Below are 756,517 nucleotides of genomic sequence, written 5' to 3' on the forward strand. Positions count from 1 at the left end.
TCTCCGGCGATGTTGGAGCCTACTTTTCCCGCCAGTACAATGCAGGTAATGGTAGGTGCTAGTTCCAGGATTGTCATGTCCCGCACAATAAGCGCAACCGTCGAAACCGGGATCAGTGGGCTTACCAGGTTGTAGGCCGTCTGGATGCAGGATACAGCCCCAATAAACGTAGACACGATGGCTACAATGAAGATGGAGTTGACGCCGATTCCGACGCATTCCTCCATAAACCGCTTCCAGTAGACCCGAAGTTTTTCGCGCCTTCTAAATAAAGTACCTAAAAAAATAAAGTATTTTCCAATAACAGACATAGTATCTCAGCGGGTGTTCGATATTTGGGGAAAATTAGGAAAAAATAAATCCAAACCGAAAAATGAATTCCTTAGCCGTAGTTACCGGAGGTACCAAGGGCATCGGGCGCGCACTCGTAACGAAATTGCTGGACGGTGGTTTTGACGTGGCCACCTGCGCCCGCCACGAAAAAGAACTCCGGGCCTTGCAGGAAGAAATGGCAGCCAGGTACCCGCAGCAGACGCTCCACGCCCTTCCGGCTGACCTATCAACGCGGAGCGAGGTGGATAAATTCGTGGCTTATATACTTTCGTTGGATCAAGCCGTAAAAGTGCTTATAAACAACACCGGGGTGTTCCTGCCGGGGCAGATTCACAACGAAGCGGAAGGTACCTTGGAGAAGACCATTGAGACGAACGTATACAGTGCTTACCACCTCACCCGGGGCCTGCTGGACGGTATGATTAAACGGCGGGAAGGGCATATTTTCAACATCTGCTCCACGGCCAGCCTGGTGGCTTATCCCAACGGCGGCTCCTACTGCATTTCTAAGTTTGCCCTCTACGGGATGACCAAGGTACTTCGGGAAGAAATGAAGCCCCACGGGGTGAAGGTGACGGCCGTGCTGCCCGGCGCTACCTACACCGCCAGCTGGGAAGGCTCCGACCTGCCCGAGGAACGTTTTATGCAGCCCAATGACGTAGCGACGCTGATTTGGTCGGCCCTTCAGCTTTCGCCGTCGGCCGTCATGGAGGAGATTTTACTGCGCCCTCAGCTGGGAGATATAGATTGAATGGTGAAGAATGCAGTAGAAATACCTAACTTGCCGTTTTGAAATGATTAGATAGCTACATTACTATTATTAGAATTAAATGGAACAATATCTCGGCATTGACGTAGGCGGAACCAACGTCAAAATGGGAATCGTGGACGCTACCAATGGGCGGATTTCAAATTTTTATAGCCACGATACCGCCAGCTGGCGTACGTCGGGTCATTTTATTGAGCGCTTAGGCGATGCCATCGCCCTCCAGCTCGTGGAACACCCCGAAGTGAGACGTGTAGGAATTGGTGTTCCGGGACTCATCACGCGTGACCGCACCACCCTGATCGAAATCACGGCTATTCCGGAAATCGACGGTATGAAGGTGGTACCTGACCTGAAGAAGCGCTTTCCGCAGCACGAGTTTTTCCTGGAAAACGACGCCAATGCCGCCGCCCTGGGCGAATACTATTTCGGCGAAGACAAACTACCCGAAGACTACATCTTTGTGACCCTGGGTACGGGCGTAGGCGGGGCGGCCATTATCGACAAAAAAGTTTTTAAAGGGGGCGGAGGTAATGCCATGGAACCCGGCCATGTCCCTTCCAAACACCAGCGTGTGTTGGAACGAAATATTGGCAAAAAAGAGTTGCTGGATATGGCCAACGAAATGCGCGCTGCCTTCCAGGGAACAACCAAACTACCCGCCGACGGTACCATCTCTACCACGGGCCTGGTGGCCGCTGCCGCCGAGGGCGATGAGCTGGCCAAGCAGATTTTTGACGAAATGGGCTACATGCTGGGCGATGGCCTGGTCGCGATGATCCGGATTCTGGACATCACCACCATCTTGATTGGCGGAGGACTATCGGCCTCTTTCGAGTACATCCTGCCCGCAGTAAGCGAGCGCCTGAAATTCTGGCTCACCCCCTACTATCTCAAAACGCTCTCCGTAAAGCGGGCTACTCTTGCCAACGACGCCGGCCTGTTAGGAGCTGCTTCGTTGTGTTTTGATTAGAAAAGAATTCAATAAAAGTCGGGGTTCCTAAATAATTTGAAAACCTCGGCTTTTATAGAAAATTTACCTCCGGGCTCAGCCGGATGCCAAACTTTTCTTCGATGGACCTCTGTATTTTCTCCGCCAAGTCCCGGATCTGCTGGCCTGTACCACCACCGTGGTGCACAAGCACCAGGGCTTGCCGGGCATGTACCCCCACGGCTCCCTCGCGGTAGCCTTTCCAACCCGCCTTTTCAATGAGCCAGCCAGCGGGTACTTTAATGGTGTCGGGGGCGGTGGCGTAGCCGGGTAGTTCAGGAAAACGTTCCCTCAGTGCTTCGTACTGTGCCTGCGGAATCTCGGGATTTTTAAAAAAACTCCCCGCATTGCCAATGACCGCCGGGTCGGGTAGTTTGCTTTGCCGAATCCGAATCACAGCTTCACTGATGGCTTCGATAGAAGGTACCTGGACGTTCATGTCGGCCAGCGTTTTCTGAATATCCCCGTACGAAACGTGAAAAACGGGCTGTTTGCGCAGGCGAAACGTAACCGAAACAATGATGTACTTGCCTTTGAGCGCGCGCTTGAAGACGCTGTCGCGGTAGCCAAAACTACAGGCGGCCGTGTCGAAGCATCGCAGGTCAGCGGTATGCATCTCCACCGCTTCCAGTTCCTCAAAAACATCTTTGATTTCTACTCCGTAGGCACCAATGTTCTGCATGGGAGCCGCTCCTACCGTGCCGGGGATTAGCGAAAGGTTTTCCAGCCCCGCGTAGCCGTTCTGGACGCAGTGAAGTACGAGGTTGTGCCAAGACTCCCCGGCGCCCGCTTTTAGCCACAGGTACTCGTTGTCTTCCCGGATTATTTCCAAACCCCGGATGCCTATTCGAATCACCAGCGCCTCTACATCCTGCGTTAAAAGTACGTTACTCCCGCCCCCCAGGATCTGTTTAGGTACCTCTTTCCAACGAGGATCGAGCAATAGGTTACGCAGTTCATCCGGCGTTTGAACTTCCACAAAATAGCGGGCTTTGGCCTCGAAACCGAAGGTATTAAAAGGGCGTAGTGAAACGTTTTCCTGAATAGTCATGGACAACAAAAAAGGTAGAACCGGGTAGGTACTTGTGCCAGATACCTAACTGCAAAGGTAGGAATAGCCTTTTTGAAAAGTACGGAACAAGGATGTTAATTCGTTTTTGGCTAAATTTGTACCCTAACTCAGAATTTGCACAGCTTATGCTTTCACCTACATCGGTCCGAATCCTGCTTTTGGGTACGCTTGCGGCGATACTTTCGAGTTGTGGGGGTAAAAGTCTGATCGGTAAATCCAAAAGTACCTACCGCGAGGACCTGTCGAAAGTGAGGCCGCGCTATACCTACGTGGAGCCAGTCACCGAGAAATACACGCCAGCCCAGCCCAGCCAGCCTAGCCGTAAGCCAGCAGTAAAAGAAGAGCCGCCGCTGCACGTGAACAAGCGCTTGGAGGCTATTCTGGATACCATCGCCGAGCAGAATAGGGCCATTCGCTACGTAAACGGCTACCGCATCCAGATCTACGTCGGCAATGTGCGGCAGGAGGCCGACGCCGCTAAGTCGTTTACGTACCAGACTTTCCCTGAGCTCAACGCCTACATGTCTTACTCACAGCCTACCTACCGGGTAAAAGTAGGTGATTTTATGTACCGGGCCGACGCCGAACAGTACCTGGAGCTGGTGCGTCCGCAGTATTCAACGGCTATTATTCTCTCGGATCGGGTTGAGATCAAGCGGAGCCTGGACGTAAAAGTGTCAGCGGAAACTAAAAAATATTGATCGGGATAAAAGGTCGGACTGACGGATACTCAATAAGTACCCGGTACTTCGGACTTAATGTCTATTTTTACAATCTTGATTAGGACTAGTAACAATTACATATGAAAAAAGCGCTGATTACGGGCATTACGGGCCAGGATGGAGCCTATCTGGCGGAGTTGCTGCTGAGCAAAGGGTATGAAGTACACGGGATCAAACGGCGTAGCTCGCTTTTTAATACCCAGCGGATCGACCACATTTACGAAGATCCTCACGAAAAGGACGTACGGTTTCACCTGCACTACGGGGATTTAAGTGATTCTACGAACATCATCCGGATCGTGCAGGAGGTACAGCCTGATGAAATTTATAACCTCGGTGCGATGTCACACGTGCAGGTAAGCTTTGAAGAACCCGAGTACACGGCTAACGTCGATGGCATAGGTACTTTACGGATTCTGGAAGCGGTACGGCTGCTGGGCCTGACGAAAAAAACGCGCATCTACCAGGCATCTACCTCGGAACTTTACGGGTTGGTGCAGGAAGTACCCCAATCAGAGCGGACCCCGTTCTATCCTCGCTCGCCCTACGCCGTAGCTAAGCTATATGGCTATTGGATTACCGTCAATTACCGCGAAGCCTACGACATGTACGCCGTAAACGGTATTTTGTTCAACCACGAGTCGCCACTTCGGGGCGAAACCTTTGTGACGCGCAAAATTACCCGAGCGGTAGCGCGCATTGCCTTAGGCCTACAGGATAAAGTGTTTCTGGGTAACCTGGACGCCCAGCGCGACTGGGGCCACGCCAAGGATTTTGTGGAGGCCATGTGGCTGATCCTACAGCAGGAGCAAGCGGAAGACTACGTCATTGCGACCGGCCAAACTACCCGGATCCGGGATTTTGTACGGATGGCTTTTGCCGAAGTGGGGATAGAACTCGACTTCACGGGCGAAGGCGCAGCGGAGAAGGCGGTGATTCGTACCTGTACGAACCCCAAGTACCAGCTACCCGTTGGCAAGGAAGTAGTAGCGATCGACGAAAGGTACTTCCGCCCAACCGAAGTGGAGCTGCTGATCGGTGATCCTACCAAAGCGAAGGAAAAACTAGGCTGGAAGCCCAAGTACGACCTGAAAGCCCTCGTAAACGACATGGTAACCTCCGATCTGGAATTGTTCAAAAAAGACCAATTGCTGGAGAGCAGTGGACATCGGGTGCTGAATTACTTTGAATAAACACCACCACTTTTTACAGATTAATTACAAAAAAGGGCCGGATCATCTCCGGCCCTTTTTTGTATAGAATTGCTTACTGGCTCAATTACAATTTGAATCCAAATGTATAGACATCGTAAGGAGCGTCCGCATAGAGTCCTTCAAACTGTACCATCGTATCGGATTTGCCCGCCAGGAGTTGCTGCATTTCCTTCACGGAGCGTACGGCCTTCCCGTTTATTTTAGTAATGATGAACCCTTCTTCCACGCCAGTCCGAGAGAGCTTGCCTCCTTCCACGGAAAGTACCTTCACGCCACCTTCGAGTTTATAGCGGCTCAGGCGCTGCTTTTCCTCGCCAGAAAGGTCGCCAAATTTGGCTCCTAAGGTATTCAGTGCCGTCGAGGACTCTTCCCGCTTGATGACATCCGAGCCACCCGTTCTGTTCCGTAAGGTAACGGTGAGGTCTCTTTCCTTGCCATCCCGGTTTACGGTAATCACCACTTTGTCTCCGGGGCGGTGTAAGCCAATGGCTTGTTGCAGCTGCGGTACGCTGTTGGTCTCGATACCATCCACGCGTACAATCACATCTCCTTTGGTAACACCACCGGCCTTGGCGGCACTGTTGTCGGTAAATTCACGCACGTAAACCCCTAAGCTGGTTTTTACTCCGTACTCTTCCACTTTACGGCTGTCTAAGTCCTCTAGCATAATACCCAGGTACCCACGCTGCACGTTACCGTACTTAATGATGTCGCTGGAAACTTTCTTCACGATGCTGGCAGGTACCGCAAAGGCATAACCCGCAAAACTACCCGTAGGGCTGGCAATGGCCGTATTGATGCCTATCAACTCACCTTTCAAATTTACCAGTGCTCCACCACTATTACCGGGGTTCACGACGGCGTCCGTTTGGATAAAAGCTTCCAGGGGAGAATCACCCTCAAAATTGCCGCTGTTACCATACTTGCGGGCGTACTCCTGGCTAATGATCCCCAGGCCGCGCCCTTTGGCACTAATAATACCGGCCGTCACCGTTGATTCCAGGTTGAAAGGATTTCCCACGGCTACGACCCATTCTCCTACCTTCACGGCGTCGGAGTTGCCAAATACGATGGGTGGTAAGCTCTTGGACTCTACCTTGATCACCGCTATATCCGTAGATGGGTCAGTACCCACTACTTTAGCTTTTAGTTTTCCTTTATTATGCAGGGTTACTTCCAGTTCGTCGGCACCTTCTACCACGTGGTTGTTGGTAACAATGTACCCTTCGGAGCTAATGATTACCCCCGAGCCCGAGGCTTCGGCCCGTTGGGGACCGCGTTGGCTGCCACCAAAATCTTCCCCAAAGAAATCCCGGAAGAAATCGGGCATCTGGGAACGGCTGCTGCGTACCTGGCGCGTCATCGTCGACCGAATGTGTACTACCGTAGGGGTAGCAGCTTCGGCGGCGTACGTAAAATCACCGGGGGTACCGGCAGGCAAGCCCGTAGACGTAAAGCGAGCCAGTGTCTCTGTAGGTGCCTCTTTAAAAATGACGTCTCGCTCACCGCCCTCATCTAGCAATTTGAAACCAGCAATGGTTGTTGCACTCGAAAGTAACCCAACCAGCACAATGGCTTTCCAGTTAGTTTTCATATTATTTTGTTGGGGTTTTAGTAAATGTATCAATGAAACGCAACGCTACTCCCTATCTATTCCCGGGGAATATCTATTTAACATATTTTAACAAAGATAGTTATTCAGGAAAAAGAACCATACCACCTGCGGAGCAGCGACCTGCTACGTTCAAAAAAATAAGGGCAGTACCTGAGGAGGGGCTGCCCTTATGCGTAACCGCAGCGCTACTAGGCAATTTCGATTTGACGGGCCGGTTTTGGCTTGGCTTCTTCACGTTTAGGAAGCGCAATGTTCAACACCCCGTCGGCATAGGAAGCTTCTACTTTGTCAAAATCGACACTGGTAGGTAGAGTAAAAGTACGCTGGAAGGAGCTGTACTTAAACTCCATGCGCGTGTACTTTTCATTGGTCTGCTCGTCTTTTTGCTGCTTTTGTGCCGAGATGGTCAGCTTATTCTGGTTGAGATCCAGCTTGAAGTCTTCTTTGCTGAGGCCAGGGGCCGCTACTTCGATCCGGAAGCCATTTTCGTTTTCCGCAATGTTTACGGCCGGTACGCTGCCGAGACTGGCGGGGTTAAGTACTTCGTTCATGGTATCGCGTCCAAAGAAGTTTTCCAATAAGGATGGATACACGTAGGTTTTTTTGGTTAATGCACTCATGACTATTCCTATTTTTTGGTTGTTGATTAATGATCTTTTTCAATCAGCCTGCTGGCTACATGATCTTATTTATCAACATCCGTACCTTACCGCAAAATGAATTCTTTCCAAGACAATATGGCCGTATTTTCATAGAAGAGTCATTTTAGAAAGACATAATGTCCGATTTGGGTACTATATCTCGTCAAAAAGGTACTTTATAGAGGTACCTTCTTATGGGGTGGGGCAGGGTGTTAGGTACTTGTCGAGAAGGTTTACGACAGGATCGCTGGGTCGGGGTGCATCGGCGTGAAGGGTATTTCCTTGCTGGTCCAGCAATACGTAGCGGGGCTTGGTAAGCTTCGAGGTACCTTTTGGTATGATCTAAAAGAAAAGGAGTAGGAGGTACTTGGGAAATAAGCACTACTAAGTACCTAGTAGCAAAGGGCCAAAAGGTACCTGAGGCCAATCATGCACACCTTTAAACATGCCAGCCTAAGAAAAATAACAAAAAGCAAAGAGAATAAGGGTACTTTATTTCAGCTCCAGCTGCTCGCAGGCCTTCTCGGCGGCTGATTGCTCGGCTTTTTTCTTGGTGAAGCCCGTACCCGTCGTGAAGGGTTCTTCATCGACTAAAAGTTGGGCAATAAATTCCCGATGGTGGCGATTGCCGCGTTCTTCCAAAATCTCAAACCGGATTTCTTTATTTTCGCGCTGAGCCCACTCGATGATAATACTTTTGAAATTGACGTTGTTTTGGATGATGGCGTCCAGGTCGTAGTGAGCCAGTAGTTTCCCCACAATAAACTTACGGGTAAAACGAAAGCCTTTGTCGAGGTAGATGGCACCCACGAAAGCTTCGAGCGCATCGCCGTACATGGACGAGCGGGGCGACATACCCCGGCGGTTGCCATCGTACTCGATGAGGTGATCCAGGCCCAGCTTGCGGGAAATTTGGTTGAGGGTTTCGCGGTTAACGATCCGGGAGCGGATCTCGGTCAGGAAGCCTTCGTCTTTGTAGGGGTACTTGGTAAAGAGAAACTCGGCTACTACCATGCCTAGTACGGAGTCGCCCAGGTACTCCAGGCGCTCGTTGGATTCGCGGAAACCGCGGATGGCGGTTTCGCGGGAAGCAGAGGTATGGCGAAAGGCCAGTTGATAAACGCTAAGGTTGGAAGGACGCTCGCCGATAACGTGTTCAATGGATTTTATAAACTTCTTTTCTTCAGCGCTGTTTCCCGCCTTAAAAAGAGACATGATCGGTAAGAGAACTCGCTTCGCCAACGCAGAGTACGGTTAGGCTTCCAATTTTCTGAAAACAACGGATGCATTATGACCGCCAAACCCAAAAGTATTGCTCAGGGCCACGTTAACGGATCGTTGCTGAGCCTTATTGAACGTAAGATTCAGACGAGGATCAATCTCCGGGTCGTCCGTAAAGTGGTTGATGGTAGGGGGTATTACTTGATCACGGATAGCCAGGATGCAGGCTGCGGCTTCGATAGCTCCGGCTCCTCCCAACAAGTGCCCGGTCATGGACTTGGTTGAACTGATGTTGAGCTGGTAAGCGTGCTCTCCAAAGAACCGCTCGATGGCTTTGATCTCCTGTGGATCACCGATGGGCGTAGAAGTACCGTGCGTATTGATGTAGTCTACGTCTTCGGGCCGGATGCCGGCATCCTCCAGGGCATTCTTCATGACCATGTACGCCCCGCGGCCATCCGGATGGGGCGCCGTGATATGAAAGGCGTCAGAAGACATGCCACCCCCAATCATTTCGGCGTAGATTTTGGCTCCTCGGGCCTTGGCGTGCTCGTACTCTTCCAAAATAAGCGCTGCTCCTCCTTCGCCAAGTACAAACCCATCGCGGTCTTTGTCGTAAGGACGAGAGGCCGTCTCGGGCGAGTCGTTGCGTTCAGAAAGTGCTTTCAGGGCATTGAACCCACCCACACCGGCGTTGGTCACAGCCGCTTCGGACCCCCCGCTGATGCATACGTTCATCGTGCCGAGGCGGATGTAGTTGTAGGCGTCAATGAGCGCGTTGGTCGAAGACGCACAGGCCGACACCGTAATGAAGGTAGGCCCCCGGAAGCCGTAGCGGATCGAGAGTACCCCCGACGCGCTGTCGGCAATCATTTTTGGAATAAAGAAAGGATTGAAGCGAGGGTTTTTGGCCCCGTCGGCAAAGTTCATCACTTCGTCTTCGAAGGTTTTCAAACCACCGATTCCGGAACCCCAGATGACACCGGCTTTGTCGAGGTCGAGCTTTTCAACGTCAAAGCCGGCATCTTTCATGGCCTCATCGGCCGCAATGACCGCATATTGGGTGAAGGGGTCCATTTTACGAGCTTCCTGCCGAGGGATATAGTCATTCATATCCAGGTCCTTCACCTCGCAGGCAAAGCGGGTACGAAACTTTTCGGCGTCAAACCGGGTGATAGGTGCAGCTCCACTTACACCAGCGACCAGGTTTTTCCAGAAAGTCGGGACGTCTTTTCCTAAAGGCGTTAGGGCGCCCATCCCGGTGACTACAACTCGCTTGAAACTCATAAAAAGGACTAAGAAGAGAAGATGATACTGGGGTGAAAAGCTAGACTTACTTCACGTTTTCTTCCAGATAGGCAACAGCCTGACCTACAGTACCGATGTTTTCAGCCTGATCGTCGGGAATAGAGATGTTAAATTCTTTCTCGAACTCCATGATCAACTCAACGGTATCAAGAGAGTCTGCTCCTAAGTCGTTCGTGAAGCTGGCCTCAGGGGTAACCTCCGACTCTTCTACGCCGAGTTTCTCGACGATAATCTGCTTAACTCTTTCTGCGATTTCTGACATTGTGTAAACGCTTTTTGGTTAAAAACGCCACAAAGAAAGATATTTCAAATCACTTTGTCAAACAATTTTTAGTCCGAGTCGAGCCGCTAACTTTTTATTGCAGATAAAAAAAAAGCAGAAAATCAAATGCTTACAAAATAATGATTGGCCCAGAGGGAAGATTGGCTGGAGAACAAGGCGGGGAAATGTACCTTTGGAAAAATTTTGTCTCAACAACAAATCTTGCTCTTTATGCTAGTGCTCCCCCAGCTTAAACATACTGACAGCGACCGCTTTTTCCTCATGGCGGGGCCCTGTGCCATCGAAGGGCGCGACATGGCCCTGCGCATCGCTGAGCGTATTTGTACCATCACGGATCGCCTCCGGATACCCTATATTTTTAAAGGCTCGTACCGCAAAGCCAACCGCACCAAGCTGGATTCCTTTACGGGCATCGGTGACGAAAAAGCGCTGGCGATCTTACAAGAAGTTGGGACGACCTTCGGCGTACCGACGGTGACGGACATCCACGAGTCAGGCGAGGCTGCCCTGGCCGCGGCCTACGTGGACGTGCTCCAGATCCCGGCCTTTCTGTGCCGCCAAACGGAGCTCCTGGTGGCCGCCGCTCAAACCGGCAAAGCCGTAAACGTAAAGAAGGGGCAGTTTTTGGCGGGTACTTCCATGAAATTTGCCGTAGAGAAAATCCGGGAGACGAACCCCAAGGCTACGGTGATCCTGACCGACCGGGGCAATTCCTTCGGCTACGGTGACCTGGTGGTAGACTACCGCAACCTGCCCGAGATGCAGGCTTTTGGGGTACCTGTGGTGATGGATTGCACGCATTCGCTCCAGCAGCCCAACCAGAGCAGTGGCGTTACGGGTGGAAAGCCCCGGCTGATCGAGACCATCGCGAAGGCCGCCGTGGCCGTAGGGGCCGACGGGCTCTTCATCGAAACCCACCACAACCCCGCCGAAGCGAAGTCGGACGGAGCCAACATGCTGCCGCTGGACCAGCTGGAGGGCCTGCTGGAGCGGCTGGTGCGGGTGCGGGAGGCGATTTTGTAAGGTACCTTGCAAAGGAGCGGGTATAAGTACCCCTACCTAAGCCAGGCGGCCCTCTTTTTGGTACTCTTTCTGAATGTGCTCCAGCAGCAGCTCGGGGCTTACTATTTTTTCGTGTTGGGCCAATAAAGCCAGGCATATGCGCTGCACGATGTTGATGATGTGCGCGCCGGTGAGATCGTATTGTTGGGCCAGCTGCTCGAAATCCACCGTAGACCGAAACCCTACCTGGGCCGGGAAAGCCTTGCGCCAGAGCTGTTCGCGCTCCTCGGCGGTGGGTTTGGGAAAATAGATGATCGAATGCAGCCGCCGCGTAAAAGCCTCATCGATGTTGGAGCGCAAATTGGTGGCCAGGATCACCAAGCCGGGGTAGGTTTCGATGCGCTGCAGCAGGTAGGCTACTTCCTGGTTGGCGTACTTGTCGTGGGCATCTTTGACGCCCGTGCGCTTGCCCAGCACGGCGTCGGCTTCGTCGAAGAACAAGATCCAGTTTTTGTGTTGGGCTTTGTCAAAAATCCGCGACAGATTTTTTTCGGTCTCGCCAATGTACTTCGAAACGACCTTGGATAAATCAATTCGGAAGACATCCTGGCCCGTATGTTGGCCCAGCAGCGTGGCGGTCATGGTTTTTCCCGTGCCCGGCGGACCGTGAAACAACGCCCGGTAGCCGGGTTTGATTTTACGGTACATACCCCATTCGTAGAGTAGGGTGTCGTTGTACCGCAGCCACAGCTGCAGCTCCTGGAGCTGGGCCTGCGTGTGCGGATTGAGCACCAGGTCATCCCAGGTTTGGTCGGTGGCAAGGTACTCTGCCCCAAATTCCGGCGAAAACCGGGGGCGGGAAATTCGCCCCAGCCGCAGCCATTCCACCACTTCTTCGTTGACCACCAACCGGCCGCTCAGGCGGGGCTCGCCTTCGGGTACCGCGTCGAGGTGCAGCAGCCCCAGGGTACTTAGGGCCCCGTCGGAGGCCAGGTACCCGGCTATCTGATTGCGCCGTTCCTGATCAGTCCCGCCCAGCAGGAACTGCGCCGTTTCGCCAGTGGGCAGAATGCCCCGGTAGTAGGTACCTTTAGTACCGCCAAAGAGTGGAAACTCGCCGCCGTCGGGCAGGTACTTTTCGATGAGGCCGCTGAGGAGTTGGGGCTCGAAGTGGGGTGCGAGGGCCAACAGCAACAGAATGAATTCTTCGTCGGAAAGCGATTTTCCTTGCAACAACTGCGCAAAGCGCTTCGACTCCCGCACAGCCCGCAGGCTGGCTTTCTCGTACCAGAAAGGCTCGGCAGCTTCCCGAAAATAGGTACGCAGGCGCGTATCAAGTACCTCTCTAAGAAAGGCAAGCGAGGCTTCCAGAAAATAGATACGTCGTTCCGTCATTGTTTTAAACTTGGGTAAAATCCACGCGGATGGCCCGTTTGATGCCATACTTCGGGTTGGCATAAAGTACCTTCAGAATTTGCACGCCGGGTAGGTCGGCGGGCTGCCAGCGGTGGTAGATTTCGTCGCCCGCCGCGCGCGTTTTGGTGATTTGGGTTTCCGGCTCACCAAAACGTACCTCCAGGTAGTTATGAATGTCGGTTAGCATTTTTTCAAAGGTTTTGAACGAACCCGGTTTGTCGGCACGTTGGTCAAACTCTAGCGAGAGGCTGATCTCGCGCAGGCTTCGGGTTTCGTCGTAGGTATAATATACATTATAATAAAGCGAAGACCGCCCGCTGATGGGGTAGCTGTAGGTAAGTACCCGGCTGGTGAGGTTGTGGTAGGGCGTGCCGCTTTCCTGCCCAAGTACCTGGTCGAGGCTATCGCCCAGGCGGAGGCCGCGAGCCAGTGCTTCGGGAGTAGCCACTCCGGGAGTCGCTACTCCCGGAGTCGGTCGAAATAATTCCTGAAAGTAGTTACCCATCCTGGTGGTTGTTTAGGATAGGCTTTTGTTCATGACCTTCTCCTCTTCGGGTTTAGGCATTTGGTCATTTTTCTGGATTTCCTCCTCCGGCTCTTTTTCTTTGGCCTGTACCTGGTCTTTCTCGTCTTCTTTACCCGTTGGCTTTTCTTCCTGGCGTAGGAGTTTCTTGTTGCGCGTAGGCGCAATGAACGGCTTCGCGTCTTGCTTGGGGCCGGGCGATCTTCTTATCAATGAGCGCATGGGTTTTTCTTTTTTAGGATGAAAAATAGGTTGCTAAGTACTGTTTGGCATGCTCGTAATACTCATTTTCTTCTCCGGCACCTACCAGGCTGAGCAGCAGCCGACGGGCTCCGGAGAATTCTCTCTGCACGTGCTTCAGCACGGCGGCGTAGTAAACGGCCTTGGGGTAGGTAGGTACCTGGGCCAGTACCTGATCCAGCTGCGCGGCGGCTTCGGAGTAGTGCTCCAGGGCCAGCAGTACTACCGCCAGGTCGGTGCGGGCGGGGTAGTCGTCGGGACGCAGGACCAGGATGCGTTGTAATTCGGCGATGGCCTCGGGCTGCAAGCCTATACCCAGGTAGTTTATACCCAGGTAGTAGCGGGCGTTGGTATTCTCGGGTTCCAGGCTCAGGGCGCGCTTGAGGTACTCTTGAGAGAGGCCGTAATCCTTCCGAATCAGGTACAAAGTACCCAGCCCCACCAGTGCTTTTTGATTTTCAGCATCCCAAAAAAGTACCTGCTCGTACTGCCCGATGGCCTCGTTGAGGTACCCGGTCGCGGCCAGGGCGGTGGCCCATTCGAGCCGGAAGGTTATGTCTTCGGGATGCAGTACCACTATTTCCTGCCACACCGAAAGCGCCTCGGGGAGTTTCCCCGTAGCCGTGAGCAGACGGGCGTAGCTTTCCAGGCCGGGGGTACTTTGGGGGTTCAGGGCCAGGGCGGTTTCGAGGTGCTGCTGCGCGGCGAGGTAGTGGCCGCGCGCGGCCAGGGCATTGGCCAGGTTAACGTGGGCGGAGGCGCTCTCGGCGTTGAGACTGAGGGAGCGGCGGTAGTAGTCCTCGGCCTCTTCCCACTTTCCGCTACTAGCCAGGGCGTAGCCCAGGTTGTTAAGAGCTGAGGCGTTCTGCTCGTCTTCTTGCAGCGCGAGCCGGTAGTGCGCTAGGGCAGCTTCGGTATCGCCGCTCAAAAATAGCCTGACGCCCTCGTTGTTGTATTCCTGTGAGTCCTTCATAGGGTACTTTGTTTATTTCAAATCAATTCTCGGCCAAAGCGTTTCATGGCCTCCCCAATGCTTATTTCGGGCCGGATCACCCGGACGTTGTCCAGCGTGAGGTCAAAGGGTTTGCCTTCTTCGTAATGAACCGGGAATTCGAGCCCGTAGCGCAGCCCGGAGCCAAACTCTTTCTGCGCCAGGTTTTTTTTCCATTCTTTTCGCAGAAAAAGCGCGCGGGCTACAAGTACCAGGTTTAGGTCGAATTTGAGCGCGGGCTCGACGTAAATCCTGCCCGTGGCGTCTAGCGTAATGCCCGTACTTTGGGCCCAGTTGACGTCCACTTCGGCTTCGGCTGCGCCTTTGATCCCCACGGCTCCGCCCAGCTCCAGGTTGCCGCTAACGCTCGCAATACCTACACTCAGGCCCACGCCCGCCCGGCCAAAAAACCGCAGGCTGGCGTCGGCCGGGATTACAAACTTCCCGTGGCCGTTGAGCGTGATGCTGTCTTCCTGGCCGGGCTTGTAGTTGACGGTGGCGCTGAGGGCTTCCAGTTTTCCCGGTCCGAAGCCCGCGTTGAAGTCGATCCCCCCCTCGATGGTAGCCACCAGACCAATGCTGCGGGGCCCCACGGGAATGGCAAAGAGTGGTATTTCTAAGGTAGGAAACGTAAACAGCCGCTCGTTGATTTCTTTGCGGTTGAAGACATCGACCGTCCCCGGCAGGCCAATGGTACCGCTCACTTCCATTTCGCCGTTGGGCGCTACGCTCACGGTGGCAGTGGCCTGTAGCCAGGGCGTGAGGCGGAGGGTCAGGGAGCCGCGCCCGTAGATGATCCAGCGGTCGCCGGGCTCGCCCGTCAGGTTGCCAGCCTCGTCGACGGCCCGGTTAGTAGCACCCAGCCGTACGTTCCCCTTGGCGATGCCCTTCTCGTACGCCAGGGTACTTTCTACCAGCAGGGTACCGTTTTGGTACTGTACGCTAAGGGTGGTGTCGGTGAAGCCGGGGAGATCAATACTGGCCGTACCAGCAGCGCTGACCTCGTAGTCGCCGCCGCGCTTGAGTACATTGACCCGCACACTACCGCCGCGAATGCGGGGGATTTCGTTGCTCAACTGGAACTCGCCGCCTACTTCAAGCTCCTCTTGGTTGTAGCGCAGCGACATAGCTCCGCTTTGCAGGCCTTTGATGTCGAGCTCGGCGTTGCCGCTGGCGCTGAGGGTTCCGGCGCTGTAGGTGACGGTAGCCGTGGCTTGTTTGATGCCGCGGAGCTTGCCGCGCGGGATCTGGATCGTACCGCTTACAGTAAGCTGGCCGTCGGTGTAGGCGATGGCTACCCGGGCGTTGTCGAAGAGCCGCCGGTCGAACAAAAACTCACCGCCCACGCTGAACTTCCCGTTGCTGTCTACGCTGCCGCTGATGGTCCCTTCGCCCACGTTTTTGATACCGAAGCTCAGCGAGCCGCTGGCGCGCAACGTACCCGACGAGCGCAACGAAACGGCAATCACGCCGCCGTAGATCTTGAAGGGCGAAGGTAGTTTAACCTCGTTGCCCGAGAGCGAGGCTTCCAGGAAAATATCGTTTCCTTCAAAACCCAATTCCAGCGTCAGGCCGTTCGCCAGAAAGGGCAGGTCGGGAAGTACCTTGGCGCGGCCAATGGTACCCTGGTCGGGGTCGATGAAGACGTCGTCGAAGCGGACGGGGCTGAAAAACTTGATCTGGGTTTCGCCCAAGACCGACTTCAGCTCACGGTCGGTGATGTAAACGGCCATCGGCACGCCTTGCATGGCCCGCAGGGGTACGTCGCGCGTGATGGGTGCGATCTTCTTGTTGCCGTCAAAAAATGTAGCGTTCAAAGTACCCCCTCCCCCGCGCGTGTAGGTGACGGTGTGCAGCTTGACGTTGCCCGCTTTTTTGTTTAGGGGCTTGGTGACGGTGGCCGCGTTGGGGTCCAGGTCCCGCACGCGGAAGGAGCGCCCGCCGGTGGCGTTGGTGAAAATACTCAGCTGGGAGGCGTCGCCGAGGCCCAGTTCGTCCATCTGCGGGCGCGTCAGCGGCGTGAGGCCGTCCAGGGCGGCGGCGTCCTTGGCGCGGGGCTGGTCGTAGTTTTCGTTGGGGCGTCCGGCTATGGGGAGCCCGCCTTGTACATTCGTAAACTGTACCGGCATTTTCTGCCCTTCCGAAGGGTGCGGTAGCTCGGGAAATTTCTGCTGGCGGGCTTCGGCCAGCAGGCCCTGAATCTTGGTTTCTTTTTCATTATTAATATTGGAGCCGGAGCTGCGGTTGGCCGAGGATTCGAGCAACCAGAGGTTACCCAGTTCATTTTTTCCGCCCAGCTGCATTTCGCGCTGGTGGTCTACGTCGTAAAAGGTCGTAGCGCCGTTGGGGTTCCAGTAGGGGCGTGCCAAACGCGACTTTATTCCCGCTACGGTACCGATCACCAGCGAGCGCTGCGACACCGCCCCGCCCGTCTTGAGCCGGAAGGCGTATACCGGCGGAGCGGCCGGGTCGGCGCTCACCACGGTGGGCGCGTTCATGGCCTTGATCTTGTCCTGAATTTTGGCGTCCAGGCCCGTGTCGGCGGTCATGTGGTCGTCCCAGATTTGCCGCTGGGTATCTTCCCGCTGGGCGGGGTAGTTGAAAGTCAGCGGAGCGGGCGTAAAGGGTACTTTGATGGTCGGTACCGAGAGCGAGGGGATAATAGCCTTGAATTTTCCATCCGCTTGTTTCTCCACGCTCCCCTTGCCCGAGGTACTTTCAAACTTGTTCGGGTCGGAGGTGTCCTGGTCGGTAGCGGGCGGGGCGGGAGTGGTTTCGGTGCGCTGGATGCGCTTGGGCTGTAGGCTTCCCTCCGCCTGTTGCACCGTGTGCGTAAGCTCATGCGCCAGGAGCTTTTTGCCTTCGTGGGTAGCGGGATTGTACTCGTTGGCGTTGAAATAAATATCGCTGCCGTGGGCGAAGGCACGCGCACCTACGTCCTGGTTCATTTGTTCGGCGCGCGAGTCAGTATGAATGCGCACGTCGTTGAAGTCAGTACCAAAGCGGCCCTCCATGTCTTCGCGCACGGGCGTAGGCAGCGGTGAGCCCCCGCCCTTCGATTCGTCGAGTTGTCGCTCCGTCTTGGGCGACACTTCCTCTCCACCACCGGAGGTACTTTCCTCCTCCTGCCGCTGTACCTTCCGGCTGATGAGCGGGGCCAGTGGCTTGGTTTGTAAAGGTTCCCGGTCGGGGGCGGTGACCTGCTCGGCCACGGCGTCGGCCTCCTGCTCGTGGGCGTCGCCGGGCTCATTGACCGACAGCTTGGCCTGCGCCCCCGTAGCACCAAAGAAGCTCTGCTCGCTCCTCCGGTGGAAGAAGGGGCTCTCGCTTCGTTGCAACGTACTGCTTTTGGCTTTGCTATCGGGTGTTTTCATCCGCTTCGATCAAGGTACTTTCGTTTAGGTCCATTCTACCCACACCGGCTCGGGCATCCAGGGCAGCGCCACAGGATTGTACACCCAGAGATCGTCAAGGAGCATGTCATAAGGTGCCTGCTCTACCTGCAGCAGCCAGTCGTCGGTGCGGCGGGTGAGCTTGGCGGGGCGTTGCAGAAAGCTCACCCGCAGGCCTTCTACGCTAGTACCTTTCAGGGCAGTCCAGTGCTGTAGTACGGCCCGTAGCAGTTGGTCGGCTTCGTCGCGCTGGGCGTCGGCAAATTCCCGGCTGGCGGCGACGGGCCAGGACACGGGCAGGCCGCAAAGTACCTTGTTCAGCACGAGCTCGGGCTCGGGCGTGGCCGCCTGGCCGGTCACCAGGTACTGCAGCAAGTGTACCGCCGCGTCGGAGTCCAGTACGCGGCGCTCGGTAGCTACTTTGCAGGCCGTAAGGTACCTTTCCAAAAACGGCGAGAGCAGCACCAGCCCCGCGTTCTGGACGTAGTGGCAGGTACCTTCATCGGGCAGGTGTGAGGCAGGTACCTTATCAGGTACCTCGTCTGGGGTACTTTCTAGGCTTTGTAAATCAGAAAAAATAGCCGGAGCAATGCCGGGAAAAACCTCTCGCAGACGATGAGAAAATTCCTCCCAGGGTACTTTGGAAGGAGAGGTGCTTGCCGGGAAGACACCTGCGTTATAATATATTTTGAGAAAAAGCACCACCCAGGTACCGGCGTCCGGCGAGGTACTTACTGAGGGTAGTTTTTGGAGTAAATCAATGTAAATCTTTTTGGTAGACATAGACGTCGCGGAAGTGCCAAAAGACCGCACGACCTGCTCAAATACCCGCCAGACGGGAAGTACCTGCGGAGCCATTTTTTGGAATACTTGATTTACTAAATAATGGATAAACTCCTCCGGAAACTGCTGCGCCAGCCGGGTGCCTGCGGACGAATTTTGGGCCAGTAAATCCCAGATCCGCTCCGCATCGCCGTGCGACAAGGTACCTTGGGGGGCTTCATTTTTTTTAAGTTTTACCCAATCTTCCAGCGTTTCGGACGGGCACCACCAGGGCAAGGTACCTTGCGCCAGAAAGTACAAGAAGGCCTCGAACGGCGAGTATCTGGGCTCTGAAGTGCCTTCCACGACCCGCGCCGTCAGCTGGCTTTGCAGTTTTTCTTCCACCGCCCTCAGAAACGCCTCTTCAAAGTACCTTTCGGAAAGTAGCCCTAGGTCCAGCTCCAGGCGGTCGATCACCAGGGTACCCGTGGGTGCGTGGCGGTCCAGTACCTGTGCGAGGCGAAGGGGCAGCGCCGTGGCGCAGAGTTCCTCCACGGTTCGCTGCCACCGGAAGGCATCCGGCGAGCCGTGTACGGCCACTTCTACAATTTGGCGCTGGATCTGGTGCATGGGTACTTGGGTGTCAAACTGATTTCGTGAAACAAGGGTACTTTATAGGTTAACCGCGCGGTAGCTCAACCACCTGCTCCCGGATGTCGAAGCAGCCGTCTTTGGTGATAGCCAGCAGCCGGATTGGTACCTGGGTGGTTCGGGGTGGAATGGCAACTGTTGGTTCTTTCTCGTGCGAATAGCGCGGCTGGGGCTGGCCCCCGAAGGTCCAGAAACAAAAATCGAAGGACGTCTTGGGGGTAAACGTGAACAGGTACTGGCTGTGCCCCAGGTTTTCCAGGATCCTGATGTTGGTTATTTTGGGCCCTGCTTCGCAGGTCGGTTTGAAGTCTTCTTGTTTGCACAAATTGGCGGTTTCGCAGCCGAAGGCCGGTACTTTGCCCGTTTCCTGCGCCCGTTCGTCGGTCCAGATAGTGGCTTCGGGCAGGTACTGTACGCGTAAGCGCTGCGAAATACCACGGCTCTTAAGCTCGTAGTCGGATTCTATAAACAACTCAAAATGTTCGCAGATAAAATGCTGGATCGTCAACAGGCCGTACGTTTTGTCGTAGCCCAGCACGAAGCGGCCAGGCCCGATTTTCTGCCGAATGATCTCGTTGAGTTGCTTGATTAAGCCTTTCATGATACTATCAAACTCATCGGTACTGAGTGCATTACTTGTACCAATGATACCATTAAACTCACCCGTGAAGTCAAAATCAACGCCGTAGTCGGGAAGCGTAAGGGCCGCTTTATGGGTTCCGAAATGGGACAGCACATCACCGCGCCCCGGCCGCTCCATCCACAGCAGGTACCTGCATCGCTTCGCCTCGCCGCCGCAGGGCAAGTCGCACTCCTCCACGGGCTGGCAGCGGTGGGCCGGGATGGTGACGGTGCGGGTCTGTTTGGAAGTACCCTGGCCGCTGTCTTCCACCACCACGGTAGCGCCCGTGCCGCTGGCGTAGATGAGCCGGTGGCTCGCACCGCTAACGGCCGAGCCGTCCACTACATAAGGCGGCGTACCGCCGCTGAGGGTGAGTGTTATTTCAAAGGCCGTATTTTCCCGGACGCAGTCCGGCTCGCCCAGCGCAACCGCCAGCGGAGGTACTTCGGTGGGCCTTTCGGGCGGAAACACCACCGTGGGCACGCAGCCCGAGCAGCAGAGGTAGGGTAGGTAAAAATCCGCAAAGACCATCCCCACCGGTAGGTTGGCCTCGACGGCTCCCACGGTGGTGCGTTCACGCTCCAGGTATCCCAGCAGCGCGCGGAGTTGTTCTGCCCAGGGGTAGTTTTCCAACAGCTCCTCCCGCGTGTCTGCTATCTTGCGCTGGGCGTGGGTGTATTCCTGCACAAAATGCGTGAGCTGGGTTGTGAATCGCTCCTGGGGTACTTTCTCCTGCGTTTCGCCGTGACATACCAGCACAAAAGTACCCCCCATGGGTACCCCGGCTTTGTGTTGCAGGCCGGGCTGCGCCTGGGCGTAGTGGCTCAGCAGTAAGGCTTGAAGTACCTTTTCCAGGCGGGTGCGGTATTCTTTAAGCAGGAGCTTAAAGATCGCCAGGCGGCACTGGCGCGCCATCGTTTCGAGCAGCCGCTGGCGGTCGGCGTAGCGGGGGGCGTCTTCGGTTTTGCCTACTTTGGCGAGTACTGTCTCCACCGCCCGGAGCAGCCGCTGGGTACCGTCTTCAAAGGCCGCCAGGTAGTTTTCCATGCCCGGCAGGTCGGGGGGGAGCTGGTAGGCCTGGCGGAGCGCCAGCAGCCCGATCTGCTGCAGGTCGAAGTCGAGCGTGGAGAGGTTGGCTTCGTCCAGGGGTACATCGTGCGGGGCGTTGTTGCCGAAGCGCGCCCACAGTTCCCCGATCTCCAGATCCTGGGCCGAAAGGGTACTTTTCAGGTACTCGGTAGAAGCCTTGGCGCGGGCTACGTCTGCGTCCGTAACCCGGTAGCGTAGCGCCGCCGCGTCCGCCCCGATAAGCTTCCGTACCGACCCGGCGTAGAGGCAGCGGAGCTCCAGCAGCGCGATCCGGAACATCGTCTCCAGGTCGTCGAAGCAGCAGCAGAGGTCTTCCACGCGCAGGGTACTTAGGCCCTGTAGTGCGTTGCCGGTCCGCACGGCCACGACGTCAAAGGGCAGGCGTTGGCGATTACGTAGCTCCGTAAGGGTAGTCAGGGCTTCACGTACGGGCATGCCCACGTGGCCCTCGATGCGTAGAAAGTTGTACGGCTCCAGGTCGTAGCGGAGCGGCTGGGCCACAAAATCGGGCGTGGAGGCGGGGTAGTTGGGCGCGTAGTAGGAGAGGTTGTGGTTGGCCTGGCCATACTGACTGCGGGCGGGGTTCCATAAGGAAAGCAGGGGTGGGGTACCTGCCAAGAGGTCGTAGTAGTAGGGAATGGCTTTTTCGGAAAGCGGCCCGCGCCCCAGGTGGCTGGGTGTGATCCGGATCTCGCTCCCTTTTTCCAGGCTAGTCCGCGCTGGTACCCGAAACTGCCCCAGCATCCGCATGGCTTTTTGTACCAGCGCCCGCACCATAGCCACCTGGCTTTTGGCGGCGTGGATCACCGGCGAAGGGCGGAAGTAGTGCCGGTACTGACTCGTCACCTGGGCGGTATTTTCGCTGGCCAATCCTAGAAAGAGATGTCGCGGGAAAAGCCCTTCCGGGGGGCAGCAGAAGGCCAGCAGCTCTCCAGCCTGGCGGCGCAGCTCGTCGTAAGCCTGGATGAGGTCCGACAACAGGTCGTAGAAATATTGGTACTGATAGGATTCCGGCAGCTGTACTTTGTCGTCGGGGCCGTAGGGTGGGTTCCAGCCCAGAAAGTCGTTGCTGATGCCACTCAGGGTACTTCCGAGGAGGGTGTAAGCGTCGCTCCAGTTTTTTTTAAGGGTATTTTCAATAAAATCTTTGGTCAATATAGCCCGGTAAGCTTCGATGACCTGCGTGGTGGAGCCCAGCGTCGTAGCCGGTACGTCGAAGCGGGGCAGGCGCATCGCGGGCAGGGCGGCTTCCAGCCGGGGTACATTCAGCTCGGCTCCACCGGGCAGGGTGGCCGCCCGGCTCAGCATCGTGTCGGCATCCTGACGGCGGAGCAGCAGCGGCCGAAAGGCTACCTGTACCTGGTTGCCCTTGTCGTCGCAGGAGTTGGGGGCGCAGTTTTTGAGTTTTTCTTCGTCCAGCTCCACGTACAGTATCACTACTTTTTCATCATTGGCATTACCGTTCCCGCGTAAGAAGTTAGCTGTCAACGCCTGCGAGCCCGCCGGGTTTCCTTCTACCAATTCCCACAGCGGAAAGTACGTTTGGGCGGCCGGGTCGTTGTAGAAAGGCGGGTAGGGTGTGGCATCCGCCGGAATGGCAAACGGCCGGTAGCGGGCGTAGGTTTTGTCTGAAAGTACCCCGTCGGTCTCGCCGAAGGTGATCAGGTACCCCGCTGAGCTGTTGCCGCAGCCGCGCAGCAGGCGTAGCTGGGTGCTGCCCACGGGTACTACATCCAGCCCGCACACGATGCCAATGCCGATGAGGTTGGTACGCGTCAGCCGGTTCTGTTCGTCGAGGTACCGGAACAAATCATTCAGGTGCTTGCTTTGCAGCACCTGATTGGCCTCGAAGCGGGGGTAGGTAAATTCCTTCGGCAGCATGGTTTTGGGCTAGTTAAGGGTTGTTTGATTTACTATTGATTTGTAAATCATTGATTTTTAGCTAATTATTTTATCCAATGACAGTGCCGTCCAGCCGCACGGGCTGGTCGTCGTCCCCGTCGATGCAGTCGTGCAGGGTAGCGGGTGGGTAAATGCTCTTCAATTTCCCAAAAACCGCCACCAGCCGCGCGTGCGCCCACAGGTACTCCCGTAGCGGCCGGTAGTAGGTCACGAGGGTAGCCATGATGTCAGCCGCCACGGCGGGGGTATTCAGAAAAAGTAGCGTCGTTTTCAACGCGTCGATCGTGGCCTCGGCCAAAGTGGTGAGGGTAGTTTGCCAGTCGGCTTCGGTAGGTACCTGCGGGGTACTTTCCAGCTGCGGCCGCAGGCGGTCGCCCCAGGTAGTCAGTAGTACTTCCCATTCGGCGCAGCCCACCGCCAGGCCGTGCTTGTCCGAAAGCAGCCGGGTTAACTGTTGCTCCAGGGTAGGTACTTCGGGGCTTAAGAGTACCTGTGTGCGGAGCCATTCGTCCCAGGCCTGGTGGAAGGCATTCATCTGAAAGCACAGCGCTTTATCGTCTTTTACGGACTCGGTATCCGTAGCCAGGGCCGCGCAGGTACTTTCGGTAAAGTAGCCAGCCAGGAAATTTTTCAGCGCCGTAAAGGCCGTTGGTTTCAGCTGGGGGTTACAGCTAAGGTGCGGCTTCACATGGTCATCAAAGAGTTTTTTCTTCTCGGCGTTGGTCAGGGGCGTAAAGCCATGTTGGTAGAGTGCCTCGGCGTAGGCCTGGTTGTAGCGGTCTATGATCTGCCGGGCGCAGCTGCGCAACGCCGCGCAGATCGTCATTTTTTCTTCTTCGGAAGTACCTAGCGACTCGGCGTGAGTTTCCAGGATATGTAGTACTTTACAATAAAGACCCTCCTCGCCTTCTCCTTCATAAATGGCGTTGCCGATCCAGCACACTTTCACCAGCAGGTGCGCGGGCGCTTCGGCGCGAATGAGCCGCTCGGCGTAGCGGCGGAAGTGCAGATTCTGAAAGCGCGGCAGCCAGCCGGGCATCACCAGCGTCAGCCGGAAGGAGTACGGATCGGTGTCGGTGCAGGTGTTGCAGTCGGGCGTCAGGCACACGGGTAGGGTCGGCTGGCCGTAGAAGCGGGGCAGCAGCAGCAGGTGCTCTACGACAAAGAAGCGCTCCGCCGCCGCTACCTCTTGCGCCCAGGCCAGCAGCGCGTCGCGGGCGGCTTCGGCCGTGGCCTGGTCGGGGTAGGGCTCACTGACGGCCACCGCCGTACCTACGTTGTTTTTAAGGAAAAAGTACCATAAAGTACCCTGCTGAAGTACCTCGTACTGCGCCGCTTCCGTCACAAAGGCAATCACCGTGTCGCTCCAGGCGTAGGCGGCTTGCGTGGCTTCGTGACGGAGGGGGTACTTTATTTCGGTCGTATTGCGGAGCAGCACCCGCTGGGCGCCGTCGCGCAAAAGTACCTCGGCAATGGTATTGGGGCCGTCGGTTTTCAGGGTAATCGAAACATAATTTCGCAGAGTTTCCAGCCCTAATCGATGCGCCACGCGCTGTTTCAGGCCCGATACGTTGTGCAGGCCCGTCACCAGAAGCTCGTCGCGGTAGTTGAAGGCACGCGCGCGTTGCTGGCTGGTGCGGGGGTAGTTTTTCAGGAAATGAATCTTGTCCCGGATCAGCCGCTGAAGTACCTTGGGTTGGGCCGCGTAGCCCGCCGGACTTTCTTCCTCCGACGAAGAAAGCAGCAGCGGGTAGTCGTCAAAACTTTCTCCGAAGCGGGCCAGGAGGTGGTCCAGAAAGGTACTTCGGCGGCGCAGAAAGGCGCCGGGGGTTTCCAGTAACGCGTCCAGCTCGGCTTGCCCAAAAGCCGGATCGACGTACAGCTCATAGCTCGGATCGCTATCCACGTGCGCGGCGGCCAGCGTTTCCTTATCAATAAATGATCCGAACACGCTACGGCCTACGTTTTCGTCCAGCGAAAAAAGCTGAGGTGCCTGGTTCAGCTGGCGGAAGCCATTGGCCAGGAGTTGTTCAAAAGGCAACAGGTAGGCTTTCAGCTGCTTGGCCTGGGCGCGGCGCTGGGCCGTGGCTTCGCGCGGCAGCCCTTCGTAGCTCACGCCGTAGTTGAGCGGGAGCTGTAACTGCACGGGGTAGTAGTCGTCCAACGCGCGCGGCTGGCCCGTCGGCAGGGGCAGGTCGTTTTCGTGGATTGTCAACTTGTGGCTCTCAGAGGTACTTCGGAGCTGCTGGAGTGTGGCCGCTACTTCATCCGGATTGGCCGGTAAAAAGGGTAGTTCGTTCTTAAAAAATAGGAGCTTGGAGCGCTGGATGTACAGCCGGGGCCGGTGGCGGGACGTGATCTCCAGCCGCCAGGGCTGGCTGGGTAGCTGGGGCTGGCCCTGGGGATTATAGCGGGTCATGACAAGATGTTGCACCGCCAGTACGCCTTCGATGTCCATGAGGCGGTTCAGGATGTCGGAGGTACGGAGGTCTTTCCGGAGCTCGGAGGCGTGGAGTTCTTCTTCCAGCAAAAATCCGTGGCGCAGGAACGGCCCGTTGAACAGCACCTCACTGGGGACCCCCCGTTCTTGCATTTCGCGCAGCGTATAAAACCGCACGGGTGGGTTGAAGTACTGCTCGATCTCGAAGTAAATCCGGGCCTGTACTTGCTCGATGTCGGCCTCGGGCGTCAGGATCACGTCGGCACACACGGCCACGTCTTCAACGCCTACTTCCTGGTACTGACAAAAATCTTCCGAAAGGTTGCGGTGCTGGTCCAGCAGCCGACGGGTACTTTGAAGTACCGCCCGTATGTGCCGAAGCTTGAGCCGGTACGTTTGCAGGGGGCCTTCCGCATTGGTCAATAAATCCGTCAGGTCCGCCAGGCTAAGTACCTCCGCGTGGCTTCCCTGCCTCAGAAATACCGCCAGGGGTGTCGTGAACGCCAGCTCCTGGCCGTTACCGAGCGTTACTTTCCAGCGGACGCTAAGGGTACTTCGGAGGGCTTTTTTAAGCTCGGCGCTGGAGGTAATGGGTAGGTTGTTTTGGTTAAATAGCTCCACCACTACGCTCGCGAGAGGTACTTCGCCGAGCCAGTCGACGTAGGCCGGGACGTGCAGCCACCCGGCCACCTGGCTCCAGCTGGGAAAACGGACTTCCACCTCGGCTTCACGCCGGGGCGTACCAAAAAAGAGCTGGCGAAGTACCTTGCCGTCGTGCAGGCTGCCCAGCGCGGAGTCGGTCTCAAATTCCAGCAGCACGTCGTAGGTACCTTTGGGCACTACGGCCTCCTGGCTGGTGGGGGTGTAGCCGAGCTGTCCTTGCGCACAGTGGGGATACAGGGGTACTTCGCAGGCGCATTCACGCGGCAGCAGCCAGGCGTTACGAATACCGGGCTGGTCCATCAGGAGCCGCCGGTAGTCGTTCAGCGTGATGGGCAGCGTCGTCAGGATTTCGGCGGCGGTAAAAAATGCCTGGTCGCGGGCGCCCGAGCGCAGGGGCTCGGCTAGCAGGTCGGTGGTGGGGAAGCCAATCCGGTAGCCGAGTTCGGTCTGCGCAAAACAAAGGTTCTCGTGCAGCGTTATGCCCGGATCATGCAGGTTGTAGTCCGTCCAGCGCTCATGTCCCATCTGCTCGATGAATTCGAGTCCCTTCTGCCGAAGAAACAGGTAGTCTTCGGAAGGTTTCAGCGCAGGCGTCTTTTCAATGGACCCGTTTTTCATAAGCCGTGGCACGGACGTCCCGTCCGTCGTTATAGAAAATAGAAACTGAAATTTTTTAATACATCAGCAAAGCTTAGGGTACTTACCCACACCCGCACGACGCTCCCACTTCCGGCTGTACGGATTCATTGATGAGTTCAATATCATGCTCCGTCGCCGACACCAGCACGGAGATGCCCCGGGTCGCGACGGCCGTTTCGACGCTCTCGTCCAGCCCGTCTTGGCGGTGGAGTAGCAGTACGTCGGTGAGGTAGTCTACGTAGGGGCGCTCTTCCATGAAATTAATAAGGACCGACTTCTCCACCCGTCCCCCAAAGACCAGCTCCCGTTCCGCCGCAAACGCCCAGGGAGACAAAAACTGCGTGATTTCGCGTTGCAATAAAGTGCGGTAAAACGACGCGTCGAAGCCGGGATAAAAGGCTACGCGGCACACCACCTTCACGGGCTCAAAAAGCGGATTACGAACGTGGAGCTTCACAAAGGGCGAGGTACGCTGTATCAAAAAAAGCTGAATTTCTTCCAGTAAATCCACCGGCGTATAGGGCTCCAGCGGATTGCGGAGGTTGCTTTGGCGTAGGTTGGGCACGGTCACGACCGTGACGTGTCCGGCGGCGAGTTCGCTGTATACGGGGCCGTTACTGCCGTTTTCGTAGCGGGTGTGGTTGAGGCACTTGACCTTATGAATACCGGGGAAGGCTTCCAGCACCAGGCGCTCGTAGTCATAGACCGTCACGGCCCGGTCCTTGTGCCGCAATCGCTCACTCACGCGGGTGTAGAAGTGGGCAGGTACCTCCGCGCCGCGCCCCCCCACCGATTCGTAGGGCTGCTCCACCTGCTTGATCGCCGACTGGGCTTGTTCCAGCTTCGCTACCGTACCGGCGGGTAGTGGTTTTTCCAGGAAATCGGGATGCGTCTCTGCCTCCACCAGCGTAGCCGACCCCGCTTGCGCGTGTACACCCACCAGCTTACCCACGGCCTCGCTGCCCTTCGTCACGGTGGCCCTCAGCCAGTACTTGCCCGCTGGCATGAGGGAAGACTGGGTCGTAGCCGGGGCGGGCAGCCTAAACGCAACGACCCCCGAGCGCGTGAGCTGTCGGCTGCGGTCCACCACGGCTTCTTGGGCGAAAGGTACCCAGCCCTGGGCGGAGAGGTAGCTCCAGTGCAGGTGGCGCTCGGGCTTGTAAGTTTGGGGATCGGCGGTGCCTTCTTCTACCTGAAACAAAACATGCAGGATGCCCGGCACCACCATACCTTCGATACCCAGGTAGCATTCGGCTTCGTGCTCTACTTCGCCCGCAAAGATGGCCTCGTCATCGCCCGCCACCGCGTCCCAAACGGATGCTTCCGCGTTCGTGAGCCGGAAGTACGGGTCGGTGTCGTTGCTGTGCCGGAAGGTAGGTACCAACGGTACCTGCCCGCCCGTTGGGCTCAGGACGCCCCAGGGGTATACCAGGTAAAACCGGGACGAGGTACTTTCCGGCACCGAAGAATTACTCGTAAAGGCGAGCGTCGTGCGGGCCTCGTAGTCGAGCGTCAGCGCGGCGGCGGTGGGTGGTAGCGGCGGACTGGGCGGCGTGGCGGGTGGGGCTTGGGTAAGCTGGGTGGTGAGGTTTTTCAGGTAGGTATTGTAGCTCGTCATAAAACTACCGCCGTACTGCGACCGCAAGTACCCCTGCGTTTGGTGTACGTCAAAAGGGACGTTGGGGCCGGCCTGAGCGGGGGTACTTTGGGCTTCGGTCAGCGTTATTTTTCCCGCGTTGACCGCCGCATCTTTCCACTTTCCCTGCTCAAGTACCTGGTAGCTGGGGGTAGTAGACGCGGCCTTCCAGGTCCAGCGGGGCGTAATAATGGCCTGCTTTTGAAATACCTCCCGACTACCGATGATGAACCCGTCGCCACCGCGCGGCATGGCACCAAAGGGCAGAAAAGGCTTGGACGCATCCAGCGTGCCGTAGTCGTTTTGGAGATACAAATCCCGCAATCCCAGTACCTTGACGTCCAGCGTCAGCGCTTGAATAGCAGTACGGAAAAGTGATTCGTAGACAAAGGCTTCGCCGGGGACGTGTTTCAGCCGCAGGTACAGGATCGGGTGCGGACTGTCGTACGAGCCGCCGTGGACTTTGGTGTTGTAAGGTACGATGGCCGGTACTTTTTCATCGAGTTCTAAGCTAAAGGTCAGCTCCGTACCGCTCCAGGTGGCTTGGCTCAGTGGCTGCACGTGCCAGCCTTTGGCGGTGGTGAGTAGTGCCTCCACATGGAGCTGAGGGTTGAGCGGCAAGGTACCGGGAGCCGTGGTCGTGAAACGCAGCGTTAGGGTACGGCTGCCCTCGCGCAGGTAGAGGTAGTGCGAGGCCACGGCCAGGCCCAGCTCGGCGGGCGGCATGGCCACGCCCGTGAGTCGGCCTTTGAGGTACTTTTTTGGGGCAAAGGGCGGCACCGGAGTGTCGGCGGTGGGTTGTAGGGTACTTGCAAACAGCCGGTTGGCGTAGACGGTGGCGTCGGTACTTTCTTTTAAAGCATCATCCGTCGGTGTGCCCCGGTAAAGGCAGTACAGATCAGTGACTTGGGCTTGGTTTACCACTACGTCTTCGTCCAACGCGTAATGGACCTGCCGCCCCCGGGCATCTTTTCCGGCTTTGAGCAAAGTACCCTTTTTCACCAACTCGCCCTCGGCTAAACGCGTCAACTCAAAAATCACGTGGACGCGGTTGGGCTCCGGTGGCCGCTCTGAGAGCTGTAAAATGCCGCGGTAGTACAGGTCGAGGTGGCGGCCCGTGATTTCGTTGAGGTGATCGCGCGAGTACTGAAACAGGCGCAAAAAGGCCAGCAGTAGTGTGAGGTGGGGCGGGTGATTACTTTGGGTAAGTGCCTGCCGGAGTTGAAGCTGGCAATCGGCCACTACCTGCGCAAACGCCTGGATGAATTGGTAGATGAGCTCGGTGAGGAAGTTGTGCCCGGCGGCGCGCTGAATCTGCTCGGCGGGGGTACCTGTGCCATAGAGGGAGGCGTCGGGCGCTACGTTGCCCAGCCAGGGCACGGCCCGGTGCGGCGCGGGCCCGTATGGGGGTACTTCGTCGAGCTCTACGTCGGTAGCCCACTCGGCAGTGAGGGTACTTTGGGAAAGATAGTCGGATGCTTTTCCGACCTTTTCGCCCCAAAGTACCTCCGTGGGCGCGGCGGCGCTTTCATCGAGCAATGCCAGGTCCTGGGCGGCTCGGTAATAGGCAATGAGGCGCTTGTAGTAAGGGGCCAACCGTACCAGCCGATTTTGCAGAGCCAGACGGGAAGGGTGCGTCAGCGGGAGACGACGGCTAAAGGTATCCACCTGCTTGGCCCAGTGGGCCAGGTACCCAAACAAACGGCTTAGAAGTATCTTGCGTGGAGCATCGGTCAGGTCGTTTTGCTTCAGTTCGGCCAGAATTTCGACCAGTACCCGCCGAAAGGCATCCGGCGACTGCGTGGCCCCCAGCGCCAGAAGCACGGTTGGATTCTCGGCGTAAAAAGGCTGCCAGTTAGCGCCTTCGGGGTAGTGGTTGTGTACGTCGTAATAGCGAAGGTGCCGGGTAAATTCCCGCACAAAAACCAGGTCGTCGGCCAGAGAGCGCCCGTCCACCGGGGCCGACTCGGGCCGGAGCGCGGCCAGCATCCGGCGCGCCTGGTCGGTGCCTTCGCGGTGCGGGCGGTGCGGGTCAAGGAGCGGCGGACAAGGCTGGGGACTCATAGCGAATGATCGGTTGGGGGTACTTGGGTCAAAAGCTGAATGAGCTCGGTACCTTCGCGGACGTAAAACGGGTAGACGAAGTTGAAGCGGGAGTTGGTACCCTTGATGGTATAATCTACCTGCACAAGTACCTTCCCTTCCCGGGGGTTGGACTCGATCAGGAGGTTATCTAGCTTGATGCGCGACTCAAAGTACAGAATGGCCGTTTCGATTTTATCCTTCATGTGCGTCAGAAAAGTCGTGTCCAGCGGCTCGAAGAGCAGCTCCTGTACGTTGCAGCCGTAGCGCGGCTGCATGATCCGTTCGCCGGTGAGGGTGGTGAGCAGGATATGCAGGCTGGCGTCGATGTCGGCGGCCTGCTCGGTCATGTGCACGCCCACCACCGGCTCGAAAGTTGGCGGGAAGCTCCAGCCCCGGCCTATAAAATCGTCGTAAGGTACTTGCGTTGGGTCCATACGTTAGGCCGGTTTAGTTGATCATCACGGTACCTCCCTTGACGGTCGTCATGCCGTTACCAGCAGTCAGCTCGCAGCCGCTTCCGCCGTCGGCCCGGAAGCCCGCCGTGGCTTTGGCTTCAATGTTCAGAGCCTCTAGCTGGGTACTTTGAGCAGCTTTCAGTGTTAGATTTTGGGTGCTTTCGAGCGCAATGCCGCGGCTATTCATGCTGAACTTGTTGCCGTGTTGGTCTGCGAGAAAAATGCCTTCCTCTGCTTCGGAGAGCAAAAGTTTGTTGCCCGCGGGCGTTTCCAGGGTGATCGTTTTTTGCTCGTCGTCGAAAACAAGCTTCAGCTTACTCCGCGACACGTAGCCTTTCTCGGGATTCTTTTTTTGCGTCTCAAAGGGAGCCGGGCGTTTGCTGCTGTGGCACATGCCCAGCAGCACGGGGTAGTTGGCTTCCTGCTGCAGAAAACCCACCACTACCTCATCACCAAGCTCGGGCCGGAAGAATGTTCCCCGCGCGGGGCCAGCGTCCAGCGCCGCTACCCGCGCCCATACACCTTCGTTGTTGGGATGAATGGTCGGAAGCCTTACCCGCACCCGGTGCTCACGTTGCGGGTCTTTTTCGATTTGCGTCACCACACCTACGTGCAGGCCCAGCCGCGACTCGAGCCGGGGCGGGGCCAGAAGCGGCTCCTCGGGCCAGCCGAGCTGCGCGTCGGTTTCCCAGTTGCCGTTGGCCAGGTGGTGCCGTACGCCCGTTACGTAGGCCTTGCCCGCAAAGCGGGTACCTACGCCGCCCAGCGTCAGGATGGCATCGGGCCGGATGGCCACGTTGCCCTGGCAGCGCACGCGGCCCTGCATCCGCGCCAGCCGGGCTCTGAGGAGCTCCGTGTCGGCGGTTTTTTGTAAGGTGGCGTCCGTAAGAGGAGCGCTGTACTGTTGGTGGTTAGTTTGTCCCAAGGCCTTGGCCAGGTCGGTAGCCGGCACGTTGCCATACAGGTCGAGGGTGGGTTCCTCGGCTTCGACCCCGGAAAGTACCTGCGCGGCGGGGTCCCAGGCGCTACGTTTGAGCGAAGTAGGCTGGCGACGGGCGTCAAGGTCGGCGTCCAGCTCCAGGAGCGACGAGCCAAAGACGACATCCAGAGCGGGGGCCTGGGCCGGATCGGGTATTTTGGCCGTTACTTTTCCGTTTTCGACTACCAGAACAAGCCCGCTGGCCGCCGCCCGTTCCCGCACAAAATCCCAGTCGGAGGTTTCAAACTGGACCAGGCTTTCGTGTTTTTCGACGGTGGACGCTACGTCGGCGGGTAGTTTGTGGAGGTCTGTAAGTACCTCTTCCAGCACGGTGCGGTCGGTGCAGTCGTGAAAGTACCGGCTGTTTTTGGCTACGGTTAGCTTGATGGCTTGGTCGTAGCAATCTACCTGTAGGAAAGATGCATCGCGCCGGATCTTGATGCCGTGTTTAACCACCAATCCTTTAAAAAGTACCTCTTCCTGGCTCCGGTAGCCCGCCCGGATCTCGATCGTTTTGCCCGGAATGAATTCGTCCGTATCGCTGATCGGGAAGGTCTCGGCGGCGGCGTCACCGTCTTTGAAAAGCAGCGTAGCCTTCGGAATGCGGTTCAGCTCCTTCCAGACCGTAATGGACAGCACGTGGTAGGTGCGCGATACTTCCTTCCCTTCCGAGAGGATCGTGAAGGTGCACACGTCGGGCGTGGCGGGGGTAGGAACGGTGCGGCGGTTGCTCACGGGTTGGTTTTGTCCAGGGGTGGAAAAAGCAGGCGGCTGCCGGTGGCGATGCGCCGGAAGTTGGTGAGGTCGTTGGCGCGGGCTACCTGCAGGTAGTAGCGCGGATCTTCGTAGATCTGAAAGCACAGGTACGAAAGGTGCTCCCCCGCCCCCACAATGCGCTCGTGGGTGAGGTCAGGCGACTTAGGGTCTTCTTTCGCCACCCGCAGATTTTCCTCGATACTCCCTTTAAAGGTCGTTTTGGCCACGGCCCGGATGGGCGTACCGTCGGGCTTGAAGAGCTTAAAGGTAATGTTCAGTTCCGTCAGGCGGCCTTTGAACACCGTCACGCCCCACACGAGCTTGAAGTGGCGCGGCTGGTGAATCTCGCCGTCGTAGTCGACCAGGAGCTGCTTGAACGTTTTCAGGTCTTCCCAAATGTCTTTCTTGGGCTGGCCGTCGATGATGCCGGTGTTGTCAAACAGAAACTCGAAGCTAAATTCCTCGGGCTTGGTCATCTTAAATTTCTGCTGGCTGCTGCTGGTACCTTGGCCCTGCCCGTCCTGGTACTCGATCTTGTAGTTGAGCTGGTAGCTTTCGGGATTCATCAACGCCCGAAATTCCCCCACCTTCGAGCCGTCGCTGAGGTCGGGGTTGCGGTAGGCGAAAATGAGCATTTTTTCGAGTTTGCCGTTTTCCATCGCTAGGGTTCCCGTTGGCTTTTAAGAATAGAAAGTACCTGCTCTACGCATTCGGCTACCAGGCGTTCCCTGTCTTCGGGCGGGGCGGAGGTACCTGGAGTGAGACTGCCGCCAGAAGTACCCTGGGCGGCTTCCAGCGCGTTGACGCTCACTTTGATGTGCAGCTCACGGATGAGTACGGGCATGGCTATTTCAGGGAAAAGTACTTGTACTTGAGCTCAATGCTTTCCACCACGATGGCGTTCGACTCGGCATTCAGGTCCGAAACTGACCATTTTTTGGGGTACGCCCCTACTACGTTCCAGGTCTTGAGGGGCTCGTGCTTTTCGTCCAGGAGCTTGATGACGAGATCCGTCAGGGTAAATTCCCGGTCTCGGAAGGCCTTCAGGCACCAGTCGTACACGTCGGAGTCTTTGGTCAGAAACCCTCGCTTCAGCACCAGGTCGGCAAACTTGGTCCGGACGGGGAGTACGTGCTCGAAGCGGTTTTCGCCGCCTTCTTTGAACGTCTCGGTTTCGTATTCCATCGACAGCCCGGCCACCGACTGGAAGCGCGTGTCGTTCTCGGCGCGCGAGATGCTAAACTCGACCAGGAAATGAAATCCCGCGGGCGGATAGTAGCCAGCCATAGCGTTGACGCGTTCAGGGTAGTTTTATTTGACCAAACTCAGCCCCTCATGGGCTATTTCCAGGGTTTCGATGGCTACCTCGTTGCCGTCGGCCTTGAGGTCGCTGGCCTGCACTTTGGTGGGGAAGGCTTGCAGGGCTTTCCAGGTAAAGACGGGCTCGTGCTTTTCATTGAGGAGCTTGATGGTGATGTCGCGGCGGTCAACGTTGCCGAGCTTATCTACGGTTTTGAGCCAGTCATAGAAGTCGGTCTGGCCCTGGAAAGTACCCCGCTTCATGGTGATGTTGCTGTACTTTTGCAGGCCGGGCATTTTGATTTTGGAAAAAACACGACTACTACCCTCGCGGTACTCGATGACCTCGGCCTGCTTGTCGAGGCCCGTCACTTCGGTGAAGCCGATGCGGGTACCTCCCCAGTCTACCTCGAAGTGGAATTTCGGAAGCGGATATTCTGCCATAGTTGGGTCTGGTTGAAAATGGATGGTTGAAACGGGTTAGCGGAAGGTACTTTATGCTTCGGGGAGCTTGTGTGAGAAGCGTAGCACGATAAACTCCGCCGGGCGGTTGGCGGCCACGCCGATCTCGACGATCATGCGGCCTTCCAGGATGTCCAGGGCGGTCATGGTTTTGTTCAGGCCCACGAGTACGTAAAAAGCCTGGTCGGGATTGGCCCCGAAAAGGGCACCCTGCCGCCAGAGCGTGGTGAGGAAATTCTCGATCATGGCCTGTACTTTTACCCAGGTGTTGGGGTCATTAGGCTCAAAGACAAAGGGCTCCGTGGCTTTCTTACACGACTCCTCGATCATGTTGAAGAGCCGCCGCACGTTCACGTAGCGCCACTCGTTGTCGTTTCCGGCCAGCGTACGGGCTCCGTACACCAGTACCCCCTTGCCGGGGTAGGAACGCACCACGTTGACGGATTTCCCCGTGGCCGAATCGACGTTGCACTCACCGTGCTGATCGTGCGTGAGCAGCGCCAAAGGCGCTTTTACGTTGGCCAGACTTTCGTTGGCGGGTGCTTTCCAGACGCCCCGGGTACGGTCTACGCGGGCGTAGATACCCGCCACAGCGCCCGAGGGCGGAATGAGGAAGGAGCGGTCGCGGAGGTAGGTCAGCACGTTGTTGAGGACGGGGATGCGGCGGAGCACCTCTATTTCCAGGGCAGTCTCCCGGACGTTGATCTCGGCCACCAGCGCGTTGATGGCCCCGATGATCCCTCCAAAGAGCTGATCGGCACTTTTATCGGTGAGCGCACGCAGGTTGGCGATGGTCTTGGTGTCTTTGGTAGCGGCATTGTCGCCTCCCGCAATGTTGGTGAGGGCGTAGCCCGTTTTGTCGGCGGCGGCGTTGGCTTCCAGGCGGGTTTTAATGTCCGCGTAGTTCCAGGTACGGCCATTGGCCGAAAAGAGGGTACCTAGGGACGTTTTTACCACAGTGGTATCCTGGGTGAGCTGGTCCAGGTTGTTGAGCGGCACGAGGTAGGTGTCCAGAAAAGTGGGCGTCAGGATGGCCGTGCGGAGCTTATCCAGGATCGGATCTTTCACCGTGGCGGTATCCTTGGCTACCTGGTCGAGGAATTTATGCGTGATTTCGAATAGAAAATCCAGGAGCTCGGTGTACTTAGCTACCACGTCGGCCAACGATTGCGCCGTGTCAAGGGCCGCCCGACGGGCGCGGTAGAGGGTTTCCAGCGAGGAGTTGTCGCCCAGGTAGGTACTTAGCTTGGCCTCCAGCGCGGCCTGGCTGTCCACCACGTTGTTGAGGGCTTCGTAGGCAGCTACCGCGTCGGCATCGCCGCCGGTGAAGGCTGTGCTGTCCCACGCTACGGGTACCCCTACTTTCGTTATTTTTCCCTTAATGTCCCGGTAGTGGAAGCTGCGCGGCAGGTTGACGCTCAGGTAAGGGTAGTAGGCCGCGCCAAACTGGAGGTTGGCCATGCCAATGTTTTGCCGAAAGGCGTCGATGTCAGCTTTGACGAATTTATCCAGCGTCAGGTTGGTCATTCTTACGTCGGCGATCAGGAAGCGATCCTTGTACTTTTCGGCCTGCGCCAGCGCCGATTTGTACAAATCGCCCTGCTTGTCGACGGGCAGGCGTACGGCGTCGGGCAGCACCATCAGCGTAGGCTCGTCTTCTCGCTCCAGCTCGTCGATACCCGCTTGCATGGGGGCGTCGCTCACGGCTCCGTCGGCGGCGTAAGTACCCGTAGACACGATGTAGCATTTGCCGCCGCCGTTGCGGAAGTACAGCCGGAGGCTATCATAAAGGTAGTAGTTGGCGGCGATGTCGGCCGTCTTGACGGCGTTGTTGGCGTCGAGATCTACGACGTTGATCCTGACCGGCGGCGCGCCGCCAAAAATTTCTTCGTATTCCACCAGCGACTCGATCCGGACGGCCTTGCCGGTCAGGTCACGGCCTTGGTACAGAATCTCCTGCGTGTAGCCAATAAAAGCCGGGATGGCCGTCTCGACGGCCGCAACCGAGGGCGGAAACTTCGGTACTTCGTCGATATACACACCCGGGGTTCGGAGCTGAAGTAAATCAAGCATGATAGTAAGTAGGTTTGGGTGAAAAGTCAGGATTTTTAGCGTTGGCCCAAATGCAGCCGGAAGGTAGGCGAGGTGAGTTCGTGGTTGTGCAAGAGCCGGTAGGTAGTTCCCAGCGAAGCGCTGACCGTGATCGTGAGTAGGCCCCAGTAGGTACCTGCGGAATCGTCTTCGGTCAGGGGTTCGGCGTCGGCGGTGGTGACGTAGTCGGCGGCGGGTACTTCCACCCAGCGCAGGCCGGGCGGCGTGGTTGCGTAGTCGGGCTGCGCCAGCTGTACCTTCGTTCCTTTCTTGACAATCTCGCCCGGCTGGTAGGTACCTGCATTACTGAAAGTGGGTAGCGATAGGCTCAACGCGCCGGTGGTCAGGCCCGCGGTTTTGGCTTTGCTGTTGCCGAAGCGGTACTTATGGGTGTGGGAGGTACTTAGGGCCGTGCGACTGGCCGCTAGCGCCGACGCGAACTTCAGCCGAAAGGACAGGAGTTGGTCGGTCAGGTCGAACCAGGGTTTGGAAGTACCCGGCTGTACCTGCGCCAGGATGCCAAATCCCGAGGCAAGGTACTTGAGCCGGAGGCGATTCCGGCGCATAAGTACCTCGGTGGACGTAGTAGGCTCTATGCGTAGCCAGTCGGCGGTGCGGTCGGTGGGGCCGGCGAAGCCGCTGTGCGTGATCTGCATCTGGCAGAGCAGGGCGTAGCGCTCAGTTACCGCTTCCATAGGTCGTGAGGGGTTGGTAGTGTCGCTGAATTTCTTCAATCACGCCGCCGCCTTCGTACTGCGGTGGTACGTGCCGCAGTTCCAGCAGGCGCATCAGGTACAGCACCGAGGGGTACTGCTTGCCGCCCAAAGTACCCCAGAGGTGGTTGAGCTCCTCGAAGCTGGGCGAATAGAGCTCCATGATGAGCTTGAATTCCTCCAGGCGGTCGTAGGCCGGTACGCCCGTTACGGCGGCCAGATTGACGGTATCGTGCGTAAAAACGGAGCGAAACTGAAAAAAACGAATGATGCGTGAGATCTCGGACAGGGCCTTGTCGTAGGTACCTGACGTGGCCGAGAAGAGCAGGAAGCTATTGAGAAAAATGGGCGGATTGAAGTACTCGGTGCGCAGGCTGGCCTCGTTGACGCGGAAGTGCGGCGTGTTTTTAAGGGTTTTTTCCTCGCGCATATTCACCACCGTGGCGATGATCTTGTTTTGGAGCTCGGGCTTCACGGTGCCGCCGTTTCCTTCCAGCAGCGCAATGTTGCCCAACTCCACCTGGTCCTCGCCCGTGGGCGGGCTCGACGTCAGCGGGTCAGTCAGGACGTTTTCAAAGTGCGCGTTCAGCTCGTGCACGATGATTTTCACCGCGTGGAGGATCATACTTCGTCTCGTTGAAAAGGTTTAGGAACCGGCCACGAATTGCCTTTTTTCAAGCGCAAACTACCTTGTATTACTACGTCACCGCTTAGCCCCCAATCAGGACCGTTGGCAGCCCCGCCGCAATCACCCCACCGTGGGCCGTGCTGTCGCCCTGCCGGGCCGCGGGCCTGCCTCCCAGCAGCACCGATGACGAGCCCGCCACCACCGCGTCGGGCGGGCCAGCACACAGGCAGGTACTTCCGACTACCGCCGCGGGCATACCCCCGATCAGCACCCTGGGTTCGCCCTGCACCAGCGGTCCACCCACGTGAGGGGTACCTCCGGGCGTCAGCTGCGGGCAGGCGTGGAAATCGCCCAGACGGGCCGCTGGTTTGCTCATGGCTACTGGCGTTGGTTAAGGTGGATACAAAGTTAAAGTGCTTGATAACAAAAAAGTTAGAGTAGGATTACTCGAATCGTAGCGTAAAAAAACGGGATTTAATGAAGCGGAATGCGTATTTTCAGCCCGCAATAATTCGCTATGAAAAACAGCCTACTGGTCTTCCTTCTTCTTTGGCTTTTCGCGAGCCCTGCCTCGGCGCAATTCGCCGATAGTCTTCGTGTTCCGGCTTTTCGTGTACAGCCGCTGATCGTACCCGCCACCCTGGCGGTGGGTAGTTTGGTGGTACAGGGGAAAATCAGCCGACAGCTCCAGCAGCAGGTCGCGCGCCAGTACCCCGGCTACCGTACCTCGGCCGACGCCTACCTGCAGTACGGGCCGCTGGCGGTGAGCCTGGGGCTGGGGGCTGCCGGGGTGAAGGGCCGCTACCCGTTTCGGGAGCAGGTGCTGCTGGCGGTGCTGTCCAATGTCGCGGCGCTGGGCGTTACGTATGCCATTAAACAAATCGCCCGGTACCCCCGGCCCGACGGCTCCGGCTACGACGCCTTTCCGTCGGGGCACGCTACGCGCGCCTTTACGGCAGCCACGCTGCTGCACAAGGAGTACGGCCCGCGGAGCGCGTGGTACAGCGTGGGCGGCTACGGCGTAGCCACCGCTACGGGTACTTTGCGCGTCCTCGAAAACCAACACTGGCTCTCTGACGTGCTGGCGGGGGCAGCCGTGGGCATCGGTGCCACGGAAGTAGTGTACATGGGGTACCCGTGGGTAAAAGAGAAGCTAAAAAAGAAGAAACGTTAGTGCTCGGTGGGGTACTTGAAAGGTACCTTGGCCTATTTATTTTTTTTCCAGGCTGCTGACATAGGGTTGTCACGCGCGGATAGGTACTTTGTGCTATTCTAGAACCAAACCAGGCCCTGCCCATGAAACCCAGCAAGCTCCGAACGGTGATTTACGCCGCCCCCGATATTCAACAAACCCGCGACTGGTACGCGCAGGCTTTCGAGCAGGCACCCTACTTCGACGAGCCGTTCTACGTCGGCTTCGACATCCACGGCTACGAGATGGGGCTTGATCCGGACATGGCGGTGCCTACGGGTAGTTCGTCGGTAGCCTACTGGGAGGTGGACGACGTCCGGACGGCCTTCGCGCAGCTGCTGGCGCTGGGTGCCACCGAAGACGAGGGCATCCGCGACGTGGGCGGCGGGATTGAGCTGGGGGTAGTCAAAGACCCTTTTGGCAATAGGATTGGCGTTATTCAAATGGGAAAACAAGAACACGCATGAAACTAAACGCCGGGATCGTTACGCCGAGGCTCCAGGAGTCGAAGCGCTTTTATACGGAGGTACTTGGCTTTGGGGTTACGTTTGAAAATGATTTTTACCTCCTGCTTCACACGCCCAACCACCAGGCCGAGCTCAGCTTTCTCCTGCCCGACCACCCCACGCAGGCGGCGGTTTTTCAGGTACCTTTTGCGGGCCAGGGCATGTACCTGACTATAGAAGTGGAGGATGTCGAGAAAGAGTACGAGCGCATCCAGGCGCTCCAGGTACCCATCGAGGTACCTTTGCGCACCGAGCCCTGGGGCGATCGCCACTTTGCCCTCCTAGACCCCAACGGCGTCGGGATCGACATCGTTACCTACACGCCACCCGCCTAGCAAAGTACCCATGAGCTACTGTAATTACATCCAGCAAAACGCCACCCTCGACGGCGACTACCTGCTGCACAAAAAGTACCACGACGAGCAGTACGGCTTCCCCATCGAGGACGACAACGAGCTCTTCGGCAGGTTGCTGCTGGAGATCAACCAGGCTGGGCTCAGCTGGACGCTCATGCTGCGCAAGCAGGAGCATTTTCGCCGGGCCTACGACGGCTTCGCGATTGAGAAAGTAGCGCAGTACGGTGAGGCGGACGTAGCACGACTGCTGGCCGACGCGGGCATTGTCCGAAACCGGCTCAAAGTCAACGCCGCCATCACCAACGCCCGGCGCATCCTGGAGCTGCAAGCCGAGTACGGCTCGTTCAAAAACTGGCTCGACGCGCAGCACCCGCTTACCAAGGAGGGCTGGGTGCGGCTCTTCAAGAAAAACTTTCGCTTTGTGGGCGGCGAGATCGTCAACGAATTCCTGATGAGTACGGGCTACCTGCCCGGTGCCCACGCGCCCGACTGCCCCATTTACACGGTTTTGGCAAAATAAAAAGCAGGTACCTTACACAACGTAGTAGTTATAGTAAGGTACCTGCTAGGGTACTTTAGCCACTAGTAATCCGCCCTATATATTCCCTTCTCCTGCCAGGAGAAGGGTCAGGGATGAGGTTACCTACTTAATCTCGAAGCTAGCCAGGCTCACAAACTCAAGTACCCGCTCCCGGATCTCGTCGTCGGTGAGGTTCACGATGCGTTCCGTGCCGAATTTCTCCACGCAGAACGACGCCATCGCCGAGCCGTAGATGATAGCCCGCTTCATGTTATCGAAGGAAATGTCGTCGGTGCTGGCCAGGTACCCTATAAAGCCCCCCGCGAAGGTATCGCCCGCGCCGGTAGGGTCGAAAACTTCTTCCAGCGGCAGCGCCGGGGCGAAGAAAATCCGCTCGCCCTGGAAGAGCAGCGCGCCGTGCTCGCCTTTCTTAATGATGAGCGTCTTGGGGCCCATCCCCATGATCTTGGCCGCCGCCCGGCGGAGCGAGTACTCCTGCGACAGCTGGCGCGCCTCTTCGTCGTTGATGGTGAGGACGTCTACCAGCGGCAGCAGCGCCATCAGGTCATCCAGGGCGATGTCCATCCAGAGGTTCATGGTGTCGAGCATCACGAGCTTGGGGCGCTGCGCCAGGCGCTCAAGCACCTGTTTCTGAATGGCCGGGGCGGTGTTGCCCAGCATCAGGTACTGGCAGGCTTGGTAGGCTTCGGGGATGACGGGGTCAAACTCGCCCATCACGTTCAGCTGCACATCCACCGTATCGCGGGTGTTCATGTCGGTATGGTACTTGCCCGACCAGAAAAACGTCTTGCCGTCGGCCTTGATCTGTAGCCCTTCGGTATCGACGCCGCGCGTTTCGAGCAGGTCGATCATATCCTGCGGAAAATCCCCGCCCACGACGGCCACCAGGTTGTTTTGTTCGGTAAAATAGGAGGCCGCCAGCGTGATGTACGTAGCGGCTCCGCCGATGATTTTGTCGGTTTTGCCAAACGGTGTTTCGAGGGCGTCGAACGCCACAGATCCTACGGTAAGTAAACTCATAACCCCTTGATAAGTACCCCCGGCTGGGGGTTTTTTGGTTTTGGTGAATGGTAAAAATAAAAAATCAAAAGTACCCTGGGTACTTGTATGTATGAAATGGAAACGCCGCGTAAAGTACCTCGGCCGCTACATCACCGGATGCCGCTCAAACGCCTGCGCCGGATCGAAAAGGTACCTATAGGTGATGTGGGTTTTGTGGGCCACGCCGCCGAGCATCTTGGCAAAGTTCAGCATCTTCGGGTTGAAATCGCCGATCCAGTTGAGCTCCAGGTGCTTGTACTGGTAGCCGGGCCGCCAGGCTACCTTGGAGTACGCCATCGCGATGGCCGACTCCACGCCCCGCTTCTGAAACTCAGGCACTACCCCAAAGATCACCCCGAAGGCGCGCTCGTTGGTTTTGCGGAGCTTGTGGTACAAAAACTTGAGCTTGCCCAGCCAGTCGAGCTTCCCGTTGACGTACTTAAAGATCTGGTTCATTTCGGGGAGCATCACAAAAAAAGCAATGGGCTCGCCCTCAAAGTACCCAAACCACACCAGCTCCTCTTCCAGAATGGGCTTCATGCGCTTCATGATGGCGTTGGCCTGCTCGACGGTCATGTCGCTGGTACCCAGGTTGGCCGCCCAGGCCTTGTTGTAGATGGTCCGGAAGTCTTCGGCAAACTGAGGTAGCTGCTCTTTTTGGATATGTTTGAACTCGAAGCCCGGCGTGGCGTAGATTTTCTCGGCCCGCGCAAATACCGCCGGGTGCAGCAGCGGGCGCACTACTTGCTCCTGCATGGGCAGGTAAAAAGTATACTGCTCAAAGTAGTTTTGAAAGCCGTAGGCCTCGAAGAAAGCCCGGTAGTAGGGCAGGTGGTAGTCCATGCCGTAGGTAGGTTCTTTGTCGTAGCCGTCTACCAGCAGGCCCCAGTGGCTGTCGCGCTCGCCGAAGTTGATGGGGCCGTCCATGGCCTCCATGCCTCGCTCGGCGAGCCAGTTTTTGCACTGATCAAACAGCAGAAAGGCCACCCGCTCATCGTTGGCGCACTCAAAAAAACCCAGGCCGCCGGTAGGCTGGCGGTTGCCCTTTTTGGTAGTCTTTGGGTTAATAAAAGCCGCCACCCGGCCCACGGTTTGGCCACTTTTGTCCACGGCCAGCCAGCGGGCACATTCGCCGTCCCGAAAGTACTTGTTTTTGCTCGGATCAAAGATGGCGTCGATGTCTTTGTCCAGCGGGCGTATCCAGTAGGGGTTGTTTCGATAAATCCGAACCGGAAGCCGAATGAACTCGCTACGCAGAAAAGCATCAGTACCTACCTCTACAATTTCCATAAAAAAAAGACAAGCCAACAAAAATCCCCGAGCGGGATAACCGCCGCGAATATAGCGAAAACCGACGAATCGGGTGGGGCCCGGCGAGCTTAGGTACTTTTTTTGGCAATCTATCGTGGACAAATGCTTAATTTTGGGGGTTGCAAGCGGATGACAAGTTCTATGAAATACACAGGTACCTTTGAGGATTACTTAGCGGACGCCTCGAAAGAGTTGACAATGGCCCGGTTGGCGCTGGAAACGGGAAAACTGCAGGCTACGGTCGGTCGGTGCTACGACGCTTGTTCCAACGGAGTGAGGGCTTTGCTCCAAACCGAGAACCTGTACGCCCGCACCAACCTGCGCGCCAATGCCCTCTTTGCCCAGCATTTTATCCGGACGGGCCGCATCCCGACGCACTTTGCCGCCTACCTGCGCGACTTGTTTGAGGAGCGGCAAAACGCCGCCTCGGACTTTGACGAAAACTACACCCTGTCCGACGCCCAGCAGTTTATCCGCACGTCGGAGGAGTTTCTGACCTACATCAGGTCCAATTTTGGCTAGCCGGGGTAGCTGGTGGCCGTAGGTACTTTTAGAGGTACTTTGTTTTTTGTAAAAAAAGGCATTTAATATCCTTGTTAATAAGTTATTACAAACGGAATTAGTATAAAAAATCAGAAGAAGTACCCTCTAACATGATTCAGCAGCCGCTCAAATTATACAATACGCTTAGCCGCCAAAAAGACCTTTTTGAGCCCCTTTCGTCCCCGCACGTGGGCATGTACGTCTGCGGACCGACGGTTTATAACTACGTGCATTTGGGCAACGTACGTACCTTCCTGACCTTCGACACCCTCTACAGGTACCTCACGCACCTGGGCTATAAAGTACGGTACGTGCGCAACATCACCGATGTGGGCCACCTCGTGGGCGACGGCGACGAGGGCGAAGACAAGATCGGGCGGATGGCCAAGCTCGAGCAGCTGGAGCCGATGGAGATTGTGCAGCGCTACACTAACGATTTTCATGAGGTGATGGCCACCTTCAACATCCTGCCGCCCAGCATCGAGCCCACGGCTACGGGCCACCTCATCGAGCAGATCGAGGCCGTGCAGAAGCTCATCGAAAAGGACCTGGCCTACGAGTCGAACGGCTCGGTGTACTTTGACATCAGCGCCTACAACGAAGGCGGCCACGGCTACGGGAAGCTCTCGGGCCGGGTACTCGAAGACCTTCTCAACGAAACCCGCGAGCTCGACGGGCAGTCGGAAAAGCGCAACCCGCTCGACTTCGCCATCTGGAAAAACGCTTCCCCGGAGCACCTCATGCAGTGGAACTCCCCCTGGGGCAAGGGGTTTCCGGGCTGGCACCTCGAATGTACCTGCATGAGTACCAAGTACCTCGGGGCGCAGTTTGACATCCACGGCGGCGGCATGGACCTGAAGTTTCCCCACCACGAGTGCGAGATCGCGCAAGGTACCGGCCTGACGGGCCAGGAGCCGGTGCGCTACTGGATGCACTCCAACATGCTCACGGTGAACGGCCAGAAGATGTCGAAGTCGTTGGGGAATTCGTTTCTGCCGAGCGAGCTTTTTGCGGGTACCCACCCGCTGCTGGAGCGGGCCTTTAGCCCCATGACGGTGCGCTTCTTCATGCTGCAAAGCCAGTACCGAAGTACCCTGGATTTTTCCAATGAAGCTTTAAAAGCCGCTCAAAAGGGCTACAAGCGGCTGGTCAATGGCTACCGCATCCTGCGCGAGCTCGAGTACCCCGCCGAGCCGGAAGCGGTGGACGTAGACGAGAAAAAGAAAGCCGACGTAGAGCAGTCGATCCGGGGCTTCTACGACGCCATGAACGACGACCTCAATACGGCGGTGGCCATTGCGCAGCTCTTTAATCTGGTCAAGTACGTCAACATGATCTACCTGGGGCAGCTTCCGGCGGCGGCGCTGGGGGCGGAGACCTTCCAGCTCCTGAAAGAAAAGTTTGCGGTGTTTTTTGAAGAGGTACTTGGCTTGCAGGAAGAAAAAACGGTGGGTGATGCCGTGCTACGCGGAATGCTCAAGCTTTACCGGGGCCATAAGGCGTTGCAGGAGTACGATAAAGTAGACGAGATTCGTTCGTACTTCAAAGAGCAGGGGCTGGTGATCCGGGACATGAAGCACCGCATCGACTGGGCCTACGAAGAGTAAACAGGTACTTTGTCAATCATAAATCAATACTATGCGAAATCGTACCACGAGCATTGCGCGAATTCTGCTGGGAATATTGGTGCTGGCCGGCCTGGCGTACGTAGCGTACCCGCTCCTGACCGACCGCCCCAAAAGCCGCCCGGAGCCCGCCGTGTCAACGGGTACTTCGGGCGCGGAAAGTAGCAGCACGCCGGTCTTTACCAAAGAAGGCGAAGTGACGTTTGTGAGCGCAGGGAAAAAGATCCTGACCATCGACGTTGAGATCGCCGAAAACGAAGCCGAACGCGCTAAAGGACTCATGTACCGGCCTTACCTACCCGACTCCGTGGGGATGCTCTTTGTGTTTGAACGCGCCGACCCACATTCGTTTTGGATGAAAAATACGGCCATGCCGCTGGACATCATCTACGTAGGGGCCGATAAAAAAATTATTTCCATTCAAAAAAATACCACACCCTATTCGGAGCAAAGCCTGCCTTCTTTCGGCGACGCGCAGTACGTCGTGGAAGTGAACGCTGGCTTCACCGACCGCCAGGGCATCAAAGTGGGCGATTCCATTCTATTCTAGTTCTTTTTTATGAAGCATCCACTACTGATCTTTTTTGTGTGCCTGGGTCTTTTCTGCGCCTGCCGAACCAACCAGTCTTCCGAGGGTGACGAGCAAAGTACCGTCAGCACCTTGCCCGTACCTACCTTCAACGCCGACTCAGCCTACCAGTTTGTACAGACGCAGGTGGACTTTGGTCCCCGGGTGCCCAATACCGCCGCCCACCGACAAGCGGGCGACTACCTGGTGGCTACGCTGAAAAAGTACGGCCTCACGGTGATCGAGCAGCCCTTTACGGCCATTACCTACAACGGCAAAAAACTCGCCGCCCGCAACATCATCGGGAGCTACCGCCCGCAGGCAGCCAAGCGCATCATGCTGGCTTCGCACTGGGACTCCCGCCCCTTTGCCGACGAAGATTCTACGGCCAGCCTCCAGGCCCAGCCAGTACCCGCGGCCAACGACGGTGCCAGTGGTGTAGGGGTACTTTTGGAGCTGGCCAGGGTACTTAGCCAGGATAGTACCCAGCCCGAAATTGGGGTGGACATCGTATTCTTCGACGCCGAGGATTGGGGCAATTCGCGGGAGGCCAACGATCCCCTCGGGGGCTTTTGCCTGGGCTCGCAGCACTGGGCGGCCAACAAGCACCTGCCCAACTACACCGCTTACTTTGGCGTGCTGCTGGATATGGTGGGGGCCAAAGGAGCTACTTTCCCCAAAGAAGGGCACTCCATGCAGTACGCGGCCGACGTCGTCCGGACGGTCTGGAATACTGCCAGCGCGCTGGGGTACAGCCAGTACTTCGTGGACCAGCTGGGCCCGGCGATCATCGACGACCACCTACCGGTAAACCAAACGGCCAAATTTCCGATGATCGACATCATGCACCTCAAGCTCAACGACCTAAACCGTACTTTCTTTGACCACTGGCATACTACCCACGATACCATGGAGCACATAGACCCCGCTACGCTAAAGGCCGTGGGGCAAACGCTGCTGCAGGTAATTTATCAGGAAGCGCAGCCGCTTCAATAAGGGTACTTTGCCGCTATACGAACCTGCTCATGAAAAAATTAGTGCTCATACTAGGTACCTGGCTGCTGCTGGGCTGCTCCTCACCCCCCGAAAAGCTGGGGCGGCTGGACTTGCCCAAGTGGCGGCAGGACCGCGGGGCCTGCCAAGGTACCCGAACTACCCAAGTGGACGATCTGAAAGCGGAGCAAGAGCAGCTACTGGGGAAGTTTGCCAATGAGGTAGGCGTGCTCTTGGGTCGGCCGGATATTCACCAGCTAGGCGGACGCAACCAAAAGTACTACGTGTATTTTCTGGAAAAGGGCGTTCATTGCGACGACATCACCAAGCCCTCGGAGGCCCTAAAAGTGATCATGCGCTTCAATGCCGTGGGGCTACTGGCCGAAATCACCTACCAGAAGGAGCCGCTTACTCAGATGTAAAATTTCTTCCGTACAATCATCTCCTCCACCGCGTCAGGTACCAGGTACCGAATGGAGCGGCCCGCCCGGATCGCCTCCCGAATATAAGTAGCCGAAATATCCAGCAGGGGAGCGGGTACCATCCGAACCGCCGGATGGCTGCCAAAGGCATGAGCGGCGGCGCTGGGACGAGGGTACACGTACAAGCCCACGTATTCCAGAATCTTGTCGTGGTTTTTCCAGTTGGGGAATTGTGCCAGATTGTCTTCACCCATGATAAGCCGAAAGGTATGCTGGGGGAATTTTTCCTGAATCCGGATCAGCGTATCTATAGTATAGCTGGGGCGGGGCATGTGAAACTCCAGATCGGTGGCTTTCAGGAGAGAATTGTCGGCAATGGCGCGCTCCACCAGGTCGAAGCGGTCAAACTCGTGCAGCAGGCTTTTGTTTTTCTTGAAAGGGTTTTGCGGGCTCACAACCAGCCACACCTGTTCCAGGTCGGTGGCGGTAGCCATGGTGTTGGCGATGATCAGATGCCCTACGTGGATGGGATTGAATGATCCGAAAAAAAGTCCGATTTTCATAGGCCACAGGTCGCTTTTCTCCGGGGGTACCTAAAGGTACCTATACGCAATTGAGAGGCCATGCTACAAGGTACTTGGGGCCGAACCAGGGTGGATGAATTCCAGCAGTAGCTTTTCCGCTTTGATAAGCGTTTCGTCCAGGTTGTCGTTGACGAGTATTTGGTCAAACTCGTGCTGGAAGCTTAGCTCGTAGCGTACTTTGGCAAGCCGCGTGGCCAGGGTTTCTTCGGTTTCGGTGCCCCGGGCGTTAAGCCGCCGTTTGATTTCTTCTTCGGAGGATACTTTCACGAAAATGGCCAGGGCTTTATCGCCATAGGCTTCTTTGAGCTTGAGGCCACCTTTTACGTCTACGTCAAAAAGTACGTGCTTGCCTTCCTGCCAGAGGCGCTCGATCTCGGCCTTGAGCGTGCCGTAGTAGTTGCCGGCGTATACTTCCTCCCACTCGGCAAATTCCTGCTGGGCAATGCGTTGGCGGAATTCGGCTACTGAAAGGAAATAATAATCACGTCCGTTGATTTCGTAGTCGCGGCGGGGGCGGGTACAGGCAGATACCGAAAATGCGAGCTGATGGGGGTACTTGGCTAATAGGTGCCTAACGATGGTAGTTTTGCCTGAGCCGGAGGGAGCCGAAAATATAAGGAGCTTACCTTCTAGCATTCTGAGTAGTTAGGCGTTGAGTTTCGCCTTGATGGTGGCGACTAGGTTTTGCGGGCAGGGCCGACGCTCCACTTTGCTGTGAAGAGACTCCTTAATACATTTTTCCAGCTGGTAAGTTTGGATGCAGGGCATGCATAAGTCCATGTTCTGCCGGAAGTGCTCTTTTTCTCCTTCGGAAGCTTCGCCGTCGAGGATCGCCTGGATCATTTTCATACATTCGGCATGATGCTCGCAGTGGTGCTTCATAGGCTGCTCTTGCTTCTCTCCGGCAGCGGAAGTCGGATTCGATGGTGCATTCATCACTCGTGATTCGTTGTCGTAAAACTTATGTGGGGTCTGTATGTACCCTATAACCGATATGGTTGCAAAAAAAGTTTCACGACTTACGCGTCGTATCCCATCGAACCTGCATAATTCTTTAGTTTGTCCTTCAAAAGGTTACGGGCCCGGTGCAGGCGCGACCGCACTGTACCAATGGGAATGTCCAGAATTTTGGCCATTTCTTCGTAGGTAAAGCCTTCAATATCACACAGGATAATCACCGTGCGAAAATCAACGGGCAGGGAGTTGAGGGCATTGGCTACTTCGTCTCCAATGAGGTCCTGTACGGCATCTGCGCGCAAATCCACCGTGTAAGAAGCGTCCGCGGCCTCTTCCGAATTGTAGGTCGTTTCTACCTCTTGGTAGTCTACTTTGGAAGGTTGCTTGCTTTTTTTCCGGTAGTCGTTGATGAAGCTATTCTTCAGGATTCGGAAGAGCCAGGCTTTGGCGTTGGTACCCTGCTCGAAGGAAGAAATAAAACGAAATGACTTCAGGTACGTATCTTGCACCAGGTCATTTGCGTCGTCTTCGTCCATCGTGAGGCGAAACGCAAAGTTGTACATCGAGTCGATATGCGGCATGAACTCACGGTTGAAGATCTCATAACGCTGATCATCCGTGTATCCTTCTTTTATGGGTGCTTCTGACATGACAAGTGACATAAGAAAGCTGAATTTACAAATATTAACCACAGCACCAAAAGCCGCCAACGAGTATTTGATGAACGGTATCTGGATTAAATCAGTAGTAATTCTGCATGGTAATCAATTTGTAAATTATGTATTTAACTACAAACCATTCGTTTTCGGAATGGTTTAAAAAACCGATCCACGACTTTTAGCCAGTTTATGCAAATTTCGCGCCAGCGATAAAATAAGCAGCCATAATGTCAGGTGACAGCCTATTTGCTGGAAAACAGTTGAAGCAACAGAATGAGCAAGGTCGTGAAGAGCGTACTGGCAGCAATGCGAAGCAATGTATACAAAATCATCCCCAAGTGGCTCATTTCGACGAAAAAGAGCATGGCATGATGGACAAACACCAGCGGAATCAGAAAGCTGAGAAAAGCACCCAGGCCCATTTGGTGAAGGCCTATTTCTACCCGGTCGGGGTTTTTGGCTTCCAGTTGAATCCGGACCAGAAAAGGACGCAGGTAAGCTACCAGGGTGCTGGCTGCGGCGTGCATCCCCAGGGTGTTGTAAAATACATCTACGATCAGCCCCGTCAGGAAGCCGAGCACGAGCAGTAGTGTACGGTTTGTTTCGGCGGGAAGTAGCAGGATGCACGCCACGTAGACAAAGCAAAAGGAATAGTCAAACAGCACGACATTGCGCAGAATCAGAATCTGCAAGACCAGGTAGAGCAAAAACCAGAGCGAGTACTGTAAGATTTCCCGTAGGCTCATCGGCGTTCTGTTTCGAGGCGTTTTTGAAGTTCTTCCAGCTGGGGGCGCAGCTGGTTTTTGACCACGTACACGTACGACATGTTCCGGAAGTCGGTGGACAGCCGGAGCGAAATATCATAGAACGTCTGATCCGGCCGTACCGTCAGGTTTTCGACAGTACCTACCATGATGCCCGGCGGAAATACCGCGTTGAGGTTAGAAGTAACGGCAGAATCACCCTTCTCGACGGTTTTGTATCTTGATACATCGATTAAATCAATAAAGTCCGGACTTTTGCCCGGCCACTTGGCGGTTCCGATTTCGTCGCTGCGTACCAGGCGCGTCGACACCATGAACTGCGCGTGCAGGATGGACGTAATGACGGAAAAGTGCTCGGAGCAAAAGCGTACCTTGCCCACCACCCCCGTGGCTGATATAACCCCCATGCCGGGCTGGACGCCGTCCAGGGTCCCTTTGTCGATGGTGATGTAGTTGTTGGCGCGGTTGGTTTCGTTGTTGATCACCTTGGCTACTACGTACGTGAAGCGCGCGCTAAACAGCGAATCGGGCTGGTAATTGGGGGGCGCGTCGACGGCTCTTTGTTGCTGTAGCTGGGTAACGAGGGTATTCAGGCGTACGTTTTCGGCGGCCAAGTCGGCATTCACTTCGCGCAGGGTGGCGTACTCGCGCACGGTGTTGGAAAGCGTGAGGGCCTTGGCCACGTAGTAGTTGGACGTATTGAAGTAGGTAGCGCTCCAGTACGAATTACTCTGGACGATCAGCCAAAAGCTGAGCGTTTCCAGTAGGACGAATAAAATAAAGTTTCGATTCCGCGAAAGGAATTCAACGAGTTGAAACATGGGGTCGAGGCGCTCACCAAAGGCAGCCTTCCGCCCGAAAGTAGTTTACCCTCAGGGCGGAAGACCGGAAACTTTTTTGGTACTACGTGATCAGGACAGGCTTGTAGTGCTCCAGATTTTTCAAAACTTCACCCGTACCGAGTACCACCGCTTTCAACGGTTGCTCGGCGATGTGAATGGGAAGCTTCGTTTTGGCAGCAATGCGCTTGTCCAGGCCGTGAATCATCGCACCACCGCCGGTCAGGTAGATTCCGTTTTTGTAAATATCCGCCGAGAGCTCCGGGGGAGAAATCTCCAGCGCTTTCATGACGGCCTCTTCAATCTTGGAAATGGACTTATCCAGCGAGTAGGCGATCTCGCTGTACGTCACTTTAATTTCTTTTGGAATCCCCGTCATCAAATCCCGGCCCCGGATCTCGTAGTCGTCGGGCGGGGTATCCAGTTCGGGCAGGGCGGAACCGATGGCCATTTTGATTTTCTCAGCCGAGCGCTCCCCAATCAGCAGGTTGTGCTCGCGGCGCATGTAGTCTACGATGTCCCGCGTGAAGACGTCCCCCGCAATCCGGACCGACTGCTCGCACACAATACCCGACAGGGCAATGACGGCGATCTCGGTGGTACCCCCGCCGATGTCCACGATCATGACGCCGTTGGGCTGGGTGATGTCAATCCCGATCCCGATGGCCGCCGCAATGGGCTCGTGTACCATGTACACCTCTTTGGCCCCGGCGTGCTCGCAGGAATCCTTCACCGCGCGCTTTTCTACCTCGGTGATCCCTGACGGAATACACACCACCATGCGGTGGGAAGGCGTAAAAAAGCGATTACCGGATTCGATCATTTTGATCATGCCCCGGATCATCATTTCAGCGGCCGTGAAGTCGGCAATCACACCATCCTTGAGCGGACGGATCGTTTTTATATTTTCATTTGTTTTTTCGTGCATCTGCATGGCCGTGTGGCCAATCGCCAGTACCTTCCCGCTGGTCTTATCGATGGCGATAATCGAAGGCTCATCCACCACTACCACGTCCTTATGAATAATGAGGGTATTGGCAGTACCCAGATCAATCGCGATATCGCTTGTTAAAAAATCAAACAATCCCATGTTTATGTTATATGAATAATACGCTGAATTTTAGCTTTGAGGATTGCAAAATTAAAGATAATTACCCACAAACAAAGGTATTTGGCAAATTTACCTAAGTATATGGTAATCAGGGTGTAGCCGGAATGCCCCGCTTGGTGCATACTTGAATTTTATAAATACTAATTACCTTTGCTACCTATGGGAATCCGATCAATCCTGAGCCGTCCGTTGGCTCACTATATAGTCCAGCAGCAAAAAAGCTGGATAGCTCGCAGTGCGCAGGTTCAGCAGCAGTGGCGCCAAACGCTGGTCAGCAAAGCGGCCGCTACGCGTTTTGGCAAAGACCATTTCTTCCGGGACATAAGTACCTACGAGGACTTCAAGCAGGCCGTGCCGGTGCGTGACTATGAGGCGCTTAAAGGCTACGTGGAGCAGATACTTCAGGGCGAGCCGGACGTACTTTGGCCCGGTAAGCCGCTCTATTTTGCCAAGACATCCGGTACTACCTCCGGTACCAAGTACATCCCTATTACCCACGACTCCATCCCGAACCACATTAACTCAGCCCGTGACGCCTTACTTACGTACGTACACGAGACGGGAAAGTCACAGTTTCTGGACCAAAAATTAATTTTCCTGTCGGGTAGTCCGGAGCTGGACCAGAAGGCGGGGATTCACGTAGGGCGACTGTCGGGTATTGCCAACCATCACGTGCCGGGGTACTTACGGACCAACCAGCTCCCCAGCTACGAAACCAATTGCATTGAGGACTGGGAGACCAAGCTGGATCGAATCATCGACGAGACCATCGACCAGCCCATGTCGCTTATCTCGGGCATTCCGCCCTGGGTGCAGATGTACTTCGACCGCATCATGGCCCGGACCGGCAAAAATATCAAGGACGTTTTTCCGGAATTTTCGTTGTTCGTATACGGCGGGGTCAACTTTGAGCCCTACCGGGCCAAGCTCTTTGATTCCATCGGGAAGCGCATCGACTCCATCGAGACCTACCCGGCCTCGGAGGGCTTCATCGCTTACCAGGATACCCAAACCGAGGAAGGCCTGCTGCTGCTGCTCGACTCGGGTATTTTCTTTGAGTTTATCCCGGTCGAGACGTACTTCGACGCCGTGCCCAAGCGCTTGTCGATCGAGGAGGTGGAGGTAGGTAAGAACTACGCCGTGGTGATCAACAACAACGCGGGCCTGTGGGGGTACTCCCTGGGTGATACGGTAAAGTTTGTGTCTACCAACCCGTACCGGATTCTGGTCACGGGCCGCATCAAGCATTTTATCTCGGCCTTTGGGGAGCACATCATCGGCGAGGAGGTAGAAAAAGCCCTCAAGTACGCCATGGAGCGCCACCCGGAAGTGGAGGTGGTGGAGTTTACGGTAGCTCCCATGGTGACGCCGCCCGAAGGCGGGCTGCCCTACCACGAATGGCTCATCGAGTTTGCGACGCCCCCGCAGGATTCGGAAGCTTTTGCGGCGGACCTGGACCGGCGGCTGCGGGAACTGAACGTCTACTACGACGACCTCATCGCGGGCAGTATCCTGCGGCGCCTGGTACTGACGCCCCTGCGCACCAACGCCTTTATAGATTACATGCGGGCGCAGGGCAAGCTCGGCGGCCAGAACAAAGTACCCCGGCTCGCCAACGACCGCGCACTGGCCCAGGGGCTGCGCCCGCGCGGTCAGTAGAAAAGTACCCTCGGGTGGTTTTTATTCTATACCTTCATTCATGAACAAAAAACGAATAGCCCTCCTGGGCTCCACGGGCTCCATAGGTACCCAGGCGCTGGAAGTCATAGAAGCGCACCCGGAGCGCTTCGCCGTAGCGGTACTCACCGCCGAAAACAACGCCGATCTGCTGATCGAGCAGGCCGTGCGCTTCCGGCCGCAGGAGGTAGTGATTGGCAACGAAAAGCTGTACCACCAGGTGTACGCGGCGTTGCAGCCGCTGGGCATTGGCGTGTACGCGGGCGCTCCGGCGCTGGCCACGGTGGTGGAGTCGGAGGGGATTGATATGGTACTGACGGCCCTGGTGGGGTACTCGGGGTTGCTGCCTACCATGCACGCCATCCGGGCGGGCAAGCCCATTGCCCTGGCCAACAAAGAGACGCTGGTGGTAGCCGGAGAAATGATCACGGCCCTGGCGCGCGAGCACCAGGTACCTATTTACCCCGTCGACTCGGAGCACTCGGCCATTTTTCAGTGCCTGGTAGGAGAGGAGCACAATCCCATCGAGAAAATAATCCTGACGGCCTCCGGCGGGCCCTTCCGGGGCAAAACGCGCGAGTACCTGGCTACGGTCACCAAGGCGCAGGCGCTGAAGCACCCCAACTGGAGCATGGGGGCCAAGATCACCATCGACTCGGCTACGCTCATGAACAAAGGCCTGGAGGTGATCGAGGCCAAGTGGCTCTTTGACCTTCGTCCCGACCAGATCGACGTCGTGGTACACCCGCAGAGCATCATCCATTCGCTGGTGCAGTTTGAGGACGGCAGCCTCAAGGCCCAGCTGGGCCTGCCCGACATGCGCCTGCCGATCCAGTACGCGCTGGGCTACCCCGAGCGCCTGCCCGCGCGTTTCCCCCGCTTTGATTTTGCCAAGTACCCCTCCCTGACCTTCGAGGAGCCCGACCGCCAGACCTTCCGCAACCTGGAGCTGGCCTTCGAAGCCCTGGATCGGGGCGGCAATGTACCCTGCATCATCAACGCCGCCAACGAAGTAGCCGTTGCGGCTTTCCTGCGCGACGAGCTGGGCTTTCTGGAAATTGCGGAGCTCATCGAGACTTGCGCCGCCAAGGTACCTTACGTACCCAGCCCCAGCTACCACGACTACGTACTCACCGACCAGGAGACTCGTCGCCTGGCCCAGGAACTGGTGCGGGAAAAAGTATGAACGCGGCGCTTTGGTTTAAGTACCTTTCGGTGGTGCTGGCTAGCTCGCTGAAATTCCTGGGCGGGCCGCTTACGGGCCTGGCACTCGGGCTGCATTGGCTCGAAACGGGCATCTTCACCGCCTGCGGCATGTTGCTGGGTGCGGTGGCAGGTACTTTCCTGGGCAATGGCATTCAGCAGCTACTCCGGCGCTTTCGGCAGCGGCCCTCGCGGCGTTTTTCCAAGGCCAGCCGCGCGGCGGTGCGGATTTTCCGGCGCTTCGGCATGGTAGGCATCGCGTTCATCACGCCCTGGGTGTTCATGCCCATCGGCGGCGGACTGGTGGCGGTGGCGTTTCGGATACCTCGCCTGCAGATTTTCCTCTGGATGGCCGTCAGCGCCCTTTTCTGGGGGCTGCTTATTTCGTACCTCTTCTTCCGGCTCACCTTCGTGCAGGAGTACTTTGCGGGCTAGCCTACTTTTCGTTTTTAAGCTGGGAGAAAGAACGTACCTTGAATTTCTTGGCTGTCGAAGCAGTGTGCTGTTCATCTACCAGCACCTGAATGTCTCGGGTAGCGCGGTTGATTTTTACGTAAAAAGTATCATCCCAACGCACAGGCCCTGTTTTCGAAAAATACAGGTACTTTCGGTGGTCGTCGAGCTGGATGGCTTTCCGCACCAAAGTACCCTTTTGAAGATCTTCTACAACTACCTCGCACGAAACAAGAAGGCTGTCGCCCTGCTTCTGTACCTTCTGAAGATCCAGCCGAAAGCCTTCCTTCTCTAAAAAAGCATTGGCACGGGGCACTATCGTTTCCCTGATTTGATCGGGATTGGCCCGGTACTGAAAATAGTCTTGGGAAATCGCTAAGACAGAAGGAGTGTTTAGTTTAAAGGGTACCTGCATCTCGTCGAGCTTCCGGCTGCTGCTCACTACTTCCAGTTCGCTATCGCCCTGCTCAAAATAAACGCCGTGTTTCTGACGGCTTACGGCAAACATATCGAAGTTGATAAAGGCTCCCTTAGCTCCCAACGCCCGCGCTTCGTTCATAGGAATAACCTCCGGCGGAGTGGTTTTCTTGATTCGGTGATCCCGGATCGAAAGCCCGATCTGGGAGGTACTTCCGTCGGCATTATAGGCCAGGTCGGACACCACAATCTCCACCCCCGTATGCTTGATCTTGCGGTTTACTTCTTCAATGGACGCCAGCGTTAGGGAGTTGGGATTGACGTTGTAGTTGGCTCCAGCGGGCAGGATCGTCAGGTTATTTAGCTCCAGATTTTTTGCCGTAAACGACCAAATACCCCGCCAGTTAGTATTGGTATTATATACTTTCAAAGGGTAAGCAGGTACTTTGGGGGCTTCAACGGCCACATCGGGCTGCGGCGCTGCCGCCTGATACTCTACCTTGACCCGCTGCTGCGCAAAGGCCAGGACGCCACCCGCTACCAGCGGAAGCGCCAGGAAATACAGTAGTTTTTTCATGATTGGTGATGGTTTTTTGAAAAGGTGGTAAATGCGGTTAGTAAGTGGTTTTTGGCTGAAGGCATGGACGGAAAAGGGCGTTTTGTCCAGCGCCAGATTGAGAAGTAAATGGGCGTACTGCTGGCGATCGTACTGCTGAATCATGAGGGCGTCTACTTCGTATTCGTGCAGGTCGCGGAGCGATTTCTGGTAGAGCCAAACCACCGGATTGAACCAAAAAACAACCTTGATGACCTCAAGCACCAGCAAGTCTAGGGAGTGTCGCCGTTTGGCGTGATACTGCTCGTGCTGAAGTACCCACTGGCGTTCGGTGCCGGAGAGGCTTTTATCCAGAAAAATAAAATGAAAGAAAGAGGAATTGGCCAGCCGCCCCGCCGTAGGCACCAGCCAGTAAGTACCGGCTTTCTGCGCCTGGCGGGAAGAATAGGCAACTTTCCACAAGCTAAAAAGTAAACGGAGCGCCATTCCAAGTACCCCCAAGAGGTACATAAGCGATAAGATTTCTAGCCAGGATAAAGCCTCAGGTACCTTTTCTGAGGTACTTGAAGGTACCTTTAAAGCGGTTTCGGCTGGGCTCAAAGTACCTATGGACGAGACCTCAGGTAGGGGAGCGGACTTAGGGGGTAGCACTACCGTTTGGGTACTTTCAAAGGTCGTAAGCGGAATGAACAGCCCAAGGCCCAGCGCCGCCAGCAGGTAGTAACGGTTCCAGGTGTGGAAGGTAAGTGGACGAAGTAGCAGGTAGTACAGCCCGTAGAAGCCCACGAGGCAGGCCGAAGCCTTGAGTAAATAATCCATACCGACGGACGGTTATTGGTTGTTGATGAAATGACGGAGTTTCTCAATCTCCTCGGGAGTGAGCGTATCCTCTTTGACCATAAAAGAGAGTAGGTTCTCGACCGAGTTTTCGAAGTAGGTAGAGAATACTTTCTGAAAGCTCTGCTTGCCGTAGTCTTCTTTGCTTACCAGCGGAAAGTACTCATGCGTTTTGCCGTAGGCTTTGTGGCCCACGTACCCCTTCGTTTCCAGCAGCCTCACTACCGACGAAATGGTATTGTAGGGCGGCTTGGGCTCGTCCGGTAGTTGCTCGATAATGTCTTTGACAAAGCAGTGGCCCAGCTCCCAGACTACCTGCATGATGCGCTCTTCGGTTTTGGTTAATTCTTCCATGGACCAAAGGTAAAACGGATTTTTCAGTTTAACAACTATTTTATAAGTTATATTACTGAAAAATCCGTTTTTGTGTGAAGAGCGAAAGAGGTAATCGAAAAGACAGCTTGTTCTTTGGGGTAGTTTTGTGCGGTTTGTTATGGGAACTTGCTACTATTAATTAAGGCTAGCCATGCGCTTCTTGGCCGCGTAGCGGTCGAATGTTTGTAGTTAAAAAGTACCTAAGGTGACTCGCGTGCCTTTAGGTACGCAACAAGTGGTGATGGTTGCGTACCTAAAGGCACGAGGCAGGATGCGGCTGCTCCTTTAGGCTACAAACATTGCGTGCCTATGGCACTTATTTGACTCATGATCAATTAGCTAATCCCATAGTTTGCGTTAAATTAAAAATAGTAGCTAAGGTAAAAGGCAGATAAGGTATTAAAGTCTAATGTGAAGCCCCACGAATGGGTGCTGGTAACCGCCTGGCGGGGATTGGCCGATCCGGCTTCTAGTTTTAATCCCCCAAGATGTAAATTGACCGTCGATTCAAGAGAAAGACTAATGCGATTAGTAAGGAAATATTTTCCCCCCGTAAACAAGCCTACTCCCGCCCGCCAGTACACGTCTTTTTCGTAAGTATAGTTGGGTGCCGAGCCGGAAGTACCTAAGCCAATTGTGGCGTCTCGATACTGGTACCGCCCGGCCAGATCGGCTCCGTAGTAGTGTACAAACTTCCCGTAGCGGCGTTGCCATTCGTGGCCCAGATCAAGGGACAAGATGAGTAAGTGGGGTTGATTAGCACCGGGTAAAGGGGGGTTGATGTTGGTTCCGAGTCCAAACAAAGGGCGAATGCGCAAGGCCCGGTTTTCGCTCAGCTTTCGGCGGGCTATAAAGCTGTACGTGGAAAATTGAATATCTCCATACCGATCTCGATCAAAAAAGCGGAGCAAATCTACCCCTACCTCCCATTTGGGCGGGGGACTCTCCACTTCCTGCGCCCGGAGCTCTCCACCAAGCCCACAGAGGACAAGTACGATTAGTAAAAAGGGGGTCGTTGTGTTTTTCATGCGTTTCTGGTTGGGTGAATAAAAGGGTACTTGATATGACAAAAGTCAACGTGAAGTTACAAAGGGCCTCCCAAATCTGTATTGACAATTGTCAATACGGCGCAAAAAAAGCTGACTTTTTTTGGCAATAGGTAAAAGTACCCCGCTGCGGCCTTTGCTATCCTACGCGGGTACTTTGAGGTAAAGTACCCGGCGCATCAACCTTCTTCTCTACTATACGGTATGCATGTTCTTCATTGGGCCGACTACGCGGTCTTTTTGCTGTACTTTCTGGGTGTGAGTGGCTACGGCTACTGGATCTACCACCGCAAGAAATCCGCCCAGGCCGACACCAAAGATTTTTTTCTGGCCGAAGGTGCCCTCACCTGGTGGGCCATCGGAGCCTCGCTGATCGCCTCCAACATCTCGGCCGAGCAGTTCATCGGCATGTCGGGCTCGGGCTTTGCGCTGGGGCTGGCCATTTCGTCTTACGAGTGGATGTCGGCGGCGGCGCTCATTATCGTGGCGGTGTTTTTCATTCCGGTGTACCTCCGCAACAAGATCTACACCATGCCGCAGTTTCTCAGCCAGCGCTACAACGACACCGTCAGCACCATCATGGCGGTGTTCTGGCTGCTGCTGTACGTCTTCGTGAACCTCACGTCCATCCTGTACCTGGGGGCGCTGGCCGTCGAGACCATCTCGGGTATTCCGTTTCTGTACAGCATGGTGGGCATGGCGCTGTTCGCGATTTTCATTACACTAGGCGGCATGAAGGTCATCGGCTACACCGACGTGGTGCAGGTGGTGGTGCTAGTGCTGGGCGGACTGGTGGTAACCTACCTGTCGCTGAACCTGGTATCGACGGAGTTTGGCGGGCAAAGTACCTGGGACGGCCTGGGGCTGCTGCACCAGCAGGCCGACTCGCACTTTCACATGATCTTCACCGAAAAAGACAAGTACTACTACGAGCTGCCGGGCCTCTCGATCCTGATCGGGGGCATGTGGATCAACAACCTCAACTACTGGGGCTGCAACCAGTACATTGTGCAGCGGGCGCTCGGGGCCGACCTCAAAACTGCCCGCAACGGCATTCTGTTCGCGGCCTTTCTGAAGCTGCTCATGCCGCTGATCTGCGTGGTGCCGGGCATTGCTACCTACGTGTTGTACCAGCACGGGTACTTTCAGCAGGAAATGCTCGACGCCGCCGGGAACGTCAAGCCCGACCACGCCTACCCCACCCTCATGAACCTGCTCCCGATGGGCTTCAAGGGGCTCGCCTTCGCGGCCCTGACGGCGGCCATCGTGGCCTCGCTGGCTGGCAAGGCCAACAGCATCTCCACGATCTTCAGCCTGGATATTTACCGCAAATTTTTTGACAAAAATGCCTCCGAGCGCAAAACCGTGCGCGTAGGGCGGCTGGCCGTGTGGGTGGCCTTTGCGATAGCGCTGGCCATTACGCCGCAGCTACGCCGCCTGGAGCAGGCCTACCAGTTTGTGCAGGAGTACTCCAACTACATCACGCCCGGTGCCTTTGCGCTCTTTGCGCTGGGGCTTTTCTGGCGGCGAACTACCTCCCGGGCGGCCATGTGGGCGGCCTTCCTGACGCTCCCGCTCTCGATTTTATTTAAATTCATGCCGGAGGTACTTGACGCGCTGCTGAACGTGCAGATCGCGCCCATTCCGTTCCTGAACCGCACCATGTGGGTGTTCGGGATCTTGCTGGTGCTGATGGTGGTTATTTCCCTCACCGACTCCCACCGGGGCGAGGACAAAGCGCCCATCGTGGAGCCCGGTATGTTTCGGGTGGGGCCTGCGTTTGTCATTCTTTCCATCCTGATTTTGGGGATATTAACGGCTCTGTATACGGCCTTTTGGTAAAAAACAGGGGACTGTGCGGGCACGGTTTTGTTAGGTTGTAAGCCAGGTACCTTTCCAGTTTATGTGTAAGGTAGATACTAAGGCCGGGTACTTCCGGCGTTAGTTAGGGTAGACAATAGGAAGAAAAGTACCTCGGAATGTCTTAGCAATATAACCCCATAAGCCATGAAAAAGACCAGAATGATCTCTATTTGGGTTGGCCTTGTGCTGATCGCCCTGAGTGTGTCGAGCTGTGTGTACCGGACGGGTCCGCCTCGGCGCTATGATTATGGATATGGCTACGGCCATCCCGGCTACCGCGTACCGCCCCGGCCACCCCGCACGGTGATCGTCCGGCCTTCGCCCCCGCCACGTGCCGTATACCGGAATGCTCCCCGCGGGCGCCGCACCTACGAAAGACGGGATACCCGCCGGAGCAACCGGACCTACCAGCGCAACAACAGCCGTAACAGCCGTTACGGGCGTTCGTACGGACCAAGGTAGTCAGAAGTAGAAGCAGTTTTTGAATAAATACCAACGGATAGTAGGAACATCGCAGACCGTGGTTTTTGGCAGGAAAGAAGAAAAGCAAAGTACTTGCTCATTCTTCTCCGACTTCCAGAAGCATCGTGAGGGCGACGTTTCTACTATCCGTTTTTTTTGAAAGCAACGGCCGCCCCGCCGCTTCCCAAGCGGCTGCTCTCCCACGGCGTTAGTTCTTCAAATTTTGGTTTCAAACGTGGCAAAAACAGTAATAACGGGCCAGGGGGTACTTTGTACTTGAAAGTACCCTAACCCTTGTTTAACGTTCCCTGCCTTTCGTGACTGCCACTGAACCCCTCGATCCCCCCCAAACCTTTTTCGGGCGCTTGCGCTACTTAGGCCCCGGCTTTATTATGTCGGCGGCCATTGTGGGTTCCGGCGAGCTCATTGCTACCACTACCCTGGGGGCCAAGGCCGGGTTTGTGACGTTTTGGGTCATTTTGGTAAGCTGCCTGGTGAAAGTGACGCTGCAGCTGGAATTTGGTAAAAACGCCATCTATACGGGTACTTTCACGATGCATAACTTCAACCGCCTCCCCGGCTGGCGGCTCGGCCGAGCGCACTGGAGCATCTGGTTGTGGCTGTCGTTGCAGGGCCTGAAGCTACTCCAGGTAGGCGGGATTATTGGCGGAGTGGCCATCGTGCTCCACATGGTGATGCCCGGCGTGTCGGTCAACTTCTGGGCGCTGGCGGCGGCCCTGCTCACGTCGCTGCTGGTGTACCGGGGCTACTACGGACTGGTCGAGAAAGGCTCTCTGTTCATGATCGTGCTGTTTTCGTCGGTGGTCCTTATCTCGCTTTTTTTATTACAGGGTACGGTTTACGCCATCAGCTGGGAAAATTTTAAAGAAGGGCTCAGCTTCAACCTGCCGCCCGCGGCCGTAGCCGTGGCCTTTGGGGCCTTTGGGATTACGGGCGTGGGAGGCGACGAAATCATGTACTACAACTACTGGTGCATCGAAAAGGGCTACGCGGCCTACACCGGCCCCCGCGATGACAGCGAGGCCTGGGCGCGGCGAGCCAAGGGTTGGATCGAGGTGATGTACCTGGATGCGCTGCTGTCGATGGTCGTCTATACCGTCGTGACGGCGGCTTTTTACCTGCTGGGAGCCGCCGTACTGCACCGTGGTGGCGAGGTACCTGAGGGCTACCGGATGATCGAGGTACTTTCCCGCATTTTTACCGAAACGCTGGGGCCAGGCGCGAAGGCTTTGTTTTTGGTCGGGGCTTTTACGGCTCTATATTCCACGCTTTTTACGGCGACGGCCAGCTGGGCGCGGGTGTGGGGCGATGCCTTCGGGGAGTTGGGCTGGATCAAGTTTGGTACTTTGGAGGAGCGTCGCCGGGCCATCGCCGTTTTCTCGTGGGTATTTCCGCTGGCGTGGTGCGTATTTTTTCTGTTCTTTCAAGCGCCGGTCATGATGGTGATTCTGGGCGGAATCGCCACTTCCGTGCTACTGCTGCTGATCGTGTGGGTGGCGTACATGTACCGCTACCACGAGCTACCCGCCGCACTGGCTCCCAGCCGCATGTATGATGTTTTCTTCTGGATCAGCGTGGTTTCTATCCTGATTGTGAGCGGCTACGGGGTGTGGCAAGTGGTGTAGTTTTTTTTGGGGTTATGGCGTTACAAACGCTAAAGGATTCAACCGCCGATTGCAAATCGGGGTTAGCTCGGGTTAGCTCGGGTTAGCTCGCCCCGATTTGTAATCGGGGCGCTTTCCTCTAGCGTTTGTAACGCGAACATGTATTCTATAAAAATATTCATCATGGCCTCCAGTCAGTATTTTATTCGTAATCAGGGAGGGGCGTACTTCCTTACCATGACCGTTGTGGACTGGGTAGATGTATTTACTCGACCTTCCTACCGGCTGTTGATGGTAGATTCGCTACGATATTGTCAGCAAGAAAAAGGATTGCGGTTGTTTGCCTGGTGTCTTATGTCTAATCATCTGCATTTATTGGCCGCAGCGGCCGATAGCTATAATCTATCGGATATTCTCCGAGACATGAAAAAATTTACCTCCAAGCGCTTAGTAAAAGCCATCCAGGAAGAACCGGAAAGCCGCCGTAACTGGATGCTTCAACGCTTTGCCTACGCTGGAAAGTACCGCACCAATGTAAAAGAATATAAGTTTTGGCAGGACGGGAACCACGCCAAAGAATGTACTTCGCAGGCGTTTTTGCTGGAGAAATTGCACTACATTCACCAGAATCCAGTGAGAAATTTGCTCGTAGAAGAGGCTGAGCAGTACCTATTCAGCTCGGCCCGGAACTATGCGGAGCTGAAGGGGCTTTTGGAGGTAGAAATGTTGTGATTGGTTATGGCGTTACAAACGCTGGGTGATTCAACCGCCGATTACAAATCGGGGTTAGCTTGTTAAAAAGAGCTTATTATGCAGCTATTTCAATGGGTACCCGCACCAGGGCCAGAAGCGTAGCTAGTTCTTTTAGAAGCTCCTGCCGGATGGTTTCGTATTGAATTTGCATGGACGAATCTTTACTTTGATCACGGTGAAAGGCAATCATTTTGTTGAGCTCTTCGATACTTTCCAGAATGTCAGCAGCACGGGCTGCGCGTTCAGAAATCATATGATCCATGGTTACGAAAAATTAATTTCAACAAATCCTTTAGCAAACTTCTTACCGGCACGATTAGCCTTGGTTTTACTAAACCAATTATACCAGTAGGCCATATCCATCTCCGTTTGCCACCTTCTTTCGTGTTGTTCGGGGTAGGCTCTAATAGTATAGGCATCTACCCCGTAAAGATTACGGGCATGTTCTAAACGAAACTGCTGATCGATAACTTCCTGATATATGTGGTACGTATCAGCGTCTATAAAGGTAACGAAATCTATGTCCTTTGGGTTAGTACAGTTGCTGATGAAACAACCAACTACTTCCCTCGCCCGTACTTTTTCATGAGCTCAAGTACCTTTTGTTTAGGGAGTTCTTCCACCTTGTGGCCCTGGGTACCTTCGAGGGTGGTCGCCATGAAGAGCGAATTCACGACGGCCTCTTCGGTAGCTTCGATGGCCGCCAGAAACAGCGGCGAAACGTTGTCGTTGCGCAGGAGTTTTAGTTCGTCGAAAGGTACCTGGCTATTGTGCGGAATGCGGTAGGCGGTCGAGAAGGCAATGACGTAGTCGCCGCTGCCGTTGGAGGCGATGCCCCCCGTGCGGGCCAGGCCCATGAAGGCTCGTTTGGCGAGGCGTTTGAGGTTGCGGGCGTCGAGCGGGGCGTCGGTACTGACCACGATCATGCACGAACCGTCCGACGATTTATCCAGACTTTCCTTAAACGAATATTTTCCCAGTGCTTCGCCCACCGGCACCCCGTTGACCTCAAGTACCCCGCCGAAGTTGGTTTGTACCAGTACGCCCACGGTGTAGCCGCCCAGCGCCTGGGGTAGTTGGCGGGAAGCCGTACCGATGCCGCCCTTCCAGCCAAAGCAGACCGTACCCGTACCGGCACCCACGTTGCCCTCCGCCACGGGGCCGGTTTTGGCTTGTTGCAACGCCTGGAGTACGTGCTCTTTTCGGACGTGGCGGCCCCGGATGTCGTTGAGGTAGCCGTCGTTGGTTTCGCCCACAACGGGGTTGACGGAGCGGACGTTTTCGTTGCCCGGCTGGGCGAGCGTCCAGTCAATGAGCGCGTCGGCGGCGGTGGGTACGCTCAGGGTGTTGGTAAGCACAAGGGGCGTCTCTAAAGTACCCAGTTCTTCTACCTGCGTGGAGCCCGCCAACTTCCCGAAGCCATTGCCGACGTAGATCGCCGCCGGTACTTTTTGTTGAAATACGTTGCCGTCGTGGGGTAGCAGGGCCGTCACGCCCGTGCGGATGTCAGCCCCCTCGTGCAGCGTGACTTGGCCCACTTTTACCCCCGCTACGTCGGTGATGGCATTGTGGGTACCCGTAGGAAGTACCCCTATTTTGATACCGAGCGTGCGGGGCCGCTGCTGCGCAGAGGAAGTGGAGAGCATGAAGCTGGTACTTAGGACAATTAGGAGAAATTTTTTCATGCAGAAAAGGGGCTAGAAACAACTTCCTAATCTACACAGAGATTCGCAGTTTTTGGCCAAAGTACCCCTAAAACTATGCGTTCAATCGTTGGGGCCCAACCGTTGGCAGTTGGGGCAAAAGTAGGTAGCACGCCCACCCACCCGGATGTTATTGATTAAAGTACCGCAGCGCGGGCAGTTCAGGTGCTGCTGGGTGTCTTCGTAGGGGGAGGTATCCCAGGCGCGGGCGTGAATGAGGTACGAGGCCGGGAAGTCGGCGTAGCGGGCTTCTTTGGCAATGGCCGTGAGAAGTACCTCCTGAATAGCCACTTGCAGGGCTTCTATCTCGGCGGTAGTAAGCTGGTGGGCGGGCTTGAGCGGGTGAATCCGGGCGTGAAAAAGCAGCTCGTCGGCGATCCAGTTGCCTACCCCGGCGGCTACCTGCTGGTCGAGCAGGGCCGACTTGATGGGCGTTTTGCGGCTGGCGAGTACAATCTCCAGGTCGGCGGCGGTGAGCTCCAGGGCGTCCTTGCCGATCTTCTTTTCCCGCAGGAAGGTCTCGATGTCGTGCACGATACCAATGCGCTCGAACTTACGCGGACAAATAAAGCCCAGATGGTACCCACCCCGGAAGCGGAACACGATGCGGGCGTGGCGGGGGCGGTCCAGCGACTGGTGGTAGTACGCCAGGTCGCCGGTCATACCGAAGTGCATCCGCACGATCACGCCGGGGCGGTCGGTGTACACAAAGAGATTTTTCCCGACCCGCCGGGTACCCGTAAAAGACGCGCCCCGCAGCGCCTCCAGCAACAGCATGGGGTCGGTGGTCAGGAGTTTGGTATCTTCTACGTCCAGGTCGTCGATGGGCTGGTGCAGCGAGGTGGCTTCCAGGTACTGGCGGTAGCCTTCCACTTCGGGTAGTTCGGGCATGGGGTAGGTCGTTTTCTAGCTAATAACCCGTTTTTGGGTACCTGGGTTTAGAAAGCCCAGGTACCTGCGCCGCCAAGTACCTGGTTAGTGAGGGCGTTTATCTTTCCAAAGTTTAAAATCGTCCCAGTACACTTGCAGCGTTTTGCCCTGGCTTTTCATGTAGTGGATCAACTCCTTGGACGTATAAAGCTTCATCGGATTGAAATCCGTAACGCCGTCGGGGGCGGGATCGTGGCTGTTGTGGGTAATTTTCCGAACGTCGAAAATTACTTTTTCCGGCTCGCCCTCGGGCGTGATGGAGAGGTAGAAGCGGCCGTTGGCGTGGTCGCCTTCTTTATAATAGTAGTCCATCGTGAACCACTGGCCAATGGGTACCTTCACGGCCGAATTGGTTTCGGCCCAGAGGGTGGTGTACTTTTGGCTACCGTCGGCAAAAAGTTCACAATCCTGCGCGTCGAGGATAAAGTATAAATCACTTTCTTGCCCCGTAGGCTTCCCGATGCCCAGCGTGATCCGGAAGCCGTAAGGTACCTGCTGGCTCCAGGTGACGTTGTTCCAAAACTCGGCGATGGTGAGCCAGTGAATGGACTTAGGGAAGGTACGGACCGTCCGGAAATCCTCGGGCAAAAAGACCCGCACCGACTGGTAAAATTCTTTCATGCCCTGGTTGCCGTACAGGTTTCCCTGAATCCGCCCTTTGGAATTGTCGACGTTGGGGCCGTCGAGCCAGAAGTGAAGTACCTTGTTGGCAGGATTGCCCGGCTCGGGAATGATGCGCGCGAAGCGCTGCGTGGTGTCGCCGCCCTGGTACTGGAGGTTAAAATTTCCGATCAGAGGATGATTGTCCAGGTCCGTGACCCAGTCGTTATGATTGGGTAAGGTACGGTCTGCGCCCACGAGGTCGTCATCGGCGTTACGTGCTACCACCCGGACGTCGCTTTCAAAACCCGACTGAAATAGTAATTCTCCGGGGGAAGAGGTACTTTTTACGGGCGTAGTAGGTTGGCAACCGCTTGCTAGCAGTACGAGCAAGATAAAAAGAAAACCGCGCGGCTTCATGGACAAGGAGTTTAGGTACTTTAATCTTAAAGACGCCGGAAAGTACCTTATAACCCGACGCCCCACCGCTTTTTGGTCTTGAAGGTACTTTGGGTAGGTACTTTGGAAGCAAAAAGTACCTCAGAAAGTACCCGCCTGAGCGCCAATGCCGACCAGGTACCGGGAGCGAGCAAGCGGCGGCGTTAAAAATTTACTAATTTTGCCCACCAATCCTCTTCTCAACGAGTTAGCCAACAAGAGGAGACCTATTTATTAAACTACATTATTGTACAAAATGCTACTGAGCGAACAGGAACTATTGCGCCGCCAAAAGCGCGAAGAATTAATGCGCCTCGGGATTGACCCCTATCCCGCCGAGGCGTTTGACGTAAACGTGACGGCGGCCGATATTCATAAAAACTACGAGAACGACAAGATTCACTACAAGAGCGTGTCCCTGGCCGGCCGCCTCATGAGCTTCCGGATCATGGGGAGCGCATCGTTTGCCGAGCTTCAGGACGGTACGGGCCGTATTCAGCTGTACTTCCGGCGCGACGACCTGTGCCCCGACGAGGACAAAACGCTCTATAATACCGTATTCAAAAAGCTACTCGACATCGGCGATATCATCGGGGCCAAAGGGTACGTATTCACGACCCAGACCGGCGAAATATCCGTGCACGTACAGGAGTTTCGGCTCCTGAACAAGTCGCTGCGGCCACTCCCGGTGGTGAAGCGCGACGAGGAAGGCAACGTGTACGACGGCTTCACCGATCCCGAGCTGCGCTACCGGATGCGCTACGTGGACCTGATCGTGAATCCCGAAAAGCGCGACATCTTCATAAAGCGCGCGCGGATCACCAGTACCATGCGCCGGATCTTCGACGACAAAGGCTGGCTGGAAGTAGAAACGCCCGTGCTGCAGCCCATTCACGGCGGCGCGGCGGCGCGGCCCTTCAAGACCCACCACAACACGCTCGACATGCCGCTGTACCTGCGCATTGCCAACGAGCTGTACCTGAAGCGGCTCATCGTGGGCGGCTTTGAGGGGGTGTACGAGTTTGGCAAGATGTTCCGGAACGAAGGCATGGACCGCACGCACAACCCGGAGTTTACGTCGCTGGAATTCTACGTAGCCTACAAAGACTACTACTGGATGATGGATTTCACCGAAGAGCTCCTGGAAAAAGTAGCCATAGCCGTGAATGGCAGCAGCAAAGCCATGGCCTGGGGTAACGAGATCGAGTTTGCGGGACCCTACCAGCGCCTGAGCATCGGCGGGGCCATCAAGAAGTACACCGACGTGGACGTAGAAGCCCTGGACCTGCCCGCTCTCCAGGCGCAGTGCCGCGCCTGGGGCATGGAGATCGACGACACCATGGGCAAAGGCAAGCTCATCGACGAGATCTTCGGGGCCAAGGTGGAAGACTACCTCATCCAGCCTACGTTCATCATCGACTACCCCGTGGAGATGTCGCCGCTGACCAAAAAGCACCGCAGCCAGCCCGGCCTGGTGGAGCGTTTTGAGCTATTTATCAACGGCAAGGAAGTAGCCAACGCCTACTCGGAGCTCAACGACCCTATAGACCAGCGCGAGCGCTTCGAGGAGCAGCTACGATTGGCCGAGCGCGGTGACGAAGAGGCCATGGCCATGGACGAAGACTTCATCCGGGCCCTGGAGTACGGCATGCCCCCTACGTCGGGCATTGGCTTTGGGATTGACCGCCTCGCGATGCTGCTCACCGACCAAACCAGCATCCAGGAGGTACTTTTCTTCCCGCAAATGCGGCCCGAGAAAAAAGTAGAAATGGCTACCGATGCCGACTATACCGCCCAGGGCGTACCGGCGGTCTGGATTCCGGCTCTGCAGAAAATGGGCCTCCTGACCATCGAACAGCTCAAAGCGGCCAACCCCAACAAGGTCTTTAACGACCTGGGCGGATTGCGCAAAAAGCTAAAAATTGACGCGCCCATGCCCCAGAAAACGGAGGTGGAAGGCTGGATCGGCTAACCCCGTTTTTCTTGAGATACCACAATAAAAAGACCGTAGCAGCGCCACGGTCTTTTTATATTTCACTGCCAAAAAGAAAATTTATATTTTTCTTACATTTACGGCATTCAATCCTTTTTTACCGTCAACGACTTCGAATTCTACGTTGTCACCTTCGCGGATGGTCAGGCCACCCAAGCCGGTTACGTGAACGAAAATCTCGCGGTTGGTGCCATCTTCAATGATGAAACCATAGCCCTTGGCTTCATTGAAAAATTTTACAGTACCTGTCTGCATGATAATAGAAATAAAAAATTAATAAAAAATGAAAAGAGTTAAGGATTGTAAACGTTAGCCCTTTGCTTAAGACAAGAAAACAAGTTGAATGAACTTTGATTGACTGGAGTTGGGCTCCGAATACAAATCAGGAAGAGGTATTCATACTCAATTCTACTAATCAAAAAGGAAAACTTTTACAAATTCTTTAAACGCAAAGAAACAAAAATTGTTTGGAAAACAAGTACTTTGCCAAAACAATTTGATTATGCGGGAGTTATAGGCCGTATAACTAGAAAGTCAGGACAAGAAACGCGCACTTAAAAGTACCCTCAAAAGAATTTGCCTTTGGCAAAAATTAGTGTTAGTTTGGTAGGCTAAAATGGAGCAAAGTGTATGAATCGAATTCGCTATTTCGTGGAGAACCAAGTTTTTGGAGTGTGCGCAAAGCTAGGCGAAAAGCTCAATATCTCGGCCAGTAGCATCAGGCTTTACTTTATTTACGCTACTTTTCTGACCTTTGGCTCGCCCATTATCCTGTACCTGGTGATGGCCTTCTGGATGGAGCTGCGCAAGCATTGGCGACGCCACAGTAGCCCTACCATTTGGGAGCTATAAAGCGCCGGACTGGGGAAGTTTCGGAAACGTTTTGCGCCCTTTCCCAAAGTACTCCCATACTACGCTTCTCGGATAAAGTGCGACGGAGCTCGGCCCGGCCTTTGGACGGGCTTTTTCTTCTTTATGGAGTGCTCCCACCAGGCCATAAAAAGCACTGTGTGCTTTAAGAATGGCAAGTACATCGGGCCAGGCTCCTGCCATCATAAATCGTACGCTGGAAAGCCCGTCGAGTACCAAACGAGCCAGCAGAGTAGCCCACCGGCGGCGGGCGGGCAGATTCTTGTAGAGCATCAGCAGGTTGTTGCGGTAGTTCAGGAAGGTTTTGCGGGGATTGGATTTATGAAGCGTGCCGCCGCCCACGTGGTACACGGTACTTTGGCCGCAGTACATGATCCGCAGCCCTGCGCGCTGCCAGCGCCAGCACAGATCTATCTCCTCCATGTGCGCAAAAAAGCGCTCGTCGAAACCACCTACTTCCTGAAAAGCGCTGGCGCGCACAAACAGGCAGGCACCCGTAGCCCAGAATACACTCCGTACGTCATTGTATTGTCCCAGATCTTGCTCGCAGGTATCGAAGATCCGACCCCGGCAGAAGGGGTACCCGAGGTAGTCCAGGTAGCCACCGGCGGCTCCCGCGTACTCGAAGTGTGTGCGCTGGTGGTAGGCAAGTACCTTGGGCTGGCAGGCGGCGATGCGGCGGTCGGCCTCCAGCAGCGCCACCACGGGCTCTACCCAGCCGGGCGTTATTTCTACGTCGGAGTTCAATAGTACGTAGTAGTCGGCCGGAATGGCCCGCAGGGCTTCGTTGTAGCCGCCCGCATAGCCCTTGTTTTGAGTAAGCCGAAGCGTAGGTACCTCGGGAAAATGGGCGTGCAGCCACGGCAGAGAATCATCGGTAGAAGCGTTGTCGGCCACCCACACGCTGTGGCCAGCCGAATGGGTAAGAACAGCAGGGAGAAATTGTTCGAGGTACTTTCTTCCGTTATAATTTAAGATAACAATGGCTACGTGTGGCATCCGCTACAAAAAATCCGGCCAGGAGACCGGAGTAAAAGGAATAAACGAGGGTACCTGCCGGGAAGGTACTTTTATTTCATCAGACCGCTCAGATCCAAGCCCGGAATGTTCGGAATCACGCCCTCGGTGGCTTTCTGGAGGTGCGCCTTGATCTTCGGCTCAATGTCGTCCAGGGCTTTATTAACGGCCGCCACGACCAGGTCCTGTAGCATTTCTTTATCCTCCGGCTTTATCAGGTCGGCGTCGATCTCCAGCGCGGTTATCTTTTTCTGTCCGTTCACCGTAGCCCGCACCATGCCCGCCCCCGACTCGGCCGATTCGGTAATGGTACTTAGCTGCTCCTGTGCTTCTTTCATGCGGGCTTGCAGATCCTTCATTTTACCCATCAGCCCCATCATATCACCCATATTTCCAAACATAGCGCTCTCAGTAAAAAGTATGATTTATAAAAAACAGCCTACGCCACGGTAGGTGGCGCGGCGTCACAAAGGTAGTGGTTTCAGCGCAAAAGCAGAAGCGAGCCGGTTTTTACGAAGGGTTTTCCGGTGTTATCCTTGATCTCTACTTTATAAACGTAGTTGCCTTCGGGAGCACGCTCCCCCCGTACCGTGCCGTCCCAGCCCTGGCTGGCGTCGGTGGAAGAAAAGATTACCTCGCCCCACTTGTTATAAATAATCATCTGGAAAGCATCGAAGAAAGTACCCTGCACCCGGAACACATCGTTGATATTGTCGCCATTGGGCGAGAAAGCATCGGGCAGGAAGAGGGCGGCTTCCCGCCGGAAATCGATGACGTTGGAGTAGCTCAGGAACGACCCGTTGCCGGACCGCACCCGCACCTGGTAGGTAAACTCCTGCTGGTCGGGATCGTCGAGGCGGGGGTCGTAGTTTTGGCTGGTGCCCACGCCGGTTTCGGCGGAGGTACCGTTGGTGTTGTATTTAATCACGAAGTAGGTACCTATGGCGTCGGTAAAAGGCCGGTCCGGGGTCCAGCGAAGGTTGGAGCCCGAGCGGCTAAGCCACACGGTACAAAGTACCTCGCTGGGGTCGGAGCGGTTGCCACAGGCGTTTTCGTACAAGATTCGGTAGCAGTACGAGCGCTCCGAAGTACGGGCGGTAGCGTCAGAGTAGCGGTTGGTATTGTCGGCTACGCCCACTTCTACGTAAGGACCGGCCAGATTTTCTGACCTTTCAAAGACCATTTTGTAGGTAGTAGTTTGGCCCTGCGCGGGCGGAAACGCAATGAGCGACACGCTGCCGTCCTGCTCCACGCTTACGATGGCCTGCGTAATGGCGTCGGGCTTTTGCGTAGAAACGGCCATGATCTCTACCGGAGCGGATAAGGACTGCACTGTAGCCGAAACGGCGATGACCTGGTAGCGGTAGGTTTCGCCGCACTGTACGTCCGTATCGGTATAAGTCAGGTTAGCAATATTCGTAAAACGCTGGATTACCACGCCGTCACGCAGGAGCTGGTACTGCGTAAAGCCGTTGGCGGGTGCGTAGCGGTTCCAGCTCAGCACGTTCTGCTCGTTTTCGGCCTGCGCCGTCAGTTGCATTACGGCTACCTCGTTGCTTTCCAGGGCGTTGCCGCAGGCGTCGGTAGTTCTGAGGCGTACCTGGTACGGGCCGCCGCTCGTGGGTAGCGAGGCCGTCATTTGCTGGTTGCCGCCCCGGTTGTTCTTCACGCCCGTAGCGGCGTAGGTACCTCCCGCGGGCTGCAGCAGTACCTCCGACTCCACGTCCTGAATGCCCAGGTACGAAAGGGTAAACGTGCCGTCGGCGCGGGCCTCTACGCGGCTGATGGCCACGGTATTGAGCTGGATGCTGCTCAGAATCACCGTACGGGCCACCCACTCACTTCCGTCGCAGGAGCCCTGCGTGTCCCAGTATACGCCCCGTACGCTCACTTGCCGCTGACCGGTACCGCTGTACGTATGTTCTCTTTCTAAAGTTTCCCCTTTATTGATAAAATCGTTGGAAGCAGCTGGATCATTCCAGTCAATTTCGAGCTGATCGTACTGCCGGGCCACGTTATTGTCGGTTACGATCACTTTTACCTTATTACCCGAGCAGGGGATGATCTGCACATTGGGTGGCGTACGGTCTACCACGATCACTTCGCGGCAAAGCGCTATACCGGTTGCTCCGCTACTACCTACCTGTAGGATACGGTAACGGCCGGGCTGTGTGTATCTAAAGGTAGTTGCCGTGGATGTACCGGGTACATTTTCACCCTTGTAGTCGAAATTATAGGCTAGGTTATTGGCCCCGGCTACGGTGTTCGTAACCGTAACATTAAAAGGAGCACAGCCCGTAACGGCCACCGTGCCACCCACGCCATTGATTGAAAAACCACCACCGCTACCGCTGCAAAAATCCTGCGCCCGGATGGTGCCAAACCCTGCCAGTGCCAGCCACAAAATACAACCAACGACTACCTTATTCAACATGTGTATGTAGGGTAAAAAATGCTTCAATGCCTCGTGATCGCTCGTGAATAACTAAACCATAACCTCTGGCCACGAAACGGAATGCTTTCAACCTTTGTTTTCCAAATACCAAAAGTAAAACATTCCGGGCTAAGGCCGTACCTTTACTGTCTTAAACGAGGATGCCGTACAAACTATTTTTATACAAAGTACCTAATGAACAACAATAATACCAAAATTCCGCTCGACTCCATCGAAGAGGCCATCAGTGACATCCGGGCGGGCAAGATGATCATCGTCGTAGATGACGAAGATCGTGAGAATGAGGGAGATTTGATATGCGCCGCCGAGATGATCACGCCCGAGATCATCAACTTCATGGCCCGCGAAGGGCGGGGGCTTATTTGTGCACCGCTCACCGAGGAGCGTTGTGAGGAGCTGGGGCTGGATATGATGGTAGGAAAAAATACGGCCGCCTACGAAACGGCCTTCACCGTATCGGTGGATCTGCTGGGCGACGGCTGCACCACGGGTATTTCTGCCAGCGACCGCGCCAAAACCATAAAAGCCCTGGTCAATCCTGATACCAAACCCGAAGATCTGGGCCGCCCGGGCCATATTTTTCCGCTCCGGGCCAAGCAGGGTGGGGTACTTCGCCGTACCGGCCATACCGAAGCCGCCATCGATTTTGCCCGCCTGGCCGGCCTGGCTCCGGCGGGGGTACTGGTCGAAATCCTGAACGAAGACGGCTCCATGGCGCGTCTGCCCGAGCTGCGCGTACTGGCCGACCGCCTGGATCTGAAGCTAGTGAGTATCAAAGACCTGATTGAGTACCGCCTCAAGAAAGAAACCCTTATCAAGCGCGAAATTGGCGTGGATATGCCTACCGAATGGGGGCACTTTGACCTCATCGCCTACCGCCAAACCAACACCGACGAGCTGCACCTGGCGCTGGTGAAAGGTACCTGGGACAAAGACGAGCCCGTACTGGTACGGGTGCATTCGTCCTGCGTGACGGGCGACATCTTCGGCTCCTGCCGCTGCGACTGCGGCGGCCAGCTGCACGCCGCCATGGAAATGGTGGATAAGGCCGGCAAGGGCGTGGTACTTTACATGAACCAGGAAGGGCGTGGCATTGGCTTGCTCAATAAGCTGAAAGCCTATAAGCTACAGGAAATGGGCCGCGACACCGTAGACGCCAACCTGGAGCTGGGCCTACCCATGGACTCGCGCGACTACGGCGTGGGGGCGCAGATCCTGCGCGACCTGGGCATTACCAAGATTAACCTGATTTCCAATAACCCCAAAAAACGCGTGGGCCTTATGGGCTACGGCCTCGAGATCGTCGACTCGGTGCCCATTGAGGTACCTTCCAACCCGCACAATGAAAGGTACCTGCTCACCAAGCGCGACCGCATGGGCCATAACCTCGTAAACCTGACGCTATCTGCTAATAAAGGATGAAAATTCGCTTTGCTACCACCGACGCCGACCTGCTGGCGTGTCGGCGCGCCGTTCAGGCGTTGCGCCCCCTGCTCACCGACGAGCGCTACGACGAAGCCATCCGAAGTACCCTGGCCGACAACCGGCAAATGCTGTTTGTAGACACAGGCGGCGAGGCGGCCGCGGTGGCCGTGTTCGAGACGGGCTACAACTTGTTTAGAGGAAAGTATCTCTACATCGACGACCTCTCGACGCTGCCCGAGCACCGGGGCAAAGGCTACGCGGGCCTGCTGCTGGACTGGATTCTCGACTACGCCGAGCGCGAAGGCCTCCAGGAAGTACACCTCGACTCCGGCGTGAGCGAAGCCCGCACCGACGCGCACCGGCTCTACCTCAACAAGCGCTTCCAGGTCACGAGCCTGCACTTTGTCCGGAAAATGTAGCGTATCAATACTAGCCAAAGTACCTTTAAGCCCTCCTCCGTGGGGGCTTTTTTATTTTTTGAAGAACTCCCCCCCCGCCCTAACCCCTCTGCAAAAAGTACCCCTCTGCCCCATGCCCTTTGCCCAACTACCCTTTGCTACTAACATTTTTGTATTAAATTTCTCCCCCCAGGCAACCCTTCCGCTTCGGGCGGCATTTCTCCCTATAGACACACCCCCGTACCCGCCAAATGCTAGCTGAGATCGTCCGACAATGCCAACGCGACAACCCCTTCGCCCAGAAGCGGCTCTACGAGCATTTTGCCAACCGGATGTACCGGCTCTGCCGCCGCTACGTACCCGATGCCTTCGAAACCGAGGAGGTACTCATGAATGGCTTCCTGAAAATATTTCGGGCCTTAGGTACTTTCGAGTACCGCAGCGACGACGAACTGGAGGTGTGGATGAAGCGCATCATGGTCAACGAAGCCCTCATGTACCTGCGCCGTAAGGTAGGCCAAAAAGCCTGGTCGCTGGACCACCCCGACCTCCCGGAGGCCGAAGTGCCCCACGCCGCGCAGGAAACCGACGCCGACCTGCAAGCTGAGGCCATTCACGACCTGATCCTGCGGCTGCCCCACGGCTACCGCACGGTGTTTTGTCTGTACGCCATTGAAGGCTACAGCCACCGCGAGATCGCCGCGCTGCTGGGGGTAAGCGAGAATACGTCCAAGTCGCAGCTGAGCAAAGCCCGGGCGATGCTGCAAAAACTATTGATCAAAAATGGCTATGAGCAAGAAAGAAGATAAGCACGAGCTCGACGAGCTGTTTAGGGGCAACGCCCGGTACCTGGCCGACCAGCCGCCGCGTGGGTTCGATCAGGAGGCAGTTTGGCAGCAGCTCCAAACCCAACTACCCCTCCGGCCGCGCCGCCGAAAGTGGCCAATTGCCTGGGTTGCGGCCGCTGCCGTGGTAGCACTGACCGTGCTGGTGGGTGGCGTATGGGTACTTTGGCCCGAGCCAGGTACTTTGCCGGTAGCGCAGCCGCAGGTACCTAAGTACCCCGCTTCGCCCGCGCCCAGCCAGGTACCTGTGGCACCAGGTACCCTGGCGGCAGCCACCACAAAACAGCACTCCCAGGTACCTGCCCGCCAAGTACCTTCGGCTCCCGAACCTAAGGCCGAAGCCATAGTGCCACCCCCAAGTACCCCCGCCGAAGTACCTGCCGGGGTAGCACCGCCAGAGGTGGCCGAGGTACTTGCGGAGGCTGGTTCTGCCGAAGGTACTTTGGTGGTGAAAAAGCCCGAGAAGCCGCGCTTTCGCGTGGTGCATGTCAATGAACTAAGAGCGCCCGAAGTACCCCAAACGCCGTCGCGCCTGCATGTTGCGGTCCGGATCGGCCTGCCTGGACCCGCGGAAGTACCCGTGGCCACGGAGGCACGACCCTGGCTGAGGGTACCTCTTCCCTAGTAGATTTGGGGATATTCCTACTACTGGCTTGATGTTGCTTTTTAGAACTAAGCAAAGTGATGAACTCATAGTATAACTATTCTCACTAATGACAGTAAGGATTATATGCCTACTAGTATTGCTTGGGCTCACGAATGACGCATTATCACAAATCCGCATTTTGGGTACTGTGGTAGAGTCGAAAGAGCAACGCCCATTAGCCTATGTTAATATCGGAATCAAGGAAAAAAATATTGGTGCTATCTCAAAGGAGGATGGCTCATTTGAAATCAATATAGCACATGAATACCAGAACGACAGCTTGACCTTCTCGTTAGTAGGATATAAAGAGTCCAACTTCCTGATTCGGGAGCTGGTTTTAGACACAACGGTGCTCGTTCGTTTAAAGGAGAAAGTCGTTCAACTACGAGAGGTAGCCGTTGTAGGAGAAAAATTAGTCGAGAAAAAATACGGCATAAAAAAGAGAGGAACCATTCACTTCACAGACGGAATCTTTAAAAAGGATGATAGTTTTGAAATTGGGCAAGTGATCAATCTTGGTAGCTCTCCCGCTCAAATAACGTCGGTTAATCTCCATGTTAATTCATCAAGACCCGATAGCGCCAGTTTCAGAATTAATTTTTACAGATACGACGCCGACGAAAATACTCCCAAAGAAAGGATAATGGAACAGAGTATTTTGCAACGGCATCCAATTAAGGAGGGATGGTTGAAGTTTGATTTAGCGGAGTATAGTATTCTGTTGAAAGGAAGTGTGCTGGCCTCCATTGAGTTTATTCCCGAGAATAAAGAGGATGTTAAACAGATCTTTTATGAGGTTAAGCTTGGCGGCTCATCCAAAAGCTTCTTCCGGAGAACCAGTCTGGGGCGATGGACGAGGCCTCCTCACCATTATTGCCTCTATATAACAGCTACTACCAGCAAGGAGGCCCCAGACGAGCCTGATGATACAGAAACGCTTCCGACTTTTACTTTGAAGTCTGACTTTTCAAATGAGCCCTTTAGTTTGTTTGTAAGGCTACCCAAAGAGTATGCTAAAAACCCCCAGCGTACTTACCCGGTGTTTTACCTGCTGGACGGTAATGTATATTTTGATCCCGTGGCCCATTATGCCGACAAATTAACCAGAAAGAAGAGAAATACTATTGATCCGATCCTGGTTGGAATTGGCTATGAGAATGCTTACGTGATGGATTCTTTGCGAGACCGGGATTATACGTTTCCGAGGGCGCTTCCCGCCGATGGTTTTAAGATCAGCGGGGAAGGAGAAAAGTTCTATCAGTTTGTTAAGGAAAAAATTGTAACCCATATCGACTCGGCTTACAGAACGGACAAAGTCAATCGAACGATCATGGGACATTCGCTGGGTGGCTATTTTGTCTTGCATGCCTTAACGCATCATCTGTCCGGGCAAACGATCTTCACTAATTTCGTGGCAGCAAGTCCTTCCATTGATTACCATACTAATTATATCCTGGATGTAATCGAGCGCTTAGCGAATAAAGGCGAAAACGCCGAGCGCGCAGGCTTATTTTTAACCATCGGGGCGTTGGAAGTTTTAGAAGATCAACCGAATGGTTTTAAGCGTTTGACAGAAATATTAGCTAAAAAATCAATTGATACTAACGCAAAAGTATATAAAGATTGGGGGCATATGGAGACCGCTATACCCACCTTTGAAGAGGCGGTCCGGCAGGTGATGCATAAAAATAATTCACGCAAAAAGTAAAGAATATAGGCCAGTGTAGTATCCTTGGTGGTAGGTTCAGTTTCGTTCTGCGAAGCCGATATGTAATGCAGTTTTATTTTCATACCAGCGTTTCACCAGGTACTATAAAAGCCAGCAGTAAGTTTTACTCCATTACTCACTTTTCATGAAACGAATCATCGTATGGATCGCGCTCCTGCTCGGCAGCGCCATGGACCCCCTCTTGGCCCAGCGGGCCGAAATCAACTACGCCTTTGATACCCGACTGGACCGCGAGGCGTTCCAAAAAGACTACCCCGACTTCCTGGATGCGGTGACGCTGGAGGTGAAGCTTTCGAAGGGAAATGTCCTTTTGCTCAAAAGCCAAAACTACCGCGCTTCGCGGCTGGTGCAGCGCCCCGACTCGCTGGTGGGGCTTTTCTGGCAACAGTACGCGTCCTTTTTGGAGCAAGTACCCATCTCTGGCGAAGTACTTTCGGTGGTGTACAGGCTGGAAGAAGGGCAGCCCGCCCAGATCCGTTGGAAAAAGTACCCCGTACGCGCTGAGGAGTTCTCGGTGGTAGAGGGGGAGGTGGTGCAGCTCAAAACCGGGCAGGATACCTTGCGAATAGAAGTACTAAAAACCAATCAGCAACGCGCCGAGCTCTACCTGCTGCTGAACGACCTGCGCGAAGTACCCCGGCTGCTGGACGAGCTACGCGAAAAGACCATCTTTTTAGTTCAAGCCCTGGAGCAGGAGCTGAAGCCAAAGGTACTTGAGCGCTCACCGGAGGTATACGGCCGCTACCTCGGCGACCGCCAGGTACGGGTAGGAAACTATGCCCGCGACATGCTCATTTTCTCGCCGGGCGTCAGTCTGGGCTACGTCCGCGGCCATTGGCATACGGCTTATCATAATGAAATGACGCTCTATCTAGATCGTTTCCGGCTAAAAACGCGCCTGGGTTTCCAGCATCAATTCTTCTTCGACCGTAGCCTGGAGGGTACTTTACAAATGTTCGAAAATCACTTTCTCGTGGCAGGGTTTTCATTTTTTGAAAAAACCAGAGATTCACCCGGGTTGGGCCACTCGGGCGTGAAGCAGGAAGCACAAGTGACGGTAGGGTACCTCATTGGGCGCCAGGGTACCTACTATGAGCCTCATACCTGGCGCGTGGCGGGCGGCTTCAACCTCACGCCTTTTCTGAAAGTAGAGCCGGAGCTGTATTTCCACGGCGCTTTCAAGCAACTTTCGCCGGGTTTACGGCTTACGGTCGGGTTTTGACAAACCACAAAGTACCTCTTCTTTATTTGGTCTTCGCCAAGAACGTTGACGGGGGACTTCTTAAAGAAAAAACGCGGAGGGGATCTCCGCGTTTTCTCGTACACATTTCGATGACAAGGTACTTATTCCGCCGCGGGCCCCATCCACGACCGGCGGAGCTGCAGCTCCTGGGGCGAAGCGCTGTCTTTGGGTTCCAGCGTAGGATACGAAATGGTCGTTTCGCGTAGGTCGGCGGTGAGCTTGAGCTCGTTGGTGGTTTCGTCGGCTTCTTTGCGTTTTACCGTAAAAGATACGGTATCGCCCAGTTTAAAATCCTGATCGTAGCTTTGCAGCACCGAAGCGTAGGTGTCCAGGTTGAAGGGCTGGTCGTTCAGGGTAATGAGCTGGTCCATCGGTTGCAGGCCCAGCCGCTTGCCCAGGTCGGTGGCTTCGCTGTTGCTGGCAATCATGATGGTTTTGGAACCAGGTACCAGCGCAAAGCTGACGCCAAAGGCCTTCTCAACTTCCTTCTTTTCGCCGTCGGGATCAAACTCAATTCCGATGGCGGCGAATAATTCTTCGAGGGGTAGGGGCTCGCCCCCTTCCACGTACCTGCGGAAAAAGTCGCGGATTTCGGGGTAGGTCAGTTCCGTTATTTTATCGAACAACTCCTCATCCCGGAAGGATTTATCCTTGCCATAGGTACGGGACAGGTCGCGCATCAAGTCTTTGGTGCCGTATTTGCCCGCCGAGAGCTGGCGCAGCTTCAAGTCCAGGCTCAGGCCAATCAGCGCCCCTTTTTCGTACACGTTTTGGTATTCATCCTTATGGACATCCAGCACCTGGCTGGACATCTCCGTGAAGGAAAGGGTGTCGTTAAACCGGCTGCGGGCGTTTTCTATTTTGGTACTTTGCCTTTCCAGGTAGGTAGGCAGGTCGATGATCCCCGCCTGCAGCTGGGCGTGGTGGGCGGCGTACTCGGTCAGGCCTTCGTACAGCCACAAGTGGCGCGACAACCGGGGATTGATGTAGTCAAAGTCGCCGATCTCTTCGCTGTGAATGTTGAGCGGCGTAAGGATGTGAAAAAACTCGTGCGCGGCTACGTTCTTCATGGTTTCGGAAAGCTGCTCGGCCGACATCGTTTCGGGAAGGTAGTAAAACGACGACAGCGAATGCTCCAAGGCGCCGTAGCGCGTCAGGTCTTGCCGGTCCGACATGTAAATGATGAAGGCGTACTTATCAATGGGCAGCGTACCGCCCAGGTAGTCTTTCTGGGCTTCCAGCACGGGCTTGATGTCGGCCGCCAGGTTTTTGGTAGACACCTTGCTGTTGGGAGAAAACACCGACACCAGAATGTCCGCATTGCCTACCTTCAGCCACACGGTATCGGGCCGGTTGTACATCATGGGCGCGTCGGCCAGCTCGTGGTAGTCGCTGGTCACGAATACGTCTTGGGTGGAAGTAGCGCCGGTTTCTTTGGCCTGGTTCACCAAAGAAGTGGAGCCGTAGAAGCCACTGGGCTTGGTGATGCTCACCCGGTAGGGCTGCTTTTCCATGCCTTTAAAGTACCCAAAAAAACCAAAGGTATTGAGTACAAAGATGGTGTCTTGCTCGATGTTCGTACCACTCGGTTCAAACACATCCTCGGTAATTTCGGGGCTGTCCCAGGTGTCGTCTACCTGGTAGCTAATCCGGTGCAATTTTTTGGCGTTCGGAATTTTCCAGCTGTTTTTGTCCGTACGCTCTACGCTCAGCGGCTTCCCTTTTTTATCAAAAGCCTGGAAATTACTCACGTAAGCCCCGTAGTTATTGATGGAGTAGGTACCTGGTACAATCTTGGGCAAATGGTACATGGCTTCCTTATCCTTGATGCGGGGCGTGAGCAACTCTACGGTCAGCTTGTCGTTCTGAGGCCGGGTCAGATCTATCGAAAACTGGTATTCTTTTTGGGCAAATCCCGACAAGCTTGCCATAAGCAGCCCTATCAGGACCAGGTAGTTCGTTTTTTTCATTGAGTGAATCAGACTAGTATTGAATCGGTAAAACACGGGTGCTCGTTTTTTTTGGCACTAAAACGTAAAGAAAACGGAAATTAATATCAAGTTGATCCTCGTTCCTGGACAAATAACAGATTTGTTAGGAAGAAGGGGCGGTGAGGGCGCAGGTACCTGCTTTTTCTACAAGCAAAAACCAGGTACCCTGGCCGAATGTTTAGTGAGAGAAAAGGAGTGCCAGCTTGCTCTTTTTTTTCTTGATTTTAAGGCCACCACCTCATTTTAAATAAAAATACGGACCCAGCACGCAACCTTAAGGCGGCCTGGGCCGTATCTAGCTGTAAAAGGAACCCAAAAACATGCCCGAGGACAACTCCGCTGTTCTTCTCGAACTACTCGACGGCTGTTTGCGCGCAAACCGTCGAAGTCAAGAGATGCTGTACAAGCAGTTCTACGGCTATGCCATGGGGGTCTGTATGCGCTACACCCGAAACCGCGAAGCGGCCCGGGAGATTTTGAACGACGGATTTCTGAAGGTACTTACCCGGCTGGAAAGTTACGACCGGGAACGCTCTTTTAAAGTGTGGCTGGGGCGCATCATGATCAACACGGCGCTGGATCACTACCGGCGCGAGGCGCGCCACCAGGTACACGAGGATATACAGGCGGCGGAAACCGCGCACGTAAACGAAGTGGCCATCAGCCAGCTTTCGCACGCGGAATTGATGGAGATGGTACAGGCGCTGCCACCGGCCTACCGCATTACGTTTAACCTGGCCGTTATCGACGGCTACTCCCACGAGGAGATCGCCGAACAGCTGGGAATTTCGGTAGGAGCATCCAAGTCGAACCTGTCACGAGCCCGCGAAAAATTGAAGGTACTTTTAGCAAAAAAAACGAGAGATGAGTACGAAAGAGTATCCAGATGACGACCTGGACGGGCTCTTCAGAAAATCGGCTGAGGAGTTTGAGCCACCCTACGATCCGGCCGACTGGCAGGACCTACGAAAGCGACTGGCCGCCAACGACCGGCTGCCCCTGGCCGCCCGGCTGCGTAGCTGGTGGCCCTGGCTGGCCCTGCTGCTGGTACTGCTCGGGGGCGGGGGAATCTACCTGGGTACCCAAGGCGAGGAGCCGCAGGAAGCAAGGAAAGTACCAAAAACGGCCCCGGCGGCCACTGACCCGCCAGCGGTAGTTTCGGGTCGGCCCAGGGCGGATGAGGTGGAGTCAAGAGCGCCGCAACCAGGCTTGGAAGCAGGGAGCGACGCACCACAAAGAGGTTATAATAGCATCTCTAAAAGACAGGAGATTACTATAAAAAAAGCCGCTCCCGCAGCGGCCAAGACATTGCCCCGGAGCTTGCCCAACGTAAGCGGAGTACGTAAGCAACCTTCCCGCCCTCAGGCGGGAAGGGGCGACGGGGCACTTTTATCAAGCACTACGCCGGTAGTGCCCGCAACCGAGGCCCGGGGGGATTTTATTCCGGGGCAGCCTGTCCTGGACCCGACGGCCGACCCGGCCCGGGAAAGTACCGCCCGAACGGCGATAAGTACCCCCGCTGCGTTGGTGCCACAGCGCTTTGATTCTTCGGGTAGGTGGGTGGCCAGAGCGGTAGAGCCCGTGCCGGATTCATCGTCCGTTCAGGCGGAGAGCGAAGCGCGTTATAGCCGTACCAGGCCCCGGTGGGCCATCCGGCTGGGCGTTTCGCCCGACCTCAGCTCCGTGGGTATCAACAAGTTTACGTCGCCGCGGGTGGCGGCGTCCATGCTGGTAGAGTACGCGGTACTGCCGAGGCTATACGTACAGAGCGGGGTGGTCCGGAGCCTGAAGGAATACCGCGCCCTGCCCAGCCAGTACGAGTGGCCGGCCAACTGGAAGCAAAACGTGCTGCCAGCCAGCGTGGACGGTACCTGTAGCGTGTTTGAAGTACCCCTCAATGTACGTTACGAGCTGACCCAACGCGAGCGCTCGGGCTGGTCGGTGGGCCTGGGGGTGTCTTCCTACAAGATGCAGAAAGAAGTATACACCTACAATTACCACCAGTACGATCCGGGTATCAAGTGGTACCACTGGGAGGGCAAAACCGGCTGGTACTGGCTGAGCCACCTCAACGCGTCGGTGGGCTACGAGTACCGGGTTTCGCGGCGCTTGTCGCTGGTCGCGGAGCCTTACGCCAGGGTACCTCTGCGGCGGGTGGGTTTTGGCAAAGTGAATTTGTTTACCGTAGGTACCTGGATGTCGGTACGCTACACACCTACCTTCCGCTAGGACCTCTCTTCTTCGATTTCTTTTAATACCATAATACCAATCTATTCTATTACTAATACTAAAATAAGCATCGTTATGAACAAGCCGGAATCCATGAAGCGGGGCCAATTTTTGCGGAGCCTGGGGCTAAGTACCTCTACCCTGATGGCCTTCTACTGCCTGGGAACTACCTCCTGTACCTCGGACGAAGACGATCCTAATCCTGCGCCCGGTGGGAATAACAATGGCGGCAACAACTCGGCGGGCCTGACCGGCAACGCCACCGGCAGCAACATTGATTTTACCCTGGACCTGGCCAGCGATAACTACAAAAAACTAAAAACGCCCGGGGAGTTTGTGGTAGTGGGCGACGTACTGGTGGCTTTTACTACGGCCAGTACCTACGTGGCGCTGTCCAAGCGCTGTACACACGAGGGCACGGCGGTACAGTACCGGAGCCAGCAGAACGACGTCTGGTGTATCAGCCATGGCTCTACCTTCAACCTGGACGGCACCGTGAAGCAAAACCCGGCCGTGCTCCCGCTCAAAGTGTACAAGCCCGCGCTCAGTCAGAATGGTGCCACCCTTAGGGTTACGGAGTAAGATGGCAGCCTCCAAGTACCTCGGCCTGGCGGCGGGTGTGTTGTTCTCGGCCGCCGCCCTGGCCCAAACCGACCTGCTCGACGAGCTGGAGCAACAGGCCGACACCGCCGCTACGCCGGTGGTGGCTACCTTCAAGTCGACGCGCATCATCAACGGGCATTCCGTCGAGACCGTCCAGCGCCACCACCTCGACTTCCGGATCTCGCACCGCTTCGGGCGGCTCAACTCCGGAGCGTACGAGCTCTTCGGCCTGGACCAGGCGAGCCTGCGGCTTGGCTTCGAGTACGGCCTGTCCGACAAGCTGATGATAGGCGTGGGGCGCAGCAACGAGCAGAAAGCCTACGATTTTCTGGCCAAGTACCGGGTACTTACCCAAACTACCGGTGCGCGCCAGGTACCCGTCTCGGTGGCACTTTTTGGCAGTGCCGTCATACGCACGCAGCGGTCTTTCATTCCGGGCGAGGAGCGGACTTTCTCCGAAAAGCTCACCTACTGCGGGCAGGTACTGGTGGCGCGGAAGTTTAGCGAGCGGCTTTCGTTGCAGGTCACACCTACCTACCTGTACCGCCAGCGCCCCGAGCTCGCCACCGATGTACCCGCCCTGTGGGCGGTGGGCGCCGGTGGCCGCATGAAGCTCAGCAAGCGGGTGTCCGTCAATGCCGAGTACTTCTGGACCGCCCGCGGAAGCGCGCAGGTACCTTACTACAACGCCCTGGCGGTGGGCGTGGACATCGAGACGGGCGGGCACGTGTTTCAGCTGCACTTTACCAATTCGCGCGGCATGGTCGAGAAGCACTTCATCGGCGAAACCACCGGCTCCTGGGGCAAGGGTGATGTGCATTACGGATTTAATATTTCGCGCGTATTCAGCCTGGAAAAGAAAACAAAGCGCGCGTCAGCAAGCTGGTAAAACAACGTGTATGAAAAGCTACCTACCGGGGCTACTGGCGCTGGTCTTCCTGACCGGCGCCGCTACCGCCCAAAGTACCCTTTACGCCACCAACAGCGGCGAAACGCGGTTTTTCTCGGAAACCCCCGCCGAAAACATCAGCGCTGTCAATGCCAAAAGCCAGGCCATCCTGAACACCGCCACCGGCGAGCTGGCCGTGCGGATGAACATGCGGGATTTTACATTTCCCAACAAGCTCATGCAAGAGCACTTCAACGAAAACTATATGGAGTCGGACAAGTACCCCACCGCTACCTTCCGGGGAAAAGTGGAGCCCGCCCCCCACTACACCCAAAAAGGTACTTATGCGGTTACGGCCAAGGGTACTTTTACCGTGCACGGCCAGAGCCAGGAGCGCACCCTGAGCGGACAACTCATCGTCACCGACGGCACCATCGAGCTGCAAACAAACTTCGACGTGGCCCTCGCCGACCATAAAATTGAAGTACCCAAGATTGTCTTTGTGAAAATTGCGCAGGTCATCAACGTGAAAGCCCGCTACGTACTAAAGCCCTACAAAAAGTAGGTACTTTCAGCACAAAGAAGCCCACCTCCGGGGAGGTGGGCTCTGGGCTGATTAGTATAGTGTGTGTATAGTGAGAAACAGTGCGTGAGCAGTAGTTACTCAGCTATTCAGACTTGACAAAGTACCTTTGGTAACAAAAAAGAATAAAAATTTTCGGAGGGTGGATCGTTCGCAAGTTCGTCGCCCTCCGATTTTTTTACTTCATACGCTTCTCCAAAAAAGTACCTGCCTTGCCCTTTCTCTTCCAAACACCAGGTACTTAACGGTACATCTTCTCCCGGATCTCCTGCTTTTTTTGGGTAAAAAAAGAGTCATTGACGCCCCAAAAGAGACGGCAGCCGCCGAGGTAGCGGGCAAAGTGAAAGGACGAACGGCGAAATAGGGTAAAAAGCGTAACTTGGGCGTACGTTGGTAAAAAGAGTAGGTACCAGCCACGGAGACGAGGAGGTAGTACATACCCCAAAAAGTAGGTTTGAAATACAAAAAAGACGGCTTGCTCTACAAATCAGTGTTTTTATAACGCCTTCTAAAACTAACTTTGGAACGCGGGCTGTTTACCCAATACACCGGCACGAAGTACCCCAAGGATCTTTTTACTAAATTCAGCCTCGTTATAACACCATCAGATGGATATTTTAGACGAATTGCGCCACCACGAAAACCTGTCGGTGGTACCGGAGCCTCAGCTGCAGTGGCTCATCGACTCCTCCGAGCTGGTGGAGCTGGAAGACGGCGAGTACCTGTACCGAAACGGAACGCCCATTGACCATCTTTGGCTAATCCTGAAGGGGCGGCTGCGGATGTTTGTGGCCCAGGCCGAAGGCCGCCAAACGCGCGAGCTGGGCTACAACGAAAAAGGGTACATTGGCGGGGTACTTCCGTACTCACGCCTCAAAACCGCCGTGGCCAACGCCGTGGCCGTGGAGTCCACTACGGTGCTGCGCCTGCACCGGAACAAATTCAAAGAAATGATCCAGACCCAGGACGAACTGGTGCAGCCGCTGGTGCACCTCATGCTCGACCGCATCCGGGATTTTACCAAACTCGACCAGCAAAACGAGAAGATGATCTCCCTGGGTAAGCTCTCGGCGGGCCTGGCGCATGAGCTCAACAACCCCGCCGCTGCGGTAGTACGCAGCGCGTCGGCCCTGAAAAGGCACCTGGGCTTTGAAGCGTCTAAGTTTAAGCAGGTGATGACCATCCACGTGAGCGAGGAGCAGGTAGACAAGGTGAGTGAGCTCCTGGCCCAAAAGCTCCAGGAAGGGCCTCAAGGTACCTTGAGCCTGATGGAGAAGTCGGCCCGGGAAGACGACCTAACCGACTGGCTCGACGACCGCGAAGTAGAAAATAGCTGCGAGGTGGCGGAGTCTTTTGCGGAGTATAACATTACGACCGACGACCTGGATCAGGTGGAAGAGCATGTGTCGGACAAATACCTTTCGCCCGTCCTGAACTGGCTGAACAACGTGCTGACGACCGAGAAAATGGTCAACGAAATAGCCGAAGCCTCGGGGCGCATCGGAAACCTGGTGAAGTCGATCAAGGAATACTCGCACATGGACGGCGGCGGCGATAAGAAGAAGATCGTGCTGCGCGACGGCGTGGAAAGTACCCTGCGGATCCTGCAACACAAAACCAAAAGCAAGCACATTGAAGTGGCGGTAGAAATGCCCGATCACCTACCGCTGATTAGTGTGAGTCCGGGGGAGATCAACCAGGTGTGGACCAACCTCATCGACAACGCCCTCGACGCCCTGCCCGAAGGCGGCAAGATCCGGATTGAGGCCGAGCAGGACCGTAACTTCATCGTGACGCGCATCATCGACGACGGGGCCGGTATTCCGGAGAATGTCATCAACCGTATTTTTGATCCTTTTTTTACCACTAAAGAAGTAGGCAAAGGCACCGGCCTGGGGCTGGAAATAGCCCAGAATATCGTGAAAAGACACCGGGGACAAATAAGTGTCAAGTCCCAGCCGGGCCGTACGGAGTTTAGCGTATGTTTGCCCCTGGACGAATAGCTTCCTCCCCGTTTTTCATTGACTCAAAACTTCCTAATAAACACAATAAAGTAGCCCGATCTTTTCATCCATGAAGCAACCCATCATACTAGCCGTAGACGACGACAACCAGGTACTTCGTGCGCTCGCGCGTGACCTGCGCAACAACTACCGCAAAGAGTACCGGATCATGAATACGGCCTCGGCCGAAGAGGCGCTGGCGGCCCTCAAGGAGTTGAAACAAAAGAACGAAACGGTGGCGCTCTTCATCTCGGACCAGCGGATGCCCGAAATGCTGGGCGTAGACTACCTCACCGAAGCCAAGAAGATTTTTCCTGAAGCCAAGCGCGTACTGCTGACGGCCTACTCCGACACCGACGCGGCCATCAAGGCCATCAACGACGTGCAGCTGGACTACTACCTCATGAAGCCCTGGGACCCGCCCGAGGAAAAAATGTACCCCGTCCTGACCGACCTGCTCGACGACTGGCAGATGAAGTTCATTCCGGAATTTGAGGGGATCAAGGTACTTGGGTTTCAGTTTTCGCCGCTCTCGCACGAGATCAAAGACTACCTCTCGGGCAACCTGGTGCCTTACCAGTGGCTGGATATGGAAACCAACGAAAAAGCCAAAGAGCTCATCGCGCTGAACGGCCTGGCGCTCAAAGACGCACCTTATGTTTTCTTTGAAGACGGCTCCTACCTGGTGCAGCCCGACAGCCGCCAGATCGCCGCCAAGATGGGGCTCAGTCCCCAAACCGGCACCGATCTCTACGACGTCGTGATCATTGGGGCGGGGCCTGCGGGCCTGTCGGCGGCGGTGTACGGCGGCTCCGAGGGCCTCAAGACGGCGCTCATCGAGAAGCGCGCGCCCGGCGGGCAGGCGGGTACCAGCTCGCGCATCGAAAACTACCTCGGCTTTCCGTCGGGCCTGAGCGGAGCGGAGCTATCACGCCGGGCCATCACGCAGGCTACGCGCTTTGGGGTGGATTTTTACTCGCCCGAAGAGGTACTTAGCGTAACCGTCAAAGACAACTACAAAATCCTGAAGCTGGGCAACGGCAACGAGCTCACGGCCAAAAGTGTGATCGTGACCACGGGCGTCAACTACCGCAAGCTCGATACCAAGGGCGTGGATAGTTTTACGGGCGCGGGCGTGTACTACGGCGCGGCCACCACCGAAGCCAACGCCTGCCGCGACCGCGAGGTATTTGTGGTAGGCGGCGGCAACTCCGCCGGGCAGGGGGCCATGTACCTCTCGCAGTTTGCCAAAAACGTGTATATCATCATCCGGCGGCCCGATTTGTCGGCCACGATGTCGCAGTACCTCATCGACCAGATCGCCAATACGCCCAACATCCACGTACTGCCCTGCACCGAAATCACCGAGGCCCACGGCGAGGGACGCCTCCAGGCGCTGGACGTGCAGGACATGAACCAGGGTACCGTAAACAAAATGCCCGCCGACGCGCTCTTTATTTTCATCGGAGCCAAGCCCTACACCGACTGGCTGGAGCTGAACATGCTCAAGGACGAGCGCGGCTTTATCGAAACGGGCCGGGGCCTGATGAAGTACCCTTCGTTCAAGAAAGTATGGAAGCGCGAGCGCGAGCCGTTCCTGCTGGAGACCTGCATTCCGGGCGTATTTGCGGCCGGCGACGTGCGCGCCACCGCCATGAACCGCGTGGCTTCGGCCGTGGGCGAGGGCGCGATGGCCATCAGCTTTGTGCACAAGTACCTGGCCGAGATATAGCCCCGCAGGGACCTGATAATCTATTGTTATTTCAAAAAGTACCTAGATCGAATCACCAAGACATGGCCTCACAACCCGATGTTTGCCAGCATATTCTGGCCCTTGAAACCATAACCCCCGCCGCGGGCTACGTGTGCGAAGAATGCATCAAAACCGACGGGCGCTGGCTGCACCTGCGTACTTGCCAGAGCTGTGGCGCTACGCTCTGCTGCGACTCGTCGCCGGCCCGGCACGCCACGCAGCACTTTCGGGCTACGGGCCACCCGGTGGTGGCTTCGGCCGAGCCGGGCGAGCGCTGGCTTTGGTGCTACGCCGACGAGAGTTTTGTAGGTTACTAATCAAAGTACGTCCGTCCCCTTTTACCAAGCTAATTTGACATGATCGTTTACGAAGCGAACAAAAACTTTTTAAAGGATATTACCCACCTCACCAGCAGCTGGACCATGCGTCAAATGCTGCGGGGTACCCTCACGGTAGCGGCGCTGACCACGCTTTTCTGCGTGGTGGTGATTGAGCTGTTCAACTCCGAGATCCACATTCCTTCCAACATCTTTTCGCTGCTCGGGATTGTACTGAGTATTCTGCTGGTGTTCCGGACCAACACCGCCTACGACCGCTGGTGGGAAGGGCGCAAGCAGTGGGGGAGCCTGGTCAATAACTGCCGCAACCTGGCCGTGACCATTCACGCTACTTTTCCCGAAGAAGACAAAAGTACCCGCCGTGAGCTGGCCATCCTGATCGCCAATTTTTGCATTGCCCTCAAAGAACACCTGCGCAAGGGTACGCGGATGGAGGAGCTGATCCACGTGTCGAGCCGGGAGGTGGAGGCCTACCAAAAGCGCAACCACATCCCGAACTACATCGTGACGCTGATTCATCAGAAGGTGCAGGCCGTGTACCGGAGCGGGGCCATCAGCGGGGCCGACCTTCGCAACCTCAAGCCCCACCTGCAGTCGCTGCTCGACATCGCCGGAGCTTGCGAGCGCATCAAGAAAACCCCCATTCCGTTTTCGTACAGCGTGTACATCAAGCTACTGATCCTGAGCTATTCGCTGATGCTGCCCTTCGGGCTCATCCGCGACTTTGGGTACTTTACCATCCCGCTGGTGACGTTTATTTTCTTCACCTTCGTGGGCATCGAAATGATGGGCGCCGAAATCGAAGATCCTTTTGGTCTCGACTGCAACGACCTGCCCACGGGCGACATCGCGCATACGATCAAAAACAACGTCTTCGAGATCCTGGAAGTACCCCACGGCGATCACGTAGAACACAAGACTGAACTCTACGAAAAGGTGTTTTAAAGGGAGCGGTCTAAGCGATTGATTTCTTTGCGAGGCGTAGAGAGGGTACTTTGTTTTTATTTTAAAGTACCCCCTGCTCACGCCCATGGCATAGCTTTTTTGGTTGGGAAGTACACCATTTTGTATTTCATCATCAACTAAAAACAGAGCGCATGGCAACGAACAATCAAACGGCCCTTATCACAGGTGCTACCAGTGGTATTGGTTACGAATTAGCAAAACTCTTTGCCCAGGATGGCTTCCGACTAGTGATCGTGTCTCGAAACGAGGCTACTTTACAGCAAGTTGCGGAAGATTTTAAACAACTGGGCTCGCCCCAGGTAACTACCATCATTAAAGATTTGACCCAACTAGGAGCGGCTGAGGAGGTATATCAGGAAACCAAGCGGCAGGGCATTACGGTCAATGTATTGGTGAACGACGCCGGAGTGGGAGAATACGGCTTTTTCCACGAAGTTGATTTCTCCAAAGATCTGGAGATTATTCAGCTGAATATCATCACGTTTGTACACCTCACGAAGCTGTACCTGCGCGACATGCTGGCGGCTAACGAAGGGCGGGTCTTGCAATTGGCCTCGATCGCCTCTCATCAGCCTACGCCAAGGCTAGCGGTATATGCCGCTTCGAAGGCCTTTGTGCTGTCGCTGACCGACGCCCTGATCCACGAATTAAAAGACACGAATGTGACCATGACGGCCCTGCTACCCGGTGCCACCGACACGGACTTCTTCCGCAAAGCCAACATGGAGCACACCAAGGCGGCCCAGGAAGATCCCTACGACCCGGCGATGGTGGCCAAAACCGGCTACGACGCTCTCATGAAGGGCGAAAACCACGCGGTGGCGGGAGCCATGATGAAGGCGCAGGTAGTACTGAGCAACATGCTCCCCAACGAGCTGGTGTCGACGATGGCCGAAAAGTACATGCTGCCCGCCGACTAGCCCCCGTTGAGCTATCTAGTACGAACGCCCGAGCCCGGATCAATCATGATCCGGGCTCGGGCGTTCGTAGTGGTAGGTACCTGGAAAAGCCGTCTGTTTTTTGTATAAAGGTACTTTGGAATAAAAAAAGATTTGGATTTTGGAATGAATGCAATGCTTACAAAAATACAAACGGTACGGCTGCTGGTGGCGCTGGTATTAGTGGGGCCCCTGAATAGCTACGCGACCACCGACGCAGGTACCCGCCGGGAGGTAGTAGCTACGCTGCGGGAGCACGTGCTGGCGGAAGCCGCCTGGGCCATGAAGCAGGAGCCCGTAACGGTAACGGCGCAGAGCTCCCCCCGCAGCGCGGGCAGCATCCACGACTTCTTCTCCGAAGGCGACTACTGGTGGCCCGACTCCACCAACCTGGACGGCCCCTACAAGCAACGGGACGGCATGACCAACCCCGACAACTTCGTGGCGCACCGACTGGCCATGATTCGCTTCAGCCGCATCGTGGGCGCGCTGGCTTCGGCCTACGAGCTCACCGGCCAAAAAAAGTACGTGCAGCAGGCCTTCAAGCACCTCGACGCCTGGTTTGTCAACCCCAGTACCCGCATGAATCCCTCGCTGCTGTACGCGCAGGCCATCAAAGGCCGGGCTACGGGCCGGGGCATTGGCATCATTGACACCATTCACCTCATGGAAGTAGCGCAGGGGCTGCGGGTAATGGAAAAAGCCAAGGGCGCCGACGCCAAGGTGGTGCAAGGTACCAAAGGCTGGTTTGAGGCGTACCTGACCTGGCTCACGACCCACCCCTACGGCATCGACGAGCGCGAGGCCAAAAACAACCACGGTACCTGCTGGGCCATGCAGGTGGCGTCATTTGCGCGCCTTACCAACAACCAGTCGCTGCTCAACTACTGCCGCGAGCGCTACAAAACGGTACTACTGCCCGAGCAGATGGCCGAGGACGGTAGTTTTCCGCGCGAGCTGAAGCGTACCAAGCCCTACGGCTACTCGCTCTTCAACCTCGACGCCATGGTGATGCTCTGCCAGATCTTGTCGGATGAAACCGAAAACCTCTGGAACTACCAAACCGCCGACGGCCGGGGCATCCGCAAGGGCATTGAGTACCTGCACCCCTACGTAGCCGACAAGTCCAAGTGGCCGCTCAAGCCCGACGTGATGTACTGGGACGAATGGCCGGTGGCGCACCCGTTTTTGGTACTGGGTGCTAACGCTTTTCAGGTACCGGCCTGGCTGGCTACCTGGAAGCGCCTGGAGCACAACCCGCAAGTGGAGGAGGTCGTACGCAACCTGCCCGTCCGGAATCCGCTGATCTGGCTTCGGTAGGTACTTGGTGGCTAGGTGCCTGCCGCTGCTTTTTTGGAGGTACTTGGGGCGTCAAGGGGTACTTTGGCAACTTATTATGTATCTTCGTCGGGTTCATGTACCTACGTTTCTACCTACCTTACCTATGATGAAATACGTCCTTACTTTCTTGTGTTGGCTCAGCTACTTCGTGGCTTTTGCCCAAAGTACCCCCGGCGACAGCCTCTACGTGGTGCGGGGTTTTTGCATTGCGGCTCCGTCGGTGGCAGAGCACGAGCGTTTTCTTACGTTTATTGAAAAAGAACTCGTACCCCGAAAAGTGAACACGCTGGTGCTACGGGTGGATTACAACTACGAGTTTAAGTCGCACCCCAAGCTGCGCGACGAAAAAGCGCTTTCCAACAAGCAGGTGAAGCAGCTCGTGAAGCTTTGCCAAAAAAACGGCATCAACCTTATTCCGCAGATCAACCTGCTGGGGCACCAGTCGTGGGCCAGTACTACCCAGAACCTGCTGCGCGTGTACCCGCAGTTTGACGAAACGCCCCACGTACAAATGCCCGAAAAGTACGTCTGGCCCAACGCCGACGGCCTCTACTGCAAAAGCTACTGTCCGCTGCACCCGGAGGTACACGGCGTGGTGTTTGATCTGGTGGATGAAATCATGGAAGCCTTTGAAGCCACGGCCTTCCATGCCGGCATGGACGAGGTGTTCTACATCGGTGACGACAAATGCCCCCGCTGCGCTGGGCGCGACAAGGCCGAGCTCTTTGCCGGAGAATTGACCAAAATTCGTAACCATCTGGCCCAAAAAAACCGCACGCTCTGGATCTGGGGCGACCGCCTGCTCGACGGCAAAACCACCGGCCTGGGCATGTGGGAAGGCAGCATGAACAACACGCACCGCGCCGTGGATCTGATTCCGAAGGACATCGTGATCTGCGATTGGCACTACAACCGCGCCGAGCCTACGGCGGCCTACCTGGCCCTGAAGGGCTTCAACGTCATCACCTGCCCCTGGAACAAACCCCAAGTAGCCCTGGACCAGTACCAGGCTTTCAAAAATTTCAAAAGTACCTCCAACGCCCAGCTTGCCCCCAGGTACCTGGGTATGATGCAGACCATCTGGACGGGAGCCGGTAATTTCATGGATATTTACTACGGCACGCGCCCCGTCGAGGAGCCGCAAAAAGGCCAAGTAAACTGCTTTGTGCAGCTTTTTGAAGCCATGGGCCAGTAGGTACCTTTATTACTTTTGCTAAATGGCTCCCTCTCCGCGCATTGCCTCAATTGATGTTTTCCGGGCGCTCACGATGTTCCTGATGATCTTCGTGAACGACCTCTGGACGCTCCGCGAAGTACCCACCTGGCTCGAACACAGCGCCGCCCAGGACGACGCCATGGGCCTGGCCGACGTGGTGTTCCCGGCGTTTCTGTTCATCGTCGGGCTGTCGATCCCCTTTGCCATTGCCGCGCGCAGCGCCCAAGGCGAGGGTACTTTTACGCTCCTGAGGCACATCGGTGCGCGTACCTGGGCGCTGCTGCTGATGGGGCTTTTTATTGTTAATCTCGAAAGTACCAATGGCGCGGGCATGGTACTGAGCAAGTACCTCTGGCAACTCCTGATGGTGCTGGGCTTCTTCCTGATCTGGAATGTGTACCCCGCTGGCAAAAAGTACCTGGCACTAAAGGTACTTGGGTACCTGCTGCTGCTGGGGTTGGCGGTGGTATACCGGGGCGGCGACGCCTCGCAAACAACCTGGATGCAAACCCACTGGTGGGGTATTCTGGGGCTGATCGGCTGGTCGTACCTGCTTTGCGCGCTGGTTTACGTACTTTTCGGCGACCAGCTGGTACCTATCCTGCTGGCCTGGCTTTTCTTCCTGGGCTTCAACCTCGCCGATTTTGCGGGTACCTTGTCGTTTCTGGATGGTGTTAAAAAGTACGTCTGGATTGTCGGAAGCGGCTCCATGCCCGCCTTCGCCATGGCCGGTGTGGTGGCCTCGGTGATTTACCGTCGCTACGCGGGGGTACTTACGCCGTACCAGTTTTTGAGCATACTGCTCGGGCTGGGTGCACTGTGTTTGCTGGTTGGGTTTGGCCTGCGGCCTTTCTGGGGTATTTCCAAGATCCGCGCCACGCCCGCCTGGGTAGGTATCTGCTCGGGGGTCAGCTTCGGGGCCTACGCCTTGCTTTTCTGGGTCGTGGATGTACAAAAGCGCCAGGCCTGGGCCAAGGTACTTCGGCCCGCGGGCGTGGCTACGCTTACCTGCTACCTGGTTCCGTACATCTGGTACGCCGTCATAACGCTGGTGGGCCTGGCGTTGCCTATGTACCTGCGCACGGGCCTGGTCGGGATTCTCAAATCCCTGATCTTTTCGCTGGTCATGATCGTGCTGACGGGCGGCCTGCTGAAAGTGGGCGTAAGGCTGAAAGTGTAGAAGGGGGTACTTTGGTTATTGAATCAGCGTAATGATTTTCTGTGCCACTAGATTATAAACCGCCGTTTTGACCGTACCGGCTTTGCGGATAATACTATTTTTATCAGCCGTAAAGATGCGGGTAGGGCGTATGTAGGAATCGGAAGGCAAAGTACCCTCGCTAAAATCTTCCTTGATAAGCGGTACTGCAAAAGCGTCTTTGGTATTTTGAGAGGTGATTTGGCATAGCAGAATATCATCACCGGGGAGGTCGGCCAGCACTAAAGTCGGGCGCCTTTTGGAGCCAGACAAGTCAGAAAACGGAAAAGGGATTACTACTACGTCACCTTTTACAAATCTTCCCATGCTTTGTCTTCTTCTGTAGTTAGCCACTCTTTGGCCAATACTTTTTCGCTGGCCAAGTGAGTCATAGGCGTATCGGTGAGGAGTACTTCTTCGGTAGCATCATCAATGGTAAAAGCAATAACTTCTACTTGTCTTCCCACAAAGTTTTGGGGTAGTTTAATAGAAATATTTTGCTGGTCAGGAGTTACAATGGTACGTATCATGGCGGTTTATGAACATAGGATCTAAGGTAAATGTAGCCTTTTTTTATCATAACGAAAAAAGAAAACAAGAATCAAAGGCCAACACTGGTCATCATCGTGCTGACGGGCGGCCTGCTGAAAGTGGGCGTAAGGCTGAAAGTGTAGAAGGGGGTACTTTGGTTATTGAATCAGTGCCCTAGGCACGCAATCTTTATAGCTAAGGCCCCCGAATTCTGTTCTGCCACGCGCCTTTAGGTACGAAACCACTACCACTCGTTGCGTACCCAAAGGCACACGGAATGGATCAAGAAACCCGTTTTCCTATATACATTCGACCGCTACGTGGCCAACAAGGCTCGCCAGGGTTTATACCGTAACTACCTGCCCGTCGACGGCGTAGGCAAGCTCCAGCTGGTCGAGCTGATCCAGCATTTCCTGGTCCAAATGCGTGAGCAGGATTTTCTTATGGCCTAGCTCGGGGAGCCGCTGACGCAGGGTGAGGTAGTTGAGGTGGCCCTTGACCTGGGTGTCATAAAAATTACACTCGCAGATAAACAGATCGGCGTCGCGGGCCAGGTCTAGGAGGGTGTCGGTCCATTCGGTATCGCCCGAGTAGCTGATCACCTTTCCGGCCACGCTGATCCGGAGCCCGTGCGGCAGGGCCGCTTCGGTATGGACAACCGGGTAGGCCTGCACGCTAAGGTACTTGGTGGTTAGCGTTTCGTAGGGTTGGTATTCAAGAAAGTTAACCTGGATTTTTTCAAGTACCTCCGTGCCCGGATAAAGTACCTCCAGCAGGCGGATGATCCGTGGGCGAGCCCCCGGCGGACTGATGATCGTGAGCGGCCGGGCGCGTTTGGTGACGGCGGCGTCCAGCAGCAGGAAAGGTACCCCGCCGAAGTGGTCGCCGTGAAAATGCGACAGGATGATCACATCCACGTCCTCCGACTTGAGGCCGCGCTGCTTCAGGCCGGGCAGGGTAGTAGCGCCGCAGTCGATCAGGAACCGCACCGACGGCGCAGCTACGTAAAAGCAGGTGTTGAGAAGGCCGCCGCTGCCGAAGGCGTCGCCGCTGCCCACTACGGTTAGCTGAAGGGTACTCATAGGGATCGGAGAATCATGAAATAGCAAGGTACTTTCAGGCGAAGCGAGGTACCTGGCGAACTATAAAGCCGAATAAACTAGGCCGTTTGAAAGAGCAGAAAGAGGAACAACGCCAGCCACAGCACGTCCACAAAGTGCCAGTAGGTAGTGATGAGTTTTAGTTTGAGGCGGTTGGGTGGGTTGACGCTGTACACGAAGGCATCAACGTAGGTTTTATTAATGAGGGCCTCACGGAAGCACTTCCCTAAGAAGTAAAGCCCGCCGAGAATATGCAGCAAATGCAGGCCCGAAAGCAGGTACACAAACCCCACCGCCGGATTGTTGCGCATGATGAGCCCCTCTTGCTTAAGTACCACCCAGCCCGTTACCTGTAAAATGGCAAAGAGGATGCCGAGAAAAAAAGTACAAGCCATACCGGTGCGGTACAGGGCAAATTCTTCGGTTTGAAAAGCGCGGTTGGCCTCGTGGAGCGTGACGCTGCTCAGCGTCACGGCCAGGGTACTTAGCCAAAAGACGCCCGGCAGGGTAGTTAGCTGCCAGGTAGGGCCTTCTTCGCGAAGGGTATAGATGATGATGAGAATGCTGAAGATCAACACACTCCCGCCAATGCCGAGCCATAGCAGGAAATGGAGCGGTTCGCGACGCTTCGTAAAAGGATTTCGCTGAGAACGAGTGCTATGCTTTGTGGACATATATACCTGCAAGTTGGGAAGCGAGAAAGCCTAAGAGGTCAAATGTAGCACTTTAGCGGCATAAAACGTTTCCTGTCAATGAATTTTGAACGAGAAATTTCCCGTTAATTTCAAATTAGTTCTCCTTGCCAAACGGCATAGCCGTCAAAATTGTTTGCCAGATTGGGTTCATTTTCAAAAATTCCGTAGAGCGTCGAGCCCGAGCCGCTCATGCTGGCGTAGCGCGCCCCGAGCTCATAGAGCCGCTGCTTGATGCTCGGCAGCACGGGGTACTTAGGAAAAAGCGAAGCCTCAAAATCGTTGGAAATGGTACCTGGCCAGTCGGTGATGGGTTGTTGCAGCAGGTACCTTAGGTCTTGCTCGGGCTGCCGGGGCCGCACGCCCGCGTAGGCCTCGGCGGTAGCAATATGAATGCCCGGATTGACGAGCACGATCCAACGGCCCGTGAGGCGCAGCGCTATATCTTCAAACTCATCGCCCTTGCCGTAGCAGTACTTGGGGGTATTTTCAATAAAAAAAGCGCAGTCGCTGCCGAGCTGACGGGCGTAGGCTTGCTGTTGCTCGGTAGGTACTTGCAGGCCAAAAAGCTGCGAAAGTACCTTGATCATGAAAGCGGCGTCGGCCGAGCCGCCCCCCAGGCCCGCCCCAATGGGAATGGCCTTCAGCAAGTGGATGGATACGGGCGGCAGGGGGTAGTCGCGGGCCAGGAGCCGGTAGGCTTTTACGCACAGGTTGGACTCGGTACCTTGCTCGCCGCCCGGAATGGGCAGCCCGGAAGCCTGAAACGTGAGCTCCGGCGCGGGAAGTACCTCCAGGGCGTCGGACCAGCCTACGGGGTAAAAACACGAAGCCAGGTTATGAAAGCCATCGGGCCGCTTCTCGGTGATGTAGAGCCCGATGTTGATTTTTGCGTTGGGGAAAACAACCATAAACTACCTTATAAAAAGTACCTTTGCGGCGCAAATATCCGTAATTGTGCGCGTACTTGAGGTACTTTCTTTTTACCGAATAAACAACACTTTGAACTCGGTGCGGCGGTTGCGTTGGTGTTCTTCTTCGGTGCAAAGTACCCCGTCTTTGCACTGGTTGAGCAGCGCGCTTTCGCCGTAGCCTTTGGCGGTGAGGCGGCTGCGGGTAATGCCCTTCGATGCCAGGTAGTTGAGGGCGGCCTTGGCGCGGCGCTCGGAGAGGTACTGGTTAAATTCCGCGTTGCCCTGGCTGTCGGTATGGGCGCCAATCTCGACGCGGAGCGAGGGGTACTTGCGCATGGTCGCTACCATCTTGTCCAGCTCACGGGCGGCTTCGGGACGGATCTCCCACTTGCCCGAGTCGTAGTGGATTTTATCCAGCGTCACCACGTCCCCTACCTTGAGCATTTTCAGGTCGGCCGATACAAACTTGGGCTCCGACTTCACCGGGATCTTCTTGATGGCGCTCGTATAAGTACCGTACTGAGACTTCGAGGCCACCAGTGTGTAGTCACAGCCTTCCAGCAGCTCAAACTGGAAGCGCCCGTTGGGCCCGGTGACTGTCTGTTTTATCGAGCCATCGCACTCGTTTTTCAGGATAAGCTTTACGCTTTCGATGGGCGTTTTGTCCGATTCGCTCGTGACCGTGCCGCGCAGGGTAGGTTTGGTTGGCGGGGTGTCGCTGTCGTCTTCGGTATCATTCAGGCCGGTCGACATGCGAGCGGGGGCCGCCAGGTCGGTGTCGGTAGAAGTCATGAATTTCAGCAGCGACGCTTCCAGGCGCGTGGGTTTGTCGTCGGTGAGGCCCTTGGTCGAGAAGCCCAGAATACCCGACACGTACCCATCGAGCGAAAGCTCAAACAGGAAGTCATTGTTGGCCTCCAGGCAAATGTTGATTTCGCCGTTGGCATTGGTGTAGAGTTCCTGCTCCTCACGTCCTTCGCCCCGGGCTTTTACGGTAATAGTCACGCTGTCCAGGGGTATGTTGGATTGCTCTTCGAAGATACGGAGCGTCAGGTTGCGGCATCCGTAGAGCGAGGTTTCGCGCACGAAACGAAAAATGTCGTCGTCGCCCCGAAGCCGGTTGCTACTCAGGTACCCCGTAGTCCGGTTGCCGTCGGTGATCAGCCCAAAGTCGTCTTTGGACGAGTTGAGCGGGGCGGGCAAATGCGAAACTCTCTTGGTGATGGTACCGTTGGCGAGCTCGGCAAAGTAAATATCCAGGCCCCCCAGGCTGGGGCGGCGGCCGTTGGAAGCAAAGTACAGGTGGCCGTTTTCGTCCACAAAGGGGAACATCTCGTCGCCCTTGGAATTGATCTCCGGGCCCAGGTTGAGCGGTGCCGACCAGCGGCCGTTGTCCCACTGGGCTACGTAGAGGTCCGTGCCGCCCAGGCCGCCGGGGCGGTCCGAGGCGAAGTACAGCAACTTGCCGTCGCGGCTTAGCGACGGGTGGCCGGTAGAGTACTGGTCGTTGCTAAAGGGTAGTTCCTGGACGTTGGCCCAGCCGCCGTCGCGGAGGTCGGCCGAGTAGAGCTTGAGCTTATTGACGTTATCGGTGCTCTTGCTGGACTTCCCTTCGTTGTAGTTGTTGCGCGTAAAAATAATACGGCTGCCGTCGTCCGAGAACGTCACCGGGCCTTCGTGGTAGCGGGTGTTGAGGTCTTTGCTAAACTCCTGCGCGCTACTGCCTTTGCCGGAGGTACTTTGGGAAGGTTGATTGTTCAGTCCCGCCGCGAAATCAAAAGGAGCGTAGGTACCCGTGGTGCGGGAGTCGTTGGCGGTGGGGCGGGTGTAGTTGTCGCGGCCCAGCACGCGGGTGTTATGGCGCGAGGAGGCCGTCGGCTTGGCAACCGGCACCTCTTTGCCGTCAGGCCCAAGTACCCCTACGGCACTGAGGTCGTGGCGGCTGGGGACGTAGTAAAGGTCCAGAAAGCCTTTGTTGGTAGACGTAGAGGAGCTCCCCGTACCCTTGCCCGCCACGTACACGAGCCCGTCGCGGAAGTAGGCCGGGCTGAATTCGGCATTGGTGGAGTTGATGCTCAGGTTTTCGACCCGGTACGTTACGCTGGCGCTGCCTGGCGCGGGGTTAGTAAAGCCGGGAAGGGTTTCGGGGCTGGTCTTGAATTCTTCGTAGAGAGCGTACATCGCCTGCGCCTCCTGCAGCTTTCCGTTACTACCCAAGGCCTGGGCAAAGTAGAGGTAGGCCTGGCGGTGGCGCTCGGTGGGCTCGCCGAGCTCGAGCAGCTGACGAAAACTGTGCTCCGCTTTTTGGTGATCGCCCAGCTCCATGTAGGCGTAGCCCAGGTTAAACAAAATATCCTGGCGGTCGTTGGAGGAGAGGGCGTTGTTGAGAAGCAACTGGCTGTAGTCACTGGCCGCCTGCGCGTAGGCTTTGCTGTAGAAGGCGCGATCGGCCTGCTGCCGGGTACCGTCTGACTGGGCATGCGTTAGCGTACTCCCCAGAATCAGGAGTAGCAGCAGCCCGCCGCGTAAAACCCTTTGAATGCAACTACTTTGTACCACAGCGTAAAAACATAGGTATGGCATGAATGTGTATAGTGTGTGTGTAATAGATCCCCTCTCCCTAAGTACCTCGCCGAAGCAAATCCGGCCATCTACTTTTCAACGCTTGGCAGGCCTGTTTCGGTTCGAAGCAGCACAAAATAATGGCTTGCCCAGGGCTCGCAGGGGTACTTTGGCGCGAAAGGTACCGTACACGAAATCCATGCCAATTTGTAAATGAGGTATTTTTGATTAAAATAATTTTATTGATTATAGCTATTGTACAAACAACAGCGGTAACTTATGGCGCCTTACCAACTACTCCTCTTAGCAGGTAGTTATAAGCATAAATCATGCCATGCTTTGGCTTTATAAAGGGTATTTTGGCGGGCTACGGCCCTGAGACTTTGCTAACTTTTATTCAATATGCTACAAGGAAAAACAGTATTTATCACCGGCGCGAGCCGGGGCATTGGCCTGGCCATTGGGGTACGGCTGGCGCAGGAAGGGGCCAACATTGTGATCGCGGCCAAAACCGCCGACGCCCACCCCAAACTACCCGGTACTATCTACTCCGCGGCCGCCGAAATAGAGGCGGCGGGGGGGAAGGCACTCCCGCTGGTGGTGGACATCCGGGACGAAGAGCGCGTGGCTTGGGCCGTAGCCGAGGCCGTAAGTACCTTCGGCGGCATCGACGTGCTCATCAACAACGCCAGCGCCATCAGCCTTACGCCTACGCTGGATACCGACATGAAGCGCTACGACCTCATGCACCAGATCAACACCCGAGGTACTTTCCTGACCAGCAAGCTGTGCATTCCGCACCTGATGCAGGCCGAAAACCCCCACGTGCTCAACCTCTCGCCCCCGCTCAGCATGGAGACGCGCTGGTTTGCACCCCACGTGGCTTATACCATGGCCAAGTTTGGGATGAGCATGTGCGTGCTGGGCATGGCCGGGGAGTTCAAAAAGTACGGGGTAGCCTTTAACGCGCTGTGGCCCCGCACGGCCATTGCCACGGCCGCCGTCAAGAACCTGCTGGGTGGTGAGGAGTCGGTGCGCCGGTGCCGCACGCCCGAGATCATGGCCGATGCCGCCTACCACATCCTGACGCGCCCCAGCCGCGACTGCACGGGTAATTTTTTTGTGGATGAAGAGGTACTTCGGCAGGCAGGCGTCACGGATTTTACCCCATACCAGGTCGATACTACCCTGCGCGACGAAGAGCTCATGCCCGATTTTTTTCTTTAATCAAAAAACGGCCCAGGTACCTGGCCCAAAGCAGCTTGGTTCGGGCCGGGTACCTGGGCCGCTCCGGATAGGATCTTTGAAAGTACCCCGCAGGAAGTACATGGAGACAGGGGTAGCCTTGGGAAGAATTGCAGTACATGAAAGTTCGTTTTTTTGGTGAAGGCCATTTTCAGCCTTCATGTATCCCTTTTGAAGTATTTGTTAATTTACAAAGGAGAAACTATTGTTTTTTGAGGTAGCCAGCTTAAATTGCCGTGACCCCGTATAATTATGTATTGGAAAAAGGCAAGGAATGCTCCTCGTCGCTGCCCGGATGAAAAATGAAAAATCCATGAAGCTGGTTGTGCCTTATCCGCGAGACAGCAGGCAGCTAGCGACCGCTAGAGTTGGCAAAGCCGAAAGCGGGCTTTGTGAATGGGTTTTTCGGGCAAGAAAAGCATCTTTTCCGAGCGCGCTGTACCTACTGGCGGTGCTTATGGTGGGGAGCCTCGTGCCCGCGGCGTTCAGCCAGCCCCTCACCGTAAACCTCACGCCGCTGAGCAGCCCCAACGGCCTGTCGCAGCATACCATCCATTGCATTTTTCAGGATAAGTACGGCTTCATGTGGTTTGGTACCCAGGATGGCCTGAATAAGTACGACGGCTACCGGGTGGTGGTTTATAAACACCAGCGTCATAATCCGAACACCTTACCGGCCAATCACATCACCTCCCTTTGTGAAGATGCCGAAGGTGCCTTGTGGGTAGGTACGCGCACCGGCGGTCTTAGTAAGTACAACCGCGAGCAGGATTCCTTCACGACGTTCAGACAGGACGGCTCGAAGGCACATTCCTTGAGTAGTAATAGTATCAACGTTGTGTGCCGCGACCAAAGGGGGAACCTCTGGGCGGGAACCGCCGCCGGCTTACATCTTTTTGATAAAAAAATCGGACAGTTTCGGCGCTACGCGCTACGCACGGAGAAGCCAACAAAGCTGGGTACTTTGGCTATTCTGGCGCTATTTGAAGATAAAAAACGTAACTTTTGGGTAGGTACCTCCGAGGGATTAGGGCTCCTGAATAGAGACACCGGGGCCTTCAGCCTCTTTACCCCTACGCCGCAGGGCGCGGGCGGTACCACCCATCGTTCCGTCAATACCATCAACGAAGACGAAAACCAGCAACTGTGGATAGGTACCAATCATGGATTATACCTGTTCAATAAAGCGGAAGGTACCTTTTCGGCTTTTGGCATCGACCCGGACGAGAATTCGGCCGGGGGCTTCAATCCCATTTTTTCTCTGGCCAAAACCCGAGGGAACAGATTCTGGATTGGTACCAATACCACCTTGCAGCTCTTTGATGCTACCCAAAAGCGGCTTATACCCATCAGCGACCAAACGGATGGCGATAGCCGGATGCCCAATGACGGCATCTATTCCTTGCTGGAAGATAAAGCGGGGGTACTTTGGATAGGTACTACCAGCGAGGGAATCTTGAAATACGACCGGAACCTGACGTTATTCCCTTCCTTCAAATCGTCGTTGACCAATGCGCCCTCCGCCAAGAATATCATCCGGGGCCTGGCCGAGGACAAAAGCGGCAACCTGTACCTGGCTACCGACCAGGGGCTGGAGTATTTTATACGGTCGGACGGCTCGTACAGGTCTTTTCGTCACAACGCCAACAATAAAAATAGCCTGCTAAGCAACTATACGACGGCCGTCCTGACCAGCCGAAAAGACGGGAGCGTGTGGGTAGGTACTTACAGCAACGGACTGGACCGCCTGAACCCGCTCACGGGTACTTTCGAACACTTTACCAAAGGCGAAGGCGCCTACGCTATAACCAGCAATTCCATCGATGCTTTGTTGGAAGACCGCCGGGGAAACATCTGGGTAGGTACCGACCAGGGCGGCCTGAATGTATTCGATCCAACGACCCGCGTTTTTACCAAGTACCTCCACGAGGCGGGCAACCCAAAGAGTATAGCGGACAATACTATTCTGGCCCTGTATGAAGATAAAAAAGGGAAGATATGGATTGGGGGCTACTCCAATGGCGTCAGCATCTATGATCCGGAGACCGGGCAATTTTCGCAGCTAAACACCCACAACAGCGACCTCACCAGCGATATCGTCAGCGCCTTCCACGAGGATCGTAAAGGTACCATGTGGATAGGCACCATGGAAGGCGGCCTGAACGGCTATAACCCTCAGACCCGCAGCTTTCAAGCTTTTACTGAGCAAAACGGCCTGCTTAACAACACCATCAACTACATCACCGAAGACGCCAGCGGGAAGCTATGGATCAGTACCAACCAGGGTATTACCCGTTTTGATCCGGCGAAGAAGTCGTTCCAGAATTTTGGCAAATACAATAACCTGAAAAGCCTGGAGTACAACCTGGGGGGAGGCGTGAAACTGAGTAGCGGGGAAATTGCGCTGGGGAGCATCAACGGCTTTACCATCGTGGACCCCCAACAAATTGCGGTGAATCGCAATAAGCCCGTGGTGGCGTTAACCAATTTTGAACTATTCAACCAGGCGGTCGTCGTGGGCGGCAAGGACTCGCCCCTTACGCAGTCCATCCAAACCACCGAGGAACTAACGCTGCAATACGCGCAGTCGGTATTTACCATCGAGTTTGCGGCCTTGGACTTCACCATTCCCGAAAAAAACCTGTACGCCTACCGGCTGGATGGCTTTGACCGGGACTGGAACTACGTCGACAACGAGCGTAAAGCTACTTATACCAATTTATACCCAGGTACTTATACCTTTCGGGTCAAGGCGGCCAATAACGACGGCGTTTGGAGCGAGCAAGAGACCACGCTCAAGATAAACATCATAGCGCCTTTCTGGATGACGCTGTGGTTCAAGGTGCTTGGGGTATTGCTGCTGCTGGGTGGGGCTGTGCTGTTTTATACGTACCGCATCAATTTTCTGCAAAAACAGCAAACGAAGCTGGAACGCGTAGTACAGGAGCGCACGCTACAAATACGGGAGCAGGCCAGCCATCTCAAAAAGCTCAACGAAGAATTGCAGGTACAAGCCGAGGAGATGCAGGCGCAGTCGGAGGAGCTACAGGTACAATCGGAAGAACTGTACACGCAGTCGGAGGAGCTGCGGTTAAAGACGATCTCCCTGGAGGTACTTAATCAAAAATTGATTGAACAAAAAGCCGAGGAAGAAAAAGCCCGTCTGCTGGCAGAAGAAGCCCAGCAGGAAGCGCACAAGGCCAATTTGGCCAAAAGTACCTTCTTAGCTACCATGAGCCACGAAATACGCACGCCCATGAACGGAGTGCTGGGAATGGCCGCTTTGCTTTCGGACACTCAGCTGGACAACGAACAGTCGGAGTACACGGAAGCCATCCTGAACAGTGGCGAGGCACTCTTGAATGTGATCAATGACGTACTTGATTTTTCAAAAATTGAATCGGGAAATCTGGAACTTGACGAGCATACTTTTGAGCTGAGAAAATGCGTAGAAGATGTGCTGGAGATCTTTGCGCCCAAGATCGCGGATGCGGGCATCAGCCTTATTTATCAGCTCGACGATCTGGTTCCGGCCCACATCGTGGCCGACAGCCTGCGGCTCCGGCAGGTACTGATCAACATGGTGGGCAACGCGGTGAAATTTACGCACCAGGGCGAAGTCTTCGTGGGGGTTTCGGCCCGCCAGATGCAAGAGGAGGACCTGGAGCTTCGCTTTGAAATCAGGGATACGGGCATCGGGATTGCCGAAGATCAACGGACTAATTTATTCAAGGCCTTTAACCAATTGGACTCTTCGATCACCAGAAAGTATGGCGGGACGGGGCTAGGGCTGGTTATTTGTAAGCGCCTGGTAGAGCTGATGGGCGGGCGCATTACCGTCAATAGCCAGCTGGGAAAAGGTACTTCGTTTATTTTTACGATTCGGGCCAGGCAAGGTACCGTACCCTCAAGCCAGACCCCGGAGCTCGACAGCATCTGCGAAGGAAAGAAGGTACTTATCATCGACAACCACGAGACCAACCGGAGGATCATCCGGATTCAGCTACAAAAATGGGATATGCTGGCTACGGCGGTGGCTTCCGGGCAGCAGGCGCTGGAGCTACTTTCGGCTCAGCCGGACCTGGATCTCATTGTTGCGGACATGCAGCTGGCGGACATGGCGGGCATTGAGCTGGGCCAGCGGATCAAAGGCCTGGCACCGGATATTCCGATTGTGGCTCTCAGCTCCATCGGGGATGAAAGCAAGAAAAAGTACCCCGACTTGTTTGCCGCGTTGCTCACTAAGCCCGTGAAGCACCATCATTTGCACGAGGTACTTAAGGCGGCCCTGCGAAAGGAAAAACCCCAGCCCGTAGAGAAAAAGAAGCCTAACCTTTCCAAGGCATTTGCTCTGGATTATCCTTTTAAGATCCTGGTGGCGGAAGATATTTTGATGAACCAAAAGCTTATCATGCTGGTGCTGGGCAAGCTGGGGTACCAGCCCGACCTGGCCAATAACGGGCAGGAAGTACTGGACATGATGCAGCACAAGAAGTACGACATTATATTAATGGATATTCAGATGCCCCAGGTAGATGGCTTGGAAGCTACGCGGCTGATTCGTAAAACGTACGGAGCAAAACCGTTGATCGTAGCCATGACCGCCAACGCGCTCAGCGAAGACCGGGAGAATTGTTTCAAGGCGGGTATGGACGCCTATATGTCAAAACCCATCAACCTGGAGCTGTTGGTCAACTGCCTGAAAGATATGTTTAACACCTACCAAGCCGAAAATAATCAAATGGGCTAATACCAATGACAAGTACCCCTGCCAACTACCTTGGGCCCTCCTCCTTTTGGGCGGACGCTTTATTTGACTTTTCTACTTTTACGAGCCTTTAAAAACAGCTTGAGCTTTATTTGCCAGGATTGAGTATATATGAAATTCCACGTCTTGCTACTACTTGTATTTGCTACCTCATACCTTCCCGTGCACGCGCAAAGCGATAAGGGGACCGTCTCCGGAAAGGTTACGGATTCGCATGGCTTGCCGCTGCCCTCGGTGAGTATCAGCCTGCCAGGAACTACCATGGGTACTTTGACCGACGAAAAAGGGAATTATTATTTAAAAGTACCCGCCGGTAGCTACAAAATACTAGCCAGTTCGGTGGGGTACTTTCCGGCTGAAATAGAAGTAATCATCCTCCGCGACCAGGCCACGGATGTACCTATAGAGCTGGCTCCGGCGGCCATTATGATGCAGGATGTACGGGTGTCGGGCGTGAAAATAAATAGCGCCACGGCCACCCGTACGTTGATGCAAATCCAGGATGTACCCCAGTCCATTGCGGTACTTGGCCAGCGGGTGATCCGCCAGCAAGCCGCTTTTGACCTGGCCACCCTGACCCGAAACATCAGCGGGCTTACCTTCACGGGTAACTACGGCGGGGCGGGCTCTTCGCAGTTTTTCAATGCGCGGGGGTTTGATCTGAACGACGCCCAAAACTACCGCTGGAACGGCATGATGATCTGGAACTGGGGCAACCACTACGCCGACAACATCGAGCAGATGGAGTTTTTAAAGGGGCCTGCTTCCATTCTTTTTGGAGACGTAGCGCCGGGGGGCGTGATGAACTTTGTGACCAAGAAACCCCTGAGTGAATTCGTGACCAACCTGAATTTCAAAACGGGTTCGTGGGGGCTACTGAGGCCGTCGGTGGATATTACCGGGCCGCTCAGTCGGGATCGTTCCCTGCGGTTTCGGTTGAATGCATCGCTCGAAAACAGCGGCAGCTTCCGCGACAACGTGACGTCGGAGCGCACACTCATAGCGCCTACACTGGCGTGGGACATCACGCCCAAACTATCCGTGCAGGCCGAAGCGGTCTTCAAAAAATCCCGTGCTACCGATGATGCGGGCCTGGTGTCGCCAGACGGCACCGTAGCAGGCCTGGGTACTTTAGCGCCTTCGCTCTACCTGGGCGATCCGGCACGCAACTACCTTCATCAGGACCAAAGCTACTTTCTGACACTCACCTACGAGCTAAGCAAAACCTGGCGTATACGCTCCACCGGCTTTTATAGCCAAGCCTCCAGCCGTCCCTTCGGAATGTGGTTTGACCAGCCCGATGCCAACGGCAATTTTGCTCGCCGGGAGTACGGTTTTAATCAAAAATCCGGTAATGGCTCGGCCAACTTCGACGTGTACGGGAGCTTCTATAGTGGGGCCATCAAGCACACTATTTTAGTTGGGGCCGAGTACCAGGCAACGGGTTACCGCCAAACCAACGCCGGTGAGCTTCACCTACTGGATACATCCAATATCTACCGTCCTATTTTCAGGAAACTACCCGCCATAGAGCCACCCACGGCTCCTTACCGTCCGTACGTTTCAGTTTTGGCGCGGTCTGGCCTCTATGTGCAGGACCAGCTCATGTTCTTCAACGAAAAACTCCACTTACTGCTTGGCCTTAGGGCGGGCACAACCCGGCAGGGAAACCACTACTACCAGGACCAGCTGCCCGGCACAGAATACGAAGGATATACGGATGACATCATCAGGAAGCAGGTACTTACGCCCCGGCTTGGGCTGGTTTTTAAACCGCAGCCTTGGGTTTCGCTCTATGCTTCCTATGCCGAAGGGTATGAAGTCAACGCACCGGATCTTTTTGCCCAAAACTACCAAGAGTACCGGGTGCCGCCCCCCACCAACAGCAATCAGCTGGAGCTGGGATCAAAAGCCAATGTACTGGATAATAAGCTGGGTGTGACGCTGAGTCTTTTTCAGATTAACAAGCACAATCCCTACGGCTATGTGTACCTGGACCCAGAAAATCCTAATTTCGACGAGTATGTGGTGTACTACGAGGGCCACCACCGTAGCCGGGGCATCGAGCTTGATGCCGACGGAAAGCTCCTGCCTACCTTGTTTCTTACGGCGGGCGCCGCCTATACCCAAACCCGCGTCATGGCTGACCCCGGCTACCCTACGGGCAATGTACTGCCCAATGCGCCCAAGGTGACGGCTAACGCGTGGCTTCATTATGAGCCGAGTGGCGTAGTAAAAGGCTTTTCGGTGGGGACGGGTTTGTTTTATAAAGGGAAGTTCTTTTCGGGGCTCGTCAACGACCCCAACCTGCAGATACCCGCCAGCTATACCCTGGACGTAGCCCTAGGATACCAGTACCGACAAATGAGCGCTCAACTGAACGTCGTGAATCTGACCAACCAGGTAAGCTACCTCAACCCCTGGCAGTTTAATCTATTCGATGTCCGGCCGCTTCGCCAGTTTGTTTTAACCCTGAACTGCAAGCTAAGTAAGCCGCGAAGCCAATAAAGGGGGTACTTGTAAAAGGGTACTTGGCGGAAATAAGGCTACGGCCCCAGGTGGAGCTTCATGCCTTCGTGGCTAGCCACAAAGCCCAGCGCTTCATAAAACCGCTGGGCGTCGGGCCGTTTTTTGTCGGTAGTAAGCTGGAGCAGGTGCGCGCCCTTTTCTTTGGCACGACGAATCGCGTACTGGAAAACCGCCGTACCGATGCCCTGCCCCCGGTAGGTCGCTTTTACCCGGACGGCCTCAATCTGCGCCCGGATGCCACCCTGGTGGGTCAGGTACTGAATAAAGCTCAGCTGAAAGGTAGCTATTATTTCTCCGGCACTTTCCACCACCGTCAGCTCCTGGTGCGGGTCACTGGCGATGATGGCAAAAGCCTGCAGGTAGGAGTCGGGCAGGGGTACCTGAAATTTTTCCCGGGTTGTGCCCAGAGTATCGTCTGCCAGCATACCCACAATCTCGGCTAAGTCGGCTGCGGTGGCTAGCCGGTAGGTCCATTCCGTGCTCATGTTTTTTTGGTCAGCGCTATTCTCCCCAACGCCAGTCTTTGCCCAGGATGAGCTCCTGCTTCAGGCCCTGTTGAATGAGGTAGTCGCGGGTTTGGGGCTGCGTGAGCTGTTGCACCGGGAGTTTTTTGGTGCTAGTGAGCGCGTGAAGGTACATGGAAGCAATGCGGACGGTATTTTCCAGCTGCTGCTTATCCACCAGGTCAAAGTTATCGCAGTCGGCGTGGTAGCATTGCAGCACGTTGGGAGCCAAACTACCCGACAGGCTGGCCACCGGAATGCCTTCCAGCATAAAGGGCTGGTGGTCGCTGTGCAGGCCGGCCCGGCTCATGTACTGGTTGCCGTAATTCTCGTCTATTTTGCTCACGGCATCCCCAATTTCCTTAAATAAATCAGCCATTTCTTCCCGGCCAAAGGCATTAATTCCCTTGGGGTCGTTGGTCATGTCGAGGTTTAGCATGTACCGGATCTTGGCGGCCTGGCCCGTGCGGACGGCCTCGCGCACAAAGTGCTTGGAACCCAGCAGGCCCTGCTCTTCGCCCATAAACATCACAAACTGAATGGTACGTTCGGGCTTAATTTTCAGCGCTTTAAAAGTACGGGCAATATCCAGGATCGCAAAGGAGCCAATGCCGTTGTCGATGGCCCCCGTGGCCAGGTCCCAGGAGTCGAGGTGGCCGCCGATCACGACCTTCTCGTCGGATTTCCCTTTGAGCGTGGCAATGACGTTGCGGGCCTTGATGGGCTTGGAGAAATTACTCATGCTCACATGCGCTTCCAGCGGTCCTTCTTCGGCCATCCAGGCCCGCAGTTCGCGCCCGCTTTCGCTGGAAATACAGACGGCCGGAATCGCAATGAGCGCGCCGGTGACGGAGGCCGTGCCCGTGAGCAGGATTTTGCCCGGTGCCTGGTTCACCATGATGATCCCGCGCGCGCCGTACTGGATTGCCAGCGCCGTTTTTTCGGAGCGGTGCAGGTTTTTCTTGCCCGTAGTACCTACCATGCCAATGTTGGCCAGCGCTATTTTGCCTTTGACTTTTTCTTTGGCTGCTTCAAAATCTTCTTCCAATCCGTTGCCTACGTCCACGATGTCGGAGCTCAGGTCGGCCTCGACGGGCGAGTGCGCCAGCGACACCACCGCTACATCCCGGAAGTTGTCGCTGTTTTTGGGCGCAATGCTGAGCGTCACGGTGTCTCGCATCCACGATTCCACCTCAAAGGGCTGGTACTTTACGTCGCTGAATCCGTAGCTTTTCAACAGGTTGTAGGCGTACTCCTCGGCTTTTTGGCCGTTGGGGCTGCCGGTGAGCCGGTGCCCGATCTGCTGCGTGGCATCACCCAGCGTCTGGTAGGCTTTGCTATTCTTCTTTACTTCGGCGTCAATCCGGGCAAACGCTTTTCCCCATTCACTATCTTCACTACGAAAACCCACCGCCACCAGGAGGAATCCACCGGCCAGGACGGCTAAGAAGCGTTTTTTCATTTTTACGGTATTAAGTCGTCTCGTTCAGGTAACTTTCTGAGAATTAGAATCCTTTTTTTTATATTTTTCAAGGATGCCCAATCCGGAAACTAAATTAGGTAAGAATTTCATTTATTGCGTAGCCGCACCGGACAAAACCACCAGAAAACCCGAAAATTTATCCAATGACTTATTTTGACCAGGCCGCCGTTGCCCCGCAAGTACCTAAGCAAGAGATCCTTTTAACCATTCATAACGATCCCCGCACCGACCCTTACTATTGGCTGCGCGAAAAAGAAAATCCGGCGGTACGGGCTCAGCTGGAGGCCGAAAATACGTATACGGAAGCCGTGCTGGCACCCGTAAAGCAGTTTCGGGAAGAATTGTTTGAAGAAATGAAGGGGCGCATCAAAGAAAAGGACGAGTCGGTGCCGGTGCTGGACGGAAACTACTGGTACTACTCCCGCTACGAAGAAGGCATGGAGTACCCCCTCTACGCCCGCAAGTACGTCAGCCTGGACGCGCCCGAGGAAATCATGCTGGACCTCAACGAGCGCGCCACCGGGCAGGGGTACTACGACGCCACCTTCCCCGACATCAGCGACGACGAAACCGTGGCGGCCATTGGCGAAGATACCCTAAGCCGACGGCTCTATACCCTGCGCTTCCGCAACCTCACGACGGGCGAATGGTACCCGGACGTGATCCCGAACACCGAAGGCGGTCACTACGCCTGGGCGGCTGATAACCGTCATGTTTTTTACATCCGAAAAGACGAAGATACCCTGCTGGGCTACCAGGTGTGGCGGCATGAGCTGGGTACCGACGTACACGAAGACGTGCTGCTGTACGAAGAAGCCGACGACCAGTACTACCTGGCGCTTTACCGCATGAAGTCCAAAAAGTACCTTGCCCTGGTGGCCGACCACAACGGTGTAGCCACGGAGTACCGGCTGCTGAAAGCCGCCGAGCCGCAAGGTACTTTGGAGGTGGTGATTCCGCGGCAGCGGGGGCATGAGTACTCGCTGGAGCACGTGGAGGGTACTTTCTACCTTTTGACCAACCACGGCGGCGCCGAGAATTTCCGACTGGTGCAGGTACCTGAAGCGACCGCGGAGGTAGGTGATGTGGCGCACTGGCAAGAGATTATCCCGCACCGGCCCGATGTATACCTGGAGGGCCTGGAAGCATTCCGGGATTTTCTGGTGGTGCAGGAGCGCCGGGAAGGGCTGCTGCACCTGCGGGTACGGGCCCTGGCTACGGGCGAGGAGCACTACCTCAACTTCGGCGAACCGGCCTACACGGCCTACCTGAGTAGCAATCCGGCGCTCGACACCACCACGCTCCGCTACGGCTACACCTCACTCACCACGCCGAGCTCGGTTTATGAGTATGATATGGTTACGCGCGCCAAAACGCTGTTGAAGGAGCAGGAGGTGGTAGGTACTTTTGACCGCACAAAGTACACCACCGAGCGCTTGTACGCCCCAGCCCGCGACGGGGTACTTATTCCAATATCTATGGTGTACCGCAACGACTTCCCTCGCGACGGCAGCGGACCGGTACTTCAGTACGCTTACGGCTCCTACGGCATGTCCATGGACCCTACCTTTAGCTCCGTGCGGCTGAGCCTGCTCGACCGCGGCTTTGCCTTTGCGATTTGCCACATCCGGGGCGGACAGGAAATGGGCCGGGCCTGGTACGAAAACGGTCGCTTGCTGCGCAAGATGAATACCTTTCATGATTTTATCGACTGCTCGCTCTACCTGATCCAGCAGCGTTGGACCTCGCCCGAATGCTTATACGCCATGGGCGGCAGCGCGGGCGGCTTGCTCATGGGGGCCGTGGCGAACCTCCGCCCCGATCTCTACCACGGCATGGTGGCGCAGGTACCTTTCGTGGATGTGGTCACAACCATGCTCGATGACACCATTCCGCTCACCACGGGCGAGTACGAAGAGTGGGGCAACCCCAACGAGGAAACCTACTACGCCTACATGAAGTCCTACTCGCCCTACGACAACGTGACGCCCCAAAAGTACCCCAACCTACTCGTTACCACGGGCTTTCACGACTCGCAGGTACAGTACTGGGAGCCCGCCAAATGGGTAGCCCGGCTGCGCGAACTAACTACCGGCCCTAGGCTCATCCTGCTACACTGCGACCTGGAAATCGGCCACGGCGGCGCCTCGGGACGCTTCAAGCGCCTGCACGACTACGCCCTGGAATACGCCTTTTTGCTGGGCTTGGCGGGGAAGGTGGGGTAGTTTGCTGAACCACTGAGCGGAAAATGATGCGCCTTGGATTCGACCGACTTTTACCGACCAGCCTTCATAGTCATCATACTCAGACATAGCGGGATAAGTCCCAAAGACACGGCCAGGAAAATTCCGACGCGGAGGTAGTTTAGGGTCCGCCAGAGGGTAGTTTGGCGCAAGAGATCCGGTATTTGAGTTAAGTCTTCTGTATTCTGAAACTTGAGAATCATGGGCGCAAAGTACCCCAGCGTCCATACGCGTACGGCCACATGTACCATGAAAAGCAAGAGCAGGCCGTTTCGGATGGGCGCTAGTTTCCAGCAGAAAATAACGGCCAGGATGAACGTGATTTCGTGAAGGGAATGGATTACAATCCAGAAAGTTTTGAGGTCCAAACCGTGTTTTCCCCGAAGTAGCTGCAGCGACTCCGGCGGCGCGGCCGTCCATTTGGGCACAAGCACGGCCGTCTCAAAGAGTTGAGCCCCATTCATCAGAAAGTACGTTAGCGTAGTAATAAAAAGCCAAGTTTCGGCACGGGACAAATAGCTGGTAGAAATCGCTTCCATGGTCTTCACCTATTTTTCGTTTAGGTTGTTAGTCACTTCACTCATGAGGGCAATGGCTGCCACAAAGTACCTTTGGATCACCTGGAGTTCTGCCTCTGAAAAGGAGGTGATCAGGCTGGTTGTTTTTTCCTGGAGCTCGGCAAAAAGTGGCTCCAAAAGCTGCAAGATGTGCGGGGTATTGGGCGCAATGATAACCTTCCGCCGGTCGTCCGGGTCAACTTGTCTTTGTACGAGCTGCTTCTTTTCCAGCCGGTCTATCAGGCCGGTCACAGCTCCGGTGGTTAGGCCGGTGGCCTTGGAAAGCTCGCCGGCTGTCATGGCTCCGTTTTCCGTCAGAAGACCCAGGTACTTATGGTCGGTACCCGAAAGCCCCGCCTTCCGGGCAATGGCCTCGTGCATGAGCAAGGAAGAGTCGGAATAGCGCTTGCTACTTACTTTAAATGCCTGGATTGTCCCTGCGTTCATAAGTTTAGTTATAAAGAATCTTATTGACTAATTGTCTTAGATACAAAGATAATTATCGAAACCATTCAATACCAATTTTTTTGAAAAAACCGAGAAACAAAATAGAAAGCAAGTACCCCAGGCCGACAAACAGCCATTGATCAACGGGTAGTTTGCAATATGCCCCAAGAGATTAGTACCTTTGTTTCCTTATTTCCATAACCTCTACGACATATGTATTTCCTTGGATTCGACGTGGGTAGTTCATCCGTAAAAGCCTGTCTACTTCATGCCGACACGGGCCAGGCGGTGGCCTCTGCTTTTTTTCCCGAAACCGAAATGCCCATGGCCGCACCGCAGCCGGGTTTTGCCGAGCAGCAGCCGGAACAGTGGTGGCAAAATGCCTGCCTGGCTTCGCAGGCGGTGATGAAAAAAGCCAACGTGGCCCCCGAGCAGGTCAAGGCCATCGGGATCTCGTACCAGATGCACGGGCTCGTGGTGGTTGATAAGGAGATGAACGTACTACGGCCGTCGATCATCTGGTGCGACAGCCGGGCGGTGAGCGTGGGCAACAAAGCCTTCGAAGCGCTGGGTGCTGAGGTAGTGCTGCCGCATTTGCTCAATTCGCCGGGCAATTTCACGGCCTCCAAACTAGCCTGGGTAAAAGAAAACGAACCCGACGTATACGCCAAGGTACATAAATTCATGCTGCCCGGCGACTACCTGGCCGCCCGCATGACGGGCGAGGTCGTTACGACGCCCTCAGGGCTTTCGGAGGGGATTTTCTGGGATTTCCTGGACGAGCAACCCGCCGGTTTCCTGCTGGATCACTTCGGTTTTGAAGCTGACCTCATTCCGCAGGTACTTCCTACCTTTGGCGAGCAGGGGTACCTTACCACCGAAGCCGCCCAAGCGCTGGGCCTGGCTGCCAACACGCCCGTCACCTACCGCGCCGGCGACCAGCCTAACAACGCCTTCTCGCTCAACGTACTGGAGCCCGGTGAGGTAGCCGCCACGGCGGGTACTTCGGGCGTGGTGTACGGTGTGAGCGACCAAACCAAGTTTGACCTTAAATCGCGAGTGAATACCTTTTTGCACGTCAATCATGCGCTCAATCACCCCCGGTACGGGGTACTTTTGTGCGTCAATGGAACCGGGAGCCTCAACAGCTGGCTTAGAAATACGCTTTTGCAGGGCCAGGTATCCTACGCCGGTATGAATGAGCTGGCCGCGCAGGCACCCATCGGGGCGGAGGGTTTGCTGTGCCTACCCTTCGGGAATGGGGCCGAGCGCATGCTCGAAAACCAGGACCCGGGCGCTACCTTCCGGGGGCTGGAGTTTAGCCGCCACGGGCTGAGCCACTGGGTGCGGGCGTCGCAGGAAGGCATCGTCTTTGCGCTGTACTACGGTATGCAGGTCATGGAAACGCTGGGCGTGTCTTTGAAAAACATCCGCGCGGGCGAAGCCAACATGTTTTTGAGCCCGCTCTTCCGCGAAACCTTCGCGAACGTGTCGGGGGCTACGGTGGAGCTGTACAGTACCGACGGCGCTCAGGGCGCGGCGCGGGGAGCCGGTATGGGCTTAGGCTACTATAAGGATAGAAAGGAAGCTTTTACCGGACTACGGGCGGTAAAAACCATTGAGCCAGACACCACCTGCCAGGAAGCTACCCAAGAGGCCTACGCCCGCTGGAGCAAGGCGATGGAGGGGTAGTACTGCTTCTATTTTAATCGCTTCACGTCGATTTTCCGAACTACCTCTTTTTTATCAAAAAGTACCCTCCATACCGCGAAGGGTACTTTTTGCTCTCCAAAGCATTCCGTGGCGATGGGGCTATCCAGCGGTAGAGAGGCGTTGTATACGTACAGCGTATCGTTGAGTTTCTGAATGTTATCGGATGCCGGAAGGGTACTTCCGGCGTTGTAAGCATAGGCTTCCAGGAGTTCCCGTTCCTTGGCTTCCAGCGCTGGGTTGCTGACATCCGCCAGGCCCAGCAGGCTTATATCTACCCCGTACTCCTGTTCAAGCGCTCCGATAAGCGGTACCTGGTCCAGGTTTTGGCACAGCCGGGAGGCGTTTCCGGGCTGTTTGCTCACGGCCTCGCCGAGGGCCTTTTGGGATACTTTCACAATTTGCTTGCCCCATTCATCGATCAGCGATATTAGCTGCGCATTCGTTATGCGTTTGATCTGGCTGTCTTTCATTTCCTGTACCAGTTCCTTGGAATTACCCACGCGATTCTCCACGTTGCAGCCGAGCAAGAAAACCAAAAGAAGGAAAGTACCCGAAGATTGTTTCATACGTTACATATAGATTTTAGGCAAAGCAAAGAAAGCACAAAGCTCATAAAGGAAACCTCATTGGGGTGGTGGTAAGTTCGGAAAATATTCCGGATTCCTACATAATGCGTATCTTTGTGGCCTTGATTGACGAAGACAGACCATGCAAGATAAATTAGAAGCCATAAAAGAGCGGTTCGAGGAAGTAGAGCAGCAGATTGTGCAGCCCGAGGTAGCCTCCAATGCCGCTCGTTTTTCTAAGCTGAGCAAAGAATACAAAGACCTGGGGCGGATCGTAGAGCAGTACAAAATCTACCAGAAGCTCCTCAAAGACATCGCCGGAGCCAAAGAACTTCTCACCACCGAGAAGGACGAAGAACTGCGCGAGATGGCCAAAGAAGAAATGAATGCGTTGGTTCCTCAAAAAGAGCAGGTGGAAACGCTACTCAAAGAAATGCTAATCCCGAAAGACCCGAACGACAGCCGGAATAGTATTCTGGAAATACGCGGTGGAACGGGCGGCGACGAGGCGGCCATCTTCGCCGGGGATTTGTTTCGGATGTACCAGCGCTTCTGCGAGCGGATGGGTTGGCGGATGTCGGTGATGGACTATACGGAGGGAAGCAACGGCGGCTACAAGGAGATTATCTGCAAGGTAGAGGGGGAGGATGTGTACGGCAAGCTGAAGTTTGAGTCGGGGGTGCACCGGGTGCAGCGGGTACCCGTGACGGAGTCGCAGGGACGGGTGCATACGTCGGCCGCTACGGTGGCTGTACTACCCGAGGCCGAAGAAGTAGACGTGGAGATCAACATGAACGACGTGCGCATCGATACCTTCAACTCCTCGGGAGCGGGTGGGCAGTCCGTTAACACCACCTACTCGGCCGTACGGCTTACGCACATCCCATCGGGCCTGGTGGTGAGCTGCCAGGACGAACGTTCGCAGCTTAAGAACAAGGACAAGGCGCTGGGAGTACTTCGCTCACGCCTGTACGAAATGGAGCTACGCAAACAGCAGGATGCCATCAGCTCGCAGCGCCGAAGCATGGTGGGCAGCGGCGACCGCTCCGACAAGATACGTACCTACAACTACCCCCAAAGCCGCGTGACGGACCATCGGATTGGCTACACGGTGTACAACCTGCCTACGGTGATGGAGGGGGAAATCGGGGATTTTATTGAGCAACTGCGCATTGCCGAAAACGCCGAGCGCATGCAGGAAGGCGAGACCGTTTAACTTTCATGAAGGTACATTATGAAGGTACCTTTGGTAGACGAAGGTACCCCTGAAAAGTACCTTCCAGACGGCATCAGGTTTATAATTGCTCGTTCCACAGCTCCCGGAGCTGATCCATGCACTTGTACTTTTTTCGGGAAATTTTCTTGGGGTCGGTTTCGCCCAGTTGCTGGGCTATTTCACCAATCTTTTTACCCTCCAGGCCCCACATCAGCAGGATTTTACGGCAGAGTGGGCACATTTTGTTCATGATCCGGGCCACCTGGCTGGCGCGCTCCTGGGCCTCGTAAGTCATTTCCAGGTTGGCGCTGGTGTCTTCTACCTCCGCCATTTCATCGTAGTACTGTATGGCCTTCGAGTGCTTCTTACGAACACTATCTATCATTTTGAAATAATAGATTTGGTAAAGGTAAGACGATAGCTTACTCTCTCCCCGAAAGGTACCGCTTTCAATTTGCTGAATCACGGCCATGATCGTATCGGTAAAGGTGTCCTTGGCTACGTCTTCGGAAATGCGGAGCTGCCGGTGCAGCTTGTAAATGTACGATACGTGGTGATGGATGAGCGAGCGGGTGGCTTCTTCACGCGTGCGCCCTCCGGTCAGAATATCCGTAATGATCTGTTCGTCAGAGGAGTAGGTAATGAATTTCACTTTCGTTGAGATAAATGGTGTGGACATAGGCCAAGATTTAGGACTGTCGGTGGAAGAGGGTTTTCAGAGGTTTGTGTATGTCGGGATAGCGTAAGATCTGGTCACTAGAGCGTGCGTTTGGTTTTGCTAAGGTAACATAGCGTTTACTTCTATCTCGGAGTATTGTACATGAATGGTGCTATTATGTATGTGAATAACCAAATGTGAGTCCGCTACGAATCGCTTCGAAAAGTACCTACCTAAAGTTGAAGTGATGAAAGAATTCATCCTTGTAATTTCGCCCCAGCGAGATCTCAAAATCCCCTACTTTGATTTCATAATCGTTAAAGGATTCGACCCGGTCCAGGTTGACGGCGAAGGAGCGGTGCGTACGTACCAGGTTATTCAGCGACAATCGGTCCAGGATATTGCCCAGCGACTGCCGGAGCGCAAACTTCTGGGTGCTGGTCTGGATGATGGTGTAGTTATTCTCCGCTTCCAGAAACAGAATATCGCCCAGCGCTATCTTGATAAAGCGGTAGTTGCTTTTGATAAAAATGTGATCGTTTACCTGAAGAATCGTTTCCCGATTAGGAGTTTCGCGGGTGCCCGAGGTACCTTCCGTCAGGTCTGGGTTTTTAGGCTTGGCCGCTGGCGAGGCGGCGCTACTGCGTAACGCAAAATTATTGATAGCCATTTCGATGGCCATGCGTAGGTTGGTGAGGTTGTAGGGCTTAGGAATGTAGGCCGCCGGGTAGGTTTGCTTGGCTCTTTCCAGGGTGTCGTGGTCGGCCAGGGCCGTCAGGTAGATAATGGGAATAGCCCGAATGGCCATAACGCGCTGTACCGTCTCGATGCCATCCCAGTTGCCTTTGATGTTGATATCACAGATCAGCAGATCAATATTCTCCTTTTGAAAAATATCGAGTGCCGCCGGACCGTTGTTAGCGACGCCCGCAATCAGGTACCCTTCGGCGGTCAGGGTATCACTCAGTTCCATCGCTAGTATCGCTTCGTCCTCTACCAGCAGTATCGAAATTTTGCTCTGGGTCATGAGATCATGAATTGGTATTAAGCTGCTTTTCTAAGGTTTTGGGAAGGTATGTGCAGGTAATAGTGCATTCCGTCCGTATTCTCGATTCGGAATTCTCCGCCCGTTTGTTCACTCAGATTTGTGATAAGACGCTTCCCGAACGAGTTGCTCGTTTTTTTCCATTCGATCGGGTCCACACCGGGGCCGTTATCCTTCACTTCCAGCGTTATTCCGTCGTTGTTTCTTAGGTTTATGATGAGCATGGGGCGTTGAACACCTTCGTAGGCGTGCTTAAATGAGTTTGTCAGCAGCTCGTTGATAATTAGCCCAATGGGTATGGCCAGATCTACATCCAGCTGGGTACGTTCTACGTCTATGCGGAGGTCAAAGGCGTCACGGTCGTAGCCGTAGCTTTGCATCAGGTTCTCGGCCAGGTCGATGATGTACTCGCGTATATTCACACTCGTGACGTGGTCGGTTTGGTACAAGCGCTGGTGGATCAGCGACATGGCTTCTACCCGTTGCTGGCCTTCCCGCACGGCTTTAGCCGCCGACACTTCCGTAATGCGGTTGGATTGTAATTTCAAAAGGCCCGATACAATCGCCAGGTTGTTTTTCACGCGGTGGTGCAGCTCCTTCATCATCAGCTTCAGCTGGGCCGACTGCTCCGCAATCTGCTCCTTGCTACGCCGGAGCCGCACGTACTGCCAGGCCATCACGCCTAGCAGCAGCAGCAGCAGCAGCAGGCTGGCGCTCAGCAGCAGCGTTTGGCGTTGTTTGGCTTGATGCTGTACGTTGAGCTGTTCAATCTGTAACTCTTTTTGCTTGGTTTCAAACTGCGTCTCCAGCTCGGCTATCTGTCTTTTTTTCTGGAGGTCGGTGAGGCTGTCGCCGTAGGCCTCTTTGAGGCGGTAGTTGTGCAGGGCCGCCTGGTAGTCACGCTTTTTTTCGTACGCTTCGCTCAGAATACCGTGCACTTCGGCGTAGTGCTCAAACTGCCCGGAGGTCTTGGGTACCAGCGCCAGGCCTTTCTGGGCGTAGGCAATGGCCTGATCTACCTGGTTCTTGCCCATCAGGGCGTAGGGGAGGTTCATGTACAGGTAGAGCCGGTAGTAGTCATCGTTGATCTTTTCGACGTAGTTCTCAAACTCCTGGTAGCGCTCCAGCGACTCGTCAAAAAGCCCCAGGTTCTTGTACGAAATGGCCGAGTTCAGCAGTGAGCTGTAGTAGCGGTCTTCGTTTTGGGTTTCGCGGTAGAGTTGCAGGGCTTTATTGATGTACTCCAACGACTGGTTGGGCTGTTTGCGCTTGCCGTAGATGTTGGACAGTTCATTGTAAATATTACCCATCATCACCTTGCTTTTGGTAGACTCCGGGTAGTTTTTCAGCAAGGCTTCGGCCCGAACCAGGTACCGCTCCGATGCCTCCAGGTTGTCTTCTTTAAAGTGTACGTGGCTCACGCGAACCAAGCTTTCGGCGGCTTCCAAGGTGTACCCTTTTTTCAAAAAGAGGTCATAGGCTTGCAGCAGCAAGCGAACGGCTTCCGGAAATTTTTCATTCGCGTGGGCCACAATCCCGTTGGCTTTGACAACACAAGCCGCTGCATAAGCCGACGGGGTTGTTTGGTTCAGTTCTTCGGCTTGTCGAATAAGCCCGTACGCTTCCTCGATTTTACCCTGGTCGAAGGCGATCTGCGTGGCGTAGTCACACAACGCCACTATTTTGGTGGAGTCGTTGGGTAGTTGAGCAATGCGCTCAGGTACCTGAGCGGTAGCCAGCGATACTGTTAGCACAAGGACCAAGGTAGCTTGACCCCAAAAGGCGGAAACCGGACTGACCAATTTAGCGGAGAAGAAAGGCGTAGTCAACGTGGAAAGCTATAAGATGATTTGGTCTGGACAGGGAGTAACTAAAAGCGCTGTTTTATATACTCTATAAAAGCCATAAGATACTATCAGTTACCTGTTTATTATGGTTTTTTTTATCACAAATTCTAGATTTAATAAAATATTTTATAAAAAACTATTTGCTGAATAGCTTGGGATAGGTACCGGTTTTGTATTGATCAAATTGCTCCTTTTGGTGGTAGTTGTCGCCAAAGAAAGTAATGATCTCGTGAAATTCTTTAGCCTTAAGATACCCAGGCAGTGGCTGGATCATCTCCATTTTCTCGTCCAGAAATACCGTAGTGGGGTAGCTGGGGCGGTTGTTGGTGAGGCTGAGGGCCAGCTGGTGTACACCGCCGTTGCCCTGCGGTACAAACTCGAAGCGCTGCTCGCCTACCTGCACGGCATCGCGCTGCTCGGCGTTGAACTTCACGGCGTAGTACTTCTGGCCCACGTACTCCACCACCCGGGCGTCGGTGTAGGTTTCGCGGTCCATGACTTTGCACCAGCCGCACCAATCGGTATAAATATCAATGAGCCATTTGCGGGGCTCGTGTTGGTGGAGCGCGTACGCCTGCTCCATGGTCAGCCATTCGATCTTGCCCGGCTTGGGGCGGGGCGAGGCCGTCTCGGCCCGAAGCGCCATGAGCAGGGCGATCAGGCAAACGGCCAGAATAGCTCCGGTAAGTAGTCGTATCATGGAATGAGAAAGAGAATGTCAAAGGGTACTTATCAACATTAAACTACCAAAAAGCGTGCCCAACTAAAAAAAACGGCTGACTTAGTCGGTAAAAGGCGCATCGCTTTCCACTTCTTCCACCACCGACTCCCCCGAGGAGCCGTCGCCGCTGGTCCACTGCCAGGTTTCGTGCAGCCGAAGGCGGCCGTCGGGCAATAGCTCCGGCACCGAGCGGCAGGTACCTGTCCTGAGCTCCCCGGCGGCGTTGAGGTGCTGGTAGCGCATGTCAAGGGTGCTCTGGGCGTCGGCCTTGGCGATCAGGTACCCCTTCACTACGTCGCCCCCGGCGTACTCGGCCCACACGAGGTCGTCTTGCTGGTAATAATAGAAGAGCGTGTGGTCGTCTACGTCGCCGTTGTCGGTCGTGGTTACGGAGCGAAATATTTTATGGTTATAGCTAATCATAAAGTACCTTAGGAAGTGAGTTCGGAATGTCGAAGTTAAGTAACTTTATACGATAAAAACAACCTTTACGGATCACAGGTACTTATGAAAATAAATCAGGTTATTCCGATTCTCCGTATTTTTGACGAAGCCAAGGCTTTTGAGTTTTACCTGGATTGGCTAGGCTTCACCGTCGACTGGACGCACCGTTTCGAGGAAGGTACCCCGCTGTACATGCAGATTTCCCAAGCGGGCATGACCCTGCACCTCAGCGAGCACCACGGCGACAGCACCCCCGGTATCAAGGTATTCCTGGCCTGCGAAGGACTGGCGGAATTCCACGCCGAGCTGATCGCTAAGAAGTACAAGTACAACCGCCCCGGCCTGGAAACTGCTTTCTGGAATGCTCTGACGATGGAAGTCAACGATCCCTTTGGCAACAAGCTACTATTTAGCGAAGCCCTCCCTACCGCCTAGGCCGCAGCGACACCAGCAGCCCGCCGCCAATGATGAGCGCCATGCCTAGTAGCGTGAGCAGGTCGGGGAAGGGGTCGCCGATGAACTGCCCCAGCAGCGCGGCAAACAGGATGTTGGTATAGCCCACGGCCGCTACGCGTCCGGCTTTATCGTAGGTAAAGGCCTGCGTCAAAAGTACCTGTCCCACCAGGGCAATCACCCCGAGCGCCAGGAGGCCCAGCCATTGGTACAGCTCGGTGGGCCAGCGAAAAGTACCCAACAGAAAATCGAGGCTGCTGTGGGGGAAGTAGGTACCCAGGCTCATGGAAATCAGGGGCATCACCAGGCCCGATAGCATGAACGACAGCACGATGGTGCGGGTGTCGTAGTAGGTACTTAGCTGCCGGATGGCCAGGTAGGCCACGGCCGTTAGGATGGCGTTGCTGATCCCGATGGCGTGGTTGCGGAGCGGCACCAGGAGGTCGGGCCGGAAGATGAGCAAAATGCCGACGAAGCCCGCGGCAATAGCCAGCCATTCGCGGCGGTTGAGGGTTTCGCCCACGACGAGCCACGACAGCAGCGCCAGGAAGATGGGGTAGGTATACTGGTAGGTCGTGGCGGGGCCCAGGCCCAACGCCTGCACGGCGTAGAAGTACAGGTATAGCGACAAAGTACCGATCACACCCCGAAAAATAAGCAGGCCGGGGCGACCGCCTGTTTGTTGCAAAGGGCGCTGCGCGATGCTACTCAGCACAAAAAGTACCCCCACGAGATTTCGGAAGAAAACCAGCTCTACGGTATCAAAATCGCGGCTGAGCCACTTGGCTATAGCCCCCACAATACCAAAACTAATAACGGCTCCCAGCATGAGCAAAATACCCTTACGAGAAACGGCGTCGGAGAGATAGGGTGTAGCAGACAACGGATTGGGGCCAATAAAGACAAGTGATTCAAGATTCAAAATTGCAGAATTTTGGTACACGAACTACCATTTCTCCCAACTTTCACCGTACCTTTGCCCCAAGTTTTCGGTGCCTCATGCTCTTTTCGTGGAGCTTGTAAGGCTTAAAAGGGAATCCCGTGCAAAACGGGAACTGTCCCCGCAACTGTAAGTCTCAGTGTGAAACCGGCTCCATTCCACTCGCCACTGCGTCTGCCTGGTCAGATACGGGAAGGCGCGGCAGCCGGAGAGATAAGTCAGGAGACCTGCCGAAGATGAGCTGCCGTTTTGATTTTCGGAGGAAAGATCTTACACGGGGATCCGTATTTTTGCATTTCGTTCAGGTAGTCACAAATTTTGGTAAACAGCCGACTATTTTGGTGGGGTTCGGCCGGGTGGTTGGCGTGTTCGCTGGCTACGGTCCAACACGTGCAGGCTCAGCGCGATACCGTATCGCTGGCGCCCGTTACGGTGCGTGGCTTTGCGCCCGAGCGCTTCATGGCGGGGCTCAAAGTACAGGTACCTGACTCGGCTACGCTCCAGCAGTTTCGTTTCCAGAACATCACCGACCTGCTCGCTTTCCAGACGCCCCTGGCGTTTCGCAACTACGGGCCCGGCCAGCTGGCCACGGCGTCGTTTCGGGGTACTTCGTCCAACCACACGGCGGTACTTTGGAACGGACTGAACATCAACCAGCCCAACCTGGGCCAAACCGATTTTTCTACCATTCCGGTAGCCAGCTTTGACCGCCTCGCGGTGCAGTATGGTACCTCCGCCAGCGTGGTAGGTACCGACGCCGTGGGCGGGAGTCTGCTGCTGTCGAGCGCAGCGCGGCAAAGCCCGGGCCTTAGCCTAAGCGCCGGGCGGCAGCAGGGTAGTTTTCATAACTACCAAAACCAACTGGCGGCCAACTACGCGACGCCCCTAGGTGAAAAATGGAATTTCGCGGGCAAGACGGCCCTCTACGACGGGCGCATGAACAACAAGTACCCCTACCGCGAGCGGCAGAACTACCTCCTGAACCCTTCGGAGAGCGAGCAACGCGGCCTGGTGCAAGACTTGTTTTTCCAGGATGCCGGGCAGCGGCAGCAGTGGTCGGCGCACCTGTGGCTCACCGACAATCAGCTCATCCTGGCACCCGCCAACTTGGGTGGCCGCGAGCTGACCCGTACGCAGTCGTATCGCTCCATGCTGCAGTACGAAGCCCTCGGCTGGACCGCGCGCACCGCCTGGACCCGCGACCTGATCGACTACGGCAAGGGCGACTTCACCTACCTGGAACATACCGAAACCGACCGCTTCGCCACGCGCCTGGAAAAGGAGTTTACAAGGTACCTGGGCCGCCGCCAAAGTACCCCCTGGAGCGTGCGCGTGGGGGGCGAAGTGGCCCACTACCGTACCCGCACCGACGGCTACGTGGAGCCGCTCATTACCGAAAACCGCGCGGATCTTTTTGTACTGAGCCGCTGGCAGGCAACCGACCGCTGGCTGGTGTCGGCCAACCTGCGGCAGGCCTTCGTGACCCGCTTCAACCCGCCGCTCACGCCGTCGGTGGGCACGGAGTACCTTTGGCTCCGCAGACCTACTTATACGCTGGCCGCTAAGGCGTCAGTGGGGCGGAACTACCGGGTACCTACGCTCAACGAGCGCTATTGGCTGAACCTGGGCAACCCCAACCTGCGCCCCGAACACGGCTGGAACAAGGAAGCAGGCCTGGAAGCCAAATGGGTACCGGCCCCCGCCCAGCAGCTGACGGCCTCGCTGACGGCCTACCACAACCGCGTGGACGACTGGACCTACTGGAATCCCGAGCGCAACTACTACGTGGAGAACCTGCAGCTGGTGGTGGCGCGCGGGCTGGAGGCCCAAAGTACCTGGCAAGGTACCTGGCAGCGCTGGCAGGCCGGAAGCCAGCTGGGCTACGCGTGGGTGCGCAGCTCGCAGGAGCGCGCCTACACGGCCTACGCCCAGGACATCCTCGGCAAGCAGCTCATGCACGTGCCGGTGCACACGGGTACTTTCAATGCCTACGTGCAGCGTGGTAGGCTGCGGCTCACGGGCCGGGCGCAGGCGGTGTCGCGGCGCTATACTACCTTCGATAACTCCAAGTACCTGGCTGGCTTCGTGCTGGCGGATGTCCTGGCCGAAACTACCCTGCACGCCCACCACTGGCAGGGGCGGCTCCAAGCGCAGGTACATAATGTTTTGAATACCTTTTACTTAAATGTCAATCGCTACGCCATGCCGGGCCGTAGTTTTTCGTTCAATTTACTTATTACCTACAATTCCAAAACAAAATGAAAAAACAACTTACTCGATTTTTAGCGGTCGTTTTATTGACCAGTGCAGTCTGGTCTTGCCGGGAAAGAGAAACCCTGCCCGACGGCGACTACGCCCGCGGGGTACTGGTGGTGAACGAAGGGCTGTGGGGAAGCAACAACGGCAGCATTTCGTTTTTTAAGCGGGAAGATCGTGAAGCGCAGCTGGACGTATTTGAAAAAGAAAACGGGATTTCGCTCAACGGCGGCGCTCAGAGCCTGGCCGAAGGCCACGGCCACGCGCTCATCATGGTGGATTTGCGGAATGCCGGGCTGGATAAAGTCGAGATCGTGAATAGCAATACCTTCAAGCGCATAGGTACCCTCACCGCCCCCGACATCGAGAACCCCCGCTACGGGCTGGTGGTGAGCGAAACCAAAGCCTACGTAACCTGCTGGGGTACTACGGGTACCTTCCCCAACTTTTACATCAATCCGGGCTACGTAGCCGTGGTGGACCTCACGACCCAGCGCGTGACCAAGAAAATCCCCGTAGCTAAAGGGGCCGAGCGTCTGGTGGCCGCCGGGCAGCGCCTCTACGTGGGCAACGCCGCCGAGGTAAGTGGGCTTACCGTCATCAACATGGCAACCGACGAAGTGGTAAGTACCCTCACGACGGCGGCTTCACCCAATCCGATTGGCGTCGATGCCGACAACAAGCTCTGGGCCTACGCGGGCCTGAATCTGTACAAGATCAATCCTTCGTCAGGTACCATCGAAAGTACCCTGCCCATTGGGAATAACCCCACTAAGTCGGCCGGCAGCTTCGCCTTCAGTCCCGACCGCCGGACCCTCTACTTTGTGCTCTCGGCCTACGATGCCAACTGGAACGCCATCGGCGAAACCTACCAGTTTGCCACCAACGCCACGCAGGTGAACGTATCGACGCCCTTCGTGCGCAGGTTGTTCAGCGGCCTGGCCGTAGACCCCATGCAGGGCTTGATCTACGCGGGCGTTACGCCTTCCTACGCGCAGTCGGGCTACGTAGTCCGCTACCGCCCCGACGGCTCCCTGGTGGATTCCATTCGGGCGGAGATTGGACCTAAGGAGTTTATTTTTAAATAAAAAGTACCCTTGCGTATACCATCAAGAGCTCTGTTTCCGTCGGGGAAGCAGAGCTCTTGATGTATAAAATATAGCTTAAAAGGAAAACGGCCTTAAGCAGCGGCGGTACGTTGCGCTATCCAGGGCCATGATCGTTTCGGCTTTTTCCAGGGCTTCCGAGGGTACTTTTGCCCTGGGAGTACCGTCGGAAGCCCTCGTTAGCGAATTTGGAAAAAGACACCGGAACGCTTGCACATTACACTCCCTTTCCTATTCAAGCTTATCCATTTACTACCCAATCTGAGCTCATCAATACCCTTGTAAAGGTACCTCGGCTATGCGACGAATATTTTTTGAATAAAAATCAATATTTATTGTTTATCAATAAATATTAGTACCTTTGACCATCCATTTAAATGTTAACAACGATGTCAAAGACAAACAACTTCGTATTTTGGGGCTTATATAGTGTGGCTTGGGTCATTTTTGTCGGCTTGTCCATTGAAGCCGGAGGCTTACTAGTCAATTTCTTTTTCAGCTTGTATAAGCCTGAATTTGTCCAAAATCTTTATCAAAAGTTGGACTTACTGGACATGTATGAAGCTAGTCAAGGGGCTTTTTTCGGTATGTATAGCTTTATTCTAACCCTTTCTATTTTAAAAGCGTACCTATTTTATATAGTGATCAGCCTGATGCACACCATGGATTTGTCAAAACCGTTCAGCACTTTTGTTGCGAGACAAATTTCACAAATTAGTTATTACACCCTTTCCATTGGGCTGTTGAGTTACATCGCCAGACAGTTCGCTAAAAACTTAATGCATCATGGTTTAGTTACCGACCACGTAAACCCGTTTTGGGTTGACAGCCAGGCCTTTATTTTGATGGGGGCTGTCATCTATATTATTGCAACTATTTTCAAAAAAGGCGTAGCTATCCAAAGCGAAAACGATTTAACGGTTTAAGCGATGGGCATTGTTGTGAATTTAGACGTTGTGATGGCTAAACGAAAAATGTCGCTAAATGAACTTTCAGACAAAGTTGGTTTGACGTTATCAAACCTCTCCATACTAAAGACCGGTAAAGCCAAGGCCATCCGATTTAGTACTTTAGAAACAATCTGTAGTGTATTGGATTGCCAGCCAGGGGATATTTTAGAATATGTTCGTGACGAGCCAAAAGAAACGGACCGTTAGTTGCCGTTTTGCAAAAAGCGGAGTTTCCTGCTTCCAGGAAAGCGAGGTAGTAAATTCAGGCATTGTCCTTTTGATGAAGTTTAGCGCTGGGAATCCCCACCTTCACACATGCGCTTTTTTTCTGGCGAATAGTTTGCGCGCAGGTACCTAGAAGTACCGTGTGGCTTCCTGTGCAGCATCTTTTTCAAAAAGGGTACGTTAGGGGATTAACTTTACTTAAAGAATCCCTGCGGGTCGGGGAATTTGGCGCGGAGCAACTCGATGTACTCAAAATTCATCGCGGAAAAATTGATCTTCCGCCCCTCGTGCAAGTGCTCCCAGGCTTTGGGGTAGTCTTGACGGTAGTAGGCGATGAGCGAGAGATTATAGTGGGTTTGAGCGTAAGTCGAGTCCAGCGACACGGCGTGCTCAAGTACCTTTTGGGCTTCTTCCAGGTCGTTGGTGTCGTTTATTTCGGCGTAGTGCTTAAGCTCAATGGTGGCAAGGTCCACCAGCAGCGCTACGTTATCGGGCGACAAATCCACGCCTTTGCGCAACATGCGTTCGGCGTCTTCGAGTTTATTTTTCTGGTACGAAACTACCCCCAGGCCCCAGTAAGCATCCACGTTTTTGTCGTTGAGCAGGTACGCCAGATTGAAACGGTAACAGGCCGTATCGAGCTGGCCTTCCTGCAGGTACTCCCAGCCGCGGGCCGTAAAAAACTGGCTGGCTTCGTCGCGGCTGCCAAAGCTTTTGTCGCATTCGTTCAGGAAGCGAATTTCCTTGTCGATCTGTTCGGGAGTTTTGCGTTGTTCGCCAAAAAGCGGCAAAACCTGGCGTTCGGCCAGGCTTAGTGGCTTTACCTGCGACACGTTGGTGTCCAGCGTACGGCCACTGCTGACCAGCTGCACGCCTTGGGCCAGGCTCCACAGGGGAGCGAAAAACGTCAGGAAAAGGTGAAGTGGTACGTTCTTCATAAAAGAAAATAACAGAGCATGAGGTTGGTTGCGTGTGCCATCTAAAACGTAGGAGGTGAGGATCTTATTGTACTAGCGTTTGGGGCGCTTACGGGCTTTGTGGTTTTTATCGGAGCCTTTCTTTTTAGGGGCTGGCGCGGGGCGTTTTTTCTTTTCGTGAAAAGCGCCCTTGAAGTCGGGGTCTTCCCGCTTCCGCTGGTCGTCGATTTCCCGGAGCTGATCCTGCCGCTCGTCGAAGGGCGTAGGTACTTGTTCGAGCTCATCGGGCAGGTCCACGCGCGGAATTTGCATCCGGATCAGCTGCTCTATTTTCTCAATGTGGTATTCGTCGGCCTCCGTCATGAAGGTGATGGCCTCGCCGGTGCGGTTGGCGCGTCCCGTACGCCCGATCCGGTGCACGTAGTCTTCGTAGATAAGCGGTACGTCAAAGTTGATTACGTGGCTCACTTCGCTGATGTCGATGCCGCGCGAGGCTACGTCGGTCGCTACCAGTACCCGCACGTTGCCCTCGCGGAAGGCGTCCATGGCGTTCAGGCGGGTGTTTTGGCCCTTGTTGGCGTGGATCACCCGGATTTCCCCCTCGGCTACCACTTTCCGTTCCAAAAATTTGTATACGTTGTCGGCTACTTCCCGGCTGCGCACAAAGATCAGCACGCGGTTGTAGTCGGTTTCGTTCCGAAAGAGCAGCTCCAGCAGGTTGAGCTTGGTTCTAAAATTAGGTAGTTCATAAAGGCGCTGCGTCACCATTTCGGCCGTGGTGGCGGAGGGCGTTACTTCCACGCGCATCGGGAACTCTAGAAACTCGTGCGAAAGCCGCTCCACTTTTTCGTGAAAAGTAGCCGAGAAAAGCAGGTTTTGTCGCTTGCGGGGCAGGATTTCTAGCAGGCTGCGGATCTGCGGCATAAAGCCCATGTCCATCATTTTGTCGGCCTCGTCGAGGACCATCGTCTGGATGTGCTTGACGGTGATTTCGCCTTTGAGATAAATATCCATAAAGCGTCGGGGGGTACTTACCACAATGTCGACGCCCCGCCGGATGGCCTCGATCTGGGCCTTGGGGCCGGTACCTCCGTAGAGCGATACCGTCCGGATGTCGGTGTAGAGGCTCAGCTCCTCGATGGCCCGGGTTATCTGGATCACCAGCTCGCGGGTAGGGGCCAGAATGAGCGCCCGCGGGTGCTCGTCGTGCGCGTACTTGATCTTCATGAGCAGCGGTAGCACGAAGGCGGCGGTCTTGCCGGTGCCCGTTTGGGCGATGCCCAGTACGTCGTGGCCCGCCAGGGCGAGCGGTACCGCCTGCTGCTGAATGGGCGTGGGCTCTTCGTAGCCCGCGTCGTCGATGGCGTTGATTAGCTGGCGGTTGAGCTTGAATTGCTCGAACGGATGGGTAGCAGTGGGTTCCATGCCACAAAGGTACTAAAACTATTGCACCTTCGGGTTTTTCAGAAAAAAGCAAAGGTACCTGAGGCCCGCCCAAAGTACCTTTAGGCGGGTACGGGCTCGGCTACGTCCGGTACGTACTCCAGAATATCGCCGGGCTGGCAGTCCAGCGCGGCACAGATCGCCTCCAGCGTCGAGAAGCGGATCGCCTTGGCCTTGCCGGTTTTCAGGATGGAGAGGTTGGCCATCGTGATATCCACCTTTTCGGCCAGCTCAGTGAGCGACATCTTACGCCGGGCCATCATCACGTCCACATTGACTACAATACCCATCGCTAGATCGTCAGTTCGTTTTCCTGCTGCAGCTCCACGCCCCGCTTGAATAGTTGCGACATCACGTACACTACCCCGGCGTAGAGCAAGTACGAGGCGTCGCTATCAAATTTGAAGAAGCTACTCGCCAGAAGAGGAGCCATGCCTTCAATTCCTGCGATTTGCTGTAGAACGTACTCACTGGTAAAGTTAAGAAAAGATATAGTGACCAGCACATGCCCGACGTTCACGAGCTTCGAGGCGATGGGTTTGGTAAAAGGGGTACTTAAAGAAATTTTCCCCAAGATATCCGCCATATTTTTCCAAAGTAAAAACTTAACAATGGCCAGCAAAATCGTTAGACACAAAAGCTGGAAGTACAGTTCGGGGTGGTCAATTCGTAGATCGTAAAGAGGGATATTAATCTTATTGTGCGGGGAAGGGGTATCGGGCAGATAGAAATTAGTTACAAAGATTCCCGCCTGTACAAGTACCCCAATAATGGCTCCTACGTACATGATACGGGCCAGCCATTTAAAAAGACTTAGTATATCTTCCGTTTTCATTTTATTTGCTCATTAGTTTGGTTCAATACTTATGATTAGTTCGGACTTAAAAGCGAAAGAAAGTACCTTATTCCCATCGCTAGATCGTCAGCTCGTTTTCCTGCTGCAGCTCCACACCCCGCTTGAATATTTTTGAAATAACGTACACTACCCCGGCGTAGAGCAAGTACGAGGCGTCGCTATTCAAGTTAAACAGCCGGTTATGCGTAAGGCTTTTTACATCCATTACCTGCGTGATGTTTTCCAGGCTGAGGTTGGCCAGGAAGCTAATCAAGCAAATGATGACCAGCAAGTTGCCTACGTTTTCGAGCTTGGAGGCCACGGGACTGGTAAAGGGATTGGTCATTTTAATGTTTTCTAATACGTCCGTAATGTTTTTCCACAGAAGCAGTTTGAGGACGGCTATTAGTAGCGTAAAACCCAAGAAGAAAAAGTACTGCTGCGGATGATGAGTTCGGAAGCGCTGAAGCGGCTCGGCTGCCTCGTTTTGCGCCGCCATCCAGCTGGGGAGGTCAAACGCATGGATAGAAATAGCCAATAATAAAAGTACCCAGACCAAAGTACCCAGATACAACACGCGGGCTACCCATTTAAAAACTGCCAGTATATCTTTCGTTTTCATTTTTCGTGCTCATTCATTTTTTCTAATTGCTTTTTCTCCACCTTTATAAAGGAAGCGTAAAGTACCCCCTTCCGGGCGTTAGATCGTCAGTTCGTTCTCTTGCTGTAGCTCCACGCCCCGCTTGAATACTTGCGAAATGACGTACACCAGCGCCGCCGCCAGGAGGTACATTCCGCGGGCGTCAAAGCCCAGGAGATCGGCATCGATGCCATCAAGCGCCTGCCCTAAACTTGAGAAGTGCTTTTTGAGGTAGTGGCGGAAATTCAAGCCTATAAAGCTGATGATCCAGATCGTCAACAGCAGGTACCCGGTTTTTTCCAGCATCCGGGCTATGTCCATGGTGAAGGGGTTGCTGATGGTAATACGAGTCAGCACGTCCTTTACCCTTTTCCATAGGTTTACGTACAACATCACGACGGTAAATGACAGAGAAAAGGCGAGTACAAAGAGCAACAGCCCCTGGGGCTGCGCGAGCAGGTTGCCCGGTGTGGTACCTTCTTTAGACAACAGAAGGCCTACAAAAAAGCCTACCTGAACCAAGGCCCGTACGATGGCCCCGATGTAGATCCACCAGGATACCACGCGCAGGATTCTCAAGATTCGTTCCGTTCTCATCTTGCTACTAAGGTTAAATTTGATGGAGCAAAGATGGATAAATTTATCGTAAAACAATAAATAATTTTCTATAAACGGCTATTTTTTGTTTTGAGAAATAAAAAAAGTACCCTGAGCGTAGCAAGCGCTGCCCAGGGTACTTGGGTGGTCGTAGAGGTACTTTGGCGGGGTTAGAGCCGCGCCGTGATGTCATCCACCATGCGGGCCGAGCCGACGTAGAAAGGTGTGCGCTGGTGCAGCGCGCTGGGCTCGATGTCCAGCACGTCGCCGTAGCCGTCGGAAGCCTTAGCGCCCGACTGCTCCGCTATGAGCGCCAACGGGTAGCATTCGTACAGCAGCCGCAGCTTGCCCTTTGGCTCGGCCTGGGTAGGGGGATATAGGTAAATACCGCCCTTGAACATGTTGCGGTGAAAGTCGGCCACGAGCGAGCCAATGTAGCGCGCCGAGTAGCCCCGCTGGCGGCTGTCGAGGAGGTACTCCTGCACGGCCGGTTGGTAGCTGTTGTAGTAGCCATCGTTGATGGAGTAGATGCTGCCGTCTTGCGGGCAACGGATATTCTTATGCGATAAAATAAACTCGCCCAGGGAGTGGTCGTAGGTGAAGCCGTTGACGCCACAGCCCGTAGAAAACACCAGCATGGTAGACGAGCCGTACAGAATGTACCCTGCCCCCACCTGCTTGCGCCCGCCCTGCATAAAATCGGCCAGGGTAGCGGGGGTACCTACGGGCGTAACACGGCGGTAAATCGAGAAGATGGTACCTATAGACACGTTGACGTCGATGTTGGAAGAGCCGTCGAGCGGGTCCATGGCCACCACGTACTTGCCTTTGTCGTTGCCGGTGTACAGGATATCCTCGTCCTCTTCCGAGATGATGGCGCACACCTCGCCGCCATTCTTGAGCGCCCGGATAAACCGGATGTTGGCCACCACATCCAGCTTTTGTTGATTTTCGCCCTGGATGTTGGACGTTCCGTGGGCACCCGTCACGTCTACCAGCCCGGCTTTGTTGACCTCGCGGTCAATGATTTTCCCCGCCAAAGCAATGTCCCGGAGTAGCTGCGAGAGCTCGCCCGTGGCGTAAGGGAAGGCGCTTTGGCTGCGCATAATGAAGCGATCGAGGGTTACGCCTACGGGTAAGGCCAGGTCATGTTCGGTTTTGGCGGTCATGCTACAGCTACGTTGAGTGGGTAGTTGGATCTAGGACAAGTTAATACTACCAAGGTACGTAGTGTATAAGAAAAGTGCAAATTTATTTTCAGTAAAAAAACCAAAACCAGAAGAGTGAAACTTACTTTTATCCAACCTAAAAACGATTAACTACCCGCTCCACAGCACTCACGTAGCTTTTCCCAAACAGGTTGACATGCACCAGCAGCGGATACAAATTATAAAGCGGGATGCGCTCCTTAAAACCCGGCTCCACCGGAAGTACCTCAAAGTACCTTTGGTAAAAAGCGCCGTCGAACCCACCAAATAGCTTGGTAAAAGCCATTTCGGCCTCGCGGAGCCCGTAGTAAGGAGCGGGGTCCACCAGCGCAGCCCGGCCCGCGGTATCCACAATTACATTGCCCGACCACAAATCGCCGTGCAGCAGGGCGGGAGTTTCCGGAGGCAATAGATCAGGAAGTACCTGGTAGAGCTTTTCGAAGCGGTCGTAAAGTACCTTTGAGATCAGGTTATTGTACAAGGCTAATCCTGCCTGTGGTTTTAGTCTGTTTTCTATAAAAAATTCAATACCATCGTTCAATAGTGCATTGCGTTGGGGCAGTGCGCCGAGGTAGTTGTCGAAGGACAGCCCGAACGACGCCTGCGTATGCTGGTGCAGCTGCGCGAGCGCTTCGCCGAAAGCCGGCCAGTATTCGGGCCGGTGGCGCGCGGGCTCGATGTACTCAAGTACCAAGTAAGCTTTGCCCGAAAAAGTACCTTGGCCAAGTACCTCCGGGATGCTGAAAGTACCCGTTTGCCGAAGTACCTCCAGACCCTGCGCTTCGGTCAGGAACATATCCAGGCGGTCGGCGTCGTTCCATTTAATAAAAAAAGTACCCAGCGACGACCCCGCCCGCACGGCCATATTGATGCTCCCGCCCGGCAGCAGCCGGACGTCCAGCGCCAGGGGTACTTGTCCGAAGGTTTGGAACAGCATCCCTTCGACGAGCTGGATTTCGGCTTGTCCGGTGTGCATGGCGCTACGTTTTTTGGCTTCCTTTAACTACTCAAAAGGGTACTTTACACCGGCGGGTAGGGGCTCCACGGCTACTTTCATCCATTTGCCTTCTACCTTGATGACCACGATGTTGTTGTCTTTGTCGTAAAACATCGTGCCGTCGCCGCTGTTTTTCAATTCTTTGAAATTGACGTACTTGGCGTCTTCGGCGTATTCGCGTTCGGCGTCGGCCTTTACCTCTTCCGTCCGGATGTCGGCCCGGCCCACGTTGCCCAGCGTGAGCGCGTTGGTAAGCCGCAGCGAGCCGTAAAAAATGGCCTTGTCACGACCAAACAAAAACGAATGCTGACGCACGTCGGAGCCTAGCCGAAACCAGTTGTAGGCGGCTTCGGAGTGGTCATAGACGGTACTATAGTAGTAGGCTTCGGCCACGGGGCGGCCCTCTTCCTCGTGCTTGTTGACGAGCATCGTGATGCGCGACTTGTCGTCGCGGGCGTAGCCTTCAAAAACGTGGTAGCCCCAGCGTTTGCGGTTGCGTTCGTTTTCGTTGCCCCGCACCTGGATCATGTACGGGGTACTTAGGATGCCGTCCACGGTGGTATACATGGGCGTAAGCTGCGGATTGAACCCAAAATGGTAGCCGCGGTCTTTCCAGCGGTGCCAGGTACTGTCCACGTCCGACCGCAACTCCAGCCGCTTCCGCTCCGACGGCTCCGAGCCGGGAAGTAGTTTAAGGTAGGAGGAGGCGTCCGAGGTACTTTGGGCGCTGGCCAGGGTACTTAGCGCCAGTAGGGCCAGGGTAAGTAGTTGTTTCATGAAGGTAGTTTAGCAAGTAGCGTTTTTCCTGTAAAGAAACTAAAAAGGCCGATGGCCTGATTAAAGAACAAGAAGTAGTTTACCTAACGGGGATGGTAAGAGTGAATTATTCCAATAAAAGTAAAAGAGGTGATGGGTGTGCTTACTCATAAATAAGGCCGTACGCTCAAGCTACAGAAACCAAATATGTACTATGCAAAGCGCATTGCGAAACATAAGGTACCTTACAATAACGCTGCTTCTGAGTTTGCGCTTAGGATTGGTGATCAGCTACGGTCAATCCCAGCCCTGGCCGCGTCACACCATCGACTCCTCTTCCAGTGGGGCCGATGGCATCAAAATGGCCGATATGAATGGCGACGGGTTATGGGATATTGTCACGGGATGGGAAGAAGGTAGCCTCACCCGGCTGTACCTTCATCCGGGATTGAGTAAGGTAAAAGAACCCTGGCCCGCCGTGACGGTAGGTACCACGCCCGACGTAGAAGATGCCGTTTTTGCGGATTTGGATGGCGACGGCAAGCCGGAAATTATTAGCTGCACAGAAGGCCACACTGAGAAGATCTATGTGCACTGGTCGCTTTCTGGAAATCTACTGGACCCGAAGCAGTGGCGGCAGGAGGTACTTCCGGCTTCGGTTGGTAAAATGATGTGGATGTACGCACAGCCAATAAATCTTGACGGTAAAAACGGGGTAGATTTGGTGGTAGGTGGTAAGGGTCCCAAAGCCGAGGTAGGCTGGTTTGAGTCGCCGAAAGATCCCAAAAACCTGGCGGCCTGGACTTGGCATACCATCACCCCTGCTGGCTGGATCATGTCCATTTTGTTTCGGGATATGGACGGCGACGGCGATACCGACCTCGTCATTACGGACCGGCGGGGGGACCGGAGGGGATGTCGCTGGTTGGAAAACCCCGGCTTGGGCAAGACTCAGAAAGCTCCCTGGTCCAGCCATATGATCGGGGCAGCCGGACTGGAAGTGATGTTTATGACCATGGCCGATACGGACGGCGATGGGGTAGAGGAAGTAGTCATTACGGAAAAAACGCACCGAACCATCCGGATTTTTGAACGCCAGGATGCAGGCGGTCGCTCTTGGCGGGAAACGACACGGCTTGCCGTGCCCGATGATTTCGGCAGCCCCAAGTCCGTTGAAGTAGGCGATATGGACGGTGATGGCGTGGCGGATCTGGTCTACAGTACCGAAACCCAGGGGCTCGAAAAGAATGGCCTTGCCTGGATCAGTGGGAAAGACCTTGACCAACCTGGCGCGCCCTTCCGCAGTATTTCGGGTGTGCATAGCGCCAAGTATGACAAAGTAGTATTGCTGGATGTCGATCAGGACGGTGACCTGGATGTGTTGATCTGTGAAGAAAACTTTGGCGAAGACAGCCAAGGGCTGGGCGTAATCTGGTACGAAAATCCGCATCGGTAATCGAATGAAGGTACTTTAAATGGCCTATTCAACCAGCTAAGAATCATATAAGCAACGGCTAATCCTTACTCATGGTCATAACTGACAGCTTCCGCCAAGGTACTTAGCGTCAATAGAACCAAGGTAGGTATTTCATAAAAGTAAGGTAGTTTAGAATAGCGTTTGAAGAAGGTTTTTACAAGGAAAGCAAAAAACGTCGGCCGATTTGGCTGACGTTTTTTGAGTAGATAGATGTTTTACGAAGTAACATGGAAGCTTAAAACATGTACTAAAAGAGTAGTAACTATGAACAGTAGTTTGAGAATAAACTATATATAAAAAAAGATTACAAGGGCTACTCAAAATATAAATTATAAACCATTTTAAAATGAACCCAGACAGGGAGGCCGTCTTTGTAAGCAGGCTTCCAAGCAGGTGAACTTTCAAATACCCTTTTAAGCTCTGCCGTTGTTTCCTCTTTTGCTTTAATTTCTAAAGTATTATCTATATTCTTTTTGTTAAAGTACATTTTCCCGAAATCAAGAGAGTCTACTTTAATCTTTCCATTATTATCGATAACAAAATTTACTTCGACTGATCCTTGATACGCAGCTTTGACTGCTGATTTAGGGTACTTAAAATTCTTGCCTATATATTTATAGAATTGTTGTGCCCCTCCAGGGAATTCCGGTAATGTTTCATGGGTAACTGTTTGACTGCTTGTGTGCTGAGCCCTAGTAAAAAAGCTAAAAACCAAAAGTAAGGCGAAGGTAAGGTATAATTTCATGAGTTAAAGTAAGCCGTTGTTTGTATTTTTAAATAATCCAATTTACTCAAATATAAGGTCACTATCTTTTAATGGTTGAACGTGGGGTTTATTATAAAGAAATCCGAAGATTAAACTTGAAAATTTGTCAAAGTTATCAGCATTGGTTTGCTGTATTTTCCTGTCACAGAATGTTGTATTAGTGACCTCTTTTCTCTTTCCCTTGTACGTGACAATAATAGTTGTTGAAAAACTAGGCAATGTGCCGCTACTAAATATTCGGCATTCAAACTCGTTAGGAAAGCTTAGAAAATCAATTTTCACAAAGGCGGCATAAATTCTTTGCTATTTCTGCCTCGCTCAGAGGTGCCTTAACCGTAGAATCCCCGCCTGTGTAGCTCCTTTTGTAAATTCCATTGGATGAATCGTAACGATCCAATTTGCCGATAACTTTAAAGGAAGAATCATTCGGCATTTCTTTGTCATAGGAGGGTGAACTACAATTTGTTAAAATAGCTAAAAGCGATATGATTAGGAAAGTAAAAGGTGTATGGAGCCTTGGTTTCATTCGGAAGTTATTTAATCAGAAAAAAACACAAAGAATACAAGAGCTATTATACTTCTATTCAGCTAGCTGATAATCTTTAACTAAGACAGTGGCCGATAGATTCAGCCGAACGGCCAAATTTCGAATCATCTCTACGGTCAATTTCCTCTTTCGGCTCAGAACTTCCGATACCCGACTTTTACCGCCCATTTCCTGGATTAAATCCTTTTGTTTCAATTGCATTTCTTCCATCCTTATTTTGATGGCCTCAATAGGGTCAGGCGCTTCAATAGGATAGTACTTTTTTTCGTACTCGTCTATTAGTAATCCCAGAAGATCGGCTTCATCGCTTTCGGGCGTACCGACCGGAGCGTTAAAAATGGCTTCTAACCTGTCCAGGGCCTGTTGGTATTCCGCTTCGGTTCTGATCAATTTAATATTCATAACTATCTTATTCTAAATAGTATTCGCGTTGATTTTATCATAGTCGGTGTGGGTGCCGATAAAACGAATAAAAATCCATTGCTTCTCAAAGTTAAACTTCGCCACTAACCGGTACGTATTTCCTTTTATGTTAAAAACGATTCTACCATCTTTCAAAATACTTGCATTGGCGTAGGTACTTTTTACCTCATTCGGGTTTTTCCAATTGGCGCTCATGGCGGTATCGTACCAGGTCTTGAGGTACTGCTCCGAATCGACATGTTTCTCCCAAAATTCTCTCAGAGTCTTTTTTGCAAATATTCTTTCCATGCCTATTTTTTCAACCTACTAAGGTATCCAAAAAGTTCTATATATGGGAACATGTAGTCTAATGATTTTTTCGAAGTACAGTGCATTGGGTTGCTAAGTAGCTCCTTTATCCACATACCTCCTGGTGTAAACCTAAAAAAGCGGAGACAGGTACCTGTCTCCGCTTTTTGCAAGAATAAAACAAAGGTACCTTTACCCCAGCCGCGCCAGCGCTTCCCGAATGGTGGCGATTTTGGCTTCGGCGTCGGCCTGTTTTTGGCGCTCTTTTTCTACTACGTCGCCTTTGGCGTTTTGTACGAAGCGCTCGTTGGATAGTTTTTTCATGACCGAGTTCAAGAAGCCTTCGGTGTATTCCAGCTCCTTTTGCAGATTTTCGCGCTCAGCTTCTACGTCGATTTCTCCGGCCAGGTTGATGAAGAACTCATCCGACCGCACCAGAAACGACATGCCTTCTACCTGCTCGCTGACGTACTCAAGGGCGGCTACGTTGGCCAGCTTTCGCAGTAGTCCTTCCAGCGGCTGGTACTGCTCGGGTGCGTCGGTTTTGATGGCCAGCGGGAGCTCCAGCTTGGGGCTAAGGCCCTTGGTATTGCGCAGGTTACGGATGGCCGAAACTACCTCCGCAAGTACCTCAAACTGGCCCAGCAGAGTACTATCGATGCTCCCCGGACGAGGATAATCGGCCACGCAGACGGACTCGGAGGTACCTCGCTCACGGATGTTCTGCCAGATCTCCTCCGTAATGAAGGGCATGAACGGGTGCGTGAGCCGCATGAGGCGGTCGAAAAAGTCGAGCGTGGCCTCGTAGGTACCGGGGTCGATGGGCTGCTCGTAGCCGGGCTTGATCATCTCGAGGTAGTTGGAGCAGAAATCGTCCCAGATGAGCTTGTACACGGCATTGAGCGCATCCGAAATCCGGAACTTCGTGAAGAGGTCAAGTACCTCCGTCAGGGCCAGGTTGAGCCGCGACTCAAACCACGCTACGGCCTGCTGCGACGAACCAGGCTGAGGTACCTGGGCGCTCACTTCCCAGCCTTTGACGAGCCGGAAGGCGTTCCAGATTTTGTTGCAGAAATTACGGCCCTGCTCCACGAGCTTCTCGTCGAAGGGTAGATCGTTGCCCGCGGGCGAGCTAAAGAGCATGCCCGTCCGGACGCCATCGGCGCCGTACTGCTCGATCAGAATCAGCGGGTCGGGCGAGTTACCGAGCGACTTCGACATCTTGCGGCCCAGTTTGTCGCGCACGATGCCGGTCAGGTACACGTTTTTGAACGGATAAGTACCCCGGTACTCATAGCCGGCCACGATCATCCGCATGACCCAGAAGAACAAAATCTCGGGGGCCGTGACGAGGTCGTTGGTGGGGTAATAGTACTTGATGTCGTCGTTGTCGGGCTCCTTAATTCCGTTGAACACCGAGATGGGCCACAGCCAGGACGAAAACCAAGTGTCTAGTACGTCGTCGTCCTGCCGGATGTCTTCCTCGGTGAGGGCAAAGAGTTGGTACTCGTGCTGGGCTTTGCGCAAAGCCTCGCGCTTGCTGCGGGCCACGATCACGGTGCCGTCCTGAAGGTAGTAAGCCGGGATGCGGTGCCCCCACCAGAGCTGCCGACTGATGTTCCAGTCGCGGATGTTTTCCATCCAGTGGCGGTAGGTATTCTTAAACTTGGGCGGAATGAGCTGCACGGTGTCGTTCAGCACGTTGTCGAGGGCGGGCTTGCCCAGGCGCTCCATGCGCAGGAACCACTGCTCCGACAGCCGCGGCTCCACCACGGCATTGGTACGTTCCGAGTGGCCCACATTGGATTTGTACTCTTCCACCTTCTCCAGGTTTCCTGCTTCTTCGAGTAGCTTCAGGATTTTCTTCCGGGCCACGAAGCGGTCTTCGCCCACCAGGATTTGCGCCTTTTCGTTCAGGGTACCGTCTTCGTTGAGCAGGTCGATGATGGGCAGATTGTGCTTTTTACCGAGCTCGTAGTCGTTGGTATCGTGGGCAGGCGTTACCTTGAGGCAGCCGGTTCCGAACTCCATCTCTACGTACTCGTCGGCAATGATAGGGATCGCCCGGTTGATCAATGGGATAAGTACCTGCTGCCCGACCAAGTGCTGGTAGCGCTCATCGGCCGGGTTCACGCAGATGGCCACGTCGGCCATGATGGTTTCGGGGCGGGTGGTGGCAATGGTGAGGGCTTCTGACTCGGAGTCCACTAGGGGGTACTTGAGGTACACCAGCTTCTGATTGACCTCTTTGGCAATCACCTCCTCGTCGGAGAGCGTCGTGCGCGCCTGCGGGTCCCAGTTGACCATGCGGTGGCCCCGGTAAATATCTCCTTTTTCGTACAAATCAATAAAGACCTCAATGACGGCGTCGTAGAGGCTAGGCTCCATGGTGAAGCGCGTGCGGTCCCAGTCACAGGAGGCGCCCAGCTTGCGGAGCTGCTGCAGGATTATGCCGCCGTACTTGTGGGTCCATTCCCAGCAGTAGGTTATAAACTCCTCGCGGCTCAGGTCTTTTTTGTTAATCCCTTTTTCCTTGAGCATCGCTACTACCTTGGCTTCGGTAGCAATGGACGCGTGGTCGGTACCGGGTACCCAGCAGGCTTCTTTGCCCTCCATGCGGGCTTTGCGTACCAGAATATCCTGAATGGTATTATTAAGCATGTGCCCCATGTGAAGTACCCCCGTGACGTTGGGCGGCGGAATCACGATGGTGTAGGGCTCCTTGTCGGGATTGGGCTGGGAACTGAAGTACCTGTGCTCCATCCAGTAGGCGTACCACTTGTCTTCTATCTCTTGAGGGCTGTACGTTTTGGAAATCATATATGCTGACTAAATCCGGTAACATGACGAAATAAAGCCGGTTCGGCAGGGACCAAAGGCTCGTTTGGAGGGCAAAGATAGGGAAAAGGGAGACGTGATAGAATCTGGATTTACCAACTACTCCAAAAGCGTGCGTGGATCAAGACGACGGGGAAATATCGTCCAGACCTTTTTCTGGTGGTACAGTCGCTTTGCCCGTTTTGCAATACACCCCCAAAACCGTACCTTCGACTGCAAGTACCTATAAACCCTTCAACCTCATGAAAAAAATCCTCCTTTGGCTCCTGGGCCTGGTCGTTGTGTTGGCGGTTGTTTACGCCGCCGGGCCGCAGGTACCTGAAGCCAGCCTTGACCCAACGCTGCCTGCTGTGACGACAAACCTGTCGCAGCTAGAGGCAGAAATCGCTCAATCGGAAGCGGCGGTACCGGATCTCAAAACCAACAATGAAGCCCGGATCATCTGGGCGGATTCGTCCAGGAAAGAAAAAACACCCTACAGTATCGTGTACATCCACGGCTTCGGGGCCAGCTGGGCCGAGGGCGACCCGGTGCATCGTAATCTGGCTCAGCGGTACGGTGCCAACCTGTACCTGGCGCGCCTGCACGACGCGGGCATTGCCGATACCAACGCCTTCGACGACCTCACCCCCGAGAACTTCCTGGCCGGAGCCAAGCGCGCGCTGGCCATCGGGAAGGTACTTGGCGACAGCGTGATCGTGATGGGTACTTCGGCGGGCGGGTTGCTCACGGTGTACCTGGCCGCGCACCAGCCCGGCCTGAAGGGCATTGTGCTGTACTCGCCCTGCATGGCGATAGCTACCCCGGCTATGAAGCTGGTCACGGGCCCCTGGGGGCGGCAGATCCTGCACGCCGTCGCGGGCGACTACCGCAAAAGTAGCCACGCCCCGGAGCTGGAGCGCTCGCACTACTGGCTGCGTAGCTACGTGTCGGATGGGCTCATTACCCTCCAGCAGGTGATCGACGCCGTGGCGCAGCCGGAGGTGTACCAGCGGGTGAAGGTACCCGTCTTTCTGGGGTATTACTACAAAAATGACGACGAGCAGGACCAGGTCGTGTCGGTGAAAGCCATGCAGGAGATGTTCCCGCAGCTGGGTACTTCCCGCGCCCAAAAAGTGGAGATGGCCTTTCCCGACACGGGCGACCACGTGATTGCGTCGCACTTTGCGTCGCAGGATTATGAGGGCGTAGAGGCGGCTACGGCGCAGTTTTTTGACCAGGTACTTCGGCTCAAGCCAGTCGTAGCCACGCAAGTACCCTAAGGTACCTGCCCACCAGCGGGAGGAAAACGCCGGAGGTTTCCTGCCGGAGTGAGGTAGTCAAATGTAGTTTTACCAACCAAAAATGCTTTACTTTGCCCCGCTGAAAACGATCATTAACCAGTAGGTACTTTTCGCTGACACCGGGGTACTTGTTACAAAAATTTACAATCATGGCTTACGGTTTACTTAAAGGAAAAAGAGGCATTATATCAGGCGCACTGGACGAAAACTCCATTGCTTGGAAAGTAGCGCTTAAAGCAAAAGAAGAAGGGGCCACCTTCACGCTCACCAACGCGCCCATTGCCATGCGCATGGGGGCCATCAATCAGCTGGCCGAAAGCTGCGAGGCGGAGATTATCCCGGCCGATGCTACCTCGGTGGAAGATCTGGAAAACCTGTACAGCAAATCCATCGAAACGCTGGGTGGCAAGATCGACTTTGTGCTGCATTCGATCGGCATGAGCCCTAATATCCGCAAAGGCCGCGACTACGGCCACCTCAACTACGACTGGTACGTGAAGAGCCTGGACGTGTCGGCGCTGTCGCTACACAAGATGCTGCACGTAGCCGAAAAGCTCGACGCCATCAACGAATGGGGCTCGGTAGTGGGGCTGTCGTACATTGCCGCGCAGCGTTCGTACCCGTTTTATACCGACATGGCCGACGCTAAGGCGGTCCTTGAGAGCATCGCGCGCAACTACGGCTTCCGCTACGGCAAGGCCAAAAACGTGCGGGTCAATACCATTTCGCAGTCGCCCACGCGCACCACGGCGGGCTCGGGCATTGGCGGCTTTGAGTCGTTCTACGCCTTTGCCGACAAGATGAGCCCGCTCGGCAACGCTTCGGCCGAAGACTGCGCCAGCTACGTCATTACGCTTTTCTCGGATCTGACGCGCATGGTCACCATGCAAAATCTCTTCCACGACGGCGGGTACTCCAGCACGGGTATCTCCGAGGAACTGATGCAGATGATCCAGCAACAGCAGCAGTAGGTGCGGCTGGGTACTTTAGTTTTTAATTACGAAAAGTACCTGCTTGCTTCTCTTCCAGATCCCCCTCGGTCGGCACCGGCCGGAGGGGGATTTTTTTCTGTTTCCGCCCTTCTTCCGTGTACTAATTAAACCACTTGTCCGTTTGTGCGTTGTGTATAGTACGTAATCTGAGTAGATTCGCTCGGTCTACGATTCATCCACCACGTATTGTTGTCTATCTATCTATATCCTTGTGTTTCTCATGTTATCGCACAATCGTCTGAAGCATGCCACGCTCTGGGGGGTACTTTTGCTGCTATCGGCCTGCGGCCGGGAAGCGGAGCAAACCAAAGCCCTGCCCGATGCGCCCATTTATACGCTGGTGTTTTTGGATAAAACCCAAAGCGTGAATGTCAACAAAAACTTTGTGAACGAAAAGTACCGCCAGGCCCTGACGGAGATAGTGGAGCAGAACATGAGGAACAAGGGAGATAAGCTGGAGGTGTACTTCATTCACGAAAATACGTCCAAAGCGCGGGCACTCTCGCTGACGGTGCGCTCCGAAAAGGAAGGGATCGAGTACGCCAACGCCACCGACCGCGAAGCCATCGAAACCAACTTTCAGCTGGCCCTACAGCGGGAAAAAGGGATTTTCCTGCGGCAGGCTCTAACGAAGCTCAACCAGCAAAATACCGGTGGCTCCAACCAGTGGACGGATGTGTGGGGTAGTTTGCCGGTCATTGCCAAGGCCGCCGAAAGCGGAGCCGAAGTACGGGTGTACTACTTCAGCGATATGATCGAAAGCATGCGAGGGGCGGATCGACGGGATTTTCACCAATCGCCACCCATTACCGACGCCGTTGCGGAGCAGTACGCCCAGGCCGACGCCAAGAAGCTGGAGCAAAATGCCATTGGCTCGCCGCAGGTCACCATCGTGTCGCCCTTTGAGCCTACGGCTTCTACCAAAGAAAACAATCCCCACGTAGCGCACTACTGGCAAATCCTCTTTCAGGAACTCGGCGGCGTGAGTGTGGAGGAGTTGTAGGGGGTACTTTTGAAGTACCTTTCTATCAAGAGTAAATTTCTTTATTTACTTTTTTCCCACAACCTGGTACCTGCCCGGAATGGCCTGGTAGCCAAGTACCTCGTAGGGTTTTAGGCCCGCGGCCCGGTACCAATCGTGAATCTCTTCAATGGACCAATTGCCGGAGGTACTCGTCAGGCCAAAAAACAGATCCGTGCTGCTACCTACCAGCTCGGGCTTGGCGGCGGGGTCGGGCCGGAGGAATTCGTTGATGATAAACACCCCGCCCGGCCGGAGCGCCCGCGCCACTTTCTGCGTGACTTCCCGGTTTTGCGCCTCCGTGAGGTGGTGCGCCACGCTGGACATCAGCACCAGGTCATAGGTACTTTCGCCAAGTTCGGTAGTCAGGATGTTCCCGACCTGGTGCTGCACCCGCTCGCCCATGCCCTGCGCCGCCAGCAGCGGGGCGGCCTGCGCTACGGCACCGGGCAGGTCCAGAATAACCGACCGCAGGCGGGGGTACTTTCGGCACAGCGCCACCGAGTGCAGCCCGTGCGCCCCGCCGATGTCGAGCATGTGGGTGGCATTTTTGGGAAGGGGTACTTTGCGCGCAAATTCCCCGGCTTCCGAAATAGCGCCGCCGTGCATGGCCTTTTGGTACAGCGCCCATTCTTCCGCGTTGAGGTGCTCGTGGTACTGGAGGCCTTCGCCGGTTTCAAGGTACTTTCCCATTCGCTCCAGCCAGGGCCATACCACCCGGTTGTTATAAACCGCCAAATCCCGTACGGTATCTTTGCTTTCGCGAAGTACCCACTTGCGCGTCATACGGGTGAGGGAATAGTGGCCTTTCTGAAAACGGAGGTACTTTACCGAAGTGAGCACGCCCAGCAGCTGCGTGGTGGCCTGCACGTGCAGCTGGCAGGCCTCCGCTACGGCTTGGGCCGTGGTATGTCCCTGCGCAATGGCCTCAAAAATGCCCCGGTCGGTGGCTTCCAGTACCGCCCTGCTCACCACTGGAAGTACCTGCGCGTGCAGCAGCGGCAAGGGTACCAGGTTGAGCCGCAGGGCCAGCCATTCCAGTAGGTTTTCGGGAAATACGCGTAGTTGCATCAGCCAGCCCAGTTTTCGCGGTCGAGGCTGCGGTACTGGATCGCCTCGGCCAGGTGTTCAATCCTGATTTCGTCGCTGTCGGCCAGGTCGGCAATGGTGCGCGACACCTTCAGGATGCGGTCGTAGGCGCGGGCGGAGAGGCCCAGCCGCTCCATCGCCGTGCGCAGCAAGGCTTTGCCCGCCTCGCCGATCTGACAAATTTCCTTGACCATTTCGGGGGGCATCATGGCGTTGGAGTAAATACCTGGGTGATCTTTGAAGCGCGCCGTCTGGTGCTCACGGGCCTTGATGACCCGCTCCCGGATCTGCTCGCTGCTTTCGGATTTGCGCGTGGAGCTGATCTGGTCGAACGACACGGGCGTCACCTCCACGTGCAGGTCGATGCGGTCCAGGAGCGGACCGCTGATCTTGTTGAGGTACTTTTGCACGACCCCCGGCCCGCATACGCATTCCTTTTCGGGGTGGTTGTAGTAGCCGCAGGGGCAGGGGTTCATGCTGGCTATGAGCATGAAGTTGGAAGGAAACTCCACCGCCATTTTGGCCCGCGAAATACTCACCTTGCGCTCTTCCAGGGGCTGGCGCATCACCTCTAGTACGGTTCGTTTAAATTCCGGGAGTTCGTCCAGAAAAAGTACCCCATTATGGGCCAGGGATATTTCGCCCGGCTGCGGAAAACTACCTCCGCCCACCAGCGCGGCGTCACTGATGGAGTGGTGCGGGGCCCGAAAAGGCCGCCGCGAAACCAGCGTAGCGCGGCTGCCCAACTTGCCCGCCACGGAGTGGATCTTGGTGGTTTCGAGGGCTTCCTGTAAGCTAATGGGCGGCAGGATGGACGGCAGCCGCTTGGCGAGCATGGTTTTGCCCGCGCCCGGCGGACCGATCATGATGGCGTTGTGCCCGCCCGCCGCCGTAATTTCCAGCGCGCGCTTGATGTTTTCCTGCCCTTGTACGTGCGCAAAGTCGGCGTCGTAGTCGTTTTGGGTACTTAAAAAAATATCGCGGGTGTCTACTACCAGCGGTTCAATGTCTTTTTTACCTTCAAAAAATTCTACCGCATCTTGCATAGTCTCTACCGGAATTACGTCCAGTTTATTCACGATGGCGGCCTCACGGGCGTTTTCGAGGGGTAGTACAAAGCCCTTGAAGCCCTGCTTGCGTGCCTCGATGGCAATGGGAAGTACCCCTTTGATGGGCCGTAGCTTGCCGTCGAGCGAGAGCTCGCCCATGATGATGTACTCTTCCAGGTTGCGTTCCGCCGTCATTTGCTCCGACGACTGCAACACGCAGAGGGCAATGGGTAGGTCATAGGCTGAGCCTTCCTTCCGGATGTCGGCCGGAGCCAGGTTCACTACGACCTTTTGGCGGGGCATGCGGTAATCGAAAAATTTGAGCGATGCCTCCACCCGCTGCTCGCTCTCCTTCACGGCGCTGTCGGGTAGGCCCACCATGAAAAAGCGCAAGCCCTGCACCACTGTTACCTCAATGGTAATCAGGGTGGCGTTCACTCCATAAACGGCACTTCCAAACGTTTTGGCCAGCATTGATCTGAATCTACGGGTAGCTAATGGTACTTTTTGCTAAGAATTTATTCCAAAACTACTGGAAATAACCGTACCACACCTACTGCCAGCCGAAAACAATAGATCAGGTACTCGCGCAAACAAAGTACCCGTAGCAGGTGACCGCTCCGTTCGCTTCTGTACGTCCACTGTTCATTTTCGAACAGTTATTTATTTCTTGTTTATAAATAAGTACTTAATATATAGAGAGTTAAATCTCTTATAAGTGCGCGGCATGTTATTTTATCTACAAATATTGAATTAATAAAGTACCATGAGACGAAACTACCTCGGAGAATTCGAAGAGCTGGTGCTGCTTACCGTAGCGGTACTGCACGAAGGTGCCTACGGCGTAGCCATTGCCGACGAGCTGGAAAGGCAAACGGGCCGCTCCGTGAGCCTGAGTGCGGTGCACGCGGCCTTGCACCGGTTGGAAGAAAAAGCCATGCTAAATTCCCGACTGGGCGAGGCCACCGCCGAACGCGGCGGACGACGCAAGCGGCTCTTTACGGTGACGGCGCTGGGAAGCCGTACGTTGCAGAGTATTCGGGAAACGCGCAACCGCCTCTGGGATTCCATTTCGCCCCAGGCTCTACCCGCCCTAGGCTTATGAAACCCCCGCGCTGGGCCGACCGCCTGCTGGAGCGCTTCTGTGCACCGCACTTGCTGGAAGAGATCCAGGGGGATCTGCACGAGCGCTTCGAGCGCCGCCGGGTACTTTTTGGGGAGCGTGCGGCCCGGCGGCAGTACATCTGGGAGGTACTTGGGTTTCTGCGGCCTTTTGCCTTGAAACGAAAAAGGAATACTACTTCTACCACTTATCTAGTTAGTCCTATGATGCTCCAAAATTATTTCAAAATTGCTTTCCGGAACCTTGTGAGGCACAAGGGGTACTCAGCCATCAATATTGTAGGCTTAGCGGTAGGTATGGCCGTAGCGATGCTTATCGGTCTGTGGGTATGGGATGAGCTGTCCTACAACAAGTACCATCAGAACTACGAGCGCATTGCCAAAGTGATGCAACGCGGCACGTTTAACGGGGAAGTTTTTAATGGAGATTTTCTACCGCTTCCGCTAGGAACAGAACTTCGCACTTCGTTTTCTAAAGATTTTGAACACGTAATGATGTCGTCCTGGCCGGGCGAGCATATTTTGTCCTACGGTGACAAGAAATTTACTAAAACGGGGCGATACCTAAGTCCGGCCGCACCCGATATGCTTACGCTCAACATGCTTGCAGGTACCCGGGCGGGCCTGCAAGACCCAGCCTCCATTTTACTATCCAAATCCGTGGCTCAGACCTTGTTTGGAGAGGGAGATCCCGTGGGTGAAATTATGAAGATAGATAATAAGCTGGACGTTAAAGTAACCGGCGTGTACGAAGATCTTCCCTTCAATACTGAGTTTCGGGAACTGACTTTTATTGCGCCCTGGGACCTATACGTTTCGTCGGAAGAATGGGTAAAACAGGCGCAGGACAATGCCGAGTGGAACAATAACTCTTGGCATATTCTGGCGCAGATTGCTCCTAACACAAATTTTGAGGCGGTATCGACTAAAATTAAAGACCTCAAATTAAAGCATGCTCCTGAAGTAGCTTTTGTGAAGCCCGAGATTTTTTTGCATCCCATGAGTCGCTGGCACTTATACGACAGTTGGGATAAAGCGGGGAAGGTAAGCGGTCGTATTCAGTACGTTTGGCTATTTGGAATTATCGGGGTATTTGTGCTGCTGCTGGCCTGCATCAACTTCATGAACCTCTCAACGGCACGCTCCGAAAAACGGGCTAAAGAAGTAGGCATTCGCAAAGCCGTTGGCTCGGTCAGGACTCAGCTTATTAGTCAGTTTTTGAGTGAATCACTGCTGGTGGTTACGGTTGCCTTTGTATTGTCATTGTTGTTGGTGTGGCTTATATTACCATTCTTTAATGAAGTAGCGGATAAGGAAATAGCCGTATTATGGACCAATCCCGTTTTTTGGTTATTTGGAATCGGTTTCAGTCTGTTTACTGGATTATTGGCGGGAAGTTATCCGGCATTTTACCTGTCTTCTTTCCAGCCGGTAAAAGTACTCAAAGGTACCTTCAGAATAGGGCGCTTTGCTTCCATGCCCCGTAAGGTGCTGGTAGTGGTTCAATTTACAGTTTCGGTAACGCTTATCATTGGTACCGTCCTGGTTTTTCGGCAGATTCAATACGCTAAAAATCGTCCAATTGGGTATGACCGAAACGGTTTGATTACCGTTGCTATGAATACGCCCGAATTATACGGACGTTACAATGCCTTACGTAGTGAACTGCTACAAACGGGGGCGGTTATAGAGATGTCCACCTCGTCTACTCCGGCTACCCATTTGCTTTCTAAAAACGGCGGATTCGAGTGGGAAGGAAAAGATCCCAATCTAAAAGCGCAATTTGGTACCGTAGCCGTGACTCACGATTTTGGCAAAACGGTTGGTTGGCAATTCGTAGAAGGGCGTGACTTTTCTCGGCAGTTTTCCACCGATTCGTCGGGGATGGTCCTGAACGAAACGGCCGCCCGGTACATGGGGATCAAAGATCCGGTGGGAAAAACGATTAAATGGGATGGACGGTCTTTCCACGTAGTGGGAGTGGTTAAAGATATGGTGATGGAATCTCCTTTCGAACCGGCTTTTCAGACTGTATTTATGCTGAATTACGATTGGGCCAGCGTTATCAACATTAAACTAAATCCTACCCTCAGTATCAGCGAATCCCTAGCTAAAATTGAAACCATTTTCCGCACCTTCAATCCCGGCAGCCCGTTTGATTACAAATTCTCAGATCAGCAATACGCCCTGAAATTTGCTGCCGAAGAGCGTATCGGAAAGTTGGCAGCAGTATTTGCTGTATTGGCCATTTTCATTAGTTGCTTGGGACTTTTCGGGTTGGCCTCGTTCGTAGCTGAGCAGCGTACAAAAGAAATTGGCATTCGGAAGGTGCTGGGAGCTACCGTGTTTAACCTCTGGCAGTTGTTGTCCAAGGACTTTGTATTTCTGGTGTTAATTGCTTTCGTGATGGCGGCACCCTTGGCCTACTACTTTCTGAACGGCTGGTTGCAGAAGTATACGTACCGTACCGAGATCTCCTGGTGGATTTTTGCCGCTACCGGGGCGAGCGCGTTGCTTATTACCTTGCTCACGGTGAGCTTTCAGGCCATTAAAGCTGCCCTGATGAACCCGGTGAAGACGCTGAAAACGGAGTAAGCTTATGAAACCACCGCCACGCTGGGCCGACCGCCTGCTGGAGCGCTTCTGTGCACCGCACTTGCTGGAAGAGATTCAGGGGGATCTGCACGAGCGCTTCGAGCGCCGCCGGGTACTTTTTGGCGAACGTGCGGCCCGGCGGCAGTACGGCTGGGAGGTACTTGGGTTTCTGCGGCCTTTTGCCTTGAAACGAAAAAGGAATGCTACTTCTACCACTTATCTAATTAGCCATATGATGATCCAGAATTATTTCAAAATCGCGTTTAGAAACTTGCGGAAACACAAGGCGTTCAGTTTTATCAACATTGCCGGGGTAGCCCTGGGGCTGGCTTGTTTTCTGATGCTAGCGCTTTACGTCAAGGACGAGCTGAGTTACGACCGCCACCATGCCCATGCCGACCGGATCTACCGGCTGTCGCGGACGTTCCTGTCTAAAGATGGTACGGTATCCTTGCGGCTAGGACACGCCGCCCCGCCGTTCGGGCCGTTGATCAAGCAGGATTTTCCGGAGGTGGAGGAGGTAGTTCGGATGCTGGAAACGGGCGCGCTAATACGGTACGGAGACCACCTCTTCAACGAAAATGAGCTGTTTGTAGCGGAACAGAATCTATTCAAGGTTTTTTCCTTTAAAGTGCTGAGCGGTAATCCGGATAAGGCGCTCGAAAATCCGTTTTCCATTATGTTTTCCCGCCCGATGGCCGAGAAGTACTTCGGGAAGGAGAATCCGCTGGGCAAGGTGGTACGGCTCGACGACCAGCTCGACTACACCGTGACGGGCGTTTTTGAACCCCTACCCGCGCAGTCGCACTTTCACCCCAGCTTCCTGATTTCGTTTACTACGCTGAACGACGACCGGGTCTACGGCGCCGAAGGCTTGCGCAGCAACTGGGGCAATAATTCGTTCTCGACGTTTTTGCTCCTACCCGAGAAGTACGATGCGCAAAAAATGGTGAAAGCGTTTCCTGATTTTCAAAACCGCCACATCGACCCCAAAGCCTCGACCTACTCGGTACTGGATCTGATGAAGCTAACGGATATTCACCTGCACTCGCACCTGGACTCCGAAATTGAAGCCAATGGCGACATTCAGTACGTGTACCTGTTCTCGGCCATTGCCCTTTTTATTTTGATCATTGCCTGTATCAACTACATGAATCTGGCCACGGCCAAGTCGGCTACGCGCGCCAAGGAGGTAGGAATGCGGAAGGTGATTGGGGCGGTGCGCTTACAACTGATCAATCAGTTTTTAAGCGAGTCCGTCTTGCTGGTGGGCGTGTCCGTGGTGCTGGCGGTGGGCATCGTGGTACTTTGCTTGCCAGCGTTGAATAATTTTACCCAAAAACAGCTGTCGTTCGCGGCCCTGCTGGACCCTACCTTCCTGGCCATTCTGGTTTTCATTACCCTTTTTACCGGCCTCGTGGCCGGAAGTTACCCGGCTTTTTTCATGACGTCATTCCAGCCCATTAGCGTGCTGAAAGGCCGGATGGCTTCCGTGCTGAAAAATGGAATGCTGCGCCAGACGCTGGTCGTGGCCCAATTTGCCATTGCCGTGGTGCTGATCATCAGCACGGTGGTGGTTTACACACAAATGCGCTACATCCAGAACTACAAGCTGGGCTACTCCAAGGACCAAGTGGTACTTTTATACGCCTCCGACGACTCGACGATCCATTTTGAGAGTATCAAGGAGCGGCTGAAGGCCAATAGTAACATCCGGGAGGTAGGGCGCTCTTCCCGCGTCCCTTCGGGGCGGCTGCTGGACTCCTGGGAAGCCTACGTCATGAAAGGCGATAGCATGGCGCCTACCGACATCAACATCAAGTCGCTGTCCGTAGACGAGGATTTCATCCCGACCTACCAGATCGAGATGGCGGCGGGCCGGAATTTCTCGCGCGACTACGCCACCGATAAAACCGCCGGATTTATCCTCAACGAAACCGCCGTCAGGCTGCTCGGCTGGAAGAACCCGGCCGATGCCGTCGGGAATCGGTTTGGCTACGGAGCGGTGCGGGGGCAGATCATCGGCGTTACCAAAGACTACCATTTCGAGTCGTTGCACCAAAAAGTAGCCCCCATCGTGATGTTTCACCAGCCGGGGCGCATGAGCCGCGTATCCGTGCAGGTGTCGGGTGGGGATTTGCAGCAAGCGCTGAGCCACATTGAGTCGGTCTGGCAAAGCCAGTTTCCCGGTCGGCCGTTTAGCTACGAGTTTCTGGATCAGCGCTTTGGCCAGCTTTACGCCCGCGAACAAACGCAGCAAATGCTTTTCGGGATTTTTGCGGGCATAGCCATATTTATTTCCTGCCTGGGTCTGCTGGGCCTATCGATGTTCATGGCCGAGGTACGTACCAAGGAAATCGGTGTCCGGAAGGTACTGGGTGCCTCGGTGGGTAGTATTGTGGTTATGCTGTCAAGCGACTTCCTGAAGCTGGTGCTGGTAGCCATCGCCATTGCCTCGCCCATCGCCTGGTACGGGATGCGCAGCTGGCTGCAAGACTTTGCCTACCATACCGACATCAGCTGGTGGGTGTACGTGCTGGCCGGTACTTTGGCCGTCGGCATTGCCCTGCTCACGGTGAGCTTCCAGAGTATCAAAGCGGCTTTGATGAACCCCGTGAAAAGTTTGCGCAGCGAATAATGAAACCACTACCCCCACGCTGGGCCGACCGCCTGCTGGAGCGCTTCTGCGCGCCGCACCTGCTGGAAGAAATCCAGGGCGACCTGCATGAGCGCTTCGAGCGCCGCCGGGTACTTTTTGGGGAGCGCGCCGCCCGGCGGCAGTACGCCTGGGAGGTACTTGGGTTTCTGCGGCCTTTTGCCCTCAAACGAAAAAAGAGCGTTACTACTACCACCTATTCAATGAGCCATGATATGATCCAGAATTATTTCAAAATCGCATTCCGAAACCTGGCTAAGAACCGGGTTTATTCCTTCATCAACATTTTTGGCCTGTCAGTGGGTATGGCCGTGGCGATGGTCATTGGGCTGTGGGTGTACGATGAGCTATCGTTTAATAAGCAATTCAAAAACCACGATCGGCTCGCCAAGCTTTGGCAGTTTGTGCAGTTTGATGTTGAAAAATCGTCCTACGACGTCATGCCCATTCCGCTGGCCGAGGAGCTTCGCAGCAAGTACCCCGACTTTGAGCGGGTTAGTTTGTCGGTTTTTCGGGAAATAACGCTGGCCGCCGGGGAGCATAAATTTCTCAGAAAGGGGAATTACGTCGAGCCGGTTTTTATGGACATGCTTTCGCTGGATATACGGGCGGGTAGCGCCTTCGCTGCGCAGGACGTACATGCCATTCTGCTTTCTGAATCGTTAGCGAAAGCTATATTTGGTTCCAAAGACCCCATCGAGCAGCTACTCGAGCTGGAAGGAAAAGAATCGGTAAAAGTAGTGGGCGTGTATAAAGATTTTCCGGCTAATACGAGTTTTAACGAAGTATCCTTTCTCGCTCCGTGGAATTTATACCTGGCTACGGATCGCAACGCCAAAGCGAACGTACATGCTTGGGATTCCAACTCCTACCAAATCTTTGCGCAGCTCAAACCAGGCGCCGATTTTGCACAGGTTTCGGCCAAGATCAAGGATATTCGCATGAAGCTGGACAATCCGCCGGGCTATAAGCCGGAGTTTTTCCTGCACCCCATGAGCAAGTGGCACCTGTTCGCCGATTTCAAAAATGGCGTGAATACCGGAGGACTGATTTCGTTTGTCTGGCTGTTTGGCATCATTGGCGTCATTGTGCTGCTACTCGCCTGTATTAATTTCATGAATCTCTCGACGGCCCGGAGCGAGAAGCGTGCCAAGGAAGTAGGGATTCGGAAAGCAGTCGGGTCCGTGAGGAGTCAGCTGGTAGCCCAGTTTTTTAGCGAGTCGCTGCTCATGGCGGTGCTCGCCTTCGTTCTGGCGCTGCTATTGACGCAGCTGGCCTTACCCTTTTTTAATGAGGTAGCTGGTAAGAAGATGCCCATATTGTGGTTTAGCCCTTGGTTCTGGCTCTGCGGGCTGAGTTTTAGTGTACTCACGGGCCTCATTGCGGGGAGCTATCCCGCTTTGTATTTATCTTCCTTTCAGCCGATAAAAGTACTGAAAGGTACCCTCAAAGCCAGCCGCTCGGCTGCTAGCCCCCGCCGCGTATTGGTTGGCTTTCAGTTTATGGTTTCGGTAACGCTCATCATCGGGACTATCATTGTGTTTCGTCAGATCGAGCACGCCAAGGACCGCCCGGTGGGGTATAGCCGTGAGGGGCTCATGGAGGTAAAAATGAATACTCCCAAGCTTCGCGAAGGCTACGAAACCGTACGGGCCGATCTGCTCCGGACGGGAGCCGTTGAAGAAATGGCGGCCTCTTTCGGATCACTTACCGTTGAAAACGACGGGACGGTGGCGGTTTTCTGGCGGGGGAAGTCCCCTGACTCAAGCCCGCTGCTAATGGGCAACCGGGTTTCGTACGATTTTGGGAAAACCGTAGGCTGGCATTTGGTGGCAGGGCGGGATTTCTCCCGCGATTTTTCCACGGATTCAACGGCTATGATTCTGAACGAAGCCGCCGTCAAACTGATGGGCTTTCAGAAGCCCATCGGCGAGCGAATCAGGTGGAACGGTAAGGAGTGTGAGGTGGTCGGGGTCGTGAAAGATCTGATCAAGGAAGATCCCTTCAAGCCCGTTAAGCCGTCTTTTTTTGTGCTTGAATACCAATACGTAGATGTCCTTCACGTCCGGCTAGATCCCCAGGTGCCCGTAAGCGAAGCGCTGGCTAAGGTAGAGCAGGTGTTTAAGGTTCATCATCCAGCGGCGCCGTTTGAGTACAAATTTGTGGATGATCTGTACGCCCAAAAATTTGATTACGAAGTACGGATCGGCAAAATAGCCAGTGTGTTTGCGGGCTTAGCCATCCTGATCAGCGGGCTGGGTTTGTTTGGGCTTGCCTCTTTCATGGCCGAGCAGCGCACCAAAGAAATCGGCATTCGCAAGGTAATGGGAGCGTCGGTATTGGCTATTTGGCAGCTCCTCTCGCGCGAGTTTGTGGTATTGCTGCTGGTTGCTTTTTGCGTGGCGGTTCCGGTGGCGTACTATGTGCTCTCCGACTGGCTCCAGAAATACGAATACCGTACTGAACTCTCCTGGTGGATCTTTGCGGCTACCGGTTTGGGAGCCCTCCTGGTTACTTTGCTCACGGTAAGTTTCCAGGCTATCAAAGTTGCGCTGATGAATCCCGTGAAGACGCTAAAAACGGAGTAGAAGACGTGAAAAGCATGGCCGATGCGCGCGTGACTTACGGTCGGTTTAGTCGCATAACGAGAGTATTCACGACGCATCGGCTCTTTTTTAAAGACCAAAGTACCTTAGTCCGTATTTATACTATCCAGGTACCTACCGAAATACCTCCGCCAAAGGAAACGTGATGCCCGCTACGCGGCCAATAAACGTACAGCTCGTGGTAAAAAGGTACTTTAACAATCACTCTCACCAAACGACGCTCGTAGCCGCTCGTAGTCGATCTTGGAATGGTGGCGCGGGTCGCGGGGAAGTTTGGGTACAAAAACAATTTCCCGAATGGGTACTTCCAGCGCCTCGATCTGCCGCCGAACGGCTTCTTTCTGAGCCGGGTCGCGGAGCTCTAGGAAAGCCGTCAAGGTACCTTGGAGTAGCAGCAAAGTACCTAGCTCCACGCCGGGGAGCGTTTGGAAGTAGTGCTCGTAAACAAAGGGCGAGAGCAGTTCTCCTTCCCACGGAATGAGGCTGGCGCAGCGCCCCGTCAGAAAAAGCAGGCCGTGCGCGTCGAGGTAGCCGCTGTCGCCGGTGCGGTGCCAGCACTGGTCGTTTACGAAGATTTTGTGGCGCTGGCGGGCGGGGGCGTTGTGCAGGTAGTCGCGCAGGACGTGCGCCCCGCTCACGATGATCTCGCCGATCTGGCCGCGGGGTACTTCCAGGGCGTCCAGGTCCGGTAGGGAGTGCACCACCAAGGCCTCGTCCGTGATCCCGATGATTTTGACCTGTGTCTCCGGCGCGGGCTTTCCTACTTTCAGGCCCTGGGTAGGTACTTTCTCTTGCCTGAGCTCCGCTACGTCGATGGCGCTGATGGGCTCGGCTTCGGTGGAGCCGTACACGACCTGGGTCGTAGCCTCGGGAAAAGCCCGGTGGTACAGCGCGGCCTCCGTTGGAAACACGGGCGCGCCGCCGGTGAAGATTTTTTGTAGCTGGGGGAGCCCAAGGCGCTGGCTGATGAGGTACCTGGCAATTTCTTTCACCACAAAAGGCGAAGCCACCAGGCTCCGTACCTGCTGCGCTTCCAGCTGCCGCACGATACGGCCCGGCTTGATGGTGTGCGGCTTCCGCGGGTTGAAATCCGCAATGACCGACGTAACACCGCTGCCCAGGTTGATCAGCAGCACGATGGGCAGCACGGGCATGTCGGTGGTTTGGGTCTGGGGCTGGATGAGCCTCGTGAGCGATTGAAACTGCGCCTGCAACAGCCCGTGGGTACGTACGGCGGCCTTGGGCACGCCCGTACTACCCGTAGTGAAGGTAATGAGCGCGGGGTCGTCGGGCGTGGTTTCGGGGAAGGAGAAGGTACCTTGAGCCGAAAAATGCAGGCCCAGCTTCAGCGGAATCTTCCGCGTTTCGGCGGAGAGCAGCGCCAGCAGCCGCACTTTCCAGCTCCCCACGAAGGCCCGGCACTGCGCCACCCGGCAGGCCTCCTCCAGGCGCTTTTTACTCACCCATTCGTCCAGAAAAACCGCCGTGGCCCCCATCCGGAAAAGCGCCAGCACCACCCGGTACAGGTCGATGCTCATGGGAACAAACACCAGCACGCGGTCGCCCTTGCGGATGCCTTTATGAAGAAAGTACCGCGCCGTGTCGGTGACCTGCTGCTCCAGCTCCGCAAAAGACACGGCGCGGTTGCGGTGGATGATGGCCGTCTGCTGGGGTACCTGGCGGGCCGCCGCGTAAAACAGATCCACGATGTTGAAGGCGTTCTCCATAAGGGTACTTTTAGTGCAGGTACTTTCCGTACAAAATGTATTCCTTGTACGACTGCCCCGAAAAATGACTCGATAGCGTGGTGGAGGTACCTTGCTCGAAGATAAACGGGTGAATGATGCTCTGGTAGCCCAGGCCGGTGGCGATTTGGTAAATGCGGTTGCCAATGACGCGCCCCAGGCCCCGCCACCGCTCGGCCGGATGGCGCGCGAGGGTTTTCACGATCAACGATTTTTCGGTTTGGTTCCAGACGTCGTCCAGGCAAAAAAAGTAGCCGATCAGGTTTTGCGCCGCATCTTCGGCCAGTAAGGTACATTGCGGATGCACGAACGGCCGGGCCGGGAGGTACTTTTGAACAAACGCATCCTGGTCAATGGGCGTATAAAGGAAGTTTTTCTGGAAAGCCAGGGCCGTAAAGGCGTGGATTCGCACCAGCTCCTGCTCGTAGCGAAGCAGGTCGATGGGCCGGATCACGACGCCCTGCGCGCTCAGCGCCCGGTCGCGGGCCAGTACCTCCGGGTGGTCGAACCGCAGGGTCGTATCTTTGTGGCTCACGTAGCGCCCGATGGCCCCCAAGCCCGCCTGCGCGAAGTGCGCGTGGTAGTAGAGGTGGTGGTAGGGCTCCAGAAAAAACGGCGGATAGCGGTGGTGAAGGCTGAAACGGTAGGTTTCCCAGGTACTTCCGTTCATGGGACCGAGCAGAAACGCCGCCCCCAGGGCGCGCGCTTCGGCGGCGATATGCTCCAGGAGCTGCCTGCCGTGAGGTACCTCCGGCGTGGCTTCGTACTGGCCCACGCAGCAGGTTTTTTGGTTTTGATAAAGCAACTGCGGGTTGTGGTACAAAGCCGCGCGCGCCCGTACCTGCCCCCGCTCCACGAGCAGGTAGCAGCCCGCCAAAAACGCCTCCGGCAGGGTTTCGGGTAGGTGGAAGTAGGGGCTGTCGGGCGGGTAGATTTCTTTGGGGAAATCGCGAAAAAGCGGAAAATCCGGCTGACCGGGCCGTGTTTCTAGTATTTCAATCATGAATAAAAAAGGAGGGTTAGTAGCACGCTGAGCGGTACGGTGAGGTTGTCGGTACCTTTTAGGCCCACGGCCTCGGCGCCCGTAGCCAGCGCGGCCAGCACCAGCACAAAGGAAGTGCCTAGCTCCGATGGGAAAGGCATCAGGTACAGCAGAAGGCCGGTTAATAAAAAGGTCGCCAAGAAAAAAGCCCCGGAGCCCGTCAGCGTTTTGGGACTCCTCGCCGGGCCGTACTGCCCCCACGGCCAGCGCTTGCCCACCAGCGCCGCCAGCGGATCGCAGACCGCCAGAATGAGCATGGGTAGGTAAAATACCAGCAGGCCCCGCTCCGCGTGGTGGTAGGCCAGGTAGCAGCCGTATACGGCCACCGGGTACAGGGTACTTCCCAGCGAAGCGCGCCCGACGGCGTTGATCGAAGGCAGAAAACGGTACTTCAGGCTGGCCAGCAGCAGCAGCAAAAAACCAACGCAAAGTACCAGCACCGACCAGTGGCTATCCAGCCAGAGCGGAAACAGCAGCGTGAGCACGCCCGTACCCAGGTGCACGATTTTTCGGGTGAGCTCGGCGGGTACCCGAAGCCAGTGATAAAGTACCTCGGCCAGGCCGAAGAGGGTCAGAAAACAAAGCGTCAGGAGCAGTATAGCGCCAAGATCCGGGATCATTTGCGTTGATCGACGATGAATTGTTGATAAAAAAAACCGTTGTCGCGCGCGGTGAGGGTACTGGAAAGCGCGGCCAGGTACCTGGCGCTTTCGGGCCGGGCGGGGGCGATGTGCCGGGGCACGAGCAGGTTCCAGTAGGCCAGCTTACCGCCCGGTAAGGTACCTTCCAGAAGCTGCTGCGCGGTATCCATAAACTGCCTTTGATCCATGTACTCAAAAATATTCGACAGATTGAGGTACCCAAACGGACCGAACTCGGCGATGGCCTCCTGGGCAAATCCTTGTTTCAGCACCAGCCGGTCCAAGTTGGCTTTAATAGCATCGTAGTTTTCGGGCCGGAGGTAGTGGGGCACTAAAGTACCAAAACTACCCGTAAGCGCATAGCGCAGCATGGGGTTGGTCTGGGCCGCCGCCGACTGCAAGTGCCGGGCGGCTTTAGCGTAGATGGTCTTTGCCACGGGTACTTTTACTTCTCTCAAAAACTCCGGGTCGCGGCCGTACTTGCCCATGACGTACCGGCTGAAGAAGAGCCGAAACAGCAGCTTCCAGCGCCAGGTATCCCAGCGGCTGGCGTAGTAGGTAGCCTGCTCGGCCTCACTTTTGGGGCGCAGGAGTTCGTCGATAGTGCGGCCCGAATGAATCCAGGGCAGTAGTTTGTGGGCAAAGAGCTGAAAGTACCTTTCAAACTTTCCCTGGTGAATCACGCCGCCCCGGAGGAGCGGCCGGTTGTTTTCCCAGTACTGCCGGGCGGGGGTACTTAGCGCGGTTTTGATGGCCTGAAAGTACTCCTCGCGCCGGGTACTTTCCGTAAAACCCAAAAATTCCAGCGTTTGCGCGCGGCTGAGCGTTTGAATACTGGCTTTTTTGAGCTCGATGAGGTAGAGCTGCAAGGCGCTGATGTCCACGGCCACTACCCGCGCGGGCTGGGTACTTAGGAGCGAAAAGCTGTTGTCGCCCGCCGAGCCTACCGACAAAATGGTACTGCCCGGCGCGGGGGCGAGCCCGGCCAGCAGCAGGTCGGCGTCTTCCCAGCAGTTGGCGTAGCGGATCTGGTCAAAAAGTACCCGTTGGGTCAAATCGTGGCTCATGACTCTGGCTGAATGATACGAATGTGCCCTGTGCTGCCGTCCATTTCTAGTTCGTCTCCGGTTTTTATGGTTTTCAAAAGGCCCGTCACGCCCACGATGCAGGGCTTGCCCATCTCGCGCGACACGATGGCCGAGTGGCTAAGCAGGCTCCCGCGCTCCACAATGATGCCCGAGGCGCTCGGGAAGAGCATCACCCAGCCCGGATCGGTGCTGGTAGTGACGAGTATGTCGCCGTTTAGCGAAGGTACCTCGCCGGGGTGGAGCACCACCCGCGCCCGCGCCCGTACTTTTCCGGGCGAGCACCCGATTCCCTTCAACGTACCTTCTCCCGCTTGAGGTTCATCTTGACGATTTGCCTCAAAATCGGTGGATTGGTACACCGGGCCGTAGGTAGCAAAGCGCTCCGGGGGCGGGTCTTGTTGGTGGTACTTTTCAAATTCGGCCTGGCGCAGGGCCACCAGCGCGCGGGCGTTTTGGGTCACGGAAGTACCTTCGATCAGCGCAAAAATCTCGTCCTGGGTCAGGTAGAAAATAGCGCGGTCGTCGTCCAGAAGGCCCTCAGCCTCAAACCGCCGGCCCATATACGTGAACAACTCCCGCACGATGCCGAAGGCGCGGGTGCGCTCGTAGCGAAGATTCTCGCGGGCGCTGACCAGCTCCCGGGCTTTCCGGAGGGTACTTTTGAGCTGCCAGCGGACGTAGGGACGGCCGCGCAGCGCCTGCTCCAGCTGCTGCTCGGCCTGCTGCCGGATCTGGCTTTCGGCCCGCGCCGAGAAGCGCTCGGTAGTGAGGCCCGTTTCTACATAGGTTTTCAGGATCTGGATAAATTGGGTAGGATCGTGCGCGTACGACACCGTTTCGAGCTTAAGTTCTCCCACACAACGTTCGCCGAAGTCGGCCAGGTACTGGTCAATGGACTTTTTGAGTGAAAGGTAGTTGGGCGCCGTACTTTCCTGAAGCCGCTGCCAAAGGGTACTTGGTGCTCCGGTGATAAATAAATCCTTGAGCTCGTCGTCGGCCAGGATTTGCGACGCCAGAGCCCCCGTGCGGTGGATGGGCTGCACCGAAATAATGTCGCTGCTGCCGCAGAGCAGGTCGTTGTGGATGTTGGGGAATTGGGGGAGGTACTTTTCGCACTGCTTCTGCAACCGCCCAAACCAGATCATGGCAAAGAAGTCGTTGAGCAGCGGGGCTTTCCACTCGTTGAGCAGGGTACCTTCAAAGTGCCGGTAGAGCTGCATGAGCTCGTGGGCGCTTTTCGCGGGGTAGTCAAGGCCCTTGTAGTGCGTGATGGTTTTTTCCAAAAGCGCCATGAACTCGCGGCGCTTGCGCGGCAGCGAAAGGTACCTGGCGTACATCCGTACGGCCATTTTCAAAATACGCCACCCGGCTTGTCCTTTCGACAGGCGGTAGTTGTCCGGAATGTCGAAGCGCTCCTTGACGCCCATCATGTTTTCCATGAAGCGGGCGTTGAGGCTGTAGCCCGGCAGCATGGCCAGCATGTGGTACCAGGTTTTGAGGTTGTAGTACACGCGGCCGTTGATGAGCCCCAGCGTATTGGCAAACACCGCCTGGTTTTCTTTCACCACGCGCTCGCTCACGCCCAGGTACTGGCTAAACAGCGAGTAGGCTACCTCGTAGGATTGACGAATAAACGAAAACGTGAGCGGCGTCGTGACGCCCGGATACGACTCAATGATGTTGCTGTTGTCCCAAAGGGTATACTCCCCTGACCCGGATTCGCGGGATGACCCCTCGCTTTCCGGCGTGGATACGTCCGGAGCGGCGGGCAGGCCCGTGATGGGCCGGGTTTGTAATAAAAAGAGGGTATTGTTTTTAATCGCAAACTCAATGTCCTGCGGGCTGCCCCATTCCCGCGCAAGTACCTCCAGCGCGTCGGCGATCTGCCGGATTTGCTCGGGCGTCAGCGTGGGGGCATCGTGCCGGTGGGGCTCCAGGGGTACTTGGCAAGTACCCCCCGACGAATCAGGGTTCAACACCACCTGATGCGTTTTGTGGGCCAATTGACTGACAATTTCTCCGTTTCGTACCGTAAAATGATCGGCGTTCAATTCGCCCGACACCAGCCCTTCGCCCAGCCCAAACACGGCGCTGATGAGTTTTTCGTCCCGACGGCCGTTGGCGATATTGGCCCCAAAAGCCACACCCGCTACCTCGGCGTCGATCATTTCCTGCAAAATCACCGCCATACCAAACGCGCCCGCCGCCTGGTGATGCTTTCTGTAGGCCGCTACCCGTTCCGAGAAAGCCGACGCCCAAACGTCCCGGATGCGGTCGGCCAGGGACGAGGGCGGTACGTAGAGGTAGCTTTCAAATTGCCCCGCGAAGGAAAAGGTAGTGCCGTCTTCGTCGGGCGCAGAGGAGCGCACGGCCAGGTACCTGGCTTCGGGAAAGTGGGCGAGGATTTCGGTCACCCATTCGGCGGGAAGGGTACTTTGGGCGATAAACGCGCGGATCTGCCCGGCATCGCCCGCTCGGATCTCCTGCGGAACGAGCGCCTCAAGTACCTCCACCGGAAGCACGGCAAACGGCGGTACGCGCAGGCCCATTTCCTGCAAACGAAACAGATTTTTGGCCTTGCCGCCCAGGGTACCTGTCGGGTTGGGGTCGGTGTGGAGGACGTTCGACATCAGTCAAAGAGAAGTTTGGTGAGCATGGGGCCGCCGCCCAGGGTGAGGTACATGGCGATGGTCCAAAGCGCCGAGGCGGCCTCGATGAGGCGGGCGCGCTTGGGGCTGCGCTGCTGCAAAAAGAGTACTGCTGGCCAAGAGCAAAGCGAGAAAAGTACCCCCAGCACCACGAAGCCCGTTTTGCCGTAGCCCGCAAAGTAGGAAGCCAGGATGCTCATGACCAGCGTGAGCAGCAGCACGCCCAGCCAAAGTACCACCGCGCGCCGGCCGCCCAGCATGGCGGTATAGGTAAGTACCCCCTCAGCCTCCTGCTCCGGCGCGCGGATCTTCCGGCCAATCTCCAGCACGATGCCGTTGAGGTACGATACCCCAAAAAAGAACAGCAACCCCACGGGAGCGGCCGCGCCCTCCAGGTACCAGTCGAGCCCGCTGGCGTAGACGTCCACCAGCGGAATGATGAACATGTGCGAGGTCACGTACCAGAACTGGTGCTTTTTGAGCCACGCGGCCACAAAAAATTCCTTGGTCATCAGCCCCAGGTACGTGACCACAACCAGGTACAACACCAGCATTTTAGGAAAGAAAAGCGCATTCAGCGCCACCTGAAGCACCACCGCGCCCACGGCCAGGGTACCTAGCTCCCGAAACGAAACCAGGCCGCGGGGGACGGGAAGCTCGGGGCGGAAGCGGGCGTCATCGGCGGCGTCCTTGAATTCGTCGGCAATGCGCACCAGCAGGAAGAGCGACACCGTGGTGATGGCTCCCACCGCAAAGGTAGTGCCGTCGATGAAGCCTTCCACGCCGCGACAAATGCGGGAGTAGGAAACCGCCGAGAAGCTAAAAGCCAGCACCAGCAGGCCGTGGCCCAGGAGCGGGAAACGCTCCTTTTGGTATATATAAAGTCGTTTTAAAAAAGGAGCCTGATTTTCTTCGATCCGGCTAAATTCGTTGGATAGATGGGCGGATCTGCTCATTTTTTTCGGCCGTATTTTTGGTGGGCGGACGTAAAATGACCCGCCGACAGCGCGGCCGCGATGGAGAGCTCTCCCGCCAGCACCGTGGCCCCGCAGATTTCGGCCAGCTTTTTGGCTTTGCCCGCGCCGTAGCAGTCGAGCAGCTCCAGGCACTCGCGTTGGGTGGGCAGCGAAGTACCCCCGCCCACGGTACCCACGATGAGGTTGGGGAGCGTCACGCTGGCGTACAGGTTTCCGTCGTGCGTGACCTCCATGCGCGTGATGCCCACCGCCGCCTCCGACACGCAGGTTACGTCTTGTCCGGTGGCGATGAAGAGCGCCGCGAGCCCGTTGGCGTAGTGCCCCTGCGCGCCGATGGCCCCACTCTGGATAGTTCCTAGCGTGGAGGAACGCCAGTACTGGGCTATGGCTTCGGGGGTTGTTTTCAAAAGATCGCTTACCAGTACCTGCGGTAGTTCTATTTCGGCCGTTACCTTTTTGCCCCGTACGTTGCTGAACGACAACGCTGTGGCTTTCTTGTCGCCGGAGTAATTTCCCTCAATAAACCAGAACTCGGGCTTGACGGGAGCTTCGGCCAGGATGTACTGACAAATGGCGTCGGTACAGAGCGTCACCATGTTTTGGCCGGCGGCGTCGCCGGTATGGTACTCAAAGGTAAGGATAAGGTGGTTGCCCTCGATGTTGGTCTTGACGCTTTCCAGCCGGGCGTAGCGACTTTGCTGGCGGGTGATTTCTTCAAAAGTACCTACCTGCCCCAGCGCCCAGGCCAGAAATTCCATCAGGTACCTCAGGTCGTTGAACTTAAATAACGGCGACCGCTGTACGCCTTCCGCCAGGCAGACCGACGTAACCCCACCGGCCAGCGAGCAGGCCTTGGCGCCCCGCTGGTAGGAGGCTACGAGTGCGCCTTCGGTGGTGGCGAGCGGTACGTAGAAATCGCCCTGGGCGTCGTTGCCAATCACGCGCAGCGGACCAATGATCCCCGTAGGTACCTGGGCCATTCCGATGTAGTTTTCGATGTTCCCTTCCAGGGTACTTGGCTCCGAAAAACGCGCCGTGCCCGCCAGAAAAGCGGGGTACTTCTGAAGGGTACTTTGCAGGAAATCGAGTCTTCGCCGGGTACCTTCCACTGAAGGTACCTCTTCCGTCGGGATGTTTTTTTGGCCGTTTGGCCGGGAGTTTTTCTCGGCGGGATTCTCCCCTCCGGCCGGGGTACTTGGCGGAGGAAGGGTGGTCCAATCAGGCTTGAATGTCTCGTCGGAATCGGGCATAAAAAGGTACTTTATGGTTTCCTGGGGTGAATATACTTCTACAAGCAGGTACTTTGGCAATTGGTACAAGAACGTTAAAAAAGGTGTTCCGTAGGCGCAGTAAAAAATATTTTTTTCAAAAATCAACTCCTCTTTTTACGAAAGCCGGTAAGTCAAGGCAAAAAAAAACTCCGACCGCCAGCGCTGGGGTCGGAGTTTTGAAAAAGGAGGGAAAACGGAGGCATCAGCGCTTATCCCACCATACCCGGCTCAGGTAGGTGTCGCCGTTGGGCAGGCGTTGCGAGGCAGTCGTGTACTCATCCGGATTGCGGAAGCGCTCGCTGCCCGAGTACACCGCCCGGCGCGGAATCTGCCCGTTGGTGACGCCCTTGTTGGGGCCCGGCGTGAGCTTGGGGTACCCCGTGCGCCGCCATTCGGCGTAGGCTTCGTAGTGGCGCATGAAGAGGCTGATCCACTTCTGGGTCATGATTTGCTCCAGCTGCTGCTCCGCCGAGCCCGCCAGCTTCCCTTCGGTAGCCAGGTAAGCGGTGATCTGGTCGGCGGGGATGTTGTAGGGCTGCGTTTGCATGGCCGCCCGGATGCCTTCCTGATAGAAGCCTTCGGCCTGCGCGGGGGTAAGCCCGGCCCAGCCCAGCAGCGCCGCTTCGGCCCGGTAAAAGCACAGGTCGGAGTAGGCCATGAACAGGTACGGGAAGGTCGTTTTGCGGTCGTTGTAGATGGAAATGGTGCCGTACGAGTAGTCGTCGCGGTTGATCGTCACGTTCTGGCCCAGCGCTACGCCCAGTCCGCGGTAGAGGGGCGTACCGGCCTTTTTGGAGTTTTCGGTTGGCTCGGCGATCCTAGGCAGGCGCGGATCTTTCTTGGCCAAAAGGGTACTTATGAAAGGCTCGGCCAGCTGGTTTAGCTCCTTGCTGCCGTTGTAGCCTCCTATGGTAGGGTGATACCCCAGCGCAAAGCCGTCCTGCGGGTTGGTAGGCATGGCGGCGTTGTCGGCATTGCTCACGAAGATCGGTCCGGCCAGGGCCTCTTCCACGGTTTTGCGGGCCAGGGCTTCGTCGGCGTAGCGCAGGCGGAAGCCCATGCGTAGTTTGAGCATATTGCCGAATTTCCGCCAGGCGACTACGTTGCCTTTATAGACCAGGTCGGCGTTGCCGTAGGATATATCGCTGGCGTTCAGCTTGCTCATGGCGGCGTCCAGCTCAGTCAGCAGCGATTTATAAATATCCTGTTGCAGATCGTACTTGGGCGTAAGGATAATCTCCGCTTCGGGCAGCGCCGACTCGGAGTAGGGGATGTCGCCCCAGAAGTCGGTCATGCGCTGCCAGATGTAGATCTCGTTGATCCGGGCAATGGCCAGTTTGGTGCGGCCGTTGGGACTTTCTTCCTGGCCCTTCAGCAGGCGGTTGCGGATCTGGGCCAGGTTGTTGATGTACCCGTAGTGGGCGGCCCAGTTGCGGGTTTCGTAAATGTCGCGGTCTTCCTGGTACTGCGACGGCGCCGACAGCGAGCCACTGGCCCACTGCTGCACCCAGGAGCCCACCTGCCACCAGTTGGTCCCTTCGGTGAGCAGGGCGTTCAGCTGCACGTTGGAAAGTACGTACTCGGCGGGTACCGTAGCGGGTTGCGTAGGTGAAATATTGAGCTCTTCAAACCCTTCGGTGCAGGCTACCAGGCCCAGCGTCAGACAGGCCGCGGCGATCAGTCGGTAAAAGGTATTTTTTTTCATGATTCGTATAAAGCTTGTAGGGTACTTAAAAACTGAGGTTGAAATCGATACCGATGTTACGCATCATGGGCAACGAATGGCCTTCCATGCCCATCGTACCGGTGTTCACGTTGACTGAAGAATTTTCTGGCGAGAAGCCATCCGTATGGCGCTCCAGGTACCCTAGGTTTCGTCCGTACACGGCCAGAGAGGCTGCGCGAATGAATTTGGTTTTTTCAAATAAGGAAGCGGGCAACTGGTAGGCTAGGCGGAGCTCCCGAATGGCCACGTAGCTGGCGTCGTAGATAAACTCCTCGGCCACGGCAAAGCCTTTGTCGGAGGCTACGCGGTTCCAGAAAGCTTGGGCGGTGGTGGTGACGTCGTTGGGCTGGCCGGTGCTTACCCAGGTATTGCCCTCCTGGCGCGCCTTCACGCCTTCCACCAACAGGCCGCCTTCGCGCCCTTCCAGGGTACGCTTGGAAGTACCGTAGGCGGCTTCCTGCACGCGCCCCTGCGAGAAGATGATCCCACCCCGGCGAATGTCGATCAGGGAGCTGAACGATAATCCTTTGTACGAAAAGTTATTGGCAAAGCCGCCGGTCCAGTTGGGATTGGCGTTGCCCAGCTCGAGCGTAGGTACCGACCGCACAATGGGGAGCCCGTTGGCGTCGATCAGGCGGTTGCCGTTTTCGTCGCGGAGGTAGGCGTAGTCGGCGGCGTTCACCACGCCGTACGGTTTACCGGGTACGGCCGTAATGCGGACGTTGCGGTCGGAGCCCACCAGGATTTCCGATACGCCATCGATGAGCTCAAGTACCTTGTTGCGGTTGGCGGCCAGGTTGAAGCTCGTTTCCCACTTGAAGCCATTGGCTAGCTGCACGGGCGTGCCCGACAGCAGCAGCTCGATGCCGTGGTTCTGGAGTTTGCCCGCGTTGGTGAGCTTGGTACTGTAGCCGGTAGACTCCGCAATGGTGATGGGCAGGATCTGGTTGCTGGTGACGGAATGGTAGTAGGTAAAATCGACGAGGAGGCGGTTTTTGAGAAACCGCAGCTCGGCCCCGGCTTCGTAGGAAGTCTTGAGCTCGTTTTTGAGATTAGGGTCGGTAATGACGCTGGTATACGAAGCGAGCGGCTGGTTCTGGAAGGTATTGGCATTGAGCCCAAAGTACCCGATGGTATTGTAGGGATCACCCGAGCGGCCCGCCTGCGCCCACGAGGCCCGTACTTTGGCGTAATCCAGGAACGAGCTCTTGAGATTCAGGGCGTCGGTCAGGATCAAACTACCCCCAATCGAAGGATAAAAGAAGGAGTTGTTTTGTACGGGCAGGGTAGATGACCAATCGTTGCGGGCGGTTACGTCCAGAAAAGCCACGTTTTTATAGCCCACGTTGGCGGCCGCAAACACCGAATTGATGTCATACTCCGACACGCCCAGCGTAGCATTATTCAGGATCGTCCTTCCGACGGCGTACAGGCCGGGTATGCTCAGTTGCGAGCCTGCATTGCCCATGATCCGGTAGCGGTTGGACTGGTGGTTGGCTCCGGCATTAGCAAAGATCGAAAAGTCGCCGATGTCGTGCGAGGCAGTCAGGAGCAGGTCGGCGTTTTCCACTTTGTTGTAAACGGTGTTTTCAAAAACATTACCCGTTTGCGCAACGCGCGTACCAACGGCGTTCCAGCCGTACTGGCGCTCGTAGTAGAAGTCGGTGCCGTAGCGTCCCTGGATGGAAATGCCTTTGGTGAGCTGGTAGTTTAGCTTGGCGTAGGCAATGATGCGGTCGCGTTGGTCTTCGTTGTGGTTGTTATTGATGGTCCAAAACGGATTGGAGGTTACGGAGTTACTTTCAAATATTTTTTCTCCGCCCACAAAAAAACCATTGCCGCCCAGGTCGCGCGAGTACTGAATATCCTTTGGCGTATAGGTGTAGCGTTTAAGTCCCTCCATGCTCAGGCTGCGGGGAATGTACAAAAAGCGGTAAACGGGGTTTTGTCCGTCGTCGCCGAGGTAGGGCCGGTTGTTCACGTCCTGGCGGATGTAGTTGGCTTTTACGTCCAGGTTCAGCCCCTTGGCAATGTCCGTAGAAATTTTCAGCGTGGCCGAGTTGCGGCTCATGGTGTTGGTTGGCTGAAAACCCTGATTTTTCAGGTTCGTCAACGAGAAATAATAGGTCGTTTTGTCACCGCCGCCGTCCACGCTCACGGTGTTGATGGCGAGTCTTTCGGGCTGGAAAAACTCCTTGTAGGGATCGGCAATGGGCGAATACCGCACCGTATCGCCCCACATATCCTCGACGAGCTGTCCTTCCATGCGGGGGCCCCAGCTACCGCGGGTCGTGGGGTTACGTCCGGCACTCAGCTTCGGGATTCCTCCGGTTAAAGCGGCGCTGTAAGGTACTACCGAGCCATTGGCCTGGCGGTAAAAAGTATACTGCCCGTTGAAGCCCTGGCCGTACTCATTTTGGTAGTCGGGCTTCACCAGAGCGGTTCCTACCGAATAGCTGCCGTTGTACTGTACAGTTGGCCTGCGGTTGCGGGTACCTGATTTGGTCGTAATAATAATAACCCCGTTGGCACCGAGCTGCCCGTAGAGGGCGGCTCCGTTGGGGCCTTTCAGTACCGTCACCGACTCGATGTCGTTGGGGTTGATGTTCGAAATACCGTCCCCGCCGTCTACGCCCGTGGCAAACGTCTGCGAGCCGAGGCTGCGGCGGTTGGAGTTGTCGATCGGTACGCCGTCGATGACGTACAGAGGCTGCGAGTTACCCGATAGGGACGAATTGCCCCGGATGATCACCCGCGACGCCCCGGCCATTCCGCCCGCCGAGCTCGTGACCTGCACCCCGGCTACCTTGGCCGAGAGCGCCGAGGCCAGGTTGGTTTCGCGGGCATTGGCAAAGTCGGTTCCTTTCAGCTCGCCGGTGGCAAAGGTGAGCGCCTTTTTGTCACGCTTGATGCCCAGGGCCGTCACGACTACCTCATTCAAACTCCGGGTGTCGGCTCCCAGCGCTACGTCAATGACCGAGCGATTGCCAATCACCACTTCTTCCGATACGTACCCTACGTACGAGAATACCAGCGCCGTGGCGTCGTCGGGTGCATTGAGCGAGTACCTACCGTCGCCATCGCTGGTAGTTCCTATGGTTTTTCCTTTTACCAAGATACTTACTCCCGGCAAAGGTCCGCCGCTTTCCTTGTCCGTGACGGTACCCGAAATGGCCTGGTCTGCCGAGCTGTGCAGCCGATCTGGCGGCAGGCTCGTTTCCGACCTGAAAGTAGGCTCGCCTTTGAGCAGGATTTGCCGCTCGCCGATCACCTCGTAGCTTATTTTGAGCGGGCTCAGCAGCTGCTCGATGGCCTGAGAAAGGGGTAGGTCGGTGAGTTTTACCGTCACCTTGCGCTGGGCCTGGATCTGCTGGGGTAGGTACGAAAATTTTACGCGGGCCATTTTCTCCACCATCGACAGGGCCGTTCGGATCTCTTTGTTTTCCAGGCTAAGGCTGATTTTTGTTTCCAGCACATTTTGCCCCTTTACCTTTTCGGCCTGGGTTATTCCTACGAATAGCACCGCCATCAGCAGCTGATACATCGAAATATGCAGCAGGCTGGGGAAGTACTTTTGTTTTAGTTGTTTTTTCATACACTGGGGGTTTTTAAGCGTTTTAAGTTGCAAATGAGGTATTTAGATTGAAGGGGATGTACTAACCGCCTAGCAGCCCTGGCCCTGGAAAACGATCTGGGCATCAATGGTTTTGTAGCTGGCGTTCATCAGCTTACTCAGGATCTCCAGAATGTTGTGCAGGCTTTCACCGTCCAGGGAGGTGGTGATGGAGCAATTTTTCATGAGCTCTTCGTCGTACACAATATCCACGCCGTAGGCAATTTCGATGGCTTCAAAGAGCTCAGAGATGGGCGCGTTTTCGAAGGTGAACATGCGGAGCCTTTCCTCAGGAATGAGTATATCCGGCTTGTCGATCAGCGACTTTATCAGTCTTTTTTCCTGACTGAGGTAGACTACCTGTTGGTTGGGCGTAAGTACCACGCCGGTGGTTTCCGGGTCCTGGTTGCGGAGGTTGTTGGTTAGGAGCTCGTTGGAAAAAACCGTCACTTTTCCCGTTTTTACCGTCACCACTACCTTGCCGCCCTTTTCCCGGGCGTTGACCCGAAAGCTCGTCCCCAGTACCTTCGTCACTACGTCGTTGGCGTAGACGAAGAACGGTTTGTCGGGATTTTTTGTGACCTCAAAAAAAGCTTCTCCCGTCAGGTATACTTTCCGCTCGGTTTGTCCGAATGAGTCGGCATAGCGGATATGGCTGCGGGGGGCCAGCGTGACGGTACTTCCATCGCTCAAGACGATTTGGGCGTTGTCGTTCGTGGCGTTGGTTTCTTCCCGTAGCGAGTCGGTACTTGGTAGCCAGGGCTGTAAAGCCACGGGCAGGGTACTGAAGGCCGAAGGGCTTCGTAGCCAAAACCAACCCATGCCTACACCCAGCAGCACTACCGCCGCGGCGGCCCAGCGCGTGGGCGAGCGGTACCACCAGGGGCGAAGGGGCGCGGGCGAAGGGAAATCCGCCAACAGCTCGTTTTCCTGAACCAACGCCTGCCATTTCTGGCGGATGAGCGCTGCTTGCTCGGTTTCGGAGTCGGCGGGCGGCAGGCCCGCTTCCAGCGAGCGGTACCAGTCATCCAGCAAGGCTTTTTCCTGGTCGGTGCAGGTACCTTCCAGGTATTTTTTTAGCAAATCCTTGTATGCATCCATGAGGGCCGAGGGTAGTTTCCCGGCATGACGGACAGAACGGAAATTACCCTAAGGTGGGATAAGGTATTTTTTACAAATAATTGAGAAAGGTACTTTCTTAGAGCCGCAGCAGTAAAAAGAGGGCGATGAATTCGCGCAGATGCAGGCGCAGAAAGGAAAGTGCCCGCGAGAGGTGGTACTCGATGGCCTTTTCGGAAAGCGAGAGATCCCGGGCTATTTCGGGGATGGTGAGTTGCTCAAACCGACTCAGAATAAACACCTGCTGCGTTTTTTCGGGTAGCTGGCCCAGTACCCGGTGCAGGTTATCGGTGAGGTCGTGGTACTGCACGTCCTGGGCCGCCGTAGAAAAATACGATGGCGGCAGGAAGGTCTTTAAGTGCTGGAGGTAGTTTTCTTCCTGAATATTCTTCCGAATGTAATCCACGATCAGGTTTTTGAGCGAAACGTGGAGGTAAGCGCCCAAATTCTCGATGTAAAGTACCCCGCGCTTTTGCCAAAGTACCGCAAATACCTGCTGGGCCATTTCTTCGGCAATGTCTTTCCGGCCAATTTTCCGGGCGGCTTTGCTGTACAGTCCGTACCAGTAGCGCTCATACAGCTCCCGAAAAGCCGCGGGGTCGCTTTCGCGCAGAAGCGCTAGCAGCTCAGAGTCGCTACGGGAGTTGATGGACATGTTACTACCAAAAAAAGAGGGGTAATTTAGAGGGAAAGGTGGACTTATGCAAGAGCGGCTAGCCCTGATCCATAGATGAAAGTACCTATCCGCCAGGTACCCTTCGGCAGCGACGGTTCGGGAACGAAAGCAGGTACCTGGCGTAAGGTACTTCGGAAACAACGCGGTATTCAAGTACCCCTGCCATCAGGGTACTTTCGTAGCCCAAAGTACCCTGGGGGGCCACAAGCGGCCGCAGGTAGCTGGGGAAGTACCTTACTTCATGGACACCGTCGGTGGCATCAGCGTGGGAAACGACCAGGCAAAGTGGTGCTTGTCGATGCAGACGGGGCGGGCGGGCTGGGCGTAGGCGCGGTACTTTTCCTCGCCGTAGATGACGCCCATTGCTTCAAAGAGGTTGCCGGGCCAGTTGCCGGGCGAGCCGGGCCGTGGGTCTTTGAACCAGCTCCACGCCTCGGGGTGCAGGTTGTAGTGGTAGAGGTAGTCGAGGGCTTTCTTCATGGAGACGCCCTTTTCTTCCAGCCGGAACAGGTTCTCGCCGGTGCTGTTGTAAAGTACCTGGCAAGTGGCCGTAATGGGTGCCAGAGAAAAGTAGGTGTACCAAATGCCGTTGCTGCCGCGGCGGGTTTCTTCGGGCATGTGGCCGTCTTCGGCTATTTTGTGAAATAAATCACTCTTCACCAGGCGGCTGTTTTCGGCTAGTTGGGCGGGGTCGTCGAGGAGCTGCGCGCAGAGGGCAGAGCCCAGCCGTCCCCAGTCGGCCCAGTTGTTTTTGCGGCCCCGGATTTCGTCGCAGGCTTTGCGGTACACGTTCCGCACCCAGCCCAGGTACTTTTCGCGCTCCTGCGCCTTCCAGGCCGGGTAGTGGTACAGCAGGTCACCGGCTATAACCATCGCGGTACCCGAGTAGGCCATCACCAGCGAGCCGTCGGCTTCGGAGTAGGTGGTGTTGGTGGTGGCCCAGGTGTTGAGTATATCCAGGGCTTTTTGGCCGTACTTATTATGGCCGGAGAGCTGCCAGGCCAGCGCGCAGGCGTAGGCATCGAAGGCGTCGGACTGCAAGCTGCGCGAGTTGCGGCGGTGGCCCTCGGCGTCCACGTAGAAGCCCGGTACTTTGAAGTCGGCCAGGGCGTGGGTAGGGTGCGTCAGGGCCGAGTCGGCGTGGGCCAGTAGCTGCAGGTAGGCGTCGTAGTAGGGTTGGGTTTTGGTACTTATGTGTTTTTTTACCAACGTAATCTGTGCCTGGGTGTGCATGCCACCGGGGTGGTCGTAGGCCCAGGCGCTCCAATGGGTGAGTAAAAGGATAAAAAGTACTTGGCCAAAATGCGTTGCCTTCATGCGGGAGAAGATTAAGTAGGTACACTCATCTCTAGAAGGGTACACGGGGTACTTTTTACCGGTTTAGGTCCAAAAAAGTCAGAGGAAACCCAGGCCAGTTTGCCCCCCAGGTAGATAAGTACCCAAGCTACCTACTGCACCACCGCCGACTCGCAGATGTAGGTAGGAATAATGCCCGTGCTGCGAATCTTCATCTCGGCGTCTTCGGGCTGGGTGTTGCCCGTAAGTACCAGGGCCGTGTCCAGGCCAAACTTATTGCCCCCCAGGATGTCGGTGTGGAGCGTGTCGCCTACCATCAGAATGTCGCGCTTGCTGATGGTGGGGTAGTTTTTGATGTGCTCGTAAGCAAAGATGAACATCTGGGCGTCGGGCTTGCCGAAGCGGATAAACTGCTTGCCCACGATGTCTTCCACCATCTTGGCCACGGCCCCGATGGCAATGGCGATCTGGTGCTGCGAAACGGGGTAGGTCTTGTCAGTATTGGCCACAATCACCGGAATGTTGCGCTTGCGAAGCAGGTTCACGGTTTTGGTGAGGTCGGTGTTCCAGTCAAAGCCTTCGTCGTCCATAAACACCAGCGCGTTCACTTCCGAGATGGCATTGAGGTCCAGCTGGCTGATGGGCAGCGTTTTCAGGGTGGGCGTTTCGAGGTAGTGGGCCGAGTTGGCCGTGCCCAGGTAAGCTACCGTGCCGTGGGGTACTTTGAGGTCGAGGTACTCGCGGGCCAGCATCCCCGACGAAATGATACAGCTGGGCACGACGTCGTGAATCCCCAGGCGCACGTACGACTCCGCCAGCTGCTCCGGGCTGCGGGAGGCGTCGTTGGTCAGGACGTAAAAATCCTTACCCGTTTCGCGCAGGTAGGCAAAGGTATTTTCAATGCCCGGAATGAGGCTGTTGTGGGTTTTAAGTACCCCAAAGGCATCGAAGAAAATAACTTTATACTGATCAACAAGGGTTTTGAAACAATCGAGCTGCATAGGAGAAGGGGGTAAGAGGTACTTTAGAGGTGCAGGGCGTTCAGGATGCGGTCGGCGTCAAATTGCGCTTCGATGGAAGGAAAATAAATCTCGTAGGCCTCGCGCTGGAGCTTGGTAGCGTAGGTACGGTGGAAAAAGTACCTCCCGTACTTGATGACGTAGTTCAGGATAAAAAACCGGTAGGCTTCTTTCATAAAAAGTACCTCCTCGGCCCGGAGCGGGTATACTTTATGGTACTCTTCCAGAAACCAAAGAAAGCGCTCTTCCATCAAAGTACCGATGTAGTAGCTGAATACCGTCCGGTCGCCGACGTTGGAGACTACCCGGCTGAAAAAGTAGAAGTCCATGATCCGCGACGACACCCGGAACCAGTCGTAGTCCCAGCGCGAAAAGAGCTCTAAATCTTCGTTGACCGAAAAGTTGCCGATGTTCCAATCCACAAAGACTGGCATGGTATCAAAGGTACTTATGTTGAGTTCCTGGGTATTTTTCAGGAAGGTTTTGCACTGCTCGCGCAGGTAGTTTACGTGCATCCGGTGCTCGTATTGCCCGGTCTCGGTGTCGAGGATGTCCAGCAGGTGCTGCACGTCCACGCGTAGGGTTTTGGACGATTTGGGGAGTGCGTTGCTGGCGCGGAAGCAGGCCTTGTGGAAACGCGCCATCTGCGTACCAAACTGCCGAATCTCGCTTTCGTTGAGGCGCTTGGGCAGTCGCAGGCGCGTCCGGATCGGGTTGTAAAAAACCACCCAGGTATCCACAAAACCCTCCTGATGGCGATAAGTATATACCTGGTTATTCTTCATCAGCGACTTCGCCAGGACGTTCTCGAAGGGGTACAGCAGGTTGTTGGCCAGGGCATGTATGATACGGTGATCTTCCTTGAAGTGCTCGTACTTACCAAAGTACGATAGCTTGGCAATGATGAAGTCATCGTTGTCGAAAGTGACCTTAAAAACGTGGTTGGTCGACACCTTTGCGCTGATGTCCTCGACGCGCTGAATGGTCTTGGAAGCGTCAAAACCCGCCCAGGCTTTTTTTATGATGGCCGGATAATCTACTAGTTGCATAGGAAGTAAGGTACTTTACGGAAGGCCAAAGTACCGGTTTTATTTTTGGATACGCCAACGGGCAGCCAAAAATTGGGGTAGTAGCTGGTTGGTAGCGCCGCCGGGAGGTCGTTTGATCCGCGGATTTTCCCTAAAAATACAGGAAGTAGATGAAAACAGGATAAAGTACCTTGATTCCCGGCGGCAATACCTTTGGTAGGCTGGGTGGTGGAATCGCCTATACCAGCTCGGTAATAAATTCTTCTTTGGGCGTCCGTACTTTTTTAAGGTTGACCAGCCAGTCACCTTGCTCATCGCGGTAGCCAAGCGGTAGTATAATGGTACTTTTTAATCCCAATGGGCCCAGTCCGAGTAATTCGTCCAGTTGGGCGGAGTCAAACCCCTCCATGGGTGTAGCGTCCACTTTTTGTTCGGCGGCGGCTGCTATAGCTAGTCCAAAGGATATATAGGCTTGTCGGGCACTATGATTTCTATGCCATTCCTGGTCTAGGGGTTCATACAATCCCCAGAGCATGTTTTTGTACTCGTCAGCGGTGTCATCGGGCAAGCCCCGTTCCTGCGAAGTTTTTAGCAAAACATCACTAATTCTTTCGTACGAATAGCGATCCCACGCGGCCCAGACCAGCAGATGGGAGCAGTCGGTAATTTGACTTTGATTAAATGAAATTGCTCTGATTTTTTCAAGCAAGCTTCTATTACTGATGACAAAAAGGCGGTAAGGCTGTAGCCCTGATGAGGACGGCGCAAACCGGGCCGCTTCCAGGATGTAATCCAATTTCTCTTTCGGAACAGGCTGTCCGTTCATTTTCTTGGTAGCGTAGCGCCACTTGAGGTTGTCTATTAAAGCCATGATGTTATATTTAATTGATTTCTCTGCAAAGTTAGAATGGCTTTGTTTATTTTTGTTACTAAGTATAGAAAAGTAACAGTAACCTTTGAGTAACCAAGTAACATATGCTAGACAATCACGCGTGTAAACAACACATCAGAGCCGTACATGACGCCATGGATGTGCTCAATGGAAAATGGACGATATCCATCATCGCCGTTTTATGCTACCATCAACAGCGAAGGTTTTCGGATATTTTGAGTGATGTAAAAGGAATATCCAATAAAATGTTGAGTAAAGAATTGAAAGAGATGGAGATGAATAAACTTATAACAAGAACAGTCATGGATACGCAGCCCGTAACCGTCTACTATGAGCTGACGGACTATGGACAAAAATTACAGGCTGTCATCAAAAATCTTTCTGATTGGGGGAGTGAACACCGAAAGAAGATTATTGAGGAGTAGCTGCCGTTTCCTTTTTACAGGCTTTCGTCAGTTAGTCGAGCTACTTATTGACGTACTTAAGTACCTCGATGGCGGCGTTGGCGGCGTGGCGTTGGTACAGTACGGTGAACTCGCCGGTACTTTCCATCACGATGGCATCTACCTGGTCGGGCGACTCCAACCCCTGCCGCCGGATGGCAGCGTGGAGTTCGGGTTCGGTTACGCGCTCCTCTTCCATGGCCTGGGTCATGAACTCCCCGTGCAGAAAAAGCAGGCGAGGCTTTGATTGCACCAGTTTACGAACTTGATCAGAGCGGATGGTGAGCTTGGCTACGATGAATTGCAACAGAATGAGCAGCCCCAGCGCCAGTACCCCGTCGGCCAGGGAAACATCCTTGGCCGTGATGATCGACGACAACGTAGAACCCAGCGCAACGGTAATCAGGAAGTCGAAGGCACTCATCTGGGCCAGGGTACGCTTCCCCGAAATGCGGACCATCAGAACCAGCGCTACGTAGGCAAGTACCCCAACGATTAAAATTCGTAAGAGACTAGAGCCGCTATCGAAAAATACTTTGTCCATGCCGGGTAGTTTATTTAGGATAAACCAGTACTTTTCTAAAAAAACGTACCTACCTAGGCAATGATGGGCTTGACTACGCTACCGTGCACGTCGGTGAGGCGGTAGCGGCGACCTTGGTGCTTGAAGATGAGCCGCTCGTGGTCGACGCCGAGCAGGTGCATCACCGTAGCCTGGAAGTCATGCACGTGTACCGGATCTTTGATTACGTTGTAGCCAAAGTCGTCGGTTTCACCGTAGACGAATCCCTTCTTAACGCCCGCTCCCGCCATCCAGATGGTAAAGCTGCGCGGGTGGTGGTCCCGGCCGTAGTTGTCTTTGCTGAGCTTTCCCTGTGAGTAGGAGCCCCGCCCAAACTCTCCTCCCCACACCACCAGCGTATCGTCCAGCAGGCCGCGTTGTTTGAGGTCCAGAATGAGGGCCGCCGAGGCCTGGTCTACGCTCTTGGTCATGATTTTGATGTCCTTGGGTAGGTTACCGTGCTGGTCCCAGCCCTGGTGGTAGAGCTGTACAAACTTCACGTCTTTTTCAATGAGCTTACGCGCCAGCAGGCAGTTGGCGGCGTAGGTACCCGGTATGCGGGCCTCTTCGCCGTACATATCGAAGATATAGTCGGGCTCCTTGGACAGATCCAGCGTTTCGGGCACGGCGGTTTGCATCCGGTAGGCCATTTCGTACTGCGACACGCGGTAGTTGATCTCGGGGTCCAGGATTTTCTCAAACTGCTCCTGGTGAAGCTTGGCCAGGTAGTCGAGCATTCGTCGGCGGCTGGTTTTATCAATTCCTTCCGGATTGTTGAGGTAAAAAACCGGGTCGGGCCCCGACCGGAACACTACGCCCTGGTGCAGCGAGGGCAGGAAACCGTTGCTCCAGAGCTTGGCGTACAGCGGCTGGTCGCCGTTGCGCCCTTTGGAAAGAAGTACCACAAAGGCGGGCATGTTCTGGTTGTCGGAGCCCAGGCCGTAACTCACCCACGAGCCCCACGAGGGCCGCCCGCCCTGCTGGCTGCCCGTCTGGAAGAAGGTCACGGCGGGGTCGTGGTTGATGGCCTCGGTATGCATGGAGCGGATAAAGGTCGCTTCGTCGGCGATGGAGGCGATGTGCGGCAATAGCTCGCTGATCCACATCCGGCCCGGCCCGTGCTGGGCAAAGGAGTACTTAGAGGCCGCCAGCGGAAAGCTACTCTGCCCGGCAGTCATGCCGGTGAGGCGCTGGCCCTGCCGAATGGACTCCGGCAAATCCTGCCCCCACATTTTTTCGAGCTTGGGTTTGTAATCAAAGAGCTCAAGCTGCGAGGGAGCTCCGCTCTGAAACAGGTAGATCACCCGCTTGGCTTTGGGCGCAAAGTGCGGATTGCCCAGTGGCAGGCTTTCCGGGGAGGGCGTGGCTTTGGTGGCAAAGCTGTGGTCGGCGCTCAGCAGCGAGGACATAGCGGCCGCACCCAAGCCTAAGCTGGTGCGGGAAAGAAAGTTGCGCCGGCTTAGCTGCTCGTGGACGTGGTTTTCGAGTTCTCGGTAGAAGCTCATAGATTTATCTTTTAATAACGAATTCGTCGAAATTCATGATGGTACTGGCCACGATGGTCGTAGCCGCCAACTCCACGGGGTTCAGCCGCTTATCGGCGGGGTACTCGCCCGTTTGCAGGAGCTGCCGGGCGCGGGCCGTGTTGCGGGCAAAGTCCCGGTACTCTTCGCTATAGAGTTCTTTCAGCAACGCTATTTCCGTGGGGCGGGGCGGACGGCTCGTCAGGGCCTTGTAGGCGTAGGTGATCCGCTCCTCGGGCGTTTTCCCGTTTAGCAACATTCGTTCGGCGAGTATTCGCGAGGCTTCCACAAACTGCGGATCATTCAACGTGACGAGCGCCTGGAGCGGCGTACTGGTTTTTTGGCGTTTCACCACGCAGAAATGCCGCTCGGCGGCGTCGAAGTTGAGCATCATCGGCGGTGGGGAGCTACGCTTCCAGATGGTATACAAGCTGCGCCGGTACAGGCTGTCGCCGTGCTGCTGGGGGTAGGTTACGGAGTTGCGCGTAGCCAGCGCCTCCCAGAGCCCGGCGGGCTGGTAGGGATGCACGCTCGGTCCCCCAATTTCTTTGACCAACAGTCCGCTGGCGGCCAGCGCATTGTCCCGTATTTGCTCGGCGCTGAGCCGGTAGCTGGGGCCGCGGGCGTAGAGGAGGTTCTCGGGATCAAGCTCGCGGAGCGTCGGGTCCGTACGCGACGACTGCCGGTAGGTAGCTGACAGCACGATCATTTTCTGGAAGGCCTTGACGTCCCACTTCATGGCCCGAAACTCATACGCCAGCCAATCGAGCAGCTCGGGGTGTGTGGGTAGGTCGCCCTGGTTGCCAAAATCATCGCTGGCGCGCGCCAGCCCCTGCCCAAAGTACTGCTGCCAAAAGCGGTTGACGGTGACGCGCGCAAAGAGCGGGTGGTCTTCGTGCAGCAGCCAGCGCGCCAGTCCCAGGCGGTTGCGGGGGTATTCTTTGGGTATTTTAAAAAGCTGATCGGGGGTGTCGGCCGAGACCTCACGGCCGGGCGCATCGTAGGTACCCCTTTCCAGAATGAAGGTCTTGCGGGGGTACTTACGCTCCTTCATCACCATCACATCGATCTGGTGGTTGAGCAGGTCGGTTTCTTCTCCGATCCACTTCAGGCTTTCGGCCTGGCTTTTTTTATACGCTTCGTCAAAATGCTGGAGGTAGTAGTCGAGCAGTGCCTGTCGCTGGACGGGCGTGCGCCGCGCCGTTGGCGTTTTAAGCGCGAGGAGTAGCTCGTTGCGCTGGGTAAAAAGGCCGAGCATTTCCAGCGACGTCAGCGCGCGCGTGTATATTTTCAGCTCATCTACCTCAAAGTTTTTGGTGTACTGGTCGGCCAGCCGCCCAATCATCAGGTTGGAAGTACCCCAGTTGGATTTGTTTTTTCCGTACAGCAGGCTTTGAGTCAGGTTGTCGTTATGGATCGACACCCGCACGGGCTTGCCGTTGACGTACAGCTTCACGCCCCGGGCTTTGCTGAGGCCGTCGTAGGTGAAGGCCAGGTGCGTCCATTGGTTGAGGGGAAATTTGTCCAGGGTTTGCAGTTCGATGGCGTCTTCGGGCCAGATGTGGCTAATCATGAACCGCAGGCGGCCGTCGGCCAACCGAAACACGTTCCAGCCCCGGTAGCCGTTAAATACGCCATTGGATTTATGGATCAGGGAGCCACTGACGGCGGGGTCGTGCAGGTTCAGCCACACGCTTACGCTAAACGGCTGGTTTCGTTCGAAGAAGGCAAAATCATTCTGAAAGTTGATCGCGTTTTCTCCGTAAATGTACCGGGCTTTTCCAAAGCGCCCCGGACGCGACGCTTTGCTCGACGTCAACGAGTCCCCCTCGGCGCGGGCTTTGTGCTCGGGATTAGCCAGGTTTTGAAAATGCTGCCCCGCGGGTTCATCAAAAGTAAAGTGGCCGAGCAAATCCTGCTGCGCGGGTACTATGGTGGCTTCGGGGGCCTGCTCAGCCTGGCGCAGCCATTGCTCAAAGCGCTGTTGGTAGGTAGGTTGGGCGGGAGTAAGTTTCCGTTTTTCGGTACTCAGGCTGGTTCGGATAAATTGTAGCCGGGCTTCGGCTTCGGGCGTGGGAATGGTGATGCTGGGGCTGGCCTCGCCGTTGTAGGGGATCTGCCCGTTTTCGTTGTTATTATTAAAGAAAGCGTAGAGCGAGAAAAAGTCCTTCTGGCTCACGGGGTCGTACTTATGGTCGTGGCAGCGGGCGCACTCCACGGTCAGGCCCAGGAACGCTTTGCCAAAGGTACCTACGCGGTCGGCCACGTACTCGGTGCGGTACTCTTCGGGCACGATACCCCCCTCCTGGCTTTGCTGGTGCATCCGGTTGAAGGCCGTAGCGAGTAGCTGGTCCCGGCTGGGCTTAGGCAGCAGGTCGCCGGCCAGCTGCCAGGTTACGAATTGGTCGTAGGGTAGGTTTTGATTATAGGCTTTAATGACCCAGTCGCGGTAGGGCCAGGCCGAGCGCGGGCCGTCGTCCTGGTAGCCGTGGGTATCGGCGTAGCGGGCTATGTCCAGCCAGGGTACGGCCATGTGCTCGCCGTACTGCGGTGAGGCCAGCAGCCGGTCCACGGCTTTCTCGTAGGCGCTAGGACTGGTATCCTTCAGGTAGGCATCCACTTCGGCGGGCGTGGGTGGCAGGCCGGTGAGGTCCAGCGACACCCGCCGGAGCAGGGTAGTTTTATCGGCTTCCGGGGCGGGCGTTATTTTCTGGTCTTCCAGCTTTTTAAGAATAAAACGGTCGATGTCATTGCGTACCCACGTGGTATTTTTTACGGCAGGTACCTGCGGTTTTTCGACTTTAGTAAACGACCAGTGCGGTTTGTACTCGGCTCCTTGCTCAATCCAGCGGATAAGCGTGGCTTTTTCCTGGGGTGATAACGACAGGTGCGAGTCGGGCGTAGGCATCATGAGCTCCGGGTCGCCCGAGAGGATGCGGTAAACGACCTCACTGTTCTTGGAATTGCCCGGTACAATGGCCTTGCGACCGCTTTCGCATTTTTTGTCCAGCGCGGCTTCGGCTACGTCCAGGCGCAGGCCCGCCTTCTGCTTGTTCTGGTCGGGGCCGTGGCAGGCAAAGCAGCGGTCGGACAGGATCGGCTTGACGTGGTAGCTGTAATCGACCTGATCAGGTACCTCTTTCATGGCCAGGGCTACTTCTTCGGGTAGTTCTACCCGGCGCTCGCAGGAGGCCAGCCCCGCCAGGGTACCCACTAAAAATAAGCTTTTTATGTACTTGCTCGCTAAACCCATGGGTATTCAATTGACTTTCCTATAAAAGCAGAGATTTGTACAAATTTACGCATGCTCAGGTACCAAAAAAAATAGGGCCCCCAAGACAAGGTACCCTACAAGCCATTAACCTAAAAAATTGATAATTAGTTGCTTCAGGTGGTAGTACCCCCGCAGCTCGAACCCGCGCCGGCCGTACAGCCATAGCAGTGCTGGTGCAGCACGATGTCGCGCTGCTGGAGCGCCGAGTCATCAAAGTCCCTGATGTGCCGGGGAGCGGTAGGGGCTACGGGTAGTTCCAGCATTTGGTTGAAGTCGCAGTCGTAGAGGTACCCGTCCCAGCTCACCGACAGCGTGTTGCGGCACATAACACCCTGAGCCGCCGCCGGATTGAAGGCATTGACGAGCTTTTCCAGGTACCCATTAAAGTTGCCCGACGTAAAGAGATAGTCGAGGTAGCGGCTGATGGGCATGTTGGTAATGGCGTACAAATCGTTGAACACAATGCCAAATTCGCTCCAAAGTACCCGTTTAAACTGCCGCTTGAGCCCTTCCTGCGGACCGGGCAAAAAAGCCCCGGCGGGGTTATATACCAGGTTGAGCAGCAGCCCGCTGCCTTCTTTCCCGTAGCCCACGGCGTTCAGCATTTGCAGCGCCCGGACGGATTCTTTAAAAACACCCTTTCCCCGCTGGCGGTCGGTTTTGTCGGCGTTATAAAAGGGCAGCGAGCTGACGATCTCCACGCCGTGGTCGCGGTAAAATGCGGGCAGGTCGTGGTACTTAGGGTTGGCTACAATGATGGTAAGGTTGCAGCGCACCATCACGTGCTTTCCTAATTTATGGCACTCCTCCACAAACCACCGGAAGTGCGGGTTCATTTCGGGCGCGCCGCCCGTCAGGTCCACGGTGGGTACGTCCGAAGTGGCCAGGGCGTCCAGGCAGAGCTGCATGGTGTCGCGTGTCATGATCTCTTTGCGGTCCGGGCCCGCGTCTACGTGGCAGTGTGCGCAGGTCTGGTTGCACATTTTACCCAGGTTGATCTGAAAGATCTCCATCTGGGTAGGCCGAAGCGGAAAAAGCCCCGCTTCAGCCAGCCGCTGCTGAAACAACGGAAGACCCAGCTGGTCGCGCAGGCCCGCTTCGAGGCGGTCCAGTTGCGTCAGCGGATCGGCCAGGGCGTGCTGGGTGGCGTGTAGGCTTTTCATAGTGATATCGTTGGTTTAATGCGCGGGGGTACTTTTTTACATCGACAACTCCTTGACCTTATTCATCATTTGCACGCCGTGCACCAGTGAGGAGCCGCCCCGGATGGCCGCCGCCACGTGGATGGCCTCCATCATTTCCTGTTCTGAGCAGCCTTTTTCGAGGGTGTCTACCGAGTAGGCATCGATGCAGTAGGGGCACTGCACGGTGTGGGCCACGGCCAGGGCAATGAGGGATTTCTCGCGGGCGGTGAGGGCCCCTTCGGCAAATACTTCGCCGTAGTAGGCAAAGAACTTTTCGGCCAGGCTGGGTTGAAATTCACCAATGTTGCCAAATTTTTTCAGGTCTTCGGGGTTGTAGTAGGTCTTCATACCGGGGGAGTCATTGGAAGTTAAAGAATAGTTTGCCAATAAATAAATGAATACTTATGCTTTAAACCTACGTCAGAAAGCATTTATTTTGATCACGCTTCTCTAAAAATAAACGTTATTCCCTTGGTTTACTACTTTTCTCGGTTCCTCATCCGGCTGGCCTTGCCGATCTTTCTGCGGCGACTCTGCGTGTTTAATAAACAGATCGTCCCTACGCACGGCCCGGTGCTACTGGCCTCCAACCACTCCGGTTCCTTTTTTGACGCCCTGGTGGTGGGGGCCATCGTATCTCAGCCCATTCATACCTTCACGCGGGGCGATGTGTTTCGTAACCCCAAAGTAGCTTTTTGGCTGCGCCAGATCAATCTGATTCCCGTATTCCGGGGCTCGGAGGGACGCCACAACCTAAAAAAAATAGACGATACCATTTTACGCAGCCTGCGGGTATTGCGCCAGGAGGAAATCGTGCTGGTTTTTTCGGAAGGAGTGTGTGTGAACGAATGGCGGCTGCGGCCGCTGGGCAAAGGTACTGCCCGCATGGCGCACCAGGCTTGGTTTGGGGAGGAAGGGCTGGCGGAGCTGGCTGTGATCCCGACGGGGCTTACCTACGAGCACTACCGGGGCACGGGCAAGCGGGTGGTAGTTAAGTTTGGGGAGCCCATCCGGGCTGCCGACATCGCTACGGCTCCCGCCGACTACGAGAAATGGCTGCGGGAATTCAATGAGCTACTCACGGCACGCATGCGCGCTACGATCCTGGAAGTACCTGCCCAGGCTACTCCCGGCGAGCAGCAGCAGCACTTGCAGCAGTACTTGCAGGTGTGCCCGGTACCGCCTACACCGGCCCTGGCGCGGCCCCTAGGTACTTTGGGCCGCGCCCTGCACCGGCCGCTCTACCGCGCCCTCAGCCAATGGGTAGCCCGCCGCACCGCCGGTACCGTCTTCTACGACTCGGTACTTTTTGGCCTGCTGGTGTACCTGTACCCGCTACTGGTGGTACTTCTCTCACTGCTGGTAGGTACTTTGGCGGGCTGGCCCTGGGGTACTTTGGTATTTGTGGGGGTACCTCTGCTGGCCTACCTGGGCAACCGCTTCCGCTAGCCTGGGCTCCGGTACCTTCACCAAGGTACCGGCTGCATTTAAAGAGCAATACTTTATACAAATCCGCAGGTCGGGCCTCGCAGGCCGGGCCGCGGACGGCTAGTTGCGGACGGCTAGTCGCGGACGCGGCTGAGGCTCATCATCCGGAGCATCCAGTTGGGGAGTGGCTTCTGGTGTTTTCTTTTTTGCAGGTCCAGGTACCAACCTATTTTTTTCAGAATGGGTAGTTTGTGGGTTTCTACCAGCTCAATGAGCGTGCCATCCGGATCTTCTACGTACGCAAAGCGCCCCGCCGCCGACTCCATCCCGAACGACTCCTCGCTATCGACCGTGAAGGGGTACCCTTTGTCTCCCATGCGAGTTTTGAGGGCTTTCATGTCCAGGGCGTCAAAACACACGTGGATGTACCCACAGTCGCCCCAGTAGCGGTCGGCAAAAAGCCGCCGCGGCTCGCGGTCCAGGGCCTGGATGAGCTCGATCTGGACGTTGCCCAGGAGCTGGCTGAACGCCCCGTGGCGCGTTACGGTTTTGCGTAAAAGTACCCTGCGAAAGCGCTGGCCGGGGGTGGAAGTGGGCAGGTCAGCGAAGGTACCGGTCTGGTCATAAACTACCTCGCAGGGATTTAATAAATGCTGGTAAAAGCGGAGCGAAGCGTCCACGTCCGACACGCCCACTACCACGCCCGCTACGCCCCCCGTAGGCTGGTCGTTTTGCTGAAACCAGGACGAATCACCGGCTACCTGAAACACGTTGCCGTCCGGGTCTTTCCCCCAGAAACCATCGCCCTCGGGTAGTTTGGCGAAAGTACCCACGTTGGCCTGGGGCTGGGTTTTGACCCAGTCGTAGGCGCGGCGGGCATCGGGGGCTTTGAAACGAATGGCAAAAATGCCGAGATCGCCCGGCTCGGCCTGAAACGCGCAGGGCTGCGGCGTGCGGTCGGTGAACTGCCAGATCTCCAGTCCGCCGCCGCCGGCCATGTTGAGGGCCATCACGGCGTGCCTGCTTTGTACGTTTCCGCCGGTGTAGTTGACCATCAGGCGGGCTTCGGAGCGATCATCAAAAACGGGGACGTCAAAGCCTAGTACCCGACGGTACCACTGCCAGGCTTTGGGGACATCGGTGACACCAATGCCTACTTGTTGAATACCGGAAATAAGCGGACTGCTGCTCATGAGGGGGGAATTGAAAGTAATAAAAAGAGTTAGGGAGTATGGTTTACCAGGGGCGGGCTGGCGGGACGTTTTTCCAGCGATAGCCCGTATTTTTCTACCTGGATAAGGTACTTGTACGTTCGGATTAATTTCTGCTGCGAGTACCCCAAAAAGTACATGCTCATGACTACCGCGTTGGCCAGGTTTACGCGCAGGTAGCTGTTGTGAAGGTACTTTCGGGTAGAAATAACGACGGCTTTGGGAATAATTTTGAACGCATACTGACGCCGGGCGCGCAGGATGAACTCGTAGTCTTCCATCACGAGATGATCTTCCCGGTAGCCACCTAACGACCAAAAGAGGGCTTTCGGTATGAAAAGCGTCTGATCGCCCCCGCGGCACCAGATCCGGTCGAAACGGGTACAGTAGGCGTTGAATCGCAGGGCGGCACTGGGCTTATCAAACTGAGACCGGTAGCAGCCCAGCGAATAGCCTTCGTCCAGCGCCTGCTGAATATCCGCTACGTAGTCCGGGTGGATGTGCACGTCGGCGTGTACAAAGTAAAGTACCTCGCCGGTGGCCACGGCGGCTCCGGCGTTCATTTGGTAGGCCCGCCCCGGCCGGTCCGAAATCAGTACCCTGGCCCCGGCTTGTCGGGCCACGGCGGCGGTATTGTCCTGGCCAGGCGTGTCTACGACAATGATTTCTGCCAAGTAGTTTTGGCCATAGTGCCGCAGCTGGGCTACTAGATGCCCAATATTCGCTTCCTCGTTATAGGTAGGAATAATAACACTGATCGGCCTATGAGCTGGTGTTTCCAAACGTGTAAGCGCTCGCTGGTTTTTGAAAGCAAAGGCAATTGTACTAAAAAAAATACGAAAATAGACAAAAAATAGATGGAGTCGTCGGGATGGTAGGGACAAATTCCTGGGGGCCGTCGTATCTTTGAATTCCTTACTGCGTATTTTTTGTCCTTCTCGTTTCCTATGCATCATTCCGTCCAAATTGCCCCCATTGCCGAAAGCCTACCGGCTTTTCTGGCTCAAAGCTCCTATTCTAAAGTACTGGCCATTGCCGATACCCACACGAGCCGCCACTGCTACCCGCTGGTGAAGCCCTGGCTGGGCAAGCACCAGCTCGTTAAAGTACCTAGTGGCGAAACCCACAAAACGCTAAGTACCTGCGAGACCATCTGGCAGGCCATGACCCGTGCCGAGCTGGATCGCCACGCGCTGGTGGTTAACATCGGTGGCGGGGTGATCGGGGATATGGGTGGTTTTTGTGCGGCCGTCTACAAGCGGGGTATTGATTTCATCCAGGTACCTACTACCCTGCTTGCTCAGGTAGATGCCAGCGTGGGCGGGAAGCTGGGGATTGATTTCCACGGCTTTAAGAATCACCTGGGCGTATTCACCCAGCCCCAGCGGGTACTTATTGACCCGGTATTTCTCCAAACCCTACCCGAGCGGGAGGTACGTTCGGGCTTTGCCGAAATTGTGAAACACTGCCTGATTGCCGATGTAAATAAATGGCAACACATTCGGGCTCGGGATTTTCAGGAGCAAGATTGGCCCGACCTGATTGCTCATTCGGTCAGCATCAAGAAAAAGGTAGTAGAGCAGGACCCGACGGAGAAAGGGCTTAGAAAAATATTAAATTTTGGCCATACCCTGGGCCACGCCGTGGAGACGCACTTTCTGAGCAAACCACCCAGGGAACGATTATTACACGGAGAAGCCATTGCGGTGGGAATGGTCATGGAAAGTTATCTGGCTTTTAGAAAAAAAATGATTGACCGCCAAACACTTGAATCCGTTGAGGAGTTTATTTTTTCTACCTACGGACGCATCCGAATCACGGACTCCGACGTAGGTAATATTGTGGCGCTGACCCGACAAGACAAAAAAAACCGGGCAAACGTGGTACGATTTTCTTTATTAGACCAAGCCGGTAGCTGTGCCTACGATATAGCAGCCAGTGCGGCGGAGATGCGCCAGGCCATTCTATATTATATTGGCTAGAGTATGAGCTTGAGAATTTAGGAGGTAAGCTATTGATTATTACTGATTAATACTTTATATTTCGTGTTTGAACCGTAAAAAATCTACAAAAGCGTATGGTAAAGTCTGCTACGATAGGATGTGCTGCTTTTTTCGCCTTAATTCTGGCGGGATGTTCGTTTGGTCGAAAGGTATTTGTCGAACACGATTACAGCTACGAAACTAACTTCAAGAACTACTCCACTTATACCTTCCTGGAGTGTGAACGCGATACCAACAACCTTTGTACCGAAATATACGAGGCGATTCGTCGGCAAATGCAGGCCCGTGGCTACAAGCTCACGGCCGATAAACCCACACTTTTGGTCAATTACGGAATTTTTTACGACAACCTTCGGTACCAGGGCTACATGCAGCCGGTGATCAAGAACTGGGTAGATACCGAAAACGAGGGTTTCCGCTACGAACCCATCAAGTACTCCCTGGACAAAGGTACCCTCATTGTGTCCCTCATCGACGCCGATTCGGATCAGGTAGTATGGCGCGGGTACGCGTCGGGGATTCTGGGGCAGGAGAACAACCCCAACAACTACTACCGCAACGTAGTACGGCGCATCTTTGACCAGTACCCGCTGTTTGCCAAAGGCTACGATCCCCGCCGGTACACCGAAGACATAGGACGTTAGAAGAGAGCACCGGGTTGATTTAACGGTTTTTATATATAGCTATAGTAGGAAAGAGGAGTGGCTTGTCCGATACGCGGCAAGCCACTCCTCTTGGTATATATAAGGTACCTTGCCGCTACACCGTAAGTACCTTAAATACTTCCTCCAGGGACTCGCCCCGCTGGCGGAGGGTACTTAGGGGGCTATCGGCTACGATTTGCCCGCGGTTGATCACGATCACGCGGTCGCAGAGGGCTTCTACCTCCTGCATGATGTGCGTCGAGAACAGGATGGTCTTGTTTTGGCCGGCCGTTCGGATCAGCGTCCGGATTTCCAGCAGCTGGTTGGGGTCCAGGCCCGTGGTAGGTTCGTCGAGGATAAGTACGGCCGGGTCGTGCAGGAGCGCCTGGGCCAGGCCTACCCGCTGCCGGTAGCCCTTCGAAAGCTGCCCGATCTTTTTGCGCTTTTCTACTTCCAGTCCGCAGAGCTGGATCATTTCTTCCACGCGCGCTTTTAGCAAAGTACCCCTTAAGCCGTAGAGCTCGCCCGTAAAAAACAAAAATTCGCGCACGTACATGTCCAGGTACAGCGGGTTATGCTCCGGCAGGTACCCCACCGTACGCCGAGCCTGCTTCGACTCACGGGCCAGGTCGTAGCCGTTTACCTGGGCGCTGCCCGCCGTCGGGTGCAGGTACCCCGTCAGTATTTTCATGGTGGTGGACTTCCCGGCCCCATTGGGCCCCAGAAAACCCACGATCTCCCCCGGCCGTAGCTCGAAGCTAATGGTGTCTACGGCTTTTTGGGTACCGTACTGCTTGGTTAGTTGCGAAACAAGAATGGACATAGGCTACCTCAGATCCGTAGGAAAAGTTTGTTGCGGTAAAGTAAATACATAAAGCTCCACTGAACCAACACGTAGATGACAACGGCACCCACCGCGCGGGCGGGTTCGGCCAGAAAACCCAGCAGTCCGCCAAAAATAGCCTCGGCGGTATATTCAAAATCAATAAACTTCCCCACCAGATAAATGACGATGGAGTTGGTGCCGATCACCAGGAAGAAGAACGTCCAGTGGTGCCAGCGCAGTATGTCTATGATCCCATAGAATAAAGCCAGCAGCAGCAGGCTCCAGCCTCCGGCAAAGAGCGTAAACGAGCTCGTCCAAAGCTGCTTGTTGATCGGAAAGACGAAGTTCCACAGCTGCGCACTGAGCAAGGCCACAACGCCAGCCGCCACCAGGTACAGGGCTTTGTGGCGTTTGGATAAGGCCTGCTCGTTGGTTCGGAGCACATTTCCGGCAAAGGTACCCATCAGGCCCGTAGCGATGGCCGGCAGCGTGGAAAGTACCCCCTCCGGATCGTGAATGCCTTTGTGTAGCCGTCCGGGCAGCAGGAGGCGGTCCAGGTAGCTGGCCGGGTTGCACTCCATGGTGAGCAGGCCCGCTCCGCAACCCGGCACGGGTACCAGGGTCATGAGGAGCCAGTACCCCACCAAGATTCCCCCAAACCACACCCACTGCCCCCTCCGGCTGGCGTAGAGGTAGATGATCTGCGCAAACATACCCGCCAGACCAATGCGCCCCAGCACACTGGGGTAGCGCATGTTTTCCCAGGCCGTGTGGAAGAGGCCGTTGTTGTACAGAATACCCAGCGCCACCAGCACCAGCCCCCGCCTCACTACTTTGGGCAGTAGCTCCCGGCGCGAAGTACCCCTCTCCAGGCGAGCCCCCAGCGAAAAAGGCGTAGAGACGCCCGCCAGAAAAAGAAAAAGCGGGAAGATGAGGTCGTAGGCGCGAAAGCCGTCCCAGCGCACGTGCGTAAACTGCTCGGCCAGGAAAACCGCCCCGCCCCAGCCGGTGGCCTTGGCCAGTACGTGCAGGATATCCTCGCCGCCCGTGATCCAGAACATATCAAATCCCCGAAGGGTATCCAGCGAAAGTAAACGAGTGGGAGTAGAAGCTTCGGGCATAGAGGTGGGTTTTGTTCAGTGCCTAAATGTAAAAAAAGAACGGCGTTAAACGAAAAGCGGGTTGCATCCTCGGCGACTGGTCGTAGAGAAAAAAAACGCACCAAAAGGAGTGAAGACGAGCGTGAACAAACCGGCTTTTAGCGATGACGCAAAGGCTAGGTACTTTTAAAGTAAGCATTATGGAAAATTTATTCAGTATTAGATAAAAAAAACGGGATGCGGCAGGGAGATTCTTTTAGAAAGTACGACTAAGTAAATCACAGGGTAGGTACTGGGCTGACGCTTTCTTACACTTTACTACCCTGGAAAGTTCACCAAGTACTTTACCTAAAATTTTTTATTACACACAAATTCTTTTTACCAAATGAAAAAAATCGTATTAACCGTATCAATGCTTTTGGCAGGTACCTACCTCTTTGCCCAAAGTAACACCGCTACCGTTGACCAGAAAGGCAATGGCAACACTGCCCCTATCACTCAAACGGGACTTACCAACACGGCTACTGTACTTCAAAAAGGCCCTGGTTCGGCCAACGCTAACAACAACGACGGTGCCGTTACCCAAACTGGTACCTCAAACATCGCTACTACTACCCAACAAGGTAGTAATGATGACGCCAGTACCACCCAGCAGGGTAATTCCAATACTGGAATCATTAACCAGGCCGTAAATGGTGTGAATGATGCTACCATCCAGCAAATTGGTGGTAATTCTAATACTGCTACCATCAATCAAGGTGGAAACCGGACGACTGTATTTGGAGTAGTTATTGCCGAAACCCGAAACGATGCCGACGTAACGCAAACGGGAAGCAGTAATATTTCAACGGTAGGTCAAGGAGGTGCTGCTTCGGGCGATAACGACGCGGACGTGCTGCAATCAGGTAATGACAACACCTCTACCATCAGCCAAACGGCCGGTTTAGCAGGTAACAACAACGCCAACACCGTGCAGTCAGGAAATGGCAACACCGAAACGACTACCCAATCCGGTGCCGTAACCAACAACGCACAGACCGATCAGTCGGGTGATGGAAATACGTCTACTACTACTCAAAGTGGTTCAGTTCTGGCCAACAATGCGATAACGGATCAGGAAGGTGATGGAAATAATGCCACTACCATCCAATCAGGCTCAGCCCTAAACGGGTCGTTTACTTACCAGTCGGGTGATGGTAACACAGCTTCAACGACCCAATCGGGAGCCGGAGGAGAGAACACAGCTTTAACGGATCAGGAAGGTGATGGAAATTCCTCTACGATTGGTCAGTCCGCCAGTACGCTAGGTACCAATGGTGCTGAGATCTTTCAGGAAGGAAATGGCAATACTTCTACCGCTACGCAGACGGCCTCAGGTGCGGGCAGTAACTACCTTTTGGTTGACCAGGAAGGGAGCAGTAATAATTCAACGTCTACGCAAGGTGCTAGCTCGGGTGGTGATAACGAGGCCGAGATCCTCCAAGGTGGCAATGGTAATGGTTCTACTTTGAACCAAACTGCCTCTACCCTGGGAGATAACTACGCCGAAATTAGCCAGGAAGGTGATGGTAATACTTCTACTGCTACTCAAGCGGCTAGCACGTCAGGTGACAACGATTTGTATGTTAGTCAAATTGGAAATGGCAATACTTCTACTGCTTCCCAAACGGCTAGCTTAGGTGGTGATAACTACGCCAGCATAACTCAGGGCGGTAACAGTAACACCTCAGTACTTACGCAAACTGCGGGTTTATTTGGTGACAATGAAGCGTTTATTTCGCAAGCGGGTAATGGTAATACCAGCCGTCTTAGCCAAACCGGTGCCAACTACGCGAACATTTCCCAAGCTAGTAACGGGAATTTCTTTGTAGGAGCCACCAATAGTGATCCCGCAATCCAGAATGGTTTCGGAAACGTAATCAATCTATCGCAATTGGGCGGAGATGGCAACGTGACTCGCCTGAATCAAACCGGTAATAATAACACGGTTAAAGGTGTAATTGATGGTTTGGCGATTCAAAATGGTACTAACAACCTGGCAGACATTACCCAAACGGGTAACGGCCATACGTTCAATTTGAGCCAGATTGGTAATAACAATTCCGCGGTAGTTTCGCAGTCTCCCATGATGCCTTAATTCTTATTCCAAATAAGGATAAAAGCAGATCCGGCCGGGCGCAAGCCCGGCCGGATTCGTTATTTATAACGCAAAGCACATTCTAAAGTACCCTGAGGGTGGGTTTAGCCATTGGCCATATAAAGCCGCCAGGTACTTGGGTACCTACCGAAGCCCGCTCAGCCAGGCCTGTACCGTTGGGCCAGTGAGGTCAAAAAGTAGGCCGGGCAGCAAACCCAGCAGGAGCGTCAGCAGCGCTAGAGGTACCAGGAGTCCAAGCTCGCGGGCGGAAAGATCCCGGAGCAGAGGGGTGTCCTGCGGCTGCGCGTACCAGAAAGTACCCAGGAACATCCGCTGAAACGTCCAGAGAAAGTAGGCGGCAGCGAGTACAATGCCCAGCGTAGAAAGCGCCGGTACCCACACGGGCAGGTACTCGGCGCGGAACGCGCCCATGAGCGTAAACAGCTCCCCCACAAAGCCCGAAAAGCCCGGCAACCCCAGCGAAGCAAAGAAGGCTACGCCCGTTAGCACCGCGTAGCGCGGCATGGGGCCGATGAGCCCCCGGTAGTGCTCGATGGTGCGGTTATGGGTGCGGTCGGAAAGTACCCCCGCCAGCAGGAACAGCATGGCCGAAAGGAGCCCGTGGCTTACCATTTGGTACAGGGCCCCGTTGATCCCCTCCGCCGTAAAGGAGGCGATGCCCAGCAGCACAAAGCCCATGTGCGATACCGACGAAAAAGCAATCATCTTTTTGAGGTCGGACTGGGCCAGCGCGTTGAACCCCCCGTACACGATGGAGATCATGCCCAGCACCGCCAGCGGCACCGAGCTATGCAGCGCCTCAGCCGGAAAAAAGCCGTCGACAATTCGAATAAAGCCGTAGCCGCCTACTTTTAGCAAAATCCCCGCCAGTACCACCGATACGGGCGTGGGTGCTTCCACGTGGGCGTCGGGCAGCCAGGTATGTACCGGCACCACGGGTAGCTTCACGGCGAAGCCCACAAACAGCAGCCAGAAGGCCAGCAGGCGGAAAGGTACCCCCGCCAGGGTGAGCGTGGAATCGGGGCTGAGCAAGGTACCTGGCAGGTAGTTGGCGGGGTCGGCGAGGTATTCAAACCGGAAGGTACGTACGATCTGCTCCGGGGCGATCTGCTCATTGACCAGCCACTGCTGCACCTGTCGGATCGCGTCCATGGAGCCAGGTACCCCTGGCTCGAGCAGGCCGATCATGCGGGCGGTTTCCAGGGGGTCCATCACCGAGAGGTACAGCCCGATCATCACAATCAGGATGAGTAGCGAGCCGAAAAACGTGTAGACAAAAAACTTGATGGCAGCGTACTCGCGCCGCGGGCCACCCCACAACCCGATGAGGAAGTACATGGGCAGCAGCATGAACTCGAAGAAGAGGTAGAACAGGAAGAAATCCTGCGCCAGAAAACAGCCGACGATACTCCCGCTCAGGAGTAAATACAGCGAAAAGTACGCTCTGGGCCGCTGCGCGATGGTCCAGGAGCTGATGGCCCCTACCAACAGTACCAGCACGGCCAGCAGCACCAGGGGTAGGCTGATGCCGTCTATTGCCAGGGCGTAGTCGATGGACACCGTGCCCAAGGTACCCAGCGGCAGGGTGATCCAGTCGGCGGCTTCGGTGAGCTGGTAGCGGCTCAGGGCGGGATCAAACGAAAGGTAAATAAGTACCCCCACTATCCCTTCCAGTACCATCACAGCCAGGGTAATGAGGCGGAAGTCGGATGAGCGCTCGTGCGGCCAGGCCAGCATCAGCAGCGCGCCCAGCAGCGGAATGACTATCAGTAAGGTAAGTAGATGGTCGCCCATGTCAACAAAAGCGCAGGTTTAAAGTCGAAGGTACAGGAATAGTTACAGCAGCCATAGCCATAGTAAAAGTAAAAAGAGCCCCAGCACGGTAGTGAGGTAGTAGGTTTGGATTTTTCCGTTCTGGAATAAGCGCACCAGCCGCCCGGCCCGGCCCACCAGGTACGTAATCAGCCACACGCCCCCATCTACGACGTGGCGGTCGATCCAGTTGATCACGTGGGCCAACACCACGGTAGTGCGTCCGAAGGCATTCACCAGGGCGTCGATAAGCCGGGTCTCGATGCGTTGTAGCAAAACGGCGACCTGCTGGAACGGCACGAGGAAAAACACCCGTTGCTGCGTTTGCTCCGAAAATTCCGCCAGCCAGGAAAAGTACCTCTTGGGCGGCCAGGTACCTTCGGGGGGTACTTCGGCCACGGGGGCATCATAAGGTACTTTACCAAATCGAAAGTACCCCCAGCTGATCCCGGCCAGGGTAACGGCTACCGACAGCCAGGGTACCCAAGCCGCGTGGTGATCGGGGCCAGCCAGCCGCGCCATAAACCAACCCGAAGCGGCATCCAGCGGATTAAAAGAAAACCATACAAACAGCGAAAGCAGCGCCAACAGCGCCATAGGTACCCCCATGCGGGCGGGGGCCTCGTGCGGATGAACCTCAGGGTACTTGAGGTACCTTTTTTCACCCATAAATACCAGCCAGACCTGCCGGGTCATGTAGTAGGCCGTAAGGCCCGCGGCGGCCAGGGCCAGGATCGGGATGAGGTAGGCCAAGGTACCTTGCGCGGCGGCCCAGGCAAAGGCTTGCAGAAAAATGGCGTCTTTGGATAAAAAACCCGAAAAGAAGGGCAGGCCGGCCAGGGCGGCCGCGCATACCACAAAGCAGCCAAACGTAAGCGGCATCACCTGCCGGAGCCCGCCCATGGTGCGCATATCCTGCGGATCGTAGCCGGGAGAAGACGAGCCGAGGGGGACCATGGCGTGGATCACCGAGCCCGCCGAGAGGAACAGCCCTGCTTTGAAAAAAGCATGGGTAGTGAGGTGAAAAAGGGCCACTTGCCAGCTACCTACCCCCACGGCCAGGACCATCAGGCCCAGCTGTGATACCGTAGAAAAAGCCAGCACGCGCTTGATGTCCCAGGCCCGGCAGGCGCTGAGCGCGCCACGGAGCATGGTGAAGGTACCTACCAGAAGTACCACCAGCTGGGCCGTGGGCGTGAATAAAAAAGCAATGCGGGCCAGCAGAAAAATACCCGCGGCGACCATGGTGGCCGCGTGGATGAGGGCGGACACGGGCGTGGGGCCTTCCATGGCGTCGGGTAGCCAGGCCGACAGCGGAAACTGGGCCGACTTGCCCACGCAGCCACCAAACAGGCACAGCCCAATGCCCGTCAGCAGGCCGGGCGGCAGGCTTCCGGCAGAATGCGTAAGTACCTCGAAATCCGTGGAGCCGGTAGTATAAAGCAGCAGCAGAATGCCCGTCAGAAAGGCGGCATCGCCGATGCGATTCATGACGAAGGCTTTTTTGGCCGCCCAAACGGCGCGGGGCCTTTGGTACCAAAACCCAATGAGCAGGTAGGACGAAAGCCCCACCAATTCCCAAAAAATATACATTAGCAGCAACCCGCCCGACAGCACAATGCCCAGCATGGAAAAAACGAAGAGCTGAAGGAAAGCAAAGTACCGGTATAGACTACGCTCGTGGCTCAGGTAGGCCGTGGAGTAGATCTGCACCAGCAGAGCCACAAAGTGCACCAGCAGCAGCATGAGCCAGGTAAGGGCGTCGAAGCGCAGCGTGAGCGTAAGGGGAAAGGTACCTATGGATACCCAGTCGAAGGAAAACGTATGGATGCTATCCGGGGCGGCGTAAAGGAAACAAACGAGCAGTCCGGCGGCGGTCACCAATACTCCCGCTGGCCCGGCCAGAAAATTAAGGCGTCGCCCTCCACTCCAGAGTACCAGAAAGGCCAGCAAAGGTAACCCCAGCAGCAGCAAGGCTAGGAGAGCGGAAGGATCAAGCATGAGACGGGTTCGTCATTGACTCGGCAAATATCCTTAATTCAGGGCCGATTTCAAACCCGATTACAAGTCTTTCTCCACATCGTCGGCCTGGGCTTGGCCGTGCAGGACATCGAGCAGGTCTTTGACCTGATATACCGAGCGGTTGTAGGAGTTGCTCAAGATAATAATCACGAAGTCGTCTTCGGGACTCATCCACATGATGGTGTTGTAGCCTTTCCACCAGCCGGTATGGTAAATGTAGCGCGGCTGCTGGCGCTCGTCCAGGTGCATCCGGAAGCCGTAGCCGTAGTTTTTGATGCTTTTTCGTTCAAAACTCCGCGGCATGTAGGCTTCTTCGAGCGTACGTTTTTTCAGCAGGCAGCCCCCCGTCAAGCCCCGGTAAAAGCGGTAGAGGTCTTCGGTGGTTGAATAAAGCCCTTTATCGCCCACTACTTCGTCATAGTAGTCTTTGGGTACGGCGTAGCCGCGCTCGTGGCCCACCGTCCGGAAAAGCTGAGTCGAGTCGTTCTGCACGGTGCTCAAAAAGGTACTTTTCATGCCCAAAGGCGTAAAAATGGTTTTGTCCAGATAAGTACCAAAAGTCATCCCGGAAACTTTCTCTACGATGGCCGCCAGCACGCAGTAGTTGGTGTTGCTGTAGTTAAAGGCGCGGTTGGGGTAGCCGTAGGGCCTTGGGCTGGGTTTGACCCGCGCAAACCACTCCATCACCGCTTGATTGGAGGGGTACTTTCGGCCGTGCCGAACGCTGTCCGGAAACGCGTAGGCGTAGTTGGGCAGCCCGCTTCGGTGGCTCAGGAGTGCCTGGATGGAAATGCCACGGTAAGGGAAGTCCGGGAAAAAACGCTGGATAGAATCTTCCAGACTAAGCTGCCCGGCTTCAACGAGCTTGAGGATGGCTACGGACGTGAACGGCTTCGAAAGCGAAGCCAGCTGAAAAGCATGTTGATTACGAAGGGTATCTTTTTGGCGAAGGTGCGCGTAGCCGAAGGCATTTTCATAAAGTACCACGCCCTTTTGGGCAATGAGCACGTTGCCGTTGAAGCCCGCTTTGCGCTTTTTGCGGAAAATTTCTTCGATCTCGGCCGTTTTGCTTTCGGCGTTGATCTGTTTCCGAATTTTGGCCTCTTGCTCGGCGGTAAGCGGGCTGCCCAGGCATTCGGCCAGGCGGTCTTTGGGTTTCTGGATCTGGCTGTGTTGTTTTTGTTCGCAGGAAAGCCCCCCCACTACTACGGCCATCCACACAGCCCACCGTATGTTTTTCTCCACCAAATAAATCACTACCCTCTACACCAATAAAAAATTAGAAACCGAAATATGCTTTCCTCAACGAATAAGTACTTTGGTATGTTGTTGAAGCCCGTTTTGATGCAGCGAAAGTAAGTAAACGCCCGTAGGCAGCGGCTGGCTGGGCTTGATCTCGATGTAGTCGCCGCCCGTGGCCTGGGCTTTGAAGGAAATCTCCTGCCCCAGCAGGTTGGTGAGCCGGAGCGAAGAAACGTCCGTAGCGTAGGCCCGCAGACGGATCAGGTCCGACGACGCGGGGTTAGGACTGACCAGCAGGGCGGGGGCGTTGGGCCGTACGGTGGCGTCAATGACTTTGGAATACGCGTAGGTACCATCCTGGTCTACCTGGCGCAGGCGGTAGTAGTTGGCTCCCGCGGCGGGCGTTTCGTCGGTGAAAGTATACTGCCGCTTCCCGTCCGACTCACCGGCGGCGGCCAGGCGGCCAATGTCCCCGAACTCTTTGAGGTCGGTGCTGCGCTGAATCACAAATTCCTGGCTATTTTTTTCCCAGGCCGTTTCCCAGGCCAGATCTACCTGGGTACCCAGCGGCTGCGCCTTGAAGTAGGTAAAGGTCACGGGCAGGATACCCGCTACTTCCCGAATGAGGATATTGCTAAGCTGAACCCTTCCCACGCCACCCGTAAAGCGGAAGGCAATGTCGGTCAGGGGTACTTCCTGGGAAGATATGCGAGGCCAGTTGCGCAGGAAATTGGTACCGTTGATCCAGAGGTCGTAGCTTTTGGGGGCCAGCGTATCGTAGCCACCCAGCGGAGTGAGGTAAGGCAGGGGCTGCACGTCGTTGTTCATAACCCAGGTGATCAAAACGCGCCGGTTGTAGATGCCACTGTTTTTGGCACCGGTGCCCGTAATCCGAAACTGAAAATTATCGTTGGTTAAGAGATTAAAGGAGAACTTGGCAAATAAATCATTGTCCGGAGGAATGGCTGCATTGCCTTTGATAAAATTACGGCCTACCCAAAAGTACCCAGCCGTAGTAGCTGATACGGATGATTCAGGTACATCGAACTCCACCTGATAGTACATATTCTTAGGCGAGGGAGAGAAATCGGTAGAGCGCACAAAGCGTCCCGTTCCTGGTCCTGTTTGTGTTCTTTCAAACTCCAGGTACCCTTCGCCGGGGGGAATGCGATAAACTGCCGGAGAAAGGGCGTAGATGCTGTCAAATTGGGTGGCATCGGGCGTGGGCGACATGAACGGGCCGGTGCCATAAAAGCGCTGCTCAAAGTAGGTAGCCTGGGCCCAGGCGCCCGTAGCCAGCAGCCCCGCACTCAGGACAAGGACCAGGGCGGTGAGTCGTATGGATAAGGTATAAGGATGCTTCATACCGGACAAATTCATGTGGACGCGAGTGTGTAACAGGATTATACCCACAAATATACACATTAGCCGGGTAGATTGTTTACATTTTTTAAGCAACGCTCCAAAACCCGGCTCGCCCTGAGGGGCAAGGGGTACTTGGCTTGCCGGGTAGTTTAGCCAGCAGCGAAATCAACCCCAATTTTAAAAAAGGGTGTAGCAAAGACGAAGAAAAATGTGCTATTTTTGGTACGTGGGCTCGTTCCGGCGTAGCCACCAAGCAGCAGCAATGGGATCAGGTAGCCTCTGGAACTACAGTGCCTATGAGGTTTAGAAGCAGTACATTTAAGCAACGCTTTATGGCCAAAAGATTGATCGGCGGGCTCGTGGCCTTAGGTACTTTACTGGCGCTGAGCTGCCAGCCGGATGAACCTTCGCTGGGCGTGGGTGATCCGCGCGTGGCAGGTACCTGGCAACTTCACGAGCGAAGTACCTACGTGGATACTACGCAGGTTGTGGAGCAGGTACCCGTTACGCCGCTCCAAACGCTGCGCTTCACCGACGACGGGCAGATCGCCGCCGAAGGCGAGAAGCTGGTCTACTACCGCAGCGCCAGCTACTACCGCCTCGACTCCGCCGCGGGTACCTTGCGGCTCACTTTTGTGCTCGACCGGCTCAACGGCGACTACCAGCAAAGCCTCCTGATCGCTAACGACACCATGACCCTGCTGCCGCCCTGCGAAGGTACCTGCTACCTGAAGCTGGTAAGGAGGCGGTAATGGCAGCTGCAGTCTCGCCTTATGGAAGCTTGAACAAAAGGAAATACCGCTGCCCGACCAGGTACTTTCAACGTACCGAGAAAGTACCTTCCCCGATCCGGAAGCCTTCGGCGTAGAGCTCCACGGTATAAGTACCCGCGCGAAAGGCACCGGGGCGGTCGTAGAGCACACTTACTTCCTGGTTTGTGTTGGTGTAGTTAATCACCTTGCTCAGGGTGAAGGTTTCGCTTTGGCCCTGGTACTCAAAGGTACCTGAGCCCAGGCCGGTGTCCGATAGCGTCGCGCCGTCGGGGTCCAGAATCCGCAGGTAGATGGTCTTGGACTCGGTCGTGGCCAGCGGATTTTTTTCCAGCCTGAAATCCACCCGAATTTTGTCGATCCGGCGCGCCCGTACCGACTCGCCTTCCTGAAGTTTTCCTTTGGCCGAAACCGCGTAGACTTTCAGTTCGCGCGCCCGTAAGGCCGAAGCCAGGTTGACTTTCGATTCCAGGTCTCGATTTATATCTTGTATTTCCAGCAGCGAGTCGCTCAGCAGCTGCCGGTGCTGCTCGAGGGTACTTTTGGCGGCGGTCAGCGATTCGTTCTGGCTGAGTAGTTGTTGGTTTTCTTTGCGAAGCAGCGCTAGCTCCGTGTCTTTCCGAATCAGGAATTGTTCGTATTCCTTCACTTTGTTTTTAAACGCCTCGTTGAGCGCGGTATTTCCTCTTCGCAACGCCGACCGATCCGCTTCCAGCTGGGCTTTTTGTTTTTGCAGCTCGGTGATATTACCACCCAGGCCTTTTACTTCGGCTATACGGGTGTCCAGCTGTTTGGCGATGGAGTCCAGCTTGATCTCAACCGCCGCCAGCTCTGTCACCCGCACTTCCAAGTCCTCTTCCTGCTGGCGGGTAATGCCCCGTTCGTGGTAGTAGAGGTACCCAAAAACCGCGCACAGGACGGTCATGGTAAGTAGCCCGATCAGCAGCAATCCGGTGGTAGGACGTTCCTCCATGAAAAAAGGGTAGTTTAGGAACCCGTAAGATAGGCAAATAGCCAGGAGAATACGCAACGGGCGGGCTAATAATTACCCCCGGCCCCGCCGCCGCCAAAGCTTCCGCCGCCAAAGCCCCCAAAGCCACCGCCGCCGCTACTTCCTCCGCCCCAGTTGCCCGACGACCTGCCCCAACCCGAATAAGTATCGTAGGGGAAAATGACGGGGCCAACCCCGCCGCGAAAGCCCCGGCCTCCGCGCCCGCCGCCACCGCCTTTGCTCCGCGAAATAATGATAATAATAATCACAAATACGATGATGAACACCAGGGCTCCGCTGGGGGAGCCGTCGTCGCGGTCGCGGGGTTCGGCTTTATACTCGCCGCTGGCGTACTTCATGATTTCGTCCACACCGCGGTTGAGTCCCTGGAAGTAACGGTCGTTTTTAAATTCAGGAATGATCACGTCCGAGACGATACGCTTGGCAATGGCATCCGGGATGGCACCTTCCAGGCCGTAGCCCGTAGCAATGTACACCTTGCGGTCTTTGGGCGCCCACAAAATCACCAGGCCGTTGTTCTTGTCCTTTTGGCCCACGCCCCATTCCCGCCCGAGCTTGAAGGCGTAGTCGGCAATCTCGTAGGGCCCGGTGGTAGGTACAATCACGACCAGGATCTGGTTGGAAGTGGAGTCGTTGTAGGCCACTAGCTTTCGCTCCAGCTCGGCGCGCTCGCCCACGTTGAGTTGCTGCGCAAAATCATTGAGAAGCCGGGGCGGGTTGGGTGGGGCAGGTATCTCCTGCGCCAGCACGCCGCTGACGGTCCACAGGAAGATTAGAAGAGAGCTAAGTCGTTTTTTCATGGCCGGTGGTTACCCAAACGAAATGTCGTCGGGTAGTTCGTTGATGTCGTCCGCTTGGTACGGGAAATATTTTTTCAGCTGCAAACCCGCCTCCCGGATGCCCAGACAGAGCCCGTCGGCGTAGGTACCTTGCGAAAAGTGCTGGCGGAGCAGGTCTTTGGTACTATCCCAGAAACCAACGGGTACTTGCTCGTAAATACCCTTGTCGCCCAGTACAGCAAACTTTCGGTCTTCGTAGGCCAGGTAGAAAAGTACCCCGTTGTGGAGTTGGGTTTGGTGCAGGCCCAGCTGCGTAAAAACCTCCTTGGCGCGCTCCAGGGGTACTTCGTGGGGGCAGTTTTTCTCGATATGTACTTTTACTTCACCTGAAGTCTGGGTTTCGGCTTCCTGGATAGCCGCAACAATGCGCTGTTGTTCTTCCTTGCTCAGAAAATGCGTCGCTTCAGCCATACTTAAAAAGGGTTAGAGGAGCAATGGGTAATTTCTCCGAAAGGTACCCATCCGGACAGTAAACGTAGGGGCCACCTTTCCTGCCTAACGGGTTAGGTGGCCCCTGGTTTTATAGGTACTTAAAAAGTGACGGTAGGGGCGTTCTGAGCGCCTTGGGAAGCTTCAAAGTACCCCTTTTGTGGGAAGCCAAACATGCCCGCAAAGAGGTTGGCGGGGAAGGTACGTACGGATTGGTTATAGCCTTTCACCACGGTATTGAAGTCGTTGCGGGCTACGGCAATTCGGTTTTCGGTACCTTCCAACTGAGCCTGTAGGTCGCGGAAGTTCTGGTTGGCCTTCAGGTCAGGGTACCTTTCTACGGCTACCAACAGCCGCGAAAGCGAGCCGCCGAGTTGATCCTGCGCCTGCTGAAACTTCTGAATATTTTCGGGCGTGAGCTGGTCGGCGTTGATGTTCATGGAAGTAGCCTTGGCGCGGGCCTCAATGACGCTCTGAAGGGTACTTTTCTCAAAATCAGCGGCGCCCTTCACGGTATTGACCAGGTTAGGGATGAGGTCGGCGCGGCGCTGGTACTGGCTTTGTACCTTCGACCAGGCCTCGTTGACGGCCTCGTCTTTGCCTACCAGGCCATTATAGGTACTACAGCCAAAGAAGCCGAATATTAATACTACAGCGATTACCCCAATGAGTCCTTTTGACATAGTGGTTTGCGATTAAAAGTAGGTGTTAAAAAACAGTTCAAAGGTATCCAAATCTACCTCATTTCTTCAATAAAACTACATCATCGGTCGGCGGGTTCCTCTAACCAGGAGTTGGTATTGATGATCGGTAAGGGATAGTCGGTGCCGAGCCTTAGGCCGTACGCTTGCTGCTCTGAGGTACTGAGCTGCCACACCCGATGCACCCGCTCGGCGGGTACCTGGGCCAGTTGGGGCAGCCAGTATTTTACGTAGGTACCTTGCTCGTCGTAGCGGGTAGCCTGGATGTACATATTAAAGTAGCGGTTTGCGCGCGGGTCGTTGCCGACGCCCGCTAGGTAGTTCCAGTTGCCCCAGTTGCTGCAAACGTCATAGTCGATCAGCTGGCTCTCAAAGTAGGCGGCACCCCAGGTCCAGTTCAGGCGCAGATCTTTGGCCAGGAAGCTGGCCACGTTTTGTCGGCCGCGGTTGGAGAGGTAGCCCGTGGCGTTCAGCTCGCGCATGTTGGCGTCCACGAAGGGGACGCCCGTTTGGCCGCTGGCCCATTGGTCAAAAAGTACCCGGTCGTTCTCCCAGCGAAGGTCCATGTTGTGCCGGATGCCGCTGGGCTTAAAAAGACGGGTACCGTAGCGAAGCATCACAAAGTGGAAGTAGTCGCGCCAGAGTAGCTCAAAAACCAGCCAGTAGGTAGAGTCGTTGGCGACGCGCTCTTTTTCGTAACGCTTCACTTCTTCATAAATATAGCGGGGCGAAATGCAACCCAGCGACAGCCAGGCCGACAGTTTGGAAGAGTAGTCGGCACCCAGGAGGTCGTTGCGGGTTTCTTTGTAGTGGCGTAGCTGGTCGCGCTCCCAAAAGTACTGCTGCAGCCGGGCCTGGCCGGCTTGTTCACCGCCCTCAAACCGAAGTACCCCCGCAGGGGTACCTTCAGGGTCCGGCAGTTCGTTTTCTTCGTAACACAGGTCCGTTAAAGTGGGTAAAGGACCAGCTTCATAGTTAGCGGGCAGCCGGATAGCGTCGGGCGTTGGCAGGCAGGGACGTACTTGGGCAGAGGCTTCAACGATTTTACGAAAATCCGTAAAGACCTGGGGTAGTTTGGCAAAGCTAAAGGGCAGGTCACGCGGGTGGTAGAGCGTAGCCATCCATACTAACTTTATATCGACGTTGATCATCTTAAGGCGCTTGCTCAGAGAAGACTCCACGTCGGTTTCTTCCTGGGCAATTTCCTTGCTGGTGTATACCGCCGTGGCGTCGTAAGCCTGGGCCAGATCGGCCACTATTTTTTCCGGCTCGCCGATCCGCACCAGTAGCTCGCCACCTTTTGCACGTATATTTTCCCGCAATTGCTGCACCGACTCGACCATAAACCGGGCTCTCCGCGCCCCAATGCGTCGAAAACCCAGGTACCCGTTTTCAAAGGCGCGCGGATCAAAAACAAACACGGGGATTACTTCATCAGCCTGCTGAGTAGCTTGCCAGAAGCCTTCGTTGTCGTAGAGGCGCAGGTCGTTGCGAAACCAGTAGATAATACGTTTAGTCATTCCAATAAATAAAAAAGCCCATGAACGCGGGCGGCGGGTAAGAAAAAAGTACCTTTTAGGGGTACTTTGGAGCCCCAAATTTACAACAAGCCGCCGGGATAATAAAGACCCCAGGACGCCGCAACGTCCTGGGGTTGGAATTTCGGGCAAGAAAGTACCTAGTCGCTACTAGTAGCTCAGAATCGTGAATTCGGTGCGGCGGTTGCGCTGGTGCTCTTCTTCGGTCCGAGCATTCTGGACAATGAGCTGCCGCTCCCCGTAGCCTTTGGCCGTGAGGCGGCTGGCGTCGATGCCTCGCGAAACGATGTAGTTCACCGCCGACTCGGCCCGTTGCTGCGAGAGCGTCATGTTGTAGGCGTCGGTGGCGCGGGCATCGGTATGGGAGCTGAGCTCGATGTTCACCGTCGGGTTATCCTTTAGGATTTCTACGAGCTTATCCAGCTCCACGGCGGCGTCGGGGCGGATATTGTACTTATTCAAATCGTAGTAAATGTTCTCGAGCACGAAGGTCTTGTTGAGCTCCAGCTTATCGAGCCGTACCGTCACGCGGTAGGTAGTGTCGGTGATCACCTTGTTGAGGAAAATGGGCGGTATGCTGCGGCCCGTCATGGAGAAGGTGGTACGGCGGCTAATGTACCCCGGACGTTCCACGAGTAGGATGTAGTCCTTGCCTTCTTCCAGGCGGTGATCGCCAAATTTTCCCTGCTCGCTCGTCACGAGCCGACCCACCTCCACGTCGGCGCTGTCGGCCAGGATACGTACCGTAGCGGAGTCAATGGGGGTACTTGGCGTGGCGTTGGTCAGCACGTCTCCGGCCAGAAAGTACCTTACTACCTTAAGCTGGCCGTTCAGGTAGTTAGGGTTGTTAGGATCTTTTTCGGCCACCAGGGTCGTGTCTGGTTCGTCCTCGGTCGGGATGGAGAAGAAGTAGATGTCGTCGTCGCCTTTTCCGCCTTCGCGGTTGGAGGCAAAGAAACCGCTTTCACCGTCGTCGTCTTCGTGAAACACCAGACTGAAATCATCCTGTGGGGTATTAAAAGGAATGCCCAGGTTTTCGATGGAAATAATCCCCTGCGAGCGAGTAGCTACAAAGAGGTCGAGCTTGCCCAGGCCGGGATGTCCGTCGGAAGCAAAGTACAGCTTGTTGTCGGGCGATACATAGGGAAACATTTCGTCACCGGCGGTATTGATGTCTTTACCCATATTGACGGGCTTGCTGAAGCGCCCCGACGCATCCATGTTGGTACGGTACAGGTCGATTCCGCCCACACCACCTGCTCGGTTGGAAGCGAAGTAGAGTGTTTTGCCGTCGCGCGAGAAAGCCGGGGAGCCATCCCAGGCCAGCGAATCGTTGATGGGTAGGTAGGCGGGCGCGGTCCATTGGCCGTTCACGAACCGACTCATGTACAGATCCACGTCCACGGTACCTTTGCGCTTGCCCGTATTGCCGCGGGCAAAGACCAGCGTTTTGCCGTCGGGCGTGAAGGCCGGGGAGCCTTCGTTGGCATCCTCGACAAAAGTACTGCTGCTGAATAAAGTAGGGCTGCCTCCCGCTTCGCTGGGTTGTTCGCCCAGCCTGACTTTGTAGAGGCCCAGCATGGCCTGGCCGTTGTTTTTATAAATTTTTTCTTTCTTGGACGCCGAAAAAACCAGCTCGTTGCCCAGAATGGCGGGCGAAAACTCCGAGCCCGGCGTATTGAAAGGAAGGTTTTCAACAATGATCTCCTTTTTCTTTTGCCCGATCCGATCCGTAATTTTGAGGGTTTCAATTTCGCGGTAGGCGCGTTCCTGAAGTACCTTGTTGGCCTCGGCGCTCTGGGCAAATTCTGTGAAGGCGGCGCGGGCCTCGACGTACTGCCCCGCAGTTTTTAGGGCGTAAGCATACTGAAAGCGAGCCTCGGCGTCGGTCAGCCCGGCGTCCAGCGCTTTCTTGTAGTAAGGGATTGCCTCGCTGAAACGGTTGGAAAGCCGATAAGCTTCGGCAATGAGGTGGTTGGTTTGGGCAGGCTCGTAGTTGGCCGCCGCTACTTTCTGAAGATCTTTCAGCGCCAGGTCATACTCACCGTTTTCAAATTTCTTTATTCCCTGCTTGTAGGCTTGCATGGTGGGATTACAAGCCAAGAGCAAAGTACTCAACGCGAGAAAGAGCATCCAAGGAGCATAGTCGTGCCGCCGTGTATTCATCATCATAATTATGTAAAACTCTGAATAGGGTAGAGTATTGGTTAAATTCTTAGTGACAATACTACTAAAACAACGTTGGGAAATAAAATTCTACGATGGACTAACGCTTTTTTTTGAAAAATATTGATGCAGATAGGGTTAAAAGGCGAGCAAGTACCCGGATGAAGGTACCTGCTCGCCTTTAGAATAAGCGCCAGCGGCTCGGGCCACGCGGTAAAGTACCGGCTGGTTATTCCCCTTGTCCCTGCGAATAGCCCGGTTGGCCGTCGAAGTTATACAAATTTTCGGTTTTGATCAGATCAAACCCTTGCTCGTGCAGCTGCTGCAATAAATCAAAAATCACCTCCTGACGAATGACGTAGTCCGCGCCCTGCTGGCTCACAAAACGACAGCGCCAGTGGTGGGTCAGGAAAGTCTCCGGCAGCCCGTCGGGGTAGACCTTCACGCCACGGTTCGAAATCATTTTTAGCTGTAGTTGTGCCAGGGCCAAGGCCGATAGCGCATCGCCCAGCTCTTGGGCAGAGCCGCTGCTCCAGTCCAGAAATACATCTACCCCTACCAGTTCCTTTTTCTGAGGAGTACGGGTGGCGGACTTACTGTGGATGGGCCTGGGAGCGGCGGCGTAGCTCACGGGCTTAAAGTGCTCAGGCTGCTGGCCCAGCCGCTCAATGACGGCCTCGGCAAACTCGGCCGTACCTACCCGTCGCTGGCTGACACCCTCCTGGTATACGTCGCCGGTATGGATGCCGTCTTCGATGGTACACAGCCAGGCATTGTGTACTTTGGCGGCTACTTCGCCCTGTCCAATGTGTACGAGCATCATGATGGCCCCATTGATCAGCCCCGACGGGTTAGCAATGCCCCGGCCGGCAATGTCGGGGGCGGAGCCATGGATGGCCTCAAACATGGCGCACTGATCGCCCACGTTGGCCGAGCCACCCATGCCCACGGAGCCCGCAATCTGGGCGGCTATGTCGGAAATAATATCCCCGTACAGGTTCAGGGTAACGATCACCCCGAAGCGCTCGGGCTCATCGGCCAGCAGGGCCGACCCGATGTCGATGATCCAGTGCTCATTCTGGATGTCGGGGTACTCCACGGCGATCTCGTCGAAGACTTTCCGGAAAAGTCCGTCGGTCATTTTCATGATATTGTCCTTCGTGAAGCAGGTTACTTTATGACGCTTGTAAGCCCGGGCGTACTCGAAAGCGTAGCGAATGATTTTCTCGCAGCCGGGCCGCGACACGAGCTTAAGGCATTGGTACACGTCGTCGGTTTGGCGATGTTCAATGCCCGTGTACAAATCTTCTTCGTTTTCGCGGATAATGACCAGGTCCAGATTAGGGTGTTTGGTCTCGACATAGGGATGGTACGCCTGGCAGGGGCGAACGTTGGCGTAAAGGCCCAGGGTAGTACGGGCGGTTACGTTTAGGCTTTTGAACCCTCCCCCCTGTGGCGTAGTGATGGGGGCCTTTAGAAATACTTTGTTGCGTCGAAGCGACTCCCAGGCGCTGGGCTCGATGCCGGAGCTACCGCCACTCTTATATACTTTTTCACCAATCTCGATGACTTCTGGCTCCAATTGTGCGCCCGCGGCGTCCAGGATGCGCAGAGTAGCTTCCATAATTTCGGGGCCGATCCCGTCACCATAAGCTACGGTAATAGGGGTTTTTGTTGATGACATTGCTAGGAATGTAAGTTAGTAAATACAAAGAATCTGGCTTAATACTCAAAGAAGGAAGCCCCAAAAGTACCGGAGGAATGGAGTGAGATGTTTCCTTCAAAAACCAGGGTACTAAAAAGAAAACTACCAAGCTGGATAGTTAGTTTGATAAAACGCTCTAAAACATAGGAAAGAGACGTGTTGGGTATACACGGGTAACACTCTCAGGTACTTCTTAAAGCTTTTGTACAAAAAAGCGAAGCAACGCTTTGGAAATCAGGGGGAGTTCCTTACTTTTGCAGTCCGATTTTTTTCGGGAAAAGTGTATATAGAACATACGATTAGTTTGTTAACTATTCAAAATCAATTTGTTAAATGCCAACTATTTCACAGTTAGTCCGTAAAGGGAGAGAGAAAATGACGTGGAAATCCAAGTCTCCGGCCTTGGATGCCTGCCCTCAGCGTCGGGGCGTGTGTACGCGTGTGTACACAACCACACCGAAGAAGCCTAACTCGGCCCTTCGTAAAGTAGCCCGGGTGCGGCTGAGCAACCTCAAAGAGGTGAACGCCTACATTCCGGGAGAAGGCCACAACCTGCAGGAGCACTCCATCGTGCTTATTCGTGGTGGCCGGGTAAAAGATCTACCAGGGGTACGTTACCACATTGTACGCGGAGCGCTTGATACCGCCGGCGTAAATGGTCGTAAGCAACGCCGCTCGAAGTACGGCGCCAAGCGTCCTAAGCCAGGCCAACCAGCTGCAGCACCTGCAAAAGGTGGTAAAAAGAAATAATAAAGCAACTCTCTCTGCTTTTATAAAGGATTAATTCTGATAAAAGGGAAGTAATGCCGGGCCAAACCTGGTGTGAATAAGTTGCAAAACGAAACCTCGTGTAAAACCATTCAAGTGAAATGAGAAAGTCAAAACCGAAGAAAAGATATATTTTGCCCGATCCTAAGTTCCGGGATGTGCAGGTAACCAAGTTCGTAAACAACCTGATGCTGCAAGGCAAAAAAAGCATTGCCTTTACCATTTTTTACGACGCGCTTGAGCTAGTAGAAAAGAAAACCAGCGAAAGCGGCCTGGAAATGTGGCGTAAAGCACTCAATAACGTAACGCCCGGAGTAGAAGTGAAAAGCCGCCGGGTTGGGGGAGCCACTTTTCAGGTACCTACCGAAGTACGTCCTGAGCGTAAGCAATCACTGGGTATGAAATGGTTGATTAACTACGCACGTAAACGCGGTGAAAAAACCATGGTAGACCGACTGGCAGGTGAAATCATTGCCGCTTCCAAAGGGGAAGGTGCTGCCGTGAAGAAAAAAGACGACACGCACCGCATGGCCGAAGCCAACAAGGCGTTCTCGCACTTCCGGTTCTAAATACCAAAGTAAGGTACCTAAAGGTACTTTCATCATCAAAAACCCGCCCAGCTGGGCGGGTTTTTTTCGTGGTATTGGCTGCTTCATAATGCCACACGAACGCTATCCATAGTGAGCTCAGTCGGCCAGGATCGCACTGGCAGCAGAAAGTACCCAGAAGCCAAGGTACCCGGCTTACAGACAGGCACAATGGCCTGGGGAAGGTACTTGGGAAAAAATAAAGAAAAAGAAGTAGTAAGTCGTTGTTTTTACGCGATGGATTTTCTACTTTTGCGCTCTGATTTTCAAAAAGTAGCTTCTAAAAAGCCCTGAGGCAGACGCTACGCTTGACACAAGAAATTGATTATTACCAGAAATACAAACAATCACCACTCATCATGGCACGTGATTTAAGATTAACAAGAAATATTGGTATTGCCGCCCACATTGACGCCGGGAAAACGACGACAACGGAGCGTATTCTTTACTATTCGGGCGTGAGCCATAAGATTGGAGAGGTACACGATGGCGCAGCTACAATGGACTGGATGGAGCAAGAGCAGGAGCGTGGTATTACCATTACTTCGGCCGCTACGACCGTAAGCTGGCCTTACCGTGACGAAACCTACCATATTAACATTATCGATACGCCCGGTCACGTGGATTTTACCGTAGAGGTAAACCGTTCGTTGCGGGTATTGGATGGATTGGTATTCTTGTTTAGTGCCGTAGACGGAGTAGAGCCTCAATCAGAGACTAACTGGCGCCTAGCTAATAACTATAACGTAGCCCGGATTGGTTTCGTAAACAAAATGGACCGCGCCGGTGCCGACTTCCTGAATGTATGCAATCAGGTAAAGGAGATGTTGGGCAGCTACGCAGTACCCCTGCAACTACCTATCGGAGCAGAAGAGAATTTTACCGGGGTAGTTGATCTAATCAACTTCCGGGGTATCAAATGGAATGAGGACGATAAGGGAATGACCTTTACCGAAGTACCCATTCCCGACGATATGCTGGAGGAGGCTACCGAATGGCGGGAGAAACTATTGGAAGCCGTAGCCGAATTCAATGATACGTTGATGGAGAAGTACTTCGAAGACCCTGATTCGATCTCCGAAGACGAAATCCTGGCTGCTTTGCGCGAGGCGACGGTGAGCATGAAGATCGTACCGATGGTATGCGGCTCTTCGTTCAAAAACAAAGGCGTGCAAACCATGCTCGATTACGTGATGGCCCTACTGCCTTCACCCCTCGACCGCGACCACATCACCGGGACCGATCCTAAAACCGGGAACGAGGTGACGCGTAAGCCTACGGAAAAAGATCCGTTCAGTGCTCTGGCGTTTAAAATTGCGACGGATCCTTACGTAGGTCGTTTGTGTTTTATCCGTTCTTACTCTGGGGTACTTGAGTCTGGCTCATATGTACTCAACAACCGTTCGGGCAATAAAGAACGTATCTCGCGTATTTTCCAAATGCACGCGAATAAGCAAAACCAAATCGACCGCCTGGAAGCGGGTGATATTGGAGCTGTGGTTGGTTTTAAAGATATCAAAACCGGAGATACCCTGTCGGATGAAAAGAATCCTATTGTTCTTGAATCCATGGTATTCCCTGAGCCGGTAATTGGGTACGCCATCGAGCCTAAGAAAACGGCTGATCAGGATAAGTTCAGCAACGCTATTGGCAAACTTATCGAAGAAGATCCTACCCTTCAGGTGAATACGGATGAAGAGACGGGTCAGACGATCATCCGGGGAATGGGCGAGCTTCACTTGGAAATTATCATCGACCGGATGCGTCGTGAGTTTAAAGTAGAGGTGAACCAGGGTGCTCCTCAGGTAGCTTACAAAGAAGCACTTACCAAGAATTACGAACACCGAGAAGTCTACAAGAAGCAAACGGGTGGTCGTGGTAAATTTGCCGATATTGTCTTTGAAATTGGCCCACGCGACGATCACGAAGAAGGAAAAGAGAAAAATCAGGGACTACAATTTGTGAACCAAATTGTGGGTGGGGTTATCCCACGCGAATTCATCCCTTCAATCCAGAAAGGATTCGACGAAGCCATGAAAAACGGGCCTTTGGCTGGATACCCGCTGGATTCTATGAAGGTCCGGATCTTCCATGGCTCTTTCCACGACGTCGATTCTGATTCTTTCTCTTTTGAGATGGCCGCTCGTATCGGTTTCAAAGAAGCCGCTCGTCAGGCAGGTGCTAAGTTGTTGGAGCCGATCATGGCCGTAGACGTAGTAACACCCGATGAGTACACGGGGCCTATTACCGGTGATTTGAACCGTCGTCGTGGTGTCATGAAAGGAATGGATACCAAAGCGGGTTCACAGGTTATCAAAGCAGACGTTCCCCTGTCAGAGTTGTTTGGCTACGTTACCGACCTGCGTACGATTACCTCCGGGCGGGCAACGGCTACCCTGACGTTCTCACACTATGACTTTGTGCCACAAAACATGGCTGAGTCCGTCATTGAAAAAGCAAAGAACGGCCGTTAAGCAATTGACCTAGCGCCTTTCGAAAGGAGATAACCTCTCCTTATATTGATAAGGAATACTTATAAGTACAGAGCATCAGCGGAGTAAATGGTTCTTTCGTTGGTGAGGGTTTGTCGAGTACAAGCCATGCTTTTATCAAGAACCGAAATAACAAATCAAAATGAATCAGAAAATTAGAATTAAGCTGAAATCGTTTGACCATAACCTGGTTGATAAATCAGCGGAGAAAATTGTTAAGGCCGTAAAGGCAACGGGTGCTGTAGTGAGTGGTCCTATCCCTCTACCTACTGAAAAGCAGATTTTCACAGTACTTCGCTCGCCCCACGTAAACAAGAAATCCCGGGAGCAGTTTCAGCTTTGTACCTATAAGCGCTTGGTAGATATATTCTCTACCAGTGCCAAAACGGTCGATGCCCTTATGAAGCTAGAGCTACCAAGTGGGGTAGACGTTGAAATCAAAGTATAATTCGCTCGCAGAGTTAAGAAGGGCAAAGTCTAAAGTACTTAACCCCCTCTAAGAAATAGCATACATATATCGGGTGAAGGTCCAAACTTTTTTGGAAACCACATCTGAGCTCTTGTCGCTAATGTAGTACGACACCTTATTTGGGTCACGTAGTATTTTACGACTTTCCAACAAGAGGTCAGATGTTCCCTACATCTGACCTTTTTTGCTGATTATCAGAAAATAATAACCAAAACGGACTTGGATACTAAGAAGCAAATTTCTAACTTTGCAGTCCGTTTTCAAAAATAGGTTTAATCCTGCTTTATTAAAACAATAAAAAATGTCTGGTTTAATTGGTAAGAAAATCGGAATGACTAGTTTGTACAATGCTGACGGGCAGGCTCTGGCATGTACTGTAATTCAAGCTGGTCCTTGTGTAGTAACACAGGTACGTTCCGAAGAAAAAGATGGCTACAAGGCGATTCAGCTGGGCTTTGGTGAAAAGAAAGAAAAAAAGACCACCAAGCCTATGTTGGGACACTTTAAAAAAGCCAACACAACTCCCAAGCAAAAATTGGTTGAGTTTAAACTCTTTGAAGAAGAGCACGAGTTAGGTAAAACCCTCCTGGTTCAGGACATATTCGCAGAAGGCGAGTTTGTAGACGTGGTTGGAACTGCCAAAGGTCGTGGGTTTCAAGGGGTCGTCAAACGCCACGGATTTGGCGGGGTAGGTGGTCAAACCCACGGACAGCACAACCGGGCGCGTCACCCAGGTTCAATTGGTGCCTGTTCTTTTCCTTCCCGAGTATTTAAGGGAATGAAAATGGGAGGACGCATGGGGAACAATCGTGTGATGATTCAGAACCTGCGTATCCTGAAAGTTATTCCCGAGCAAAACCTGATTGTAATCAGTGGCTCTGTGCCGGGTTCAAAGAATTCATTTGTAATCATTGAGAAATAATACCGATGGAACTGTCCGTATTGAACATAAAAGGAGAGGATACCGGCAAGAAGGTGACTGTCTCAGAAGAAATCTTCGGTATTGAGCCGAATGAACACGCGGTTTACCTGGATGTGAAGCTATACCTAGCTAATCAACGCCAAGGTACCCACAAAGCGAAAGAGCGTGCCGAAATTAACCACTCAACGCGCAAAATCAAGCGTCAGAAAGGTACCGGAGGCGCTCGCGCAGGTAGCATCAAATCGCCTGTCTTTGTAGGAGGAGGTCGTATTTTCGGTCCTCGTCCCCGCAACTACACGTTTAAGATCAATAAGAAAGTAAAAGATTTGGCTCGTCGATCAGTTTTGTCTGCTAAGGCTAAAGATAATGCGATTTCGCTTATTGAAGCCTTTACGTTTGATGCGCCTAAAACGAAGTCATATCTTAACGTATTGAGTGCTCTTTCACTGACGAACACCAAAACGCTACTGATTTTACCCGAGGTTGATGCCAACGTATATCTGTCAAGCCGTAATATCCCTAAGGCAAAAGTGACTACAGCCGATACGATCAATACCTATGACCTCGCCCACGCGGATCGTCTGTTAATCAGCGAATCTGCTTTGTCTAAATTGGAAACCCTTTTGACTAAATAACGATGAGTGTACTTAAGCGTCCGATCATAACCGAAAAGGTAACGGCTCAAGGGGGTCAAGGGAAATATGCCTTTGAAGTCACCCTGGCTGCCAATAAAGTGGAAATTAAAAAAGCCATTGAGAAAACGTTTGGCGTTAACGTCAAAAGTGTACATACCATGCGTTGCATCGGGAAAAGCAAGACCCGTACTTCTGGTGGAAAGTTTATTACCGGAAAGACGTCAACGTACAAGAAGGCTATCATTACGGTAGCAGAGGGTGAATTGATTGACATCTACGGAGAAGCCTAACAATATAGGTAGTTGACTGATTAGAAAAACATTGACGAGCAAGTAAAGCAATGGCAGTTAAAAAATTAAAACCGACAAGCCCAGGCCAGCGATTCCGCAGCGCTCCTACTTTTGAGGAGGTCACCGCGTCAAAACCTGAGCGTAGTCTATTAGAGCCGATCAAGAAAACGGGTGGCCGTAATAGCCAGGGACGTCGTACGATGCGCCACATTGGAGGTGGACACAAGCGAATGTACCGCGTTATTGATTTTAAGCGTAATCGCCTAAATGATGCTGCTACGGTAGTGTCCATTGAATATGATCCTAACCGCTCAGCCCGCATTGCCCTTGTGCAGTATGAAGATGGTGAGAAACGGTATATCATTTCCCCCAATGGCCTTAAGGTAGATCAGGTAGTGGTGTCGGGAACTTCCGTTGCCCCCGAAGTAGGTAACGCCCTCCCGCTAGGTGCAATGCCTATTGGTACCATTGTGCATAATATTGAGCTTACACCTGGTAAAGGTGCTCAGCTGGCGCGAAGCGCTGGGACCTATGCCCAGCTGGTAGCCCGCGAAGGAAAGTATGCTGTATTGAAAATGCCTTCGGGTGAAATGCGCATGATTCTTTCCACTTGTATGGCTACGGTTGGAGTTGTTTCCAACTCCAGCCACATGAACGTGAGCATTGGAAAAGCGGGTCGTAAGCGTTGGTTGGGCCGTCGTCCTCGCGTTCGTGGGGTGGCTATGAACCCCGTGGATCACCCAATGGGTGGTGGTGAAGGACGTGCTTCCGGGGGGCAGCCTCGTTCACGTAACGGTCAGTTTGCCAAGGGTAAGAAGACGCGTAACCGCAAAAAGCATTCTGAAAAACTGATTATAAGCCGACGTAAAAAATAAATTAGGTACATGGCACGCTCATTAAAAAAAGGACCTTATATAGATTTTCGTCTGGAAAATAAAATTCAGACAATGAACAATGCGGCCCGTAAGTCGGTCATCAAGACTTGGTCACGTCGTTCCATGATTTCGCCTGATTTTATCGGACACACGTTTGCCGTTCATAACGGAAACAAATTCATCCCCGTTTACGTAACCGAGAACATGGTAGGACATAAATTGGGAGAATTTGCTCCAACGCGAAACTTCCGAGGCCATACCGCCAAAAAGGATAAAGGCAGAAGATAATATTTGTTGACCGCTAGCTGCTCATCTGTTATAGTACCAGCTGGCTAATCTCTGAAAGAACATGGAAGCAAGAGCAATACTACGAAATATACCTACCTCTCCTCGTAAGATGAGATTGGTAGCTGACATGATCCGTGGACAAAAGGTCAGCAAAGCTTTGGCCCTTTTGAAGTTTCAACCCCAGGCAGTATCGCCGGTGTTGCACAAAGTACTGCTCTCGGCAGTAGCCAATTGGCAGCAGGCAAACGAAGATGCCAAGATTGAAGACGCAGATCTGTATGTAAAAACGGTACTGGTAGATGGAGGTCGCATGCTTAAACGCCTTCGCCCTGCTCCCCAGGGACGGGCACACCGAATTCGCAAGCGTTCTAACCACATCACCATTGTGATTGATGATGCCTCAGAAGCGACAACGGAAGAAATATATACCGAATCATAAGTAAACGATCTATATACGAATGGGACAGAAAGTTAACCCAATAGGTTTTAGACTAGGCGTTGTCAGAGGATGGGAATCAAGCTGGTACGGTGGAAAAGACTTCTCAGACAAATTAGTTGAAGACGAAAAAATTCGCAACTATATTAAAGCTCGTATTCCAAAGGGTTCTATCTCTAAGGTAGTTATTGAGCGCACCCTTAAGCGGATCACGCTCACAATCCATACGGCTCGCCCAGGTATCGTGATCGGAAAGGGAGGAAGTGAAGTAGATAAAATTAAGGAAGAGCTTAAAAAAATTACGGGTAAGGACGTTCAGATCAATATCTACGAGATAAAGCGTCCTGAAATTGATGCCAAACTTATTGGCGAAGCCATTGCCCAACAGTTACAAGCACGTATTTCGTACCGTCGGGCTATGAAGCAAGCCATTTCTTCGGCCATGCGTGTAGGATCCCAAGGAATCAAGATACGTCTTTCTGGTCGCCTAGGCGGAGCTGAAATGGCACGTACAGAAGAGTACAAAGAGGGGCGTATACCCCTGCATACCCTTCGGGCCGACATTGACTATGCTATATCAGAAGCTCAAACCATTTATGGTAAAATCGGTATCAAGGTATGGGTTTTCAAAGGTGAACTATACGGAAAGCGTGATTTGACGCCTAGTGCAGCAACGGCTGCGGCTGATCGCAATGAGCGCTCCGATCGTGGAGGGCGTGGCGCTGGGCCGGAAAGAAGAGGTGGTCGCGGTGGCGACAATGATCGCCGGGGCGGTAGCCGTGGTGGTAACGAAGGCGGCGGTACCGGTAGTGACGCAGATCGTCGTAAGAGAAGCAGAAAGAAAAAGTAATTAGCAAGGTATCGTCCCGCGCGTGAGCGCTAAGGAATAAAATAAGTTACATCATGTTACAGCCGAAAAGAACCAGATTTCGCAAGCAACAAAAGAACAAGGGCTCTAATAAGGGTATCGCTTCACGCGGTCATCAAATTGCCTTTGGTTCGTTCGCTATTAAAGCACTTGAACCCGGTTGGCTAACTGCCCGTCAAATCGAAGCCGCACGTATTTCCGTGACTCGCGCTATGAAACGTGAAGGTCAGGTATGGATTCGTATCTTTCCAGATAAGCCTATCACTAAAAAACCTGCCGAAGTACGTATGGGAAAAGGTAAAGGAGCGCCCGAATATTGGGTAGCCCCCGTAAAGCCAGGGACCATTTTGTTTGAAGCTACCGGCGTTAGCCTGGATACGGCTAACGAAGCACTGCGCCTTGCTGCTCAGAAGTTGCCGATCAAAACCAAGTTTATAGTACGTCGCGATTACCAGGCATAAGCTTATAGCTGCTGCGTATTCTGAACCATAATAATTTGATAATTGCAATGAAAAACAACGAAATACAAGCTCTTTCGGCTGATCAATTGAAGGAGCAAATAGCCCAGGAAAAAGAGCGCCTGCTGCGGTTGAAGTTTGCTCATGCGGTTTCTCCCATCGAAAACCCGATGCGTATTCGGGCTTCGCGCAAACAGATCGCAAGGCTTAACACGGAGCTGACGGTCAAATCTAACCAACAGCAATCATAAGCAGCTTTAAGAAATCATGGAGGCATTAGACAGAAATTTGCGTAAAGAGAGAGTTGGCCGGGTGGTAAGCAATAAGATGGAAAAATCTTGCGTCATCACGGTAGAACGTAAAGTAAAGCACCCGATGTACGGAAAGTTCATGAAAAAGACGTCCAAACTGATGGTGCATGACGAAGGAAATCAATGCGGAATCGGTGATACGGTTCGCGTTATGGAGACTCGTCCGCTTAGTAAAAACAAGCGCTGGAGATTAGTAGAAATCCTTGAAAGAGCAAAATAACCATGGTACAGCAAGAATCAAGACTGTCCGTAGCGGATAATAGCGGAGCAAAAGAAGTCCTAGTAATCCGCGTATTGGGTGGTACAGGTAAGCGCTACGCCTCAGTAGGCGATAAGATTGTCGTAACGGTAAAAGCCGCTCTTTCTTCCAGTAATATGAAAAAGGGTACCGTATCCAAAGCCGTAGTAGTACGTACTAAAAAAGAGGTACGGCGGAAGGATGGCACTTATATCCGCTTCGAAGACAATGCCGCTGTTTTGCTTAACAATAACGATGAACCACGTGGGAGTCGGATTTTTGGACCGGTTGCTCGTGAGTTGCGTGAAAAGCAATTCATGAAAATAGTATCGTTAGCGCCTGAAGTACTCTAAGCGCCTGGTATAACCGAAATTCTTTGAACCGATTAAAGAATCCAAAAAATGGAAACAAAGCAAAACAAAAAGCCTAAGCTTCATATCAAGACGGGAGACACCGTAAAGGTCATTGCCGGCAATTCAAAAGGCAAGACCGGACGTGTAAAGTCTGTTCTGGTAGCCAAGCAGCGCGCTTTGGTGGAAGGAGCTAACATTATTACCAAGCACCTGAAACCAAATGCGCAAAACCCTCAGGGGAGCATTGAAAAAATTGAAGGATCCATCCACATTAGCAATTTAATGCTGGTTGATCCCGCTAGTGGAGAAGCAACTCGTACGGGCCGTCGCCTAAACGATAAAGGAAAACTTCAACGCTATGCCAAGAAGACAGATAAGTTTATCTGATTCCGGTTTCTGTAAGTAAGTTATGTACTTTATAATAGTGGGTCGGAAATCCACTGTAAATGTCAACCAAAATGGCAATTCCAAGATTAAAAGAAAAATACAAAAGCGAGATCGTATCGCAACTGAAAGATAAATTTCAGTACAAGTCAGTAATGCAGGTGCCGCGGCTTACTAAGATTGTTATCAATAAAGGTATTGGCGCTGCCGTAGCAGACAAGAAGCTCGTTGATACAGGTGTAGAAGAGCTGAGCCTAATTACGGGACAAAAAGCTGTAGCCACAATTTCTAAAAAGGCTGTGTCTAACTTTAAGCTCCGTGAGAATATGCCTATCGGTGCAAAAGTAACTTTAAGAGGAGATCGTATGTATGAGTTCCTTGATCGCTTGACTTCCATCGCCATGCCACGGGTTCGCGATTTTCGCGGCATCAGCGATAAAGGATTTGACGGTCGTGGTAACTACACGTTTGGGGTGAAAGAACAAATTATATTTCCCGAAATCAGTATCGAAAAGGTCAATAAGATTTCGGGTATGGATGTTACGTTTGTGACTTCTACTAACTCGGACGAAGAGAGCTACGAGTTACTGAAAGCCCTTGGAATGCCCTTTACCAATGCGAAAAACAATACACAGTCGTAGAAAAGAATATTGACAATGGCAAAAGAATCAGTAAAAGCACGGGAAAGAAAGAGACAACACCTAGTAGATAAGTACGCTGAAAAACGTACCAAGCTCAAGGCAGCTGGCGACTGGGTAGGCTTAGATAAGCTACCACGAAATTCATCGCCTGTTCGCTTGCACAACCGGTGTAAGATCACGGGACGTCCACGTGGATATATGCGCAAATTCGGAATCTCACGGGTTTTGTTTCGGGATATGGCCTCTATGGGCAAAATTCCTGGGGTAACCAAGGCAAGTTGGTAAGAGCCCTTTCAATTCTGATTTCAATTACTTAACTTTGCACGCCTTTTTAAAACGTGCTTAAATCAAGTCACTAAAAAAATGGTAACGGATCCCATAGCAGACTATCTGACTAGAATCAGAAACGCCATCAAGGCAAGGCACCGGGTTGTTGAGATACCTGCTTCCAACATAAAAAAGGAAATTACAAAGGTATTGTTTGAAAAAGGATACATTCAGAGTTACAAGTTTGATGAAGTAGGCCCTCAGGGCGTTATCAAGATTGCTTTGAAATACAATCCTCTAACCAAGCAGTCGGCTATTGTAAAGCTCCAGCGCGTTAGTAAGCCAGGTCTACGTAAGTACTCAGGAGCCACTACTGTCCCCCGTGTATTGAGTGGATTAGGTACAGTAATCCTGTCTACGTCTAAAGGCGTAATGACTGACAAAGAAGCTCGTACGCTCAATGTTGGTGGAGAAGTATTGTGTTTCGTGTACTAATTATAAAGTCCAGTAGGAAATGTCACGAGTAGGAAATAAAATCATCGTACTGCCTGAGGGCGTATCAGTGTCACTAGCTGAGGATAATGTAGTGTCAATAAAAGGGCCGAAGGGAACACTTACCCAATCGGTGGATCCTGACATGATCATTGAAATCGAAGGCAATGAGATTGCTGTGAAACGGCCAAGTGAGCAGAAGCGGCATAAAGCAATGCATGGCCTATACCGTGCTTTGATCAATAATATGGTAGTAGGTGTAAGCACTGGCTACAAGAGGGAGTTAGAGATCATAGGTGTAGGATACAAGGCAAGTGTAAGTAACAACGTTCTTGAACTAAATTTAGGGTTTTCTCACAGCATTTTTCTTGCTGTACCTTCCGAAATAAGCGTAGTTACGGTTACGGAGAAAGGACAAAACCCAAAAGTGATTTTGGAAGGAATTGATAAAGAGTTGATTGGGGTTATTGCGGCCAAGATCAAATCTCTGCGCAAAGTCGAGCCCTATAAGGGTAAAGGAATTCGCTTCTTGGGCGAGCAAGTACGTCGGAAAGCTGGTAAATCTGCTTCTAAGAAATAGAAATAAAAGCCCCACAGGGATTTTTTCAACAAGTATTATTTAAGATTTAAAAAATGGCGACTGCAAAAACAGACAGACGACAACGCCTTAAGTATCATATTCGTAAGAAAGTGCAAGGTAGTTCAGAACGCCCACGGCTTTCCGTGTTTCGTTCAAACACGACAATCTATGCACAAATCATTGACGATGTGAGAGGTGTTACTTTGGTAAGTGCTTCTTCCCTGGAGCTAGGAGCAAAGAAAGGCAATACAAACACCGAAGATGCTCAGCAAGTAGGGAAGAGAATTGCTGAAAAAGCACAGGAGGCGGGAATATCGCTGGTTGTGTTTGATCGCAATGGTTACCTGTACCATGGAAAAGTAAAAGCTTTGGCCGAAGGAGCCCGTGAGGGTGGCCTCAAATTCTAAGATTATAGATCATGACCAATAATACGAGGCCTGTAAAGGTAAACGAAACTGAGCTCAAAGAGCGCGTAGTTGCCATTAATCGTGTTGCCAAAGTTGTAAAAGGCGGGCGCCGTTTTAGCTTTTCTGCCATTGTAGTGGTAGGAGACGGAAAAGGAGTTGTAGGATACGGACTTGGCAAAGCCAATGAAGTAACCGACGCCATTGCTAAGGGTATTGACGATGCAAAGAAAAACCTTTTTCAAGTTCCCTTGCTCAAAACAACGGTTCCTCATGTTATGGAAGGTAAATATAGCGGTGGTTTCGTCCTAATTAAGCCAGCTGCACCTGGTACGGGCGTAATTGCCGGTGGAGCCATGCGTGCCGTTTTAGAGAGTGCTGGTGTTAAAGATGTATTGGCAAAATCGAAAGGTTCTTCTAATCCTCATAACGTAGTAAAAGCAACGATTGATGCGCTTTTAAAAATGAGAGCTCCTCACCAGATAGCTTTCCAGCGCGGGGTTAAGCTAGAAAAGGTTTTTAACGGATAATTCAATTGTTGAGTTGAATAGACCTAATTACAAGAGCAATCATGTCAAAAGTACGTATTACACAAGTCAGAAGTACGATCGATCGTCCAGAGAACCAAAAACGCACGATTAAGGCGCTAGGTTTAGGGAAAATCAATCGTTCCGTTGAAAAAGAAAACACAGACACACTTGCGGGCATGATTCGTAAGGTGAGCCACTTAGTACAAGTTGAAGAAATTTAAATAGGTCATTCTTATGAATCTTAATTCATTAAAACCCGCTGTTGGTTCAGTTCGTGATGACAAACGGATTGGTCGTGGAACGGGATCGGGAAAAGGAGGAACTTCTACACGTGGGCATAAAGGGGCAAAATCACGCTCTGGATATAGTGCTAAGCGTGGTTTTGAGGGCGGTCAAATGCCTTTACAGCGTCGAGTTCCTAAGTTTGGATTTAATAACATTAATCGAGTAGCTTACAAGGCGCTTAATTTGGATGCAATTCAAGGATTGGTGGACAAAACAGGCGTTTCAGTAGTTGATTTCGAGCTTCTCCATACCAACGGTCTGGTTAGCAAGAAAGACTTGGTTAAGATTCTCAATCGTGGTGAGATTACCTCAGCAGTCGAAGTTCAGGCGCACGGCTTTTCTGCAACAGCAATAGCAGCCATTGAGAAAGCAGGAGGTAAAATAACAAAATTGTAGTCCTGTTGGGAAAAAACTGAATTTTAGCGTTCAAAAATCAACCACAGGTAATACAATCCTCGCGACATGAAACGATTTATCGACACAATTAAGAATATTTTTTCAATTGAGGAGTTGAGAACGCGTATTCTCAACACTCTTTTGTTTATAACGATATTCCGTTTAGGGTCATTCGTAATACTCCCAGGCGTCGAACCGGACCGAATGAATTTTTCTTCGCAGGGACTATTGGGGCTATTGGATACCTTTTTAGGGGGAGCCTTTAGCAAGGCGTCTATCTTTGCATTAGGGATTATGCCCTATATCTCAGCGTCTATTGCTATTCAGCTTTTGACAATGGCATTGCCCTATTTCCAGAAGATGCAGAAGGAAGGGGAGTCAGGTCGCAAAAAGTTAAACCAAATTACACGGGTATTAACCATTGTGGTTACTTTCGCTCAAGGGATGGCTTATTTGAAAACCACGGTACCCGACGAAGCATTGCTGGTTTCTAGGAATATATTCATGGTATCTTCGGTTTTCATCCTCACGGCCGGTACTATGTTTTGCATGTGGCTGGGAGAGCGAATTACTGATAAAGGAGTAGGAAATGGTATTTCCATGCTCATTATGATTGGAATTGTCTCGCGTTTTCCGGGAGCCATTTATATGGAATTTTCGTCAAGGGGTAGTGGTCAGATCCTGATATTTGTTTTGGAGCTAGTAGCATTATACTTTGTAATTATGGGGGCTGTTATGCTGACGCAGGCAGTTCGCCGAGTACCTATACAGTATGCGAAACAAGTCGTAGGCAACAGAGTCATGGGCGGTCAGAGACAGTACCTGCCCTTGAAGGTAAATGCAGCCGGAGTTATGCCAATCATTTTTGCTCAGGCGCTTATGTTCATTCCTTCGTTAGTAGCGTCTATGTTTGCTGAAAGAAGCGATTTCGCCAGTAACGTAGCTACCATTTTCGCCAATATTACTACTTGGCAGTACAACTTATTGTTTGCCTTCCTGATCATCGTTTTTACTTTCTTCTACACAGCTATCTCCGTTAATCCGGTACAAATAGCAGACGACATGAAACGTGGTGGAGGCTTTATTCCGGGAATCAAGCCTGGTCTGCAAACCTCCGACTACATCAGTTCTGTATTAGATAGAATTACTTTTCCAGGATCGATAATGCTGGCAATAGTGGCTATAATGCCCGCCTTTGCTAGTCTCTTAGGAATGAATAGTTCTTTTGCTCAGTTCTTTGGCGGAACATCATTACTAATTATGGTAGGGGTCGTTTTGGATACTCTACAACAAATAGAAAGTTACTTATTGATGCGCCGCTACGAAGGTTTGATGAAATCAGGTCGGATTAAGGGGAGAGCGGAGAGCATAGCTGTATAAAAGTATGATCTACCTGAAGACGGATCAGGAGATAGAGCTCATAAAGCAGAGCGCTGTTGTTCTAGGAAAAACACATGCGGAGGTAGCCAAATGGGTGAAGCCGGGGGTAGCTACTAGGCAGCTTGATAAGATTGCGGAAGAATATATACTTGATTACCAGGGGGTACCTTCATTTAAAGGGTACAATAAATTCCCAGCATCTCTCTGTATCTCTATCAATGAAACAGTCGTGCACGGTATACCCAGTGGCTATGAATTGAGGGATGGAGATGTTGTGTCCATTGATTGCGGCGTAAAATTGAATGGATACCACAGTGATAGTGCTTATACTTATCCCGTTGGCGAGGTAGCTCCGGAGATAATGGATCTTTTAGTTCGAACCAAAAGATCACTTTATCAAGGAATTGAAATGGCCAAGGATGGTTTACGAATGGGCGATATTGGCTTCGCTGTCCAGGATTATGTGGAAAGCTTTGGTTACTCAGTCGTTCGGGAACTAGTAGGACATGGTGTTGGGAGAAATTTGCATGAAAGCCCAGAAGTACCCAATTACGGAAAAAGAGGCAAAGGGATTCGTTTAAAAGAAGGCATGGTACTTGCCATAGAACCTATGGTAAACCTGGGAAAAAAAGCAGTTGTGCAAGAACGGGACGGCTGGACGATTCGAACGGCAGATCGTAAACCCTCAGCTCATTTTGAGCATACGGTGGCGGTTCGGAAAGGAAAAGCCGAAATCCTTACTACCTTTAAATATATAGAAGAAGTTACGGCAAATACCAGCTTAATGGTAAACGCAGACTAACCCCAACATTAAAGAATGGCCAAACAAGCATCCATAGAGCAAGACGGGATCATTATTGAAGCATTATCTAACGCTATGTTCCGTGTTCAATTGGAAAACAAGCATGAAGTAATTGCTCACATTTCGGGTAAAATGCGAATGCACTATATCAAAATTTTACCCGGAGACCGGGTGAAGCTAGAAATGTCACCCTATGATTTATCCAAAGCCCGCATTGTATATCGTTATAAATAATTAGGTTACTCTTTTTGTCTTAATTGGTGAACTACGCGAAAATAAAATACGAAAATGAAAGTTAAAGCATCAGTAAAAAAGCGCAGTGTAGACTGCAAAGTGATCCGCCGTAAAGGCAAGATCTACGTAATTAATAAAAAGAATCCTCGGTACAAACAAAGACAAGGATAATCGATATGGCACGTATTTCAGGAGTTGACATCCCCGATCGTAAAAGAGGCGAAATATCTTTAACGTATATCTATGGCATTGGTCGTAGCTCGGCACGTAAGATACTTGACAAGGCGGGGATAAATCAGGATAAGAAGGTAGTAGACTGGACCGATGACGAGTCTGGTGCGGTTCGTTCGATCATCGCTAACGAGTTTAAAGTAGAAGGTGCGCTCAAGTCAGAAGTACAGTTGAGCATCAAACGCTTAATGGATATTGCCTGCTACCGGGGATTGCGTCACCGCAAAGGCTTGCCATTGCGTGGCCAGAGAACTAAGAATAATTCTCGTACTCGCAAAGGGAAACGCAAGACTGTTGCGAACAAGAAGAAGGCTACGAAATAATACCTGAGAAGTAGGCCTCGCCTATGACTTATATACCAAACAGCAATGGCACAAAATAAAAGAAAAGACAAGGCAAAGAAAAGGGTGGTGGTTGTGGAGCCTACCGGCCAGGTACACATTAAGGCTTCTTTTAACAACATCATCATCTCAATTACCAATAGCAATGGGCAAGTAATTTCCTGGGCTTCGGCGGGCAAGATGGGCTTCCGGGGTTCCAAGAAAAATACCCCCTATGCTGCCCAGACGGCGGCTCAAAATTGCGCGCAGGTTGCTTTTGACCTAGGAATGCGTAAGGCGGAGGTGTATGTAAAAGGACCCGGTTCGGGTCGTGAGTCAGCTATTCGTACCATCCAAAATGCAGGCATTGAAGTGACATCCATTCGGGATATTACGCCGCTTCCTCATAATGGATGCCGCCCTCCTAAGCGCAGAAGAGTTTAATCATTCCCTTTTAGTTGGTATTTGATTGATAATTTGGACACTGGGATTATTTAATCACTACCAATAGTTCTTTAAAAATAAAACGTTAATAATGGCACGTTATACAGGTCCCAAATCAAAAATATCCAGACGCTTCGGTGAGCCCATTATGGGCCCAAGCAAAGCGCTTAACAAGAAAAACTACCCTCCGGGGGTACATGGTCGCGGGCGTCGTTCTAAAAAATCGGAATACGCGTTGCAACTAATGGAAAAGCAAAAGGTGAAGTATATCTACGGAATTCTGGAAAGACAATTCCGTAACCTTTTTCACCGTGCGGCCATTAAGGACGGAATTACGGGTGAGAACATGCTTAAGTACTGCGAAGCTCGCCTCGATAATACCGTTTATCGTCTGGGTATAGCACCTACCCGCCGTGCTGCTCGTCAATTGGTTTCTCACAAACACATCCTTGTCGACGGAGAGGTAGTTAATATCCCTTCTTATTCCTTACGGCCAGGACAAGTAATTTCGGTTCGAGAAAAATCCAAATCATTGGAAGCCGTAACGGAAAGCCTTGTCAGTCATAGCTCGAAACGGTACACTTGGCTTGAATGGCAAGGGCCTGATATGGTAGGTAAATTTGTAACCTACCCTGAGCGCGACCAAATACCTGAAAATATTAACGAGCAACTCATTGTCGAGTTGTATTCGAAGTAAATAGGCACTTCTTATATTTTTTTGCCCCGGCTAAGCCGGGGCATCCTTGTACCCGCGTATGCGGGCTTATTTGCGATCGCAAAGGTAACGGTGGCCTGATCAATCACCATTTACTATACATAAAGGAGCATAGACTATGTCAATATTAGCTTTCCAAATGCCTGATAAAGTCGTGATGGAAAAAGCCGACGACTTTCACGGGTTGTTTGAGTTTAAGCCATTGGAGAAAGGGTATGGCGTAACGATAGGAAACGCGTTGCGTAGAATACTTCTTTCCTCTTTGGAAGGATACGCCATCACGAGCGTGAAGTTCCCTGGGGTACTTCATGAATTTTCGTCCATTGAGGGGATTGTAGAGGATGTAACAGAGATCATCCTTAACCTGAAAATGGTACGGTTCAAGAAAGTATCAGATCTAATTGAAAATCGTATCGTTGTTAATCTGAAAAACGTTTCGGTGGTGACGGCGGGCGATATAGGTAAATTTACCAGCTCATTCGAGGTACTTAATCCTGATCTGGTAATCTGCCATGTTGACGATCAACGCGAATTTGAAATGGAACTTCTTCTTGATAAAGGAAGAGGTTACGTACCAGCTGATGAGCCTCGGGCCAATGAAATCCCGTTTGGCCACATTGCCATGGACGCCATTTATACGCCCATCAAGAACGTTAAATACAGCGTTGAAAATACGCGGGTGGAGCAACGGACTGACTATGAGCGCCTACTCATTGATATTCAAACTGACGGATCCATTCATCCGGAAGATGCTTTGAAAGGAGCTGCTAATATACTGATTCAGCACTTCATGCTTTTCTCTGATCAGACAATGACGTTTGAGAAGCAGAAAGCCGAAGAAGAGAATCAGGTAGATGAAGAAATGTTGCGGATGCGTAAGCTTCTCAAAACGTCACTTTCTGAGCTTGATCTGTCAGTTCGCGCTTATAACTGCTTGAAGTCAGCGGATGTAAAAACGTTGGGCGACTTGGTAAAGTTAGAAATTTCGGATATGATGAAGTTCCGTAACTTTGGTAAAAAATCACTAACCGAGCTCGAGCAGCTTGTAGCCGAAAAAAGCCTTACGTTCGGAATGGACGTGACGAAGTACCGTCTGGAGGAGGATTAACCAGTAATTTATATAAGCATGTATTCTGTAGCGCGTTTGCTAAACGCCGCTCGAAGCAGCTAAACAACCAAAACAATGAGACACGGAAAGAAATTTAATCATCTAGGAAGAACGGCTTCGCACCGTAGCGCTTTGTTGTCCAACATGGCGTCTTCTCTGATTTTGCACAAGCGCATTGAAACTACCTTGCCTAAAGCAAAAGAACTAAGAAAGTACGTAGAGCCCCTGTTGACCCGTTCAAAAGATGATTCAACGCATAACCGCCGGGTGGTATTTTCGTATCTTAAAGACAAAGACTCAGTTAAAGAATTATTTGATGTAGTATCAGATAAAATCGCTGATCGTCCCGGTGGATATACCCGGATTATCAAGTTGGGTACTCGTCAGGGTGACGCCGCTGAGATTTGCTTGATGGAGCTGGTTGACTTTAACGAAACCCTACTCCTGGCCGAAGCTGATAAGCCAGCTAAAACGCGTCGTAGCCGTCGCGGTGGAAAGAAAGCCGAAGGTACTTCCAAAGAAGAAACTACGGCCAAAGCCAATGAGGCTCCCACAACCACTCCGGAAGCTCCCGCTACTGAATCAACGGATGCTTCTTCCGAAGCGGATGATCTGAGAAAGGTAGAAGGAATAGGCCCTAAAATTGCCGAAGTTCTGGCCGAAGCAGGCATCAGTACTTTTGCTCAGTTGGCCGAAAGTACCCCCGAAGCCATTCGTGAAATCCTCGACAACGCGGGTTCGCAGTTTGCTTCTCATGACCCTGCTACCTGGCCTCAGCAAGCCCAGCTGGCCGCAGCTGGCAAGTGGGATGAGCTAAAAGCCTGGCAAGATGAACTAAACGGCGGTCGCGAAAGTTAATACTCAGAAACGACAGAAAATGAAAAAAAGGTAATATACAAAAGGGGTTAAACGTTTTCGTTTGACCCCTTTTTTTGCGCATGAATTAATTAATTTTGAGGCTAGTTAAAAAGCTCCCTCGCAAACTGTAAATCACTTTTAACCATCTATGACTCAAACAAAAGAAGCTCTTTTACTGCTAGAAGACGGAACGGCGTATCGTGGCACAGCGCTTGGTATGGAAGGTACCAAAGGTGGCGAAATTTGCTTTAACACGGGAATGACAGGGTACCAGGAGATCTACACCGACCCTTCTTACTTTGGTCAGATTATCGTGAATACGAATTCACACATAGGGAACTATGGCGTGCAGCTGGAAGTAGAGGAGGAGTCAGACTCGGTAAAAATTAGCGGCATGGTATGTAATACTTTTTCGACCATTTACTCCCGCCACACGGCCGACTATTCTTTACAAGAGTACTTTGAAAGAGCTAAAATTATAGGGATTAGTAATGTAGATACCCGGCACCTGGTTCGGCATGTGCGCCAGAAAGGGGTCATGAACGCCATTATTTCGTCGGAAATCTTGGATGCAAAGGAACTGATGGATGAACTCCACAAAGTACCTTCCATGGAAGGCCTGGAGTTATCTTCGGTGGTGTCTACCAAGACGCCTTACTACGTAGGGGATGAAACCGAAAGCCGTTGGCGAATTGCCGTGCTGGACTACGGAATTAAGAAGAGTATTCTCCACAACCTTACCCTGCGTGGATGCTACTGCAAGGTATTTCCGGCGCAGACTCCTTTTGAAGAGATAATGGCCTGGAATCCGGATGGCTTTTTTATCTCCAACGGACCAGGAGACCCGGCGGCAATGGCGTACGCGTCGAATGACGTGAAGAAGATGGTCGACACCCAAAAGCCTTTGTTTGGGATTTGCCTGGGGCACCAGTTGCTGGCGCTAGCCAGTGGTATTTCTACTTACAAGATGCACCACGGACATCGCGGACTGAACCATCCGGTAAAAAATCTCATTACGGGACTATGCGAAGTGACCTCCCAAAACCACGGTTTTGCGGTCAATCCCGAAGAAATTCAGGGTCATGCTGATGTGGAAGTAACGCATGTGAACCTCAATGACAAAACCATTGAGGGAATTCGAAGAAAGGACCGGCCGGCCTTCTCGGTACAGTACCACCCGGAAGCGTCACCGGGCCCGCACGATTCCCGTTACCTCTTTGATGAATTTGCGAAACTACTCGCTGAAGCGTAAAAAATAAACCCCGGATTCTCGGAAGAGATCCGGGGTTTATTTTATCCAGTTTCCATTACAGATTTTTTTCAAGTACCTCTTTCAGTTCTGCCTCCGAAAGGTAGCCCGTGCCACGCCAGAGCAGCGGGCCTTTTCGGTATAAAAGCAGCACTGGGATTTCGGTAATTCCTAGTTGGTGGGCCAGTGATTGGTTCTGATCGTAATGGATCTTTTGGATGGTAACTTTTCCCTCGTATTCCAGCGCTAGTTTTTTCATGCTGGGTAACATTTTTACGCAGGGAGCGCACCAAGGCGCATAAAAGTCCACCAGAAGCAGCTGTTCGGAAGCTATGTGTTGCCGAAAAACTTCTTGGCTCATTCCTTGATTTTGGGAAGTGACTTTTGCGTCGGCTTCATCAATAGGCTTTCCGGCCGCCTGCCATTTCAAGTACCCACCCTGCATATCATATACTTCTGTAAAACCCTGTGCTACCAGTTTCTGGGCCGCGGCCGCGCTGCGCCCACCCGACAAACAATACACGTACACGGGCTTGCTTTTGTCAAGTAGCGCGATTTTCTGCATAAAGTCGCTGCTGCGATAATCCATGTGCAGTGCCTGGGGTAGGTGCCCGTGGCGAAATTCATCCCAAGTACGTACGTCTACCACCTGAACAGAAGCAGAAGCAGTGATTTTCTGGGCAAACGCATCAATATCCAGCGGTACCTGAGCCAAGCCGGGCCGCGATGCCAGTACTGAACAAAAAAATAACGTACTGTGCCATAAGTTAAAATAGGGAAGACTAATAGGTCGCATCGGTTCGAAATTTATCCCATAATAAAGTTTGATCCGGGTGGTTCCCGAAAAATTTGCGTTATTTTGTGGTGTTAAAATTAACTATTAACTCAATCAAACCCAACGCTGCACATGAGTACTATCCAGTCAGTACATGCAAGACAAATCCTGGATTCAAGAGGTAACCCTACCGTGGAAGTAGATATTCGTACCGAGAATGGTTTTGTGGGCCGGGCGGCAGTACCTTCGGGTGCTTCTACCGGAAAACACGAGGCCGTTGAGCTGCGGGACGACGACGCCAACGTATACGTAGGCAAAGGGGTTTTGAAGGCCGTTGAAAACGTCAATGACATTATATACCCAGAGTTGATCGGCATTTCAGTTTATGAGCAAAACCTGATCGACAAGATTATGCTCGAGCTGGATGGTACGCCCAACAAGAATAAGCTAGGAGCCAATGCTATCTTGGGAGTTTCCCTGGCTGTAGCCAAAGCGGCCGCACAGGAAGCCGGTATGTCGCTGTTCCGATACGTGGGAGGTACCAACGCCAACACCTTGCCGGTACCTATGATGAATATCCTGAACGGAGGTAGTCACGCGGATAATTCCATTGATTTTCAGGAGTTCATGGTCATGCCCGTAAAAGCGGATACCTTTTCGGAGTCGTTGCGTATGGGCGTAGAAGTATTCCATACCTTGAAGAAGGTACTTAAAAGCAAAGGGTACTCTACCAACGTGGGCGATGAAGGAGGTTTTGCCCCGAACATCAAATCCAACGAAGAGGCCATTGAGATTGTGATCCAGGCGATTGAGAAGGCGGGTTACAAGCCCGGCGAGGATATATTCATCGCCATGGATGCTGCCTCGTCCGAGTTCTACGAGAATGGAGTTTACCATTTCAAAAAATCAGACGGACGGAAGCTTAGCTCCGACGAAATGGCGGGCTACTGGCAGGAATGGGTGGAAAAGTACCCCATTATTTCCATCGAAGATGGCATGGACGAAGACGACTGGGACGGCTGGAAGGCACATACGGAGACCATTGGTAAGAAATGCCAGCTGGTAGGGGATGATCTATTCGTAACCAACGTGAACCGGCTTCAGCAAGGAATTGACGGCGGAATCGCTAACTCAATTTTGATCAAAGTGAACCAGATCGGCTCACTCACCGAGACGATCAATACCGTGAACCTGGCTAAGCGCAGCAGCTATAAGAATGTCATGTCGCACCGCTCCGGCGAAACCGAAGATTCTACCATTGCGGATCTGGCGGTTGCGCTCAATACGGGTCAAATCAAAACCGGCTCAGCTTCCCGGTCCGACCGGATGGCGAAGTACAACCAACTCCTCCGGATTGAGGAAGAACTTGGTGAGACGGCTTACTTCCCCGGCCTGAAGTTTTAAGGTATATCCATAGTAACCAGCCGGGGCGTAAGCTCCGGCTTTTTTCACTTTCTTCCTCGACGCCTATGCCACTCGTACTAAAATACGCCTCTCGTTGGCTGCGGTTTATATTCAAGTTCTATACAGGTACCTTCATCATATGGTTGGTGTGGATTTGCTTTCTGGATGACAACAACCTGATTGTAGTATGGACCAACCGGGCCAAGATGAAAGAACTGGAGAGTGAAAAAGAATACTACCAGGAAAAAATAGCCCAGGTAAAAAAGGAACGGGAAGAAGTATTCGGCAACCAAAAACTACTCGAGAAATGGGCGCGTGAAAAGTACTTCATGCGCAAACCTACCGAAGACGTGTACGTGATCGTGGACGAGAATAATCAGCCCATTGAGAGCCGACTCAACGAGAACGATTAGCGTATTTATATTACAATAGATCCAGGTCTTTTATTTATCCCTTAAGTGATCAAAGTACTATTCGTCTGCTTGGGAAATATCTGCCGCTCGCCCGTGGCAGAGGGCGTATTTCGTAGCTTGATAGAAGCCCGCGGCCTACAGAATGCCATCCAGTGTGACTCGGCCGGTACCGCTTCGTACCACGTGGGTAGTCCGCCCGACCGGCGTATGTGCCAGGTGGCTGCGGCGCTGGGAGTGCCGCTCACGCACCAGGCCCGAAAGCTCAGTGGTGACGATTTTTATAACTACCAGTACATCATAGCCATGGATGAGGCTAACTTTGAAGACATACGGCAGCAGAGTTACCGAAGTAGCGGATTCTATTATCCCGAAGACCAGCTATTTTTGTTTCGGGAATTTGACTCCGTCCCGGATGCGGGCCTGAGCGTTCCGGATCCGTACTACGAAGATATTTCGGTCTTTGAGGAAGTATTTGCCATAGTGCATCGGTGCGGTGAAAACCTCCTGGAATTTTTGGTAGAAAAGCACGGTTTGAAATAAAGAAAACGGGCTATTGGTAGCTCTTAACTCAGATTGAATTTTCCATAAGCATATGAATAAAAAAGTAATACTCATCATCATGGATGGCTGGGGCATTGCCAGGCCCGGCGAAGAAAACCGCTCGGCCGTTCTGGCGGCTCATACGCCCTTTTACGATAGCATTTTACAAAAGTACCCTCATAGTAAGCTGCAAGCTTCCGGGCTGGCCGTTGGGCTACCCGAAGGGCAAATGGGCAACTCCGAAGTAGGCCATACCAACCTGGGAGCGGGCCGCGTCGTGTACCAGGATCTGGTGAAGGTCAATAAGGCCGTTGAAGAAGGTACCTTGGCACAGGAGCTTCCGTTGAAAGAGGCGTTCACGTATGCCCTCACTCACAACAAGAAGGTCCACTTCATCGGGTTAGTCTCCGACGGCGGGGTACATTCGCATATCAATCACCTGAAAGGACTTTGCAGCATTGCCCAGCAGGCCGGACTTTCCAAGGTATTTGTGCATGCCTTCACGGATGGTCGCGACTGTGACCCCAAGAGCGGCCTTGGGTTTTTGTCGGAGCTGGAACAGCACATGGCCCAAACGACCGGCAAGCTGGCCAGTATCACGGGGCGCTACTACGCCATGGACCGGGATAAACGCTGGGAACGGGTGAAACTCGCCTACGATGCCATGGTACGTGGCGAGGGGCTACACGTGGCTTCTGATGGCCTTCTGAACGCCGTACAGGCGTCTTACCAGGAAGGCGTGACCGACGAGTTCATTAAGCCGATTGTGGCCGTACAAGCGGATGGAATGCCCGTAGCGGTAATCGAAGAAGGCGATGTGGTACTTTGTTTTAACTTTCGCACGGACCGCGGCCGGGAAATTACGATGGCCCTCACCCAGCAGGATTTCCACGAGCAGAACATGCACAAGCTGTCGCTCTACTACCTCACCATGACTAATTACGACGATACCTTCTCGAACGTAAAAGTCATTTTTGATAAAGACAACCTGAATAATACACTGGGAGAGGTACTTGAAAGAGCTGGGAAAAAACAGATTCGGATTGCCGAAACCGAAAAGTACCCCCACGTGACCTTTTTCTTCTCGGGCGGGCGTGAACTACCCTTTGAAGGCGAAAGCCGCCTGTTGTGCCCTTCACCCAAAGTAGCTACCTACGACCTGCAACCCGAGATGTCAGCCTACGACATTCGGGACGCTATTGTACCCGAGTTGGAAAAAGAAGAGGTCGATTTTGTGTGTCTAAACTTTGCCAACCCCGACATGGTAGGCCATACCGGCGACTTTGGAGCCGCCGTGAAAGCCTGCGAAACGGTGGATGCCTGCACCGAGGCCGTCGTAACTACGGGGCTGGCCCACGGCTATACCTCCATCATCATTGCCGACCACGGTAATTCCGACTACATGGTCAATGACGACGGAACGCCCAATACGGCGCACTCGCTCAACCTGGTACCCTGTATCCTGGTGGACAACGAGTACCGGTTACCTACCAAGGATGGTAAATTAGCCGACATAGCACCTACGATCCTGGCCTTAATGGGCATCGAAAAACCCGAAGAGATGACCGGCGATAGCATCCTATAAACGATTCATGGCTCTTGTGTGTTAGCCTAGGTAGAGAACCCGGAGTGGGCTCTACCCTTTTTTAAAATTTCGCCAGTCCAGTCAACCTACTATGCGGTACTTTCTTTTTTTGACCCTTTTTTTGTTAATTCTGGCTTGCCAAAATCCAGCCAAAGAGCAGGAAGAAGTAGCCGTGTATTATGATGTAAAAGGCTACGTAGAAGGGCAGATGGAACTGCTGGCTCGCGAGCAATCGACACTTACCAAGGCGATGCGCATTGGTACAGATTCGGAAAGTAAAACTACCTCAACGGCTAACTGGCAACGGGAGCTGGCCCTTTTCTTACAGGCCGACATCAATAAACCAGCCTACCGCCTTAGCTACCTAATTGCCCGGCCCGATTCGCTCACCTACGAGTACACACTCCAGCCGGGCGAGGATTTACCCGTCCGGTATCTACGGGTGGAGCTGGATAAGTCGCAAGGACAGCCCGTGTACATTGAGGCGAAGCTACTGACGGAAAACAAGCTCTACCAGTCTGAGAAGCAAATCTTGCTGCGTAGTGGCGAGGTGGCCGGAAAGTGGCAGGTGCAATCGTACCAGGTCAAAGGCTATCAGGAGCTAGCCATGACGGACCGGAAGCCCTTTGAAATTACCGCCAAGATTAACTGATAAAGTACCCATCCTTTAAAGTACCCATCCTTTTGCCCTAAGAACCATGACCAAGTACCTCCTTTATGCTGCCCTGCTCGTGTTGAGCACGGTACCTACTTTTGCTCAGCCAAAAGCGCCTTTGCCGGAATTTAGCCTTCAAAAAGCCAACTCGGAAGCACACATGCGTTTTTTGGCGGCCGATGAGCTTCAGGGGCGAAAGACGGGTGAAGCGGGCAATCTGGTGGCGGCCAGGTACCTGGCCGAGCAGTTTAGGAAGTACGGCCTGACCCCTGCTCCCGGACAAAGTACCTACTACCAAAAAGTACCCCTTGAGAAACTCGGAGAAAGCGGCACGGGAGAGATTGTAGCGGGTGGACAAACGCTGCCGTCCGGACAAGACTGGATCTTGATGGCGGGGGGCGCGGCGGAGCTGGAGGCACCGCTGGTGTACGCTGGGTATGGCCTTGAAAACACCGCCAAAGGCTGGGACGACTACAAGGGCCTGGATGTAAAAGGTAAAATAGTACTTGTTCAGAGCGGTACTCCCGAAACCCAGACTCCCTCCGAAATGATAGCCAGCTCAACCGAGAAACGCCACCTGGCGGCTCAAAAAGGAGCCTTGGCCGTAATAGAGCTTTTTAACACCTCCATTCCCTGGAACTACGTAACCAAGTACTTTGCGGGCGAACGGATTTCGTTGGCCGAAAAGACCAGTACCGGGCCGACCCTCCCTCATGCTTGGGTAAACGGAAAAGAAGCCAAGTGGACCCGCCTGTTTCGGGAGGTTCAATCCATAAAACTTACCACCCAGGGGCGCTCGATAAAACACGTCGATGGCTACAACGTGGCGGCCTACATTTCCGGTAGCGATGCCAAGCTTAAGGAGCAGTACCTTTTGCTTACGGCTCATTATGACCACATTGGTATAGACAAACAGGGCGACAAAGCCGCCGCTGACCGCGATAGTATCTTCAACGGCGCGCGTGATAATGCCTTCGGCTGCGTGGCGTTGTTAGCCGCTGCCGAAGCATTGGCCAAGAACCCGCCGAAACGATCGGTGCTGATCGTGGCCGTCACCGGCGAAGAGGTGGGGCTGCTGGGTAGCCGGTACTACGCGAATAATCCGCTGCTTCCGTTGAACAAATGCGTCTTTAATTTTAATTCTGACGGCGCGGGCTATAACGATACGGGCGTAGTGGGCGTTATTGGGTTGGATCGGACGGGCGCTCGGGCCGAAATAGAGCGGGCTAGTAAAGCCTTTGGACTCGATGTGGTGGCTGATCCAGCACCCGAGCAGGGCCTTTTCGACCGCTCCGATAACGTAAACTTCGCCATTAAGGGCATTCCGGCTCCTACTTTCACGCCGGGCTTCCGCAAGTTTGACGAAGACATCATGAAGGACTACCACCAAGTATCAGACAATCCCGAAACGGTGGATTTCGACTACCTACTGAAGTTTTCTCAGGCCTATGCTCACGCCGCCCGGCTTATCGCGGATCGTGCTCAGGCTCCCGCCTGGGTAAAAGGCGACAAATACGAGGAAGCCGCCAAGCAATTGTACAAGTAAGAAGTACCTCTTCTCAGCAATACCCAAAGTACCCTGTGCACCTTGTGCCAGGGTACTTTGGTATATAGCCTCACGCGTTTTTTTTAACCCATCATAGTGTTACAGCGGGCCGTCCACTACTCCTACAAAATGGGGTATTTTTCTACAAGCGATGGAGTGGCAAAGCCTTCGCTACAAGTGCGTATCATACTCTCAAACTACCCTTTTTTATCCTTCTTTTGGCGGATCAAAGTACCCTCTGGTGGGCCTCTTTAAAGAGGTTTTTCTGTGCCATATTGCTTTCCAGGCGTTTTTAGCCACTATTTCCTTTGACCCAAAGTACCCTACCGCTTGATGCCTTAAACAGGTCGTAAAAAAGGTAGGTACCCAGCATGGCACAGATTTAGAACCTTAGTAAAGCCAAACGGTAAATCAACCTATCAAATAGTGTTAGTAAGTGCAATATGCAAAACTGAATCTGTACACTTTCCCAGTCCATTATTAATCTAAACAGTCAATTCAATGCAAAACGACACACAGAAAAAACAGAGTGCAGCTTGGGCGGTGGTAGTTGTATTAGCAATAGCCACTGCTATGCTGGGTTTCTTGTTCATGCAACAAAGACAAGAGCTAACGCACCAAGAAAGCGAAGTAGTTGAAAAAGCGCAGGAACTGGCTTCCACTCGAACCAAACTCGACTCACTGACGGCGGCTTTAGATCTCAAAATCGCCGAAGTTGAAAAACTAGGAGGTGACGTAGAGGAATTAAACAAAATGAAGGCTCAACTAGAAGCCGATAAGCTGGCCCTTAGCCGGAGCAAGAAAGTTGAAACGGGTAAGTACCTGGCCAAAATCAAAGAATACGAGCAATTTTTGGCCGAGAAAGATACCGAGATTGCCGAACTACGTGAGCAGAATCAAATGCTTCTGGCCTCGAACGATTCGTTGAATGTACACGTAGGTAGTTTAACTACGGAGCGCGAGCGACTGGTACAACGCCAAACCGAACTGGCGGATACGCTGAATCTATTTACGGCTCAAAATCAGGAGCTCTCAGAGAAGGTTAGCCGGGCGGCTGCCTTGAAAGCCCAAAACCTGAAGATTCTGGCCGTAAATTCACGTGGTAAAGCCAAAGATAACGATGCCTATAAGGCAAAGCGGGTCGATAAACTTAAGTTTGTCTTCGACCTACCCGAAAACCCACTGACCAACCAGGATACCAAAGATATTTACGTACGGGTACTTGATCCCGACGGAGCTATCCTTTCGGACGAGGCCATGGGTTCAGGAGCCTTCGAAGTGAACGGTCAGGAAACTCGATTTACGGCACGTGAGTCAGTAGCCTACCAGAATAACAACCAGAAGGTAGAAATGGTCTACGATAATACCGCCCAATTCCGCCCCGGCAAGTACAGCGTAGAACTGTACGCCGAAGGCTACCGCATCGGAGGAGGTAATTTCGTGATTCGCTAAAAATTTTAAGGTTAATACTTCATCAACAAATGGCAGGTTCTTTGAGCCTGCCATTTTTATGTTGTGAAAGTACCTATGAGATAGGTACTTTCAATTTTGTTTATGGATGATATCGATGAAGTGCTGGAGGTCGAGACTTCGCTTTTCGTCAATCTCCGGAAAGTGCATCGATAGTTTACATAGTTCGGACACGATGATTTCTCCTACGGCCAGCCGCATGTTCTTTTTATCGTCGGCAGGTACTACGTACCAAGGGGCTTTTTTAGTAGCGGTGGCGTTGATACACTCTTCGTAAGCCTGCATGTAGGCATCCCACGAATCGCGCTCTTTGACGTCTCCTTCTTCAAACTTCCAATTTTTGGCGGGGTCTTCAATGCGTTGGATGAGCCGATCGGCCTGCTCTTTTTTAGAGACATTCAGAAAAAATTTAACGACGCGTATTCCGTTCCGGTACAGGTACTTTTCCAGATTCGCGATGTCTTTGTAGCGCTGCTTCCAGACCTTGTTTAGGTCCGAGGTTAGCTCGGTGGGCAGGCGTTGCACGTTGGTCAGTATTTCGGGGTGTACTTTCACGACCAGTACTTCCTCGTAGTAGCTACGGTTAAAAATAGTGATCGAACCCCGTTGAGGAAGTATCCGGCTGGTCCGCCAAAGAAAATCATGGGCTAACTCTTCGTCATTCGGCCGCTTGAACGAGTGAATCCGCACCCCTACCGGATTGACGCCCGATAACACATGCTTGATGGTGCCGTCTTTGCCCGCCGCGTCCATAGCCTGAAAAATAACCAGCAAGCCGTAGCGGTTATGGGCATACATCATGCTTTGTAAGTCATCCAGTTCTTTTGTAAAGTCGGCCAGGAGCGCTTGGTACTCTTCCTTGCTTTCGTAGCTATCTTCGCAACGCGTTACTACGTCTTTTAGGCGAAATTTTCGGGTACCATCGTAGCGGTAATCATCTAAGTTGTAGTCTGCCATGTTGCGTTATTAAAGGTTGATGAAAGGTAAGTAATCGGGACTAGTTCAGGGAAGCGTACTCTCTTTCAGAAAAGCAGCTAATTTGGCAAAGGCCCGGGCGCGGTGGCTAAGCTGACTTTTTTCGGCCAGGGTCATTTCGGCAAAGGTACAGTCTCGCCCCAGAGGCACGAAGATGGGGTCGTAGCCAAAGCCATAAGTACCCCTTTTCTCCTGAATGATGGTACCTTCTACCGAGCCCTCGAATTGGTGAAAGCTACCGTCCAACACCAGCGTAATGACCGTAACGAACCGCGCCCGACGGTCGGGCTGGTCGGCCAGGCGTTCTTGTAATAATTGCATGTTGTCGTCGGCGTTGCGCTGGGGTCCCGCGTACCGAGCCGAGTAGACGCCCGGTTCGCCGTTGAGCGCGTATACTTCCAGACCGGTGTCGTCGGCAAAATTATTGACCTGGTACTTAGTCCAAAGGTACTCCGCCTTCTGCCGCGAATTTCCCGCCAGGGTAGCTTGTGTTTCGGGTAGTTCTTCGTGGCAGCCTACGTCTGCCAGGGTTTGGAGCTGGAAGGTATCACCGAGCAATGCCTGGATTTCGGTGAGCTTGTGGGCGTTGTTGGTAGCAAAGCAAAGAAGCATGGTAGTAGGGTATTTGACAACGGTTGTAAAGTACTGGTAATAATACGAGAAAAGTAAGGCATTAAGCTAAAAACGGCTACCCTGAAGTCAGAGTAGCCGCTCGTTGCGTAAGGTATGAGGTACGTGCTATTTAACTTTTCGTAAAATTTCTACTTCAAAAAACAAAGGCGCGTAGGGCGGAATCCCCACTCTGCCCGCCGCGGTGGCGGGCTGTCCTTGCGTACCATAGCCCAGTACCGAAGGAAACAGAAAATGCGCTTTCTCGCCTATCCGCATTTTGAGCATTCCTTCAATAAAACCACTAACCGGTCTACCAGCTCCTGGCGCTGGTATTGCCTCAAAGGTACCTGCATCAAACTGGGTACCGTTGGTGAGGCGGCCCAAGTACCTTACCTCGTATGTACTATTACCCTCGACCTGAGCGGAATCCGGCCGAGAAACCAGTTTGCCAAAACGTAAGCCGCTTTCGGTGGTTTCTTGGGTCACTACGCCCGTCGTGCGGGTAAAGATGTCCATCTGCTCGGCTTCGGTGTTGATGCTGGCAACCTTCAGATCTACCTTAGCCACGCTATAGGCCGGAAACATAAGCGTACCCGAAACTCCCAGCCCCAGATTATGCGGCACAAAGAGCGTGGCGGAGTCACCTTCTTGCAGCAAAGAACTAAAGGCAATCAGCATGGCCCGATCACTCAAAAAAGGAATACGCTCTACGCCGTATATCACCGATGTAGGCTCATAGGTACTTATCCGGCTGGAATCTACGATAAAGCCATCCAGGCGCGAGATGATGTAGTGTACCTTTAGTTGGTTGCCTACTTCGGCTGTTTGTTGGGTACCTCCTTTGGAAACGATCCGATAGTACAGCCCATCGGTACCCCGTTGGGCTGAAATGCCCTGCTGGGCCAGATAGGCCTGAATGTCCCGTTCGTTCTGGGCAATTCGCTCGTTGGTAAAGTAGTCTACTTCCTTACATCCAACCAAACCAGCACCCAGGAGCAGGCTTACCACAACGACCCAATGGTATGTACGAATCATTTTTTTCATCCTTACGGAGTATTTCCTACGGTTTGAGCTGAGAAATCAACCAGTTCTACGTCAAATAATAACACAGCGTTGGGAGGGATGGGCCCTGAGCCTTCCGAGCCATAACCCAAGCCCGATGGGATGATCAAAGTACGTTTGCCGCCTTTTTTCATCATCATGATCCCTTCTTCCCAGCCGGGAATCACCATGCCTACTCCCACCCGGAACTCCAGCGGCTGCCCGCCACCCTGCGGGTTTTCGCGCGAGCCATCGAAGACCGTACCGTCCAGGAGTTTCCCCACGTAATGTACCTTCACCTGGTCGCCCGCGTTTGGCGAGCCTCCGGTGCCTTCGGTCTCTACTATGTAACGAAGGCCCGAGCTTGTTTTTTGTGCTTTGCCCTTTAGATTATTTTTGGCCAGGTAGTCTTCAATCACTTTGTCATCAACTCCTTTTTGCTTGGTACCCAGCTCGGCCTGGTCTTTCTGGAATTCTTCGTAGTTCTGCACGTTAAGTACCTTCACCGTAAAGCTAAGGTCAGATCCCTTCTTGATCATGGGAGGCAGGGGCTGCATCATCTTGCCAAAAAGCGAGTCAGCGTTTACGTAGAAAGTCGCACTGTCGCCCTTGGACAGCATAGCCAGTCCTTCTTCAAAAGAAGCCTTGAAAGGCGGTTGTTGTAAAACCAATTTTACGGGAATGGATTCCTTATAGGTATCGCGCAGAGCGGAATCTTCGCTGTTTTTCAAAACCAGGTGAAACGTCATTACGTCGCCCATGGCTGCTTTGCGGGCCTTGTCGTCATGCTCGTGAAGCTGGTACTTTAAGCCGTTCTCTGTTACCTGCGTTCGGTACTGGTTGCAGGCGGCGGCCAGGATGCATACGCCCAGCGCATAACCTATTGTCTTCAAATTCATTGGTTTGTATTTATTAAAATAAGGTATAATTGGTTGGTGATAATGGTTCAGAGTTAAATATTCTCCTAATAACGTAAGGAAAAAAGATTTTGTGTGGTTACGGAATAAATTTAGCGGTGTTCATTGTACTGCTTGCAAGCGCAACTGGTACTCGGGTAATATGCTTAAAAATTGCTCGATAGTCTCGGCCAGCGTAAGCTGCGTACGGCCTCCCGAGGCATTTCGGTGCCCTCCTCCGCTGAAGTAGGTAAAGGCCAGGTCGCGAACCGAGAAGTCTCCCGCCGAGCGAAAGGAAATTTTGATTTCTCCCTTACGCTCAATAAACAGCGCTGACATCACTACATCTTCCACCTGCAAACCGTAGTTGACGATACCATCGGTATCCCCAATGCTGGATTGGTACTGGATCAGTTCGTCGGCGGTTAGGGTCATATAGGCGGTGCGGTATTCGGGCAGTACGTGAAGCTTCTCCGAAAGTACATGGCCTAGCAATTGCAGGCGCGACAGCGGCGAGTTGTCAAAAATAAGCCGATGTACCCGGCTAATATCCAAGCCTGAGCGCATGAGATCGGCTACGGCCAGGTGCACTTCTGGCGTAGTATTGCCGTGCCGAAACGAGCCCGTGTCGGTCATGATACCCGCGTACAGGCATTCGGACATCGGCACATCGAAGGGCGCAGCGTCGGGCGCCGCAGCGTCGGGCGCCGAGCCATCAAGAATTTTTATTAGGTCGTAAACAAGTTGAGCGGTAGCTGCCGCCTGCGTATCCCAAAACATGAAGTCAGGGTCGGCGAAAAGTTCGGGCTCCAGATGATGGTCTACGAGCATCTTGATGCCCGGCGCTTCCTGTACCAGCTTCCCCAGATCTTTCAGGCGCGACAAAGCCGAGAAATCCAGGCAGCAGATCAGCGTAGCTTCTTGTATGAGCTGCTTGCAGTGCTTTTTCATCGGAGCATCTTCATACACCAGAACCGAGTCGGCCCCCGGCAGCCAGCGAAGGTTCTGAGCGTAGTCGGTAGGACTAATCACCGTTACGTCGTGTCCCCTCCGAAGTAGGTAAGACGCCCACCCCAATGACGAGCCCATGGCGTCGGCATCCGGATCACGGTGCATCGTTATTACGACTTTTTGGGGAGAAGAAAGTAGAGCGCGTAACGCCTCCGTAGATTGATTCACAACTCTTTGATTCAAAAAGTAAACAGTTTTGACTGCCAGCCGGGCCAGCGAGCCCACAAAATTAATAAAACTGTTGAGATTTAGCGCAGTATTACCTTACCCTTTGCCCAACCCTGATTGTCAGACTTTTATTTTTGGCCGTTCAAATGGGCTTCAATCCGCGGGCAACCAGCGGTTTTATGAAGAATTTGGTTATTTTTGCGGCCAAATAAAATTTTGCAATTACTATGTCAGGCAACAAGACCTTCACTATGATTAAGCCCGATGCGGTGGCGGAAGGCCACACGGGAGCAATACTAAAAATGATTGAAGAGGCAGGATTTCGCGTGGTGGCTATGAAAAAAACACAACTGACCCCCGAGCGCGCGGGGCAATTCTACGCTGTTCATAAGGAACGGCCCTTTTATAATGACCTCTGCGATTACATGTCTTCCGGAGCAATTGTTCCCATGATTTTGGAAAAAGAGAATGCCGTAACGGATTTTCGGACGCTGATCGGAGCCACCAACCCGGCCAATGCCGATGAAGGTACCATTCGTAAGCTTTTTGCCAAATCCATTGAGGCTAACGCCATTCACGGTTCTGACTCGGACGAGAATGCCTCCATTGAAGGATCTTTCTTTTTTGCCAGCACGGAGCAATACTAGTACTGGCTCCTGTATACCATCAAAAAGCCCTGAACTATCAATAGATCAGGGCTTTTTGATGGTCTTTATTACTGCCGCTTTGTGGCAGTGGGCACCAACGTGGTGAGGGGAGTAGCCGTAACGAGCTCTAGCAGGCTTTCCGTAATCAGGTCGGGGCGGTCCCAAAGAATACTGTGACCAATTCCATCCAGCGGGATTAGCTTAAAAGACTGCGCATTTTTTAAATGCTCCTGAGCGTATTCGGCATTGGAAAAATAGATTAGATTATCGGCCCGGCCGTGCAACAAAATGATGCGTGAACGAATACGCCCCCAGCCTTCCTGTATTTCTTCCAGCGCCTGCTGGTGATTGAGCTTCTCGTCATTGGCTACCAGCAGTAGCTTCGGGAAAAACCAACGCAGCCACGGTTGAGCAATGACGTAGCTGATAGGGTACGTGTATTCCTGCCCCGGAGCCAAAGAAGAAGACACAAACAGGATGCCCGCTATTTTGTCGGGATTGTCCATGGCTAGCTTTGCCACCACTGATCCGCCGTACGAGGAAGCCGCTAGCACCACTTCACGGCCCTGCGCGGCATAATGATCGATGAGAGGCTGTAAGTAACGTGCCTGCTCGGCAATAGAAATAACGGACTTACCAAAGTTGGAGTAGCCGTAGCCCGGGCGGTCTACCCCGACCAGCATGGTACGCCGAAGCAGGGTAGTATCTTCGTAAAAACGCATGAAAAAGCTGAGCGAACTGGGTGCTCCGTGTACCATAATCGTGACGGGAAGTGAATCAGCCCCGAACTCGGCGTACCGAATGGTGTATTGGTCGGCCTGGTAGCGATGAATGCTATAAGGAATGGATAGGGACGAAAACCTAGCCTTCAATTCGTCGTCGCTGGTACGAAATTCAACACCCTGAGCCCACCACCAAAATAGGCCGAAAACCAATAATAATACCAGCCCTACCCATCGCACCCAGCCGTAACGCTTTTTCCCTGCAGCCATTTTCCTAAATACTTTATTGATAGTGGAATAACGCAAAAAACGGAGCCCTGGTTACAGCGCTCCGTTTCAATTTTACAATTAATTCGTTTACGGTAGTAAAACCCGATCAATTACGTGAACTACACCGTTGGTAGCCAGCATATTGGCAGAAGTTACGCTGGATGCCGTGCCTCCGTTGCCATTTCCCGTAATGTTCACTCCGTTCGTGAGATTTACGGCTACCGAGTCACCATTGGCCGTAGCGACGTCTCCGGCCGCTAAGTTGGTAGAGAATACCCGTCCTGGTACTACGTGATAAAGAATAATAGTAGCCAGAGCGGCGGGCTCGACGGCATTGAAAGCGGCCTCGTTTGCAAAACCGGCGTCAATGAAAGCCTGGTTCGTAGGAGCAAATACGGTAAAAGCACCGGCATCGGACGTCAAAGCTTCTAGAACAACGGGGTTTCCGGCGGCGGCTCGGGTGGCGGCTGCTACCAGCAGACTGAAGTCAGAGTTTCCCTGGGCTATTTCCAAAAGGTTCTGGCTAGGAGGCATAATTACGTGGTCAATTACGTGAATGACCCCGTTATCGGCATTTACGTCGGCCGTAACTACCCGGGCTCCGTTGATGGACACACCGCTGGCGTTCTTGGTTACAAAGGCTCTTGATCCTTGTAGGGTTGTTACTTCCTGGTTGCTTCCGTCATTGATGCCGGATGAAGGTACCCGGCTGGCCAGTACGTGGTATTCAAGTACCGACTTCACCGTCGCGGCGGGTAGAGCCGTTATAGCCGCTGCGTTAGCAAAGCCCGAAGCGATGAAAGCTTGATCGGTAGGAGCAAAGACCGTTAATGATCCCGTGCGTAGTGCGTCGCCTAGGCCCGCATGTTGAACAGCAGCCCGCAGTATGGTGAAGTCATTGTTGGTTAGTACAATATCCGTGATCGTATTCGGCGTAGGAATTATTTCTTCATCGTCGTCCTTACAGGCCGAAACTAAGCCTGCTAACCCAATAATCATCATTACTTTAGCCGCTTGAAGGCTTAATAGATTCACTTTTTTCATAACTTGGATCTGTTTTAAGTTTGAGTTGTTGATTTCACCAGATAAACTGTGAAAGTGATCGAAATGTTGTTTAATTAAATCATTAAAACATTAAACAAGTGCCATGTTGAAAACAAGCTTTTATTGCTTACTATTTGTAGCATTATTGGGAAATATTTCCACTGATGCCCGCCCATTTTGGGAAAAAGTACCCCACGGTAAGAAAAAACCCGTTAAGCTTTTTAATGGGAAAGATTTAACAGGATGGAAAGTACATGGCACCGAGAAGTGGTACGTTGAAAAAGGAGAGCTGGTGTGTGAGAGTGGTCCCGAGAAACAGTACGGGTACTTGTCAACCGAAAAATTCTACAAAAACTTCGATCTTAGTTTACAATTCAAGCAAGAAGCCAACGGCAACAGCGGCGTATTTTTTCGGTCTACGTTTGAAGGTACCAAGGTATCGGGCTGGCAGGTAGAGGTAGCACCACCGGGCCACGACACGGGAGGCGTGTACGAATCGTACGGACGGGGCTGGTTGGTACAGATACCGGAAGAAAAAGAAACGATACTCAAACCAGGAGCGTGGAATACCCTGCGGATCAGGGTGGAAGGTGGCCACGTGCAAACCTGGCTGAACGGCCAGCCCATGGTGGACTTCACGGATGAAAAAATAGGGCAGGGAGAAGGTGCCATTGCTCTGCAGATACACGACGGCGGAGGTATCAAAGTTCGCTGGAAAGATTTGATAGTGAACCAGTTATAGAGAATACCCTTTTATCCCCTTCTCGCTTTGCTACTTAAGCTTAACATAGTACTATATCTAGTAGCTACTTGGTGCCTGGTAGGGGGTAGTTTTGTGGGCGCTCAGCCCATGCAAATACAACGGATCACCGTCAAGGAGGGCTTATCCCAAAGCTCTCCTTACCATATATTCAAAGATTCGCGTGGGTTTTTGTGGCTAGGTACCCAAGACGGCGTCAATCGCTACGATGGCCACCATTTTCGCATTTATAAACCCGACGGGGACAATCCTTTCTCGCTGAGGGGCGTAAACATTGCAGGTATTGTAGAAGACAAAAACGGCGACATTTGGGTAGGCTCCGAGGAGGGCCTGAATAGCTACGATCGGGCTACCGATCGCTTTTTTCTGATCAAAACTTCTCCCCAGAAGCGGCGTACCTCTCCTTTTTACGCCGACGACAAAGAGATCTGGTTTTCTTCCGAAGGACAGGGATTGATGGTGTATGACTATAAAAGCCAGCAATTGAAGAAGTTAGGTACTTATGCCTACATCAGCCGGGAATTTGACTTTGTCGATTGGACCGTTCGTACTTCTTTTGGCGACGTTTGGATGCTGGGCCCCAAGGGCGTAGTACGGTTTGAAATAAAAAATCAAAAGTACCACTACTACTTTACTAATACACCTCGGTGCGAATACGGACCAGCGCTAAACGTGTATTCGTTGTCGGTAGACTCCCAAAATATCGTCTGGCTGGGTACGGATCAGGGCCTGGTTCGTTTCGATCATCTTCATAAAAGCCATGAGCTGCATCCCTGCCCAACCCCGAACGAAGTACCCGCCGTGATAGCCAGCCTGGCGCATGGCCTGAACGGCCAGCTATGGATCGGAACGCTGAAACAGGGCCTCTGGATTTTTGATAAAATAAAGCGGAAGTACACCGAAGTACAATACCGCCCTAACTCCTCAGAAAGCCTCAAGAACTACGAGATTTACCGTATCTACGTGGATAATACCGGCATCGTTTGGGCCAACTCCGACCCCGACGGCCTGGTTAAGATCATCCCGAATGCCTCCATGTTTGGGTTTTTGGGGCGCCCGGATTTTTCTCCTCCCGAACGACGCCTAAGCGACCTCTCCATTCGCTGCCTGGGAGAAGACGCCCGCGGGATCGTTTGGATTGGAACCGAGAATGGGCTCGATCTGTATGATCCTAAGCGGGGCATCATTACCGAAAGGTACTTTGCCAACGAGGGCAACATCCTCAAGTACATTTTTAAGGACAGCCGCCAGCGCATGTGGGTAGGTACTTACGGAGGTGTTATGCTGTTTGATGCCAGCACGAAAACCTTTACCAAGTACCTCTTTGATCACGACCCGCGTACCCGTACGCACGTACGCAATATGCTGGAACTACCCAACGGCAAGCTACTGCTAGGTACCCGGCTGGGCATGTGGTCGTTTGATCCGGCTACTACCCACTTTGAAAAGGTACCTATCCTGGCCGACCGCAACATCTTCGCTACCTACCTGGATGCGGAAGGTACTTTGTGGGTGGGCTCCTACTTTGACCGGCTGTATGGTTTCCGGCTGTCGGCCGACGGGAAGTGGGAAAAGCGGTACGAAGGCCTGACGGAGTTTAATATCAACAGCATTCGGGAGGATACCTTGCAGGGCTTACTCTGGATCGCTACCGAAAAAGGCCTCGTTGCTTTTCGGAAAGACAACCAGGCGTATCGGCTTTATAATGAAAAAGATGGCTTGGCCAATACCTACATTTACGGGGTACTTCTTGCCCCCGAAGGCAACATCTTCATGAGTACCAACCACGGCTTATCGTGCCTGGAGGTCGAGACGGGCGTAATTCGTAACTTCGACTTGTCGGATGGGTTGCAGGGCTACGAGTACAACGGCAACGCTTTTTTTAAGACCGCCTCGGGGCAGTGCTTTTTTGGAGGTATCAAAGGCCTAAACTATTTTTATCCGCGCCAGTTTCGGAAGCTATCGTACAGCCCCCGCGTTCATTTTTATAATTTAAGAGTCAACGAAGAGCCTTATCAGTCGGAAGGGTACATTGACGAAAGAGCACTTTTGCGCCTTCAGCACGACCAGAATACGTTTTCCCTCGACTTCGCTTGCATAGACTATTACAGCAACGGCAAAAACTACTACAAGTACCTCCTGGAAGGCCAGGACCAAGGCTGGGTAAACGCCGGTGACCGCACCTACGTACGCTACGCCAACCTGGCCCCGGGCCGCTACGTACTGCGAGTGAAGGCCGCTAACCGCGATGGTGCCTGGAACGGCCCGGAACGAAAACTGTACGTGGTGATTCGTCCGCCTTTCTGGCGAACGTGGTGGTTTTCGGCGTTTTATCTGCTTACGGTCACGGGCGGCTCGTATCTGCTGATTCAGCAGCGCCTCCGAAACCTCAACCGTCGGCAGAAAGAACGGCTCAAAATAGCCCTGGAAGCCCAGGAACAGGAACGCAAGAACATAGCCCAGGACCTGCACGACGAAGTAGGAAGCCGGCTAGCCACGCTCAAGCTGTACCTTTCGTCGCTGACCGGGCACCTCAAGCCAAGCAAAGAAGCCGAGCGAATCAAGCAGCAGGTACTTGAAATCATCAACGTGTCGCTGATCGACATCCGGCGCCTCCTGCGCGAGCTAAGCCCCCGTACGCTGGAACAGTACGGCTACGCGGCGGCCGTAGAAGAGCTGACGCACAAGATTAATACCTCGGAGCAAATCCACGTAGCCTTTGAGGCGCGCCGCCTGCCCGAACAGCTACCCACCGACATCGCCACGGGCCTTTATCGCATCACGCAGGAGCTACTCAATAATACGCTCAAACACGCCAACGCTACGGAGGTTACTATTTCGGTGATTCCCTCGGGAAACGTTATCTCCTTCTTTTATAGCGACAACGGCGATGGCTTCGACTACGCCAAGGCCCGCAATGGCTTGGGCATTGGTAACATCAAATCGCGCGTGGCGGTACTGGGCGGACAGATTGACTGGTTTACCGCCGCCGGAAAAGGGCTGGAGGTAACGATCGAGATCCCGCTGTCAAATTCCTGATTGCAGCCGGGACGAATCCCTCAAGTACCGATGCGCCTGCAGACCACTGCTGTTTAGCGCCGTCAGGATAAGCCGCCCGGTACCGGTCTGTAGCCAGTACGACTGACGCGCGTCTCCCCGAATCCAAAGCCCGCTCTGCTCCGGCGGGACTGCTTCAAAATGGCCGGTGCTGTTTCCGCGCAGCAGGAGGCCGCGGGAGGCGTCTTGTCGGCCCATGTGTACTTCGTTAGGGTAGAAATTGCCACTAATGAGCAGATCGACGTGACCATCCTGGGTGAAATCAAAAGGCGTGATACCATATATGGGGGCCTGCTGCGCAAGGGGTGGCAGGGCTAGGATTTGAAAGGTACCTTTACCCAGATTTAACAAAACTGAGCTTTCAAGGTGCGTAGCCGCCCAGTGCTCCGCTTGCGCTAATTCTTGCTGAGTGAACAGGTCTTCAAAGCGGGCTTGAGCGTAGGAAGCATAGCGAGGGAATTTCTTGCGGAATTGGATCATCTGCTGGTTCAGTATGTCCCGAGGGTGCGTAGGGTACTTTTGGCCAGCCAGGTAGTGGCTCATGATGGGATCAAACACACCATCATCGTTAAAATCCTTGCCCACGATTTGTAGCGGGTACTTTGCGCTAGCCCTATAGAAGGTATTGAGGCCTTCGTTGCCCGCGATGATATCCGGCAAGCCATCCTGGTTAAGATCGGCCACGGCTACGCTCTTCCACCAGCCCTGCGTGGGGCGCAGTGCCTCCGACGCGTAAGGCACAAAGCGGTGCCCCTGTTCATTGAGGTAAATACCGATGGGCATCCACTCCCCCACCAATACCAAGTCGGGCCAGCCGTCTTGGTTGAGGTCCGTACTTAGCGCGTCGCACACTAATCCGGGCTGCCGCAGGGCCTGCCCAGGGGGTAGTTCAGATACATCCGTAAACTTCATTTTCCCTTTGTGGGAGTCATTCCGTAAAAGGTAGCTGCGAGGCGTGACGGGGTACTTTCCGGGTACCTGGCGACCGGCAATGAATAGGTCGGTGTCGCCGTCTTGGTCATAATCGAGAGGTACTACCCGCGAGGCACTCACGGACAGGCCGGGTAGGGTACCCGCCGGAGCCACTCGAAATTGCCCGGTGCCATCGTTCAGGAATAGTTGGGGTTGATAGGCTTCGTGAGCCGAGAGAGGGCGTTCATTGCTCCCATACACCACCAGGATATCCAGGTGCCCGTCCTGATCCGCGTCCAGAAAGGCAGCGTGAGCTACTTCACCGGGAGTACTATCCGGGAAGACCTGAGCCTGAAAGGTACCTTGGGGCTGTTGGATAAAAAGCTGAGAAGTACTACCCTGGTAGGCTCCTCCCAGAAAGACATCTTCCCGGCCGTCGCCGTTGACATCGCCGATGGCTACTGCAAATCCCTCGCGCGAGAGCATTTTGGGATAAGTTGCGTATTGCTTGAAATCGACGAAGTTATCTTCTATGTGTTGAAAAGGGAGCCAGTGCGTGCCGATGTTCTCAAAAAGTGGTTTATCCGTTAGGGTAGTTGAGCCGGGACGTGGGGTAGCTTGTACGTACGAAACGGAAAGTACCTCCTGCGGGGGTACTTTGTAAAGTATCTGCGCGTGGCCTCCGGGCCATTCCAAAAGTACTGAGTCAGCCACCGGATGTGCTCCCAAACCCAGGTGCAGCACCGGCTCCACGCACGACAAGTACCCCCGCGTAGGCTGGTTCTCGACGACCTGGCTTTGCCCCTGGGCCCAAACGGTAGCCCGCACGCCTACTCCCTGCCGGTTGGTGGGTGGCCCTTCCAGGCGGATGCGTAGTGAGGAAGCACCGGGGCTTATTTCGTTTAAGCGATTGCGGAATACCGATACTTCCGCATCGACGTTGTTGATGACCAGGTCCAGGTCGCCGTCGCCGTCCAGGTCGGCCCAGGCGGCTCCGTTGGCAAACGAAGCTTCGGCCAGCCCCCAGGCCTCAGAAACATCCTCGAAGGTGTAGCCACCGGCGTTGCGGTACAGGTAGTTTTTGAGCGGTATCTCGGGTACTTTGCTCAGGAGCTCATCTCGTTTCGTGCGTTTAGCTTTGTCGGTGCCAAAAAACTGGAACTCTTCGGCGTAGCTAATGAAGTCGCGATCGGTGATGTTTTTTCGGTACCCATTGGTGATGAAAAGATCCTTGAGGCCGTCGTTGTCAAAGTCGGCCAGCAAGGGTGCCCAGCTCCAGTCGGTTCGGGCTACGCCAGCCAGCAGGCCCATTTCGCTGAATTCGGGCGTCTCAGAGCCGGGCGGGGTACCCAGGTTGAGCTGAAGCGTATTCCGCATGTACTGCAGCTGGTACCCGTAGCGGGGCGAAATACTCATTTCTTTTTTGTCAAAGTCTTGCCCAATGAGCATTTGTTTCTGGCGGAAGTTGTCCTCGGGCAGCATATCCAGCTGGAGCAGATCTACCCTCAGGTCGTTGTTGAGATCCGCCGCATCAACCCCCATGCCGAAGAGGCTGGTATGGGCCATCGCGGTACCGATGGCGTTTTGAAAAGTACCGTCGCGGTTGTTGAGGTAAAGAATGTCGCTGCTGATGAAGTCGTTGGAGCAGTATAGGTCCGGGTACCCATCGTTGTTGAAATCGGCCGCTACGACACCCAGGCCTAACCCTTCGTAGCGGATTCCGGCCTGCTCCGACACATCCCGGTACGTAAAGTGCCCTTGTTCGTTACGGCCCTCGTTGCGAAAGAGGCGGTCGGACGAAGGATGCGTGCCGTTGTGGATCGTAGGACGAAGGTAGTTGGGGTTTTGGGCGTCGGGAGCGGTATTGAGCAGGAAAGCATCCAGGTCGCCGTCGAGGTCGTAATCAAAAAAGAGGGTTTGGGTAGTAAAGCCGGGGAAGTCCAGCCCGTACTGCGCGGCCTGCTCTTTAAAGGTAGGGATACCATGCTCGCCCCAGCCCTGATTGACAAACAGCAGATTACGGGTACTTTGGAAGGAAGCGTGCGCCGCTACACTCACGTAAATATCCAGCCGCCCATCCTGATTAATATCAACCAGGCTCACGCCACTGCACCAGGTGTCGGTACTTACTCCGGCGGCTTGGGTGATGTCGATAAATTGAAGATCACGGCCCTGGCTGAGGTACAGCCGCGAGGTAGTTTGATTGCCCGTAAAAAATAGGTCCGGGTACCCGTCGTTGTTCACATCACCAACTCCTACGCCTCCGCCATTGTAAAAGTTGGTAAACGTAAAGGCGTTTAAGGTGTCGTTGGGATGAAGATTGTTGGAAAAAGTAATCCCAGAGCCATCTACCTTTTCAAACAGCGTTTGGGGGCGCTGCCTGCAAGCCGGACTGAGCAGTGCCGTTAGAAAGAGTAAGAAGTTAGTCCAGACGAATCCGGACAAAAAATAGCGCCGCATAGTGAAGAGAAGGATTTCCCCCCTTGCACCGAAACGCAAGGGGGGAGTGGAATCAACATAGGATTAGTAGCCCGGATTCTGGGAGCTACCGCTTAGTTGGGGATTGTTATCGATTTCGTTTTGCGGAATCGGCAGGAGCTCGTGCCGGTTGGCCTGGAAGTAGCTAAGGGGCTCGCTGGTGAGCTTGTTGTTTTTCCGCCAGCGTATGATGTCCATGTTCCGGATTTGCTCCCCGGCCAGCTCTACCATTCGTTCGTGCATGATGGCCTCAAAAACTTCCCTTTGGGTGCGGCAGGGAAAATTAGTAGTAGGGTACGGAGGCATGGCTACGCTGGGCCGGGCACGTACCTGGTTCATCAGCGCGATGGCCGCCGCCTGGTTGCCGAGTTCGTTTTCGCATTCGGCTAGCAGCAGGAGTGCGTCTGCGTAGCGCATGATCCGCATGTTGATACCTCCGGTAGCGTAGTCGGTTTCTATTTTGTAAAGGAGCGAGTACTTCCGCCAGCTAATCTTCTGTTGAACACCGTCTACAATCGAAGAGTTACCCTGCTGGGCGTCGGCCGTCATGACGCTATTGCCATTGTTGAAGACGTCTCCCTCTTTCCAGAACGACATGTTGTAGCGGGGGTCCAGTTTGGCGTCTCCCTTGGAGGGGCGCTCGTAGGCGTTGAGAAGCTTGTTGGACGGAATGACGTTGCGCCAGCCGATGGCCGAGTACTCCTGCGTACGAACGGTCTCCGCGGCCAGGCCCGTGCCGTCGCCGTCGGCGCCCCAGTTGTAGGCTCCTCCTGAGGGAGCATAAACTACCTCGAAAATGGATTCGGCGTTGAACTCCGTTTCTTCAATGAAATTGTCGAGGTAGTTGTCGACCAGGCGGTACTGCCCCGAGCTAACAATTTTTTGGAGCTCCGTTCGGGCGTTGGCGTATTCGCCCAGCTGCAGGTACGTACGAGCCAGCAGCATTTGGGCCGCTCCGCGCGTAGCCCGGCCCAGTTCGGCGTCGCTATAGGTAGCGGGTAGTGCGGCTTGGGCCTGCTGGAGGTCTTCTATTACTTGCTGATAAACCTCATTTTGGGAGGACCTGGGCAGAGCCCCATCCACAGACTTGACGAATTCGGTATGAAGTGGGCCTCCGCCAAAGAGGGTAGCGATTTCAAAGTACGCCCAGGCGCGTAGAAACCGGGCCTCGCCCAAAAGCCGATCGCGAAGGGCGGGAGCAATGTCAGGAACCTCGGGTCCCTTTTCCAAAACCACGTTGGCGCGGTGGATGGTACGGTACCAGCCTTGCCAAACCGACCGCACCAGGCCATTGCCCGTATCATGTACCCCCGTGAGCAACTGGTTGCGGGGGGCTTCCAACTGCCCACCTCCCGCTGCCATTTCGTCCGAGCGGAGATCGTGCGTGAAGAACCATTCGCGCGACACCAGGCTGTTGGATTGCACCAGGGCGTAGATAGAATTCACCCCGGCCGTCAGCTCTTGGGCGTTGTTAAAGTAGGTTTCAAAGGTAACCCCGTTGGGATTTACCTTATTCAGATTGTCTTCGTTACAGCCAAGTGCGATGCCCATAAATAGGATGCACGCTGCAATTATTTTCTTGTTCATATCAGACTGACTTACGTTAATATGATTGGATGTCTTGAAGCGTTGATTTTAAAAACCCAGGTTTACCCCCACCAGCAGCGTCCGCGCTTGCGGGTATAGCCCGTAATCGATACCGTTGTTCAGGAGGTTGTATTCCCGCGAGCCTACTTCGGGGTCGTACCCTGTATAGCGGGTAAAAGTGAGGAGGTTTTGCGAGGATACGTAGACCCGGAACCTGCTGATGGCAGTACCCGTTAGTTTCTGAAGTACCGCGGTGGGGAGCGTATAGCCAATGCTGAGGTTCTTGACCCGCAGGTAGGAGCCATCTTCCAGAAAGCGATCGGACGTGCGCGTGTTTCCGTTGGGGTCGCCGTTGACCGCACGGGGTACATCCGTATTGCGGTTGTTGGGCGTCCAGGCATCGAGCACGTCGGTGGTGGCGTTGAAAAGCCGGAGCATCCCCTGGCCCACTACCTTCGTGCCATTGTATATTTTATTGCCTTGCACCCCTTGGAGAAAGAGGGTAAAATCAAAGTTTTTGAAGCTACCGCCCCAGTTCAGGCCGTACGAAAACTTTGGAATGAAACTACCCAGGTAGGTACGGTCGCTGGCGTTGATGACCCCGTCGCCATTCAAATCTTTAAAGCGAATATCGCCGGGGGCCGCGTTGGGTTGGTAGGCGACGTTCGGGTTACCGAGGGCATTGTATTGGTTAATTTCTTCGTCGCTTTGGAAAATACCATCTACCTGCCAGCCAAAGAACGACTGAATGGGGTGGCCCGCTTCGGTTCGGGTAATGTCAAAACCACCGAAATCCGCATTTTCACCAGAATTAATCGTGGCATTGGGAGTGGCAAGGCTCAAAACGCGGTTGCGGGTTATATCGAAGGTGGCCGTGAGGTTCCAGTTAAAATCCTTACCCGTATGGTTGTAGCCAGCCAATAGCTCATACCCCCAGTTTTTCATACTTCCCACGTTAGCCAGCGGGCTCTCGGAGTACCCTAGCGAGATCGGAAGCGGAACGCCGAGCAGCAGCCCGTCGGTCGTACGGCTGTAGGCTTCGGCCGAGAAGTTGATCTTGTTATTGAGCAGCGAAACATCTAACCCGATGTTCTGCATGGTCGTGACCTCCCAGCTCAATTCCTGGTTGCCCAGGCGGTTGTAAAAAGAGCCCAACTGGCTCTGGTTGCCGAAGGGGTAGATGGTGTTGTTGGCCAGGATAAGCGGCTGCCATTCGTAGTCACCCAGGGCATTGTAGCCGGTCTGGCCGTAGCTTCCTCTTATTTTTAGTTCAGAAAGCCAACCCACCGACCGCATGAAGGACTCCTCACTGATCCGCCAACCCGCCGACACCGCCGGGAAAGTACCCCACTTACGACCGGGCGCAAACTTAGACGACCCATCGCGCCGGATCGAAGCCCCCAGCAGGTACCTTCCGGCGAGCTCGTAGTTGAGGCGCCCCACGTAGGAGATCAGCGTATTTTCGTATAATGCTGTATTCGTATTCAGGTTGGAAGCTCCCTGAATCACCCGAATATTGTTGTCGGGGCGGAAACCCTGGCTGTACTGGCTACGTGAGGTGGCATTTTGCTGCTCAACCACCCCCGTGAGGTTGATATAGTGTTTTCCGAAGGTCTTATCAAACGTGAGCTGGTTGGTCAACACCGACGAAAAGAATTGAGTCATCGTTTGGGACACTTCGGCGTTAGGCCGGTTCCGGTTGCCGTCGGCGTAAATAGGCAGGAAGTTTTCTTCCCGGCCGTTGGCAAAGTCGGCTCCAAAGGTGAAGCGGTACCGCAGCCAGTCGGTGATTTGTAGTTCGGCGAAAAGGGTACCTAGTAGTTTGACGCCGTGGTTGGTCCTAAACTGCTGCTCCTGCTCCACAATGCGCAGTGGGTTTTCCGGGTCGGTGGCATCCAGGGAGTTGGACGTGGTGCTGAAGCCCCCCAGCTTGGTGGGGTCGCGCTCGGGCCAGTAGGGAGTCATGCGCATGATGTTCATCACCAGGCTCCGGCCGCCGCCGTCGCGCTCTTGCCTTCTAAAGTCCGTAGCGGCCAGGAGCGTTTGGCCCACGGTAAGGCGTTTGCCGATCTTATGGTCCGAATTGATCCGGAAACTCTGCCGCCGGTAGTTGGTAAATGGCAGAATCCCGTCCTGATTAAAGTACCCCACGGAGCTGTAAAAGCGCGAATTGGCATTCCCGCCGGAGATAGACACCTGGTGATCCATGATCGGAGCCGGGTTAAACATCACATCCTGCCAGTCGGTATCGGTTTGGGCGAAGGTTTGGGTAGCGCCCTCGTAGATGGGGGTGTTGAGGTTGGCAAAACGGGGCGGCAGGTCGTCGCCAGCGTTGGTAAACAGCGCCGTACCGTACCGAACGTACTGGTCGCGGTTGAGCAAGGGCAGGGTGCGCCAGGCCGACTGCGTACCGATGTACGAATCGACGTTGACGCTGATCTTGCCGTCGCGGGTACCCTTGCGGGTGGTGATCAGGATCACGCCGTTGGCCGCCCGGGAGCCGTAGATGGCCGCTGCGCTGGCATCCTTAAGTACCTCCAGCGACTCAATATCCTTGGGGTCGATGTTGTTGAGTCCCCCCGCAGGTACCCCGTCTATGACGTACAACGGGTTAGGATTGAGGCTGATGGAGCCAATCCCGCGCACCCGAATCACCGGCTCGGAGCCCGGCCCGCTGTTGTTAGTAATAGACACTCCCGGTACGCGCCCCTGAAGGGCTTGGGTAGGACTAATGACCGGCAGTGCTTTTAGCTCCTTTGGGCTCACCGACGTAACGGCCCCCGTCAGAGAAGATTTGCGCTGGGTACCATACCCTACCACTACTACCTCTTCCAGCGCTTCTTCGCTGGTTTGCATCTGTATCGTAAGGGATGTTTGATTGTCAATTGTTACTTCCTGGCTCCTGTAGCCAATAAAGCTGAGTGTAAGTACATTAGAGCCCGAAGGAACGGTGATTTGGAAGCGCCCCTGCGTGTCGGAGGTAGTTCCTACGTTGGTGTTTTTTACTACTACGCTTACTCCCGGTAAGGGGTTGCTGGTTTCGTCGGTCACCTGACCACTTATTTGTCGGTCTTGCGCATGGGTTGTTTTTCCTAGCACCAGGAGTAGGAAAAAAGCGCACCAAATGCGGGTAGTTGATTTTCTCATAGGTTTAGAATGGTTGATTTGGTTAAACTTTTGATAAATCAGCCCATATCTTCCCCCTCAGAACGACTCCTACTGCACGATGTTCAAAAGGGTGGGATATGGAATAATTGTAATAATGACACGATAAATGTATGGTATTATTTTATACTAAAAAAGGATATTTTTTGTTTTGTAACTTTTACTAATTACATTCTAATAATTTGCTAGCCTTACGTATAGTAGTGATAATGAGTAAAAAAAGGGATGGCGAAAGCAATGCACAAGTGTAGGAGCCTCACGGAGCTGGGGCGGTGAGGTTATGCACGAAAAGACGGAAGAAAAAGGGGAGGTACCTAAAACCGGCAGGTACTTGAGAGCCTACGGAGCAGGTTGCCGGGCAAGACTACGCCGTAGGCTCCAAAAATTAGGAGTGTTTCGTGAATTTGTCAAAATCCGGCTTTCGCTTTTCCAGAAAAGCATCGCGGCCCTCCTGGGCCTCGTCGGTCATGTAGCCCAGGCGCGTGGCTTCGCCCGCAAAGATTTGCTGGCCCACCAGGCCGTCGTCGATGAGGTTGAAGGCAAACTTCAGCATCCGGATCGCCATCGGGCTTTTCTCCAGAATCTCCTGCGCCCACTGGTAGGCGGTTGTTTCTAGCTCGGCGTGGGGTACTACGGCGTTTACCATGCCCATGTCGTAGGCCTCCTGAGCCGAGTAGCTCCGGCCCAGAAAGAAAATCTCGCGGGCGCGCTTCTGACCAATCTGCCGGGCCAGGTAGGCCGAGCCGTAGCCCGCGTCGTAGCTGGCCACGTTGGCGTCGGTTTGTTTAAAAATGGCGTGCTCTTGGCTGGCCAGCGTGAGGTCGCACACCACGTGCAGGCTGTGCCCACCGCCCACGGCCCAGCCCGGCACCACCGCGATCACGACCTTCGTCATGAAGCGAATCTGCCGCTGTACTTCCAGGATGTTGAGCCGGTCCAGGCCGTCGTCGCCCTTGTAGCCGGCTTTGTCGCGGAAGCGCTGGTCGCCGCCCGAGCAAAAAGCGTACACGCCGTCCTGGGCGGGGCCTTCGCCGGACAAAAGTACCACCCCGATGCGGCCGTCGTGGCGGGCATCTTCGAAGGCATCCAGCAGCTCAAACACCGTCTTGGGCCGGAACGCATTCCGGACGTCGGGGCGGTTGAAGGCGATCCGCGCTACGCCGTTTAGTTTTTTATACGTAATATCTTCGTATTCTTTGGCCGTTTGCCAGGCTAATTCGCTCATAGTACTTGTGTTTTTTTAGGAAATCCAAAAGTACATAAAATAGCCAATCGGGCCGAAGCCAAAGTACCCTTCCGCCCAAGTAGGTACCCGGAGCACTAGTCATCAGGTACCTTCATGCGACGTCCTTAGAGGGGTAGTTCAAAGTACCTTTCCGTGGTTCAAGAGCAGGTACTTGCGGCTATAGCATCGGCTAGGTACCTGGGGCGTTTCTTTTCATGCGGCAAAATCCTGAACTCATCATGGCCTTTGGGGTAGTTCGTCGGGAATAAGTACCCCTCAGTGGTGGCGGTGGCTAGTTTTGTATCACTTACGAAGCAAAACGCCCTAGCCATGAAACTTCTTTATGTACTACTCCTGATCGGGCTGGCTACCACCACCCAGGCCCAGACGCTCGTCAGCGGAAAAGTCACCGACCGCAAAGGACACGCCCTGCCCGGTGCCAACGTATTCCTGAAAGGTACCTACGACGGCACCACCACCGATACGCTGGGTATTTTTCGGTTTAGTACCTTCGAAAAAGACTCCGCCACGGTGGCCGTGAGCTTTGTGGGCTACGAAGGCTTTGAGCAAAAAATCCGGCTACTGGGCCGGGAAGTACCTTTGGTGATTAAGCTGGCAGAAGCCGCCAGTGAGCTCAACACCGTCGTGATCACGGCCGGAGCCTTTGAAGCCTCCGATGAAAAGCGCATGGCCATGCTCAAGCCGCTCGACATCGTGACGACCGCCGGAGCCGCCGCCGACATCACCGGAGCCATGCAGTTTTTGCCCGGTGCGCAGCGCGTTGGCGAGCAGGAGGGGCTCTTTGTACGGGGCGGCTCGGGCCTGGAAACAAAGGTCGTCATCGACGGCATGATCGTCCAGAATCCGTTTTTTAGCTCCCTGCCCGACGTACAGCAGCGCGGGCGCTTCAATCCGTTTATGTTCAAAGGTACTTCGTTCAGCACGGGTGGATACTCGGCGCAGTACGGGCAGGCGCTGTCGTCGGTACTGCTGCTACACACCACCGACCGCGTGAGCAACAACGGCCTGGGCGTGAGCCTCAACCTGGCCAACGCGGGCCTCAACTACGACCACGTGGGTGCCAAGCAGTCCGTTTCGGCCGTCGCTTACTACGGCAACCTGAAGCCTTTGTTTGCGTTGGTAAAACAAAACGTGGATTGGCTGCGCGCGCCGGAATTTGTGGGCTCGTCGCTGACCTACCGCCTCAAAACGACCCCGCACGGCTTGCTGAAAGTATACGGCATGTACTCCGACAGCCGCCTGAGCATGAACACCCGCGACCCCGGCCGGGAGTCGGGCCAAACGAAACTGGACCTTACCAACCGCAATGCCTTCGTAACCAGTACCTACACCGACCAATGGGCCGACGGCCGCTGGCTGCTCAACACCGGTTTTTCGTACAGCCGCAACGCCGACGGCATGACGTTCGACGGCCTGGGCTTCGACCGCTTCGACGAGCGCACCCAGGCGCGGGCGGTGCTGACGCGCCAGTTGCCGGGCAACAGTACGGTACTTTTTGGGGCCGAGGTACACGCTATTCGATTAGAGAATGGCGTCGAGGGGGTACTTTATAGCCTACAGGATAACTACTCGGCGGCTTTTGTCGAAACGGAAATCTACCTGTCGCGCCAACTGGCCGCCCGCCTGGGTACCCGCGCCGAGTACTCCTCGCTCCTGAACCGCTTCAACCTGGCCCCGCGGCTGTCGCTGGCCTACAAAACCGGGCCGTACAGCCAGGTAGCGCTGGCCGCCGGGCAGTTTTACCAAAATCCGGATTACAGGTACCTGTACCTCAATCAGAACCTGGGCTTTGAGCGCGCCGACCACGCCATCCTGAACTACCAGATCATCAAAAACAAGCGGACGTTCCGGATTGAGGCGTTTTACAAAAACTACGCGCAGCTGGTGCGGGAATATACCGGCCAGGCCTTCGACGCCAATCCGTACCGCTTCCCCTGGGGCCGCACCGACAACGCGGGCTACGGCTACGCGCAGGGTTTCGACGTTTTTTGGCGGGATCAGAAATTGGTCAAGAATTTTGACTACTGGGTTTCGTACAGCTACGTGGACTCGCGGCGCTTGTTTCAGCAGTTTGAGGTGTCGGCTACGCCTACCTTCGTGTCCAACCACAACGCCAGCCTGATCACGAAGTACTGGCTGGAGAAAATCCAGACGAGCCTCAACCTCACCTACGCCTTCACCAGCGGGCGGCCCTACTACAATCCCAACCACGAGTACTTTCTGCGCGACCGCACGCCGCCGGTGCATCTGGTGAGCCTCCAGGCCAGCAAGCTCACGAGCCTCAAGGGCAACTTTGTGGTGTTGTATGCCTCGCTGGATAATGTCCTGAATACCCGTAATGTCTTTACCTACCGCTTCACGCCCGACGGCCAAACGCGTTACGCCGTGGGTCCGCAGAGTTACCGTAGCTTCTTCGTAGGCATGCAGATCTACCTCTCCAAAAAGGCAAAAGTAGATAAAGCCGATTTGTAGAATAATACATTGAAACTCATTTTTAACCAATCCATAAACTACCTGAATACTATGAAAAATCTACTTTTGCTCGCCGTCGTGGCCTTACTGGCCCTAACTCCCGCTTTTGCCCAAAACGAAAAGTACCTTCAGGCCATGACCGCCGCGCTGCAGACTTTTCAGCAGCAGACCTCCGGCGAGCCCGACGCGGCGGCCATGCAGGAGCTGGCTAACCGCTTTGAGCGCATCGGTGCCGCTGAACCCAACGAGTGGTTGCCGCGCTACTACGCCGCCTATGCCTACGGTACGTTGGGTTTTTCGGGCGATAACCTGCGGACCAAGGACCAGTACCTCGACAAAGCCGATGCTCTCCTGAAAGAAGCCGAGCGCATTCCTTCCCAACAGGCCGACGAGCTGGCCGTGATGAAAGCGTACATAACCCAGGCGCGCCTGGCCGCCGACCCCATGTCCCGCTGGCAAACCTACGGCGCGCAGTTTGGCGAGTACCTGGCCATTGCCAAGAAAAGCAACGCCAACAACCCGCGGATTTACTACCTGGAGGGTACCAATCTGTTTTATACGCCCGAGGAGTACGGCGGAGGAAAGAAAGCGGCCAAGCCCCTTTTTGAAAAAGCGATGGAAAAATACGCCCACTTCCAGCCCGCCAGTACCTTGCATCCGCAGTGGGGAAAAGAACATACGCGTTGGTTTATGGAGCAATGCAATCAGTAAATGGGCAGCCTGCCAAGTACCCCCGCTCAGTCTCGGAAAGAATTTCCTAACTTAGCGACCGGATTTTTCCGGCCCCGGAAAGTAAAGCAGCGCCGCATGAACCGTGAGCAGTTACTCGATCTACTGAAGAACAACCAGCAACCCCTGCGGATGAGGGCTTCGTCGCTGTCTAATTTTGACTTCAGCGGGATGGATCTAACGGGTGCCGACCTGAGTTTTTCTAACCTGGAGCGAGCCAACTTCAACGGCGCTATTCTGCGTAACGCCACCATTCGGGCCGCCGCGCTGAACCGGGCTTCGTTTCGCAATGCCGATTTGACCAACGCCGACCTGAGCTTTAGCAGCCTGATGGACGCCGACCTGACCGGGGCCAAAATCGATGGCATTAATTTTAGTTTTTCGGCCCGCGAAAAATCGTTTGACTGGGAAGATTTCAGCCTGGTCGGGCTCATCCAGAGCCAGAGTTGGGTAGGTACTTTGGTGGCCATTATCCTGGGTGCCATCATGCTCTATGGGTTCAATGCCATCGTTTTTTTTACCGCCGAAATCTATTTTACTTCCGAGCCCATACGGGCGGGTCTTTACCAGTTTCTGACGGTACAAAATATCACCGCCGGGGTACTTACGGTGGTACTTACGCAGGCCATGAGCCTGTGGCTGGAACCCTTCATTCGGCGAGAAGCCCTGCAATACCTGGTCTTGTCGGTGACTATCCTGGTCTTTAATCAAGTCGTAAATGCGGGCATCTATTTTCTGTTCGGAAAAGAGATGGTGGATCAATTTGTGATCCAGTACCCCAATGAAGCCGGCCAAAAAGTACCCTGGTACTGGTACATGATCGGGCCGGTGCTGGTAGCCAATGCGATCTACTACCTGGGCAAGCGCGGCAAACAGCTCTCGCGCAAGATGTCGGATCAGGAAGTGCAACTCCTCAACCTGGAAAAGCTAAAAACCCGGGCGGAGCTGGACGCGCTCCAGGCGCGCATTAATCCTCATTTTTTGTATAATTCCCTCAATAGCATCGCCAGCCTGGTCCACGAAGACCCCGACAAAGCCGAGGAAATGACCCTACTGCTTTCGAAGCTCTTTCGCTACACGACCGGCCGCAGAAACGACGACTATTTTGACAGCATTGAGCACGAATTGGAAATGGTCGCTACCTACCTGAAAGTAGAGCAGGTACGTTTTGGCGCGCGGCTGGAGTTTGCGGTGGAAGTAAAAGACCCGACGCTGAACGAGCTCCGGATCCCGAAGTTTCTGCTGCAGCCCATCGTAGAGAATGCCGTCAAGCACGGCATCAGCAAACTACCCGAGCAGGGCTGCATTCGGGTGCAGATCTACGAGCAGGAAGGCTGCCTGCACCTGTGCGTCTACGACAACGGCCCGGCCTTCCCCGACACCATGAACGCTGGCTACGGCCTGCGGAGTATCCAGGACAAGCTCCGACTGCTCTACCAGGAAGATGCCCTCGTGGAGCTTCACAATGCTCCTCAGAAGTACCTTTGCGTGAAGATCAAGAAGCAGCGGCTCACCGAGCCGCCGGGCGCGGGTACTTAGGCCAAGGTACCTAGGCCGAGAACTACCTTTGTAACTATTGAAATAGCCCGTAAAGTACCTGGTATGAATTTTCCCCTCACCACCATCCTGATCGACGATGAGCCCCTGGCCCTGAAGCGCCTGCGGCGCCTGCTCGAAAAGTACCCCGAGACGTTTGCCATTGTGGCGGAGGCCCAAAACGGGGCCCAAGGCCTGGTGGCGATCGAAGCCCACCGGCCCGACCTCATCTTTCTGGACATCGAAATGCCCGTGCTGAACGGATTCGAAATGCTGGCGCATGTGCAGCTGATGCCGCTGGTGGTGTTCTCTACGGCCTACGACCAGTACGCCATCAGGGCCTTCGAAGAAAATTCTCTGGACTACCTCCTGAAGCCCATCGAGAACGACCGCCTGCTCAAAACAATAGAAAAGCTACGCAGGCGCGTAGAAGCCGACAAAGGTACCCAGCCGCAGGGCGTGAATCCTTACGCAGAGAGCCTGGCCCGGCTGCTGGAAGAAATGAAGCCCAAAAAAAAGATGTTTTCGCTGTCGGTAAAGTCCGGCGATCGCATCCTGCTCATTCCGCTTACGGACATCTCCCACTTCGAAGCGGAAGAAAAGTACGTATTCTTAAGTACCCTGGAAGGACAAAAGTACCTGCTTTCCTACACCCTTACCAGCCTGGAAGAAAAGCTTCCGGAGCACTTCGTCCGCATCAGCCGGTCCATCATCCTTAATGTGCACCATATTCAGGAAGTGCAAAAGTATTTTAACGGAAAGTACCTCATTAGTATGCGCGACAAAAAAGCCTCTCAGCTCCAAACCGGCAGCTCCTACACGGATTCGGTTCGGCGCCTGCTCGATTTGTAAGACCTCCTCCCAACGAATTGATTTTGAAGAGGTCATTCTTCTTCCTAAATTGCACCCTGTTTCACCCTAAGTAAGGTATTTGCATTGTATACATCCTTTCTTTGTCGTCACTTGACCCGCCAACCGCTTCGTCTGGTGAAGGGAATCGACCTGGTGCCTCCGTGGGTAAAGATCATGGTACTGTTAAAAAATGTTAAAAGAGTCCTGCGGTAATGAAAGAACTCATTGATTCGAGCAATCTACCCAAACACATTGCCGTTATCATGGACGGAAACGGGCGGTGGGCTCAGAAACAGGGAGCTGCGCGTATATTTGGGCATCGAAATGCCATCAAGGCCGTTCGGGAGGTAACCGAAGGCTGTGCGGAGTTAGGCGTGGAATACCTAACCCTTTATGCTTTTTCAACCGAAAACTGGGCTCGCCCTAAATTTGAAGTACAGGCCTTGATGGAGCTTCTGGTGCATACTATTCGCGAAGAGCTACCTACTTTACAGAAAAACAACGTACGCCTGGACTCCATTGGGGAGCTAAACAGCCTACCGGCCAACTGCCGGCGAGAACTGCAGGAAGCTACCGAGCGCACACGTACCAACACCGGGCTCAACCTGGTGCTGGCGTTGGGGTACAGCGGGAAGTGGGATATTATTCAGGCCACCCGCCAACTGGCCCAGGAAGTAAAGGAAGGTACTTTGCTACCCGAAGAGATTGACGAAAAGCGATTGAACGAGCGACTGGCCACGCAGGGCCGACCCGACGTAGACCTCATGCTGCGTACCGGTGGTGACCATCGCATCAGTAATTTCCTTCTTTGGCAGCTTGCTTACGCCGAGTTGTACATCTATGATGAAGTATTTTGGCCCGATTTCCGTAAACCCCATTTATACCAGGCTATTGTAGCCTACCAGCAGCGAGAGCGCCGCTTTGGCAAAACCAGCGATCAGGTGAAAGTAGGTGGTATATAAAAACGATATGAATTCTGTGAAAACATTTCTCCTAAGTAAAGCTTCCTACCGTTGGGCTCCGCTTGTCCTCTTGATGAGCCTAACCATCTCGGCCCAGGCGCAGCGTATCGGTTTGGGTGGCTCCGGCCGAACGACCCCCGCCAAGTCCGATACGGATTTTAGCTACGCCAACCCCAAGGAATACGAAATCGCCGAGGTGACGGTATCAGGTACCCAGTTCCTGGACCCGAACTCCATGATTTCCATTTCGGGCCTTCGGGCCGGGGATAAAATTCGGGTGCCGGGCCAGGCGGTGACGTCCTCCATCAAAAAAATGATGGACTTCGGTACTTTGGATGATGTCGAGATTCTGGCTACCAAGGTAGAAGGCGAGAAAATCTGGCTCAATATTCATATCAAAGAAAGGCCGCGCTTGTACAAAGTGACGTTCGCGGGTATCCGCAAAGGCGAGCGGGAAACGCTGAACGATAAAGTGAAGCTGATCAAAGGCCGGGTAATTACCCCCACGGTCATCAAGAACACCCAGCTGGTGATCAAGAAATTTTACATGGATAAGGGTTTTTACAACACCAAGGTAAAAGTGGTGCAGATACCGGACTCGACCCGTGGACAGGCTACGCTCAACTTTACTATAGATAAGGGAAGTAAAGTAAAAATTCAGCAGATAGATATTCAGGGCAACGAAGCCATTGCGGATAGCAAGCTCAAAAGAAAGCTAAAAGGGACCAAAGAAAAGAAGCTGTGGCACCTGTTTACGCCGTCGAAGTTCATTCCGAAAAAGTACGAGGAAGATAAAGAAAAGCTGATCGCTTTCTACCGCAAGAATGGCTACCGGGACGCTACCATTGAGTTTGATACCGTGCGGGACGCCGGCAACGAAATGTTGAGCATCGTGTTGAAAATTGACGAAGGCCCCAAGTACTACTACCGCAACATTAGCTGGGAGGGCAACTACCTCCATCCCTCCGAAAAACTCAACCGGATTCTGGGACTGGAAAAAGGAGATGTGTACAATCCCGAAGAGCTGGATAAAAAACTGAACGGGATTCCGGGCGGTGACGTGAGCTCCATCTACATGGACGATGGGTACCTGTACTTTCGGGTGAATCCTATCGAGAAAGCGGTAGAAGGAGATTCAATCGACATCGAGCTGCGGATTTATGAAGGAAAGCAGGCGACCATCAACCGCATCATGCTGAACGGAAACACCAAGACCAGCGACCGCGTGGTACTTCGGGAGCTATTTACGCTGCCGGGCCAAAAATTTAGCAAAACGGAGCTGATCAACACCCAGCGCCAGCTATCCCAAATGGGGTACTTTGATCCCGAGAAAATCCAGATCAACCCGATTCCGAACCAGGGAGACGGTACCGTGGACATTGAATATACCGTAGAAGAAAAACCCTCGGATCAGATTGAGCTCTCTGGCGGTTGGGGAGGGTACATTGGGTTTGTAGGTACCTTGGGGCTGGTGTTCAATAACTTCTCCATTCGCAACATCCCCAACCGCTCCACCTGGCGGCCATTGCCCTCAGGCGACGGGCAGAAGCTCGCCCTGCGTTTTCAGGCCAACGGGCGGCAGTTTCAGACCTACTCGCTTTCGTTTAGCGAGCCGTGGTTTGGCGGGAAGAAACCCATCAACTTTGGCGTAGCCCTGACCCGGACGGTCTACCGAATCAGCGACATCAACTCCTTTTACACGACGGGGAGTACGGCCAGCCTGAATAATTTTCTAGGCTCTTACTATAACAATGGGATCACCTTTTCGCTGGGGCGTCGCCTCCAAGTACCCGATCGCTTCATGGTACTTAGCCACTCGCTCTCGTTGCAGCGCTACCGCCTGGAGGACCTTGACTTTTTCAACATTGGCTACCGGAACGGCCGCTCGACCAACGTGACGTTTAACACCACGCTGTCGCGCAATACCCTCGATCAGCTACAATACCCGCGTAGCGGTTCGTCGATCGCTTTGAGTGGTACTTTTACGCCTCCTTACTCGGTACTGCGCCAGAACGGCTCCAGCGATTCGCAGGACAAGTTCAAGCTGGTGGAATACCACAAATGGATGTTTGATGGTACCTGGTACGCTTCCATTACTGGGAAACTCGTTGTGAGTGCCCGGGCGCACATGGGCTTCCTGGGTAGGTACAACAAAGATACGGAGATCAGTCCCTTCGGGCGGTTCATTGTGGGGGGCTCGGGCTTAGCCGGACAAGGGGCCTTTGCCCTGGCCGATCAGGATATTGTGGGTCTGCGCGGCTACGAAGATCGGAAAGTGGGTCCTCTCAACCAGAGTGGTAACCTTACCGGCGGTGGTGGGGTCGTTTATAACAAATTCGTCACCGAGCTGCGTTATCCCGTATCGCTCAACCCTCAGGCTACCATTTTTGTCCTTGGCTTCCTGGAAGGTGGAAACAACTGGGGTAACTACCGGGAGTTTAATCCCTTTGATTTGAAGCGCTCGGCAGGGGTTGGAGCCCGGATATTCATGCCAGCGTTCGGTTTATTAGGGATCGACTGGGGGTACGGATTTGACCGAATCCAGGGTGCCAGTCAGCGCAGTGGTGGGCAATTCCACTTTACCATCGGGCAGCAAATTCGATAATAATGCCGAAGGCTGTTCGTTATGTGTGCAAAAAAACGGTCTCCTCGCATGAATAAGTTCTTTATTTTAGTACTTTTGCCGTTCGTTTTACCGGGAATGGCTCAGGCTCAGAAATTTGGGTACGTGGACATGGCGTTCATCACCAGTAAAATGCCCGAATATCAGAAAGCCAAAGCCGAAATGAACCAGTTTTCGGAAAAATGGGCCAAAGAGATCCAGGACAAGTTTGCGGAGATAGACCGGTTGCAACGAGCCTTCATGGCCGAAGAAATATTGCTCACGGATGATTTGAAGCGCAAGCGCCAAAGCGAGATTAAAGAAAAGGAAATAGAGGCTCGCGAGTATAACAGCCGCGTGTTTGGAATGGACGGAATGGTGTTTGAGAAAAAAAAGGAGTTGATGAAACCCATTCTGGAAAGAGTACAACGGGCCGTAGACAAAGTGTGCGCCCAGCGTCGGCTTAATTTCCTTTTTGATAAATCCAGTGACGCCGTGCTGATCTACACGGACCCCCGCCACGACTACACCGAGTACGTCATGGAAGAGCTGGGCATTGACCTTAAAGCTGCCGTTGCTCAGCCCGTTAATGACCCCAGTAAACAAAGTAGCACAACCAAAAAACCTAAATAATTTTTATACAATGAAAAACAAGTTAAGTGCCTTGCTAGTGGTTTTAGCCATGGTAAGTACCCCTCTGCTGGCTCAAACTACGCCTACTACTGCCACACCCACTAAGATTGGCTATACCAATGTAGATTTTATATTGGAAGCTCTCCCTGATAGCAAAAAAATGCAAAATGAGCTGGAAGTAACGAAGGCTCAGCTGGATAAAGCGCTCCAAGATAAGTACAAGGAGTTTCAGGAGAAGCTGGATATTTATAACAAAGGAGCCAACAACATGTCGGACGTGATCCGGGCTGATAAGGAGAAAGAGCTCCAGAACCTGCAAACCAGCATTCAGGAGTTCCAGCGCAACTCAGAGCAGTCGTTCCAGAACAAGTACCAGCAGCTGTTACAACCCGTACTGGCCAAAATCAACGACGCCATTCAGGCGGTAGGGAAAGAAAATGGTTTCCTCTACATCCTGGATTCAGGCTCGGGTGGCGGTTCGCCCACGATTCTGTACGTTGGTTCGGAAGATTATAACGCCACGGATCTGATTCTTAAAAAAATGGGGGTTGATCCTAAAGCCGCCGCCCAGCAACAACCTGCTGCTACTACGCCGGCTTCGACAACAACACCTGCTAAGACGACAACAACTCCTCCTAAAAAATAAGGTACCTGAGAGTAGATGTCTTTGCGCAAGCGGGACTGGTCTAGCACCAGTCCCGCTTCTTTTTTATAGCTACTCCGGCACAAACAGGCATGCTCCTGATCTTCATCAGGATGGTAAGCTCGGGCTAGCGTCAAACCTCAGCGAGATTGATGTTCGGAGTCTCAAAGGTCAAAACTATGCGCTACGCGGTAGTACTAAACGAACTTTAGACAGTTGATTAAGGTAGTAGTAGTGTAGATTCAAAAATCTATATACGTTTTTGCTGAAAAGATTTATAGGCAAAGACCAGGTTTGACACAGAACCTATTTGCCAAAAGAGCAACTACCTTTGTGGAATAGTGATAAGATTCTTGAAGAAGGTACCTGGTTTATGTGCGTTCTTTAAATAGTACAAAATGGCTCGGAGGGTATCAACTTAGGTATAGCCCACAAAAAAATGAGGAGTATCATCCAGAGGGGCATACGGGAATTAGTAATTTTGCGTTTAGATCATTAGTATTCCGCGAATACTTCAATTAACAGAAATCAAAAGTCTATGTATTTCAACAAAAGACTCTGTTCACTGCTATCATTAGTACTGGGATTAATGCTACATCCGGTATGGGCCCAGGATGCATCATCTCAGTCGGCAGGCCTGCAGCTGATCTTGCCCGAGCAACTGGATTGGAATATCCTGGAAGAAGGGCAGGAGATCACGGTTGAATTAAAGGCAAAAGGAGGGAAGGGAGATATTGTATGGTTTACAATGCCTAAGGGCCGCCAAAAGGGAATGATATTTGATTCCTTGGGGCTTTTGAAGTGGACACCTTCTTACGATATTGCCGATCGGATCAATACCGTTAAATCGGTGCCGGTCGTTTTTGAAGTTCGTAACAACGCGGGTGAAACGGCCTACCAGCAGGTCGTTTTTAAGATTATACACGTCAACCGCCCGCCAGAGGTAGATGAGCTGCGTCCATTTTACGTACAATACAAGACGCTCAATACCTACCAGATTGACATGAACGCGGTACGTGATCCCGATAGCGATCCCATCGTGTTTGTTCCCGTAGCCGAACAAATGCCCGAAGGCATGAAAATCAGCGCCGCCGGAGAAGTAACCTGGGACCCCTCGCTCAAGCAATTTAATTTTTTGAAAGAGGGCGCACGCTACATTGAGTTTTACGTCGAGGATCAGCCTACGAAGGCTCGTACCAAGGGCCGCCTTAAAGTAGAGGCCACCACCCTGGACCTGGAGCCCGAGATCACGATTGTACCGAAGGATCTGGCCTATCGGATTAATGAGAATAGTACGGTAAATATCAAGTTTTTCTTGTCGGACCCTAATGGGGATGACGATATAGCCACGTTTGATTTTATCTCAGAAAACAGGAATGTTCCGGCCAGTGCGCTTAGAAAGAATACATCGACCAGCTACGAGTTTATTTGGCAGCCCGACTATGATTTTGTAAGAGACCCGCACGACACGCTTTCTTTCAATATTGTTTTTTACGTACTGGATAAATCCCAGAACCGGAAAGAGCGTAAGATCCGTTTTACTGTAAAGAATACCGTCAATGAGGCCCTGCGTGATCAGTATCAGTACTCGTTGTACCGAGGTGCTTTGGTGAATGCCTGGGGATTGCTGGAGCAGATGCGGGAGCGGGAAGAGTACCTCAAGAAGCAGTACCGTCGTGCCAAAAAAGGAAAGCAGCACCGCTCGGTGGTGAATGCTTCACTGGGAGCCACCACGGGTCTTTCGTCCGTCATTGCGGGGCCCGATAAACCGGCCTTGAAGAACAGCATCACGGCCGTAGGCGGTACTACCGTAATGACCATAGGTACCTTGGAAGCTACCGAGGTGATTGGCAAATCGACCAAAGATTTACTGGATCGGTTTAATTACGTCATGGAGAAGAAAAGCGAATTGCAGAATAAGGGCGATATCTTCGCGCGGGAGTATGCCCTTAAATCCGCTCGCCGGAGCCCGGACTTCATTCGTAAGCTGGACGAGTTTCGGGCTTTAATGAATCTTAGGGGACTGGTGGCGCTTGAACTAGACGCCAACTGGGAAAATAAGAAGGAAGCTACGGACAAAGCCATTCAACGAAGCTTCAAAGATTTTGCTCCTCTGAACGAGGAACAGCAATAGAAAAGAAAGACCAATCCGGTCTGTACATACTCAGAAATTGACTTACCAAAAAGGAAGCTTAGAGGCTTCCTTTTTGGGTATTATCGGGGTCTTCCTGTTCATTGGCAGTAGGTACTTCGGCATCGGGACTAAGTGGCGGTGCAGGCGTGTAGTCCTCAGAAACGCCAGAGGTACCTTCGGTATCCATAACGGCCGGATTGGTATAGTCTTCGTAGTCATCAGCTTCATAGCCTTCGTCGTCCGGATGCGAAGGAGTAAAGAAGTGGCTCTGAAAGACAAGGATTATACAAACGCCAACAAATATACAGGCATCGGCAATATTAAAAATAGGCGTAGAATAGTACTGCCCGCCCCAGAGGGGTACCCAGTCGGGAATGAAGCCCTCCCAAAAATCAACAAAAATCATGTCGATTACCTGCCCGTGAAACCAGGGTGTAGAGGCCCCTTCGGTTTTGATGTTGAACCAAACCCCGTAGAAAGTACTGTCGATGACGTTGCCCACGGCCCCGGCCAAAATCATGGCCAGCGCCCACAGCAAGCCCGAGGAAGCACCCCGCCGGGCCAGATTGATAAGGTACCAGCAAATAGCCCCCATGGCTACGAGCCGAAACAGAGTCAGGAAGAGCTTGCCGTATTCGTGGCTGAGCTGCATCCCGAAGGCCATGCCCGGATTCAGAACGTAGTGCAGCTTTAGCCAGTCGCCGACCAGCGAGATTTGTCCCGAAAACCCCGGCTCCATGTAGGTATGAACCAGGATTTTGGAAGCCTGGTCCAGGCCAATCAGAAACAGGCTGAAGAGTAAATATTTGGTTGGATTTCTTGATGGATTCATTCCGGAAGCGTTTGGAAATGCGGCTCGGGAAGCTTTAGAAGTACCTGCTGAAAGTACCCTCGGAAGTTCGCCTGTGCCTGCTACTTCATTGTTTTTTGCGCTTAATGCTGTGAACAATCTCTATTAAGACTGGCGCAAAAATAGTCCTTTTATTTTAGCTTACACAGTACCTACCCCACGACGTTCCATTTCTCGCTTCACCAGCAGGAATTCGCGGCTTGTTTGGCCAGAAATAGACTTGTTCTCTTCGGCTCGGCGAAACAGGTAAGGCATTACGGCATCAATGGGCCCGTAAGGTACATACTTGGCTACGTTATAGTGCGCCTTGGCCATATTATACGAAATGTTATCGCTCATGCCGAGTAGTTGCGCAAACCAAATCCGCGGATCGTTTTCGGCAATTCCCATTTTTCGCATTTTTTGGGTACAATACTGAGAGCTATACTCGTTGTGCGTACCCAGACAAAAGGAGATCGTATCGATATGATCCAGGCTAAAATCAATTGCCGCGTTAAAATCCTGGTCGGTAGCTTCCTTGGTAGCATGAATAGGATTACGGTATTCGTTTTCCCGGGCACGGATGCGTTCTTTTTCCATGTACGCCCCCCGTACCAATTTTCCACCCAGAAAGTACCCCTTTTCGCGCGCCTTTAAATAGGCGTTTTTATAAGCGTCCAGGGTCTCGTGCCGGTAAAACTGGTAGGTATTGTATACAAGCGCCTGCTTGGTATTGTACTTCTTCATCATGGCGTACGCAAGCTCGTCGATCACGTCCTGAATCCAGCTTTCTTCGGCATCTATAAAAATACGCACCCCCAGGCTGTGTGCCTGGCTACAGAGGCGATCTACCCGCTCGCGTACCCGCTCGTAAGCTTCCTGCTCTGGGGTAGTAAGTTCAGCCTTCCGCTGTACTTTTTCCAGCAGCTCAGCAGAGCCAATGCCCGTTACTTTGAATACCGTAAAAGGAATGTGGCGGGAGCGGGCGGCTTTGTGGATGGTGTGCACTAGCTCGGCCGTTGTTTCCTCAAAAGAGGCTTCGTTATCTTCCCCCTCTACCGAGTAGTCCAGAATCGTTCCTACCTCCGATTTCCCCAAAGTAGCGATCACCGATTCGCAGTCGGCAATGGTCTCACCACCACAGAATTGTTCAAAAATAGTGCTTCGAATAAGATTTTTTATAGGTAAGCGAAGTCTTAAGGCCAACTTTATAAAAAAAGTACCTAAATTTACCAGCCATGCCTGATTCATAAGGGCAAAGAGCCAATAGGTTTTGCGAAGTTGTGAATCGGACTTGGAAGCGAAGGCCACGGAAGTGTCTTCAAAAAATACAGGTGATACGTCTTGTTGTGCTACTGAAGCCATTTGTATAGTCAGTGGTTTTTTTCAATCGAGCCAAAGATATTAACTATCTCCATAACACGCGGTATACCGAAACAGTTTATGGGAAGTCAATACCTTTATTGTTGAAACAACAAATGTACGAGAAACAATTGTATTCTCGATTCATCCCCTAGAAATCTGTGATTATTAGTCTATTTATACAAGGTTAAGTTGTTGATTATGAATGCTTCGTTAGACATCCAGCCCCTTAGTAGCTGGATAAACACCGACGGTAAACCCTTGGTGATTGCCGGGCCCTGTAGCGCCGAAACCGAGGAGCAAGTTTTAGAAACTGCCGCCCAAATCAAGGAAGAGGGATTCGCGCACGTGCTCCGGGCGGGAGTCTGGAAACCACGTACTCGTCCGGGAAGCTTTGAGGGAATGGGAGAGGCCGCACTACCCTGGCTACAAGCCGCCAAAAAAGAAACCGGGCTTCCCCTGGCCATTGAAGTGGCTAATCCACAGCACGTGGAGCTGGCCCTTAAGTATGGCGTGGATATTCTCTGGATCGGTGCCCGCACCACGGTTAATCCGTTTAACGTGCAGGAACTCGCCGACGCTCTGAAAGGCGTGGATGTACCCGTACTGGTGAAAAATCCCGTAAACCCGGATCTGCAGCTGTGGATTGGAGCGCTGGAGCGCCTCAACCAGGCGGGCGTTAAGAAATTGGGAGCCATCCACCGCGGATTTTCCAATGCGCAGGAAACGAAGTTTCGTAATTCGCCCATGTGGCAAATTGCCATTGAGCTCAAGACCCTCTTCCCCCAGCTACCCGTAATCGGTGACCCCAGCCACATGGCGGGCAAGCGCGCTTACCTCTTTGAGGTAGCCCAACGGGCTTTAGACCTTAACTATGAAGGGTTGATCATCGAGTCGCACCGCGATCCGGACAAGGCGTGGTCGGATGCGTCACAGCAGCTTACTCCTGCTGCTCTGGGCGAAATGCTACACGAGCTACACGTACGCCGCAAAGAGTACGGCAGCGAGTACCAAACCCAGCTGGAGATTATCCGTAGCAAGCTGGACAACCTCGACCGCGAGCTCCTCGAAACGCTGGCGGCGCGGATGTCGCTGGTGGAGAAAATCGCCGAGTACAAGCGCGACAACAACGTGGCTGCTTACCAGGTAGATCGCTTCCGGGAGGTACTTAATACGCGCCAGGACTGGGGTAAGAGCCTCAACCTATTCCCGACTCTGGTCGACGAGCTGTTCAAGCTGGTACACATGGAGTCGATCCGGAAGCAAACCGAAGTGATGAACCAAGTGAGTGCCTAAGTAGTACTAGCTACTTTCAGGGTACCTTTATAGTAGAAAGGCCGCATCTCCATCGGATGCGGCCTTTCTCTTTTTCTCAGAATTCAAAGAAAGGCGGCTCCAGGCCATTGAGCCGCAGGTAAACGAGCGCCTGGGCGCGGTGGTGAGCCGTGTGCATGAAAGCCCTCAAAAGCAGGTCGCGGCCTGAGTGCTGCTTCCAATAACCGTGCTCGCCGTAGCCGGTTTGGTCCAACTGGTGATCGCTGAGCTGCTCGATGATGCCGGTACAATGATCGTGGCAGCTCGCGAAGTACCCCCTGACCGTCGTTCTGGCCAGGTCGGTCGGTTCGGGCAGAGGTACTTTGTTCAGAATCATCCCCATAAAGAAGGTGTTCCAATGCGCCGTGTGCGTAAAGAGTTTTCCAAAACTCATTTGGTCGGGCGTAGGTACGTAGCCGTAGCGGTCCTCGGGCATTTTATCCAGTACTTTCAGGCTGTAGTCCTTTGTTACTTGCCAGCGGTGCCGAAAATCCCGGAGGGCATCCGTTGAACCCTGAGCAGAATTTGCCAGTACGCCAGGCGCACCGAGCAGGAGACCACCACCTGCTAGAGTAAGAAGAGCATGCTTTCGATTCATCGTTCGGTCGGCGGGAAAGGTACTTTTGGTAAAGGAAGAAAAGTACCTTTCCTACCGAAGATGCACACCGGCAAAGCGCAGACGTAGGGTACTTCTACTAAAAACAGGTACTTGCAAGTAGGCCAGAAACCGGGGGCAATACCAAGAAAGGAAGTTAAAGTGGGGAAAGGTGAGGAATATCTTCGCCGGGTAGGCTTTTCAAAGAAATACAAACATGCAAGTACCCCGTCAGGGTTGTCGATGGGTGCGCCGAGGTACTTTGTCTAATATACAAGTACTTGATTTTTAGTAGTATAAAAAGTAGTTTTGGTATAAATAGGTACTTTAAAATAGTTATTCTTGTGGGTAATCGTGGAGGTAAGAAGTACCTGCTTTTCAAACCTGCCAGGGTGGTCTGCTGTTTTATAAGCTATGCATCTTGAACTATATACTAAGCAAAAGCAATGACTCTGATCGAACGAAAACCACAAATAGTAGAAGCGTGTAAGGCGCGGCTTAACGACAGCCTGGCCGTAATTCAGGAAGACCTGCGTCGACTGCGGGATGCTGCCGCCCACAACGCCGACGAAAACATGAGCGAAAGCTACGATTCAAACCAACAGGAAATGCTCAACGATATTTCCGACCTGGAATCTCACCTGAATTTTCTGGAAGAATCTGCCGCCCTGTTTAATCGGATCGACTTCAGCAATGGGCACGAAACGGTACAGCCGGGGGCCGTGGTGTTGACCGACCGGCTTCAATTTTTGGTGGGAGTAAGCGGTGAGTTTGAGAGCGATGGCGAAAAGTTTCAGGGAATTTCCGCTTCAGCACCCATCTACGCCGAAATGAAAGGCAAGCAAGCCGGGGACACGTTTTCGATGAACGATATCAAGTACAAAATCAAAGAAGTATACTGACGGCCTCTATACCGGCAGGTTTCGCGCTTTTTCTCCCAGATTAAAACAGCGGCGGCAACGCGCTTCGTACGAGTCGGTTTCGCCCAGCAGCACCCGCTCTTGCTGAGGAGAAAGCCGAAAGGAATGGGAAGCTACCTCGCCACAGACCATGCAGATGGCGTGCACCTTGGTTACGTACTCGGCTACCGCCATGAGCTGGGGCATGCAGCCGAAAGGCTGTCCCTGAAAGTCCATATCCAGCCCGGCAATAATGACGCGCTTGCCCGCATTGGCAAGGGTGTTACAGACGTCGATAATGGAGTTGTCAAAAAACTGCGCTTCGTCCATACCTACTACGTCGCAATTGCCCGCCAGCAGCAAAATTTCGGAGGCCGTTTGTACGGGTGTGGAGCGAATAGAGTTTTCGTTGTGCGAAACAATGTCTTCGGAGTGGTAGCGTTTATCAAGGGCAGGTTTAAAAATCTCTACCTGCTGGCGGGCAATGCGGGCGCGGTTGAGCCTTCGGATGAGTTCCTCCGTTTTGCCCGAAAACATGGAGCCGCAAATCAGCTCGATCCAGCCGGTACGGGGGTATAGGATTTCTTTTTTGCGGGAAGGTTCAATGAACATGATGGTATATTAAAGAAGCGATTGCGGTCGTGCCTATTTTGTATAACTTTACAAAGCAAACACATTTTTTTATTCCAGCCCCCTTACTCGTCCTTAAATTCGTATGCCGAATACTTTGAATCAAGCGGCCCTGAAACAATACGTGGCGCGCTTCACTGATACCGTTCTTTCCGATTTCTTTTCTGGCAAAAGTACCATTTCTGGCCCCGAGATCCTGAAAATCACTCCCTTAAAGCAAGTGAATTTGGGCGTGATTAGCCGGTTGTTTGACCAGTGGAAAGCCGACGCCAACGCCTTTCGCAGCCCGTACTTTGATTTTGAAAATGAAGAAGTAAAAAAAGCGCTGGAAAGCTTTATGAACACCGTGTCTCAGCACATTGCCGTAAAGCACGCCGACCTGGAGCCGCTGCTCAGTGAGTCGGTGCAGGATGCTTTGGTGTTGTTGTTAGCCCCGGCGGCCTATTTTGACGCCCGGCTGCGTTCCCTGCCCGACTTTGCTTTTACCTCCGAGCAGGCCCAGCAGCTGGTGAAGTATACGCATATACACAGTGGCGTGGCCAAGGCTCTTTCGTTACGCCTTACCGACAGCGGGACGAAATTTGTGTACGTGAATCAGGCCATTCGGTGGGTGACGGACATTCTTAGCAACGAGGCCGTGCTCGACGACAAAGAGCCTTACCTGCGCCAGTTTTCGGAGGTAGTGAGCCTGGACCCAGGTACCTTGGTGAAAGAATCCCATAAAGTCCCTATGGCACCAGTACCCGTACCGACGCCAGAAATAAATACAGAAAGGAAATCTTTTTTCGAAACGGCACTTTCTGAAAATACGGCGCCGCCGGTAGCCCCGTCGCCTGCCAAGCCGGAGCCTGCGCGGGTTCCTCCCGTCAAGGTACCTTCGGCCGAAGGCGAGTCGCTGAACAGCCGCTATAAAGTGGATATGCCACCCGTAGCCGAAGAAACGCTGTACGGTCGGGTGCAGGTGAAAGTAGAGAGTATTGCTAATAGTATAGCACTCGGGCAGCGATTTATGTTTGTAAACCAACTCTTTGGCGGTAGTACCGAGGCCTTCGAAGAGTCCATTCGGGAGCTGGACCGGGCGGCTAACTTCGAGGAAGCCCGCGATCTGATGTCCTATACGTTTGCTTCCAGGTACCTCTGGGACATGAGCAGCGACGCCGTGGCGGATTTATTAGCCATTGTAAAGAGGAGGTTTCACTAGGCGTTGCGGCGCACCAAGCTCCGCAGCTACCAAACCGGTCAGGATGATTTGAGGTGTAAAAGGTATGTGTTGGTCCGGAAAGTACCCTTTGCTTTGGTACTTGGTGCGCTGCTGGCCGGAAGGTTGCCCGTAGTGGCTTCGGCAGACGTATTCCCAATCGGAGCTCGGGCTTGGAGCCTGGCGAATGCCGTCGTGGCGCAGTCCAATCGTTATGCTATCTTCAACAACGTAGCCGGGCTGGCGGGGGTAGATGAGCCCTCGCTTTTTTCGTCCTACCATTCTCACTACGGTTTTGAGGGGCTGCATACGCTGGCTTTTGGGGCGGTAGTACCCCTGCACGAGGGCCTGACGGGCGGCTTCAGCGTCCAGCGCTTTGGCGACGAGCTCTACAACGACCTAGCACTGGGAGTAGGAGTAGGGCACCGGATCAACTGGGTAAGCCTGGGGATAAAAATAAACTACGTACAGGTAGCCGCCAATGCTGCCTCGCTGGCCATAAGCCGCAAAGCCGTAGCCGTAGAGCTGGGAGGAATAGCGCGGCTCAACGCTCAGCTGACCTTGGGCGCGCATCTTTATAATGTTACGCAAAGTACCTACTCGGGCGAAACAACGGCCCGCCTGCCTACCCTCCTCAAGACCGGCCTGACCTACGAGCCTTCGCAGGTACTTCGCCTCAGTGCGGAGCTGTATAAAGATACAGACTATCCGCTGTCGCTGCGCACGGGTTTGGAATATGAGGTAGTTTCGAATGTTTTTTTGCGTACGGGCATTGCCACCAAGCCTCATACCAACCACTTTGGGGCGGGCTTCCTAGCCCGGCAGTTTGCCATCGACTACGCCCTTCATACCCATTCACAGCTCGGCTGGTCGCACCACTTTACGTTAGGCTATGCGTTGGAAAAGAGCAAAAAGAAAGCCCTGGAATAAGACGGCAGGTACTTCGTATGGCCGCGTAAAGTACCCATAGCTACTTTACAGCCACGGCTTCCACCATCGCTATGTACTGCGCAATGCCCGCCTCGATTTCGTGGAGGTAGATGAATTCATCGGCCGTATGCGAGCGCTCGGAGTGGCCCGGCCCCATTTTGAGCGAGGGGCAGTCGAGCAGCGCCTGGTCGGAGGTAGTAGGGGAGCCGTAGGTTTGGCGCCCGAGCGCCACTCCCGCCTGCACAATGGGGTGCTCCACCGGAATACTCGATGGCCGCAGCCGCACGGAGCGCGCCTGCACCTCCGACTCGATGTGTTCTTGGATAATCTCGACAATTTCTTCCAAGGTATACTGCTCCGTCACCCGCACGTCGATCGTAAAGGTACAGGCGTCGGGTACCACGTTGTGCTGGGTACCGGCGTTCATGATCGTAACCGACATCTTGATGGGCCCCAGCGTCGGCGACACCTTCGGAAAGCGGTAGTTGGTGATCCAGGTGATGTCACGCAGTGCTCTGTAAATGGCATTGTCGCCCTCTTCCCGCGCGGCGTGGCCCGATTTCCCTCGGGCCAGGCAGTCAAGTACCAGTAAGCCTTTTTCGGCTACGGCCAGGTGTAGCTGGGTAGGTTCGCCCACAATCGCAAATTCGAGCGGGGGCAGCTCCGGTACTACTATTTCCAGGCCTTCTTTGCCCGAAATCTCCTCCTCGGCGGTAGCTGCCAAAGCTATGTTATAGGAGAGATGAGGGTTGTTGTAGAAGTGGCAAAAAGTGGCGATGAGTGCTACCAGACAGCCACCGGCGTCGTTGCTGCCGAGGCCGTAGAGTTTCCCGTCCCGCACCAGCGGCTCAAAGGGGTCCAGCGTCCAGGACTTATTAGGCTTTACGGTGTCGTGGTGTGAGTTGAGCAGCAGGGTAGGTTTGGCGGGGTCGAAGTGCTGGTTCAGCGCCCAAATGTTATTTTTTTTACGCTGAAAAGGTACCTCTTTTTTACGAAGAAAATCCTCGATCAGCGCGGCCGTTTGGTCCTCTTCCCGGCTGTACGAAGGCGTGGAAATCAGGCTTTTGAGTAGGTCGGTAGCTTCCTGAGTAAGTACTTTTAGCGTAGATGTAGCCGTTGATGAATGCATAAGAATCAAGCTCGTGTCGGAGTAAGTCTTTACCCAAATGTACAAAATAGGCGCGGATAAACGGGCGGCAAGTTCGGGAGGAATGGTGGCTTTCTCAATTAATAATTCCTTAGAAGCCTTCAAAAAGCCGCTGGAAAGTATTCCTCACTACGCCCAGGTACCCTGGCGCGGGTACCCAAAGGTACCTGCAAGTACCTCTTTAATCGCTCGAAACCAAAGAGGTACTTTTACCAACGTACCTGCCCGTCGCCGCGCACGATCCACTTTTCGGTAACGAGTTTTTCCAGCGCAAAAGGCCCGCGAGCGTGTAGCTTCTGGGTAGAAATCCCGATCTCGGCCCCTAGCGCAAACACCCCGCCGTCGGTAAAGCGGGTAGAAGCGTTGGCGTAGACGGCGGCGGCATCTACCTCGTTCAGGAAGCGCTCGATGGCCGCCGCGTTTTGCGACACGATGGCCTCCGAGTGCCGCGACGAATGCGCCTGAATGTGCACCAGCGCTTCTTCTACGCCCTCAACTACCTTAACGGAGCATTTGAAATCCAAAAACTCGCGCCCAAAGTCCTCGGTCTGGGCGGGCTGAAGGTAGGGGTACCTGGCGCGTTGCAGAATGGGATAAGCCGCTTCGTCGGCAAAAATTTCTACGTTGTATTTTTCCAAATCCTCTTTTAGCGTTGGCAGGAAGTCGGCCGCTACGGCGCGATCTACCACGATGGTGTCCAGTGAGTTGCAGACCGAAGGGCGCGATACTTTCGCATTCACCACAATGGCCCGGGCTTTTTCCAGGTCGGCGGTTTGCTCCACGTAGGTATGACACACGCCCGCGCCGGTTTCGATGGTGGGTACCAGCGAATTTTTACGCACAAACTGAATCAGGCTTTCCGAGCCGCGCGGAATAAGCATATCCACGTAGCGCGTAGCGGTCAGGAGCTCGGCGACAAATTTCCGGTCGGTAGGCAGCAGCAGTACGGCCTCGGCAGGTACCTCAAATTCCGCCAGCGACTGGTGGATGAGCCGTACCAGGTACTCGTTGGAGTGCGACGCTTCCTTGCCGCCTTTGAGCACGCAGGCGTTGCCCGAGCGCAGGCAGAGCGCGGCTACGTCCAGCGTCACGTTGGGGCGCGATTCGTAGATAACCCCCACCACGCCCAGCGGCACGGCGATTTTTTGGAGACGAAGGCCCTGCTCGATGGTTCTTTCCAGAAGCACCTGTCCGGTGGGATCGGGTAGTTGGGCTACGTCCCGCAGGCTCTGCGCCAGCCCCTGGATACGGGCTTCGTTGAGCAGTAGGCGGTCTTTCTTCGGGTCGGCGTTGTCCATGCGGTCCAGATCCTTGCGGTTTTCGGCCCGGATGGCGTCGGTATGGGCAAGTACCTGCTCGGCCAGGTGGTTCAGCAGCGCGGCTTTTTGGGCGTCCGGGAGGTTCCGTACGGCGGCGGCGGCCGTTTGGGTTTTAGCGAGAAGCGGGATAATGGATTCCATCAGAGTAGTACGATGTCGTTGGCGTGTGCCACCTCAAAGTTAAGCGTTTTTAAGTTAGCCAGGATCGAGCGCGAGTCGACGCGCGCCCGCGCCACGGCCACCATCTGCTGGTCGGGGGCGAAGATCTCAATGATTTCACCCGCTTCAAACTCGCCCGTCACTTCAAGTACCCCAACGGCCAGCAGGCTTTTGCGTTTGGTCAGTGCCTGGGCGGCCCCGTCGTCGATGCGAAGCTTACCGGCCACCAGCCCGCCGCTGCCCAGCCAGCGCTTGCGGGCCGAGAGGGTACTTGGCTGGGCCGCAAACTCGGTACCGGTTTCGCCCCGCAGCGCGCGCAGCAGGCCGTCGGGCTCTTTGGTACCAAATATAACTACCCGGATGCCCATGCGGGTGGCGAGCTTGGCAAAGGTAAGCTTAGAAGCCATGCCGCCCAGCCCCAGCGCCGACTTTTCGGTACGCACAAACCGGAACACCTCACTCACGCTGGGTACTTTGGGAATAATGCGGGAGGCTTCGTCCAGCAGGCCCCCCACGGAGGTACATAGCATGAGGACGTCGGCCCCGAAGCCCGCCGCCAGGAGCGTCGCCAGTTCGTCGTTGTCCGAAAACTTCAGCTCGCGGTCACTCACGACGTCGTTCTCGTTCACGATCGGGATAATGCCGTTGTTCCAGAGCTCCTGGTAGGTACTTTTTAGTTGCAAAAACTGGTGCCGGTTGGCAAAGTGCTGGCGCTCGCAGAGGCTCTGGGCAATGGCAATGCCGTAGGGCACAAACTGGCTGGCATAAATCCCCACGAGCAGCGGGTTGCCCACCGAAGCCGCCGCCTTGCGTTGCGTGATGGTTCCTTTGTAGTCATGAATGTAAGCTTTGCCCGCTCCTACGGCCCCCGAAGACACCAGGATGATCCGGTAGTCGGGATGCAACACGGATACCTGCCGGGCTATGTCGGCAATAATGGCCAGGTCAGGCTCGCCGGAGGGGCGAGTAATGGAGGCAGTTCCGAACTTAATAACCAGAATGGGCTTTACCACAGCGTTTTGCGAGAGTAGGGGCTATACGAAGCGCCAAAATTACGTCAATACGTTGTGAAATGGCAGCAGTAGGGGTACTTTTCGCCGGAGAAGTTTAGCGTTGGAAGAGGTGCTCGACGTCGGGCTCGGTAAAACGCGCTTTGGTGGCAATGGCTTTACGGAGGCGGGCCATGTATTCGGATTTGGGGATTTCGATCGCTCCGAAGCGGCGTACGTTGTCGTTGATAAACTGCGTATCCAGCAGTAGGAATTTTTGCTTTTTGAGAAGCTCCATGAGGTAGTGAAAGGCGACTTTGGACGCTCCGCTTACCTTATAAAACATCGATTCGCCAAAAAAAGCCGCCCCGATGGCCACGCCGTACAGGCCACCCACCAGGCGTCCCTCCTGGTACGTTTCGATGCTGTGCGCAAAGCCCAGTTTGTAGAGGTCGGTGTAAGCCTGGATAATGTCTTCCGAAATCCAGGTACCTTCTTCGGTGTGGCGCGCAGCGGCGCAGCCGCGCATGACGGCTTCGAAGTCGGTGTCGATGCGTACCTCAAAGGCACCTTTGTTCAGGCTCGGGCGTAGTGATTTAGGGGAGTGGTACGTATCAATGGGGATCACCGCGCGCGGGTCCGGCGAATACCAGTAGAGGGTATTGTCGGCGTCGGCCATCGGGAATATTCCGTTGATGTATCCGTAGATAAGATCGTCGGCGGTCAGTTGCGTCATATAGGGTAGGTCTAGGTACTTCGCACCAGCATTTATTACTTTAAAACGAGGTAGTTAGGCTCGTATCGCCTTATTTCCGGAGGTATCGGTGTCAATGAGAAAAGTAAAAATAAGGCATTTTAAGTAGGTGTTAGCAAAGTTACAATAATAATTTTTGGCAAACACTTATTTGGATAAAAATTTGATAGTCAAACACTTATGTTTGACTATCAAATCAGTATGATTAAACAAAAAGGTATATATGGCAATATTTTATAGAGATTTGTGGCACGTTGGATCAACAAGAGAAAGGAACCATAAAAATATATTTTCGGTTTCTTTGGGGTGAATCTATATTTTTTACAAAATTTGCATCGTTTTAAAGGCAAAACATTCCCAATGAACCACAGCGTGCTACTCGTTGTCTTCCATACTACCCCTTTCCGATTTAGGTCCGTCAGGACCATCTAACCTTCTTTTGCCTACGTGGCAAAGTTTTTTCTGCCCATTTCTTCCAGTACCATTTAGTTTAGTAAGTCATCCATCCTTTTGGTGTTAATTCCCAGGCGATCGTATTTGCTGAGGAAGGGAGTCATTTTTTTCGGAGAAAAGTAACCATGAAAAATACAGAATTGTACGGCGGCGAGTTTTTAGTACAAGTTGCCAATGAAAACCACCTTCATTTTGCCGAAACCATCTGCGACGAGATGCAGGAAAGCGCCAAGCAGCGTGGAACGGGCATTGCCAAACGCTCGCCGGTGTACCTGATGGAAAAGATGGTAGAAGGCAAAGCCATTATCGCCACCACCGTGGAAGGAGAGTGGGTAGGATTCTGCTACGTTGAAACCTGGGAACACGGTAAATTTGTGGCCAATTCCGGCCTCATCGTTCGGCCTGAGTACCGCAAAAGCGGCATTGCTAAAGCCATCAAAGCGAAGGCTTTTGAGCTATCCCGCAAAAAGTACCCCCACGCCAAAATCATCGGGATCACGACCAGCCTGGCGGTGATGAAGATCAACTCGGACCTGGGCTACGAACCCGTTACGTTTGACGAGCTACCCGCCGACGACGCCTTCTGGAAGGGCTGCGCCAGCTGCATCAACTACGACATCCTGACGCGTACGGGCCGTAAACACTGCCTGTGTACGGGCATGATGTACAATCCCGAAGAAGCTAAGAAGGCAGAGCAAGATCACGATAAGGAGCCTAGCTGGAATTTTCTGAAGGAGTCTAAACTATATGAGCGCTGGATGCGCATCAAGCAGCGCGTACTATTGCGAAGGGAAGAGCGCGCCAAAAAGAAAAACACCGAAGCGATGCTAGTACCGTAGGGTACTTTGTATAGAAGAATATAGCACCTTGAAAAAGACCTCGCTTCGGTAAATGTTCTAGCCCGTAGCGAGGTCTTTTTATTAACTTGCGAAAAATTTTCTCGGAAGAAAGTACCCTTAGAGTACATTATTTAGTTGATAGTAATTTTTGAAGTAGATTAAAACCAAACGATGTCGTCACAACCCAAAGTCGTATTAGCGTTCAGCGGAGGCCTGGATACCTCCTTTTGTGTAAAGTACCTGGCCGAAGACCGCGGCTACGAGGTATATTCCGTACTGGTCGATACGGGCGGATTCTCGGAAGAAGAATTGCAGGCCATTGAAGCCAACGCCTACGCGCTGGGCGTGAAACACCACACGGCTGTTTCTAAGACGCGGGAGTACTACGAGGATTGCCTCAAGTACCTCATCTTTGGGAATATCCTTAAAAATAATACCTACCCGCTTTCGGTCAGTGCTGAGCGGATTTTCCAGGCCGTAGCCGTAGCCGAATACGCCCGCGAAATCGGCGCGCAGGCCATTGCCCACGGCAGCACCGGCGCCGGTAACGACCAGGTGCGCTTCGACATGGCGTTTCGGATCATTGCGCCTGAGGCCGAGATCATCACGCCCATCCGGGATTTGAAGCTATCGCGCGAGGCCGAGATCGAGTACCTGACCCAGAAGGGCGTGCAACGCGACTGGAAAAAGGCCGAATACAGCATCAACAAGGGCTTGTGGGGTACTTCGGTGGGGGGCAAAGAAACCCTGACTTCCCAAAAGTACCTGCCCGAAACCGCCTGGCCCACGCCCGTCAGCAAAACCGAAGAGGAAACCATCACGCTTACGTTTGAGAAAGGAGAACTTGTAGGCCTGAACGGCGAAACGCTGACGCCCGTGCAGGCTATTCAAAAGCTGACCGAACTGGCCCAACCCTTCGGCATCGGGCGCGATATTCACGTGGGGGATACCATCATCGGCATCAAGGGACGGGTTGGATTTGAGGCGGCAGCCCCGTTGATTATCATCAAGGCGCACCATACGCTGGAGAAGCACGTCCTGACCGAGCAGCAGCTTTACTGGAAGGAGCAACTCGCCAACTGGTACGGCAGCCTGCTGCACAAAGGGCAGTTTGTGGAGCCCGTGATGCGCAACATCGAAACCTTCCTGACCGACACCCAGGCCCACGTGACGGGCCAGGTACATGTACGTTTGGCTCCGTACCGCTTCTACGTAGAAGGCATCGAGTCGCCCTACGACCTGATGTCGTCCGTCTTTGGTAGCTACGGCGAAATGAACAACGCCTGGACCGGCGACGACGTACGCGGCTTTTCCAAAGTGGCTTCCAACCAGGTGATGATTTATCAGAAGGTAAGTGAGCTGGCGGAAAAAAACTGAGAATTGGTACAAAAATACGCTCGTACCGGAGGAGTGCCTCCCGGCGTGGCGACGCCCGATTTGCAATGGGTACGTCATCCACTAGCGTTTAAAACGCAAATTAGATACAACCCCGATTACAGATCGGGGCTAGCTTGAACTCATGAACTCATCTACTCATAAACATAAAGAGGCGGCTATACAGGTAGGAATCGTCGGAGCGGCGGGCTATACGGGCGGCGAATTGCTTCGTATATTGCTCAACCATCCGCACGCTACCATCGCCTTTGCGCACAGCAACAGCCAGGCGGGTAAGCCCGTTTACGCTACCCATACCGACTTGCTGGGCGATACTGACCTGGAATTCAGCGGGGGCGACATCGCTCCTTTGCTTGAAGCCCTCGATCGCACGGGCGTGGGGGTACTTTTCCTGTGCTCGGGGCACGGCGAATCGCGCAAGTTTTTGGCGGCGCATCAGGTACCTGACAGCATCCCGGTCATCGACCTCAGTACTGACTTCCGCGACGAATCGGAAGGCTTTGTGTACGGCCTGCCGGAGCTCCAGCGCGAGGCGATCCGGCAGGCGCATAAAATTGCCAATCCGGGCTGCTTTGCCACGAGCATTGAGTTGGCGTTACTGCCGCTGGCCCAGGCCGGACTAGTGCAAGCCGACGTACACGTAAGTGCCGTGACGGGAAGTACCGGGGCGGGGCAAGCCCTAAGTACCACCACGCACTTTAGCTGGCGCAACAACAACCTCTCGATCTACAAGGCTTTTACGCACCAGCACCTGAAGGAAATCCGGATGAGCCTGACCAAGCTGCAAGGTACCTTTGCGCAGCCGGTGCATTTTATTCCCTACCGGGGTGACTTTACGCGCGGCATCATGGCCAACGTCTATACGCCCTACGAAGGTACTTTGGAAGACGCCCTGGAGCTCTACCGAGACTACTACGCGGCGCATCCGTTTACGCACGTGAGCGTCAATGCCATTGATCTGAAGCAGGTAGTGAATACCAACAAATGCCTCGTTCACCTGGAAAAGCACGACGGACAACTGCTCATCACGAGCATCATCGACAACCTCACCAAGGGTGCCTCCGGGCAGGCGGTACAGAACATGAACTTACTTTTCGGCCTGCCCGAAGACGCGGGCCTGCGGCTCAAAGCCCCGGCTTTTTAAGGAGTTGGAAGTGTAAGCGTTTTTAGAAGGAATAAAAACCTGCTTATTAATACAACGTTGAAATCCTAGTACTATGGAAGAGCTGTTAACCAAATACCGGGAACTTAGCCAAATCCATCGGCAGCAATTGTTGGCATTTATGGATAATCTACTGCTTGAGCAAAAGCTTGAAGAGTCCAAAGGAGACCTGTCGGGCTGGAAGCGAAAGATCAGAGATGTGTCGGTATGGGATGAGGAAGAAATTGAAAAAATGAAAGCAACCATAAAACAGTACGGCCAGTGGCAAGCTCCCAAATGGTAATAGATACGTCAGTATTCATTGAACACCTTCGGAAAAAGAACAAAGCCGAGAGTCAATTGGCACTTTTACCGAATGATGCCTTACTGTTTGTTTCCTCAGTGACTGTATTTGAATTAATGATGGGAGTTACCGATGCTCAGAAACAAAAGGATGTTGACGTTTTATTGAGCGCAGTAACGATTCTCCCATTTGATCAATTGGCTTCTCAAAAGGCGGCTGACATTTATCACTCTTTGCGAAGGCGTAACTAACTGATTGAGTTTCGAGACATTTTTTCGCCGCTACGGCTATAAACTTGGGATTACCTATCAAAACGCTAAATATTAACCACTTTCAAAGAATAGAAGGATTGAAACTTATTTAAATAGTAAGAAATCAATTCTCAATAGCAACCATCAACTAGGCAACCAATGAATCACTTATTCGACGTTTATCCGCTTTACGATATAGAGCCCGTTAAGGCAGAGGGCAGCTACCTTTGGGACAAGCAAGGTACCCGCTACACCGATCTCTACGGAGGCCACGCCGTCATTTCGGTGGGGCACGCACACCCGTACTACGTGGAGAAGCTCACGCAGCAGCTCCGGGCCATCAGCTTCTATTCTAATTCCGTCCAGATCCCTTTGCAGGAGGAGCTGGCCGAGAAGCTAGGTACTTTGTCGGGCTATCCCGACTACCGGTTGTTTCTGTGCAATTCGGGCGCGGAGGCCAACGAAAACGCCCTGAAACTGGCTTCGTTTCATAATGGCCGTACCAAGGTGATCGCTTTTACGAAGTCGTTTCACGGGCGTACGGCCGGTGCCGTGGCCGTTACTGACAACCCGTCGATTGTGGCCCCCGTCAACTACAAGGAGCACGTCACGTTCCTGCCTTTTAACGACGCGGCCGCGGCCGAAGCTGGCATTACGGACGAGGTTTGCGCTGTGATCGTCGAGGGTATTCAGGGCGTGGGGGGCATTCAGGTTTGTTCGGACGAATTCTTGCAAACGCTCCGCCGGAAGTGCGACGAAACGGGCGCGGTACTGATCCTGGACAGCGTGCAGTGCGGCTACGGGCGCACGGGGCGTTTCTTCTCGCACCAGTTTAGCGGCATCCACCCCGACCTCATGACGATGGCCAAGGGCATGGGCAACGGCTTCCCGATCGGGGGGGTACTTATTGCGCCGAAGTTCAAGGCCAGCTACGGGCTGCTGGGTACTACCTTTGGCGGCAACCACCTGGCTTGTGCGGCGGGCGTAGCGGTACTGGATATCATGAAAGAAGAAAACCTGATCGAAAACGCGGCTCGTATGGGCGAGTACCTCATGCAGGGTATCCGGGAAATCGGCGGCTACAAGGAACTGCGCGGTCGTGGTCTCATGATCGGGATCGAGTATGACTTTCCGGTCAAAGACCTGCGTAATAAACTACTCTTTGAGCATAAGCTTTTCACGGGTGTGGCGGGAGCGAATACCATTCGTCTGCTGCCTTCACTGGCGCTGGGCCAGGCCGAAGCCGATGCGTTTCTGGAGGCTTTGCAGGTATGCCTGAATGTCGAAGTAAAGGGCGCATAGCTATCGTGTGGCCGCATTCAGTAAGTACCTTTGCAAGTACCCCAAACCAGGACACTCCGCCTTTCAAAAATTTTGATAAACCAACCAATGAACCACTTCCTTTCCATCCACGACGTAGCCGATGTTCATCAGTTGATTACCAGTGGAATTATTGCCAAACGAAACCCTTTTTCCGACCAGCAAATGGGCCGGAACAAAACCATCGGGCTGCTTTTTTTTAATTCAAGTCTACGAACGCGCATAAGTACCCAGAAAGCAGCCCAGAACCTGGGCCTGAACGTGATCGTGATGAACGTGGGGCAAGATAGCTGGGGGCTGGAAATGGAAGAAGGCGTGGTGATGAACGGCAACAAGGCGGAGCACGTGAAGGAAGCGGCCGCCGTCATCGGGAGCTACTGCGACATCATCGGCATACGCTCCTTCGCCGAGCTCCAGGACCGCGACAAGGACTACGCTGAACTGGTATTTCAGCAGTTTAAAAAATACGCCAACGTACCCATCGTGAACCTGGAGTCGGCCACGCGGCACCCGCTCCAGTCGCTGGCCGACTGCATTACGATTGAAGAATTTAAAGTAAAAAAACGCCCCAAGGTGGTACTTACCTGGTTGCCGCACTTCAAGGCGCTGCCGCAGGCCGTGGCCAACTCTTTCTGTGAGTGGATGAACCACATGGACGTAGAGCTGGTGGTGACGCACCCCGAGGGCTACGACCTGGCCCCGCAGTTTGTGGGTAACGCGCAGGTGGTTTATGACCAGGACAAGGCGCTGGAAGGGGCGGATTTTGTATACGGCAAAAACTGGTCGTCGTACCAGGAGTACGGAAGGGTACTTAGCCAGGACCCATCCTGGATGCTCACGGAAGCCAAAATGGCCCTGACCGATAACGGGAAGTTTATGCACTGCCTGCCGCTGCGCCGCAACATGAAAGTAGCCGACGAAGTACTGGACGGCCCTCGCTCACTCGTGATCGAGCAGGCCGCCAACCGCGAGTGGGCCGCCCAAGCCGCCCTCAAAGAGGTACTTTTAGGCATGCTCGAGGAATGATTTTTATCTCTTTATAGCATCAAGCAAACGCGCGAAGTACCTACTACTTCGCGTTTTTCTTTTTAGAACCAAAAAGCGAAGCAAAATGGCCATCCACATCGGCACATCAGGCTGGAGCTACGATCACTGGCAGGGGGTACTTTACCCGCCGGATACGCCCGTGGCGCAGCGGCGCGACTACTACGTGCAGCACTTTCGCACCGTCGAGCTCAACAGCAGCTATTACCACTGGCCGCGCGTGGCTACCTTCGCGTCCTGGCGTCAGCGCCTGCCCGAGGGCTTTCTGCTCACCGTAAAAGCGCCCCGCGGGCTGACGCACGCCAAAAAACTCTACGCACCCGAGCGGTGGCTCCACCGCATCAAAACCTGCTGGCACACCCTGGGCGACAAGCGGGCTATTTTGCTGGTGCAGCTGTCGCCCCTCTTTGCCTACGACTACGACCGCCTGGCGTACTTCCTGGACCAGGTACCCCCCTGGCTACGGACGGCCGTGGAGTTTCGGCACCCGAGCTGGCACCAGGATTCTATATTTTCTTTATTGGAACAACACCAGGCCGCCTACTGTATCATGAGCGGAGCGCATTTGCCCTGTATCCTGCGCGCTACGGCCGCTTTTGTGTACGTACGCCTGCACGGGCCCGACACCGACTGGCTCTACGGCGGTTCCTACTCCGACCAGGACCTGCGCTGGTGGGCCGACCGCCTGCGGGAGTGGGAGCAGGCGGGCAAGGAGGTATTTGTGTATTTCAACAACGACGGCGGTGGCAATGCCGTCCGCAACGCCTGGACGTTGCGGACGCTGGTGGGGCAGTGAAAAGTAAGACCTGAAGGTACTTGGTCAAGCACTCACTGTGGCCGAGGTTTACGGCGGCATCTTTTAAAAAGTACCCCTTCCCGCTACATTTTTTCCCAGCACGGCCTGCTGCACCATCAGGAACTCAACCACATTTTCGGGGTCGAGGGCTCCCACTATTTGTCCGTTGCTACGTACCAGCGCGAAGCTTTTTTTCTGGGTCTGCATCAGCTGCCAGGCTTCCTGGAGCGGGAGCGTAGCGTCCAGGTACAGGATGTCGGGGTCCATGACATCTGACAGAAAAGCCGCGTTGCCCCGCTCGGCCAGGCCCTTGATGAGCGTCTCGCGTGAGAGGGTACCCACGGGTTCTTTGAAGGTATCTACGATCAGGAAGTTCCGGTTCTGGCTGTCGAGCAAGAGCTGGACGGCGTCCTGTACCAAGTCGCTTTGGTGGAGCGTGGGGTAGGTACTCATGCTTACTTCGCTCACGGTATGGCCCTGAAAAGCCGCGCTGGTTTGGACGTGGGTCGTTTCCTGCTGCGCTCCCAGAAAGATAAAAAGGCCTATGAAAACCAAAAAAGGATTACCAAAGAAACCCAAAATAACGAATCCAATGGCCAGGAACTGCCCAATGGATGCCGCGATGCGCGTAGCCCGTGCCCGCTCCATCCGAAATGACAGCAGTGCCCGAAGTACCCGTCCGCCGTCCATCGGGAACGCCGGAATGAGGTTGAACAGCGCCAACCAGCCGTTGATGGCCAGCAGGTTGATCAAAAAGGTACTTTGGTTGATCGCCGCCAGCTCAGTGAGCTCGTCGGTAGAAGCAGGAAATTTTACAAACGGAATAAGGACCAGCATAATGAGCAAATTCACCAGAGGCCCCGCCAGCGCCACTACCAGTTCTTCGGAGGGCTTTTCAGGAATGCGCTCCAGGCTGGCCACCCCGCCAATGGGTAGTAGCGTGATGCTACGGGTGGGGATGCCGTAGCGCCGGGCGGCCAGGGCGTGGCCTAGCTCGTGCAGCACCACGCAGGCAAAGATAGCCAGCGTAAAAAGTACCATCCAGATGGTCTGGGAGGTACCTTGGTTCATCGTCGAAAAAATAACGTAGACGAGCAGAATGGCGAACGTCCAGTGGATAGAAAGGCGTATGCCCGCAATCTTTCCAAGATTGAGTGAATATTTCATCGTAGTGTTGTTTTCAAAAACAAGGTCGTTTTTACCACAAAAAAAGCGGAAGAAGTACCTCCCTTCTTCCGCTCCTTTCCCTAAAAAGGATGTGCCATGCCGGGTGTTAGTCGGCGATTTCGGCGTCTTCCAGGATGTAGTTCATCTGGTAAATATCGTCGGCGTTCAGCTTGAGGGTACCTTTGAAGGTCAGCCGCTCGTCGGTTTTGAACTTGCGCGTATTTTTCTTGAATTGCAACGACATCACCGACTCCGGCCCCGCACCCCCGCAAAAGAAGCAGGCGCTGTACGGAAAGGCCGAAAGTACGTACAGGTTGGCGTCGAGGTCGATGGGAAGTACGTAGCCCGTAATGGATACTTCTTTGTTGCTCAGCTTTTGTATAGCCGGTCCAAAAGTAGGGTAGAGCATATAAACCTGCTCTTCGGCGTACCATTTCTTTTTGAAGGTTACATCACGCAGCGTTTCCCAGGTAACTTTCACGGGGGCATACGCCGGGGTAAAGGCCAGCAGAGATATAGCCAAAAAGGGAAGTATGATTCGACTTAGCGCTTTCATGAGTAGCCAGGTAGTTGTGTTTTTATTGTTGTAACAAAATTAAAACGAATCCCTTACAAAAACCAATATCAATCTTCGGCCAGGGTACGGGAAATGTTGAGCCGGTAGATGCCCAGCGAAGGCAGTGCCGCCGCCAGGGCCCCAATAAGTAACGCCGCTAGTAGGAGATAAAGTTCTTCGGGAAGGAGCGTGAGGCCGCTGAACGTATAGTGGTAGTCCTGCTCGGCGGCCCGGCTGAAGAGCCACAAACCGACCCGGCTGAGCAAAGTACCCGCTATAAAGCCCACCAGCGCCAGCACCAATCCTTCGAGCAGGAGCATCAGGAAGAGCTTGCTGCGGGTAGCGCCCATCGAGAGCATCAGCGCCATTTCGTACTTTCGTTCTTTGAGAGAATTGTACAAAGAAACAAACACGCTCACGCCGGCAATAAAAATGATCAGCAGCGCCAGCGCCCGCAGAGTATCGATCCCTACGCCCAGCAGCGAAAACAGCCGGTCGATCTCAATGCTGGGCAGGGCCGACTGCATGGAGGTATTGGCGTTGATCTGGCGGGGCAGCGTGATCAGCCCCATCGGATTCCGAAACTGGATCAGCGCGCTCGTCACTTCTTTATCTTCCGAAGATCGGGGGGCACCGCCGAGCATAGCCATCGTTTCTTCGTGGGCGGGGTCGTTCTCTTTGACGCCCGCTGGGGGGGCCTCCTCGTGCTCATGAATGGCCCAAACACTACTCAGATCCGTAAGAATAAGCTGGTCTACTACCGCGCCGGTGGGCGCAAAAGTACCTACCACGCGGTACTTCACGTCGTCGTGGGCGTCGCCCTCGGCGTCCAGGCCGTGCGAGCTCGCAAAGGTATCGCCAATCTTCAGCCCCGTGGCTTCGGCTACCCGGCTGCCCAGGGTTACTTCCAGGGTTTCGTTAAATAAAGTACCTTCCGCCACCGTTGCCTCGAAATGCGCCGGGTACTGTGCCGTAGTACCCACAATCCGGAAGCCACGGTAGTTGTCACCCATCGAAAGCGGGATCACCGTCTTCACAAAGGGGTTCATTTTCAGTTTATTCACCTCCGCCAGGGGTACATTGCCCGTAGGGGCGTCGATCTGATAAATGCTCGATAGAATGAGCTGCAGCGGACTTCCTTTGGCGCCCACCACCATGTCGATGCCGCGGATGTTGCGTTTAAATTGTTCGTCGAGCTGCTTGTTGAGCAACAGCAGCAGCGAGATCATGCCAATGCCCAACGTCAGCAGCAATGCGCTCAGAAAGCTATTGAGTTTTTTGTCTTTGATATTGGCCCAGCTTATTTTCAGAAGATTCATAGGGGTGGTACTTTAGCATAAAAAAGTAGGTACTTGGCAGTGGCGGGGCATTTACAAAAGTACCTGGTTCGAAAACTCGTCTTTCAGGCGTTGGTCGTGCGTAACTACCACCAGGCTGGCCCCAATCCGGGCCGACTGCTCCTGGAGCAGGTTGATCACCCGCTCACAATTGTCGTCGTCGAGGCTGGAGGTAGGTTCGTCGGCCAGGATCACCGTCGGGTCGTTCATGAGCGCCCGGGCTATGCTCACGCGCTGCTGCTCGCCCTGGCTGAGCTGGTGCGTTTTCTTGTCGAGGTGGTCGCCGAAGCCCAGCTGGTCGGCCAGGTAGGCAGCTTTGTGTTTGTCTTGCTTGCGGCCCGCCAGGTAGTTGGGCATCAGTACATTGTCCAGTACCGAGAGCGCGCTCACAAAGTGCGGCCGCTGGTAGATGATCCCAATCTGGTTGGCGCGCAGGGAGGCTATTTCGTTGGAATTCAGCGAAAGAACGGGCCGCTCGTTGAGGATAATCTCACCCGACTCGGGCCGCAGCAGTAGCGCCAGCAAGTGCAGCAAGGTCGTTTTGCCGCGTCCCGACTGCCCCAGGATGAGCAGGGCTTCGCCATCCTGACACCGGATGGTGGGGAACTTGAATTTCTTCTGGGGAGAATACGAAAAAGTGAGGTTCTGGCAAAAGATCATACGTTTCGGCAGCTTTTTGACAAAAATAAAGAACTTTCCGAGGAATCTACCTTGGGCAGGTACCTCATGGCATTAACTTTGCTTCCTAAATGAAACGTACTCATGAAGCAGATCGCGTTACTTTGCGGGCTTTTGGGATGGGCCAGTTTGGTAAATGCCCAAACAAAACCGACTATGCAGAAGATTATCGAAGAGGTGAGGACCCAGTACGCACCCGACCGCCGCGTGGCGATTTTTGAAATAACGGCCGACGAGCAAGGTACCCTGAGCGGGAAGACCAACCTGCCCGAGGCCCGTCAGTCGCTGATTCGTCGGCTACAGGAAGAGAAACTCACGTTCAATGACCAGATACAGGTACTTCCGGCCGAGGTACTTGGGGCCGAAACCTACGGCGTGGTGCGGGTGTCGGTGGCCAATATTCGCTCCCAACCCCGCGATGCCGCTGAGCTGGCCACGCAGGCGCTGCTGGGCATGCCCCTGAAGGTACTTGACAAAGACCGGGGCTGGTACCTGGTACAAACCCCCGACCAGTACATTGCCTGGATCGACTGGGGCGGTATGCAGCGCATGGACCAGGCGCACTTTGAGGCCTGGCAAAGTACCCCCAAGCTGATCTACCTGCGCCCGTACGGTTTTTCTTACGAAAAAGAAGATGCGCAGGGACAAACCGTTTCGGACCTGGTGGCGGGTGATGTACTTCAGTTGCTGGCCACAAAAAAGGATTTTTACCACGTCAAGTACCCCGACGGCCGGGAGGCCCACGTGGCCCAAGCCGAAGCGCGCCCCTACCACGAATGGGTAGGTACCTTGCAGCTCACGGAGGAGTCGCTGGTGCAGACGGCCCGGCGCATGATGGGTATCCCGTATCTGTGGGGAGGTACTTCGTACAAAGGCATGGATTGCAGCGGTTTTACCAAAACCATCTACTACCTCAACGGCTGGGTACTTCCGCGCGACGCCTCGCAGCAGGTACATACCGGCGAGCTGGTGGATACCTCCGCGGGCTTCGAGCAGTTGCGGCCCGGCGATCTGCTGTTTTTTGGAACCAAAGCCACCGAAACTACCCCTGAAAAAGTGACGCACGTGGGCATGTGGATTGGCAACCAGGAGTTTATTCATGCCTCGGGGCAAATCCGCACCAGCAGCCTGGACCCCGCCGCACCCAACTACGACGCCTTCGAGCGGAACCGTTTCTTACGAGCCAAGCGGCTGCTGGGCAACGCCCAAGGGGTATCGGAATTGAAGTAGCCCTGGCCATAAAGTACCCTGACCCAAACATAAAGGCGATGGAAGTACTTTAGAGAAGGTTGACCGCGAATCGAAAATAAAACCAAGCTGCAAATAAAGTGTTGATTAAAACGTTCAAGACATAAGCAATGCTGCTATTAAACCATCAACTAAACTTATTTTTGCCGAATTACAGACTGAGCCGTATGAATACAGTTTTCGCAAAAAGTCGGAAAGATAGCCTGAGAAAAGGGATCATGGCAGGCGCACTATTGCTGCTAACACTCGCCGCAAGTGAGGTAGAAGCACAACGGCGATTCAATAATTTCGTACCCTATTCGAGTGTCGCTTTCGGCGTAGGTACTTCCAGTTATTTTGGTGAGATGGCCCCTTATAGCCGTCATGTGGTATCTATATTTAAGCCTATGAGGTGGAGTATGACCGGAAATTATACTCGTCATTTTACTCCTCGTTTTGCGGCCAGGGCTTCTTTTACCTGGGCTCGTATTATGGGAGATGATCATTTAATGAATACCGGGAACTACGAAGGTAATTTTTACTATGCCCGTAACCTACACTTCCGCAACGACTTGAAAGAATTTGCGGCCATCGGAATCTTTAAACTTACTCCCGATAGTCGAAGCTATGATCGCCGGGCTCAATTTGGTACTTATCTTTTTGCCGGGGTAGCGGCCGTAGCTCATAATCCGATGGCGCGGGTACCCGATATAGAAGGAGATCAATGGGTTAAACTGCAACCATTGGGTACTGAAGGGCAAGGGAACCCTGAGTATGCCAAGCCATATTCATTGGTTCAATTAGCAATACCTGTAGGCGTAGGTGTGCGCTACAAGATTAATCCTCGCTGGGATATTTCGGCGGAGCTGGGCTTTCGATTTACTTCTACCGACTATTTGGATGATGCTAGCGGGAATTATGCTGATCCTAATCTGCTGAAGAATGACCTGGCACGGGCGATGGCTAACCGCTCGGCGGAGCCTACCGCCGCTCGAAAAAACAGAGACCGGACAGAAGGCCTCCAGACTTTTCTTAGAAATCAATACAATATAGAATCGGGCGACCCTTTCACTACCATTCAGCAAACTGACTTTGCTACACCTGGTACTTTACGTGGATCTGCTGCGCGTAAAGATAGCTACCTACTGGGAATGATCCATATCAACTACATTCTGGGAAGCCCGATTAAATGTCCTCCGTTAAAATAATTCCTTTGCTTTTGATCCAACGTATTTTAGGGCGCAAGTACCTACGGCTCATGGGGGTCATAGGTACTTGCTTTTTCTTGGGAAATGCCGGATGCGTGTACGCCCAACAAATCGAGCTGGGTGCGAGCGTGGGCGCTTTTAATTACAAAGGCGACATCTCGCCCGCATTCAATCCCCGCTTTTTCCGGCCCGGGGGTAGTTTATTTTTTCGGTATAATGTCAGCCGGTCGGTTTCGTTTCGGGCCGAGGGGTTGCTAGGAAGCATCACCGCCGACGACCAGTACGCCAAGGAAGCTTTTCAACAAGCGCGCAATCTCTCGTTTCGTACCCGTATTTCCGAGGTAGCCCTGCTGACGGAGTACAATTTCCTCAACTACGAAGATCGCCGCTTTGCCTTCAACTGGACGCCCTACGTGTTTGGAGGCGTAGGGTACATGGGGTTTAAGCCTTCCCCCAAAACCGAAGGGTACCCTACCCGTGGGTTAGTCATTCCGTTTGGCGTGGGGGTCAAGTACCAGATCCATCGTCCCTGGAGCGTCGGGCTGGAGTTTGGTACCCGCAAAACGTTCACCGACAACCTGGATAACCTGGGCGAGCGGCTCAGTACCAATCGGCTCGAGCAGGGCAACCCGGCCCTCAAAGACATGTACTACTACCTGGGGCTTTCCTTGACTTATACTTTTTACCGAATCACCTGCCCGGAATAATACGCTACCAGCTTTTTTTTATGAAGAAACCTCTCCTGATTGTACTCATCCTGGTGGTAGTAGCGTTGGTGGCCTTTCTGGGTCTGCGAAGCTATACCAAGTCATTTAGTCCCGAAGCCGTAGCGGAATACAACAAAAACGGGCTGCAAGTAGCCGTACAGTACTCACGCCCTTCCAAAAAGAGTCGCCTGATTTTCGGCCGTGAGCAGGACAACGCCCTGGTACCTTACGACAAGGTATGGCGTACGGGAGCCAACGAGGCCACGACGATTCAGTTTGCGCAGGATGTACTCTTTGCCGGTAAGCCGGTGAAAGCGGGCCAGTATACCCTCTGGACCATTCCCGGACCCGCCAGGTGGAAAGTGATACTGAACAGGGAAGTAGGGCAATGGGGGACTAACTACAACGACGGCCAGGATTTGTTCCGGAGTGACGTCGATATTCGTATACAGCCCAAGGTAGCCGAAAAATTTGCCATCTACTTTGAAGATCAGCCCGAAGGTACGGCCATGATTCTGCAATGGGACCAAACCGAGGTGATCGTTCCCATTCGCCCTAAATAATACGGCTGCTTTACGTACTTTTGGGGTTAAAGGAAGTTCCTATTTCCTTAGCCCGGACCCAACGTATACCCTCCCATGTTTGTCGATGCCATTGAAAAAGTAGATCAATTCACGCGCCCTATTCACTTTATTGCCCGCTACTACGGAGGCTCCGACATTATTCCGGGTACGGCCACGCTTTTCTTCGTCAATGAAGAGGGCTGCGCCATTACCTGCCGCCACGTAGCGGAGCATCTACTACAAGCCGAGGCTATCTACGCCCACTACCTGAAATTTAAAACCGAACTTCGAAGCTACGGTTCGGGACGCGTTTCGGACGCTTTACGGACGCGCCTGGAAGATCAGTACAAGATCAATAAAGAAACCGCCATTCGTGTCCGCTCCAATTTCGTCAATTCCGTGTCGGGCTTCAAACGTTTCACCATTCATTTGCACGCCTCCCAGGACCTGGCCATCATTCAGTTTCACGACTACGAAGCCAAGCACTACCAGGGGCACGCCTACTTCCTGCGCGATGGGCGGCACATCCGGCAGGGCAAGTACCTGTGCCGGCTGGGGTACCCGTTTCCCGAATTTACCAACTACCGCCTCAACCAGCAGCTCGACGACATCGAATGGACCAACGAAGGGCGCATCAATACGCCCAATTTTCCCATCGACGGTATCGTGACGCGCCACATTGGTGAAAACGGCGGCCAAAGCGGCATCACCGGCATCGAAATGAGCACGCCTGGCTTGCGCGGGCAAAGCGGCGGTCCGCTCTTTGACCGCGCCGGGGTCGTGTACGGGATGCAGAGCGCGACGCGCCACCTGCACCTGGGCTTCGACCAAACCAACCGGGAGGTAATCAGTGAAGGACTGAAACGGCGCGTCTCCAACTACCCCTTCCTGAACGTGGGCCTGTGTGTGCACGTGGATGTCATCAAGAATTTCCTGCGCGAAAAGAACATTCGTTTTTACGAAGCCGACGGCGACACCGGGGCCTGATACAACTGCCGGTACCGCAGCGGGCTGTAGCCCGTAAAGCGCCGGAATAACCGGTGAAAGTGGGAAAGGTTCGGAAAGCCACAAAGCAACGCTACCTGTCCTACGCCTTCTGAAGTTGTAACGAGCAACTGCCGGGCGTGGCCCACCCGAAGCTCGTTGAGGTACGCTACGTACGATTTGCGCGTGCGCTGCCGAAAGTACCGACAAAAAGCAGCCTCGCTCAGGTGGGCTATTGCCGCTATTTCGGACAACGAAATGGTTTCTTTGAAATGTAACATGGTATAATCCAGGATGCGTTGCATACGGTCGGTCTCCACTTGGTTGGGGCGGGGCAAGTACCCCTCACTTGCCAAGAAGCGCCGTGTATTTTCCTGCACCAGATTCAGTAATAACCGTAGAAAAAGAACTACCTGCTCGGCCGGGGTACTTTGGGGGGGCTGATTCAGCGCCGAAGCGGCGTCATGGTCGTTGCGGCTGGGCCGAAAGCAGAGGCCGCGCTGAGCGCTCAGGAAAATAGGGGTCAGGGCCGAAAACTCCGGAATACCCGCCAAAGCCGATTGCACGAAGCGCTCCGAAAACTGAATCACTACCGACTCGCTTTCGTGCGTGGCAGGTACCTGATAGTACCTTTCGTCGCTGCGCCAGCAGTGAGCCAGGTTGGGTCCTAAAAGTACCAGATCGCCCTCCCGGAACGCTTCGACCTGGTCGCCCACGAAGCGCTGGCCCTGCCCCTGAACGATGTAAGTGAGCTCGTACTCGGGATGGAAATGGTAGGGCGCGTCGAAGTACGGACCTCGAAAATGCTTCACTACCAATGACCGCCCCTCCCCCAGTCCTACTTCTTCCAGATAAGCCTTCATAGCTAGTTTGTGTTAAAAATTGATCTAATTAGTGAGGAGAAAATCGTATACTGATCAATAATGTACATAAACAGGAAAAAAAGCTAATTATTTCTTCCTTAAGAAAAAGCGAACTTTGTCAAAAGAATCAAATTAGCTTTTAACCTACCTTGTATAAAATGACATTGGATAAAAAAGTACTGCTGGAAGAGCTGGCAACGCCCTACCAACTACCCACCGGAGCCGTGGAGTTCTACCGCGAGTACGGCTACGTAAAACTAAAAAACGTACTCAGCCCCGAGTTGCTACACTACTACGGCACGCTGATCACCGACCTGGTGATCCGGCTCAATACGCTGACGAAGCCGATGGAGGAGCGCACTACCTACGAGCGCGCTTTTTTGCAAATCATGAACCTCTGGCGGGAGGATGAGGAGGCCCAGGAATTTGTTTTTTCTAAGCGACTGGCCCAAATCGCCGCCGACCTGATGGAGGTAAAGGGCGTGCGGCTCTACCACGACCAAGCCCTGTACAAAGAGCCGTCGGGGGGTATTACGCCCTGGCACGCCGACCAGTTTTACTGGCCGCTGGCCTCGCCCAACACCGTGACGGTGTGGGTACCTTTGCAGGCCACACCGCTGGAAATGGGCCCGCTGGCCTTTGCTGAAAAGAGCCAAAGCGTGGAAATTGGGCGCGATCTGGAAATCAGCGATGAAAGCGAAGCCCTGATGGCCACGCAACTCGGTCAGTTTCGGCTCCACGAAACGCCCTTTGCGCTGGGCGAAGTAAGCTACCACGCGGGCTGGCTTTTTCACCGGGCCGGAGCTAACGCCTCCGAGCAGGCGCGCAAAGTGATGACGATGATCTACATGGACCAGGATCAGGTGATCTCCGAGCCGCGTAATGAGTACCAACGGGCCGACTGGACCACCTGGCTGGCGGGTAAGGCCGTGGGTACCACGCCCGACAGCGCGCTTAACCCCGTGCTATTCAGCTACTGAACCTCGCTATTTAAAAGAGGTACTTTGCTATTCGTCGTATCGTCCGGGCAAGGGGTGGTGCGACGAATTTTTTTTGGTAAAAAACGTTCTTTTCTAAAAGCATGGCTAAGGTACCTGTGAGCCTGGCTAAACTTTACGATCTTTGCAGCCTTATTCGCTATCACGTTTATGAATCGTTATACTTCCTTCCTGTTGCTACTGGGTACTTTGCTGAGCCAGGTGGCGCTGGGGCAAATCCAGAAACCCGCCAAGTGGACCTACACGTTTTCCAAAGCCCAGGTGAAGGCGGGCGAGACGGTAGACCTCATCTTTACGGCCACCATCGACCCGGCCTGGTACCTCTACTCGTCTGATTTTGATCCTGACTTGGGCCCTATCCTCACGTCGTTTGATTTAAAAGGGCACCCATCCTACGAGAAAGTAGGGAAGCTCCAGGCCATTAAGCCCAAGAAAAAATATGACGACGTCTGGCGCGGGGATGTGACGTACTTTACGGGCAAGGGGGAGTTTCGGCAGACGATCCGGGTCCTGAAAGAAAATCCGGTGATCAAAGGTACCTCGGACTACCAGACCTGTACCCTCAATAATGGTCTGTGCGTGCCGGGCGGCGAAGATTTTGAATTCCCGGGCCTGAAAGTAGTCGCCGCCGCCAGTGGAGTGGCCCCCATAAAGCAGGACGCCATCGACGCTGCCACCGGCGCGGCCGTGGCCACCCGAGCACCCGCCGCCCCCACTACCGAGCCCGCAAGTACCCCCACGGGCATTGCCCCAGTGGATACTGCCCCAGTGGACGCTGCGACTTCCTCCGCCCAGGATTCCAACGCGTCGTTACGGTCAGCACCAACGCTCGAAAGTACCCCTCAAGGTACCTCCGGCAGCACCCCCGCCGCCAGCGATTCGTTGCTGACGTTCGCCCTGGCGGCCTTTCTGGCCGGGCTGGTGGCGCTGCTAACGCCCTGCGTGTTCCCGATTATCCCCATGACGGTTAGCTTTTTTACCAAACAACAGGGCGGTAAGGGCAAAGCGTTTATCTACGGCATTTCGATCATCCTCATTTATACGCTCATAGGTACTTTGGTGTCGCGCATCAACGGTCCGGCTTTTGCCAACTTTGTAAGTACCCACTGGCTGCCCAACGTCCTGTTTTTCGCCATCTTCTTCGTTTTCGGGTTGGCGTTTTTGGGGCTTTTTGAAATCGTACTTCCTAGTAGTTTTGTTAATAAAATCGACGCTCAGTCGGATCGCGGCGGGCTGGCGGGCATTTTCTTCATGGCCTTTACGCTGGTGCTGGTGTCGTTTTCGTGTACGGGGCCTATCGTAGGTAGTTTGCTGGTAGCCTCGGCGGGCGGCGAAGTCGTGAAGCCCATTGTGGGCATGGTGGCGTTTTCATCGGCCTTTGCCATCCCGTTTACGGTTTTTGCGCTTTTCCCGCAGTGGCTCAAAAGCCTACCCAAGTCGGGCGGCTGGCTCAATACCGTGAAGGTAGTACTGGGTTTCCTGGAGCTGGCGCTGGCGCTGAAGTTCCTGAGCATTGCCGACCAGGTGTACCACTGGCGCATTCTGGACCGCGAAGTGTACCTGGCGTTCTGGATCGTGATTTTCGGCATGTTGGGTTTTTATTTGCTGGGAAAAATACGCACCCCGCACGACTCGCCCGTGGAGCGCCTCAGCGTACCGCGCATTCTGCTGGCCATTGTCACGCTTACGTTTGTCGTTTACATGCTGCCGGGTATGTGGGGCGCGCCGTTGAAGGCGCTCTCGGGCTACTTGCCACCGCAGACCACGCAGGATTTTAGTATGGCCAGAAGTACCTCGGCCGAAAGTACCCCCCTGGCCGAAGTACCCAAGCACGCCGAGCTTTTTAAACTACCCCACGGCTTGCAGGGCTTCTTCGACTACGAGCAGGCGCTGGCCTACGCCCGGCAGGTCAATAAGCCCGTCTTTATTGATTTTACGGGCCACGGCTGCGTCAACTGCCGCGAAATGGAAGCCCGCGTGTGGTCAGAAGCGCCCGTACTGCAACGCCTGCGCGAAGACTACGTGGTGGTGGCGCTGTACGTGGACGATAAGACCGAACTACCCGAGGCGGACTGGTATACGTCTTCGTATGATAACAAAGTAAAGAAAACCATCGGTGCGCAAAACGGCGACCTACAGATCGTAAGGTACAACAACAACGCCCAGCCGCACTACTGCCTCGTCGACCACGAAGGCGGCTTGCTGGTACCGCCCATCAACTACGACCTGAATGCCGAAAACTTCGCTAAGTTTCTGGATAGCGGCAAAGCCGCTTTTCGGCAGCAGTAGCCGGTAGGTACTTTAATACAAAAAAGGAGAGAGACCACCGTGGCCTCTCTCCTTTTTTGTGTACTCCAGAAGTACCCAAAAGGTACCTTTTATTTGCCAATAATCTTGATCAAAGTACCCTGCTGCACCACGTCTTTGGGCTGCATGCCGTTCAACGTACCCAGGTCTTCGAGGCGGTTGGCGGGCATGCCCAGGCTGCGCATGGTTTCTTCAAAAGTACCATTGCGCGGCACGGTCTTGACCAAAATACGCTCCGGCTTGCGGTTGAGCTTGTCGGGGTCGGTGAGGATACGGAAGCCCTCGGCTACGGTCCGGAAAGTAGGTAGGTTGGTGGTGAACTGGGCGGCATAGCTCATGCCGTGCAGGGCGTAGATGTTGCCGCCGTACTGAATAAGCCAGGTACCTACACGCACCACGGTGTTAGGGTCCTGCGGCGCCTGGGCTTGGCCCTGCTGTTGCTGCGGCTGCTGTTCCGACACCAGCACCAGCGCCTGGTTGCCGTTGATGGTCCGTTTGGTATTTTCAAGTACCTTAAAATTATACTGCTTGATCACGTTCTGCGCGGCTTCGTCCAGGGTACTTCCCTGCGCCAGCGTGAGCAGCATCAATGACTTGCCGTCTTTGGGGGCCATCTGAAACTGGATGGGTGAGTTTTCGGTGCGCCATTCCTTAGGTACCGGAAACTGAAACTTCAGCTCAGGATGGTAAAAAACGCTGTTTTCCACGAAGCCCTGCTTGGGGTCTTCGCCGTACACCATGCCTTCGATCATCCGCATATAGCTGTCGCGGTTCACCACGTAGGTACCTGGGTGCTTCTTCTGGTACTGCTGGGCCAGTTTCTTCACGGTTTGCTGGCGGTCGCCGGGGTCGGGGTGCGTCGACTGGAACGTCGGGATCACCTGGCCGCTACGCTCGCTGAGGCGCTTCAAGGTACCGAAGAAGTCGGCCATTTCGACGGCGTCATACCCGATTTTGCTCGAATACTCCACGCCAATTTCGTCCGACTCCGACTCGTGCGCCCGGCTGTGGCTGAGCAGAAATAGCCCCAGGCTCTGCTGGGCGGCGTCGGCCATTTGCCGAAACTGCTCCGACACCATCACGCCCGCGATCAGCCCTACCTGGCTGAGGATCTGGGTGCGTTGCTGGCGGGCCGAGTGCCGGGCCGTGATGTGGCCGATCTCGTGCCCAAGTACCCCCGCAAACTCCGCCTCGTTGTTGAAGTGAGCCATGATGCCCCGCGTAAAGTATACGTAGCCGCCGGGTACCGCAAAGGCGTTCACCACGGGTGAGTCTACAATAAAAAACTGAAAGGGGAGGTCGGAGCGGTGCGAAATTTTGGCCATCGCCTGGCCTTTATCATTGATAAAATCCTGCAATTTTTTGTCTTCATAAAGCCCCATGGTGGCCACCACCGACGGGTGCGACTGCTGGCCAATGGCTTTTTCCTGATCTTGAGACATAAAAATAAGCTCCCGCTTGCCCGAAACGGGATTGCGCGAGCAGCCCGACAGCAGCAAAAAGGCCGAAAGCAGTACCAGCGAGGAAGTAATCTTGGGTAATCTCATGCCGATGAATGTAGGTTAAGTAGTGTGTTGAGCGGAGAAAGGACACATTCTTCATCACAAAGAATTGTGCCAAAAGTACGCAGAGAATCCGACAGCGTACAAATTGTATTGTAATTTATTGATAGTTAACCAATTAAAATGGGGTAGGTAAAGTACCTGCTTAGCTAGAATAGTAGGCCGAAAGGAGCCGCCCTGGGTGGGCGGCTCCTGGGCAAAAAGGTACTTGGGGTACTTTGCCGTTAGAGCGGAATCTGGTAGCCCAGCGAAATGGCTACGCCCTGGTTGCGCACGTTGGCCCGTACGATGGGGAGGTCGAGCAGGCGGCTGATGCCCTGCTGGTAGCGGGCCTCGGCCATGATCTGTCCGGGGCCCGCCTGAAAGCCCACACCTACCCCGGCTATGCCACTAAATTCGAAGCGCTGGTAGTTGACCGACTCCAGGCCGATGTTGGTACGGATGGGCCGCAGCTCGATCAACACCTGCGGGCGCGTCACGAGGGTAGCCCCGGCGGCGTAGCCAACGGCGGGCCCTACGATGAAGTAGGCATGGGCCACATCGCCGCCCGTCGATAGCTTGAGCAGCACGGGTACATCCACGTAGTCGGTACGGAAAGTAGAGCGCCCCCCCAGCGGAATGGGGAAATTGCCCAGGTTGAAGCTGGTACCGCCGCGCATCATAAAGCCTTTTTGCTGAAAGCTTACCTCGGGCCGAATGGCTACGTGGTCGGAGAATTGGTATTCGGCGAAGATACTGGCGCTCGTCCGGGCCGACCAGCGAAACTCGGGCGCGAGGTTGGTGATCAGTTGCGGTTGGGAAACGCTACCGATGTAGGTACCTCCGCGCACCCCCACCGACCACTGGGCCGAGGCGAAATTGACTGAACCTAAAAAAGCAACGAATGAAAGTAGAAACCAACGGGTCGTTTTCATGGCAAAAAAAGAAATTAGAAATGAAAAAATGGGAAAACGTACACGTGGTCATAGGCTAGCGCTCGTCGGTGAATGATTTTTTAGGTTAGAGATCGTTGGTAAAAAGTTGTTCCAGCGCCGGGGCTGCCGGGGTTGGACAAGGGCACGGTGGCGGCGTTTAAAGAGGACGTAAAATTTTGTCGGTACTAGTCTGATGTGAACATTTGCCGTAAAACATTGTATACTTGTGTAAAAGCACACGTGGGGCCGAGAAGGCCGTTAACTACATGACATCCGAAAAAACGACATACAGCGCCCTGCCCCGCTGGCTGGCCCGGCTCGACTTCCTGGGGCTCTTCGAAAAGGACCCCTTCGGAAACTGGCTGGTGGTGAAAAGGATACTGATTTTTATTTTGGGGTGGTTTACGTACTACCGCTACACCGCCGTGAACAAAATCCGGATCGAGGGGACCGAGCACCTGCACCACCTACCCGACCACGGCGTGCTGTTTTTGTCCAACCACCAAACCTACTTTGCCGACGTCATTGCCTTCTACCATATTTTTTGTGCCGTTAAGTGGGGCTACAAGGATACCATTTCGCCGCCTTTTTATTTGTTTTCGCCCCGGGTGCGCAGCTACTACGTGGCGGCTTCCGAAACCATGAAGGAGGGGGGCATTTTGCCGAGAATATTCAGCATGGGTGGGGCCATTACGGTGGAGCGCTCGTGGCGGGCCCAGGGCGAAAACGTGAAGCGGAGCCTCGACAACACCGCGCAGGACAAGATCGGGATGGGGCTGGGCCACGGCTGGGTCATTAGTTTTCCGCAGGGTACTACCAAGCCCTACGCGCCCGTCCGGAAGGGCACGGCCTACCTCATCAAAGAGCACCAGCCGGTGGTAGTACCCGTGGTGATCAACGGCTTCCGGCGGGCGTTTGATAAGAAAGGGCTGCGATTCAAGAAGCGGAACACGACGATCGTCGTGCAGTTTAAGCCCCCCATGTACTTCTCGCCGGACGAAGCCGTGGACAGTATGGTGGCCCGCATCACCACGGCCATCGAGCAGGATATTCCCAAACAGCGAATGACCTGGCTGCGGGAGGAGTGAAGAAGGGGTACTTTGGTACTTAAAAAAGCGTACGGAGGAAGAGCATCAGAAACTTCCGCCGTACGCTGCTGTGTAAGATTAATTCCAGCGGCTGCCGAGCGGGCGGTTGCGCAGGGTTGGGAGTACCAGAAAAAAGCCGGACGTAAGGAGGATGGTCCAGGGAAAAATACTCAGCCAGAGGCCCAGCTCGGCGTAGTGCCACGACTGCCACAGCAAGTACCCCACCCACGCCAGGGCCACAAAAGACACGCCCATAGCCAGAGAATGAAGTACCGCCGAGCGGGCGCTGCCCGGCATACGGTGGAGGGTGAAAGCCATCAGTAGGTAGTAGACAGCGGCGGCTACATTCAGGAAAGTAACGGCCCAGAATAGATTCGTCATGTTCGTAATGGTCAAATGGAAAGGTCTAGGAAGACCGTTGGATTTCAGTAGGTAATTTCGGTGCGGGGGTACCTTCAGGGAATAGCCCGAGTTAGGTACCCCCCGCCCTATGCCGTTAGTTGTGGGTAGGCATTCTGCCTGGGCTATCCGTGTCTTCGCCCGTTTTACTTTGCGAGCAGCTCCGGGTTCGTACCAAAAGAAATGTGTTTTTCATGGCTCTTTAATTCTAGTAAAAGGTTTTTGGCTACTAATCGTAGAAAAGTACCCCGGCGCCGGGCTTTCTTTCTTCGACGCAACAAAACTACCGGCCCCTAAAAAACTCCGAAAGTTTAAGTAGCTGAAATGCGGGAAAAATAGCCCGAAACGGGTACTTCTGGTGATGAGCCGTTTAGCGCGCCTACCTGATCCAGGACCTGGATCGGAGGGGTACTTGTAGGCCCTGCGGGTACCTGTGCGGAGCGAGCGTGGCAGCTCACTTTCTTTTGCCTCCGGTTCCATTCAGTTTTACCACGCTTCGCTAAAAAGAAGTGGACTAGTAGGGACTATTTCGCAACATTTACAAAAAATGAAAAGAAGGTACCTGGGTGGCCCTCAGCCGGGCGGGTAGCTCTAGGCCCCAAGCAGATCCTGTAAACGAATAGTAAACCCAACATGAAAGCAAACGTTTCGGCTTTGATTCTCCGACAGGCCTTGGTGTTGGTCTTGCTGGTGGTGAGCCGGCAGGGCTACGCACAGCCGCGGGAGTTTAAGGTAACCCAGTACAACGAAGCCCAGGGGCTGGAGAGCCGCACCATTCGTTGTATGTTACAAGACAGCCGCGACTTGCTATGGCTAGGTACGGTGGAAGGGCTAAGCTGTTTTGATGGCTATACGTTCAAGATGTTTCATAAAAAAGCGGGGGATAAAAACTCGCTTACTTCCAACTTCATCACGGCCCTGGCCGAAGACCACAACGGGCTGCTGTGGATTGGGTACCTGCAAGGAGGGGTCTCTTCCTACGACCCGGCCACGGGTACTTTCCGGAGCTATCTACTGCGTACTGAGCAAAACCGGCAGCTTCCGGCCCGGGAGATTACGACACTCTTTGTGGATCAGGATAACGACCTCTGGATTGGCTTGCAGCGGGAAGGTTTATTACGGCTAAACCAAAAAACGGGCCAATGTACCTCGTACAGCCTCGCACCTCCCGAGGCACCGGCAAATGACCCAAGCCGCCTGTACAACACGGTGTACGGGGCCGTCGAGACGGAGCCGGGGTACTTTTGGCTGGCAACGGCCAATGGCCTCTACCAGTTTATCAAAAAAACAAGTACCCTGCGCCAGGTACCTTTTCCCAAAGCGCTACAAAAGGACGTGCGGGTCGATTTGTTCACGTCCATCAAGCGCGAGGGAGACAACCTGTGGCTGGGTGCCTGGGCGGGCGGGCTGAGCCGCTACGGTATGGCTTCGGGCCGGTGGGATAACTACCTCCCCACGCCAAACAATAGTAAATCCACGACCAACATCATCAACGGGATGAGCTTCGAAGGCAAGGATACGGTGTGGGTAATCAGCGCGAGCGATGGCTTTGGGTATTTTCTTAAATCAAGCGCCTCGTTTCATTTTTTTGGAAAGAAAACCGACCTGGCCCCGAGGGATTATAGAGCCCTGATGCCCGACAAACAGGGTAACCTGTGGCTGGCTTACAACCAGGGACTTTTAAAAGTGCGAATGGAAAAAAAGAAATTCGTCTTTCATAAAGTACCCGTTTCGCGCTCCGACAACGGCGAGCACTACCGCCTTTCTAAAATCTTCGAGAACGACCAGTACCTGCTCACGGGTACTGTGTACGCCGACGGGCTTCACCTGCTCGATAAACGAAGCGGCCAGAAGAAAATCCTGTCTTTCGAAGCCGATCTGGGAGAGCCTTTCCTACTGGTGGAGGATATTTTGCAGGATCGCCGCGGCACGATCTGGGTCCTGACCCGTGACTACCTCTACCACCTGGACCAGCAGCGGCAGGTACTTGTGAAAATCCCGCAGCCTCCCTTGGCCGCTGGCCTCGCGGGGCCGTCAAACTTTTTTGAGCGTATGCGCGAGGACATACACGGCCGGGTTTGGATTGTTACGGGAGCCAACGGCGTATTTTGTTATGATCCTACTACACAGCGCTACACCCACTATGCGTCGAGCCAGAAGGGGAAATTTTACCTTCCGATTTCTCACCTCCGGGCCATCACCCTCGACCAGCAAGGGCGCATTTGGATCGGCGGAAGCTACGGGTACCTGGCCTATTTTGATGCCGCTACGGAGAAGTTTGTGACCCTCGCCGCCGACCAACTTGGAGAGGCGGCGGGTAGCCATGTGCTGGCTTTGCTCACCGACCGCGCCGGGAAAGTATGGGCAGGTACCTACGCGGGCTTGCTCTGCTACGAGGCCAACCGAAAGAGCCCGGCTTTTAAGTTTCTTTATACCTCAGAGAACGGCCTCCGGGGCGACATCACCGAAGAACTCTGCGAAGACGCTTCCGGCCGGATCTGGTGCATCACGATTGCGGCCCTTTGTGTCGTGAATCCGGCCAACCGCACGGTAGTCAGCTTTGGGGTCAATGACGGCATTGAGCATTCCAACGTAGGCGACCGCCTCACCCTTACGCCCCGCCTCACCATGAAGCTGTCGCTCAGCCAAGGGTACTACGAGTTTGACCCCTCGTTTCTGGAGCGCCAGCTAACCCGCGTGCCGGTCAGGATTACGTCCATGCAGGTCAATGATCAGGAGCGGTACTTTATGAACGAAGTACGCCGCCAAGAGCCCGTCAAGCTCGGAGCGGACGAAAACAGCCTTTCGTTTACGTTTGCCGCCCTTGATTACAACGAGCCCGAAAAGCAGCGATACCTCTACCAACTCGAAGGCTTTGACGAAAACTGGGTACCCGCCGGCCGCCGCCGGTACGCCAGCTACACCAACCTCCCCGGCGGGCACTACGTGTTTCGGGTCAAAGCCACCAGCGTGGACGAAGAATGGGGCCAGGCGGATACCTCGGTACCGTTGTACATCGCTACGGTTTTTTACCAGCTCTGGTGGTTCAGGGTATTGGTGCTGGGGCTGTGTATGGGGGTAGTGTACCTGATTTACCGAACCCGCCTCCGGCAGGAAGAGCGGATCTACTCGCTGCAAAGCAAGGCGCAGTCGCTGGAAAAAGAAAAAGCACTGGTGATGTACGAAAGCCTGAAGCAGCAGCTGAACCCGCACTTTTTGTTCAATTCGCTGACGTCGCTGAACAGCCTGATCCGCATTGACCAAAAAACGGCGGGGGAGTTTCTGGAAAGTTTAAGCAAAACCTACCGCTACATTCTCAAAAGCCGCGACAACGACCTGGTACCTTTGGAAAACGAAATCCAGTTTGCCCGCACGTACATCAAGCTCCAGAAGACACGCTTCGGGCGCGGCCTGCAAATTAACATAGCCATCAACGAAGAGTATAACCACTGGAAAGTGGCCCCGGTGATTTTACAAAACATGCTCGAAAACGCCATCAAGCACAACCGCGTGGACGAAGAAACGCCCCTGGTGGTAGATATTTTTACCGAAAACGATCAGCTGGTGATCCGGAACAATCTACAGAAAAAAAACTTCGTGGAAACCAGCAACCGGCAGGGCCTGGCCAACCTGGAGTCGCTCTACCGGTACCTGTCGGAGCGGCCCCTCGAAATTTGTGAAGAAAAACATTATTTTACCGTAAAAGTACCCCTTATATGATCAAAGCGGTCATTATAGAAGACGAAAGCCTGGTGGCCCGGGAGCTCCAGAGTAAGATCTCGGCCGTGGCGGGCGATGTAGAAGTGCAGGCCCTGCTACCCAGCCTGAAAACCGCCCGCCGGTGGTTTATGCAAAACGCCGAGCCGGACCTGCTGTTTATGGATATTCAACTGGGCGACGGCGTGAGCTTCGAGCTGCTGGAGCACTTTCACCTGAGCTGCCCCATTATCTTCACGACGGCCTACGACGAATACGCCATCCGGGCCTTTAAGGTGAACGGGATCGACTACCTGCTGAAGCCCATCGACGAAGGCGAGCTGGAGAAAGCCATCAGTAAGTGCCGGGCGCTGAGCGAGAAAAGTAAGCCCGCGCCGCCCGACCTCCAGGAGCTGCTACAGATGCTGGCCGGATCGGGTAGCCGGGAGCCGCTGTACAAAGAAAAATTCATCGTCCATATTCGTCATCAGTGGGTACCGGTCAATACCGACGACATTGCTTGCTTCTTCAAGGACGCCATCCATTACTTATATACCTACAAAGGAAACCGCTACGTGCTGGATTTCACCACCCTGGAAGACATCGAGGAGCTCCTGGACCCCCGGAAGTTTTTCCGAGCCAACCGGCAGTCCATCGTCAATATAGACGCCATCGAGACCGTGACCCTGCACGAAAACCAGAAACTAACCCTGCGTTTAAAGAAACCCCTGACGCTGGAAATTGACATTAGCCGCGAAAAAGCCCCCGGCTTCAAGCGGTGGTTCGACCGCTAAAAGACGCCCTGGCGGGCGGCAGCTCTCCTTTATATCTTCTAACCCAGGTACTTTCCCGGATCGCTCCTGCGCGCTTTTATGCGTGAATATAGGGAGCGGTTATACCTTTTTGTGCCGTTATTCGGTTATAGGTAGAAGAACTACCTTGCCAAGGTACTTGCGTGAGCACTGACAGTGGGGAAAGTACCAGCACCTTGGGGTACCTTAGGGCTCACCACGGCTACCAGGATGCCCTAGAAAGCATGGAAGTAAGTAGTTTTAGAAGCTCAGAGCCAAAGCCCGAAAAAAGTGACTTTTAACCCCGTCAAGCTGTTTTCTTTACTTGGTAAATCCCTGTCGGAACTCCAGCAGAACGACCCACTGCGCCTGGCCGGGGCCACGGCTTTCTTCACGACCTTTGCCTTGCCGGCCATCCTGCTTATTTTTATTCAGCTTTTCGGGTTGTTTATTAATCCGGATCAGCTAAGCGCCCAGCTCCTACAAGACCTAAAAGCCATTGTAGGAGAAGAAGGGGCCGATCAACTTCAATTCACCATCGAGAACCTCAAAAAGCTTAGCCTGGACCAGGAGTGGTACTTTGCCCTGATCGGCTTTGGGTTTCTACTCATTGTGGCCACTACGCTCTTCCATATAGTACAAAGCTCGCTGGACGAGATCTGGAAAATTAAAGTGCAGGCGCGCCCCGGCCTCAAGTTCAGGCTCAAACTTCGCGCCCGGTCGCTGGGGATCATTCTGCTGGCGGGCGTACTATTCCTGGTTGGCTTGCTGCTGGAAGGATTGAAAATAGCCCTGGGCGGGTACCTGATTCTCCTGTTTCCCACGTACAGCGCTTTGGTCCGAGATCTCTTTCACGAACTGTTTTTTATTGTGATGGTGACGGTTTGGTTTAGTATCCTTTTCCGGTTTCTTACCTCGGCCCGTCCCAAGTGGAAGCTGGCTCTCCAGGGTGGTTTTTTTACCGGCATCTTGTTTACGGGCGGGAAGCTGCTGCTGCGGTGGTTGTTGTCGCTGAGCAACGTAGCCACCATGTACGGCGCTGCGGGCTCCATTGTGCTCATTTTGCTGTTTGTATTTTATTCTTCGTTTATCTTTTACTACGGAGGCTCCTTTATAAAAGTACTGAGCGACACCTACGATAAACCCATTAGGCCGCTCAAAAAAGCATTTACTTACGAAGTGCAGGAGCGGGAAGTGAAGCCCGGGAAAGAGACCCCCGGACAAAGTACCTGAGCTAAGCCGCCCGGAGGCAGCGTCGGGAACAGCTTTTTTAGGACCAATAACGTTTTTATTCGACGAGTTGAACCCCAAGGATTTTGCAAAAAAATAACGAAGAATTACGCTCCGTTTTTATGAAGAGCTACTGGAAAAACAAGCTTGATCAAATCAGAAATTATCTACGCCGGCAACGGCGGCCCCGGGGTTTTAAATTGGTACTGCTGGTGCTCGGAGGCTTAGCCGTACTGGGCCTGGGTTTGGGGCTGTTCTTTTTCTTTTCCGTTTCGATGGGTGTGTACGGGCGCAGCCCTTCCCGAAGCGAGCTAAAATCCAAGCGCAACGACACGGCCTCCGAAGTGTACTCGGCCGACAGCGTATTGCTGGCCCGGTACTACCTCTACGACCGCACCAATGTGTCTTACGCCGCCATTTCGCCCGTTACGATTCAGGCGCTCATCGCCACCGAAGACGTACGTTTCTACAAGCACCACGGCATCGACTCGCGCAGCCTGGCGCGGGTACTTATCAAAACCCTGCTGATGCAGAAAGAAAGCTCGGGTGGTGGAAGTACCCTTACCCAGCAGTTGGCCAAAAACCTCTACCCCCGGCGCAAGTACAAGTACCTCGAAATGCCCATCAACAAACTCCAGGAAATGATCATAGCCCGGCGGCTGGAGTCCGTCTACTCCAAGGAGGCCATCCTGGAGCTGTACCTGAATACGGTTTCCTTTGGCGGTACCATCTACGGCATTGAAAGAGCTTCGCGTCATTTTTTTAACGTACCGGCTCACGCCATCAAGGCCGAGCAGGCGGCCGTGCTGGTCGGGATGCTCAAGGCCACCACGGCCTACAACCCCGCCACCCATCCGGAGCGCTCGAAGCGGCGGCGCAACGTAGTGCTTAGCCAGATGGTGAAGTACGGGTACCTGGCCCCCGCGGCGGCCGACTCCCTGAAGGTGCTCCCGATCAAGCTCATGAAAGAAACCCGCACCCAGGAGGTACGACTAGCGCCCTACTTTACGGAGCAGCTGCGGGTAGAGCTGGCGACCTGGTGCCAGGAGCAAAAAAAGAGGAATGGCGACCCATACAACCTCTACACCGACGGCCTAAAGATCTACACCACCATCGACTCCAAAATGCAGCGGGAAGCCGAGCTGGCCATCCGGACCCGCATGGCGGCTCTTCAGAAACAGTTTGATGCGCACTGGAAAGGGCGTACGCCCTGGGGAACGGACAAAACCGTCATGGATAACGCGCTGCGCGTTTCGGCCCGCTACAAACGTTTGAAAGCCCAGGGGAAATCCGACGAGGAGATCCGGGAGCTTTTTCGTAAGCCCGTCCCGATGGCACTCTTCAGCTGGAATGGAGTTGTGAAACGAACCATGAGCCCGATGGATTCGCTGGCCTACTACCAGCGTTTCCTCAACACCGGGCTGGTCTCGATGGAGCCCGCTACGGGCTACGTGCGGGCCTGGGTAGGGGGCATCAACCACGGCCTCTTCAAGTACGACCACGTGTTGTCAAGGCGGCAGGTGGGCTCTACGTTTAAACCCATCGTGTACGCCGCTGCCCTCCAGAAGGGCATCGATCCCTGTACTTACTTCGACAACAAGCTAACAACCTACCCGGAGTTTGAGGACTGGGCTCCGCAAAACGCTAGCAACCAGTACGGCGGCAAATACTCCATGAAAGGAGCCCTGGCGCAGTCGGTGAACACGGTTTCAGCGCAGATCATTTTAAAGACCGGCGTCGACCGGACCATCAGCCTGGCGCGGGAGCTGGGCATCGAGAGCGACCTGCCCAAGGTACCTTCCCTGGCGCTGGGGGTGGCTAACTTATCGTTGCTCGAGATGGTAGAAGCCTACACGGCCTTTGCCAACCAGGGGCGACATACCGAGCCGGTGTACGTCACGAGCATTATCGATCGCAACGACCGGGTGCTACGCCAGCATAAGCCACACCGCGACAAGCAGGTACTTAGGGAAGACAACGCCGCTATCATGCTCAAGCTGATGCAGGGCGTGGTAGAGGAGGGCAGCGGCGGACGGCTGCGCTCCCAATTTGGGTTGAAGCTCGACATAGCCGGTAAAACGGGTACTACCCAGCACCAGAGCGACGGCTGGTTTATCGGCATCGTGCCGGGGCTGGTGACGGGCGTTTGGGTAGGGGCCGAAAGCCCGCTGGTACGTTTTCGTACCCTGGAGCTGGGGCAGGGCTCCAACACCGCCCTGCCCATCTGGGGCGACTATACGGCCCGGCTCCAAAAAAGCAAGGTACTAAAGGTACAGCGGTTTGAGCCCTTGCCCCAGCATTTACAAAACCGCCTCGACTGTAGCTCCTACTTGCCCGAGGTGGAGCCCAATTTCATCGACCGGGTTTTTGAGGCGCTGTCGCTGCCCCGCACCAGTAAAGAAGAACGCCAGGAGCGGCGGCGGCGAAAAAGAGAACGGCGCAACCGAGGGCAGTAAGTAGCCGGGTACCTTTCGGCAGCAGCAGGGGCGTGGACAAAAAAGTGGAAACATTTCAAAAGTACCCTGGTTAGACCAAGTACGACAACGCCCAAACCGTGAAGTAGGTATGAAGGACCAGAGTAAGGAAATTGTCTTTCGAAACCGCCGGGAAGCCGGTCAGGAGCTCGGCCGCTTTCTGGCACCCAAGTACCAAAGTACCCACCCGCTGGTGCTGGGCGTACCGCGCGGCGGCGCGGAGGTGGCCTACTACGTTGCCCGGCGGCTGGGCGCTGATTTCGCGCTAATCGTCGCTAAAAAACTACCCTTTCCTGGGCACGAAGAGTACGGCTTTGGAGCCGTTGCCGAGGAAGGCGTGGTGTACGTATCGGAGCGGGGCCAGAAAACGCTCGACGCCCCCGTGATTCGGCGGATAATCCAGGAACAAACCGACGAAGTAGCGCGGCGCGTGCAGCAGTACCGCCAGGGAAGTCCGCTCCCCCGTATGAAAGATCGTACCGTACTGCTCGTGGACGACGGCATTGCTACGGGCGCTACGCTGGTGCCGCTGGTGGAGCTGTGCCAGCAAAAAGAGGCTGCTAAGGTAGTGGTGGCCGCGCCGGTGTCGGGCACTACCTATGACCGCGGCCTCCAGAAGGCCGACGCCCTGGAAGTACTGGTACAGCCCCGGCCTTTTTTCTCGGTGGGGCAGGCGTATGAAGATTTTGGTGAATTTACGGATGAACAGCTGGCCGCCCTGATGCGGCAGGCCGAAAGCGAAGCCCCCTAGGTACTTTTAACGCGCCGGGAACTGGGCTTGCTCGGGCCGGTAGGTTGTATCAAGTACCTGATAGGTTAGGATTTTTATTGTTGGAAAAATATAACTTCATAAAGTACCTTTTTAATCACTTCATTCTAAACTAAAAAAACCATGGAAATAACGATCAAAGAACCCCGCAACGAAGCCGAACTAAGACTGACGGTTGAGCCCGAAGACTACAACGGCGAAGCCGGTTGGCGCATCATTTATCCCGATAAAGATTCGTTTGTGATGGTGCAACGAGAAGGCGAATGGCTGGTAATGGACGAAGACTGGATCAATCCCGAGCTGCTGGAGATCATCGGTAAAGCCCTGGCTACCAAAGACCGCTACACGTCGCTTTCGGGTAGTTGAGAAAGTACCCCCGGCGGCAATAAAGAAGAGCCATAGGTAGTTTTCTAGTAGGAGATTTTATTTTATACAGGAAACCGCGAGACAAAAAGAGTAGATTCTCTAATGTCCTGATTTTATTGTTTTTAGCGGAGCATTGTAAAAAATATTTGCTATTTTAGCTCCTGAAACTAACCTACTTAGTGATACTATGGCTCTTTTCAAACTACAAATCAATGGCCGAAGCTACCAGGCCGACGTGGAGCCGGATACCCCGCTCTTGTGGGTACTGCGTGACCACCTGGGGCTGGTAGGGGCCAAGTACGGCTGCGGCATTGCGCAGTGCGGTGCCTGCATGGTACACCTCAACGACGAAGCGACGCCTTCCTGCGTGCTGCCGGTGTCGGCCATCGGTGCTTCTAAAGTGACCACCATCGAGGGACTTTCTGAAAAAGGCGACCACCCCGTGCAGCAAGCCTGGGACGAGGTGGACGTGGCGCAGTGTGGCTACTGCCAGGCGGGGCAAATCATGGCGGCGGCGGCTTTACTCAAGCGTAAACCCAAGCCAACCAACGAAGACATCGACGCGACCATGTCCCGAAACCTCTGCCGCTGTGGTACCTACCACCGGATCCGTGAAGCCGTGAAAGTAGCCTCCACTAAACTCAACTGACCATGTCCTTATTACCCAATACCTCTCGGCGCGATTTCATGAAGCTGGCCGCGACGGCCGGTGGTGGTTTGTTGCTCGGTTTTCACGGAGCGCGGGCTGCTGCCGCTGAGCCCATGATACTCGATGCCAACGCCGCCAGCGCGGCGCTGGATTTCAACAGCTTTCTGGCCATTGCCCCCAATGGTACCATCACGATCTTCTCGCCCAACCCCGAAGTAGGGCAGGGCATCAAAACGGCCTTCCCCCTTATTGTGGCCGAAGAGCTAAATGTAGACTGGAAGCAGGTCAACGTGGTGCAGGCTCCGCTGGATACCAAAAAGTACGAGCGGCAGGTAGCCGGTGGAAGCGGGTCGATTCCGCATTCCTGGAAGCGCCTCCGCGAAGCCGGGGCCACGGCCCGGGTGATGCTGATCGGCGCGGCTGCCCAGCGCTGGAAAGTACCCGCCGAGGCCTGCACGGCCCAGAATGGCATGGTACTTCATAAGGCCTCGGGCAAGAAGCTCAGCTACGGCGAGCTGGCGCAGGATGCCGCCAAACTACCCGTTCCTCAAGACGTAAAGCTGAAAGAATACAAGGATTTTACGCTGATTGGTAAAACGTATAAAAACGTCGACAACCAGGCCATCATTACGGGTAAGCCGCTGTTTGGGCTGGATTTCTACCGCGAAGGCATGCTCTTTGCGATGGTGCAGCGGCCGAAGGCCTTTGGCATGAAAGTAAAGTCGGTAGACGCCACCCAGGCCAAAGCCATGCCCGGCATTATAGACGTGGTGACGTTCCGGAACAACGTGGCCGTGGTGGGTAAGTCGACCTGGCAGGTGAAGAAAGCCCGGGAGGTACTTAAGGTAGAATACGAAGCCGAGGGCGCGCTGGAAAGTACCGCCGACCACAACCGCCTCTTCGACGAACTCCTCAATGGCTCCGAAGCTACCGTACGCCGACAAGATGGCGACGTGGAGGCTGCCTTCAAGAGTGCCGCCAAGGTAGTGAAGAGCGAGTATCAGTGCCCCTTCCTGCCCCACAACCCGCTGGAGCCCATGAACTTCTTTGCGCACGTGCGGGAAGACGGTGCCGAGCTCATTGGTCCTACCCAAACTCCCGAGCGCGCCCGCGGCGAAGCCGCCAAGTATCTGGGCCTGCCGCCGGAAAAAATTACCGTGGAAATGACCCGCATGGGCGGAGGCTTTGGCCGTCGCTTGGCCGCCGACTACGTCATGGACGCCGTGGAGGTTTCCAAGCTCGCAAAGGCACCTGTGAAGGTGATCTGGACGCGCGAAGACGACATGACGGCCGGTAACTACCGCCCGGCGGTGAAGTACCGCTTCGAGGCCGCCCTGGACGCCAAGGGCAACATGATCGGCTACAAGCTACGGGGCGTGGGGATCAACGCGGGTAACCCTACCCGCGAGCAAAACTTCCCCTCGGGTGCCGTGCCCAATTTGCTCATTGACTCGGTAGAACATAAGTCGCCCATTACGACGGGTCCCTGGCGGGCGCCCATTACCAACTTCCTGGCCTACGCCGAGCAATCTTTCCTGGACGAGGTAGCCGAAGCCGCCGGGAAAGATCCTGTGCAGTTCCGGCAGGATTTGCTGGAGCAGGCCAAAAAAACGCCGACCGGGGATGTCAAGTACGACCTCGACCGGATGATCGCCGTTACGAAGCTGGCCGCCGAAAAATCGGGCTGGGGCAAGAAGAAAGGCCCCGATGGCAAGCCGCTGGCGCAGGGTTTCAGCCTGTACTACTCGCACCTTTCTTACGTAGCGCAGGTGGGTGAGGTAGTGATGGAAAAAGGCAAACCCGTGGTGAAGAAAATTCATGCGGCCGTAGACTGCGGCGTGGTGATCAACCAGAGCGGCGCGCGGCAGCAGGTCATGGGCGGCATCGTAGACGGCATGGGCCACGCCATGTACGGCAATATGACTTTCAAAGACGGCGCTCCCGACCAGAGCAACTTCAACAGCTTCCGGCTGATCCGGGTCAACGAAATTCCGGAAGTAGAGGTTCATTTTGTAAATAACGGCATGGACCCCACCGGCCTGGGCGAACCGGCGCTGCCGCCCACGGGTGCCGCCGTTTCCAACGCCATCTTTAAAGCGACCGGCAAGCGCCTCTACAAGCAGCCTTTCGTAGAAGAGGAGCCCTTCAAGGGCATTTCGTAGCATCGATTTTATGCCTCAACGCGGCGGTAAGGTACCTTGAAGTACCCGCCGCCGCGTTGTTTATTACAAATTTCTCACGTATTCTCACCTACCTATGAAAAAGCTTCTTTCCCTTACCCTGGCTTTACTCCTTTTCCAGGTTTCGTTTGCCCAAGTACGGTTTGGCTTGAAAGCCGGGCTAAATGGCGCTAATCTGAATTTTGAAACTACCAGAACCAACCTAGCCCCCCACGCCGGAGGCCTGCTGGAAGTGGCTCTCAGCGATCGCTTCTTGATTCGGCCAGAATTACTTTACTCGGTGAAAGGCTTCCGGTCACCAGTAAAGTACGGTAAAACCAGAGAGAATCTACGTTATTTTACTCTTCCGGTTTTACTAGGCTTTAGTCCTGTTGAAAAAGTAGTTGTTCTGGCCGGACCAGAACTAGGTTTGCTGACGAAGGCTACTAGGAAAACCCCTGAATATAGGTTTGATGGTACGGAAGATTATAGCCGATTCGACCTGGGGCTCGTGTTTGGATTAGGTTATAAAATCAAAGAGAATCTGGGCATCGATCTTCGTTATAATTACGGTTTTACGAAACTAATAACGATAGATTACAGAGATCCGAACGGGAATCCAGCGGGTATGGGAAAGGATGGTTCTAACCGGGTTGTGCAAGTAGGCTTGTATTATTTGCTGGCGAAAAAATAAGGCAGCTTTAATTACCGCACCTATCCTGTCCTGGTACTTGGATTTTATTTATGGACAATTCTCCTAAAATCCAAAAAAGCCTATACGTAGCCGTAACAAGCAGCCCCTGGCCCGCCCGTGACGTGTAGGTAGGTAGTAGTATGAAGGCACCACCGACCCTTTGCTCAGCGTAGCGCAGTGGGTTGTTAAACTGGTACACGGCTTCCAGCGCTATTTTCTTACCCACCGAAGTACCTACACCGGCTATAAAAAGCAGGTCGTTACGCAGATGTTCATTCTCCCGAATGGAAAACGGAATGGTTAATGACCCCGACGCAAGTGGGTCATCTTCACGAGAACTCACCAGCTTGTAGTGGGTCTTGGCTTTAATAAAGTAGGTAGGCATAGCGCCCGCCAGCACATACACGGGGCTACGTTGGGGGAAAGGGTTAATCTCAACGGTGAGGGGTACCTGCAGGCGTTGGAAGGTATTGTCGTAGGTAGTGGTATAAATCAGCGGTCCGAGCCTATCCACATCCGTTAGCCCAAGTACGTTTAAGGCACGGACTCGGCGGTCGCACAGGGATTGCCATTCGGCATCGACCCGAAGGGCCAGGGACGGAGCCAAGCGGTACCCTAGCCGCAGGCCACCGGCGTAGCTGAAGCCCGACCGGTACCGGTCCCGGATTTCCTGGTTGGTTTGTTGCTCTACGTTACGGCCGCTCCAGCCGGTGCCCGCTTTGAGGCCCAGCGTCCAGGGAGAGGTTTGCGCCCAGGCCGTAGAGGTACTTACGCTCAGGATTAGTAGGTACACAAGAGTAGGAAATCGCTTTTTCATCTCCGTCAGGTTGTTTAGGTGCAGGGGTACTTTGATCGTTTGTAGAGGGACCCCAGGTAGCTACCAAGGGTTGTAAGCCCAGAGAGAACTTTATCGCTTAGGTACTTCACCAGGGCAGCTATGAATTACATGCTCCTATCAGTCAGTGAGTAGAAGGATGTGTTGTGAAGGTACTTTTCGGCGCCAGCGTTTGGTCAAAGTATTTTATCCCAAACGATTTTCTTGACCTCGGCGTGCGATTCTAGATCGTGCATGACGTTCAGGATGTCATTTTCCTGGCGGGTATCTACCTTCAGATTAATCACTACGTCATCCTGCTTTTTCTCGGCCGAAATACTACTAATACTAAGTCGCGCATCGGCCGACAACTGCTGGACAATCCGGGCGGAGGCTTTCCAGTTGGTGGTTATTACCTGAATCAGCTGGTCTTTTTGATGTTTGAAAAAGCGTTTTTAGACCTGCTGCAAGCCCCACAGAACCAGGATGGCAAGTACCGTGGTGGTAGCCGCCGCAAAGTACATGCCGCCGCCCGTAGCCAGCCCGATGGCCGCCACCGTCCACAGTCCCGAGGCGGTCGTGAGGCCCCGGATCACCTCCTGCCGCAAAAACAGAATGGTACCCGCGCCCAGGAAGCCAATCCCACTCACGACCTGCGCCGCCACCCGTGAGGGGTCCAGCTCGATATGCTCGTGCGTAAGTACCTCGTAAAACCCATGCGCCGAAACCAGCATACTCAGAGCCGCTCCCACGCAGACCATCATGTGTGTACGTAGGCCCGCGGCCCAGTCTTTTCGCTCGCGCTCAAGCCCCACGATGCCGCCCAGCAGCGCGGCTACGCAGAGTCGGAGGGCGATTTCGGTCCAGGAGATCATCATGGATAGTAGCCAATTAGAGATGGAAAAGATTAAAAAATGGTAAGAGATTATGCCTAAATTCTCGTGCCAGATTTCTTTCCTGAAGGTACCTTGGGCGGATGGTACTTTAAACAAAGGAATGGGGTACTTTAACGTTAAGCAAAGAGTACTTTTCAGAAAGTACCCTACAAAAAGTGCCCTTTCTCCGCCAAAGAAAGGGCCGGGGATTGCCGCAATGGAATTGAGGCTTTTTCGCAGAACCTTCAGGCCGCAGGTACTTTGTCCTAAACCGAAAGGTACTTTTTAAGTTCTTTGTAGAGGAATAGAAGCGCCCCGAAGCGCGTTTGGTAGATACTACACTTCTTCAAGCTAAAACATTTTCTATGCTCGCGATCCAATTGAAAGACTTCGGCCATGCCGACCAGCTCTACCTGGATGAGTACCCTACGCCGGAGCCGTCGGCTTACGAGGTACTTATAAAAGTACACGCCACGGCCCTCAACCGCGCCGACATCCTGCAGCGCGAAGGCAAGTACCCCCCGCCCGAAGGCGCCAGCCCGCTGCTGGGCCTGGAAGTAGCCGGTGAGGTAGAGGCCCTGGGCGAAAAAGTAACCCGCTGGAAGATAGGCGACAAAGTTTTTGGTCTGCTGCCCGGCGGAGGCTACGCCGAGTACGCCGTCATGCACGAAGACATGGCCATGCCCGTGCCGCTGGGCTGGGACTACACCAAAGCGGCCGCCGTGCCGGAGGTATTCCTGACGGCCTTCCAGGCGCTGAGCTGGGTTGGGAAGCTGCAAGCGGGCGAAACCGTGCTGCTGCACGCCGGAGCCAGCGGGGTAGGTACGGCGGCCATTCAGGTGGCGCGTTCGATGGGCGCTACGGTGCTGGTGACGGCCTCGTCGGGCAAGCATGCGCTCTGCCACGAGCTGGGGGCCATGCATACCATCGACTACCGCAAGGGACCCTTCCTGGACGAGGTACAGCACTTAACCGACGGCCAGGGCGTGGACCTCATCGTGGACCCCGTCGGGGGTGATTACTTCGGACAGAATATCCAGGCCCTGCGGCGCGACGGGCGGCTGGTCATGCTGGCCGTCATGGGCGGGGGCACGGTTTCCGAAGTACCCATCGGACCCATTGTGTTCAAGCGTTTGCAGATCATGGGAAGTACCCTGCGCTCCCGCACCCGCGACTACCAAGTTGCCCTCACGCGTGACTTCGTGGATTTTGCCTACGATAAGCTCACGCAGGGTGAGCTGCGCCCGGTGGTGGATACGGTTTTCAACTGGCAGGATGCTGCCGAAGCCCACAGGTACCTGGAGGCCAACCTCAGCGCGGGCAAAGTGGTACTGCGGATCGGTGAGAAGCCCGAAGAAATTTTGTAGCTTTACCTACTCCTTTATCGCCCGGCTTATGACCTTCGACTCGCTGGATCTCACCAAAACCTACTCCTACGCCGACTACCTCCAATGGACCTTCGAGGAGCGGCTGGAGCTGATCCGTGGCAAAATATTTCCCATGTCGCCCGCTCCGGCGCGGCGGCATCAGCGTCAGTCGGCTATTTTATTCAATAGCCTGTTTAATTTTTTGGCTGATGATCCCTGCCACGTCTACGCGGCTCCCTTTGACGTGCGCCTGACGCCCCGCCGGGCCGAGCGCGACCACAAAATACATACCGTCGTGCAGCCTGACGTATGCGTGATCTGCGACCTGGATAAGCTCGACGACAAAGGCTGCGTAGGCGCTCCCGACCTCATCGTGGAGATTCTTTCGCCCGGCAACACCCGTAAGGAGATGAAGGATAAGTTTGAGGTATATGAAGAAAATGGCGTGAAGGAATACTGGCTCGTGGAACCCAACGACAAAATCGTGCTGGCCTACGTGCTCAACGAGCAGGGAAGGTACTTTGGCCTGAAACCCTTTACCGAAGGCGAGCTCCTCACCTCCGTGGCCCTGCCGGGCTTTTCGATGGAGGTCAGCGCTATTTTCAAAGATTGAAAACGAGTGGTACCTTGCGATTTCATTAGGGTAAAGTGTATTGTAATTTCACAAAATGGATATTCTGAGTAAAATAAAGTCCCTGAGTAAAGCCTGCGTGGCCGACGTAACGGCTCACCGCCACCACCTGCACCGCCACCCGGAGCTTTCTTTTCAGGAGCACAAAACCGCCCGCTTCGTGGCCGAGCAGCTCAGGGCACTGGGCCTGCAGCCGCAGGAAGGCGTGGCCGGTACGGGCGTGGTGGCGCTCATCGAAGGGCGCAATCCCGGCAGCCGGGTGGTAGGCCTGCGGGCCGACATGGACGCCCTGCCCATCCAGGAAGCCAACGAGGTACCTTACCGCTCGCAGGTACCTGGCGTGATGCACGCCTGCGGGCACGATGTACATACCTCGTCGCTGCTGGGCACGGCCCGCATTCTCACCCAGCTGCGGGAGGAGTTTGAAGGTACCGTGAAGCTCGTTTTTCAGCCCGCCGAGGAGAAAGCCCCTGGTGGGGCTTCGCTGATGATCAAAGAAGGGGTACTTGAAAATCCGCGCCCGGCGGGGATGCTCGGCCAGCACGTAGCCACCAACGTACCTGTGGGCAAGATTGGCTTTCGGGAAGGCATGTACATGGCCAGCACCGACGAGCTGTACCTCACCGTGAAAGGAAAAGGCGGCCACGGCGCCATGCCCGACCAGCTCATCGACCCGGTACTGATGGCCTCGCACATCATCGTGGCGCTGCAGCAGATCATCAGCCGCCACCGCAAGCCCGCCAACCCGTCGGTACTGTCGTTCGGGCGTTTTATTGCCGACGGTGTTACGAACGTGATTCCCAACGAAGTAACCATCCAAGGTACCTGGCGCTGCATGGACGAAGAGTGGCGCGAAGAGGGGCTGCGCAAAATGAAAAAAATGGCCGAGGGCATGGCCGACGCCATGGGCGGTAGTTGCGACTTCGAAATTGTGAAAGGGTACCCTTTCCTGAAAAATCACCCCGAGCTGACGCGCCGCACCCGCGCCGCCGCCGTGGCCTACATGGGGGCCGAGAACGTCATGGATCTGGACCTGTGGATGGCCGGTGAAGACTTTGCCTTTTATTCGCAGGTAGTCGACTCCTGCTTTTACCGGCTGGGTACCCGCAACGAAGCGCGCGGCATTGTGTCGGGGGTACATACACCTACCTTCGACATCGACGAGGCGGCGCTTGAGGTTGGGCCGGGGCTCATGAGCTGGCTGGCCATTCAGGAACTCACGCAGCACTGATGGTAAGGGTACTTGGGCTGGTAGGGGTACTTTGGGGCTGGAGCGCAAGCTCGGCGATGGCGCAGGAGCTGCGGGCGCGCGTGGTGGATGCACTCACGCTGAGCCCGATACCCTACGCCCTCGTGACCGACAGCCCCCGGCGCGTAGGTACCCACACCAACGGGCAGGGTTGGTTTTGGCTGGCGTCCCGGCCCGACACGCTGCACGTTTCGGCACCGGGGTACTTGCCCAAAGAAATCATCGCGTTTTCGACGGATTCTCTGGAAATCCAATTGAGCGAAAAACCGCTCGTGCTCCAGACGCTGTCCTGGGCGCAGGATCAAAAACCCACGCTCGAGCTGCTGGGAGCGCTGCGCAAGCGGGCCGTGGGGTACTTTTTTTCCTGTGACTCTTCCTCGCTGGACGAAATGGCCCTGCTGGTACCCAACCCGCGCAAAAGTCAGGGAGTTATCAAGAAAGCCTCCTTCTACGTAGCCCGGCGCGGTCGGCCCCGCACAGCCTTTCGGGTTCGGCTGTATCAGAATAAGGACGGGAGGCCGGGGGATGATATTTTACAGGAAAGCGTCATCGTACGCTCCCGGCGTTGGGGCCGCTGGAAAGAAGTACCCCTGGGGCGTTACAATGTACCCATTCCCGAAGACGGCTTCTTTATTTCCATGGAATGGCTGGCTACAGCCGAAGGTACCTTCACCGAGCGTACGCATCTGCATGGCGGGCGCGTAGAGGAAAATGCCTGCCGCGGCCCGGTGCTGGGTACCACCGACGAATTCGACGAGTGCCGCTGGTGGTACCGAACCAACGGCCGTACTTGGCACCAGTGGAACTGCGAAGTAGAAAACCTCAAAAAAATGCAAAACCCCATGATCCGGCTGGAGCTGCTCCGGTACCGTTGAGGTACGACCGTGGAGCCTCTATCCCCGGCCCTTTCTCCCGCGGAGAAAGGGAGCTTATTAAGGGTACTTTTCCTAAAAGTACCCCCATGCCCACGGCCCCATGCCCTCTGCTCTAAGTACCTATTTCCCCATCCATTTTTTAAAATCACTCACCTTTTCTCGGCTCACGAGGGCTTCCTTGTCGAGCGGGGGGCGCAGCGTGAGCGCCAGGCGGTTGCCGAAGTAAGGCTGCATTTGCTCCACGGCCTGATGCGTAACGATAAGGCTGCGGCTCACCCGAAAAAACAGCTCCGGGTCCAGGGCGTCGGCCAGCTCGTCGAGGGTGTAGTCTACCAGGAATTTTTGGCCCGAGTAGCTCCGGAAAAAGCTGAAGCGCTCGTCGGTAAAGAAGTAGGCAATCTCCGAAACCTCCACCGAGAGCAGCCGCTGGCCCTGCCGCACCAGGAAGCGCTTGCGGTAGGTTTTGGGTTGCTGCTGGTTTTGCCATGCCCGCAGCACGTTTTCCAGGTTAACGGGCAGGGTACTTGCGCTGGGCTCGGCCTGGTGGCGGGTGGTGAGGTCGTGGAATTTCTTCAGGCTGCGCTGTAAATCTTCCCGCTGCACGGGCTTGAGCAGGTAGTCGATGCTGCTTACCTTGAAGGCCTGGAGAGCGTATTCGTCGTACGAAGTCGTAAAAACTACCGTGCTGAATACATCCACGCGTTCAAAGATCTCGAAGCTCTGGCCGTCGGCCAGCTCAATGTCCATAAAAATCAGGTCGGGCTCGGGCTGGCTACTGGCGCGGTTGGTTTGGAGCCACAGCACCGTTTCGTCAATGCTGGCCATACTCCCCAGCACCACGAGGCTGGGCTCTATTTCGTGCAGGAGCTTGGTGAGCTTCCGGACGGCTAGTTCTTCGTCTTCAACAATCAGGACGTTCATGCGTAATCAGTGTCTTGGGTTAGAAGGGGTAATGTAATGGTAAAGTGCTTGGCGGTTTCTTCAATAAAAAGTTCGTTTCGGGACAGCAGCTCGTAGCGGGCCTTGATATTGGCCAGCCCTATGTGGTTCGACTCCACGCGGGAGGTTTTGCGCTGGAGGTTGTTGCTGACCCGCAGCTGCCCTTCCGCAGTGGTAGTAATGGTAATGCAAAGGGGCCTGGTAGCCAGGATCGTATTGTGCTTGACGGCGTTTTCTACCAGCATTTGCAGCGTCAGCGGCGGCAGCTGGTAGTGTAGGTAGGGGTGATCTACCGCCACCTCCACCCGCAGCCCCGGTCCGTGCCGGGTTTTGAGTAAGTGGTAGTACGACTGAATAAAGGCCAGCTCCACCGACAGCGGGGTCAGCTCCTGGTCGTTGGTTTGGAGCAGATACCGGTACACCTTAGCCATTTCGTCCACAAAGCGCTCGGCCCGCTGCGGCTCGTCGGCGATGAGTGACGAAAGCGAGTTGAGGCTATTGAACAAAAAATGCGGACTGATCTGATTTTTTAGGCTCTGGAGCTGGCCTTGCAGGCTGGCTTTTTTGAGCGACTCCTTGCTGAGTTTACTTTCTTTCCATTTTTCCAGTAAATAAAATACCTCGTAGATCAGCACTAGCCCCACGATGGCCACAACATCAAATAGATAAACCGAGCATACCGTGTCGTAGGTAAGCTGGGAACCGAAGAGCTGAAACCGAATAAAAAGCCAGGTATAAACCAGCAGGAACAAACCCGAAAGTACCATGAAAGCCAGCAGGGTGAGAAAGGCCCGCAGGAGGGTTTGCCGCATGTTGGGCAAAAAGCGACCAATCGCGTCGGCGGCCCAGTCGTGCGTAATGAAGGCTAGGGTAGTCAAGAGCCACACAAACAAAGTACCCCCCAGGAAGGTTTTCCAGTGCTGGATGTAGGGCGTGCCGATGAGGAAGTAGCTGATCAAAGGCACAAACCAAGGTACCAGCAGCGAGTAGGTCCACTGGCTGCGGGGGCTGAGCCGGAGCCAGCGGCGGTAGGGTAGGGAGCGGGGCTTTTTCATAAAGTACGGATCAACGGCAACTCCACGGTAAAGTACTGTTCAGTGGCCTCCACCCGAAGGGGCGCGCCCGTCAGGAGTTGGTAGCGGGCGGTGAGCGTAGCCAGTCCGGCCTGGTTGAGCGGCACGCGCAGGGAGCGTTTTTGCAAATTATTTCTTACCTGAAGTTGCTCCGCAATGGTGATGCGCACCTCCACGCGCAGCGGCCGGGCGGCTGACACCACGTTGTGCTTGATGGCGTTGTCGAGCAGGGTCTGGAGCGTCAGGGCCGGTAGGCGATACGGCCGGGCGGTATCGTTTATATAAAGGCGTAGCTCAAAGCCCGCCCCGTAGCGGGTTTGTAGCAGATACGCGTACGACTGCACAAAGCGCAGCTCGGCGTCCAAGGTAGTGAGGCCGTCGCTTCTGGTGCGGGTAGGCCCTGCCTGCAGGAGGTACCGGTACACGTTGGCCATTTCGTCCACAAAGCGCTCGGCCTGCGCCTGGTCGTCGCCGATCAGCACCGAAAGCGAGTTGAGGCTATTGAAAAGAAAGTGCGGATTGACCTGCTGCTTTACTTCGTCGAGCTGCGACTGCAGATGCTGGTGCTCCAGCTGCTGAAACTCCAGCTGATTGACGCGCCACTGCTGAAACGCGTACACACTTTCGCTAACACCCGCCAGGATGATCGTCGCCACCGTGACGCCGACCAAAAGCCAGGTAGCTTGGGTAGCCTGGTAGCGGAAACCATAAAGCCGCCCGGCGTCAAACGCCAGCATACTGAGCTGGGTATAGGCCAGGCCCAGCGGCACAAAAAACAAAATGTGCAAAAGCACCCGCCGGGGAGAGTGCTGCGGCTCCGGGAAGCGCCGGACGATCCACCGGCTCAGGGCTTTAAGTACCCGCGTGGCCAGGGCCACCAGCGCCAGCAGGATGAGGGAAGCTCCAAACCCTACCTGCCAGCTGGCCAGGTAGGTACTTCCCCAAAGAAAGTACCCCCCCAGCGGGACTAGCCACGGCACCACAAACAGGCCCGTTACCCAGTAAAGGGTATTCCGTCGGAGCTGCTTACGGAGCCAGGTAAAAAAGGGGCGCTTCATCAAGGGGGAGTTTTCACGCCAGCAAAAATAGGGTAGTTTGGTAATTCATCCGGGCCAAACCGCCACCAATTGCCGCAACGACTGACTGAAATGCCGGAAAGTACTTTTCAATTGGAAAGTACCTACCGCCCGAAAGGTACCTACTTGGTTTTTATTCGAGCACGGGCTTGCTGGCGAGCGAAGGTAGTGAGGCGGGAGCAGGGGTACTTTCGGGGATGTAGCGCTTGAAGAAGCTCCCGATTTTCAGGCTGATAACCCCCAGAACGGCCTCTTTGAAAATACCCGGCGACATCTTGGATTCGCCCTTGGTCCGGTCCGTAAAGATGATAGGTACTTCCGTCAGCCTGAAGCCGTACTTCCAGGTGTCAAATTTCATCTCGATCTGGAAGGCGTAGCCCACAAAGCGGATGCGGTCGAGCTGGAGGGTTTCCAGGACCCGGCGGTGATAGCACACAAAACCCGCCGTGGGGTCCATGATGGGCATGCCCGTAATAAAGCGCACGTAGTGGCCCGCAAAGTACGACATCAGTACCCGGCCCATGGGCCAGTTGACCACGTTGACGCCCTTGATGTACCTCGACCCGATCGCCATGTCGTTTCCTTCTTCCCGACAAGCCAGGTAGAGCCGCACCAGATCCTCGGGGTTGTGGGAAAAATCGGCGTCCATTTCAAAAATATATTCGTAACCGCGCGCCAGCGCCCACCGGAACCCGTGGATGTAAGCGGTACCCAGGCCCAGCTTGCCGCGCCGCTCCTGCAGGTACAGGCGGTCCGCAAAAGTACCTTGCAGCTCTTTTACCTTCAGCGCGGTGCCGTCGGGCGAGCCGTCGTCTACGATGAGTACATCAAAAGGATGCGGCAGGCTAAGTACCTTCCGGATGATGGCCTCGATGTTTTCAATCTCATTGTAGGTCGGGATGATGACGATGCAGTTGCTCACAGCGCGGTCTTTTTTTGGGTTTACAGCAGGTAAAGTAGTACTTAAAAGGTACTTGCATAGGCTAACAAGCCAGCGCTTAAAACGATTCCCTCCAACACCCGCTCAGGGGCGATTGAGGGCGCTTTTAAGTTTTTTTAAGAAAAGGGCAGAGTGGATTTTTTAGATTTTAATGCTGTTGGTTTTTTCGCGAGCTTCGATTTTAGTCCTCACTTTTTCGTAAATCCGCGCCATGTACCCAGGGTTTGCGATGTAAAATTCGTAGCTCTGGCGGTAAGCGAGGGTATCTACGTCGTGCTTTTTCCAGATCTGCTGCTGGAGCCGGTTGTAAACCATCACCGACGAATCCAGGGAGCTGAGCCGCATCCGGGTCACCCGAGCCTCCGCCACGTGGATGTCGGCCAGCACGGCGGCCATTTTATCTTCGGAAAGAATGTGGCGGGGAGGCTTCTCCTCGGCGCTGCATCCGGCCATGAACCAGAGCAGCAGCAACCAAGCCAGGCCCCGCGGCGGGAAATACGTACTCGGACGCTTCATCATAAACAAATTACCTATCTTTGTTTTATATGCTCAACGCCACAAAGGTCGTGAATCTTTCGTAGAACCACTCTTTTCTATGTTTGAACAATTTTTGACAAAACTTCGAAAGTACGAGATTCGGATGCGCAAGGCGGTCAACAGCGAGCGCCACGGCAACTTCCATTCTGTTTTTAAGGGCTCGGGGCTGGAATTTGACGACCTCCGGCAGTACCAATATGGCGACGACGTGCGGGCTATCGACTGGAACACCTCCGCCAAGGGGCATGGTACCTACGTGAAGATATTCAAGGAAGAAAAGGAGCAGACGGTATTTTTTATGGTGGACGTGAGCGCCTCGCAGGAAGTCGGCGACGCCAGCCGCCTCAAGATCGACGCCTCCAAAGAAATATGCGGCGTGCTGACGCTGGCGGCCATCCAGGAAGCCAGCCGCGTGGGACTGCTCTGTTTTTCGGACCAGAAGGAACGTTACATCCGGCCTTCCGACGGCATGAAACACGGCTACGGCCTCCTGTCGGAGCTGTTTAAGCTACAGCCCGAGTCGCCCCGAACCAACCTTTCGGAGTCCATTTTGCTGGCTTTGAACATCCTGAGGCGGCGCAGCCTGGTGTTTCTCATCTCTGATTTTATTGATACCAACTATGAACACAACCTGAAGGCTCTGGCCCGTAAGCACGACCTGGTGGTGATCCACGTGCACGACCAGCGCGAGACCAACCTGCCGCGCCTGGGTATCTTGCCGGTGTATGACGCCGAGCGGCAAAGCAGGGTGTGGGTGAATACGTCCTCGCCCCGCTACCGAACCCAAATGCGGGAGCGGTTTGCCAAGCGTCGCCTTGAGCTGGAGCGTCTGTGTCGGCAAAACCGCGCCAACTACCTCTCGCTGGACGCCCGCGAAGACTACGTACCCGCCCTGATTCGTTTGTTCAGGGTCAGGCGCTACGTCAAAGGGGCCATGTGAGCAAGGGCGTAATGGAGTAAAAATCTGATCGTTCATTTCATTCTGTTTCTTTTTGCAATTCGTACCACCACATAGTTATTTAGTAGTTCGGACGACCCGCGCGCCATGGCGGCGGTGGGGCTTGCTGTTGCTGGGGGTACTTGGTGCGCTTACCAGCCGGGCCCAGCTCGGCCAGCCGCAGGGCCAGTTCCTGACCGATACCGTCGAGGTAGGAAAGCCGTTTTGGTACGCCCTCAGCTTTCGCCACCGCCCCGACCAGGAAGTATTTTTTCCGGACACTACCTACCATTTTGCTCCCTTTGAGGTCCTGGAGCAAGACTACTTCCTTACCCGCACCGACTCTAGCGGTAGCCTGGATAGTACCATTTACAAGCTTGTTATCTTTGAAGTAGCGCCCTTGCAGCCCTTTACGCTGCCGGTTTTTCTGCTGGCCGAAAACGATTGTACCCAGGTACTTGCCCCCGTTGATACGGTATTTGTTCGGCGGATGGCGGGGGTAGCCGAGGCCGATTCGCTGCGTAGGGAGGTGGCCGTACTGCCGCTGCGTCGGCAGTTCAACTATTCTATCTTTTTTGGGGTAGTGGGAGTGCTAGGTACCCTGAGTTTTGGGATTTACTGGTTGTTTGGGAGGAGTATCGCCCGGCAGTGGCAGGTATTTTTGCTCCAGCGCCGCCACAGCGATTTCCTCCGTAACTTCAATCGCCTCAACCGCAGTACGCGGGAAAGCGGCCGGACCTCCGAGGCCGAAAAAGCCGTGATTGTGTGGAAAAAGTACCTGGAACGACTCGAACAAAAGCCTTTTGCCACCTACACCACCCGCGAGATCGTAGACAACATCCCCGACGAAGCCCTGGAAAAAGCCTTGCGCGACATCGATGGCATTATATACGGGCAGGGGAAATCAAAAAACATAGAAATGTCGCTACAGGTACTTCGCTCCGTGGCCCTGCGCGCGTACCGGCAGCGGCGGCGGGAAATAACAATGATTGATAAAACGGGCGTATAAATGATGGAGCCATGGTTTTCGTTACGGTGTTTTGGCTGGGAAACGCTGCGTTCCTACCACTGGGTGTACCCGTACTTTCTGTACGCCCTGCCCGGCGTACTCCTGCTGTTTTTGCTCCGAGCGGCCTTTCACCGCAGCGCCAAGCAACACCTGGCCCTACCTTACGAAGCCACCCGTACTTCCAACGATTGGCTCACGCGCCTGCGGTTTGTGCAGCCGGTCAGTGCCGCCCTGGCGCTGTGTCTGATCCTGGTAGCGCTGGCTCGCCCACAGGTAATTACCGAACGCACCGACCGCTACTCGGAGGGCATCGACATCATGCTGCTGTTGGATATATCTGATTCTATGCTGGAAAAAGACCTGCAGCCCAACCGGCTGGTAGCAGCCCGGCAGGTAGCAAAAGACTTTATTCAGGGGCGCATCCAGGATCGCATCGGGCTCATTATTTTTGCCGGCGAGGCGTTTTCGCTTTGTCCGCTCACGACCGATTACCGCCTCCTGGACGGGTTTCTGGACGACCTCCGGCCCGAGATGATTCGTACCGCCGGTACGGCTATTGGCAGTGCGCTGGCCGTGACGATCAACCGCATGAGGGACTCTCCCAGCGACAGCAAGGTGGCGATTCTGATCTCCGATGGGGATAATACGTCGGGCAATCTGGATCCGATCACGGCGGCCCGGCTTGCCAAGGCATTTGGGGTAAAAATCTACACCATTGCCGTGGGAAATGCCCTCCGGCGGCCTTCAACGACCGACAGCCTGAACGTCTCGCGGGCCCTGGTGGATGAAAGTGAACTACAGGCTATTGCGAATGTGGGCGAGGGGAAGTACTTTCTGGCTACCGACAATAACGCTCTGAGCTCCGTTTTTGAGCAAATAAACCAGCTTGAAAAAGTAAAGTACCGCGATGTACTGTACCGCGAAGTAACCGACTACTACCGCATGTACCTCTACTGGGCAGTCCTTTTCCTGCTGCTGGCCCTGGCTACCAAAAGTACTTTTATGTCCAATATTCTGGAAGATTGATGTTACGCTCGTACTATAACAAAGAAGTAGTGGAGGCCGGCCTGGACGAAGTAGGACGGGGCTGCCTGGCGGGGCCGGTTGTGGCGGCAGCGGTGATACTACCTGCCGACTACGAACATCCCTTCTTGACGGATTCGAAGCTATTGACCAAAGAACAACGGGAGGTACTTCGTGACCTAATCCTGGCCGATGCCTTAGCCTGGGCCGTGGCCGAAGTCTCCAACCAGGAAATAGACCGGATCAATATTTTACAGGCGAGTTTTCTGGCGATGCACCGGGCCGTAGATCAGCTGGTGGTCCGGCCTGAGCACCTGCTGGTGGACGGCAATCGGTTTGTACCCTACCCGCTGATCCCCCATACCTGCATCGTCAAGGGCGACTCCAAGTACCTCTCCATTGCGGCGGCCTCCATTTTGGCCAAGACGCATCGAGACGCCCTCATGGAGCGCCTGGCCGCCGACTACCCCCACTACGGCTGGGAGCGGAACGTAGGATACCCTACGCCCCACCACCGCCGGGCTATTGATGAATACGGCCTTTGTCCGCACCACCGCCTGAGTTTTCGGTTACGAAAAGGATAATGTATCCTGAATATCCCGGTCATCCAGGAGCTCGCGGACCTTCCGCCGCGTGATTTCCACGGCCAGTCCGTACAGAATATGCCCGCTAAATTCGCTGGATACAAACTTGGCCGGGCGTTGCAGCGGCCAGGGCTCGGCATTGAGCATGGGTAGTACCGAGCCGTGCGTAGCGCCGTAGAGCGCCAGTCCCAGCGGACTACCCGCGCCCTTCTGCGCCTGGGGTACTAGCTCGGCTACAGCGCCGTACAGCGCACCAATGCCCGTACCAAAGGCCCAGTGGATAGACTGCTCCACGATAGGTTTACTGCTTTCCGGCACCGGCCCTCCTACGGTTTGTTCTTTGACGCGGTCGGCCAGCACGAGGGGCGGGGAGGTGGTATCTTCGGGGCGTGCGGGTGCAAATTCTTCCCACAGGGTTTTTACGGCAGTACCTACCAGTCCCGCAATGGCACCGGCCAGTAGCCCTTTCCAAACATTTTGAGTCATCGTCGTAGCGCTTTATGGAGTTAGAGTAGAAATCGGGGAATTCCCGCTGCGACTCCCTAAAAAAGCGTACCCAAAAGAAGGATCGCCAGAAAGTATTTTTTAGGCTCGGGGCTTTTTGTACAAAGGTACCGTGCTACAGGGCTCACCGAACATCAGGCTTTGGACGAGGGGCCTTAGCAAACGCGAAATTTCAACGTAGGCCGACGTAGGTACCGGATGCTTGCTGCATCCTTTCACCACAACCCGCTTCCCTCGGAATTCTTCCAGATCGAGCCGCGCTATGGCTTCAAAGAAGAGCTTGTCTTCCAGGGTACTTAAGTCGCCAAAAACGACGGTATGTGCGTGGGGCTCCAGCTGAGTAGCCAGCAGCATGTACGCCCAGGTAGGTACTATGGCGTCTTCGCTACACGTAATGGCCACATTTTTGCCTGTGTACTGCGTCCAATCGTGGGTTTTTAAAAACTCCCGAAAATCCTTTTCCCGCAGGATCAAACCCTGAAAGAGATTGTCTTTCAAATCGTACACGACGCGCTCTCCGGGGTGGTAGTACGCTTCCAGGTCGAGCGAAAGGAGGCCGCTGCTGGCTACTCGGTTCACAATTTCTTCGGTTTCCATACTTGTATTTAGGGCTGGGTTACTCGTAAGTACCCAACGCAAGCCAACTCAGAAATGTTCGCGGAGGTACCTAGGCATCGACCGCCTGAGCGGAGTCAGTTGGGAGGGAGCGGGGCTGGGTACCCATGAAGTCTTTGAGGTAGTAGGGCTCGAAGGTAACCACATCCTCAAACTCCGCCCGCAGGAATGCCTCCGTAGCCAACGTACCTACCGTGCGGGCGGAGGGATGGAGGGGCTCGGATAGAAAGTGGGCGTGGGGGTGAGTACCCAATACGGGCTGGCATTTGGCGGCTCCATCGCCAAAAAACACAATCGGGTACTTTTCCAAAAGCGTGCCGAAGGAGTCGGCCTGTACCACAACGGCCTGCGTAGGAAGTATGGTTTGGAGCCGGGTGTCGAACACGGTGGCGTAGACCTCCATGCGGCGTGCGTCGAGCATGGGGCACAGCAGGTACCCTTGGGTACTTGCGTTATCCTCATAAAAGGTACTTAGCTGCCGGGCCATGGCCGCCAGCGTATTGATGCCAATCAGGGGCTTGTCCAGGGCGTAGCAAAGTCCTTTGGCCGTTGATACGGCCACGCGTAGGCCGGTATAGGAGCCGGGCCCTTTGGCCACGGCAATGGCGTCGAGGTCGTGGAGGGCGAAGCCCGCGTTCTGGACGGTACTTTGGATAAGCGTCGTGAGCATGGACGACGACGAGCGGTCGGTATGCAGGTCACAGGCCGAGAGCAGCGCACCGTCCTGGTGAAGGGCCGCCGAGCAGCCCTTCGTAGAAGAATCAAGGCTAAGTATGAGCATACGCTGGGGTACTACCGATCGGCTACTTTTTTGCCTGGAGGATGTCGCGGTAGCGATTCATGTCGGTAAAAAGGTTCAGGGCCGCTTTCATTTCCACATCGGTACCAAAAGAAGCTTCCTTCACGCCCCTTTCGAGGTAGTAATGTTTAATGATTTCTTCTTCCAGGAGCCCTTTGATCTCGGCTTTGTAGAGCTGCAAGTCGTTATCCTTGCTGTGCGAAAGTTTGGATTTGAGCGCTTTAAGCTGATCCTGAATCACGTCGATGGATTTTTCCTTTTTGGCCGAAGCTTCCAGTGCGTACAGGTCTTTTTCCACCTGGGTCGTGTAGTCGTAGTCTTTGTCTTTAAGCCACTTCACGTAGTCCTGGTACTCGCTGTCGGAGAGGTGAAACTCGCGGGCGGGCTTGATGGTAGGGTGCTCGAAGTGGTACTTAACGGCGTAGTCGAAGAAGAGGCGCTTGCGGGCCAGTGAGGTAGCCAGGGGCGAATGGTTCTCTTTTTCGGTAATGATGTCGGGCCGAATACCGCCACCGTCGTACACGGTACGGCCGTTTTGGGTTTTGAATTCGGTCATGAGGGAGTCAGGTACCTTGCCTACGCTGCCGTCTTCGTTGCGGTGGCTGTAATCAATCGCCTGGATGCAGCGGCCGCTGGGAATGTAGTACTTGGCCGTCGTGATTTTCATTTTGGTGTTGTACGAAAGGTCGCGAGTCGTTTGTACGAGGCCTTTCCCGTAGGTTTGCTGACCTATAAGTACCCCCCGGTCGTAATCCTGAATCACCCCGGATACGATCTCGGCAGCCGAGGCGCTGCGGTTGTTGGTCAATACCACGATCGGAATCTCGGTATCGAGGGCCGGATTATAGGCCGAGTACGCTTTGTTCCATTCGGTCACTTTTCCTTTGGTAGAAACAATCTCTTCGCCTTTGGGAATAAAAATATTGGAGATTTCGATCGCCATATTCAGCAATCCACCCGGGTTTTCGCGCAGGTCCAGCACCACTTTCTTCATGCCTTTTCCTTTCAGCTCCTGGAAAGCATTACGTACCTCGCGCGAGGCCGTAGCCGTAAAATCTTTCAGGTCAATGTAGCCTACTTCGTCGTTGATCATGCCGTAGTAGGGTACGTTGGTCATTTTTACCACGTCGCGGTTGACGATAATTTCCAGGGGCTTCTGAATGCCGTAGCGCTTCACGGTCAGCTTCACGCTGCTGTTGGTTTGGCCTTTAAGGAGCCGTCCGGGGTCGTTTTCGCGGAGCGTCGTCAGGTCCACGCCGTCTATTTTTATGATTTGGTCGCCCAGCTGCAGGCCCGCCTTTTGGGCGGGGGTATCTTCGTACACCATCATGATGGTATGCGTGCCCTCCGCGGAGTTCACCAGCGCGCCGATGCCGTTGTACTTGCCGGTAGTCATGGTCATGTAGTCCTCGATGTCGTCCTCGGCGTAGTAGACCGTGTAGGGGTCCAGGGAGCGCAACATGCCATCGATGCTACTTTTGATGAGCCGGTTCGGATTGATGTCGTCTACGTAGTAGGCGTTCAGCTCCTTGAAGAGCGTCGCGTAAATATCCAGATTCCGGGCAATTTCGAAGAGCCGGTCATCCTGCTTGAACGAAACGAACAGAAGCCCTGCCACCACCGGAATCGCCAGCCAAAGGGAGCGCACGTATTTTTTCATGAAATAAAGCGAATTTAATAAGATCCAGGATGATTCAAGAAGCCGACGAAGTACTGGCCAGCCGGGCAAGTACCTTTTTCATAGACTTTTCAATAACGTCATAAGTTGCTTTTTCTTTTGCAAGATACAAAAAAGCGAGGTACGTTGGACGGGAGGCCGCTGGGAGTTCGTGCAGAATATGCTTGTTGAGGCGGTACGCTTCGCGGCAGCGGCGGCGAACGAGGTTGCGATCCACGGCGCGTTTGAAAGTACGCCGCGAGATGGAGAAAAGTACCTGGGGGAGCTCGGAGGGAGGGGCCGGATCGACGAAGTAAAGTACCCGAAAAGGAAAGAGGTAGAACGTTTGGATTTCCGTACTACCTCTTTGAAAAAGCCTACCGATGACTCGGTGATTGCTTAAGCGTTCGTCTTTGCCAAAAGTTTGTTTCAAGTCCGTACTGGTTGGGGGTAGTTTGTCAGTTTGAGAATCAACGAACTTAACAAACGGTAGAACCACTCAAACTTGCCAACTTTTACTATTGCTTGTGACGTTTCTCGTCCGATACAGAAAGCTTCCAACGGCCTTTTTTGCGGCGCGAGGTTAACACTTTGCGGCCGTTGGCGGATGACATGCGCTCACGGAAGCCGTGCTTGTTTCTTCTCTTGCGGTTCGAAGGTTGGTATGTACGTTTCATTTCTTTACCTTATATTATTGTATTAGAGTACTCTACAGTCTGCTATTTCTGATTTTGGCTTGCAAAGGTATAAAAACTTAAGCGGTATGACAAACGCCTTCGCGTTATTTTTATTTGCGTTAAAAAGCAGGCTTTCCGGGTGCCGTACGCTGGGGCTGAAAAGTACCTTGCTGGGGTAGTTATGGCAGATGGTGGGGTACTTGGGCTCTTGGCGCGTTACAAACGCGCCGCGGCGGGAGTTCGCGTTACAAACGCGAACCAGCTCCCAAAGTACCCCAGGGCGAGCAGCGATACTCTTTACATAGCCGCTAGGAAACGCAAACTAAAAAAACCAATTTTGGGTTTAAAACTAGATGGGGGTTTTCTTACATCCAACCCTCCTATTTCCCATTGGTCCGTGTATGATGAATCAACCCGAACTTCGCACCCAAAGCGTTTCGTTTGAAGAACTTAGTCCCCAGCAATACATCCTTATCAAGGGCGCGCGCGTTCATAACCTCAAAAATATCGACCTGGCCATTCCGCGCAACCGGCTCGTGGTGATCACGGGCCTTTCGGGCTCGGGCAAGTCGTCGCTGGCGTTTGATACCCTGTTTGCCGAAGGCCAGCGGATGTACGTCGAGAGCCTTAGCAGCTACGCGCGGCAGTTTCTGGGCCGCATGGAAAAGCCCGAGGTGGAGTACATCAAAGGGATATCGCCGGCCATTGCCATTGAGCAAAAAGTAAACACCCGCAACCCGCGCTCCACGGTAGGTACCACCACGGAAATTTACGACTACCTGAAGCTGCTTTTTGCCCGCGTGGGGGTCACGTACTCGCCGGTGTCGGGCCAGGCCGTGCGTAAAGATTCCGTAGCCGACGTGGTGGATTACATGCTGAGCCACGACGAAGGTACCCGCGTGATGGTGCTGGCCCCGCTGCTGGTGCGGTCGGGCCGGAAGGTGGAAGAAGAATTGAATATTCTGCTGTCCAAAGGCTACAACCGCATCGTGCTGGGCGGGGAGTCGGTCTTTATTGAAGAGGTACTTGAAAACCCCGCCAACTACCCCTTGGCTACGGGCGAGGCGTTTATCCTGATTGACCGGGCCGCCGTACACCACGACGACGAAGATACCCAGTACCGCCTCTCGGACTCGGTGCAGACGGCTTTTTTTGAAGGAGAAGGTACCGCCACCGTGGAGGTAGCGGGGGAGGCCCGCCGCCGCGAGTTTTCGGACCGCTTCGAGCTGGACGGCATCAAGTTTGAGGAGCCGAGCGTCAATTTATTCAGCTTCAATAACCCCTACGGGGCCTGCAAGCGTTGCGAAGGGTTTGGCCGCATCCTGGGCATTGATCCCGACCTGGTGGTACCCGACAAGAGCCTGTCGGTGTTTGAAGGGGCCGTAGCCCCCTGGCGTACCGAGAAGATGAGCGAGTGGCTGAAGCCTTTGCTCAAAAACGGCATCCGGTTCGACTTCCCGATTCACCGCCCCTACAAAGATTTGTCCGAAGAACAACAGCAACTTCTCTGGACGGGCAATCAGTACTTTCGGGGGCTTCACGATTTCTTCGAAGAACTCGAAAGCCAGACTCACAAGATCCAGTACCGGGTGATGCTCTCGCGCTACCGCGGGCGCACGACCTGCCCCGACTGCCGGGGCTCGCGGCTGCGCAAGGACGCCGCCTACGTGAAGATAGGCGGGGCTTCCATTACGGACCTGGTGCTGCTGCCCATTAGTAAGGTACTTGCCTTCTTTGAAAACCTTGAACTCAACGAGCACGAGCAACAGGTAGCGCGCCGCCTCCTGACCGAGATCCGCAACCGGCTGGAGTACATGACGCGCGTGGGGCTGGGGTACCTTACCCTCAACCGCCTCACCAACACGCTCTCGGGCGGGGAGTTTCAACGCATCAAGCTCGCTACCTCGCTGGGAAGTGCACTGGTGGGCTCCATGTACATCCTGGACGAGCCGAGCATTGGCCTGCACCCGCGCGACACCCGGCGGCTGGTGGGGGTACTTGAATCCCTGCGCGACATGGGCAACACCGTCATTGTGGTGGAGCACGAAGAAGAAGTGATGCACGCCGCCGACCAGATCATCGACATCGGGCCGGAGGCAGGTACCGGCGGTGGCAACGTGGTGTTTCAGGGTACTTGGGAAGAAATAAATACTCATGGCCTGGAACGCGCGCCCTCGGAGCTGAAATCCTACACGCTGGATTTTCTATTGGAACGCGAAAGCATTCCTGTGCCGAAGTACCGGCGCAAGGCCACGCACTTTGTGGAAGTAAAAGGCGCGCGCGAAAACAACCTCAAAGACCTGGACGTACGCTTCCCGCTGGGGGTACTTACGGTGGTAACGGGCGTGAGCGGCTCGGGCAAATCGACGCTGGTGCGGAAGCTGCTCTACCCGGCGCTGATGCGCGCCAAGGGGGAATACAGCGAGGACATAGGCAAGCTCAACGAACTGGCCGGTGACCTGGCCCGCATCGAATCCGTGGAGCTGGTGGACCAGAATCCCATCGGGAAGTCGTCGCGCTCCAACCCGGTGACCTACATCAAAGCCTACGACTACATCCGGCAAATGATGGCCGAAGTACCCCTAGCCAAGGCGCGGGGCTACAAGCCTTCGCACTTTTCGTTCAACGTAGACGGCGGGCGCTGCGAAATATGCCAGGGCGAAGGGCAGGTGAAGATCGAAATGCAGTTTATGGCCGACATCTACCTCACCTGCGAGGGCTGCGGCGGCAAGCGCTTCAAGCAGGAGATCCTGGATATTCAGCACGGCGGCAAGGACATCGCCGATATTCTGGACCTGACCGTCGACGATGCCATTGCGTTTTTTCAACAAACCGAACCCAAGCTGGCCGAGAAACTCCTGCCCTTGCAGGAAGTAGGGCTGGGGTACGTCGGGCTGGGGCAGTCGTCCAACACGCTGTCGGGCGGGGAGGCGCAGCGGGTGAAGCTAGCGTCGTTTTTGGGCAAGGGCAATAACGCCAAAGGCCGCACGCTCTTCATCTTCGACGAACCTACCACGGGGCTGCATTTTCACGACATCAAAAAATTACTGAAAGCCATCAACGCCCTCGTAGACCAGGGCGACACCGTGCTCATCATCGAGCATAACGTGGAGGTGATCAAATGCGCCGACTGGATCATCGACCTGGGTCCCGACGGCGGCGAAGGCGGCGGGTACCTGACCTTCGCCGGCACGCCCGAAGACATGGCCAAGCTGGACGACAACTACACGGCCGAGTTTTTGAAGCAAAAATTGAAGTAAAGTACCCTTGGTGCCTAGAGGTACTTTCCAAACTACCTAAAAAAAGTCGCTGGTTCTGTCAGCGACTTTTTTCATTTTGGTAAGGTACCTACTTAGGTACTTTATTAATTATTTAGTCGCTGGCTTAAGCGCCGTGTACCTGAGCTGCGGGACGGAGGTACCTGGGGCGGCCTTCAAAAGTACCTTGGTTAGGTCTTTATTGGGGAAAAAGAGGCTGGTCATCACCGTGAGGCCGTTGTCGGCAAAGAGCTCTACGGAAGAAGCATCCACCACCAGCGTCAGCGAAACCTGTGTACTTTGTGCTAAGCGCGGAGCCGTGCTTCGCTTGCCAAAGCCTTTTTCAAAGTCCACTTTTCCGGCCTTACTGCGGTCGATGTAGTACGCATGGGCCGTACGGTCGTAGCCGATCTCCACTTCCTCGCCCTGCTCGTTGGCGAGTACTACCGCGAAGTCCCCGGTACTTGGCGTAGTCAGCTCCAGCCGGAAAACACCCGTAGGATTTTTGATTTTCTCGGTCAGGTTGTAGGTACCAGGTACTTTTATTTTTTTCAAAAGGGTACTTTCGCCCTCAAGTACCTTCAGTTCCTGGGCCGGTTGGGAGGTTAAGTACAGGGTTTTGTTCACCTCCTGCAAGCCCAGCTCGCGCGGGATGGTCATGGCGCTGCGCCAGGGGTGGGTAGGTACTTTCTCGGCGTACTGCCAGTTGCTCATCCACCCCATCAGCAAGGTGCGGTCGCCGGTGTTGGCAAAGGTCACACCCGCGTAGTTGTCCGGCCCGTAGTCCATCCACTGGATGTCTTTGGTGTACGCTTTGAAATCTTTTCCGTCGAAGTCGCCCAGAAAGTACTGCGTGGCCGAGCCCTGGTTGGGGCCGCCGGGGTTGATACTCACCAGCAGCACCCACACGTCCTTACCTTGGTGGCGCAGCGGAAACAGGTCCGGGCACTCCCACACGCCGCCGTGCGCACCCACATCGCGGCCAAACTCACTCTCGCGGGTCCAGTCTTTGAGGTTGGGCGACGAATAAAACGTAATGCGGTCTTGCGTAGCGAGCGTCATGATCCACTTCTGCTGCGGCTCGTACCAGCGTACCTTGGGGTCGCGGAAGTCGCGGATGCCGGGGTTGGGTAGTACGGGGTTACCGGGGTACTTGGTCCAGGTTTTGCCCGCGTCGAGGCTATAAGCCAGGCTTTGGTACTCCACATCATTGCGCTTGGCTTTTTCCAAAACCGGATTATGGTGGGTAAAAATGGCCACCAGCGGTGTTTGGCCAGGCTGCCCGAAGCCGCTGGTATTTTTCACATCTACCACCGCGCTTCCCGAAAAAATGTACCCCAGGCTATCCGGAAAAAGCGCGATGGGTTGCTCTTGCCAGCGTACCATATCCGGGCTGGTGGCGTGGCCCCAGTGCATGGGTCCCCAGGTGGTGCCGTCGGGGTAGTACTGAAAAAACAAATGGTAGGTACCCTGGTAGTACAGCATCCCGTTGGGGTCGTTCATCCAGTGGGCGCGGGGCGTGAAGTGAACCTGCGGCCGGTGCGGCTCGGAGCCCACGGCCTGAGCCAGAAGGGTACCTGGTAGGGTACCTGCCAGCCAGCAAAGAATCAGGAAAGGTACTTTTTTCATAACGTGGTTTAGTTAAGGGTACTTTTAAGGCACAAGCCGCTTTTTCTCCATTTGTTCCAGGCTGGTGCCCTTGGTTTCGGGCATGAAGCGCCACACAAAGAAGAGCTGCAGGACCATCATGAGGGTGAAAAACAGGAAGGTGTGCCCTCCACCCAGTACCTGGGCAAAGTACGGAAACGTGAAGGCGATGACAGAAGCCATGAACCAATGCGTGAAACTACCCAGTGCCTGCCCTTTGGCCCGGATGGCGTTGGGGAAAATTTCCGAAATAAATACCCAAATGACCGCCCCCTGCGAAAAGGCAAAGAAAGCAATGTAGATAAACAGCAGCACCGGCACGGTGTAGCCGCCGAAGTCTTCGGTGTAGAAGGCCCGCGCCACGAGCGCCAGGGTAGCTATGAGCCCCACCGACCCGATGAGCATGAGCGTGCGGCGACCGAAGCGGTCGATGAAGTTCAGAGCCAACAGCGTGAAGCAGAAGTTGACCAGCCCAATACCCGCCGAAGACAGCAGCGAGGAACTGGTACCCAGGCCCGTCATTTCGAAAATGCGCGGCGCGTAGTAAATGATGGCGTTGATGCCCGAAACCTGATTGAAAATAGCGAAGAAGATCGCCAGCAGCACCGGCACGCGGTTTTGTTTGGCCCACAAAGACTCGCTATCGTCGCCGACCGGTACCTGTGATTGCTGAATGGCCAGGACGTCGTCGTCGGCCGAAACAGGGTTGATGATGCGTAGCGTTTGTCGGGCCCGCTCCACGTCGCCCCGCCGGGTGATGAGCCAGCGCGGACTTTCAGGTACCCTGAAAAGCAGCAGCAGGAAGAGCAGCGACGGCACTGCCTCCACGCCCAGCATCCAGCGCCAGGGTACGTCGCCGTAGCCATCCAGGAGGTAGTTGGAGAGGTAGGCGATCAGGATGCCAAACACGACGTTGAACTGAAACAGCGCCACCAGCCGCCCGCGCGACTGCGGCGGGGAGATTTCGGAGATATAAAGCGGAGCCGCCACCGACGACGCCCCTACGCCCAGGCCACCCAGGAACCGCAGCAGCAAAAAAAGCTCCCAGCCGGGAGCGAGCGCCGAGCCCAGGGCCGAAACCAGGTACAGGATGGCAATCCAGATCAGCGTTTTCCGGCGGCCGAGCCGGTCGGAGGGAATGCCGCCAAACAACGCGCCGAAGACCGTCCCGATCAAGGCAATGGAAACGGTGAGGCCGTGCTCAAATACGGTAAGGCCCCACACTTCCTGAATGGCTTTTTCCGCTCCTGAAATAACGGCCGTGTCGAAGCCAAATAAAAAGCCACCCAGGGCAATCACAACGGACCAGGCTAGTACTTTGCGGTGTATCATTAGCTGTTTTTTAGAATCCTTATTTTTGAAAGTACCTAACTACTCTGTTACAATTTATCTTTAAAAAATGAAATATAAAGCCGGAGGTGGTAAATTATCAAAAAAAGGGAGCAGTCTGGTACCAAACTTGCGCAAAAGGGGGGTAGTTTGGCAGAAGGGGGGTACTTTTTGTAAGTATTGTGAGTAAAGAAGGGCTTCCGGCGGCTTCTTTCTAGACCAAAAACTAGTACTTATGTAGTGGGGGCTCGTACTACCAAGGTACTTGGAGGTACTGCGTGGCTCGGGTACCGTCTCATTTTTTAATTAACAACCTCAAGCATCGTTTTACGTACTTATGAAACTATTTCGCACGCAACACGGCATACTCTTAGAAAAAGAAGATCAGTTTTATCGCCTGCAGGAAACCAACTGGGACGTGGTGGTGAACCGCGACGACCTCTATGACTGGCTCGTGAGCCGTACCGAGCACCTGCCCCTGCTGCCCTTTACGGATGCCTCGCCCATGCCCGAAATCCTGGCCCCCATCGGTACTCAGGAGCTGTGGGCGTCGGGTGTTACCTACACCCGCAGCCGCGAAGCCCGCATGGAGGAGTCGGAGAAGGCGGGTGGGGGTAGTTTCTACGACCGCGTGTACGACGCCGAGCGTCCCGAGCTGTTTTTTAAAGCCAACGCCTGGCGCGTAGTAGGCGACCACGGAGCCGTGCGCATCCGGAAAGATTCGGGTTGGGACGTACCCGAGCCCGAACTGACGCTTTTTGCCACGTCGTCGGGCAAGATCGTGGGCTACTCCATCGGGAACGACATGAGCTCGCGCAGCATCGAAGGCGAAAACCCGCTGTACCTGCCACAGGCTAAGTCGTACGAGGGAAGCGCCGCGCTGGGCCCCTGCCTGTACGTGCCTCAGGAGCCGCTACCGCTCGATACCCAGATCGGGATCGCCATTGTGCGGGCGGGCGAGGAGGTATTTAGCGGCGAAGTACAGCTCGCCCAAATGAAGCGCCGCCCCGACGAGCTGATCGGTTTTCTGTTTCGGGAGCTATCATTTCCGCAAGGAGCCTACCTCATGACGGGCACGGGCATCATTCCGCCGTCGGAGTTTACCCTGCAAAGCGGCGACAAAATCCATATCACCATCGAGCCCATAGGTACCTTGACGAACGTCGTGGCGTAGGGATTGGGCAAAGGGTACTTTTATAGCAGAGGGCGAAGGGCCTTGGGCTTAGGGTACTTTGTTAAAAGTACCTGCCAAGCTCCCTTTCTCCGCCGGAGAAAGGGCCGGGGATAGAGGCAAACAGAGGCCACGAGGTACTTTGGCCTTTGGTTAGAAAGTGCTATGTACGAAGGCGTAAAATTTGAATAGCTCAATTGGATTCCAACAAGAAGGCCCGCTGTGTTTGCAGCGGGCCTTGTCGTTAATACAGAAAGATACTTCAACAAAGTACCTACTTGAAATGCCAGCGCACGAAGGCCTCCATGGCTTCGTATTCGGCCAGGCCGAGGGCGTCGTAGAGCTTGGCGGTACCCTGGTTGCGCTCTTCGGCGCGCTGCCAAAACTCGCGCGAATCTTCGCCCTGAAACACCACGCCGTCTTTTTGCGACTGGTGCTTGAAGATCCCCATCCGCTTTTTAAGTACCTGGTCGGGGCTCATGGGCACGGCCATCTGGATTTCGTGGATGTCCCACTCGGCCCAGGCCCCGCGGTAGAGCCACACCCAGCACTGGTCCATGTAGGCTTCGTTTTTGAGGCGATCCAGGGCGTTTTCGATGGCATCCCAGCATACTTTGTGGGTACCGTGCGGATCGGCGAAGTCGCCAGCGGCGTAGATCTGGTGCGGCTGCACCTTCGCGATCAGGTCGGCCACGATCCGGATGTCTTCTTCGCCCACGGGCTTCTTCTGTACTGTGCCGGTTTCGTAGAAGGGCAGATCCAGAAAATGCACCTGATCCATAGGTACCCCTACGAAGCGGCAGGTCGCCTTGGCCTCGCCCCGGCGGATGAGCCCCTTCACGTGCCGTACCTCGGGCGTATCTATTTCACTGTCATTCTTGTGTTTCAGGAATTCCTTCGCTTCCCGGAAGATTTTCGTGACGTGGTCGTTGCGGGTCTGGAAGTGCTGGTTGAAGTCTACCACGAAATCAATGAAGCGCAGGGCTTCGTCGTCGGCGACGGCAATGTTGCCGGAGGTTTGGTAGGCTACGTGCACGTCGTGGCCCTGATCCACCAGCCGCTGGAAAGTACCTCCCATCGAAATGATGTCGTCGTCGGGGTGAGGGCTGAAGATAATCACCCGCTTTTGGGCCGGTTGGGCGCGTTCGGGGCGGTTTGAGTCGTCGGCGTTGGGTTTGCCGCCGGGCCAGCCCGTAATGGTATGTTGGAGTTGGTTAAAAACGTCGATGTTGATTTCGTAGCCCGCTCCGTACTTCGCCAGGAGGTCACTCATCCCGTTGTCGTTGTAGTCTTTATCCGTCAGCTTCAGAATCGGTTTCTTGAGCGTTAGCGAGAGGTGCGTCACGGCCTTTTTGATCATGCCGTTGTCCCACGTGACGGAGTCCACGGCCCAGGGTGTTTTGACGCGCGTCAGCTCCGAAGCCGCCCGCTCATCCAGCACGAAGGTAACGTTGGGGTGCGCCTGTAGGTACGAAGCCGGGTTGTGCTCGGTCACGGGGCCTTCCACCGCGCCCCGGATCACCGGGGCCTTGCGCTCGCCCCAGGCCAGCAGCACAATGCGCCGGGCGTTCAGGATGGGCGCTACGCCGAGCGTGATGGCCTTGCGGGGTACTTGCGCCAGTCCGCCAAATTCCATGGCCGTGGCCGCCCGCGTAGAGTGATCCAGCGTAATGAGCCGCGTGCGGGCGTTGATGAGCGTACCGGGTTCGTTAAAACCCACGTGTCCGTTGCCACCAATACCCAGGAGTTGAAAGTCTAGGCCACCCGCCTCTTGGATTTTGCGTTCGTACTCCCGGCAAAACTCCTGGATCTGCTCCACCGAGATGGTGCCGTCCGGCAGGAAGTAGTTTTCGGGCCGAATATCCACGTGGTCGAAGAGCTGCTCCTTCATGAAGCGGTGGTAGCTATGGATGGAGTCGGGCTCCATGGGGTAGTATTCGTCCAGGTTGAACGAAATCACATTCTGAAAGCTCAGTCCCTCCTCCCGGTGCATCCGGATCAGCTTGGCGTACACGGTTTTGGGCGAGGAGCCCGTAGCCAGTCCCAGCACGCAGGGTTTTCCTTCGGCTTGTTTCTGACGAATCAGGGCCGCAATTTCCTGCGCCACCGCTTCGGACGCATCCTTGGCGTCGGCGTAGATGTGCGTCGGGATTTTCTCGTAGGTGATCGGCCCACCAATGCTGCCGCCGCCGGAAGCGTTGAGATGGGCCTTGTCAGCCGCCTGCATGAGGATGGTTTCAGGATTGAGCGAATGTAGTTCCATAGGGCTTTCTTAAACTAGAAAAGGTAGTCAAAGGTAGTGATTCACGGAGGCAAAAAAGGCTAGTTCGTACCTTTTATATACCTATTACACTTATTTGAGCCGCAAAGGTACTATGCAGAGCCCTCTTATTAAATTATTTTAATAATTATCTTTCCCTCTATTTTGGGGCGGTGGGAAGCCTGGCGCTCAGTGCTATCCCCTCACAGAAAGATTTGTAAGGGTTGTTTCGTTCGTACTGCTGAAAGCCGTACTTTTGTCCTTTCATTGGTCATTCATCCGTATTCTATAAGTACCTATTCTTATGTCAACGCTCACCACCGTCGCCCGCGATACGCAGGTATTTGACTTGATTAACCAGGAATTGCACCGGCAGGAGTCGGGCATTGAACTCATTGCCTCCGAAAACTTCACCTCTAAGCAGGTCATGGAAGCAGCCGGAAGCGTCCTGACCAACAAGTACGCCGAGGGCTTGCCCGGCAAGCGCTACTACGGTGGTTGCGAGGTCGTTGACGAAATCGAGCAGCTGGCCATCGACCGCATCAAGGAGCTTTTCGGGGCTACCTGGGCCAACGTGCAGCCCCACTCGGGTGCGCAGGCCAACACGGCCGTTTTCCTGGCCTGCCTCAATCCCGGCGACAAGATCATGGGCTTCAACCTGGCGCACGGTGGCCACCTTACGCACGGCTCGCCCGTCAATATTTCTGGGAAGTACTTCCAGCCCATTTTCTACGGCGTGGAGCCTGAGTCGGGCCTGATCGACTGGGACAAAGTGGAAGAAACCGCCCTGCGTGAGCGCCCCAAGCTGCTCATCTGCGGGGCCTCGGCCTACAGCCGCGACTGGGACTACGTGCGCCTGCGCGCCATCGCCGACCAGATCGGGGCGCTGCTCATGGCGGATATTTCGCATCCCGCCGGGCTCATTGCTAAGGGGCTGCTCAACGACCCGCTCGAGCATTGCCACATCGTTACTACCACCACGCACAAAACCCTGCGCGGCCCGCGCGGCGGACTCATCATGCTGCGCAACGACTTTGAGAATCCGTTTGGCATCAAAACCCAGAAGGGCCAGCTGCGTACCATGTCGTCCCTGCTGGACTCCGGCGTATTCCCCGGTACGCAGGGTGGGCCGCTGGAGCACATCATCGCGGCCAAGGCCATTGCCTTTGGTGAGGCGCTGAGCGAAGAGTACTACAACTACGCCGTGCAGGTGAAGAAAAACGCCCAGGCCATGGCCAAGGCGTTCGTGGAAAAAGGCTACAAGATCATCTCCGACGGAACCGACAACCACCTCATGCTCATCGACCTGCGTTCCAAAGACCTAACCGGTAAGCTGGCCGAAAATACCCTCATCAAGGCCGACATCACCATCAATAAGAACATGGTACCTTTTGACGACAAATCGCCGATGGTAACCTCCGGTATGCGCGTAGGTACCGCCGCCATGACCACCCGCGGCCTGCTCGAAACCGACATGGAGCGCATCGTGGAGCTGATCGACACCGTGCTCATGCACCACGACAACGACGCTAAGCTCGCCACCGTGAAGCAGGAAGTAAACGACTGGATGAAGCAACACCCGCTGTATAGCTAGGGGGTACTTTTGAAAGGTACCTTGGGGTACTTTGGATTTCTCCCAAAGAACAATCTATAAACGTCCCAAAAGCCTGTCCACCTCACGGCGGACAGGCTTTTGTTTTTGGCTGCCGTAATAGGTACTTTTCGTGATGATCTGCTTATTTCTAGATAAATCAAGAAAAGAAACTTCCTATGGCCGTAAGAAAAGCGTTACGATCAAGCGTAAAATCAGGTAGCAAAAGGTACCTGGCAGGTATCCTTGCGGTAGGCTTTTTGGGTAGTTGCCAAAACCAGCCTGCTGAAGTACCCCAAAGCGGAGAATCTTCCCGCTATGTTATGGTCGAGGTGACCGAAGACAATAACACGCCCACGGTAGATATTGAGCACTATGCGCTGGTTGTACCCAAGGGGATGGATCGGAAGCAAGATGCCAGCGCCATTATGCAAGTGAAGCGAAAATGGCCTCTGGCTATGCAATCGAAAAACCCCGCGGATTTTGACTCGATTTTAGCCAAAAACTTTACGTTTGCGGGGGATGGCCAACTATACAATCGGGATGAGTACATCCAAGACCGTACGGCTCCGTCCGAATGGATCATTACGCACGTAAAATACGATAACCTGACCTTGCATTTTTTTGGTGATATGGCCCTGCTAAGCTACCAAAACCGCGTAACCAACGAAAACTTACTGACCAAAGCCGTGGAGATCGAGCGGATCAGCTGGGGCGATATGTACGTCAAGGAAGATGGTACTTGGAAACTGAGCACCGCCCACGTAATTGATTACCAGATTGAAGACGATGGTTCTGTCATTGTTGGAAACAACAATGATTAGCTTCTAGCTGTTTCAAAATCTTACAATACTTTATGTCGTCAAAGAATATATTGGGTGTTTAGAATCCAGCATATTTTGAAAGTTTTGCAATATCGAAAATTAACTTTTCAAATGATTCCTGGTCCCAAAATCTAGGGTGCATATATCCGTGAGCAACGCTATGTCGATTGTCACCAATATTGGTAGGCTCAGATTGAATGAAATAGGATTTTATTTCTGGTAAAATCGCAACATATTTAGGTTTGCTATCTTTATTTTCCTCAATTGCTAAATCAATCAATTTAGTGCCAACCCTTCGAAATTTTTTTAACGTTCCGTCCGTATTAATTAATTCTCTACCATATTCACTTGTTGTCGATCTGATCAACTCTTCCAAATACGAATATGCAAAAGGTGTTAATACAGAATAGGAATTTGGGAAAGTTAGATATACTTTTCTAAGTACTTCCCAATCTGGCCCCCAATTCCACATATGAGTGTAGTTGTAAATTTCGTCAAATGCTTCATTTAGTTTTATTGAATTATTCATGCTTATTTAAAAGTTAACTTTGGCCTTCCATCTGCTTAACTGTAACGTGGAGCCAATCGACGTTGTACTCATGAACCACGACAACGACGCCAAGCTTGCCACAGTGAAGCAGGAAGTAAACGACTGGATGAAGCAACACCCGCTGTATAGCTAAGGGGTACTTTTGAAAGGTATCTTAGGGTACTTTAAAAGAATAGCTCAGAACGCCTGTTTACCGTAAGGTAGGCAGGCGTTTTTCATAAACAGCTCTTTATAAAGGAAATGCACGAGTAGTTCCAGGTACAGCCCTGCTTATGTATTCTTGATGCCCCCCTTGCTGGAAAGTGGGGTACAATGCTCAATACATCAGCTCTTTGAGCAGAAAAAGGTTGATATAGCTAGCTTTATAATTTTGACTTTCTCTACATCGAGCTCGTACAAGACTATGTTTTGCTTAAGCATCACCGGCAATATTCAGAACTTCAATTCTTTCAGTTGTTAGATTTAAAACTATGTAAATATTACAATTCCCTCCGTCGCTCATCTCGATTTGGTAGTATTGATAACTTTCATTTGTAAGAAAAGATTTGCAATAGCACTGGATAAAAATTAAGTGTTGCTTATTTTTATTTTCTACTGACTCAACTTGTTTAATATAATCGGAAAAATCTCTCAGTATTTTGTTTTTCTCGAATGTTTGTTTTAGAATAGTTTCAATTTTTGTTAATTCGCTAGTTGTTAAATCATAGCTTTTGTAATCCTGTTCATTTGATTGTGGCTCAGAGTTTTTATTTAATGTAAATACCGCATAATCTTGAAAGTTACGGAAGTCTATATTATTTTTTACAGTTAGAGCCGTTTCTTTAATTTTCATTCTATCCGGTCGATTACTATCAATAAATTCAATAAATCCGTTCTTTAATACAGCTATTTCTGCATTATTGTGTTTAAGCTTGAAAGGTAAGAATTTAATTGTGTCGTTATTGATTCGAGTTTTCCCCTTAAAAGATTCGATTTTATCGTAATTTGGCTCAACAATAGTTTCTGTAAAATTAAAGGTGCTGTCTTTGAATATTGTAAGTGTTCTATCGGTTTTGCCTATGCTAGAAAAGTGTTGTGATGCAGTCAGCAAGATTTCTTGTCCTGGACTTTTATTTGATTTATTTTCAAGTTTAGTGCAACTCAAGCCAATTATTAAAAGTATAAATAGTAATATTTCTAGAACAATTTTCATAAGATGTTGAATAGCAAGTGATTCCAGTATTGTATACTCTATGTGGCCTGCTGTTAAGAAAATGCTATAACTGATAAACCAAAAAGCAAAATGATGAAGTCAATTATGTTTAAAGGTAGCAGCTTAATCATGTGCTTGGCTCTATGCTGGTATATCTATATTAAACTTCAAAGATCGGTTTTTACACGAACAGAATCACGACTAATTTTTTATGCCATTATTGCTTCTTTATTAATGATCACTATTTTGTATATTTTAGAAAAGAGAAAAAAGCAAAGTGTAAATAGATAATTTGCCGATAAGCCTAGGTTTAATAAAGTGTTAGAAATAAGTAAAGTGCTTGAGAGTATAATTATACTACTGAGAGTTATTTGCTTGATCTCCGCTAGCGTATAAATCTCCGAGAAGGCCTCATCCGGCAGCCATCCGCTCCGTCGACCCCGAGCGCGTAGCCATGTATTGGCAGATAGGAAAGGTCATTTTTGAAGAGCAGCAGCAGGGGGAAGACCGCGCCGCTTACGGTACCTACCTCATGCAGCGGCTTGCCGAGCAGTTGCAGCCGCAGTTTGGTACGGGCTTCTCCAGGCGCCACCTGCACTGGTACGTGCAATTTTATCGCACCTTCCCGATTGTGAACGCACTGCGTTCACAATTCAATTGAATGAACTACTTCATTTGGATACTTAGCAGGGTTTTTTATAAAAAAGAGTAACCCTGAAAGGGTGCCATGCTTATAGAAATAATAGGAATTCAAGACTGACAGAACCCCGAATGGGGTGACACCATGCACTACTGCCACCCCATTCGGGGTTTCAAGCGAGGTATTCTTGAATACATCTAACAGTAGCCTCCTGTCGGGTGAAGTTCATCTTTTTATTTTAAGTTCGGCTGCTCTATTTACCCAACCTAAGATTCCTTGCATATCTTTTAGTTCAAGTTGCCAGAGATATTTTTTTGCTAGTTCCCACGCTCCTTTGGTAAAATTAGCTGTTGTTGCCAAACAAACCTTTGACGGTTTTTGATCTTGATGATGAAACAAGAGTCGCTGTACGGGCTCAATTCCTACATTATGAGAATATCTTTTTGCTTGAAGTAAATATTTGTGAATGCCAAATTCAGAATCTTGTTTTAATGCAATAATATCAATCCCTCCATCTTTAGTTGCTTGAGTTAATTCGATTTGATAATTAAAGGTTTTTAAGATGTCTGCCAATAATTCTTCAAAAAGCCTCCAATCCATAGTCTTCAATAAATCGGGGTTTGAGATTATTAGCTTATAAGTTGAAAGGTCTATTAAATCTATACTTTGAATTATTGAAGGTTGAGGATTTTCAATAATTTGCTTCTTTTCAACTTTTGAAGGTCTAATAATACTAAAGCTTGAATAACCTCTCCAACCTAAAATTAAATTTTCTAGGGTTTTAAAAAGTGAGGCGGCATTTAATAATTCCAATTCTGCAGCCTTAATGGTTTTCCTAATTTCGTAGTGTTGTTTAATAATGTCCTCATCCATTAAATTGGAGTTGTCATCTATAATTATCTCGGATTTTTCAAAAGAGTTATATGCAGCCATTAAATTTACAAGAATATCCTTTGAGGAAGTTACTATTGACTCACATAGAGAAGTTTTATCTATGTGAAGTTTTTTATAAGGCCAAAAGTACAATTCTTGAACTAAGCTTTCTTTAAATAAGCATGGGAAGTCTTCTGTTTGAAAGACTGGGAAAGGAAATTTTTCTATAAAATTATTAAACTCATCTGAATCTAAAATTTTATCTGCATAATATTCTAAAAAATAAATCCAGTCATATGAATATGGATTTGAAACAAAAGATTTGTATGAGCTAAATACATTCATTGATTAGTCGCAGTCGTTTAGTGACGCTTTAGGAGGTAAATGACATTTATCAAAAGTGTATGCGTTATTTATTCAAATATACCATTTGCTCCGGTAAAAGCTTAAAGTATAGGTGATTTTATCTCTTAGAAAAAAGGATTTTTTTATGCAATAGCAAATGTCTAGCCTAGTTTCCGAATAGACGATATGCCCACTACCCCCACTTTCTTTGTAAAAACAACACAGTCCTTCTCAGCTACCAGGTATTTTCTCAAAGTACCCCTTGCTCTAAAATTTAGCCCGCCCCAAATGCCTGGAGGCGTTCTGAGCGCGCTGATAATCGTAAGGAGAAATCGAATGAAACTACCCCTTTACTTTTCCCACCAAAGTTTGGTGTTGATGTTGTCGGGGCCCTGGCGCTGGACGAAGGCCTCGACGGAGGCTTTGAATAGCGTGTACTCCGAGGTAGGGTAGATAAAGTGCACCGGGATGCGGATGTTGTTCAGGTTGCTGACGCCCGGCTGGAGGGCAGGGTACCCGTGCACCGCCATGACCACCCACGGCCTGCTCGAAATCGACATGGAGCGCATCGTGGAGCTGATCGACACCGTGCTCATGCACCACGACAACGACGCCAAGCTCGCCACCGTGAAGCAGAAAGTAAACAACTGGATGAAGCAACACCTGCTGTATAGCTAATAATGCTTTTGAAGATAGTATTCACTTTGATATCGTTTTTTTTTTTAAAGACCAAGCTATTTTACAAATACGCTGAATTTTATGAACTATTTTTCTAAGATGTATGATACTCATATTGCGCACAACGGAAAAGTATTGGCGAAGGCGGGCAAGCTTGATGTTCTGTTCCACATGTAAATGGCCGCCCGCTTTTGCCAATACGCTGTTATCGGCAGGCGTTTGTTTTTAAGGGACTACGTCCGAACACAGCGTATTGACAAAAATATGAAACCTTTAATGTGTTTTATATAATTCGACCTTTCGATTGTCTGGATCCAGGACGATAGCCATCAAACCAAAATCTGTGTCTGTCGGATCCATTATAAAAGTCCTATTATCCTCTTTAAAGTTGGCGATGATTTCGTCGAAATTGTCTAATCCAAGTCCAATTCGAAAATGACTGTCAACGTATTCCTGGCCTTTAGCAAGTGGATAAATTTCCAATACCGTTTCTCCTATAATTCCAGAATAATGAAACGGCGACTTGCCATGTTTATGATATTCTAGTGACAAGCCCAGACCCTGATAAAATTTGGCTAGTCGTTCTAAGTTATTAGTCCTGATTACGATTAATTTTAAAATCATTCTTCAAAGATATTTTTCACTATGTGGCGCGCGAGCTTGCCGATAACATTTGTATATACGTAATAAACGTACCCAGTGTCGTTTATTCCCGTTATAGCCGAACCATTTGCAAGCGTTTACAAACGACTACAATTGATTCCGGTCCTATTGTAACTTTTAGTTAGTAAAAGCCAGCCACAAAAGTACCTATACCCTAGGTTCCAAATATACCCTTTACCCCGCTAAAAGCTTAGCCCTCAGGTATTTTATTTCCCGCAGGTAAAGGAAAATTTTATCCAAAGGCGAATGACCCGCTTAGCCTCCGCTGGGCGTAGTCGGAAACTACCCTCAGGTATCCGTCCTTCCAGCTGCCAGGTACTTTCCCAAAGTACCCCCTTCCCCTAAAACTCAGCCCGCCCCAAACGCCTGGAAGCGTTTGGAGCGGGCTGATTCATTGTAAGGAATGTCCAGTAGAAATTATCTCCTTACTTTTCCCACCACACTTTGGTATTGATGTTGTCGGGACCCTGGCGCTGGATGGCGGCCTCGACGGAGGCCTTGTTGAGCGAGTACTCCGAGGTGGGGTAGATGAAGCGCACCGGGATGCGGTTGTTGTTCAGGTTGCTGACGCCCGGCTGGAGGGCCGGGTAGCCCGTCCGCCGCCAGTCGAACCAGGCCTCCAGGCCGCTAAAAAACAGCGCGATCCACTTTTGGGTACCTATTTGCTCCAGGGCTTTGGCCGGGTCGTAGGCAAGGGCGGGCTGGGTGAGGTAGTTGGAGGGTAGCGTGAGGCCGTAGTAGTCGAAGGACGCCTTGACGCCCTTTTCGTAGTAGGCTTTGGCGTCGCCGGTGATCAGGCCTTTTTGGGCGGCTTCGGCCAGGATAAACTGCAGCTCGGCGTAAGACATGAACATGCCCTGGGCGATACCCAGCTCGCGGTCGGAGGGGGTACCGAATCCGTCGATGTAGTAGGCCGTGCCGATGCGGGAGAGGTTCTGAGCCCCGCCGTTGTACACCAGCGCCGACACGTCGTCGAGGCCATTGGGGATACCCGCGTAGGTAGGATTACCGGCCGCTGCCGAGGCCACGGTAGGGCGCGCAAAAACCGTGATGCGGGGGTCGTTGTAGGCTTTCAGGCGGTCTTCCATGGTTTTGCTGAGCCTAAACTCGTCGATGGACCCCACGCGGTAGGTGTAAGTCGGGAACTGGTTGGGTACGGTGGGCAGGTACTTCAGCGCGGCCTGGTCGGCGTTGCTTTCAAAGATCGGGTTGGCCGTCGGGTTGCTCAGGATAGCCTGCATGGCGGCCTTGACGTCCTTTTTCTTCGAGATACGCATCAGGTACCTTAGTCGGAGCGAGTTGGCCATTTTTTTCCAGCGCAGCGCGTTGCCGTTGAACAGGATGTCGCCCTGGATGGCTTCGTTGGACGGGCTCAGCAGGCCGTTGGCCGTTTCGAGGTCGGCGAGCAGCTTGTTGTAGATCTCCTCCTGGGTGTCGTACTTGGGTGAAGTGACGCCTGTCTTGCCCAGGATGGCCTCGCTGTACGGGAGGTCGCCGTAGCAGTCGGTAGCCAGGGCTATGTACCACGACTTCATTACCAGCGCGATGCCCTGGTAGTTGCGCTGCACGGGCACGGAGTTGCTGGCGATGGTGTACATGTTTTCGAGCTCCCGCAGGTTGCCGTAGGTCGTGTTCCAGATCCCGTTGATGTTGCCCCAGAGGTAGCGGTCTTCGTTCACAAACTGGATCTTGGCCGTGTGCTGAATCACGATGTTGCCAATGCTCCAGCCGGTACCTACCAGCTCGTTGGCTCCCGAGCGGATGATGTTGGGCAGCAGCAGGTTGGGCGTGACGGCGTTGGGTACGTTGGGGTTGGTGTTGATTTGTTCAAAATCTTTGTCACAACCCGTGGCAAGGCCCAGCATCACGACCAGGCTGAATAAGGTATAGAAACGACGATTTTTCATAAGATAATCGGGTTTTTCAAATTAAAGATTAAACGACAGGTTGACACCGTAGGAACGGGTAGACGGAATGGCCACCGACTCCGACCCCGGAATGATGGTACCGCCACTCATCGACGACGACTCGGGGTCGATGTGGGGTACTTTGGTCCAGAGGAAGAGGTTGCGTCCCACCAGCGAGAGGTTGATGTTGCGCACCGGCGACTTCGGCCCCAGTACCTTGTTGGGTACGGTGTAGCCCATCCGGATCTCGCGCAGCTTCGTAAAGGTGGCGTCGAACATGGCTCCTTCGATCACGCTGCGGCCCAGCGTAAAGGCCGAGTGCCACTCCCGGGCCGAGATGCGGCGGGTGTTTTCGGCAAACTGCCCGTCGCTGGTCTTGACTACCCCCGGCACCACGTAGTAGGTACCGGCGGGGGCGTTGAGGAAGGTAGGGTCGCTGGGGTTGTTGTAGTATCCATTTTCGCGGCCTTCCAGCGTTTCGATGAGCTGCCCGCCTTCGCGGCCTACCACGTAGGTATGCGAGTAGATCTTGCCGCCCTGGCGGTGGTCAAAAAGGAAATTGAGATTGAAGCCCTTGTACGAAACCGAGCTGCTGATGCCCGCCAGCCAGTCGGGGTTGTAGTTGCCGAGCTTCTGGGGAGTAGGGTCACGCTCGGGGCGGCCGTTGCCGGATACCACGACCTGGCCCACGTAGCGGCCGGTAGGGTCGTAGTAGGGACTGGTCGGATCGGCGCTTACGCGCTGGTAGATGTTGCCGTACATGTCGCCCATGCGCTCTCCCACGCGCGCCTCTACCGAGACGTAGCGGCTGGCCAGCTGGTAGGTACTGATGCCGTCGGTAAGCTCAAGTACCTTGCTGCGGTTGGACGAGAAATTCACGTTGACGTCCCAGCGCAGGCCCAGGTCGTCGCGGCGGATGGGCGTCAGGTTCAGCATCACTTCCACGCCGTTGTTGAAGATCGAGCCCGCGTTGGTCACAATGCTGGAGTAGCCCGTGGTATTGGTGAGCGGCAGGAAGATGATCTGGTTGCGGCTGTTGCTGCGGTAGTAGGTCACGTCCAGGCCCAGGCGGTTTTGGAAGAAGCGCAGGTCGAGCCCAAACTCCTGCGAGGTACTGATCTCGGGCTTCAGACTGAAGTTCGGAATGCGCGTCGACTCGCCGAAGGTGGGCGTAGTACCCCAGGGCGTAAGCGGTGAAAAAGGCTGCGAGAACTGGTACGGGTCGGTGTCGTTACCTACCTGCGCCCAGCCCGCCCGCAGCTTCAGGAACGAGATGGCGCTGGGTAGTTTGATGATGTCGCTGATGACCGCGCTGAGCGAAGCCGAAGGGTAGAAGTAGGAGTTGTCGGCGGAGCCTACCACGCCATTGGGCAGCGTGAGGGTACTTGACCAGTCGTTGCGGCCCGTCACTTCCAGGCTCAGGTAGTTGCGGTAGGTGAGCTGAGCCGACCCAAAGATACTATTGACGCGCCGCTCGGATTTGTTTTGGGAGTACTCCACCGGTACCCGGCTGTTGTTGAGGCTGTATACGCCCGGTACCGTAAGCTGCGGGGCAAACACGTCGATGTAGTCATACTTGTTGCTGCGCTGGTTGCCGCCCAGGGTGGCGTTCAAAGAAAAATCCGGGTTGATGGTTTTGTCGGCCAGCAGGAGCAGGTCGGTGTTACGCTCCAGGGTGTTGACGTTTTCGCGCCGGAACGAGCCGAAGGGAAAGCGCTGGGTACTGAAGGCCCGCTGACGCTCCCGGATTTCGCTCTGGAAGTCCATCTGGCTGCGCGCCTGTACCTTCAGCCAGTCGGTGAGCTGGTACGACAGCGTGATGTTCCCGATGATCCGGTCCATGTCCTGGGCATTGGTGTTTTCGTAGACGTTGAAGTAGGGGTTGTCGTGGTAGTTGTAGTTATAATTGAATTGCTGAATTCCCTCCAGCCCCGGCTGCCAGTAGTTGCGCAGCGACGCCATGTCGATCTGCCGACCAAACCAGCAGTTGAACAGGTACATGATGTTCTCGGTACCGTAGCTGAGGCTGGGGCGGTTGCCGCTGGTATTTTTGATGTAGCTCACGTTGGAGCGTACGTTGAGGCGCTCGGTGAGGTTGTAGCCCGCGTTGAGGTTGAAGCTGTTGCGCTGCAGGTCGGTGTTGGGTACGATGCCCGTCTGGTTCAGGTTGGTGTACGAGAGGCGGAAGTCGCCCTTGTCGTTGTTGCCGGTCACGGCTACGTTGTTGGAGAGCGTCCGGCCTACTTCGAAGAAATCCCGGATGTTGTTGGGATAAGCATTAAAAGGCGTCGGCGTGATGGTACCCGCTCCCCCCGCTACGCGGGTGTCGCCGCCCCGGAAGCCATTGCTCGTAGGCGAGTCAAACTGCGCGATCAGGCGACCATCCAGGAGCGGCCCCCAGTTTTCGTCCACGCCGTCGCGCAGGCCACCGCCCGAGCCGTTCACGAAGGCAAACTCCCCGTTGAGGCCCTGACCGTACCTGTTCTGGTAGTCGGGCAGGCGAAGTACCTGATCGAAGGTGGTGTTGGAATTCACGCTCACGCCAATGCCCTTGGCGTTTTTGCCACTTTTGGTCGTGATCACGATCACGCCGTTGGCCGCGCGCGAGCCGTACAGGGCCGAGGCGCTGGGGCCTTTCAGTACCGTCATGGTCTCGATGTCGTCGGGGTTCACGAAGCCCGCGCCGTTGCCGTAGTCGGCCTCCTGGTTGTTGCGGCCCGAGGCCCCTACCACGTTGTTGTTGATGGGCATCCCGTCGATCACGAAGAGCGGCTGGTTGGCGTTGATGTTCAGCGAGCGCTCGCCCCGTATGGTCACCCGCGCCGAGCCGCCAATGCCCGACGGACTATTCACGACCGTCACCCCGGCTATTTTTCCGGCCAGTTGGCTCACCAGGTTGGTTTCGCGCGCGGTGGTGAGGTTGGCGTTGTCGATCTTCTGGGTAACGTACCCTAGTGTACGTTCCTGCTTGGCAATTCCCAGGGCCGTCACCACTATTTCGGAGAGCTGCGTGGTGCTGGGCGCTAGTAGTACGTCCAGGGTACTTTGATTCTCGATGGCTATCTCTTGGGGTTCAAAGCCAATAAACGAGAAAGACAACACCGGATTGGCGCGGCTGGTGGTGATTGAAAAACGGCCGTCGCCGTCGGTGGTGGTACCTACGGTGGTACCTTTTACGACTACCGTAACGCCGGGCAGCGCCTCGCCGTTGCCTTGCGATTTGACGCTCCCGCTGATGGTCGACTGAGCCAGCGTTAGCTGCGTGCTGAGCAGGCAGCCCAGAAGCCAGATCACTGCCCGCCCGTCTGGAGGTAGCGCCCTGAAACAGAATGAATAGAGATTTCTCATCATAGCAGAAAGGGATTAAATTTGAAGAAAATGAAATGAAAAGCGGCAAAAACGTAGTAAGTACCTGGTATCAAATCAAGCTACAAAATTCAGGGTCTGCTGCGCCAAAAGGCGTTACGAAAGTGTGAACCTTCTATTATATTTAGTGTGGGGGGCGTCCGAGTGGCGTAACAATTCGTACATACCTGCTGAGAACTTATACTTGGTAGCAGCCTTTTCGGGCTATTTCTCGGCATGTATCGGTTTTTTGAGTAATTTCGGCGTCTGTTGAGATAGCGATAGGAATCTAAGCAATTTTTAGTAAAAAGAAATCATCCTTTATTGAATAAATATGTCCCTGGATCAGGATTTTGAGAAAGAGTCGGAAGAAGAAGGTCAGGAGATGACCTTTTTGCAACACCTCGAAGAACTACGCTGGCACGTGATACGGGCGGTTGGGTCCATTTTAGTATTTGCCATTATCGCTTACATCTACGTCAAAGATATCTACCGGCTGGTCATCATTGCCCCCGGTGATCCCAGCTTCTGGACCTACCGGATGATGTGTAAGCTCGGGGATGCCGTAGGTGCCGAAGGCTTGTGTATCAAAGCGCTTAACTTCAAGATTCAGGTATTTGGGGTAGGAGAGCAGTTCACAATGGGGCTCACCACGGCCATCATCACGGGGCTGATCTTTGCCTTCCCGTACGCTTTCTGGGAAATATGGCGCTTTGTGAAGCCCGGCCTGCGGCCTTCGGAGCGGCGCGCGGCGCGGGGCGCAGTCTTCTACGTCACGTTCCTGTTTTTTTCGGGCGTGTTTTTCGGGTACTATATCGTGACGCCCCTGGCGCTCAACTTCCTGGCCAACTACCAGCTCGACGAATCCATCATCAATGAGTTTAGCCTAGCGTCGTATATTTCGCTGGTGGCTACGCTCACGCTGGCCTGCGGCATTGCCTTCCAGCTCCCCATCGTGGTTTTTGTGCTGTCGAGAGTAGGCATTCTTACGCCGAGCTTCATGCGCGAGTACCGCCGCCACTCCTGGATCGTGATCCTGATCGTGGCCGCCATCATCACGCCCTCGCCGGATATTTACAGCCAGATCCTGGTGGCGCTGCCGCTGATGTTCCTCTACGAGGTAAGTATCGTCGTGTCGGGGCGGGTCGAGAAGGCCAAGCTGGCCGAAGAAAAAGCCCTGCGAGACAGCGGGAATAGCTTTAGCTAGGCGTCACGGGGCTAAGGTACCTTGATAAAATCTTTATTTGTAATACAGCAGCTAGGTTCCATTGCTCTTACTGCTAAAATCATGACAGACCTCGGCCAATCGGTCGAGGTCTTCCTGTTGGTGGAGGGCGCTCACAACCAGCCGCACGATGGGCTCGTCGGTGGGGCGGGGGTAGGCAAAGCAAGCCGTGAGGATACCCCGCTGGCGCAGGTATTCGTGCAGTACTTTTTGTCGGCTGCAAAAAACGGGGTAGTTTTCTTTGTACACAAAAAGCGCGGTAGGTACCAGGCGCTCCGCCAGGTACCTGGTGTTGGCCAGCAGCTGTGCGTGGGCACGGGGGTACTCCTGCATTTCCAGGAGTTTTTGGAAAGCGTGCATATAGGCGGGAGCCGAAGGCGAACTACCCGCAAACCAGGGTAGTTGGCGCAGCGCGGCCAGTACTTCGGGCTCGGCCAGCACCACGCCCGCCGGTACGCCCATCGCCTTGTTGAGCGAGGCCACTACTATTACGTTTATATTCTCTTGCCGGGGTACTTGTGCGTAAATTCCTTTCCCCTGCGGGCCAAGTACCCCCAGCCCGTGCGAGTCGTCCACGACGAGCCAGATGCAGCCGTGGGTAGGTAGTTGGGCAAAAAGCGAAAAATCGTAGGCTTCGATCCAGGGTGAGCCCACCGAGTCGGTGCAGATGACGTGCGTCTGCTCGGGGGTACTTTGGGCGATCTGCCGCCGGGTACTTTGGGCCCAGTCGGCCCAGGTACCTTCGGTAGCGGCGTAGGCCTGGCCCCAGAGCGCCGGATGCACGCGCGGCGCGTAGTGAAAGCGCACGGAGGTACCTAGCCGGGTACTTTCCAGGTACTTCATCACCAGCTGGCCGGCCCACATGCCCGAGGCGGTGCTGAGGGCGGCGGGCGCGCCTACCCACTGCGCCAGGGTACTTTCGGCTTCCTCGTACACGGCCAGTTGCAGGGTGTTGTTGCGGGAGCTGCCAAAGTGCGTGCCGTAGCGCGCCAGGCCCTCGTGCAGGTACCTCCGGAAGCCCTCGTGCGGGCCCAGGCCCAGGTAGTCGGTGCCGCTAAACCACAGGTACTCCTGGCCGTCGTCGAAAAGTACCTGGCGGCCCGGAAGCTGGTGCGTGGTGTGGAAAGTCGTCATGGGTTTTGGACTAACAAGTGAGCGCCCGTGCCCGGCGCATCGGCGTAAAGTACCTGCCCGTCGTCGAAGCTCACGCCCGTGGCGGGGTCGTTGGTGATGAGCAAGGTACCGTCCATATCCACGTAGTCGAGCAGCGGAAGCAGGTGCGCGATGGCCGAAATCCCCACGCTGGATTCGTTCATGCAGCCCACCATCGTTTTTAGTCCCAGGGCTCTGGCCTCGGCGATCATGCGGCGGGCGGGCGTGAGGCCTCCGCACTTGGTTAGTTTTATATTAATGCCGTGAAACAACCCCTGGCAGCCCCGTACATCGCTTTCTACGATGCAGCTTTCGTCAGCAATCACGGGCAGGGCGCTTTCGGCAAAGACCCGCTTCATGCCCTCCAGGTCGGCGGCGGGAAGCGGCTGCTCGATGAACTCCACGTTCAGGTGCCGGAGCTCGTGCGAGTACCGGATGGCCTGCTCGGCGGTCCAGGCGCCGTTGGCATCGACCCGAAAGGTGGCGTCGGTATGGCGGCGGAGCTCCCGCACCAGCGCCAGATCATCAGAGGTACCTAGCTTGATCTTGTACAGCGGCCAGGGTAGTTCCTGCATCTTGGCCACCATTTTTTCTACGCGATCAATCCCGATGGTGTAGTTGGTGAGTGGGTTGCGGTCGGGCGAGAGGCCCCAGCTTTCGTACAGCTTCTTGCCCTGCCGCTGGGCGTGGAGGTCGTGGGCGGCTTCGTCGAGGGCGCACTGCGCAAAGGGGTTGTCTTTCAGGTAGGGGTAGGTACTTTCCCAAAGTACCTCGGGCGTGGCCCAGGTACCCGCCTCCACCAGCGGGCGCACCCGCTCCAGGGCTTCCTGCATACTGTCGATGGTAATGCCGTAGTACTTGTTGGAGGTCGCTTCGCCCAGGCCGCGGTAGGTACCTTCGCGCAGCTCCACCAGCAGGGTAGGCTGCACGTCACGCGAGTCGTGGGCAATGGTGAAGGTATGTTTGAGCCGGAGGTCGAACGTATGAAAAAGGAGTTGCATCGGTGGGTGTCAGAAATGAAAAAAGCGCCGCGCGGGTACTTTAGTTACGCATGTCGAGCCCCCAGGACAGCTTGCTGCGGAGGGTATTGAAAAAATCGTCGTCGAGCATCTTGATGAGCCGCGCCACGAAGGGCGCTTTCCGGATGGTAATGCGGGTCGATTCGTCCACCACCCGCGAGCGCGAGTCGAGCGAGAGCAGGAAGCTGTTGCTGCGGCTTTTGACCTCGAAACTCAGCACGGAGGTATCTTCCACCACGAGCGGGCGCACGTTGAGGTTGTGCGGGCTCACGGGCGTCAGGATGAAGTTCTGCGAATGCGGTACCAGCACCGGCCCGCCGCAGCTCAGCGAGTAGCCGGTCGAGCCCGTAGGCGTGGAGATGATGAGGCCATCGGCCCAGTAGGAGTTCAGAAACTGGCCGTTGAGGTAAGCGTGGACGGTGATCATGGACGACGTGTCGGTCTTGGTAATGGCAAAATCGTTCAAGCCGAAGTTGAGGCCGTCGAAGAGGTCGGTGTCCGATTCAAGCGTGAGCATGGAGCGTTCGTCGATGCGGTACTTACCCGCTTCCAGCGCCCGGATCATGTCCGGAATACGCTCCGGAGGTACCGTAGCCAGGAAGCCCAGCCGCCCCACGTTGATGCCAATGGCCGGGATTTGCCGCGCGCCTACCAGCGACACCGTTTCGAGCAGGGTACCGTCGCCACCCATGCTCACAATGAGCCGGGCGTCGAAGAGGTCGGCGGGGGCATCGTAGACCAGCGAGGTATGGTGCTGCACGTCGGACTGATCCAGAAATTGACGGAAAGGGGCCGATAGCTGGACTTCGATGCGACGGCGGGCCAGCTCATCAAACATAGCCTGAATAAACGGACGAGCCGCTGCGTTGAAGTTTCGTCCGTGGAGCGCTATTTTCATGCGGAAAATGGATATTCCTTAACGTCCGAAAGATAAGCGCAAAATACCGAATCGAAAACCCGGCTGGTGAATTTGTTACGAAAGGTACTTGGTTAGGAATATTTTACGCTAAACTTCCCATAGGCTAATGCCAAAGGAAGAAGAGTTTGTACGAACAAAACCTGAGGCTCTTTTTCCTTGGAGCCAGCCTACTAGAAAGTACCTTGCAGTAAAGCGTAAGGAGAATGAGGTACTTTATAAAGTACTTGCCTGGAAAAATAAAGTACCTGCCTGGAAAAAGAAACCCGGCTACGTAGCCAAGTACCTCAGCAGCATGTCGAGGCGTTCCTGGTCCACGCTTTCGATGGGGTCGTTGGCGTGGGCCTCCTCGATGTAGTACCCAAAGCGCTCGAGCGTAGCGATGATGGGTGTGATGTTGGTGCGGTTGAGCTTGAGCGTCAGCCGGGAGTCGTCGGGAGAAGTATACGGCGCGGGCGAAGCGTAGATGCTGCTCAGTACTTTGGTGCCGTTGGACTCAATCAGGCGGCTGATCTCGGAAAGCGAGTAGTCGCGCTCGGCCACTTTCAGCACCAGTACGGCTCCCTTTTCCTGCACACCCAGCAGATCCGCGAAGCGTTCCAGCATTTCGCTCACAATGATGGTACCCGTCAGGGTATGTTCTTCGGCCAACACGGGAAGTACCTTCAGGCCAAACTGGTTGGCGATCCGTAGCAGTTCGTACACGTGTTGGTCTTCCGTAGCGTACACGTCTTCGTGTTGGCGGATTACGTCCACCAGCGACTGGGCGGCATCGGGGAGGTCAAGCAGAATAGCCTCCGAAACAATCCCCCGGTATTCGTCCCCTTCGGTCACTACGAGCTGCGGGGTTCTAAACTCATCCATCCAGTCCAGTGCCGTGCTCACCGCATCGGTGAGCTTCAGGGTAGGCAGCATGGGGTTGATGAGCGTAGCAGCTAACATGGGTTTCTATTGGGCTTTTGCGAAAACTATAAAAAAACGGACTTACTATCAAACAACTTGCCAAATCTTTTTATAGAAAAGTATAAAAAAAGGGCCGCACGCGGCCCCGAAAATTCTGGTATGGCGCGCCTAGGCGGTCTCTAATAACGCGTGTTTAGCCAAAAATTGTTCCAGGATACGATTAAAGCGTTCCGGATGCTCCATCATGGGCGCATGGCAGCATTTATCAATAAAGTGCAATTCAGAATCAGCAATGAGGCGGTTGAACTCGTGCCCCACGTAGGGAGGCGTGATGGTATCGTTGAGGCCCCACACCAGCAGCGTCGGGACGTTGATAAGGTGCAGGGATTTGGCCAGGTTGTGGCGCTGGGCGGATTTGGCAATACCCACGATGCTCATGCATTTAGGAATGCTGGAGGTCGTCTCGAAGACTTCGTCAATGAGCTCCTTGGTGGCTACCTTAGGGTCGTAGAAGGTGTAGGCTACGCGCTCGGCGATGTAGTCGTAACTACCCCGCTTGGGGAAAGAGCCCCCCATCGAGTTTTCAAACAGCCCCGAGCTACCCGTCAGTACCAGTCGCTGCACGTTCTCGGGGTTCTTGAGGGTATACAGCAGCCCCACGTGGCCCCCCAGGGAGTTGCCCAGCAGGGTCAGGTTTTTAAGGTCCTTAAAAGCCAGGAAACGCTCCAGAAAGTCGAGCAGGGCTTCGAGGTCGGCCTTGCGGGGAGGAAGATCATAAATAGGAAGTACCGGAATCAGGACGCGGTAGCGATCCGAAAAACCGTCAATGACGCCGTCCCAATTGCTGAGGGCACCAAACAACCCGTGGAGAAGGAGGAGGTTTTCGCCCTGTCCTTCGTCGATAAATTTGAAGTCGCCTTCTACGTGTACCTGATACTTCATCCTTGTATTAAGTCTTACTAGCGTTTGTGATGGGAGTCCCTTATTTTCTGCGAAGTCTTACCCGGTTTTCTTAACTTAATGAGCCTACAGGTAGTTTAGCAAAAAACAATAGTGGATAATTACAATACAGCGGTAACTAAGTTTTCTTAGGGGCGGATAATCAATGACTTCTAAAAATAAGGTTTTCTTTGCTATTTATAGCATTTTTGATGCACAAAACTACTTCTTTTTTTCTCAAAAACGGACAAAGCAACACAAAATATTTAGTGATTATATCTTGTAAATATTATATTATTGAACATAAACGGGAACAAATAACATGGAAACATCCTATCCGGTAGTGATCATAGGCGGCGGTCTGGCCGGCCTGAGCTGCGCCCGTTACCTGCACAAACGGGGCCTACAGCCGGTACTACTGGAGGCCAGCGACGCCGTCGGGGGCCGCGTGCGGACGGATGTGGTGGAGGGTTTCCGGCTCGACCGCGGCTTTCAGATCCTGCTCACGGCCTACCCCGAAGCCGAGCGGCTGCTCGACTACCCCGCGCTGCGCCTGCAGGCCTTTCGCTCCGGGGCCGCGATCCGCTACCAGGACCGGTTTGTGGAAATGATGAATCCTTTGCGCGAGCCGTTGTCGGCACTAAGTACCCTGACGGCCCCCGTGGGCTCGCTGGCCGATAAGCTCCGGATCGTGCAGCTCCTGCGCGACGTACAGAGCGTAACCCACACGGAGGATTTTTTCCGCGGCCCGGCTACCGATACCCTGGAGTACCTGCGCGCCTACGGCTGGAGCGACCGCATGATCAGTACCTTCTTCGAGCCGTTTTTTGGCGGGGTTTTTCTGGAGAATGAGCTAAGTACCTCCAGCCATTTTTTTCGGTTTGTGTTCAAGCAGTTTTACAGCGGCGACGCCGCGCTGCCCGCCGGGGGCATGCAGGCCATTCCGGAGCAGCTGGCCGCGGCCCTGCCGCCAGGTACCTTACGGCTTAATACGCCCGTAACGGCCATCGACGGCACCACCGTAACGCTCGCTAACGGCGAAACCCTCACTGCCCAGCACTTGGTACTGGCCACCGACGCCGCCACCGCCGACCGGCTCCTGGGCGAAACCCCGGCGCGTACCTACAACGTCACGACTTGTACCTACTTTGCGGCCGGTCGCTCGCCGTTGCCCAAAAAACTGCTGATGCTAAACCCCAACCGCCTCTCGCCGGTGCACCACCTCAGCGTGCCGAGCGACGTAGCCCCTACCTACGCCCCCGAAGGCCAGGCGCTGGTGTCGGTAAGTACCCAGGGCGTGGAACTGGCCAACGCCAAAAAACTCGCCGACGACATCCGGCAGGAGCTGACGGGCTGGTTTGGCGAAGAGGTGCGGCAGTGGCGGCACCTGCGTACCTACCACCTGCCCGAAGCCCTGGTGCACTACGGGCCGGAGAAGGGCCCGCTCCCGCTGCGCCTGGCCGAGGGCCTCTACCGCTGCGGCGACTACACCGCCTACCCCTCGCTGAACGCCGCCCTGCAAACGGGCCGCCAGGTGGCAGAGATGATCGGGGAGCGGTAGTGAATTATTGGTTGCAAACCGGCGAGAGGTACTTTATTTTTTTGCTATTTTGCTGAATAGCTAAAGTACCCTTATGAAGCGACGACATTTTCTAGGCTTACTGAGCCTTTTGCCGCCCCTTTGGCTAGTGGGTTGCAAGCGCCCACTACCCTTGGGACCTACCATCCTTACGGGACGTGTGGTTGACGAAAACGATCAGCCCATGGCTGGGATAGTCATTGATTTTTCAGGAATGCGAAGAAGTGGTTTTGCACCCATACCTACTTTTAGTGAAACCACTCAAACAGACGAAAAGGGGAATTATACCTTTTCAAAAGAGATCCCACAATCCACCACAAGAGCGTCAATTTCACTCCAGGAGCCACAGGATTACCAAACTTATTTTTTTATAGATGGTAATTACCATCTGCTTTCAACCACTTTTACCCTTCCTCGTGAGGACTTTGGTAAAACCACCACCCTACATTTTCAATTAAGAAAATGCTAGCTACGCACCATGAAACGGCACCTAACCCGCACCATTTCTCCTGTATTTCTGCTATTTATTGCTCTGAGCCTGGATGGCTGCTTGCTTAGCTTCCGCACTTCAACTGTCTACGGCACGGTGACTGAGCAGGGAAGAAAACCTTTAGAAGGCGTAAAGATTAGCGTTTTGGGAATAAAGGCGAATCGCTCTACGCTGTTGCACGAGCTATCTACCAACCAGGCAGGGGAGTTTCAACTTACCTTTGAAGTACCCCGAGGCTATAGCAGGCTCGATATAGGCATTCCATCCATTGAAAATCACCAATCCCAAGAGATCCCGCGTCTCATCTCACTTTATATAAATGGTGAAGAAACCAAAGATTGCTGCTCAACGCTTATTGGCAAAAAGACGAAGTACGACTTTGTGTTTCTGGTTAAAGAATAAGCTCACGGTGAAATCTGCGGTTATCAGCTAGGATGCTGTGGTAGCTATTCCGGATGTTGTTGGTTGGCAACATTGGCATGTTTTCTTCATGCTATAAAATGCTATGATCATACGTATTTTGTATGTATAATGTATTGTTTTACAGGGAATTAACCGGAAAAGTAGATGTGGGAAATTATATTTAGAATACTCTCCTTAGTACTTACTATTTACTACTGCTTCGCTTGGTTTTATTCCTTTAATTCAGCAAACTTGCAAGCAGATCGGGTAAATATATTTTTGAGATGGTTCCCAGTTGGCCTGTCGGTTGCTTGGATAAATAGCATTTTATTAGCATTAGCCGTAGCAAGCCTAGCAAATGTGTTATTGCATAAAAGGGTTAGTTCTACTTTTTGGATTCTTTTTCTAGTAGTACAACTGGTATTCATCATTTTTATAATTTGGCAATACCTTTAGCCTTTAAGGTACTTCATGAAAATTATTTAAGTGACGTAGCTAGATAGGGTTTTTTTGTAAAAAATAATAACCCTGAAAGGGTGCCATGATTATAGTAATAATAGGAATCCAAGCGTGACAGAACCCCGAATGGGGTGACATCATGCACTACTGCCACCCCATTCGGGGTTTCAATCGAGGTATTTTGAATAAAGCTATAATCCTATCATGCCTTCGGCATTTTTATAAGAAAGCCCTGCGTAACTAGATTAATGTGTGTGAATTTGCAGGGAAGCTACCCATTTACCCCGTTGGGCGTAGTTTGTAACTACGTCCTGGTGTCAAAAGGTCTCTGACCGAGGTACCTATAAGACAACAAAGCCCCACTCTAAGTCCAAAAAACGCCTGCTACGCGGTCCTACGGAGTGAGGAGAAGCTATTTCGCTAAAATAAAAAAGAAGATTCGGCGCTGGAAGTAGTTATAGGAAGATAGATAGTAAAATTAGTCCTATTTAACGACCCCTTGAATCTATGAAAACCTGGCTGAATTCTTTTTCGACGATGCGTTCGTTGCTGCAAAATATTGATTTAAAAGCCGTTCAGAAACTCTCCCAAAAGGTAGACCTCAACGAAATGATGGGCGTGGTGTCCAAAATGAGCGAGGACGATCTGGCCAAGATGATGAAGTTCATGAAGGCAGGTACCTCGGGCAAGAAGAAGGAGCATCCGCCCGTCAACGGCGACTTTTACAGCCTGGGGCACACGCTCACGCCCGAGGACCGCGCCATCCAGCTCAAAGTGCGGGAGTTTATGGAGCGGGAGATCCGTCCCATCGCCAACGAGTACTGGAACAAGGCTCAGTTCCCGATGCACATCATCCCGAAATTTGCCGAGCTCGACATCTGCGGGCTCACCTACCAGGGCTACGGCTGCGCGGGCCGCTCGGCGCTGCTGGAGGGTTTTATCGCGATGGAAATGGCGCGCGTTGACACGTCCATGTCTACTTTTTTCGGGGTACATAGCGGCCTGGCGATGGGCTCCATCTACCTGTGTGGCTCCGAGGAGCAGAAGCAGCAGTGGCTGCCTCCCATGCAGCGCATGGAGGTGATGGGGGCCTTTGGCCTCACGGAGCCGGAGGTGGGCTCGGGCGTGGCGGGCGGACTCACCACGACCTGCCGACGCGAGGGCGACGAATGGGTACTGAACGGCCAAAAGAAGTGGATCGGCAACGCTACCTTTTCCGACATCACAGTCATCTGGGCGCGAAACGTAGCCGACAACCAGGTGCGGGGGTTCATCGTTCGGAAGGATAATCCGGGCTTCGTGGCCGAGAAGATGGAGGATAAAATGGCGCTCCGTACCGTACAGAACGCTCTCATTACGCTTACCGACTGCCGGGTACCCGAAGCCGACCGCCTCCAGAACGCCAACTCCTTCAAAGATACCGCTAAGGTACTTCGCATGACCCGTGCCGGGGTAGCCTGGCAGGCCGTGGGCTGCGCGCGCGGTGCCTACGAAGCCGCCCTGAAGTATACTACGCAGCGGCAGCAGTTTGGTCGACCCATCGCGGGTTTTCAGCTGGTGCAGGACCTGCTCGTGACCATGCTGGGCGACCTCACGGCCATGCAAACGATGGTGTACCGGCTGTCGCAGCTGCAAGATCAGGGCGAGCTGGCCGACGAGCACGCTTCGCTGGCGAAGGTGTTTTGTACGCTGCGGATGCGCTCCATCGTAGACCACGCCCGCGAGCTTTTTGGCGGCAACGGCATCCTGCTCGAGTACGACATCGCCCGCTTCGTGGCCGACGCCGAGGCCATTTATTCCTACGAAGGTACCAAGGAGATCAACTCCCTCATTGTGGGCCGGGCCATCACCGGTGAAAGCGCTTTTGTATAAAAAAAGCAAAGTACCCCTGGCCACCTACAAAACGGTCAGGGGTACTTTAGGAAGTACCTTATTGCTACCTAAGGTACCTGACGGCTAAGCCGCCACGGGTACTTTGAGGAGCTCGTGCAGCTGGGCGTACTGGAGCAGCAAGATGGTTTTGGCGTCTTTGATCCGGCCGTCCCGGATCATCTCCAGCGCTTCGGCAAAGGGTACCTCAAGTACCTCAATGTTTTCCTGCTCGTCGTGGTGGCCGCCGCCCTCGCTGGTTTTCATAGTAGGGGTGTATTCGGCTACGAAAAAATGTAGGATTTCGGTCACCGAGCCGGGCGACATGTAGGCTTCAAACACCTTCCGTACTTCCTGGATTTTATAACCGGTTTCTTCTTCCGTTTCGCGCTTGATGCAGGCTTCGGCGTCGTCTTCGTCCAGCAGTCCGGCGCAGGCTTCGATGAGCATTCCTGTGGCGTTGCCGTTGAGGTAGGTCGGCATCCGGAATTGCCGCGTCAGAATCACGCGCTGGGTCGTAGGGTTGTATAATAAGATCACGGCCCCGTTGCCACGGTCGTAGGCTTCGCGCGCCTGCCGCTCCACGACGCCATCGGCCCGGCGGTAGTCAAACGTTATTTTCTTGAGCGTGTACCAATTGTCCGAAAGTACCTCTTCGGCAATGACGTGTACGTTAGGATTCATGACTAAAATGATTGTTTATGATTTATTTTGATTATTTTTGATCAAATGTAGAGAAATCATGCGATTCCCAAAAAGAAAAATCAAAATTCTTGAGATCATTGCCCAACGGGGCGAAGCGGATGTGAAAGTACTGGCGGAGGAGCTACGTACGTCTGAGATCACCGTACGGCGCGACCTGGCGCTGCTGGCGGGCGAGGGGCTGGTACTTCGCACGCACGGCGGGGCCATGAAGCCCGAAAGTACCCGCGGGCCGGTGGGCTTTGAACCAAAGCTGGCCACAAACCTGGCCCAGAAGCAGTACCTAGCCCGGCTGGCGGCGGCGGAGATTCAGGATGGGGAAGTGATTTTCCTGGATTGTGGCAGTACGGTCTTTCAGCTGTGTCCTTTTATAAAGGAGAAAAACATCAAGGTCGTGACCAACTCCCTGCCCGTGGTGCAGGCGCTGCTGGGGAGCCGGGTGTCGATCAACCTGGCGGGGGGCGAACTGGACCAGGAGCGGCAGGCCGTACACGGCTTGCTAGCCGAGGAGCACCTGCACCGGTACCAGGCCGACCGCGCCTTTGTGGGCGTAGATGGTATTTCGGCGGAGCGCGGGCTCAGCGCCAACAGTGAGCTGGAGGCGGGCATTACGCGGGCCATGATCCAGAACGCGCAGCGTACCTACCTCCTCTGCGACGCCTCCAAGCTGGGCCGCGAGAGCTACCTCCAGTTTGCGTCATTGGATCAGATCCACTGCCTCGTGACCGACGCTGACGCCAAAACGGCCCAACCTTTTGTAGATAAGGGCCTGCGCGTGCTGCGGGAGGCGGAGGAGAATAACGTATAAAAAGTACCCTACACAGCGACGTCCTGCTACTAGGTACCTTAAAAGTACCTGCTAGCAGGACGTCAATTCATTCTTTATAGAAAGAGAAGGTACTTCAAAGTACCCTTTTCTGCGGACTAGTACCCCACGCTGGTGTCGTCGCCGCGCGGATCGGAGCCGCCTTCCAGGGTACCGTCGGGCAGAACCAGGATGCAGTCCATGCGCCCGATGGTGTTGCGTTGCATTTCCAGCAAGTACCCCCGGCCCTGGAGCTTGTTGATGGTATTTTCGGTAAAAGCGCCCTGCTCAAAGACGGTCTTATCGGGCAGCCACTGGTGGTGGAATTTGAGCGCGTTGACGGCCTGCTGCATGGTCATGCCATGCTCCAGGACGTTCAGGATGGTTTGGTACACGGAGGTAATGATCGTGGAGCCGCCGGGGGTACCTACCACCATCAGGAGTTTGCCGTCTTTTTCCACGATGGTGGGCGTCATGGAGGAGAGCATCCGTTTGGCCGGAGCAATGGCGTTGGCTTTGTTGCCGATGAGCCCAAACATGTTGGGTACGCCGGGCTTCACGCTGAAATCGTCCATTTCGTTATTCATGAAAAAACCGCCACCCTTCACGATCACTTTGCTGCCATAGCCACCGTTGAGCGTCGTGGTGATTGACACGGCGTTGCCGTCTTTGTCTACCACGGAGTAGTGGGTAGTTTCGAGGCTCTCGTAACCCGGAATGGCCCCGCCGCTCACGGCCTTGCTGTCGGTAGCGGCGGCAAAGCTGAAGTCCTGCCAGCGCTCATGCAGGTACTCGCGGCTGATGAGCTTCTGCACCGGCACATCCACGAAGTCGGGGTCGCCCAGGAACTTGGCGCGGTCGGCGTAAACGCGGCGTTCGGCCTCCACCATCACCTGTACGGTGGAGTCGGCGTTCCAGCCCCAGCGCTTGAGCGGGTAGGGCTCCACCAGGCGCAGCAACTGCATGAGCGCCACGCCGCCGCTGGAAGTAGGTGGCATGGTGATGATCCGGTAGTTTTTATAGTCGCCCACGATGGGCTCGCGCCACTTGGCTTCGTAGCTTTTCAGGTCTTTTTTGGTAATAATTCCCTTGGATTTCATTTCGGCGGCCAGCAGCCGGGCCACTTTTCCTCGGTAAAAACCTTTGGCACCCTGGCGTTGGATGCGCCGAAGTACCTGGGCCAGGTCGGGCTGGCGCAGCGTGTCGCCCGCCTTCCAGGGCTGGCCGTCGGGCCGCAGAAAGTAGGTGGTGCCGGGGTTTACCTGCTGCACCGATTCCTTGATGGCGTTGAGGCCGCGCGCTTCCCGTTCGGTCTGGATGGTACCTTGCTCGGCCAGGTCGATGGCCGGTTGCAGCAGCTCCCGCCAGGGTAGTTTACCGAAGCGCCGGTGCGCCTCGGCCATGCCCGCCACCGAGCCCGGTACCCCGCTGGCCAGGTGGCCCAGGGTACTTAGGCGGGGTACTACGTCACCGTTTTCGTCAAGGTACATGTCTTTATCGCTTTTCAAGGGCGCTTTTTCCCGAAAATCGAGGGTGTAGTTCTGGCCGTCTTTGTCGCGATAGACCATGAAGCCGCCCCCACCGATGTTGCCCGCCGAAGGGTGTACCACGGCCAGCGCAAACTTCACGGCCACGGCCGCATCGACGGCGTTACCGCCTTTTTTTAGCACTTCGACCCCCACGCGCGAGGCATCCGGATGGGCCGAAGCCACCATGCCGTTGGCCGCAAAAATGCCCTCGCGGTCGCTGATGAAGGGTTTTTGATTTGGGTCGTCGGTCAGGAACTGGTAGAAGCCCTTGGACTCCCTGACGGGCTGCTGGGCGTAGAGCAGGCAGGGTAGGCAGGCAAGCGCTAGTAGTAAAAAAGGGAGGTGCCGTTTTTTCATGATTAGATTTAGCCGGTAGGTTAGGTGTTGGGTAGCTTAAATGTACACAAGGTGCCGGATTTAAGAAAGTACCTTCCGGCAAAGAACTTTTAAAATAGCATCATCGCTTGGATAAGTGCTATTCATACTATTTTCTAGCCACTTATCCTTTATTCGCTTGTTCGGTAGCGGGTAGTTTTTAACTTTTGCGTTGCTATTGGTTGGCCTTACTACCCTGAAAGCCCTATGAAATTCATCCGACAAACTTTTGAGAGCTTCCGGTTTGCGTGGCAAGCGCTGCAATCAAACCTCACGCGCACGATTCTTTCCCTGCTGGGCGTTACCGTCGGGATTTTCGCCATCGTGGCGGTTTTTACCATCGTCGATTCCCTCGAGCGCAACATCCGCGAAAGCCTGAGCTCCATTGGCGACAAGGTGATCTACGTACAAAAATGGCCCTGGGGCTTTGGCGGTGAATACCAGTGGTGGAAGTACTTCCAGTGGCCCAATCCTTCCTACAACGAATACAAGTACCTCTACGACAACCTGGAAAGCGCCAGTGCCGTGGCCATCATGGACTTCAAGGGCGCTACGACGGTCAAAAACGGCTCCAACAGCATGGAGGCGCTTATTCAGGGGGTATCGTTTGAGTATAACGAAATCTCCGACGTACCCGTAGAGACGGGCCGGTACTTCTCGCCCATCGAAACCGACGCTTCGCGCAACGTGGCCATCATTGGTTACGAAATAGGACAGACGCTCTTCCCCAACCAGGATGCCGTGGGCAAGGAGTTCAAACTGGCGGGCAATCGCTTCACGGTGATTGGTGTGCAGGAACGCAAGGGGGAAAGCCTGCTGGACTTCGGAGGAAACCCGGACACGAAATGCATCATTCCGTACGGCGCTTTTGCCAAGCTGTTCCAGTCGGGCCGCCCCGACCCCGACATTGTGGTGAAAGGCTACGAGAACGACGAGGGAATGATGGAGCTGGAAGCCGAAGTAGTGGGCCTGATGCGATCCCGCCGGGGCCTGAAGCCCCGCGACGAAAACAACTTTTCGCTCAACCGGCCCGAGGCGGCGGCCCAGGCTATTTCGGGCCTGTTCGTGGTACTTACCGTGGCGGGTTGGGTGATCGGTAGTTTTTCTATTTTGGTGGGAGGCTTCGGCATTGCCAACATCATGTTTGTGTCGGTCAAGGAGCGCACCAACCTCATCGGAATTCAGAAATCGCTGGGGGCCAAGAATTATTTTATCCTGTTTCAGTTTCTTTTCGAGGCCGTGATGCTGAGCCTGGTCGGCGGACTGGTAGGAATCCTGCTCGTGTACCTGCTTACGTTTATGCCGCTCGGTACGCTGACGGTCACGATGTCGGCGGGCAATATAGTACTGGGCCTGGGCGTGGCAAGCGTCATTGGGGTACTTTCGGGCATCGTTCCGGCCATGTTGGCCGCTCGGATGGACCCCGTCATTGCCATTCGGGCCAAGTAGCGTATTGCAAAAATCACGGCTATTTCCGAAGTTAGTCGCGCGGATCGCCGCCAACTACCCCCAACTCCCTCTCGACCATGCGTAAGTGGATCATTCTCTTCGTTTTCCTGGCCATTGTGCTGGGCATTCTGTACTACATCAGTTTTGGTTATTATAGCGAAGGAAAGCGGGGCGGGTTTGTGGTGAAGCTCAGCAAGCGCGGCTACGTATTCAAAACCTACGAAGGAGTACTGAATGTAGGCGGCCTCTACGACGGCGGAGGTACCATGAGCGCCACCCAGTGGGATTTTTCCATTGGCAGCAGCAACCAGGAAGGCATCCAAAAGATTGAAGAAGCCATCCGGACGGGCCGCCGCGTCTCGCTCACCTACCAGGAAAAATTCTTCGTGCTGCCCTGGAACGGCGATACAGAGTACTTCGTGACGGACGTGCAGCTGCTGGATACGCCCCAGTACCCTCAAAACCCCCTGTACCAGGAGGAGCAAACTACCCCGCCGCTACCCGCTCGCCCGGCCCCGCTGCCCGAACTGGACAGCAGCGCGGAGGTACTTTAAAGTACCTTTGGCCGGGACATTCCCCTTTTTTTTGCGGCTAAAAAGTACCCCCTAGCCCCCGGCTTTTTTGGTGCGGTATCCCTTGGCTTGCAGCCAGGCCAGTACCTTGTCGCGGTGGTCGCCCTGGAGCAGGATCTCGCCGTCCTTGGCCGCTCCGCCGCTGCCGCACACGCCTTTGAGTTTTTTGGTGAGCGCGTCCAGGTCGGCGGTGGTACCTACAAAGCCCTTCACGAGCGTCACGACCTTGCCGCCGCCCTTGCGGTCGAGCCAGAGGCGCAGGTCCTGCCGGTCGGGGCTGAGGGTTTCGGCCTCGCCGCTGCTGTCGTCTTGGTAGTCAAAGTCCGGATCGGTGGAGTACACAATGCCGGAGCGGTTCTTCTTGGACATAGCTATCTTCGTTAAAGGTACTTTTACAAAAAAACGGATTTTCAGGAAATAACGCGCAGGCTCTGCGGCACGATCCTTACATCCACCCGCGTGGTAGCCAGCTGCACCGGCTCGCCGTCGTAGTGGATCAGCGGCGGCTGCTCGGTTTCTACCCAAATCTCCTGTACTTTTTGGTACGACACGTAGGTAGAAAGCGGCATTTGTCGGGTGAAGAGCAGGTAGCTGAGCGCGGTGCCGTACAGCTTGGGGAAAGGCGCTACGGTACATACATCCAGCAGGCCGTCGGATAAGTCGGCCTGCGGGGCTACCCAGGCGTTGTTGCCAAACTGACCGGCGTTGGCAAAGCTCAGTGAAAAAGCCGGTTGCGGCTTGCCGTTGACGACGTAGGTCTGCGGCTGGTAGGGCCAGTAGGCTTCCATCGCCACCTTTACGTAGGTAGCCAGACCGCGCTGTGCCTGCTGGCTGAAGAGCTGGCCCACGTGCGCGTCGAAGCCCATGCCCGCCAGGCCAAAAAATGGGTACTCGTTGAGCCGGGCGGAGTCGATGGTACTTACGCTTCCCGCCAGCACGCGCTGGAGGGAAGCTTTCAGCGTGAGCGGGAGCCCCAGGTGGCGGGCCAGCCCGTTGCCCGAGCCCAGCGGCAAAATACCCAGCGGCGTGGGCGTATGCACCAGCGCGCGGGCTACTTCGTTCACGGTGCCGTCGCCGCCCACGGCCACTACGCCCGCCCAGGGCTCGGTAGGCAGGGCTTCCTGCACCAGCTCGGTGGCGTGCCCCGGCCCCTGGGTAGTAACTACCCGAGCGTGGTGCCCGGCCTGCTGCGCCACGTCCTCGATGTACCGGATCATGTCGGCCGCGCTACGCCCCAGGCGGGTACCTGAGTGGGGATTAACCACAAATAAAAAGGTTCTCACGCAAAAAGGAGAAAAAGGACCAATATGAACACGATGATGAACAGGTAGTAAAGCCCGTCTACAAAGGGGTACTGCTGGCGGTCTAATTTTTTAAATAGGTCTTTGAACATAGCGTCAGCTAAAAGTGGACAACCCTCCCTAAAAGGTACCCGCGCGGATTTCGTGGTAATAACGTACCTTGTCGAAGATTTAGGTTTGTTTTAAGCTACACAAAAATCCGTAAAAATGATGAGAAACTACATGCTTTGTCTGGTACTTATCTTCCTGGCCGGGGTGGCCGTGGGGCAGTCGGCGGCGGACCGCCAGGTTATTTTGGGTACCCTGGACCGCCAAACCAGCGATTGGAACGAAGGGAATATCGAAGCCTTTATGAAAGGGTACTGGGAGTCCGACTCCCTGATGTTTGTGGGGAAATCGGGCGTAACGTATGGTTACCAGCGTACCTTTGAGGGGTACCTGCAGCGCTACCCCGACCGCGCCACGATGGGTACTTTGAAGTTCGACATCCTGCACCTGAGCTTCCCGGAGCCCAACGTGGCTTTTCTGGTGGGCAAATGGCACCTCACCCGCCCCGAGGCCGGCGACGTGGGCGGGCATTACACGCTGCTGTGGCGCAAGCTCAACGGAAAGTGGGTTATCGTGTGCGATCATACGAGTTGACTTCTAAGAAGGCAAGATAGGACCCTACCGGGAAGCGGCCAGCCGGGACAAACTTTCGTTTCAAAGAGTGGGTTGTAAAATAGGGCGGGTACGAAAGTACCCTATTTCCACATCTGGTTTTTGATGACGAATTGATTTTATGAAAGATACAAAATTAAAAGCAAGGCAACTCCGACGCACCAAACTCCTGCGCCGGATGACGCGGCCCATGGGGGGCTTTCTGCAGCCCATCATCGACCCCATCCGCGACCTGGCCGAGAGCGGGCGGTTGGCGGGCGTGCTGCTGCTAGTAGCCACGGTCATAGCCATGACCTGGGCCAACCTACCCGGCGGGGGTAGTTTTGTGGCGTTCTGGGATTTGAAAGTAGGCGTTGAGCCACTCTACAAGAGCCTGAGCCACTGGATCAACGACGGCCTGATGGTGATCTTCTTCTTCTTTGTGGGGCTGGAGATCAAGCGGGAGGTCATGCGCGGCGAGCTTTCGAGCTGGCGGCAGGCCATGCTGCCCGCCTCGGCGGCGCTGGGTGGGGCCATCGTGCCCGCATCTTTATTCTTACTCTTCAACTGGGGTACTTCGGGCGAAGACGGCTGGGCCATTCCCACGGCTACCGACATTGCCTTTTCGCTCGGGATGCTGTCGCTGCTGGGAGATCGCGTACCCTTTGCGCTGAAGGTATTCCTGACGGCCCTGGCCGTGATCGACGATCTCATTGCCGTACTCATCATTGCGCTCTTCTACACCCAGGACATCCACCTCGACATGCTGCTCTACGCGGGCGGGGTACTGGTGGTGCTGGTACTGCTCCATGTCTTCAAGGTCTGGAGGGTACTTCCCTACCTGTTGCTGGGGGTGGTACTTTGGTTTTTTGTGTTAAAATCGGGCATTCACGCCACCATTGCGGGGGTACTTTTGGCCATGACCATCCCGCTGCACAAAGTAGACGACCTCGAGCACGCGCTCTACAAACCCGTGAGCTACGGCATTATGCCCATTTTTGCCCTGGCCAATACGGCCATCATTCTCCCGGCCGACGTGGGTCAGCTGCTCTTCTCGCCCCTGAGCTTTGGCATCATTGCGGGTTTATTCCTGGGCAAGCCGCTGGGGATTGTGGTGTTTTCCTGGCTGGTAGTTAAGTCGGGGCTGGTAGAGCTCCCCTTTGGGCTGCGCTGGCGGCACGTGTTTGGGCTGGGCTTCACGGCCGGGATCGGCTTCACGATGTCGATCTTCATCACGAGCCTGTCGTTTACGGACCTATTGCTGCAAAATACCGCCAAGCTGGCCATTTTGGTCGGTACGGTGTTGTCGGGGGTAGTGGGGCTGCTGTGGCTGATCAAAGTGGAGAAAACCCTGGCCGAGGACCCCGCCACCACCGTAGCCGCGGAGTAGGTAGGGGTACTTTACGAGGTACTTTGTCACGGATGATTCACCAGACTATAGACTATTCGCATATAAGATAAAAAGCCAAGAAGGACAGCCGTTTCGACAGCTATCCTTCTTGGCATATTAGGGGTAATTTTAAATAAAACTACTGGCGGGTAAACGTCAGCGTAGCGCGGTGCTGGCTGCCGGGTGTACCAGGTACGGCGCTAATAACGGTATCGCCCGTCCAGGTCATGGTCGTTTCGTTCACGGTGAGGTCGAAGGCGGTACTTTGCCCCCCGCTGGTCAGGATCATGCGGTTGTTTTCCACGCGCCAGCCTGCGTTAAGATCAATCCCAAACTGGGCAAAGGCTCCCGCGGCCGCCTGGCAGTCGGAAGGTACGTCACCGCTCAGGTTGCCGGAGCTATTGACGCGAAGCGTCGTACGGCTGAGGCAGTTATTGAACTGAGTATTCAATATAGCAAACAGTTCGGTTTGGCCTACGTAGGCTGGGTTCACGGTAATGGACGTCAGCGCCCAGGTACCTTCCACGCCCGAGGGCCCCGGCTCCGAATCTTTTTTACAGGCCAGCGCTCCCACCGCCAGGAGTACCACCAGCAGGTAGGTGCTGGTCTTTTGAAGTTGTTTTTTCATGGTACTTTTTTGAAAAATAAAAGGTTTAAGCACGATATACAACGACAAAGGTACAGAGAAATTGGCTCCCGGCGGGCGGGAAGTATGTGAACGGTGGGCGCGGATGGGCCAACGACGGGAATAAGTACCTCAACCCCTAAATCCCCTTCTCCTGTCAGGAGAAGGGGACTTGACTAGGCGGGGCGACTTGAACGGTTTTACCTTTGGCAAAAACCGTTAGGTACTTGGTGTGTGGTGCAGATAGAGGAAGTGGGTACTACTTGCGCTTAAACTCCAGCGTTATTTTATGAAGCGTTTCCTGGCCGGTGTCTTCATCTTCAATGGCAATTTGCTCTTCGTCCGTCCAGCGCATGGTATTTCCGTTTACTTCCAGGTCATAGCGGGACACCTCGCCGTCGCTCGTAAGGATTATTTTGTTGCCTTCTACGCGCCAGGAAGCCGTAGGGTCAAAAAACTCTTCGACAGATTCGGTGCTGCCCAGGCAGTCGGCGGGGGCGTCGCCACTCAGGGTACCGCCCTTTTTGAACGTAAAGGTGATGCGGCTAAGGCAGTCATTGCCCAATACAAAATTCAATATGGGTAGCATGTCATCTCCCCCTGGTAGGGCTGGAGAAACCTTCAGGGCAGCGATGTTCCAGCTTCCTTCCACGTTTTTGGGGCTAGGATCATTGTCTTTGTTACAGGCCCAGGCGCTCAGCATCAGAAGGCCCACGAGCAGGTACTTGGTTGTTCTCTTGAATGGTTTTTTCATGGTCAGTTAAATATAATAGTAAAAGGTACTTTGGACTGGCAACAAAGGTAGGGGAAGACGGCCCATAAGAAGTGGAGCCACTGCGTAAGCTTGGAGTTTTGGCTAGTAACTGGTCGTACCTAACCAGCAAAATGCAGCGTGAATTACTTCAAAAACAGCGCGAGTAGCCGCCGGGCGGCGGCCAGGGGTAGTTCGTGGCCCTGCTGTACGGCCTTTTCGGTGGCGGGTAGTTGCCGAAGTACCTCGGGGTGCCGCCGAAAGCGCTCTTCCAGCGCCTGCCGGATGTAGTCGTGCATCCAGTCGAGGGCCTGGGCGCGGCGGTTTTGTTCAAAGTACCCCGTCTGGAGGGTACTTTGGTGGTACTTTTGGATGAGGTGCCAGAGCTCGGCCAGGCCGGTACGCTCCAGGGCCGAGCAGGTAAGTACCTGAGGTACCCAGCCCGAGGCCGCGGGCGGAAACAGGTGCAGGGCGTTTTGGTACTCGGCCTGGGCGCGGCGGGCTTCGGCGGCCAGCGGGCCGTCGGCTTTGGTGATGGCCACGGCGTCGGCCATTTCCATGATGCCCCGCTTGATACCCTGGAGCTCGTCGCCCGCCCCGGCGAGCATCAGCAGCAGGAAGAAGTCCACCATGCCGCGCACCACCGTCTCTGACTGCCCCACGCCCACCGTCTCGACGAGGATAATTTCGAAGCCTGCCGCCTCGCACAGCAGCATGGCTTCACGCGTGCGGCGCGCCACCCCGCCCAGCGAAGTACCCGCCGCCGACGGACGAATGTAGGCGCGCGGGTCGTGGGCGAGCTCTTCCATGCGGGTTTTGTCGCCCAGAATGCTCCCGCCCGAGCGCTGACTGCTGGGGTCGACGGTCAGCACGGCCAGGCGCTTGCCCTGGCCCGTAAGGTACTTGCCGAAGGCCTCGATGAAGGTACTTTTGCCCACGCCCGGCACGCCCGTAATCCCCAGCCGCAGCGAGCGGCCCGCGTGCGGAAGTACCCGCTCAAGTACCTCCTGCGCCAGGGGCTGGTCGGCGGGTAGTTGGCTTTCTACCAGCGTGATGGCCCGGCTCAGCACCACCCGGTCGGCGGCAAGTACTCCTGCTACGTAAGCTTCGACGGAAAGTCGCTGGCGCATGGGCGGTTGATCGTTTGACGAGCCAAAAGTACGGCTTATTGCGTTCAAAAGTATCCCCGGCAGGTACCTTAGGTACTTTTCAGAAGTACCTCCGCCCAGAGCAAATCTTCGGCGGTGGTGATCTTGATATTCTCGTAGGTACCTTCGGTGAGGTGAATGGGGTACCCGGCCTGCTCCAGCACGCTGGCGCAGTCGGTGAAGTGGGGTAGGTACTCACTCCGGAAAGCCTGGCGCATCCAGTCGAGGCGGAAGATTTGCGGGGTTTGGATGAGCCGGTAGGCCGCGCGGTCCACGGCCTGGTTGTGGCCGTCGGGAGCTACCCGCCGCACGGAGTCTTTCAGCGGCACGCAGGCCACCGAAGTACCTTCCGCGGCCGCCTGGCGGAAGCCAGCGGCGATGAGGGTGCTCGTGACGAAGGGCCGCACGCTGTCGTGTACGGCCACGAGGCCTTCGGGGGCCTGGATCTGCCGCAGGCCGTTCTGGACGGAGTGAAAGCGGGTTTCGCCGCCCGCTACCAGCAGGTACTTTTCGTCAAAGCCGTACTGCTGGCAAAGTACCTGCCAGGTACCAAACTGACTTTCGGGAAGTACCAGGTACAGGGCGAGCTCGGGGGAGTAGCGGCGGAAGGCCCGCAGCGTGTGCATCAGGATGGGCAGCCCGCCCACGGGCAAAAACTGCTTGGGTACGTCGCTCTTCATGCGGCTTCCGCTGCCGCCGGCCACGATAATAGCGCTTTGTTGCATAAAGAAAGGGGAGTCGGGGAAAAGCAAAAATGGCCCGCGGGGAAGGTACTTCGCAGCGGGCCATTTTTGGGAATACTAGTATTGCGTAGGGTACTTTATGGTTAAATAATCAGCATCACGTCCCCGTAGGTAAAAAACTTGTACTTTTCTTTGATGGCCTGCTGGTAGGCTTTCATCACCAGGTCGTAGCCACCAAAGGCACAGGCCGACATGAGCAGGATAGACTCCGGCAGCTGAAAATTGGTGATCATGGCGTTGCCGATCTTGAACTCGTAGGGCGGAAAAATAAAGCGGTCGGTCCAGCCCTCAACGGACTTGAGGTGGCCGCTGGCCGTCACCGACGACTCAATGGCCTTCATGGAGGTAGTACCCACGGCGCACACCCGCTTGCCCGCATCCAGGGCCTTGTTCACAATATCGGCGCTGGTTTGCTTGATGAAGTAGTTTTCCGAGTCAGTTTTGTGCTTCGTCAGATCTTCCACGTCCACGGTCCGGAAAGTACCCAGGCCCACGTGCAGCGTGACGGGAGCGAAGTTCACGCCTTTGATTTCGAGGCGCTTCATGACGGCTTTCGTGAAGTGCATTCCTGCCGTAGGAGCCGCCACGGCGCCCACGTTTTCGGCGTAGATGGTCTGGAACCGTTCGCGGTCGGCGTTTTCTACCTTCCGGCGCGAAATAATTTCGGGCGGCAGTGGCGTTTCGCCCAGCTGATCCACCAGCTTCATGAATTCCTCGTGCGAGCCATCGTACAGAAAACGGATGGTCCGTCCCCGCGAAGTAGTGTTGTCGATGACCTCCGCCACCAGGTCGCTGTCGCCGAAGTACAGCTTATTGCCAACGCGGATCTTACGAGCCGGGTCTACGAGTACGTCCCAGAGGCGCATCTCGCGGTTGAGCTCCCGCAGCAGGAACACCTCAATCTTGGCCCCGGTTTTTTCTTTCTGGCCAAACAGCCGCGCCGGAAACACCCGGGTGTCGTTGATGACCATCACGTCACCTTCCGTAAAGTAGTCGATGATGTTGCCGAACGACTTGTGTTCGATTTCTCCGGTTTTGCGGTGTAACACCATCAGACGCGCCTCGCCCCGGTCGGAGGGGTGGAGGGCAATGAGACTTTGGGGAAGATCAAATTTAAATTCAGATAGCTTCATAAGCTTGTGGTCAGTAGAGCGGGAAGTGCGTTTGGCCTTTTTTGAGATCTATGTTAGCCAATTCCGATGCTTCGGACTAGTTGATGTAAATATAAGGACTAATGTTGTCGTAAAAACAAAAAATTAAGACCGCAAAAGTAGGCAATTTATCGAAATTTTTAGCAAGAAATTTTCCTTTACCTTCGAATACCCAGCCAGTAAGGGGTACTTGGCGCGTTTGCTAAAGCCCGGGATGTCCTAAGCCGGTTTTTTTAGTGCCCAGCGGAAGTACCTTGAACTACCGTTGGCTCCCGAGCCGGTGCCTTTTCCAGTGGCTGGCGGGGCGGGGCGGAGGGGTATCGGCGGAGGGAGTACCGGCTGGCCGCTCCATGAGCTGGGCCGCCAGCAGAGCCGCCAGCTGGGTAGCCTCGGGGTCGGGGGCTGGAGGCAGCAGGAGCTCGGGCCGGAAGTACTTAGCCACAAAGTGCGTGTCGAATTGCCCGGAGCGGAACGCCTCGTGCAGCATCACAAACCGGCCAAAAGGCAGGGTAGTTTGCACGCCGCTGATCTGGTATTCGTCAATGGCCCGGATCATTTTCTCGATAGCCTCGGGGCGGTTGTGCCCGTAGGTGATCAGCTTCGCGATCATGGGGTCGTAGTGGATCGGGATCTCCATGCCCTGCTCGAAGCCGTCGTCCACGCGCACGCCGTTGCCCTGAGGGCGTTGGTAGGTTTGCAGGGTACCTACGTCGGGCAGGAAGTTGTTCGTCGGGTCCTCGGCGTACACCCGTACTTCCAGCGCGTGGCCGTTGATGGCCAGGTCTTCCTGCCGGAGCTCCAGCGCCCGGCCCTCGGCAATGTAGATCATCTGCTTCACCAGGTCCACACCCGTGATCTGCTCCGTCACGGGGTGCTCTACCTGCAGGCGCGTGTTCATTTCCAGGAAGAAAAAATTCAGGGCTTCATCCACGATGAACTCCACCGTACCGGCTCCGTAGTACTGGCAGGAGCGGGCTACGTCGACGGCGCAGCGCCCCATGGCCTCGCGTACTTCGGGCGTTAGCACGGCTGAGGGCGCTTCTTCTACCACCTTCTGGTGGCGGCGCTGCACAGAGCACTCGCGCTCAAAGAGGTGGATGATGTGGCCGTGCTGGTCGCCCAGTACCTGGATTTCGATGTGCTTGGGGGAAGTAATGTATTTTTCAATAAACACGGACCCATCGCCAAAAGACGACACTGCTTCGCTCACGGCCCGGTCCATTTGCTCGTCAAACTCCGCCTCGTTTTCTACGATCCGCATGCCCTTGCCGCCCCCGCCCGCGCTGGCTTTAATCAGGATAGGGTACCCGATCTGCCGACTTAGGTGCTTGGCTTCGGCGCGGTCGGTGATGGCCTCGGACGTGCCGGGTACCATCGGGATCTGGTACTTACCGGCGGCCTGCTTGGCGGCCAGCTTACTGCCCATCACCTCAATGGACTCCGGTGAGGGGCCGATGAAGATCAGCCCGGCCTGCTGAACCATCCGGGCAAACGTGGCGTTCTCGGACAGGAATCCGTAACCCGGATGGATGGCATCCACGCCCAGCCGATGGCACACCTCAATGAGGCGGTCGCCCCGCAGGTAGGATTCGGCCGAGGCCGCCGGGCCGATGCAAACGGCTTCGTCGGCGGAGCGTACGTGCGGCGACAGCCGGTCGGCGGTGCTGTATACGGCTACGGTGGCGATGCCCATTTCGCGGGCCGTGCGCATGATCCGCAGCGCAATTTCCCCCCGGTTGGCGACGAGTATTTTTTTGATTTGAGGCATTCGGGACAAAGGAATTGAGTTGTTTAGGAAAATATTTTAGTAAGGTGTTGAGCAAAAATAGTATTTTGCCTAAGGAATGTACAGTAAAAATTCCTTTATATTATCCATCTGAATTGTACGTCAAGCAGCACAGAGGCGCAAAGAGAGGCACTAGGACCACTTGATAGTAAGGAGCTTACCCTGCCTGTTGGCCATACTCAGAGCGATTATAAAGGGTTGATAAGTAAATGAGTAGCCAGGTATAAATATTTTTTTTAAATTTGCATTTATTTAATTATAAAACGAACACCAAACTCCCATAAACCAATACAAAGTGGATATTTTTGAGAAACTACGCGACAACTGGGGACCAATCGGCACACCCGCCAAGATGTTGAACAGTCATCACTACTTTTCATTTCCGATGCTTGAAGGTGAGCTGGGCCCGCGTATGCGGTTTATGGGTCGGGATGTACTCAACTGGAGCCTCAACAACTACCTGGGCCTGGCCAACCATCCCGAAGTACGCAAGGTAGATGCCGAAGCCGCCGCCCGCTGGGGGCTGGCGTACCCGATGGGTGCCCGGATGATGTCCGGTAATTCGGTACTTCACGAGCAGTTTGAGCAGGAGTTGGCGCAGTTTGTGGGAAAGAAAGATGCCTTTTTGCTTAACTACGGCTATCAGGGCGTCATGTCCGTCATTGAGAGTGTCTGTGACCACCGCGACGTCATCGTGTACGATGCCGAGTCGCACGCGTGCTTGATCGACGGCATCCGCCTGCACAAAGCCAAAATGGGGCAGTACTATAAGTTTAATCATAACGACATGATTAGCCTCGAAAAAAACCTCAAGCGCGCCACCAAACTAGCTAATGAAAAAGGCGGGGGCGTACTGGTGATTACGGAAGGCGTATTTGGAATGTCCGGTAAAGTAGGCAATCTGCGGGCTATCGCTGAGCTCAAAAAACAATATAATTTTCGTCTGCTCGTCGACGACGCCCACGGCTTTGGTACCATGGGCGCGACGGGGGCCGGGGTGGGAGAAATGCTGGGCGTTCAGGCCGACATCGACCTGTACTTTTCTACCTTCGCCAAGTCCATGGCCGCCATTGGGGGATTCATTGCCTCCGACGACCCGGACATTATTATGTACCTAAAGTATAACATGCGCTCCCAGACCTACGCCAAGGCGCTGCCCATGCCCTACGTGGAAGGTTGCCGCAAACGTCTGGAGATGATTAAGTCCATGCCCGAACTACGCGAGAACCTCTGGAAGGTAGTCGATGCCATGCAAAACGGCCTGCGGGAACGAGGATTCAACATCGGAGAAACGGAGTCGCCCGTGACGCCCGTATTTCTGCACAGCGAGGGAGGGATTCCCGAAGTAACCCGTATGGTGCGTGACCTCCGCGAAAACATGGGTGTTTTTTGCTCCATTGTGGTGTATCCGGTGGTGCCCAAAGGACAAATCATGCTCCGGATCATACCTACGTCGGCCCACAGCCTCGACGACGTGGAGTACACCCTTGACGCTTTTACCAAGCTGGCCGATAAACTCAAAAATAGAGTGTACCAGGTCGAAGGCCTGGAAGAAGTTGCCTGATTATAAAAAGTCCCTCCCAGCGCTTGGGAGGGACTTTTTATAATAAATAGGTATAATTTTTGGCCTAACTTAGTAAACGTTAATTTTGGTGTAAGTGATTGAAAATCAATCGACTAAAATAAATAAAAGACTTCATTTGTACTATTTTAAGTGTTTTTTTTGATTATTCGGGTTGCGAAAATGGTTTTAATTGCTAAATTTCGGCCAAAACACGTTTTTTAGCGCGTTTTCAGCCTTTTCACCTAAAAAAACATGACCATGGCAAGATTTGATGAAGTAAAGAATTTAATAATGTCTCTGGAAGGTGACTTTGACAAATTCTACAACAAGCAGAACCAAGCTGCTGGTACGCGCGTGCGTAAAGGGATGCAAGAACTGAAGACCTTGGCTCAGGACATCCGCTCAGAAGTGCAGAACATGAAAAATGACGAAAAGTAAATCTGCATCCAGAAAATTTTTTCCATCGGCCCGGATCCCCAAGATCCGGGCCGACTTTTTTTAGCGCATAGGAGTGGCTGAAGTACCTGCCGGGAGGAAGCATGGAGGGGGCTTTTAAACAAGCGCGACTCTTAAGGGTTTATGCTTAGAACTGTACATTAGTACGCACCTATGTCGATCGTAAAGTTTCTGAGGCTATTGCGAAGCTGTATCTTGTGGGTAGGCTGCGGAGCTGGCGTGCCCCTGCTGGCGCAGGAGTTAGCCGCGCCGGAGTCGCCCGTGGTGTGGGACTTACAAACCTGCCTGGCCTACGCCAAAGAAAACAACATTCAGATCAATACCCTTCGACTCAACCGAAAGTCAACCGAGCAGCAGTACCTGCTTTCCCGAGCGGCCCTCTATCCCGATCTGTACGGAAATGCTTCGCAGGCCGTCAACTACGGACGCAACACGGGTGTTAACCTATCAGGTACCTACGGCATAAATTCTTCCTGGACGCTCTATAATGGGGGCTTTCTGCGCCTGGATATTAAGCAGCGCGATCTGGCGGTGCAATCGGCCAATCTGAGTATTCTGGAAGAAGAGAACAACGTAGCGCTGCAAATTACCTCCGCTTACCTGAACATCCTGCTCGACAAAGAAAGTATTATTTACTCCCAGGATTTGGTCAATACTTCGGAGCAACTGCTGGAACAGGCCCGTCAGCGTTACGCCGCAGGCGGGATAGCGCGGCGGGATCTGGTGCAGTTTGAGGCGCAGCTGGCCAATGACCGCTACACGCTCATTGCCTCGCAGAATGCCCAACGGCAGGATATGCTGGTCCTTAAGCAGCTTCTTCAGCTACCAACGGAAGTACCCTTCGATGTAGCCAAGCCGGATACCCTGGGGTACGAAGCGGCGATTCCCTCCCTGCTGGAGGTGCAACAACACGCGCTGGAAAACTGGCCCGAAGTCAAAAACAGCGAAGTAGGAATTGCCATTGCCGAACTGGACCTGGAAAAAGCCCGGGCTGGTTACAGACCCATTGTGAGCGTAGCGGGAAGTATCGCTTCGAGTTATACCAATAACCCCACTTTTGGCGCGTCCGTGGGGCAGTTTAACGACAACTTCTACCAGCAAGTGCGGTTTCTTATGTCAGTACCGCTCTTTACGCGGCGCCTGAATAAAACCAACGTCGAGCTGGCCAAAATCTCCATCGACCAGGCCCGTTTGCTTCTGAAAAGTAGTGAACTGCTCTTGTCGCAGCGAGTAGAGCAGGCCTACATCAACGCCCTGAATGCCCAAAGCCAGTACCAGGCCGCCAACGAGCAGTTACAGTACATCCGGGAAGTATACCGCATCTCCAATGAGGAGCTGCGCATCGGAACGGTTAATATGTTTGAATTCTACCAGCAACGAAACCTGTACGTACAAAATCTACAGCTGTATTTACAGGCCAAGTACAGCGCGGCGCTGTCGGTAGGTATCTACGATTTTTATTTAGGTGTGCCCTTAAAGTTATAAGTAAATGTGCCCATGAAGCGAAGTAGGATCATTGCGCTGAGTATAGCCGCCATCGTTATCGTAGTGGCCGTGTGGTGGTTCTTTTTGCGAGAAAAAGAACCACCCGTGACCCTGGAAACCGAGCAGCCGACCTGGGGCTACATCGCTGAAAGCGTGACCGCCACCGGCACGATCCAGCCGGTGGATACTACCTCCGTGGGAAGTCAGATCACGGCTACCATCGAGGAGCTGCACGCCGACTTTAATTCTACCGTGAAGAAGGGGCAGCTCCTGGCCGTCCTGGACAGAACCCTGCTGCAGGCTACGGTAGATCAGTTTAAAGCCAGCCTGGCGGAAGCCCGCAGCAACGCGCTATTTCAGGAGAGCAATTTTAACCGCCAGCAGCAACTCTACGAAACCGGGGCTATCAGCAAGGCCGAATACGAACTGGCCCAAAATAGCTTTCGGATGGCCCAGGCGGTGGTAAAAAACGTACAGGCGCAGCTCCGTTCGGCGGAGCGAAATTTGTCCTTTACCCGGATCTACTCCCCGGTAGATGGCGTGGTACTCAACCGAGCGGTCAGCGTGGGACAAACGGTAACCTCCAACCTGAACACGCCCACGCTGTTTGTCATTGCCCGGGATATTACCAAAATGCAGGTCCAGGCCGACGTCGACGAAGCCGATATTGGCGACGTGGCCGAAAAACAGCGAACTACCTTTACGGTGGATGCCTACCTGAACGAGGTTTTCGAAGGGATTGTCAAAGAAATTCGGCTGCAGCCTACGGTCGTATCCAACGTCGTGACGTACACCACCATCATCGATGCGCCCAACGACAACAAGAAGCTAAAACCCGGCATGACCGCCAACATCGTTATTTATACCAAAGAGGCCGACAGCACGCTGCTAATACCCGCCAAGGCCATCCAGTTTCGGCCCGATTCGACGCAGCTGAAAGACTACACGCTGGTTGGGGCGAAGCAGGAAAAGAAGAAAACGGGCCAGCGGACGGGCCAGCCCGACAGTACCGCCCACGAGATGGCGTACGTGTGGGTTTTGCGGGATAAACAGCTCGTGGAAACGAAAATACGAATGGGCCTGAACGACAATACGCACATTGAGGTACGGGAAGGGCTAGGTCCGGATGATGTAGTCGTGACGGGCCTCCAGAGCGGTTCGGGAGAGCAGGCCGCCGGAGGTACTTCCACGAGCCCTTTTATGCCACCCAGACGAGGAGGACGACGATGAGCGAGAAAATTTTGCAAATACAGGATCTGAAGCGTGAATTCAGGATGGGTACCGAGGTAGTGCGGGCGCTGAAAGGACTTTCGTTTGACGTGGCAGCGGGCGAATTCGTGACCATCATGGGCAGCAGCGGCTCGGGCAAAACGACGCTGCTGAATATCCTGGGCTGCCTGGATAAACCCACGGACGGTGCCTACCTACTGGATGGCGTGAACGTGAAAGACCTCAACCGCGACGAACTGGCCCGTTTTCGGAACGTGAAGATTGGCTTCGTGTTTCAGTCGTACAATTTGCTTCCGCGTACGTCGGCGATCGAGAACGTGGAGCTCCCGCTGCTTTACAACCCCGCCATCGGCTCCAAAGAGCGGCGGGAGCGGGCCATTCACGCACTGGAAGCCGTAAAGCTGGCCGAGCGGCTGGACCACACGCCCAGCCAGCTGTCGGGCGGACAGCAGCAGCGGGTGGCCATTGCGCGGGCGTTGGTGAATGAGCCGGTGATGATCCTGGCCGACGAAGCGACGGGCAACCTGGACACGCGGACGTCGTACGAGATCATGGCCCTGATGCAGGAGCTGAACCAGGAGCAAAACAAGACCATCATTTTTGTGACGCACGAGCCGGACATTGCCGCTTTCAGCAGCCGGACCGTCATGCTGCGCGACGGAAAATTACAAACCGATACCCAGAACCAAGCCATCAAGTCGGCCCGGGAAGCGCTGGCGGCCCTGCCCGAGTCGGACGATTATTAGCCTAAGCAAGGTACCTGGAAACAAACGGCATTAGTATGATCAACACCTTATGAAAGTAGCGAATCTGATACGTATTGCCCTGCGCGCCCTGCAACGCAACAAGCTCCGGGCCTTCCTGACCATGCTGGGCATCATCATTGGGGTGGGGGCGGTGATCACCATGATGTCCATCGGCGAGGGATCGAAGCAAAGCATTCAGTCGTCGCTTTCCAGCATGGGCTCCAACATGATTACCATTCAGCCGCAGAGCAACCGCACCGGCGGCGTACGCATTGCCAGCAGCGAGGTTCAGGTACTGACGCTGTCGGACGTGCGCGTACTGCGGCGCGATGCTACTTTGCTGACGGCCATTTCGCCCCAGGCTTCTACCAATGGGCAGGTTATTAAGGGCGCCATGAACTGGTCGACGAGCCTGCAGGGCGTGAGCCCGGAGTACTTCGATATTCGAAAACTAACCGTACGAGAAGGGATTGCCTTCACCGAAGACGATGTCCGGTCGGCGGCCAAAGTGTGCCTGCTGGGGCAAACGGTAGTGGAGAACCTCTTTGGAAGCAACGAAGACCCGATCGGGCAGATCATTCGGTTTAACAAAATACCTTTTCAGGTGATTGGTATCCTGGCCGCCAAAGGGCAAAGTAGCTTTGGGCAAGACCAGGACGACGTGATCATAGCGCCCTACACAACCGTACAGAAAAGGGTACTGGCCATTACGCACTTTCAGAATATCTACGCCTCGGCGGTAAGCGAAGAGGCGTCCGAGGCAGCTACGGACGAAATAGTCCGGCTATTGCGCGAAAACCACCGCCTCCGGCCCGAGGACGAAGATGACTTCCGGGTGCGGACGCAGGCCGAGCTCATCAACACCCTGAGCTCCACCAGCAGCATGATGACCGTCCTGCTCACGGCGGTGGCGGGTATTTCGCTGGTGATCGGGGGCATCGGGATCATGAACATCATGTACGTGTCCGTCACGGAGCGCACGCGCGAGATTGGCCTGCGGATGTCGATCGGAGCACGGGGCATGGACATTCTGATGCAATTTCTGATCGAAGCCATCATGATCAGCGTCACCGGCGGGCTCATCGGCGTCTTTCTGGGAATTTCCGCCTCGCTCCTGGTAGCCTACACCCTGGGCTGGCCCATCGTCATTTCTCAGTCATCCATTGTACTTTCCTTTTTGGTGTGTGCGTTTACGGGCGTGTTTTTTGGCTACTATCCCGCGCAGAAAGCCTCCCGACTCGACCCCATCGAAGCCTTACGGTACGAATAGGTACCTCCGCAAAGTACCCCTGCGGGCTCTCCAAAGAAGGTACTTGGGGCCGGGTTGGGCGATGCGGTGAAGGTACTTTGATACAGAATTAAGACGTGCTTCTAAGAAGCTGTTTGAGTTATTAATTTGATGGCGAAACGAAGGATTTTCGAGCGAAACGAGGCACTTTTTCGGCGCATAGCCGGAGGCTACGGGCTGAAAAAGTGCCGACGGTGCAGCCGAAAAGACAAAGTTGCAGCTTAAAGAAACTAACTCAAACAGCTTCTAAAACTTCTCGCGGTGCATGAGCGTGGCCAGGCCGCGCGTGCAGACCTTGCGGGTAGCGGCGTCAAACACTTCGCCCTGAATTTCGGCCGTGTGCTTGTCGGGATTGATGCTCATGATGGTAAAAACAACCTCGTAGTCGGTATCGACAAACATGGGCCGCAGGAAGTCCAGCGTTTGTTTGAGGTACACCGAGCCGAAGCCCGGAAACTCCGTACCAAGTACCTTGGTGAACACGCTGGCCCCCAACATACCGTGGATAATGGGCCGCTTGAAAGGCGTGGTAGCCGCGTAGGCCGCGTCCAGATGAAGCGGATTATTGTCGCCCGTCACTTGCGCGAAGGCCTCTACGTCGGCCTGGGTGAAGCGAAAGGCGTGCGTGAAGGTACTATGTAGGGTTGGTTCAATGGCCATGAGCAGGTAGGGGTATTGGTAAGATAAAGTACCCCAAAAGTCGATGAAACAATTTATACTGGCAAGTACTGCGCCGGGTTTTCTGGCTCAGCCCGGCAGCGTATCCGGTTTCTGAAACCAAGGGGAATCCGTATCTTTGCGCTTTCCTACTAAAAGCATAACCTCCCATTCATTCGGATTACTCACTTTTACAAGTACCATGTTCTGGCATTCTTTATCCAAATTTATCCTCCGAAACCGCGCCCTGCTGGCAACGGTGATCCTGCTGGCGACGGCCTTTATGGGGTACCGGGCGGCGGGCATTCGGCTTTCGTATGAATTGGCCAAGATTCTTCCCTCAGAAGATCCGGATTTTCAGCGCTACGAAGAATTCAAGGGACGCTACGGACAAGACGGCAGCGTGATGGTAGTGGGGATCGAGACCGATAGCATGTATAGCCTGCCCGTCTTCAGGGATTGGCACGAGTTGAGCCGGGACATCAAGGGCATAGACGGCATCAAGGAGGTACTTTCCAACGCCGACCTCTTTGAGATCGTAAGAAACGATAGCCTCAACCGCTTCGACTTCCGCCCCCTGCTGGCGGGGGGCGTCACTACCCAGGCCGACGTAGACAGCGTGAAGGCCAAGATTGACCGCCTGCCTTTTTACCAGGGATTGGTGGTGAGCGAAGACGGCCGGGCGCACCTGATGGCCATTACTTTCGACCAGGAAAAGCTGAATAGCAAGAGCCGGATTGCTATGACGAACGAAATCAAGGACAAAGCGCTGGCCTTTGGGGAAGCGCACGGCCTGGAGGTACATCTGTCGGGGATGCCCTACATCCGGACCGAGTTTATGTCTAAGGTGAGCAAGGAAATGGGCCTTTTTATGGCGCTGGCGTTTGGCGTTACGGCGGTCATTATGTTGGTATTTTTTCGGTCCATTACGGTGGCGCTGGCGTCGGCCTTTGTGGTGGGGCTGGGGGTACTTTGGTCGCTGGGGCTCATTTCGCTGTTTGGCTATCAGCTGTCGTTGCTCTCGGGGCTTATCCCCCCGCTCCTGATCGTGATCGGTATTCCCAACTCTATTTTTCTGGTCAATAAGTACCACGACGAGTTCGCCCGGCACGCCGACCAGAGGCGGGCACTGTCCGTGGCGATCGAGAAAGTGAGCGAGACGACCTTCTTTGCCAACCTCACCACCGCCATCGGCTTTGGGGTATTTTGCTTTACGGGAAGTCCCTTACTGGCCGAGTTTGGCCTCGTGGCGTCCATCAGCGTGCTGATCACCTTTGCTATTTCGGTGGCGATGATCCCCATCCTGTTTAGCGTGCTCCCCAAGCCTTCGGCCCGGCAAACGGGGCACCTGGAGGCCCCGCGGGTCAATGCTTTCCTGGGCTTTGTGGGCCGCGTAGTGACCAACCACCGCCCGGCGATATATACCGTTGTGGGCGTGGTAACGGCTGTTTCTATCTACGGTATGACCAAAATGACTTCCCTGGGGTACGTCGTGGATGACCTGCCGCAGAACGATCCCGTGTACGCTGATTTGAAATTTTTCGAGAAAAACTTTAATGGCGTCATGCCCTTCGAAGTATCGCTCGACACGGGCCGTCCAGGTGGGGTACTTGACCCTACCACGCTGACCAAGATCCGGGTCATGCAACGCGAGTTTGCCAAGTACCCCGAGATCACCAAGCCGCTGTCGCTGGTGGAGGCCATTAAGTTTTTTTACCAGTCCTACCGCGGCGGCGACCCCAAGTACTACGTGGTGCCGGGCGCACTGGAACTGAACAAGCTAAGTACCTATACGTCTACTTTCAAAGGCCGGGAAAACCGGTTCAGCAGCTTCTTGGACAGTACCCGCCGCTACACGCGCGTCAGCTTCCAGATCGCCGACGTGGGCAGTCGGCGCATCACCGAGCTCTACGATACGCTCCAACCCCGGATTGACAGTATTTTTAACTACGACCAGGCGGTGGCGCAGTGGGTACCTCAGGAAGACCGCATCGAGGCCCACCTCACCGGCAACAGCGTGGTGAATACCAAAGGCAACGCGTACCTGCAGCAGAACCTCGTGGAAAGTACCATCCTGGCCATTGTGCTGATTTCGCTCATCATGACGCTGCTCTTCGGAAACATCCGCATGATTGCCATCGCCGTCATTCCGAGCACCGTGCCGCTGATCATCACCGCCGGGCTCATGGGGTACTTTCAGGTGTACCTTAAGCCTTCCACCATCCTGATTTTCAGCATCGCCTTCGGGCTTTCGTCCGACGGCACCATCTATTTTTTAACCAAGTACAAAGACGAGCTTCGCACCGGGAAGTACGGCATTTCGGAAGCCGTGGTGCGGACCATCCAGTCGTCGGGCATTAGTATGTTCTACACGGCCATCATCCTGTTTGCGGGTTTTTCTATTTTCACGGCCTCTACCTTCAAAGGTACCGTGGTGCTGGGGATGCTGGTGTCGATCACGCTGCTGATGGGCATGGCCTCCAACCTGGTGCTGCTACCGGCCTTTCTGATGTCGCTCGACAAGCGGATTCAACGCCGAAAAGCGCGTACCGAACAAGTATGAAGCCAGGTTCGTCCTAAATCCTTCTCCTGCCAGAAGAAGGATTTAGGACGGACGCCGCGCGATGAGGTGAGGATGGAACCGGCGATTGGGTTATAATAAGTCACGTGATAGAAGAAATACGACAAAGGGGACGCGCAGCGTCCCCTTTGTCGTGAAAGTACCTTTGTGGCCTACTGAATGCCCCCCATCCAGCTGCGGATCGGTTTGTAGAGCAAGATTAACACCAGCCCCACGCCCACGCCAAAGAGGCACACCTGCATGAAGAGGCTGGGCATTTCGGCTACGTTTTCTTCGTTGAAATTGCCCGCAAAAAGGCCCGCGATAAGATTGCCCAGCGAGGCCGCCACAAACCACAGGCCCATCATCTGGCTGTAGTACTTGCGCGGTGCCAGCTTGGTGTAGGTACTTAGGCCCACGGGGCTCAGGCACAGCTCGCCCAGCGTATGAAACATGTACGTAAACGTGAGCCAGCCTACGCCTACCAGCGCGCCTCCTACGGCGTACTGAGCCGCCCAGTACATGATCAGGAAGCCGAAGCCCATCTGGATCAGTCCCAGGCCGAACTTGACCGGAATGGTCGGGTTGAGGTTTTTCTTATTGAGGAAAATCCAGAAGGCCCCGATGGGTGCCGAAAAGAGCAGAATGAAGAAGGAGTTGGCGTTTTGAAACCAGGAGGCGGGCATCTCCCAACTACCCAGGAAGCGGTCGGTGTGGCGGTCGGCAAAAATGGTCAGTGACGAACCGGCCTGCTCGAAGCCCGACCAAAACAGCGCCGCCGCCATGAAAAAGATAAACAGCACGCCTACGCGCTTGCGCTCCACGATGTTGAGCGAAGCATCAAAAAAGCCGATGTACATAAAGTACAGCAGCGTGATGCCAATGATGAGGTACTTCATGCCTTCGGCCAGATCCACCGCCGATACCAGGCCGCTCAGTACGAGCAGCGCAATCAGCGCCAGGGCCGCTACTACCACGTAAAGGAAGGTCATTTTTCCTTTCTCCGCGGGCGGCTCGCCCAGGTTGGCCAGGTGCTTTCCGTTGAGCCGAAACATCACCAGCCCCAGAAACATGGCGATCGCCGCCGCCCCGAAGCCGTAATGCCAGCCTACCTTTTCGCCCAGGTACCCCACAATGAACATCCCCAGAAAAGCGCCCATGTTGATCCCCATGTAGAAGATGGAAAAGCCCGCGTCGCGGCGAGCGCCGCCTTCGGGGTACAGCTCACCCACAATGGAGCTGATGTTGGGCTTTAAGAGCCCCGTCCCGATCGCGACCGTAGCCAGGCCCAGGAAGAAAATGGCGCTGTTGCCCGGAATGGCCAGGATAATATGCCCGATCATGATCACGACGCCTCCCCACCAAATGGCTTTTTTCTGGCCCAGGATGTTGTCGGCGATCCAGCCGCCGGGCAGCGTGAGCAAATACACCGAGGAGGTGTAGAGGCCGTAGATGGCGCCCCCTACCTGCTCGGATAGCCCCATGGCGCCTTCTGAAACCGACTTGATCAAAAATAAGAAGAGAATGGCGCGCATGCCATAGTAGCTGAAGCGCTCCCACATTTCGGTGAAGAAGAGCACGTAAAGCCCCCGGGGGTGCTTCTGTGACACAGTAGGTGAGGTCATAGGTAGGTTAATGAAATAAGTATAGCAAAGATTAGTTGGGTTACGATTAGGAACGCAAGATAGGAATATTGGATAAATAATAAGGAAAATCCGTTTTGGGTTGGGTACTATTGGGTCAGAGCGGGTTTTTAGCAAAGGTTGTGTGTGTTATGGCGCCATAAGTGAATAAAGATTACGAGCGGGCCGGGCCTTTCTCCCCAAAAAAGCTTCGTGATTTCTCCGTACCTTAGCCGCCAATAAGTGTTCTTTTTCGCCGTATGAATGTAGTTGATTTGCTGGTAAAGTACCCCTACTTTGCCGAAGTAGTGGCCGGCATCCGTCGTCCGGGGGCGTACCGCTGGCTGGATTTTACCCAACAAAACGCCGACCTGGACCGGCTGGACCTGGCAGATACCGCTGCTTTTGATGACTACGTTTTTGGTAAACGACTCGAAGGCGGAAAGTACCTGGGCGTAGGTGGCTACGCCGAGCACCGTACCATCTACCACCGGAGCGCGCATTTTAGTACCGCCAACGAGGAGCCTCGGTGCATTCACCTGGGTATGGATGTATGGGCGCAGGCAGGTACCCCGGTATACGCGCCGCTGGCCGGGCAGGTACATAGCTTTGGCTTCAATGACCGCTTTGGCGACTACGGGCCTACCATCATCCTGGAGCATTCCCTGGAGAGCTACACTTTCTATACGCTGTACGGGCATCTGTCACTCAGCTCCCTGGAAGGGATGGAGGCGGGGCGGCCTCTGCAAGCTGGTGAGGCTTTTGCCACGATCGGGACTTATCCCGAAAACGGCCATTGGCCTTCGCACCTGCACTTCCAGATCATTACCGACATAGGTACCCACCGGGGCGATTTCCCCGGCGTGTGCACCCTGAGCGACCGGGACCGGTACCTGGCCCTATGTCCCGATCCCAATCTCATGTTACAGATACCGTCCGGCACCTAGTTGGTACCGCGTTTTTTTCTATTTTTGGGCGCTTATTTGAATGATAGAATCCGCAGAGGGAATGATGATGAAGAAATGGGGTAGTTTACTAGGCCTGGTGCTGGTGGGGGTACTGGTGTTTTTTAACGCGCAGGCGCAGGGCTACGTGATCATCGGCGGTCAGGTAGTAGATAAAGCCAGCGGGCAGCCCATTCCCTACGCCCGGATCGGCATCATGACGAAAGGTACCGGCACCATCGCCAACGAGAACGGCGAATTTTACTACCGCTTCCCGAAAATAGCCGCCGAAGAGCCCGTTACCGTGGCCGTGATGGGCTACAAAAACTACCACCGCAAAGGCACGGACTTCACACCCAACGACCGCAAGGTACGTATAGAGCTCGAAGCCGCCCCGCCCGTGGTGGTAGACGCGGGCTACACCCAGCGGTTTGAAGCACGCAGTATAGTGAGCGCCGCGCTGGGGAAAATTGCCCAAAACTACCCCGAAACACCCGTGGTCATGACGGGCTTCTACCACGAAACCCTGCAGCAGAACGAAGCCTACGTAGACATCCGGGAGGCGATCCTGAAAGTAGAGAAAGATCCGCGGCCCAAGATTGAGGTGCGTGAAAAGGTGCGGATGCTCCGCGGACGGCGCTACCAAAGTACCCAGCGCGCCAAGGTACTTGACGGCTACGAATTTCCGAATGGCACGGCCATCGTGACGCGTAGCCTCGAAACCGGCATCCCTGAGTACTTCGCCGGTACGCACCTCTCTGACTACACCTTCCAGCTCGACGACACCATTGCTTTCTACAACCAGAAAGACGTGTACCGGATTCGGTTTGCGCCGGTAGGTACCAGCGTGAAGGCCGCCCGCAACGGCATCATCTGTATCAACAAAGCCGACTCGGCCGTGGTCCGGATCGAGTACGACTTTACGCCCAGCGGCATGAGCGACGTTTTCCAAACCTCCATGAAAAGTACCTTTGGGAAGGTACTTGGCAAAAACCGGCGCGAAGCCCGGCGGGTCAGTAGCTTCACCAACTACGTACCCTACAACGGAAAATGGTACCTTCAGGACTCGCAGCTGCTGATCCAGACGCAGTTTTTCGACAAAGCCGATTCGCTCCAGGGTACCATTCGGCTGCATTTTGTGGTAAATGATATTTTAAAAAGCAACGGAAATGCCGTACCCGTATCGGACCAACTGCTGGACACGGGTAGTTTTCCGGCGCAGTCGGTACCCAAGTACGACGAGGTCTACTGGGCCAATTTTAACCACATCATTCCGTCGGAGGCCATGCGCCGGATTACGGAGAGTTTAAAAAAATAGGGTAGTTTGGGAGTTATTCTGGGCTCTTAAACGACTAAACGGTATTCATGCAAACAAACGGGTAGGTACTTTGAGTGGAATAGCCGGGGTTATTTTTTTTGATCAGGAAGGGGCCGACGTCCAGCCCCTGCTTGAGGGCCTGGTGCGTCACATGCCGCATCGCGCTACGGAGGGTGTGCACCGCGGTGGAGATCGCTTTGGCTCTCTAGCCTACCTGCACCGGAGCGTCACCCGCCTGGACCACACAGTACGCCAGCCCCTTTGTACCCCCGCGGGCCAGCTGCTCGTCGCTGACGCCCGTCTTGACAACCGCCCCCAGCTGGCCGAAAAACTATCGCTTGATGCCGCTTCCTTCACCGAAGCGGAGCTACTAATGGCCGCCTGGCAGCGCTGGGGCGACGACATGCTGGATCACGTCATCGGAGATTTTGCCGTGGCCATCTGGGATGCGACGGATCAAACGCTTCACCTGCTGCGCGATCATAGCGGTGCCAGGCCGCTTTTTTACTACCACAATACCACGTCGGGTTGGGTGGCTTTCGCCTCGGAGGTGCAGGCGCTGGTGGCCCTGCCGCAAGTACCTCGGGTGGCTAACGAAAAAGCCATTGCCCTGTACCTCAACTACGGCAATGACCTGAGAGCGCCCACCAAACAGACCTTTTTTGAAGACATTTACCGGGTAAGGCCCGCCCACGCGGTGGCTCTAACGGCTCGTCAAAGAACCGAGCGTTTTGTCTGGACGATCCAGGACCCCACGGCCGGGCTCACGACGCCGGAGGAGTACGCCGAGGCTTTCGGTGCCCTGTTTCGGGAGGCGGTGCGTTGCCGGATGCAGAGCGACTACCCCATCGCTTCGGAGCTGAGTGGTGGCATGGACTCTTCGTCGGTAGCGGCTACGGCGCGTCACTTTCTGCGGCAGGAGGGGCGTCTACTCACAACCGTGCATTTTGATCTGGGCTTTGAGTCGTCCAACGAGCGCTCGTATGCGCAGGCCGTAGTGGACCTGGGCGGGCTGGAGCACCACTGGACGAGCCCACTACCAGACTACTACCAAACTACCTCGGAGATTGCTGCCGCCTGCGGTGCCCCTGACTGCTTTCCCATGCCCTCCACGGCGCACCTCGGCTACGCGCAGGTACTACGCCAAAAAAAGGTACGGACGCTGCTGACGGGGCATGACGGTGATTCGGTAGTAGGCTACGGCTTTGAATACCTGGACCGGCTTTTTGAAGATAAAGACTGGGAGGCGCTCAGGACGGCTTTGTATCAGCTGGCCCGGCACGTGGACTTTACCTACTACTACCCGGACTGGAATCAATGGAGCGACGACGAACGGGTCCGGCAGTGCATGGGTACCTATATGGCTCCTATGTTTATCTCTTCGTTAACCCAAAAAAAACCTAAAAGGGCGTTGACGATCATTTGGCACTCCTACCGCCGGTACCAACTGGCACCTACTTACTTCCTTAAAAAGTTCAGGGAAGCACTTGTAAAAAAACTCACTAAAACCTCCCGACACCTGCTGGCGGATTCCTTTGTGGAGAGAATACACTTAAAGGAGATAATTCAGAAAAGCAAAAACTCTAGTGCCGTTCCGTTGGGCTTATCAGGCAAAGCATTAGCCAATTGGACGTCTGTATATTCGCAGGATATGCTGGATGCCACCGAACAACAAAATAGAATGGGCCAGCATTATGGCTATGAAGTATGCCATCCTTTTTTAGATAAACGGCTCATTGAATTTTGCCTCTTTGTGCCGGATGTTATCAAGTATAACCAGGGGCTTTACCGAGGGTTATTGCGACGAGCCATGGAGGGCTTCCTCCCCGATTACGTGCGACTAAGGGGATCCAAAATGGATCCTAAGGAATTTATTCTCACTACTTTATTGGGGCTAAACCCCTCCTGGAAAATTTTCTGCCAAAAAAATATTGTCCTGGAAAAGTATATTAGTAAGGATATTATGCAGAATTTTACGACTAATAGCCAAACGGGAAATTTTAAAAATAAGTCTCGACAGCACGTCCTTCATCTGCGGGTTATTGGATTTTACGCTTGGTATAGAAATTTCTTTACTTAATATTATCAAATACTAAACACAATCATTCAAATGAAGAAGACGAAATTGTATCGCAAGCCGCAGTTGATGCGCCACGGGAAGTTAAGTTCAATTACCAGAAATATCTCAACAGGTAGTGCTGCCGAAACATTTGGTTCAAACATGAAAGTTACCGGAGCATAATCTTCTCTACGGAATCAGCAAGAAGATTGGTAAAAAGATAAGGGCCTGGGGAATATTCCCCAGGCCCTTATCTTTTTACCACGTAAAGTAATTTACCGCCAGTAGGGCATTTCGGCATTTTGCACGAGGAGGGTACGGGTTTTGCCCGCCAGGTCCATCGAGTAAATGCCGCGCGTCGAAATCCCGTCGTTGTTTGTGTTGGTAAAAATGATGCGGGCTCCGTCGGGCGCAAAGCGGGGCTCCAGGTCATTGGTTCCGGCGGTTTTTTCGGCGGATAAATCCACCGAAGTACCCGCGGCAATATCCATCAGGAAGATCCGGGCGTCTAGCTGGCGGCCCTGAGGGTTCTGGAAATTACTCACGTCCAGGGAGTACACAATACGCCGACCATCTACGGAGAAGGCCGGATTGCTCATACGGCCAGCTTGGCCACCCACTAAGCGGGTCGTCTGACCCGTTGCAGGATTGATGAGATAAAGCTCATTGTCGTAAATGCTCTGCGTCGTCGCTCTTGCCACGATCCGGTTGCCCTGCTCGGTCCAGTCACAACCCGCAAAGAAGCGCCCGCTTGGGGCTTGTGCTACTAGGCGAAGTCCCGTTCCGTTGGGTCGAATGGCGTAGAGCTTATCGTAGCTGGGATACAGGAGCTCGGTGCCATCCGGCGACCAGCAGAACGACAGATCCGTGACCGACAACCCGGCAATAGGAACCGTAGTAACCTGCCGTAGATTGTTTCCGTTAAGATCAGATACAAAAAGTTGGGCCTCGGTATTCCGGTTCGAAATGAATGCCAACTGGGTGCGGTTAGGGCTTACGATGGGGCGCCAGTTGCTGTATTCTTTGGTTACACTGAATTGCTCGGCTGCGTTGGAGGCCACAATCTGGAAGGTATTGTTGGTTTCTCTCCGAGCGAAGAAATAAGGGAAATCGGGCAGGTCGCGGGTACGGAAAGACCAGATTTGCCCGTATACAGTGTTATTGACCCGGTCGCGGGCGATCACCTGCCAGTAGTAAGTTGCTCCATAATCCAGGCCGTTTACCACGAGTGAGTCGGCCAGGATATTTGTTGCAATCGGGACGGACGTCTTGTTGCCTTCCCGGAAAAGAATTACATCGTAGCGCAGCGTATCTTTTTCGGGATCGGTAGCGGTCCAGTCCAAAATCACCGAGGTGGTGACGTTCGTAGCGCCGTCGGCCGGGAAGGGGTTGCCAGGCAGGGTAGGAGCCCGATTTTGCAAATTATCTTCGACCAGATAAACCACGATATTCGTTTGTTTGCGAGGCTCGATCTCAATATTGGTCAGGTCACTCCGGTAGCCGCTCTTGGTGGTCTGGACGCCGTATTTATCCACGAGCAGGCTATCTACTTTAAAACGGCCCAGGGAGTCCGTTTCGGCACTCCGTCCGGAAGGGCTAATACGGATCAGGGCATTTGCAACGGGTTCTTTGGTGACTTGGGTAAGGATCTGACCGGCTACGGAGCCGTAGAGTTTAGGTTCAACGTAGGTGTCTTCCGTACAACCTGCCACCAGTACCACAACCAACAAACCCAGATAGAAGCGGGAAAACGTTCTGGTTGAAAAGGGAATTAAATTCACGGTAAATATTTTTGGATAGTTAAAAGCAGAATTATCTTGTAAAACGGGGATTGGATTTACCCAGATGGAAGGTCAGCCCTACCGATGCGCGCCAGAATGAGTCATTGAAGCCACCCCGTACTACCTCGTCCAGGTCGTCGTTCAGCATGTAATTGTACTGCCCAATGAGGTGAAGACCCACGCGGTTGGTTAGGGAATACTCGAGCCCCGCGGCGGCGTTTACGTAGGGTAGTTTTTGGCCGCTAAATTGCATGGGAGTATCCGAGCGAGCGACAATGCCAGCGCCTGCTTGCAAAAAAGGGCTGGCTTTCTGGTAAGGTAGCGTTCGGAATCGGAGGTCAAATTCGCCGTAATTGATGGGCTGCTGGTACCCTCCGGAACGGATCGCCAAAGTACCTACCCCGGCGTTCAGCATAGCGATCCAGGCCGGACGAAGGGCGTAGCCTACTGCCAAGCCGTAGCCAGCCTTGTTGATGGAAGGGCCATAGTCTCCTTCATAGCGGACAAGCGATCCGTAGGGTTGTAAGGTAAATGAAGGTCGTGATATGCTATTCCGGCCGCCAAACACGTCGGTTTCGCGGGCTTCATTCAGTTCGGTTTCGTAGGCGGCAAGCAGCGCCTGGGTTTCTCTTTGGTACTTGGTGTCGGCATCCCAGAGTCCATCTCGTATCCCTTCAATAATCAAGGATTGGACCGCCTTTTCAATGGCTTCGGTCACGGCTAACTGGGCGGGTTCGTTGGTAGTATAGCCAGTTTCAGCTTCCAGCAGGCGCTTAAATTTTACAAACCGAAACAGTCCTACGTCCACGGCTTGGGAAAGCACGGTTTTGGAAGTATAGACCGTCTTCAGAATTTTACCGGATTTAGTAGCCACGGCGCGTAAATATACCGTTACGCGGTCCTGCCGGTACTGGGTAGAACCGCCCGCACCGAAGTACCTTAGGCCCGCTCCGCCGGTAATGACGTTCGCATCGTACGAAACGACCCCGCCTTCCAGGATTACCCCGGCAAAGAGCAGCGGAGGGAGATTGTCGTTTTCGTTTTTGTATTGAGCCATGCTGGAGCGAATGATTTTCCGCTCGTTTAGGAGGTTACTCACGTTTTCCCGCTCGATCGCCATAAACCAGCCACTCTCTTCCAGGGCTTTAAGAAGAATATTGGTAGTTCCCTGCGTGATGGCGGTAGACCAGTTAGCTCCCGTTTCTGAAGGTTTGTACTGGCCCGTTTGGTCACGGAACTTGTAGACGGCCGCTGCGAGCTTTTCCTTAGGGAGCGGTAATTTCCGCAGCTCGCTAGTCAGGTTGGTTTCTTCACCCAACCGTGCTTTTTGCCAGCGGGTAGGCTGGTGCATGGTGGAGTTACAACTGGCTAGAATGACTAAAAGAATTATACTAGAGTAGAGGGTTCTTAACATACTGGATTTTCGTACAAATGCTGTTGTGGAATGCCATAAATACAAGCCGGATAAGGGGCTCAGTAGAAGGGTACAGTAATGGTCGTTTCTCCTCCTTGTCCATCGGCAATCTGAATGATAAAACCTTCCAGTCCCCTGGAAATATTAACGAAGAAATCGCCAAACTGATAGGAGCCTTCTTTCAGGCCGTCCTCACCAAATTGGTCATCCACCAGTTGCCGGGATAAGCGGCTCAAAAGCTGACGATTTAAGCTTTCCGTAAAGCTTCCCAAAGCAGTCTGGCTGGTTAAGGCAGAGCGAGTAGCACTCAAAGCTTCCGGATCTTTGGTTTTGTCTTGTACCTGAGCCGAGCTCAGCATCCATTGGTAATTAAACGTATTACCTCCAAAGGCCGGGTTTTTTGCCTGGTAGATCAGGGCCTGTGCCTGCCCTGAAAAGCTACAAAGACACATCCCGACCACCCCACTAACTAAAAATAGATATTTCATGCATACAGGATTGGTTACTAGGTTAATAAGTGCATCAAAGCCAAGAGGAGCAGCGCTCCTCTTGGCTTTGATGACAAAACAAAAGATTAATGGTTATTTTGAATCACTTGGATAAAATTATTCATGCCGTTTTGGGTAGTAGCGCTGGTATGGTTATTGCCATATTGCTTTAATTCTCCCCGATTCTCCTTTCCGGTTTGGATGGCCACGTAAGCCAGCGTATTTCCAGCCTGGTACGACGTCAGGTAATTTGCCTCGCCCGTTTGGGTCATGGTTACCGTTTTATCATTTCCGAGCTCCTGGCCTACCAAGGCCATATTACGATTTCCCGTCTGGGTTATCGTTGCTTTATTTCGTTGTCCATCTGCATTGGAAGCTTCTACTTTGTTCTGATTCCCTTCCTGCTTAACCACCGCCATTCCATCGATGCCAAACGACTCGGCAAAGGCGTAGTTGTTATCTCCGATCTGCGTTATTTTAATAGAGGTACCTACGTTTTGCCCTAAGGAGGCAGGAAGTACATCCATGGCGGTAATGGCTATATTATTATCGCCGGTCTGGTACATTTCTACTTTCATTTTCTGGGCATCGAAAGAAGGGGGATTCTGAACGCCCATGTAGGTACTTGCTTTATTATTGTCTCCTATTTGTTTAATGATCACGTCATTGTTGGAGCCCTGGAGTTTTAAAAGCACATGGTTAGAAAGCCCGTCCTGATCCAGATCATAAACATTAAAGTCTCCTTGCACCTGGATGGTTGAGGTATTATCCTGGCCAAAAACACAGGTCGAGAAGGAGGCCAGCAGCAAGCATATACAGGTAGCTGATTTTTTCATAGAAGCGGCACGTTGAGCGAAGGCGTTTCGGGTACTTATTTAGTAAACTTTAGTAGACCTATTTATTTTGTCGTAGCTGATAGCAAAATATCCCTCCCTAAAAAGGAAAAATTAGTAAATACCCGTCCCCATCTGATCCTCGGTTCCAAGCTGGCTTTGGATCAGTTGGTAGTTGACCAGGTACTGTAGTACGGTTTGGGCGGCATTCTCCGCTTGGGCTTCCAGAATTTCCAGGCGAGGCTGTACAAACTGCTGCCAAACAATTTGGTCCCCTACCGAGATTTCAATGATATTCGAAAGCCCAATCGAAGGCAATTCTTCGATCTTGACCGTCAGCTCATCGATGTTCTGCTCGAAGGTAGCATTCATTTGGCCCATCGACGTTGAGTCAAGCTGGGCGCTGGTCCATTGGCGGTAAAATTCTTCATAAAAGTCGCGGCCAACTTTAGTACGGCTATTGTCCAGGATCAGCGTAGTACCGCTTTCACTCTCAATCAAAGCCTCGTCAAGGGGCCTTACGGAATATTCTTCCAGGGCTTCTTCTTCCAAAGGGGTTTCCTGAGCCAGGCAGTTCACTCCTCCTAAGGAAATGAGCAGAAATAGAAGGCGAAGTACATACCGCATGGGGCCAAGGATTACGATCCAACGATCAATTTTGGGGAACGTAGAAATTAGTAGTCTCGATGATGAGTTTCATCCCGCCCGTTTGCTCAATTTTCAGAGAGGGGAGCGCTCCCAGCCCGTTGCCATTGCGGGTTAGCTCATTGCCGTCACCTCGCTGAATCACCTGAAACTGAATTCCGGAGCTGGTGGTGTTCATCAGTTGGAGCAAATTATTATTGCCGTCCTGAAGCAGGTCGTATTTGTTATTCTGGCCAGTTAAGTCCAAACGGAGCTGGTTGTTATTTCCTACTTGTTGGGTTGTGATCAGGTTGCCGCTCCCGATGATATTGAGCATACTCTGGTTGTCCAAACCCGACTGCAAAAGTGCCACGTTACTCCCGGCCGATCCGGTGCCGCTGTAGGTAAGCCCCAACTGAGTAATGATGGCTTCGTTGGGCAAATCAAGCTGTGTGTTAAGCCCCTGTATGGTGATTTCGTTGGATTGCTGCGCTTGTGAACAGTAACCTAGCGTAAGAAAGAGGCAGGCAAGTAGGTACTTCATAACTATATCTTAATATTTAAAATAACAATTTAGCCCCGAAAGTTACAAAAAGTTCTTAATTACTACCTTGCTTAATCACCACTTTATTACCAGAACCCTGTTGGGACACTTGGGCGGTGTTGCCCTGCCCCGATTGGTGTATCTGAACCTGATGGCGGGCCTTCTGCCCGGGCAGGGTATCCTGCACCATAATCACCCGGTTGGTGCCATCCTGGATTATGGTAGTAACCAGCGTGGTAGAGTCCGAGGAGCGCTCGCTCTGTTGGATCTGGATGTTGTTTCCGGCTCCTTCCTGCGATACCTGCACGTGGTGCGGAGCCGTTACGATCACTTCTTGTTTGGACTCCATCGGTTTTGCCTTTTTGGATTTAGAAGTTTGAGCCTGAGCATTTATCGTCATGCCCAGTAAGCCCAACACAACCATTGCTATTTTTCTTTCCATGGTACTTGTACGTAGAACATGAGTAATATGAAAGTGATACAGGTAGGGGCGCGCTACGGAAGGGTTGGGATTAAAAAGTCCCCCCCCCCGGTAGTAGCCTTACCAGGCTAGCCAAAATCTGTGTCAATGTTATATTAGTCGTGATAGCATCTGATTTATCTCATTTTATCTTCATAATATTTTAGCGTAATTCGTACGAATTTTAAGCAAGTAGGTTGTCTGAGTTACTAGAGCAGCAACCGAGCAAGCGGATATAAAGTGTCAGCTAAAGCGCAAGTGCTTATAGATTAGTAGGTTGTCTTGGTGCCGTGCTTGTGTCTACTGATTCATTTACACTCCGGAAATCCACATAATTTTGCCTTTGAAACAAGTAAATAAATGTTTTTAAACCTTTACAAACGTAAAGACGAAAGCGTATGCTTGCTTTATGATCAGCCCCTGGGCCCTCAACGGCGTTGGCACCTTCCTCCAACAACTAGCGAGCCAAGGTATTTGAAGATACTTCCTGGATTGGATTCCCTGTAGAGCCACTACACAATATACTCACTACTCGCATTGAAGAACGTTATACCCACATGATACTTCTGCATCAGACGCAAAGAGAGGAGCATTTAATTCATTCGTTGCAATCCCAGGGAAGGGTGAAGGAATTAGCTGTAAAAGAGCTGATTGATCGGCACGCCGGGTATATATACCGGCTTCATCGGGATATGGGACTGGCAGAAGAAGTGCTGAAAGATATCTATACCGATACGGTTATTTCTGTGGTCCGGCAGGTTGAAGAGGGCCACTTCCGAGGCGATAGTAAGCTGTCTTCCTATTTTTTTCGCATTTTTTATTTCAAAACCATAGACTACCTGCGCAAAGAGGCACACAGCCAGAGTAGAATACTTTTTACGAACGAAGTACCCGATCTGGGCGACAGCAACTCCTGGAATGGTACGATCCACGACGGCCTGGATTCGGAAGATCGCCTTAAGCAGATTTCGGCGGTACTTAATAAAATGTGTCCACTTTGCCGCTCACTCATCGACGACTGGATTTTAAAAGGATATACCGTCCAGGAAATGGCCGAACGCATGGGCGAAACGGACATCAGGAAATTTTCCCGAACGAAATACAAGTGTACCGAGAAGTTCAAAAGCCTTTGGAACCAGCAAATGAGGGTACTTGCTTACTAACTTACTCTTTCCCCAGCGCGGCCTTATACGCCTTTAGGCAGCGCTCCCGCGCCTGGGCGTGATCTACCATCGGGGGCGGATAGTCCAGGCTGTTGAGTTCCGGAATCCAGTCTCGGAGGTACTTCTGCTGCGGATCAAACTTCTGGGCTTGTGACGTAGGGTTAAAAATCCGAAAGTAAGGAGCGGCGTCGGTACCTGAGCCCGCCGCCCACTGCCAGCCGCCGTTGTTGGCGGCCAAGTCGTAGTCCAGCAGCTTGGCGGCAAAGTAGGCCTCTCCCCAGCGCCAGTCCACCAGCAAATCTTTGATTAAAAAACTAGCCGTGATCATCCGGACGCGGTTGTGCATGTAACCCGTGGCGTTGAGCTGCCGCATACCGGCGTCCACGATCGGGAAGCCCGTGCGGCCTTCGCACCACTTTTGAAACTCCTCCTCGTGGTTGCGCCAGCGTATGCGGTCATATTCGGGCCGGAAGGCCTTGCCTTCACCCACGTGCGGAAAATTCCACAAAATTTGCTGGTAGAAGTCGCGCCAGATGAGCTCGTTGAGCCAGGTACTGCTGTGGGCCTCCCCCTTTCGGGCCAGCTCCCGAATGCTCACCGTACCAAACCGCAGGTGTACACTCAGCCGCGAAGTACCCGGAGCGGCGGGGTAGTTGCGCAGGTCGTGGTACTTTTCGAGCATTTCGCGCCGAAGAACCTTTTTGGGGAAAGGCTCTCCCGATGCTTCAAAGCCCAGGGCCTCCAGGGTAGGCAGGGGTTCGGAGGTAGCAGACAGGAAGTGGCGAAAGTACTTTTCGGTGGGGTAGGACTTTACATAAAAAGGATCTTTCGCTTTTTGCTTCCAGGCCCGGCTGTAGGGCGTAAATACCGTGTAGGGTTTGTGTTGGGTGGTCAGGATTTCGTCTTTTTCAAAAATAACCTGGTCCTTATACGTTTTGAAGGCAATGCCCCTTTCGCGCAGCAGGGCTTCTATTTTTTTGTCGCGCTCCTGAGCGTAGGGCTCGTAGTCGTGGTTGGTGTATACTTCCGCAATGGCGTAGTCTTCCAGCAGCTGCTGCCAGGTACCTTCGGGATAGCCGTACTTGACCAGCAGCGTCGATCCTTTTTCTTTTAATTCCTCCTGAAGCTCGCCAAGTACCTGATGGATAAACTCCAGGCGGCGGTCGCGTTTGTCTTCGAGCGGGTCGAGGATATGGCGGTCAAACAAAAAAAAGGGAAGGACCGGGTAGCCACTGCGCAGCGCGTGGTACAGGCCGGCGTTATCTTGAAGACGCAGATCGCGCCGAAACCAGAAAAGAGCGATTTTTTGCCTGGACATACAAACGGGTTACGAATTTATCCCTTCGTAACCCGGCGCACAGAGGTTTTGTTTAGGTTAAGTTAAACATAAAAGGAGTAAGCTCCGTCAGTACAGGTCCAGCAGGTACCTCATGACATCCGTGGTAGTAACGATCCCCACCAAAGTACCTTTTTCGTCGGTGACGGGCAGGGCGTGGAACTCTTCCTGCGTAAAGATTTCGGCCACGTCGCGGATGGTTTGGTCGGCCCGGATCAGGCGCGGCTTGTGGGTCATAACCTGCTCCAGCGTCAGCATGGTCAGGACGGCTTCGTCGACACCCGCCTGGTTGTCAAACAGCGCGCTGAATGTCAGGCGATTGATGTCCGTCCGGCTAATCATGCCCACCACCTCCTGGCCGTTAAGAACGGGTACGTGGCGGATTTTATGTTTATTGAAAAGGTCTACAACTTCGTGTAAATCATCAGCCAGGTTAACGGCAAGTACGTTTTCCGTCATAATGTGGGTGATGGGCTCGCGGCGTTTCATAAGCAGGGATTGGTTTGGTGAATAACTACCCCAAAAGTAAGGCGAGCTGCTACGCGCGGGCATGAGCAAAGTCAGTAGTAAACATGAGTGTGGCCCAGGTACCTGGCTGTTTAAAGAGAGTCCCCGAAAGTACCTTGGCGTAAGGTACTTTCGGGGACTCAAGGACGTGACCAGCCGCAGCCGTTAGTAATCTTTCTTGCTGTCTCGTTTGGCCTTTTTCTCGGCCCGCTTGTCTTTGATGGTTTTCGTCGACTCCTTCTTAGGGCTGTTTTGCGAAGGATTTTTTCCTTTTGCCATGACTTTTCTGTTTATTTAAGACTTGCTGAAAAGTACTTTAATGATCACTAAGAAATACGTGTACAGGTACTTTATTATTGAGTCCTGCCCGTTTAAATTTCTTGAATTTCTACCGAAAGGTACCTGTTTTTTATTAAATAAAGGAAAGGCTTCCGCCGCCTGGGTACTTTGAAAGGGCAGAACTACTCTCAAAACTGGATTTTGAGCTTATTTAAGGCTATATTCACTTTTTATAACCTGACTATAACGAAGCTTCTCTATGTTAAATCGCTACCTACTGGGGGCTCTGGCGTTGTTGTATACGACCTGCTCGCTGGCTCAAGTACCCACCATCGAAACCTTCACGAACGAAATGGAGAAGCAGGAGGGCTTTATGCCCTTCTATTGGGACGTCCGAAAGGGGAAAATTTGGCTGGAAATAAATCAGTTTGACACCGAACTGCTGTACTACGCTACCCTGGCGCAAGGCGTGGGTTCCAACGACATTGGCCTGGACCGGGGTAGGCTGGGAGGCGAGCACGTGGTGACGTTTCGGCGGAGCGGCCCCAAGGTACTTATGGTGGAGCCCAACTACCGCTACCGCGCGCTCAGCAACGACCCGGTGGAACGAAAGGCGGTGGAGGAGTCGTTTGCGCGGTCGGTGCACTGGGGCTTTGACGTAGTGGCGGCGTCCAACGGACGAGTACTGATAGACCTCACGCCTTTTCTGATGCAGGATGCCGTGGGGGCCATCCAGGCCCTAAGCCGAACGAAGCAAGGTACCTTCCGTTTGGACGCTTCGCGCTCGGCCATGTACCTGGAGCGCACCAAAAATTTCCCGCAGAATACCGAGTTTGAAACCATGATCACCCTCGTTGGTGATAACCCCGGAGGGTACCTGCGGTCGGTGGTACCTACACCCACCGCCGTGACAATGCACCAGCATCACTCCTTCGTACAACTCCCCGACGACGGTTACCAGCCCCGCGCCTTTGACCCCCGGGCGGGCCTGAATGGCACCGAGTTTTATGACTACGCCTCGCCCGTGGGTGAGCCCCTGGCCAAAAGGTACCTGGTGCGGCACCGCCTCCAGAAAAAAGACCCCACCGCAGCCGTGAGTGAAGCCGTGAAGCCCATTGTCTACTACATGGACCCCGGTGCGCCCGAGCCCATCCGGTCGGCGCTTATGGACGGCATTGCCTGGTGGAATCAGGCCTTCGAGGCGGCGGGCTACAAGGATGCTTTTCAGGTAAAACTCCTCCCGCCCGACGCCGACCCCATGGATATTCGCTACAACCTGGTGCAGTGGGTACACCGCTCTACGCGCGGCTGGTCGTACGGGGCCAGCATCCGCGACCCACGCACGGGCGAAATCCTGAAGGGAAAAGTGACACTGGGCTCTCTGCGCGTACGGCAGGACTTTCTGATTGCGCAGGGGCTGGTGGCGAAGTACGAAGAAGGCCAGCCCGTATCGGACGAAATGATGCAGCTCTCGCTGGCGCGCCTGCGGCAGCTGGCCGCTCACGAAGTAGGCCATACGTTGGGCCTGCCGCACAACTACATTGCCAGCACGCGCGACCGCGCCTCGGTGATGGATTACCCGCACCCGCACGTCGACATCAGGAACGACAGTACCCTGGACCTGGCCAATGCCTACGCGACGGGGATCGGGGAATGGGACAAAATTGCGATCAACTACGCCTACCGGGAGTTTCCGGCAGGAGTGAATGAAAAAGATTCACTCAATAAAATCATTACCAACTACCTCCGGGCCGGGCAAAGCTTTCTGAGCGATCAGGACGCCCGCCCTACCGGAAGCGCCCACCCGCAGGCCCACCTTTGGGACGGCGGGGCTGATGCCGTAGATGAACTGGAACGCGTCATGAAAGTACGCCGCATCGCGCTGAATCAATTTGACGAGAAAAAAATACCCGTCGGCATGCCCCTGGCTACGCTGCAGGAAGTACTGGTGCCCATGTACCTCTTCCACCGCTACCAGGTAGAGGCGGCCAGTAAAGTAGTGGGAGGAGCTAACTATTCGTACGCTCTGCGGGGCGATGGGCAGCTGGCCTACCAACCGGTGGAGGGCGGTGAGCAGCGGCGCGCCCTGCGGGCGCTGCTGGCTACGCTGCGGCCTGGGGAGCTGGTGCTGCCCCGCCCCGTGCTGGCGCTCATTCCGCCCCGTCCCTACGGTATTTCGGCGAATCCCCGGGAAGTATTTCGGGGGCGTACGGGCCTTACCTTCGATCCGCTGTCGCCCGCCGAAGCGGCCACCGGCTTGGTATTGGCCCTGGTACTTGACCCCGAGCGGGCTAGCAGGCTGGAGGCCCAGCGGGCGGTAGATACTAGCCTGCCAGGCCTGGGCGAAGTACTGGACGCCCTGCTGGACGACACCTGGAAAAACAAGGTACCTACGCGCGAAAGCTACCAGGCGTCGGTTCGTCGGCAGACCGAACAGCTCCTGTTGCAACAGATGCTAAGCCTGGCGCAGGCGAGCGAAGCCTCAGCGGCGGCACGAGCTATGGTACTTTTTAAAATCAATGAGTTGAAAACCTGGATCGACCAGAAGCAATTTGGCGTAGATGAGCAGCACCGGGCGCACTACCAGTTTGCGCTGCGCCGCATCGAGCTCTTCGAAAAGGGACAGGCCGAAGGTGTAACTACCCTACAGGTAAACGACGCTCCCGACGGCGCACCCATCGATTCGGGGCAGGATTGGCTCGAGCCGGTATGTGGCTGGGAAGTACCCTGAAAGTACCTGCTTCTGTAACAAAACAGTAAAAAACCGTCGTAGCTGAGGTAGTTACGACGGTTTTTCCTTTAAACTCTCACAAAAACGGAGCAAACGTTTCAGGTCTTCTTCTTTATTAAAGCGCACCGGCTCCTGCTTCAGGTAGTTCTCAATGCTTTTTCGGTGCTTGGGGTAGGCACTCAAAAAACCTTTCCGGATGGCCGGCAGCGTACGGTAGTTAGGGTCCATCAGGAAGTAAGTGGCTTCTTTGGAAAAAACAATGTCTCCTTTCACGTCCAGCTTATAAATGGGGCCATTGCCCGTGGAGTAGCTCTGGTAGTTTTTAATGGAAGAGACTCCGCTAGACTGTCCGTAGGCCCCGATCTTATCTACCCCCGCTACCTTCAGAAACTGCTGAACTACGAGCTTCATACCGGGCTGGGTAGCGACCATCTTCAGATAGCCCTTTTTCAGATCGTAATAAAAGGTATCTCTACTGACCGTAATCCGCAGGAAGGTATATTCGTTGGCTAAGGATAACGTATCACCGCTTAGGTTTACAAATTGCATTTCCTTAGTCAGAAGATTATAATTCAAGCGGGCCCGGAGGGAGCCGCCGTTACGGTAGTAAACGGTACTTTCCTGAAATCCCTCGTAGAGGTACTTGGAGGCCTCCTTGCTGAAGTTATCTTCTGTCTTCAGCCGGATCAAATCACTTTTCTGCGCCCTTACGTATCCGTAGCTCGTCAGGCACAGGATCAGCATCAGCACTACTATTTTCGTACGAGCGCCTTTCATGGGTAATTAATGGTCAAAGTGGGGGGTATTTTACCTTTTGTCCTACGGGTCAGAGCTAAGTCAAACTAAAAGCACGGCGGTGAGTAGATTGTATTTAAACAATACAAATACCCTAAAAGCTCCTTATTAATTGTACAATTCTCTTTGATGTAGTAGTGATGTAGTCTCTTTCTTGATTTTTGCTTGCTAGGGCCTTTAGATTTGCAGTCAATTTAATCTTACAATAATTCAACTAAGTTCATCAACTGCCAAGTTAAGCACATGAAAGGAACAATACAATCTCTCTGCCTGGTGCTTTGTCTCATGGGAGCCGTAGCCTATGGCCAGGGAATAAACGTGAGCGGGGTAGTAACCTCCGCCAGTGACGGCTCGCCGCTACCGGGAGCCAGCGTACTTATAAAAGGAACCACCCAAGGGGTCCCTACTGATGCCGACGGTAGATTTACACTTGAGGTACCTTCGGAAACTTCGGTGCTGGTCTTCTCGATGATCGGCATGACGTCTCAGGAAATCACTGTAGGTACCCAAACGACCATCAACGTCAGCCTCGAAGACGACTCCCGTACCCTGGGAGAAGTCGTGGTGATCGGGTACGGTACGGCTACCAAGCGTGATCTCACGGGCTCCATCGTGACCATCAAGGGTAGCGAGCTGGCCGACAAGCCCAACGCCAACCCCATCAACGCGTTGCAGGGAAAGGTAGCGGGTCTGTCCGTAGTGACCTCTGGCCGGCCCGGCCAGGAGCCCGACATCCGGATTCGGGGTACCAACTCCATCAACGGCGTCCGGCCGCTCTACGTAGTGGATGGTATCCTGAACGACAACATCAACTTCGTTAACCCCGCCGACATTGAATCCGTAGAGGTACTTAAAGACCCTTCGTCGCTGGCGATCTTCGGGGTACGCGGGGCCAACGGGGTCATTGCCATCACCACCAAGAAAGCCAAAAGTGGTCAGCTACAGGTTAATTTCAACTCCACGGTAGGCTTCAAGCAGGTAGTAAACCGCATGAGCCTTACCAACGCCGACCAGTTCAAAGAGCTGTACAATGAGCAGTTGCAAAACCAGGGCGTTGCCCCCTATGACTACACCATCTGGATGGGTAACACCGACTGGCAGGATCAGATTTTCCAGAACGGGCTCCTGAACTACAACAACGTCAGCATCACCGGTGCTACCGACAAGAACCGCTTCTACATGGGTATTGGCTACATCAACGAAGAGGGGATCATCAAGCACGAGCAGTATAACAAGCTCACCCTGAATATCAACGACGAGCTGAGGGTATCTAATAACCTGAAGTTCGGATTTACCTTCAACGGCTACCGTGCCGCGCTGCCCGTCAACAAGGGCGTGGGTGGTGCGATCCGGGCGGTACCTATTGCCCCCATTATGGATCAAGCCTCCGGCATGTACCACACCTTGCCGGATTTTCAGCGGGCGCAGGTGTACAACCCATTGGTCGACGTAGAGCTACAGAAATTTACGGCGATTGCGCGCGAGTACCGCGCTGTGGGAAGTATTTACGGAGAACTGAATTTCCTAAAAAACTTCACGTTCAGGGCCTCTCTGTTTGCTGATTACGGGTTTAATACCTCTCGCTCGTACCAGCCACTCGTGATGGTGTATAACCCCCAGATCGTAGGCGACTCCAAAGTAGATTCGTTGGTGCGGCAAACGTCCGTATCGCAGAACCAGAGCATTTATCCCAAGATTCAACAGGATTATCTCCTGACCTACGCCAAGCGCTTCGGCGATCATGACCTGACGGTACTGGGGGGAGTCACGACCTACTTTAGGGGCTTTGAAGGTACCGGCTCGAGCATTCAGCAGGGTAGTAGCTTCCCGATTCCGAACAATCCGCGCTTTTGGTATACCGACAACGTAGGAGACGCCTCCACCCGGCTAGGGAGCGGATCGGCCTGGGAGTCGGCCACGCTCTCGTACCTGGGACGGGTACTTTACAACTACCAGGGCAAGTACCTCGTAAATGCTTCCTTCCGGCGCGATGGTAGCTCGGCCTTCCTGGGTTCGGGCCGCTGGCAGAACTTCGGTGCCGTGGGGCTGGGTTGGGTACTTAGCGAAGAGGATTTCTTCAAGGAGCAATCCATTTTTGATTTCTTCAAAGTAAAAGGCTCGTGGGGGGTACTTGGGAACCAAAATATCGATGATCGCTACCGCTATCCCGCTTATCCTACGCTCACGGCGGCCAACTCGGGTGTATTTGGCAATAACGTCGTAGCGGCCCTGCAAAATGAGTACATCGCCGACCCGAACCTGCACTGGGAAACCGTACACGCCATGGAAGGAGGCGTTGAATTCAATATGCTCAAGAATCGGCTGCAGGTAGAGGCCAACTACTACAACAAGCTCACCAAGGATATTTTGGTGATTGTGCCCGGCATTGCCGGTACGGCTCCGGGCCTCAGCAACCTCGGGGAGGTAAGCAACAACGGGATTGAGCTGTCGGCCACCTGGAATCAGGACGTAACCAACGATTTTTCCTATACCCTCAGTGGTAACCTCACTACGATGAACAACAAGGTCCGGAAGCTATCCACTACCGGCTACCAAATCATCAGCGGCGCTTCCCGCACCACCGAAGGCTATCCTATCGGGTACTTCTGGGGCTACGTAGCCGACGGTATTTACCAGTCGGAGGCGGAGATTGTACGCTCGCCGTCGAGCTCCATCGGGGAGGTATTTCCGGGGGATATCAAGTACCGGGACGTAAACGGCGACGGCTTCATTACCGAAGCCGACCGCACCCTCATCGGGAATCCTACCCCAGACCTCATGTATGGAGCTTCCGCTTCGGCCAGGTACAAAGGATTTGATCTGGGCGTGGAGCTGACGGGCGTGTACGGCAACGAAATCTTCCGCGACTGGAACCGAAGTACCTTTGCTCAGTTCAACTACCAGACCGAGCGCCTGGATCGGTGGAACGGTCCGGGTACCTCCAACTGGGAGCCCATCCTGAACACAAGCCGCCCTAACAACTACCAGATTTCTTCGTACTGGATCGAGGACGGTAGTTTCTTCCGGATTCGGAACGTGCAGCTGGGCTATAACTTCAGCCAGGAAGCCCTCAAGCGCCTGCGTATGAAGTCGCTCCGTTTGTTTGTGAACGCCCAGAACCTGGCCACTTTCACCAATAGCACGGGCTTTACGCCCGAAATCGGCGGCTCGGCTACTTCTTTTGGCGTCGACGGCGGTACCTATCCCGTACCCGCCATTTATACCTTCGGTGTTAACCTGAATTTCTAAAAAAGCATTTCTCTGATCATGAAACATACATCTTATAAAGCGTGGGTCTTGGCCGTGACTTTCTCCGTTGCGATGCTGGCTACCAGTTGTAGCGACTTCCTGGACCGCGAACCGCTGGGACGGTACATTGAGGAAGACATTCCGGCGGGTTCTTTCGAAAGCCAGGTATTTGGGGTATACGCCCGTATGAGAACCGGCGGCGTGTCGGGCTTGCCCTACATTGCCGTGCACAACATCCGCTCCGACGACGCCGACAAGGGTAGTTCTACGACCGACGGGGCCGACGCTGAGCGCATCTTCGACGAATTCCAGTATACCCGGGATTTCTGGTTGATGAATAACTACTGGGCCGACCACTACTCGTTGATCATTGCTGCCAACGCCGTCATCACAGATATTGATTCCGTAGGCGTTTCGGATGCGGCCACGCTGGCCAACCGGGGCGAAGCCAAGTTCATGCGAGCCAACGCCTACTTCAACCTGGTACGTGCCTTTGGCGAAGTACCCAAGATTGATTTTAAAGTACTGGATGCCGCCCAGGCCAACGTCCCTAAAGCACCTGTAAGCGAGATTTTCGCGCTGATCGACGCCGATTTGCAGGACGCCGCGGCTACGCTACCCGTCATGTGGGCCGACGCCAAGTACACCGGACGGCTCACGCGTGGCGCGGCGCTGGCCCTTCAGACCAAAACTTACATGTGGCGTAGCAACTGGCAGGCCGCACTCAACTCCGCCAAAATGGTGATCGGGCTAGGTACCTACAGCCTGGTGAGCGACTACGGCAGTATCTTCCGCGAAACCGGCGAAAACAACGCCGAGTCGATTTTTGAAATCCAGGCGTACTATTCGCCCACGCTGACTACGCTGGGAGTACAATACGCACAGGTACAGGGCGTGCGGGGTTCGGGAGCGTGGGATTTGGGCTGGGGCTGGAATACCCCCAACCAGCGCCTCGCCAACGCTTTTGAAACTGGTGATCCGCGCAAGGACGCTACGCTGTTGTACTCGGGCCAGGTCAATACGCCTTATAACGAAAACGTACCACCCGCTACAACGAGCATTCCGCGGCCGTATTGGAACAAAAAAGTGTATACCAACCCGAGCCTGCGCGCCGCTAACAACAGTCGCTTTGGACAGTGGATGAACGTGCGGGTAATCCGCTACGCCGACGTACTGCTGTGGGCCGCCGAAGCCGCCAACGAGCTGGGAGGTACCCAAAACACCACCGACGCCCTGGCGTGGCTGGAGCAGGTCCGGGCGCGGGCTCGGGGGGCCAATACCACCATTTTGCCCCGGATCACGACCACCAGCCAGGCCGAGATCCGCGAGGCGATCCGCCACGAGCGGCAGGTAGAGTTTGGCATGGAAAACGAGCGTTTCTTTGACCTGGTACGCTGGGGCATCGACGTGGAGGTGATGCAAGCCGCGGGCAAAACGTATCAGGCTCGGAACCGGTACCTGCCCATTCCGCAGCCCGAAATTGATCGGTCGGGTGGGGTACTGGTGCAGAACCCTGCGTACTGATAGCGCGTGAGTAATTATTAAGTGTAGAGTGATAAATTATCCCTGGTATAGTATGAGAAAGTACAGTAATATATTTTTCAAAAGCGTACTCGTTTGCCTGGCCGTAGGTACCTTTTCCTGCCAAAACTTCGAGCGGCCCGAAATGATGCTCATCTCGGACGACGACCCCGCCCTCAGCGGACCCCTGCAACGCTTCTGGGCGTTTGAAGGGGTAGCCACGGACAGCATTCTGGGCTCCCGAGGTACCTCTTCGGGCAACGTTAGCTACGTCGATGGCGTACGGGGAAGGGCCTACAAAGGCTCTACCACGGGCCAGATCGAGTACGCCTCGGCGGGCAAACTGGCCACCATGGAGAGCTTCACGGTGGCTTTCTGGATGAACACCACCAAGCACACCGGCGGTGCGCAGGCGGTTTTCATGCTGCCCAATACGGAAGATTTCTGGGGCAATATGTTCATGCTGATCGAAGGAAATGACAGTGCTACCGACAGCTCCATGATCGTTAAATTTCACTTTGGGGGCAACTGGGTAGAGTTTACAGGCAACGGTACCAATGCCAATGGCCTCAACCGCTGGCCCAACGCCTACGGCAGGTGGAAGCACGTGGCTTTCTCCTACGACGCCGCTACCTCTAAATTTGCGGCCTACGTAGATGGGCAAAAGCTCAACCTGGCGGCATCGGTTACCGATCGGGTGAGAAACAATGCGCCGCTGGGCGCGTTGAAGTTCAGCAATGCGTCGAAGTTTGTGATCGGAGGCTTCCAGCAACACATCGGTATCCGGCCTCCGGCTGATGCCTGGATGCTCCGCTACACGGGGATGCTGGACCAGTTCCGGATTTACACCCAGGCCCTGACGGATGCCGAGGTGAAAGACCTATTTGATACCAAGAAATAACAAATCAACGAATTAGCAGCGGCAGCGGGGTACTTGGGAGGTACGTTTCTCTGTACGGAGCGTCACGCTCGCTTCGGCGATCCGGTCCGTTCGCAGAGGTACTTTCCGGGGTACTTGGCTTCCGCTGTTCTTTTTAGTGACTGAACTGTGCGTATGAAAACCTATTGGATGAGGTACCTGGCGGTGCTAGTGTTTATTGGCTGGGGATGCCAGGAAAAGGAAGAATCGGTACGGCCTTCGGTTTTTAGCCTCAATGCCACCCGCGTCAATGGTGTAAGCAGCGGCTTTACTTACACCAACCTGGCGGCCAGCCCGGTCGTCAAGCTTTCCTTTTCAACGAAAATAGACCGGGCCTCGGTAGTGCCGAGTGTCACGTTCACGGGTACTTCGGGTACGGGCGTGGGTTTCAATACAACCTACGAAAACAGCGACAGTACCCTCGTCATTCAGCCTTCGGCTCCGCTGGGTTCGCTGGCTACCTACACGCTGGCCGTAAGTACCACCCTAAAGTCACAGGCGGGAGGTACCTTACAGATTCCGGTAACGGTGAGCCTGAGAACGGCTCTGGATTCGTCGGACAAATTTCCGGTACTTTCGGAAACCGCTTTGCTGGATAAAGTACAAAGCCAAACCTTTAAGTACTTCTGGGATTTTGCGCACCCCGTAAGCGGGCTGGCGCGGGAGCGCAATACCTCCGGCGACCTCGTGACCTCGGGCGGCAGCGGCTTCGGCATCATGACCATCCCCGTGGCCATTCAGCGGCATTTCATCAGCCGCGCCGAAGGCCTGGCCCGGATGCAAAAGATCGTGGGTTTTCTGAAAAATAACGCCCAAACTTTTCACGGCGCTTTTCCGCACTGGCTCAACGGGGCCACGGGAGCGGCCCTGCCCTTCAGTGCCAAGGACGACGGCGCCGACCTGGTCGAAACGTCGTTTTTGATCCAGGGGCTGCTGACCGCCCGCCAGTATTTCAACGGTACCGATGCCGCCGAAACCGCCCTGCGTGCCGACATCAACGCCATTTGGGAGGCCGTGGAGTGGGACTGGTTCCGGCGGGGCGATCAGAACGTACTGTACTGGCACTGGAGCCCTGTCCACGGCTGGGACATGAACCTACCCATCCGCGGCTGGAACGAGTGCCTCATCACCTACGTGCTGGCGGCGGCCTCGCCCACGCACCCCATTCCGAAGGTAGTGTATGATAACGGCTGGACGCAAAACGGCGGCTTTGCCAACGGCAATACCTACTACGGCTACCGGCTCCCGCTGGGGAGCGCCTACGGTGGCCCGCTGTTCTATGCCCACTATTCGTTTCTGGGCCTGGACCCGCGCCAGCTTACCGACGCCCACGCCAACTACTGGACCCAAAACCAGCACCACACGCTCATCAACCAGGCCTACTGCATCGATAACCCGCAGAAGTACTACGGCTACAGTGCGGAATGCTGGGGGCTGACGGCCAGCGATATACCCAACGGCTACACGGCCAACTCACCCACCAACGACCGGGGCGTCATTACCCCCACGGCGGCGCTGTCGTCCTTCCCGTACGCACCGGAGCAGTCCATGAAAGCCCTGAAGTTTTTTTACTACAAGCTAGGCGACAAGCTCTGGGGCGAATACGGCTTCCACGATGCTTTTTCGCTGCACGAGCCCTGGTTTGCGTCGTCTTACCTGGCCATCGACCAGGGGCCGATCGTACTCATGATCGAAAACCACCGTAGCGGGCTGCTGTGGGAGCTCTTCATGAGCAGCCCCGAAGCAAAAGCGGGCCTGCGCAAGTTAGCTTTCCAGAGTCCCCATCTTTAATGGATTATTAGGTACTTAACGACGTTATTTATGAGACAACTACCTTTCTATATAGCCCTAGTACTTTGCCTGCTGGCCGTGGAGACCAGCCAGGCACAACGAAAAAAAACGAGCGCGGCCCCGGCGGCTTTCAATCCGGCCAATCGCCTCAAAAACCTCTCGGATACGGCCTTGCTGGAGCTGGTCCAAAAACAAACGTTTAGGTACTTCTGGGAATACGGGCATCCAGTGAGCGCCATGGCGCGAGAGCGCAGCAACGTGGCCTTCGACTACGGCAACGAGGTAGTCACGACCGGAGGTACCGGTTTTGGCATCATGGCCATGATCGTGGCCGCCGAGCGCCAGTGGGTACCTCGCGACTCGGTAGCCGAGCGGCTGCTCAAAATGGTGAAGTTTTTAAGTAAGGCCGACCACTACCACGGTGTTTTTGCGCACTGGCTCAACGGCGCGACGGGCAAGACGATCCCCTTCAGCCGCAAGGACGACGGCGGCGACCTGGTCGAATCATCTTTTTTGTTCCAGGGACTGCTCTGCGCGCGGCAGTACTTTACCGGCGACTCCAACACCGAGCGGGAGCTACGTAACCGCATCACCTGGCTCTGGAACGACGTGGAGTGGGACTGGCACACCCGCGGCGGCCGCGACCAGCTCTACTGGCACTGGAGCCCTAACCACGGCTGGAGCATGAATTTTGAACTACGCGGCTACAACGAAACCCTCATCACGTACATTCTGGCGGCTTCGTCGCCCCGCTACGCCATCGACGCCAACGTGTACCACCGCTGCTGGGCGCAGAGTAGCCATTTTAAAAACGGACAGGAGTTCTACGGCGTCAAACTACCCTTGGGCTTCGACTACGGCGGGCCGCTGTTCTTTGCGCACTACTCGTACCTGGGGCTGGACCCCCGCGGCCTCGAAGACCGCTATGCCAACTACTGGGAGCAAAACGTGAACCACTCGCTGATCAACTACCGCCACTGCGTGGAGAATCCGGGGAAGTTTAAGGGCTACGGCGAAAACAGCTGGGGCCTCACCGCCAGCGATACCTACAACGGCTACAACGCCCATTCTCCCACCAACGACTTCGGGACCATCACCCCCACGGCGGCGCTGTCGTCTTTTCCTTACACGCCCGAGCAGTCGATGAAGGCCCTGAAGTACTTCTACAACGACCTGGGCGATAAGCTCTGGACCGAGTACGGCTTTGTGGATGCCTTCAACGAGTCGCAGAACTGGTATGCGCAGTCGCACCTGGCCATTGACCAGGGACCCATCATTGTCATGATCGAAAACTACCGCACGGGCCTGCTCTGGAAATTATTTATGGAGGTACCTGAGATACAAGCGGGACTAAAAAAGCTTAACTTTAAGAGTCCTAACCTAAATTAATTGTGTGAATGGTAAGCCCGAGCGGAGCCCCTGGTAGGGTGAGGCTCGGGTTTACACATCCATCATAAACTCGTTCAGGTTTATATCGGAATCAAAACCCAGCTTTTTGCGCAGCCGGTACCGTTTTATCTCCACGCCTCGCACCGAAATCCCCAGGATGGGCGCGATTTCCTTGCTCGAGAGGTTCATGCGGAGTCCGGCGGCCAGGCGCAGCTCGGTGGGCGTTACGGCCGGACAAATGGCCTTGAGCCGCTTGAAAAATTCTTCGTGTACTTCGTTGAAATTATCCTCAAAAAGCTTCCAGTCTTCCTTGCCCGAGACGTTGCGCTCGATGCTCGTCAGGAGCTTTTGGTAATGAATGTTGGGTAGCTGGTGGCCCAGTTCTTCCTTGACCTGTACCAGCTCCGAGCGGATCTCCTCCAGAATCTCGTTCTTGCGCACCACGTTGATGGCGATGTTGCTCAGCTGCTGGCTTTTGCTGTTCACCTCCGACAGCAGCGCCTTGTTCTGGATTTCCATGATCCGCTTTTCGTTGATGAGCTGCTGCTGGCGTAGCTTCTCTTCCTGTTCGAGCAGCAAATGCTGTTTTTGCTTTTTGATTCTTTTTTCCTGGTAATACAGGAAACCAAGGATGCAAAGTACCCCCAGCAGGCCAACGGAGATCTTGGTAAAGAGCATCTCGTACCAGTACGGAAGTACCCTAAAACGATAGGTGGCTACCTGGCTTTGGTGTAAACTTTGTACTTCAAAGACATACTGACCCGTGGGCAGGTTGGTGAAATCGACATAGTGCTGATCCGTGAGCTCCGACCAGTCGTCGGTGAGGCCCACCAGCCGGTACCGAAACCGCGCCTCCTGCCCGTTCAGGGGTAGGGCGTACTGGATCCGCAGGTCGCGGACGGCCGCCGGAATGGTACTTTCCGGGCCCAGCGGAAAAAGGTCGGCGGAGTTGCGGAGGTTGGCTACGCGCCGGATCAGAGGCCGGGGCATCACTTGCTCGGAGGGAGTTTCGCGGTAACGATCAAAAAGTACGTAGCCGTTATCTACACAAAAGAGATAGTATTGGTCGGTAAGCGGCACGATTGTCTCGTTGTTTCGTACCAAAGAAAAGTCCAGGCTGCGGGTAGTGCCGTCGGCTTTGTGCAGGATAATCTCCTCCCGGAATACCCGAAACCAGTCACCGTATAATCCCTGGCGTAGCTTGTAGGGCTGGTCGGCCGTTTTTTGGTAGGCGGGCATGGGCTGCAGCCGGTGCGCCTGGTCTGCCGTAAAGTACTGGTCGCCGGAGCGGATCAGTACGTCGTCTTTCCAGGGGAGTACCTCCACGGAGTAGGCGTCGGGCAGGTCGTGCGGAGCCTGGTAAGGTACCCATTCTTGTAGGGCGCGGGTGTCGGGCGTCAGGGTAGTTCGGTATAAGCCTTTGTAGGCGTGGGCCAGCCACAAAGTACCCTCTTCGGTCTGCGCCAGGTACTTGATTGGGATCGGCGGCACGCCCTGTACTTTGTGCGCGTAGGCCCACTGGCCGCGGGCGTCGAGCCGGTATACGTGCAGGCCCGTGTAGGTACCTTGCAGCAGCGTGGGCTCCGCCTGGCCTTTGAGCGGAAGCAGTACCCACCCGCCGGAGACCGTCGACAGGCGCCGACTGGTTTCCCCCTCGATCAGGAAGGTACCTTCGTTGTGCCCGCAGAGAAGCTGGTCGTGAAGTACCTGGAGCGTCCAGACCTGCCCTTGCAAGCCGGGAATGAGCCGGAACGGCTCATCGGCGCGCCATTTTTTTACAAAAACCCCGCTGTTGGTCCCTACGTACAGCAAACCCCGGTGGAGCGCGGCGGCGTAGGTAGTTCCGAGCGGATTGTTGGCTACGTTGTAAGAAGTAATGGGCGAGGCTAGCTTCACGAGGTCGATGCCCTTGTCCAGGCCCAGCCACAGGTTTTGGGAGCTATCCTCCCAGAGGGCCAGCACGGTATTGTTTTGCAGGCCATTGCCCTGATGAAAGTGGTATAACAGCTCGCCTTTTTCGGAGATAATATAAACGCCCTTCAGGATAGTCCCGATGGCATAGTGGCCATTTTTGAGGACAATCATTTTGTTGATCACGTTTTTTTTGAGCTCCGCAGCGAGCGGAATCATCCATTCGCGCAGGGTACCTTCGTCCCAGAGCAGCAGGCCGCGGCGGGCTGTAGCGATGAGGAGTTGGTGGTGGTGGAAAGGAAGTACCGTCGATACATTTTTGCTGGGTACCTGCTCGCCGTTTGGGAGCGGAATAAAGTCCCGGCCCCGGAGCTCGTACAGCCCTTTGTCGATCAGGGGCACAAGCAGCCGACCGTGCACGTAGCGCAAAAACAGGAAGTTGCCCGGTGCTTTGATCTCCTCAAGCACCTGGCCGTCGTAGCGGTAAATATGGGAGAAAGATTGAAAATAGAGCGCGTCGGGCGTTTTCAGGATGTGCCAAATCTCCTCGGTGCCCAGACTTTCCAGGGCCGCACCTTCGTTCAACGACTGGTACTTCAGCTGTCCGGTGGGGGTTGGCTGCCAGTAGCCGAACTCGCCGTAGCCGCCTACGTACACCCGATTGCCGTCGCAAAGTACCGAGCGGACGATCTGGCCGTTGGGCAGGGGGTAGGTACGCCAGGTGGCGCCGTCGTACTCCAGCAGGCCGTCGGAGTTGGCGCTGTACAGGATCTGCTGGGTACTTTCGGCCAGGCCCCAGTTTTGGTTGTGGGCTTTGTAGGTGGTATAAGGGTAGTTGATCAGCGGCGGGGTTTCCTGCGCGTAGCTGCCGAGGGCAAAGCCCAGCCAAAGGTACCCTCCGAAAAAAAATAGAATCTTTTTTGATTCAAGGCAGGAAGCGCGCCCGTAGTCAAGTAGTCTATCGATTAAAAATTTCATGTAGTGTGTTGGGTAGCTACAAAACAGCCAGTTAGGATTTTTACCAGCTCAAAATGACAGTTAAATAACAAGGCCGCTTTACATAACGTGCCCGGATGTGCGCTTCGTACGACGGCCAATAGCAACGGCCATAACGCGGCTCGCTCGTAAGGTTATTCTTATTTTAATGCTATTTTAATGTATTTTTAACCCAGCGTTAATAAAGCAATCGGTCGTTTGTACGGCTCATCAATCCTATTTTTCGTATGTACAACAAGCTAAGAAATACGGTACTTTTTCTTTTAAGTGCCGCGGGCTCCGTATTGGCCCAAACGAGTCCTGCGGGTGGAAGCAATACCCGTAACGACATTCGCTACGCCCTCAACGAGTCGGGTACGCACTACATCAAGGCTACCTTCCTGAACCAAACCTGGCTGCGGCTCAACGACAGCAACCCCGGCACCACCGTCTTCGGCGACCCGGCCTCGCAAACCTTCGACATCGGCCTGCGCCGCACCCGGATGCAGCTCTTCGGCCAGCTCACCGACCGCGTGTTTTTTTATACGCAATTTGGAATGAATAATTTCAACCGCACCAACGCTTTTCCGGGTTATAACACCACAGGTACCCCCAGCAACCGCAAGATCGCGGCCTTTTTTCACGATGCCCTGGGTGAGTACGAAGTACACCGGAAAGGAACCAGCTTCGTGCGCTTCGGGGCCGGGCTCACCATCGTAAACGGCCTTTCCCGCTTTACGCAACCGGGCATCGGTACCATTCTGACGATGGACGTACCCGTTTTTGCCCAGGCTACCGTGGACCAAACCGACGAATTTGCCCGGAAGCTGAGCGTGTACAGCCGCGGACAAGTAGGAAAAATCAACTACCGCGTAGCGGTGTCGGACCCGTTCCCGATCGAAACCAACGCCAGCGCACCGCCGCCCCTGGGCGTGAACGCGACCTTTGCCCAGCGAAAGCACCGGAAGCAATTTCAGGGGATGTTGATTTACAACATCTTCGATACCGAAGACCAAACTACCCCCGGCTACCTGGCGGGTACCTACCTGGGCCGCCGCAAGGTACTTAACCTGGAGGCCGGAATCATTTCCGAACAAAACGCCACTTGGCGCCGCGAAAACGTCGATACGATCTACAGCGCCCTTACGCTCTGGTCGGTGGCGGCCTACCTCGACATGCCCCTGGATGCTGCTAAAGGCACGGCGGTGTCGGGCTACCTGGGGTACTTTGGTACCGACTACGGCCCCGGCTACCTGCGCTACAACGGCCTCATGAACCCCGCTACGGGTACTACCGCCCCGCTGCCCGGCGTAGGCGGTACCCAGGGCAACGCCTACCCCATGTTCGGGACGGGCAACGTGATTTACGCCCAGGTGGGCTACAAGCTCCGTGACGCGCTGCTGGGCCGCCAAGGTACTTTGCTGCCCTACGCCTCGGTACAACACGCCAGCTACGACCGCCTCGACGGCGGCATGAGCGTGTACAACCTGGGGCTCAACTGGCTCATGCAGGGCCACACGGGCAAGCTCACGCTCAACTACGAAAACCGCCCCATCTACCGCGCCAGCCCCGTGGCCAACCGGCTGAGCCCGGACGGGCGGCGAGGTGCCTGGGTACTTCAGTACCAGGTTTCGATTTAGTTTATAGCATAGGGCAGGGGGCTTTGGGCAGAGGGTACCTTGGAATTGAAAGAGGTACCATGGGTTCAGTCATTATAATGAAAGCGAACCGCTAGGGGAAAATAGTACGTGATTGCCTTTGCGAAAAATCCTGAATAGAATAAAGTACCTTTTTAGCATATCCATAAAAAACCCTCCCAGGTGTATAACCGGGAGGGCTTTTTATTAGCCAGAGGTACTTATCACCTAATGGCGATCTTTGGTAGCCTAGGTTTCGACAGGAGCGGAAGCTCCCTCTGCCCTTACCCCTCTGCCCTTTGCTACTTAGCCCAGATTCAGCGCGGCGTTCATGTTCCGGACCGCCTCGGCCGATTTCTCGAAAGCGGCTTTTTCGGCGTCGCTCAGGCGCAGGCTGATGATTTTCTCCCAGCCCGTACGGCCAATCACCACGGGCACGCCCATGCAGATGTCCTTCTGGCCGTACTCGCCGTTGAGGTACACGCTGCAAGGTACAATGCGCTTCTGGTTACGGACGATGCTCTCCACGATCATGGCCGTAGCGGCACCCGGTGCGTACCAGGCCGAGGTACCGATGAGCTTGGTGAGCGTAGCGCCACCCACCATGGTATCGGCGGCTACTTTTTCCAGCTTCTCGGCCGACAGGAACCGGCTTACGGGGATACCGTTGTAGGTAGCCAGGCGGGTCAGCGGGATCATGGTCGTGTCGCCGTGGCCCCCGATCACCATGCCGTGGATGTCATTGGGAGATACTTCCATCTCCAGCGCCAGGTAGGTCTTGAAGCGGGCGCTGTCCAGCGCACCCCCCATCCCGATCAGGCGTTTCTTCGGAATCCCCGAATCTTTCAGCGCCAGGTACGTCATGGTATCCATGGGGTTTGACACCACCACCACAATGGCCTTGGGCGAGTACTTCAGAATGTTGTCCGTCACGGACTTCACGATACCCGCGTTGATGCCGATCAGCTCTTCGCGCGTCATGCCCGGCTTGCGGGGCAGGCCGGAGGTAATCACTACGACGTCCGATCCTTTGGTTTTTTCGTAATCATTGGTAGAGCCTACGGGCTTGGTGTTGAAGCCCAGTAGGGCGGCCGTTTGGTACATATCCAGCGCTTTGCCTTCGCTGACACCCTCTTTAATATCCAGCAGCACGACTTCCTCGGCCAGCTCGCGGCGGATGATGTTATCGGCGGTGGTGGCCCCTACGGCTCCGGCCCCTACGACAGTTATTTTCATATTACTTGCAAGTAGTAAAACGGTTAAAATCAAAATCGCCCTAAAATTAGAAGCAATAATCCGTTTTATCCATTTTGCAGGATTTTTTTTGGTAGTACGGAAGGAGTGATTAGCAGGGGCTGCAATTTTTTTTGCCGCTTCGTAGTTATATACCGGAACTTAACCCCTTTCAAAAAGTCTATGGCAGAGAACTCTTTAATTGCGCGGGTATTGCGGTCTATCTTCTTTCGGAAGGCCACCGGTCGGGCTGGGCGTTACGCCCGCAACAGTTCGCGCTTATTTACTTTGCTCACGCAGGTAGCCAAAAAATCGCAGCAGCTAGGTTTTAAGGAAAGCGTGTCCGTTTTTCAAACCCAGGTGCAGGTACTTATTCGCATGATCCGGGCCTACGCCTCCGGCGAATACCGGGGCTTGCCCTGGAAAAGTCTGGTGTCGATCATCGCTACCCTGATTTATTTCGTATCTCCCATAGATCTTATCCCGGACATTCTGCCCGTAGTTGGTTTTACGGACGACCTGGCGCTGGTAGTATGGGTATTTAAGTCGTTTAGCGACGATATTGAGAAATTCAGCGCCTGGGAGAATAAAAGAAAAACCATTAACATTGGATAAAACCTTCTTTTTTTCTTTCCTTAGTAAAAAGAATCAGTAAATTTGTAATCTATATAAAACAAACAGTCAGTATGGAATTCGTATCAATCTTGGCATTTATGGGTTTGGGGGGACAGGAGATTTTCCTCATTGCCTTGTTCATTCTCTTATTCTTCGGCGCAAAAAAGATCCCCGAGTTAATGCGTGGCCTGGGTCAAGGGATCAACGAATTTAAAAATGCGACTAAGGACGTAAAGGATAATATCGAAAAAAGCATGGAGGATACTACCTCCAAATAAATTGCTTTGATTCCGTAAAGCATTCATCTTCTTGGGGAGCCGTTTTGTAGCAACACCGAAACGGCTCTTATCTTTTTTGTGTAATCCCTCAAAGTAAAGCACTATTTTGAAAGAGTACCTGTCGCTGGCTGACATACAGCACGATCTGCGTGCCGGAAACACTACCTGCGAAGAATTGGTAGGGTACTACCTGTCTCGTATCGACGCCCACCGTCATCTCAATGCTTTTGTGGAAGTATACGCCGAAGAGGCGCGAGCCCGCGCCCTGGAGGTGGACGCACGCCTGCGCGAAGGTACCGCCGGTAAGCTGGCGGGCCTGGTGGTGGGGCTCAAAGACGTACTTTGCCACGCGGGGCACGGGGTTCAGGCCGGCAGCCACATGCTCGACAACTACCGCTCGCCTTTTACGGCTACGGCCGTGCAGCGCATCCTGGACGAAGACGCCATCGTGATCGGTCGGCAGAACTGCGACGAATTCGCGATGGGGTCATCCAACGAAAGCTCTTACTTTGGTCCGGTCCGTAACGCGGCCGACTCCACTCGGGTACCGGGCGGCTCGTCGGGTGGTTCGGCGGCGGCCGTACAGGCCAACCTCTGCCACGCCGCGCTGGGCAGCGACACGGGCGGCTCGGTCCGGCAGCCCGCCGCTTTCTGCGGTACCGTTGGGCTGAAGCCCTCCTACGGGCGGGTGTCGCGCTGGGGGCTGATTGCCTACGCCTCGTCGTTTGACTGCATCGGGCCCATTACCCGCAGCGTAGAAGACGCCGCGTTGCTGCTGGAAATCATGGCCGGGCCTGACGAGCACGACAGCACCGTGTCTACCCGGGAAGTACCTGCCTACTCGCGCGAGCTCCACTGGGAGCAACCTGCCCGCGTAGGGTACCTGCGCGAGGCCGTGGAGAGCGAGGCCGTGGAGCCCGCCATTCGGGAGCGCACCCTGGCCGTTCTGAACCAGCTTCGGGAGCAGGGGCACACGGTAGAGCCCATCGAGATGCCGCTGCTGCGCTATTTTTTGCCTACCTACTACATCCTTACCACGGCCGAAGCCAGCTCCAACCTGTCGCGTTTTGACGGCGTGCGCTACGGCTACCGCAGTCCCGAGGCCTCCAATTTGGAAGGCCTTTATAAGAAATCCCGTACCGAAGGTTTTGGCGATGAAGTACGGCGGCGCATCCTGCTGGGTACTTTTGTTTTGAGTGCCAATTACTACGACGCATACTATACCAAGGCCCAGCGCGTTAGAAACCTAGTGCGAAAGGAATCCGAGGGGCTGTTCGATCACCATGACTTTCTGATTTCGCCCGTTACCCCAACTACCGCTTTCCGCCTGGGTGAAAAAATGGACGATCCGTTGCAGATGTATTTAGCCGATATTTTTACCGTACAAGCCAACGTGGTGGGGGCTCCGGCCATTTCCATTCCCAACGGCACGGACGAAGCCGGACTGCCCATTGGGGTGCAGGTCATGGCGCGTCCCTTTGCGGAGCAAGACCTCCTGGCTTTTTCCAACTACCTGACTGAATTGATCGGAGCGGGAGAAAGCGTTAAGTAAAGCCTAGCCATGAAACCAGGGACGCGACGTCCCGCCTACGCAGAAAGAAGAATACAGAGGTAGATCATCACTTTACACTGCCCGAAGCACACTAGCATAGATCAGCAATTAATCTAGTATGAACTATAAAACTCGTAAATTCTCTTGACACTGATGAAGACTGTAAAGCGTACGCTGTGGCTGACAGCCATTACGGTGGGCTTGTGGAATGTACCTGCTCAGGCTCAGGCAACGCCCCAACAAGAAGAAGTAGACTACGAAACCGATACCGTCGGACTGGCGATGGATTTCGTGCCGGAAATTGAAAAGCCCTCGGTGGTGGTTCCCGGTGAGCTCATCAAAACGCGGCTCGCCTCTTTACAGAAAGAAATACCGCTGGTGTACCATCCCGATTCTCATAAGTTTGTTGAGTATTTTATCAATATAAAGCCCCACTTCACCCGGCGGATGCTGGAGCACAAGAACCTCTATTTTCCCATCTACGAAAAAGCGTTTGCCAAGCACGGCCTGCCGGATGAGCTCAAGTATCTGTCCATGATCGAGTCCGGGCTGGACCCGCGCATTATTTCGTACGCCGGAGCGGGTGGGCTGTGGCAGTTTATGCGCCCAACGGGCCGGGAGTTTGGCCTGCGGCAGGATGCTTACATTGACGAGCGCTTCGACCCGGAGAAGTCCACCGAGGCGGCCTGTAGGTACCTGCGCCAGCTGCACAAGATCTTTGGTGACTGGGAGCTGGCCCTGGCCTCGTACAACGCCGGCCCCGGCAACGTACGGCGGGCCATGCGCCGCTCGGGAGGAGATACGTTCTGGTCGGTGTACCCGGCGCTGCCCAAGCAGACCCGTCACTATGTACCCCAGTTCGTGGCGATGCTCTACATGATGCACTACGCCGAAGATCACGGCATTGTGGCCGAAAACCCCGAGTACCTCACCGTTACGGATACAATCCACGTGAATGGGTACCTGGATCTGACTACTTTTTCGGCGCTGAGCAGTGTGAGTATGGAAGACCTGCGCAAGCTAAACCCCCAGCTCATCAATACGGTACTGCCCGACTACACCCGCGATTTCGTGCTGAAAGTACCTGCCGAACAGTTTGCCTACATGAAACCCATGCGTCCGGCCATCATGGACTCGGCCTCCAAAAAGAATGGCGTACGAGTGATGCTGGCCTCCAACGACTACGAGGGCGATTATGAATACAAAACCAAGCGGGTGACGTATACCGTCCGCAGTGGTGAGACGCTCTCGTCCATCGCCAACAAGCACCGGGTGAGCGTAGCCGAGCTGAAAAAATGGAACCGGCTCAAGAGCAGCAGAGTACTGCGTGGCCAGCGCTTGACGATTGTACGGCAGGTACGGGTAGCAGCCCCGGCACCCGTGCTGATAGCCGAAGCCAAGCCCAAAACAACTACCGCGCCGGTAGCCACCACCACCGAAGAAACGGATGATGAAAACGAAGAGCTAGTAGCGGAGGGTACCCCGGTTGCTGAAGCGAAGCCCGCCTCCGGGAAGGCAGGAGCGGCGGCCAGCTCGGTAGCCTCAGCCACTACGACCAAGTCCGTCAATCACCTGGTGAAAAAAGGCGAAACGCTGACGGTCATTGCCCGGCAGTACGGCGTAGAAATAAGTGATCTCAAGGAGTGGAACGACATGGAAGACGGTCGGCTGCTGGCTGGGCAGAAGCTCGTGATCCAAAAGCAGGTAAAGGGTGAAGTACTGGCCAAAAGTACCGATACCAAGGCTACTGCCCCAACGGTGGCGGCGCAGCCTAACTACCCCATCAAGGCTCGTTACCATACCGTGCAGCAAGGCGATACGCTCTGGACTATCTCGCAGCGCTACGGCTTGACCGTTGACAAAATTAAAAGGAATAATAATATCCGTGGCAATAGCATTAAAGCAGGTATGAAGTTGCTCATAACAAGTTAATTAGTGCTAGCTTTGCTTTGTGCCGACACCCGCAAGCCGCTTATCAAGGTTTTGCGGGTGTTGTGTAAGTAGTACTTTTACCGCTTAGAATTACTCCATACTACTATATGATTGCTTACGTTGCCGGAAAGCTGGCCTACAAGGAACCTGCCTATGCTATCATAGATACCCAGGGGGTAGGCTACGAAACGCGGATTTCGCTCCAGACCTACGCGGCCCTTCCGGACGTAGGGCAAGACTGTAAGCTGGTGACCTACCTCAACATTCGGGAAGACGCCCACGTGCTGTTTGGTTTTGCTGACGGGGACGAAAAGCAGCTATTTCTAGATCTGACTGCCGTGTCGGGGATAGGCCCCTCGACGGCGCTGGTGATGCTATCCTCGTTGTCTTCATCCGAGATTCGCCACGCCATTGTGAACGAAGACCTGCGCGTGATCCAATCCATCAAGGGGATCGGCTCCAAGACGGCCCAGCGGGTCATTCTGGAGCTAAAAGATAAGATGCGTAAAGAAGAGTTGCTTTCGCCCTTGTCGCTTACGGCGGCATCGCCCGGAAATAAGCTGCGAAACGAAGCGCTGGCCGCCCTGATGACGCTGGGGATTCCGAAGCCAGCTGCCGAAAAAAGCATCGAAACTATATTGAAACGAGAAGGAAACGAAATCTCGCTGGAACAGCTGATAAAACTGGCACTTCGGTAGTGAGATACTCCCTAAAAAAATCGTTTTGAAAAAAGAATATTGGCAAGGTTTTGGCCGTTCTGTGGATAGTCCGGAACCACCCAGTTCCGGACGGCCAACTACCCGAACCCTCTCAAACTAAGTGTGAACGACTTTGTCAGCAACGGTCTACCAACTCCTCTTCAGGTCAGTAACTATTTCCGCGGGCGCGCTGCTGTTGGTCACGGCTCCCGTAAGTAGGTACCCCCAATCCTATACAGGCCCCTACGAGGCCCAAGGGGGCCTTTCGGTCATGGATACCCTACCTGACACGACGGCTGACGAGCTGAAGCGTTCGGGACGGCAGGCTATAGTACGCTGGCAAGATTACTACCGCAACCGGTTTGCGGACCCACGCCCCCGATCGCCGTTTTATTTGTCCGATCCCAACAACATCAATACCACCATTCGGCTCGACTCCACGGGGCGCGTGGGGATCTTTGAAGATATAACTACCCCCAAAGGCATTCTGGATTACCGGCCCGCCGAAAGCCTGGACCTGGAAACTTACAACGAAATTCAGGAAAAAAGAGCCTTTAATAGCTTGCTGCGGGAGTACGCGGCCCGGCAAGACGGCCAGAGTGCCATGGGTGGGCGCGGCTTGTTACCCAAGCTGGACATGCCTCCCGCGCTGGACAAGCTGTTTGGGAGCAATTTTATGGATTTTAAACCCAACGGTTTCGTAGCGCTGGATCTGGGCGTGATCCACCAGTTTATCGACAACCCGGCCGTCCCCATCCGCCAACGCCGCAACACCAACTTCCTTTTTAACGAGCAGATCAACATCAATTTTAACGCGAACCTGGGTGATCGGATGGGCTTCTTGACCAACTTCGACACCAAGGCCAGCTTTAACTTTGAAAACGCGCTGCGCCTAAACTACAAGGCCCCCGAAGAAAGCCTAATTCGGAAGGTAGAGGCGGGTAACATCAGCTGGCCGCTCAACAGCCAGCTCATTCCGGGAGTACAGAACCTCTTTGGCCTCAAGACCGAGTTTCAGTTGGGGCGGCTGAATGCCACCGTAGTAGCTTCTCAGCAGCGTTCGCGGAAGGAACGGATTGTGCTACGCGGCGGAGCGCAGACGAAGGATTTTGAGATCAGGGTAGATACCTACGACGAGAACCGTCATTTTTTCCTCTCGCAGTACTTCCGTAATATCTACGAAAGCGCGTTGAAGAATCTGCCCATGATTACCTCGGGCGTGACGATCACCCGGATGGAAGTATACGTCACCAACCGCACCACCACGACCGAATCGCTGCGGAACATTGTGGGCTTTTCGGATTTAGGCGAGCCTCGTCCCTACAATGCTACCAATCCCAGCTTGCAGCCCATAACAGCCAGCTCGCCCGCCAATAACGAAGCCAATGGCCTGTATACGGCCCTACGCAACGACGAAACATTCCGGCAGGTAGATCGGACCTCCGATGCCCTGACCGGAGCGCTGGGCCTTCAGAAAACCATCGACTACGAGCTGCTGCGGGGAGCCAAGCGGCTGATCATGGACCGGGAGTACAAGTTTCATCCCCAACTGGGGTACCTGTCGCTAACGGTGCCTTTACGCAACGACGAGGTACTGGCCGTGGCTTACGAGTACACGCTCAACGGACGGGCTTACAAAGTAGGAGAGCTGACCGAAGACTACCAGAACCGCAACGACGACGAGGTCATTGCGTTGAAATTGCTCAAGTCGTCCACCATCCGGAACAACACCCAGCTGCCGATGTGGGACCTGATGATGAAGAACGTGTACTCGCTCGGCACCAGCCAGATTGACAACACCGGATTTCAGCTACGGATCATCTACAAAGACGACCTGACCGGCATCGACAACCCCAACCTCCAGGAAGGTAGTTTGCAAAATACCCCGCTGCTGCGGCTGGTGGGGCTGGACCGGCTGAACCCCGTGAACGACCTGCAACCGGATGGGAACTTTGATTTTGTGGAAGATATCACCATCGACTCCGAAACGGGCCGGATCTTTTTTCCGGTGCTGGAGCCCTTCGGATCCAACCTGGCGAAGTACTTCGGGCCGGGAGAAGAAATTCTGCGGGAAAAGTACGTGTTTGAAGAGCTCTACCGCACCACGCTTATTGACGCTCAGCAGGTCAATGAAAAAAATAAGTTTTATCTAAAGGGTAGTTACCAGTCGGTGGGTGGCACGGACGTGCAGCTGCCGTTTGGGGTGTCGGAGCAGTCGGTGACGGTCACGGCCGGGGGCGTAGCCCTCACGCCGGGACAAGACTTTATTGTGGAGGCGCAGATTGGCCGGGTACGGCTGGTCAATCCCAGCATCCTGAACTCGGGCCGGGAGATTATCATTGAATTTGAGCGGCCCGACATGTTCAACAACCAGATCCGTACCTTGCTGGGTACCCGCCTGGACTACCTCCTGAACAGCGACATGAGCTTCGGGATGACCGCCATGCGCTACCGGGAAACGCCCGCCGGGTTTTTGACCCGCGTCGCCATTGGCAACGAGCCCTCCAACAACACCATTCTGGGTTTGGACGCCAACATCCGCAAGGAAGCCCCTTTCCTGACCAAGCTATTGGACAAACTACCCCTGCTGCAAACCAAGGAAATGTCCAACATTCAGTTTAAGGGCGAGGTCGCCCAGCTGCTTCCGGGGGTGTCGCCGCGCATCAGCAACCGTTCGCTCATCGATGACTTTGAGGCCGCGCGTACCATCTACGACCTCACCCGCCAGCCTACCCGCTGGCGCCTGGGCTCCACGCCGCAGCAGTTTCCGCAAGGTAGCTCTACGGAACCTCTCGAGTTTGGGTACCGCCGGGCGCGGGTATCGGCCTACTCGGTGGATAATATTTTTGGGCGGGGGATGGGGATCTCCTTTTTTCAACCACCTGCCAATCTAACGGAAGAAGACCGGCAGAACTACTACGAGCGTTTATTCCGTCCGCAGGATATTTTTCCCGGACGCAACCAGCTGCTGAATAACTTTTTGCCGCAAAATATCCTGGATGTCGCCTACTACCCTCGGGAAAGAGGTATGTACAACTACAACCCGGACCTGGACCCCGACGGCCGCCTGAAAAATCCTAAAGGTAACTTTGGCGCCATCAGCCGGGCCATTACGTCGGACATTGACTTCGACAACGCCAACATCGAAAGCATCGACTTCTGGATGATGGACCCCTTTCTGGATGGTCCCCGGGGGGTAGTTCGTGACGGCGTGGAAAACCGCAACAACGTGACCGGCGGGAAGCTGGTATTTAATCTGGGGGATGTTTCGGAAGATGTGGTTAAAGACGGGCGCTTCAACTTTGAGAATGGCCTGCCCATAACCGATAACCCCACCAGCGCGCAGATAGACTCCTCGGCCTGGGGGCGGGTGACGCGGCAGCAGTACCTGATCAACGCGTTCAGCAACGAGCCGGGGGCCCGCGAAAAGCAGGACATTGGCCTGGATGGCCTCAACAATGCGCAGGAGCGCAGGTACTTTCAGGAGCGTTTTCTGGACCGGCTTCCGGCCAACCTCACAGCGGCCGCGCGGGAGCGCATCCTAAACGACCCGTCGGGCGACGACTTTCAGTTTTACTTGGGCCCCGAACTGGATTCAGCGGACCAAAAGGTACTTGAGCGCTATAAGTACTTCATGGGTATGGAACGAAACTCGCCCGAAAGTACCTCCAGCTCCAGCAACATTACGCCCGCTTCCACCAATATCCCCGATTCGGAAGACCTCAACGCCGATAATACCATCAACGACAACGAAGCCTACTACGAATACGAAGTGGACCTGAAGCCGGGGGCGCTGGACATAGGCAACGGGTACATTGTGGATAAAACCCTGGCCGACGGCACCAACTGGTACTTGTTCCGGGTACCGGTGCGGGAGTTTACGCGTAAAGTAGGAAGCATCAACGGCTTCAAATCCATCCGCTTTGTGCGCATGTACCTGACGGATTTTGAGCAGCCGGTGGTACTTCGCTTCGCCCAGCTGCAAATGGTAGGCCAGCAGTACCGCAAGTACACCGCCGACCTGGACGCCCCCGGCCTCCAGGAGGTACCTGAGCCCTACGACGCCAAGTTTACGGTAGGTACCGTGAGCGTGGAAGAAAACAGCCAGAACAACAACGAGGCCAAAAAGTACGTGTACGACCTGCCGCCGGGCTGGCAGCGCGACCAGGATATTTCGCAGCCTACGGCCAATTTTCAGCTCAATGAGCAGTCGATGAGCCTGTGTGTAACGGAGCTTCGGAACAACGACTCGCGGGCCGTTTTCAAGAACGTAAGCCTGGACCTGCAGTTCCGGAAGCGGCTACGCATGTACATCCACATGCACAACGACGAAGACGAAAACTACCAGGTAGGTGCTTTCATGCGGCTGGGTACGGATTTAACCCAAAACTACTACGAAATCGAGGTGGCGGGCCTGCGCTCCACGCCCGAAAACCGCAGCGCCCGGGAGGAAATCTGGCCGGAAGAAAACGAGATCAACGTAGCGCTGGAGGAGTTGATTCGGGCCAAGGCCGAGCGAAACCAGAGTGCCAGCCGCACCCTGACTATCCCTTACTCCATCATAACGGCCGACGGCCGCCACCGGATCACCGTGGTAGGAAACCCCGATCTGAGCGCAGTGCGGGTACTTATGATCGGCGTTCGGAATCCTAAGTCGCTCGATGAACGTTCCAAGAGTTTTTGTATTTGGGTGAATGAAATGCACGTGGAGGGTTTTGACCAGTCGGCGGGGCAGGCGGCCGTAGGGCAGCTGAACGCCAAGCTGGCGGACATCGCTACCGTCACTGCCTCCGGGCGCTTCGAAACGTTTGGGTTTGGGGGAGTTCAAACCAAAATAGGAGAGCGGGCCCGGGCCACGACTACGGAGTTCGGGATTTCGTCGAACATTGCAGTAGATAAATTCCTGCCGCAGCAGTGGGGGTTCAGTATTCCGCTGTACGTCAACTACGACAATCGCAAGATTACACCGCACTTCAATCCCCTGGATCCGGATACGCCGCTGGAAACGAGCCTGGCTAACCTGGAAAATGCCGAGGCGCGCGAACGGTACCGACGGATGGTGGAAGACAACACCGTGCGGCGGGGGATCAACCTTTCCAATGTACGCAAAGTAAAAACCAAGCCGGGCGCTAAGAACCATTTCTATGATTTCGAGAACCTGGCCTTTACCTACGCGTTCAGCGATTTGCGCCGTACCAATGTCCTGACCCAGGAGTACTCGCAGCGCATGTACCGGGCCGGGGTGGCCTATGCCTACAGCAGCCAGCCTAAGCCTTTGGAGCCTTTCCGGAAGTGGGAAACCACCAGCCGGTACCTCAACTTCGTGAAGGATTTTAACGTGACACTCCTACCTACTTCGGTGGCAGTGCGGGCCGACGTAGACCGGAACTTCACCAAAACCCAGCTTCGGAATTCGGACCTAACCACGGATGGCATGGAGCCCTACTTTGAGAAGTACTTTTGGTTCAACCGCTACTACGACCTGAACTGGAACCTGACCCGCAACGTGGTACTTACCTACAACTCGGTGGCGAATGCCATCATCGACGAGCCCCTGGGTGACATCAATACGTCCGAGAAACAGGATGTACTTTGGAACAATTTCAAACGGCTGGGGCGGATGAAAAACTTCGACCAGCGCATCAACCTGACCTACCGCCTACCGCTCGACAAACTACCCCTGACCGACTGGCTCACCGCCGACTACAACCACCGGATCGGGTACCAGTTCCAGGCCAACGCGCTGGGTATTTCGGATTCGCTGGGCATTCCGTTTGGCAATATTGTGCGCAACAGCCGCGAGCGCGGCGTGACGGGAGGGGTGGATTTCGTGGCACTTTATAACAAGCTCAGGTACCTGAAATTCGCCAATTCGCCTTCGGCCCCCCGCAAAAACTTTGCCCGCAGCCCGGGTGATATGGAAGACATTCAGCAGCGCTCCAGCGAGGTACTTAAAAACGTAACGCGCCTCCTGATGACCGTGCGCCGCATCAACGTGACCTACTCCATCCTGGAAACAACGGCCCTGCCCGGCTACCTGAATACACCGCAGTACTTTGGCCTGGACAACGTCAACGCGCCGGGGCTTCCTTTCGTGCTCGGGAGCCAGGACCGGACCATCCACATCAAGGCGGCCAACAACGGCTGGATTACGCCCAGTACGGTCCTGAACCAGCCCTTCCAGCAGACCATCCAGAAAACATTTAATATGCGAACGACCCTGGAGCCCTTCAAGGATTTTCGGATGCAGATCGAGGCCCGCCTGACGCGCCAGGATGCCTACCAGGAATTCTACCGGCCCGAGGTGCCTGGAGGCGAGTTCTCGAGCCAGAGCCCCTTCCGCAACGGCCAGTTCAGCATGTCGTTTTTGTCGTTCCGGACGGCCTTTGCCAAGGCCCAGCGCGATAACTCCTCCCCGGTCTTTGACCGCTTCCGCGACTACCGGGCCATCCTGCGCGACCGCCTCAACGGCCAAAACGATACCGGTGGCGAGTACAACGAGAATTCGCAGGATGTGCTTATTCCCGCTTTCTTTGCGGCTTACACCGGCAAAGACCCCAGCACGGTTCGGATCTCGCCCTTCCTGAATTTTCCCATGCCCAACTGGCGCATCGACTACAACGGCTTGTCCCAATTGGCTCCCTTTAAAAAACTATTCAGCTCCTTCACGCTCACCCACAACTACAATTCGACCTACAGCGTGGGCAATTTTACCTCCTCGCTGGGCTACGAAGCGTTGTACGTGAACCTGGCGGTGATGGGCTACCCGCTGGCTTCCCAGACCAACTACCTGGGGCAGTACGTGCCGGTGTTTGCCATGTCCACGATCACCATGTCGGAGAAGTTCTTCCCGCTGGTGGGGATCAACTTCCGGACCCAGAGCCGCATCACGGGCCGCGTTGATTACAACCGTGACCGCACGGTGGCGCTCAACCTGTCCAACTCGCAGGTAGCGGAGCTCTTCAACCAGGATCTGACGGTGAGTATTGGCTTTACCAAGAATAACGTACCGATTCCGTTCAAGATCAACGGCGTGAAAACCAAGCTCAAAAACGACCTGACGGCCCAGCTGGGGATGACATTTCGGGATACAAGGGCTATTCAGCGCAAATTTGACGGACAGAATGTACCCATCAACGGAAATATCAACTTCCAGCTACGGCCCAGCGTCAACTACGTAGTAAATACCCGGTTGAGCATGCAGTTTTATTTTGAACGTACCTTCAATGACCCGCTGGTGTCCAACTCCTTCTACCGATCCACCACGGCCGGGGGCGTGCAGGTGAAGTTCAACCTGGCGGAGTAGGAAAATACATTTGGAAAATAACCCCTACATCCTGTAATTTGCGCTCGGATTATCCCCCAACTGACTTATTATCTCGCTATGGAGTTTCCTGAAGAACTTAAATACACCAAAGACCACGAATGGGTGCGCTTGGAGGGCGATGTAGCTCTGGTAGGCATTACGGACCACGCGCAGCACGAACTGGGCGACATTGTGTACGTGGATGTCAATACCATCGGGCAAACGCTGGCCCAGAACGAAGTGTTCGGCTCGGTGGAGGCCGTCAAAACGGTATCTGATCTGTATTTGCCCATAGCGGGTGAAGTTCTGGAAATCAATCCCGAGCTGGACAGCAACCCCGAACTGGTCAATACCGACCCTTACGGTCAGGGCTGGATGATCCGCGTGCAGGTGTCAGAGCCAAGCGAGGCCGATGCCCTGATGTCAGCGGACGAATACAAACAGTTTATAGGAGCCTGATCCTTCTATTCCAAAGCTCCGGGAGGAGCTTTTTTTTTGAGGTTTATTTATGAAATTACTACTACGCTCGGTTCGTATCATTGACAAAGCCTCTCCCTGGCATAACCAGGTGAAGGATGTACTCGTTGAGCACGGAACGATTGCCCGTATTGGTGACCAGTTAGAGGCCGAAACAGCCCAGGTAAAGGAGGGAAACGGCTGGTGCGTATCGCCCGGCTGGGTAGATATGCGGGTGGCCTCGCGTGATCCCGGCTTTGAGCACAAAGAAGACTTCCGGTCGGTACGTGAAGTAGCCGCACGGGGCGGATTCACCGATGTCCTGATGCTGCCCAACTCACGGCCCGTGGTGGATTCGAAAGGTACCCTCAACTACATCCGGCAGGAGCTACGAGAGCAGTCGGTGCAGCTGCACGTAGCGGCGGCCGTTACGCGCCAGGCCGAAGGAGTGGATTTCACCGAGATGATCGACCTGCACCGGGCGGGCGCTGCGGCTTTTACCGACGGGGAACACCCGATCCAGAATGCGGATATTCTGCTGAAAGCGCTCCTGTACCTGCGCCCGCTGAACACCCTGCTGATTAACCGCCCCGAGGACCGGCAACTGACGATTTTCGGCCAAATGAACGAAGGCGTGACCAGTACCCTGCTGGGTCTCAAAGGGATGCCGCACCTGGCTGAGGAGATGATGGTGTTTCGGGACTTGCAGCTCCTGGCCTATGCGCTCGAAAAAAATGATTTTGAGCCGGGTACCGAAAAACCGCTTTTGCACCTGTCGCTGCTTTCCACGGCCCGGGCCGTAGAGATGGTACGGGAAGCGAAAAAGAAGGGCCTGCCCGTCAGCTGCGATATGGCGGCGCATCAGCTGGCGTTTGACGACACCGCCATTCAGGACTTTGATACCAACCTGAAAGTAAACCCGCCGTTTCGGACGGCCACCGACCAGGAAGCGCTCCGGCGGGGCCTGGCCGACGGCACCATCGACGTGATCGTGTCGGACCACAGCCCCCACGACGAAGAAAGTAAAAACCTAGAATTTGACCACGCCGACTTTGGAATAACGGGCCTGGAAACGGCTTTTTCCCTGGCGCTGATGCATACCGGCCTCGCCGTAGAGGAGGTAGTAGCCAAGCTGACAAGCCGCCCCCGGCAGATCCTGCGCCTACCGGCGGTTTCGGTGGTGGAAGGAAGTGCCGCCTGCCTCACGATCTTCGAGCCCGAGGCGGAATGGACCTTCACCCGGAGCTATTCCAAAGCAAAAAATACCCCATTCCTGGGCCAAACGCTGCGGGGGCGGGTGCACGGAATACTAAACCAAGGCCAGGCGCGTTGGTTCTAGTCGGTGAAGCTTTACCAAGAATAAATAAGGTACCTGGCGGCCCGTGTGCCGCTAACACTGCGTATGAGAAAACTGCTTGATTTTTTTAACAAACCCTTGCTGAAGATTCCCCTGGTGCTGGGAGCGCTGACGGGCATACTGACGTTCATGTACTTCCTGGCGCTCTACTTCCTGGATATAACCCCGCTGGGCAACAAAAAGATGCCGGATTTTGGCATTCATATGATCATGCTGGTGGTAGGCTGCTGGTACTACCGCAAGTACGTTGGCAAAGGGCTACTTCACCTGTGGGAGGGACTCACGCTGTGCTACGTGCTCAACACCACCGCGGCTTTTCTCAACGGTTGGCTCATTTATTTCTTCATTACCTACGTGGACCCGGCGGTATTTACCAACTACCTGGCCGAAATGCAGCAGCTACTGGTGCAGGGAAAGGGCGAACTGGTGAAAAATATCGGTGAAGCCGAGTACCAGCAAATGCTTCGGAACGTCATGGCTACGGAACGCTCCCAGATCATTACCGACGAGCTCAGCAAAAAGACCCTCATGGCCGTTCTGCCCATCATCATTGTTTCCATGATTTTTCGTCGGCAGGATTATGGCGTCTTTCAGGGAAGGCCGTAGGGTACTTTCGTGGACCCGGATGACCATTTGTCCCTAAATGATAGCCTTTGAGCCTAGCGTGTACTATCTTGGTCAGGAAAAACTACTACTACTCACTTCCTAAACGCTTATTTCTATGCAAGAAAATGTTTCTACCGCTCGCGTCGCTCTGAAGTACGGCATCATTACCGCCGTCGTTGTCATTGTGTACTCTACCATACTAAACCTGGCCGGACTTGGCCAGAACCAAGGAGCTACGTCGGTGGCCTTTCTGTTTTTACTGGGAGGGCTTATTTGGGCCATGCGTGATTTCCGGGAGCAAAACGGCGGCTTCATGTCCTACGGGCAAGGGCTGGGCATCGGGGCGCTGCTGTCGGCGATTGTAGGTTTGCTGGGTTCTACCTTTATGCTCTTTTACATTCAGTTTATTGACAATACTATTTTTCAGCAGTCGCTGGACCGGGCGCGCGAAGACATGGAGCGGCGCGGCATGGACGACGCGCAGATTGAGCAGGCGATGGAAATCTCGGAGAAATTCATGTCGCCCGGTGCCGTTTTTCTCATTGGGGTACTTAGCTACCTGATTTTAGGCTTTATTATTTCGCTCATCGTGGCGGCCGTGATGCGTAGGAACAAGCCCGTATTTGAATAAAAAAATCAACCAACCTTAGCCCTGGAGCGTGTTTGCCATTTTTCGTAAAGAAGTCAACAGCTTTTTCAATTCCCTGATTGCCTACATCGTCATGGTGGTGTTCCTGGTGGCGGTGGGGCTGATGGTGTGGGTATTTCCCGACTCCAACGTGTTGGACTACGGCTACGCGGACCTGGGGGCGTTTTTTTCGTTGACGCCCTACGTACTTCTTTTTTTGATTCCGGCTATTACCATGCGCTCCATTGCCGAAGAGAGCCGCAACGGTACCCTGGAGCTACTCCTCACCAAGCCCCTGACTGACTGGGCCCTGGTACTGGGCAAGTTCCTGGCCAACTGGGTGCTGGTGGTACTTACCTTGGTACCCACGCTGCTCTACTACCTGAGCGTGTACTGGCTGGGCAACCCACCGGGCAATATCGACTCGGCTGCTGTGACGGGCTCCTACTTTGGGCTTTTGCTACTCAGCGGGGTACTTGTATCCATGGGCCTATGGGCTTCGTCTCTGAACGACAACCAGATCGTGGCCTTCGTGCTGGGTGTGTTCCTGGGGTTTGTGTGGTACGTAGGGCTGAGCTCGCTTTCTCAGCTCCTGGGTACGGGCACGCTGGCCTGGGGAGTGCAGTGGGTGGCCCTGGACGAGCAGTATCAGGCCCTGGGACGGGGCCTGATCGACTCGCGAAATATCGTGTACCTGCTCAGCCTTACGGCCTTCTTTCTGTGCTTGACTCACTGGCGCGTTGGGCGCTTGCGGAAGTAGTGGGGCTACCCGATCATGATCTTTTGTCCTCCTTTCCGGATCGACTCGTAGATAGCATCAATGACTTTCATGTCTCTAAGGGCTTCGTGCCCCGTCATGTTCGGGTCGGGTTTGTTATCCAAAATACATTCCGCCAGCCCGTCCATCTGTGCCGTCTGGTGGGTTATTACGGGCTGGTTAAGGGGACCCTTGTGCGTGCGGCCTTTGATGGGCCCGTAGCCAAAAGCCGGGTCTAGCTCCGCAAAGCCTTTTTCGCCGACCACGTACAGGCGGCCCAGGTTGTTGAAGTTGTAGGTAGTACTACAGGTAGCAATGGCTCCGCCCGGAAAGCCCATCTGAAACGTAATGGTTTCGTCTACCTCGGCAAATTTTACCGGGTCGGTTTTGATCTCCTGGGCCGTCACCCACAGCGGCTCTTCTCCGGTACCGTAGCGGGCACCGTTGATGGCATAAATGCCCACGTCCATCAGCGCACCGCCGCCCGCCAGGGCCTTTTTGAGCCGCCACTGGGTTGGGTCGCCGATCTTGAAGCCGCAGGTATTATCCACAAACAGGATGGTACCCAGCTCACCCGCTTCGCGCATCCGGATCACCTCGCGGGTGTGGGGCTCAAAATGCAGACGGTAGCCCACGTACAGCTTCATGCCCGCTTTCTCGCAGGCCGTGATCATTTCCTGGGCCTGCTTGGCGGTGTCGGCCAGTGGCTTTTCACAGATCACGTGCTTGCCCGCCGCGGCTACCTGCATCACGTGCTGGTGGTGCAGCGAATTGGGCGTAATGATGTACACGGCGTCGATGTCCGGATTGTTCTTGAGCTGGCTGACGGTTTGGTAGTTGTAGATGTTCTTATCCGGGATGTTGTACTTTTTTTTCCAGGCTTCGGCTTTGGCCGGGGTACCCGTCACGATTCCCACCAGCTTGGCCCGCTGGCAACTTTCCATGGCCTCGGCTACGCGGGTGGCATAGCTACCCAGCCCCATGAGCGCTACCCGAAGCTGGCGGTCTGATTTTGGCAAGCTTGAAAGTACCCCCGCGCGGGCCGACGTAGCCCGTGAGAGTGCCGTGAGGCCCGCCCCCAACGAAAGGATTTGCAAAAAATCACGACGATTAGCCATAAAGTAGATGATTGTAGGTTGATATGAAAATAAGCATAACGGAAGCTACAAAAAGAACGCCATGCCTCCAAACTACTACCTGTGAAATACCACCAAGTACTCAAAAAGCCGGGTCGTGAAGGGGCCTCCTGCGTACAAAATAATTTAGTAAAAAAATATTGATCAATGGGAATCCGCCAAATGATCTTTGGTAGAAAATAGGGCGTATATAAGCCTACTGAATCAAAGGGGAATACCCGCCTTCGTGCCACCGGATACGTAGCCGGTACCAGCGCCTGGGGATTGACCTCATGGGTGAGGGTAATTGGTTGAGAGCTAGTTTAGTATGTCCGGTCTTCTATGATGAAAACAACATGAACTATGAAAAAAAAGTCAAAAAGCGACTAGGCGCAAGCGCCATCGGTGGGTTTGTCCGGTATAATACCAATCGTAATCCTACTTTTTTGCATTTTGCTATACACGCCAGTAAGAAATTTGTTAGCTTGCCACTCTAGGCTTACCATTAACAAAGAAACCCTTGGCAACGCAAAAAGTAAAGTATTCAGAAGAAGACCTGGTCGCTTCGCTGAAACGAAATGAGCGCGCGGCTTTCGACTACTTATATGATCATTATTCCGGGGCTTTATTCAACGTAGTTTGTAAAGTGCTGAAGGATAGTGAGCGGTCGGAAGACGTCATGCAAGATGTATTTCTAAAAATTTGGAAAAGTATTGCCTCTTACAACTCTGAAAAAGGAAGGCTTTTTACCTGGATGCTGAACATTGCCCGCAACAGCGCCATTGACGCCGTGCGGGCAGAAGGCCGGGCACCCATCATGGATGATATACAAGAGCATTCAGCCTGGGCCGACCAAAGTGCCGTTTATCAACCCTCCTTATCTACGTTGGATCTAAAAGCGCTGGTAGAGAAACTCCGACCCGAACGAAAAATACTGGTGGATTTGGTGTACTTCCAGGGATATACCCAGGAGGAAGTAGCCGAGAAGCTTAGTATTCCACTGGGTACCGTCAAATCGCGGATCAGGACTGCATTACAAGATCTAAAAATTTTCTTTGCCGTATGAACATTCAAGCCTATATAGAGTCAGGCATTTTAGAAGAATACGTTCTGGGGACCGTTTCTCCCCAGGAAAAACAGGAAGTGGAGTGCCTGACGAAGATTTATCCGGAACTAAAGGAGGAACTGCTTACGCTGGAAGCCGCTCTGGAAAAATATGCTCAGGAACACCAAACGCCTCCCCCGGCCGATCTGAAAGATAAAATATTTGCTCAAATGAATTTTGAGCCCGTAGAAGAGCCCGCCGACGAAGTGGCTCCCACGGAAAGCCGGGTGGGGGTACTTAGCCCGGAACAAAAAGCGATCGTGCGGCCTTTGTGGTCCATGATGGCCGTGGCCGCCTCAGTGCTGCTGGCCATTGGTTTGGCCTGGGCCATCTACGAAATGTCCGATCTGAAGTTTCAGAACAAGCGCCTGGCTACCCAAATCAGCAACCTGGAAGAAACCGTGGCTTACAGTGGTACCCTGGCCCGTCTCTATCGGGACCCTACCTACAAAGTAGTGCGTATGGCTGGCGTAGCGAAGTCGCCGGAGAGCTCGGTGGTAGCCCTGTGGAACCAACAAACCAACGAGGTACTGCTGGACGTACAAAAACTACCCGTGGCACCCAGCGGCCGGCAGTACCAGCTCTGGAGCATCGTGAACGGCCAACCGGTAGACATGGGGGTACTTGAGCCCGCCTTCGACGGGAAGATCCTACGCATGAAAACCACCCAACCGGGCTCGGCGGCTTTTGCCATCACCCTGGAAAAAACGGGCGGCAGCCCCACCCCTTCCCTGGACGAAATGTACGTCATGGGGAGTGTCTAGGAAGGTAGGTACTTACGGGGTTTATATTTTTATAAGAGAGAGCCAGCCGCCCGCTGGCTCTCTCTGTTTTGAGGGAAACCAAGCCTTACTTAACCCAAATCCGCTGCGTTTGCTGCGAAGTACCTTGCACCACTCTGAGCAGGTACATGCCGGGCGACAAAGGTACCTGCGGATACAACGCCCACAGCCCCAGCACGTCACTTTCCAGCAGTTGGGCCGGAATGGCGCGGCCCAGGATGTCAAAGAGCTGGCCGCTGAGCTCGGTGGGTACATCGGGGCGCAGGTAAATGGGCTCGTGGGTACCTACCGGATTGGGAAATACCGAAAAAAATGGAGGCGTATCGCCCCGAAAAACAGCTACTGCCCGGGAGTAGTAGGTACTTCCGTCGGCCTGCTCGACCCGCACCCGGTAGTAGGTCGTTTGGGTTTCGGGAACGTCGTCAACGTAGCTGTACAAGCGGGGAAGGCCTCCGGTGGAGGTAAAGGTAGTCAGCTCCTGGTAGTTGGTAAGATCCACACTGCGCTGAAGCGTAAGGCGCTGGCTCTGCGGCGTAGTGGCCACGAGCCAGTGTAGCATTACCCGGTCCTGGACAGGGTAGGCCGCTAGGCTCCGCACCAGATTAGGAATGGCTAGTTGGCCATTGATCGAAAAAACCTCCGACACAGAACCCACCCGATGAGGTACCTGCCCCACCGCCCGGAGCCGGTAGCTGCCATCAGGTACCTGAGCCGGAATGGTAACGGCCACGGGGTTTTGGCTGGAAGTACCTACCGTGGCCACGTACTCGCCCTCCGCCGTGAGCAGCTCCATCTGTACCGGTGCGGCCGCCGAAGTACCTCCCGCCAGGTAGTAGGGTACCAGAAAGGTATGGCCCGGTGCCACGGCGGCGGGTACCACGCCCGTGTGCAGAAAGCTACGGGCCACCAGCGGTACCTGGCTGGCAAAAAAGCGCGCGTCCAGGTTGGTGTTCCAGGCCTGGGCGGCCAGGGTGAGGCCTTGCTCACCGTTGGTGATATTTTCAAAATGCCCGTTGGGGCGGTCTTTCTGGATCAGGTCCAGGTCGGGGCCCAGCCAGGCCTGGAAGCCGGGCGTTTGGGCCAGTTGTACCTGCGCGCTGCGGACGGGCGCGTAGGGAAGGTCGGCGTTGTAGCTGACGGTCGAGAGGGCAATCACCCACGGCATGGGGTACTCCAGCGCCTGGCGCGAGGCCTCGATCAGGTACTTGATGTTGGAAAAATACTCCTGCTGCGAGAGCTTCAGATGCACGGCGTCGTTCTCTCCGTGCGACCAGAGTACCGCCCGGATACCCAGCCAGGAATGGTAGTACCGCAAGCTGTTGGCGAGGTTGGCATAGGGTTGGCGGTTGGGCCAGGGCTTGCCTACGTAAATGTTGTTGGTATTTTTTCCCTGGGCGGCCTCGCGCCAGTTGATGGAGTTGGCGGCGGCCCAGCTGGCGTTCAAGAAACAGACCGGTACCCCCAGGCGCTTGACGAGCGAGTCGCCTAATTCGCCCCAGTACCAGGGGGTTTCACCCGTGGGGAATACGTCGCTGTCGGCCGTCATGGTACTGAACGTAGGGCTGGGCATGGGCGTATCCGGTGCCACCGTGATGTTCTCGACGTTGAGGTACTTGTTGAGGGTGTCAAAGCTAACTACCTGCTCGGACGTGGCTCCTTTCGCGCCCAAACCATACACGCCCATGGCGTTGGAATTGCCCGATACCAGGAATACTTCGCCCACGCCCACCCGTGCCACCACGACGGTGTCGCGCGGCTGCTGGTTGTAAATCCCCCGTACTTCCAGGCGGTACCAGCCGCCCCGAGCGGACAAAGTACCCCTAAAACTACCATCCTGATTCCCCGTCGATGCATATTCCGCCAGCGTAGTCCAGCTGGGCTCCGCAGAGGTACTTAGGCTCACCAGCCGGGCTTCGATGCGCTCGTAGGGCAGGTGTAGGTACCCCATCACGGGCACGGTGGCTTCGTTCTGGAGTGAGCGCTGGAAGACCGTATTGGTGGTGGGTAGGTTCACGACCAGCTGCGCTTGCGCAAAAAAGGGCTTTTGTAAACAAAAAAGACTAAGCAGTAGCCTTAATAGTTTAGTGAAGAAAAAGGGGGTAATTTTTTTTTGAACCATAGCTTGCCGCACGGATTACACATAGGGTATAACCTGCAAATCAACTACCTTGTTAATAAGTACCCTCATGAAAAATGCGCCCGAAAGCTCGGGCGCACCAGGTTTCTTTGTCAACATCTTTGAAGGTACCTTACAGACGTTTGTCTTACTCCACCGTTGTGGCTTTTTCCAAAGCCTGGGTGGTGGTAAAGTACTTCGTGATCATGTTGGGTACTTCCCAGGCGGGTAGTTTGCCGTCTTTGAGGTACTCCATGTACTTCTCGGCTACCTGCCCGAAGTGCGCTTCGTGGCCTACTTCGTAGCGGTCAGGAATGACGAGCTGCCAGCCTTTATCATTCTTTTTCAGCTCAACGCCGGGGTACTTGCTCTCGATCTGGGCTACTTGTTGCTGAAGCGTTTTTTCGTAGTCAGCTCCCGGATTGATGGGCTCAATGTACACGACGGGTTTGAAGTTCTGCTCTTTTCCCTGCCGGATCACCAGGTTGGCCTTCGAGCCGCGCATGATGGAGTAGTGCGTATCGCCGGTACCTTCGGGAGCCCGGAAGTTCCACTTCACGATCACCCGCGCGTGAATGCCTTTGAGGGTGTAATTTATCTCGCCGTTGGCATACACGCTCAGGGTGCTGTCCTTCACATTTTGGGCCAGGTAGCTGGGGTACTCGTCGGCCTGCGTCACGAGCTTAAACTGGCTGGGCGTCATCTTGGTAGGGGAGCGCCGGGCCGAAAGTATCTGTACGTCTTTGCGGTAGTCGAGGGGCGTTTCGGGGAAGCTGGCCCACTGGATCAGGTCCACCAGGTGGGTGGTTACGTCCACGATGCCTTCGCCCTGCTGCTTCACGTCGAAAAACCAACTCGGCCGCACCAGCGGCGCACCAGACACGTACTTAAAGATATGGTGAATGCTTTCCTTCACCACGGCGGGCTCTTCCAAAGTACCCTTTTGGAGTTCTCCGAATACCTCCGGGAGCTGGGCCAGTTCGCGTTGGAGGGCGTTGGTGATCTCGTAGCGCTCGGTCATGATGTCGTAGAGCAGCACGTTGTTTTTCTCGGCGCTGGCAAAGGCTTCCCGCAGCAGCGCAAAGCCCTGCGCGTCGATGGCCATGGGCTTGTCGGCCAGGACGTTGAGGCCCGCATCAACCGATTGCTTGATGTACGACGTCTTCTTTTGGTTATTCCCGGCCAGCACCACCACGTTGCCGGGCTTGTCTTTCAGCATTTTTTCAAAGAAATCGTCACTGGTGTATACCTTTTCTTCCCAGCTAGTAGGGTTTTCCTCCCGCGAATTGTACTGATTGATCTTGTCGAGGTAGGCTTGCACGTCGGGCCCGGCGGGCGCGTATACGTGTACATGCGGGTCAATGGCCTCGTACATCGACTTCTGCACCAGAGCGGCGTGGAAGTGACCGGGATCGACCACCATGAGGCTCAGCGAGCCGGTACTTTCGTTGGCGGTTTTGGTAGAATTACAGCTTTGCATAAAAACCAGCGAGGTAGCTACGGCCAGGACGGGCAAATAGTTCTTGATCATGAACGAAATAAATAGAAATGAAGACAGACGAGGTACTTTACGAAGGTACCCTAAAAACAGGACGAAATTTAGGAAAGACACACTGACTTAGAAACTAAAAAACGCTTTTTTTAGGATTGAGCATACCCTTTAGAAGCGTGCAATTCCTCTGAAATCGAGCCAGATCCTTTACAGACTGACTATAAACGTGCGATTCATCCTGAATCGACCTTTTCCCCAGGTACTTTCCCGAAAAGAACGGAGCTATTGAAGTACCTTAATCTAAACCAAAATATCCTTGACTACGTGGCCGTGGACGTCGGTGAGGCGGTAGCGTCGGCCCTGGCTTTTGTAGGTAAACTGCTCGTGGTCGATGCCCAGCAGGTGCAGCAAGGTAGCCTGGAAGTCATGCACGTGCACCGGATTTTGAACCACATTGTGCGCAAAGTCGTCGGTTTCGCCGTAGACCAGCCCCGGCTTCACGCCCCCGCCTGCCATCCACATGGTGAAGGCCCCGGGGTGGTGGTCGCGGCCGAAGGCTTCGGGGGTGAGCTTGCCCTGGCAGAAGCTGGTGCGGCCAAATTCGCCGCCCCATACCACCAGCGTGTCGTCCAGCAGGCCGCGCATTTTGAGGTCTTGTACCAAAGCCGCCGAAGCCTGGTCGGTTTGGCGGGTGGCGTTGCGGATGCCCTTCGAAAGGCTGCCGTGGTGGTCCCAGCCCAGGTGATAGAGCTGGACGAAACGCACGTCCTGCTCGGCCAGCCGCCTTGCCAGCAGGCAGTTATACGCAAACGAGCCGGGTACTTTCACGTCGGGGCCGTACATGTCCAGGATGTACTGGGGCTCCTGCGAGATGTCCGTCACGCCCGGTACGGCGGCCTGCATCCGGTAGGCCATTTCGTACTGCGTCAGGCGTGAGTCTACCTCGGGGTCCTGCCAGGTTTCGTTTTGGAGAAGATTCAATTCTTTGATAAAATCCAACGCCCGGCGGCGGTCCATGCGATCGAGACCGCCCGTCGACGACAGGTACAGCACGGGATCTTTGCCCGACATAAACTGCACGCCCTGGTGGTGCGAAGGCAAAAAACCGTTGCTCCAGGCCGAGGAGCTGATGGGCTGGTCGCCGCCCCCTTTGGAGAGCATCACGATGAACGACGGCAGGTTTTCGTTCAAACTACCCAGCCCGTAGCTAAGCCAGGAGCCCATGCAGGGGCGGCCGCTGAGCTGGTTGCCGGTTTGCATAAAAACCATGGCGGGCTCGTGGTTGATCTGCTCGGTGTACATGGACTTGACCAGGCAAATATCGTCCACGATCTGGCCCGTGTAGGGAAGCAAATCGCTGATGTAGGTACCATTGGCCCCGCGCTGGCTGAAGGTGGCGGCGGGCTGGGCCAGCGGGAAACTGTACTGGTTGGAGACCATGCCCGAAATACGGTTTTTGCCCACCACCGACGGCGGAATTTCCTGACCGTGCATTTCGGTGAGCTTGGGCTTGTACTCGAAAAGCTCCATCTGCGACGGCCCGCCGCTCTGGAAGAGGTAGATGACCCGCTTGGCTTTGGGCGCAAAGTGCGGCTTGCCCAGCGGACGGTTTTCGTCGGGTACCTGGGCGGCTTCGGCGGCAGGGGTACTTTCGGAAGTACCTTTTTGACAACCCATGAGCGACTGGAGCACCAACGTACCCAGGCCCAGTACGCTGCCGCGCAGGAAGTCGCGCCGCTGCTGAGAAAGTAGTAGTTGCCGAAGTTCTTCGTTCATGGTATCGGTTGGTTTTTGGGGTACTTTATTTCCTGGTCATGTACTCGTCGGTATTCATTACGGCGGCGGCTACGCGGGCCAGCGCGGCGGTTTCGGGCGTGGCGTAGCCGGTGGGTAGGGGGCTGTAGCCTACCGCCAGGTACTCCTGTACTTTTTGCGGGGCCTGCCGTAGGGTTTGATACTCCGTTTGGTACATCCGCTCAAGTACCTTCAGCTCTTGGGCGTTGGGGGCGCGGCCCGTCAGCAGGCGGTAGCCGTGGCGCAGCTGGTCGTGGAGCTGGGAGGTACTTTCCCGCTGCATGCGCAGGGCCACAAAGCGGGCTGCTTCCACAAACTGCGGGTCGTTGAGCAGCACCAGCGCCTGCAAGGGCGAGCTCGACTGCACACGCTTCACGGCGCAGAAGTTGCGGTCGGGCGCGTCGAAGATCAGCATGGAAGGCGGCGGGGAGGTACGTTTCCATACGGTGTAGATGCTCCGCCGGTAAAGGCCTTCGCCCGGCTCCTCCAGGTACTTGTAGCGCCACGACTTGTCACTGAGCTCGTCCCAGAGGCCCGCGGGCTGGTAGGGGTACACGCTCTTGCCGCCGATTTTCCCGGCCAATAATCCGCCCGAAGCCAGGGCGTTGTCGCGAATCATCTCGGCGGGCATTCGGTAGCGCGACGCCCGCGCCAGCCATACGTTTTGCGGGTCTTTGGTCCGGTGCTCGGGCGTGATCCGGGAGCTCTGGCGGTAGGTAGCCGAAAGCAGCATCCTTTTTTGCAGGGCTTTCAGGTTCCAGCCCGAGGCCCGAAACTGTACGGCCAGGTAGTCGAGCAGCTCGGGATGCGAGGGTAGTTCGCCCTGGTTGCCGAAGTCGTCGGTGGTTTTGACCAGCCCGCGCCCAAAGTAAAACTCCCAGAAGCGGTTGACCGCCACGCGGGCCGTGAGTGGGTTTTCGGGCAGCAGCAGCCACTGGGCCAGGCCCAGGCGGTTTTTGGGTAAATTTTCGGGAAACGCCAGCAAAGAACCGGGGGTACTTGGGTACACGCGCTCGCCGTAGCTGTCGTACACGCCGCGTTCGAGCACGTGCGTAGGCCGGGGCTGGGGTAGTTCGCCCATGACCATCACTTCCGGGAGGGAGTCAAGCTCGGTGGTGAGCTGGTGGCGCAGCTTAAGAAGAGGCGTTTCGCGCGCGCTGAGGTACTTTTGGCGTTGGGAGGGCGGTGCGGCGGCTACTTTGTTTTTGGCCAAAAGGTACTTTACCTCCGAAGCCGACAGTTCGTTGTCGAAGAGCATGAATTCGTCCAGCTCCCCGCCGGGTAGCGAGCGGTCGAGGTCGCGCATCCCGATGCGTACGCCGTTGAAGCGGCTCGACTTATGGATGTTGGGCCGGGAGCGGATGTTCTTCACCAGGTGGTCGTACTCGGTGGTGGTAGGTACCTTTTGGCCGTCGAGGTACAGGCTCATCCCCGCGGCCCGGCTGGAGCCGTCGTAGCTGGCGGCGAGGTGGTACCAGCGGTTGGGCTGCAGCGCGGAGGTACTTAGCACGCTGAGGGCGTCGTGCGGGAAGGCGTGCATGAGCCGGAAATTGACTTTATTGTCTAATAAAATCAGATCGTAGCCCTGGTTGCCGTAGCGCCAGGTGTCGGTATGGTAAACGAGCGTGGCTTTGTCGTAGACCTCGGGTACCTTCACCCAAAGCGAAATGGCGAACGGCTCGTGGCGCTCAAAGTACCCCACTTTATAGGGCGGCAGGTTGAGGCGGGTATCGGCGTTTATTTTCAGGGATTGGCCAAGTACCCCTTCGCCCGCTTCGGCAAAAAGTACCTCGGCGGGGGTACTTGGGTCGGCCAGGTTTACAAACTGCTCCACCGCGCGCGGGGCACCTTTGGGCTGAGGTACCTGCTTTTTGATCAATTTCTCAAAAGCCAGGTGCGCTACCAGCTTCTGTCCCAGCGAGGTACCCGGCGCTGCGGAGGTACTTGGTACTTGAGGGACTTTTTTTTCCTGCTGCGCAATGTGCTTTTTGAGCTCGGCAATTTTACGGTCGTGCTCGGGCTGGGTGAGCAGCAGCGTGGGGCCGGGCACCACGTCTTCGCCGCCGTAGTTGGGGCTGCCTTTTTCGAAGGTACTGTTAAAAAATGCGTAGAGCGAGTAGTAATCCTTCTGGCTGATGGGGTCGTACTTGTGATCGTGGCACTTGGCGCACTCCACGGTCAGGCCCAGGAAGGCCTTACCGAGCGTATTGGTGCGGTCGGTGACGTACTCCACGCGGTACTCTTCCTCAATGATCCCCGCCTCGGAGTTCTGCTTGTGGTTGCGGTTGAAGCCCGTGGCCAGAATCTGCTCCTGCGTGGCGTTGGGCAATAAATCCCCGGCCAGCTGCCAGCTGATGAATTTATCAAACGAAAGGTTACGGTTGAAAGCCGAAATGACCCAGTCGCGCCAGGGCGACATGTCGCGGTGCTTGTCGTCGAGGTAGCCGTGGCTGTCGGCAAAGCGGGCCACGTCGAGCCAATAGGCCGCCATGCGCTCGCCGTAGCGCACCGAGCGCAGGTACTTGTCTACCATCTTTTCGTAGGCCTGCGGCGAAGTATCCTGCACGAAGGCGTCGATGTCGGCTAGGGTTGGGGGTAGGCCGGTGAGGTCGAAGCTCACCCGGCGGATCAGCGTTTCGCGGTCGGCCTCGGGCGAGGGCGCGAGCCCCTGCTTTTCCAGTTTATTCAGTACAAAATAGTCGATCTCGTTCTTGGGCCAGTCGCGTTGCTTTACTTTAGGTAGTTTGGGCTCCTGAGGAGCCACAAAAGCCCAGTGCGGCTTGTACTCGGCCCCCTGGTCGATCCAGCGCACCAGCGTGGCTTTTTCCAGGGGCGTGAGCGTCAGGTGCGACTCGGGCGTGGGCATCACGGCGTCGGGGTCGGTGGTCAGGATGCGGTATACCAGCTCACTGCGCGAGGGGCGCCCCGGCTCGATGGCCTTGCGGCCGCTTTCGGTTTGTTTGTGGTAGGCAAAATCGGCCAGATCGAGGCGCAGGTCGGCTTTTTGCTTGGCTTGGTCGGGTCCGTGGCAGGCAAAGCATTTGTCCGAAAGGATGGGCTTCACGTGCAGGTTGTAGTCTACCGCTTCGGGTACCTCCTCCATGGCCGCGGCTACTTCCTCGGGGAGGTCCACCGAGGAACAGGAGGCCGCGAGTCCGGCCAGCAGAAGCATGAGTAAGCTACGGTACAGCATTCGGTTCAATCTTCTCTTTCCTGAAATAAAAGAAACCATTCTGCCTTTCCTACTTAACGTCGAAAAGGCTGGACATGTACTTAGGGATTGATTTTTAGCCCGTTTGAAAAGAAAACAATCCGCCATGCAACGAGCGGGCGGATTGTCTCTAAGAAATAGAAAATGCGTCTGATGCAGAAAACAGACAAGAAAGTACCCCCAAACTACGTACGCGAAAGTACCTTAAGGTCTTCATCGTCCAGGTGAAGGCTGGCGGCGGCGGTGTTTTCTTCCAGGTGCTTCACTGAGCCCGTGCCGGGAATGGGCAGCATGGCGGGCGAGCGCTGCAACAGCCAGGCCAGCGCTACCTGGTAGCTGGTGGCCCGGTGCTTTTGGGCTACCTGCTCCAGGGCTTTCTCGGCCGCCAGATTCCCGCTCGCCAGCGGGTACCAGGGGATAAAAGCGGCCCCGTTTTGTGCGCACCAGTCCAGCACGTCGTTCCATTTTTGCTGCGCGAAGTTGTACATATTTTGTACCGAAACTACCTCCACGCCCAACTCCTGCGCCTGCCGGATCTGCGCCACCGACACCTCTGAGAGGCCCAGGTGCCGGATCAGGCCGCGGTCCTGCTGCTCTTTCAGGAAACCCAGCGTGTCTTCGATGGGTACTTCTGGATCAAAGCGGTGGAGTTGGTAGAGGTCGATGCGCTCCAGGCGCAGGCGCTTCAAACTACCCTCCAGCGCCTCGCGCAGGTGGTCGGGGTGGCCGTTGATGGGCCACTGGTTGGGGCCGGTGCGCGTGAGCCCGCCCTTGGTAGCAATCACCAGGTCGTCGGGGTAGGGGTGGAGCGCTTCGGCAATGAGCTCTTCTGAGATGTGCGGTCCGTAGCTGTCGGCGGTGTCGATGAAGTTAATGCCCAGGTCAAGGGTCCGTTTCAGGGTCCGGATGGCTTCGGTTTTATCTTTGGGCGGGCCCCAGATGCCCTCGCCCGTGATGCGCATGGCCCCGTAGCCCAAGCGGTTGACGGTCAGGTCGCTGCCCAGGGTTAAGGTACCGGCGGCGTCTGCCTGGCTGGTGTTTTTTTTCATGGTACTGAATCGATCGATGATTAGATGTGTTCCTTCAACTGTACCCTCCTTTGTTTTGTTTGGGGCGCTTGGGGGTACTTTCTGGGCAGCATTAAAAATTTCATTTATTTTCTAAGTTTATTTTAATTAAATTCTAAACTCTTTTTAAGTAAAGGAATGCACCTTTGGGCTTTAATTTACTTGGATCGGCATTTTGGATAATTAACTCGGATCTGTGTTTGGATGGTACCTGTAAGTGTTGTGATTATTACGTTCAACGAAGCCCATATTTTGGCTAAAACGTTGCAATCGGTAAGCTGGGCAAGCGAAATTATAATAGTGGACTCAGGAAGTACCGACGGTACCGTGGAGGTGGCGCGGGCGCACGGCGCACGGGTACTACACCGGGCTTTCGACGGCTACGGCGCGCAGAAGCACTTTGCGGTGCAGCAGGCCACCCACGACTGGATCTTGTCATTGGATGCCGACGAGCTGGTTTCGGAGGAGCTGGGGCGGGAGATCCGGGAGCTACTGCGTACTGAGCCGCCACACCGGGGCTACCGCTTCCCGATTTCGCTCGTCTTTATGGGGCGAATGCTGCGCTATTCGGGCGAATACAACAAAAAATTCCTGCGGCTCTTTGATCGCCGGGCCGGCAACTTCACCACCGACCAGGTACACGAGCGGATTCAGCTACAGGGTACCATAGGTACTTTGCAGCAGCGGGTGTACCACTACAGCTACGAAAATTTGTCGGACTTCCTGGAAAAACAAAACCGGTACAGCTCGCTTTCGGCCCAAAAGCTCCTTCTTAAGGGCAAAAAAGCCTCGGCTCTGAAAACGGTGCTGCGTTTTCCGCTTACATTTCTGCGCATTTATGTACTGCGCTTTGGGGTACTTGATGGCTACCCCGGCTTCATGTGGGCCATGGTGATGGCCGCTTTCACTACTACCAAGTACGCCAAGCTACGCGAAATTGCGCTTTCCTGAACTCCCAAAGTACCTACTAACGACGAGCCCGGTTTGAATAGCAAAGCGAGGGTGCGGGTGCTGATGTACCACAAAGTAAGTGTGCAACAGCCCGACTACCTCACCGTCACCACTGAGCAGCTACGCGCCCAGCTGGCACATTTGCGGCAGCAGCAGTACGAGTTTATTACGGTACAGCAATGGCTCGACGCCTGGCAAGGTACCTCATCGCTTCCCCCAAAGCCCGTGCTCCTTACCTTCGACGACGCCTACCAAACTACCCTTACGCTGGCCGCGCCGATACTGCAAGAATTTGGCGCCAAGGCCACCATCTTTGTGCCTACGGCCTACGTAGGCCAGCATTCGGACTGGGACCAGGAGGCGGCCGCGCCGCTGCTGTCGGTAGAAGCCTTGCGCGGGCTCGACCCCGGTGCCTTTGAACTGGGCCTACACTCGCATCATCACCAAAACTATAAGTACCTCCCGGCGGAAGAGATGGCGGCGGATCTGGCCGCCTGCCTGCGTTTTTTTGAAACGCACCAACTACCTTTTGTGCGCGCCCTGGCTTATCCCTACGGTGGGCGGCCTAAAGGTACCTTGGCGCGCGAAGCCATGCGGCGGCTGTTTCGGGAGAAAGGCATTGCGGCGGCTTTTCGGATTGGCAACCGCCTCAACCGCGCAGTACCTCCCGACCCCTACGAACTCAACCGGATCGACGTGCGGGGTACGGACTCCCCGGCGGCCTTTGCCCGGAAAGTACGCTGGGGGAAGTGGTTCTGAATCCTGGAATTCCTTTGGCTCAATTCCTCTTTTCTTTTAAAAAAACATTTTGCAAAATTTGCCACCCGTTTGGCTCGTTAGTAGGCTATTCCCTCCGCTGTGCCTAGTGCATTCGAACAGTACGCATGAGTATGATTGATTTTTGTCCGCTTCCATGTACCGACACCGTATTCGTTTTGTGAGCCTTACTATGCTTGTTGCTGCTTTGGGGCAGGTACTTCTTTCGGGCGGCGCTCTGGCCCAGGCGGCTGACTCGGCGGCGGTGGTGCGGGCCACCTGGCCCGTGAGCCTCGACAGCCGTACTTCGTTCATCGACAAGCGCCTGGTGAATGTCTGGGGCGCTAATATTGGTTATAGCTGGGGCAAGCGGCGGCACAAAGTGACGCTGGGGTACTATTGGCTGGGGTACCAGGCCTCGCGGCGGCTCATCGAATGGGAAAAAGACCAAGCGCTACGCTTTCATCCCAACTACTATACCCAAACCGACCTCTACTACGTAAGTCCGGTTTACTGGTACAATTTTGTCAATAACGACCGCTGGCGGCTAAGTGCGCCCGTGGGTGTGGGGTACGGACGGGCGCGGGCGCTGCGGCGTGAGTTACTAACCGAGGCCGAGGAGCCGCAGTTTGTGCAGCGGTACGGGTTTGTGCCTATTCACGTGGGCGGCTACGGCGAATGGAAAGCAACCCGCTGGGCGGGTATCAGCGCGCAGGTAGGCTACCGCTGGGCGCTCAACGGCCGCCGCCTTACCGACAACTTCAACGGCATGTACTACAGCGTGGGGTACTCGGTTTACACGGCTTTTTTTCGCGACTGGCACGCTTTCCTGTTCAAGAAGCAACGTTTGCGGTCGCCGTTCTGGCCCCGGCGTACTAAAAAAGCCGCCGAACCGGCTACGCCTTAGCGTTGGGAAAGTACCTCCCTAAACATTTGAGGGCTCTCCAGTGTTTGGTTACAACACCTATGAAAACATTCCCCCTTTTGGTTCTGCTGCTTTTTCTGCTGCCCTTCTTCAGCGGAAAGCATAGCCATGCCTGCGCACAGGATTCGCTGAGCCAGTGGAAAATTCACCTCGACCGCCGCGCCTCGTTTCTGGGAGGAAATAAGCTAAACCTCTGGGGAGGTAGCATAGGCCGTACCTGGGGTCCCATGCAGCACGAACTGACGCTGGGCTACTACTGGGCCGGTGGATTTGGACGGCGACAGCTCAGCCGGACCGCCCGCGAACGAGCCCTAGACCAGGGGTTGGACTACTACTACCGTTCCGACTTGTTTTTTGGACGCGTAGGCTACTGGCACAGCTTCTTAAACCGAAAGCGCTGGAAGATCGGGGCACCGGTGGAGCTGGGACTCGGCCGCGCCGTGGCCGAACGCTTCTCGCTGGACGAAGAAAGCCTGGGCCTGCCTGAGGAGCGCTACTGGGTAGTGCCATTATCGGTAGCGGGCTACGGCGAGTGGGTTGCTACGCGCTGGGTGGGGCTGGGGCTACAGGCAGGCTACCGCAGAGATCTGCAAAACCGCGTGCCGGTACCCATCAATGGCCTTTACTACCGCATTCGGGTGCTCGTGTACCTGGATACCTACTTCGACTGGCGTGATTTTGTGTTTCGGGGTAAGCCGCTGCGCTCGCCTTTTTTTAAAAAGTAGCTTATTGGTTTGGGATAGGAAATGGAACATTTTCATTTCAAAGTAGGATTGTGCTGTTTCAGCTTCAAAATTAGTAGTCTATAATTTTGGTAGATTTTGTAAACTACCTACCTTTACTTACTTTTTGAACAAAACGAAAAAAAGCCAGGTAGCAGAGTAACAGCTCATTGCCTCCACGCATGCTTCGTTTGGCCAAGGTACCTCCAGTTTTAAAGCAACGCGTAAGTACCCAACGCTTAATAAGACAGGTACCTCCAGACAGTCCATTAATCAGCAACCATACACCAAACAGCCATCCAGTATGAAACCAATGTACCAGTACCTGGCGGGGCTCTTGCTCCTAAGTACCTTGTCTTTTGCCCAGGGGCCAGCCAAAACACTCCAGATCGAGGGCCAGGTAGCGGGCGTGCAAGAGGGCGTCATCTACCTGCAAAAGTTTCAGGATAAGAAATTTGTAAAAATAGATTCCAGCGCAATCAAAGGCGGGAAATTTAAGTTCTCTCCCGCGCTGCAGGTACCTGAGCTCTACAGCCTCACGCTGGACGAAAAGAAATCGCCCTACTACCTGTTTCTGGACGAGTCCGACAAAGTTACGGTGGCATTTGACACGGCGGCTTACTACCGAAACACCCAGGTACAGGGCTCCGCCTCACAGGCGTTGTACCTCGCTTACGAGCAAATGGAAGACGTCAAGATTGATGAATTCATCCGGCAGCATCCGCGCTCGCTGGTGTCGGCCTACGCGCTGTACCGGCATTTTTCGTACCGGCTGAGCCCCCAGGAGCTGGAGAGCAATGTCGCCTTGCTGGACGCTTCGCTGCATAACACTCCCTACATCCAAACGGTACGCGAGCTGATCGTGATCGGCAAGCGGGTGCAGGTAGGTAATCCGGCCATTGACTTCGTGATGAACGATACGGAGGGGAACCCGCTACGGCTGTCGGACCAGTACGGGGGGTACTTGCTGGTAGACTTCTGGGCGGCCTGGTGTGGGCCGTGCCGGCGAGAGAACCCCAACGTGGTGAAGGTCTACCAAAAGTACAAAGACCGGGGCTTCAGCGTACTGGGCGTATCGCTGGACCGCAGCAAAGAAAGCTGGCTGAAGGCCATTGAGAAGGATAACCTTACCTGGAAGCACGTGTCAGACCTGGCCTACTGGGACAGCGCCGCGGCCAAGCTGTATGGCATCCGGGCCATTCCGGCCAACTTCCTGCTGGACCCCAACGGCGTCATTGTGGCCCGTAACCTTCGGGCCGAAGAGCTGGAGGAGACCATCGAAAAGCTACTCGGCCAGAAGGAAACGAGCCAGGGCTCCAAATAAAAGCGGAGGTACTTGTAAGGTTTTCTATGAATCCCTTTTGCGAGAGGCGCTATCACCTCCGGCAAGAGGGATTTTTTTATATAAAGTACCTACCCAAAGTACCCCCCAAAACATACCAAATAAAGCTCTTTCGCATACAAAAAAGTACCGTTGGCAGGTAAACGGATTTGCAGCGGCTATTTTATTCTGAGGGAAGTACTACTATTGTGGGTAAATTAATGATCCTCAAAATGATAGCCCGCTCTGTATCCGCCCAGCCTGCTGGTACTTTTACTTCCAAACGAGGGTACTTTTGGGTAAGGAAAAGACTTGTTCTGCTAGCTCTGCTGGCCGTGGGTGTTTCGGTAGCCAAACTACCCGCCCAAACCCTCGCGCCCAAAGAGCCCCACATGGCGGGTTACGCCAGCTTTCTCCACCCGCTGGTAACGTTTAGCAAAGGTACTACGACGACCAACTTCAGTCCGGCCTACGTAGTAGGAGTGCCCATGGGGATCAACCTCTGGAAAAGTACCCACTTTGGTTTTTCGTTCGAGATCACGCCCTTCATACGGGCCGAAAACGGCATGAGCCGGATGTCAAATATCCTCTTTCATCCGGGGCTGCTGGTCAGCCTGGGCCACGGCTTCACGTTTGTGGGTCGGGCCGCTTTTGAAACCAACGGGCGCTACGGCTTCACGCCTGTGCTGAACAAAACCGTGATCCACGGCCAAAACATCAACTACTTCGTGGGTATGCCGATACCGATTCGCTTCGGCAACAACGCCCCCGCTTCCCTGACCATTGGTCTGCTCACGGGCATTACTTTCTAAGCCCGCTGAGCCGTTCATCACATTTAGGTACTTCCTGCTTGCGCAACTGGTTGCGTTGTGTCACTTTTGTAAGTGAGTACTCACTTTTCTTATGGCCAAAAAGAAAGCATTGATTTTAGAAGCCGCGCTTCGGCTTTTTGCGGAGCTGGGCTTCGACGCTACCCCCACGAGCCAGATTGCCCGCGAGGCCGGGGTGTCGGAAGGGCTGGTATTTCGGCACTTTACGAGCAAGGACGGCCTGATGGACGCCATTCTGGCCCTGGCCGATGAGCGCATGAAAAAGCAGGTAGCCGCCATTGCCCGCCTGCCGGAGCCGCTGGCGCAGATCCACGCCGTGATCGAACTACCCGGCAGGTTGCTGGGTGAAGAGCGGGAGTTCTGGAAGCTGCAATTTTCGCTCAAGTGGCAAAAAAAGTACCGCAACCAGTCCTACCAGCCCAGCGCGCACCACCTCGAGCTCGTGCAGATCGCGGCTCAGGCCTTCGAAAAGCTTGGGTACCCCGAGCCCGAAAAGGAGGTGGGCCTGCTGGTGCTGCTGCTGGACGGGCTGAGCAATCAGCTGCTTTCGCAGCCGGAGGGTAGTTTCGATACCACGCTGGTGGATTTTTTGAAATCAAAATACCAATGAAATTAAGCTTGTAAGGTACTTTATGCTCAACCTCCTCAAAAAAATTGTGTTTTACACCCTGGCCGGAACCCTGCTTCTGAGCCTTATTCTCATTCTCTTTATGCAACAAAAACAATTTGGTAAAAACCCTACGGGTACCCGGCTGGAACGGGTACAGCAGTCGCCCAACTACCGCGACGGGGCCTTTCAGAACCAGAGCCCTACGCCCGACCTGGCCGAAGGCGTTACCTATTGGCATATCCTGCGGCAGTACTTCAAGAAAGTAGAAGGCAAAGAACCGCTCGATACGCTGCCTTCGGTGAAAACCGACCTGAAGGTACCTTTGGCCGAAGCGCCCACGCTGGTGTGGTTTGGACATTCGTCGTACTTCATCCGGCTGGGTGGAAAAACCATCCTGGTAGACCCCGTGCTGAGTGGCTACGCGTCGCCGGTGTCGTTCTTTGGTAAAAACTACCTGGGCAGTAACGTGTACTCGGTGGATGATTTCCCGGAAATCGACGTCCTCATTATTACCCACGACCACTACGACCACCTGGACTACCAGACGGTCCTGAAGCTGAAATCCAAGGTAAAAAAAGTGGTTACTTCGCTGGGTGTGGGTGCGCACCTGGTGCACTGGGGCTACGACGAAGCCCTGATCTCGGAGCTGGACTGGTACGAGGAAGTAGCCGTAGATAGTACCCTCAAGCTCACCGCCGCCCCGGCGCGGCACTTTTCGGGGCGTAGCCTCAAACGCAACCAGACGCTCTGGTCGTCTTTTATGCTGCAAACGCCCGAGCATAAGATCTACCTGGGCGGTGACTCGGGCTACGACAAGCACTTTAAGGAGCTGGGCCAGCAGTACGGGCCTTTCGACCTGGCCGTGCTAGAATGCGGGCAGTACAACGCCTACTGGAAGTACATCCACATGATGCCCGAAGAAACCGCCCAGGCGGCCCTGGACCTGCGGGCCAAGGTACTTATGCCCGTACACTGGAGCAAGTTTACGCTGGCCCTGCACCCCTGGAACGAGCCCATCGAGCGGGTCACGAAGCAAGCGCAGACGCTGGGACTGCCTATCACCACTCCCAAGATTGGCGAAGCGGTGATCCTGGGCGAAAAGTACCCCGCGGAGAAGTGGTGGCGGCGCTGAGGTACCGGTGACTTCACCTACGAACTGGAATTTTTCGGAATCAGATTCCGAAAAATTCCTATATTCTTGCCTAATTCATTTAATCGACCCGGCTTTTCAGGTATCGGGTTCGATTCATAACACCGTAAAAAAGGTACCTTACTTCACAATCACGCCGTCAGCTACGAAGGTTAGCTCCTGCTTAGGTTCGGTAATTTTGGCAATTTCTTCCTTGCTTTTACCGGCGTCTTCGGCGTAGTGCTGCTGATCCGCCACCGAGATCACGCTTTTCTGCGCCAGGCCTTCGGCTACGACCGTTTTGCCCACGATGTCCTTGGGTACAAAAAAGCCGTAGTCTTTGAACGTCACGCGCATGGTTTCGCCGTTATCCAGTTTCATTTTCATCCAGCAGCCTTTGGCCTGGCACACCGACTCCACGGTACCCGTTACTTTGGTGTCCATTTTTTCTTTGCTCCCCATTTTGTCGGGTAGTTCAGCCGCGGCGATGGCTTTCTTGTCGTTGATTTTTTTGCCGAAATGCTCCTGGGCCGACGCGTAGCTGGCCAGCGACAAACAAAGCAGCAGAGTGAAAACACTTTTCATAAGTACCTGTATGGTTTAAAGTTGACGACTAATGATTTCTTATTCTTTAAGGAACGAAACATAACGCAAAAATAGTCATTCGTGAGGTGTTGCCACAGGAACAGGGATTCTTTTTCGTATTCGTATAAGTACCCTTCTTTCAATCCAGTACCTGCAGCCAGCCTTTGCAGCGGTTGCCCTGGGGCGTTACGATCTCGTAGAAGTAGGTACCGTTGGTCACGCCTTTGCCCCAGTCGTTCTGGTAGCTGGGGGTTTTGAGGAGCCGGTTGCCCCAGCGGCTGTAAATCTCCAGCGAGGAGTTGGCTACGGGTACCACAAAAGTCTCGTTTTTGCCGTCGCCATTAGGCGTAATGACATTCGGCAGAATCAGCGGCGGCTCGGCCACCATGGCCCGGCTGAGGGTAAGGGAGCAGCCGGATTTGTTATACACCGTGAGCGAGACCTCGTAAGTACCGGGCGGATCGTATACCATATTCTCGATGTCCTTGGTAGCCATGCTATTTCCCATTCCCACGTTCCACTCGTAGCGCTCGGCGTTGGCGGTGCGGTTTAGAAACTGGTACCGGATGGGCTCGCTACAGGCCGCTCCCGAAGGTACTATGTCAAAAGCGGGCTCGTAGGAGCGGTCGATCTGGATGGTGACCTGCTTGCTGGGGCGGCAGCCGTCGGCGTAGGTCCCTACTACGGTGTAGGTGGTGGTGCTGCTGGGCCTGGCCGTGACGGTCGCGCCCGTAGTGGCGCTCAGGGTGGAGTCGCCGGTCCAGGTGTATTGTACCGCACTGCCTGATGCCTGGAGGGTAGTAGACTGCCCGGCGCAGGCCAGCGCATCGGGGCTCACCGAGAAGTCGGGCTTGCTGTCGTCTACGGTAATGGTGATTTGTTTTTGGGGCGCGCAGCCGTCGGCATACTGGCCTTCTACAATGTAGGTAGTAGTCTGGCCTGGTGTAGCCACAATTTGGGTACCTACCGTGTCGCTGAGGGTAGTTGGGGGCGACCAGCGGTAGCGCTGGGCCGAACCGCCCACGCGGAGCGTCACCGACTGCCCCGTACAGACGGTCGTGTCCAGGCTAGCCACAAAATCGGGCTTGTTGTCGTCGATGGTTACCGTGACGGTCTTGTTCACCACGCAGCCCGATTCGTCCTTCACCGCCACCTGAAAAGGGGTAGTTTGGCTTACGGTAGCGATGGGGTTGGGGCTGGTGGGGTCACTGAGGCCCAGGGCGGGCGTCCAGCTGTACTGGGTACCCCCACTGGCCGACAGCGAAACGGGCTTGTTTTTACAAACGGTGGTGTCGCCTTTGGCGAGGGCGTTCAGGCTCGAAACCTTGATGGTCCGCGTCGCGACGTCCATGCGGGTACAGGTCAGGAGGTTGAAGGCTTTCAGCGTGACGGTATATTCGCCCGCCTGCTGGAAGGTATATTCCGATTGGTTGGCGTCGCGGGAGAAGCCGTTGCCGTTCACTTCCCAGGTGTATTCTACACCTCCTACGCTGGTATTGACAAACGAAAGCTTGAGTGGCGCGCAGCCTTGCACCACGTCTTTTCGGGTACCTTCGTACACGTCGAAGGCCGCCTTGAGGCGGTCGATGTCGATTTTAAAGGCCGCGTTATTACAGTTATCGCTTCGGTTGGCGGTCGACCAGGCGTTGGGGGTAGTGGGAAAACCCGCGCGCTCGCAGGCGCAGGTAGCGTGGTAGATCACCCCGTTCTTGTCGAAGCGACTGGTACCGCCGTCGACGTGGTCTCCCCGAATATCGTTGGGATTGCTAGGCGTAATGTTGCCAAAGTACGTAGCGTACAGCAGCGACTTGGCCCCGGCTTCCAGGATGGCGATGTAAAAATTATTTCCGTTGGTGGTACGTTGCAGAGCGTCGGTGGTGACGGCCATGCCCGCGGTGCTGCTGGAGACGTTGTGGTTGGTACGTACGTTCACCGCGCCGCCCCAGCCCGACAGGTAGATGTTGCCGCACTCGTTGACGAGCAGTGCCGTGGGCGAAATGTCGGGCGTACCCCGCCGCGAACCAATGACGGTGGAGAAAATGGTTCTGGACAGGCTAGGGTCCAGGGCGTGGATAAACTGCCCGCTGTTGGCATTGCTGTACACGCCCGCACTCACGGGGTAGTTACCCCGGCTGAGCCCTACCACGTGCACGTTGCCGCTAGGGTCGAGGTCGAGTAGGTAGGCACCGTCGGCGGCGTCGGTACCCAGGTAGGTTACCTGTACCAGCTTTTGGTTGTTAAAGCGGGCTACGAAGGCGTCTTCGGTACCTTTAAGCGCGGGCTGTAAGGCTCCGCTTTGTACGGGCAAGTCCACGCTTTTGGTGATGCCGGTAATGTACAAATCGCCCTCGGGGGTAGGTTTCAACGAAAAGGCCGCGTCGAACTCGTTGCCGCCAAAGTAGGTACTCCATTGCAGGGTACTTAGGTCCGAAGAGAGCTGCATCAGCACGGCATCCTGGCGGCCTTTGAGGGTACTTTGGACGGGGTTGCGCAGCGGAAAATTATCTGAGTTGGTAGAAGAAACCACCAGTACGTTGTCGTCTTTATCCACCACCACTTCGCCCCGGAAGCTATCGCCGTAGTTTTTGATCTGTACGTTAATAACGCTGCTGAGGCCGTCATTGCCGCGGCCGCCCACGTAGGTAGATCCCAGCAGGGTACGTCCGTCGCTGCTGAGCTTGGATACGAAAATATCGCTGCCATTGAGCAAATCAAGGCCACTGATGGGGCTAATACCGGCCCCGCCTCCGAAGCTCCGCTGAAAGGCCGTAGGTGTGGTGGCAAAATTAGTAGAAGAGGTGGTGCCGTAGATCAGTAGCTCGCCCTTGGCGTTCACGATCAGGCTGTTGGGGATGTCGGTGCTATTGCCGCCCAGGTAGGTTGCGTAGAGCAGCTGGGTACCTTCCGGGTTGAACTTCATGATGGCGGCGTCTACCAGGCCGGCAAACTGTACCTGGTAAGCGCCCGTCGTGACCGGGAAGCTGGCTCCGAACACGGTACCTCCCGAGTACAGATTGCCGGCCGCGTCGTAGGTGGCGGTGTGGCCCCAGTTGTCGGGCAGGGAGCCCGAGTAGGTCGAGAAGATCAGCTCGGGATCGATCGTGAGCGGGTGCGCGTGGTTGTAGTCGGCGGGCAGCGTGAAGCGAAGTACCTTGTCTTCCAGCGTAAAGCGGGAGGGTACTTCCAGGGTACGTCCGTCGATCTCCTGAAAGGAGTACGGCTTGGCTTCTTTGAACTCACCCACGCTGGTTTTTACCACGGCCTGCCCGTGCTCGTTGAGCGAGAGATTCGACGCCCCTTCGTAGGCTAGCTTGATGCGCGAAGCATCCGCGCCGGGCTGCACAATGAACTCGTACTTGAGTGTAAACTGGTAGGCGTAAATCCGCAGGTCGATGCCTGGGTACAAGTTTTTGTAAAGTACCTCCCCAAAGGCCGATACCCCGCTCGCCCAGCGGCTGGGGTCATTGCCCACGAAGTAGTTGGCCGTAGAAGCATGGGGATGAAGCGTGGCGTGGGAAACGCCCGGGTTACTACCCTCAAAGCGCACCTCCACGCCATGAGCCCGGATGGAGGACGGCGTAAAGGGAAGCGGCCTCGCGCGCGGATCTTCTTCGGGTAGGGTACTTTTGCCGTGCCGGGACGTGATCTCGTGGGCGTCATAAAGTACGTACACCAGGGATTGTTTTTTCAGAAAAAGAAACCCGCCGGGCAAATCCGCCCTGAAAAGTACCTCCTGGTCCCACTGCCCCCGGTTCTGCACGAAACGCAGGCCTTCGGCAACTACTCCTCCTACCGTTCCCCAAACCAATAAGCCAAGTAAGCCAATACGTTGTAAAGTTTTCATCATACCAATACTGCTGACTGCTAATTATCTGACCAAATTACGAAAGTCAGACCAAAAAGCCCACCCAATGGTTGGAACTACTTGCTATTTAAATGCCGAAACGGAAATGATATTTTCACAAAACTCGTATTCCTGGGGCTGGTTGGAGCCCAGTAGAACCAACTGGCTGCCCACGATGGAGGTTACGTGGTCCAGGTACCAGCGGGTACCCTGGGCGTCGAGGTTGGAGGTAGGTTCGTCCAGAAAAACCACCGGAACGTCCGAAAGAAACGCCAGCCCCAGCTTAACGCGCTGCTTCATGCCCGACGAAAAGTGCCGGATCAGCTTGTAACGGGCCGGTACCAGCTGCACGAAATCCTCGAAGTCGGCGGCGGAAGCATTATTTTTCAAAGGCTTAAACTTTCGGTGGAAATCGACGAGCTCGCGCAGCGTGAACTCCTCGATGAGCTCCAGGTAGGGTGCGGCCAGGACCAGGTACTTGTACCAGCCGTCGATTTCCAGTTCCTGGCCGTTGGGCCGCAGGTACTTGATGGTACCTTCCGAGGCCGGTACCATGCCCGTCAGGAGTTGAAGAAGCGTGGATTTGCCGCTCCCGTTGGGGCCCACGAAGGTGTAGCTCTGGCCGGTATGGAGGTCCAGGCCTACGCCCCGCACGATCCACTCCGCTACGAATTTCTTACCGACTTCTTGGGCTATAATTTGCACTTTACGGATAAAGTAGGATCAGGATTTTGGAAAACTGCGTACGAATTTACGGAGAATCCTTCATTTAGAGGGGTAAACTCAAACGAAGAATTAAAACGAATATAAAAAAACAACGTAAGGAACTCCCCGGCGGTATCGCTCCGGGTTTCCTAAGTAGTCGGGGCGCAGGTACCTCTGAAGGTACTTTGGCAAAAAGAAAAGTACCGGGGCGCCGCCGCCCTTCAGAGCGGGAACCGTACCGAAATAGGGTACCTGTAGGTACCTGGCGGCGTGGAAACACCTACGATGATAAGGTACCCCCGGAGGTACTTTTTAACAAAAAAACCACGAAGCAGGTACTTGCTCAGTGGTTTTTTTTCTAAGAAAATCCGGTCAAACGGCAACCGGGTACCTTTACTCCATTTCGGCGCTGCCATTGACCTGGAGCGGGCTTTTCATAATACCCCGTTCGGAAGTACGGATAAAATTCACGATCTCGTCGCGCTCGTCGGAGGGAGGGAGCTCCAGCTCGATGAGGTGAAGGGCGTCGGCGTTGTTGAGGCCCTTCATGTATACGTAGCGGTAGATATTCTGGATCTCGGTGATCTGCTCGTTGCTGTAGCCCCGGCGCCGGAGCCCTACCGAATTGATACCGGCGTAGGAGATCGGCTCGCGGGCGGCTTTGGTGAAGGGAGGTACATCCTTGCGCACCAGGGAAGCGCCGGACACAAACGCGTGCGGGCCGATCTTGACAAACTGATGCACGGCGCTCATGGCACTTATAATGGCCCAGTCGTTGACGTGTACGTGGCCGGCCATTTGTACATTATTGCCAATGATGCAGTGGTTACCCACGCGGCAGTCATGGGCAATGTGGGCGTAAGCCATGACCAGGCAGTCGTGACCGATCTCGGTTTTCCAGTGCTCCGAAGTACCCCGGCTCACGGTAGCGTACTCCCGGATGGTCGTGTTGTCGCCTATCAGGGTAAGCGTATATTCGTCGTTGTATTTAAGGTCCTGAGGAATGGACGAAATCACCGCGCCGGGGTAGATACGGCAATTTTTGCCAATGCGCGCGCCTTCGTTAATGACCGCGTGAGAGGCCACCCAGGTACCTTCTCCTATTTCTACATCCTTGTGGATCATGGCGAAAGGCTCTACGACCACGTTGCGGGCGATTTTCGCCTCCGGATGAATGTATGCTAAGGGTTGTATCATTTTTTCTTTACAAGACTTGCAATCATGTCTGCCTCACACACCAGCTGTCCATTTACGTAGCCACGACCGCTCATCTTCACGATACCGCGCTTCATGGGAGTGGTAAACATGCATTTGAAGATAACGGTATCCCCGGGCACCACATTACGCCGGAAACGGCAATTTTCGATTCCGATGAGGTAGGGCCAGTAGTTCTCGGGGTCGGGTACGCTACTAAGTACCAGAATACCACCCGTTTGAGCCATGGCTTCCAGCTGAAGTACCCCTGGCATCACGGGGTTGCCCGGGAAGTGCCCCAGGAAGAACTGCTCGTTCATGGTGACGTTCTTGATCCCTACCACGCTGTTTTCGTCCAGGGCAATGATCTTGTCGATCATCTGGAAGGGGTAGCGGTGTGCCAGCAGCTGCGAGATTTGATTAATGTCCAGGATGGGCGGTTTCTCGGGAGTATACTGAGGGATGTCGCCTTTTCCGGACTTGATCAATTTCTTGATTTTCTTGGCCAGGGCTACGTTGGCGGCGTGGCCGGGACGAGCCGCCAAAATCTGCGCCTTGATGGGCCGCCCTACCAGGGCCAGGTCTCCGATCAGGTCCAGCAGCTTATGCCGGGCCATTTCGTTGGGGAAGTGGAGGTCTACGTTGTTCAGGATACCCCGGCTTTCGTTCACGCTTACCTTGGGCTTTTTCAAAAGGTCCGAGAGGTAGTCCAGCTCGCCTTCTTTGACGTCCCGGTCCACGATCACGATGGCGTTGGTGAGGTCGCCGCCCTTGATGAGATTCTGCTGGTGGAGCATCTCCAGCTCGTGCAGGAAGCAGAAGGTGCGGCACATGGCGATTTCCTCTTTGAAGAGCGAAATGTCGTTCAGCGAAGCGTGCTGGCTGTTGATGACGCGCGAGTTGTAGTCGACCATGACGGTCAGGCGGTAGTCTGACAGCGGCAGGGCTGCCATTTCGATATCTTTGTCCGCGTTTTTATAGTGCACATACTCCGGTACTTCGAAGTAGTTGCGGTAGGCATTTTGCTGTTCGGTACCCGCCTCTTGGAGGGCTTTCACGAAGTGGATGGAGCTACCATCCATGATGGGTGGCTCGGGGCCGTCCAGCTGGATCAGTACGTTGTCAATCTGCAAACCCACGAGGGCGGCCAGGGTATGTTCTACCGTATTGATGCGCGCGCCGTTCTGTTCAATCGTAGTTCCGCGCGAGAGGTCTACTACGTTGTCGACGTCGGCATCCACGATGGGCTGGCCGGGCAGGTCCACGCGCTGAAACTTATAGCCGTGGTTGGCGGGGGCGGGCACGAAGGTCATCGTAGCCTGTACACCCGTATGCAGGCCTACACCTGACACCGATACGGCCTGTTTAATGGTTTGTTGTTTTTCGTTCATTAGAATCTAGGAAGGGTATTCCTAATTAAGTCAGAAACCGGGGCCGGATACTTAAAAAGGACCCCGTCGTTTTGGTACTAAAATTGTGTTCGCGGTTGGTTCAGGTGCCTTATCAAGCGCTGATGCTCTGCATTCAAGGTACTTTACGTTTCGTTGGCGAGTTGCTGGTTTTTTTCCAGCTCTTTTAGGCGTTTTTCCAGCTCGGGCAAGCGGCGCAAGCTGGCCAGCGTACGTAGGTGCTCGCTGAGCTCACGGGCCGGGGAGCCCGACATCGACAAGCCCTCTTTCTTGATGGATTTCCCCAGGCCCGCCTGCGCGCCGATCTGGGTACCTTTAGCCAGGGAAATATGCCCCACCAGCCCGGCTTGCCCGGCAATCACGCAGCGCTCTCCTACCTTGGTGGAGCCCGATATTCCCGCCTGAGCGGCTACCACGGTGTTGGCGCCCAGTTCTACGTTGTGGGCGATCTGCACCAGGTTGTCGAGCTTGACGCCCCGCCGAATGATGGTGGAGCCCATGGTGGCGCAGTCGATGGTGGTATTGGCACCAATACTGACGGCATCCTCAATGATCACATTACCCAACTGCGGGATGGTCTTGTAGGAGCCGTCGGGCTGGGGCGCAAAACCAAAGCCATCGCTCCCGATGACGGCATTGGCAAAGATGGTGCAATCGCTGCCAATCACGGTGCGGTCGTAGATGCGTACCCCCGGGTGGATCACCGTGTTATTGCCGATCTGCACGTAGTCGCCCACGTAGGCATTGGGGTAAATCTTCACGTTTTCACCCAGCTGGCAGTGCTTGCCAATGTAGGAGAAAGCGCCCCGGTACCCGCCCTGGCCCAGGGTACTTCCTTCGCCCAGGTGACTGGGCTGCTCCACGCCCTGCTTGTGCTGGAAGGTCCATTTCTGATACTCTTCAAGGAGGCGGGTGAAAGCGCTGTAGGCGTTTTCGACCTGAATAAGGGAGGTATTGACGGGCTTACGAGGCTCAAAGGTTTTGTCTACAATAACCGCCGACGACTGCGTGGTGTAGAGATAGGGCTCGTATTTGGAATTGGCTAAAAAAGAGATGCAACCGGGCTGTCCTTCCTCAATTTTGGCCGCAGAATGGATCAGTACCGTATCGTCACCTACTACCTCTCCATTAAGCATCTGGGCTATTTGCCTGACCGTAAATTTCATGTTAGAATCAAATGAATTGTGCGTAATGCCCTTCTTTTCATTCCTAAAAAGGATTCCTCCGGCCTCGAATGGTAGACGTGGAATACCAACGGCATAACTATGCCCGCAAAGATACGTTTTTAGCCCAACTTACGTAATACTTACGTACAATCTTACTGAGTGCTTTGATCGTGGGCAGGTCGGAGGCCTCGGCTACGTCAAGTACCTGGCCGTGCTTCATTTTTACCCGGATGGGGTCGCCTTCGGTCACGTAAGCGGCATTGGTGGTTTGGCCTTCTACCAAAAAAAAGGACATCAATGCCTCCGGGATGCCATTTTCTGCAAGCTGCTTCCGGAGCGGAAGTAGTACTTCTTCGGTGGGCGGCTCGGCAAATAGCTGGATTTTGAACAACCGGCGGTTGAGCAGCATCTCGCACAGCGTGGCCAGCACGGGGTCGGGGTGCTGTGCCCATACCTTCACCGAAGCCCACACGTCGTTGTCGTCGAGGCGGGTAAAAGCCAGCAGGCACTCGGACTGCTCTGTGAAGTCTTGCAGGGTATACCGGTTTTTGAGGAAGCAGGCCAGGTCGGGCGTGGCAAACAATTCTGTACCCTGCTCAGTAAGCTCGCGGGCCCGCCGCACAATCTGCGTCAGCATGGCCTCAGCGCAGAGGGACGTTTTGTGCAGGTACACCTGCCAGTACATGAGCCGCCGGGCGTTCAGGAAGTTCTCGATGCTTAATAGCCCCTTTTCTTCCATGACGAGCTGGTCCTGGTGGATGTCGAGCATCTTGATGAGGCGGTCGGCCCCGATGGCTCCCTCGGCCACGCCGGTATAGAAGCAGTCGCGGTTGAGGTAGTCCATGCGGTCCATGTCCAGCTGGCTGGATATAAGCTGATGGAAGAAGCGCCGCGGGTAGGTACCTTCAAACATCTGAATGGCCATGTCGAGGCGGCCATTAAGCTGGTGGTTGAGCTTTTTCATCAGCAGCAGCGACAGCTGCTCGTGGGCAATGCCGGGCAGGAGGGTACTTTCGAGTACGTGCGAAAACGGTCCGTGGCCGATGTCGTGGAGCAAAATGGCCGTCTGGGCCGCTTCGCATTCCATTTCCCAGATCAGGTTCCCTTTTTGTTCCAGCGTACGCAAGGCCTGGCCCATCAGGTGCATGGCCCCCAGTGCGTGGTGAAAGCGCGTATGCAGCGCCCCCGGATACACGTACTCGGCCATTCCGAGCTGCTTGATCCGGCGCAAGCGCTGAAAGTAGGGGTGCTCCACCAGGTCAAAGAGCAGGTCAGAAGGAATGGTAATGAACCCGTAAACGGGGTCGTTGATGATTTTTCGTTTGTTCAAAGGGCTCGTTTTTTGCAAAAGTAGGAAACAACTCCCAGATGAAACCATTAATTGAAGCACTATGATTTGCAGATTACGCGCGAATGGCTAATTTTGCATTTGAAACTCGTAAAGAGTTGGGCCTATAGCTCATTCGGTTAGAGCAACTGACTCATAATCAGTAGGTGCCTGGTTCGATTCCAGGTGGGCCCACATTTTAAAGTACCTCAGCCTGGTATTGGGCTGAGGTACTTTGCTTTGGTACCTACGGCTCCGGGCAATCAGAGGGAAGTAAATCAGCGGGGGCCAGTGGGGCTGCCTTTTGGTTTGCAATAGGGTGAGATTCCAAGATGGGGCCTCTTGTTAAAGCAAAGCGGCTAGCCCAGGGGAGAAGACTTTCATTTTATATGTACGGAAAGGTACATCGTCGTGGCAAGGACCTGCCTGGTATTTCTACTGCCGTAGGCTCATTTAGGTGGTTCATGCCATTCTTCCTGCCCGCGGATTAGCGATCAATCTTCACAACGCTCCGCAGGTTTTCAATTTACTAAAAGTACCCCCAATCCCTTAGTCAAACTCTGGAAGCTGAATGCTAACGGATTCGAATTTATCCTCTTCATCACTAGCCCGGATGAAGTAGGCACGTTTGCCATCCGATGAAAAAGACGGGTTCACGTGCGCTACCCATTGCCAGGTTATTTTTGCGTTTTTCCATTGGGCCAATAGGGCGTAAGGGCGTGATTCCCCTCGTTGGTATAAATAGACCCTGGTAAAACCATCTGCCTCCGGTCTATAAAAATCACTTTCCCCGATATACCATTTTTTATTAGGCGATACTCCCACGTGCGTAGAGGTACCTCCTAACAATTCCATTTTTTTTCCATACAGGTCATACTGAAAGATTCTATTTTCCGGATCTTCCGTATCTACCCCAAACATACTGGCATTGTCAAACCAGACGACGTGCATCGGCCGTACTTTAATCCATCTGGGGGCGCTCCCGTCTGCCGAAACGATTCCGTGGAGGTCATGCCAGGGACCACTTGAGTCGCCCCGATACCGGTAATCAAACATGATGCTCGTATTCTGAGGGTTAGGCTCGAGATGTAGAATCTTAGTCTCAAAATCCGCAACCTTTTCATTTTGTTTTTTAAAAGCGGAGATAATGGCTGATTGTTGAATGACCTGGGTGCTTTTTCCTGTAAGGCAATTTAAGACATAGATACCTTCCTCCTCCAAATCATACGGCGTGCGTGATGGGTCGGGTATCAGCAGTCGGGCATTGCATTTGGAATAAAAGAGGAGATTCCCAAATGATTTATGACCTAACTCCCCGGCCATTTTCCCGAATACTGATTTTTGAGAATGGATATTATATATTTCAAAATCCTGAAAGTGGCTCACCTGAAAGGCGATCAGTGAATCATTGATCCAAAGGGCATTGGCTCCGTTATGGTTGTTGCACGCCACCTCCTTGATTTTGGTAACCACCTCCGTGTGCCTGTTTTTTAGCATCACTTCAGCCTTGACGGGAGGGGCTAAATGTCCTCCTGGTGCAATGGCCGGATATCGGATAAAACAAAGGTACTTGCCATCTGGGCTTTCTGGACTGGTATCATAAACGCTCAAAGCCGTACTCTCAGTGCCGTTATAAACCGCTTTCACCAAGCCGGAATAATCCTTTTGAGCTATCGATTCAAATCCAATCAGAAGATAAAAACATGCTAAGGCTTTTTTAAGTACTTTTGAAGCGATCATTAGAATGATGAATTAGTTGGTTAAAACTACCCCGGCTCTTTTGAACTTCATACGTACGTAGTCTGGCCAAGGTAAGCAAGTTTACTGTGTTGTAAAACCGGACCATCTGAGCCCCTATTCCACTTCCGCTCAATCGAGAATCATAAACGGATTTTAGGAATCGGACAACTTGTACTCATTTAATATACAGGTGGTGGGCTCCTGGTTAATGAAAAGACCCGCTAAAGCCTACATATACCCGGCCCATCCACGGAAACGTATTGGCTGCTCCTGCATTGGCCGTAACAATTTTAACGTAGCGGGTACCCGCGGGAAAGGAATCCACAGCGTAGGTACATTTGGCCAACGGATTGTTCGTCTGTCCCGAATATTCACTGAGATAGGCAGATCGGATCGTTTTTTGAACCGCCGCCAAAGAGGAATTCCACGACTGGCCGTCTGGAGAATAAAGAATAGTTAAGGAATCGGCTCCTTCGCCAAAGGCTACCACTTTCAATGATTTTACCTCATCGGCGCGGTATACCAATTCACCCGACCCGCTTGAGGCAGTGCGCACGGCCTGGTAATACTCTTCTTCCGTTTGCCGAAGTCGTGGCCACGCCTCCGTGCTGATCGTCAGGTTGGGGCTATGGGCATAGGTCTTTGAAAAGTCTTTCAGGTGATCGACCATCATCTTTCGATCGACTTTTAGTGGCCCAATCACGTTGGAGGCAGGCGTGGTACCATTCTCATTTTTCCCTTTTACCCGGTAATAGTAGCTTTCACCCGGACTTGCCGTGGCATCGGTAAACATAGGGTAAAAGTATAGATCAAAACTAATGTCCAGATCACCGCTGACATTTTCCCACGGGCCTGCTTTGGATTTGGCCCGCTCTACCTCATAATATCTCGCACCCGGTGAGGCTCTCCATTTCAGGGCTGCGTATACTTTCTCCGTACTCTCAAACAAAAACGGCGCGTCGACGGGGGCTGGCAAAGGGGGTACCTTCAAACCCCTGATTTTGTAGGAATACTCCCGAATGAGCATCAGGTTTTTGGATTCGTTGAAATAGTCGCCGCTGTCAAAACCCGGCCAACGGCTTCCTCCCCACCCGTAGCTATGAAAAAGTACATGTCCGCCAAGGCCTCCAGTGTACTGGTTTTTCATTAAACTCCACAGCAATCCGCCACTCGTGCCGGTCTTTTGCACCTGTTGTAACACCTGCTCGAAGCCCTCCATTCGCTGAAACTCATCCAAAAGCATTGGGCGTTTTCCTTTACAAACCTCCCATAACTGCTCCACGCTCCCCTGGTAGTTGGGATACTGGCGGGTTTTTACCAAATCAATAAGTGGGCACCGGTTCACCACATCGTCCACGAGTTGAGCCATCTGCGTAGTTCCATTGGCGCGGCGGGGGTCGGCGATCAGGTGATTGGGATCTATTTGTTTTAAAAAAGTAGCCATTTCGTTGATCCATTCGACCTTATCGTTGGGTACCTCGTTTCCAAACTCCCAGGCCAGAATAGAGGCATCGTCCCGGTACCGTTGTCCGGTAAAGTGATTTTTACGGTTGACCAAACTAGTCAGTAAATGTTTGAAACCGGCTTTGGATGCCGCAGAGGTGTAATAATCACCTCCCCCATGCAAGGCGCTGAAGGCTTTGGTGCCGCCCCAATAGTTATTTTCTTTTACCAGACAAAGAATGACCCGTATCCTGTACCGGTTGCATAGCTCCAGCATTTTGTCCATTCGGCGCAGGGCGGTTTCATTGTAGCTTTTAGGTCCCTCAACCAACGCCTCATACTTTCCCGTTCCGTCCGCTACGGTTATTCCCCAGGTTCTGAACACCGTTACGCCCATTTGTGCCATATCCTTGAAATGGCTCTCCATCTCGTAGGTAAGTTCCATCGGGTCATAGGCGTAGCCACTCGCCGGATTGGTGTTTTGGTAGCCATCATGGTGCCCGGTGATGTTGGGCGTATTAACGCCAATGAATCGGAATACCGTATTCCCATCGTACAGCTGATCCCCTCGCCGGGTAATAAAGCGTTCAAACGGCTGGGCCTGACTTGCTGCTTCCCAAAACGCCAAGAGGCAAAAAGTGAAAACCAAGCTAACTACATTTCTCATGCGAAGGCATTTAATAAGTGCAAAGTAAAAATTCCCAGCCCGTAAGATCAGGCTGGGAAGCAAGCAGGGATCAAAAACGACCAAATTCGGAGTACACATCAAACGGATCGCGTCCTTTGGCCATTTCGGCCCGGCTTTTGGCTTCGCTGGCAAACCATTCTTCGGCTAGTTCGAGCACTTCCAGGGTCTTTTCAAAAGGCACAATCACCACGCCGTCGTTATCGCCAAAGACATAATCGCCCGGATTCACCCGGAGCAGGCCGTCCATCCCTTTTACAAAAATCGGGATCTGGTAGTCGACGACCATGAAACGACCGAAGGCTTCCACCGGATTGCGGAAGCGGCAGAAGGTCGGGAAGTTCATGTCGATCAGGTAATTACTGTCGCGGGTGGAGCCATCAATGACCGCTCCCACGCAGCCATGTGCCGCGGCGGCCGTGGCCGATATTTCGCCAAATTGCCCACAGGACAAGTCCCCCTGGGTATCCCGAATCTGCACTACCCCCGGTGTCATGCTTTTGAACATACCCAAGCGAATATCATGTATTTTCCCGTCGCGACTGGGGGTGGCAATGCCGTGGCAGGTAAAGGCTGGCCCGGCTACCTTCATGGAGTGCAGCAGCGGGTAGACTCCGCTGGCCATGCATTGCGAGTGGTAGCCCAGATGCTCGAGCGCATCGGATACAAGCCCCGCGTATAATTTTAGATACCGGGACTGGATTTCCTGCCAATCATAGTTGAGTTCAAATTGGCGGATGGGGTACGCATTGGTGATAATTTCCATACAATACTGAGCGGTTTTATATTGATTATTTAACTTATTATTCCTTTCAATGATGAACGATAGGTGAGCAGTTGACCCTGCTGAGCTTCGGTTATAACCAAGCCAAGGTTTCCAGCGGGATCAAAAGCACAGTTAGTGGGATTGTGGCCGGGAAGGGCAAGAGCATGAGAGACTTTACCCAACTTATTGATCACCTGTATTTTACCCGTTCCATACACGGCTACGTACAAGTTGCCATCTTCGCCCATAGCCAGTCCGTCCGGCCCGCCGGGCCCCGCGGGGCCTTCTACCTGCGCCCAGACGTTGGCGTCTGTCCATTGACACGTTGTTTGCTCCCAGCCACCCTTCCAAATCCGATGCCGGTAGGTTTCGGCCACAAACAGCTGTTTACCGTCGGCACTAAAGGCCAGGCCGTTGGGGAAATACAGTCCTTGGGCGATTATGCGGGCAGTACCATCTATTGCCAGCACGGCCACATAGCCCGTTGGTTGCTGACGAGAGTCACCCGGGCAGGTGAATACCAGGTTCCCGGATTGATCAAAAGCCAGGTCGTTAGGGGCGTTCAAGGGTTTTCCATCCACCTGTTCCAGTAGTGTTTTGGTCAGGCCGGTGGCGGGGTCAAAAGCGCGGACGGCATTCTTTTCGGCATCACAAAACCAAAGCTCTCCGTTTTTGTGCAAGGCCAGTCCATTGGGTTTGCCGCCTACGTGGTAGCGTTTTAACTGCCCGTTTTGGAACTGTACTAAGCTTTGGCCCTGCAATTCAACGCCCCACAGACTTCCGTCTTTGGCAAAAACCGGACCTTCCGGAAAGGCAAGGCCCGAAGCCAGTACCTGCACGCGCTCAGACTGGGGGAGGGGATAAGCCTGGTGAATATGGCTGATTTCCTGATCGGTTAAGGCCCGGTCAAAAACGGCCAGTCCGGACAGGTCTCCGCAAAAGTCATTACCTATTTGACCCAATCGATGCACGGCGCCCACGGTGAAATCCGAGCCATCCTCTCCTCCGTCAAATATTCCCTGCGGATAGGCATAGGGGTTTCGACCTTCATGCGCATCAAAACGGCCGTTATGGTACGAACGAATTTGTTGTCCGTCGTAGGTCATGGCCACAAAAGTCCACTCATCGAGGAGCACGGGCGACTTCCCGATGGACACATCCACGCACCATTTTTCACCGACCGTTGGTCCGCCAATGCCCGAGATATGCCCGCATACCTGATCACTGCTGCCGTGCAGGCGGATGTTTAAAAAGAGACAATACTGTCGTTTTCGCTGGGTTTCGTTCCACATACCCGCAATGGCCTCACATTCGTGGGGCGTGGTACTTTTGAGCCCACGACGCACCCAGGCCAGCAGGGATACCTGAGCCTGAGGGCCGCGGATGTTGAGTCCCGGACATTCCTTTCGGGGAATGTGCAGGTAGGCATTTTCGGCAATTGTTACCGAGCCATTGGCTAGCACACCCTTTTTTGTAAGGGACAATTCGCCCGCTGCCCGTTGTAAAACATAGGGGTATTTTCCTTTAGCCCGAAAAGGATTTTTTCCCGCAAAGTCCCACAGACAAAGCAGGTTGGGGACTGTCTCCAAATAGCTTTTTGGGGCCAAAAGGGGTGAAGGTTGTAACATAAGATAACTTCCAGTCAGGGTTGTGTTTTTAAGAAAAATCCGTCGTTTCATGCTGGGCTATCCGTTGATCTTTATCAAAATAAACCCAGGCGGCCATGCTCAAAAGCAGCCCCCCGAGAATATACACGGCTGAAAGTCCCGCCAGTCCTTTGGAGAGACCCAGCGTTGGTTTGAGAATACCCAGCAGGTAGGGAGCCGATGCCCCGATTAGAAAGGCGCACGCCAGCACCAGGCCGTAAGCCGATGAGCGAATTTTTGGCGAGACTACCTCGTAGAGAGAAGCCACTATGTTTGAGTCGTACCAGCCACGAAACACCCCAAAAAGAAACAGCGCTGCATAGGTAAGCAGCTGGGTGGTGCCTAAGCTCATGACCAAAATGAAAGGGGCCGCCAAAAACAACCCGGCCGCTTGTACAATGACCCGACTTTTGGGCAGCCGTACGGCATAATGATCCGATAGTTTGGCACCCATCAAAACACCCAGAAAAGCGCCTATGTGGTGATAAAACAGAGAGGAAAATCCGGCATCGGTTAAAGACAGACCAAATTTATCGACCAGAAAGGTTGGCATCCAGGTCAGATACCCCACATTCACAAAGACCATGCAGCCAAAGGCTAGCGTGAGTAAAACCACCGTAGGCTTTTTGACAATGTGCGCGGCCGTTGCCAGCACTTCCCTTTTTACATTCTTTTGGGAAGCCACAAACGGGGTGTCCTTAGGGATCCGGAAAAAGATAACTCCCGCCAGCACAATGCCCAGCCCGCCAAACAAAAAGAAGGCATTTTGCCAGCCGTAATGCTGGCCAATGTACCCGGCAATCAGTCCGCTGAGGATGATGCCGGCATACACGGCAGTTTGATGAATGGATAGGGCAAAGGCGCGGTTTTGGTGGTACTTTTCACCCAACAGGGCATTGGAAGAAGGCGCATAGAAAGCTTCGCCTCCTCCCGTAGCAATGCCGCGCAGCAAAATAAACTGGAGCAGCGTGACACAAAGCCCCGTAAATAAGGTGGCTACTGACCAGAAGAGCAGGCAAAAGCCAATGATGTTGCGCCGGGAAAAGCGGTCGCCCAGAAAGCCCGCAACGGGAACCAGCAGGCCATAAGTCCATACCAGCGAGGAGGCTATCAAACCCAGTTCGGCATCGGTAAACCCTAAATCTGCGCGAATCAAAGGCAAAACAACGCTAAAAATTTGTCGATCGGCCTGATTGAGGAAAAAAGCCAGCCAAAGCAGCACCAGCAATTCCCAGTGTTTAAAGCCACCGGATTGTACGGCAAGCGGCTCTTTTATCGGTAGTTCAGGAGGTGCGTTCATGGCTTAATTTCTTGTTTAGGGGCGTTCCAGGCGGATACTTCCAGCACGGCTTGGGCGGCCCCGGCAGGGTCTCGCCACAACACGTCCAGTTCAATAGTTCGGCTTTCGCCCGCGGCCAGCCAGTCAAAATTATCGGAGGCCGTGAAGGCCCGTTTGGTACCCGAAATGTCCACCTTTAGCATAAAGGCCGGGATTTTTCCGGTATTGGTTACCCGCAGCTTCACCACGCTTCGATCCGGGGCGGTCTTTTGTTCGGAAAGTTTAACCAGGGAAAGCTGGGTACTGGTTTTTTCAACCGAGGGTTTTAAAAACGGGCCCTTTTCCAGCGTAATCCAGTTGATAGGTTCGTTTACGTATTTTTTGTAAAAATCCGGCTCCTCCATTTTTGTCAACACCCGGGGGAAATAAAACGAACGCGAAAGCAGCTTTCCGCCCTGATCCTTGAATTCGAGCAGTACAAATAAATAGCGGTCAGTGTAGGTAGCCGGAATGTTAAAACTCCCCATATCCAACAGGGGGGTTATGGTAGCCCGGCTGCTGGCTTGTTGATGGATGGGCAATGTTTTACTGTAAAGGGGTTTAAACGAATCGTCCAGCACGCTGACTTGTACAGTACCCCGCAAATCGCTGGGCAATGCATGGGTAATTCGGGCGTTGAGGGGCAACGTTTCACCGGCCTTCCACAGCAGTCGCGGTAAATCAGCCGCTACGTGCGTGGGTTCATACGTTCTTTTCAGAAAGTAATAGGGCGCTGCCGCGTGACCAAACCAATCCATGAGCTGAATGGCAATTACGGGCCAGTGGCGTTTGAAAACCCAGGGCATCAATCCGGCCGTTACCGGGTAGTTCCCCTGCATTTTCTCCGAGAATATCTGATAAAATTCCCCCGCGCCTACCTGCGTGGCTTCCGAAATTGTTTCCAGTGACGGGTCTTTCATATCCGAAATATGCGAAGCCCGACTGAGCATCCGGGGCACCCGGCTGGGGCCATACTCGGTAAAATGGTGGGTAAACTCCGGATGCTTTTCGGCAAAATCATTCTCCCACATGTTGCCCAGGTCAAAAAACTCTTTTTCGGCCACCGTTTCCCGAAAGACGGCGGGCTCGGGAATGGAATGCATACCCGTTTCGGATACCCAGGCTTCGTACTTGTAGCTGCGGTTGTACCAGCTGGGGTCCATATCCGGGTAGGCGTGCATGCTACCGTCATCGGGTGTAGTACGAACAAAAAAGCGGGTTTTATCAAAAATATCCAGGTTGCGTTCCAAAATGCCGATGGTAGCCGCATTGCCGAAGGAGTAAGGGTTAAACTCATTGCCCCCGCACCAGACGGCCAGCGAAGGGTGGTTGCGAAGCCGAAAAATAGTTTGAACGACCTGGGCTTCCCATACGTCCTGCGGGTAACCCGGCGTATCCTGATTGCCAATCGGAAAATCCTGCCAGACCATGATGCCTAGCTCGTTGCAGATGCGGTAGAGGTGGTCCGTTTCAAGTAATCCGCCGCCCCAGATGCGGATAAGCTGGACGCCCATTTTTTGGGCTGCCTCTAGCGTCCATCGGTAGCGTTCGTAGGGTACATCCAGCAGAATATCCTGCGGGGTAAAATTCATGCCTTTCACAAAAAGCTTCTGCCCATTGACTACAAACTGCCAGTTTTCCCAACGGTCAAAGGTACGTGGTCCGGCCGTGGCTACCCGCTCAATCGTACGCAGCCCATAGTCAAAACGGAGCTGGTCGATGGGTTTCTGGTCTTTTTTTAGCGTTAGTTTTACCTCGTATAAATTTGCGTCCCCCAGTCCGTTCGGATTCCACAGGGCCGGATTCGCCAGGGTCAGGTCCTTTTCAAGCCAGTTTCTACCTTCGTACAAACTGAGTGGAAATTCCTGAATCAATGGCTTGGCCAATCGTTTAGCGGCCGGGTTTTTGGGTATCATTTCTACTTGTACACTCCATTTCCCCGGAGCAGGGTCGTAGCGGCTACCTTTTTCGTTGGGGTGATTAAGCTGGGTATTTTGCCAGGGATGCAGTGTTTTCCCGAGCGAGTGCGTATTGGCCAATATTTCCAGCGACAAATGAAGTTGGCCCTGCGTGGCGCTCAGGGATTGGGTAGTCAGGTAGGGCCTTTCCAGGTGGAAAGTCGGCATGATTTCGAGCCGCACGCCCTGCCACAGGCCAACACTGAAAAATGCCTCGCCACCGCTGCCGCCCGAGATCACCCAGGGCTTAATGATCTTCCCACTGGCCCGCGGATTAAAACCCGTGCGTTTGGAGTAATCGCGCTCCCCGGTACCTCCGATGCGGGGCAGGTCTTCCAGCCGGCTTGCTTTCTGGCCCCAGTTACCGGCCCGAACCTCCACAATCAGCTCGTTTTTTGCTTTCAAAAACCTACTCACCTCCACGGTCGGTCCGCCAAACATACCTTCATGTACGCCGAGCAGAGAATCATTGAGCCAGACCCGGGCAAAATAGTCGATGCCGTCAAAGCATAGAAAGGCCAGATCCGAATCGCTGAGTGTTGGTTTATCAAACGTTTTCTTATAGTACCATACCTTTTCATCCATAAACAGGTACTGCTCCGAATTTTTATGGTAGTAGGGGTGGGGCAATTTTCCGGCTTTGTAGTAGGACCAATGTACCGAGTTGGGAATGCTGGTCTCAAAGGGATCTTTCAAAGAGGTCAAATCTGACAAGGAGGCAATCGGCTGATCGGTGTGCCCCAGCGTCCAGCCTGGGCCGGACAAATCCACATGGGCCGCCCCGCTTCGTTCACTGATGCGGTAGGGCTGCCAGAGATTTTTTGCCGATTGACCAAAAGAAAAATGACCCGCAAGCAAGAGTATACTCAATAGTTTTTTCATCATTCATCGGGATTTGTAGGGTGAACCTTTGCCGTAGCCGCGCATCAGCAACATGCCCCCGTCAATGACCAGCGATGCGCCCGTCAGGTAGGTGCCCGAAGACAGCAGATCGACGACCACGGCGGCGATTTCCTCAGGTAGTCCAAAGCGAGCTGCCGGAATACCGTCTATGACCTCTTTAAAAAAAGAAGGATTGGCGCGCGCCTCAGCCGTCATGTCGGTTTCAATGGCACCCACCGCAAAGGTGTTGACGTTGATACCATGGGGAGCAAGCTCCAGCGCAACGGCCTGCATCAGGGTTTCCAGGGCACTTTTTGACGCCCCATAGGCCGCCTGTCCATAGTTGGGCCTGACCCCATTGACGGACGTAATGGAATAGATACTACCACCCGTTCCGCGACTAATCAGGTGGCGGGCAACGGTTTGGGTCAGGAAAAACGGGCCTTTGTAATTGACATTCATGAAATCATCCACGTCGGTTTCACGGGTATCCAGAAAATGTTTTTTATAAGATAACCCGGCGTTGTTGATCAGAAAATCAAAGGCCTGCATAGTTTCCCAGGCTTCGTTTCCCAGCCGGATGGCCTGTGCCGGATCGGCCAGGTCAGCCTGAAAAACATAGGCTTCACTTCCCAGAGCCACTACCTGATCGGCTACTGCCTGCGCTTCCGTTTGATTGTGCAGGTAATGTACGCCCACGGTGCAGCCTTCTTTGGCCAGTTGAAGCGCAATGGCTTTTCCGATGCCGCGCGAGGCTCCGGTGACGAGTGCTTTTTTTTTGGTCAGTCGCATACAGATTTAACTTAAACGCCACCCACGGTGGGGTACCAGTCGGGGCGGTAGGGGTCCTGGTGAAAACGAGCGTAGTAGTCGCCTTTTTCTTCGTAGTACTTTTCATAAAACTTCATTTTGTCCTCATCCAGGCGCACCCCAAGTCCCGGTCCCTGCGGCACTTTGATGCACCCGTCTTCGTAGGGCAGCGGGCCGCCTTCAATGATGTCGTCGGTGAGGTAGTGGTAGTGGGCATCGCCGGCGAAGGTCATGGTGGGTATGGTGGCCGCCGTATGCAGCATGGCCGCAAGCTCAACGCCAAACTCGGCCCCGCTGTGCATGGCTACTCCCAGATTAAAGGTATTGCAAACCGCCACCAGATCCTTGACGCCGCGCGGACCTTCCCAGTAGTGCAGATCCGTGAGTACAATATCCACGGCATTCATTTTGATGGCGGGAGCCAGGTCGTCAAAGCGGGCGGGGTACATATTGGTGGCAATGGGAATACGTACCTGCTGCCGCACGGCCGCGTTTCCATTGAGCCCCCAGGAAGGGTCTTCAAAGTATTCAATAGAAAGGTCTTCGAGCCGCTTACCCACCTGTACTGCCGTGGCGACCGACCACACGCCGTTGGGGTCAATCCGAAGGCCAAAATCGTCGCCCAATTGCTGGCGGCAAAGCTCCAGTACGCGGGCCTCTTCCAGGGGTTTCATCACGCCAGCTTTCAGCTTCATGGCGTTCACACCCAGGGTTTCGTGCAGCTCCACGCAGTAGTCGGCCAGATCTTCGGCCCGTTCGTCATGCCCCCCGCCGGGTCGGTCGTAACGCCAGAACAAGTAGGCAATCATGGGAATCTGATCGCGCACCTGCCCACCGATCAGATCGCTCATCGGACGGCCCAGGATTTTTCCCTGAATATCCAGGCAGGCCATTTCAAGGGCTGCATACAACCGGCTGTTGGACATGTAGTAAATGGAGCGCAGTACTTTGAGCTTCAGCGTTTCGAGGTGAAACGGATCGAGGCCCAGGATCCGGGGTTTGAGCTTCTGTAGGGCGGCCCGCTGATCGCCTCCGCCCACTTCTCCCAAACCCGTAATCCCTTCGTCGGTAATGACTTCCAGGATGGTACGAAGGAAATAGCCGGGATGTACACCCGTGTTGTGCCGTAGCTGCGCATTGAGCGGAATGGCCACGCAGCGGGTTCTAATGTCAATTATTTTCATGCGTTTTGTACTTTCTCTTCTAGGGAGTGAGCGTTAATTAAAAGAAATAGCTAGTTGATTTGGGGAATCTCTCTGGATGGAAAAAGGGTGTTCCGTGGTTTTGCCCTGGCGTGTCACTTTCACGACGTAATCGCCATAAAAGCCTTTGAACACATGTGTTTTATTGGAAACCGTTGCTTTAAAATTGGTTTTCCACTCCTGATTTAGTAAGGTATTCAGGGTGTGATAGGAAGGCTTAGGCTGTAGGCTTTCGTCCAAAAAGCCTCCCCGCCATTTGTCCTCTCCCGCCACGGCGGTCCCGTCGGCCACGTTCCACCAGATAATCGATTCCACGGCCGGGTGACTAAACCAGAGCCGGTAAAAATTTCGGGTCAGTTTGGCTTGGGTTTCCAATCCTTCGGGCGTGTTGGGTAAAGTAGGAATTGTTATTTCGGATACGTGAATCGGCAAATGATGCGTGCCGTATAAATCCAGCGCTTGGTAGAGATCCGCTGGTTTCATGGCTTTTCCGGCTACTACGCTGTGATGAAGCGCGTCACTAAAAAAATGAAATTGCAGTCCCAACCCGTCAATGCGTGCCCCTTTATGCTTTAAATGGCTAATCAGTAAATTAAAAGGTGTGTACTCCCGGTGGTAGTTTTGCCAGGATTCGGTCGTGACCTCGTTTAAAAAGAGTCGGGTCTCCGCCGGAAAATGACGCTGGGCCGTATGGAAGGCTTTGAGCGGATATTCGGGTGGCATCGGAATGGCCGGATGGTCTTTCAAAACTTCATTCACCACATCCCAGGTTTTGACCGTTTCCCCATACCGTTCCGCCAGTTGCTTGATCCGCTGATCAATTAGTGGCTGAATTTTACTGGTGTCTCTGGGTAACCAATCGGGTACTGCGTGGGTCGCATTGTCCCACACGAGGGTGTGCCCTTTGGGCGTGATGCCATTTTTCCGGCAAAAATCCAGCACTACGTCCGGCGGTGGGCGACGGTAGATTTCCGGACTACCAGCCTCATAGCGTAGCTTCCCTTGCTGAGGTTCGAGGGTCTTCCAGTAAAAGGGTACGCAGGCCAGGTTGAATAATTCTTTGAAAACGGTTTCGTAGCGTTGGTTCTGAGCCGGAGTCTTGAACCCGTGGAGCATGAAAATATTGGAACCGAATAAAAAGGCATGTTTAACCTGCTTCACTTCGATCTGAAAGGTACCCTTCGCATCGGGAAAATGCAGTGTGAATTCCCCTTTCCGATGGGCCTCAATCCCTTCCTGAATTCTTTTTTCCACCTCCGGCTGCGCCCAGAGCGAATCCAGCGCATGGGTTTGGGCAAAACCAACCCGTTGTAACAGAAGCAAAAGCAACAGTATTTTTTTCATATCCGATGGGGGTTTTTCAGTTAGTTCGCCTTTAATGAATGGGAATGATCTATCCTTACGACCAGCGAACGGGTAAAGGCGGGTATTTCTACCCGACTGCCGCTGCTTTTGCGGGCCACTGTCCAGGTATTCTTCCAGGGGTCATAAAACGAAATGCGCTTGGCTTTTTTGGGATGTAGGTTCAGTACCTGGGACGGAACGGGCTGCGGCATTTGACCTTCCAATAGTTCCGTTTTCCAATTGCACGTTGCATCCCGAATCCAGTATAGCGAAGTGGTTTTTCCTTCTAGTGCATAAATTTTCAGTGAGTTAACCCTTCGAGCCTCCGTAGCCTGGGCCTTTTGAGCTACGGGATCATACGCGGTGATGGCTTGTCGGAAGCGGCCAAAGTGCCACCACAGGTTATTTTTTTCAATGTAGTATTCCCAATGCCAGCTCTGACCGGGTGCGGCCGCGCCGGAAAAAAAGGGGGCAAATAACAAATCGTGCAGCAGGATACCGGCCGTGTCTTTGGCATACAGCCGCGAGGGCCCGGCATGGTGAGGTTCTACGGCACCAACTTCCGAAAGGATTACGGGTTTGTCGGGACTAAATGAACGCAGCGTGCGAACAGCGTCACTGGCCAGCTCGTCCATGGGTGCCTGACAAATGGGAAGAGCAGCGCCTTCGTCCAGGTAGCGATGTACCTGCGCAATGTCGTTGTCGGGTAGTTGCACATAGGTGCGGTAGAGTTCAAGGGAGGATGGATTGTCCATACTGCCCATGCTTTGCATCAACAACTGCCGGGGAAATTTAGCTTTGACCCTTGGGAGCATTTCTTTGGTCCAGTTCAGCAGCCGTTGTGGATCTTGCAGTGGCACGGCGTTTATTTCATTCCAGAGCTCCCAGCCCATCACTACCGGATTTTCTGCGTAGCGATGGGCCAGAAATTCAACACGATTCAGATAAAGGTCTTTTCCCTTTTTGGACTCAAAAAAGGACTCCATGGTTGGAACCTGCGAGGCGTAGGGTGGACGGTCGAAGGCCACTGAACCCGCAAAACGCGCCGGAGCGTTGGTTAGTTTTCTAAAATGTTCCAAGCAAAACTTGATGCGAATTCCGTACTTAGCCGCGAGTGCCACCAGGGCATCGGTCCGCTCAGCCAGGCCGGTATCATACACGCCGGGTCGGTCAGGCTCTACTTCAAAATGGGGGGCACTGAGCCATATGCGAGTATAGTTACCGCCATTTTGGGACAATTTTTGAAAATAACGTTCGTAATAATCACGAATGCCCTGTGTGTTTAACTCGGACCGGGGGAAGCAGATATTGGGGCCGACAGGGATGAATACCGAATCGTTTTCAAAAGCCAGGTATCGACTGTCCTGGGAACTGACTTTTACAAACCCGGCATTCTGGCCCTGCTGGTTTTTATCCCCGGCCAACCAGGGATAAAAACTAAGGAGGGCGATTAGTAAATGGAGTAGGTGCATTACCTGTTAGTTACGTACAAACAAACGGGTTAGGAATAGGATCAATAACTTACTTTGAAAGGTCTAATACCCCGGATTTTGATCGGTATTGGGATCCAGCGCGGTATTAAAGTTTAGCTCACCTACCGGAATGGGCCAGAAAAGATGCTTATCAGCTACATCTTTACCGGTTGCCTCTTTAATGACCTGCCGAAGTTTAGGAATGCCCAACCGTTTCAGATCCAGCCAGCGCTTGGCTTCGTACTGCGTTTCGTAGCCCCGCTCTTTCAAGACCAGGTCGTAGAAGGATGCTGCGGTATAATCGGCCAGTTTAAAATCGACAGCTGATGGCGAGGTGGGGGGCTGGCCATACGCCCGGCGGTGCACCTGATTGAGGGCTTCCAGAGCGGCGGCTGTCGGGGCATTATTGACGCGCGCATCCGCTTCGGCAAACAGTAGCAAGATATCCGCGTAACGGTAAATCGGAAAATCATTTCCCGCGGCAGTTTGGGTAGGAGCGAGCGGATCCGAGAATTTCTTGCACAACAGCGAATTGGCGCCCAGCCCAATATCCCAGGGATACCAGTTGTAGCGCTTGCGCAGATCAGCATCGTCCCAGTTCCTTTGCACCGGATTCGTCACTTTATCGCTATAATGGGCAAAAAAACCTCCGGCTCCATGGAGCCGGGCACCAGGATGGTGGGCAAACATGGCCAGGTACATGCCCTGGTTGTTTTGCCGGGTCATTTTTAGGTAAAGAATCTCTTCTGGGGAAGAAACGACTGTGGGGCCAAATATTTTTTCAAAATCCTCCGCAACCGTCACCGGAACGAGTGAAAAGCGCCCCGAGTCCATTACTTCTTTGGCTTTGCCCCGTGCTTCGGCGTAGCGGTTAAGGGTAAAGTAAACCTCTGCCAGCGCCGATTTGGCGGCCCATTTAGTGGCCCGGCCCACTTGGGCGGGAGTTTCGGGCAAATTTGTTTCGGCCTCGGTCAGGTCCGAAATAATCAGATTATAGACCTCCTGTACCGAGCTCTTGGGCACGTTAGGTTCGTTGAGCGTGGCCTCGGTACGGATGGGTACGGCACCCCAATTACGGACCAGCCAGAAATAATTGAACGCCCGCAGAAATTTGGCTTCAGCCACAAATTTAGCTACATCAGCCTGACTGATATTGGTCCCCTTAGGAGCATTCTCAATCACCAGATTGGCGTTGCGGATGGCCAGGTAAAACAGACGCCAGCCATCATCCGTGCGGGGGATGTTGGTACTATTCAGCCCCTGAAAATCACTAAGTACCTGGTAGCTGCCGCGCCCGTAGCTGTAATCGGTATAGGCTTCCAACTGTGCACCCAGTTGGCCGCTAATGTTGTTGGTGGCCCGTAGCTGCTCGTAAACCGCATTCACGGCCGTTTCTACTTCACCCGCCGTGTTATAAAATGTCTCCACCGCTACAGCCTTTGGCGCTTCCACCAAAATCGCCTCGCAGGCCATCAGCGCGAGCAGGGGTATAAGAAGGAATATTTTTTTCATCATGAATAGAGTCTAAGTTTTCAAAAAAGTGTGCTGCAAACGTTCCGGATCAAAACCCTACGCGGATACCGGCCGTTACCGCTTTGGAGGTGGGGTAGCTGTAATGGTCAATGCCCTGGCCCAGTGAATTGGCTCCGCCCTGCGAGTTGGTTTCGGGATCCCACCAGGAGTATTTGGTCAGCGTCAGCAGATTTTGACCACTCACAAACACCTGGGCATGACGGATACCTTTCACGCCCCAGGATTGAAGTGGCAGCTGATAGGCCAGCTGAATGGTCCGCAGCCTCAGATAAGAGCCATCCTCTACCATCCGGTCGGAGTAGTTGTAGGAATTGGAGCGGGAAATGATTGGGTATTTGGCGTTAGGATTGCTGGGTGACCAATGGTCTGTAAATACCTCGCGCGGCATATTCAATCCAAAGCCGTAGTCCAGCGTATTGTTGATGGAGCTCACATTCACCAGATCGTTGCCTTGGGTCCCCTGAATAAAGATAGTCAGTTCCAAACCTTTGTAATTCATGGTAGAATTTAATCCATAAATAAAATCCGGATTGGGATCGCCGATAATGGTCTTATCAAGCTGATTGATTATTCCGTCACCGTTTAAATCCTGGTATTTTTCTTTCCCTTGCTCCGTATACCCATCTCTTAAATAGCCGTAGAATACACTCATGGGCTCTCCCTCGCGTAGCAAATTAGCGGCATCGTTAATCAATGTCACGCCAATACTACCGCCCAGAATATCCGCTCCGTTGTAGAGTTTCACTACTTTGTTTCGGTTAAAGGAGATATTGCCGCCCAGATCCCAGGTAAAATCACCGTCCAAGATTCGGCTGTCCAACGAGAGCTCCAGACCCTTGTTCTGAATCTGCCCTACATTTTGAATGGTACTCGTAAAGCCAAAGCCGATGGGAAGTTGTACTGTATTTAATAGATCGCGGGTATTTTTGATGTAGTAATCGACCGTTACCCGGTAGCGATTATTGAAGAAAGCCGCATCTATTCCCAGGTCGGTTTGCTCGGTCGTTTCCCATTTCAGGTTTCCCGGTAGGCGCGTACCCGGGGCAAAGGTATTGTAGAGGGCATCCCCAAAAACCGTTTTACCAGCATTAAGATTATTCAGGGTAGCATACGCTCCTATCGCCTGACTTCCGGTTTTTCCCCAGCTAGCCCGAATTTTCAGGTCGGAAATGGTAGTACTTGTTCGTAAAAATTCTTCTTCCGAAAGACGCCAGGCCAAAGCCGCAGAAGGGAAAAATCCCCACTTGTTGCCTTCACTATACCGGGAAGAGCCATCGGCCCGAAAGCTTAGAGTGGCCAGGTATTTGCCCGCGTAGCTGTAATTGACCCGGCCCAAATACGATAGAAGCGTAGCAAAGGAGTAGCTCGAAGACGGAATGCCCGGAGTACCCGCCGCGCCCAAGTTATAGGTTTCGGTTATATCGCTCAAAAATCCAACGCCGGAGCCGCCCAGTGATTTATTGAGAAAATCCTGGTAGGTAAATCCCGCTACGGCCGAGATGTTATGTTTATCGCCCAACGTCTTGACATAGCTGATAGTATTTTCACTCAGGAGGCTCGTGCCCCGTGTCGCTGAGACGCTGGCGGAGCCCTGCGAATTGATAAAGGTCGTCTTGGTGTAGTTGTCGGTGCGGTCGTCGTTACTTTCTATCCCTCCCGAAATTTTGATGGTTAGTCCTTCGAATGGCTTGTAAAGTAGGGCCGCATTGGCCAGCACCCGGTTAGCATCTACTATGTCAGACTGCTCGTTAATATGGTTGAGCGGATTAGTTAATACATTGGAAATAAAAGGATAGGCTGTTGCCAATATGCGGTAGGAACCATCCTCGTTATAGGGCGTCAGGGTAGGAGGAGCCGATATAGCCGCCGAGATCATCGTCCCCCCCCGGTTACCCCCCGCATTGTTGCGACGTTGCGTCACAATGTTAGACAGCGTTGCTCCGTACTGAGCACTAAATTTTTTGCTTATGTCCGAGGTAATATTAGCGCGCAGCGAATACCGGTTGTAGTCGCTTCCCTTGATGATACCTTTCTGGGCAAAAGTGCTGCCGCCAATGGAGAACCGCGTTTTTTCATTGCCTCCGCTGATGGTCAGGTTGTGCGTTTGCATGGGCGCTTTCTGAAAGACCAGGTCTTGCCAGTCAAAGCTATCAGTAAAACCATCAATTTGTGCCTGCGTAAAGTAGGGGGCGAGTCCGTCGTTGGTAGCCTGGAGGTTGTAGAATTGGGCATACTCGCGCGCGTCCATCAGCTCTAACTTTTTGCGTAGCGATTGCTGACTATAGGTACCTTCGTAGTCTACCTGCATTTTACCGGCTTTGCCCTGCCGCGTGGTAATCAGCACGACGCCGTTGGCCCCACGCGAGCCGTAAATGGCCGTAGCGGAGGCGTCTTTGAGTATTTCAATGGACTCAATATCGCTGTTATTAAGAATGGTCGGATTGCTGCCGGAGGTCGGAAAGCCGTCTACCACGTATAACGGCTCGTTGCTCCCTTGTACGGAATTGGTTCCCCGAATTCGGACGCTCACTGCCGCGCCGGGAGCGCCGTTATTTTGGGTAACTTGTACGCCGGGGGCTCGTCCCGACATGGCCTGCAACACATTGGTGGCCGGAAATGCATTAATTTCTTTGGCTTTTACCTGTGCTAGTGAACCCGTCAAATCGCTCTTGCGCACCGTGCCGTAGCCTACCACTACTACCTCATCGAGCTGGCGGTCGTCTAGCGCAAGGCGAACCGTTAGTACGGATTGGTTCTGCACGGGAATTTCCTGGGGCAGGTACCCTACGAACGAAAAAACGAGTATTGCGTTCGGCCCCGACACTTCCAGCCGGAACGAGCCGTCTGCGTCGGTAGTGGTACCCTGCGTTGTACCTTTTGCCAGGATGCTCACCCCCGGTAGTGGGAGCAGATCCCCTTCGCCGGTTACGGTTCCGGTGATGGTTCGCGCCTGGCCCATGACCAGGGGACGGGCTCCCAACGTCAGGAGAACCAGAAGAATAATACATAGTGGTGGTTTCATAGGTAAAGGGCTAGTATTTTATTATATAAAATTACATTTTATTTTGTGAACAAATAAAAGATGTTTTGTCATATAATTCCAAATAATTACTTGTTTTTTAGTAAAAATGCTACAAAATAATTATCGTATTTTATAATATAAAAAAACCATCACTTTTAAAGTGATGGTTTGGTAAGAATAGGAGTCAATACCCGGCGGAATAAGGCTAGGCGAGGTTCGCGTTAATGGTCTCGGCGGCCGTCTGTAAATAGGCGACTAGCTGAGCTTTGGAAGTAGCCATGTACCGGTATTCGGGTAGGTAAACGCTAAGACTGGCTACGACCACTCCCTTTTTACGAATGGGTACGGCCAGCCCGACAATGTGCCGGTGCGAGATGGTCTGTAAGGCAAATTCTTCGCGCCGAATTTGGGCCAGTGCCCTGTACAAATCGGTTTGATTTAAGATTTCCGGCCAGATTTCCGGCCGGGGAAGTCCGAATTTTTGAATAAACCGTTCCAGCAAATCTGTGGGTAGCATGGCCAGCAGCATGCGCCCGGAGGCCGATTCGTAGGCTGGTTTTTCCTCCGCTGTCCGAACCTGGAGGTCCTGCTCGGCGAACGTGCGATGCACAATGAGCCGCTGGTCGTCCTTGAGAATGGCCAGCAGGCAGTTTTCGTTGGTGAGCCGGGTAAGATGGTCCATAGCCTGTTGTGAAGCTTCCATAAGGTCTTTCCGGTAAGCATCATTTCCCGTTAATACATAGGATTTGAAGCCCAGAATATACCCTTTTTTGACTCCTTGTTGCTCGACGTATCCCCGGCTGACCAGCGTTTTAAGAATATTGGCGCAGGTACCGTGGTTGAGTCCTAAACGATCCGCCAGTTCCCCCAGGGGTTTGGGGCGTTCCGGCTCGCTGGCAATAAGCTCCATTAGGTCTAGCGCTCGGTGAATGACTTGTATCATAAAGTTTAATTTTACAATACAAAAGTATTTAAAAGATTGAAGGCACAAAAGCATAGCTGGAAAAAGAAATAAAGGGTGATCAAAGCAGAGCCTGGGCCGAGAGATCTGGTAGCTGAGTCCCGACCAGGATTTGCCATCTCACTACCAGGGAAATGTTTGTAAAAATAGATTCTTCAAAGAGTGTTAATTTGTACCAACTTGTAGAATCTGATTCCAGGAGATAAGGAGGGAGATCAGCCTCTTCTCAAAATTTACACCTCTTTTGGGGATGGATTCAAGTAAGACTTTCAGCGGTAAGGCTTCTAAGTTTATAAATGTGATTTTTGGCAGCTTGATTCCTACCCAATTACAACTGTAATCATTTTGATTTAAGTAGTACATGAACACGTCGGATAACTTACCGGAAATAGCAATAATCACCCTTGGTCGTGACGCAAGTAACAGGGTTGTCTTGCCGAATCCCACCATCAGCCGCCACCACGCCCGGCTTATCGTGTGTTCGCCGAGTAGCTATATCTTTGAAGATTGTGGCAGCAAAAAGGGGATTTTTTTCGAGGATGCTCAGCATAACAAAGTACAGGTCACCCGGAAACTGGTCGATATTGACGATACCGTATGGCTGGCGGATAGCCGGTTTATTGTGAAAGACTTGTTGCCTGAATATCCGGAAAATATTTCCGAAAAGAGACCCCCTCGAAAAGATCCGCTGGATTTCACAGCGGAGTTTTCGGCCCTGCAACACGTATATGACGAGTATCCCCAATTGCGCAAAGCCTGCCGGAACCGCGAGAAAATGATCCGGCTGTGGAGTGTAGTAGGTAGTTCGATCATCGGAGTAGGTACCGTAGCCACGGCGGGTACCATGGGCTTATTGGCCATGCTATCCAGCGCGGGCCTCAGTATCCTGATCCCCACCCTCACGTCTCATTTGCTATCTACCGACGAAAAGCTCGAACTGCTGGAAAAAGAATACCGGCAGCGCTACCGCTGTCCCAATCCCGATTGCCGGGATGCTTTCGGCAGTCGGGAGTACGAGATGCTGGCGCGGCAAAAGACCTGCGGGCGGTGTAAAGCGGTATGGGTCAACTAATTTTTCTTTTTTTACTTACCTTTATTGTCTTCACCTGATATACAGAAAAATCGTCCCTATGACCCAAAAACTACCTGCCGACCAACACATGACCGACGTATTTGGTCGTTTCCAAAATGCAACGCCTACGCTGAGTGAACCCTACGGGCCTACAACGACCATCAGTAACCGGAAAAAGAACATCCTGGGTACGGCGGCGGTACTTTTGACGGGCGGAGCGGCCTTCGCCGCGATCAATTTTGAAAAAATTCGCGACTATGTGGAGGGAAAGGAGCTTTCTACCGACGAGGTACCTATGGTCCCCGAAGGGGAATTGCCCGCGGAGACTGCTACAACCACAGCCCCCGTACGTCCCCAAAGCACGGCACCTCTGCGACACCATACGGCCTCGGCGGTGCAAAACGGTACTATTACACCCACCGACACTATCAAGATCGCCGGGCAGGTCAGGGAAGAAATGCCTTTTGGAGAAGCCTACGCCGTGGCCCGTGAGGAAGTAGGTCCGGGCGGGATTTTTTCGTGGCACGGGCAGGTATTTAACACCTATACCGTTGAAGAATGGCGGGATTTGTCCCTGAGCCAGCGACAGGAGTTTTTGAGCGACGTAGGGTACCGGCCGACGCAAAGCACGGAGACGGTTGAATCGGAGCCAACCACGATTGCTACTATAAACGGTCAAGGTGAGACTGTTCAAGTACCTCCCATAGCCGACAATCCATCGAATGATGGGATCGAAACTATAGTAGCTGAGCCTGCCTATTTCGACCTCTTCATCAATGGACGGCCAGCCTTGGGAATCGACGATGACCATGATGGCATAGCCGATGCCATTGTGTTTTTGGACGAGCATTCTAACAACCTGATTGCCTTCGTGGATGCGGAAGGGGATGCCATGATCGATACGGTCATTCAGTTCGATACGATTAACCAGCAGGTCATTGGACAAGAAGCCATCGAGGTACCCTTCATGGCTGAGATTAGCAAATTAGAAATCCTGAGCAATTTGATTGAAACCAATGATAATCTAGGCTTGCGGGCAGATGCCGATGTAAACGTAGCTTACAACGACGACAACGACTACACCCATGAAGACGGGTATGTCAACGACGCCGACTTACCCGAGATGGACTAGTGACAGCATTTAAAAATACCCTGATTACCTGCCAGAAATGTGGCAAGCGGATTGCGGTTAAAGCGCGTGACTTTGAAAAGGGGGCCATTCAATGCACGCACACCGGCTGCGGGTACCTCAACCCGCTCGTTCAATCCTACTACGACGAACGTATCCTACTAGGATTGCCGTCTTTTGGCCATTTAGTCTACGTAGCAAATCCCGTGATGAAGTACCCTCTCCGCCTGGGTACTAACGTAATCGGCCATTCCCCTACCTGTGAGGTTGTGGTAGAGCGGTATGTCCACGAGGGCAAATGCTACATCAGTCGCAGGCACTGTACCCTTGAGGTACTTTTTAATAAATGGACGGGACGTTTTCGCTACCAACTGCAAGATGGCGCTTCCGACCTCGATTCACACCAGTATAAAAACAGTCTGAACGGTACCCAGCTCAACGGGTACCTGCTTCAGAACGGCGAGAAAATGGATCTCGTCGATCGGGGACTTCTGGGCCTGGGAGGAAAAGACGTATTTCGGCTTGAAGCCTACCTGATTCCCGAAAAAATGCTGGAGAGCTACCGGGTAACTAAAGCGATAGAACCGGATGAAACTCAGTAAAATGTTCCAAGTTTTTAAGAATGAAAGCACAATTCCATGACCATCACCATTGATACTCCGGTCACTTTTTCACTTATTGGTCAGCGGGTCAGTAATCAGGATTATGTGTACCCGGCCGATGAGTGGAGCCGCCTGTTTATTGTGTGCGACGGGATAGGAGGCTGGGATCAGGGAGAAGTAGCCAGCCAATTAGTGGCGGAGGCGGTAGCCCGCTTTATGCAGCAGCATCCTACCAACTGTATTAATGAAACCTATTTTGCCGAAGCGCTGGCAAGTGCCTACTACGATTTGAGGGAATTCCTCATAAAAAATCCCCTTTTGAGCAGACTGGGCAGTACCTTGGCCCTGTTACAACTAACCAATGCGGGAGCCACGGTAGTGCATATTGGCGATAGTCGGGTGTATCAAATACGCGGGGGGGCTATCTTGCACCAAACCCAGGATCATAAATATGTCCAGGAGCTGGTGTCCGAAGGCATTATCACCGAAGAGCAGGCCCTGCATCACCCCCGACGCAACTCGCTGAGCCGTTCGGTGGGCGTGGACTCCAATCGGTTTCCACCGCGGATGGATAAAGGAGAAATTACGCATCTGACTGACGTTCAGGCAGGCGACTATTTCTTTTTGTGTACGGATGGTGTTATAGAACAGATTGATGATCAAGCTTTAGGGAACATATTTTCCCGCTATGCTTTCTCTCAGGAAATTGTTAATCACTTGCTTACTCTCTGTAGTAATCTCACTCGGGACAACTACTCAGGCTGCCTGGTGAAGATAAAGAGTGTGAGTAAGGAGGAAACGAATTTTTCTTATTGACGTGTTCGAAAAGCAAGAGATGGAAGTAGCCCTATTTGCCTATCTATGATTGAATGATGTATTCTGCGAAATCCCTCCTCCACGGGGTGCTGTGCTTGTTTTTGGGTGTGTCCTTTGGTTGTCGGGAAACCAAAGCTAAAACAACCTATGCGGTGGTAGTGGGTATTTCGGATTATAAAATTACGGACTACCGTACCGGCGACCTCCGCTATGCCGATCAGGATGCCCGGCGTTTTGCGGCCTTTTTGCAAAGCGAGGCCGGGGGGCGGGTCCCCGTTACTAATATCAGGCTTCTGACCAACCAGTCGGCTACCAAATCTGCCATTCTGAACGCAATGGACCTTTTTAAAAAGGCCACCCCGCAGGATCGGGTCATTTTCTATTTTTCCGGTCACGGGCTGAAGGGAGGGTTTGTTCCCTACGACGTCAGTGCCATCGACCCCACGACTGTCTTACCCTACCAGGAGGTCAAAGCAAGGTTTAAGCCCTCGGCGGCCTCTATAAAACTCTGTATCGCCGATGCCTGCCTGTCGGGCGGCATGACTGCGCGCGCCGCCTGGCAGCAACCCGCCACCATAACTTCAACTACTGCCCAGGTGGTGCTCATGCTCTCCTCACGCTCCACCCAGTCGTCGGTGGAAAGTGGGGCTATCCAGGGCGGGGTATTTACTTTTTTTATGCTCAAAGGACTGCGGGGGGACGCTGATAGCAACCGGGATAGGACAGTGACCATCAGAGAACTTTACGACTACCTGTCTCCCCGCCTTAGACGCAGCACGCCCAACCTTCAAGCCCCCTTATTTTATGGAAAATTCTCCGACGAATTATCCCTTAGCAGGTTACAGTGAGAAAGTTGACCAAAATTCTTATTTTTGGGTGTCAAATCCCGAATATAGCCAGGCACCATTTTTATGAAGCAACCTTTACCCTCAAAATTTATCCCTTCTTTCTCTCGACTTCTCCTTTTCAGCTTAGCGGGCCTGATGCTGAGCTGCGCCTGGATCGAGCCTGATCTTAAAAGTCTTAAAACGTGTGCACTACCTACTTCCGTAACCACAGCAAGCGTTAGTCAATCAACGTATACATACGTCCTGGTTACTTCTGCATCGGCAGACGTCAAGAGCGTCGTCTGGAAGGTACAGCAGGGCAGTACGGTCATCACCCAGGCAGAACGAAGCGATACGACGGCTTTTATCCATACCTTCATTACCTCAGGTACTTACACGATCAATGCCGAAATAGAAACCGTTTGTGGCGAAAAAATCACGCGTACCCTCACCACCACTACGAGCATAAAAACCTGCATTCTTCCCTCGGCAATCGCGCCGACCGCGATCAGCAGCAGTACCTACCGCTACGCGTTGGTCACGGCTACGCCCGCCGATGTGAAAACCGTCACCTGGAAAGTGACCAACGGAGGAACTACCCTCACCCAAACCCAACGTACCGACACCAGTGCCTTCACCTATTCCTATGCCGCCGCGGGTACCTTCACCGTTACGGCGGATATTGAGTCGGTATGCGGAGAGAAAATCACCCGGTCGGTTAACACCACCGTCGAGCCCGGCATTTCTACTACGGCTAACTTCGCCGCCTGGAAAATGGGCGGATCGGGCAATGACATAGGCCGAAGTGTAGCGGTGGATGCGGCAAGTAATGCCTACGTGGTAGGTACCTATGGGGCCTCATTTACCTTCGGGACCACTACTATGAGCGTGGCCGGCAGTAACGATATTTTCATTGCCAAATACAACAGCAAGGGTGAGGGCGTCTGGATTCAGCGCATTACGGGCAACACCACCGACGAAGTAAAAGACGTCGTGATTGACGACAACGGCGATATCTATGTCACGGGGGAGGTGAGCCCCAACGCAGGCTACTACAACAGCCCCGATGATGTTCGGAACGGAAATGTGATTCGCAGAACGGTGAACGGCAACAGCGATGTATTCCTGGCAAAATACACCCGCGACGGCAGGTTGGTCTGGTTCAGAACCTACGGTGGGGGGAGCTCCGAAATAGGTACTTCCATTGCCTTGCATGCTACAGGGATTTATCTCACGGGGATCTTCGGTGCCCCAAGTACCGTCTTTGGTTCGATCACCTTGCCCGGCCTGGGTACTGATGGGAAATACGACATGTTCCTCACCAAGCTCTCGGCTAGCGGCGATGTGCTCTGGGCGGTATCGAGCGGCGGTTTTGAAAGCGACTTTGCCAGTAGTATTGTCGTTGATACCGATGGCAATGTCTACATGAGTGGAAGCTTCGAGTCGGCGGGGTCGTTCCGTTCGGCTTCGGGTGCCGTGGCTCAACATTCTTCCAATGTGACACCCGATATTTTTATTGCCAAATACAACTCCTTTGGCAATCTGGTAGCCTTTCACCGGGGCAACTCCGGTACCTTCGTTTACGGAAATAGCCTGGCCATTCATAATGGCGCGCTCTACGCCACCGGAATCATTGGCGGAAATAGGTATGGTAGCCTTACCGTGGATTACAGAGGGGGAGGAAATGATATTTTCCTGGCCAAATACAACCTGAATACGCTCAATGTCGAATGGGTAAGAACCGCGGGTGGCCCCGGCTTCGACGCGGGTAATAAGCTGGTATTCGACAACGCGGGCAACATCTACCTGGCGGGTTTGCTAAGCGACAATTGCCAGTTCGGCACTACCGTACTTCGGTCAGCGGGTGATACCGACGCTTTTTTGGCCCAATATGACACCAACGGCAATTTCCGTTTTGCCAAGGCGGTGGGCAGTTCGTCCGCCGACGGATACAATGCGCTGGCGGTCAATGGGGCGGGTAGCCTTATTTTTATGGTGGGCTTTTTCAATGGAACGATCAATCTGGGTAGTTCATCGCTTTCTACTTCCGGTGGCATGGACGTGCTGATTACCAGGTACCCCGATTAAAACCCAAGCTCCTATGAACGCTGCTTTTACTTCCTATGCTGATTTCCGCAAGCGCTACCCGATCCACTTTGGCGACGATAGTACCTGGCTCGGTACGGGTACTTACGGAAAAGTAATCAAGGTAGAGGATCAGGTAGAAACGGAGTGGGTGGCGATCAAAATCAGCGAATACCGGCACAACGACGCCAAGTCGCTTAAAGCCGAGGTAGAGCTGGCCCAAAAGGTACCCCGCCACGCCAATATTGCGCGTTACGATGCCTGTTACCGCCTCGAAACCGAAATGGGCCTGAGCGATTTTGCCATCATGAAGTACTATCCCGATGGCAACCTGGCCGACCTGCTCAAATCCCGGCAGCTCAGCGATGCCGAGCTCCGGGAACTCGTACGCGGCATCCTGGAGGGCCTGAAGGTACTTCACCAAAAGCGCATTGTGCATCGGGACTTTAAGCCCGCCAATATTCTGATTTCGAGGGATAACCGCGGCCGCCTGATCCCTAAAATCGCCGATTTTGGCCTGAGTAAGTTCGTCTCGGATGACGAAATCGATAGTTCGGACTTCGACCTGAGCGATGGCCGAGGTACCCCTTCCTATAAAGCCCCCGAGCAAATCGTGGGCGGGCGGGTTAGTTTCAACCTCGACTTGTGGGCTTTCGGGGTGATTTTGTACGAGATGATTACGGGCGAGAAACCTTTCAGCGCCCGAAGCCAATCGAGCGAACCTACCCAACGGCGCGAACTGGAACGCCAAATCACAGCCGTTCAGCTCCCCGAACGCCTCGATACAGTACCTGAGCCCTATCAAAGCATGATTCGTTTGTGTCTGGTCGGGGATATTCGCCAGCGGGTCCGCAAGCCGGAAGAGCTGTTGGCGTATTTGGAAAAACCAACCGCGCCCACAACTCCTGCCCGGCCCGGCGTCAAGCTCCTGCCCGCCGAAGAGTCGACGGATGTGTACGTGGCCCCAACGGCCACCCTTCCCGCGCCGAGCGACGCGGCTCAGGATAAAAAACCCAACAGGCCTGCGTCCGTGAATCTGGCAAAAAGCGCCCCTTTTTGGCTGAAAGGCGCCCTGGGGGCAGGGGTACTTCTCATCGCTTTATTGATTTGGACTTTCCGGTCGCCCTCCGAAAAAAAGGAACTGCCCGCCGGTGAAACAGGTACCTCCATGACCGTTTCCCAGGAAATAGCGACGACGGATCCCCGCCAAATTCAGGAGAAAAGTACTACCCAAGCGCCGCGGGAGGTACCTGTTAGCCAGGCCTCCGTGCTGCCAAATCCATTGAACGAAAACCGGAGCCCCACCAAAGAGTTACCCGAAGCAACTAAAAAAGTACCCTTGGAAAAAAAGCAAATGGAGTACGACGAGCTGATTCAGAAGGGGAACGAGCTGATCAGCAGTGCCAATAATAAACAGGCCGCGATGGAATCGTTCAGCAAAGCACGCCAACTAGCGGCCGAAAATGACCTAAATACCACGCAGGGTAACACGGCTTACACCATTTATTTTGAGAAAGGGAATCGGATCTACGAGCGTAGTGAGTACGAAGGGGCCAAAGCGTGGTTCAGGCTGGCGCAGTCGTTGCGTCAGACCGAAGAGGTAAGTCGCAAAATCAAAGATTGTGAAGTTAATCAATAAGCTACATGAAGAAAGCAGTTCTACTACTGGTTATAATGGGATTCAGCATTTGTACCCATGGGGCAAAAGGTACCTCTCCCGATGGGGCCAAAAAGGTACCTGTGCATTGGAAATTGGCCGACGACGAATACGACCGCTATAAAAAACGGGCGGATGCTTTTTTTGATCGGGGCGACTACCTGAACGCCCTTCGGCAATACCGCAATTGCCTCGAAGTACCTACCTATGAAAACGACCCTTACGCCAAGGGGCGAATCGCGCTGGTAGAAAAATTAGTGAAACTCCGGGAGGAAGCCCATAAAGCCTTAAACGCCGGAAAAGGCGAGGAAGCAGCCGGGCTTTTTGAACAGATCGTAATGGAAAACCCGAAGGATTCCATTACTAAAGTGAATCTGACCGACTACTGGACGGGAGAAGCTACCCGGTACTACGAACAACAAAACTACGAGGAAGCCAAAGTACGGTACCAGAAAGCGCTCCCATATGCCACCAAACCCGCCTTGATTCAGCTGCAGATTCAAAACAGCGAGGCCTTCATAAAACTGAAAGCCGACCAGAACCGAAAAGCCGAGGAGCCGTCCAAAAAAGCAGCCACTGGCTCACAAGATACTTCTTCGGTAGCTAGAAGTAAACCCAATAACTTGATCGATTCGCCCGAAAAAACAAAGTCCGCAAATGCAGCTACGAGAAATCACCGCCTTGGGCCCAAACTACTGGTAGGGGCGGTGGGTTTAGGCGCGGGAGCGTATGCCTACTCGCTCAATAAACAGTACCAAACGAAGCTCGATGAAGTCAATCGGATTGGCAAAATGACCGACCCTGACGGCGACCATATCATCATGACAGCCGGAGAGTATGACCAATGGCAAACGGCTTATAACGAAGCTAAGGACTCGAAGCGAAACCGGTCCAAGTTTGTGGCCTCGCTGGGGGTGGTCGGGGTGGCGGCCCTTACGGAGGTTCTGCTATTGGCGATTCCCAAATCCCGGAAATCCACCCGGATCAGTATTGAGTCGAGTACGCAAAGCCTGGGCCTGGGGGTACGCTATACTTTTAAATAAAGTAAGGGTTAAAAGTACTTATCGTAGGGGAAAGGCCGCTAGTTAAATCCCTGCTTCAGTAGCTTTTCGGCTTTTTGAGAATAGGTATGTCGCGGATCGTTAGAGATTCTGGTTAGCAGCTCTTTTGCCTCTTTTTTTCTTCCTTTTTTAAGGTACGCCAGGGCCACATACCACTCCGCTTTTTCGCGTGCGTTACGTTGTTGAGCCGTTTTGGTGAGGTTTTGCAGCGAATCCAGGGGCATTGATTTGTATTGCACGTCCGTCATTTCCTGCTCTGCCAAAGCCGACAGTTGCCCCGCATCCGAGGTACTTTTGATCTGCCAAGCCCACCAGCCTAAGCCCAGTACGAGCACGATGGAAGCCGCCACCGACCAGATCTGAAATAGCGTATTCGTTCTTCGAGCAGGATGTGTCTTTATGCGTTGGTTGGCTCGGTGGCGGGCGTTGCGTAGTTGTTTTTCAATGGCCATGGCCCGTAGCCCCAGATTCAATTTCTGATGCAGCTCCCATTCTTTCCTTAGATTCGCATCCGTCTCTAAATCTGCTTCAAAAGATCGTTTATCGGCCTCCGAAAGGGTGTCTTGGAGGTAGGATTCTATCCGGTCGAACTGCTCTTTATTCATCGACTTTTTTAGATTTGTTTTAGCAGCAATTGTTTGAGTTTTTCGGTGCAATCATATCGTTTTTGTTTCGTTGATGATTCCTTCATCCCTAGTTTTTCGGCGATCTCGCGGAGTGATAAATCATCCATATAAAACCACTCGATCAGCTGTCGACATTCGGCTTTCAAGTGAGCCAAGGCTGCGCGTACCTGAGCTACCAGCTCATGTCTTTCCAAGTCTTTTTGTAAATCGGTATCATGCACGGGGTCATACGCGTCTGGCAAGCTAGTCCGGGTTTTTAAGCGGCTGGAAGCGAGCTCGTTGAGCCACACTTTTTTGCAGTAATCAAAAATGACCGTCGTGATTTTGGCGTTTTCCTGAAACTGGTATTTTCCGGTTTCAATATTTAATAAAAAATTTAACAACCCTTTGTGAAAGGCATCTTCGGCGTCCATTTCGGAGCCGTTGTTGCGCACAACCCAATACTGAAACGGATTTTTTAATTCGCGGTAGAGATGATCATAAGCCCAGGCTTGCCGCATTTTGAGTGCATCATACAATTCGGACTGCGTAAAAGTGTTCAAATTGGGTGAAGACATGTAGTGCAAAGGTTACCTCTACAAACATAGGACAAAACCGACTGGTCTCAAAGGGAAGAAGGGAAGCCATCGTTCTAAGCAACTGCCTCGATTCTGGCTTCCCAACCCCAGCTCATGATGTGGATATAGTTATGTTTATAGGTGTGGATAAAAATATGCGTTTAGGTGTGGATAAATAGTAAGTTTATAGGTGTGGATATAGTATGCGTTGACAAAGGTACCTTCATGGGTAGGAGGAGCCTTGCGGTAAGGGGCCCTGCACGATGCGCCTATTGGCTATGGCTGATCGAGCTAATCTTCCCATTTGATAGTATATCCGGCGGGAAGCCAAAAGGTAAGTGAGGTAGGTAAACTTTTTTTTAGATTGCCTGAAGTAGGGTACCCGAAGGTAGTTAGTGAACATAAAAGTACCCCCTGATTGTACCTGTTCGGGTGGTGAACCGCCGCCGTGCGAGGGGACAGGAGGTAGATCAAGGGAAACTTATGTCAACTGCAACCCCGACGGGGTATAAGGATTATAGATGGAGGGAAATAGTTGTCAGCTGCAACCCCGACGGGGTGACAGGATTATAGATCAAAGGAAACACGCATCCGATAAAACCCCGAAGGGGTGACATGGAAGTGAGTACGTCTATACCTATTTTCTTATAAAAGGGCTACGTGTGTCCTGTACCCTCACGCGCGTCGGAAAAGCGTTAAGAGCTAATTCTCCCACCAAAAAGCATGAGGCGAATCAGTGCCGTAGGCACCCGATGTTTATAGCTAAAAGGGCCACCCAAATCCGCCCGCGTGCCTTTAGGTACGCAACGTGCGGCGGGTTGCGTACCTAAAGGCACGCGAGTTCCCTACCTATATCCTCTTCGCTATAAACATTCGACCGCTACGCGGCCAAGAAGGTGCGTTTGTAAACGCTTCTGAATCGTAAAGCAAATCCCACAAAAGGTACTTGGCTTTGGTAGATAAAAACTTTGCGCATTGCCTGATTATATTGATACCTTTAGAGGCTTATCGTATAGAGACCAAAAACGTGGGACAAACGCTGTATGACGCCTTCCAACTTTAGCTTTTTAGAAGCAGAGTATCCTATCCTATTCAACATCGGGCAGTCGGCGGAGTACCACCTCCATACCGACCCGGCATCCAGCCTGATGAAACAAAGGCTTTTCGCAGAACGCCTCACCATCAAGCCGCTAAAAGAAAAGGTAGACAAACTACCCCAGGCGCTGCTGGCCAAAGCCTTCCGCGGCGAGCTGGTACCCCAAGACTCCACCGACGAGCCCGCCCGCGTGCTGCTGGAGCGCATCAAGGCGCTGAAGCAGGAGAAAAGTACCCCTGCCCCAAAGCCGGCCCGGAAGAAAACCGCGGCTACAGGTACCTTGCCTAAAGGGGTACTTGCCAGGCCAGCCGAAAAGCCCCTCCCGGTCTACGCCCAGCCAGAAGAAGAGGCGTGGGTAGTACAGGAGGAAGGTACCCAGCTGGCCATGCACTTCGGCGAAAACAAACTCTAGTCCCCCAAAGTACCCCCTTATTCGCCCCTAAGTACCTCCGTCGGATTCGTCCGTGCGGCCTTGAGCGTCTGCGAACCGATGATCAGACCGGCCACCACCACGACCGCCAGCAGGCCAAAGAGCAGCTCTACGAGCTGCACCGGCCTGTGGTAGGGAAAGTGGGTGAGCACCACGTTTTCGAAGAAAAGGTACGTGACTGGCAGCGCGATGAGGGCCGCTACCGCCAGCAGTACCAGAAATCCGCGGCTCAGCAGGTAGATCAGGCTGCCGGAGCTGGCCCCCATCACCTTTCGGATGACGATCTCTTTGAGCCGGGTCTCGGTGGTGAATACCACCATGCCGAACAGGCCCATCGAGGCGATGGAAATGGCCAGGAAGGAAAGGAAGCCGATGATCTTGATCAGGACGGAAAATTCGCGGTAGGCCGCTTCGATGGCTTCGTCGTAAAATTCCGCCTCAAAGGGATGCACCTGGTCGATCTTCTTCCAGGTGGACTCGATCTTGGCCAACGTCGCGGGCAGGTCCGTACTTTTTATTTTGGCGTTGATGATGGCCGGGTCTTCGGGAGTCCAGGGCATAAAAGCCACCGGCCCGATGAGGTTATCGACCTTGCCGTAGTGAAAGTCTTTCATCACGCCCACGATGGTCATCCGGCGTCCATGTACCTTGAAGTTGCTGAAGGTGACTTCCTGCCCGATGGCTTTTTGGGGGTCGCGGGGGCTGATGTTAAATCGTTTTAAGAACTGCTGGTTCACGATCACTTCGCGGGCACCGTCGGCAGTAGTGGGGCGCGTCACAAAATTGCCCCCCGCCAGGAGCTGGTACCCATGCAGCGGCAGGTAGTTTTCGTCCACGTGGTTGGTCATGACCAGGGCCGAGTCCTGCGAATCCTGGTACTTCATGTAGCCGCCCCAGGCATTGCCCACGCTGGTAATGATCAAGGACCGCGACAAGCCCGTCACTTCCGGGATCTCGCTCAGTTCCTTGAGCAGCGCGTCGGGTTTATGGCCCTGCATAGGGATGTTCAGGATGTTCTCGGTATTGAAGCCCAGGTCGAAGGCCAGGATGTTTTTGTACTGCACGTAGCCAATGGCGGTGGTGGTGATGAAGATCAACGTGAAGGTGTACTGAATCACCGCCAGGGCGCGCCTACCGAGCCGTTGCGTCGGAGCGGTGGCGCGGAGGGTGAGGTACCTGAGTCCTTGCACCGACCAGGACGCCCGTGGTACGGCCGGTCCGCCGGTGCGGTTCCGGGCGGACTCATTCTTGAGCGCTTGGATGGCGCTGGCGTTCGAAAAGAACAGGGCGGGAACCAGGCCGGCCATAATCCCGACGGCCACCGAAAAAACGACGAAGGCTACCACCATCGTGGGCGTGAGGTCGAGCTTCACCATGCGCTGGATCTCCGGGGCCAGGTGGATGAGCTGCGGCCGCAAGAGAAGGAACAGGAAGAACGAAAGAAAAAGGGCGGCCAGGGAAAGGAGGATGGCCTCCACCAGAAACTGGTACCGTACCTGGCTTTTTTCGGCACCGATGGCTTTCCGAAGGCCTACTTCTTTGAAGCGGCGCATACCCCGGGCAATCGAAAGATTGGTGTAATTAAAACAGGCCGACAAGATCACCACCAAGGCTAGCCCGCCGAGCAGCCAGAGGACGAGCGGTGGTACGTGAGGGCCCACGGAGCCGCTCATGGAGCCGGAATGAAGATTCTCTCCGACCACGATGTCATATAAGGGGAGTAGTTCAAGCTGGATCTTCGTGTTTTCTTCCGCACGGTTTTCCTCCCGGGCCAGGGCGTCGAGCTGCGACTGGATAGCGGGCAGGTCGGCGGTGGGAGGCAGCAAAAGGTACACGGAGTTCGAAAACATGCTGGTCCATTTCTCGAAGTTTTGGTCGTGGCGGTTGAGCTGCTCGGCCGTTGACAGCGATACCAGCGCCTCAAACTGGATATGCGAAAAGAAGGGGAGGTCCTTCATGATACCGGTCACCTGGTAGTCCAGGGTATCCAGTTTGATCGCCCTGCCCAGCGCCGACTCGTGGCCAAACAGCTTTCGGGCGGCGGTCTCTGTGAGCACGATCGAGTACGGATCGCGTAGCGCCGTTTCGGGATTGCCCTCCAGCATCGGGAAGGTAAAGATCCTGAACACCGACGGCTCCGCCCAGAAGCCTTTGAGGGGAAGCGCGCGGTCGCCCACCTGCGCGTCCTGCGAGAAGTCGTTGCGCAGGATCGCCACTTCCTCCACGCCGGTCACTTTCTCCCGGATCAGCCTGCCGGTTTTGAGCGAGGTCGATGCATATTTGCCGCTGCCTTGCTCACCTTTGAACGTTGCTACGTTGGTGATGCGGTAGATCCGCTCACCCTGCTGGTTGAACCGGTCGTACGAGCGCAGGTCGAGCAGAAAGGCGATCAGCAGTAGCCCCACGGACATGCTGATGGCCAGGCCGACTATGTTGATGGACGAGAACAGTTTGTTGCGCATGACGTTGCGCCCCGATGTTTTGATGTAGCTTCCGAGCATGATCCGGTTGATAAAAAGGTTCGCCAAGGTGGGTTTTCGTACCGTATAGATTCTAAAAAACTTAAGGGCATCGATGATGTAGATCAGCTTCGCGCGCCGCGGCCCGAGGGCTTGTACATTGCGCTCGAAGTACTCGTTGAGGTCGCCCAGGAGGTCCTCCACGAGGCTGGGCTTGCAGTACCACGCCACGAAGCGCTGCGCCCAGGCGGGGGGCTGGGGTTGCTCTTTCATGCTATATTTTTTTCCAGACAAGCGACGGAATCCGATCCCAGAGCTGGTCGCGCAGCGACTTGGCGTGGACCAGGGCCGCCTTTCCCGCGGCCGTCAGTTGATAAAATCGTTTGCGCTTACCACCGCGCGCCTTGGTGGCTTCGCCCAGCTCACTTTTAAGAAGTCCTTTCTCTTCGAGCCGGTTGAGCACCGCATGGACCACGCCCAGCTTCACCGTGCGGCCCGTATGCGCCGAGAGCTCATCGCAGATCGCCACGCTGTAGGCTTCCTCCAGCAGCGCCGCTACCGTGAGCAGGACCAGTTCTTCGAATTCGCCGAGGTTTGTACCTTTCATCTCTTGTCATTAATTACCCAAATGTATGTAAAATGATTTTATTATACATACAAAGTAGTATAATAGTAGTGAGAAGGGCGGATTAATTTGTGTTAAGTGGTTGGTGGGTAGGGTACTTGGGTAGCGAAACAGGGGGTGCTTGCACGTACGTTTTCCTAACTCACAGCTCAAGTACCCTGCCCGCGTCGAAGCCCCGGTGCTCGCCCAGCTGCACGTAGCCGAGCTGGTTGGTGAGCAGGCGGGTGCGGCCGATGCTGAAGTCAGGTACTTTACTATGGTGGTGGCCGTAGATCCAGTAGTCGGCGGAGGTACTTTCAATGAAGTCGTGGAGCTCTACGGCGAAGGCCTCGTTCAGCAGGCTGCCTTGGTACTGGCTAGGGTAGTTTAAAAGGGTAGGTACGTGGTGCGTGGCCACGAGCGTGGGGCCCGGATGGGCTTCGGCCAGTACCCGGCTCAGAAACGCCATGCTGTCGGCGTGGAGCTCGTTGAAGTACCGGGCCGAGAAGCGCTTGCCCTGGTACCTTATGCGGTGAAAATCGCTGACGTTGGCCTCGAGGAGGTAGTCGTGGGCGGGGCCGATGTGCCCCCAGAGCGTGGAGAAAAGGAGCCGGGCTTGACCGAGCGTGAGCGCCAGGTTATTGACCAGAAAGACGTTGCTCCGGATTTTCTCGTGCAAAGTACCCGAGCGGTAGGCGGCGTCGGACTGGTAGTACTCGTGGTTGCCGGGCAGCCAGTAGGTACTTTTGAAATGATCGGACAGGTACTTGAAAAACCATTTGTGCTGATCCAGGTACTGAAACGGCACCACATCCCCCGCCAGAACAAGTACCTCCGCCCGGGGCGGGATGGGGTTCGCTTTCAGGTACTCGGCGTTTTCCCGGAACTCCAGGTGTAGGTCGGAAAGGTACTGGATGGTCATGGTGGGAATAGGTTTGATGAAGTATTTCTTTTGATAAGCCTGCTAAAGGTACTTTGTTTACCCAATAATAGCACCAAAGGGACGGATCAACTTCTGGATGGTCTGCCCCTTTGATTTAAATACAAAAGTACCCTACTGCTTCACTACTTTATAGGTCATGACTTTCCCCTGGCTTTCGATGTGTAGCAGGTACATACCACCGGGCAACGTTCGCAGGTCGAGGTACTCTTCCGGCTCGCGGCTGGTGAGGCTACGGACCAAAGTACCCTGGAGCGTCAGGAGCCGGATGGTACGGGGCTGGGGCGCGTCAAACGTCAGGACGAGGTAGTCTTGGGTAGGGTTGGGCGCTACCGTGACCGACCGAAGTACCTCGGTGGGGGTACTGGTAATCACCTCCACCCGCACCGTATTGGGCGTTTCGACGATACCCGCGCCGCATTGGTTGGTCACCTGAAACAGCCGGTAGTACTGGCTCGGCGACGCCTGCTGCAGGGCAATGGTATCGGTAGGAGTATACGAATACCGGTTTTGGGTCGCCAGATCCGTACCGAAGCGGTACTGCCAGGGGCCGCCGCCTTCCAGCAATACCACAATGCGGGGGGTACTTACGCCGTCGTAGTAGACCGTCTCGGAGGCAAAGCGCGCCCGGGCTTTTTGGCTGGCCGGGATGGGGTAGGCGTAGGCACCGCTGGCGGTGTTGGGGTCGGAGGCGGCTACGCGTAGGCGGTACACCTGGCCCGAGGACAGGTCGGACGGAATAACCGCCCGCAGCGGCGAGGTACTACCAAGGGTGGCGATGGACCGGAAGCTGCGCCCGCTGGTGTCGGAGAGCTGCACGGTCAGGGCATTGCCCGCCGAGAAAGTACCCCTTTGTGTGTAGTGTACCACCACGGTGTCGCCGGGGCAAAAGCTGGCCGTGGCCCGGAAGTCCACCTTCGTGGTGGTGATGGCCCGCTCGCTGGGCGGATTGACCTCCACCGTAGCCCGGCCCGACACGCGCCCTTCGCCGCAGCTGTTGGTGACGGATGTCAGCGTGTAGGTAGTCGTTTGGGTAGGGCTGACGCGCACCACCGGCTCGGCGCTGGCCCCGTGAAAAGTACCCGTAGTGCCGTCAGAGAGGCGGTATTGCAGAAACTCGCTGCTGGGTTTGTTGCTCTTCAGGGTCAGGAAGGTACTTTCGCCGCTGTTGATGACGGTACCCCCGCTCAGGCTGATGTCGGCCTTGGTACCAATCCCCACGCTCAGCTGGGAGCTGAGGCTATAGCTGCGCAGGGTACCTCGGATCGCGTAGTTGCTGCCGCTCAGCACCGCCGGAATGGTGAGCACGCGCTGGCCGGAAAGTACCTGGGTGGAGTCCAGCACAAGTACCTTTCGGGTAGTGAGGTCCACGAGCTCGAAGCGGATGTAGTCCGTCGAAAGTTCTACGTCACCGAGTAGCTGGTAGTTCATGGTGAAGCTGCTCCCTTCGCAGACCAGGTAGCGGTCGGACGAAACGACGAGCCGGGGCCGTACCTGCACCGCCACCCGACCGGAGGTAGTACCGTAGCCGCACTGGTTATACACCGACTTCACGTAGTACTCCTGCGCTTTGGTGGGGATCACGTAGCGGCTTTCGGGATTGCTGTAAGGTGTAGTGCGGGTGTTGTCTTCGTACAGGACGGTCCAGGGGCCGGAGCCGGTGAGGGTAGTTTGTAAATAAAAGCCTTCGTTGGCGTCGACGATAATGGGCGCGGGCTTGGTGGACGTCAGCGTGGCCGTAGGAAGCGCCCCGATGAACACCTGAAATTGGTTGGAAACGGCGCCGTCGGACGAGGTAATGCGCAGCCAATAGGTACCTGGCTCCAGCGTGGCGGGAATACGGGTGGTAAACTGCCGGCTCGTTTCGCCGCTGGCGAGGGTCATGCAGTCATTGGTGCCATCGCGGTTGAGCTGCAACGAAAAGGTGGCGTTGCCAGCGCTCCCATAAAGTACCGCAAAAGGCACGATAAGGGGGCTGTTTTGGCAGTAGTACCGGCTGCTGCTGCCGTCGTATACATTGAGGCGGTAGGGAAGTACCCGGACGTACGTAGTTGCATTTATGGATGTCGTGCCGCAGCTGTTCGTGACCGATTTGAGGGTATAGGCGGTCGTTTTTCCAACGGCGGGCTTGACGGGAATATAACTGGAATACTGCCACTGGTACGTGTACGTGTAGTCGGTGGTCCCGTCAGAATACACGGCCGATGTCAAGCTACCCGAGGGTACACTGAAATACAGCTGTACGTCGTCTTTGGCCAAGTACTCAGAAGGGTACTCGGCGGTTCCGTACGGACTAATGGAAGCCTGGCTTACGGGCCGCTGCGCCTCGATGGAGTAGGTCTCGCTGAACAGGACGGGATTGGTGGACGTCACCCGGATCGAAGCGTAGGTAGAGCCATTACTGCTGCTGGCGGGGAGTTTTATTTTGTAGGTACCTCCTTCCTTTACGGTTCTGAGGGTTTGGTAGGTGCAGCAATCGGTATAGGCCTGAACGCTGAAAATATTATCAGCGGCAAAGGTACCGCTGGTCTTCACCACCAGCTCGATGCTGTCCTGAGCACAGACCGTTTTGGGCGGAGGAACCAAGTACAGGCCGGGTTTATCGGTGTTGGTGAGGGTAACCCGGACACTAGGCAGGTTCTCGTTTTTGAAGCAGGCGTTGCTCACCGATTTGAGCCGGTAGTCGGTGGTCTGGAGCAGGTAGTAGTCGGGAGTCCACACGCCCCAATCCTGGCGAATTATTTGGCCGTTTTGTTCTTCAATCTGGAAGGGCCCGCGGCCCGAAAAAATGTAGGTCAAATTAATCTTACCCGGAGCGTCGTAGTTCAACCGGCTGTAGTCGGCCAAGGTTGCCTTTGGCATACTTTGTACCGTAAACCCGTTGGCCGGAGGCGACGTCAGCGAGGGGTTCGTCGTCGTGACGATGAGGCTGTAGAGCAAATCATAGGTCTGAGCGTAGTCGGTACCTTCGGGCAAAGGCGGGATCGTAAACTCCAGGTAGTCGCCCTGGCGCGTAGCCGGGAAGGAGTACTGTTTCTGGTCGCTGAACGGGAAATGTACCGTATACTGGGTAGCAGCGCCCAGGGTAGCGTTCGTTTTCAGCCGGATGCGGGAGGTACTTCCCACGCACAGGACCTGCGGCATAGCCGATGGCTCTACCAGCAGCCCTGGCTGCACCGTAACCACCATCGTTTGCGGAGTGGTGGTTGTGGCAGGTCCACAGCCCGACGTAAACGACTGCAGGGAGTAAGACGCGCTTTGCTCAGCGTTGAAGTATACGTACTCCGAGCTGGAGTAGGCGCTGCTAATCAAGAGGCCGTGGCCCAGATCGGCTGAGTAGGGCGGAAGGCCGTTGAAACGTACCCCCACCGAAACCTGATTGCCCATGGATACAGTTACGCTGGACGTAACAATTTCGGCCGTGGGTTTGGGATGTATGTAGCAGGTAGGAGTCCCCGCCGAGCCCACGATCCCGAGGTTGTCTACGAGTACCTGCACGTTAAATGGCAAGCTGTATTGGAGATTAAAGGTGGTAGGAAAGCGCGCCACTAGTACATTGTCCCGTAGCTCAGCATTCACTTCTACCGTACGAGGCACCGACGAAGAACTGTACGAGGTTTCCCTGAACCGCAGCCGGTACCGGGCCTGGGGCGACAAAGGCGGGCCCGAAGTCGAAAAAGCAACTTTTACCTCACTCCCTTCGCAGAAGGCCGCCGGTGATATAAAAGTAGTACGTACGGCCGTAGGGTTGAGTACGGGTTTTACCTGCCCGCTTGTCTGCATGGTCCCGCAGGCATTCTCGGCTTTAGTAATATAAATGGGCTCATTGCTAGTGACAACGATCTGCTGGTAGCTGACAAAAGGCGGCTGGCCGTGTGGGTAAAAACTAAATTGCGAGCCATTGCTGAGGCTCACCAGTACGTTGCTGGTACTTTGCGTGGTAAACTTAATCGGCAGGTCATCGCCGGCGTTGAGGGTATCCGAAAGGCTGGCTTCCAGGTGCAAAGTACCTTTGGCGAAGAGCCGAAAATGGTACCACTGGCTTTCGGTTTTTGGGGAGGAGGCTAACACCCGTAGCTGGATATTCTGGTAGGTGGAGAGGAGGGAGTCGCGGTGGGTCACCTCGATCTGTCCGTCTTTCAGCGTGGCGGGTAGTTCGGCCAGGATCGTTGAGCTTTCAATGCGCTTGACCTGTACCGAAAACTGGTTGTCGGGATTGAATGTTCCACTGATCGAAACGGGGATTTTTTGGACAGATCCCAGACACGCATCCCCGGCAGTATAGATCGAAATGCTGGGCGTTTGGGCTTGGGCCGCGCACAATACGGCCAACAAAAGCACACTAATGGTGTAGATTTTTTTCATAGAGGGTTAAACGTTTTTCAAAAATAATCGAAAAATAGTTGTCACCGTTATGGCCAGGTACCTTTTGTAAAAAAATAGTAAAAGGCTTGTCAGCCGCTTGACCTAGAGCCAGCTTGAGGAAGTACCCGCGGTGGTTGGAGGGTACCTGAAGCCTACCTATGGGGTCAGAATGCTTTGGTCAAAATGGTACTTAGCCAAGCGCGTCGTCTAGGTGTATGTAAGAAAATGGGTGTGAAGTACCCCCCAAAAAAAATAGAGGCGGCCCCGCTTGCGGGGCCGCCTCTTCTGATCATCCTTGTTCCTGGCCTTACCTTACAGACCAGCGAGAGGCCAAGAAAAGCATGAGTCAGCCTATGTTCATAGTGTGTTATAGTGTGATGTTTCACCAAGTTCTCGCTGGCCTTGAAACAAAGTAGGGACATCCGCGCCAAAAGGAAAAGGATTTTCTGGCCGAAGCGGGCAAAATTTAGGGCCAGACGGGCAGTAATTAGGCAGCCCGACTGCCTTTTAGCCCTTTTCCCAATTTGGGGCTCAGGTTTCCTTCATCCATTTCAGAAAGCGCGAAGCCTTGGCTTTGCTGATGGTAATGGGGCCCGCCGAGGCGTCGGTGAGCGTCAGCACGAGTTTCCGCGTGACGTGCTGCTCGATGAGCGCAATGGCCCGGCGCTGGACGATCACCTGGCGGTTGGCCCGAAAAAAGTGCAACGGGTTGAGACGCAGGGCAAGTTCGTCCAGCGTTTCCCGGATTTCGTACTTATGCTGATGCGTATGCACCAGCACCAGCGAGTGGTGAGAGCGGATGTACTCGATCTCGTCCGTAGCCAGGGGGATGATCTGCCCCCGGTAGTGTACCAGCAGGGTACTTAGGTAGGTACTTTCGGTCCCTAGCGGCAGATCGCCGGGCTCTCGGCTGAATAATTCTTTGAGCAGGTTGAGCTTTTCCAGGCTTTTCCGGAGCTTGTCTTTTTCAATAGGCTTCAGCAGGTAGTCGATCCCGTTGCTTTCAAAGGCTCGCAGGGCGTATTCGTCGTAAGCCGTACAGAAAATGACGGGTACGGCCTTTTCCTTCAAAATATCAAAGCTCAGGCCGTCGCCCAGCTGAATGTCCGACAGAATCAGGTCCGGCGCGGGGTGTAGGTCAAACCAGGCCGTGGCTTCGTCGACGGACTGCAATATGCCGCAGATCTGTACCGTGGGGTGTATTTGCTGGAGGAGGTACTTTAATTCATTGGCTGCTTTTTGCTCGTCTTCCAAAATCAAAACCTTCATAGCTAGTCAAGTAGGGGTAGTTGTACGATGAAGTACTGGGGGGTGTGCGTAATCGACGGGCTCTTTTGGGCCAGCAAACGGTACCTTTCCGTCAGATTCTTCAGACCAATGCCCGAGCCAATCTCCATACCCTGGTACCCCCCTTTTTTGGGCTGCACGTTATTCTTCACGACCAGCGAACCGTTTTCCTGGTAAATGTCAATGAACAAAGGCCGGGCCAGCGCCACGACGTTGTGCTTGACGGCGTTCTCGAGAACGAGCTGAAGTGCCAGCACGGGCAGGCGGCGAGTTTCGGCAGCGGGGGTAAGTCGGATCACCACCTGCAGGCCGTCCTCAAACCGCTCGTTCAGAATATACAGGTACGCCCGGATGAAGTCCATTTCTTCGGCAACGGTCACGAGGTTGGCCTCGTGGTTGTGGCGGAGCAGGTACCTGTACACGTGGGCCAGCTGCATGACGTAGTCCTTGACCCACTCCTCCCGAGCGCCGGATTTGAGTACATTCAACGAATTAAACAAAAAATGCGGGTTGATTTGCTGGCGCAGCGAGCTCAGCTGCACGGCCAGGTTCTCCTGTTTGAGCTGCTCTAGCTGCATCCGGGTAAACTGGATTTTCTCCTGCTGCTCTACGTATAAGTAGGCCACCAGCATCAGAACCCCCACCATAACGCCCCGCATGGCCAGAATGATGAGCCGGTTGGGGAGGGGCATCGGGATGAGCGGCGTATTGGGAAAATCCTCGAACGGCGAGAGCAGGTTAAAAATCGTCGTGAAGAAGATACAGCCCAGCACCGCCAGCAGTACCCTCAGCCAGCGGGCGGACAGCCGGGGGGTACGCATACACCACTGGAGGCTGATCCAACTGACGACGCACATCAGGAAGATGACGGTCTCCGACGCAACGAGATTAGGAACATTTTCGTCGCCCAAATACAGACGCACGAGCCGGCCCGGCAGCACAATACACGTCAGCAGCAGCGACATGTTCAGGCCCAGCTTCCATTGGAATCTTTTCATAAAGCGTAAAAGGTAGGTAAATGTAAGGGAAATTACGACCCCACCAACGGACTAGGGAGGCAAAAATACGTACACCCGGTGGCGAGTAGGGTACTTTTAAGCAAATTCAGCCGGACTTTACGCTACTAGTTAGGCAGGCAATAGGTACCTTCGGGCCTATGATCCTTCTGCATACGCTCCGCGATTTTTTTCATTTCCTAAAGGTACCTACGCCCCATTTCCGCCAGGTACCCCTAACGCTCCGGACGGTACTTCTGCTCTTTGGCGTGGTTAGTATATTGCGGGTCGGGTCGGTACTGGCCGACGTCGGCCTCATCCGGCCGCTGGTGCGGGAGTGGCTCGGGCAGGAGCTGGCGCGGCAGACGTTCCCGGCCGAGTGGTCGGAGCTGCTGGTCGGCGCGCTGCTGGTAGCACCCTGGCTCGAAGAGCTGGCCTACCGCTGGGGGCTGCGCTTTTCGGCCGAGCGGGTGGCGTGGTCGGTGGGGCTGGTGGTGTTTTACTGGCTCCCGTTGGGAGGTACCTACTCCACCAACCTCGTGCGGGTGCTGGATCAGCCGGGCTTCTACCTCATGGGGCTGGTGGCGCTGGTGGCCGGGCTCACGACCTACGCGCTGCTGCGGGTACCTTTGCTGGCGGGCGCGTTTCAGCGGCGCTGGGAAAGGTACTTTGGCGTAATCTTTTACGGCTCGGCGCTGCTCTTTGGGCTCATGCACGTATCGAACGTCCGGGAGCTGTCGGCTACGGTATGGCTGCTGGCTCCTTTCATTACCATCCAGCAGATCGTTTTTGGCCTGGTCAATGGCTACGTACGGGTACGTTTTGGCTTTGCGCAGGCCGTAGTACAGCACATGCTTTTCAACCTGGTACCCATTGCTTTGCGCTGGTGGTACCTTTAAGCCTTAAGGCCTTCCCGCCGGAGGCGACGCAGCTTACGGTAAAACCGCACCGTCAGCAGCAACGCCGAGACCGTGAGCCCCACCAGCAGCCCGATCCAGACACCCACTACGTCCAGGCCCAGCGGAAACGCCAGAACGTAGCTCAGCGGCAGCGCCAGCACCCAGTAGGCCAGAAACGTAAAGAGCGTGGGTAGGTTGACGTCGGACACGCCCCTAAGCACGCCTAGCCCTACTACCTGAATGCCGTCCGAGAGCTGGAAAAACCCCGCGATGATCATGAGCGAAGCCGCAATGGCCGCTACCTGGGCGTTGTCCCGGATGTAGAGGCTCACGAGCCACTCGTTGGCGCTCAAAAACAACAGGCAACAGCCGCTCATGAAAACCGCCGTGAGCAGGAAGGCCGCCGTACCCGCCCGCTGGACCGCGGGCAAACTACCCAGCCCCAGGGCGCGCCCCACCCGGATACTACCCGCGGCGGAGATGCCGGTGGCCATCATGTAGGTAGTAGAAGCCATGTTGATGGCGATCTGGTGGGCGGCCAGCTGCGGCTCGCCCAGCCAGCCGATCATGATCACGGCCAGCGAGAAGGCAGCAATTTCAAAGAAAAACTGAAAGCCGCCGGGCAGTCCCAGCCGCAGGATTTTGAGAATCAAACCCTTCAACGGCACCGCTACTACCTCCAGGTAGGGCTGAAAGAAGTTGTCTTGCCGCGTATAAAGCCAAATGGCCACGGCCATGTACCCACGGGCCAGCAAAGTACCCAGGGCCGCGCCGTTGAGGCCCAGCCAGCGAATGAGGGCGTAGTTGAGGAAAGCGTTGAGCACCAGCGCCGACATCGTGATGTACATCGCCACGCGGGGGCGCGAGAGGCCGTCGCACAGCTGCCGAATGGCCATGAACACCAGCAGCGGCGCGTTGCTGAGCAGCAGGATGAGCACGAACGGGCGCGCCAACTGGGTAATGGCGGGCGTTTGTTGCAAAAATTCAAACTGCCACACCACCAGCAGCCCCAGCAGGCCCAAGGCTCCCGACAAGAGCCAGGCTACCCGTATCCCGGCCCGAAAAAGGTGGCCAATCTCCGCGGTGTCGTGCTGGCCGTAGGCCTTCGACACCAACGCCGACACGATGGAGATACCCCCAATGCCAATGCTGCCGATCAGAAACGTGACCGAATGCGCCACGCCCGCCGCGCCCAAAGGCACCGCCCCCAGCAGCCGCCCGATCATCAGGTTGTCGGTCACGCCCATGAGCACTACCCCCAGCTGGGCCACCACAATGGGGATGCTCAGCCGAAAGGTTTCGCGGAGGTCGCGTTGGTACAGGCGGACAAGGGCGCGCATAAAAGGTAGGTGATTTGCAGTTTTGGATTAGCCTTTCTACTTTTACGTATAGCGATTTTTATCGTCTTCGATTTTTTAAAGTACCCGCAAAGGCTTTCCGGCCCGCAAAAGTACGAAAGGAAACCCTTATCGAAAGCCCGGCCGCTCATTCATCTTGTTTCTGATAAAAACTTCTTAATTTTGTCTTTTCCCAAAAAATAAAACCTTTGAAAGAATACGGTAGTAATGTAGAAAAACTAGCCGATCACATCGTCAAGATGGAAGATCCGGCTAAGCGTACCCTGTACGCACACATACTGGTGGAGCTGATGCGACAGATCCACCCCAACATGCGGGACAACCAGGACTACTACAACAAGCTTTGGGATGACCTGTACATTATATCCGGTTTTGAGCTGGACGTAGATAGTCCGTACCCGCCGCCGTCGAAAGAGCTGCTGGGCAAGAAGCCGCAAACCGTGGCCTATAACCAACACAAGCTCAACTACCACCACTACGGCAAGAATATCGAGCTGCTGGTAGAAAAAGCGATCCAGACCGAAGATCCGGACGATCGCCTGGCGTTTGTGTCGTACCTCTACCGGCTGATGCGCTCGTTTTATAACGCCTGGAACCGGGAAAACCCCGAGGATGTGGTATTGCTGGAGCACCTGGAAGAAATCTCCGAAGGGAACCTCCGCGCCGAAATTGACTACATCCGGCAGAACGGACCCATCGAAGCTTCGCCCAAGGATCGGAACAGCAATCCCGAGCGTAGCCGTGGCAACCAGGCGAGCGGATACAAGGCCCAGCCCAACTTCAACACCGACCGGCCGGTGGCACCCACCAATGCCAACCGGAATAACCGCAACAACAAGTACCCCAACAACCGCAACAACAACAATAATAACAACAACAACCGTAATCGCCGAAAGTAGGCTTCTTTTCTTACCGTAGTCGTGCCTGGCCCAGCGGCAGGTAGGCTCGCTCATTTTTTCCTTTACGTATGGCTTCATTCAAAATAACGGGCGGTCGCCGCCTGCAAGGTGAAATTATTCCCCAGGGTGCCAAGAACGAAGCCCTCCAGATTCTCTGTGCCGTACTGCTCACCAAAGAGCCCGTTACGATTCATAACATTCCCCACATCCGCGATGTCAATCAACTCATCGACCTGCTGGATGACCTGGGCGTACGCCTCACCCGCCTCAGCGATTCTTCCATTCGCTTCGAGGCCGATCAGGTAGCCATAGACCACCTGGAGTCGGATTCGTTTCGGCAAAAAGCGGCGGCGCTGCGCGGCTCGGTGATGCTGCTGGGGCCCATGCTGGCCCGCTTCCGGAAAGGGCGCATTCCGCGGCCGGGGGGCGACAAGATTGGCCGCCGCCGCCTGGATACGCACTTTCTGGGCTTTGAAAAACTAGGGGCCACGTTTAGCTACGACGGCGAAGACGGCGGTTTTTACCGGGTCGATGCCGCCAACCTGAAAGGTACCTACATGCTGCTCGACGAGGCCTCCGTCACGGGGACGGCCAACGTGCTGATGGCCGCCGTAATGGCCGAAGGTACCACCACCATCTACAATGCCGCCTGCGAGCCCTACCTGCAGCAGCTCTGCGCCATGCTCAACCGCATGGGGGCGAAGATCGGGGGCGTGGGCTCCAACCTCCTCACCATTGAGGGCGTAGAAGAACTGCACGGAACCGAGCACACCATGCTGCCCGACATGATCGAGATCGGGAGCTTTATTGGCCTGGCCGCCATGACGCAGTCCGAGATTACGATCAAGAATTGCCAGATCCCCATGCTGGGCATCATCCCGGACGTATTCAAGCGCCTGGGTATCCAGCTGGAATTTCGGGGCGACGATATTTTTATCCCGGCGCAGGAGCGTTACAGCATCGAAAACTACCTCGACGGCTCCACCCTCACCGTGGCCGATGCCCCCTGGCCGGGCTTCACGCCCGACTTGCTCAGCATTGTGCTCGTGATCGCCACCCAGGCGCAGGGGACGGTGCTGATCCACCAGAAGATGTTCGAGAGCCGACTGTTTTTTGTGGATAAGCTCATCGAAATGGGCGCGCAGATCATCCTTTGTGACCCGCACCGCGCTACGGTCATCGGCCTGAACCGAAGTACTCAGCTGCGGGGCATCCGCATGACCTCGCCCGACATCCGGGCGGGCGTGTCGCTGCTGATCGCGGCGATGTCGGCCCGGGGCACGAGCATCATCGACAACATTGAGCAAATAGACCGCGGCTACCAGAACATCGACGGACGCCTCAACGCCATCGGCGCGGAGATTATCCGGCTTTAGGGCGGAGGGCTTTGGGTATGGGGCGAGGGTACTTTCAGGAAGTACCTCGCCGCGTTATTTGTGGCGTAGGAAAGTACCCTTTAGCTACTTAGGGAAAGCGGCGGTCGCTCGCGGCCCAGCCCGTAGAGCGCACGCCCAGGTACCCGCCGAAGGTACGGGGCAGGAGCCCGCCCTGGTCGTAGGCGAGCTGGCCGGTGAGGCGGGTGTGGCCCCAGCGAAAAACGGGCAGCTCAAACGCCAGCAGCGACGAAAACTGCCGCACCGTAGTTTGGAACGGAATGTTATTGGTACCCCGGTTGAGGCTGTACGAGGCCTTGGCCCGCAGCTGCACACGGTCCAGCAAGGTACCTTCCAGGCCCAGGTGGTACACTTCGATGAGGTTATTGGGAAAAAATTCGCTGTTCTCACCCAGTTCGGGCACGAGCTCGTACTTGGGCGCGATGAAGGGCGTCCCCAGCGCCCGGCCCAGGTAGGACCACCCCTCGCGGTACTGCGCGTGGTTGAAGTAGTTGTCGTTGCCTTTGAAGCGTGAACCCGGCACGTCGAAGGTAGGGGTGGTTTGGTCGCGGGTGTAGAGCCATTCCAGCAGTATTTTCCGGAGCTTGAAGAAGGCATACTGCGTAGGTCGGCGCTGCCAGCTCAGGCCGTAGAGGCCGTCGGGGATGTTTTGAAGCATCATGCCCGACGCATCCTCGAAGTAGTGGTTGTGGTAGAGCAGCAGCGTAGAAGTACCCCAGCGGTAGTCTACGGCCAGGCTGTAGTGCCCCACGTGGTTTCCCACCCGATTTTCCCCGTCAAAATTATTGAAGCGTTCGTTGCGGTGCTGCTTGGGAATCTTCCCGATCACCACGCCCCAGAGGTAGTCTCGGAAGTCGCTGGTCAATTTTCCGTCGACGGCCAGGATGCTGCCCTTGAGGTAGTCGGCCTGGCCCGCCCACATCACGTGGTGGTCCAGGCCCAGGTACCCGCGGACTTTTCCGTTGGGCAGTCCAAACCGCCCGTAGAGCGCTTTCTGGTGCAGGTAGGCGCCTTTGATGTAGGGCGTATTGAACCAGCCGTGGGCGTAAAAGCCCCGGATGGAGAGGTAGTTTTTGAGAAATTTCAAAGGTACAAAATCCGGAATGCCCACCTGGATCTTGGGCACGGCCTGCGCATTGCCCGACCACGACGTGGCACCCGTACTGAGCGTGGTATCAACCAGGCCGATGATTTCGCGGCGGCGCCCGCCCCATACTTCAAAGGGCCCCCACTGCACGCGGGCGTAGGCTTCGGGCAAAAGTACCTCCGACGACCGCCCCAAATTATAGACGCCCTCGGCCCCCGCACCCCAGCTCAGGCGGGAACGAAACGTAGGCCGGGTGGTAAGGGAGGTATCGGGAGGTACCCGGCGCGAGTCGTAGCTAAGTCCCAGCCGGGCGGTGGCCACCGGAGCCAGTAGCGGCACGCGCCCCCACTGGTTGGCCCGCAGCCAAAAGGGCGTCCGCGCCGTTGTAGCCGCGTAGCCGCCTACCTCCACCGACGGCTGCCAGGCCGAGTACTGAGCCCGTGCGGCCGAAAAGTACCCTAGCCCCAAAAGTAAGCCCACGGCCCTGATCAGGTACTTTCTGAACAAAGCCGGGAAACGAAAAAGATCGTAGCAAGTCAATAGGGTGTAGCTATTTACCATAGCTTCTGCGGAGTAGTGACCATTTAAAGTGCGCACGCACACAGCTAGATACGTATACCTTTTTAAAATAGATGTTTGCCCCCCAAATATATTCTCAGGCTCTGGGAATAGGGTACTTCAGGCAGGTACCTACCGGGCCAACGACCCCGAATGAACCCCCACGTCTAACAAAGCGCGCACGCCATTTAGCAGGTACCTGCAAGCGTTCATTCTTCAAAGCGAAAGGGGATGGTTAGGTACCCTTGGTCGATGTAGCGGCACTCCGGGGCGCAGTACCCGCAACCTGTTCCGAAAAATGATCTTTCCTAGCTGCCATCAATTCTATGGTACTTTTTTTGTACTATTGATACCCCAATTACCTCCTTTTATCAGTAGCATGAAACCAACCATCCAGGCCCTGCACGAGTCGGGCCAGTACCAGCTCGTTGAATCCTTCACCATCGACGAAATGAGCGAGTTCCTGGCGCGGGAAGCGGGCCTCAAAAAAAGTACCCCCGCCACCAGCTCCGTGGCTAATGTGAAGTCTCCCAAATTCTGGCTCCTTTTCCTGGCTTCGCTGCTGGTGGGAGCTTTTATCGGCTGGCTGATCGGGATGGTCATGGACAGCGCCAAAGCGGACGCGGTACTTTCTCCCTTCTGGCAGATTCCCCTCTCCGTGGTGGTTTTCTTTTTCCCCGTCCTGCCCCTGCACGAAGCCATCCACGCGCTGTTTTTCAAGCTGCTGGGCGCGCCCAAAGTAGGCTTTGGCTACTCCGCCAAGGGGCTCATGGTGTACGCTTACGCCCAGCGCTTCGTGATGACCCTGCGCGAAAACGCCCTCGTTGCGGCCATGCCTTTTGTGCTCATTACGGCCTCGCTGGTGGGGCTGCTGTTTTTGGTTCCGTCGCTCCAAACGCTCTGGGTGTTTCTGCTGCTGGTGCATACTTTCGGCTGCCTGGGCGATTTTATCCTGATTAAGCATGCCTGCCGCAACCGCGCCGTAGCCATGTACACCTACGACGACCTGGACGAAAAACGAACGTACTTCTTTGCCGCCCGCTAGGTACCTGGCTCAGGTACTTCTATTTTTTCTTTTTGTAGGTACAAAGCGAATTGTCCGCCTTCACGTAGTACGACTTGAAGTTTTCGGCTTTGGGGTCCATGCAGCCTTTCAGGTTCAGGACCTCTATTTTCCGGAACTCGGTGGGGTGGCTCTCGCTCTGCAACGAAATGGAGCCCTCGGAGAGTAGCTTCCCGTCTTGCTTCAGAGCAGGGTTGTGTCCACTCACCACGCCGCCGCCGATCTGGGGCTGCTGGTACTCCAGTACCTGCTCGCCGTTGACAAAATGCCGGATGAGGGAGTCGCCCAGCACCAGTACTTCGGCCCGGACCCACTGGTCGCCGTGGTAGGTTTTGGAGGTGGAGTTGATGCAGTGGCGGGTGTCGAGCTTGCCGTTGAGCACCACGTGCGTACCGGGCGTGCAGAGGTTGCAGGTCGTGCGCTCGCCTTTGCCGAGCCCACCCAGCAGCTGCACTTCGATCGAGATCGGGAAGTCCTGGTCTTTGCCCATGGTAGCGGCGGGCTGGCCGTGTACCATGATGCCGTTGTTGCGCTCGGCCCAGCCCTCACCGCCCTTGGGCTGCTCACCCACGAAGCGGTATTCTACCGCCACCCGGTAGTAGGAGAAATTCTCTTTGTAGAAAATATGGCCGTAGCGTACCTTGAAGTCGTCGTACTGGTCGTAGCGCACCACCATGTTGCCGTTTTCTACCCGAAAGGTATTGCCAAAGTTATCGTTGAGGTCGTACCCGCGGATCTTGACGTCCCAGCCGTCCAGGTTTTTACCGTTGAAGAGTTGTTGCCACTCCTCTTTATCCGTTTTCTTTTGGGCCGTGGCGGCCAGCGATGTTAGGCTGAGCAGCAGCAGGAAAAATTGTTTCATACCAGAAATACTTAAGGTTGATAGAGTACGCATCAAGGGTACTTTTGTGCAAGGTCGGTAAAAATACGTTTCCAACCCTAACGCACCACCGGGAATCTGGGGTGAAAATAGGCCGCGCTTCCTACCGGGAGAGGTACCTGGCGTTCAAACCGGCACGCGAACATTTTGTACCTTTGTCAAATGAAATCAAAAAAGGTACCTTTTAAACATACTAAGAAAAACAAAGAAGGGCATTCGGAAGCCTATTTTGGCGACTACCGCGACCACTGGTGGAACCAAAGCTTCCTGGACCTGCTGGCCCGGCGGCTGGAATTGGATCAGCACCACCACCTGCTCGACGTGGGCTGCGGCCAGTGCCACTGGAGCAAGCTCCTGGTGAAGTACCTAAGTACCCCCACCACGGTGTCGGGCATCGACTACGACCGCAAGTGGGTGCGGCAGTCGGCGGAGATTGAAAGCTACTTCCGCGAGCGAAACATCGGCTTTGACCTGCGCAAGGGCGACGCCCACGACCTGCCCTACGCCGACAATACCTTTGACCTGGTGACCTGCCAGACGCTCCTCATCCACGTGGAATTTCCCGAGCAGGTCATTGCCGAAATGCTGCGGGTACTTCGGCCCGGCGGGACTATCCTGTGCGTGGAGCCCAACAACCTGGTGCAGAGCCTCACGAAAAGCTCGGCCTCGGCCAACGACCCCGTGGACGAAATCCTGGATCACGTCAAGTACGCGCTGCTGTTTGAGCGGGGCAAGAAAAAGCTCGGCCAGGGCGACAACTCCGTGGGCGACCTGGTGCCGGGGATGCTCGCCAAGGCGGGGGTGGAGAACATCGACGTGCGGCTGTCGGACAAGGCCATTGCCATGTACCCTCCCTACACCACCGACGAGCAGATAGCCACCATGGAGCAGTGGAGCCGTGGCGGCGCGTGGAGCACGGAAGAGTTCAGCGATTATGATTATTTCAAAGCCCTGGGGCCGGAGGCGTTTGCATTTTACGAAAAGTACCTCCAAACCTACGCCCGGCAGGGCGAGCGCATCCTGCGCTCCATCGACGCCCGCAAGTACCACGCCGCGGGCGGTGCCCTGATGTACGTGGTGTCGGGCACAAAACCCCTGGCAAGTACCTGAGCGGGGGTACCTGGTCGTTTACCGGATGGCCTCCCACAGCCGTGCCACCATCTCCGGCGCGGGCACCGAAAGCTCCACCGGCACAAACGACAGCGGCAGGTCTTCTTCGTACCGAAAAGGCAAACTGGCCTCGGAGAAAGTGGCCGTACCAGGATAAAGCAGCGCCAGCTTCACGCGGCCTTCATCGCGCAGGTACCTTCGGCCGTAGGCGTAGAGCTGGTACAAATCCGGCTGGGCTACGCCGTAGGTGTGGTCGGGGGTGGCGGTGATTTCCTTCCATTTGATGTCAAGTACCCAGCTGTCGTGGCCGTGCCGGATCACGACGTCGGGGCGGAGCCGGTGTTGCAAAGTACCCCCCGGTGTGCGTAGCAGGTGGTAGCGCGCCTCCTGGCTGTGCACCGAAAGCGGAGCGGGCAGGTACCTGCGCAAGCTGTGCGACACGTAGGCCTCAAAGAGCTGGGCCGTGGGGAAGAGGAGCCCCGGCAGGCGGGCCGTGCCCGGCGCGAGCCCCGGTGCCCTGCCGCCCAGCAGCCATTCTACCCAGGGCCAGAGCCAGGCGTAAGCCACAAAGCGGCGGTCGTTGCGGCGGGCCAGCGCCAGGTCCTGCGCCCAATCTACCGAAGCCGGGATGTCGTCCAGGGTAAAAAGGTACTGCCGCACCCGGCGGGCGTTGGGGGTACTTTGGCGTAGTTGCCACAGGCAGGCTTTGAGCAGGCGGTTGGGCGCGTTGTTGCGGGTGCGCTCGTCAAACCGCAGCGGGAGCCGCTCGGGGCGGAGCAGGGTACTTTGGCTCACGCGGTTCAGCTGGATTTTCCCCTTTACAAACGCCTGTTCTTGCTCTATAGGCTGGTAGTGGGTCTGGAGCCCCTGGTGGAGTAGGCGCTCGGCCTGCTGCAGAAAAAGCGCCGCCAGTACTTCGGGCAGCGCCCAGGAGGCCCACTGGCTGAGCTGCGCTTCGGGAAGTACCCGGAAGGGCAGCGTAGGCACGGCCCGGAGCATCCGGAGTAGCACCCGGCGGGAAGCATGCAGCGCGTCGTCTTCGGAGGTACCTGGGCTGAGCTTGGGCAGCAGCTCCAGGGTGGTACCGTCGGGTACCTGCAGCAGCCCCACCCACGCGCCTACGCGCAGGTACTCGCGGCCGCGCTGCACAAAGTACGTCAGCACGGGCGCGGCCTCGGCCTGCACGGCGTAGGCTTTCAGCGCCCCGAAGGTTCGGGCAGGCAAGGCGAAAGTACCTTTCGGCTCGGGCGCAAGCGCGGTCTGCGGCGTCAGCAGGCTATGTTCGGGTAGGGAGTACAGCAAGCCGTAGGGGTAGTTTAGGAAAAAATCAAAAGGTACTTTTTGTAAAAAGCCATATTCAGAAACGCCCAAGGGTACCTGAAGTCGTTTTAAAATACAAATTCACTTTTGTTGGGTCGGTGAAAAAATCGTACTTTGATGATTCAATAGCCCGGTGAAACAGATGGAGGCGTAGTGCCGTATGGGTGATATATAACTCTTAAAAGCTCGTTTCCCATGAAAAAATCTCTTCAAATTGCCCTTGTAGGCTGTTTACTGGTAAAGATAGTCACTTGTGGCGAAGTACTCTACGCCCAGGGCTGGAAAGCCGCCGAGCCGCTCAACCTACCTACCGCCCGCCACGAAAACGCCATGACTGCCGCCAAAGGCAAGCTCTACCTGCTGGGCGGCCGCGGCGAACGCCCCGTGGACGAGTATGACCCCAAGAAAGATTCCTGGACGGCCAAAGCCGCCGCGCCGCTGGAGATGCACCACTTCCAGGCCGTCAGCTACAAAAACGAAGTGTACGTGCTGGGGGCTTTTACCGGTAAGTACCCGCACGAAACCCCCATCCCCCATATTTATATTTTCAACCCCGAAACCAACGAGTGGCGGCAGGGGCCCGAGATCCCCGAAGCGCGGCGGCGCGGCGCGGCGGGAGCCTTTGTCCTGAACGACAAAATCTACCTCGTGTGCGGAATTCAGGACGGACACTGGGACGGCCACGTGGCGTGGTTTGACGAGTACGACCCCAAAACCAATACCTGGCGCCAGCTCTCCGACGCTCCGCGCCCGCGCGACCACGTGTCGGTGGCGGTGCAGGGTACCAAGCTCTACGTAGCCGGAGGGCGGCTCTCGACGGCGCGCATCAATCAGGTACTCAACCGCACCATTCCGGAGGTAGATGTCTACGACTTCAAAACCAACCAGTGGACGACCCTCGACGCCTCCCAAAACCTACCAACCCTGCGGGCGGGCAACACGGCCGTGGCCTTCGGCTCCCGCATCCTGATCATTGGCGGCGAGAGCGACACCCAGGTACCCGCCCACAGCGAAGTAGAGGGCTTCAATACCAAAACCAACCGCTGGGAAAAACTACCCCAGCTCCACCAGGGGCGCCACGGCACCGGCGCGGCCGTGCTCAACGGCAAGGTGTACATCGTGGCGGGCTCGGCCAACCGCGGCGGTGGCCCGGAGCTGAACTCGATGGAGATACTTGATAAGTAGGGGGGGCGTCAAGTGAAAGGCTGCGTTCATCAAGTCAAAGAACCTTTTCGTCAATCGCCACTCTAGCTTTTGCCCTACAATGACGAACTTCTCGCGGACATTCATTCCTTCGCCATGCGTTTCGTTTTTGTAGCCATATACCTCCTAAGTACCCTGGCCGCCTGGGCTAAGCCCGGCAGCGGCCCTCGGGGCGATAGCTGGCAGCAGGTACGCCAGCAGCGAAAGGGCGTCGTATCGGTATTGTGGTACAATTTTGAGCCCTTCACCTACCGGCAGCCCGAGACGGGCCAAATGCAGGGCATCGAATACGAGCTGATGGAGGCCTTTATTCAATTCATCAACCAGCGCTACGGCTTCGAGCTGCGGGCGGAGTGGGTGGATGTAGGTACTTTTGAAAACGTCTACGCGGGTGTGAAGCAGGCTGGCTCGAAGGGCGTATTTGGGCTGTCCTATTTCTCCATTACCGAAGAACGGAAAACAGAAGTGCACTTTGCGCCGCCCTACATGCCTGACCTCAACGTGGTAGTTACCAACAACGCCCTGCCTTTCTTTACTTCTTCGCACGAGTTTGTGAAGCTGCTGCCCCGGCTGTCGGGTTATACCATGGCCAATACCACCATGGAGCAGGACATGGAGCAGCTGAAGGCTACGTTTTATCCTGGGTTGCGTATCAACCGCACCGGCGACGACTACGTGGTCATGGAGCAGATTGCGCGCGATCCCCGCGCCTTTGGCTACATGCCCTTGATCGTGTACTTGATTGGTCTTCAAAAAGGAATTAAAATAAAACGGCAGGAGGTACTTCCTGCGTCGCGGCCGGGCTTTGCGGCGATCTACCCCTTAAGAAGCGACTGGGAAGAGCCGCTACAGGATTTTTTTACGAGCGAAGAATGCCGCCGCCTGACCAACCAGGTGGTGCAAAAGTACCTCGGAGCGGGCGTTTCGGATTTGATGTACAAGCCTTTTGCCGATAGCGCCCAAACGGCCACGGACCTCACGCTGCTCTCGCTCGAGAAGGAAATCGTGACCCAGCGGCTCATTGCCGCCGCCCTGGAAGTGCAGCAGCAAAAGAGCTACCGAAACCTGACCATCCTGGCCGTGATGGCCTTCATGGTCGTGGCGGGGGTACTTTACGGGCGCTTCGTGACCAAAAAACGACTGAACGACCAGCTGGTGGAGCGGAGCCGCCTCATCCAGACGCAAAACGAAGAGATTGAGCGCATGAACAAGCGGCTGGAAATGAAGGTACTTCAGGCCCAGGTAAACCCACATTTTATCTTTAACTCGCTCAACGCGATCCAGTACTTTGTGAGCCTCGACGAGAAGCGCCAGGCGCTGGGGTACATTGCGGCTTTTTCCAAATTTATGCGGTTGCTGCTGCACAACGCGTCGGCGCTCGAAACCTCGATTCCGAACGAAGCCAGTATGCTGGATCAGTACCTGGCGCTGGAAAAAATGCGCTTTTCGGGTACCTTCAGCTACACCATTCGTGAGCTCGATCAAGAGGCGTTGGCTACGGCCCTGATTCCGTCGCTGGTGGTTCATTCGTTCGTAGAAAATGCGCTCTACCACGGGGTACTCAACCGCCCTGGCGATGCGGGACTTATTGAGATTTGCTTCCAAAAACAAGGCGATTTTGTGAAGGTAGTGGTGGAAGATAACGGCGTGGGCCGCGCGGCCGCGCGGCAGCTGGCAGGACGCAAAAAAGGCTCCGACCTGACGCCCCACCAGCAGCTCGTCCGCGACCGGCTGGCCCTGCTCAACGAGCAGGCGGAGCAGCACATCACGGTAAGTACCCTCGACCTGCACGATGCGGCCGGAAAGCCCACAGGTACCCGGGTAGAGCTTCTTTTTCCCATCCGTTCCTAACGTACCGCAGCTATGCGATTCACTACTTTTTGGGATGAACTATCCAATTTGGGAATAAACGAGGGGTTGCCGCTTCCGCTTCGGAAGAAAATCGTTCTTTGCAACCGCCTAGCCTTTACGGTCGGGGTCGTGATCTTTTTGTCTTCCTTTACCTACTACCAGGTACCCCTGCTGTTTGGGTTGTATTTGATAGCGGGCCTCATGTATAGCTCTCCGTTGCTGTTCAATTTCCTGGGACACTACGATCTGAGCCGATTCATGCTGGTGGTGGCACCTCCTTTCTACATTATTTTGGGCGCAGGCTGGGCTAGCGAGGCACCCGCCGTAGGGCTGAAGTACGCGCTGCTGTCGGTCCTGATCATGCCGGTATTGCTGTTTCAGGCTTCCGAAAGCCGTAAAATGTGGCTGGGCCTGGGTTGGGTCATGACGACCCTCCTGCTGTATGACCCCCTGACGCTGGCCATTCCGCGCCTGAAAGAAATTAGCAGTGATGCGGAGTTCGACGACTCGGTGGCGCAGAATACCGGCATGATGGTCAGTTTTATCCTCTTCGTGGCCGCTTTTTTGTACCAACAGCGCGTTAATCTACGTACCGAGCAGCAGCTCCAGGAAACGCTGCGGCAGGCCAAGCGAAAGAACCAGATTATCTCGGAGAAAAACGAGCAGCTCAATGAGCAATACGGCGCTATAGAGCAGCAAAAAGCGGAGATCGAAAGCATGAACCGCGAACTGCGGCTACAGGCGCTCAAGGCCCAGATCAACCCACACTTTGTCTTTAACGCGCTCAACTCGATCCAGCATTTTGTGATGCAAAAAGATACGAAGGAGGCGCTGGGGTACCTTACCAAGTTTGCTCGGCTCATTCGGCAGATTTTGGAAAACTCCGTCAACGAAACCATTCCCATTGCCGACGAGCTGAAGGCCCTGACCTACTACCTGGACCTGGAGCGGCTGCGGTTCAACGAGTCCTTTGCGTACCAGATCGAAATTGATGAGCAGATCGACGCCTTCACGACCGAAATCCCGGCTATGCTCCTCCAGCCCTACATCGAGAATGCCATCCTGCACGGGCTGCGGCACCGCCGGGGCGGGGGTGGAGAGTTGAAAATATGGGTACTTTACCAGTTCGAGCGGCTGCTCTGTGTCGTTGAAGACAACGGCGTGGGCCGGGAAGCTTCGGCTCAACTGGCCGCGGGCAAAGTACCAGGCCACATTTCGCGGGGCACCGCCGTTACCAACAACCGCCTACGCCTGCTCAATGATAGCATCACGGGGCAGGTGAGTGTGGTCACCCTGGACCTGTACGACGAGCAGCGCCGCCCGCGGGGCACGCGCGTAGAAGTACTCATTCCGCTTTGATACCTTAGTACCTACCTCATCCATTGTACCCTATTAAGCAAGCTCTATGAAAGCCGTAATTATCGAAGATGAATTTCACAGCCGGGAATTCCTGAAAAGTGTGGTAACCGCGTGGTGCGAAGGCGTGGAAATAGTGGGCACGGCGGAGTCGGTGCCGGAGGGCGTGGCGCTCATTGAGGCCGTGGCACCGGAGCTGGTCTTTCTGGACATCGAAATGCAGTCGGGCACGGGCTTCGACCTGCTGCAGCAAGTCCGGAACCGCGACTTCGAGGTCATCTTCACCACTGCCTACGACCACTACGCCATCCAGGCCATCAAGTACAGCGCCATCGACTACCTGCTTAAGCCCATTGACCTGGACGAGCTGCAGGCGGCGGTGGCAAAGGTAAGGGAACGGCGCCCTGGGCAGGTGGCCCCCGTGAATGAGGCGCTGGAATTGCTGCTGGCTACCCTGAAAAACCCCGCCACGGAGCCCACCAAAATTACCCTGGCTACGTCGGAAGGGCTGGAATTTGTACCGCTGGAGCAGATTATCCGGCTGGAAGCGGCCGGGGCTTACACTACTTTTTTTCTAAAAGAAGGCAAGAAAATCATGGTAAGCAAAAACCTGAAGGAGTACGAAAACCTACTTCCGGCCCGGCGTTTTTTTCGCATCCACAATTCACACATGATCAACATCGACGAAGTGAAAAAGATGCTGAAAACCGACGGCGGATACGCCGTGATGAACGACGGGGCAACGGTCATGATTTCGCCCAAGAAGAAGGAGGAGTTTCTGCAGCGCATCATGCAGCGCTAGGGAGTGAGCTGCCTGGCGGGTAGTTTGCCGGTAGAGTTACAAGCCAAGAAGAGCGGATCATGGACGATCCGCTCTTCTTGGCTGTGGGGGGAGTTTGTGGTGGGGTTACTTCGCAATCCAGGCACTTTCGTAGGCGTTGATCAGGATACTCGCCTTGCTGCTAATCTCACTGGTAGACGAGTTGGCAAAGACCGCTACCTGCGTTTTTCCGAAGTCGAAGATCATGGTAGCCCGGTGGTTAGCGCCGCCGTTTTTCCAGTAGTACTTGCCGCGGCTGCCGTTGAATGTGCCGTCAAAGCCGAGTAATTTGTCTTTCATGACCTGGTAGTTGGTAGCAGAAACAATCTTGCCCTCGGCCGCTCGGCGCTGAATCTGGGCAAACTCGGTGGGGCTAATATACAGCCCGCCGGGCGCGCCGTTGCGGCGGTAGTCGCCATTTACGAGGCCGGTTTCGTTGCCATTGGCGGTGGCGTAGCCTCTGGAACCCTGTTCAGCGGCCATGGGGCCGTTGTTATTCCATACTCCAAAGTCTACCACGCTCCAGTTTTGTATTCCGGCGGGTTGAAAAACGTACTTCCGCATCAGCCCGGTGAAGCGTATTCCGGTGGCTGGGTAAATTTCGGTCGGCTTGTCTTCCAGCTTCTTGAGGGCAGCATAGTCGGCAGGAAATTCTTTCTTGGCAATGAGGTAGGGAAGAATAACCCCCAGCAGTGAGTAGTTGATGTTGTTGTAAGTGCGGGTATTTTTCAAAAACTCATCCAGTTTCATCTCGCCTTCTACCGATTTTTTCATGTTGTTCCAGTCGCCGTTGTAGTTGATCAGGCCGGTCCGGTGCGAAAGCAGGCGTTCAAACGTAAGCTTTTTGAAATTCTCGCTGGGCTTCCAGTTGGTAGGCAGGTACAGATACACCGGCTCTTGCAGCGACAGTTTGTATTTTTCTAGCAGGGCCACCGTAGCCAGTGCCGTGGCGAATTTAGTAGAGCTGGCAATGTCCTGCCGCTGCTGGGCGCTGTGTTCTACGGGGGTGCCGTCTACGGCGCGTCTGGCCCAGCCGCCGCCGCCTTTGCCGCGGTAGTAGATCTGTCCTTCGTGCATGATAGTGTAGCCGTAGCCCGCTACTTTTCCGTTCATGTAGGTTTCGATGTTTTCGGCAAATTTATCGACGTTGAACTGTACCACAGCCAGGTTGTCGATGGTCCGGGCCGAGCTGTGGTTATTGGCTTCGGACTGCGAGGTCTCCGGAAAAATATCGTCGTTTTTGCAACTGGTACCTACCAGCGAAGCCCCGAACAAAAGACTTAAAGAAGCGACTTTGATGATTTTCGTTTTCATGATTTTTTTGTTTTTATTAAAGGTTTAAAATTTTGATTTGCAGGATTTTAAAAATTCGTTTCCCTGATTGATGAGTCAAAGGTATAGCCGCTCACGGGCACCGAAAACAGCCGCTTGACGGATGCGGTATTTCGCTTGACGAAAGCACGCGTTGATTTGATAAGGTACCTTGGAGAAAGAGGAGAAAAGAAGATGGGCGGGCTGGCGGGCGGCTATGAAAGGGAAATACTGTATATTCGCTCTGATCGTTTTAATTTCATTCTCTCATCAAGAATTTTACTGGTAGCTACTGTATGTACAAATACCTTCTTCTTTTCGTAGGGCTGATCGGCGCGAGCACCCTGAGTGCCCAGGAACAGCCCACCTTTACGCGCCAGGATACGCTCCGGGGCTCCATCACGCCCGAGCGCGCCTGGTGGGACCTCACCTACTACCACCTCGCCGTCCGGGTGAAGCCCGAGGAAAGCAGCCTGAGCGGCAGCACCACGGTCCACTACAAGGTACTTAAGCCCCACCAGTCCATGCAGATTGACCTGCAGGAGCCGCTGCGCATCGAGAAGGTAGTGCAGGACGGGCAGGAGCTCACCTACCGCCGCGAGGGCAATGCCTACTTCATTGCGCTCCAGAAAAAGCAGCAGATCGGCCAGCTGGAGTCGGTGCAGGTATTTTATGCCGGTAAGCCGCAGGTAGCCAAGCGCCCGCCTTGGGACGGCGGCGTGCAGTGGGAAAAAGACGCGGACGGCAACTGGCTCGTGGCTACCTCCTGCCAGGGGCTGGGGGCCAGCGTGTGGTGGCCCTGCAAAGACCACATGTACGACGAGCCGGATAGTATGCTCATCAGCATCACGGTACCGAAGCCGCTGGTGGATGTCTCGAACGGACGGCTGCGCAAAATCACGGACAACAACGACAACACCCGTACGTTTGACTGGTTCGTGAGCAACCCCATCAACAACTACGGCGTCAACATGAACGTGGGCAACTACGTGAGCTGGAACGAAATCTACGACGGCGAAAAGGGCAAGCTCTCCCTGAGCTACTACGCCCTGCCGCAAGACCAGGACAAAGCCAAGGAGCAGTTTAAGCAGGTACCTCTGATGATGAAGGCCTTCGAGCACTGGTTTGGGCCGTATCCTTTCTACGAAGACGGCTACAAGCTGGTGCAGGTACCCTACCTGGGCATGGAGCACCAGAGCTCGGTTACCTACGGCAACGGCTTCAAGAATGGGTACCTGGGCAAGGACCTCTCGGGCACGGGCTGGGGCCTGAAGTGGGACTTCATCATTATTCACGAAAGCGGCCACGAGTGGTTTGCCAACAACATTACCTACAAGGACATCGCCGACATGTGGGTACACGAGAGCTTCACCAACTACTCTGAAAACCTCTACACCGAGTACCACTTTGGCAAGCAGGCCGGTACCGAATACGTACTAGGTACCCGCAAGCTGATCGCCAACAAGGCCCGGATCATGGGTTTTTATAACGTGAACCACGCGGGCTCGGGCGATATGTACTACAAAGGTGGCAACATGCTGCACACCATCCGGCAGGTGGTGAACGATGACGAAAAGTGGCGGCAGATCCTGCGCGGACTCAACAAAACCTTCTACCACCAGACCGTCGACGGCTCAGACATCATCAAGTACATCAGCGACAAGGCGGGCCGCAACCTCAGCAAGGTCTTTGACCAGTACCTGCGCGAGATCAAAATCCCGCAGCTGGAGTACGCCTTCGAGGGCAAGACCCTCCGCTACCGCTGGACCAACGCCGTCGATGGCTTCGACCTACCCGTGAAGGTGACGCTCCAGGGCGGCAAGCCGCAGTTTATCTACCCCACTACCTCCTGGCAAACCTTGAAGACCAAAGGCGAAAAAAACCTGGAGGTGGACCGCAACTTCTACGTAGGCTGGAAGCAGGGGTAGTTGTATGCTCGTTCCGTTCGTTCGCGTTTGTAACGCGAACGCCGGAGCTCATGCGTTTGCAACGCGAACGCCGGGCTAAGGTACTTTGGCAAGTAGGTAAAAGCACTTACAAGTAGATCCGCATGTCCGCTAAGATTGTTTTGGTACTGGTACTTTCCTGGCTTTCACCAGTGCTGCTGGCTCAGAATCCCTGTGGAGTAATAGTCAATGAACTTGACGAACCCATTCCGTACGCGGTACTTTACGTCAAAGTACCTACCCCGGATGGCGTATATGCTTCTGAGGATGGCTCTTACTGCCTTGCCCTCCGAAGCGAAACGGATAGCGTGTATATTACGTGTATTGGCTACCAAGCAAAAACGTGGTCCGTCCAGGAATTTCGCCAGCACGATACTATTCGTTTGGAGAAAGTAGCCATTAAGCTGGAAGAGGTGGTTGTGAAGAGGCGTAGCCACCGGGTTAAAGAAAACGAATTAGGGTACGCCGCACGAAGTACCCCGCTCAAATACAGCGTGAATTCAGGCACTACGTTAGTTACGTATATACCCAACGAAAAGCATACATCGGCGCAAATACTAAGCCTTACCTATGCCATCCAGCCCCGCACCAGGATGAAGAAGGTACTTGAACCGCTTTCGTATCGGCTGGCGCTTTATTTGTACGCTGATGAAAACGGTCAGCCGGGACGAAATTTAGTGCCCGAACCCTTCATGGTTACCATTTCCAATCAAGACAAAACCATACGCTACAGCGTAGAGCCATACGGTATTGATTTTCCGGAAAGGGGCGTTTGGGTGGGTCTAGCCTGCGTGGGGTACGTCGATGTCGATTCCGTGTATTACGGCGTGGGTGATTCAAGGAAGTTTACAAGATATTCAGGCGATAAACTACCGGTTATTTCCCCGTTGGTACCCGTGCTCAAGTCGGCACCAGGCCCCAGCCTGCGGTCTACCTGGAACGGTGCCTGGAAGCCTTTTATGTGGGCTAAAAATCGCCCCGGAACGCTTTGTTTTGGCGTTACGGTAGGGCGTGTTAGCTAAAAGTAGGTACTTTTGCTTGTTCGCTTTTGCAATTGTTCGTTCGCGTTTTCATTCGTTCGTTCGCGTTTATAACGCGAACGCCGGGCCAAGGTACCTACGAGCAGAAGGGTACTTTTAAAGAATAGGGGCCGACGCTAAAAAGTTTTGCTTATAGCTGCCTAAGCAAGGGTTTTCTGAAAGCATCCCGTTTTACAATTACTGCTGGGCACCACTTCTTTTCTCGTGGAGAAGAAGCTAAACTACCTCATTGAGTCTATTCATGAAAAAGGGGATTGTCGCTGTTTTTCTTTTGCTGGCCTTAAGTACCTCCGCCCAAATCCCTTTGTCCGACCGGGCAGAAATCTCCGTCATCACCTGCGGCCCCTACCAGGGCGAGCTGTACTCGGCCTTTGGCCACAGCGCTATTCGGGTACATGACCCTGAGGCTGGCGTGGATCTGGCGTATAATTACGGCGTTTTTCAGTTCAACTCGGCGTTTTACCTAAACTTCACCCGCGGGCACCTGCTTTACAACCTGGGCGTGTACCCCTATGATCGTTTCCGCGATTTTTATATTTCCCAAAACCGCTACGTGCACGAGCAGCTACTAAACCTTAGGGCGGAACAAAAACAGAAAGTAGCGGACTACCTGTACCACAACGCCCAGCCCGAAAACGCCACCTACCGCTACGATTATTTTTATAACAACTGCGCTACCAAAGTACGTGATGTCTTTGTCGTGCTGTTTCGGGACAGTCTAAAATTTGATGGTACCTACGTCACGACGAGCTATAGCTTGCGGGACCTTACGGACATCTACCTGGCCCAACAGCCCTGGGGTGACTTAGGGATTGATATTTGCCTGGGCTTGCCGATGGATAAAAAAATCACTCCGTTTGAATACATGTTCCTGCCCGACTACGTTGAATCCGGGTTTGATCACGCCACGCTCAACGGAGTTGCCCTCGTCAAAGAAAAGAAAGTCATTTACGAAGCCGCGCCAGAAACCGTTTCGTTTCGGTGGTTTCACCCCTGGCTGGTTTTCGGTCTTTTTTTGTTATTTACCCTGGTACTTTCTTACTCCGATTGGCAAAAGAAAAAGCTGACCAAATGGTTTGACGTGGCCCTGTTTTCAATCGCCGGGTGGGTGGGCGTGCTGCTCCTTTTTTTATGGACCGCCACGGACCATCGGGCCGCCGCGAATAACTTTAACTTGCTTTGGGCCTTTCCCCTCCACGCCCTGGCCGCCATTTTCTTACTACGAAAACAATTTTACCCTTTGCTCAGCAACTACTTTAGGGTCTTTGGGATACTTTCGGTCGCTACTTTATTGCTGTGGTTTGTTCTCCCGCAGCGGCTCAATGTCTACTTAATTCCTTTTGTGGTTGCGTTGGGGGTTCGGGCCTTTACCATGGCTAAATTACTGGCTGTAAAAAGAAGATAGGTGAGGCTGCTCGTTCGCGTTTTTACAACGCGCTTCTCACGGGTTCGCGTCGCAGACGCGAACCCGTGAGTTTCTAAACCGTCAGCTCAGTCAGGGTACTTCCATCACATTTTACTTCGGCAAAGCGATTTTTGTCCAGCAACTGCGCCCGGACAGCCCGATGTTTGGAATTCGTAGTATTCGACACTACAAATTGCGGTGTTACTTTAAAAAAAGTAAGGCTTAACCCAACGAACAGAGGTTCAGGTAAGCCTTACGGTACATGAGTAGAAAAGGCGGCCGTTTAGACGGTCACACTAGCCAGAGAGTCCCATAAGCCAAATACTTTAAGCAGCCAAATTACCAGAATAATGACCACCACGGCGTTAAGAATACGCTTGATGGTAGCCTGCATGGGTATGTAGGTGTTGATCAACCAAAGGAGAACGCCTACCACCAGAACGACGGCAAGGATAGTAAGAAGAGGCATAGTTTCGTTTTTTTTAAATATAGAATATGGTATCGTGTATCCAATACGGTGTGTGCTTATAAATACTATGCCTGGCTCCAACAAAAAACTATTCCTCCCGCTTTGCAGTGCTGTATTTACCAGAATACTACGCATTATTTAAATAAAAGCAGCCATCCGGCCCTACTTTACTACCTTGGATAGTCTCTCACAGGTTTTATTCAACTATTTGAATTACAGAAATCTGTGGAAACACAGCCCCTGATCGGCGAATTGTTTCTATTGTCACAAAGGGATTTACTACCAGCTTTACCGCTCGTTCGCGTTTGCAACGCGAACGCTGGGTAAGGGTACTTAGAAAGGGATAGTTTCTTTGCTGGCCGAGTGTTATCCACTTGTAAAGTGTAGAAAGGCACAGATTATACTGCATTTTGTCACCGGCGGTACCGCGTCTCGCCTTTTTAAAAAAACAAAAAAAGTTTTATTGTTAAATATAAGTTACTTATCTTCATATCGTATAGTTATTTATCCACCCTTACCCCCGCGCACGTATGAAACACCCCTTACTTGGCTTTTAGCTACTACGGCTAGCCTATTTCTTGTTTAAGCCACTCTTTCCGAGCCGCTCACTTTCCTTGTCTCCGATTTTTCGTTAAGTAGTTCAATAAAAATCTTTGGCTAAACCTGACTTAGCAATCAGGCCAAATACTCTATTGGTTTCCACTCAAACCAAAAGTAACATGAAAACATGGTACCGACTTCTCCCCTTTGTCCTGCTTTTAATCGTTTCTGGCAGCTGCACACAGGACACATTAACTACCGAACCGCCGACTCCCAGGTACCTGCCGAGCCTACATCCGGTCAGTCATTACCCCGAGCTCATTGAGGGCTACACGACTTATACCTCCCCGCTCAGGCCCCAAACCTGGCTGAGTCGCCAGGTTTCCATACCTGACTACGGCACCATGGTACCCGCCGGACAATCCGTACGCATGGTAGCTTTTGGCGGTGGACTCACCGCCGGAGTCATGAACGGTGGGCTCTACCGCGAGGGGCAACAACTGGCTTATCCCAACCTGGTTGCTCACCAACTGGGCCTGACCGATTTTCACTCCCCTCTCTTTGCCGAACACGAAGCCAACGGAACGGGCTTCCTGCTACCTTCTCGTACCCACCAGGGTGAGTTTCCCCGTTGGCAAAGGGTCTCCAACCAGCTGGCGGCGGAAGCACCAGGCTCGCCCGCTTCCATTAGCCCTTATGCCGGAGAAGTCAGAAATTATGCCGTACCTAGTGGGCAGCCCGAGACTCCTCTTTCCAAGTCTTGGGATCATGGGCACTACAGCTTTCAGCCCTACCTGTGGCGGATCATACCCCGGGAAGTGAACGCCACCCAAAGCCCGCTGGAGTACGCCCAACAGCATACCCCCTACAACTTTGTGCTTTACGAAGACTATTTCGACAACTGGATCAGGGGTATGCTCCGGATTCCCAATTTCAATATGTGGGACTTTTATGGCATCACACTTAGTCTTGGACAACAGGCGATATTTAGAGACTCTAATATCGATAATCTATTTTACGAAGGGGCCAAAGGGGTACTTTTCACCATCCCGCGCTACCAGGACTTGGCCTACATGCAATGGTATTCGCTGGAGAAAGGCAATCAGCAGGTGCAGGAATTTGTCAGAAAGTACCGTTCCACCGACCATAATGATCCCTCCCGGCCTACCTATTTTCTGGCCACGACGGACGTGGACCGGCTCTTCCGCGGGCTGTCCGCCACCCTGCCCGACAGCGCGGTCATAACCAGCTTCGAGGAGACGCTTAGCGACCCGGAATGGGAGTATGGTCATAACAAACGGATCCGGGCCGTAGCCGCCCAGCGCAACCTGGCGCTGGTCGATCTGTCGGCGATCTACGCCCAAATACGCCAGGGGATCTACGTAACCGACGACGGCCTCAAAATCGACGGTTCGCCCCGGGGCAACTTTTTCTCTTCCGATGGCATTTATCCCAGTCCCATTGGCCACGCCGTGATCGCCAATGAGGTCATCAAAGCCATCAATCGTACTTACCAGGCCAAAATCCCACTCATCCACGTAGGTGAATTTGCCAACGCCATTAACCTGAAGCCTTGATTCATTCTTGTTTACATTTGCAGCGCGAATGCTAAAGCAGGGGGTATGTATAACTGCCCTTTAATGTAGTTCACAATACCTTCTATGTTTAATAGGAATTGTTTTAGCATTGCGGTAGGGCACCTTGGAATAAGACTAGGATGGAATTTAGCGGTGGCGTTTCCGGGTACTTGTTGAGGCAAAGGGGTTTGAAAGGGAGCCTCCGTCGGTTCGGGGCCTTACGGTGACCTGCCCCGTTCGCGTATTGATCTGGATGAAGCGATTAAACGGAGTATCATCCGGTGGGGGGATTACCTTTTGGTAGCGGGCTTTCAGGCTTCCGTTGCGGCGGTAGGTTTCAACCCATCCGGCGTCGCGGCTTTGGGTCGTCTGGACGCGGCTACCGATTTCCTCAAGAAGAAAAGTTCTTTGCTCTTCGGTCCAGTCCGAGGAGTTATAAAAGCCGTGGTAGATAAGAATTACTTTTTCCAGGAAGTGCGCATAGGAAGCCGGTGGGTAGGCAAAGTACTTGTAACGGTCGTCGAGCGCCTGGTAGAGCTGGATCGTTACCAGGCTATCGCTGCTATTGGAATGATAGATTAGGTACACAACGCCCTTTTCTCCGTAGGTAGGATTGGCTTTGTAGCAGTCGATCAGAAAGGTACGTAGCTCTTTGGCCACGAGCGTATCGCTGAGGTAGGTTTGCCGGAGCATTTGGGCGTACGAAGCGGAAGCCAGCGCCAGCCATAGCAGGGTAGTAAGTACTTTCATGGAGCTTTTCACTTTATACTTTACGGTACAAAACATCGACCGGCTAAACGCTATATAAGTAGGTGACTTTTTTAGTTTTCTTGTTGATTTTGAGCGTAATGTCGAAGGGAGATCCTCCAAATGTCAGCATGTTTACTTTTTGGTACCTGGCTTTCAGGCTTCCGTCGGGATGATAGGTTTCGATCCATCCGGCGGGTTTTGTCTGGGCCACGTACACGCGATTGCCAATTTCGTCTAGCAGGAAATTCTTTTGCTCTTCGGTCCAGGGGTAAATGGGCTTATTTTGGTCGTAGATTAGAATTACTTTCTCCTGAAAGTGGGCGTAGTAGTGCGGGGGAAGACGGTTCTTAAAGCTGTCGTCGAGCCTTTGGTAGAGTGAGACAAACCGATACTCATCATCGGTATCCGGGCGTAATGTCAACATCACCACCCCCCGGTGGCCGTACTGGGCATCGGTCTTGGTACAATGCTTCAGAAACTTTTTTAATTCCTTGGCAATCAAGGGATCGCTGATGTGCACTTTCTCTAGTTTCTGACCGTAGGTGCTGGTGGCGATAATCAGGAGAAGGAGTACTTTGACAAAAGTGGATCGGTACATCATGGGTGGTCTTGAGTATTCGTTTGCCAAGGTACCTCAATCATTTATAAAATACCTCAAAAATTCATTAAAGGTACGTTCAGAAATGCTCTCAAGTACCCCGCAGTTAATTTCCCACGCGGCGGGTACTTTAAGGCTCACTTGGCCTGCTTAAAACCCATGGCGGTGGCAATATCGCTCAGGGCCTGGTTGTCTTTGATGGCGTCCCAGTAGTTGGTATGGCCGCTGGGTAAGAACCACAAGCCCCGGCGGTCGACCTTAATATCCCGGACTCCCTTTCCAAAAATCCGCTGGCCGTCGCTCCCTACGTAGTCGGAAGAAAAGTAGATGTTGGTCCAGCGGGTAAGGGCAAACGGAGCGGCGTGGTTCAGAAAGCGCACGGTCCGCTTTTCTTTTTTGCCGTTTACGTCTACTTCGGCGGTGAGGCGATCAAAAAACAGCGTTTTGTCCCGCCCTTCCATTACGGGCGGACAGATCGGAAACTCTTTCTGCTTGACCAACGCCTGGAAGGGCTTACTGTTCAAGAGGTACACATCGGCATGGGCAATGGCCCCGGCCACGGTGATGAAGTCGGAAATGAGCCAGGGGTTGCCGTTTTGTCGGTACTGTTTCCAGCAGCGGTATTGCAGCTGCTGGAAGTCGTTGATGTTGCCAAGGGGCTCATCGCCCCGGCTGATCTTGTCCATTTCCTCAAAAACGTCATGGTCTACGTCGGCCCCCGGTGTAAAGCGCTCGTGCATTTCGTGCCACAGCAGCCGGATCATGTCATAGGCCACCACCGAGCCCAGGCTGTGGCCCACCACCACGATGCGGTCGTAGGGTTTGGTTTTGCGGTCGTGGAGTTTTCGCAAAAAAGTAATGCCCTCGCGCCGAATGGTACTGCGCTCTTCGATGTTGGAAGGCATGGGGTTGAAGTACCGGGCGGCGTCTCCGGCGGTATTGAGCACCAAGCTACTGAATGGGACTTTTACCAAGCCATAAAGTACCCTGACGACTGCCAGCACCACCGCAATAATGCCGAGCAAAGAAGGCCATTCGGCTTCTACATACGCCCAAATGGCGGCATGGTAAGTGTAAATGACACCCCCCAAAACCACCATCGCCACCAGGGTGGCCCAGAGGGTATAAAAAATGGGTTTTAACCGCGGAGGTACCTGGCTCAGGCGCGTCGTGATCAATTTCCAGACCCAGGGTACCAGGTGGGCAAACGACGTATTGCGCATGTGGTGGGCCCAGTAAAATTCATAAAAATCGGTTTTAGGATTCATCTGAAACTGCTCCATCGTGATCCGGTGCGTTTCGTAGATTTCCGAAATCCCGTCGGGTCGGCTCCAGTACCGGGGCCTTTCGGCTTGCGGCTCTTCCTTTTTGATCCAGAAGGTCAACCCTTCTACAAAGGAGCGCAGCGTATCCATGGGGCGTTGCTCCCCGATACCGTGAATGATCACCACGGCCTGTCTTTTAATGTCTTGGTTCCGAGCCATTCGTTTTTTACGAAAAATTACTTCAAATGCTTGGAAAAGCAATACTTTAGAAGTCAAATTGAGTCAGTGGCTGGTTAGGGCTGATGGGTATTTTGTGTTGGTTCGCGTTTGCAACGCGAACCCCAACGAGCCCGCGCGTTTATAACGCGCCTTTAACCGCATAGCTTATGAAGAGAAAACTACGGATTTGTACTTGATGATGAAAGAAATAAAAAACATTTGGCAGGCCTATCAGCAACTGGATTTTACGCAAAATCAGGCCGCGCTGGCCACCGTCGTGCGGGTAGAGGGCTCGTCGTATCGCCGCACGGGCGCGCGGATGTTGGTGCTGGAAAATGGCGACTGGATCGGCGGCATCAGCGGCGGCTGCCTGGAGGGCGACGCGCTCCGGAAGGCGCGGCTGGCGATGGCCCAGGGCAAGGCTACCGTCGTGACCTACGACACCACCGACGACGACCCCTACCAGATTGGCGTGGGTCTGGGCTGCAACGGCATCATCGACGTGCTCTTGACGCCTCTCGACCCTACCGACCCGCATAACCCCGTCCGGCTACTGGAAAAGTACCTCGGCCAGCGCCAGCCCGACCTACTCGTGACGGTGGTGGATGTACGCGGCGACACGGGTCCACTGACGCTGGGCAAGGCTTATCGCTACGACGACCCTACCTACTTCGGCAACACCTTCCCGATGAGCCACGTGGCCGAGCACAACATCCTGGCCGACATCAAGGCCTGTCTGAAAAACGAAAAATCGGCTACGCATACCTACCTGCTGCCTAACGGGGCGTCGGTGTCGCTGTTCCTAGAAGTGATCCTGCCGCCGGTCCACCTGGTAATGATGGGCGGCAACTACGACATCTACCCCATGGTGCGCCTGGCCAAGGAAATGGGCTGGCGGGTGTCGGTGGTATGCAACCCGGCCAAGGTCCATCAATCGCTCTTTGAATTGGCCGATGCCATCATTCCCAAAGATGACGGCGAAGTACCCGTCGATGCCTACACGGCGGTGGTACTGATGGCCCACGATTACGAAACTGACTACCGCCACCTGCGCCGAATGCTCCGCACGCCGGTACCCTACCTGGGGATGCTGGGCCCGCGCAAGCGCACCGACAAGATGCTCACCCGCGCCCAGGAAGAGGGCAGCCCGATCCCCGACGAAGCCATGCGCCGCGTATACAGCCCCGTAGGGCTGGACATCGGCGCGAATACGCCCGAAGAGATTGCCATTTCGATCCTGGCCGAGATCCGGGCGCACTTCGCGGGCCGCGCCGGTACCTCCCTGCGCCAGCGCGAAAAGCCGATTTATGAGGAATAACATCAATAAGGTACGGCCAGGCCGCATGGGCCATTCTATAAAGAGTGCGACCGCTGAACGCGGTCGAATGGTCGAAGAAGCAGATTGGCTCTATAAACGTGTAAAGACGCTGCTCAGGTGACCCGACCTGCGCGGCCCGACCTACGCGGCCCGACCTACGCGGCCCGACCTACGCGGCCCGACCGCCGCGCGGTCACACGTTTATAGAAAATCATCCACCCCCCATGATCCCGACCACAGCGTGGTCGCACCTGGTGCAGCCTGAGCATTCGGATTTCAGCGGTTCTTGGGGAATGAAACAGCACCGGTCCTGTATAGGCCCGCCTTTTCGTAATAAAGTACCCTTGCTAGCATTTGGTAAGTACCTAAAACGGGCCGTACTTTTACGGTAAAAAAGGGCCCCGGCTGTGGCCCTACCCAGAACGAGCGATGTGCATGAAAAAGAGCCTCATTTCCCTACTGTTAAGTACCTTCATTTATTCAATTACCTACGCCCAGGTTGATTCCCGGCACAACATGAGCTTCCCGGCGCTACCTACCCAGTGGGACGAAGCCCTGCCGCTGGGCAACGCCCGCCTGGGCGCGCTGATTTGGCAGAAAGGTACTTCACTGCGCTTTTCGCTGGACCAGGCCGAGCTCTGGGACCTGCGCCCGATGGAGGGTTTGAAAAAACCGACTTTTACCTACGAATGGGTACGGGAGCAGGTGGAGAAAAAGCAGTACGGTCCGGTGCAGCAGCAGGGCGATGCCCCCTACGACCGCGAGCCTGCTCCCAGCAAGATTCCGGGTGCGGCCCTGGAATGGAACAGCCAGGGCTGGGGTAAGGTGACGTCTGCCCAGATAGACCTCGCCACGGCTACGGCGGAGGTGCTTTGGGAGTCGGGCGTGAAGCTGACTACCTACGTGCACGCCAACATGCCCTACGGTAGTTTTCGGTTTGAAAATCTGAAAAACTTTAATGTAAAGCTCATTCCACCCGCCTACCAGGGTACGGGTGCGCAGGCGGCCGGTGGGCCCGTGGAGGGCGACGACCTGCGCCGACTGGGCTACGAGCAGGGAGTCGTGCAGCAGCAGGACAAGGCCATTACCTACCGGCAAATGGGCTGGGGCGATTTTTACTATACCGTGAGCGTGCGTTGGAAACAGAAAGACGAGACGACCTGGGAGGGCGCCTGGAGCATTTCGGCGCACGCGCCCGAGCAAAAGGCGGTGTCGGCCACGATCATCACCAACAACGCCCTCACGCTGGTAGACTCGACCCTGCGCAACGAGCACCTGAAGTGGTGGCGGACGTTCTGGGAAAAATCGGCGGTTGCGATCCCGGACCCGGTGCTGGAAAAACAGTACTACCTGGAGCAATACAAGTGGGGGAGTGCGGCCCGGCGTGATGCGCCACCCATTTCGCTTCAGGCCGTCTGGACGGCCGATAACGGCCGGATTCCGCCCTGGAAGGGCGATTTCCACCACGACCTCAACACCCAGCTGAGCTACTGGCCCGGCTACGCCGCCAACCACCTGGAGGAGGGCCTGGGGTACCTGGATCACCTCGACAATAACCGCGATACCTACCGCGACTATACGCAGTGGTACTTCCAGACTGACGGCCTGAACGTACCCGGTGTCACCACGCTCACCGGCGAGCCCATGGGCGGCTGGATTCAGTACTCCATGTCGCCCACGGTGTCGGCCTGGCTGGCGCAGCACTACTACCTGCACTGGCGCTACAGCATGGACCGCGAATTTCTGGAAGAGCGGGCCTACCCCTGGTTTCGGGACGTGGCTACGTTTTTGGAAGGCGTGGCCGAGAAGCAGGAGAATGGCAAGCGTCAGCTGCCGCTGAGTTCGAGCCCGGAGATCAACGACAACAAGATCACGGCCTGGTTTACCAAAATGACCAACTACGACGTCTCGCTGGTGCGGTTTGTGTTCAGCAAAGCCGCCGAGCTGGCCGAGGTACTTGACCTACCCGAAGACGCCGAGTACTGGCGCGAAGTACTGGCCGAATTCCCCACCTACGCCCTTTCGTCCCAGGGCGACCTGATGATCGCGCCCCAGTTTCCGTACAAGGCCTCGCACCGGCATTTTTCGCACCTGCTGGCCATTCATCCACTGGGTGAGATTCGCTGGGAAAACGGGGCCAAAGACCAGCGTACCATCAAGCAGAGCCTGGCCGTGCTGGACCAGGTGGGGCCTTCGCAGTGGACGGGCTACTCCTACGCCTGGCAGGGCAATCTCAAGGCCCGCGCCAAGGACGGCAAGGGCGCGGCCAAGGCGCTCAAGACCTTTGCCGAGGCGTTTTGCTCGCCCAATTCCTTCCACCTCAACGGCGACCAGACCAAGTCGGGCAAGTCGAGCTTTACGTACCGGCCCTTTACGCTGGAGGGGAATTTTGCCTTTGCGGCGGGGATTCAGGAAATGCTGCTACAAAGCTACGCCGGGGCCATCGAGGTGTTTCCGGCCGTACCCGCCGAGTGGAAGGAGGCTTCGTTTCAGACGCTGCGCGCCGAGGGAGCCTTCCTGGTGAGCGCTACCCGCGTGGCGGGCCAGACCGACGAGATTACGATCCGGGCCGAACAGGAAGGTACCGCGCGTCTGAAAATGCCTTTCAAAACCCACGTCGTACAAGAACAGAACGGTGCCAGTGTTACCAATGTAGCCAACGGCTATATGGAAATAGCGATGCAGCCGGGCGGGAGCATCACGCTCAAAAATGGCTACGAGTAGGGGAGGTTTTAAAGGTACTTTGAATAAAAAGTACGTTGAAATAAAAACAAAAAAAGTACCCTGTGAGACACAAGGTACTTTCCGCTCGGCCGACCTCCCAAAATCCAACGGGCCGGGCCGCCTGCCTTCGCTGACCCTAGCGCCGGGCCGGAGCCCGGTGGGCCAGGGTACTTAGCAAGTTCTTCTCGTGCAGCCGGGCTACCGACTGCGTGTAGGCCTGGAGTGCCTTGTCGAGTTGCCGACGGGTACTCCGTTTGCGAATATCGTACTGCGCGTTGGGGATCGTTTCTTCGTATACCAGCTGATCGGTGTCGTGGTAAATCCGGAAAACGGTCGTAGGCGCGGGGGTACTTTGGGTACTGTCCGGGTGCGTTTCCACCACCCAGTAGTAGGTACTTTCGGGCGCTGAAGGGGTAGAGGGGGCCTGAGCCGCTGCCGGGAAGTACCCCAGCAGGCTCAGAGCGATCAGAAGTGTTACGTTATTTTTCATGGCTAATCTTGCTTTTGTTTTTTTACCAAAAGTAGGTACCTGCCGCACAGCCCGCTCGGAAAATCGCCGGGCGAAGGTACCTGGCCGCTACGAAGTGGCTGTACAGCGACGAAGGGAGTTGGTCGACCGAAAAGTACCTTTAGTCGATAAAGGAGAAGCAGGTACTTCGCAAAGTCATTTCTTGGTGTATTTTTGGTAGAAATTACCGTAAGGTACCTATGCTCGAAACGCTTATCTTTTCCCGGCAGCGCCGCTTTGTGCTGGCCCGGCACCTTCTTTTCTGGGTATCGTGGGTGGGCTTTTTTACGTACATCTACGCGCAGAAATTCGTCTCCTACGGCGTTGACGAGGCCTACGTTATTTCGCTGATGGAGGCGCTGATCTACCTGCCGGTGCACATTGGGTTTAGCTACGCACTCATCTACGGCATCATTCCCAGGTACCTGCTGCGGGCGCGCTACGTAGAGGCGCTACTTACCACGCTGGTGGCGGTGCTCCTGGCGGCGTTGATCTCGCATTTTTTGACCAATTGGCTGGTGTACGCGATGCGCGTATACATAGACATGCCCATTCCGAAAGTACCCCTGGTAACCGGCATGATGTCGGGCTTGCGCGGCTCCAACACGGTGGCGGGCTTTGCGGGGACCATCAAGCTGCTGAAGTATTGGTACCAGAAAAAACAGGAAAACGAAACGCTGCAACGGGAAAAACTGGCCGCCGAGCTGCACCTGCTCAAGGCCCAGCTGCATCCGCATTTTTTGTTCAATACCCTCAACAACCTCTACGGGCATATCGTGAGCGGGTCGGAGCATAGCGGGGGCATTGTTCTGAAAATCTCCGACTTGCTCAGGTACATGCTCTACGAATGCGGCGGCGAGCGCGTGACGCTGGCCGCCGAGGTACACATGCTACGTACCTACGTGGAGCTGGAAAAGCTGCGCTACGGTCCCCGGCTGGACGTGTCGCTGTCGGTGACGGGCGTTGAAAGTACCCAGGTCATCGCGCCGCTGATCCTGCTTCCTTTTGTCGAAAACGCCTTCAAGCACGGCGCGAGCCAGTCGCTGGACCAGGCCTGGATCTCCATTTCGCTGGAAGTGGCGGGGCCGGAGCTGCGTTTTAAAGTAATCAACCCCATACCGGCTCCGGCGGCAAGTACCTCCGAGTCGGGCATTGGGCTGGCCAACGTGCAGAAGCGCCTGCAGATGCTGTATCCGGGCCAATATACGCTCAAGACCAGCCACGAAGAAGAGTTGTTTATCGCTTCGCTCAAAATCCGGCTCGATGCCGTGGAAGTACCTGTCACCAATCCCGCCCTACCTACCTATGCACCGGCCTGAACCCGTAAAATGCCTCATCGTGGACGACGAGCCCCCGGCCCTGGAGGTACTTAAGACCTACCTGAAGGCCGTGCCCTCACTGCGGCTGGTGGGCGAATGTACCAATGCGCTGGAGGCTTTTCAGCGCCTGCGCGAAGAAGCCGTGGACGTACTCTTTCTGGATATTCAGATGCCCCAACTCAAAGGAACCGAGCTGGTGCGGAGCCTGAAAAACCCGCCGAAGGTGATTTTTACCACCGCCCACCGCGAGTACGCCCTGGACGGCTTCGAGCTCGACGCCGTCGACTATCTCCTGAAGCCATTCTCCTTCGACCGCTTCCTGAAGGCTGTCGATAAACTACCCTTTGGGCGCGAGGGGGGTACTTTGTCAGCGGTCACCGGTGCCATGCCGGTGGTGGCTCCGCCGGTGGTGCCGGAGAGCGCGGAGTTTTTGTATTTTCGCTCCGACCGGAAAATGGTAAAGGTTTTTCTGCACGAAATCCTGTACCTGGAGTCGCTCAAAGACTACGTGCGCATCGTGACGCAGAGCGGGCAGGTCATCACCAAGCAGCCCATCTCGTCGGTAGAAGAAATGCTGCCCGAGCGCTCCTTCCGGCGCATCCACCGCAGCTACCTCGTATCGCTGGATAAAGTGACGAGCTTCACGGCTACGCACCTCACGCTAGGTTCTAAAGAACTCCCCATTGGCAAACTCTACAAGCACGAAGTAGAAAAAGCGCTGCGCGGCTAGCGCGAGAGCGATGGCGGGGCGTCGTTAGCCGAAGTACCCCATTTCTGATTAGGTACCTTGCCCATGACGAGCGTGAGTTCACCGCCGCTAAGAGCTATTGCTTAAAAAAAGGATTGAGTTTCCAACGAAAGAGCTACCCTAAGGGTCTAGGTGGCTGATCTTGAAACTTATATGCTCAACCTTTGCCGTCATCATGAAAATAGCCAATAAGCTACTAATCGTCTTCTGTCCACTATTTCTAAATATTGGAGGATGTGAAAAGATGGATGCTGAGCCAGAAAGTACCGCTTGTCGACAAGGTATAATCCGAAAGGAATGGTGCCATGGAGCCATGATTGTGGAGTTGAGTAAGCCAGGAGGTATAGATTGGACTGACAGCCGTTGGTCTCCCAAGCAGGAATACGAGAATATTGCCCTGGTGGGTATTGTGCCCGAAGAATTTCGAAGAGAGAACGAAGTAGTTTATTTTACCTATGAAGAAGTAGAAGACCCTTCCTATTTAGGAATTTGTAAGATCGGAGGGGCACCAAAAAAAGTTTTCAGACTTATTGATATCCATGATCATAGGTGCCCAACGGATGAAAAATAATTACATACTGTTGCGCTGCTAAAGTACTCTTCTGAAAGGCAGTGCCCTCCTAGTGACGTGGCTGTAGGAAATGAGGGGCAGGATAAAAAGATTACCCATTTCGGTTTGATACTAGTACTACGTTGCCGAAAAATACCCCCCCCCATTGGCAAGCTCTACAAGCACGAAGTAGAAAAAGCGCTGCGCGGCTAGCGCGAGAGCGACGGTGGGGCGTCCTGCGGCGAAGTACCCCATTTCTGGTTAGGTACCTTACCCATGATGAGCGTGAGCTCACCGCCGCGCGCTATTTCGTCGTGTGTGAGGTAGGTACGGGTGAAAGCTTTGCCGTTGAGCCGGGCCGACTGGATGTAGGGGGCGTCGTCCGAAACGCCCTGTGCCCGAATCCGGAAGGTTTTGCCATTTTCCAGCCGGAAGGTACTTTCCGCAAACACCGGACTGCCCAGCACGTAGGTAGGCGTACCGGGGCAAACCGGATACAGTCCCGCCATACTGAACGCCAGCCAGGCCGACATCTGTCCGCCGTCTTCGTTGCCGCTCAGGCCGCCCGGCTCGGTGGAGTACTCTTCCCGAAGTACCTTGCGCGTCCACTGCTGGGTTTTCCAGGGCGCTCCGGCGTAGGTATAAAGATAGGCGATCTGGTGGTTGGGTTCGTTGCCGTGCCAATAATGTCCTTGCTCAAATAATGTATCCAGCTTACTCACAAAACGCGCCCGCCCGCCCGTGAGCCGGATGAGCCCGGCAACATCCTGCGGTACAAAGTAGGTATACTGGGCCGGGGAGCCTTCGGTAATGAAGCTGGCCCGCTTGGCGAAGGGATCGAAGGCCTCGATCCAGCGTCCGTCGGCGTGGCGTCCGCGGGCGTAGCCCGTCGCAGGGTCGATGACGTTTTGGTAATTGAGGGCGCGTTGGCGGAGTGCCGCCGCGTCGGCGGACTGGCCCAGAGCCTCGGCCAGAACCGAGAGGCAGAAGTCATCGTAGGCGTACTCCAGCGTGCGCGAGACCTGCTCCTGTTTGTGAAACGCTTCTTTGACCGGATCTTCCAGCGGCACGTAGCCGTATTGCAGGTAGGAAGCCAGCGCGCGGCGGCCCTGCCCGGCCAGGTAGCTGGCGGCGTCGGTATTCACTTCAAACGCATTTTTTCGTAGGTACCTATACGCACTTTTTACGTCAAAGTCGCGCACGCCCTTGGCGTAGGCGTCGGCCATGACCGATAGCACGTGGTCGCCGATCATGGCGGCGGTGTAGTGGTTCCAGCAGGGGAAGATCGGCATCCAGCCGCCCTGCTCGGCCATCTTCGTGAGCGACTGCATCATGTGGCCCGTGGTGGTGGGCTCCAGCAGCGTGTGCAGCGGCAGGGCCGCCCGGAACGTATCCCAGAGGCTGAAGTCGGTGTAGTAGTCGAAACCCTGGGCTTGCTGGATGGTTTTTCCGCCCGCGAAAGACGGATAGCGGCCATCGGCGTCGGAGAAAAGCCGGGGCGAGAGCTTGGTGCGGTACAGGGCACTGTAAAAGAGCGTTTTGTCGGTGTCGCTGCCCTTTACGTCTACTTTACCCAGCGCCTGGTTCCAGGCGGCTTCAGTGGCTTGAAGTACCTCCTCAAAGCTCTTTGTAGCCACCTCCTGCTGCAAGTTCCGCCGTGCGCCCTCCAGGTCGGTGAAGGAAGTACCTACCCGCACGGTGAGCTGACGTACCTCATCGCCAAAGCGTAAGTAGGCACCTACCTGCTCCTTTTTACCGGTACCCTGGGCCGAGGTAGCACCCTCCTGCCGGGTATCGTTGGTCCAGGTACCGTAGGCCGTAAAGGGTACTTCAAACTGCACCACAAAGTACCCGCTGAAGCCCGCCGGTTGCCCCGAGCCCTGGTAGATGCGGTGTACGGGGTTGTAGCCCACGATCTCGCGGCGCTCGGGGTGAATCTCAATAAAACCCTCGCCTTCGTCGCTGTTGGGCTCCACGAGCAGGTACCGTTCGCCGTCTTTCTCAAACGAAAACCGAAGTACCCCGCAGCGGGCCGAGGCGGTGAGCTCGGCCCGGATGCCGTAGTCGGCCAGGTAGGTTTCGTAGCGGTGGGGGCTGGCCGTTTCGCGACTATGTTCGTAGGCCGAAGCCCGCTCCCGCGGCTGGATTTTTAAAGTACCCGTCAGCGGCATGAGGGTGAGGCTACCGTAGTCCTGCACGCAGGAGCCGTTGAGCCAGTGCGTACCCCGAAAGCCCTGGATCTTTGGGTCGTTGTAGTAGTAGGGGGCAATGCACTTGGTTTCGGTGGCCTGGGTCTGGGGTGTCCACTGCGTCATGCCGTAGGGGGTACCTACGGCCGGCAGTGTTTGCCCCTTCAGTTCACTGCCCGCTTCGCTGTGGTTTTTAGCGCTCTGGGTGTTGGCCGGGGCCGTGCCAATGAGTGTATTGACGTAGCGCACGGGCGCTTGCTGCGCCAGGCTGATGGTGCTGAGGAGGAGAATAAAAACGGCACTAACGGCCGACGAATATATGCGCATAGCGTAGTAAATTGGTATTTTTCAGCAAATGGAAATCCCGGTAAAGTTAGCACACCTCCGCTATTTTCAGTGGCTGCTGAAACAGGAAGTCACGGAAAGTACCTGAAACCAATGCCATAGGTATCGGGAAGTGCTCATGAGTAGCAGGGTAGAAGGAAAATTCCGGGGCGTAGGGGTGTAGTAAAAAAAAGACGTTACTCCAGGTACTTTGTCGCTTTAAGAGTGGCTTTTCCAGCCTTTTTTAGTTACTTGTTGCACAAAACCAACGCGCATAAAGTACCCCATGAACGTACATGTACTAGATACCGGATTTTTTAAACTGGACGGCGGCGCGATGTTTGGCGTGGTACCCAAGGTACTTTGGCAAAAGCAGTACCCCGCCGACGACCACAACCTCTGTAGCTGGGCCATGCGCTGCCTGCTCATCGAAGACGCCGACCGGCTCATCCTGGTTGATACCGGGCTGGGCGATAAGCAAGACGCCAAATTTCTGAGCCACTACCACCTGCACGGCGACGCGACCCTGCTGGGCTCGATCCGGAAAGCGGGCTTTGCCCCCGAAGACGTAACCGACGTACTGCTCACCCACCTGCACTTCGATCACGTAGGCGGGGCCGTCAGGTACAGCGCGGGCCGTGAGCGCCTGGAGCTCACTTTTCCCAAGGCCACTTACTGGTCCAACGAGGCGCATTGGCGGTGGGCTACCCAGCCAAACCCGCGCGAAAAGGCTTCTTTTTTGAAAGAAAATATTTTGCCCATTCAAGAATCGGGACAGCTGAGGTTTGTGCAGCATGGTACCTCGCCGTTCCCCAACGTGGCGCTCATTCAGGTAGATGGCCACACCGAGCAGATGATGCTGCCCGTGATCAAGTACGCCGGACGTACGCTCATCTACATGGCCGATCTGGTACCTTCGTCGGTGCACGTGCCGCTGCCCTGGGTGATGGGCTACGACGTGCGCCCCTTGCTCACCATGCAGGAAAAAGAAACCGTACTGGACCGGGCCGCTGCCGAAGAGTGGCTGCTCGTTTTTGAGCACGACGCCCGCGTGGAGGCCGCGTACGTGACCCGCACCGAAAAGGGTATCCGGTTGGCGGAGGCGGGGCCACTCGCCGACTTGCTCTGAGGTACAAAACATTTCGGCTGACCCGAACGTTAGATAGGCCGTAAAAGCAATGAGTATTACAGCATGAAAATCGGATTGGTACTGTCGGGCGGGGGCGCCAGGGGTTTCTCGCACCTGGGGGTCGTGAAGGCACTCACCGAGCGTGGCGTTCAGCCGCAGATCATTAGCGGTACCAGTTCGGGTGCTCTGGTGGGAGGTTTGCTGGCCTACGGCTACCCTCCGGACGAGATCCTGGAGCTGTTCGTCAAAACCCGTTTTCTTCAGTACGTACGGCCGGCCTTCGGCGGCAGCGGGCTGCTGCGCCTGGAGCGGCTCGAAACGATTTACCGGCAGTACATCCCCGAAAATTCCTTTGAGGTACTTCCTACGCCCCTGGTGGTAGCGGCTACGGATCTGGTGGCGGGTCAGGTTATTTATTTCCGGCAGGGAGAGCTGGCCCGTCCGGTGCTGGCTTCCTGCTGCATACCGGGGCTTTTTGAGCCCCTGCTTTTTCAGGGGCGCCAGCTGGTAGACGGCGGCGTGCTGGACAACCTGCCCGTGGAGCCCATTCGGGCGGAGGTCGACTACGTCATTGGCGTACATTGCAATCCTTTTACCCGCCAAAGTACCCTCAAAAGTACCCGCGACATCCTCATGCGCAGCCTGATCCTGGCCGTGCAAAGCAAAACGAAGGAGCGCTTCGAGCAGTGTGACCTGCTCATTGAAGCCCCCCAACTCTGCGACTACACCCTTTTCGATCTCCGCAAAGCACGCGAGATGTTCGTGCTTGGGTACCGGCATGCCCGGCAAGTACTCGCCCAAGTACCCCTTCCGGCGGACCTTTAGACGCCCCTCATGCCTTCTTTTTAGTTAGTAGTTCCGCAAATCCTGTTCGGGTCAAAATAGAATTATTTTTAGATTACTCCTTTTTGCCTAAAACTGTTGTTTGGCTAAATATTAATAGATTAACGTTATTTAATACAACCTTTTTGTTCTAATAAAACCAAAAAGAGGCGTATTCAGTTTGTAACTGATTAGAGATTATAATAATCAGAATAATATTTTACAAAGTGAGCCATACATATGTTTATTATTCTGAAAATATTTTAATAATAAACTATTTGAATTGAAATATCAGCTATATACATTTGTAGAACTAGGATAACATTTCTTAACTTAAACTAAATCGTTCATGCTTAAAAATTTACTGGTGAGCACCCTCTGGGTGTGCTCTACCTGGGTGTATACCTATGCCCAGGAAAAACAGGTGACCGGGAAAGTCACGGCGGCCGAAGACGGCAGCCCACTTCCGGGAGTATCGGTGGTAGTGAAGGGTACTACCAACGGTACAAACACCGACTCGGACGGAAGCTACTCCGTCGCGGTTCCTTCTCCCAATGCTATTTTAGTATTTAGTTTTGTAGGTACCTCCACGCAGGAAATCGTGGTCGGTAGCCGCACCGTGCTGGATGTTGCCCTGGCTTCGGATACCCGAAGCTTGCAGGAAATTGTGGTGACTGCCCAGGGGATTGTCCGGGAAAAAAAGGCATTAGGTTACGCCGTCACTTCCCTCGACAGGCGCTCCATCGAAGACCGCCCGCAGGCCGATGTGGGCAGGGTACTTCAGGGCAAAATCGCCGGGGTAAATATTACCTCTACCTCGGGCGTGTCGGGCACGGGTACCAACATCACCATCCGGGGGTACTCCTCCATCACGGGGTCTAACCAGCCTCTCTTTGTGGTGGACGGGGTGCCTTTTAACTCCAACACCAACGCGCGCGGTGGCTTCACCGGGGGCGGGCAGTCGGCGTCGAGCCGTTTTCTGGATTTGGATCCTAACAATATTGAAAACATTAGTGTGCTGAAAGGCCTGGCCGCCACGGTGACTTACGGCGACCAGGGCCGCAACGGGGTGATTCTGGTAACGACCAAAAACGGTAGCAAGAAAGCGCGGGCCACCGAGTACACCCTCACGCAGTCGTATTTTACCAATACGGCCCACCTGCCCCGCTACCAAAATGACTACGTAGGGGGCTTTCAGCAAAACCTGGGGTACTTTTTCAGTAACTGGGGCCCCACGCTGGAAGAGGCCCGCCTTTACCCCTCACAGAATACCAACACGGCCCTTACCACCCATCCCTATGCTTTCCTGAGCGTAGCGGCCACGCGGGACGCCTTTGCTGACTATGTAGCTTCCGTTAGCCCGTATGAGATGCGGGTGTTTCCCAACAACGTACATGATTTTTTCCGAACGGGCCAAATCTCGAATACTTCGCTGAATATCTCGGGAGGTGGTGAAAAAGTAGGGTATAATATTTCGGCGGGCTACAACAAAGAGGGAGGGTACATTCCCAACAATGGCCTGACGAAGATCAACTTCGGACTGGGGCTCAACGCGCAGCTGAGCAAAAAACTCACCGTTATATCTTCCTTCAATTTTGCCAATACTGGCCAATTCTCGCCTCCGCTAAGTGGCGGAACGGGTAACAACGCGCTGGATTTTCCCTCAGTGCTGGCCAATGTAATGTACACCCCCCGGCAGGTTGATTTGATGGGCTGGCCTTATGCCAGTCCGGTGGATGGCAGTACGGTGTATTTCCGCAGCGGCAACGACATCCCTAATCCGCGCTGGGTGCTGGAAAACTACAAAACAGCGGGCGTCGTGAACCGGCTCTTTGCTACCACCACCCTCAACTACGACATCGCCCCCAACCTGGCCCTTATCTATAAGGTAGGGCTGGATACCTACACCGAAAACCAGGAGTATAAATTTAACAAAGGCGGGGTGCAACTGGTCAATGGTTTTTATAATACGTTCGACATCCGGAATACGATCTGGGACAACAGCGCCATTTTATCGTATTCGAAGCCCATCGGCGAGCGGTTTGCGTTGGCGGCTAAGCTGGGAGGAAACCTACGAAACGACGTCAACAAGGGTACCTTCATCACGAGCCAAAACCAGCTGGCGCGGAATCTGTTTCGCCACAACAACTTCATCGATAACGTAGCCAGCGATTTTATGACCGAAGAAACCCGCATGGGGATTTTCGGCGAAGTGACGGCCGATTTTGGCGACTACCTGTTTTTGAACCTGGCTGGACGCAACGACTGGACCTCGACCGTAGAGCCCGAAAACCGCCGGATCTTTTATCCATCCGTCAGTTTATCCTTTGTGCCAACGTCGGCTTTTCCTGTGTTGCAATCTCCCGTTGTCAGCTTTCTGAAGCTTCGGGCGGGGGTAGGTACTTCGGCGGGTTTCCCCAGTCCGTACAGTACCCGTAACGTACTGAACCAAAGCGCCCGGGCCTGGCTTAACGCTTCGGGAGCTACCGTACAAACCCACTCTGTGGACAATACCCTCGGCAACCCCAACCTGAGGCCCGAGCTGCATACCGAATACGAGTTCGGGATGGAAGGAAAGCTATTCAACAGCAGCCTCAGCTTCGATGTAACGGCCTACCGCCGCGATACGCGCAACCTCATTACCCGCTCGCCCCTTGATGCCTCCACGGGCTATACCCAAACGACCATCAACATTGGTAAAATCAGGAACCAGGGCGTGGAGCTAAGCCTAACGGGTACCCCCATTAAAACCAGTGCTTTCAGCTGGGATGTAACGCTGGTGTACTCCCGCAATACGCCCACCGTACTGGATCTGGGAGGTACCTTGCAGGAAGTACAGGTTACGGGTTTTGGCTCGGCACTGGGTAACTACGCCATCGTGGGGCAACCCTTTAACGTGATCAAGGGTACGGGTTTCCGCCGCAACGACCAGGGGCAGTACCTCATCGACGGCGGGGGGTACCTGCAAGCCACCGCAACGCCCGTAATCCTGGGAGATCCTAATCCGGCCTTTACGTCCAGCCTTATCAATGGGCTGAGCTACAAAGGGCTCAGCCTGGACTTTATGCTGTCGTACCGCCACGGTGGGGCCATGTACTCTTCCTCGGCCGGAGCACTCATGGGCCGAGGTATGACCGAAGACACGGGCCTTGAAAAGGGATATGACCGCGCCCAGACGTATGTATTCCCCGGTGTAAAAGCGGACGGCACGCCCAACGACATCCAGATTACAGCTTCAGACGTTGGTTTTAACAACATCTATTTTTTCGGTGACGAAGGGAGGATCTACGACGGCACGACGATTCGCTTGCAGGAGCTCTCCCTGACCTATCAGCTCCCCAAGCAGCTGCTTAGCAAGCTGCCCATTCGCGGGGCTTCGCTGGCTCTCACCGGCAACAACCTCTGGTACAAGGCCCTGTATTTCCCCAGTGGGCTCAATTTCGACACCGATAACCTGGGCCTGGGCGTGGGGAATGGCCTTGGGTTTGAGTTCCTGACCGGCCCGAGCGCCCGTAGGCTCGGAGGTACCCTCAAACTCACTTTCTGATCAACCGGCTGTACCAAACATGTACCTAAAACTTTAAATGAATCAGGCTATGATAAACAAAGTAAAACACTCCTTATGGGCTTTGTTGCTGGTCGTGGTGAGTTCTTGTCAATTAGACTTACTAGACAATCCCAATGCCGTTACTACCAGCAATACGGATATAAACTACCTGCTTAATCAAATTGAGCTAAGTTATGCGGGTCACTTTAATCAACTGAGCGATCCCGGAATGCGCCTCACGCGCATGCTCAACCAGGGGGCGGCCATTTACGACAACGCCGTTTCGCCCGGTGGCTTTGACGGGGCCTGGAATACCGCCTACGCCGGTATTTTGACCGACGTCAAAACGCTGATCCCGCTGGCGGAGGCCAATGAATTGTTTGTACACGTGGGGATTGCGCGCACGATCCGGGCCTCGGTGCTAGCCAATCTGGTCGACGCCTTCGGCGATGTACCCTATACCGAAGCCATTGACCCGAGCAACTTCAACCCTAAAGTAGATGGTGGTGCGAGCCTTTATACCACGGCCCTGGCCGAGCTGGACCAGGCCATCCAAAACTTCGCTGCCCGCGCTCGGGCTGGTGCTCCCAACGACCTGTTCTTTGGGGGAAATGTTGATAGCTGGACGCGCGTAGCCAATACGCTTAAGCTGAAAATGCTACTCAACCGGCGATTGGTGGATAAGGCGGGCGCGCTGTCGGGCATCAACGCGCTGATTGCGGGTAACAAGCTGATCAGTACTTCGGCCCAGAACTTTGCGTTCAAGTACGGGTCTAACCTCACCAACCCCGACACGCGTCACCCACGCTATGCCGGACAGTACTCACCCACCGGCGGCGGCGATTACCAATCCAACTCTTACATGGGTACTTTGTACTCCTCCAAGGGCTTCCCAGACCCCCGCATTCGCTTCTATTTTTACCGCCAGACCGTCGTCAACACCTCCGACGTGAACGCGCTACGCTGTGTTAACAACCAGAAACCCACGCACTACTCCGAGGCCGACTACTACTGCCTGCCGACCGGCGTAGGGTACTGGGGCCGCGACCACCTCAGCAACGAGGGTATTCCGCCGGATGGCTTGCTGCGGACGGCCTGGGGCTTGTACCCCGCCGGAGGCTTGTTCGACAACGACGCCGGGCGGCCCGTATCGCTGGGCGCCGGTGCGGGCGGCGCGGGTATTCACCCCATCATGATGCGCTCGTTTGTGGACTTCATGCTGGCCGAAGCGGCGCTGACGCTGGGTACTTCGGGCACTCCGCGCGCGCTGTTGCAGTCGGCCATCGAAAAATCCATGGCCGACGTGCGAGCCCTGGCGCTGGGAACGACGGAAAGTGGGAAAATAACGGCCTTCGAGGCCGATAAGGGAATGGTGTGGGCCAATGAAGTAAATAAGTACCTCACTAAAGTACTAGCCGACTACGACGCGGCTACCACCGACGACCAGCGGATGAATATCATCGGTACGGAGTACTGGCTGGCGCTGCATGGCAACGGGATTGAAGGCTACAACCTCTACCGCCGCACCGGAAAGCCCGCCAACCAGCAGCCAGCCCTGGAGCCTAGTCCGGGGGGCTATGCGCGCTCGTATTACTACCCGACCTCGTTCGTCACCCGCAATGCCAACGCCGTGCAGAAGCCTAATGTCACCCAGCCCGTGTTCTGGGACAACAACCCGGCGGGCTTTGTCAAGTAGTGCTGTTATTAGTCGAACATTGATTCTAAAAATGAGGATTCTATTATGAAAAATACAAAAAACTACCTGGTGTTTCTGGGGTTGGCGGTGCTTTCTCTGGCTTGTAAAACCGACATGGTGGACCGCATCGATGAATTTAATCTGGAGCAGGGAGGGTACGTCCGAACGGTAACGCCCTACCCCGTAGTAGCGTCTACGTTCAGTGTGAGTAAAGCCAACATGAGCGGTACTAAGATGGAGCTTGTGGCCGAAGCCGTCACACCCAACAAAGGAGCTTTATTTGCCTCTTACGATTTATCCATCCGGTTTGTGGACGCCACCCCCGCCAACGGCACCAAAACCACCAGTGTGGTACCGTTGAAATCCATCGCCGCTTCGGCTTTCGCCAAAGACGCCCAGACCGGCTATCCACGCGCCACGCTTGCCGTGACCGGCAAAGAGGCCCTGGATGCGGTGAAACTTAGCGACGCCGACATCTCTTCCGGCGACCGCTTCGAGCTCACCGCCGTGATGCGCCTCACCGACGGCCGATCGTTCTCGGTGGTCAATACGGGGGTGAATATCACGGGAGGCGCTTTCTACAGCTCGCCGTTCTTTTACCGGATCAACATCCTCAATTAAGGCATTCTATTTTTTTGGAATCGGGCCCGATTAGTCCGTGAGTATGTACCAGAAACCTGCGGGGAGCTTTCCCGCAGGTTTTTTTGAAAGGTACTTTACGCTTCTTTTTTACTTTCCACAAAAACGGCTCCCGCCAGCAATAGCACCAGCAATATGGAGCTGACGAGATCCACCACACGCCCGGTACTGACCGAAACCGGCTCAAAGCGGAAGCTGATGGTGTGCGGCCCGGCAGGTACCCGCAGAGCCCGCAGCACGTAGTTGGCGCGCAGGAGCTGGGCGGGCTGGCCGTCGATGGTGACCTTCCACTCGTCGCGTACATTGTAGTAAATCTCCGAGAATACGGCCAGTTGCTCGCTGCTGGCGTTGCTTTGGTACGTCAGTTCGTTGGGTTTGTAGCTGGTCAGCTGAATGCTATTGGCCGAATCGGCCCGTGGTGTAAGACCTTGCAGCGTGCTGGCGAAGCGCTGGTCCACCACGGCCGTGCGCGCCGGGTTGAGGGTATCCAGGGCTTTCATTTCGGCGTTGGCGTCGGGCACCAGCACGTAGTTGCTCACAAACCAGGCGTGGCCCAGGGCGTCGGGATTGGGCTGGGCTACGGGGGTACCCTGCTGGTCGGCGGTCAGGATGTACTTGGTGTTGAGCATGTTCAACATGCCTGGGTTGGAGTTCTGCTTCGCGATCTGGTTTTCAAAGAGCTCCTGGTAGCGGCGAAGCTTGGCCCCGTGGTACCCGCCGATGGACTTGTGGTAGTAGGACGCTTCGGAGTTATTGAAGGTATTGCGCGTTACGTCAAGTACCCTAAAGTTCGGGTCAGGGTCGCGCAGGATTTGCTCGTCGGCCGGAGAAGGGGAACGGCGCGCCTCGGCCGCCTGCTTGCTCACGAAGTCGTCGTTGTTGAGGTACCTTTTGCTGACGCCAAAGGCATCCAGCGTAATGAGCGCCAGCAGAACGGGATACACGAGTGCTGTTTTTATTTTTTCTTTTACCCAAAACCAGATCAGTCCTGCCGCCAGCAAAATAAGAATAGCGCTCCGAAACGCGTCGCTTCGCAGCATCCGGGCGCGGTCCTGGGTGATGGCCCGCATGATGTCCTCGGCGAAGGCGCGGTTTTGGGTACTTTGGGTAAGGCTGTCGACAAACTGCGCGTCAGAAGCCGAGCGGAAGCTCATAAAAACCGTGGGCATGAGCGCCAGCAGCAGGCAAAGCCCGGCCGTTAGGCCCAGGCTGATGGCCAGCGGGCGGGCCAGTTCGGCGTAGGTGATTTTCTTTTGCGAGAGGTCGCGGAGGGTAAGTACCGCCAGGAATACCAGCAGGAGCTGCACCAGGTTCAGGACCATCGTTACTGCCCTAAACTTGTTGAACATCGGGAAGTAGTCGAAGAAGAGGTAGTTGACACCGGCCAGGTTGCTACCCCAGGCCCACACCACGTACAGCAGCGTGATGCCCAGTACCCACCATTTCAGGTGGCTCCGAACCACGAAGAGCCCCAGCACAAACAGAAAAAAGATGATGGCCCCGGCGTAGGCGGGGCCGCCGGTACTATACTGGGTACCCCAGTACAGCGGCAGCGCCTGTACAAAGTTGCGGGCATTCATGGCGTCGACGCCGCGGGTTACCAGTACCTTGTACGTTTCGGATTTGTCGTCGAGGGCACCCTGCGACGGCCCTCCGTACAGGTTGGGGATGAGCAACGTGAAGGTTTCAAAAATACCGTAGCTGTACTGAAACGCGTACTCCTTACCCAGGCCGTCTTGCTCGGGGGCGTCTTTTTCCGGGCGGGTACTTGACGCTAAGTTTAGCTCGGATTTTCCCCGGATGGTTTCTTTGGTATAGTCGTAGGCGTTCCAGAGGCGGGTCGTGTGGGTACCTAAAGCCACCACGGCGGCCAGGGCGAGTCCGCCCAGCGTCAGGGCCAGCCGCCGGGTTTGTCCTTGCTTCAACAAAGGAATACTCTCAAGTACCACCAGCACCACAATGCCAATGCCCAGGTAGTAGGTAATCTGGATGTGGTTGGCGTAAAGCTCCAGGGAAAAAAACAGGGCCGTCAGGGCCGTGCCGGTGAGCCAGTGCTTCCGGAAGGCAACGATAATCCCTGCCAGTACCCCCGGTGCGTAGCCCAGGGCCAAAATTTTGGATACGTGCCCGGCCTCCAGGCTGGTAATAAGGTACGAAGCAAACGTATACGCCACCGCCCCCAGCGCCGCCAGCCAGGCGTTGGCCCCCAGCACTACAAACAGCAGGTAGGTACATACCAGGCAGAGCAAAAAATAGTTGGCCGGAGCCGGAAGCAGCGCGTTGATGCCTTGCCCCAGCTTGGTAGAAAGGCTGGTGGGGTAGTCGGCTACGACCATGTAAGCGGGCATGCCGCCAAACATGCTGTTGGTCCAGGCCGACCATTCTCCGGTTTTTTCTTTGTATTCCAGTACTTCGCGGGCGGCACTTTTAGCTTGAACGTCATCGTACTGGTTGAGGCGTTTGCCGTTCAGAACCGGCGAGGCGTACATAAGCGCCAATACTACAAATCCCACCACGGCTAGCAGGTGGGGCCTCAGGCGTGGCCACGAAATCAGGTTTTTCATGCAGATTGATAATTCGGATGTTTACGCTTACCCACCGTTTTTTTAAAGGTACTTAGGGGGCCGGGTAGGTTAAATTTTAATGAACTGTCACAAATATAGGAGGATTGCCGTATTTTTGGGGTAATTAATATTGGCTTCTTAAGAAGGTATCTCAACTAAAAAACGGGAACTATTCGCCTATTTTTTAAAAATACCCGATAAATTTGCGGCTATTGTGTCAAATTGACGAATATCCTGACGCACATCTTATTTTTTAGTGAAGTATAACCTCACAATCAATCTTACATGAAAAGAATTGCTGTATTTACCTCTGGTGGAGACGCCCCCGGAATGAACGCTTGCATCAGAGCGGTGGTAAGAGGCGCGGTATACCACGGGATTGAAGTTTTTGGAATACGGAAAGGCTATAACGGCATGATTGCCGGCGATATATTTCAAATGTCCTCTCACTCGGTCAGTAATATTGTCCAGCGGGGCGGTACCATCCTCAAATCGGCGCGGAGTAAGGAATTCATGACGGCCGAAGGGCGTCAGAAGGCCTACGACCAGCTACAGGCACACGGCATTGAAGGCCTGGTGGCCATCGGGGGAAATGGTACCTTCACGGGAGCCATGATTTTTAACAACGAATACGGTGTCCCCACCGTAGGCGCCCCCGGTACCATCGACAACGACCTCTACGGTACCGACTACACCATTGGCTTCGATACCGCCGTGAATACCGCCCTGGACGCCGTGGACCGCATCCGGGATACCGCCAGCTCGCACGACCGCATCTTTTTTATTGAGGTAATGGGACGCGACTCGGGCTACATCGCCATTCAGTCGGGCATTGCCGGTGGAGCTGAGCTGGTGATGGTACCCGAGGTACTTACGCCCTTGTCGGAGGTCGTCGAAACGCTGAAGCAGGGCTGGAGCCGTTCCAAATCGTCGTCCATCATTGTGGTAGCCGAGGGCGAAGAGGAAGGCAACGCCACCGAAATCGCCGAGCGGATCAAAGCCCAGGTAGATGGCGACGTGGACATCCGGGTAACGACCCTGGGCCACACGCAGCGCGGCGGCGCCCCCACGGCCTACGACCGCATCCTGGCCAGCCGCCTGGGGCTGGGCGCGCTAGAGGGCCTCATTGCCGGACAAAAGAACGTGATGGCCGGGATCATCAACAACGAGCTCGTCTATACGCCTTTTGAAGATACCATCCGCCTGCCCAAGCCCATCAACGAGGACTTGCTGCGGATGGTGAAGATTCTGAGTATCTAAGGTACCTTTAGGTACTTGCTACCACTAGCAGTACCCTACCAATTTATAAACTACGAAGCCAATCCACTCGTGCCAAAGCAGCTCAGCGTAGCCAAATACGCGGGCTTCGGGCACGAGTAGCTGCTTGACGCTGGGGCTAAAGGCGCCGCCGTAAAAATCGGCGGGGAAGGTACCTACGTCGAGGCCCGCCTTCTGGAAACAACCCACCGAGCGGCGCATATGAAACGCCGAGGTGATGAGCAGGTAGCGCCCGCCCGGAAATTGGTCCCTTAGAATAGCCGCCGAAAACAGCGCGTTCTCCCGCGTATTGCGTGACTTCAGCTCCACGATAATATCTTCGTGAGGTACCCCCCACTGCGTCAGCAGCGCTGAGGCCTGCTGGCCGTCGGAGAGGTTGCGGGCCACGACCGGTGCCGCGTCGGTACCGCTGATCAGGATCTTCCGGATCTTCCCCGCCTTGTAGAGCAGGTAGGCCTGCAGGAAGCGGTCGGCGTGGTCGCCCAGGCCGGGGTGGTCGGCGTCCAGGCTGGGTACCGAGATCATCCCGCCCGTCAAAACTACCCCCACGTCGTAGGTTTGGGGTACCTCTTGTAGGTTCACGGGCGCGTATTCCCAGGCGCGGTAGGCCCAGTTGACCAGGTACGAATTGGAGAGCAGATACAGCAGTAGAATCGCCGCCAGCACGGCCCGGCGCCGGTAGGTACGGTGGCGCGTCAGCAGAGCGAAGATCAGGAGAAGGAATACGATGCTAAGCGGCAACACCAGGAAATCCAGCGCTTTGGACAGAAAGAAGAACATTTGGGTACGATGCTGGTTAGTTGTGTCGTTTTGAGGTTAAATTTGTCGAAGAAATCCATAAAAGCAAAAATATGAAGAAAGCGTGTATCGGCTTACTCCTCCTGTTATCGCTCACGAGCCGGGCTTCGGCCCAGGGGTACCGCATCGAGGCGACCCTCAAAGGCCTGAAAGACACTACCTGTATTTTGGGGCACTACCTGTACAGCAACCAGCAGTTTGTGGCCAAAGACACCGCCCGCGTCGACGCCCAGGGCCGTATGGTGTTTGAAGGTACCTCCGAGCTACCCGGCGGGCTTTACCTCATCCTGCCGCCGGGCCAGCGCCGCTTCGTAGAGCTGATCTACTCGGGCCAGGAGCCGCGCTTTTCGCTGGAAACCGACACCGCTTCTATCGTGAAAAGCATGGTGGTAAAGGGGTCCAAGGAAAACGAGCTGTACTATACTTTCCAGCAAGAAGTCAATAAGATCATAGCCGAGCTAGAGGCGCTCTTGCTAGAGAAAAAGACCCGCACCGACCCCGCCAGCCAGGAGCTGATCAATAAAAAAATGGCCGACCACCAAAAGCAGCTTACCGACTACCACCGCCGCTGGGTCACCGAGCACGAAGGTACCTTTGCCGCCAGCTTGGTGAAGGCCTCGCTGGACCCGGAAATTCCGCCCGCGCCGAAGCTCGCCAATGGCAAAACCGACTCGACCTGGGTATTTGACTACTACAAGGGCCATTTCTGGGACAACTTCGATTTTGCCGACGCCCGGCTGCTGCGCACGCCTTTCGTGCAGGCCAAGCTCGACCGCTACATCAAAGGGCTGGTGGTGCAGTCGGCGGATTCGCTCACCAAAGAGGCCGACTACCTGGTGGCGCGCGCCGCGGCCAACCGCGACATGAAGACGTACTTTATCTACTACATCACGGGCCAGTACGAAGACGCCAAGGTAGTGGGTACGGAGAGTGTGTTTGTTCACATGGCCGAAAAGTACTACCTGACCGGCCAGATGGAAATCTCCGAAGACGGAAAAAAACGCATCGCGGAGCGGGTCGCTACCATGAAGCCGCTCCTGGTAAATAAAATCATCCCGAACCTGACGGTGGCCGATACGCTGCGCCGCCCCATCAACCTGCACGACATCAGGGCCGAGTACACGGTACTGTTCTTTTATTCACCTACCTGCGGGCACTGCAAGGAAGCCGCCCCCATGCTGAAGGCGTTTTACGACGCCAACAAGGCGAGCGGCGTGAAAGTACTGGCCATCGCCACGGAGCACCCCGAGGAGTGGGCCAAGTACATCAAAACCTATAAGCTGGGCGAGCTCATGCACGGCTACGATTTCGCCTCGCGCATCGACTACCGCCGCCAGTTCGACGTTTTCTCTACGCCTACGATCTACGTGCTCGATAAGGACAAGCGCATCGTGGCCCGCCGGATGCCCATCGAGCAGCTCGACGATTTTTATAATTTTTACCGGAAAAGCCACCCGGCCGCCGCCCCCAAGAAAAGCGTCCCGAATCAGGCGGCTAAAACCGGGAAATAACCCCCGAGGTACCTTATATTCCTTTGTGAGCTGTTTTGCGAAGTACCTTTTTAACATGAACGAACAGCGTGCCGTATGGCCACTTACGGTACTTCATGTCACGTAGTATCAATTGCAAAATCGCAGGTAGGTACTTTTATGGAATAAAGGTACCTACTACTGTTTTTAGGCTTCCCGAAGGGAGAAAATGACCCCAGCGGGGTCGCACCTCTTATTTATTTCGATCAAGAATGAAAAAGGGGTACTTGGCTAGGAAATCTTTCCAGCCAGGTACCCCCTCTGCCCATTAATACTTGGCGTAGAACGTCCGGAAGCGGCTCGTCAGGCGGTCGTAGATGGGTTTGCTAAACTCAACGAAGAGCTGCTGGGGTGGGGGCGGCAGCAGCTCCTTGGAGTTGCACATCCGCTTTTGCTCGGCGGTGAGGGCACGCTCGTCGCCGTTGAAACTACCCCACTGGCAAAACCAGTTGTAGTCGCCCTGGAATTTTTCCTGGTTTACTACTTTTTTTGTTTCAAAATCCCGGATTTGCATATCCAGCAGGCCGCTGGAGTGGACGGTTTTGCGGCTTTGGGTGAGCTTGGCCGTTACTTTGTTGTACACAGGTACCTTTTTGCCGTTCACGGTGGTTTCGCCCACCTTCACGCTGTCTTTGCTGGTCACGACCTCCGTCTTGGCTTCGACCAGCGTTTGGCCCACCACGAAGTCGTCAAATTGCAGCGTGATCACGTGGTCGGGACGTACCTTAAGGTTCGTTGCTTCCTCGGGCGTATAAAAGTGCACAAACTTGTTCAGGCGGCGGTTGGTTTGCAAAAACTCGCTGATGCGGTTCTGGAAGTACTCGTTGCTGAGCTGGTAGGCCCGCGACGTAACCAGTACCTGCTCTACCACTACCTTGAAGGAGCCTTCTTCGTAGGCCTGGTCGAGCTGCCGGGTCACGTCCCGGAAGCCAGGAACGAGGTTTTGGGCCCGCTCGAACTGCTCGAAGGCCCGGCGGGCGTTGTCGCGCCCGCCCGTGGAGAGCAGCTGCTGCCCGCTGGCGTAGCGCTCTTCGGCGGCGTTTTGGCGAGCCGTTTTTTCTTCTTCATGAAAGCCCTGGGCCTTGACCATGCGGAGGCAGGCGGGGCAGCTACGTAGGGCGTCGTACATGCGGTTGAGGCCGGTGTAGGCTTCGGCGATGGGCTCCCAGTGGAAAGGATCGGAGCTGTTCTGAAAGCGGGCAATGTCTTCCTGAGCCTGCTGCACGGCCAGTGGGTAGGCTTCTTTCAGGATTTCTTCGGATGATGCGTGGCGGGCGTTGTCGCGGAGCTTGTCAACGGCCCGCAGCACCGACTCTTCGTAATCGCCCCGGCGCAGGGATTTCTTGGCCGATTTACAGCTTTCAAAGGCCATTAAAATAGCCAGGCAAAGCAAAAGGGAATTAAATGAACGTTTCATGGAGAGAGGGGGAACACGATAAAGATTTACGTATCAAAACGGCCCCCAAATTTCCAAAAAAATCATTTCATTTTTGAGCGTTTTACTAAATAGGATAAGAGAATGGGATCATAGCCCTGGTTGATGTCGGCCTCGATGAAATCAATCTTGTACTGGCCGCACTTCAGCTTGAGGTCTTGGTAGAATTTCTTGACGTACTGCTGGTAGGAGTCACGTACCTGGCTGGGCTGTACCTTCACGCGGTCGCCGGTTTCGAGGTCGATGAATTCGTAGGGACGATCTTCAAATTGGAATTCTTCCTCCGTACGGCGGTCCGTGACGTGGAAGAGAAGTACCTCGTGCAGGTTGTGGCGCAGGTGCTGCAGGGCCGAGAAGAGCTGCTCGGTATGCTCCAGGTCATCGAACATATCGCTGAATATCACCACCAGCGAGCGTTTGTGAATTTTCTCGGCCAGCAAATGAACTACCTCCGCCACCGAGGTTTTTTTGAGCGACTTGGACTGGTGCAGCAAATTGTCGAGCTCCAGCAGGATCTTGTGCACGTGCGAGGGGGTCGATTTAACGGCCGTTTGCACTTCGATCTGGTCCGAAAAGGTACAGAGGCTCACCGCGTCTTTTTGCCGCTGCAGCAGGTTGGCCAGGCTCGCCGCCGCCATGATGCTGAACGTCATCTTGCCGTAGCTTTCTTCGGGATAGTACATCGACGACGACGTGTCGAGCAGGATGTGGCAGCGCAGGTTGGTTTCTTCCTCGTAACGCTTTACGTGCAGGCGGTCCGTTTTGGCGTATACCTTCCAGTCGATGTGCCGGGTACTTTCGCCCGTATTGTAAAGGCGGTGCTCGGCAAATTCCACCGAAAAACCGTGAAAAGGCGACTTATGAAGCCCGGTAATGAAGCCTTCGACCAGCTGCTTGGCCAGAAATTCCAGGTTACCAAATTCGCGAATCTTGGCCAGGTCCAGTTGGCGCGTGTTCATAGGAAGTACCAGGGCTAAAGTGAATAGAAAACCGTTTCCAGGCCTTAACAACGGACCGTAGCCGGGGATTAGTATCCCGAAAGCCAGCCGTGGCGACGAAGCTGCCGTTATTTTTTCCCTTCGTCGACGCGGCGGCTCGAAATAATCTCTCCGCTGTCGGGTAGTATCTTTTCGTCCGAATCCAGTAATACCATGCCTTCCATGCCTACCACCCGTACCGACACCTGCGCTACGCCCTGGCTGAGGAGCCCCAGCTCTTTGGCGGCGCCCTTGCTGATGTCGATGAGCCGGTGCTTGCTGTAAGGGCCGCGGTCGTTTACGCGCACGATTACTTTTTGCTGAGTGGTGGTGTTGGTTACTTCCAACATGGTGTTGTGAGGAAGCGTCCGGTGGGCGGCGGTGAATTCGTGGCTGCTGAATTTTTCGCCGAAGAAGGTCTTTCGACCGTTGAATTTAGTAGCGTAATAAGAAGCTTTGCCTGTTTCTGTGGTGCCAAGGTAAGCTTGAGCCTGGGCATAGAGAGGTTTTGAAAAGGTCAGGAGGAGGAATACAAAAAAAGAGGAATAGCTCATACCAGGGAGGTTAGGTGAAACAAAATGCCAAACTGAAATCCGGTTATCGTGCAGATTATCAGATTCTTCGGCACGATAGGTACTGCTCTGAAACGTCAAATATAAAACATTGATCCTATTAAAGCCTACTCTGTATACGTATAGTGCAATCTTTTCGCAACGATATTCAACTATTTTTTACTATAATCACACCTATACGTTGGATATTTTTTTTGTGAACAATAAAATTTCTATTTTAGCGTTCGATTAACCTTAAATCTAGACATAGTGGAAGACAGAGAGAAAATCTACTCCAAACGAGTCAGGGCCGGAAAACGTACGTACTTCTTCGATGTTCGCTCGACGCGCTCCAACGATTACTACCTAACGATCACCGAAAGTCGCCGTCATCCGCAGGGAGAAGGCTTCACGTACGAGAAACACAAGATGTTTCTTTACAAGGAGGACTTCGACAAGTTCGTGGACGCACTTCGGGAGGCCGTCGATCACGTCAAAACCGAGCTGATGCCCGAAGTGGATTTTTCACAATATGAGGTAAAAGCCGACGAGCTGGATGAGGTGGGTGGTACTGAATTGAAGTGGGAGTAGAACCCCGTTACCCTTTTTCTATCGTAAGAAATTTGAGCCTTCGGAGTCAATCTCCGGGGGCTATTTAGTTTTTCGCCCGGTAAATGGTAATTTTGCGGAGAAATTTTCAAATTCTCGCTTACCAACCTGAACAATGAGTCTTCAATGTGGGATTGTCGGATTACCGAACGTAGGGAAGTCCACGCTATTTAACGCCATATCCAGCGGCAAGGCCGAAGCGGCCAATTATCCATTTTGTACCATCGAGCCCAACGTGGGCGTCGTGACGGTACCCGACGAGCGCCTTGAGGTACTTACCGAACTGGTGAAGCCCCAAAAGGTACTTCCTACCATCATCGAGTTTGTGGACATCGCCGGGCTGGTCAAAGGTGCCAGCCAGGGCGCGGGCCTGGGCAATAAATTCCTGGCCAATATCCGGGAGGTAGATGCCATCGTGCACGTGATCCGCTGCTTTCAGGACGAAAACGTGGTGCACGTGGAAGGCAAGGTAGATCCCGTTTTTGATAAAGAAATCATCGATACCGAGTTGCAGCTGAAAGACCTCGAGTCGGTCGATAAAAAGCTCCAGCGCATCGACAAGGCCGCGCGCGTGGGTGACGCCAAAGCCAAGGCTGAGCTGGAGATTCTGAAGCAGTACAAAGCCGCGCTGGAAGCCGGTAAAAGCGCCCGGACGGTACAGGTCTCCGAGGAAGACAAACGCGCGGCCATCGGTGACCTGCAGCTGCTGACGGCCAAGCCGATCTTGTACGTAGCCAACGTAGACGAAGCCTCCATGCTGACGGGCAACGAGTACTCCGAACGCCTGAAAGCGGCCGTCAAGGACGAAAACGCCGAAGTCGTGGTACTTTCGGCCTCCATCGAATCGCAGATTGCCGAGATCGACGACCCCGAAGAGCAGGCGCTTTTCCTGGAAGAGTTTGGCCTCACGGAGTCCGGGCTCACCCGCCTCATCAAGGCCTCGTATAGCCTCCTGGACCTCATCACGTACTTTACGGCCGGGGTAAAAGAAGTACGCGCCTGGACGATCCGCCGGGGCTGGAAAGCCCCGCAGGCCGCGGGCGTGATCCACACCGACTTCGAGCGGGGCTTCATCCGGGCGGAGGTCATCAAACTACCCGACTACCAGCAGTACCGCACCGAAGCCGCCGTGAAAGAGGCCGGTAAGATGTCGGTCGAGGGCAAGGAGTACGTCGTCAAGGACGGCGACATCATGCACTTCCGCTTCAACGTGTAGGGTACTTTATCTTTACAAACACGCTAAAAACAGCTCCGGCAGGTACCTTCACCAAGTACCTGCCGGAGCTGTTTTGCTTTCTTCGTTTCGCTCGTTCGCGTTTGTACGTTCGCTCGTTCGCGTTTGCAACGCGAACGGGTCGGAAGGTAGCGTTTGTAACGCGAATGGACCAAAAGGTACTTTGGAGAAGTTATCTTTACCACCAACCCAGCCAACCAAATGGGTTGGCGGATCTAGTTCAGGTCGAGGGTTGAATACAGGATATTCTCCTTTTTGGTAGCTTGGCCAAGTACCTTTGCCCCATCTTCCCCGGTAATGAAAAAAGGCTTTCCCTGGCAATCGAATAAATAGTAGGCGATGCCACCACTTCCTAAGCCAAAATTGGTATAAAAAAGGGGGGTACCCTGGTACTTTATCAGGGAAACCGTACCGATATATTGCCCCTGATGCGCCTGCGAGGTTCTGTCTGCTTCGGCTTTGGTCAGCAGGTCTTCCAGCCACGGCAGCGCATTTTGCCCACAGGCTTTTCGTGCCCTGGCCAGCGCGTGTGGCGTATCCTGTAGATCAACGCGCTCGTTTTTACAGCCAATGGCCACTAGCACAATCAGTAGAAGTTTCCCCGCGATTTTCATAAAGTAGGTTTGTGTAAATACTTATTTCTGCCGTAGAAGATTCACTTACAGCCCACAAGGTTGGAAACTTTTAAGAAGATTCATTAAAAAACAGCAAAAAAGCTCCGGCAGGTACCTTAGGCAAAGTACCCGCCGGAGCTTGGCTTCTTTATGCTAAAAAGTACCCTGAAGGTACCTTCAATAATCGTCTTCCGAAATGATCTCTTCCTTGTGGAGCATGGCGCGGAACGTACGGGCCATGTGAATGAGGTGATCGACGCGGTAGTGGGCTTTCTTAAGGATATTGACGCTGTAGCCCTGCTGGATCAGCTGCGAAAAAAGCGCCCGCAGCACAAACAGGTCCTCGACGTGGATGGAGAAATCCCGCACGACGTACATCTGAAAACCCCGGTCATTGGCCTGCGGAAAGTAAAGTACCAAGTGAAAATCCTTGCCATTGAAGAAGGAAACGACCTTGTTTTCGTCAAAATCTTTGGGCATTTCCTGGTGGTCTACCAGGCAGTCAATGATTTCGGATTCGTTGCGGGTGAGGTATATATTGGGGGTAATTTGGGTGCTGTCAAATGAGTTATTCATGGCATTACACAATTTTAGTTGTTGATCGTCCTATTTTTTCTTGGTAAATGTACTAGTATAACTCCTAAAACTTAACTATTCTTATATATTATAAGATTAATTAAATTTATAGCTATTTTATACTATAACCCTTCTTGGCCCAATTCGGCAGAAAAATCGCGCAGGTAGTCGTTCTACTAAACCTGCTTGTAAAAAATAGCCATTTTTAATCCAGAGGGAGCTTCAAGTTACAAGGAAGAATGGGCGCAACTATTTTTTTACTAAAATCATGCCTTCTTGAAAAGATGCAACGGCAGGACGCTCATCGGCGGTTCCATTCGACGGTACGGTAGCCAATAAGGAGGTCGGAGCGGCCCGCCGGAGGGCGGTGGTATACCAGGATGTCGTAGTCGTTTTCGGTGGCGGCGAAGTTGCCCTCCACGTAGGCTTCGTCGGCCAAGCCCGACGCTGTATTCACTACGGCATAGTTGTAATTAACTACCCCTTGTTTGAGAAGAAGCACCGCGTGGTAGGCTTGCAAGTCGGGGTTGTATTCCATGCGGTTGAGGTCGTTGAGCTGCCAGAGGTTGAAGCCACCGTTGACGTAGAGCGTGGCGTCGGGTACCTCGGCAATCCGGAGCGTGAATACTACGGGCGTGTAGTCGGCCTCCACGCTGCCCCGGCCCGACTCCCGGTGGTCGACGAGGTACTGGCCGTTGAGGTCGTCCATCTGCAGGTAGCTGCCGTCGGAGCGGAGCTTGTCGGGCGTAAGTACCAGCCGCGTGTACTCCGAAAGCCGCTCCAGCTCATACACGCCAAAGCCCCGCGCGGCCAGCGTACGGCTGTCGAAGTACCTAAACTCGTTGCCGCCCCGGAAGGTGTTTTCGAGGTTGAAAAACTGGTACTCAAGTACCTGGTCAAAGGGCCGCACGTTGGTAGGCTTAAAATTGCTCTTGGCGCGGTCCCAGCGGAAGTTTTGGCGCATTACTACCTTGAGGTCGTTTTGTGGCGATACCAGCGGGTACCCTTTGTAGTCGATGCTGAAATCAATTTGCTGGTCGGAGAACTGCTGCTGAATACCCTGCGAGAAACGCGCCTGCGCAGCAATACGTACCTTAGTTTGGTACACCATAAACCGCCGCGACAGTACCGGCCGCCGGTCGCGCTCGGAGTACACCGCCAGCACGTAGTTGCCGGAGAGCTTCACGCGGGGTACTTCCAGCCGGTAGTGGTAGTAGGGTACTTTGGTACTAAACGACTGCTGAAAGTCGGTGATGGGGTAGTCGTTGAACTCGAAGGTATACTCGATGTCGTTCAGGGCGGACTTGGTCCAGTCGGCGTTGCAGTGAATGAGCTTGGCCCGGAAGCCGCGGTAATCGGCGGTGAGGTCGTCAAATTCCAGCACCAGCGGACGGGTACCTTCCAGCGCCACCAGCGGCGGCCCAATGAGCCGCGTGGGGTTTTCGGGCCGGTCGGAGGCCGGGTAAAGCAGTACCGTCTTGATGGCTTCGTTGTAAATATAATCTTCCAACTTCACGTCGGAGGTCTGGGCGTGGGCAAGGGTACTTAGGAACAGCAGGAATAGCAAGAAACGGAACCGGTGCGTCATGGGTTTGGGGTCGATGGGCTAAAGTACACTATTCTCTTTAACGAACAAAATGGCATCCTAGTGAATGCCAGGTACTCCGGCTTAGTCCGAAAAAAGGTACTTTTGCCCGGGAGGTACCTCACCGAAGCAGTAAATAAAATCCGTTAGTGTCTTTCTTCCTAGGTAAAAAGCGGACGACGAACGTTGGTCAAAGTACCTGGTAGATTTGATTTACTTGGAAAGATTGCATGAAAGCAAAGCGTAATCGATACGCCCTGCTGCTGGGTTACGGCCTAGCGCTGGGTGGCTTGCTAAGCCTGATGGCCTGGCTCAAGTACCGCTTTCTGGTAGCTGACCACGCCACGGAGCTTTATGTACTGCTCGTGGCCCTTCTTTTCACGACGGTTGGCATTTGGGTAGGGCTCCGCTTTACCGCTCCGGTAGTCTCCACTGCGGTAGTAGACACTGAGGCAGTCTCCACTGCGGCACCCGAAGCCAACTTTCAGCAGAAAGTACCCCTGGAAGTACCTCTGGCGGCTCCGGCTTGCCGTCCGCAGCTGGAGCTTCTGGACCAGTACGGCATCAGCCCGCGCGAATGGGAAGTACTGGCGCAGCTTTCGCGGGGCCTATCTAACGAAGAAATCGCCGAGCAGCTTTTTGTTTCGACCAATACCGTCAAGACGCACCTGAGCAACCTGTACGTGAAGCTGGACGTGAAGCGCCGCACGCAGGCCGTGGAGCGCGCCCGTAGCGCGGGGCTCATTGGATAGTGATCATCCTTTTGGGTGAAAAACGACAAAATCACCCGAACGGATGAGCCGCCCTAAGGTACCTTCTCCCACTTTTGATCCCAACAAAAACGACAAAACGTATGAGAAAGACAATTCTGGTATTTGGTCTAATCGCGGGAGCGATCGTGTCCATCATGCTGCTGGTCATGATGGTACTTAGTAAAAACAACGCCCGGCATTTCGACAACGGCGAGCTGGTAGGCTACACGTCCATGCTGTTGGCCTTTTCCCTGATCTTCATTGCCGTCAAAAGCTACCGCGACCGCTACGGTGCGGGTGCTATTTCGTTCAAGGATGCTTTTCTGCTGGGGCTGGGCATCACGGCGGTGGCGTCGGCGCTGTACGTGTTTACGTGGGTCGTTTTCTATACCAATTTTTACCCCACTTTTCCCGAAGACTACGCGCAATATGCCCTCGAAAAAATGAAGCAAAAAGGTAGTACGGCCGCCGAACTAAGCCAGGCCCAGGCCGACATTCGTAACGCCTTCTCGTATTACGACACCTGGTACGGGCTGATTGGGATCACCTTTCTGGAAATTTTTCCGGTGGGGCTGCTTCTGTCGCTTATTTGCGCCCTCATTTTGCGGCGCAAACCCGCCGCCAGGGTAGTTTCATCCTAAGTGCAAAGTTTTTACCTTTGGTAAAACGAGCAAGCTATGACCGTCCAACCGCAAAAATACTACACCGCAGCCGAGTACCTGGAGCTGGAACGCGAAGCTGACTACAAAAGCGAGTACTTCCAGGGCGAGATCTTCGCCATGGCCGGTGTGGGGCACAACCACAACCGCATTGTCGAGAATTTATCCATTGAGGTAGGTACTTTCTTCAAAGGTAAATCCTGCCGTACCTACTCAAGCGACCAGCGGATTCACATTCCGGCCAGCGGGCTGTACACCTACCCGGACCTGATTGTGGTGTGCGGGCCCAACCGGTACCTGGACGAAAAGAAAGATACGCTGCTCAACCCCGTAGTGCTGGTGGAGGTACTTTCCGAAAGTACCGAAGCCTACGACCGCGGCCAGAAGTTTCACTTTTACCGCAGCATCCCCACGTTGCAAGAGTACGTGCTCATCAACGCGCGGGCGGTGGCGGCGGAGGTATTTCGCAAGAACGAGGAAGGGCTCTGGACGCTGGCCTCAGAAGCCTACGACCTGGGCGGGCGCATCGAGCTGGCCAGCGTAGGGCTCACGTTGGCCATGCAGGATGTGTATGCGCAAACGGAAGATTTGGGGTAGGGGCCTGCTGGTTCGCGTTTGTAATCCTAAGCAGCTTGCATTTTAAGTACTTCTAATTCAGCGCCTTTTTGGATGGCTTCTTCTCCTTTTTGTAGAACCTGACGTGCCATATCAGTATCAAGGTAGTAATGGCCGCAATTTTGACAAACGTGCGCAGGTACTTCCTTGATGATAATCAATGAAGTACCTCTCTCTAAGGTGACCGTTACTTTTCACGCTTCGGTAGGTCCTTTTTTGCAAAGTTGACATTGCATAATTTTAGCGTTTAAAAAGGCCTAACACAATGCAGGTACCTTCCGGGGTAGGTACTTTGAGAGGTACCTACACTATCTAACTCCAGCTAACTCCTATTTTCAACCGGGTGTCCCGGCTAACCCCGATTTTCAATCGGGTGTTGTTTTAGTCGCGTTTAAAACGCTAGTAGAGTCCGCCGCCGATTGCAAATCGGGGCCGATCAAAATCGCTGGTGAGAACACCAGCAATGGCGTAAATACTAAAAGGAAAGGGAGTTGTAATGACTCCCTTTCTTGCTTATTACCATCTACCCCGCCAGCTCCTCCACTTCCAGCATGGCTACTTCCCAGGCCTCGGTGGTGTCGGCGAGTTCTTTTTTGGTATGCGTATAGTCCTGGTTGAGTTTTTCCAGCACGTCTTTTTCGGCGTAGGAATGCGGGTCGGCCAGCTGCGCTTCCAACTGGGCTTTTTGCGTTTCCAGCTGCGTAATCTTTCCCTCGAGCTCTTCCACCAGCTTCTGCGCCTGCCGGAGCGCCTTGGCGTTTTCGGGCTTGGGGCTTTCTTTTTTGGGTGGGGTACTTACGGGCGGCGGGGTACTTTTAACTTGCGGGGGCGCACTGCTCACAATGGCTTTTTCACTCACCGCCGACTGCAACCCGCGCTCTTCCAGCCAGATGTTGTACTCTTGGTAGGTACCGGGGTACTCCTTGATCTGGTGGTCTTCGAGGTACCATATTTTATTGGCAATAGACTCCACAAAGTACCTGTCGTGCGAGACCACGATGTAGCTGCCCTCGTACTGCTGCAGCGCCTGGATCAGGATATTCACCGACTGCATGTCGAGGTGGTTGGTAGGCTCATCGAGCAGCAGGAAGTTGGCCTGCGACAAAAGTACCTTGGCCAGCGCCACCCGCGACTTCTCCCCGCCCGAAAGTACCTTGATTTTCTTGAACACGTCGTCGCCCGAAAACAGGAAGCAACCCAATACCGTCCGGAGTTCGGTTTCGGTTTTGGTAGGGTTGGCATATTTCAGTTCCTCGATGAGGTTATGCGCGATGTTCAGCGACTCCAGCTGGTGCTGGGCGTAAAACGTAAACGAAACGTTGTGGCCCAGCCGCCGCACGCCCTCGATGGGCTCGGTACCGGCCACAATGCGCAGCATGGTGGATTTCCCCCGTCCGTTGGCACCGATGAGCGCAATCTTATCGCCGCGCTCCATGCTGATGTTCGCGTGGTTCAGGATCACCTTGTCGCCGTAAGCCTTGGAGGCGTCTTCGAGCTGAAACACGTGGCGGCCGGGCTGGGTCGTAAACTGAAAGCGGAAATGTACCTTAGCGTTTTCGTCCAGTACCTCATCCACCACGTCCATGCGTTCGAGGGCTTTTACGCGGCTCTGCACCTGGCGCGCCTTGGTGGCTTTGGCCTTGAAGCGCTCAATGAAACGCTCCGTTTGCCGGATCTTGGCCTGCTGGTTTTCGTAAGCGCCGCGCTGAATATCATTGCGTTGGGCTTTTTCTTCGATATAAAAAGAGTAATTGCCCGAGTACAAATTCAGCTTTGCGCCCGACACCTCCACGGTGGTATCCACCACGTTGTCCAGAAATTCGCGGTCGTGCGAGACCACAATCACCGCCCCTTCGTAGTTTTGTACGTACTTTTCCACCCACTGGATCGAGGGTAGGTCCAGGTGGTTGGTAGGCTCATCGAGCATGAGCAGCGACGGCTTCTGCAGCAGCAGCTTGGCCAGCATCACCCGCATGCGCCACCCGCCCGAAAACTGCCGCAGCGGCTGGCTCAGATCGTGGGTCGAGAAGCCCAAACCTTCCAGGATGGCCTCCGCCTTGGCCTGGATGGTGTAGCCGTCCAGCGCCTCAAATTCATCCTGCGCCCGCGCCAGCTTATCCACGAGCTCGTCGCGGTAGTTATGCTCCATTTCGTGCAGGATTTTGTCAATCTGCACCTGCAGCTGGTTCTGCCGCTCAAAAGCCTGCATCGCCACCGACAGGATGGAGTCTTCGCTTTGGTACGAAAGCAAGTCCTGGTTCAGAAAGCCAATGGTGCAGTCGCCCGATTTGGAGATATTCCCGCCGTCGGGTTGTATCTCGCCGTTGAGCATGCGCAGCAGCGTCGATTTCCCCGTTCCGTTCAGGCCAATGAGCCCAATCTTCATCTTGGGTTTGATATGCAGCGAGGCGCCTTCATAGAGCGCGCGGTCGCCGAGGTAATAGCTGAGGTTCGTTATCGCAATCATGCCGCAAAGGTACGGCGAAAGTATGAAAATCAGTGGGTCGGCGGCAGGAATAGTGCAAGGTACCTGTGGGAGTATTTCTTGGGCAAAGTACCTGCCGCGCTGGTACGGGGGTACCTGTCAGCTAATCGGGCGAATGGAGCAATTGATCGCGAAAAAGTACCAGCTCACTTCGGATGGGCTTGAAACTACCCCCGCCGTCGGCCCATTTTTGCCGGTAGTTACCCGGTTTTCTTTTTTTAACACCTTTTTTATAGCCATGAAAAAAGTACTTTTTTTAATCCAATGGTCCCTTGTATGGAGCATAAGTAGTTTTTTATTGATGAACTGCCAAGAGCCCGGCGGCCCCGGCGCTCCCAACGACTACGGCAACCACCCGCGCTCCAAAGTACCGGCCGAGCTCGTGGGCAAATACTGGCACTACGGTTCTTTTTCGATGAATCAGTACTCCAAGTACGACGGCAGCTACGCGGGCCACGCGCAGGAAATTTCCACCGGCTACCGCTTCGTGAACGAAAATGGTGACGCCGAGCAGTACTTCTACTGGTCCAAGAACAGTACCTACTGCCGCGACCAGGTACTTGGCTACCGCAAGGGAACCGTGGTGTTCGATACGGAGAAAAAGACCTTTACCTTCTACGCCGCCAAGGGCAACTACCGCCGCTACGATGCCTGCGGCTCCAGTCAGTCGCCGGGCTACGGCCAAACCAAAGAGTACAGCGCTGATGATCTGTATCCCAAGTACAAAGCCGAATACACCAACTGGGCCATCGTGAAAGAAAACGGCAAGACGATCTGGCGCATTCCCTTTGACGACGGCTCCAAACTCGATTTCACCCAAATGCCCGATCCTCAATAGCCCCACACCAAGTACCTGCCGGAGGGGTACTTTTAGCCCAAAGTACCCTGAAAGTACCTGTCCTGTATCCACCCCTGATGTATTGCCTGGGGCGCTTGTGGAAGCCTTTTTTCCGCGAGCGCCTTTCTTTTTTGTTTTATAGGAAAAAGAAATTCGTAAGTGAAAAATCGTTTCGTCGCGCCGGGAGTTGTATCATTGTAAAAAAAGCGCGAACGGTTTTGAACAAGCTATTTCCCATCTTTCTGAAGCTCGAAAACGACGACCTCCACACGCTCATCGTGGGTGGGGGCTACGTGGGCCTGGAGAAAATCACGGCGGTACTCGACAACGCGCCGCAGGCGCGGATCACGCTCGTGGCCCCCGAGATCCGGGACGAGATCCGGGCGCTGGCCGCCGAGAAACCCGCGGTGAGCCTCATTGAGCGGACGTTTGCGGACCACGACCTGGACGAAAAAGACCTGGTGATCGTGGCGACGAACGACAAGGAAGAAAACCGGCGCATCAAGCGCGTGGCCCGCGCCCGTCACCTGCTCACCAACGTAGCCGACACGCCCGAGGAGTGCGACTTCTACCTGTCGTCGATCGTGAAAAAGGGGAACCTGAAGGTAGCCATCTCCACCAACGGCATGTCGCCCACGCTGGCCAAGCGCCTGCGCGAGGTACTTACCGAAGCCCTGCCCGACGACCTCGAAACCGCCATGGAGCAGCTCAAAGCCGTGCGCGACACGCTCCGCGGCGACTTTGCCCATAAGGTAGAGGAGCTCAACCGCATCACGGAGGTACTGGTAAAAGCCCGCAAGCCCCACGAATGAGCCAGCTCCGCGGACTCGTACTGAGCGGCGGCGAGAGCCGCCGCATGGGCCGCGACAAGGGTCTCATTCCCACCACCGAAGGTACCTGGGCCCAGCGGGCGGGTACTTTGCTGGGTACCTTGGGCCTGTCCGTGGCGGTGGTGGTGCGGGAGGCGCAGCGTGCCGCCTACGCCGAGGTACTTGACCCGGCCTTTGAATTGCTCCTCGACGCCGACCTACCCCTGGGCGGACCGCTGAAGGGTATCCTCAGCGCCCACCAAAAGTACCCCACCCACGACTGGCTCGTACTCCCCTGCGACCTCCCCGACATGACCGCCGCCGTGCTGCGTCAACTGGTCCTTTTTTATGAGCAAAACCCCACCGCCACCGCCTGGGCCTACCGTGAGCCGGAGGGCTGGCAGCCGCTGCCGGGTATCTACTCGGCCCGGCGGCTGAGGTACCTGACGAGGGTACTTGGGCGCGGGCAGCTCCGGCGCGCCAGCCTCCAGCAGGTACTTGAGCGCGGCCATTCGGCGGCGCTGGTACTTCCCAGTGCGCTCAAAGGTACCTTTCGGAATTACAACTACCCGGGTTTTTGATAGGAGATTTATGGTTAGGTGAATCGGTTTATAAAGTACCTTTTGTAGGATTTACTCTAGGATTCAGAAGCGTTTGCAAACGAATGGACGGATCAATTAACGCGCCAGCGTGGCCGCGCTGCGGTCGAATGTTTATAGAGAAGTAGACGTAGGTAGGGAACCCGCGTGCCGTTAGGTACGCAACCCACAGCTTGTTGCGTACCTAGCGGCACGCGGCAGATTTGAATGGCCGTTTCAGCTATAAACATGTCGTGCCTACGGCACGGATTCGGCTCATGAGTAGGGATGATTTGTGATCAAGAGTAGCGTTGGGTACTTCCCAGCGCTCTCAAAGGTACTTTCCGGAATTGCAATTATCCGGAGCTTTGATGGAGCGATGGCTGATGACTAGCGGCGTTACGGCCGTGTTTTCAGTCAATGAAAGGACTGCCGGTACGCGACCGGGGTTTGGTTGGTTTTGTTTTTAAACAGTTTGCTGAACGATTGCGGGTACTCAAAACCGAGCTGATAGGCAATTTCACTGACGGAAAGCTCCGTGGTGGTCAGGATGTCTTTGGCGTGTTCGATCAGCTTTTCGTGGATCAGTTGCTGGGTCGTTTGGCCGGTCAGTTGCTTCAGGCAATCACTGAGGTACTTGGGCGATAAATGCAATTGATCGGCCAGGTAGGTAGCGGTGGGCAACGCTTTTTCACCCGTATCGCTGAACCAACTATTGAGTAGCTTTTCAACGTTATGCAGCAGCTCATTGGTGGCGACCTTTCGGGTTATGAACTGCCGGTTGTAGTAGCGGTTGCAGTACGTAAGCAGCAGGTCGATATGCGCAATAATGACTTCCTGACTGAAGCCGTCGATCGGTAACAGGTATTCCTTTTCAATCTGTTGAAATACCTCTTCTATTGATTTTTGCTCATCTTCCGATAAAATCAAGGCTTCGTTCACTTTATAATCGAAAAAACCCAAGGTCTTTATTTTTTGGCTTAGCGGAAAAGATCTCAAAAAATCCGGGTGAATGGATAGGAGCCAGCCGGAAGGAGCCATGGTAAAATCTTTTTCGATGATGCTCACTTGCTTGGGCGCAAAGCAGGAGATAACGCCTTCGTCGAAGTCAAACGGGGTTTGCCCGTACTGCATTTTGCACGGGCATTCCTTTTTCAGGGTAATCTGGTAGAAGTCCGAGATCAACCTTAGGCGTTGATGGGCTTCGATTTTGGGTATATCCTCAAAGCGCACAATACTGAAAAGCGTATGCTTGGGCTTAGTCATCCCTGCGGCTTCGTGGAGCGCCGAAATGGACTTAAAATGGAAGGTTAAGGGCTCGCTGCTCATTTCACCTGGTTTTCTTGTCAAAGGTACCCATTACATTCCGGTTTTTTGGCGGTACGACCGGGCAAAACCGCTCGTCAGTACGCGGTTAGGTATCAGTGCTACGATACGGGCCCCCCAGGTATTCAGGGTTCCGGATACCACCACGTGTTTCCCCTTCTCTAGTCCCCCTAAGGCTTCGTCGGCCACCTGCTCCGGGGTTTGTGTGGAGCGGCCGTACTCGACATTGAGCCCCTTTCCTTTTGCGTTGGCGTCTATGCCGGCGGCTTTATTGAAATTGGTTCTGGTCAAGCCCGGACAAAGCAACATGACGTGAATGCCGTAGGGCTTACACTCCTGGGTGATGGCCTCGGTAAACGAACGCACAAAAACCTTGCTGGCGGCGTAGGTGGCCATGTAGGGGATGGGCATAAACGAGGCCATAGACGCTACGTTGATGATCGTCCCGCCTCTTCGCTGTTGCATCTGCGGCAAAAACAGATGCGTAAGCGCCACCAGCGAGGAAATGTTTAGTTGTATCAACTCCAACTCTGCCTTGAGCGTAAGGTCTGAAAACGGGCCCCCGGAACCAATCCCAGCGTTGTTGATGAGCATATCTATGTCCAAGCCACGTTGCTGGGTGATTGCAAAAACCTGCTCCGCTGTTTCGGGCTTGGCCAAATCGGCGGCTATGAACTGAGCCTGGATGCCAAATTTTTCGGCCAGCTGTTGGCATTGTTGGCTCAGCTTCTCCGCATTACGCGCTACCAGTAAAAGGTTATGTTTTCTTTCGGCCAGTTTATAGGCAAGGGCTTCCCCAATTCCACCGGATGCCCCCGTGATCAATGCAACTTTCATCTTTCTACTTGTTTAAGTGTATGGTGCAAAGGTAGGTTCGTCCATATACCTATAAGTAGCCGTATGTCGGGTGGTTGTATCCAAATGTCGGATCGGGTGTCGCCGCCGTGCGGAGCCGCTCAGGGAAAGGTACCTGGCGGCTAGGGCATATTCTTTTTCTCGGCCGTCCAGCCCGCTGATTGGGAAAGCCCCGGCGGGTTGCCCGTAAATAGTTTACCGGCTTCCCGGTCTCCTTTCAGCTGCCACTTGTACCAGGCGGTGGCCACCCGGGCAAACTCCCCGCCGTGGGGTTGTGCGTAGGTACCTCCGTGGCCCACGTCGAGGTTTCCTACCAAAACCGGCACATGGTTGATCTGCTTGAAGTCGTCCATGCCGTTTTGGTAGGCAATATCCGAAGGGCCACCCAGGAGATACAGGGTAGGTGTATGTATTTGGTTGATCTGCTCTTTGGTGATTTTGGGCAGGCCGGGCATCCCCTCCCTCGGGTTGGTGAAAATACCGCTGTTGAACACCCCAAGGGTACTAATCCTGGGATCACCCGCCACCTCAAGCGCTTGCAGCCCCCCGCACGACATCCCGCTCACGGCTATTTTTGTGATGTCTAGCTTTCCGTAGTAGGGGCTGCTTTTGTCCTTATTCTGGGCAATGGCCCAATCTACCGCCGCTAACAGCAGGGAGGACGACGACGAACCCCTTACTTTCTCGCCCGACTCGCTGGGCATGGTACCAATGGCAAGGACCAAAAAGCCATGAGACGCCACTTCATTCAGGAAGTTGACATGCTCCCAGGGGGAGTTAAAGCAGGCCCCATTGCCCCAGGCGATCACGGGTAGCTTGTCCTTCTTGCCAAAAGTACCCATGTCCTTAGGCCGAAAAATGGTATGGGTAGGCAGCGAGGCCTCCATCATCATGATGGCGCTGTACTTTCCCGTACCTCCGTCCTCGACCACACGCGAGCTGACTGGCTGGGAAAAGGATTCCGTAGCGGCAAGTAGAACTACCAGAAATAGGGGAATACTATAAGGTCTCATAGATTGAAGGGTTGGTTTAGGAAAGGGATGGTTGATAATAACGCGACGGACATTTTTGCAGCAAAAGAAGACTATGTTTCGTCAGCCTAAATTTATTGATTAACTGGAATAGTGGGCATTTGTTCAGCATTTATTCTTTTGCTACTATTGCAGAAATGCCTTGTTAGCACTCAGTCCGTACCACTTTTTTGCATTACCATCAAGCCAGAGACTTGGAATTATTTTTTTTGCGTTTTTGTAGTTCTATTTTTTTAAAGCTGGGAATAGCTTGTCGAGTTCATTTAAGGTCATTGTAAAGCCTTCTTTGAAACCCATTTCAATCATTTGTTCCATGCGTTCAAGTGATTCATTGTAAATAGAAATGCGCACATTGGTTATTCCGTTTTCTTCGCTGAAATTTAAATCCCAATCAGAGCCGGGTAGGTTAGGATTTGCATTTTCGTCTGCAAAGGCATTCAAATATTTGAAATTAGCTTTTGGGCTAATGGCTGTATATTGCTGGATGGCCCAATGTGCTTGTCCTTCCGGACTTACCATCGCATAAAATCTGTGTCCGCCAACTCTGAAGTCCATGACTTTTGTTTTGGATACCCAGGGTTTGGGTGCCCACCATTGGTCAAGAATTTCTTGCTTTGTGAATGCGTCCCAAACCAAATCAAGTTCGGTGGCAAACTGCCTGGTGATAAAAACCGTTTTTGTCGATTTATCGACTGTAAAGTCAAATAATAGGTTTTTCATTTTTCCTGTTTTTTAATTGTTGATAATACTTGGTCTAATTGGTTGAATTTGGCTTCCCAAATCTTTTTGAACTGTTCTAGCCATTTTTCTATTTCTTTCATCTTATCAATTTCAAGCGAGTAATAAATTTCTCTACCATGTTGTTCTGGTTTCACCAGCTCGCACTCGGTCAGGATACGTAGATGTTTAGATATAGCCTGTCGTGTGGTGTTGAAGTTCTCGGCAATGGCGTTTGGAGTCATAGCCTGTAAGGCGATTAAGGCAATAATAGCCCTTCTTGTTGGGTCGGCAATGGCTTGAAAAATGTCTCGTCTCATCTCTCTGTTTATTTTTTGAGAAACCAATCGGTTGCAAATATATGCGCAACTATTCGGTTTCTCAAATTTATCTTCATTTTTTTTAGCTTGTTGGAAGTCGGTGGTAATGGTACCTAGGGCATCCAAAAATGGATGTTCATTCCTGACTATGCGGAATTTTCTACAGAAATGCCCCGCTCGCCCTGATTTGTAATCGGGCGTCGCCACGCCGGGCGTCGCCACGCCGGGAGGAGCGCCTCCGGGGCGGGATTACTTAGCGTTTAAAACGCAAGTGGAGCTAACCCCGATTGCAAATCAGGGTTAGCTAGAGTTTTAACTTTAATTCTTTTTATACTTTTGCCTGTTTTCTTCACTAAATACAATGGGAAGATTCCAGGTACGTCTTTGATGCTGCCCAAGTTTGTATACTACATCCCACTCAGGGATTGTCCTTACCGCACTTATTGCTTCGCTGTCAAATAGAACATCATGGCCCTTTATGACTTTCACACTATCCACCACGCCCTGTTCATTGGCCGAAAACTGGATAAAGACGTTTATGGTACGGTCTTGTTTCGGTAGTTGGTTCCAAGCTATTTGGGTGTAAATATGCTCTAATAATTTCTTGTTGTCTTTACTGTATTCAGATTGCCTTGACTTAGAATTGTCATAATTTTTTGTTTCAATAAGCGCTCCTTTTTCAAAAACCAACACCGTTTGTCCTTCGTAGACGGAGTAATAGTCGGAAGGGGAATAGAATAAAAATTTCCCTTTGGGAGTAATTAGATTTTCGGTCACCCAGCTAGCCTTTACTTTTCCATTTTCGCATTTCTCTCCGAAAAGTGTTTTTAGGTCAGCTTTGATACGGTTTTCGTGAAAGCAGCAACTAAAAATATTGGTCAAATAAAGTTGGTTATTGAGGATGGTCCATTCCGCTTGGTACCTTCTCCAACAAGCAGTTGAAAAACAACCCTCTTTGCCTCCAAACAGCCTTTTCTGTAAACTATCCATCGTTGGAAATGCCTCAAGTGGGGTAGAACTGATGGATGATGTATCCCCATTGAAAATAAGTATATCAGGAACTTGCCCCGTTCCAAAGTTCTTGAAAGGGGATATTGTCAAGAGCAAAATCATCAACAGGTAAGGTCTAGCTGCCAATGGGCTTGTCGTTTTTTAGTTGCTATTAACCGTTTGGGGACTTGGTGGGAGACCGGATTTTTAGCACTAAACGATCCGTAGAAGACTCGGCCACGCTGTCGTTGGCAAAAGCCCAAGAGATTAGCTTTTTACTGATTAGATCGAAGAGTAATGCGCGCCACCCGCGCTCGCCCTGATTTGTAATCGGGGCGGAATCACTTTGCGTTTAAAACGCAATTTGAGACAACCCCGATTACAAATCAGGGTTAGCTAGAGCGCCTCCGGGGCGGGATCACTTAGCGTTTAAAACGCAAGTGGAGCTAACCCCGATTGCAAATCAGGGTTAGCTAGATCAGGGTTAGCGCACTCCAAACTCTGCCAGGGCGCGGGGGAAGTTCTCGCCTTCGTGGCCGGAGCGGCTGAGCTTCACGAGAGCGAAGCGCTGGAGCAGGCTGAGGCGGGCCCAGTCGGCTGCGCGGAGCGGCGGACAGGCCCATTCGTGGGCTTTTTGCTGTACTTCGGCGGGTACTTCGTGGCGGTTTTCCCAGCTGGCGTGAAGTACCTGTAGGTCCTTGGGTACTTTGTGGCTACGTTCCCACACGGTCTCCAGCAAGTAGCGGCGGTACCGCGCTATGTCGGCCTCGCTCTCGCAGGGTAGGGCGGCGAGGGTTTCTTTATCCGTGTCGCTAAGGCGGGCCCACTCGGCCAGTTGCAGCTTGACGCGCACGGTGTCGAGCTTGTAGCGGACGATCATCGGAATGCAGCGGAGCGTGTCCACGAAGTCGCTCTCAAAATCAAAATAGACGGGCTTCACGAGTACTTGTTCCATGGTCTGTCGGCGAAGATACGAATTTAGGGTTGAAGAACAGCCCCGGCACCGGTCGTTACGGGTCGGAAATCGGCCTTGGGGGCGTCGCAGGTGGGGCAGGTGTAGTGCTCGGGCAGGGCGGCAAAGGCTAGGCCGGGGGGTACTTGGCGGAGGGCGTCGCCGTAGGTGGCGTCATAGACCGTGAGGCAGTGCGGGCATTGGTGCGTCAGGTAGGTACCTGGGGAGGCCACCAAAGTACCTACCGGAGGTACTTCTGCCTCCTGGGCCACCCGGTGGGTATCCGTCCGGCTGGCGTTGAATTTCCGGCAGAGGCGATCCAACTGGCCGGGTAGGTGGATTTTCCAGAGCCCCCGCTCGAAGAGCAGGTACTTGCGGCGGTTGGGGTTAAAGTGCTCGGTATGATAGAGGTCGTAGACGCTGAGAAGGGGGTACTTTCCCAGCCGCAGCAGCGGCCGCTTCCGGATCAGCACCGAGCCGAAGACCTCCGACCGCGGGCGGGTCTGGACGCCGAAGCACAGGCCGAAGGTGCGGGTATCGTGCTTTTGGAAGTAGCCCAGTACGTCGTTTTTCAGGGAGGTACCTTCGTCGCTATGATCCTCGGTTTGCCAGGCCAGCTCGTTGGCGGCGTGGCGCACGTTGATGTTGTGCCGCCCTAGTACCTGGCTCCAGGCTTCGCGGTGTTTCTCTTCAATACCTTTAATAATCAACGATTTCCAGGGCGTGACGCACAGCTCGCCCACGCGGGTAGTAAGGCAGAGCGTACAGAGGTCGCGGAGCAGGGCCACGGAGAACAGCTCGTTGCGGCGGTAAAGCCCCAGCCAGGTGCGGGAGCCGTAGCGGTTGAAGCCCTCGTAGTAGGGCAGCGAAAAGTCGGGTAGTTCTACCTCTTGCGTGGCGGGCTGGGTAATAAAGGTACTTGTCTGGTTCACGGCCGCGTAGAGCGTGTCTTCGTCGGGGTACTTTTGGGTGAGCAGGGCCGCTTCGACGGCCCGCGCCAGCCGCACCAGGTCGTTGGTATAAATCAGATCGCGCCACCGAAACACGGTGTTGGTTTGCTTGGGCCGCACGTACAGGTACCAGAAGTGCGGCTCGGGCGAGGCAATAAAATTGAGATTTCCCGTAAAAAAAGGCGTAAAACTCTGCTGCGAATCCGAGAGGTTGACCTTGAGCCGGGGGGCGTAGTCGAAGCGGTCGAGCACGGTATGGTACTCGCTTTCGGTGAGCCACTGGCCGGTACGAAATACCTCCTCGGCGCAGTAAGAGCTAATGAGGTTGGGGTGCTGGTCGGCATTGAGCTCGTAGGGTACCTGCTGGGCAGCGAGGCTTCGTTCCAGAAAACGCAGGTCTTCGGCAGGTACCTTCATGAGTAGCTGCTGGCGACTGCCAAAGCGTACCTGCCGCACCCCAGCACCCTGGGCGGCGGTCAGGATGTCGCGCAGGGTACCTGCCGACACGATGCCGCCGGGCAGGTTTATTTTTAGCGTAGGGTCGTTGCGCATAGGTCGTTACGATTCGTGCGTTACCAGGTGGTTCTCGTTCAATTTCTCCAAAATACTACGTACCTCCGGACGGCAGGAGCCGCAGCCCGTACCCGCGCCGGTAAGCTGGCTGAGCTTCTGAAAATCACGGCAGCCGCCCCGGATGGCTTTTTCGAGGTTGCCCTGGCCCACGTTGTTGCAGGAACACACCAGCTTCCCGGCCACGGGGTCGGCTTTTTGGCCGGAGCGCAGGAGCTGGAGGCGTTTGTCGGAGAGCTCGGTGCCGTGGGCAATGAGGTCGCGGAATTCCTGAAATTCGTTTTTATCACCCACCAGGATCGCGCCTACGAGTTTATCGCGGTGTACGATGCACTTTTTGTAGTAGCGCCGGGCCTTGTCGATAAACACGATCTCCTCGTAGGTAGGGTCGTCGGGTGGGGCTTCGGGCAGGCCGATGCTGCACAGGTGCAGGCCTTCCATTTTCAGGATACTGACCGAGACACTCCCCCGGTAGGGCGCGAGCTCGTCGCCGCCCAGGTACCTGGCTATGACTTCGGCCTGTTGCTCGGCGGCCAGCGTAATGCCCCACATCTGGCCGCGCCACTGGGCTATTTCGCCCGCGGCAAAAATGGACGGGTCGGACGTCTGGAGGTAGTCGTTGACCACCACGCCGCGGTGGCATTCCAGCCCGGCGGCGCGGGCCAGCTCGGTGTTGGGTACCGTGCCGATGGCCATCACCACCACCTGGCACGCGATCCAGGTACCTGACTTGAGCCGCACGCCTTCTACGCGCTCGGTGCCGGTAAAGAGCTGTACTTCGTCGTTGAAATACACCTCGATGCCCCGGTCCAGCAGTTCCTGGTAGAGGAGCTCGCCCGCGAGGGGGTCCAGCTGGCGCTCCATGAAGCGGCTGATGCGCTGCACCACCGTCACGCGTACGTTGATCTGGCGCAGCGAGGCCGCCAGCTCCAGGCCCAGCAACCCCCCGCCCACGATCACCGCGTGCGGCTGGGGTTGTTGCAAAAAGGGCAGCAGCGAGTCGGCGTCGAGCCGGGAGCGGAGGTTGAAAATCCCCGGCAGACGAGGTACCCCCGGGGGCACAAACGCCCGGCTACCCGTACCGAGCAGAAGCTTGTCGTAGGAATGTTCCTGGCCGTGGCTGTCGGTAACAACCTTATTCTTGCGGTCGATGTGGTCGATGCCCACGCCCTTGTGTACAAAAATGTTTATCTCCGCAAACTGCTCCTCGCGAAGCTTGACGAGTTGTTCCCAGCTTTGCGCCCCGCTGATGTAGTCGGGTAGAAGTACCCGGTTGTAAAAGGGGTAGATTTCCTGGGAAAAAACGTGGATTTCGTCGTCCTGATTCAGCGCCCGGTGCGCCTGAATGAAGCCCAGTCCCGCCGAGCCCGCCCCCACGACGATGATCTTCTCCCGTACTTTGCGGTAAGGAAGTACCTGCACGGCCGAGTACTTGTAGTCGGGCTCCTTGGAGCGCGGGTCCAGCAGGCTGTGGGTGAGGTTGTTGGCGCGCCCAAGGGTACTTTCCAGCAGTTTGCCCCAGTGCATGGGCAGGAAGCACAGGCCGGGCCGCACGTCTTCGCTGAGTTGGGCCTTCACGCGTACCTCGCCCCGGCGGCCCGTTACCTGCACCAGTTGCCCGTCCCGGATACCGCGCGCGGCGGCATCCTGCGGGTGTAGTTGCAGGAACGGCTCGGGCGTATGCTGATTGAGCTTGGCCACGCGGCCCGTTTTGGTCATGGTGTGCCACTGATCGCGGAGGCGGCCCGTTGTCAGGATGAGCGGAAAGTCCTCGTCCGTCGGCTCCGACGCGTTGCCGTCGGGTACGGCGTGGAGCTGAGCGCGGCCGTTGGGCGTGTAAAAACGGTGGTCCGTAAACAGCCGCGGGGTACCTTGTCCGTGGCTACCCGCCGGGTAGGGCCACTGCACGCTCCGTTTTTCCCGCAGCAGCGCGTAGCTGACGCCCGTCACGTCTACGTTGGTTCCGAGGGTACTTTGGGCGTACTCCTGGTATACTTCGGAGGTACTTTGGTAGTTAAATGCTTTCTCAAAACCCATTTTCTGCGCAAAGCGCCAGATGATCTCGGCGTCGGGCAGGGCCTCGCCGGGGGCGGCAAGTACCTGGGGAAGGTAGGTGATGCGCCGCTCGGCGTTGGTCATGGTACCTTCCTTTTCGAGCCATCCGGCGGCCGGAAGTACCACGTCGGCGTAGGCTACCGTATCGGCGCGGCTGGAAATATCCTGCACTACCACAAAACGGGCTTTTTTCAGAGCTTCCTCCACGGCGGGGGTATTGGGCAGGCTTACCAGCGGATTGGTATTGATGATCCAGATGGCCTTGAGCGGCTGGGCGTCGTCGGCCAGGGCTTCAAAGAGCTCCGTGGCCGTGAGGCCGGGTTTATCGGCAATGTGGACTGGGCTGTTCCAGAAGGCCTCCATCTCGGCGCGGTGGGTGGGGTTGGTCACGTCGCGGTGGGCGGGCAGGCCGTTGGCCAGGCCGCCTACCTCCCGGCCCCCCATGGCGTTGGGCTGGCCCGTCAGCGAGAACGGCCCGTTGCCGGGCTTGCCGATGCGCCCCGTGATGAGGTGCAGGTCGATGAGCGAAAGATTTTTATTAACCCCCACCACCGACTGGTTCATGCCCATGGTCCACAAAGAGAGGAAGCCCTTCGACCGGCCGATCCAGGTCGCGGCCTGCCGGATGGCCTCCGGATCGAGGCCACACAGGTCGGCGGCCTCCTCCACCGTGCGCTGCATCACCTGCGCCCGGTAGGCTTCGAAGCCGTCGGTACGCCGGGCGATGAAGTCGGCGTCGAGGTACCCTTCCTCGATCAGTATCCGGCCCAGGGCGTTGTTGAGCACGATGTCCGTGCCGGGCCGGAGGGGTAGGTGCAGGTCCGAGGAGAGGGCGGTATCGGTGCGGCGCGGGTCCACGCAAATGATTTTTACGGCCGGGTTGGCGGCTTTGTGGGCTTCGATGCGCCGCCAGATGATCGGGTGGCACCAGGCCGGATTGGCCCCCTGCACGTAAAACACGTCGGCGGCTTCGAGGTCGTCGTAGCAAACGGGTACCGAATCCTCGCCTAGCGTGAGCTTGTAGCCCACCACCGCCGAGCTCATGCAAAGCCGCGAATTAGTATCAATGTTGTTGGAGCCGATGAAGCCTTTAATGAGCTTATTGACCAGATAATACTCCTCCGTCAGGCATTGGCCCGACACGTAAAACGCAACTGCATCGGGCCCGTACTTTTGGATGAGCGTCCGGAATACCGCCGCCGTACGGTCCAGGGCCTCGTCCCAGCTTACGTGCTGCCGGGGCATGGACCGGCTGGCGCGCATCTGCGGGTACAGCAGCCGGTCCGACTGGTCCATGACGGTGTAGTGCAGGTTCATGCCCTTGGAGCAAAGCTGTCCCCGGTTGGAAGGGTGCTGCGGGTCGCCCGCTACGGTCAGTCGTCCGTCCAGCTCCTGCTTCACCACCACACCGCAGCCCACGCCGCAGTAGCAGCAGGTAGTTGGGTGGGTGGTGGGTCCGTTTGGTCGTGCCCCTGTGCTCATGGTTGCTTTTATTAGAATTGAAAAAAACGTACTCCCAGGTACCTTAGGCTACGGCTACTTCGGGTTCTTCCACCCGTACTTTCTCAAAGCTCATCACCGCCACAAGGGCCGCAATGGCCGCTACGGCCAGTCCGATGTACAGGAACGCCTGCGAATAGCTGATGGTGCTGGACTTGAAGAGAAAGCCCGCCAGTACGGCCCCCACGTTGCCACCCGCCCCCACGATGCCGCTCACCGAGCCTATCGCTTTTCGGTTAATAAACGGTACGATGGCGTAGGTAACGCCGTTGGCCATTTTCAAGAACATGGCGAAGCCCAGCATGGCTACCACCGCCGCGGCCAGGTGGCCCGTTTGGGCAAAGAGCGCAATGCCGGTCCCTTCCAACGCCAGCAACAGCGCCAGCAGGTACCCCTTGCCCTTCATGCCGTAGCGGTTGCCTACCTTGTCGGCCAGGATACCGCCCAGGGCGCGGGCAAAAAGATTCATGAAGCCAAAAGTACCCGCCAACAGTCCGGCCGTGGTGAGGGTGGTGCCGAAGTTTTCGGAAAAGTACAACGCCGCGATGTTGTCAAAGGTAATCTCGATGCCAAAACAGGCCCCGTAGGCCAGGAAAAGTACCCAGGTGCGAGGATCTTTGGCCGCCAGGGCCAAGGTACCTTTGGCCTTGGGCGAAGTACCCCGTTGCTGCGCCAGCTCGTCGAAATTGCCCGCCGGGGTATCTTTGGTGTAGCGGTAGTAAAGGACCGCCAGCACCAGCAGGATGACGCCCGGCACGATCATGGCCAGCCGCCAGGCCGAAGCCGGTACGAAACCAAACCCCACGAAAGCGGCGAAGATCAGCGGCATCACCATGTTGGTAATACCGCCCCCGAGGTTGCCCCAGCCACCGGCCACGGCGTTGGCCGTACCGACGATCTTCTGGTCAAACATCACGGAGGTGTGGTACTGCGTAATGACAAACGATGCCCCGATGACCCCGATCGCCAGGCGGAACAGCAGGAAGGCTTCGTATGTATGGACCAGCCCCACCGTCATGACCGGAATGGCCGACAGCGCCAGCAGGGCCGAGTAGGTTTTGCGCGGCCCCCAGCTGTCGCACAGCCGCCCGATCAGGATGCGGGCTACTACCGTGGCGGCTACGGAGGCGATGATGGTGTTGCCGATCTGCTCCTTGGTGAGGCCCAGGTCGTCCTTGATGACTTTCATGAGGGGCGCGATGCCAAACCAGCCAAAGAAGCAGAAGAAGAATGCCAGCCAGGTGAGGTGGAAGGTCCGCATAGGTACCCCGCGGAAGCTGAATATGTTGAGTTTTTCGAGTGGTTTTTGAGACGTCTGCATGGTTGTGAAGGCGTTTGGTGGTGAAAAAAAAGATTACTTCGTCAGAAAATCCGGCCGGATGTTGATCATGAGGTAGGCCCAGTTGGCCGTTTTGCGGGCGTTAGGTACCTGCTTTACTTCGGCCAGGGCAGGGGTAGTCCAGAAGGCGCAGTAGCCCGCCTGGAAACCGATCGTTTTGGTGAGCCCGTAGTTCAGGATCACGTCCAGCTCGGTGCCCAGGCCCCGGCTCAGCGGCTGCTGGTCGCGGCCCGTCACGGGCGTGGCGCTGACAAACTCGTGCAGGTCGGTATGGATGGTCAATTTGGTATTGACCTTATACACGCTGCTGAGGTAGTAGTTTACGAGCCCGCCCGGCCCGAAGCCGTCGGCCACGTAGAAGTAGTCCATCTGGCCCCAAAACTTGTGCGGCGTGCCGTAGAGCGGGTCGAAGCGGCGGTTTTGAGAAGTACCCCGCGGCTGGCCCGAAAGGTAGTCTACGCCGGGCCCCACGCTCAGGCGCGGCGAAAAATCGTAGAGGGTACTTAGCGCGTAAGCCGCGGCGTTCAGCTTTGCGCCGTCTTTGTCGCGGCCGGTTTGCCGGTAGGCGCTGGCCGTCAGGTGAAAGTGTTGGCCCAGCTGCGTGCGCAGGTACGGTCCCAGCGTCACGCGGCTCCAGGTACCTGTGGTAGGTACTTTGAGGCCGTTTTCGTCCGGGAGGTACTTGTTAAAATCGTCTTTCAGAACCAGGAACGACAGGCTCCCGCTTTTGAGTTTTTGCCCCAGGTACAAAAACTGTAGGGATTTATACATCGTCCCGATGCCGTTGGTACCGGCGGCGTAGCCGGTAGGTACCCCGTCGTACAAAGTACCCGTTTTTGCCTCACGGTTCTGATTATACGCAAGTCCCAAATGCGCCGTAAAATTCCGGTAGCCATACTTGAGCAGCGCGGCGTCGTGGCGGCGCGCCTGCTGCAGCCAGTCGAGGTTGCCGAGTAATCGGCTGTCGTCGTAGACCAGCTCCTGCCGCCCTAGTTTAAGCGACAAGTCTTTGCCCAGCCGGGTTTGGTTGGTATCCAGCAGGCTTAGCTCGGCCCAGGCTTCGTGCAGCATGAGGCCGTTCAGGGCGGCCTGGGTGGTGCGGTGGTGAGTAGAGGCATCCTGCCCCCAGACGCGCACGTCCTGGAGGGCCAGGAAAAACTTCGTGCGGTAGCCGCTATAGCCTACGTTCAGGCGGGTGCGCTGGGAGGTGAAAAAAGCCGCAGGTTGACCTTCCTGCAAAGGGGTACCTTGGCCGTCGCGGAGCTCGGTGCGGGTACGTACCTGGCCCGTGAAGCTGAGCTGCGCCTGGGCCATGGACCCCATAAAAACGCCAAGCGCCGCCATACTTAGCCGGAATAAGTAGAAGTTTATTTTCATGATTGTTCGCGTAAAAAAGACCAAACGGAGCACGGGCGGGCGGCTGTGCGGCGAGCAGCAACGCCTTACTCTTCTCAAAACAAACGATGTCAATCGGTAAGAGACCGATCGCAGGAACGGAAGCGGGCCACAGGATGGTCCCTGGGTACATTTCCAAAGGCAGAAAGAATGTGCTTGAAAAGCAGATCAGGTAGGAATTCCTCTCAACGGACCATCGCGAGGAATTTGGTTTACAAGTAAATTTCCATTTTCTTTGAAGCGTTTGTGTTTAACATAGACGAACCCTGTACGAAGCCGATCCAAAGGTGCCCCCACACCGGATCGGCTTTTTATTCTTTTATAGAGCTACACTCGCGGCGCTCCGGAGGTATTCCGAGACGTACGCCGGATGCAGCGTCACTACTTCCCCAATCACAAGTACCGCCGGAGCGCCCAGGCCCCGCTCAGCTACCAGCCGGGGTATTTCCCACACCTGGCCTACCACCGAGCGCTCCCGGCGGCGGGTGCCGTTCTGGATGACGGCCATCGGCAGGTGGCCCCGGCCCAGCTGGGCGTAGATGGCACACAGCTCGTCGAGCTTGTTGAGACCCATCAGCACTACGACGGTAGCCTTCGACTGCGCCGCCAGGTACAGGTCGTCGGAGAGCTCGCCGGTGCGGGTCGTACCTGTAATAACCCAGAAGCTCTCGCTAAGGCCCCGACGTGTCACCGGAATCCCCTGCGCGGCGGGCACGGCCACACAGCTCGACACGCCCGGTACTACTTCGCACGGCACGCCGTGCCGCTGGGCGTACTCCATCTCCTCGTGCCCGCGGCCAAACACAAACGGATCGCCCCCTTTCAGCCGCACGACGTGCCCGCGCTTGCGGGCCAGGCGTACGGCCAGGGCGTTGATCTCTTCCTGCCGAAACGACGCCCTACCTGCCCGCTTCCCTACGTAGATCCGCAGCGCTTCCCGCGGCGCGTGGTCCAGCAGGGCCGGGTCGATCAGGTCATCGTACAGCAGTACGTCGGCCTGCTGAAGTACCTTCATTCCTTTTAGTGTCATGAGCTCTCCGTCGCCCGGACCCGCCCCCACGAGTGTTAGCTTTGGTTGCATCGTTTTTTCTTCAATAAAAGGTTGATATTAGAAATATACTACGTTTGATCACTTATGACTATCCGTAATAGTTGGTTCAAAATTAGCCTCATAATTTTAAAAAACAATAGTTTTACCAAAAATTAAGTTTTAAAATGAAGCTTTATTGAAATAATAAATTAGGAATTGCGAAAAACACCATTTAATTTTGATGTACTATTAATCAACAAGAAAATATGTCAAAATAAGAATAGTTCAATAAAAGTACAGGGTTTATTCAACTTTACTAGTTAGTATTAACTATGAAAACAAGCAAACGTAATCGTGTCGTTGTGGTGGGCAATGGCATGGTAAGCTACAAATTCTGCGAGAAGTTGATAGCTAAAACCAACGGGAGCGTAGAATTTTCAGTCACGGTTTTTGGGGAAGAACCGCGCGCTGCCTACGATCGCGTCCACTTGAGTGCCTTTTTTTCCGGCCAAACGGCCGACGATCTGGCCTTGGCTAGTACGGAATGGTACCAAGAGAACGGTATTCAATTACACCTTTCTGATCCCGTAGTAGCCATTGATCGCGAGCGGCAGGAAGTGCGCTCGCATCACGGCCATATAGTACCTTATGACTATTTGGTACTGGCTACGGGTTCGGGGGCCTTTGTGCCGCCGGTGGCGGGCGTCGAGAAAGAGGGTGTGTTTGTGTACCGTACCATTGAGGACCTGGAGCTCATCCAGGCCCACGCCCGCAAAGCCCGCCGGGGAGCCGTACTGGGCGGTGGACTGCTGGGCCTGGAAGCCGCCAAGGCGCTGCTGGACCTGGGTCTGGACGAAGCCCACGTGGTGGAGTTTGCGCCCCGGCTCATGCCCCGGCAAATCGACGCCGCGGGCTCGGAGGTACTTCAGCGCCAGCTGGAAGCCCTGGGCCTGCACATTCATTTGTCTAAAAGTACCCAGCAGATCGTCGGGACCGAAAGCATCGAAGCGCTTCAGTTTACGGATGGTACTTCGCTGGACGTAGACATGCTCGTGATTTCGGCCGGAATTCGTCCGCGCGACGAGCTGGCCAAAGCCGCCGGGCTCGCCACGCACCCGCGCGGAGGCATTGTAGTCGATGACTTTCTGCAAACCTCCGATCCGGCCATTTTTGCCGTGGGTGAATGCGCCCTGGCGCACCAGATGATCTACGGCCTGGTGGCGCCCGGCTACGAAATGGCCGAGGTGGTGGCTTCGCGGCTGTGTGGTCAGGAGAAGGCCTTTGCGCCCTTTGACATGTCTACCAAGCTCAAGCTCATCGGTGTGGATGTGGCCAGCTTTGGCGATCCCCTGGCGGAAGAACCGGGCTGCCGGACCATCCGGTACGAAAACCGCGCGAAGGGTATTTACAAACGTGTGAACGTAAGCGCCGACGGCAAAGAGCTGCTGGGGGGCATCCTGGTAGGCGACGCCGAGCAGTACAACATGCTGCTCCAGACCTGTAAAAACAAAATGGTATTACCTCCCAATCCCGAAGACCTGATCCTGGGTACGCGCGGCGGGGAGGAAGCGGCCACGGGGGGCGTCCTGGGCCTGCCCGACGACGCCCTGATCTGCTCCTGCGAGGCCGTGACGAAGGCCATGATTTGCCAGGAAGTGACCGAGCGCGGCTATACCTCGGTAGAGGATATCAAAAAAGCCAACAAAGCCTGTACGGGCTGCGGGGGCTGCACGCCGCTGGTGAAGGATCTGATCGTAGGTACCATGAAGCAGCAGGGCGTATACGTGCGCAACGTCATCTGCGAGCATTTTGCGTACAGCCGCCAAGAGCTCCTCGACTTAACAAAAATGAACAACCTTCGTACCTACAACGAGGTACTTGACGCCTTCGGCCACGGCGACGGCTGCGAAACCTGCAAGCCCCTGGTGGCCTCGGTGCTGGCCAGCCTCTGGAACGAAAACGTACTCGAAAAGGGCCGGGCCACGGTGCAGGACTCCAACGACCGCTTCCTGGCCAATATCCAGAAAGGGGGTACTTACTCGGTAGTACCACGGATTCCGGGCGGGGAAATTACCCCCGATAAGTTGATCGTAATTGGTGAAGTAGCCAAGCGGTACGGCCTTTACACCAAGATCACCGGCGGGCAGCGGATCGACCTCTTCGGGGCGCACGTGAGCGACCTACCCCGGATCTGGGAAGAACTCATCGCGGCGGGTTTTGAGAGCGGTCACGCCTACGGCAAAGCCCTCCGGACGGTCAAGAGCTGCGTGGGCTCCACCTGGTGTCGCTTTGGCGTGCAGGATTCGGTGTCGTTTGCCATTGAGGTAGAAGACCGCTACAAGGGCATTCGTTCGCCGCACAAGCTCAAGTCGGCGGTGTCGGGTTGTATCCGCGAATGTGCCGAAGCCCAAAGCAAGGATTTTGGCATTATTGCCACCGAAAAAGGCTGGAACCTCTACGTGTGTGGCAACGGCGGCTCCAAGCCGCAGCACGCCCAACTGCTGGCTACTGACGTCGACAAGGAAACCTGCATCCGACTGATCGACCGCTTCCTGATGTTTTACATCAAAACCGCCGACCCGCTCACGCGCACGGCCACCTGGCTCAACAAGATGGAAGGTGGTATGAGGTACCTGAAGGCCGTCGTGGTAGACGATGTACTCGGCATAGGTGAAGAGCTGGAGCGGGAGATGCAGGGACTCATTACGGCCTTTAAGTGCGAGTGGAAGGAGGTCGTCGAGAATCCGGAGCTGCGGAAGCGCTTTACCCACTTTGTAAACGTTCCCGAAGTTAAAGATCCTACGGTTGATTTTGCCGAAATGCGTGGGCAAAAGCGGGCCAAAGAATGGGCCTAAACGCCTTCCGTAGCGGATGTTTTCCTATATTGCCATATAGTTAGTATGCTAATAATGAATTTAAGAACTAGTATGGAACTAATTACCAACGATAAAGATAAAATAACCTGGCACCTGGCGTGCCGGGCCGAAGATGTACCCGAAGACGGCGGAGCTTGCGCGCTGATCGAGGGGCGACAGATCGCTATTTTTAATTTTACCCGGCGCAACGAATGGTACGCCACCGACAACCAGTGCCCGCACCGGCAGCAAATGGCGCTGGCCCGGGGCATGATCGGGAGCCAGCTGGACGAGCCCAAGGTGGCCTGCCCTTTTCATAAAAAGACCTTTTCGCTCCGCGACGGAAGCTGCCTGAGCGGTGATGCGTACCGGATCGAGACCTATCCGGTGCGGGTGAAAGAAGGGTTGGTATACGTAGGACTATAAAAACATGGAGCAGCTGGATCGTCAGGTAGCCCGGCGGCTGACGCGCTTTTACGTGCTGGCGCTTAGTTTGGTCGCGCTGCTGACGATCAGCGGGATTGTGTTGGTAAAACGTACCCTGCGCGATTTGCACGACGACGGACGGGTTCTGAACGTGGCGGGGCGGCAACGGATGCTGAGCCAGCGGCTGACCAAACTGGCGGTACTTCGGGCCGAGGGAATACCGTCCTCCGATCCGGACGATTTTCGCACGCTGCTACGTACCTGGGCCAACAACCAGGAGCAGCTGCAGCAGGGTAGGTTGCGCATGGAAAAAGAGTACGTAGTGCGGAAGAGCGGGCAGCTGGACAGTATGTTTTTGGCGCTAAATCCGGTCTTTCGGTCGCTGTACACGGGTTTTTTGACCATCTACGATCCGCAGCACACGGCCGCCGACAGGAGCGAAGCGCTGCGGGTGGTACTTCGGCAGGAGCCGGACTACCTGGCCCGGATGGACAACATCGTGTTTCGGTACGATGCTGAAAGTCTGGCGCGGGTGCAGTACCTGCAGCGCACCGAGTGGCTGCTGGGCTTTGTAACGTTACTGGTGCTGGTGGTAGAAGGGGTACTTATTTTTCGACCGGTGGTGAATTATACCCAGCAGGTAATCCGGATGCTGACGGAGTCGGAAGAGAAGCTAAAAAGAACCAATGAGCAACTGGCGACGACCAACCAGGCCCTGCGCCAGACCCAGCAGGAGCTGCTGCGGGCTACCGAGGAAAAGTACCGCCTGCAGCTGGCCGAGGAGGCCGTGCGGGCGGCGGCGCTGCTGGAAGGGCAGGAGGAGGAGCGGCGGCGCTTTGCGCGGGAGCTGCACGACGGCATTGGGCAGATGCTGACGGGGCTAAAGCTGCACGCCGAAAAGCTCAAGCAGGTACCCTACGCCGACGAAAAGCAGCAGCGGCGCTTCAACGAGCTCTGCGAGCTGATTCAGGAGACGATCCAGACCACTCGGCAGGTGGCGTTTAACCTGATGCCCTCGGTGCTGGGTGACTACGGGTTGGCGTCGGCCCTGCAGCTACTGGCCGAGCAGGTAGCGAGGGCGTCGGGGCTGAAAGTTTATTTTGAAGCGAAAGGACGCGTACCTCGGCTCACGCCCGCCAGCGAGATTGGCCTGTACCGGATTGCGCAGGAGGCCCTTCACAACGCGGTGAAGTACGCCGAAGCGAAGGAAATACTGGTGCACTTGGGGCGGGAGAAACAGGTACTTGGCCTGGTGATCAAAGACGATGGGAAAGGATTTGAGGTGAAGGCGGCCCGCAAGAAAAAAGCGGGAATGAGCCAGAACGGCCTGGAAAACATGCGGGCCCGCGCCCGGCTGATTGACGGGGATTTTAAAATTTCCTCGAAGCCTGCTATAGGAACGACGATTACCGTAAAACTTAATATATCAACCTAATTCTAATCATTCATACTACTTATGTCCATACGCATTCTGATTGCCGATGACCATTCGGTGGTAAGGAAAGGGATGGTGACCTTGTTGGAAGATGAAGCCGATATTCAGATCGTAGGCGAGGCGTCGGATGGCGACGAAGCCCTGGCGCTTATTCCGGGTCTGCAGCCGGACGTTTTGTTGTTGGACATCACGATGCCCCGCATGTCCGGAATCGAAGTCACCAAGGAAGTATCCCGTCTGTATCCGGACGTCCGGATTCTCGTTTTTAGTATGCACAACAACCCCGACTACATCCTGAATGCCGTGCAAAACGGCGCGGCGGGGTACTTGCTGAAAGACACCGACCGGGAGGAGATTTTGCGGGCCGTGCGTAACGTGGCGGCCGGGGAGCTCTACTACCCGCCCAACGCGTCGTCGGTCATTATCCGGCATTTGATCGTGCCCCGAAATGTGCACCGCTACGCGGAAGTTTCGGCGGGTTCGGGCGGGCTTTCTTCCATCTGGAACAAGGTGACCCCGCGCGAGCACCAGATACTTCAATGCCTGACCGAAGGCATGAGCAGCAAAGAAATCGCCGAGCGATTCGACGTAAGCCCGCATACCGTAGCCAACCAGCGGGCCAGTATTATTCGGAAGGCCCGCGTGAAGAACACCGCCGAGCTGGTGAGCCTGGCTCTGAAAGAACAGGGGTAGTTTCTTTCTTCTAAAAAACTACCCTTAAAAACAAAGTACCCACCCGCAGCAGCAAGCGCGGGTGGGTACTTTGTTTTTAGGTACTTTCCAAAAAAACGCTGATCAGTACTTCACAATCCGTTTACGAATTTTGTCTTCCCCCACGGCTATTTCCACCAGGAAGGTACCCCCCGAGAGCCCCCGTATATCCAGCGGATAGCGTACTTCGTCGGTATTCTTTTGGAAGGTACGTTGCACCGCCCGCACGCCGCTCATGGTGTATACCGTAATAGCCACCGGCCCCCGCAGGCTGTTGTTAAGGTCTATCTGTAAGTACCCGTCGCTGGGGTTAGGGCTGATCTGGGTAGTGCGCGACAGCAGGGTTTCTGCCGTAGGTTCATTACCGAGTACCTGCACCGAACGTACGTAGATGGTGGCGGCGGCACTGTCGCCGCAGACGTCCACGCCGGTACCTTTCACGGAGTAGGTGAGGGTTTGGTTGGGGCGGGCAATCACCTGGGGCCCCAGGGTGGTATTGAGCCCCGTGCTCGGCGACCAGGTATAGATACTGGCGCCCCGGGCCTGCAGCGTCACTGATTCGCCAGGGTTTACAAATAACGCCGAGGTCGAAAGCTGCACCGAAGGCTTCATCCCTACCTGGGCCGTAATGTCATGGGCAATGTTGAGCCCCAGGCGGCGCAGAATCAGATCCCATTCTCCGTTAGCAGCCTGCTCCCAGGAAGTACCGTTGAGGGCTTCGCCGTCGCGGGTAGTAGCCAGGGCTACGGTATCGCCCGCGTAGGCTAGCTCCAGGCCAATGTGGAAGCCCAGACCCGCCAGCGTGAGCGGTACCGGCCGGTCAAAGGTCAGGGTAGTGGCGCGGTTGTTGGCGATGTCGCTCAGAATGGTACGCAAGGGTACTTCTTTTACTTCCAGAATAGCACCGGGCCCGCCCTGGAAGCCGCGGGCGTTCCAGACGGTCACGTTCACGATGGCTTCGGTGTTGGTACCTTCGCGGGCAAAAGCCCGGCCAAAACGGAGCGTGGCCCCGCTGAGGGTTGTGTAGCCCAGCGGATTGTCGAAGTACTCCGAAACGGCTAGTACGCCGCGGCCATTGTGCCCCGATACGTAGCCCCTGCCGCTGGTATCGCGGATCACCGTCCGGGTACCGCTGAAGTTGGTTTTGTCGGCGCACTGCCCCGAGCTAAGTACTTCAATGTACGCCTCGCGTTTGAGCGTATCCGAAGTGCCCAAACTATTGGCTACTAAGAGCGTAACCCGGAACCGACCGGCCTGGTTGTAGGTCACCGTAGGGTTTTGCTGCGTTGAGGTGGAGGGGTTCCCGCCTTCAAAGGTCCAGTACCAGCGGTTGGGGAAATTGGTGGAAAGATCGAAGAAACGCACCGAGCCGCCCAAAAGTACCTGCTGCGTTTCGGCCCGGAAGTTGGGCTGGGGAGGATTCGCTACGAACGTGCCGCAGAGGTTGGATTGCATGAGGGTACTTCGGCGGGGACTCACCGCCATCACCGTTCGCATCCGGCTTTTTTGGTCATTGGTAAAAATGTTCATGCAGGCGTCGTCGGAGTAGTCCATGTAGTTCTGGACCATGTTGGTGTTGCCGCAGCTCACCCGGCCGATGGGGCAGCCCCGGCTCTCCGACGCCTGAGGAGGCGTATCGGCACAGAAATCATTGGCACAGTTGCCATCGCCCCAGATGTGCCGCAGGCCCATCCAGTGGCCTACTTCGTGCGTAAGCGTGCGCCCCTGGTTGTAGGGAGCGGGCATGTTGGGAAAGGTACCTTTGAGGGTATTGCCAAACGACTGGTACCGAATCACGACGCCGTCCGTGTTGCGGGGTGAGTTGCCAGGAATACCCGGCAAGTCCGACTGCGCCGGAAACTGGGCGTAGCCCACCAGGCTTTCGGACGAGGCAAAGTCCAGTACCCATACGTTGAAGTACTTGTCGGGGTCCCAGATGGTACTTGGTTTGAGGGTATTTTCAATATCATTTCGGGTCCAGGTGGCCCGGTTGCCATTCACGCGGTTAATCCCCTGCTCGGCCATGTTTTGTCCCTGCGGATTGAGGCGCGTGAGGCAGAACTCAATCTCGATGTCGGCCCCACGGGTATCATTATTGAAGCCCGGCGTACCCGGCTGGCGGCGAAAATCCTCGTTGAGGGTTTCGATTTGGGCCCGTACCTGGGCGGCGCTGATGTTACGGCCCTGGCCCACCGTCTCGCCGTTGTGCACCACGTGCACCACAATGGGGATGGTAAGTACCTCCGCCGTGACGCGCCCGCTTTTTCGGAGCTGATCTTGTTCAAAAATCTTTTGCTGAAGAAAGCCTTCAAAGTCTTGCAAAGTACCTAGCTGGGGGTACTTGGCCCGCAGCAGGCTGTCCATTTCCATGGTACTACAACGCTGCAAATCCTGGGCGTCAGAAATCCCGGAAAACAGAAATAGGCAGGATAGAAAAAAAAGGTAAAAACGATTCATAGCCCGGAACAAATAGGCGGAGAAAAGAGCCCGAAAGAATTTCTCTGCCTTCAGAAGTGGAATTAATTGGATGATGAAGTGAAATTGAACCGGTAGCTGGCGTTGGTATCGTCGCCAAAGACCTGATCTAGGTATATCTCCAGCGTCATGCTGTTGGAGGTCAGCGATTTAATGACAAACGGCAATGGTTGCGTGGAAAGTACCGGAAACGCAAATTCCAGCGTAGCGTTGGCGTTGGTCAGTATCCACTGGTCGGTCAGGAGCACATCCGGCTCCGAAGCGGAACACTTGGTGGGGCCGTTTGTAAACTCAAACTTACGCTCCGCATTGGCATAAAATACGTACTGATCGTCGGCCTCGCAAGTACCATTAAAAAGGTTACGCGCGGGCACTACCTCTGACTCCACGCCCTCGTCAATGACCTGAAACGACGTAAGTAACCAGGTCTTCTTTACGGTGCCCGTTAGTATCTGCGTGTAAGTCAAGGGCTTGGGTTCGATGGTCTCGGAGCAGCCGCTCATGCCCAGCAGCAACACAAAAGCTCCGATGTAGGGTATTCTTATCTTCATAGCAGGTAGTCAGTTAAATGGGTTAGTGGCCAAAAGCCGTCCTTACGCTGGGTACTTACCGCCGGGGCGTGTAGGTAAAGGGTAACGTGAGGACGGTGTCCCGGGTACTGTTATAAGGTACTTTAATCTGAAGGTTCAGTAAAATAGCCCGCGTTTGCGGATTCCACAGACCATTGCCGCGCAGCGTATCGTAGGGCGGAGCCAACTCGGTACTTATCTGGGCCGGGATAGTGAGGGTATTGTCGCCATTGTCAATAAAGGTAAGCGGGGTTTTGGTGGCATTCAGGCTAAAAATACCGATGTTCCAGGTACTTATGCGGTACAGTCGGCAGTCACTGCTGGTAATCTCGATGTTTTCTACCCGGTCGTTATAGCCCTGCAAAGTACCCGTATAAAACCCGCTGAGCAGGCAGTCGTCCTGGATGGTGAGGCGGAAACTTTTCCCGACAATATTATTGATTCCAAAACCCACCTGCAACTGATCATTGGGCGAGACGTCCGTGAGCGTGAACACAATATCCTGCGAGTCGAGGATGTTATTGGCGTTGTTGATAAGGCGTACGTTGATGGTGCCAAAATACTCGTTGGCCGGGATCGTCACCACGCCCCGGGTACCTTCGATCACGTAGTCGCGGCCTTCGCGGGCCGTACCTCCGATGGTGTAGTTGACGGTAACGGCCTGAGTGAGCGCCTTGCCTACCACGTGTACCTTGACGCTGATGGGCCTTTCGTAGCTTTCCCGAAACACCTGAGCGGTGTCCGTAAAGCGCACAAAATCCGGGCCTTCAAAAAGGATACGCTGCTCCTCGCACGCTCCCAGCAAGAGCAGGGTACTTAGGGCCAAAAGGGAAAAAAAGGTATGAATGGTTTTCATGTTTCTTCTTTACAGTAGCTTATTAGTCAAATCAATAGCCCGGATTCTGCGCGCCCACCAGGGCCCGGTTGCGCTGGATCTCGCTCTGCGGAATGGGCCACAGTTCGTACTTCTGGTTCCAGTTGGGCGAGAACGCCGACATCACCGCCTGGATCCGACCCGTGCGCTTAAGGTCATACCAGCGGTGGCCTTCAAACGACAACTCGTACACCCGCTCTTCTTCAATCACCAGCAGGGCGTTCTCCTGGGTGTTAAAACTGGCGTTGGGCGCTTTGGCCCGCGCCCGCAGCAGGTTGATATCCGCGAGGGCACCGTTGGTGCCGGTGAGCCTATTCTGGCGAACGCGGGCCTCGGCCCGGATCAGGTAGATTTCGGCAAGCCGGAAAAGCGTGATGTTGTTGTTGGCGTCGTCGGGAGAGCCGTACTTGCGCACGGTCCAGCCGTTGTCGTTGCCCCGCTGCTGGGTCGAGTTGAAGGAGATCGTTTGGCTGCGGGTACCTGAATTGGTAGAAAGTAGTTTCAAGACCAAGGGATTGGCCGGTATGACTTCCCGCCGACCTACCAGGACGTTGTTCAAGCCGAAGGTAGCGGTACCGGGGTCGTCGTTGCTGTTGTTGGCGTAGGCTACCTCCAGGATCGTCTCGCTGTCGTATTCCTGAAAAATGACGGCGGCGTAGGAGGTATCGAGCGACTGCAGCCGGGTATTGATGATTTCGGTGGCGGTTTGTTCGGCCTGCGTCCAGTTTTGCTGGTAGAGGTAGTAGCGCGCCAGGGCCGCCCGCACGGCGTTTTTGGTGGCAAAAGTCTTCGCCGTGATTCGGTCGTTGGGGTAGGTTTCGGGTAGGTCGGGCAGGGCGGCCTGGTAGTCGGCCAGAACCGACTGTAAAATCGCTTCCTGCGAAGCCCGGCCAATGTTGCGGTTGGTCGGGACGTCGGTCGTGGTCACCTGCGGAATCCCGCCGTAGGTATAGGCCCCAACGAAGTTGGCGTAGCCCCGCACAAAGCGCGCCTCGGCCAGCACCCTCGTGCGGGTGGCTTCGGGTACGCCGGGAACATTGCCAATGTTTTCTTCAATAAAATTAGCAATGTACACGGCCCGGTAAATGGCTCCCCACAGCGCGGCTGCGGCGTCGTTGGCGGCGGTAATCTGCTTATTGCCCAACTCGTTATAAACCGTAAAGGTACCATTGTGCTGAATGTAATCCGCCGTAAAATCACCCGCGATCACCTTCGGGGCACCTATGCCCCGAAAGGCATTATAAAGACCCAGTTGGACGGGCTGCACATCGGCGGCTTCGTTCAGGACCAGTTCGTCTACCAGCAGGTCTACCGGGCTGGGCTCGAGGATTTCCCGGCAGGACGTAACCCCCCAAAACAGCAGCGACAAGCCCGCCGCGCCCATCCAGGAGCGTAGTGTTATCTTTTTTTTATTTACCCAACGAGTATTCATAGCGGTATTCAACATAAAATCGCTTATCCAAGTCTTAGATTGCTTCGCTTTCAACGTTTAAAAAGTTACCGTAGCACCTACCATCATGGTTTTTACCTGCGGTAACGTAAAGAAGTCGATTCCTTGAGCGGCCGTGGAGCCATCAAGGGTACTTACTTCGGGATCGGTACCTGAGTAACGCGTCAGCGTCCAGAGGTTGGTCGCCGAGGCGAATAGCCGAACGGTATTCATCTTGGCTTTGATCGACCAGTTTTTGGGGAGTGTATAGCCAAACGACAGGTTTTTTAGGCGCAAGTAGGAGCCGTCCTCCAGAAAGCGGCTACTATGAAAGTTGTTGTATGTGTTGCCAAATACGTAGCGGGGTACGTCGGTTACGTCTCCTTCCTGACGCCAGCGGCGTAGGGCATCAACGCTTTGGTTGTTTTCCAGATCGGCCCCCGTATTCACCAACGTGGTGTTGGAAAAATTGAGGGTCTTGTTGCCGTACATAAATTGAAAGAAGACACTCAGATCGAAGCCTTTCCAGGATACGCGGTTGGTGAAGCCTCCAAAGAACTTCGGCTGAGCATTGCCAATGACCTGCCCGTCGGCGGGGGTAATCTGTCCGTCGCCGTTCAAGTCATGATAGATGGCGTCACCCGTGGCCGGATCTACGCCCAGAAATTTCAGTCCCCAGAAAGTACCTAATGGCTGGCCTTCCAGGATGGCGTTGGTGCCGCTGATGCCGTTGCCCGTGTAGCCCCGGTAGAGCGTATCCTGATTGGCCAGCGAGGCAACATTATTAATATTTTGGGTAAGGTTGAGGTCGGTCGTCCAGCGGACTTCCCGGTCCATGTTTACGGTCGAGATGGTTAGCTCCACCCCCTTATTCGTCACCTGCCCGATGTTCCCCTGGATGGTCCCGAAACCGGTCGTGGCCGGAATGGGTTCGGCAAAAAGCAGGTTGTCGGTGAGGTTGCTGTACACGTCGGCGGTCACGCTGAGGCGTCCGTTCCAAAGGCTGGCGTCCACCCCGATGTTGGCTTCGCGGGTGCGTTCCCACTGGAGTTGGGCGTTAGGTAGCCGGTTGGGCGCTACCCCGGCGGCGCCGTTGTAGGTCACGCTGGCCCAGGTACCCAAAAACTGGTAGTTGCCAATGCGCTCGTTGCCCGTGAAGCCGTAGCTTCCGCGTAACTTCAGGTCGGAGATGACGGACACATCCTTGAGGAATTCTTCTTGTGAAATGCGCCAACCGGCCGAGAGCGAGGGAAAGAAGCCAAAGCGGCGGTTTTGTCCAAAACGGGAGGAACCATCGTAGCGGGCCGTAAGGCCAAACAGGTACTTGTCGTCAAAGTCGTATTTTACTTCCCCAAAAAAGGACACCAGGCCGTTTTGGTCCCGGAAGGAACTACCCGCATCCACTACCCCCGCCGAGGTAATGTAGGTAAAATCATCACTCGGAAAAACCCGTCCGGATACGTCAGAAGAGCGGCCTACGGTTTGGATGATCTCGTTGCCGAGCAGGGTGTTAAAATGGTGCCGCTCGTTCAGCGAGAGGTAGTAGGTCAGTACATTGGAGTTGATCAGCGTATAGGTAGTAGCCGTAATGTACACGCCGTATCCGCGCCCTCCTACGCTTTGCAGGAAACCACCGATGGCCGTAGATGAAGGCTCGAACTGATCTTCTTCACTGTTGTTATAATCCATGCTGAACTTGGTCCGGAACTGCAGGTTCCGCATAATCTCGTAGTCGGCATTGACGCCCGTCAGCAGTTTGAGCCCGTAGGTCCGGAAGCGTGGCAGGAGCGCTTGGCCCACTGGGTTGAAGTTCGGGAACCCGGGGTAGTTGGGACTACCGGGCCCGTAGAGCTGGCCCTGCTCGTTGTAAGGCGCGTAGTAAGGAAGGCTTTTAATAGCCCCCGAGTACACGCCGTCCAGGAAGTTGTCGCCCTTGACGCGGTCGTTTTGGCTGAGAGAAAGGTTGAGGTTGGCCCCTACCTTGAGCTTGCTGCTGGCGCGGTGGTCGATATTCAGGGCACCGCTGTAGCGGGTAAATCGGTTGTTGAGCTGCACGCCCTCTTCGTCGCGGACGCTGCCACTGAGGTAAAAGCGCGTGCGATCATCACCCCCGGCGGCCGAAATCTGGTACTGCTGAAGTACCCCCCGGCGCAGGATCGCGTCGATCCAGTCGGTATCGATGCCGTCGGTGACGCCTTTTATAAGCCCAAACTTATTAGGGTCCTGTCCGGCATTTTGCACGGCTTCGCGTTGTAGTTCCACGAGCTGGCTGGCGTTGAGTAGCTGGGGGCGTTTCACGATTTCGGTAATACCGCGTTGTACGTCTGCGGTGATGGAGGTGCGGTTGTTACGTCCGCGCTTGGTCGTGATGATCACCACCCCGTTGGCTCCCCGGGAGCCGTAAATGGCCTTGGCAGAAGCGTCTTTGAGTACGTCGATGGACTCGATGTCCTGTGGGTTGATGATGGCCAGGGCATTGTCATTTTGCCCCCCAAAGTCCCTACCCGAAACGGGACCATCGTAAATCGGAATGCCATCGACGATGAACAACGGGCGGTTGGAGGCCGAGATGGAGGTGTTTCCCCGGATCCGAACGGAAATACCGCCTCCGGGCGTACCCGAGGACTGCGAGATCTGTACCCCGGCAGCCTGCCCTTGCAGCGCCTGGTCGATTCCAACGACCGGAATATCCCGGAATTTTTCGCTTTTGATGGAAGTAATGGAGCCGATCACGTCCTTGCGCTGAGTTTGGTTGTAGCCCGTTACGACCACCTGGTTCAGCTCCGTCGTGTTTTCGGCCATTAAAACGTTGACCACCGAGCGGTTGGGCCCCACGGTTATCTCCTGGGGAGCCAGCCCAATGAAGGAATAAATAAGGGTGACGGTTCCGGAGGGGACCGAAAGGCGGTAGTTGCCTTCGGCATCGGCGGTAGTACCATTGGTAGTACCCAGTATCACCACGCTAACCCCTGGGAGGGGTGAATTATCGCTTTCTGCGGTGACTTTCCCCGTGATGACCCTCTCCTGAGCCTGCGCGCTATGTATTAGCCCCATAAAGAGTAACCATAGTCCCCAAAAACGACCGAATTTGTTCATGTAAGCTGGTTTGTAAAGTGTATTCTAATAGTTTGTTATGGCATTTGGTTTGAAACGGACTGCTTTCGGTAAGACCACTCCTGATGGGTTATGTCCGGGATAGGGAAAATCCTACTGAAGGAAATAGCACGCGGCTGATACCGTGGTACTTTATGTACCTTATATATACGCTTAAAATGGGTTTTTCTGTTGCTACTAGTAGGATATTTTTTAATAGTATTCCTTAAGGAAATAAAAAAGTACCTAAATCTACTTTTGACGCTCGGAATATAGGTAAAACTTTGCAGTCAGGGGAATGTTTTACTAGCCAAAATAAAAAAACGACCCGAAAACTTCGGGCCGTTTTTTGGTGGGAACGGGGGATTCGCCAAGCGAACGATCCAGCCGGCCCTAATAGCCCTCGTTCTGAACCAGGTTTTTGTTGACGTCCATTTCCCGCTGAGGAATGGGAAGAATCAGCATCGGCGAGTTGTACGGTCGGGTACCGATGTTTCTTCGGGTACGCTTCCAGTCGTGCAGGCGGTGCCCTTCAAAGGCCAGCTCCAGCTGACGCTCCCGCAAAATGGCGTCCAGCGTAGCCGTAGTGGCGGCACCCAGCCCAGCCCGGGTACGGATCCGGTTCAGGTCCTCGAGGGGAGTAGCCCCTACGACGGTGCTGAGGCGGAAGTTGGCCTCGGCGCGGGTAAGGTACATTTCTGCCAAACGGAACAACAAGACGTTCCCGAACGTGTCAAGGTGTTTCTGGGTGAAGGTGTTGTTGGTCGTTACGAAGAAGTTGCGGCGTACGTCACCGGCTTCGTATAAATTGAGGTGGGCCGGTAGTACGCGGATGTCGCCCCGGCCCGAAGTACCCGGGATAGCGCTAAAATTGACGCCAAAGTAAGTATTGATGGCGTTGGAGCCATCCTGTTGCGTTACGATCATCGAGAAAATGTACTCCTCGGGATTGGCCCCGCCGTTGGTCAGGTACGTAAAAAACAGCGAGCTAAAAGGCGTAACCAGCCGCTGCCGTCCCGACTCGATCACGGCGTTGGCTTCGTCGCGGGCTCCGGCGTAGTTGCCCTGCATCAGGTACACGCGCGAGAGCTGAGCCGAAGCGGCATTTTTAGTGGCATAAATGGTGTTGCTCGCCGGGAGTAGTTGCTTGGCCTTGGTCAGGTCGTCAAGTACCTGGGCGTACACCGCCGCCACGCTGCTGCGGGCCGGGTAGTTATCCTCGTTAACCCCACGCGTGGGCGTCAGTACCAGCGGAATGCCGGGATTGAGGTTGTTGTCGCCGTCGCCCCAGGCCCGGGCGTAGAGCCGCACCAGCTCAAAAAACAACGACCCGCGAATAAACCGCGCTTCCCCCTCAATGCGTGCCCGCTTGTCCTCGTCGACCACATCCAACGCCGAAAGCACGTTGTTGCACCGGTTGATGGTGTTGTAGGAGTCGTTCCAGGTAAGGGTAGCGGTGGAGTTAGCCGTGGTGATCTGCTTGTTGAAGAGCTCCAGCAAGTTCTGGAAAGTACCCCCGAAGTTCAGCTCGACGTCGTTGCCGAGGAGCTCGGAAGCTACCTGAAAGGCCCCTCCGTACACGTCAACGTCCTGCATGCCATCGTAGCAGCCAATGAGCGTCACTTCCACGTCGCGGGAGGTACTTAGGGCCGTACTTTCGTCGATCGTTTGGGTCGGGAGCACGTCCAGTTTGCTGTCACAGGCCGTCAGCAGCAAAAAGCTGGCCGCTAGCAGGCAGGTATATCTAGTGATTGTTTTTTTCATAATGTTAGTATCCTTTATCAATGAGTATTAGAAACCTACGTTGATCCCTACCAGTACGGTACGCGGCTGGGGAGGCGTATAAAAATCATTTCCCATGGCGTAGGTATTGGCATTGTAGTCCGTCCTTACCTCGGGGTCCCAGCCTTTGTAGTTGGTGAAGGTAGCCAGGTTAAGCCCCGACAGGTACACCCGCACCCGCTCGGTTTTGATGCGGCTGGTCAGGCTTTTGGGCAGGGTATAACCCAGCGTGAGGGTACGCAGGCGCAGGTAGGAGCCGTCGTAGATGTAGCGGCTGGAGGCCTGGTTTCCGTTGCTGCGGTAGAAGCGCGCCTCGGGTACGTCGGTATTGGGGTTTTCGGGCGTCCAGGCGTTGAGCTGGTCGGCCGTTTGGTTATCCTCGTAAATCCCATTGGCCGAAGAGTACTGGCCTACCCCGTAGAAGTTGATGGCGTTGCCGGATACGCCGTTGAAGAAGATGCTGAAATCAATCCCCTTGAACGAAATCGTGTTGGTAATACCACCCACCAGCTTAGGATTCGGGTTGCCCACTACTACCCGTTGGGCGGTGTTGTAGCCAGCATTGGTCACCGTAGAGCGGTCTACGCTACCGTCGGGATTCTCAGTATTTTTATAGAAAAGCGCGTCCCCATTGTTAGGATCTACCCCGGCGTACTCCACGGTGTAGAAAACCCCCACCGGCTGGCCTTCCATGACCCGGCTCATGCTCCGCACGCCTCCTTCAATGATTTGTCCCTGAATATCCGTTACCTTGTTGCGGTTGGAGCCTACGTTAAAGGACGTATTCCATTTAAACGCCCCGACGGTATTCTGGGTATTGATCACCAGCTCTACGCCCTTGTTTTCGAGCTTGCCGATGTTACGTACCTGAGACAGAAAACCCGTAGTAGAGGGTACGTTTACGTTCAGTAGTAGCCCGGAGGTATTTTTTACGTAGTAGTCAATCTCCCCGTTGATGCGGTTGTTGAGCAAGCCAAAGTCAAGGCCAAAATCGGCCTGAAGGGTTTCTTCCCAGCGCAGGTCCGGGTTGCCAATCTGCGACGGACGCTGGCCGGCGGCCCCGGCGTAGCCGGCATCACCCGAGTAGAGACCCAGCTGTGGGAAGTCGCCAATCTCGGAGTTTCCCGTGAGGCCGTAGCTGGCGCGTAGTTTCAGGAAGCTCAGCGTATTGTTGTTTTTCAGGAAATTCTCTTCCGAAAGTACCCAACCGGCCGACACCGCCGGGAAGAAGCCGTAGCGGGAGTTGGACCCAAAGCGCGACGAGCCATCAACGCGCCCGCTGACCGAAAGCAGGTACTTGTCGGAAAACTTGTAGTTGACCCGCAGGAAGTACGACAAAAAGCGGAAGTTCGTCTCGCTGCTGCTGCCGTCGGACTTGGTGGCGGCGCTGGCGATTTTCTGGTACGAGTTAGAAGGGAATTGGGTACCTTCTACAAAGTTACGCTTGGTTTGCGACTGCTGGTATGACATCCCCAGCGTAGCGCCGATCTCGTGCAGCCCCAGGAGCTTGTCGTAGGTCAGGAAGTTGTTCGTATTGTAGTTGGTTACGAAGGTACTGTAGTTATTTCCCAGGCCGTTGCTAGCCGTGGCGATGTTCCGTACGGTTTGGCTCTGGTAGTACCCTTCTTCGTTTTGGTTCAATAGATCTATGCCCAGCTCGCTGCGGAAGCGCAGGTCGGGCGTGAAGTTAACCTGAGCGTACGCGCTGGTGAGGTTCCGGTACGACACCTGGAGGAATTTGGCGTAATTGACCGATAAAAGCGGGTTGTAGTAAAGCGGCAGGTTCACGTCGCCGGGAGGAGTACCCGCAATGAGCCCCGTTTCGGGATCAGTAAAGGGGGTCAGGGGCGTAAGGGCGGCCATCTGCATGGGGTTTGAGAAGGCGTTGTCGCCGGGGATACGGCGGTTGTTGGTGCGCGCCAGCCCCATCGACAGCCCCACCGTAAGCCAATTGTAGGCCTTGTGGTCCAGGTTCATGCGGCCCGAGATCCGATCCAGGTTGTTGCCCACGATGGTACCGGTCTGGTTGAGGTACTGGCCTGACACGAAAAATCTGGTTTTGTCACTACCCCCGTTCATCTGGAAATCCAGCTGCTGCATGGGGCCTTTCTGGAAAGCCTGCTCCTGCCAGTCGTAGCTGCCCTGCTGCGGCGTGCCGAAGGTACCATAGCTGTAGTAGTCCAGGAAGCCACCGGGGCCCAGCATGTACTGGGTGTAGGAGTCAGGATCGTCGTAGTCGTAGCCCGAGATGCGGTCACGCGTGTTGGCGGCGCGGGTGAAAAAATTCACGTACTCCTCGGCATTCATGAACCGCACCCGTCGGGTCGCTTCCGACACGCCCATCTGGTAGTTGATGCTCACGTTGGTTTTGCCTGCCTTGCCGCGCTTGGTGGTAATCAGTACCACGCCGTTGGCCGCACGCGAGCCGTATATAGCGCCCGCCGAGGCGTCTTTCAGGATTTCGATGGACTCAATGTCGTTGGGGTTGATGTCGGCGAGGGGGTTGGTTTCGCCCCCGTAGTTGCCCTGGTCGCTGGTGGTGACGGGGGTACCGTCGATCACGTACAGGGGTTGGCTGCTAGCGCTGATCGAGGAGTTGCCGCGGATACGAACCGTTACGGCCTCGCCGAGTTTACCCGAGCCCGTGTTGATGTACACCCCGGCGGCCCGGCCTTGCAGTGCGGCATCCACGCTGGCTACGGGCATGTTTTCGATGTCCTGGCCTTTTACTTGAGCAATGTTCCCGGTCAAGTCGCGTTTGATCTGGGAGCCAAAGCCCGTTACAACCACTTCGCTCAGGGTACGAAGATCGGAAGCTAGCGCTACGTCCAGTACGGTTTGGTTACCCACGGTAATTTCCTGAGAAACCAACCCCACAAAGCTGAATACCAGTACCGAGTTGGAAGAAGGTACACTAATTACGTAATTGCCGGAGGCGTCGGTTTGGGTACCGCTGGTGGTACCTTTCACTTGTACACTAACCCCCGGGAGCATCGACCCGTCTTCTGCGGAAGTCACCTGACCCGAAACCCGAACCTCCTGGGCGCGGACCATCGTGCAGCATACAAGTAAACAAGAGATAACTAGTAGAAATTTTTTTTTCATAAAACTAAATTTTGGCTGTGTTGATTAATGCAAGAGGGTATTTTGAAATATACCGTAATTAACAAATATATTATATTTATCATATTTAGTAAAAAATAATCCAATTATTCATCAATATTCAATGATTTATTTTCGAGTAGTACTATTTCTAAGCTATTTTCTGCTGCCTGGCGAAGGTACTTTCCTGAATCCGGTGAAAAACGGGCCGCTGTACGTTCAGAATCCAGCCCAGGGCTCTTTTTCCCAAACTACCCAAAAAGGGCAAGCTGCTACCAGGCTTACGGTATGGCTATTCATGGACCCGGAATGCCCTGTTTGTCAAGGATATACTCGTACACTAAAAGAACTCTACGAAAAGTACCAAACGCAGGGCGTGGAGTTCCGGGCGGTGTACCCTACTTATACCCTCAAAAAGAAAGATATTCGCCGTTTTCACGGCAGCTATCAACTACCTTTTGCGGGACAAAAAGATAAAGGGGCAGCGCTGGCCGACCGCTTCGACGCCACCGTGACGCCCGAGGCCATCCTGACCGACCCGCTGGGACGGATCATCTACCGCGGCGCGATCGACAACTGGTATTACGCCCTGGGCAAGAACCGCCCGGCCGTGACCGAGCACTACCTCCGCGATGCGCTGGAGGCGACCTTACAGGGCCAGCCCGTGCTGCCAGCGCGGACGCAGGCCGTAGGCTGCCTCATCAACCGCTAGAGGTACTTTTACCAGTACTTGCCCCGCCGCCGCGCAAACCAGAAGCCGCGCCACAGGATTTGGGCGTGGTGCAAAAGGGTAGGGGCCAGGCCAAAGTGCCGCCGAAGTACCCGAAACCGGTCCCAGAGCGAACGCCGGTGCTGCTGCACTGACAGCCCCCCCACCAGGTACCTGCACAGCACGAAGTCGAGGTACTTGACCGACTGCGCGCGTTTGAGGCATTCGATCTCCCAGTCGAGGTCGGCGCTGAGGTTGGTGATGTCGTAGACGGGTGCGAGGCTGTGCCGAACAATAAACGCCTGGTGGCAGACCTTCATGCCCAGGGCGAGGTCGCGCCAGTGGAGGTGGTGCGGCAGCGTATGGGGCGTGTACTGGCTGCGCAGGCCCACGGGAGTGCCGTCGTCCCGCACGAGCAAGGCATCGCTGTAGTAGGCGTCGGCGGGAGTTTGAAAAGCCTCCAGGAGCCGTCGAAGTACCTGGTCGTCGTGGATTTCGTCGCCCGCGTTCAGAAACCACAGGTACGTGCCGGTGGCCCTTTGCTGGCCTTTGTTCATGGCATCATAAAGGCCGCGGTCGGGCTCCGAGACGATGCCGCTCAGCAGGCCGGGGTACTTTTGGGCCAGTGCCAGGGTACCGTCCGTGGAGGCGCCATCCACCAGCAGGTACTCCACTTCCGCCGGGGCCGCCAGGTACCTGAGCGCGCGCTGCACGCTTAGGAGCGTGCGCTCCAGGTAGCGCTCGGCGTTGTAGGTAATGGTGATGAGGGTCAGTAGCGGCATGGCGGTATGTAAAAAAGTACCTTCGGTTCAAAAATATAAAGTACCTGGCGAAAGGGGAGGGTTCCTTTTTCGATTTTGGGAAAAATAAAAGTACCTCTTTTACCGCAACGATTGGTACAGCTCCCTGAACTGCCCGGCCACCACGGGGTAGCTCCAGGTATCGACGGCCCGCTGGCGGGCGGCTTCCCGAAGGCGGCCGGAAGGTACCTCCCCAAGTACCCAGTCGATGCCCCGCGCCAGGTCGGTGGCGGAGGTACTTTGGACCAAGTACCCGTCGTGCCGGTGCCGGATCTGCTCCGGAATACCGCCCGTGCCGAAGCCCACCACCGGCGTACCGCAGGCCATGGCTTCCAGGATGGTGTTGGGGTAGTTGTCTTCCAGCGAAGGGACCACCAGCAGATCGGCGGCGTTGTAGGCCGCCACGATGTCGGCTTCGTGGGTCAAAGTACCCAGGTCCCGCACGGGTAGGTCCAGCTGCGCGAGGGCTTCGGGCTGAGATTTCCCAAATACCAGTACCTCTAGCTCCGAGGCGGGGTACTTGAGCAGCCGGAGCGCGTCGCGAAAGTAGGCAAAACCCTTGCGCGGATCTTGCGTGTTGGCACCGGCAAAGAGAAGGTACTTTTTGGTGGGTGCTAACCCCAGTTGCTGACGGATTTGGGCGCGGTCCATAGGCCGGAAAAGCGCGGTGTCCAGCGGGTTGGGAAGTACCCGTACGGGCCGATGCTGGCTCAGGGGCGCTTTTTGTACCAAACTACCCAGCCACTGGCTCGGCGATACGTAGGTGATCGGAGCCGCGGCCCAGCGTTTTTTCTTTTCTTCAAACACCCGGTATGACAGGTCGTGCTCGCCGGGACGGCGCAGGTAGGGGCACTGCTGGCAGTGGGTCAGGTACCTTTCGCAGCCGCGGCTGTAGTGGCAGCCGCCCGTAAAAGCCCACATGTCGTGCAGGGTCCAGACGATGGGCTTGCCCAGGGCAAAGAGTTTTTCCAGCGATTTCAGGGATAAAAAACCAAAATTGACCCAGTGGAGGTGCAGCAGGTCAGCGTGCTGCACGAGCGGATGCTGGCTCAGGTCGGCCCCGACGCGGGCGGGCGAAAACGCAAAGCGGACGCTTTTGTCCTTCTCGTGGGGCAGAAAGTACAGCCGCTCGGCCACGAAGCGTCCCCACGCCCTCCGCCGCTGCCAGGTACTTTCGGCCAGGGCCGAGGTACCGGCCTCCGGGCTCGTGAGCGTGTGCACCAGCAGGTGCGAGTCGACGCCTGCCTGCCGCAGGGCCCGGTGCAGGCGCGTGGCGGCCACGGCGGCACCGCCTTCGCGCTGAAAAGTACTTAAATGAAGAATCATACCAAAAACGGGGCGGTAGGTTGCCGGGCTAAAAGTACGAAGGATTCGGGGAATGGACGGTATTGCCTATTATTGTGATGAAAATCGTATACTTTGCTTTCCATAAACGCGGGCCTGGCCGCGTTCTGGCATCCGTAAAAAGTTAATCTTAGCTTTCCCAAGGTACCTTTTAGTATTGAGGGAGTAAAAAGCCTTCGGGATCGGGTTTGGCAAGTCAAAGACTTGCGTGATTATTTATCACCCGTTTTATAAACTGGCGATAGCGGAGGTACAAGACCTGACACCATGCCCGGTACGAATGCGCACTATCCCTTTGATCCGTTTAATAAGAATTACATATGTGGGTGTCGTTAATTGAAAGAAGAGAGTCTTTACTGGCCTTATATCAGGATGAAGTGCCAGGTCTGGAGAATTTATTCCTCCACGAAATTAAGATCACAACCGGTCAAGATCTTATAATCAATATACGGTTCGACCTAAGGAAGCTTCCAAAGAAAATTCCCAAAAAGTGGTTAGATAGGAGTGTAAATACTGTGCAAATAACTTTGGACTTAGTTCAAGCCAAAATTGAGAAAATAGATTTGGAAAAGTCTATTTCCAGTGTTGATAATATTATTATCGAGCAGATCAATGATTATAAACGGCTAATTTTAAGAGATGCCTCGAAGGCAGAAGTGTTAACTTTAAGATCAACTTGGATATACCTAAGTTCATTTAGCGGCTATCAAAACACATTAAATTTAAGCTAACAGAATCAGATTCTGATTCCGGAACCTAGTTTTTTAGTTTACCATATTGCTTTTGGTGTTAAGATTACGTATAAGAGTATAGGGGCTTTTGAGGACTGGAGTAAATATAGGTGCGTCTTTCATCTTTTCTTTTGATGCAAGTATTGGCGTTAGAGCAACTTATAATAAAAATGATGACTAATAGAATTGAAATTAGTAAGTTTGATATAAAAGCTTCCCAAGTCATGACTTGGGCTTTTACACTATTATTTTTAATTGTTTCTGCGATTATAATATTCTCTTCATTTACATTAAATGGCCTTTTTGTTTTTGTTATAATGGTACTTCTTACTGCACTAATAAATTATTGGAGTAGTAAAATATGGAACATTTGGCACGAAAATAATTTTTTGTATATCCAAAACATATATACAACACGAAAAATATTTATTAATAAGTTTGAAAAAATTGAAATGACAAGTGTTTTAAATAATTTATATACACTCTATTTAAATGACGGAAAAAAGTATCAGTTTAGAATAAAGCCAACGGATAATTTAATGTTGTTTTTCAAAACTGATCCACAGTTCTATGCAAAGGAGATGACGAAAGAAATCAACGAATTAAAACGAAATGCAGGAGTTGAACTTAAACACGAAAGAGAAAGTCAAGTCATGATTTTAGAATCAAAGTTGAGCTTAGGAGGGATTAAGTATATTCAATTATTAATACTTCTTATTTGTATTTTTTTAATAATTATAAATAGTATATTTTTATGGATTAATCCTTCTAATCATATTAAGGCCTTGTTCGTATTGACTTTAGTATTTATTGCCACTCTCAATTATTTTTATAGCAAAATTTATGACGTATGTTTAAATAAAAATAGAATAGTATTTAAGAATTTTTATAGAAGTAAAGAAAAGGAAATAAATAGCTTTAAATTATTAAAGAAATCAAATTATATTCCTTTTTTATATATAGTTGTATTCAATGATAGCCAAGCTTACTTCATTGGTAATATGAAACTTATTTCAAAGGAATTTACTGGTGGCGTAGTAGAAGATTTGGAAGCCGTTACAATACAATTAAAGGGTTCTTTATAGTTTATGAACTAGCCACCAAAGGCGCAGCTGATGTTCTATGTTTCGGAATTTATAGGGCTGCCATGTTAATCAAAAAGAAATCCTTAAATTTCTTTTTGATTAACATGGTGTCAATGATTTTAAAGACAACTATTTTGTCGTCTTCATCAAGCTGCTGAATAAGCTGAAACTGGTCCCAGCTACTTTCATGTTCAACGGTTACTTTCTGGGGCAAATCATCATTTGTATTCAATACCTAGTCCACGCTCATATCCAGGAGTTTGGCCAGTTTCTGTAGTTCCTATACTGACGGTTCCCGTTTCCCATCGGACTACCCGATGCCCAACTCGGCGGCTACCTACTTTTGCGGCCGTCCTTTATGCATTACAAGTTGGTCAGACTATGTCGACTCAGGCGCGTGGCGGCCACGTCGACACCTTAAGTTGCAGGTCTAAATGTACGAAGGATTCGGGGAATGGACGGTATTGCCTATTATTGTGGTGAAAATCATATACTTTGCTTTCCATAAATGTGGGCCAAGCCGGGCCTCGCCAGGCCGCGTTCTGGCATTCGTAAAAAGTTAATCTTAGCTTTCCCAAAGTACCTTTTAGTATTGAGGGAGTAAAAAGCCTTCGGAATCGGATTTGGCAAGTCAAAGACTTGCATGATTATTGATCACCCGTTTTATAAACTGGCGATAGCGGAGAATCCTGAGTATTGGGGCTGAAGGCGCATTAGGAGTAGGGCTAAGAGGAAACGCAGATATAGACGTGAAAATCCCTACAAAAAATGAAAATTAGTTATGATAGCACTTGCTCCTTATCATCATATATTTTTATGGAAATGACAAAGAAGAAAAGAAGTTTTATGACCGCATATCCATAAAATATTTGATCACTTTCGTTTCTAAAAGTTATTTTTTTGAATATTTTAAAGAAGGGAGATGTTCCGTAATTTGTTATGAAAACTGAATTTTCCTTATTTAACCCTTCAATTGATTCTGAGGGTTCTATTTTAACAAGAGAATATTTTTTTTCTGCTAATCTTTGCCCTATTTCTTTTGTATATACATTTTGATTTTTACTTTTTACAAAAAAAGCAAATACAATTAAAAATAATATAGACAGAATTAAAAAGGATGATAGTATGATCATAATATAAGTGTTTAGGCCCTCAGAAGTGAGGGTTTTTTGTTACCTAATGGTGTAAATATCTATTGGGCATAAGCCTTTTTAGTTCTAAAATCACGGATGACCATATCCAGGAAAGTATTGACCACTGAGCGGGTCTCGCCGGTCAACTCTTGGGGCACTTCAAATTTATAGAGCAGTTCCAAATCTTTTACCATCGTCAGACTTTGTTGCATGGCTCCAAGTTGATAAGACTATGTTGACTCAGGCGCGTGGCGGCCACAGCGGCTCCTTAAGTTGCCGGGCTAAAAGTACGAAGGATTCGGGGAATGGAGGGTATTGCCTATTATTGTAGTGAAAATCGTAAACGCCAAGTACCCATGACCGTCGAGAAACGAAGCCACGAAGCGCATTCGGGCTGGTATGAAATCCAGTACAATTCCCTGGAAGCCCAGGAACGAGCCATCGAAACCTGGAAACGGGGCCGGGCCGAAGGTACCATCAACAACTGGATCCACCAGCGGCAGCTCCAGCTCACGGCCCCGTTTGTGGGTACTTCCCAAAGCTGGCTGACGGTGGGCGACGGCTACGGCTTCGACGCCAACTTCTTTTTTGAGCAGGGGCTCGACGTCACGGCCACCGACATCGCGGGTACTTTCCTGCCGCTGGCGCGCACCCACGGGCTCATCGAAAAGTACTCCGTCGAAAACGCCGAGCGGCTGAGCTTTGCCGACGGTACCTTCGACTACGTGTTTTGCAAGGAAGCTTACCACCATTTTCCCCGGCCCTACCTGGCCGTGTACGAGATGATCCGGGTGGCGCGCGAGGCGGTGATCCTGGTGGAGCCTCACGATCCGATCTCCAAAATGCCGCTCCTGCTGGCCCTGCGCAACATCCTGGACCGCTGGGATACGGCCCTGCTGCAGCGCTACTGGAAAAACCGCTACTCGCACGAGGAGGTAGGCAACTACGTATTTAAGCTCTCGGAGCGCGAAATGGATAAGCTCGCCAACGGCATCGGACTGCCCGCGGTGGCCTTCAAGGGCATCAACAACAACTACTACCACCCATCCATTGCCCACGAAAGAGCCGACGATTCTTCACCCGCCTTTCGGAAAATCAAGCGCAAACTAGCCCTGCACGACCTGTTGACGAAGCTCACGCTCATGCCGTCGCAGGTACTTTGTGCGGTTATTTTCAAAAAAATGCCCACCGCTGAGGTACAGCAAGCTATGCAGCGCGAGGGCTTTGCCTTCCACGTATTTCCGCCCAATCCGTACGCGTAGGGGGTACTTTGGTTGCTATAAACGAATGGATGGCTAGGCGTAGTGATGTCCAGTATTACGTTTGGTGGTTGTTTTCAAACTCCAAAGTACCTTTTTAAGGAAGTAAAAGCCGTTGAGTTCGGGTTAGGTCTGGCTTTGCAAGTCAAAGACTTGCGTGATTATTTATCACCAGTTTTATAAACTGACGATAGCGGAGACTTGCGTGATTATTGCTCACCTGTTTTATAAACGGGTGATAGCGGAGAGAACTTTTAATTTTGGAATTGACCCAGCGGGTGGAATTTTTAATAAATTAGGACTTGAATTTGGTAGTTCTGCGGAGACTTCAGAGGCCAGTCCTGTAACAAGAAAAAGATAAGAAGGGCCGGGTGCACTTGGGAGTGAGTCCGTCGGTGTAATTACGCTTATCAATTTAAGCTTGCTCAAATAAAATGATGAATCATATTCGCGTACTCTTATTAGCAATAGGCTTGGTGGCTTTTGGTTGCCAAAAGAACGTCGATCCTGTCGAAGTGACTCATTTTTTTATCGATGAGGAAGAACAGCCTATTTTAAGAGAATCAATTGGAGTATCGGAAGGTTGTGGTGGGTTTCTTTTACAAAGTATCGACTTTAATAACACCTTGTTCATTTATAATTTAAGAATTCAATTAACGCCTACGGGACGATTAGTCGCTATGGGGCTTAGAACTAGAGAAGGCGAAAGATACGAAATCCAATCATTTAACTCCTCAGATTTTGTTAACGTTTCTGAATTTAATTATGATAAGGTCAGAAAAGAAGTTTCATTCTCTGTGGCTGGCAAGTTATTTTCATCCTCATTAAATAAATCGATTAATATCTCGGGTCATTTTGAGAAATTAGCTGTAAAAACGTATGAATGCAATAAAGAAAGCAGTACATTTTTGGGTGAACTACAAGGGGCTAGCGAATCTTTTTTGACAGAAACACTATCTAGCACTTCAGCTATTCGTAGCACTCTCGGAGAAAATGCACAGGTCACGTATTTGCAGAACTTTTTATTGACTAATGCACTTAGTTTGCACTTTGAATCACCGGTTAGTTACAAGAACCTACCCGTAGGTACCTATACGTTAGGCCAGCCAGATGCAATAACGGTTTCTTTAAAAGAGTATAAAGGATTGTCCAATCCTATTACGTTTAATTCGTACGTTAGGAATGATTGGAGGGATTTTAAAGTGGAAGGATCGCTAACAATTTCCCGGCAATATGTAGTAAATGGTACCTCTTATACGGAAGGAACAATCAGTTTTCAGGCAGATAACGAATCGGACCATGTTCGGTACGTGCTAAGCAAAGGCGATTTTACTCTGCTAAATTTAGATTAGTATTCGAAGCGGGTACTTTGGTTTCTATAAACGTGCGACAGCTCTGCTGTCTGGCATTTTGTAAGTCAATAAAGTGGCGTCTCATCGCCGATTCCGGAGGCCGAAGTGGAACGGAATCACCCATTTATAGCAAAAGCGCAGGTAGTAAGTACCCCCACGACCGCACAGCGCGCATTCGCGAAAAAGTCAATTCGGATTAGCTCTAAAGTACCCTTTATGAAGATACATGCACTAGCTACCTGGGTACTGGCGGGAAGCCTCCTGCAATGTACCCAGGCCCCGGAGAAGGAGCCGCCAGGTACCTTGCCTACCACCCAAGGTACTTTTGCCCCCTATCTTCCCTCGATCATCAAGGCCGACATCGACCCCTACCGGCCGGTAAAAGGTAAATCCCGAGCGGAGATCAAAGACTTGCTGAAGGACATGTTTGAGGCAGACCAGCGCTGGCGCGATAGCCTGCATACCCGCCACCAGCCCGAACGAAATGCTTTTTATCAAAATAAAATGGTCGCGACCGACGCCGCCAACCGGATTTTACTGGACCGGATCATCGAGGAATTCGGCTGGCCTACCCTCAGCGCGTTTGGTGAGGAAGGGGTTGAGGCCGCCTGGTACATCCTGTGGCACCACCGGGACGACCGCACCTACCTGACCAAGTACCTGGATCAACTGCAACAAGCCGCCGCCCAAAAAGAGATACCCTACAACCACTACCTGACGGTAAAAGAATGGGTAGAATGGAAAGCTCCGCAGTAGGCAGGGGGTACTTTGTGAAAAAAGGCCCTGGCCTACGAGACTGCTTTGTGTTTGGCTCTCGGCATTTGTGAATAGGTACCTTCTTCATGGGCTTTCATTCGCCGGATTCCGGAGGAATCTCATGTTTATAGCAATAGCAGAAGTGACAGTGTCTCACGACCCCAGCGGGGTCGTACCGTAAGTTGCGCTGGATTGCGGGAGGGTTTACTTGAGGTACCCATCCAGTACTTCCAGTAGCTTAGTACCCCGCAGGCGCGTGGCCAGGACCTTGCCGTCGGGAGCTACCAGGATGTTGTAGGGGATGGAACTGAAATTGTACTTCGGGATCACGTTCTCCTCGGGAGTCTCTACGTTCAGCAGGTGTATCCATTCACCTACCTGATCATCTTCGATGGCTTTGAGCCACTTGCTGCGGCTGGCTGGCTTGTCGATGGAAATGCTCACGATCTCGAAGGAAGTACCACCATAGCGCTCGTAGGCCTTGCGTAGGTGAGGGTGCTCCACGCGGCAGGGCTTGCACCAACTGGCCCAGAAGTCAATGAGCAGGTACTTGCCTTCCAGGTCTTTGTAGCTGATTATTTGATCCGTACGATCAGGCAGAGCAAAGGGAGCCTCATGTATGTTATTAATCTGGATGATTCGGGTCTGACTTCCCTTTTTTCGCAAGTAGCTTGTATAAAAATCCTGAAAAAAGGAAGAAGCGATAAAGCGTTCGCTGGCACTTACGTAGGCACTATCCAGTGTAGTCTCATAGGTTTCGCCGTCAGGGAGCAAATCCATGATCACCTCCATACCAATGATGCATTCATGAGCTAGTACCGGGCTCTTGGTAGTGTCTACAATAACTTTTTTCGTATAGAGCCATTTTCTCCTGACATCATCTAATTGCTTTTGCAGCGAATCAGCAGCTACTGTATCGCCTTTCATAGTTGATTGAGTAATTTTATCTAGCAAAGCCCTGAATTGGGACGCGAAATGACTAGAAACAACATAACTATTTAGACCTAGGGCAAAGCTTGAGGGTGAGCCTTCCAGGGTAAAATCAGGAAACGGCGAATCAAGAGGTCTGCCACTGGTCTCAATAGTAATCCTTAGCGTTTCATCATGAAGCGCTAAATAAATCATCCGCGGGCGGGGAGATTTGAAGTAAAGGGAATAAGGTAGTTCTTCCTGATTACGGCCACGAAAAGTGAATTTCCCCTGTAGGTTAGTAAGGCAGGAGTCAATCCATTTACCATTATACCGCAGATATACCATCTGCTGAGGGGAAGACAAAAGGGTGCCTTCAATCGTAAAAGGCTTTTCGAGCTGTGCCTGGGCAGGAAATAAGCTACTGAAAAAACAGGCCCATAAACCGAGTAGTAGATGAAATTTCATAGGGCGCGTATCATTAAAAGGTGGATACTGTTTGTAAAGTACCTTGTAGAGTTCTCTTTTCTCTTAAAAGATGAGCGAGCTATTTGGTAAACAGGGATTTATACACGTACTCACGTAGCCGTAAATACTAGCTACTAAGGAAATGCTTAGTCGAAAGGTAAAGAAAAGCTATTACTAAAAAAATAGTTATTATTACTTTTTTGCAAATTTTTATTCGTTATGCACTAAAAAAGGAGGTAGATGTGAAGGCCAAGCCATACCCTATCCGGCCGGGCTCACGGTATTTATAGAAATACTGCTGCGTCCGGAATCGGGAACTCCCGGTGTGATGCCTTGGCGTTGCTGAGAGTTCTCTATAAGTACCTATCGCAAGCGGAAAAATTCGCAAACAGGGAAAGCTAGACCCAAAAAAAGGTACTTTGCAAAACCGGCCCGGGGGCTTTCGTTTTGCAAAGTACCTCTTGAAAAATCGACTAGTAACCAGCACTCCGGCCCAGGTACCTACTTGGGAATAGAAGGTACCTGCGGAGCTCGTTTAATGGCCAAAATCCGCCAGACTCCACCGGTCTTTCCACTCCACCACCGGCTGGTTGTCCTTAAACTGGATGGGTAGCCACAGGTAGCGGCTATCTTTCAGGTCCTTGGGATTCCAGCGATCGGCCATAAAAATGTATGCGTCTTTTTTGCCCTGCACCGGCAGAATGTAGGTCGACTGCCCGTCGAAGGTGATATTTGCCTGGGGGCCTTTCATGGGGTCGCCGAGGAGCTCCCAGGGACCAAAAAGCGACGTGGCCGTGTGTAAGGCGGCGGCGTTGGGTGCCCAGCCGGTACAGCCACTCGTGATGAGGTAGTACTTTCCCTCCTTTTTGAAAATAGCCGGAGCCTCGCGGTGGTTGCTGAAAAGGAGCGTGTCCTGGGTAGTGGCCGAGAGGAAGTCGTCGGTGAGCTTCACGATCCGTAAGTCGTAGTTTTCGCGCGCCGAGTAGATCTGGTACGCCGAGCCGTCTTCGTCTACGTACAGGGTCATGTCGCGTGACATGTGGCCGTTGGGGCGGAAGCTTTTCACGTACTGGTAGGGGCCCGTGGCCTTATCGCTGACGGCCACGCCAGCGCGCGCGGCTTTGTAGCCCTGCCCCGGCAGTTCGAGGTGAAACCACATCACGTACTTTCGGGTCTTCGGATTATAAATCACCTTGGGACGCTCCATGAGCCCGTTCGTCGCGATTTCGCTAGCCGGGTCGGTGGATTTCGCCAGGGCTACTCCTTCGTACTTCCAACTATGAAGGTCCTTCGACGAATACACGTTGACGCCTTCCGAAGCCGATTTACCGCGCTTTTCACCAAACCAGTAGTAGGTACCCTGGTCGAAAAGCAGGCCACCGCCGTGCGCGTTGATGACCTGGCCCTGGTCGTCGTACCAGACGGCTCCGGGCTCGAACTCGGTTTGGGCCGGGCTCAGGTTGGCATACGTAACCAAAGCCAGCAGCAAGGAAGCAATTCGGATGATTTTCATACAACTAGAAGCTAAACCGTAGCGCGGAAGGTACTTCTGCGCTACGGTAATCAGGAAAAATGATGATTTAAATCCGGTCTTCGTCCGCCACGGCATCTTCCCAGTTTTGCCACGAAGGAGCGCCGGGATCGTAGCCGTCATAGCCCTGATTCTGACGGAGCCGGTTACCGGCGTTGGCGTTGATGGCCGACTGCGGAATGGGCCAGTTGATGTTGTTAGGAGCGATGGTATACGAGCGATTGCGCACGGTTACTTTGCCCTTGTTGTAGAAGTCGCTGTGGTGCTGAATCCGCTGGTACCAGTAGCTATTCTGGGCCAGGTTGTCGATGGTGTAGGAATTGCCCCATTCGTCGGTTTTGCCGGACAGCGCCAGGCAGTACGACACCCGGCTCAGCTCCGTAAAGCGCCATTCTTCCATGTTCAGTTCGCGAGCCCGCTCGTCCATGATGTCCCCAATGGTTACGGCGGTGTATAGCTGCTCACACTTGGCCCGCTGCCGGATGGCGTTCACGTCGGCCGTAGCCCCGGCGATATCTCCCTTGTAAAACTTGGCTTCGGCGCGTAGCAGGTAGGTTTCGGCCAGGCGGTACAGGTACCAGTCGCCGGCCCCGCCCCGGTGGTTGGCTTCGTTGGCGTTTTGCGATTCGTTGGGATCTTCGATGTAGTACTTGTAGTGCGGCCAGTCAAACCAGCAGCGGATGGTGTCGTCGGTGAAATAGTTGCCCGACGGACCGCGCAGAGCTACATTCTGGCCAAAGTACGTACTGGTCGGGTCGTTGTATTTGAGCGAATCCATCCGAACCCAGTTCCCTACGGCCGAGCTGTGGCGCAAGTCGCCTTTATCATCCACGCCATTGACGTACCACAAGGACTTTTGGGCGTAGTAGGTAGGCCGAATGTGGGCAATACCCCGGCCCAATGCCCGTACGTAGTCGTACTGCGCGCGATGGTTGGCGTTGGAGGCCGGAAAATAGCGCATGGCCTGTTTTCCGTCCGGTGCTTTGGTATTGGCGTAATCCATAAAAGGCAGCCAGTTGCGCATGGAGTTCATTTTGATGCCCATGTCGGTGTTGATGCGGTTAGGCATTACCATCAGGGCCTCCCGGTTGGCACCGATGGCTTTGTTTTCGGGCCGGTGCAGATCCCACACGACGTTGCGCACGATGGGCCAGGTAGCTGAGTAGGGCCTTACATCGTTGCCAAAGGAGGCCTGCATCAGCGAGTAACCCGAGCTGTTGATCAGGATGTCGGCTTGCTCGATGGCTTTGTCAAATTGCCCCGTTGCCAGGTAGCATTTGATGAGTAGTTGCCGACAGGCCGCTTTGTTGACCATCCCCTTCAGGGCCATTTGGGATTGCTCAGGTACCCATTCTACGGCTTTTTCCATATCGGCGGTGATCATCTTCAGGATCGCTTCCCGCTGGGTAGAGCGGTAGTTCAGCTTAGGTACCTCCAGAATTTTGGTAACCAGGGGTACATCTTTGAATTGAAATGAGAGCGCCAGGTAGCGGAAAGAACGGTGGAAGAGCGCCCGGCCCCGGTACTCGTTCTTAACGTCCTCGGAAAGGCCCTGTACGTTCCCAATAAACGAAAGTACCGTGTTGGCGTACTTGATGCCGTTGTAGGTTTCGTGCCAGAAGTAACCTACGCGCTCGGGCATATCGGTGGGCGTAAGCCGGGTGGCAATATCCGCAAAAATGTTTCCGTCGTCTGTTTTGCTGGCCACGGCTACTTCCGAAAACATGTACTCGGTACTAATGGGAAGGCTTAGATCGGTATACTCGAAGTAAGTCCAGTAGGCACGGATGTGGCGGTCACAGATAGCCAGGGCCGCATCCAGGCCGCTCCGGGTAGAAAAGGTGAGCCCTGGCTCAAACAAGGATAGGGGCTCTGGCTGCAGGTACGACTCCTTGCAGCCGCTCATGCTGGCGGTCACGACGGCCAGTACCAGCAGAAGTTTCGCCAGCCTACGCGTGATCTTGGTAGTGAATTGGTTGATTTTCATTGTTTTATTTTCTTGCTCTTAAAAAGATACGTTTAGTCCAAGGGTATAAATTCTGGGGGCCAATCCTCCCGTTTCGATGTCCCAGTAGTCCCAGTTTCTATCTTGTTTCCAAACGGCCACGTTACGAATCGAGCTGTAAAGCCGTAGATTGTCTATGCCCCACTGGGAGAGCACTTGGCGGGGAAGCGTGTATCCTACCGTCACGTTTTCCAGGCGGACAAACGAGCGGTTGTACAGCATACCGGGCGAATTCACCCCCGCGGGCCCTTTGGCATCCAGACGAGCCACCTCGTTGGAGGGGTTTTCCAGCGTCCAGTATTCTTTGGCATAGGCGTTTGCCAGGTTGGTTACCAGCGAGGTACCGTTGTCCTGGTTCAGGTAGGCAGTACCCAGACTCTTGTGGCCCATGTACGAATACATGTTGAAGGAGAAACTCAGGTTCTTGTATTTAAAATCATTCCGCAACGACCACATCACTGGAGGGGCCGTTTGTCCCAAAAACTCTTTGTCCTGGTCGTTGTAAACGGGCGTACGGTTGGTGCCATCGGCACTGAGCCGATCGTCGGCGGTATAGTTGTTAGCTACTTTGGGGTCGCCGGGGCGCTGCCCATACTTGGCCGCTTCTTCCGCTTCGTTCGCCTGCCAGATACCCGTTACCCGGTAGTTCCAGATGGCACTGACGGGCTGCCCGATGAACCATCCGTTGGCGATATCATCCCTTTCTTTGGTACCTGTTACGTTGCCCTGGCTGTCCCGTACCTCGTCGTACACATAGTACAGGTGCTTGATGGTGTTTTTGTATTTTGAGAACCCAAAAACCGAGTTCCAGGTAAATGAGCCGCGCCGTAGGTTTTCCGAGTTCAGGCTGACCTCAAAGCCCCGGTTTTCTACTTTACCCAGGTTGGTGGTAATACTGCCAAATCCGGTAAAGCCCGGCAGAGACCGGTTCATGATCATATCAATCGTGGGCGTAATGTAGTAGTCTACCGTACCGGAGATGCGGTTTTTTAGCAGCCCAAAATCCAACCCAACGTTAAAGGCCTGGGTTTTTTCCCACGACAGATTCGGGTTAGCCAAGCGGCCCACGGTCAGGTAGCGGTATTGGATAAGGTTCCCGCTGGCATCCAGGTACCCCATGGTGGCTCCTACGCCCGCTCCCAGGTTGGCCAGCGCCAGGTAGGGGTCGGCCAGGGAGCGGTTCCCATTTTGGCCCCACGACAACCGAAGCTTACCGGTACTCAGCGGTCCCCAGTCAAAAAACGTCTCGTTGGTGAAGGTCCAGGCCACGGCTGCCGAAAAGAACGTGGCGCGTGGGTTGGAGCTTCCAAAGGCGGAGTACCCGTCGCGACGAACCGAGGTCGTGATCAGGTAGCGGTCGTCGTAGGAATAGAAGAAGCGAGCCAGCATTCCGTCGGCCGTTTCTTTTACGTCGTCCGAGTCGAAACTACTCCGGTTTTTGTCGCCATAGTAGGTTTCGTGGTACCCCAACGCATCGCTGGGCATGATGTTCCGGGCCTGGATGCGGTCCAGCCAGGACTGTCGCATCTCGGCTTCCTGCACCAGGGTCACATTCACCCGGTGCTTCGTGCCAAAGGCATAGTCCCAGTGCAGGGTATTGTTAAGCGACCAGTCCAGGCGCTGGGTTTGCTCACGATTGACGAGTCCATTGGTACCCCGCCAGTCGGGGTGGCTGGCCGACTCCCAGTAGCGGTCGTGAAAGAACTGGTAGCGGGGCGAAAAATTAAACGAATACGTAATATCAAACGGTAGCTTTACTTTGGAAGTCAGGATGGTATTAAACACGGTAAATCCTTTATCCAAGGCCAAGTACTGCCGGTTGAAGTCATAGTTGTACCCAAAGTTATTGACCATGTTGTCGCCCATGGGATGTACCAGCAGATTTCCGTCAGCGTCTTTGTAGCTGGCGAAGGGCGCATTCCGGGTAATCTGCGTGCCCCAATCCACCGCCAGGTCGCCGTCGGTGCGTTGCTGGAAGTTCACGTTGGCTCCCAGAGACAGCCATTTGGTAATTTGCCCCTCCACCTTCATGTTGGAGCGGATGGCGCTGTAATCGTTCCCTTTGGCCACGCCCTGGTTAGCCAGGTACCCAAACGACAAGTAGTAGTTGATGTTGTCGGAAGCTCCGGATACGCTTACGTTATAATCCTGGTTCACTCCGGTGCGGAAGCTGTGTTTGTACCAGTCGAAAGATTGCCCGTTCAGGTAGTTCGTTAACGCGGTACCTTGCATCAGCAGGCGCTTGGCCCAAATCTCCTGGTCGGAGGCATTGCCGTTTGAGGCCGCCGTGAAGCCCCGCCACTGATCGAGCGTAAGGCCGTATTGGGACAGGTTCGCCTCGGTGGGTTGGTGGTAGTAGCCGCGCTGGTTCGCAAAGCTGGACCGATAGGCTTCGTACTGGCCGGTAGCCGCATTTAGGCCGTAGGTAGGGGCCGTGTACCAGTCCTGGCGGTACTGCATGTACCCTTCGGGATCAAATACATTCCGGTTGGAACCCATCGTCACCGCGGCCACGTTGGTCGTAAAGTTGATCTTGGGTTTGCCTACCTGGCCTTTTTTGGTGGAGATAATAAGTACCCCGTTGGCGGACTTCGCTCCGTAAACGGCGGCCGCGGAAGCATCTTTCAGCACATCAATCTGACTGATGTCATCGGGGTTAATCTCGGATAATTCTCCGTAGAAGATCATCCCATCTAGAATGATGAGGGGGTCGTTGTGCCCACCCGCCGTATACACGGAGCGCTGGCCGCGGATCTGGATGGACCCACCTCCCTTGGCCGAGGGGTCGAAGCCTACCGTCACGCCGGGGGTACCCCGCAGAATATCCTGCGTGGTGTTAGGGTTTTGGTCGGCAATCCGGTCGGGGCGAATCTGAACGATGGACCCCGTCAGATCCTTCTTTTGCATGGTGCTGTACCCCACCACCACTACTTCGTTCAGGGTTTTATTGTCTTCCGAGAGCGTCACATTGAGGGTTCGTTGGGTACCTACCACGCTTTCCTTACTTTCATAGCCTACGTACGAAAACACCAGCACCGCCTGCTCGTTGGGTACTTGCATGGTATAGGCTCCGGTTGCATTGGTGGAGGTACCTTCCAAGGTACCTTTCAGGATAATGTTTACGCCGGGCAACGTTTCGCCCTTCTCATCGGTTACCTGTCCGGTAACGGTTAGCCCGGTTTGCTGTCCAAAAGACACGGGTGAGGAGAGCCAGCAAAAGACAAGCAGGAGCAACCCCGCCCATCGTATGGAGGTAGTCTCCTGATGTGACTGAAAAAGTAGCCGTTTAATGTCCATAGATTGAGTAGGTATTGTTTTGGTTATATAGAAAAACTGATTTGATACGTGCCATTAAAAAGCAAAGTCTATGTTTGAATAGTGCAAAAATAATAAAGTACTATTTGTGCGATGGGGGTATTTTTCGGCAAAAAAGGGGGGGATTTTCGGCGTTAGGTACTAAAGCGTTACAATTTTGACCATTTGGGAACAGCAAGGCTCAAGGTACTTTCGCAGAAGTAATGATCCGGTACGAAACAGCCCCTGCCCGGCCTGATCCGGAACGTGACTAGCCGCCGGTACCTGGCTCCGCGGGCGTCGGTGATTTTGGGAGGGGTACTTTGAGGCGGAGCAAGATCAGTAGGAGCAAACGAAGAAACGTAGCCTGAAAGCGAAGACCTGAAAAATGAATGTGTTTTATGGTTACAACGTAAAATTACCTGCGCTCATTATCCATCAGAAAGCGCAATAGAACGAACGAGGGGCTTATTTCCCGAAAATTTGCAGACGCTGTAACCTCTTTTTTAGTTTTCAAAGCGTTATAAAGCGCTGTACGATTTAATAAGTACAAACGAGAGTAGCATCAAAACCCAGGGGCGAGCAGAGGGGCGGGCCTTGGTTAAAAAAGGGTACATTTGTCCTTAATCATGAAGTGGGTCATTCAGCATATTATTTTCCTTCTAGGTACCTGTTTGGTGTCCGTAACGGGTTTTGCCCAGGCCGAATTCAATCAGTTCCGGTTCGAGCACATCACCGTTAACCAAGGACTTCCCCATAGCGATGCCTTGTGTGTGGCTCAGGATCAAGCGGGATTCATCTGGGTAGGTACCAATAAAGGGGTAGTTCGGTACGATGGCTATTCCCTCAAAAAATACAATTTGCCGCTGAACGATCAGGAGGGGATTAACAGCAACCGGGTCCGGGCCCTGCACGTGGACCCGAATGGCCGGTTGTGGGTAGGGGTAGAACGGGCCGGGCTATATTATTACGACGCCACCAAGGATCAATTTGCGGGCATTCGGGAGCTGGCGGGCGCTACTCGCTTTCCCACTTTGGTAGATCATTTATCCCATACCAATGTGCACGCCCTCTGTACCGACAGCCAGCATAGGCTTTGGGTTAGCTCGCAACACGACGGCCTGTTTGCGCTACAAACTGATGCGCGCGGGGCGCTGCGCAGCATGGACCAAATACGGCTGGCAACGCCTCCCCATAACGAGCCTACCATCAACCGACTGACCCCCGACGGTCAGGATAGAATCTGGATAGGTACCTTAGGGTATGGTTTGTGGGTTTTTAACGCCCGGCACTGGAAAACAAACCCTACTGCGCGCCAGGCTACCAGGGTGGCGTCGTATACGGCCACCAATGTCCGAGCCTTGCACTTCGACAAACGGGGCGATCTGTGGGTTGGTTCGGACGGGCAGATTTCCTGGGTGGGAGCCCAAGAACTCAGGGCGGGCCCTGCCATCCGGCCTCAAGCCTTACCACGATCCTTTGCGGGCATTGAAAAGCTTTTTCTGGATTCCTTTGATCGGCTCTGGATCAGCACCAACTACGGGCTGCTGCTGATGGAGGCCGGAGTTTCTACGAGCACGGGAGCTCCCGTACGTGAGCAGCCGGTCCGTACCTTTCTGCCTCAGGATACCGATCCGGGCAGTATCAACTCGGTGCGGGTACACGATATTCTGGAAGATCGGTTTCATAACCTGTGGTTTGCTACCTCGGCGGGCGGGCTCAATCAACTAAAACTGCGAGCCAAGCCGTTTGGTCTACTGCGTCGGCACATGGTGGGCCAAACCACCGTTGCCGATAATTACATTAACGCTATTTATAAAGATGAGAAGGCCAACCGGCTCTGGTGGGGTACCCGTAATGGTTTTGCCAGCTATGATTTTAGCGGGGGTACCTACCAAAACTACCTCAGCCAGACTTTGTCCGGAACCGTCAATGGCGTGGATGTATCGGCCGTTTATCAGGCAAAAGAAGGTACCTTGTGGATCGGGACCCGTTACAGTGGGCTGTACACCCTATCTGGGCAAAGCCCCTCGGCTTTACAGAGGCTACCCAACCAACCAGGCGTACCCGGCTGGGAAGCCGCGAGCATCGAGAGCATTGTCGAAGATCGAAACGGGACCATTTGGGTCGCGACTTTCAACCTGGGCATTCATGCGTTCAACCGGCAGGGGAAGTACCTGTATACGTTCGACCGGCAAAACAATGCTTCACCTACCCAGCAGTTTACGATGCTGTACGCCGAGCCGGACCGAGACATTCTGTGGGCCAGCACGCGCGACGCCGGGGTACTTAAGCTACAGATTCAGGAGCAGGGGCTGCGGCTGCTCCGACAGTTCAAACACGAGCCTAATAATCCGGCCAGCCTACGCACCAACTATACCTGGCCGCTGCTGCAGGATAAGCAGGGTACTTTGTGGATCGGGACGATTGGGGGCGGGCTGCACCGGCTTGTTCCGCAGGCCAATGGCCAGGAGGTAGTTGAGCGCTACAGCCAATGGGTACCTGAAACAGACATAGAAAGTCTGCTTATGGATGAGTCCGGCCATCTCTGGATCGGCGGTTCGGGTCTGTATCAATTCAACCCAACCACCAAGCAGCTGCACCAGTACGACGTTTCGGATGGGCTACAAAGCAACGCCTTCAAGGTAGGGGCTGCCTACCGGGCCACCGACGGGACCATGTACTTCGGGGGCACCAATGGCATCACCTTTTTTCAACCGCGGGCTGTACTTAAAAATCCCTTTCCACCGCTGGTACAAATTACCGGGTTGCGCGTTCTGAATGAGCCCGTCGGCGTTGGGGATACCCTCAGCGGTCGGGTGCTGCTGCCTGAACCCCTATCGGCGTCCCAAACCATTAAGCTGAAAGCGTCGGAAAATGACTTCACCGTTGAATTTGTAGGGTTGAACTACGCCAACCCGCAAAAGCAGCAGTATGCCTATCGGCTGGAGGGATACAATGACCAATGGGTGCAAACTACCCCGGACCGCCGGATGGCTACTTTTGCCAACCTGCCCGCGGGCGACTACACCTTTCACGTCAAGGCCAGCAACGACGACGGCGTATGGTCTACTGAACCGGCTACCTTGCACTTCACCATTCTACCCCCCTGGTGGAAAACCTGGTGGGCCTACCTGCTGTACACCGCACTCATCGGAGGGGCCTTGTACCTGTATCATCGGTACGAAATGGGCCAGCAGGAGCTGAAAAACAAGCTGGCGCTGGAGCAATATAAGGTAGAGAAGGAGAAAGAAATGACCGATACCAAATTGCAGTTCTTTACCAATATATCGCACGAACTACGTACCCCGCTCACCTTGATTCTGGGCCCTATGGAAGAGCTGGCTATGGCGGAGGGAAATGCGTTGCAGAACATCAAAGGAAAAATGCTGCTGATGCATCAGCAAACGCGAAAGCTGTTGGATCTGGTGAATCAACTGCTCGAATTCCGAAAGGTAGAAACGGGTTTTGTAACCCTCCGGGCCAGCCAGGAAAACGTCATCACTTTTTTAACCGAAATCTACCTGATCTTCAAGCTGAAAGCCGAAGAGCTGGGCCTGGATTATGCCATGAAGGTACCTAACGAGGCGATTCCCCTGTACTTCGACCGCCATAAACTGGAAATCGTGCTGACGAATCTACTTTCCAATGCCTTCAAGTACACACCGGCGGGAGGTAAGATCCGGATACGGGTGGAGTCGGTGGGCTCTCCCCTGGAACCCGCCATGTTTGAGGGAGGTACTTTGCAGGGTAATTATCTGCAACTAGCCGTAAGCGACGGAGGGGTAGGCATGGAAGCGGAAGAGATGGATAAAATCTTTGACCCCTACTACCAGGCTTCTCATACGGGTACCCTGCGCATTATGGGTACTGGCGTCGGGCTGTCGTTGGTAAAGCAGTTTGTGGAGGCTCACTCGGGCCAGGTGTCGGTCCAGAGTGAACGGGGGGTAGGTACTACGTTTACGGTACGATTGCCCTTCGGGAAAGACCATCTGACGCCCGAACATATTCGGGAAGAACCGACTCCATCCGTGGTCACCACCGACCTGCCTGCCCATGCTGCCACAGCCGAGACGCCCAACTTGATGGACGCCATGGAAGAGAAGGTACGTTCGGCACGGATTCTGCTGGTGGAAGACAACGATGAGCTCCGGCAGTACATACAGCAGCTGATTTCTCCCACCTTTGAAGTCTTCCTGGCGGTGGATGGGCTCGACGGTTGGGAAAAAGCCCTTGACTTACTGCCTGACCTGATGATTAGTGACATCATGATGCCCCGCAGCAACGGGCTGGAGCTTTGTCGGAAAATTAAACAGCACCCCAAAACCGGGCACATTCCCGTCATACTGCTGACCGCCCGAACCGCGGCCACGCACGAACTCGAGGGTCTGGAAACCGGCGCTGATGAGTACATGGCGAAGCCTTTTAATCCCCGACTTTTATACACCAAAATCGCCGTGATGCTCCAAAACCGCTTCCGGCTAAAAGAGTACTATCAACGCCAGATTCTGCTTCAGCCTACGGAAATGGTTATCCCAGACGAAGAAAGGCAGTTGCTGGAAAAGGCCATGCACATTGTAGAGTCTAATTTGGGGAATTCCGATTTTGCCATCCCGACTCTGGTGCGGGAAATGGGCATGAGCCAGTCTGCGTTCTACCGGCAGATCAAAGCCATTACCGGGCAGTCGGTGGTTGAATTCATCCGCGACATCCGCCTGAAGCAAGCAGCACAGCTTCTGGCGACCACGCACTTACGAATAGCGGAGGTAGCCAGCATGGTAGGATTTAATGACCCCAAGTACTTTCGAAAGATCTTTCAGGAGCTATATATACTTTCTCCCTCTGAGTATGCCAAACAGCACCGGCAGACCGTAGCCCTTGAAAAATAAGAGAGCCATCCTTGAAAGAATTAGATCCGGAGTGTGGGGTACTTTGGCCGTGCCAAGCTCATTGACTCGACAGATTCAATTGTAAAAAAGGTACTTTGCAAAACCGGCCCGAAAGGGTTTGGTTTTACAAAGTACCTCTGAAATCTCTTTACAAAAATCAGTACCCCAGCAACGGGGCCAGCCAGCGCTCGGTATCTTCGAGGCTCATGCCTTTGCGGCGGGCGTAGTCTTCCACCTGGTCTTTCTGGATTTTGCCCACGGGAAAGTACCGGCTGTCGGGATGGGCAAAGTACCAGCCGCTGACGCTGCTGGCGGGGTACATGGCGTAGCTCTCGGTGAGCGTAATGCCCTGGCTTTCGGCCCCCAGCAGGTCAAACAAGGCGCGCTTCTCGGTATGGTCGGGGCAGGCCGGATAGCCCGGTGCGGGCCGGATGCCCCGGTACTTTTCTTTGATGAGCGCTTCGTTGTCCAGCGTTTCGTCGGCGGCGTAGCCCCAGAATTCCTTCCGTACGCGCTCGTGCAGCAGCTCGGCAAAGGCTTCGGCCAGGCGGTCGGCCAGGGACTTCACCATGATGCTGTTGTAGTCGTCGTGGTCGCGCTCGTACTTATCCAGCAGGGCTTCGATGCCAATCCCGGCCGTGACGGCAAAGCCACCGAGATAGTCGGTATGGCCGCTTTCCAGGGGTGCTATGAAGTCCGAGAGGCAGTAGTTGGGCAGGCCCGCGGCCTTCTGGCTTTGCTGGCGCAGGTGGCGCAGCACGGTAAGGGTATCGGTCACTAGTTCACCGCCGTTGAGCACCGAGGTACCTGAGGCCTGCGCCTCCGAGCGGCGGCTGATCTTGTACTCAATGTGCATGTGCGAACCGTGGCGCTCGCAGGGTACTTCGCGGCTTTCTTCCACAAAGTCGTGCAGCAAAATATCGTCCTCCATGCTGTTGGCGGGCCAGAAGCCCAGAATAGCCTTGGCTTGCAGCGATTTGTCGCGAATGATCTCGCCCAGCAGCACGGCCGCGTCTTCGTAGAGTTTCTGCGCTTCCTGCCCCACCACGGCGTCTTCGAAAATGGCGGGGTACTTACCGTGGAGCTGCCAGGTCTGAAAGAAAGGTGTCCAGTCGATGTACTTGGCGATTTCGGCCAGATCATAATTCTCAAGTACCCTGGTACCCAAGAACTGCGGCCTGGGCGGCAGGTAGTTGGTCCAGTCTATGTTCGCTTTGTTGGTCCGGGCGGCGGGTAGCGGCGTGTGGCCTTTGTCGGATTTCCGCTTGGCGTGCTCGTCGCGCAGGCGGGCGTACTCGGCCTTGATTTCACCAAGTACTTCGGTTTGGCTTTTATCACTCTGGGTGAGCCGACCCGCCACCGGTACCGAGCGCGAGGCGTCCAGCACGTGAATCACCGGCCCGGAGTAATGCGGGTCTATCTTGACGGCCGTGTGAATGCGCGAGGTGGTAGCGCCCCCAATCAGCAGAGGTACTTTGAAGCCCTGGCGCTCCATCTCTTTGGCAACGCCCACCATTTCGTCCAGTGAGGGCGTGATGAGGCCGGACAGACCAATGATGTCCACGTTATGTTCGCGGGCGGCCGCCAGGATTTTGTCCGTAGGTACCATCACACCCAGGTCGATGATCTCGTAGCTGTTGCAGCCCAGCACCACGCCCACGATGTTTTTACCGATGTCGTGCACGTCGCCTTTCACCGTAGCCAGCAGTATTTTTCCCACCGGTTTGGCGTCACCGCGCTTGTCGGCTTCGATGTATGGCTGGAGGTAAGCTACGGCTTTTTTCATCACCCGTGCCGACTTCACTACCTGCGGCAGAAACATTTTTCCTTCTCCAAACAAGTCACCTACCACGTTCATTCCGTCCATGAGCGGGCCTTCGATCACCTCCAGCGGCCGGTCGAACAGGTGGCGGCATTCTTCTACGTCCTCGTCGATGTAGTCCGAGAGACCCTTCACGAGCGAATGCGTGATCCGTTGCTGCACGGGGAGCTGGCGCCACGACAAATCCGGCCCGGACTGAACTTTGCCCTTGTCCTTGATGGTTTCGGCAAAGGTCACCAGTCGCTCCGTGGCGTCGGGACGGCGGTTGAGTAGTACGTCTTCAACGAGCTCCAGCTCCGCTTTCGGAATTTCGTCGTAGATGCCGATTTGCCCGGCGTTGACGATCCCCATATCCAGCCCGGCCTTGATGGCGTGGTAGAGGAAAGCCGTGTGAATGGCTTCGCGAATAGGCTCATTGCCCCGGAAGCTGAACGACACGTTGGACACCCCGCCCGACACCTTGGCGTAGGGTAGGTTTTCCTTGATCCAGCGCGTGGCGTTCAGGAAGTCCACGGCGTAGTTATTGTGCTCTTCGATGCCCGTCGCGACGGTCAGGATGTTGGGGTCAAAAATGATATCTTCGGGTGGGAAACCTACCTCTTCCACCAGGATCTTATAGGCCCGTCCGCAGATCTCGACGCGCCGTTCGTAGTTGTCGGCCTGGCCGTTTTCGTCAAAGGCCATCACCACCGTAGCCGCGCCGTACCGCTGCACGGTCCGGGCGTATTCCTTGAATTTCTCCTCGCCTTCTTTGAGCGAAATGGAGTTCACAATGGCCTTGCCCTGCACACACTTCAGCCCCGCCTCAATAACCTCCCACTTGGAGGAGTCGATCATGATGGGTACCCGCGAAATATCCGGCTCGGCGGCAATGAGGTTCAGGAAGGTTTTCATGGCTTCGGCCCCGTCGATCATGCCTTCGTCTAGGTTGACGTCCAGTACTTGCGCGCCGTTTTCGACCTGCTCGCGCGCTACGCTCAGGGCCTCGTCGTACTTGTTTTCACGGATCAACCGGGCAAATTTCTTGGAACCCGTCACGTTGCAGCGCTCCCCGATGTTGACGAAGTTGGTAAGCGGCGTGATCTTCACGGGCTCCAGGCCCGAGAGCTTCATGTTTTTCTCGAATTGCGGCAGCGGGCGTGGGGGGTACTTGGCGGCGAGCTCCGCAATGACCCGAATGTGGCCGGGCGTGGTACCGCAGCATCCTCCGATGATATTCACCAGGTTATCCTTTAAAAAGCCGTCGATGACCGCGCCCATTTGCTCGGGCGTTTCGTCGTACTCGCCCATTTCGTTGGGCAGGCCCGCGTTGGGGTGCGCCGACGTAAAAAAGGGCGACTCGTTGGCCAGCGTCTGCACATAGGGGCGCATGAGGTCGGCCCCCAGGGCGCAGTTGAGCCCCACCGACAGCAGCGGCAGGTGCGATACCGACGTCAGGAAGGCCTCCGTGGTTTGGCCCGAGAGGGTGCGGCCCGAAGCATCGGTAATGGTACCCGACACCATGATGGGCAGCGGGCGGCCGTCCACCCATTTCCACGAGGGTAGCGGCGTTACGTTGCCATTGCGGGCATCTTCAAAGAATTTATCAATGGCAAAGAGAGCGGCCTTCGCGTTGAGCGTATCAGTAATGGTCTCGATGAGTAGCAGGTCTACGCCACCGTCTACCAGGCCATGTACCTGCTCGTAGAAAGCTTCCACCAACTGGTCGAAGGTGATCGCGCGGTAGCCGGGATTGTTCAGGTCGGGCGAGATAGACGCCAGCCGGTTGGTCGGGCCCATCGAGCCGGAGACGAAGCGCGGCTTGTGGGGCTCGCGCGCTGTAAAGGCATCGGCTACTTCGCGGGCCAGCTTTGCTGATTCATAGTTCAGCTCATAAACCAATTTTTCCATGCCGTAGTCGGCCATGGCGATCCAGGTACCCGAAAAGGTATTCGTCTCGGCTATGTCGGCCCCGGCCTCAAAGTAGGCCGCGTGAATTTCCTTGATAATATCGGGTCGCGTGATCGAAAGCAGGTCGTTGTTGCCCTTTATATCCTGAGGCCAGTCTTTGAAGCGCTCGCCCCGGTAGTCTTCGTCTTCCAGCTTATAGCGCTGGATCATCGTACCCATAGCGCCATCAAGTACCAGAATGCGGTGTTTCAGGATCTCGCGGATGTCGGTGGGGGGAGTCGTTACCATAGGGATATGCTTTGCGCTTTTATAATTTCTGTATTTGAGGCCATGTTAGGTAGTTGGGTACTTTTTCTGGACTAGGTACTTTATGCCAAACTAAAACATTCCTGTGCAAATTTAATTCAAAAGACTATTTATTCTATTTGTGAAAAATATTTAGATAAAACATCTAAATTTAGGTACCTTAAAGTACCTTCCAGACTAATTTTTCTATGTTGAAAAGATATAAAAGATAGAATATCTATGCATACCCTAGACGACACCGACCGGGCCATTCTGCGCTACCTGCAGCAGGATGCCACGCTCAAAACCCGGGAGCTTTCCTCCATGCTAAACCTCTCCTACACACCCGTTTATGAGCGGGTGCGGAGGCTGGAAAAAGAAGGGATTATCAAAAAGTACGTGGCCCTGGTAGACCGCGACAAGATTGGCCGGAAGCTGATGGTGTTTTGTAACATTGCGCTCAAAGAACACTCCCGGGCTATGGGAGAGCGCTTTGTGGAGGCCATCCGGGCTATCCCGGAGGTACTTGAGTGCTTCAACATCTCGGGCGACTACGACTTCCTGCTCAAGATCGTGGTGAATGACATGCCCGAGTACCAGGAGTTTCTGATGCAGAAGCTCGGCTCACTGGAAAACATCGGCAGCGCGCATAGCCTCTTTGTGATGGGCGAAATAAAAACCTCCACGGAGCTCACGGTGTAGGTACCTGGCGGCGGGGGTACTTGCGTTGTTTCGAAAAAAGATGTTTCATAAAAAATGTTAATAATGAGGTAGTTACTGAGGTGACTGTTCCCATACTTCGCAATCTTTCGTTTTTTTTGCAAGTACGTGCCACAGTACCTGCCCCGGCGGCGTATGAGTACAATAGAAAGATCAGGTCTATGCATAACTAGTACTTTACATTGCTGTTCCAGAGACAATCCTCTTTTTCGGAAAAGGACTTTGAGAGTGTCGTCAAAGCCTGTTTGGCTGGTAACAGCCAGGCTCAGCGTACGCTTTTTAAGCAGTACTTTGGCTACGCCAAAAGTATTTGTCTGCGGTATTCGTCCTCGACCGAAGAAGCCGAGGAGGTACTGAACGAGGGGTTCCTGAAAGTTTTTCAAAACCTGGAGCGCTACGATATTAACCAGCCCTTCAAGGCCTGGCTGCGGACAATCCTGATCAATACCGCCATCAGCTACTACCGAAAAAGTAAAAAGTACCTGCATGATACGGTATCTCTTGAAGATGCGCCCTATCCACGCTTTGAAGAAAATATATTAGACAAAATAACCGCCGATGAGATTCTGGAGTTGGTGCAGCAGATTCGGCCCATCTACCGCACGGTGTTTTTGATGTACGTAGTGGATGGATACAATCACCGGGAAATTGCCGACATGCTCCATCTGAACGAGGCTACGGTGCGCTCGCATTTTGTGCGGGCCCGAGCCCGGTTACAGCACTTGGTTACCCAGCATTATCCCGAGCTTTTTTCGAAGAGTTGGGGTACACAGCCTTATGGACAAAATGAAAACTAACCACTTTGAAGATACTTTACGCCGCAAGCTAGAAAGCATTGAGCCGCGCTTTCAGGAGCAGGACTGGGAGCGTATGCAGCAGCACATGCAAGCGCACACGCCGCCTACCTTCTGGCAGTCTTACGGGAGCTGGGTGGGCTACGCGGCCTCGTTGCTGATCGTCGGCGCGCTGGCGGGGGTATTCCTCCATCAACGTAGCCAAAACGACGCTCTGCGGCAGGAGTTGGCCACGCTCAGGGAGCAGGTTAGCCAGCAGCAAAGTCTGGCCGCCACGCCTCCACCCAAGCCCGACACCGTTTATATCGTCGAAAAACAGCTGGTGTACCAGCCGTCGGTAGGTACTTCTTACCGCCAAAATCCGGCTCAGAAGTATCTTGCCGAAGGCGCGCTGCCCTCGGCGGAGGTACTTGTAGCCCAAAGTACCCCTGAGGCTGATGCTTTGACCACGGGCCCGCCGCCCGTTTCGGGAGCAGAAATAACCGACAGCGGGCAGGTATCTCCCGCGCAGCGGCAGGCCCTGATCGACCTGGAAGAGCTTGCGTACCAGCCGGAACTGCTAGCTTCCAGCACCGACCTGGACCGGGCCTTTCGGAAACGGCAACCCAGGGCGTCGGCCCATGTGAAGGTACCGAGCCAGTCCTTGCCTACGCAGCCAGAAAGTACCCAACAACTGGCCAGCAGCAAGAAGGGAAAAAGACTCCTTCCGTTCTTTAATCTGAAAGTACCCCTGCGGGTGGGCGGAGGCCAGCAGTGGGAAGACCGCTATCGGGCCACCAGCCTCTTTGCGGAGGTACTTGTGGGTAAGCACTTTGGCATAAATACCGGGGTGAGCTGGCAAAAACTAGAGCAAAAGAAATTCTTTACGGAGAAAGTCTTCCGAGACCAGATGTTTATGGATTTTCGAAAAGCCCACGCCGTAGCGCTGCCGTCTACCTTCGAGATCTTCAACATCAACACCCGCGCCACGCTCCTGCAGGTACCTCTGAACGTCACTTACCGCGGCGACATGGGCAACGATTTTTCCTTTTTTACCGGGCTCGGTACTGCCATCAACCTACAGGCCCGGCAAAACCTGACCTTCGATTACCGCCAGCCTACCCAGGAATACGCCGAGCAGCAACGACGCTTCAAGGAACCCATGCCCGCGCTCAATAACGTGCTGGTGTCGGCGGGGGTAGAAAAACGATGGGCTCCCATCGTAGTGCAGGTTGATTCCTACCTCAATACACAAATACGCACGTTCCCTTTTCTGAATGACCGCTCTTCACTGGGGCTGCGGGTAAAGCTCCTGTACGAATTTGGGGGGAATAAGATCTAACCCCGTGTCGTCCAAAAAAAGTATTGAAAGCCTGGGAAGAAAAGCCTATTTTTGGGCTTTTCTTCCCAGGCTTTTACTTGCAGTATTTTGAAATTCGCGGCCATTGATATAGGCTCCAACGGGGCCAGAATGCAAATATCGTCGGTACTTCACGACGAAGGTAAAGTTGGTTTTAAGAAGGTCGAGTACGTGCGTTTTCCGCTCCGGCTGGGCCACGATGTCTTCAACGAAGGGCGTATATCACCTTACAGCGAAGACCGCATGATGAAACTGATGCTGGCCTACCAGCTCCTCATGGAGCTACACGAAGTAACTGACTTCATGGCCTGCGCTACCTCCGCCATGCGGGAAGCCGACAACGGCCACGAAGTACGCGACCGCATCGAATCCCGGACGGGCATACGCATCCAGATTATCGACGGCCAGCGGGAAGCCGAGCTAGTCAACAATGTGGTGTTGCAGTCGCTGGGGACAGGGCAGTACCTGCACATAGACGTAGGTGGCGGCAGTACTGAGCTGAATTTGTACCAGGATCGCGTTAAAATAAACTCCAAATCTTTTAAACTAGGCTCAGTAAGGCTGTTGGAAGGGAAGGAGTCCAAAAATGCCTGGCAGAAGCTTCAGGAGTGGATTCGGGAGAACGTTGACCACCAACTACCCATCCAGGCCGTAGGAACCGGAGGAAACATCAACAAGCTGTTTGACTTATCGTCTAAGCTTACGAGCAGCTCCTCCCGGATTGAAGAAATAGCCCGTACCCACGCCTACGTAGGTACCTTCTCGCAGGAAGAGCGCATCAACAAGCTGCAACTCAACCCCGACCGCGCCGACGTCATTATTCCGGCGGGTGACATCTACCTGTCGGCCATGCGCTGGGCGGGAGCAGAGGTGATACATGTACCCGATGTGGGCCTTAAGGACGGTATCCTGCAGCTACTTTACGAGCGCGAATGCCGGAAGAAACGAAAACCTTGAGAGACCGGTAGTTCATACGGACTTCCACTGCTGCTATATCTATTAATCTTTTAGATTAAGTAGCTTGTAAGTGAGTTAATTAGCTACACTTGCTTACAGCGTATAAAGCCTCTGAAAAAATAATGCCATAAAGTGATGATATGTCACTTTATGGCATTATTTTTGCTTCAAATTTTTACTTGCTGCAGTTAAGAATTACTTCCGCTACACACACCCATACTGCTGCACACACTGACTCCACAAGCCCCTAACGGCCGGCTGATTAGAAATTTTTTTCTTGAATATTTCACAAGGACTAACTAGTTGTAGCCTGGTAATATCGCTGGCGATAGAACTAGTTCCTTGCGTCTATATTAAATAATAAATTTTCACCCTCAATTCTTCTCTCAACGCGTATGAAAAACGTTTTACGAATTCTGTTTTTTGTCACCATTCTACTAAGTACCTTTCATTCTGCCTGGGCGCAATCGTCCAACCCGGAACGCTACCTGGCCGCTATGCTGCTCAATCTGGATGATGGTCCGTCTGATTTGCAAAATGGATTGGATGTAATCAATACTTCCGTAGCGGCCGGCTGCAATTCGGTGTATTTAACCATTCGCTGGGATGTAGTGGTAGGAAAAGCCTCCGACCCTAACAATCCCTCGACGTACAAATGGGCCTTTTACGATGCCTTGATTGACCGTGCCATTCAACTCAACACAAAGGTGGCTATTCGTATCTGGCTGGGAGCCTATCCTTCTCAAATGAACGGTTTGTGGAATAGTGGCGCGGAGTCGATGAGGGATCGAAATGGGGGCGTAACAGGAACTGGGTATTTTTACCAGCAGATGTCCTTCAATGCATCGCAAACGACCATTAACCGGGCTAACGATTTTGTTCAGAAAGTAGCTCAGCGATACAATTACCTTCAGCAGCAAGGGAAATGCGTTTTTATCAGTCTTACTTCTACGGGACACCAAGAAGCTGGATATCCTATCAATAATGAACTATCCGACTACAGTAACTCAACAAAAAATGGATTTCGGAGCTGGCTTCAGCAACGTTATTTGAACAATATTTCGCAGTTCAATGCCTGCTGGCAAACCCAATACACTACTTTCAGTCAGATCGAGCCTCCCACCACCCACAGTGGAACCCAAGGCAACGATTGGTACTTATACAAGCACCAGCGGATGAAGGCCTACTATCAGCAGATGATCGCAGCAATTAAGAGTGTAAATAGCACGTATAAGGTTATATTAGATTATGGCAGCGTATTTGATCCCATGAGCCGTAATCAGCGTGTTACTCTTGCCTTTAAAGATTTAGGGGCTAACACCGACGGGATTAAAATCAACGACGATGTACATTACAATACGCGTTTTACCACTGATTTGATCAGGAGCAACTTTCCCAATAAGTTGATCATGAATGAAACACTATCCAGCTCCAATGCCGTGGTATTAGAGCATGGCAATCACTTATTTCAGCGTAGGGGCGATTTATATGCAGTCGTTATGAGCCGGGGTGTTGATGTTTTAAATCTTACTCAGTCGCTAACCAGTCTAGCCAATAATTGGATAATTGGAGGTGGAACTGCAGCCATGGTGCCTTTTGACGGCAGTACGTCCGTTACTTATAAAGTAACCGATCTGTTGCTTCCTAACGCTAGCTTTACATCCGGACATCCGACTACCGTATATAACCAATGGCTAGCACTTTCAAATTCAGGTAGTAAATCCATCAATGTATATGTCAACGAAGACATTCTTACTCAGCCTACTTGCGTGGTACCAACGGGCTTTAGCATCAGTGCCAATCCGGCGCTGATCAATACCACGCCGGGGGCGTCGGTCACGCTGGCGGTTACTTGCTCGGGTAATTGTACGGGCATTAATTACATCTGGATGGGGAATGGTATTTCCGGAATGGGCGCTACCCGCTTAATAACGGCACCGACGAACCCAGGTACCTACTCGTACGTAGTGACAGCCAGCAAAGCGGGCCAAAGCAGCCAAAACGCTGCCGTGATGGTGAAGGTAGCACCTGCAGGAGGTGGCGGAACAAACGCCCGGCTTTCCATGGAAGGCGATACTGCTCTGGGTACGGAATCTGAACTTATACAGAGCCTTGTGATGGGCGATTCTCCGGCCGCGCGAATCGGGACAGAGGGAAGTACCCTGGCGGAAGCGCGCGAGCTGGTCGTGTCGCCCAACCCCGGAGGGGGAGAATTTGAAGCCTCCTTTTATGTGGAGGCGGGCCAAAAGGCTGTGCTACACGTGAGCGATGTGCGCGGAAGGCAAGTATACAAGAAGGAGATTGAAGGAGCCGGGCGTCACCAGGAGAAACTACCCCTAATTAACCAAGCGGCGGGTATGTACTTGCTACAGCTATACCAGGAAGACCGGGTAGAAACGAGGAAGATTATACTGGTGAAGTAATACTTTACACTAGTCAGGCTGGCCAGAGAGGCCAGCCTGACTAGTATAAAGTTACCAGAGGTTTTCCAGATCTTTGGCAGAATAGAGGTGGTTGCGCTCCATGAAAACGGACTTTTCGCTCGCGCGCTTTAGGCCCATGGGGTTCTTCTTGCCTATCCTTGACAGTAAGGCAATGGGAAAAAGAATGACGAAAAAAATCACCGACAGCAGGATGCGCCCGTTGATGGCTCCCAGTACTTCGGCTATTTTATACCAACCCTTTACGATGAGGTCGCCCACGGCCGGGATGGCGATGCTAAGTACCCCTACGGCCCCGCCTACGTAAAGAAAGTACGGCGATTTGAAAATAAAGTAAAGAACCACCATGCCAGTTACGATCACTAGCTGGGCTTTGGCCTTATCTGCTTCGTTCATAAGTATAGTACTTCAGGAATAGGTGATTGTAGATAGGAAGTACCTGTTGAATAATTCTTGTTCAACAGGTACTTCCTATTTTTTTAGAACAAAGTGTAAATAAACGGAGCTACTGCCGAGCCACCACCAATGACAATAAGTACCCCAATGAGTAGCAGTACCAGAATCACGGGAGCAAGCCACCATTTCTTACGCTCCCTCATAAACGAGAATAAATCTTTCAAAAAATCCATACTGAATTCGTTTTTTTAAAATTATAAATGCTGGTTGACAATCACTCTTTTCTTTAAAGCTAAGTAGACTTTCGTCCCTTGTCTTCGTTCATCATTCCTTGCCGCGGCGCATGGCTTCGTATACCTTATCGGCCATCAAGGCATTGACCGCTACGCCAGCATGGCCGTCGTTCTTACCCACTACGCGCTCTTTCTCAGGTATCTTATTGATCCCGTCGGTCAGGGTAATCACCGTGACGCCCCGGGAGCGCAGGTACTCTTCTACGGGCTTGGTATAGTGGGCGCTTTTCTCTAATTGAAATAAAAAGGGTACAAATACGGCGTACATCTTGGCACCGGTGCTATCCCGATAGGCCAGCATCTGGGACATATCCCGTAAATGAGCGTTAAGTACCGTCGTATCGGTATAGGCTTTATTTACAAATTCCTCAAAGGTACTAAAAGACGCGTGAGGTAGTTGCCAGTAAATAAAGTTTGGTAAGTAAAAGCGCTTGACGAAGGTAGCCAGCGGGCCTTTCAGGTCGGCGTAGGGCTCCGCGCCGGAAAGGGACAGTCCGTGCTCGCGTCCTACTTTTTCTACGTCGTTGGGGAAGTACTGAAGCACGATGACATCCGGCTTGACGGGGTACTTTTTGAGCCGCTCGGCTTCGTCGCGGGTGTCGGAGCCCGACACGCCCAGGTTATAAACAACGTACTGATCGGTACCTAGTTTTTGTTCCAGCTGGTCCGAGAACCGCTCTTCCAGATTCTTGAGGCCGTGCCCGGCCGCAAACGAATCGCCGATCACCAGTACTTCGGTTTTAGCGGAGTCATTCTTGGATACCTCCTTGTCGCGGTAGCCCAGGCTGTTAACGGGCTTCCAGTATTTTGCCCACCAGATCTGCGATGCCTTGGAAAGTACCCCTTCGTGGCTCTGGGGAATGTACATGAAGACAATCTCCAGAAAAACAAGTACTAGGATCAGGGGCGTGAGCAACGTAACGGTATTGGCCAGGAGGCCTTTGGCTTTGCTTTTCACTACACCATAATAAAATATACGCAAGATCTCGATAAGCAGCAGCAGCCAGAAAACCGTCTTGGTCAGGCGGACGTGGAGGCTGTCGCTCTGTGGAGCACCAGGATACTCAAATACCAGCTGAAAACGATCGGGGTAAAACAGGAAGATAAACAATACGCCCAACAGAACTAGTCGAATCAGGCTGGTTACAATTTTAGAAGCCATTCAATCATAAAGAGGTATATGCTGTGTGTATTTCTGCTACCAGGCAGGTGAGAGGTGCATATTCATTAATCCAATACAAATTCTTCCTGCCAGTTGTCTTTCTCCTGCCACTCGGGCTGTTGACGTTTGTCAAAAATATAGTTGCCCACCACCAAGTAGTCCATTTCGGTACGCATGAAGCATCGGTAGGCGTCGTTGGGGGTAGAGACGATCGGTTCGCCGCGCACGTTGAAGCTGGTATTGACCACCACGCCGTAGCCCGTCAGGTCCTTGAAGGCGTTGATGAGCTCCCAGTAGCGCGGGTTGGTTTCCTTATGGACCGTCTGAATACGCGCCGAGTAGTCGATGTGCGTAATGGAAGGCAAATCCGAGCGCAGGAAGTACAGCTTTTCGCGCAGGTCCAGGGAGTCGTAGCCAGCGGGCAACGCTTTCCGGCGGCTTTCGGCAACGGGATGCACCAGCAACATGTAGGGCGAGATGCCACCGTAGTCGAAGTACTCGGCGCAATCCTCGGCCAGCACCGAGGGTGCAAAGGGTCGGAACGACTCCCGGTACTTGATCTTGAGGTTCAGTTTCTTTTGCATCTCCGAGTTTCGGGGGTCGCCCAGGATACTCCGTCCACCCAGGGCGCGCGGGCCAAATTCCATCCGCCCTTGTACCCAGCCCACCACATTTCCGGCGTCCAGCAGGCGGGCGGTGTCTTTACAAAGGTCCTTAAAATCGGCGTAGTAAGTATATACGGCCTGGTACTTCTTGGCTGTCAGCTCTACTTCCAGGTCCGAGAAGGTAGGCCCCAGGTAGGAGCCGTGCATGGCATCAGACTGCCACGTAATGGTACGCTCCTGCCCAAAGTAAATATGGTAAGCGGCTTGCGCGGCACCAAGCGCACCACCGGCATCACCCGCGGCGGGCTGTATGAATACTTCCTTAAAAATATTTTCTTTCTGGAGCTTGCCATTCGCTACGCAGTTGAGCGCTACCCCACCCGCCATGCACAGGTAGTCGGCACCCGTGAGGCGTTTGGCCTCTTTGGCCATGCGTACCACGGCTTCTTCCGTAACCCGCTGAATAGCCAGGCCCAGGTTACAATGTTCCTGCTCGAGGGTATCTTCCGGATTGCGCTTCTTAAAACCAAACAGAGCTTCCCATTTGTGCTCATTGACCATTTTCAGGCCCGTGGCGTAGTCGAAGTACTCCTGGTTGAGCCACACCGAACCGTCTTCCTTGAGCTCGATCAGTTCTTTGAGCATGATGTCCACGTAGCGATCTACGTCGGGTGAGGTAGGATTTCCGTAGGGAGCCAAGCCCATGAGCTTGTATTCGCCCGAGTTGACCCGAAACCCCAGAAAGTAGGTAAACGCCGAATACAACAGCCCCAGGGAGTGGGGGAAGCGGAGCTCTTTCAGAATCGAAATATTTTTGCCTTCACCCAAACAAATGGAAGCCGTAGCCCACTCACCCACGCCATCGATGGTCAGGATGGCGGCTTTCTCGTAAGCCGACGGGTAGTAAGCGCTGGCCGCGTGCGAGAGGTGATGCTCAGGAAAAAGCAGCTTAACGGGTTTTTTCTTATCGTAGCCCAGCTTCACTAACTCTTCGTTGATGAGCCGTTTCAGAAACATTTTTTCCTTGATCCAGACCGGCATGGCCGTAATAAACGAGCGGATTCCCTTTGGCGCAAAGGCGTAGTAGGTTTCCAGGAGGCGCTCAAACTTCAGGAGCGGTTTATCATAAAAAACAATGGCATCGAGCTGATTGAGCGATACGCCACCGTATTCGAGGCAAAATTTGACGGCGTTGGATGGAAAGCCCGGATCGTGTTTCTTGCGGGTAAATCGCTCCTCTTGGGCGGCCGCCACAATTTCTCCATTGTCGATCAGAGCCGCGGCGGAGTCGTGGTAAAAAGCAGAGATGCCTAGTATTTTCACTTATGCGAATAAATTAGTTTCAAAAATGAGGATATACACATTCAGTATTGAAGATCTGCATATTCAGCGACAAAACTAGGCATAAGAACGTTAACTTCAAATGTTCACTCGTTACCGAAAACTAACTAAAGTACAAAAAGGGGAAACCAACGCAGGAAGTACCTGATTGAAATACTTTCTGGCTAGGTACCCATTGCAAAGCCCCATTCCGTAGTTGCTCACTACCTGGAATGGGGCTTCGTGTATTATGGGAATGAGACGATTACCGGCTACGTACTTTTTTCATAACGACGGGTACACAAATCAGTTTTACGTCGCCGCAGCCGCAATCAACCCGGCTGACGCTTACTAGCTCGTCGCGCGTGCAACCCGTAACGCTGTCAAAGAGCCGGATGGTGTAGGCTTGCGAGCCTTGCTCGGGATTAGCTACGTCGGCCAGAATAAGGCCTCCTTCGGGGATAGCCTGTGCAGCATCATGGATCGGTTCGCTGAAAGTACCTCCCAACGCCAGGTTGTACTGCTCGTCGGGACCATAGCCCGTGAGCTGAATTTTACCGTCATTCAGGCTGGTACTGCCCAGGCACGTCGGTGCCGTGATCATAGCCGTCGCGCTGGGAGCCGCTTTTACCGTTACTTTCATGGTATCGCGGCAGGTTTCGCTCTGCGCAAGTACGAAGTAGTAGTGCCCGGCTTCGGTCAGTCCCTCAATCAGCCCTTCGTTGTTGATGGTAGCGGCGGCCGGGTTGGTCCCCAGGGCTGCCCAACTGGCACCCGGTGCGGCGGGAGCTAGCTGCACCGAGGTAATACCGGCGCATACCGTGGTGTCGGCACCGGCATCGACCCAGCAGGAAATAAAGCCAGCGTCCAGGTTGGGATTATTTTGTCCGGGTGCCCCCGTCTGGACCGCAATGTAGGGATAGCCGTTGAGGCTGGTGGGGAGCTCGGTGGCCAGCTGGGCGTCGGAGTCGTTCAGGTCAGCGTGATCCCCTTCGCCGGTGTTGGTGGTCGTTAGTTTGTAGTAAGCCCCGTTGAGGCTAAGTACCTGGCTGGCTTTGTCAAATTGCGAAGCCGCACCATTGGTACCAAACACTACGTAGTAAGCTTTGTTGTAAGAAAGTACCGGCGAGCTGAAAAGGTATTGTCCGTTGGCGTCGGTTTGCGTGAGGGCTTCCAGGCTCCCGGCCTGGTTGTAAAGCGCCACCATGACGCCCGCCAGTGGGCTCTCGTCGGGGTCCTGCACACCATCCTGATCCGTATCCAGCCACACGCGGTTTCCGATCTGGATCGGGGCCGCCTCGCAAAGTACTTCGATGCTCCCCAGGCCGTTGGCGTTGCCCAGGTACTGAGCCTGCACGGGATCACCGGGTACAATGGGGTTACTATCGTAAAGTTCGTAAGCTTTGGAGCGGCTTCCGTCCTGGTTGCTAAACCACGCTACCCCGCCCGACCAGGTCGTGAAAGGCTCAATGACCCCCGCCAGTACTTCGTTGCCGCCGGGTACTACGGCGAGCCCTCCCATGAAGGTTTCCTGTTGCAGCGGGTTGCCCGAGTTAATGTCGCGGTACTCTTCGGCGTAGTAAAATTCGCCACCGCCCGGCCCCTGGCCATTTCCTACGCCCCCGAGGCTGCTCAGGCTACCGGAGGTACCGTTGTTTTCCAGCGCGTAGGTACCATCGGCATAGTACTGGGCGCGGAGGATGTCGCCCCCCACGTAGCCGCTGTACCAACTGGTGGTGTCAGTGGCCATAATACCGCGCTGGTTGCGGCCGGTTTGGTGGCCGGTGCGGTCCATGAAACCCAGGATCAGCGAGCCGTCGGAATCAAAGGCAATGGACGAGAGAATGGGTTGCGGGCGGGAAATTCTATAAGTCGAAATACCGCTGCTAACGGAAAGGAGCGAAGTCGTAAAGGCACTCCAGTCGTCGGTCCAGGGCTCCCAGTATTCGCTCTGAAGTACCCCGGCGTGTACCCAGCCCTTGCGGTAATCCAAGGCAGTGCTGATGAGCGGGGTACTTGAAAACTGCGCCGTAGCCAGGTTGAATCGGTACACGTAGGCCCCCAGATTTTGGCGCGGCGTACCGAGTTCACTCGTCGTTGCATCACACACCAGCCCCACGTAGAGGGCGCCTTCGCGGTATTCCAGGGCCCAGGGACGTACTTCACCGCCTTCGCAGTTGGGAGAAGGTAGCGGGAATGACGCCACGTCGGCCGCCGTGAGCTGATTGCCCGGCTTGACCGGTGAGCCAATGGTAAGTTGTACCAGCGTTTTTTCGTATAAATTAATAAACCAAAGCGTTTTTTCGTCGGGCGAGATGGCCATGCCACCCAGCCCTACTTTGCCCACCAGCCCGAAAGCGGCCGAGTCTACACTGGGTACTTTATAATCCGGGTTCAGGTCCCGGGTGAGCAGCAAGGTACTGTCTTCGGGACTACTCAGGCGCACAAATTGGCTTAAATCTACGTAGGGCGTCACTACGGGTGCCCCGCCGGACAAATCCACCGTATATACTCCTCCCAACCCTAAGGGACCCAGGCTGCTGTGGCGCTTCAGAAAGGCCGCCTGAAAAAGTTTTTTGTGTTGCCGTTGGTAAGCACCGCCCCACACGGTACCTAGCTGCCCGGCTACCGCCAGCGGGCCGGGTACCATGCCCTGGCCCGTTGCGTTGGAGGGAAACCGGAAGAGCGTATTAAGTGAGGCGGCTCCGCTGCCACTGGCCGCGTCGCCTACCACGTAGCCGGGTGTCACCAGATCGGGCTGCTGAGTGTTGCAGTACATGAGCGGGTCGCTCAAGCCCAAATGAGCCGTCGTGGTGGGCGTCGTCACGAACTGCACCGAGGAAGCATTGCTGATGCCCTGCATGCCGGAGTAAGACGCAAAGGGTAGTTCGCTGAACTCCAGACGTACCTTCAGGCCACCAGCTACGGTAAAACTGTAAGCACCGGTACTATCCGTGGTCGTGGCCAGGGTGGAGCCGTCGGCCAGGTAGGCGGTCACCTTCACGGCTTTCACGCCCGGTTCGGCAGGGCTCGTGGTCTGGCGAAGGCCGTCCCCGTTCATATCACGAAAAACGGAGCCGCTCAGCTGCGCATTGGCTACCAGCGTAGTAGCCAGCACGAGCCCGGTTACTAACCCTGCTTTTGGGGATAAAGCACTCAGGAGGTGCCGTAGAGGCTTTTTTAGATATAGATTTGTCTTCATTGGCAACAGTAACGTTTGCTTTCGGTTACTTCGAAGCGAAGACCGTGCCAATTTTCTTTTTATGGACTTTAATTACACCCTAAGTACCTCCGTCAGTTACTTGGGTGGGTCATGGTACTTTCCCCGCCCGAAGGTAGCCTGAAGTCCGTTTTTTTAGGTATGTTTGGAGCCATGATGCTGAAGCACCAACCGCCCATCCACTCCCCCAGTACCTGGCAACGCGCTGGCTATGAGGTACACCTGTACACCCGAGCAGAAGTACCCAGGTACCTTTATTCGTTCACGCCTCTCCTGTACGCTACCTTACGGCACCTTCGTACGCAAGTTGTCGATACGCCTGTTTTTTTATTTTATTTGGTAGAAAAAGCCACGAGCAGGGTTGTTGGGTTAGTACACATAACCCAAGTAGGGCCCGCCGCTTACTCACCCGTGAGGGCCCCCATCGGTGGGTTGCAGGGTAGTTTGTACGTTCCGGACGAAGGATGGCGGTTTTTGTTGGATTGCGTGGAGGCATGGGCACGAAGCCAGCAGATGCAATCGCTCACGCTCACCACGGCTCCGGCGGCTTACGCGCCCGGCCTGTTCCAAAAGCTGGACCAAATCTACACGCAGCAAAACTACCAGGTTGTAGAAGAGTGCCTGAGCCACCATATCCCGGTTGCTACGCCCGGCGTGGCGACGCCCGGCGTAACGACGCCCGACCTGGTAGCACAGCTGGCTCCGGCGGAGCGGCGGCGACTGCGCAAATGCCGCCGCGCGGGCTTTAGGGCTCAGCTGTGGCAGCAGCCTGACGTGGCCGTGGTGTATGGTTTTATAGAAAACAGCCGCCGCGCCAAGGGGTACCCTTTTTCCATGTCCGAGGCGGACTTTCACAGGCTTCTGAACCAACTACCCCAGGAGGTACTTGTTTTTACCGTTCGGGATGGAAGTACCCTGGTTTCGTTGACGGTGGCCATTCGGGTCAGCCCTATGATTTTGTACAACTTCTGCCCGGCCGATCACCCCGACTACCGTACCTACAGCCCCACCGTGATGCTCACCGAGGCCCTGTATCGCTACGCCTGGCAGCACGGCATGACGCTGCTCGACCTGGGTACTTCCGCCGATCACCTGGGCGCACCGAAGCCCGGTTTGATACGCTTCAAAGAGCGCCTGGGCGGCGTCGCATCGAGCAAGAAAACGTACTGGAAGGAGCTGAGGTAGGTACCTAAATGTCCAAGCAGTTACCGTCTCGATAGAATACCGAGGTACATGAATTGATACTCACGATGGGTGTCATCCCGCGGAAATCCAGGCAGCGGAAGCCTTGCTGCTGCAGGTACTCCCGGGCGGGCTGGTAGATTTCCCGCTCCGAATTGTCCAGGATAAGTACCCCGTCGGGCGTGAGGTAGTTGATGGCGTAGCGCGCGCAGTCTACCCGCTGGCGGCCGTCGACCACTACTATATGGTACTTTTTCCCTTCCAGCGCCACCGCCTGCACGTAGGGGTTGCCCAGCGGCTTTTCGATCAGCCTGGCGTTTTGGGGTAGTTGGGGTGCTACGATCTTGATCCAGTCGGTATCGTGCTCTACGGCGGCAATGTGCTGCACCCGCTGGGCGTACCAACGCGTGGAGTTGCCGGAGCCGTATTCAAATACCTCGAAGTGAGCCTTGATTCGGGGCTCGATAAAGTACAAAAAAGGGTAGCTGTACCACGGAATGGGCTGTCCCTGCGCATCGACCGGGCGCTTGGTTTGGAAGCTCCGAAACCAGCCGTCGTCCCGCAGGCCGCTGGCCAGGTGCAGTTGTAGCGCCCCGCCCATTCCCAGCGCGTTGAGGAGCGCCCAAACTTGTTGTTTTACTTTTTTCACAAACTCTATTTTTCTAAAAAAATAAATAGGTACCTGTACTTTTTTGCCAAGCTACCCCAAATACAGCCCCGCCAGTACTTCCACGATGCGCCCGGCGGCCTGGCCGTCCCAGAGGGGAGGTACTTCGCCCTTTTTGGCGTTACCAGCCAGGATGGTGAGCAGGTGCTCGTGTACGGTGGTGGGGTCGAGGTCGCGCAGGAGGTAGTTGGTACCCAGCTCCACGGTCACGGGACGCTCGGTGGAGTCGCGGAAGGTGAGGCAGGGTACTTTGAGGTAGGTCGTTTCTTCCTGAATCCCGCCCGAGTCGGTGATGATGAGCGCGGCGTTTTCCATCAGGTGCAAAAACTCCAGGTACCCCTGCGGCTCCATCAGGTGCAGGTTGGGCAGGGCGTCCAGCTCCGTTTTTAAACCAAATTTCTCCAGATTGGAAAGCGTGCGCGGGTGAATCGGGAAAAGTACCTGCTTATGCGCCACGGTATTCTTCACGATCTGGACGATGCTCCGCAGCCCGGCTTCGTGGTCGACGTTGGCCGGGCGGTGCATGGTCATGAGCACGTAGGAGTGGGGCGCTACGCCGAGGGCGGGGAGCAGATTCAAAGACCGGGCTTTGGGTAGGTAGTACACCAGGGAGTCGATCATGACGTTGCCCACCAGGAACACTTTTTGGTCGGGCACAGATTCTCGCTTCAGGTTTTCCAGCCCGGCCGCTTCCGTCACGAAGAGGTAGTCCGAGAGGCTGTCGGTGAGGATGCGGTTGAGCTCCTCGGGCATCCGGCGGTCGCCGCTGCGCAAGCCGGCCTCCACGTGTAGCACCGGCAGGTGCTCCTTGGCGGCTACCAGCGCGCAGGCCAGCGTGGAGTTGACATCACCTACTACCAGCACGGCGTCGGGTTTCTCCGCGCTAAGTACCTGCTCAAACTCCAGCATGACGCGGGCCGTTTGCTGGGTGTGGCTGCCGCCGCCTACGCCCAGGAAGTAGTGGGGGCGGGGGAGCTCTAATTGCTCAAAAAAAACGTCCGACATGCGGGCGTCGTAGTGCTGGCCGGTATGGACAATCTTGGATTCGAAGCCGCCATGCTGGCCAAAAGCCCGGTGCAGCGGGGCTACTTTCATGAAATTGGGGCGAGCCCCCACGACGTTCAGGATTTTCACTATCAGAGGTACTTAGGTTGGGATACAACGCGCCAAAGTTAGGCTATTTTGCGCTTTTTGTCGTATTTCGCTGCTTTTATCACGTAGCCTGTTCCTCCCATGGGGATTATCATCCGCCAAGGATTAAAGAGTTCCGTCGTGACGTACGTGGGCGTACTGATCGGTATGTTCAACGTACTGATTCTCTACAACCGTTTCCTGAGCCAGGAGCAGCTGGGCCTTTACGCCTCCACGCTCCTGACGTTCCCCGTTATCTACATGTCGTTTGTGCTGCTGGGGGTACCTTCCACGGCGGTACGTTTTCACAGCCAGTTTCAGGGCGAGGCGGCGCGTCGGCAGCTTTTCAGCTTCATACTCATTGTGCCCTTTCTGGGGCTTTGTGCGTTCACGCTGCTGTACCTGCTCTTCAAGCCGTTCTACATCGACTTCTACGCGGAGCACTCGCCCATGCTGGTGCGCTACTACTACGTATTCATTCCGCTCACGGCGGGCATGGCGTACCTGCTGGCGCTGGAGGCCTACTCGCGCATTCACCTCCGTATCGTGGTCCCATCGCTGATCCGGGAAGTGGGCCTGCGGCTGGCCAACAGCGTTTTTGTGGTCCTGTTTGGGCTGGGGTACATCACGTTCGACACCATGGTGAGCCTGACGGTGCTGAGCTACGCGCTGGCCATCGCGGCTATTTTGGTGTACCTGCACTTCCAGGGCAACCTCTACCGCTCGCTCGACTTCGGCTTTATCCGGCATCCAGCCTTCAAGGAAATGTACCGCTACGGGCTGTGGGTACTTTTGGCCGGGGCCAGTGCGGCCCTGCTGCCGCACATCGAGAAAATCCTGCTGCCGGGCTTTGAGGGCGGCCTGGGCAACACCGCCATTTTCGACATCGCCTCGCGCATTGCGCTCGTGATCGCCATCCCGCGCAACAGCATCGTCATGATCAGCGCCCCCATCATTTCGGAAGCTTACCTCCGCAACGACCTGGCGCACATCGACACCATTTATAAGAAATCGTCCCTCAATCTCTTCATCATTGGCTCGTTTTTGCTGCTGGGGATTTGGGGCAATATCGACTCCATCTTTACGCTTATTCCCAAGTCCGACATCTACGCGCAGGGCAAATGGGTGGTGCTCATGATCGGGCTGGGGCGGGTCGTGGACATGATGACCGGCCTGAACTCCGAAATCCTGGTCAACTCGCGCTACTACCGCTACGACATCGTGTTTATGGTGTTCCTGACGGCCCTGCTCCTGGTGAGTAACCTGTCGCTGATCCCGGCCTTTGGCTTCAACGGGGCGGCGGCGGCGGCGCTGCTCTCCACGGTGGTCTACAACGCCTCCAAGCTGTTTTTTATCTGGTACAAAATGGGCATTCAGCCCTTTACGGGCGCTACGCTGAAGGTGGCGGTGCTCATAGCAGGTACCTACGCGCTGCTGTGGTTCATTCCGCACCCGGCCACGCCCACGCTGCTGGCCACCCTGCTGGACGTAGCGCTGCGGTCGGTGGTGGTGGTGGTTCTTTTTGGCGGCGGGGTACTGGCCTGGCGCGTGTCGGACGATATTTCGGCGGGTTTCCGGGCGGGTTGGTCCTTGGTGCGCAGTAGGGTACTTAAAAAAGTACCCTAAGTATCTCACCCGCTTGGTGTCGCCGTCGGCACCCTAACTTTTTGTATCTTTGGCAAAATAATAAACGAACGTCGGCCCGTCGGTCCGGCCTTTTTGAATATGATTTCTACCGAAAAACTCATTGCTGGTTTTCTTAAAAAACCCTACAGCCAGTTTCAGCTAAGTACCTATGACCCCACTCAGCCCGTGCGGCTGGTGATTGGCTCGGGCTACTCGTTTCTCAAAGGCTGGATCTTGACCGACATCGAAACGCTGAACATTCTTAAAAAAGAAGATTGGGCCGTTTATTTTCCCGAAAATACGGTGGATCGTATCCTGGCCGAGCACGTCTGGGAGCACTTCACCGAAGCCGAAGGAAAGCTGGCCTTTACCAACTGCCATACCTTCCTGAAGCCCGGCGGGGTACTTCGCGTGGCCGTGCCGGACGGTTTTCATCCTGACCCGGACTACATCAATAACGTAAAGCCCGGCGGCACCGGCGACGGCGCCGACGACCACAAGATCCTCTACAACTACCGGCTCATGGGGGCGTTTCTGGAAGAGATCGGCTTCAAGGTACACGCGCTGGAGTACTTCGACGAAAACGGACAATTTCATAAGGCTTCCTGGAGCCCCGAGGACGGCATGGTGCGGCGCTCGGCCGACCACGATCCGCGCAACCAGGACGGCCAGCTGCGGTATACCTCGCTGCTGATCGACGCCGAAAAACGCTAGCCCATGCCCGAGGTACTTGCGCCCGTCGTGCTGTTTTGTTATAACCGTCCCTGGCACCTACGGCAGACCGTCGAAGCCCTGGCGGCCAACGCGCTGGCGCCGGAGACGGAGCTCATTGTGTTTTCGGATGGGCCCAAAACCGAGGCCGAAGTACCCCTGGTGCAGGAGGTCCGGGGGTACCTGAGTACGGTGGAAGGTTTTAAAAGTACCCATGTCGTGGCGGCGGCGCAGAATCGCGGCCTGGCGGTCTCCGTGATTGCGGGCGTGAGTGAGGTACTTGCGCGCCACGAGCGGGTGGTGGTGCTGGAAGACGACATGCTCTGCACGCCCGACTTCCTAGATTTCATGAACGAAGCTTTAGGTACCTATAAAAATAGAGCGGATGTTTTTTCCGTAACGGGCTACGCACCGCCCTTGGCCCTGCCGCCCAAGTACCCCCACGATGTGTACCTGGTGCCGCGCACCAGTTCCTGGGGTTGGGGTACCTGGCGCAACCGCTGGCAGCAAGCCGACTGGCAAGTACTTGACTTTGAAAAACTACGGAAAAACAAAGCCGAGCGACGAAAACTCACCCGCGGTGGCGAAGACCTCTGGCCCATGCTCGTGAAGCAGCAGCGCGGCGTCATCGACTCGTGGTCGGTGCGCTGGACCTACAGCCAGGCGCGGCGCGGCGCGTACAGCCTGTACCCGGTGCGCTCCAAGATCCGGAACATCGGTACCGACGGCAGCGGTACTAACTTCACGTTCAGTACGTCGTATTACGGCGAGGAGCTGAGTGACCAGCAGGTACACTTCCCGCCCGAGCTACGTCCCGACCCGGCGGTGCAGGAGGTACTTGGGCGGTTTTATAAACTACCCTGGCCCGTAAAAATCAAGAACTGGCTGCGCTACCGAATTTGAAGGTACCGGCGCTGCGCCTTCTATCCTTACTAAAATTGCTATCTTCGCCCCATGTTTTGGCTACGCTACCTTCTCAAAGAACCCTACCGCACGCTCCGCACCGCCCGAGACCGCGAGTTTGTGCAGCTGCTGCGGCGCTACGGCGACCGCCCCCGCCACGAGCTCACGCAGGTGTCGTTTGGGAAATACACGCTCCAGGTACCTGACGTGATGTCGTTTTTGTTTCAGCATAAGGAAATCTTTGCCGACGAATTTTACCACTTCCAAACTACCGAAAGTACCCCCGTGATTCTGGACTGCGGGGCTAACGTGGGCATGAGCGTGCTGTACTTCAAGGAGCTGTACCCCGCGGCCCGCATCACGGCTTTTGAGGCCGAGCCCGCCATCGCCGACCTGCTCCGGGCCAACCTGCTCCGCAACGTCATCACCGACGTGGAGGTGGTAGACCGCGCCGTCTGGACCGACGACGAGGGCGTGTGGTTTGGGAGCGAGGCCGCCGATTCTTCCTCCATCTTTTCTACCGCCGAGCGCCGCCAGGTACCCTCCGTGCGGCTACGCAACTACCTCGTGGCCGAGGAGCGCATCGACTTCCTGAAAATAGACATCGAAGGGGCCGAGATCGAGGTACTTCAGGACTGCCACGACGTGCTGGGGCACGTTCAGAATCTCTTCGTGGAGTTTCATTCGTACGTTGACCACCCGCAGGGGCTGGCCGGCGTCATGAGGGTATTTGAAGAGAACGGCTTCCGGTACTACGTCGATACCAACCAGCACCGTCTGCGTCCGTTCACGAACCACCGCTACCGCGACAACGACGTGATGGATCTGCAACTGAACATCTTTGGGTACCGTCCTTGAAAAGTACCCCTCAGTGCCCAACTCCTTTTCAGCTCATCCAAAGTACCTTCCGGGGTACTTTAAGGTTCCCGATTTGCCTTGATGGCAAGGTACTTACGAAGTACTTTAGCCACTACGTAAGTAGGTGTCATTAGGACACATCTTTCTCTTTATCAAATTATTAAATTCTTTTACGAATTGGAAAAGTATTAATAAGTATTTTTTGCTTTGTAAAATAATTAAGACCCATTTAAATCAATTGACGCAATGAAACAACTTTCCTCTTTCTCTCCTCCGGCGGTGGCCTGGTACGTATGGTTGCTGGTGGTCTGCGGGCTTAGTGTCCCGCAGAGTTATGCCCAAACCGACGCGCTGGCTTCGGCCCGAGGTACTTTGGCCAGCCGGAGCACCAAGGCCGTCGACATCACGGTGACCGGGCGCGTGCTGGACGCCACCACCAACGAAGCCCTGGTGGGCTGTAACATTCTGGTAAAAGGTACCCAACGCGGTACCAACACCGACGCCGACGGGCGCTACTCCATTGCCGTGCCCGACGGCAACGCCGTGCTGGTGTTTGGCTTTATTGGCTACGAAAAACAGGAGATCGTGGTAGGTACCCAAACAACCCTCGACGTAATGCTGAAGTCCGAAGCCTCTGACCTGAGCCAGGTGGTGGTGATCGGGTACGGAAGTGCCTCCAAAAAAGACATGACCGGCGCGGTGAAGTCGCTGAAAAGTACCGAGTTCAACCAGGGGATTATCAACTCCCCCGAGCAGCTGCTACAAGGAAAAGTATCGGGCGTGAACGTAACCTCCGCCAGCGGTGAACCCGGCGGAGCGCAGGGCATCACGATCCGGGGGCCGGGCGGCGTCCGGACGGGAAGTACCCCGCTCTTTGTGGTAGACGGCATGGCGCTAGACAACTCAAGTACCGGCGGCGCTACCAATCCGCTCAACTTCCTCAACCCGCAGGACATCGAGTCCATCGACGTACTGAAAGACGCCTCGGCGACGGCCATCTACGGCTCACGTGGGGCCAACGGCGTGGTACTCATCACCACCCGCAAGGGCAAGGCGGGCGTCTCTACCATCAACTATTCGTCGAGCCTGGGTATCTCTACGCTGGCCCGCGCGCTGGACGTGTATTCGGCCGATGAGTACCGGCGGCAGGTACCTGCCGTGGGCGGCGTGCTGGAAGACCTGGGCGGAAATACCGACTGGCAGCGGGAAATTACCCGCACGGCCTATACCCACAACCACAACCTGTCGCTGGGTGGCGGAGCCGACAAGCTGACCTACTACGGCTCCTTTGGCCTGCAAAAGCAGCAGGGGATTTTGAAAAACAGCCAGATGAACCGCTACACGGGCCGGATCAACGTGAGCCAGAAGTTTCTGGAAGACCGCCTGAGCGTAGACGTAAACCTGAATGCTACCTACACCCAAAATGAGCGCCCGCCGATCGGGAGTATGCTGGGCGGTGCGATTTCGGCCAACCCTACCTACCCCGCCTACGACGCCAACGGCCGGCCTTTCCGCTACGCCAGCGGCATTAATCCACTCATTACGCTGGGGCTGGAGAAAGACGTGACGAACATCAACCGCGTGCTCGGAAACATTTCGCCTTCCTTCAAGATCATCGAGGGGCTGGTGTATAAGCTAAACTTCGGAATTGACAATTCCAGCTCGGTACGCGATCTACAGTCGCTGCCCAACGCCGAGCCGTTGCAGGAAGGCCGCCTGGAGACGATCTATACCTGGAATAGGAACAAGCTCATCGAAAACTACGTCACCTACACGCTTTCCCAAAACAGCCACAACCTGACGGCCCTGGCCGGGCATTCGTACCAGAAGATTTTTGTGCAGGGACGCAGCAACAGCATCAATAAATTCCCCATTTCCGACATTGAGCCCATCTACAATCCGGGGCTGGGCCAGGAGCTAACGCTTGCCCTCAACAGGCTGGGCGGCTACGCTTTTATCAACGAGCTGCAGTCGTTCTTCTCGCGGGTCAACTACCAGTTCAAAGACAAGTACCTGTTTACGGCCACCGTGCGGGCCGACGGCTCGTCCAAATTCGGGGCCAACAACAAGTACGGGGTTTTCCCGTCGTTCTCGGCGGGCTGGCGGCTTTCCGAAGAGGCCTTCATGAAGTCGTCGCCTTTCTACGACCTCAAACTACGCGCGGGTTGGGGACAAACGGGTAACCAGGAAATTCCGCCCAAAATCACGCAGGCGCTGTTTACCTCGCAGGTATCGGCCTCGACGAGCTACCCGCTGTACCCCACGGGGCCGTATCCGGCGGGTACTTCCTACTCGCGCCTGGCCAACCCTAATATCCAGTGGGAAATCTCGACCCAGACCGACCTCGGGCTCGACTTCGGGCTCTTCAACGGGGCGTTGTCAGGTACCTTGGATCTGTTCCGGAAGGTATCAAACGGCATTCTGCTGGAAGTTATCCCGGCCGATCCCGTACAGCCCGCGGGTACTTTCTGGACCAACGTGCAGGACATGAACATCATTAACCAGGGTGCCGAGCTGGAGCTGAACTATCGCTACACGGCCACCAATGGCTTGCGCTTCGACCTGGGAGGAAACATTACGTTCATCAAAAACCAGGTGACCAACTCACCGTACTCGGTGATTCCCTCGGGTTCGGCTTCGGGCTCGGGTCTTACCTCGGCTACCATCAATGGCTACATCAACAACCAGCCCATTGGTACTTTCTACCTGAAAGAATTCACCGGCTTCGACGAGCAAGGCATCAGTACCTTCCGGGATGTTGACGGCGACGGGATCATCACCGACAACGACCGCGTACCTGTGGGTAGCGCACTGCCCACGCGGATGTTCAATCTCAACGGAAGCGTGGCTTACAAGGGCTTCGACTTGCAGGCCAACTTCAACGGCGTAGCCGGTAACAAGCTCTACGACAATACGGCCAACGCCAATTTTTACAAGCTACGCTTAACTAAAGGCCTCAATACCACGCCCGAGGCCGTAGAGTACCCCAACGAATCCATCAACAACTCGGCACCGGTGTCGTCCAGGTACCTCAAAGACGGCGCTTTCTTTCGGCTCAATAACCTCTCGCTGGGCTACAATTTCAACACCAGGGCGCTGGGCATCAACCGTTGGGTATCAGCCGTACGCCTTTCGGCGACGGGCCAGAACCTGATCGTGTGGACCAAGTACGACGGCTACGATCCGGAAGTCAATACCGACCGCACCATCAACGGCATTTCTTCCTACGGGATCGACTACCTGAGCTACCCCAAGGCGCGCACCGTAGTACTGGGCCTGAACGTAACTTTCTAACATTTTTGTACTTATGAAAAAGAAACTATATTCTCTACTGATCGTAGCGGCGGCGCTAAGTACCTATAGCTGTACCGACCTGAACGAAATCGTGTTGGATGAAACCTCCGCCTCGGGCCTTTCCGACAAGCAAGCCGCCGAGGGGATCATCGCGCCGGTGTATGCGCGGCTGCCGGATATTTTCCTGCATACCAACTACTTCAACCTACAGGAAATCTCGACCGACGAAGCCATCTTGCCCTACCGCGGTGGTACCGACTGGGGCGACAACGGGATCTACCTCTCGATGCACCGGCACACCTACACCAGCACCGATCCCAACCTCCGCAATACCTGGAACCTGATCCTGCAAGGAATGTCGCGGGCCATTACGGCCATCAACACCCTGCCGACGCTCAACGACCCTTCGGCCAAGACGTTCCTGGCCGAAGCGCGGGGGATGCGTGCCTACTATTCCATGCTGACGCTGGACCTTTTCGGACTGGTGTTTATGAAGGATGATCTGGGTGCCAACTCGACGATCCTGCGCGGTGATGCGGCCGTGGAGTACATTAAAAGTGAGCTTTTGGCCGTGGAGCCCAACCTCGAAACCGGCGTAGGTCCCGGTCGGCTTACCAAAGGTGCCGCCTGGGCTTTACTGGCGCGCCTGCACCTCAACGCCGCCGTCTATCGCGATCCTTACGCTACGCAATTTACGTTCAAGCCGGAGGATATGGACAAAGTTGTGGAGTATAGCGACAAGATCATCAACTCGGGACAGTACCAGCTCTCGCGTGACTATTTTTCTATCTTTAATTCCAACAACCACGACAACAAGGAGCTGATCTTTGCCGTAGACCAACGCGCCGACCTCAACGGGCACAACCGCATGGCCTACTTCTCGTTGTCCGGTGATCAATTCCCGCTGCCAGCCTACCCGGCCGCCAACGGCACCGACGGCCCTGGCATCACGTCTGATTTTTACCGTACGTGGGTCAATGCCTACGCGCCCCTGGACCCCAAGGTAGATCCCCGCTTTTACAAGCAGAACCTCTCCATCTATACCAACCCCGGCGACTCCTGCGTGGCCGAGGCCGACTTCCACGTCGATCGGGGTATTCTGCGCGGGCAGCAGTACGGGTTGATCCGTCGGAATGGGGTGTTTTTGAAGTGTCCCAACGGTAATTTTAAAGTGGGCAAGCTCCACCACGACACCCGCAACCTACCCAACCTACCCGTTAATTTTACGGAGCAAATTGACTTTACCGTGGCGGGCAGCAACTACTACACCGGCTACCGGGTAGAGAAGTACGAGTTTAGCCGGAAGTCGGTGAGTGGTCGTAACTTTGGCGAAGCCGATCTTTCCATTGTGCGCCTGGCCGACGTGTACCTCATGCGGGCCGAAGCCAAGCTTCGCAAAAGCAACGATGCCGCCGGAGCCCTGACCGACGTCAATGCCGTGCGCGCCGCCCGGACCATCTCTACCCCGCCGCCCCCGCTCACAGCCATGTCGCTGGACCTGCTCTACCGCGAGCGCGGCTTTGAGTTTTACTGGGAAATGGTGCGTCGGACCGACATGATTCGTTTTGGCAAGTACGAAGGTACCTGGACGGAAAAAACCAACACCGACAAAAACAAACGGATTTTCCCGATTCCGCAAACGGCCATCGACGGGGCCTCCAACCTGCCGGGGTACCTGAAGCAAAACCAGGGGTACTAGCGAGGGTACTTTGACGGATACTTGAAAAGCAAATCGCCGATTTTCCTGAGGAGGAAAATCGGCGATTTGCTTTTGTAAATGAATGTGCGACCCCGCTGGGGTCGTAAGAAGCAGGTTGTGATGGCGATGGCTATAAACGTGGGATTCCGTTCCACGGCGGCCTCTGGAGCCCAGCACGACGGCACGAGATGAGGTACCTTAGTGGCCGATGACCCCCATTTCAAATTTACACACCTCTTTCAGGGTCTCTTCGTCGTGGATCATGGACGTTTGCTGCTTGATGTAGCCCGTCCGGATGTCGTACACCCAGCCGTGCAGGTAGGGGCGGTCTTCTTTTTCCCAGGCGTTCTGGATGATGTTGGTTTTGCCCAGGTTGTACACCTGCTCGATCACATTGAGCTCCACGAGGCGGTCGAAGCGCTCGTCTTCGGGAAGTACCTCCAGTTGTTTCCAGTAATAGTTCTGGGTATCTTTGATCTGACGGATCCAGTTATCGATCAGGCCCAGATGGGCCGTCCCCATGGCGGCCTTGATACCTCCGCAGCCGTAGTGGCCGCACACGATCACGTGCTGTACCTTGAGGTTCTCGACGGCGTACTGCAACACGCTAAGGAGATTCATGTCTGTCTGCACCACCAGGTTAGCAATGTTGCGGTGCACAAAGATTTCACCGGGCGAGGTCTTCGTGATCTGGTCGGGCGGAACGCGGCTGTCGGAGCAGCCAATCCAAAGGAACTTGGGTTCTTGCCCCTGGGCCCCTTTTACATAAAAATCCGGGTCCTTAGCCAGCATTTCTGCCACCCAGTCCTGGTTATTATTGAGTAATTCAATGATTGCTTCTTTCATACAAACAGGGAGCGAGAAAATGAGGATGAGGTGAAACCAAAAGAAAGGTATGAATAAACAAATAAAAGTACTTTCTTACAAAATTGCATCACTACAAACGCAGATAGTAGGTGGAGGAACCTTTTTGGAGGGTGAACAACGTTGAACGGAATGAATATGACTTTAAAGACACAGCTGATCGGCCATCTGAAGGGGCTACTCGATGAGCGCATGGCCGTGGCCTGGGCGGCCATGGATGCCGCGCAGGCTTCGGCCAACGAGGCCAGCAAAAGCTCGGCCGGCGACAAGTACGAAACCGCCCGCGCCATGGGCCAGCTCGACCGCAACATGCACGCCCGGCAGTACGAGCAGGCCCGGCAGGAAAGAGCCGTGCTGGAACGCGTCAGCGAGAACGAGGCCACCAAACGGGTGGCCGTAGGTACCCTGGTTAAGACCACGAGCAGCTGGTACTTCATTGCCGTGAGCGTGGGGGCCGTGGCCTTGGAAGGTACCACGGTGCTGGCCGTATCGGCGGCGTCACCGGTGGGGCAGGTCCTGATTGGCAAGCAGGCCGGGGAGCCTTTTTTGTTTCAGGGAAAGAAGCAGCAGATCGAAAGCATTTATTAAAAATAAACAGCCGGGCTCATCACCCGGCTGCCCATAGGTAAGTACCCCCCAAAGTACCTACCCCATATTATGAAACACGCGCTGCACGTCGTCGTCTTCCTCGATGCGCTCGATGAGCTTTTCTACTTCGGCTACTTCTTCTTCGCTGAGCGACTTGGTGTCGTTCGGGATGCGCTCGAAGTCTGACTCCACGATCTCAAAGCCGTTTTCTTCCAGGTAGTGTTGCAGGGAGCCGTAGGCCGTAAACTCGCCGTAGATGTTGATCTGGTTGGTTTCTTCGTCCAGAAATACCTCGCTGGCTCCGAAGTCGATGAGTTCCAGCTCCAGCTCTTCAATGTCCTGGCCCTTGTGGGTTACTTTAAATATACACTGGCGATCAAAGATAAAGTCCAGCATACCCATGGTACCCAGGCTGCCGCCCAGCTTGTTGAAGTAGCTCCGGATGTTGGCCACGGTTCGGGTGGGGTTGTCGGTGGTACTTTCAATCAGGATCGCGACGCCGTGCGGGCCGTAGCCTTCGTACACCATCTCCTTGTAGTCTTCCTGATCTTTGGACGTAGCACGTTTAATAGCCCGTTCGATGGTATCTTTGGGCATGTTAGCGGCTTTGGCGTTCTGGAGCAGGGCGCGCAGGCGGGAGTTGGTAGCCGGGTCGGCACCGCCGCTTTTTACCGCCAGCACAATATCTTTACCTATGCGCGTAAAGGTTTTGGCCATGTGACTCCACCGCTTAAACATCCGCGCTTTCCGGTATTCAAATGCTCTTCCCATGAGTAGTACTTGTATAGCTATACATTTATTGACATATTGAACCGTAAAATTACGAAAGCGAATTCATCCCCGCCAAATAAAACAAAATCCTTTATAACCCCCACGCCGCCCAAACGCTATGAAGATCGTCTGGCAAGTCAAAGCCTTTTCCGAGTTTTCCCTGCATGAGCTCTACCAGGTACTCCGCCTGCGCAACGAAGTCTTTGTGGTAGAGCAGCAATGCCCCTTTCAAGACCTGGACAACAAAGACCAGGACTGCCACCATTTGCTGGCCTACCTGGAAGAAGGTACCCTGGCGGCCTACGCGCGCCTGGTTCCGGCGGGGCTCACGTTTGAGCACGCCGCCATCGGCCGGGTAGTAACCTCGCCCTCGGTGAGGCATCTGGGCCTGGGCCGCGAGCTTATGCAGCGGTCCATCGGGGCTATTGAGCAGCTCTACGGTCCGGTACCTATTCAGATTGGCGCTCAGTTGTACCTCAAGCGATTTTATGAAGCCTTTGGCTTTCGTGCCGCGAGCCCCATGTACCTGGAAGATGGCATCGAGCACATCGAAATGATCCGTCAAATCTAGCTTAGAAGCACATTTTGGGGAACAATGGGAACGCCTCTGGGCAACGAAATGGGGAAACAATTCCCAAAATTGACCCGTTAAATATTTGTATAAATTTTTTTAGTATTGATAATCAGCCAATTATCAATTTTAGGTACTTTGCTTCAAAAGGTGGTACAAAGATTTAATAATCTTTTTCGTCGATCGATAAATCGACCTGCTGCTTGAATGGAGTTATCCCGAAAGCGGCCTCAAAAAAAGAACAACGATAATCACAGATAGAGGAGGGTTTACGTGGAATGGCCTACTGTTATGCGGTAGGCTATTTTTTTATTTATACATCACCCATTGGGGAATTTTTACGCCAATCTGCCCCGCCGCGTTACCCACCCTTGCCTACCCCAAAGTACCTCTGCCCAGCCACAGCCCGTTGGTACGTTAATTGAATGCCCTCCACCCTTTACATACCAACTCGCTAATTACCCATGAAACCGCAAGAAGAACAACCAGAAGAGCATATAGAAGGCGGAACGCCTTCGCCATCCGGCCGTACCGACGCCCAAAAGCACACTGACGACGCCGACAAGTCCTCGGAGGTACTAGACCAGGAGGCGATCGACAAGTCCGAAGAAAACAACATGACCAAGCACAAAGGCTACAACGAAACGCCCGACGGAGTACCTGTGAAAACCAAGAAAAAAGAAGGGACCGATACGCGGAGTTTTTAAGCAAGGTAAGGTGAGCGTACTATCGATTAGCCATGGAAAAGAACTTAAGTAAAGTGGATAAGGGTGACCTGGCCTGGCGGCTGTTGTGGCTGGGCGCTATGCTGGGGGGCGTGCTGTACTTTGCTTCCTCCTGCAAAAGCAGTAAAAAACTCAAGACCGTTGACCGGGTAGATCTGAACCGCTACACCGGAAAATGGTACGAAATAGCCTCGTTTCCGGCCCGTTTTCAGCGCAACTGCGCCTGCACCACCGCCGAGTATTCCAGCAACGAAGACGGTACCATAAGGGTACTTAACCGCTGCTACAACACCAAGAAGCAAAAGTGGGAAAAAGCCACCGCCAAGGCCTTTGTACGTGATAAGGCGTCGAATGCGGAGCTGGCCGTGCAGTTTTTCTGGCCCTTCAAAGGCGACTACTACATCATTGACCTGGCCAATGACTACTCGCACGCCCTGGTGGGCACGCCCGACCGCAAGTACCTTTGGGTCCTGAGCCGCACCCCCCAACTAACCCGAACCGTGTACGATGAGTTGCTGGCCAAAGCCACTCAGCTGGGCTTTGACGTAACCCAGATTCAACGTACCGAACAAAGTACCTGTACCGAAGAAAACACCGCTTTGGCGGGGCAGGTACCCAGCACTACCTTTTGATTTTGTTAAAAGAAAAGTCTTTTGAAATTTCCATGAAAAAATACATCGGTTTTGGCTTGATCCTGCTAAGTGCCTGGGCCTGTGAGCCAGCCCCGGTTTTGGCCCCGGAAGGGTTGACGGCCTTGCAGGGAAGTAGATGCATCTACGACAACCGCACCACGGTCCGGCAGCTGGATAAGCAGGTAGGTACGGTGCGCATCACGGCTACGGCTAGCAATTGGTGGATCGATATCTACGTGGACGGAGACGAGGAAACGCCTTACTGTCCGTGTAATTTGCCCAAGGAATTATCGGAGGGGGGCACCCGGGTAGAATTTAATGCTGAGCTAAAAGAAATCCTGGCCGGGGAAGACGGGCGTTGCCAGCCCATCCGGCTTACGTACGTCATCAAGGTACCCCAAAGCTAGGTTTGAGCCAAAAAAATACGGGATAAAATATCTAATATTTGGACTAATTACTTATTTACATTCTGCTCCTAAGTATAGATTATCTATCTATATAAGTACCTATATGTAGGTACTTTTTGTTTAAAGGCCTATTTGTAAAGAGAAAGTAGGGAAATGCGACTACGCAAAAATGTGGTTCTTTAGGGTGAAATTACCGTACTTTGTGTCGATTCCTGAAGGTACCTCATTGCACAGCACATGACCAAAGTAACCGAGTACGTCCGGCAGGCCGGAGGACGCACGCTCTTCTCGCTCGAAATTATTCCGCCTTTAAAAGGTCAAAATATCAACCAACTGCTGGACTCCATCGAGCCGCTCATGGAGTTTAAGCCGCCCTTCGTGGACGTCACCTACCACCGCGAAGAGGTCATCGACAAGCAACTACCCAATGGGCTCATCCAGCGGATTCCGGTGCGGAAACGGCCCGGTACGGTGGGTATCTGCGCCCGGCTCATGGAGCGCTTCAAGGTCGATGCCGTGCCGCACGTCATCTGCGGCGGATTTACCCGTGAGGAAACCGAAGACATGCTCATTGACCTGCACTACCTGGGCATCGACAACGTGCTGGTACTGCGCGGCGACGCCGAGAAATCGGTGGGCGTATTTATGCCCAAAGCCGGCGGGCACTGCTACGCTTCGGAGCTGATCGAGCAGGTGGTGAGCATGAACCACGGAAAGCTGCTGCACGAAGAAACCGAAGGTACCCCCACCAATTTCTGCATTGGCGTGGCCGGGTACCCCGAGAAGCACCTCGAGGCCCAGGACCTCGATACGGATTTTAGGTACCTTAAGAAAAAAGTAGACGCGGGTGCCGAGTACATCGTCACGCAGATGTTTTTCGACAACCAGAAGTACTTCCGCTTCGTGGAGCGCTGCCGGGCCGAGGGCATCCAGGTACCCATCATTCCGGGCCTCAAACCGCTTTCTACCAAAAAACAGCTCAGTATACTACCCCGGATCTTCCACCTGGACATGCCGCCGGAGCTGGTGGCCGAAGTCGAAAAATGCGACACCGACCAGCAGGTGCGGCAGGTCGGAATCGAGTGGGGTATCCAGCAGTGCCGAGAGCTGCTGGCCTACGGGGTACCGGTACTGCACTTTTACACCATGGGCAAGTCCGACAACGTGTTGCAGATTGCCCGCGGCGTTTTTTAGGGGTACTTTATAAAGTAAGGTACTTTATTCTAAAGCCACCAGCGAGCGGTCCCAATCTTTCCAGACGGGCTCGTACCCTTGCGCACGAATTAGGGCGGCGATTTCGGCGGGCGAGCGCTCGTCGCTGATCTCGAATTGCTCCAGCGACTGCGGCTCCACCACGTAGCCCCCGGGGTTGGTCTTGGAGCCCGCACTCATGGACGTAATGCCCAGCCGGATGGCGTGATTCCGAAATACCTCCGACTCTCGCGTCGAGAGCGAGAGCTCCACTTCTTCGTTGAAAAGCCGGTAGGCGCAAATAAGCTGCACCAGCTCCCGGTCACTCATTTCTACTTTGGGCGGCACTCCGCCTGAGTACGGCCGCAGCCGTGGAAACGAAATGGAGTACTTGGTTTGCCAGTAGGTTTTTTCGAGGTACTGCAGGTGCAGGCCCGTAAAGAAGCAGTCGGTGCGCCAGTCTTCCAGGCCGATAAGTACCCCCAGCCCGATCTTATGTACCTTGGCCCGGCCCAGGCGGTCGGGCGTGTCGAGGCGGTACTCAAAGTTGGCCTTTTTGCCCTTGGGGTGGTGCTTGCGGTAGTCGTCGCGGTGGTAGGTTTCCTGGTACACCAGCACGGTATTGAGTCCCAGCGGTACTAGTTCTTCATAGTCGGGCTGGTCGAGCGGCTGTACTTCCATCGAGATATGCGCAAAGTGCGGCGTCAGCAGCCGAAGTACCCTCTTGAAGTACTCCACACCCACGGTTTGGGTGGCCTCGCCCGTCACGAGCAGCACGTGCTCGTAGCCCATTTGCTTAAGGGCCTCCGCCTCGCGCAGGATCTCGGCGTCAGTGAGGGTGCGGCGGGGTAGTTTGTTATCAAAGCTAAAACCGCAGTAAGTACAGATGTTCTGGCACTCGTTGGAAAGGTACAGTGGCACGTACAGCTGAATCACCTTGCCGAAGCGCTTGAGGGTACTTTGGTGGCTTAGCTGCGCCATCTGCTCCAGAAAGGGCGCGGCCGCGGGCGAGAGCAACGCTTTCAGATCTTCCAGGTCGCGGCGGGGCCGGGCCAGGGCGCTGGCTACGTCGGCGGGCGTTTTGGCGTAGATACTTTGCTTTACGTCGTCCCAGGCGTAGGTATCGAATACATTACTAAACGTCATAGCTGATCGAGAAAGGCGGTGAGCGGACTGCTGGCGGCGGCATTTGGGGTAGGCGGGGCGAGTCGGGCTTCAAAGGCTAGCCGACCGGCTTCCACGGCCAGCCGAAACGCCCGCGCCATCGCAACGGGATCGGCGGCGGCGGCAATGGCGGTATTCACCAGCACGGCGTCGGCCCCCAGCTCCAGGGCCTTGGCAGCGTCGGAGGGAGCCCCGATCCCGGCGTCGACCACCACGGGTACTTTGCTTTGCTCGATGATGATTTCCAGGAAGTCGATCGTGCGCAGGCCTTTGTTACTTCCAATTGGCGAGCCCAGCGGCATCACGGCCGCCGTACCTACCTCTTCCAGCCGCTTGCACAGGACCGGGTCGGCGTGGATGTAGGGCAGTACCACGAAACCGAGCTTGGCCAGCTCCTCGGTGGCTTTGAGCGTCTCGACGGCGTCGGGCAGCAGGTACTTGGGGTCGGGGTGAATCTCGAGTTTAATCCAATTCGTCTCCAGTGCTTCACGGGCCAGCTGGGCCGCAAAAACGGCTTCTTTGGCGTTGCGCACGCCGGAGGTATTGGGCAATAAATGAAACTGCGGATGGTGCAGGTGCGTCAGGATGTCGTCCTGCTCGTTCTGGACGTCCACGCGCTTGAGCGCTACCGTCACAAGCTCCGAGCCGCTTTCGAGCAGGGCTTGCTCCATGAGCGCCGCCCGGCTGAACTTGCCCGTTCCGGTGAAGAGCCGGGAGCGGAATGTTTTATCGGCGATGGTTAGCATGAGTGTTTTTCCTATTTGTAAAACAGATTAATAAAATATAAGTACAGTGCCTTTATAGAAACCTAAAACAGACGATTTCGTCAAGGCATACTTTTGCCCTCACGGCCGGGCAGGCCCCGTCCTCTCAACACCGCTGGATTTTACAGCCCTGCGCTAATCAGCCGCACAAAGGGCTGTAAAAAAGGCGGCTTTTGAGAGGACTGTTAGGTTTTTACGTTACCGATGCATCTTTATTCAATTACAATACACTCTAATTCAAAAAGTAATACAATTCCGAAATGACTTCGGCGGGCTGGGCGGCCATGGTAATCAGCGAAGACACCGCTACGCCGTGCACGCCCGCGGCGCGTAGGGCGGGGACATCGGCTACCTCGATTCCCCCGATGGCTACGATCGGGATCGGGAGGCCATTTTGCTGACATTGTTGTAGGATGCTGCGGTACCCCTCCAGGCCCAGGATGGGGCTCAGGTTTTGCTTGGTGGTGGTGAAACGGTACGGACCCAGCCCCACGTAATCGGCTCCCTGGCGCACGTGCTGCTCGATATCCTCGTAGGTATTGGCCGTAGCGCCGATCACTACCTGCGGGCCCACGATGCGGCGTACTTCCGCCACGGGGAGGTCGGTCTTCCCGACGTGTACGCCGGTGGCACCTACCTGCCGGGCTACGTGCGGGTAGTCGTTGATGATGAGCGCCACCCGTTGCGTCTGGCAGTAGCGCTGCGCTTCCTGGGCCAGACGAAGTACCTCCGCTTCGGGCTGGTCTTTGAGCCGGAGCTGCACCCACGAAACGCCCGCCTCGCAGGCGCGCCGGAGGTGATCCAGGTGCTGCTGGGGGGTACTTCCCTGGGTGATGTAGTGGAGTTTATGGATGTCGAAATTCATACGGTATTCAAGATTTTCAGTAAGGCTTCCCAGCGCTCGACGGCGCGGAGCGGCTCGTTCCAAAAGTACCCCAGCAGCGCCACGCCAAAGTACCCCATGCGCATGGTTTCAAGCACATTATGTTCGGTAATGCCGCCCAGGGCAAAAACAGGCCGCCCCCGCAGCGCCGGAGGTACTTCCCGCAGCGCGGCGTTTTGCAAGTACCCTGGCTTCGACACGCTATCCCAGACCGGGCTCAGCAGCAGGTAATCGCAGGAGCTGAGCGCATCCTCGGCTTCGGACCAGCTGTGTACCGAGCACGAAAGGGTACTTTTCTTATCGTTCAACGTACCTGAAGGTACCTTGGGCAAGGACCGATACCCTACGTGCAGCCCGCCCAGGGGGTACCTGGCTACCAGCGCCGCCCGGTGATGAACCACCACCCGCGACAGGTACTTCTCAGGTACCTGGTCCAGGAGCCGGGCCACGGCGGCGTCGGTCCAGCCGGGCTTGCGCACGTGCAGCCGCTCCAGGCCCCGCTCCAGCAGCGCCTGCCAGATTTGGGCTTCGCCGGGTACCTCGTCGGGATGGCTCACTACCAGCAGGCGCGTCATAAGTACAGCGCCGAGCCCGCTTTCTTGAACTCCTCCGACCGCTCCTTCATGCCTTCGTGCAGGGCGGTTTCCTCGTCGTTGAGGCCTTTTTCGGCGGCGTACTGCCGCACGTCCTGCGTGATTTTCATGCTGCAAAAATGCGGTCCGCACATGGAGCAAAAGTGCGCGATCTTGGCTCCCTCAGCGGGTAGGGTTTCGTCGTGAAAGGCGCGCGCCGTATCCGGGTCGAGCGAAAGATTGAACTGATCCTGCCAGCGGAACTCGAACCGGGCTTTGCTGAGGGCGTTATCGCGGTACTGCGCGCCGGGGTGGCCCTTGGCGAGGTCAGCGGCGTGGGCGGCGAGCTTGTAGGTAATCACGCCGTCTTTGACGTCTTTTTTGTTGGGCAACCCCAAATGTTCCTTGGGTGTCACGTAGCAAAGCATGGCCGTCCCGAACCAGCCGATCATGGCCGCCCCGATGGCCGACGTAATGTGGTCGTAGCCGGGGGCGATGTCGGTCGTGAGCGGGCCCAGCGTGTAAAACGGCGCCTCCTGGCATTCCTTGAGCTGCTTGTCCATGTTCTCCTTGATAAGGTGCATGGGTACGTGGCCGGGCCCTTCGATCATCACCTGCACGTCGTGCCGCCAGGCTATTTTGGTCAGCTCGCCTAGCGTTTCCAGTTCGCCAAACTGCGCGGCGTCGTTGGCGTCGGCCAGGCAGCCGGGGCGCAGCCCGTCGCCGAGCGAAAACGACACGTCGTAGGCCTTCATGATCTCGCAGATTTCCTCAAAATGCGTATACAGGAAATTCTCCTTGTGGTGCGCCAGGCACCACTTGGCCATGATGGAGCCCCCGCGCGAGACGATGCCTGTCAGGCGCTTGGCCGTGAGCGGTACGTACCGCAAAAGTACCCCCGCGTGGATGGTAAAGTAGTCTACGCCCTGCTCGGCCTGCTCGATGAGCGTGTCGCGGAAGAGCTCCCAGGTTAGGTCTTCGGCCTTGCCGTTTACTTTTTCAAGGGCCTGGTAGATGGGTACCGTCCCGATGGGCACGGGCGAGTTACGGATAATCCACTCGCGGGTTTCGTGAATATTCTTGCCCGTTGAGAGGTCCATGACCGTATCCGCCCCCCAGCGGGTAGCCCACACCATTTTTTCCACTTCCTCCTCAATGCTCGATGACACCGCCGAGTTGCCGATGTTGGCGTTGATCTTGACCAGGAAATTCCGCCCGATGATCATCGGCTCGGTTTCGGGGTGGTTGATATTAGCCGGAATGATGGCCCGGCCCGCTGCTATTTCGTCGCGCACAAACTCGGGCGTAATGAAGTTGATGGGCGTACGTGCGCCAAAGCTCTGCCCCGCGTGCTGGCACCAAAGCGGATCGTTTTGATTCGCTAACTCTTCGATGCGCTGGTTTTCGCGGATGGCGATGTACTCCATCTCGGGCGTGATGATGCCCCGCCGGGCGTAGTGGAGCTGCGTTACGTTTCGCCCGGCTTTGGCCCGCAGCGGCTTCTGGAGGTGCTCGAAGCGGAGCTCGTCCAGCGAGGCGTTGGCCAGGCGCGCGCGGCCGTAGTCGGAGTTGATGCCGGGTAGTTCCTCCACATCGCCCCGCTCCCGGACCCAGGCCTCGCGCAGGCGGGGCAGCCCTTTGCGCACGTCGATGTCGGCGGCCGGGTCGGTGTAGGGGCCACTGGTGTCGTACAGCACCACCGCCGGGTTGGGGGTACTTTTGCCGTTGAAGGTATCGCGGGTGTCGGTAAGCTGCACCTGCCGCATCGCTACCCGGATGGGGTGGAGCTTACCGGCTACGTATATTTTTTCCGAAGCGGGAAATGGCTCCCGGCTCAGGACGGACTCGCTGGGAATTCGTTCTTTTTTCATGATAAAATGAATGGGTTAGGATTTAAAAGAAAGGCAAAAACTACCCGCCCTGGGTAGCCCGGATGAGCGTGATCTGGTCGTTGGGAGAAAGCGGGAAAGTACCCCAGTCGGGGCGGGTCACGACGGTGTCGTTGACGGCCACGGCAATGCCTTTGCGCTCGGCCAGGTGGTGGGCCGCCAGCAGCGTCAGGAGCGTGTCCTGCTCAGAAACGGGAAAGGGTTGGTGATTGATGAATACCTCCATGGTAAATACAGATTTACACTTCAGGAGGTACCCTGCTTCGGCCAGAAGCAACGCACGTTCTTTTCCCTTCGCCAGCATTATCCGGATCAGGTTTTGAGGGTATAATCTCAGCCGATGGTAGGCACCCCTAAAGCTATGTTCAAATCAAAAGTAGGGATTATTGGGCATACATCCGCAAGGCAAGTACCTTTTTTATACCTAACTCTTGCAGAAGTACCCCGCTCGTCAGGTACTTTGGGTACCCTGGCCAGCGGACCCTGGCAGGAAGATGAAGCCCCTTACGGTGGCATTGGCGTCCTGTTTTTTCAAATTAAGAAGTACCTTACTCCAGCACCACGGCCGTTCCGTTGGCGCTCACCATCAGGATGGTATTGGTGTTGCCGATGGTTTGGTAGTCCAGGTCTACGCCCACGATGGCGGTAGCGCCCAGCCGCTGGGCCTGGTCGATCATCTCGCGGATGGCGATGCTTTTGGCTTCGCGAAGGCCCTGCTCGTAGGCTCCGGCGCGCCCGCCCACGATGTCGCGTACGCCGGCGAAGAAGTCCTTCACGAAGTTGGCCCCGATGATGGCCTCGCCGTGCACCAGCCCGATGTACTTGATGATCTTCTTGCCTTCAATGTTGGGAGTAGTCGTTACCAGCATAGGTTTTCTATTTTTTGGGTTGTAAACTAACTAAAAATGCTCTCATTGCGCCGTAAGGTTACGGTATTTTCCTTATTTCCGAATAGAAACCCGGATAAGCAGTTTTTTTTAGGTATAAAATCTACTTTTTACGGGATAAAAGTACCTTTGTCCTCTGTTGTGACCCTACCCATGAAGTACCCTTTACACCGAATCCTTACCTACCTGCTCGCGGGCGGACTGCTGCTGTACCTGGGGCGGCCCTTGTTAGTTCCGCTTAGTTTTGGACTTTTTATCAGCCTGTTGCTATACCCCCTTTGTGAGTGGATGGAGCGGCGGGGGCTGGGGCGTACGGCGGCGATTGCGCTAGGGCTGTTCAGCCTACTGATCCCGCTGACGCTGCTGGGGTACCTGCTGGTAAGTCAGTTGCTATCGCTGGGCAGTCTTTGGCCCGACATGAAGGAAAAGCTGGTAGTGGCCGCTACCGATCTGGGCGAGTACGTAGACCAGTCGCTGCAGATTAGCCGCAGCCAGCGCCAGCAGTGGATCCGGCAGGGCGTTGAGAGCTCGGCGGGTGACTTTTTCCGGTTTTTGCAAAGTACCCTTTCGGCTTCGGTTTCCTCGCTGGTTTTTCTGATCCTGGTCCCCATTTACAGCTTCCTGATCTTGCTCTACCGCGGGCGGCTGGTGCGGGCGGTAGAGATGCTGGTGGCGGCGGACTGGCGGCCCAAGGTACGTCCTATCCTGCGGCTTTCGATCCGGTCGTTTTTTGAGTTTATCAAAGGCATGTTGCTGGTGTACCTTATCGTGGGGTTACTTAACAGCATAGGGCTGTTGCTGCTGGGCATTCCGCACGCCCTGTTGTTTGGCTTCATTGCGTCCATTCTCACGTTTATTCCCTACGTGGGCATCATGATCGCGGCCCTGCCGCCCATCGCCGTTTCCTGGATTACCTACAACTCCATTGCCTACCCGCTGGGGGTCGTGGCCATTTATGCGGTAGTACAATACTTTGAGGCGAATCTGATTTTTCCGTGGGCGGTTGGTAGGCGTGTCAACCTCAACACACTGAGTACCATCGTGAGCATTGTGCTGGGGGGCATTGTGTGGGGAGGCGCGGGCATGATCCTCTTCATTCCGTTTGTGGCCATTGCCAAGCTTATTGCCGAGCAGGTGGAGGGCGCCGAGGCGCTGGTACTTTTGCTGGGCGATGATGAAGAAGCTCCGTTGCCCAAACAGCAGCCGGAGTAGGGGGGGATTAAAGGTTAAAAATCAGCCTATGTACAATAGCATCAGGCCGAAATTTTATTGATGACTATTTAGCGCTTATCGGGGCAAAGCAGCTTGCTATAAATAGAGAGAGGTGCAAGCAAATGAACAACGTCTAATCGACGGGCTGAAATAGCAGGTATTTCTTACGATCATAGTTTAGTTTTAGTCCTTTTTCTGAAATACTATAAGAGTTTACTCTAGGCATCGTTTGAAGAAACAAGGGGCCGTCAAGTACCTCGTTTGCTTCGGTCATGCTAAAAAAACGAGAAATTGTTAGGCCAACATTATCCGAAGAAAGGGCATATTCTCCGGCAGCATAATTGGATGCGGTGTGCCCTTCAATCAATCCATTGTTGGTAAATACTACCGTGTAGCTGATTGGAGATAAACGCTCTGCCTTCCTAATTTTATCTTTTGAATCGCCAAAGCCTACTAGCTGCCATTTTGTGCTCATTAGAGGGAAGTTAGCGTAGCTTGGGTTTTGAGGTATTTCCCGAAGAGGCACCAGATCCCCTTGTTGACAACCGCTTTGTGCTACTAAAAAAAGCAAGCTAAGTATAAGTCCGATTTTTTTTGATGATTTCATAACCTACGGAATTTCGTGTTATGTACAGAGTACCCGTCTATAAAACAGATCCCAACGCCACAAGAGTAAGAACAAGACAGATAGGATGAAAGGCTATACACTGAATAAGAATCTTGCACTAAAAATAAGGTATAAAAACATTAAGTACAATCGGATACACGTCACCATTGAGAGATAGGTCGATCGAAAAAGGCGCTGCTTGGTTAGATTTCCAGACTTTGTCCCTTTGTCTACTTACAAACAACCTGGTATCAATCATGCTTACAAAGTACCGTTGGATAATGGCCGGAGCGACGGTCGGGGCCATGATGGCTTTTACGACACTGCGCCCCGAGCCGCCCGCAAGTACCCCGCCCGCAACGCCCAAGAATATCATCTTTATTCTCTCCGACGACCACCGCTACGACGCCATGGGTTTTACGGGGAAGTTTTCGGGCCTGCAAACACCCGCCCTCGACCGCCTGGCGCGCGAAGGAGCGCACCTGGAAAACGCCTTCGTGAATACGGCCCTGTGCTCGCCGAGCCGCGCTACGATCCTGACGGGTCAGTACCCGCACACGCATACCATCGTGGACAACCAGGCCCCCACGCCCAAAGGCCTTACTTTTTTTCCGCAATATCTACAAAAGGCGGGCTACAAGACGGCTTTTCTGGGTAAATGGCACATGGGCAATACTGACGACATGCCCCAGCCGGGCTTCGACTACTGGCTGAGCTTCAAGGGCCAGGGCGTGTACTACAACCCAACCTTCAACATCAACGGCAAGCAGGTACCTCATAAGGATAGCGCCTACATCACCGACCTCCTGACCGACTACGCCCTGGAATGGCTCGGCAAGCAGGACAAGAAAAAGCCGTTCTTCCTGTACCTCTCGCACAAGGCGGTCCATGCTGAGTTCGAGCCCGCCCGGCGGCACCGGGGCGTCTACCGCAATACGCCGATCCAGTACCCGCCGAGCATGTACCTTACCAAGACGGATAGCAGCAAGATCTTTGGCCCGGTACCGAATCGTGACCCCGAAACCGGGGAGCTGAAGGTGAACATGAAAGACATGCCCGAGTGGCTGAAGCAGCAGCGCTACAGCTGGCACGGCGTGGACTATATGTACCACGGGCAGATCGAGTTCAACGATTTTTACCGCAGGTACCTCGAAACCCTCCTGGGCGTGGACGAAAGCGTGGCCCGCGTGATGAAGTGGCTGGAAGACAACAACCTGGCCGAAAACACGCTGGTGGTGTACATGGGCGACAACGGCTTCTCCTTCGGCGAGCACGGGCTCATCGACAAGCGCCACATGTATGAGGAGTCCATGCGGGTACCGTTGCTGGCCTGGTGCCCGTCGCTCATCAAAGCCGGAACCAAGGTACCCCAGGTGATCCAGAACCTGGACATTGCGCCGAGCCTGCTGGCCTACGCGGGGGTACCTAAGCCCAAGCAAATGCAGGGGGCGTCGTTTATTCCGCTGCTGAAAGGAGAAAAGGTAGCCAACTGGCGCGACCGCGCCTTCTACGAGTACTACTGGGAGGTAGCTTTCCCGCAGACGCCCACGATGTTTGGGGTACGTACCGACCGCTACAAGTTTATCTTCAACTACGGCGTCTGGGACGCCAACGAGCTCTACGACCTCCAGGCCGACCCCTACGAGGTAAACAACCTCATCCGCAGTCCCGAGCACCAGGAGATTGCCAAGCAGCTCCGCACCGAAATGTGGGACTGGCTGGAACAAACCGGCGGCCTGCAAATCCCGCTCAAGCCCGTTGATCACAAGCGCGGCGACAACCGCTTCCAGGGTACTTATTAGGTAGCTAAGGTACTTGCAAAAAAGCGGAGCTCACTTGTTTTAAGAACCGGTGGGCTCCGCTTCTATAAGTTTAGCGGAATTATTTTTGCGCGGAGACCTCACTTCGAAGTGCTTTCATCTCTTGCTGAAGTTCTTCAATAAGTCGAAGGGCATTTTCCGTTGTTGCTTTGATAAATTCATTTTCTGCTTGTAAAGCCTCATTCTTTTTATCCGCTTCCACAACGTAGAGCGTGAGCTCCTCGATCTTTTCCATCTGCTTGGCCAGCATCCCCGACACATCCACGCCCTGCTCGGCCAGCACCTGCGCCGAAGGAACGCCCGGCAGGTGCCGGTGCTCACGCAGGTAGCTTTCGACCTCGGCCAGGGGGCGCAAGCGGTAGCCCGGCTCAAAGACGCGGTCGGCCCACTCGTCGGCGGAGGTCAGCCGCACCACGGGCCGCTCCAGGCGGGCGTTGAGCCCGGCCAGTACCTGGCTTTGCTGCCCCAGTTGGCGCTGCTGCTCCTGCACGGCTTTCACCAGCGGTACCACAAACTCCCCGTAGCGCAGGCTGTAGGGCGTGCGCTCGTTGGCCGGAGCCACCACGCCGCTGAAATCGTAACCCACCGACCGGGCGGCGGCCTCTACTTCCTGAGCCAAAAAGCCCGAGTAGGCGATGCGCTGCTGGTTGGCGATGCCCGAGCGGGCGATCGAGTCGGTGAAGAGGGTATCGGCGGCGGAGCCGTGGATGAAGCGGTTGAGGTGGTCGATGTCCCAGTGGTAGGTGACGGGGCGTAGCTTGAGGATGAAGTCTAGGCCCGCGACGTTTTCCTGTACCTGCCGCTTGAAGCGTTGGTCGGAGAAATTGGACCAGCCCACCTGCCCGCCGATCTGGGTGACGTTGGAATTGCCCAGGCGAATTTGGTTGCTGGCGGTAGTGGCTGCTTCATTACCAAAAGCACCAGAATTAGTTAGGTCGGTTGTATTGGGCCCAGCGTGAAAGCCGTAGGCGGTATTATAACTACCTGTTGTATTATTAAATAGAGCCCTAGTGCCCAGAGCGGCATTATGAATTCCCGTCGTATTCTGATATCCCGTTTTACTACCGATCAGAATATTGTTATTTGCATTGTTACTTTGCCCAGTGCTATCGCCGATAAAAATATTATTACTACCAATTGGAACGGCAAATTGACCTGAGCCTTCGGGAGTTTTTAAGCCAGCAGAAGCCCCTATGGCAATATTGTTATTCCCGGAAGACCTTGTGCCAGCATAGTGCCCCACAAACACATTATATCCTCCACTTCCGGGAGAGCCCGCCCCATAACCTAAGGATGTATTATTCGAGCCTCCTCCAGAACTTCTGCCACGTGCATTAAATCCTCCCCCAGCTGCGTAACCTAAATAAGTATTATTATTTACACCTAGAGCTCCGGCTTCTGTACCAATACTGGTATTATTAGACCCCCAGGCATCAAGCCCGGCGTTGTTACCAATATAGGTATTGTTGTTTAGATTAAGATCGTCTATATTGTAGTAGTGCCAAAAGCTTCCTGCACTTCTTCCTAGATAGGTATTTCCTCCTCCTGATTTGGGAAAGTCACCCGCTCGGGTACCGATGGCTACGTTACTTTCTCCACTCTGAAAGTTAACACCTGCATCATTACCCATGAAGATGTTATTACTACTGTTTATGCTTTTGCCAGTATTATTTCCCAAAAAAATATTATTACTGCCTGTGGTATTGGCTAGGCCAGCACCTACCCCTATAGCAATATTACCATTGCCAACAGTATTGCCAAAAAGAGCTTTGTTTCCGAAGGCAGTATTAGATTCGCCAGTACTATTATTACTGCCCGCTTGAAGGCCCAAAAAAAGGCTATTGGCTTCGTTGGTTGGGATAATACCCGCCTTTTCGTTGTTTACTTTGAAAAGTAATGGCTGATTATCGGTCGTTCCTAGAAAATTTTGAGCAGGATCGGTTCCGGCGTTGCCGGTCGTTTTCCATACAATACTATTGCTATTCAGGCGTACCCATTGACTACCATTCCAGTAGTAGTAGCCGGGTTCTACGTTATTAGGAGCATTACCTGCCGTGGCCGTATTATAGACCAGCAGAGAGGTGGCCGGAGCAACTACGGGATTTGCCGAATTAAGAGCCGTTAGCGCAATGCGCGGAATAAGTACCCCTTTGTCCGTTGCGCTTACATCAAGCGAAGAAGAAGGGTCAGGGGGCGCTCCGGTGGTGTTGATACCCAGATTTTGGGCAGTAGCTATGCTACTAAATAAAAAAAGAGAAGCGAGGGCGACGAAGCGCCAGTGGTGGGAAAGTACATGCATATGGTTGGATAGGTTATATGACAGATTTTTATCAAATGTATGTAAAAGAACAAAATAGGAGAAGTGAAGTATGATAATAAGTAGGTGAAATTTACTAAAAAATAATCTTTTAGCGGATATTTTCCAGTTAATTATCTCCTCAAAAATCCAGTCAAGTACCTGCGGGGGATTTATTTTTTTATACTTGGGAAGACGAAGGTAATTGGACGCAGCATGACTCGGGAGAAATATTAAGAGGCCGGGCGGGGTACTTTATACCACTTCGCCACTATTTTTTTTGCGCAGGTAAGTTTCAAAAAGTACCCGAAAACTGACCAAAGTCAGTTTGGGTAGCCGCGCGGGGTCATCCGTTGGCAAGCGGGCCGTTGCCAATTTTGAACCCAAAAAAAGAGCATGTCAAAGGATACTTCATCAACGGCGGCTCACTGACCCAAACAACCCATGAAGAAGGACGAAATTACTCTCGAACCGGCCGTAACCGAAACCTGCTACCACTGCGGCGACGAATGCCGCGACGAGCCCATTCACCACGACGACCATAGCTTTTGCTGCGAAGGGTGTAAGCTGGTGTACGATGTACTCAAGGAGAACGACCTGTGCCAGTACTACCGCTTCGAGGATAGCAAGGGCATCTCGCCGGGGGCGGATCTGTACGAGGGGAAGTTCGACTACCTGGACCTGCCCGACGTGCAGCCCAAGCTGCTGGAGTTTACGGACGGGCGGCAGGCGCGGGTCAATTGGCTGGTACCTAAAATGCACTGTAGCTCCTGCATCTGGCTGCTGGAGCAGCTCCACCGGCTGCATCCGGGCGTGGTGGGTTCGGTGGTCAATTTCCCCGAAAAGAAAGTACGGATCAGCTACGACCCGACGCAAATCAAGCTCAGCGAACTGGCCGAGCTCATAGCACGCCTGGGCTACGAGCCCTACATCAGCCTCAAGGACGTAGAGGGCAAGGTACTTCAGAAATGGAACCGCACGCGGCTTTTCAAAATCGGCTTGGCGGGTTTTGCGTTTGGCAACATCATGATGCTGAGCCTGCCGGAGTACTTCGACCTGGGGCAGTCGTCGGAAGACCAAAACCTGCGGCTGATGTTTACGGGCCTCAACGTGCTGCTGTCGATCCCGGTGTTTTTTTACAGCGCGTCCGACTTTTTCGTGTCGGCCTGGAAAGCGCTGCGCGGCAGATACCTCAACATCGACGCGCCCATTGCGCTGGCGCTGCTGGGGGTCTTCTTGGTGAGCCTTTACCAGGTAGGTACCCAAACCGGCCCCGGCTACTTCGACTCGCTGGCCGGTGCGGTGTTCTTTATGCTGGTGGGGAGGTACTTTCAGGACAAAACCTACGCCAGTATTTCCTTCGACCGCGACTATAAATCGTACTTTCCGGTGGCGGTGGCCATGCTGAAAGAAGACGAAGAAACCCGCCTGCCCATCACCGACCTACGCCCCGGCGACCACATCCTGATCCGGAACCGCGAACTGGTACCCGCTGACGCCGTTCTGGCCAGTCCGCGCGCGATGATTGACTATAGTTTTGTGTCGGGCGAGGCCGAGCTCGTGGAGCGTCGCCAGGGCGACACCATCTACGCCGGTGGGCGGCAGGTGGGCCCGGCCGTGGAGATGGAGGTACTTCGGCGCGTGTCGCAGAGCTACCTGACGCAGCTCTGGAACAACGATACCTTTACCAAAGAAAAAGAAGACCAACACCAAACGCTGGCGGCCCGCATCAACCGGTACTTTTCGGTGATCGTGATGGCGCTGGCCGCCGTGACGTTTGTGTTCTGGATCAGTCGGGGGCAGGCCGAGATCGCCTTCAACGCCTTCACCACGGTGCTACTGGTGGCCTGCCCCTGCGCGCTGCTGCTGTCGTCGACCTTCACCAACGGCAACCTGCTGAGCCTGTTTGGGAAGTACCGTTTCTACCTGAAGAATTCGCACGCCATCGAGCGGCTTTCCGAAATTACCAGCGTGGTTTTTGACAAAACGGGTACCATGACCCTGGCCAACGAGGCCGAAGTACACTTTGTGGGGGAGGTACTTGCCGACGAAGAAAAAGCGATGGTGAAAGCCCTGGCAGCGCAGTCGTCGCACCCGCTGAGCCGCCTCGTGACGCAGTCGCTGGCCGAAGTACCTTTGAGCAAAAAAGCCCTGCTGGATTTTTGCGAAGTAGAAGGCGCAGGTACCTCGGCGACCTGGGGCAAACACGAAGTACGCCTGGGCTCGGCGCGCTGGGTGGGCAAGGGCGAAGAAGAGGTACTTGCTGATACCCGCAACCCGCGCGTGTACGTGGCACTGAACGGGCAGGTGCGGGGGTACTTTAACATCAAGAGCAAGTACCGCCCCGAACTGGCCGAGGCCGTTACGAACCTGCGCCAGGAAGGCTACGAGCTCTACCTGCTCTCGGGCGACAAACCCACCGACCGCGATTTGCTGAGTCCGCTCTTTGGGGGTACTTCCCGCCTGCATTTCCAGCAGAAGCCCGAGGACAAACTCCGCTTTGTGGCGCAGCTCCAGCAGGTTCATAACCAAAAGGTACTCATGGTGGGCGACGGCCTTAACGACGCCGGTGCCCTGCAGCAAAGCGACGTGGGCCTGGCCGTTTCCAACGACATCAACAACTTCTCGCCCGCCTGCGACGCCCTCGTGGAGGGCGACCGGCTGGCGCTGCTGCCGCGCTACATCCGGCTGGCGCAGGCGGGGCAGCGTATCGTCAAAACGAGCTTCGGGATCTCACTGATCTACAACGCCGTGGGGGTCTCTTTTGCGGTGGCGGGGCAGCTGACACCCGTCGTGGCGGCCATCCTGATGCCCATCAGTTCCATCACCATCGTACTATTTACGACCGCCGCAACCAACCTGGCCGCTCACCGCTGGATGAACGTGAAGTAGATTTTTCGGAAAAAAGTAGGTAAAAATTGGCCCTAAAAGGCCTACCTTTCAACGTCGTTTTCCTTCCTTCAGGAAACGACGATAAAAGACTATTTCCATGAAAAATGCTCAAGAATCTACCCCGCCCGACTGGCGCGAAGTAGCCCGACAACTGGGCAAGCCCGAAGGCGAAGCGGGCCTCAAAACGGCCCAGCAGATGAATAGTACCAACGCGGGCATGACGACCCGGGCCATTGCGCTGCTGCGCCTGCAAGACAACGAGCACGTGCTGGAGATTGGCCCCGGCAACGGCGCCCACGTACCCGAGCTGCTACAGCAAGCCCACCACCTGCACTACGACGGACTGGATATTTCGGATACGATGGTGGTCGAAGCTGCCCGCCTCAACGCGGGGCAGGCGCGGGTTGCGTTTGGGCTGTCAGATGGGCTACAGGTACCTTTCGAGGTAGGTACTTTTGACGCCATTTTTACGGTCAATACGGTGTATTTCTGGCAAGATCCGGCGGCCTACGCGGCCGAAATTCACCGCGTGCTCAGGCCCGGCGGTCGGTTCGTATTGGCTTTTGCGCACGCCGATTTCATGCAGAAACTACCCTTCACGCAGCACGGCTTTCAGCTTTACACCCCGGTGCAGGCGGAGGTACTTTTGCGGCATGCCGCTTTCGCGATCGACGAAATCGTGGAAGAAACCGAAACCATCCGTAGCAATACCGGCGAAACCCTACCACGCGAGCTGGTCTTTGTGGTAGCGCGGAAGGAGGCTAAAGGGTAGTTGGGGGGTATTTATTTTTAATAGTGTCTTGGCATTCCAACGGTGGGTGCGACCGCGCTGCGGTCGGATTTGTGCAGCTATTCATTGGCTATACACGTGGGATTCCGTTCCACGGCCGCCTCCGGAATCCATTTTATTGGCTTCCAACGGCAGCCGCGGCAGCGCCGTTGCACGTTTATAGAAAAATGAGCTCTCCCAGAACAACCCGACCCCAGCGGGGTCGCACTTTTTATGAGCATCACCAAGATAACCCCAACCACAGCTGCAAAAAATTGGCTGCACTCAGCTATTCATAAATCTCTCCCTTGCACTTAAATGGGAACGTTAGTACGGTGTCTTTTTTATGAAGGTAGAAAACCAGCTTTCCTTTGTGTTTATTGATGAGTGTAGATAAATTCTATAGACCTCTGTCCGGCGGAATAATGCTATCTCTTAACAAAATCAATTTGCTCGATTCCTCTATTCAAGCCCTTCCAAATCATGGGTCCTGACATGGTTTCCAAGGAAAAAGTTTCCAACATGAAACCAATTTGTTCAAGGAAGTATTCATCATTCTCCACAAGATGAGAACTACCAGGAGGATAATTGTACTGAATAAGGAAATAAGCTTTAGATCCTTCTTTCTTCTGATTGTAAAGCCACGGACCAGCTATTAGTTCAAACTGAACTGGGTATTTCTTTGCCTTGTATCGGATTTCTCCTTCATACCGACTAGGCTCAGAACCGTACTGGGTAGAGGACAGTGCTAAAGTCAATGTAGCAAAATCGATAAGTGTTGTATCCCTATTTAGCTTAAGTTCTGCATGATAAGGACTGCTTTGGCGTTTGATATGAACTTTCTTTATATCCCATGTACCAGTGATATGGGGCACCAACTTTTTGAGGAATTCTATTTTGGTTTGCTCATCTACCTTAGGAATAACGCCCCTATCTACTGAACACTGGCTAAAAAGGAAAACACCTATCAGGGTTGTCAACAATGTGCTTTTCATGTCAGTCATTCTTTGTTAAGATGTAATTAATTCTGGAAAAGGTGTCTTCCTTTTTTGTAAAAGGATGCCTGCCTGCTAAATAAAAACGATATTCATTCTTTGAGAACTTCGATACGATAATATTGCAAGAGTCAGGCCTTACATATTCAGCGGCTTCTTCGCAGGTAGCTTCACTAAAATTACTACATGAAGTACTTAGCAGACAAAATATGAAAAGCAGCTTATTTCGTTGTTTATTCATCTCATATTCATTTTGTGGCTCGTTCTCAACGGCCACGGCCGCCGCGGCAGCGCCGTTGCACGTTTATAGAAAAATGAGCATCCCCAAAACAACCCCGACCCCAGCGGGGTCGCATATTCTCCCAAGAACCAGAAATTCACTCCACCAACTGCCGGTACAGCCGGTCTAACGTGTCGGCGGCGTCGATACAGAGGCCGGGGTGGACGGCGGAAGTCTGGACGACGGTACTGCGCGCGGCCGTAAGCCAGCGAAAGCGCGAGGCCAGGGGTAGTTGGCCGATGGAACCGCCTTCGGCACGGCCCGCACAGATGCGCTCAAACGCCCGGAGGCGCTCGCGCAGCTCTGCGATGTCAACTTGAGCGGAAAAAGCGCGCAACCGCTCTTCGTTCAGCGTGTAGGTCGTCCGTAGAAAACCCTGGGCGGAGCAATACAGGATCACCCCTACGTTGAGGAACTCTTCGCGCGCCACGCAGGGCACCACGCGCACCACGGCGTACTCAAATACGTGCTTCTCTTGCATCCTGGGCGGCTTTGACAAAAATAGATGAATGAGCAAGGCGGGTCGTCAGGAACTGGACGTAAGCCTGACGGTGCTCCTGAGCCGACGCAAAAGGCGACTCCACGGTGAGCCAGTCGTCCGGGATCAGCGACACGATGGCTTGTAGCTGCTCGGTGGTGAGCAAGGTACGGTACTCAGCGTCGACGGCGTCGAGCTCGGTAGCCTGGGGCAGCAGTACGTGGTCTTTGATGAGCACAAAGGGGCTCCGGGCTTTTTCTTCCCAATGGTCCCACGCGTGATGGAAAAAAAACGACGCCCCGTGGTCGATGAGCCAAAGCTCCCGGTGCCACATGAGCATGTTGGTATTGCGGGCGGTGCGATCTACGTTGGTGATCAGGGCGTCGAGCCACACGATCTGCGAGGCCAGCCGGGCGTCCAGCGTGGTCACGAGCGGGTCGTAGGTGATGGCCCCCGAGAGGTAGTGCAACGCCAGGTTGAGGCCTTCGCTGGCGCGGAGCAGGTCCTGGATTTCCTCGTCGGGCTCGGTGCGGCCAAAGGCTTCGTCGAGTTCGGCAAAGACGATTTCGGGTATTCGCAGACCCAGTACCCGCGCCAGTTCCCCGGCGATGAGCTCCGCAATGAGCGCCTTCACGCCCTGGCCCGATCCGCGGAATTTGAGCACGTACATAAAGTCGTCGTCGGCCTCCACGATGGCGGGGAGGGAGCCGCCCTCACGCAGCGGCGTGACGTAACGGATCACCTGGACGGTGCGGAGCTGGGGCGGTTGGTGGGTCATAGGTACCGGATTGGGGCAACGCCACAAAGGTACTTTTTACCCAACAAAGTACCCTACTCCAGCCGACGCAGAATTTTCCGGTCGATGTAGAAAGTACCAAACGGCACGAGTGAAGCCACCAGTACCTTCCAGGTCGTGGCCCGAAACGACCAGCGCTGCTCGATCCCCAGCCGCAGGGCGTTGAACACAAACAGCAGGAAGAGCAGGCCGTGGACCGGCCCCAGCGCCTGCACCAGCGCCGGATTGCCGAACAAATGCTTGGCCGGGACGGCGACTCCCACCAGCAGCAGCAGCGAGGTACCTTCCAGCAAGGCCACGAGCCGCAGCCGCCCTACGGACGAAGAGAGGTAGTTTTTCATAACTAAAACGGACGAAAGTAGGGGCGTTGGGCCAGCGGAGAAAAGGGCCAGGGAATGGCCAGAAAAATGATCAGTAGCGCCAGGGAGTACCAGATCAGCATGGTTTTGAACTTCGCGGCGTCGGTGGGGCGGCGCTTGGCCAGCGCGGAGCCACTCGAAAGTACGCTGACCGCTGTAAACATGAGCCCGATGTGAATGAGCCCGAAAAACGTAAATTCCAGCTGCTGAATGGCTTCTTTGAAGTTGGACGTAAAGTACTTCACCACCGGACTGGTAAAGTACAGCGCGAAGCCAATCATTAGCTGTACCTGGGCGATGGTGGCCGTCCAGTGCCGGAGGGCGTTGTGGGTTTTGGTGAAGGTACCTTGGCCAAAGTACCCCCGCGCCGCCACGAAGAGCGCGCTCAGCAGGCTGGCAAGCACCAGCCAGCGAAAGAGGGAGTGAAAGAAGAGGAGCGAGGCGTACATGTGTTTATAGACTTTTTCTGGGGGCAAAGGTGGGGAAAGTACCCTGTCGGCACTAGGACGGATAACGCCGGTTTTAGGATTTTTCAATCATTTTTCGAAATTCCAGCGGCGTGGTTCCGGTGTGCTTTTTGAAAAGTCGACTAAAATACGACGGGTCCAAAAGTCCGATCCCGGCGGCTACGTCACTGATCGCTAGGGTACTTTGGTGCAGAAGTACCTTGGCTTCCAGCACCAGGGCCTCGTCGATCCACTGGCTGGCCGACTTGCCCGTTGCGGTTTTTACGGCTTTGTTGAGGTGGTTGGGCGTGATGCTGAGCCAGGAGGCGTAGTCGGTGACCCGGTGGTGAGTCCTGACGTGCGCAAACAGCAGCTCCCGGAAGCGGTTGGCAAGCCGCACCGCCTGGCTGGGGGTACTTCCCGCCGTAGGTTGGTAAGCGCGCTTGATTTCGCCCAGCAACGCCACCATATACGCCTGGATCAGCGCCGGATTACGGATGCCCTCGGCCGCGTAGAGTTCTAAAATGCGTTGAAAAAGCGGCTCCACCAAGGCGGAAGCCTTTTTGCCGAGCGGAATGCGCGGATGACCCCACACGTTCAGAAACTCGAATTCCTGCAACAGTTCGTTTTGGCCCCATTTCTCTGCCACGAAGTCGCTGTGAAACGTACACAGGTACCCCCGGTTGACGTCGGGGTGGCGAAACGAAAATATCTGTCCCGCCGCTACCACCAGGCACTCGTGGGCGTGGATGGTGTAGGTTTCGCCGCCGATGGTCATGATGGCTTCGCCTTCGGTGAGGTAGATCAGCGAATGGTTGGTGGAGCGCGAGGGCGGAATGGGTAGTTTCATGGTGCGGAACATATCCTGCACCCGCACCATGAAAAACGTATCGAAGCCGGGCTTGAGCAGCTCGTCCAGCGTCGGCTCGGCCCGGATATGTACCTCCCGGAACGAGTTTGTGTCGTGCAGTTTTATGTTGACGCTAGCCACGGGGAATTTTTCAAAAAAAAGAACGCTCCATGTACCCCATCGCGGGGTACTTTACGGGCTTGTTACTACCGCCGATTCTTCCCACTCTTTTTCGGTTAACGTATTGATAAAATAGTCGGTGATCTTAATTTCCGTTTCCTCAGCATCGCTGGTGTGAATTTCCGTAAAAGGAAACAAAACACCCGCTACCTCTTTAAAATTTTTATAAGCGACCTTGGTAACCTTCCCTTGCGAGGGAATTTCTTCTCCCGTAATACGGTACTTTTTATCAACCAACAGCTTGAGGGGCTTTCCCTGCACAAGGTACCTTAGTTCGTAGTCGCCGTTGGGGGCTACTTCCAAAGTACCTTTCTTCAGCTCGGCCAGGCGCGTGGTATGCAGTCCGGAAATTCCTGCGTAGCGGTTGGCTTCGCTTTCCTGAATGCGCGCCTGCTCCATGGGCGATTTTTTCCCCTGCATCCATTGCCAGCCCTCATTTCCCTCGCGGTATTGCACAAAAGCCAGCTTACCGGCTACCCTGACGTGGGCCAGGCTGCGAGGCTTTTGGTAGTCGTTGAGGTTGAGTAGCACCATGCCCCGCGCCTGCGACACCACCTTTACGTCCCGGATGGCGTCGATAGCCCGGCCGCCGTGCACTTCTTTTACTTTATTCAGAAGCTCGGCCACCGAGGGTAGTTTTTCCGACTCGTCCGGCTTTTGAGCGGCTTCTTTGGGGGTACTTTTCTCTTTTTCTTCTACATAAATGCGTCCGTCGATCACGGCGATTCGCTCGCGGCTTTTGGAGAAAAAGAAGCTGTGTTTCTCGGTTTGGCCGTTGCTGTATTTTAGCTGAAGTACCCCGTCTTTATACGTGTAGGTACCTCCGCTTTCGTCTTTGTTATTGGTACCACCGCCGATGTTGTCGCCCGTAATGAGTACCGTGCCCTGGTGCTCCCGGCTGAAGCTCCCTTTGCCGTCGAAGCGAATGAAGTTTTGGCTGAAAGTACCTATGTAAGGAGTGCCGCTCAGGCCACCGCCCGTGCTGGTACCGCCGCTGGTTTTGTAGCCGAGGGCGGGTAGGTTGCCGTTCATTTCCAGGCGCATCAGGATGGTACTTCCACTCTTTAGATGACCCTTGGAGGTTCTTTCGTAGGTATCGCTCTTTTTATTGTTATTGTAGGTCAAAATTACCTCGTTACCCTTCACCACGTACTTACCCTTCACGGCGGTTTTCCAGTCTTCTTCGTCCAGCTCATCCGTGAAAGTACCATCCTTGCGTAGATAAACGGCCATGTCGTCGCGCTGTAAACTACCCCCGCCCATGGCGCTGAACCGCACGCCCAGCCCGCCGTACACGCCCTCCACCGACTGCGAGTTGCAGGAAAGAATGGCACAAAAAAACAGCCATTGCCCCAGCCAAAGGGCATACCGATAACCTCTCTTTTTCATGGTTTTTAGTGTTGATGATGACCAAATATAGGTAATAGCGCTTACGGGCGCAACCTTGGTCAAGGGGTACTTGAGAAGTACTACTTGGTATGGTCGGCGTGGTTCCAATAAAAAAGCGTAGCCCCGTAGCCCGCCAAACTGGTCAACAGCAGCAGCAGGTAGCTCCCGGTGGGAAGCGCATTTCCTCCGCCCAGTCCGCTGAAAAGCCCCGGTACCGACCAGGGAAAGTAGGAGCCAAAACCCGTAGCGGCGATGACCTGCGCAAAGACCAGTGTGAGGGCCACGAAGCCCAGGGGGGCCAGGTACCCTTTGCCCCAGAGGGCAAAGAACGCCAGGGGCGTACCGAGGACGGCGGTGAGCAGGGTAGTAAGGGCATAAATGGGTAGCTGGTGGCGCAGCAGGGGGAGGTCGGGCGCGGGGAGCTGGAGCAACGTGCCCAGCAGGGTACCTACCGCCAGGTTGGAGACGGCCAGCGCCAGGCACCACAGGCCGTACACGATAAATTTGGCGTTCAGGATGGCCGTACGGGAGGTAGGGAGCGCCAGGAGGTCCTTGGCGGTGCCGTCGGAGTGTTCCCGACCAAACAGCCAGCTGGCCACAAAGCCGAACACCAGCACGCCCCCCACACCCACGGCCTGCGTGAGCAGCCCCAGGTAGGAGGGCCAATCGGTCGAGAAATCCATGAGCTGGGCCTTGGCCCTCAGCGCGCTGGACTGGGCCATGATCTCGGGTTCGCGCAGGATGAGGATGAACACACCGCCCATGACGGGAGCCAGGGCAAAGGCCACAAAAGTAACCCACACGATGCTCGCGTGCCGGTTTTTGAGGAGTTCGGCTTTCAGGGCAGGTAGGAGGGCGTTCATGCGGGGCGGTTTCGGATGATGCGTAAAAAGTACCTTTCCAGGTCTTCCTCCCAGCGGTAGAGCTGCCGGGGCGAGTACCCTTTTTCTACCAGTACCTGGGCTATTTTTTCGGGCTGTTCCAGGGCGGTGGGGTCCGTTATTTCCAGCTCGTTGGCTTCGTTGAGCCGCACTTGGTAGCCTAAGGTACTTAGCTGCCGGAGGGCGCCGGGGTTGTCGAGGGTACTTACGATGAGCTTGCGGTGCAGGCGTTGGGTCAGCTCCTGGTTAGTCAGCTCCTGCACGAGTCGCCCCTCGTGGATAATCCCCAGGCGGGTAGCTACCTTGGCGATTTCGCCCAGGATATGGCTGGAAAGAAACACCGTGGCGCCCTGCGCGACCAGCGCTTGCAGGAGCTGCCGTACCTCCACGATACCCTCAGGGTCCAGGCCGTTGGTGGGTTCGTCGAGCAGGAGAAGTTGGGGCTGATGCAGCAAGGCTTTGGCCAAGCCCAGCCGCTGTTGATTGCCCAGCGACAGGTTTTTGGCCTTGGTGTGCGCGTAGGTACCTAGCTTGAGCTGGTCGATGAGGGCGGGGATTCGTTTCGGGTCTTTGAGCCGCCGGAGCTGGTAGTATACTTGCAAATTTTCGACCACGGAAAGGTCGGGGTAAGCGGCGGGCGTTTCGACCAGGTACCCTACGTCGTTCCAGGCGTCAAAGCGCGCGCTTAGCTTTTTCTCAAACAGGTACACCTCGCCCTGGTCGGGCCGGATCAGGCCCAGGAGCATCCGGATCAGCGTCGTTTTACCGGCTCCGTTTAGGCCCAGAAAGCCGTAAATTTCTCCCGGCTGTACCCGAATGGAAATACCATCGACGGCCAGCGTGGGGCCGAAGCGTTTGGTAAGGGAGTGGGTACGTAGTACTTCCAAGAGGGGATTTTTGAAAAAAGTGTACGGTGATTCTCTTTTATTCGGGTCGGTTGTTCGCGTTTTTATTTCGCTGGTTTGCGTTTACTTGTTGGTTCGCGTTTGCAACGCGAATCTTAAGCTACTATTATTTTTCAAATCTGCTAGTTTGCGTTTTTAACGCGAACCAACAAGCCACGGTTAGTCTTCACCCCAACCCCCCCGTTGCTTGTAAATACCCCATCGTGGACATAAGCATAATGAGTACGACCAGGAAGATTGAGGCCGGCAAAAACCAACGTTTGTCGAATGCATACCAAAGCTGAAGAATAAAAACCAGAAGCGCAATGTACAGCAGCGTTTCGGGAATGCCGAGTAGGTGGTATTGTACGGGCAAAATCGTATAAATGTAGCCTTCAAAAGAGCCGGGCGAGGGGCCAATAGTCGAGATATACGAAAGACCCAGAAGCAACCAGGCTAGTTTGAGCATACCGTGACGCTCGCTGAGGAAAACGTGCCGGAAAGGAAGCAAAACGAGTGCAATGATTATGCCACGAATTACCTGTAAAGCCGGTCCCAGGGCCACCAGGGGGTCATCGACCTGCCGCATGAAGCCCGACAAGAATTCGGAGGCGTAATGCTCTTTGTAGTTTAGGAAAGTCACGGCAAAGAGGCCTGCTATGAAATAAGCGATGGTATGGGCCGCGGCAACCCGCCAGATAAAGGGGGCGGTTTGGGTTTGATTTTTCAAGGGGCGCTTTTATATAAAATACAACATGAAAAAGTACCTAGCTGTGCGCCTCCCACGTGCGGCGGTCGAGGCGGTATACGAGGCAATCGTCTTCGTCGAACGTTCTCTTTTCTACGAATTCAAAGCCCAGGCGCTCGTAAAATCGGTGCGCCCGCGTGTTGCTTTCGAGCGGGTCGATGAGTACGGCCGTCACGTGTTCGTCGGCAAAGCAGCGGGCGAGGGCCAGTTGCATCATCACGGTTCCGTAGCCCTGGCCCAGATCCTCGGCTTCGCCGATCCAGATGTCGATGGCACGGAGGTTGGTGGGTACCTCGCCCCAGTAGTGCGTTTCTTCTTCGGCGGGGTCGATGATCTGGATAAAACCCAGCGGCCGCCCGTTGAGCTCGGCGATGAGTTGTTCGCGCCAGGGTGGGTTGCGGGGCAGTTCTTTTTCCCATTCCCAATCGTCGTCTGGGTCGGCCTGGATGCTGTGCGGCTGCTCGTCCCAATGCCGAAGTACCTCCAGGTCATCGGGCGTAGCGGGGCGTAGTGTGATGGCTAAGTTTGTATGTTTTTTTGATTCAACCACGGAGTATTTCTTCAGGATTGATTCTTTTTCTCTTCGTTAAGTAGCTTCACAAGCTGGGCTCTATTCTCCACTAAATGATCCTCCGCAATTTCCCATAGAATCTGAGGGTCAATAGTATGGTATTCGTGTGCGGCGAAGTTTCGTAACCCATACATTTGCTTCCAAGGCACCTCTGGATATTTTCTCCAAATGGTTTTAGGTACTTGATTGGCGGCTTCTCCAATAATTTCGTAGTTTCTGGTAACGGCATCAATGACCATGTCATTTTGCAAAAAATCCGAAAGTCCATCAACAGTATTTAGATAAAGTAAAATCTTGTCAATTGCTTCTACCATATCCTTTATAAAAGCTACGTAATCTCTATTTTTCATAAGTACCTCACTTGCTTTAGGATCGCTTGCTTCCATTGTTTTTTTAGCGATCTCTCGGTCACCAGGTCGATTTTTCTCCCTACGACCGATTCTAGATATTCTTTTAGATCAAAAAACTTCCATCCAATCTTTCCGCTGAATTCTACCAAAATATCTACGTCCGAATCCGCTCTGTAATCTCCGTTGGCAAAAGAGCCAAAGTACCCAATCTGCTTGACGCCAAACTCTTTTTGTAAATAGGGTTTTACGGCCCTGATTTTGGTTTCTATTTCTTGAGTTGGATTCATGTTTTCGAAGTCTTTTTATCCAAAAGGTATAAAGAAAATTCTTAGAGTGACAAAATACATACTCAAACTACCTTAGCTCATCATTGTCCTTATTGCTAAACCCGTAGAGATCGCTTGGTTTGCCTTTATGTCTCCCAATATACCTCTTTCTCCCCAACCCAAAGTACCCCGTCACCAAAAAATACTGCCTAAGTACCCCGCTAACTACCTCAGTATCTTTACGTAGGTACCTGGGAGGTGCCTTGCGCTTCGTCCTTTCCTGATCAAAGTCAGTTTTTAGGCCGTACGTCCCTCATCATCCGGGGGCGGGGCGCGCCGTAGTTTTGGGCTTGGAAAAACACCCATTCAACCCCAATCTAGAAAGACATGAGCGCTCTGTATATTCTCGTCGGTTTTAGCCTATTAGCGGCCCTGGGCTTTCTGGGGGCTTTTGTGTGGGCGGTACGCAGCGGCCAGTTCGACGACGACTACACGCCCTCGGTCCGGATCCTGTTTGACGACACGTCCGAAAGTACCCCGCCGTCCCCGAAAAAAACACCTAACCAATAAATTACCTCCCAATCCGCTACATCTCTCCATTTAACTATTCATTCTTTTACCATGACAAACCTAGTTAATCCAGGTACCGCGTCCGTCGATTTGGATGAGTTTCAGTACGACAACAAGATCGTCCGGAACTTCGCCATCGCTACCGTCGTGTTCGGGCTCATCGGGATGTTGGTCGGGACGCTCATTGCCTTTCAGCTGGCGTTTCCGTTCCTGAACTTCGAGCTCTCGTACACCACCTTCGGGCGGCTGCGTCCGCTGCACACCAACGCCGTCATTTTCGCGTTTGTGGGCAATGGCTTCTTTGCGGGCCTTTACTACTCGGCCCCGCGCGTACTCAAAACCCCCATGTGGAGCCGCGCGCTGAGCCAGTTTCACTTCTGGGGCTGGCAGCTCATCATTCTGGCGGCGGCCATTACCATTCCGTTGGGGCTCACTACCGGCAAAGAATACGCCGAGCTGGAGTGGCCCATCGACCTGGCCATTGCGGTGGTGTGGGTAGCGGCCATGATCAACCTCGTGATGACCATGATCAAACGCCGCGTGGAGCACATCTACGCCGCCGTGTGGTTTTACGTAGCCTCGTTTGTGGCCGTAGCCATGCTGCACGTAGTGAACAGCGCCGCGCTTCCCATTTCTTTTTTCAAAAGCTACTCTTGGTACGCCGGGGTGCAGGACGCGCTGGTGCAGTGGTGGTACGGCCACAACGCCGTGGCGTTTTTCCTGACAACCCCCTACCTGGGCCTGATGTACTACTTCCTGCCCAAGGCCGCCAACCGGCCCATTTATTCCTACCGGCTGTCGATTGTACACTTCTGGGCGCTGATCTTCCTGTACATCTGGGCGGGCCCGCACCACTTGCTCTACAACGCCCTGCCCGACTGGGCCCAAACGCTCGGTACCGTGTTCTCGATTATGCTGATCGCGCCCTCCTGGGGCGGGATGATCAACGGGCTGTTTACGCTGCGCGGCGCCTGGGACAAAGTACGTGAGGACGTAGTCTTGAAATTCATGGTGGTGGCCATTACGGCCTACGGAATGGCTACCTTCGAAGGGCCGATGCTGTCGCTGAAAAACGTCAACGCCATCAGCCACTTCACCGACTGGACCGTGGCGCACGTACACGTAGGAGCCCTGGGCTGGAACGGCTTCCTAACCTTCGGGATTCTGTACTGGCTGATCCCGCGCCTGTATAACCGCCCGCTGCACTCGCAGAAGCTGGCCAACTTCCACTTCTGGATAGGTACCTTGGGCATCCTGTTTTACGCCATCCCCATGTACTGGGCGGGCTGGACGCAGAGCTCCATGTGGAAAGAATTTACGGAAGAAGGGCTTCTCAAGTACCCCAACTTCCTGGAAACCGTGACGCAACTCGTGCCGCTGTACGTACTACGGGGCATTGGCGGGGTACTTTACCTGGTGGGTTTTTGCACGATGATCTACAATCTGCTGGCTACGGCCGCCAACGGCAAACTAGTAGCCACCGAAACCGCCAAAGCACCGGCGCTGGCGAGCATTTGGCACGCCAACAAAGGCGAGCACTGGCACCGCAAAATATTTGAGCGCAAGCCCGTATTCCTGACCATCATGGCCCTGGTAGCCGTAGCGGTGGGGGGGATCATCGAGCTGGTACCTACCTTCCTCGTCGACTCCAACGTACCCACCATCGCCAGCGTGAAGCCTTACACACCGCTGGAACTCCAGGGCCGCGACATCTACGTACGGGAAGGCTGCTACGTATGCCACTCGCAAATGATACGTCCCTTCCGCGACGAAATTGAGCGCTACGGCGAGTACTCCAAAGCCGGGGAATTTGTGTACGATCACCCCTTCCAGTGGGGTTCGAAACGCACCGGACCCGACCTGCACCGCATCGGTGGAAAGTACCCCGACTCCTGGCACTTCAACCACATGGAAGACCCCACCAGCATGTCGCCGGGCTCCATCATGCCGCCTTACCCCTGGCTCCTGGAAGACGAACTGGATACCACCAACACGGCCGCCAAGATCCGGGCCATGCAGACGATGGGGGTACCTTACGAGGAAGGGTATGACCAAATCGCGAACCAGGACCTGAACCAACAGGCCGAGAAGATCACCGCAAGCCTGAAGCAGAATGGCATCAAGACCAAATCCAACAAGGAGATTGTGGCCCTGATTGCGTACCTGCAACGAATGGGTACCGACATCAAAGCCGAGCAGGGCGTGGCGCAGAAATAAGCTAGAAACTCACTGCCGGGGGAAGAAACCGTTTCATCTCCGAATTCTTTCCCCGGTATTTTAAAAAATACAACTATGAAATTCCGTAACTACCTCGAATCCATTGCGGGCGTGAGTATCTACCCGCTGATTTCGCTCGTGATTTTCTTTGCCTTCTTCGTGATCCTGCTCGTGTACGTATTCCGCATCGACCGCAAGAAGATCGACCGCATGAAAAACATACCGCTGGAAGACGGCCTGGTTCGTAAAAATATCCTGAGCCTGCTGGCCTTGCTGCTGGTAGCGCCCCTAGCCAACGCGCAGGGCGAAACGCCCGCCCGCGACGGCGCGGAGCTGATGATGTACCTGGTGCTGGGCCTGCTGGGGGTGTTGATCGTGGTGCTCGTCGTGGTGCTGGTACAGATGCTGGAGCTGCTCAAAAAACTTACGACCACCCGCCCGAGCGCTACGGAAGCGGCAGCCTCTACGTCCTGGTTTAGCGAAAACTGGTGGATGAAGTTTGGTGGATTCAGCGTGTCGCTGACCGAAGAGGAGAAAATCCTGATCGCCGACCATGACTACGACGGCATTCACGAGCTCGACAACCGGATGCCGCCCTGGCTGCAGTTTCTGTTTGTAGGTACCGTAGTGATCGCGATCCTGTACGGTCTGTATTTCCACTTCCTGGGCTGGGGTGACTTGCAGCAGGCGGAGCTGGACAAGGAGCTGGCCGCCGCCGCCGTACAGAAGGAGGCTTACCTGGCCAAGGTAGGCGCGAGCATCGACGAAAACTCGGTAACAATGCTGGATAACGAAGGCAAACTCAAAGAGGGCGGCGTGATCTACCAGGAAAAATGCGCCGCCTGCCACGCCGCCGACGGCGGCGGTGGCGTGGGCCCCAACCTTACCGACGGCTACTGGCTCCACGGCGGCTCCATCCAGGCGGTATTCAAAACCATCAAGTACGGGATTCCCGAAAAAGGGATGATTGCCTGGGAAAAGCAACTACCTCCGGCCGAGATGCAAAAAGTAGCCAGCTACATCATGACGCTGCAAGGTACCCGTCCCCAAACGCCCAAGGAGCCGCAGGGAGAGCTTTACATCAAAGCCACCGTTGCGGGTGACAGTACCTTGGCGCTGCGCTAAGTTCACGGACTTTCTGCGCCACGAGGGTACTTTCTCGTGGCGCAGAAAGTCCATTTAAACCGGTTTCAGGAACCATGGAAACCTTGCCAACAACCCCATTCAAATACGAAGAATCCTTCCGCGACCATTTCAACGCCGTGCGCGAAGATGGAAAGCGGAACTGGTTCTACCCGCAGCGCCCGCAAGGTACCTGGCACACCCGCCGGGCCTGGTTTTCGGCGGCGCTGCTCACGGTACTTTTTGCGCTTCCTTTTCTCAAAATCAACGGGCAGCCGCTATTTCTGTTCAACGTCATTGAGCGAAAATTCATCATCTTCGGGCTCTTCATTGGCCCGCAAGACTACTGGCTCTTTGGCCTCACCATGCTGTCGTTCATGGTGTTCATCGTGCTGTTTACGACTATTTTTGGGCGCTTGTGGTGCGGCTGGGCGTGTCCGCAGACGGTTTTTATGGAAATGGTTTTCCGGAAAATCGAGTACGCCATCGAAGGTGACCGCCCGCAGCAAATAGCCCTTGATAAAGCGCCCTGGACTAGTAGTAAGGTACTTAAGAAAGCCAGCAAGTGGGCGGTTTTTCTGTTCATCTCTTTCTTGACGGCCAATTTGCTCATTGCCTACGGCATTGGGGTAGATGAGCTTAAGAAAATCATCACCGAGCCGCTGTCGGAGCACGTAACACTGTTTGGGTCTGTCGTTGGTTTTACGCTGATCTTCTACTTCAATTTTGCCTGGCTGCGCGACCAGGCCTGCACGGTAGTATGTCCCTACGGCCGCTTGCAGGGCGTACTCCTGGACCGCAACTCCGTGGTAGTAGCCTACGACTACCAACGCGGCGAGCCGCGGGAGAAAATCCGTAAAAACCAGGACCGCACCGCTGGCGACTGCATCAATTGCCACCAGTGCGTGGCCGTGTGCCCCACGGGCATCGACATCCGCAACGGTACCCAGATGGAGTGCGTGAGCTGCACGGCCTGCATCGACGCCTGCGACAACATCATGCACAAGGTAGGTTTTGAGCCGGGGCTGATCCGGTATACCTCCGAAAATGCCATCGTGAAAGGTACCTCCCGGCTTTTTACGGCCCGTACCTACGGCTACGTAGCCGTACTGACGCTACTGTGGGCGGTGCTGGGGTACCTGCTCGTGACTCGTACCGACACCGAGACCAACCTGCTGCGCGCCATGGGTACCCAGTACATCGAAAACCCCGACGGCACCGTGAGCAACCTGTATACGTTTAAGATTTTTAATAAAACCAACCGCACCATCCAGCCCACGCTCCGACTGGAGTCGCCCCAGGGTACTTTGCGGTTTGCGGGCGAGCCCGACCTGCACCTAGAAGCGGCGGGCATGAGCCAGGGGATGGTCTTCATTACCATTCCTAAAAGTGAGCTCCGTCACCGCAAAAACCAGATCGAGCTCTCGATGTACGAGGGAAGTACCCGGCTCGAAACATTTAAAACGAATTTCATTGCGCCGGAGGGCGAGTAGTCGGGGCTGGTAAAAAAGAAACAACCTTAGTTATTCAATAGTAAATCAAAGAAGATCATGAAATTAAATTGGGGAACCGGAATTGCGCTGTTGTACATCAGCTTTGTGGTAGGAATGCTTACCCTGGTGACGATGAGCACACGCCAGAAGATCGACCTCGTGGCTGATAATTACTACGAGCAGGAATTGGGCTTTCAGAAAAAAATAGATAAGCAGGAACGGGCCAACGCCCTGTCCGAAAAGCTGCGCTGGGAAGTCACGCAGGCGGGGATTTTGATCAAGTACCCCAGCGCGCTGCTGGCGCTGCCAATCACGGGAAACGTGAAGCTGTACTGTCCGTCCGACAACCGGAAAGATGCGCAGTTTGCAGTACAGCCCGACGCCTCCGGCGAGCAGCTGATCCCGGCTGCGAAGCTACAACCCGGCCGCTACCAGCTCCAGATCGACTGGCAGGCGGGCGACACTACCTACTGGAACGAAGGTACTCTGGGGCTTAGCAAATAAATAACCATGACTACCTGGCTCCCTTACCTGGCTTTTTCGATGGGCCTGCTGAGCAGCTTCCACTGCGTAGGCATGTGCGGGCCCATTGCGCTGGCGTTGCCCATTCACCGGGGTAGCCGGGCGCAGCAGGTACTTGGCCTGCTGGCCTACAATGGCGGCCGCGCCCTTACCTACGCGCTGCTGGGTAGTTTGTTCGGGCTGCTGGGAAGTTCGTTTTTGTGGATGGGGTACTTGCGGTACGTCACGCTGGCTGTGGGGGTACTTATGGTGGGCTACGTGCTGTGGCCCGCTTACCTGGAGCGGCACTTGCGCCCGCCCGGCTGGTGGCAACGGGCCGTGCAGCGCGTCAAAGGCCAGATGGCCCGGCTCCTGGGCCGTCGCCACGTAGGGGGTTGGGTACTGCTGGGTAGTCTGAACGGCCTGCTGCCCTGCGGTATGGTGTACATGGCCGTCATCAGCTCCGTAGCCACGGGCAGCGCCCTGAACGGCGGCCTCTTCATGTTCACCTTCGGGCTGGGTACTTTGCCCGCCATGATGGCCGTGGGGTACTTTAAGCAGTGGTTTACGCCCCCGCTCCGCACGCGGCTCCGTCGCCTCACGCCCTTTCTGCTGGCCCTGGCCGGTACCTGGATCGTGGCCCGCAGCCTGTTCATTCAGCCACCAGGTACCTTGCCGCACGCAGGTACCTCTACCGAAATCCCGGTTTGCCACGGCGCTGGGAAGTAGAGTAGTAGCAGTGGGCAGAGGGCATAGGGTACTTTTACTGTGAATTCAAAGGTACTTTGAGAAAAGTACCCCTAACAAGCTCCCTTTCTCCGCGGGAGAAAGGGCCGGGGATAGAGGCTTTTGAGGTACCTGCGGTCAAAGACCGCGAGACACGCCTTTGTAGTTTACAAACTACGAAGAACGCTGTGCTCCGTACCCATTGCCCCAAACCGTCTGACCCGCGCCCTCTGCTGCTAAAATCAAGTACCCCCGCACCATCTGCCCATTGCCCCATGCCCTCTGCTACAAAGTACCCCATCAGCCCAAAATCATGCTTGATCCTGACGGGCGTCATGTTTTCCGGCGGCGCGGTTCGCGTATTTTGAAGAATATTCAGAAACGACAAGAGCCTTTAAAAAACGCATGGCCATGGATCATCAACTCCTGCAAAAATACAACGTACCCGGTCCCCGGTATACCAGCTACCCTACGGTACCCTATTGGCAAAGTACCCCACCCACGCCCGAGCGCTGGTCCGAGTTGGTCCGGGATACATTCAGTATTACCAACCAGAACCAGGGCATCAGCCTGTACCTGCACATTCCGTTTTGCGAGAGCCTGTGTACCTACTGCGGCTGCAACACGCGCATCACCGTTAACCACAAGGTAGAGCGGCCGTACCTGGAAGCGCTGCTGAAAGAGTGGCAACTGTACCTGGCGGTGTTTGGCGACAAAAAACCCGTGATCCGGGAGCTACACATCGGCGGCGGCACGCCTACCTTCATGAGCCCGGAGCATTTGAAAGAACTCATCACGCGGCTGCTGGCGGGAGCAGAGGTACATCCGCAGGCCGAGTTCAGCTTTGAGGCGCACCCCGGCAATACCACCGACGCCCACCTGGAGGCCCTCTACGAGGTAGGTTTCCGGCGGGTGAGCATCGGGGTGCAGGATTTTAACCCGCTGGTACTTGAGATCATCAACCGCCACCAAACCTACGAGCAGGTAAAACACCTGACCGAAAAGGCGCGGGAGCTGGGCTATACGTCGGTGAACTACGATGTCGTGTACGGCCTGCCGCAGCAGAAGGTTTGCTCCATGACCAACACGATTTTTAAAGTGATCCAGCTCCGGCCCGACCGCATCGCGTTTTACAGCTACGCGCACGTACCTTGGATTAAACCCGGCCAGCGCCGCTTCACCGAAGCCGACCTGCCCGACTCCATGAAGAAGCTGGCCATCTACGAAACCTGTCGCGGCGCGCTGGAAATGGCGGGCTACGAGGACATTGGCATGGACCATTTTGCCCTCAAAACCGACGGCCTCTACCGGGCCTTCGCCGAAGGGCGCCTCCACCGCAACTTCATGGGCTATACCGACACCCAAACCGCCCTGCTCGTGGGGCTGGGTACCTCGGCCATCAGCGACGCCTGGTGGGGCTACGCCCAAAACGAGAAGAGCGTCGAGGCCTACTACAAACGGCTGGAGGCCAGTGAGCTACCCTTTTTCCGGGGGCATGTACATACCCGCGAAGACCTGATCTTGCGGCGGCATATTCAGCATTTGATGTGCCACTTCGAAACCCGCTGGACCGGCGCCAGCGACGTCAGCGAAGGCTTTTACGCGGGCCTGGAGCGCCTGGCCGAAATGGAGCAGGATGAGCTCGTGGAGTTGCAGCCTTACCACCTGCGCGTTACCGAAAAAGGCCGAAATTTTGTGCGGAACATCTGCATGGCTTTTGACGCCCGCCTCTGGAAGGAAGTACCCCAAACCAACCTCTTCAGCCAGATCATTTAAAAAAGCACAAAAACGTATAGGGCTATTTGATCGCTGTCGGGTTCGATGGTAAGAATAAAATATTTATTATAAATAATTGAATAGTAGAACGTTAAACGAAGCGTAGTTTAAAATAATTGGCTAATTGGAAATCGTCCCCTAACTTGGTATGTTAGATTTATATATTAAACATACAGAAGCAATGAAGCGGCATATTGAAATGCTCGATGCACTTTTCAAGCATGCCACGGAAGGTATCGTTGTGGTAGACGGTATGGGGTATATCGTGATGGTGAACCCCAAAGCCCGGCAGATGTTCGGCTACGCCGATGGAGAGCTAGTGGACGAAAAAATCGAGGTACTTGTTCCGAGGCGCCATACCAAGCAGCACGTGCAAAACCGGGTGGGCTACTCACACGGCCCCCACGCCCGGGGTATGGGTAGTGGTTTGGATCTGTTTGCCCGTCGGCGCGACGGCACCGAGTTTCCGGTAGAGGTCAGTTTGAGTCCATTCTCCACCAGCGAGGGCGACTTCGTGGTGAGTTTTGTTATTGATATAACCGAGCGTAAAAAGCAGGAGAACGCCATCTGGGAAGCCAACCTGGAGATCCAGAAGCTGAACTCCGAATTGGAAGAGCGCGTGACGCAGCGTACCCGCGAGCTGGCCGAAGCCCTCCAAAAACTGGAAACCTCGCAGGAAGAAGTGATGCGGGCCCTGGAAAAGGAGCGCGAACTCAACGACATGAAGAGCAAATTCGTGACCATTGCTTCGCACGAATTTCGTACCCCGCTGGCCACCATCCTGTCGTCGGCATCCCTGATTGGCAGGTACCCCCTGAGCGAGGACGAAGACAAACGCCAGAAACACGTGCACCGGATCAAGGCGGCCGTTACCAACCTCACGGAGATCCTGAACGACTTCCTCTCGATTGGTAAGCTGGAAGAAGGCCGGGTACAGTCCGTTCAGGTGCGGTTTGATTTAATGGCTTTTTGTCATGAATTGATCGAAGGCCTGCGAGGCTTGTGCAAGGAAGGGCAGTGGATTGAGTACAAGCACGAGGGCCCGACGGAGCTCTGGCTTGACAAGCAGCTCCTCCGCAACGTGCTCATCAACCTGCTATCCAATGCCATCAAGTACTCCGAGCCGGGAAGGGTGATTCGCCTGCATTCCCGCACCGACGTAGCAACGGTGTATTTTGAGATTGAAGACCGGGGTATCGGCATTCCGGAAAAAGATCAACCTTACGTATTTGACCGGTTCTTCAGAGCCCATAACGCCGGCAATGCGCAGGGTACCGGGCTAGGCCTGAATATTGTTAAAAAGTACATTGACCTGCTCGGCGGAGAGGTTACTTTCAAGAGTATCGCCGGTAAGGGTACTACATTTTATGTACAGCTTCCCCATCACCGGCACGAGCTGGTTTAATCAACGCCCTGAGCATGCATACCAAAAGAATATTACTGATTGAAGATAATCCGGAAATGCGGGACAATACGGCCGAAATTCTGGAACTGGCCCACTTTGAAGTCATCACCGCCGAGAACGGAAAAGAGGGCGTGAAACTGGCCAAACAAACCCAGCCGGACCTCATCATTTGCGACATCATGATGCCCGAGCTGGATGGCTACGGGGTACTTCACATGCTTAGCAAAGACGACAAAACGGCACCCATTCCTTTTATATTTCTGACGGCCAAAGCCGAAAAAAATGATTACCGCAAAGGCATGACCATGGGTGCCGACGACTACCTCACGAAGCCCTACGACGACGTAGAGCTGCTGAGCGCGGTAGAGATGCGGATTCAGAAAAGCGAGCGGATCAAAGCCGAATTTCGCCGCACTGCCGAGGGCCTCGACCAGTTCATTGAGGAAGCGCGCTCGTTTGATTCGCTCAGCAAGCTGGCCGAAGACAAAAAAGTGAAGCACTTCCGCAAGAAGGATACCGTATATACCGAAGGCAGCTACCCGACGGGGATTTTCTTTTTGCAAAAAGGAAAAGTAAAAGCCTACAAAGCCAACGAGTTTGGCAAGGAGTACATCACCGACTTGTACAAAGAGGGCGATTTTTTTGGCTACGTAGATTTATTGCAGGGCGTAGCCTACCAGGAAACCGCCGTGGCCCTCGAAGAAGCCGAAGTATCCGTTATTCCCAAAGATGATTTTTTTAGCCTGCTGCAAGGCAGCCGGGAGGTAGCTTCCAAGTTTATCAAGATTCTATCCAACGAAATCATGGAGCGCGAAGAGCGGCTGCTGCAGCTGGCCTACAACTCCGTGCGGAAGCGCGTGGCCGAGGCGCTGGTGATGCTCGTAAACCGCTACCAGGAAGATAAAAACAAACCGTTCTCGATGGCCATCACGCGCGAGGACATTGCCTCGCTGGTAGGTACCGCCACCGAAACGGTGATCCGCACGCTATCCGATTTCCGGGAAGAAAAGCTCGTGGAGATGAAGGGTAGTTTGATCACGATCCTGAACTACGACAAGCTGGTGCGGATGCGGAACTGAACAAATATAAAGTACCTCAGCCGGATTGTTCCCACGCCCGGATTTGCCGCACCAGCACTTCGTTGATGCGCTCGTAGCTTTCGTGGGTCCAGCCCGCCACGTGGGGTGTAAGTACCACGCGGTCAGAGGCGCGCAGGTAGTCGAAGGTACTTTGCTGGGCGGGCGTGAGCCGGTCCAGCTTTTCGTTTTCCAGCACATCCAGGCAGACGCCCCGGAGCTTGCCACTTTCCAGCCCGTGCACCACGGCTTCCAGGCTTACTACCTCTCCCCGAGACACATTGATCAAATAAAAAGGCTTTGCAAAACGCGCGATGAAGGCCGCGTCGATGAGCGAGCGGGTAGCCTCGGTGAGTGGTACGTGCAGGCTCAGGATGTCGGCCTCAGCCATGATCTGTTCCAGGGTACTTTCCTGGGCGTAGGCATCGCCGTAGTGGTCGCGGTACTTGTCGTAAGCCAGTACCCGGCAGCCAAAGCCGCTCAGTCGGCGGGCGGTTGCGCTGCCGTTGTTGCCGTAGCCTACCAGGCCTACGGTCTTGTCCATGAGCTCGGTACCCCGGTTTCCTTCCCGGTCCCAGGTACCTTGACGTACCTGCCGGTCGGCCTTTAGAATATTCGCCATCAGGCCCAGCAGCATCCCAACCGCCTGCTCGGCCACGGCGTCGCGGTTGCCCTCCCCGGCGTGAAAAAGCTGAATATGCCGGCCTTGTACAGCTTCCAGGTCAATGAGGTCCAGTCCCGCCCCCGCTCGGGCAATGAAGCGCAAACGTGCAGCCTGCGCCAACATTTCCCGGTCGACGCGGGTTTTACTTCGAATGATTAATCCCTCGAACTGGGGCAAAGCACTGAGGATATCTTCGCGTCGGAAATGAGGGTGGTAGGCGTAGGACCAACTGTTCTCTTCCAGCCGGGCAAAAAGAGAAGGATGCATCTCGTCAGCGATCAGTATTTTCATGCGAGCGGTGAATTTTCGTAACTTGCCCTTTAATTAAAAGACAAAAGTAAAAAGAAATAGCTAGCTGGGCCTTTTTAATGCCGGGGAAGATGTACGGAAGTGCCGCTCCAGGTACCTTGAAAAACCTTCTTTGGGCAGGCCCCGTGCCACGTAAAACCTACTTTTATTTGTACATGCATGAGTGAGGAACAAATAGAAAAACCCCTGATCGGGATAAGCCTGGGCGATTACAACGGAATAGGCCCGGAAGTAATTTTAAAAGCCCTGGAAGGAAATAAATTAGCTAGTTTTTGTACGCCCATTGTGTACGGGTCGCTGCGGGTACTTAACCGGTACAAACACATGCTGAATATGAAAGAGTGGACGTTGCAGGGGATTCAGCGGCCCGAGCAAGCCAGCGGAAAACACAGCAATGTCATTACCTGCTGGAACGACAGCCAAACCGAAGTGGAACCCGGCAAAATAACGCCCGAAGCCGGCCAAGCGGCTTTGGCCTGCCTGAGCCGGGCCGTCAGTGACCTGAAAGACGGAAAGATCCACGCCCTGGTGACGGCCCCCATCAATAAAGATAATATTCAGAGCGAAGAATTTAAATTTCCCGGGCATACCGAGTACCTGGCCCACGCTTTTGGGGCCAAAGAAGCGCTCATGTTCATGGTCGCGGGCGACTTCCGGGTGGGGGTACTTACCGGGCATATCCCGCTGGACAAAGTACGGTCGCAGCTGACGCCGCCGCGCCTCACCGAGAAGATCAACCAAATGCTTACCTCGCTGCGGAAAGACTTCGGGATTCAGAAACCGCGCCTGGCGGTGCTGGGCCTTAACCCGCACGCGGGCGAAAACGGTCTGCTGGGTCGGGAGGAGCAAGACATCATTGAGCCCGTGCTCGCGGACTTCCGGCAGCGGGGCCAGCTGGTATTCGGGCCTTTTCCGGCCGACGGCTTCTTTGCGGCCCGTACCTACCGCAGCTACGACGCGGTGCTGGCCATGTACCACGACCAGGGCCTGATTCCCTTCAAGACCATCGCTTTCAACGAGGGCGTCAACTTCACGGCGGGCCTCAAGGCGGTACGTACCTCACCCGACCACGGCACGGCTTACGACATCGCCGGGCAGGACAAAGCCGAGCCCGGCTCGATGCTACAGGCTATCTACCTGGCCAGTGACGTATCCCGCTACCGCCGGGAGATGGCCGTGATTGAAAAAAACGCCTTAACCAGCAAACCGCAACCCTCCGAAAACCAGCACCCGGCAGGTAAGCAACACCAACGCAATAAATCCTAAAAACAACCCCATGCTCAAATCCATGACCGGCTACGGAGTAGCTACCGTCGAAGCCGACACCTTTACCATTACCATCGAAATTAAAACGCTCAATTCGAAATTTCTTGATATTTACTGCCGCATCCCTAAGAATTTTTCGGAGCGGGAAATCGAGGTTCGGAATAGACTTACGCAGGTACTGGAGCGGGGCAAAGTGGAGTTTACGATGACTTACCAGCAGACGGGCGAAGCCGCCGGAGCCTCGGCAGTGAACCGTCCTCTTATCAAAGCGTACTTCAACGATCTGCGGCAAACGGCCGAAGAGCTGGCTTTTGAGCCCGATCCTACCGAACTGCTGCGGATTGCCCTCCAACTACCCAACGCCTACAGTACCGAAGTAGCCAAAGAAGAACGCCGAAGCCACGATTGGACGGTCATTAAGCAGGCCTTGGAAGAATCTTTGCTGAAGTGTGATCTGTTCCGCCAGCAGGAAGGAAAGCTCACCGCCGATAAGCTTCAGGAGTACATCACGACCATCCGGACGCTCCTGGAGCAGGTCGTAGCGCAGGATTTGCACCGCATTCCGGCCGTGCGCGAGCGCTTGGAGAAGCAGGTACGTGACCTGCTCTCGGACGATAACTTCGACCCTAATCGCTTCGAGCAGGAGCTGATCTACTACATCGAAAAGTACGATATTTCGGAAGAAAAAGTACGGCTTAACAACCACCTGGACTATTTCCTGGAAACCCTCCATGCTTCCGACAGCAACGGCAAAAAGCTAAACTTTATTTCGCAGGAAATTGGCCGCGAGATAAACACCATCGGCTCCAAGGCCAACGATGCGAGCATTCAGCGGCTGGTGGTGCAAATGAAAGACGAACTGGAAAAGATCAAAGAACAGACAATGAATGTAATCTAAGGCGCTTCAGCGCCTTAGATCTTAGTTGTTGCGGTGTTGTTTCTGAAGCTGACGAATGAGCTGCTCCGTAGCATTCTTGAGAAGTACCGCCCATTCGTCCCCTTTTTCGGACGCAAAAGGGTCATTTCCCGGAATGCCCAGTTTGATATTCAGGGATTTTTCGTTGACGGGATGATTGGTCTCCTGCTTAAGGTAGAAGTCGGCGTAGATGATATCGCCTTTATAAAAACGCCGAATACGGGCGATGGAATCTTCGATGCGTTGCAGAAAACCTTCGTCTAGTTCTAGGTCAACGGCTTGTATATCAAGCCGAATGCCTTCAATATTCATATTATAATTCATACAATTGCTGATTTAAGTAGTTGCTTAAATAAATTTATCCTAATAGAAAAGCGTACGCTCTATTTTTACACCAAGAGCCCGGGCACCTACTTTTTACTCCCTAAGATAACCGTCAGGAAGAGGCTATTGTTTTCTGCCACTTGCTTGAACCTAAATAGGTTAGTTCTTTAGTGAAGCCTGGTGAAGGAATTTCATAGGATTTTTTTTGAAAGGAAGGGTAGGGACCAGGCGGGTACTTCTTTTCAAGCGTACCAGGGAACATTTACCCCAAGGTGAAGAAGAACATCCATTGCGTTTGGGCTATCCTGGTAAAGTACCTTCCGGCCAAGCTTGGTGGAGGTACCTTTTTTATATATGGCTATTCAATCAAAACGCCCGGACACCTTTTATCAGCAGCACGATACGCTGACGCTCGCCCAAAAACTGCTAGGCAGTGAGCTGGTACACGATAGCCCCGAAGGCCGCACGGCGGGTATCATCGTGGAAACGGAGGCCTACCTGTGGGGCGACCCGGCCTGCCATGCCTACCGCCGCCAAACTACCCGCAACGCCGCGATGTTTGGCCCGCCGGGTACCTTGTACGTGTACCTGATCTACGGAATGTACCATTGTGTCAATGTAGTGAGCGGCGCTATAGGCATAGGAGAAGCGGTGCTGATCCGGGCGCTCGAGCCTACCGAAGGCCTGGATCTGATGCGGGCACGGCGGCAGGAAAGGTACCTGGTGGCGGGCACCAAAAGCAAGCCACTTTCCGATAAAGAGCTCTGTAGCGGGCCGGCAAAGCTGGTGCAAGCCATGGGCATACGGTTGGCCGAGCATAACTTTTCCTCCCTCACGCAGGGGCCTCTCTTTGTTTCCTCTCCCTTCTCCGCTGCTGCTGCTGAGATCGTGACGACTACCCGCATTGGCATCACGCAGGGAGCGGATCTACCGTATCGTTTTTACGTGAAAAATAATCCCTTTGTGAGTAAACGTTAAGTAACGGGGTCTTTTTTGATGTAAGAATTGCTATACTAACTAAATACTGCAAGGAAAGGGAATGAAAGCTATACGCACGGTGCCCGTTTGTCGAAAAATCCCTAACTTTCATGCTCAAATGGGTACCTGAATGAAAAATAGTCCTCCGTCGATACGTATTTGTGTAGGGATACTTTTTTTCCTTTCCTTCTCGTCAGTAGCGCAGGAAACGGGCGTTTACGCAACCATACAAGTACTTGAAAAGCAGACTCCTTCTTTTGCTCGGGATACACAGCTCATTCAGCAATACTATGAGGCGGCCTTACTAAATCGATTTGAAAATTTACAGCATGTAAGTAATTATGCTCAGGAGGCGCTGAAACTGTCTGAAAAGTGGAAGTGGGAGAAAGGGATCGTGCTGGCTTACGATGCGTTGGGTTACTATCACTTGACAAATGGCGATTTTGACATCCTTTTGGATCTAGCTAATGCCAATACGGCTTTGGCCGAGAATCTGGAAATGCCCATCTATACAGCTAATGCGCAACGATTTAAGGCGGAGATTTATTCCGAATACCAGATATGGGATTCAGCTAGTGTGAATTTCAACCGTGCCCTGAAAGTGTATCAAGCCCAAGCAAATGATAGCTTGGTGGCGATATGCTACGAAAACATGGGCAATATGTACCGTCAGAAAAAGGAACCCGCCGAAGCGATGCGTTACTACCGCATGGCCTACGGGCTATTTGATACCTTAAAGTCCGATTGGGGTAAGGCCACCGTCATCAAAAGCGAAGGGTACCTCTATATAGTCGAAAAGCTATTTGCCAAAGCCAAGGAGCCGCTATATCATTCGTTGAGGCTATTTAATAAAATTAAAAACCGATACGGCCAGCTCGACGCCCTGAACGACATTGCTAACATGTACTACCTGACCAAAGAGTATGACAAGGCCATTGAGGTAGGAGAGCAGGCTTTGCACCTCACGGAGTTTTACCATTCTAACAAGCACATGACCTGGGCCCTGACTACCCTGTATCGCTCCCACAAAATCCTGGGGAATATCCCCGAGGCGTTGCGGTACCTGGAGCAGGTCTCCTTTAATAGAATGCATACCCAGGTTGAGGACTTCAAGCGGCGCTTCTTGTTTTATCAACTTGTTTACGAGAACCAGCGTAAAGACGCCACCATCAAGCAGAGTATTATCGACAAGCAGGAAACGACCCAACAGTTTCTGTACGGTTTTTCGGCATTGGGGCTTTTTTTGGTGGGAATCCTGTGGCGAAACAACCGGGTACTTCGGCAAAAAAATGCGGACATCAGCAAGGCGCTCGTAGACGGCCAAACCCTGGAAAGAAAACGCGTAGCGGCCGAGCTCCACGATAACCTGGGAGGTACCTTGGGTACTATTATGTGGTACCTGCGGGGGCTGGACAAAAAAGCACTCTCGACCGAGGAGCAGGAAATCTACGAAGACGTACAGAGTATGATTAATGGCGCTTACGAGGAGATTCGGGCGCTGTCCCATAACCTGCTCCCGCAGGAGCTTGAGAAGGAAGGCCTCGTGCAGGCACTCGAGCGGCTCGTGCACAAGCTCAACGAAAGTAATAACATTCGGTTTGAGCTAAAAGTAAATGGTTTAAAGGATAGGCTGGGCCGCAAAACGGAATTTGAGCTCTACAGCATGACGCTGGAGCTCACCAACAATATATTCAAACATTCGTCAGCTTCCTACGCGGTGGTGTCACTGGTAGAAACTGAGAGCCAAATCATGCTGACCATCACCGACGACGGGCAGGGGATAAAAACGAACGACATGAAAGGGGTGGGCCTGCGCAATGTCAGGAATCGAGTCGAAAGCCTGAACGGAACGCTTTCCCTGGCCAATGAATCGGGCATAGGTACCCACGTGGGTATCCAGATTCCTAAAAAGCAGAAGGGCTAAGGTACCCGAGCGGCGTTTTGGAGACTGGGCCGGATTTGGTATATTTGTCAGCGAAGGTACCTTCGCCGGGCGGTATTTCAGCTTCTTAGTTGCAACCTGTACTAGTTCTATTTGAATCCTTCCATCAACATACAGTTGGCGCGTTTCGCCTACCTTCGCAGCATGTGCTCTCACGTGCCGGGTAGGCACTGACTTTTCGGGCCCGCTTCACCGCGCGGGTTCTGTCGTTTTCTTTTTTCCTTCCATTTCATTTTATCAGCCCAAATAGTATGGATAAAATCCTGGTTATTGGTATGGGCAAGGTAGGCTCTTTAGTAGGTACCTTGCTTAGCAAGCAGTTTGACGTAACGGGTTTCGACAAAGCCCAGCCCGCTACGGCCTTAGCGTTCCCGACGCTTCGGGGAGACGTGAGCGATACGGATTCGCTGTTAGAAACGCTGAAGAACTTCGACGCCGTCGTATCCTGTATGCCTTATAATTTAAACCTACCCATTGCCCGGGCCGCCTACCAGCTGGGAATTCACTACTTCGACCTCACCGAAGATGTGCCTACCACAACGGCCATTCGGGAAATGGCCCAAGATAGTCAGGGTGTAATGGCACCCCAGTGCGGCCTGGCACCGGGTTTCATCGGCATCGTAGGTTCCGACCTCGCCAAGCGTTTCAGCAAGCTGCGCGACATCGAGCTGCGCGTGGGCGCTCTGCCCAGGTACCCTAACGGGCTCATGGGGTACTCCTTTACCTGGTCGCCGGCGGGGGTCGTGAACGAATACATCAACGACGCCGAGGTGATTCATAACGGCGTACGGAAGATGGTACCTTCCCTGGATGGCATCGAGGTCATCAACATTGAGGGGCAGGAGTTCGAGGCCTTTAGTACCTCCGGCGGGCTGGGAACCATGTGTGAAACGTACGAAGGGCAGGTGGACACCATGAACTACAAGACGATCAGGTACCCCGGCCACTGCAAGCTGATGCGGTTCATGCTGTACGAATTGATCCTGAAAGACAAACGCGAGCTCATTGAACAAATACTTACCGAAGCCAAGCCGCCCGTGCAGCAAGATGTGGTGTACGTGTATGCCGTGGTGGAAGGTTGGAAAGGCCAGCAGCTGGAGCGGGAGGAGTTTTACCGGGCCTACCACCCCATCACCATCGACGGGCAGCACTGGCGGGCCATTTCCTGGACTACCGCGGCTTCCATTGCGGCGGTGGTAGAAATGGTGGCCGCGGGTACCCTGCCCCAGCGGGGCTTTCTGAAGCAGGAGGATATTCCGCTGCAGTACTTCCTCGAAACCCAGAATGGCAGCTATTTTAAAGATTGAACCGGGCGAGTACTTCTGCAACAAAATACGTTGCCGATAACTTGAACCCACAAATATGAAGTAAGCAAGTATGGAAGCTATTCTTAAAAAACTCAATATTCAGTCCCAGAGCCCCGGCCTAAGTACCGGGCAGCAGAGCTGGGAGGGCCGCGGACCGCTCCTGGAATCGTACTCTCCCGTGGACGGCCAGCGCATTGCCTCGGTCCACGAAGCGAGCCGGGAGGATTACGACCGTGTCATTCAGAAAGCCCAGGAAGCCTACCAGGCCTGGCGACAGGTACCTGCGCCCAAACGGGGAGAAATAGTACGCCAAATGGGCGAGCGCTTCCGGGCTTACAAAACCGAGCTGGGTACTTTGGTGAGCTACGAAATGGGCAAAAGCTTGCAGGAAGGCCTGGGCGAAGTACAGGAGATCATTGACATCTGTGACTTTGCCGTGGGGCTGTCGCGGCAGCTGTACGGGCTCACGATGCACAGCGAGCGGCCCAGCCACCGCATGTACGAGCAGTGGCATCCGCTGGGGGTAGTTGGCATTATCTCAGCCTTCAATTTTCCCGTGGCCGTTTGGTCCTGGAACGCCATGCTCGCCTGGGTATGCGGGGACGTGTGCGTGTGGAAACCCTCCGAAAAAACACCGCTGACGGCCCTGGCCTGCCAGCAGGTCATTCGGGAGGTACTTGAAAGCAACGAAGTACCCGAAGGCGTATCCTGCCTCATAACGGGCGGACGCTCGGTGGGAGAATGGCTGGCCAACGATGTACGCGTGCCGCTGGTATCGGCCACGGGAAGTACCCGCATGGGCAAGGCCGTGGCCGAAGCCGTGGGCCGTCGGCTCGGGCGGAGCCTGCTCGAGCTGGGGGGAAACAATGCCATCATCGTGGCACCCTCGGCCGACCTCGAGGTGGCTATTCCGGCCATTGTGTTTGGGGCGGTAGGTACCGCCGGGCAGCGCTGTACCTCCACGCGGCGGCTGATTGTACACGCGAGCATCTACGACGAGGTAAAAGAGCGCTTGTCCAAAGCCTACGGCCAGTTGCGCATTGGCGACCCGCTGGATGAGCACCAGCACGTGGGCCCCTTGATTGATACTACGGCGGTGGAAAGCTACCAGGCCACGGTGGCGGAAATTGAGCAATCAGGAGGGTACTTTGTGGTAGCCCCCAGGGTACTTGACGGGCCAGGCTACGAGTCAGGCTGCTACGTGGCTCCCTGCATAGCGGAGGTAGCGCCTACTGCCGCCATTGTGCAGCACGAAACCTTTGCGCCCATCCTGTACCTGATCCGGTACGAGACCCTCGAAGAGGCCATAGCCATCCAAAACGGCGTTCCGCAGGGACTTTCATCGGCCATTTTTACCCTGAACGTCCGGGAGTCGGAGTTGTTCCTGTCACAGGTTGGCTCCGACTGTGGCATCGCCAACGTCAACATAGGTACCTCAGGGGCGGAGATTGGCGGCGCCTTTGGCGGCGAAAAAGAAACCGGCGGGGGGCGCGAGTCGGGCTCGGATGCCTGGAAAGTCTACATGCGTCGCCAAACCAACACCATTAACTACGGTACGGCGCTGCCGCTGGCGCAGGGGATTAAGTTTGAGGTGTAGTATTTATGTAAGAATCAATATCTTTGCCAATAGGTACCTGATACCTATTGGCTTTTTTATATATCCAACTTTTTATCTTGTAGTATGAGTCTTCCTCATGACAAAAAATTCCGGCTGTCTACCCAACAGATCGCCTCAACGGTGGCCGGGGAAGTAGTGATTCTAAATCACGAAAAAGGCGTCTACTACGGCCTCGACGAGGTAGGTGCTGCGGTATGGGATGCCCTGGAAGCCGAGCCCCAAACCGTAGCCGAGCTCTGTAACCTCATCATGCAAGAGTACGAGGTAGATACCGACACCTGCCAGCAGGACATCGAAGCTCTACTGCAGGATTTGCTGAAAGAAGGGCTCCTTGAGCTGGCCAACTGATGAAAAATGGGAAAACTACGGACGTACTGGAGTCAATGGCGAGCGTTGTCCGCTTCCCGGCGTAGGCAGTTTCTGAAAGCCTCGGTCTGTCTGATTAGCATCAAGCTGGCACTTCATCTCTTTTCTTTTTCGGTATTCAAGCGGCTGTTTGGGCTCGCCGTGAAGCAAGTACCTTCCCGGTCTGACGTGGCGGCCGGGTACCTTGACGACACCGTGTGGGCAGTACGGTCGGCGGCCTATCACCTGCCGCTGTCGCTGATGTGCTTGCCGCAGGCGTTGGCCGTCAAGTACCTCCTGCGCGGGTTGCCGGGCCTGTCGCTCCACATTGGGGTACAGCAAAACGCTACCGATGGCTTTGCCGCCCACGCCTGGATAGAAAGTAGTACGTCCGGAAGCATCATCATTGGCGATTGGCCCCAAACCGTATCCTATCGCCCCCTATGGGTGTGGGTGTGAGAATAGAACCGTACAAAATATCAACCCATGCCCCAGTTATATACCAAACTACCCTCCCTGTATCATAGGCTTCTGCCAGAGCTGGCCCAGCGGGAAGTACCTGCCGAAACCTTTGCTACCTGCGACAACTGCGTCCTTTGCCAAAAGGAAGGCAGCCCCTACCTCGGCACCAAATGCTGCACCTACTACCCCGAGCTCCCCAACTACCTGATTGGCGGAATCTTGCAAGACGAACGCCCCGAAATGCAGGAGGGCAAGCGCCGCCTACGCGCCATCATAGCCTCCCGGCTGGGAGTTACCCCGTACGGGCTTGTTCATCCGTTTCAATATGCTTTGCTCGATAAAACCATCCGTAATAGTCGGCAAAACCAGTACGATTGGACCCGAGAAGAGGTGGCTACCTTGCGCTGTCCCTTCTACAACCAGGGCTGGTGTACCGTGTGGGACTACCGCGAGCACTGCTGCTCCACGCATTTCTGTACCTCCGTAGGGGGCGAAGCCGGCCAGAAGTTCTGGAATGCCCTCGACGAGCACCTGCTTAGCATTGAGCAGAGCTTGTCGCGCCACGCGCTGCTGGAGCTGTCGTTTCCCGTCGAGCAGCTACAAAGCCAACGGGTTGCTTCGGATAAACTCAACCTGGACAATGCCATCGGACAGGTAAATGAGCCTACTTATAGCCAGCTGTGGGGTACCTGGGCCGGGCGAGAGGAAGAGCTGTACCAGATGGCGTACCAATGCATCAGTACCTTGAGCCAGCAAGAAGTGATGCGTACTTTGGGCGTGCAGGGTGAGCTCCAGTACAAGCAGTTAGCCCATTGGCAGCGGGCCTTTCTGCAACCCGAAATCCCCGAGCATTTAAGCCTTAATAAAGAACTGAAGGTAGAACCCCTTCCTACGGGCGAGGTCGAGCTCAAGACCTCTGCGGGGAGTTTTAAAGTACCGGGGCTCGTGTACCGCATGCTGCTAAAACTGGATACAAATTATACCGTGGATTCCCTCGAAGAGTCACTGGCCCCCTTTGGTTTTCATTTTAAGCAAGAGTATCTCCATACTCTTTTCTTCATGAAGGTAGTTGTACCGGCTGAGGCGTAACGTCCAGGTCTTTGCATGCCATCAGAAAAAAAGTGCCCAAAAGGTTACTCGTATAGCCAAGTACCGTTAGGCGTTTTTTTGTCTAACAGGTTTTCTGGCGGACAGCTTCTTTAGGACGTCGATTTTACCTGCCAGCACCTCTTCAAACAAAGTTTTTAAAGCTAAATCTTGCCAATTATTTACTTTTTTTTGGGATTTAGTAAACGGTAAGAAGCCTTTTTTCTTAATCTGAAAAATAGAAATATTTATTTGGTTCACAGGCCCCTATTTTTAGAATATTTATATTTCCAGGAGGGCCCATCCAGAAAGTATAGATGTTTGATAAGGCACTGATAGAGAACAACTTATTGGGTAAAAAACGGAACGGTTTTTTGATAGCGTCCCTTTAATAAGTAGAAAAAGCGCAGCTCTGGTGTTAGAAGAAACTAATTGTACTTATTTGAGTAAAGATGGTATTTTATACTATCATATATCCCTACAAGATGGGTAGTCAGGCAGGAAAGGCAACACAACGTTCATTTGCATTATTAAAACGTTCATTTGCATTATTAAATTGCATCCGCTATAATTGAATGCAAATTGAGTAGAAGTAAATCAGTGAACTTGTAAATTACATAGCGTAGGGGAGACATTTAGTGGTGTAGGAAAGATGTGGTAAGCAAGGTAGCTGGGTGCGGTTGCTCAAAGAGTAAAACAATTGAGTATTATAGTATCAACGTTACAAAACATCTTTATGAAGAACTCTACACTGCTAAAGTGTCCATCTAGGGTATATACCCTCTGGACTTTCCTCACACTGCTCCTTGCTACTTCTTTCTCCGGAGCCTCTTTTGCCCAAACGGTTACTCCTTGCTATAGGCCCATTATCGGGGCAGGCGTACAGGCACGCGTTATTCAAAACGGTGTAGTTGATGTAAATTCGAGCGCCTTTTCTCCTCTAAGTAATATATCCGATGGCAATGCCAGCAACTACGCTACCAACCAGACTGTTCTGGGTGTAGTAGACCAAGTGGGGGTCTCGGTGCTCAGTAGTATGACCTACCCGGCAGGCTGGCGGGCTGGTTTTGTGGTAGAAGTTACGGGGGGCTTACTCAGTGCGGGCGTACTTGATGCTATCTCCATCCAAACGCTTAATAACGGGACGGTCGTAGATACCAAGACTAGCGGGACGGGCCTGGGCGTAACGCTGCTGGGCGCGGGTGCTTCTGGTAAACTTTACCTGAATTTTGCCAGCAGCGGCGCTTTTAACGAAGTACGTTTCCTACTTACCAGTGCCGTAGCACTCAATTTGGCCGCTAATTCGCTCCGGGTCTACCACGCCATGGCGTTTGATCCTAACTGCGGCTACGAAGATTCGAACAATATCTGCGAAGATCAGATTGCGGGGCCGGGTACGGTAGTGAACTACAATGCCGGTTTGTTGAACGTACTGGGTAGTTTGACAAATCGTGACAACATTATCAATGGTAATAAAAATAGTTCTGCGCAGCTGACGCTTCCCGCAGGTACTAGCTTGTTAAGTACTCCCATCTACGTGGGCGTTACGGATTTGTACCACGTGTATCCTTCGGGGAACAAAGCCGGATTCGTGATCCGGGCTAATTCCGCCCTGCTCTCGGCTACGGTACTTAATAATGTTAAGATTCAGACTTATTTGTTTGGCGATTTGGTAGGTGAAGCTACTTTCGATAATGGAAATGGGCTCCTTAGCCTGAATGCTTTATCTTTTGGTGCTAACGACCGGAAAAAGTTAGAGTTTACCTCACCGGGTAAATTCAACGAAGTACGGATTGTCTTTGGTAGCGGCATTGATGTCAATACGGCTGCAGTGGACATATACTATGCGTACGAAAGCGGGCCTGATTGCGGCGATTGCCGTAGCTACTTTACTGATGCTAGTCCAACTCCTGCTGGAGCTATTGCAGGCTCAATTATATCCACCAATAACTATCCAGGGTGTACGCCAGTTGTTCTTGTAAATGCGTGTAATTGGACGGGCGCCTTTGGGCTACTTAGTGGGTTAACCAATGGCGTAACAAATGGATCTAATGTACTAACTCCTTCCCAAAGCGATTTTGCCAGAGTTACGGTGAATGTGGGCGCTTTAGGGGCAGGGGCCAGACTCACAGTAGCTTCATCGAGCCTTCAGCCTGCTAATTCATTTGCTGGTTTTGAAATAGCCCGAGATAATAATGGTCTACTGGGCTTACTGGACGTGAGTGCTCTGGGAGGAATCACTGTGCGTGCCTTCAATGGCACTACCGAAGTAGGTGCTATTTCCGGTGCTGCACTTTTAAATGTAGGCTTACTAACAGGCACGGGAGGAAGGACTGTCATTGGTTTCCGCCCCTCGGCTCAATATAATCGTTTAGTTTTTGAAGTTAACTCAGGGTTGGTTTCGGCCGATATAGAGTACCGTGTATATAACGCTTTTGTGATTCTGGATGATGATGGAGATGGTGTTCCTAACTGTATCGATCAGTGCCCTACTGGTGACGACTCCATTGACTCTGACGGTGATGGTATCCCCGACTGTAACGATGCGTGCAACGGTTCCAATAACAAGTCGGCCCTGATTGATACCGACGGCGACGGCCTCTTCAACAACTGCGATACCGATAGCGACAACGACGGCATCCCCGATAGCGTAGAAGATACCAACGGCAACGGCGACCCGAACGACGACGACGCCGATGGGGATGGCATACCCAACTACCTGGATCTGGATAGCGACAACGACGGTATTCTGGATCTGTACGAGTCGGGCCTGACGCCGGAGCAAATCCAAGCGAATGATCCCGATGGCAACGGAGTACTGAATGGACAGAATCCGGTGGCTGTAACCACTCCGCGTGATACCGACGGGGATGGCGTACCCGACTACCTGGATCTGGATAGTGACAATGACGGTATTCTGGATCTGTACGAAAGTGGTATCACGGGCTACGTCGATGCCAACAACGACGGGGTAGTAGATGGCCCTGACGCCGATAACGACGGTATCCAGGATAGCGTCGACAACGACGATGCCACCTTCGGCTCACCGGGCGCTCCCAAACCACGCGATACCGATGGCGATAATGTACCTGACTACCGCGACCTCGATAGCGACAATGACGGTATCAACGATATTATAGAAAGCGGAATTCCGGGCTTAATCGATGCCAACAACGACGGTATCGTGGACGGCCCCGATGCCGACGGAGACGGTATCCAGGATAGCGCCGACAACGACGACGGAGTCTTTGGCTCGCCGGGTAGCACGCTGCCGGTAGATACCGACAACGATAACGTACCTGACTACCGCGACCTCGATAGCGACAACGACTCCATCAGTGACCTGGTAGAAAGTGGCCAGACGGGCTACCTTGATGCCGATGATGATGGCGTTGTGGATGGCCCTGATACCGACGGTGATGGTATCCAGGATAGCGTGGATGGCAGCCCTACCTTTGGCGATGCTGGTACTACGGATCCGCGCGATACAGATAATGACGGTACACCGGATTACCGCGACCTCGATAGTGACGGTGACAATACCTTCGACATTGACGAGAATGGCTACGGCGACCTGGATGGTAATAACGACGGTACGATCGACAACCCCGAAGATCCAGACGGAGACGGTATTGCTAACAACGACGGCCTCGACTTCAAACCCGATGACTTTGGTGGACTGGGCGAAGGACCACGTGCATTACCTGATCTTATTGCATCGCTTCTGGCTAACGGATCGACATTGGATCAGAACCAAGAACGTGATGTGGTCATCACGATCATCAACCAAGGTGCTGGTGCAACCACGGCCCCGGTTACGTTCGAGATACCAAAGATCAACCCGACATTTAGCATCTCGATCGATCCTAATGCTATTACAGCCGACGTATTGGGGGGCACTGCTGTTGCAAACAGTGAATGGACGTTCGTTGAACAAGGTTCACGATATCTAGTAACCTTGAATGAGCCTAACAGTATTCAGCCGGGCGCAAATAAACGCCTCGTCATAAGGATTACGGCCACGGGTACCAAAACTTCTACCGCTACGCTCACAGTGCAAGTGTTCGAAGGAACGGGCGGCGGCGAAACCCCGGTCACTAATAATATTGGAACGTACAAAATAGGCATCAACCAATAATTAGCAACATACTATGAAAAAAGTATTTTTAAGTTTGATTTCACTGGCTCTGCTAGTAAGTACATACTCGAGCGTTATGGCGCAGGATCCTTCGATCAATGCGCTACAGGTAGCGCCAGATCCGATCCTGCAATACGAAACGGGTACTATTACGGTGAACTTTTCGGTAGGAGGCAGCGGGGCCATACCGGCAGGAAATATTATCCTGCAAGTTTCGACTCCCAACTCGTATCTACCAGACCCCGCAGATGGGCCCCTTATAACCGGTACCGCGGCGGGCTTATTTACGTGGGTATACGATGCGCCCAATCGCACTTTAAATGGCACGAATAATGTAATACTAAATCCGGGTGATGGGGGTCTGGTTGATATCCAAGTTCGTGGTTTTGTAATTACGGCTCCAAGCTTCGATAACACTATTGCCAATCTTCTATTTCCTTTTGGCGCACCAAACGGTAATAGTATCGGCAATGATAACTTAGTGGCTGGGGGAAGGGTGGCAGCAAACCCCGCCCCCGTGAAGCTGGTCACCTTTACCGCGAACAAAGAAGCCCAAACCGCCGTACTGAACTGGAGTACGGCGGAGGAGGTCAACAGCGAGCGCTTTGAGGTGGAGCACAGCCTCAACGGCAAGCAGTGGCGCACCATCGGTACCGTAGCGGCCAAAGGCAATAGCCAAAGTACCCTCTGGTACAGCTTCGTTGACGCGGACCCCGCCAACGGCGAAAACCTCTACCGCCTCCGCATGGTAGACAAGGACCGGACCCATGCGTACAGTCCGGTGCGGAGCTTGTCTTTTGACATAAAGGTTGGTACCTACCTATACCCGAATCCGGTGGCGGAGAAGCTGCTGATCAACATTGATGACTGGAACAAGGTAGAGCGTGTGCAGGTATACAGCAACTCAGGAAAGGCAGTCTATGAAGCACAGTCGGCCCCAGTGGACGGCATTGACGTCAAGAACCTGCCCGCAGGCCTATACGTGGTGCGCGTAACCCGCACCAACGGGGCCGTGGAAGCCTACAAGGTGGTAAAAAACTAAGATGAGAAAGACGCTCTCAAATTACTCCCAGCCAAAGGAGTAACTAGGAGCCACTAATAGTACTATCGAGATACGGATACCTCAACATATTAATCCAAAAGACATTATGAAAACCAATACTACTCATTTAGTGCCCGTACCCGGAAAGAGATCCTACGGAAAACCCTCTTTGCGGAAAATCGGATCTTTGAAAAAACTTACCTTAAAGACGGGTTCCCAGAGCGATGCGTTTTCGCCTTATACGCCTTAAAAGAATCCTTTCAGGCCCCTCGTCCAACGTTTTTCGGACGAGGGGCCTGCATACTATACACACAGCTAGATAAGGGATTTGTATAGTACCTTGCAAATCCTGCCAAAAGTAAACCAATTGCCTCAGGACGCGCAGAAGAAGAGGTGGCGACGAATTGGAAAGAGATCTCGACTTAAGTCATTCTAAAAAATAGATCCCGTCAAAAAGTAAAAACTACTTGGCCAAATTTTGACCAAGTAGTTCCAAATTATAACGTTACAAAACTTCTTAGAAAGAAGTCCAGGGTCAAAGGTAAATAAAGTGTAACTACATATATTAGTAGTAAACAAATATTTATTACAACTTGTACGAATAAGTAAAATAAAATACTATCATTTGTAAAAATATTACTATTTACTTTAAATAAATTTGGCTTTTTTGATGAAATACCTTCACAACCCCCTATTTTTAGGGGTAGTGAATTAGTCAAGAATTAACGAATGTTACCGCATAAAGGACCTCCTTACTACTAGGTTCTGGTAGTAAAGTACGCTAGTTCCAGATTCTCAACGTTACAAGCACTTCTTCACGGTCCAAAATTCCGCTGTCTGAAAAGCTGGCGGAATTTTCTTTTACGGTATATGCTTCAGCAGCAAAACACAAATCCGTCAGGTACTTTCTAGACAGAAAGAGAGGTGCTTGTCAGGGATTATTACCTACTTTCGTGCACGGCGGCATCTTGAAGTCCGCCCACGTTTATTCCCATGACGCAACTTTCCGATTTTTCAGGAATCATTTACTTTGAGGCAGAAAAAGCCTGGCAAGCCGAGCAGATTGGTCCGGCCGGAGAAGGCAACGCTTTTGCCGAGGGCAGCCTCGCTACTACCCATCCTGAGGCGCTGGCCGTAACCGAGAGCCGGGTGGTGCTGGCGCTGCTGGGTACCCAAAACCGACAGGTACTTCAGGGGCGGCTGCTGACCCGAACTACCCACGATGCGGAGCTGGTCAGCCTGGCCTTCCAGCAGTGGGGCGAAGGCCTGGCGGAGGTACTTACGGGGGCCTTTGTGGTAGTGATCTGGGAAAGAAAGACCAAAATCCTACGCGTGATTCGCGATCGGTTTGGCTTCATTCCGCTTTACTACCAGCACGTGCCGGGGGTATCGTTTGCTTTCGCCAACCGCATGGCGGCTCTTCCGGATTTCAAAAAAAGCCGCTCGGCGATCGACCGCCACAAGGTGCGGCAGTATCTTACCCTACCTGCTTCGTACCAAAGTCCGGAAGACCGGACTTTCTATCAAAACGTCAAAGCGGCCTTGCCCGCGCACCTGCTTCGGGTGCAGGACGGAAAGCTGACCACAAAACCTTACTGGAATCCCCGGCCCGACTTGTACCAGTCGCTTATCCGAGATGATGACTACATGGAGCTGTTCCGGGAGTACTTTGTTCAGTCGGTGGGTACTTGCGTGGCGGAGCACACCCGCGTAGGTACCCACCTGAGCGGTGGGCTTGACTCCTCGTCGGTGGCCTGCGTGGCGCACCGTTACACGGATCAGCTCTCGACATTTTACGTCAATCCTGCGCTTCCCTCCACGGACGAAACCTTTTTTGTGAAATCCGTGGTGGATCAAATTCATTCCCGACACTACGAAACACCCCCCCGGGCCAACGTCTACGAATCTATATACTTAATAAGTACCCTCTTCGACCGGCCCGAGCACTTCATTACGCCGTCGAGCTTTCACCTGGCTGCCGCCGAAAAAATACACGAAGCGGGCTGCGAGGTGGTACTAACGGGCCATGACGGCGACTCGGTAGTGGATAATGGCAACAGTCTGATCCAGACCTACCGCCGCACGCAGGATTGGCCCCGCCTCAAGTGGGCCCTCGGCGCGTTCGCCTCCCACCGCGACCTCAGCTACCTCCGCCCCGGCTGGCTCGAAATGCCCCCGGCCGAAAAACAGCGCCGCTACACCGACTACTACCTGAGCAACGAACTGTGGCAGCTCCTGAAGCAAAAGAACATCCAAGCCTGGCTATCCACTGCCCTGTCGGCCAGGCGGGAGCTGGGGTACTCGTACACTACTTTTCTGGCATTTGCGGCCGAGCGGCTCTGGGACAAGACACAGGCCTCTACCATTGATACGCTGCTGACGGACGATCTGAGAAATGGGCCAGGTACCTTGGACGACCGGCTGACTGGCGACGACCTTTACACGGCTATTCATGCCGATTTTCTGACGCAGTTTCGGGCTATTACCAACCGGGGCTACGTGGATGCCACCGAGCAGATGTACCACATGGGGCGGCACTACGGGCACCGGTACGCGCATCCTTTTTTCGACGAAAAACTGGTGGAGCTATCGCTGGCCATTCCGGAAAAGCTTAAATTTGGTGATGGTGCCGGGAGGGACACGATCCGGCGGGCGCTGCAAGGTACCTTGCCCGAGGCCGTGCGCCGCCGGGGCTTCAAAACCAGCTTCAGCGAGTACGGTTTGGTGACGTTCCGGCAGCTGTACCAGCACACGCAGGATCTTTTTACCAACAATCATCCGCTTTGGGAATGGGTGGATAAGAAAAAATTTGACCACATGAAGGAGGTACTTTTAAACGACAAAGTACCTCTTTACCATAAATCAAAATACAATACACTGGCCAACAAAGCCCTGTACCTGGGCGTGTGGCTGCAACAACTCCAAGACGGTGAAAAAATATAGTACCTTACTCCTGTGCCTGGGCTGGCTCATCAGCTGCGAATCTCCCGATAGAACTACTCCGGATGGAGCGGGCTATGGGTACTTTCCGCTGGAAACGGGCCGTTACGTAGAATACGAAGTGCACGAGATCCGCTACGCGGTGGCGAGCGCTCCGGTAGAGACCAGGTACTTTGTCAAAGAAGTATGCGGGCAAACCTTCGTGAGTAGTACGGGGCAAGAGCAGTACCGCCTGGAGCGCTACCGTAAAAACCAACTACCCCAAAGCTGGGCCATCGACTCGGTATGGACGGTCTATCGCCTGCCCGACCGCGCCGTGCGCGTAGAAAATAACGTGCCATTTGTGAAGCTGCTATTTCCCGTAGCGGACCGCGCTACCTGGAATGGCAACTTGCTCAATAGCCTGCCCGCCGAAGACTACCAGGCGCAGCTGCAAACGGAAGCGGTATCGTACCACGAGCTCACGTTCCCGCGTAGCCTCACGGTGGTGCAACGCTACGACTCCACCCTGCTGACGCTCGACAAGCGCCTGGAGCAGTATGCGCCGGAGGTGGGGCTGATCTACCAAGAAAGTACCTCCTTGGTGTACTGCCAGGACGTAAACTGCATCGGGGAGGGCATCATTGAGTCCGGAGTTAGCCGGCAAATGTGGGTACTTCGGTACGGCAAAGAATAAGAAAGTGTTTGAGTTAGTTTCGTTTCGCTATCGCTTAGCTATAAGGCGTGGCGGCACACCGAAATATAAAATTAATCATCCAATGTGCCGCCATGACTTATAGCTGTTGTTGTAGGGCGTTCTCAGTCTTCCCAATTGTCTTCCTGGAATTTGCGTCCGACACGTTCCTCAAATTCGCGTAGGAACCGCTCTACGACTTCTAAAGGAAGTTCGCCTTTGTCGCATGAGAACATCAATTTCTTTTTGTCGTCATGTCGGAAAATTTCCAAAATAAGTTTCTGATTGTCTCTGTCCCACAGTTCAATTCCAATGCCGTCACGATCAACATCAGTCGCTCGAATAATCTCGTATGTCCTATTATCAATTTTGAAGTTCATCTTGTCGTGAGAATGCCCTACAACAAATTAATAACTCAAACACCTTCTAAGCTAGTAAACTACCACTTTGCCCGAAACTACCTCTTCTCCGATTGTGAGCTGGTATACGTACATGCCCGCCGGATGGGCTACCTGCCAGTACAGCTCGTTCTCGCCCGGCTGGGGCGTAAATGCCATTTCCTTAATGAGCAGTCCGCCAGGGGAAAAGATCCGAAGGGTACCCTCACCGGCGCTGGGCTTTTGGGTGGCCGTGTACACAAACTTAGCGAAGTAGCTCGTTGGATTAGGTACCACCATCACCGTCAGCGGCGAGGTACTTTCCGCTACCCGGAATTTAATTCGGTACGGTACGCCTACGCTGTTGCCGCTGGCGTCGCGTCCCTGTACCAGCAGCTCGTAGGTACCGGCGGGCAGGTTTTGGGGCTCATAGGCTACCTGTAGCGTATTGGGAGCCACTAGCTCAAAGGCGAGCTGCCCGGAAGGTACTTGCTCGAAAGGACAGCCTTCACAGGCCTGAAGGTATACCTCCACCAGGGCATCGTCCAGGGTGGCAAGCGGATTTTCGTCCCGCAGGGTGATTTGTATAGCTGGATCTGGGGTAGTAAAAGCTTCGTTTTTAGGTACTTTTCCGTCGATCGTGACTTCCAGCGTAGGGTTGAGGCGGTCGGGACGGGCCAGGATGGGGTAGGTCGTGAAGTCCCGGATTTGCTCCCAATCTATGGCTAGCGCGGCGCGGTTGTTGTTGCGGTCCAGCTCGTCGATTTGCTGCGTCGGGTCCAGCACCACTTCTATTTTATTTATGGAAAGATCTTTCTGGAAGGAAAGCAAAAAAATATCCTGCCGGGCCGGGGCCAACACGCTGTGCGAGGTAGTTTGTACCGTGCCGTTCGCCAGGGTTTTTCGGATCTGGACCGCCAGACTGCGGTTGTCCTCCACCTTACCGGCGTTACTGACGGCGAAGCCAATTTGCAGGGAGTCGGTTTGCCCAATGGACAGCGCCGGATTTTTGCTTTGGATAAATAAATCCTGACTGCGTACGGCGTAGTCGGGTTTGTGAATGGGAAAAAGAACCACCGCCGGGTCGCCCAGCAGGATGAGCTGATGAATGTTGGCCAGGTCGTAGGCGTTAGGGTTGGCGGCAGCAATGGCGCTACCTACTTTTTGCAAAACGGTACCAATGGGCTTGCCCAGGAGCGCTTCGTCGCCAAACAGCGCCTTGTAGAAGGCGTTCAGATAAGCGCCTGAGGTAGAAGAGTAGCTCCAGAACGAGTTGGAAAGTACCCCGATGGCACCCTTATTGGCCGAAAAAAGCCAGTCGGCGGCCAGGGTTTCGTAGCGGTAGAAGACGTTGCCCACGCCGCAGCCGTTGAAGTACATGAAGGGGTACTTGCCCTTGTTGTTGAGCTGCGAGCCGGGTGCAGACGCGTAGCCAATGTTGAGGTCGGGTACGGTGGGGGAAGCGTGGCCCATGAAGGTGATCATCCCGACGCCCTCATTGACCTGCCGCGAGATGTTGACGTTCTCCACCGGTTCGGTGGTTTGCTTGGCGATGGCCTCCACGCGGGCGTTCAGGAACGACTGCTGCGCCAGCGGGGCCAGGTTTTCCAGAATGGTTTTCAACCGGGCAATCTCGTCGCGGTTTTGGCCGCCGCTCAGGTGCAGGATATTCTTGCTGGTGAGCTGCGCTTCGGCGGCTTCAAATTCCTGCACCTTGCTGAGGTAGTTAAGTACCTGCTGGCCGGTAGCGGCACTCAGGCGGCCGGTCCGGAAAGCGGGCGTATCCTGATTGTTTTTTCCTAGTCCCGCCGACAAAAGTACGTCCGAGCCGGGGTACCCAAAGGTAGGTACGAAGTCGCGGTCCTGCCAGGTTTTGAGCACATCCGGAAAGCTTACGCCGTTGCCGATCAGCAGCAGGTACTTGTCGGGTTGTCCGTCTTTTAATTGAAAATCCAGGAAATGCTTAATCCCCAGTGGGCCGCGCTCGCCGAAGTTGAACTGGTCGGTGAGTTGCTGCATATCCGCCACCAGCACCTGGTAGCCACCACCGGCCGCGGACCGGCGGTAGGCGGCGTAGGTTTGGGCAGCGCTTTCCAGCGCGCTGTGGGTGATGATGAGGTAGTTGTGGCTGCCAGTATAATGTATAAAATTCATTTTCGTGACGGCCGCTACCTCTTCAAAAGCGGTCGTGACGTACAGCGTGCGGCTTTGGGCCGTCTGCGGTACGGGTACTTTCCACGCGCCGTTGGCCGCCTGCGTGCCCAGCCTTTTCGGTGCCGCGGGGTCCGTTACGTCGTAGGTTGTTGGGGCCGAGGTACCCAAGCCGCTGAGCGCCACTACCGACTGGTTGGCGGAGTTCGGGGCCAGGTAAAAGTACTTCGCGGAGGTACCTGCCATGTCAAACCGCTGCGGGTACCTGACTTCGTAGCGGCTAAGGGAGTACTGCTCCAGCGGCTGCGTAACCGTGGATCGCAGCCCCAGCACAAACGTGTTGCCTGCATCCAAGTCGCTCTCTGCCACCGTAGTTTGTACCGTTTGGTGGTCAAAGTCATAGAAGAGTTTGCGGTCAAATGCCCGCGAGCCCAGGGAGAAGTTGACGTTGTGCTGGCCCGCGTACCGGCCGTTCACAAGTACCTGGAGCTGAATAGGAAAGGAAGTGCCCGGTACCCGATTTGTGAGTGAAACGGAATGCCTCGCCAGCGAGTCGCGCTGGATCACCCGGCCCGTCCAGCCTTCGCCGCGTTCGTAGTAGCTTTGTTGTAGGAAGGGCACCAGGCCGGTGCTGTTGTTAAACGACCATTCGTCCCGAAACTCCTTCACCTGCCGTTCCAGGTGGAAAGCCTCGGGCGTCAGGGTAGTTTCCTGGTAGGGTACTTCGGCCATGCGCTTGCCTTTTTGTTTGGTATCGACGGTGAGGAAGTAGTGAGTGTCGTTGCTATAAAGGCTGTACGAAGTAGGCGGCCGGGCCGAGGCGGGGCGGTACACCAGGCTATCCTGCGTGCCCGTGTTGCCCGCCGAATAAAACTCCAGGTAGTCGGTGGCGCTCAAAGTACCCCCGGCGGCTTGTACAACGCGTATGGCCACTTCTTCGCCCCGGTGATACAGCCGCAGGTTTTCCGGCGGCAGGCTCGTGAGCGACAAGCCCGCGTCTTGCAGGCGCTTCAGCGGCACGCGGTAGATACCCGCCTTGGATACGGTTAGTTTAAAGTAAGGCTGGTCGTAGTGAATCCAGGCGTTGGTGTAGGGCGTTTGGCCCCGCGCCGAAAGCGCCAGCGTGAGTATAAAGACAGAGAATAGAATTGCTTTCATAAAAATTTGTAACGCACGCGTAAGGTACCTACTCGCCTGCTCCGCAAACGGCTACGTAAAGTTAACCGGCTTTTGCGAAAGCTGGTAGCCGGGAGGTAAATTATCCTAAAGTACCCCGCAAGAAAAGGAGCGGGTTGTAGGTGGCGGGTTTTTTCTATAGTTTTGTATCCTAAGCCTTCATCAGGTTCAAATCAGGCATAGCTTTTGGCCGGGGCTATTTTTTACTAACTTTTAATGGCTTCTATGGCCTATTTCTACACCGCCTACGGCTTGCAGTTCAGGTCGGACCTTTTGCTGCCAGAATGCCTGCCGGGTACGGGTGAAAACATTGATTTCGAGATTGTACTAACCTCCTTTCCGGGCGTTAAAAGCAGGCCGACCAATATATACCGGCGCGGCATCCGGGCTACGAGTGGCACGGACGCCGCGGGGCATCTGTACCTCAGCTGGGAAGGCGTGGCCGACTACCAGGCGCTGAACGGCCGTACCCTACGGGTGCAGCCCCGTACCGAGGAGGCCGATCTGCTCAGTCTTTTTACCCTCAGCGAAGCCCTGGGGCTGATTTTGTTCCAGCGGGGCATGTACCTGCTGCACGCCAGCGCGGTGCAGGTAGGGGCGGAGGCCTGGTGCTTTATGGGTACCCCCGGCGCGGGCAAATCCACCACGGCGGCGGCCTTCGTGCAGGCGGGCTGTCCGCTGCTGAGCGACGACCTCACGGCTCTTCGCTTCGACGAGCAGGGGCGCGCCCAAATCATTCCGGGTTTTCCCCAGCTCAAGATCTGGGATACAACCGCCGAAGGGCTACGGTACGACCCGGCCCTGCTGACGCCCATTAGCGAGGGAATCAATAAATTTGCTTTTCAACCAACGGCTAATTTCCCGCAGGTACCCATCGAGCTGGGGGCAATCTATTTTCTGCACCGGGCCCGCAACCGCCCGGCCCGGCAGGTGGTGTCGCCGGTGGAGGTACCTATGGAAACCCTGAAGTACTTTCCCCTGCCCAAGCAGTTCTTGAACCAGCCCACCATCAAAAAACTTTTTACCCAAAGCCTGCAATGCGCCCGCACAGTTCCCATCTGCCGGATGCGCCGCCCGGCTGATTTTGCGGCTCTGCAAGCCTGGGTGGCCTTGAGCGTAGAAGCTAGTAAACCCCTCGTTGTGTAAGTGAGCAAGCCCGTTCTATCCCCCGAGTTGTCCCGCCTGGTGCAGGTGTGCCTCCAGCCGCCAGGGGCGGCGGGGGCCGCTACGCCTGTGGATAGCGAGCGGTTGCTGGCACTGGCCAGCTGGCACGGTGTGCGGCCGCTGCTGTTTTCGTCGCTCCGGGCTGAAAGTACCCCCGCTTCTGTCTACACCCACTTGCAAACTGAGTGTCAGGAAATTGCCGTGGCCAATCTCCTCCAGACCCGCGAGCTGCTTCGGCTTGTGCAGCGCCTGGCTAGCCACCAGGTACCTTCCTACGCCTACAAGGGTAGTTTGTGGGCAAGCTGGCTTTACGGCAACCAGAGCCTGCGCGAGCAGGGCGACATCGACTTGCTGGTTCCCCGCCCGTACCTGGACCAGGCCCTGGCGCTGCTGACCCAGGACGGGTACTTGCCCGATGCCTACCGGCAGTACCTGCTGGAGCGAAAGCCCGGCGTGAAGGCGGCTTTTCTCCGCACCGACTACCACATACCACTGGTATGGCAGCGGGCGGCGGCTCCTGAGTCGGTGCTGGAGGTACATTGGCGGGTAGCTTACCCGCGGCTGTGTTTTGAGTTTCCGGAGCAGGAGTGGGAAGCCATGGCCGAAGATTATCCGCTCCAGAAAGGAACCGTTACTTCTTTTCGGAAGGAATACCAGCTCCTGCTCATCATCACCCACCACGGCGGCAAGGAGCAGTGGCTACGCCTGAAGTACCTCGCCGACCTGGCGGCGTACCTCCGCCGCTACGGTGCCCAAACCGACTGGGCCTGGGTAGGTACCTGGGCGCGCCGCAAGGGGATGTACAGTTTGTTGCAGGGTAGTTTGGCGCTGCTGAAAAGCCTGGGAATGGAATGGAACGCCGCCTGGCCCGAGACGGAAGCCAAGCCGTTGTCGGCCGCGCAGCTTCAGTCCTGGGAAAGCATGGCCGCCTTGCCCGAAAACTCCACTTGGCCCTACCTCAGGCACGCCCTCCAGACCCGCGACGGCGCCCACCGGCTGAAAGTACTGCTGGCCCACGCACGCTACGCCAGCGAGTGGTACTTGCTCTACCATAAAGCTTTGTGGTACCGCCAGGGTACTTCGTAGCCAAAGGACAAACTACCTTTTTTACTAAAACCAAAGTACCCTCCGGCAAAGTACCTACCAGCAGGTACTTTACTCTTGGCAACAGACGTCCGAAAACGTACATAGGTGTGCGTTTTCGGACGCTTTTGGTAAAGGTATTTTTCGTAAACAATTGATTTTCAATTAAAAATACCTCTGGTACGTCTTTTGGATATTAGTAAAGTACGTTTTAGCCATGAAAAAAGACATTAACCAATCAACGGATTACATTTTAACAAGTACCCATCTATCGTTATGATTCAGCTGAATAAAGTATCCAAGTACTACCCCGCCGGCTTCGGAAAAGTATACGTCCTGCGGCACATCGACCTCCACATCAAAGAGGGAGAGTTTATCTCCATCATGGGGCCTTCGGGCTCGGGCAAGTCTACGCTGTTGCACATTCTGGGTCTGCTGGAAGAAGCCTCCGAAGGCGAGTACCTGTTCCTGGACGAGCCCGTGCAGAAGCTCTCGGAGAAGAAGCGCACCGAGCTCCACCGCAACCACATCGGCTTCGTGTTTCAGGCCTACCACCTCATCGACGAGCTCACGGTGTACGAAAACATCGAAACGCCGCTGCTCTACAAAGGGGTGTCGTCGTCGGAGCGGAAAAGCCGCGTGGCCGAGCTCCTGGACCGCTTCAACATGGTAGCCAAGAAGGATCTTTTCCCGAGCCAGCTTTCGGGCGGACAGCAGCAGCTGGTAGGCGTAGCGCGGGCCATTGTACACAATCCTAAGGTGATTTATGCCGATGAACCTACGGGCAATTTGCACTCGGAGCAGGCCGTGGAAATCATGGAATTATTCAAGAAACTGAACCAGGAAGACGGCGTGACGATCGTGCAGGTAACGCACTCGGAGCAAAACGCGACCTACGGCGACCGGGTGGTGCGGCTCAAGGACGGCTGGCTGGCTTAAAGTACCTTTTTTCTATTCAACTAATTTCAAACAGGGCAACCCAGTAGCGGCTGCACCGGGCCGCGCTTTGCCTCATTCATTCCAGAAAAATAATACGTTATTAGCCATGAAATACCTCGCTTTATTCTTCTGCTTGTTGCCCCAGCTGGTACGCGCTCAGCAGGTACTTAGCCTCCACGACTGCGTACAGCTCCTAACCCGCAACAACCTCACGTACCGCGAAGGCCAGCTCCAGGCCGAGCAGGCCCACGCGCTTTGGCGGCAGGCCAGGGCGCAGCAGCTGCCCACCATTGGGCTGGGTATGAGCCAAAGCGTAAACCTGGGCCGGAGCATCGACCGCTTCACCAACGCCTACATCGACCAGCTCTACAACTCCAACTACCTGGGGGCGGGCGTGGATGTACCTATTTTCCGGGGCTTTCAGGTACAGCACCTGATCCGGCAAAACCAGCTCCTCAAAGAATCGTCTCTCGAAAACCGCAGCGCCGTCCTCAACCAGCAGACCATCCTGCTCGTGCAGGCCTACGTACAGGTACTGGCTACCAAGGCTTTGAACGACGCCTTTGTGCAGCAGGTGGAGGCGTCGCAGGCTCAGGTAGATCGCGTAGGCAAACAGGTGAAAGCGGGGGTACTTGGCGAGAGTGCCTTGTTTGAAATGAAAGCCCAACTGGCCAACGACCGCTTCGACCAGGTAACGGCCCTGAACAACTACCGCGCGGCGCGCCTGGGGTTGTTTCAGCTCCTGAACGTACTTCCCAACGACGAAGTGCAGCTGGAGCCGATCGACAAAACCGGCCTGACGGACGGCTCTACCGACGCCCAGGCGATTTACGAAGACGCCCGGAAGGTTTTTCCGGAGCTGCGGGGGGCGGAGCTGCTGCGTGAGAGCTTCAAGTACCAGGTCAAGGCCATCAACGCCGCTAACTTTCCGTCGCTGAGCTTATCCACCAATTTTGGCGCTTTCTACGCTTCCACCAACGCCAACCTGGACTATTTTCAGCAGCTCAACTCCACCCGCAACGGCTCCCTGAGCCTGGGGCTCAACATCCCGATCATGGGCCGCTGGGTAACCCGCCCCCGCGTGGCCGTGGCGCGGGTGCAGGAGCGCCTGGCGCAGAACGCCCTCGACCAGCGGCACCAGCAGCTGCGGCAGGCCATTGAGCAGGCCGTGCTCGACGCCCAGGCCTCTACCGACCGCTTCGAAGCCGCCCGCTCAATGGCCGAGTCGTTGCAGAATAGCTTTGTGATGGTAGAAAGCCGTCTCAACGCGGGTACCGCCGACGTCTTTGAGTACTCGCTCGCCAAGGCCAACCTGGCCCGTGCGCAGGCCAACGCTATCCTGTCGCAGTACGAGTACCTGATGCGCCACAAGCTGCTGCAGTTCTACCGCCAAGGTACCTGGAACGGCGTAGTAGAGTAGCCACCGAAACGACAATCCAAAGTACCCTTACAAGGTACCTCCAATAGCATTGATCAGACGATTGATAGGTTGTGAAATGTAATCCTAACGCACAAAAAGGTGGCTACTGGCTGCCTTTTTTGTTCACTTCCCAAAGCAAGGGAAGTACCTGCGCTGCGAGTCTTTCAAGAAAGGCCGGGCAATAGGTAATGAGGAGTATTTAGTAAAGAAATAGAATTATGTTAAAAAAAGTGAATGTGATTTTGCCTAAGCCAAAATTACCTACCTTGTATTTATAACTAACTTATCCATTCCTATGAAAAAACATCTTCTCTGGGGGATCGTGGGCAGCCTCTGCCTGGCGCTCCCCGTCCGGGCCCAATTCTCCCAAGGTACCCGCTACTGGGGCGGCACGGTAAGTACCCGAGGTACCCTTGGGTTTGGCAACGACGCAAGTGGCAGAAAATCACGGTCCGGTTTTCACGAAGTCCAACCCGAAATCCAGTTTGGTAAATTCACTAGCGCTACTACCATGCTGGGCGTAGGGGCAAGGTACTCCATCAACTGGAACGGTACGAGTATTCCCACGGATGAGTACAAGAGCCGGGTGAATGCTCAATCGGTGGCCTTGCTTCCTTATCTGCGTAAGTACAAAAGCTTGAATGAAAGGTGGTGGCTCTTTTTGCATACGGAGGCCGGCGCCGCTTACCACTGGCGGATAAATCGCACGGAATATCAAGGGCCTGGACAAGAATTCAAAAGAAGTAGTTGGCAGTACCTGATTGAGATAAAACCGGGGGTTGTGTGCCACTTTCCGCGCAAAGGCTGGGCTATTGAAGGCTATGCTAACATATTGAGCTTAACGGCTCAGTATCAACCAAACGACCAAGGTTCACGATATTTTTTGTTTTCGAGTGGCTTTGGTACTAACGTTCCTAGCTACCTCACGCTTCGTATTGCGCGCTACACCAACCCTAAATCCAACTAAGCCATGAGGACAAAAAGAAATTACTTTCTGATAGCAGTTGGCTTGCTCTTAGGTACTTGTGTGCAGGCTCAATTTGAAGTAGGGCAGCGCTTCGTAAGTGGAGCGATTAATCTGGGCGCTAATGCCTTTGAAGCGGAGCGGCCTATTAATTCATCGTCTAACTATAGCCACTCTTTTAGTGTGTCTTTGGGAAAATTCACTCGTGAGAACCGGGCCACAGGGTGGTCTTTATACCATCGGCTGAATTTAGTTAAAGTAAAAAATATTATTCCCGAACCAAGATCGCTGACGGGGTTAGACCTTGGAGTAAGTCGGTTTGTGGAGTTTTATAAACCACTGGGAGAAAGGTGGACCCTCTTTGCTCGTCCTAGCCTTTCCGTAAACTACCGTGTAGAAAACTCCTATGCGATAAGTGGCCCGGCCCGACCGGATAATACTTTGATTCTGGCTAATCAAACCTTAACCCACCGTATTGGTCTGAGTGCCAGCCTGAGTGCGGGGGTCTTATGGCGCTTTGCACCCAAGTGGGCGCTGGAAGGAAACGTGGCGGGCATCACCCCGCTGAGTATCACTTTTGGGCGTAGCGAATATGAAGATTACGGGCTTGTTCCTAATACTACACCGGCCAATTTTGTGAATCATTTTATCCAATACGAAACTACACCCAGGCTGTCGACGGGCTACGTAGGCCTGGGCTTTAGGTACTTCTATTGATTCTGATTCGCCAAAAACAAGGGAGCCGCGGGGGGACCTATCCAAGTACCGCGGCGGCTCCCTTCGTGCTTTCACAACGACTTCCGGCGGATCATCGTGAAGGGGTTTTTGACCTTGATGCGTTTGCCGTCCAGCAGCAAGGCGGCGGCGGTGCGGCCCATGGTTTCGAAGTCGGTCGTGACCACCGTGATGCCGTCGGCCAGTACTTCCTTGAGCGTGGTGTCGTTGAAGGAAACAATCCCGACATCCTGCCCCAGCGTCAGCCCCGACAGCCGTACTTTCTTGATGAGCTCGGCCAGGTCGGCTTCTTCTACCACCAGGTAGGCGGTGTTGCGCCGTACGCTTTCGTCGGTGGCGTTTTCCCGGATGCGGTACTCCTTCTTGTAGTTGACGCAGTAGTACCGGAACCCCCGCACAATCTCCTCGGGGTACTGGCCGTCGCTCGGGAAGACCAGCACCAGCTCCTGGTACTTTTGCAGCAGGTCGTCGGCGCCTTCGAGGGTTCGGAAAATATCCTTTTCAAAATCCTGGTAAATGGCCAGGTACTCGCCCGAGAGGCCGGGGTAGTCGCGGTCGAGGAGCACGAGCTCTTCCTTGGGAATTTCTTCCAGCAGCTGCCGCACGTCTACCTTGTTGGTCCCTTCAAAAAAATGCGGCATCACGACGTAGTAGTTGTAGCGGCCCCGGTGCTCGTCCCAAATCTCCTTAAAGAGCGAAGCGTTGTAGTGATGGATGTACAGATCCACGGTGGCGTTGTCGCCCAGGGCTTTCAGGAAAGCGTAGTAGATGATTTTCTTGTAAGCACTGAGCTTGTTCATGACCATCAGTACCCGGAGCTTATGCGAGGACGTAGCCTGCACAAAGTACCCCTTGCCACGCACCGACAGGATCACCCCGCGCTCTTTGAGCTGGTTGTAGGCTTTCTCGATGGTGTCGCGGGCCAGGTAGTGCTCCTCGGCCATTTCGTTGATGGACGGCAGCTGGTCGTCGCGCTGGAGCTGGCCGCGCTCAATGGCCTGAATGACCGAGGCGACGATCTGCTTGTATTTGGGAACGGGGGAGTCGGGATCGATGACGATCATAGCCATAAGGATTGCTGCAAGTAGTAAAGATGCCGAAAGTTCCGAAACTTTTGGCAGGTTATTCACAGGAAAGCACAGGACGCGTATCAGGACAAACAAAAAGAATTTTGGGGCGTGAACCAAGCAATTACTAGACCAAAAGAAGAGACCACGATGAGTACACTGACCATACCTTCCAACTATCAGTACGTCAATAACTACTGGGACGAAGCCCACGCCGCCAGCCTGGCCGGTGACGAAGTAGCGCTGCTGCTTTACCGCTCCAACATGCTGGGCCGCGACCTGCGCATCACCAACTACGGCGGGGGCAATACCAGCGTCAAAACCCAGGAGGTGGACCCCATCACGGGTGAGAAAGTACCCGTGATGTGGATCAAAGGCTCGGGCGGAGACATAGGTACCCTCACGCGCAAGGGCCTGGCCGGCCTGTACCACGACCGCCTCGTGGCGCTCAAAAACCGGTACCTGGGCCTGGAGTTTGAAGACGAAATGGTAGGGCTGTTTGGGTACTGCATGTTCGATCTCAACTCGGCCGCACCTTCCATCGACACGCCGCTGCACGCTTTTGTACCGCACGTACACGTAGACCACCTGCACCCCGACGCCCTCATTGCCATCGCGGCTTCCAAAGACGGCGAGGCCATTGCCAAGGAAATTTGGGGAGAGAAAGTAGAGTGGGTACCCTGGCAGCGTCCGGGCTTCGACCTGGGGCTACAAATCGAAGCGTGCTTTGAGCGTAATCCGGGCGTGGAGGTGATCATCCTGGGCGGGCACGGGCTCTTTACCTGGGGCGCTACGGCGCAGGAGTGCTACTTCAACAGCCTCAACGCCATCGAGAAAGCCTCGGCTTACCTGAACGAAAACTACGGCAAAAAACGCCCCATATTTGGTGGCATGAAAGTAGCCAGCCACGAGCCCGCCACGCGCCAGAGCATGGCCGCCGCGCTGGCACCTTACCTGCGCGGGTACTGCTCGCAGTTCCGGTCCATGGTGGGCCACTTTACCGACGACGAGCGGGTACTTGAATTTATCAACTCCAACGATCTGGAAAAACTGGCACCGCTCGGTACCAGCTGCCCTGACCACTTCCTGCGTACGAAGATTCGCCCGCTGGTTTTGGACGATATGGCCGAGGGTAGTTTGGAAAAACCCGAGGAGCTACGCAGCTACCTGGACGGGAAAATAGAAGCCTACCGCGCCGACTACACCGCCTACTACGAGCGCTGCAAGCGCGCCAACAGCCCCGCCGTACGCGACCCCAATCCGGTGGTTTTTCTGTGGCCCGGCGTGGGGATGTTTACCTTTGCCAAAGACAAACAAACCGCCCGCGTTGCCGCTGAGTTTTATACCAACGCCATCAACGTGATGAAGGGCGCGGAAGCCGTGAGCGAGTACGTGGCCCTGCCCGAGCAGGAGGCCTTCGACATCGAGTACTGGCTGCTCGAAGAAGCCAAGCTCCAGCGGATGCCCAAGCCCAAATCGCTTTCCGGAAAAATTGCGCTCGTGACGGGCGGAACGGGCGGTATTGGGCAGGCGATTGCCGAGGAGCTGATGCGAGAGGGAGCCGTGGCCGTCCTGGCCGACCGCGACCGGCTCGAAGAAACCCAAACCGGAGTAGCCAAAACCTACGGCAAGGATAACGTACGGGCCACGGCCATCGACGTGACCCAGCCCGACGCCGTGGCCGAGGCCATCAAGCAAACGGTACTGGCCTACGGCGGCGTAGACATCGTCATCAACTGCGCCGGTATTTCTATCTCCAAAGCCCTGGAAGATACCACCCTTCAGGATTGGGACCGCCTGCAGGATATTCTGGTCAAAGGACAATTCCTGGTATCACAACAGGCCGTGGAGGTACTTCGCAAGCAAGGAACCGGCGGCGATATTGTCAACATTGCGAGTAAAAATGCCCTCTTCGCGGGCCCCAACAACGTAGGCTACGGTACCGCCAAGGCGGCCCAACTCCACATGAGCCGCTTGCTGGCCGCCGAGCTGGGCAAAGATAAGATCCGGGTGAATACCGTCAACCCCGACGCCGTACTGCGCAACAGCAAGATCTGGGAAGGCGAGTGGGCCGCTGGCCGCGCCAAAGCCTACGGCGTGTCGGTGGAGGAGCTCCCGGCACTCTACGCCAAACGTACCATCCTGAACGAGGAAATCCTGCCCGAAGATATCGCCACCGCCGTGCGCGTATTTGTGGATGGCAGCCTGGGTAAGTCCACGGGTAACGTCCTGAACGTGGACGGCGGCTTCGCGCCGAGCTTTGTACGATAAATGCGTTTTAACGAAGGTACCTATCGGCAGTGAAGCCGTACTTCACATCCGGTGGGTACCTTTTATGCAGGTACCTGGCTTCTCTCCGGTAGTACTTGGTACTTTGCGCGGGTTTGGTTAGCTTGGGCCAGGATTTTATAGCTTTTCTCCCACCACCATCCCAAGTACCTATGGCCCGTCATGCTTTTAAAATGTACCTCTTTGAAGGGAAAGCCGAGGAGTACAAGCGGCGACACGACGCCCTCTGGCCCGACCTGCAGTCGCTACTCAAGGACAGCGGCATCAGCCAGTATTCTATTTTTCTGGACGAAGCTACCCACACGCTATTTGGCGTGATGGAGGTGGCCGACGAAGTAAAACGAACCGAGCTACCCAACCACCCGGTGATGAAAGAGTGGTGGACCTACATGAAAGACCTCATGGAAACCAACCCCGACGAGTCGCCGGTGAGTGTTCCTCTGCGGGAGGTATTTTTTATGCCCTGAGTAGCGGCAGGCCGCCAGCACTGCCAAACCTTTGGTGCTGGACGTGGTTAACGATATTATGAAAAAGTACCTACTGATCCTGCTGGTGGCTTTTGTGGCGTGCCACCGGCCCCACTACGCCAGCCTAAGTACCCCCTGGACGCCCAACTACGCGCTGGATCGTTTTGAGGGCGAAATCAAAAACTTTGAAGCCCAGGATGCCGCCAAAATGCCCGCTCCGAGTGGCATTGTGCTCACGGGTAGTTCAAGTTTTAAGTACTGGAAAACGGCTGAGCAGGATTTGGCCCCGCTGCCGGTGATCAACCGCGGCTTTGGTGGCTCCACGCTGTCGGAGGTACTTCACTACGCCGACCGCGCCATTCTGAAGTACCAGCCGAAGACCGTCGTGATTTACTGCGAGAACGACCTCTTCATGCCTGAGCCTAAAAGCGCCGAGCAAACCCGCGACGCTTACGTGGCACTCACGAAGCATATCCGCGCCAAACTACCCCACGCGCAGCTGTACTACGTAGCCATGAAACCCTCACCTTCGCGTTGGGACCGCCGGGAGGAGGTACAGCGGACCAACGAGCTCATCAAAGCGTTTGTGCGGTCGGATAAACGACACGAGTACGTGGATGTGTGGCCGGTGATGCTGAAAGATGGCCGCCCCGACGGGCGTATTTTTGTCAAAGACAGCCTGCACATGAACGCCGAAGGGTACCGCCGCTGGACCCAGGTACTTAAACCGATTTTGGAGAAAGATACAAAATAAAGAAAACGTCATTTCTAAGCCCATTCACGCTCATGATCACCCAAGAACAAATCCAAGACCATAACTACCACCTGGTAGCGGAGCACGAATTCAAGTGGGGCCACCTGGCCGAAAGCCTGGCCCGTCAGGGGCATCATCCCGACGCCGTACTTAAAAAAGTAGCCGATTTTCAGGTAGCCATTCCGAGCTGGGCACTGGGTACCGGCGGTACGCGCTTCGGTCGGTTCCCGATTGGTGGTGAGCCGCGAAACTTGGAAGAGAAAATCGAAGACGTAGGGTTGATCCACGCCCTCAACCGCTCTTCCAATAGTATTTCGCTGCATATTCCCTGGGACATTCCTGCCGACGTGCAGGCCATTCAGGACCTGCTCATGCAACATGGCCTGGCCATTGACTCCGTCAACTCCAATACCTTTCAGGACCAAAAGGACCAAGCGCATTCCTACAAATTCGGCTCGCTATGCCATACCGAAGCCGCCGTGCGCAAGCAGGCGGTGGATCATAACATCGAGGTAGCGCAGTACGGGCAAGCCCTGGGCGACGAATGCAAAACCCTGACGGTGTGGTTGGCCGACGGCTCCAATTTTCCCGGTCAACACCATTTTCGGCGGGCCTACCAGCGCACGCTGGACTCCCTCACGGCCATTTACGAAGCCTTGCCCGCCGACTGGACTCTGCTGGTAGAATACAAACCCTACGAGCCCAATTTTTATTCGATGGTCATTCCCGATTGGGGTACTTCGTACAGCCTGTGCCAGCAAATCGGCGAGCGGGCGCAGGTACTGGTGGATCTGGGCCACCACCTACCTAACACCAACATTGAGCAGATCGTGGGCCGCCTGATGCACTTCGGCCGCCTGGGGGGCTTCCATTTCAACGGCTCCATGTACGGCGACGACGACCTCACCACCGGCTCCATCAAGCCTTACCAGCTGTTCCTGATTTTTTGTGAGCTGGTGCAAGGCATGGATGACCCCAGCGTGCTCAACCCCGCCCTGGCCTGGATGATCGACGCCAGCCACAATACCAAAGATCCCATCGAAGACCTGCTGCAATCCGTACAAGCCATCAAAACGGCTTACGCCAAAGCCCTGCTGGTGGATACCGAGGCGCTCTTTGCCGCCCAGGAACGCAACGACGTACAGCAAGCCCAGGCGATCCTGGAAGACGCCTTCCAGACCGACGTCAGGGCGCTGGTGGCCGAATCTCGTCGTCAAAGCAGCGGTGCCCTTCAGCCCATTGAACTGTACCGGAAATTAGCGCTTCGGGATAGCCGCATCGAGTCGAGAGGCCGGTATGCGGTGGCTACGGGCCTATAAATCCTGCTATGACAGCGTAGAAGTAGGTGGATATTGGGGCAAATTGCTAAATTGCCTCAGAAATTAGTACGGACATTAATCGGTGGTCTAGTAGAAAAGCATGAACGTAACAGCGGTATTTGATATTGGGCGTACGAATAAGAAGTGCGCTCTGTTCGACGAGAAGAATAATCTGGTAGAAGAATTCAATGAGGTGTTGCCCGAAACCCTGGACCCGGACGGCTTTCCCTGCGAAGATATTTCTCTGCTGACGGCTTGGGTAAAAGACCACTGGTCTGCCCTGAAAAGCAACGATAAGTACCAGATCAGGGCCGTGAATGTAGCGGCCTACGGAGCCAGCCTGGTACACCTGGATGCCCACGACCAGGTCGTTACACCCCTTTATTCGTACCTCAAGCCCGTACCTAAGGATATTTCGGCGAAGTTTTACAGTACCTACGGCGATCCGGTCCGGATCGCACTGCAGACGGCCTCGCCCGTGCTGGGTATGCTGAACTCCGGCATGCAGCTGTACTGGATCAAGCACACGCAGCCGGAAGTGTATGCACGTATAAAAACGACCCTTCACCTGCCGCAGTACATTTCGTTTTTACTGACGGGCCGCAAAGTCAGCGACTTTACCTCCATTGGCTGCCATACGGCGCTATGGAGCTACGAAATGATGGACTACCACGAGTGGGTCAAGGAGGAAGGCTTTCACCGGGTGCTGGCCCCCATGCTGGCTGCCTCCTCGACGCTCATTCACGACGGTCCGAGTGTGATCCAATCGGGCTTCGGCCTGCACGATAGCTCCTCGGCCCTGGTACCTTACCGCATGGCTTTCAAGGAGCCCTTCATCCTGCTCTCGACGGGTACCTGGTGCATCAACCTGAATCCCTTCTTGTCGCGCCCGCTGACGGGCGATCAGCTCAGCCGAGACTGCCTGCACTTCATGACGCCCGAGGGAAGTGGGGTAAAAGCGTCAAGGGTATTTTTGGGGCAGGAGCACGAGTACCAGGTGGCCCGCATTGCGGAGTACTTCCGCGTAGCGCCCGATTTTTATAAAACCGTAGCGTTCAACCCGGCCTACCTGGTGGCTGATACGCCGCCCTTCTATCCGGCCCGCATGAAAGGAAACGGACCCTTCCCGGATTCGCCGCAGGAGCCCTGGCAGGTGAGCGCCTTTGCCTCTCCCGAAGCCGCCTACCACCACCTGATGGTGGGGCTGACGGAGATCGAAGCGGCTTCCCTGCAACTGATCGGTGTAAATGAGGTACCTACGCTCTTTGTGGACGGTGGCTTTGCCCGCAACGACATTTTTACGCAGTTGCTGGCCCGGCGCTTTCCCAACCACCAGGTGTATTCGGCGGAGCTTCCTTACGCTACAGCCCTGGGAGCGGCCCTACACGTCACACGCCCGCAGTCGTTTGAGTTTCCGGGTACCATCCGGCAGGTCATTCCGCAGTAATTTAATTATTTGTCCCGCTGTAAAGAGGGCTTAATAAATTGGATAAGCCACCCAACCGGGTGGCTTATTTTTGTTCTAGAATGTAGCAAAGTACCCCTTCTATCTTTTCCAAGCCTCCTAAGATTATACTTTATCAAAAAATAACCACTTTTCTCTTGTTATTTGTATTTTTAATTCTACATTTGTAGAGTACATTCTAATATTGTAGACGAAATGAAGCTCACCGAAGCTGAAGTACTGCTGATGCATCACCTGTGGCAACTGGATAAAGCCTTTATGAAAGACTTGCTGGATGCCTACCCGGACCCTAAGCCCGCGCCAACTACCGTGGCTACTTTGCTCAAGCGCATGATCAACAAGGGCTTCGTGGCCTACCGCGAATACGGCAACTCCCGCGAGTACTACCCGCTGGTGAAGAAGGAGGCGTACTTTTCCAACCAGATGGCGGGGCTGATCACTGATTTTTTTGACGATTCGGCGGGCCAGTTTGCTTCCTACTTTGCGGCTTCGGCCAACCTAAGTACCTCCGAGCTGGAAGATTTGAAAAACATCATCGACCAACAACTCCAAAAGAAAAAGCCATGATCCTGTACCTGCTGAAAGTTACGCTTTGCTCGGCCTGTCTGCTGCTTTTCTATCGGCTGGTGCTGGAGCGGGAAAAGCTGCTCCGGTTCAAGCGGTTTTTTCTGCTGGGTAGTTTGGTGGTATCGGTGGGGCTGCCGCTCATTCCGCTGGAGATTCTGCTAGATGAGCCCGTTTTTGACCATCCGGCCGACGCTCCCATGCATCTCGTCGACGGCTCGCCGGTACCCTATACCGTAAAGATCCTGCCCGAGTCGCTGGGGCCGAAGGGCCTCCCGTGGATGGACGGGCTGGGGACTTTATACCTGCTGGTGAGCGGGGTACTTTTGGTGCGTTTCGGTAAAAACATAAGCGGCCTGCTGAGTCGGGCTCGCCGTCATGGGTTTGAAGTAGAGCCGGGGGTAAAAGTCGTGTTGCTAAGCCCACCGACGAGCCCGCACAGTTTTCTGAACTGCATTTTTTTGAACGAAGCCGACTACCGGCAAGGTGCCATCGAGCGCGAGATCTTACTCCACGAAGGTACCCACGTGCGTCAGCGCCACAGTCTGGATGTCCTTTTTATCGAGCTCCTGAAAGTTGTTTTTTGGTTCAACCCGGCCTTTTACTTCTACCGCCACGCCATCGTGCTCAACCACGAGTTTCTGGCCGACGAAGCCGTGCTGCGGGCTTGCCGGGATGTGCCTTCTTACCAGTACCTGCTGCTCCAAAAGGCCATTGGCCCGGCGCAGCTGCCTTTTAGTAGTACGTTCAACTATTCCTTCACCAAAAAAAGATTCATCATGATGACCAAACACACATCCCGTACCCGCGCCTGGCTGGCACAAGTGTCCGTATTGCCTTTGCTGGTAGTAGCCGTTTTTATGTTTAGTGATTTATCATTGGCCCAGATCGCCCCGCCGCCCCCACCGGTGGAGGTTTCGGGAGATTTGGTGAAGGAGTATAATACACTGATTCAAAAGTATGTAGGAGAGAAAGGGGGGGCTTCCCGACCACAGGGGCCTTCGGTCGAGGATGCGGAAAAGATGCAAACCTTACTGGCATATATGAGTGAAGAGCAGAAGGAATCGTTGGAGTATCTATTACGTGGGCCGATAGGTCCTTTGCCGCGCATCACGCCTACGGATGCAGACTATGAGAAGTACAAAAATCCAGCAATGTATGGCGTGTGGATTGACAATAAAAAGGTACCTAATACCGAGCTCAATAAATACAAAGCGTCGGATTTTTCTCAGGTCTTTATTAGTAAGCTTTATGGAAATGCGCAGAAAACCATTGGCTATAAATACAAGTACCAGTTGGATCTGATGACGACGAAGCACTATGAGGCCTACCGGAAAGAAGCGCAGGAGAACCCGTTGTATATTATTATGCGTAAAGAGATTAGCAAGCCGAAGTCCTGAATATCCTGGGTCTGTGTCCTCACAGACCCACCTTACATTCCTTCATAAAAATACTCTTTTCTAGAGCCAAATGTCTAATTCACAAGCGGTTTGAGGGTAGACGAATGGCTATTCAAAAGCGGTCTGCATAGTGTGTCAAGATTCCGAAGGCATCAGTGCCCGTTTCATAGAACCCAGCCGATGACCAGTAGTAGTTTTCGGGGCGATCGGCTAGATTCCAGCGTTCTTGCAAGGGGTTGTTATGCATGTATTCAATCTTTTGCTCGACCTTCTTTTGGGAGTCCATGAGGATGGCCAACGGGTCGCGCTGCCAAAAGCGGTGGGCCCGCTCGGGATCATCTACTTTGAAGTGAGGTAGTACGGCCGGGTGGTTTGCTTTTAAATCTTTCAAAAACAGGTGACTGGTAAATTTATTGAAGCTGGCGTACGGTGATTCTTTACCATTAGGAGCGTTCATTTCCCAAACAACGTGCAGATGATTAGGCATGATTACAAAACCGTAAATGGCTATGAGCTTTCGCTTTACCAGCTCCTGCCACGATGAAAGAATAATCTCCTTGTACTTGTCCGGTTTGAGCAAAGGTTTCCAATCCTTGATGGTATCGGTCCAGAAGTAGACGGCCTTCATCTCCAGCCGCGAATTACGGTACTTACTTTCATGGTGCTTTCTCATAAAAATCTGATTTAGCGCAAGGCCTTTGAGAAAATCTTACTTGGGATAGATAAAAACGCTGGGCCAAGACAGAAGAGTAAAGGTCTGTGGGTGCAAGGAAGAGAAATCGGTACTGAGGTTTTTGATCTATGGAGACATGGAGGAGAATGGGGTCTGTGGACCCCCAGGATGAATTTCGGTCTGTGGGGACACAGACCTTGGATGATGAGTTTTGGTCTGTGAGGACACAGACCTAGGAATGAGGGATCTGCCCTTAAAATGAGTAGGTAAGGTACTTGGGGAAGCTTTAGAGTTTTTTAGAGAATAAATGGTACTTTGTCTTACTACTCCAAACCCTCATCTTCATGGATTCTGTACTGATTAACGACAAAAAAGCCGCCAACGAAAGGCGACGGAAACGGGGACTACTATCGGCCGGGCTAGGCGCGGCCGTACTGGGCGTGGGCTTCCTGACCCAATACATCCTTTACCGAAACGACCTGTCGTTCGACGCCGTCATGTACTCCCTCACGCTGCTGGGCATTGGCCTGATTTTCTACGCCGCCGTGCAGTTTTTTAGTTAGTTAAGGTACCTTCTAAATACAGGTACTTCTACCGTACCTTCTTCGCGTTCAGCTCCTCAAACCAGAAGTCGTCGTTGGGTACTTCAAACTCAATGCCCGTGACGCGCTGGTTGTTGTCGGTGGTGAATTTCACGGTGCCGAACGTAAACCAGGGGTGGTCCTTTTTCCAGTGAAGTTGGAAGGTATCGTAGTGCCAATGCGTGAGCGTAGCGGCCAGGTTGGGCGTGTGCTCAAAGTCGATTTCCAGCGCCCCGTTGACTTCCCGGACGGTAATAGTACCGTACACATCGGTCTGGTAGGTACCTGCGTAGGTACTTAGTGCCTGGGTGGGTTTGGTGTTCGGGATACGCTTGGCTTTGAGGTCGGCCACGCGGGTGTCACGGGCGTAGCTTTGGTTGGCGCGGTCGAGATCCTTCTGCGACCAGTCGGTGACGGTACGGCCCAGGAAGGCGTCGAAAACGTAGTGCGGCAGGGCGTTGATGGGCGCTTTGAGGCCGTTGGTCAGGATCACCACGCCCAGCTTTTGGTCGGGCAGCAGGCTCACGGACGTAATCATGCCGTCGTAGCCACCCGTGTGCGATACCTTCAAGTGCCCGTGGTAGTCGCGCAGGCCCCAGCCGAGGCCGTAGCCCGCGAAGGTACTTCCGAAGTCGTTGGGTTTGGTGCGGTCCAGGATAAAGCTGTTATGAGTGCTCCACACCATCGTCCGGGTTTGGGGCGTCAGGAGGGTATCTTTGCCGTGGATGCCGTTGTTGAGGTTAAAAATCATCCATTTACACAGATCATCCACGCAGGAAATGAGCCCGCCCGTGGCGGCTATTTCTTCCCAACTGGTGTACGGAATGGGCTGGTGCGTCGTGTTGTTGAGCAGCGCGTGCGGCGAGGCAGCGTTGCCTAATTGGGGTACTTGGGCAATGTTCACGATCGTGCGCGTCATGCCGAGCGGGTTCAGGATGCGCTCCTTCACGTTGTCGTACCACGATTTGCCCGTCACCTGCTTGATGATCTCCCCCGCCGTAATGAACATCAGGTTGGAGTAACCGTAGCCCGCCCGGAAGGGGTAGGCGCTGGGAAGGTACTTGATGCGCCGAATGATCTCCTCCGACGTAAAATCGGCATTGTACCACACAATATCACCACTAAAAGTACCCAGGCCGACGCGGTGGCTCAGGATGTCGCGGAGGGTGGCGTTCTGGCCGGCGTAGGGGTCGGGCAGGGCAAAGTAGGGGAGGTACTTGGTTACTTTATCGTCCCAGTGGAGCTTGCCTTCCTGCACCAGCATCCCGATAATGGCCGAGGTAAACGCCTTGGAGTTGGAGGCAATGGCGTACAGCGTTTTGTCGTCGACGGGCGTGGAGGTACCTTGCGTAAGTACCCCGTAGCCTTTGGTAAAAACGACCTTCCCGTCCTTCACGATACCGACGGAAATACCCGGCACGCCCCAGGTTTTCTGGGCGTTGGCAAAGTACGCATCCAGCTTTTTGAAATCAACCGTGGCAGGTACCTGCGCCCAGGCGGGGGCCAGGAATAAGGTACTTTGCAGGATACAGAAGAGTACAAGACGACGGAATAGAGAAGTAGTTGGATGCATGGTCTTCCGGGCAGTTGTAAGGTACTTGGTAAATCATGATTTTGTGTAGAAAGCTCGCTTTCTTAATATTGGGCTAACCCCGATTTACAATCGGGCGTTGTTTCAAATTGCGTTTCAAACGCAGGCAAGAGTTCATCACCGATTAAAAATCGGGATGAGCGCGTGATGATGGGGAGCTAGGGTACATGGGGTTTTAGGCTGCTGTCAGGTACTTGAGAAGGATCGTGTTTATTTCAATAAAGGTAAAAGAAAAAAGGATGAGTGCACGATTTTGTCAGAGAAAACAAGGGCATCAAATCACCCTTGTTTTCTCTGACCGGATTTTACATATACCGCCGGATACGCTCCGCCAAATCGGCGGCTACTTCACGGATTTCGACCGCGATGCTATCGAGAAATGCGTTGCTGTCTTTTACTAGCAGCGACTGGATGGCAACGTAGTAGGGCCGAAGCAGCAGATCATAGCCGTGTTCTTGGAGGGCATCCAGTATAGCTTGCCCATAGCCCAAGCGTACCGTTACGGCCGCGTAGCGCCACCAGTCGTCCTGGGTAGTTGCGGGTAAGGTACCCTTGGTGATTTGTAACGCTTGAAGCAGATGCGTTGTGGCGATACCCAGGTTTTTATCGTACAGCGCAAAGAGGGACGCGTTAAGCCAGTAGCTATCGATAAATTCAGCCGGTTCTTTCATTTCTGAAAAAAGGGCTTTGGCTTTATTTAGTTGGTTTAATTTGTCCCGGTACATAAACAGCAAGTTAAGCTTTGGCAAAATATCATTTTCGTCTAGCTGGATGGCTTTGAGGTAGGCTGCTTCGGCCTCTTGGTACCTTGCTAGGTGATCCTCATACAAAGTGCCCAGCCTATTCCAGGG

643 protein-coding genes, 1 tRNA gene, 1 pseudogene and 2 riboswitches (1 of these 647 only partly in view) are annotated in these 756,517 nt (G+C 54.4%); of the genes and pseudogenes, 326 read left to right on the top strand and 319 right to left on the bottom strand.

Translation table 11 applies throughout. From position 1 onward, the window contains the following. Nucleotides 1–311, bottom strand: partial view of an MlaE family ABC transporter permease gene (locus HNQ92_RS01410; protein WP_184169797.1) — the 5' portion only. Its footprint begins 418 nt before the window's first position; 311 of the gene's 729 nt are visible here — the first part of the coding sequence; it begins with the start codon at nt 309–311; the stop codon falls past the left edge of the window. Between the two features lie 62 nt (nt 312–373). Between HNQ92_RS01410 and HNQ92_RS01415 the strand changes: the two genes are divergently transcribed. Together HNQ92_RS01415 and HNQ92_RS01420 are read left to right on the top strand one after the other, a co-directional pair. Continuing rightward, on the top strand, nt 374–1,084 hold the full coding sequence (locus HNQ92_RS01415) for an SDR family oxidoreductase (RefSeq protein WP_184169802.1): 711 nt from the start codon (nt 374–376) through the stop codon (nt 1,082–1,084). 79 nt (nt 1,085–1,163) lie between these two features. Further along, nucleotides 1,164–2,072, top strand: a complete 909-nt coding sequence (locus HNQ92_RS01420) for an ROK family protein (protein ID WP_184169806.1) — start codon at nt 1,164–1,166, stop codon at nt 2,070–2,072. Nucleotides 2,073–2,124: 52 nt separating this feature from the next. Here the strand turns inward: HNQ92_RS01420 and murB are convergent, their stop codons facing one another. Then, the gene (gene murB, locus HNQ92_RS01425) at nt 2,125–3,141 is read right to left on the bottom strand and encodes a UDP-N-acetylmuramate dehydrogenase (protein WP_184169810.1); all 1,017 of its coding nucleotides are present in this window, start codon (nt 3,139–3,141) and stop codon (nt 2,125–2,127) included. A gap of 146 nt (nt 3,142–3,287) precedes the next feature. On the opposite strand from murB, the gene HNQ92_RS01430 reads away from it, so the two are divergent. Both HNQ92_RS01430 and gmd read left to right on the top strand, forming a co-directional pair. After that, nucleotides 3,288–3,863 carry an SPOR domain-containing protein gene (locus HNQ92_RS01430; RefSeq protein ID WP_184169813.1) on the top strand — a complete coding sequence of 192 codons (576 nt, stop codon included), beginning with the start codon at nt 3,288–3,290 and terminating at the stop codon, nt 3,861–3,863. Nucleotides 3,864–3,964: 101 nt separating this feature from the next. Further along, nucleotides 3,965–5,077: a GDP-mannose 4,6-dehydratase gene (gmd, locus tag HNQ92_RS01435; RefSeq protein WP_184169816.1), complete on the top strand. Its 1,113-nt coding sequence runs from the start codon at nt 3,965–3,967 to the stop codon at nt 5,075–5,077. Between the two features lie 85 nt (nt 5,078–5,162). On the opposite strand, the gene HNQ92_RS01440 is transcribed toward gmd, so the two are convergent. The 5 genes from HNQ92_RS01440 to HNQ92_RS01460 form a co-directional block, all read right to left on the bottom strand. Continuing rightward, nucleotides 5,163–6,692, bottom strand: coding sequence for a Do family serine endopeptidase (locus HNQ92_RS01440; protein WP_184169819.1), 1,530 nt, complete (start codon nt 6,690–6,692; stop codon nt 5,163–5,165). Nucleotides 6,693–6,901: 209 nt separating this feature from the next. Continuing rightward, nucleotides 6,902–7,333: an Hsp20/alpha crystallin family protein gene (locus tag HNQ92_RS01445; RefSeq protein ID WP_184169822.1), complete on the bottom strand. Its 432-nt coding sequence runs from the start codon at nt 7,331–7,333 to the stop codon at nt 6,902–6,904. Between the two features lie 513 nt (nt 7,334–7,846). Continuing rightward, nucleotides 7,847–8,569, bottom strand: a complete 723-nt coding sequence (gene rnc / locus HNQ92_RS01450) for a ribonuclease III (protein WP_184169825.1) — start codon at nt 8,567–8,569, stop codon at nt 7,847–7,849. 39 nt (nt 8,570–8,608) lie between these two features. Next, complete coding sequence (gene fabF / locus HNQ92_RS01455; RefSeq protein ID WP_184169828.1) at nt 8,609–9,862, bottom strand: beta-ketoacyl-ACP synthase II; 1,254 nt, start codon at nt 9,860–9,862, stop codon at nt 8,609–8,611. A gap of 46 nt (nt 9,863–9,908) precedes the next feature. Next, nucleotides 9,909–10,145 (bottom strand): acyl carrier protein, encoded by a 237-nt coding sequence (locus tag HNQ92_RS01460; protein ID WP_184169831.1) that lies wholly within the window; start codon nt 10,143–10,145, stop codon nt 9,909–9,911. A gap of 231 nt (nt 10,146–10,376) precedes the next feature. On the opposite strand from HNQ92_RS01460, the gene kdsA reads away from it, so the two are divergent. Then, a complete protein-coding gene (gene kdsA, locus HNQ92_RS01465) occupies nt 10,377–11,189 on the top strand; it encodes a 3-deoxy-8-phosphooctulonate synthase (protein ID WP_184169835.1) in 813 nt (270 codons plus the stop codon). 36 nt (nt 11,190–11,225) lie between these two features. Here kdsA and HNQ92_RS01470 read toward each other — a convergent pair whose 3' ends face one another. The 19 genes from HNQ92_RS01470 to HNQ92_RS01560 form a co-directional block, all read right to left on the bottom strand. Continuing rightward, on the bottom strand, nt 11,226–12,563 hold the full coding sequence (locus tag HNQ92_RS01470; protein ID WP_184169838.1) for an ATP-binding protein: 1,338 nt from the start codon (nt 12,561–12,563) through the stop codon (nt 11,226–11,228). Between the two features lie 4 nt (nt 12,564–12,567). Next, entirely contained in the window at nt 12,568–13,089 is a 522-nt protein-coding gene (locus HNQ92_RS01475; protein WP_184169841.1) for a hypothetical protein, read from the bottom strand. Nucleotides 13,090–13,101: 12 nt separating this feature from the next. Further along, entirely contained in the window at nt 13,102–13,329 is a 228-nt protein-coding gene (locus HNQ92_RS01480; RefSeq protein ID WP_184169844.1) for a hypothetical protein, read from the bottom strand. Between the two features lie 13 nt (nt 13,330–13,342). Then, nucleotides 13,343–14,320 (bottom strand): tetratricopeptide repeat protein, encoded by a 978-nt coding sequence (locus tag HNQ92_RS01485; protein ID WP_184169847.1) that lies wholly within the window; start codon nt 14,318–14,320, stop codon nt 13,343–13,345. Nucleotides 14,321–14,337: 17 nt separating this feature from the next. Further along, nucleotides 14,338–17,712: an eCIS core domain-containing protein gene (locus tag HNQ92_RS01490; RefSeq protein WP_184169850.1), complete on the bottom strand. Its 3,375-nt coding sequence runs from the start codon at nt 17,710–17,712 to the stop codon at nt 14,338–14,340. A gap of 24 nt (nt 17,713–17,736) precedes the next feature. Continuing rightward, the gene (locus HNQ92_RS01495; protein ID WP_184169853.1) at nt 17,737–19,122 is read right to left on the bottom strand and encodes a contractile injection system tape measure protein; all 1,386 of its coding nucleotides are present in this window, start codon (nt 19,120–19,122) and stop codon (nt 17,737–17,739) included. Nucleotides 19,123–19,171: 49 nt separating this feature from the next. Continuing rightward, entirely contained in the window at nt 19,172–22,735 is a 3,564-nt protein-coding gene (locus HNQ92_RS01500; protein ID WP_184169856.1) for a hypothetical protein, read from the bottom strand. 70 nt (nt 22,736–22,805) lie between these two features. Then, nucleotides 22,806–26,477 carry a hypothetical protein gene (locus HNQ92_RS01505; protein WP_184169859.1) on the bottom strand — a complete coding sequence of 1,224 codons (3,672 nt, stop codon included), beginning with the start codon at nt 26,475–26,477 and terminating at the stop codon, nt 22,806–22,808. Between the two features lie 82 nt (nt 26,478–26,559). After that, nucleotides 26,560–30,198, bottom strand: a complete 3,639-nt coding sequence (locus HNQ92_RS01510; RefSeq protein WP_184169862.1) for a baseplate J/gp47 family protein — start codon at nt 30,196–30,198, stop codon at nt 26,560–26,562. Then, nucleotides 30,195–30,653: a GPW/gp25 family protein gene (locus HNQ92_RS01515; protein WP_184169865.1), complete on the bottom strand. Its 459-nt coding sequence runs from the start codon at nt 30,651–30,653 to the stop codon at nt 30,195–30,197. The genes HNQ92_RS01510 and HNQ92_RS01515 overlap by 4 nt, the downstream gene beginning before the upstream one ends. A 13-nt stretch (nt 30,654–30,666) precedes the next feature. After that, a complete protein-coding gene (gene vgrG, locus HNQ92_RS01520) occupies nt 30,667–32,388 on the bottom strand; it encodes a type VI secretion system tip protein VgrG (protein ID WP_184169868.1) in 1,722 nt (573 codons plus the stop codon). Further along, the gene (locus HNQ92_RS01525; protein ID WP_184169871.1) at nt 32,385–33,068 is read right to left on the bottom strand and encodes a CIS tube protein; all 684 of its coding nucleotides are present in this window, start codon (nt 33,066–33,068) and stop codon (nt 32,385–32,387) included. Before HNQ92_RS01525 ends, vgrG begins: the two co-directional genes overlap by 4 nt. Before the next feature lie 2 nt (nt 33,069–33,070). Next, nucleotides 33,071–33,253 (bottom strand): DUF5908 family protein, encoded by a 183-nt coding sequence (locus tag HNQ92_RS01530; RefSeq protein ID WP_184169873.1) that lies wholly within the window; start codon nt 33,251–33,253, stop codon nt 33,071–33,073. A 2-nt stretch (nt 33,254–33,255) separates the two neighbouring features. Continuing rightward, nucleotides 33,256–33,696 (bottom strand): phage tail protein, encoded by a 441-nt coding sequence (locus tag HNQ92_RS01535; RefSeq protein WP_184169875.1) that lies wholly within the window; start codon nt 33,694–33,696, stop codon nt 33,256–33,258. A gap of 24 nt (nt 33,697–33,720) precedes the next feature. Next, nucleotides 33,721–34,152 (bottom strand): phage tail protein, encoded by a 432-nt coding sequence (locus HNQ92_RS01540; protein ID WP_184169879.1) that lies wholly within the window; start codon nt 34,150–34,152, stop codon nt 33,721–33,723. A 51-nt stretch (nt 34,153–34,203) separates the two neighbouring features. After that, complete coding sequence (locus HNQ92_RS01545) at nt 34,204–36,243, bottom strand: phage tail sheath family protein (protein WP_246439434.1); 2,040 nt, start codon at nt 36,241–36,243, stop codon at nt 34,204–34,206. Nucleotides 36,244–36,278: 35 nt separating this feature from the next. Beyond that, nucleotides 36,279–36,956 (bottom strand): hypothetical protein, encoded by a 678-nt coding sequence (locus HNQ92_RS01550; RefSeq protein WP_184169882.1) that lies wholly within the window; start codon nt 36,954–36,956, stop codon nt 36,279–36,281. Then, complete coding sequence (locus tag HNQ92_RS01555) at nt 36,940–37,599, bottom strand: Pvc16 family protein (RefSeq protein ID WP_184169885.1); 660 nt, start codon at nt 37,597–37,599, stop codon at nt 36,940–36,942. The genes HNQ92_RS01550 and HNQ92_RS01555 overlap by 17 nt, the downstream gene beginning before the upstream one ends. Nucleotides 37,600–37,684: 85 nt before the next feature. After that, the gene (locus HNQ92_RS01560; protein WP_184169887.1) at nt 37,685–37,978 is read right to left on the bottom strand and encodes a PAAR domain-containing protein; all 294 of its coding nucleotides are present in this window, start codon (nt 37,976–37,978) and stop codon (nt 37,685–37,687) included. Nucleotides 37,979–38,119: 141 nt separating this feature from the next. On the opposite strand from HNQ92_RS01560, the gene HNQ92_RS01565 reads away from it, so the two are divergent. The 4 genes from HNQ92_RS01565 to HNQ92_RS01580 all read left to right on the top strand — a co-directional run bounded on the left by HNQ92_RS01565 (nt 38,120) and on the right by HNQ92_RS01580 (nt 40,176). Beyond that, on the top strand, nt 38,120–38,776 hold the full coding sequence (locus HNQ92_RS01565; protein ID WP_184169890.1) for a phosphatase PAP2 family protein: 657 nt from the start codon (nt 38,120–38,122) through the stop codon (nt 38,774–38,776). Nucleotides 38,777–38,898: 122 nt separating this feature from the next. Continuing rightward, nucleotides 38,899–39,261, top strand: a complete 363-nt coding sequence (locus HNQ92_RS01570) for a VOC family protein (protein ID WP_184169893.1) — start codon at nt 38,899–38,901, stop codon at nt 39,259–39,261. Beyond that, a complete protein-coding gene (locus HNQ92_RS01575; RefSeq protein ID WP_184169895.1) occupies nt 39,258–39,635 on the top strand; it encodes a VOC family protein in 378 nt (125 codons plus the stop codon). The genes HNQ92_RS01570 and HNQ92_RS01575 overlap by 4 nt, the downstream gene beginning before the upstream one ends. Before the next feature lie 10 nt (nt 39,636–39,645). Beyond that, nucleotides 39,646–40,176, top strand: a complete 531-nt coding sequence (locus HNQ92_RS01580; protein WP_184169898.1) for a DNA-3-methyladenine glycosylase I — start codon at nt 39,646–39,648, stop codon at nt 40,174–40,176. Between the two features lie 123 nt (nt 40,177–40,299). Here HNQ92_RS01580 and HNQ92_RS01585 read toward each other — a convergent pair whose 3' ends face one another. Then, complete coding sequence (locus HNQ92_RS01585; protein ID WP_184169901.1) at nt 40,300–41,217, bottom strand: PfkB family carbohydrate kinase; 918 nt, start codon at nt 41,215–41,217, stop codon at nt 40,300–40,302. Between the two features lie 126 nt (nt 41,218–41,343). After that, on the bottom strand, nt 41,344–42,528 hold the full coding sequence (locus HNQ92_RS01590; RefSeq protein WP_184169904.1) for a hypothetical protein: 1,185 nt from the start codon (nt 42,526–42,528) through the stop codon (nt 41,344–41,346). Nucleotides 42,529–42,690: 162 nt separating this feature from the next. Here HNQ92_RS01590 and HNQ92_RS01595 point away from each other — a divergent pair, with 162 nt between their 5' ends. The 5 genes from HNQ92_RS01595 to HNQ92_RS01615 all read left to right on the top strand — a co-directional run bounded on the left by HNQ92_RS01595 (nt 42,691) and on the right by HNQ92_RS01615 (nt 46,700). Further along, on the top strand, nt 42,691–43,071 hold the full coding sequence (locus tag HNQ92_RS01595; protein WP_184169907.1) for a HEPN domain-containing protein: 381 nt from the start codon (nt 42,691–42,693) through the stop codon (nt 43,069–43,071). Nucleotides 43,072–43,202: 131 nt separating this feature from the next. Beyond that, on the top strand, nt 43,203–44,699 hold the full coding sequence (gene cysS / locus HNQ92_RS01600; protein WP_184169911.1) for a cysteine--tRNA ligase: 1,497 nt from the start codon (nt 43,203–43,205) through the stop codon (nt 44,697–44,699). A 31-nt stretch (nt 44,700–44,730) separates the two neighbouring features. Then, nucleotides 44,731–45,267: a DUF192 domain-containing protein gene (locus tag HNQ92_RS01605; protein ID WP_184169915.1), complete on the top strand. Its 537-nt coding sequence runs from the start codon at nt 44,731–44,733 to the stop codon at nt 45,265–45,267. 9 nt (nt 45,268–45,276) lie between these two features. Further along, on the top strand, nt 45,277–46,281 hold the full coding sequence (locus HNQ92_RS01610) for a M28 family peptidase (protein WP_184169918.1): 1,005 nt from the start codon (nt 45,277–45,279) through the stop codon (nt 46,279–46,281). A 29-nt stretch (nt 46,282–46,310) separates the two neighbouring features. Next, entirely contained in the window at nt 46,311–46,700 is a 390-nt protein-coding gene (locus tag HNQ92_RS01615) for a hypothetical protein (protein ID WP_246439438.1), read from the top strand. Here the strand turns inward: HNQ92_RS01615 and nadD are convergent. The 7 genes from nadD to HNQ92_RS01650 form a co-directional block, all read right to left on the bottom strand. Beyond that, on the bottom strand, nt 46,691–47,263 hold the full coding sequence (gene nadD, locus HNQ92_RS01620; RefSeq protein ID WP_184169921.1) for a nicotinate (nicotinamide) nucleotide adenylyltransferase: 573 nt from the start codon (nt 47,261–47,263) through the stop codon (nt 46,691–46,693). The two genes, HNQ92_RS01615 and nadD, sit on opposite strands and share 10 nt — an antisense overlap. A 63-nt stretch (nt 47,264–47,326) precedes the next feature. Then, complete coding sequence (gene gmk, locus HNQ92_RS01625; protein WP_184169924.1) at nt 47,327–47,920, bottom strand: guanylate kinase; 594 nt, start codon at nt 47,918–47,920, stop codon at nt 47,327–47,329. Between the two features lie 9 nt (nt 47,921–47,929). Next, nucleotides 47,930–48,127: a phosphohydrolase gene (locus tag HNQ92_RS01630; RefSeq protein WP_246439443.1), complete on the bottom strand. Its 198-nt coding sequence runs from the start codon at nt 48,125–48,127 to the stop codon at nt 47,930–47,932. 176 nt (nt 48,128–48,303) lie between these two features. Continuing rightward, nucleotides 48,304–48,891, bottom strand: coding sequence for a sigma-70 family RNA polymerase sigma factor (locus tag HNQ92_RS01635; RefSeq protein WP_246439446.1), 588 nt, complete (start codon nt 48,889–48,891; stop codon nt 48,304–48,306). 251 nt (nt 48,892–49,142) lie between these two features. Then, nucleotides 49,143–49,646 (bottom strand): hypothetical protein, encoded by a 504-nt coding sequence (locus HNQ92_RS01640; RefSeq protein WP_184169931.1) that lies wholly within the window; start codon nt 49,644–49,646, stop codon nt 49,143–49,145. Further along, the gene (gene mreC / locus HNQ92_RS01645) at nt 49,643–50,485 is read right to left on the bottom strand and encodes a rod shape-determining protein MreC (RefSeq protein ID WP_184169934.1); all 843 of its coding nucleotides are present in this window, start codon (nt 50,483–50,485) and stop codon (nt 49,643–49,645) included. Before mreC ends, HNQ92_RS01640 begins: the two co-directional genes overlap by 4 nt. An 82-nt stretch (nt 50,486–50,567) precedes the next feature. After that, on the bottom strand, nt 50,568–51,593 hold the full coding sequence (locus HNQ92_RS01650) for a rod shape-determining protein (protein WP_184169937.1): 1,026 nt from the start codon (nt 51,591–51,593) through the stop codon (nt 50,568–50,570). Nucleotides 51,594–51,773: 180 nt separating this feature from the next. On the opposite strand from HNQ92_RS01650, the gene HNQ92_RS01655 reads away from it, so the two are divergent. Genes HNQ92_RS01655 through HNQ92_RS01665 form a run of 3 tightly spaced genes read left to right on the top strand, consistent with a single transcriptional unit; the run spans nt 51,774 to nt 54,929 of the window. After that, the gene (locus HNQ92_RS01655) at nt 51,774–53,273 is read left to right on the top strand and encodes a GH3 auxin-responsive promoter family protein (RefSeq protein WP_184169940.1); all 1,500 of its coding nucleotides are present in this window, start codon (nt 51,774–51,776) and stop codon (nt 53,271–53,273) included. A gap of 40 nt (nt 53,274–53,313) precedes the next feature. Then, nucleotides 53,314–54,477 carry a 1-deoxy-D-xylulose-5-phosphate reductoisomerase gene (locus tag HNQ92_RS01660; RefSeq protein ID WP_184169943.1) on the top strand — a complete coding sequence of 388 codons (1,164 nt, stop codon included), beginning with the start codon at nt 53,314–53,316 and terminating at the stop codon, nt 54,475–54,477. Next, complete coding sequence (locus tag HNQ92_RS01665; protein WP_184169946.1) at nt 54,474–54,929, top strand: hypothetical protein; 456 nt, start codon at nt 54,474–54,476, stop codon at nt 54,927–54,929. The genes HNQ92_RS01660 and HNQ92_RS01665 overlap by 4 nt, the downstream gene beginning before the upstream one ends. 1 nt (nt 54,930) lies before the next feature. Here the strand turns inward: HNQ92_RS01665 and HNQ92_RS01670 are convergent, their stop codons facing one another. From HNQ92_RS01670 to HNQ92_RS01680, 3 genes are all read right to left on the bottom strand, one after another. Beyond that, entirely contained in the window at nt 54,931–56,739 is a 1,809-nt protein-coding gene (locus HNQ92_RS01670) for a M56 family metallopeptidase (protein WP_184169949.1), read from the bottom strand. 12 nt (nt 56,740–56,751) lie between these two features. Then, on the bottom strand, nt 56,752–57,111 hold the full coding sequence (locus HNQ92_RS01675; protein WP_184169953.1) for a BlaI/MecI/CopY family transcriptional regulator: 360 nt from the start codon (nt 57,109–57,111) through the stop codon (nt 56,752–56,754). A gap of 383 nt (nt 57,112–57,494) precedes the next feature. Continuing rightward, a complete protein-coding gene (locus tag HNQ92_RS01680) occupies nt 57,495–58,160 on the bottom strand; it encodes a hypothetical protein (RefSeq protein ID WP_184169956.1) in 666 nt (221 codons plus the stop codon). Nucleotides 58,161–58,382: 222 nt separating this feature from the next. Here HNQ92_RS01680 and HNQ92_RS01685 point away from each other — a divergent pair, with 222 nt between their 5' ends. The 4 genes from HNQ92_RS01685 to HNQ92_RS01700 all read left to right on the top strand — a co-directional run bounded on the left by HNQ92_RS01685 (nt 58,383) and on the right by HNQ92_RS01700 (nt 62,860). Further along, nucleotides 58,383–60,020, top strand: a complete 1,638-nt coding sequence (locus tag HNQ92_RS01685; RefSeq protein ID WP_184169959.1) for a sodium:solute symporter family transporter — start codon at nt 58,383–58,385, stop codon at nt 60,018–60,020. 165 nt (nt 60,021–60,185) lie between these two features. Continuing rightward, entirely contained in the window at nt 60,186–60,503 is a 318-nt protein-coding gene (locus HNQ92_RS01690; RefSeq protein ID WP_184169962.1) for a hypothetical protein, read from the top strand. Nucleotides 60,504–60,868: 365 nt separating this feature from the next. Continuing rightward, nucleotides 60,869–62,149, top strand: coding sequence for an Nramp family divalent metal transporter (locus HNQ92_RS01695; protein ID WP_246439456.1), 1,281 nt, complete (start codon nt 60,869–60,871; stop codon nt 62,147–62,149). A 162-nt stretch (nt 62,150–62,311) separates the two neighbouring features. Continuing rightward, nucleotides 62,312–62,860, top strand: a complete 549-nt coding sequence (locus HNQ92_RS01700) for an REP-associated tyrosine transposase (RefSeq protein ID WP_184171751.1) — start codon at nt 62,312–62,314, stop codon at nt 62,858–62,860. Between the two features lie 76 nt (nt 62,861–62,936). Here the strand turns inward: HNQ92_RS01700 and HNQ92_RS01705 are convergent, their stop codons facing one another. The 5 genes from HNQ92_RS01705 to HNQ92_RS01720 form a co-directional block, all read right to left on the bottom strand. Next, nucleotides 62,937–63,134 (bottom strand): hypothetical protein, encoded by a 198-nt coding sequence (locus tag HNQ92_RS01705; protein WP_184169965.1) that lies wholly within the window; start codon nt 63,132–63,134, stop codon nt 62,937–62,939. A gap of 11 nt (nt 63,135–63,145) precedes the next feature. Beyond that, complete coding sequence (locus tag HNQ92_RS29135; protein WP_425504276.1) at nt 63,146–63,430, bottom strand: DUF6932 family protein; 285 nt, start codon at nt 63,428–63,430, stop codon at nt 63,146–63,148. Between the two features lie 11 nt (nt 63,431–63,441). Continuing rightward, nucleotides 63,442–64,566: a DmpA family aminopeptidase gene (locus tag HNQ92_RS01710; RefSeq protein WP_184169968.1), complete on the bottom strand. Its 1,125-nt coding sequence runs from the start codon at nt 64,564–64,566 to the stop codon at nt 63,442–63,444. An 81-nt stretch (nt 64,567–64,647) separates the two neighbouring features. Further along, nucleotides 64,648–65,475, bottom strand: a complete 828-nt coding sequence (locus HNQ92_RS01715) for an Fpg/Nei family DNA glycosylase (protein WP_184169971.1) — start codon at nt 65,473–65,475, stop codon at nt 64,648–64,650. 84 nt (nt 65,476–65,559) lie between these two features. Next, entirely contained in the window at nt 65,560–66,534 is a 975-nt protein-coding gene (locus HNQ92_RS01720) for a hypothetical protein (protein ID WP_184169974.1), read from the bottom strand. Between the two features lie 274 nt (nt 66,535–66,808). Between HNQ92_RS01720 and lysS the strand changes: the two genes are divergently transcribed. Next, nucleotides 66,809–68,524 (top strand): lysine--tRNA ligase, encoded by a 1,716-nt coding sequence (gene lysS / locus HNQ92_RS01725; protein WP_184169977.1) that lies wholly within the window; start codon nt 66,809–66,811, stop codon nt 68,522–68,524. 81 nt (nt 68,525–68,605) lie between these two features. Here lysS and HNQ92_RS01730 read toward each other — a convergent pair whose 3' ends face one another. Then, on the bottom strand, nt 68,606–68,800 hold the full coding sequence (locus HNQ92_RS01730; RefSeq protein WP_184169980.1) for a cold-shock protein: 195 nt from the start codon (nt 68,798–68,800) through the stop codon (nt 68,606–68,608). Between the two features lie 375 nt (nt 68,801–69,175). Here HNQ92_RS01730 and HNQ92_RS01735 point away from each other — a divergent pair, with 375 nt between their 5' ends. Further along, nucleotides 69,176–69,397, top strand: coding sequence for a PspC domain-containing protein (locus tag HNQ92_RS01735; protein WP_184169983.1), 222 nt, complete (start codon nt 69,176–69,178; stop codon nt 69,395–69,397). Here the strand turns inward: HNQ92_RS01735 and HNQ92_RS01740 are convergent. From HNQ92_RS01740 to HNQ92_RS01750, 3 genes are all read right to left on the bottom strand, one after another. Further along, nucleotides 69,392–70,414 carry a glycosyltransferase family 2 protein gene (locus HNQ92_RS01740; RefSeq protein WP_184169985.1) on the bottom strand — a complete coding sequence of 341 codons (1,023 nt, stop codon included), beginning with the start codon at nt 70,412–70,414 and terminating at the stop codon, nt 69,392–69,394. The two genes, HNQ92_RS01735 and HNQ92_RS01740, sit on opposite strands and share 6 nt — an antisense overlap. A 71-nt stretch (nt 70,415–70,485) precedes the next feature. Further along, nucleotides 70,486–70,833 carry a YbaB/EbfC family nucleoid-associated protein gene (locus tag HNQ92_RS01745; RefSeq protein WP_184169988.1) on the bottom strand — a complete coding sequence of 116 codons (348 nt, stop codon included), beginning with the start codon at nt 70,831–70,833 and terminating at the stop codon, nt 70,486–70,488. 80 nt (nt 70,834–70,913) lie between these two features. Beyond that, nucleotides 70,914–72,866 (bottom strand): T9SS type B sorting domain-containing protein, encoded by a 1,953-nt coding sequence (locus HNQ92_RS01750; protein ID WP_184169991.1) that lies wholly within the window; start codon nt 72,864–72,866, stop codon nt 70,914–70,916. A gap of 195 nt (nt 72,867–73,061) precedes the next feature. On the opposite strand from HNQ92_RS01750, the gene HNQ92_RS01755 reads away from it, so the two are divergent. The 6 genes from HNQ92_RS01755 to HNQ92_RS01780 all read left to right on the top strand — a co-directional run bounded on the left by HNQ92_RS01755 (nt 73,062) and on the right by HNQ92_RS01780 (nt 79,152). Further along, entirely contained in the window at nt 73,062–74,309 is a 1,248-nt protein-coding gene (locus tag HNQ92_RS01755) for a bifunctional 3,4-dihydroxy-2-butanone-4-phosphate synthase/GTP cyclohydrolase II (protein ID WP_184169995.1), read from the top strand. Next, entirely contained in the window at nt 74,306–74,731 is a 426-nt protein-coding gene (locus HNQ92_RS01760) for a GNAT family N-acetyltransferase (RefSeq protein ID WP_184169998.1), read from the top strand. Before HNQ92_RS01755 ends, HNQ92_RS01760 begins: the two co-directional genes overlap by 4 nt. Nucleotides 74,732–74,961: 230 nt before the next feature. After that, nucleotides 74,962–75,519 (top strand): RNA polymerase sigma factor, encoded by a 558-nt coding sequence (locus tag HNQ92_RS01765; RefSeq protein ID WP_184170001.1) that lies wholly within the window; start codon nt 74,962–74,964, stop codon nt 75,517–75,519. Next, complete coding sequence (locus HNQ92_RS01770; RefSeq protein ID WP_184170004.1) at nt 75,500–76,180, top strand: hypothetical protein; 681 nt, start codon at nt 75,500–75,502, stop codon at nt 76,178–76,180. The genes HNQ92_RS01765 and HNQ92_RS01770 overlap by 20 nt, the downstream gene beginning before the upstream one ends. Nucleotides 76,181–76,268: 88 nt before the next feature. Then, nucleotides 76,269–77,909 carry an alpha/beta hydrolase-fold protein gene (locus HNQ92_RS01775; RefSeq protein ID WP_221307354.1) on the top strand — a complete coding sequence of 547 codons (1,641 nt, stop codon included), beginning with the start codon at nt 76,269–76,271 and terminating at the stop codon, nt 77,907–77,909. Between the two features lie 145 nt (nt 77,910–78,054). After that, nucleotides 78,055–79,152, top strand: a complete 1,098-nt coding sequence (locus HNQ92_RS01780) for a hypothetical protein (RefSeq protein WP_184170010.1) — start codon at nt 78,055–78,057, stop codon at nt 79,150–79,152. A 122-nt stretch (nt 79,153–79,274) separates the two neighbouring features. On the opposite strand, the gene HNQ92_RS01785 is transcribed toward HNQ92_RS01780, so the two are convergent. Continuing rightward, nucleotides 79,275–81,143, bottom strand: coding sequence for a M61 family metallopeptidase (locus HNQ92_RS01785; protein WP_184170013.1), 1,869 nt, complete (start codon nt 81,141–81,143; stop codon nt 79,275–79,277). 341 nt (nt 81,144–81,484) lie between these two features. Between HNQ92_RS01785 and HNQ92_RS01790 the strand changes: the two genes are divergently transcribed. The 13 genes from HNQ92_RS01790 (at nt 81,485) to HNQ92_RS01850 (ending at nt 95,203) form a co-directional block, all read left to right on the top strand. Then, entirely contained in the window at nt 81,485–82,054 is a 570-nt protein-coding gene (locus HNQ92_RS01790; protein WP_184170016.1) for an RNA polymerase sigma factor, read from the top strand. Continuing rightward, a complete protein-coding gene (locus HNQ92_RS01795; protein ID WP_184170019.1) occupies nt 82,029–83,393 on the top strand; it encodes a hypothetical protein in 1,365 nt (454 codons plus the stop codon). Before HNQ92_RS01790 ends, HNQ92_RS01795 begins: the two co-directional genes overlap by 26 nt. Nucleotides 83,394–83,468: 75 nt before the next feature. Continuing rightward, nucleotides 83,469–83,975, top strand: coding sequence for a QcrA and Rieske domain-containing protein (locus HNQ92_RS01800; RefSeq protein WP_184170022.1), 507 nt, complete (start codon nt 83,469–83,471; stop codon nt 83,973–83,975). Nucleotide 83,976: 1 nt separating this feature from the next. After that, nucleotides 83,977–84,885: a DUF5777 family beta-barrel protein gene (locus HNQ92_RS01805; RefSeq protein ID WP_184170025.1), complete on the top strand. Its 909-nt coding sequence runs from the start codon at nt 83,977–83,979 to the stop codon at nt 84,883–84,885. Between the two features lie 10 nt (nt 84,886–84,895). After that, nucleotides 84,896–85,450: a YceI family protein gene (locus HNQ92_RS01810; RefSeq protein ID WP_184170028.1), complete on the top strand. Its 555-nt coding sequence runs from the start codon at nt 84,896–84,898 to the stop codon at nt 85,448–85,450. A 626-nt stretch (nt 85,451–86,076) separates the two neighbouring features. Further along, nucleotides 86,077–87,471: a sensor histidine kinase gene (locus HNQ92_RS01815; RefSeq protein ID WP_184170031.1), complete on the top strand. Its 1,395-nt coding sequence runs from the start codon at nt 86,077–86,079 to the stop codon at nt 87,469–87,471. Between the two features lie 70 nt (nt 87,472–87,541). Continuing rightward, nucleotides 87,542–89,203 (top strand): NAD(P)/FAD-dependent oxidoreductase, encoded by a 1,662-nt coding sequence (locus tag HNQ92_RS01820; protein ID WP_184170034.1) that lies wholly within the window; start codon nt 87,542–87,544, stop codon nt 89,201–89,203. 62 nt (nt 89,204–89,265) lie between these two features. Next, entirely contained in the window at nt 89,266–89,541 is a 276-nt protein-coding gene (locus HNQ92_RS01825) for a UBP-type zinc finger domain-containing protein (RefSeq protein WP_184170037.1), read from the top strand. 39 nt (nt 89,542–89,580) lie between these two features. After that, nucleotides 89,581–90,507, top strand: coding sequence for a bestrophin family protein (locus tag HNQ92_RS01830; protein WP_184170040.1), 927 nt, complete (start codon nt 89,581–89,583; stop codon nt 90,505–90,507). Nucleotides 90,508–90,659: 152 nt separating this feature from the next. Next, a complete protein-coding gene (locus HNQ92_RS01835; protein WP_184170043.1) occupies nt 90,660–91,448 on the top strand; it encodes an SDR family NAD(P)-dependent oxidoreductase in 789 nt (262 codons plus the stop codon). A 144-nt stretch (nt 91,449–91,592) separates the two neighbouring features. Then, nucleotides 91,593–92,786 carry an alginate lyase family protein gene (locus HNQ92_RS01840; RefSeq protein WP_246439460.1) on the top strand — a complete coding sequence of 398 codons (1,194 nt, stop codon included), beginning with the start codon at nt 91,593–91,595 and terminating at the stop codon, nt 92,784–92,786. A 124-nt stretch (nt 92,787–92,910) separates the two neighbouring features. Beyond that, nucleotides 92,911–94,002, top strand: a complete 1,092-nt coding sequence (locus HNQ92_RS01845; RefSeq protein WP_184170046.1) for a family 20 glycosylhydrolase — start codon at nt 92,911–92,913, stop codon at nt 94,000–94,002. 22 nt (nt 94,003–94,024) lie between these two features. Beyond that, entirely contained in the window at nt 94,025–95,203 is a 1,179-nt protein-coding gene (locus HNQ92_RS01850; RefSeq protein ID WP_184170049.1) for a DUF5009 domain-containing protein, read from the top strand. Between the two features lie 15 nt (nt 95,204–95,218). Here the strand turns inward: HNQ92_RS01850 and HNQ92_RS01855 are convergent, their stop codons facing one another. The 6 genes from HNQ92_RS01855 to HNQ92_RS01880 all read right to left on the bottom strand — a co-directional run bounded on the left by HNQ92_RS01855 (nt 95,219) and on the right by HNQ92_RS01880 (nt 101,017). Then, nucleotides 95,219–95,575 carry a type II toxin-antitoxin system PemK/MazF family toxin gene (locus tag HNQ92_RS01855; protein ID WP_221307355.1) on the bottom strand — a complete coding sequence of 119 codons (357 nt, stop codon included), beginning with the start codon at nt 95,573–95,575 and terminating at the stop codon, nt 95,219–95,221. Beyond that, complete coding sequence (locus tag HNQ92_RS01860; RefSeq protein ID WP_184170052.1) at nt 95,533–95,751, bottom strand: DUF2281 domain-containing protein; 219 nt, start codon at nt 95,749–95,751, stop codon at nt 95,533–95,535. The genes HNQ92_RS01855 and HNQ92_RS01860 overlap by 43 nt, the downstream gene beginning before the upstream one ends. A 345-nt stretch (nt 95,752–96,096) precedes the next feature. Then, on the bottom strand, nt 96,097–96,834 hold the full coding sequence (locus HNQ92_RS01865; RefSeq protein ID WP_184170055.1) for an MBL fold metallo-hydrolase: 738 nt from the start codon (nt 96,832–96,834) through the stop codon (nt 96,097–96,099). A 77-nt stretch (nt 96,835–96,911) separates the two neighbouring features. Next, nucleotides 96,912–97,526, bottom strand: coding sequence for a cytochrome c oxidase subunit 3 (locus HNQ92_RS01870; RefSeq protein ID WP_184170058.1), 615 nt, complete (start codon nt 97,524–97,526; stop codon nt 96,912–96,914). Nucleotides 97,527–97,636: 110 nt separating this feature from the next. Then, on the bottom strand, nt 97,637–98,455 hold the full coding sequence (gene ispE / locus HNQ92_RS01875; RefSeq protein WP_184170061.1) for a 4-(cytidine 5'-diphospho)-2-C-methyl-D-erythritol kinase: 819 nt from the start codon (nt 98,453–98,455) through the stop codon (nt 97,637–97,639). Between the two features lie 72 nt (nt 98,456–98,527). Further along, complete coding sequence (locus HNQ92_RS01880) at nt 98,528–101,017, bottom strand: OmpA family protein (protein WP_343062876.1); 2,490 nt, start codon at nt 101,015–101,017, stop codon at nt 98,528–98,530. Nucleotides 101,018–101,422: 405 nt separating this feature from the next. On the opposite strand from HNQ92_RS01880, the gene HNQ92_RS01885 reads away from it, so the two are divergent. The 3 genes from HNQ92_RS01885 to HNQ92_RS01895 all read left to right on the top strand — a co-directional run bounded on the left by HNQ92_RS01885 (nt 101,423) and on the right by HNQ92_RS01895 (nt 109,541). Then, nucleotides 101,423–102,247, top strand: coding sequence for an SDR family oxidoreductase (locus HNQ92_RS01885; RefSeq protein WP_184170067.1), 825 nt, complete (start codon nt 101,423–101,425; stop codon nt 102,245–102,247). Nucleotides 102,248–102,539: 292 nt separating this feature from the next. Then, on the top strand, nt 102,540–107,015 hold the full coding sequence (locus HNQ92_RS01890) for a hybrid sensor histidine kinase/response regulator (RefSeq protein ID WP_184170070.1): 4,476 nt from the start codon (nt 102,540–102,542) through the stop codon (nt 107,013–107,015). 180 nt (nt 107,016–107,195) lie between these two features. After that, the gene (locus tag HNQ92_RS01895; RefSeq protein ID WP_184170073.1) at nt 107,196–109,541 is read left to right on the top strand and encodes a TonB-dependent siderophore receptor; all 2,346 of its coding nucleotides are present in this window, start codon (nt 107,196–107,198) and stop codon (nt 109,539–109,541) included. A gap of 38 nt (nt 109,542–109,579) precedes the next feature. On the opposite strand, the gene HNQ92_RS01900 is transcribed toward HNQ92_RS01895, so the two are convergent. After that, a complete protein-coding gene (locus HNQ92_RS01900) occupies nt 109,580–110,047 on the bottom strand; it encodes a GNAT family N-acetyltransferase (RefSeq protein ID WP_184170076.1) in 468 nt (155 codons plus the stop codon). A gap of 16 nt (nt 110,048–110,063) precedes the next feature. Continuing rightward, the gene (locus HNQ92_RS01905) at nt 110,064–111,527 is read right to left on the bottom strand and encodes a M28 family peptidase (RefSeq protein WP_184170079.1); all 1,464 of its coding nucleotides are present in this window, start codon (nt 111,525–111,527) and stop codon (nt 110,064–110,066) included. 164 nt (nt 111,528–111,691) lie between these two features. Here HNQ92_RS01905 and HNQ92_RS01910 point away from each other — a divergent pair, with 164 nt between their 5' ends. Further along, nucleotides 111,692–113,773 (top strand): S9 family peptidase, encoded by a 2,082-nt coding sequence (locus HNQ92_RS01910; RefSeq protein ID WP_184170083.1) that lies wholly within the window; start codon nt 111,692–111,694, stop codon nt 113,771–113,773. A gap of 50 nt (nt 113,774–113,823) precedes the next feature. Here the strand turns inward: HNQ92_RS01910 and HNQ92_RS01915 are convergent, their stop codons facing one another. Further along, nucleotides 113,824–114,330 carry a transposase gene (locus HNQ92_RS01915; RefSeq protein WP_184170084.1) on the bottom strand — a complete coding sequence of 169 codons (507 nt, stop codon included), beginning with the start codon at nt 114,328–114,330 and terminating at the stop codon, nt 113,824–113,826. 9 nt (nt 114,331–114,339) lie between these two features. Further along, the gene (locus tag HNQ92_RS01920; RefSeq protein ID WP_184170087.1) at nt 114,340–114,795 is read right to left on the bottom strand and encodes a MarR family winged helix-turn-helix transcriptional regulator; all 456 of its coding nucleotides are present in this window, start codon (nt 114,793–114,795) and stop codon (nt 114,340–114,342) included. 213 nt (nt 114,796–115,008) lie between these two features. Between HNQ92_RS01920 and HNQ92_RS01925 the strand changes: the two genes are divergently transcribed. After that, the gene (locus HNQ92_RS01925) at nt 115,009–116,487 is read left to right on the top strand and encodes a xylulokinase (protein ID WP_184170090.1); all 1,479 of its coding nucleotides are present in this window, start codon (nt 115,009–115,011) and stop codon (nt 116,485–116,487) included. An 8-nt stretch (nt 116,488–116,495) separates the two neighbouring features. Here the strand turns inward: HNQ92_RS01925 and HNQ92_RS01930 are convergent, their stop codons facing one another. After that, a complete protein-coding gene (locus HNQ92_RS01930) occupies nt 116,496–117,074 on the bottom strand; it encodes a hypothetical protein (RefSeq protein ID WP_184170093.1) in 579 nt (192 codons plus the stop codon). A gap of 142 nt (nt 117,075–117,216) precedes the next feature. On the opposite strand from HNQ92_RS01930, the gene prfA reads away from it, so the two are divergent. After that, complete coding sequence (gene prfA, locus HNQ92_RS01935; protein WP_184170096.1) at nt 117,217–118,290, top strand: peptide chain release factor 1; 1,074 nt, start codon at nt 117,217–117,219, stop codon at nt 118,288–118,290. Between the two features lie 79 nt (nt 118,291–118,369). Here the strand turns inward: prfA and HNQ92_RS01940 are convergent, their stop codons facing one another. From HNQ92_RS01940 to HNQ92_RS01960, 5 genes are all read right to left on the bottom strand, one after another. After that, complete coding sequence (locus HNQ92_RS01940) at nt 118,370–118,969, bottom strand: RNA polymerase sigma factor (protein WP_184170100.1); 600 nt, start codon at nt 118,967–118,969, stop codon at nt 118,370–118,372. A 208-nt stretch (nt 118,970–119,177) separates the two neighbouring features. Then, the gene (locus HNQ92_RS01945) at nt 119,178–119,975 is read right to left on the bottom strand and encodes a response regulator (RefSeq protein WP_184170103.1); all 798 of its coding nucleotides are present in this window, start codon (nt 119,973–119,975) and stop codon (nt 119,178–119,180) included. Nucleotides 119,976–119,992: 17 nt separating this feature from the next. Continuing rightward, complete coding sequence (locus tag HNQ92_RS29030) at nt 119,993–121,747, bottom strand: histidine kinase dimerization/phosphoacceptor domain -containing protein (protein WP_184170106.1); 1,755 nt, start codon at nt 121,745–121,747, stop codon at nt 119,993–119,995. Nucleotides 121,748–121,976: 229 nt separating this feature from the next. Next, nucleotides 121,977–122,540: a thioredoxin family protein gene (locus HNQ92_RS01955; protein WP_184170109.1), complete on the bottom strand. Its 564-nt coding sequence runs from the start codon at nt 122,538–122,540 to the stop codon at nt 121,977–121,979. 81 nt (nt 122,541–122,621) lie between these two features. Continuing rightward, nucleotides 122,622–122,984, bottom strand: coding sequence for an avidin-fold protein (locus tag HNQ92_RS01960; RefSeq protein ID WP_184170111.1), 363 nt, complete (start codon nt 122,982–122,984; stop codon nt 122,622–122,624). A gap of 84 nt (nt 122,985–123,068) precedes the next feature. Between HNQ92_RS01960 and HNQ92_RS01965 the strand changes: the two genes are divergently transcribed. After that, nucleotides 123,069–123,440 carry a glyoxalase superfamily protein gene (locus HNQ92_RS01965; RefSeq protein ID WP_184170114.1) on the top strand — a complete coding sequence of 124 codons (372 nt, stop codon included), beginning with the start codon at nt 123,069–123,071 and terminating at the stop codon, nt 123,438–123,440. Here HNQ92_RS01965 and HNQ92_RS01970 read toward each other — a convergent pair. Beyond that, nucleotides 123,430–124,380: a DMT family transporter gene (locus HNQ92_RS01970; RefSeq protein ID WP_246439465.1), complete on the bottom strand. Its 951-nt coding sequence runs from the start codon at nt 124,378–124,380 to the stop codon at nt 123,430–123,432. The genes HNQ92_RS01965 and HNQ92_RS01970 overlap by 11 nt on opposite strands. Before the next feature lie 51 nt (nt 124,381–124,431). Continuing rightward, nucleotides 124,432–124,647: riboswitch (cobalamin riboswitch) on the top strand. A gap of 69 nt (nt 124,648–124,716) precedes the next feature. On the opposite strand from HNQ92_RS01970, the gene HNQ92_RS01975 reads away from it, so the two are divergent. The 4 genes from HNQ92_RS01975 to HNQ92_RS01990 all read left to right on the top strand — a co-directional run bounded on the left by HNQ92_RS01975 (nt 124,717) and on the right by HNQ92_RS01990 (nt 128,917). Further along, complete coding sequence (locus HNQ92_RS01975; RefSeq protein ID WP_246439474.1) at nt 124,717–126,660, top strand: TonB-dependent receptor plug domain-containing protein; 1,944 nt, start codon at nt 124,717–124,719, stop codon at nt 126,658–126,660. After that, entirely contained in the window at nt 126,657–127,742 is a 1,086-nt protein-coding gene (locus HNQ92_RS01980; protein ID WP_184170116.1) for a YncE family protein, read from the top strand. The genes HNQ92_RS01975 and HNQ92_RS01980 overlap by 4 nt, the downstream gene beginning before the upstream one ends. Before the next feature lie 407 nt (nt 127,743–128,149). Continuing rightward, the gene (locus HNQ92_RS01985; protein WP_184170119.1) at nt 128,150–128,686 is read left to right on the top strand and encodes a DUF2975 domain-containing protein; all 537 of its coding nucleotides are present in this window, start codon (nt 128,150–128,152) and stop codon (nt 128,684–128,686) included. A 3-nt stretch (nt 128,687–128,689) separates the two neighbouring features. Beyond that, nucleotides 128,690–128,917, top strand: coding sequence for a helix-turn-helix domain-containing protein (locus HNQ92_RS01990; protein ID WP_184170122.1), 228 nt, complete (start codon nt 128,690–128,692; stop codon nt 128,915–128,917). Between the two features lie 212 nt (nt 128,918–129,129). Here HNQ92_RS01990 and HNQ92_RS01995 read toward each other — a convergent pair whose 3' ends face one another. The 9 genes from HNQ92_RS01995 to HNQ92_RS02035 form a co-directional block, all read right to left on the bottom strand. Continuing rightward, nucleotides 129,130–129,873, bottom strand: a complete 744-nt coding sequence (locus HNQ92_RS01995) for a tetratricopeptide repeat protein (RefSeq protein WP_184170126.1) — start codon at nt 129,871–129,873, stop codon at nt 129,130–129,132. Between the two features lie 72 nt (nt 129,874–129,945). Then, a complete protein-coding gene (locus HNQ92_RS02000; protein ID WP_184170129.1) occupies nt 129,946–131,277 on the bottom strand; it encodes a DEAD/DEAH box helicase in 1,332 nt (443 codons plus the stop codon). A gap of 80 nt (nt 131,278–131,357) precedes the next feature. Further along, nucleotides 131,358–131,585 carry a helix-turn-helix domain-containing protein gene (locus HNQ92_RS02005; RefSeq protein WP_184170132.1) on the bottom strand — a complete coding sequence of 76 codons (228 nt, stop codon included), beginning with the start codon at nt 131,583–131,585 and terminating at the stop codon, nt 131,358–131,360. A gap of 2 nt (nt 131,586–131,587) precedes the next feature. Continuing rightward, nucleotides 131,588–132,130 (bottom strand): DUF2975 domain-containing protein, encoded by a 543-nt coding sequence (locus HNQ92_RS02010; RefSeq protein ID WP_184170135.1) that lies wholly within the window; start codon nt 132,128–132,130, stop codon nt 131,588–131,590. Nucleotides 132,131–132,209: 79 nt separating this feature from the next. Further along, nucleotides 132,210–132,752 carry a DUF2975 domain-containing protein gene (locus HNQ92_RS02015; RefSeq protein ID WP_184170139.1) on the bottom strand — a complete coding sequence of 181 codons (543 nt, stop codon included), beginning with the start codon at nt 132,750–132,752 and terminating at the stop codon, nt 132,210–132,212. Between the two features lie 78 nt (nt 132,753–132,830). After that, the gene (locus HNQ92_RS02020; RefSeq protein WP_184170142.1) at nt 132,831–133,367 is read right to left on the bottom strand and encodes a DUF2975 domain-containing protein; all 537 of its coding nucleotides are present in this window, start codon (nt 133,365–133,367) and stop codon (nt 132,831–132,833) included. Nucleotides 133,368–133,537: 170 nt separating this feature from the next. Then, nucleotides 133,538–134,536 carry a class 1 fructose-bisphosphatase gene (gene fbp / locus HNQ92_RS02025; RefSeq protein WP_184170145.1) on the bottom strand — a complete coding sequence of 333 codons (999 nt, stop codon included), beginning with the start codon at nt 134,534–134,536 and terminating at the stop codon, nt 133,538–133,540. Nucleotides 134,537–134,672: 136 nt separating this feature from the next. Then, nucleotides 134,673–135,551 carry a fructosamine kinase family protein gene (locus HNQ92_RS02030; protein WP_184170148.1) on the bottom strand — a complete coding sequence of 293 codons (879 nt, stop codon included), beginning with the start codon at nt 135,549–135,551 and terminating at the stop codon, nt 134,673–134,675. Between the two features lie 27 nt (nt 135,552–135,578). Then, nucleotides 135,579–136,349 carry a hypothetical protein gene (locus HNQ92_RS02035; protein WP_184170151.1) on the bottom strand — a complete coding sequence of 257 codons (771 nt, stop codon included), beginning with the start codon at nt 136,347–136,349 and terminating at the stop codon, nt 135,579–135,581. Between the two features lie 247 nt (nt 136,350–136,596). Between HNQ92_RS02035 and HNQ92_RS02040 the strand changes: the two genes are divergently transcribed. Beyond that, nucleotides 136,597–137,784 (top strand): FG-GAP repeat domain-containing protein, encoded by a 1,188-nt coding sequence (locus HNQ92_RS02040; protein WP_184170154.1) that lies wholly within the window; start codon nt 136,597–136,599, stop codon nt 137,782–137,784. 334 nt (nt 137,785–138,118) lie between these two features. On the opposite strand, the gene HNQ92_RS02045 is transcribed toward HNQ92_RS02040, so the two are convergent. From HNQ92_RS02045 to HNQ92_RS02060, 4 genes are all read right to left on the bottom strand, one after another. Next, nucleotides 138,119–138,550, bottom strand: coding sequence for an energy transducer TonB (locus HNQ92_RS02045; protein WP_184170157.1), 432 nt, complete (start codon nt 138,548–138,550; stop codon nt 138,119–138,121). A gap of 601 nt (nt 138,551–139,151) precedes the next feature. After that, entirely contained in the window at nt 139,152–139,520 is a 369-nt protein-coding gene (locus tag HNQ92_RS02050) for a helix-turn-helix domain-containing protein (RefSeq protein WP_184170160.1), read from the bottom strand. Between the two features lie 12 nt (nt 139,521–139,532). After that, a complete protein-coding gene (locus HNQ92_RS02055; protein ID WP_184170163.1) occupies nt 139,533–139,829 on the bottom strand; it encodes a type II toxin-antitoxin system HigB family toxin in 297 nt (98 codons plus the stop codon). Between the two features lie 192 nt (nt 139,830–140,021). Further along, the gene (locus HNQ92_RS02060; RefSeq protein ID WP_184170166.1) at nt 140,022–142,649 is read right to left on the bottom strand and encodes a valine--tRNA ligase; all 2,628 of its coding nucleotides are present in this window, start codon (nt 142,647–142,649) and stop codon (nt 140,022–140,024) included. 260 nt (nt 142,650–142,909) lie between these two features. On the opposite strand from HNQ92_RS02060, the gene HNQ92_RS02065 reads away from it, so the two are divergent. After that, nucleotides 142,910–143,929 (top strand): alpha/beta hydrolase, encoded by a 1,020-nt coding sequence (locus HNQ92_RS02065; RefSeq protein ID WP_184170169.1) that lies wholly within the window; start codon nt 142,910–142,912, stop codon nt 143,927–143,929. On the opposite strand, the gene HNQ92_RS02070 is transcribed toward HNQ92_RS02065, so the two are convergent. Continuing rightward, nucleotides 143,898–144,101 carry a hypothetical protein gene (locus HNQ92_RS02070; protein WP_184170173.1) on the bottom strand — a complete coding sequence of 68 codons (204 nt, stop codon included), beginning with the start codon at nt 144,099–144,101 and terminating at the stop codon, nt 143,898–143,900. The two genes, HNQ92_RS02065 and HNQ92_RS02070, sit on opposite strands and share 32 nt — an antisense overlap. Between HNQ92_RS02070 and HNQ92_RS02075 the strand changes: the two genes are divergently transcribed. After that, nucleotides 144,100–144,921: an enoyl-ACP reductase FabI gene (locus HNQ92_RS02075; protein ID WP_184170176.1), complete on the top strand. Its 822-nt coding sequence runs from the start codon at nt 144,100–144,102 to the stop codon at nt 144,919–144,921. The genes HNQ92_RS02070 and HNQ92_RS02075 overlap by 2 nt on opposite strands. 241 nt (nt 144,922–145,162) lie before the next feature. Next, nucleotides 145,163–145,945, top strand: coding sequence for a hypothetical protein (locus HNQ92_RS02080; protein WP_184170179.1), 783 nt, complete (start codon nt 145,163–145,165; stop codon nt 145,943–145,945). Nucleotides 145,946–145,990: 45 nt separating this feature from the next. Here HNQ92_RS02080 and HNQ92_RS02085 read toward each other — a convergent pair whose 3' ends face one another. Further along, complete coding sequence (locus HNQ92_RS02085) at nt 145,991–147,034, bottom strand: class I SAM-dependent methyltransferase (protein ID WP_184170182.1); 1,044 nt, start codon at nt 147,032–147,034, stop codon at nt 145,991–145,993. Further along, nucleotides 147,034–148,575 (bottom strand): YifB family Mg chelatase-like AAA ATPase, encoded by a 1,542-nt coding sequence (locus HNQ92_RS02090; protein WP_184170185.1) that lies wholly within the window; start codon nt 148,573–148,575, stop codon nt 147,034–147,036. The genes HNQ92_RS02085 and HNQ92_RS02090 overlap by 1 nt, the downstream gene beginning before the upstream one ends. Before the next feature lie 292 nt (nt 148,576–148,867). On the opposite strand from HNQ92_RS02090, the gene HNQ92_RS02095 reads away from it, so the two are divergent. From HNQ92_RS02095 to HNQ92_RS02110, 4 genes are read left to right on the top strand one after another with little or no spacing between them, the layout of a single operon-like run. Beyond that, on the top strand, nt 148,868–149,206 hold the full coding sequence (locus HNQ92_RS02095; protein WP_184170188.1) for a PadR family transcriptional regulator: 339 nt from the start codon (nt 148,868–148,870) through the stop codon (nt 149,204–149,206). Continuing rightward, nucleotides 149,203–151,818 carry an ABC transporter permease gene (locus tag HNQ92_RS02100; protein WP_184170191.1) on the top strand — a complete coding sequence of 872 codons (2,616 nt, stop codon included), beginning with the start codon at nt 149,203–149,205 and terminating at the stop codon, nt 151,816–151,818. The genes HNQ92_RS02095 and HNQ92_RS02100 overlap by 4 nt, the downstream gene beginning before the upstream one ends. Before the next feature lie 4 nt (nt 151,819–151,822). Then, on the top strand, nt 151,823–154,456 hold the full coding sequence (locus HNQ92_RS02105; RefSeq protein WP_221307356.1) for an ABC transporter permease: 2,634 nt from the start codon (nt 151,823–151,825) through the stop codon (nt 154,454–154,456). Further along, nucleotides 154,456–157,062: an ABC transporter permease gene (locus HNQ92_RS02110; protein WP_184170194.1), complete on the top strand. Its 2,607-nt coding sequence runs from the start codon at nt 154,456–154,458 to the stop codon at nt 157,060–157,062. Before HNQ92_RS02105 ends, HNQ92_RS02110 begins: the two co-directional genes overlap by 1 nt. A gap of 212 nt (nt 157,063–157,274) precedes the next feature. On the opposite strand, the gene HNQ92_RS02115 is transcribed toward HNQ92_RS02110, so the two are convergent. From HNQ92_RS02115 to HNQ92_RS02190, 16 genes are all read right to left on the bottom strand, one after another. Continuing rightward, the gene (locus HNQ92_RS02115) at nt 157,275–158,807 is read right to left on the bottom strand and encodes an AMP-binding protein (protein WP_184170198.1); all 1,533 of its coding nucleotides are present in this window, start codon (nt 158,805–158,807) and stop codon (nt 157,275–157,277) included. A gap of 10 nt (nt 158,808–158,817) precedes the next feature. Then, a complete protein-coding gene (locus HNQ92_RS02120) occupies nt 158,818–159,828 on the bottom strand; it encodes a hypothetical protein (RefSeq protein WP_184170201.1) in 1,011 nt (336 codons plus the stop codon). Continuing rightward, nucleotides 159,825–160,487, bottom strand: a complete 663-nt coding sequence (locus HNQ92_RS02125; RefSeq protein ID WP_184170204.1) for a diacylglycerol/polyprenol kinase family protein — start codon at nt 160,485–160,487, stop codon at nt 159,825–159,827. Before HNQ92_RS02125 ends, HNQ92_RS02120 begins: the two co-directional genes overlap by 4 nt. After that, nucleotides 160,484–161,575, bottom strand: coding sequence for a DUF3419 family protein (locus HNQ92_RS02130; protein WP_184170207.1), 1,092 nt, complete (start codon nt 161,573–161,575; stop codon nt 160,484–160,486). Before HNQ92_RS02130 ends, HNQ92_RS02125 begins: the two co-directional genes overlap by 4 nt. Next, entirely contained in the window at nt 161,572–164,226 is a 2,655-nt protein-coding gene (locus HNQ92_RS02135; protein ID WP_184170210.1) for a PEP/pyruvate-binding domain-containing protein, read from the bottom strand. Before HNQ92_RS02135 ends, HNQ92_RS02130 begins: the two co-directional genes overlap by 4 nt. Next, nucleotides 164,226–165,200, bottom strand: coding sequence for a UbiA family prenyltransferase (locus HNQ92_RS02140; RefSeq protein WP_184170213.1), 975 nt, complete (start codon nt 165,198–165,200; stop codon nt 164,226–164,228). The genes HNQ92_RS02135 and HNQ92_RS02140 overlap by 1 nt, the downstream gene beginning before the upstream one ends. Then, nucleotides 165,197–166,471, bottom strand: a complete 1,275-nt coding sequence (locus HNQ92_RS02145) for a hydroxymethylglutaryl-CoA reductase (RefSeq protein WP_184170216.1) — start codon at nt 166,469–166,471, stop codon at nt 165,197–165,199. Before HNQ92_RS02145 ends, HNQ92_RS02140 begins: the two co-directional genes overlap by 4 nt. A 223-nt stretch (nt 166,472–166,694) precedes the next feature. Then, complete coding sequence (locus HNQ92_RS02150) at nt 166,695–168,197, bottom strand: SusD/RagB family nutrient-binding outer membrane lipoprotein (protein ID WP_184170219.1); 1,503 nt, start codon at nt 168,195–168,197, stop codon at nt 166,695–166,697. A gap of 25 nt (nt 168,198–168,222) precedes the next feature. Next, complete coding sequence (locus tag HNQ92_RS02155; protein WP_184170223.1) at nt 168,223–171,813, bottom strand: SusC/RagA family TonB-linked outer membrane protein; 3,591 nt, start codon at nt 171,811–171,813, stop codon at nt 168,223–168,225. Nucleotides 171,814–171,882: 69 nt separating this feature from the next. Beyond that, a complete protein-coding gene (locus tag HNQ92_RS02160; protein WP_184170226.1) occupies nt 171,883–172,932 on the bottom strand; it encodes a FecR family protein in 1,050 nt (349 codons plus the stop codon). Nucleotides 172,933–173,029: 97 nt separating this feature from the next. Continuing rightward, nucleotides 173,030–173,605, bottom strand: coding sequence for an RNA polymerase sigma factor (locus HNQ92_RS02165; protein WP_184170229.1), 576 nt, complete (start codon nt 173,603–173,605; stop codon nt 173,030–173,032). 85 nt (nt 173,606–173,690) lie between these two features. Then, on the bottom strand, nt 173,691–173,831 hold the full coding sequence (locus tag HNQ92_RS02170) for a hypothetical protein (protein ID WP_184170232.1): 141 nt from the start codon (nt 173,829–173,831) through the stop codon (nt 173,691–173,693). 29 nt (nt 173,832–173,860) lie between these two features. After that, the gene (locus HNQ92_RS02175; protein WP_246439479.1) at nt 173,861–174,943 is read right to left on the bottom strand and encodes an alginate lyase family protein; all 1,083 of its coding nucleotides are present in this window, start codon (nt 174,941–174,943) and stop codon (nt 173,861–173,863) included. Nucleotides 174,944–175,074: 131 nt separating this feature from the next. Further along, nucleotides 175,075–175,923, bottom strand: coding sequence for a TIGR01459 family HAD-type hydrolase (locus HNQ92_RS02180; RefSeq protein WP_184170235.1), 849 nt, complete (start codon nt 175,921–175,923; stop codon nt 175,075–175,077). Nucleotides 175,924–175,946: 23 nt separating this feature from the next. Further along, complete coding sequence (locus tag HNQ92_RS02185) at nt 175,947–176,990, bottom strand: hypothetical protein (RefSeq protein WP_184170238.1); 1,044 nt, start codon at nt 176,988–176,990, stop codon at nt 175,947–175,949. 217 nt (nt 176,991–177,207) lie between these two features. Next, nucleotides 177,208–177,840 (bottom strand): nitroreductase family protein, encoded by a 633-nt coding sequence (locus tag HNQ92_RS02190; RefSeq protein WP_184170242.1) that lies wholly within the window; start codon nt 177,838–177,840, stop codon nt 177,208–177,210. A gap of 104 nt (nt 177,841–177,944) precedes the next feature. On the opposite strand from HNQ92_RS02190, the gene HNQ92_RS02195 reads away from it, so the two are divergent. Next, nucleotides 177,945–178,286: a winged helix-turn-helix transcriptional regulator gene (locus HNQ92_RS02195; protein ID WP_184170245.1), complete on the top strand. Its 342-nt coding sequence runs from the start codon at nt 177,945–177,947 to the stop codon at nt 178,284–178,286. A gap of 40 nt (nt 178,287–178,326) precedes the next feature. Here HNQ92_RS02195 and HNQ92_RS02200 read toward each other — a convergent pair whose 3' ends face one another. From HNQ92_RS02200 to HNQ92_RS02220, 5 genes are all read right to left on the bottom strand, one after another. Next, entirely contained in the window at nt 178,327–178,848 is a 522-nt protein-coding gene (locus tag HNQ92_RS02200) for a DUF421 domain-containing protein (protein WP_184170248.1), read from the bottom strand. A 53-nt stretch (nt 178,849–178,901) separates the two neighbouring features. Beyond that, a complete protein-coding gene (locus tag HNQ92_RS02205) occupies nt 178,902–180,371 on the bottom strand; it encodes a DUF1501 domain-containing protein (protein ID WP_184170251.1) in 1,470 nt (489 codons plus the stop codon). A 4-nt stretch (nt 180,372–180,375) separates the two neighbouring features. After that, a complete protein-coding gene (locus HNQ92_RS02210; RefSeq protein WP_184170254.1) occupies nt 180,376–183,642 on the bottom strand; it encodes a DUF1553 domain-containing protein in 3,267 nt (1,088 codons plus the stop codon). A 134-nt stretch (nt 183,643–183,776) separates the two neighbouring features. Next, a complete protein-coding gene (gene arsS, locus HNQ92_RS02215) occupies nt 183,777–184,826 on the bottom strand; it encodes an arsenosugar biosynthesis radical SAM (seleno)protein ArsS (protein WP_184170257.1) in 1,050 nt (349 codons plus the stop codon). A gap of 36 nt (nt 184,827–184,862) precedes the next feature. Then, nucleotides 184,863–185,195, bottom strand: a complete 333-nt coding sequence (locus HNQ92_RS02220; RefSeq protein WP_184170260.1) for an arsenosugar biosynthesis-associated peroxidase-like protein — start codon at nt 185,193–185,195, stop codon at nt 184,863–184,865. Between the two features lie 123 nt (nt 185,196–185,318). Between HNQ92_RS02220 and HNQ92_RS02225 the strand changes: the two genes are divergently transcribed. Then, nucleotides 185,319–186,296 carry a 1-acyl-sn-glycerol-3-phosphate acyltransferase gene (locus HNQ92_RS02225; protein ID WP_184170263.1) on the top strand — a complete coding sequence of 326 codons (978 nt, stop codon included), beginning with the start codon at nt 185,319–185,321 and terminating at the stop codon, nt 186,294–186,296. 113 nt (nt 186,297–186,409) lie between these two features. Here HNQ92_RS02225 and HNQ92_RS02230 read toward each other — a convergent pair whose 3' ends face one another. Together HNQ92_RS02230 and HNQ92_RS02235 are read right to left on the bottom strand one after the other, a co-directional pair. After that, nucleotides 186,410–187,468, bottom strand: a complete 1,059-nt coding sequence (locus HNQ92_RS02230; RefSeq protein ID WP_184170266.1) for a VOC family protein — start codon at nt 187,466–187,468, stop codon at nt 186,410–186,412. A 29-nt stretch (nt 187,469–187,497) separates the two neighbouring features. Then, nucleotides 187,498–188,268, bottom strand: coding sequence for a TIGR04283 family arsenosugar biosynthesis glycosyltransferase (locus HNQ92_RS02235; protein WP_246439494.1), 771 nt, complete (start codon nt 188,266–188,268; stop codon nt 187,498–187,500). Between the two features lie 165 nt (nt 188,269–188,433). Between HNQ92_RS02235 and aroB the strand changes: the two genes are divergently transcribed. Next, the gene (aroB, locus tag HNQ92_RS02240; RefSeq protein ID WP_184170269.1) at nt 188,434–189,468 is read left to right on the top strand and encodes a 3-dehydroquinate synthase; all 1,035 of its coding nucleotides are present in this window, start codon (nt 188,434–188,436) and stop codon (nt 189,466–189,468) included. A 95-nt stretch (nt 189,469–189,563) separates the two neighbouring features. After that, nucleotides 189,564–190,133, top strand: coding sequence for a DUF4136 domain-containing protein (locus HNQ92_RS02245; RefSeq protein ID WP_184170271.1), 570 nt, complete (start codon nt 189,564–189,566; stop codon nt 190,131–190,133). A 115-nt stretch (nt 190,134–190,248) separates the two neighbouring features. Here the strand turns inward: HNQ92_RS02245 and HNQ92_RS02250 are convergent, their stop codons facing one another. Next, nucleotides 190,249–190,956, bottom strand: coding sequence for an ATP-binding cassette domain-containing protein (locus tag HNQ92_RS02250; RefSeq protein WP_184170274.1), 708 nt, complete (start codon nt 190,954–190,956; stop codon nt 190,249–190,251). An 8-nt stretch (nt 190,957–190,964) separates the two neighbouring features. Then, nucleotides 190,965–192,080, bottom strand: coding sequence for an acyltransferase family protein (locus HNQ92_RS02255; RefSeq protein WP_184170277.1), 1,116 nt, complete (start codon nt 192,078–192,080; stop codon nt 190,965–190,967). Between the two features lie 364 nt (nt 192,081–192,444). Here HNQ92_RS02255 and HNQ92_RS02260 point away from each other — a divergent pair, with 364 nt between their 5' ends. Further along, nucleotides 192,445–194,196: a beta strand repeat-containing protein gene (locus tag HNQ92_RS02260; RefSeq protein WP_184170281.1), complete on the top strand. Its 1,752-nt coding sequence runs from the start codon at nt 192,445–192,447 to the stop codon at nt 194,194–194,196. A gap of 144 nt (nt 194,197–194,340) precedes the next feature. Here the strand turns inward: HNQ92_RS02260 and HNQ92_RS02265 are convergent, their stop codons facing one another. From HNQ92_RS02265 to HNQ92_RS02280, 4 genes are read right to left on the bottom strand one after another with little or no spacing between them, the layout of a single operon-like run. Continuing rightward, nucleotides 194,341–196,011: a complex I subunit 4 family protein gene (locus tag HNQ92_RS02265; RefSeq protein WP_184170284.1), complete on the bottom strand. Its 1,671-nt coding sequence runs from the start codon at nt 196,009–196,011 to the stop codon at nt 194,341–194,343. A gap of 42 nt (nt 196,012–196,053) precedes the next feature. Next, nucleotides 196,054–198,030, bottom strand: coding sequence for an NADH-quinone oxidoreductase subunit L (gene nuoL / locus HNQ92_RS02270; RefSeq protein ID WP_184170287.1), 1,977 nt, complete (start codon nt 198,028–198,030; stop codon nt 196,054–196,056). A gap of 60 nt (nt 198,031–198,090) precedes the next feature. Further along, nucleotides 198,091–199,296 (bottom strand): serine hydrolase domain-containing protein, encoded by a 1,206-nt coding sequence (locus tag HNQ92_RS02275; RefSeq protein ID WP_343062890.1) that lies wholly within the window; start codon nt 199,294–199,296, stop codon nt 198,091–198,093. A 57-nt stretch (nt 199,297–199,353) separates the two neighbouring features. Further along, complete coding sequence (locus HNQ92_RS02280; RefSeq protein ID WP_184170290.1) at nt 199,354–200,673, bottom strand: T9SS type A sorting domain-containing protein; 1,320 nt, start codon at nt 200,671–200,673, stop codon at nt 199,354–199,356. Between the two features lie 317 nt (nt 200,674–200,990). On the opposite strand from HNQ92_RS02280, the gene HNQ92_RS02285 reads away from it, so the two are divergent. After that, nucleotides 200,991–201,410: a hypothetical protein gene (locus HNQ92_RS02285; protein WP_184170293.1), complete on the top strand. Its 420-nt coding sequence runs from the start codon at nt 200,991–200,993 to the stop codon at nt 201,408–201,410. Nucleotides 201,411–201,477: 67 nt separating this feature from the next. Here the strand turns inward: HNQ92_RS02285 and HNQ92_RS02290 are convergent, their stop codons facing one another. The 7 genes from HNQ92_RS02290 to HNQ92_RS02320 form a co-directional block, all read right to left on the bottom strand. Further along, complete coding sequence (locus HNQ92_RS02290) at nt 201,478–202,401, bottom strand: hypothetical protein (RefSeq protein ID WP_184170296.1); 924 nt, start codon at nt 202,399–202,401, stop codon at nt 201,478–201,480. Between the two features lie 65 nt (nt 202,402–202,466). Then, nucleotides 202,467–203,240, bottom strand: a complete 774-nt coding sequence (locus HNQ92_RS02295; RefSeq protein ID WP_184170299.1) for a TPM domain-containing protein — start codon at nt 203,238–203,240, stop codon at nt 202,467–202,469. A 9-nt stretch (nt 203,241–203,249) separates the two neighbouring features. Beyond that, complete coding sequence (locus HNQ92_RS02300; protein ID WP_184170302.1) at nt 203,250–203,690, bottom strand: TPM domain-containing protein; 441 nt, start codon at nt 203,688–203,690, stop codon at nt 203,250–203,252. A gap of 119 nt (nt 203,691–203,809) precedes the next feature. After that, complete coding sequence (locus HNQ92_RS02305; RefSeq protein WP_184170304.1) at nt 203,810–204,391, bottom strand: LemA family protein; 582 nt, start codon at nt 204,389–204,391, stop codon at nt 203,810–203,812. Between the two features lie 80 nt (nt 204,392–204,471). Then, nucleotides 204,472–205,929 carry a DASH family cryptochrome gene (locus HNQ92_RS02310; RefSeq protein WP_184170307.1) on the bottom strand — a complete coding sequence of 486 codons (1,458 nt, stop codon included), beginning with the start codon at nt 205,927–205,929 and terminating at the stop codon, nt 204,472–204,474. A gap of 168 nt (nt 205,930–206,097) precedes the next feature. Continuing rightward, complete coding sequence (locus HNQ92_RS02315) at nt 206,098–208,113, bottom strand: CHU_0125 family OmpA-like outer membrane integrity protein (RefSeq protein WP_484573246.1); 2,016 nt, start codon at nt 208,111–208,113, stop codon at nt 206,098–206,100. Nucleotides 208,114–208,342: 229 nt separating this feature from the next. Beyond that, nucleotides 208,343–209,797: an NADP-dependent isocitrate dehydrogenase gene (locus HNQ92_RS02320; protein WP_184170310.1), complete on the bottom strand. Its 1,455-nt coding sequence runs from the start codon at nt 209,795–209,797 to the stop codon at nt 208,343–208,345. 354 nt (nt 209,798–210,151) lie between these two features. Between HNQ92_RS02320 and rpsL the strand changes: the two genes are divergently transcribed. From rpsL to carA, 34 genes are all read left to right on the top strand, one after another. Then, nucleotides 210,152–210,568, top strand: a complete 417-nt coding sequence (gene rpsL / locus HNQ92_RS02325; protein WP_184170313.1) for a 30S ribosomal protein S12 — start codon at nt 210,152–210,154, stop codon at nt 210,566–210,568. Between the two features lie 119 nt (nt 210,569–210,687). Next, entirely contained in the window at nt 210,688–211,155 is a 468-nt protein-coding gene (gene rpsG / locus HNQ92_RS02330) for a 30S ribosomal protein S7 (RefSeq protein ID WP_184170317.1), read from the top strand. Between the two features lie 377 nt (nt 211,156–211,532). Then, a complete protein-coding gene (gene fusA / locus HNQ92_RS02335; RefSeq protein WP_184171771.1) occupies nt 211,533–213,647 on the top strand; it encodes an elongation factor G in 2,115 nt (704 codons plus the stop codon). Nucleotides 213,648–213,807: 160 nt separating this feature from the next. Then, nucleotides 213,808–214,113, top strand: coding sequence for a 30S ribosomal protein S10 (gene rpsJ, locus HNQ92_RS02340; RefSeq protein WP_184170320.1), 306 nt, complete (start codon nt 213,808–213,810; stop codon nt 214,111–214,113). Nucleotides 214,114–214,435: 322 nt separating this feature from the next. Beyond that, nucleotides 214,436–215,056, top strand: a complete 621-nt coding sequence (rplC, locus tag HNQ92_RS02345; RefSeq protein WP_184170323.1) for a 50S ribosomal protein L3 — start codon at nt 214,436–214,438, stop codon at nt 215,054–215,056. Nucleotides 215,057–215,061: 5 nt separating this feature from the next. Next, on the top strand, nt 215,062–215,691 hold the full coding sequence (gene rplD / locus HNQ92_RS02350) for a 50S ribosomal protein L4 (RefSeq protein ID WP_184170325.1): 630 nt from the start codon (nt 215,062–215,064) through the stop codon (nt 215,689–215,691). A gap of 2 nt (nt 215,692–215,693) precedes the next feature. Beyond that, on the top strand, nt 215,694–215,981 hold the full coding sequence (rplW, locus tag HNQ92_RS02355; RefSeq protein ID WP_184170329.1) for a 50S ribosomal protein L23: 288 nt from the start codon (nt 215,694–215,696) through the stop codon (nt 215,979–215,981). A gap of 50 nt (nt 215,982–216,031) precedes the next feature. After that, nucleotides 216,032–216,856 (top strand): 50S ribosomal protein L2, encoded by an 825-nt coding sequence (gene rplB, locus HNQ92_RS02360; RefSeq protein ID WP_184170332.1) that lies wholly within the window; start codon nt 216,032–216,034, stop codon nt 216,854–216,856. Between the two features lie 9 nt (nt 216,857–216,865). Further along, complete coding sequence (gene rpsS / locus HNQ92_RS02365) at nt 216,866–217,144, top strand: 30S ribosomal protein S19 (RefSeq protein ID WP_184170335.1); 279 nt, start codon at nt 216,866–216,868, stop codon at nt 217,142–217,144. Between the two features lie 61 nt (nt 217,145–217,205). Beyond that, a complete protein-coding gene (gene rplV / locus HNQ92_RS02370; protein WP_184170338.1) occupies nt 217,206–217,583 on the top strand; it encodes a 50S ribosomal protein L22 in 378 nt (125 codons plus the stop codon). A 19-nt stretch (nt 217,584–217,602) separates the two neighbouring features. Beyond that, entirely contained in the window at nt 217,603–218,430 is an 828-nt protein-coding gene (rpsC, locus tag HNQ92_RS02375) for a 30S ribosomal protein S3 (protein WP_184170341.1), read from the top strand. Between the two features lie 53 nt (nt 218,431–218,483). After that, nucleotides 218,484–218,909: a 50S ribosomal protein L16 gene (gene rplP / locus HNQ92_RS02380; protein WP_184170344.1), complete on the top strand. Its 426-nt coding sequence runs from the start codon at nt 218,484–218,486 to the stop codon at nt 218,907–218,909. Between the two features lie 47 nt (nt 218,910–218,956). Further along, the gene (gene rpmC, locus HNQ92_RS02385; RefSeq protein ID WP_184170349.1) at nt 218,957–219,157 is read left to right on the top strand and encodes a 50S ribosomal protein L29; all 201 of its coding nucleotides are present in this window, start codon (nt 218,957–218,959) and stop codon (nt 219,155–219,157) included. Nucleotides 219,158–219,173: 16 nt separating this feature from the next. Then, the gene (gene rpsQ / locus HNQ92_RS02390) at nt 219,174–219,437 is read left to right on the top strand and encodes a 30S ribosomal protein S17 (protein ID WP_184170352.1); all 264 of its coding nucleotides are present in this window, start codon (nt 219,174–219,176) and stop codon (nt 219,435–219,437) included. Nucleotides 219,438–219,439: 2 nt separating this feature from the next. Beyond that, the gene (gene rplN, locus HNQ92_RS02395; RefSeq protein WP_184170355.1) at nt 219,440–219,808 is read left to right on the top strand and encodes a 50S ribosomal protein L14; all 369 of its coding nucleotides are present in this window, start codon (nt 219,440–219,442) and stop codon (nt 219,806–219,808) included. Between the two features lie 48 nt (nt 219,809–219,856). Beyond that, the gene (gene rplX, locus HNQ92_RS02400) at nt 219,857–220,195 is read left to right on the top strand and encodes a 50S ribosomal protein L24 (protein ID WP_184170358.1); all 339 of its coding nucleotides are present in this window, start codon (nt 219,857–219,859) and stop codon (nt 220,193–220,195) included. A gap of 71 nt (nt 220,196–220,266) precedes the next feature. Next, the gene (rplE, locus tag HNQ92_RS02405) at nt 220,267–220,833 is read left to right on the top strand and encodes a 50S ribosomal protein L5 (RefSeq protein ID WP_184170361.1); all 567 of its coding nucleotides are present in this window, start codon (nt 220,267–220,269) and stop codon (nt 220,831–220,833) included. 15 nt (nt 220,834–220,848) lie between these two features. Next, entirely contained in the window at nt 220,849–221,118 is a 270-nt protein-coding gene (gene rpsN / locus HNQ92_RS02410; RefSeq protein WP_184170364.1) for a 30S ribosomal protein S14, read from the top strand. A gap of 78 nt (nt 221,119–221,196) precedes the next feature. Further along, on the top strand, nt 221,197–221,595 hold the full coding sequence (gene rpsH / locus HNQ92_RS02415) for a 30S ribosomal protein S8 (RefSeq protein WP_184170368.1): 399 nt from the start codon (nt 221,197–221,199) through the stop codon (nt 221,593–221,595). A gap of 19 nt (nt 221,596–221,614) precedes the next feature. After that, a complete protein-coding gene (rplF, locus tag HNQ92_RS02420) occupies nt 221,615–222,172 on the top strand; it encodes a 50S ribosomal protein L6 (RefSeq protein WP_184170370.1) in 558 nt (185 codons plus the stop codon). A gap of 53 nt (nt 222,173–222,225) precedes the next feature. Beyond that, nucleotides 222,226–222,579: a 50S ribosomal protein L18 gene (gene rplR, locus HNQ92_RS02425; RefSeq protein WP_184170376.1), complete on the top strand. Its 354-nt coding sequence runs from the start codon at nt 222,226–222,228 to the stop codon at nt 222,577–222,579. Between the two features lie 11 nt (nt 222,580–222,590). Further along, nucleotides 222,591–223,106 (top strand): 30S ribosomal protein S5, encoded by a 516-nt coding sequence (rpsE, locus tag HNQ92_RS02430; RefSeq protein WP_184170379.1) that lies wholly within the window; start codon nt 222,591–222,593, stop codon nt 223,104–223,106. Between the two features lie 41 nt (nt 223,107–223,147). Next, a complete protein-coding gene (gene rpmD, locus HNQ92_RS02435; protein ID WP_184170382.1) occupies nt 223,148–223,327 on the top strand; it encodes a 50S ribosomal protein L30 in 180 nt (59 codons plus the stop codon). A gap of 13 nt (nt 223,328–223,340) precedes the next feature. Continuing rightward, nucleotides 223,341–223,787 carry a 50S ribosomal protein L15 gene (rplO, locus tag HNQ92_RS02440; protein WP_184170392.1) on the top strand — a complete coding sequence of 149 codons (447 nt, stop codon included), beginning with the start codon at nt 223,341–223,343 and terminating at the stop codon, nt 223,785–223,787. Nucleotides 223,788–223,853: 66 nt separating this feature from the next. Beyond that, entirely contained in the window at nt 223,854–225,167 is a 1,314-nt protein-coding gene (secY, locus tag HNQ92_RS02445) for a preprotein translocase subunit SecY (protein ID WP_184170396.1), read from the top strand. A gap of 4 nt (nt 225,168–225,171) precedes the next feature. Continuing rightward, a complete protein-coding gene (gene map, locus HNQ92_RS02450; protein WP_184170399.1) occupies nt 225,172–225,969 on the top strand; it encodes a type I methionyl aminopeptidase in 798 nt (265 codons plus the stop codon). Nucleotides 225,970–225,984: 15 nt separating this feature from the next. Beyond that, a complete protein-coding gene (gene infA / locus HNQ92_RS02455) occupies nt 225,985–226,203 on the top strand; it encodes a translation initiation factor IF-1 (protein ID WP_184170402.1) in 219 nt (72 codons plus the stop codon). 54 nt (nt 226,204–226,257) lie between these two features. After that, a complete protein-coding gene (gene rpmJ, locus HNQ92_RS02460; RefSeq protein ID WP_084299511.1) occupies nt 226,258–226,374 on the top strand; it encodes a 50S ribosomal protein L36 in 117 nt (38 codons plus the stop codon). A 5-nt stretch (nt 226,375–226,379) separates the two neighbouring features. Continuing rightward, entirely contained in the window at nt 226,380–226,757 is a 378-nt protein-coding gene (gene rpsM, locus HNQ92_RS02465; protein WP_184170405.1) for a 30S ribosomal protein S13, read from the top strand. Nucleotides 226,758–226,802: 45 nt separating this feature from the next. After that, complete coding sequence (gene rpsK, locus HNQ92_RS02470; protein WP_184170408.1) at nt 226,803–227,198, top strand: 30S ribosomal protein S11; 396 nt, start codon at nt 226,803–226,805, stop codon at nt 227,196–227,198. A gap of 91 nt (nt 227,199–227,289) precedes the next feature. Further along, on the top strand, nt 227,290–227,895 hold the full coding sequence (rpsD, locus tag HNQ92_RS02475; RefSeq protein WP_184170411.1) for a 30S ribosomal protein S4: 606 nt from the start codon (nt 227,290–227,292) through the stop codon (nt 227,893–227,895). Between the two features lie 136 nt (nt 227,896–228,031). Further along, complete coding sequence (locus HNQ92_RS02480) at nt 228,032–229,021, top strand: DNA-directed RNA polymerase subunit alpha (protein WP_184170414.1); 990 nt, start codon at nt 228,032–228,034, stop codon at nt 229,019–229,021. Nucleotides 229,022–229,096: 75 nt separating this feature from the next. Continuing rightward, complete coding sequence (rplQ, locus tag HNQ92_RS02485; RefSeq protein ID WP_184170417.1) at nt 229,097–229,879, top strand: 50S ribosomal protein L17; 783 nt, start codon at nt 229,097–229,099, stop codon at nt 229,877–229,879. Between the two features lie 148 nt (nt 229,880–230,027). Next, nucleotides 230,028–231,131 carry a glutamine-hydrolyzing carbamoyl-phosphate synthase small subunit gene (gene carA, locus HNQ92_RS02490; RefSeq protein WP_184170420.1) on the top strand — a complete coding sequence of 368 codons (1,104 nt, stop codon included), beginning with the start codon at nt 230,028–230,030 and terminating at the stop codon, nt 231,129–231,131. 55 nt (nt 231,132–231,186) lie between these two features. Here the strand turns inward: carA and HNQ92_RS02495 are convergent, their stop codons facing one another. Next, nucleotides 231,187–231,843, bottom strand: a complete 657-nt coding sequence (locus HNQ92_RS02495; RefSeq protein ID WP_184170423.1) for a thioredoxin domain-containing protein — start codon at nt 231,841–231,843, stop codon at nt 231,187–231,189. 192 nt (nt 231,844–232,035) lie between these two features. Here HNQ92_RS02495 and eno point away from each other — a divergent pair, with 192 nt between their 5' ends. From eno to HNQ92_RS02530, 7 genes are all read left to right on the top strand, one after another. Continuing rightward, nucleotides 232,036–233,307, top strand: a complete 1,272-nt coding sequence (gene eno / locus HNQ92_RS02500; RefSeq protein WP_184170426.1) for a phosphopyruvate hydratase — start codon at nt 232,036–232,038, stop codon at nt 233,305–233,307. Between the two features lie 65 nt (nt 233,308–233,372). Beyond that, entirely contained in the window at nt 233,373–233,720 is a 348-nt protein-coding gene (locus HNQ92_RS02505; protein ID WP_184170429.1) for an FtsB family cell division protein, read from the top strand. A 45-nt stretch (nt 233,721–233,765) separates the two neighbouring features. Further along, nucleotides 233,766–234,260, top strand: coding sequence for an arsenate reductase/protein-tyrosine-phosphatase family protein (locus HNQ92_RS02510; protein ID WP_184170432.1), 495 nt, complete (start codon nt 233,766–233,768; stop codon nt 234,258–234,260). A gap of 52 nt (nt 234,261–234,312) precedes the next feature. Continuing rightward, complete coding sequence (gene gpmI / locus HNQ92_RS02515; protein WP_184170436.1) at nt 234,313–235,845, top strand: 2,3-bisphosphoglycerate-independent phosphoglycerate mutase; 1,533 nt, start codon at nt 234,313–234,315, stop codon at nt 235,843–235,845. Nucleotides 235,846–235,936: 91 nt separating this feature from the next. Further along, nucleotides 235,937–236,497 (top strand): hypothetical protein, encoded by a 561-nt coding sequence (locus tag HNQ92_RS02520; protein ID WP_246439502.1) that lies wholly within the window; start codon nt 235,937–235,939, stop codon nt 236,495–236,497. 46 nt (nt 236,498–236,543) lie between these two features. Next, the gene (locus HNQ92_RS02525) at nt 236,544–238,046 is read left to right on the top strand and encodes a M28 family peptidase (RefSeq protein WP_184170439.1); all 1,503 of its coding nucleotides are present in this window, start codon (nt 236,544–236,546) and stop codon (nt 238,044–238,046) included. 591 nt (nt 238,047–238,637) lie between these two features. After that, complete coding sequence (locus tag HNQ92_RS02530; protein WP_343062896.1) at nt 238,638–239,498, top strand: hypothetical protein; 861 nt, start codon at nt 238,638–238,640, stop codon at nt 239,496–239,498. A gap of 90 nt (nt 239,499–239,588) precedes the next feature. Here the strand turns inward: HNQ92_RS02530 and HNQ92_RS02535 are convergent, their stop codons facing one another. From HNQ92_RS02535 to HNQ92_RS02555, 5 genes are all read right to left on the bottom strand, one after another. Continuing rightward, nucleotides 239,589–240,473 (bottom strand): polyphosphate kinase 2 family protein, encoded by an 885-nt coding sequence (locus HNQ92_RS02535; protein WP_184170445.1) that lies wholly within the window; start codon nt 240,471–240,473, stop codon nt 239,589–239,591. A 45-nt stretch (nt 240,474–240,518) separates the two neighbouring features. Continuing rightward, complete coding sequence (gene rdgB, locus HNQ92_RS02540) at nt 240,519–241,103, bottom strand: RdgB/HAM1 family non-canonical purine NTP pyrophosphatase (RefSeq protein WP_184170449.1); 585 nt, start codon at nt 241,101–241,103, stop codon at nt 240,519–240,521. A 126-nt stretch (nt 241,104–241,229) separates the two neighbouring features. Next, nucleotides 241,230–242,138 carry an FKBP-type peptidyl-prolyl cis-trans isomerase gene (locus HNQ92_RS02545; protein ID WP_184170452.1) on the bottom strand — a complete coding sequence of 303 codons (909 nt, stop codon included), beginning with the start codon at nt 242,136–242,138 and terminating at the stop codon, nt 241,230–241,232. 11 nt (nt 242,139–242,149) lie between these two features. Further along, nucleotides 242,150–243,043, bottom strand: coding sequence for an FKBP-type peptidyl-prolyl cis-trans isomerase (locus HNQ92_RS02550; RefSeq protein WP_184170455.1), 894 nt, complete (start codon nt 243,041–243,043; stop codon nt 242,150–242,152). 120 nt (nt 243,044–243,163) lie between these two features. Continuing rightward, nucleotides 243,164–244,219, bottom strand: a complete 1,056-nt coding sequence (locus tag HNQ92_RS02555) for a DHH family phosphoesterase (protein WP_343062961.1) — start codon at nt 244,217–244,219, stop codon at nt 243,164–243,166. 227 nt (nt 244,220–244,446) lie between these two features. On the opposite strand from HNQ92_RS02555, the gene HNQ92_RS02560 reads away from it, so the two are divergent. Next, complete coding sequence (locus HNQ92_RS02560; RefSeq protein WP_184170461.1) at nt 244,447–244,866, top strand: nucleoside-diphosphate kinase; 420 nt, start codon at nt 244,447–244,449, stop codon at nt 244,864–244,866. 68 nt (nt 244,867–244,934) lie between these two features. Here HNQ92_RS02560 and HNQ92_RS02565 read toward each other — a convergent pair whose 3' ends face one another. Next, on the bottom strand, nt 244,935–245,858 hold the full coding sequence (locus HNQ92_RS02565) for an alpha/beta fold hydrolase (protein WP_184170464.1): 924 nt from the start codon (nt 245,856–245,858) through the stop codon (nt 244,935–244,937). Nucleotides 245,859–245,945: 87 nt separating this feature from the next. Continuing rightward, nucleotides 245,946–246,902 (bottom strand): fasciclin domain-containing protein, encoded by a 957-nt coding sequence (locus HNQ92_RS02570; protein WP_184170467.1) that lies wholly within the window; start codon nt 246,900–246,902, stop codon nt 245,946–245,948. Nucleotides 246,903–247,005: 103 nt separating this feature from the next. Here HNQ92_RS02570 and HNQ92_RS02575 point away from each other — a divergent pair, with 103 nt between their 5' ends. Together HNQ92_RS02575 and HNQ92_RS02580 are read left to right on the top strand one after the other, a co-directional pair. Continuing rightward, nucleotides 247,006–247,644: a 3-keto-disaccharide hydrolase gene (locus tag HNQ92_RS02575; protein ID WP_184170470.1), complete on the top strand. Its 639-nt coding sequence runs from the start codon at nt 247,006–247,008 to the stop codon at nt 247,642–247,644. A 108-nt stretch (nt 247,645–247,752) separates the two neighbouring features. Beyond that, nucleotides 247,753–250,701, top strand: coding sequence for a ligand-binding sensor domain-containing protein (locus HNQ92_RS02580; RefSeq protein WP_184170473.1), 2,949 nt, complete (start codon nt 247,753–247,755; stop codon nt 250,699–250,701). Here HNQ92_RS02580 and HNQ92_RS02585 read toward each other — a convergent pair. From HNQ92_RS02585 to HNQ92_RS02600, 4 genes are all read right to left on the bottom strand, one after another. Beyond that, nucleotides 250,690–254,091, bottom strand: a complete 3,402-nt coding sequence (locus tag HNQ92_RS02585; protein ID WP_184170476.1) for a VCBS repeat-containing protein — start codon at nt 254,089–254,091, stop codon at nt 250,690–250,692. The two genes, HNQ92_RS02580 and HNQ92_RS02585, sit on opposite strands and share 12 nt — an antisense overlap. Before the next feature lie 63 nt (nt 254,092–254,154). Further along, nucleotides 254,155–255,696, bottom strand: a complete 1,542-nt coding sequence (locus tag HNQ92_RS02590; protein ID WP_184170479.1) for a RagB/SusD family nutrient uptake outer membrane protein — start codon at nt 255,694–255,696, stop codon at nt 254,155–254,157. Between the two features lie 48 nt (nt 255,697–255,744). Further along, nucleotides 255,745–258,843: a SusC/RagA family TonB-linked outer membrane protein gene (locus tag HNQ92_RS02595; protein WP_184170482.1), complete on the bottom strand. Its 3,099-nt coding sequence runs from the start codon at nt 258,841–258,843 to the stop codon at nt 255,745–255,747. Between the two features lie 403 nt (nt 258,844–259,246). Beyond that, nucleotides 259,247–260,086 (bottom strand): 1,4-dihydroxy-2-naphthoyl-CoA synthase, encoded by an 840-nt coding sequence (locus HNQ92_RS02600; protein ID WP_184170485.1) that lies wholly within the window; start codon nt 260,084–260,086, stop codon nt 259,247–259,249. Between the two features lie 330 nt (nt 260,087–260,416). Here HNQ92_RS02600 and HNQ92_RS02605 point away from each other — a divergent pair, with 330 nt between their 5' ends. From HNQ92_RS02605 to HNQ92_RS02645, 9 genes are all read left to right on the top strand, one after another. After that, entirely contained in the window at nt 260,417–262,579 is a 2,163-nt protein-coding gene (locus HNQ92_RS02605) for a TonB-dependent receptor (protein WP_184170488.1), read from the top strand. A gap of 51 nt (nt 262,580–262,630) precedes the next feature. Continuing rightward, nucleotides 262,631–263,290: a hypothetical protein gene (locus tag HNQ92_RS02610; protein ID WP_184170491.1), complete on the top strand. Its 660-nt coding sequence runs from the start codon at nt 262,631–262,633 to the stop codon at nt 263,288–263,290. A 96-nt stretch (nt 263,291–263,386) separates the two neighbouring features. Beyond that, nucleotides 263,387–264,847, top strand: a complete 1,461-nt coding sequence (locus HNQ92_RS02615) for a histidine kinase (RefSeq protein WP_184170494.1) — start codon at nt 263,387–263,389, stop codon at nt 264,845–264,847. A gap of 63 nt (nt 264,848–264,910) precedes the next feature. Beyond that, a complete protein-coding gene (locus tag HNQ92_RS02620) occupies nt 264,911–265,696 on the top strand; it encodes a LytR/AlgR family response regulator transcription factor (RefSeq protein ID WP_184170497.1) in 786 nt (261 codons plus the stop codon). Between the two features lie 212 nt (nt 265,697–265,908). Further along, on the top strand, nt 265,909–266,658 hold the full coding sequence (gene uppS / locus HNQ92_RS02625; protein WP_184170500.1) for an undecaprenyl pyrophosphate synthase: 750 nt from the start codon (nt 265,909–265,911) through the stop codon (nt 266,656–266,658). 7 nt (nt 266,659–266,665) lie between these two features. Then, nucleotides 266,666–269,263: an outer membrane protein assembly factor BamA gene (bamA, locus tag HNQ92_RS02630; RefSeq protein WP_184170503.1), complete on the top strand. Its 2,598-nt coding sequence runs from the start codon at nt 266,666–266,668 to the stop codon at nt 269,261–269,263. Nucleotides 269,264–269,311: 48 nt separating this feature from the next. Continuing rightward, complete coding sequence (locus HNQ92_RS02635) at nt 269,312–269,893, top strand: OmpH/Skp family outer membrane protein (protein WP_184170506.1); 582 nt, start codon at nt 269,312–269,314, stop codon at nt 269,891–269,893. A 10-nt stretch (nt 269,894–269,903) separates the two neighbouring features. Next, nucleotides 269,904–270,539, top strand: coding sequence for an OmpH/Skp family outer membrane protein (locus tag HNQ92_RS02640; protein WP_184170509.1), 636 nt, complete (start codon nt 269,904–269,906; stop codon nt 270,537–270,539). 586 nt (nt 270,540–271,125) lie between these two features. Beyond that, nucleotides 271,126–272,670 (top strand): hypothetical protein, encoded by a 1,545-nt coding sequence (locus HNQ92_RS02645; protein ID WP_184170512.1) that lies wholly within the window; start codon nt 271,126–271,128, stop codon nt 272,668–272,670. 58 nt (nt 272,671–272,728) lie between these two features. Here HNQ92_RS02645 and HNQ92_RS02650 read toward each other — a convergent pair whose 3' ends face one another. Next, entirely contained in the window at nt 272,729–273,502 is a 774-nt protein-coding gene (locus HNQ92_RS02650) for a lipoprotein signal peptidase (RefSeq protein WP_184170515.1), read from the bottom strand. A gap of 159 nt (nt 273,503–273,661) precedes the next feature. After that, complete coding sequence (locus HNQ92_RS02655) at nt 273,662–274,864, bottom strand: proline dehydrogenase family protein (protein ID WP_184170518.1); 1,203 nt, start codon at nt 274,862–274,864, stop codon at nt 273,662–273,664. Nucleotides 274,865–275,062: 198 nt separating this feature from the next. Here HNQ92_RS02655 and HNQ92_RS02660 point away from each other — a divergent pair, with 198 nt between their 5' ends. After that, nucleotides 275,063–276,157, top strand: a complete 1,095-nt coding sequence (locus HNQ92_RS02660) for a chorismate mutase (protein ID WP_184170521.1) — start codon at nt 275,063–275,065, stop codon at nt 276,155–276,157. Between the two features lie 76 nt (nt 276,158–276,233). Here the strand turns inward: HNQ92_RS02660 and HNQ92_RS02665 are convergent, their stop codons facing one another. Further along, a complete protein-coding gene (locus HNQ92_RS02665) occupies nt 276,234–276,773 on the bottom strand; it encodes a DinB family protein (protein WP_184170524.1) in 540 nt (179 codons plus the stop codon). Nucleotides 276,774–277,216: 443 nt separating this feature from the next. Here HNQ92_RS02665 and HNQ92_RS02670 point away from each other — a divergent pair, with 443 nt between their 5' ends. Next, a complete protein-coding gene (locus HNQ92_RS02670) occupies nt 277,217–277,672 on the top strand; it encodes a hypothetical protein (protein ID WP_184170527.1) in 456 nt (151 codons plus the stop codon). Nucleotides 277,673–277,678: 6 nt separating this feature from the next. Here the strand turns inward: HNQ92_RS02670 and HNQ92_RS02675 are convergent, their stop codons facing one another. Further along, entirely contained in the window at nt 277,679–278,281 is a 603-nt protein-coding gene (locus HNQ92_RS02675) for a thymidine kinase (RefSeq protein ID WP_184170530.1), read from the bottom strand. Nucleotides 278,282–278,384: 103 nt separating this feature from the next. On the opposite strand from HNQ92_RS02675, the gene HNQ92_RS02680 reads away from it, so the two are divergent. Then, on the top strand, nt 278,385–279,500 hold the full coding sequence (locus tag HNQ92_RS02680) for a hypothetical protein (protein WP_184170533.1): 1,116 nt from the start codon (nt 278,385–278,387) through the stop codon (nt 279,498–279,500). 48 nt (nt 279,501–279,548) lie between these two features. After that, complete coding sequence (locus tag HNQ92_RS02685) at nt 279,549–280,427, top strand: PorV/PorQ family protein (protein WP_184170536.1); 879 nt, start codon at nt 279,549–279,551, stop codon at nt 280,425–280,427. Nucleotides 280,428–280,467: 40 nt separating this feature from the next. Here HNQ92_RS02685 and HNQ92_RS02690 read toward each other — a convergent pair whose 3' ends face one another. From HNQ92_RS02690 to aat, 4 genes are all read right to left on the bottom strand, one after another. Next, entirely contained in the window at nt 280,468–281,556 is a 1,089-nt protein-coding gene (locus tag HNQ92_RS02690; protein WP_184170539.1) for a M20 family metallo-hydrolase, read from the bottom strand. 227 nt (nt 281,557–281,783) lie between these two features. Beyond that, the gene (locus HNQ92_RS02695; RefSeq protein ID WP_184170542.1) at nt 281,784–283,034 is read right to left on the bottom strand and encodes a glutamate-5-semialdehyde dehydrogenase; all 1,251 of its coding nucleotides are present in this window, start codon (nt 283,032–283,034) and stop codon (nt 281,784–281,786) included. After that, a complete protein-coding gene (gene proB, locus HNQ92_RS02700) occupies nt 283,034–284,065 on the bottom strand; it encodes a glutamate 5-kinase (RefSeq protein ID WP_184170546.1) in 1,032 nt (343 codons plus the stop codon). The genes HNQ92_RS02695 and proB overlap by 1 nt, the downstream gene beginning before the upstream one ends. Nucleotides 284,066–284,159: 94 nt before the next feature. Next, nucleotides 284,160–284,777 carry a leucyl/phenylalanyl-tRNA--protein transferase gene (gene aat / locus HNQ92_RS02705; protein WP_184170549.1) on the bottom strand — a complete coding sequence of 206 codons (618 nt, stop codon included), beginning with the start codon at nt 284,775–284,777 and terminating at the stop codon, nt 284,160–284,162. A 596-nt stretch (nt 284,778–285,373) separates the two neighbouring features. Here aat and HNQ92_RS02710 point away from each other — a divergent pair. The 8 genes from HNQ92_RS02710 to HNQ92_RS02745 all read left to right on the top strand — a co-directional run bounded on the left by HNQ92_RS02710 (nt 285,374) and on the right by HNQ92_RS02745 (nt 292,338). After that, complete coding sequence (locus HNQ92_RS02710) at nt 285,374–286,087, top strand: GNAT family N-acetyltransferase (protein ID WP_184170552.1); 714 nt, start codon at nt 285,374–285,376, stop codon at nt 286,085–286,087. Nucleotides 286,088–286,258: 171 nt separating this feature from the next. Continuing rightward, nucleotides 286,259–287,464 carry an argininosuccinate synthase gene (gene argG, locus HNQ92_RS02715; RefSeq protein ID WP_184170556.1) on the top strand — a complete coding sequence of 402 codons (1,206 nt, stop codon included), beginning with the start codon at nt 286,259–286,261 and terminating at the stop codon, nt 287,462–287,464. A gap of 142 nt (nt 287,465–287,606) precedes the next feature. Beyond that, nucleotides 287,607–288,626, top strand: a complete 1,020-nt coding sequence (gene argC, locus HNQ92_RS02720) for an N-acetyl-gamma-glutamyl-phosphate reductase (RefSeq protein WP_184170559.1) — start codon at nt 287,607–287,609, stop codon at nt 288,624–288,626. A gap of 73 nt (nt 288,627–288,699) precedes the next feature. Next, nucleotides 288,700–288,927, top strand: a complete 228-nt coding sequence (locus HNQ92_RS02725; RefSeq protein ID WP_184170562.1) for a hypothetical protein — start codon at nt 288,700–288,702, stop codon at nt 288,925–288,927. Beyond that, nucleotides 288,921–289,178 carry a type II toxin-antitoxin system VapC family toxin gene (locus HNQ92_RS02730; protein WP_246439506.1) on the top strand — a complete coding sequence of 86 codons (258 nt, stop codon included), beginning with the start codon at nt 288,921–288,923 and terminating at the stop codon, nt 289,176–289,178. Before HNQ92_RS02725 ends, HNQ92_RS02730 begins: the two co-directional genes overlap by 7 nt. Before the next feature lie 159 nt (nt 289,179–289,337). Then, complete coding sequence (locus HNQ92_RS02735; protein WP_184170565.1) at nt 289,338–290,480, top strand: aspartate aminotransferase family protein; 1,143 nt, start codon at nt 289,338–289,340, stop codon at nt 290,478–290,480. Between the two features lie 87 nt (nt 290,481–290,567). Then, entirely contained in the window at nt 290,568–291,524 is a 957-nt protein-coding gene (locus HNQ92_RS02740) for an N-acetylornithine carbamoyltransferase (protein ID WP_184170568.1), read from the top strand. A gap of 85 nt (nt 291,525–291,609) precedes the next feature. Next, the gene (locus HNQ92_RS02745; RefSeq protein WP_184170571.1) at nt 291,610–292,338 is read left to right on the top strand and encodes a DUF72 domain-containing protein; all 729 of its coding nucleotides are present in this window, start codon (nt 291,610–291,612) and stop codon (nt 292,336–292,338) included. A gap of 63 nt (nt 292,339–292,401) precedes the next feature. On the opposite strand, the gene HNQ92_RS02750 is transcribed toward HNQ92_RS02745, so the two are convergent. The 4 genes from HNQ92_RS02750 to HNQ92_RS02765 form a co-directional block, all read right to left on the bottom strand. Next, nucleotides 292,402–293,505: a site-2 protease family protein gene (locus HNQ92_RS02750; protein ID WP_184170574.1), complete on the bottom strand. Its 1,104-nt coding sequence runs from the start codon at nt 293,503–293,505 to the stop codon at nt 292,402–292,404. Between the two features lie 106 nt (nt 293,506–293,611). Further along, entirely contained in the window at nt 293,612–294,061 is a 450-nt protein-coding gene (locus HNQ92_RS02755) for a DUF3299 domain-containing protein (RefSeq protein ID WP_184170576.1), read from the bottom strand. A 68-nt stretch (nt 294,062–294,129) separates the two neighbouring features. Further along, the gene (locus tag HNQ92_RS02760) at nt 294,130–295,380 is read right to left on the bottom strand and encodes an ABC transporter permease (protein WP_184170579.1); all 1,251 of its coding nucleotides are present in this window, start codon (nt 295,378–295,380) and stop codon (nt 294,130–294,132) included. A 51-nt stretch (nt 295,381–295,431) separates the two neighbouring features. Beyond that, entirely contained in the window at nt 295,432–296,058 is a 627-nt protein-coding gene (locus tag HNQ92_RS02765; RefSeq protein WP_184170582.1) for an ABC transporter ATP-binding protein, read from the bottom strand. A 174-nt stretch (nt 296,059–296,232) separates the two neighbouring features. On the opposite strand from HNQ92_RS02765, the gene HNQ92_RS02770 reads away from it, so the two are divergent. The 5 genes from HNQ92_RS02770 (at nt 296,233) to HNQ92_RS02790 (ending at nt 300,768) form a co-directional block, all read left to right on the top strand. After that, entirely contained in the window at nt 296,233–297,306 is a 1,074-nt protein-coding gene (locus tag HNQ92_RS02770) for a C40 family peptidase (protein ID WP_246439508.1), read from the top strand. Nucleotides 297,307–297,491: 185 nt separating this feature from the next. Next, the gene (locus tag HNQ92_RS02775; protein ID WP_246439511.1) at nt 297,492–298,511 is read left to right on the top strand and encodes a hypothetical protein; all 1,020 of its coding nucleotides are present in this window, start codon (nt 297,492–297,494) and stop codon (nt 298,509–298,511) included. Between the two features lie 11 nt (nt 298,512–298,522). Further along, nucleotides 298,523–299,218, top strand: coding sequence for a type IX secretion system protein PorG (gene porG / locus HNQ92_RS02780; RefSeq protein ID WP_246439513.1), 696 nt, complete (start codon nt 298,523–298,525; stop codon nt 299,216–299,218). A 20-nt stretch (nt 299,219–299,238) separates the two neighbouring features. After that, nucleotides 299,239–299,781: a DUF2911 domain-containing protein gene (locus HNQ92_RS02785; protein WP_184170589.1), complete on the top strand. Its 543-nt coding sequence runs from the start codon at nt 299,239–299,241 to the stop codon at nt 299,779–299,781. A 75-nt stretch (nt 299,782–299,856) separates the two neighbouring features. Continuing rightward, the gene (locus tag HNQ92_RS02790) at nt 299,857–300,768 is read left to right on the top strand and encodes a trypsin-like peptidase domain-containing protein (protein WP_184170592.1); all 912 of its coding nucleotides are present in this window, start codon (nt 299,857–299,859) and stop codon (nt 300,766–300,768) included. Here HNQ92_RS02790 and HNQ92_RS02795 read toward each other — a convergent pair. Then, the gene (locus HNQ92_RS02795) at nt 300,738–301,628 is read right to left on the bottom strand and encodes a helix-turn-helix domain-containing protein (protein ID WP_184170595.1); all 891 of its coding nucleotides are present in this window, start codon (nt 301,626–301,628) and stop codon (nt 300,738–300,740) included. The genes HNQ92_RS02790 and HNQ92_RS02795 overlap by 31 nt on opposite strands. A gap of 158 nt (nt 301,629–301,786) precedes the next feature. On the opposite strand from HNQ92_RS02795, the gene HNQ92_RS02800 reads away from it, so the two are divergent. Then, nucleotides 301,787–302,608 (top strand): phytanoyl-CoA dioxygenase family protein, encoded by an 822-nt coding sequence (locus tag HNQ92_RS02800; RefSeq protein ID WP_184170598.1) that lies wholly within the window; start codon nt 301,787–301,789, stop codon nt 302,606–302,608. Nucleotides 302,609–302,776: 168 nt separating this feature from the next. After that, nucleotides 302,777–304,915: a protein-disulfide reductase DsbD family protein gene (locus tag HNQ92_RS02805; protein WP_184170601.1), complete on the top strand. Its 2,139-nt coding sequence runs from the start codon at nt 302,777–302,779 to the stop codon at nt 304,913–304,915. Between the two features lie 89 nt (nt 304,916–305,004). Here HNQ92_RS02805 and HNQ92_RS02810 read toward each other — a convergent pair whose 3' ends face one another. Beyond that, on the bottom strand, nt 305,005–306,480 hold the full coding sequence (locus tag HNQ92_RS02810) for a M48 family metalloprotease (RefSeq protein WP_184170604.1): 1,476 nt from the start codon (nt 306,478–306,480) through the stop codon (nt 305,005–305,007). 239 nt (nt 306,481–306,719) lie between these two features. Continuing rightward, nucleotides 306,720–307,409: a porin family protein gene (locus HNQ92_RS02815; protein WP_184170606.1), complete on the bottom strand. Its 690-nt coding sequence runs from the start codon at nt 307,407–307,409 to the stop codon at nt 306,720–306,722. A gap of 266 nt (nt 307,410–307,675) precedes the next feature. Here HNQ92_RS02815 and HNQ92_RS02820 point away from each other — a divergent pair, with 266 nt between their 5' ends. Beyond that, nucleotides 307,676–308,497, top strand: coding sequence for a lysophospholipid acyltransferase family protein (locus HNQ92_RS02820; RefSeq protein ID WP_184170609.1), 822 nt, complete (start codon nt 307,676–307,678; stop codon nt 308,495–308,497). Between the two features lie 78 nt (nt 308,498–308,575). Here the strand turns inward: HNQ92_RS02820 and HNQ92_RS02825 are convergent, their stop codons facing one another. Further along, complete coding sequence (locus HNQ92_RS02825) at nt 308,576–308,878, bottom strand: hypothetical protein (RefSeq protein ID WP_184170612.1); 303 nt, start codon at nt 308,876–308,878, stop codon at nt 308,576–308,578. Nucleotides 308,879–309,529: 651 nt separating this feature from the next. Between HNQ92_RS02825 and HNQ92_RS02830 the strand changes: the two genes are divergently transcribed. The 9 genes from HNQ92_RS02830 (at nt 309,530) to HNQ92_RS02870 (ending at nt 321,724) form a co-directional block, all read left to right on the top strand. Next, entirely contained in the window at nt 309,530–312,616 is a 3,087-nt protein-coding gene (locus tag HNQ92_RS02830) for a two-component regulator propeller domain-containing protein (protein WP_184170614.1), read from the top strand. Continuing rightward, on the top strand, nt 312,613–313,386 hold the full coding sequence (locus HNQ92_RS02835; RefSeq protein WP_221307358.1) for a LytR/AlgR family response regulator transcription factor: 774 nt from the start codon (nt 312,613–312,615) through the stop codon (nt 313,384–313,386). Before HNQ92_RS02830 ends, HNQ92_RS02835 begins: the two co-directional genes overlap by 4 nt. A gap of 288 nt (nt 313,387–313,674) precedes the next feature. Then, complete coding sequence (locus HNQ92_RS02840) at nt 313,675–314,616, top strand: YhjD/YihY/BrkB family envelope integrity protein (protein ID WP_184170617.1); 942 nt, start codon at nt 313,675–313,677, stop codon at nt 314,614–314,616. A gap of 119 nt (nt 314,617–314,735) precedes the next feature. Next, a complete protein-coding gene (locus HNQ92_RS02845) occupies nt 314,736–317,069 on the top strand; it encodes a transglycosylase domain-containing protein (protein ID WP_184170620.1) in 2,334 nt (777 codons plus the stop codon). Between the two features lie 109 nt (nt 317,070–317,178). Next, nucleotides 317,179–317,838, top strand: a complete 660-nt coding sequence (locus HNQ92_RS02850; RefSeq protein ID WP_184170623.1) for a phosphoribosyltransferase — start codon at nt 317,179–317,181, stop codon at nt 317,836–317,838. A gap of 141 nt (nt 317,839–317,979) precedes the next feature. Further along, the gene (locus HNQ92_RS02855; protein ID WP_184170626.1) at nt 317,980–318,222 is read left to right on the top strand and encodes a hypothetical protein; all 243 of its coding nucleotides are present in this window, start codon (nt 317,980–317,982) and stop codon (nt 318,220–318,222) included. A 187-nt stretch (nt 318,223–318,409) separates the two neighbouring features. Continuing rightward, nucleotides 318,410–318,871, top strand: coding sequence for a (2Fe-2S)-binding protein (locus HNQ92_RS02860; RefSeq protein ID WP_184170629.1), 462 nt, complete (start codon nt 318,410–318,412; stop codon nt 318,869–318,871). Between the two features lie 2 nt (nt 318,872–318,873). Beyond that, a complete protein-coding gene (locus tag HNQ92_RS02865) occupies nt 318,874–321,033 on the top strand; it encodes a xanthine dehydrogenase family protein molybdopterin-binding subunit (RefSeq protein WP_184170632.1) in 2,160 nt (719 codons plus the stop codon). Between the two features lie 94 nt (nt 321,034–321,127). Next, nucleotides 321,128–321,724, top strand: coding sequence for a porin family protein (locus HNQ92_RS02870; RefSeq protein WP_184170635.1), 597 nt, complete (start codon nt 321,128–321,130; stop codon nt 321,722–321,724). Nucleotides 321,725–321,731: 7 nt separating this feature from the next. On the opposite strand, the gene HNQ92_RS02875 is transcribed toward HNQ92_RS02870, so the two are convergent. Continuing rightward, on the bottom strand, nt 321,732–322,541 hold the full coding sequence (locus tag HNQ92_RS02875) for an outer membrane beta-barrel protein (protein WP_184170638.1): 810 nt from the start codon (nt 322,539–322,541) through the stop codon (nt 321,732–321,734). A gap of 452 nt (nt 322,542–322,993) precedes the next feature. Continuing rightward, the gene (locus tag HNQ92_RS02880) at nt 322,994–323,416 is read right to left on the bottom strand and encodes an MgtC/SapB family protein (protein ID WP_246439516.1); all 423 of its coding nucleotides are present in this window, start codon (nt 323,414–323,416) and stop codon (nt 322,994–322,996) included. A gap of 362 nt (nt 323,417–323,778) precedes the next feature. Here HNQ92_RS02880 and HNQ92_RS02885 point away from each other — a divergent pair, with 362 nt between their 5' ends. Genes HNQ92_RS02885 through HNQ92_RS02900 form a run of 4 tightly spaced genes read left to right on the top strand, consistent with a single transcriptional unit; the run spans nt 323,779 to nt 327,535 of the window. Beyond that, the gene (locus HNQ92_RS02885; RefSeq protein WP_184170642.1) at nt 323,779–324,780 is read left to right on the top strand and encodes an NAD(P)H-quinone oxidoreductase; all 1,002 of its coding nucleotides are present in this window, start codon (nt 323,779–323,781) and stop codon (nt 324,778–324,780) included. A gap of 28 nt (nt 324,781–324,808) precedes the next feature. Beyond that, nucleotides 324,809–325,393, top strand: a complete 585-nt coding sequence (locus HNQ92_RS02890; protein ID WP_184170645.1) for a Uma2 family endonuclease — start codon at nt 324,809–324,811, stop codon at nt 325,391–325,393. 55 nt (nt 325,394–325,448) lie between these two features. Beyond that, nucleotides 325,449–326,642: a M20 metallopeptidase family protein gene (locus HNQ92_RS02895; RefSeq protein ID WP_184170648.1), complete on the top strand. Its 1,194-nt coding sequence runs from the start codon at nt 325,449–325,451 to the stop codon at nt 326,640–326,642. Further along, nucleotides 326,642–327,535: a peptidase associated/transthyretin-like domain-containing protein gene (locus tag HNQ92_RS02900; protein ID WP_184170651.1), complete on the top strand. Its 894-nt coding sequence runs from the start codon at nt 326,642–326,644 to the stop codon at nt 327,533–327,535. Before HNQ92_RS02895 ends, HNQ92_RS02900 begins: the two co-directional genes overlap by 1 nt. A 120-nt stretch (nt 327,536–327,655) precedes the next feature. Here HNQ92_RS02900 and HNQ92_RS02905 read toward each other — a convergent pair whose 3' ends face one another. The 5 genes from HNQ92_RS02905 to HNQ92_RS02925 all read right to left on the bottom strand — a co-directional run bounded on the left by HNQ92_RS02905 (nt 327,656) and on the right by HNQ92_RS02925 (nt 332,082). Further along, complete coding sequence (locus HNQ92_RS02905; protein WP_184170654.1) at nt 327,656–328,456, bottom strand: LytR/AlgR family response regulator transcription factor; 801 nt, start codon at nt 328,454–328,456, stop codon at nt 327,656–327,658. Next, on the bottom strand, nt 328,453–329,529 hold the full coding sequence (locus tag HNQ92_RS02910; RefSeq protein ID WP_184170657.1) for a sensor histidine kinase: 1,077 nt from the start codon (nt 329,527–329,529) through the stop codon (nt 328,453–328,455). Before HNQ92_RS02910 ends, HNQ92_RS02905 begins: the two co-directional genes overlap by 4 nt. Continuing rightward, a complete protein-coding gene (locus HNQ92_RS02915; RefSeq protein ID WP_184170660.1) occupies nt 329,526–330,605 on the bottom strand; it encodes a sensor histidine kinase in 1,080 nt (359 codons plus the stop codon). The genes HNQ92_RS02910 and HNQ92_RS02915 overlap by 4 nt, the downstream gene beginning before the upstream one ends. 151 nt (nt 330,606–330,756) lie before the next feature. Beyond that, the gene (locus HNQ92_RS02920; protein WP_184170663.1) at nt 330,757–331,545 is read right to left on the bottom strand and encodes a glycosyltransferase; all 789 of its coding nucleotides are present in this window, start codon (nt 331,543–331,545) and stop codon (nt 330,757–330,759) included. A 159-nt stretch (nt 331,546–331,704) separates the two neighbouring features. Further along, nucleotides 331,705–332,082, bottom strand: a complete 378-nt coding sequence (locus tag HNQ92_RS02925) for a DUF4296 domain-containing protein (protein ID WP_246439532.1) — start codon at nt 332,080–332,082, stop codon at nt 331,705–331,707. Nucleotides 332,083–332,158: 76 nt separating this feature from the next. On the opposite strand from HNQ92_RS02925, the gene HNQ92_RS02930 reads away from it, so the two are divergent. The 4 genes from HNQ92_RS02930 to HNQ92_RS02945 are packed head-to-tail and all read left to right on the top strand — an operon-like array spanning nt 332,159 to nt 335,653. Then, complete coding sequence (locus HNQ92_RS02930; RefSeq protein ID WP_184170666.1) at nt 332,159–333,040, top strand: DUF58 domain-containing protein; 882 nt, start codon at nt 332,159–332,161, stop codon at nt 333,038–333,040. A 52-nt stretch (nt 333,041–333,092) separates the two neighbouring features. Further along, the gene (locus tag HNQ92_RS02935) at nt 333,093–334,046 is read left to right on the top strand and encodes a hypothetical protein (protein WP_246439534.1); all 954 of its coding nucleotides are present in this window, start codon (nt 333,093–333,095) and stop codon (nt 334,044–334,046) included. Further along, nucleotides 334,047–335,072 carry a VWA domain-containing protein gene (locus HNQ92_RS02940; protein WP_425504272.1) on the top strand — a complete coding sequence of 342 codons (1,026 nt, stop codon included), beginning with the start codon at nt 334,047–334,049 and terminating at the stop codon, nt 335,070–335,072. It begins immediately after the preceding gene. Next, the gene (locus HNQ92_RS02945) at nt 335,072–335,653 is read left to right on the top strand and encodes a ribonuclease HII (protein WP_184170669.1); all 582 of its coding nucleotides are present in this window, start codon (nt 335,072–335,074) and stop codon (nt 335,651–335,653) included. Before HNQ92_RS02940 ends, HNQ92_RS02945 begins: the two co-directional genes overlap by 1 nt. Here the strand turns inward: HNQ92_RS02945 and HNQ92_RS02950 are convergent. From HNQ92_RS02950 to rpmH, 6 genes are all read right to left on the bottom strand, one after another. After that, nucleotides 335,639–336,139 (bottom strand): DUF1440 domain-containing protein, encoded by a 501-nt coding sequence (locus HNQ92_RS02950; protein ID WP_184170672.1) that lies wholly within the window; start codon nt 336,137–336,139, stop codon nt 335,639–335,641. The genes HNQ92_RS02945 and HNQ92_RS02950 overlap by 15 nt on opposite strands. Before the next feature lie 99 nt (nt 336,140–336,238). Further along, nucleotides 336,239–336,754, bottom strand: coding sequence for a DUF2480 family protein (locus HNQ92_RS02955; RefSeq protein ID WP_184170675.1), 516 nt, complete (start codon nt 336,752–336,754; stop codon nt 336,239–336,241). Nucleotides 336,755–336,824: 70 nt separating this feature from the next. Beyond that, a complete protein-coding gene (gene tsaB, locus HNQ92_RS02960) occupies nt 336,825–337,553 on the bottom strand; it encodes a tRNA (adenosine(37)-N6)-threonylcarbamoyltransferase complex dimerization subunit type 1 TsaB (protein WP_184170678.1) in 729 nt (242 codons plus the stop codon). Between the two features lie 22 nt (nt 337,554–337,575). Further along, nucleotides 337,576–339,231 (bottom strand): S41 family peptidase, encoded by a 1,656-nt coding sequence (locus tag HNQ92_RS02965; protein WP_184170681.1) that lies wholly within the window; start codon nt 339,229–339,231, stop codon nt 337,576–337,578. Nucleotides 339,232–339,265: 34 nt separating this feature from the next. Continuing rightward, nucleotides 339,266–339,661, bottom strand: coding sequence for a ribonuclease P protein component (locus tag HNQ92_RS02970; RefSeq protein WP_184170684.1), 396 nt, complete (start codon nt 339,659–339,661; stop codon nt 339,266–339,268). An 85-nt stretch (nt 339,662–339,746) separates the two neighbouring features. Further along, entirely contained in the window at nt 339,747–339,905 is a 159-nt protein-coding gene (rpmH, locus tag HNQ92_RS02975; protein WP_184170687.1) for a 50S ribosomal protein L34, read from the bottom strand. A gap of 401 nt (nt 339,906–340,306) precedes the next feature. On the opposite strand from rpmH, the gene uvrA reads away from it, so the two are divergent. Beyond that, nucleotides 340,307–343,165, top strand: coding sequence for an excinuclease ABC subunit UvrA (gene uvrA, locus HNQ92_RS02980; RefSeq protein ID WP_425504273.1), 2,859 nt, complete (start codon nt 340,307–340,309; stop codon nt 343,163–343,165). Nucleotides 343,166–343,273: 108 nt separating this feature from the next. On the opposite strand, the gene HNQ92_RS02985 is transcribed toward uvrA, so the two are convergent. Both HNQ92_RS02985 and HNQ92_RS02990 read right to left on the bottom strand, forming a co-directional pair. Then, nucleotides 343,274–344,791, bottom strand: coding sequence for a glycoside hydrolase family 32 protein (locus HNQ92_RS02985; protein ID WP_184170690.1), 1,518 nt, complete (start codon nt 344,789–344,791; stop codon nt 343,274–343,276). Nucleotides 344,792–344,815: 24 nt separating this feature from the next. Then, on the bottom strand, nt 344,816–346,141 hold the full coding sequence (locus HNQ92_RS02990) for a sugar porter family MFS transporter (RefSeq protein ID WP_184170693.1): 1,326 nt from the start codon (nt 346,139–346,141) through the stop codon (nt 344,816–344,818). 334 nt (nt 346,142–346,475) lie between these two features. Between HNQ92_RS02990 and HNQ92_RS02995 the strand changes: the two genes are divergently transcribed. Then, entirely contained in the window at nt 346,476–347,312 is an 837-nt protein-coding gene (locus tag HNQ92_RS02995) for a fumarylacetoacetate hydrolase family protein (protein WP_184170696.1), read from the top strand. Nucleotides 347,313–347,583: 271 nt separating this feature from the next. On the opposite strand, the gene nagB is transcribed toward HNQ92_RS02995, so the two are convergent. Next, entirely contained in the window at nt 347,584–349,536 is a 1,953-nt protein-coding gene (gene nagB / locus HNQ92_RS03000; protein ID WP_246439659.1) for a glucosamine-6-phosphate deaminase, read from the bottom strand. Between the two features lie 337 nt (nt 349,537–349,873). Between nagB and HNQ92_RS03005 the strand changes: the two genes are divergently transcribed. Together HNQ92_RS03005 and HNQ92_RS03010 are read left to right on the top strand one after the other, a co-directional pair. Beyond that, nucleotides 349,874–351,163 (top strand): serine hydroxymethyltransferase, encoded by a 1,290-nt coding sequence (locus tag HNQ92_RS03005; RefSeq protein WP_184170702.1) that lies wholly within the window; start codon nt 349,874–349,876, stop codon nt 351,161–351,163. A gap of 176 nt (nt 351,164–351,339) precedes the next feature. Further along, nucleotides 351,340–351,984, top strand: a complete 645-nt coding sequence (locus HNQ92_RS03010; RefSeq protein ID WP_184170705.1) for a nuclear transport factor 2 family protein — start codon at nt 351,340–351,342, stop codon at nt 351,982–351,984. A gap of 58 nt (nt 351,985–352,042) precedes the next feature. Here HNQ92_RS03010 and HNQ92_RS03015 read toward each other — a convergent pair whose 3' ends face one another. Beyond that, nucleotides 352,043–352,513, bottom strand: coding sequence for a hypothetical protein (locus tag HNQ92_RS03015; RefSeq protein ID WP_184170707.1), 471 nt, complete (start codon nt 352,511–352,513; stop codon nt 352,043–352,045). A 433-nt stretch (nt 352,514–352,946) separates the two neighbouring features. Further along, complete coding sequence (locus HNQ92_RS03020; protein WP_184170710.1) at nt 352,947–353,726, bottom strand: hypothetical protein; 780 nt, start codon at nt 353,724–353,726, stop codon at nt 352,947–352,949. Between the two features lie 424 nt (nt 353,727–354,150). Between HNQ92_RS03020 and HNQ92_RS03025 the strand changes: the two genes are divergently transcribed. After that, nucleotides 354,151–354,387, top strand: coding sequence for a DUF1016 N-terminal domain-containing protein (locus HNQ92_RS03025; protein ID WP_343062963.1), 237 nt, complete (start codon nt 354,151–354,153; stop codon nt 354,385–354,387). Nucleotides 354,388–354,591: 204 nt separating this feature from the next. Here HNQ92_RS03025 and HNQ92_RS03030 read toward each other — a convergent pair whose 3' ends face one another. Both HNQ92_RS03030 and HNQ92_RS03035 read right to left on the bottom strand, forming a co-directional pair. Beyond that, a complete protein-coding gene (locus HNQ92_RS03030; protein ID WP_184170716.1) occupies nt 354,592–355,584 on the bottom strand; it encodes a restriction endonuclease in 993 nt (330 codons plus the stop codon). Between the two features lie 350 nt (nt 355,585–355,934). Then, nucleotides 355,935–356,114, bottom strand: a complete 180-nt coding sequence (locus HNQ92_RS03035; RefSeq protein WP_184170719.1) for a SusD/RagB family nutrient-binding outer membrane lipoprotein — start codon at nt 356,112–356,114, stop codon at nt 355,935–355,937. On the opposite strand from HNQ92_RS03035, the gene HNQ92_RS03040 reads away from it, so the two are divergent. Then, complete coding sequence (locus HNQ92_RS03040; protein ID WP_184170722.1) at nt 356,113–356,262, top strand: hypothetical protein; 150 nt, start codon at nt 356,113–356,115, stop codon at nt 356,260–356,262. The genes HNQ92_RS03035 and HNQ92_RS03040 overlap by 2 nt on opposite strands. A 273-nt stretch (nt 356,263–356,535) precedes the next feature. Here HNQ92_RS03040 and HNQ92_RS03045 read toward each other — a convergent pair whose 3' ends face one another. From HNQ92_RS03045 to HNQ92_RS03055, 3 genes are all read right to left on the bottom strand, one after another. Further along, the gene (locus HNQ92_RS03045) at nt 356,536–356,886 is read right to left on the bottom strand and encodes a VOC family protein (protein WP_184170725.1); all 351 of its coding nucleotides are present in this window, start codon (nt 356,884–356,886) and stop codon (nt 356,536–356,538) included. A 464-nt stretch (nt 356,887–357,350) separates the two neighbouring features. Then, nucleotides 357,351–358,832: a SusD/RagB family nutrient-binding outer membrane lipoprotein gene (locus HNQ92_RS03050; RefSeq protein WP_184170728.1), complete on the bottom strand. Its 1,482-nt coding sequence runs from the start codon at nt 358,830–358,832 to the stop codon at nt 357,351–357,353. A gap of 21 nt (nt 358,833–358,853) precedes the next feature. Continuing rightward, the gene (locus tag HNQ92_RS03055) at nt 358,854–362,183 is read right to left on the bottom strand and encodes a SusC/RagA family TonB-linked outer membrane protein (protein WP_184170731.1); all 3,330 of its coding nucleotides are present in this window, start codon (nt 362,181–362,183) and stop codon (nt 358,854–358,856) included. Between the two features lie 328 nt (nt 362,184–362,511). On the opposite strand from HNQ92_RS03055, the gene tatC reads away from it, so the two are divergent. Further along, a complete protein-coding gene (gene tatC, locus HNQ92_RS03060; RefSeq protein ID WP_184170734.1) occupies nt 362,512–363,384 on the top strand; it encodes a twin-arginine translocase subunit TatC in 873 nt (290 codons plus the stop codon). A gap of 51 nt (nt 363,385–363,435) precedes the next feature. Here the strand turns inward: tatC and HNQ92_RS03065 are convergent, their stop codons facing one another. The 5 genes from HNQ92_RS03065 to HNQ92_RS03085 form a co-directional block, all read right to left on the bottom strand. Further along, nucleotides 363,436–364,536 (bottom strand): aminotransferase class I/II-fold pyridoxal phosphate-dependent enzyme, encoded by a 1,101-nt coding sequence (locus HNQ92_RS03065; protein ID WP_184170737.1) that lies wholly within the window; start codon nt 364,534–364,536, stop codon nt 363,436–363,438. Next, nucleotides 364,533–365,555, bottom strand: coding sequence for a dipeptide epimerase (locus HNQ92_RS03070; RefSeq protein WP_184170740.1), 1,023 nt, complete (start codon nt 365,553–365,555; stop codon nt 364,533–364,535). The genes HNQ92_RS03065 and HNQ92_RS03070 overlap by 4 nt, the downstream gene beginning before the upstream one ends. A 40-nt stretch (nt 365,556–365,595) precedes the next feature. Further along, on the bottom strand, nt 365,596–366,471 hold the full coding sequence (locus tag HNQ92_RS03075; protein ID WP_184170743.1) for an NAD kinase: 876 nt from the start codon (nt 366,469–366,471) through the stop codon (nt 365,596–365,598). A gap of 288 nt (nt 366,472–366,759) precedes the next feature. Further along, nucleotides 366,760–367,431, bottom strand: a complete 672-nt coding sequence (locus tag HNQ92_RS03080) for a CBS domain-containing protein (protein ID WP_184170747.1) — start codon at nt 367,429–367,431, stop codon at nt 366,760–366,762. A gap of 129 nt (nt 367,432–367,560) precedes the next feature. Beyond that, nucleotides 367,561–368,334, bottom strand: a complete 774-nt coding sequence (locus HNQ92_RS03085) for an alpha/beta fold hydrolase (RefSeq protein WP_184170750.1) — start codon at nt 368,332–368,334, stop codon at nt 367,561–367,563. Nucleotides 368,335–368,653: 319 nt separating this feature from the next. Between HNQ92_RS03085 and HNQ92_RS03090 the strand changes: the two genes are divergently transcribed. From HNQ92_RS03090 to HNQ92_RS03105, 4 genes are all read left to right on the top strand, one after another. After that, the gene (locus HNQ92_RS03090) at nt 368,654–369,892 is read left to right on the top strand and encodes a protoporphyrinogen/coproporphyrinogen oxidase (RefSeq protein WP_184170753.1); all 1,239 of its coding nucleotides are present in this window, start codon (nt 368,654–368,656) and stop codon (nt 369,890–369,892) included. Between the two features lie 151 nt (nt 369,893–370,043). Continuing rightward, entirely contained in the window at nt 370,044–370,379 is a 336-nt protein-coding gene (locus HNQ92_RS03095) for a peptidase associated/transthyretin-like domain-containing protein (RefSeq protein ID WP_184170756.1), read from the top strand. 9 nt (nt 370,380–370,388) lie between these two features. Next, nucleotides 370,389–370,802, top strand: a complete 414-nt coding sequence (locus HNQ92_RS03100) for a hypothetical protein (RefSeq protein ID WP_184170759.1) — start codon at nt 370,389–370,391, stop codon at nt 370,800–370,802. A gap of 966 nt (nt 370,803–371,768) precedes the next feature. Continuing rightward, complete coding sequence (locus HNQ92_RS03105; protein WP_184170762.1) at nt 371,769–373,133, top strand: acyl-CoA dehydrogenase family protein; 1,365 nt, start codon at nt 371,769–371,771, stop codon at nt 373,131–373,133. An 84-nt stretch (nt 373,134–373,217) separates the two neighbouring features. On the opposite strand, the gene nudK is transcribed toward HNQ92_RS03105, so the two are convergent. Next, nucleotides 373,218–373,814, bottom strand: a complete 597-nt coding sequence (nudK, locus tag HNQ92_RS03110; protein ID WP_184170766.1) for a GDP-mannose pyrophosphatase NudK — start codon at nt 373,812–373,814, stop codon at nt 373,218–373,220. 58 nt (nt 373,815–373,872) lie between these two features. On the opposite strand from nudK, the gene HNQ92_RS03115 reads away from it, so the two are divergent. After that, nucleotides 373,873–374,640: a DeoR/GlpR family DNA-binding transcription regulator gene (locus HNQ92_RS03115; protein ID WP_184170769.1), complete on the top strand. Its 768-nt coding sequence runs from the start codon at nt 373,873–373,875 to the stop codon at nt 374,638–374,640. Between the two features lie 116 nt (nt 374,641–374,756). On the opposite strand, the gene ggt is transcribed toward HNQ92_RS03115, so the two are convergent. Next, nucleotides 374,757–376,523 (bottom strand): gamma-glutamyltransferase, encoded by a 1,767-nt coding sequence (gene ggt / locus HNQ92_RS03120; protein ID WP_184170773.1) that lies wholly within the window; start codon nt 376,521–376,523, stop codon nt 374,757–374,759. 225 nt (nt 376,524–376,748) lie between these two features. Between ggt and HNQ92_RS03125 the strand changes: the two genes are divergently transcribed. Together HNQ92_RS03125 and HNQ92_RS03130 are read left to right on the top strand one after the other, a co-directional pair. Beyond that, a complete protein-coding gene (locus HNQ92_RS03125; RefSeq protein WP_184170776.1) occupies nt 376,749–377,990 on the top strand; it encodes an ABC transporter permease in 1,242 nt (413 codons plus the stop codon). Between the two features lie 77 nt (nt 377,991–378,067). Next, nucleotides 378,068–378,544, top strand: a complete 477-nt coding sequence (locus HNQ92_RS03130; protein ID WP_184170779.1) for a hypothetical protein — start codon at nt 378,068–378,070, stop codon at nt 378,542–378,544. 51 nt (nt 378,545–378,595) lie between these two features. On the opposite strand, the gene HNQ92_RS03135 is transcribed toward HNQ92_RS03130, so the two are convergent. After that, on the bottom strand, nt 378,596–378,931 hold the full coding sequence (locus HNQ92_RS03135) for a translation initiation factor (protein WP_184170782.1): 336 nt from the start codon (nt 378,929–378,931) through the stop codon (nt 378,596–378,598). Between the two features lie 41 nt (nt 378,932–378,972). Next, nucleotides 378,973–379,827, bottom strand: coding sequence for a diacylglycerol/lipid kinase family protein (locus tag HNQ92_RS29035; protein WP_343062912.1), 855 nt, complete (start codon nt 379,825–379,827; stop codon nt 378,973–378,975). 246 nt (nt 379,828–380,073) lie between these two features. Here HNQ92_RS29035 and HNQ92_RS03145 point away from each other — a divergent pair, with 246 nt between their 5' ends. Both HNQ92_RS03145 and nhaA read left to right on the top strand, forming a co-directional pair. After that, nucleotides 380,074–380,505, top strand: a complete 432-nt coding sequence (locus tag HNQ92_RS03145) for a YybH family protein (RefSeq protein WP_184171790.1) — start codon at nt 380,074–380,076, stop codon at nt 380,503–380,505. Between the two features lie 139 nt (nt 380,506–380,644). Beyond that, complete coding sequence (nhaA, locus tag HNQ92_RS03150) at nt 380,645–381,892, top strand: Na+/H+ antiporter NhaA (protein WP_246439540.1); 1,248 nt, start codon at nt 380,645–380,647, stop codon at nt 381,890–381,892. A 139-nt stretch (nt 381,893–382,031) separates the two neighbouring features. Here the strand turns inward: nhaA and HNQ92_RS03155 are convergent, their stop codons facing one another. The 6 genes from HNQ92_RS03155 to HNQ92_RS03180 form a co-directional block, all read right to left on the bottom strand. After that, the gene (locus HNQ92_RS03155) at nt 382,032–382,520 is read right to left on the bottom strand and encodes a lipocalin family protein (protein ID WP_184170790.1); all 489 of its coding nucleotides are present in this window, start codon (nt 382,518–382,520) and stop codon (nt 382,032–382,034) included. Between the two features lie 256 nt (nt 382,521–382,776). Further along, nucleotides 382,777–383,271 (bottom strand): hypothetical protein, encoded by a 495-nt coding sequence (locus tag HNQ92_RS03160; protein WP_184170793.1) that lies wholly within the window; start codon nt 383,269–383,271, stop codon nt 382,777–382,779. A 143-nt stretch (nt 383,272–383,414) separates the two neighbouring features. After that, on the bottom strand, nt 383,415–384,398 hold the full coding sequence (meaB, locus tag HNQ92_RS03165; protein WP_184170796.1) for a methylmalonyl Co-A mutase-associated GTPase MeaB: 984 nt from the start codon (nt 384,396–384,398) through the stop codon (nt 383,415–383,417). A gap of 68 nt (nt 384,399–384,466) precedes the next feature. Continuing rightward, on the bottom strand, nt 384,467–385,141 hold the full coding sequence (locus tag HNQ92_RS03170) for a 2-C-methyl-D-erythritol 4-phosphate cytidylyltransferase (RefSeq protein ID WP_184170799.1): 675 nt from the start codon (nt 385,139–385,141) through the stop codon (nt 384,467–384,469). Nucleotides 385,142–385,242: 101 nt separating this feature from the next. Then, a complete protein-coding gene (gene queA, locus HNQ92_RS03175) occupies nt 385,243–386,292 on the bottom strand; it encodes a tRNA preQ1(34) S-adenosylmethionine ribosyltransferase-isomerase QueA (RefSeq protein WP_184170802.1) in 1,050 nt (349 codons plus the stop codon). Between the two features lie 277 nt (nt 386,293–386,569). Next, entirely contained in the window at nt 386,570–388,078 is a 1,509-nt protein-coding gene (locus HNQ92_RS03180) for an acetyl-CoA carboxylase biotin carboxylase subunit (RefSeq protein WP_184170804.1), read from the bottom strand. A gap of 313 nt (nt 388,079–388,391) precedes the next feature. Between HNQ92_RS03180 and HNQ92_RS03185 the strand changes: the two genes are divergently transcribed. The 6 genes from HNQ92_RS03185 (at nt 388,392) to HNQ92_RS03210 (ending at nt 394,847) form a co-directional block, all read left to right on the top strand. Then, nucleotides 388,392–389,660: an aminotransferase class I/II-fold pyridoxal phosphate-dependent enzyme gene (locus HNQ92_RS03185; RefSeq protein WP_184170807.1), complete on the top strand. Its 1,269-nt coding sequence runs from the start codon at nt 388,392–388,394 to the stop codon at nt 389,658–389,660. Nucleotides 389,661–389,918: 258 nt separating this feature from the next. Further along, nucleotides 389,919–390,098, top strand: coding sequence for a histone H1 (locus HNQ92_RS03190; RefSeq protein WP_184171794.1), 180 nt, complete (start codon nt 389,919–389,921; stop codon nt 390,096–390,098). A 171-nt stretch (nt 390,099–390,269) separates the two neighbouring features. Beyond that, complete coding sequence (locus HNQ92_RS03195; RefSeq protein WP_184170810.1) at nt 390,270–391,601, top strand: TolC family protein; 1,332 nt, start codon at nt 390,270–390,272, stop codon at nt 391,599–391,601. A gap of 12 nt (nt 391,602–391,613) precedes the next feature. Next, nucleotides 391,614–392,831: an efflux RND transporter periplasmic adaptor subunit gene (locus tag HNQ92_RS03200; protein ID WP_184170813.1), complete on the top strand. Its 1,218-nt coding sequence runs from the start codon at nt 391,614–391,616 to the stop codon at nt 392,829–392,831. Continuing rightward, on the top strand, nt 392,828–393,577 hold the full coding sequence (locus HNQ92_RS03205) for an ABC transporter ATP-binding protein (protein WP_221307359.1): 750 nt from the start codon (nt 392,828–392,830) through the stop codon (nt 393,575–393,577). Before HNQ92_RS03200 ends, HNQ92_RS03205 begins: the two co-directional genes overlap by 4 nt. Nucleotides 393,578–393,626: 49 nt before the next feature. Next, nucleotides 393,627–394,847: an ABC transporter permease gene (locus tag HNQ92_RS03210; RefSeq protein WP_184170815.1), complete on the top strand. Its 1,221-nt coding sequence runs from the start codon at nt 393,627–393,629 to the stop codon at nt 394,845–394,847. A gap of 264 nt (nt 394,848–395,111) precedes the next feature. Here the strand turns inward: HNQ92_RS03210 and HNQ92_RS03215 are convergent, their stop codons facing one another. Then, a complete protein-coding gene (locus HNQ92_RS03215; RefSeq protein ID WP_184170818.1) occupies nt 395,112–395,525 on the bottom strand; it encodes a MaoC family dehydratase in 414 nt (137 codons plus the stop codon). Between the two features lie 199 nt (nt 395,526–395,724). On the opposite strand from HNQ92_RS03215, the gene HNQ92_RS03220 reads away from it, so the two are divergent. Continuing rightward, nucleotides 395,725–398,085, top strand: coding sequence for an efflux RND transporter permease subunit (locus HNQ92_RS03220; protein WP_184170821.1), 2,361 nt, complete (start codon nt 395,725–395,727; stop codon nt 398,083–398,085). Between the two features lie 170 nt (nt 398,086–398,255). Here HNQ92_RS03220 and HNQ92_RS03225 read toward each other — a convergent pair whose 3' ends face one another. After that, a complete protein-coding gene (locus HNQ92_RS03225) occupies nt 398,256–399,707 on the bottom strand; it encodes a peptide MFS transporter (protein WP_184170824.1) in 1,452 nt (483 codons plus the stop codon). A gap of 257 nt (nt 399,708–399,964) precedes the next feature. Here HNQ92_RS03225 and HNQ92_RS03230 point away from each other — a divergent pair, with 257 nt between their 5' ends. From HNQ92_RS03230 to HNQ92_RS28875, 4 genes are all read left to right on the top strand, one after another. Continuing rightward, nucleotides 399,965–400,651 (top strand): peptidoglycan DD-metalloendopeptidase family protein, encoded by a 687-nt coding sequence (locus tag HNQ92_RS03230; RefSeq protein WP_184170827.1) that lies wholly within the window; start codon nt 399,965–399,967, stop codon nt 400,649–400,651. 61 nt (nt 400,652–400,712) lie between these two features. After that, nucleotides 400,713–401,966 (top strand): carboxypeptidase-like regulatory domain-containing protein, encoded by a 1,254-nt coding sequence (locus tag HNQ92_RS03235; protein ID WP_184170830.1) that lies wholly within the window; start codon nt 400,713–400,715, stop codon nt 401,964–401,966. Nucleotides 401,967–402,036: 70 nt separating this feature from the next. Next, nucleotides 402,037–404,046 carry an asparagine synthase-related protein gene (locus tag HNQ92_RS03240; protein WP_184170833.1) on the top strand — a complete coding sequence of 670 codons (2,010 nt, stop codon included), beginning with the start codon at nt 402,037–402,039 and terminating at the stop codon, nt 404,044–404,046. Nucleotides 404,047–404,076: 30 nt separating this feature from the next. Further along, nucleotides 404,077–404,208: a hypothetical protein gene (locus HNQ92_RS28875; protein WP_281380697.1), complete on the top strand. Its 132-nt coding sequence runs from the start codon at nt 404,077–404,079 to the stop codon at nt 404,206–404,208. A gap of 92 nt (nt 404,209–404,300) precedes the next feature. Here the strand turns inward: HNQ92_RS28875 and HNQ92_RS03245 are convergent, their stop codons facing one another. From HNQ92_RS03245 to HNQ92_RS03275, 7 genes are all read right to left on the bottom strand, one after another. Next, entirely contained in the window at nt 404,301–405,806 is a 1,506-nt protein-coding gene (locus tag HNQ92_RS03245) for a carboxypeptidase regulatory-like domain-containing protein (RefSeq protein ID WP_343062916.1), read from the bottom strand. A 31-nt stretch (nt 405,807–405,837) separates the two neighbouring features. After that, complete coding sequence (locus HNQ92_RS03250; protein ID WP_246439542.1) at nt 405,838–407,157, bottom strand: CsgG/HfaB family protein; 1,320 nt, start codon at nt 407,155–407,157, stop codon at nt 405,838–405,840. A gap of 122 nt (nt 407,158–407,279) precedes the next feature. Next, entirely contained in the window at nt 407,280–407,708 is a 429-nt protein-coding gene (locus tag HNQ92_RS03255; RefSeq protein WP_184170839.1) for a curli production assembly/transport component CsgF, read from the bottom strand. 86 nt (nt 407,709–407,794) lie between these two features. Beyond that, nucleotides 407,795–408,544, bottom strand: coding sequence for a hypothetical protein (locus HNQ92_RS03260; RefSeq protein ID WP_184170842.1), 750 nt, complete (start codon nt 408,542–408,544; stop codon nt 407,795–407,797). Nucleotides 408,545–408,655: 111 nt separating this feature from the next. Further along, on the bottom strand, nt 408,656–409,168 hold the full coding sequence (locus HNQ92_RS03265; RefSeq protein ID WP_184170845.1) for a CsgE family curli-type amyloid fiber assembly protein: 513 nt from the start codon (nt 409,166–409,168) through the stop codon (nt 408,656–408,658). Nucleotides 409,169–409,193: 25 nt separating this feature from the next. Beyond that, nucleotides 409,194–409,709, bottom strand: a complete 516-nt coding sequence (locus tag HNQ92_RS03270) for a hypothetical protein (RefSeq protein ID WP_184170848.1) — start codon at nt 409,707–409,709, stop codon at nt 409,194–409,196. A gap of 55 nt (nt 409,710–409,764) precedes the next feature. Next, nucleotides 409,765–410,058 carry a hypothetical protein gene (locus tag HNQ92_RS03275; protein ID WP_184170851.1) on the bottom strand — a complete coding sequence of 98 codons (294 nt, stop codon included), beginning with the start codon at nt 410,056–410,058 and terminating at the stop codon, nt 409,765–409,767. 668 nt (nt 410,059–410,726) lie between these two features. On the opposite strand from HNQ92_RS03275, the gene HNQ92_RS03280 reads away from it, so the two are divergent. Then, entirely contained in the window at nt 410,727–411,332 is a 606-nt protein-coding gene (locus HNQ92_RS03280; RefSeq protein ID WP_184170854.1) for a sigma-70 family RNA polymerase sigma factor, read from the top strand. 1 nt (nt 411,333) lies between these two features. Here HNQ92_RS03280 and HNQ92_RS03285 read toward each other — a convergent pair whose 3' ends face one another. Together HNQ92_RS03285 and HNQ92_RS03290 are read right to left on the bottom strand one after the other, a co-directional pair. Then, nucleotides 411,334–412,650, bottom strand: a complete 1,317-nt coding sequence (locus tag HNQ92_RS03285; RefSeq protein WP_184170857.1) for a cryptochrome/photolyase family protein — start codon at nt 412,648–412,650, stop codon at nt 411,334–411,336. Between the two features lie 87 nt (nt 412,651–412,737). Then, a complete protein-coding gene (locus HNQ92_RS03290; protein WP_184170860.1) occupies nt 412,738–413,157 on the bottom strand; it encodes a CBS domain-containing protein in 420 nt (139 codons plus the stop codon). Nucleotides 413,158–413,713: 556 nt separating this feature from the next. On the opposite strand from HNQ92_RS03290, the gene HNQ92_RS03295 reads away from it, so the two are divergent. Next, entirely contained in the window at nt 413,714–416,185 is a 2,472-nt protein-coding gene (locus HNQ92_RS03295) for a zinc-dependent metalloprotease (protein ID WP_425504274.1), read from the top strand. 51 nt (nt 416,186–416,236) lie between these two features. Here HNQ92_RS03295 and HNQ92_RS03300 read toward each other — a convergent pair whose 3' ends face one another. Further along, nucleotides 416,237–416,962, bottom strand: coding sequence for a hypothetical protein (locus HNQ92_RS03300; RefSeq protein WP_184170863.1), 726 nt, complete (start codon nt 416,960–416,962; stop codon nt 416,237–416,239). Nucleotides 416,963–417,223: 261 nt separating this feature from the next. Here HNQ92_RS03300 and HNQ92_RS03305 point away from each other — a divergent pair, with 261 nt between their 5' ends. From HNQ92_RS03305 to HNQ92_RS03325, 5 genes are all read left to right on the top strand, one after another. Next, entirely contained in the window at nt 417,224–420,229 is a 3,006-nt protein-coding gene (locus HNQ92_RS03305) for a SusC/RagA family TonB-linked outer membrane protein (protein WP_184170866.1), read from the top strand. 18 nt (nt 420,230–420,247) lie between these two features. Further along, entirely contained in the window at nt 420,248–421,753 is a 1,506-nt protein-coding gene (locus HNQ92_RS03310) for a RagB/SusD family nutrient uptake outer membrane protein (protein ID WP_184170869.1), read from the top strand. Between the two features lie 52 nt (nt 421,754–421,805). Next, nucleotides 421,806–422,651, top strand: a complete 846-nt coding sequence (locus HNQ92_RS03315) for a LamG domain-containing protein (protein WP_184170872.1) — start codon at nt 421,806–421,808, stop codon at nt 422,649–422,651. Nucleotides 422,652–422,804: 153 nt separating this feature from the next. Continuing rightward, nucleotides 422,805–424,460 (top strand): glucoamylase family protein, encoded by a 1,656-nt coding sequence (locus HNQ92_RS03320; protein ID WP_184170875.1) that lies wholly within the window; start codon nt 422,805–422,807, stop codon nt 424,458–424,460. Between the two features lie 30 nt (nt 424,461–424,490). Beyond that, on the top strand, nt 424,491–425,849 hold the full coding sequence (locus tag HNQ92_RS03325) for a glucoamylase family protein (protein WP_184170878.1): 1,359 nt from the start codon (nt 424,491–424,493) through the stop codon (nt 425,847–425,849). A 51-nt stretch (nt 425,850–425,900) separates the two neighbouring features. On the opposite strand, the gene HNQ92_RS03330 is transcribed toward HNQ92_RS03325, so the two are convergent. Next, the gene (locus HNQ92_RS03330; RefSeq protein WP_184170881.1) at nt 425,901–428,738 is read right to left on the bottom strand and encodes a triple tyrosine motif-containing protein; all 2,838 of its coding nucleotides are present in this window, start codon (nt 428,736–428,738) and stop codon (nt 425,901–425,903) included. 245 nt (nt 428,739–428,983) lie between these two features. Here HNQ92_RS03330 and HNQ92_RS03335 point away from each other — a divergent pair, with 245 nt between their 5' ends. Beyond that, nucleotides 428,984–430,375: a hypothetical protein gene (locus tag HNQ92_RS03335; protein WP_184170884.1), complete on the top strand. Its 1,392-nt coding sequence runs from the start codon at nt 428,984–428,986 to the stop codon at nt 430,373–430,375. Nucleotides 430,376–430,678: 303 nt separating this feature from the next. On the opposite strand, the gene mdh is transcribed toward HNQ92_RS03335, so the two are convergent. Beyond that, on the bottom strand, nt 430,679–431,608 hold the full coding sequence (gene mdh / locus HNQ92_RS03340) for a malate dehydrogenase (protein WP_184170887.1): 930 nt from the start codon (nt 431,606–431,608) through the stop codon (nt 430,679–430,681). Between the two features lie 180 nt (nt 431,609–431,788). Between mdh and HNQ92_RS03345 the strand changes: the two genes are divergently transcribed. The 11 genes from HNQ92_RS03345 to gldF all read left to right on the top strand — a co-directional run bounded on the left by HNQ92_RS03345 (nt 431,789) and on the right by gldF (nt 447,793). After that, nucleotides 431,789–432,220, top strand: coding sequence for a YkvA family protein (locus tag HNQ92_RS03345; protein WP_184170890.1), 432 nt, complete (start codon nt 431,789–431,791; stop codon nt 432,218–432,220). A 71-nt stretch (nt 432,221–432,291) separates the two neighbouring features. Further along, nucleotides 432,292–432,498, top strand: a complete 207-nt coding sequence (locus tag HNQ92_RS03350; protein WP_184170894.1) for a Sec-independent protein translocase subunit TatA/TatB — start codon at nt 432,292–432,294, stop codon at nt 432,496–432,498. A gap of 106 nt (nt 432,499–432,604) precedes the next feature. Then, on the top strand, nt 432,605–434,050 hold the full coding sequence (gene gatA / locus HNQ92_RS03355) for an Asp-tRNA(Asn)/Glu-tRNA(Gln) amidotransferase subunit GatA (RefSeq protein ID WP_184170898.1): 1,446 nt from the start codon (nt 432,605–432,607) through the stop codon (nt 434,048–434,050). 153 nt (nt 434,051–434,203) lie between these two features. Further along, nucleotides 434,204–435,982 carry a LysM peptidoglycan-binding domain-containing protein gene (locus HNQ92_RS03360; protein WP_184170901.1) on the top strand — a complete coding sequence of 593 codons (1,779 nt, stop codon included), beginning with the start codon at nt 434,204–434,206 and terminating at the stop codon, nt 435,980–435,982. A gap of 107 nt (nt 435,983–436,089) precedes the next feature. After that, nucleotides 436,090–436,680 carry a Holliday junction branch migration protein RuvA gene (gene ruvA / locus HNQ92_RS03365; RefSeq protein ID WP_184170904.1) on the top strand — a complete coding sequence of 197 codons (591 nt, stop codon included), beginning with the start codon at nt 436,090–436,092 and terminating at the stop codon, nt 436,678–436,680. A gap of 133 nt (nt 436,681–436,813) precedes the next feature. Then, on the top strand, nt 436,814–443,986 hold the full coding sequence (gene sov, locus HNQ92_RS03370; protein WP_184170907.1) for a T9SS outer membrane translocon Sov/SprA: 7,173 nt from the start codon (nt 436,814–436,816) through the stop codon (nt 443,984–443,986). Between the two features lie 78 nt (nt 443,987–444,064). Next, nucleotides 444,065–444,445, top strand: coding sequence for a glycine cleavage system protein GcvH (gene gcvH / locus HNQ92_RS03375; RefSeq protein WP_184170910.1), 381 nt, complete (start codon nt 444,065–444,067; stop codon nt 444,443–444,445). A 49-nt stretch (nt 444,446–444,494) separates the two neighbouring features. Next, the gene (locus HNQ92_RS03380) at nt 444,495–445,781 is read left to right on the top strand and encodes a dihydroorotase (protein ID WP_184170913.1); all 1,287 of its coding nucleotides are present in this window, start codon (nt 444,495–444,497) and stop codon (nt 445,779–445,781) included. Between the two features lie 63 nt (nt 445,782–445,844). Then, the gene (locus HNQ92_RS03385; protein ID WP_184170916.1) at nt 445,845–446,405 is read left to right on the top strand and encodes a DUF4199 domain-containing protein; all 561 of its coding nucleotides are present in this window, start codon (nt 445,845–445,847) and stop codon (nt 446,403–446,405) included. A gap of 115 nt (nt 446,406–446,520) precedes the next feature. After that, nucleotides 446,521–447,036 carry a DUF4199 domain-containing protein gene (locus tag HNQ92_RS03390; RefSeq protein WP_184170919.1) on the top strand — a complete coding sequence of 172 codons (516 nt, stop codon included), beginning with the start codon at nt 446,521–446,523 and terminating at the stop codon, nt 447,034–447,036. Between the two features lie 28 nt (nt 447,037–447,064). Then, nucleotides 447,065–447,793: a gliding motility-associated ABC transporter permease subunit GldF gene (gene gldF, locus HNQ92_RS03395; protein WP_184170922.1), complete on the top strand. Its 729-nt coding sequence runs from the start codon at nt 447,065–447,067 to the stop codon at nt 447,791–447,793. Between the two features lie 5 nt (nt 447,794–447,798). On the opposite strand, the gene HNQ92_RS03400 is transcribed toward gldF, so the two are convergent. Continuing rightward, nucleotides 447,799–448,908 (bottom strand): Gfo/Idh/MocA family protein, encoded by a 1,110-nt coding sequence (locus tag HNQ92_RS03400; protein WP_184170925.1) that lies wholly within the window; start codon nt 448,906–448,908, stop codon nt 447,799–447,801. 517 nt (nt 448,909–449,425) lie between these two features. On the opposite strand from HNQ92_RS03400, the gene HNQ92_RS03405 reads away from it, so the two are divergent. Then, nucleotides 449,426–449,971, top strand: a complete 546-nt coding sequence (locus tag HNQ92_RS03405; RefSeq protein WP_184170928.1) for an RNA polymerase sigma factor — start codon at nt 449,426–449,428, stop codon at nt 449,969–449,971. Next, nucleotides 449,968–450,774, top strand: coding sequence for an anti-sigma factor (locus HNQ92_RS03410; protein WP_184170931.1), 807 nt, complete (start codon nt 449,968–449,970; stop codon nt 450,772–450,774). The genes HNQ92_RS03405 and HNQ92_RS03410 overlap by 4 nt, the downstream gene beginning before the upstream one ends. An 85-nt stretch (nt 450,775–450,859) precedes the next feature. Here HNQ92_RS03410 and HNQ92_RS03415 read toward each other — a convergent pair whose 3' ends face one another. From HNQ92_RS03415 to HNQ92_RS03435, 5 genes are all read right to left on the bottom strand, one after another. Next, a complete protein-coding gene (locus tag HNQ92_RS03415) occupies nt 450,860–452,806 on the bottom strand; it encodes a sialate O-acetylesterase (protein WP_184170934.1) in 1,947 nt (648 codons plus the stop codon). A gap of 250 nt (nt 452,807–453,056) precedes the next feature. Beyond that, nucleotides 453,057–454,439 carry a putative oxidoreductase C-terminal domain-containing protein gene (locus HNQ92_RS03420; RefSeq protein ID WP_184170937.1) on the bottom strand — a complete coding sequence of 461 codons (1,383 nt, stop codon included), beginning with the start codon at nt 454,437–454,439 and terminating at the stop codon, nt 453,057–453,059. A gap of 261 nt (nt 454,440–454,700) precedes the next feature. Next, nucleotides 454,701–456,176: a DUF1501 domain-containing protein gene (locus HNQ92_RS03425; RefSeq protein WP_184170940.1), complete on the bottom strand. Its 1,476-nt coding sequence runs from the start codon at nt 456,174–456,176 to the stop codon at nt 454,701–454,703. Nucleotides 456,177–456,201: 25 nt separating this feature from the next. After that, nucleotides 456,202–459,387 (bottom strand): DUF1553 domain-containing protein, encoded by a 3,186-nt coding sequence (locus tag HNQ92_RS03430; RefSeq protein WP_246439550.1) that lies wholly within the window; start codon nt 459,385–459,387, stop codon nt 456,202–456,204. Between the two features lie 203 nt (nt 459,388–459,590). Then, entirely contained in the window at nt 459,591–460,454 is an 864-nt protein-coding gene (locus HNQ92_RS03435; RefSeq protein WP_184170946.1) for an aldo/keto reductase, read from the bottom strand. Between the two features lie 240 nt (nt 460,455–460,694). On the opposite strand from HNQ92_RS03435, the gene HNQ92_RS03440 reads away from it, so the two are divergent. The 8 genes from HNQ92_RS03440 to HNQ92_RS03475 all read left to right on the top strand — a co-directional run bounded on the left by HNQ92_RS03440 (nt 460,695) and on the right by HNQ92_RS03475 (nt 467,719). Next, nucleotides 460,695–461,423 (top strand): glycosyltransferase, encoded by a 729-nt coding sequence (locus HNQ92_RS03440; protein ID WP_184170949.1) that lies wholly within the window; start codon nt 460,695–460,697, stop codon nt 461,421–461,423. A 33-nt stretch (nt 461,424–461,456) separates the two neighbouring features. After that, on the top strand, nt 461,457–462,182 hold the full coding sequence (locus HNQ92_RS03445) for a polysaccharide deacetylase family protein (RefSeq protein WP_184170952.1): 726 nt from the start codon (nt 461,457–461,459) through the stop codon (nt 462,180–462,182). Nucleotides 462,183–462,336: 154 nt separating this feature from the next. Beyond that, nucleotides 462,337–463,086 carry a hypothetical protein gene (locus tag HNQ92_RS03450; RefSeq protein WP_184170955.1) on the top strand — a complete coding sequence of 250 codons (750 nt, stop codon included), beginning with the start codon at nt 462,337–462,339 and terminating at the stop codon, nt 463,084–463,086. Nucleotides 463,087–463,145: 59 nt separating this feature from the next. Next, nucleotides 463,146–463,829, top strand: a complete 684-nt coding sequence (locus HNQ92_RS03455; RefSeq protein ID WP_184170958.1) for a hypothetical protein — start codon at nt 463,146–463,148, stop codon at nt 463,827–463,829. 301 nt (nt 463,830–464,130) lie between these two features. Then, nucleotides 464,131–465,150 carry a TlpA disulfide reductase family protein gene (locus tag HNQ92_RS03460; RefSeq protein WP_221307361.1) on the top strand — a complete coding sequence of 340 codons (1,020 nt, stop codon included), beginning with the start codon at nt 464,131–464,133 and terminating at the stop codon, nt 465,148–465,150. 230 nt (nt 465,151–465,380) lie between these two features. Continuing rightward, a complete protein-coding gene (locus HNQ92_RS03465) occupies nt 465,381–465,959 on the top strand; it encodes a hypothetical protein (RefSeq protein ID WP_246439556.1) in 579 nt (192 codons plus the stop codon). Between the two features lie 91 nt (nt 465,960–466,050). Then, nucleotides 466,051–466,587 (top strand): TetR/AcrR family transcriptional regulator, encoded by a 537-nt coding sequence (locus HNQ92_RS03470; RefSeq protein ID WP_184170961.1) that lies wholly within the window; start codon nt 466,051–466,053, stop codon nt 466,585–466,587. 22 nt (nt 466,588–466,609) lie between these two features. Further along, the gene (locus HNQ92_RS03475; RefSeq protein WP_221307362.1) at nt 466,610–467,719 is read left to right on the top strand and encodes an MBL fold metallo-hydrolase; all 1,110 of its coding nucleotides are present in this window, start codon (nt 466,610–466,612) and stop codon (nt 467,717–467,719) included. A gap of 138 nt (nt 467,720–467,857) precedes the next feature. On the opposite strand, the gene HNQ92_RS03480 is transcribed toward HNQ92_RS03475, so the two are convergent. The 7 genes from HNQ92_RS03480 to HNQ92_RS03510 all read right to left on the bottom strand — a co-directional run bounded on the left by HNQ92_RS03480 (nt 467,858) and on the right by HNQ92_RS03510 (nt 477,997). Next, nucleotides 467,858–468,301: a DUF4920 domain-containing protein gene (locus tag HNQ92_RS03480; protein WP_184170964.1), complete on the bottom strand. Its 444-nt coding sequence runs from the start codon at nt 468,299–468,301 to the stop codon at nt 467,858–467,860. 139 nt (nt 468,302–468,440) lie between these two features. Further along, the gene (locus HNQ92_RS03485) at nt 468,441–472,148 is read right to left on the bottom strand and encodes a DUF7948 domain-containing protein (RefSeq protein WP_184170967.1); all 3,708 of its coding nucleotides are present in this window, start codon (nt 472,146–472,148) and stop codon (nt 468,441–468,443) included. A gap of 81 nt (nt 472,149–472,229) precedes the next feature. Further along, on the bottom strand, nt 472,230–472,850 hold the full coding sequence (locus tag HNQ92_RS03490) for an ATP-binding cassette domain-containing protein (RefSeq protein WP_184170970.1): 621 nt from the start codon (nt 472,848–472,850) through the stop codon (nt 472,230–472,232). Between the two features lie 393 nt (nt 472,851–473,243). Then, the gene (gene lpxA / locus HNQ92_RS03495; RefSeq protein ID WP_184170973.1) at nt 473,244–474,047 is read right to left on the bottom strand and encodes an acyl-ACP--UDP-N-acetylglucosamine O-acyltransferase; all 804 of its coding nucleotides are present in this window, start codon (nt 474,045–474,047) and stop codon (nt 473,244–473,246) included. Then, a complete protein-coding gene (locus HNQ92_RS03500) occupies nt 474,044–475,435 on the bottom strand; it encodes a bifunctional UDP-3-O-[3-hydroxymyristoyl] N-acetylglucosamine deacetylase/3-hydroxyacyl-ACP dehydratase (RefSeq protein ID WP_184170976.1) in 1,392 nt (463 codons plus the stop codon). The genes lpxA and HNQ92_RS03500 overlap by 4 nt, the downstream gene beginning before the upstream one ends. 143 nt (nt 475,436–475,578) lie before the next feature. Further along, the gene (gene lpxD / locus HNQ92_RS03505) at nt 475,579–476,619 is read right to left on the bottom strand and encodes a UDP-3-O-(3-hydroxymyristoyl)glucosamine N-acyltransferase (RefSeq protein WP_184170979.1); all 1,041 of its coding nucleotides are present in this window, start codon (nt 476,617–476,619) and stop codon (nt 475,579–475,581) included. Between the two features lie 97 nt (nt 476,620–476,716). After that, nucleotides 476,717–477,997: an HD domain-containing protein gene (locus HNQ92_RS03510; protein WP_184170982.1), complete on the bottom strand. Its 1,281-nt coding sequence runs from the start codon at nt 477,995–477,997 to the stop codon at nt 476,717–476,719. Nucleotides 477,998–478,067: 70 nt separating this feature from the next. Here HNQ92_RS03510 and HNQ92_RS03515 point away from each other — a divergent pair. Continuing rightward, nucleotides 478,068–478,141: transfer RNA gene (locus HNQ92_RS03515), tRNA-Ile, on the top strand. Between the two features lie 354 nt (nt 478,142–478,495). Here HNQ92_RS03515 and HNQ92_RS03520 read toward each other — a convergent pair. The 13 genes from HNQ92_RS03520 to HNQ92_RS03585 form a co-directional block, all read right to left on the bottom strand. Further along, nucleotides 478,496–479,686: a PD40 domain-containing protein gene (locus tag HNQ92_RS03520; RefSeq protein WP_184170985.1), complete on the bottom strand. Its 1,191-nt coding sequence runs from the start codon at nt 479,684–479,686 to the stop codon at nt 478,496–478,498. A 205-nt stretch (nt 479,687–479,891) separates the two neighbouring features. Further along, nucleotides 479,892–481,949, bottom strand: a complete 2,058-nt coding sequence (locus HNQ92_RS03525) for a cellulase family glycosylhydrolase (RefSeq protein WP_184170988.1) — start codon at nt 481,947–481,949, stop codon at nt 479,892–479,894. Then, the gene (locus tag HNQ92_RS03530) at nt 481,867–482,580 is read right to left on the bottom strand and encodes an RraA family protein (protein ID WP_184170991.1); all 714 of its coding nucleotides are present in this window, start codon (nt 482,578–482,580) and stop codon (nt 481,867–481,869) included. The genes HNQ92_RS03525 and HNQ92_RS03530 overlap by 83 nt, the downstream gene beginning before the upstream one ends. A 29-nt stretch (nt 482,581–482,609) precedes the next feature. Beyond that, complete coding sequence (locus HNQ92_RS28565) at nt 482,610–484,064, bottom strand: SMP-30/gluconolactonase/LRE family protein (protein ID WP_246439563.1); 1,455 nt, start codon at nt 484,062–484,064, stop codon at nt 482,610–482,612. Between the two features lie 172 nt (nt 484,065–484,236). Then, nucleotides 484,237–485,526, bottom strand: coding sequence for an MFS transporter (locus tag HNQ92_RS03545; protein WP_184170994.1), 1,290 nt, complete (start codon nt 485,524–485,526; stop codon nt 484,237–484,239). After that, on the bottom strand, nt 485,523–488,387 hold the full coding sequence (locus tag HNQ92_RS03550; protein WP_246439564.1) for a glycoside hydrolase family 2 protein: 2,865 nt from the start codon (nt 488,385–488,387) through the stop codon (nt 485,523–485,525). Before HNQ92_RS03550 ends, HNQ92_RS03545 begins: the two co-directional genes overlap by 4 nt. Then, nucleotides 488,388–489,176: an SDR family NAD(P)-dependent oxidoreductase gene (locus HNQ92_RS03555; RefSeq protein WP_184170997.1), complete on the bottom strand. Its 789-nt coding sequence runs from the start codon at nt 489,174–489,176 to the stop codon at nt 488,388–488,390. Nucleotides 489,177–489,187: 11 nt separating this feature from the next. Further along, nucleotides 489,188–490,378 carry an enolase C-terminal domain-like protein gene (locus HNQ92_RS03560; protein WP_184171000.1) on the bottom strand — a complete coding sequence of 397 codons (1,191 nt, stop codon included), beginning with the start codon at nt 490,376–490,378 and terminating at the stop codon, nt 489,188–489,190. Between the two features lie 33 nt (nt 490,379–490,411). Further along, nucleotides 490,412–491,740, bottom strand: a complete 1,329-nt coding sequence (locus HNQ92_RS03565; protein WP_184171004.1) for an endo-1,4-beta-xylanase — start codon at nt 491,738–491,740, stop codon at nt 490,412–490,414. Nucleotides 491,741–491,760: 20 nt separating this feature from the next. Then, nucleotides 491,761–493,212 (bottom strand): glycoside hydrolase 5 family protein, encoded by a 1,452-nt coding sequence (locus HNQ92_RS03570; protein WP_184171007.1) that lies wholly within the window; start codon nt 493,210–493,212, stop codon nt 491,761–491,763. A 63-nt stretch (nt 493,213–493,275) separates the two neighbouring features. Further along, a complete protein-coding gene (locus tag HNQ92_RS03575; RefSeq protein ID WP_343062927.1) occupies nt 493,276–494,727 on the bottom strand; it encodes a RagB/SusD family nutrient uptake outer membrane protein in 1,452 nt (483 codons plus the stop codon). Between the two features lie 46 nt (nt 494,728–494,773). Next, the gene (locus HNQ92_RS03580) at nt 494,774–497,767 is read right to left on the bottom strand and encodes a SusC/RagA family TonB-linked outer membrane protein (RefSeq protein ID WP_184171010.1); all 2,994 of its coding nucleotides are present in this window, start codon (nt 497,765–497,767) and stop codon (nt 494,774–494,776) included. A 205-nt stretch (nt 497,768–497,972) separates the two neighbouring features. Next, nucleotides 497,973–498,710 (bottom strand): IclR family transcriptional regulator, encoded by a 738-nt coding sequence (locus tag HNQ92_RS03585; RefSeq protein ID WP_184171013.1) that lies wholly within the window; start codon nt 498,708–498,710, stop codon nt 497,973–497,975. A 379-nt stretch (nt 498,711–499,089) separates the two neighbouring features. Here HNQ92_RS03585 and HNQ92_RS03590 point away from each other — a divergent pair, with 379 nt between their 5' ends. The 8 genes from HNQ92_RS03590 to HNQ92_RS03625 all read left to right on the top strand — a co-directional run bounded on the left by HNQ92_RS03590 (nt 499,090) and on the right by HNQ92_RS03625 (nt 507,959). Further along, on the top strand, nt 499,090–499,800 hold the full coding sequence (locus HNQ92_RS03590) for an FHA domain-containing protein (RefSeq protein ID WP_184171016.1): 711 nt from the start codon (nt 499,090–499,092) through the stop codon (nt 499,798–499,800). A 58-nt stretch (nt 499,801–499,858) separates the two neighbouring features. Further along, nucleotides 499,859–500,932, top strand: a complete 1,074-nt coding sequence (locus HNQ92_RS03595; RefSeq protein ID WP_184171019.1) for a hypothetical protein — start codon at nt 499,859–499,861, stop codon at nt 500,930–500,932. Next, entirely contained in the window at nt 500,932–501,531 is a 600-nt protein-coding gene (locus tag HNQ92_RS03600; RefSeq protein ID WP_184171022.1) for an FHA domain-containing protein, read from the top strand. Before HNQ92_RS03595 ends, HNQ92_RS03600 begins: the two co-directional genes overlap by 1 nt. A gap of 36 nt (nt 501,532–501,567) precedes the next feature. Beyond that, nucleotides 501,568–502,347 (top strand): PP2C family protein-serine/threonine phosphatase, encoded by a 780-nt coding sequence (locus tag HNQ92_RS03605; protein ID WP_184171025.1) that lies wholly within the window; start codon nt 501,568–501,570, stop codon nt 502,345–502,347. Between the two features lie 53 nt (nt 502,348–502,400). Beyond that, complete coding sequence (locus HNQ92_RS03610) at nt 502,401–503,195, top strand: caspase family protein (RefSeq protein ID WP_246439574.1); 795 nt, start codon at nt 502,401–502,403, stop codon at nt 503,193–503,195. Nucleotides 503,196–503,258: 63 nt separating this feature from the next. Continuing rightward, nucleotides 503,259–505,262: an SBBP repeat-containing protein gene (locus HNQ92_RS03615; protein ID WP_184171028.1), complete on the top strand. Its 2,004-nt coding sequence runs from the start codon at nt 503,259–503,261 to the stop codon at nt 505,260–505,262. Between the two features lie 13 nt (nt 505,263–505,275). Continuing rightward, nucleotides 505,276–506,898, top strand: coding sequence for a serine/threonine-protein kinase (locus HNQ92_RS03620; protein ID WP_184171031.1), 1,623 nt, complete (start codon nt 505,276–505,278; stop codon nt 506,896–506,898). A gap of 101 nt (nt 506,899–506,999) precedes the next feature. Further along, the gene (locus HNQ92_RS03625) at nt 507,000–507,959 is read left to right on the top strand and encodes a hypothetical protein (RefSeq protein ID WP_184171034.1); all 960 of its coding nucleotides are present in this window, start codon (nt 507,000–507,002) and stop codon (nt 507,957–507,959) included. Nucleotides 507,960–507,997: 38 nt separating this feature from the next. On the opposite strand, the gene HNQ92_RS03630 is transcribed toward HNQ92_RS03625, so the two are convergent. Beyond that, entirely contained in the window at nt 507,998–508,582 is a 585-nt protein-coding gene (locus HNQ92_RS03630) for a hypothetical protein (RefSeq protein WP_184171036.1), read from the bottom strand. A gap of 8 nt (nt 508,583–508,590) precedes the next feature. Continuing rightward, the gene (locus HNQ92_RS03635) at nt 508,591–509,160 is read right to left on the bottom strand and encodes an RNA polymerase sigma factor (protein WP_184171040.1); all 570 of its coding nucleotides are present in this window, start codon (nt 509,158–509,160) and stop codon (nt 508,591–508,593) included. A 1,043-nt stretch (nt 509,161–510,203) separates the two neighbouring features. Between HNQ92_RS03635 and HNQ92_RS03640 the strand changes: the two genes are divergently transcribed. Next, entirely contained in the window at nt 510,204–510,668 is a 465-nt protein-coding gene (locus tag HNQ92_RS03640; RefSeq protein ID WP_184171042.1) for a hypothetical protein, read from the top strand. A 17-nt stretch (nt 510,669–510,685) separates the two neighbouring features. Here the strand turns inward: HNQ92_RS03640 and HNQ92_RS03645 are convergent, their stop codons facing one another. From HNQ92_RS03645 to HNQ92_RS03670, 6 genes are all read right to left on the bottom strand, one after another. Then, nucleotides 510,686–513,418 carry an ABC transporter permease gene (locus tag HNQ92_RS03645; RefSeq protein ID WP_221307363.1) on the bottom strand — a complete coding sequence of 911 codons (2,733 nt, stop codon included), beginning with the start codon at nt 513,416–513,418 and terminating at the stop codon, nt 510,686–510,688. A gap of 1 nt (nt 513,419) precedes the next feature. Continuing rightward, entirely contained in the window at nt 513,420–513,752 is a 333-nt protein-coding gene (locus tag HNQ92_RS03650) for a PadR family transcriptional regulator (protein WP_184171045.1), read from the bottom strand. 160 nt (nt 513,753–513,912) lie between these two features. After that, entirely contained in the window at nt 513,913–514,671 is a 759-nt protein-coding gene (locus tag HNQ92_RS03655; RefSeq protein ID WP_184171048.1) for a metallophosphoesterase, read from the bottom strand. 132 nt (nt 514,672–514,803) lie between these two features. Further along, the gene (locus tag HNQ92_RS03660; RefSeq protein WP_184171052.1) at nt 514,804–519,054 is read right to left on the bottom strand and encodes a T9SS type A sorting domain-containing protein; all 4,251 of its coding nucleotides are present in this window, start codon (nt 519,052–519,054) and stop codon (nt 514,804–514,806) included. A 531-nt stretch (nt 519,055–519,585) separates the two neighbouring features. Further along, the gene (locus tag HNQ92_RS03665; RefSeq protein WP_184171055.1) at nt 519,586–520,323 is read right to left on the bottom strand and encodes a LytR/AlgR family response regulator transcription factor; all 738 of its coding nucleotides are present in this window, start codon (nt 520,321–520,323) and stop codon (nt 519,586–519,588) included. A 2-nt stretch (nt 520,324–520,325) separates the two neighbouring features. After that, nucleotides 520,326–521,339 (bottom strand): sensor histidine kinase, encoded by a 1,014-nt coding sequence (locus tag HNQ92_RS03670; RefSeq protein ID WP_184171059.1) that lies wholly within the window; start codon nt 521,337–521,339, stop codon nt 520,326–520,328. A gap of 158 nt (nt 521,340–521,497) precedes the next feature. On the opposite strand from HNQ92_RS03670, the gene HNQ92_RS28880 reads away from it, so the two are divergent. Beyond that, the gene (locus HNQ92_RS28880; protein WP_184171061.1) at nt 521,498–522,235 is read left to right on the top strand and encodes a CPBP family glutamic-type intramembrane protease; all 738 of its coding nucleotides are present in this window, start codon (nt 521,498–521,500) and stop codon (nt 522,233–522,235) included. Here HNQ92_RS28880 and HNQ92_RS03680 read toward each other — a convergent pair. Beyond that, a complete protein-coding gene (locus tag HNQ92_RS03680) occupies nt 522,232–523,575 on the bottom strand; it encodes an MATE family efflux transporter (RefSeq protein WP_184171064.1) in 1,344 nt (447 codons plus the stop codon). The genes HNQ92_RS28880 and HNQ92_RS03680 overlap by 4 nt on opposite strands. Before the next feature lie 206 nt (nt 523,576–523,781). Between HNQ92_RS03680 and HNQ92_RS03685 the strand changes: the two genes are divergently transcribed. Further along, nucleotides 523,782–524,492, top strand: a complete 711-nt coding sequence (locus HNQ92_RS03685) for a DUF4290 domain-containing protein (protein ID WP_184171068.1) — start codon at nt 523,782–523,784, stop codon at nt 524,490–524,492. 68 nt (nt 524,493–524,560) lie between these two features. Next, nucleotides 524,561–525,868 carry a UDP-N-acetylglucosamine 1-carboxyvinyltransferase gene (murA, locus tag HNQ92_RS03690; RefSeq protein WP_184171072.1) on the top strand — a complete coding sequence of 436 codons (1,308 nt, stop codon included), beginning with the start codon at nt 524,561–524,563 and terminating at the stop codon, nt 525,866–525,868. 88 nt (nt 525,869–525,956) lie between these two features. On the opposite strand, the gene HNQ92_RS03695 is transcribed toward murA, so the two are convergent. Further along, nucleotides 525,957–527,534 (bottom strand): capsule assembly Wzi family protein, encoded by a 1,578-nt coding sequence (locus HNQ92_RS03695; RefSeq protein WP_184171076.1) that lies wholly within the window; start codon nt 527,532–527,534, stop codon nt 525,957–525,959. 376 nt (nt 527,535–527,910) lie between these two features. Between HNQ92_RS03695 and HNQ92_RS03700 the strand changes: the two genes are divergently transcribed. Next, nucleotides 527,911–528,576, top strand: a complete 666-nt coding sequence (locus tag HNQ92_RS03700; RefSeq protein WP_184171079.1) for a DUF3267 domain-containing protein — start codon at nt 527,911–527,913, stop codon at nt 528,574–528,576. Between the two features lie 19 nt (nt 528,577–528,595). Here the strand turns inward: HNQ92_RS03700 and HNQ92_RS03705 are convergent, their stop codons facing one another. Then, the gene (locus tag HNQ92_RS03705; protein WP_184171083.1) at nt 528,596–529,456 is read right to left on the bottom strand and encodes a 3-keto-disaccharide hydrolase; all 861 of its coding nucleotides are present in this window, start codon (nt 529,454–529,456) and stop codon (nt 528,596–528,598) included. 180 nt (nt 529,457–529,636) lie between these two features. Between HNQ92_RS03705 and HNQ92_RS03710 the strand changes: the two genes are divergently transcribed. After that, entirely contained in the window at nt 529,637–530,584 is a 948-nt protein-coding gene (locus tag HNQ92_RS03710; RefSeq protein WP_184171087.1) for a class I SAM-dependent methyltransferase, read from the top strand. An 18-nt stretch (nt 530,585–530,602) separates the two neighbouring features. On the opposite strand, the gene HNQ92_RS03715 is transcribed toward HNQ92_RS03710, so the two are convergent. After that, complete coding sequence (locus tag HNQ92_RS03715; RefSeq protein ID WP_184171091.1) at nt 530,603–531,955, bottom strand: McrC family protein; 1,353 nt, start codon at nt 531,953–531,955, stop codon at nt 530,603–530,605. A gap of 144 nt (nt 531,956–532,099) precedes the next feature. Here HNQ92_RS03715 and HNQ92_RS03720 point away from each other — a divergent pair, with 144 nt between their 5' ends. From HNQ92_RS03720 to HNQ92_RS03735, 4 genes are all read left to right on the top strand, one after another. Continuing rightward, a complete protein-coding gene (locus HNQ92_RS03720) occupies nt 532,100–533,089 on the top strand; it encodes a Kelch repeat-containing protein (RefSeq protein WP_184171094.1) in 990 nt (329 codons plus the stop codon). Between the two features lie 114 nt (nt 533,090–533,203). Further along, entirely contained in the window at nt 533,204–534,958 is a 1,755-nt protein-coding gene (locus HNQ92_RS03725; protein ID WP_184171097.1) for a histidine kinase, read from the top strand. A gap of 12 nt (nt 534,959–534,970) precedes the next feature. After that, nucleotides 534,971–536,317, top strand: a complete 1,347-nt coding sequence (locus tag HNQ92_RS03730) for a sensor histidine kinase (RefSeq protein WP_184171102.1) — start codon at nt 534,971–534,973, stop codon at nt 536,315–536,317. Nucleotides 536,318–536,363: 46 nt separating this feature from the next. Then, complete coding sequence (locus tag HNQ92_RS03735; protein ID WP_184171105.1) at nt 536,364–537,116, top strand: LytR/AlgR family response regulator transcription factor; 753 nt, start codon at nt 536,364–536,366, stop codon at nt 537,114–537,116. Between the two features lie 105 nt (nt 537,117–537,221). Here the strand turns inward: HNQ92_RS03735 and HNQ92_RS03740 are convergent, their stop codons facing one another. Continuing rightward, a complete protein-coding gene (locus HNQ92_RS03740) occupies nt 537,222–538,448 on the bottom strand; it encodes a serine hydrolase domain-containing protein (protein ID WP_184171108.1) in 1,227 nt (408 codons plus the stop codon). 293 nt (nt 538,449–538,741) lie between these two features. On the opposite strand from HNQ92_RS03740, the gene HNQ92_RS03745 reads away from it, so the two are divergent. From HNQ92_RS03745 to HNQ92_RS03755, 3 genes are all read left to right on the top strand, one after another. Next, entirely contained in the window at nt 538,742–540,373 is a 1,632-nt protein-coding gene (locus HNQ92_RS03745; RefSeq protein ID WP_184171110.1) for a M1 family metallopeptidase, read from the top strand. A 122-nt stretch (nt 540,374–540,495) separates the two neighbouring features. After that, nucleotides 540,496–541,413, top strand: coding sequence for a carboxypeptidase-like regulatory domain-containing protein (locus HNQ92_RS03750; RefSeq protein ID WP_184171113.1), 918 nt, complete (start codon nt 540,496–540,498; stop codon nt 541,411–541,413). A gap of 259 nt (nt 541,414–541,672) precedes the next feature. After that, a complete protein-coding gene (locus HNQ92_RS03755) occupies nt 541,673–542,836 on the top strand; it encodes a lipoprotein N-acyltransferase Lnb domain-containing protein (protein WP_184171116.1) in 1,164 nt (387 codons plus the stop codon). 283 nt (nt 542,837–543,119) lie between these two features. Here the strand turns inward: HNQ92_RS03755 and HNQ92_RS03760 are convergent, their stop codons facing one another. Continuing rightward, nucleotides 543,120–543,305, bottom strand: coding sequence for a Thivi_2564 family membrane protein (locus HNQ92_RS03760; RefSeq protein WP_184171119.1), 186 nt, complete (start codon nt 543,303–543,305; stop codon nt 543,120–543,122). Nucleotides 543,306–544,024: 719 nt separating this feature from the next. On the opposite strand from HNQ92_RS03760, the gene HNQ92_RS03765 reads away from it, so the two are divergent. Continuing rightward, nucleotides 544,025–545,422, top strand: coding sequence for an SGNH/GDSL hydrolase family protein (locus HNQ92_RS03765; protein ID WP_184171122.1), 1,398 nt, complete (start codon nt 544,025–544,027; stop codon nt 545,420–545,422). A 147-nt stretch (nt 545,423–545,569) separates the two neighbouring features. Here the strand turns inward: HNQ92_RS03765 and HNQ92_RS03770 are convergent, their stop codons facing one another. The 3 genes from HNQ92_RS03770 to HNQ92_RS03780 all read right to left on the bottom strand — a co-directional run bounded on the left by HNQ92_RS03770 (nt 545,570) and on the right by HNQ92_RS03780 (nt 548,254). Continuing rightward, entirely contained in the window at nt 545,570–546,172 is a 603-nt protein-coding gene (locus HNQ92_RS03770) for a hypothetical protein (RefSeq protein ID WP_184171125.1), read from the bottom strand. 43 nt (nt 546,173–546,215) lie between these two features. Then, entirely contained in the window at nt 546,216–546,773 is a 558-nt protein-coding gene (locus HNQ92_RS03775; RefSeq protein WP_184171128.1) for a hypothetical protein, read from the bottom strand. A gap of 134 nt (nt 546,774–546,907) precedes the next feature. Next, a complete protein-coding gene (locus tag HNQ92_RS03780; RefSeq protein ID WP_184171131.1) occupies nt 546,908–548,254 on the bottom strand; it encodes a hypothetical protein in 1,347 nt (448 codons plus the stop codon). 196 nt (nt 548,255–548,450) lie between these two features. On the opposite strand from HNQ92_RS03780, the gene HNQ92_RS03785 reads away from it, so the two are divergent. The 3 genes from HNQ92_RS03785 to HNQ92_RS03795 all read left to right on the top strand — a co-directional run bounded on the left by HNQ92_RS03785 (nt 548,451) and on the right by HNQ92_RS03795 (nt 552,471). Further along, complete coding sequence (locus HNQ92_RS03785; RefSeq protein WP_246439581.1) at nt 548,451–549,572, top strand: XdhC family protein; 1,122 nt, start codon at nt 548,451–548,453, stop codon at nt 549,570–549,572. A 435-nt stretch (nt 549,573–550,007) separates the two neighbouring features. Continuing rightward, nucleotides 550,008–552,296, top strand: a complete 2,289-nt coding sequence (locus HNQ92_RS03790) for a glycosyl hydrolase family 95 catalytic domain-containing protein (protein WP_184171134.1) — start codon at nt 550,008–550,010, stop codon at nt 552,294–552,296. Continuing rightward, on the top strand, nt 552,283–552,471 hold the full coding sequence (locus tag HNQ92_RS03795) for a hypothetical protein (protein WP_184171137.1): 189 nt from the start codon (nt 552,283–552,285) through the stop codon (nt 552,469–552,471). The genes HNQ92_RS03790 and HNQ92_RS03795 overlap by 14 nt, the downstream gene beginning before the upstream one ends. Here the strand turns inward: HNQ92_RS03795 and HNQ92_RS03800 are convergent. After that, nucleotides 552,433–552,786, bottom strand: a complete 354-nt coding sequence (locus HNQ92_RS03800) for a hypothetical protein (RefSeq protein ID WP_184171140.1) — start codon at nt 552,784–552,786, stop codon at nt 552,433–552,435. The genes HNQ92_RS03795 and HNQ92_RS03800 overlap by 39 nt on opposite strands. 218 nt (nt 552,787–553,004) lie before the next feature. On the opposite strand from HNQ92_RS03800, the gene HNQ92_RS03805 reads away from it, so the two are divergent. The 3 genes from HNQ92_RS03805 (at nt 553,005) to HNQ92_RS03815 (ending at nt 555,442) form a co-directional block, all read left to right on the top strand. Further along, entirely contained in the window at nt 553,005–554,123 is a 1,119-nt protein-coding gene (locus tag HNQ92_RS03805; protein ID WP_184171143.1) for a sensor histidine kinase, read from the top strand. Next, nucleotides 554,110–554,853, top strand: coding sequence for a LytR/AlgR family response regulator transcription factor (locus tag HNQ92_RS03810; protein ID WP_184171146.1), 744 nt, complete (start codon nt 554,110–554,112; stop codon nt 554,851–554,853). Before HNQ92_RS03805 ends, HNQ92_RS03810 begins: the two co-directional genes overlap by 14 nt. 193 nt (nt 554,854–555,046) lie before the next feature. Continuing rightward, the gene (locus tag HNQ92_RS03815; RefSeq protein ID WP_184171149.1) at nt 555,047–555,442 is read left to right on the top strand and encodes a hypothetical protein; all 396 of its coding nucleotides are present in this window, start codon (nt 555,047–555,049) and stop codon (nt 555,440–555,442) included. Between the two features lie 188 nt (nt 555,443–555,630). Here the strand turns inward: HNQ92_RS03815 and HNQ92_RS03820 are convergent, their stop codons facing one another. After that, nucleotides 555,631–557,937, bottom strand: a complete 2,307-nt coding sequence (locus HNQ92_RS03820; RefSeq protein WP_184171152.1) for a GH92 family glycosyl hydrolase — start codon at nt 557,935–557,937, stop codon at nt 555,631–555,633. Between the two features lie 283 nt (nt 557,938–558,220). Between HNQ92_RS03820 and HNQ92_RS03825 the strand changes: the two genes are divergently transcribed. The 5 genes from HNQ92_RS03825 to HNQ92_RS03845 all read left to right on the top strand — a co-directional run bounded on the left by HNQ92_RS03825 (nt 558,221) and on the right by HNQ92_RS03845 (nt 565,749). After that, the gene (locus tag HNQ92_RS03825; RefSeq protein ID WP_184171155.1) at nt 558,221–559,063 is read left to right on the top strand and encodes an MBL fold metallo-hydrolase; all 843 of its coding nucleotides are present in this window, start codon (nt 558,221–558,223) and stop codon (nt 559,061–559,063) included. Between the two features lie 63 nt (nt 559,064–559,126). Then, a complete protein-coding gene (locus HNQ92_RS03830; RefSeq protein ID WP_184171158.1) occupies nt 559,127–559,888 on the top strand; it encodes a patatin-like phospholipase family protein in 762 nt (253 codons plus the stop codon). Nucleotides 559,889–560,234: 346 nt separating this feature from the next. After that, nucleotides 560,235–563,432 (top strand): SusC/RagA family TonB-linked outer membrane protein, encoded by a 3,198-nt coding sequence (locus HNQ92_RS03835; protein WP_184171161.1) that lies wholly within the window; start codon nt 560,235–560,237, stop codon nt 563,430–563,432. 49 nt (nt 563,433–563,481) lie between these two features. Next, nucleotides 563,482–565,128, top strand: a complete 1,647-nt coding sequence (locus HNQ92_RS03840) for a SusD/RagB family nutrient-binding outer membrane lipoprotein (RefSeq protein ID WP_184171164.1) — start codon at nt 563,482–563,484, stop codon at nt 565,126–565,128. Between the two features lie 45 nt (nt 565,129–565,173). Continuing rightward, entirely contained in the window at nt 565,174–565,749 is a 576-nt protein-coding gene (locus HNQ92_RS03845) for a hypothetical protein (protein ID WP_184171167.1), read from the top strand. A gap of 95 nt (nt 565,750–565,844) precedes the next feature. Here the strand turns inward: HNQ92_RS03845 and HNQ92_RS03850 are convergent, their stop codons facing one another. Then, the gene (locus HNQ92_RS03850) at nt 565,845–568,331 is read right to left on the bottom strand and encodes a hypothetical protein (protein ID WP_184171170.1); all 2,487 of its coding nucleotides are present in this window, start codon (nt 568,329–568,331) and stop codon (nt 565,845–565,847) included. A gap of 285 nt (nt 568,332–568,616) precedes the next feature. Here HNQ92_RS03850 and pfkA point away from each other — a divergent pair, with 285 nt between their 5' ends. Further along, nucleotides 568,617–569,591 carry a 6-phosphofructokinase gene (pfkA, locus tag HNQ92_RS03855; RefSeq protein WP_184171173.1) on the top strand — a complete coding sequence of 325 codons (975 nt, stop codon included), beginning with the start codon at nt 568,617–568,619 and terminating at the stop codon, nt 569,589–569,591. A 24-nt stretch (nt 569,592–569,615) separates the two neighbouring features. On the opposite strand, the gene HNQ92_RS03860 is transcribed toward pfkA, so the two are convergent. Further along, nucleotides 569,616–570,389, bottom strand: a complete 774-nt coding sequence (locus HNQ92_RS03860; RefSeq protein ID WP_184171176.1) for a YdcF family protein — start codon at nt 570,387–570,389, stop codon at nt 569,616–569,618. 71 nt (nt 570,390–570,460) lie between these two features. On the opposite strand from HNQ92_RS03860, the gene HNQ92_RS03865 reads away from it, so the two are divergent. Further along, nucleotides 570,461–571,918 (top strand): TlpA family protein disulfide reductase, encoded by a 1,458-nt coding sequence (locus HNQ92_RS03865; RefSeq protein WP_184171179.1) that lies wholly within the window; start codon nt 570,461–570,463, stop codon nt 571,916–571,918. Between the two features lie 286 nt (nt 571,919–572,204). On the opposite strand, the gene HNQ92_RS03870 is transcribed toward HNQ92_RS03865, so the two are convergent. The 3 genes from HNQ92_RS03870 to HNQ92_RS03880 all read right to left on the bottom strand — a co-directional run bounded on the left by HNQ92_RS03870 (nt 572,205) and on the right by HNQ92_RS03880 (nt 574,902). Then, the gene (locus tag HNQ92_RS03870) at nt 572,205–573,353 is read right to left on the bottom strand and encodes a hypothetical protein (RefSeq protein ID WP_184171182.1); all 1,149 of its coding nucleotides are present in this window, start codon (nt 573,351–573,353) and stop codon (nt 572,205–572,207) included. A gap of 62 nt (nt 573,354–573,415) precedes the next feature. Further along, nucleotides 573,416–574,330, bottom strand: coding sequence for a DUF58 domain-containing protein (locus HNQ92_RS03875; protein WP_184171185.1), 915 nt, complete (start codon nt 574,328–574,330; stop codon nt 573,416–573,418). A 107-nt stretch (nt 574,331–574,437) separates the two neighbouring features. Beyond that, nucleotides 574,438–574,902 carry a septal ring lytic transglycosylase RlpA family protein gene (locus tag HNQ92_RS03880; protein WP_184171188.1) on the bottom strand — a complete coding sequence of 155 codons (465 nt, stop codon included), beginning with the start codon at nt 574,900–574,902 and terminating at the stop codon, nt 574,438–574,440. 267 nt (nt 574,903–575,169) lie between these two features. Between HNQ92_RS03880 and HNQ92_RS03885 the strand changes: the two genes are divergently transcribed. Both HNQ92_RS03885 and ychF read left to right on the top strand, forming a co-directional pair. Continuing rightward, the gene (locus HNQ92_RS03885) at nt 575,170–575,490 is read left to right on the top strand and encodes a DUF3276 family protein (protein ID WP_184171191.1); all 321 of its coding nucleotides are present in this window, start codon (nt 575,170–575,172) and stop codon (nt 575,488–575,490) included. Nucleotides 575,491–575,623: 133 nt separating this feature from the next. Next, nucleotides 575,624–576,724, top strand: coding sequence for a redox-regulated ATPase YchF (ychF, locus tag HNQ92_RS03890; protein ID WP_184171194.1), 1,101 nt, complete (start codon nt 575,624–575,626; stop codon nt 576,722–576,724). Nucleotides 576,725–576,957: 233 nt separating this feature from the next. Here the strand turns inward: ychF and HNQ92_RS03895 are convergent, their stop codons facing one another. The 3 genes from HNQ92_RS03895 to HNQ92_RS03905 all read right to left on the bottom strand — a co-directional run bounded on the left by HNQ92_RS03895 (nt 576,958) and on the right by HNQ92_RS03905 (nt 579,520). Further along, the gene (locus HNQ92_RS03895; RefSeq protein ID WP_184171197.1) at nt 576,958–577,356 is read right to left on the bottom strand and encodes a hypothetical protein; all 399 of its coding nucleotides are present in this window, start codon (nt 577,354–577,356) and stop codon (nt 576,958–576,960) included. 177 nt (nt 577,357–577,533) lie between these two features. Continuing rightward, nucleotides 577,534–577,932, bottom strand: a complete 399-nt coding sequence (locus HNQ92_RS03900; RefSeq protein ID WP_184171200.1) for a hypothetical protein — start codon at nt 577,930–577,932, stop codon at nt 577,534–577,536. A gap of 301 nt (nt 577,933–578,233) precedes the next feature. Next, nucleotides 578,234–579,520, bottom strand: a complete 1,287-nt coding sequence (locus tag HNQ92_RS03905) for a type IX secretion system plug protein (protein ID WP_184171203.1) — start codon at nt 579,518–579,520, stop codon at nt 578,234–578,236. A gap of 227 nt (nt 579,521–579,747) precedes the next feature. Here HNQ92_RS03905 and HNQ92_RS03910 point away from each other — a divergent pair, with 227 nt between their 5' ends. The 3 genes from HNQ92_RS03910 to HNQ92_RS03920 all read left to right on the top strand — a co-directional run bounded on the left by HNQ92_RS03910 (nt 579,748) and on the right by HNQ92_RS03920 (nt 581,525). After that, nucleotides 579,748–580,269 carry a helix-turn-helix transcriptional regulator gene (locus HNQ92_RS03910; protein WP_184171205.1) on the top strand — a complete coding sequence of 174 codons (522 nt, stop codon included), beginning with the start codon at nt 579,748–579,750 and terminating at the stop codon, nt 580,267–580,269. 101 nt (nt 580,270–580,370) lie between these two features. Further along, nucleotides 580,371–580,910 (top strand): DUF4199 domain-containing protein, encoded by a 540-nt coding sequence (locus tag HNQ92_RS03915; RefSeq protein ID WP_184171208.1) that lies wholly within the window; start codon nt 580,371–580,373, stop codon nt 580,908–580,910. 36 nt (nt 580,911–580,946) lie between these two features. Beyond that, entirely contained in the window at nt 580,947–581,525 is a 579-nt protein-coding gene (locus HNQ92_RS03920) for a Uma2 family endonuclease (RefSeq protein ID WP_184171211.1), read from the top strand. A 26-nt stretch (nt 581,526–581,551) separates the two neighbouring features. Here HNQ92_RS03920 and HNQ92_RS03925 read toward each other — a convergent pair. Both HNQ92_RS03925 and abc-f read right to left on the bottom strand, forming a co-directional pair. After that, nucleotides 581,552–581,722, bottom strand: a pseudogene (locus HNQ92_RS03925) (type II toxin-antitoxin system MqsA family antitoxin); the annotation flags it as partial. 344 nt (nt 581,723–582,066) lie between these two features. Further along, nucleotides 582,067–584,010, bottom strand: coding sequence for a ribosomal protection-like ABC-F family protein (gene abc-f, locus HNQ92_RS03930; RefSeq protein WP_184171214.1), 1,944 nt, complete (start codon nt 584,008–584,010; stop codon nt 582,067–582,069). A gap of 319 nt (nt 584,011–584,329) precedes the next feature. Here abc-f and HNQ92_RS03935 point away from each other — a divergent pair, with 319 nt between their 5' ends. From HNQ92_RS03935 to HNQ92_RS03945, 3 genes are all read left to right on the top strand, one after another. Then, nucleotides 584,330–584,866: a hypothetical protein gene (locus tag HNQ92_RS03935; RefSeq protein ID WP_184171217.1), complete on the top strand. Its 537-nt coding sequence runs from the start codon at nt 584,330–584,332 to the stop codon at nt 584,864–584,866. Nucleotides 584,867–585,084: 218 nt separating this feature from the next. Continuing rightward, nucleotides 585,085–585,678 (top strand): precorrin-2 dehydrogenase/sirohydrochlorin ferrochelatase family protein, encoded by a 594-nt coding sequence (locus tag HNQ92_RS03940; protein ID WP_184171220.1) that lies wholly within the window; start codon nt 585,085–585,087, stop codon nt 585,676–585,678. Continuing rightward, entirely contained in the window at nt 585,675–586,256 is a 582-nt protein-coding gene (locus tag HNQ92_RS03945; RefSeq protein ID WP_184171223.1) for a molybdenum cofactor guanylyltransferase, read from the top strand. Before HNQ92_RS03940 ends, HNQ92_RS03945 begins: the two co-directional genes overlap by 4 nt. Nucleotides 586,257–586,670: 414 nt before the next feature. Here HNQ92_RS03945 and HNQ92_RS03950 read toward each other — a convergent pair whose 3' ends face one another. From HNQ92_RS03950 to cobA, 12 genes are all read right to left on the bottom strand, one after another. After that, the gene (locus HNQ92_RS03950) at nt 586,671–587,582 is read right to left on the bottom strand and encodes a helix-turn-helix domain-containing protein (RefSeq protein ID WP_184171226.1); all 912 of its coding nucleotides are present in this window, start codon (nt 587,580–587,582) and stop codon (nt 586,671–586,673) included. A 30-nt stretch (nt 587,583–587,612) separates the two neighbouring features. Then, entirely contained in the window at nt 587,613–588,416 is an 804-nt protein-coding gene (locus HNQ92_RS03955) for an SDR family NAD(P)-dependent oxidoreductase (protein ID WP_184171229.1), read from the bottom strand. Between the two features lie 140 nt (nt 588,417–588,556). After that, nucleotides 588,557–589,447, bottom strand: a complete 891-nt coding sequence (locus tag HNQ92_RS03960; protein ID WP_184171232.1) for an alpha/beta hydrolase family protein — start codon at nt 589,445–589,447, stop codon at nt 588,557–588,559. 243 nt (nt 589,448–589,690) lie between these two features. Beyond that, the gene (locus tag HNQ92_RS03965; RefSeq protein WP_184171236.1) at nt 589,691–590,185 is read right to left on the bottom strand and encodes an SRPBCC family protein; all 495 of its coding nucleotides are present in this window, start codon (nt 590,183–590,185) and stop codon (nt 589,691–589,693) included. Beyond that, the gene (locus HNQ92_RS03970) at nt 590,182–590,502 is read right to left on the bottom strand and encodes an ArsR/SmtB family transcription factor (protein ID WP_184171818.1); all 321 of its coding nucleotides are present in this window, start codon (nt 590,500–590,502) and stop codon (nt 590,182–590,184) included. Before HNQ92_RS03970 ends, HNQ92_RS03965 begins: the two co-directional genes overlap by 4 nt. 318 nt (nt 590,503–590,820) lie before the next feature. Next, nucleotides 590,821–591,639, bottom strand: coding sequence for an energy transducer TonB family protein (locus HNQ92_RS03975; RefSeq protein ID WP_184171239.1), 819 nt, complete (start codon nt 591,637–591,639; stop codon nt 590,821–590,823). 337 nt (nt 591,640–591,976) lie between these two features. Continuing rightward, nucleotides 591,977–592,447: a nitrate reductase associated protein gene (locus HNQ92_RS03980; protein ID WP_184171241.1), complete on the bottom strand. Its 471-nt coding sequence runs from the start codon at nt 592,445–592,447 to the stop codon at nt 591,977–591,979. 23 nt (nt 592,448–592,470) lie between these two features. After that, nucleotides 592,471–593,946, bottom strand: coding sequence for a rubredoxin domain-containing protein (locus HNQ92_RS03985; protein WP_184171243.1), 1,476 nt, complete (start codon nt 593,944–593,946; stop codon nt 592,471–592,473). A gap of 6 nt (nt 593,947–593,952) precedes the next feature. After that, nucleotides 593,953–597,501: a nitrate reductase gene (locus HNQ92_RS03990; RefSeq protein WP_184171245.1), complete on the bottom strand. Its 3,549-nt coding sequence runs from the start codon at nt 597,499–597,501 to the stop codon at nt 593,953–593,955. 43 nt (nt 597,502–597,544) lie between these two features. After that, complete coding sequence (locus HNQ92_RS03995) at nt 597,545–598,840, bottom strand: NarK family nitrate/nitrite MFS transporter (RefSeq protein ID WP_184171248.1); 1,296 nt, start codon at nt 598,838–598,840, stop codon at nt 597,545–597,547. Between the two features lie 33 nt (nt 598,841–598,873). Then, on the bottom strand, nt 598,874–600,235 hold the full coding sequence (locus HNQ92_RS04000) for an alginate export family protein (protein ID WP_246439583.1): 1,362 nt from the start codon (nt 600,233–600,235) through the stop codon (nt 598,874–598,876). Between the two features lie 337 nt (nt 600,236–600,572). Continuing rightward, nucleotides 600,573–601,334 (bottom strand): uroporphyrinogen-III C-methyltransferase, encoded by a 762-nt coding sequence (cobA, locus tag HNQ92_RS04005; protein ID WP_184171251.1) that lies wholly within the window; start codon nt 601,332–601,334, stop codon nt 600,573–600,575. 281 nt (nt 601,335–601,615) lie between these two features. Here cobA and nirB point away from each other — a divergent pair, with 281 nt between their 5' ends. The 4 genes from nirB to HNQ92_RS04025 all read left to right on the top strand — a co-directional run bounded on the left by nirB (nt 601,616) and on the right by HNQ92_RS04025 (nt 606,692). Continuing rightward, nucleotides 601,616–604,138: a nitrite reductase large subunit NirB gene (gene nirB / locus HNQ92_RS04010; protein ID WP_184171255.1), complete on the top strand. Its 2,523-nt coding sequence runs from the start codon at nt 601,616–601,618 to the stop codon at nt 604,136–604,138. 72 nt (nt 604,139–604,210) lie between these two features. After that, nucleotides 604,211–604,564: a nitrite reductase small subunit NirD gene (gene nirD / locus HNQ92_RS04015; protein ID WP_184171258.1), complete on the top strand. Its 354-nt coding sequence runs from the start codon at nt 604,211–604,213 to the stop codon at nt 604,562–604,564. Nucleotides 604,565–604,568: 4 nt separating this feature from the next. Continuing rightward, the gene (locus HNQ92_RS04020) at nt 604,569–605,999 is read left to right on the top strand and encodes an ATP-binding protein (RefSeq protein WP_184171261.1); all 1,431 of its coding nucleotides are present in this window, start codon (nt 604,569–604,571) and stop codon (nt 605,997–605,999) included. Nucleotides 606,000–606,020: 21 nt separating this feature from the next. Continuing rightward, nucleotides 606,021–606,692, top strand: coding sequence for a response regulator transcription factor (locus HNQ92_RS04025; RefSeq protein WP_184171265.1), 672 nt, complete (start codon nt 606,021–606,023; stop codon nt 606,690–606,692). Nucleotides 606,693–606,794: 102 nt separating this feature from the next. Here the strand turns inward: HNQ92_RS04025 and HNQ92_RS04030 are convergent, their stop codons facing one another. From HNQ92_RS04030 to HNQ92_RS04060, 7 genes are all read right to left on the bottom strand, one after another. Continuing rightward, entirely contained in the window at nt 606,795–609,080 is a 2,286-nt protein-coding gene (locus tag HNQ92_RS04030) for a M43 family zinc metalloprotease (protein WP_246439588.1), read from the bottom strand. 149 nt (nt 609,081–609,229) lie between these two features. After that, entirely contained in the window at nt 609,230–609,736 is a 507-nt protein-coding gene (locus HNQ92_RS04035; protein ID WP_246439589.1) for a hypothetical protein, read from the bottom strand. A 55-nt stretch (nt 609,737–609,791) separates the two neighbouring features. After that, nucleotides 609,792–610,610 carry a Calx-beta domain-containing protein gene (locus HNQ92_RS04040; protein ID WP_184171271.1) on the bottom strand — a complete coding sequence of 273 codons (819 nt, stop codon included), beginning with the start codon at nt 610,608–610,610 and terminating at the stop codon, nt 609,792–609,794. Between the two features lie 31 nt (nt 610,611–610,641). Further along, nucleotides 610,642–612,060 (bottom strand): RagB/SusD family nutrient uptake outer membrane protein, encoded by a 1,419-nt coding sequence (locus HNQ92_RS04045; protein WP_246439591.1) that lies wholly within the window; start codon nt 612,058–612,060, stop codon nt 610,642–610,644. A 57-nt stretch (nt 612,061–612,117) separates the two neighbouring features. Next, on the bottom strand, nt 612,118–615,153 hold the full coding sequence (locus HNQ92_RS04050) for a SusC/RagA family TonB-linked outer membrane protein (RefSeq protein WP_184171274.1): 3,036 nt from the start codon (nt 615,151–615,153) through the stop codon (nt 612,118–612,120). A gap of 390 nt (nt 615,154–615,543) precedes the next feature. Continuing rightward, nucleotides 615,544–616,914, bottom strand: coding sequence for a RagB/SusD family nutrient uptake outer membrane protein (locus tag HNQ92_RS04055; protein ID WP_184171277.1), 1,371 nt, complete (start codon nt 616,912–616,914; stop codon nt 615,544–615,546). Between the two features lie 27 nt (nt 616,915–616,941). Further along, nucleotides 616,942–620,037 (bottom strand): SusC/RagA family TonB-linked outer membrane protein, encoded by a 3,096-nt coding sequence (locus tag HNQ92_RS04060; protein WP_184171280.1) that lies wholly within the window; start codon nt 620,035–620,037, stop codon nt 616,942–616,944. A 121-nt stretch (nt 620,038–620,158) separates the two neighbouring features. On the opposite strand from HNQ92_RS04060, the gene HNQ92_RS04065 reads away from it, so the two are divergent. After that, on the top strand, nt 620,159–620,746 hold the full coding sequence (locus HNQ92_RS04065; protein WP_184171283.1) for a redoxin domain-containing protein: 588 nt from the start codon (nt 620,159–620,161) through the stop codon (nt 620,744–620,746). Nucleotides 620,747–620,754: 8 nt separating this feature from the next. On the opposite strand, the gene HNQ92_RS04070 is transcribed toward HNQ92_RS04065, so the two are convergent. After that, nucleotides 620,755–621,525, bottom strand: coding sequence for a glycosyltransferase family 2 protein (locus HNQ92_RS04070; RefSeq protein ID WP_184171286.1), 771 nt, complete (start codon nt 621,523–621,525; stop codon nt 620,755–620,757). 99 nt (nt 621,526–621,624) lie between these two features. Continuing rightward, complete coding sequence (locus tag HNQ92_RS04075; RefSeq protein ID WP_184171289.1) at nt 621,625–622,869, bottom strand: glycosyltransferase family 4 protein; 1,245 nt, start codon at nt 622,867–622,869, stop codon at nt 621,625–621,627. Nucleotides 622,870–623,207: 338 nt separating this feature from the next. Here HNQ92_RS04075 and HNQ92_RS29140 point away from each other — a divergent pair, with 338 nt between their 5' ends. Both HNQ92_RS29140 and HNQ92_RS04085 read left to right on the top strand, forming a co-directional pair. Then, entirely contained in the window at nt 623,208–623,618 is a 411-nt protein-coding gene (locus HNQ92_RS29140) for an Imm50 family immunity protein (RefSeq protein WP_184171291.1), read from the top strand. 170 nt (nt 623,619–623,788) lie between these two features. Next, on the top strand, nt 623,789–624,703 hold the full coding sequence (locus HNQ92_RS04085; protein WP_184171294.1) for a hypothetical protein: 915 nt from the start codon (nt 623,789–623,791) through the stop codon (nt 624,701–624,703). A 779-nt stretch (nt 624,704–625,482) separates the two neighbouring features. On the opposite strand, the gene HNQ92_RS04090 is transcribed toward HNQ92_RS04085, so the two are convergent. Further along, nucleotides 625,483–625,836: a hypothetical protein gene (locus tag HNQ92_RS04090; protein WP_184171297.1), complete on the bottom strand. Its 354-nt coding sequence runs from the start codon at nt 625,834–625,836 to the stop codon at nt 625,483–625,485. A gap of 59 nt (nt 625,837–625,895) precedes the next feature. Next, nucleotides 625,896–626,048: a hypothetical protein gene (locus HNQ92_RS04095; RefSeq protein WP_184171300.1), complete on the bottom strand. Its 153-nt coding sequence runs from the start codon at nt 626,046–626,048 to the stop codon at nt 625,896–625,898. A 144-nt stretch (nt 626,049–626,192) separates the two neighbouring features. On the opposite strand from HNQ92_RS04095, the gene HNQ92_RS04100 reads away from it, so the two are divergent. From HNQ92_RS04100 to HNQ92_RS04110, 3 genes are all read left to right on the top strand, one after another. Continuing rightward, nucleotides 626,193–627,098 carry a class I SAM-dependent methyltransferase gene (locus HNQ92_RS04100; RefSeq protein WP_184171303.1) on the top strand — a complete coding sequence of 302 codons (906 nt, stop codon included), beginning with the start codon at nt 626,193–626,195 and terminating at the stop codon, nt 627,096–627,098. A 431-nt stretch (nt 627,099–627,529) separates the two neighbouring features. After that, nucleotides 627,530–628,447 (top strand): hypothetical protein, encoded by a 918-nt coding sequence (locus tag HNQ92_RS04105; RefSeq protein ID WP_184171306.1) that lies wholly within the window; start codon nt 627,530–627,532, stop codon nt 628,445–628,447. Nucleotides 628,448–628,663: 216 nt separating this feature from the next. Then, the gene (locus tag HNQ92_RS04110) at nt 628,664–629,203 is read left to right on the top strand and encodes a DUF6624 domain-containing protein (protein ID WP_184171309.1); all 540 of its coding nucleotides are present in this window, start codon (nt 628,664–628,666) and stop codon (nt 629,201–629,203) included. A 204-nt stretch (nt 629,204–629,407) separates the two neighbouring features. Here the strand turns inward: HNQ92_RS04110 and HNQ92_RS04115 are convergent, their stop codons facing one another. The 4 genes from HNQ92_RS04115 to HNQ92_RS04130 form a co-directional block, all read right to left on the bottom strand. Then, nucleotides 629,408–630,130, bottom strand: a complete 723-nt coding sequence (locus HNQ92_RS04115; RefSeq protein WP_184171312.1) for a TlpA family protein disulfide reductase — start codon at nt 630,128–630,130, stop codon at nt 629,408–629,410. 985 nt (nt 630,131–631,115) lie between these two features. Next, nucleotides 631,116–632,093, bottom strand: coding sequence for a glycoside hydrolase family 43 protein (locus HNQ92_RS04120; protein WP_184171315.1), 978 nt, complete (start codon nt 632,091–632,093; stop codon nt 631,116–631,118). A gap of 67 nt (nt 632,094–632,160) precedes the next feature. Continuing rightward, nucleotides 632,161–634,098: a RagB/SusD family nutrient uptake outer membrane protein gene (locus tag HNQ92_RS04125; protein ID WP_184171318.1), complete on the bottom strand. Its 1,938-nt coding sequence runs from the start codon at nt 634,096–634,098 to the stop codon at nt 632,161–632,163. An 18-nt stretch (nt 634,099–634,116) separates the two neighbouring features. Next, on the bottom strand, nt 634,117–637,413 hold the full coding sequence (locus HNQ92_RS04130; protein WP_184171321.1) for a SusC/RagA family TonB-linked outer membrane protein: 3,297 nt from the start codon (nt 637,411–637,413) through the stop codon (nt 634,117–634,119). A gap of 626 nt (nt 637,414–638,039) precedes the next feature. Between HNQ92_RS04130 and HNQ92_RS04135 the strand changes: the two genes are divergently transcribed. Next, a complete protein-coding gene (locus tag HNQ92_RS04135; protein WP_184171324.1) occupies nt 638,040–642,299 on the top strand; it encodes a hybrid sensor histidine kinase/response regulator transcription factor in 4,260 nt (1,419 codons plus the stop codon). Between the two features lie 157 nt (nt 642,300–642,456). Here HNQ92_RS04135 and metH read toward each other — a convergent pair whose 3' ends face one another. Then, on the bottom strand, nt 642,457–646,299 hold the full coding sequence (gene metH, locus HNQ92_RS04140) for a methionine synthase (protein WP_184171327.1): 3,843 nt from the start codon (nt 646,297–646,299) through the stop codon (nt 642,457–642,459). Between the two features lie 237 nt (nt 646,300–646,536). Here metH and HNQ92_RS04145 point away from each other — a divergent pair, with 237 nt between their 5' ends. From HNQ92_RS04145 to HNQ92_RS04165, 5 genes are all read left to right on the top strand, one after another. Continuing rightward, nucleotides 646,537–646,998 (top strand): Lrp/AsnC family transcriptional regulator, encoded by a 462-nt coding sequence (locus HNQ92_RS04145; protein WP_184171330.1) that lies wholly within the window; start codon nt 646,537–646,539, stop codon nt 646,996–646,998. 200 nt (nt 646,999–647,198) lie between these two features. Further along, nucleotides 647,199–647,813: an RNA polymerase sigma factor gene (locus HNQ92_RS04150; RefSeq protein ID WP_184171333.1), complete on the top strand. Its 615-nt coding sequence runs from the start codon at nt 647,199–647,201 to the stop codon at nt 647,811–647,813. Beyond that, on the top strand, nt 647,803–649,131 hold the full coding sequence (locus HNQ92_RS04155; protein WP_184171336.1) for a hypothetical protein: 1,329 nt from the start codon (nt 647,803–647,805) through the stop codon (nt 649,129–649,131). The genes HNQ92_RS04150 and HNQ92_RS04155 overlap by 11 nt, the downstream gene beginning before the upstream one ends. 87 nt (nt 649,132–649,218) lie before the next feature. Further along, nucleotides 649,219–650,106: a Ppx/GppA phosphatase family protein gene (locus HNQ92_RS04160; protein WP_184171339.1), complete on the top strand. Its 888-nt coding sequence runs from the start codon at nt 649,219–649,221 to the stop codon at nt 650,104–650,106. A 395-nt stretch (nt 650,107–650,501) separates the two neighbouring features. Beyond that, on the top strand, nt 650,502–652,529 hold the full coding sequence (locus tag HNQ92_RS04165) for a beta-galactosidase (protein WP_184171342.1): 2,028 nt from the start codon (nt 650,502–650,504) through the stop codon (nt 652,527–652,529). Nucleotides 652,530–652,580: 51 nt separating this feature from the next. Here HNQ92_RS04165 and HNQ92_RS04170 read toward each other — a convergent pair whose 3' ends face one another. The 5 genes from HNQ92_RS04170 to HNQ92_RS04190 all read right to left on the bottom strand — a co-directional run bounded on the left by HNQ92_RS04170 (nt 652,581) and on the right by HNQ92_RS04190 (nt 659,441). After that, complete coding sequence (locus HNQ92_RS04170; RefSeq protein ID WP_184171344.1) at nt 652,581–652,943, bottom strand: SxtJ family membrane protein; 363 nt, start codon at nt 652,941–652,943, stop codon at nt 652,581–652,583. An 83-nt stretch (nt 652,944–653,026) separates the two neighbouring features. Continuing rightward, complete coding sequence (locus tag HNQ92_RS04175; protein ID WP_184171346.1) at nt 653,027–653,176, bottom strand: DUF5989 family protein; 150 nt, start codon at nt 653,174–653,176, stop codon at nt 653,027–653,029. Nucleotides 653,177–653,267: 91 nt separating this feature from the next. Beyond that, nucleotides 653,268–654,398: an SGNH/GDSL hydrolase family protein gene (locus HNQ92_RS04180; RefSeq protein ID WP_184171348.1), complete on the bottom strand. Its 1,131-nt coding sequence runs from the start codon at nt 654,396–654,398 to the stop codon at nt 653,268–653,270. A 65-nt stretch (nt 654,399–654,463) separates the two neighbouring features. Then, nucleotides 654,464–656,326 (bottom strand): carbamoyltransferase N-terminal domain-containing protein, encoded by a 1,863-nt coding sequence (locus tag HNQ92_RS04185; RefSeq protein ID WP_184171350.1) that lies wholly within the window; start codon nt 656,324–656,326, stop codon nt 654,464–654,466. 262 nt (nt 656,327–656,588) lie between these two features. Next, a complete protein-coding gene (locus HNQ92_RS04190; RefSeq protein ID WP_221307364.1) occupies nt 656,589–659,441 on the bottom strand; it encodes an SdrD B-like domain-containing protein in 2,853 nt (950 codons plus the stop codon). Nucleotides 659,442–659,636: 195 nt separating this feature from the next. Here HNQ92_RS04190 and HNQ92_RS04195 point away from each other — a divergent pair, with 195 nt between their 5' ends. After that, nucleotides 659,637–660,728 (top strand): GNAT family N-acetyltransferase, encoded by a 1,092-nt coding sequence (locus HNQ92_RS04195; protein ID WP_184171353.1) that lies wholly within the window; start codon nt 659,637–659,639, stop codon nt 660,726–660,728. Between the two features lie 4 nt (nt 660,729–660,732). Here the strand turns inward: HNQ92_RS04195 and HNQ92_RS04200 are convergent, their stop codons facing one another. Both HNQ92_RS04200 and wecB read right to left on the bottom strand, forming a co-directional pair. Next, on the bottom strand, nt 660,733–661,374 hold the full coding sequence (locus tag HNQ92_RS04200) for an FkbM family methyltransferase (protein WP_343062944.1): 642 nt from the start codon (nt 661,372–661,374) through the stop codon (nt 660,733–660,735). Nucleotides 661,375–661,425: 51 nt separating this feature from the next. Beyond that, a complete protein-coding gene (gene wecB, locus HNQ92_RS04205) occupies nt 661,426–662,526 on the bottom strand; it encodes a non-hydrolyzing UDP-N-acetylglucosamine 2-epimerase (protein WP_184171355.1) in 1,101 nt (366 codons plus the stop codon). A gap of 99 nt (nt 662,527–662,625) precedes the next feature. Here wecB and HNQ92_RS04210 point away from each other — a divergent pair, with 99 nt between their 5' ends. The 6 genes from HNQ92_RS04210 to HNQ92_RS04235 all read left to right on the top strand — a co-directional run bounded on the left by HNQ92_RS04210 (nt 662,626) and on the right by HNQ92_RS04235 (nt 671,614). Then, on the top strand, nt 662,626–664,149 hold the full coding sequence (locus HNQ92_RS04210) for a lipopolysaccharide biosynthesis protein (RefSeq protein WP_184171357.1): 1,524 nt from the start codon (nt 662,626–662,628) through the stop codon (nt 664,147–664,149). A gap of 99 nt (nt 664,150–664,248) precedes the next feature. Continuing rightward, a complete protein-coding gene (locus HNQ92_RS04215) occupies nt 664,249–664,863 on the top strand; it encodes a class I SAM-dependent methyltransferase (protein WP_184171359.1) in 615 nt (204 codons plus the stop codon). A 3-nt stretch (nt 664,864–664,866) separates the two neighbouring features. Further along, nucleotides 664,867–665,763 (top strand): glycosyltransferase, encoded by an 897-nt coding sequence (locus tag HNQ92_RS04220; protein WP_184171361.1) that lies wholly within the window; start codon nt 664,867–664,869, stop codon nt 665,761–665,763. Between the two features lie 51 nt (nt 665,764–665,814). Beyond that, the gene (locus tag HNQ92_RS04225; protein ID WP_184171363.1) at nt 665,815–666,621 is read left to right on the top strand and encodes an FkbM family methyltransferase; all 807 of its coding nucleotides are present in this window, start codon (nt 665,815–665,817) and stop codon (nt 666,619–666,621) included. 246 nt (nt 666,622–666,867) lie between these two features. Next, nucleotides 666,868–669,915 carry a SusC/RagA family TonB-linked outer membrane protein gene (locus HNQ92_RS04230; RefSeq protein WP_184171365.1) on the top strand — a complete coding sequence of 1,016 codons (3,048 nt, stop codon included), beginning with the start codon at nt 666,868–666,870 and terminating at the stop codon, nt 669,913–669,915. Between the two features lie 13 nt (nt 669,916–669,928). After that, nucleotides 669,929–671,614, top strand: a complete 1,686-nt coding sequence (locus tag HNQ92_RS04235) for a RagB/SusD family nutrient uptake outer membrane protein (protein ID WP_184171367.1) — start codon at nt 669,929–669,931, stop codon at nt 671,612–671,614. Nucleotides 671,615–671,812: 198 nt separating this feature from the next. On the opposite strand, the gene can is transcribed toward HNQ92_RS04235, so the two are convergent. Next, nucleotides 671,813–672,460: a carbonate dehydratase gene (can, locus tag HNQ92_RS04240; protein ID WP_184171369.1), complete on the bottom strand. Its 648-nt coding sequence runs from the start codon at nt 672,458–672,460 to the stop codon at nt 671,813–671,815. Between the two features lie 150 nt (nt 672,461–672,610). Here can and HNQ92_RS04245 point away from each other — a divergent pair, with 150 nt between their 5' ends. Continuing rightward, complete coding sequence (locus tag HNQ92_RS04245; RefSeq protein WP_246439594.1) at nt 672,611–673,066, top strand: transcription elongation factor; 456 nt, start codon at nt 672,611–672,613, stop codon at nt 673,064–673,066. A 57-nt stretch (nt 673,067–673,123) separates the two neighbouring features. On the opposite strand, the gene HNQ92_RS04250 is transcribed toward HNQ92_RS04245, so the two are convergent. Continuing rightward, nucleotides 673,124–673,837: a YebC/PmpR family DNA-binding transcriptional regulator gene (locus tag HNQ92_RS04250; RefSeq protein ID WP_184171373.1), complete on the bottom strand. Its 714-nt coding sequence runs from the start codon at nt 673,835–673,837 to the stop codon at nt 673,124–673,126. A 118-nt stretch (nt 673,838–673,955) separates the two neighbouring features. On the opposite strand from HNQ92_RS04250, the gene HNQ92_RS04255 reads away from it, so the two are divergent. The 5 genes from HNQ92_RS04255 to metF all read left to right on the top strand — a co-directional run bounded on the left by HNQ92_RS04255 (nt 673,956) and on the right by metF (nt 677,366). Next, nucleotides 673,956–674,408 carry a GNAT family N-acetyltransferase gene (locus HNQ92_RS04255; RefSeq protein WP_184171376.1) on the top strand — a complete coding sequence of 151 codons (453 nt, stop codon included), beginning with the start codon at nt 673,956–673,958 and terminating at the stop codon, nt 674,406–674,408. Nucleotides 674,409–674,872: 464 nt separating this feature from the next. Next, the gene (locus tag HNQ92_RS04260) at nt 674,873–675,115 is read left to right on the top strand and encodes a hypothetical protein (protein WP_184171379.1); all 243 of its coding nucleotides are present in this window, start codon (nt 674,873–674,875) and stop codon (nt 675,113–675,115) included. Nucleotides 675,116–675,147: 32 nt separating this feature from the next. After that, a complete protein-coding gene (locus HNQ92_RS04265; protein WP_184171381.1) occupies nt 675,148–675,765 on the top strand; it encodes a lipocalin family protein in 618 nt (205 codons plus the stop codon). A 32-nt stretch (nt 675,766–675,797) separates the two neighbouring features. After that, nucleotides 675,798–676,172, top strand: coding sequence for a hypothetical protein (locus HNQ92_RS04270; RefSeq protein ID WP_184171384.1), 375 nt, complete (start codon nt 675,798–675,800; stop codon nt 676,170–676,172). Nucleotides 676,173–676,409: 237 nt separating this feature from the next. After that, a complete protein-coding gene (metF, locus tag HNQ92_RS04275; RefSeq protein ID WP_184171387.1) occupies nt 676,410–677,366 on the top strand; it encodes a methylenetetrahydrofolate reductase [NAD(P)H] in 957 nt (318 codons plus the stop codon). 24 nt (nt 677,367–677,390) lie between these two features. On the opposite strand, the gene thiH is transcribed toward metF, so the two are convergent. From thiH to HNQ92_RS04310, 7 genes are all read right to left on the bottom strand, one after another. Continuing rightward, on the bottom strand, nt 677,391–678,509 hold the full coding sequence (gene thiH, locus HNQ92_RS04280) for a 2-iminoacetate synthase ThiH (protein WP_184171390.1): 1,119 nt from the start codon (nt 678,507–678,509) through the stop codon (nt 677,391–677,393). Further along, nucleotides 678,506–679,273, bottom strand: coding sequence for a thiazole synthase (locus HNQ92_RS04285; RefSeq protein WP_184171393.1), 768 nt, complete (start codon nt 679,271–679,273; stop codon nt 678,506–678,508). The genes thiH and HNQ92_RS04285 overlap by 4 nt, the downstream gene beginning before the upstream one ends. Before the next feature lie 250 nt (nt 679,274–679,523). After that, nucleotides 679,524–680,156, bottom strand: coding sequence for a thiamine phosphate synthase (locus tag HNQ92_RS04290; protein ID WP_184171396.1), 633 nt, complete (start codon nt 680,154–680,156; stop codon nt 679,524–679,526). Continuing rightward, nucleotides 680,153–680,749 (bottom strand): thiamine phosphate synthase, encoded by a 597-nt coding sequence (locus HNQ92_RS04295; RefSeq protein WP_184171399.1) that lies wholly within the window; start codon nt 680,747–680,749, stop codon nt 680,153–680,155. The genes HNQ92_RS04290 and HNQ92_RS04295 overlap by 4 nt, the downstream gene beginning before the upstream one ends. Next, the gene (thiC, locus tag HNQ92_RS04300) at nt 680,746–682,617 is read right to left on the bottom strand and encodes a phosphomethylpyrimidine synthase ThiC (RefSeq protein WP_184171402.1); all 1,872 of its coding nucleotides are present in this window, start codon (nt 682,615–682,617) and stop codon (nt 680,746–680,748) included. Before thiC ends, HNQ92_RS04295 begins: the two co-directional genes overlap by 4 nt. A gap of 40 nt (nt 682,618–682,657) precedes the next feature. Continuing rightward, nucleotides 682,658–682,939, bottom strand: coding sequence for a sulfur carrier protein ThiS (gene thiS / locus HNQ92_RS04305; protein WP_246439597.1), 282 nt, complete (start codon nt 682,937–682,939; stop codon nt 682,658–682,660). Then, nucleotides 682,908–683,000: riboswitch (TPP riboswitch) on the bottom strand. (Overlaps the previous gene by 32 nt.) 183 nt (nt 683,001–683,183) lie before the next feature. Further along, nucleotides 683,184–683,504, bottom strand: a complete 321-nt coding sequence (locus HNQ92_RS04310) for a heavy metal-binding domain-containing protein (protein ID WP_184171405.1) — start codon at nt 683,502–683,504, stop codon at nt 683,184–683,186. A gap of 171 nt (nt 683,505–683,675) precedes the next feature. Between HNQ92_RS04310 and HNQ92_RS04315 the strand changes: the two genes are divergently transcribed. Then, on the top strand, nt 683,676–684,734 hold the full coding sequence (locus HNQ92_RS04315; protein ID WP_184171408.1) for an AI-2E family transporter: 1,059 nt from the start codon (nt 683,676–683,678) through the stop codon (nt 684,732–684,734). 133 nt (nt 684,735–684,867) lie between these two features. Here the strand turns inward: HNQ92_RS04315 and HNQ92_RS04320 are convergent, their stop codons facing one another. Next, entirely contained in the window at nt 684,868–685,341 is a 474-nt protein-coding gene (locus HNQ92_RS04320; protein ID WP_184171410.1) for an META domain-containing protein, read from the bottom strand. 257 nt (nt 685,342–685,598) lie between these two features. Here HNQ92_RS04320 and HNQ92_RS04325 point away from each other — a divergent pair, with 257 nt between their 5' ends. Then, nucleotides 685,599–687,143: a sulfatase family protein gene (locus HNQ92_RS04325; RefSeq protein ID WP_246439604.1), complete on the top strand. Its 1,545-nt coding sequence runs from the start codon at nt 685,599–685,601 to the stop codon at nt 687,141–687,143. Nucleotides 687,144–687,222: 79 nt separating this feature from the next. Here HNQ92_RS04325 and HNQ92_RS29040 read toward each other — a convergent pair whose 3' ends face one another. Beyond that, complete coding sequence (locus HNQ92_RS29040; RefSeq protein WP_184171413.1) at nt 687,223–687,999, bottom strand: tail fiber domain-containing protein; 777 nt, start codon at nt 687,997–687,999, stop codon at nt 687,223–687,225. A gap of 1,902 nt (nt 688,000–689,901) precedes the next feature. Here HNQ92_RS29040 and HNQ92_RS04335 point away from each other — a divergent pair. Beyond that, complete coding sequence (locus HNQ92_RS04335) at nt 689,902–692,349, top strand: heavy metal translocating P-type ATPase (RefSeq protein WP_184171417.1); 2,448 nt, start codon at nt 689,902–689,904, stop codon at nt 692,347–692,349. A gap of 97 nt (nt 692,350–692,446) precedes the next feature. Beyond that, nucleotides 692,447–693,121, top strand: coding sequence for a class I SAM-dependent methyltransferase (locus tag HNQ92_RS04340; RefSeq protein WP_184171426.1), 675 nt, complete (start codon nt 692,447–692,449; stop codon nt 693,119–693,121). Between the two features lie 425 nt (nt 693,122–693,546). On the opposite strand, the gene HNQ92_RS04345 is transcribed toward HNQ92_RS04340, so the two are convergent. The 13 genes from HNQ92_RS04345 to HNQ92_RS04405 all read right to left on the bottom strand — a co-directional run bounded on the left by HNQ92_RS04345 (nt 693,547) and on the right by HNQ92_RS04405 (nt 702,612). After that, nucleotides 693,547–694,113, bottom strand: coding sequence for a hypothetical protein (locus tag HNQ92_RS04345; protein WP_184171428.1), 567 nt, complete (start codon nt 694,111–694,113; stop codon nt 693,547–693,549). 377 nt (nt 694,114–694,490) lie between these two features. Next, nucleotides 694,491–694,874, bottom strand: coding sequence for a DUF3037 domain-containing protein (locus HNQ92_RS04350; RefSeq protein ID WP_184171430.1), 384 nt, complete (start codon nt 694,872–694,874; stop codon nt 694,491–694,493). After that, entirely contained in the window at nt 694,852–695,649 is a 798-nt protein-coding gene (locus HNQ92_RS04355; RefSeq protein ID WP_184171432.1) for a HipA family kinase, read from the bottom strand. Before HNQ92_RS04355 ends, HNQ92_RS04350 begins: the two co-directional genes overlap by 23 nt. Nucleotides 695,650–695,702: 53 nt before the next feature. After that, nucleotides 695,703–696,008: a DUF3817 domain-containing protein gene (locus tag HNQ92_RS04360; RefSeq protein ID WP_184171434.1), complete on the bottom strand. Its 306-nt coding sequence runs from the start codon at nt 696,006–696,008 to the stop codon at nt 695,703–695,705. 2 nt (nt 696,009–696,010) lie between these two features. Then, the gene (locus tag HNQ92_RS04365; protein ID WP_246439605.1) at nt 696,011–696,502 is read right to left on the bottom strand and encodes a hypothetical protein; all 492 of its coding nucleotides are present in this window, start codon (nt 696,500–696,502) and stop codon (nt 696,011–696,013) included. Between the two features lie 46 nt (nt 696,503–696,548). Further along, nucleotides 696,549–697,463, bottom strand: a complete 915-nt coding sequence (locus HNQ92_RS04370; protein WP_184171438.1) for a helix-turn-helix domain-containing protein — start codon at nt 697,461–697,463, stop codon at nt 696,549–696,551. A gap of 51 nt (nt 697,464–697,514) precedes the next feature. After that, on the bottom strand, nt 697,515–698,891 hold the full coding sequence (locus HNQ92_RS04375; RefSeq protein WP_184171439.1) for a hypothetical protein: 1,377 nt from the start codon (nt 698,889–698,891) through the stop codon (nt 697,515–697,517). 80 nt (nt 698,892–698,971) lie between these two features. Beyond that, entirely contained in the window at nt 698,972–699,754 is a 783-nt protein-coding gene (locus HNQ92_RS04380; protein WP_184171442.1) for an ABC transporter permease, read from the bottom strand. Continuing rightward, nucleotides 699,751–700,659 carry an ABC transporter ATP-binding protein gene (locus HNQ92_RS04385; RefSeq protein WP_184171445.1) on the bottom strand — a complete coding sequence of 303 codons (909 nt, stop codon included), beginning with the start codon at nt 700,657–700,659 and terminating at the stop codon, nt 699,751–699,753. The genes HNQ92_RS04380 and HNQ92_RS04385 overlap by 4 nt, the downstream gene beginning before the upstream one ends. Nucleotides 700,660–700,843: 184 nt before the next feature. Beyond that, nucleotides 700,844–701,386 carry a hypothetical protein gene (locus HNQ92_RS04390; RefSeq protein WP_184171448.1) on the bottom strand — a complete coding sequence of 181 codons (543 nt, stop codon included), beginning with the start codon at nt 701,384–701,386 and terminating at the stop codon, nt 700,844–700,846. Between the two features lie 37 nt (nt 701,387–701,423). Further along, a complete protein-coding gene (locus tag HNQ92_RS04395; protein WP_184171451.1) occupies nt 701,424–701,954 on the bottom strand; it encodes a GNAT family N-acetyltransferase in 531 nt (176 codons plus the stop codon). 11 nt (nt 701,955–701,965) lie between these two features. Further along, entirely contained in the window at nt 701,966–702,361 is a 396-nt protein-coding gene (locus HNQ92_RS04400) for a HepT-like ribonuclease domain-containing protein (protein WP_221307365.1), read from the bottom strand. Beyond that, the gene (locus tag HNQ92_RS04405) at nt 702,322–702,612 is read right to left on the bottom strand and encodes a nucleotidyltransferase family protein (RefSeq protein ID WP_184171454.1); all 291 of its coding nucleotides are present in this window, start codon (nt 702,610–702,612) and stop codon (nt 702,322–702,324) included. Before HNQ92_RS04405 ends, HNQ92_RS04400 begins: the two co-directional genes overlap by 40 nt. A 366-nt stretch (nt 702,613–702,978) precedes the next feature. Between HNQ92_RS04405 and ccoS the strand changes: the two genes are divergently transcribed. The 9 genes from ccoS to HNQ92_RS04450 all read left to right on the top strand — a co-directional run bounded on the left by ccoS (nt 702,979) and on the right by HNQ92_RS04450 (nt 713,480). Then, the gene (gene ccoS, locus HNQ92_RS04410; RefSeq protein ID WP_184171457.1) at nt 702,979–703,161 is read left to right on the top strand and encodes a cbb3-type cytochrome oxidase assembly protein CcoS; all 183 of its coding nucleotides are present in this window, start codon (nt 702,979–702,981) and stop codon (nt 703,159–703,161) included. A 51-nt stretch (nt 703,162–703,212) separates the two neighbouring features. Further along, nucleotides 703,213–705,378 carry a cytochrome-c oxidase, cbb3-type subunit I gene (gene ccoN, locus HNQ92_RS04415; protein WP_184171460.1) on the top strand — a complete coding sequence of 722 codons (2,166 nt, stop codon included), beginning with the start codon at nt 703,213–703,215 and terminating at the stop codon, nt 705,376–705,378. A gap of 75 nt (nt 705,379–705,453) precedes the next feature. Further along, nucleotides 705,454–706,503: a cbb3-type cytochrome c oxidase N-terminal domain-containing protein gene (locus HNQ92_RS04420; RefSeq protein ID WP_184171463.1), complete on the top strand. Its 1,050-nt coding sequence runs from the start codon at nt 705,454–705,456 to the stop codon at nt 706,501–706,503. Between the two features lie 74 nt (nt 706,504–706,577). Continuing rightward, nucleotides 706,578–707,993 (top strand): cytochrome c oxidase accessory protein CcoG, encoded by a 1,416-nt coding sequence (gene ccoG, locus HNQ92_RS04425; protein WP_184171466.1) that lies wholly within the window; start codon nt 706,578–706,580, stop codon nt 707,991–707,993. Nucleotides 707,994–708,050: 57 nt separating this feature from the next. Continuing rightward, on the top strand, nt 708,051–708,497 hold the full coding sequence (locus HNQ92_RS04430; protein WP_184171469.1) for a FixH family protein: 447 nt from the start codon (nt 708,051–708,053) through the stop codon (nt 708,495–708,497). A gap of 6 nt (nt 708,498–708,503) precedes the next feature. Beyond that, on the top strand, nt 708,504–709,223 hold the full coding sequence (locus HNQ92_RS04435; protein WP_246439607.1) for a sulfite exporter TauE/SafE family protein: 720 nt from the start codon (nt 708,504–708,506) through the stop codon (nt 709,221–709,223). A gap of 408 nt (nt 709,224–709,631) precedes the next feature. Beyond that, on the top strand, nt 709,632–710,996 hold the full coding sequence (hemN, locus tag HNQ92_RS04440; protein WP_184171472.1) for an oxygen-independent coproporphyrinogen III oxidase: 1,365 nt from the start codon (nt 709,632–709,634) through the stop codon (nt 710,994–710,996). A 181-nt stretch (nt 710,997–711,177) separates the two neighbouring features. Then, complete coding sequence (locus tag HNQ92_RS04445) at nt 711,178–712,401, top strand: PAS domain-containing sensor histidine kinase (RefSeq protein WP_246439608.1); 1,224 nt, start codon at nt 711,178–711,180, stop codon at nt 712,399–712,401. 14 nt (nt 712,402–712,415) lie between these two features. Then, on the top strand, nt 712,416–713,480 hold the full coding sequence (locus HNQ92_RS04450; protein ID WP_184171478.1) for a response regulator: 1,065 nt from the start codon (nt 712,416–712,418) through the stop codon (nt 713,478–713,480). Nucleotides 713,481–713,496: 16 nt separating this feature from the next. Here HNQ92_RS04450 and HNQ92_RS04455 read toward each other — a convergent pair whose 3' ends face one another. Beyond that, nucleotides 713,497–714,432 (bottom strand): 2-hydroxyacid dehydrogenase, encoded by a 936-nt coding sequence (locus HNQ92_RS04455; RefSeq protein ID WP_184171481.1) that lies wholly within the window; start codon nt 714,430–714,432, stop codon nt 713,497–713,499. 177 nt (nt 714,433–714,609) lie between these two features. Here HNQ92_RS04455 and pdxA point away from each other — a divergent pair, with 177 nt between their 5' ends. Next, nucleotides 714,610–715,716, top strand: a complete 1,107-nt coding sequence (pdxA, locus tag HNQ92_RS04460; protein WP_184171484.1) for a 4-hydroxythreonine-4-phosphate dehydrogenase PdxA — start codon at nt 714,610–714,612, stop codon at nt 715,714–715,716. 10 nt (nt 715,717–715,726) lie between these two features. After that, nucleotides 715,727–716,614: a YicC/YloC family endoribonuclease gene (locus HNQ92_RS04465; RefSeq protein WP_184171487.1), complete on the top strand. Its 888-nt coding sequence runs from the start codon at nt 715,727–715,729 to the stop codon at nt 716,612–716,614. A 21-nt stretch (nt 716,615–716,635) separates the two neighbouring features. Here the strand turns inward: HNQ92_RS04465 and HNQ92_RS04470 are convergent, their stop codons facing one another. Beyond that, nucleotides 716,636–716,956: an HPF/RaiA family ribosome-associated protein gene (locus tag HNQ92_RS04470; RefSeq protein ID WP_184171491.1), complete on the bottom strand. Its 321-nt coding sequence runs from the start codon at nt 716,954–716,956 to the stop codon at nt 716,636–716,638. Between the two features lie 354 nt (nt 716,957–717,310). Here HNQ92_RS04470 and HNQ92_RS04475 point away from each other — a divergent pair, with 354 nt between their 5' ends. The 11 genes from HNQ92_RS04475 to HNQ92_RS04530 all read left to right on the top strand — a co-directional run bounded on the left by HNQ92_RS04475 (nt 717,311) and on the right by HNQ92_RS04530 (nt 733,490). Continuing rightward, nucleotides 717,311–717,934 (top strand): DNA-3-methyladenine glycosylase, encoded by a 624-nt coding sequence (locus HNQ92_RS04475; protein ID WP_184171494.1) that lies wholly within the window; start codon nt 717,311–717,313, stop codon nt 717,932–717,934. A gap of 454 nt (nt 717,935–718,388) precedes the next feature. Then, complete coding sequence (locus HNQ92_RS04480; protein WP_184171497.1) at nt 718,389–719,858, top strand: tetratricopeptide repeat-containing sensor histidine kinase; 1,470 nt, start codon at nt 718,389–718,391, stop codon at nt 719,856–719,858. 269 nt (nt 719,859–720,127) lie between these two features. Then, the gene (locus tag HNQ92_RS04485) at nt 720,128–721,183 is read left to right on the top strand and encodes a saccharopine dehydrogenase family protein (RefSeq protein ID WP_184171499.1); all 1,056 of its coding nucleotides are present in this window, start codon (nt 720,128–720,130) and stop codon (nt 721,181–721,183) included. Between the two features lie 70 nt (nt 721,184–721,253). Further along, nucleotides 721,254–722,780, top strand: a complete 1,527-nt coding sequence (amaB, locus tag HNQ92_RS04490; protein ID WP_184171501.1) for an L-piperidine-6-carboxylate dehydrogenase — start codon at nt 721,254–721,256, stop codon at nt 722,778–722,780. 84 nt (nt 722,781–722,864) lie between these two features. Further along, nucleotides 722,865–723,149 (top strand): PqqD family peptide modification chaperone, encoded by a 285-nt coding sequence (locus tag HNQ92_RS04495; RefSeq protein WP_184171503.1) that lies wholly within the window; start codon nt 722,865–722,867, stop codon nt 723,147–723,149. A 6-nt stretch (nt 723,150–723,155) separates the two neighbouring features. Continuing rightward, a complete protein-coding gene (locus HNQ92_RS04500) occupies nt 723,156–723,605 on the top strand; it encodes a lasso peptide biosynthesis B2 protein (RefSeq protein WP_184171505.1) in 450 nt (149 codons plus the stop codon). Nucleotides 723,606–723,632: 27 nt separating this feature from the next. Further along, complete coding sequence (locus HNQ92_RS04505) at nt 723,633–724,697, top strand: hypothetical protein (RefSeq protein ID WP_184171507.1); 1,065 nt, start codon at nt 723,633–723,635, stop codon at nt 724,695–724,697. A 1,033-nt stretch (nt 724,698–725,730) separates the two neighbouring features. Then, nucleotides 725,731–728,832, top strand: coding sequence for a hypothetical protein (locus HNQ92_RS04515; protein WP_184171511.1), 3,102 nt, complete (start codon nt 725,731–725,733; stop codon nt 728,830–728,832). A 496-nt stretch (nt 728,833–729,328) separates the two neighbouring features. Beyond that, nucleotides 729,329–729,874: a T9SS type A sorting domain-containing protein gene (locus HNQ92_RS29045; protein WP_184171513.1), complete on the top strand. Its 546-nt coding sequence runs from the start codon at nt 729,329–729,331 to the stop codon at nt 729,872–729,874. A 993-nt stretch (nt 729,875–730,867) separates the two neighbouring features. Further along, nucleotides 730,868–732,817, top strand: a complete 1,950-nt coding sequence (locus HNQ92_RS04525) for an asparagine synthase-related protein (RefSeq protein WP_184171515.1) — start codon at nt 730,868–730,870, stop codon at nt 732,815–732,817. Beyond that, nucleotides 732,804–733,490: a hypothetical protein gene (locus HNQ92_RS04530; RefSeq protein WP_184171517.1), complete on the top strand. Its 687-nt coding sequence runs from the start codon at nt 732,804–732,806 to the stop codon at nt 733,488–733,490. The genes HNQ92_RS04525 and HNQ92_RS04530 overlap by 14 nt, the downstream gene beginning before the upstream one ends. Nucleotides 733,491–733,612: 122 nt before the next feature. Here the strand turns inward: HNQ92_RS04530 and HNQ92_RS04535 are convergent, their stop codons facing one another. Then, entirely contained in the window at nt 733,613–733,867 is a 255-nt protein-coding gene (locus HNQ92_RS04535) for a hypothetical protein (RefSeq protein ID WP_184171519.1), read from the bottom strand. Between the two features lie 51 nt (nt 733,868–733,918). Then, nucleotides 733,919–737,173: a putative type IX secretion system sortase PorU2 gene (gene porU2, locus HNQ92_RS04540; protein ID WP_184171521.1), complete on the bottom strand. Its 3,255-nt coding sequence runs from the start codon at nt 737,171–737,173 to the stop codon at nt 733,919–733,921. A gap of 243 nt (nt 737,174–737,416) precedes the next feature. Here porU2 and HNQ92_RS04545 point away from each other — a divergent pair, with 243 nt between their 5' ends. The 6 genes from HNQ92_RS04545 (at nt 737,417) to HNQ92_RS04570 (ending at nt 743,478) form a co-directional block, all read left to right on the top strand. Then, complete coding sequence (locus HNQ92_RS04545; RefSeq protein WP_184171523.1) at nt 737,417–738,337, top strand: phosphoenolpyruvate carboxykinase (ATP); 921 nt, start codon at nt 737,417–737,419, stop codon at nt 738,335–738,337. Further along, nucleotides 738,338–739,441: a nucleotidyltransferase family protein gene (locus HNQ92_RS04550; RefSeq protein WP_184171524.1), complete on the top strand. Its 1,104-nt coding sequence runs from the start codon at nt 738,338–738,340 to the stop codon at nt 739,439–739,441. 273 nt (nt 739,442–739,714) lie between these two features. Beyond that, nucleotides 739,715–740,377, top strand: coding sequence for an ABC transporter ATP-binding protein (locus HNQ92_RS04555; RefSeq protein ID WP_184171526.1), 663 nt, complete (start codon nt 739,715–739,717; stop codon nt 740,375–740,377). A 106-nt stretch (nt 740,378–740,483) separates the two neighbouring features. Continuing rightward, complete coding sequence (locus HNQ92_RS04560) at nt 740,484–741,797, top strand: TolC family protein (protein ID WP_184171528.1); 1,314 nt, start codon at nt 740,484–740,486, stop codon at nt 741,795–741,797. Between the two features lie 295 nt (nt 741,798–742,092). Further along, entirely contained in the window at nt 742,093–742,764 is a 672-nt protein-coding gene (locus tag HNQ92_RS04565; RefSeq protein WP_184171530.1) for a hypothetical protein, read from the top strand. Between the two features lie 3 nt (nt 742,765–742,767). Beyond that, the gene (locus HNQ92_RS04570) at nt 742,768–743,478 is read left to right on the top strand and encodes a hypothetical protein (protein ID WP_184171532.1); all 711 of its coding nucleotides are present in this window, start codon (nt 742,768–742,770) and stop codon (nt 743,476–743,478) included. Between the two features lie 71 nt (nt 743,479–743,549). Here the strand turns inward: HNQ92_RS04570 and HNQ92_RS04575 are convergent, their stop codons facing one another. Continuing rightward, nucleotides 743,550–744,560, bottom strand: coding sequence for a GntR family transcriptional regulator (locus HNQ92_RS04575; protein ID WP_246439611.1), 1,011 nt, complete (start codon nt 744,558–744,560; stop codon nt 743,550–743,552). A gap of 153 nt (nt 744,561–744,713) precedes the next feature. Between HNQ92_RS04575 and HNQ92_RS04580 the strand changes: the two genes are divergently transcribed. The 7 genes from HNQ92_RS04580 (at nt 744,714) to HNQ92_RS04610 (ending at nt 752,821) form a co-directional block, all read left to right on the top strand. Further along, nucleotides 744,714–746,834, top strand: a complete 2,121-nt coding sequence (locus HNQ92_RS04580) for a bifunctional rhamnulose-1-phosphate aldolase/short-chain dehydrogenase (RefSeq protein WP_184171536.1) — start codon at nt 744,714–744,716, stop codon at nt 746,832–746,834. A gap of 170 nt (nt 746,835–747,004) precedes the next feature. Then, complete coding sequence (gene rhaM, locus HNQ92_RS04585) at nt 747,005–747,319, top strand: L-rhamnose mutarotase (RefSeq protein ID WP_184171538.1); 315 nt, start codon at nt 747,005–747,007, stop codon at nt 747,317–747,319. 58 nt (nt 747,320–747,377) lie between these two features. Beyond that, nucleotides 747,378–748,073 (top strand): GDSL-type esterase/lipase family protein, encoded by a 696-nt coding sequence (locus HNQ92_RS04590; protein ID WP_221307366.1) that lies wholly within the window; start codon nt 747,378–747,380, stop codon nt 748,071–748,073. Between the two features lie 32 nt (nt 748,074–748,105). Beyond that, complete coding sequence (locus HNQ92_RS04595) at nt 748,106–749,392, top strand: sugar isomerase (protein ID WP_184171540.1); 1,287 nt, start codon at nt 748,106–748,108, stop codon at nt 749,390–749,392. A gap of 100 nt (nt 749,393–749,492) precedes the next feature. Next, nucleotides 749,493–750,839, top strand: coding sequence for an FGGY-family carbohydrate kinase (locus HNQ92_RS04600; RefSeq protein WP_184171543.1), 1,347 nt, complete (start codon nt 749,493–749,495; stop codon nt 750,837–750,839). 213 nt (nt 750,840–751,052) lie between these two features. Further along, nucleotides 751,053–751,424, top strand: coding sequence for a BlaI/MecI/CopY family transcriptional regulator (locus HNQ92_RS04605; protein WP_184171545.1), 372 nt, complete (start codon nt 751,053–751,055; stop codon nt 751,422–751,424). Then, a complete protein-coding gene (locus HNQ92_RS04610) occupies nt 751,421–752,821 on the top strand; it encodes a M56 family metallopeptidase (RefSeq protein ID WP_184171547.1) in 1,401 nt (466 codons plus the stop codon). Before HNQ92_RS04605 ends, HNQ92_RS04610 begins: the two co-directional genes overlap by 4 nt. Before the next feature lie 112 nt (nt 752,822–752,933). Here HNQ92_RS04610 and HNQ92_RS04615 read toward each other — a convergent pair whose 3' ends face one another. Continuing rightward, entirely contained in the window at nt 752,934–753,494 is a 561-nt protein-coding gene (locus tag HNQ92_RS04615; protein WP_246439613.1) for a transposase, read from the bottom strand. Nucleotides 753,495–753,838: 344 nt separating this feature from the next. Here HNQ92_RS04615 and HNQ92_RS04620 point away from each other — a divergent pair, with 344 nt between their 5' ends. After that, the gene (locus HNQ92_RS04620; protein ID WP_184171549.1) at nt 753,839–754,057 is read left to right on the top strand and encodes a hypothetical protein; all 219 of its coding nucleotides are present in this window, start codon (nt 753,839–753,841) and stop codon (nt 754,055–754,057) included. A gap of 28 nt (nt 754,058–754,085) precedes the next feature. Here the strand turns inward: HNQ92_RS04620 and HNQ92_RS04625 are convergent, their stop codons facing one another. Beyond that, entirely contained in the window at nt 754,086–755,648 is a 1,563-nt protein-coding gene (locus tag HNQ92_RS04625; protein ID WP_184171551.1) for a serine hydrolase, read from the bottom strand. 323 nt (nt 755,649–755,971) lie between these two features. Next, a partial coding sequence (locus HNQ92_RS04630; RefSeq protein WP_221307367.1) for a tetratricopeptide repeat protein occupies nt 755,972–756,517 on the bottom strand: 546 nt, incomplete at its 5' end.

The organism is Rhabdobacter roseus (assembly GCF_014202275.1).
Taxonomy (GTDB): Bacteria; Bacteroidota; Bacteroidia; order Cytophagales; family Spirosomataceae; genus Rhabdobacter; species Rhabdobacter roseus.

Bases quoted from the DNA above. Each gene is read 5' to 3' on its own strand.
- HNQ92_RS03230 (WP_184170827.1), top strand. From the start codon at position 399,965: ATGAATGTAGTTGATTTGCTGGTAAAGTACCCCTACTTTGCCGAAGTA.
- HNQ92_RS02925 (WP_246439532.1), bottom strand. From the start codon at position 332,082: ATGATGAAGCGTCCGAGTACGTATTTCCCGCCGCGGGGCCTGGCTTGG.
- HNQ92_RS03310 (WP_184170869.1), top strand. From the start codon at position 420,248: ATGAAACATACATCTTATAAAGCGTGGGTCTTGGCCGTGACTTTCTCC.
- HNQ92_RS02895 (WP_184170648.1), top strand. From the start codon at position 325,449: ATGGATATTCTGAGTAAAATAAAGTCCCTGAGTAAAGCCTGCGTGGCC.
- HNQ92_RS01770 (WP_184170004.1), top strand. From the start codon at position 75,500: ATGAGCAAGAAAGAAGATAAGCACGAGCTCGACGAGCTGTTTAGGGGC.
- HNQ92_RS02550 (WP_184170455.1), bottom strand. From the start codon at position 243,043: ATGAATTTGAAGACAATAGGTTATGCGCTGGGCGTATGCATCCTGGCC.
- HNQ92_RS02695 (WP_184170542.1), bottom strand. From the start codon at position 283,034: ATGGAATCCATTATCCCGCTTCTCGCTAAAACCCAAACGGCCGCCGCC.
- nhaA (WP_246439540.1), top strand. From the start codon at position 380,645: ATGAAAGATACAAAATTAAAAGCAAGGCAACTCCGACGCACCAAACTC.
- HNQ92_RS01850 (WP_184170049.1), top strand. From the start codon at position 94,025: ATGGCTCCCTCTCCGCGCATTGCCTCAATTGATGTTTTCCGGGCGCTC.
- HNQ92_RS02280 (WP_184170290.1), bottom strand. From the start codon at position 200,673: ATGAATTTGTCCGGTATGAAGCATCCTTATACCTTATCCATACGACTC.
- HNQ92_RS03745 (WP_184171110.1), top strand. From the start codon at position 538,742: ATGTACAAATACCTTCTTCTTTTCGTAGGGCTGATCGGCGCGAGCACC.
- HNQ92_RS04435 (WP_246439607.1), top strand. From the start codon at position 708,504: ATGACTACCTGGCTCCCTTACCTGGCTTTTTCGATGGGCCTGCTGAGC.
- HNQ92_RS04575 (WP_246439611.1), bottom strand. From the start codon at position 744,560: ATGATCGTCATCGATCCCGACTCCCCCGTTCCCAAATACAAGCAGATC.
- HNQ92_RS02020 (WP_184170142.1), bottom strand. From the start codon at position 133,367: ATGAGAACGGAACGAATCTTGAGAATCCTGCGCGTGGTATCCTGGTGG.
- HNQ92_RS03040 (WP_184170722.1), top strand. From the start codon at position 356,113: ATGACCACCCACGGCCTGCTCGAAATCGACATGGAGCGCATCGTGGAG.
- HNQ92_RS02855 (WP_184170626.1), top strand. From the start codon at position 317,980: ATGGAAATAACGATCAAAGAACCCCGCAACGAAGCCGAACTAAGACTG.
- rdgB (WP_184170449.1), bottom strand. From the start codon at position 241,103: ATGCTTCTTTGCTTTGCTACCAACAACGCCCACAAGCTCACCGAAATC.
- HNQ92_RS02730 (WP_246439506.1), top strand. From the start codon at position 288,921: ATGGTAATAGATACGTCAGTATTCATTGAACACCTTCGGAAAAAGAAC.
- HNQ92_RS02665 (WP_184170524.1), bottom strand. From the start codon at position 276,773: ATGAATCGAAAGCATGCTCTTCTTACTCTAGCAGGTGGTGGTCTCCTG.
- HNQ92_RS02480 (WP_184170414.1), top strand. From the start codon at position 228,032: ATGTCAATATTAGCTTTCCAAATGCCTGATAAAGTCGTGATGGAAAAA.
- HNQ92_RS04195 (WP_184171353.1), top strand. From the start codon at position 659,637: ATGGTACTTTCCCCGCCCGAAGGTAGCCTGAAGTCCGTTTTTTTAGGT.
- HNQ92_RS03580 (WP_184171010.1), bottom strand. From the start codon at position 497,767: ATGAAACCACCACTATGTATTATTCTTCTGGTTCTCCTGACGTTGGGA.
- HNQ92_RS02610 (WP_184170491.1), top strand. From the start codon at position 262,631: ATGAAAAATCTACTTTTGCTCGCCGTCGTGGCCTTACTGGCCCTAACT.
- HNQ92_RS02535 (WP_184170445.1), bottom strand. From the start codon at position 240,473: ATGGCAGACTACAACTTAGATGATTACCGCTACGATGGTACCCGAAAA.
- HNQ92_RS02560 (WP_184170461.1), top strand. From the start codon at position 244,447: ATGTCAGGCAACAAGACCTTCACTATGATTAAGCCCGATGCGGTGGCG.
- HNQ92_RS02080 (WP_184170179.1), top strand. From the start codon at position 145,163: ATGTTATCGCACAATCGTCTGAAGCATGCCACGCTCTGGGGGGTACTT.
- HNQ92_RS03425 (WP_184170940.1), bottom strand. From the start codon at position 456,176: ATGAACGAAGAACTTCGGCAACTACTACTTTCTCAGCAGCGGCGCGAC.
- HNQ92_RS02645 (WP_184170512.1), top strand. From the start codon at position 271,126: ATGCTACATCCGGTATGGGCCCAGGATGCATCATCTCAGTCGGCAGGC.
- HNQ92_RS04135 (WP_184171324.1), top strand. From the start codon at position 638,040: ATGAAGTGGGTCATTCAGCATATTATTTTCCTTCTAGGTACCTGTTTG.
- HNQ92_RS02005 (WP_184170132.1), bottom strand. From the start codon at position 131,585: ATGGGTATTGTAGTCAATGTGGACGTGATGATGGCCCGGCGTAAGATG.
- HNQ92_RS04125 (WP_184171318.1), bottom strand. From the start codon at position 634,098: ATGAAAATCAACCAATTCACTACCAAGATCACGCGTAGGCTGGCGAAA.
- HNQ92_RS04265 (WP_184171381.1), top strand. From the start codon at position 675,148: ATGGAAAAGAACTTAAGTAAAGTGGATAAGGGTGACCTGGCCTGGCGG.
- HNQ92_RS04535 (WP_184171519.1), bottom strand. From the start codon at position 733,867: ATGAACTTCAAAATTGATAATAGGACATACGAGATTATTCGAGCGACT.
- HNQ92_RS02300 (WP_184170302.1), bottom strand. From the start codon at position 203,690: ATGGCTGAAGCGACGCATTTTCTGAGCAAGGAAGAACAACAGCGCATT.
- HNQ92_RS01910 (WP_184170083.1), top strand. From the start codon at position 111,692: ATGACTTATTTTGACCAGGCCGCCGTTGCCCCGCAAGTACCTAAGCAA.
- HNQ92_RS02295 (WP_184170299.1), bottom strand. From the start codon at position 203,240: ATGAAAAAACGACTTAGCTCTCTTCTAATCTTCCTGTGGACCGTCAGC.
- rplQ (WP_184170417.1), top strand. From the start codon at position 229,097: ATGAGACACGGAAAGAAATTTAATCATCTAGGAAGAACGGCTTCGCAC.
- uppS (WP_184170500.1), top strand. From the start codon at position 265,909: ATGAAAGAACTCATTGATTCGAGCAATCTACCCAAACACATTGCCGTT.
- HNQ92_RS02590 (WP_184170479.1), bottom strand. From the start codon at position 255,696: ATGAACAAGAAAATAATTGCAGCGTGCATCCTATTTATGGGCATCGCA.
- HNQ92_RS03935 (WP_184171217.1), top strand. From the start codon at position 584,330: ATGAACTGCCAAGAGCCCGGCGGCCCCGGCGCTCCCAACGACTACGGC.
- HNQ92_RS01690 (WP_184169962.1), top strand. From the start codon at position 60,186: ATGAAAAAGACCAGAATGATCTCTATTTGGGTTGGCCTTGTGCTGATC.
- lpxA (WP_184170973.1), bottom strand. From the start codon at position 474,047: ATGATACAACCCTTAGCATACATTCATCCGGAGGCGAAAATCGCCCGC.
- aat (WP_184170549.1), bottom strand. From the start codon at position 284,777: ATGACGCAACTGACCGCCGACGATCTTATCTACGGATACATCAACGGA.
- secY (WP_184170396.1), top strand. From the start codon at position 223,854: ATGAAACGATTTATCGACACAATTAAGAATATTTTTTCAATTGAGGAG.
- HNQ92_RS01715 (WP_184169971.1), bottom strand. From the start codon at position 65,475: ATGCCCGAACTACCCGAAGTGGAAGGCTACCGCCAGTACCTGGAAGCC.
- rpsC (WP_184170341.1), top strand. From the start codon at position 217,603: ATGGGACAGAAAGTTAACCCAATAGGTTTTAGACTAGGCGTTGTCAGA.
- HNQ92_RS03840 (WP_184171164.1), top strand. From the start codon at position 563,482: ATGATAAACAAAGTAAAACACTCCTTATGGGCTTTGTTGCTGGTCGTG.
- HNQ92_RS03595 (WP_184171019.1), top strand. From the start codon at position 499,859: ATGACCCAAAAACTACCTGCCGACCAACACATGACCGACGTATTTGGT.
- HNQ92_RS03145 (WP_184171790.1), top strand. From the start codon at position 380,074: ATGAGAAACTACATGCTTTGTCTGGTACTTATCTTCCTGGCCGGGGTG.
- HNQ92_RS02745 (WP_184170571.1), top strand. From the start codon at position 291,610: ATGGCCATCCACATCGGCACATCAGGCTGGAGCTACGATCACTGGCAG.
- HNQ92_RS04620 (WP_184171549.1), top strand. From the start codon at position 753,839: ATGGATTCTGTACTGATTAACGACAAAAAAGCCGCCAACGAAAGGCGA.
- HNQ92_RS01830 (WP_184170040.1), top strand. From the start codon at position 89,581: ATGATCGTTTACGAAGCGAACAAAAACTTTTTAAAGGATATTACCCAC.
- HNQ92_RS03805 (WP_184171143.1), top strand. From the start codon at position 553,005: ATGCTCGAAACGCTTATCTTTTCCCGGCAGCGCCGCTTTGTGCTGGCC.
- HNQ92_RS03605 (WP_184171025.1), top strand. From the start codon at position 501,568: ATGACCATCACCATTGATACTCCGGTCACTTTTTCACTTATTGGTCAG.
- HNQ92_RS03390 (WP_184170919.1), top strand. From the start codon at position 446,521: ATGCAAGAAAATGTTTCTACCGCTCGCGTCGCTCTGAAGTACGGCATC.
- HNQ92_RS01930 (WP_184170093.1), bottom strand. From the start codon at position 117,074: ATGAAACAATCTTCGGGTACTTTCCTTCTTTTGGTTTTCTTGCTCGGC.
- HNQ92_RS02565 (WP_184170464.1), bottom strand. From the start codon at position 245,858: ATGGCTGCAGGGAAAAAGCGTTACGGCTGGGTGCGATGGGTAGGGCTG.
- HNQ92_RS04170 (WP_184171344.1), bottom strand. From the start codon at position 652,943: ATGAACGAAGCAGATAAGGCCAAAGCCCAGCTAGTGATCGTAACTGGC.
- HNQ92_RS03645 (WP_221307363.1), bottom strand. From the start codon at position 513,418: ATGAAAGAGCAACCCCAGCCCCCCGCCTGGGCGCAGCGCTTCGTGGCG.
- HNQ92_RS03585 (WP_184171013.1), bottom strand. From the start codon at position 498,710: ATGATACAAGTCATTCACCGAGCGCTAGACCTAATGGAGCTTATTGCC.
- HNQ92_RS01680 (WP_184169956.1), bottom strand. From the start codon at position 58,160: ATGAAAAACACAACGACCCCCTTTTTACTAATCGTACTTGTCCTCTGT.
- HNQ92_RS04085 (WP_184171294.1), top strand. From the start codon at position 623,789: ATGATGACTAATAGAATTGAAATTAGTAAGTTTGATATAAAAGCTTCC.
- fabF (WP_184169828.1), bottom strand. From the start codon at position 9,862: ATGAGTTTCAAGCGAGTTGTAGTCACCGGGATGGGCGCCCTAACGCCT.
- HNQ92_RS02150 (WP_184170219.1), bottom strand. From the start codon at position 168,197: ATGAAAAAAAATACCTTTTACCGACTGATCGCCGCGGCCTGTCTGACG.
- HNQ92_RS02735 (WP_184170565.1), top strand. From the start codon at position 289,338: ATGAATCACTTATTCGACGTTTATCCGCTTTACGATATAGAGCCCGTT.
- HNQ92_RS03055 (WP_184170731.1), bottom strand. From the start codon at position 362,183: ATGATGAGAAATCTCTATTCATTCTGTTTCAGGGCGCTACCTCCAGAC.
- HNQ92_RS03880 (WP_184171188.1), bottom strand. From the start codon at position 574,902: ATGAGCTATTCCTCTTTTTTTGTATTCCTCCTCCTGACCTTTTCAAAA.
- HNQ92_RS01710 (WP_184169968.1), bottom strand. From the start codon at position 64,566: ATGAAAAAATTTCTCCTAATTGTCCTAAGTACCAGCTTCATGCTCTCC.
- HNQ92_RS03665 (WP_184171055.1), bottom strand. From the start codon at position 520,323: ATGAAGGTTTTGATTTTGGAAGACGAGCAAAAAGCAGCCAATGAATTA.
- HNQ92_RS03030 (WP_184170716.1), bottom strand. From the start codon at position 355,584: ATGAATGTATTTAGCTCATACAAATCTTTTGTTTCAAATCCATATTCA.
- HNQ92_RS03500 (WP_184170976.1), bottom strand. From the start codon at position 475,435: ATGAACGAAAAACAACAAACCATTAAACAGGCCGTATCGGTGTCAGGT.
- HNQ92_RS01540 (WP_184169879.1), bottom strand. From the start codon at position 34,152: ATGGCAGAATATCCGCTTCCGAAATTCCACTTCGAGGTAGACTGGGGA.
- HNQ92_RS02930 (WP_184170666.1), top strand. From the start codon at position 332,159: ATGTTTGAACAATTTTTGACAAAACTTCGAAAGTACGAGATTCGGATG.
- HNQ92_RS02095 (WP_184170188.1), top strand. From the start codon at position 148,868: ATGAGACGAAACTACCTCGGAGAATTCGAAGAGCTGGTGCTGCTTACC.
- HNQ92_RS03650 (WP_184171045.1), bottom strand. From the start codon at position 513,752: ATGAAAGGTACAAACCTCGGCGAATTCGAAGAACTGGTCCTGCTCACG.
- HNQ92_RS01730 (WP_184169980.1), bottom strand. From the start codon at position 68,800: ATGCAGACAGGTACTGTAAAATTTTTCAATGAAGCCAAGGGCTATGGT.
- HNQ92_RS04580 (WP_184171536.1), top strand. From the start codon at position 744,714: ATGAGTACACTGACCATACCTTCCAACTATCAGTACGTCAATAACTAC.
- HNQ92_RS03125 (WP_184170776.1), top strand. From the start codon at position 376,749: ATGAAATTCATCCGACAAACTTTTGAGAGCTTCCGGTTTGCGTGGCAA.
- HNQ92_RS04565 (WP_184171530.1), top strand. From the start codon at position 742,093: ATGAAAAAACATCTTCTCTGGGGGATCGTGGGCAGCCTCTGCCTGGCG.
- HNQ92_RS04450 (WP_184171478.1), top strand. From the start codon at position 712,416: ATGCATACCAAAAGAATATTACTGATTGAAGATAATCCGGAAATGCGG.
- HNQ92_RS03075 (WP_184170743.1), bottom strand. From the start codon at position 366,471: ATGAAAATAGCGCTCCACGGACGAAACTTCAACGCAGCGGCTCGTCCG.
- HNQ92_RS02315 (WP_484573246.1), bottom strand. From the start codon at position 208,113: ATGAATACACGGCGGCACGACTATGCTCCTTGGATGCTCTTTCTCGCG.
- HNQ92_RS01940 (WP_184170100.1), bottom strand. From the start codon at position 118,969: ATGTCCACACCATTTATCTCAACGAAAGTGAAATTCATTACCTACTCC.
- HNQ92_RS02945 (WP_184170669.1), top strand. From the start codon at position 335,072: ATGTTACGCTCGTACTATAACAAAGAAGTAGTGGAGGCCGGCCTGGAC.
- HNQ92_RS01720 (WP_184169974.1), bottom strand. From the start codon at position 66,534: ATGAAGCCGCGCGGTTTTCTTTTTATCTTGCTCGTACTGCTAGCAAGC.
- rpsM (WP_184170405.1), top strand. From the start codon at position 226,380: ATGGCACGTATTTCAGGAGTTGACATCCCCGATCGTAAAAGAGGCGAA.
- HNQ92_RS03100 (WP_184170759.1), top strand. From the start codon at position 370,389: ATGAAACGGCACCTAACCCGCACCATTTCTCCTGTATTTCTGCTATTT.
- HNQ92_RS03700 (WP_184171079.1), top strand. From the start codon at position 527,911: ATGAAACCAACCATCCAGGCCCTGCACGAGTCGGGCCAGTACCAGCTC.
- HNQ92_RS01955 (WP_184170109.1), bottom strand. From the start codon at position 122,540: ATGATACGACTACTTACCGGAGCTATTCTGGCCGTTTGCCTGATCGCC.
- HNQ92_RS03640 (WP_184171042.1), top strand. From the start codon at position 510,204: ATGACGCCTTCCAACTTTAGCTTTTTAGAAGCAGAGTATCCTATCCTA.
- HNQ92_RS03275 (WP_184170851.1), bottom strand. From the start codon at position 410,058: ATGGAGTCCAAACAAGAAGTGATCGTAACGGCTCCGCACCACGTGCAG.
- carA (WP_184170420.1), top strand. From the start codon at position 230,028: ATGACTCAAACAAAAGAAGCTCTTTTACTGCTAGAAGACGGAACGGCG.
- HNQ92_RS03400 (WP_184170925.1), bottom strand. From the start codon at position 448,908: ATGGCTAATCGTCGTGATTTTTTGCAAATCCTTTCGTTGGGGGCGGGC.
- HNQ92_RS02965 (WP_184170681.1), bottom strand. From the start codon at position 339,231: ATGAAAAAATACGTGCGCTCCCTTTGGCTGGCGATTCCGGTGGTGGCA.
- HNQ92_RS04215 (WP_184171359.1), top strand. From the start codon at position 664,249: ATGATTTCTACCGAAAAACTCATTGCTGGTTTTCTTAAAAAACCCTAC.
- HNQ92_RS02305 (WP_184170304.1), bottom strand. From the start codon at position 204,391: ATGTCAAAAGGACTCATTGGGGTAATCGCTGTAGTATTAATATTCGGC.
- HNQ92_RS03565 (WP_184171004.1), bottom strand. From the start codon at position 491,740: ATGAAAAAAATACTGTTGCTTTTGCTTCTGTTACAACGGGTTGGTTTT.
- rplO (WP_184170392.1), top strand. From the start codon at position 223,341: ATGAATCTTAATTCATTAAAACCCGCTGTTGGTTCAGTTCGTGATGAC.
- tsaB (WP_184170678.1), bottom strand. From the start codon at position 337,553: ATGCTCATACTTAGCCTTGATTCTTCTACGAAGGGCTGCTCGGCGGCC.
- HNQ92_RS01505 (WP_184169859.1), bottom strand. From the start codon at position 26,477: ATGAAAAACGGGTCCATTGAAAAGACGCCTGCGCTGAAACCTTCCGAA.
- HNQ92_RS03435 (WP_184170946.1), bottom strand. From the start codon at position 460,454: ATGAAAAAAAACACCAGCCAGGCAGACGCCGCCGGTACCTTAACCCTG.
- HNQ92_RS04100 (WP_184171303.1), top strand. From the start codon at position 626,193: ATGACCGTCGAGAAACGAAGCCACGAAGCGCATTCGGGCTGGTATGAA.
- HNQ92_RS03270 (WP_184170848.1), bottom strand. From the start codon at position 409,709: ATGAAGTACCTACTTGCCTGCCTCTTTCTTACGCTAGGTTACTGTTCA.
- HNQ92_RS03475 (WP_221307362.1), top strand. From the start codon at position 466,610: ATGCTCAACCTCCTCAAAAAAATTGTGTTTTACACCCTGGCCGGAACC.
- nadD (WP_184169921.1), bottom strand. From the start codon at position 47,263: ATGAAAATCGGACTTTTTTTCGGATCATTCAATCCCATCCACGTAGGG.
- HNQ92_RS03775 (WP_184171128.1), bottom strand. From the start codon at position 546,773: ATGATGTACCGATCCACTTTTGTCAAAGTACTCCTTCTCCTGATTATC.
- HNQ92_RS04115 (WP_184171312.1), bottom strand. From the start codon at position 630,130: ATGAAAGGCGATACAGTAGCTGCTGATTCGCTGCAAAAGCAATTAGAT.
- HNQ92_RS02725 (WP_184170562.1), top strand. From the start codon at position 288,700: ATGGAAGAGCTGTTAACCAAATACCGGGAACTTAGCCAAATCCATCGG.
- thiC (WP_184171402.1), bottom strand. From the start codon at position 682,617: ATGAAAAAAGAACGAATTCCCAGCGAGTCCGTCCTGAGCCGGGAGCCA.
- HNQ92_RS04420 (WP_184171463.1), top strand. From the start codon at position 705,454: ATGAAATTCCGTAACTACCTCGAATCCATTGCGGGCGTGAGTATCTAC.
- HNQ92_RS02100 (WP_184170191.1), top strand. From the start codon at position 149,203: ATGAAACCCCCGCGCTGGGCCGACCGCCTGCTGGAGCGCTTCTGTGCA.
- HNQ92_RS03045 (WP_184170725.1), bottom strand. From the start codon at position 356,886: ATGATTTTAAAATTAATCGTAATCAGGACTAATAACTTAGAACGACTA.
- HNQ92_RS01630 (WP_246439443.1), bottom strand. From the start codon at position 48,127: ATGATCCAGGCGATCCTCGACGGCGAAGCTTCCGAAGGAGAAAAAGAG.
- HNQ92_RS03455 (WP_184170958.1), top strand. From the start codon at position 463,146: ATGAAAACATTCCCCCTTTTGGTTCTGCTGCTTTTTCTGCTGCCCTTC.
- HNQ92_RS02110 (WP_184170194.1), top strand. From the start codon at position 154,456: ATGAAACCACTACCCCCACGCTGGGCCGACCGCCTGCTGGAGCGCTTC.
- hemN (WP_184171472.1), top strand. From the start codon at position 709,632: ATGGATCATCAACTCCTGCAAAAATACAACGTACCCGGTCCCCGGTAT.
- HNQ92_RS01755 (WP_184169995.1), top strand. From the start codon at position 73,062: ATGAACAACAATAATACCAAAATTCCGCTCGACTCCATCGAAGAGGCC.
- HNQ92_RS03200 (WP_184170813.1), top strand. From the start codon at position 391,614: ATGAAGCGAAGTAGGATCATTGCGCTGAGTATAGCCGCCATCGTTATC.
- HNQ92_RS03555 (WP_184170997.1), bottom strand. From the start codon at position 489,176: ATGCGACTGACCAAAAAAAAAGCACTCGTCACCGGAGCCTCGCGCGGC.
- HNQ92_RS03615 (WP_184171028.1), top strand. From the start codon at position 503,259: ATGAAGCAACCTTTACCCTCAAAATTTATCCCTTCTTTCTCTCGACTT.
- HNQ92_RS02985 (WP_184170690.1), bottom strand. From the start codon at position 344,791: ATGAAAAAAGTACCTTTCCTGATTCTTTGCTGGCTGGCAGGTACCCTA.
- mreC (WP_184169934.1), bottom strand. From the start codon at position 50,485: ATGTTTCAACTCGTTGAATTCCTTTCGCGGAATCGAAACTTTATTTTA.
- HNQ92_RS02205 (WP_184170251.1), bottom strand. From the start codon at position 180,371: ATGAGCTTCTACCGAGAACTCGAAAACCACGTCCACGAGCAGCTAAGC.
- HNQ92_RS02260 (WP_184170281.1), top strand. From the start codon at position 192,445: ATGAAAAAAATCGTATTAACCGTATCAATGCTTTTGGCAGGTACCTAC.
- ggt (WP_184170773.1), bottom strand. From the start codon at position 376,523: ATGAAAAAACGGCACCTCCCTTTTTTACTACTAGCGCTTGCCTGCCTA.
- HNQ92_RS01795 (WP_184170019.1), top strand. From the start codon at position 82,029: ATGAGTACGAAAGAGTATCCAGATGACGACCTGGACGGGCTCTTCAGA.
- rplX (WP_184170358.1), top strand. From the start codon at position 219,857: ATGGAAACAAAGCAAAACAAAAAGCCTAAGCTTCATATCAAGACGGGA.
- HNQ92_RS03960 (WP_184171232.1), bottom strand. From the start codon at position 589,447: ATGAGACCTTATAGTATTCCCCTATTTCTGGTAGTTCTACTTGCCGCT.
- rpmH (WP_184170687.1), bottom strand. From the start codon at position 339,905: ATGAAACGTACATACCAACCTTCGAACCGCAAGAGAAGAAACAAGCAC.
- HNQ92_RS02250 (WP_184170274.1), bottom strand. From the start codon at position 190,956: ATGTCCATTCTTGTTTCGCAACTAACCAAGCAGTACGGTACCCAAAAA.
- HNQ92_RS02200 (WP_184170248.1), bottom strand. From the start codon at position 178,848: ATGGACAAAGTATTTTTCGATAGCGGCTCTAGTCTCTTACGAATTTTA.
- HNQ92_RS04235 (WP_184171367.1), top strand. From the start codon at position 669,929: ATGAAAAAGAAACTATATTCTCTACTGATCGTAGCGGCGGCGCTAAGT.
- HNQ92_RS03420 (WP_184170937.1), bottom strand. From the start codon at position 454,439: ATGATCAAGAACTATTTGCCCGTCCTGGCCGTAGCTACCTCGCTGGTT.
- HNQ92_RS02220 (WP_184170260.1), bottom strand. From the start codon at position 185,195: ATGAAGACCTACTACAACCCCGAAGACCTGAAAAAATTTGGCAACATT.
- HNQ92_RS01905 (WP_184170079.1), bottom strand. From the start codon at position 111,527: ATGAAAAAACGCTTCTTAGCCGTCCTGGCCGGTGGATTCCTCCTGGTG.
- HNQ92_RS03315 (WP_184170872.1), top strand. From the start codon at position 421,806: ATGAGAAAGTACAGTAATATATTTTTCAAAAGCGTACTCGTTTGCCTG.
- HNQ92_RS01670 (WP_184169949.1), bottom strand. From the start codon at position 56,739: ATGGATTATTTACTCAAGGCTTCGGCCTGCCTCGTGGGCTTCTACGGG.
- HNQ92_RS02530 (WP_343062896.1), top strand. From the start codon at position 238,638: ATGCAACAAAGACAAGAGCTAACGCACCAAGAAAGCGAAGTAGTTGAA.
- HNQ92_RS01780 (WP_184170010.1), top strand. From the start codon at position 78,055: ATGAAACGAATCATCGTATGGATCGCGCTCCTGCTCGGCAGCGCCATG.
- HNQ92_RS01550 (WP_184169882.1), bottom strand. From the start codon at position 36,956: ATGGAAGCGGTAACTGAGCGCTACGCCCTGCTCTGCCAGATGCAGATC.
- HNQ92_RS02545 (WP_184170452.1), bottom strand. From the start codon at position 242,138: ATGATTCGTACATACCATTGGGTCGTTGTGGTAAGCCTGCTCCTGGGT.
- rpsE (WP_184170379.1), top strand. From the start codon at position 222,591: ATGACCAATAATACGAGGCCTGTAAAGGTAAACGAAACTGAGCTCAAA.
- gcvH (WP_184170910.1), top strand. From the start codon at position 444,065: ATGGAGTTTCCTGAAGAACTTAAATACACCAAAGACCACGAATGGGTG.
- HNQ92_RS04290 (WP_184171396.1), bottom strand. From the start codon at position 680,156: ATGAATTTCGACATCCATAAACTCCACTACATCACCCAGGGAAGTACC.
- HNQ92_RS04605 (WP_184171545.1), top strand. From the start codon at position 751,053: ATGAAGCTCACCGAAGCTGAAGTACTGCTGATGCATCACCTGTGGCAA.
- HNQ92_RS04310 (WP_184171405.1), bottom strand. From the start codon at position 683,504: ATGCTGGTAACGACTACTCCCAACATTGAAGGCAAGAAGATCATCAAG.
- uvrA (WP_425504273.1), top strand. From the start codon at position 340,307: ATGATGAATCAACCCGAACTTCGCACCCAAAGCGTTTCGTTTGAAGAA.
- HNQ92_RS01995 (WP_184170126.1), bottom strand. From the start codon at position 129,873: ATGAAGAACGTACCACTTCACCTTTTCCTGACGTTTTTCGCTCCCCTG.
- HNQ92_RS04120 (WP_184171315.1), bottom strand. From the start codon at position 632,093: ATGAAAATCATCCGAATTGCTTCCTTGCTGCTGGCTTTGGTTACGTAT.
- HNQ92_RS01965 (WP_184170114.1), top strand. From the start codon at position 123,069: ATGAAAATAAATCAGGTTATTCCGATTCTCCGTATTTTTGACGAAGCC.
- pdxA (WP_184171484.1), top strand. From the start codon at position 714,610: ATGAGTGAGGAACAAATAGAAAAACCCCTGATCGGGATAAGCCTGGGC.
- HNQ92_RS02800 (WP_184170598.1), top strand. From the start codon at position 301,787: ATGACATTGGATAAAAAAGTACTGCTGGAAGAGCTGGCAACGCCCTAC.
- gmk (WP_184169924.1), bottom strand. From the start codon at position 47,920: ATGCTAGAAGGTAAGCTCCTTATATTTTCGGCTCCCTCCGGCTCAGGC.
- argC (WP_184170559.1), top strand. From the start codon at position 287,607: ATGAACTCATCTACTCATAAACATAAAGAGGCGGCTATACAGGTAGGA.
- HNQ92_RS03865 (WP_184171179.1), top strand. From the start codon at position 570,461: ATGAAGAAAGCGTGTATCGGCTTACTCCTCCTGTTATCGCTCACGAGC.
- HNQ92_RS01870 (WP_184170058.1), bottom strand. From the start codon at position 97,526: ATGTCCACAAAGCATAGCACTCGTTCTCAGCGAAATCCTTTTACGAAG.
- HNQ92_RS01700 (WP_184171751.1), top strand. From the start codon at position 62,312: ATGGCCTCCAGTCAGTATTTTATTCGTAATCAGGGAGGGGCGTACTTC.
- HNQ92_RS04545 (WP_184171523.1), top strand. From the start codon at position 737,417: ATGGCCTATTTCTACACCGCCTACGGCTTGCAGTTCAGGTCGGACCTT.
- HNQ92_RS01415 (WP_184169802.1), top strand. From the start codon at position 374: ATGAATTCCTTAGCCGTAGTTACCGGAGGTACCAAGGGCATCGGGCGC.
- rplN (WP_184170355.1), top strand. From the start codon at position 219,440: ATGGTACAGCAAGAATCAAGACTGTCCGTAGCGGATAATAGCGGAGCA.
- HNQ92_RS04555 (WP_184171526.1), top strand. From the start codon at position 739,715: ATGATTCAGCTGAATAAAGTATCCAAGTACTACCCCGCCGGCTTCGGA.
- HNQ92_RS04095 (WP_184171300.1), bottom strand. From the start codon at position 626,048: ATGCAACAAAGTCTGACGATGGTAAAAGATTTGGAACTGCTCTATAAA.
- HNQ92_RS02770 (WP_246439508.1), top strand. From the start codon at position 296,233: ATGCAGAAGATTATCGAAGAGGTGAGGACCCAGTACGCACCCGACCGC.
- tatC (WP_184170734.1), top strand. From the start codon at position 362,512: ATGTCCCTGGATCAGGATTTTGAGAAAGAGTCGGAAGAAGAAGGTCAG.
- HNQ92_RS01775 (WP_221307354.1), top strand. From the start codon at position 76,269: ATGACAGTAAGGATTATATGCCTACTAGTATTGCTTGGGCTCACGAAT.
- HNQ92_RS01800 (WP_184170022.1), top strand. From the start codon at position 83,469: ATGAACAAGCCGGAATCCATGAAGCGGGGCCAATTTTTGCGGAGCCTG.
- HNQ92_RS01760 (WP_184169998.1), top strand. From the start codon at position 74,306: ATGAAAATTCGCTTTGCTACCACCGACGCCGACCTGCTGGCGTGTCGG.
- HNQ92_RS02290 (WP_184170296.1), bottom strand. From the start codon at position 202,401: ATGGAGGAACGTCCTACCACCGGATTGCTGCTGATCGGGCTACTTACC.
- HNQ92_RS02675 (WP_184170530.1), bottom strand. From the start codon at position 278,281: ATGTTCATTGAACCTTCCCGCAAAAAAGAAATCCTATACCCCCGTACC.
- HNQ92_RS03320 (WP_184170875.1), top strand. From the start codon at position 422,805: ATGAAAACCTATTGGATGAGGTACCTGGCGGTGCTAGTGTTTATTGGC.
- HNQ92_RS03895 (WP_184171197.1), bottom strand. From the start codon at position 577,356: ATGAAAATCGCGGGGAAACTTCTACTGATTGTGCTAGTGGCCATTGGC.
- HNQ92_RS03740 (WP_184171108.1), bottom strand. From the start codon at position 538,448: ATGAAAACGAAAATCATCAAAGTCGCTTCTTTAAGTCTTTTGTTCGGG.
- prfA (WP_184170096.1), top strand. From the start codon at position 117,217: ATGCAAGATAAATTAGAAGCCATAAAAGAGCGGTTCGAGGAAGTAGAG.
- ccoG (WP_184171466.1), top strand. From the start codon at position 706,578: ATGGAAACCTTGCCAACAACCCCATTCAAATACGAAGAATCCTTCCGC.
- HNQ92_RS01490 (WP_184169850.1), bottom strand. From the start codon at position 17,712: ATGAAAACACCCGATAGCAAAGCCAAAAGCAGTACGTTGCAACGAAGC.
- HNQ92_RS03345 (WP_184170890.1), top strand. From the start codon at position 431,789: ATGGCAGAGAACTCTTTAATTGCGCGGGTATTGCGGTCTATCTTCTTT.
- HNQ92_RS03630 (WP_184171036.1), bottom strand. From the start codon at position 508,582: ATGAATAAAGAGCAGTTCGACCGGATAGAATCCTACCTCCAAGACACC.
- HNQ92_RS03875 (WP_184171185.1), bottom strand. From the start codon at position 574,330: ATGAACACGCGCCAACTGGACCTGGCCAAGATTCGCGAATTTGGTAAC.
- mdh (WP_184170887.1), bottom strand. From the start codon at position 431,608: ATGAAAATAACTGTCGTAGGGGCCGGAGCCGTAGGGGCCACCACCGCC.
- HNQ92_RS02905 (WP_184170654.1), bottom strand. From the start codon at position 328,456: ATGAACGTCCTGATTGTTGAAGACGAAGAACTAGCCGTCCGGAAGCTC.
- ychF (WP_184171194.1), top strand. From the start codon at position 575,624: ATGAGTCTTCAATGTGGGATTGTCGGATTACCGAACGTAGGGAAGTCC.
- rplW (WP_184170329.1), top strand. From the start codon at position 215,694: ATGAGTGTACTTAAGCGTCCGATCATAACCGAAAAGGTAACGGCTCAA.
- metF (WP_184171387.1), top strand. From the start codon at position 676,410: ATGACCAAAGTAACCGAGTACGTCCGGCAGGCCGGAGGACGCACGCTC.
- HNQ92_RS01835 (WP_184170043.1), top strand. From the start codon at position 90,660: ATGGCAACGAACAATCAAACGGCCCTTATCACAGGTGCTACCAGTGGT.
- HNQ92_RS01565 (WP_184169890.1), top strand. From the start codon at position 38,120: ATGAAAAACAGCCTACTGGTCTTCCTTCTTCTTTGGCTTTTCGCGAGC.
- HNQ92_RS04615 (WP_246439613.1), bottom strand. From the start codon at position 753,494: ATGAGAAAGCACCATGAAAGTAAGTACCGTAATTCGCGGCTGGAGATG.
- HNQ92_RS03705 (WP_184171083.1), bottom strand. From the start codon at position 529,456: ATGAAACAATTTTTCCTGCTGCTGCTCAGCCTAACATCGCTGGCCGCC.
- HNQ92_RS02055 (WP_184170163.1), bottom strand. From the start codon at position 139,829: ATGGAAAGAATATTTGCAAAAAAGACTCTGAGAGAATTTTGGGAGAAA.
- nagB (WP_246439659.1), bottom strand. From the start codon at position 349,536: ATGCAGGCGGCTGACAAGGCCCATCTCAACGCTTCCGGCGGCGGCAGC.
- HNQ92_RS01500 (WP_184169856.1), bottom strand. From the start codon at position 22,735: ATGCTGCCGAAGGAATTTACCTACCCCCGCTTCGAGGCCAATCAGGTG.
- rplE (WP_184170361.1), top strand. From the start codon at position 220,267: ATGGCAATTCCAAGATTAAAAGAAAAATACAAAAGCGAGATCGTATCG.
- HNQ92_RS02830 (WP_184170614.1), top strand. From the start codon at position 309,530: ATGAAAGCAAACGTTTCGGCTTTGATTCTCCGACAGGCCTTGGTGTTG.
- HNQ92_RS03380 (WP_184170913.1), top strand. From the start codon at position 444,495: ATGAAATTACTACTACGCTCGGTTCGTATCATTGACAAAGCCTCTCCC.
- HNQ92_RS02245 (WP_184170271.1), top strand. From the start codon at position 189,564: ATGGTAAAGTCTGCTACGATAGGATGTGCTGCTTTTTTCGCCTTAATT.
- HNQ92_RS03545 (WP_184170994.1), bottom strand. From the start codon at position 485,526: ATGAACGCACCTCCTGAACTACCGATAAAAGAGCCGCTTGCCGTACAA.
- HNQ92_RS04495 (WP_184171503.1), top strand. From the start codon at position 722,865: ATGAGTCTTCCTCATGACAAAAAATTCCGGCTGTCTACCCAACAGATC.
- HNQ92_RS02900 (WP_184170651.1), top strand. From the start codon at position 326,642: ATGGTAAGGGTACTTGGGCTGGTAGGGGTACTTTGGGGCTGGAGCGCA.
- HNQ92_RS03720 (WP_184171094.1), top strand. From the start codon at position 532,100: ATGAAAAAATCTCTTCAAATTGCCCTTGTAGGCTGTTTACTGGTAAAG.
- HNQ92_RS03980 (WP_184171241.1), bottom strand. From the start codon at position 592,447: ATGGAACAAGTACTCGTGAAGCCCGTCTATTTTGATTTTGAGAGCGAC.
- HNQ92_RS02105 (WP_221307356.1), top strand. From the start codon at position 151,823: ATGAAACCACCGCCACGCTGGGCCGACCGCCTGCTGGAGCGCTTCTGT.
- HNQ92_RS01845 (WP_184170046.1), top strand. From the start codon at position 92,911: ATGATGAAATACGTCCTTACTTTCTTGTGTTGGCTCAGCTACTTCGTG.
- HNQ92_RS02115 (WP_184170198.1), bottom strand. From the start codon at position 158,807: ATGGAGAACGCCTTCAACATCGTGGATCTGTTTTACGCGGCGGCCCGC.
- rpmC (WP_184170349.1), top strand. From the start codon at position 218,957: ATGAAAAACAACGAAATACAAGCTCTTTCGGCTGATCAATTGAAGGAG.
- porU2 (WP_184171521.1), bottom strand. From the start codon at position 737,173: ATGAAAGCAATTCTATTCTCTGTCTTTATACTCACGCTGGCGCTTTCG.
- fbp (WP_184170145.1), bottom strand. From the start codon at position 134,536: ATGACCGCCAAAACCGAACATGACCTGGCCTTACCCGTAGGCGTAACC.
- HNQ92_RS01535 (WP_184169875.1), bottom strand. From the start codon at position 33,696: ATGGCTGGCTACTATCCGCCCGCGGGATTTCATTTCCTGGTCGAGTTT.
- HNQ92_RS04465 (WP_184171487.1), top strand. From the start codon at position 715,727: ATGCTCAAATCCATGACCGGCTACGGAGTAGCTACCGTCGAAGCCGAC.
- HNQ92_RS03870 (WP_184171182.1), bottom strand. From the start codon at position 573,353: ATGAAACGTTCATTTAATTCCCTTTTGCTTTGCCTGGCTATTTTAATG.
- murA (WP_184171072.1), top strand. From the start codon at position 524,561: ATGGCTTCATTCAAAATAACGGGCGGTCGCCGCCTGCAAGGTGAAATT.
- HNQ92_RS01685 (WP_184169959.1), top strand. From the start codon at position 58,383: ATGCATGTTCTTCATTGGGCCGACTACGCGGTCTTTTTGCTGTACTTT.
- cysS (WP_184169911.1), top strand. From the start codon at position 43,203: ATGATTCAGCAGCCGCTCAAATTATACAATACGCTTAGCCGCCAAAAA.
- HNQ92_RS03695 (WP_184171076.1), bottom strand. From the start codon at position 527,534: ATGGTAAATAGCTACACCCTATTGACTTGCTACGATCTTTTTCGTTTC.
- nirD (WP_184171258.1), top strand. From the start codon at position 604,211: ATGGAACTAATTACCAACGATAAAGATAAAATAACCTGGCACCTGGCG.
- HNQ92_RS03070 (WP_184170740.1), bottom strand. From the start codon at position 365,555: ATGCAACTCCTTTTTCATACGTTCGACCTCCGGCTCAAACATACCTTC.
- HNQ92_RS01570 (WP_184169893.1), top strand. From the start codon at position 38,899: ATGAAACCCAGCAAGCTCCGAACGGTGATTTACGCCGCCCCCGATATT.
- HNQ92_RS02940 (WP_425504272.1), top strand. From the start codon at position 334,047: ATGATGGAGCCATGGTTTTCGTTACGGTGTTTTGGCTGGGAAACGCTG.
- HNQ92_RS02505 (WP_184170429.1), top strand. From the start codon at position 233,373: ATGCCACTCGTACTAAAATACGCCTCTCGTTGGCTGCGGTTTATATTC.
- HNQ92_RS02620 (WP_184170497.1), top strand. From the start codon at position 264,911: ATGAATTTTCCCCTCACCACCATCCTGATCGACGATGAGCCCCTGGCC.
- HNQ92_RS03730 (WP_184171102.1), top strand. From the start codon at position 534,971: ATGCGATTCACTACTTTTTGGGATGAACTATCCAATTTGGGAATAAAC.
- can (WP_184171369.1), bottom strand. From the start codon at position 672,460: ATGAAAGAAGCAATCATTGAATTACTCAATAATAACCAGGACTGGGTG.
- HNQ92_RS01705 (WP_184169965.1), bottom strand. From the start codon at position 63,134: ATGATTTCTGAACGCGCAGCCCGTGCTGCTGACATTCTGGAAAGTATC.
- HNQ92_RS02065 (WP_184170169.1), top strand. From the start codon at position 142,910: ATGAAAAAAATCCTCCTTTGGCTCCTGGGCCTGGTCGTTGTGTTGGCG.
- rhaM (WP_184171538.1), top strand. From the start codon at position 747,005: ATGGCCCGTCATGCTTTTAAAATGTACCTCTTTGAAGGGAAAGCCGAG.
- HNQ92_RS04165 (WP_184171342.1), top strand. From the start codon at position 650,502: ATGAAAAACGTTTTACGAATTCTGTTTTTTGTCACCATTCTACTAAGT.
- HNQ92_RS03090 (WP_184170753.1), top strand. From the start codon at position 368,654: ATGGAAACATCCTATCCGGTAGTGATCATAGGCGGCGGTCTGGCCGGC.
- HNQ92_RS02595 (WP_184170482.1), bottom strand. From the start codon at position 258,843: ATGAGAAAATCAACTACCCGCATTTGGTGCGCTTTTTTCCTACTCCTG.
- HNQ92_RS03115 (WP_184170769.1), top strand. From the start codon at position 373,873: ATGCGATTCCCAAAAAGAAAAATCAAAATTCTTGAGATCATTGCCCAA.
- HNQ92_RS02255 (WP_184170277.1), bottom strand. From the start codon at position 192,080: ATGCCCGAAGCTTCTACTCCCACTCGTTTACTTTCGCTGGATACCCTT.
- HNQ92_RS03970 (WP_184171818.1), bottom strand. From the start codon at position 590,502: ATGAGACGAGACATTTTTCAAGCCATTGCCGACCCAACAAGAAGGGCT.
- HNQ92_RS03945 (WP_184171223.1), top strand. From the start codon at position 585,675: ATGAGCCAGCTCCGCGGACTCGTACTGAGCGGCGGCGAGAGCCGCCGC.
- HNQ92_RS04145 (WP_184171330.1), top strand. From the start codon at position 646,537: ATGCATACCCTAGACGACACCGACCGGGCCATTCTGCGCTACCTGCAG.
- gmd (WP_184169816.1), top strand. From the start codon at position 3,965: ATGAAAAAAGCGCTGATTACGGGCATTACGGGCCAGGATGGAGCCTAT.
- HNQ92_RS01740 (WP_184169985.1), bottom strand. From the start codon at position 70,414: ATGCCACACGTAGCCATTGTTATCTTAAATTATAACGGAAGAAAGTAC.
- HNQ92_RS02285 (WP_184170293.1), top strand. From the start codon at position 200,991: ATGGCCAAAAGATTGATCGGCGGGCTCGTGGCCTTAGGTACTTTACTG.
- rplF (WP_184170370.1), top strand. From the start codon at position 221,615: ATGTCACGAGTAGGAAATAAAATCATCGTACTGCCTGAGGGCGTATCA.
- HNQ92_RS04295 (WP_184171399.1), bottom strand. From the start codon at position 680,749: ATGACGCGCCTGCTGGTAGTGAGCCATCCCGACGAGGTACCCGGCGAA.
- HNQ92_RS03575 (WP_343062927.1), bottom strand. From the start codon at position 494,727: ATGATGAAAAAAATATTCCTTCTTATACCCCTGCTCGCGCTGATGGCC.
- HNQ92_RS04505 (WP_184171507.1), top strand. From the start codon at position 723,633: ATGCCCCAGTTATATACCAAACTACCCTCCCTGTATCATAGGCTTCTG.
- HNQ92_RS03825 (WP_184171155.1), top strand. From the start codon at position 558,221: ATGAACGTACATGTACTAGATACCGGATTTTTTAAACTGGACGGCGGC.
- eno (WP_184170426.1), top strand. From the start codon at position 232,036: ATGAGTACTATCCAGTCAGTACATGCAAGACAAATCCTGGATTCAAGA.
- HNQ92_RS01825 (WP_184170037.1), top strand. From the start codon at position 89,266: ATGGCCTCACAACCCGATGTTTGCCAGCATATTCTGGCCCTTGAAACC.
- HNQ92_RS03510 (WP_184170982.1), bottom strand. From the start codon at position 477,997: ATGGTTTCATCTGGGAGTTGTTTCCTACTTTTGCAAAAAACGAGCCCT.
- HNQ92_RS04040 (WP_184171271.1), bottom strand. From the start codon at position 610,610: ATGAAAACCATTCATACCTTTTTTTCCCTTTTGGCCCTAAGTACCCTG.
- HNQ92_RS03335 (WP_184170884.1), top strand. From the start codon at position 428,984: ATGTACAACAAGCTAAGAAATACGGTACTTTTTCTTTTAAGTGCCGCG.
- nuoL (WP_184170287.1), bottom strand. From the start codon at position 198,030: ATGCTTGATCCTTCCGCTCTCCTAGCCTTGCTGCTGCTGGGGTTACCT.
- HNQ92_RS01750 (WP_184169991.1), bottom strand. From the start codon at position 72,866: ATGTTGAATAAGGTAGTCGTTGGTTGTATTTTGTGGCTGGCACTGGCA.
- HNQ92_RS03085 (WP_184170750.1), bottom strand. From the start codon at position 368,334: ATGAAGTATCAGGTACACGTAGAAGGCGACTTCAAATTTATCGACGAA.
- HNQ92_RS03480 (WP_184170964.1), bottom strand. From the start codon at position 468,301: ATGAAAAGTGTTTTCACTCTGCTGCTTTGTTTGTCGCTGGCCAGCTAC.
- HNQ92_RS01815 (WP_184170031.1), top strand. From the start codon at position 86,077: ATGGATATTTTAGACGAATTGCGCCACCACGAAAACCTGTCGGTGGTA.
- HNQ92_RS01885 (WP_184170067.1), top strand. From the start codon at position 101,423: ATGCTACAAGGAAAAACAGTATTTATCACCGGCGCGAGCCGGGGCATT.
- HNQ92_RS03910 (WP_184171205.1), top strand. From the start codon at position 579,748: ATGAAAGCAAAGCGTAATCGATACGCCCTGCTGCTGGGTTACGGCCTA.
- HNQ92_RS01595 (WP_184169907.1), top strand. From the start codon at position 42,691: ATGAAATACACAGGTACCTTTGAGGATTACTTAGCGGACGCCTCGAAA.
- HNQ92_RS04225 (WP_184171363.1), top strand. From the start codon at position 665,815: ATGTTTTGGCTACGCTACCTTCTCAAAGAACCCTACCGCACGCTCCGC.
- rplD (WP_184170325.1), top strand. From the start codon at position 215,062: ATGGAACTGTCCGTATTGAACATAAAAGGAGAGGATACCGGCAAGAAG.
- HNQ92_RS03670 (WP_184171059.1), bottom strand. From the start codon at position 521,339: ATGAAAAGATTCCAATGGAAGCTGGGCCTGAACATGTCGCTGCTGCTG.
- HNQ92_RS02880 (WP_246439516.1), bottom strand. From the start codon at position 323,416: ATGATGATCTCCTGGACCGAAATCGCCCTCCGACTCTGCGTAGCCGCG.
- HNQ92_RS02015 (WP_184170139.1), bottom strand. From the start codon at position 132,752: ATGAAAACGAAAGATATACTGGCAGTTTTTAAATGGGTAGCCCGCGTG.
- HNQ92_RS01945 (WP_184170103.1), bottom strand. From the start codon at position 119,975: ATGACCCAGAGCAAAATTTCGATACTGCTGGTAGAGGACGAAGCGATA.
- HNQ92_RS04250 (WP_184171373.1), bottom strand. From the start codon at position 673,837: ATGGGAAGAGCATTTGAATACCGGAAAGCGCGGATGTTTAAGCGGTGG.
- HNQ92_RS04375 (WP_184171439.1), bottom strand. From the start codon at position 698,891: ATGAAAAAGAGAGGTTATCGGTATGCCCTTTGGCTGGGGCAATGGCTG.
- HNQ92_RS03550 (WP_246439564.1), bottom strand. From the start codon at position 488,387: ATGATGAAAAAACTATTGAGTATACTCTTGCTTGCGGGTCATTTTTCT.
- HNQ92_RS03465 (WP_246439556.1), top strand. From the start codon at position 465,381: ATGATAGCCCGCTCTGTATCCGCCCAGCCTGCTGGTACTTTTACTTCC.
- rplP (WP_184170344.1), top strand. From the start codon at position 218,484: ATGTTACAGCCGAAAAGAACCAGATTTCGCAAGCAACAAAAGAACAAG.
- HNQ92_RS02775 (WP_246439511.1), top strand. From the start codon at position 297,492: ATGAATACAGTTTTCGCAAAAAGTCGGAAAGATAGCCTGAGAAAAGGG.
- rplC (WP_184170323.1), top strand. From the start codon at position 214,436: ATGTCTGGTTTAATTGGTAAGAAAATCGGAATGACTAGTTTGTACAAT.
- HNQ92_RS03795 (WP_184171137.1), top strand. From the start codon at position 552,283: ATGGCTACGAGTAGGGGAGGTTTTAAAGGTACTTTGAATAAAAAGTAC.
- HNQ92_RS04245 (WP_246439594.1), top strand. From the start codon at position 672,611: ATGAATATGACTTTAAAGACACAGCTGATCGGCCATCTGAAGGGGCTA.
- HNQ92_RS03860 (WP_184171176.1), bottom strand. From the start codon at position 570,389: ATGTTCTTCTTTCTGTCCAAAGCGCTGGATTTCCTGGTGTTGCCGCTT.
- HNQ92_RS03010 (WP_184170705.1), top strand. From the start codon at position 351,340: ATGGCCGTAAGAAAAGCGTTACGATCAAGCGTAAAATCAGGTAGCAAA.
- HNQ92_RS02085 (WP_184170182.1), bottom strand. From the start codon at position 147,034: ATGCAACTACGCGTATTTCCCGAAAACCTACTGGAATGGCTGGCCCTG.
- HNQ92_RS04130 (WP_184171321.1), bottom strand. From the start codon at position 637,413: ATGGACATTAAACGGCTACTTTTTCAGTCACATCAGGAGACTACCTCC.
- HNQ92_RS02790 (WP_184170592.1), top strand. From the start codon at position 299,857: ATGTTTGTCGATGCCATTGAAAAAGTAGATCAATTCACGCGCCCTATT.
- HNQ92_RS03990 (WP_184171245.1), bottom strand. From the start codon at position 597,501: ATGAGCACAGGGGCACGACCAAACGGACCCACCACCCACCCAACTACC.
- HNQ92_RS03065 (WP_184170737.1), bottom strand. From the start codon at position 364,536: ATGACGACTTTCCACACCACGCACCAGCTTCCGGGCCGCCAGGTACTT.
- HNQ92_RS04260 (WP_184171379.1), top strand. From the start codon at position 674,873: ATGAAACCGCAAGAAGAACAACCAGAAGAGCATATAGAAGGCGGAACG.
- HNQ92_RS02010 (WP_184170135.1), bottom strand. From the start codon at position 132,130: ATGAAAACGGAAGATATACTAAGTCTTTTTAAATGGCTGGCCCGTATC.
- HNQ92_RS03155 (WP_184170790.1), bottom strand. From the start codon at position 382,520: ATGAAAAAACAACTTCAAAAGACCAGCACCTACCTGCTGGTGGTACTC.
- HNQ92_RS01655 (WP_184169940.1), top strand. From the start codon at position 51,774: ATGGGAATCCGATCAATCCTGAGCCGTCCGTTGGCTCACTATATAGTC.
- HNQ92_RS03470 (WP_184170961.1), top strand. From the start codon at position 466,051: ATGGCCAAAAAGAAAGCATTGATTTTAGAAGCCGCGCTTCGGCTTTTT.
- HNQ92_RS04320 (WP_184171410.1), bottom strand. From the start codon at position 685,341: ATGAAATCATCAAAAAAAATCGGACTTATACTTAGCTTGCTTTTTTTA.
- rpsN (WP_184170364.1), top strand. From the start codon at position 220,849: ATGGCAAAAGAATCAGTAAAAGCACGGGAAAGAAAGAGACAACACCTA.
- HNQ92_RS03210 (WP_184170815.1), top strand. From the start codon at position 393,627: ATGAAAGTAGCGAATCTGATACGTATTGCCCTGCGCGCCCTGCAACGC.
- HNQ92_RS02060 (WP_184170166.1), bottom strand. From the start codon at position 142,649: ATGATTTCCAAAACGTACAGCCCTCAAGAGATAGAAGACAAGTGGTAC.
- HNQ92_RS01560 (WP_184169887.1), bottom strand. From the start codon at position 37,978: ATGAGCAAACCAGCGGCCCGTCTGGGCGATTTCCACGCCTGCCCGCAG.
- HNQ92_RS04065 (WP_184171283.1), top strand. From the start codon at position 620,159: ATGATTTATTTTCGAGTAGTACTATTTCTAAGCTATTTTCTGCTGCCT.
- HNQ92_RS01635 (WP_246439446.1), bottom strand. From the start codon at position 48,891: ATGTCAGAAGCACCCATAAAAGAAGGATACACGGATGATCAGCGTTAT.
- HNQ92_RS02180 (WP_184170235.1), bottom strand. From the start codon at position 175,923: ATGCAGCTCGATTGTTTCAAAACCCTTGTTGATCAGTATAAAGTTATT.
- HNQ92_RS02910 (WP_184170657.1), bottom strand. From the start codon at position 329,529: ATGAAAAAGCCCCGCTCCCTACCCTACCGCCGCTGGCTCCGGCTCAGC.
- HNQ92_RS01480 (WP_184169844.1), bottom strand. From the start codon at position 13,329: ATGCGCTCATTGATAAGAAGATCGCCCGGCCCCAAGCAAGACGCGAAG.
- HNQ92_RS04590 (WP_221307366.1), top strand. From the start codon at position 747,378: ATGAAAAAGTACCTACTGATCCTGCTGGTGGCTTTTGTGGCGTGCCAC.
- HNQ92_RS04055 (WP_184171277.1), bottom strand. From the start codon at position 616,914: ATGAAAAAAACAATCACTAGATATACCTGCCTGCTAGCGGCCAGCTTT.
- ruvA (WP_184170904.1), top strand. From the start codon at position 436,090: ATGATTGCTTACGTTGCCGGAAAGCTGGCCTACAAGGAACCTGCCTAT.
- HNQ92_RS02955 (WP_184170675.1), bottom strand. From the start codon at position 336,754: ATGGAAACCGAAGAAATTGTGAACCGAGTAGCCAGCAGCGGCCTCCTT.
- HNQ92_RS01920 (WP_184170087.1), bottom strand. From the start codon at position 114,795: ATGAACGCAGGGACAATCCAGGCATTTAAAGTAAGTAGCAAGCGCTAT.
- HNQ92_RS04110 (WP_184171309.1), top strand. From the start codon at position 628,664: ATGAAGATACATGCACTAGCTACCTGGGTACTGGCGGGAAGCCTCCTG.
- HNQ92_RS03220 (WP_184170821.1), top strand. From the start codon at position 395,725: ATGTTCTGGCATTCTTTATCCAAATTTATCCTCCGAAACCGCGCCCTG.
- HNQ92_RS03215 (WP_184170818.1), bottom strand. From the start codon at position 395,525: ATGGCCATTGAACCAACCCTACATAGTACCTTCACGCACGCCTTTCGC.
- HNQ92_RS01555 (WP_184169885.1), bottom strand. From the start codon at position 37,599: ATGATCCTCCACGCGGTGAAAATCATCGTGCACGAGCTGAACGCGCAC.
- HNQ92_RS04485 (WP_184171499.1), top strand. From the start codon at position 720,128: ATGGATAAAATCCTGGTTATTGGTATGGGCAAGGTAGGCTCTTTAGTA.
- HNQ92_RS04525 (WP_184171515.1), top strand. From the start codon at position 730,868: ATGACGCAACTTTCCGATTTTTCAGGAATCATTTACTTTGAGGCAGAA.
- amaB (WP_184171501.1), top strand. From the start codon at position 721,254: ATGGAAGCTATTCTTAAAAAACTCAATATTCAGTCCCAGAGCCCCGGC.
- HNQ92_RS03965 (WP_184171236.1), bottom strand. From the start codon at position 590,185: ATGAAAAACCTATTATTTGACTTTACAGTCGATAAATCGACAAAAACG.
- HNQ92_RS01610 (WP_184169918.1), top strand. From the start codon at position 45,277: ATGAAGCATCCACTACTGATCTTTTTTGTGTGCCTGGGTCTTTTCTGC.
- HNQ92_RS01660 (WP_184169943.1), top strand. From the start codon at position 53,314: ATGAACAAAAAACGAATAGCCCTCCTGGGCTCCACGGGCTCCATAGGT.
- HNQ92_RS03780 (WP_184171131.1), bottom strand. From the start codon at position 548,254: ATGGCTCGGAACCAAGACATTAAAAGACAGGCCGTGGTGATCATTCAC.
- bamA (WP_184170503.1), top strand. From the start codon at position 266,666: ATGAATTCTGTGAAAACATTTCTCCTAAGTAAAGCTTCCTACCGTTGG.
- HNQ92_RS02310 (WP_184170307.1), bottom strand. From the start codon at position 205,929: ATGACTAAACGTATTATCTACTGGTTTCGCAACGACCTGCGCCTCTAC.
- HNQ92_RS04220 (WP_184171361.1), top strand. From the start codon at position 664,867: ATGCCCGAGGTACTTGCGCCCGTCGTGCTGTTTTGTTATAACCGTCCC.
- aroB (WP_184170269.1), top strand. From the start codon at position 188,434: ATGCATCATTCCGTCCAAATTGCCCCCATTGCCGAAAGCCTACCGGCT.
- HNQ92_RS03130 (WP_184170779.1), top strand. From the start codon at position 378,068: ATGCGTAAGTGGATCATTCTCTTCGTTTTCCTGGCCATTGTGCTGGGC.
- HNQ92_RS01650 (WP_184169937.1), bottom strand. From the start codon at position 51,593: ATGGGATTGTTTGATTTTTTAACAAGCGATATCGCGATTGATCTGGGT.
- HNQ92_RS04075 (WP_184171289.1), bottom strand. From the start codon at position 622,869: ATGATTCTTCATTTAAGTACTTTTCAGCGCGAAGGCGGTGCCGCCGTG.
- thiS (WP_246439597.1), bottom strand. From the start codon at position 682,939: ATGCTGGCGAAGGGAAAAGAACGTGCGTTGCTTCTGGCCGAAGCAGGG.
- HNQ92_RS02750 (WP_184170574.1), bottom strand. From the start codon at position 293,505: ATGAAATATTCACTCAATCTTGGAAAGATTGCGGGCATACGCCTTTCT.
- HNQ92_RS04360 (WP_184171434.1), bottom strand. From the start codon at position 696,008: ATGAAAAACTACCTCTCTTCGTCCGTAGGGCGGCTGCGGCTCGTGGCC.
- HNQ92_RS04340 (WP_184171426.1), top strand. From the start codon at position 692,447: ATGAAAAATGCTCAAGAATCTACCCCGCCCGACTGGCGCGAAGTAGCC.
- rpsL (WP_184170313.1), top strand. From the start codon at position 210,152: ATGCCAACTATTTCACAGTTAGTCCGTAAAGGGAGAGAGAAAATGACG.
- HNQ92_RS04000 (WP_246439583.1), bottom strand. From the start codon at position 600,235: ATGAAAATAAACTTCTACTTATTCCGGCTAAGTATGGCGGCGCTTGGC.
- HNQ92_RS03520 (WP_184170985.1), bottom strand. From the start codon at position 479,686: ATGATCGCTTCAAAAGTACTTAAAAAAGCCTTAGCATGTTTTTATCTT.
- HNQ92_RS03735 (WP_184171105.1), top strand. From the start codon at position 536,364: ATGAAAGCCGTAATTATCGAAGATGAATTTCACAGCCGGGAATTCCTG.
- HNQ92_RS01475 (WP_184169841.1), bottom strand. From the start codon at position 13,089: ATGGGTAACTACTTTCAGGAATTATTTCGACCGACTCCGGGAGTAGCG.
- HNQ92_RS02175 (WP_246439479.1), bottom strand. From the start codon at position 174,943: ATGAAGGCAACGCATTTTGGCCAAGTACTTTTTATCCTTTTACTCACC.
- HNQ92_RS02125 (WP_184170204.1), bottom strand. From the start codon at position 160,487: ATGATCCCGGATCTTGGCGCTATACTGCTCCTGACGCTTTGTTTTCTG.
- HNQ92_RS03950 (WP_184171226.1), bottom strand. From the start codon at position 587,582: ATGAGCAGCGAGCCCTTAACCTTCCATTTTAAGTCCATTTCGGCGCTC.
- HNQ92_RS01445 (WP_184169822.1), bottom strand. From the start codon at position 7,333: ATGAGTGCATTAACCAAAAAAACCTACGTGTATCCATCCTTATTGGAA.
- HNQ92_RS02995 (WP_184170696.1), top strand. From the start codon at position 346,476: ATGAAACTATTTCGCACGCAACACGGCATACTCTTAGAAAAAGAAGAT.
- HNQ92_RS03080 (WP_184170747.1), bottom strand. From the start codon at position 367,431: ATGTTAGCTGCTACGCTCATCAACCCCATGCTGCCTACCCTGAAGCTC.
- HNQ92_RS03905 (WP_184171203.1), bottom strand. From the start codon at position 579,520: ATGACGCACCGGTTCCGTTTCTTGCTATTCCTGCTGTTCCTAAGTACC.
- HNQ92_RS02785 (WP_184170589.1), top strand. From the start codon at position 299,239: ATGAAGAAACCTCTCCTGATTGTACTCATCCTGGTGGTAGTAGCGTTG.
- HNQ92_RS01640 (WP_184169931.1), bottom strand. From the start codon at position 49,646: ATGAGCCTACGGGAAATCTTACAGTACTCGCTCTGGTTTTTGCTCTAC.
- HNQ92_RS03590 (WP_184171016.1), top strand. From the start codon at position 499,090: ATGAACACGTCGGATAACTTACCGGAAATAGCAATAATCACCCTTGGT.
- HNQ92_RS03830 (WP_184171158.1), top strand. From the start codon at position 559,127: ATGAAAATCGGATTGGTACTGTCGGGCGGGGGCGCCAGGGGTTTCTCG.
- rpsS (WP_184170335.1), top strand. From the start codon at position 216,866: ATGGCACGCTCATTAAAAAAAGGACCTTATATAGATTTTCGTCTGGAA.
- HNQ92_RS03035 (WP_184170719.1), bottom strand. From the start codon at position 356,114: ATGGCGGTGCACGGGTACCCTGCCCTCCAGCCGGGCGTCAGCAACCTG.
- HNQ92_RS02635 (WP_184170506.1), top strand. From the start codon at position 269,312: ATGAATAAGTTCTTTATTTTAGTACTTTTGCCGTTCGTTTTACCGGGA.
- lysS (WP_184169977.1), top strand. From the start codon at position 66,809: ATGCTACTGAGCGAACAGGAACTATTGCGCCGCCAAAAGCGCGAAGAA.
- HNQ92_RS01590 (WP_184169904.1), bottom strand. From the start codon at position 42,528: ATGGAAATTGTAGAGGTAGGTACTGATGCTTTTCTGCGTAGCGAGTTC.
- HNQ92_RS02680 (WP_184170533.1), top strand. From the start codon at position 278,385: ATGCCGAATACTTTGAATCAAGCGGCCCTGAAACAATACGTGGCGCGC.
- HNQ92_RS02135 (WP_184170210.1), bottom strand. From the start codon at position 164,226: ATGTCGAACGTCCTCCACACCGACCCCAACCCGACAGGTACCCTGGGC.
- HNQ92_RS04350 (WP_184171430.1), bottom strand. From the start codon at position 694,874: ATGCAAGAGAAGCACGTATTTGAGTACGCCGTGGTGCGCGTGGTGCCC.
- HNQ92_RS02670 (WP_184170527.1), top strand. From the start codon at position 277,217: ATGACTCTGATCGAACGAAAACCACAAATAGTAGAAGCGTGTAAGGCG.
- HNQ92_RS03920 (WP_184171211.1), top strand. From the start codon at position 580,947: ATGACCGTCCAACCGCAAAAATACTACACCGCAGCCGAGTACCTGGAG.
- HNQ92_RS01990 (WP_184170122.1), top strand. From the start codon at position 128,690: ATGGGCATTGTTGTGAATTTAGACGTTGTGATGGCTAAACGAAAAATG.
- HNQ92_RS02805 (WP_184170601.1), top strand. From the start codon at position 302,777: ATGAATCGTTATACTTCCTTCCTGTTGCTACTGGGTACTTTGCTGAGC.
- HNQ92_RS03225 (WP_184170824.1), bottom strand. From the start codon at position 399,707: ATGACCTCACCTACTGTGTCACAGAAGCACCCCCGGGGGCTTTACGTG.
- murB (WP_184169810.1), bottom strand. From the start codon at position 3,141: ATGACTATTCAGGAAAACGTTTCACTACGCCCTTTTAATACCTTCGGT.
- metH (WP_184171327.1), bottom strand. From the start codon at position 646,299: ATGGTAACGACTCCCCCCACCGACATCCGCGAGATCCTGAAACACCGC.
- HNQ92_RS02915 (WP_184170660.1), bottom strand. From the start codon at position 330,605: ATGAAGCGCCCCTTTTTTACCTGGCTCCGTAAGCAGCTCCGACGGAAT.
- HNQ92_RS04345 (WP_184171428.1), bottom strand. From the start codon at position 694,113: ATGAAAAGCACATTGTTGACAACCCTGATAGGTGTTTTCCTTTTTAGC.
- cobA (WP_184171251.1), bottom strand. From the start codon at position 601,334: ATGCAACCAAAGCTAACACTCGTGGGGGCGGGTCCGGGCGACGGAGAG.
- HNQ92_RS02660 (WP_184170521.1), top strand. From the start codon at position 275,063: ATGAATGCTTCGTTAGACATCCAGCCCCTTAGTAGCTGGATAAACACC.
- HNQ92_RS02585 (WP_184170476.1), bottom strand. From the start codon at position 254,091: ATGCGGCGCTATTTTTTGTCCGGATTCGTCTGGACTAACTTCTTACTC.
- HNQ92_RS03785 (WP_246439581.1), top strand. From the start codon at position 548,451: ATGATGAAAGAAATAAAAAACATTTGGCAGGCCTATCAGCAACTGGAT.
- HNQ92_RS03900 (WP_184171200.1), bottom strand. From the start codon at position 577,932: ATGAATAACTCATTTGACAGCACCCAAATTACCCCCAATATATACCTC.
- rpsD (WP_184170411.1), top strand. From the start codon at position 227,290: ATGGCACGTTATACAGGTCCCAAATCAAAAATATCCAGACGCTTCGGT.
- HNQ92_RS01900 (WP_184170076.1), bottom strand. From the start codon at position 110,047: ATGAGCACGGAATGGACCTACCGGCTAGCCACCGCAGCCGACTTAGCC.
- HNQ92_RS04045 (WP_246439591.1), bottom strand. From the start codon at position 612,060: ATGAATACTCGTTGGGTAAATAAAAAAAAGATAACACTACGCTCCTGG.
- HNQ92_RS01510 (WP_184169862.1), bottom strand. From the start codon at position 30,198: ATGAGTCCCCAGCCTTGTCCGCCGCTCCTTGACCCGCACCGCCCGCAC.
- HNQ92_RS02690 (WP_184170539.1), bottom strand. From the start codon at position 281,556: ATGCATTCATCAACGGCTACATCTACGCTAAAAGTACTTACTCAGGAA.
- HNQ92_RS03655 (WP_184171048.1), bottom strand. From the start codon at position 514,671: ATGACCATCCAGTACCTTTCCGACCTACACCTGGAGTTCCGGGAAAAC.
- HNQ92_RS01860 (WP_184170052.1), bottom strand. From the start codon at position 95,751: ATGATACGTACCATTGTAACTCCTGACCAGCAAAATATTTCTATTAAA.
- HNQ92_RS01980 (WP_184170116.1), top strand. From the start codon at position 126,657: ATGAAAAAACAACTTACTCGATTTTTAGCGGTCGTTTTATTGACCAGT.
- HNQ92_RS02090 (WP_184170185.1), bottom strand. From the start codon at position 148,575: ATGCTGGCCAAAACGTTTGGAAGTGCCGTTTATGGAGTGAACGCCACC.
- HNQ92_RS03760 (WP_184171119.1), bottom strand. From the start codon at position 543,305: ATGCCTCTTCTTACTATCCTTGCCGTCGTTCTGGTGGTAGGCGTTCTC.
- HNQ92_RS02155 (WP_184170223.1), bottom strand. From the start codon at position 171,813: ATGAAAAAACAACTAAAACAAAAGTACTTCCCCAGCCTGCTGCATATT.
- HNQ92_RS03260 (WP_184170842.1), bottom strand. From the start codon at position 408,544: ATGAAAAAATCAGCTACCTGTATATGCTTGCTGCTGGCCTCCTTCTCG.
- HNQ92_RS04315 (WP_184171408.1), top strand. From the start codon at position 683,676: ATGAAGTACCCTTTACACCGAATCCTTACCTACCTGCTCGCGGGCGGA.
- rpsG (WP_184170317.1), top strand. From the start codon at position 210,688: ATGAGAAAGTCAAAACCGAAGAAAAGATATATTTTGCCCGATCCTAAG.
- HNQ92_RS04070 (WP_184171286.1), bottom strand. From the start codon at position 621,525: ATGCCGCTACTGACCCTCATCACCATTACCTACAACGCCGAGCGCTAC.
- HNQ92_RS02130 (WP_184170207.1), bottom strand. From the start codon at position 161,575: ATGAGCCACGATTTGACCCAACGGGTACTTTTTGACCAGATCCGCTAC.
- HNQ92_RS01470 (WP_184169838.1), bottom strand. From the start codon at position 12,563: ATGACGGAACGACGTATCTATTTTCTGGAAGCCTCGCTTGCCTTTCTT.
- HNQ92_RS03330 (WP_184170881.1), bottom strand. From the start codon at position 428,738: ATGAAATTTTTAATCGATAGACTACTTGACTACGGGCGCGCTTCCTGC.
- HNQ92_RS03660 (WP_184171052.1), bottom strand. From the start codon at position 519,054: ATGAAAAAAATCTACACCATTAGTGTGCTTTTGTTGGCCGTATTGTGC.
- HNQ92_RS02870 (WP_184170635.1), top strand. From the start codon at position 321,128: ATGAAAAAGCTTCTTTCCCTTACCCTGGCTTTACTCCTTTTCCAGGTT.
- HNQ92_RS02860 (WP_184170629.1), top strand. From the start codon at position 318,410: ATGGCTCTTTTCAAACTACAAATCAATGGCCGAAGCTACCAGGCCGAC.
- HNQ92_RS02845 (WP_184170620.1), top strand. From the start codon at position 314,736: ATGAAGAGCTACTGGAAAAACAAGCTTGATCAAATCAGAAATTATCTA.
- HNQ92_RS04105 (WP_184171306.1), top strand. From the start codon at position 627,530: ATGATGAATCATATTCGCGTACTCTTATTAGCAATAGGCTTGGTGGCT.
- HNQ92_RS02520 (WP_246439502.1), top strand. From the start codon at position 235,937: ATGCGGTACTTTCTTTTTTTGACCCTTTTTTTGTTAATTCTGGCTTGC.
- HNQ92_RS01530 (WP_184169873.1), bottom strand. From the start codon at position 33,253: ATGCCCGTACTCATCCGTGAGCTGCACATCAAAGTGAGCGTCAACGCG.
- HNQ92_RS03280 (WP_184170854.1), top strand. From the start codon at position 410,727: ATGATACTTCTGCATCAGACGCAAAGAGAGGAGCATTTAATTCATTCG.
- HNQ92_RS03635 (WP_184171040.1), bottom strand. From the start codon at position 509,160: ATGTCTTCACCCAATTTGAACACTTTTACGCAGTCCGAATTGTATGAT.
- HNQ92_RS04355 (WP_184171432.1), bottom strand. From the start codon at position 695,649: ATGACCCACCAACCGCCCCAGCTCCGCACCGTCCAGGTGATCCGTTAC.
- HNQ92_RS02045 (WP_184170157.1), bottom strand. From the start codon at position 138,550: ATGAAATTATACCTTACCTTCGCCTTACTTTTGGTTTTTAGCTTTTTT.
- HNQ92_RS01460 (WP_184169831.1), bottom strand. From the start codon at position 10,145: ATGTCAGAAATCGCAGAAAGAGTTAAGCAGATTATCGTCGAGAAACTC.
- HNQ92_RS04285 (WP_184171393.1), bottom strand. From the start codon at position 679,273: ATGCTAACCATCGCCGATAAAACATTCCGCTCCCGGCTCTTCACCGGA.
- HNQ92_RS01785 (WP_184170013.1), bottom strand. From the start codon at position 81,143: ATGAAAAAAACGAACTACCTGGTCCTGATAGGGCTGCTTATGGCAAGC.
- HNQ92_RS02755 (WP_184170576.1), bottom strand. From the start codon at position 294,061: ATGAAAGCGCTAAGTCGAATCATACTTCCCTTTTTGGCTATATCTCTG.
- rpsK (WP_184170408.1), top strand. From the start codon at position 226,803: ATGGCACAAAATAAAAGAAAAGACAAGGCAAAGAAAAGGGTGGTGGTT.
- HNQ92_RS01575 (WP_184169895.1), top strand. From the start codon at position 39,258: ATGAAACTAAACGCCGGGATCGTTACGCCGAGGCTCCAGGAGTCGAAG.
- nudK (WP_184170766.1), bottom strand. From the start codon at position 373,814: ATGAATCCTAACGTACACGTCATTGCCGAAGAGGTACTTTCGGACAAT.
- rplR (WP_184170376.1), top strand. From the start codon at position 222,226: ATGGCGACTGCAAAAACAGACAGACGACAACGCCTTAAGTATCATATT.
- HNQ92_RS03800 (WP_184171140.1), bottom strand. From the start codon at position 552,786: ATGAAAAATAACGTAACACTTCTGATCGCTCTGAGCCTGCTGGGGTAC.
- HNQ92_RS03205 (WP_221307359.1), top strand. From the start codon at position 392,828: ATGAGCGAGAAAATTTTGCAAATACAGGATCTGAAGCGTGAATTCAGG.
- pfkA (WP_184171173.1), top strand. From the start codon at position 568,617: ATGAAAAGAATTGCTGTATTTACCTCTGGTGGAGACGCCCCCGGAATG.
- HNQ92_RS02210 (WP_184170254.1), bottom strand. From the start codon at position 183,642: ATGGGTTTAGCGAGCAAGTACATAAAAAGCTTATTTTTAGTGGGTACC.
- HNQ92_RS01440 (WP_184169819.1), bottom strand. From the start codon at position 6,692: ATGAAAACTAACTGGAAAGCCATTGTGCTGGTTGGGTTACTTTCGAGT.
- HNQ92_RS01585 (WP_184169901.1), bottom strand. From the start codon at position 41,217: ATGAGTTTACTTACCGTAGGATCTGTGGCGTTCGACGCCCTCGAAACA.
- HNQ92_RS01985 (WP_184170119.1), top strand. From the start codon at position 128,150: ATGTCAAAGACAAACAACTTCGTATTTTGGGGCTTATATAGTGTGGCT.
- HNQ92_RS01790 (WP_184170016.1), top strand. From the start codon at position 81,485: ATGCCCGAGGACAACTCCGCTGTTCTTCTCGAACTACTCGACGGCTGT.
- HNQ92_RS04430 (WP_184171469.1), top strand. From the start codon at position 708,051: ATGAAATTAAATTGGGGAACCGGAATTGCGCTGTTGTACATCAGCTTT.
- HNQ92_RS03755 (WP_184171116.1), top strand. From the start codon at position 541,673: ATGAAAAAGGGGATTGTCGCTGTTTTTCTTTTGCTGGCCTTAAGTACC.
- HNQ92_RS03360 (WP_184170901.1), top strand. From the start codon at position 434,204: ATGAAGACTGTAAAGCGTACGCTGTGGCTGACAGCCATTACGGTGGGC.
- HNQ92_RS02605 (WP_184170488.1), top strand. From the start codon at position 260,417: ATGAAACTTCTTTATGTACTACTCCTGATCGGGCTGGCTACCACCACC.
- HNQ92_RS01605 (WP_184169915.1), top strand. From the start codon at position 44,731: ATGCGAAATCGTACCACGAGCATTGCGCGAATTCTGCTGGGAATATTG.
- HNQ92_RS04180 (WP_184171348.1), bottom strand. From the start codon at position 654,398: ATGGCTTCTAAAATTGTAACCAGCCTGATTCGACTAGTTCTGTTGGGC.
- HNQ92_RS03450 (WP_184170955.1), top strand. From the start codon at position 462,337: ATGTACCGACACCGTATTCGTTTTGTGAGCCTTACTATGCTTGTTGCT.
- HNQ92_RS01805 (WP_184170025.1), top strand. From the start codon at position 83,977: ATGGCAGCCTCCAAGTACCTCGGCCTGGCGGCGGGTGTGTTGTTCTCG.
- HNQ92_RS03285 (WP_184170857.1), bottom strand. From the start codon at position 412,650: ATGTCCAGGCAAAAAATCGCTCTTTTCTGGTTTCGGCGCGATCTGCGT.
- HNQ92_RS02070 (WP_184170173.1), bottom strand. From the start codon at position 144,101: ATGATTGTAAATTTTTGTAACAAGTACCCCGGTGTCAGCGAAAAGTAC.
- rpsQ (WP_184170352.1), top strand. From the start codon at position 219,174: ATGGAGGCATTAGACAGAAATTTGCGTAAAGAGAGAGTTGGCCGGGTG.
- HNQ92_RS02820 (WP_184170609.1), top strand. From the start codon at position 307,676: ATGACATCCGAAAAAACGACATACAGCGCCCTGCCCCGCTGGCTGGCC.
- HNQ92_RS03530 (WP_184170991.1), bottom strand. From the start codon at position 482,580: ATGGAAATTATCACCAATGCGTACCCCATCCGCCAATTTGAACTCAAC.
- rnc (WP_184169825.1), bottom strand. From the start codon at position 8,569: ATGTCTCTTTTTAAGGCGGGAAACAGCGCTGAAGAAAAGAAGTTTATA.
- HNQ92_RS04060 (WP_184171280.1), bottom strand. From the start codon at position 620,037: ATGAAAAAAAAATTTCTACTAGTTATCTCTTGTTTACTTGTATGCTGC.
- HNQ92_RS01960 (WP_184170111.1), bottom strand. From the start codon at position 122,984: ATGATTAGCTATAACCATAAAATATTTCGCTCCGTAACCACGACCGAC.
- HNQ92_RS02850 (WP_184170623.1), top strand. From the start codon at position 317,179: ATGAAGGACCAGAGTAAGGAAATTGTCTTTCGAAACCGCCGGGAAGCC.
- HNQ92_RS04270 (WP_184171384.1), top strand. From the start codon at position 675,798: ATGAAAAAATACATCGGTTTTGGCTTGATCCTGCTAAGTGCCTGGGCC.
- HNQ92_RS03850 (WP_184171170.1), bottom strand. From the start codon at position 568,331: ATGAAAAACCTGATTTCGTGGCCACGCCTGAGGCCCCACCTGCTAGCC.
- HNQ92_RS03015 (WP_184170707.1), bottom strand. From the start codon at position 352,513: ATGAATAATTCAATAAAACTAAATGAAGCATTTGACGAAATTTACAAC.
- HNQ92_RS04210 (WP_184171357.1), top strand. From the start codon at position 662,626: ATGGGGATTATCATCCGCCAAGGATTAAAGAGTTCCGTCGTGACGTAC.
- HNQ92_RS02600 (WP_184170485.1), bottom strand. From the start codon at position 260,086: ATGAGCGAATTAGCCTGGCAAACGGCCAAAGAATACGAAGATATTACG.
- HNQ92_RS03770 (WP_184171125.1), bottom strand. From the start codon at position 546,172: ATGAAAGTACTTACTACCCTGCTATGGCTGGCGCTGGCTTCCGCTTCG.
- HNQ92_RS02950 (WP_184170672.1), bottom strand. From the start codon at position 336,139: ATGACTCAAAATGTTTGGAAAGGGCTACTGGCCGGTGCCATTGCGGGA.
- HNQ92_RS28880 (WP_184171061.1), top strand. From the start codon at position 521,498: ATGATCCTTCTGCATACGCTCCGCGATTTTTTTCATTTCCTAAAGGTA.
- HNQ92_RS03295 (WP_425504274.1), top strand. From the start codon at position 413,714: ATGTTAAATCGCTACCTACTGGGGGCTCTGGCGTTGTTGTATACGACC.
- HNQ92_RS04405 (WP_184171454.1), bottom strand. From the start codon at position 702,612: ATGAATCCAACTCAAGAAATAGAAACCAAAATCAGGGCCGTAAAACCC.
- HNQ92_RS01765 (WP_184170001.1), top strand. From the start codon at position 74,962: ATGCTAGCTGAGATCGTCCGACAATGCCAACGCGACAACCCCTTCGCC.
- HNQ92_RS01925 (WP_184170090.1), top strand. From the start codon at position 115,009: ATGTATTTCCTTGGATTCGACGTGGGTAGTTCATCCGTAAAAGCCTGT.
- HNQ92_RS01545 (WP_246439434.1), bottom strand. From the start codon at position 36,243: ATGCTTGATTTACTTCAGCTCCGAACCCCGGGTGTGTATATCGACGAA.
- HNQ92_RS04455 (WP_184171481.1), bottom strand. From the start codon at position 714,432: ATGAAAATACTGATCGCTGACGAGATGCATCCTTCTCTTTTTGCCCGG.
- HNQ92_RS03765 (WP_184171122.1), top strand. From the start codon at position 544,025: ATGAAAACATGGTACCGACTTCTCCCCTTTGTCCTGCTTTTAATCGTT.
- HNQ92_RS04625 (WP_184171551.1), bottom strand. From the start codon at position 755,648: ATGCATCCAACTACTTCTCTATTCCGTCGTCTTGTACTCTTCTGTATC.
- arsS (WP_184170257.1), bottom strand. From the start codon at position 184,826: ATGAAAAGCCTACACGCCACCCAGCACGCCCTGGCCGATCCGCTGACG.
- HNQ92_RS02640 (WP_184170509.1), top strand. From the start codon at position 269,904: ATGAAAAACAAGTTAAGTGCCTTGCTAGTGGTTTTAGCCATGGTAAGT.
- HNQ92_RS03985 (WP_184171243.1), bottom strand. From the start codon at position 593,946: ATGCGCAACGACCCTACGCTAAAAATAAACCTGCCCGGCGGCATCGTG.
- HNQ92_RS03180 (WP_184170804.1), bottom strand. From the start codon at position 388,078: ATGCCTCAAATCAAAAAAATACTCGTCGCCAACCGGGGGGAAATTGCG.
- HNQ92_RS01890 (WP_184170070.1), top strand. From the start codon at position 102,540: ATGCTCCTCGTCGCTGCCCGGATGAAAAATGAAAAATCCATGAAGCTG.
- HNQ92_RS03300 (WP_184170863.1), bottom strand. From the start codon at position 416,962: ATGAAAGGCGCTCGTACGAAAATAGTAGTGCTGATGCTGATCCTGTGC.
- rpmD (WP_184170382.1), top strand. From the start codon at position 223,148: ATGTCAAAAGTACGTATTACACAAGTCAGAAGTACGATCGATCGTCCA.
- HNQ92_RS01820 (WP_184170034.1), top strand. From the start codon at position 87,542: ATGAAGCAACCCATCATACTAGCCGTAGACGACGACAACCAGGTACTT.
- HNQ92_RS01485 (WP_184169847.1), bottom strand. From the start codon at position 14,320: ATGAAGGACTCACAGGAATACAACAACGAGGGCGTCAGGCTATTTTTG.
- HNQ92_RS02810 (WP_184170604.1), bottom strand. From the start codon at position 306,480: ATGAGATTACCCAAGATTACTTCCTCGCTGGTACTGCTTTCGGCCTTT.
- HNQ92_RS04570 (WP_184171532.1), top strand. From the start codon at position 742,768: ATGAGGACAAAAAGAAATTACTTTCTGATAGCAGTTGGCTTGCTCTTA.
- HNQ92_RS03460 (WP_221307361.1), top strand. From the start codon at position 464,131: ATGAAACCAATGTACCAGTACCTGGCGGGGCTCTTGCTCCTAAGTACC.
- HNQ92_RS04090 (WP_184171297.1), bottom strand. From the start codon at position 625,836: ATGATCATACTATCATCCTTTTTAATTCTGTCTATATTATTTTTAATT.
- HNQ92_RS03570 (WP_184171007.1), bottom strand. From the start codon at position 493,212: ATGCACCTACTCCATTTACTAATCGCCCTCCTTAGTTTTTATCCCTGG.
- HNQ92_RS04470 (WP_184171491.1), bottom strand. From the start codon at position 716,956: ATGAATTATAATATGAATATTGAAGGCATTCGGCTTGATATACAAGCC.
- HNQ92_RS02050 (WP_184170160.1), bottom strand. From the start codon at position 139,520: ATGAATATTAAATTGATCAGAACCGAAGCGGAATACCAACAGGCCCTG.
- HNQ92_RS02190 (WP_184170242.1), bottom strand. From the start codon at position 177,840: ATGGCTTTAATAGACAACCTCAAGTGGCGCTACGCTACCAAGAAAATG.
- HNQ92_RS01840 (WP_246439460.1), top strand. From the start codon at position 91,593: ATGAATGCAATGCTTACAAAAATACAAACGGTACGGCTGCTGGTGGCG.
- HNQ92_RS03680 (WP_184171064.1), bottom strand. From the start codon at position 523,575: ATGCGCGCCCTTGTCCGCCTGTACCAACGCGACCTCCGCGAAACCTTT.
- HNQ92_RS03050 (WP_184170728.1), bottom strand. From the start codon at position 358,832: ATGAAAAATCGTCGTTTCTATACCTTATTCAGCCTGGTCGTGATGCTG.
- rpsJ (WP_184170320.1), top strand. From the start codon at position 213,808: ATGAATCAGAAAATTAGAATTAAGCTGAAATCGTTTGACCATAACCTG.
- HNQ92_RS02575 (WP_184170470.1), top strand. From the start codon at position 247,006: ATGTTGAAAACAAGCTTTTATTGCTTACTATTTGTAGCATTATTGGGA.
- HNQ92_RS03915 (WP_184171208.1), top strand. From the start codon at position 580,371: ATGAGAAAGACAATTCTGGTATTTGGTCTAATCGCGGGAGCGATCGTG.
- HNQ92_RS02035 (WP_184170151.1), bottom strand. From the start codon at position 136,349: ATGAAACAACTACTTACCCTGGCCCTACTGGCGCTAAGTACCCTGGCC.
- abc-f (WP_184171214.1), bottom strand. From the start codon at position 584,010: ATGATTGCGATAACGAACCTCAGCTATTACCTCGGCGACCGCGCGCTC.
- HNQ92_RS03020 (WP_184170710.1), bottom strand. From the start codon at position 353,726: ATGAAAATTGTTCTAGAAATATTACTATTTATACTTTTAATAATTGGC.
- nirB (WP_184171255.1), top strand. From the start codon at position 601,616: ATGAAAACAAGCAAACGTAATCGTGTCGTTGTGGTGGGCAATGGCATG.
- HNQ92_RS01915 (WP_184170084.1), bottom strand. From the start codon at position 114,330: ATGGAAGCGATTTCTACCAGCTATTTGTCCCGTGCCGAAACTTGGCTT.
- HNQ92_RS03160 (WP_184170793.1), bottom strand. From the start codon at position 383,271: ATGAAAAAACCATTCAAGAGAACAACCAAGTACCTGCTCGTGGGCCTT.
- HNQ92_RS03810 (WP_184171146.1), top strand. From the start codon at position 554,110: ATGCACCGGCCTGAACCCGTAAAATGCCTCATCGTGGACGACGAGCCC.
- HNQ92_RS03995 (WP_184171248.1), bottom strand. From the start codon at position 598,840: ATGCAGACGTCTCAAAAACCACTCGAAAAACTCAACATATTCAGCTTC.
- HNQ92_RS02320 (WP_184170310.1), bottom strand. From the start codon at position 209,797: ATGTCATCAACAAAAACCCCTATTACCGTAGCTTATGGTGACGGGATC.
- HNQ92_RS03620 (WP_184171031.1), top strand. From the start codon at position 505,276: ATGAACGCTGCTTTTACTTCCTATGCTGATTTCCGCAAGCGCTACCCG.
- HNQ92_RS04175 (WP_184171346.1), bottom strand. From the start codon at position 653,176: ATGGATTTTTTGAAAGATTTATTCTCGTTTATGAGGGAGCGTAAGAAA.
- HNQ92_RS03105 (WP_184170762.1), top strand. From the start codon at position 371,769: ATGAAAACCTGGCTGAATTCTTTTTCGACGATGCGTTCGTTGCTGCAA.
- HNQ92_RS02765 (WP_184170582.1), bottom strand. From the start codon at position 296,058: ATGATCTTTTGCCAGAACCTCACTTTTTCGTATTCTCCCCAGAAGAAA.
- HNQ92_RS03350 (WP_184170894.1), top strand. From the start codon at position 432,292: ATGGAATTCGTATCAATCTTGGCATTTATGGGTTTGGGGGGACAGGAG.
- HNQ92_RS03845 (WP_184171167.1), top strand. From the start codon at position 565,174: ATGAAAAATACAAAAAACTACCTGGTGTTTCTGGGGTTGGCGGTGCTT.
- gpmI (WP_184170436.1), top strand. From the start codon at position 234,313: ATGAATAAAAAAGTAATACTCATCATCATGGATGGCTGGGGCATTGCC.
- HNQ92_RS02580 (WP_184170473.1), top strand. From the start codon at position 247,753: ATGCAAATACAACGGATCACCGTCAAGGAGGGCTTATCCCAAAGCTCT.
- HNQ92_RS02835 (WP_221307358.1), top strand. From the start codon at position 312,613: ATGATCAAAGCGGTCATTATAGAAGACGAAAGCCTGGTGGCCCGGGAG.
- HNQ92_RS04475 (WP_184171494.1), top strand. From the start codon at position 717,311: ATGGCTATTCAATCAAAACGCCCGGACACCTTTTATCAGCAGCACGAT.
- HNQ92_RS04020 (WP_184171261.1), top strand. From the start codon at position 604,569: ATGGAGCAGCTGGATCGTCAGGTAGCCCGGCGGCTGACGCGCTTTTAC.
- HNQ92_RS03290 (WP_184170860.1), bottom strand. From the start codon at position 413,157: ATGAAACGCCGCGAGCCCATCACCCACATTATGACGGAAAACGTACTT.
- HNQ92_RS03385 (WP_184170916.1), top strand. From the start codon at position 445,845: ATGAGAAAACTGCTTGATTTTTTTAACAAACCCTTGCTGAAGATTCCC.
- ccoN (WP_184171460.1), top strand. From the start codon at position 703,213: ATGACAAACCTAGTTAATCCAGGTACCGCGTCCGTCGATTTGGATGAG.
- map (WP_184170399.1), top strand. From the start codon at position 225,172: ATGATCTACCTGAAGACGGATCAGGAGATAGAGCTCATAAAGCAGAGC.
- HNQ92_RS02740 (WP_184170568.1), top strand. From the start codon at position 290,568: ATGAACCACTTCCTTTCCATCCACGACGTAGCCGATGTTCATCAGTTG.
- HNQ92_RS02710 (WP_184170552.1), top strand. From the start codon at position 285,374: ATGAAAAATACAGAATTGTACGGCGGCGAGTTTTTAGTACAAGTTGCC.
- HNQ92_RS02030 (WP_184170148.1), bottom strand. From the start codon at position 135,551: ATGCACACCGGACAAGCCGAAATCCAGCTCGTCGAAGGGATGCTGTTC.
- HNQ92_RS03820 (WP_184171152.1), bottom strand. From the start codon at position 557,937: ATGCGCATATATTCGTCGGCCGTTAGTGCCGTTTTTATTCTCCTCCTC.
- HNQ92_RS04560 (WP_184171528.1), top strand. From the start codon at position 740,484: ATGAAATACCTCGCTTTATTCTTCTGCTTGTTGCCCCAGCTGGTACGC.
- HNQ92_RS04445 (WP_246439608.1), top strand. From the start codon at position 711,178: ATGAAGCGGCATATTGAAATGCTCGATGCACTTTTCAAGCATGCCACG.
- HNQ92_RS02885 (WP_184170642.1), top strand. From the start codon at position 323,779: ATGCTCGCGATCCAATTGAAAGACTTCGGCCATGCCGACCAGCTCTAC.
- HNQ92_RS01580 (WP_184169898.1), top strand. From the start codon at position 39,646: ATGAGCTACTGTAATTACATCCAGCAAAACGCCACCCTCGACGGCGAC.
- HNQ92_RS02230 (WP_184170266.1), bottom strand. From the start codon at position 187,468: ATGAGCAGCAGTCCGCTTATTTCCGGTATTCAACAAGTAGGCATTGGT.
- HNQ92_RS02650 (WP_184170515.1), bottom strand. From the start codon at position 273,502: ATGAATCCATCAAGAAATCCAACCAAATATTTACTCTTCAGCCTGTTT.
- HNQ92_RS02165 (WP_184170229.1), bottom strand. From the start codon at position 173,605: ATGTCCATCAACTCCCGTAGCGACTCTGAGCTGCTAGCGCTTCTGCGC.
- HNQ92_RS04035 (WP_246439589.1), bottom strand. From the start codon at position 609,736: ATGAAGATAAGAATACCCTACATCGGAGCTTTTGTGTTGCTGCTGGGC.
- rplB (WP_184170332.1), top strand. From the start codon at position 216,032: ATGGCAGTTAAAAAATTAAAACCGACAAGCCCAGGCCAGCGATTCCGC.
- HNQ92_RS01810 (WP_184170028.1), top strand. From the start codon at position 84,896: ATGAAAAGCTACCTACCGGGGCTACTGGCGCTGGTCTTCCTGACCGGC.
- HNQ92_RS04155 (WP_184171336.1), top strand. From the start codon at position 647,803: ATGAAAACTAACCACTTTGAAGATACTTTACGCCGCAAGCTAGAAAGC.
- HNQ92_RS03265 (WP_184170845.1), bottom strand. From the start codon at position 409,168: ATGCGGTATGTACTTCGCCTTCTATTTCTGCTCATTTCCTTAGGAGGA.
- HNQ92_RS03955 (WP_184171229.1), bottom strand. From the start codon at position 588,416: ATGAAAGTTGCATTGATCACGGGGGCATCCGGTGGAATTGGGGAAGCC.
- HNQ92_RS02990 (WP_184170693.1), bottom strand. From the start codon at position 346,141: ATGATACACCGCAAAGTACTAGCCTGGTCCGTTGTGATTGCCCTGGGT.
- HNQ92_RS04255 (WP_184171376.1), top strand. From the start codon at position 673,956: ATGAAGATCGTCTGGCAAGTCAAAGCCTTTTCCGAGTTTTCCCTGCAT.
- HNQ92_RS04515 (WP_184171511.1), top strand. From the start codon at position 725,731: ATGACCTACCCGGCAGGCTGGCGGGCTGGTTTTGTGGTAGAAGTTACG.
- HNQ92_RS03790 (WP_184171134.1), top strand. From the start codon at position 550,008: ATGAAAAAGAGCCTCATTTCCCTACTGTTAAGTACCTTCATTTATTCA.
- ispE (WP_184170061.1), bottom strand. From the start codon at position 98,455: ATGGTTGTTTTCCCCAACGCAAAAATCAACATCGGGCTCTACATCACC.
- HNQ92_RS03250 (WP_246439542.1), bottom strand. From the start codon at position 407,157: ATGCACCAGCCTACCCGCTGGCAAAAAGCACGGTTGGGTGAAGAAACC.
- HNQ92_RS02265 (WP_184170284.1), bottom strand. From the start codon at position 196,011: ATGGGCGACCATCTACTTACCTTACTGATAGTCATTCCGCTGCTGGGC.
- HNQ92_RS02000 (WP_184170129.1), bottom strand. From the start codon at position 131,277: ATGGAACCCACTGCTACCCATCCGTTCGAGCAATTCAAGCTCAACCGC.
- HNQ92_RS02160 (WP_184170226.1), bottom strand. From the start codon at position 172,932: ATGGATGCATACAAGGATTTGCTAAAAAAATACCTGGAAGGTACCTGC.
- HNQ92_RS02185 (WP_184170238.1), bottom strand. From the start codon at position 176,990: ATGCAACTAGTAGATTATCCGGCCATCATAAAAAAAGCCTGGGCGGGT.
- HNQ92_RS01430 (WP_184169813.1), top strand. From the start codon at position 3,288: ATGCTTTCACCTACATCGGTCCGAATCCTGCTTTTGGGTACGCTTGCG.
- HNQ92_RS03235 (WP_184170830.1), top strand. From the start codon at position 400,713: ATGATGATGAAGAAATGGGGTAGTTTACTAGGCCTGGTGCTGGTGGGG.
- HNQ92_RS03410 (WP_184170931.1), top strand. From the start codon at position 449,968: ATGAACATTCAAGCCTATATAGAGTCAGGCATTTTAGAAGAATACGTT.
- HNQ92_RS02655 (WP_184170518.1), bottom strand. From the start codon at position 274,864: ATGGCTTCAGTAGCACAACAAGACGTATCACCTGTATTTTTTGAAGAC.
- HNQ92_RS03835 (WP_184171161.1), top strand. From the start codon at position 560,235: ATGCTTAAAAATTTACTGGTGAGCACCCTCTGGGTGTGCTCTACCTGG.
- HNQ92_RS03325 (WP_184170878.1), top strand. From the start codon at position 424,491: ATGAGACAACTACCTTTCTATATAGCCCTAGTACTTTGCCTGCTGGCC.
- HNQ92_RS02615 (WP_184170494.1), top strand. From the start codon at position 263,387: ATGAACCGTGAGCAGTTACTCGATCTACTGAAGAACAACCAGCAACCC.
- meaB (WP_184170796.1), bottom strand. From the start codon at position 384,398: ATGCGCCAGCGACTTTCCGTCGAAGCTTACGTAGCAGGAGTACTTGCC.
- argG (WP_184170556.1), top strand. From the start codon at position 286,259: ATGTCGTCACAACCCAAAGTCGTATTAGCGTTCAGCGGAGGCCTGGAT.
- HNQ92_RS01515 (WP_184169865.1), bottom strand. From the start codon at position 30,653: ATGGACCCAACGCAAGTACCTTACGACGATTTTATAGGCCGGGGCTGG.
- HNQ92_RS01735 (WP_184169983.1), top strand. From the start codon at position 69,176: ATGAATCGAATTCGCTATTTCGTGGAGAACCAAGTTTTTGGAGTGTGC.
- HNQ92_RS03560 (WP_184171000.1), bottom strand. From the start codon at position 490,378: ATGAAAATAATTGACATTAGAACCCGCTGCGTGGCCATTCCGCTCAAT.
- HNQ92_RS02865 (WP_184170632.1), top strand. From the start codon at position 318,874: ATGTCCTTATTACCCAATACCTCTCGGCGCGATTTCATGAAGCTGGCC.
- HNQ92_RS03485 (WP_184170967.1), bottom strand. From the start codon at position 472,148: ATGATGAAAACTTTACAACGTATTGGCTTACTTGGCTTATTGGTTTGG.
- HNQ92_RS03750 (WP_184171113.1), top strand. From the start codon at position 540,496: ATGTCCGCTAAGATTGTTTTGGTACTGGTACTTTCCTGGCTTTCACCA.
- HNQ92_RS03195 (WP_184170810.1), top strand. From the start codon at position 390,270: ATGTCGATCGTAAAGTTTCTGAGGCTATTGCGAAGCTGTATCTTGTGG.
- kdsA (WP_184169835.1), top strand. From the start codon at position 10,377: ATGCTAGTGCTCCCCCAGCTTAAACATACTGACAGCGACCGCTTTTTC.
- HNQ92_RS02140 (WP_184170213.1), bottom strand. From the start codon at position 165,200: ATGAGCAGATCCGCCCATCTATCCAACGAATTTAGCCGGATCGAAGAA.
- HNQ92_RS03255 (WP_184170839.1), bottom strand. From the start codon at position 407,708: ATGAAATATCTATTTTTAGTTAGTGGGGTGGTCGGGATGTGTCTTTGT.
- HNQ92_RS04030 (WP_246439588.1), bottom strand. From the start codon at position 609,080: ATGGAAATGGACAGCCTGCTGCGGGCCAAGTACCCCCAGCTAGGTACT.
- HNQ92_RS03725 (WP_184171097.1), top strand. From the start codon at position 533,204: ATGCGTTTCGTTTTTGTAGCCATATACCTCCTAAGTACCCTGGCCGCC.
- HNQ92_RS03815 (WP_184171149.1), top strand. From the start codon at position 555,047: ATGAAAATAGCCAATAAGCTACTAATCGTCTTCTGTCCACTATTTCTA.
- rpmJ (WP_084299511.1), top strand. From the start codon at position 226,258: ATGAAAGTTAAAGCATCAGTAAAAAAGCGCAGTGTAGACTGCAAAGTG.
- HNQ92_RS02760 (WP_184170579.1), bottom strand. From the start codon at position 295,380: ATGAATCTTCTGAAAATAAGCTGGGCCAATATCAAAGACAAAAAACTC.
- HNQ92_RS01615 (WP_246439438.1), top strand. From the start codon at position 46,311: ATGAAAAAATTAGTGCTCATACTAGGTACCTGGCTGCTGCTGGGCTGC.
- HNQ92_RS02875 (WP_184170638.1), bottom strand. From the start codon at position 322,541: ATGAAAAAGCGATTTCCTACTCTTGTGTACCTACTAATCCTGAGCGTA.
- HNQ92_RS03610 (WP_246439574.1), top strand. From the start codon at position 502,401: ATGATGTATTCTGCGAAATCCCTCCTCCACGGGGTGCTGTGCTTGTTT.
- HNQ92_RS01665 (WP_184169946.1), top strand. From the start codon at position 54,474: ATGAACGCGGCGCTTTGGTTTAAGTACCTTTCGGTGGTGCTGGCTAGC.
- HNQ92_RS02195 (WP_184170245.1), top strand. From the start codon at position 177,945: ATGCTAGACAATCACGCGTGTAAACAACACATCAGAGCCGTACATGAC.
- HNQ92_RS04230 (WP_184171365.1), top strand. From the start codon at position 666,868: ATGAAACAACTTTCCTCTTTCTCTCCTCCGGCGGTGGCCTGGTACGTA.
- HNQ92_RS01420 (WP_184169806.1), top strand. From the start codon at position 1,164: ATGGAACAATATCTCGGCATTGACGTAGGCGGAACCAACGTCAAAATG.
- rpsH (WP_184170368.1), top strand. From the start codon at position 221,197: ATGGTAACGGATCCCATAGCAGACTATCTGACTAGAATCAGAAACGCC.
- rplV (WP_184170338.1), top strand. From the start codon at position 217,206: ATGGAAGCAAGAGCAATACTACGAAATATACCTACCTCTCCTCGTAAG.
- HNQ92_RS02075 (WP_184170176.1), top strand. From the start codon at position 144,100: ATGGCTTACGGTTTACTTAAAGGAAAAAGAGGCATTATATCAGGCGCA.
- HNQ92_RS01745 (WP_184169988.1), bottom strand. From the start codon at position 70,833: ATGTTTGGAAATATGGGTGATATGATGGGGCTGATGGGTAAAATGAAG.
- HNQ92_RS04400 (WP_221307365.1), bottom strand. From the start codon at position 702,361: ATGGAAGCAAGCGATCCTAAAGCAAGTGAGGTACTTATGAAAAATAGA.
- HNQ92_RS02570 (WP_184170467.1), bottom strand. From the start codon at position 246,902: ATGAAAAAAGTGAATCTATTAAGCCTTCAAGCGGCTAAAGTAATGATG.
- HNQ92_RS04335 (WP_184171417.1), top strand. From the start codon at position 689,902: ATGAAGAAGGACGAAATTACTCTCGAACCGGCCGTAACCGAAACCTGC.
- HNQ92_RS04380 (WP_184171442.1), bottom strand. From the start codon at position 699,754: ATGAACGCCCTCCTACCTGCCCTGAAAGCCGAACTCCTCAAAAACCGG.
- HNQ92_RS01865 (WP_184170055.1), bottom strand. From the start codon at position 96,834: ATGAGTACCCTTCAGCTAACCGTAGTGGGCAGCGGCGACGCCTTCGGC.
- HNQ92_RS04050 (WP_184171274.1), bottom strand. From the start codon at position 615,153: ATGAACAAATTCGGTCGTTTTTGGGGACTATGGTTACTCTTTATGGGG.
- HNQ92_RS02890 (WP_184170645.1), top strand. From the start codon at position 324,809: ATGACCTTCGACTCGCTGGATCTCACCAAAACCTACTCCTACGCCGAC.
- HNQ92_RS02120 (WP_184170201.1), bottom strand. From the start codon at position 159,828: ATGATTGAAATACTAGAAACACGGCCCGGTCAGCCGGATTTTCCGCTT.
- HNQ92_RS04325 (WP_246439604.1), top strand. From the start codon at position 685,599: ATGCTTACAAAGTACCGTTGGATAATGGCCGGAGCGACGGTCGGGGCC.
- HNQ92_RS04595 (WP_184171540.1), top strand. From the start codon at position 748,106: ATGATCACCCAAGAACAAATCCAAGACCATAACTACCACCTGGTAGCG.
- HNQ92_RS02795 (WP_184170595.1), bottom strand. From the start codon at position 301,628: ATGAAGGCTTATCTGGAAGAAGTAGGACTGGGGGAGGGGCGGTCATTG.
- lpxD (WP_184170979.1), bottom strand. From the start codon at position 476,619: ATGAAATTTACGGTCAGGCAAATAGCCCAGATGCTTAATGGAGAGGTA.
- HNQ92_RS01675 (WP_184169953.1), bottom strand. From the start codon at position 57,111: ATGGAAGAATTAACCAAAACCGAAGAGCGCATCATGCAGGTAGTCTGG.
- fusA (WP_184171771.1), top strand. From the start codon at position 211,533: ATGGCACGTGATTTAAGATTAACAAGAAATATTGGTATTGCCGCCCAC.
- HNQ92_RS04610 (WP_184171547.1), top strand. From the start codon at position 751,421: ATGATCCTGTACCTGCTGAAAGTTACGCTTTGCTCGGCCTGTCTGCTG.
- queA (WP_184170802.1), bottom strand. From the start codon at position 386,292: ATGAAGCTATCTGAATTTAAATTTGATCTTCCCCAAAGTCTCATTGCC.
- HNQ92_RS04500 (WP_184171505.1), top strand. From the start codon at position 723,156: ATGGGAAAACTACGGACGTACTGGAGTCAATGGCGAGCGTTGTCCGCT.
- infA (WP_184170402.1), top strand. From the start codon at position 225,985: ATGGCCAAACAAGCATCCATAGAGCAAGACGGGATCATTATTGAAGCA.
- HNQ92_RS03005 (WP_184170702.1), top strand. From the start codon at position 349,874: ATGTCAACGCTCACCACCGTCGCCCGCGATACGCAGGTATTTGACTTG.
- HNQ92_RS02525 (WP_184170439.1), top strand. From the start codon at position 236,544: ATGACCAAGTACCTCCTTTATGCTGCCCTGCTCGTGTTGAGCACGGTA.
- HNQ92_RS03170 (WP_184170799.1), bottom strand. From the start codon at position 385,141: ATGCAACAAAGCGCTATTATCGTGGCCGGCGGCAGCGGAAGCCGCATG.
- HNQ92_RS03305 (WP_184170866.1), top strand. From the start codon at position 417,224: ATGAAAGGAACAATACAATCTCTCTGCCTGGTGCTTTGTCTCATGGGA.
- HNQ92_RS02825 (WP_184170612.1), bottom strand. From the start codon at position 308,878: ATGACGAATCTATTCTGGGCCGTTACTTTCCTGAATGTAGCCGCCGCT.
- thiH (WP_184171390.1), bottom strand. From the start codon at position 678,509: ATGACGTTTAGTAATGTATTCGATACCTACGCCTGGGACGACGTAAAG.
- HNQ92_RS29140 (WP_184171291.1), top strand. From the start codon at position 623,208: ATGTGGGTGTCGTTAATTGAAAGAAGAGAGTCTTTACTGGCCTTATAT.
- HNQ92_RS04025 (WP_184171265.1), top strand. From the start codon at position 606,021: ATGTCCATACGCATTCTGATTGCCGATGACCATTCGGTGGTAAGGAAA.
- HNQ92_RS03430 (WP_246439550.1), bottom strand. From the start codon at position 459,387: ATGCTGTACCGTAGCTTACTCATGCTTCTGCTGGCCGGACTCGCGGCC.
- HNQ92_RS03190 (WP_184171794.1), top strand. From the start codon at position 389,919: ATGGCAAGATTTGATGAAGTAAAGAATTTAATAATGTCTCTGGAAGGT.
- HNQ92_RS02145 (WP_184170216.1), bottom strand. From the start codon at position 166,471: ATGCCCGATTCCGACGAGACATTCAAGCCTGATTGGACCACCCTTCCT.
- HNQ92_RS28875 (WP_281380697.1), top strand. From the start codon at position 404,077: ATGAAGAAGACGAAATTGTATCGCAAGCCGCAGTTGATGCGCCACGGG.
- HNQ92_RS03710 (WP_184171087.1), top strand. From the start codon at position 529,637: ATGAAATCAAAAAAGGTACCTTTTAAACATACTAAGAAAAACAAAGAA.
- HNQ92_RS04600 (WP_184171543.1), top strand. From the start codon at position 749,493: ATGAACGTAACAGCGGTATTTGATATTGGGCGTACGAATAAGAAGTGC.
- HNQ92_RS01525 (WP_184169871.1), bottom strand. From the start codon at position 33,068: ATGGAAAACGGCAAACTCGAAAAAATGCTCATTTTCGCCTACCGCAAC.
- HNQ92_RS02815 (WP_184170606.1), bottom strand. From the start codon at position 307,409: ATGAAAACGACCCGTTGGTTTCTACTTTCATTCGTTGCTTTTTTAGGT.
- HNQ92_RS03135 (WP_184170782.1), bottom strand. From the start codon at position 378,931: ATGTCCAAGAAGAACCGCTCCGGCATTGTGTACTCCACCGATCCGGAC.
- HNQ92_RS01495 (WP_184169853.1), bottom strand. From the start codon at position 19,122: ATGCACCAGATCCAGCGCCAAATTGTAGAAGTGGCCGTACACGGCTCG.
- ccoS (WP_184171457.1), top strand. From the start codon at position 702,979: ATGAGCGCTCTGTATATTCTCGTCGGTTTTAGCCTATTAGCGGCCCTG.